867 protein-coding genes, 8 tRNA genes and 22 pseudogenes (2 of these 897 running past the window's edge) are annotated in these 899,838 nt (G+C 64.1%); 519 read left to right on the forward strand and 378 right to left on the reverse strand.

The annotated features are described in order from the left end of the window. The 5 genes from AC5V87_RS17290 to AC5V87_RS17310 form a co-directional block, all read left to right on the forward strand. Nucleotides 1-53 carry the 3' portion of a potassium transporter Kup gene (locus tag AC5V87_RS17290; protein ID WP_456839043.1) on the forward strand. It extends 1,846 nt beyond the left edge of the window, so the window shows 53 of its 1,899 coding nt (coding positions 1,847-1,899); its start codon lies off the left edge, out of view; its stop codon occupies nt 51-53. Between the two features lie 145 nt (nt 54-198). Beyond that, nucleotides 199-2,127, forward strand: coding sequence for a potassium transporter Kup (locus tag AC5V87_RS17295; protein WP_495371657.1), 1,929 nt, complete (start codon nt 199-201; stop codon nt 2,125-2,127). Between the two features lie 159 nt (nt 2,128-2,286). Next, entirely contained in the window at nt 2,287-2,613 is a 327-nt protein-coding gene (locus AC5V87_RS17300) for a rhodanese-like domain-containing protein (protein WP_027571677.1), read from the forward strand. A 21-nt stretch (nt 2,614-2,634) separates the two neighbouring features. Further along, nucleotides 2,635-3,813 (forward strand): aminotransferase, encoded by a 1,179-nt coding sequence (locus tag AC5V87_RS17305; RefSeq protein WP_495371908.1) that lies wholly within the window; start codon nt 2,635-2,637, stop codon nt 3,811-3,813. A gap of 6 nt (nt 3,814-3,819) precedes the next feature. Beyond that, nucleotides 3,820-4,932: a polyamine ABC transporter substrate-binding protein gene (locus tag AC5V87_RS17310; protein ID WP_456839041.1), complete on the forward strand. Its 1,113-nt coding sequence runs from the start codon at nt 3,820-3,822 to the stop codon at nt 4,930-4,932. A gap of 104 nt (nt 4,933-5,036) precedes the next feature. Here AC5V87_RS17310 and AC5V87_RS17315 read toward each other — a convergent pair whose 3' ends face one another. From AC5V87_RS17315 to AC5V87_RS17340, 6 genes are all read right to left on the reverse strand, one after another. Further along, nucleotides 5,037-5,969, reverse strand: a complete 933-nt coding sequence (locus AC5V87_RS17315; RefSeq protein WP_495371658.1) for a lipid A biosynthesis lauroyl acyltransferase — start codon at nt 5,967-5,969, stop codon at nt 5,037-5,039. A gap of 8 nt (nt 5,970-5,977) precedes the next feature. Further along, nucleotides 5,978-7,255, reverse strand: coding sequence for a beta-ketoacyl-ACP synthase (locus AC5V87_RS17320; RefSeq protein WP_495371659.1), 1,278 nt, complete (start codon nt 7,253-7,255; stop codon nt 5,978-5,980). A 51-nt stretch (nt 7,256-7,306) separates the two neighbouring features. Beyond that, nucleotides 7,307-8,512, reverse strand: a complete 1,206-nt coding sequence (locus AC5V87_RS17325) for a beta-ketoacyl-ACP synthase (RefSeq protein WP_495371660.1) — start codon at nt 8,510-8,512, stop codon at nt 7,307-7,309. Next, entirely contained in the window at nt 8,509-8,979 is a 471-nt protein-coding gene (locus tag AC5V87_RS17330; RefSeq protein WP_200468413.1) for a 3-hydroxyacyl-ACP dehydratase FabZ family protein, read from the reverse strand. Before AC5V87_RS17330 ends, AC5V87_RS17325 begins: the two co-directional genes overlap by 4 nt. Before the next feature lie 10 nt (nt 8,980-8,989). Next, nucleotides 8,990-9,277: an acyl carrier protein gene (locus AC5V87_RS17335; protein WP_007592476.1), complete on the reverse strand. Its 288-nt coding sequence runs from the start codon at nt 9,275-9,277 to the stop codon at nt 8,990-8,992. A gap of 224 nt (nt 9,278-9,501) precedes the next feature. After that, nucleotides 9,502-9,843: a hypothetical protein gene (locus tag AC5V87_RS17340; RefSeq protein ID WP_495371661.1), complete on the reverse strand. Its 342-nt coding sequence runs from the start codon at nt 9,841-9,843 to the stop codon at nt 9,502-9,504. A 308-nt stretch (nt 9,844-10,151) separates the two neighbouring features. On the opposite strand from AC5V87_RS17340, the gene AC5V87_RS17345 reads away from it, so the two are divergent. Continuing rightward, entirely contained in the window at nt 10,152-10,781 is a 630-nt protein-coding gene (locus AC5V87_RS17345; protein WP_456839036.1) for a ParB-like protein, read from the forward strand. Between the two features lie 15 nt (nt 10,782-10,796). Here the strand turns inward: AC5V87_RS17345 and AC5V87_RS17350 are convergent, their stop codons facing one another. Continuing rightward, a complete protein-coding gene (locus tag AC5V87_RS17350) occupies nt 10,797-10,952 on the reverse strand; it encodes a hypothetical protein (RefSeq protein WP_495371662.1) in 156 nt (51 codons plus the stop codon). A gap of 275 nt (nt 10,953-11,227) precedes the next feature. On the opposite strand from AC5V87_RS17350, the gene AC5V87_RS17355 reads away from it, so the two are divergent. Further along, on the forward strand, nt 11,228-11,371 hold the full coding sequence (locus AC5V87_RS17355) for a hypothetical protein (RefSeq protein ID WP_456839034.1): 144 nt from the start codon (nt 11,228-11,230) through the stop codon (nt 11,369-11,371). Between the two features lie 163 nt (nt 11,372-11,534). Further along, on the forward strand, nt 11,535-11,702 hold the full coding sequence (locus AC5V87_RS17360) for a hypothetical protein (protein ID WP_495371663.1): 168 nt from the start codon (nt 11,535-11,537) through the stop codon (nt 11,700-11,702). A gap of 79 nt (nt 11,703-11,781) precedes the next feature. Here the strand turns inward: AC5V87_RS17360 and AC5V87_RS17365 are convergent, their stop codons facing one another. The 4 genes from AC5V87_RS17365 to AC5V87_RS17380 form a co-directional block, all read right to left on the reverse strand. Beyond that, complete coding sequence (locus AC5V87_RS17365) at nt 11,782-13,995, reverse strand: alkaline phosphatase family protein (RefSeq protein ID WP_495371664.1); 2,214 nt, start codon at nt 13,993-13,995, stop codon at nt 11,782-11,784. A gap of 304 nt (nt 13,996-14,299) precedes the next feature. Next, nucleotides 14,300-14,761, reverse strand: a complete 462-nt coding sequence (locus AC5V87_RS17370; protein ID WP_456839031.1) for an MgtC/SapB family protein — start codon at nt 14,759-14,761, stop codon at nt 14,300-14,302. 10 nt (nt 14,762-14,771) lie between these two features. Then, complete coding sequence (locus tag AC5V87_RS17375; RefSeq protein WP_456839030.1) at nt 14,772-15,353, reverse strand: peroxidase-related enzyme; 582 nt, start codon at nt 15,351-15,353, stop codon at nt 14,772-14,774. Nucleotides 15,354-15,556: 203 nt separating this feature from the next. After that, on the reverse strand, nt 15,557-17,296 hold the full coding sequence (locus AC5V87_RS17380; protein ID WP_495371665.1) for an ATP-binding protein: 1,740 nt from the start codon (nt 17,294-17,296) through the stop codon (nt 15,557-15,559). A 411-nt stretch (nt 17,297-17,707) separates the two neighbouring features. Between AC5V87_RS17380 and AC5V87_RS17385 the strand changes: the two genes are divergently transcribed. Beyond that, complete coding sequence (locus AC5V87_RS17385; RefSeq protein WP_495371666.1) at nt 17,708-18,676, forward strand: catechol 2,3-dioxygenase; 969 nt, start codon at nt 17,708-17,710, stop codon at nt 18,674-18,676. Here the strand turns inward: AC5V87_RS17385 and AC5V87_RS17390 are convergent. Together AC5V87_RS17390 and AC5V87_RS17395 are read right to left on the reverse strand one after the other, a co-directional pair. Next, nucleotides 18,673-22,191 (reverse strand): molybdopterin cofactor-binding domain-containing protein, encoded by a 3,519-nt coding sequence (locus tag AC5V87_RS17390; RefSeq protein WP_495371667.1) that lies wholly within the window; start codon nt 22,189-22,191, stop codon nt 18,673-18,675. The two genes, AC5V87_RS17385 and AC5V87_RS17390, sit on opposite strands and share 4 nt — an antisense overlap. Beyond that, the gene (locus AC5V87_RS17395; protein WP_495371668.1) at nt 22,191-22,673 is read right to left on the reverse strand and encodes a (2Fe-2S)-binding protein; all 483 of its coding nucleotides are present in this window, start codon (nt 22,671-22,673) and stop codon (nt 22,191-22,193) included. Before AC5V87_RS17395 ends, AC5V87_RS17390 begins: the two co-directional genes overlap by 1 nt. 238 nt (nt 22,674-22,911) lie before the next feature. On the opposite strand from AC5V87_RS17395, the gene AC5V87_RS17400 reads away from it, so the two are divergent. The 8 genes from AC5V87_RS17400 to AC5V87_RS17435 all read left to right on the forward strand — a co-directional run bounded on the left by AC5V87_RS17400 (nt 22,912) and on the right by AC5V87_RS17435 (nt 31,029). Beyond that, on the forward strand, nt 22,912-24,369 hold the full coding sequence (locus AC5V87_RS17400; protein ID WP_495371669.1) for a 6-hydroxynicotinate reductase: 1,458 nt from the start codon (nt 22,912-22,914) through the stop codon (nt 24,367-24,369). Beyond that, nucleotides 24,366-25,262, forward strand: a complete 897-nt coding sequence (locus tag AC5V87_RS17405; RefSeq protein WP_456839025.1) for a UPF0280 family protein — start codon at nt 24,366-24,368, stop codon at nt 25,260-25,262. The genes AC5V87_RS17400 and AC5V87_RS17405 overlap by 4 nt, the downstream gene beginning before the upstream one ends. A 15-nt stretch (nt 25,263-25,277) precedes the next feature. Then, a complete protein-coding gene (locus tag AC5V87_RS17410) occupies nt 25,278-25,862 on the forward strand; it encodes an amino acid synthesis family protein (RefSeq protein WP_024338309.1) in 585 nt (194 codons plus the stop codon). A gap of 33 nt (nt 25,863-25,895) precedes the next feature. After that, nucleotides 25,896-27,098 carry an ABC transporter substrate-binding protein gene (locus AC5V87_RS17415; protein WP_495371670.1) on the forward strand — a complete coding sequence of 401 codons (1,203 nt, stop codon included), beginning with the start codon at nt 25,896-25,898 and terminating at the stop codon, nt 27,096-27,098. A 70-nt stretch (nt 27,099-27,168) separates the two neighbouring features. After that, nucleotides 27,169-29,058 (forward strand): ABC transporter permease, encoded by a 1,890-nt coding sequence (locus tag AC5V87_RS17420; RefSeq protein WP_495371671.1) that lies wholly within the window; start codon nt 27,169-27,171, stop codon nt 29,056-29,058. Further along, complete coding sequence (locus tag AC5V87_RS17425; protein ID WP_495371672.1) at nt 29,055-29,846, forward strand: ABC transporter ATP-binding protein; 792 nt, start codon at nt 29,055-29,057, stop codon at nt 29,844-29,846. The genes AC5V87_RS17420 and AC5V87_RS17425 overlap by 4 nt, the downstream gene beginning before the upstream one ends. Beyond that, nucleotides 29,843-30,547: an ABC transporter ATP-binding protein gene (locus tag AC5V87_RS17430; protein WP_456839021.1), complete on the forward strand. Its 705-nt coding sequence runs from the start codon at nt 29,843-29,845 to the stop codon at nt 30,545-30,547. The genes AC5V87_RS17425 and AC5V87_RS17430 overlap by 4 nt, the downstream gene beginning before the upstream one ends. Before the next feature lie 14 nt (nt 30,548-30,561). Beyond that, nucleotides 30,562-31,029 (forward strand): MarR family winged helix-turn-helix transcriptional regulator, encoded by a 468-nt coding sequence (locus AC5V87_RS17435; protein ID WP_495371673.1) that lies wholly within the window; start codon nt 30,562-30,564, stop codon nt 31,027-31,029. A gap of 111 nt (nt 31,030-31,140) precedes the next feature. Here AC5V87_RS17435 and AC5V87_RS17440 read toward each other — a convergent pair whose 3' ends face one another. Further along, nucleotides 31,141-32,337 (reverse strand): amidohydrolase family protein, encoded by a 1,197-nt coding sequence (locus AC5V87_RS17440; RefSeq protein WP_456839019.1) that lies wholly within the window; start codon nt 32,335-32,337, stop codon nt 31,141-31,143. A 157-nt stretch (nt 32,338-32,494) separates the two neighbouring features. Between AC5V87_RS17440 and AC5V87_RS17445 the strand changes: the two genes are divergently transcribed. The 8 genes from AC5V87_RS17445 to AC5V87_RS17480 all read left to right on the forward strand — a co-directional run bounded on the left by AC5V87_RS17445 (nt 32,495) and on the right by AC5V87_RS17480 (nt 36,378). After that, nucleotides 32,495-33,268: a ferredoxin--NADP reductase gene (locus tag AC5V87_RS17445; RefSeq protein ID WP_495371674.1), complete on the forward strand. Its 774-nt coding sequence runs from the start codon at nt 32,495-32,497 to the stop codon at nt 33,266-33,268. Between the two features lie 204 nt (nt 33,269-33,472). Next, complete coding sequence (locus AC5V87_RS17450; protein ID WP_456839017.1) at nt 33,473-33,799, forward strand: hypothetical protein; 327 nt, start codon at nt 33,473-33,475, stop codon at nt 33,797-33,799. 95 nt (nt 33,800-33,894) lie between these two features. After that, nucleotides 33,895-35,166 carry a cytochrome P450 gene (locus AC5V87_RS17455; protein ID WP_495371675.1) on the forward strand — a complete coding sequence of 424 codons (1,272 nt, stop codon included), beginning with the start codon at nt 33,895-33,897 and terminating at the stop codon, nt 35,164-35,166. A 151-nt stretch (nt 35,167-35,317) separates the two neighbouring features. Further along, a complete protein-coding gene (locus tag AC5V87_RS17460) occupies nt 35,318-35,503 on the forward strand; it encodes a hypothetical protein (protein ID WP_456839015.1) in 186 nt (61 codons plus the stop codon). 13 nt (nt 35,504-35,516) lie between these two features. After that, the gene (locus AC5V87_RS17465; protein WP_495371676.1) at nt 35,517-35,717 is read left to right on the forward strand and encodes a hypothetical protein; all 201 of its coding nucleotides are present in this window, start codon (nt 35,517-35,519) and stop codon (nt 35,715-35,717) included. Beyond that, on the forward strand, nt 35,714-35,947 hold the full coding sequence (locus AC5V87_RS17470; RefSeq protein ID WP_495371677.1) for a hypothetical protein: 234 nt from the start codon (nt 35,714-35,716) through the stop codon (nt 35,945-35,947). Before AC5V87_RS17465 ends, AC5V87_RS17470 begins: the two co-directional genes overlap by 4 nt. Continuing rightward, the gene (locus tag AC5V87_RS17475) at nt 35,948-36,103 is read left to right on the forward strand and encodes a hypothetical protein (protein ID WP_456839012.1); all 156 of its coding nucleotides are present in this window, start codon (nt 35,948-35,950) and stop codon (nt 36,101-36,103) included. Between the two features lie 41 nt (nt 36,104-36,144). Beyond that, a complete protein-coding gene (locus AC5V87_RS17480; protein ID WP_456839011.1) occupies nt 36,145-36,378 on the forward strand; it encodes a hypothetical protein in 234 nt (77 codons plus the stop codon). A 61-nt stretch (nt 36,379-36,439) separates the two neighbouring features. On the opposite strand, the gene AC5V87_RS17485 is transcribed toward AC5V87_RS17480, so the two are convergent. Beyond that, a complete protein-coding gene (locus AC5V87_RS17485; RefSeq protein WP_456839010.1) occupies nt 36,440-37,690 on the reverse strand; it encodes a DUF763 domain-containing protein in 1,251 nt (416 codons plus the stop codon). A gap of 123 nt (nt 37,691-37,813) precedes the next feature. Here AC5V87_RS17485 and AC5V87_RS17490 point away from each other — a divergent pair, with 123 nt between their 5' ends. After that, complete coding sequence (locus AC5V87_RS17490) at nt 37,814-38,962, forward strand: mechanosensitive ion channel family protein (protein WP_495371678.1); 1,149 nt, start codon at nt 37,814-37,816, stop codon at nt 38,960-38,962. A 62-nt stretch (nt 38,963-39,024) separates the two neighbouring features. Here AC5V87_RS17490 and AC5V87_RS17495 read toward each other — a convergent pair whose 3' ends face one another. Next, nucleotides 39,025-40,005 carry a tripartite tricarboxylate transporter substrate binding protein gene (locus tag AC5V87_RS17495; protein WP_456839008.1) on the reverse strand — a complete coding sequence of 327 codons (981 nt, stop codon included), beginning with the start codon at nt 40,003-40,005 and terminating at the stop codon, nt 39,025-39,027. A gap of 112 nt (nt 40,006-40,117) precedes the next feature. On the opposite strand from AC5V87_RS17495, the gene AC5V87_RS17500 reads away from it, so the two are divergent. The 7 genes from AC5V87_RS17500 to AC5V87_RS17530 all read left to right on the forward strand — a co-directional run bounded on the left by AC5V87_RS17500 (nt 40,118) and on the right by AC5V87_RS17530 (nt 45,829). Continuing rightward, complete coding sequence (locus tag AC5V87_RS17500) at nt 40,118-40,825, forward strand: TetR/AcrR family transcriptional regulator (protein ID WP_456839007.1); 708 nt, start codon at nt 40,118-40,120, stop codon at nt 40,823-40,825. A 30-nt stretch (nt 40,826-40,855) separates the two neighbouring features. Next, complete coding sequence (locus tag AC5V87_RS17505) at nt 40,856-41,740, forward strand: amidohydrolase family protein (RefSeq protein WP_495371679.1); 885 nt, start codon at nt 40,856-40,858, stop codon at nt 41,738-41,740. Further along, nucleotides 41,737-42,555 carry a cation:dicarboxylate symporter family transporter gene (locus AC5V87_RS17510; RefSeq protein ID WP_495371680.1) on the forward strand — a complete coding sequence of 273 codons (819 nt, stop codon included), beginning with the start codon at nt 41,737-41,739 and terminating at the stop codon, nt 42,553-42,555. Before AC5V87_RS17505 ends, AC5V87_RS17510 begins: the two co-directional genes overlap by 4 nt. 68 nt (nt 42,556-42,623) lie before the next feature. Further along, on the forward strand, nt 42,624-43,337 hold the full coding sequence (locus AC5V87_RS17515) for a PIG-L deacetylase family protein (protein WP_495371681.1): 714 nt from the start codon (nt 42,624-42,626) through the stop codon (nt 43,335-43,337). After that, nucleotides 43,334-44,017, forward strand: a complete 684-nt coding sequence (locus tag AC5V87_RS17520; RefSeq protein WP_495371682.1) for a 4-carboxy-4-hydroxy-2-oxoadipate aldolase/oxaloacetate decarboxylase — start codon at nt 43,334-43,336, stop codon at nt 44,015-44,017. Before AC5V87_RS17515 ends, AC5V87_RS17520 begins: the two co-directional genes overlap by 4 nt. A gap of 28 nt (nt 44,018-44,045) precedes the next feature. After that, nucleotides 44,046-44,915, forward strand: a complete 870-nt coding sequence (locus AC5V87_RS17525; RefSeq protein WP_495371683.1) for a substrate-binding domain-containing protein — start codon at nt 44,046-44,048, stop codon at nt 44,913-44,915. Beyond that, on the forward strand, nt 44,912-45,829 hold the full coding sequence (locus AC5V87_RS17530) for a DUF1932 domain-containing protein (RefSeq protein ID WP_495371909.1): 918 nt from the start codon (nt 44,912-44,914) through the stop codon (nt 45,827-45,829). The genes AC5V87_RS17525 and AC5V87_RS17530 overlap by 4 nt, the downstream gene beginning before the upstream one ends. Here AC5V87_RS17530 and AC5V87_RS17535 read toward each other — a convergent pair. Both AC5V87_RS17535 and AC5V87_RS17540 read right to left on the reverse strand, forming a co-directional pair. Beyond that, nucleotides 45,819-46,163: a hypothetical protein gene (locus AC5V87_RS17535; protein ID WP_495371684.1), complete on the reverse strand. Its 345-nt coding sequence runs from the start codon at nt 46,161-46,163 to the stop codon at nt 45,819-45,821. The two genes, AC5V87_RS17530 and AC5V87_RS17535, sit on opposite strands and share 11 nt — an antisense overlap. Nucleotides 46,164-46,356: 193 nt before the next feature. Continuing rightward, entirely contained in the window at nt 46,357-47,598 is a 1,242-nt protein-coding gene (locus tag AC5V87_RS17540; protein WP_495371685.1) for an amidohydrolase family protein, read from the reverse strand. A 205-nt stretch (nt 47,599-47,803) separates the two neighbouring features. On the opposite strand from AC5V87_RS17540, the gene AC5V87_RS17545 reads away from it, so the two are divergent. The 5 genes from AC5V87_RS17545 (at nt 47,804) to AC5V87_RS17565 (ending at nt 52,679) form a co-directional block, all read left to right on the forward strand. Further along, on the forward strand, nt 47,804-48,220 hold the full coding sequence (locus AC5V87_RS17545; protein ID WP_495371686.1) for a nuclear transport factor 2-like protein: 417 nt from the start codon (nt 47,804-47,806) through the stop codon (nt 48,218-48,220). A gap of 134 nt (nt 48,221-48,354) precedes the next feature. After that, a complete protein-coding gene (locus AC5V87_RS17550; protein ID WP_495371687.1) occupies nt 48,355-49,263 on the forward strand; it encodes an amino acid ABC transporter substrate-binding protein in 909 nt (302 codons plus the stop codon). 298 nt (nt 49,264-49,561) lie between these two features. Continuing rightward, nucleotides 49,562-51,613 carry an FUSC family protein gene (locus AC5V87_RS17555; protein WP_495371688.1) on the forward strand — a complete coding sequence of 684 codons (2,052 nt, stop codon included), beginning with the start codon at nt 49,562-49,564 and terminating at the stop codon, nt 51,611-51,613. Further along, nucleotides 51,610-51,816: a DUF1656 domain-containing protein gene (locus AC5V87_RS17560; protein ID WP_456838997.1), complete on the forward strand. Its 207-nt coding sequence runs from the start codon at nt 51,610-51,612 to the stop codon at nt 51,814-51,816. Before AC5V87_RS17555 ends, AC5V87_RS17560 begins: the two co-directional genes overlap by 4 nt. Further along, nucleotides 51,813-52,679 (forward strand): efflux RND transporter periplasmic adaptor subunit, encoded by an 867-nt coding sequence (locus AC5V87_RS17565; protein ID WP_495371689.1) that lies wholly within the window; start codon nt 51,813-51,815, stop codon nt 52,677-52,679. Before AC5V87_RS17560 ends, AC5V87_RS17565 begins: the two co-directional genes overlap by 4 nt. 699 nt (nt 52,680-53,378) lie before the next feature. Here the strand turns inward: AC5V87_RS17565 and AC5V87_RS17570 are convergent. The 3 genes and pseudogenes from AC5V87_RS17570 to AC5V87_RS17580 form a co-directional block, all read right to left on the reverse strand. Next, nucleotides 53,379-53,602, reverse strand: a pseudogene (locus AC5V87_RS17570) (acyl-CoA dehydrogenase); the annotation flags it as partial. A 39-nt stretch (nt 53,603-53,641) separates the two neighbouring features. After that, nucleotides 53,642-54,760, reverse strand: a complete 1,119-nt coding sequence (locus tag AC5V87_RS17575) for a glycoside hydrolase family 172 protein (RefSeq protein WP_495371690.1) — start codon at nt 54,758-54,760, stop codon at nt 53,642-53,644. A gap of 100 nt (nt 54,761-54,860) precedes the next feature. After that, on the reverse strand, nt 54,861-56,486 hold the full coding sequence (locus AC5V87_RS17580; protein WP_495371691.1) for a long-chain fatty acid--CoA ligase: 1,626 nt from the start codon (nt 56,484-56,486) through the stop codon (nt 54,861-54,863). Between the two features lie 179 nt (nt 56,487-56,665). Between AC5V87_RS17580 and AC5V87_RS17585 the strand changes: the two genes are divergently transcribed. From AC5V87_RS17585 to AC5V87_RS17625, 9 genes and pseudogenes are all read left to right on the forward strand, one after another. Next, on the forward strand, nt 56,666-58,498 hold the full coding sequence (locus tag AC5V87_RS17585) for a flavin-containing monooxygenase (RefSeq protein ID WP_456838993.1): 1,833 nt from the start codon (nt 56,666-56,668) through the stop codon (nt 58,496-58,498). Between the two features lie 5 nt (nt 58,499-58,503). Next, nucleotides 58,504-59,303, forward strand: a pseudogene (locus AC5V87_RS17590) (shikimate dehydrogenase family protein). 121 nt (nt 59,304-59,424) lie between these two features. Then, nucleotides 59,425-60,240 (forward strand): lytic murein transglycosylase, encoded by an 816-nt coding sequence (locus tag AC5V87_RS17595; protein ID WP_456838992.1) that lies wholly within the window; start codon nt 59,425-59,427, stop codon nt 60,238-60,240. A 199-nt stretch (nt 60,241-60,439) separates the two neighbouring features. Continuing rightward, complete coding sequence (locus AC5V87_RS17600; RefSeq protein ID WP_007592399.1) at nt 60,440-60,661, forward strand: hypothetical protein; 222 nt, start codon at nt 60,440-60,442, stop codon at nt 60,659-60,661. A gap of 12 nt (nt 60,662-60,673) precedes the next feature. Beyond that, nucleotides 60,674-61,096 (forward strand): hypothetical protein, encoded by a 423-nt coding sequence (locus AC5V87_RS17605; protein ID WP_456838991.1) that lies wholly within the window; start codon nt 60,674-60,676, stop codon nt 61,094-61,096. Between the two features lie 450 nt (nt 61,097-61,546). Next, nucleotides 61,547-61,993: a MaoC family dehydratase gene (locus AC5V87_RS17610; RefSeq protein ID WP_456838990.1), complete on the forward strand. Its 447-nt coding sequence runs from the start codon at nt 61,547-61,549 to the stop codon at nt 61,991-61,993. Nucleotides 61,994-62,188: 195 nt separating this feature from the next. Continuing rightward, nucleotides 62,189-62,305, forward strand: a pseudogene (locus AC5V87_RS17615) (LuxR family transcriptional regulator); the annotation flags it as partial. Between the two features lie 203 nt (nt 62,306-62,508). Next, nucleotides 62,509-62,766, forward strand: a complete 258-nt coding sequence (locus AC5V87_RS17620) for a hypothetical protein (protein ID WP_495371692.1) — start codon at nt 62,509-62,511, stop codon at nt 62,764-62,766. A gap of 186 nt (nt 62,767-62,952) precedes the next feature. Then, nucleotides 62,953-63,681 (forward strand): sulfite exporter TauE/SafE family protein, encoded by a 729-nt coding sequence (locus AC5V87_RS17625; protein ID WP_495371693.1) that lies wholly within the window; start codon nt 62,953-62,955, stop codon nt 63,679-63,681. Nucleotides 63,682-63,826: 145 nt separating this feature from the next. Here AC5V87_RS17625 and AC5V87_RS17630 read toward each other — a convergent pair whose 3' ends face one another. Next, nucleotides 63,827-67,027, reverse strand: coding sequence for an efflux RND transporter permease subunit (locus AC5V87_RS17630; RefSeq protein ID WP_495371694.1), 3,201 nt, complete (start codon nt 67,025-67,027; stop codon nt 63,827-63,829). 153 nt (nt 67,028-67,180) lie between these two features. Continuing rightward, on the reverse strand, nt 67,181-68,422 hold the full coding sequence (locus tag AC5V87_RS17635) for an efflux RND transporter periplasmic adaptor subunit (protein ID WP_495371695.1): 1,242 nt from the start codon (nt 68,420-68,422) through the stop codon (nt 67,181-67,183). Between the two features lie 200 nt (nt 68,423-68,622). Between AC5V87_RS17635 and AC5V87_RS17640 the strand changes: the two genes are divergently transcribed. Continuing rightward, the gene (locus AC5V87_RS17640) at nt 68,623-69,228 is read left to right on the forward strand and encodes a TetR/AcrR family transcriptional regulator (RefSeq protein WP_456838985.1); all 606 of its coding nucleotides are present in this window, start codon (nt 68,623-68,625) and stop codon (nt 69,226-69,228) included. A 1-nt stretch (nt 69,229) separates the two neighbouring features. Here AC5V87_RS17640 and AC5V87_RS17645 read toward each other — a convergent pair whose 3' ends face one another. Then, nucleotides 69,230-70,711: an amidase gene (locus tag AC5V87_RS17645; protein WP_495371696.1), complete on the reverse strand. Its 1,482-nt coding sequence runs from the start codon at nt 70,709-70,711 to the stop codon at nt 69,230-69,232. Nucleotides 70,712-71,225: 514 nt separating this feature from the next. On the opposite strand from AC5V87_RS17645, the gene AC5V87_RS17650 reads away from it, so the two are divergent. From AC5V87_RS17650 to AC5V87_RS17670, 5 genes are all read left to right on the forward strand, one after another. After that, nucleotides 71,226-72,443, forward strand: a complete 1,218-nt coding sequence (locus AC5V87_RS17650) for a multidrug effflux MFS transporter (protein WP_456838983.1) — start codon at nt 71,226-71,228, stop codon at nt 72,441-72,443. 15 nt (nt 72,444-72,458) lie between these two features. Continuing rightward, a complete protein-coding gene (gene guaD / locus AC5V87_RS17655) occupies nt 72,459-73,856 on the forward strand; it encodes a guanine deaminase (RefSeq protein WP_495371697.1) in 1,398 nt (465 codons plus the stop codon). Nucleotides 73,857-73,866: 10 nt separating this feature from the next. Further along, entirely contained in the window at nt 73,867-74,850 is a 984-nt protein-coding gene (locus tag AC5V87_RS17660; protein WP_495371698.1) for an antibiotic biosynthesis monooxygenase, read from the forward strand. Between the two features lie 51 nt (nt 74,851-74,901). Beyond that, nucleotides 74,902-75,804 (forward strand): ribonuclease Z, encoded by a 903-nt coding sequence (gene rnz, locus AC5V87_RS17665; RefSeq protein ID WP_456838981.1) that lies wholly within the window; start codon nt 74,902-74,904, stop codon nt 75,802-75,804. Between the two features lie 423 nt (nt 75,805-76,227). Next, complete coding sequence (locus AC5V87_RS17670; RefSeq protein WP_495371699.1) at nt 76,228-76,548, forward strand: hypothetical protein; 321 nt, start codon at nt 76,228-76,230, stop codon at nt 76,546-76,548. Between the two features lie 415 nt (nt 76,549-76,963). Here the strand turns inward: AC5V87_RS17670 and AC5V87_RS17675 are convergent. Then, nucleotides 76,964-77,037 (reverse strand) — tRNA-Gln (locus tag AC5V87_RS17675). Between the two features lie 258 nt (nt 77,038-77,295). On the opposite strand from AC5V87_RS17675, the gene AC5V87_RS17680 reads away from it, so the two are divergent. The 6 genes from AC5V87_RS17680 to AC5V87_RS17705 all read left to right on the forward strand — a co-directional run bounded on the left by AC5V87_RS17680 (nt 77,296) and on the right by AC5V87_RS17705 (nt 82,725). Next, the gene (locus AC5V87_RS17680; protein ID WP_456838978.1) at nt 77,296-77,652 is read left to right on the forward strand and encodes a DUF1428 domain-containing protein; all 357 of its coding nucleotides are present in this window, start codon (nt 77,296-77,298) and stop codon (nt 77,650-77,652) included. A gap of 446 nt (nt 77,653-78,098) precedes the next feature. After that, nucleotides 78,099-79,352, forward strand: a complete 1,254-nt coding sequence (locus tag AC5V87_RS17685; RefSeq protein ID WP_456838977.1) for an ABC transporter substrate-binding protein — start codon at nt 78,099-78,101, stop codon at nt 79,350-79,352. Nucleotides 79,353-79,417: 65 nt separating this feature from the next. Further along, nucleotides 79,418-80,281 carry a branched-chain amino acid ABC transporter permease gene (locus AC5V87_RS17690; RefSeq protein WP_456838976.1) on the forward strand — a complete coding sequence of 288 codons (864 nt, stop codon included), beginning with the start codon at nt 79,418-79,420 and terminating at the stop codon, nt 80,279-80,281. Next, a complete protein-coding gene (locus AC5V87_RS17695) occupies nt 80,281-81,252 on the forward strand; it encodes a branched-chain amino acid ABC transporter permease (protein ID WP_495371700.1) in 972 nt (323 codons plus the stop codon). The genes AC5V87_RS17690 and AC5V87_RS17695 overlap by 1 nt, the downstream gene beginning before the upstream one ends. Further along, entirely contained in the window at nt 81,242-82,009 is a 768-nt protein-coding gene (locus AC5V87_RS17700) for an ABC transporter ATP-binding protein (RefSeq protein ID WP_495371701.1), read from the forward strand. The genes AC5V87_RS17695 and AC5V87_RS17700 overlap by 11 nt, the downstream gene beginning before the upstream one ends. Next, entirely contained in the window at nt 82,006-82,725 is a 720-nt protein-coding gene (locus AC5V87_RS17705) for an ABC transporter ATP-binding protein (protein ID WP_456838973.1), read from the forward strand. Before AC5V87_RS17700 ends, AC5V87_RS17705 begins: the two co-directional genes overlap by 4 nt. A gap of 24 nt (nt 82,726-82,749) precedes the next feature. Here the strand turns inward: AC5V87_RS17705 and AC5V87_RS17710 are convergent, their stop codons facing one another. The 3 genes from AC5V87_RS17710 to AC5V87_RS17720 all read right to left on the reverse strand — a co-directional run bounded on the left by AC5V87_RS17710 (nt 82,750) and on the right by AC5V87_RS17720 (nt 87,705). Then, nucleotides 82,750-83,313 (reverse strand): invasion associated locus B family protein, encoded by a 564-nt coding sequence (locus AC5V87_RS17710; protein ID WP_456838972.1) that lies wholly within the window; start codon nt 83,311-83,313, stop codon nt 82,750-82,752. A gap of 76 nt (nt 83,314-83,389) precedes the next feature. After that, nucleotides 83,390-86,536: a multidrug efflux RND transporter permease subunit gene (locus AC5V87_RS17715; protein ID WP_495371702.1), complete on the reverse strand. Its 3,147-nt coding sequence runs from the start codon at nt 86,534-86,536 to the stop codon at nt 83,390-83,392. Beyond that, nucleotides 86,533-87,705, reverse strand: a complete 1,173-nt coding sequence (locus AC5V87_RS17720) for an efflux RND transporter periplasmic adaptor subunit (RefSeq protein WP_456838970.1) — start codon at nt 87,703-87,705, stop codon at nt 86,533-86,535. The genes AC5V87_RS17715 and AC5V87_RS17720 overlap by 4 nt, the downstream gene beginning before the upstream one ends. Before the next feature lie 389 nt (nt 87,706-88,094). Here AC5V87_RS17720 and AC5V87_RS17725 point away from each other — a divergent pair, with 389 nt between their 5' ends. The 6 genes from AC5V87_RS17725 (at nt 88,095) to AC5V87_RS17750 (ending at nt 94,018) form a co-directional block, all read left to right on the forward strand. Further along, complete coding sequence (locus AC5V87_RS17725) at nt 88,095-88,334, forward strand: hypothetical protein (protein ID WP_456838969.1); 240 nt, start codon at nt 88,095-88,097, stop codon at nt 88,332-88,334. Nucleotides 88,335-88,560: 226 nt separating this feature from the next. After that, nucleotides 88,561-91,104, forward strand: a complete 2,544-nt coding sequence (locus tag AC5V87_RS17730) for a TonB-dependent receptor (protein ID WP_495371910.1) — start codon at nt 88,561-88,563, stop codon at nt 91,102-91,104. Between the two features lie 19 nt (nt 91,105-91,123). Further along, the gene (locus AC5V87_RS17735) at nt 91,124-91,813 is read left to right on the forward strand and encodes a Fe2+-dependent dioxygenase (protein WP_495371703.1); all 690 of its coding nucleotides are present in this window, start codon (nt 91,124-91,126) and stop codon (nt 91,811-91,813) included. After that, nucleotides 91,810-92,754 (forward strand): tonB-system energizer ExbB, encoded by a 945-nt coding sequence (exbB, locus tag AC5V87_RS17740; RefSeq protein ID WP_456838967.1) that lies wholly within the window; start codon nt 91,810-91,812, stop codon nt 92,752-92,754. Before AC5V87_RS17735 ends, exbB begins: the two co-directional genes overlap by 4 nt. A gap of 3 nt (nt 92,755-92,757) precedes the next feature. Continuing rightward, a complete protein-coding gene (gene exbD / locus AC5V87_RS17745; RefSeq protein ID WP_456838966.1) occupies nt 92,758-93,219 on the forward strand; it encodes a TonB system transport protein ExbD in 462 nt (153 codons plus the stop codon). Nucleotides 93,220-93,229: 10 nt separating this feature from the next. Then, the gene (locus AC5V87_RS17750) at nt 93,230-94,018 is read left to right on the forward strand and encodes a TonB family protein (protein WP_495371704.1); all 789 of its coding nucleotides are present in this window, start codon (nt 93,230-93,232) and stop codon (nt 94,016-94,018) included. A gap of 33 nt (nt 94,019-94,051) precedes the next feature. Here AC5V87_RS17750 and AC5V87_RS17755 read toward each other — a convergent pair whose 3' ends face one another. The 3 genes from AC5V87_RS17755 to AC5V87_RS17765 form a co-directional block, all read right to left on the reverse strand. Continuing rightward, the gene (locus tag AC5V87_RS17755; RefSeq protein WP_456843360.1) at nt 94,052-94,474 is read right to left on the reverse strand and encodes a hypothetical protein; all 423 of its coding nucleotides are present in this window, start codon (nt 94,472-94,474) and stop codon (nt 94,052-94,054) included. Nucleotides 94,475-94,535: 61 nt separating this feature from the next. After that, nucleotides 94,536-95,216 carry a site-2 protease family protein gene (locus tag AC5V87_RS17760; RefSeq protein ID WP_495371705.1) on the reverse strand — a complete coding sequence of 227 codons (681 nt, stop codon included), beginning with the start codon at nt 95,214-95,216 and terminating at the stop codon, nt 94,536-94,538. Nucleotides 95,217-95,284: 68 nt separating this feature from the next. After that, complete coding sequence (locus tag AC5V87_RS17765) at nt 95,285-96,163, reverse strand: LysR family transcriptional regulator (RefSeq protein WP_495371911.1); 879 nt, start codon at nt 96,161-96,163, stop codon at nt 95,285-95,287. A gap of 76 nt (nt 96,164-96,239) precedes the next feature. Here AC5V87_RS17765 and AC5V87_RS17770 point away from each other — a divergent pair, with 76 nt between their 5' ends. Further along, complete coding sequence (locus tag AC5V87_RS17770) at nt 96,240-97,139, forward strand: DMT family transporter (RefSeq protein WP_495371706.1); 900 nt, start codon at nt 96,240-96,242, stop codon at nt 97,137-97,139. A gap of 8 nt (nt 97,140-97,147) precedes the next feature. On the opposite strand, the gene AC5V87_RS17775 is transcribed toward AC5V87_RS17770, so the two are convergent. The 6 genes from AC5V87_RS17775 to gntR all read right to left on the reverse strand — a co-directional run bounded on the left by AC5V87_RS17775 (nt 97,148) and on the right by gntR (nt 103,536). Further along, on the reverse strand, nt 97,148-97,540 hold the full coding sequence (locus tag AC5V87_RS17775) for a GFA family protein (RefSeq protein WP_456838961.1): 393 nt from the start codon (nt 97,538-97,540) through the stop codon (nt 97,148-97,150). A 3-nt stretch (nt 97,541-97,543) separates the two neighbouring features. Continuing rightward, the gene (locus AC5V87_RS17780) at nt 97,544-98,695 is read right to left on the reverse strand and encodes a serine hydrolase domain-containing protein (RefSeq protein ID WP_495371707.1); all 1,152 of its coding nucleotides are present in this window, start codon (nt 98,693-98,695) and stop codon (nt 97,544-97,546) included. A 28-nt stretch (nt 98,696-98,723) separates the two neighbouring features. Beyond that, nucleotides 98,724-99,470, reverse strand: coding sequence for an SDR family NAD(P)-dependent oxidoreductase (locus tag AC5V87_RS17785; protein WP_495371708.1), 747 nt, complete (start codon nt 99,468-99,470; stop codon nt 98,724-98,726). A gap of 118 nt (nt 99,471-99,588) precedes the next feature. Further along, nucleotides 99,589-100,320: an SDR family oxidoreductase gene (locus tag AC5V87_RS17790; protein WP_130362352.1), complete on the reverse strand. Its 732-nt coding sequence runs from the start codon at nt 100,318-100,320 to the stop codon at nt 99,589-99,591. A gap of 163 nt (nt 100,321-100,483) precedes the next feature. Further along, complete coding sequence (locus AC5V87_RS17795) at nt 100,484-102,313, reverse strand: IlvD/Edd family dehydratase (protein ID WP_495371709.1); 1,830 nt, start codon at nt 102,311-102,313, stop codon at nt 100,484-100,486. Nucleotides 102,314-102,435: 122 nt separating this feature from the next. After that, nucleotides 102,436-103,536, reverse strand: a complete 1,101-nt coding sequence (gntR, locus tag AC5V87_RS17800; protein WP_456838957.1) for an HTH-type transcriptional regulator GntR — start codon at nt 103,534-103,536, stop codon at nt 102,436-102,438. A gap of 201 nt (nt 103,537-103,737) precedes the next feature. Between gntR and AC5V87_RS17805 the strand changes: the two genes are divergently transcribed. The 12 genes and pseudogenes from AC5V87_RS17805 (at nt 103,738) to AC5V87_RS17860 (ending at nt 115,333) form a co-directional block, all read left to right on the forward strand. Then, the gene (locus AC5V87_RS17805; protein WP_027557397.1) at nt 103,738-104,805 is read left to right on the forward strand and encodes an ABC transporter ATP-binding protein; all 1,068 of its coding nucleotides are present in this window, start codon (nt 103,738-103,740) and stop codon (nt 104,803-104,805) included. Between the two features lie 39 nt (nt 104,806-104,844). Further along, complete coding sequence (locus AC5V87_RS17810; RefSeq protein WP_495371710.1) at nt 104,845-106,164, forward strand: ABC transporter substrate-binding protein; 1,320 nt, start codon at nt 104,845-104,847, stop codon at nt 106,162-106,164. A gap of 64 nt (nt 106,165-106,228) precedes the next feature. Further along, nucleotides 106,229-107,182, forward strand: a complete 954-nt coding sequence (locus tag AC5V87_RS17815; protein WP_456838955.1) for a carbohydrate ABC transporter permease — start codon at nt 106,229-106,231, stop codon at nt 107,180-107,182. Next, nucleotides 107,175-108,101, forward strand: coding sequence for a carbohydrate ABC transporter permease (locus AC5V87_RS17820; protein ID WP_456838954.1), 927 nt, complete (start codon nt 107,175-107,177; stop codon nt 108,099-108,101). Before AC5V87_RS17815 ends, AC5V87_RS17820 begins: the two co-directional genes overlap by 8 nt. Before the next feature lie 68 nt (nt 108,102-108,169). Beyond that, nucleotides 108,170-109,156 carry a D-erythronate dehydrogenase gene (gene denD, locus AC5V87_RS17825; RefSeq protein ID WP_456838953.1) on the forward strand — a complete coding sequence of 329 codons (987 nt, stop codon included), beginning with the start codon at nt 108,170-108,172 and terminating at the stop codon, nt 109,154-109,156. A 29-nt stretch (nt 109,157-109,185) separates the two neighbouring features. Next, nucleotides 109,186-110,154: a sugar kinase gene (locus tag AC5V87_RS17830; RefSeq protein ID WP_495371711.1), complete on the forward strand. Its 969-nt coding sequence runs from the start codon at nt 109,186-109,188 to the stop codon at nt 110,152-110,154. A gap of 13 nt (nt 110,155-110,167) precedes the next feature. Then, nucleotides 110,168-110,818 carry a bifunctional 4-hydroxy-2-oxoglutarate aldolase/2-dehydro-3-deoxy-phosphogluconate aldolase gene (gene eda, locus AC5V87_RS17835; protein WP_456838952.1) on the forward strand — a complete coding sequence of 217 codons (651 nt, stop codon included), beginning with the start codon at nt 110,168-110,170 and terminating at the stop codon, nt 110,816-110,818. A 61-nt stretch (nt 110,819-110,879) separates the two neighbouring features. Beyond that, nucleotides 110,880-112,049 (forward strand): acetyl-CoA acetyltransferase, encoded by a 1,170-nt coding sequence (locus AC5V87_RS17840; RefSeq protein WP_456838951.1) that lies wholly within the window; start codon nt 110,880-110,882, stop codon nt 112,047-112,049. A 119-nt stretch (nt 112,050-112,168) separates the two neighbouring features. Further along, nucleotides 112,169-112,375: a hypothetical protein gene (locus tag AC5V87_RS17845; protein ID WP_456838950.1), complete on the forward strand. Its 207-nt coding sequence runs from the start codon at nt 112,169-112,171 to the stop codon at nt 112,373-112,375. Between the two features lie 121 nt (nt 112,376-112,496). Further along, nucleotides 112,497-113,696, forward strand: coding sequence for a CaiB/BaiF CoA transferase family protein (locus tag AC5V87_RS17850; RefSeq protein ID WP_456838949.1), 1,200 nt, complete (start codon nt 112,497-112,499; stop codon nt 113,694-113,696). A 145-nt stretch (nt 113,697-113,841) separates the two neighbouring features. Continuing rightward, nucleotides 113,842-114,978 carry a thiolase family protein gene (locus tag AC5V87_RS17855; protein ID WP_495371712.1) on the forward strand — a complete coding sequence of 379 codons (1,137 nt, stop codon included), beginning with the start codon at nt 113,842-113,844 and terminating at the stop codon, nt 114,976-114,978. After that, nucleotides 114,975-115,333: pseudogene (locus AC5V87_RS17860) on the forward strand (Zn-ribbon domain-containing OB-fold protein). Before AC5V87_RS17855 ends, AC5V87_RS17860 begins: the two are co-directional and overlap by 4 nt. A gap of 353 nt (nt 115,334-115,686) precedes the next feature. Here the strand turns inward: AC5V87_RS17860 and AC5V87_RS17865 are convergent. Then, complete coding sequence (locus AC5V87_RS17865) at nt 115,687-115,884, reverse strand: hypothetical protein (protein WP_495371713.1); 198 nt, start codon at nt 115,882-115,884, stop codon at nt 115,687-115,689. Nucleotides 115,885-115,914: 30 nt separating this feature from the next. Here AC5V87_RS17865 and AC5V87_RS17870 point away from each other — a divergent pair, with 30 nt between their 5' ends. After that, a complete protein-coding gene (locus tag AC5V87_RS17870) occupies nt 115,915-116,442 on the forward strand; it encodes a carboxymuconolactone decarboxylase family protein (protein ID WP_456838945.1) in 528 nt (175 codons plus the stop codon). Nucleotides 116,443-116,467: 25 nt separating this feature from the next. Further along, a complete protein-coding gene (locus AC5V87_RS17875) occupies nt 116,468-116,770 on the forward strand; it encodes a nucleoside triphosphate pyrophosphohydrolase family protein (RefSeq protein WP_456838944.1) in 303 nt (100 codons plus the stop codon). 217 nt (nt 116,771-116,987) lie between these two features. On the opposite strand, the gene glsA is transcribed toward AC5V87_RS17875, so the two are convergent. The 4 genes and pseudogenes from glsA to AC5V87_RS17895 form a co-directional block, all read right to left on the reverse strand. Next, a complete protein-coding gene (gene glsA, locus AC5V87_RS17880) occupies nt 116,988-118,835 on the reverse strand; it encodes a glutaminase A (RefSeq protein WP_456838943.1) in 1,848 nt (615 codons plus the stop codon). A 21-nt stretch (nt 118,836-118,856) separates the two neighbouring features. Further along, the gene (locus AC5V87_RS17885) at nt 118,857-120,932 is read right to left on the reverse strand and encodes a TRAP transporter permease (RefSeq protein WP_495371912.1); all 2,076 of its coding nucleotides are present in this window, start codon (nt 120,930-120,932) and stop codon (nt 118,857-118,859) included. Between the two features lie 424 nt (nt 120,933-121,356). Next, nucleotides 121,357-122,523 (reverse strand): TAXI family TRAP transporter solute-binding subunit, encoded by a 1,167-nt coding sequence (locus tag AC5V87_RS17890; protein WP_495371714.1) that lies wholly within the window; start codon nt 122,521-122,523, stop codon nt 121,357-121,359. A 346-nt stretch (nt 122,524-122,869) separates the two neighbouring features. After that, a pseudogene (locus AC5V87_RS17895) lies at nt 122,870-123,090 on the reverse strand (acyl-CoA carboxylase biotin carboxyl carrier protein subunit). Between the two features lie 95 nt (nt 123,091-123,185). Here AC5V87_RS17895 and AC5V87_RS17900 point away from each other — a divergent pair. From AC5V87_RS17900 to AC5V87_RS17915, 4 genes are all read left to right on the forward strand, one after another. Further along, entirely contained in the window at nt 123,186-124,160 is a 975-nt protein-coding gene (locus AC5V87_RS17900; RefSeq protein ID WP_456838942.1) for an IclR family transcriptional regulator, read from the forward strand. Further along, nucleotides 124,090-125,649 carry an acyl-CoA carboxylase subunit beta gene (locus tag AC5V87_RS17905; RefSeq protein WP_456838941.1) on the forward strand — a complete coding sequence of 520 codons (1,560 nt, stop codon included), beginning with the start codon at nt 124,090-124,092 and terminating at the stop codon, nt 125,647-125,649. The genes AC5V87_RS17900 and AC5V87_RS17905 overlap by 71 nt, the downstream gene beginning before the upstream one ends. 89 nt (nt 125,650-125,738) lie before the next feature. Further along, entirely contained in the window at nt 125,739-127,436 is a 1,698-nt protein-coding gene (locus AC5V87_RS17910; protein WP_456838940.1) for a GMC family oxidoreductase, read from the forward strand. A gap of 344 nt (nt 127,437-127,780) precedes the next feature. After that, nucleotides 127,781-128,131 carry a hypothetical protein gene (locus AC5V87_RS17915; protein WP_456838939.1) on the forward strand — a complete coding sequence of 117 codons (351 nt, stop codon included), beginning with the start codon at nt 127,781-127,783 and terminating at the stop codon, nt 128,129-128,131. Nucleotides 128,132-128,155: 24 nt separating this feature from the next. Here the strand turns inward: AC5V87_RS17915 and AC5V87_RS17920 are convergent, their stop codons facing one another. Both AC5V87_RS17920 and AC5V87_RS17925 read right to left on the reverse strand, forming a co-directional pair. Beyond that, complete coding sequence (locus AC5V87_RS17920) at nt 128,156-129,631, reverse strand: FAD-binding oxidoreductase (protein WP_495371715.1); 1,476 nt, start codon at nt 129,629-129,631, stop codon at nt 128,156-128,158. Between the two features lie 136 nt (nt 129,632-129,767). After that, entirely contained in the window at nt 129,768-130,730 is a 963-nt protein-coding gene (locus AC5V87_RS17925) for a LysR family transcriptional regulator (protein ID WP_495371716.1), read from the reverse strand. 125 nt (nt 130,731-130,855) lie between these two features. On the opposite strand from AC5V87_RS17925, the gene AC5V87_RS17930 reads away from it, so the two are divergent. From AC5V87_RS17930 to AC5V87_RS17940, 3 genes are read left to right on the forward strand one after another with little or no spacing between them, the layout of a single operon-like run. Next, the gene (locus AC5V87_RS17930; protein ID WP_495371717.1) at nt 130,856-131,815 is read left to right on the forward strand and encodes a hydroxymethylglutaryl-CoA lyase; all 960 of its coding nucleotides are present in this window, start codon (nt 130,856-130,858) and stop codon (nt 131,813-131,815) included. Continuing rightward, the gene (locus tag AC5V87_RS17935; RefSeq protein WP_456838935.1) at nt 131,812-133,026 is read left to right on the forward strand and encodes a CaiB/BaiF CoA transferase family protein; all 1,215 of its coding nucleotides are present in this window, start codon (nt 131,812-131,814) and stop codon (nt 133,024-133,026) included. The genes AC5V87_RS17930 and AC5V87_RS17935 overlap by 4 nt, the downstream gene beginning before the upstream one ends. A gap of 45 nt (nt 133,027-133,071) precedes the next feature. Next, nucleotides 133,072-134,067, forward strand: a complete 996-nt coding sequence (locus AC5V87_RS17940) for a Bug family tripartite tricarboxylate transporter substrate binding protein (RefSeq protein ID WP_495371718.1) — start codon at nt 133,072-133,074, stop codon at nt 134,065-134,067. A gap of 416 nt (nt 134,068-134,483) precedes the next feature. Here AC5V87_RS17940 and AC5V87_RS17945 read toward each other — a convergent pair whose 3' ends face one another. From AC5V87_RS17945 to AC5V87_RS17955, 3 genes and pseudogenes are all read right to left on the reverse strand, one after another. Further along, a complete protein-coding gene (locus AC5V87_RS17945) occupies nt 134,484-134,759 on the reverse strand; it encodes a DUF3303 domain-containing protein (RefSeq protein WP_018319867.1) in 276 nt (91 codons plus the stop codon). 186 nt (nt 134,760-134,945) lie between these two features. Beyond that, nucleotides 134,946-135,377 carry a YybH family protein gene (locus tag AC5V87_RS17950; RefSeq protein WP_495371719.1) on the reverse strand — a complete coding sequence of 144 codons (432 nt, stop codon included), beginning with the start codon at nt 135,375-135,377 and terminating at the stop codon, nt 134,946-134,948. A 1,307-nt stretch (nt 135,378-136,684) separates the two neighbouring features. Next, nucleotides 136,685-137,858, reverse strand: a pseudogene (locus AC5V87_RS17955) (patatin-like phospholipase family protein). 224 nt (nt 137,859-138,082) lie between these two features. Between AC5V87_RS17955 and AC5V87_RS17960 the strand changes: the two are divergent. The 3 genes from AC5V87_RS17960 (at nt 138,083) to AC5V87_RS17970 (ending at nt 141,402) form a co-directional block, all read left to right on the forward strand. Further along, a complete protein-coding gene (locus AC5V87_RS17960; RefSeq protein WP_456838927.1) occupies nt 138,083-138,862 on the forward strand; it encodes an acetoacetate decarboxylase in 780 nt (259 codons plus the stop codon). Between the two features lie 116 nt (nt 138,863-138,978). Further along, nucleotides 138,979-139,998, forward strand: coding sequence for a transporter (locus AC5V87_RS17965; RefSeq protein ID WP_456838926.1), 1,020 nt, complete (start codon nt 138,979-138,981; stop codon nt 139,996-139,998). A gap of 6 nt (nt 139,999-140,004) precedes the next feature. After that, nucleotides 140,005-141,402 (forward strand): carbohydrate porin, encoded by a 1,398-nt coding sequence (locus tag AC5V87_RS17970; RefSeq protein ID WP_495371720.1) that lies wholly within the window; start codon nt 140,005-140,007, stop codon nt 141,400-141,402. 97 nt (nt 141,403-141,499) lie between these two features. Here the strand turns inward: AC5V87_RS17970 and AC5V87_RS17975 are convergent, their stop codons facing one another. The 3 genes from AC5V87_RS17975 to AC5V87_RS17985 form a co-directional block, all read right to left on the reverse strand. Next, nucleotides 141,500-142,795: an MFS transporter gene (locus AC5V87_RS17975; protein ID WP_495371721.1), complete on the reverse strand. Its 1,296-nt coding sequence runs from the start codon at nt 142,793-142,795 to the stop codon at nt 141,500-141,502. A 228-nt stretch (nt 142,796-143,023) separates the two neighbouring features. Further along, nucleotides 143,024-144,220: an acetyl-CoA C-acyltransferase gene (locus tag AC5V87_RS17980; protein ID WP_495371722.1), complete on the reverse strand. Its 1,197-nt coding sequence runs from the start codon at nt 144,218-144,220 to the stop codon at nt 143,024-143,026. 277 nt (nt 144,221-144,497) lie between these two features. Beyond that, nucleotides 144,498-145,268: an enoyl-CoA hydratase gene (locus tag AC5V87_RS17985; protein WP_495371723.1), complete on the reverse strand. Its 771-nt coding sequence runs from the start codon at nt 145,266-145,268 to the stop codon at nt 144,498-144,500. Between the two features lie 153 nt (nt 145,269-145,421). Between AC5V87_RS17985 and AC5V87_RS17990 the strand changes: the two genes are divergently transcribed. Together AC5V87_RS17990 and AC5V87_RS17995 are read left to right on the forward strand one after the other, a co-directional pair. After that, a complete protein-coding gene (locus tag AC5V87_RS17990; protein WP_456838921.1) occupies nt 145,422-145,949 on the forward strand; it encodes a PaaI family thioesterase in 528 nt (175 codons plus the stop codon). A gap of 70 nt (nt 145,950-146,019) precedes the next feature. After that, a complete protein-coding gene (locus AC5V87_RS17995; protein ID WP_495371724.1) occupies nt 146,020-146,637 on the forward strand; it encodes a TetR/AcrR family transcriptional regulator in 618 nt (205 codons plus the stop codon). A 116-nt stretch (nt 146,638-146,753) separates the two neighbouring features. On the opposite strand, the gene AC5V87_RS18000 is transcribed toward AC5V87_RS17995, so the two are convergent. After that, nucleotides 146,754-147,662 (reverse strand): LysR family transcriptional regulator, encoded by a 909-nt coding sequence (locus AC5V87_RS18000; RefSeq protein ID WP_495371725.1) that lies wholly within the window; start codon nt 147,660-147,662, stop codon nt 146,754-146,756. A 102-nt stretch (nt 147,663-147,764) separates the two neighbouring features. Here AC5V87_RS18000 and AC5V87_RS18005 point away from each other — a divergent pair, with 102 nt between their 5' ends. From AC5V87_RS18005 to AC5V87_RS18040, 8 genes are all read left to right on the forward strand, one after another. Next, nucleotides 147,765-149,261, forward strand: a complete 1,497-nt coding sequence (locus AC5V87_RS18005; RefSeq protein ID WP_407112707.1) for a CoA-acylating methylmalonate-semialdehyde dehydrogenase — start codon at nt 147,765-147,767, stop codon at nt 149,259-149,261. Between the two features lie 120 nt (nt 149,262-149,381). Then, on the forward strand, nt 149,382-150,527 hold the full coding sequence (locus AC5V87_RS18010; RefSeq protein WP_456838918.1) for an isobutyryl-CoA dehydrogenase: 1,146 nt from the start codon (nt 149,382-149,384) through the stop codon (nt 150,525-150,527). After that, nucleotides 150,524-151,591, forward strand: coding sequence for an enoyl-CoA hydratase/isomerase family protein (locus AC5V87_RS18015; protein ID WP_456838917.1), 1,068 nt, complete (start codon nt 150,524-150,526; stop codon nt 151,589-151,591). Before AC5V87_RS18010 ends, AC5V87_RS18015 begins: the two co-directional genes overlap by 4 nt. Nucleotides 151,592-151,616: 25 nt before the next feature. Continuing rightward, nucleotides 151,617-152,507 carry a 3-hydroxyisobutyrate dehydrogenase gene (gene mmsB, locus AC5V87_RS18020; protein WP_495371726.1) on the forward strand — a complete coding sequence of 297 codons (891 nt, stop codon included), beginning with the start codon at nt 151,617-151,619 and terminating at the stop codon, nt 152,505-152,507. Then, nucleotides 152,507-154,222 carry an AMP-binding protein gene (locus AC5V87_RS18025; protein ID WP_495371727.1) on the forward strand — a complete coding sequence of 572 codons (1,716 nt, stop codon included), beginning with the start codon at nt 152,507-152,509 and terminating at the stop codon, nt 154,220-154,222. The genes mmsB and AC5V87_RS18025 overlap by 1 nt, the downstream gene beginning before the upstream one ends. Beyond that, nucleotides 154,223-154,702, forward strand: coding sequence for a MaoC family dehydratase (locus tag AC5V87_RS18030; protein ID WP_495371728.1), 480 nt, complete (start codon nt 154,223-154,225; stop codon nt 154,700-154,702). A gap of 119 nt (nt 154,703-154,821) precedes the next feature. Next, nucleotides 154,822-155,739: an SDR family NAD(P)-dependent oxidoreductase gene (locus tag AC5V87_RS18035; RefSeq protein ID WP_495371729.1), complete on the forward strand. Its 918-nt coding sequence runs from the start codon at nt 154,822-154,824 to the stop codon at nt 155,737-155,739. A 248-nt stretch (nt 155,740-155,987) separates the two neighbouring features. Further along, a complete protein-coding gene (locus AC5V87_RS18040; RefSeq protein WP_495371913.1) occupies nt 155,988-157,175 on the forward strand; it encodes a TIGR03862 family flavoprotein in 1,188 nt (395 codons plus the stop codon). 791 nt (nt 157,176-157,966) lie between these two features. Here the strand turns inward: AC5V87_RS18040 and AC5V87_RS18045 are convergent. The 3 genes from AC5V87_RS18045 to AC5V87_RS18055 all read right to left on the reverse strand — a co-directional run bounded on the left by AC5V87_RS18045 (nt 157,967) and on the right by AC5V87_RS18055 (nt 161,428). Continuing rightward, a complete protein-coding gene (locus AC5V87_RS18045) occupies nt 157,967-159,046 on the reverse strand; it encodes a D-TA family PLP-dependent enzyme (RefSeq protein ID WP_495371730.1) in 1,080 nt (359 codons plus the stop codon). 64 nt (nt 159,047-159,110) lie between these two features. After that, entirely contained in the window at nt 159,111-160,922 is a 1,812-nt protein-coding gene (locus AC5V87_RS18050; RefSeq protein WP_495371731.1) for an ABC-F family ATP-binding cassette domain-containing protein, read from the reverse strand. Between the two features lie 2 nt (nt 160,923-160,924). After that, complete coding sequence (locus AC5V87_RS18055) at nt 160,925-161,428, reverse strand: YaiI/YqxD family protein (RefSeq protein ID WP_456838907.1); 504 nt, start codon at nt 161,426-161,428, stop codon at nt 160,925-160,927. 108 nt (nt 161,429-161,536) lie between these two features. On the opposite strand from AC5V87_RS18055, the gene AC5V87_RS18060 reads away from it, so the two are divergent. After that, on the forward strand, nt 161,537-162,337 hold the full coding sequence (locus tag AC5V87_RS18060) for a hypothetical protein (protein WP_495371732.1): 801 nt from the start codon (nt 161,537-161,539) through the stop codon (nt 162,335-162,337). Nucleotides 162,338-162,525: 188 nt separating this feature from the next. Here AC5V87_RS18060 and AC5V87_RS18065 read toward each other — a convergent pair whose 3' ends face one another. Further along, entirely contained in the window at nt 162,526-164,898 is a 2,373-nt protein-coding gene (locus AC5V87_RS18065; RefSeq protein WP_495371733.1) for a xanthine dehydrogenase family protein molybdopterin-binding subunit, read from the reverse strand. A gap of 216 nt (nt 164,899-165,114) precedes the next feature. Here AC5V87_RS18065 and AC5V87_RS18070 point away from each other — a divergent pair, with 216 nt between their 5' ends. Together AC5V87_RS18070 and AC5V87_RS18075 are read left to right on the forward strand one after the other, a co-directional pair. Continuing rightward, the gene (locus AC5V87_RS18070; RefSeq protein ID WP_495371734.1) at nt 165,115-166,188 is read left to right on the forward strand and encodes a Ppx/GppA phosphatase family protein; all 1,074 of its coding nucleotides are present in this window, start codon (nt 165,115-165,117) and stop codon (nt 166,186-166,188) included. Between the two features lies 1 nt (nt 166,189). Further along, nucleotides 166,190-166,882, forward strand: coding sequence for an RlmE family RNA methyltransferase (locus AC5V87_RS18075; protein WP_495371735.1), 693 nt, complete (start codon nt 166,190-166,192; stop codon nt 166,880-166,882). A gap of 19 nt (nt 166,883-166,901) precedes the next feature. On the opposite strand, the gene AC5V87_RS18080 is transcribed toward AC5V87_RS18075, so the two are convergent. The 6 genes and pseudogenes from AC5V87_RS18080 to AC5V87_RS18105 all read right to left on the reverse strand — a co-directional run. Further along, entirely contained in the window at nt 166,902-167,720 is an 819-nt protein-coding gene (locus tag AC5V87_RS18080; protein ID WP_495371914.1) for an autotransporter outer membrane beta-barrel domain-containing protein, read from the reverse strand. After that, complete coding sequence (locus tag AC5V87_RS18085; RefSeq protein ID WP_495371736.1) at nt 167,642-168,694, reverse strand: Ig-like domain-containing protein; 1,053 nt, start codon at nt 168,692-168,694, stop codon at nt 167,642-167,644. Before AC5V87_RS18085 ends, AC5V87_RS18080 begins: the two co-directional genes overlap by 79 nt. Further along, complete coding sequence (locus tag AC5V87_RS18090; RefSeq protein ID WP_495371737.1) at nt 168,691-169,380, reverse strand: Ig-like domain-containing protein; 690 nt, start codon at nt 169,378-169,380, stop codon at nt 168,691-168,693. The genes AC5V87_RS18085 and AC5V87_RS18090 overlap by 4 nt, the downstream gene beginning before the upstream one ends. A gap of 226 nt (nt 169,381-169,606) precedes the next feature. Continuing rightward, nucleotides 169,607-169,798, reverse strand: a complete 192-nt coding sequence (locus tag AC5V87_RS18095) for a hypothetical protein (protein WP_456838902.1) — start codon at nt 169,796-169,798, stop codon at nt 169,607-169,609. A gap of 75 nt (nt 169,799-169,873) precedes the next feature. Further along, a complete protein-coding gene (locus AC5V87_RS18100) occupies nt 169,874-170,899 on the reverse strand; it encodes an autotransporter outer membrane beta-barrel domain-containing protein (RefSeq protein ID WP_495371738.1) in 1,026 nt (341 codons plus the stop codon). A 182-nt stretch (nt 170,900-171,081) separates the two neighbouring features. After that, nucleotides 171,082-171,294, reverse strand: a pseudogene (locus AC5V87_RS18105) (IPT/TIG domain-containing protein); the annotation flags it as partial. A gap of 96 nt (nt 171,295-171,390) precedes the next feature. Between AC5V87_RS18105 and AC5V87_RS18110 the strand changes: the two are divergent. From AC5V87_RS18110 to AC5V87_RS18120, 3 genes are read left to right on the forward strand one after another with little or no spacing between them, the layout of a single operon-like run. Then, complete coding sequence (locus tag AC5V87_RS18110; protein WP_495372053.1) at nt 171,391-171,864, forward strand: hypothetical protein; 474 nt, start codon at nt 171,391-171,393, stop codon at nt 171,862-171,864. A gap of 18 nt (nt 171,865-171,882) precedes the next feature. Beyond that, complete coding sequence (locus tag AC5V87_RS18115) at nt 171,883-174,447, forward strand: sensor histidine kinase (protein ID WP_495371739.1); 2,565 nt, start codon at nt 171,883-171,885, stop codon at nt 174,445-174,447. Further along, complete coding sequence (locus AC5V87_RS18120) at nt 174,422-175,099, forward strand: response regulator transcription factor (RefSeq protein ID WP_495371740.1); 678 nt, start codon at nt 174,422-174,424, stop codon at nt 175,097-175,099. Before AC5V87_RS18115 ends, AC5V87_RS18120 begins: the two co-directional genes overlap by 26 nt. 4 nt (nt 175,100-175,103) lie before the next feature. Here AC5V87_RS18120 and AC5V87_RS18125 read toward each other — a convergent pair whose 3' ends face one another. After that, entirely contained in the window at nt 175,104-176,594 is a 1,491-nt protein-coding gene (locus AC5V87_RS18125; protein ID WP_456838897.1) for an MFS transporter, read from the reverse strand. A 441-nt stretch (nt 176,595-177,035) separates the two neighbouring features. Here AC5V87_RS18125 and guaB point away from each other — a divergent pair, with 441 nt between their 5' ends. From guaB to AC5V87_RS18140, 3 genes are all read left to right on the forward strand, one after another. After that, entirely contained in the window at nt 177,036-178,529 is a 1,494-nt protein-coding gene (guaB, locus tag AC5V87_RS18130; protein WP_456838896.1) for an IMP dehydrogenase, read from the forward strand. A gap of 149 nt (nt 178,530-178,678) precedes the next feature. Then, nucleotides 178,679-179,701, forward strand: coding sequence for an NADPH-dependent curcumin/dihydrocurcumin reductase (gene curA, locus AC5V87_RS18135; protein WP_495371741.1), 1,023 nt, complete (start codon nt 178,679-178,681; stop codon nt 179,699-179,701). A gap of 150 nt (nt 179,702-179,851) precedes the next feature. Next, nucleotides 179,852-180,148 (forward strand): hypothetical protein, encoded by a 297-nt coding sequence (locus AC5V87_RS18140; RefSeq protein ID WP_456838894.1) that lies wholly within the window; start codon nt 179,852-179,854, stop codon nt 180,146-180,148. Nucleotides 180,149-180,261: 113 nt separating this feature from the next. On the opposite strand, the gene AC5V87_RS18145 is transcribed toward AC5V87_RS18140, so the two are convergent. After that, nucleotides 180,262-181,104: a metallophosphoesterase family protein gene (locus AC5V87_RS18145; protein WP_456838893.1), complete on the reverse strand. Its 843-nt coding sequence runs from the start codon at nt 181,102-181,104 to the stop codon at nt 180,262-180,264. Nucleotides 181,105-181,107: 3 nt separating this feature from the next. Here AC5V87_RS18145 and AC5V87_RS18150 point away from each other — a divergent pair, with 3 nt between their 5' ends. The 3 genes from AC5V87_RS18150 (at nt 181,108) to AC5V87_RS18160 (ending at nt 183,426) form a co-directional block, all read left to right on the forward strand. After that, entirely contained in the window at nt 181,108-181,578 is a 471-nt protein-coding gene (locus AC5V87_RS18150) for a hypothetical protein (protein WP_495371742.1), read from the forward strand. 38 nt (nt 181,579-181,616) lie between these two features. Beyond that, the gene (locus tag AC5V87_RS18155; RefSeq protein ID WP_456838892.1) at nt 181,617-182,039 is read left to right on the forward strand and encodes an MAPEG family protein; all 423 of its coding nucleotides are present in this window, start codon (nt 181,617-181,619) and stop codon (nt 182,037-182,039) included. Between the two features lie 85 nt (nt 182,040-182,124). Further along, the gene (locus AC5V87_RS18160; RefSeq protein WP_456838891.1) at nt 182,125-183,426 is read left to right on the forward strand and encodes an RsmB/NOP family class I SAM-dependent RNA methyltransferase; all 1,302 of its coding nucleotides are present in this window, start codon (nt 182,125-182,127) and stop codon (nt 183,424-183,426) included. Between the two features lie 204 nt (nt 183,427-183,630). On the opposite strand, the gene AC5V87_RS18165 is transcribed toward AC5V87_RS18160, so the two are convergent. From AC5V87_RS18165 to AC5V87_RS18175, 3 genes are all read right to left on the reverse strand, one after another. Further along, nucleotides 183,631-183,840: a cold-shock protein gene (locus AC5V87_RS18165; RefSeq protein ID WP_084805523.1), complete on the reverse strand. Its 210-nt coding sequence runs from the start codon at nt 183,838-183,840 to the stop codon at nt 183,631-183,633. Between the two features lie 267 nt (nt 183,841-184,107). Beyond that, nucleotides 184,108-184,440, reverse strand: a complete 333-nt coding sequence (locus AC5V87_RS18170) for a DHCW motif cupin fold protein (protein ID WP_495371743.1) — start codon at nt 184,438-184,440, stop codon at nt 184,108-184,110. 219 nt (nt 184,441-184,659) lie between these two features. Further along, nucleotides 184,660-185,028, reverse strand: coding sequence for a nuclear transport factor 2 family protein (locus tag AC5V87_RS18175; protein WP_495371744.1), 369 nt, complete (start codon nt 185,026-185,028; stop codon nt 184,660-184,662). A 149-nt stretch (nt 185,029-185,177) separates the two neighbouring features. On the opposite strand from AC5V87_RS18175, the gene guaA reads away from it, so the two are divergent. Further along, nucleotides 185,178-186,776, forward strand: a complete 1,599-nt coding sequence (guaA, locus tag AC5V87_RS18180) for a glutamine-hydrolyzing GMP synthase (protein WP_495371745.1) — start codon at nt 185,178-185,180, stop codon at nt 186,774-186,776. A 241-nt stretch (nt 186,777-187,017) separates the two neighbouring features. Here the strand turns inward: guaA and AC5V87_RS18185 are convergent, their stop codons facing one another. Together AC5V87_RS18185 and AC5V87_RS18190 are read right to left on the reverse strand one after the other, a co-directional pair. Further along, nucleotides 187,018-188,184 (reverse strand): ABC transporter substrate-binding protein, encoded by a 1,167-nt coding sequence (locus AC5V87_RS18185; protein WP_495371915.1) that lies wholly within the window; start codon nt 188,182-188,184, stop codon nt 187,018-187,020. Nucleotides 188,185-188,267: 83 nt separating this feature from the next. Then, the gene (locus AC5V87_RS18190; RefSeq protein ID WP_495371746.1) at nt 188,268-189,407 is read right to left on the reverse strand and encodes an acyl-CoA dehydrogenase family protein; all 1,140 of its coding nucleotides are present in this window, start codon (nt 189,405-189,407) and stop codon (nt 188,268-188,270) included. Here AC5V87_RS18190 and AC5V87_RS18195 point away from each other — a divergent pair. From AC5V87_RS18195 to AC5V87_RS18220, 6 genes are read left to right on the forward strand one after another with little or no spacing between them, the layout of a single operon-like run. After that, the gene (locus AC5V87_RS18195) at nt 189,345-190,352 is read left to right on the forward strand and encodes a FadR/GntR family transcriptional regulator (protein WP_495371747.1); all 1,008 of its coding nucleotides are present in this window, start codon (nt 189,345-189,347) and stop codon (nt 190,350-190,352) included. The genes AC5V87_RS18190 and AC5V87_RS18195 overlap by 63 nt on opposite strands. Nucleotides 190,353-190,410: 58 nt before the next feature. Continuing rightward, nucleotides 190,411-191,220, forward strand: a complete 810-nt coding sequence (locus AC5V87_RS18200; protein WP_495371748.1) for an enoyl-CoA hydratase/isomerase family protein — start codon at nt 190,411-190,413, stop codon at nt 191,218-191,220. 6 nt (nt 191,221-191,226) lie between these two features. Continuing rightward, on the forward strand, nt 191,227-193,467 hold the full coding sequence (locus AC5V87_RS18205) for an acyl-CoA dehydrogenase family protein (RefSeq protein WP_495371749.1): 2,241 nt from the start codon (nt 191,227-191,229) through the stop codon (nt 193,465-193,467). 8 nt (nt 193,468-193,475) lie between these two features. Then, nucleotides 193,476-194,684, forward strand: coding sequence for a CaiB/BaiF CoA transferase family protein (locus AC5V87_RS18210; RefSeq protein ID WP_495371916.1), 1,209 nt, complete (start codon nt 193,476-193,478; stop codon nt 194,682-194,684). Between the two features lie 31 nt (nt 194,685-194,715). Further along, on the forward strand, nt 194,716-195,828 hold the full coding sequence (locus tag AC5V87_RS18215; protein WP_495371750.1) for an NAD(P)-dependent alcohol dehydrogenase: 1,113 nt from the start codon (nt 194,716-194,718) through the stop codon (nt 195,826-195,828). 30 nt (nt 195,829-195,858) lie between these two features. Further along, the gene (locus AC5V87_RS18220) at nt 195,859-197,094 is read left to right on the forward strand and encodes a cytochrome P450 (RefSeq protein ID WP_495371751.1); all 1,236 of its coding nucleotides are present in this window, start codon (nt 195,859-195,861) and stop codon (nt 197,092-197,094) included. A 44-nt stretch (nt 197,095-197,138) separates the two neighbouring features. Here AC5V87_RS18220 and AC5V87_RS18225 read toward each other — a convergent pair whose 3' ends face one another. Next, entirely contained in the window at nt 197,139-197,588 is a 450-nt protein-coding gene (locus AC5V87_RS18225) for a MarR family winged helix-turn-helix transcriptional regulator (protein ID WP_495371752.1), read from the reverse strand. 243 nt (nt 197,589-197,831) lie between these two features. Between AC5V87_RS18225 and AC5V87_RS18230 the strand changes: the two genes are divergently transcribed. The 13 genes from AC5V87_RS18230 (at nt 197,832) to AC5V87_RS18290 (ending at nt 212,018) form a co-directional block, all read left to right on the forward strand. Continuing rightward, complete coding sequence (locus AC5V87_RS18230) at nt 197,832-198,200, forward strand: hypothetical protein (RefSeq protein ID WP_495371753.1); 369 nt, start codon at nt 197,832-197,834, stop codon at nt 198,198-198,200. Beyond that, on the forward strand, nt 198,178-199,497 hold the full coding sequence (locus AC5V87_RS18235) for a Rieske 2Fe-2S domain-containing protein (RefSeq protein ID WP_495371754.1): 1,320 nt from the start codon (nt 198,178-198,180) through the stop codon (nt 199,495-199,497). The genes AC5V87_RS18230 and AC5V87_RS18235 overlap by 23 nt, the downstream gene beginning before the upstream one ends. A 34-nt stretch (nt 199,498-199,531) precedes the next feature. Then, nucleotides 199,532-200,494: a PDR/VanB family oxidoreductase gene (locus AC5V87_RS18240; RefSeq protein ID WP_495371755.1), complete on the forward strand. Its 963-nt coding sequence runs from the start codon at nt 199,532-199,534 to the stop codon at nt 200,492-200,494. A gap of 31 nt (nt 200,495-200,525) precedes the next feature. Beyond that, nucleotides 200,526-201,749, forward strand: coding sequence for an ABC transporter substrate-binding protein (locus AC5V87_RS18245; RefSeq protein WP_495371756.1), 1,224 nt, complete (start codon nt 200,526-200,528; stop codon nt 201,747-201,749). Nucleotides 201,750-201,803: 54 nt separating this feature from the next. Further along, nucleotides 201,804-203,093, forward strand: coding sequence for a CaiB/BaiF CoA transferase family protein (locus AC5V87_RS18250; RefSeq protein WP_495371757.1), 1,290 nt, complete (start codon nt 201,804-201,806; stop codon nt 203,091-203,093). Then, nucleotides 203,090-204,286: a thiolase C-terminal domain-containing protein gene (locus tag AC5V87_RS18255; protein WP_495371758.1), complete on the forward strand. Its 1,197-nt coding sequence runs from the start codon at nt 203,090-203,092 to the stop codon at nt 204,284-204,286. Before AC5V87_RS18250 ends, AC5V87_RS18255 begins: the two co-directional genes overlap by 4 nt. Continuing rightward, nucleotides 204,283-204,774, forward strand: coding sequence for a Zn-ribbon domain-containing OB-fold protein (locus AC5V87_RS18260; protein WP_495371759.1), 492 nt, complete (start codon nt 204,283-204,285; stop codon nt 204,772-204,774). The genes AC5V87_RS18255 and AC5V87_RS18260 overlap by 4 nt, the downstream gene beginning before the upstream one ends. Before the next feature lie 843 nt (nt 204,775-205,617). After that, nucleotides 205,618-206,466 (forward strand): LysR family transcriptional regulator, encoded by an 849-nt coding sequence (locus AC5V87_RS18265; RefSeq protein ID WP_495371760.1) that lies wholly within the window; start codon nt 205,618-205,620, stop codon nt 206,464-206,466. A 162-nt stretch (nt 206,467-206,628) separates the two neighbouring features. Then, nucleotides 206,629-208,041 carry an MFS transporter gene (locus AC5V87_RS18270; RefSeq protein ID WP_495371761.1) on the forward strand — a complete coding sequence of 471 codons (1,413 nt, stop codon included), beginning with the start codon at nt 206,629-206,631 and terminating at the stop codon, nt 208,039-208,041. A gap of 218 nt (nt 208,042-208,259) precedes the next feature. Continuing rightward, entirely contained in the window at nt 208,260-208,964 is a 705-nt protein-coding gene (locus AC5V87_RS18275; RefSeq protein ID WP_495371762.1) for a haloacid dehalogenase type II, read from the forward strand. Then, nucleotides 208,951-210,183: a CaiB/BaiF CoA transferase family protein gene (locus tag AC5V87_RS18280; protein WP_495371763.1), complete on the forward strand. Its 1,233-nt coding sequence runs from the start codon at nt 208,951-208,953 to the stop codon at nt 210,181-210,183. Before AC5V87_RS18275 ends, AC5V87_RS18280 begins: the two co-directional genes overlap by 14 nt. 12 nt (nt 210,184-210,195) lie before the next feature. After that, a complete protein-coding gene (locus AC5V87_RS18285; RefSeq protein ID WP_495371764.1) occupies nt 210,196-210,612 on the forward strand; it encodes a PaaI family thioesterase in 417 nt (138 codons plus the stop codon). After that, entirely contained in the window at nt 210,609-212,018 is a 1,410-nt protein-coding gene (locus tag AC5V87_RS18290; RefSeq protein WP_495371765.1) for an FAD-binding oxidoreductase, read from the forward strand. The genes AC5V87_RS18285 and AC5V87_RS18290 overlap by 4 nt, the downstream gene beginning before the upstream one ends. 463 nt (nt 212,019-212,481) lie before the next feature. Here AC5V87_RS18290 and AC5V87_RS18295 read toward each other — a convergent pair whose 3' ends face one another. The 4 genes from AC5V87_RS18295 to AC5V87_RS18310 all read right to left on the reverse strand — a co-directional run bounded on the left by AC5V87_RS18295 (nt 212,482) and on the right by AC5V87_RS18310 (nt 216,616). After that, complete coding sequence (locus AC5V87_RS18295) at nt 212,482-213,108, reverse strand: nuclear transport factor 2 family protein (RefSeq protein ID WP_495371766.1); 627 nt, start codon at nt 213,106-213,108, stop codon at nt 212,482-212,484. A 152-nt stretch (nt 213,109-213,260) separates the two neighbouring features. After that, nucleotides 213,261-214,781 (reverse strand): amidase family protein, encoded by a 1,521-nt coding sequence (locus tag AC5V87_RS18300; protein WP_495371767.1) that lies wholly within the window; start codon nt 214,779-214,781, stop codon nt 213,261-213,263. A gap of 28 nt (nt 214,782-214,809) precedes the next feature. After that, the gene (locus tag AC5V87_RS18305) at nt 214,810-215,652 is read right to left on the reverse strand and encodes a shikimate dehydrogenase family protein (RefSeq protein WP_495371768.1); all 843 of its coding nucleotides are present in this window, start codon (nt 215,650-215,652) and stop codon (nt 214,810-214,812) included. Continuing rightward, nucleotides 215,636-216,616, reverse strand: coding sequence for a sugar phosphate isomerase/epimerase family protein (locus AC5V87_RS18310; RefSeq protein ID WP_495371769.1), 981 nt, complete (start codon nt 216,614-216,616; stop codon nt 215,636-215,638). Before AC5V87_RS18310 ends, AC5V87_RS18305 begins: the two co-directional genes overlap by 17 nt. Here AC5V87_RS18310 and AC5V87_RS18315 point away from each other — a divergent pair. After that, complete coding sequence (locus AC5V87_RS18315) at nt 216,596-217,276, forward strand: NIPSNAP family protein (RefSeq protein ID WP_495371770.1); 681 nt, start codon at nt 216,596-216,598, stop codon at nt 217,274-217,276. The two genes, AC5V87_RS18310 and AC5V87_RS18315, sit on opposite strands and share 21 nt — an antisense overlap. A gap of 42 nt (nt 217,277-217,318) precedes the next feature. After that, nucleotides 217,319-218,641: an MFS transporter gene (locus tag AC5V87_RS18320; RefSeq protein WP_495371771.1), complete on the forward strand. Its 1,323-nt coding sequence runs from the start codon at nt 217,319-217,321 to the stop codon at nt 218,639-218,641. A gap of 8 nt (nt 218,642-218,649) precedes the next feature. Here AC5V87_RS18320 and AC5V87_RS18325 read toward each other — a convergent pair whose 3' ends face one another. Then, nucleotides 218,650-219,543, reverse strand: coding sequence for an alpha/beta fold hydrolase (locus AC5V87_RS18325; protein WP_495371772.1), 894 nt, complete (start codon nt 219,541-219,543; stop codon nt 218,650-218,652). Nucleotides 219,544-219,649: 106 nt separating this feature from the next. Between AC5V87_RS18325 and AC5V87_RS18330 the strand changes: the two genes are divergently transcribed. Beyond that, nucleotides 219,650-220,435, forward strand: coding sequence for an IclR family transcriptional regulator domain-containing protein (locus AC5V87_RS18330; RefSeq protein ID WP_495371773.1), 786 nt, complete (start codon nt 219,650-219,652; stop codon nt 220,433-220,435). Between the two features lie 2 nt (nt 220,436-220,437). Here AC5V87_RS18330 and AC5V87_RS18335 read toward each other — a convergent pair whose 3' ends face one another. The 5 genes from AC5V87_RS18335 to AC5V87_RS18355 form a co-directional block, all read right to left on the reverse strand. After that, nucleotides 220,438-221,232, reverse strand: a complete 795-nt coding sequence (locus tag AC5V87_RS18335) for an alpha/beta fold hydrolase (protein ID WP_495371774.1) — start codon at nt 221,230-221,232, stop codon at nt 220,438-220,440. 12 nt (nt 221,233-221,244) lie between these two features. Then, complete coding sequence (locus AC5V87_RS18340) at nt 221,245-222,876, reverse strand: FAD-dependent oxidoreductase (protein WP_495371775.1); 1,632 nt, start codon at nt 222,874-222,876, stop codon at nt 221,245-221,247. 72 nt (nt 222,877-222,948) lie between these two features. Then, nucleotides 222,949-223,437 (reverse strand): acyl-CoA dehydrogenase family protein, encoded by a 489-nt coding sequence (locus tag AC5V87_RS18345; protein ID WP_495371776.1) that lies wholly within the window; start codon nt 223,435-223,437, stop codon nt 222,949-222,951. 24 nt (nt 223,438-223,461) lie between these two features. Beyond that, complete coding sequence (locus AC5V87_RS18350) at nt 223,462-224,682, reverse strand: thiolase family protein (protein WP_495371777.1); 1,221 nt, start codon at nt 224,680-224,682, stop codon at nt 223,462-223,464. Between the two features lie 45 nt (nt 224,683-224,727). Further along, nucleotides 224,728-224,874 carry a hypothetical protein gene (locus tag AC5V87_RS18355; protein WP_495371778.1) on the reverse strand — a complete coding sequence of 49 codons (147 nt, stop codon included), beginning with the start codon at nt 224,872-224,874 and terminating at the stop codon, nt 224,728-224,730. A 210-nt stretch (nt 224,875-225,084) separates the two neighbouring features. Here AC5V87_RS18355 and AC5V87_RS18360 point away from each other — a divergent pair, with 210 nt between their 5' ends. After that, nucleotides 225,085-225,546, forward strand: a complete 462-nt coding sequence (locus AC5V87_RS18360) for a MarR family winged helix-turn-helix transcriptional regulator (protein WP_495371917.1) — start codon at nt 225,085-225,087, stop codon at nt 225,544-225,546. A gap of 220 nt (nt 225,547-225,766) precedes the next feature. Next, nucleotides 225,767-226,306, forward strand: a complete 540-nt coding sequence (locus AC5V87_RS18365; RefSeq protein ID WP_495371779.1) for a TetR family transcriptional regulator — start codon at nt 225,767-225,769, stop codon at nt 226,304-226,306. 411 nt (nt 226,307-226,717) lie between these two features. On the opposite strand, the gene AC5V87_RS18370 is transcribed toward AC5V87_RS18365, so the two are convergent. Continuing rightward, nucleotides 226,718-227,533 (reverse strand): helix-turn-helix transcriptional regulator, encoded by an 816-nt coding sequence (locus AC5V87_RS18370; protein WP_495371780.1) that lies wholly within the window; start codon nt 227,531-227,533, stop codon nt 226,718-226,720. A gap of 396 nt (nt 227,534-227,929) precedes the next feature. Between AC5V87_RS18370 and AC5V87_RS18375 the strand changes: the two genes are divergently transcribed. The 5 genes from AC5V87_RS18375 (at nt 227,930) to AC5V87_RS18395 (ending at nt 235,116) form a co-directional block, all read left to right on the forward strand. Then, entirely contained in the window at nt 227,930-229,636 is a 1,707-nt protein-coding gene (locus tag AC5V87_RS18375; RefSeq protein ID WP_495371781.1) for a class I adenylate-forming enzyme family protein, read from the forward strand. A gap of 47 nt (nt 229,637-229,683) precedes the next feature. Beyond that, nucleotides 229,684-230,469: a 2-(1,2-epoxy-1,2-dihydrophenyl)acetyl-CoA isomerase PaaG gene (gene paaG, locus AC5V87_RS18380; RefSeq protein WP_495371782.1), complete on the forward strand. Its 786-nt coding sequence runs from the start codon at nt 229,684-229,686 to the stop codon at nt 230,467-230,469. Nucleotides 230,470-230,514: 45 nt separating this feature from the next. Then, nucleotides 230,515-232,548, forward strand: coding sequence for a phenylacetic acid degradation bifunctional protein PaaZ (paaZ, locus tag AC5V87_RS18385; protein WP_495371783.1), 2,034 nt, complete (start codon nt 230,515-230,517; stop codon nt 232,546-232,548). A gap of 291 nt (nt 232,549-232,839) precedes the next feature. Continuing rightward, nucleotides 232,840-233,952, forward strand: a complete 1,113-nt coding sequence (locus AC5V87_RS18390; RefSeq protein ID WP_495371784.1) for an ABC transporter substrate-binding protein — start codon at nt 232,840-232,842, stop codon at nt 233,950-233,952. Nucleotides 233,953-234,021: 69 nt separating this feature from the next. Beyond that, a complete protein-coding gene (locus tag AC5V87_RS18395; RefSeq protein WP_495371785.1) occupies nt 234,022-235,116 on the forward strand; it encodes a TRAP transporter substrate-binding protein in 1,095 nt (364 codons plus the stop codon). Nucleotides 235,117-235,362: 246 nt separating this feature from the next. On the opposite strand, the gene AC5V87_RS18400 is transcribed toward AC5V87_RS18395, so the two are convergent. Further along, the gene (locus AC5V87_RS18400; protein ID WP_495371786.1) at nt 235,363-236,148 is read right to left on the reverse strand and encodes an IclR family transcriptional regulator domain-containing protein; all 786 of its coding nucleotides are present in this window, start codon (nt 236,146-236,148) and stop codon (nt 235,363-235,365) included. 115 nt (nt 236,149-236,263) lie between these two features. Here AC5V87_RS18400 and AC5V87_RS18405 point away from each other — a divergent pair, with 115 nt between their 5' ends. The 8 genes and pseudogenes from AC5V87_RS18405 to AC5V87_RS18440 form a co-directional block, all read left to right on the forward strand. Next, on the forward strand, nt 236,264-237,481 hold the full coding sequence (locus AC5V87_RS18405) for an ABC transporter substrate-binding protein (RefSeq protein WP_495371787.1): 1,218 nt from the start codon (nt 236,264-236,266) through the stop codon (nt 237,479-237,481). 53 nt (nt 237,482-237,534) lie between these two features. After that, the gene (locus tag AC5V87_RS18410) at nt 237,535-238,485 is read left to right on the forward strand and encodes a 3-carboxyethylcatechol 2,3-dioxygenase (RefSeq protein ID WP_495371788.1); all 951 of its coding nucleotides are present in this window, start codon (nt 237,535-237,537) and stop codon (nt 238,483-238,485) included. A 62-nt stretch (nt 238,486-238,547) separates the two neighbouring features. Then, a complete protein-coding gene (locus AC5V87_RS18415) occupies nt 238,548-240,341 on the forward strand; it encodes an FAD-dependent monooxygenase (RefSeq protein ID WP_495371789.1) in 1,794 nt (597 codons plus the stop codon). Between the two features lie 24 nt (nt 240,342-240,365). After that, a complete protein-coding gene (locus tag AC5V87_RS18420) occupies nt 240,366-241,247 on the forward strand; it encodes an alpha/beta fold hydrolase (protein ID WP_495371790.1) in 882 nt (293 codons plus the stop codon). A gap of 11 nt (nt 241,248-241,258) precedes the next feature. Continuing rightward, complete coding sequence (mhpD, locus tag AC5V87_RS18425; protein WP_495371791.1) at nt 241,259-242,041, forward strand: 2-keto-4-pentenoate hydratase; 783 nt, start codon at nt 241,259-241,261, stop codon at nt 242,039-242,041. A gap of 453 nt (nt 242,042-242,494) precedes the next feature. Next, nucleotides 242,495-242,929 (forward strand): hypothetical protein, encoded by a 435-nt coding sequence (locus AC5V87_RS18430; protein WP_495371792.1) that lies wholly within the window; start codon nt 242,495-242,497, stop codon nt 242,927-242,929. Between the two features lie 184 nt (nt 242,930-243,113). Continuing rightward, nucleotides 243,114-244,361 carry a serine hydrolase domain-containing protein gene (locus AC5V87_RS18435; RefSeq protein WP_456838886.1) on the forward strand — a complete coding sequence of 416 codons (1,248 nt, stop codon included), beginning with the start codon at nt 243,114-243,116 and terminating at the stop codon, nt 244,359-244,361. A gap of 190 nt (nt 244,362-244,551) precedes the next feature. Continuing rightward, a pseudogene (locus AC5V87_RS18440) lies at nt 244,552-244,644 on the forward strand (AraC family transcriptional regulator); the annotation flags it as partial. A gap of 60 nt (nt 244,645-244,704) precedes the next feature. On the opposite strand, the gene AC5V87_RS18445 reads toward AC5V87_RS18440, so the two are convergent. From AC5V87_RS18445 to AC5V87_RS18455, 3 genes and pseudogenes are all read right to left on the reverse strand, one after another. After that, nucleotides 244,705-244,911 (reverse strand): hypothetical protein, encoded by a 207-nt coding sequence (locus AC5V87_RS18445; RefSeq protein ID WP_495372054.1) that lies wholly within the window; start codon nt 244,909-244,911, stop codon nt 244,705-244,707. Then, nucleotides 244,853-245,224, reverse strand: coding sequence for a GFA family protein (locus AC5V87_RS18450; RefSeq protein ID WP_495371793.1), 372 nt, complete (start codon nt 245,222-245,224; stop codon nt 244,853-244,855). The genes AC5V87_RS18445 and AC5V87_RS18450 overlap by 59 nt, the downstream gene beginning before the upstream one ends. A gap of 105 nt (nt 245,225-245,329) precedes the next feature. After that, nucleotides 245,330-245,829 (reverse strand): annotated as a pseudogene (locus AC5V87_RS18455) (peptide deformylase). A gap of 76 nt (nt 245,830-245,905) precedes the next feature. On the opposite strand from AC5V87_RS18455, the gene AC5V87_RS18460 reads away from it, so the two are divergent. The 3 genes from AC5V87_RS18460 to AC5V87_RS18470 all read left to right on the forward strand — a co-directional run bounded on the left by AC5V87_RS18460 (nt 245,906) and on the right by AC5V87_RS18470 (nt 248,313). After that, nucleotides 245,906-246,490, forward strand: coding sequence for a TetR/AcrR family transcriptional regulator (locus AC5V87_RS18460; RefSeq protein ID WP_495371794.1), 585 nt, complete (start codon nt 245,906-245,908; stop codon nt 246,488-246,490). 94 nt (nt 246,491-246,584) lie between these two features. After that, the gene (locus AC5V87_RS18465) at nt 246,585-247,175 is read left to right on the forward strand and encodes a DUF308 domain-containing protein (protein WP_495371795.1); all 591 of its coding nucleotides are present in this window, start codon (nt 246,585-246,587) and stop codon (nt 247,173-247,175) included. A gap of 121 nt (nt 247,176-247,296) precedes the next feature. After that, nucleotides 247,297-248,313 carry an alpha/beta hydrolase gene (locus tag AC5V87_RS18470; RefSeq protein WP_495371796.1) on the forward strand — a complete coding sequence of 339 codons (1,017 nt, stop codon included), beginning with the start codon at nt 247,297-247,299 and terminating at the stop codon, nt 248,311-248,313. Between the two features lie 670 nt (nt 248,314-248,983). On the opposite strand, the gene AC5V87_RS18475 is transcribed toward AC5V87_RS18470, so the two are convergent. The 3 genes and pseudogenes from AC5V87_RS18475 to AC5V87_RS18485 form a co-directional block, all read right to left on the reverse strand. Then, on the reverse strand, nt 248,984-249,445 hold the full coding sequence (locus AC5V87_RS18475) for a YybH family protein (protein ID WP_456838879.1): 462 nt from the start codon (nt 249,443-249,445) through the stop codon (nt 248,984-248,986). Nucleotides 249,446-250,195: 750 nt separating this feature from the next. After that, nucleotides 250,196-251,185 (reverse strand): ABC transporter substrate-binding protein, encoded by a 990-nt coding sequence (locus AC5V87_RS18480; RefSeq protein ID WP_456838878.1) that lies wholly within the window; start codon nt 251,183-251,185, stop codon nt 250,196-250,198. Between the two features lie 306 nt (nt 251,186-251,491). Further along, nucleotides 251,492-251,950 (reverse strand): annotated as a pseudogene (locus AC5V87_RS18485) (cupin domain-containing protein). A gap of 376 nt (nt 251,951-252,326) precedes the next feature. Between AC5V87_RS18485 and AC5V87_RS18490 the strand changes: the two are divergent. Then, on the forward strand, nt 252,327-253,547 hold the full coding sequence (locus AC5V87_RS18490; protein ID WP_495371797.1) for an MFS transporter: 1,221 nt from the start codon (nt 252,327-252,329) through the stop codon (nt 253,545-253,547). Nucleotides 253,548-253,569: 22 nt separating this feature from the next. On the opposite strand, the gene AC5V87_RS18495 is transcribed toward AC5V87_RS18490, so the two are convergent. The 5 genes and pseudogenes from AC5V87_RS18495 to AC5V87_RS18515 all read right to left on the reverse strand — a co-directional run bounded on the left by AC5V87_RS18495 (nt 253,570) and on the right by AC5V87_RS18515 (nt 256,327). Then, on the reverse strand, nt 253,570-253,956 hold the full coding sequence (locus AC5V87_RS18495) for an ester cyclase (RefSeq protein ID WP_495371798.1): 387 nt from the start codon (nt 253,954-253,956) through the stop codon (nt 253,570-253,572). Between the two features lie 16 nt (nt 253,957-253,972). After that, a pseudogene (locus AC5V87_RS18500) lies at nt 253,973-254,124 on the reverse strand (LysR family transcriptional regulator); the annotation flags it as partial. Nucleotides 254,125-254,129: 5 nt separating this feature from the next. Continuing rightward, entirely contained in the window at nt 254,130-255,002 is an 873-nt protein-coding gene (locus AC5V87_RS18505) for a bifunctional helix-turn-helix transcriptional regulator/GNAT family N-acetyltransferase (RefSeq protein ID WP_495371799.1), read from the reverse strand. Nucleotides 255,003-255,140: 138 nt separating this feature from the next. Further along, nucleotides 255,141-255,603: pseudogene (locus tag AC5V87_RS18510) on the reverse strand (beta-eliminating lyase-related protein). After that, the gene (locus AC5V87_RS18515; RefSeq protein WP_456838874.1) at nt 255,587-256,327 is read right to left on the reverse strand and encodes an SDR family oxidoreductase; all 741 of its coding nucleotides are present in this window, start codon (nt 256,325-256,327) and stop codon (nt 255,587-255,589) included. Before AC5V87_RS18515 ends, AC5V87_RS18510 begins: the two are co-directional and overlap by 17 nt. 103 nt (nt 256,328-256,430) lie before the next feature. Between AC5V87_RS18515 and AC5V87_RS18520 the strand changes: the two are divergent. The 9 genes and pseudogenes from AC5V87_RS18520 to AC5V87_RS18560 all read left to right on the forward strand — a co-directional run bounded on the left by AC5V87_RS18520 (nt 256,431) and on the right by AC5V87_RS18560 (nt 265,605). After that, nucleotides 256,431-257,317 (forward strand): annotated as a pseudogene (locus AC5V87_RS18520) (LysR family transcriptional regulator). Between the two features lie 679 nt (nt 257,318-257,996). Next, entirely contained in the window at nt 257,997-259,097 is a 1,101-nt protein-coding gene (locus AC5V87_RS18525; RefSeq protein ID WP_495368536.1) for an IS4 family transposase, read from the forward strand. A gap of 558 nt (nt 259,098-259,655) precedes the next feature. Beyond that, nucleotides 259,656-261,320, forward strand: coding sequence for an acetolactate synthase large subunit (locus tag AC5V87_RS18530; protein WP_495371918.1), 1,665 nt, complete (start codon nt 259,656-259,658; stop codon nt 261,318-261,320). A gap of 261 nt (nt 261,321-261,581) precedes the next feature. Further along, nucleotides 261,582-261,929: a Lin0512 family protein gene (locus AC5V87_RS18535; RefSeq protein WP_456838872.1), complete on the forward strand. Its 348-nt coding sequence runs from the start codon at nt 261,582-261,584 to the stop codon at nt 261,927-261,929. Between the two features lie 4 nt (nt 261,930-261,933). Further along, entirely contained in the window at nt 261,934-262,626 is a 693-nt protein-coding gene (locus AC5V87_RS18540) for a GNAT family N-acetyltransferase (protein ID WP_495371800.1), read from the forward strand. Nucleotides 262,627-262,695: 69 nt separating this feature from the next. Further along, on the forward strand, nt 262,696-263,880 hold the full coding sequence (locus tag AC5V87_RS18545; protein WP_495371801.1) for a serine hydrolase domain-containing protein: 1,185 nt from the start codon (nt 262,696-262,698) through the stop codon (nt 263,878-263,880). A 13-nt stretch (nt 263,881-263,893) separates the two neighbouring features. Next, nucleotides 263,894-264,559, forward strand: a complete 666-nt coding sequence (locus tag AC5V87_RS18550) for a DUF429 domain-containing protein (RefSeq protein WP_495371802.1) — start codon at nt 263,894-263,896, stop codon at nt 264,557-264,559. Between the two features lie 118 nt (nt 264,560-264,677). Next, nucleotides 264,678-264,821, forward strand: a complete 144-nt coding sequence (locus tag AC5V87_RS18555) for a hypothetical protein (RefSeq protein WP_456838868.1) — start codon at nt 264,678-264,680, stop codon at nt 264,819-264,821. A gap of 79 nt (nt 264,822-264,900) precedes the next feature. Then, nucleotides 264,901-265,605: a glutathione S-transferase family protein gene (locus AC5V87_RS18560; RefSeq protein WP_456838867.1), complete on the forward strand. Its 705-nt coding sequence runs from the start codon at nt 264,901-264,903 to the stop codon at nt 265,603-265,605. A gap of 2 nt (nt 265,606-265,607) precedes the next feature. On the opposite strand, the gene AC5V87_RS18565 is transcribed toward AC5V87_RS18560, so the two are convergent. Then, on the reverse strand, nt 265,608-265,979 hold the full coding sequence (locus tag AC5V87_RS18565; protein WP_456838866.1) for a tRNA-binding protein: 372 nt from the start codon (nt 265,977-265,979) through the stop codon (nt 265,608-265,610). 103 nt (nt 265,980-266,082) lie between these two features. Between AC5V87_RS18565 and AC5V87_RS18570 the strand changes: the two genes are divergently transcribed. Beyond that, nucleotides 266,083-266,436: an ArsC family reductase gene (locus AC5V87_RS18570; protein ID WP_495371803.1), complete on the forward strand. Its 354-nt coding sequence runs from the start codon at nt 266,083-266,085 to the stop codon at nt 266,434-266,436. Nucleotides 266,437-266,460: 24 nt separating this feature from the next. Here AC5V87_RS18570 and AC5V87_RS18575 read toward each other — a convergent pair whose 3' ends face one another. Next, entirely contained in the window at nt 266,461-267,132 is a 672-nt protein-coding gene (locus AC5V87_RS18575) for a hypothetical protein (RefSeq protein WP_456838864.1), read from the reverse strand. A gap of 319 nt (nt 267,133-267,451) precedes the next feature. On the opposite strand from AC5V87_RS18575, the gene AC5V87_RS18580 reads away from it, so the two are divergent. From AC5V87_RS18580 to AC5V87_RS18610, 7 genes are all read left to right on the forward strand, one after another. Next, entirely contained in the window at nt 267,452-268,207 is a 756-nt protein-coding gene (locus AC5V87_RS18580; RefSeq protein WP_027557526.1) for an ABC transporter ATP-binding protein, read from the forward strand. After that, complete coding sequence (locus AC5V87_RS18585; protein WP_456838863.1) at nt 268,200-268,946, forward strand: ABC transporter ATP-binding protein; 747 nt, start codon at nt 268,200-268,202, stop codon at nt 268,944-268,946. The genes AC5V87_RS18580 and AC5V87_RS18585 overlap by 8 nt, the downstream gene beginning before the upstream one ends. Before the next feature lie 114 nt (nt 268,947-269,060). Beyond that, nucleotides 269,061-270,278 (forward strand): ABC transporter substrate-binding protein, encoded by a 1,218-nt coding sequence (locus AC5V87_RS18590; RefSeq protein ID WP_456838862.1) that lies wholly within the window; start codon nt 269,061-269,063, stop codon nt 270,276-270,278. Between the two features lie 74 nt (nt 270,279-270,352). Further along, complete coding sequence (locus AC5V87_RS18595) at nt 270,353-271,216, forward strand: branched-chain amino acid ABC transporter permease (RefSeq protein WP_456838861.1); 864 nt, start codon at nt 270,353-270,355, stop codon at nt 271,214-271,216. 1 nt (nt 271,217) lies between these two features. Then, the gene (locus tag AC5V87_RS18600) at nt 271,218-272,186 is read left to right on the forward strand and encodes a branched-chain amino acid ABC transporter permease (protein ID WP_456838860.1); all 969 of its coding nucleotides are present in this window, start codon (nt 271,218-271,220) and stop codon (nt 272,184-272,186) included. Nucleotides 272,187-272,342: 156 nt separating this feature from the next. After that, nucleotides 272,343-272,987 carry a DUF47 domain-containing protein gene (locus AC5V87_RS18605; RefSeq protein ID WP_456838859.1) on the forward strand — a complete coding sequence of 215 codons (645 nt, stop codon included), beginning with the start codon at nt 272,343-272,345 and terminating at the stop codon, nt 272,985-272,987. Between the two features lie 98 nt (nt 272,988-273,085). After that, a complete protein-coding gene (locus AC5V87_RS18610) occupies nt 273,086-274,090 on the forward strand; it encodes an inorganic phosphate transporter (RefSeq protein ID WP_456838858.1) in 1,005 nt (334 codons plus the stop codon). On the opposite strand, the gene sugE is transcribed toward AC5V87_RS18610, so the two are convergent. Further along, nucleotides 274,083-274,397, reverse strand: coding sequence for a quaternary ammonium compound efflux SMR transporter SugE (sugE, locus tag AC5V87_RS18615; protein ID WP_495371804.1), 315 nt, complete (start codon nt 274,395-274,397; stop codon nt 274,083-274,085). The genes AC5V87_RS18610 and sugE overlap by 8 nt on opposite strands. Before the next feature lie 157 nt (nt 274,398-274,554). Here sugE and AC5V87_RS18620 point away from each other — a divergent pair, with 157 nt between their 5' ends. The 8 genes from AC5V87_RS18620 (at nt 274,555) to AC5V87_RS18655 (ending at nt 283,300) form a co-directional block, all read left to right on the forward strand. Beyond that, nucleotides 274,555-276,177, forward strand: a complete 1,623-nt coding sequence (locus tag AC5V87_RS18620) for a peptide chain release factor 3 (RefSeq protein WP_456838857.1) — start codon at nt 274,555-274,557, stop codon at nt 276,175-276,177. Between the two features lie 138 nt (nt 276,178-276,315). Further along, a complete protein-coding gene (locus tag AC5V87_RS18625) occupies nt 276,316-276,894 on the forward strand; it encodes a UCP034077 family protein (RefSeq protein WP_456838856.1) in 579 nt (192 codons plus the stop codon). Nucleotides 276,895-276,965: 71 nt separating this feature from the next. Continuing rightward, nucleotides 276,966-277,550, forward strand: coding sequence for an NnrU family protein (locus tag AC5V87_RS18630; RefSeq protein ID WP_456838855.1), 585 nt, complete (start codon nt 276,966-276,968; stop codon nt 277,548-277,550). Between the two features lie 69 nt (nt 277,551-277,619). Beyond that, nucleotides 277,620-279,212 carry a class I adenylate-forming enzyme family protein gene (locus AC5V87_RS18635; RefSeq protein ID WP_456838854.1) on the forward strand — a complete coding sequence of 531 codons (1,593 nt, stop codon included), beginning with the start codon at nt 277,620-277,622 and terminating at the stop codon, nt 279,210-279,212. Between the two features lie 169 nt (nt 279,213-279,381). Beyond that, entirely contained in the window at nt 279,382-280,035 is a 654-nt protein-coding gene (locus AC5V87_RS18640; RefSeq protein WP_495371805.1) for a tetratricopeptide repeat protein, read from the forward strand. A gap of 31 nt (nt 280,036-280,066) precedes the next feature. Then, nucleotides 280,067-280,615 (forward strand): hypothetical protein, encoded by a 549-nt coding sequence (locus AC5V87_RS18645; RefSeq protein ID WP_495371806.1) that lies wholly within the window; start codon nt 280,067-280,069, stop codon nt 280,613-280,615. A 49-nt stretch (nt 280,616-280,664) separates the two neighbouring features. Then, nucleotides 280,665-282,047 (forward strand): ribosome biogenesis GTPase Der, encoded by a 1,383-nt coding sequence (gene der / locus AC5V87_RS18650; protein WP_456838851.1) that lies wholly within the window; start codon nt 280,665-280,667, stop codon nt 282,045-282,047. Then, nucleotides 282,044-283,300, forward strand: a complete 1,257-nt coding sequence (locus AC5V87_RS18655; protein WP_495371807.1) for a TCR/Tet family MFS transporter — start codon at nt 282,044-282,046, stop codon at nt 283,298-283,300. Before der ends, AC5V87_RS18655 begins: the two co-directional genes overlap by 4 nt. Before the next feature lie 72 nt (nt 283,301-283,372). On the opposite strand, the gene AC5V87_RS18660 is transcribed toward AC5V87_RS18655, so the two are convergent. The 6 genes from AC5V87_RS18660 to radA all read right to left on the reverse strand — a co-directional run bounded on the left by AC5V87_RS18660 (nt 283,373) and on the right by radA (nt 290,689). After that, a complete protein-coding gene (locus AC5V87_RS18660; protein WP_456838849.1) occupies nt 283,373-284,599 on the reverse strand; it encodes an ABC transporter substrate-binding protein in 1,227 nt (408 codons plus the stop codon). A 169-nt stretch (nt 284,600-284,768) separates the two neighbouring features. Beyond that, a complete protein-coding gene (locus tag AC5V87_RS18665) occupies nt 284,769-285,914 on the reverse strand; it encodes an NHL repeat-containing protein (protein WP_495371808.1) in 1,146 nt (381 codons plus the stop codon). A gap of 78 nt (nt 285,915-285,992) precedes the next feature. Then, nucleotides 285,993-286,733, reverse strand: a complete 741-nt coding sequence (locus AC5V87_RS18670; protein ID WP_495371809.1) for an SDR family NAD(P)-dependent oxidoreductase — start codon at nt 286,731-286,733, stop codon at nt 285,993-285,995. 155 nt (nt 286,734-286,888) lie between these two features. After that, a complete protein-coding gene (purF, locus tag AC5V87_RS18675; RefSeq protein WP_456838846.1) occupies nt 286,889-288,412 on the reverse strand; it encodes an amidophosphoribosyltransferase in 1,524 nt (507 codons plus the stop codon). Nucleotides 288,413-288,441: 29 nt separating this feature from the next. Then, nucleotides 288,442-289,071: a CvpA family protein gene (locus tag AC5V87_RS18680; protein WP_456838845.1), complete on the reverse strand. Its 630-nt coding sequence runs from the start codon at nt 289,069-289,071 to the stop codon at nt 288,442-288,444. Nucleotides 289,072-289,240: 169 nt separating this feature from the next. After that, entirely contained in the window at nt 289,241-290,689 is a 1,449-nt protein-coding gene (gene radA / locus AC5V87_RS18685; protein ID WP_456838844.1) for a DNA repair protein RadA, read from the reverse strand. A gap of 208 nt (nt 290,690-290,897) precedes the next feature. Between radA and AC5V87_RS18690 the strand changes: the two genes are divergently transcribed. After that, nucleotides 290,898-292,055 (forward strand): ABC transporter substrate-binding protein, encoded by a 1,158-nt coding sequence (locus AC5V87_RS18690; protein ID WP_495371810.1) that lies wholly within the window; start codon nt 290,898-290,900, stop codon nt 292,053-292,055. Further along, nucleotides 292,055-294,124, forward strand: coding sequence for a putative bifunctional diguanylate cyclase/phosphodiesterase (locus AC5V87_RS18695; protein ID WP_495371811.1), 2,070 nt, complete (start codon nt 292,055-292,057; stop codon nt 294,122-294,124). Before AC5V87_RS18690 ends, AC5V87_RS18695 begins: the two co-directional genes overlap by 1 nt. A 6-nt stretch (nt 294,125-294,130) precedes the next feature. On the opposite strand, the gene AC5V87_RS18700 is transcribed toward AC5V87_RS18695, so the two are convergent. After that, nucleotides 294,131-294,856 carry a sulfite exporter TauE/SafE family protein gene (locus AC5V87_RS18700; RefSeq protein ID WP_495371812.1) on the reverse strand — a complete coding sequence of 242 codons (726 nt, stop codon included), beginning with the start codon at nt 294,854-294,856 and terminating at the stop codon, nt 294,131-294,133. Nucleotides 294,857-295,044: 188 nt separating this feature from the next. Between AC5V87_RS18700 and AC5V87_RS18705 the strand changes: the two are divergent. The 3 genes and pseudogenes from AC5V87_RS18705 (at nt 295,045) to AC5V87_RS18715 (ending at nt 296,710) form a co-directional block, all read left to right on the forward strand. Next, nucleotides 295,045-295,361: pseudogene (locus tag AC5V87_RS18705) on the forward strand (hypothetical protein). Between the two features lie 76 nt (nt 295,362-295,437). Next, entirely contained in the window at nt 295,438-295,806 is a 369-nt protein-coding gene (locus AC5V87_RS18710) for a GFA family protein (RefSeq protein ID WP_495371813.1), read from the forward strand. Between the two features lie 88 nt (nt 295,807-295,894). Beyond that, nucleotides 295,895-296,710, forward strand: a complete 816-nt coding sequence (locus AC5V87_RS18715) for a hypothetical protein (protein ID WP_495371814.1) — start codon at nt 295,895-295,897, stop codon at nt 296,708-296,710. Between the two features lie 112 nt (nt 296,711-296,822). Here the strand turns inward: AC5V87_RS18715 and AC5V87_RS18720 are convergent, their stop codons facing one another. After that, on the reverse strand, nt 296,823-297,593 hold the full coding sequence (locus tag AC5V87_RS18720) for an exodeoxyribonuclease III (RefSeq protein WP_456838839.1): 771 nt from the start codon (nt 297,591-297,593) through the stop codon (nt 296,823-296,825). 40 nt (nt 297,594-297,633) lie between these two features. Here AC5V87_RS18720 and AC5V87_RS18725 point away from each other — a divergent pair, with 40 nt between their 5' ends. Further along, nucleotides 297,634-297,852, forward strand: coding sequence for a cysteine rich repeat-containing protein (locus tag AC5V87_RS18725; RefSeq protein ID WP_456838838.1), 219 nt, complete (start codon nt 297,634-297,636; stop codon nt 297,850-297,852). A 140-nt stretch (nt 297,853-297,992) separates the two neighbouring features. On the opposite strand, the gene alr is transcribed toward AC5V87_RS18725, so the two are convergent. Both alr and AC5V87_RS18735 read right to left on the reverse strand, forming a co-directional pair. Beyond that, nucleotides 297,993-299,270: an alanine racemase gene (gene alr / locus AC5V87_RS18730; RefSeq protein ID WP_495371919.1), complete on the reverse strand. Its 1,278-nt coding sequence runs from the start codon at nt 299,268-299,270 to the stop codon at nt 297,993-297,995. A gap of 46 nt (nt 299,271-299,316) precedes the next feature. After that, a complete protein-coding gene (locus AC5V87_RS18735; protein ID WP_456838836.1) occupies nt 299,317-300,822 on the reverse strand; it encodes a replicative DNA helicase in 1,506 nt (501 codons plus the stop codon). Nucleotides 300,823-301,353: 531 nt separating this feature from the next. Here AC5V87_RS18735 and AC5V87_RS18740 point away from each other — a divergent pair. Next, nucleotides 301,354-301,560: a transcriptional regulator gene (locus tag AC5V87_RS18740; protein ID WP_456838835.1), complete on the forward strand. Its 207-nt coding sequence runs from the start codon at nt 301,354-301,356 to the stop codon at nt 301,558-301,560. Between the two features lie 3 nt (nt 301,561-301,563). Here AC5V87_RS18740 and AC5V87_RS18745 read toward each other — a convergent pair whose 3' ends face one another. Next, nucleotides 301,564-302,814, reverse strand: a complete 1,251-nt coding sequence (locus AC5V87_RS18745) for a cyclopropane fatty acid synthase (protein WP_495371815.1) — start codon at nt 302,812-302,814, stop codon at nt 301,564-301,566. Nucleotides 302,815-303,093: 279 nt separating this feature from the next. Between AC5V87_RS18745 and AC5V87_RS18750 the strand changes: the two genes are divergently transcribed. The 3 genes from AC5V87_RS18750 (at nt 303,094) to AC5V87_RS18760 (ending at nt 305,204) form a co-directional block, all read left to right on the forward strand. Further along, a complete protein-coding gene (locus AC5V87_RS18750; protein ID WP_495371816.1) occupies nt 303,094-304,023 on the forward strand; it encodes a hypothetical protein in 930 nt (309 codons plus the stop codon). A 105-nt stretch (nt 304,024-304,128) separates the two neighbouring features. Next, nucleotides 304,129-304,725, forward strand: a complete 597-nt coding sequence (locus AC5V87_RS18755) for a TetR/AcrR family transcriptional regulator (RefSeq protein ID WP_495371817.1) — start codon at nt 304,129-304,131, stop codon at nt 304,723-304,725. A gap of 11 nt (nt 304,726-304,736) precedes the next feature. Further along, nucleotides 304,737-305,204 (forward strand): PaaI family thioesterase, encoded by a 468-nt coding sequence (locus AC5V87_RS18760; protein WP_495371818.1) that lies wholly within the window; start codon nt 304,737-304,739, stop codon nt 305,202-305,204. A gap of 114 nt (nt 305,205-305,318) precedes the next feature. Here AC5V87_RS18760 and rplI read toward each other — a convergent pair whose 3' ends face one another. The 4 genes from rplI to rpsF form a co-directional block, all read right to left on the reverse strand. After that, on the reverse strand, nt 305,319-305,918 hold the full coding sequence (rplI, locus tag AC5V87_RS18765) for a 50S ribosomal protein L9 (RefSeq protein ID WP_495371819.1): 600 nt from the start codon (nt 305,916-305,918) through the stop codon (nt 305,319-305,321). Nucleotides 305,919-305,969: 51 nt separating this feature from the next. Then, entirely contained in the window at nt 305,970-306,938 is a 969-nt protein-coding gene (locus tag AC5V87_RS18770; protein WP_495371820.1) for a YybS family protein, read from the reverse strand. A gap of 127 nt (nt 306,939-307,065) precedes the next feature. Further along, nucleotides 307,066-307,305 (reverse strand): 30S ribosomal protein S18, encoded by a 240-nt coding sequence (gene rpsR / locus AC5V87_RS18775; protein WP_007592020.1) that lies wholly within the window; start codon nt 307,303-307,305, stop codon nt 307,066-307,068. A 5-nt stretch (nt 307,306-307,310) separates the two neighbouring features. Further along, nucleotides 307,311-307,805, reverse strand: a complete 495-nt coding sequence (gene rpsF / locus AC5V87_RS18780; protein WP_456838828.1) for a 30S ribosomal protein S6 — start codon at nt 307,803-307,805, stop codon at nt 307,311-307,313. A gap of 343 nt (nt 307,806-308,148) precedes the next feature. Here rpsF and AC5V87_RS18785 point away from each other — a divergent pair, with 343 nt between their 5' ends. From AC5V87_RS18785 to gmk, 9 genes are all read left to right on the forward strand, one after another. Further along, nucleotides 308,149-308,838, forward strand: coding sequence for a TetR/AcrR family transcriptional regulator C-terminal domain-containing protein (locus AC5V87_RS18785; protein ID WP_495371821.1), 690 nt, complete (start codon nt 308,149-308,151; stop codon nt 308,836-308,838). A gap of 3 nt (nt 308,839-308,841) precedes the next feature. Next, nucleotides 308,842-309,867 carry a fatty acid desaturase family protein gene (locus tag AC5V87_RS18790; protein ID WP_495371822.1) on the forward strand — a complete coding sequence of 342 codons (1,026 nt, stop codon included), beginning with the start codon at nt 308,842-308,844 and terminating at the stop codon, nt 309,865-309,867. Nucleotides 309,868-310,037: 170 nt separating this feature from the next. After that, a complete protein-coding gene (fabD, locus tag AC5V87_RS18795; protein WP_495371823.1) occupies nt 310,038-310,997 on the forward strand; it encodes an ACP S-malonyltransferase in 960 nt (319 codons plus the stop codon). Between the two features lie 67 nt (nt 310,998-311,064). Next, entirely contained in the window at nt 311,065-311,802 is a 738-nt protein-coding gene (gene fabG / locus AC5V87_RS18800) for a 3-oxoacyl-[acyl-carrier-protein] reductase (RefSeq protein ID WP_495371824.1), read from the forward strand. 309 nt (nt 311,803-312,111) lie between these two features. Further along, entirely contained in the window at nt 312,112-312,351 is a 240-nt protein-coding gene (locus AC5V87_RS18805) for an acyl carrier protein (RefSeq protein ID WP_008551805.1), read from the forward strand. Between the two features lie 108 nt (nt 312,352-312,459). Continuing rightward, complete coding sequence (gene fabF, locus AC5V87_RS18810; RefSeq protein ID WP_456838823.1) at nt 312,460-313,725, forward strand: beta-ketoacyl-ACP synthase II; 1,266 nt, start codon at nt 312,460-312,462, stop codon at nt 313,723-313,725. 123 nt (nt 313,726-313,848) lie between these two features. After that, complete coding sequence (mltG, locus tag AC5V87_RS18815) at nt 313,849-315,120, forward strand: endolytic transglycosylase MltG (protein ID WP_456838822.1); 1,272 nt, start codon at nt 313,849-313,851, stop codon at nt 315,118-315,120. Between the two features lie 114 nt (nt 315,121-315,234). Further along, nucleotides 315,235-316,122 (forward strand): YicC/YloC family endoribonuclease, encoded by an 888-nt coding sequence (locus AC5V87_RS18820; protein WP_495371825.1) that lies wholly within the window; start codon nt 315,235-315,237, stop codon nt 316,120-316,122. A 3-nt stretch (nt 316,123-316,125) separates the two neighbouring features. Continuing rightward, nucleotides 316,126-316,785, forward strand: a complete 660-nt coding sequence (gene gmk, locus AC5V87_RS18825) for a guanylate kinase (RefSeq protein ID WP_456838820.1) — start codon at nt 316,126-316,128, stop codon at nt 316,783-316,785. Here gmk and AC5V87_RS18830 read toward each other — a convergent pair. Both AC5V87_RS18830 and AC5V87_RS18835 read right to left on the reverse strand, forming a co-directional pair. Then, nucleotides 316,718-318,361 carry a hypothetical protein gene (locus AC5V87_RS18830; protein WP_495371826.1) on the reverse strand — a complete coding sequence of 548 codons (1,644 nt, stop codon included), beginning with the start codon at nt 318,359-318,361 and terminating at the stop codon, nt 316,718-316,720. The genes gmk and AC5V87_RS18830 overlap by 68 nt on opposite strands. A gap of 1,093 nt (nt 318,362-319,454) precedes the next feature. Further along, complete coding sequence (locus AC5V87_RS18835; RefSeq protein ID WP_456838818.1) at nt 319,455-319,868, reverse strand: hypothetical protein; 414 nt, start codon at nt 319,866-319,868, stop codon at nt 319,455-319,457. A gap of 420 nt (nt 319,869-320,288) precedes the next feature. Here AC5V87_RS18835 and AC5V87_RS18840 point away from each other — a divergent pair, with 420 nt between their 5' ends. After that, nucleotides 320,289-320,513, forward strand: coding sequence for a hypothetical protein (locus AC5V87_RS18840; protein WP_456838817.1), 225 nt, complete (start codon nt 320,289-320,291; stop codon nt 320,511-320,513). Between the two features lie 107 nt (nt 320,514-320,620). On the opposite strand, the gene AC5V87_RS18845 is transcribed toward AC5V87_RS18840, so the two are convergent. Next, the gene (locus tag AC5V87_RS18845) at nt 320,621-321,322 is read right to left on the reverse strand and encodes a Crp/Fnr family transcriptional regulator (RefSeq protein WP_456838816.1); all 702 of its coding nucleotides are present in this window, start codon (nt 321,320-321,322) and stop codon (nt 320,621-320,623) included. A gap of 15 nt (nt 321,323-321,337) precedes the next feature. After that, nucleotides 321,338-321,577 (reverse strand): hypothetical protein, encoded by a 240-nt coding sequence (locus AC5V87_RS18850; protein ID WP_456838815.1) that lies wholly within the window; start codon nt 321,575-321,577, stop codon nt 321,338-321,340. Nucleotides 321,578-321,732: 155 nt separating this feature from the next. On the opposite strand from AC5V87_RS18850, the gene AC5V87_RS18855 reads away from it, so the two are divergent. Then, nucleotides 321,733-322,464, forward strand: coding sequence for a Crp/Fnr family transcriptional regulator (locus AC5V87_RS18855; RefSeq protein ID WP_456838814.1), 732 nt, complete (start codon nt 321,733-321,735; stop codon nt 322,462-322,464). 101 nt (nt 322,465-322,565) lie between these two features. On the opposite strand, the gene AC5V87_RS18860 is transcribed toward AC5V87_RS18855, so the two are convergent. From AC5V87_RS18860 to lptF, 9 genes are all read right to left on the reverse strand, one after another. After that, a complete protein-coding gene (locus tag AC5V87_RS18860; protein ID WP_456838813.1) occupies nt 322,566-322,802 on the reverse strand; it encodes a hypothetical protein in 237 nt (78 codons plus the stop codon). A 68-nt stretch (nt 322,803-322,870) separates the two neighbouring features. Further along, on the reverse strand, nt 322,871-323,026 hold the full coding sequence (locus AC5V87_RS18865; RefSeq protein ID WP_456843355.1) for a Flp family type IVb pilin: 156 nt from the start codon (nt 323,024-323,026) through the stop codon (nt 322,871-322,873). Between the two features lie 145 nt (nt 323,027-323,171). Further along, nucleotides 323,172-324,230 (reverse strand): alcohol dehydrogenase, encoded by a 1,059-nt coding sequence (locus tag AC5V87_RS18870; protein WP_495367436.1) that lies wholly within the window; start codon nt 324,228-324,230, stop codon nt 323,172-323,174. A 22-nt stretch (nt 324,231-324,252) separates the two neighbouring features. After that, a complete protein-coding gene (rsmA, locus tag AC5V87_RS18875) occupies nt 324,253-325,110 on the reverse strand; it encodes a 16S rRNA (adenine(1518)-N(6)/adenine(1519)-N(6))-dimethyltransferase RsmA (protein WP_456838811.1) in 858 nt (285 codons plus the stop codon). Next, complete coding sequence (gene pdxA / locus AC5V87_RS18880) at nt 325,110-326,123, reverse strand: 4-hydroxythreonine-4-phosphate dehydrogenase PdxA (protein ID WP_456838810.1); 1,014 nt, start codon at nt 326,121-326,123, stop codon at nt 325,110-325,112. The genes rsmA and pdxA overlap by 1 nt, the downstream gene beginning before the upstream one ends. Beyond that, nucleotides 326,123-327,058, reverse strand: coding sequence for a peptidylprolyl isomerase (locus AC5V87_RS18885; protein WP_456838809.1), 936 nt, complete (start codon nt 327,056-327,058; stop codon nt 326,123-326,125). The genes pdxA and AC5V87_RS18885 overlap by 1 nt, the downstream gene beginning before the upstream one ends. A 67-nt stretch (nt 327,059-327,125) precedes the next feature. After that, a complete protein-coding gene (locus tag AC5V87_RS18890; protein WP_456838808.1) occupies nt 327,126-329,615 on the reverse strand; it encodes an LPS-assembly protein LptD in 2,490 nt (829 codons plus the stop codon). Further along, on the reverse strand, nt 329,615-330,712 hold the full coding sequence (gene lptG / locus AC5V87_RS18895; protein WP_456838807.1) for an LPS export ABC transporter permease LptG: 1,098 nt from the start codon (nt 330,710-330,712) through the stop codon (nt 329,615-329,617). Before lptG ends, AC5V87_RS18890 begins: the two co-directional genes overlap by 1 nt. After that, complete coding sequence (gene lptF / locus AC5V87_RS18900; protein ID WP_456838806.1) at nt 330,709-331,878, reverse strand: LPS export ABC transporter permease LptF; 1,170 nt, start codon at nt 331,876-331,878, stop codon at nt 330,709-330,711. The genes lptG and lptF overlap by 4 nt, the downstream gene beginning before the upstream one ends. A gap of 341 nt (nt 331,879-332,219) precedes the next feature. On the opposite strand from lptF, the gene AC5V87_RS18905 reads away from it, so the two are divergent. The 3 genes from AC5V87_RS18905 to AC5V87_RS18915 all read left to right on the forward strand — a co-directional run bounded on the left by AC5V87_RS18905 (nt 332,220) and on the right by AC5V87_RS18915 (nt 334,836). Beyond that, nucleotides 332,220-333,719, forward strand: coding sequence for a leucyl aminopeptidase (locus tag AC5V87_RS18905; protein ID WP_495367437.1), 1,500 nt, complete (start codon nt 332,220-332,222; stop codon nt 333,717-333,719). 6 nt (nt 333,720-333,725) lie between these two features. Next, nucleotides 333,726-334,178: a DNA polymerase III subunit chi gene (locus AC5V87_RS18910; protein ID WP_456838804.1), complete on the forward strand. Its 453-nt coding sequence runs from the start codon at nt 333,726-333,728 to the stop codon at nt 334,176-334,178. Nucleotides 334,179-334,305: 127 nt separating this feature from the next. Then, a complete protein-coding gene (locus AC5V87_RS18915; protein WP_495367438.1) occupies nt 334,306-334,836 on the forward strand; it encodes a hypothetical protein in 531 nt (176 codons plus the stop codon). Between the two features lie 252 nt (nt 334,837-335,088). Here the strand turns inward: AC5V87_RS18915 and AC5V87_RS18920 are convergent, their stop codons facing one another. Beyond that, nucleotides 335,089-336,951 (reverse strand): ABC-F family ATP-binding cassette domain-containing protein, encoded by a 1,863-nt coding sequence (locus AC5V87_RS18920; protein ID WP_456838802.1) that lies wholly within the window; start codon nt 336,949-336,951, stop codon nt 335,089-335,091. Here AC5V87_RS18920 and AC5V87_RS18925 point away from each other — a divergent pair. Continuing rightward, the gene (locus tag AC5V87_RS18925; protein WP_456843578.1) at nt 336,938-337,231 is read left to right on the forward strand and encodes a hypothetical protein; all 294 of its coding nucleotides are present in this window, start codon (nt 336,938-336,940) and stop codon (nt 337,229-337,231) included. The genes AC5V87_RS18920 and AC5V87_RS18925 overlap by 14 nt on opposite strands. A 176-nt stretch (nt 337,232-337,407) precedes the next feature. Here the strand turns inward: AC5V87_RS18925 and AC5V87_RS18930 are convergent, their stop codons facing one another. Then, a complete protein-coding gene (locus AC5V87_RS18930) occupies nt 337,408-337,659 on the reverse strand; it encodes a sulfur globule protein precursor (protein WP_456838801.1) in 252 nt (83 codons plus the stop codon). Between the two features lie 325 nt (nt 337,660-337,984). Here AC5V87_RS18930 and ndk point away from each other — a divergent pair, with 325 nt between their 5' ends. Both ndk and AC5V87_RS18940 read left to right on the forward strand, forming a co-directional pair. After that, nucleotides 337,985-338,407 carry a nucleoside-diphosphate kinase gene (gene ndk / locus AC5V87_RS18935; protein ID WP_456838800.1) on the forward strand — a complete coding sequence of 141 codons (423 nt, stop codon included), beginning with the start codon at nt 337,985-337,987 and terminating at the stop codon, nt 338,405-338,407. Nucleotides 338,408-338,537: 130 nt separating this feature from the next. Further along, the gene (locus tag AC5V87_RS18940; RefSeq protein ID WP_495367439.1) at nt 338,538-339,398 is read left to right on the forward strand and encodes a TerC family protein; all 861 of its coding nucleotides are present in this window, start codon (nt 338,538-338,540) and stop codon (nt 339,396-339,398) included. A gap of 9 nt (nt 339,399-339,407) precedes the next feature. On the opposite strand, the gene ppx is transcribed toward AC5V87_RS18940, so the two are convergent. From ppx to AC5V87_RS18960, 4 genes are all read right to left on the reverse strand, one after another. Then, nucleotides 339,408-340,910 carry an exopolyphosphatase gene (ppx, locus tag AC5V87_RS18945; protein WP_495367440.1) on the reverse strand — a complete coding sequence of 501 codons (1,503 nt, stop codon included), beginning with the start codon at nt 340,908-340,910 and terminating at the stop codon, nt 339,408-339,410. 15 nt (nt 340,911-340,925) lie between these two features. Next, nucleotides 340,926-343,115, reverse strand: coding sequence for an RNA degradosome polyphosphate kinase (locus AC5V87_RS18950; protein WP_456843354.1), 2,190 nt, complete (start codon nt 343,113-343,115; stop codon nt 340,926-340,928). Nucleotides 343,116-343,274: 159 nt separating this feature from the next. Then, the gene (locus tag AC5V87_RS18955) at nt 343,275-343,952 is read right to left on the reverse strand and encodes a P-loop NTPase family protein (RefSeq protein WP_495367441.1); all 678 of its coding nucleotides are present in this window, start codon (nt 343,950-343,952) and stop codon (nt 343,275-343,277) included. Nucleotides 343,953-344,074: 122 nt separating this feature from the next. Continuing rightward, nucleotides 344,075-344,617 carry a CDP-alcohol phosphatidyltransferase family protein gene (locus AC5V87_RS18960; protein WP_456838796.1) on the reverse strand — a complete coding sequence of 181 codons (543 nt, stop codon included), beginning with the start codon at nt 344,615-344,617 and terminating at the stop codon, nt 344,075-344,077. Between the two features lie 156 nt (nt 344,618-344,773). Here AC5V87_RS18960 and purM point away from each other — a divergent pair, with 156 nt between their 5' ends. After that, complete coding sequence (gene purM / locus AC5V87_RS18965; RefSeq protein ID WP_495367442.1) at nt 344,774-345,847, forward strand: phosphoribosylformylglycinamidine cyclo-ligase; 1,074 nt, start codon at nt 344,774-344,776, stop codon at nt 345,845-345,847. After that, a complete protein-coding gene (gene purN, locus AC5V87_RS18970) occupies nt 345,847-346,500 on the forward strand; it encodes a phosphoribosylglycinamide formyltransferase (protein WP_456838794.1) in 654 nt (217 codons plus the stop codon). Before purM ends, purN begins: the two co-directional genes overlap by 1 nt. 89 nt (nt 346,501-346,589) lie before the next feature. Here purN and AC5V87_RS18975 read toward each other — a convergent pair whose 3' ends face one another. Beyond that, complete coding sequence (locus tag AC5V87_RS18975) at nt 346,590-346,796, reverse strand: cold-shock protein (protein ID WP_084803483.1); 207 nt, start codon at nt 346,794-346,796, stop codon at nt 346,590-346,592. Between the two features lie 377 nt (nt 346,797-347,173). On the opposite strand from AC5V87_RS18975, the gene AC5V87_RS18980 reads away from it, so the two are divergent. Then, entirely contained in the window at nt 347,174-348,355 is a 1,182-nt protein-coding gene (locus tag AC5V87_RS18980) for an autotransporter outer membrane beta-barrel domain-containing protein (protein WP_495367443.1), read from the forward strand. Nucleotides 348,356-348,371: 16 nt separating this feature from the next. Here the strand turns inward: AC5V87_RS18980 and AC5V87_RS18985 are convergent, their stop codons facing one another. Then, on the reverse strand, nt 348,372-349,412 hold the full coding sequence (locus AC5V87_RS18985) for a LysR family transcriptional regulator (protein WP_456838792.1): 1,041 nt from the start codon (nt 349,410-349,412) through the stop codon (nt 348,372-348,374). A gap of 72 nt (nt 349,413-349,484) precedes the next feature. Here AC5V87_RS18985 and AC5V87_RS18990 point away from each other — a divergent pair, with 72 nt between their 5' ends. The 5 genes from AC5V87_RS18990 to AC5V87_RS19010 all read left to right on the forward strand — a co-directional run bounded on the left by AC5V87_RS18990 (nt 349,485) and on the right by AC5V87_RS19010 (nt 353,060). Then, nucleotides 349,485-350,102 carry a hypothetical protein gene (locus AC5V87_RS18990; RefSeq protein ID WP_456838791.1) on the forward strand — a complete coding sequence of 206 codons (618 nt, stop codon included), beginning with the start codon at nt 349,485-349,487 and terminating at the stop codon, nt 350,100-350,102. Further along, on the forward strand, nt 350,089-350,709 hold the full coding sequence (locus AC5V87_RS18995) for a GNAT family N-acetyltransferase (protein ID WP_018645421.1): 621 nt from the start codon (nt 350,089-350,091) through the stop codon (nt 350,707-350,709). Before AC5V87_RS18990 ends, AC5V87_RS18995 begins: the two co-directional genes overlap by 14 nt. Nucleotides 350,710-350,734: 25 nt before the next feature. Further along, the gene (locus AC5V87_RS19000) at nt 350,735-351,298 is read left to right on the forward strand and encodes an isochorismatase family protein (RefSeq protein ID WP_456838790.1); all 564 of its coding nucleotides are present in this window, start codon (nt 350,735-350,737) and stop codon (nt 351,296-351,298) included. A gap of 30 nt (nt 351,299-351,328) precedes the next feature. Then, nucleotides 351,329-351,496 carry a hypothetical protein gene (locus AC5V87_RS19005; protein WP_495367444.1) on the forward strand — a complete coding sequence of 56 codons (168 nt, stop codon included), beginning with the start codon at nt 351,329-351,331 and terminating at the stop codon, nt 351,494-351,496. 181 nt (nt 351,497-351,677) lie between these two features. Continuing rightward, the gene (locus tag AC5V87_RS19010; RefSeq protein ID WP_495367445.1) at nt 351,678-353,060 is read left to right on the forward strand and encodes an aspartate aminotransferase family protein; all 1,383 of its coding nucleotides are present in this window, start codon (nt 351,678-351,680) and stop codon (nt 353,058-353,060) included. A gap of 145 nt (nt 353,061-353,205) precedes the next feature. Here the strand turns inward: AC5V87_RS19010 and rnd are convergent, their stop codons facing one another. Continuing rightward, nucleotides 353,206-354,354 (reverse strand): ribonuclease D, encoded by a 1,149-nt coding sequence (gene rnd / locus AC5V87_RS19015; protein WP_456838787.1) that lies wholly within the window; start codon nt 354,352-354,354, stop codon nt 353,206-353,208. Between the two features lie 356 nt (nt 354,355-354,710). Continuing rightward, complete coding sequence (locus AC5V87_RS19020; protein WP_495367446.1) at nt 354,711-355,610, reverse strand: LysR family transcriptional regulator; 900 nt, start codon at nt 355,608-355,610, stop codon at nt 354,711-354,713. Nucleotides 355,611-355,713: 103 nt separating this feature from the next. Between AC5V87_RS19020 and AC5V87_RS19025 the strand changes: the two genes are divergently transcribed. Then, nucleotides 355,714-356,703: a zinc-dependent alcohol dehydrogenase family protein gene (locus tag AC5V87_RS19025; RefSeq protein WP_495367447.1), complete on the forward strand. Its 990-nt coding sequence runs from the start codon at nt 355,714-355,716 to the stop codon at nt 356,701-356,703. A 76-nt stretch (nt 356,704-356,779) separates the two neighbouring features. Here the strand turns inward: AC5V87_RS19025 and AC5V87_RS19030 are convergent, their stop codons facing one another. From AC5V87_RS19030 to AC5V87_RS19050, 5 genes are all read right to left on the reverse strand, one after another. Then, the gene (locus AC5V87_RS19030; protein WP_495367448.1) at nt 356,780-358,111 is read right to left on the reverse strand and encodes an ABC transporter substrate-binding protein; all 1,332 of its coding nucleotides are present in this window, start codon (nt 358,109-358,111) and stop codon (nt 356,780-356,782) included. 11 nt (nt 358,112-358,122) lie between these two features. Then, complete coding sequence (locus tag AC5V87_RS19035; protein ID WP_495367449.1) at nt 358,123-358,992, reverse strand: carbohydrate ABC transporter permease; 870 nt, start codon at nt 358,990-358,992, stop codon at nt 358,123-358,125. Then, the gene (locus AC5V87_RS19040) at nt 358,989-359,939 is read right to left on the reverse strand and encodes a carbohydrate ABC transporter permease (RefSeq protein WP_495367450.1); all 951 of its coding nucleotides are present in this window, start codon (nt 359,937-359,939) and stop codon (nt 358,989-358,991) included. Before AC5V87_RS19040 ends, AC5V87_RS19035 begins: the two co-directional genes overlap by 4 nt. 1 nt (nt 359,940) lies before the next feature. After that, nucleotides 359,941-360,792 (reverse strand): phosphodiesterase, encoded by an 852-nt coding sequence (locus AC5V87_RS19045; protein ID WP_456838781.1) that lies wholly within the window; start codon nt 360,790-360,792, stop codon nt 359,941-359,943. Between the two features lie 399 nt (nt 360,793-361,191). Next, nucleotides 361,192-361,881 (reverse strand): IclR family transcriptional regulator, encoded by a 690-nt coding sequence (locus AC5V87_RS19050; RefSeq protein WP_456838780.1) that lies wholly within the window; start codon nt 361,879-361,881, stop codon nt 361,192-361,194. Between the two features lie 161 nt (nt 361,882-362,042). On the opposite strand from AC5V87_RS19050, the gene AC5V87_RS19055 reads away from it, so the two are divergent. The 6 genes from AC5V87_RS19055 to AC5V87_RS19080 all read left to right on the forward strand — a co-directional run bounded on the left by AC5V87_RS19055 (nt 362,043) and on the right by AC5V87_RS19080 (nt 367,699). Continuing rightward, the gene (locus tag AC5V87_RS19055) at nt 362,043-362,834 is read left to right on the forward strand and encodes an ABC transporter ATP-binding protein (protein WP_495367451.1); all 792 of its coding nucleotides are present in this window, start codon (nt 362,043-362,045) and stop codon (nt 362,832-362,834) included. After that, nucleotides 362,818-363,591 (forward strand): ABC transporter permease, encoded by a 774-nt coding sequence (locus AC5V87_RS19060; RefSeq protein WP_456838778.1) that lies wholly within the window; start codon nt 362,818-362,820, stop codon nt 363,589-363,591. Before AC5V87_RS19055 ends, AC5V87_RS19060 begins: the two co-directional genes overlap by 17 nt. A gap of 30 nt (nt 363,592-363,621) precedes the next feature. Continuing rightward, entirely contained in the window at nt 363,622-364,644 is a 1,023-nt protein-coding gene (locus tag AC5V87_RS19065) for an ABC transporter substrate-binding protein (protein WP_495367452.1), read from the forward strand. An 11-nt stretch (nt 364,645-364,655) separates the two neighbouring features. Continuing rightward, the gene (locus tag AC5V87_RS19070) at nt 364,656-365,900 is read left to right on the forward strand and encodes a CaiB/BaiF CoA transferase family protein (RefSeq protein ID WP_456838776.1); all 1,245 of its coding nucleotides are present in this window, start codon (nt 364,656-364,658) and stop codon (nt 365,898-365,900) included. Nucleotides 365,901-365,984: 84 nt separating this feature from the next. Then, complete coding sequence (locus AC5V87_RS19075; RefSeq protein ID WP_456838775.1) at nt 365,985-366,815, forward strand: citryl-CoA lyase; 831 nt, start codon at nt 365,985-365,987, stop codon at nt 366,813-366,815. Further along, nucleotides 366,812-367,699, forward strand: coding sequence for an SMP-30/gluconolactonase/LRE family protein (locus AC5V87_RS19080; RefSeq protein ID WP_456838774.1), 888 nt, complete (start codon nt 366,812-366,814; stop codon nt 367,697-367,699). The genes AC5V87_RS19075 and AC5V87_RS19080 overlap by 4 nt, the downstream gene beginning before the upstream one ends. Nucleotides 367,700-367,734: 35 nt before the next feature. Here the strand turns inward: AC5V87_RS19080 and AC5V87_RS19085 are convergent, their stop codons facing one another. Next, nucleotides 367,735-369,207: a protein adenylyltransferase SelO gene (locus AC5V87_RS19085; RefSeq protein ID WP_495367453.1), complete on the reverse strand. Its 1,473-nt coding sequence runs from the start codon at nt 369,205-369,207 to the stop codon at nt 367,735-367,737. 197 nt (nt 369,208-369,404) lie between these two features. On the opposite strand from AC5V87_RS19085, the gene aspS reads away from it, so the two are divergent. From aspS to AC5V87_RS19105, 4 genes are all read left to right on the forward strand, one after another. After that, on the forward strand, nt 369,405-371,177 hold the full coding sequence (gene aspS, locus AC5V87_RS19090; protein ID WP_456838773.1) for an aspartate--tRNA ligase: 1,773 nt from the start codon (nt 369,405-369,407) through the stop codon (nt 371,175-371,177). Nucleotides 371,178-371,560: 383 nt separating this feature from the next. Then, nucleotides 371,561-373,870, forward strand: coding sequence for an NADP-dependent malic enzyme (locus AC5V87_RS19095; RefSeq protein WP_456838772.1), 2,310 nt, complete (start codon nt 371,561-371,563; stop codon nt 373,868-373,870). 329 nt (nt 373,871-374,199) lie between these two features. Continuing rightward, the gene (locus tag AC5V87_RS19100; RefSeq protein ID WP_456838771.1) at nt 374,200-374,652 is read left to right on the forward strand and encodes a DoxX family membrane protein; all 453 of its coding nucleotides are present in this window, start codon (nt 374,200-374,202) and stop codon (nt 374,650-374,652) included. 164 nt (nt 374,653-374,816) lie between these two features. Further along, nucleotides 374,817-376,883, forward strand: a complete 2,067-nt coding sequence (locus tag AC5V87_RS19105) for a tetratricopeptide repeat protein (protein WP_495367454.1) — start codon at nt 374,817-374,819, stop codon at nt 376,881-376,883. Nucleotides 376,884-376,930: 47 nt separating this feature from the next. On the opposite strand, the gene AC5V87_RS19110 is transcribed toward AC5V87_RS19105, so the two are convergent. From AC5V87_RS19110 to AC5V87_RS19125, 4 genes are all read right to left on the reverse strand, one after another. Next, nucleotides 376,931-377,494 (reverse strand): dihydrofolate reductase family protein, encoded by a 564-nt coding sequence (locus tag AC5V87_RS19110; RefSeq protein WP_456838769.1) that lies wholly within the window; start codon nt 377,492-377,494, stop codon nt 376,931-376,933. A 7-nt stretch (nt 377,495-377,501) separates the two neighbouring features. Beyond that, the gene (locus AC5V87_RS19115) at nt 377,502-378,521 is read right to left on the reverse strand and encodes a polysaccharide deacetylase family protein (protein WP_495371920.1); all 1,020 of its coding nucleotides are present in this window, start codon (nt 378,519-378,521) and stop codon (nt 377,502-377,504) included. A 164-nt stretch (nt 378,522-378,685) separates the two neighbouring features. Then, a complete protein-coding gene (locus tag AC5V87_RS19120) occupies nt 378,686-379,255 on the reverse strand; it encodes a glutathione peroxidase (RefSeq protein ID WP_495367455.1) in 570 nt (189 codons plus the stop codon). A gap of 93 nt (nt 379,256-379,348) precedes the next feature. Further along, nucleotides 379,349-380,902 (reverse strand): L,D-transpeptidase, encoded by a 1,554-nt coding sequence (locus AC5V87_RS19125; RefSeq protein WP_495367456.1) that lies wholly within the window; start codon nt 380,900-380,902, stop codon nt 379,349-379,351. A gap of 208 nt (nt 380,903-381,110) precedes the next feature. Here AC5V87_RS19125 and AC5V87_RS19130 point away from each other — a divergent pair, with 208 nt between their 5' ends. Further along, nucleotides 381,111-381,659: a CreA family protein gene (locus tag AC5V87_RS19130; RefSeq protein ID WP_456838766.1), complete on the forward strand. Its 549-nt coding sequence runs from the start codon at nt 381,111-381,113 to the stop codon at nt 381,657-381,659. Between the two features lie 25 nt (nt 381,660-381,684). On the opposite strand, the gene AC5V87_RS19135 is transcribed toward AC5V87_RS19130, so the two are convergent. Further along, entirely contained in the window at nt 381,685-381,888 is a 204-nt protein-coding gene (locus AC5V87_RS19135) for a hypothetical protein (RefSeq protein ID WP_456838765.1), read from the reverse strand. A gap of 418 nt (nt 381,889-382,306) precedes the next feature. On the opposite strand from AC5V87_RS19135, the gene AC5V87_RS19140 reads away from it, so the two are divergent. Then, nucleotides 382,307-382,468 carry a hypothetical protein gene (locus tag AC5V87_RS19140; RefSeq protein WP_456838764.1) on the forward strand — a complete coding sequence of 54 codons (162 nt, stop codon included), beginning with the start codon at nt 382,307-382,309 and terminating at the stop codon, nt 382,466-382,468. Between the two features lie 34 nt (nt 382,469-382,502). Beyond that, nucleotides 382,503-382,868: a hypothetical protein gene (locus AC5V87_RS19145; RefSeq protein WP_456843352.1), complete on the forward strand. Its 366-nt coding sequence runs from the start codon at nt 382,503-382,505 to the stop codon at nt 382,866-382,868. Between the two features lie 4 nt (nt 382,869-382,872). Here the strand turns inward: AC5V87_RS19145 and AC5V87_RS19150 are convergent, their stop codons facing one another. Beyond that, the gene (locus AC5V87_RS19150) at nt 382,873-383,118 is read right to left on the reverse strand and encodes a DUF6719 family protein (RefSeq protein WP_495367457.1); all 246 of its coding nucleotides are present in this window, start codon (nt 383,116-383,118) and stop codon (nt 382,873-382,875) included. Between the two features lie 67 nt (nt 383,119-383,185). Next, entirely contained in the window at nt 383,186-384,655 is a 1,470-nt protein-coding gene (gene pdxR / locus AC5V87_RS19155; protein ID WP_495367458.1) for a MocR-like pyridoxine biosynthesis transcription factor PdxR, read from the reverse strand. A gap of 75 nt (nt 384,656-384,730) precedes the next feature. Here pdxR and AC5V87_RS19160 point away from each other — a divergent pair, with 75 nt between their 5' ends. From AC5V87_RS19160 to kynU, 5 genes are all read left to right on the forward strand, one after another. Continuing rightward, nucleotides 384,731-385,456 carry a pyridoxamine 5'-phosphate oxidase family protein gene (locus AC5V87_RS19160; protein ID WP_456838761.1) on the forward strand — a complete coding sequence of 242 codons (726 nt, stop codon included), beginning with the start codon at nt 384,731-384,733 and terminating at the stop codon, nt 385,454-385,456. Nucleotides 385,457-385,509: 53 nt separating this feature from the next. After that, the gene (locus AC5V87_RS19165; RefSeq protein WP_456838760.1) at nt 385,510-386,787 is read left to right on the forward strand and encodes an ArgE/DapE family deacylase; all 1,278 of its coding nucleotides are present in this window, start codon (nt 385,510-385,512) and stop codon (nt 386,785-386,787) included. Between the two features lie 254 nt (nt 386,788-387,041). Beyond that, nucleotides 387,042-387,851: a hormone-sensitive lipase gene (locus AC5V87_RS19170; RefSeq protein WP_495367459.1), complete on the forward strand. Its 810-nt coding sequence runs from the start codon at nt 387,042-387,044 to the stop codon at nt 387,849-387,851. A 35-nt stretch (nt 387,852-387,886) separates the two neighbouring features. Beyond that, nucleotides 387,887-388,726, forward strand: coding sequence for a tryptophan 2,3-dioxygenase (kynA, locus tag AC5V87_RS19175; RefSeq protein ID WP_456838758.1), 840 nt, complete (start codon nt 387,887-387,889; stop codon nt 388,724-388,726). Nucleotides 388,727-388,734: 8 nt separating this feature from the next. After that, the gene (gene kynU, locus AC5V87_RS19180; RefSeq protein ID WP_495367460.1) at nt 388,735-389,937 is read left to right on the forward strand and encodes a kynureninase; all 1,203 of its coding nucleotides are present in this window, start codon (nt 388,735-388,737) and stop codon (nt 389,935-389,937) included. A gap of 70 nt (nt 389,938-390,007) precedes the next feature. Here kynU and AC5V87_RS19185 read toward each other — a convergent pair. After that, nucleotides 390,008-390,108, reverse strand: a pseudogene (locus tag AC5V87_RS19185) (cobalamin-binding protein); the annotation flags it as partial. Between the two features lie 175 nt (nt 390,109-390,283). On the opposite strand from AC5V87_RS19185, the gene AC5V87_RS19190 reads away from it, so the two are divergent. Next, nucleotides 390,284-390,682 carry a PaaI family thioesterase gene (locus AC5V87_RS19190; RefSeq protein WP_495367461.1) on the forward strand — a complete coding sequence of 133 codons (399 nt, stop codon included), beginning with the start codon at nt 390,284-390,286 and terminating at the stop codon, nt 390,680-390,682. 152 nt (nt 390,683-390,834) lie between these two features. Further along, nucleotides 390,835-391,446 (forward strand): GNAT family N-acetyltransferase, encoded by a 612-nt coding sequence (locus AC5V87_RS19195; RefSeq protein WP_495367462.1) that lies wholly within the window; start codon nt 390,835-390,837, stop codon nt 391,444-391,446. A 76-nt stretch (nt 391,447-391,522) separates the two neighbouring features. On the opposite strand, the gene AC5V87_RS19200 is transcribed toward AC5V87_RS19195, so the two are convergent. Together AC5V87_RS19200 and AC5V87_RS19205 are read right to left on the reverse strand one after the other, a co-directional pair. Continuing rightward, nucleotides 391,523-391,828 carry a hypothetical protein gene (locus AC5V87_RS19200; protein WP_015686575.1) on the reverse strand — a complete coding sequence of 102 codons (306 nt, stop codon included), beginning with the start codon at nt 391,826-391,828 and terminating at the stop codon, nt 391,523-391,525. 95 nt (nt 391,829-391,923) lie between these two features. Further along, entirely contained in the window at nt 391,924-392,610 is a 687-nt protein-coding gene (locus tag AC5V87_RS19205; protein WP_456838754.1) for a DUF2161 domain-containing phosphodiesterase, read from the reverse strand. Nucleotides 392,611-392,737: 127 nt separating this feature from the next. Here AC5V87_RS19205 and AC5V87_RS19210 point away from each other — a divergent pair, with 127 nt between their 5' ends. Further along, nucleotides 392,738-393,085, forward strand: coding sequence for a hypothetical protein (locus AC5V87_RS19210; RefSeq protein WP_456838753.1), 348 nt, complete (start codon nt 392,738-392,740; stop codon nt 393,083-393,085). On the opposite strand, the gene AC5V87_RS19215 is transcribed toward AC5V87_RS19210, so the two are convergent. Then, nucleotides 393,086-393,766: an SDR family oxidoreductase gene (locus tag AC5V87_RS19215; protein WP_456838752.1), complete on the reverse strand. Its 681-nt coding sequence runs from the start codon at nt 393,764-393,766 to the stop codon at nt 393,086-393,088. It lies immediately after the preceding gene. 11 nt (nt 393,767-393,777) lie between these two features. Between AC5V87_RS19215 and AC5V87_RS19220 the strand changes: the two genes are divergently transcribed. Then, nucleotides 393,778-394,677, forward strand: a complete 900-nt coding sequence (locus AC5V87_RS19220; protein WP_495367463.1) for an SGNH/GDSL hydrolase family protein — start codon at nt 393,778-393,780, stop codon at nt 394,675-394,677. Here the strand turns inward: AC5V87_RS19220 and AC5V87_RS19225 are convergent. Continuing rightward, nucleotides 394,622-395,365, reverse strand: coding sequence for a tyrosine-protein phosphatase (locus AC5V87_RS19225; protein WP_495367464.1), 744 nt, complete (start codon nt 395,363-395,365; stop codon nt 394,622-394,624). The two genes, AC5V87_RS19220 and AC5V87_RS19225, sit on opposite strands and share 56 nt — an antisense overlap. A gap of 85 nt (nt 395,366-395,450) precedes the next feature. Between AC5V87_RS19225 and AC5V87_RS19230 the strand changes: the two genes are divergently transcribed. Then, nucleotides 395,451-395,777 (forward strand): MliC family protein, encoded by a 327-nt coding sequence (locus tag AC5V87_RS19230; protein WP_495367465.1) that lies wholly within the window; start codon nt 395,451-395,453, stop codon nt 395,775-395,777. A 110-nt stretch (nt 395,778-395,887) separates the two neighbouring features. Here the strand turns inward: AC5V87_RS19230 and AC5V87_RS19235 are convergent, their stop codons facing one another. Continuing rightward, nucleotides 395,888-396,091, reverse strand: a complete 204-nt coding sequence (locus AC5V87_RS19235) for a DUF2735 domain-containing protein (RefSeq protein WP_456838750.1) — start codon at nt 396,089-396,091, stop codon at nt 395,888-395,890. Nucleotides 396,092-396,626: 535 nt separating this feature from the next. Between AC5V87_RS19235 and AC5V87_RS19240 the strand changes: the two genes are divergently transcribed. The 6 genes from AC5V87_RS19240 to AC5V87_RS19265 all read left to right on the forward strand — a co-directional run bounded on the left by AC5V87_RS19240 (nt 396,627) and on the right by AC5V87_RS19265 (nt 401,085). Then, the gene (locus tag AC5V87_RS19240) at nt 396,627-397,661 is read left to right on the forward strand and encodes a glutamine synthetase beta-grasp domain-containing protein (RefSeq protein WP_456838749.1); all 1,035 of its coding nucleotides are present in this window, start codon (nt 396,627-396,629) and stop codon (nt 397,659-397,661) included. Nucleotides 397,662-397,847: 186 nt separating this feature from the next. Next, on the forward strand, nt 397,848-398,549 hold the full coding sequence (locus AC5V87_RS19245) for a GrlR family regulatory protein (RefSeq protein ID WP_495367466.1): 702 nt from the start codon (nt 397,848-397,850) through the stop codon (nt 398,547-398,549). Between the two features lie 21 nt (nt 398,550-398,570). Then, entirely contained in the window at nt 398,571-398,957 is a 387-nt protein-coding gene (locus tag AC5V87_RS19250; protein WP_495367467.1) for a substrate-binding domain-containing protein, read from the forward strand. Between the two features lie 32 nt (nt 398,958-398,989). Further along, nucleotides 398,990-399,811 carry a tetratricopeptide repeat protein gene (locus AC5V87_RS19255; RefSeq protein ID WP_495367468.1) on the forward strand — a complete coding sequence of 274 codons (822 nt, stop codon included), beginning with the start codon at nt 398,990-398,992 and terminating at the stop codon, nt 399,809-399,811. A gap of 176 nt (nt 399,812-399,987) precedes the next feature. Then, complete coding sequence (locus AC5V87_RS19260) at nt 399,988-400,137, forward strand: hypothetical protein (protein WP_495367469.1); 150 nt, start codon at nt 399,988-399,990, stop codon at nt 400,135-400,137. 243 nt (nt 400,138-400,380) lie between these two features. Beyond that, a complete protein-coding gene (locus AC5V87_RS19265) occupies nt 400,381-401,085 on the forward strand; it encodes a GrlR family regulatory protein (RefSeq protein ID WP_495371921.1) in 705 nt (234 codons plus the stop codon). 209 nt (nt 401,086-401,294) lie between these two features. Here the strand turns inward: AC5V87_RS19265 and AC5V87_RS19270 are convergent, their stop codons facing one another. Beyond that, nucleotides 401,295-401,891, reverse strand: coding sequence for a phasin family protein (locus AC5V87_RS19270; protein WP_456838745.1), 597 nt, complete (start codon nt 401,889-401,891; stop codon nt 401,295-401,297). Nucleotides 401,892-402,130: 239 nt separating this feature from the next. Here AC5V87_RS19270 and AC5V87_RS19275 point away from each other — a divergent pair, with 239 nt between their 5' ends. Continuing rightward, the gene (locus tag AC5V87_RS19275; RefSeq protein WP_495367470.1) at nt 402,131-403,072 is read left to right on the forward strand and encodes an alpha/beta fold hydrolase; all 942 of its coding nucleotides are present in this window, start codon (nt 402,131-402,133) and stop codon (nt 403,070-403,072) included. Between the two features lie 448 nt (nt 403,073-403,520). Here the strand turns inward: AC5V87_RS19275 and AC5V87_RS19280 are convergent, their stop codons facing one another. After that, nucleotides 403,521-404,273, reverse strand: a complete 753-nt coding sequence (locus tag AC5V87_RS19280) for a hypothetical protein (protein WP_495367471.1) — start codon at nt 404,271-404,273, stop codon at nt 403,521-403,523. Nucleotides 404,274-404,702: 429 nt separating this feature from the next. Here AC5V87_RS19280 and AC5V87_RS19285 point away from each other — a divergent pair. From AC5V87_RS19285 to AC5V87_RS19305, 5 genes and pseudogenes are all read left to right on the forward strand, one after another. Continuing rightward, nucleotides 404,703-404,888 (forward strand): annotated as a pseudogene (locus tag AC5V87_RS19285) (hypothetical protein); the annotation flags it as partial. Beyond that, a pseudogene (locus tag AC5V87_RS19290) lies at nt 404,889-405,083 on the forward strand (efflux RND transporter permease subunit); the annotation flags it as partial. Continuing rightward, the gene (locus AC5V87_RS19295; protein WP_495367472.1) at nt 405,080-405,388 is read left to right on the forward strand and encodes a hypothetical protein; all 309 of its coding nucleotides are present in this window, start codon (nt 405,080-405,082) and stop codon (nt 405,386-405,388) included. The pseudogene AC5V87_RS19290 and the gene AC5V87_RS19295, both read left to right, overlap by 4 nt. 288 nt (nt 405,389-405,676) lie before the next feature. Then, nucleotides 405,677-407,299 carry an ABC-F family ATP-binding cassette domain-containing protein gene (locus tag AC5V87_RS19300; RefSeq protein ID WP_456838741.1) on the forward strand — a complete coding sequence of 541 codons (1,623 nt, stop codon included), beginning with the start codon at nt 405,677-405,679 and terminating at the stop codon, nt 407,297-407,299. A 462-nt stretch (nt 407,300-407,761) separates the two neighbouring features. Continuing rightward, a pseudogene (locus tag AC5V87_RS19305) lies at nt 407,762-407,854 on the forward strand (MBL fold metallo-hydrolase); the annotation flags it as partial. A 15-nt stretch (nt 407,855-407,869) separates the two neighbouring features. Here the strand turns inward: AC5V87_RS19305 and AC5V87_RS19310 are convergent. From AC5V87_RS19310 to AC5V87_RS19320, 3 genes are all read right to left on the reverse strand, one after another. Then, nucleotides 407,870-408,916, reverse strand: coding sequence for a type II asparaginase (locus tag AC5V87_RS19310; protein ID WP_495367473.1), 1,047 nt, complete (start codon nt 408,914-408,916; stop codon nt 407,870-407,872). Between the two features lie 360 nt (nt 408,917-409,276). Then, entirely contained in the window at nt 409,277-409,525 is a 249-nt protein-coding gene (locus AC5V87_RS19315) for a hypothetical protein (RefSeq protein WP_235546726.1), read from the reverse strand. 113 nt (nt 409,526-409,638) lie between these two features. Next, complete coding sequence (locus tag AC5V87_RS19320; RefSeq protein WP_495367474.1) at nt 409,639-410,601, reverse strand: alpha/beta hydrolase; 963 nt, start codon at nt 410,599-410,601, stop codon at nt 409,639-409,641. A 124-nt stretch (nt 410,602-410,725) separates the two neighbouring features. On the opposite strand from AC5V87_RS19320, the gene AC5V87_RS19325 reads away from it, so the two are divergent. Beyond that, entirely contained in the window at nt 410,726-411,403 is a 678-nt protein-coding gene (locus tag AC5V87_RS19325) for a nitroreductase (RefSeq protein WP_495367475.1), read from the forward strand. Between the two features lie 460 nt (nt 411,404-411,863). Here the strand turns inward: AC5V87_RS19325 and AC5V87_RS19330 are convergent, their stop codons facing one another. Genes AC5V87_RS19330 through AC5V87_RS19340 form a run of 3 tightly spaced genes read right to left on the reverse strand, consistent with a single transcriptional unit; the run spans nt 411,864 to nt 414,455 of the window. Further along, nucleotides 411,864-412,985, reverse strand: coding sequence for an HD-GYP domain-containing protein (locus AC5V87_RS19330; RefSeq protein ID WP_495367476.1), 1,122 nt, complete (start codon nt 412,983-412,985; stop codon nt 411,864-411,866). 55 nt (nt 412,986-413,040) lie between these two features. Further along, a complete protein-coding gene (locus tag AC5V87_RS19335; protein ID WP_456838736.1) occupies nt 413,041-413,361 on the reverse strand; it encodes a PilZ domain-containing protein in 321 nt (106 codons plus the stop codon). Between the two features lie 29 nt (nt 413,362-413,390). Continuing rightward, nucleotides 413,391-414,455, reverse strand: coding sequence for a DUF2336 domain-containing protein (locus tag AC5V87_RS19340; protein ID WP_456838735.1), 1,065 nt, complete (start codon nt 414,453-414,455; stop codon nt 413,391-413,393). A 297-nt stretch (nt 414,456-414,752) separates the two neighbouring features. Between AC5V87_RS19340 and AC5V87_RS19345 the strand changes: the two genes are divergently transcribed. Together AC5V87_RS19345 and AC5V87_RS19350 are read left to right on the forward strand one after the other, a co-directional pair. Beyond that, nucleotides 414,753-415,703: a helix-turn-helix domain-containing protein gene (locus AC5V87_RS19345; protein WP_456838734.1), complete on the forward strand. Its 951-nt coding sequence runs from the start codon at nt 414,753-414,755 to the stop codon at nt 415,701-415,703. 51 nt (nt 415,704-415,754) lie between these two features. After that, the gene (locus tag AC5V87_RS19350; RefSeq protein WP_456838733.1) at nt 415,755-416,345 is read left to right on the forward strand and encodes an NADPH-dependent FMN reductase; all 591 of its coding nucleotides are present in this window, start codon (nt 415,755-415,757) and stop codon (nt 416,343-416,345) included. Here AC5V87_RS19350 and AC5V87_RS19355 read toward each other — a convergent pair. Both AC5V87_RS19355 and AC5V87_RS19360 read right to left on the reverse strand, forming a co-directional pair. Next, the gene (locus AC5V87_RS19355; protein ID WP_495367477.1) at nt 416,342-418,423 is read right to left on the reverse strand and encodes a methyl-accepting chemotaxis protein; all 2,082 of its coding nucleotides are present in this window, start codon (nt 418,421-418,423) and stop codon (nt 416,342-416,344) included. The two genes, AC5V87_RS19350 and AC5V87_RS19355, sit on opposite strands and share 4 nt — an antisense overlap. 100 nt (nt 418,424-418,523) lie before the next feature. After that, nucleotides 418,524-418,961 (reverse strand): DUF1810 domain-containing protein, encoded by a 438-nt coding sequence (locus AC5V87_RS19360; protein WP_495367478.1) that lies wholly within the window; start codon nt 418,959-418,961, stop codon nt 418,524-418,526. Nucleotides 418,962-419,165: 204 nt separating this feature from the next. Between AC5V87_RS19360 and AC5V87_RS19365 the strand changes: the two genes are divergently transcribed. The 3 genes from AC5V87_RS19365 to AC5V87_RS19375 all read left to right on the forward strand — a co-directional run bounded on the left by AC5V87_RS19365 (nt 419,166) and on the right by AC5V87_RS19375 (nt 421,900). Then, nucleotides 419,166-420,116, forward strand: a complete 951-nt coding sequence (locus AC5V87_RS19365; protein WP_495371922.1) for a DUF2778 domain-containing protein — start codon at nt 419,166-419,168, stop codon at nt 420,114-420,116. Between the two features lie 66 nt (nt 420,117-420,182). Next, nucleotides 420,183-420,440 (forward strand): hypothetical protein, encoded by a 258-nt coding sequence (locus AC5V87_RS19370; RefSeq protein WP_456838730.1) that lies wholly within the window; start codon nt 420,183-420,185, stop codon nt 420,438-420,440. Between the two features lie 368 nt (nt 420,441-420,808). Then, on the forward strand, nt 420,809-421,900 hold the full coding sequence (locus tag AC5V87_RS19375; RefSeq protein ID WP_495367479.1) for a TRAP transporter substrate-binding protein: 1,092 nt from the start codon (nt 420,809-420,811) through the stop codon (nt 421,898-421,900). Nucleotides 421,901-421,920: 20 nt separating this feature from the next. Here AC5V87_RS19375 and AC5V87_RS19380 read toward each other — a convergent pair whose 3' ends face one another. The 6 genes from AC5V87_RS19380 to AC5V87_RS19405 form a co-directional block, all read right to left on the reverse strand. After that, a complete protein-coding gene (locus AC5V87_RS19380; RefSeq protein WP_495367480.1) occupies nt 421,921-422,703 on the reverse strand; it encodes an ABC transporter ATP-binding protein in 783 nt (260 codons plus the stop codon). Next, nucleotides 422,691-423,746 carry a dihydrodipicolinate synthase family protein gene (locus tag AC5V87_RS19385; protein ID WP_456838727.1) on the reverse strand — a complete coding sequence of 352 codons (1,056 nt, stop codon included), beginning with the start codon at nt 423,744-423,746 and terminating at the stop codon, nt 422,691-422,693. The genes AC5V87_RS19380 and AC5V87_RS19385 overlap by 13 nt, the downstream gene beginning before the upstream one ends. Nucleotides 423,747-423,752: 6 nt before the next feature. Next, nucleotides 423,753-424,574 carry a GNAT family N-acetyltransferase gene (locus tag AC5V87_RS19390; RefSeq protein WP_495367481.1) on the reverse strand — a complete coding sequence of 274 codons (822 nt, stop codon included), beginning with the start codon at nt 424,572-424,574 and terminating at the stop codon, nt 423,753-423,755. Continuing rightward, a complete protein-coding gene (locus AC5V87_RS19395) occupies nt 424,561-425,598 on the reverse strand; it encodes an NAD-dependent epimerase/dehydratase family protein (protein WP_495367482.1) in 1,038 nt (345 codons plus the stop codon). The genes AC5V87_RS19390 and AC5V87_RS19395 overlap by 14 nt, the downstream gene beginning before the upstream one ends. 25 nt (nt 425,599-425,623) lie before the next feature. Beyond that, nucleotides 425,624-426,394 (reverse strand): ABC transporter permease, encoded by a 771-nt coding sequence (locus tag AC5V87_RS19400; protein ID WP_495367483.1) that lies wholly within the window; start codon nt 426,392-426,394, stop codon nt 425,624-425,626. 85 nt (nt 426,395-426,479) lie between these two features. Then, complete coding sequence (locus AC5V87_RS19405; protein WP_495367484.1) at nt 426,480-427,127, reverse strand: TetR family transcriptional regulator; 648 nt, start codon at nt 427,125-427,127, stop codon at nt 426,480-426,482. 101 nt (nt 427,128-427,228) lie between these two features. On the opposite strand from AC5V87_RS19405, the gene AC5V87_RS19410 reads away from it, so the two are divergent. The 5 genes from AC5V87_RS19410 to AC5V87_RS19430 all read left to right on the forward strand — a co-directional run bounded on the left by AC5V87_RS19410 (nt 427,229) and on the right by AC5V87_RS19430 (nt 430,617). Next, nucleotides 427,229-428,233, forward strand: a complete 1,005-nt coding sequence (locus tag AC5V87_RS19410; protein ID WP_495367485.1) for an ABC transporter substrate-binding protein — start codon at nt 427,229-427,231, stop codon at nt 428,231-428,233. A 144-nt stretch (nt 428,234-428,377) separates the two neighbouring features. Continuing rightward, entirely contained in the window at nt 428,378-429,076 is a 699-nt protein-coding gene (gene minC / locus AC5V87_RS19415; protein WP_456838722.1) for a septum site-determining protein MinC, read from the forward strand. A 19-nt stretch (nt 429,077-429,095) separates the two neighbouring features. Further along, nucleotides 429,096-429,911, forward strand: coding sequence for a septum site-determining protein MinD (gene minD, locus AC5V87_RS19420; protein WP_456838721.1), 816 nt, complete (start codon nt 429,096-429,098; stop codon nt 429,909-429,911). Continuing rightward, nucleotides 429,908-430,189 carry a cell division topological specificity factor MinE gene (minE, locus tag AC5V87_RS19425; protein ID WP_456838720.1) on the forward strand — a complete coding sequence of 94 codons (282 nt, stop codon included), beginning with the start codon at nt 429,908-429,910 and terminating at the stop codon, nt 430,187-430,189. Before minD ends, minE begins: the two co-directional genes overlap by 4 nt. 242 nt (nt 430,190-430,431) lie before the next feature. After that, nucleotides 430,432-430,617 (forward strand): hypothetical protein, encoded by a 186-nt coding sequence (locus tag AC5V87_RS19430; protein ID WP_456838719.1) that lies wholly within the window; start codon nt 430,432-430,434, stop codon nt 430,615-430,617. A gap of 69 nt (nt 430,618-430,686) precedes the next feature. On the opposite strand, the gene AC5V87_RS19435 is transcribed toward AC5V87_RS19430, so the two are convergent. The 3 genes from AC5V87_RS19435 to AC5V87_RS19445 all read right to left on the reverse strand — a co-directional run bounded on the left by AC5V87_RS19435 (nt 430,687) and on the right by AC5V87_RS19445 (nt 431,705). Further along, nucleotides 430,687-430,938 carry a hypothetical protein gene (locus AC5V87_RS19435; RefSeq protein WP_495367486.1) on the reverse strand — a complete coding sequence of 84 codons (252 nt, stop codon included), beginning with the start codon at nt 430,936-430,938 and terminating at the stop codon, nt 430,687-430,689. Between the two features lie 96 nt (nt 430,939-431,034). After that, nucleotides 431,035-431,211, reverse strand: coding sequence for a hypothetical protein (locus tag AC5V87_RS19440; protein WP_495367487.1), 177 nt, complete (start codon nt 431,209-431,211; stop codon nt 431,035-431,037). 101 nt (nt 431,212-431,312) lie between these two features. Then, nucleotides 431,313-431,705: a hypothetical protein gene (locus AC5V87_RS19445; protein WP_456838716.1), complete on the reverse strand. Its 393-nt coding sequence runs from the start codon at nt 431,703-431,705 to the stop codon at nt 431,313-431,315. A 132-nt stretch (nt 431,706-431,837) separates the two neighbouring features. On the opposite strand from AC5V87_RS19445, the gene AC5V87_RS19450 reads away from it, so the two are divergent. After that, complete coding sequence (locus tag AC5V87_RS19450; protein ID WP_495367488.1) at nt 431,838-432,623, forward strand: SDR family NAD(P)-dependent oxidoreductase; 786 nt, start codon at nt 431,838-431,840, stop codon at nt 432,621-432,623. Here AC5V87_RS19450 and AC5V87_RS19455 read toward each other — a convergent pair. The 3 genes from AC5V87_RS19455 to AC5V87_RS19465 all read right to left on the reverse strand — a co-directional run bounded on the left by AC5V87_RS19455 (nt 432,620) and on the right by AC5V87_RS19465 (nt 434,374). Beyond that, on the reverse strand, nt 432,620-432,850 hold the full coding sequence (locus AC5V87_RS19455; protein WP_235546697.1) for a DUF6894 family protein: 231 nt from the start codon (nt 432,848-432,850) through the stop codon (nt 432,620-432,622). The genes AC5V87_RS19450 and AC5V87_RS19455 overlap by 4 nt on opposite strands. Before the next feature lie 56 nt (nt 432,851-432,906). Then, a complete protein-coding gene (locus AC5V87_RS19460; RefSeq protein WP_495367489.1) occupies nt 432,907-433,179 on the reverse strand; it encodes a hypothetical protein in 273 nt (90 codons plus the stop codon). A gap of 190 nt (nt 433,180-433,369) precedes the next feature. Then, nucleotides 433,370-434,374 carry a hypothetical protein gene (locus tag AC5V87_RS19465; RefSeq protein ID WP_495367490.1) on the reverse strand — a complete coding sequence of 335 codons (1,005 nt, stop codon included), beginning with the start codon at nt 434,372-434,374 and terminating at the stop codon, nt 433,370-433,372. A 324-nt stretch (nt 434,375-434,698) separates the two neighbouring features. Here AC5V87_RS19465 and AC5V87_RS19470 point away from each other — a divergent pair, with 324 nt between their 5' ends. Then, nucleotides 434,699-435,295 (forward strand): L,D-transpeptidase, encoded by a 597-nt coding sequence (locus AC5V87_RS19470; protein ID WP_456843346.1) that lies wholly within the window; start codon nt 434,699-434,701, stop codon nt 435,293-435,295. A 151-nt stretch (nt 435,296-435,446) separates the two neighbouring features. After that, entirely contained in the window at nt 435,447-435,644 is a 198-nt protein-coding gene (locus tag AC5V87_RS19475) for a hypothetical protein (protein ID WP_495367491.1), read from the forward strand. Between the two features lie 18 nt (nt 435,645-435,662). On the opposite strand, the gene AC5V87_RS19480 is transcribed toward AC5V87_RS19475, so the two are convergent. Further along, the gene (locus AC5V87_RS19480) at nt 435,663-436,094 is read right to left on the reverse strand and encodes a COG4315 family predicted lipoprotein (RefSeq protein WP_495367492.1); all 432 of its coding nucleotides are present in this window, start codon (nt 436,092-436,094) and stop codon (nt 435,663-435,665) included. Nucleotides 436,095-436,279: 185 nt separating this feature from the next. Further along, on the reverse strand, nt 436,280-436,738 hold the full coding sequence (locus AC5V87_RS19485) for a MarR family winged helix-turn-helix transcriptional regulator (RefSeq protein ID WP_456838710.1): 459 nt from the start codon (nt 436,736-436,738) through the stop codon (nt 436,280-436,282). A 102-nt stretch (nt 436,739-436,840) separates the two neighbouring features. Here AC5V87_RS19485 and AC5V87_RS19490 point away from each other — a divergent pair, with 102 nt between their 5' ends. From AC5V87_RS19490 to AC5V87_RS19500, 3 genes are all read left to right on the forward strand, one after another. Then, nucleotides 436,841-438,763 carry an FAD-binding monooxygenase gene (locus AC5V87_RS19490; protein ID WP_495367493.1) on the forward strand — a complete coding sequence of 641 codons (1,923 nt, stop codon included), beginning with the start codon at nt 436,841-436,843 and terminating at the stop codon, nt 438,761-438,763. Nucleotides 438,764-438,916: 153 nt separating this feature from the next. Further along, entirely contained in the window at nt 438,917-439,906 is a 990-nt protein-coding gene (locus AC5V87_RS19495) for an SH3 domain-containing protein (protein ID WP_495367494.1), read from the forward strand. Between the two features lie 174 nt (nt 439,907-440,080). Then, nucleotides 440,081-440,359 carry a hypothetical protein gene (locus tag AC5V87_RS19500; RefSeq protein ID WP_456838707.1) on the forward strand — a complete coding sequence of 93 codons (279 nt, stop codon included), beginning with the start codon at nt 440,081-440,083 and terminating at the stop codon, nt 440,357-440,359. Here AC5V87_RS19500 and AC5V87_RS19505 read toward each other — a convergent pair. Then, the gene (locus AC5V87_RS19505; RefSeq protein ID WP_495367495.1) at nt 440,274-440,585 is read right to left on the reverse strand and encodes a DUF3551 domain-containing protein; all 312 of its coding nucleotides are present in this window, start codon (nt 440,583-440,585) and stop codon (nt 440,274-440,276) included. The genes AC5V87_RS19500 and AC5V87_RS19505 overlap by 86 nt on opposite strands. 218 nt (nt 440,586-440,803) lie before the next feature. Between AC5V87_RS19505 and AC5V87_RS19510 the strand changes: the two genes are divergently transcribed. Together AC5V87_RS19510 and AC5V87_RS19515 are read left to right on the forward strand one after the other, a co-directional pair. Continuing rightward, a complete protein-coding gene (locus tag AC5V87_RS19510; RefSeq protein WP_456843577.1) occupies nt 440,804-440,983 on the forward strand; it encodes a hypothetical protein in 180 nt (59 codons plus the stop codon). 74 nt (nt 440,984-441,057) lie between these two features. Beyond that, nucleotides 441,058-441,378, forward strand: coding sequence for a hypothetical protein (locus AC5V87_RS19515; protein ID WP_495367496.1), 321 nt, complete (start codon nt 441,058-441,060; stop codon nt 441,376-441,378). Here AC5V87_RS19515 and AC5V87_RS19520 read toward each other — a convergent pair. The 3 genes from AC5V87_RS19520 to AC5V87_RS19530 all read right to left on the reverse strand — a co-directional run bounded on the left by AC5V87_RS19520 (nt 441,375) and on the right by AC5V87_RS19530 (nt 443,141). Beyond that, nucleotides 441,375-441,944 carry a TetR/AcrR family transcriptional regulator gene (locus tag AC5V87_RS19520; RefSeq protein ID WP_456838704.1) on the reverse strand — a complete coding sequence of 190 codons (570 nt, stop codon included), beginning with the start codon at nt 441,942-441,944 and terminating at the stop codon, nt 441,375-441,377. The genes AC5V87_RS19515 and AC5V87_RS19520 overlap by 4 nt on opposite strands. After that, nucleotides 441,944-442,288, reverse strand: a complete 345-nt coding sequence (locus tag AC5V87_RS19525; RefSeq protein ID WP_456838703.1) for a DMT family transporter — start codon at nt 442,286-442,288, stop codon at nt 441,944-441,946. Before AC5V87_RS19525 ends, AC5V87_RS19520 begins: the two co-directional genes overlap by 1 nt. A gap of 187 nt (nt 442,289-442,475) precedes the next feature. Further along, nucleotides 442,476-443,141: an O-methyltransferase gene (locus AC5V87_RS19530; RefSeq protein ID WP_495367497.1), complete on the reverse strand. Its 666-nt coding sequence runs from the start codon at nt 443,139-443,141 to the stop codon at nt 442,476-442,478. Between the two features lie 98 nt (nt 443,142-443,239). Between AC5V87_RS19530 and AC5V87_RS19535 the strand changes: the two genes are divergently transcribed. From AC5V87_RS19535 to pdxY, 3 genes are all read left to right on the forward strand, one after another. Beyond that, nucleotides 443,240-443,884, forward strand: a complete 645-nt coding sequence (locus tag AC5V87_RS19535; protein WP_456838701.1) for a TetR/AcrR family transcriptional regulator — start codon at nt 443,240-443,242, stop codon at nt 443,882-443,884. Between the two features lie 87 nt (nt 443,885-443,971). Then, nucleotides 443,972-444,613 carry an FMN-binding negative transcriptional regulator gene (locus AC5V87_RS19540; protein ID WP_495367498.1) on the forward strand — a complete coding sequence of 214 codons (642 nt, stop codon included), beginning with the start codon at nt 443,972-443,974 and terminating at the stop codon, nt 444,611-444,613. Nucleotides 444,614-444,650: 37 nt separating this feature from the next. Further along, complete coding sequence (gene pdxY, locus AC5V87_RS19545) at nt 444,651-445,469, forward strand: pyridoxal kinase (protein ID WP_495367499.1); 819 nt, start codon at nt 444,651-444,653, stop codon at nt 445,467-445,469. A 4-nt stretch (nt 445,470-445,473) separates the two neighbouring features. On the opposite strand, the gene AC5V87_RS19550 is transcribed toward pdxY, so the two are convergent. After that, on the reverse strand, nt 445,474-446,775 hold the full coding sequence (locus AC5V87_RS19550) for a hypothetical protein (protein WP_495367500.1): 1,302 nt from the start codon (nt 446,773-446,775) through the stop codon (nt 445,474-445,476). A 339-nt stretch (nt 446,776-447,114) separates the two neighbouring features. Between AC5V87_RS19550 and AC5V87_RS19555 the strand changes: the two genes are divergently transcribed. The 8 genes from AC5V87_RS19555 (at nt 447,115) to AC5V87_RS19590 (ending at nt 452,533) form a co-directional block, all read left to right on the forward strand. Continuing rightward, nucleotides 447,115-447,285: a Flp family type IVb pilin gene (locus AC5V87_RS19555; RefSeq protein ID WP_456838697.1), complete on the forward strand. Its 171-nt coding sequence runs from the start codon at nt 447,115-447,117 to the stop codon at nt 447,283-447,285. Between the two features lie 114 nt (nt 447,286-447,399). Beyond that, entirely contained in the window at nt 447,400-447,603 is a 204-nt protein-coding gene (locus tag AC5V87_RS19560; protein ID WP_456838696.1) for a hypothetical protein, read from the forward strand. 141 nt (nt 447,604-447,744) lie between these two features. Further along, nucleotides 447,745-447,999, forward strand: a complete 255-nt coding sequence (locus AC5V87_RS19565; protein ID WP_456838695.1) for a hypothetical protein — start codon at nt 447,745-447,747, stop codon at nt 447,997-447,999. 375 nt (nt 448,000-448,374) lie between these two features. Beyond that, nucleotides 448,375-449,781 carry an adenylate/guanylate cyclase domain-containing protein gene (locus tag AC5V87_RS19570; RefSeq protein WP_495367501.1) on the forward strand — a complete coding sequence of 469 codons (1,407 nt, stop codon included), beginning with the start codon at nt 448,375-448,377 and terminating at the stop codon, nt 449,779-449,781. Nucleotides 449,782-449,847: 66 nt separating this feature from the next. After that, nucleotides 449,848-450,255 carry a VOC family protein gene (locus AC5V87_RS19575; protein WP_495367502.1) on the forward strand — a complete coding sequence of 136 codons (408 nt, stop codon included), beginning with the start codon at nt 449,848-449,850 and terminating at the stop codon, nt 450,253-450,255. 287 nt (nt 450,256-450,542) lie between these two features. Next, nucleotides 450,543-451,193 carry a cell envelope biogenesis protein TolA gene (locus AC5V87_RS19580; protein ID WP_495367503.1) on the forward strand — a complete coding sequence of 217 codons (651 nt, stop codon included), beginning with the start codon at nt 450,543-450,545 and terminating at the stop codon, nt 451,191-451,193. A 364-nt stretch (nt 451,194-451,557) separates the two neighbouring features. Beyond that, a complete protein-coding gene (locus AC5V87_RS19585; protein ID WP_495367504.1) occupies nt 451,558-452,094 on the forward strand; it encodes a helix-turn-helix domain-containing protein in 537 nt (178 codons plus the stop codon). Between the two features lie 157 nt (nt 452,095-452,251). Beyond that, entirely contained in the window at nt 452,252-452,533 is a 282-nt protein-coding gene (locus AC5V87_RS19590; RefSeq protein ID WP_456838690.1) for a hypothetical protein, read from the forward strand. A 366-nt stretch (nt 452,534-452,899) separates the two neighbouring features. Here AC5V87_RS19590 and AC5V87_RS19595 read toward each other — a convergent pair whose 3' ends face one another. Together AC5V87_RS19595 and AC5V87_RS19600 are read right to left on the reverse strand one after the other, a co-directional pair. Then, a complete protein-coding gene (locus tag AC5V87_RS19595; protein ID WP_495371923.1) occupies nt 452,900-453,991 on the reverse strand; it encodes a hypothetical protein in 1,092 nt (363 codons plus the stop codon). Between the two features lie 387 nt (nt 453,992-454,378). Continuing rightward, a complete protein-coding gene (locus AC5V87_RS19600; protein ID WP_456838689.1) occupies nt 454,379-454,975 on the reverse strand; it encodes a phasin family protein in 597 nt (198 codons plus the stop codon). 243 nt (nt 454,976-455,218) lie between these two features. Here AC5V87_RS19600 and AC5V87_RS19605 point away from each other — a divergent pair, with 243 nt between their 5' ends. After that, nucleotides 455,219-456,229, forward strand: coding sequence for an acyl-CoA desaturase (locus AC5V87_RS19605; protein WP_456838688.1), 1,011 nt, complete (start codon nt 455,219-455,221; stop codon nt 456,227-456,229). Between the two features lie 62 nt (nt 456,230-456,291). Next, a complete protein-coding gene (locus AC5V87_RS19610; protein WP_495367505.1) occupies nt 456,292-457,248 on the forward strand; it encodes a hypothetical protein in 957 nt (318 codons plus the stop codon). 25 nt (nt 457,249-457,273) lie between these two features. Here AC5V87_RS19610 and AC5V87_RS19615 read toward each other — a convergent pair whose 3' ends face one another. The 3 genes from AC5V87_RS19615 to AC5V87_RS19625 all read right to left on the reverse strand — a co-directional run bounded on the left by AC5V87_RS19615 (nt 457,274) and on the right by AC5V87_RS19625 (nt 460,172). Continuing rightward, a complete protein-coding gene (locus AC5V87_RS19615) occupies nt 457,274-457,789 on the reverse strand; it encodes a ParB N-terminal domain-containing protein (protein WP_495367506.1) in 516 nt (171 codons plus the stop codon). A 1,293-nt stretch (nt 457,790-459,082) separates the two neighbouring features. Continuing rightward, entirely contained in the window at nt 459,083-459,604 is a 522-nt protein-coding gene (locus AC5V87_RS19620; RefSeq protein WP_495367507.1) for a ribonuclease toxin HepT-like protein, read from the reverse strand. Next, nucleotides 459,573-460,172 (reverse strand): nucleotidyltransferase domain-containing protein, encoded by a 600-nt coding sequence (locus AC5V87_RS19625; protein WP_495367508.1) that lies wholly within the window; start codon nt 460,170-460,172, stop codon nt 459,573-459,575. The genes AC5V87_RS19620 and AC5V87_RS19625 overlap by 32 nt, the downstream gene beginning before the upstream one ends. 28 nt (nt 460,173-460,200) lie before the next feature. On the opposite strand from AC5V87_RS19625, the gene AC5V87_RS19630 reads away from it, so the two are divergent. Continuing rightward, nucleotides 460,201-461,022 carry a GNAT family N-acetyltransferase gene (locus tag AC5V87_RS19630; protein WP_495367509.1) on the forward strand — a complete coding sequence of 274 codons (822 nt, stop codon included), beginning with the start codon at nt 460,201-460,203 and terminating at the stop codon, nt 461,020-461,022. 89 nt (nt 461,023-461,111) lie between these two features. On the opposite strand, the gene AC5V87_RS19635 is transcribed toward AC5V87_RS19630, so the two are convergent. Both AC5V87_RS19635 and AC5V87_RS19640 read right to left on the reverse strand, forming a co-directional pair. Next, a complete protein-coding gene (locus AC5V87_RS19635) occupies nt 461,112-461,396 on the reverse strand; it encodes a hypothetical protein (protein WP_495367510.1) in 285 nt (94 codons plus the stop codon). 544 nt (nt 461,397-461,940) lie between these two features. Then, nucleotides 461,941-462,180, reverse strand: a complete 240-nt coding sequence (locus tag AC5V87_RS19640) for a hypothetical protein (RefSeq protein ID WP_495367511.1) — start codon at nt 462,178-462,180, stop codon at nt 461,941-461,943. Nucleotides 462,181-462,367: 187 nt separating this feature from the next. Between AC5V87_RS19640 and AC5V87_RS19645 the strand changes: the two genes are divergently transcribed. Next, the gene (locus AC5V87_RS19645) at nt 462,368-463,381 is read left to right on the forward strand and encodes a GSU2403 family nucleotidyltransferase fold protein (protein WP_495367512.1); all 1,014 of its coding nucleotides are present in this window, start codon (nt 462,368-462,370) and stop codon (nt 463,379-463,381) included. A gap of 323 nt (nt 463,382-463,704) precedes the next feature. Here the strand turns inward: AC5V87_RS19645 and AC5V87_RS19650 are convergent, their stop codons facing one another. The 7 genes from AC5V87_RS19650 to AC5V87_RS19680 form a co-directional block, all read right to left on the reverse strand. Beyond that, the gene (locus tag AC5V87_RS19650) at nt 463,705-464,793 is read right to left on the reverse strand and encodes a hypothetical protein (RefSeq protein ID WP_495367513.1); all 1,089 of its coding nucleotides are present in this window, start codon (nt 464,791-464,793) and stop codon (nt 463,705-463,707) included. Between the two features lie 18 nt (nt 464,794-464,811). Further along, complete coding sequence (locus AC5V87_RS19655; RefSeq protein ID WP_495367514.1) at nt 464,812-466,287, reverse strand: SH3 domain-containing protein; 1,476 nt, start codon at nt 466,285-466,287, stop codon at nt 464,812-464,814. 103 nt (nt 466,288-466,390) lie between these two features. Beyond that, the gene (locus AC5V87_RS19660) at nt 466,391-467,122 is read right to left on the reverse strand and encodes a hypothetical protein (protein WP_495367515.1); all 732 of its coding nucleotides are present in this window, start codon (nt 467,120-467,122) and stop codon (nt 466,391-466,393) included. A gap of 68 nt (nt 467,123-467,190) precedes the next feature. Then, complete coding sequence (locus tag AC5V87_RS19665; protein WP_495367516.1) at nt 467,191-469,035, reverse strand: TniQ family protein; 1,845 nt, start codon at nt 469,033-469,035, stop codon at nt 467,191-467,193. Next, a complete protein-coding gene (locus tag AC5V87_RS19670) occupies nt 469,032-470,096 on the reverse strand; it encodes an ATP-binding protein (RefSeq protein ID WP_495367517.1) in 1,065 nt (354 codons plus the stop codon). The genes AC5V87_RS19665 and AC5V87_RS19670 overlap by 4 nt, the downstream gene beginning before the upstream one ends. Continuing rightward, entirely contained in the window at nt 470,093-472,456 is a 2,364-nt protein-coding gene (locus tag AC5V87_RS19675; RefSeq protein WP_495367518.1) for a TnsB C-terminal domain-containing protein, read from the reverse strand. The genes AC5V87_RS19670 and AC5V87_RS19675 overlap by 4 nt, the downstream gene beginning before the upstream one ends. Beyond that, nucleotides 472,410-473,114, reverse strand: a complete 705-nt coding sequence (locus AC5V87_RS19680; RefSeq protein WP_495367519.1) for a hypothetical protein — start codon at nt 473,112-473,114, stop codon at nt 472,410-472,412. The genes AC5V87_RS19675 and AC5V87_RS19680 overlap by 47 nt, the downstream gene beginning before the upstream one ends. A gap of 798 nt (nt 473,115-473,912) precedes the next feature. Between AC5V87_RS19680 and AC5V87_RS19685 the strand changes: the two genes are divergently transcribed. After that, nucleotides 473,913-474,578 carry a glycerol-3-phosphate acyltransferase gene (locus AC5V87_RS19685; protein ID WP_495367520.1) on the forward strand — a complete coding sequence of 222 codons (666 nt, stop codon included), beginning with the start codon at nt 473,913-473,915 and terminating at the stop codon, nt 474,576-474,578. Nucleotides 474,579-474,916: 338 nt separating this feature from the next. Here the strand turns inward: AC5V87_RS19685 and AC5V87_RS19690 are convergent, their stop codons facing one another. Continuing rightward, nucleotides 474,917-478,687 carry a vitamin B12-dependent ribonucleotide reductase gene (locus tag AC5V87_RS19690; RefSeq protein ID WP_495367521.1) on the reverse strand — a complete coding sequence of 1,257 codons (3,771 nt, stop codon included), beginning with the start codon at nt 478,685-478,687 and terminating at the stop codon, nt 474,917-474,919. Between the two features lie 770 nt (nt 478,688-479,457). Between AC5V87_RS19690 and AC5V87_RS19695 the strand changes: the two genes are divergently transcribed. Then, nucleotides 479,458-480,354, forward strand: coding sequence for a DMT family transporter (locus tag AC5V87_RS19695; protein WP_456838684.1), 897 nt, complete (start codon nt 479,458-479,460; stop codon nt 480,352-480,354). A gap of 52 nt (nt 480,355-480,406) precedes the next feature. On the opposite strand, the gene AC5V87_RS19700 is transcribed toward AC5V87_RS19695, so the two are convergent. From AC5V87_RS19700 to AC5V87_RS19710, 3 genes are all read right to left on the reverse strand, one after another. Next, nucleotides 480,407-482,647: a CHASE3 domain-containing protein gene (locus tag AC5V87_RS19700; RefSeq protein ID WP_495367522.1), complete on the reverse strand. Its 2,241-nt coding sequence runs from the start codon at nt 482,645-482,647 to the stop codon at nt 480,407-480,409. Then, the gene (locus tag AC5V87_RS19705) at nt 482,644-483,057 is read right to left on the reverse strand and encodes a response regulator (RefSeq protein ID WP_456838682.1); all 414 of its coding nucleotides are present in this window, start codon (nt 483,055-483,057) and stop codon (nt 482,644-482,646) included. Before AC5V87_RS19705 ends, AC5V87_RS19700 begins: the two co-directional genes overlap by 4 nt. A 274-nt stretch (nt 483,058-483,331) precedes the next feature. After that, entirely contained in the window at nt 483,332-484,324 is a 993-nt protein-coding gene (locus AC5V87_RS19710) for a hypothetical protein (protein ID WP_495367523.1), read from the reverse strand. Nucleotides 484,325-484,788: 464 nt separating this feature from the next. On the opposite strand from AC5V87_RS19710, the gene AC5V87_RS19715 reads away from it, so the two are divergent. The 3 genes from AC5V87_RS19715 to AC5V87_RS19725 all read left to right on the forward strand — a co-directional run bounded on the left by AC5V87_RS19715 (nt 484,789) and on the right by AC5V87_RS19725 (nt 486,576). Then, the gene (locus tag AC5V87_RS19715) at nt 484,789-485,928 is read left to right on the forward strand and encodes a helix-turn-helix transcriptional regulator (protein WP_456838680.1); all 1,140 of its coding nucleotides are present in this window, start codon (nt 484,789-484,791) and stop codon (nt 485,926-485,928) included. A gap of 105 nt (nt 485,929-486,033) precedes the next feature. Next, entirely contained in the window at nt 486,034-486,345 is a 312-nt protein-coding gene (locus AC5V87_RS19720; protein WP_456838679.1) for a hypothetical protein, read from the forward strand. 18 nt (nt 486,346-486,363) lie between these two features. Further along, the gene (locus AC5V87_RS19725) at nt 486,364-486,576 is read left to right on the forward strand and encodes a hypothetical protein (RefSeq protein ID WP_456838678.1); all 213 of its coding nucleotides are present in this window, start codon (nt 486,364-486,366) and stop codon (nt 486,574-486,576) included. A 40-nt stretch (nt 486,577-486,616) separates the two neighbouring features. On the opposite strand, the gene AC5V87_RS19730 is transcribed toward AC5V87_RS19725, so the two are convergent. Then, nucleotides 486,617-487,267, reverse strand: a complete 651-nt coding sequence (locus tag AC5V87_RS19730) for a BA14K family protein (protein ID WP_456838677.1) — start codon at nt 487,265-487,267, stop codon at nt 486,617-486,619. A 250-nt stretch (nt 487,268-487,517) separates the two neighbouring features. Between AC5V87_RS19730 and AC5V87_RS19735 the strand changes: the two genes are divergently transcribed. Beyond that, nucleotides 487,518-487,925, forward strand: coding sequence for an NADH:ubiquinone oxidoreductase subunit NDUFA12 (locus AC5V87_RS19735; RefSeq protein WP_027557785.1), 408 nt, complete (start codon nt 487,518-487,520; stop codon nt 487,923-487,925). A gap of 424 nt (nt 487,926-488,349) precedes the next feature. Here the strand turns inward: AC5V87_RS19735 and AC5V87_RS19740 are convergent, their stop codons facing one another. After that, on the reverse strand, nt 488,350-489,036 hold the full coding sequence (locus tag AC5V87_RS19740) for a DJ-1/PfpI family protein (RefSeq protein ID WP_495367524.1): 687 nt from the start codon (nt 489,034-489,036) through the stop codon (nt 488,350-488,352). 94 nt (nt 489,037-489,130) lie between these two features. Between AC5V87_RS19740 and AC5V87_RS19745 the strand changes: the two genes are divergently transcribed. Next, nucleotides 489,131-490,069 carry a GlxA family transcriptional regulator gene (locus AC5V87_RS19745; RefSeq protein WP_456838675.1) on the forward strand — a complete coding sequence of 313 codons (939 nt, stop codon included), beginning with the start codon at nt 489,131-489,133 and terminating at the stop codon, nt 490,067-490,069. A 68-nt stretch (nt 490,070-490,137) separates the two neighbouring features. Here AC5V87_RS19745 and AC5V87_RS19750 read toward each other — a convergent pair whose 3' ends face one another. Beyond that, entirely contained in the window at nt 490,138-491,190 is a 1,053-nt protein-coding gene (locus tag AC5V87_RS19750; protein ID WP_495367525.1) for a Na+-dependent transporter, read from the reverse strand. A 293-nt stretch (nt 491,191-491,483) separates the two neighbouring features. Between AC5V87_RS19750 and AC5V87_RS19755 the strand changes: the two genes are divergently transcribed. Further along, entirely contained in the window at nt 491,484-492,539 is a 1,056-nt protein-coding gene (locus tag AC5V87_RS19755) for a DUF2155 domain-containing protein (RefSeq protein WP_495367526.1), read from the forward strand. A 188-nt stretch (nt 492,540-492,727) separates the two neighbouring features. Here the strand turns inward: AC5V87_RS19755 and aat are convergent, their stop codons facing one another. The 10 genes from aat to AC5V87_RS19805 form a co-directional block, all read right to left on the reverse strand. After that, nucleotides 492,728-493,408: a leucyl/phenylalanyl-tRNA--protein transferase gene (gene aat, locus AC5V87_RS19760; RefSeq protein WP_456838672.1), complete on the reverse strand. Its 681-nt coding sequence runs from the start codon at nt 493,406-493,408 to the stop codon at nt 492,728-492,730. Between the two features lie 51 nt (nt 493,409-493,459). Next, complete coding sequence (locus AC5V87_RS19765; RefSeq protein WP_495367527.1) at nt 493,460-494,563, reverse strand: sensor histidine kinase; 1,104 nt, start codon at nt 494,561-494,563, stop codon at nt 493,460-493,462. Continuing rightward, entirely contained in the window at nt 494,560-495,000 is a 441-nt protein-coding gene (locus tag AC5V87_RS19770) for a response regulator (protein WP_456838670.1), read from the reverse strand. The genes AC5V87_RS19765 and AC5V87_RS19770 overlap by 4 nt, the downstream gene beginning before the upstream one ends. Next, nucleotides 494,997-496,514, reverse strand: coding sequence for a sensor histidine kinase (locus tag AC5V87_RS19775; protein WP_495367528.1), 1,518 nt, complete (start codon nt 496,512-496,514; stop codon nt 494,997-494,999). The genes AC5V87_RS19770 and AC5V87_RS19775 overlap by 4 nt, the downstream gene beginning before the upstream one ends. Before the next feature lie 106 nt (nt 496,515-496,620). Continuing rightward, nucleotides 496,621-497,979, reverse strand: a complete 1,359-nt coding sequence (accC, locus tag AC5V87_RS19780; RefSeq protein WP_456838668.1) for an acetyl-CoA carboxylase biotin carboxylase subunit — start codon at nt 497,977-497,979, stop codon at nt 496,621-496,623. Between the two features lie 82 nt (nt 497,980-498,061). After that, a complete protein-coding gene (gene accB / locus AC5V87_RS19785; RefSeq protein WP_456838667.1) occupies nt 498,062-498,559 on the reverse strand; it encodes an acetyl-CoA carboxylase biotin carboxyl carrier protein in 498 nt (165 codons plus the stop codon). 37 nt (nt 498,560-498,596) lie between these two features. After that, a complete protein-coding gene (aroQ, locus tag AC5V87_RS19790) occupies nt 498,597-499,064 on the reverse strand; it encodes a type II 3-dehydroquinate dehydratase (RefSeq protein ID WP_495367529.1) in 468 nt (155 codons plus the stop codon). Nucleotides 499,065-499,295: 231 nt separating this feature from the next. Next, complete coding sequence (locus tag AC5V87_RS19795; protein WP_495367530.1) at nt 499,296-500,144, reverse strand: DUF1236 domain-containing protein; 849 nt, start codon at nt 500,142-500,144, stop codon at nt 499,296-499,298. Between the two features lie 213 nt (nt 500,145-500,357). After that, nucleotides 500,358-501,125 (reverse strand): DsbA family protein, encoded by a 768-nt coding sequence (locus tag AC5V87_RS19800; RefSeq protein ID WP_495367531.1) that lies wholly within the window; start codon nt 501,123-501,125, stop codon nt 500,358-500,360. 114 nt (nt 501,126-501,239) lie between these two features. Then, entirely contained in the window at nt 501,240-502,640 is a 1,401-nt protein-coding gene (locus tag AC5V87_RS19805) for a M48 family metalloprotease (protein WP_456838663.1), read from the reverse strand. A 194-nt stretch (nt 502,641-502,834) separates the two neighbouring features. Between AC5V87_RS19805 and AC5V87_RS19810 the strand changes: the two genes are divergently transcribed. The 3 genes from AC5V87_RS19810 to AC5V87_RS19820 all read left to right on the forward strand — a co-directional run bounded on the left by AC5V87_RS19810 (nt 502,835) and on the right by AC5V87_RS19820 (nt 506,083). Continuing rightward, entirely contained in the window at nt 502,835-504,022 is a 1,188-nt protein-coding gene (locus AC5V87_RS19810) for a pyridoxal phosphate-dependent aminotransferase (protein WP_495367532.1), read from the forward strand. Between the two features lie 84 nt (nt 504,023-504,106). Beyond that, a complete protein-coding gene (locus AC5V87_RS19815) occupies nt 504,107-504,664 on the forward strand; it encodes a biotin transporter BioY (RefSeq protein WP_456843344.1) in 558 nt (185 codons plus the stop codon). Between the two features lie 84 nt (nt 504,665-504,748). Next, nucleotides 504,749-506,083, forward strand: coding sequence for a dicarboxylate/amino acid:cation symporter (locus tag AC5V87_RS19820; protein ID WP_456838661.1), 1,335 nt, complete (start codon nt 504,749-504,751; stop codon nt 506,081-506,083). A 26-nt stretch (nt 506,084-506,109) separates the two neighbouring features. Here AC5V87_RS19820 and AC5V87_RS19825 read toward each other — a convergent pair whose 3' ends face one another. Beyond that, nucleotides 506,110-506,994 (reverse strand): SDR family oxidoreductase, encoded by an 885-nt coding sequence (locus AC5V87_RS19825; RefSeq protein WP_495367533.1) that lies wholly within the window; start codon nt 506,992-506,994, stop codon nt 506,110-506,112. Between the two features lie 103 nt (nt 506,995-507,097). Here AC5V87_RS19825 and AC5V87_RS19830 point away from each other — a divergent pair, with 103 nt between their 5' ends. Beyond that, nucleotides 507,098-507,931, forward strand: a complete 834-nt coding sequence (locus tag AC5V87_RS19830) for a helix-turn-helix transcriptional regulator (protein WP_495367534.1) — start codon at nt 507,098-507,100, stop codon at nt 507,929-507,931. Here the strand turns inward: AC5V87_RS19830 and AC5V87_RS19835 are convergent. Together AC5V87_RS19835 and AC5V87_RS19840 are read right to left on the reverse strand one after the other, a co-directional pair. Further along, the gene (locus AC5V87_RS19835) at nt 507,928-509,160 is read right to left on the reverse strand and encodes an NAD(P)/FAD-dependent oxidoreductase (RefSeq protein ID WP_495367535.1); all 1,233 of its coding nucleotides are present in this window, start codon (nt 509,158-509,160) and stop codon (nt 507,928-507,930) included. The genes AC5V87_RS19830 and AC5V87_RS19835 overlap by 4 nt on opposite strands. 66 nt (nt 509,161-509,226) lie before the next feature. After that, nucleotides 509,227-512,346 carry an Rne/Rng family ribonuclease gene (locus tag AC5V87_RS19840; RefSeq protein ID WP_495367536.1) on the reverse strand — a complete coding sequence of 1,040 codons (3,120 nt, stop codon included), beginning with the start codon at nt 512,344-512,346 and terminating at the stop codon, nt 509,227-509,229. A 703-nt stretch (nt 512,347-513,049) separates the two neighbouring features. Between AC5V87_RS19840 and AC5V87_RS19845 the strand changes: the two genes are divergently transcribed. From AC5V87_RS19845 to AC5V87_RS19875, 7 genes are all read left to right on the forward strand, one after another. Then, complete coding sequence (locus AC5V87_RS19845; RefSeq protein WP_495367537.1) at nt 513,050-514,345, forward strand: N-acetylmuramoyl-L-alanine amidase; 1,296 nt, start codon at nt 513,050-513,052, stop codon at nt 514,343-514,345. A 230-nt stretch (nt 514,346-514,575) separates the two neighbouring features. Next, nucleotides 514,576-517,086: a penicillin-binding protein 1A gene (locus tag AC5V87_RS19850; RefSeq protein WP_456838656.1), complete on the forward strand. Its 2,511-nt coding sequence runs from the start codon at nt 514,576-514,578 to the stop codon at nt 517,084-517,086. 185 nt (nt 517,087-517,271) lie between these two features. After that, a protein-coding gene (gene prfB, locus AC5V87_RS19855) for a peptide chain release factor 2 (RefSeq protein WP_495367538.1) occupies nt 517,272-518,403 on the forward strand; the annotation gives its coding sequence in 2 pieces (ribosomal slippage) (nt 517,272-517,340 and nt 517,342-518,403; 1,131 coding nt in all). Next, on the forward strand, nt 518,304-519,287 hold the full coding sequence (locus tag AC5V87_RS19860; RefSeq protein WP_495371924.1) for an NAD(P)-dependent oxidoreductase: 984 nt from the start codon (nt 518,304-518,306) through the stop codon (nt 519,285-519,287). The genes prfB and AC5V87_RS19860 overlap by 100 nt, the downstream gene beginning before the upstream one ends. Further along, on the forward strand, nt 519,288-519,443 hold the full coding sequence (locus tag AC5V87_RS19865) for a hypothetical protein (RefSeq protein ID WP_456838654.1): 156 nt from the start codon (nt 519,288-519,290) through the stop codon (nt 519,441-519,443). It abuts the gene before it with no gap. A 129-nt stretch (nt 519,444-519,572) separates the two neighbouring features. After that, on the forward strand, nt 519,573-520,484 hold the full coding sequence (locus AC5V87_RS19870; protein WP_456838653.1) for a DMT family transporter: 912 nt from the start codon (nt 519,573-519,575) through the stop codon (nt 520,482-520,484). Between the two features lie 108 nt (nt 520,485-520,592). Next, a complete protein-coding gene (locus AC5V87_RS19875; RefSeq protein WP_456838652.1) occupies nt 520,593-521,828 on the forward strand; it encodes an ABC transporter substrate-binding protein in 1,236 nt (411 codons plus the stop codon). Nucleotides 521,829-521,924: 96 nt separating this feature from the next. Here AC5V87_RS19875 and AC5V87_RS19880 read toward each other — a convergent pair whose 3' ends face one another. After that, a complete protein-coding gene (locus tag AC5V87_RS19880) occupies nt 521,925-523,292 on the reverse strand; it encodes a M23 family metallopeptidase (RefSeq protein ID WP_456838651.1) in 1,368 nt (455 codons plus the stop codon). 111 nt (nt 523,293-523,403) lie between these two features. Continuing rightward, complete coding sequence (locus AC5V87_RS19885; protein WP_456838650.1) at nt 523,404-524,084, reverse strand: peroxiredoxin; 681 nt, start codon at nt 524,082-524,084, stop codon at nt 523,404-523,406. 204 nt (nt 524,085-524,288) lie between these two features. Between AC5V87_RS19885 and AC5V87_RS19890 the strand changes: the two genes are divergently transcribed. Beyond that, nucleotides 524,289-528,086 carry a YhdP family protein gene (locus AC5V87_RS19890; protein ID WP_495371925.1) on the forward strand — a complete coding sequence of 1,266 codons (3,798 nt, stop codon included), beginning with the start codon at nt 524,289-524,291 and terminating at the stop codon, nt 528,084-528,086. 413 nt (nt 528,087-528,499) lie between these two features. On the opposite strand, the gene AC5V87_RS19895 is transcribed toward AC5V87_RS19890, so the two are convergent. The 3 genes from AC5V87_RS19895 to tyrS all read right to left on the reverse strand — a co-directional run bounded on the left by AC5V87_RS19895 (nt 528,500) and on the right by tyrS (nt 531,705). After that, on the reverse strand, nt 528,500-528,904 hold the full coding sequence (locus AC5V87_RS19895) for a DoxX family protein (RefSeq protein ID WP_456838649.1): 405 nt from the start codon (nt 528,902-528,904) through the stop codon (nt 528,500-528,502). Between the two features lie 219 nt (nt 528,905-529,123). Continuing rightward, on the reverse strand, nt 529,124-530,395 hold the full coding sequence (locus tag AC5V87_RS19900) for an MFS transporter (RefSeq protein ID WP_495367539.1): 1,272 nt from the start codon (nt 530,393-530,395) through the stop codon (nt 529,124-529,126). A gap of 56 nt (nt 530,396-530,451) precedes the next feature. Further along, nucleotides 530,452-531,705: a tyrosine--tRNA ligase gene (tyrS, locus tag AC5V87_RS19905; protein ID WP_495367540.1), complete on the reverse strand. Its 1,254-nt coding sequence runs from the start codon at nt 531,703-531,705 to the stop codon at nt 530,452-530,454. A gap of 160 nt (nt 531,706-531,865) precedes the next feature. Between tyrS and AC5V87_RS19910 the strand changes: the two genes are divergently transcribed. From AC5V87_RS19910 to AC5V87_RS19920, 3 genes are all read left to right on the forward strand, one after another. After that, the gene (locus AC5V87_RS19910; protein WP_495367541.1) at nt 531,866-532,969 is read left to right on the forward strand and encodes an anhydro-N-acetylmuramic acid kinase; all 1,104 of its coding nucleotides are present in this window, start codon (nt 531,866-531,868) and stop codon (nt 532,967-532,969) included. 107 nt (nt 532,970-533,076) lie between these two features. Then, on the forward strand, nt 533,077-533,754 hold the full coding sequence (locus tag AC5V87_RS19915; RefSeq protein ID WP_456838645.1) for a glutathione S-transferase family protein: 678 nt from the start codon (nt 533,077-533,079) through the stop codon (nt 533,752-533,754). Between the two features lie 4 nt (nt 533,755-533,758). Continuing rightward, nucleotides 533,759-534,082 (forward strand): DMT family transporter, encoded by a 324-nt coding sequence (locus tag AC5V87_RS19920; protein ID WP_456838644.1) that lies wholly within the window; start codon nt 533,759-533,761, stop codon nt 534,080-534,082. A 96-nt stretch (nt 534,083-534,178) separates the two neighbouring features. Here AC5V87_RS19920 and AC5V87_RS19925 read toward each other — a convergent pair whose 3' ends face one another. Next, a complete protein-coding gene (locus AC5V87_RS19925) occupies nt 534,179-534,826 on the reverse strand; it encodes an alpha/beta hydrolase (protein WP_018641706.1) in 648 nt (215 codons plus the stop codon). A 343-nt stretch (nt 534,827-535,169) separates the two neighbouring features. Between AC5V87_RS19925 and AC5V87_RS19930 the strand changes: the two genes are divergently transcribed. The 8 genes from AC5V87_RS19930 (at nt 535,170) to AC5V87_RS19965 (ending at nt 542,805) form a co-directional block, all read left to right on the forward strand. Then, a complete protein-coding gene (locus AC5V87_RS19930; protein WP_495367542.1) occupies nt 535,170-536,309 on the forward strand; it encodes a cysteine desulfurase family protein in 1,140 nt (379 codons plus the stop codon). Nucleotides 536,310-536,422: 113 nt separating this feature from the next. Next, nucleotides 536,423-537,919, forward strand: coding sequence for a Fe-S cluster assembly protein SufB (gene sufB / locus AC5V87_RS19935; RefSeq protein WP_495367543.1), 1,497 nt, complete (start codon nt 536,423-536,425; stop codon nt 537,917-537,919). Nucleotides 537,920-538,051: 132 nt separating this feature from the next. Next, on the forward strand, nt 538,052-538,804 hold the full coding sequence (sufC, locus tag AC5V87_RS19940; RefSeq protein WP_456838641.1) for a Fe-S cluster assembly ATPase SufC: 753 nt from the start codon (nt 538,052-538,054) through the stop codon (nt 538,802-538,804). A gap of 11 nt (nt 538,805-538,815) precedes the next feature. Next, on the forward strand, nt 538,816-540,138 hold the full coding sequence (sufD, locus tag AC5V87_RS19945) for a Fe-S cluster assembly protein SufD (protein WP_495367544.1): 1,323 nt from the start codon (nt 538,816-538,818) through the stop codon (nt 540,136-540,138). Beyond that, nucleotides 540,135-541,382, forward strand: coding sequence for a cysteine desulfurase (locus tag AC5V87_RS19950; RefSeq protein ID WP_456838639.1), 1,248 nt, complete (start codon nt 540,135-540,137; stop codon nt 541,380-541,382). The genes sufD and AC5V87_RS19950 overlap by 4 nt, the downstream gene beginning before the upstream one ends. Further along, nucleotides 541,379-541,750 (forward strand): SUF system Fe-S cluster assembly protein, encoded by a 372-nt coding sequence (locus AC5V87_RS19955; RefSeq protein WP_456838638.1) that lies wholly within the window; start codon nt 541,379-541,381, stop codon nt 541,748-541,750. The genes AC5V87_RS19950 and AC5V87_RS19955 overlap by 4 nt, the downstream gene beginning before the upstream one ends. A gap of 49 nt (nt 541,751-541,799) precedes the next feature. Further along, nucleotides 541,800-542,198: a HesB/IscA family protein gene (locus tag AC5V87_RS19960; RefSeq protein WP_456838637.1), complete on the forward strand. Its 399-nt coding sequence runs from the start codon at nt 541,800-541,802 to the stop codon at nt 542,196-542,198. 163 nt (nt 542,199-542,361) lie between these two features. Continuing rightward, a complete protein-coding gene (locus AC5V87_RS19965; RefSeq protein WP_456838636.1) occupies nt 542,362-542,805 on the forward strand; it encodes a TfoX/Sxy family protein in 444 nt (147 codons plus the stop codon). A gap of 29 nt (nt 542,806-542,834) precedes the next feature. Here the strand turns inward: AC5V87_RS19965 and AC5V87_RS19970 are convergent. The 4 genes and pseudogenes from AC5V87_RS19970 to AC5V87_RS19985 all read right to left on the reverse strand — a co-directional run. After that, a pseudogene (locus AC5V87_RS19970) lies at nt 542,835-542,999 on the reverse strand (beta-hydroxydecanoyl-ACP dehydratase); the annotation flags it as partial. A gap of 79 nt (nt 543,000-543,078) precedes the next feature. Then, complete coding sequence (locus AC5V87_RS19975; protein WP_456838635.1) at nt 543,079-544,146, reverse strand: GGDEF domain-containing protein; 1,068 nt, start codon at nt 544,144-544,146, stop codon at nt 543,079-543,081. 161 nt (nt 544,147-544,307) lie between these two features. Beyond that, a complete protein-coding gene (locus tag AC5V87_RS19980; protein WP_456838634.1) occupies nt 544,308-545,783 on the reverse strand; it encodes a DEAD/DEAH box helicase in 1,476 nt (491 codons plus the stop codon). A 286-nt stretch (nt 545,784-546,069) separates the two neighbouring features. Beyond that, a pseudogene (locus AC5V87_RS19985) lies at nt 546,070-547,028 on the reverse strand (helix-turn-helix domain-containing protein). Nucleotides 547,029-547,322: 294 nt separating this feature from the next. Here AC5V87_RS19985 and AC5V87_RS19990 point away from each other — a divergent pair. The 4 genes from AC5V87_RS19990 to AC5V87_RS20005 all read left to right on the forward strand — a co-directional run bounded on the left by AC5V87_RS19990 (nt 547,323) and on the right by AC5V87_RS20005 (nt 551,879). Further along, a complete protein-coding gene (locus AC5V87_RS19990; protein WP_495367545.1) occupies nt 547,323-548,834 on the forward strand; it encodes a caspase family protein in 1,512 nt (503 codons plus the stop codon). A gap of 298 nt (nt 548,835-549,132) precedes the next feature. Then, the gene (locus tag AC5V87_RS19995) at nt 549,133-549,327 is read left to right on the forward strand and encodes a hypothetical protein (RefSeq protein WP_495367546.1); all 195 of its coding nucleotides are present in this window, start codon (nt 549,133-549,135) and stop codon (nt 549,325-549,327) included. Between the two features lie 365 nt (nt 549,328-549,692). Beyond that, a complete protein-coding gene (locus AC5V87_RS20000) occupies nt 549,693-550,940 on the forward strand; it encodes an FAD-dependent oxidoreductase (protein ID WP_495367547.1) in 1,248 nt (415 codons plus the stop codon). Nucleotides 550,941-551,117: 177 nt separating this feature from the next. Continuing rightward, on the forward strand, nt 551,118-551,879 hold the full coding sequence (locus AC5V87_RS20005; protein WP_495367548.1) for an outer membrane protein: 762 nt from the start codon (nt 551,118-551,120) through the stop codon (nt 551,877-551,879). A gap of 108 nt (nt 551,880-551,987) precedes the next feature. Here AC5V87_RS20005 and AC5V87_RS20010 read toward each other — a convergent pair whose 3' ends face one another. Both AC5V87_RS20010 and AC5V87_RS20015 read right to left on the reverse strand, forming a co-directional pair. Then, a complete protein-coding gene (locus tag AC5V87_RS20010; protein WP_495367549.1) occupies nt 551,988-552,758 on the reverse strand; it encodes an SDR family NAD(P)-dependent oxidoreductase in 771 nt (256 codons plus the stop codon). Between the two features lie 21 nt (nt 552,759-552,779). Beyond that, nucleotides 552,780-552,965 (reverse strand): hypothetical protein, encoded by a 186-nt coding sequence (locus AC5V87_RS20015; protein WP_456838628.1) that lies wholly within the window; start codon nt 552,963-552,965, stop codon nt 552,780-552,782. Nucleotides 552,966-553,106: 141 nt separating this feature from the next. On the opposite strand from AC5V87_RS20015, the gene AC5V87_RS20020 reads away from it, so the two are divergent. After that, nucleotides 553,107-553,745: a hypothetical protein gene (locus AC5V87_RS20020; protein WP_495367550.1), complete on the forward strand. Its 639-nt coding sequence runs from the start codon at nt 553,107-553,109 to the stop codon at nt 553,743-553,745. Between the two features lie 77 nt (nt 553,746-553,822). Here AC5V87_RS20020 and AC5V87_RS20025 read toward each other — a convergent pair whose 3' ends face one another. Together AC5V87_RS20025 and parE are read right to left on the reverse strand one after the other, a co-directional pair. Further along, a complete protein-coding gene (locus AC5V87_RS20025) occupies nt 553,823-554,611 on the reverse strand; it encodes an outer membrane protein (protein ID WP_495367551.1) in 789 nt (262 codons plus the stop codon). A 396-nt stretch (nt 554,612-555,007) separates the two neighbouring features. Further along, nucleotides 555,008-557,056: a DNA topoisomerase IV subunit B gene (gene parE, locus AC5V87_RS20030; protein ID WP_495367552.1), complete on the reverse strand. Its 2,049-nt coding sequence runs from the start codon at nt 557,054-557,056 to the stop codon at nt 555,008-555,010. Between the two features lie 275 nt (nt 557,057-557,331). Here parE and AC5V87_RS20035 point away from each other — a divergent pair, with 275 nt between their 5' ends. The 3 genes from AC5V87_RS20035 (at nt 557,332) to argC (ending at nt 559,772) form a co-directional block, all read left to right on the forward strand. Continuing rightward, nucleotides 557,332-557,862 (forward strand): DedA family protein, encoded by a 531-nt coding sequence (locus AC5V87_RS20035; protein WP_456838624.1) that lies wholly within the window; start codon nt 557,332-557,334, stop codon nt 557,860-557,862. 261 nt (nt 557,863-558,123) lie between these two features. Next, the gene (locus AC5V87_RS20040) at nt 558,124-558,792 is read left to right on the forward strand and encodes an FMN-binding negative transcriptional regulator (protein ID WP_495367553.1); all 669 of its coding nucleotides are present in this window, start codon (nt 558,124-558,126) and stop codon (nt 558,790-558,792) included. Continuing rightward, nucleotides 558,789-559,772 carry an N-acetyl-gamma-glutamyl-phosphate reductase gene (gene argC, locus AC5V87_RS20045; RefSeq protein WP_456838622.1) on the forward strand — a complete coding sequence of 328 codons (984 nt, stop codon included), beginning with the start codon at nt 558,789-558,791 and terminating at the stop codon, nt 559,770-559,772. Before AC5V87_RS20040 ends, argC begins: the two co-directional genes overlap by 4 nt. 370 nt (nt 559,773-560,142) lie before the next feature. Here argC and AC5V87_RS20050 read toward each other — a convergent pair whose 3' ends face one another. Both AC5V87_RS20050 and AC5V87_RS20055 read right to left on the reverse strand, forming a co-directional pair. Beyond that, nucleotides 560,143-560,541, reverse strand: coding sequence for an MAPEG family protein (locus AC5V87_RS20050; RefSeq protein WP_456838621.1), 399 nt, complete (start codon nt 560,539-560,541; stop codon nt 560,143-560,145). Nucleotides 560,542-560,598: 57 nt separating this feature from the next. Next, a complete protein-coding gene (locus tag AC5V87_RS20055; protein ID WP_456838620.1) occupies nt 560,599-562,404 on the reverse strand; it encodes a PHA/PHB synthase family protein in 1,806 nt (601 codons plus the stop codon). A gap of 254 nt (nt 562,405-562,658) precedes the next feature. On the opposite strand from AC5V87_RS20055, the gene AC5V87_RS20060 reads away from it, so the two are divergent. From AC5V87_RS20060 to AC5V87_RS20080, 5 genes are all read left to right on the forward strand, one after another. Beyond that, nucleotides 562,659-562,931, forward strand: coding sequence for a hypothetical protein (locus AC5V87_RS20060; RefSeq protein WP_456838619.1), 273 nt, complete (start codon nt 562,659-562,661; stop codon nt 562,929-562,931). Between the two features lie 216 nt (nt 562,932-563,147). Beyond that, the gene (locus AC5V87_RS20065; RefSeq protein ID WP_495367554.1) at nt 563,148-564,368 is read left to right on the forward strand and encodes an LL-diaminopimelate aminotransferase; all 1,221 of its coding nucleotides are present in this window, start codon (nt 563,148-563,150) and stop codon (nt 564,366-564,368) included. A 30-nt stretch (nt 564,369-564,398) separates the two neighbouring features. Beyond that, nucleotides 564,399-565,715: a homoserine dehydrogenase gene (locus tag AC5V87_RS20070; RefSeq protein WP_456838618.1), complete on the forward strand. Its 1,317-nt coding sequence runs from the start codon at nt 564,399-564,401 to the stop codon at nt 565,713-565,715. 81 nt (nt 565,716-565,796) lie between these two features. Further along, nucleotides 565,797-566,798 (forward strand): class II fructose-bisphosphatase, encoded by a 1,002-nt coding sequence (glpX, locus tag AC5V87_RS20075; RefSeq protein ID WP_456838617.1) that lies wholly within the window; start codon nt 565,797-565,799, stop codon nt 566,796-566,798. A 120-nt stretch (nt 566,799-566,918) separates the two neighbouring features. Next, nucleotides 566,919-567,638 carry a haloacid dehalogenase type II gene (locus AC5V87_RS20080; RefSeq protein WP_495367555.1) on the forward strand — a complete coding sequence of 240 codons (720 nt, stop codon included), beginning with the start codon at nt 566,919-566,921 and terminating at the stop codon, nt 567,636-567,638. A 55-nt stretch (nt 567,639-567,693) separates the two neighbouring features. On the opposite strand, the gene AC5V87_RS20085 is transcribed toward AC5V87_RS20080, so the two are convergent. Then, the gene (locus tag AC5V87_RS20085) at nt 567,694-568,116 is read right to left on the reverse strand and encodes a cupin domain-containing protein (protein ID WP_495367556.1); all 423 of its coding nucleotides are present in this window, start codon (nt 568,114-568,116) and stop codon (nt 567,694-567,696) included. A gap of 42 nt (nt 568,117-568,158) precedes the next feature. Then, a complete protein-coding gene (locus tag AC5V87_RS20090) occupies nt 568,159-568,902 on the reverse strand; it encodes an SDR family oxidoreductase (protein WP_495367557.1) in 744 nt (247 codons plus the stop codon). Nucleotides 568,903-569,557: 655 nt separating this feature from the next. Between AC5V87_RS20090 and AC5V87_RS20095 the strand changes: the two genes are divergently transcribed. Then, nucleotides 569,558-570,316: a sulfite exporter TauE/SafE family protein gene (locus AC5V87_RS20095; RefSeq protein WP_495367558.1), complete on the forward strand. Its 759-nt coding sequence runs from the start codon at nt 569,558-569,560 to the stop codon at nt 570,314-570,316. A gap of 15 nt (nt 570,317-570,331) precedes the next feature. Here AC5V87_RS20095 and AC5V87_RS20100 read toward each other — a convergent pair whose 3' ends face one another. Next, nucleotides 570,332-570,997, reverse strand: coding sequence for a GntR family transcriptional regulator (locus tag AC5V87_RS20100; RefSeq protein WP_456838612.1), 666 nt, complete (start codon nt 570,995-570,997; stop codon nt 570,332-570,334). A gap of 116 nt (nt 570,998-571,113) precedes the next feature. Between AC5V87_RS20100 and AC5V87_RS20105 the strand changes: the two genes are divergently transcribed. The 9 genes from AC5V87_RS20105 to AC5V87_RS20145 all read left to right on the forward strand — a co-directional run bounded on the left by AC5V87_RS20105 (nt 571,114) and on the right by AC5V87_RS20145 (nt 580,019). Beyond that, the gene (locus tag AC5V87_RS20105) at nt 571,114-571,908 is read left to right on the forward strand and encodes an enoyl-CoA hydratase/isomerase family protein (RefSeq protein ID WP_495367559.1); all 795 of its coding nucleotides are present in this window, start codon (nt 571,114-571,116) and stop codon (nt 571,906-571,908) included. Between the two features lie 10 nt (nt 571,909-571,918). Beyond that, nucleotides 571,919-573,172: a CaiB/BaiF CoA transferase family protein gene (locus AC5V87_RS20110; protein WP_495367560.1), complete on the forward strand. Its 1,254-nt coding sequence runs from the start codon at nt 571,919-571,921 to the stop codon at nt 573,170-573,172. A 50-nt stretch (nt 573,173-573,222) separates the two neighbouring features. Continuing rightward, nucleotides 573,223-574,215 (forward strand): Bug family tripartite tricarboxylate transporter substrate binding protein, encoded by a 993-nt coding sequence (locus tag AC5V87_RS20115; protein ID WP_495367561.1) that lies wholly within the window; start codon nt 573,223-573,225, stop codon nt 574,213-574,215. 200 nt (nt 574,216-574,415) lie between these two features. Beyond that, complete coding sequence (locus AC5V87_RS20120; RefSeq protein WP_495367562.1) at nt 574,416-574,898, forward strand: tripartite tricarboxylate transporter TctB family protein; 483 nt, start codon at nt 574,416-574,418, stop codon at nt 574,896-574,898. A 10-nt stretch (nt 574,899-574,908) separates the two neighbouring features. Then, nucleotides 574,909-576,450 (forward strand): tripartite tricarboxylate transporter permease, encoded by a 1,542-nt coding sequence (locus AC5V87_RS20125; RefSeq protein WP_456838607.1) that lies wholly within the window; start codon nt 574,909-574,911, stop codon nt 576,448-576,450. Further along, nucleotides 576,447-577,451 (forward strand): 4-hydroxythreonine-4-phosphate dehydrogenase PdxA, encoded by a 1,005-nt coding sequence (locus tag AC5V87_RS20130; protein ID WP_495367563.1) that lies wholly within the window; start codon nt 576,447-576,449, stop codon nt 577,449-577,451. The genes AC5V87_RS20125 and AC5V87_RS20130 overlap by 4 nt, the downstream gene beginning before the upstream one ends. A gap of 136 nt (nt 577,452-577,587) precedes the next feature. Then, entirely contained in the window at nt 577,588-577,803 is a 216-nt protein-coding gene (locus tag AC5V87_RS20135; RefSeq protein ID WP_456838605.1) for a hypothetical protein, read from the forward strand. A 128-nt stretch (nt 577,804-577,931) separates the two neighbouring features. Next, nucleotides 577,932-578,993 (forward strand): glycosyltransferase family 4 protein, encoded by a 1,062-nt coding sequence (locus tag AC5V87_RS20140; RefSeq protein WP_495367564.1) that lies wholly within the window; start codon nt 577,932-577,934, stop codon nt 578,991-578,993. A gap of 12 nt (nt 578,994-579,005) precedes the next feature. Further along, entirely contained in the window at nt 579,006-580,019 is a 1,014-nt protein-coding gene (locus AC5V87_RS20145; RefSeq protein WP_495367565.1) for a L,D-transpeptidase family protein, read from the forward strand. 221 nt (nt 580,020-580,240) lie between these two features. Here AC5V87_RS20145 and AC5V87_RS20150 read toward each other — a convergent pair whose 3' ends face one another. From AC5V87_RS20150 to AC5V87_RS20170, 5 genes are read right to left on the reverse strand one after another with little or no spacing between them, the layout of a single operon-like run. Beyond that, entirely contained in the window at nt 580,241-581,182 is a 942-nt protein-coding gene (locus tag AC5V87_RS20150; protein WP_495367566.1) for an HlyD family secretion protein, read from the reverse strand. Beyond that, nucleotides 581,182-581,421 carry a DUF3302 domain-containing protein gene (locus AC5V87_RS20155; RefSeq protein ID WP_495367567.1) on the reverse strand — a complete coding sequence of 80 codons (240 nt, stop codon included), beginning with the start codon at nt 581,419-581,421 and terminating at the stop codon, nt 581,182-581,184. The genes AC5V87_RS20150 and AC5V87_RS20155 overlap by 1 nt, the downstream gene beginning before the upstream one ends. A gap of 13 nt (nt 581,422-581,434) precedes the next feature. Further along, entirely contained in the window at nt 581,435-582,466 is a 1,032-nt protein-coding gene (locus AC5V87_RS20160) for an HAD family hydrolase (protein WP_456838600.1), read from the reverse strand. 51 nt (nt 582,467-582,517) lie between these two features. Then, nucleotides 582,518-584,323 (reverse strand): arylsulfatase, encoded by a 1,806-nt coding sequence (locus AC5V87_RS20165; RefSeq protein WP_456838599.1) that lies wholly within the window; start codon nt 584,321-584,323, stop codon nt 582,518-582,520. A gap of 10 nt (nt 584,324-584,333) precedes the next feature. Then, nucleotides 584,334-585,335 (reverse strand): formylglycine-generating enzyme family protein, encoded by a 1,002-nt coding sequence (locus tag AC5V87_RS20170; RefSeq protein WP_495367568.1) that lies wholly within the window; start codon nt 585,333-585,335, stop codon nt 584,334-584,336. Between the two features lie 484 nt (nt 585,336-585,819). Here AC5V87_RS20170 and AC5V87_RS20175 point away from each other — a divergent pair, with 484 nt between their 5' ends. Beyond that, entirely contained in the window at nt 585,820-586,806 is a 987-nt protein-coding gene (locus AC5V87_RS20175) for a helix-turn-helix domain-containing protein (protein WP_456838597.1), read from the forward strand. A gap of 107 nt (nt 586,807-586,913) precedes the next feature. Here the strand turns inward: AC5V87_RS20175 and AC5V87_RS20180 are convergent, their stop codons facing one another. Continuing rightward, nucleotides 586,914-587,990 carry a methyl-accepting chemotaxis protein gene (locus tag AC5V87_RS20180; protein WP_456838596.1) on the reverse strand — a complete coding sequence of 359 codons (1,077 nt, stop codon included), beginning with the start codon at nt 587,988-587,990 and terminating at the stop codon, nt 586,914-586,916. 284 nt (nt 587,991-588,274) lie between these two features. Here AC5V87_RS20180 and recJ point away from each other — a divergent pair, with 284 nt between their 5' ends. From recJ to AC5V87_RS20195, 3 genes are all read left to right on the forward strand, one after another. After that, nucleotides 588,275-590,116, forward strand: coding sequence for a single-stranded-DNA-specific exonuclease RecJ (gene recJ, locus AC5V87_RS20185; RefSeq protein WP_456838595.1), 1,842 nt, complete (start codon nt 588,275-588,277; stop codon nt 590,114-590,116). A 64-nt stretch (nt 590,117-590,180) separates the two neighbouring features. Beyond that, nucleotides 590,181-590,990 (forward strand): SDR family NAD(P)-dependent oxidoreductase, encoded by an 810-nt coding sequence (locus AC5V87_RS20190; RefSeq protein WP_456838594.1) that lies wholly within the window; start codon nt 590,181-590,183, stop codon nt 590,988-590,990. 96 nt (nt 590,991-591,086) lie between these two features. Continuing rightward, complete coding sequence (locus tag AC5V87_RS20195) at nt 591,087-591,884, forward strand: aldolase (protein WP_456838593.1); 798 nt, start codon at nt 591,087-591,089, stop codon at nt 591,882-591,884. Nucleotides 591,885-591,944: 60 nt separating this feature from the next. Here AC5V87_RS20195 and AC5V87_RS20200 read toward each other — a convergent pair whose 3' ends face one another. Beyond that, entirely contained in the window at nt 591,945-593,174 is a 1,230-nt protein-coding gene (locus AC5V87_RS20200) for a lytic murein transglycosylase (RefSeq protein WP_495367569.1), read from the reverse strand. A gap of 272 nt (nt 593,175-593,446) precedes the next feature. Here AC5V87_RS20200 and AC5V87_RS20205 point away from each other — a divergent pair, with 272 nt between their 5' ends. After that, nucleotides 593,447-593,698, forward strand: a complete 252-nt coding sequence (locus AC5V87_RS20205) for a hypothetical protein (protein WP_456838591.1) — start codon at nt 593,447-593,449, stop codon at nt 593,696-593,698. Nucleotides 593,699-593,781: 83 nt separating this feature from the next. Next, the gene (locus tag AC5V87_RS20210) at nt 593,782-593,970 is read left to right on the forward strand and encodes a hypothetical protein (protein WP_456838590.1); all 189 of its coding nucleotides are present in this window, start codon (nt 593,782-593,784) and stop codon (nt 593,968-593,970) included. Nucleotides 593,971-594,004: 34 nt separating this feature from the next. Here the strand turns inward: AC5V87_RS20210 and AC5V87_RS20215 are convergent, their stop codons facing one another. Further along, nucleotides 594,005-594,535, reverse strand: coding sequence for a MarR family winged helix-turn-helix transcriptional regulator (locus tag AC5V87_RS20215; protein ID WP_456838589.1), 531 nt, complete (start codon nt 594,533-594,535; stop codon nt 594,005-594,007). A gap of 54 nt (nt 594,536-594,589) precedes the next feature. Between AC5V87_RS20215 and AC5V87_RS20220 the strand changes: the two genes are divergently transcribed. Next, on the forward strand, nt 594,590-595,069 hold the full coding sequence (locus AC5V87_RS20220) for a carboxymuconolactone decarboxylase family protein (RefSeq protein ID WP_495367570.1): 480 nt from the start codon (nt 594,590-594,592) through the stop codon (nt 595,067-595,069). A gap of 21 nt (nt 595,070-595,090) precedes the next feature. After that, complete coding sequence (locus AC5V87_RS20225; RefSeq protein ID WP_456838588.1) at nt 595,091-595,594, forward strand: cupin domain-containing protein; 504 nt, start codon at nt 595,091-595,093, stop codon at nt 595,592-595,594. 19 nt (nt 595,595-595,613) lie between these two features. Here AC5V87_RS20225 and AC5V87_RS20230 read toward each other — a convergent pair whose 3' ends face one another. Both AC5V87_RS20230 and efp read right to left on the reverse strand, forming a co-directional pair. Continuing rightward, nucleotides 595,614-597,215 (reverse strand): M23 family peptidase, encoded by a 1,602-nt coding sequence (locus AC5V87_RS20230; protein WP_495367571.1) that lies wholly within the window; start codon nt 597,213-597,215, stop codon nt 595,614-595,616. A gap of 45 nt (nt 597,216-597,260) precedes the next feature. Further along, nucleotides 597,261-597,827: an elongation factor P gene (gene efp / locus AC5V87_RS20235; RefSeq protein WP_456838587.1), complete on the reverse strand. Its 567-nt coding sequence runs from the start codon at nt 597,825-597,827 to the stop codon at nt 597,261-597,263. Nucleotides 597,828-597,989: 162 nt separating this feature from the next. Here efp and epmA point away from each other — a divergent pair, with 162 nt between their 5' ends. The 3 genes from epmA to AC5V87_RS20250 are packed head-to-tail and all read left to right on the forward strand — an operon-like array spanning nt 597,990 to nt 600,446. Further along, nucleotides 597,990-599,054 carry an EF-P lysine aminoacylase EpmA gene (epmA, locus tag AC5V87_RS20240; protein ID WP_495367572.1) on the forward strand — a complete coding sequence of 355 codons (1,065 nt, stop codon included), beginning with the start codon at nt 597,990-597,992 and terminating at the stop codon, nt 599,052-599,054. After that, a complete protein-coding gene (locus tag AC5V87_RS20245; protein ID WP_495367573.1) occupies nt 599,051-600,145 on the forward strand; it encodes a lysine-2,3-aminomutase-like protein in 1,095 nt (364 codons plus the stop codon). The genes epmA and AC5V87_RS20245 overlap by 4 nt, the downstream gene beginning before the upstream one ends. A 46-nt stretch (nt 600,146-600,191) precedes the next feature. Further along, entirely contained in the window at nt 600,192-600,446 is a 255-nt protein-coding gene (locus tag AC5V87_RS20250; protein WP_495367574.1) for a hypothetical protein, read from the forward strand. Between the two features lie 60 nt (nt 600,447-600,506). Here the strand turns inward: AC5V87_RS20250 and AC5V87_RS20255 are convergent, their stop codons facing one another. The 7 genes and pseudogenes from AC5V87_RS20255 to AC5V87_RS20285 all read right to left on the reverse strand — a co-directional run bounded on the left by AC5V87_RS20255 (nt 600,507) and on the right by AC5V87_RS20285 (nt 606,835). Beyond that, nucleotides 600,507-601,592, reverse strand: a complete 1,086-nt coding sequence (locus tag AC5V87_RS20255) for a 3-deoxy-7-phosphoheptulonate synthase (RefSeq protein WP_456838583.1) — start codon at nt 601,590-601,592, stop codon at nt 600,507-600,509. A 235-nt stretch (nt 601,593-601,827) separates the two neighbouring features. Beyond that, on the reverse strand, nt 601,828-602,406 hold the full coding sequence (locus AC5V87_RS20260; protein ID WP_495367575.1) for an HdeD family acid-resistance protein: 579 nt from the start codon (nt 602,404-602,406) through the stop codon (nt 601,828-601,830). Nucleotides 602,407-602,474: 68 nt separating this feature from the next. Further along, nucleotides 602,475-603,512: a PrsW family glutamic-type intramembrane protease gene (locus AC5V87_RS20265; RefSeq protein WP_456838581.1), complete on the reverse strand. Its 1,038-nt coding sequence runs from the start codon at nt 603,510-603,512 to the stop codon at nt 602,475-602,477. A gap of 229 nt (nt 603,513-603,741) precedes the next feature. Continuing rightward, nucleotides 603,742-603,891: a hypothetical protein gene (locus AC5V87_RS20270; RefSeq protein ID WP_456838580.1), complete on the reverse strand. Its 150-nt coding sequence runs from the start codon at nt 603,889-603,891 to the stop codon at nt 603,742-603,744. Nucleotides 603,892-603,981: 90 nt separating this feature from the next. Continuing rightward, nucleotides 603,982-604,221, reverse strand: a complete 240-nt coding sequence (locus AC5V87_RS20275; RefSeq protein WP_456838579.1) for a hypothetical protein — start codon at nt 604,219-604,221, stop codon at nt 603,982-603,984. Nucleotides 604,222-604,272: 51 nt separating this feature from the next. After that, nucleotides 604,273-604,478: pseudogene (locus AC5V87_RS20280) on the reverse strand (PilZ domain-containing protein); the annotation flags it as partial. Between the two features lie 2,282 nt (nt 604,479-606,760). Next, nucleotides 606,761-606,835 (reverse strand) — tRNA-Glu (locus AC5V87_RS20285). 228 nt (nt 606,836-607,063) lie between these two features. Between AC5V87_RS20285 and AC5V87_RS20290 the strand changes: the two genes are divergently transcribed. Genes AC5V87_RS20290 through AC5V87_RS20300 form a run of 3 tightly spaced genes read left to right on the forward strand, consistent with a single transcriptional unit; the run spans nt 607,064 to nt 607,802 of the window. Continuing rightward, nucleotides 607,064-607,318, forward strand: a complete 255-nt coding sequence (locus tag AC5V87_RS20290) for a PilZ domain-containing protein (protein WP_456838577.1) — start codon at nt 607,064-607,066, stop codon at nt 607,316-607,318. Nucleotides 607,319-607,371: 53 nt separating this feature from the next. Next, nucleotides 607,372-607,629 (forward strand): hypothetical protein, encoded by a 258-nt coding sequence (locus tag AC5V87_RS20295; RefSeq protein WP_456838576.1) that lies wholly within the window; start codon nt 607,372-607,374, stop codon nt 607,627-607,629. Nucleotides 607,630-607,634: 5 nt separating this feature from the next. Beyond that, nucleotides 607,635-607,802, forward strand: a complete 168-nt coding sequence (locus AC5V87_RS20300) for a hypothetical protein (protein WP_456838575.1) — start codon at nt 607,635-607,637, stop codon at nt 607,800-607,802. Between the two features lie 127 nt (nt 607,803-607,929). On the opposite strand, the gene AC5V87_RS20305 is transcribed toward AC5V87_RS20300, so the two are convergent. From AC5V87_RS20305 to AC5V87_RS20320, 4 genes are all read right to left on the reverse strand, one after another. Beyond that, a complete protein-coding gene (locus AC5V87_RS20305; RefSeq protein ID WP_456838574.1) occupies nt 607,930-608,568 on the reverse strand; it encodes a glutathione S-transferase family protein in 639 nt (212 codons plus the stop codon). Between the two features lie 294 nt (nt 608,569-608,862). Next, a complete protein-coding gene (locus AC5V87_RS20310) occupies nt 608,863-609,315 on the reverse strand; it encodes a VOC family protein (RefSeq protein WP_456838573.1) in 453 nt (150 codons plus the stop codon). Between the two features lie 625 nt (nt 609,316-609,940). After that, nucleotides 609,941-610,501, reverse strand: coding sequence for a hypothetical protein (locus AC5V87_RS20315; protein ID WP_456838571.1), 561 nt, complete (start codon nt 610,499-610,501; stop codon nt 609,941-609,943). A gap of 724 nt (nt 610,502-611,225) precedes the next feature. Continuing rightward, nucleotides 611,226-611,396 (reverse strand): hypothetical protein, encoded by a 171-nt coding sequence (locus AC5V87_RS20320; RefSeq protein ID WP_456838570.1) that lies wholly within the window; start codon nt 611,394-611,396, stop codon nt 611,226-611,228. Between the two features lie 165 nt (nt 611,397-611,561). Here AC5V87_RS20320 and AC5V87_RS20325 point away from each other — a divergent pair, with 165 nt between their 5' ends. Next, on the forward strand, nt 611,562-611,963 hold the full coding sequence (locus tag AC5V87_RS20325; protein ID WP_495367576.1) for a hypothetical protein: 402 nt from the start codon (nt 611,562-611,564) through the stop codon (nt 611,961-611,963). Between the two features lie 277 nt (nt 611,964-612,240). Next, nucleotides 612,241-612,576 carry a GYD domain-containing protein gene (locus AC5V87_RS20330; protein ID WP_456838568.1) on the forward strand — a complete coding sequence of 112 codons (336 nt, stop codon included), beginning with the start codon at nt 612,241-612,243 and terminating at the stop codon, nt 612,574-612,576. Nucleotides 612,577-612,633: 57 nt separating this feature from the next. On the opposite strand, the gene AC5V87_RS20335 is transcribed toward AC5V87_RS20330, so the two are convergent. Beyond that, nucleotides 612,634-612,936 carry a hypothetical protein gene (locus tag AC5V87_RS20335; RefSeq protein WP_495367577.1) on the reverse strand — a complete coding sequence of 101 codons (303 nt, stop codon included), beginning with the start codon at nt 612,934-612,936 and terminating at the stop codon, nt 612,634-612,636. A gap of 187 nt (nt 612,937-613,123) precedes the next feature. Between AC5V87_RS20335 and AC5V87_RS20340 the strand changes: the two genes are divergently transcribed. From AC5V87_RS20340 to AC5V87_RS20355, 4 genes are all read left to right on the forward strand, one after another. Next, nucleotides 613,124-613,411, forward strand: coding sequence for a hypothetical protein (locus AC5V87_RS20340; protein WP_456838566.1), 288 nt, complete (start codon nt 613,124-613,126; stop codon nt 613,409-613,411). 283 nt (nt 613,412-613,694) lie between these two features. Next, a complete protein-coding gene (locus AC5V87_RS20345) occupies nt 613,695-613,991 on the forward strand; it encodes an HU family DNA-binding protein (protein ID WP_495367578.1) in 297 nt (98 codons plus the stop codon). 133 nt (nt 613,992-614,124) lie between these two features. Beyond that, nucleotides 614,125-614,301: a hypothetical protein gene (locus AC5V87_RS20350; RefSeq protein ID WP_495367579.1), complete on the forward strand. Its 177-nt coding sequence runs from the start codon at nt 614,125-614,127 to the stop codon at nt 614,299-614,301. A 134-nt stretch (nt 614,302-614,435) separates the two neighbouring features. Next, nucleotides 614,436-614,573, forward strand: a complete 138-nt coding sequence (locus tag AC5V87_RS20355) for a hypothetical protein (RefSeq protein ID WP_456838564.1) — start codon at nt 614,436-614,438, stop codon at nt 614,571-614,573. Nucleotides 614,574-614,599: 26 nt separating this feature from the next. On the opposite strand, the gene AC5V87_RS20360 is transcribed toward AC5V87_RS20355, so the two are convergent. Then, nucleotides 614,600-614,869, reverse strand: a complete 270-nt coding sequence (locus AC5V87_RS20360) for a hypothetical protein (RefSeq protein ID WP_456838563.1) — start codon at nt 614,867-614,869, stop codon at nt 614,600-614,602. A 587-nt stretch (nt 614,870-615,456) separates the two neighbouring features. Between AC5V87_RS20360 and AC5V87_RS20365 the strand changes: the two genes are divergently transcribed. After that, nucleotides 615,457-615,789 (forward strand): GrlR family regulatory protein, encoded by a 333-nt coding sequence (locus tag AC5V87_RS20365; protein WP_495367580.1) that lies wholly within the window; start codon nt 615,457-615,459, stop codon nt 615,787-615,789. Nucleotides 615,790-615,940: 151 nt separating this feature from the next. After that, nucleotides 615,941-616,138, forward strand: a complete 198-nt coding sequence (locus AC5V87_RS20370) for a hypothetical protein (protein ID WP_456838561.1) — start codon at nt 615,941-615,943, stop codon at nt 616,136-616,138. Here AC5V87_RS20370 and AC5V87_RS20375 read toward each other — a convergent pair. Together AC5V87_RS20375 and AC5V87_RS20380 are read right to left on the reverse strand one after the other, a co-directional pair. After that, nucleotides 616,135-616,260, reverse strand: coding sequence for a hypothetical protein (locus AC5V87_RS20375; RefSeq protein WP_283079348.1), 126 nt, complete (start codon nt 616,258-616,260; stop codon nt 616,135-616,137). The genes AC5V87_RS20370 and AC5V87_RS20375 overlap by 4 nt on opposite strands. 68 nt (nt 616,261-616,328) lie before the next feature. Next, nucleotides 616,329-616,559: a hypothetical protein gene (locus AC5V87_RS20380; RefSeq protein WP_456838560.1), complete on the reverse strand. Its 231-nt coding sequence runs from the start codon at nt 616,557-616,559 to the stop codon at nt 616,329-616,331. Nucleotides 616,560-616,843: 284 nt separating this feature from the next. Here AC5V87_RS20380 and AC5V87_RS20385 point away from each other — a divergent pair, with 284 nt between their 5' ends. After that, nucleotides 616,844-617,134 (forward strand): hypothetical protein, encoded by a 291-nt coding sequence (locus AC5V87_RS20385; RefSeq protein ID WP_495367581.1) that lies wholly within the window; start codon nt 616,844-616,846, stop codon nt 617,132-617,134. 89 nt (nt 617,135-617,223) lie between these two features. Here the strand turns inward: AC5V87_RS20385 and ltrA (AC5V87_RS20390) are convergent, their stop codons facing one another. Both ltrA (AC5V87_RS20390) and AC5V87_RS20395 read right to left on the reverse strand, forming a co-directional pair. After that, nucleotides 617,224-618,603, reverse strand: a complete 1,380-nt coding sequence (gene ltrA, locus AC5V87_RS20390) for a group II intron reverse transcriptase/maturase (RefSeq protein ID WP_456837647.1) — start codon at nt 618,601-618,603, stop codon at nt 617,224-617,226. Between the two features lie 490 nt (nt 618,604-619,093). Continuing rightward, complete coding sequence (locus tag AC5V87_RS20395) at nt 619,094-619,258, reverse strand: hypothetical protein (RefSeq protein WP_456838558.1); 165 nt, start codon at nt 619,256-619,258, stop codon at nt 619,094-619,096. Between the two features lie 257 nt (nt 619,259-619,515). Here AC5V87_RS20395 and AC5V87_RS20400 point away from each other — a divergent pair, with 257 nt between their 5' ends. The 6 genes from AC5V87_RS20400 to AC5V87_RS20425 all read left to right on the forward strand — a co-directional run bounded on the left by AC5V87_RS20400 (nt 619,516) and on the right by AC5V87_RS20425 (nt 622,905). Continuing rightward, nucleotides 619,516-620,277 carry an SIR2 family NAD-dependent protein deacylase gene (locus tag AC5V87_RS20400; protein ID WP_495367582.1) on the forward strand — a complete coding sequence of 254 codons (762 nt, stop codon included), beginning with the start codon at nt 619,516-619,518 and terminating at the stop codon, nt 620,275-620,277. 200 nt (nt 620,278-620,477) lie between these two features. Beyond that, nucleotides 620,478-621,113: a cold-shock protein gene (locus AC5V87_RS20405; protein ID WP_027557961.1), complete on the forward strand. Its 636-nt coding sequence runs from the start codon at nt 620,478-620,480 to the stop codon at nt 621,111-621,113. A 190-nt stretch (nt 621,114-621,303) separates the two neighbouring features. Continuing rightward, nucleotides 621,304-621,789 carry a DUF192 domain-containing protein gene (locus tag AC5V87_RS20410; RefSeq protein ID WP_495367583.1) on the forward strand — a complete coding sequence of 162 codons (486 nt, stop codon included), beginning with the start codon at nt 621,304-621,306 and terminating at the stop codon, nt 621,787-621,789. Nucleotides 621,790-621,885: 96 nt separating this feature from the next. Further along, nucleotides 621,886-621,962, forward strand: a tRNA-Pro gene (locus AC5V87_RS20415). Between the two features lie 207 nt (nt 621,963-622,169). Continuing rightward, nucleotides 622,170-622,556, forward strand: coding sequence for a hypothetical protein (locus AC5V87_RS20420; protein WP_495367584.1), 387 nt, complete (start codon nt 622,170-622,172; stop codon nt 622,554-622,556). Nucleotides 622,557-622,710: 154 nt separating this feature from the next. Further along, nucleotides 622,711-622,905, forward strand: coding sequence for a hypothetical protein (locus AC5V87_RS20425; RefSeq protein ID WP_495367585.1), 195 nt, complete (start codon nt 622,711-622,713; stop codon nt 622,903-622,905). 42 nt (nt 622,906-622,947) lie between these two features. Here the strand turns inward: AC5V87_RS20425 and AC5V87_RS20430 are convergent, their stop codons facing one another. After that, nucleotides 622,948-624,129, reverse strand: coding sequence for an OpgC domain-containing protein (locus tag AC5V87_RS20430; RefSeq protein WP_456838554.1), 1,182 nt, complete (start codon nt 624,127-624,129; stop codon nt 622,948-622,950). Between the two features lie 257 nt (nt 624,130-624,386). Between AC5V87_RS20430 and AC5V87_RS20435 the strand changes: the two genes are divergently transcribed. The 3 genes from AC5V87_RS20435 (at nt 624,387) to AC5V87_RS20445 (ending at nt 625,983) form a co-directional block, all read left to right on the forward strand. Next, on the forward strand, nt 624,387-624,692 hold the full coding sequence (locus AC5V87_RS20435) for an ETC complex I subunit (protein WP_456838553.1): 306 nt from the start codon (nt 624,387-624,389) through the stop codon (nt 624,690-624,692). 261 nt (nt 624,693-624,953) lie between these two features. Continuing rightward, entirely contained in the window at nt 624,954-625,445 is a 492-nt protein-coding gene (locus AC5V87_RS20440; RefSeq protein ID WP_456838552.1) for an Lrp/AsnC family transcriptional regulator, read from the forward strand. 238 nt (nt 625,446-625,683) lie between these two features. Continuing rightward, complete coding sequence (locus AC5V87_RS20445) at nt 625,684-625,983, forward strand: DUF3551 domain-containing protein (protein ID WP_456838551.1); 300 nt, start codon at nt 625,684-625,686, stop codon at nt 625,981-625,983. 99 nt (nt 625,984-626,082) lie between these two features. Here the strand turns inward: AC5V87_RS20445 and AC5V87_RS20450 are convergent, their stop codons facing one another. Beyond that, a complete protein-coding gene (locus AC5V87_RS20450) occupies nt 626,083-627,111 on the reverse strand; it encodes an AraC family transcriptional regulator (protein ID WP_456838550.1) in 1,029 nt (342 codons plus the stop codon). A gap of 158 nt (nt 627,112-627,269) precedes the next feature. Between AC5V87_RS20450 and AC5V87_RS20455 the strand changes: the two genes are divergently transcribed. The 4 genes from AC5V87_RS20455 (at nt 627,270) to AC5V87_RS20470 (ending at nt 633,008) form a co-directional block, all read left to right on the forward strand. After that, nucleotides 627,270-628,397, forward strand: coding sequence for an isovaleryl-CoA dehydrogenase (locus AC5V87_RS20455; protein WP_456843341.1), 1,128 nt, complete (start codon nt 627,270-627,272; stop codon nt 628,395-628,397). Between the two features lie 73 nt (nt 628,398-628,470). Next, nucleotides 628,471-630,075 (forward strand): carboxyl transferase domain-containing protein, encoded by a 1,605-nt coding sequence (locus tag AC5V87_RS20460; protein WP_495367586.1) that lies wholly within the window; start codon nt 628,471-628,473, stop codon nt 630,073-630,075. Nucleotides 630,076-630,079: 4 nt separating this feature from the next. After that, a complete protein-coding gene (locus AC5V87_RS20465) occupies nt 630,080-632,095 on the forward strand; it encodes an acetyl/propionyl/methylcrotonyl-CoA carboxylase subunit alpha (protein WP_456838548.1) in 2,016 nt (671 codons plus the stop codon). Nucleotide 632,096: 1 nt separating this feature from the next. After that, entirely contained in the window at nt 632,097-633,008 is a 912-nt protein-coding gene (locus AC5V87_RS20470; RefSeq protein WP_495367587.1) for a hydroxymethylglutaryl-CoA lyase, read from the forward strand. A 122-nt stretch (nt 633,009-633,130) separates the two neighbouring features. Here the strand turns inward: AC5V87_RS20470 and AC5V87_RS20475 are convergent, their stop codons facing one another. The 4 genes from AC5V87_RS20475 to AC5V87_RS20490 form a co-directional block, all read right to left on the reverse strand. Then, complete coding sequence (locus tag AC5V87_RS20475) at nt 633,131-634,057, reverse strand: dihydrodipicolinate synthase family protein (protein WP_495367588.1); 927 nt, start codon at nt 634,055-634,057, stop codon at nt 633,131-633,133. An 85-nt stretch (nt 634,058-634,142) separates the two neighbouring features. After that, complete coding sequence (locus AC5V87_RS20480; protein WP_456838545.1) at nt 634,143-635,126, reverse strand: TRAP transporter substrate-binding protein; 984 nt, start codon at nt 635,124-635,126, stop codon at nt 634,143-634,145. Nucleotides 635,127-635,150: 24 nt separating this feature from the next. Then, nucleotides 635,151-636,416 (reverse strand): TRAP transporter large permease, encoded by a 1,266-nt coding sequence (locus tag AC5V87_RS20485; RefSeq protein ID WP_456838544.1) that lies wholly within the window; start codon nt 636,414-636,416, stop codon nt 635,151-635,153. Then, nucleotides 636,416-637,039: a TRAP transporter small permease gene (locus tag AC5V87_RS20490; RefSeq protein WP_495367589.1), complete on the reverse strand. Its 624-nt coding sequence runs from the start codon at nt 637,037-637,039 to the stop codon at nt 636,416-636,418. Before AC5V87_RS20490 ends, AC5V87_RS20485 begins: the two co-directional genes overlap by 1 nt. A gap of 192 nt (nt 637,040-637,231) precedes the next feature. Here AC5V87_RS20490 and AC5V87_RS20495 point away from each other — a divergent pair, with 192 nt between their 5' ends. Then, nucleotides 637,232-637,915 (forward strand): GntR family transcriptional regulator, encoded by a 684-nt coding sequence (locus AC5V87_RS20495; protein WP_456838542.1) that lies wholly within the window; start codon nt 637,232-637,234, stop codon nt 637,913-637,915. Nucleotides 637,916-638,018: 103 nt separating this feature from the next. Here the strand turns inward: AC5V87_RS20495 and AC5V87_RS20500 are convergent, their stop codons facing one another. From AC5V87_RS20500 to AC5V87_RS20510, 3 genes are read right to left on the reverse strand one after another with little or no spacing between them, the layout of a single operon-like run. Beyond that, entirely contained in the window at nt 638,019-639,377 is a 1,359-nt protein-coding gene (locus tag AC5V87_RS20500; protein WP_495367590.1) for a TRAP transporter large permease, read from the reverse strand. Continuing rightward, complete coding sequence (locus AC5V87_RS20505; RefSeq protein ID WP_495367591.1) at nt 639,374-639,928, reverse strand: TRAP transporter small permease; 555 nt, start codon at nt 639,926-639,928, stop codon at nt 639,374-639,376. Before AC5V87_RS20505 ends, AC5V87_RS20500 begins: the two co-directional genes overlap by 4 nt. Next, nucleotides 639,925-640,947, reverse strand: a complete 1,023-nt coding sequence (locus AC5V87_RS20510) for a TRAP transporter substrate-binding protein (RefSeq protein ID WP_495367592.1) — start codon at nt 640,945-640,947, stop codon at nt 639,925-639,927. Before AC5V87_RS20510 ends, AC5V87_RS20505 begins: the two co-directional genes overlap by 4 nt. 340 nt (nt 640,948-641,287) lie before the next feature. Here AC5V87_RS20510 and AC5V87_RS20515 point away from each other — a divergent pair, with 340 nt between their 5' ends. Further along, the gene (locus tag AC5V87_RS20515) at nt 641,288-641,530 is read left to right on the forward strand and encodes a pentapeptide MXKDX repeat protein (RefSeq protein ID WP_495367593.1); all 243 of its coding nucleotides are present in this window, start codon (nt 641,288-641,290) and stop codon (nt 641,528-641,530) included. A 125-nt stretch (nt 641,531-641,655) separates the two neighbouring features. Here AC5V87_RS20515 and AC5V87_RS20520 read toward each other — a convergent pair whose 3' ends face one another. Next, the gene (locus AC5V87_RS20520; RefSeq protein ID WP_495367594.1) at nt 641,656-642,003 is read right to left on the reverse strand and encodes a DUF6481 family protein; all 348 of its coding nucleotides are present in this window, start codon (nt 642,001-642,003) and stop codon (nt 641,656-641,658) included. Nucleotides 642,004-642,270: 267 nt separating this feature from the next. Between AC5V87_RS20520 and AC5V87_RS20525 the strand changes: the two genes are divergently transcribed. From AC5V87_RS20525 to AC5V87_RS20535, 3 genes are all read left to right on the forward strand, one after another. After that, nucleotides 642,271-642,498 carry a hypothetical protein gene (locus AC5V87_RS20525; protein WP_456838536.1) on the forward strand — a complete coding sequence of 76 codons (228 nt, stop codon included), beginning with the start codon at nt 642,271-642,273 and terminating at the stop codon, nt 642,496-642,498. Between the two features lie 78 nt (nt 642,499-642,576). Continuing rightward, nucleotides 642,577-642,789, forward strand: coding sequence for a hypothetical protein (locus AC5V87_RS20530; protein WP_456838535.1), 213 nt, complete (start codon nt 642,577-642,579; stop codon nt 642,787-642,789). 171 nt (nt 642,790-642,960) lie between these two features. Beyond that, a complete protein-coding gene (locus AC5V87_RS20535; RefSeq protein ID WP_495367595.1) occupies nt 642,961-643,725 on the forward strand; it encodes a hypothetical protein in 765 nt (254 codons plus the stop codon). A gap of 282 nt (nt 643,726-644,007) precedes the next feature. Here AC5V87_RS20535 and AC5V87_RS20540 read toward each other — a convergent pair whose 3' ends face one another. Beyond that, nucleotides 644,008-644,169, reverse strand: a complete 162-nt coding sequence (locus AC5V87_RS20540) for a hypothetical protein (protein ID WP_495367596.1) — start codon at nt 644,167-644,169, stop codon at nt 644,008-644,010. Nucleotides 644,170-644,419: 250 nt separating this feature from the next. Between AC5V87_RS20540 and AC5V87_RS20545 the strand changes: the two genes are divergently transcribed. Next, on the forward strand, nt 644,420-644,569 hold the full coding sequence (locus tag AC5V87_RS20545; protein WP_495367597.1) for a hypothetical protein: 150 nt from the start codon (nt 644,420-644,422) through the stop codon (nt 644,567-644,569). Between the two features lie 271 nt (nt 644,570-644,840). Then, a complete protein-coding gene (locus AC5V87_RS20550; RefSeq protein ID WP_456838531.1) occupies nt 644,841-645,059 on the forward strand; it encodes a hypothetical protein in 219 nt (72 codons plus the stop codon). A 122-nt stretch (nt 645,060-645,181) separates the two neighbouring features. Here the strand turns inward: AC5V87_RS20550 and AC5V87_RS20555 are convergent, their stop codons facing one another. Beyond that, nucleotides 645,182-645,409 (reverse strand): DUF2171 domain-containing protein, encoded by a 228-nt coding sequence (locus AC5V87_RS20555; protein ID WP_456838530.1) that lies wholly within the window; start codon nt 645,407-645,409, stop codon nt 645,182-645,184. A gap of 136 nt (nt 645,410-645,545) precedes the next feature. Here AC5V87_RS20555 and AC5V87_RS20560 point away from each other — a divergent pair, with 136 nt between their 5' ends. After that, a complete protein-coding gene (locus tag AC5V87_RS20560) occupies nt 645,546-646,826 on the forward strand; it encodes a hypothetical protein (protein WP_456838529.1) in 1,281 nt (426 codons plus the stop codon). Nucleotides 646,827-646,978: 152 nt separating this feature from the next. Here the strand turns inward: AC5V87_RS20560 and AC5V87_RS20565 are convergent, their stop codons facing one another. The 3 genes from AC5V87_RS20565 to AC5V87_RS20575 form a co-directional block, all read right to left on the reverse strand. After that, complete coding sequence (locus AC5V87_RS20565; RefSeq protein WP_495367598.1) at nt 646,979-647,182, reverse strand: ribbon-helix-helix protein, CopG family; 204 nt, start codon at nt 647,180-647,182, stop codon at nt 646,979-646,981. After that, complete coding sequence (locus AC5V87_RS20570) at nt 647,182-647,352, reverse strand: hypothetical protein (protein ID WP_495367599.1); 171 nt, start codon at nt 647,350-647,352, stop codon at nt 647,182-647,184. Before AC5V87_RS20570 ends, AC5V87_RS20565 begins: the two co-directional genes overlap by 1 nt. A 75-nt stretch (nt 647,353-647,427) precedes the next feature. Next, on the reverse strand, nt 647,428-648,597 hold the full coding sequence (locus AC5V87_RS20575) for a site-specific integrase (RefSeq protein ID WP_495367600.1): 1,170 nt from the start codon (nt 648,595-648,597) through the stop codon (nt 647,428-647,430). A gap of 100 nt (nt 648,598-648,697) precedes the next feature. Between AC5V87_RS20575 and AC5V87_RS20580 the strand changes: the two genes are divergently transcribed. The 16 genes from AC5V87_RS20580 to AC5V87_RS20655 all read left to right on the forward strand — a co-directional run bounded on the left by AC5V87_RS20580 (nt 648,698) and on the right by AC5V87_RS20655 (nt 659,009). Next, on the forward strand, nt 648,698-649,138 hold the full coding sequence (locus AC5V87_RS20580; RefSeq protein WP_495367601.1) for a hypothetical protein: 441 nt from the start codon (nt 648,698-648,700) through the stop codon (nt 649,136-649,138). Nucleotides 649,139-649,203: 65 nt separating this feature from the next. Then, nucleotides 649,204-649,404, forward strand: coding sequence for a hypothetical protein (locus AC5V87_RS20585; protein ID WP_495367602.1), 201 nt, complete (start codon nt 649,204-649,206; stop codon nt 649,402-649,404). Nucleotides 649,405-649,594: 190 nt separating this feature from the next. After that, entirely contained in the window at nt 649,595-649,918 is a 324-nt protein-coding gene (locus tag AC5V87_RS20590) for a putative PDDEXK endonuclease (RefSeq protein WP_495367603.1), read from the forward strand. Further along, nucleotides 649,915-650,157: a hypothetical protein gene (locus AC5V87_RS20595; RefSeq protein WP_495367604.1), complete on the forward strand. Its 243-nt coding sequence runs from the start codon at nt 649,915-649,917 to the stop codon at nt 650,155-650,157. The genes AC5V87_RS20590 and AC5V87_RS20595 overlap by 4 nt, the downstream gene beginning before the upstream one ends. After that, the gene (locus AC5V87_RS20600; protein WP_495367605.1) at nt 650,154-651,368 is read left to right on the forward strand and encodes an AAA family ATPase; all 1,215 of its coding nucleotides are present in this window, start codon (nt 650,154-650,156) and stop codon (nt 651,366-651,368) included. Before AC5V87_RS20595 ends, AC5V87_RS20600 begins: the two co-directional genes overlap by 4 nt. Nucleotides 651,369-651,415: 47 nt before the next feature. Further along, nucleotides 651,416-651,841, forward strand: a complete 426-nt coding sequence (locus AC5V87_RS20605; RefSeq protein WP_495367606.1) for a hypothetical protein — start codon at nt 651,416-651,418, stop codon at nt 651,839-651,841. A 74-nt stretch (nt 651,842-651,915) separates the two neighbouring features. Further along, on the forward strand, nt 651,916-652,365 hold the full coding sequence (locus AC5V87_RS20610; RefSeq protein WP_495367607.1) for a hypothetical protein: 450 nt from the start codon (nt 651,916-651,918) through the stop codon (nt 652,363-652,365). Nucleotides 652,366-652,538: 173 nt separating this feature from the next. Continuing rightward, entirely contained in the window at nt 652,539-652,820 is a 282-nt protein-coding gene (locus tag AC5V87_RS20615; protein WP_495367608.1) for a F0F1 ATP synthase subunit epsilon, read from the forward strand. Further along, entirely contained in the window at nt 652,820-653,176 is a 357-nt protein-coding gene (locus AC5V87_RS20620; protein WP_495367609.1) for a hypothetical protein, read from the forward strand. The genes AC5V87_RS20615 and AC5V87_RS20620 overlap by 1 nt, the downstream gene beginning before the upstream one ends. Beyond that, nucleotides 653,173-654,174: a tail fiber protein gene (locus AC5V87_RS20625; RefSeq protein ID WP_495367610.1), complete on the forward strand. Its 1,002-nt coding sequence runs from the start codon at nt 653,173-653,175 to the stop codon at nt 654,172-654,174. Before AC5V87_RS20620 ends, AC5V87_RS20625 begins: the two co-directional genes overlap by 4 nt. Next, nucleotides 654,174-655,436 carry a hypothetical protein gene (locus tag AC5V87_RS20630; RefSeq protein WP_495367611.1) on the forward strand — a complete coding sequence of 421 codons (1,263 nt, stop codon included), beginning with the start codon at nt 654,174-654,176 and terminating at the stop codon, nt 655,434-655,436. The genes AC5V87_RS20625 and AC5V87_RS20630 overlap by 1 nt, the downstream gene beginning before the upstream one ends. Nucleotides 655,437-655,441: 5 nt before the next feature. After that, on the forward strand, nt 655,442-655,702 hold the full coding sequence (locus AC5V87_RS20635; protein ID WP_495367612.1) for a hypothetical protein: 261 nt from the start codon (nt 655,442-655,444) through the stop codon (nt 655,700-655,702). After that, nucleotides 655,699-656,244 (forward strand): hypothetical protein, encoded by a 546-nt coding sequence (locus tag AC5V87_RS20640; protein WP_495367613.1) that lies wholly within the window; start codon nt 655,699-655,701, stop codon nt 656,242-656,244. Before AC5V87_RS20635 ends, AC5V87_RS20640 begins: the two co-directional genes overlap by 4 nt. Before the next feature lie 182 nt (nt 656,245-656,426). Next, complete coding sequence (locus AC5V87_RS20645; RefSeq protein ID WP_495367614.1) at nt 656,427-656,603, forward strand: hypothetical protein; 177 nt, start codon at nt 656,427-656,429, stop codon at nt 656,601-656,603. Further along, complete coding sequence (locus tag AC5V87_RS20650; RefSeq protein WP_495367615.1) at nt 656,600-658,171, forward strand: terminase large subunit; 1,572 nt, start codon at nt 656,600-656,602, stop codon at nt 658,169-658,171. The genes AC5V87_RS20645 and AC5V87_RS20650 overlap by 4 nt, the downstream gene beginning before the upstream one ends. Next, on the forward strand, nt 658,164-659,009 hold the full coding sequence (locus AC5V87_RS20655) for a hypothetical protein (protein ID WP_495367616.1): 846 nt from the start codon (nt 658,164-658,166) through the stop codon (nt 659,007-659,009). Before AC5V87_RS20650 ends, AC5V87_RS20655 begins: the two co-directional genes overlap by 8 nt. A gap of 122 nt (nt 659,010-659,131) precedes the next feature. Here the strand turns inward: AC5V87_RS20655 and AC5V87_RS20660 are convergent, their stop codons facing one another. Beyond that, the gene (locus AC5V87_RS20660; RefSeq protein WP_495367617.1) at nt 659,132-659,410 is read right to left on the reverse strand and encodes a hypothetical protein; all 279 of its coding nucleotides are present in this window, start codon (nt 659,408-659,410) and stop codon (nt 659,132-659,134) included. A 174-nt stretch (nt 659,411-659,584) separates the two neighbouring features. Between AC5V87_RS20660 and AC5V87_RS20665 the strand changes: the two genes are divergently transcribed. Both AC5V87_RS20665 and AC5V87_RS20670 read left to right on the forward strand, forming a co-directional pair. Next, complete coding sequence (locus AC5V87_RS20665; protein WP_495367618.1) at nt 659,585-659,749, forward strand: hypothetical protein; 165 nt, start codon at nt 659,585-659,587, stop codon at nt 659,747-659,749. Between the two features lie 472 nt (nt 659,750-660,221). After that, nucleotides 660,222-660,578, forward strand: a complete 357-nt coding sequence (locus AC5V87_RS20670) for a hypothetical protein (protein ID WP_495367619.1) — start codon at nt 660,222-660,224, stop codon at nt 660,576-660,578. 267 nt (nt 660,579-660,845) lie between these two features. Here AC5V87_RS20670 and AC5V87_RS20675 read toward each other — a convergent pair whose 3' ends face one another. The 6 genes from AC5V87_RS20675 to AC5V87_RS20700 form a co-directional block, all read right to left on the reverse strand. Further along, entirely contained in the window at nt 660,846-661,016 is a 171-nt protein-coding gene (locus AC5V87_RS20675; RefSeq protein WP_495367620.1) for a hypothetical protein, read from the reverse strand. A gap of 12 nt (nt 661,017-661,028) precedes the next feature. After that, nucleotides 661,029-661,613, reverse strand: a complete 585-nt coding sequence (locus AC5V87_RS20680) for an ATP-dependent DNA ligase (protein WP_495367621.1) — start codon at nt 661,611-661,613, stop codon at nt 661,029-661,031. A gap of 224 nt (nt 661,614-661,837) precedes the next feature. Then, nucleotides 661,838-662,125: a hypothetical protein gene (locus AC5V87_RS20685; protein ID WP_495367622.1), complete on the reverse strand. Its 288-nt coding sequence runs from the start codon at nt 662,123-662,125 to the stop codon at nt 661,838-661,840. 159 nt (nt 662,126-662,284) lie between these two features. Then, the gene (gene istB, locus AC5V87_RS20690; RefSeq protein ID WP_495367623.1) at nt 662,285-663,097 is read right to left on the reverse strand and encodes an IS21-like element helper ATPase IstB; all 813 of its coding nucleotides are present in this window, start codon (nt 663,095-663,097) and stop codon (nt 662,285-662,287) included. Beyond that, nucleotides 663,094-664,608 carry an IS21 family transposase gene (gene istA / locus AC5V87_RS20695; protein WP_495367624.1) on the reverse strand — a complete coding sequence of 505 codons (1,515 nt, stop codon included), beginning with the start codon at nt 664,606-664,608 and terminating at the stop codon, nt 663,094-663,096. Before istA ends, istB begins: the two co-directional genes overlap by 4 nt. A 566-nt stretch (nt 664,609-665,174) precedes the next feature. Beyond that, a tRNA-Arg gene (locus AC5V87_RS20700) sits at nt 665,175-665,251 on the reverse strand. A gap of 405 nt (nt 665,252-665,656) precedes the next feature. On the opposite strand from AC5V87_RS20700, the gene AC5V87_RS20705 reads away from it, so the two are divergent. From AC5V87_RS20705 to AC5V87_RS20730, 6 genes are all read left to right on the forward strand, one after another. Continuing rightward, entirely contained in the window at nt 665,657-670,861 is a 5,205-nt protein-coding gene (locus AC5V87_RS20705) for an alpha-2-macroglobulin family protein (protein WP_495367625.1), read from the forward strand. Nucleotides 670,862-670,869: 8 nt separating this feature from the next. Further along, on the forward strand, nt 670,870-673,059 hold the full coding sequence (gene pbpC, locus AC5V87_RS20710; protein ID WP_495367626.1) for a penicillin-binding protein 1C: 2,190 nt from the start codon (nt 670,870-670,872) through the stop codon (nt 673,057-673,059). 50 nt (nt 673,060-673,109) lie between these two features. Continuing rightward, nucleotides 673,110-674,852: an ArnT family glycosyltransferase gene (locus AC5V87_RS20715; RefSeq protein ID WP_456838526.1), complete on the forward strand. Its 1,743-nt coding sequence runs from the start codon at nt 673,110-673,112 to the stop codon at nt 674,850-674,852. Nucleotide 674,853: 1 nt separating this feature from the next. Then, on the forward strand, nt 674,854-675,699 hold the full coding sequence (locus AC5V87_RS20720) for a phosphatase PAP2 family protein (RefSeq protein WP_456838525.1): 846 nt from the start codon (nt 674,854-674,856) through the stop codon (nt 675,697-675,699). Between the two features lie 64 nt (nt 675,700-675,763). Next, nucleotides 675,764-676,498 (forward strand): glycosyltransferase family 2 protein, encoded by a 735-nt coding sequence (locus AC5V87_RS20725; protein WP_456838524.1) that lies wholly within the window; start codon nt 675,764-675,766, stop codon nt 676,496-676,498. After that, nucleotides 676,495-676,833, forward strand: coding sequence for a lipid-A-disaccharide synthase N-terminal domain-containing protein (locus tag AC5V87_RS20730; RefSeq protein ID WP_456838523.1), 339 nt, complete (start codon nt 676,495-676,497; stop codon nt 676,831-676,833). Before AC5V87_RS20725 ends, AC5V87_RS20730 begins: the two co-directional genes overlap by 4 nt. A gap of 92 nt (nt 676,834-676,925) precedes the next feature. On the opposite strand, the gene AC5V87_RS20735 is transcribed toward AC5V87_RS20730, so the two are convergent. Continuing rightward, nucleotides 676,926-678,617, reverse strand: a complete 1,692-nt coding sequence (locus AC5V87_RS20735) for a Na/Pi cotransporter family protein (protein WP_495367627.1) — start codon at nt 678,615-678,617, stop codon at nt 676,926-676,928. Nucleotides 678,618-678,750: 133 nt separating this feature from the next. Further along, nucleotides 678,751-679,935, reverse strand: a complete 1,185-nt coding sequence (metC, locus tag AC5V87_RS20740) for a cystathionine beta-lyase (RefSeq protein ID WP_456838521.1) — start codon at nt 679,933-679,935, stop codon at nt 678,751-678,753. Between the two features lie 389 nt (nt 679,936-680,324). Between metC and AC5V87_RS20745 the strand changes: the two genes are divergently transcribed. Genes AC5V87_RS20745 through AC5V87_RS20760 form a run of 4 tightly spaced genes read left to right on the forward strand, consistent with a single transcriptional unit; the run spans nt 680,325 to nt 684,832 of the window. Next, nucleotides 680,325-681,341 (forward strand): amino acid ABC transporter substrate-binding protein, encoded by a 1,017-nt coding sequence (locus AC5V87_RS20745; RefSeq protein ID WP_456838520.1) that lies wholly within the window; start codon nt 680,325-680,327, stop codon nt 681,339-681,341. 19 nt (nt 681,342-681,360) lie between these two features. Next, entirely contained in the window at nt 681,361-682,566 is a 1,206-nt protein-coding gene (locus AC5V87_RS20750; RefSeq protein ID WP_456838519.1) for an amino acid ABC transporter permease, read from the forward strand. Beyond that, nucleotides 682,563-684,083 (forward strand): amino acid ABC transporter permease, encoded by a 1,521-nt coding sequence (locus AC5V87_RS20755; protein ID WP_495367628.1) that lies wholly within the window; start codon nt 682,563-682,565, stop codon nt 684,081-684,083. The genes AC5V87_RS20750 and AC5V87_RS20755 overlap by 4 nt, the downstream gene beginning before the upstream one ends. Nucleotides 684,084-684,094: 11 nt before the next feature. Beyond that, the gene (locus AC5V87_RS20760) at nt 684,095-684,832 is read left to right on the forward strand and encodes an amino acid ABC transporter ATP-binding protein (protein WP_283079308.1); all 738 of its coding nucleotides are present in this window, start codon (nt 684,095-684,097) and stop codon (nt 684,830-684,832) included. A gap of 146 nt (nt 684,833-684,978) precedes the next feature. Here AC5V87_RS20760 and AC5V87_RS20765 read toward each other — a convergent pair whose 3' ends face one another. Beyond that, nucleotides 684,979-686,013, reverse strand: coding sequence for a cysteine synthase A (locus AC5V87_RS20765; protein ID WP_495367629.1), 1,035 nt, complete (start codon nt 686,011-686,013; stop codon nt 684,979-684,981). 634 nt (nt 686,014-686,647) lie between these two features. Between AC5V87_RS20765 and AC5V87_RS20770 the strand changes: the two genes are divergently transcribed. The 7 genes from AC5V87_RS20770 to AC5V87_RS20800 all read left to right on the forward strand — a co-directional run bounded on the left by AC5V87_RS20770 (nt 686,648) and on the right by AC5V87_RS20800 (nt 697,200). Then, nucleotides 686,648-688,132, forward strand: coding sequence for an efflux transporter outer membrane subunit (locus AC5V87_RS20770; RefSeq protein WP_495367630.1), 1,485 nt, complete (start codon nt 686,648-686,650; stop codon nt 688,130-688,132). Further along, entirely contained in the window at nt 688,122-689,534 is a 1,413-nt protein-coding gene (locus tag AC5V87_RS20775) for an efflux RND transporter periplasmic adaptor subunit (RefSeq protein ID WP_495367631.1), read from the forward strand. The genes AC5V87_RS20770 and AC5V87_RS20775 overlap by 11 nt, the downstream gene beginning before the upstream one ends. 37 nt (nt 689,535-689,571) lie before the next feature. Further along, nucleotides 689,572-692,721, forward strand: a complete 3,150-nt coding sequence (locus AC5V87_RS20780) for an efflux RND transporter permease subunit (RefSeq protein WP_495367632.1) — start codon at nt 689,572-689,574, stop codon at nt 692,719-692,721. Continuing rightward, on the forward strand, nt 692,721-695,828 hold the full coding sequence (locus AC5V87_RS20785) for an efflux RND transporter permease subunit (protein WP_495367633.1): 3,108 nt from the start codon (nt 692,721-692,723) through the stop codon (nt 695,826-695,828). The genes AC5V87_RS20780 and AC5V87_RS20785 overlap by 1 nt, the downstream gene beginning before the upstream one ends. A gap of 37 nt (nt 695,829-695,865) precedes the next feature. Continuing rightward, nucleotides 695,866-696,600 carry a tRNA-uridine aminocarboxypropyltransferase gene (locus tag AC5V87_RS20790; protein ID WP_495367634.1) on the forward strand — a complete coding sequence of 245 codons (735 nt, stop codon included), beginning with the start codon at nt 695,866-695,868 and terminating at the stop codon, nt 696,598-696,600. Nucleotides 696,601-696,791: 191 nt separating this feature from the next. Beyond that, nucleotides 696,792-696,865, forward strand: a tRNA-Cys gene (locus AC5V87_RS20795). Between the two features lie 188 nt (nt 696,866-697,053). Then, nucleotides 697,054-697,200 carry a hypothetical protein gene (locus tag AC5V87_RS20800; protein WP_495367635.1) on the forward strand — a complete coding sequence of 49 codons (147 nt, stop codon included), beginning with the start codon at nt 697,054-697,056 and terminating at the stop codon, nt 697,198-697,200. Between the two features lie 83 nt (nt 697,201-697,283). Here AC5V87_RS20800 and AC5V87_RS20805 read toward each other — a convergent pair whose 3' ends face one another. Further along, entirely contained in the window at nt 697,284-697,478 is a 195-nt protein-coding gene (locus tag AC5V87_RS20805; RefSeq protein WP_495367636.1) for a hypothetical protein, read from the reverse strand. A gap of 252 nt (nt 697,479-697,730) precedes the next feature. Between AC5V87_RS20805 and AC5V87_RS20810 the strand changes: the two genes are divergently transcribed. From AC5V87_RS20810 to AC5V87_RS20840, 7 genes are all read left to right on the forward strand, one after another. After that, on the forward strand, nt 697,731-697,991 hold the full coding sequence (locus AC5V87_RS20810; protein ID WP_456838486.1) for a hypothetical protein: 261 nt from the start codon (nt 697,731-697,733) through the stop codon (nt 697,989-697,991). A 391-nt stretch (nt 697,992-698,382) separates the two neighbouring features. Continuing rightward, nucleotides 698,383-698,457, forward strand: a tRNA-Asn gene (locus tag AC5V87_RS20815). A 210-nt stretch (nt 698,458-698,667) separates the two neighbouring features. After that, nucleotides 698,668-698,841 (forward strand): hypothetical protein, encoded by a 174-nt coding sequence (locus AC5V87_RS20820; protein WP_456838485.1) that lies wholly within the window; start codon nt 698,668-698,670, stop codon nt 698,839-698,841. Nucleotides 698,842-698,976: 135 nt separating this feature from the next. Then, complete coding sequence (locus tag AC5V87_RS20825; RefSeq protein WP_456838484.1) at nt 698,977-699,633, forward strand: protein-L-isoaspartate O-methyltransferase family protein; 657 nt, start codon at nt 698,977-698,979, stop codon at nt 699,631-699,633. Nucleotides 699,634-699,839: 206 nt separating this feature from the next. Further along, entirely contained in the window at nt 699,840-701,231 is a 1,392-nt protein-coding gene (locus tag AC5V87_RS20830) for a TolC family outer membrane protein (protein ID WP_456838483.1), read from the forward strand. 302 nt (nt 701,232-701,533) lie between these two features. Then, entirely contained in the window at nt 701,534-702,304 is a 771-nt protein-coding gene (locus tag AC5V87_RS20835) for a PopZ family protein (RefSeq protein ID WP_495367637.1), read from the forward strand. A gap of 142 nt (nt 702,305-702,446) precedes the next feature. After that, nucleotides 702,447-705,323 (forward strand): valine--tRNA ligase, encoded by a 2,877-nt coding sequence (locus AC5V87_RS20840; protein WP_495367638.1) that lies wholly within the window; start codon nt 702,447-702,449, stop codon nt 705,321-705,323. Nucleotides 705,324-705,412: 89 nt separating this feature from the next. Here AC5V87_RS20840 and AC5V87_RS20845 read toward each other — a convergent pair whose 3' ends face one another. Next, nucleotides 705,413-706,015, reverse strand: a complete 603-nt coding sequence (locus AC5V87_RS20845) for a DNA-3-methyladenine glycosylase (protein WP_495367639.1) — start codon at nt 706,013-706,015, stop codon at nt 705,413-705,415. A 130-nt stretch (nt 706,016-706,145) separates the two neighbouring features. Between AC5V87_RS20845 and lipA the strand changes: the two genes are divergently transcribed. Next, entirely contained in the window at nt 706,146-707,102 is a 957-nt protein-coding gene (gene lipA / locus AC5V87_RS20850) for a lipoyl synthase (protein WP_495367640.1), read from the forward strand. 7 nt (nt 707,103-707,109) lie between these two features. Further along, nucleotides 707,110-707,592 carry a type II toxin-antitoxin system RatA family toxin gene (locus AC5V87_RS20855; RefSeq protein WP_456838478.1) on the forward strand — a complete coding sequence of 161 codons (483 nt, stop codon included), beginning with the start codon at nt 707,110-707,112 and terminating at the stop codon, nt 707,590-707,592. Nucleotides 707,593-707,655: 63 nt separating this feature from the next. Here the strand turns inward: AC5V87_RS20855 and AC5V87_RS20860 are convergent, their stop codons facing one another. Genes AC5V87_RS20860 through AC5V87_RS20885 form a run of 6 tightly spaced genes read right to left on the reverse strand, consistent with a single transcriptional unit; the run spans nt 707,656 to nt 712,816 of the window. Next, a complete protein-coding gene (locus tag AC5V87_RS20860) occupies nt 707,656-708,471 on the reverse strand; it encodes a c-type cytochrome (protein ID WP_495367641.1) in 816 nt (271 codons plus the stop codon). Continuing rightward, nucleotides 708,471-710,093: a b(o/a)3-type cytochrome-c oxidase subunit 1 gene (locus AC5V87_RS20865; RefSeq protein WP_495367642.1), complete on the reverse strand. Its 1,623-nt coding sequence runs from the start codon at nt 710,091-710,093 to the stop codon at nt 708,471-708,473. Before AC5V87_RS20865 ends, AC5V87_RS20860 begins: the two co-directional genes overlap by 1 nt. Then, nucleotides 710,080-710,655 carry a cytochrome C oxidase subunit II gene (locus tag AC5V87_RS20870; RefSeq protein WP_495367643.1) on the reverse strand — a complete coding sequence of 192 codons (576 nt, stop codon included), beginning with the start codon at nt 710,653-710,655 and terminating at the stop codon, nt 710,080-710,082. The genes AC5V87_RS20865 and AC5V87_RS20870 overlap by 14 nt, the downstream gene beginning before the upstream one ends. After that, entirely contained in the window at nt 710,652-710,828 is a 177-nt protein-coding gene (locus tag AC5V87_RS20875; RefSeq protein ID WP_456838474.1) for a hypothetical protein, read from the reverse strand. Before AC5V87_RS20875 ends, AC5V87_RS20870 begins: the two co-directional genes overlap by 4 nt. A gap of 19 nt (nt 710,829-710,847) precedes the next feature. Beyond that, nucleotides 710,848-712,104, reverse strand: coding sequence for a cytochrome c (locus AC5V87_RS20880; RefSeq protein WP_456838473.1), 1,257 nt, complete (start codon nt 712,102-712,104; stop codon nt 710,848-710,850). A gap of 4 nt (nt 712,105-712,108) precedes the next feature. Further along, entirely contained in the window at nt 712,109-712,816 is a 708-nt protein-coding gene (locus AC5V87_RS20885; protein ID WP_456838472.1) for a c-type cytochrome, read from the reverse strand. Nucleotides 712,817-713,370: 554 nt separating this feature from the next. Here AC5V87_RS20885 and AC5V87_RS20890 point away from each other — a divergent pair. From AC5V87_RS20890 to AC5V87_RS20915, 6 genes are all read left to right on the forward strand, one after another. Then, nucleotides 713,371-714,573, forward strand: coding sequence for a site-specific integrase (locus tag AC5V87_RS20890; RefSeq protein WP_495367644.1), 1,203 nt, complete (start codon nt 713,371-713,373; stop codon nt 714,571-714,573). Nucleotides 714,574-715,172: 599 nt separating this feature from the next. Continuing rightward, nucleotides 715,173-715,409: a hypothetical protein gene (locus tag AC5V87_RS20895; protein WP_495367645.1), complete on the forward strand. Its 237-nt coding sequence runs from the start codon at nt 715,173-715,175 to the stop codon at nt 715,407-715,409. After that, a complete protein-coding gene (locus tag AC5V87_RS20900) occupies nt 715,364-716,146 on the forward strand; it encodes an MT-A70 family methyltransferase (RefSeq protein ID WP_495367646.1) in 783 nt (260 codons plus the stop codon). Before AC5V87_RS20895 ends, AC5V87_RS20900 begins: the two co-directional genes overlap by 46 nt. After that, nucleotides 716,143-719,307, forward strand: coding sequence for a hypothetical protein (locus AC5V87_RS20905; protein WP_495367647.1), 3,165 nt, complete (start codon nt 716,143-716,145; stop codon nt 719,305-719,307). The genes AC5V87_RS20900 and AC5V87_RS20905 overlap by 4 nt, the downstream gene beginning before the upstream one ends. Before the next feature lie 341 nt (nt 719,308-719,648). Next, nucleotides 719,649-720,146 carry a hypothetical protein gene (locus AC5V87_RS20910; RefSeq protein ID WP_495367648.1) on the forward strand — a complete coding sequence of 166 codons (498 nt, stop codon included), beginning with the start codon at nt 719,649-719,651 and terminating at the stop codon, nt 720,144-720,146. A gap of 2 nt (nt 720,147-720,148) precedes the next feature. Further along, nucleotides 720,149-720,448 carry a coiled-coil domain-containing protein gene (locus AC5V87_RS20915; protein ID WP_495367649.1) on the forward strand — a complete coding sequence of 100 codons (300 nt, stop codon included), beginning with the start codon at nt 720,149-720,151 and terminating at the stop codon, nt 720,446-720,448. 567 nt (nt 720,449-721,015) lie between these two features. Here AC5V87_RS20915 and AC5V87_RS20920 read toward each other — a convergent pair. After that, nucleotides 721,016-721,507, reverse strand: a complete 492-nt coding sequence (locus tag AC5V87_RS20920; RefSeq protein ID WP_495367650.1) for a hypothetical protein — start codon at nt 721,505-721,507, stop codon at nt 721,016-721,018. Between the two features lie 456 nt (nt 721,508-721,963). On the opposite strand from AC5V87_RS20920, the gene AC5V87_RS20925 reads away from it, so the two are divergent. Both AC5V87_RS20925 and AC5V87_RS20930 read left to right on the forward strand, forming a co-directional pair. Further along, on the forward strand, nt 721,964-722,626 hold the full coding sequence (locus AC5V87_RS20925; protein ID WP_495367651.1) for a hypothetical protein: 663 nt from the start codon (nt 721,964-721,966) through the stop codon (nt 722,624-722,626). 15 nt (nt 722,627-722,641) lie between these two features. Further along, on the forward strand, nt 722,642-722,887 hold the full coding sequence (locus tag AC5V87_RS20930; protein ID WP_495367652.1) for a hypothetical protein: 246 nt from the start codon (nt 722,642-722,644) through the stop codon (nt 722,885-722,887). Between the two features lie 185 nt (nt 722,888-723,072). Here the strand turns inward: AC5V87_RS20930 and AC5V87_RS20935 are convergent, their stop codons facing one another. Then, nucleotides 723,073-723,516, reverse strand: a complete 444-nt coding sequence (locus AC5V87_RS20935) for a DpnI domain-containing protein (protein ID WP_495367653.1) — start codon at nt 723,514-723,516, stop codon at nt 723,073-723,075. 95 nt (nt 723,517-723,611) lie between these two features. Here AC5V87_RS20935 and AC5V87_RS20940 point away from each other — a divergent pair, with 95 nt between their 5' ends. Further along, nucleotides 723,612-724,652: an HNH endonuclease gene (locus tag AC5V87_RS20940; protein WP_495367654.1), complete on the forward strand. Its 1,041-nt coding sequence runs from the start codon at nt 723,612-723,614 to the stop codon at nt 724,650-724,652. A 109-nt stretch (nt 724,653-724,761) separates the two neighbouring features. Here the strand turns inward: AC5V87_RS20940 and AC5V87_RS20945 are convergent, their stop codons facing one another. After that, entirely contained in the window at nt 724,762-725,118 is a 357-nt protein-coding gene (locus AC5V87_RS20945; RefSeq protein ID WP_495367655.1) for a hypothetical protein, read from the reverse strand. 35 nt (nt 725,119-725,153) lie between these two features. On the opposite strand from AC5V87_RS20945, the gene AC5V87_RS20950 reads away from it, so the two are divergent. Beyond that, a protein-coding gene (locus AC5V87_RS20950) for an IS3 family transposase (RefSeq protein ID WP_495367656.1) occupies nt 725,154-726,307 on the forward strand; the annotation gives its coding sequence in 2 pieces (ribosomal slippage) (nt 725,154-725,403 and nt 725,403-726,307; 1,155 coding nt in all). 11 nt (nt 726,308-726,318) lie between these two features. Here AC5V87_RS20950 and AC5V87_RS20955 read toward each other — a convergent pair. The 7 genes and pseudogenes from AC5V87_RS20955 to AC5V87_RS20985 form a co-directional block, all read right to left on the reverse strand. Next, nucleotides 726,319-726,513, reverse strand: a complete 195-nt coding sequence (locus tag AC5V87_RS20955; RefSeq protein ID WP_495367657.1) for a hypothetical protein — start codon at nt 726,511-726,513, stop codon at nt 726,319-726,321. A 148-nt stretch (nt 726,514-726,661) separates the two neighbouring features. Beyond that, a complete protein-coding gene (locus AC5V87_RS20960) occupies nt 726,662-727,066 on the reverse strand; it encodes a hypothetical protein (RefSeq protein ID WP_495372037.1) in 405 nt (134 codons plus the stop codon). Between the two features lie 62 nt (nt 727,067-727,128). Next, a pseudogene (locus AC5V87_RS20965) lies at nt 727,129-727,179 on the reverse strand (hypothetical protein); the annotation flags it as partial. 214 nt (nt 727,180-727,393) lie between these two features. Beyond that, the gene (locus tag AC5V87_RS20970) at nt 727,394-728,134 is read right to left on the reverse strand and encodes a hypothetical protein (protein WP_495367658.1); all 741 of its coding nucleotides are present in this window, start codon (nt 728,132-728,134) and stop codon (nt 727,394-727,396) included. Between the two features lie 577 nt (nt 728,135-728,711). Further along, nucleotides 728,712-731,195, reverse strand: coding sequence for a hypothetical protein (locus AC5V87_RS20975; protein ID WP_495367659.1), 2,484 nt, complete (start codon nt 731,193-731,195; stop codon nt 728,712-728,714). A gap of 807 nt (nt 731,196-732,002) precedes the next feature. Then, nucleotides 732,003-732,566: an adenylate kinase family protein gene (locus AC5V87_RS20980; RefSeq protein WP_495367660.1), complete on the reverse strand. Its 564-nt coding sequence runs from the start codon at nt 732,564-732,566 to the stop codon at nt 732,003-732,005. Between the two features lie 25 nt (nt 732,567-732,591). Further along, nucleotides 732,592-733,269: a hypothetical protein gene (locus AC5V87_RS20985; RefSeq protein ID WP_495367661.1), complete on the reverse strand. Its 678-nt coding sequence runs from the start codon at nt 733,267-733,269 to the stop codon at nt 732,592-732,594. A 751-nt stretch (nt 733,270-734,020) separates the two neighbouring features. Between AC5V87_RS20985 and AC5V87_RS20990 the strand changes: the two genes are divergently transcribed. After that, nucleotides 734,021-734,800 (forward strand): mechanosensitive ion channel family protein, encoded by a 780-nt coding sequence (locus AC5V87_RS20990; RefSeq protein WP_495367662.1) that lies wholly within the window; start codon nt 734,021-734,023, stop codon nt 734,798-734,800. 30 nt (nt 734,801-734,830) lie between these two features. Here the strand turns inward: AC5V87_RS20990 and AC5V87_RS20995 are convergent, their stop codons facing one another. Next, entirely contained in the window at nt 734,831-735,439 is a 609-nt protein-coding gene (locus AC5V87_RS20995) for a CinA family protein (protein ID WP_456838470.1), read from the reverse strand. Between the two features lie 3 nt (nt 735,440-735,442). Continuing rightward, entirely contained in the window at nt 735,443-736,624 is a 1,182-nt protein-coding gene (locus tag AC5V87_RS21000) for a bifunctional 2-C-methyl-D-erythritol 4-phosphate cytidylyltransferase/2-C-methyl-D-erythritol 2,4-cyclodiphosphate synthase (protein WP_456838469.1), read from the reverse strand. 279 nt (nt 736,625-736,903) lie between these two features. Here AC5V87_RS21000 and dusB point away from each other — a divergent pair, with 279 nt between their 5' ends. The 3 genes from dusB to ntrC are packed head-to-tail and all read left to right on the forward strand — an operon-like array spanning nt 736,904 to nt 740,532. Beyond that, nucleotides 736,904-737,905 (forward strand): tRNA dihydrouridine synthase DusB, encoded by a 1,002-nt coding sequence (dusB, locus tag AC5V87_RS21005; RefSeq protein ID WP_495371926.1) that lies wholly within the window; start codon nt 736,904-736,906, stop codon nt 737,903-737,905. Then, the gene (locus AC5V87_RS21010; protein WP_456838468.1) at nt 737,902-739,080 is read left to right on the forward strand and encodes a two-component system sensor histidine kinase NtrB; all 1,179 of its coding nucleotides are present in this window, start codon (nt 737,902-737,904) and stop codon (nt 739,078-739,080) included. Before dusB ends, AC5V87_RS21010 begins: the two co-directional genes overlap by 4 nt. A 9-nt stretch (nt 739,081-739,089) precedes the next feature. Then, nucleotides 739,090-740,532 (forward strand): nitrogen regulation protein NR(I), encoded by a 1,443-nt coding sequence (ntrC, locus tag AC5V87_RS21015; protein WP_456838467.1) that lies wholly within the window; start codon nt 739,090-739,092, stop codon nt 740,530-740,532. A 163-nt stretch (nt 740,533-740,695) separates the two neighbouring features. Here ntrC and AC5V87_RS21020 read toward each other — a convergent pair whose 3' ends face one another. Then, nucleotides 740,696-740,842 carry a hypothetical protein gene (locus AC5V87_RS21020; RefSeq protein WP_456838466.1) on the reverse strand — a complete coding sequence of 49 codons (147 nt, stop codon included), beginning with the start codon at nt 740,840-740,842 and terminating at the stop codon, nt 740,696-740,698. A 174-nt stretch (nt 740,843-741,016) separates the two neighbouring features. Between AC5V87_RS21020 and AC5V87_RS21025 the strand changes: the two genes are divergently transcribed. The 4 genes from AC5V87_RS21025 (at nt 741,017) to hflX (ending at nt 746,676) form a co-directional block, all read left to right on the forward strand. Beyond that, a complete protein-coding gene (locus tag AC5V87_RS21025; RefSeq protein WP_495367663.1) occupies nt 741,017-743,407 on the forward strand; it encodes a sensor histidine kinase in 2,391 nt (796 codons plus the stop codon). A gap of 18 nt (nt 743,408-743,425) precedes the next feature. Next, nucleotides 743,426-744,796, forward strand: a complete 1,371-nt coding sequence (ntrX, locus tag AC5V87_RS21030) for a nitrogen assimilation response regulator NtrX (RefSeq protein WP_456838464.1) — start codon at nt 743,426-743,428, stop codon at nt 744,794-744,796. Between the two features lie 237 nt (nt 744,797-745,033). Then, entirely contained in the window at nt 745,034-745,282 is a 249-nt protein-coding gene (hfq, locus tag AC5V87_RS21035) for an RNA chaperone Hfq (protein ID WP_007591126.1), read from the forward strand. Between the two features lie 11 nt (nt 745,283-745,293). Then, nucleotides 745,294-746,676 (forward strand): GTPase HflX, encoded by a 1,383-nt coding sequence (gene hflX / locus AC5V87_RS21040; RefSeq protein WP_495367664.1) that lies wholly within the window; start codon nt 745,294-745,296, stop codon nt 746,674-746,676. Between the two features lie 160 nt (nt 746,677-746,836). Here the strand turns inward: hflX and mazG are convergent, their stop codons facing one another. Beyond that, a complete protein-coding gene (mazG, locus tag AC5V87_RS21045) occupies nt 746,837-747,691 on the reverse strand; it encodes a nucleoside triphosphate pyrophosphohydrolase (protein ID WP_495367665.1) in 855 nt (284 codons plus the stop codon). 125 nt (nt 747,692-747,816) lie between these two features. Here mazG and queC point away from each other — a divergent pair, with 125 nt between their 5' ends. Further along, complete coding sequence (gene queC / locus AC5V87_RS21050; RefSeq protein WP_495367666.1) at nt 747,817-748,530, forward strand: 7-cyano-7-deazaguanine synthase QueC; 714 nt, start codon at nt 747,817-747,819, stop codon at nt 748,528-748,530. A gap of 138 nt (nt 748,531-748,668) precedes the next feature. On the opposite strand, the gene AC5V87_RS21055 is transcribed toward queC, so the two are convergent. The 3 genes from AC5V87_RS21055 to nthA are packed head-to-tail and all read right to left on the reverse strand — an operon-like array spanning nt 748,669 to nt 750,334. Further along, on the reverse strand, nt 748,669-749,046 hold the full coding sequence (locus AC5V87_RS21055) for a nitrile hydratase accessory protein (RefSeq protein ID WP_495367667.1): 378 nt from the start codon (nt 749,044-749,046) through the stop codon (nt 748,669-748,671). Next, complete coding sequence (gene nthB, locus AC5V87_RS21060) at nt 749,046-749,705, reverse strand: nitrile hydratase subunit beta (protein WP_495367668.1); 660 nt, start codon at nt 749,703-749,705, stop codon at nt 749,046-749,048. The genes AC5V87_RS21055 and nthB overlap by 1 nt, the downstream gene beginning before the upstream one ends. After that, entirely contained in the window at nt 749,702-750,334 is a 633-nt protein-coding gene (gene nthA, locus AC5V87_RS21065) for a nitrile hydratase subunit alpha (RefSeq protein ID WP_495367669.1), read from the reverse strand. The genes nthB and nthA overlap by 4 nt, the downstream gene beginning before the upstream one ends. On the opposite strand from nthA, the gene AC5V87_RS21070 reads away from it, so the two are divergent. The 4 genes from AC5V87_RS21070 (at nt 750,293) to AC5V87_RS21085 (ending at nt 754,056) form a co-directional block, all read left to right on the forward strand. Next, on the forward strand, nt 750,293-750,460 hold the full coding sequence (locus tag AC5V87_RS21070) for a hypothetical protein (protein WP_456843574.1): 168 nt from the start codon (nt 750,293-750,295) through the stop codon (nt 750,458-750,460). The genes nthA and AC5V87_RS21070 overlap by 42 nt on opposite strands. Nucleotides 750,461-750,554: 94 nt before the next feature. Then, entirely contained in the window at nt 750,555-752,024 is a 1,470-nt protein-coding gene (locus tag AC5V87_RS21075; RefSeq protein ID WP_456838457.1) for a DASS family sodium-coupled anion symporter, read from the forward strand. A gap of 258 nt (nt 752,025-752,282) precedes the next feature. After that, nucleotides 752,283-753,401, forward strand: a complete 1,119-nt coding sequence (locus AC5V87_RS21080) for a methionine ABC transporter ATP-binding protein (protein WP_495367670.1) — start codon at nt 752,283-752,285, stop codon at nt 753,399-753,401. Further along, the gene (locus tag AC5V87_RS21085; RefSeq protein WP_456838455.1) at nt 753,391-754,056 is read left to right on the forward strand and encodes a methionine ABC transporter permease; all 666 of its coding nucleotides are present in this window, start codon (nt 753,391-753,393) and stop codon (nt 754,054-754,056) included. The genes AC5V87_RS21080 and AC5V87_RS21085 overlap by 11 nt, the downstream gene beginning before the upstream one ends. Before the next feature lie 58 nt (nt 754,057-754,114). Here AC5V87_RS21085 and AC5V87_RS21090 read toward each other — a convergent pair whose 3' ends face one another. Together AC5V87_RS21090 and AC5V87_RS21095 are read right to left on the reverse strand one after the other, a co-directional pair. Beyond that, nucleotides 754,115-755,311: a M24 family metallopeptidase gene (locus tag AC5V87_RS21090; protein WP_495367671.1), complete on the reverse strand. Its 1,197-nt coding sequence runs from the start codon at nt 755,309-755,311 to the stop codon at nt 754,115-754,117. Nucleotides 755,312-755,541: 230 nt separating this feature from the next. Then, a complete protein-coding gene (locus AC5V87_RS21095) occupies nt 755,542-756,519 on the reverse strand; it encodes a LysR family transcriptional regulator (RefSeq protein ID WP_495367672.1) in 978 nt (325 codons plus the stop codon). A 229-nt stretch (nt 756,520-756,748) separates the two neighbouring features. Between AC5V87_RS21095 and AC5V87_RS21100 the strand changes: the two genes are divergently transcribed. The 6 genes from AC5V87_RS21100 to AC5V87_RS21125 all read left to right on the forward strand — a co-directional run bounded on the left by AC5V87_RS21100 (nt 756,749) and on the right by AC5V87_RS21125 (nt 764,333). Beyond that, entirely contained in the window at nt 756,749-757,957 is a 1,209-nt protein-coding gene (locus AC5V87_RS21100; protein ID WP_495367673.1) for an ABC transporter substrate-binding protein, read from the forward strand. Next, complete coding sequence (locus tag AC5V87_RS21105; protein ID WP_456838452.1) at nt 757,954-758,703, forward strand: nitroreductase; 750 nt, start codon at nt 757,954-757,956, stop codon at nt 758,701-758,703. Before AC5V87_RS21100 ends, AC5V87_RS21105 begins: the two co-directional genes overlap by 4 nt. After that, nucleotides 758,682-759,221: a 4-hydroxylaminobenzoate lyase gene (locus AC5V87_RS21110; protein WP_456838451.1), complete on the forward strand. Its 540-nt coding sequence runs from the start codon at nt 758,682-758,684 to the stop codon at nt 759,219-759,221. Before AC5V87_RS21105 ends, AC5V87_RS21110 begins: the two co-directional genes overlap by 22 nt. Before the next feature lie 504 nt (nt 759,222-759,725). Next, a complete protein-coding gene (locus AC5V87_RS21115; RefSeq protein ID WP_495367674.1) occupies nt 759,726-760,757 on the forward strand; it encodes a TRAP transporter substrate-binding protein in 1,032 nt (343 codons plus the stop codon). 16 nt (nt 760,758-760,773) lie between these two features. Further along, nucleotides 760,774-762,663, forward strand: a complete 1,890-nt coding sequence (locus AC5V87_RS21120; protein ID WP_495367675.1) for a TRAP transporter large permease — start codon at nt 760,774-760,776, stop codon at nt 762,661-762,663. A gap of 20 nt (nt 762,664-762,683) precedes the next feature. Continuing rightward, nucleotides 762,684-764,333 carry an acyl-CoA synthetase gene (locus AC5V87_RS21125; protein WP_495367676.1) on the forward strand — a complete coding sequence of 550 codons (1,650 nt, stop codon included), beginning with the start codon at nt 762,684-762,686 and terminating at the stop codon, nt 764,331-764,333. A gap of 74 nt (nt 764,334-764,407) precedes the next feature. On the opposite strand, the gene AC5V87_RS21130 is transcribed toward AC5V87_RS21125, so the two are convergent. The 3 genes from AC5V87_RS21130 to metG are packed head-to-tail and all read right to left on the reverse strand — an operon-like array spanning nt 764,408 to nt 767,552. Next, nucleotides 764,408-765,205 (reverse strand): MBL fold metallo-hydrolase, encoded by a 798-nt coding sequence (locus AC5V87_RS21130; protein WP_495367677.1) that lies wholly within the window; start codon nt 765,203-765,205, stop codon nt 764,408-764,410. Between the two features lie 13 nt (nt 765,206-765,218). Next, nucleotides 765,219-765,995 carry a TatD family hydrolase gene (locus AC5V87_RS21135; RefSeq protein ID WP_456838446.1) on the reverse strand — a complete coding sequence of 259 codons (777 nt, stop codon included), beginning with the start codon at nt 765,993-765,995 and terminating at the stop codon, nt 765,219-765,221. 12 nt (nt 765,996-766,007) lie between these two features. Beyond that, nucleotides 766,008-767,552, reverse strand: a complete 1,545-nt coding sequence (metG, locus tag AC5V87_RS21140) for a methionine--tRNA ligase (protein ID WP_495367678.1) — start codon at nt 767,550-767,552, stop codon at nt 766,008-766,010. A 37-nt stretch (nt 767,553-767,589) separates the two neighbouring features. On the opposite strand from metG, the gene AC5V87_RS21145 reads away from it, so the two are divergent. Then, a complete protein-coding gene (locus tag AC5V87_RS21145; RefSeq protein WP_495367679.1) occupies nt 767,590-768,084 on the forward strand; it encodes a hypothetical protein in 495 nt (164 codons plus the stop codon). 40 nt (nt 768,085-768,124) lie between these two features. Here AC5V87_RS21145 and AC5V87_RS21150 read toward each other — a convergent pair whose 3' ends face one another. Genes AC5V87_RS21150 through AC5V87_RS21160 form a run of 3 tightly spaced genes read right to left on the reverse strand, consistent with a single transcriptional unit; the run spans nt 768,125 to nt 771,119 of the window. Beyond that, complete coding sequence (locus AC5V87_RS21150) at nt 768,125-769,171, reverse strand: DNA polymerase III subunit delta' (protein ID WP_495367680.1); 1,047 nt, start codon at nt 769,169-769,171, stop codon at nt 768,125-768,127. Then, nucleotides 769,168-769,854: a dTMP kinase gene (gene tmk, locus AC5V87_RS21155; protein WP_495367681.1), complete on the reverse strand. Its 687-nt coding sequence runs from the start codon at nt 769,852-769,854 to the stop codon at nt 769,168-769,170. The genes AC5V87_RS21150 and tmk overlap by 4 nt, the downstream gene beginning before the upstream one ends. Before the next feature lie 2 nt (nt 769,855-769,856). Further along, nucleotides 769,857-771,119, reverse strand: coding sequence for a D-alanyl-D-alanine carboxypeptidase family protein (locus tag AC5V87_RS21160; RefSeq protein ID WP_495367682.1), 1,263 nt, complete (start codon nt 771,117-771,119; stop codon nt 769,857-769,859). Nucleotides 771,120-771,272: 153 nt separating this feature from the next. Here AC5V87_RS21160 and AC5V87_RS21165 point away from each other — a divergent pair, with 153 nt between their 5' ends. Then, nucleotides 771,273-772,229, forward strand: a complete 957-nt coding sequence (locus tag AC5V87_RS21165) for an alpha/beta fold hydrolase (RefSeq protein ID WP_495367683.1) — start codon at nt 771,273-771,275, stop codon at nt 772,227-772,229. Here the strand turns inward: AC5V87_RS21165 and AC5V87_RS21170 are convergent. After that, nucleotides 772,223-773,149, reverse strand: coding sequence for a septal ring lytic transglycosylase RlpA family protein (locus AC5V87_RS21170; protein ID WP_495367684.1), 927 nt, complete (start codon nt 773,147-773,149; stop codon nt 772,223-772,225). The two genes, AC5V87_RS21165 and AC5V87_RS21170, sit on opposite strands and share 7 nt — an antisense overlap. An 808-nt stretch (nt 773,150-773,957) precedes the next feature. Between AC5V87_RS21170 and AC5V87_RS21175 the strand changes: the two genes are divergently transcribed. Further along, nucleotides 773,958-774,086, forward strand: coding sequence for a hypothetical protein (locus AC5V87_RS21175; protein WP_456838440.1), 129 nt, complete (start codon nt 773,958-773,960; stop codon nt 774,084-774,086). 35 nt (nt 774,087-774,121) lie between these two features. Here the strand turns inward: AC5V87_RS21175 and AC5V87_RS21180 are convergent, their stop codons facing one another. Continuing rightward, nucleotides 774,122-774,412, reverse strand: a complete 291-nt coding sequence (locus AC5V87_RS21180) for a hypothetical protein (protein WP_456838439.1) — start codon at nt 774,410-774,412, stop codon at nt 774,122-774,124. A gap of 159 nt (nt 774,413-774,571) precedes the next feature. On the opposite strand from AC5V87_RS21180, the gene AC5V87_RS21185 reads away from it, so the two are divergent. Then, nucleotides 774,572-775,162 carry a TIGR00645 family protein gene (locus tag AC5V87_RS21185; RefSeq protein WP_456838438.1) on the forward strand — a complete coding sequence of 197 codons (591 nt, stop codon included), beginning with the start codon at nt 774,572-774,574 and terminating at the stop codon, nt 775,160-775,162. A 30-nt stretch (nt 775,163-775,192) separates the two neighbouring features. On the opposite strand, the gene AC5V87_RS21190 is transcribed toward AC5V87_RS21185, so the two are convergent. Then, nucleotides 775,193-775,513, reverse strand: coding sequence for a DUF1476 domain-containing protein (locus AC5V87_RS21190; RefSeq protein WP_456838437.1), 321 nt, complete (start codon nt 775,511-775,513; stop codon nt 775,193-775,195). 304 nt (nt 775,514-775,817) lie between these two features. After that, complete coding sequence (locus tag AC5V87_RS21195; protein WP_456838436.1) at nt 775,818-776,009, reverse strand: hypothetical protein; 192 nt, start codon at nt 776,007-776,009, stop codon at nt 775,818-775,820. A 500-nt stretch (nt 776,010-776,509) separates the two neighbouring features. Between AC5V87_RS21195 and AC5V87_RS21200 the strand changes: the two genes are divergently transcribed. Next, nucleotides 776,510-776,797 (forward strand): DUF3551 domain-containing protein, encoded by a 288-nt coding sequence (locus tag AC5V87_RS21200; protein ID WP_456843339.1) that lies wholly within the window; start codon nt 776,510-776,512, stop codon nt 776,795-776,797. Between the two features lie 119 nt (nt 776,798-776,916). Beyond that, the gene (locus tag AC5V87_RS21205) at nt 776,917-777,429 is read left to right on the forward strand and encodes an NUDIX domain-containing protein (protein ID WP_456838435.1); all 513 of its coding nucleotides are present in this window, start codon (nt 776,917-776,919) and stop codon (nt 777,427-777,429) included. 178 nt (nt 777,430-777,607) lie between these two features. Here the strand turns inward: AC5V87_RS21205 and AC5V87_RS21210 are convergent, their stop codons facing one another. Beyond that, a complete protein-coding gene (locus AC5V87_RS21210) occupies nt 777,608-777,958 on the reverse strand; it encodes a hypothetical protein (protein WP_456838434.1) in 351 nt (116 codons plus the stop codon). A gap of 1,225 nt (nt 777,959-779,183) precedes the next feature. Beyond that, nucleotides 779,184-779,270: transfer RNA gene (locus tag AC5V87_RS21215), tRNA-Ser, on the reverse strand. A 495-nt stretch (nt 779,271-779,765) separates the two neighbouring features. On the opposite strand from AC5V87_RS21215, the gene ligD reads away from it, so the two are divergent. Next, nucleotides 779,766-781,610, forward strand: a complete 1,845-nt coding sequence (gene ligD / locus AC5V87_RS21220; RefSeq protein ID WP_495371927.1) for a DNA ligase D — start codon at nt 779,766-779,768, stop codon at nt 781,608-781,610. After that, the gene (locus AC5V87_RS21225; protein WP_495367685.1) at nt 781,607-782,161 is read left to right on the forward strand and encodes a hypothetical protein; all 555 of its coding nucleotides are present in this window, start codon (nt 781,607-781,609) and stop codon (nt 782,159-782,161) included. Before ligD ends, AC5V87_RS21225 begins: the two co-directional genes overlap by 4 nt. A 118-nt stretch (nt 782,162-782,279) precedes the next feature. Here the strand turns inward: AC5V87_RS21225 and AC5V87_RS21230 are convergent, their stop codons facing one another. The 5 genes from AC5V87_RS21230 to pncA all read right to left on the reverse strand — a co-directional run bounded on the left by AC5V87_RS21230 (nt 782,280) and on the right by pncA (nt 789,272). Beyond that, nucleotides 782,280-782,603 (reverse strand): hypothetical protein, encoded by a 324-nt coding sequence (locus AC5V87_RS21230; RefSeq protein WP_456843338.1) that lies wholly within the window; start codon nt 782,601-782,603, stop codon nt 782,280-782,282. Nucleotides 782,604-782,826: 223 nt separating this feature from the next. Next, entirely contained in the window at nt 782,827-784,677 is a 1,851-nt protein-coding gene (gene ilvD, locus AC5V87_RS21235) for a dihydroxy-acid dehydratase (RefSeq protein ID WP_495367686.1), read from the reverse strand. A 665-nt stretch (nt 784,678-785,342) separates the two neighbouring features. Continuing rightward, on the reverse strand, nt 785,343-787,376 hold the full coding sequence (locus tag AC5V87_RS21240; protein ID WP_495367687.1) for an NAD(+) synthase: 2,034 nt from the start codon (nt 787,374-787,376) through the stop codon (nt 785,343-785,345). Between the two features lie 137 nt (nt 787,377-787,513). Further along, on the reverse strand, nt 787,514-788,629 hold the full coding sequence (locus AC5V87_RS21245; RefSeq protein WP_495367688.1) for an alpha/beta fold hydrolase: 1,116 nt from the start codon (nt 788,627-788,629) through the stop codon (nt 787,514-787,516). Between the two features lie 16 nt (nt 788,630-788,645). Beyond that, a complete protein-coding gene (pncA, locus tag AC5V87_RS21250; protein ID WP_495367689.1) occupies nt 788,646-789,272 on the reverse strand; it encodes a bifunctional nicotinamidase/pyrazinamidase in 627 nt (208 codons plus the stop codon). Between the two features lie 273 nt (nt 789,273-789,545). Here pncA and glk point away from each other — a divergent pair, with 273 nt between their 5' ends. From glk to AC5V87_RS21265, 3 genes are all read left to right on the forward strand, one after another. After that, nucleotides 789,546-790,526 carry a glucokinase gene (gene glk / locus AC5V87_RS21255; protein ID WP_456843337.1) on the forward strand — a complete coding sequence of 327 codons (981 nt, stop codon included), beginning with the start codon at nt 789,546-789,548 and terminating at the stop codon, nt 790,524-790,526. A gap of 136 nt (nt 790,527-790,662) precedes the next feature. Next, complete coding sequence (locus AC5V87_RS21260; protein ID WP_456838428.1) at nt 790,663-790,866, forward strand: hypothetical protein; 204 nt, start codon at nt 790,663-790,665, stop codon at nt 790,864-790,866. 146 nt (nt 790,867-791,012) lie between these two features. Beyond that, nucleotides 791,013-791,168, forward strand: coding sequence for a hypothetical protein (locus AC5V87_RS21265; protein WP_456838427.1), 156 nt, complete (start codon nt 791,013-791,015; stop codon nt 791,166-791,168). Nucleotides 791,169-791,276: 108 nt separating this feature from the next. On the opposite strand, the gene AC5V87_RS21270 is transcribed toward AC5V87_RS21265, so the two are convergent. Both AC5V87_RS21270 and AC5V87_RS21275 read right to left on the reverse strand, forming a co-directional pair. Next, complete coding sequence (locus tag AC5V87_RS21270; RefSeq protein ID WP_456838426.1) at nt 791,277-791,654, reverse strand: response regulator; 378 nt, start codon at nt 791,652-791,654, stop codon at nt 791,277-791,279. A gap of 112 nt (nt 791,655-791,766) precedes the next feature. Next, the gene (locus AC5V87_RS21275; RefSeq protein WP_495367690.1) at nt 791,767-792,579 is read right to left on the reverse strand and encodes a Spy/CpxP family protein refolding chaperone; all 813 of its coding nucleotides are present in this window, start codon (nt 792,577-792,579) and stop codon (nt 791,767-791,769) included. 470 nt (nt 792,580-793,049) lie between these two features. Between AC5V87_RS21275 and AC5V87_RS21280 the strand changes: the two genes are divergently transcribed. The 6 genes from AC5V87_RS21280 to AC5V87_RS21305 all read left to right on the forward strand — a co-directional run bounded on the left by AC5V87_RS21280 (nt 793,050) and on the right by AC5V87_RS21305 (nt 799,251). Continuing rightward, entirely contained in the window at nt 793,050-794,390 is a 1,341-nt protein-coding gene (locus AC5V87_RS21280; protein ID WP_456838424.1) for an ABC transporter substrate-binding protein, read from the forward strand. A gap of 142 nt (nt 794,391-794,532) precedes the next feature. Beyond that, nucleotides 794,533-795,471 carry a carbohydrate ABC transporter permease gene (locus AC5V87_RS21285; protein ID WP_456838423.1) on the forward strand — a complete coding sequence of 313 codons (939 nt, stop codon included), beginning with the start codon at nt 794,533-794,535 and terminating at the stop codon, nt 795,469-795,471. Next, complete coding sequence (locus AC5V87_RS21290; RefSeq protein ID WP_456838422.1) at nt 795,471-796,382, forward strand: carbohydrate ABC transporter permease; 912 nt, start codon at nt 795,471-795,473, stop codon at nt 796,380-796,382. The genes AC5V87_RS21285 and AC5V87_RS21290 overlap by 1 nt, the downstream gene beginning before the upstream one ends. A gap of 6 nt (nt 796,383-796,388) precedes the next feature. Next, entirely contained in the window at nt 796,389-797,489 is a 1,101-nt protein-coding gene (locus AC5V87_RS21295; RefSeq protein ID WP_456838421.1) for an ABC transporter ATP-binding protein, read from the forward strand. A gap of 36 nt (nt 797,490-797,525) precedes the next feature. Continuing rightward, nucleotides 797,526-798,515, forward strand: coding sequence for a hydroxyacid dehydrogenase (locus AC5V87_RS21300; RefSeq protein WP_495367691.1), 990 nt, complete (start codon nt 797,526-797,528; stop codon nt 798,513-798,515). Between the two features lie 235 nt (nt 798,516-798,750). Next, nucleotides 798,751-799,251 carry a hypothetical protein gene (locus tag AC5V87_RS21305; RefSeq protein WP_456838419.1) on the forward strand — a complete coding sequence of 167 codons (501 nt, stop codon included), beginning with the start codon at nt 798,751-798,753 and terminating at the stop codon, nt 799,249-799,251. 280 nt (nt 799,252-799,531) lie between these two features. On the opposite strand, the gene AC5V87_RS21310 is transcribed toward AC5V87_RS21305, so the two are convergent. Then, complete coding sequence (locus tag AC5V87_RS21310) at nt 799,532-800,026, reverse strand: DUF1993 domain-containing protein (RefSeq protein ID WP_495371928.1); 495 nt, start codon at nt 800,024-800,026, stop codon at nt 799,532-799,534. Between the two features lie 115 nt (nt 800,027-800,141). Between AC5V87_RS21310 and AC5V87_RS21315 the strand changes: the two genes are divergently transcribed. From AC5V87_RS21315 to AC5V87_RS21325, 3 genes are all read left to right on the forward strand, one after another. Next, nucleotides 800,142-800,924, forward strand: coding sequence for a transporter substrate-binding domain-containing protein (locus tag AC5V87_RS21315; protein ID WP_456838418.1), 783 nt, complete (start codon nt 800,142-800,144; stop codon nt 800,922-800,924). Between the two features lie 210 nt (nt 800,925-801,134). Further along, on the forward strand, nt 801,135-802,019 hold the full coding sequence (locus AC5V87_RS21320; RefSeq protein ID WP_456838417.1) for a DUF2147 domain-containing protein: 885 nt from the start codon (nt 801,135-801,137) through the stop codon (nt 802,017-802,019). A 151-nt stretch (nt 802,020-802,170) separates the two neighbouring features. After that, nucleotides 802,171-802,551, forward strand: coding sequence for a hypothetical protein (locus tag AC5V87_RS21325; RefSeq protein WP_456838416.1), 381 nt, complete (start codon nt 802,171-802,173; stop codon nt 802,549-802,551). Nucleotides 802,552-802,728: 177 nt separating this feature from the next. Here AC5V87_RS21325 and AC5V87_RS21330 read toward each other — a convergent pair whose 3' ends face one another. Both AC5V87_RS21330 and AC5V87_RS21335 read right to left on the reverse strand, forming a co-directional pair. Next, nucleotides 802,729-803,133, reverse strand: coding sequence for a (R)-mandelonitrile lyase (locus tag AC5V87_RS21330; protein ID WP_456838415.1), 405 nt, complete (start codon nt 803,131-803,133; stop codon nt 802,729-802,731). An 18-nt stretch (nt 803,134-803,151) separates the two neighbouring features. Beyond that, complete coding sequence (locus AC5V87_RS21335) at nt 803,152-803,850, reverse strand: ribonuclease activity regulator RraA (protein WP_027550912.1); 699 nt, start codon at nt 803,848-803,850, stop codon at nt 803,152-803,154. 257 nt (nt 803,851-804,107) lie between these two features. Here AC5V87_RS21335 and pxpB point away from each other — a divergent pair, with 257 nt between their 5' ends. The 3 genes from pxpB to AC5V87_RS21350 are packed head-to-tail and all read left to right on the forward strand — an operon-like array spanning nt 804,108 to nt 806,671. After that, nucleotides 804,108-804,839 carry a 5-oxoprolinase subunit PxpB gene (gene pxpB / locus AC5V87_RS21340; RefSeq protein ID WP_456838414.1) on the forward strand — a complete coding sequence of 244 codons (732 nt, stop codon included), beginning with the start codon at nt 804,108-804,110 and terminating at the stop codon, nt 804,837-804,839. Further along, a complete protein-coding gene (locus AC5V87_RS21345; RefSeq protein WP_456838413.1) occupies nt 804,836-805,873 on the forward strand; it encodes a 5-oxoprolinase subunit C family protein in 1,038 nt (345 codons plus the stop codon). Before pxpB ends, AC5V87_RS21345 begins: the two co-directional genes overlap by 4 nt. A 27-nt stretch (nt 805,874-805,900) precedes the next feature. Next, complete coding sequence (locus AC5V87_RS21350) at nt 805,901-806,671, forward strand: LamB/YcsF family protein (protein WP_456838412.1); 771 nt, start codon at nt 805,901-805,903, stop codon at nt 806,669-806,671. Between the two features lie 106 nt (nt 806,672-806,777). On the opposite strand, the gene AC5V87_RS21355 is transcribed toward AC5V87_RS21350, so the two are convergent. From AC5V87_RS21355 to AC5V87_RS21375, 5 genes are all read right to left on the reverse strand, one after another. Continuing rightward, the gene (locus AC5V87_RS21355) at nt 806,778-806,930 is read right to left on the reverse strand and encodes a hypothetical protein (protein ID WP_247295099.1); all 153 of its coding nucleotides are present in this window, start codon (nt 806,928-806,930) and stop codon (nt 806,778-806,780) included. 211 nt (nt 806,931-807,141) lie between these two features. Continuing rightward, nucleotides 807,142-808,749, reverse strand: a complete 1,608-nt coding sequence (locus tag AC5V87_RS21360) for a sulfite reductase subunit alpha (protein ID WP_495367692.1) — start codon at nt 808,747-808,749, stop codon at nt 807,142-807,144. Beyond that, nucleotides 808,746-810,527, reverse strand: a complete 1,782-nt coding sequence (locus AC5V87_RS21365; RefSeq protein WP_456838409.1) for a NirA family protein — start codon at nt 810,525-810,527, stop codon at nt 808,746-808,748. Before AC5V87_RS21365 ends, AC5V87_RS21360 begins: the two co-directional genes overlap by 4 nt. A gap of 335 nt (nt 810,528-810,862) precedes the next feature. Further along, entirely contained in the window at nt 810,863-812,026 is a 1,164-nt protein-coding gene (locus tag AC5V87_RS21370; RefSeq protein ID WP_495367693.1) for a CmpA/NrtA family ABC transporter substrate-binding protein, read from the reverse strand. Next, nucleotides 812,023-812,613: an ANTAR domain-containing response regulator gene (locus AC5V87_RS21375; RefSeq protein ID WP_008564898.1), complete on the reverse strand. Its 591-nt coding sequence runs from the start codon at nt 812,611-812,613 to the stop codon at nt 812,023-812,025. Before AC5V87_RS21375 ends, AC5V87_RS21370 begins: the two co-directional genes overlap by 4 nt. Nucleotides 812,614-812,724: 111 nt before the next feature. Here AC5V87_RS21375 and rimO point away from each other — a divergent pair, with 111 nt between their 5' ends. After that, nucleotides 812,725-814,050 carry a 30S ribosomal protein S12 methylthiotransferase RimO gene (gene rimO, locus AC5V87_RS21380; RefSeq protein ID WP_495367694.1) on the forward strand — a complete coding sequence of 442 codons (1,326 nt, stop codon included), beginning with the start codon at nt 812,725-812,727 and terminating at the stop codon, nt 814,048-814,050. A gap of 235 nt (nt 814,051-814,285) precedes the next feature. On the opposite strand, the gene AC5V87_RS21385 is transcribed toward rimO, so the two are convergent. Further along, a complete protein-coding gene (locus AC5V87_RS21385; RefSeq protein ID WP_456838406.1) occupies nt 814,286-815,227 on the reverse strand; it encodes a hypothetical protein in 942 nt (313 codons plus the stop codon). Nucleotides 815,228-815,677: 450 nt separating this feature from the next. On the opposite strand from AC5V87_RS21385, the gene AC5V87_RS21390 reads away from it, so the two are divergent. After that, nucleotides 815,678-816,868: an acetylornithine transaminase gene (locus AC5V87_RS21390; RefSeq protein ID WP_456838405.1), complete on the forward strand. Its 1,191-nt coding sequence runs from the start codon at nt 815,678-815,680 to the stop codon at nt 816,866-816,868. A gap of 117 nt (nt 816,869-816,985) precedes the next feature. Here AC5V87_RS21390 and AC5V87_RS21395 read toward each other — a convergent pair whose 3' ends face one another. The 3 genes from AC5V87_RS21395 to pcsA all read right to left on the reverse strand — a co-directional run bounded on the left by AC5V87_RS21395 (nt 816,986) and on the right by pcsA (nt 819,534). Then, nucleotides 816,986-817,960 (reverse strand): quinone oxidoreductase family protein, encoded by a 975-nt coding sequence (locus AC5V87_RS21395; protein WP_456838404.1) that lies wholly within the window; start codon nt 817,958-817,960, stop codon nt 816,986-816,988. A 75-nt stretch (nt 817,961-818,035) separates the two neighbouring features. Next, entirely contained in the window at nt 818,036-818,770 is a 735-nt protein-coding gene (locus AC5V87_RS21400; protein WP_456838403.1) for a TerC family protein, read from the reverse strand. Then, nucleotides 818,767-819,534 (reverse strand): phosphatidylcholine synthase, encoded by a 768-nt coding sequence (gene pcsA / locus AC5V87_RS21405; RefSeq protein ID WP_456838402.1) that lies wholly within the window; start codon nt 819,532-819,534, stop codon nt 818,767-818,769. The genes AC5V87_RS21400 and pcsA overlap by 4 nt, the downstream gene beginning before the upstream one ends. 88 nt (nt 819,535-819,622) lie before the next feature. Here pcsA and AC5V87_RS21410 point away from each other — a divergent pair, with 88 nt between their 5' ends. Next, nucleotides 819,623-820,807 carry a UbiH/UbiF family hydroxylase gene (locus tag AC5V87_RS21410; RefSeq protein ID WP_456838401.1) on the forward strand — a complete coding sequence of 395 codons (1,185 nt, stop codon included), beginning with the start codon at nt 819,623-819,625 and terminating at the stop codon, nt 820,805-820,807. Between the two features lie 21 nt (nt 820,808-820,828). Here the strand turns inward: AC5V87_RS21410 and AC5V87_RS21415 are convergent, their stop codons facing one another. Continuing rightward, nucleotides 820,829-821,782, reverse strand: coding sequence for an AEC family transporter (locus AC5V87_RS21415; protein WP_456838400.1), 954 nt, complete (start codon nt 821,780-821,782; stop codon nt 820,829-820,831). 106 nt (nt 821,783-821,888) lie between these two features. On the opposite strand from AC5V87_RS21415, the gene hspQ reads away from it, so the two are divergent. After that, nucleotides 821,889-822,221 (forward strand): heat shock protein HspQ, encoded by a 333-nt coding sequence (hspQ, locus tag AC5V87_RS21420; protein ID WP_092290415.1) that lies wholly within the window; start codon nt 821,889-821,891, stop codon nt 822,219-822,221. A gap of 74 nt (nt 822,222-822,295) precedes the next feature. Here the strand turns inward: hspQ and AC5V87_RS21425 are convergent, their stop codons facing one another. Further along, entirely contained in the window at nt 822,296-823,114 is an 819-nt protein-coding gene (locus tag AC5V87_RS21425; RefSeq protein ID WP_456838399.1) for an invasion associated locus B family protein, read from the reverse strand. Between the two features lie 283 nt (nt 823,115-823,397). Between AC5V87_RS21425 and AC5V87_RS21430 the strand changes: the two genes are divergently transcribed. The 3 genes from AC5V87_RS21430 to AC5V87_RS21440 all read left to right on the forward strand — a co-directional run bounded on the left by AC5V87_RS21430 (nt 823,398) and on the right by AC5V87_RS21440 (nt 828,059). Continuing rightward, nucleotides 823,398-825,224, forward strand: coding sequence for an extracellular solute-binding protein (locus tag AC5V87_RS21430; protein WP_456838398.1), 1,827 nt, complete (start codon nt 823,398-823,400; stop codon nt 825,222-825,224). Nucleotides 825,225-825,247: 23 nt separating this feature from the next. Then, entirely contained in the window at nt 825,248-826,750 is a 1,503-nt protein-coding gene (locus tag AC5V87_RS21435; protein WP_456838397.1) for an AMP-binding protein, read from the forward strand. An 85-nt stretch (nt 826,751-826,835) separates the two neighbouring features. Then, nucleotides 826,836-828,059, forward strand: coding sequence for a GGDEF domain-containing protein (locus AC5V87_RS21440; protein WP_456838396.1), 1,224 nt, complete (start codon nt 826,836-826,838; stop codon nt 828,057-828,059). 122 nt (nt 828,060-828,181) lie between these two features. Here AC5V87_RS21440 and mfd read toward each other — a convergent pair whose 3' ends face one another. Continuing rightward, complete coding sequence (gene mfd, locus AC5V87_RS21445; protein ID WP_456838395.1) at nt 828,182-831,700, reverse strand: transcription-repair coupling factor; 3,519 nt, start codon at nt 831,698-831,700, stop codon at nt 828,182-828,184. Next, nucleotides 831,697-831,987 carry an FAD assembly factor SdhE gene (locus AC5V87_RS21450; RefSeq protein WP_456838394.1) on the reverse strand — a complete coding sequence of 97 codons (291 nt, stop codon included), beginning with the start codon at nt 831,985-831,987 and terminating at the stop codon, nt 831,697-831,699. Before AC5V87_RS21450 ends, mfd begins: the two co-directional genes overlap by 4 nt. Before the next feature lie 193 nt (nt 831,988-832,180). On the opposite strand from AC5V87_RS21450, the gene recG reads away from it, so the two are divergent. Together recG and AC5V87_RS21460 are read left to right on the forward strand one after the other, a co-directional pair. Beyond that, complete coding sequence (gene recG / locus AC5V87_RS21455) at nt 832,181-834,289, forward strand: ATP-dependent DNA helicase RecG (protein WP_456838393.1); 2,109 nt, start codon at nt 832,181-832,183, stop codon at nt 834,287-834,289. A 165-nt stretch (nt 834,290-834,454) separates the two neighbouring features. Next, nucleotides 834,455-834,976, forward strand: a complete 522-nt coding sequence (locus AC5V87_RS21460; RefSeq protein ID WP_456838392.1) for a P-loop NTPase family protein — start codon at nt 834,455-834,457, stop codon at nt 834,974-834,976. 10 nt (nt 834,977-834,986) lie between these two features. On the opposite strand, the gene AC5V87_RS21465 is transcribed toward AC5V87_RS21460, so the two are convergent. The 3 genes from AC5V87_RS21465 to glmS form a co-directional block, all read right to left on the reverse strand. Next, nucleotides 834,987-835,844: an NAD(P)-dependent oxidoreductase gene (locus AC5V87_RS21465; protein ID WP_495367695.1), complete on the reverse strand. Its 858-nt coding sequence runs from the start codon at nt 835,842-835,844 to the stop codon at nt 834,987-834,989. A 104-nt stretch (nt 835,845-835,948) separates the two neighbouring features. Continuing rightward, entirely contained in the window at nt 835,949-836,716 is a 768-nt protein-coding gene (locus tag AC5V87_RS21470; protein ID WP_456838390.1) for a DUF502 domain-containing protein, read from the reverse strand. Nucleotides 836,717-836,795: 79 nt separating this feature from the next. Continuing rightward, complete coding sequence (glmS, locus tag AC5V87_RS21475) at nt 836,796-838,622, reverse strand: glutamine--fructose-6-phosphate transaminase (isomerizing) (protein WP_495367696.1); 1,827 nt, start codon at nt 838,620-838,622, stop codon at nt 836,796-836,798. A 221-nt stretch (nt 838,623-838,843) separates the two neighbouring features. On the opposite strand from glmS, the gene AC5V87_RS21480 reads away from it, so the two are divergent. After that, nucleotides 838,844-839,062: a hypothetical protein gene (locus tag AC5V87_RS21480; RefSeq protein ID WP_027559236.1), complete on the forward strand. Its 219-nt coding sequence runs from the start codon at nt 838,844-838,846 to the stop codon at nt 839,060-839,062. A gap of 4 nt (nt 839,063-839,066) precedes the next feature. Here AC5V87_RS21480 and glmU read toward each other — a convergent pair whose 3' ends face one another. After that, complete coding sequence (gene glmU, locus AC5V87_RS21485; RefSeq protein WP_495367697.1) at nt 839,067-840,422, reverse strand: bifunctional UDP-N-acetylglucosamine diphosphorylase/glucosamine-1-phosphate N-acetyltransferase GlmU; 1,356 nt, start codon at nt 840,420-840,422, stop codon at nt 839,067-839,069. Nucleotides 840,423-840,591: 169 nt separating this feature from the next. Here glmU and AC5V87_RS21490 point away from each other — a divergent pair, with 169 nt between their 5' ends. Both AC5V87_RS21490 and AC5V87_RS21495 read left to right on the forward strand, forming a co-directional pair. Further along, a complete protein-coding gene (locus tag AC5V87_RS21490; protein ID WP_495367698.1) occupies nt 840,592-841,989 on the forward strand; it encodes a hypothetical protein in 1,398 nt (465 codons plus the stop codon). 102 nt (nt 841,990-842,091) lie between these two features. After that, on the forward strand, nt 842,092-842,472 hold the full coding sequence (locus AC5V87_RS21495) for a hypothetical protein (protein WP_456838387.1): 381 nt from the start codon (nt 842,092-842,094) through the stop codon (nt 842,470-842,472). Here the strand turns inward: AC5V87_RS21495 and AC5V87_RS21500 are convergent. Continuing rightward, complete coding sequence (locus AC5V87_RS21500; protein WP_456838386.1) at nt 842,432-844,087, reverse strand: glycoside hydrolase family 17 protein; 1,656 nt, start codon at nt 844,085-844,087, stop codon at nt 842,432-842,434. The two genes, AC5V87_RS21495 and AC5V87_RS21500, sit on opposite strands and share 41 nt — an antisense overlap. A gap of 232 nt (nt 844,088-844,319) precedes the next feature. Between AC5V87_RS21500 and AC5V87_RS21505 the strand changes: the two genes are divergently transcribed. From AC5V87_RS21505 to AC5V87_RS21515, 3 genes are all read left to right on the forward strand, one after another. Continuing rightward, nucleotides 844,320-844,913 (forward strand): beta-1-3, beta-1-6-glucan biosynthesis protein, encoded by a 594-nt coding sequence (locus tag AC5V87_RS21505; protein ID WP_495367699.1) that lies wholly within the window; start codon nt 844,320-844,322, stop codon nt 844,911-844,913. Nucleotides 844,914-845,131: 218 nt separating this feature from the next. Beyond that, nucleotides 845,132-847,804: a glycosyltransferase gene (locus AC5V87_RS21510; protein ID WP_456838384.1), complete on the forward strand. Its 2,673-nt coding sequence runs from the start codon at nt 845,132-845,134 to the stop codon at nt 847,802-847,804. A 311-nt stretch (nt 847,805-848,115) separates the two neighbouring features. After that, nucleotides 848,116-848,191 (forward strand) — tRNA-Lys (locus tag AC5V87_RS21515). 224 nt (nt 848,192-848,415) lie between these two features. On the opposite strand, the gene AC5V87_RS21520 is transcribed toward AC5V87_RS21515, so the two are convergent. Then, a complete protein-coding gene (locus AC5V87_RS21520; protein ID WP_495367700.1) occupies nt 848,416-849,072 on the reverse strand; it encodes a methyltransferase domain-containing protein in 657 nt (218 codons plus the stop codon). 130 nt (nt 849,073-849,202) lie between these two features. Between AC5V87_RS21520 and AC5V87_RS21525 the strand changes: the two genes are divergently transcribed. The 3 genes from AC5V87_RS21525 to AC5V87_RS21535 all read left to right on the forward strand — a co-directional run bounded on the left by AC5V87_RS21525 (nt 849,203) and on the right by AC5V87_RS21535 (nt 850,225). Next, nucleotides 849,203-849,373 carry a hypothetical protein gene (locus AC5V87_RS21525; protein WP_235546311.1) on the forward strand — a complete coding sequence of 57 codons (171 nt, stop codon included), beginning with the start codon at nt 849,203-849,205 and terminating at the stop codon, nt 849,371-849,373. A 436-nt stretch (nt 849,374-849,809) separates the two neighbouring features. Further along, nucleotides 849,810-849,968 (forward strand): hypothetical protein, encoded by a 159-nt coding sequence (locus tag AC5V87_RS21530; RefSeq protein WP_456838383.1) that lies wholly within the window; start codon nt 849,810-849,812, stop codon nt 849,966-849,968. A 98-nt stretch (nt 849,969-850,066) separates the two neighbouring features. Next, the gene (locus AC5V87_RS21535) at nt 850,067-850,225 is read left to right on the forward strand and encodes a hypothetical protein (RefSeq protein ID WP_495367701.1); all 159 of its coding nucleotides are present in this window, start codon (nt 850,067-850,069) and stop codon (nt 850,223-850,225) included. A gap of 72 nt (nt 850,226-850,297) precedes the next feature. Here AC5V87_RS21535 and AC5V87_RS21540 read toward each other — a convergent pair whose 3' ends face one another. Then, the gene (locus AC5V87_RS21540) at nt 850,298-850,483 is read right to left on the reverse strand and encodes a hypothetical protein (RefSeq protein ID WP_456838382.1); all 186 of its coding nucleotides are present in this window, start codon (nt 850,481-850,483) and stop codon (nt 850,298-850,300) included. Between the two features lie 382 nt (nt 850,484-850,865). Between AC5V87_RS21540 and AC5V87_RS21545 the strand changes: the two genes are divergently transcribed. Continuing rightward, nucleotides 850,866-851,057 carry a hypothetical protein gene (locus tag AC5V87_RS21545; RefSeq protein ID WP_456838381.1) on the forward strand — a complete coding sequence of 64 codons (192 nt, stop codon included), beginning with the start codon at nt 850,866-850,868 and terminating at the stop codon, nt 851,055-851,057. Nucleotides 851,058-851,147: 90 nt separating this feature from the next. Here AC5V87_RS21545 and AC5V87_RS21550 read toward each other — a convergent pair whose 3' ends face one another. Together AC5V87_RS21550 and AC5V87_RS21555 are read right to left on the reverse strand one after the other, a co-directional pair. Further along, nucleotides 851,148-851,822, reverse strand: a complete 675-nt coding sequence (locus tag AC5V87_RS21550; protein WP_456838380.1) for a hypothetical protein — start codon at nt 851,820-851,822, stop codon at nt 851,148-851,150. Between the two features lie 350 nt (nt 851,823-852,172). Beyond that, nucleotides 852,173-855,280 carry a DEAD/DEAH box helicase gene (locus AC5V87_RS21555; RefSeq protein ID WP_495371929.1) on the reverse strand — a complete coding sequence of 1,036 codons (3,108 nt, stop codon included), beginning with the start codon at nt 855,278-855,280 and terminating at the stop codon, nt 852,173-852,175. Between the two features lie 701 nt (nt 855,281-855,981). Between AC5V87_RS21555 and AC5V87_RS21560 the strand changes: the two genes are divergently transcribed. Then, nucleotides 855,982-856,221 carry a hypothetical protein gene (locus AC5V87_RS21560; RefSeq protein WP_495367702.1) on the forward strand — a complete coding sequence of 80 codons (240 nt, stop codon included), beginning with the start codon at nt 855,982-855,984 and terminating at the stop codon, nt 856,219-856,221. Nucleotides 856,222-856,282: 61 nt separating this feature from the next. On the opposite strand, the gene AC5V87_RS21565 is transcribed toward AC5V87_RS21560, so the two are convergent. Both AC5V87_RS21565 and AC5V87_RS21570 read right to left on the reverse strand, forming a co-directional pair. Next, nucleotides 856,283-856,675 (reverse strand): NUDIX hydrolase, encoded by a 393-nt coding sequence (locus AC5V87_RS21565; protein WP_235546306.1) that lies wholly within the window; start codon nt 856,673-856,675, stop codon nt 856,283-856,285. 107 nt (nt 856,676-856,782) lie between these two features. Then, nucleotides 856,783-857,868 carry an AI-2E family transporter gene (locus AC5V87_RS21570; protein ID WP_456838379.1) on the reverse strand — a complete coding sequence of 362 codons (1,086 nt, stop codon included), beginning with the start codon at nt 857,866-857,868 and terminating at the stop codon, nt 856,783-856,785. Nucleotides 857,869-857,905: 37 nt separating this feature from the next. Between AC5V87_RS21570 and AC5V87_RS21575 the strand changes: the two genes are divergently transcribed. From AC5V87_RS21575 to AC5V87_RS21590, 4 genes are all read left to right on the forward strand, one after another. After that, a complete protein-coding gene (locus AC5V87_RS21575; protein ID WP_456838378.1) occupies nt 857,906-858,223 on the forward strand; it encodes a hypothetical protein in 318 nt (105 codons plus the stop codon). Between the two features lie 128 nt (nt 858,224-858,351). Beyond that, a complete protein-coding gene (locus AC5V87_RS21580) occupies nt 858,352-858,576 on the forward strand; it encodes a hypothetical protein (protein WP_027559254.1) in 225 nt (74 codons plus the stop codon). 79 nt (nt 858,577-858,655) lie between these two features. Continuing rightward, complete coding sequence (locus tag AC5V87_RS21585; RefSeq protein WP_456838377.1) at nt 858,656-860,701, forward strand: acetoacetate--CoA ligase; 2,046 nt, start codon at nt 858,656-858,658, stop codon at nt 860,699-860,701. 103 nt (nt 860,702-860,804) lie between these two features. Continuing rightward, the gene (locus AC5V87_RS21590; protein WP_011087444.1) at nt 860,805-861,107 is read left to right on the forward strand and encodes a hypothetical protein; all 303 of its coding nucleotides are present in this window, start codon (nt 860,805-860,807) and stop codon (nt 861,105-861,107) included. Nucleotides 861,108-861,111: 4 nt separating this feature from the next. On the opposite strand, the gene AC5V87_RS21595 is transcribed toward AC5V87_RS21590, so the two are convergent. Together AC5V87_RS21595 and AC5V87_RS21600 are read right to left on the reverse strand one after the other, a co-directional pair. Further along, complete coding sequence (locus tag AC5V87_RS21595) at nt 861,112-861,345, reverse strand: hypothetical protein (protein ID WP_456838376.1); 234 nt, start codon at nt 861,343-861,345, stop codon at nt 861,112-861,114. Nucleotides 861,346-861,682: 337 nt separating this feature from the next. Then, nucleotides 861,683-861,961 (reverse strand): hypothetical protein, encoded by a 279-nt coding sequence (locus tag AC5V87_RS21600; protein ID WP_456838375.1) that lies wholly within the window; start codon nt 861,959-861,961, stop codon nt 861,683-861,685. A gap of 204 nt (nt 861,962-862,165) precedes the next feature. On the opposite strand from AC5V87_RS21600, the gene AC5V87_RS21605 reads away from it, so the two are divergent. From AC5V87_RS21605 to AC5V87_RS21615, 3 genes are all read left to right on the forward strand, one after another. Continuing rightward, entirely contained in the window at nt 862,166-862,753 is a 588-nt protein-coding gene (locus AC5V87_RS21605; RefSeq protein WP_456838374.1) for a formyltransferase family protein, read from the forward strand. Nucleotides 862,754-862,982: 229 nt separating this feature from the next. Then, on the forward strand, nt 862,983-863,333 hold the full coding sequence (locus tag AC5V87_RS21610; RefSeq protein ID WP_456838373.1) for a hypothetical protein: 351 nt from the start codon (nt 862,983-862,985) through the stop codon (nt 863,331-863,333). Then, nucleotides 863,278-863,823, forward strand: a complete 546-nt coding sequence (locus AC5V87_RS21615) for a hypothetical protein (RefSeq protein ID WP_456838372.1) — start codon at nt 863,278-863,280, stop codon at nt 863,821-863,823. Before AC5V87_RS21610 ends, AC5V87_RS21615 begins: the two co-directional genes overlap by 56 nt. 52 nt (nt 863,824-863,875) lie before the next feature. Here the strand turns inward: AC5V87_RS21615 and AC5V87_RS21620 are convergent, their stop codons facing one another. Then, nucleotides 863,876-864,274 carry a RidA family protein gene (locus AC5V87_RS21620; RefSeq protein WP_495367704.1) on the reverse strand — a complete coding sequence of 133 codons (399 nt, stop codon included), beginning with the start codon at nt 864,272-864,274 and terminating at the stop codon, nt 863,876-863,878. A 147-nt stretch (nt 864,275-864,421) separates the two neighbouring features. On the opposite strand from AC5V87_RS21620, the gene AC5V87_RS21625 reads away from it, so the two are divergent. Then, a complete protein-coding gene (locus AC5V87_RS21625) occupies nt 864,422-865,297 on the forward strand; it encodes a DMT family transporter (protein ID WP_495367705.1) in 876 nt (291 codons plus the stop codon). Between the two features lie 202 nt (nt 865,298-865,499). After that, the gene (locus AC5V87_RS21630) at nt 865,500-866,927 is read left to right on the forward strand and encodes a caspase family protein (protein WP_456838370.1); all 1,428 of its coding nucleotides are present in this window, start codon (nt 865,500-865,502) and stop codon (nt 866,925-866,927) included. A 97-nt stretch (nt 866,928-867,024) separates the two neighbouring features. On the opposite strand, the gene ltrA (AC5V87_RS21635) is transcribed toward AC5V87_RS21630, so the two are convergent. The 3 genes from ltrA (AC5V87_RS21635) to cysK form a co-directional block, all read right to left on the reverse strand. After that, nucleotides 867,025-868,404 carry a group II intron reverse transcriptase/maturase gene (gene ltrA / locus AC5V87_RS21635; protein ID WP_456837647.1) on the reverse strand — a complete coding sequence of 460 codons (1,380 nt, stop codon included), beginning with the start codon at nt 868,402-868,404 and terminating at the stop codon, nt 867,025-867,027. Nucleotides 868,405-869,057: 653 nt separating this feature from the next. Further along, nucleotides 869,058-869,297: a BrnA antitoxin family protein gene (locus AC5V87_RS21640; RefSeq protein WP_172783722.1), complete on the reverse strand. Its 240-nt coding sequence runs from the start codon at nt 869,295-869,297 to the stop codon at nt 869,058-869,060. A 3-nt stretch (nt 869,298-869,300) separates the two neighbouring features. After that, the gene (gene cysK / locus AC5V87_RS21645; protein ID WP_456838369.1) at nt 869,301-870,290 is read right to left on the reverse strand and encodes a cysteine synthase A; all 990 of its coding nucleotides are present in this window, start codon (nt 870,288-870,290) and stop codon (nt 869,301-869,303) included. 221 nt (nt 870,291-870,511) lie between these two features. Between cysK and AC5V87_RS21650 the strand changes: the two genes are divergently transcribed. Then, nucleotides 870,512-870,730, forward strand: coding sequence for a hypothetical protein (locus AC5V87_RS21650; protein WP_456838368.1), 219 nt, complete (start codon nt 870,512-870,514; stop codon nt 870,728-870,730). Nucleotides 870,731-870,742: 12 nt separating this feature from the next. On the opposite strand, the gene tgt is transcribed toward AC5V87_RS21650, so the two are convergent. Continuing rightward, the gene (gene tgt, locus AC5V87_RS21655) at nt 870,743-871,891 is read right to left on the reverse strand and encodes a tRNA guanosine(34) transglycosylase Tgt (RefSeq protein WP_495367706.1); all 1,149 of its coding nucleotides are present in this window, start codon (nt 871,889-871,891) and stop codon (nt 870,743-870,745) included. 219 nt (nt 871,892-872,110) lie between these two features. Between tgt and AC5V87_RS21660 the strand changes: the two genes are divergently transcribed. From AC5V87_RS21660 to AC5V87_RS21675, 4 genes are all read left to right on the forward strand, one after another. Further along, nucleotides 872,111-873,268 carry a patatin-like phospholipase family protein gene (locus tag AC5V87_RS21660; protein ID WP_456838366.1) on the forward strand — a complete coding sequence of 386 codons (1,158 nt, stop codon included), beginning with the start codon at nt 872,111-872,113 and terminating at the stop codon, nt 873,266-873,268. Between the two features lie 130 nt (nt 873,269-873,398). Beyond that, nucleotides 873,399-874,148: a TetR/AcrR family transcriptional regulator gene (locus AC5V87_RS21665; protein ID WP_495367707.1), complete on the forward strand. Its 750-nt coding sequence runs from the start codon at nt 873,399-873,401 to the stop codon at nt 874,146-874,148. Between the two features lie 251 nt (nt 874,149-874,399). After that, nucleotides 874,400-875,002: a PepSY domain-containing protein gene (locus tag AC5V87_RS21670; protein ID WP_495367708.1), complete on the forward strand. Its 603-nt coding sequence runs from the start codon at nt 874,400-874,402 to the stop codon at nt 875,000-875,002. 216 nt (nt 875,003-875,218) lie between these two features. Then, nucleotides 875,219-876,256: an aspartate-semialdehyde dehydrogenase gene (locus tag AC5V87_RS21675; RefSeq protein WP_495367709.1), complete on the forward strand. Its 1,038-nt coding sequence runs from the start codon at nt 875,219-875,221 to the stop codon at nt 876,254-876,256. 95 nt (nt 876,257-876,351) lie between these two features. Here the strand turns inward: AC5V87_RS21675 and queA are convergent, their stop codons facing one another. From queA to coaD, 5 genes are all read right to left on the reverse strand, one after another. After that, entirely contained in the window at nt 876,352-877,425 is a 1,074-nt protein-coding gene (gene queA / locus AC5V87_RS21680; protein ID WP_495367710.1) for a tRNA preQ1(34) S-adenosylmethionine ribosyltransferase-isomerase QueA, read from the reverse strand. Between the two features lie 100 nt (nt 877,426-877,525). Then, entirely contained in the window at nt 877,526-877,990 is a 465-nt protein-coding gene (locus tag AC5V87_RS21685; RefSeq protein WP_194461990.1) for a peptidylprolyl isomerase, read from the reverse strand. Continuing rightward, nucleotides 877,987-878,412, reverse strand: a complete 426-nt coding sequence (locus AC5V87_RS21690; protein WP_495367711.1) for a UCP034077 family protein — start codon at nt 878,410-878,412, stop codon at nt 877,987-877,989. Before AC5V87_RS21690 ends, AC5V87_RS21685 begins: the two co-directional genes overlap by 4 nt. 8 nt (nt 878,413-878,420) lie before the next feature. Next, on the reverse strand, nt 878,421-879,008 hold the full coding sequence (locus AC5V87_RS21695) for a peptidylprolyl isomerase (RefSeq protein ID WP_456838360.1): 588 nt from the start codon (nt 879,006-879,008) through the stop codon (nt 878,421-878,423). Nucleotides 879,009-879,045: 37 nt separating this feature from the next. Further along, a complete protein-coding gene (gene coaD / locus AC5V87_RS21700; protein WP_495367712.1) occupies nt 879,046-879,543 on the reverse strand; it encodes a pantetheine-phosphate adenylyltransferase in 498 nt (165 codons plus the stop codon). Nucleotides 879,544-879,802: 259 nt separating this feature from the next. Between coaD and AC5V87_RS21705 the strand changes: the two genes are divergently transcribed. Both AC5V87_RS21705 and AC5V87_RS21710 read left to right on the forward strand, forming a co-directional pair. Further along, the gene (locus tag AC5V87_RS21705) at nt 879,803-880,060 is read left to right on the forward strand and encodes a hypothetical protein (RefSeq protein ID WP_456838358.1); all 258 of its coding nucleotides are present in this window, start codon (nt 879,803-879,805) and stop codon (nt 880,058-880,060) included. A 194-nt stretch (nt 880,061-880,254) separates the two neighbouring features. After that, nucleotides 880,255-882,108: a potassium transporter Kup gene (locus AC5V87_RS21710; RefSeq protein ID WP_456843332.1), complete on the forward strand. Its 1,854-nt coding sequence runs from the start codon at nt 880,255-880,257 to the stop codon at nt 882,106-882,108. A 56-nt stretch (nt 882,109-882,164) separates the two neighbouring features. Here the strand turns inward: AC5V87_RS21710 and gyrA are convergent, their stop codons facing one another. Beyond that, a complete protein-coding gene (gene gyrA / locus AC5V87_RS21715; RefSeq protein WP_456838357.1) occupies nt 882,165-884,900 on the reverse strand; it encodes a DNA gyrase subunit A in 2,736 nt (911 codons plus the stop codon). Between the two features lie 349 nt (nt 884,901-885,249). Continuing rightward, nucleotides 885,250-885,747, reverse strand: a complete 498-nt coding sequence (locus tag AC5V87_RS21720) for a single-stranded DNA-binding protein (RefSeq protein WP_018317913.1) — start codon at nt 885,745-885,747, stop codon at nt 885,250-885,252. Between the two features lie 450 nt (nt 885,748-886,197). Here AC5V87_RS21720 and AC5V87_RS21725 point away from each other — a divergent pair, with 450 nt between their 5' ends. The 4 genes from AC5V87_RS21725 (at nt 886,198) to AC5V87_RS21740 (ending at nt 892,140) form a co-directional block, all read left to right on the forward strand. Continuing rightward, nucleotides 886,198-886,959, forward strand: coding sequence for an outer membrane protein (locus AC5V87_RS21725; protein WP_456838355.1), 762 nt, complete (start codon nt 886,198-886,200; stop codon nt 886,957-886,959). A gap of 237 nt (nt 886,960-887,196) precedes the next feature. After that, a complete protein-coding gene (locus AC5V87_RS21730) occupies nt 887,197-887,886 on the forward strand; it encodes an outer membrane protein (RefSeq protein WP_456838354.1) in 690 nt (229 codons plus the stop codon). Nucleotides 887,887-888,215: 329 nt separating this feature from the next. Beyond that, nucleotides 888,216-891,194: an excinuclease ABC subunit UvrA gene (gene uvrA, locus AC5V87_RS21735; protein WP_495367713.1), complete on the forward strand. Its 2,979-nt coding sequence runs from the start codon at nt 888,216-888,218 to the stop codon at nt 891,192-891,194. A 271-nt stretch (nt 891,195-891,465) separates the two neighbouring features. Continuing rightward, nucleotides 891,466-892,140: an HAD-IA family hydrolase gene (locus AC5V87_RS21740; protein ID WP_456838352.1), complete on the forward strand. Its 675-nt coding sequence runs from the start codon at nt 891,466-891,468 to the stop codon at nt 892,138-892,140. Between the two features lie 51 nt (nt 892,141-892,191). Here the strand turns inward: AC5V87_RS21740 and AC5V87_RS21745 are convergent, their stop codons facing one another. From AC5V87_RS21745 to AC5V87_RS21760, 4 genes are all read right to left on the reverse strand, one after another. Further along, nucleotides 892,192-893,145 (reverse strand): YVTN family beta-propeller repeat protein, encoded by a 954-nt coding sequence (locus AC5V87_RS21745; protein ID WP_495367714.1) that lies wholly within the window; start codon nt 893,143-893,145, stop codon nt 892,192-892,194. A gap of 2 nt (nt 893,146-893,147) precedes the next feature. Further along, nucleotides 893,148-893,714, reverse strand: coding sequence for an SRPBCC family protein (locus tag AC5V87_RS21750; RefSeq protein WP_456838350.1), 567 nt, complete (start codon nt 893,712-893,714; stop codon nt 893,148-893,150). A gap of 827 nt (nt 893,715-894,541) precedes the next feature. Beyond that, nucleotides 894,542-895,642: an IS4 family transposase gene (locus AC5V87_RS21755; protein ID WP_456836948.1), complete on the reverse strand. Its 1,101-nt coding sequence runs from the start codon at nt 895,640-895,642 to the stop codon at nt 894,542-894,544. A gap of 337 nt (nt 895,643-895,979) precedes the next feature. Continuing rightward, the gene (locus AC5V87_RS21760) at nt 895,980-896,747 is read right to left on the reverse strand and encodes an AAA family ATPase (protein ID WP_495367715.1); all 768 of its coding nucleotides are present in this window, start codon (nt 896,745-896,747) and stop codon (nt 895,980-895,982) included. A gap of 260 nt (nt 896,748-897,007) precedes the next feature. Here AC5V87_RS21760 and AC5V87_RS21765 point away from each other — a divergent pair, with 260 nt between their 5' ends. Beyond that, nucleotides 897,008-899,071, forward strand: a complete 2,064-nt coding sequence (locus tag AC5V87_RS21765; protein WP_495367716.1) for a DUF1217 domain-containing protein — start codon at nt 897,008-897,010, stop codon at nt 899,069-899,071. A gap of 16 nt (nt 899,072-899,087) precedes the next feature. Here the strand turns inward: AC5V87_RS21765 and AC5V87_RS21770 are convergent, their stop codons facing one another. Then, a protein-coding gene (locus tag AC5V87_RS21770) for a PCC domain-containing protein (protein ID WP_495367717.1) crosses the window boundary here: on the reverse strand, nt 899,088-899,838 show its 3' portion. The gene runs 110 nt beyond the window's last position; only the last 751 of its 861 coding nucleotides appear in the window; the start codon falls outside the window, past its right edge; its stop codon occupies nt 899,088-899,090.

Here is an 899,838-nt window from a genome sequence, read left to right on the forward strand (position 1 = left end):
TCCAGATTCCCACAGGGCGGGTGGTTGAAGTCGGAACCCAAGTGACTATTTGAAAACGCAACTGCTGAACTCATGCGAATTTCGCATGGCAAGGGCCCAAAATCGGGCTAGGCTATGCCGGCAGCGCAGGACTATAAGCCGCGCGCTCTTCCGCCATTGTGCAGTGAAGCATTTTTTTAGAGGCCATCGGGCTCTCCCATGACAAGCGACGTAGCAGTTCCCGCCCCGGCAACGGCGGCGGCCAACGGGCATGGCGACGCCCACACCACCGCGGGTTTCGGCGCGCTGACGCTCGGCAGCATCGGCGTCGTCTATGGCGACATCGGCACCAGCCCGCTCTACGCGTTCCGCGAGGCGGTGACGGTGGCCGCGGGCGCGGAAGGAGCGCCGACGACCGCCGCCGTGCTCGGCGTGGTCTCCCTTATCCTGTGGGCGCTGATCGTCGTGGTGACGCTCAAATACGTCGTGATCCTGCTGCGCGCCGACAACAACGGCGAGGGCGGCACGCTGGCGCTGATGGCGCTGGCCCAGCGCGCGGTGGGCACCGGTGGGGCCACCATCGTCCTGCTCGGCATCATCTCGGGCGCGCTGTTCTACGGCGATGCCGTGATCACCCCGGCGGTGTCGGTGCTGTCGGCGATCGAAGGCATGAAGGACGTCACGCTGACCTTCGAGCCCTATATCGTTCCGCTCACGGTGGTGATCCTGGTCTGCCTGTTCGCCGTGCAATCGCGCGGGACTGCGCGCGTTGCGGCGTTCTTTGGTCCTGTGATGTGCGTCTGGTTTGCCGTGATTGCGATCGCGGCGATCGGCCCGATCATCCGGCAGCCGCAGATCCTGTTCGCGCTGAACCCGCTCTATGCGGTCTCCTTCATGCTCCACCATGGCATCATCGGTTTCGTCACGCTGGGCGCGGTGTTCCTGGCGGTGACCGGCGCCGAGGCGCTCTACGCCGACCTCGGCCATTTCGGCAAGCGGCCGATCCAAACCGCCTGGCTGTTCATCGTGCTGCCGTCGCTGGCGCTGAACTATCTGGGGCAGGGCGCGCTCGTCCTCGATGACCCCGGCGCGATCGTGAGCCCCTTCTTCCAGCTGTTTCCGCAAGGCTGGCTGCGCGGCAGCATGGTCGTACTGGCGACCATGGCGACCGTGATCGCGAGCCAGGCCGTCATCACTGGTGCCTATTCGCTGACGCGCCAGGCGATCCAGCTCGGGCTGCTGCCGCGCTTCGAAATTCGCCATACGTCCGAGGCCCATTCCGGCCAGATCTTCATCCCGCGCATCAACCAGCTGCTGCTGGTCGCGGTGATCCTGATGGTGCTCCTGTTCCGCTCCTCCAGCGCGCTGGCCTCCGCCTACGGCATCGCCGTGACCGGCACCATGGTCGTCACAGGAATGATGGGCTTTGTCGTGGTCTGGAAGGCCTGGCGCTGGTCGCCGGTCGCCGCCGCGGCGCTGATCCTCCCGTTCCTGTTCCTCGACTTCACCTTCCTTGCCGCCAATTTGCTGAAGGTATTCGAGGGCGGATGGGTGCCGCTGGCGCTCGGCTCGCTCATGATCCTGCTGATGTACACATGGCGGCGCGGCAGCCGCCTGCTGTTCGAGAAGTCGCGCAAGCTCGAGTTCCCGCTCGCCGACCTCGTCGCGATGCTGGAGAAGCGGCCGCCGCAGCGCGTGCCCGGCACCGCCGTGTTCCTGACCTCGGACCCGCTCAGTGCGCCGACCGCGCTGATGCATAGTCTGAAGCACTACAAGGTGCTGCACGAGAAGAACGTCATTCTCACCATCGAGACCGCGCAGACGCCGCGCATTGATCCGACCGAGCGGGTGAGGCTGGAGCAGATCTCACCGACCTTCTCCAAGGTGACGCTGAAGTTCGGCTTCATGGAATCGCCGAACGTGCCGAAGGCTCTCGCCATCGCCCGCAAGCTCGGCTGGCAGTTCGACATCATGTCGACCTCGTTCTTCCTGTCGCGCCGGGCACTGAAGCCCGCCGCTCATTCCGGCATGCCGCGCTGGCAGGACCGGCTGTTCATCTCACTCAGCCGTTCGGCGAACGATGCCACCGACTATTTCCAGATCCCCTCGGGGCGCGTCGTCGAGGTTGGCACGCAGGTGACCATCTAGGCAGGCGAACCAAAGCCGCACTTCAAGTCGCTGCGATTTAGCCTTAACTTGCGCAAGGCAGCTCAAGCCTTTGTAGCGCTTGATTTTCGTCTTCCGAGAGGCGAGGTTGCCGCGCGCCGGGATCGCCCCGGCAAGGACCCCGCGACGTTGGAGGATGATGTGGCAAATCAAGTACAGGACCTGACCCCTGACGAGGTCTCCAAGGGTGTCGCGGAAGGCCGCTATCTCCTCGTCGACGTGCGCGAGCCGAACGAGGTGCAGGCCGAGGCCTATCCCTACGGCGTCGTCGTGCCGCTCTCGACCTTCGATCCCAAGGCGATCCCCGATCCGCAAGGCAAAGAGGTCGTGTTCGCCTGCCGCTCGGGCAAGCGTTCGGTCACGGCCTCGCTGGCGGCGCAGGCGGCGGGCCTGCCTTACGACAAACATCTGGCCGGCGGCATGCTCGGTTGGAAGGCGGCGGGGCTTCCCAGCAAGGTCGGTGGCTGATCGGCCCCAATGTCTAGCAAGATGACCAAAAGCTCGTCCCTGAACAAGGTCTTCGCCGACCTTCCCGTCACCATCTTCGAGGCGATGTCGCAGGCCGCGCGCGACAATGCCGCCATCAATCTCGGCCAGGGCTTTCCTGACGATCCCGGCCCCGAGGACATCCGCCGCGCCGCGGCCGAGGCCTCGCTCAACGGCTACAACCAGTATCCGTCGATGATGGGCTTGCCGGAGCTGCGCCAGGCGATCGCGACCCATTACGGCCACTGGCACGGCCTCAAGCTCGACCCGATGAGCGAGGTGATGGTGACTTCCGGCGGCACGGAGGCTTTGACCTCGGCGATCCTCGCGGTGGTCCAGCCCGGCGACGAGGTGGTCTGCTTCCAGCCGGTCTACGATTCCTATTTGCCGATCATCCGCCAGGCCGGCGGCATTCCGCGCCTGGTTCGCCTGGAGCCGCCGCATTGGCGGCTGAATGAGGACATGCTGAAGAGCGTCTTCAATTCAAAGACCAAGGCGGTGCTGTTCAACAATCCCCTGAATCCGTCCGCGGTGGTCTATCCGCGCGAGGACCTCGAGCTGCTCGCGCGCTATTGCCAGAAGTTCGATGTCATCGCGATCTGCGACGAGGTCTGGGAGCACGTCACCTTCGACGAGCACAAGCACATCCCGCTGATCACCATTCCCGGCATGCGCGAGCGCACCATCAAGGTCGGCTCGGCCGGCAAGATCTTCTCGCTGACCGGCTGGAAGATCGGCTTCGTCTGCGCCGCGCCACCGCTCTTGCGCGTCGCCGCCAAGGTGCACCAGTTCCTGACCTTCACCACCGCGCCGAACCTGCAGGCCGCAGTCGCCTACGGCCTCGGCAAGCCCGACGACTACTTCCTGTCGATGCGCAAGGATTTGACGCGGAGCAGGGACCGTCTGACCAAGGGCCTCGAGAGTCTTGGCTTCCCCGTGCTGAAGTCGCAAGGCACCTACTTCCTCACGGTCGACCTGTCGCCGCTCGGGCTCAACGAGAGCGACACCGAGTTCTGCTGGCGGATCGTGAAGGACTACAAGGTCGCGGCGATCCCGGTCTCGGCGTTCTACGAGCAGGACCCGGTGACTTCGGTGGTGCGCTTCTGCTTTGCCAAGAAGGACCAGACGCTCGATATCGCGCTAGAACGGTTGTCGGACGCGGTGCGTGGACGCAAGAGGTAAACAGAGATGACGAATGTCGGCCGCTCGCGCTTTGGCCTGGGTCTTGCGATCGCCGCGGCGCTGACGTTGCTCTGCGCCGCCGCCGGGGCCGACGAGCGGGTCGTCAACTTCTACAACTGGTCCAACTACATGGCGCCGGATGTTTTGGAGGCCTTCACCAAGGAGACCGGCATCAAGGTGGTCTACGACACCTTCGACGCCAACGAGACGCTGGAGACGCGCCTGATGGCCGGCAAGTCCGGCTATGACGTCGTGGTGCCCACGGCCTATTTCCTGCAGCGCCAGATCAAGGCCAACATCTTTCAGAAGCTCGACAAGGCGAAGCTGCCGAACCTGTCCAACGCCTGGCCCGTGGTGACGCAGCGCCTCGCCACTTACGACCCCGGCAACCTCTATGCCGCGAATTACATGTGGGGCACGACGGGCATCGGCTACAACGTCGCCAAGGTGAAGCAGATCCTCGGACCCGACGCGAAGGTCGACAGCTGGGACATCGTCTTCAAGCCGGAGAACCTCGCCAAGTTCAAGGACTGCGGCGTGCACATGCTCGACTCCGCCGACGACATCTTTCCGGCGGCGCTGAACTATCTCGGGCTCGATCCGAACTCCACCAAGCAGGCGGACCTCGAGAAGGCCGCCGACGCCGTCGCCAAGGTTCGCCCGTCGGTACGAAAATTCCACTCGTCCGAATATCTGAGCGCGCTCGCGACCGGCGAGATCTGCTTCGTGGTCGGCTGGTCCGGCGACATCATGCAGGCCCGCGCCCGCGCCACTGAGGCCAAGAGCGGCGTCGAGATCGGCTACACCATTCCGAAGGAGGGCGCGCAGATGTTCTTCGACAATCTCGCGATCCCCGCCGACGCCAAGAACGTCAACGAAGCCTACGAGCTGATCAACTATCTCTACCGCCCGGACGTGGCCGCCAAGAACTCGGACTTCCTGTCCTACGCCAACGGCAACCTCGCCAGCCAGAAGCTGATCGATCCGAAGATCCTCAACGACAAGAACATCTATCCGGACGAGGCGACGCTCTCAAAACTGTTCGTCATCACGGCGCGCGAGCCGGCGACCCAGCGCATCATCAACCGGCTCTGGACCAAGGTGAAGACGGGACGGTAGAGGGGCCGTACCTGTCATTGCAAGCCAAGCGAAGCAATTCAGAACCTCTCGGCGGAGACGCTCTGGATCGCTTGATCGCTTCGCTCCTCGCAATGACGCCGCATCTACCGCCACCTTCGATGCAGCCACAGCCACTGCTCGGGATGCTCGCGCACCCAGCTCTCCACCACGCTGGTGACTGCCTGCATCGTGCCCTGGATGTCGATTTTGCCGTCGGCGTCGCGCACCGGCTGGACTTCTTCCGTCAGCTCGCCGCGAAAACGGCCTCCGGGCAGGCGGATGATGCGGACGCCGTGGATGGGGCATTCGACCTGGCGGAGCAGGCGGGCCAGCGTCGGGTTGGCGCGGGTCTTGCGGCCGAAGAAGGTGACCTCGACGCCGCCGGTCAGATACTGGTCGATCAGCATCGCGACGTGCTTGCCCTCTTTCAGCGCCTGACCCAGCCGCAAAGGGGCGTCGCGGCCCGCCGGGATCAGCGTGCCCATGTTGACCTGGCGCATCTCCTGGATGATGCGATCGGCAGAGGCGATGTTCGGGCGGCGGTAGAGGATCGCAGCGTCAAGGCCGTGCGCGACGGCGGCGAGCGCCGGCAATTCCCAATTGGCCAGATGCGCGGCGAAGATCAGCGCGGGCTTGCCGTCGTCACGGATCTGGTCGAACAGCTCGATGCTGCGTTGGGGAATCTCGATCCGGCTCTTTTCCGGATGCGCGCGGTCGTAGTCCCAGACGTGGTCCATATGGGCGAATTCGGCGCCGACGCGGCCGAGATTGTCCCAGACCCCCATCAGGATCCGTTCGATCTCCTCCGGCGATTTCTCGGGAAACGCCGCGGTGAGGTTGGCGCGGCCGATGCGATGCTCGCGCAGGCGCGGCCCGATCAGCTTGGTCACGCGCGCGAAGAAGTCCGAGGTCTTGACCGGATCGAAATAGCGCGTGGTGCGCAGCATGCCGACGGTGGCAGCCCCGATCAGGCTGCCGCTGACCGATTTGGCAGCCTCCCGCGCGCGGGCCCTCGTGCTCGCAGGAAGTAGCGCCATGCGTCCGGTCAGGCCGGTTCGCGCGTCAGGATCAGCGAGGCGTTCTGGCCACCGAAGCCGAACGAATTCGACATCACCGCGGTGACGCGGGCATCGCGCGCCTTGTTGCCGACGACGTCGAACAGGATCGTGGGATCGGGCGTCTCGTAGTTGATCGTCGGCGGGATGCGCTGATGCTCAAGCGTGAGCAGCGAGAAGATCGCTTCGACCGCGCCCGCGGCCGAGATGGTGTGGCCGACCATCGACTTGTTGGAGGTGACCGGGATCTTCTGCGCGAGATCGCCGAATACGGCCGATGTCGTGTTGAACTCCATCTTGTCGTTCTCGGGCGTCGCGGTGCCGTGCGCGTTGATGTGGTCGATCTGGTCCGGCGTCATGCCGGCATCGGCCAGGGTCTTGTTCATGCAGCCGATGATCGGCTTGCCATCGGGCGAGGAGCGGGTGCGGTGGAACGAGTCGGTGAGCTCGCCGCAGCCGGCGATCACGCCGAGGATGTTTGCGCCGCGCGCAGTGGCCGCTTCATAGCTTTCCAGCACGAGCGCCCCGGCGCCTTCGGCCATGACGAAGCCGTCGCGGTTCTTGGAGAAGGGGCGGGAGGCCGCCTGCGGCGGATCGTTCTGGGTCGACAGCGCCGAGAGCAGCGAGAAGCGCACCAGCGCTTCCGGATTCACGGTGCCGTCGGTCGCGACGCACAGCGCAGCGTCGGTCTCGCCGCGGCGGATCGCCTCGACGCCGAGCTGGATCGAGGTGGCGCCGGATGCGCACGCCGTCGACAGCGAGATCGGCGAGCCCTTGGTGCCGAAGGTCTCGGCGAGGTGGGCTGCGACCGAGCCGAACATGAAGCGGTGGTGATAGGCGCTGTACTTGCCGCCGCCGGAGATGCGCAGCAAATCGTCATAGGTTAAGTCCAGCGCGCCGACGGCGCGGCCGAGCTCGCGGCGCTGAGGCCATTCGACCTCGACCGGCGCAACGGCGAGGAAGAGTGGACCCGGAAAATCAGCCTTGGCGCCGATGCCGGCCTGCTCGAGCGCTTCCTCCGTCACGATCTCGGCCATCCGCTCGGACAGGGCGGTGGAGGAGAACGGATCGACGCTGACGAAATCGACGGTGCCGGCCATCGTGGTCTTCAGGCCCTCGATCGGAAAGCGCGTGATGGTGCGGATGCCGGATTCACCGGCGACGAGCTTGGCCCAATTGTCGGCCTTGCCGGCGCCGAGCGAGGTCATGATGCCCATGCCGGTGACGACGACGACGGGACGCCCGAGTTTGTCGCGTGGTGCAGTCATGTCGATCCCCCGATCTGCTAGAGCGTGATCCAGCCAAAGCGCGAACGCGCTTCAGCTCACCGCCTCGACCAGCGCCATGCCTTCGCCGCGCCAATGTCCGGCTCCCACCACCACAATCTGGGTGGGCGCCCCCTGCATTTCAATCTCGGTCCCCGTCGAATCGTTCGGCGGGAACAGCGCGCCGCGCGAGATCGACAGCGCGGCGAGCGCGATGCCGAGCGGGAATTGCGTTTCCATGGTGTGGCCGAACATCGTGCCGGTCGAGCGCACCGGGAAGTCGGCGTGGTTCTTCAGGAAGCCGCGCTCCTCGCTGGTGGCGGGCTCGGCGCCGGTCGCGCCCGAGATGATCGCGCCCTTGCCCTCGCGCTTCGGCAGCTTTTGCCAAAGCTTCTCCAAGGTTGCGGCTATGTCGCCGGGTTGCTTGCGCCGGGCGAGGTCGGCAACGACGCTCGACAATTTTGCGAAAGGCTTTGCGCCGCGCGCTTCCGCATGCGCCTTCGATTCCAGCACCAGAAAGGCACCGGCCGAGCCGAGCGCGAAGCCGGCGCGGTCCTTGCGCGCCCACACGGGGGCGAACTTGTCCTTCAGATTGAAGTCGCCGAATTCGTAGAGGACCAGCAGGTCCTTGCGCTCGCCATTGTGCGAGCCGCCGACCAGCGCAATGTCGCTCTCGCCCGAGGCGATGCGCGCAAGCGCAATGCGGGCCGCATCTGCGCCCGCGACCTCTTCGCCCATAAAAGTGCGCGAGGTGCCGCCCAAGCCGTGCACGATGGCGATGTTGCCGGCGAGCAGGTTCGAGAGCTGCGCGAGGAACAGCGTCGGGCGCAAATCGCTCATCAGGCGTTCGTTGAGGAAGCCAGGCGCGTTCGCCCCCTTGGCCTCCGCCGAGAGCACGCCGGTGTCGACGTTGAGATCGCGCTCGCCGCCGCCGGCTGCCACCACCATGTCGATCTTGGCCAGGATGTCCTTGTTGCCCTTGATGCCCGCGGAGTCGAGCGCAAGGCCGGCAGCGTAGGTGCCGATTCGCTGCCAGGCTTCCATCTGGCGTTGGTCGCCCTTCTTCGGGATCTGGCTGTCGAAGCTAACCGGCATCAGGGGATGCACGATGTAGGGCGCAAAGCCCTTCTCGTCGACATTGATGCGCCGCTCCTGAAGCGCGGCCCAGTTGGCGTCCAAGCCCTCGCCGAGCGAGGTGGCAAGCCCAATGCCGGTGATCCAGACTTCCGTCTGGCCGGGCTTCGAAGCAGTCTCAGTCATGGCGATACGGCCTGTTGCGGAAAGCCGATGCGCTTGGCGAACGAATCCATGTAGCCGCGCATATCCGCGTTGGGGAAGGGAATCTGCGTGAAAGTGAGCGTCGAGTTCGCGCGCAGCTTGCCGCCGACCCTGATCTTGGCCTCGGTCATGGCGTAGCCCGACCCCTCATGGGCCAGCGTCGCCTCGATGCTCATGAGGTCGCCGGGGAACACCGAGCCGCGGACCTTGGCCTCCTTGACGGCGGCCAGGATCGGCATGCGCTCGAACTTGAGCACGCCGAGCTGAAGCCAGCCCGAGGCCTGCGCCATCGATTCGATCAGCAGCACGCCAGGCATCAGCGGATAGCCCGGGAAATGCCCCTCGAAGATGGTGCTTTCCTTGGGGACCTGAGCCTCGACGACGATCTTCTTCTCGTCGACATTGAGGTCGACGATCCGATCGATCATGTGGAAGTATTCGAGTTGCATGACCGCGCGCTTAGGCGCTCGCGCCCTTGGCCGCAACCAGTTCGTCGATGCGGGCGCACAGATTCTTCAGCACGAAATACTGTTCGGTGGTCGCCTTGCCGTCGTTGACCTCCTGGGTCCACTTTTCCAGAGGCAACTTGATGCCGAACTGCTTGTCGATCGCAAACGCGATGTCCAGGAAATCGAGGCTGTCGATGCCGAGATCGTCGATGGCATGGCTATCCGGCGTGATCGTGTCGCGCGGGATGTCGCAGGTTTCAGCGATGATCGTGGCGACCTGATCGAATGTGGAAGACATCACTAAGCCTTTGATATATTGCTGATATTTGTCAGATTTCCAGAGTGGCGCGGTGGGCGGGCATCGCGCCCCAGATGACGCCCTCAAACCCCCCTCTGGCCGGGTCGAAAGCCCGTATATCGGAGCGCCGCCCTGAGTTCAATGGAGCCGGACAGGCCTCTCCGACAGGATTGGGGATGCTTCCCGAAGCGGTTTCGGCCGGGGGACCGGCAGCGGGATGGGCCCTAGATGTGCGGCGTCGTGATCTTGACGCAGTCGCGGCGGCCCATGAGCACGCAATCCTGGGTCCGCCTGATGTCGGCGATGCTTACGGCAAGCCAGATCCCGATCGCGGTCAGCGCGACCGTGAAGGCGAGGGCCGCGATGTTAGCGAGCATGCGGTGGCGGAAATCGTCCGGCTCGGTTCGGGGCTGCTCATAGCGGGACAGGTCGAGCGGCTCGGGCGGAACGCGGAGCGGCTGCACGGTACCGCTGCCCCGGTGGACCGTCGGGGAGGGCGAATTGCGCGGCCTGAACTGGAGCACCCGGTGCTCGCCATCAGAGCTTATGGGCCGCTGGGTCTTCATGTGTGAGGATCAACTCCGAAGCAGCGATTTTTAGATAGCATACGTGGTGAAGACGTTGCAGAAAATCTTCTCAACGCGCACGTGCATTGTGTGTTCGCACTATTCCCGCGCGACGCTGTCGCCGAGCGCTGTCATGCCTGAGTCAGGAAGGTGCGGGTTGCGCTGCAGCAATGGCCACGGCGTTATTGCCGTATACGTCGGCTTGTGATCCCGCTGGCGGAACCGAATGCATTTTGCCGCTGTCGGGCCCGTGTCATAATCCGGGAACCGGGACCACCGGTTACGAACAATGCGAGGGATCTTCGACCATGACCACCACCAACGCGCGCGAGCCGAGAGTTCATCCGGTGCCGATCCTGTCGCTGCGGCCGACCCAGATGACGGTCGGCATGCGCGAGGTCAAGGAGAAGCGCAAGCGCTGGCGCGAGCATGGCAAGAAGAAGCAGTCCGATCTGCTCGGCACGCACATGATCCCGGTCGTCTACGGGCCGGACCTGCGCTACTACGTGATCGATCATCATCATCTCGGCCGCGCGCTGCATGACGAGGGCATCAAGGAGGTGCTGGTGACTGTCGTCGGCGACCTTCGGATGGTCGAGCGCGAGGCGTTCTGGGGCGTGATGGACAACAAGCGCTGGGTCTATCCCTACGACGCCAAGGGCGAGCGGCGTCCGTTCCGCGATTTGCCGAAATCGGTCGCCGATCTCAAGGACGACCCGTTCCGCAGCCTTGCCGGCGAGCTCCGCCGCATGGGCGGCTTCGCCAAGGACACCACGCCGTTCTCGGAATTCCTGTGGGCCGACTTTCTGCGCCGGAAGCTGTCGCGCAAGGCGGTGGACGCCAATTTCGACAAGGCGCTCGAGAAGGCGATGTCATCCGCCAAGAGCAAGGACGCGATCTATCTGCCCGGCTGGTGCGGACCGGCGGAGGATGATTAGGCGCGCTCTCCCGCATCAATCGCGCTGGAAAATCTTAGCGCCGGGATAGGCGCGTCGGGCGTAAGTGACGACCAGCGCGCGCTCCTGGGTGTCCAGGAAGGGCGTTCGGATCTGGCTCGATCCGAAGACGAGGTGCCACAGGCCATTGAGCTTTCGGACGACGATTTTCATCTGCGCAATTCCTCGATAACCCCGCATCCAGCAAAAGGTGGCTGTCGCGGTCGCCCTGTCTTTCGCGATCGCGACCGCGGGTGCAAAATTCCCGGCACGGTCGGCGCTCGCCGCACGACAGCAGCAACACTTGTTAGTTGGTTACCGCACGCGGCCCGATAAGACGGGTCCGATCACAGCCGCTTGAGCGAAATCATTTTCCGCGACCATGAAACAGTCCTGAAACAGAGCGGTCTCATCTCTGTGGGCTGGTCGAGCTCACACAGGAGGCGAACATGCGCCGTCTGGTTCTAGTAGTTGCCTTGCTCGCGGTTGCTTCAGCAGGGATCTCGGCGTCGTTCGCTGCGGTCCACCACGCCAAGTCGTTGACGTTTGCCGAGCGCTTTGCGCCCGCGCTCGAGCTGATGGCGAAGCAGTAGCGGCATACGCTTCGGGGCAGGCTTGATCTGCCGCAAATCCGCGTCGTGGCGGCCAGCTAGAGTCCGCCTTGCATGATCGCCTATGGCGTGCTGTGCCCCGATGTCGAGGGCCCGGGCTCCAGGTCGTGCTGACCTCAGGTCGTGCTGACCTGGAGACGTGGCCATGAGCTTGATCTTTCGTATCCTCTTTGTCGCGGCCGGCGCCATCACCGCGCTGTTCGTCGCGCGCGATGCGCTCAACTTCACCATCATCCAGACGTTCGTCGCCATTCTGCTCGTGACCGCCGTCCTGGGCGCCGGAACGCTCTGGAGCCTGCGGCGGAAGACGTAAGCGGCACGGCGCCAAGAAGGATGCCGATGAGCGCCGGGTCGGCGCCCATCTGCTGAGCTCGAAGGTGATGCGGCCTGCTTCAGCGCAGGATCTCGCGCAGCACCTCGCCGTCGACCTGGTGCGGCCGGACGCCGAGGATCTGCATGATGGTCGGCGCCACGTCGAGATTGCGCATGCGCCGCATCGTCGTCTTGCGGATGTCCGGACCTGCGGCGATGAAGGTCGCGCTCATCACCGGCAGCTCGGGATCATGGCCGTGCGCGCCGTAGAAATTCGGCATCGACAGCGTGGTCGTTGCCGCGTTGAACGCCGCGTCGCCGAGGCGCGCGACGCCGGGGCTCTGGATGCCGTCGAAATTGTAGCCCGGCGCCATCAGCGCGAACACATCGCCGAAATCCTGGCCGATGGTCTTGCTGGTGCACAGCCCGGTTCCGGCGTTGCATTGCAGCGGGCGCGTCTCGACCACGTTGAAGATGCGTCCGCTGTCGAGCGAATAGTTGAACTTCGGATTGGGATCGACCGCGTTCTTCACTGCGTCCGCGATCTGCGCGACCAGCGCCTTGTAGGTCGCGAGATCGACGGTGCCGCCCTGTTCGCGGTTCTGGAGGTTGACGTAGATGTTGACCGCCGGACCCGAGGTCCGGATCGCCAGCTTGGTAGTGTCGATGCCGGCGTTCTTCAGGATGTTGGTCATGCTGACTGATGTGTGGAACGGGGCGAAGCCGTGGTCGGACACCACGATGACGTTGCTGTCGGAGCCCGCCGCATCGGCGATCTTCTTCACCGCCTTGTCGGCGACCTGATAGGCGAAGCGGATGTAGGAGGCGTAGCGCTTGACCTTGTCAGGATCCTGGCCGGCGCCGATCGAGTTCGGGTCCTTCGGGTTGGTGCCCTGGCGCGGATCGGTGAGCAGGAACTGATGCTCCGATCCGTCGGGCTGCTCGATATAGACCATGACGAGATCGGCGTCGGGATGATTCTGGATCGCGCGCTCACCGATCTCGGCCTGGTAGCGCACGAAGGTCTTGACCATGTCCTCGAACATCGCCTCGATCTCGACGTCGGAGAAATTGGTGAAGCCGGGGCTCAGCCGCTCCGGAATGCGGAAATCGGCCTGCGGACGCCAGAAGCCGATGTTGTTGTTGATGTCGTCGACATCGGCCAGCACCGGCGTGTTGCGCGGGATGTAGTTGGCGCCATAGCGGGCGAAGCGCACGACGGAGAGATCGGGCGACAGTTGCGAGACGTAATAGGCGGCACCGACCTTGGCGCCGCTGCCCTCGAAGAAGAACGGCGCGTTCTCATCGCCGAACTTGGCATAGGCAGGTCCCGTCGAGGGGGCGTGGAACGGCCCCGCTTTGATGCCCTGCGCGGTGTCGAAGAACACCAGCGTGTCGTAGTTCACCTTGTTGTCGTTGGTGGTGTCGATCGCCGCAACGCGGATCGAATATTTGATGTCGAACGTCGCCGCATTGCTGGAGCAGGTCGAGGTCTGCGCCGAGGCGCACGAGAACGACTCGATCGGGTTGGTCGTCACCAGCACCGGACTGAAGGAGAAATGGCCGGCTGCCTGGAGGCCTGCGACGACGCCCGCATCGGCCGCGAAGTCGGATTGGCTCAGCGAGAAGCCCTGGGCGGAGAGACCGCCGAACGCGCCGAACGGCACGGTGTAGTTGGTCACACGCGTCGGCTGCGCCGGTTGCACCACGGTGCCGTTGATGGAGATGGCGGCGCCGTCGCCGCCAGGCCAGGTCGCGGTGGCCACTTTCTTGCCCTGCTGGCGGAGCTGCACCCACAGCGGTTCGGCCGTCGGGTGCGGCGAAGGCCCGAGCGGACTCTCCTGATAGCCGCCGATCGGGGCTGCGAAGCCGCTGATGCTCGAGGTGATCGGCGCGACGGCGGCCTGGAACGTGTTCGAGGGGATGTCATTGTGCACCGCGTTCGAGCCGGTGGCGATCTCGATATGCGACACCGCCGTGAGCGACGGCGAGGCCGTCACGTTCTGCAGTGCCACCGCGCCGTGGCGGCTCAGCCGCGCCAGGCCACCGTCACGCGGCAACACGCCTTCCTCGATGAATTGCTGGATGAAATTGGGCTTGGCGCCGTCGAGCGAGATCAGCACGACCTGCTTCGACTTGTGGCCATGATGGCCGCGACCGTGATCGCGATCGCGGAAATTGCCGAAGTCGCGGTCCCGGTCGTCGTCGGCCGCACGCACAGGCGTTGCAACACCGGCCAGCGACGTGGCGAGCGACATCGCCGCAATCATGGAAAGGAGAATCTTCTTGTTCATGTGATCGCCCCAGGCTGGCTGCGCAATCTGCGCGGATGTTGCTTGCAACGGAGAGCGATTATCGAGTGCGGCCGACGACGCGCATGTGACACGTGTACGTCGAAGCGATTACGCCAACGGGATGTCGGTGCATGATGCGGAAGGTGAGACAATCGCTTGTCGAAAAGGCCACGCTCGAACAACGGTCTAAAGCGCCATGATAGCGATTTCGAACACAAGCGTGCTTGGACGTGAACGACGGAAGGAACCCGGCGATCTCGAGCAGCATCTGCACGTGCATCAGATTTATGGCGTCGCTTCCGTCCTACGTGTGACTGTCATTGCCACCAAGCAGGCGGTGCAGCCAGCGCTCGACCGGCCGGCCGACCGTGAGCAGCACGATCGCGATCACCAGCGCGACCAGGACGATCTTCCATTCGCCGGCGCCGCAGGCGATGCCGAGGCAGGCGGCTAGGAAGGCGCAGGCCGCACTGGTCAAACCATGGACGCGGAACCGGTGGCCCTCGCGCACGATGACGCCGGCGCCGAGAAAGCCGATGCCGGTGAGGATGCCCTGGATCACGCGGCTCGCCGCATCACTGATCTTGCCGGGCTCGGCGAACTGTACCGTGAGCAGCACGACGGTCGCCGTGGAAAGCCCGACGATGCCGAGCGTTTTCAGCCCGATCGGCTTGCCGTGCAGGTCCCGGTCCAGCCCGATTGCGGCGCCGGCGAGCGTCGCAACGCCAAGGCGCAGCAGAATCTCGGGCCAGTCCAGCTCGGTCATGTCTTGTCAGTCACGTCTTCGGCAGCCGTCCCATCAGGTAGAACTCCTCGTTGGGGCGCATGCCGGTGAAGTTGGCAAGGCGGTTCGAGAGCGCGAAGAAGGCGGAGATGGCGGCGATGTCCCAAATGTCGTCGTCACTGAAGCCGTGGGGCGCGAGGACGGCAAAATCCTCCTCCGAGACGCGCTGTGCGTCGGCGGACACCTTCATCGCGAAATCGAGCATCGCCTTCTGTCGCGGCGTGATGTCGGCCTTGCGGTAGTTCACGGCGATCTGGTCGGCAATCAAAGGATTCTTGGCGCGGATGCGCAGGATGGCGCCATGCGCGATCACGCAATACTGACACTCGTTGGCGGCCGAGGTCGCGACCACGATCATCTCGCGCTCGGCCTTGGTGAGCCCGCTGTCCTTCTCCATCAGCGCGTCATGATAAGCGAAGAAGGCGCGGAACTCGTCGGGACGGTAGGCCAGCGTCAGGAACACATTCGGCACGAAGCCGCTCTTCTCCTGCACGGCGAGGAGCCGCGTGCGGATGTCCTCGGGCAGCATGTCGAGGGCGGGTGCGGGGAAGCGTTGTGCTGCGGTCTTTGTCATTGGCGTGGATTCCGGCTTGGGGCGGGAAACATAGTCGATGCGGGCGGCCGCCTCAACGTGCTCAGTGCGCGCCACGCACGTCATCGCCCGCGCAGCGGGGCATCCAGTACTTCGTGACGGGAGCGGTTTTACCGATAGGCTGCGGCGTACTGGATGACCCGCCTCGCGGGGCATGACAATTTACCTGGAGATCGAGTGAGGCCTTACCGCAACGGCTTCTTCAGCAGCGAGAAGCGGTCGGGGTCGAGGCCCATCGACGGTTGCAGCATCGGGGCTTCGAGGCTGGACATCATCTTGGCGGGCGGGGCCGAGAACACCGGATCGTTCGGCACGTCGCGCTGCGAGGTGGCGCCGCGCCAGCGCTCGAGCACGGCGCTGACGAAATGCATGTCGTGACCGGAGGTCATGGAGGGCACGCTCGAGATGGTGGCTTCGCCGCGCGGCAATTGGTGCGGCGGCACCTCCTTGAAACGCAGGCGCGTCGGCAGCGCGACACCTTCGCCGAACGCCAGCACCTCGCGGGTGCCGAGCGAGGGTACGAAGGACAGCAAGTTCGCGGCCGCATCCGACACAGCAGCGCGCAGCAGCGCCTGGTCGCGGTCGTTCGCAAGACGCATCGTGAACAGCGTGTTGCACTGGGAGATGATGGTGGCGTCGAGCTCGGCCGGGCGCTGGGTGATGAGGCCGAGATAGACGCCGTATTTGCGGCCCTCCTTGGCGATGCGCGACACCGCCTTGCGGGTCGGGCCGAAGCCGATGTTGCGGTCGGCGGAGGCGTAGCGGTGCGCCTCTTCGCAGACGAACAGCAGCGGCGAAACGCCGTCGCTCCACAGGCCGAAGTCGAAGGCCATGCGGCAGAGCACAGACACGACGGAATCGATGACCTCGGCCGGGAAGCCGGCGAGCTGCATCACCGTCATCGGCTTGCCGTTGGCCGGCAGGCGGAACAGATGGCTGATCACCTCGGCCATGGTGTCACCGCCGACATTGGCGTTGTCGAACATGAAGGCGTAGCGCGGATCGTTGCGGACGGCCTCGATGCGCGAGATCAGCTTGTGATAGATGATGCGCGAGGAGCGGTTCTCGAGCTTGCCCATGCGCTCGTCGATCAGCGACAGCAGGTCGACGAGGCGATACGGCACCGGCGTGTCGACGGTGTAGCCGATCTGCTTGGGATCGATGCGCTTGAGGCCGATGCGATCGGCGTTCTGGTATTGGGTGTAGACGCCTTTGGCGAGTGGGATCACCTCGGCGAGGATGTCGAGCTCTTCGGGCACGCCGGCGCGGCCGCCGAACAGCACGTCGACGATCTCCTCGAAATTGAACAGCCAGAATGGCAGCTTCAGGTTCCGCGGATTCAGCACCAGCGCACGATCGCCGAAGCAGCGGCCATATTCGTTGTGGACGTCGAGCAGGAAGATGCGCAGGTTCGGCCGCGCCTTCAGGATCTCGTTGAGCAGCAGCGATACGCCCGTGGACTTACCGACGCCCGTCGAACCCAGCACCGCAAAATGCTTGGAGAGCATTTCCTCGACATCGACATAGGCGACGACGGAACGGTCCTGCTGGAGGAAGCCGACATTGATCTGGTCCGAGCCGGTCGGCGCGTAGATCGTGCGCAGCTCCTGGCTGGTGATCAGGTCGACCGCGTCGCCGATGGTCGGATAATTGGTGACGCCGCGCTGGAATTTGGCCTTGTCGGCGGCGTTGAGGATCTCGCCGAGCAGATCGACCGACGCGATGGCGATGTAATTGTCCGCGCTCGACAGATTCTCGCAGGAGACCTCGGTGATCATGGCGACGATGACCGAGCCGGCGCAACGAATGCTGACGAAGCGGCCGACGGTCGCCCGAACTTCCGAGATGGGCATGCGGCTTTCCGCCAAAAGCCCGACCCGGGCGAGCGATCCGCGAACCGAAATCACGCGTCCAAAGGATGTCACGATGAATGAACCTGGCAAGAGCAAGGGATTTGCTCCGGACTATGCTGGGCCGTCGCTGGACAAACGGTTAAATGGCCGGTGCGCCCGCTTCGTTAAATCCGCGACAATTCGGCTCCTCGCTTTGTTCCCAACGCATATTTGCGGACGGAATCGGCTGAAAAAATGCTGGTTTTGAGCGCCAGCGCGGCTGAAAGGCGCTTAAGGAAGATTTTACCATTCGGCCACTCTGTCCCGTGGGCTTTGTCATCGGGAGGGGCGGATTTCGACCGGCACCGCGCCGTTTGATTTGTTGACGGGACCTAATCATTTGTACATTAGTACAAATGACCCCTCGGGCGCGAGCGCGTTGCAGCTCTGTGCCCGATCGCGCGATCCGGCGCAGCGGGTCGCAAGCCACCTCTGGAGGACGTCATGCAGCCCGAACCGATCCTCGATCTCGCCCATCTCGGCCACATGGAACTGCTGACGCCGAAGCCCGACGAGAGCCTGAAGTTCTTCGTCGACGTCATGGGCATGACAGTGAGCGGGCAGAAGGGCGAGTCGGTGTACTTGCGTGGCTGGGACGATTACGAGCGCTATTCGCTCAAGCTCACGGCATCGAAGACCTCAGGCATGGAGCACATGGCGCTGCGCGCGCGCAGTCAGCAGGCGCTGGAGCGCCGCGTCGCTGCGCTGAAGGGCTCCGGGTTCGACATCGGCTGGATCGAGGGCGACATGGGGCAGGGGCCGGCCTTCCGCTGCCGCGATCCCGACGGCCATATCGTCGAGCTCTATTACGAGACCGAATGGTATCAGGCCCCGCCGGAGCTCAAGCCCGCGCTGAAGAACCAGGCGCAGCGCTTTCCGGCGCGCGGCATCAACGTCCGCCGCCTCGACCATCTCAACTGCCTCGCCGTCGACATCAAGGCGAACCGCGAATTCTTCGAAAATTATCTCGGCTGCCGCCTCACCGAGCAGATCGTGCTCAACGACGGGCGTGAGGCGGCGATGTGGCTGACCATGTCGAACAAGAGCTACGACTTCGCCTATTCGCTCGACCATTCCGGCACGCCCGGCCGCTTCCACCACGTCACCTATGCGCTCGACAGCCGCGAGGAGATCCTTCGTGCCGCCGACATCTTCCTCGAGAACGGCGTGCACATCGAGACCGGCCCGCACAAGCACGCGATCCAGCAGACCTTCTTCCTCTATGTCTACGAGCCCGGCGGCAACCGCGTCGAGGTCGCCAATGCCGGCGCGCGCCTCATCCTCGCGCCCGACTGGAAGCCGATCGTGTGGACCGAGGAAGAGCGCAAGAAGGGCCAGGCCTGGGGCTTGAAGACGATCGAGTCCTTCCACACCCACGGCACGCCGCCGGTGGAGATGAAGAAGCACGGCTAATGCGTTGAAGCGCGTACACGTGCGATCGTCTCCCGCACGCCCGTCCAGGCCGGCTTGTGCGGTGCAAACTGCCCGCGCAGGAAGCTGACGAGCTCTTCGACCTGTGCGTCGCTCATGCTGTTCCTGAATGCGGGCATGTAGCCGAGGTCGCTCGACACAGGCTCGGCGATGCCGTGCAGGATGACCTGGACGAGATTGTCCGGCTTCGCGCTGTGCAGGTTGCTGTTGAGCGCGAGCGAGGGCCTGGTGCCGAACAGCGGCAGGCCGCCGACCTCGTGGCAAACGGCGCAGGCGCCCTGATAAAGGCGCGCGCCGGGGGACGAGGCCACGGTGACTTGCGTTGCGCCCTCGAGCTTTACGGCGAGTGCCGGCGCATCAGCCGCGGTGTCGTTGAACGAGTTGAGATAGACTGCCATCGCGCGGATGTCGTGGTCGGGCAGGGCCTTGAGATCCCTGATAACAGGCGCCATCGGACCGGCAGCGACACCGTGATAGCGGGAATGGCCGGTGCGCAAGTACGCGAACAGCTCGTCCTCACTCCACGGGATCGGCGCGTGCGAGACCGAGGTCAGCGGCGGCGCCTCCCAGTCCTCGGCAAACCCGCCGGCGAGATAGGCATTGCGCTGCTCGGCGCCGAGCGCGTTGCGTGGCGAATGGCAGCCGCTGCAATGGCCGAGGCTCTCGACGAGATAGGCGCCGCGATTCCATGCCTCGGATGCGGCGGGATTGGGCTTGAACTCTTTTGCGTGATGGAACAGCGCGTTCCATCCGGCGAGCAGTGGGCGGAGGTTGAACGGGAAGGCCAGTTCGTTCGCCGGCGCTTTCGCGCGCACTGCCGGTTGCGCCATCAGATAGGCATAGAGCGCCTGCATATCGGCGTCGCTGGTCCTCGCAAAATGCGTGTAGGGGAAGGCGGGATAGAGCTGCCGTCCGTCGCGATGCAAGCCCTCGCGCATCGCGCGCTCGAAGGCGGGATAGGACCAGGCGCCGATACCGGTCTCGACGTCGGGTGTGATGTTGGTCGAGAAGATCGTGCCGAACGGCGTCTCCAGCGCGCGGCCGCCGGCGTTGAGTGCGCCGTTGAGGCTGGTGTGGCACTCCGCGCAATTGCCGAGCGCCGCAAGCTGCCGGCCGCGCGCGATGGTCGCGGCGGAGTAGACCGATGCGTCGGGCCGCGCGATTGGCGCGATGACGCGGCCGGGCAGCAGCGCCGCGCCGATGCCGAGCGCCGCAGTGCAGACGGCCGCGATCGTTGCGACAATACCGGCACTTTTGGCGAAGGGATTTTCCCGGATGCGACGCGGTTTTGGCGCAGCCGGTGCGGGCAGGGCCTGCGACACGGGCGATGCTTCCCCATGCAGGCCCTTCAGGATGCGCTCTGGCGTGAACGGCGGCTCGCGGAAGCGCACCCCGGTGGCATCGAAGATCGCATTGGCAATCGCTGCAGCGCTCGGGACCGACGCGGACTCGCCGACGCCGAGCGGGGGCTGGTCTTGCCGCGGCAGCATCAAGACGTCGATCTTGGGCACATCAGGCAAGGGAATGATCGGATAGGCACCCCATTCCCGCGCCGCCACCGCGCCGCGCTCGAACGAGACCTCCTCCATCAACGCGCGGCTGGTGGACTGGATGACGTTGCCGTGGATCTGGTGGCGCACGCCGTCCGGATTGATCATCAGGCCGGAATCCTGCCCGGCGACGACGCGCGTCACGCTGACATGGCCGGTGGTCTTGTTCACCGCGACGTCGGCGATCCAGGCCGACCACGCCGCACCGTAACCGGGAAACTTGCTGTGGACATACAGCGCATAGGCAAAGCCGCGCCCGTGCACGATCTCGCCGTTCTTGTCGTCGCGGACCGGACGCGGCCTCCAGCCCGCGCGCTCGGCAACTGCGTTGACGAGATCGACCGCGCGCGGATCCTTCAGATAGCGCAGACGGTATTCGATCGGGTCGACGCCGGCCTCGGTGGCGGCCTCGTCGATGTAGGACTCATGTGCAAAGGTGTTTGGCAAGGCCGACACGCCGCGAAACCAGGAGGCGCGCACGATCGGCGGCATGTCGTGGGCGACCACGCGCATATTTTCGTAGTCGTAAGGCGGGATCGCGGTGCGGTCGCCCATCTGCAGCACGGCAGGCTCGGATGGAATGCGACCGGTCAGCAGCAGTGCGAGCGTCGGCGCGGCATTCGACGGATAGCGCGTGGCGAGATCGTAGCCGGCGATGCCGCCGTTGGCGTCGAGGCCGCCATTGACGTCGATGAGCTGCGCGGTGCCCTTGGGCTCCCAGGCGTGCTCCTGCTCGCGCGTGAGCTGCACACGGACGGGCCGGCCGACTGCGCGCGATAGCAATAGCGCGTCGGCGCTCACGTCATCGGCGCAATTGCGGCCGTAGCAGCCGGCGGCCTCTAAGCGGATGACCTCGATCTCGCTCTCTGGACGTTCGATCAGTAACGCGAGATCGGCGCGAAGCACGTGCGGATTCTGCGTGCCCGACCAGACGCGGATGTTGCCGTCCTGGACATCGGCGACGGCGCAGGAGGGGCCGATCGAGGCGTGCATCTGATACGGCCAGACGTAAGTGCGTTGCATCGGCTTGGCCGCGCTAGCGATGGCGGCATCCACGTCGCCCTTGTCGATCAGCGTGCGGGGCGTCGACGGATTGGCGCGCAGCGCGGTCTCGACATCAGAGAGGTCGGTGAGAGCAGGCGTCGGCTTCCAGCTCACCTTGAGCTGCTCGGCCGCGCGCATCGCGTTCTCCTCGCGCTCGGCAACCACGCCGACGAAATCACCGATGCGAACGACAGCGACAAGGCCGGGTATGTCGCGCACCGAGGATTCGTCGATGCCGATCAGGCTGGTGCCGACGAACGGGCCGGCATCGACGCCGGCATAGGGCGGGCGCACCACGCGGCCGTGCAGCATGCCGGGCAGGCGAATATCGTGCACGAAGGTCAATTCGCCCGTGGCCTTGGCGGGCAGGTCGACGCGCGGGACCGACTGGCCGACGATGGCGTAATCGCCGACAGGCTTCACGGCGATATCGTCGGCAAGCTCGAGCCGGATCTCTTCGCCGCCGATCAACTCCCCATAGCTGACGCTGCGATTATGCCCGCGGACGAGACCGTCCTCGATCTTCAGCTCAGCCCCAGGCAGCTCCAGCCGCTCCGCCGCGCGCGCGATCAGGAACTGCCGCGCTTGCGCTGCGGCCTTGCGCAGGGGCACCGCGGTGATCTGGATGGTTTCGCTGGCAATCGTCGCGCCCTGGTTCGGCACCACTGCGGTGTCGCCGAGCACGACCACGACGCGCGCAAAGGATACATCTAACTCTTCGGCGACGATCTGGCCCAGCGCGGTGCGGATGCCGGTGCCGAGATCGACATGGCCGTTATATGCGGTGACCGAGCCGTCCGCGGTGATGCGGACGAAGGTCTCTGTTGTGACCTCGTCCACGGTGCGGACGACGACGAGCGAACCTGGTGGCCGCTCAGCTCCGGTCGAGACAGGGGAGGCCATCAATCCGCGGCCTCGGTGAGCTGGCCGGAGGCGCGCATCACGGCGCGCAAAATTTCGACATGCGTGCCGCAGCGGCAGAGATTGTAGCGCAGCGCGGCGAGCGCCTCCTGCTCGGTCGGCTGCGGATTGATCGCGAGCAGCGCCTTGGTGGTCATGATCATGCCGTTGAGGCAGTAGCCGCATTGCGCGGCCTGCTCATCGATGAAGGCCTGCTGCACCACGTCAGGCTCGTCGCGGGTGCCGAGCCCTTCGAGCGTCACGATGTCGCGGCCGGCGCAGCCGCCGATGGGAATCACGCAGGAGCGCGCGGCACTGCCGTCAATCAGGACAGTACAGGTGCCGCATTCACCGAGGCCGCAACCGTATTTCGGGCCGTTGAGCGCGAGATCGTTGCGCAGCACATAGAGCAGCGGCGTGTCGCGCGCCGCGCTGACCTCGTGGATCCCGCCGTTGACGGTGAGGCGGATCGGTGCCTGCATCATCCCTGTTCCCAAGCGCGCATATGAAATTCGACGTCGTGACGATACCGTTTGTACACAAACGTGCAAGCCGTGCATGCCGCACTGCAGCGCGGCTGCCTTGTTTCTGTACAGCGCGGCTAGGCAAATGAGGTTTTATGCGGCAGCAGCATCTTTTGCGCTGCACCGGTCCTTGACAGCCCCGGGGACCGCGCGCAACATCGTTCGTATACGAATGATAACGACGTCTCCGCTGGCCCCGATGGTGATGGAAACAACGAGCGCTGCCACCGACAAGATCCGCTGCGATGCCTGTCCGGTGATGTGCTACATCAAGCCGGGCGCGGCGGGCGCCTGCGACCGCTATGCCAACCATGACGGCAAGCTCGTCCGCGTCGATCCGCACGTGATCCTGGAGCGCACCGTCGAGCACGGCGGCAAGCTGGTGCCGTTCAGCCGCACCGAAGACTGGGACGGCAAGATCGTCCACGAGCCTTCAACCTTTGTCACCGCGATCGGCGCGGGTACGACCTATCCCGACTACAAGCCGGCGCCATTCATCGTCTCGGCGGAGGTCGACGGCGTCGACATGGTGACCGTAGTCACCGAGGGCATCTTCTCTTATTGCGGCATCAAGGTGAAGATCGACACCGACCGCTATCTGGGGCCGGAGACCGCGACCGTGCGCGCGCAGGGCGAGGCGGTCGGCCACGTCACGACCAGCGAATACGGCTCGCAGATGCTGTCGCTCGGCGGCGTGCATCATCTCACCGGCGGCTCCAAGAAGGAGGGCCGCGTCACCTGCGATACGCTGATGGATCTCGCCAATTGCAAGGCGGTAGAGCTGACCATCGATGGCGGCGCCACGGTCGTGGTGCAGGCCGGTCAGCCGCCGATCGTCAACGGCGTGAAGGAAGAGCGCATGCGCGTCGGCTGCGGCTCGGCGACGATCGGCATGTTCGCCAAGCAGTGGCACGGCAAGGTCGATGAAGTCGTCGTGGTCGACGACCACATCACCGGCGTTCTCAGTGAGCATCAGGCGGGAAAACTGCTCGACATCCCCGACACCGGCATCAAGATGAAGGGCCGGCGCTCGACGCCCGGCCGCTATTTTCAGGTCGCCGATCCCGGCACGGGCTGGGGCGGCACCAACATCTCCGATCCGCTGTCGATTCTGGGGCCATTCGATCCCAAGGAAGCAAGGCCCGGCCTGTCGATGCTGATGGTCTCCACGACCGGCGAGCATTCGTCCTATTACGTGCTCGATGAGGCCTTGAAGCCGGTCGAAACCGAGATGCCGGCCGACCTGAAATTCTCCGTCGAGCGCATCCAGGAGAACTGCGAGCCGGCGCTGTGCACGGTGCTGTTCATGGCGGGGGCCGGCGGCTCGCTGCGCGCCGGCGTCACCGACAATCCGGTGCGGCTGACGCGCTCGGTGAAGGATGCGCTGACACGCGTCACCAGCGGCGGCGCGCCTGTTTATGTCTGGCCCGGCGGCGGTATCACCTACATGGTCGACGTGACGCAGATGCCGGCGGGAGCGTTCGGCTATGTGCCGACGCCGGCGCTGGTCGCGCCGATCGAGTTCACGATGAAGCTGTCCGACTATGCCGCGCTCGGCGGGCACATGGACTACGTCAAGCCCCTCGCCGAAGTGCAGAACGGCGAAGATGTCCGCCAGCTGCCCTGGCAGAACCCGCTCCCGGGACGCCGGGCATGACACGGCTCCCGCAAATCGCATTGCTGTCTGATGGCCGGCGGCTGCATTTGCAGGATGGACCGATTGATCTGGTCGTTGAGGCGAGGGGAGAGCGGGACGAGGTGCGAGCGGCTTATGAGGCTGCGGCGCGAAGGTTTACCGGACTGCTCGACGAACTCTGCACGGAACTGCCGGACCTGCGGACGGCCGCTGGGGCGCGGACCTCGCTGAAGGGCGTGGTGACGCGTCGCATGCACGCCGCCGTCGCGCCCTATGCTGCCGATTGCTTCATCACGCCGATGGCCGCGGTTGCCGGCAGCGTGGCGGAGGAAATTCTGGGTGCGATGGTCTGCGCGGCGAGGCTCGATCAGGCCTATGTCAACAATGGCGGCGATATCGCGCTTCACCTCGGCGCAGGCGAGCACTTCTCGGTCGGCCTGATGGACCGGCCCGATCGCAATGGCGTGATGCGGGTGATGAAGGTCGATGCCGACGATCCCGTGCGCGGCATCGCGACCAGTGGACGGCACGGGCGCAGCTTTTCGCTTGGCATTGCGGATGCCGTAACGGTGTTGGCGGCGACGGCATCGCAGGCCGATGCGGCGGCGACGATCGTTGCCAATGCCGTCGATCTGCCCGGCCATCCCGCCATCACCCGGACGCCTGCGAACGAGCTTCAGCCGGACAGCGATCTCGGCGCGCGTCTCGTCACCCGCGGCGTCGGTGAATTGTCGCAGAAGGACATTGCGGCTGCGCTGGAATCTGGCGCGGAATGTGCACGGCAATTATTCGATCGCGGTCTGATCGAGGGTGCCATGCTCAGGCTTTGTGGTGATATGCTTGTCATAGGACCTAAGGATGTAAAAGAGCAGCGACCGCGCTCGCTTGTGCTGGAGAATGCGGTCGGTGCCTGAACAGGGAAGCGAAACATGAGTGCGATCATCCGCAAGATCGTCACGGTCGTCGAAGAGACGCAGATGGAGATGGGCCGCCAGGTCTCGCCGCCGACCCGGCGCGCCGCGGCAATTGCCGTGATCGAAAATCCCTTTGCCGGAAAATATGTCGAGGACCTTTCGCCGTTGATCGCGATCGGCGAGGAGCTCGGCGAGCTCCTGTCGAAGCGCGCAGTAGCCGCGCTCGGCATCGACGGCGCGAAGGCGCAGAGCTACGGCAAGGCCGCGGCCGTCGGCGAGAACGGCGAGCTGGAGCATGCCGCCGCGATCCTGCATCCCAAGATGGGCGCGCCGGTGCGCAAGGTGCTGGGCAAGGGCGCGGCACTGATCCCGTCGTCGAAGAAGCGCAGTGGTCCCGGCACGACGCTGGATATTCCGCTCGGGCACAAAGACGCTGCCTTTGTGCGCAGCCATTTTGACGGAATGGAAGTGCAGATCAATGACGCGCCGCGCGCCAATGAGATCATGGTCGCGGTCGCCGTCACCGACAGCGGCCGTCCGCTGCCGCGCGTCGGCGGGCTGACGGTCGCGGAGATCAAGGGCGAAGACGGTTTGCGCTAGAACACGCAAGAGAGTTCAAAACTGGAGGTTGGGATGCGAGCAAGAAATTACTTCGTCGGCGCGGCCTTCGCGCTTCTGGCCGGCGGCATCGCCCATTCGGCCATGGCGCAGGACATCAAGATCGGCGAGATCAACAGCTATTCGCTGCTGCCGGCGTTCACCGAGCCCTATCGCAAGGGCTGGCAGCTCGCGGTCGAGGAGATCAACGCGGCCGGCGGTATCAACGGCAAGAAGCTCGTCGTGATCTCCAAGGACGACGGCGGCAAGCCGGCCGACGCGCAGACCGCGGCCAATGAGCTCGTGTCGAGCGAGGGCGTGGCAATGCTGACGGGCACGTTCCTGTCAAACATCGGACTCGCGGTCAGCGACTTCGCCAACCAGAAGAAGGTCTTCTTCCTCGCGGCCGAGCCGCTGACGGACGCCGTGACCTGGGCGAAGGGCAACAAATACACGTTCCGCCTGCGCCCCTCCAACTACATGCAGGCCGCGATGCTGGTGGAAGCCGCCGCGAAGCTGCCGGCAAAGCGCTGGGCGACGATCGCGCCGAACTATGAATACGGGCAGTCGGCGGTGTCGGTGTTCAAGAAGCTGATGTCGGAGAAGCGCCCCGACATTCAGTGGGTCGACGAGCAGTGGCCGCCGCAGGGCAAGATCGACGCAGGTCCCGTGGTGCAGGCGGTTGCCGCCGCCAATCCGGAGGCGATCCTCAACGTCACCTTCGGCGCCGACCTCGTCAAGCTCGTGCGCGAGGGCAACACCCGCGGCCTGTTCAAGGGGCGCGAGGTCGTCTCGTTCCTGACCGGCGAGCCCGAATATCTCGACCCGCTCAAGGACGAGACGCCGGAGGGCTGGATCGTCACCGGCTATCCCTGGTACTCGATCAACACGCCTGAGCACGACGTGTTCCTGAAGGCCTACCAGGGCAAGTACAACGACTATCCGCGCCTCGGCTCGATCGTCGGCTACCAGACCATCAAGGCGGCGGCGGCGATCCTCGCGAAGGCCGGCTCGACCGATCCGGAGAAGCTGATCGCTGCGGCGGAGGGTCTCTCCATGCCGTCTCCGTTTGGCGAGATCACGTTCCGCAAGATCGACCACCAGTCGACGCTCGGCGCCTATGTCGGCAAGACCGCGCTGAAGGATGGCAAGGGCGTGATGGTGGATTCGTCCTACAAGAAGGGTTCGGACTATCTGCCCAGCGATGCCGAAGTCGAGAAGCTGCGGCCGAAGGATTGATCGCTCTTTGTCTCTCCCTCTCCCCGCTCTTCGCGGGGAGAGGTGACTTCAAACCTAACCCGGACCGCCGATGGCCTTTTACGTCGTACAGTTTCTGACAGGTCTTGCCAGCGCAGCGTCGCTGTTCCTGGTGGCCTCGGGCCTGTCGATCATCTTTGGCGTGACGCGGATCGTGAATTTCGCGCATGGCGCCTTCTACATGATCGGCGCCTATATCGCCTTCACGCTGACCGAGCGCCTCTCCGGCGCGTTCGGCTTCTGGGGCAGCATCGTGCTGGCCGCGTTGGCCGTGGCGGTGATCGGCGTCATCGTCGAGATGGTGCTGCTTCGCCGCATTTATCATGCGCCGGAACTGTTCCAGCTGCTCGCGACCTTCGGCCTGACCTTGATGGTCGAGGACCTCGTCGTGCTGATCTGGGGTCCGGACGATCTCGTCGGGCGCCGCGCGCCGGGCTTCAAGGGCGCGATCGATTTCTTCGGCCAAAACATCCCGAGCTACGACCTGTTCCTGATCGTGCTCGGCCCCGTCGTGCTCGGCATTCTCTGGCTGTTGTTCCAGCGCACCCGATGGGGCGTGCTGGTGCGCGCCGCGACGCAGGACCGCGACATGGTGGCAGCGCTCGGTGTCAATCAGAAATGGCTGTTCACGAGCGTCTTCGCGGTCGGGGTCTTTCTCGCGGCCCTCGGCGGAGCGCTCCAGATCCCGCGCGATGCCGTCCATCATGCGATGGACCTGCGCATCATCGTCGAGGTCTTTGTCGTCGTGGTGATCGGCGGCCTCGGCAGCATCGTCGGTGCGTTCGTTGCGGCGGTGCTGGTCTCCGAGCTCAATGCCTTCGGCATCCTCATCTTTCCGAAAATCTCCATCATCCTGGTCTTCCTGGTGATGGCCGTGGTACTGATCGTGCGGCCCTGGGGCCTATTCGGCAAGCCGGAGGCGGCCGCCCGCAAGACGCCGGGCCTCACCGTCAATCCCTGGCGGCCTCTGACCTCGAACGAGCGGCTGGCCGCGCTGGCAGTGCTCGTGATCGCGGCGATGCTGCCGCTGTTCGCCGGCAATTATCTTCTCACGGTCGGCTCGGAGGTCGCGATCTTCGTGATCTTCGCCGTCTCCTTGCATTTCCTGATGTCGGTCGGCGGGCTCGCATCGTTCGGCCACGCCGCCTATTTCGGCCTCGGCGCCTACGGCATCGCCTTCCTCGCCAAGATGGCGGGGCTGCCGATGATCGTGTGCCTTCTGCTCGGGCCGCTGCTCGGCTGCATGGGCGCCGCCGTGTTCGGCTTCTTCGCCGTGCAGCTCTCCGGCGTCTATTTTGCCATGCTGACGCTCGCCTTTGCGCAGATCGTCTGGTCGATCGCGTTCCAATGGGTGAGCGTCACGGGCGGCGACAACGGCATTCTCGGCGTCTGGCCTTCGAGCTGGGCGGCGAGCCCGTCGCATTTCTATTGGCTGGCGCTCGGCGTTACCGCGCTCGTCACGATCGCACTGCGGATCATGGTGTTCTCGCCGTTCGGCTACGCGCTCCGCGCGACACGCGACTCGCTGCTGCGCAGCGAGGCCATCGGCATCAACGCCAAGCGCATCCAGTGGACCGCCTTCGTGATCGCGGGCACGACTGCCGGCATCGGCGGCGCGCTGTTCGCTTATCTGAAGGGCAGCGTCTTCCCTGACAATCTCGGCATCTCGCTCTCCGTCGATGCGCTGGTCATGGTGCTGCTCGGCGGCGTCGAGACGGTGTCGGGCGCGGTGATCGGCGCCATCGTCTACAAGGCTTTGAACATCTGGCTGGTCAGCCAGACCGATCTGTCAAAACTCGTGCTCGGCGGCTTCATTGTGCTGATCGTCGTGGTCTTCCCGAAAGGCATCGTCGGCATGCTGGAGATGCTGGCGCAGCGCCGCCGGAAGTCGTCGCCGCCGGGATCACCCTTGCTTGCCAAGCCGATCGAGTCCGCCGAATGAGCGTCGCACCCCCACTTCTCGCGGTCGAAGGCCTGACCAAATCCTACGGCGGCATCCATGCCGTCCGCGGCGTGTCGTTCTCGTTGCGCGCGGGCGAAATCCTGGCGCTGATCGGCCCGAACGGCGCCGGCAAGAGCACCTGCTTCGACATGATCAACGGCCAGAACAAGCCTGATAGCGGCCATGTCCGGCTGCTCGGCGAAGAGACCACCGGCAAGAAGCCGCGCGACATCTGGCGCATGGGCGTCGGTCGCACTTTCCAGATCACCGCGACCTTTGCCACGATGACCGTGCGCGAGAATGTGCAGGTCGCGCTGATCTCCCATGGCAGGCAGCTGTTCAATCTGTTCGGCTCGGCGCCGAATTTCGATCGCGGCGAGGCCGGGCGGCTGCTGGAGCTGGTCGGCATGGGCGGCTATGCCGATCGGCCGTGCGGCGAGCTCGCCTATGGCGACCTCAAGCGGCTCGAGCTTGCGGTGGCGCTCGCCAACCAGCCGAAGCTCTTGCTGATGGACGAGCCGACGGCCGGCATGGCGCCGCGCGAGCGCGTCGATCTGATGCGGCTCACGGCTCAAATCGCGCGAGAAAAATCCATCGGCGTGCTCTTCACCGAGCACGACATGGACGTGGTGTTCGAGCATGCCGACCGCATCATCGTGCTCAATCGCGGCACGCTGATCGCCGAGGGCTCGCCGGCCGAGGTGCGCGGCAATCCGCAGGTGCAGGCGGTCTATCTCGGCGAGGGCCTCGTCTACGATGCCCGCCATCGCGAGGGAACCTCGGCATGAAGCTCTTGGTGCAGGACCTCAACAGCCATTACGGCCCGGCGCATATCCTCTTCGACATCGGTTTCGAGGTCGGCGAGGGCGAGGTAGTGGCGCTGCTCGGCCGCAACGGCGCCGGCAAGTCGACGACGTTCCGTTCGATCGTCGGGCTCGTCGCACAGCGCTCCGGCCGCATCATGTTCGAGGGCAAGGACGTCTCGGCGAAGCCGACCCACGAGATCGTGCGCGAGGGGCTCGGCTATGTGCCGGAGGAGCGGCGCATCTTCACGGATTTGACGGTGGAGGAGAATCTCGAAGTCGGCCGCCAGCCGAAGCGAGCGAATGCGCCGCACTGGACGCGCGAAAAGCTGTTCGCGCTGTTCCCCAATCTCGGCGAGATGAAGAACCGCCCGGGCGGCCGCATGAGCGGCGGCGAGCAGCAGATGCTGACGATTGCGCGCACGCTGATGGGCAATCCGTCGTTGGTGCTGCTGGACGAGCCCTCGGAGGGCCTGTCGCCGAAGATCGTGGAGCAGATGGTCGATGCCATCCTGACCATGAAGAGGGAAGGCGTCAGCATCGTCGTCTCCGAGCAGAATCTGCATTTCGCGCGGTTGATCTCCGATCGCGCCTATATCATCGAGCGCGGCCGCATCTGCTTCGGCGGCACCATGGCCGAGCTCGACGCGCGTCCGGATATCCGCGACGCGCATCTGTCGTTGTGAGGGGTGGGGAAGGGATGGCGAGAAGCGTCGCGGTGAAGAAGGGCGTCAAGCCGGCCAAATCGCCTTCCAAGCTGCCCTACGTGCTCGACGAGCAGGTCGGCTTCATCCTGCGCCAGGTCTGGCAGCGCCACAGCGCGATCTTCTCCCGCGACATCGGCACCAACCTGACGCCGACGCAATGGGCGGCGTTGTCGAAGCTCGCCGAGACCGGCGCGTGTTCGCAGAACCAGCTCGGACGGCTCACGGCGATGGACGTCGCGACCATCAAGGGCGTGATCGACCGCCTGACCGCGCGCGGCCTGACCGAGACCAGTCAGGACCCCGAGGACGGCCGGCGCTTGCTGGTGAGTCTCACGCGCGCCGGCCAGCAGCTCGCGGAGAAGCTCGCGCCGAACGCGCTCGCAATCACCCGGGAGACCCTGGCGCCGCTCGATGCGAAGGAGCGCGAGACGCTGATGGAGCTTCTCAACAAGCTGAGGTGATTCATCGTCATTCCGGGGCACGCGCATTGCGCGTGAACCCGGAATCCAGAGGTCGTGGCGCGAGATTCCGGGTTCGCGCTGACGCGCGCCCCGGAATGACGGCACGTGCCGTCACTTCCCCACCACCTCCGGCACTTTCCCCGCCGGCGGCGTATTGCGGCTGCGCTGGGTGCGCACGATGCCGTCGATGATGGTCATGCCGATGCCGGGGAGGTCGCCGAGCTGGACGCTCTCCAGGATGTTCTTGCCGGGCGAGTGCTGCGCCTTGTCCATGATGACGAAATCGGCGGAGCGGCCGACTTCAATGAGGCCGCAATCGAGCTGTCGCATCCGCGCGGTGTTGCCGGTGGCAAGGCAGAACGCGATCTCGGCCGGAAGCTCACCGAGCGAGGACAGCATCGAGACCATGCGCAGGATGCCGAGCGGCTGCACGCCGGAGCCGGCGGGCGCGTCGGTGCCGAGGATGACGCGGTGCAGATCGCCCATCTCGCGCGCGGTGCGCAGGGTGAACAGGGCCGAGCGCTCATTGCCGTTGTGCACCAGCTCGAGGCCGCGCTTGCAGCCCTCGCAGATGCAGCGGATCTGGTCGTCGGGCAGGGCGGTGTGGCCGCCATTGATGTGACCGACCACGTCGGTGTCGGCCTCCAGCACCACGTCCTTGTCGATCAGGCCAGAACCGGGGATCGAGGGACCACCGGTGTGGATCGTGCTCTGGATGCCATATTTGCGGGCCCAGCCGACCATCTTGCGCGCGGTCGGACCGTCCTTGACGCCGCCGAGGCCGACCTCGCCGAGCAGCTTGACGCCATTGGCGGCCATCTCCTTGAAGTCTTCCTCGACCATCTCGCATTCGATCACCGGCGCGCCGGCGTGAACCTTCACGCCGCCGGGCCGCAAGGTCCAGAACGCGCGTTGGGCGAACACCGCCATGGCCTTGAGCCCAACGACGTCGCGGGGCCGGCCGGGCATGTGCACTTCGCCCGCCGAGATCATGGTGGTGACGCCGCCGTGGAGATAGCTGTCGATCCAGTTGATCTGGTTCTGCCGCGGCGTCCAGTCGCCGGCGACAGGATGGACATGGCTGTCGATCAGGCCCGGCGCCACCGTGGTGCCGTGGGCGTCGACGATGGTGGTCGCGCCTTCCGTGTTGCAGTCCTTGAAGCGGCCGATCGCGGTGATCTTGCCGTTCTCGGCGACGATGGTGTCGCCGTCCAGGATCGGCTTTTCCAGGGCGCCGGACAGGATCAGGCCGATATTGCGGATCACGAGCTTCGAGGGTCCGGTGGCCTGGGGGGCGTCATGCGCCATGGAAGGGCTCCTTATTCCTAACTGCAACGCTCGCGATCTTGGGCAGGCTTGACCCCGGGATCAAGCAGGATTATTCATTAGTATACGAATGATAGTGTACAAACGGCGCATAGCTGCCCGCCTCGAGAACCGCAATTGACGCGACAGGGAAGGTGAGATGAGCAATTTCAATCAGGAAAGCGTTTTGAGCGTCCACCACTGGACCGACACGCTGTTCTCCTTCAAGACCACCCGCAGCCCGACCTTCCGCTTCCGTAACGGCGAATTCACCATGATCGGGCTCAAGGTCGGCGAGAAGCCCTTGCTGCGGGCCTACAGCGTCGCCAGCGCCAATTACGAGGACACGCTGGAGTTCTTCTCGATCAAGGTGCCGGACGGCCCGCTGACCTCGCGGCTCCAGCACCTGAAGCAAGGCGACGAGATCATCGTCAGCCGCAAGGCCACCGGGACGCTGGTGATCGATAACCTGGAAGAAGGGCGCAACCTCTATCTGATCGGCACCGGCACTGGCCTGGCGCCGTTCCTGAGCGTGATCAAGGACCCCGAGACCTATGAGCGGTTCGAGAAGGTCGTGCTGCTGCATGGCTGCCGCCATGTGAAGGAGCTCGCCTATGGCGAGATGATCACCGAGCATCTGCCGAAGGACGAGTTGCTCGGCGAGTACATCCGCGAGCAGCTGATCTATTATCCGACCGTGACCCGCGATCCCTTCCGCAACCGCGGCCGCATCACCGACCTCATCACGTCAGGCAAGCTGTTCACCGATATCGGCCTGCCGGTGCTGGAAGCCGCACACGACCGCATCATGATCTGCGGCAGCCCGGCGCTGGTGGCGGACACTCGCGTGCTGCTCGGCGAGCGCGGTTTCGTCGAAGGCAACCACGGCGAGCCGGCCCAGTTCGTGGTCGAAAAGGCCTTTGCCGAACGCTAGAGCCAATTCCGCTGAAGCGGAACAGGCTCTGGAGTCTTATTTTGACGCGTTTTTCTTCACGCGAACCGGTATCCACTTCGCCCGAAAACGCTATGGGCCCCAGACTTTCTGCGCAACAAAGCCGCATTTTGGCCGCGGGGCGCCCGTTGCCCCGTCGATTCGGCGCTTGATACACTTGTGGGAACGAATCAGCGGAGTTCCCATATGGTTGCGGACAGCGACAGCAACATCGCCTGGCACCGGGTTCAGTTGAAGAAGAACCGCGCCGAGTTGAAGGCGCTCGAGACCGCGCGCTTCACGATGGGCGAGATCGCCTCCTCGAAGCGGAATGGCCAGACCCAGAAGGCGATCGCGGAACTCAAGCGCAAGATCGCGCAGTCCGAGCGCGCCATCGCCGATCACGACAAGCGCACGCGCCGGCCGCTCGGCACCGACCTGCAAAGCCTCAGTAACGGCAGCTGGAGCCATTGGGACTCCTACACCAACCAGCAGCAGCGCAAGACCGGTCAGCGCTCGTCGGGACGCCGATAGGCGTCTCGCTCCCCGCGGTGAGGCGGTTCCGGCTCTTGCGCCGGCCGCTCCGCATCCCATCTGGTTGAGGCGCCACCAACCATCCCGGTGATCCCATGACACCGCGCCTCGATTTCACAAGCGAGGCCTTCTTTCGCGATCCGCCAAGGGTCGTTGCCGCGTTGCGCGCGCAGGGCCCCGTGGTTGCGACGCGCTTTCCCCTGGTCGGCGACGTCTGGATCACGACGACGCACGACGCGACCGCCCAGGTGCTGAAGGACAGTGCGACCTTCACGCTGCGCAAGGAGGGCGGCGGCGTCGCGGGCGTCCGCTGGTGGATGCCAAAGCTCGTCACCACCATCGCCAAGAACATGCTGACGATGGACGAGCCTGACCATACGCGGCTGCGCAGCATCGTCGACGAAGCGTTCCGCCGCCGCGCCATCGTCGCGATGGAGCCGCGCATCCGCGACATTGCCGACGATCTTGCGTCAAAACTCTTCGCGGCCGGAAGCCCGGCCGATCTCGTCGAGCGCTATGCGCGCATCCTGCCGCTGTCGGTGATCTCGGAGCTGCTTGGCCTGCCCATGGCCGATCGCCCGAAGTTCATCGCCTGGGCCAACGCGATGTCCTCGCTGACAAATATCGTCAGCTTCGTCCGCCTGTTGTTCGCGTTCCGCAAGATGCGCGCGTACTTGGCGGAGCAGTTGCAGGTCGCGCGAGAGCAGGGGGGCGAGGGGCTGATTGCCGAGCTGGTCCAGGTCGAGCGCGAGGGCGGTCAGATCACACCGGACGAAATGGTGGCGATGGTGTTCCTGCTGCTGGCGGCTGGCTCGGAGACGACGACGCATCTCATCAGCGGCTCCGTCTACGAGCTGCTGAGAAATCCCGGCTTGCGCGACTGGCTGGAACAGGACTGGAGCCGCGCGGCCCTTGCGGTCGAGGAGTTCTTGCGTTTCGTCTCGCCAGTGCAATTCTCAAAACCGCGCTATGTGCGGCGGGACATCGAGCTCGACGGCGTACGCCTGAAGAAGGGCGATCGCGTGATGGTCATGCTCGCGGCGGCGAACATGGACCCTGCGGTGCACGACCAGCCGGAGCGGCTCGATCTCGAACGCAAGCCGAACCGCCATATATCCTTCGGCACGGGAATCCATTTCTGCCTCGGACATCAGCTCGCGCGGATCGAGGCGAGTTGCGCGCTCGAGGCCTTGTTCACGCGCTGGCCGCGGCTTGGTCTTGCCGTCGATCCATCGCACATACATTGGCGCAAGCGGCCCGGCATCCGCATGATTGCGAAACTGCCGGTCACAGCCGAGTCCCGCGGAACACAAATGCCGGCTGCGGCATCCGCGATAGTTGATCGTTCCCTCGCACAAGCGAGCTGACGCTTCTTTCTTCGAAATCCTCGCGCAATGCGTTCCGTCAGGAACGGGCCGTGGTGGCGACCGTTGTCCTGAGAGCTCGCGGCGACGAGAGTCGGGCACAAGTTCCGTGCCATCCGCACCGCAAGGGTTTCCACCTCTCAGGAGGCAAACTATGACCGGCAAGATGCCACCCGTTCCACCCGCCAATCGAAGCACGAAGGGAACTGGCGACAGCAAGCAGACGGCTGCTGATCAGGCGGGGCATGGCCAGCAGCGCGCGCAAAACCCTGACCAGCAGGGCCAGCAAGCCAACATCAAGCAGAACACGACCAACCAGGGCTATCAGCAGGACCGCTGAGGAGGCGACACTGATGTCGACATCCACCAAGACACCGAACAGCATTCGTCAGGGCGGACCCGGCGCATCGCACGAGAATGCGAAGGCTCCGCTGGAGGTCAAGAAGCCGGCGCCTGACGATCCGCAGCGCAGCCACAGCCGCGTATCAGGCGGCGGAGGCGAGCGCGATTCCCATCACCGGCACGATCCCGCAGACAAGGGTGGACGAGCATGAGCAGCAAGCACGCGAAACTGCACGCACCGACAAGCAAGGATCTTCGCGACAATCCGCTGATCGGCGGATCCAAGGGCGCGAACATGGCGAGCGCGTCGCCTGACGATGTCGAGGAGGCGCTCGGCGAGAACACGATGGAGGGCGACCGCGAAAACGACGTGACGTTTGCAGGCGGCATCGACAAGGACGTCGCGCATAGTGGAGCACCGCGCAGAGGCCGGAGGCCGTGAATGCAAGGCAAGAAGACCCACGAGCAGCAGATACGCATTCTCGAGCGCAAGCCTGACACGCCCGATGCGCGCGAGCTGGATCAGGCATTGCGCTCCGGTGATGACAGCGGACGCAGCACTGGCCCCAACGAGGGTGGTCAGAAGCCGCGAAAATGATCCGCGAGGAACCAAACGGTTCACTGCAAGAGGAGAAATCAATGCCAAGTGGACATGGCAGCAAGACGCATTTCAGGTCCGGCATGCATGGCAAGAGCGACGGCACCGGCGCCTTCGCCGAGGTGCCCAAGGAGAAGATCGGCGACAATATGGTGCTGTCGAACCGCGACAAGAAGCAGCATTCCGACATCCGCGGCATGGACAGCAAGTCGATCCAGACCGAGCAGTATCAGGATCATTCCGCCAACCGGCTCGGAAGCGACGACCAAGACTGAGACCTGAGAAGATCGAACTTCGGTCGTGTCCTCCACGACCGACCCTCTGGCGGACCGGCGATCAGCCGGTCCGCTTCTTTGTTTCGACGAGATCGCGCTCCCAGCCGAACACGGAGCGGCCGTCGAGATCGGGCGAAGCGGCGCGCTCGCCGGCAATGTAGGCCTCGACCGACGGCCCGCGCGCGGTTCGCTCGAGTCGGCGTGCCTGGTCGTCGAGGCGCTTGATCGCCTGCATCTCTTCCTCGCGTCCGAGCTTTGCGTTCCGGATCGCGCCCTTCAGCACGCGGATGGTCTCGTCATAGACCTTGATCGGAACGGGGTAGGGATGCCGGTCCTTGCCGCCATGGGCGAGCGAGAAGCGCGCGGGATCGGTGAAACGATAGGGCGCGCCATGTACGACCTCGGCGACCATCGCCAGCGAGCGCACCGTGCGTGCGCCGACGCCGGGCGTCAGCAATAACTCCGGGAAATCGACTGGCCCGCGCTCGGCCGCCGCGGCCAGCGTGCCGTGCAGGCGCCGCGCGAATACATCCTTTGGCCGGACATCGTGATGTGCTGGCATGATGAGGTGCGGCAGCATGGCCTGCGCAGGCTCGGGTGCGGTGCCGCTGAGCCGCTCGAATTCGGCGAGGATACGATCCGGCCCGAGATCGGAGAGCAGCTCGAGCTGGGCGACGCGCGAGACATCGGCGCGATGGTCGGTGAGGTTCACGATCTCACCCTGCTGCGGGCCGTCGATCGCGCTGTGCGGCGCATCGACAAAGCTCTTCAGCGCTTCCGAATGCCAGTGATAGCGGCGGGCCTGCCGCTTGTCGCCGTTCATGCCCTGCTGCACCACCGTCCATTTGCCGTCAACGGTGACGAAGAAGCCGTGGAGATAAAGGTCAAAGCCGTCCTGCACCGCGGCGCTGTCGACCTTCGCCACCAGGCGGCTGGCGCGGGTGAGGCTCGCGCCGTCGAAGCCGACGCGCTCGCCGAGCTGCAGCAGCTCGTCCGGCGTCTTGCGCGAATGCTGGCCGCGGCCGCCGCAGACATAGATGCCGAGCTCGTCCTGGAGCGGGCCAAGCCCGCGTTTCAGCGCGCCGATGACGGAGGTGGTGATGCCGGAGGAATGCCAGTCCATCCCCATCACGGCGCCGAATGACTGGAACCAGAACGGATGCGACAGACGCTGGAGGAATGCATCGCGCCCATAATGAAGCACGATCGCCTGCGTGACGATCGCCCCGAGCGAGGCCATGCGGCTCGCAAGCCAGGGGGGAACCCGCCCGGTGTGGAGAGGAAGGTCGGCGCTGCCGGTACGTCTGGTCATGTAGGTTTCAAATTAGCGCAATTCGGTACGGTTGCACCAGAAGAATGCTGCGTTGCGTGAGGCAAGGGAGCGAAGCCGGGCGGAACGCGTTGGCGAGCAGCGAATGCAAATCCAGGAACGCGAATGAATTGGCAGGCCCTCATGGCCGACATCGACAAGATGTTCGGGTGGATTCCCTCATGGATCATCGGTCTCGGCCTGGTAGGCGGGGCGATTCTGCTGGCGCTCGTGTTCCATCGATTCGCGGCTTGGCTGCTCAACCGCGCCTTCAGAACGCGCCTGCCTCTCATCAGCGTATTCATCGAGCGCACGTCGGGGCCGGCCCAACTGGCCCTCTGCCTTGCCGCCGTCGCATTGGTCCTGCCGCTTGCGCCGCTCGACGACGCGTTCCGCACGCCGTTGACGCGGCTGTTCGTGGTCGCCTTCATCGCGCTGATCGGCTGGATCTCGATCCGGATCGTCGACATGAGCGCGGCGCGCTATCTCCAGAACTTTCGCGACGTCACCGAGAACTTTGTCGCGCGCAAGCACGTGACGCAGGTGCGCGTGTTCAAGCGCGTCACCGACATCATCATCGTCATTATCACGGTGTCGACCGCGCTGATGACGTTCGACTCGGTCAGGCAATATGGCGTCAGCCTGTTCGCCTCGGCCGGTGCTGCCGGTATCATCGTCGGTCTTGCCGCACGGCCGCTGCTCAGCAACCTGATCGCGGGCTTGCAGATCGCCATCACCCAGCCGATCCGCATCGAGGATGCCGTGATCATCGAGAACGAGTGGGGCTGGGTCGAGGATATTGCCGCGACCTATGTCGTGATCCGGCTGTGGGACTGGCGCCGCATGGTGGTGCCGCTGTCCTATTTCATCGAAAAGCCGTTCCAGAACTGGACCCGCGACACCGCCTCCCTGATCGGCGTCATCGCGCTCCATGTCGACTATCGCGCCGACGTGCCCCGGATCCGGCGCTGGCTGGAGGCGGCGGTGAAGGAGTCCAAGCTATGGGACGGCGCCGTCGTCAATCTTCAGGTGATCGACGCGGATTCCCGGACTATCGAGCTGCGGGCGCTGGTCAGTGCACGAAATGCGCCGCAATCCTGGGACCTGCGCTGCGAGATCAGGGAGAAGCTCGTCGCCTTCATCCGCGACGAGATGCCGGAGGCTCTGCCGCGCGAGCGCGCGATCCTGATTCCGTCGCAGGGCGGCGGCGGCGACATCGACCTGCTGCAGCGCCCCGCGGCGCCGGAGAAGATGCGGGCGAGCGCCCACAATTGAATCGAAGCGATCAGCCGGCGCCGACCACGGCAGCGTCAAACGAGATCCTTGTATGAAGAGCCTCACTGCGCGCGGATATCGGCGGCCTTCAGCACCGGCTCCCACTTGGTGGCTTCGGCATGGATATAGGCGTCAAAGTCCTTGGCGGAGGAGCCGACCGGGGTGGCACCGATCTTGCCGAGCGTCGACAGCACGTTCGGATCCTGCAGCGCCGCCTTCAGGTCGTTCTCCAGTCTTGCGACGATCTCCGGCGGCATTTTTGCGGGGCCGAGCACGCCCCACCAGACCGAGACGTCGTAGCCGGGCACGCCTGATTCCGCGACGGTCGGTACATCAGGCAGCGCCTTGGAGCGCTCGGCCGAGGTCACCGCGAGCGCGCGCACTGGGCCGCCTTCGAGCTGGCCGATCGCTTCCGCGAGCGGGTTGATGCTGAGCGGGATCTCGCCGGCGATCACGGCGGTCAGCGCCGGCGCGCCGCCCTTGTAGGGGATCGCGACGATCTTGGTGCCGGACATGTGTTTGAGCAGTTCGCCGGCGAGATGCGCCGAAGTGCCGTTGCCGGACATGCCATAGGAGAGCTTGTCCGGGTCCTTCCTGGCGGCGGCGAGGAGATCGCCGAGCGTCTTGTGGGGGCTGTCCTTGGCCACCACGATCGCGAGCGGCGAGGAGGCGACCTCGGTGATCGCGGTGAAATCCTTGAACGTGTCGTAGGGCACGCTCGGATAGATGAACTGGTTGAGCGGATGGCCGCTGGCGACCAGGATCAGCGTGTAGCCGTCGGCCGCGGACTGCGTCAGCGCCTGCGAGGCGACGATGCCGCCGGCGCCGGGACGGTTGTCGATGACAGGTTGCTGGCCCCAGGTCTTCGCCAGGGCCTGGGCCAGCGTGCGCGCGAGCACGTCGACCGCGCCGCCGGCGGCGTAGGGCACGAGGATGTGAACCGGCCTGCTCGGATAAGTGTCCGCCGCCTGCGCGGCGTCCGCAGCCAGCAGCAGGCTCGCGCCGAGCATCACGCCGGCGATCTTCTTGTTCAAACCCAGCATTCCCAGCACTCCTTGCGGGCACTTGCACCTGACGGCGGTCTCCGAGCCGTGCGGGCGCTGCCCATGGTTTTTGTTGACGAGACCTGATCTTTTGTACGATAGTACAAATCACATGGTACGCAAGCCCACCAGGGAAACGGCCCGCAAGCCGAACATGCGCGAGGCAATCCTCGCCGCGGCCGAGGAGCTGTTCGCGACCAACGGCTTCAACGCCGTTTCGGTGCGCGATATCGCGCAGGCTGCCGGGGCCAATCCGGGCAGCGTCACCTATCATTTCAAGACCAAGGACGGCCTGCTGCTGGAGATCTACCGGCGGCATTGTGGGCCGATGAATTTGCGCCGCTCCGAGCTGCTCGCCGCCGCAAAACGCGTGCGCGATCTGCAGGACCGGCTGGAGGCGATCGTTCGCGCCTATATTGTGCCGGCCTTCACCTCCGGCAGCGATCTCGCGGGCGGGGGCGCACGCTTCACGCGGCTGCGCGCGGTGATGTCGGCTGAGGGTAACGAGGTCGCGCGAAAGATCATCGCGCAGACCTTTGACGACACCAGCCACGCCTTCATCGACGCGATCCACGAGAGCCTGCCGCACATTCCGCGCACCGACATCGTCTGGCGCAGCCACTTCCTGCTCGGCGCGCTCTATTATTCGCTGGTGACGCCGGACCGCGTCTCGCGCCTCTCACGCGGCGAGGCCGACGGCAGCGATGCTGCGGGCGCGATCGAGCAATTGGTGCAGGCCACCGTCGCTGCCTTCCAGGCGCCGGCGCTCGATCAGGCCGCACCGGCACGGCGGCGGACTGCCGCAAGCAGCAAGATTTGAAAGCAGCGCTCGCGTTCGGCGGCTCACCTGATGTCGATGATGTATACGCCCACCATTCCGCCGCCAGATCCGAACACGCGCAGGCCGAAGTTCAAGCTGCCAAAGCTGTCCTGTGACGCGCATTGCCACATCTTCGGGCCTAGCTCCAAATATCCTTACGCCCCTGATCGCTCGTACACGCCGCCGGATGCGCCGCTAGAGGATTTTCGCGCGCTGCATACCACGCTTGGGGTGGAGCGCGCGGTCATCGTCAATGCCAGCGTGCACGGCACCGACAACACGGTGGCGCTCGATGCGATCGCGCAAAGCAATGGCGCCTATCGCGCCGTCGCCAATATCGGCGACACGATCACCGAGCGCGAGCTTCGTGTGCTGCACGAAGGCGGCTTCCGCGGCTGCCGTTTCAATTTCGTCCGGCATCTCGGCGGCGTCCCCGACAAGGATGTGTTCAACCGCATCATCGCGATGGTCGCACCGCTCGGCTGGCACATCGACCTGCATTTCGACGCGATCGATCTGCCGGAATATGCCGACGTGCTGACCAGGCTGCCGCTGAGCTACACCATCGACCATATGGGACGTGTGAAAGCGTCCGAGGGGCTCGACCAGCTTCCGTTCAAGATCTTGATCGAGCTGATGCAGCGCGACGACAAGTGCTGGGTCAAGATCTGCGGCTCGGAGCGGGTCTCCTCCGCAGGTCCGCCCTTCACCGACGCGGTGCCGTTCGCGCGCAAGATCGTCGAGACTGCGCCTGATCGCGTCATCTGGGGCACGGATTGGCCGCATCCCAATGTCAAGGTGATGCCGAACGATGGCGACCTCGTCGACCTGATCCCGCTGTTCGCGCCGGAGCCGGAGTTCCAGCAGAAGATTGTGGTCGACAATCCCGCGCGCCTGTTCGAGTTCGACCGATGACCGCGATGGCGATCGACAAGCCGCGCGGGCGGGCCTGGTGGAAGGAACTCTGGATCCAGGTGCTCATCGCCATGGCGGCGGGCATCGCGCTTGGGATCGCCAGCCCCGAGGCGGGCGCCAGAATGCAACCGCTGGGGGATGCCTTCATCAAGGCTATCCGCATGCTGATCGCGCCGATCATCTTCTGCACTGTGGTGCACGGTATTGCCCATATGGCCGACATGGCGCGGGTCGGGCGCCTGGCGGTCAAGGCGATCATCTATTTCGAGATCATGACCACGATCGCGCTGATCATCGGTCTCGTCGCGGTGAACCTGCTCCGGCCGGGCGTCGGCATGAACATCGATCCCGCCAGCATCAATGCCAGCGCGATCGAGCCTTATGTCAAGCAGACCGGCGCGATCGGATTCGTACCATTCCTGATGAATATCGTGCCTGCGACCTTCATCGACGGCACCTGTCTCTATCTCGCCGCCGCGTCGGTGTTCCTGGCGCAGGCGACCAATACGCCGTTCGGCCTCGCCGCGCAGATCGAGCTTTTGCTGATCCTGCTCGTGACCTCCAAGGGCGCGGCGGGGATCGCGGGTGCGGCCTTCGTCGTGCTGGCGGCGACGCTGTCGGCGACCGACACCATACCGGTGACGAGCGTGGCGCTGGTGCTCGGCATCCATCGCCTGATGTCGCAGGGGCTGACGCCGACCAATCTGATCGGGAACGCGGTTGCGACCATCGCGATTGCAAAATGGGAAGGCGCGCTCGATGGCGAGCGGTTGAGGCGCGTGCTCGACGGCGCCGCAGCGGCTGTCGCGGCTTGAATGAACTGGCTTCCTGCATGAGGCAGGCAGCCCAAAATGCTTACGAACGAAAAAGGGGAGTTTGTCCCATGAAAGCAGGTCTTGTCGTCACTGCCCATCCCGGTGATTTCGTCTGGCGCGCGGGCGGCGCCATCGCGCTGCATGCGAAGAAGGGCTATCGCATGAAGATCGTCTGCATGTCCTTCGGCGAGCGCGGCGAGAGCCAGTTCGCCTGGAAGGAAAAGGGCGCGACCCTGGAATCGGTCAAGGCCGGCCGCAAGGACGAGGCGGAGCGGGCGGCCAAGGTACTCGGTGCCGAGATCGAGTTCTTCGATTGCGGCGACTATCCGCTGAAGCTGAAGGAGGCGCATTTCGACCGCATGGTCGATATCTACCGCGAGCTCAATCCCAGCTTCGTGCTGACCCACGCGCTGGAAGACCCCTATAATTTCGACCATCCAAACGCGGCGCATTTCGCGCAGGAGACCCGCGTCGTCGCGCAAGCCGTGGGCCACAAGCCCGGCGCGCAGTACAAATATTCGGCGCCGCCGGTGTTCCTGTTCGAGCCGCACCAGCCCGAGCAGTGCAATTACAAGCCGGACCTGCTGCTCAAGATCGACGAGGTCTGGAAGGAGAAATATGAAGCCTTCCAGATCCTCGCCGCGCAGAAGCACCTGTGGGGCTATTACGAGCGCGTCGCGCTCAATCGCGGCATCCAGGGCAGCCGCAACACCGGCGTGCCCATGACCTACGGCGAGGCCTATCAGCGCCTGTTCCCGACCGTTGCGGAGGAACTGGCATGAAGTCCGTCGTCGTTCGCAACATCAAGCGTGCCGATTCCGCCGGAATGGCGGAATACGGCGTCTCGACCGTGCACGAGGCCTATGGCCGCATCGGCCTGATGAAGCCGTATCTGCGCCCCGTCTGGGCGGGGGCCTCGATTGCCGGACCTGCCGTCACCGTGCTGGCGCAGCCCGGCGACAACTGGATGATCCATGTCGCGGTCGAGCAGTGCAGGAAGGGCGACATCCTCGTCGTCGGCTGCACCACCGACAACACCGACGGCATGTTCGGCGAGCTGCTGGCGACCTCGCTCCAGGCGCGTGGTGTGCAGGGGCTGGTCATCGATGCCGGCTGCCGCGACGTCAAAGCGCTGCACGAGATGAAGTTTCCGGTGTGGTCGCGCGCGGTCTCGGCCAAGGGCACGGTGAAGGCGACGCTTGGCTCGGTCAACGTTCCCGTGGTTTGCGCCGGCGTCAACGTCGATCCCGGCGACATCATCGTCGCCGATGACGACGGCGTTGTGGTGGTGCCGAAGCGCTACGCCGCCGAAGTCGCCGAGAAAGCGAAGAAGCGCAACGCTGACGAAGGCGGCAAGCGCAAACGGCTCGCCTCGGGCGAGCTGGGGCTCGACATGTACAGCATGCGCGAGGCGCTGGCGAAGGCCGGGCTTGTCTACGTCGACAATCCCGAGGACGTCTGAAGCGGAATGAGAGAAGCGGAGCGGGCGGATGGATCGTCTCAAGCTGAAGGCCGTGCTCGGCAGTCATCCTCATGTCCAGGCGGTGAAGAGCGGCGCGCTCCGCTCCGAGCTTTTCGCCCTCGACTTCATCGAGCACACGCCAACCAACACGGCGTTCAAGCCGATGGTGCGCGAGCAGGCTTTTGATGTCTGCGAGATGGCGATCGTCACCTATTTGATGGCAAGGGCGCACGGCAAGCCGTTGGTGCTGTTGCCGGCCACCATGCTCGGCCGCTTCCAGCATTCCTATGCTCTCTATAATCCCGCGCATGGCACGCTCGGGCCGTCCGATCTCGAAGGCAAGCGCGTCGGCATCCGCTCGTTCACGACAACGACCGGCGCCTGGATCAGGGGCATCCTCGCCAACGACTATGGCGTCAATCTCGACAAGATCAAATGGGTGACCTTCGAGGATCCGCACGTCGCCGAATATGTCGACACCACCGAGCGCGCGCCAAAGGACAAGAAGATCTTGCAGATGCTCATCGACGGCGAGATCGATGCCGTCCTCGGCGAGACCTCTGACAATCCCAAGCTGAAGCCGCTCTTCGCCGATCCGGCCGCGGAAGCCGCCAAATGGTACGCCAGGCGTGGCGTCGTTCCGGTCAATCATCTCGTGGTCGTGACCGGGCGGCTTGCAAAATCGCGTCCCGACGTGGTCGCGGGCGTCTATGATCTGCTCAAGCGGAACAAGCAGCAGATGGGCGCTGCAGCGACACCCGACCTCCTACCGTTCGGGATCGAGGCCAACAGAAAACCCTTGGAGCTGATCATCGACTACGCATTCCAGCAGGCGCTGATCCCGCGCCGCTATGCGGTCGAGGAGCTGTTCGACGAGACGACACGAGGACTGAACTGATGGCGGATCCGAAACGGTGGCAGATCGGACTGGTCGGCTATGGCGAGGTCGGCCGCATCCTGGCCGAGGATTTGCGCCAGCAAGGCATCAAGGTCGCAGCCTATGACATCAAGCTCGGGACCGAGCAGGGCGCGCCGCTGAAGGAGCATGTGGCGAAGCACGGCGTGACGCTTGCGGCGTCTCACGCCGAGCTGACCGCAAAGTCCGATTTCATCATCTCCGCCGTCACCGCGAGCCAGGCCGTGCCTGTTGCAAAAGCCTGCGCAGCCGCGATCAACCAGGGCACCTGGTTCCTCGATTTCAACTCGGCCTCACCAGGCGCCAAGCAGCGCGCGGCGGCCTTGATCGACGGTGCCGCGGGGCGCTATGTCGAGGGCGCGGTGATGACCTCGGTGCCGCCGTACCGCATCAAGGTGCCGCTGCTGCTCGGCGGCCCCGGCGCGAAGGAGCTCGAGCCGCTGCTGAATGCGATCGGCTTCGCGGCGAAGGTCGCGAGCGACAAGCTCGGCGTGTCCTCGGCGGTGAAGATGTGCCGCAGCATCATGATCAAGGGCCTCGAGGCCATGGTCATCGAAAGCTTCACGACCGCGCGCGCCTATGGCGTCGAGGACGCCGTGCTGGCCTCGCTGGCGGAGACGTTTCCCGCCATGGATTGGGAGAAGCAAGGCGCCTATTTCTTCCAGCGCGTGATCGAGCACGGCCACCGCCGGGCCGAAGAAATGCGCGAGGTAGCCGAGACCGTGCGCGAGGCGGGACTGACGCCGTGGTCGGCGCAGGGCACGGCCGAGCGTCAGGCCTGGGTCGCCGATCTCGCCGATGAAGGGCCGTTTGGCACCAAGGGAACGAAAGAGTTCGCCCGCAGCGCCGACTGGCGCATCGAGGCGGATCGCATCCTCGCGAAGATCAAGCGCTGACCGCGCGCGTTCGGGTCAGGGTCTTGCCGCCGGCGCCATCGCCGGAAATTGCGCCGCGGGCTTGCTCGATCAAGCCGATCAGGCTCTTGGCCTTGCGCACGACGTCCGCGCTGCGCTCGGCGCGGAACTCCGCCAGGATCATGCCAATGCACTTGTCGGCCGTATCGAGCGCCCAGAGCGCGTGAGCCATGTCGCTCTCGGTCTGGGTCGCCCAGATATCGAGCGCCGACAGCACTTCGCCGATGCCGTTCAATCGCTTGATGGCCATTTCTGCGGGCGTGTTGGCCCGCACCGACTGATAGTCGATGCTGCCGAATGCGCTGAACAAATCCATGCTTCCCCACCGACGCTGATCAGGGCGCCCCGTAGTACGATCCGGCAGGCCCTTTGGGCAATGCGCACGGCTACGGTCCGGGATTCTACCGGGGCCGGATTGTCGAGCGATTGCAGCCGAAATCGGGTCGACGCAGCGCGAAGCGGAGGCCCGCTGCCCGACCATCTTACCGCCGGACCCGAGCAATGGCCGCTCAGTGGCCGGGGCGGAACAGCGTCGGCCGCTGCCGCTCGAACGTTTGCCGGCCGCGCTTGAACCCCATCACGACCTCCGGCAGCTCCGCGATGGCGAAGCGGCTGTCCTGCGTGTCGAGCACGACGAGATCGGCGGGATTGCCGACTTTGAGGCCGTAATCGTCGAGGTTCATCAGCCGGGCCGGCAGCTCGGTCACGAGGTCGAGGCAGGTGTCGAAATCGCTGACCGAGGCGTGCGCGACATTGGCGTAGAAGTTCGCCATGCGCAGCAGCGAGGCGTCGCCGAACGGCGTGAAGGGATTGAGCACGTTGTTGGTCGCAACCGAGCACAGCACGCCGTCGCGGGCGAGCTTGTGGGCCAGCGTCAATCCGCGCGGAGCGTTGTGGGTGGCTTCGCGGCCCATGAGATAGAGATCGGTCGCCGGCAGCACCGTCACGGCAACGCCCGCTTTCGCCAGCTGCGCGGTGGCGGTCTTCAGCCGCTGCGGCGGCAATGCCGAGAGCTTTGTCGCATGGCCGATCGCAACGCGCCCCTCATAGCTGCGCCGCTCGGTCTGCCGGCAGACCTCGTCGAGATGCCACCAGGACGGATCGAGATCGAAGTCGAGGTGGAGGTCGACATCGACGTCGAATTCCTGCGCGAGATCGAAGACGCGTTCGAGATGGACGCTCGGGTCGGTGTCCGTATAGGGACAGCCGCCGACGACCTCGCCACCCTCGCGCAGCGCCTGGATCAGCAGCTCCTCGGCTCCGGGATCGTTGGTCAGGCCTTCCTGCGGGAAGACGCAGAGCGAGAGGTCAATCGCCCAGGCATAGTCGCGCTTCAGCGCCTTGACCGCTTCGAAGCCGCGCAAGCCGATGCGCGGGTCAATCTCGACATGCGTCCGCATCCGCGTCGTGCCATGCACGATGGCGCGTTCGAGCACCTTTGCGCCGCGCGCATAGACGTCCTCGACGGTGAAATCCTTCTTCATTCCGGCGACGGCGCGGATGGCCTCGGAGACGCTGCCGTGGCTATGCCCGCAGCGGCCGAGCAGGCAGGCCTTGTCGAGATGGATGTGGGTATCGACAAAGCCGGGCAAGGCGAGGCGTCCGCCGACCTCGACCTCGACGGCTTCGCACGAAAGCTTTGGCTCGATCGCGGCGATGCGGCCGCCTTTCACGGCGATGTCGACGGGCGCGGCTGATGATCGCAACAGCACGTTGCGGAAAACGAGATCGAAGGCGGCCTGGGTGGTCATGAAGTCGGATTCGCGTGGGACAGGCTAGCGGACAGGGCGTAAGCCGGCAGCTCCAGATTCTGGGCAACTCTGCCACGAAAATGTTCAAAAATATGCATGCAGTTCAGTGCACGAATTGTAGAATATACGTCCGGTGAACCCGCCAATAGAACCCGCCAAGAGACCCGCCAAGAGACCCACCAAGAGACCCACCAAGAGACCCACGATGTCCGCCCCAGCAAGAGCCGACCGCCCGATGACCGACGCCGAAATAGTCGAAGCTTATCTTAAAGCATCAATGATCCCCGATCCCGACGCCGCGGCGGCCTATATGAAGCCAGGTACGGTGATCACCTTTACCGGCGGGCGCGAGTTCGATCACCCGCGCGGGCCGGCTGGCTTCAATGCCAGGCGTTATCGCTGGGTCAAGAAGAAGATGGACCGCTTCGATGTCTGCCCCGGCGTGGACGAGACCATCGTCTACAGCATCGGCACGCTCTATGGCGAGTGGACCGACGGCACGCCGTTCGAGGGCAATCGCTATGTCGACCGCTTCGTCGTCAAGGGCGGCCAGATCGTGAAGATGGACGTCTGGAACGACAGCGCCGAGCGCATCCTGGTCCAGCGCGGGATCGAGGCTTAATCCCTCGGCCGCGAAATATACAAAAGCGCAAGAGCTGATAGACGCAGCCACCTCTGGCGGCAGGCGCATACGTAGGCTATCACCTCCGCGATCGCGTCTCGCCATGAGACGATGACCCCTTGAGGAGCCCCGCGATGCGTTTTCCTACCGTTGTCCTCGCCCTGACATGCCTTGCAGGCGCAGCTTCAGCCGAGGACCTCACCGGCACGCTCCAGAAGATCAAGGAGACCAAGAAGATCACGCTGGGCTATCAGGAGGCTTCGGTCCCATTCAGCTATCTGGACGGCAACCAGAAGCCGGTTGGCTTTGCCCTGGACATCTGCCTCAAGATCGTCGACGCGGTGAAGAAGCAGCTTGTCATGCCCGACATTGCCGTCGACTATGTCGCCGTGACGTCGTCGAACCGCATTCCGCTGATGGTCAACGGCACGCTCGACCTGCATTGCTCGGCGACCACGAATAATGCCGACCGCCAGAAGCAGGTCGCCTTCACCAACACGCATTTCCTCAGCGCGACGCGCTTCGCGGCGAAGAAGGCGGCCAAGATCAACACTGTCGACGATCTCAAGGGCAAGGCGGTCACCGCGGTCGCGGGCTCTGTCAACTTGAACCAGCTCGCCAAGGTCAATACCGAGCGCAACCTCGGCATCAAGATCATGCCGGCCGTGGATCAGGCTGAGGCTTTCCTGCTGCTGGAGACCGACCGGGCCCAGGCCTACGCGCTCGACGACGTCCAGCTCGCGGTCGCCATTGCGCGCTCGAAGGAGCCGGGACTCTACATGATCAGCGAGGAGACGTTTGCGAAGGCCGAGCCGTTCGGGATCATGCTGCGGAGAGAGGACGCGCCGTTCAAGGCGCTGGCCGACCGCGCCACGGCCGAGCTCTACGCCAGCCCGGAAATCGAGGTGCTTTACAAGCGCTGGCTGGAATCGCCGACGCCGCCGAATGGCATCAACTACAACGTCCCGATGTCGCCGGCCCTGCGCAATGCCTTCAAGAACCCAAGCTCCAGCGCCGATCCGGACGTCTATGTGGTGAGGTGAGGCGACAGGGCTGTAGGGTACGATTGGTGCTGTCCGAGCAAGCGCCTCGTCCTTCGAGCAGACCGCTTTCAGCGGCCTCCTCATGAATCAGGCTGAGCGGCAGCTTGGCCTGCCGAAATTTGCTGCCAAGCACTCCGCCCTCATCCTGAGGGCCTGACGCGCCTGTCCTCGTTCGCTTCTGCGGTGCGGGCGAGCTATCGAGCCCGAGGAACTTGCGATAACCTTCGAGACTCTTCAGCGCATCGAACGGCGGGCTGCCGTCTGCAAGACGCCAAGACGGGCCTAGAGGCGAAGTAGCATGCGCACGGACGAGTCCTTCCTGGTCCGCCACGCGGACCTGATTTTTGCTTTAAAGACGTTCGCCGCGTCGATGCTGGCGCTCGTCATCGCGCTCGCCATGGATTTGCCGCGGCCCTATTGGGCGATGGCGACGGTCTACATCACCTCGCAGCCGCTCGCGGGCGCGACCAGCTCGAAGGCGTTCTTCCGCGTGATTGGCACGCTGGTCGGCGCGGCCATGACGGTGGCGCTGGTGCCGAATCTGATCGACGCGCCGGAACTGCTGTGCCTCGCGATCGCGCTCTGGGTCGGACTCTGCCTTTACCTCTCGCTGCTCGACGGCACGCCGCGCAGCTATGTCTTCATGCTGGCCGGATACACGGTCGCCTTGATCGGCTTTCCCTCGGTCTCCGAGCCCGGCGCCATCTTCGACATCGCAGTGGCGCGGGTGGAGGAGATCTCGCTCGGCATCATCTCCGCCAGCCTCGTCTCCACCATCGTCTTTCCGCGCAGCGTCGGGCCGGCCGTCGCCCATCGGGTCGACACCTGGCTCTCGGATGCGCAGCGCCTGAGCCAGGTGGTGCTGCTGCGGCAGGGCACGAGCGAAACGCGTCGCGGCCGGCGCCTCAAGCTTGCGACCGACATCGTCGAGATCGACACGCTCTCCACCCATCTGGCTTATGACCGGCTGACCGATCGCAATGCCGTGATCGGCCTTGGCGAGATCCGGCTGCGCATGCTGATGCTGCTGCCGGTGATCGCCTCGCTGGAGGATCGGCTGGCCGCACTGGGGGAGGAGGTGTTACGGCGTCAGCCCGAACTGAAGCGGCTGCTGGAGGATCTCGCGCAATGGATCACGAGGGATGTCGGCGCGCGGCAGCCGGCCGAGCGCATCCGCGCCATGATCGCGGAGCGGCAGGCGGTGCTCGATGACAGTGCCTCCTGGGAACGGATCATCACCACCAGCCTGTTGTCACGGCTGCGCGAGCTCGTCGATCTCTCGCGCGATTGCCGCACGCTGACTGCGGCGATCGGCGATGGGCGCAACGTTTCGACGCTCGATCTCGCCTTCCAATCCGAGGCGGGCGCCGCACCCGTGCGGCACAGGGACCGTGGCCTCGCGCTGTGGTCGGCAGCCGGTGCCGCCACGGCGATCCTGATCTGCTGCGCCTTCTGGATCGGCACCGGCTGGCCGGACGGCGCATCGGCGCCGATGATGGCGGCGGTCGCTTGCTCATTCTTTGCCGCGCAGGACGAGCCGGCGCGTTTCATCCGCAGTTTCGGTCTATGGTCGCTGGTCGCGATCCTCGTCGTCGCGGTCTATCTGTTCGCGATCGTGCCCGCGATCTCCCATCTCGAGGTCCTGATCGTCGCGCTGGCGCCGACGTTCCTGCTCTATGGCTTCTTGATCGGCCGTCCCGCCACCGCGGGAACCGGCATGGCGCTCGCGGCCAACACCGCGACCCTGCTTGCGATCCAATCGACCTACAGCGCGGATTTCGCCTCCTACGCCAACTCGGCGGTCGCCTTCTTCGTCGGCGTCGTCATCGCCGAAATCGTGACGCGGATCGCGCGCGGGGTCGGCGCGGAGTGGATCGCCAACCGCCTGGTGCTGTCGAGCTGGAAGACGATCGCGATTGCCGCCGAGCGCCGCGGCAAGCGCGACCGCGCCGAATTCGCCGGCCTGATGCTGCACCGTCTTGGATTGCTGGTGCAGCGCATAGCCTTCCTCTCCGAGAGCGATCGCCGCGACACCGACAGCCTGGTCCAGCTCCGCATCGGGCTGAACATCATCGACCTGCGCCGCGCCCGCTATGGTCTTGCGATATCGACCATCTCGGTCATCGACGACATGCTCGACCAGCTTGCCGCCGCCTGCCGCAGCTATGCCGGCGGAGGGATGCCTGCAGAATTGTTGCGGCATGTCGATCGGGCGCTGGCCCAGGCCGTCAAGGATCCCAATGACAGCGCGCGGGAAGACGCGCTGATCGGCCTCGTCGGCATCCGCCGCGGCCTGTTCCCGGACGCGCCGGCCTATCGGCCACGCGCAGGCGAGAGTGTTGCGGCATGAGGTATGTGATCGACATTTACGGCGTGCTGGTGCCGGCCTTGCTGCTGTGGATCATCGTCGCCTATGCGCTGAGCGCGGTGCAGCGCCGCCTGATGCAGCGCTTCGACCTCTACCGGCTGGTGTGGCACCGCGCGCTGTTCGATTTCTCGATTTTCGTCTGTCTTCTCGGCGGCGTCGTCTATCTCTCGGAGTATCTGCCATGAAAGGAAATCTCGCCGGGCTTGGCCGCCTCGCGCTGACCGTCATCGTCGTCGTCGCTGCGCTCGCGGTCGGCCGCGAGCTCTGGGTCTACTACATGGAGTCGCCCTGGACCCGCGACGGCCGCGTCCGCGCCGACGTGGTGCAGGTTGCCCCTGACGTCTCCGGCTTCGTGACCGAGGTGCTGGTCAAGGACAACCAGAAGGTCCGACGCGGCGACGTGCTGTTCCGGATCGACCGCGAGCGCTTCGCGCTGGCGCTGCGGCAGGCCGATGCCTCGGTCGCCGGTCATCAGGCGACGCTCGATCAGGCCAATGCCGATCTGAAGCGCTATAGCGCGCTGACGACCGACGCCGTCTCGCAGCAGAAGCAGGAGCAGGTGCTGGCGACCCAGCTCCAGGCCAAGGCGGCGTTCGATCAGGCCGTCGCCGACCGTGCGGTGGCGCAGCTCAACCTCGACCGCAGCGAGGTCCGTGCCTCCGTGAACGGCGTGATCACCAACATGGATCTGCGCCCCGGCGCTTACGTCACGGCCGGGAAGGGCGTGATGGCGCTGGTCGACACCGACACGCTGCATGTCGAAGGCTATTTCGAGGAGACCAAGCTTGCGCGCATCCGCGTCGGCGACAAGGTGCAGGTTCGCCTGATGGGCGAGAAGGCCACACTGACCGGCCACGTCGAGAGCATCGCGGCCGGCATCGAGGATCGCGATCGCGCCGAGGGCGCGAGCCTGCTCGCGAACGTCAATCCCACCTTCAGCTGGGTGCGGCTGGCCCAACGCGTCCCGGTGCGGATTGCGCTGGATCCGGTGCCTGAAGCCTTGTCACTGGTGGCGGGACGGTCGGCGACGGTCGAGGTATTAGACTAACGCCGCGAGCAGATGGTCGCGCTTGGCCCTGGGGAAAACCGGTAACAAGCGTTTCAATGCCATACCGTGAGGCTAATTCTGATCGCGTGTGTTGAGTCGGGAGACTGCATGAGCGTTTGGTTTTTAGTTCTAGCAGCCTGTATCGTCGGCACGTTGGTCCTTTTGGCGTTCTGCCGATAGCACCGATAGCAGATGCAATTGTTGCGGCGAAGCATCAGCGAGCTGCAGAATAGCGGTTCCAGACCGATGGTTTTTGACTGTGCACGGATGAACGCGTTCACTTCCGGGATCGGAGGCGGACGTGAGCTGGTTGTTTGTGTTTCTCATTGCCGCAAGCGCAGTCGTTCTGATCGCCCATGCGATTGACGCGATGCGCTCTTGATACGGCCTGCGAATCATTTGTCGTCGGTAGCTTGGTAAGCACCAACAATGTTCCGCGGCGGGCGAGCGTCAATTTGAGGAACCTGGCCTCACCGGCCCAAGTTGTCACAGCAGGAGGAATACAATGCTTGCGTTCTATCTGCCGATCATCATTTTCGGAGCGATGCTCGAAGCGATTTCGAATCTGAATGTATCTTCGCCCATCCAGGATCCGCCAAGAGTCGACTAGACGACGATCCCTCTAGCGCATTCTCTGGTACCTACGCACCAGCGTCGGCTTACGCGTTCGAATACTTCTTCAGCTCGAGCCTTGCGATCTTCGGGCGCAAGATGCGAGCGGCCCATGACTTCGCAGAGCGGGGCGTATTCGAGCTTGGTGAGGCCGGCGCGCCATGGCGCGATTCCGGCAGGAACAGATTCCAGAGGCCCTCCGCACGCGCCAGCGGCTTCAGCTCCTCGACGACGGGATAGACCTTCCACGGCCCGAGCTCCTCCGCCTCGCGATAGAACCGCTCCCCGTTCGGATAGATGTGCCGGTCCATGAAACTTTCGAGCGTGCGCTTGAGCTCGACGGTAGCGGCTTAGCCGATTTCGAGATAGTCCGGGCCAGGCAGCTTGAGAAATGGTGCCGTCGGCAATCCCTGATACCAGAACGCGACCGACGCGATGTCGTCCTGCAACGGAAGGTATTTTGCCTCCTTAACGCCGGGCAGCCAGCCCAGCGCCTGGATGGTCACGCGCAGGTCGGAGCGGCAACGTACGGGATCGGGGATGTGCCAGCGGTAGAGGCCGAAGCGCTGCTGTGACTTGTAGACGCCATCGGGACGGATCACCTGAGGCAGGCCGGCGTAGGGCGTGGTGAATTCCTGATAGCGCGATTGCTGCGGCGGACCCTGGCGGGAATGCGCGACATAGGGATCGAAATTGTAGGCCCCGCAGAAATAATCTTCGGTGCCGGTGCCGCAGATCGTCGGGAATTCGCCGTCGCCGTCGATGAAGAACTTGATCTCGCCTTCGCCCCACCAGCCGTTGTTGTTGACGCCCCAGGCCATGTAGGTGCCGACATAATGGCCCGCGCCGCTGACGCCATCGAGGATGGTATAGACCTCCTTGTAAGGCAGCGGATTGGTGCGCCGGAACTGCGCATGGAAATAAGCGCAATCCTCAGGGACATCGGTCAGCGCGTAGTTGATCTGATAGTAGACGGTGATCTGCTCCTCGCTGCGATTCTCCAGCGTGAAGCGCGCGCGCTTGCGGAATGGCATTTCCCAGTAACAGTTGAAGGCGCGGCCGGGGTTGACGCAGACCGCGAGCGAGGACACCTGCGCGAACTCCTCCCAGCCGCAGGCGAAGAAATCGCCGGCGGGGCATTCGACGCTGGGCTGCTCTTGATCGTCCCAGTACACGCGCAGGATCGAATGGCGCAGCCGCCCGCGCGCCAGCGTCATCCAGATCTGTTGGATCGCGCCCTGGCCCTCGATGTCGGCGAGCGTGAACGTCGCGCCCGGCTCGATGACGACGTAAGGCGAGACCTTCCAGCCCTGGCCGAGATCGCGGGCCTGGCGGGCGGCGGGGCCATCGACGGACATGCCGCCTCTGCCCTTTTCGCCCGAAAAGTTCTCCGGGCTGATCGAGCGCGTCAGCGCGTTCGACAGGCGCGACAGATTGCCGAGATGCAGGCCCAGGCCGGAAAACGCCATGATGTCCTCGATATGGGTTCGCGACGTCCCGGTATATCGTTCCCGAATTGACCAAAACATGAAGATCGCGCACGGAATTGTCCGCACGCGACCGATCTCGTCATGCGACGCGATAGTCCCTGAACTTCTCGCGCAGCGCCGATTTCAGCACCTTGCCGGTGCCGGTCATCGGGAATTCGTCGAGGAATTCGACGGCGTCGGGCAGCCACCAGCTCGCGATCTTCGGGCGCATGTGATCGAGCAGCGCCTTGCCGTCGACGGTCGCGCCCTTCTTGCGGACGACGAGGAGCAGAGGACGCTCCTGCCATTTCTCATGGCTGATCGCGACCACGGCGGCTTGCAGCACGTCGGGATGCGACAGCGCGATATCCTCGAGCTGGATCGAGGAGATCCATTCACCGCCGGACTTGATCACGTCCTTGGAGCGGTCGGTGAGGGTGACGTGGCCCTGGCTGTCGATCACGGCCATGTCGCCGGTGATCAGCCAGCCGTCGCGGTCGAGCCCTTCGTTGAGCTTCATGTAGCCGGAAGCGACCCAGGGACCGCGCGCCCGCAAATGGCCGACGGTCTTGCCATCGCGCGGCAGCTCATTGCCGGCATCGTCGACGATGCGCAAATGGGTGCCGAAGCAGGCCCGGCCCGAGACCTGGCGGCGGTCGAACTTCTCCTTATCGCTGAGATGCTCCGAGCCCGGCCGCAAGCTCGGCATCGAGCAGCCCAGCGCCTCGGTCATGCCCCAAGCCTGGATGTAGTCGACATTGTAGTCGCGCTTGAGCTTCTCGACCATCGCGCGCGGCGGGGCGGAGCCCGACGAGAGCGTCGCGCGCAGCGTGGTGAATTTGTTGCCGGTGCGGCCGAGCCAGTCGAGCAGGATCAGCCAGAAGCTCGGCACGCCCGCCGACAGCGTCACCTTCTCGCCTTCGAGCAATTCATAGAGCTTGTCGGGCTCATAATTGCGGCCGGGCAGCACCAGCTTCGAGCCGGTATAGGGCGCGGTGAACGGCATGTTCCAGCCATTGCCGTGGAACAGCGGCGCCATCGGCATCATCACCTCGCGCACGCCTTCGACATGTCCCGGAAGGAAGTCGAAATTGCAGGAGGTCATCGTCTGCAGGATCGCGGCGCGGTGCGAGTAGATCACGCCTTTGGGATTGCCTGTTGTGCCCGAGGTGTAGCAGATGGTGGAGGCGGATTTTTCGTCGAACTCCGGCCAGGCGAAGCCGGCCTCGTTCTCCTGTTGCAGCAGCTCCTCATAGCAATGCACGTTGGCGAGCTTCGTGTCCGGCATCCGCTCGCGCGAGGACATCACCACATAGGCCTCGATCGTCTTCAGCTGCGGCGCGATCGCCTCGACGATCGGCAGCGTGGCGCGGTCGATGAACAGAAGTCGGTCCTCGGCGTGGTTGATGATATAGACGAGCTGCTCGGGAAACAGTCGCGGGTTGACGGTGTGCAGCACATATCCCATGCCCGGCGCGGCATAGAACATCTCGAAATGCCGGTGGGTATTCCAGGCGAGCGTGCCGACGCGGTCGCCACGCTGCATGCCGAGCCGCTTGAGTGCCAGCGCCATACGCTTGATGCGCGGATGCGCGTCCGCATAGGTATAGCGATGGATGTCGCCCTCGATCTCGCGCGCGACGATCTCCGCTTCGCCGTGATGGTCGGCGGCGTACTGGATCAGGCCGCTGATCAGGAGCGGCATGTCCATCATCAATCCCTGCATCGTTTCCCTCCGGAGCGCCATGTCGTTGCACGGCATAGGCTTGTGATTTGCGCGCGAGGTTAGCGGAACGTCACGCGGCGTTCACGCAAAAAGCGAGGGAGGTGATTGCATGCGTCACTTTTTCGGGGCTAACGTGCGGTGAGCTGCCGGCGAAGCAGCTGCCGCCGTGGAGGAAATGGATGTCAGCGGAAAGACACAAGACCGGCACAGCCGGCGAGTCTACGGTCGACATTTCCGCACTGCGTGCGCGTTATCGCAACGAGCGCGACCGCCGTCTGCGCGCCGAGGGCAAGGCGCAATACGTCGAGGTCACCGGCGAGTTCGGCCGCTATCTCGACGATCCCTGGGCCGATCCCGGTTTTGCGCGCGCGCCCGTCTGCGAACAGACCGAGGTGCTCATTGTCGGCGGCGGCTTCGGCGGTCTGCTCTGCGGCGCGCGTCTGCGTGGAGCCGGCATCGATGATTTTCGTATCGTGGAAAAGGCCGCCGATTTCGGCGGCACGTGGTACTGGAATCGCTACCCCGGTGCGGCCTGCGATACCGAGAGCTACATCTATCTGCCGCTGCTGGAAGAGACCGGCTACATGCCGGTGCGCAAATATGCGCGGGCGCCGGAGATCTACGAGCACTCCCGCCGCATCGGCCGTCACTTCGCGCTCTATGAGCGCGCATTGTTTCAAACCGTGATCGCGCGGATGGAATGGCAGGAGCAGGAGGCGCGCTGGCTGGTCGAGACCGATCGCGGCGACCGCATCCGCGCGCGCTTCGTCATCCTGGCCGGCGGCCCGCTGAGTCGTCCCAAGCTGCCGGGCATTCCCGGCATCGAAAGCTTCAAGGGCCACAGCTTCCACACCAGCCGCTGGGACTATGGCTATACCGGCGGCACCGCCGAGGGAGATCTGACAGGTCTTGCCGACAAGCGCGTCGGCATCATCGGCACCGGCGCCACCGCCGTGCAATGCGTGCCGCATCTCGGCCGCTCCGCCAAGGAGCTCTATGTCTTCCAGCGTACGCCCTCGGCGATCGGCGTGCGCGACGACCGTCCGACGGACCAGGCCTGGGCGCAGAGCCTCAAGCCCGGCTGGCAGCGCGAGCGCATGGACAATTTCACCGCGGTGATATCCGGCGAGCCGTTCGAGCGAGACCTGGTGCAGGACGGCTGGACCGGTCTGCTCGGCGAGATCCTGCTGGCGCCGCGCCGCCAGCCCCGGCCGGTCACGTCGCTGGAAGAGGCTCTCAAGGTCATCGAGCAAGCCGACTATCGGAAGATGGAGGAAATCCGGGCCCGCGTCGATGCGATCGTGAGGGACGAGGCGGCCGCGGCGGCGCTAAAACCCTGGTACAAGGCGTTCTGCAAGCGGCCGTGCTTTCATGACGAATATCTCGACACTTTCAATCGTCCCAACGTTCATCTCGTCGACACCAAGGGGCAGGGCGTCGAGCGCATCACCGAAAGTGCCGTTGTGGTCGACGGCAAGGCCTATGAACTCGATTGCCTGATCTATGCCAGCGGTTTTGAGGTCGGCACCGATTACGCGCGTCGCATGGGCTTCGAGGTCTACGGCCGCGACGGCATCAGCCTGTCCGAGCGCTGGCGCGACGGCGTCAAGACGCTGCACGGTTTCTACAGCCGAGGCTTCCCGAACTGTTTCCTGATCGTCACGGTGCAGGCCGGCCAGAGCGCCAACTTCCCGCACATCATCGACGAGCAGTCGCAGCACATCGCCTATGTGATCGCAGAAGTCCGCAAGCGCAGGGCGCGCACGCTGGAGCCGACGCTGGCGGCCGAGAACGCCTGGGTCGAGGAGGTCGTCAAGGCCGCGCTCGGCCGCCAGACTTATCTCGCTGAATGCACGCCGGGCTATTACAACAACGAAGGCGTGTTCGATCCGATCGCGGCGCGAAACAGCCAATATTGGCGTGGGCCGGTGGCGTTCCTGCGGCTGCTCGAGAAGTGGCGCAAGGAGGGCAATCTGGATGGACTGGAATTGACCTCCGAGGTCCCGGCTTGAGCGGCATGATCCCGGCTCCGACAGGCGCCACGCGGCTCTACGTCATCGTCGGCGATCCCATCGCGCAGGTGCGCTCGCCCGCAGGCGTCAGCGCCGCCTTTGCCGCACGCGGCCATGACGGCACCTTGATGCCCGTTCAGGTCGCCCCGAGCGATTTAGCCGACTTCCTCTCGGTCGCAACGCGGCTGAAGAATCTCGACGGCATCGTCGTGACCATCCCGCACAAATTCGCCTGCTACCGGGCCTGCGCCAGCGCGACCGAGCGGGCGCATTTCCTGCGCACCGTGAACCTGATGCGCCGGCGCGCCGACGGCGCCTGGCATGGCGACATGGTGGACGGCCTTGGCTTCGTCGGTGCGGCCCGGGCGAAGGGGATCAACCCCGCCGGCATGCGGGCACTGCTCGTCGGCGCCGGCGGCGCGGGGTCGGCGATCGCGCTGGCGCTGGTCGAGGCCGGCGTGCGCGAGCTTGCCATTCACGACACCGCGGCCGAGCGCCGCGACGCGCTGATCGGCCGGCTCAACGCCCTCGGCAAGGCGCCGGTGCGGGTCGGCACCAGCGATCCCGCGAGCTTCGATTTTGTCGCCAATGCGACACCGGCGGGGATGCAAGAGGGCGATCCGCTGCCCGTCGATGTCGCGCGGCTCGCGCCGGCTTCCTATTGCGGCTGCGTCATCACCAAGCCTGAAGTGTCGCCCTTCATCGCGGCGGCCCGCCGGATCGGCTGCGTGACCGGGACCGCACGGACATGTACCAGCAGCATGAGGCCATCATGGTGGATTTCCTGCTTCACCGCGACGGCTAGGGCCAGGCGTTCACCCTGGTGTCAAGCCATCCGTTGCGCCCCATGGGGCTTGAGCGATCAGCGCCGGCGTAGGATCATGCCCCCCGCGCGAGCCGGTCGCGCATGAGAGAGAGGAACGAGAATGACCAAGGGCGGGACCGTTGCGATGGCCATCATTGGCGCTGTTGCGCTGCTTCTTTCTCTGCCGCCGACCGCCGAGGCCGCGCAATGTGGTAGCTCGCCCGCGGGTTTCGAGGCCTGGAAGCGCGAGTTCAGCGCGGAGGCGCAAGGCAAGGGCATCGGCCAGACCGCGATCTCGGCGCTGATGCAGGCCAATTACGCCAGCGCCACCATTGCTGCCGACCGCGGCCAGCGCAGCTTCTCGCTCTCGCTCGACCAGTTCCTCGCCAAGCGTGGCGCCGCCACCATCGTCGCCAAGGGGCGGCAGCTCAAGCAGTCGCACGCCGCCTTGTTCGCCTCGATTCAGCAGCAGTACGGCGTCCCGCCGGGGCCCTTGATCGCGATCTGGGGCATGGAGACCGGTTTCGGCAGCCAGCGCGGCAACCAGAACATGCTCTCGTCGATCGCGACCCTGGCCTATGACTGCCGCCGTCCCGAATTCTTCACCGACCAGCTCTATGCCGCGCTGAAGCTGATCGACCGTGGCACGCTGTCGGGGGCTACCCGCGGCTCCATGCATGGCGAAGTCGGGCAGACCCAGTTCATGCCCAAGAACATCCTGGCCTACGGCACCGGCAATCTCGACGTTGCCGCCAACGCGCTGAGCTCGACGGCGAATTTCCTCCGGGCCCATGGCTGGCGGGCGGGAGCCGGTTACCAGCCGGGCGAGCCGAACTTTGCCGCCATCGAGGCCTGGAATGCCGCCGGCGTGTATCAGAAGGCGATCGCTCTGATGGGCCGGCAGATCGACGAGGGCGGGGCGGCGGCCTCCCGCTGAGCAAATCCCCGTTCGTACAGAGCTTTAGATTCCTGTTTTGACGCGTTTTCTTGGCGCGCGAACCGGCGTCCCCCTCGCTCGAAATGCTTCTGCTCAGCAAGGCGTGATGCGCCGGCGCGAGAAAGTTGTTGCTATCAGGAACTGACGGCACGACGTTTGCTTTGATCAGGTTCGGGGCTGGGCATGAGGAGACTCAACGATGGCAACCCAGATCGTGATGGACCAGACTGGCGATACGCGCCATGAGTTTGATCCTGGCAATGCCGAAGCGCTGGCGCGAGCTGAACGGCGCTTTCGGGAGCTGACCGGAGCCGGCTTCACCGCCGCCCTCCGGACCGGGCCGGGCGAAGTCACCCGGATCCGATCATTCGATCCGACCGCGCAGGAAACGCTGTTCTATCCCCGCCTGGTCGGCGGCTGATCTGAGCTGCTCATGATCGCGGCAGTTTGGCTTCGCGCGCCGGCGCGTGCGCGTCTGCATGCGCTGCGCGAGCTCTATCGGCGCTTCTTCGGCGAGAACACGCCGGATGCGCGCGGTCGCCGGTTGCTCGCCGAATGGCTGTCGCCGGAACAGCGCGCGCAGTTCGAGGAGCACCGGTATTTCGATGTGATCGGCTGCGATACCGGCAAGACCTATCGCATCCATTACGGCACGGCCGCCAATGTCCACGAAATCGATGGCGACGGGCACGCGACGATGGGATGGTGCTTCGTCCCCTCAGGCTTCCTGGTGCCGGGCGACGTGATGCTGGCACAGAAGATCGCGCTCGAGACGGACGAGAGGGGCGCGATCGCACTCGCCAACCGGTTTCCGCCGGCGACACATTCGGAGCATTTTTACCGGCGGCCGTTCTAGCTAGAGCGCGATGGATCAGGATAGATCGTCATCGCGCTTTAGGTTGCTGTTTCAGCGAGCGCCGCGAGGGTGCGGCGGTCAGTAATGCGTGGTGCGGTAGGCATCCAGCGCATGCGCTGCAAAGACGCCGATGCTGCAAAGGGCGAGGAGGGCGGAGATCAGTTCGATCATAGCTCGTCCTCCCGTAGCGGCTGGGCGACGAGGTGCTGACAGCAGGCGTAATCATAGATCAGGTCGATGAGGAATTGCATGGTGGCCGTCCCTGTATTTATTTTGACAACCACTTAAGCGGCTATCTGTTTCAGGCGTGTTTCGTCGCATCGGGAAAGGGGTTTCGCGGGAACCCCAGGCTGGCTTTGTGCGCCGCGGAGCGGCTATGTCCTGTTTCCAGTCAATTCCTTTCAGCCGCGCGCCTGTCGCGGGCGGCACGTCATATTGCGAGGCAAAATCATGGCGCAGGTCGAGTGGTTCGACGATCTCACCATCGGAATGCGGTTCAAATCGCCGGAAGTTCAGGTCACCGAAGCCGACATCAAGCGCTTTGCGGCCGAGTTCGATCCGCAGCCGATGCACCTCGACCACGAGGCCGCCAAGGCGACCCTGTTCAAGGGCCTCGCTGCCTCGGGATGGCACACCGCGGCAATCGCCATGAACCTCGCCATCCAGACCCGCCCCTTCGGCCCGCATCCGCTGATCGGCGCAGGCGTCGATGGCCTGCGCTGGACCATGCCGGTGCGGCCGAACGACCGCCTGCATCTGCTCGGCGAAGTCATGAGCCTGACGCCGTCGAAGTCGAAGCCGCAAGGTATCGCGCTGGTGAAATGGACAATGTTCAACCAGAACGGCGAAGAGGTTTACACCTTCACCCCGATCGCCATCGTGCCGCGGCGGCCGTAAGGCCTCGCCGTCACTATCGACCTTGGTCGGCCTCGTCGCACCCTTGCGGGCCGCCGGGACAGATGGGTCATCCGTGCGGGGAACGCGATGGGAGGCTGACATGAAACGATTGTTCTTGCGGCCGGGATGCTCGCAAGGGTTCTGAGCGCAGCCGCCTTGAACACAAGCCCGGAGCTTGGCCAAATCCAAGGTCGGCTCGCCGAGACGACCATGAAGACCCATCTGCATCGCGTCTTCGCCAAGGCCTGCGTTTCGCGCCAGTCCGATCTCGTCAAGCTCGCGGCCGGATTCTCCAATCCGCTCGTGCGCTGACGCGCAAGGCATGATCCGCGCGCAACCCGAGTCGCTGCAGCTCGCATCAGGTTCAAAGCCAAGCCATCATTAGAAAGTTATCGCACCTCATTCGTTCGGGTGACGCGATTTTCCGCGCTCTCTTTTACGAGATGTCACGCGATCAACTCACGGCACGTGAGGGTGATCTGATTGATTTCCCGCGCTGGTTGAGGGCGATTGTCATGCGAACGGCGTCAACGGTTTGGGTCGGCAAGTTCCGCGACATCGCCGCACGGATAGGCGCAGCATTCCGTGAGCAGCGCGGGATCGAGGCGCGGCGCGCGTTGCGGCGCTATCGCCATCTGCTGGAGCCGGCGCACGAACCATTGCCTTTGAACCAATTCATACCGGTCAGCAATCAAGAGGATATTTTAGAAAATGCCCACGAACCCGATGCGCGCGAGCGCGCCGCCGGCGCTCCCGCGTTCGAGCGCGCGTAACGCCAATATCGTCGCGGTCGCCCTGACCGCGGCGCTCGTCACGCTCCAGTTGATCGGGCTCGCAATGCTGGAACGGTCTCACGCCCACGCGATGCACGTGTCGTTGCCTCGTGAACAGGCCGTTTGCTCCGGGAGCGCCGACGTTCCTGTCTCGCAGGTTTCCTACGATTGACTGGAGGACGGCTTGTGCCTGACGCCACGACCCTGATCCTGCTCAGCGTTGCTGTCTTCGCCGGCGCCTTCGTCTCGGGCCTTTCGGGCTTCGCGTTCTCGGCCGTGGCTGGCGCGATCCTGCTTCGCGTGTTTCAGCCGCTCGAAGCCGTGCCTCTGATGATGGCGTGCAGCATCGGCGTGCAGGCGACCAATCTGTGGGCGCTTCGGCGCAGCATCCGCTGGGAGGGCAGCCTGCTGCTGATCGTCGGCGGGCTGATTGGCGTTCCCATTGCGGTGTCGCTGTTGCAGACCGCGGACACGCATGTGCTTCGGCGCGGTTTCGGCATCGTCGTCGCGCTCTATGCCGCCTACATGCTGCTGCGGCCGACGCTGGTCACGGCCGGCGAGGCGGTCGGCCGTCACTGGGTGGCGCTGATCGGATTCGGGGGAGGGCTGGTCGGCGGGCTCACCGCGATGCCCGGCGCGATTCCGACGATCTGGTGCGACATGCGCGGCATGCCCAAGAGCGAGCAGCGCGGCCTGGTTCAGCCCTTCATCGCCGCGATGCAGCTGTTCGCGATCGCGCTGCTGATCGGACACCGGGACCTATCGTCAAAGGTCTTCGTCGATCTCGCGGTCAGCCTGCCGGCGCTGTTCGCCGGCTCGGCGCTCGGTGTGATCGCTTTCCATCGGGTCAACGAGACGGTCTTTCGCAAGACCGTGCTCGCTGTGTTGCTGGTATCAGGTCTGTCCCTGATCTAGCGCATGATCCGGACCCGGAGGGCCGCGTCAGCGCAAAGTGCGCAGCGGTTTTCCCTCGCGACAAACGCAGAACGCGTTTGCGCGGAGATCATGCTCAAACAACAACTTAAAGCGCGATGATGATTCATCCAAAGCTCCTCGCGCTTTAGTGACCGGCCTCGTGGCTCATGCCCTGCACAGGCGCCGCGCTGATGTCGCTGCCATGATGCATCAGCGGCTTGTTGCGGGTGATGGTTCTGAGCAGCACGTAGAACACGGGCGTCAGGAACAGGCCAAACACGGTGACGCCGATCATGCCGGAGAACACGGCGACGCCCATGGCCCGGCGCATCTCCGAGCCTGCGCCGGTCGAGAGCACCAGCGGCAAGACGCCCATGATGAACGCCATCGACGTCATCAGGATCGGGCGCAGCCGCAAGCGGCTCGCCTCGATCGCGGCCCTGATCGGCGTGCGTCCTGCAAATTCGAGCTCGCGCGCGAATTCGACGATCAGGATCGCGTTTTTGGCGGAGAGGCCGACCAGCACGATGAGGCCGATCTGGGTGAAGACGTTGTTGTCGCCCTTCGAGATCCAGACGCCGAACATCGCAGCCAATAGGCCCATCGGCACGATCATGATGATCGAGAGCGGCAGGGTCAGGCTCTCATAGAGCGCGGCCAGCACCAGGAACACCAGGAGGATCGCCAGCGGAAACACCCAGATGCCGGAATTGCCGGCGATGAACTCCTGATAGGTCAGGTCGGTCCATTCGAAGGCGAAGCCGGGCGGCAGCACTTCCGCCGCGATCCGGGTCGCCGCTTCCTGGGCTTGGCCCGAGGAGAAGCCGGGCGCAGCCGCCGCGTTGATGTCGGAGGACAGGAAACCGTTGTAGCGGATCGCACGCTCCGGCCCCGCGCTCTGGCGGATCTTGAGCAGCGCCGACAGCGGCACCATGTCGCCCGACGACGAGCGCACCTTCAACTGCCTGATGTCGTCGGCACGCGCGCGGAACGGCGCGTCGGCCTGGACCCGGACCGAATAGGTGCGGCCAAACTTGTTGAAGTCGTTGACGTAATAGGAGCCGAGGTAAATTTGCAGCGTGTTGAACACCTCCGTCACGGGCACCCCTAGCTGGAGCGCCTTGGTGCGGTCGATGTCGGCGAACAGCTGCGGCACGTTGACCTGGAAGCTCGAGAACACGCCGGCGATCTCCGGCGCCTTTTGCATCGCCGCCATGAACGCTTTCGTCGCTTCGTTCAGCGCGTCATAGCCCAGACCAGCGCGGTCCTCGATCTGCAGCTTGAAGCCGCCGATGGTGCCGAGGCCGTTGACCGGCGGCGGCGGGAACATGGCGATGAAGGCCTCCTGAATGCCGGCATACTTCTTGTTCAACTCGGCCGCGATCGCAGGCCCGCTGAGCGAAGGATCCTTGCGTTCGTCGAACGGTTTCAGCGTCGAGAACACGATGCCGGCATTGGAGGAGTTGGTGAAGCCGGAGATCGACAGGCCGGGGAAGGCCACCGAGCTCTCGACACCGGGCTGGGTCAGCGCGATGTCGCTCATCTTGCGGATCACCTCTTCGCTGCGGTCGAGCGTGGCGCCGTCGGGCAGGCGGGCGAAGCCGACCAGATATTGCTTGTCCTGTCCGGGCACGAAGCCGCTCGGCACTTGCTGGAACAGCAGGGCCGTGACGCCGACCAGCAGCACATAGAGGCCCATCACCGCGGCCTTGCCCGAGATCACCTTGGTGACGCTGCCGCTGTAGCTCTCCGACGAATAGGTGAACACCCGATTGAAGCCGCGGAAGAACCAGCCGAGGCTCTTTTCCATGATCAGCGTCAGCCGGTCCTTCGGCTCGTTGTGGCCCTTGAGCAGCAGCGCCGACAGCGCCGGCGACAAGGTCAGCGAGTTGACGGCGGAGATCACGGTCGAGATCGCGATCGTCAGCGCGAACTGCTTGTAGAACTGCCCGGTCAGGCCGGAGATGAAGGCGAGCGGCACGAACACCGCGATCAGCACTAACGCGATGGCGATGATCGGTCCCGACACCTCGCGCATGGCCTGGTAGGTGGCATCGCGCGGCGACAACCCCGCTTCGATGTTGCGCTCGACGTTCTCGACCACGACGATGGCGTCGTCGACGACGATGCCGATCGCGAGCACGAGGCCGAACAGGCTGAGCGCGTTGATGGAGAAGCCGAACACGTGCATCACTGCAAACGTGCCGACGATGGAGACCGGCACGGCGAGCAGGGGGATGATCGAAGCGCGCCAGGTCTGCAGGAACAGGATCACGACCAGAACCACCAGCGCGATCGCCTCCAACAGCGTGTGGATCACGGCCTCGATCGAGGAGCGCACGAACTGGGTGGGATCGTAGACGATCTGGTAGGATACGCCTTCCGGCATGTTCCTCTTGATCTCGGCCATGGTGGCGCGGACATGGTCGGAGATCTGCAGCGCGTTGGAGCCGGGCGCCTGGAAGATCGGGATCGCCACCGCCTGCTTGTTGTCGAGCAGCGAGCGCAGGCCGTATTCGGAGGCGCCAAGCTCGATGCGCGCGACGTCACGAAGGCGAACCACTTCGCCGCGCGAGCCGGTCTTGACCACGATGTCGCCGAACTGCTCCTCGTTAGCGAGACGTCCTTCGGCGTTGACCGAGAGCTGGAGATCGATGCCCTTGACGTTGGGCGAGGAGCCGACCACGCCCGCCGCAGCCTCGACGTTCTGCGCCTGGATCGCTCTCACGATATCGCTGGCGGTCAGCCCATGCTCGGCCGCCCTCTGCGGATCGACCCAGACCCGCATCGAATAGTCGCCGGCCCCATAAAGCTGGACATCGCCGACGCCGTCGATCCGGGCAAGGCGATCCTTGACGTTGAGCACTGCGTAGTTGCGCAAATACGTCATGTCGTAGCGGCCGTTCGGGGACAGCAGATGCACCACCATGGTCAGGTCGGGCGAGGATTTCTTGGTGATGATGCCGAGCTGGCGCACCACGGCCGGCAGGCGCGGCTCGGCCTGCTGCACGCGGTTCTGCACGAGCTGCGTCGCCTTGTCGGGGTCGGTGCCGAGGCGGAACGTCACCGTCAGCGTCATCGCGCCGTCGGTGGTGGCCTGGCTCGACATGTACAGCATGTTCTCGACGCCGTTGATCTGCTCCTCGATCGGCGTCGCGACAGTCTCCGCGATCACCTTGGGATTGGCGCCGGGATAGGTCGCGCGCACCACGACGGAGGGCGGCACGACATCAGGATATTCCGAGATCGGCATCGCGAACAGCGAGATCAGGCCAGCGAGAAAGATCATGACCGACAGCACGCCGGCGAAAATCGGACGATCGATGAAGAACTTTGAGAGATTCATGGCTTTGCCCCTGTATCAGAGACAACTCTCCCGTCATTCCGGGGCGCGGGCAGAGCCCGCGAACCCGGAATCCGGAAGTTATGTCTTGGCCGTTCTATGACGTCGAGGTTCCGGGTTCGCGACTTCGTCGCGCCCCGGAACGATGCGGTATAACTAGCGTTGCACCACGTCCTGGTTGCTGTGGTTGGAAGCCTGCTGCCCCCGCGCCCCCATCGCCGCGATCTCCGTCTTGAGGAGGGCGCCGGGACGCACGCGCTGCAAACCGTTGACGACGATGCGATCGCCTGGCTTCAGGCCCGACGTCACGATGCGGAGTCCATCGACGGCGCCGCCCAGCGTGACCGGCCGGTAGACCGCGCGGCTGTCGTCACCGACCGCCATCACGAACTTCTTGTCCTGGTCAGTGCCGATCGCGCGCTCATCGATCATCACCAGCGTCTGCTGCTTGGGCTGGCCCATGCGCACGCGGGCGAACTGCCCTGGGATCAGACGCCCGTCCTCGTTGGGGAAGACGGCGCGGACGCGGATGGTCCCGCTCTGACCGTTGACCTGGTTGTCGATCAGCTGGATGTGGCCCTTGGACGAGAGGCCGCCTGACGTCGTCATCTCGACCGGAATCTGGTCGAGCTTGCCACGCCGGCCCGTGCCATCCGCGATCGAGTTCAGCGCCCGCAGCACCACCTCTTCGTCCGCATCGAACGAGGCGTAGATCGGATTGACCGAGACCAGCGAGGTCAGCACTGGGGAAGCAGTGCCGGCGGCGACGAGATTGCCGACGGTGACCTCGATCTTGCCGACGCGGCCATCCACCGGTGCCCGAACCTCGGTGTAGTCGAGATTGAGCTTTGCAGTCTGCAGCGTCGCCTCGGCCGCCTTCACATTGGCGATCGCTTCGCGATTGGCGTTGTCGCGCTGGTCATAGTCGCGCCGCGTGACCACGGCGTTCCCAACCAGCTGCGCGCCGCGCTCGAGCTCGCTCTGGGTGAACACCACGCGGGCCTTGGCGGCCTCGAGCTGCGCGGCAGCCTTGTCGACCTCGGCGGCGTAGGGCGCCGGATCGATCTTGAACAGCACGTCGCCGGCCTTCACCAGCGCGCCCTCGGTGAAGTTGGTCGACAGGATCGCGCCGGCCACGCGCGGGCGAAGCTCGACGCGTTGGATGGCCTCGAGCCGGCCGGAAAAATCGTCCCACAGCACGGTCTGCTTGGGTTCGATCATCGCGACGGTGACGGAGATGGCTTGTTCAGCCGCGGCGCCGGTTGCGGTCGCTTGCGCAGCGTGGAAGTAGTGGCCGGTCGCGATCGAGCCGGCAACGGCGAGTGCGCCCACGATGGCGACGCCGCCGAGAAGACGGCGGAAACGGCCGGTAGGGGCGGTATTTTGGGAGGGATGCATTTGCGCGCTCCAGATATGTAGTGTTTGCTACAGATGTGGAGCTGGATGCCGCAGTGCAAGATACTTATGTACCATTCACTAAGAAAATTGTAGCTGCATACCGCGACAATTGGAAGGCGCTGAAAAAAGTAAGCTAGAACAAATAGATAGGATTTGACGTTAAGCCTCAGGCAGAACGTGAAGTCCAAGGAGACGGGCACATGGGCATGGGACGCCCCCGCGAATTCGACGCCGAGACGGCGTTGGACCGGGCGATGGAAGTGTTTTGGCGCCATGGCTATGAGGGCGCGACCATTGCCCAGCTCACCGAGGCCATGGGCATCAATCCCCCCAGCCTCTATGCCTGCTTCGGCAACAAGGAAGGCCTGCTGAAGGCCGCGCTCGACCGCTACACCAAGCTGCGCGGCGTCTGGATGGACGAGGTCGTCGCGGCCCCGACCGCCCGCGAGGTCGCCGAGCGAATGCTGATGGGCATCGCCGACAAGCAGACCGATCCCGCCAATCCGCCCGGCTGCCTGCTCGTGCAGGGCGGAATTGCCTGCGGCACCGGCTCCGAGAACGTCCCCTTTGAGCTCGCCGCCCGCCGCGCCCAGAACGAGGACCAGCTCCGCGAGCGTTTTGTCCGCGCCAAGGCGGAGGGCGATCTCAAGGACACGTCAGATCCGGCCGCGCTCGCTCGCTATGTCTCGGCGGTGTCCGTCGGTATGGGCGTGATGGCGTCATCGGGCGCGGACCGCGAAGCGCTGCGGCAAGTCGCAAGCGTCGCGGTGCAGGCGGTTGAGGCGCAGTCGGTGGACAGAACCTGATTCATCCCGGCAACGCCGGCGGCGGGACGAACCCGCCGAACTCGCGTTCGATCAATCCCGCCAGTGCAATCGTTGTGCGGTCCTCCAGATACGGTCCGATGATCTGCACGCCGACCGGCAGGCCCGACGGCGTGCGCTCGATCGGAACGGCGGTCGCAGGCAGTCCGCAGGTCGAGGCGGGATCGGCCCAAATGAAGCATGCATCGGAATAGTTGTAGAGCTTGCCATCGATGTCGAGCTTCCGCGCCTCGAACGGCTCGGAATGGTCATGCGGAAAGGCGGGCACGGCGGCGGCCGGATAGATCACCGCGTCGAACTCGCGGAAGAGCTGATACCACTTTTGCTGCAGCTGCAGGCGGGCCGCATCAGCCGCCAGCCAATCGCGATGGATCATGCCCCAGCCGCGGGCGCGCTCGGCCTGCAGGCTGCGGTCGTCGGGCGTGAGCGCTGCGGCAGCTTCCTGCGCCTCGGCGAGGGCGGCTGGTGTCAGTCGCGGGCTTCGCGCGCCATTGAGCAGCTTCATGTAGAGCCGCGCGGACTCCGCGAGATCGGGCAGCGATGCGCTTGTGCGAGCGACGCGGGCGCCCGATCGTTCGAGCCGTTCCGCCAATCGTCCGATGGCTGACCGCATGGCGTCGCTCGTCGGCATCAGCGGATGGGTGTCGATCACGAGAATCCTGAAATCCCTGAGCTGACCATGGCGCGGGGCGGGCAGAGCAAGCCGGTAGCCGATGCCGTCGCGCATCTCGTCGGGGCCGGCAATCACGTCGAGCGACAATGCGAGATCCGAGGCGGTGCGCGCCATCGGCCCGACGACGGCGAGATCGCCCTGGCCGGGGACGGGCGGTGCCGGTGGCAGGCTGTATCCGCGCAGCGGGACGAGACCGAGGCTCGGCTTGTGGCCGAACACGCCACAGAAATGCGAGGGCACCCGGATTGAGCCGCCGATGTCCGAGCCGATCGAGAGCGGACCGAACCCTGCGGCCAGCGCCGCGCCACATCCACCCGAGGAGCCGCCGGGTGAGCGGCCGAGATCCCACGGATTGTTGGTCGTTCCGTAGATCTCATTGTAGCTCTGGAAATCGCGCAAGCCGATCGGGATGTTGCTCTTGCCGATGATGACGGCGCCCGCCGCCTTCAACCGCGAGACGACAAGGGCATCTTCGGCCGGCTTAAAATTCTTAAAGTGCGGAAAGCCCCAGGTCGTCGACAAGCCGGCGACGTTGAATGGCTCTTTGAGGGTTACGGGGACGCCGAGCAGCGGCAGCCGCTCGCCGCGTCCGAGCGCGGCATCGGCGGCATGCGCGGCCGCCTTCGCGCGATCGAAATCGCGAACGACGATGGCGTTGATCGGGCTGTCCAGGGCCTCGATGCGCCCGATCGTGTGTTCGAGCAACTCCGATGCGGAGATCTTGCGCGCGTGCAACGCGCTCAGAAGCGTGCCGATCGAGCCGTAGTCCAGGTCAACGCCATCCGCGCTCATCATAAGCTCCATTCTATCTTATTGCCGCGTTGAAGCTATTCCCCCACAGATGGCCTGGGGCATCGAACGTACGATCTCGGAAGGGGGACGAGAGGGGCCGTGCAACAGGCACCAGACCTGTCCGCCGATTGGCGAATACCATTGTTCGAGACGACCGTGCTTTCCTAACTGTAAATGGCCCCGCTCTGGCGGGGAGCCGACGGTCGGCGATGATGCAATTCTGCACCTGTTTTGCCCGACGGAGCAAGTCAATATTTCGCTTTTCCCGGATTTTAAGAATCGGTGAATGATTTCGATCCGCTCCTACTGTGCATGGGGTTGTTTTCGCATTTAACTGGAGCGTCATCACGTCCCACCGTGTCGCGGCGTGAGCCGCCAGGGTGGGCCGGAACCTCCTAAGAGTTTCTACACACAGTTCTGGCACGCTCCGCGCGTCAATACCGCAACCTGCATCGTCGCCTCTCATTGCGCGCACGAAAAGACGGGGCCCGCGGGCACTGAGGGGGCGTAAGCCATGACTGCACTTGCTTCGGACGCCGGTCGCGCCAGAAGTGGGATCGTGCCGATCCTGCTGTGCGTCGTGCCGTTCAGCCAGATTCCGCTCGATGCCTACACGCCCGGCCTGCCGCAGATGGTGGTGGATCTCGCCGCCGATCCCGCCGCGATGCAGAATACCGTCACCGCCTACATGCTCGGCATGAGTCTGGCGCTGGTGCCTGTCGGTATCGCCTCCGACACGCTCGGCCGCCGCAACGTCCTGCTCGCGGGGCTGTCGGTGCTGATCGCGATGAGCATCGCCTGCGCGCTCGCCACTAGCGCCTCGCTGCTGCTGGGCTTGCGCTTCCTGCAAGGCATCGGCGGCTGCACCTGCCTCGTCGTCGCCTATGCGGTGGCGGCCGACTGCTTTCGCGGCCGTGAGCTCACCGCGATCTCCGGCCTGCTTGGCGCAGCCTGGGGACTTGCGCCGGTGCTGGCACCTGCGGCCGGCGGCTTCATCGTCGAGCTGGCGTCCTGGCGCGGGGTCTTCATCGTCATCGCGATCGCCGCGGCCATCGTCGCCACCATCGTGGTGTTTCTTCTGCCCGAAACGCTGCCCACAGATCGCCGCGCGCCGTTCGATCCGCGCCGCACCGCCGGCATCTTGCGCGATGCGCTTGTCCGTCCAGGCTTCCTCGCTTTCGTGCTGGTGTTTGCGGCCGCTGCAAGCGCGCAGCTCGCCTTCGGCGTCGTTGCGCCGTTCTTCTACCAGACCGGCCTCGGCCATTCGGCGGCCATCTACGGCCTCGTCGCGCTTGGCCTCGGCGGCGTCAATCTCGCCGGCGAGCTCGGCTGCGCGCATTTCGCGCAGCTTTTACCGGCCCGTGTCATGGGCTTCGGCGCCTTCGCGCTGTTCCTTGCTGGCGCTGCGGTCCTGACCGCAACCGGCACGACGGTCGGGCTTGATTTCACGTCGATTACGATCGGCGGCGCGCTGGTGCTCGGCGGCTGCGGCGTGCTGTGCCCGATGATGTACGGCATGGCGCTCGGCCTGTTCGAGCGCGACCACGGCCTGATCGGCGGCCTCATCAGCGCGCTCTGCTATCTCGCCGTCAGCGGCGCCATGGCGATCGCGGCGGTGCTGCCCGAAACGACGCAGGCGCCGATCGGCTGGCTCTATCTCGGCCTCTGCGCCATCGCGGGCGCGCTGCTTGCGATCTCGCTGCCCTCGGCGCGCAACGCCACACAGACTTAAGGAAGGAACCTCCTCATGACCACCGTCGGCATTCGCGGCACGTTCTTCGACTTTGTCGACGATCCCTGGAAGCACATCGGCAACGAGCAGGCCGCCGCACGCTTTCATCAGGACGGCCTGATGGTCGTCGCGGATGGCGTCATCAAGGCGTTCGGTCCCTACGACAAGATCGCCGCCGCGCATCGGAGCGTCGAGATCACCCATATCAAGGACCGCATCATTCTGCCGGGCTTCATCGATGGCCACATCCATCTGCCGCAGACCCGCGTGCTGGGGGCTTATGGCGAGCAGCTGCTGCCGTGGCTGCAGAAGTCGATCTACCCCGAGGAAATCAAGTACAAGGATCGCAACTACGCGCGCGAGGGCGCGAAGCGTTTTCTCGACGCACTGCTCGCCGCCGGCACCACCACCTGCCAGGCGTTCACCAGCTCCTCGCCGGTCTCGACCGAAGAGCTGTTCGAGGAAGCCAGCAGGCGCAACATGCGCGTGATCGCGGGCCTCACCGGGATCGACCGCAATGCGCCGGCCGACTTCATCGACACGCCCGAGAACTTCTATCGCGACAGCAAGCGGCTGATCGCGCAGTACCACAACAAGGGCCGCAACCTCTACGCCATCACACCGCGCTTCGCCTTCGGCGCCTCGCCGGAGCTGCTCAAGGCGTGCCAGCGCCTCAAGCACGAGCACCCAGACTGCTGGGTCAACACCCATATCTCCGAGAACCCGGCCGAATGCACCGGCGTGCTGGTCGAGCATCCGGATTGTCAGGACTATCTCGGCGTCTACGAGAAGTTCGACCTGGTCGGCCCGAAATTCTCCGGCGGCCACGGCGTCTATCTCTCCAACAACGAGTTCCGCCGCATGTCGAAGAAGGGCGCGGCGGTGGTGTTCTGCCCGTGCTCCAACCTGTTCCTCGGCAGCGGCCTGTTCCGTCTCGGCCGCGCAACGGATCCGGAGCATCGCGTCAAGATGTCGTTCGGTACCGACGTCGGCGGCGGCAACCGCTTCTCGATGATCGCCGTGCTGGACGACGCCTACAAGGTCGGCATGTGCAACAACACGATGCTCGACGGCAGCATCGATCCGGCGCGCAAGGATCTCGCCGAGGCCGAGCGCAACAAGCTCTCGCCCTATCGCGGCTTCTGGTCGATCACGCTCGGCGGTGCCGAAGGCCTTTATATCGATGACAAGCTCGGCAATTTCGAGCCCGGCAAGGAGGCCGATTTCGTCGCGCTCGATCCCAATGCGGGGCAGCTGGCGCAGCCCTGGCACCAGTCGCTGGTCGCCGACGGCGCCGGCCCGCGCACGGTCGACGAAGCCGCGAACATGCTGTTCGCCGTCATGATGGTCGGCGACGACCGATGCGTCGACGAGACCTGGGTGATGGGCAAGCGTCTCTACAAGAAGAGCTGAAGCCGACGCGATGAGCGCATCTCCTGATACGGCCGGCCAGCCGGTCGCTCTCGTCATCCAGCGCCGCATCGCGGATGACGGCTTCGCCGCGTTCGCGCGCTGGAACGGCGAGGTCGGCGAGGTGCTCAAGACCTGGCCTGGCTTTCTCGGCCAGGAGGTGGTGCCGCCGCAGCCGCCCGCCCATGTGGACTGGGTGACGATCGTGCGTTTCGCAAGCCCTGCCGCCGCCCGCGCCTGGCTCCAGAGCGAGGTGCGCGCGAAACTGATCGGAGAGGTGCAGCGCTACTTCGTCGGTTCGGAGGATGTCCATATCCTGCCGGACACCGGCGTCCAGCGCGATAGCGCAGTCTCCGCCGTCATCTCCTTCAAGGTGCCGGATGGGCTCGAGGATGCGTTCCTCAAATGGCAGCAACGCATCCAGGCCGCGGAAGCCGAGTTTAGGGGATTCCTGCGGCACAAGATCGAGCGGCCGATTCCGGGCCTGCACGATGAGTGGATCATCATCCTGTCGTTCGACAGCGATGCCAATCTCAATGCCTGGCTCGAATCGCCGTCGCGGCAGACGCTGCTGAAAGAGGGGGAGCGTTTCAACGCCGGCATGAACGTGAAGCGGGCGAGCTACGGCTTCAATTTCTGGTTCCCGGCCGGCAAGCTTGAGGCACCGGAGCAGGGGCCCGGCTTCATCTGGAAGAGCAACCTTATCGTGCTGCTGGTGCTCTATCCCGTCGTGTATCTCTGGGGCTATTTCATCAGCAGGCCGCTGATCGACAGTCATGGCGTGCCGGTCTGGCTCTCCCTCTTCATCGGCAATCTCGTCAGCACCCAGCTGCTCGGCTGGTGCCTGGTGCCCGCCGCCTTCAAGGCGCTGGACTGGTGGATCGCGCCGAAGGCCGCGATCGGTCGCCAGATCGCGGGCTATGCGCTGCTCACCGCGCTCTATGCCGCCTCGATGGGCCTATACGCGCTGCTGCTCGCGTGGCATTGGGGACGGTGAGGCCGTCCATCGATTGAAGGCGGCTTCAAAACCGCTGGACAATTGACGCACATGTTCGCCCTGACATTTCTCGGCACCTCGGCCAGCGTTCCCTCGGCGGAACGCAACCATCCGGCGCTGCTCGTGGAAGCTGCGGGCAAGCGCATCCTGGTCGATTGCGGCGAGGGCACGCAGCGGCAATTGCTGCGCAGTGGTGCCGGCTTTCGGCGGCTCGACCGCATCCTGCTGACGCACGGCCATCTTGATCACGTGCTCGGCATTCCCGGCCTGTTCTCGACGCTGGGCTTGCGGCAGACCTCCGGCGTGATGACCATTCACGGCGGGGAAGGCACGCTCGATATCGTGATCCGCATGCTGGCAGGCCTGTGGGGTGCGGGCAGGGCGCCGATCGCGGTGTCGTTCGCGCCGCTCACCGAAGGACAGGTTCTCGACGACGGCGATTTCACCATCGACTGTTTTCCGGTTCGCCACCGCGACACCGACAGTTTTGGTTTCTCCTTCCAGAGTCCCGCACGCCGCCATCTTCTGTCCGATCACCTCGCGACGCTCGGCGTTCCCGACGGCCCCATGCGCGGCGAGCTCGCCGCGGGACGGCCGGTCGTGATCGCCGACCGAACCATCGATCCGGAAGACGTGCTCGGACCTCCGAGCGGCGGAAAGAAGCTCGTTGTGGTCGGCGATACCGAGACCACCGAGGGGCTGTCGCAATACGTTGCAGATGCCGACTTGCTGGTGATCGAGGCGACGTTCCTCGATCGCGATGCGTCGACCGCACGCGACTACGGCCATCTCACCGCGGCAGAGGCGGCGTCCTTTGCGGCCGCGAACAACGTCGGCCAGCTCATGCTGACCCATATGTCGGGACGCTACGCGGATGACGAGATCCTGACCGAAGCGGCAAGAATCTTCCCGAACAGCCGGATCGCCGCCGATTTCGATCACATCGTGATCTAACGGCCGCTCAGCTCGACAGCCCTGACTTGATCGCGAGATCCTGCACGTTGGTCGTCGCTGCATCAGCCGCGGCAGGGCGGATGAATCGTCATCGCGCTTTAGCAGGCTGTTGTTTGAGCATGGTCTATTCGGAAAACCGCAGCGCACGTTTCCGGATCATGCTTGAGGGAACGAGCCTGGTTGGCTCGTCTGCCGACCTTGGAGCGGAACCCGCGCGGCTCGGCGCGGTCGCGCGGTTCCCGTCAGCGTCGGCCGGCAAATAGGTTCCTGCGACTGGAGAATAGGTCGCTTTCCGGAAATCCCACCCGTCAAGCGGCGTCGGGAGACCCCAATTCACGGGCCGTTCACGTTCCGCTTCGCCTCGCCCCCTATGTTGCGCCCGTGACTGAAGGATCGCGCAACTTGGCAAAGGAGGGACGCGTCATGACTGTCCTGCTGAGAAACACCTTCAAGGCCTGGATCGACCGTGAACCGGGCGCCCCGCCCAAGCTGATCATGGTCGGCGACGTCAGGGTGCCGAGTAACGGGTGGCAGGCCCGCCTGACCAAGCGCTCGCCGCAGGGCATCAATCCGAAGATCCTGATCCTCGACGTGAGCGCGCAGCAGCTGAGCGGCGAAGCGCTGGAGGAGATCACCACGATCCCGCTGCGCTATGAGGAGAGTCCGCCGCAGGACGAGTACGGGCAGGTCATGATCGCACACGGCAGGGGCGAGATCGTCGTCAACATCGGACGCCCGAACTAAAGCATGATCCGGAAAAATGCGCCGCGCTTTTCCGGGCGCGGCGGTTTCGCGCCCGGGCCGTTAGCCTTACGGTCAAGGTTGACGCGACATGGCGCTCACTTCGAAGGCGGCGATTGCTATATTTTCAGGGCTCAAACCGTAATCCCGCGTATCGAGAGTACGACGTCCCGTTCCCTTGAACTGATCGTCGGAGGCTATGTACGGCTGAACGACCGCGATGCGCTTCACGACATCCTGGCGCACAGGCAGGATCTGCCGCGGCAGTTGATCTCGGTCACGTCGATCCGAAGCAGGCCATCGCGCAGGTCAGTGAGGAGATCACGATCATCGAGGCCGGCCTCGCGACGCTCGCGCCGGACTAGCCGTGGTCCGAACAGTTCAAAAGCAGGGCTTACTTAGGGAAAACGCCCGGAATTGGCTGGGGAACCTGGATTCGAACCAAGACAAACAGAGTCAGAGTCTGTTGTGCTACCGTTACACCATTCCCCAACGGAATAGCCGGGCAAATTCAATAGCTTATTGACTTTGTCCGGCTGTGGCCGGAAGCGCGTTTGGCGCAAATCACGGCTCAGGCGTGGCAGCGTTCTACCCGCTCGGCCTTGGGCTGGCAAGCGCCGCGGTGCACGGAGCTTTGACCCGCGGGCACCCATGAGGACGCCGTGGCTCGCGACGGTTTGCCTCAGCCCAGCCCGGTCGGATCGGGCCCCGTTCCATCGTCCTTGGATACACAACCCAAGGAGATCCGAAATGCCCTATGTCGATGGTTTCGTGCTGGCCGTGCCCAAGGACAAGATCGAGGCCTACAAGGCGCTGGCGCGAACGGCCTGCGCGGTCTGGATGGAGCACGGCGCGCTTGATTACGTCGAGTGCATCGGCGACGACGTGCCCTATGGCGAGCTGACTTCGTTTCCGCGCGCGGTGATGGCGAAAGAGGACGAGGTGGTCGTGTTCTCCTGGATCATCTACCGCGACCGCGAGACCCGCGATGCCGTCAACAAGAAGGTGATGGCCGATGCGCGACTCAAGGGCGGCGACATGCCGTTCGACGGCAAGCGCATGATCTATGGCGGCTTCACGACGCTGCTTCAGGCACACTCGCCATAGGCAAGCCTGCCGTTGAGGCAACCGTCGGGCAAGCTTTGCCCGACGAACGTCGCGGTCCCGGCGCCTCGATTGGCACAATGCCTCGTCTGGCCGGCGCGGGCGATCAGCTGCGCCGCTTCCGGACGAGGTCGCTAATTCCTGAACGACGTGTTCGTGCCGCGATCGCGCCGCTCGCGCAACGTCTTTGCCATGCAGAACGTATAGGCGCCGTACGACGCGACTTGTCTCCGTGAGGGAAAGGCGTGGAGGTTGTTGGGTTCATATCGAACGACCCAGACAGAACGCGGCTTGCCCCGCGCGCAACATCGGAGGTACCCCGTTTCACCTTGCCGGTATCCGGCCGTCATGCCATCCTCCCAAGGCCAGGGATAAACAAACGGAAGCGGGCGCTTAGCCACGGCTTCCAAAAATCTTGGTCGGGGAAACCCTTTGGGAGGTCTGATTTCATGAATTTGAAGCATCTCACCGGGCTGCTTTGCGTAGCCGCGATATCGCTTGCGCTGGCGCCCGTCGCGCAGGCGCAGGACAAGGTCGTCAAGATCGGCGTGATCATGCCGATGTCCGGCGGCACCGCCTCGATCGGCGCACACGCCAAGGCAGCGCTTGATGTCGCAACCGACATCATCAACAACGCTCATCCCGAGCTTGGCAATTTCCCACTCGCGAAGAACGCAGGCCTTGCCGGCCTCGGCGGTGCCAAGGTCGAGGTGATCATCGCCGACAACCAGGGCAACCCGGCAACGGGCCAGAACCAGGCGCTGCGCCTGATCACGGAAGAGAAGGTGGCCGCGGTGTTCGGCTCCTACCAGTCCGGCGTGACGCTGACCTCGAGCGCGATCGCGGAGAAATACGGCGTGCCGTTCCTGAATTCGGAGTCGGTTGCCGCCAATCTCACCGAGCGCGGCTTCAAATGGTTCTTCCGGACCACGCCGATCGCCACCGACTTCGCCAAGATCTATGTCGAGTTCCTCGCCGACCTCAAGGCGCAGGGCGCCAAGACCGAGAGCGTCGCGATCGTTCACGACAACACCGAATACGGCACCTCGGTCGCGAACACGATCGCCGGCGCCTTCAAGGACAAGGGCCAGCCGATCGCGCTCGACGTCGCCTATCCCGTCAACGCGACCGACGTGCAGGGGCAGGTGCTCCAGCTCAAGGACAAGAAGCCCGACGTCGTCATCATGATCAGCTACACGTCGGACGCGATCCTGTTCGCCAAGACCATGCAGTCGCTCGACTACAAGCCGGCCGTGCTGCTCGCCGACGATGCCGGCTATTCCGATCCGTCCTTCACCAAGGCGGTCGGCAAGATTTCGCAAGGCGTCTTCAACCGCTCGTCCTGGGTGGTCGGTCCGTCGGGCTCGCCGTCCGCGATCATCGCCGACATGTACAAGAAGAAGAGCGGCGAGGAGATGGACGACACGGTCGCTCGGCAGATGCAGGGCTTCTTCGTGCTGGCCGACGCCATCGACCGCGCCGGCTCGACTGAGCCTGCCAAGATCCAGGCCGCGCTGAAGGCCACGGACCTGAAGCCCGAGCAGCTCATGATCGGCTACAAGGGCGTCAAGTTCGACGACAAGGGCCAGAACATCCTCGCCTCCGGCGCCATCATCCAGCTCCAGGACGGCGAGAACTATGTCGCGGTGTGGCCCAAGACCAATGCCGAGAAGCCGCCGGTGCTGCCCTACAAGGGCTGGTGATTTTTGAAGGCGGGGCCGCGCGCCCCGCCTTTTTCCAAATGATTTGAATCAGAGCAACGCGGCTCATGTCCTTCGTTCTCGTGCAGGTGATCGTCGGCGGGCTGCTGCTTGGCGCCGTCTACGCCCTGTTTTCCTCCGGCCTCACGCTGGTGTGGGGCATGATGAACATCGTCAATTTCGCGCATGGCGACTTCGTCATGCTCGGCATGTACGTCGCTTATGTCGTCTACACGCTGATGGGAGGAGGGCCCATCGTCGGCGCGCCGCTGGCGACGCTGGTGCTCGCGACCGTCGGCGTTGTGGTCTATTTCGGCCTGATCCGCGACATCATGAAGGGGCCGATGCTGGCCCAGATCCTCGGCACCTTCGGGCTCGCGCTGCTGCTGCGCTATTCCGTGTTCTGGTGGTTCGGCGCCAATTTCCTGTCGATGCCGCCGAACATCGTCGGGGGCACCTATGCATTCGCGGGCCTGCGCATCGAGGCCTCGCGGCTGCTGGCCGGCGTCGTCGCGCTGCTGGTGACGCTCGGCCTGCATCTCTTGCTGACGCGGACCTCGCTCGGCTCGAAGATGCTGGCGGTGGCGGAGGACCAGACTGCGGCCCAGCTCATGGGCATCAGGCCCGACAGCATGCAGGCGATCGCCTGGGCGATCGCGGCGGGCGCCACGGGGCTCGCAGGTGCGCTGATTGCGAACTTCTTCTACATCGTGCCGACCGTCGGTGAGACGCTCGGCATCGTCGCCTTCGTCACGGTGTCGCTCGGCGGCTTTGGCAGCGTGCCGGGCGCGCTCGTCGCAGGCCTCCTGATCGGCGTCATCGAGTCGCTCTCGGGCTATCTGATCGGCGCGGTCTACAAGGACATCGTCGTCTATGTCCTGTTCCTGTTCTTCCTCTGGTTTCGGCCTCAGGGCCTGATGGGGAAGACGTGATGCGGCGCTGGATCTGGCTCTCGGCCGTCGCGGCATTCGCGATCGCCTATCCGCTGCTGCTGTCATCGCCGTTCCAGCAACGCCTCGGCGCGCTGGTGCTGCTCTATGCCATCGCGGCCTCCGCATGGAACATCGTCGGCGGCTATGCCGGGCAGGTCTCGGTCGGTCATGTCGTGTTCTTCGGCTGCGGCGCCTATGCCGCGATGGGGTCTTACGCCAAATTCGGCCTGTCGCCGCTGTTCGGCATTCCCGGCGGCATCGTGCTGGCGGTCGGGCTCGCCGCGATCGTCGGCGTGCCGACGCTGCGGCTGTCAGGCCACTATTTCAGCATGGCGACGATTGCCGTCGCCGAGACCATGCGGCTGATCGTCACCAACACCGAATGGCTGGGCGCGGCCGTCGGCCTCTCCGGTCCAGCCGTGCCGCGCAATATGTTCGATCTCTCATTCCTGTCGTCGCTGCCGTATTACTATCTTTTCCTCGCCGTCCTCGTGATCACGCTGCTCATCACCTGGTGGATGACCAGCAGCCGGATGGGATTTTACCTGCGCGCGATCAAGGATTCCGAACGCGCCGCGCGCTCGCTCGGCGCGCCTGCCAGCCGCACCAAGCTTTACGCCTATATGCTGAGTGCAGCGCTGACGAGCGTTGCCGGCGCGCTCTATGCGATGATGTTCGGCTTCGTCGATCCCGAGTCCGGGCTCGGCATCCTGATCTCGGTGAAGATCCTGATCATGGCGGCGCTGGGAGGAGCAGGGCTGCTGTTCGGTCCGCTGGTGGGAGCCGCGATCCTGGTGCCGCTGGAGGAGATCTCCAATAGCTGGCTCGGTGGCAAGGGCGCCGGCCTCACTTTCGTGGTCTATGGCGCGATCATCGTGCTGATCGCGCGCTTCCAGCCCGGCGGCCTGCTCAGCCTGCTCACGGGACGGAGCAAGCGCAAGACTGAGAAGGGAGCAAGCCATGCTCCTTGAGGCGCGCGGAATTACAAAAGCGTTCGGCAGCTTCAAGGCGGTGGACGATGCGTCCGTCACGCTGGAGCAGGGCGACATTCTCGGCCTGATCGGCCCGAACGGCGCGGGAAAATCCACGTTCTTCAACTGCCTCACCGGCGACCTCGAGGCCACCTCCGGCCGCGTGCTGTTCGAAGGCCGCGACATTACCGACTTCACGCCGGAGCAGCGCGCCGGCCTCGGTCTTGCCCGTACCTTCCAGGTGCCGCAGACGTTCGAGGGCATGACGGTGCTGGAGAACGCCATGATCGGCGCCTTCCTCCGCACCTCGCATCGCAAGGAGGCCGAAGCGAAGGCGCGCGCCGTGCTCGAGCGTGTCGGCATGAGCCGTCTTGCGGATGCGCCGGCACGCTCGCTCGGCACGCCGGGCCGCAAGCGGCTGGAGATCGCCCGCGCACTTGCGACCGAGCCAAAACTGCTGCTGCTCGATGAGGCCATGGCCGGCCTCAACGCCAACGAGGTGAAGCTCGCGATCGATCTCGTCCGCGACATCCACCACTCCGGCATCACGCTCGTCATCGTCGAGCACATCATGGAAGTGATCATGTCGCTGGCGAGCCGCGTGATGGTGTTTAATCAAGGCAAGGAGATCGCCCGCGGGAGCCCACGCGAGGTCACCGCGAACCCGGCGGTGATCGCGGCCTATCTCGGCACGCGCGCGGCCAAGGCCGCCGCCGGCCACACTCCGGTTGAGCTGATGGGCGGGCCGGACCTATGAGCGGAGCGCTTCTGCGGATCGAGCACCTCGAAGTGCGATATGGCGACCTCATCGGCGTCTCCGATGTGTCGCTGGAGGTGCCCGAAGGCAGCGTCGTCGCGCTGCTCGGCTCCAATGGCGGCGGCAAGACCACGACGCTGAACGCGATCGCCGGCCTCATCCCCGTGCATTCCGGATCGATCAGCTTCCGCGGCGAGGAGATTGCGGGACAGAAGGCCTTTGCGATCGTGCGCAAGGGGCTCGCCCTGTCGCCGGAAGGCTGGCGGCTGTTCGTGCAACAGAGCGTCGAAAACAACCTCATGCTCGGCGCGACGCCGTTGCACGACAAATCGCGCCAGACGGCGCTGCTGGAGCGCGTCTACGAGATCTTTCCGCGTCTGAAGGAGCGCCGCAACCAGCGCGCCGGCACTATGTCCGGCGGCGAGCGGCAGATGCTTGCGGTCGGCCGCGCCTTGATGAGCGATCCGAAGCTCCTGATGCTGGACGAGCCGTCGCTCGGTCTCGCGCCGGCCGTGGTCGAATCCATGTACGAGACGTTTGGCCGCCTGCATCGCGAGGGCCTCACCATCCTGCTCGCCGAGCAGTCGATCGAACTCGCGCTGGAGGTGTCGGACTTTGCCACCGTGCTCCAGGTCGGCAAGAGCGTGCTGTCAGGCACGGCCGCGGCGCTCGCGGAAGACCCGCAGGTGCAGAAGGCCTATCTCGGGGTGGACTGAGCGATCTCAGCCCCGGCGAGGCCGTTACTTGATCTTGTCGTAGGCTGTCGCGAAATCGTTCAGCGGCATCGGGATCGCGATCGTCTCCTTGGCCATGTTCTGGAAGGAGACCTTGAGCTGCTTGCCCGAGCGCAGGGCGGCGAGCAGGTCGGCTGCAATCGGCGTCGAGGCGTAGCAGCCGCGGTTCTCACAAGTCTGGATCTGAAGGTCGAACGTCTTGCCCTCGTCGACCTGGAGCTTGGCGCCGACGGGCAGGTTGAGGCCGAGCGGCAATTGCAGCAGCGCGATCGGCGTGCGGGTGTCGGGCGCGACGCGGATGTTGATGAGCACGACGGTCTGGCCGGTCTTGGTCAACACCGCGTTCTGCTCCATCGCGCATTCCAGCGGCGCATCGCGGCTGGCGCTGGTGCAGCGGACGATCCAGCCCGGCTGTCCCGGAGTGCCTTCTGCCGGTTGCTGCGTCGGGGCGGGAGCGGGCTGCGCGGCGGCAGGAGCTGCGTTCTTCTTGGCGCCCTGCTGGGCGTACGCGGCGCCGGTCGACAGCAGGACGGCAGCAGCGAGGGCGACAAGTCTGGATTGCAGGAGCATGACGAAACCGCGTTGGCGTGAACCGAGGGCCTCGCTGTAGCGTCGCGGCAGCCGCGGCGCAAGGCTGCTCGCAATGCTACTCGGCGGCTTCTTTGACGGTACGGTGCTCGTGCGTCTCGCGGCCTTCGCCGTCACCCGAACGGCCCCAGCCGGAGAACCAGTTGTTGAGCTTGTCGAGATAGAGATAGACCACAGGCGTCGTGAACAGCGTCAGCGCTTGGCTGACGATCAGGCCACCGACCATGGCGTAGCCGAGCGGCTGTCGAATCTCGGCGCCTGTGCCGTGGCCGAGCATCAAGGGCACGCCGCCGAGCAATGCTGCCATCGTCGTCATCATGATCGGGCGGAAGCGGAGCAGCGCGGCCTGCCGGATCGATTCCTCGGGCGTCTTGTGCTCGTCGCGTTCGGCGGCGATGGCGAAGTCGACCATCATGATGCCGTTCTTCTTCACGATGCCGATCAGCAGGATGATGCCGATCAACGCGATGAGGCTGAAGTCGAAGCCGGCCGCCATCAGGATCGCGAGCGCGCCGACACCCGCCGAGGGCAGGGTCGACAGAATCGTGATCGGATGGATGTAGCTCTCGTAGAGGATGCCGAGGATCAGATAGACCACGACGAGCGCGGCGAGGATCAACAGCGGCACGGTGCCGAGCGACTGCTGGAACGCCTGCGCGGTGCCCTGGAAGCTCGAATTCAGCGTCGGCGGCGCGCCGAGATCGGCCATCGCTTTCTGCACGGCCTCGGTGGCCTGGCCGAGCGCGACGCCCTGGGCGAGGTTGAAGCTGATCGTGATCGCCGGGAACTGGCCCTGGTGGCTGATCGAGAGCGGGCGGACCGGATCCGTGGTCCAGGTCGCAAAGGTCGACAGCGGCACCTGGTCGCCGGTCAGCGGCGATTTTAGATAGAGCTTGTTCAGGCTGTCGAGGCTGCCCTGCATCTCCGGCAGGATCTCCAGGATCACCTTGTAGGTGTTGAGCTGGGTGAAATACTGCGTCACCTGACGCTGCCCGAACGCGTCATACAGCGTGTCGTCGATCAGCTGCGGCTGGATGCCGTAGCGCGAGGCGGTGTCGCGGTTGATCTTGAGCTGGACCGTGGTGCCCTGGGTCTGCTGATCGGTCGCGACGTCGCGCAACTCCGGCAGCGTTTGCATCTTGGCGAGGATTTTCGGCGCCCAGTCGTTGAGCTCGGCGAGATCGGCGTCCTGCAGGGTGAACTCGAACTGCGTGCGCGTCGGCCGGCCGCCGAGGCGGACGTCCTGCGCCGCCTGCATGTACAGGCGGGCGCCGGACACCTTCTCGAGCTTGGGACGCAGCCGCGCGATGATCTGCTGCGCCGAGGCCTCGCGCTCGTTGCGCGGCTTCAGGGTGATGAACATGTTGCCGTTGTTGCCGGCGCGGCCGCTGCCGCCAATGTTCATCGCGATGGTGGCGACGTCAGGGTCTTCCATCACGATCTTGCCGAGCTCGACCTGCCGCCGCTGCATCTCCTTGAACGAGATGTCCTGCGAGGCTTCCGAGGTCGCGGTGATCAGGCCGACGTCCTGCTGCGGGAAGAAACCCTTCGGGATCAGCACGAACAAATAGACCGAGAGGCCGAGCGTGGCGAAGAAGATCACGAGCGTGGTGCGCCGCCAAGCCAGGGCATGGTCGAGCACGTATTCGTAGCCGCGCAGCATTCCGTCGAAGGCGCGTTCGCTCCACTGGTAGAACTTGCCGTGGGTCACCTCGCCATGGGCGCGCAGGAAGCGCGAGGCCATCATCGGCGTCAGCGTCAGCGACACGAACATCGAGACGAAGATCGTCATTGCCAGGACGACGGCGAATTCGCGGAACAGACGGCCGATGATGCCGCCCATCAGCAGCAGCGGGATCAGCACCGCGACCAGCGAGATGCTGATCGAGACGATCGTGAAGCCGATCTCCTTGGAACCGCGGAAGGCCGCCGCCATCGGCGATTCGCCTTCCTCGATGTAGCGCGTGATGTTTTCCAGCATCACGATGGCGTCGTCGACGACGAATCCGACCGCGATGGTGAGCGCCATCAGCGACAGATTGTCGAGCGAATAGCCGAACACCCACATCAGGGCGCAGGCGCCCAGCAGCGCCAGCGGAACCGTGACGGTCGGAATGACGGTCGCCCAGAAGCTGCGCAGGAAGATGAAGATGACCATGACCACGAGGGCGATGGTCAAGAGCAGCGTGAACTGCACGTCCTCGACCGCGGCGCGGATGGTGGTGGTGCGGTCGCTGATGAGCTCGATCTTGATCGCAGGCGGGATTGCGGCCACGAGGCGGGGCAGGGTCGCCTTGATCCGGTCGACGGTCTCGATGACGTTGGCGCCCGGCTGCTTGAACACGACGAGGAACACGCCGCGCTTGCCGTTGGCCCAGGCCGCCTGCTTGGCGTCCTCAGGGCCGCTGACCGCCTGGCCGATGTCGCGTATGCGCAACGGACCGCCGTTGCGATAGGCGATGATGACGTCGTTCCAGTCCTTGGACTGGGTCAGCTGGTCGTTGGCGTAGATCGTGTAGGCGCGCTTCTCGCCGTCGATATTGCCCTTGGGGCTGTCGACCGTGGTGATCGCGATCTGGCTGCGCACGTCCTCCATCGACAGGCCCTTGGCCACCAGCTTTGCCGGATCGACCTGGATGCGGATCGAGGGTTTCTGCTGGCCGCCGATGAAGACCTGGGCCACACCCGAGAGCTGGCTGATCTGCTGGGCGAGCTGGGCGTCGACGGCGTCGCTGACGCTGGTCAAGGGCAGCGTCTCTGACGTTGCCGACAGCAGCAGAATCGGCGCGTCGGCCGGGTTGACCTTGCGGTAGGTCGGCGGCGAGGGCAGGTTCTTCGGCAATTGGCCGCTGGCGGCGTTGATCGCGCCCTGCACGTCGTTGGCGGCGCCGTCGATGCTGCGGTTGAGGTCGAACTGGATGGTGATCGAGGCCGTGCCGAGATAACTCGTCGAGGTCATCTGGGCGATGCCGGGGATCTGCGCGAACTGGCGCTCCAGCGGCTGGGCCACCGAGGAAGCCATGGTCTCGGGGCTGCCGCCCGGCAAATTGGCCGTGATCTGGATGGTCGGGAAGTCCACCTGCGGCAGCGGCGCGACCGGCAGCAGGGGGTAGGCGACGAGACCGACAAAGAGAATGCCGGCCATCAGCAGCGAGGTGCCGATGGGATAACGGATGAAAGGTGCCGAAATCCCGCCCTCGGTCATTCCTGTCGTACCTTGTTCTGGGCCGGATCCGAGCTCGCCACCGTCGTCGAGACGAGGCTTCCGGGCTGCACCTTGAATTGACCACCCGTGATGACCTGCTGGCCGGGGCTCAAGCCTTCGTCGACGACCGAACGTCCGTCGATGGCGTAGCTGACCTTGATCTTGTGCACTTCGGCCTTGTTGTCCTGGTTGACGGTATAAGCGTAGAGGCCGTTGGTGGAATGCTGAACCGCATCATCCGGGACCACGGTCGCGTCCTTGAGGGTGCGGACCAGAAGGCGCGTCGACACCGACTGCCCCGGCCACAGGACGTGGTCCTTGTTGTCGAACACCGCCTTGAGCCGAATAGTCCCGCTGGTCGTGTCAACCTGGTTGTTGATGACCGCGAGCTTGCCTTCGGCCAGCGTCTTCTTGCCGTCGGTGGTGAAGGCGATCACCTTGAGCGCGCCGGCCTTCTGGCCTTCACTGATATAGGGAAGCTGGTCCTCCGGCGCGGTGAAGATCACCGAGATCGGCTCGACCTGCGAGATCGTGACGATGCCAGTCTGCGAGGAGGCGTTGACGATGTTGCCGATGTCGACCTGGCGCAGGCCCGCGACGCCGGTGATCGGCGACTTGACCTGGGTGTAGTCGAGCTGGGTCTGGGCGTTGGCGATCGCAGCCTCGTCGGCGGCGATCTGCGCGGTGAGCTGGGCGACCGTGGAGCGCTGGGTATCGACCCGTTGCGCGGTCGCGAATTCGCCGAGCTTCATGGCGCGCTGGAGCTCGAGATTGGCATTGGCGAGATTGGCCTCGTCCTGCGCCTTCTTCGCCTTTGCCTGGTCGAGCGCGGCTTGATAGGGACGCGGATCGATCGAGACGAGAAGGTCGCCTTCGTTGACGATCTGGCCCTCTTTGAACTCGAGCTTGTCGATCTGGCCGTCAACCCGGGTGCGGACCTGGACCGTGTTGAAGCCCTGCACCGTGCCGAGACCGGTGAGGTAGACGGGGAAATCGGCCTTCTGGACCGGCGCGACGCTGACGGGAACGGCGGGCGCGCGCGGCGGTCCTTTCTGCGCTGTCTGGGCTTTTCCGGCGTCGGGCGAGCCGTATTTCTGCCAACCATAGTAACCCGCGGAGGCCACGGCCGCGATGATCAGAATCCAGAGGATCGGCCGGGACTTTTGCATATCGTCTCGTGTCGGCTCTTGTGCCCTACTTAAACGAATTATGGGGCAATCGTAGGGTTCCAGCGCGCTTGTATAATACACGCCAAGTTCCAGTGTAAACAGCACTATCAGTGCAGAATCCTAAACAATTGGAAAGCTTTGCACGGTCTGGGCAGCACCATGGCGCCACGGTGTGCAGTGCTGCATTTTCCGACTGTGAACGATCAGCGTGCAAACCTTGTGCGATGCCCGGAGATGGTGTGCGCGACAGCCAAATGCGACGCGGAAGTCCGGCGGAGGCGAGCCCAAGAACGGTTCTACAAGAACGGTTCTAAACCTCGCGCAGACCGTTTCGGTTGTCAGGAAATTCGGCATCGTCCATATCGGCGCCGCCACAAGGGGAGCGCAGGATGGACGAATTGAACGGCAAGCTGATCGCGTGTCAGATCTTGATCACGGGTTTGATCGCGCGGGTCGCCAACGAACAGCGCGATCCCTTGCGCTTCCTCACCGACTTCCGCGACGAGATCAAAGCCGTCGTCAACGGTGTCAACATCGCCGGGCTGGAGAACACCGATCGTGTGCGCGCGATCGCGCAGAAAAGCGTCGACGAATTGTTCTCGCTGATGAAGCCGCCGAGCAGCGACTGAAGCCGTGCGCGCGATGCAGAATTCGACGTGCTTTTTCGCGCTCGTTTTAGAATGACTCCAATCTCCTTTTAGAACCGTTTCAAACTACAGTTTAGAATCGTTTTGATCTTGACGTATTCAAGGGTTCTCGCGGCTTGCCCGCATTGACCCGCTATTTTGCCGCCGATACCAACAGCCCGTCGTTCATCGAAGTGAATGAGCGAACAAGAAGATGGGGCGTGTTGTAATGGGGCAGGTGGTCGCACCGAAATCGTTGCGTTCGGTCGTAGCGTTCGACGTGGCGGATGAGAAGTCCGCTGGCATTTCCGGCAAGAAGGTCTCGACGGTCGCGAGCCTGATCGCGGCGGCGACGGTGTCGACCGGCGCGGAAGCGCAGCAGTCGAATCTGCCGCCGGTCACGGTCGATGCTCCGGTTCAGCGCCCGCGTCCGGCGGCTTCGAAGCCCACGCCGGACCAGGTCCGCGCGCGCAATGCGCTTCGCCGCGCCGCGCAGCGCCAGCAGGCGCAGCAGGCTGCTCCCATCACACCGTCCGGCCCCGCCGATGCCGATCCCTATGCCGATCCGGCCGCGCCCTACAAGGTCGATCACGTGCAGGCCGGTGGCAAATTTCCGGAGAAGCTGGTTGATACGCCGAAGTCGATCACGGTGCTCAGCAAGGAAGTGCTCGCCGATAAGAACGCCACGTCGCTGAAGCAGGCGATCCTGAGCACGGCCGGTGTGACGCTCGGAACGGGCGAGGGTGGCAATGCCTTCGGCGATCGCTTCTTCATCCGCGGCTTCGACGCGCGCAACGACGTCTTCATCGACGGCGTGCGTGACGCCGGCGTCAGCGTCCGCGAAAACTTCTTCACCGAGCAGGTCGAGATCCTGCGCGGCCCCGGTTCGACCTTCGCGGGTCGTGGCACCGCTGGCGGTGCGATCAACATCGTCACCAAGCAGGCGACGACGGAGAAGAGCTTCTACAATATGGACACCACGTTTGGCACCGACAGGACGAAACGCGTGGTGCTCGACGTCAACCAAGTGATCGACCCGACCTGGTCGGTGCGTGCGGGCGGCCTGTTTCAGGACGCGGGCGTCGCCGGGCGTGACTACGTGAAGGACAATCGCGATGGCGCGTTCGTCGCCACGACCTGGAAGCCGGTCGATGCGGTCAAGATCCAGGCAAATTACATTCATACCGAACTGACCGGCCTTCCGGATTTCGGTGTGCCTTACTATCGGCCGAGCACCGCAAGCACCGCCGGCGGTCCGTTTCCGGATTTCGGATCGAACCGCAATAACTGGTACGGCTTCGTCAACCGCGATTTCTATCGCACCGGTCAGGACATCGGTTCGCTCAATGCGGAGGTGCAGATCACACCTGATTTGCTGATCACCAACAGGTTCCGGGATTCCTATTCCACACAGAATTACATCGGTACGCTTCCGGAGGCGCCAGTTATCGCCAATCCGCTTTCGGCCTCGACGCTCAGCGCCAATCCGCAAAGCCGTTTCCAGGCCACGAGTGTGATCGCTAATCAGACGGAGGCGACCTACAAGTTCAATGACGGCGTCGGCTTCAAGCACACCGCGCTGGCCGGCTTCGAATACGACCACGAGAAATCGTCGATCGATAAGTACCTCGGTCTCAGCTCCGAAGCTCTTCCTGGTGGTTTCTCAGGCTCGGGATCACTTTCCGGCGTGAGCGTGTTCAATCCGCAATTCACGAATCTCCCGTTTGGAATCCCGGGAGGGCTCTCGGGTCTGCCTACCAAGATCACGGTCGACACCAAGAGTGTCTACGCGATGGATAGCGCGAACTATCACGATCTGCTCATCCTGAACGGTGGCGTTCGCTATGACGACTATACCATCCAAACGAGCGGCTATGGCACCGTCAACGGCGTTGCCAATGTCTTCGGTCAGCAGCAGCAAAATTACGGGATGCCGAACTTCAACCTCGGCCTGACGCTGAAGCCACTCCCGAACGGCAGTGTCTATGCCGCCTACGCGACCTCGTCGAACCCGGTTGGCGCGGAATTCGACGGGACGAGCGTGCAATACGGTGGCCTCGCTCCGGTGCTAAATGGTAATCCCACGCAGATCTTCGGCCCCGAAAAGAACAAGGCAATCGAACTTGGCACGAAGTGGGAGCTTTTCGATCGTCACCTTCTGCTGACGGCCGCCCTGTTCCAGACGGAGAAAGAGAACGCGCGGGAGTCTCGCAACGTCACGGCTGCAACTGCGACTGCGGCCTGCCCCTACACCGCGACGACTGGCACCGTCTCTTGTATCTCGGCAGGAGCAGCCTACCGCATACGTGGCATCGACCTTGGAGTAGGCGGCAAGATCACCGACAAATGGAGTGTTTTCGGCGGTCTCGTGCTGATGCAGTCAGAGGTCACCAAGTCGTTGATCCCGCCGGCCAATACGACTCTTTACAGGACGAACGTCGGCCTTCCGTTGTCCAACATCGCCCACCAGTCCTTCAGCTTGCTCAGCAAGTATCAGTTGAATGACACCTGGGAGCTGGGTGGCCAGGCCGTCTATCGCTCGAAGATCTATGGTGGCACTTTCCTCGCCGCCAACCAGGGCACGTCGATCCCGAGCTATTGGCGCTTCGATGCGTTCGCGGAGGCGAAGATCAATCAGAACTGGCAGCTGAAGCTGTTCGTCAACAACATCTTCGACAAGCGTTACTACGACGCGCTGTACCAGAGCGCCGCGCCCTTCGTGCTGGAAGCACCGGGACGTGCCGCCTATCTGGTGATCTCGGCGCGCTACTGAGGGATGACGAAGAGCGGCCATGCTGACATGCATAGAAGGCGTCCTGACCAAGGATGATGTGGCGGAGTTCCGCCGCATCATGGACGCCAGCGAATGGGAAGACGGCCGTTCCACGGCCGGCGCGCAGTCGGCAATGGTCAAGCGCAACGAGCAGTTGCCGCCGGATAGCGAGATCGCGCGCAAGCTCGGCCATCGCATCATCTCGGCGCTGACGGCGAACCCGCGATTCCTGGCGGCCGCGATCCCGCTCCAGATCTTCCCGCCGCTGTTCAACCGCTATGCGGCGGACAGCGGCCATCATTTCGGGCTGCATGTCGACAATGCGATCCGCGGCGATCGTCTGACGGGCCTTCGCATCCGCACAGACCTGTCGGTGACACTGTTCCTCGCCGAGCCGGAGGAATACGATGGTGGCGAACTTGTGATCGAGGACACCTACGGTTCGCACGAAGTCAAGTTGCCAGCCGGCGACTGCGTGCTCTATCCCTCGACTAGCCTGCATCTCGTGACGCCCGTGACGAGGGGAACGCGGGTTGCGTCTTTCTTCTGGCTGCAGAGCATGATACGGGACGATCAAGCCCGTACCATGATCTTTGACCTCGACACCGCGATACAGGCGCTGGTGGAACGGCTCGGGCGTGACGATCCCGAAACGGTCAAATTGACGGGTATCTATCACAATCTCATTCGCTACTGGGCCGAAGTATGAAGATCATGTCCTTCCGAGCAAGCCTTGCTGCAGCTGTCGTCCTGACGGCCGCCTGGCTGGCATCTCCTGTTTCCGCCCAGACCCCGCCGGCGGCCCCTGCACAAGCGACGGCTCAGCCGGCTGCGACCAGCCCGGCCCCAGTGGCTGCTCCCGCCCCCGCGGCAGCTCCGGCTACGGCGGCGCCCGCGGCCCCCTCAGCCACCGCGCCGGCGGCCGCAAAGCCCGATACGGTGGCAGGCATCGCCCCGGCCATGAAGGAATTGTCGCCTTGGGTGATGTTTATGTCGGCGGACGTCATCGTGAAGGCGGTGATGATCGGGCTCGCCTTCGCCTCGCTAATGACCTGGACCGTCCTGATCGCCAAATCGATCGAGCTGTCGGTCGCATCAAGGAAGCTTCGTTCGGCGCTGAGGAAGATCGCGGAGGCCCGCTCGCTCGCCGAAGCCCAGATGGCACTTGGCGCCAAGGAGGGCATCCTGCCGTCCTTCCTGGCGGCGGCGCTGCGCGAGGCGCGGATGTCGGCCGGCCTGTCCAGCGATGCCGGCATCAAGGAACGCGCGGCCTCGAGCTTCCAGGAGATCGTGCGCGCGGAGGCGCGGCGCATCCGCGTCGGCATGGGCGTGCTCGCGACCATCGGCTCGACATCGCCCTTCGTCGGCCTGTTCGGCACGGTCTGGGGCATCATGAACAGCTTCATCGGCATCTCGAAGTCGCAGACCACGAACCTTGCCGTGGTCGCGCCGGGCATCGCCGAAGCGCTGCTCGCCACCGCGATCGGCCTCGTCGCCGCCATTCCCGCCGTCATCATCTACAATCACTTCTCGCGCATGACGAAGGGCTATCTCGAGCTCGTCAGCCGCGCCTCGGGCGCGGCGGCGCGGCTATTGTCACGCGATCTCGACCGCAGCCACGGCAGCGCGCATTCACGCGCGGCGGAGTGAACCATGGGCGTTTCGCTCGCAGATAACGATGACGACGACGATTTCGCGGAAACGCATGACATCAACGTCACGCCGTTCATCGATGTCATCCTGGTGCTGCTGATCATCTTCATGGTCGCAGCTCCGCTCTCGACCGTCGATCTGCCGATCGACCTGCCGACCTCGAGCGCGATGCCGCAGAAGAAGCCGGATAAGCCGACCTATGTCAGCATCAAGCCCGATCTGAGCCTGGCGATCGGGGAGAACCCGGTCAAGCGGACCGAGCTGATCGGCTCTCTCGACGCCATGTCCGAGATGAGCAAGGACAAATACGTGTTCCTGCGCGCCGACCGCGCCGTTCCCTACGGCGAGTTGATGGCTGTCATGGAAATCCTGCGTGCCGGCGGCTATTCTCGGGTCAAGCTGGTGGCACTCGAAGCGCCTGCTGCGGCGGCTGGGCCGTCGCAAGCGGCGCCCCAACCTTGAGTATGGCGCGATGTCCGATCCTGTGACCGAGGTGAAAACGCCGCGGTGGCTCTGGGTTCTGGCCGCGGTGGCGGCGCTCGTCCTACATCTTGGCGGTGCCGCGCTGGCGCTGGCGAACTTGCGGGCGAACGACGGCGACGACGGCCTCGGGGCCAATGGTGCTGAATTTGCCGTCGAAATGACCTCGCCGAAGCTGCCGGAGACGGACCTGCCGCCGGGCCCGGATAGCGAGGCCTCGCAGTTTCAGCCGCAGCAGATGGAGCAGAAGGCCGAGGTCAAGGAGACCGATCTCCCGAAGGAGATCCCGCAGGAGGCCGAGGACCCCGACCGGCTCGTGACCGAGAACGACTCCAAGAAGCCGGTCGAGGACACCACGAAGGTCGCCAAGGTCGAAACCCAGGCCGTCGAGGAGGCGCCGAACTCGGTCGAGTCGGCCAAGCAGGCGTTGAACGAGACTGCGCGCGAGGACGAAAAGGCTGCCGCTCCCCATCAGGGCATCGGCAAGGACATCCGGAAGCTGACCGCGGAGTGGGGCAAGCGGATCAGCGCCTATTTCGAGCTCCACAAGCGCTATCCCAAGGACAAGAGCAAGACGACGACGGTCAAGCTCAGTCTGGTGCTGAACCGGCGCGGCAACGTGGTCTCGGTCGATGTCACGGAGTCCTCGGGCGATCCGGCTTTCGATAACGAGGCTGTCTCGATGGTCCGCCGCTCCGACCCGGTGCCGGTTCCGCCGGCCGAGCTCACGGCGGATCAGTTCGCCTTCAGCCTGCCCGTGAACTTCAAGAAGCCGAAATAACTTGGCTCAGATCTTGGCTGGCGTCTTGGCGTGTCAGCGCCAGTAGAGCCGGATCCCGACATAGACCACGACCAGGCAGGCGAAGATCAGCGCCACCGGCAATGGCCGCTTCTGGCTTCCGCTGGATGTGGCCGGGCCGAAGAAGCTGGCCTTCTTCGGCTTCGGCGCCGGGCGGCGGAAAGCGGTAACATTGTCTGCGGCCGGCTCGGCCTGGCGGGGGCGGACGTCAGGCGCGGTTCCCGCGCCGCCCATCTCGGCATAGTAGGCCTTGTAGATCGCGCCGATAGTGGCCTCGGTAGCCTCGCCCTCGCTCATCTGCGCCAGCAGGTTTTGATAGCTCGCCAGGAACTCCTGGGCCTCCGGAGGCAGGGCAGACGCCCCATTGAGCTTGGCCATCATCTTCCAGGTGGCAAAATCGGCGCGGGCACGGGTGTCCGCGCGTCGCGCGATCAGCATATCGGCAGCTTTGACCAAGTCGGCCTCGAGCCTTTCGGCGTGTTCAGGTGTCACTTTTCAACTACGCATTGCCGGTCAGGAGGAGAACAGCTTCAATCACATAACCGGTCAACGTTCGCAGTATTGCTGAAATAACATCAAGATTTAGACCGAACTGCGAGCCCGCCAGCGGCAGCAGGATCAGGAGGCCGATCAGGATCAACATACCGAACGGCTCGAGCCGGGCCAACGGCAAGGCGAGCGGCGGCGGCAAGAGCCCGACCGCGACGCGGCCGCCGTCGAGCGGCGGGATCGGCACCATGTTGAACACGGCCAGCACCGCGTTGATCAGAAGCGCATTCTTGAGGTTGTCGAAGATCCATTGCGCTGCGCCGGCCGGCACGAAGGGCAGGGCGTGCAGCGCAAGCGCCGCCGCGAGCGCCAGCAGGATGTTGGTGGCAGGGCCCGCCAGCGCCACCCAGACCATGTCGAGCCTCGGATGGTTCAGCTTGCGGAAATTGACCGGCACCGGCTTGGCGTAGCCGAAGAGGAACGGCGAATGCGCAAACAGCAGCATCGCCGGCAGGATCAGGGTGCCGAACGTGTCGATGTGCCTGATCGGGTTGAAGCTGACGCGGCCGAGCTGCGCCGCCGTGTCGTCGCCGAGACGGTGCGCGACGAAGGCGTGCGCCGCCTCGTGAAAGGTGATGGCGAGCACCAGCGGCAGCACCCACACCGAAATGTCATAAAGGGAAATGTTCACGGCTCGTATCCCGGTTTGTGCCTCGTGGCCTTGCAGCCAACCCGGCCAATCCGGTGGTTGGGCACGCGTCAGGGCAGGATATGGGACGCCGGTTGCGAAATCCCAAGCTGTAAATGATCCGCCAGCAGGCCGCCCGCGCGCGACAGGTTGCGCGCGCGGTGGAGGCGGATGTCCGCTCCCGGCAGCGGCGGCAGGCCGTCCGACAGGATATGCAGGCAGGGCGGCAGGGTGCCGGCTTTCACCACCGTAATCGCAAGGCTTTGCGCCGCGATCGCTGCGACTGCCGCAAGCGTGCGGCTGACAAAGACAAGGCGCCAAGGCAGGCGGGCGGCATCGAGCGCGTCCGTAGCCCATTGCCGGAACAGGCAGCCGGGCGGGTAGAGTGCGACCGGCAGCGTAGCGCGTGCTCCGATTGGATAGGACCCGGCCGCAGCCCAGACCGCCTGCTCGCGCCGCAACAGCTCGCCATCGCCGTGTCCTTCGGGGTGCATGGCGATGACCAGATCATAGGCCTCGCCGAGCCGTGCCGGCATCGTTGCCGTCAGTCCCGTCTCGATCTCGACCCTGACGTCCGGATGGTTCTTGGCAAAGCGCGCCAGCAAGGGCGGAATGACGATCGTGCCGTAATCGTCCATCACGCCGAGGCGGACCACGGCTGCGTGCTTGCGCGCGCGGAGCGCATCGATGGCTTCCGCATTGAGCTCGAGAAGCCGCCGCGCATAGACGAGGAGTTCGGCGCCTGCCGTGGTCAGCACGATGCCCGCCCTGGTGCGTTGAAACAGCGTTGCACCAAGCCGCTCCTCCAGGCGCTTGATCTGGACGCTCACCGCCGATTGCGTGCGGTGGAGCGTCGCGGCAGCGCGTGTGAACGAGCGATGTTCGGCGACGGCGACGAACGCCTTCAGCAGGTCGGGATCGAGAGCAGGGCGGTCATGATGAAAACTTATCCCAGCATGACGGAAATTCCATTCCCTGTTTCGGCGCGCCTCGTATGCTGCTTTCAAAGCACCAACGGGAGGAAGCGTGAGCGAGACTTTCGGCGTTTTGGCCGCGGTGCTGTCGAGCGGCCTTGGCGGGACCTCGATCGGCGCCACGCGGTACCTCGTGGGCAGCATCGACCCGCTCGCGATCGGCTCGTTCCGGTTCGGCCTCGGCTTTCTGCTGCTGTTGCCGCTGACGATGCTGCGCGGCGACCGCTGGCCGGGGCGAAGCGACTGGCTTGCCGCAGTGGGGCTCGGCATTCTGTTTTTCGCCGTATTCCCGATCCTGTTCAACGCCTCGCTGATCTTCACGACCGCCGCGCGTGGCGCGCTGGCTTTGTCGACGCTTCCCCTGCTGTCGCTCGTGATCGGGGCGGTGCTCGGTGTCGAAGCTTTGACCTGGCGCAAATCGATTGGTGTCGTGATGGCCACGTTTGGCGTTGCGGTCGCGCTGCTCACCGACTTGACCTCGGCGCCGCCGGGTGCCTGGCGCGGCGATCTCCTGATGATGGCGGCGGCACTGTGCATGGCGCTCTATGGCATCTGGTCGAAGCCGCTGATCCGCCGCTCCAGCCCGATCGCTTTCACCACGATGAGCATGGCGGCGGGCGCGGCCTGCCTCATCCTGCTCTCGTATGGCCGCGGCAGCTTTGCGCCGGTCGCAAGCTTCGGCTCGCCGCAATGGCTGGCGGCCTTCTATCTCGGAGCGTTCGGCGCCGCGCTGACCTTCTATCTCTGGGCCTTCGCGCTGGAGCGGACGACGCCGACGCGCGTCGCCATCTCGGTGACAGTCAACCCGATCACGGCCTCGCTGGTCGGCGCCTGGTTGCTGCACGAACCGCTGCGGTGGAATCTCGCCGCCGGCATCGTCGCGGTGTTTGCCGGAATCTGGATTGCGACCACGACGAGCCGGCGCGTCGAAGCGGCCGGTGCCTCAGGCTGATCGCGACCTCACGTCGGGATCGTCGTCTGATACTGCACCAGACCGTCGTCGAGCTTCAGCCAGGCGAGCTTCTCACTCACCCAGATGTGCTCGGTCGGCGTAAAGGCGTTGCGGTCGTCGAACGTGGTGAGCGCGACACCCGCGAGCGTGCCGTTGCGGCGCCAGGAGAACAGGCGCGTGCCGCAGCGCTTGCAGAACACGCGGTCGATGTTCTCGGATGACGCATAGCGCTCGGTCTCGCCCTCGACGGTTAGCGCGCGTTGATCAAATTGCGCGCGGGCGAAGTAGGGCGATCCCATCGCCTTCTGGCACAAGCGGCAATGGCAGATACGGACGTTGAGCGGCTCGCCCTCCGCCTTGAACCGCACCGCGCCGCACAGGCATCCGCCTTCCCGGATCATGGCTCAGGCCACCCGCCATTCGCCGACCTGGCGCGCCATGCTCCAGTTGAGATTGTCGAGATCGCTATCCATGTTGGAATTCCCGCGTCTGGTGTTGGTGAAGGCGGCCCAGCAGAAGCCGCCATGGGTGCGCACGGCAATCGTGCTCGTGCCTGGCAGGCTGCCATTGTGCCACCAATTGCCGAATTTGTTGACACAGAAGCCCTTGGCATAGTCCGGGCTGTAGCTGGGCGCTGTCGTCATGACCTGGATGGTGCGCGGCCGCAGGATGTTCGCAGGCCTCGTATAGCCGTCGACATGCATCAGGAACTGGACGAGATCCGACGGCGTCGCGATCCAGCCGCCATGGGAATCCATCCGCCTCACTTTCATGTCGTAGGGGCTTTCGCCCTGGCCGTAATAGGCGACTTCGCCGGCCTGGCGCTGGTCGCGCGTGTTGCCCGCTAACGTCATGTCGGTGACGCCGCAGCGTGCCAGTACCTCGCTGTGGACATGCTCGGCATAGAGCTGGCCAGTGAGCTTCTCGATCACGCGCCCCAGCACGCAATAGCCGAAATTGGAGTAAGCGTAATGCTGGCCGGGCGGCCGGTCCAGCGGCCGATTGGCGAGCGTCCAGGCGATCAGCTCGGCATGATCCATCCGCGGATGAGTGAACATGGGATCGCGGTTGTCGTTGCTCCAGCCGCCGCCGGTATGGGTCAACAGATGCTCGAGCGTGATCTGGTCGATGCCGGCAGAGTAGGGCGGCTGCCCGTAATCGGTGCCGAGCAGGGCACCCGGGCCGAACACGCGATCCGTCAGCTTGAGACGGTTCTCCTCGATCAGGCGGAAGATCGTGACCGAGGTGATCATCTTGCTGACGCTGGCGATCCGGAACAGATGCCGCGGCGTCACGGTCTCGTTGCGCTCGCGATCGGCAAGCCCGAAAGCATCTTCGTGGACGACAGTGCCGGCATAGCCGATCGCAAAGGACAGCGCTGGCACGTCGTATTTGTCCATGAAGCTGCGCGCGAGCCGCGCCATGGCGCCGCGCTCGGCCGGCGAGGGCGGGCGGATGCTCGGCGGGTTGGGCGCGAGCTGCGCCAGCGCTGGGCGCGACAGCAACGGCAGCGCGCCCGCTGCGAGCTTCACGAAGTCACGTCGCCGGAATTGCATGGTCCGCCCCCCTCGGACGGCCCGTGCCTCAGTAGGTCGCCCGTCCACCCGAAATATCAAACACCGCGCCGGTGGAGAAGGCACAATCTTCGGATGCGAGCCAGCTCACCATCGCGGCGAGCTCTTCCACCTTCACGAAGCGCGCTTTCGGGATCTTCGACAGCATGAAGTCGATGTGCTGCTGCGTCATCTGGTCGAAGATCGCGGTCTTCGCTGCGGCCGGCGTCACCGCATTCACCAGGATGTCATGCGCGGCGAGCTCCTTGCCGAGCGATTTGGTCAGCGCGATCAGGCCAGCCTTGGACGCCGAATAATGCGAGGCGTTCGGATTGCCTTCCTTGCCGGCGATCGAGGCGATGTTCACGATCCGCCCGTATTTCTGCCTGAGCATTTCGGGCACAATGGCCTTGCAGCAGATGAAGGGGCCGTCGAGATTGATGCGCAGGACTTTCCGCCATTCGTCGAGATCGGTCTCCCAGACCGGCTTGTTGATGCCGGCGATGCCGGCATTGTTGACGAGGATGTCGATCTTGCCGAAGGCGGCCAGCGTCGCATCGCGGGCCTGCTCGACTTCAGCGGTGTCGGTGACGTCGACCTTGAAGACGCTGACGTTGTCGCCGATTTCCTTCGCAGTCTTCTCGGCCAAGCCTGCGTCAAAATCCCAGATCGCGACCTTGGCGCCGGAGGCGACGAAGCGCTCGGTGATGGCGCGGCCAAAGCCCTGCGCGCCGCCGGTGACAACAGCGACGCGGCTATCGAGATCGATCTTGTTCATTGACTAGCTCCCTTATCCCTCATGGTGAGGCGCGCGCATTTGCGCGCGTCTCGAACCATAGAGCCCGTGGCCCATCCCTCGAGACGGCGCTAGCGCGCCTCCTCGGGATGAGGAGTGATCAGAGCATGTAGCCGCCATCGACGACGAGGTCGACGCCGGTGGTGAAGGCGCTCTCGTCGCTGCCGAGATAGACCGCCATCGACGCGATCTCCTCGGCGGTGCCGAGCCGGCCCATCTTTTGGCGCGAGATGAACATCTCCTTGCCCTGCGGTCCTTGCGCGGCGGCGCGATCGAGCATCGAGGGCGTCTCGACGGTCCCGGGGCAGATCGAGTTGCAGCGGATGCCCTTGGTGATGAAGTCGAGCGCGACCGCGCGCGACAGCAGCGACACTGCCGCCTTCGACGAGCTGTAAACGTAGCGGTTCGCCGGCGGCCTCAAGGCCGCGCAGGACGAGATGTTGACGATGCTGCCGCCGCCGCCCGCGATCATGTCGGGCAGGAAAGCCTTGATGGTCCGGTGCATCGACTTGACGTTGAGGTCGAAGGAGAAATCGAAATCCTCTTCCGAGCACTCCAGGATGGTGCCGTGGTGCACGAAGCCGGCGGCGTTGAGCAGGATGTCGATCTTGCCGACACGCTTGGCAAAGGCGTTGACGTCTGCGGTGTTGCGGACGTCGAGCTTTGCCACTTCCGCGATGCCTTCCTTGGTCAGGCCAGCGATGCCGGCCTCGTTGATGTCGGTGGCGATGACGGTTGCGCCTTCACGTGCGAATGCGATCGCGCAAGCGCGCCCGATGCCTGCTGCCGCTGCCGTGACGACGGCGCGCTTTCCCTTGAGGCGGTCTGCCATTTTCTTCTCCCTCGTGTTCATTCGAATGCCAACGCCACGTCATTGCGAAAAGCCCGTGACAAAATTGCGTAGCAATTTTGCACTGGTGCGGCGAAGCATCCAGACTGTCTCCGTGGACAAATCTCTGGATTGCTTCGCTTTGCTCGCAATGACGGCCTGGCTGTCAGTGATTGTCCCTCGGCACGCCAAACGCTGCGGCGACGTTCTGGTAGCGCGTGGCGAGCTCTATGCACCCGCCGGTCGATTGCTGGCCGACGGTGTTGCGGTAGATCTCCTGCCACGGCGTCTGGTTCGCCGGATGCTTGAAGCCGCCACTGGCCTTCAGCTCGGCGTGGCGCTTCTTCAGCTCCTCGTCCGAGATCAGGATGTTGGCGCTACCCTTGTTGAGGTCGATGCGGACCTTGTCGCCGGTCTTGAGGATCGCAAGACCGCCATTGGCGGCGGCTTCCGGCGAGGCGTTCAGGATCGAAGGCGAGCCCGAGGTGCCGGACTGGCGACCATCGCCGATGCAGGGCAGGGACAGGATGCCGCGTTTGATCAGCGCCGCCGGCGGCTGCATGTTCACGACCTCGGCTCCTCCGGGGTAGCCGATCGGGCCGGTGCCGCGGATGAACAGCACGCAGTGCTCATCGATGTCGAGCGAGGGATCGTCGATCCGGTCGTGGTAGTCCTCCGGACCCTCGAACACGATCGCGCGGCCTTCGAAGGCGTTCAGATCCTTCGGGTTGCTGAGATAGCGGTCGCGGAATTCCTTGGAGATCACCGAGGTCTTCATGATCGCCGAATCGAACAGATTGCCCTTCAGCACCAGGAATCCGGCATCCTTCACCAGCGGCTTGTCATAGGCCCAGATCACGTCGTTGTCGGGCTTGGGCGCGTCCTTGCAGTTCTCGCCGATGCCGCGGCCGTTCACGGTGATCGCGTCCTCGTGGATGCGCTTGTGCTTCATCAATTCGCGCACCACGGCCGGCACGCCGCCGGCGCGGTGGAATTCCTCGCCGAGATAGAAGCCGGCCGGCTGCATGTTGACCAGTAGCGGCACGTCGTGACCTACCTTCTGCCAGTCGTCGATCGACAGTTCGACGCCGATATGGCGGGCGAGGGCGTTGATGTGGATCGGTGCATTGGTCGAGCCGCCGATCGCCGAGTTGATCACGATGCAGTTCTCGAAGGCCTTGCGGGTCAGGATGTCCGAAGGCTTGAGGTCTTCCCACACCATCTCGACGATGCGTTTTCCCGTCTCGTAGGCGATCTGGCCGCGCTCGCGGTAGGGGGCGGGGATCGCGGCGCAGCCCGGCAACGAGAAGCCGAGCGCTTCGGCAAGCCCGTTCATGGTCGAGGCGGTGCCCATGGTGTTGCAATGGCCGACCGAGGGCGCCGAGGAGGCCACGATCTCCATGAACTCTTCATAATCGATCTCGCCGGCGGCAAGCCGCTCGCGCGATTTCCAAACGATGGTGCCCGAGCCGGTGCGCTGGCCGTCATGCCAGCCGTTCAGCATCGGGCCGCCCGACAGCACGATCGCGGGCAGGTTCACGGTGGCGGCCGCCATCATGCAGGCCGGCGTGGTCTTGTCGCAGCCGGTGGTCAGCACCACGCCGTCGAGCGGATAGCCGTAGAGGATCTCGACCAGGCCGAGATAGGCGAGGTTGCGGTCGAGCGCGGCGGTCGGGCGCTTGCCGGTCTCCTGGATCGGGTGGGTCGGGAATTCCATCGCGATGCCGCCGGCCTCGCGGATGCCTTCGCGGACGCGGTGCGCCAGCTCGATATGATGGCGGTTGCAGGGGGAGAGATCGTTGCCGGTCTGGGCAATGCCGATGATCGGCTTGCCGGACTGCAGCTCGGCGCGGGTAAGGCCGTAGTTCAGGTAACGCTCCATATAGAGCGCGGTCATGCCCGGATTATGCGGGTTGTTGAACCATTCCTGCGAGCGGAGGTGGCGGCGCGTGCCGTTACCGGCGCCCGCGTGCCCATTGGTTGGCTTTTTTGTCATTGGTTTCTCCTGCAATGCAAACGCACTGGCGTCCGTCTTGTGCTGTCGGCTTGTGCGATGCCCAACGGTGTGAGCGGTGATGGGCCTGCCCGTTGGCGGGTCGTTTCCTCACAAGTCCGATACTAGTCATGGCTGCTTGGTAACGCTACCATTTTGTTCGCCGTGCCCGCGCCCGATGACACTGGCCGATTGTCCAAGCGACGTGCCGACGAGCTTTGTCGCTCGATCACCTTGAAACCGAGATCGAGCACCGGCTGCTCCGGCCGTCGTCCGTCGATCGCATCGATCAGCATGGTGGCGGCGGTCTTGCCCATCTCGTAGCGGTTGGTGCGCACGCTGGTGAGCGTGGGGACGGCGGAGGCCATGAATTCCAGGTCGTTGAAGCCGACGATCGCGATCTGCTCGGGTACCGCGATCTCCCGGCGCCGGCATTCGAACAGCACGCCGAGCGCGAGATCGTCATTGGCGCAGAACACCGCATCGAGACCGGGCTCCCGCGCCAAGAGATCGGTGAACAGGGCGCCGCCGAGCGTCACCGAGGTTGGTGTCGCCGTGGTGACGACGAGGCGTTGCTCGAACAGGCCGGCATCCTTCATGGCCGAGACATATCCGTCCAGCCGCCGCTGGACCCTGGGATCCATGCGCGCGCCGACGAAGCCGATCTTGCGGTGGCCTTGCGCGAACAGGTGCGCAACCGCCGCGCGGGCTGCATCATAGTGGGAAAAGCCGATCATCATGTCGACCGGATTGGGGCCGATCTCCATGATCTGCACGATCGGGCAGTCGGCGGCCTCCAGCATCGCGCGCGATTCCGCGGTCTGGTCGATGCCGGTCACGATCAGACCGGCCGGCTTCTGCGCCAGAAACAGGCGCAGCAGCTTCTCCTCCTGGAGGATGCTGTAGCGCGTGTTGGACAACTGGATCGAGTAGCGGCTGCCCTCGGAGGCATCGTAGATGCCGCGCAGCACGTCGGAGAACACGTTGTTGGTGAGCGAGGGGATCAAGACGCCGATCACTTCGGTGCGCTGCGAGGCGAGGGCGCGTGCCGCAAGGTTGGGCACATAGCCGAGCTCCTTGGCCGCGCTTTCGACCCGCGTCCGTTTGGCGACCGACAGCGCCTCCGGATTACGGAAGAAGCGGGACGCGGTGATGGGGCTGACGCCGGCAAGCTCGGCGACTTCGGCCAGCCGGATTTTGCCTGACTTGGTGCGTTTTCGACCCATTCGTTGCTCTTAGCATAGCCAATGTCGAAACCAAAGGATCGTTGACAGCGCTACCAGCAACGACTAACCAAAGACAAATTGCCAAAACCGCACAAACTGCCGACAATGTCGCCTGCTAAGTTCGGGCTTCGGGTTGGCGAAGTCTGAAAACAAGACGGTCGCGGCGCAAGAGGCGTCGTGGACTTTCGAGGAGGGAGCTAGATGTCGTCTGTGCAAATCCGCGACGTGCGGAAATCGTTCGGCAATTTTGAAGTCCTGCACGGCGTGACGATCCCGATCGAGGATGGCCAGTTCGTCGTCCTGGTTGGCCCCTCCGGCTGCGGCAAGTCGACGCTGCTGCGCATGCTGGCCGGTCTCGAGAACATCACCTCCGGCACGATCTCGATCGGCGACCGCGTCGTCAACAATGTCCAGCCCAAGGAGCGGGACATTGCGATGGTGTTCCAGAACTACGCGCTCTATCCGCACATGACGGTCGCTGACAACATGGGCTTCTCGCTGAAGCTGCGGAACGCGAGCTCCGACGAGATCAACAAGCGCGTCAAGCGCGCCGCCGAGATCCTCGCGCTGTCGCCGCTGCTCGATCGCTATCCGCGCCAGCTTTCCGGCGGCCAGCGCCAGCGCGTCGCCATGGGCCGCGCCATCGTGCGCGATCCGCAGGTCTTCCTGTTCGACGAACCTTTGTCGAACCTCGATGCCAAGCTGCGCGTCGCCATGCGCACCGAGATCAAGGAGCTGCACCAGCGGCTGAAGACCACCACTGTCTACGTCACCCACGACCAGATCGAGGCCATGACCATGGCCGACAAGATCGTCGTCATGCATGACGGCATCGTCGAGCAGATGGGCACGCCGCTCGAGCTCTACGACAAGCCCGACAACCAATTCGTCGCCGGCTTCATCGGCTCGCCCGCGATGAACTTCCTCAAGGGCCATGTGCGCGTCAACGGCGTTGCGACCTTCGAGGGACCGAACGGCGTCAAGCTGCCGCTCAAGAACGCACCCGCTGCGTCCGACGGCCGTCCCGCGGTCTACGGCGTGCGGCCGGAGCATTTCACCATCGCCGATGACGGCGCCGAGGCCGAGATCATCGTTGTCGAGCCGACCGGCTCGGAGACGCAGGTGTTCGCCAAGGTGGGCGGCGAGCAGGTCGTCGCGGTATTCCGCGAGCGCCACCAGTTCAACCCGGGCGACAAGGTCCGGCTGAAGCCAGATCCGTCGCTGGTTCATCTGTTCGACGACGCGACAGGCAAACGCCTCAACGCGTAGAAGACCAAGACAAGAAAAAAGAATCACAGGGAGGACGACATGCAAGACTTTACCCGCCGGACTCTGCTTCAAGGCGGAACGGCTCTGGCCGCGACCGGCATGCTCACCGGGCCAGCACTGTTCGGCTTCGCCAAGGCCTGGGCGCAGAGCGCGCCCTGGAAGGCGGAGCCGGGCGCGAAGCTGACTGTGATGCGGTGGAAGCGCTTCGTGCCGGCGGAAGATGATGCGTTCAATGCGATGGTGGCGGCGTTCAAGTCCGCGACCGGCACCGAGATGAACGTGTTCAGCGAGTCCTTCGAGGACGTGCAGCCGAAGGCCTCGGTTGCGGCCAATACCGGCTCGGGACTCGATCTCGCCTGGGGTCTGCACACGCTGCCGCAGCTGTTCCCGACCAAAGTGCTGAAGATGAACGACGTCGCCGATTATCTCGGCAAGAAATATGGCGGCTGGACCGATGCGGCCGCCAAGACCTGCAAGCTCGGCGACGATTGGCTCGGCATTCCCGTCGCGACCAACGGCGGTTACATGACCTACCGCAAGTCGGCGCTCGACAAGGCCGGCTTCAAGGAGTTCCCGAAGGACTTCCCCGGCTTCCTCGAGATGTGCAAGGCCCTCAAGGCCAACAACACGCCGGCCGGCTTCGCGCTCGGCCATGCCTCGGGCGACGGCAATTCGTGGCTGCACTGGGTGCTGTGGGGCCACGGCGCCTACACGGTCGACCAGAACGACAAGATCATCATCAATTCGCCGGAGACGGCGAAGGCGCTGGAGTACTGCAAGGCGCTCTACGAGAACTTCATTCCAGGCACCCCGTCCTGGAACGACTCCTCCAACAACAAGGCGTACCTCGCCGGCGAGCTCTATTGCACGGCGAACGGCATCTCGATCTACGTTGCCGCCAAGACCGACCCGAGCAAGAAGGAGCTTGCCGAGGATACCTATCACGCGCTGTGGCCGGTCGGGCCGGTCGGCAAGCCGACCGAGCTGCAGCTCGCGCTGCCGATCCTCGCGTTCAACTTCACCAAATATCCGAACGCAGCCAAGGCCTTCATCGCCTTTATGCTGGAGAAGGAGAACTACGAGAAGTGGCTGGACGGCGCGCAGGGCTATCTCACGCAGACCCTGAACGCCTACGAGTCGGCGCCGATCTGGACCGCCGATCCGAAGAACGCCGTGTTCTCCCAGGCCTCCAAGCGCACGCTGCCGGCGTCCGGCATCGGCACGGTCGGTGAGAAGGCGGCGACCGCGATCGCCGATTTCATCGTCGTCGACATGTTCGCTAACTACTGCACCGGCGCCAAGGATGCGAAGGGCGCGATGGCGGAAGCCGAGCGCCAGCTGAAGCGCATCTATCGCTGACGGTCACGGGGCGGGCGGCCCACCGGCCGCCCGCTCGTCAACATTTCGATCAGGGATATCGGGCATGGCTGATGTCGCAATTCCCCGGGCCAAGCCTCAGATGAGCGAGGCGAGCGCCTGGAACCAGCTCAAACACAATCGCAACTGGCTCGGCTTCTGGTTCATGCTGCCGGCCATGGCGATCCTGATCTTCTTCCTGGCCTATCCGCTGGGGCTCGGCATCTGGTTGTCCTTCACGGACACCCGCATCGGCAGGGTCGGGCACTTCATCGCAACCGAGAACTATGAGTGGCTTTGGGACGACTCCATCTTCTGGTTATCGGTGACCAACACGCTGCTCTACACCTTCGTCGCCAGCGCCTTCAAATTCGGCATCGGGCTCTACCTCGCGCTGCTGTTGAACGAGCACATGCCGTTCAAGGCGATGCTGCGCGCGCTGGTCCTGATCCCCTTCATCGTTCCGACGGTGCTCTCCGCGCTCGCCTTCTGGTGGATCTTCGACTCGCAATTCTCGATCATCTCCTGGTCGTTGAGGCACCTCGGGCTGATCAGCCAGAACATCAATTTCCTCGGCGATACCACGTGGGCACGCATCTGCGTGATCTTCGCCAATGTCTGGCGTGGCGTGCCGTTCGTGGCGATCACGCTGCTTGCGGGACTGCAGACCGTCTCGCCGTCGCTCTATGAGGCGGCGACCTTGGACGGTGCCTCGCGCTGGCAGATGTTCCGGCATATCACCTATCCGCTGCTGACACCGATCATCGCCGTCGTCATGACATTCTCGGTGCTGTTCACCTTTACCGACTTCCAGCTGATCTGGGCCATGACCCGCGGCGGCCCGGTCAATGCCACCCATCTGATGGCGACCCTGTCCTATCAGCGCGCGATCATCGCCGGGCAGCTCGGCGAGGGCGCCGCGATCTCCAGCGCCATGATTCCGTTCCTGCTCGCTGCGATCATGGTGTCCTGGTTCGGCCTGCAGCGCCGGAAATGGCAGCAGGGAGAGAGCAATGACTGACCTGCCCACCAGATCCATCGATCTCAAGAATGTGCTGTCGGGCTCGGCGCCTACGGCAGATCACAGCGAGGGCATGAGCTATCTGCAGTCGGTGCCGCGCAGGATCGTGACGCTGTATCTGCCGCTCGGGATCATCGTCTTCGTCCTGCTGTTCCCGTTCTACTGGATGGCGCTGACGTCGGTGAAGCCCGACGAGCAGCTGCTCGATCTCGACAGGTTCAATCCGTTCTGGACCTGGAATCCGACGTTCAAGCACTTCCACAAGCTGCTGTTCGAGAGCTACTATCCGCACTGGCTCTGGAATACGATGTACGTGGCTGTCTGCGCGACGGTGCTTTCGATCTTCGCAAGCGTGCTGGCCGCCTATGCCATCGTGCGGTTGCGCTACAAGGGCGCCCATCTCGTCGGCGGGCTGATCTTCCTCGCCTATCTGGTGCCGCCGTCGATCCTGTTCATTCCGCTCGCGACCGTCGTGTTCCAGTATGGCCTGTTCGACTCGCCGCTGGCGCTGATCCTGACCTATCCAACCATCCTGATCCCGTTCTCGACCTGGCTGTTGATGGGCTATTTCAAGACCATCCCGTTCGAGCTCGAGGAATGCGCTCTGATCGACGGGGCGAGCCGCTGGCAGATCCTGATCAAGATCGTGCTGCCGCTCGCGATCCCCGGTCTGATCTCGGCCTTCATCTTCTGCTTCACACTGTGCTGGAACGAGTTCATCTATGCGTTGACCTTCCTGCAATCGACCAGCAACAAGACGGTGCCGGTCGCGATCGTCAACGAGTTCGTGGACGGCGACATCTATCGCTGGGGGTCGCTGATGGCGGGAGCGCTGGCCGGCTCGCTGCCGCTCGTCATCCTTTACGCCTTCTTCGTGGAGCATTATGTCTCGGCGATGACCGGCGCCGTGAAGGAATGACCAGCGGCGCCCGCCTTGAGAGCGCGCCAGGAGCGGCGCGTTCCGGCCAATAAGAAGGAGTTAAGCTCTTGCACATTCTGGTTCTGGGCGCCGCCGGCATGGTCGGCCGTAAATTGTGTGAACGGCTGCAGCGCGACGGCCGGCTCGGCAAGAGCGACATCACCAAATTGACCATGCATGACGTAGTCGAGCCGAAGAAGCCGGAGAAGGCCGGCTTCCCCGTCGAGACCGTCTCGGGCGATTTCGCCGTCCCCGGCGCAGCCGAGAAGCTGATCGCCGGCCGCCCCGACGTGATCTTCCATCTCGCCGCGATCGTGTCGGGCGAGGCCGAGCTCGATTTCGACAAGGGCTACCGCATCAATCTCGACGGCACGCGGATGCTGCTCGACGCCATCCGCCTGGCCGGCGGCGGCTACAAGCCGCGCGTGGTGTTCACATCCTCGATCGCGGTGTTCGGCGCCCCGTTCCCGGATGCGATCGGCGATGAGTTCTTCCACACCCCGCTGCTCAGCTACGGCACCCAGAAGGCGATCGGCGAATTGCTGCTGGCCGACTATTCGCGCCGCGGCTTCCTCGACGGCATCGGCATCCGCCTGCCGACTATCTGCATCCGGCCCGGCCTGCCCAACAAGGCGGCATCGGGCTTCTTCTCCAACATTCTGCGCGAGCCGCTCGCCGGCAAGGAAGCGGTGCTCCCGGTCTCCGAGGACGTCCGCCACTGGCACGCGACGCCGCGCTCCGCCGTCGGTTTCCTGCTGCATGCCGGCACCATTGACCTCGCCAAGGTCGGGCCGCGCCGCAACCTGACCATGCCCGGCCTCTCGGCCACGGTGGGCGAGCAGATCGCCGCGCTCCGGCGCGTCGCCGGCGACAAGGTCGCCGCGCGCATCAAGCATGAGCTCGATCCGTTCATCGTCGGCATCGTCGGCGGCTGGCCGCGCAATTTCGAGGCGAAGCGCGCGCGCGAGCTCGGCTTCACCACCGAAGAAAAGTCCTTCGACGACATCATCCGCATTCACATCGAAGACGAGCTCGGCGGCAACTTCGTCGCCTGAGCTATCAGATGAACAGCGTGGATATGACGATGGCGAGCGTTGCTTGCATCGGTGAATGCATGGTCGAGCTCCGGCAGGCCCAAGGGGGACATTCCTCAGGGCAGGGCGGCGGCCTGTACTCGCGAGGCTTCGGCGGCGATACCCTCAACACGGCCGTGTATCTCGCGCGGCTCGAGGTCAAGGTCGACTATCTCACCGCGCTCGGCGATGATGCGCTCAGCGACGAGATGATCGCGGCCTGGAATGCGGAGAGCGTCGGCACGCGGCGGGTCGTGCGGCTGCCGGGCAAGCTGCCCGGCCTCTACATGATCCAGACGGACGCCAAGGGCGAGCGCCAGTTCTTTCACTGGCGCGACAGCGCGGCGGCGCGGCAACTGATGAGCCTGCCGGAGACGGACGAGCTGCTCAACTCGCTGATGAGCTACGACATCGTCTATCTCTCCGCGATCACGCTCTCGATCTATGATCAGGCGGGGCGCGAGCGCCTGTTCGCCGCGATCAAGCGCGCGCGGCTCCTCGGCACGCGCTTCGTGTTCGACACGAATTTTCGCGCGCGCGGCTGGCCCGATCGCGATGTCGCACGCGAGGTGTTCGCCACTGCCTTTGCGGCCGCCGACATCGTGCTGACCTCGACCGAAGATCTGCTCGCGCTCTATCCCGGCGAGAACCACGATCAGCTGATGGCGCGCATCCCGACGCCCGAGCTGGTCTTCCGCCTGGCCGAACCAGTGAGCCTGCTGCGTTTCCCCGGCGGGACCCACGAGGTGCGCGCCGAGCCGATGACCAAGCCGGTCGTCGACACCACCGCCGCCGGCGACAGCTTTGCCGCGGCCTATATCGCCGCCCGGCTGGCCGGCGCCGAGCCGGTCGAGGCGGCCCAGGCCGGTCACCGTCTCGCCAGCCTCGTGATCTGCTATCCCGGCGCCATCATTCCGGGCTATGCCATGCCGCCGAAGAAGCGGCACCGGCCGGCGACCTCGCGCCAGGCGACCAAGTGAAGAAGCGATCAATATGACCACGACTGCCCAACAGAACCACCTCGTCGCGCTGTTCAAGGCCGCGACCGTCATTCCCGTCCTCACCATCGAGCGCATCCAGGACGCGGTGCCGCTGGCGCGTGCGCTGGTGGCCGGCGGCATCCGCACCCTGGAGGTGACCCTGCGCACCCCCGTCGCGATCGAGGCGGCGCGGGCGATGATGGCCGAGGTCCCCGAGGCGGTCGTCGGCATCGGCACGATCCTCAATCCGGCCGACTTCACCCGCGTCGAGAAGCTCGGCGTCGCCTTCGGCATCAGTCCGGGCCTGACGCCCGATCTCCTCAAGGCCGCCGCCCACAGCTCCTTGCCGTTCGCGCCGGGCATCGCCACCGCCTCCGAGCTGATGCTGGCGTTGTCGCACGGCTTCGACGTCGCAAAATTCTTCCCGGCCGAGCAGGCCGGTGGCATCAAGGGCCTGCGCGCCCTCGGCGGGCCGTTCCCGAACGTGCGGTTCTGCCCGACCGGCGGGGTCGGCGAGGCCAATGCGGCGAGCTGGCTGGCCGAGCCAAATGTGGTCGCGGTCGGCGGTTCCTGGCTGTGTCCGACGGCCGAGATCCGGGCCGGCAACTGGGCCGGCATAACTGCCATCTGCCAGCGCACCCTCGCGGCCCTGAAAGCCGCGTGAAGTCTTGCCATCCCTGGGCTAAGACTTAGCTCAGGCTAAGAGACCCCAGGGAGAAGAGACCATGACCGCCAGCATCGTCGGATGGGCGCATACGCCGTTCGGCAAGTTCGACACCGAAACCGTCGAAAGCCTCGTCACCCGCGTGGCCAATGAGGCGCTGGCCGATGCCGGCATTTCGGCCTCCGACGTCGACGAGATCGTGCTCGGCCATTTCAACGCCGGCTTCTCGCCGCAGGATTTTACCGCCTCGCTGGTGCTCCAGGCCGATCCGAATCTGCGCTTCAAGCCGGCGACCCGTGTCGAGAACGCCTGCGCCACCGGGTCCGCCGCCGTCCACCAGGGCCTGCGCGCGATCGCCGCAGGCGCGGCCAAGATCGTGCTGGTCGTCGGCGTCGAGCAGATGACCCGCACCCCGGGTCCGGAGATCGGCAAGAATCTGCTCAAGGCATCCTACCTGCCTGAGGACGGCGACACCGTCGGCGGTTTTGCGGGCGTGTTCGGCAAGATCGCCAGCTCATATTTCCAGAAATACGGCGACCAGTCCGACGCGCTGGCGCTGATCGCGGCCAAGAACCACAAGAACGGCGTCGCCAATCCCTTCGCCCAGATGCGCAAGGACTTCGGCTTCGACTTCTGCCGCGCCGAGAGCGAGAAGAACCCCTACGTCGCCGGCCCCCTGAAGCGCACCGACTGCTCGCTGGTGTCCGACGGCGCCGCGGCGCTGGTTTTGGCCGATGCCGAGACCGCCAAGGGCATGGCTAAGTCGATCGGCTTCCGCGCCACCGCGCATGCCCAGGACTTCCTGCCGATGTCCAAGCGCGACATCCTCCAGTTCGAGGGCTGCACGATTGCCTGGCAGCGTGCATTGGAGAAGGCGGGCGTGACGCTGTCCGATCTCTCCTTCGTCGAGACCCATGACTGCTTCACCGTCGCCGAGCTGATCGAGTACGAAGCAATGGGCCTGACGCCGAAGGGGCAGGGCGCCCACGCCATCAAGGAGGGCTGGACGCTGAAGGACGGCAAGCTGCCGGTCAATCCGTCCGGCGGCCTCAAGGCCAAGGGCCATCCGATCGGTGCCACCGGCGTCTCCATGCATGTGATGACCGCGATGCAGCTCGCCGGCCAGGCGCCCGAGGGCATGCAGCTCAAGAACGCCAAGCTCGGCGGCATCTTCAACATGGGCGGGGCGGCGGTCGCCAACTACGTCTCCGTGCTGGAGCCGCTGAAGTAAGCTTTCGGGTGGGCAAAGGCGCCATAGCGCCGCGCCTGCCATTTTCCTTGCGCTAGATCATGGTGGGCACGCTTTGCTTTGCCCACCCTCCGGCTCTGATCGATTTGCGGAAAAACATCATGAGCAATGATTACGAAGCCTCACTCTCGCTGGAAGCCCTCAACGACCGCATCGCGATCATCGAGGATAATATTCGCCAGTTGATCGAGCAGGCCGCGGCCGCCTCCGGCGAGCAGAACGAGTCGCGGATCGCCGACCGCATCAACCAGCAGAACGAAGAGCTCGACCGTCTCATCAAGATCCGCGAATCCCGCCAGAAGAAATAGCGGGCGCGCCGCCGCGCATGCGGCCATACGCCAGCCGCCCTTGCGCGCGCGGCGCCGCTGCCTTTAGCTGGACCGAAATCGCGGGGCCGCTTTCGGAGCCCGCGCAATCGGGAGCGAACGCATGGGGCCGCTGAAGGGCATCAAGGTCGTCGACATGACCACCGTGCTGATGGGGCCCTATGCGACCCAGATGCTCGGCGACTACGGTGCCGACGTCATCAAGGTGGAATCGCTCGACGGCGACGTCACCCGCCTGATCGGCCCGACCCGCCATGCCGGCATGGGACCGGTGTTCCTCAACACCAACCGCAGCAAGCGCTCGATCTGTCTCGACCTGAAGAAGCCCGCCGGCCGCGAGGCGGTGCTGCGGCTGCTGAAGGACGCCGACGTCCTCGTCTACAACGTCCGCCCGCAGGCGATGGCCCGGCTTCAGCTCGGCTACGACGTGGTCTCGAAAATCAATCCGCGCCTCGTCTATGCCGGCGTGTTCGGTTTTGGTCAGGACGGGCCCTATGCGGCAAAGCCCGCCTATGACGATCTGATCCAGGGCGCCACCGCATTGCCGGCGCTGATGGCGCAGACTGGCGACGGCGTGCCGCGCTACGTGCCGAACGCGCTGGTCGACCGCATCGTCGGCCTCACCGCCGTCGGCGCGATCTGCGCCAGCCTCGTGCACCGCGACCGCACCGGGCGTGGCCAGCGCGTCGACATCCCGATGTTCGAGACCATGGCCGGCTTCGTCATGGGCGACCACATGGGCGGGCTCACCTATGAGCCGCCGCTCGACAAAGGCGGCTACGCCCGCCACCTCTCGCGCGACCGCAGGCCGTACAAGACCTCGGACGGCTATCTCAGCGTGATCGTCTACAACGACAAGCAGTGGCAGAATTTCTTCAACGCCACGGGACGCGACGACCTCCGCGCCGATCCCAAATTTGCAACCTTTGCAGGCCGCGCCGCCAATATCGACGTCGTCTACGCCGAGCTCGCCCGCATCTTCGAGACGCGCACGACCGCCGAGTGGATCGATCTTCTGACCAAGGCCGACGTGCCCGTGATGCCGATGCACGACCTCGCATCGATCCTGCACGATCCACACCTCGAGGCGACCGGCTTCTTCCCGGTCGTGACGCATCCGACCGAAGGCCCGATCCGCAGCATGAAGGTGACGGCGAGCTGGTCGGAGACCGAGGCCGAGCCGGTGCGGCTGGCGCCGCGCCTCAACGAGCACGGCGCGGAGATTCTTCGCGAGATCGGGTACTCCGAAGACGAGATCGCCACCATGGTCCGCGACGGCGTCACGCGCACGGCGCCGGAGTAGGGGAAGCAATGGCGCAAGCTCACTCATCCGTCATTCCGGCGCGGTCCGTAGGACCGAACCCGGAATCTCGAGATTCTCAGGTGCGCAATCGCGCACCGGAGTTCGATGCTTCGCATCGCCCCGGAATGACGACGGGGGTTGCACCATGACCTTCGTCACCGGCGTCGGCCTCACGCCCTACGGCAGGCACGAAGGCTCGTCCTCGCTCGACCTGATGAGCAAGGCGGCGCAACTCGCACTCGACGATGCCGGGCTCAAGCGCGCCGAGATCGACGGCATTCTCTGCGGCTACTCCACCGTCTCACCGCACATCATGCTTGCGACCGTCTTCGCCGAGCATTTCGGCATCCGTCCGTCCTACGCTCACGCCGTGCAGGTCGGCGGCGCAACCGGTCTCGCGATGACCATGCTCGCCCATCATCTCGTCGAGGCAGGCGTCGCGCGCAACGTGCTCGTGGTTGCCGGCGAGAACCGCTTGACCGGGCAGAGCCGCGATGCCTCGATCCAGGCGCTGGCGCAGGTCGGCCATCCCGACTACGAGGTGCCACTGGGGCCGACCATTCCCGCCTATTACGGTCTCGTCGCGTCGCGCTACATGCACGAATACGGCGTGACCGAAGAAGACCTCGCCGAATTCGCGGTGCTGATGCGTGCCCACGCCTGCACCCATCCCGGCGCGCAGTTCCACGATCCCATTACGGTCGCGGACGTCATGGCGTCAAAGCCGGTGGCGATGCCGCTCAAGCTGCTCGATTGCTGTCCGGTGTCCGACGGCGGCGCTGCCTTCATCATCAGCCGCGAACAGATCGGCGAGGCTGGCGTCCGCATCCGCGGCTGTGCCCAGGCGCATACCCATCAGCATGTCACCGCTGCACCCGCCCTCAGCGAGCTCGGCGCCGAGATCTCGATCGCGCGCGCCAAGGAAGCGACCGGCCTTGCGATTTCCGACGTGCGCTACGCCGCGATCTACGACAGTTTTACCATCACACTCGCGATGCTGCTGGAAGACCTTGGCCTCGCCGGCCGCGGCGAGGCGGCCGCCCGCGTGCGATCAGGTCATTTCGGCCGCGACGGCGCGATGCCCCTGAATACCCATGGCGGCCTGCTCAGCTACGGCCATTGCGGCGTCGGCGGCGCCATGGCGCATTTGGTCGAGGCGTACTTGCAGATGACGGGCCGGGTGGCGAATCGGCAGGTGCGTGACGCCTCGATCGCGCTCCTGCACGGCGACGGCGGCGTGCTGTCGTCCCATGTCAGCATGTTCCTGGAGCGGGTGCGATGAGCGGGCGTCTGGCCGACTGGACCAAGGGCGAAGAGGCCATCACCTACCAGACCTGCACCGCATGCGGGCACGTCCAATATTTCCATCGCGCCTTTTGCGCGGCCTGCGGAGCTGCCGACCCGCGCGAGCAATGCGCCAGCGGCAAGGGCAGGGTCTATGCGACCTCGCTGGTCTGCCGCGCCGCCACGCCCGAGGCGCGCGCGCACGTGCCCTATAACATCCTCTTGGTCGATTGCGCCGAAGGCTTCCGCATGATGGCGCATGGCGAGCAGGATCTCATCATCGTGATGAGGTGACTGCGAGCTTCAAATCCTTTGCCGGGAAACGCGTGCCGTTCTTCACGAAGAAAGCTTAGAGCTTTTCTTGAGCGAATTGGATACGGGCTTGCGTCAGGAAAGCACCTCGATACCGGAAGCTAAAGCCCCATCCCGCTCGGAACGAGGCCTTAGCCTGATTCGCCATTCGGGGGCGGTCCTAGCGGACCGAACCTGGAACGGGATTCTGGGCCTGGCGCTGTGCGAGACGCCACCCCGGAATGACGAAAACTGCCAACTCAACGCAACTAACGCGCGTAGAACAATATGCTGGCGATGACGAGCATCGCCGTCACCGCCAGCATATGCGCGAGCGCTCCCGAGGCCGCCCCCTTGGTGGCTTCCTTCATGCCTTTTCTCCCTAGACTTGGGCGTGACTCATCGCTGCGCGTGGCTAGCGCAATCGACGGCCAATTGTTTTTACTCGGAACACCCCTTGCGAGTATTCACCGCGATTTGTCCCCACGCGGCGAATATCGACTGTGCCAACGTCGATCAGCAATGCGGCGGCAATTTGACTCGATGATGTTGCTCCTGGGGTCGCGCAAGAATAGAGTTTTGGGGAAACTTCGCTGCTGACGACAAAAAGCATCAAAAGCTCAGGGAAATCTTCAGGAAATTCATGGCCCGCATCCGCTACAGCGACCCAGTCAACGCATCCGACCGCACCCGCGAGATCCTCGACAAGAACCGCCACGCCAACATCTTCCGGATGATGGCGCATTCACCGAGCTATTTCGAGCAGTACTGCCGCCTCGGCGGCGCGATCCGCCACAAGGGCGAGCTCGATCCGGTCGTGCGCGAGCTTGCGATCACGCGCACCGGCATTCTGTGCGAGGCGCCGTACGAGATCGTCGCGCACAAGCGCATCGGCAAGAATGTCGGCGTCACCGACGAGCAGAACGAGGCGCTCGAGAACTGGCAGGCCGCGACCTGCTTCAACGAGGTGCAGCGCGCCGCGCTCGCCTTCACCGACGAGATCGTCAAGCTGAGAAAGCCGACGGACGCCACCTTCAAGGCGATCGCGTCGAAACTGACGCCGGCTGCGCTGGTCGAATTGCAGCTCTCGGTCGGCTTCTACATCATGACGTCAAAATTCCTGGAGACGTTCGAGATCGATCTCCAGCCGGTCACCGAAGTGGTGGGCTGATCCAAATCCGCAGCGAGGGATGTCCATGACGATCGATGAATATGCGGTCTGGGCCGCGAGCATTGCGAAAGTCGATGAGCATCCGTCCAACGAGCGGCTGTCCTATCTCGGTCTTGGCCTTGCCGGCGAATCCGGCGAGGTCGCCGACCACATCAAGAAGCTGCTGCGCGACGACTGGCTCGACAAAGCCGGCCTCGTCGATGAGCTCGGCGACGTCATCTACTACTGGGCCTGCCTGTGCGCCGCGACCGGCCAGCAGCCGTCCGAAGTGCTGAAGGCAAGCGCGGCCAAGATCAAGCGGCGGCTTGGCGAGGCCGCGAGCCGCTAAAGCCCGATGAGATTGGGATAAATCGTCATCGCACTTTAGGTTGTTGTTTGCGCATGATCTTTTCGGAAAACCGCTTCGCACTTTTCCGGATCATGCTTAAGTGATTATCCCTGTGGCCATCCGTCGAGACGCCCGCCGTTGGCGGGCCCTCAGGATGAGGACCGAGTGCGCGGCGTGGAGGCCGCGAAGCGGTCGTCTCGAAGGACGAGGCGTGCGCTCACGTCGACGTCAAAATATCGACCTTCGCATTGGCCACGATCAGGCGATCGGCGAGCAGCTGCGCGAGGTTGCGCATGATGCGCTCGCCGGCGTGTGGATGCTGGTCGCGGAAGCGCTCAAAGGCCTTCAGCGGTACTTCGAACGCGGTCGCCGCCATGTCCGCGAACACGTCGGCGGAGCGGGTGGTCTCGATCAGCGCCATCTCGCCGAACGCCATGCCGGCCGTGAGCGTTGCCAGCCTGATGCCGTCGGGCAGGGTGACGTGCACCGCGCCGCTGCGCAGAAAGAATAGCGCATCGGCCGGGTCGCCTGCGCTGATGATCTTCACGCCGGACTGATAGGTCCTGATCGTGCAGATCGAGGCGAGGTCGGTCAGGTCTTCCGCGCTGAGCCCGGCCAGCAGCGGCTGCTCGTCCAGCTCGGTGGTCTCGTGGAAATCGATCGAGCCGCCGTAGCGGTAGACGATCTGGTCTTCCGCCCATTCGATCGCGGTGTCGAGCAGGTAGAAGTCGCGGACGTTCTTCAGCTCCGCCGTCCACTCCCGCAGCGTATTCCACTCCCTGGAGGCGCGCCTGACGCCTGACAGCACAACCGTGACGTTCAGCGCGGCGAGCTCCTCGAAGGCCTCGGCGATCAGCCGCGCACCGGCGCGCGTCGTCGCGGTGACGCGGTGCAGGTCGAACACCACGATCTGCGGCCGCGGCCGCCCGGCAAGCCGGCGCGAGACGTAGTCGACCGCGGACAGCGACAGCGTGCCGACCAGCTCGATGATCCGCACCTCCTGCTCATGCGCGGCCAAAATCTCGCGCTCCTGCGGACGACGGACGCGGCGGGACGGGCTCTTGCCGATATCGTAGTCGGCGATGACGGCGTTGCGCGCGTCGTCGCTGCGGTTGAGCATGTGCAGGTCGTAATGGGAGGACAGCGCTTCGCAGACCTTGATGCCGCGCACGCTGTTGCCGTGCTTGTCGAGCTTTGGCGAATAGCTGCCGAGCCCGAGCCGGGCGGGCAGGGCGGCGAGAATGCCGCCGCCGACGCCGCTCTTGGCGGGAATGCCGATCCGGTAGATCCATTCGCCGGCATAGTCATACATGCCCGACGACGTCATCACCGACAGCGTGCGCGAGATCGCATACGGCGTCAGCACCTGCTCGCCGGTGACGGGATTGACGCCGCGATTGGCGAGCGTTGCCGCCATCACCGCGATGTCGCGCGCGGTGACCAGCACCGCGCATTGCCGGAAATAGACGTCGAGCACGCCTGTGACATTGTCCGAGATCACCGAATTGGTCTTGAGCAGATAGCCGATGGCGCGGTTGCGGTCGCCGGTCTGGCTTTCGGACGTATAGACGGCTTCATCCACAGCAAGGTCCCGGCCGGCAAAGCGGCTGAGCGCGAGCCGGATCTGCTCGAAGGCGTCTGCGCCCTTGCTATCGTAGATCAGCCCGGTGCAGGCGATCGCGCCGGCATTGACCATCGGGTTGAACGGGTGGTTGTCGGAATTGAGCCGGATCGAGTTGAAGGGATCGCCCGACGGCTCGACCCCGATCGCGCTCTCGACCTTGCTCGCGCCCAACAGATCCAGCGCCAGCGCGAACACGAACGGCTTCGACATCGACTGGATGGTGAAGGGCACCCTGGAGTCGCCGGCCTCGTAGACGTGCCCGTCCAGCGTGGCGAGGCTGATGCCAAAATGGGCAGGGTCAGCCTTGCCCAGCTCCGGAATGTAGTTGGCGACATTGCCCGAAGTTTCGGCAGAGAATTCATTGAGGCAAGTGTCCAAAAACCGCAGCAACGGCGGTTTCGAACGGGTCCAGGCGGCGGCGAGAGGCGAGAGCGGTTTCATCGCGCCTGTTGTGCAACGCAATCAGGGCGCGCGCAACCCGTCAGGGACGGTGGCCTGTCGCCGGACCAGCAGCAGGGCGATCAAGACGGTGGGCGCGAGGATGGCAAGGCCAAGCAGCGTCACCTGCATCTGCGACAGCGGCATGATTCCGCCGCCGGGCGTCGCCACCACGAAGCCGCCGATGACCAGCAGCACGCGGATCGGCCATTCCAGCGCGCCGCTGCCGCGCAAGTCCCCGACGAAGGCCTGGTAGCCCTGGATGCCGCCGCAGATGAACATCGTCCCGAATGCGGCGAGCCCCATCAGGCCGAGGCCGGCGAGATAAGGGCTCGGGCCCTGCAGCACAAGCGCCGGGTTGAGCACGAAGAAGAACGGGATGAAATAGATGATGCTGCCCACCCACATCGATTCCCATCCGGTCTTCATCGCCGGCGAGCCGGCAATGCCTGCGGCCGCGAAGGAGGCGATCGCGACCGGCGGGGTGATCGACGACAGCATGCCCCAGTAGAAGATGAACATGTGCACGGCCATCCTGTTGAGGCCGAGCTTCTCCAGTGCGGGTGCGACCAGGATGGCGAGGAAGATGTAGCAGGCCGTGGTGGTTAGCCCGAGGCCGAGGATCAGGCTGGTGAGGGCGCACATGCCGAGCAGCAGGAATGGATTGTCGCCAGCGAGGTGCAGGAGGTCGTTGGCAAGGCTCGACACCACGCCGGTCATCGAGAACGCGCCGATCAGCAGGCCACAGCCGGCGAGGATGCCGACCAGCTCGACGAAGGTACGGCCGTTGACCTCGAGGAACTTGCCGATGGTCGCGAGCGTCCAGCGCGTGTCCTTGGAGAAGAACTGGTTGAGCACCAGCAGCAGCGCGGTTGCGTAGAATGGCGCGTGGCTCTCGCGCTTGAAATAGAGCAGCATTACGATCAGGAGCGCGATAACGAAAACGTAGTACCAGCCGTCCTTGATCGTATCCCTGATCCGCGGCAGCTCGGCGCGCGGAATGCCCTTCAGCCCGTGACGGGCGGCATAGGCGTCGACCTGCATGAACAGGCCGACATAATAGAGCGCCGCCGGAATGATCGCGGCGACCGCGACGTCGGCGTAGCTGACATTGAGGAACTGCGCGATCACGAAGGCGGTCGCGCCCATCACCGGCGGCGCCAGCACCGCGCCGGTGGAGGCGCAGGCTTCGATCGCGCCGGCATAGGAGGCGCGAAAGCCGCTCTTCTTCATGACTGGAATGGTCATGGTGCCGGCGGTGAGAACGTTGGAAATGATCGAGCCCGACATCATGCCGAGCAGGCCACTCGCAAAGATGCAAACCTTCGCCGCGCCGCCGCGGAAGGTGCCGCACAGCGCGAAGGCGAGATTGATGAAGAATTTTCCGGCGCCCGTCATCATCAGCGCGGTGCCGAACACCAGGAAGCCGATCACGGTGTCGGCAAAGGCCTGAATGGGAATGCCGAGCAGGCTCTCGCCCGAGAGCACGTGATAGGCGGTCGCCTGCTCGATCGTGGACTGCGTGCCGCGGAACGGCCCGAGCCAGCCGGATTCAGCGAACAGCGGATAGACGGTGAAGGGCAGCACGCTCAGCAGCAGGCTCCAGCCGCCGGTGCGGCGCAGCGCCTCCATCAGCATCGCCCACATCACGAGGCCTGCCGCGATCACGGTATTCGGTGCGCCGCCGAATTCCCAACCGGCCTCGGCGGCCTTGCGCACATTCGACATCAGCAGCAATGCCGCAGAGAAGGTCACGACGAAGAAGAGGAGGTCGTACCAAGGAATGCGGTCGAGCGGCGCGCGCTCGGTGCCTGGGAAGATCAAGAACGTGAACGGCAGCATCAAGGCGATCAGGAGATAGAAATACTCCGTGTTGAGCTGGGTGTAGCCGATGAAGAAGCGCAGCGAGAATTGCTGGTTGATGCAGAGCAGGATGGTCGCTGCGGTTGCGACGATCAGCATCCAGCGCCAGGCGCCGCGCAGCGTCCGGACGCGGGTGACTTCGGCTTCCTGCATGTTGCCGGCGGCCCCGTGCGGATCGTCGAGCACGACCCGCCTTGCCTCGTCCTTCGGGCCGGTGGAGTTGGAAGCAGAAGACATCATCGACCCCGCGTGGGCTGGTAACTACTAACTAAGCGAATGACTTTGGTTGACGCGATCGGGCTGCGAGCTCCCCAGCCTCTTCCGCTTGCGGGAGAGGTCGCTGCGCAGCGGCGGGTGAGGGCTCTCTCCTCGGGGGAATTCCCCCGCAAGCGGGTAGGGCAATCGCATATGAAAACGGTGTGATTTTTGGCGCTATTGTTTCCACATCGTCATGGCCGGGCTTGTCCCGGCCATCCACGTCTTCACTCCTGCAAAACAAGACGTGGATGCCCGGGACAAGCCCGGGCATGACGAGTTTGTGGAACGATCGGCTGCTCACAAGACACATCGAACCTGCAGCACTATCCGCATATGCGATAGCCCTGCGCAAGCGGGGGAGGGAGCGCACCTGTCGCGTAGCAACGAACCAGCCCATCTCGCGCTAATCCTCGAACCCGTTCGGCATGTCCGCTTTCGCCAGCGCCGCCGCGCGGGCCTTCATCCAGCCGTCGAGGAAGGCCTTGTCGTCCGATGGCGGATTGGACTTGCCGTACGCCGCCCAGGCGGCAGCGAGCACCTCCTGGCGCTTGAACAGCTTGTTGTTGTGGGCCTCCTGCGCATCAGACCATTGTCCGGCCTCTTTGAGAGCCTTCACCGCGCCGGGGTGCACCGGCACCACCCAGTTCTTGGTCTGGCGGTCGGCGGCGAGACCGCCGGCTCCGGGCGCGGAGTCCTTGTAGGCATCGTAATTCACGATCATCGCTTTCGTCATCGCATAGACCTGGTCAGCCGGTTGCGAGGCGTAGGCGACGAAGATCGGGTAGGGGTAGTTGCCGAGCTCGACCGGCTTCTCGGGCGAGATGCCGGCGCCGCAGGTCGCGACTTGCGGGAAGAAGAACGAGCCGACCTTCTGCATCCGTGCCCAGCCCTCCTTGTCCTTGGCGGGCAGCGGCGGCCAGATCAGCCCGCGCGGCGAGGTCTCGGCTTCCTTGGCAGGGCCGGTGATCGTGGTGCCGAAGGCGGCATCGACGTCGTTGTTGATCAGGCCTTTCCACATCGCACCGTAGCTGGCGAACTCGACCGCCTTGACGTCCTTCTGCGTCAGGCCGGCGAAGGCGAGCACCGCGAGCGAGTTCTGGTTGAGCGCGGGCGAGCCGACCACGAAGCCGACGCGCTTGCCTTTCAGGTCTTTCAGTTCTTTCACCCCGGTGTCGGCTGCGACTCCAAGCGAACCGCAATTGCAATCGACCGTCGAGAGCAGGATCTGGAGCGGCTGCGGGCCCCATTCCTTCGCGCCGAACTCGAACACGCCCTCCTGCGCGAAATAGGTGCCCGATCCCATCGCCGATGATGCGGCCCGCTTGGCGCGCAGCGGCGCGAGACGGGCGACGTCGTTGCCTGCGGGCAGCACGCGCACGTCGGTGCCGTATTTGTCCTTCATCATTTTGCCGACGCCGACCGCGATATTGAAGCCGGCGGTGCCGGTGTCATAGGCGGTGAACGTCAATGTCGCCGGCAACTTGATGTCTTCGGCCAAAGCATAGCGTGTAGACGCAAATGAAATGCCCGCAACCAACGCAGGCGCGAGCAGGATCAGCCCACGAAACATGTTTATTCCCTCCAATGATCCTCGCTTTGCCGCGAAGATTTTCGTTCTTTGTTTGAAACACAGTTTTGTTTGAAAGAGATCATGTCATCGCGATCAGGCGATGGCAACGCCGTCCCGCGAATGCACAATGCCCGCTTCTAGCGCGATGTCTCGCAATCGTCATGGCCGCTTGTCCGGGCTTGTCCCGGCCATCCACCTTCTTTTCACGTAAAATACAGGCACGTGGATGCGCGGGACAAGCCCGGGCAGGACAAGCTTGTGGAGCAGCTGATCGCATAACGAGCACTTTATCATCCGCGACGCGAGAGCCCTCTGACACATTGTCGCGCTCGGCGATGACCGGCACTCAGCTCGCGACAATCGCGATCGCCTGTCCTTCGGCAACGACGTCATCCACCTTGACGAGCAGTGATGTGATCGTCCCGCTCGCGGGCGAGGGCACGGGGATCTCCATCTTCATCGCCTCGACCACTACAACGTCCTCGCCATCCGCACGGTTCCTCCAACTTGCACGGGAGTTGCGCAGATGCGACCCGCGACTTCGGTGACGATCTTAATTTCTGGCATGCCATCGCCTTTTTGTTGTCGTCGCAAAATGACTGAGGTAGCGTCGTTCACAAAGTGGAATTTAATTCCGCAGAGCGGAACAAACGGTAGGAAACATGGGACGACGATCGGAGCGGTTGAGTAGGCAAGGTGCGCTCGCTGGCGACGCCGGCGAGGGTGATGTCATCCAGGTGGTGTCGCGCGCGTTCGACGTGTTGCGATGCTTCGAGGGCCACGAGGCGAGGCTCGGCAATCTCGAGATTTCGAATCGCTGCGGCCTGCCGCGATCGACGGTGTCGCGGCTCACGCACACGCTGACGCGGATGGGACAGCTGGTCTATCTGCCGCGCGATCAGAAGTATCGCATCGGCCCGAGCGCGGTGGCGATGAGCGCCTCGATGATGAAGGGCGCGCAGCTGCGCAGCATGATCCGCCAGCGGCTTCAGGAACTCGCCGAGCAGCTGCCGGGCACGGTCGGCTTCGTCGTCCCCGATCGCTTCCATCTCGTCTATCTCCAGTTCGCGCGCTCGGCCGCGGCGCTCGGCCTGCACGAGGGCACCGGCAGCCGCATCTCGATGGCGTCGACCGCCGCGGGCGCGGCCTACACCGCGGCGCTGGCGCCGGAAGTCGGCGACGCCTTCATCGCGGAGATGGAGCGGGAAGCGCCCGAGGCTGCGAAGATCCTGAGGCCCCGCATCGAGGCCAACCGTCAGTCGCTGCGCGAGCGCGGCTATGTCGTGGCCTGCGGCCTGTGGAGCCCGCACATCAACGGCCTCGCGGTGCCGATCTGGTCCCCGCAATATCAGACCTTCGTCGTCATCACGATCGGTCTACTCTCGGCGATGTATGACGAAGAGCGGCTGCATGCCGAGGTCGCGCCGCCGATGCTCGCGCTCGGCCGTTCGCTCGCCAGCCTGATGGAGGGCGCCGAAGGCGATGCCTTCAACAACCGTATCTCGCGCAAACCGGTCGCGATGGCCTTGCACAACAATAACAAGCCGATCCATTCGGAGGGAGTGAATGAACTGGAAGCCGGAACTCGACGAGCTCGCCCGGCGCGAAGCCTTCGCGCGGGAGATGGGCGGCGTTGACAAGGTCAAGCGACAGCATGACCAGGGCCGGCTGACTGTTCGGGAGCGTATCGACAGACTGATCGACAAAGGCAGCTTCCACGAGATCGGTGCCGTCTCCGGCATCGGTGAGTACGATTCCAGCGGCGATCTGAAGAAACTGACGCCGGCCAACTGTGTGTTCGGCCGCGCGCGCGTCGACGGCCGCACTGTGGTGGTCGTCGGCGACGATTTCACCGTGCGCGGTGGATCTGCGGATGCCTCCATTTCTGCAAAGCCGCTGATGGCGGAGGAGATGGCGCACGACTTCCGGCTACCCATCGTCCGGATCATCGAAGGGTCCGGCGGCGGCGGCTCGGTCAAGACCATCGAGACCAAGGGCGCGGCGAACTTGCCGGGCGGCATCGGCGGCACGCGCTGGTATCGCTTCACGACCGAGAACCTGTCGCGCGTGCCCGTGGTCGCGCTCGGTCTCGGCTCGGTCGCAGGCCTCGGCGCGGCGCGTCTTGCCGCCAGCCACTATTCCATCATGACGCGGAAGTCTGCGATGTTCGTCGCGGGGCCGCCGGTGGTGAAGGCGCTGGGCCAGGACCTCTCGAAGGAGGAGCTCGGCGGGGCCGACATCCAGACCCGCGCCGGCGCGGTCGATCATGCCGTCGACACCGAGGATGAGGCTTTTGCCTGCGCGCGGCGCTTCCTCTCTTACCTGCCGTCGTCGGTCTACGAGCTGCCGCCGACTGTGCCTTGCACCGACAATCCCGAACGCGGCGACGAAGCGCTGATGAATGCGGTGCCGCGCAACCGCAAGCAGGTCTACAAGATGCGGCCCATTGTCGAGTCGGTCGTCGACAAGGGATCGTTCTTCGAGGTCGCCAGGAATTTTGGCAAGCCGATCATCGTTGGTCTTGCCCGGCTCGAAGGCCGGGCGGTGATGGTGCTCGCCAGCGACAGCTTTCACTATGGCGGCTCCTGGACCGCGGATGCCTGCCAGAAGGTGGTGCGCTGGGTTGACTTCGCGGAAACCTTCCATCTGCCGATCGTTTATCTCATGGACTGCCCCGGCTTCATGATCGGCCTCGAGGCCGAGAAGGCGGCGACCATCCGCCACGGTGTCCGCGCCATGGCGGCGGTCAACCAGACCACGGTGCCGTGGTGCACCGTGATCCTGCGCAACGCTTTTGGTGTGGCTGGTGTGGTGCATCAGCCGGCCGACCGCTTCTCGATCCGCTATGCCTGGCCGTCGGCCTATTGGGGCTCGCTGCCGCTCGAAGGCGGCATCGAGGCGGCCTACCGCGCCGAGATCGATGCGGCCGAGGACAAGGCGGGGAAGCTGAAGGAGATTGAGGAGCGCCTCAACAAGCTGCGCTCGCCGTTCCGTTCGGCCGAAAAATTCTGGGTCGAGGAGATCATCGATCCCCGGAGGACACGGTCGCTGCTGTGCGAGTTCGCGCGGCTGGCAGAGCCCTTGCGCAAAGTCGGGCCACCGGAGAACATCACGATCAGGCCGTAGACCCAGGTCACTGCGAGCGCAGCGAAGCAAGCCAGAATCTCAAAAAACGCGCTAAGCTCCGCCAACAAGAACAAGAGGAAGCGCCAATCGTGTACGACTACATCATCGTGGGCGGCGGCTCGGCGGGGTCCGTGCTGGCCCACCGGCTCTCCGCCAGGAGCGCCAACAAGGTCCTGCTGTGCGAGGCCGGGCAGGACACGCCGCCGGGCAACGAGCCGGCCGAGATCAGGGACAGCTATCCGGGCACGGCGTATTTCGACCCGCGCTTCCACTGGACCGAGCTCAAGGTCACCACCCAGGTCGTCAGCCACAACAACCCCAACGAAGCGCGTCCACCCTTGCGCAAATACGAGCAGGCGCGCGTGCTCGGCGGCGGCTCGTCGATCAATGGCCAGATGGCCAATCGCGGCGCGCCGACCGATTACGACGAATGGGACGCGCGCGGCGCCGAGGGGTGGGCGTGGAACGACGTACTGCCGTTCTTCAAGAAAGTCGAACGTGACCTCGATTTCGACGGCCCGTATCACGGCAAGGACGGCCGCATCCCGGTGCGTCGAATCCCCAGGGAGCACTGGACGCGGCATTCGGAGGCGTTCGCGCAAGCCTTCCAGCAGGCCGGCTATCAGTACGTCGCCGATCAGAACGGCGAGTTCGTCGACGGCTATTTCCCGGTGACGCATTCCAACCAGGCCGAGCAGCGCGTCTCGGCGGCGATGGGCTATCTCGATCGTGCCACGCGCCAGCGCCCCAATCTCACCATCTCCACCAACACGCATGTGAGAGAGCTGCTGTTCGAAGGCACGCAATGCGTCGGCGTGAAGGCCCTGGTCGACGGCCGCGAGCAGGAATTCCGCGGCCGTGAGATCATCATCTCCAGCGGCGCCATCCATTCGCCGGCGCATCTGCTCCGCGCCGGCATCGGCCCGGTCGGTCATCTCAAGGATATGGGCATTCCGGTCCTGATGGGACTTGCCGGCGTCGGCCAGCGGCTGATGGATCATCCCTCGATCTCGCTGTCGTCCTTCGTCCGCCGCGGTGCGCGCATGAACGAGCACACAAGGCGCCACATGCAGCTCGGCTTGCGCTATTCGTCCGGGCTGCCGGGCGTGCCGAAGGGCGACATGTTCGTCGTGGTCATCAGCAAATCGGCCTGGCACGCCGTCGGCGCGCAGATCGGCTCGCTCTTGACCTTCGTCAACAAGACCTATTCGGAGACCGGTCAGGTCAAGCTCGCCTCGCGCGATCCGGCGGCCGAGCCGATCGTCGAATTCAATCTGTTGTCCGATCGGCGCGATCTCGACCGTCTGATGAGCGGCTTCCGCAAGATGGCCGCGGTGCAGATGAGCGAGGTCGTCAGGAAGGTGACGGACAAGCCGTTCCCCGCCGCCTATACCGACCGCGTCCGCAAGATCGGCGTGGTCAACACCAAGAACAGGATTTTGACCAAGATCGCCGCGACGCTGATGGATGGGCCGGCGGCGCTGCGCCACTACATGATCGACAATTTCGTCGTCGAAGGTTTTACCTTCGACGACGTGATCAACGACGACGAGGCGCTGGAAGCCTTCGTGCGCAAGGCGACGATCGGCGTGTGGCACGCCTCGTGCTCATGCCGCATGGGCCGCGCCGACGACCCGATGGCGGTGGTCGACAGCCAAGGCCGCGTCAAGGGCATCCAGGGCCTGCGCGTCGTCGATGCCTCGATCTTCCCGGTGGTGCCATGCGCCAACACAAATTTTCCGGTGCTGATGTCGGCGGAGAAGATCGCGGCTGCGATGATGCAGTAGGGGCGGACAAATCGCGCCGCGAACCGGACACTTTGAACATCATCTAAGTTAAGTACCTAAGTAAAAGCGGCTTTTCCGCCGCCCTTTAGGCTCATTTCGGCCAAACCTTTATTGATTTCTGCCGCCCGGGGCGGGACCCTCCAACTCAGAGTCCTGCAATGATCAAGCAAGTTGTTTCTGCGTGCATCATCTTTATCGTCACCTCCGCTGCCTCGGAAGCGCGGCCTTATCGCGCTCTCCAGGCGCCTGAATGCAACGTGACCATGCCCTGCGATTTCTCGTATTCGCAAACGCGCCGCGAGCGGTCTCCGAGACACTCGTTGCAAGCCTATCGCTCAACGCAAATGACATTGACCGATGCAGGCAGCACTCCAACCACGATCATCGCGTCCGGCGAGCGCATCGTTGGCGGCCGACCGGCGGGGTGCCCTTCATCGTTCTGCGGCTGCGGCGCGTCGCTGCGCGTGTTCGGTCGTGTCGTGCCGGAATTGAACCTCGCCTCGAACTGGCTGCGCTTCCCGCGCGCGGCGCCGGCGCCCGGAATGGTCGCGGCCAGGCGCGGTCATGTGTTCGTCTTGGAGCAGCACCTCGGAGGCGACATGTGGATGGCCTATGACGCCAATTCCGGCGGGCACGCCACGCGCATGCACGCGCGCTCCTTGCGGGGCTACACCATCGTCAACCCGCGCGGCTGAGACCATGGCGGGTGCCCGGCGTCATCACAGCCGGAGCACCTTGCCGGGGTTCATGATGTTCTGCGGATCGAGCGCACGCTTGATGGTCCGCATGATGTCGAGCTCGGTCTTCGAGCGGTAGTGGCTGAGCTCATCGAGCTTGTCGATGCCGATGCCGTGCTCCGCCGAGATCGAGCCGCCCATGGAGGTGATGAGGTCGTTCACGGCCCGCGTGATCGCGGCGGTGTACTGGTTCAGCGTCTGCTGATCCATGCCCTTCGGTCCCATGAACGAGAAATGCAGATTGCCGTCGCCGATGTGCCCGAGCGGGTAGGGGCGAATGCTCGGGAGGATGTCGAGCACGGCCTTGAGCCCCTTGTCGACGAAATCAGGAATTTTGGAGGTCGCCACCGAGACGTCGTAGCTGAGCCCCGGACCTTCGGCCCGCGAGGCCTCGGCGACGCTCTCGCGGATGCGCCACATGTTGCGGGATTGGCTGACCGTGCTTGCGATCGCCGCGTCCAGCACGCGCCCGGCCTCGAGCTGATCGGCGAGGAACTGCTCCAGCTTCTCGGACATGCCTTCAGCCCCGTCCTGGCGCGGGCGCGCCGACGACCATTCCATCAGCAGGTACCATGGCGTCTCCGCCTTCAGCGGATCCTGGGTGCCTGGAATATGGCGCAGCACCATGTCGATGGCGGCACGGCTCATCAGCTCGCAGGAGCTGACATTGTCCTCGGACGCCGCATATGCGTCCGACAGGATCTGAAGCGCCGCGCGCGGATCGCGGATCGCCAGCCACGCCGTGCAGACGTCCTTGGGCGCCGGCCACAGCTTGAGCACGGCCTTGGTGATGATGCCGAGCGTGCCTTCGGCGCCCATGAAGAGGTGTTTGAGGTCGTAGCCGGTGTTGTCCTTCTTGAGCGCGCGCAGTCCATCCCAGACGTCGCCGTTGGGCAGGACGACCTCAAGCCCCAACACGAGATTGCGGGCATTGCCATAGCGCAGCACCTGCACGCCGCCGGCATTGGTCGAAAGATTGCCGCCGATCATGCACGAGCCCTGCGCGCCGAGGCTGAGCGGCAGGAACCTGTCGTGCTGGCTTGCGGTCTCCTGAAGCGTCTGGAGCACGCAGCCGGCCTCCACCGTCATCGCGTAGCCGACGGGATCTACGTTCAACACGCGGTTCAAGCGGCCGAGTGACAGCACGATGCCTGTGTGCGCGGGCCAGGGTGTGGCTCCGCCCATCAACCCGGTGTTGCCGCCCTGCGGCACGATGGCGACGCCGTGCTGATGGCACAGCCGCACCACCTTCGAGACTTCCTCGGTGCTGCCGGGACGCACGACCGCTCCGGCGCCCCCGACCAGCAGGCCGCGCCAGTCCGTCACGAATGGCTGCTTGCCGTGGTCATCCTCGATCAGGCCCTTGTCGCCCACGATCGCGCGCAGCGCATCGCGAATGGAGGCGGTCAACGGGGTGGTCGGAATGGCGGGTAGGGAGGATGGAAAGGTCGCTGGCATTTTGTTTCCTCTGGCGCATCTTGGCGTGCACTGCGCGCGCGAAGCGCTTTCCGTCATTGTCCACGTTTGAGGCGGCGGAGTCTAACGGCAATATGGCCAAGACCTGTGAACCGGCCCGCAGAGAGAGCCACGACGATCAGCCGGCCGCGCCGGAGTGCTTCTTCCGTCGCTCGCTCGTCTTTGCTGGCCATCGCCGTTCGTCCACGGCCTCGCGGACAACCTCGGTCACGGTCTTGCGGACTTCGAGGAAGGCCTTGGTCTGTGGCCGGTCTGCGAGAGCCACCAGCGCAAGGGAACGCGACAGTGGCGGATCGACGATGCGGCGCGCGTGATATTTCTCCGCCGCGATGTCGGCAAGGACGGTTGCGCGGGAGAGGATGGCGCATCCGAGACCGGCTTCGAGCGCCATGCGCAGTGCCGACAGGGAATCGACCTCCAGCGTTTCGCTCGGGACGATCTGGTTGCGCAGCACCTGCGTCTGGATGATGGCGCGCGATGCCGGAAGCGGTGTCAGCCCGAGCACGCTCCTCTGCGGAATGGCGGAGAAGGCGATCGGTGTGGAGGACCGGCCGATCAGGCTCGGATGGCCGACGAGGTAGAGGTCTTCCTCATGCAGCCACGCCACGTCGAGGCGGGCATCTCGCGGCGGATTGTACGCCAGCGCGAGATCGACCGTGCCGGAGAGGACGCGCTCGATCAGCGCCGGTGACAGCGCTTCGACGACGCTCAGATGCACGCCGGGGGAGTGCTTGCGGACCGCCTTCATGAGCTCGAGGCCGACCATCGAGATCGCGGTGTGGCTGAGGCCGAGGCTGACCGGTCCGGTTGCCGCCTCGTTGAAGGTCCGCACATCCTCCTCGGCCTTGCCGAGGCTCGCAAGCACCGCGCTGCCGTGCTCGTAGAGACGGCGGCCGGCCGCAGTCAGGGCGACGCCACGTGGCCGCCGTTCCAGCAGCTTCACGCCGAGATCGGCTTCGAGCGCCGCGACGTGATGGCTGAGCGCGGACTGCGCGATGTTGAGGGTCTCGGCCGCCCGCGACAGCACGCCCGCGTCGGCGATCGCGATGAAATATCTGATCTGCCGCAATCCGAGCGCCATGGCATGGCTCGCCTATCGATCTAATAATCAGAACACAGTGATCTTGATATTATATTTGTCAGATGTCTCGCGTCCCGGCAAGCTTTTGCCTGGACCAATAAGACCAGCTCCGGGAGCGTCGCGGCATGGATCTGCCGACCAGGATCGTCATCACCGAGGAGGGGCCGCGCGAAGGCTTTCAGATCGAGCCGGGGCCGATCGCGACCGCGGACAAGATCGCCCTGATCGATGCGCTCTCGGCGACCGGGCTTTCGCGCATTCAGGTTGCCTCCTTCGTCAATTCCAAGCACGTGCCGGGCTGGGCCGACGCCGAGCCGGTTGTCGCGGGATTCAGCCCGCATGCGGGCGTCGCATACTCGGCGCTCTGGTTCAACGACAGCGGATTGCAACGCGCTTTGGCGTTCAAGGACAGGCTGACGCTCGCAGGCTTTATCTCGCTGAGCGCCTCCGAACCGTTCGCACGTCGCAACCTCAATCGTGATCGCGCCGGTCAGATCGAGGCGATGCGAAACTATGTGCGCGCGCACCGGCAGGCGGGCGTGCCGATTGCCAAGATCATCGTCATGGCTGCGTTCGGCTGTAATTTTGGCGGAGACGTGCCGGCTGCCAAGGTGCTCGAGACGGTGTCCGACGGGCTCGCCATCGCGCGCGACGCCGGCATCGAGGTCCGCGAGGTGTCGCTTGCGGATTCGATGGGCTGGGCCACACCGCGGCGGGTCGCCACGGCCGTCGGCGCCGTACGTGACCGCTGGAGCGATCTGAGGATTGCGCTGCATCTGCACGATACCCGCGGCCAGGGCATCGCGTGCGCCTATGAGGGGCTGCGGCTTGGTGTCACCGCGTTCGACGCCGCGGTGGCGGGGCTCGGCGGCTGTCCGTTTGCGGGCCAGCCGGGCGCGCCCGGCAACATCGCCACGGAGGAGCTGGCGCTGCTGTGTGAGGAAATGGGCATTGCGACCGGTCTCGATATCGAGGCGCTGATCGAGGCCGGACGGCTTGCCGAGCGGATCGTCGGGCATCGCCTGCCGAGCGCCGCGCTGCGATCGGGCACGCTCGCCGCATTGCGGAGGAGTGCGGGCGCATGACCCTCGCAAAGCCGCTCGCCGGACTGAAGGTGCTGGATTTCGGCCACACCATCATGGGTCCCTGCGCGGGCGTTCTGTTCGCCGACCTCGGCGCCGACGTGGTGAAGATCGAGCCCGCGGACGGCGACCCGACCCGCAGGTTGCCGGGCTTTGCAGCCGGTTTCTTCGCGACCTACAACCGCAACAAGCGCTCGATCGCGATCGATCTGAAGCGGCCGGAGGGGCAGGCGATCGTGCACCGGCTGGTCAGGGATGCCGACGTGGTGCTGGAGAATTTCGGACCCGGGACGATCGAGCGGCTGAAGTGCAGCTGGGACGATCTGCGCAAGCTCAATCCGCGGCTCGTGTACCTGTCGATGAAGGGCTTCCTGAAGGGCCCTTACGAAAATCGCGGCGCGCTCGACGAAGTCGTGCAGATGCAATCCGGCCTTGCCTACATGACAGGACCGCCCGGCCGGCCGCTGCGCGCAGGCGCGCCTGTGATCGATATCCTCGGCGGCGTCTTCGGCGTCGTGGCAGCCTTGTCGGCGCTGCGCGAGCGCGACGCCACCGGCATGGGCCAGAAGGTCTCGAGCTCGCTGTTCGAGAGTGCGACCTTCATGCTCGGCGCGCTGGTGGTCGGCAGCGCCGTGATCGGCGGTCCGATGCCGCCAATGCCGGCCCGCAAGAATGCCTGGGGCGTGTACGACGTCTTCACGGCATCGGATGGCGGCCAGGTCTTCATCGGATGCACCTCCGACGGACACTGGCAACGCTTCTGCGACGCGTTCGGTTTCGACGACTGGCGCGAGGATCCGAGGCTGCTCGGCAACGCCAATCGATGCGAGGCGCGCGAATGGATGCTGCCCGAGCTGGAGCGGCGGATCACGCGGCTGCCCCTCGAGGAGATTCTCGCCAAATGCGAAGCCGCCCGGGTGGCCTATTCGCGGGTGGGACGGCCGGATGAGTTGTCGGTCGATCCGCATCTGCTGGCCAATGGCGGACTGCTGGCAACCGCCATCGCCGGTTTCGGTGGCGGACCGCTGGTCGGGATTCCGGCGCTGCCCGTCGAGTTCGGCGACACGCGCGACCGGCCAAGCCTCGAACGCCAGCCGCCTCGCGTCGGCGAACACGCTGACGAGATCCTCGGCGCGGCCGGATATTCGGCGCGCGAGATCGCCGATCTCCGCGCGTCCGGCATATTGGGCGCGCCCGCGAACATGTCTGCATAAAAAAGAGTGGCCGAGCCACCATCTGCAACAGGGAGGAAAGGGATCATGATGTCCCGCATGCTGCTTCGTTGGAAGGTGAGTATTCCGGCAGCCGCGAGCGCGCTTCTTGGGCTGGTGACGATGGTTGAGCCCGCACGGGCGCAATCCTATCCGGCGCGAACGATCACGATGCTGGTCGGCTATTCCGCGGGAGGACAGGCCGATGCGCTCGCGCGGATCATCGGCAAGCAGCTCGGCGACACCTTCAAGATCTCCGTCGTCATCGAGAACAAGACCGGCGCCAACGGCATGATCGCCGCGCAGGCAGCGGCGCGGGCGGAGCCGGACGGATACACGGTGCTGATGGTGACGGATGCAATGCTCACGATCGATCCGCACCTTGCCACCAGCAACCATTTCGACCTGTCGAAGGCGATGGAGCCCGTCGTCAGCGTCGCCTGGTCGCCCCTGTTGCTGTGCGCGGCGAAGGATGTGCCGGCCAATTCCGTCGCCGAGCTCGTCGCTTTCGGCAAGCAGAAGCCGCAGGCGCTGAGCTTTGGCAGCTCCGGCGCGTCGACGCCGCATCGCCTCGCCGGCGAGATGCTGCAGAAATCCGGTGGATTCACCATGACCCACATTCCCTACAAGGGGACGGCGGCCTCGGTGAGCGACCTCCTTGCGGGGCAGATACCGCTGATCTTCGGCGCGCCGACGGCCGTGGAGCCGCTGGCGACCGCCGGCCAGATCAAGCTGCTCGCTGTCACGTCGGAGCAGCGCTATCCGCTGCTGCCGGACGTGCCGGCCATCAGCGAGACGTATCCCGGCTTCAAGATCATCAGCTATATCGGGCTGATGCTGCCGAAGCAGACGCCGGCGCCGGTGGTCGCGGCTCTGAACAAGGAGATCAACGCGATCCTTGCGACCGAGACGATGCGCACCTGGCTCGACAAGCAGGGCATGGTCGCCATGGGCGGCACCCAGGATGACTTCAAGCGTCAGATCGACCTCGACTACAAGGCGCGGGGCGAGCTTGTCCGCGCGCTCGGCATCACAGGCGAATGAGGTACCTCGAACGAGGTAGGCTGAATTCCCTCTTGAAGTACTTGACCGGGCGCCCCTTGCATTGCGGATGGGTGAAATCGATCCGATCCGCGATCGCCATACGCGTCACAAGCAACCAAAGCACGCTGACGAGGATGACGGCATACGCGTTTTTCGTGGCCTGCTGATCGGCGGGGCGGTGAGCCTGTTACTCTGGTTATGCATCGCAGTTGCATTCACAATAATCGTCAAGGGTCATCTACTTCCCCGAGGGGAGCGGACGAGCATCCCCAAGTGAGCGGCGAAGGGCGCGACGAACGCCCCGGACTCACAGCTGGTTGCGAAGGAGCGCTATCCATCAGCGCCGGGCGCGCATGTCACTGCCGCCGGTTTCGGCGGCGACAGCGACTTGTGTATCGATGATCGACGCTTGATCGTCACCGTTTGGGGAGCGACGCCATCACTTCGCCCGCGTCTCCGTCCTCGAGGCAAGGCGTAACGGTCAAGGGGAGCAGGTCAGACCATTGCGCGAGCCAACGATACATGGCTTTGGGATCGCTCGATTCAGAGATCGCAAATCCCTGTCCATTCATGCCATGCCAACGACCCAGCATCTTGACGCCCTCGGGTGGCGCGCCACCGGTCTCCAGAAAGCGGGCGACGGCTGCGTTGAAGGTGCCTTGGGGTACGCTCCAGGTGGTTATGAATTTCATGCGATTCTCCCATCACTAGAATTATCGGATGAATGTCGCGGCTGTGCCGCATACGCACGATAGCGCCGGCGTCTCGAATGACAACGGCGAATGAACGGGTGCGTCGGTTTGAGCGAACGCGCATCCTCGGGCACGGCCGCGATCCTTCCCTTCCGGCGCAGAGCGGACCTGCAAACCGTAAGACGGTTATTTGCCATCGTTCCAGATGTCGGTGGCGAGCTTCCAGTCGTCTCCGACTTTCTCCCACACGACGACATATTTGCCGGTGACGTCCTGCGGTGCCGATCCCTTGGTCTTCAGGACGAACGTGCCGATCTCGCGTGCCGCGGAAGGGCCAAGCGGTTTGACATCCACCGTCGTGAGCTTCGGATCGGTCACTTGTTCAGCCATGCCCTTCCACATTGCTTCGATGGCTGTTCGGCCCTGCACCATCGCGGAGCCGGGCGGGAATGCGACCGCGTCGGCGCTGTAGAGGGACGCAATCCCGGCAAAATCGCCCTTGTTGAACAGTTCGATCCATTTCGCATTGTTCGCTTCAATCTCGGCCTTCTGGGCCAAAGCCGGCGCGCTCAACGCGATCACGACTGCCATCACCGACGCTATGTTGCGCATGATCATCTCCAGACCCAATGTAGGACGCGGCTGCAGGGCAGCCGCCTGTCTCGAAGCGGATGCGTTGAATGACACATCCCAGACCGGGTCAGGCGCAACAGCAATTCCGGGGAATTTCCGTCAGCGCCATTGACGATGCTGCGCGAGAATGGAGTCACAACCGAAAAGGCAACGCTCAGGCTCAACCGTCTATTCGGGCTAAACCATACCCGTCCAGCCAGAGCGGCGTGCGGCAGCCTGAGGGTAGCGCATCGTGACCTCCAGCGCGGACGAGATGGTCTGGAGATGATCGTCCAAGGCGTGGCGGTTGTCCGCGCTCCCTGAGGGAGCGGACGGAGGAAGCCGCCCCCCAGAAGATCGGTATTTTCCCGGCTTGATTGTGCATCGCAACCGCTGGTAGGCCGTTCCTGACTGAGGGCTTACTTGATGCGATTGTTTACTTGGTGGCGCGACCGGAAGTATCCGGACGCCGAATTGACTTGGCACGAATGCGCGCCGCCGATCATTCCGCAACGGACTGTTGATGGCGGATGGACGTCGTCACAGTTGTACCCTGGCAAAACATGGCGGCGCCGAGGCATGGGCGGAAGGTGGGAGTACCGCCAGGATCCGCAGGCCCCCGAAGATATGGGGCGCGATCAATGGTAGGAGGCATGAGCCGGCGCGAGAAGATCGCGCTGTCGCTTATCTCGATAGTCGCACTGAGCCTAGTTGCCATTCTGATCGCGTCTGGCGGTTAGAGGCCCGGGCATCCTCCGACTACAAGGATGTTGAGGGACCAACGAGAAGGAGTGCACGCGGCACGCCGCCGCCAGCGGTGAGGGCGCCGATGCCGTCCTTCAACTCGGTCCTGTTCTGATGCCAAGCAGACAACGTTGTTCGTTCTGAAGTTCGTGCTGATCGGCCGTAGACCGAGCGAACCCGCAGCGGGGTTGAAGTAACACCACAGCTCATACTGCGAGCCAGCCAGCGCCGTGAAGGCAGCGCGGGCTGGTGTCGTCGTTCTGATTTCCAACACCCCCAAAGGAGAGTGGAATCGATAAGCTCGGCGCAGCATCGCTGGCCGCTGGCGTTCAACTCAGCTTACCGATTGTGCCGCAGGCGCGTGACTTGATTGACGGCGCAACGTGTGCATAGAAGCCTCGACACGAGCGTCCCGCGCAGTCCTGCGATGATGCCATTATGCCGGTGTGTTGCCCGACGTGTCAAACCCGCGTGCGCAACGTGCAAATCATTGATCCGCCATGCCCGGCTACTGTGCATGGGGTTGTTTTCGAATTTTTGTTTGGAGCGCCTCGTACGAAGCGCGCTCGTCACGCGCTCTCCGTCTCCCGATGCACGTCGTGCACGACGAGGCCCATGCCTTCCTCGGGCATCTTGATCCAGTCGCGGCGCTTCAGCGTGCGCTTGGTGTCCTCGTAGCCGCTTGTCCAGTGCTCGCGCATCGAGGTGCCCGAGAACTCGTGATCCTTGGCATCGCCCTCATAGGCCTTCTGCTGGTAGATCAGATGCAGGATCGCGATCTCCGGCATGTTGCGCAGGCTCGCCTTGAGCTTGCGCTCCTCCTCGGACAGCTGCTCCTCCGGCAGCTTCGCGAGCGCCTTGTAGAGCAGGACCTTGAGATTGTGGGTGCGACGGTAGACGTCGGTGTTGTGGCGCGTGCGCGAGGAATACATGATGTCCTTGTGGCGGGCCATCACGTCCTGGATCGAGCGCGGCAGCACGCCGCGGGCGCTGAACAGGTCGACCTGGAACACCAGCGAGTTGAGCGCGTCCTCCTGGTCGAGCAGATGCTGCAGCGGCGTGTTGGAGACGATGCCGCCATCCCAGAAATGATCGGTGCCGATCCGCACCATCGGCAGCGCCGGGGGCAGCGCGCCGGAGGCCATGATGTGCTCCGGCTCGATCTCGTCATGGGCGTTGTCGAAATAGATGAAGTTGCCGGAGAGCACGTTGACCGCGCCGACCGCGAAGCGGACCTTCTTCTCGTTGAGGAGGTCGAAGTCGACGAGCTCGAGCAGGCTCTCCTTCAGCGGCATCGTGTCGTAATAGCTGGTGGCGGTCCTGGCGCCGACCGGGCTGAACCAGGGATTGATCTGGTGCGGGGTGAAGAAGCCCGGCTGGCCCTCGCCGACGTCATCCAGGCGCTGGTGAGATTGCGCCACTGCCGGAAGAGTCGCCATCCGGCGTGTAGTGCCAGATCTTGCGGCTGGTGATGCGCTCCCAGAAGATGCGCAGCGCCTCCAGCCGCTTCTCCGGCTTGTTGCCGGCGATGATGGCGGAGTTGATCGCGCCGATCGAAACACCGCAGACCCAATCGGGCTCGATGCCCGCCTCGTGCAGCGCCTGGTAGACGCCGGCCTGGTAGGCGCCGAGCGCACCGCCGCCTTGCAACACCAGCGCGACGCGGTCGCAACGCTCGGGCCGCCAGCCGCACGAAGGGGGCTGATGGGTCGAATGTGTCGGATGCGACGTGCGGGCGTCCATGGCGATGCCTCCTGCCTCTCCCAAACGATTGCGTCCGGTGGTGACGGTGTGATGACAATTGCGGCGCCGATGCATCGCCCGCATGCACGGTGGCCGCAGCGGGAATGGCGGCGGGTCGCCCGGCTGACGGAAATCCTTCACATCGCAGTCAATGACGGCGGCTAGCAATTTGCATAAAGCCCGTGAGCCGGACGAGCGTCAGAGGCATCACACAGGAGATCAGGATGCGCAGGGAAGACGTGCTGAGACTTCCGTCCATGCCGGCTGCAGGACCGAGCTATCCGGCCGGACCCTATCGTTTCGTCAACCGCGAATTCCTGGTCATCACCTACGAGACCGATCCGGACCTGATCCGCGCCGGCCTGCCTGAGCCGCTCGAGCCGATCGACCAGCCGATCGTGCATTACGAATGGATCAAGATGCCGGATTCCTCCGGCTTCGGCAGCTACACTGAATCTGGTCTCGTCATCCCCGCGCGTCTCAACGGCGAGGAGGTCAACTTCGTCTCGCAGATGTATCTGGACGACGATCCGCCGATCGCGGCCGGACGCGAGATCTGGGGCTTTCCCAAGAAGTACGCCCATCCCAAGCTCGAGATCGTCAAGGACACGCTGACGGGCACGTTGGAATATGCCGGCCAGCTCGTCGCCATGGGCACCATGGGCTACAAGCACGAGAGCATGGCCGGCAACGGCGATCTCACCCGCGCCACGCTGTCGAAGACGCAAGTTAATCTGAAGATGATCCCCGGCGTCGACGGGCGGCTCGAAGTCTGTCAGCTCGTTGCCATCAACCTGATCGACATCGTGCCGAAGGGCTCGTGGATCGGGCCGGGCCGGCTGCATCTGGTGCCGCACGTCAACGCACCGGTTGCCGACTTCCCGGTTCGCCGTTGTCTCGGCGCGCACCATTACATCGCCGACCTGACGCTGCCGTTCGGCCGCGTCGTCCACGACTACGTCAGGGAAGCTGAAGCCGCCGCGACGGGGCTCGCCGCCGAGTAGGCCGGCCTGTTATCATCAAACTGTAACAAAGCCGTAATTGAGTACGCGCGTGGGTCTGGAAGATGCCGTCAGCCATGCTCCGGAGTGGGACTATCTGTTGACGGTTGGGGTTGGCCATGGCTGAGCCGGCGAAGCTTGTCAGCGCGATAGAGAACACCGAGCCCGCCATTCCCGGGCTGGTCTGGGCGTTTCGCCTGCATGCCGACGGCAGCGCCGAGGCGCTTCCGATCGACCAGCCGATCGAGTTCACTCATGATGGCCGGCTGTGGCTGCACTTCAATTTGACAGATGGTCGCGTGCGGCCGTGGATCGCGGCATCGCCGCTGCCGCCGCTCGCGCGCGAGCTGCTGCTGTCGAACGACACGTTCCAGCAGCTTCACGTCATCGACCATTGCGTCTACGGCGTGTTCTCCGATCTCGTGCGCGAGATCGACCGCGTGACGGAGGAAACCGCGTTCCTGCGCTTTGCCATGACCGAGCATTTGCTCGTCAGTGGCCGCCATCAGGCGCTGTGCTCGGCGGACGCCACGCGCCGCGTACTCGAAGGCGGCTACCGCGTCGACAATGTCGCCCATCTCCTGGAAAAGATCGTCGACGAGGTCGCCGACACGCTCGACCGGATGGCCGATAAGCTCGGCCAGGAGATCGACGACATCGAGGAGCGCATTCTCGCCGACGAGGCCAAGCCCGAGATGCGCCGCAATCTCGGCCGACTGCGCCGGACCTGCGTCAGGCTGCATCGCCAGCTCACGGGCCTGCGCGTGCTGTTCCATCGCCTCGATCAGAAGAACACCGACCACCTCGCGCCCGCCCTGCGTATCCATGCCGGCAAGCTCGCGCAGCGGCTCGACGGCCTCGACCACGACATCGTCGAGCTGCGCGAACGCAGCCGCCTGCTCGAGGAGGAGCTGCGCTTCAAGAACGAGGAAGAGAGCAATCGCCACCTCCACACGCTCTCGATCGTCACCTCGCTATTGCTGCCGCCGACGCTGATCACCGGCATCTTCGGCATGAACACCAAGGGCCTGCCGCTGACCGATGTCGACGAGGGCTTCATCTGGGCGGCTGCGATGATGATCTGCTCGGTCGGTGCGGCCTATCTGTTCATGCGGCGAACGGGCATCTTCAAAAGATAGCCTGCCGTGATCGGGACTGCCCACAGACTGCTGCTGCAAAGCGCCGCCGCCATCGCGCTCGCTCTGGCGAGCACGGATGCATTCGCCGGTGCCAAGGACGAGAGCGCGGCCGAATGGCTGTTTCCGAAATGGTTCAACGCGTGGCATGACGGCCTCGCCGACAAGGGACTGAACTTCGGCGCGACCTATATCGCGGATAACATCGCCAACGTCTCCGGCGGCGCGAAGCGCGGCGCCATCCAATTCGGCCGCCTCGACCTGTCGGTCGATGCCGATCTCGACAGGCTGGTCGGCTGGACCGGCGGCCGCTTCTACGCCAATGCCTTCGTGATCTACGGCCAGGGGCTCTCGCGCAACTACGTGATCAATCTCGCCACCATCAGCGAGATCGAGGCGCTGCCTGACCAGCGGCTCTACAACGCCTATTTCGAGCAGAGTTTTTTCAACGACCGCCTCAACATCAGGGCCGGTCAGCAGGCCGCCGACGTCGAGTTCTTCGACAGCGAGACCGACGATCTCTTCATCAACGGCACCTTCGGCTGGCCGGCGATCAAGGCGTCAAACCTTCCGGCCGGCGGCCCGGCGCCGCCGATTGCGGTGCCCGGCATTCGCGTCAAGGCCACGCTGTCGGACCAGATCACGCTGTTCGGTGCCGTGTTCAACGGCGATCCGTCGGGCCCGGGCGATCAGGATCCCCAGCTGCGCGACCATCATGGCCTCGCATTCCGCGTCAACGATCAGCCCTGGGTGATCGGCCAAGTGCGCTTCAACTACGATATCAATATCGGCGGCCGGCCGCTCGCCGGCAATTTCACGCCCGGCGCCTGGAAGCATTATGGCTCGTTCGACAGCCAGCGTTTTACCGCGGTGGGCCAATCGATCGCCGACCCCGATGGCAGCGGCATTGCGGCCAAGCTTCATGGCAATTACGGAATCTTCGCCGTCGTCGAGCAGGTGCTCTACCGCCCGCCGGAGGTCAAGGAAAACAGCACCTCGGCCTCGCTCCACGGTATCACCGCGTTTGGCCGCATCGCCTACAGCCCGCCGGACCGCAATTTGATCGATCTTTATCTGGACGGCGGTATCGGTTTCGTCGGCTTCACGCCAGGCCGTCCGCTCGACCGATTCGGCGTGGCGATGGCCTACATGCGGATCTCGAACACCGCGCGCAATCTCGATCTCGACACCAATTTCTATACCGGCGTGCAGGGGCCGGTGCGCAGCAACGAGACCTTGCTCGAGATGATCTACGAGGCGCATATCAGGCCGGGCTGGCTGATTGCCCCTTACTTCCAGTATGTGTGGCGTCCCTCCGGCGGCATCCCGAATCCGAACGACCCGACCGGCGTGTCGCGGATCGGTGACGCCGCAGTGTTCGGCGTCACCACCACGATCAGGTACTAAAGCATGATCCGGAAAAGTGCGCAGCGGTTTTCCGAAAAGATCATGCTCAAATAATAACCTAAAGCGCGATGACGATTCATCCTGATCTCATCGCGCTTTAAGCCATCGCAGGTTTCGGTTGCGGCTTCGGCTGCCGCGACAGCGCGAGCACGATCAGCGCGGCGAACACGCAGAGCGCGCCGGCGATGAAGAATGCGGGCAGATAGCTCTGATAGACCGTCCGCGAGAAACCGGCGCCGAATGCGGCGGTGCCGGCGCCGAGCTGGTGGCCGGCAAAGATCCAGCCGAACACGAGATTGGCGCGTTCGGGTCCGAACTTCTGCGCGGTGAGACGCACCGTCGGCGGCACCGTCGCGATCCAGTCCAGCCCGTAGAACATCGCGAAGATCGAGAGGCCGTAGAACGAGAAGTCGCTGAAGGGCAGGAAGATCAGCGAGAGGCCGCGCAGGCCGTAATACCAGAACAGCAGATAGCGGTTGTCGTAGCGGTCCGAGAGCCAGCCCGACATGATGGTGCCGAAGAAATCGAAGATGCCCATCGCGGCGAGCAGGCTTGCGGCCTGCACCTGCGGAATGCCGAAATCGAGGCACATCGGGATCAGGTGCACCTGAACGAGGCCATTGGTGGAGGCGCCGCAGACGAAGAAGGTCGCAAACAGGATCCAGAATGCAGTTGATTTCGAGGCGTCGCGCAGCGTGCCGAGCGCAACGCCCGTGATCGAGCCGTGGTTGACCGGCGGAGGGGGCAGGGGCTGGGTGCCTTCGTCGCCGAATGGGCGTAAGCCCACATCGCTCGGCCGGTCGCGCATGGCGAGCAGCACCGCGAGGGCGGACACGCCGAGGGCGATGCAGACGAAGCCGAGCGCAAGCCGCCACCCGTAGCGTTCGGTGAGGCTTGCGAGCAGCGGCAGGAACACGAGCTGTCCGGTGGCGACGCTCGCGGTCATGATGCCGACGACGAGGCCGCGACGCGCCGCGAACCAGCGCGTGGCAATGGTGGCGCCCAGCACCAGCGCGGTCATGCCGGTGCCGATGCCGATCACGACGCCCCACAGGGCGATCAGCTGCCAGACCTGAGTCATGCCGAGCGAGGCGACCAGCGCCGAGACCACGATGAGCTGCGCCGCCAGCGTGACGTTGCGCAGGCCGTAGCGGTTGAGCAGCGCAGCCGCGAACGGCGCCATCAACCCGAACAGGATGAAGCGAATCGACAGCGCGGAGGAGATCTCCGCCGTGCTCCAGCCAAACTCCTTCTGAAGCGGGACGATGAACACGCCGGGCGCACCGACCGTGCCGGCGCTGATCAGCGCGGTGAGGAAGGTGACGCCGACCATCACCCAGCCGTAGTGGATATTGCGGCGGCCGAGTGCCGCCGCGAGCCAGTTCGAGATCATTGGGCCTCAATCTTGGTTGGCAGGTCTTGGAGACCTGCGTCAGCGTTGCAGTCTGGCACGGAAGAGGGAAGTCTGAAATGACGGACTTCCCTTAATTCAGGACATCGGAGATTCAGGACATCCGGCGTTAGAGTATGATCCGGAAAACTGCGCAGCGGGTTTCCGAAAAGATCATGCTCAAAAAACAGCCTAAAGCGCGATGACGATTCATCCTGATCTCAGCGGGCTTTAGTGCGTCACCCGCTCCACCGCGATCGCGGTGGCTTCGCCGCCGCCGATGCAGAGCGCCGCGACACCGCGCTTGAGATTGTTGGCCTCGAGCGCATGCAGCAGCGTCACGATCAGCCGCGCACCGGTCGCACCGATGGGATGGCCGAGCGCGCACGCGCCGCCGTTGATATTGAGCTTCTCGCGGGGGATGCCGAGGTCGCGCTGCGCCGCCATCGCCACCACGGCGAAGGCTTCGTTGATCTCGAACAGGTCGACCTCACCGGCGCTCCAGCCGACCTTGTCGAGCAGCTTGCGGATTGCGGGGATCGGCGCCGTGGTGAACCATTGCGGCTCCTGGCTGTGAGTGGCATGGCCTTTGATCTCGGCGATGGCAGGCAAACCGTTACGATCCGCCAGCGAGCGCTTCGTCAGCACGAGGGCTGCGGCGCCGTCAGCATTCGCGGACGATGCAGCCGGCGTGATGGTGCCGTTGGCGCGGAACGCCGGCTTCAGCCCGGGGATCTTGGCGGGGTCGACCTTCAGCGGATGCTCGTCAATTGCGACGATGCGTGGGCCGGCCTTCTCGGTCAGCGTGATCGGCGCGATCTCGGGCTTGAACGCGCCGCCCTCGACCGCTTTGCGGGCGCGGCTGAGCGTCTCTATCGCATAGGCGTCCTGGTCCTTGCGAGTGAACTGGTAGGCTTCCGCGGTGGCCTCGCCGAAATCGCCCATGGAGCGGCCCGTCTCGTAGGCGTCCTCGAGGCCGTCCATCATCATGTGGTCGATGATGCGGTCGTGGCCGGCGCGATAGCCGCCGCGCGCCTTCGCGAGCAGATAGGGCGCGTTGCTCATGCTCTCCATGCCGCCGGAGACGACGATCTCGGCCGAGCCGGCACGGATGATGTCGTGCGCCAGCATGGTCGCCTTCATGCCGGAGCCGCAGACCTTGTTGACCGTGGTGGCGCCGGTGGCATCGGGCAGACCGGCGCAACGTGCAGCCTGCCGCGCCGGCGCCTGGCCTTGTCCTGCCGGCAGCACGCAGCCCATGAAAACCTCGTCGACCTTCTCCGGCGCAAGCTTGGCGCGCTCCAGTGCGGCGCCGATCACATGCGAGCCGAGCTTGTGCGCGGGAAGCGGCGACAGCTCGCCCATGAAGCGGCCGAGTGGGGTGCGCGCGGCGGAGACGATGACGACGGGATCGGCGGCTTCGGCCATGACAAAACTCCCTGGCGGTGATGACTAAGATTATGATCATCATATGATGCAGCGCAAAAAATGCAACCGCGCAAGGGATGAGAAAATGTCGTGGGTCGGATGAGATTTGTTGGGGCGGCGACTTGCTCGTGCGTGTCCCGGACGCGGCGCAATATGCAACGGTGCGACGCAGAGCTGGGACCAGATTCGCGCCGGCCTTGTTGGTGCATGGGCCCCGGCTCAGCAGCGCACCGCAAAGGTGCGCTGCGCTGCGTCCGGGGCACCGAAAAACTGGGTCCTACCGCTTCCGGTTGACAAACGCGCCCATCAACCGCGTCGGCTCGTCCGTGAGGAACGACTCGCCGAACACTTTGACGCTCAAGTTCACCGACTCCGTCAGCGGTAGCTCCTCCCATTGCTGCAGTAGCGCCTTTTGCGAGCGCAGCGCTTCGGGGCCGCATTCGAGCAGGGCCTGGACCAGATGCTCGACTTCAGCGTCCAGGCCGCCTTCCGGCGCGACCTTGTCGATCAGTCCCCAGGCCAGCGCCGTGGGGGCGTCGATGTTCTCAGCCGTCATCACCAGCCAGCGGGCGCGGGCCCAGCCGATCAGGCGCGGCAACAGCGCGGCATGGATCACCGAGGGGATGCCGACGCGCACCTCCGGCATGCCGAAATGCGCGTCCTGCGCGGCGATCCGGAAGTCGCAGGCGGCGGCGACCTCGAGTCCGCCGCCAAGGCACCAGCCGGGCATCCGCGCGATCACGGGGGTGGGGAACCGGCGCACGGCTTCGCAGAGATCGCGGAGGCGGCTGATGAAGGCTTCGGCCGATCTCTGGTCGAGCTTGGCCATCTCCTTGATGTCGGCGCCGCCGATCATGCTCTTCTCGCTCTGGCCGCGCAGCACCAGGACGCGGATGCTGCGATCGGAGGAGAGCTGCTGCAGACCCTCGCGTACCGCGTCGGTCACGGGCGAACTCAGAATATTGAGCGAGCCGGCCTTGCAGATCGCGACATGAACGACACCGCGCGCATCGCGCGTCACGCCGCAGTGATTGTTGAGCATTTCCATCCTGGCATCCCGAAGTTTCGTGGACAGGCGCACGGCGCGCGCGTCGGCATCACTTCCGGGCCGAAACGGCCAGCTTGTCAAGCAGGCAGGGGCAGAGTTGCCAGTGCGAAGTCCGTAGCGTAGTATGATGCATATCATTCAAAGAGGCGGTCCATGAACGAATCTGAGCAACTCGACCTGTTTTCGCCCACGCAGCGACGCGAGCGCGTGGTGGACTGGCAGATGCCGGCGCCGGTTGCGAAAGTGGCCATGGGGTTGTCGGGCATGGAGGCCATGCTCGGCATCCGCGACGGCCGGCTGCCGCCGCCGCCCTTCGCAAAACTGATCGGCTTCGTCATGGCCGTGGTCGAGCCGGGGCGGGTCGTCATGGAATTGGAGCCGCGCGAGGATCTCGAAAATACCATCGGCCTCCTGCATGGCGCGACGGCGGCGGCGCTGATCGACACCGCCATGGGCTGCGCCATTTCGACACGGCTGGAGGCCGGCCAATCGTCCGTGACCCTCGACCTGAAAATGACGTTCCTGCGCCCGCTGTCGGTGCGGTCCGGGCTGATCTCGGCCGAAGGCAAGATCATCAAGCTGGGCCGCCAGACCAGCTACACCGAGGGTTATGTGCGCGACGGCAAGGGCGCTCTCGCAGTCCATGCAACTGCAACCTTTTCGATGATCGGCAATGTCTAAATACGAATTAATGCACCGCCTGGTTGATTTCTGTGTTATGAGATGATCTCCGACATTCAATGAGACCCGCATGCGCTATTCCCGGGAACACAAGCAGGAAACCCACGACCGGATCGTGAAGAAGGCCTCGGTGCGGCTGCGCGAGAAGGGCGCGCATGGTATCGGCGTCGCCGACCTCATGAAGGAGGCGGGCCTGACCCATGGCGGCTTCTATGCGCATTTCGACTCGCGCGAGGCGCTGGTGATCGAGGCCTTCGCCTACGCCATGGACCGCTCGATGGAGCATTGGCGCAAGCAGTCCGATCAGGTCGCGCCGGAGAAGCAACTGGCCCAGATCGTCGAGACCTATCTCTCCGCGTTGCATCGCGACAATCCCGGCCATGGCTGCTCGATTCCCGCGCTCGGCGCCGAGATCGCCCGCGAGAGCCCGAAGACGCGAAAAGCCTTCGCCGGCAAGCTCGACGAGATGATCGAGATGATGACCGGCTATATCCCGAACCAGCCGCGCAAGGCCGCGCGCAAGCAGGCGATCGCGACGCTGGCGACGATGGCGGGCACCATGCTGCTGGCGCGCATCGCCGGCACCAGCGAGCTGTCGGATGAGGTGCTGAAAGCGGGCAAGGACAGCGCGCTTGAAGGCGCGAAGCGCGAGCCGAAGGTGACGGCGGCGAAGAAGGCGAAGCAGTAGCGAGATGCCGTAGGGTGGGCAAAGGCGCTCTTGCGCCGTGCCCACGCTCTTTCCATGGTTGCAAAGATGTGGTGGGCAGGCTTCGCTTTGCCCACCTACGGGATTACGGGACCGTGCTACCGCCCCGCGAACAGCCCCCGCTCGCGTTCCACGATCTCGCCGATGTAATCCGCCACCGCCCTGATCCGCGCGAGATCCTTGCTGTCCGCGTGCATCAGCATCCAGAACGTCCGGGTGATCGAGATCTCCTCCGGCAGCACGGCCATAAGCTGCGGATAATCGCTCGCCATGAAGTGCGGCAGCACCGCGATGCCGAAGCCGGCGAGGGTGGCGTTGAGCTGCGCGATCAGGTTGGCGCTGCGGAAGCGCGCGGAAATCCGCGGCGACACCTGCGGCAGATAATCGAGCTCCGGTGTGAACAGCAGTTCCTCGATGTAGCCGACGAAGCGGTGCTGCGGCAGGTCCTGCCGCGAGGCGATTTTCGGGAAGCGGTCGAGATAGGCGGGTGCGGCGTAAAGCCCGAGGCGGTAGTCCAGCAGCTTGCGGCCGACGATGCGGCCTTCCTTCGGCATGGTCAGGCTGATCGCGATATCGGCCTCGCGCTTGGAGAGGCTGAACAGCCGTGCGGTGGCTACAAGTTGCAGATCGAGGTCGGGATAGCGGTCGGCGAAGGGCGCCAGCCGCGGCGCCAGGAAGGCGGTGCCGAAGCCGTCGGGCGCGCCGATCCGCACCGTGCCGGTCAGCCGCGCCACGGACCCGCCGACCTGCTCCTGATTGGCGACAATAGTGGATTCCATTGCTTCCGCGCTGTCGGCGACGCGCTGGCCGGCCTCGGTCAGGAGATAGCCGGTCTTGCGCCGGTCAAACAGTTTTGCCGAAAGATGCTTCTCCAGCCGGTCGACGCGGCGGATCACCGTGGCATGGTCGACGCCGAGCTGTTTTGCCGCAGCCGCCACCGAGCCGCCCCGCACGATGGCTAGCACGAAGCGAAAGTCGTCCCAGTCGATGCTACCTTGATCCAGCATTTTCGCACATCTATGGTGCAATATCTCAGACTTGAATCCTATAAAATGCAGGTCAATAGGATTTGTCAAAGCGACCGCGCTCGGCCTGAAGGAGATCATTCCATGCGTTCAATCGGACATTTCATCGGTGGCAAGGAGGTCAAGGGTACCTCGGGCCGCACCGCCGACGTCTTCGAGCCGATGACCGGTGACGTCCAGGCCAAGGTCGCACTGGCGTCCAAGGCCGAGGTCCGCGCCGCCGTCGAGAACGCGCGTGCCGCGCAGCCCGAGTGGGCGGCGACCAACCCGCAGCGCCGCGCCCGCGTGATGATGAAATTCCTGGAGCTGATCCAGCGGGACTACGACAAGCTCGCCGAGCTGCTGGCGCGTGAGCACGGCAAAACCGTGCCGGACGCGAAGGGCGACATCCAGCGCGGCCTCGAGGTGGTCGAGTTCGCCTGCGGCATCCCGCATCTGATGAAGGGCGAGTACACGGAAGGAGCAGGCCCCGGCATTGACATCTACTCAATGCGCCAGCCGCTCGGCGTCGTGGCCGGCATCACGCCGTTCAACTTCCCGGCCATGATCCCGATGTGGAAGTTCGCGCCCGCGATCGCCTGCGGCAACGCCTTCATCCTCAAGCCGTCGGAGCGCGATCCCGGCGTGCCGATGAAGCTCGCCGAGTTGATGATCGAGGCGGGCCTGCCGGCCGGCATCCTCAACGTCGTCAACGGCGACAAGGAAGCGGTCGACGCCATCCTCGACGATCCCGATATCAAGGCCGTCGGCTTCGTCGGCTCGACACCGATCGCGCAGTACATCTATGAGCGCGCCGCGCAAACCGGCAAGCGCTGCCAGTGCTTCGGCGGCGCCAAGAACCACGCCATCGTGATGCCCGACGCCGATATGGACCAGGCCGTGGACGCGCTGATCGGCGCCGGCTACGGCTCGGCCGGCGAGCGCTGCATGGCGGTCTCCGTCGCGGTGCCCGTCGGCAAGTCCACCGCCGACCGCCTGATGGAAAAGCTGATCCCGCGCGTCGAATCCTTGAAGATCGGTACCTCGATCGATCCGTCGGCCGATTACGGTCCGCTGGTGACGCGCGAGGCGGTCGAGAAGGTCAAGAGCTACATCGACATCGGCATCAAGGAGGGCGCGACGCTTGCCGTCGACGGCCGCGGCTTCAAGATGCAGGGCTACGAGAACGGTTTCTATCTCGGCGGCTCGCTGTTCGACAACGTCACCAAAGACATGCGGATCTACAAGGAAGAGATCTTTGGCCCGGTGCTCTCGGTGGTGCGCGCGCATGACTACAAGGAAGCGCTGGCGCTGCCGTCCGACCATGACTACGGCAACGGCGTTGCCATCTTCACGCGCGACGGCGACGCAGCGCGCGACTTCGCGGCCAAGGTCAACGTCGGCATGGTCGGCATCAACGTGCCGATCCCGGTGCCGATTGCCTATTACACCTTCGGCGGCTGGAAGAAGTCCGGCTTCGGCGATCTCAACCAGCACGGTCCGGACTCGGTCCGCTTCTACACCAAAACCAAGACGGTGACCTCGCGCTGGCCGTCCGGCGTCAAGGAAGGCGCGGAGTTCTCGATCCCGCTGATGAAGTAATCCTCGGCCGTCATTGCGAGGAGCGTAGCGACGAAGCAATCCAGAGTCTTTCCGCGGAGACAGCCTGGATTTGCTTCGCTGCGCTCGCCATGACGATGGAGTGAAAGGGTAGGCCGCAGCATGCAGTTCGCTCTGAACGAGGATCAGGTCGCGGTTCGCGAGATGGCGTTGGCGTTTGCGGCGGAGAAGATCGCGCCGCACGCGCTGCGCTGGGACGAAGAGAAGCACTTCCCCGTCGACGTGATGCGCGAGGCAGCAAGCCTCGGTATGGGCGGCATCTACATCCGCGACGATGTCGGCGGCTCTGCCATGACGCGGTTCGACGCGGCGCTGATCTTCGAGGCGCTGGCGACGGGCTGCCCGACCACCTCGGCCTTCATCTCCATCCACAACATGGCGTCCTGGATGATCGATGCCTTCGGCAGCGACACCCAGCGCCATCAATGGCTGCCGAAGCTCTGCACCATGGAGCTGATCGCGAGCTACTGCCTGACCGAGCCGGGCGCCGGCTCCGATGCGGCAGCGCTCCGTACGCGCGCCGTGCGCGATGGCGATCACTACGTCCTCAATGGCCAGAAGCAGTTCATCTCAGGCGCTGGCGGTACCGACCTTTTGGTCGCCATGGTCCGCACCGGCGGCGATGGTCCCGGCGGCATCTCGACGCTTGTGATCGATGGCAAGACGCCGGGCGTCTCGTTCGGCGCCAATGAGCGCAAGATGGGCTGGAACGCGCAGCCGACCCGCGCCGTGATGTTCGAGAACGCCCGCGTGCCGGTCGCCAATCGGCTCAGCGAAGAGGGTGTCGGCTTCAAGATCGCGATGGCCGGGCTCGACGGCGGCCGCCTCAACATCACGGCCTGCTCGCTTGGCGGCGCCCAGACTGCGCTCGACAAGGCGCGCGCCTACATGAAAGAGCGCAAGGCGTTTGGCAAGCGCCTCGACGAATTCCAGGCCTTGCAATTCCGCCTTGCCGACATGGCGATCGAGCTCGAGGCTGCGCGCACCTTTTTATGGCGCGCCGCTGCGGCGCTCGACCGCAGGGACCCCGACGCCACCATGCTGTGCGCGATGGCCAAGCGCTTCGGCACCGATGTCGGTTTCGAGGTCGCCAATCACGCGTTGCAGCTTCACGGGGGCTACGGCTATCTCAGTGAATACGGTATCGAGAAGATCGTGCGCGATCTGCGCGTGCACCAGATCCTCGAGGGCACCAATGAAATCATGCGGCTCATCGTGGCGCGCAAACTGATCGAGGGCGCGCGATGAGTTCGGTGGAAGAGAGTGATCTCGTCGCCCGCGTCGAGGGCGCGGCCGGTATCGTCAGGCTCAACCGCCCGAAAGCCATTAACGCCGTGACGCTGGAGATGTTTCGCGACATCGACAAGGCGCTCGACCGTTTCGAGGCGGATCCCGCCATTGCCGTGATCTTGCTGGAGGGCTCTGGCGAGCGCGGCCTGTGCGCCGGCGGTGACATTCGCGCCCTCTGGGAGAGCTCGAAGGTCAATGGAGACCTCGGCAAGATCCTCTGGCGTGAGGAATATATCCTCAATGCCCGCATCAAGAAGTTTCCCAAGCCCTATGTCGCGTTCATGGACGGCATCGTGATGGGCGGTGGCGTCGGACTTTCCGCTCATGCCAGCCACCGCATCGTCACCGATCGCACCAAGCTCGCGATGCCCGAGGTCGGGCTCGGCTTTTTCCCCGATGTCGGCGGCACCTGGCTGCTGTCGCGCTCGCCCGGCGAGATCGGCACCTATTTTGGCTTGACCGGCCAGACCATGAACGGGCCCGATGCGATCCACGCGAAGTTCGCGGATGCCGTGGTGCCGGCCGCCAAATGGCCGGAGCTGCGCGAGGCGCTGACCAAGGTTCGCCCTGGCGTGACTGCGGCCGAGGTCACCAAGCTCATCAACGGTTTTGCGACAGGCGAGACCGCAGGGCCGGTCGCCGCCAAAGAGCCTGTCATCGACGCCTTGTTCGGCTTCGACCGCATGGAAGACATCTTCGCGGCGCTCAAGCGCGACGGCTCGGAGTTCGCGCTCGCAACGCTGAAGACGCTCAACGAGAAATCGCCGCGCGGCATGGTGGTGACGCTCAAACTGCTGCGGCTCGCGCGTACTGCCTCAAGCCTGGAGGAGTGCCTGGTGCGCGAATATCGCGCCGCATGCGAAGTCTTCCGCAGCGACGATTTCCGCGAGGGCGTGCGCGCCGCCGTGATCGACAAGGACCGCAACCCGACCTGGTCGCCGCCGCGGATCGAGGATGTCACGCCAGAGATGCTGGCGCCGTATCTTGCCGAGATCGGTGCCGACGAGCTGAAATTCAATTAACAACGTTCAAGCGGAGGAAACGACAATGGCCACGATCGCATTCATCGGTCTCGGCAACATGGGCGGCCCGATGGCGGCCAACCTCGTCAAGGGGGGCCACAAGGTCGTGGCGTTCGACCTGGTCGAGGCCTCCCGCAACCAGGCCAGGGTCGACGGTGCCAGTATTGCCGACAGCGCGGCTAACGCGGTGAGGGGCGCCGACGTCGTCGTCACCATGCTTCCCGCCGGCAAGCACGTGCTCGGCGTCTGGAACGAGGTCGTTCCTGTCATGGCCAAGGGCGCGCTGATCATCGACAGCTCCACCATCGACGTCGAAAGCGCGCGGCAGGCGCATGCGCTGGCGGCGAAGAACGGCGTGCTCTCGGTCGATGCACCGGTGTCCGGCGGCACCGGCGGCGCCAAGGGTGCGACGCTCACCTTCATGTGCGGCGGCGAGGAGGGCGCGTTCGCGGCGGCCAAGCCGGTGCTGGAGAAGATGGGCAAGAAGATCGTCCATTGCGGCGGGGCCGGCGCCGGGCAGGCGGCGAAAATCTGCAACAACATGATCCTCGGCATTTCCATGATCGCGGTGAGCGAGGCCTTTGCGCTCGGCGAAAAGCTCGGCCTCTCGCACCAGGCGCTGTTCGACGTCGCCTCGACCTCGTCGGGTCAGTGCTGGTCGCTGACGACCTATTGCCCGGTACCGGGCCCGGTGCCGACCTCGCCGGCGAACAACGACTACAAGCCGGGCTTTGCCTCGGCGCTGATGGTGAAGGATCTGACCCTGGCACAGGACGCGGCGAAGGCCGCGGGCGCGGCGACGCCGCTCGGCAAGCACGCGCAGGAGATCTATCAGTCTTTCGACGCAGCCGGCCATGGTGGGGTGGATTTTTCCGGAATTATCAAGCACGTTAGGGGGCTGGCCGGGAAAGCTTAATGACGACATTTCAGGAAGCGCGCGCGTTTCTGCTTCATCACCGCACGGACTACGAGACAGCGGTCAAAGATTTCCGCTGGCCTGATCCGGTTCCGTTCAACTGGGCGCTCGACTGGTTCGACGAGCTCGCGAAGGATGCGGACGCCAAGGACCGGCCCGCGCTCTGGATTGTCGATACCGCGCAGGACAAGCAGACAAAGCTATCCTTCGCGGCGCTTTCGCAGCGCTCCAACCAGGTCGCAAATTTCCTCCGCGCGCAAGGCTTGAGCCGCGGCGATCATCTCCTGCTGCTGCTCGGCAATGTGGTTCCGCTGTGGGAGACGATGCTGGCGGCGATCAAGCTCGGCGTCGTCGTGATTCCCGCGACCACGCTGCTGACCGCCGAGGAACTGCGCGACCGGCTCGATCGCGGCAAGGCCAAGGCGGTGGTGGCGGCCGAAGACCAGGTTGCGAAATTCGCGAGCCTTGGTGCCGAGAACATCGTCCGTATCGTGGTCGGCGCTGCCTCGGATGGCTGGCTTGCCTATGACGAGGCGGCGAGGGCGCCCGCGAGTTTTACGGCTGACGGTCCGACCAATGCCGACGACCCGATGCTGCTGTATTTCACCTCGGGCACCACGGCAAAACCAAAACTCGTCCGACACAGCCAGCGCAGCTATCCGGTTGGGCATTTGTCGACCATGTATTGGATCGGGCTCAAGCCTGGTGACATCCATCTCAACATCTCGTCGCCCGGTTGGGCCAAGCACGCCTGGAGCTGTTTCTTCGCGCCATGGAATGCGGGCGCGACCGTGTTCGTGGTCAACCAGCCGCGCTTTGATGCAAAAGGCCTGCTCGCCACGATCGGCCGCTGCGGCGTGACGACGCTGTGCGCGCCACCGACGGTGTGGCGATTGTTCATCCAGGAGAACCTGGCCTCGTTCAACGTTGCGCTGCGCGAAGTCTGTGGCGCCGGCGAGCCGCTCAATCCCGAAGTGATCGACCAGGTGCAGGCCGCCTGGGGCCTCACCATCCGTGACGGCTACGGCCAGACCGAGACCACCGCGCTCGCCGGCAACCCGCCGGGGCAGAAGATCAAGGTCGGCTCGATGGGCCGGCCGCTGCCGGGCTATCGCGTGCAGGTCAGCGATGCCGACGGCCATCCGGCGAAAGAGGGCGAGGTGGCGCTGCTGCTCGGCGCGGACCGCCCCGCCGGTCTGATGCAGGGCTATCAGGGCGACGACGGAAAACTGTCCGGCGCCGAAGGCGAACTCTATCGCAGCGGCGACGTCGTCTTCGCAGACGAGGACGGCTATCTCACCTTCGTCGGCCGCTCCGACGACGTGTTCAAATCCTCCGACTACCGCATCAGCCCGTTCGAGCTGGAGAGCGTGCTGCTTGAGCACGAGCTCGTTGCGGAAGCCGCGGTGGTGCCGAGCCCGGATCCGATCCGGCTCGCGATCCCCAAGGCCTTCGTGCTGCTGACGTCGGGCGCGGAGCGGACACCGGAGACGGCGCTCTCGATCTTCAAGCACCTGCACACGCGCCTTGCGCCGTTCAAGCGCATCCGCCGGCTCGAGATCGTTACCGAGCTGCCGAAGACGATCTCTGGCAAAATCCGCCGTGTGCAGCTACGACGGCTTGAGCGCGATGATGATCGGGGCGATCCGCTGCGCGGCCGGGAATTCCGCGAGGAGGATTTTCCCGAGCTGCCGAAAATACGGAGTGAGAGCTAAGTGAACGAAGTCTGGAAGAAGCCGCCGATTCCCCTTGAGGCCTATCAGGCCATGGTCGGCAAGGAGATCGGCGTATCGTCATGGCACCTGGTCGATCAAGCCCGCATCGACACCTATGCCGACGTGATCGAGGATCACCAGTTCATCCATGTCGATCCGGAGCGCGCCAAAAAGGAGACCGCGTTCGGCACCACCATCGCACACGGTTTCCTGACGATGTCGCTGCTCTCGATCATGTCCTACGAGGTGATGCCCGTGATGGCGGGCACCACGATGGGCGTGAATTACGGCTTCGACAGGCTGCGCTTCATCTCGCCGGTCCGTTCGGGCAAGCGCGTCCGCGGCCGTTTCGTGCTGGCGGAAGCCAAGCTGCGCAAGCCAGGCGAGTTGCAGTCCCGCACCAACGTGACGGTCGAGATCGAAGGCGAGGACAAGCCCGCGCTGGTCGCCGACTGGCTCGGCCTGATCTATTTCGCCTAAGGCAGCCCGTGATGGCCGGGCTTGACCTGGCCATCCATCGCTGCTCAAAAGCCCCTCAATTTTGATACATGGCCGGGTCAAGCCCGGCCATGATGTCCTAACATCCAGGAAACGCACTCATGGCAATCAGGTTCGACGGACGCGTCGCCATCGTCACCGGCGCGGGCAATGGTCTCGGCAAGGCGCATGCGCTGGGGCTCGCCAGCCGCGGCGCCAAGGTCGTCGTCAACGATTTCGGCGGCGCGCGCGACGGCACCGGCGGTTCGCTGTCGCCGGCGGAGGCCGTGGTCGAGGAGATCCGTAAAGCCGGCGGCACCGCCATGGCCGATGGCGCCGACGTCTCGAACTTCGAGCAGGTCACTGCCATGGTCGAGCGCGCCACCAAGGAGTGGGGCAGCGTCGATCTGATGTGCGCCAATGCCGGCATCCTGCGCGACAGGTCGTTCGGCAAGATGGAGGCGGCCGATTTCCAGAAGGTGCTCGACGTGCATCTCGTCGGGACCTTCTATTGCTGCAAGGCGGTCTGGGCCGGGATGCGCGACCGCAACTACGGCCGCATCGTCCTGACGACCTCGTCCTCCGGCCTCTACGGCAATTTCGGCCAGGCCAATTACGGCGCGGCCAAATCCGGCATGGTCGGCCTGATGAACGTGCTGGCCGAGGAAGGCCGCAAGAACAACATCCGCGTCAACATCATCTCGCCGACCGCCGCCACCCGCATGACCGAAGAGCTGCTGCCGCCGCAGGCGCTGCAGCTGATGAAGCCGAACGCGATCACGCCCGCGGTCGAATACATGCTGAGCGAGGACGCGCCGACCCGCACCATCATGGGCGCCGGTGCCGGCTCCTTTGCCGTGATCAAGATCATCGAGAGCGAAGGCATCAACCTGCCGGAATCCGATTGGACCCCGGACGCGATCGCCGCGCATTTCGGAGAGATCAGCGACATGTCGAAGGCGAGGGCGCTGCAGGGCGCGTTCGAGCAGACGCAGAAGTATGTGGCGCAGGCCGCGGCACGGGCGGGGATCAAGCTCTGAGTTGTCATTCCGGGGCGCGCGCCCCGGAAAGACATTTTCCGTCACGGCCGGGCTTGGCCCGCCATCCACGTCTTTGGCGCCGCGTGCTTGGCTCTCGTGGATGCCCAGGACATCTAGCGCGAAGACGCGCTTCGCGCTTTTGCCCGGGCATGACGATGTGTTGTTTGATGCTCGGCCTGCCCTAAACTCCCGCCATGACCTCACCTGACACCCACATCGCCGTCATCGGCGCCGGGCCCGCCGGCTTGATGGCGGCGGAGGTGCTGGCGCAGGGCGGCGCCCGCGTCACCGTGTATGACGCCATGCCGTCCGCGGGCCGCAAATTCCTGATGGCCGGCCGCGGCGGGCTCAATCTCACCCACAGCGAGCGGCTCCAGGATTTCCTCGCGCGCTACGGCGAGGCGATGCCGCACTTGCGCGCCGCAATCGAGGCGTTTCCGCCTGAGGCGTTGCGCGCCTGGAGCGAAGCGCTGGGCGAGCCGACCTTCGTTGGCAGTAGCGGGCGGGTGTTTCCGAAAGCATTCAAGGCCTCGCCGTTGCTGCGCGCCTGGCTGCGGCGGCTCGGTGTGGCCGGCGTACGGTTTGCGTTTCGGCATCGCTGGACCGGCTGGGACGCGGAAGGGCGATTGCTGTTTCAAACGCCCAGCGGCAACTCGGCGGTTGCAGCGAGTGCCACGGTGCTGGCCCTCGGTGGCGCAAGCTGGCCGCGGCTCGGATCGGACGGTGGCTGGGTCGGTCCTCTCGCCGCGAAGGGCATCGCCATCTCAAAGCTGCGGCCGGCCAATTCCGGCTTCACGGTCGCATGGTCCGAAGTGTTCCGCGACCGCTTCGAGGGCCAGCCGCTCAAGGGCGTGGGGCTGACGGTCGGTGCACATACGGTACGCGGCGAAGCCATGATCACGCGCAGCGGCATCGAAGGCGGGGCGATCTACGCGCTCTCGGCCGAGCTGCGTGAGGCGGTGCTGGGCCTCGGCCTGGCGACGCTGACAATCGCGTTGCGACCGGACCTCGACCTCGCCGGGCTGACCAAGCGTCTGTCGGGCACGCGCGGCAAGCAATCGCTGGCAAACTTCCTGCGCAAGGCAGCGCAATTGTCGCCGGTCGGCATGGGCCTGATGCAGGAGGCGGCCATTGCGTCGGGGCGGCCGCTTGCGTCGTTCTCGCCGGGGGAACTCGCACGGCTGATCAATGCCATTCCGGTTCAGCTGACCGGAATCGCTCCGATCGAGCGGGCGATCTCGACGGCGGGCGGAATAACGTTCGACGAGCTCGACGAGCACTTCATGCTGCGCAAATTGCGAGGCGTGTTCGCTGCCGGCGAGATGCTGGACTGGGAGGCGCCGACCGGGGGCTATCTGCTGCAGGCCTCGTTCGCGACGGGGGCAGCGGCGGCGATGGGTGTGCTGAGGTGGCTCGCTCAATTGCAGCAATCGTAACGCAGGCACGACGACTTACGGTCGCGCTTATCATTGCGAAAGTTTTGAGGTTCGAATTCCTCTCGCCTCCGCGACCGCACTGCAGATGAACAGATAGAGGTAGAGCAGGAGAAACACAGAAACGGTGTAAGCGAACATCGGTGGATGGAGGGAGCGAGAGACTTGATCGTTCCCGGCAGATCGAAGTCGAAGCTCCAAAGCTCCAGGTAGATGAATGCTACGAGGGCGACACATCCAATCGACCATTGCAAAAGCCACCTCAGCGAACTGTACCCCCTCATCCGATAAATTGCGCTTCGGTAGACTTGCGGGAAGTACCTGTAAAACTGGATCGACGGGAGCAGCACGGACGCGGTCCAGAAGGCGGCCAATAAACAGGCGCCTTGGCCAACGGTGGCATATTCTCGCGAGCAGAGATAACAGATTAGGTAAAAGACCGGAGCGAACAATCCGGCTTGGGTGAGTGCGAGGTTGACCAGCGTGCCCACATTCATTGTGTCTTCGTGCGAATGGCGTCCTCGATGAGAGGCCGTTCGATCTAGCCAGATTGTTGCGTCGAAATTTTACTGCTCGCTTTGGTTGATGTCAAAGTCCGCGCTTTCTGGTGTGAAGGCAAGCCATAGCTGAAGCGTTCTTAGAACGCCGCCCTTCGAGGCCTCCGCTGCGCTTCGGCACCTCAGGGTGACGGCAACGAGAGAGCGTCATCCTGGGGTGCGAGGATTCCGGAGCGACAGCGCCGGAAGCCGAGCCTCGAAGGATGCGCGGGCGCTCGATGCCGGCGCAGTTGTGCCCTAGCGCAGCTTCCCGCGCGCGGCCACCGGCAGCGTGCCTATGATCTCATCGCCGCGCACCATCACCACCTCGTCCATCATGTTGACGACGACGCAGACGTGGTTCGGCACGATGCGGACGACGTCGCCGACGTTGGGCCGGGTGTTGCTGCGGGAGAGGTCGAGGAAGCCGTGCTCTTCGGCGAACTTCGCGATTTTGGCTTCGGGGTGCTCCAGGATCAGGCCGTGGCCATCGAGACCGCCGGTGTCCGTGGTCAGCGTCTTCGAGCCGGCATCCAGAATGCCACGCTCAGGCGCGGCGCGGCTCACCACTGTCGAATAGATGTGCAGCGCGCAGTCGTCCCAGGTGGCGGAGCCGGCACCGACCTGCATGCGATCGTTGTAGATGTATGTGCCGAAGCGATGCTCGGTGCCGCCCTTGAGCTTGCCGATATTGACGAGGTTCGGCGTGCCACCGGTCGAGACGATTTTTGCGTCCAGCCCGTGCGCGCGCACGCCGGCCAGCGCTTCGTCGAAGAACTTCTGCGCATCGCCCCAGCCGGTCTCGGTCGGATAGAGCATGAAGCCTGCGAACTCGAGGCCCTTGGAGCCAGCGATCTCGCGTGCTAGCGCAATCGCTTCCGCCGGCGTCTCGACGCCCGCGCGCTTGCGGCCCGTGTCGCATTCGACCACGACCGAGAGCGGACGGCCCGAGGCCGCGGCCGCTTTGGGCAGGCCGGCGACCACAGTCGAATTGTCGGCGGCAACCGTCATCTTAGTCTTGGCATTCAGCGCGCCGAGCCGCGCCATCTTCTCTTCGCCAAGCAGATTGTAACTGATCAGGATGTCGTCGATGCCGGCATTGGCCATGATCTCGGCCTCGCCGATCTTCTGGCAGGTGATGCCCTTGGCGCCGGCCGCGACCTGCATCTTCGCGATGGTCGGGTTCTTGTGCGTCTTGATGTGCGGGCGGTTGGCGATGCCCGCGTCATCGCAGGCCCTCTGGATGCGCGCGATGTTACGCTCGACCTTGTCCATGTCGATGACGGCGCAGGGAGTGCCGTATTCGCGGGCGATCTTGGCGGCGAGGGGAGTGGTCATGGAAGTCCTCTAGTTGGCGCATATTCTGATCGCAAAACCGGTGCCCACTTTTGCGAAATACGCGCTAAGCCTGTTCAATTTCTTCGCGAAGCATTTCCAGTTCGAGCCAGCGCTCTTCGGCGGCAGATAGTTCCTCATGTGCCTTCGCGATCGCAGCCGACGTATCGTCGAATTTCTTGCGATCCCTGGCATAGAGGTTGGGGTCGTCGAGCACGCGCTGTAATTCTGCAATATCGGCCTGGAGCGTTTCCATCCTCTTCGGCAGCGTCTCCAGCGCGTGCTTCTCGTTGAAGCTCAGCTTTCGCTTGGGCGCCGACGCGGCCGGAGCAGGGCGGTCCTCTCGCTTCTCCGCTATTGGCTGCGCCTTCGCCGTCTCGCGCTTCAAGTCCGCGCCGCGCTGGCTCAGCATGTCGCTGTAGCCGCCGGCATATTCGATCCACTTGCCGTTACCCTCTGGCGCGATCACGGAGGTGACGACGCGGTCGAGGAAGTCGCGGTCGTGGCTGATCAGGATGACGGTGCCCTCATAGTCGCCGAGCATCTCCTCGAGCACGTCGAGCGTCTCCAGGTCGAGATCGTTGGTCGGCTCGTCCAGCACCAGGAGATTCGATGGCTTTGCCAGCGCTCGCGCCAGCATCAGGCGGCCCCGCTCACCGCCGGAAAGCACCTCCAGCGGCGTGCCGCGCTGCTCCTGCGCGAACAGAAAGTCCTTCATGTAGCCGACCACGTGCTTCGGCTTGCCGCCGACCATGACGTGGTCGCCGCGGCCGCCGGTCAGCGCTTCCGCCAACGTCGATTTCGGATCGAGGCTTTCGCGGTGCTGGTCGAGGGTTGCCATCTCGAGATTGGCGCCGAGTCGCACCGTGCCGGCGTCGGGCTGGATCCCGCCGGTGAGCAGGTTGACCAGCGTGGTCTTGCCGGCGCCGTTCGGGCCGATGATGCCGAGCCGGTCGCCGCGCTGGATGCGGGTCGAAAAGTTCTCGACGATCTTGCGCTGGCCATAGGCCTTGGTGATGCCCTTGGCCTCGATCACCAGCTTGCCGGATTGCTCGGCTTCCGCCGCGGCGAGCGTGGCGGCGCCGGCGGTGCCGCGATAGTTGCGGCGCTGGTCGCGCAGCGCATGCAGGTTGGCGAGCCGCTTGACGTTACGCTTGCGGCGCCCGGAGACGCCGTGACGCAGCCAGTGCTCCTCGTCGACGATCTTGCGGTCGAGCTTGTGCTGGTCGCGCTCTTGCTCGGCCAGCACCTCGTCGCGCCAGCTCTCGAACGAGGCAAAACCGCGGTCGATCTGCTTGATCTTGCCGCGGTCGAGCCAGGCGGTCGAGCGCGACAGGTTGGTGAGGAAGCGGCGGTCGTGGCTGATGATCACCAGCGCGCTGCGCCTGGAGTCGAGCTCCTGTTCCAGCCATTCGATGGTGGAGAGATCGAGATGGTTGGTCGGCTCGTCCAGGAGCAGGATGTCGGGCGAGGGTGCCAGCACATAGGCCAGCGCCGCGCGGCGGGCCTCGCCGCCGGAAAGATTGTGCGGGCTCTCGTCGCCGGTGAGGCCAAGCTGCTCCAGCAGATAGCGCGCCTGGTGCTGATCGTCGCCGGGGGCGAGCCCGGCCTCGACATAAGCGAGCGTAGTCTTGTGCGCGCCGAAATTCGGCTCCTGCGGCAGATAGCGCACTGTGGCGCCGGGCTGCACGAAGCGCGTGCCGCTATCGGGCTCGACCAGCCCGGCCGCGATCTTCAACAGCGTCGATTTGCCGGAGCCGTTGCGGCCGATCAGGCAGACGCGCTCGGAAGGCGCGACATTGAGCTCGACGCCCGATAGCAGCGGCGTGCCGCCGAAGGTCAGTCTGATGTCTTTCAGTTGGATCAGCGGCGGCGCCATGATTAGCCTTGACTCAAATTCTGGCTCGTTGCGGCTGCCTCAGTGCGGCGACGCTGGATCCGGCGCAGCGTCTGGTCGAGCGCCGAAAGGAAGGCGGAACGGTCGCGCGGCGAGAACGATCGCGGGCCGCCGGTGACTTCGCCGGCCGAGCGCAGATCCGTCATCAGATTGCGGACTGCTAGCGTCATCCCGATCGATTCCTCGGTGAACGGTTTCCCGTTCGGCGCGATCACGTCTGCGCCGGCCTTCACGCAGCGGCTCGCCAGCGGAATGTCGGAGGTGATGACCACGTCACCCGGCTTGGCCCGCTCCGCGATCCAGTCATCGGCCGCGTCCATGCCGTTACCTGCCGCGATGCGCTCGATCATCGGGTCCTGCGGCACGCGGATAAAATTGCCGGCGACCACGCTCACGGGCACGCCGTGCCGGAGCGCGACGCGGTAGATCTCGTCCTTCACCGGACAGGCATCGGCGTCGACATAGATGCGGGTGGGGGCGTCAGTCATTGGCCGCGTGGTACCCCATTCGGGCCGCAAAGGCGAGGGGATTGACCGCTGTTCCCGGGGGCCTACGATTGCGCCTCCAACAACAAAAACACAGGGAAAGACGACCTCATGCCGAACCGGCTCGAAACCTGGCGCGTCGAGGCCTACAACACCGCCAAACAGTCCGAAAACAAGATGCATGATGACACGGTGGCGCGCCGCTTCGGCTTTTCCGGCGGGCTGGTCCCGGGCGTCGACGTCTTCGCCTACATGATGCACGTGCCGATCGCGTGCTGGGGCCGCGATTTCCTCTCCCGCGGGCTGGTCGAGGCCCGCTTCATCAAGCCGGTCTATGACGGCGAGACGGCCGATGTGGATGCGACCGAGCACAACGGGCTGCTCACGATCGAGGTGTTCAGCCGCACCGAGCTTTGCGCGACAGGGATCGCCTCGCTGCCCGCGGCAGCTCCAGCGGTGGCACGAGGCGACTATGTCGAGGTCTCCGCAGTTGCCGAGCGCAAGCCGGTCAGCCCGGCGACGTTCGAGACGGGCAAATGGCTCGGCACGATGCCGCGCCGCTGGGCCGGCCAGGACGCGACCGACTATCTCGCCGACATCAGGGAGACCGACCCGATCTTCGCGCGCGAGGGGCTCGGCCATCCCGGCCTGATCCAGCGCGTGATGAACCGTGTGCTGGTCGACAACACCATTCTGGGCCCGTGGATCCATGTCGGTAGCCGCATGCAGCTGTTGTCCGCCGCGCGCACCGGCGATGAGATCACCGCGCGGGCGAAGGTCACGGCGAATTACGAGAAGAAGGGGCACCGCTTCGTCGAACTCGACGCGCTGGTCGTCGCCAACGGCACGACGCCGATTGCGCATTGCCAGCATACCGCGATCTACCAGCCACGCGAGCAGGCGGCGGCGTAGGCGGGAGCAACATGCATCCTCACAAGCGGGTGTCATGCCCCGCGAAGGGGGGGCATCCAGTACGCCGCGGCTTATCGCTTCTAGCCGCGCCGTCTCTGGAATACTGGATCGCCCGGTCGAGCCGGGCGATGACAGTTGTGAGCGTGGAGGCAGCGACTGCTCCTCTACAAGCAAAGGAGCCCCGGCCCTTACGCCGCCTTCCCCTTCGCCTCCTGGATCGCCCGCCACACCCTCTCCGGCGTTAGCGGCATGTCGATGCGCTTGACGCCGCAGTCCGACAATGCATCGAGCACCGCGTTCACCACCGTCGACAGGCTGCCGGCGCAGCCTGCTTCGCCGCAGCCTTTGCTGCCAAGCGGGTTGGTCGTCGCCGGCACCGGGTGATCGCCGACCGTCATGTTCGGCACGTCCCCGGCGCGCGGCAGGGCGTAGTCCATCAGCGAGCCCGTGATCGGCTGGCCGCTCTCGTCGTAACGGATGTGCTCCATCAGCGCCTGGCCGATGCCCTGGACGACGCCGCCATGGAGCTGACCGGCGACCAGCATCGGATTGATCACGGTGCCGAAGTCGTTGACGGCGCTGTAGCGCACGATCTCCACCACGCCGGTGTCAGGATCGATCTCGACCTCGGCGACGTGACAGCCGTTCGGGAAGGCCGACGGCACCGGCTCGCTGGTGTGGTCCACGTCGAGTGAGTCAGGCACGCCCTCCGGCACCTTGCCGTCATGCAGCTTCCTCGCCAGCTCCATGATATCGATGCTGCGGTCGGTGCCGGCGATGGTGAAGCTGCCGCCTTCGAACTCGATGTCGGCTTCGGAGGCCTCCAGCATGTGCGCGGCGGCACGCTTGCCTTTTTCGATGACGAGCTTGGCGGCGCCCACGATCGCCATGCCGCTCGCGGTGATCGAGCGCGAGCCGCCGGTGCCGTTGCCGGCGTGGACGATGTCGCTGTCGCCTTGCACCAGCTTGACGCTCTCGAAGGGCACCCCGAGCTGCTCGCACAGCACCTGCGCGAACGGCGTGGCGTGGCCCTGGCCGTAGTCCAGCGTGCCGGTGATGAGCTGCACGGTGCCGTCAGGATCGAACACGATCTTGCCTAGCTCGACGCTCGGCGGCGCGGTGACCTCGAGATAGGAGCCGACCGCGATGCCGCGCAGCTTGCCGGCCTTCTTGCTCTCTCTCTTGCGCTTGGCGAAATTCTCGTAATCGGAGATTTCGAGCGCCTTGTTGAACACCGCCTGGAAGTCGCCGCTGTCATAGGTGACGCCGGAGGACGCGGCGAACGGCATCTGGTTCTGTTTGATGAAGTTGCGCTTGCGCAAAGTGAGGCGGTTGATGCCCATCTCGTCGGCGGCTCGGTCGATCAGCCGCTCCATATAGTAGTTCGCTTCGGGCCGGCCGGCGCCGCGATAGGCGCCCATCAGCGTGGTATTGGTCAGCACGGTCTTAATGTCGACCGCCATCAGCGGCGTGCGGTAGACGCTGGAGAAATTCTTGGCGGTGTTGAGCGAAAGCGGGCTCGGCGCGACGCCGGTGATGTAGGCACCGAGATTGCCGTAACCCGAAAGCTTCGCCGCGAGGAAGTGTCCCTCGGCATCGAGCGCGAGCTCGGCATGGATCTTCTGTGCGCGCCCGTGGCTGTCGGAGAGGAAGCTGGTCGAGCGCTCGTCCAGCCACTTCACCGGGCGTCCTAGTTCCTTCGCCGCGTACAGGATGCACATGTATTCGGGATAGTTGACGTTCTTCATGCCGAAGGAGCCGCCGACATTGGCGGTGAGGATGCGCACCTTCTCGTTCGGTACCTTCAGGTTCTTGGCGAGGTTGGCGCGGTTGCCGGCAACGCCCTGCGTCGGCACCTGAAGCGTGTAACGCTCGGTCTTCTTGTCGTAGGAGGCCAGCCCCACGCGCGGCTCCATCGAGACCACGGCGACGCGGGTGTTCTCGATATCAAGCTTGGTCACGTGAGCGGCGCCGGCGAAGGCCGCGTTGACCTTGTCCGTGTCGCCATAATGGTAGTCGAGCGCGACATTATTCGGGATGTGGTCGTAAAGCTGCGGCGCGCCGGGTTTGGCGGCCTCCTCGGGATCGGTCACCGCGGGCAGCGGCTCGATATCGAGCTCGACCGCTTCGGCGGCATCGCGCGCCTGCGCCAGCGTCTCAGCGACCACGAAAGCGACGGGATCGCCGACGAAGCGGACCTTGTCGGTCGCGAGCGGCTGACGGTTGGTCTGGAGCAGGGGCGAGCCGTCACGGCTCTTCAGCGGCAGGCCGCAGGTGAAGGGGCCATAGCCGGCGGCGTCGAGGTCGGTTCCAGTCCACACCCCTAGCACGCCCGGCATCGCCTTGGCGGCGGCGATGCCGATGCCGCGGATGATGCCGTGGGCATGGGTCGAGCGGACGATCACCGCATAGGCCTGGCCGGGCAGGTTGAAATCGTCGGTGTAGCGGCCTTTGCCGCGCACCAGCGTGTCGTCCTCCTTGCGGCGGACCGGCTGCCCGACGCCGTATTTTTGCAGTGCAATAGCGTTTTCGAGCGTGGAGGATTTGGTGTGTTCTTGCATGGAAATGACCTGAAAAGCCGGCATTTGCGCGATTTCGCGGGGCGCGTGGAGGGGGCCGGACCCTCTTTCAGATAGCCCAGGGGCCCGTTCACGACAACGCACGAATGGGCATGGTCCTATGTGATGCGATGTTGCGCAGGCCTGCCGCGCTGCTAATGTTTCAGGCGAAAAAGCAATTCCGGATCGGCCCCCTGAGGTCGTGGAAAGACAGTTTGTATGAATGACCACACGCGGCTCCGCGACGGCCATGTGCTGCACGGTGAGCTGGAGGGGTCGATGGCGGCGGTGGCGTTGGCCACCGAGCCTGCCGTCCCCGTGCAGGCCGCCGGAACCGGCGTCTACGCGGCGCTGGACCTCGGCACCAACAATTGCAGGCTGCTGATCGCCTGTCCGACCCACGACGGATTTCGCGTGGTCGATTCCTTCTCGCGGATCATCCGGCTCGGCGAGGGGGTCTCGGCGACCGGGTGCATCAGCGAGGCCGCGATCGAGCGCGCCATCGCCGCGCTCAGCATCTGCCGCGACAAGATCAATCTGCGCAAGGCGCGGCGGCTGCGGCTGATCGCGACCGAAGCCTGCCGCGCCGCCTCCAACGCCGAAGGTTTCCGCAGCCGCGTCGCGGCCGAGACCGGCATCGAGCTCGAGGTGATCGACCGCGAGACCGAGGCCGCGCTCGCCGTGCTCGGCTGCTCGCCGCTGGTCGATCCCAGGGGCAGGGGCGCGATCCTGTTCGACATCGGCGGCGGCTCGACCGAGCTGGTGCGGATCGAGCGCGATCCGGAAAATCCGGAACCGCGCATCAAGGCCTGGATGTCGATCCCTTATGGCGTGGTTACGCTCGCCGAACAGTTCGGCGGCCGCGACGTGACGCCGGAGATCTATGCCGCGATGGAGCGCGAGGTGGCCAGCCACGTCGCCCCCTTCGCGGAGGAGCACGGCCGCGACCTCATGGATATGCACCTGCTCGGCACCTCGGGCACGGTGACGACGCTTGCCGGCATCCATCTCAACCTGCCGCGCTACGACCGCCGCCGCATCGACAGCATCTGGATGAACGATGCCGATATCACCGCGACCATCAACAAGCTGCTCGGCATGAGCTACGAGGAGCGCGCCGGCAACAGCTGCATCAGCGTCGAACGCGCCGATCTCGTGCTCGCCGGCTGCGCCATCCTCGATGCGATCCGCCGCGCCTTCCCGCTGCCGCGCCTGCGCGTCGCCGACCGCGGCCTGCGGGAAGGCATGCTGGTCGAGATGATGCGCGAGGACGGCGCGATTCGGAGCTGGTGAGATGGCGAAAGACACCACCGGCCGCTTGCACGTCCAGGTCAAGACCGGCGGCAAGCGCAAGCTGTCGTCGAAGCTGTGGCTGGAACGGCAGCTCAACGATCCCTATGTCGCGAAGGCCAAGGCGGCAGGCTATCGCTCGCGCGCCGCGTTCAAGCTACTCGAGATCGATGACAAGTTCCGGCTGCTGAAATCAGGCATGGCCGTGGTCGATCTTGGCGCTGCGCCCGGCGGCTGGAGCCAGATCGCCGCCAAGCGCGTTGGCTCCGCGGAGGGCAAGGGCAAGGTCGTCGCCATCGATCTCTTGGAAATGCCGGAGATCGTCGGCGTCGATTTCGCGCAGCTCGATTTCATGGACAATGATGCGCCTGACAAGCTTACAGAAATGCTGGGTGGCAAGGCCGACGTCGTGATGTCCGACATGGCCGCCAACACCACCGGGCATCGCAAGACCGACCAGCTCCGCATCGTCGGCCTGGTCGAGACGGCGGCGGCGTTTGCCTGCGACGTGCTCAAGCCCGGCGGGATTTTCCTGGCCAAGACGTTCCAGAGCGGTGCCGACGCCGATCTGCTCGCCCAGCTCAAGCGCGATTTTGCAACGGTGCGTCACGTCAAGCCGGCGGCAAGCCGTCAGGACTCGTCGGAACGGTATGTGCTGGCGACGGGATTTCGCGGTGGCGCGCGGGGCGAGGCTTAGGCGCGGACGTCCCTTCCTCTCAGAAGCCGTACTTCATCGCGCCGCGCACCCGCTGGCTTTCGATCCCGCTGGCCGAGCTCGTCAGCAGATATTCGAGATCGAGGCTGAGCGCGCCGCCGACCTCGGCTCGCAGGCCAAGCCCGCCGGTGAGCGTGTCGCGCGCCGTGGACGTGCCTGAGATCGTGTAGTTGGAGCTCAGGCCGACAAGATCGACGTAGTTCAGGCCCTGCACATAGCTGCCGTCGAAGGCATGCCGCCATTCCGCGCGGGTCGTCGGCGTCAGCACGCCCCAACTCTGCAGGATCGGGTAGGCGAGGCGTCCACCGAGCACGCTCGCGATGCTCGTCGTGTTCATCCTGTCGTAGCTCAGCGCCCATGCGCTCGAACCCGTTTCGGCGTAACCGTCGAGCGTTACCCTGATAACGTCGAGGCGGCCGTAGGACGACAGCCTGAAGCCGTCCCATCTGGATACATGGCTTACGCCAACCGAGCCGAACACGTCGCTGCCCGAGCGTGTTCCTGACAGCATGACGTTGCCGTCGCTCGACCAGCGCTTGCTGTCGAAGCGCAGGGCGCCATAGCCACCGGCGACGTCGAGATAGGTGTGCGGCAGGAAGCGCCAACTTGCGTAGAGCGTCGCATCGAAATTGCGCGCATCGATCCGCGAGCCGTCGCTGCCGATCTCGCTCCGATCAAGGCCCAAACCGAACGCCGCGCCCGCCTTCAGTCCGTCCGTGATGCGGCGGTCGAAGCCGAGCGTCAGGCCTGACGAGGTGAAGCGATTGTCGAAGCTGTCGTCGCTGCGCAGACGGCCGAAGCCGAAGTGCCGGAGGCCCAGACATGGAACGGCAGCGTATTGGTCTTGTTGAGCGCGTCCATGGCTTGCGGCAGCGCGGCCGAGAGCTGGCTGATGGCGCGGCCGGCGTCGCTCTGCGTGGCGGGGATGTGGATCGGCAGGTCACCCGCATAGGCAAGGGCTGGAGCAGCATCCGCCTGGCTGTTGAGCGGACCGGCCGTCCGGCTGCCACCGAGGCCGCCCGCGGAGGCGACCGTTTCGTTCGCGGCGCCGCTCCGAGGAGCCTGGCTGCTACTGCCGCCGCTGCTTGCCTCGCTATCGTCTTCGTCATGCAGCGCCTCGAAACGGCTGAAGACGTTGGCGATCTGGGTTTGGCCAAACCGCACGGCACTCGACACTTGGGAGCTGACCAGCCCACGCACGGTCGCGTCGCTGGTCGGATCGGAACGGCCCACGGTCAGGGTGATTGCGCTCGACGTCGCCGCCGCATTGTTGCCATCGCCCGCATACACGGCCGTGATCGAATGCGCGCCCATCGCCAGGGCCGGCGTCGTGAGGATTGCCGTCGTGCCCGACACCGTCGCGGTTCCGAGAACGGTCGTGCCATCCTTGAACGTGATGGCACCCGTCGGCGAAATCGCGCTCGACAGCGTCGCGGTAAGGGTGACCGATTGTGCCACGGCCGGTGATGTCGTCGAGCTCGCGACCGAGAGCGTCGTGGCGGCCTTGACGACTGACATCGTAGCCGCGGCCGACGTCACGGAGGCGTTGTTGGTGTCGCCATTGTAGATCGCGGTGAACGTGTGCGCGCCCAGCGGATAAGAGGAGAGCATCAGGATGGCACTCGAGCCCGAGAGGGTGGCGCTGCCGAGCTGTGTCGAGCCTTCGTAGAAAGTCACGGTGCCGGTCGGGGAGCCTGCGCCAGTGACCGCCGCGACCACTGCGACCGACATGCCATTGCTCGCGGGCGAGGTGGAGGAGGCGTTGACTGCGATGGAGGGCGTCGCCTGTGTCACCGCACGGCCGTCCCGCCCGTCGCGGTGTTGTTGTTGGAATCGCCATCATAGCTCGCTGTGATCGTATGCGAGCCGACCGAAAGGGTGCTCACCGTCAGGCTGGCGGTCGTGCCGGAGACGGTCGCAGTGCCGATCGAGGTCCCGCCATCATAGAAGGTGACTGTTCCGGTGGGCGAGTAGCTGTTGCTCAACGTCGCCGTCAGCGTGAGCGGGCTGGCATAGGCGACCGGCGAAGGCGAGGGCGAAACGGAGAGAGTCGGCGACGTCTTATCGATCGTGAGCTGATAATAGAGGATGAAACTCGCACCCGTCGTGGAATCCGGCGGGTGGTTCCCCGACCCGGTCAAGAAGGTAAAGAAGCCGGTGACTGTCCCTGCCGCGGTGGGCGTACCGGTCAACGAGAAGGAGCAGGTCTTCGAACCGAAAGGGTTGGTGGTGTTGGTGAAAGTGACGCCCGGAAAATTGTTGAACCCCCAAGCCTGGGGATTACACGAGGCAGTGTCGGTGTAGACCGTGGTGGATTGGGAATAAGCCGTACCGACCGTTGCGTTCGGCAGCGTCCGGTTGGCACAGGCCGTGCCCTGCATGATGAAGAACGCGAAGAGCGCCAACATCGCGGAGAAGCTTGGCTGCCGCAGGTGAAGCCGGCTGCGGCACGCAAGCATGTCGAAATAGACAGAGATCATTTTCCCGCCCCTCGTACGGACCCAGGCCGAAGACTCGTTTCGGCGGACCCGCCACGGGCGGGATGTGCGGCCTTCGAACGGCCTGCAAATTCGCGCGACACACGACCTTGCGTGTCTGGATCGTCCGATGCCCAGTTAGGCGAAGAGCGCGGAATCCACCATCAATGCGGGTTGATGTTGTGGATTGGGTCGGCTTGCCCGGCACTTAGAATCGGCGCCGTCAAGGTTAGTCGCACAGCTCCGATATCGCCGATTGCCAAGGAGGTGTCTGGCCTGCGAAGGCGCGCTGGAAGATCGTCAAGGCGGCGACATGGACGATCAGAAATGCGGCGGCTATGGCCAGGAGCCAGGCCGTTTCATTCTGGGCTGGGCGCCGGCTGGTCAACCTGGCGCGCGCGGTACTGCTTGCATCGATCATGTCTGGGCCTCCGGACCCGTGTTGAAATCGTATGGAATGCCTGAGATTGGGACCGAGCTCGCAATACCGTCGTTCTCAGAATGCGAGCTTGACTTGTGCCCGGCCGCTCTCGCTCCTCGCCTGGTTTGCGATCAGCTCGTCGAATCGCGCGCTGAGGCTGAGCGATTTGTTCACCTGCAGTTCGAGGCCGAGACCGATCAGGGCCTGGTCGCGCTTCTCTGCCAGACCGAACAGGCTGTAGGCCGTCGCCGCATCGAAGCTGTAATAGGCAATCTGCGTGTAGGCGCCGTTGAAGCTGTGGCGATAGGCGAGCTCGAGGCTCGATTTAAGGGCGCCGGCCGAAGTGTCCATCACATGGCTGAACCTCGTCCCGAGTACGCCGGCGGCATCGACGGCCGAGGTCCGGTTGAAGGTCAAATTGTAGATGCCCGCGCCGGTCTCGGCGTAGCCGTCGAGCCGGATCCATTGCAGGTCGAGCCGCGCATAAGGCGCGATCTTCCAGCGATCGAACTTGACCTCGTGGTTGATGGACAGCGAGCCGAACAGATCGCCGGCCGACCTGTCCCCCGAGCCGAACGCCAACGCCGTGCTGTCGTAACGATAGTTTGCGAGGCGGCCTGCCGCGTAACCGAGGATGGCGTCGATGAACCAGAACGGCGCCACGCGGTAGCTGGCATAGGCCTGCGCCGACCAGACATTCGCATTGATCCGCGAGCCGTTGCTTCCGATCGTCGCACGATCGATGCCGAAGCCGACGGCGACACCGGCTGTCAGATTTCGGGCAAGGCGCGCGTCGACGCCGGCGGTCATGCCGGTCGAAGACACGTTGTATTTGGCGTCGGCGTAGGTGGTATCCCGGCCGAATTGCAGCGCGCCGGCAGTCCAGTAGCGCAGCGATGAATCGGGAACCGCTGCGATCGGCGCCGCCTGTCCATCTTGCGGCTTCTGCCGAGGCGAGGCTGCATCGGATCCGGGACCTGCATTCGCAGCGTCCGCCGGGAGGCCGTATTGTCGCTGTGGGGCCGGCATCTGTGCGAAGGAGGCCCTGTTGCTGACCAGCGGTACGTCGTCGTTGTGCAGCTCGGCCAACCGGTCCTGCACGTTGTCGATCTGTTGCTGCCCATGGCCTGCACGGTGTGGACCTGAAAGTCGACCATCGCCTTCACGGTCGGATCCGTGGTGGGATCCGGCATGGCGGCATAGCGACAGATAGCGGTGCCCGTGCCTGAGCCGAGCGGCGTCGTCACGGTGACGTCGACTGGGCCAGCCGCATGTGGCGGCGTCACCACCGAGATCCGTGTCGCGCTCAACACGGTGAAACCGAGCACGTTGACGCCACCGAATTTGACCGAGGTCGCACCGGTGAGGTTCTGTCGGGTGACAACGGTCGTTTGCTGGCCGGCGACAGGGCCCGACGACGGACTGGCGCTGGTCACGACCGGGCCGGGAACGACAGCGGCGGTGCATACCACGGTGACGTCGATCTGCGAGGGCATGCCTTCGCTCAGCGAGCGCCAGCTGAAGGTCTGCGTGCCTGTTGTCGTTACGGTGACATGCAGCGTGCCCGAGACCACGCTGGAGCCGTCGGCGTAATGGCCGCCGACACCGAGTTCGATGCCGTAGAAGAGCGTCGTGTCGACGACGAAGGTGTAATTCAGTGTGATGACGTCGCCGGCGGTCAGCGACACCGTGGTGGACCGGTTGTCAGCTCCGCCCGCATTGAAGGCGCCGCTGTTGATGTCGGCGCAGGTGGTCGCCGCAAAAGCCGGACCGGTCCCGAGGACATGCGCCACAGCGAGCAGCGCAATCGCGCGGAGCATGGTCGCCGAAATGGCCCGACAAAAACAGACGAGACGCAGGTGCGCGTCGACACAAAAGCAAATCATACCCCAATCCCAATCGGTGCGACGTCCTGCCGAACACAGCCATCGACAGGGCTCGTAGGCGAAAGGGGCGGAAACAACCATCAACGCTGGTTGATCTTCGAGGAGCAGGCGCGCCGCCTCGGGATATTGGCTCTGGACGAGAGCGGATCACTTCTGCAATGGAAAGTCTTCAGGTGGTAAGCGCGAGGATTGGCCGGGATGCCGGCGGTAGAGTTTGACCTTCCCGGACTGATCGGCAAGACCGGCGAGTTTCGCGACGGCAAGACCGAAGAGGCGTTCTCCGAAAGCGTCTGGCAATCTGCACGTGCGATGGCCCTGTTGTGCATCTTCGCCGAGACGGCGGCGAGCCTGTCCTTCGTGCCGCTGGATTTCCTGATGCTCACCGGCCCCCGGCTGGCGTTCTTCACGGAAGTGCGGCTCCTGATCGCCCTGTCGGCGGTTTCCGCCGTGATCGCCGTACTGCGGACGAACAGATATCCCCGCATCGTCGTGATCACGTACGTGCACCAGTTCGCGTTCTTCACGCTCAACGCGCTGGTCTTCGACCATCCGAGCCTGACCCGTCATGGCGGATTGTTGCTGCCGCTGATCGCCATTGCACTGAACCTGTGTGTCCCCGGGCGATTTCGCTGGGTCGCGCTGATGAGCGCCTACGCGCCCGTTGTCAGCCTGTTGTTCTGGGCGGTGCTCAGGCCGGACCCGGAGAGCCCGCTCGATCTGATGATCATCCTGCTGGTCGTCGCGGTCGGCTACGTCGTCGGTGCGGTGGCGCGCACGCAGTTCAACCGGCTGCGGCGCGAGGAATATCTGCGCATCGCGCGCGAGCGGCAGGTCAACCTCGACCTGCGTGAGGCCAAAGATGCGGCGGAAGCGGCCGCGAACGTCAAGGCCGACTTCCTTGCCGTCATGAGCCACGAGATCCGCACGCCCATGAACGGCATCCTCGGCATGGCGCATTTGGCGCTCGACGAGCCGCTGCCGCCCTCGCAGCGCAAGCGCCTGTCGATCATCAAATCCTCGGCGGAGGGGCTGCTCAACATCCTAGACGACATCCTGGACATCTCGAAGCTGGAACGGCAGGCCGAGGTCTACGAGCGCGCGCCATTCGACCTCAGGCAAGGCCTGCGCGAGATCGTGCACCTGATGACGCCTCGCGCGCAGGAGAAGGGATTGAGCCTGCAGCTGGCGCTTTCGCCGCTCGTGCCGCAATGGGTGCTCGGCGATCAGTCGCGCGTGAGGCAGATCCTGTTCAACCTGATCGGCAACGCCGTGAAGTTCACGAGCCAGGGCAGTGTCACCGTCGAGGTCACGACAGCCGAACCTCAGGACCGAGCGCTGATCACGTTCTGCGTGTCCGACACCGGCATCGGGATCACGCCCGAGCAACGGGCGCATCTGTTCCAGGCGTTCGGGCAGGCGGACGCGTCGATCCGGCGACGCTTCGGCGGCACCGGGCTCGGACTTGCGATCTGCAAGCGACTTGTCGACGGCATGAACGGCGAGATCGACGTCGAGAGCACACCGGGGCAGGGTAGCCGCTTTCGCGTCAGCCTGCCGCTGCCGGCAACCCATGAGCCGGGGGAGCGCCATGCAATCGACGCGGCGGCTTCGCAGGCCAGGCGTCTCAATCTGCTGCTCGTCGAGGACCTTCCCATCAATGCGATGGTCGCCCGTGGGATCCTGGAAAAGGCGGGGCACAGCATCGCGCTGGTGAAGTCCGGCGAGCAGGCGATCGAACTCGTGCAGAGCGCGCGGTTCGATGCGGTCCTGATGGACATGCAGATGCCTGACGTGGACGGGCTCGAGGCGACGCGTCGAATCCGGGCCCTGCCGCCTCCGCACAGCCAGGTCCCGATCGTTGCGCTGACCGCCAATGTCATGTCGGAGGATGTCGCCGCATGCCTCGCCGCGGGCATGGATGGACATCTGGCGAAACCGATCAACGTCGCAGCGCTGCATGCCGCGATCGAGGCCGCGCTGCAATCCCGGCGCTGGCCCATATCCGGCCCGCGCGCATCCCTGAAAGCCGGCGGCGACGTTCTCGTGGTGGGCGACGAGCGCAAGGCAACGCACCTTCCGCTCCAGCAGCTGGGATTTCGCGTTTTTCCGGCCCAATCGTTCGAAGCCGCCGGCACGATGGTGTCTGCGCGGGAATTCGCGGCGATGGTGGCCGTCGTCCCGCCGTCGGGGTTTCTGCGATCGCTGCGTCAGCGCGCAGCAGGAGAGGGCGGCGGCATGTTCGTCGTGGGCGTGCCCGCCGAAGGCGAAGCCGCGCGGCTGCTTGATGAGGGCGCCGACCTCGTGCTGGCGGCGGGCCTTGCGCCGGATGACATCGCCTGGAAGATCGAGGCGTTCCTCGCGCCCCAGCAGCCGCACGGATCGTTCGCGCTCGAAGAGGTCTTCGAGCGTGATCGCATCGATGAATTGCAGGTGTTGTTCGCGAGCAGCCTCGTCGAGCTGGACCGCGCTTTGACGCGAGACGATCTGGCGCCGAAGGATCTTGCGGGCATCGCCCACCGCATCAAGGGGAGCGCGGCGAACTTGCGGATGCCCGAGCTTGCCACGCGCGCCGATGATGCGCTGATGGCGGCCAAGGCAGCCGGCGCGAGCCGAGGCGACCGGGACGAAGCCGTCAAGGCCCTGAGGCGGCAGATCAGGCTCGTCCTGCGGGACCTCGATGTCGCCGGGCAGAGCAGGCTGGCGCCGGCAGCCATCAACAACGCGTTCGAAGGGGCCGATGTCGACGATCGTACTCGTGGTTGAAGACGCGCCGGAGATCCGGCTGATGCTGACGGCGTTCCTGAAGGAGGAGGGCATGATCGTCCACGGCATGGCAACCGGCGGCGAGCTGCGGGCTGGACTCGCCACGATGCGGCCCGACATCGTTCTGCTCGATATCAATCTGCCCGATGCGGACGGCATCGCGCTGGCGCGTGAATTGCGGCTCGGCGAACAGTGCGGGCTGATCTTCGTCACCAGCCGCGACTCGGACGACGACGTGCTGTCGGGCCTCGAGGCGGGAGGCGACGACTATGTCTCCAAGCCGATCAACCTGCGCACGCTGCTCGCCCGCATCCGCAGCGTCTTGCGGCGGACCAAGGAAAAGGTCTTGACGTTCGACGGCTGGATTCTGGATCCGGTCCGGCGCGAGCTGTTCCGTCCCGACGGAAGCATGGTCAAGTTGACCTCGGGCGAATTCAACATCCTGGTCGCCCTTGCGTCCCACATGACGCAACCCCTGAGCCGCGATTTCCTGCTCGACGTGATCTCCAACCGCGATCCCCGCGAGATCAGCGAGCATACGGTCGACAATCTGATCGTGAGGCTGCGCCGCAAGATGCAGCACGACGGCACGGCGGCGCCGATCACCACCATCCGGGGTGTCGGCTATGCCCTGGTGCCGTTGCAGCAGTAGCCTTCTATCCCAGCCGCTGATCGCGCATGTCCTGCGTATCTTCCGTCGCTGCCTTGACGGCGGCGCTGGCGGCGCTCTTCGCTGCCCCCTTGCGGCTTGCGATCTCCACCGCCTTGCGGCCGGAGATCTCGTGGCCGGCGTCCGCCGGCATCTGCCAGAAGAACCAGCTCGAGGCCGCCGAGGTCAGCGCCACCACGACGAAGGCGGGCGCGAACATGGTGGCGTTGAGCTCGCTGACATGGCTGAGCCACATCGTCGTCTCGACCGAGGCGGCTCCGACGGCGACGCCGGCGGACACTGCGAGCTGCTGGTTGACGCTGACGAGCGTGGTGGCCCGGCTCATCTGCGCGGTCTCGACGTCGGCATAGGCGACGGTGTTGATCGCGGTGAACTCCAGCGAGCGGAAGAAGCCGCCGACCACCAGCATCACCATGATGATCAAGAGCGGCGTCGTCACCGTGAACAGCGCACAGACGCCGAGGAAGAACGCGCTGATGATCGCGTTCACCGTCATCAAATTGCGGAAGCCGAAGGTGCGGATGATGCGCGCCGCCAGCGTCTTCATGCCCATGGCGCCGAGCGAGGAGCCGAAAGTGACGAGGCCGGAATGGAACGGCGACAGGCCAAAACCGATCTGCATCAACAGCGGCAGCAGGAACGGCAGCGCGCCGATGCCGAGCCGGAACATGAAGCCGCCGAAAATGGCCGCGCGCAACGTCGGCAGCTTCAGCAGCGAGAAGTCGAGCACCGGCGATCCCGTCCGCCGGGCGTGGATGACGTAGAGCGTCATCGAGATCGAGCCGCCGACGACCAGCGCCGCGACCGTGCTCCAGGGCAGCAGGTTGAGCCCGGCGACGGAGAGGCCGAACGCGATGCCGGCAAGGCCGATGCCGGCAAGCACCATGCCGTAGAGATCGAAAGGCTCCTGCGTCTCGCTCTTGATGGGATCGATGAACTTCAGCGCCATGAAGATGCCGAGCAGCCCGATCGGGATGTTGATCAGGAAGATCCAGTGCCACGATGCATACGTGGTGATGAAGCCGCCGAGCGGTGGGCCGATCACGGGGCCGATGAGGGCAGGGACCGTCACCCAGGCCATGGCGTTGACCAGCGCGCTCTTGTCGACGGAGCGCAGCAGCACGAGGCGCCCGACCGGCGTCATCATCGCCCCGCCCATGCCCTGCAGGATACGTGCGAACACGAAGTCGGTGACCGAGCCTGAGAGCGCGCAGCCGACCGAGCCCACCATGAACACGCCGACCGCGATCGCGAACACCATGCGCGCGCCGAACCGGTCCGCGGTCCAGCCGCTCGCCGGGATGAACACCGCGAGCGACAAGAGGTACGAGGTGATGGCGAGCTTGAGCGTCAGGGGGCTTGTGCCGATATCGGCCGCGATCGCCGGCAGCGAGGTGGCGATGACCGTCGAGTCCATGTTCTCCATGAAGAGAGCAGTGGCCACGATCAGCGGAATGACGCGTTGCTTGTCGACCATGACAGATTGGTAATGAAAATCAGAAGAGAGGGTGGACTTGCGGCTTAACACCGCCGCCCGGCGGGGACCATTGTGGATCAACGCATAGCACCTAAATCCTGTGCTCGCCCCTGCGTGATTTCCGGCGCGCGCACCTGGCGCGAGCCCGAATCCACGGGGGCGGCAGGGACCGCCGCGGGATGGATTCCGGGCTCGCGACGTTGTCGCGCCCCGGAATGACAATGGGTGGGCCGCCCCGGGCTATCCCAGCCGAATTTGCGTAAAAAGCCTGTGCATGGCTGGCCGGCGGTCCGAATTGCTTTGATTCGTCACGCGGCCGTGCTATCGACCGGCGTCAACCCCACCGATGGGCTCCGATTCTTAGGGCGATGCCGCAAGGCACGCCGAGGGCGGCGCTCATCCATAAGCATTTGCGGCTCGGCCGCAGGAAGGAGTTGGCATATGGCCACGGTGCAACTTCAGGGCATCCGCGAAGCCTTTACGTTCGACGACGTGCTGTTGAAGCCGGGCCTGTCCGACGTGATGCCGGGCGAGGTCGACATCCGCTCTCGCGTCACCCGCGCCATTCCGCTCAACATCCCGATCATGGCCTCCGCCATGGACACGGTCACCGAAGCTCGCATGGCGATCGCCATGGCGCAGGCCGGCGGCCTCGGCGTCATCCACCGCAATTTCGATCCCGAAGGGCAGGCGGCCCAGGTGCGGCAGGTCAAGCGCTACGAGTCGGGCATGGTGGTGAACCCGCTCACCATCAGCCCCGAGGCGACGCTGGACGACGCGCTCAAGCTGATGAGCGACCACGGCATCTCCGGCATTCCCGTCGTCACCGGCGCCGGCAAGTCCACGCCGGGCAAGCTGGTCGGCATTCTCACCAACCGCGACGTACGCTTTGCCACCGATCGGCGGCAGAAAGTCTCCGAGTTGATGACGCACGAGAACCTCGTCACGGTGCGCGAGAATGTCAGCCAGGACGAAGCGCGACGGATGCTGCACAAGCACCGCATCGAGAAGCTGCTGGTGGTCGACGAGCAATATCGCTGCGTCGGCCTGATCACCGTCAAGGACATGGAGAAGGCGGTCGCCCATCCGCTCGCCTGCAAGGACGCTCAAGGCCGCCTGCGCGTCGCCGCCGCCACCACGGTCGGCGACACCGGCTTCGAGCGCACCGAGCGCCTGATCGATGCCGGCGTCGACCTCGTCGTCGTCGACACCGCGCACGGCCATTCCCGTCACGTGCTGCATGCGGTGAACCGCATCAAGCGCCTGTCCAATTCCGTGCAGGTCGTTGCCGGCAACGTCGCCACCACCGACGGCGCGCAGGCCCTGATCGATTCCGGCGCTGATTGCATCAAGGTCGGCATCGGCCCGGGCTCGATCTGCACTACGCGCATCGTCGCCGGCGTCGGCGTGCCGCAGCTCACCGCGATCATGGATGCGGTGGAAGCGGCCAAGAAGGCCGACATTCCCGTGATCGCCGACGGCGGCATCAAGTTCTCCGGCGACCTTGCGAAAGCGCTCGCCGCCGGCGCCGACATCGCCATGGTCGGCTCGCTGCTCGCCGGCACCGACGAGACGCCAGGCGAAGTGTTCTTGTGGCAGGGCCGTTCCTACAAGGCCTATCGCGGCATGGGCTCGGTCGGCGCGATGGCGCGGGGATCGGCCGACCGCTACTTCCAGCAGGACATCAAGGATTCGCTCAAGCTCGTGCCTGAAGGCATCGAGGGCCAGGTGCCCTATAAGGGCCCGGTCGGCAACGTCATGCACCAGCTCGCCGGCGGCCTCCGCGCCGCGATGGGCTATGTCGGCGCAAAGGACATGAAGGACCTGCACGAGAAGGCCCAGTTCGTCCGCATCACCGGCGCGGGCCTGCGCGAAAGCCACGTCCACGACGTGACGATCACGCGTGAGGCGCCGAACTATCCGGGCGGCGGCTAGTTCGTTAGTCATTCCGGGGCGCGAAGCGCAACCCGGAATCTCGAGATTCCAGGTTCGATGCTACGCATCGCCCCGGAATGACAGTGTCGAAGTTTGCGTCGGTGCATTGCTTCTCCTAAATGACTGCAACAAGCAGTCAGGAGGAAGCCATGTCCCAAGCCAAACGCATCGTTCTCGCCGCGCGTCCCGTCGGCGAACCAAAGCCGTCCGATTTTCGCCTGGAGGAATTCGCGGTGCCGACGCCCGGCGCCGGCGAAGTGCTGCTGCGCACGATCTGGCTTTCGCTCGATCCCTATATGCGCGGGCGCATGAGCGAGGGCCCGTCTTACGCAGCGCCGGTGCCGGTCGGCGGCGTGATGGAAGGCGAGGCGGTGAGCGAGGTCGCGGCCTCGAACCATCCGGATTTCGCGGTCGGCGACATCGTCCGCATCCGCTCCGGCTGGCAGACGCATGCGATCTCCAACGGCAAGGGCCTGATCAAGGTCGATCCGAAGCTCGGCCCGATTTCCACTTCCATCGGCGTGCTCGGCATGCCCGGCATGACCGCCTACACGGGCCTGCTCGACATCGGCAAGCCGCAAGAGGGCGAGACCGTCGTCGTTGCCGGCGCCTCCGGCGCGGTCGGCTCGGCCGTCGGGCAGATTGCGAAGATCAAGGGCGCCCGCGCGGTCGGCATCGCCGGCGGCAAGGACAAGTGCGATTACGTCGTGAAGGAGCTCGGCTTCGACGCCTGCATCGACCACCGCGATCCCGATTTCGCCGCAAAGCTGAAAGAGGCCTGTCCGAAAGGCATCGACGTCTATTTCGAGAATGTCGGCGGCGCCGTGTTCGAGGCGGTGTTCCCGCTGCTCAATCCGTTCGCGCGCGTGCCGGTCTGCGGCCTGATCGCACATTACAACGACACCGAGGCCAAGCCGCCGAAATGGGCGGCATCGATGATGCGTGCGACGCTGACCAAGCGGCTGACCTTCCGCGGCTTCATCGTCTCCGATTTCGCCTCCCGCCACGGCGACTTCCTGCGCGACATGTCGGCCTGGGTCCGTGACGGCAAGGTGAAATACAAGGAGTTCGTGACCGAGGGCCTGGAGAGCGCGCCGGGCGCCTTCATCGGCCTGCTGAAAGGCGCCAATTTCGGCAAGCAGCTGGTGCGGGTCGGTCCCGACAAGCTGTAGTTGTTGCGTCGGCGTCACGCGACGGGCGTCAATGGTTAACAAAGAGTCACCAATCGGCCACACCTGCCCGCAAAGTGCGCAGGTGTGACCGCCGGTTCATTGACGCCAAAGCGAAGTCATTGAATCATCGCGCATATTTTAGGTGTAGCGATGTTAGAGATCAGTGTTTTCTGCGTAATCCTGTTGGCTGCCGGCTATTGGGTGGCGATGTTCGTCATGGGCCGCCATGACGACGTGATCCACGGGAAGTTCGTGCATCGCGAGGAAGGCGATTTCAGCCAACCTGGCATGTCGGCCCCACCGCCGCCATTTCCGAAACGTCCGCTCAGGGCTCCCAAAGTCGCGGGCGAACTGCCGCCCGATGACGCGGTGGCCAATCCCGTCAACAGCGCGGCGCTGCAATCCCTGCTCGCCGCGATCCAGCAGGATCTGAAGAGCGTCGCTTAACAGACGCGCGCTCCTAAAGTGCGATGGATCGGGATGAATCGTCATCGCGCTTTAGTTTATTCTCTGAGCATGATCTTTTCGGAAAACCGCTGCGCACTTTTCCGGATCGTGCCTTAATGCTCGCCGCCCATCTGGGCGAACAGCTCCTCGATGTCGATATCGGCCTGGCCCGGCGCGCGGACGTGGCGGACCTCGACGCTGTCGGGCCGGAATCGGTATTCCACCAGTCCAACTTCCTTGATCGCGATGCGGTCCTGGCGCGCGTCGTTGATCACGAAGCCGGCCGAAGGCGCCCAGACGTGGCGCGTGTGACGATAGGTGAAGTCGCGGCGCTGGTGCACGTGACCGCTGGCGATCAGGCGCAGATCGACATGCGCAAACATCTCGATCAGCCGCGCCCGTGCCGGCTGCGGCACGTAGCGGATCGAGGTCTCCGGCGTCTCGGGGTCGTCGGGCAGGTGGAGAAACACCGGCTTGTGCAGGAACAGCGCAACCGGCTTGCCATTCACGCGCGCGATCTCTTCGGTGAGCCAGTCGAACTGCTCCGCCTCGAAGGCGAGCCCTGAATTCATCACCAGCGAGTTGAGGCCGATGAAGCGCCAGCCGGCCGCTTCGAACGACCAATGGTCTTCGCCGATGATGTCGCAGAATTGCCGGCGGTACGCTTCGGCGACCGGCGGCTTTGGCACTGGACCGATCGCGGTCGGATTGTCGCCGATATCGTGATTGCCCGGCAGATAGCGGCAGGCGACAGGCAGGGCGGCGTGCAGGCTCTTGGCGAATTCGACATCATCGCGGCTGCTCGGCCCATCAAAGGAGACGTCGCCGGTGTTGATGACGAGATCAGGCCGCTCGGTGTCGATATGCGCGCTGATCGCCTGGAAGTTGGCGATCAGGCCGGGAAAGCGCCGGCCAAGATGCGTGTCGGAAATTTGGGTCAGGCGAAATTCGGACATGCCTTGAGCATACAGATCGTCACGCGTCGAAACGATGACGGCGCACGCATGCATCGCAACGAACAAAGTTTAAAACGCGCTGCGGCCATCCCCTCCTTCGTTCGAAGCATGGTCAGAGCACGCGATAGCGGATCGTGTAGCCGTCCTGCGGAGGGACATTGCCGCGACCGCCGAGGCAACGCTGTCGACGAGGTGCCAGGGGCCGAACTCTGCGGAGCGATGCGGCTCGGCGGGCAGGCGGAGGCGGAATTCGAAGATGCCTTGGCCGGGCGGGTTCACGACAAGCACGCGGTCCGCCGTGCGGTGGTTGAGCGCGACGGCGCCGCGCAGCACCGCGCGTCCGTCGGTGAGGTCGCTGACGCCGCCGACCAGCGCCAGCGTTGGCTCAAACGGGCCGAAAATCGCGGTGGTTGGTCGCCTGATCGGGAACAGCGGTTCAACTGGTTGATTGTCAGCGCGAGGAGTCGCGGCTAATGACGGTCCGCGGCTCTCCGCTCTACGTGAAAGTTCCGATGTCCATTCAGATGGTCTTGCTGCCTGTCTTCGTGCAGGTCTGTCTCACCTTCGCGCTGCTGATCGGCATGGTGCTGGCGCGCCGGCGCTCGCTGGTCTCGGGCGAGACCGAGATCCGCGACATTGCGCTGGGCGAGCCGAACTGGCCCAAGGGTGCCACACAAATCGCCAATTGCTACCGCAACCAGTTCGAGCTGCCGGTGCTGTTCTACGCCCTGATCGCGCTGGCGCTGCCGCTGCGCCATGCCGATCTCTTCATCGTGCTGATGTCCTGGGTGTTCGTGGTGACGCGCTTTGCCCATGCCGGCGTTTTCGTCTCCTCGAACGATCTCGGACGGCGCTCCACGATCTGGCTCGCCGGCGTGCTGGTGCTGCTGGCGATGTGGATCTACTTCGCGCTGAAAATGCTCCTGTTGATCTAGGCGCCCGCATGGTCCGGAAAAGCGGAAGACCGGTTTTCCGACAAGATCATGCGCAAAGACTCCGATCCCGATCTGAAAGATTCAAATGACTCCCGCTGCCCGGCTGTCCGCAGCCATCGAACTGATCGACACCATCGAGAAGGACCGCGTGCCCGCCGCGAAAGCGCTGAAGGAGTGGGGCACCGCGCACCGCTTCGCCGGCTCCGGCGACCGCGCCGCGATCGCCGGCCTCGTCTGGGACGTGCTGCGCCGCTACGCCTCGAGCGCCTGGCTCATGGACGCCGACACTGCGCGTGCCAGGCTGATCGGCATGCTCCGCCTCGAGCGCGACATGGACTCGGCCACCATGGCCGCAATGTTCGACGGCAGCCGCTTTGCGCCGGCGCCGCTGACCGACGCCGAGCAGGCCGCGCTCGCCTCGCGTTCTCTCAAGGACGCGCCCGCTGCCGTGGCGGGCGACTATCCGGAATGGCTCGATCCGTACCTGGCAAAAGTGTTCGGCGAGGATCGCGCTGCGGAAGCCGCCGCGATGGCGAGCCGGGCCCCGCTCGATCTGCGCGTCAACACGCTAAAATCCAATCGCGACAAGGTGCTGCGCGCGCTTTCTCATCTTCACGCGAAGCCTGCGCCATGGTCGGCAACGGGTTTGCGCATCGAGCTTTCGGCCGACGCGCGCAACCCCGGCATCCAGGCCGAGGAAGATTTCATCAAGGGCGGCGTTGAAGTTCAGGATGAGGGATCGCAGCTTGCGGCCCAGTTCACCGCGGCAAAACCCGGCGAGCAGGTGATTGATCTCTGCGCCGGCGCCGGCGGCAAGACGCTGGCGCTCGCAGCCCTGATGCAGGGCAAGGGCCGGCTGATCGCGACCGATCGCGACAAGCGCCAGCTCGCGCCGATCCACGAGCGCCTGTCGCGCGCCGGCGTCCATAACGCCGATGTGCGCACGCCCAAGGGCGAGGCCGATCCGCTCGCAGACATCCGCGCCTCGGCCGACCTCGTCGTCATCGACGCGCCCTGCACGGGAACCGGAACCTGGCGCCGCAACCCCGACGCCAAATGGCGTATGCGCCCCGGCGCGCTCGAGATTCGTCTGCGCGACCAGGCCGAGGTGCTCGACCGCGCGGTTCCGCTGGTGAAGCCGGGTGGGCGTATCGCCTACATCACCTGCTCGGTACTGTCGGAGGAGAATGGCGAGCAGGTGAGGGCGTTCGCGGAGCGCCATCCCGAGTTCGCGGTCGTTCCGCCCGAGCAGACCGCCAGCGTGCTCTGGGACAAGGCCGAGGCGTTTGCGGACGCCGCGCTGCAGTCAGCCGAAGGCTGGCTGATGACGCCGCGGCGCACGGGCACGGACGGTTTTTTTGTGTCGGTGCTGAAAAAGGTTTCGTAGGTTTGGGCAAAGCGAAGCGTGCCCACCGTTTGCCCATTTGACGGGTGATGGCACGTCGCGCGAGCGGCGCCTTTGCCCACTCTACGGCACCAGCGCACGGCCGTTCCCGCAAAACAAAAGCCCCACGGGCCGGATACCGGCCGCGGGGCTTTCGAGTTCCTAACGCTCTGCCGGTACGTCCGTGGTCAGAGCGCGCGCTGGCGATTAGCCGACGCGGAGATTGTCAGCCGACGACTTGCCGCTGCGGCGGTCGGCGACGACGTCGAACGAGACCTTCTGGCCCTCGTTGAGGGTCGACAGGCCGGCGCGCTCGACGGCGCTGATGTGGACGAACACGTCCTTGTTGCCGTCGTCCGGCTGGATGAAACCATAACCCTTTTGGGTGTTGAACCACTTCACGGTGCCCATAGCCATGGGAATTTCCTTTAGTTAGTTAAAGACGGTACGCACGTGGACCGGTACGCATTGCAGCGCCCATAGTCCTGATGAGTCGATGTTTTGGAGAAATCATCTGAAGCGTGCGCGCCTGTCTTAGACGAGGCGAAGCGGCCCAGTCGTTCGGCCAAGTATCGATGATCACAATATAGCGAGATAATTAGACTTCTTCAAGGCACCACCCGTGGTCCGGCATGTTGCGCCGGTGTTCAATTTTGCGGTGTAAATTGATCGTTCTCGCGCGTCTCAATCGACGATGAAGAGCGTCGCCCCTGTCGCCGTCGAGGACCGGTGCGCGGCATCGCCGAAATCGGAGACCTGGTAGCTCATCCCCGCCGTGAGCTTGAATTTGCGCCCGTCACGCAGCTCCGAGTCGAGCTCGCCCTTCAGGACGTACAGCACGTGGCCGCGGTCACACCAATGATCCGCGAGATAGCCGGGCGAATACTCGACCATCCGCACACGCAAATCGCCGATGTTGAGCGTGCGCCATCTGGCCTCGCCGGTTTCGCCGGGATGTAGCGCGGCCTCGACCTTGCTCCAGTCGGTCACGGTAAAAGGGGAGGCGGGGAGCTTCATGGGGGGCCTGTCTTTGGGCCGGCGGGCGCAGTGTTAGCGCACGCTGTCGCCTCCGTCATTGCAGGTGTGGCTCACGAACCTTCGTCACCCGCGGTGTCATCGCCCGACTCGATCGGGCGATCCAGTATTCCAGAGCGGTCGGGATTGAATCGATGGGCCGCGGCGTACTGGATTCCCCGCTTTCGCGGGGAATGACAGTGGCGAGTGCGGTTGCACCCTTCAATGCAAATGGTTCGCCGATCCCTGCACGATCAGCCCGGCATCATTCACGCGCAGATATTCGCAGATCTTCTTGCCCCGCTCGTTCTCGTAAAACACCACCACGCTATCAGGGCCGAGGAACAGATCGATCAGCGAGAAATGCAGCTCCGGCAGCAGGGCGAGCGCCTTGCCCCAATAGGCCCGCAAGCTTTCCTTGCCCTGCACGGTGCCGCTGGCGTCGAATCCCATCGCCGGAATGCGGTCGGAGGTCATCACGGCCGTCTCGTCATAGAGCGTGAGCACCCGCTCGAGGTCGCGCGCGTTCCAGGCCTCAACCCAGGTTCGGCCGAGCGCGGCCAGCGTTGCTGGCTGATGATGCTGTGGCATGACGTTCTCCCTGATCAGCCCTGTTTGCAGGTGGGGCAAAAGTAGGTTAATAATACTTACCTATGTCGGTTTGTCCATGCCCAAAGAAGCATGTGGGCGCGCGTGCCAGCGCGGTTGCGGGCAGGGGCGTGGTCGCGTATTTGCTTGCCATGACAGCAGCACAGAACGACCGCTCCGCGTCGACGCCCTCAGTGGCCTCGGCGCACGACAAGATTCTCATCGTCGACTTCGGCAGCCAGGTGACGCAGCTGATCGCGCGTCGCGTGCGCGAGGACGGCGTCTATTGCGAGATCGTCCCGTTCAACAAGGCCGAAGCCGCCTTCAACGAGATGAAGCCGAAAGCGGTGATCCTCTCCGGCGGCCCTGAGTCGGTGCATGAGGCCGGCTCGCCCCGCGCTCCGCAAGCGATCTTCGATTCCGGCGTACCGGTGATGGGCATCTGCTACGGCCAGATGACCATGGCAGCCCAGCTCGGCGGGGAGGTCGAGGGCGGCCATCACCGCGAATTCGGCCGCGCCGATCTCGAGGTGAAGGCGCAGAGCCAGCTATTCGAGGACGTCTGGACTCTCGGGGGCAAGAACCAGGTCTGGATGAGCCATGGCGACCGCATTACTAAAATGCCGCCGGGCTTCTCCGTTGCCGGCACCTCGCCGAACGCGCCGTTCGCGATCATCCAGGACGAGACGCGCAAATATTACGGCCTGATGTTCCACCCCGAAGTGGTGCACACGCCCGACGGCGCAAAACTGATCCGCAATTTCGTCCGCAAGATCGCCGGCCTTACCGGCGACTGGACCATGCGCGCCTTCCGCGAGGAGGAGATCGCAAAGATCCGCCAGCAGGTCGGCAAGGGCAAGGTGATCTGCGGCCTCTCCGGGGGCGTCGATTCAGCCGTCGCCGCTGTGCTGATCCACGAAGCCATCGGCGACCAGCTGACTTGCGTGTTCGTCGATCATGGCCTCTTGCGCCTCGACGAAGCCAAGACCGTCGTCGACCTGTTCCGGCACCACTACAACATCCCGCTCGTGCACGTGGATGCCTCGAAGCAATTCCTGGGCGAGCTCGAAGGCGTCACCGATCCCGAAGTGAAGCGCAAGACCATCGGCCGCCTCTTCATCGAGGTGTTCGAGCGGGAGGCCAAGAAGATCGGCGGCGCCGATTTCCTCGCGCAAGGCACGCTCTACCCCGACGTGATCGAGAGCGTCTCCTTCACCGGTGGCCCCTCGGTGACGATCAAGTCCCACCACAATGTCGGCGGGCTGCCCGAGCGCATGAACATGAAGCTCGTCGAGCCCCTGCGCGAGCTGTTCAAGGACGAGGTGCGCAAGTTAGGGCGCGAGCTCGGACTGCCCGAAATCTTCGTGGGCCGCCACCCGTTCCCCGGCCCAGGCCTCGCCATCCGCTGCCCCGGCGAAATCACCAGGGACAAGCTCGACATCCTGCGCAAGGCGGACGCCGTCTACATCGACCAGATCAGGAAGCACGGCCTCTACGACGAGATCTGGCAGGCCTTTGCCGTGCTGCTCCCCGTCAAGACCGTCGGCGTCATGGGCGACGGCCGCACCTACGACTACGTCGTGGGCCTGCGCGCCGTCACCTCCACCGACGGCATGACCGCGGACTTCTACCAGTTCGACATGAAGTTCCTGGGCGAGACCGCCACGCGCATCATCAACGAGGTGAAGGGCGTGAATAGGGTGGTGTACGACGTGACGAGCAAGCCGCCGGGGACGATTGAGTGGGAGTAGCGCGGCCGGCTGCCATTGCGCGGTGTGTCGTAGTCTGGAGAACGTTGTCGATTCCTTCGTATCGGGGACGCTGGTCGAAGTAGTGCTTCGACCTATCGCGCTCGAGGTCTGCAATCCACAACGATTAGCCTAACGGAATACTACAGCGCCCTTCAGCGTACAGAAGGGCGGGGGCTCCAGTCTCGAGCACAGTCAAGTTTTGGCGCAAAGCGCACCCGTCCGCTTCGACCCGGCGAACCGCTCATTCCGCCGACATGGGATCGCCGGTGATGCTCCAGCTCTCGCCGTCGAATACCGCGATCCGGAGGGTCTTGAATGCTCCGTAGTCGTCGGGCTTGGTACTGATCGAGATACCCGGCAGCATCATCGGCAATCGTTCGCCGTGCAGTGACGTCGCCTGACGGATCAGGTTTTCCCGCGTGAGGTCGTCGCCGCACTTCTTCAGCACGAGTTCGACGGCATGGACGTTCATATAGGCGACGAGGACCGAATAATCGTCCGGATTGACTGATGCGGCGTATTTTTTCAGGAAAGCCTTGTAGGCCCTGACCTCGTCGTCATTGGCCCAGGCCGGGTCGCCGGGCTGCTTGAGGAACTGAGTGGTTACGAGGCCCTTCGAGGCATCGAGGCCTGCGGGCTTCAGGATGGTTTCTACGGAAGCCGTCGATCCCCCGATGATGTGTAACGGGCTCCAGTTCAGTTCATGGACCTTGCGAATCGACTGCGCCGCTGCCTTTGAGGACGACTGCTCGACCAGCGTGTCGATGCCGGCGGACTTGAGCTGGACGATCTGCGAATCGATCGTGGGGTCGGCGAGTTCGTAGGATGCCTCGAGCACGATTTGCGATGCCTTGTCGCCGAGACCGGCACGAAGGCCTTTCAGATAGTCTTTTCCGTAGTCGTCGTTCTGGTAGAGGACGCCGATCTTGGCTTGCGGCCTGGTCTTCAGCAGGTACTTGCCGATGACGCGCCCCTCGGTCTCGAAATCGGGATAGAGCGGCACGGTCCAGCGGAAGTTCTTTGGATCGTTGAACCGACGTCCGCCGGCGGTGATGAACAGCTGTGGGACCTGCTTGGAGTTCAGGTATTTCTGGATGGCGACATTCGGTGCCGTGCCGATGGTGCCGACTTCAGCGAGCACCCCGACGTCCTCGACGAGCTTGCGCGACTGCTCGACCGCTTTGGGGGCGCTGTAGGCATTGTCGAGCTGTGTGAAGTTGATCTTGCGTCCGTTGATTCCGCCTTGCTCATTGAGCATTTCGAAATAGCCGACGACGGCGCGTCCCGCGCCTGCGCCGAATGCCGACGCCGGGCCGCTCAACGGCGTTGATTGCCCGAGCTTGATCTCGGTATCGCTGACACCCGGCCCGTAGGCTTTTTCTGCGTGCAACTGGGTCGACACCAGCATCGCTGATGCGGCGATCACGCCCAGGGCGCGCCCGATATGGCTGTTCAAGGTTAGATCCTCCCGCTTTGTTTGTTTTTAGATTTTTATCGAAGAAGTTCCCGGGCGATGACCATTCTCTGGATCTGGTTGGTGCCCTCGAAGATCTGGGTCAATTTGGCGTCGCGCATCATGCGCTCGACCGGATAGTCCATGGTGTAGCCGTAGCCGCCGAAGATCTGAACGGCGTCGGTCGTCACCTTCATGGCCATGTCACTGCCTACGCATTTGGCCATGCTGGCCAGGACGTTCAGCCGCTTCCAATCACCGGCGTCGCCCGCGCGCGCGCATTCATAGACGAGGGCCCGCGCCGCCTCGATCTGCATGGCCATGTCGGCGAGCATGAACTGCACGCCCTGGAATTCCGAGATCGATTTCTTGAACTGCTTGCGTTCCTTCGCATAGGCGACGCAGACATCGAGCGCGCCCTGGGCGAGTCCAACGGACTGCGCGCCGATCGTGGGACGATTGAGGTCGAGGGCGCGCATCGAGGCGCGAAAACCCTTGCCTTCCTCACCGACGAGGTTTTCCACCGGAATCCGCACGTTGTCGAAGAAGATCGGCGTGTTGGGCGCGCCGCGAAAGCCCATCTTGCGCTCGTGGCCGCCAAACGTAATTCCCGGCATGGTCTTGGGCTCGACGATGAAGGCGCTGATGCCGTCCGCGCCCGGGCTGTCGCTCGTGCGCGCCATCACGACGATATAGTCCGCCGCCACGCCGTAGCTGCACCATTGCTTGCGGCCGTTGAGGATGTAGCAATCGCCTTCCTTCTTGGCGCGGGTGTTGATCGCAGTGACGTCAGAACCGGCCTGCGGCTCCGAGATCGCGATCGCCGTCACGATGCCGCCCTTCGCAATGATCGGCAGGTATTTCTTGCGTTGCTCCTCGGAGCCGAAGTGCAGCAGCGGCATGATGAACATCGTGTTCAGTGCGGCGATCGACGCGCAGGCGGGAGAAAATCGCGAGATCTCCTCGCGGGCGATGCACGCCATGGTCAGGTTGCCGTTCGGCCCGCCATATTGCTCGGGGACCCAGAGCTGCATCAACCCCATCTCGCCGAACAGCTTCACGAGTTCGAGGGGAAAGCGATCGGTCTCGTCGATTTCGGCTGCGATCGGCGCTACGTGCTTGGTCGCCATCTTCCGGATGCTGTCGCGGAATGCGATCTGCTCCTCGGTGAAGCTCATGAACGTCTCCGATATTTTTTCTTTGGGAGGCCCCAAAAAGGGGCTTCCATTGAATGGGTGATCCATTTAATAATTCACCGCATGGCAACCAAGTCAAGCCCCCATTCATCCGCCGGCACGCGCATGGCGTCGGCGAAACGTCGCGAGCGTGCCTCCGATCATCGTACGGCGGGATCGCCGGCCCCCGTGGCATTCCGGCCGATCCATACGCGGCGCGCCTTCGAGGAAATTTGCGACCGGATTCGCGAGCAGCTCGCACTCGGAGTTCTCAAGCCGGGCGACAAGCTTCCGCCCGAGCGCGATCTTGCCCAGCAGCTCGGGGTGAGCCGCAACGTCCTGAGAGAGGCGCTTCGTAGCCTGGAGATGGCCGGCGTGCTGCGGCTGCAGAAGGGTGTCAAGGGCGGCGCCTTCGTCCAGAAGGGTGATACCAGCCGCATGAACGTGGTCATGCGCGACATGCTGAGCCTGGGTACCATCTCGATCCGCGAACTCTCGGAAGCGCGAGTCCAGGTTCTCGATCTCGTGGTGCGGCTGGCTTGCGCGAACGCCCGGCAGTCAGATTTCGAAGCATTGCAGGCGAATGTTGAGCGAACGGAGCTCTTTACCCGCGAGGGCCGGTTGCTGGAGAGGGTCGAATGCGCGCGAGAGTTCTACAAATTGCTCGCTATCGCCTGCGGCAACAAGGTGATTGCCATGATCACCGATGCCGTCACCGAGATCCACATGCGGTTTGTCTATGCCAAGGTCGCATCGAGCGGGGTTGCGATGGCGCGCCTGGTTGAGCGTCGCAAGCAATTCCTGGCAGCGCTGCGCGAGCGGAATGCCGCGGCTGCGGCTCGGTTGATGCGGAGCCACCTGGGTGCGGTCGAAAAGATGCTGGAGCAGGATCCAGGCGCCATGTCGCTCCAAATCGCGTTGGCGGAGATGAAGCCCGGCATGAAATGACGCGCGTTCATCCGGCCAGCAGGCCGGATGCGAATAAGAAAAACGAACGGAGGAAGATGTGTCCCGATACGCCAAATATGAATGCTTGACCGTGGATGTCGCCGACAAGGTCGCGACGGTGACCTTGAATCGGCCGCAGGCCCGCAATGCCATCAATCAAAAGCTGATCCGGGAACTCCGCACGATCTGGGACGATCTTGCCGACGACCATGCCGTCAACGTCGTGGTGCTGACCGGGGCCGGAGAATTCTTCAGCGTCGGCGGCGACGTCAAGGCGATGTCGGAGCGGCCGGGCGGTGACGTGCTGGAGGAGGGTGAGGTCCACGATCCCATGATCAGCCGCCGCGGCGTGACGCGTCAGCTCGAGCTTGACAAGCCGATCATCGCCGCCATCAACGGCGATGCCATCGGCCTTGCCGCGACCCACGCGCTGCTCTGTGACATCGCGGTCATGGCGGAGGATGCGCGCATCGGCGACACCCACGTGTCGCGGGTCGGGCTCGTGGCCGGAGACGGTGGCACCGTGATCTGGCCGTTGCTCGTTGGCATCAACAAGGCCAAGGAATTCCTCATTCGCGGCACCCTGCTGAAGGGAAAGGAGGCCGAGCGGATCGGCCTCGTCAATCACGTCGCGCCGCGGGCCGAAGTGCTGGCCAAGGCCCGGGAGATCGCGATCGAGCTCGCGAATGGTCCGACCTGGGCCATCCGATGGACCAAGCTGTCGATCAACCAGATCGTCAAGGATCGCGTGAACATGCTGCTCGAAGCCTCGATGGCGCTCGAGCAAGTGACATTCGAGACCGCCGACCACAAGGAAGCGACGACATCGTTCAAGGAGAAGCGCAAGCCCCGGTTTGGCCAAGGCTAGTCGGCCATGGACGCCACCGAGCTTCCGACCGACGAGGTCAGGCAGATGCTGCGGAGATCCGTTCGCGGGTTTCTCGGCGAGCAGTGGGATGCCGATTGCCTCAGGCTTGGCGCCAAGCCGCAGGAAGTTGCGGCGATATGGACCAAGCTGGTTGGCCTGGGCATTGCCGGTCTCGGCTCCGCTCCCGAGGAAGGGGGCTTGCGCGAGATCGCTGTCGTGCTCGCCGAGCTCGGGCGCGCGGTGTGTCCTGCGCCGATGTGGTCGGCTGCGCTGGCCAATTTCGCGCTTTCGACGGCAAGGTCGGAGCTCGCCGCTGATTGTCTTGAGAAGCTGCATAACGGGACGGCTCGGCTCGCCTTCGCGTTTGGAGCGCTCGATCCCGATGCGGGCGCCGGCGCAATCCGGGTTCGGGAGGGCAGAGCGGACGGGGTGCTCCGGCTCGTGGAAGCCGCGGATAGCTGCACGCATCTCCTGGTTGCCATTGACCCCGCGCTCCTGGGCCTCGTGGCGCTGGATGCCGCCGGCGTCGCAATTGCCCCAACGCGGGCCATGGGTGCTTGGGGGGCTTGCGAGGTGCGTCTCAGTTCGGCGCCGATCAGCCTCATCGCGATCGAGGCGGGCATTGTCGACGATCTCTTGCTGAGGGGAAAGCTGGCGCTGATGGCGCGAGCGCACGGTGCCGCCGAGCGAGGGTTCGAGCTTGCCACGGACTATGCCAAGGAACGGCATCAATTCGGTCAGCCGATCGGCCGCTTCCAGGCTATCCAGCACAAGCTTGCCAATGGCTTCATCGCTCTGGAAGGGGTGCGGCTGATCATTGATCATGCGGCCGGGCTTCATGATCGGGACGATCGCGAATGGCGCTACTTCGCCCATGCGGCTGTCGCTTTCGCGAGCGATGCGTTGCGACGCGTCTCGCTCGAGACGCATCACGCATTCGGCGCGATCGGTTATGCCGACGAGCACGAGGCGCCGCTGCATTTCAAGCGGGTGCATCTTGACACCATCATGCTGGGCGGGGCGGCTCCGGCGAAAAAATGGCTGGCATCCGCGTTGCTGGAGCCGGGCAGTTCGGGCCTGCCTGAATATGATCTTGGCCCGGCCGGCAATTCGCTGCGCGAGCAGGTGAAAGATTGGCTGGAGCGGCATTGGTCGGGAGACCGGAAGGTCGAGTTCGATCGCAAGCCGTTCGCCAAGCGCGAGTTCGATGCCGACTTCGCGCGCGACATCGGCGAGACCGGCTGGATCGGTCTTGGCTGGGCCCGGGAATTCGGCGGCCAGGCCCGTTCGCCGCTCGAGCAGATCGCGTTCATGGAAACGATGGAGCGGGGCGAAGCGCCACGCATCGGCGCCGCGATCCAGGCCAATGCCCTGATGATGTTCGGAACGCCCGAGCAGCAGCAACGCTATTTGCCCGAGATCCTGCGCGGCGAGGCCATGCACGGGATGGGCTACAGCGAACCGCAGGCGGGCTCGGATCTTGCGGCGCTGCGCACCAGCGCGGTGCGCGATGGCGATCACTGGGTCATCAACGGCCAGAAGATCTGGACCACGACCTGGTGGGGCAAATACATGTTCCTGGCCGCGCGCACCGACAAGGACGCCAGGCCGCCGCACGCCGGCATCAGCATGTTCATCGTGCCCATGGACGCGGAGGGGATCACGGTCCGGCCGGCAACCACGATGTATGACGGCTCCTTCGCCAACATCTTCTACGACAACGTTCGCATTCCCGTGGAAAACCTCGTTGGCGAGGTCAATGGGGGCTGGAAGGTCCTGATCGGCGCGCTCGCTTTCGAGCGCGGGCTGGTCGGCGGCGGCATCGTCCTGAAGGTCGCTCACGCCTTCGAGCAACTGCGCGGGCATGTCATGGAGAGGGACGCTGCGGGAATGGCGCTCAGCGACGATCCCATCGTGCGCGACAGGATGGCGACGCTGGCTGCAGAGATCGAGATCGGGCGTCAATTGATGATGCATTGCGCTGAGCTTGCCGCGGACGGGGTAACCCCGCCGGAGTACGGCGCGATCAGCAAGGTGTTCTCGGGGGAGCTGATGGAGCGCTTCGGCGAGGCGGCGCTCGACATCCTCGGCGCGAGGGCGATGCTGTCGGAGCAGATGCCGGGGGCGATCGACAACGGCCGTTTCGAGCAGAACCTGCGTCATTCGCTGATGTGGGTGATCAGCATCGGCACCAACGAGATCCAGCGCAGCCTCATCGCACAACGGGCGCTTGGGCTACCGAGATAGGAGTGAGCATGCAGGTGCAGGAGATCACGAATCTGCCGCTGGAGGGCGTCCGCGTGCTCGACTTCTCGATCATGCTGGCCGGTCCCTATTGCGCGAGGCTGCTTGCCGATGCCGGCGCGGAGGTCATCAAGATCGAGCCGCCCGAGGGTGACGATATGCGTCTGCGGGCTCCGTTGCGGGGCGGCCAAAGTGCCTATTTCGGCCAGCTCAATGCTGGCAAGCGCAGCCTTGCGCTTGACCTGAAAAATCCCGAGGCGATCGAACTGGTCCGCCGGTTGGTCAAGGAGACCGATATCCTGGTCGAGAATTTCCGGCCGGGCGTGATGGACCGGCTTGGCCTTGGCTACGAGGCGCTGCGCGCGATCAACCCGCGCCTGATCTACTGCTCGATCTCGGGCTACGGGCAAACGGGACCGGCCGCCGAGCGCGCCGCCTACGCCATGATCGTTCACGCCGAGAGCGGCTTCGACCGTTCGTTGATGCGGTATGCGGGCGATCGCGACCGGCCGGCGGCGGGGGCGGTTTTCGTCGCGGACGTGCTCGGCGGGATCTTCGGCTATTCGGCGATCCAGACCGCCATGGTCCAGCGCGCGCGAACCGGCGCGGGCCAGCGGATCGATGTCGCCTTGATGGATTGCATGCTCAACCTGCTCGTCTACGAATTGCAGGAAGCGCAGTTCGCCCCGCAAGCGCCGCGGGCCGCCTACGGTCCGGTCCGGGCTTCCGACGGCGACATCCTGGTTGCGCCGATCACGCCGCGAAATTTCGCCGCGCTGTGCGAGGTGACAGGGCAGGGCGATCTCGCGAACGATCCGCGCTTCAAGACGGTACCGGGCCGCGCGGCCAACTGGAGCGCGATGATGCAGGTCGTCGAGAAATGGTCCGAGCAGCATACGGTGCGCGAGTGCATGGCCGCCCTCGACAAGGCCGGCGTTCCCAGTGCCGAATATCGCGATCCGGGAGCCGCCTTGACCGACCCGCATCTCCTTCAGCGCGGTGCATTCGCGACGATCGCCGATAGCGCGGGGGAATTCCTGGGCGTCAATGCGCCCTGGAAGATGTCGGGCGGATCGACCGCCATGCGGCGGGAGATTCCCGCGGTCGGTGCGCATCGGGACGAATTGCTGTCCCGGGTCCTCGGCCTGTCGGGCGAGGCCATCGCCGGCCTCGCTGACGCCGGAGTGTTTGGAAGCGCCAGCGCCCGGGCGAAAGGCTAGTTCACAACAGCGCGTCGGAGGGCATCCGTTCATGAAGATCATCGCTGCGATAGCAAATGGGCCGCGCGATCCATTCGAGATCGTCCCTTGCGAACTCTCGGCCCCACGCGGCAGCGAAGTCCTGGTCCGGGTGCACGCGTGCGGCATCTGTCACACAGATCTCGCGGTCAAGTATGGGCACATTCCGGTGCAGATGCCGAAGGTTCTGGGCCATGAAGGCGCGGGCGTGATCGAGCAGGTCGGCCCCGGCGTGACGTCGTTCCGGCCCGGCGACCATGTGCTCATGAGCTTTGGCTCCTGCGGCGAGTGCCCGAATTGTTGCGACGGCGCGCTCGGCTATTGCGACCATTTTCGTGCCATCAACCTGTTCGGAAACAGGTCTGGCGGCTCGGCGCTGTCGCGTGGCGGGAGCGAACTGGGCGGTCATTTCTTCGCGCAATCCGCCTTCGCGACTCACGCAATCGCCACCACCAGGAACATCGTCACGGTCGATGCCGATCTGCCGCTGGATCTTCTTGCGCCGCTCGGATGCGGCATCCAGACCGGCATGGGATCGATCATGAACGTGCTGCGGCCGCAGGCCGGGACCTCGATTGCCGTGTTCGGCGTCGGCGCCGTCGGTCTGTCCGCCATCATCGCTGCGCGGATCGTCGATTGCTCGACCATCATCGCCGTGGATGTCGTGCCGGAGCGGCTGCGCGTCGCGCGCGAGCTGGGCGCAACGCATGCGGTGTCCGGCCGCGCGGAGAATCCCGCGGCTGAGATCGCCGAGCTCACGCAGGGCGGCGTGCATTTTTCGCTCGACACGACGGGCGTACCGGCGGCGGTGGCAAGCTCGGTCAATTGCCTGCGCGCGCGAGGTGTCAGCGCGCAGGTCGCGGCCCCGCCCCGGGGAACGATGTATGCGGCCGAAGCAAGTGTGGTGGTCGGGCGGGGAATCTCCATCCGCGGCGTGGTTGAGGGCGATGCAAATCCCCAGATGTTCATTCCGCGCATGATCGGCTTCTTCCGCGAAGGCCGATTGCCGCTCGACAAATTCGTCAAGGCCTATCCACTCGCGGGCATCAACGAGGCCATCGACGCCCTCGACAGTGGCCGCGTGGTCAAGCCCGTTCTGACCATGGCGGGGATTGGGAGCGCCTAACAAGACATAAACAAGCAGGGAGGAGGAACGATGCTCGACATCGCAACGGATAATGCAATCGCCGATCACAGAACCTATGGCAATGTCGGTCTGCAGCACCGGCTCTTCGGCGAGCTGCGGCGGGACGATCCGGTCCATTGGACGCAACCTAAAGGGTATCGTCCGTTCTGGACCATCACCAAATACGCCGACATCATCGAGATCGAGCGCCAGGCCGATCGCTTCATCAACGCGCCGCGAACCAAGCTTCTCAGCATCGAGTTCGAAAGCAAGGTGAGAGAGGCGATGAGCGGCAAGCCCATGCTGGTCCGGGCTTTGCCGCAGATGGATAATCCCGATCACGGCAAGTATCAGAAGCTCACCCACGCCTGGTTTCAGCCCCGGCACATCCGGACATTGTCCGAGCGCATGGCGGCGCTGGCGAAGGAGAGCGTCGATAGTCTCGTGGCGATGGGCAACCAGTGCGATTTCTACAATGATATCGCGATCTATTATCCGTTGCGGGTCCTGATGACCATCCTCGGCCTGCCGCGCAGCGACGAGGAACGGCTGCTCAAGATCACCCAGGCCTATTTCGGCGGCGGCGATCCCGAGATGCAGAAGGGCTCCGACCTGATCGACGCCACGATCGCCTATGTCGACTATTTCAAGGACGTCGCGCGGGAGAGACGGAAAAACCCGCAGGACGACGTGGCGACGGTGATCGCAACGTCCGAGATCGACGGCCGGCCGATTGAGGATTTCGAGGCCTATTCGTATTATGTCGCACTCGCGAGCGCGGGACACGATACGACGAGCGCGACGATCGCCGGCGGTCTGCTTGCCCTGATCGAGAACCCCGAGGCTATGGCCCGCCTGCAGCGCGAGCCCGAGTTGCTATCTGACGCCGCGGAGGAGATGGTGCGTTGGGTATCTCCGGTCAAACACTTCTTCCGCACCGCCACGGCCGACTACGACATTCGCGGCAAGACGATCAGGGCCGGGGACAGCATCCTCCTCAGCTATCCCTCAGGCAATCGGGATGAGGAAGCCTTCGATCGGCCCTTCCAGTTCATTCCCGATCGGTCGCCCAACCGGCATCTCGGCTACGGCTTCGGCATTCACGCCTGCATCGGACGGCATCTCGCCAAAGCCGAGATCGTCGCCTTCTTCCGCGAATTCCTCGGCAGGATCGAGCGGGTCGAACTCGCGGGTGCCCCGGCGTGGACCGAAACGTCGTTTCTCGGCGGCGTGAAACGCTTGCCGATCCGTTATTCGGTGCGGTAGCGGAGCGTCGCGGCGCGTGCGCGCCCTCGAAGGCAGGGACAGGGTCAGGTCTCTGGAGACGAGGGCGCGGCGGCCTTGGCGATCGCGAGCATGCAGTTGAGGAAGTGGACGCGGTCCTCCTTGCTCAGAGGGGCGAGCAGGGTGTTCTGAAGCTCGGCCGCGGCGGGGATGACTCTGAGAAGGGCTTCCTCGCCTTTGGCGGTGATCTGGACCTGGATCGACCGCCGGTCCTCCGCGTTGCTTCGTTTCGAGATCAGCTTGCGCGCCGTCATGCGCTTGAGCATTTCGCTGAGCGTGTTGCGGTCGCTGCTGATGCGCACGGCGAGGGCGGACGGGGTGAGGGGACCATCCTGATAGAGTGCGATCAACACACCGAACTGCCGTGGCGTGATGTCGCTCTGGCCGGTCAGGTCCTGATAGAGCACATCATAGCGGGCCTCGAGCAGTCGAAGCAGAAACCCAACGCCCCCTTCGAGGCGCCAGTTGCGCGCCATCTCCACCGCGCTCGCATTCTTTTCCTTGGGCGCTGACATGCCGTCGCTGACCTGAACTCTCCTGGAATTGCTCAGGCGTTAGCAGCTTGTCCGATGGCTCTCAACCCATGGCGGAACGGGCGCCAGAGTGCTGGCGTCCGGGAAAGCCGGCGCGAGCGGATTTGCTATTGCAAGCAATTCGCCGATATAGTACGTATACGTATCAAATAGGGGCGCAACAGTCGCTCTGCCGGGGAGGACTGCTTGGATCTGCGGAAGCTGCTGTCGATTCCCTATCTTCTCGAAGCCGAGGCGGTCGAAACCGAACCCGGTCGGTGGCTCGTCCGCATGGCCTATCCCGAACTGCCCGGCTGCAGTGCGGAAGGGGCGGTGGTCGAGGAAACCCTGCGGGATCTCGAGCGGCGCCGCATCGAGACGATCATCGGCCTCGTCGAGGCCGGGACAACGCCACCCATTCCACGCCAGCCACTGGCCTCGGCCGATCCGCTCTGGACCGCACGCGATCTCGGACTGTCGGCGCGGGTCGCAGCGCTCCTGGGCACTGCCCCAGAGCAAGCCAGCGACGGAATCCCACTGAAGGAGGAAGCAGATGTTGTCGCGCGAGGACAATGAACGTCTCGTCAGGGTCGGCAAGGGCACGCCGCTTGGAGACCTGTTCCGTCTCTACTGGATTCCCTTCCTGCCGTCCGCGGACGTGGCCAGAGACGGCCAGCCGAAGCGGGTCAGGCTGCTCGGAGAGGACCTTGTTGCCTTCCGGGATTCGGAGGGACGCGTCGGGCTGGTCGACCAGGCCTGTCCGCATCGCGGCGCGCCGATGGTGTTCGCGAGGAACGAGGATTGCGGCCTGCGATGCGTCTACCACGGCTGGAAATTCGACGTCACCGGCGCCACGACGGATATGCCGGCCGAGCCGGTCCGCAGCCGCCTGAAGGAGCGCGTGAGGATCAAGGCATATCCGTGCCGGGAGCGGAACGGGATGATCTGGACCTATATGGGGCCCGACCAGGCTGATCTTCCGCCGCTGCCGAACGTGGAATGGAATCTGGTGCCGCAGGAGCAGGTGCATATCTCGCTGCGCGTGCAGGAGTGCAATTGGCTTCAGGCGGTCGAGGGTGAGATCGATTCGGCCCACGCGCCGCTGCTGCATGGGCGGCTGGACGCGCAGGGTACGACCAGCGCCTGGATCCAGAAGCGCGATCTGCGTCCGACATTCGAATGCATCAAGCAGGACTTCGGCATGAGCATCGCGGCGCGGCGCAATTACGATGCCAATACGCTGTACTGGCGCGTCAACCAGTTCATGCTGCCGTTCTACACGCTGGTCCCGCCGCTGATGCCGTTTCCGGATCTCAGCGGCCATGCCTGGGTGCCGATCGATGATGAGAACACGCTCTGCATCATGTTCTCGTATCACCCCTCGCAACCCCTGCTGCCGAAAACCCGCCAGGTCTTTGCCGACGGGCACAATGGCCGCGAGAGCGGGCATGCCAGCCGCCACGCGCTGGTCGACCATCCGGTGACGGTGCCCTATGCGGGCTATTGGACGAAGTACAATCCGCAGAACGGCTTCCAGTTCGACTACCAGGCGCAGCAGACGACCTGGTTCTCGGGCCTGCCGGGCTTGTGGGTGCAGGACGGGGCCTGCCAAAGCGGCGTGTCGCCGATCTTCGACCGGACCAGGGAAAACCTCTGCTCGAGCGACACCGGAATCGCGATGACCCGGCGCTTCATCCTGGAAGCGCTCGGGGCCTATCGCGATCACGGAACCAAGCCGAAAGGGGTGACGGACCCCGACGTGTTCATGGTACGTGCGGTGTCGATGCGGCTGTCGCCGGAGGAGTCGTGGGTCGATGTCGGTGCGCCCTTCATGCGTGCCAGGCTCGGCGCCGATTTCGGATACGAGATGTGAGCCCTTCGATGGCAGTCCCGCGGAGGCGCGCGTCATGAGCGATGGCTTGTTCGACGTTCGCGTCAAGCGCATCAGCTACGAGGCGGATGGGATCAATTCCTACGAGCTGATCTCGCCGACCGGGCACGATCTCGATCCCTTCACGGCCGGCGGTCATATCGATGTGCATCTGCCGAACGGCATGGTCCGGAGCTATTCGCTGGTCAACGATCAGCGTGAGCGCCATCGCTATGTGATCGCGATCAACAAGGACACGGCAGGGCGGGGTGGCTCACGCCTCCTGCACGACAATCTGAAGGCGGGTGACATCCTCAGGGTGTCGAGGCCCCGCAACAATTTTGCGCTTTGCGAGCAGGCCGAGCATTCGGTCCTGATCGCAGGTGGAATCGGGATTACGCCGTTGCTGTCCATGGCCCGTCGTCTCGACGCCCTCGGACGGTCCTGCGAACTTTTCTATGCGGCAAGGGCGCCGCGCGCGGCGGCATTCCTCGACGAGATCGCAGTGCTCGCGGGGAACGGGCGCGTGAAGGTGCGCCTCGACTTCGACGACCAGCGTTCCGGCCGTCTGTTCGATCTTGCGGCGGTCATCGACCGGGCGCCGGCGCAGGCTCATCTCTATTGCTGCGGTCCGCAGCCAATGCTCGAAGCCTTCGAAGCCGCGGCGGCCGGTCGCCCGGCCGATCATCGGCATGTCGAGTATTTCCAGGCGAGCGAAGCTCCCGCGACGGCGGGCGGTTTCGAGGTGAAACTCGCCCGCAGCAACCGGACGATTCCGGTCGAAGCCGGAAAGACGATCCTTGAGGCGCTGCTCGAGGCAGGGATCGCGGCGAACCATGCCTGCTCGGAGGGGGTCTGCGGCACCTGCGAGACGCGTGTGCTCGAAGGCATCCCGGACCATCGCGACCAGTTTCTCAGCAAGGACGAGCAGGCATCGAACAAGACAATGATGATCTGCTGCTCGGGCGCAAGGTCGGGCACGCTGGTGCTGGACCTCTAACAACAACAAAGTTCGTCAACAGGGTGGAAACATGAAAGCCGCTTTACGTGTCGCCGGAATAGCCTTGCTCCTCGCCGGCCTGTGGTCGCCCGCATGCGCGGCCGCAACGCGCACCATCAAGATCGGCGTCCTCAACGATGCGTCGGGGCCCTATTCCGACAATGCCGGTGAGGGCTCCGTGACGGCGGCGAGAATGGCGGCCGAGGACTTCATGGCGCACCACCCCGACCTCAAGGTCGAGGTCGTCTCGGCGGATCACCAGAACAAGGCGGATGTCGGGGCGGCGATCGCCCGTCGCTGGATCGAGCAGGAGAAGGTCGACGCCGTCGCCGACGTGCCCAACTCCGCGGTCGGCCTTGCCGTCAATGAGGTGGTTCGCGGCGGCAAGGCAGCGCTGATCGCTTCCAGCGCGGCATCATCCGATCTGACCGGGAAATACTGCTCGCCCAACACGATCCAGTGGACGTTCGATACCTGGGCGGCGTCGCACACGATCGGCAACTACCTGGTCCGTCACGGCGGCAATAAATGGTACTTCATTGCCACCGACAATGCGCTCGGCAAGTCCATGGTGCGGGACGGTACGTCGGTCATCAATGCGGGCGGCGGCGCCGTGCTCGGATCGGTCAATGTTCCCATCAACAATGCCGATTACGCCTCGTTCATCCTGCAGGCGGATGCCTCCGGCGCCGACGTGATCGCTTTCGCGACCGCCGGTGGCGATACCGTCAGCCTGATCAAGCAGTCTGCCGAGTTCGGCTTGAAGCAGAAGGGCCGGACCTTCGCTGCGATGCTGACAACCACGAACGACGTCGAGGCCAGCGGGCTTGCGGTCGGGCAGGGACTTATCATCACCCAGCCGTTCTATTGGGACCTCAATGAGGCCAGCCGGGCCTGGTCGGCGAAATTCAGCGCGCGCCAGCATGACCAGTCGCCGACGGCATTTCACGCCGGCGTCTATTCTTCGGTGCTGGCCTATCTGAATGCCGCATTGGCTGCGGGAACCAACGACGCGCAGGCGGTCATCCGCAAGATGAAGGAGCAGCCCATCGACGACGCGCTGTTCGGCCCGGTCGTGGTGCGGGCGGACGGCCGCGCCATCCACAACATGTACATCTTCAAGGTGAAGGAGCCGAACGCGTCGAAAGGCAAATGGGACCTTCTCGACAATGTCGGCGTCCTGAGCGGACCCGAGGCATTCCGCCCGATCGACCAGGGTGGATGTTCGATGGTCGAGCAGGCCAAGGGCAATTGACCCCGGTTGCGATCGGGCACGCCAGGGCTGCCGCGCGAACATGATGGATGCACCATGCTGGACAACATCGAAGCCGACTTTCCAGAGTACACGCCGCGGCCATCCGATGCGCCGAGGGCGCTTGCGGGAATCCGGGTCGTGGATTTCTCCCACTTCATCGCGGGACCATTCGCCACGATGATCCTGGCCGATATGGGCGCAGAGGTCATCAAGATCGAGGCGCCAGGCCGAGGCGACGATCTCAGGCGCTACCCGCCAGTGCATCCCGCACTCAAGGCCGGGGCGCCGTTCGTCTGGACCAACCGCAACAAGCGAAGCGTTGCCCTCGACCTCAAGTCGCCCGAGGGCGTCGCGGTGGTGCGGGAGTTGATCGCAACGGCGGACGTACTCGTCGAGAATTTCTCCACCGGCGTCATGGAGCGGTTCGGGCTCGACTATGCCGCATGCCGGACCATCAAGCCTGACATCATCTACTGCTCGGTGTCGGCCTATGGACGCGAGGGGACCTTCGCCGACCGGCTCGGCTTCGATCCGATCGCGCAGGTCGAGAGCGGATTTGTGTCCATGAACGGTTATCCTGACCGCGAGGGCGTGCGGGCGCTGTCGCCCGTGATGGACATCAGCACGGCGATGATGGCCTGCAACGCCATCCTCGGAGCGCTGGTTGCCCGTGAGCGCAGCGGGCTCGGACAGGCGGTCGAGGTGTCACTGTTCGACAATGCCGTGCTGATGACCGGCTATGCCACGATGCAACATCTGTTCACCGGCGCCAATCCGCAGCGGCACGGTAACACCAGCCCTGATACCTGTCCCTCGGGCGTGTTCCAGGCGCAGGACTGCGCCTTCTATATCAATTGCGGAAACGACAAGATCTTTCAGCGACTAATGTCGCAGGTGCTCGATCGCGCCGACCTGGCCGCGGCCGAGATCTATGCGACCGGCCCCGACCGCATCCGGCGGCGGGACGAATTGTTCGCGATTCTTGGCGAGGCCTTCGCGCAACGGCCGTGGAGCCATTGGCAAGCCCGGATGCGGGCGGCAGGGGTCCCGTGCGGGCAGGTCCGCACGGTCGGGGAGGCGATACGGTCGCCCGAAGCGCGAGAGCGCGGCCTCGTCACCCGCATTCCGCACGACACGCTGGGCTGGATCCCAAACGTCAGCCTGCCGATCCGTTATTCCGCGACGCCCGTCGTGGATCCCGTCTCCGCGCCTGCGGTCGGCCAGCATACCCGCGCCGTGCTTCAGGACCTGCTGGGCTACGATGATGCGCGTCTGGCGCGGCTCGCCGCGGCGGGCGCATTCGGCGAGGCCGGGGCTGGGCCGGCCAAGGCGGGACGGACGTGAGGGCGAGGGCCATCGCCGATCGCACGCTGAGAGGCCGCGTCGCCGTCGTCGGGATCGGCGAGACCGACTATTACCGGCACGGCGCGTCGCCCGATCCGGAGTTCAAGCTGGCGCTGAAGGCGATCCTGGCGGCGTGCACCGATGCCGGCATCGATCCCCGCGACATCGATGGCTTCGCCTCCTACAGCGAGGAACGCAGTGAAGCGTCCAGGCTTGCGGCCGCGCTCGGCACGCGGCGGCTTCGGGCTGCGACCATGCAATGGGGCGGGGGAGGCGGCGGCTGCTGCGCGGCCGTCGCCAATGCGGCGGCCTCGATCGTCGCGGGCCTTGCGGATTGCGTCGTCGTGTTTCGCTCGCTCGCGCAGGGGCAATGCGGCCGGTTCGGGCAGACAACGGGCATCGACACGATCTCCGGCGAGAAGGCGTATCTGATGCCGTACGGCGTTCTGGCGCCGCCGCAGCGCTTCGCCATGCGCGTGCGCCGCTACATGCATGAGCACGGCGTCGGCCAGGAAGCGCTGCGGGCGATCGCGCTGGCTTCCTATCATCACGCGCAGGCCAATCCGCGGGCCGTCATGTACGGCAAGCCGCTCGACGCGGCCAAGTATGAGGCCTCGCGCTGGATCGCGGAGCCGTTTCATCTCTACGATTGCTGCATGGAGAACGACGGCGCCGCCGCGCTCGTGCTGGTGCCAGCCGAGCGCGCCGGAGAATTTCGCAACAAGCCGGCCTATCTGCTGGGGGCCGCCGTCGGATCCGGATATCGCGCGGGCGCGATCCCGCACAATTCGCCGCATTACGCCAGCGCCGGCTTCGAAACCGTCGCGGCCGATCTCTATGCGATGGCTGGGCTCGGTCCGTCCGACGTCGGTGTCGTCCAGTGCTACGAGAACTTCACGGGCGGCGTGGTGATGGCGCTCGCGGAACACGGCTTCTTCGCGCCGGAGGAGGCCAACGACTATCTCGCCTTCGACAACCTCGTTGCGCCATCGGGGCGGCTTCCACTCAACACCAGCGGCGGCAATCTGGCCGAGTGCTACATGCACGGGTTCGAACTCCTGCTGGAGGCTGTGCGCCAGGTGCGCGGAACGTCCACGAGCCAGGCGAGGCGCAATGATGTGGCCATGGTGATCGGCGGACCCATGGTCACGCCGGTCAGCAATCTCCTTCTCGGCTCGGAGGCGACGCTGTGAGCGATGAGGCGGCCCGAACCTACCTTCCACAGGGGCTGCCGATCCCGGTCGCCGAGGCCGACGGCCTGTCGGCGCCCTATTGGCGGGGGCTGCGCCAGAACCGCCTCCTGGTGCAGCGTTGCCGCCATTGCGGCACATGGCAGTTCGGCCCCGAATGGATCTGCCATCAGTGCCATGCCCTCGATCCCGACTGGACGGAGATAGAGCCGCACGGGCGGATCTTCAGTTGGGAGCGGGTCTGGCATCCCTCGCACGCCGCGCTGAGGCAGCACGGACCGTATCTCGCCGTGCTCGTGGAAATCCCCCACGCCGGCGGCGTCAGGATGATCGGCAACCTGCTCGGCGATCCCGGGCAAGCGGTCTCCATCGGCGCGGCTGTGGACGGCGTTTTCGAGCACCATCCTCATCCGGAGCGGCCATATTCGCTGCTGCACTGGCGGCTTTCGTCAGTCCGGGGACGCGAGACGAGAGTCTCAAAACGGTCCTGAGATGGTGCGGGTGTGGGAGCAGCATTCGCGGCTTGTGGCCGCGAATACCATGAGGTGTTTGCCAAGAACGTATCAGCGCGTTCCTGATCTCTGACGGTATTTGCAGGGCCGCCGCGCGAGTGCGGCCATGGCAGTTCTGGGTATACAGGCAGCCCTGACTAGTCGATTGACGCCGATAGGTGGCGGAATGGGTAGCATCGAGCGCGGTACGAATTCTTCTGTGGATTCAAGGCTGAAAAATTGAGGCGGATGTACCGTCGGCATTTGTCCGTCAGGCCCGCAAAAATTTTGCTTGCAGATCAACGGCGAAGCGATGTTCGCAATAATAGAGTGGGAGTAGGGCAATCGGCTAATGATGCGCGGTTTGGCGTAGCTTCGGTGTGGTGGGTCTCACTCACATGCGAAGAGAGCTGTTGGTCTCCACTTAACTCGAACCAGCTCGGCGCTCCAGCGCGTTTTGGCTGGCGGAGTATCGCGTCGAACCACAGCGTGCAAAAGAGCTGGAGCCGTTAAAGCCGAAGGCGTTGACTTGAGGCCACCCGCGACCTGCGCCTACGGACTGAGTTTGCTCGACACAGCGCTGGCGGAGGGACGATCCAGTGTGCCTCATCCAAGTCGATTTCTATGAGTTCCGCTGCGCGCTGTTTGATGGCCGACGATTGCTCAGAGACCGACCACCTAGACTCTCTTCGAGACCGGACATTGACGCCGATTGACCTAGATTTGTGTTGTGGATTTTATAGGCTGCATTATTCGTGATATCAATGAGGACGCGTCATGAACCTCAGATCTGTCGATCTCAATCTTCTGGTCGCTCTGAACGCTCTTCTTACAGACCTTCACGTGACACGTGCTGCCGACAGGATTGGTCTTAGTCAACCCGCAATGAGCAATGCTCTCTCCAGGCTGCGTCACATCTTCAAGGACGAGCTTCTGGTCCGGACGGTCAACGGCATGCAGGCCACGCCGCGTGCGATCGAACTGGCGGAGCCGGTGAAGCGGCTTTTGCGGCAGGTGGAGCGCCTTCTGGATAGCGAATCCGCTTTCGATCCGACCACCACGACACGTAGCTTCTCCGTGAGGTTGTCCGATCTTCTCAGCCGTCTTCTGCTTCCCGCCGTCGGCAAAACGTTGGAGACGACGGCACCCTTCGCGCAGCTCGATGTCGTGCACTATTCGCCGACGCAAACGGTAGAGGCCCTGGAGAAGGACGAAATCGACCTTGCGATCTCGATGGGTCTCGCGCATTCGAATTCGATCAAGTCGGTCGTCCTGATGAAGGATCGGATGGTGTGCGTGATGCGCGAAGGTCACCATTTGGCGCAGCGCCCCCTTACAATGGAGACGTTTCTGCAGGCGGCGCATCTCAAGGTCTCAATGTCGCCGACCGATCTGCGTTTTGTCGATGACGTGCTCGCCGGGCAAGGGCTGACCCGCCGGGTTGCGGTCAACGTTCCCCATTGGCTGCTGGTCCCGCATGTGCTGCGGGATTCCGATCTATTGTCGGTCATGCCCCGGCGCCTGGCCTTCGCGATGGTCTCGGAAGATCTTGCGATCAGGGACCTCCCGTTCGCGTCCGATCCCTTCGAATGGTCCATGTATTGGCACCGAAGGCACGATGCCAGTCAGGACCTAAGTTGGCTGCGTTCGATTTTCGTCGATGCCACGCGAAGCCTTCGCGAAAGCGACTGAGACTGGGCCGCCCACCGACCATCTTTCGATAATTCGCGGTAAACGCAGGATTATTGGTCTGCCAAATACTTGAATAGTGAATTCCGATTAGACGCCGCCATCCCGATCGCCATCCTGCTCCCAATCAATTTCGGTCGATGTCTGTCGACTTTGGGAGGATGCATGCAAGCGATTTCGGACGTACAGGTGGCATCGGTCAACGCAGGCGCTCGCCTCGATCGGCTGCCGATTTGCGGCTTTCATTGGCGGATCCTTGCGCTGATTGGCGCAGGCATGTTCTTAGACGCCTTCGACATCTACCTCGCCGGCGGCGTTCTCGGAGCCGTGCTGAAGGAGGGTTGGTCGACACTCGAGCTCAACGCGGCGTTCGTCACCGCGACCTTCATCGGCATGACTGTGGGTGCCTGGTTCTCGGGCATTCTGGGCGATCGTTACGGTCGCCGTTTCTCCTATCAGGTCAATCTAGCCATTTTCGGTCTTGCCTCGATGGCGGCGGCGCTTGCTCCGTCCATGCAGGCACTGATCGCCGCGCGCTTCGTCATCGGGATCGGACTGGGCGCCGAGATTGTCGTCGGGTACGCAACACTGACCGAGTTCGTCCCTGCATCGTCCCGCGGCCGGTGGATCGGTATCCTGGCCGTCATCACCAACTTTTCCCTGTTCGTCTCGTCGATGGTCGGCCTGTCGATCATTCCGAGCCTCGGATGGCGCTATATGTTCGGCCTCGTCGGCGTGCTGGCGATGATCGTCTGGCTCCTCCGAAAGTCGATGCCCGAGTCGCCTCGGTGGTTGGCCGCTAACGGCCGCGCCGACGAAGCCGAGGCGATCCTCGCCCGTATCGAAGCGGAAGGTGCCAGGAAGGGGCCGTTGCCCCCGGTTTCGACCCTGCAGCGTGTGGAAGACGAGGGCGGATCCGTCTGGCGCCTGTTCGCACCGCCTTACCTCGGTCGGACGTTGCTCGGCAGTCTCCTGCACATCGTCGTCGGCTTCAGCCTCTACGGCTTCATCGGGTGGTTGCCGACATTCATGGTGAAGGGTGGCCACAGCGTCGTGTCGTCGCTCGGCTACACGACCTTCATGTCTCTGGGCGGCCCGATTGGATCGCTGATCGGCCTAGCGCTGGCCGATGCGATCGGTCGTAAACCGTCGATCATCGGATCGTCCATCGCGGCGGCGGTCTTCGGGCTGGCGTATCCGTTCATGCCGGACGGCGCTCCGCTCGTCGTGGTCGGCTTCCTTCTCGTCACCGCGATCTATGTGATGTTGGCTACCGGCTTCGCCATGCATGTTCCGGAGCTCTTCCCGACCCGCTACAGGCTTCGTGGCACGGCCATTTGCGCGACCGCAGGGCGCGTGACGACAGCGTTGGTCCAGTTCGTCGTCATCGCGATCTTCGCGTGGAAGGGGCTCGCCGGCGTCCTGGTGACGCTCGCGGGCATTCTTCTCTTCCAGGCCGTGGTCTTCATGATCTTCGGCTTCGAGACCAAGGGTCGCGCACTTGAGGAAGTCTCGGGCGCGCCGACCGGGACGGAAGCCTCGGGCTCGAGAGAGAAGGTCGTCGGCATCGGAGCCTAGCGGAGGCGGATCACAAGTAGCAATGGGCCCTGAGATTCCATTCCGGCTCACTGCCGTCGAGCCGTTTGCAGAAGCTGTAACTGAACCTGTAGAGCCGCGACAACCGTCGCGACATTCGTGCCGCGAATGTGCGAAGAAGAATAATCCATTTCGAAAATGACGATGGATGCGGTCAAATCCGGATCATCCATTCCGCCAAAGAGCAAAGGGAAGAAGCAATGACCGACACCCAGACACTGAAGGACACCATCAAGGTCTGCATGTTCGACCAGTACGGCACCGTCGTCGACATGCAGGGCGGCCTCGTCAAGATCGCGACGCCGTTCCTCAAGGAGAAGGGCTGGACGGGCAATCCGAACTCCTTCGTCACCTGGTGGCGGCGCACCCATTTCGAGAACTCGATGATCGACGCGCTGCTTCACCGCGAGCACACGCCGTATCGCGAGATCGGCCATCGTGCAGTCTCCGCAGTCATGGCCCGGGCCGGCATCAAGTACACCAAGGACGAGGTGAAGTATCTCGTCGGCGAGATCGAGAAGCTCGAATGCTTCCCGGAGGTGCCCGCGGCTCTCGCCAAACTGCAGACCAAGTACAAGCTGGTCGTGCTCTCGAACGGCGACCGCGACATGCTCGAGACGGCCAAGAAGTATCACAAGATCCCGTTCGACAACGTCATCTCCGTCGCGGAGGCAAATTCCTTCAAGCCACATAAGGCGACCTACACGAAGGCCGCCGAGATCCTCGGCCTGAAGATGGATCAGATCCTCTTCGTCGCCAACCACGCGTTCGACGTGATCGGTGCGAAGTCGGCCGGCATGCGGACCGCGATGATCAACCGGCGCAATCGGCCGTTCGAAGAGACGCCGCACAAGCCCGATATCACGGTCGAAACGATGGAGGATCTCGCGGATGCGATTGTCTAGTGCGGAAGCTCTTTCCGGCATCAAGGTCCTAGACCTGTGCCGCGTCGTCTCCGGGCCCTTCGCTACGATGCATCTCGGCGATCTCGGGGCGGACGTTGTGAAGATCGAAGATCCCCGTGTCGGCGACGAGAGTCGCCGATACGGTCCTCCGTTCGTCAACGGGGAGAGTTCGTACTTTTTGTCGGTCAATCGAAACAAGCGCAGCTGCGCGATCGATCTGAAGTCACCGGCGGGGCGGGACGCGGTGATCGCGCTCGCCAGGGCCGCCGACGTCGTGATCGACAACTTCAGGCCCGGGACCCTCGACAAGTGGGGTCTGTCCGACGCCGCGTTGAGTGCCGACAATCCCAGGCTCATCCAGTGCAGCATCTCCGGGTTCGGCCGGACCGGTCCGGATGCGAGCCGGCCCGGTTACGACCTCATCCTGCAGGGCGAAGCAGGACTCATGGATATCACAGGCGATCCGGACGGCCCGCCCATGAAGGTCGGCACCTCCATTGCCGACCTGGTCACCGGCCTCTACGCATCGCAGGCGGTCCTCGCCGCGCTCATGAAGCGCGAGAGGAGCGGCGTTGGCGGACGGGTGGACGTGTCGATGCTGGATGCCATGGCCTCGCTGCTGACGTTCAACGCCGGCATGTACTTCGCATCCGGAGAAAGTCCGAAGCGTCGCGGCAACGTTCACCCGACCATCAGTCCGTATGAAACCTTCAAGGCGAGCGACGGCTGGTTCAACCTCGGCGTCGCCAACGACAAGTTCTGGTCGCTGTTCTGCGACGTCATCGACCGCAAGGATCTCGAAGCCGATCACCGCTTCGACACGGCGCCGAAGCGGGCGGCGAACCGCGCTGTGCTCGCCGGTATTCTGCGTCCGATGTTCAAGTCTGCGCCGCGCGATCGTTGGCTCGAGATCTTCGGCGACGTAGGCATTCCGTGCGGTGCAATCAGGACGGTCGGTGAAGTCTGCGAGGCGCCACAACTCGTTCAGCGCGACATGGTCCAGACCGTGAGGCACAGGGTCGCCGGCGAAGTCAAGTTCGTCGCCCGGCCGCTGCGTTTCGACGACAGGCCTCCCGCGCCGTCGACGCCGCCGCCGACCCTCGGCGAGCACACCCTCGAGGTGTTCGAGAGCTGGCTCGGTTGGACGCGGAAGGAGGTGTTAGACTTCGCTTCCAAGGGAGCTTTCGGCGATGCTGCGCTGAAGCAGTCGGCCGAATAGGGAGCAGAGCGGATGGACGAGGCGCACGTTCGGGAGCTTATCGTGGCGGGTATCGGCGATCGCCGCCATGAATTCGGATCGTTCTTCCTGTCGCGCTTCTTCGGGATGGCGGTCTCCTACGAAGCTGACGCCTGCATCGTTTCCCTAAACGTGAAGCCCTACATGTTCAACCCGCAGGGATCGCTCCACGGCGGCGTGCTGGCGACGGCTCTCGACATCTCGATGGGGCACCTGCTTTGGCATCAGTTCGACGCCGGCGCGACGCTCGAGATGAATATCCAGTATTTCGCTCCGGTCCGTAGCGGCCTGGTCACCTGCCGTGCCAGCTTTCTGAAGAGGGGACGCAAGATCTTCTTTCTGCAATCGTCGGCCCAGGATGACGCCGGAGAAACGATCGCGCACGCGACATCCACCTGGAAGCAGTTATGAACGATGTCGTCGCCAAGCTCAGGGAGCTGCTTGGCTCCGATTGCATCACTGATCCGGCGCTGGCGGACGGATATCTCTCGGACTGGCGTGGTCTACTTCGCGGTTACGCAGCCTGCGTTCTGCGGCCCAGATCGGCAAGCTTGCTTTCGCAGAGCGTCCGCATCTGTCGGGAAGCCGGCGTTAGCGTCGTTCCTCAAGGCGGCAACACCGGGCTCGTCGGTGGCGCGACGCCGGACGAAACCGGCCTTCAGATCGTGATCAGCACCGGCGCCATGAAGAAGATCCGGACGGTCGACCCGGTGGACATGTCCATCGTTGCGGAAGCGGGCGCAACGATCGCAGAGCTTCAGAGCGCGGCAGCGGACGCGGGCGCGCTCTTTCCCTTGTCCTTCGCCTCGGAGGGAACCGCCACGCTCGGTGGAGCGCTGGCGACGAACGCAGGCGGCATCTCTGCTGTTCGGTACGGGAGTGCGAGAGATCTCCTGCTGGGAATGGAGGTCGTGCTGCCCGACGGCCGCATCTGGAACGGGCTGCGCATGCTACGGAAGGACAACACCGGCTACGCCCTCAAGCACCTTTTCGCCGGATCGGAGGGCACGCTGGGCATCGTCACGGCGGCGGCGATGAAGCTCGCGCCCCTGCCGGTCGGCCGCGAGGTCGCCTTCTGCGCGGTCGAGACTGAGGACCGGGTGCTGAATTTCTGGATGAAGCTGCGCGCTGCGGCTGAGGGGAATGTGCGCGCGATCGAATACCTCTCCGGTTCATGCGTGGAGCTGGCGAAGCGCGAAGGACTCCGCTCGCCCGTTGGGAAAGCGGACCACTATGTTCTCGTCGAACTAACCTCGAGCCGTGCGGATGCCGGCCTGAGGGACGTGCTAGAGGCATTTCTCGCCGACAGACTTGAGGACGGCACCATCGTCGACGCCGCGATTGCCCAGAGCGGCGAGCAGCAGAAGCAGATCTGGCGCCTGCGGGAAGACCAGACCGAGTTTCAGAAGAAGGCGGGACATGACTGCAAGCACGACGTCGCGGTGCCAGTCGTGCAGGTGCCCGAACTGCTGCGGCGCAGCCGGGCCGACATTGAAGCCGGATTCTCGGACGTCACCGTTGTTCCGTTTGGTCACATGGGTGACGGCAACATCCACCTCAACGTCGTCTTGCCGGCCGCGCTCGGTGCCGAGCAGGGCAAGCAGATCAGCCAGGCGATCTACGATATCGTGCTCTCGATGGGCGGGACGTTTTCGGCCGAACACGGTATCGGTCGGGCCAAGGTAGGCTTGCTTGAAAGCAAAAAAGATCCCGTCGAGCTCGATCTTATGCGCCGGATTAAGGCGGCGCTCGACGAGGACGGCTTGTTCAATCCTTGCACGATATTCCGGCCATCGCAAAGCGAACCCGGAGACTGACCGCTGACGATGTCGGCTGGAAGTCAGCGAAAGCCCAAGAGGAGGTCATTCCGATACTTGCTGAACCTGCCAACCTGAGAGCCTCGCAAATTTCCCTGTGAGAACGCGAAAACGTCTTCCGAAATCAGAATGGGAGTAGTGTTTCCGGTTGCGAATGCGCAACATAACGCAGGTTCTTGAGTCGTTCTCGCTTTCTTTCGCTCGAGGACCTGACGGAAACAATGTGCCGAGCTTATTGCGCTCAAGAGCCGGCGATCCATTCCTTTTCACTACCAGCGTATCGCCGCGTACAAAAAGGCGGAGCGGCTAGAGCACCAAGCTAGAATTCTGACTGACTAGGACGATAAAGGGACGCTCGGCCGGAAGCCTTCCTCTCAGTGTTGTTATTTCCCTGAACGCAAAGCGATGGTGCTGGGAATCAGTGATGGTGCTGGGAATTGTTGTAAAACGTTTTTGCGTCGGCTTATCCTGCGTCTGAAGCGGACCGGAGAGTTTTGTCTTCGTTAAGCCATTGGCGTCCTCTCTCATAGAGAGCCTCGACTTCCGGACCAACAAGACCCGGCATGTTCAATTTCACTTCATAGCCAATCTCTTGCTGAAGGTAAGCTAAATGCCGATAGCCCTCAGGCAGGGCAGCTAGTCGTTTCTGATCCATGGAAAGGTTCGTACCGGGTATAATCGGATCGATGCGATCCTTTTCGTAGATCGGTTGGCGCCGAAGCATCCCCCAGCGACCTTCTCTCTTCTCGAGAAAATCAAAGAAGCGGCCTGTACACACTACGTCGCACCATGAACCATGCACGCGTGCTCGCTGGGAAATTGTCATTTTGCTCTGGACGACAGCGCGGGTGCCAGCGACTTCGATGTGGCTCCCTCCGAGGAAGTGCAGAATACGAACGCCACGGCTCCAACCCTCTCGGCTCAGTCGGATAAAATCTGCCGCAGGTCCCTGGAACCAGGTCGCCGACATCCAGCCATCGTCATGCCAAACCGTTGCGAACCGCGGCCAATCGCCAGAATCGCGCCATATCACCCAGTTCTCAATCAGCTCCCTGATCTCCAATTTGTCGGCGAATGTCGCGTAGCTCATGGGAGACTCCGTTAGACTTCGATTGTTTCATCCGGCGGCTCGTTGAGGACTCTGGATCACACTGCAGACACACTGACGACGTCTCCTCGATGGTGCGGCTGAAGAAGATGCGGCGGCTGCAAGGAATGGTCCGATAGATCATAAGCCTGGTGTTATCGCGGTCGATCCGCAGCTCCCGGCGGAGCGGGCAGGGCGGGCAAGAGCGGCTGGACCGAAAGCCCAAGGGACAGCAACTCTTCGTCGTGACGCGGCAATACCGCAAGCGTAACGCCGAGAGGAAGTCCATGCGACGACAACCCCATGGGAAGGGTCATGGCCGCGAGCAATCCCTTGGTGAGATAGTTGGTATTGTTGATGTATGCCTTCCATGTCGGAATCGGCACACCGTCCATCATGATCAGTTCGTCAGATCCTTCGATGGGACGCGCGTCGGTCAAAGTCGTCGGGAATGCGAGGGCGAAGAGGCGGTGCTCGGCAAATGCCTTTTGGAATGTTCCTTCGACAGCGGGCTTGAACGTTCCCAGTGCCTCCCTGTAGGCCTCATCGCCTGGGCTAGCCGGGCCGACAATGCGCGTCTGGTAGTCCTTGATCAGATCTGGACTGCGGATACCCCCTACTAGCTCATCGAATGAAAGGCCGACGTGGTGGCGAGCCAGAAACTTTGGTACCTCGGTCTTCAGTTCGTAAGGCGTTATGGGCCCAAAGCCTTTCTCGGCTTGCACGAGATCGGGAAGGTCAACCTCAACAATTTCTGCGCCAGCCGTTTTAAGCTTCCGTAGCGTGTCTTCGAACTTCGCTTTGCTGTCGGCGTCGGCAACATCCACGAACAATTTCCGCGGAACGCCGATCCGCAATCCGCCCATGTTCGCTGGGTTCACGGCGAGGCTGGTCTGAGCCATGACGGAATCCACCAGAACAATGTCTTCGACCGATCTTGCGATCGGGCCGATTGTGTCCCGTGTCGGCGAGACCGGCAGCACTCCTCCCATTGGATAGCGTCCGACGGTCGGCCGAAATCCTATGACGCCGTTAAGAGCCGCCGGGATCAGAACAGATCCCCCGGTATCTGTGCCTAAGGCGACAGGGACCAGACGGGCGCCGACGGCAGCCCCGGCGCCGCCGCTTGAACCGCCAGCAAAGCACTTGGGATCGTAGGCATTTCGGACGGGGCCGAACACCGCATTGTTGCTCGTTACGCCGCCTGCAAGTTCGTGAAGGTTGAGCTTGCCCAAGATGACTGCGCCTTGGTCGATCAGGCGCTGAACCGTGTCGGCGGTCTCGGTGGGGACGTAATTTTTGGTCGCGGATGTTCCGAATGTCGCGCGTTGGCCTGCGACGAGCACGTTGTCCTTGACGGCGATCGGCAGGCCCGTGAGCGCGCCTGACCGCGAGACTCGCGGTGGGTGAGGATCCTTACAGACGTCGAGCTCGTCGGCCCGCCGTGTACTGATGAACGCATTGTGGCCATCGCTGCCGATGCTAGATAGCAGGCTCTCCGCCACGCGGCAGGGATCGAGCCGGCCGGCGGCAACGTTGGTCACAATGGCGCGTCCGGACAGATCTGCGATATTGTGCTCGAGATCCGTGGCGCTTGCCGCCGTGAGGGCGGACATGCTCCACAGCAAAAGTGATCCAACTTCCGTAGCCAACGCTTTGCGGCTCTGCCTGGACATCGCGCTCTCCCTGTTTATGTGGTGAGGATCAAAGTTGTGATGACATCGAGACACTTTGATATTCAGCGGAGCCCCCGATCGTGGGCGTAAAGAAGTCCGCCATCAGGCCCACGGAACGTTTGAACATTCCAACGCCCGTCTGAGTGCTGCAGCCGATACCGCTGGCTAGTTGGAGCAGCGGAGTGATCTCGGGGTGGGTGATGACGTCTCCCACGAACGTCGCTGGCGCGAGCCGCGAGGTATCAAGTGGCAGTGGGTCGCCAGGAGACATGCCGAGTGGTGTGGCGTTGACGACGAGCGAAAACCCTCGTGGATCGCTGGTGCCTTCGATGACCTTGTTGCCGTGCGCGATCGCGAGCTTGTTCATCAACGCCCTGCGACGTTCGACGTTGATGTCGAAGACAGCGAGTTGACCAAGGCCGCGGTCAAGCAGGGACAGGCCAATCGCGCTGCCGGCACCCCCGGCGCCAACCAGCAAACCGGACTTGCCGTCAATAAGACAACCCGCGGAGATAACCGCGTCGACAAACGCCTCGCCATCGAGCATGTCACCAAACCACGCGCCTCTGGCGTCCCGGCGCGCTACATTGGCCACGCCGAGGAACGTCGAGCGCTCGGAAAGGTTGGCGCAATGCTCGGCCAAGGAAAATTTATGCGGAATTGTCGCGATGAGGCCGTCGACATTGGCCATAGCATTGGCGGCAGCCAGTACGCCAGTGATGTCAGCGGGCCGGACGTGGAGCGGTACAACAACCGCGTCGATCTGGCGCTGTTGAAACTCTTGCGTCAGCCCGGCAGGTGCTTTCACCTGCACGATGGGATCACCCAGGATCAGAATGATGCGGGTCGCGCCGCTATATTGTCCGATCAACGGCCTTGCTCCTTTTCGCGCTGTTCTTTTGCTCGACCTCTGCGATGAGGCCCAGAGTTGCAGCGCGTGCGCGGCGCGCCTTTTCGACAAACGGATGATCGATGAGACCTGCATGGGGCGCTTCAATCGCAATCGGCACGTCGGCCGGTGTAGCTGCGATGAGTTCGCGAAGATCAAGCTCCCCTTCACCAGGATAGAGCCGATCGCCGCGCGCTTCGTCGCGCATTGCCTCGATGGTCCGCGGGGGGAGCCTCGGCGCGTCGCATAGGTGAAGAAATTGGAGACGATCAAGGTTCGCGGCGACATCCGTCACCGAGCCTCCGGAACGGCTCAGATGCAGCGCGTCAACAAGAATGCCGACATTTGGTCGATTAATGCTGGCAAGACAACCCGCAGCATCCCAGATCGTGCAGACCTGGCTATAGGGAATGAATTCCAACAGGATCTGGACACCGACACGGGCTCCGATCTGACAAACCAGATCAAGATGATCGAGGAGGCGGCTTCGGACTGGGTCGTTTCCGGAAACGATTGCGTAGCGCGCGCCCATTTCTGCCCCGAAACCGAATGCCGGCTCGATGCCGGCCGCATCGAACTCCGCCGATAGCCACCATGCTTCGATGTCCAAGACCTTGATTCCGGTATCGCGAAGGCGGCGCAAAATAGAAGTCCGAAGCGATCGGTCACCGAGCGGCAACGCCATGCGGCGATCGCCGGTCGGTGCCGCAATCCGCATGCCGATGTAATCGAACCCGGCTTGTGCGGCGTGATCGATCAATTGCAGGGGAGAGGCGCCTGCCAAGGTCATGTGGGCGAGAGAAACTATGCGCATCGAGCGGTGGTTCAGGTTGACTGGTTGCGGCGGAGATTGACAGAGGGCGCGGTAGCTGTAAACAATATACGCACAGATGTGCGATAATCGCACAAAAAACCGGAGTGAGGAATGCCCGGCCTGTTTTTTCATGAGACGCTTGATCCCGTGCGCGCGCCCGGTGCGCACACTCGCTATTTGTCAGAGCTCGGCGAGATCGTCTCGACGATCGGGAACGCGGAAGGATCTGCCGGCGCCGAATGCATCGCGGCGTGGGTGCCGATCTTTCTCAACGGCGATTGGCCGCGAATTGTGACCTTCTGGGAGATGCCGGGAGGCTGGGACGGGTTTGCGAATCACTTCGAAAAGCACAAAGAGCTTTTTCACGGTCCGCTTGAGCGCTGGTACGGTGAGCGATCCGGCGGGTTTGATCGGATCCTCGCCGGCACTTCCTTTACGCCAGGCCGGCAGCAATTGCTGACCGCCGGTCGCAGCGCGCCGGTGGTGCTCCAACAGATCGTCGACCTCAAGAGTGGTGGAGCGGAAGCCTATCTCGACTTGCTTTCGCGGGTGTGGGAGGAAATTGAGGCCACGTGTGGCTTCTCCTTGCTGGGTGGCTATGAGACCGCCTTTCGCAACGGCACCGAAGTTATGCTCCTGTGGGCCTTTCCCGACTTGCGCACCTTGGTCCGTCTGCAGGAACAGCCCAAAGCGTTTTCTGCCTTCCACGTTTGGAAGCAGCGGGCGCGCGGCCAGGAATTCGGCCATCGTGCGCTGATCTTGCGGCCGACAGACTGGTCGCCGTTGCGATGAGTGAAGCGCCTCGCCACTAAACATCAACGAGAGATACGTCCAATGTCTATCGATGCAATGCCGTCCGAAGTGGTCGCTGGATCGGCCAGCGAGCGACGCAAAGTGGTCATATCGAGTTTTGTCGGTACCGTACTCGAATGGTACGATTTTTATATCTACGGAACTGCCGCGACTGTCGTGTTCGGCACGCTGTTCTTTTCCAATCTGGATCCGACCAGCGCGACGCTCGCGGCTTTCGCGGCCTATGGAATCGGCTTCTTCCTCAAGCCTGTCGGCGGTGTGATCCTGAGTCGCTTCGGCGACACCATCGGACGCAAGAAGGTGCTCGTGCTCAGTCTGGTCATGATGGGGCTCGCCACGGGCTTGATCGGTCTCTTGCCGACCTATGCGGAGATTGGACTGTTGGCCCCGACTCTTCTCGTTCTGTTGCGACTGATCCAGAGCATTGGCGCGGGCGCCGAGTACGGTGGGGCCATTACAATGGTCGCCGAATTCTCGGGACCTCGCGAGAGAGGGCTCCTCGCAAGCCTACCGGCGCTGGGTGTCTCGCTCGGCATCCTTATCGGAACTGCAATGTTCGCCTCGCTTTCGGCCATGCCCCGTGAGCAATTCCTGCAATGGGGCTGGAGAGTTCCGTTCTTGATTGGCTTCGCGCTGGCCCTCGTGGGCATATTCATGCGTTCGCAAGTTCAGGAGAGCCCGGCCTTTGAGAGGCTGAAGCATCGCAACCAGATCCACAAGGCGCCGCTTTCGGACGTGGTTCGGCGACAGTGGCGAAGGCTTGTGATAGCGGCCGCAGCGCGATCGGCCGACGCCGTTGGGGGGCAGCTCTTCAATGTGTTCGCTATCTCGTACTGTACCGTTACGCTCAAATTGCCGCCGAGCGTCGGTCTCACGGGGGTAATGCTCGCCAATTTGACGGGGCTCGCCGTGATTCCGCTGAGCGGACTTCTGTGTGACCGGTTTGGGCGTAAGCCCGTTTACCTCTTCGGTCTTGCTTTTATGACCGCCTTCGCTCTGCCGTTCTTCTGGCTCGTCAACACCGAGCAGGCCTGGCTGATCTACCTCGCGCTCATCCTGCAATACGGTGTCGGTGTGAAAATCATCCTGGCCACCTCTGGAGCGTACCTGGCCGAGATATTCGATGTGAGGACGCGCAGCACGGGAGTTACGCTGGCGCGCACAATCTCAGACCCCTTGGCCGGGTTAACCCCTCTGATCGCAACGGCACTACTTGCCGCGACGGGTGCCTATTGGTCGGTCGCGTGCTTTCTCATGGTCTTCACTGTACTAGCCTTCATAGCAGTAGCCATTGGTCCCGAGACACATCAGGTCGATATTGCCGAGCCGGATTGGCTGGGTTGATGAGCGCCTCATGCGGACCGGTGGCTGCTGTAGCGCGCCAAAAACGGAACCACTGCTTCCAGAACCGCAGCGGGTTGCTCCTCGGCTTGCATGTGGCCACCCGGGATAGCGTGGCCCTCGACCCGATCGGACCATTGGCGCCAGATCTGAAGCGGAGTAGTTTTCCCGTCAAAGCGTCCTTCTTCCCAAAGGACGAGCACCGGGCAATCGAGACGGCGGCCGGCTGCGCGATCGGAGAGATCATGTTCGTGATCCACGGTCGCCCCCGCGCGGTAGTCCTGCATCATCGCGTGACGGACTTCAGCCAGGCGGAATGCGTCGCAATAGGATTGGACGGCGGCCTCGGAGAGTGCATCACGGTCCTTTGTCATTTTCCGCAGCGTCCATTCGAGGAAGTGATCAGGATCGGCGGACAGCAGTCGCTCGGGCAAGTCATAGGGTTGGGCGAACAGAAACCAATGATAGGCCCCGAGCGAGAATGTTTTGTCGACGCGAGACCAGACCTCGCTGGAAGGGATGACCGTCAGCGATACGAACGCATTAACGTGTCCAGGATGATCCAGCACCAGTCGATAGCCGACCCGGGCGCCCCGATCGTGCCCGATGACGCCGAAGCGCGTGAAGCCAAGCTGATCCATGACCGCAATCTGGTCGCGTGCCATCGCGCGCTTGGAATAGTCCGACGACGGCCCTCGTTGGGGACCCCGGCTTTCGCCATATCCACGCAGATCGGTCGCGACGACCGTATAATTCTTGGCAAGAACGGGGGCTATGCGATGCCAGGCCACGTGGGTTTGGGGATAGCCATGCAGCAACAGCAGCGGTGGCCCGTCGCCTCCGACGAAGCAGGCGATTCGCGCCTCGCCGGTTTCGATATCGTGCCTTTGAAACTGCTCGAACATGATCCTACCCCAAGGGTTTCCGCCGATGGTTGCAAACGGCTTTCGGTTGGTGAGATAAAGAGGTTACGTCGGCGTGCCCACTGAGTTTAGATCGTTGAAAACGAGCATGGCAAAGAACATCCCAGAGGTCGAACGCGACGGTCAGAAGTTCGTATCGGGACTTGCCCGAGGACTTGCGGTGATCGAGGCCTTCGGACCCGAGCGCCGCAGCATGAACATTGCGGAAGTTGCCGCCGCAACGAATCTGGATCGCGCCGTCGCTCGGCGCTTGTTGCACACCCTTGTCGAACTCGGTTTTGCCGTCGTCGAGAACAAGCGCTTCGAGTTGACCAGTAGCGTCTTGCGGCTCGGCTACACCTACCTTGCGTCGCTTGGACTGGATAGCGCCCTCCAACCGTATCTCGACCGGCTTTCGAAGACGGTCGGGGAAGCGGCATCGGTGTCTGTCCTGAGTGGAACGGAGGTGATCTTCATTGCTCGCGCCGAGCCGCCGAATGCCGGTATCGCATACGTCCTCAAGACAGGTCTGAAATTGCCAGCGTTCTCCTCGTCCTCCGGCCGCATATTGCTGTCGGCCAAAACTGATCAGGAGTTGAGCGCGCTCATTCAAAAGACCAAGATCGAGCCGCGAACGCCGAAAACCATTACTGACCGTAAGCAGATACTCAAGCTGATTGAGGAAGCGCGTCGTTCCGGTTATGCCATCAACAATGAGGAGCTTGAACTCAATCTTTTCGGGCTCTCGGTCCCCATCAGAAATCCTAACGGCAGGATGGTGGCGTCGCTGAATGTCAACTCGCAGGCTCACCGCGTTGCTGCCAAACGAATCAACCAGGAACTGCTGCCGGCGCTCAGATCCTGCGCGCAGTCGATGTCGGGTATCCTGCCGTGACATCAGCCAAGATAGGATAGTAACGTACGCGCCAGCAGGGCCGGCGCGCTCACCATGACATCGTGTCCGGCGCTGAGTTCAGTGAAACTGAAGCTCTTGTCCTGGGAGAGTCGTTCTCGCGTGGTGTCGAAGACTTGGAGCTTCGGCGACATACAGGCGATGTAGTGCTGCGATATGTGATTTCCGCCTTTAGCGCCGATTGCGAGCGGTTGGAGATACGTGCGTAGGGGGTGGGGAACGAGGTGGCGTTCGACCCATGCGCTTTGATCGGGCGCTGTGATGCCGAATGAAGCCGGTGTTAGCGGCGGAATCGTACTGACCGGATTGCTGGCGAGGGCATCCCTCCACGCGGCGAGGCGATCGGCGGGGACATAGCTGGCCACCATTTCGCCATCAAGCGGGACAAAGGCATCGAGGTAAACGACGTGAGAGATCTTGTCGGCTCGTCGCGCGGCCGCACCGCGAACGGGAAAGCCGCCGTAGCTGTGACCAACCAGAATGATATCGTTCAACTCCTCGGAATCGATGTGATTGACGATATCGCTGATGTGCGTCTCGAGGTCGACGGCAGGTGAGAGGAGGTGGGCTCGCTCGCCGAGACCCGTGAGGGTCGGCGTCGTCACCCGGTGCCCCTGATTGCGCAGTTCACTGGCGAGATCACGCCAGCACCATCCGCCGTGCCAGGCGCCGTGAACCAGGACGAATGTGCGTTGCCGGCGTCGCTGGCCTGCCACCGGTGGTATGACAGAACTGGCTGTTAGGGCTGCGGTCGCCGTCATGAAAGTCCTGCGCTCCATCGTCTGGTTCTCCTACTGCGCCGGTAGGCGGTATCCACGGCGGCTTCCCGGCCGAAGGGCATCGAAAGTCGGCCAGCGGCGCAACACGCCTAATCTGTCCAAGGTCGATTGGAAGTCATGCAATCGTTCGGGAGTGTTGCGAACGGCGCGGGGCACGACCTTCTGCTGGAGCGAGTAGGCCGCGAGCGCGCCACTTGCTTCGCCAATGCTCCACTCCACGGGATGGACGCGGTAGGCGCCATTGGTGATGCGCGTCGTGCCAAGGTTTTTGCAGGCCGGGAGGAGATTGTCGACGCGTACAGGCAGGAGCGCGCCGAGCGGAATTTCGAAGGGGTAGGTGTCGATGTCGACGGTGTCGCGCCGACCTGTCGTGCTGGGGTGCAGGTCGATCCGATAGGCGCCCACCCCCACACTGTCAGGGAAGTGCTCCGCTGCCCGTTGACCTGCGCGCGCCTCGACGCCGATGTGCTGCTCCAGGATCGTGAATTCGGCACGGATGCGCCGGCCTTCCCGGAAATAGGCCTGCTTTGCTAATCCATCCCTGGTTCCGAGGACGTCGCCGCGAAGCCGCAAACCGCGATAGCCGGCACCGCCATCGTGACGCGGTGCCTCGGTTTGCATCCAGTAGAGGAAGGACAGGGAGAACCGCCGCGCCTCGTCGAGCGCGGCGGTTGCCTCTTCGGGGCTGACGCCAACGGCGGGCTTCAGCCAGTAATCGATTTGCGGCCAGTTTGCGATCGTGATGTCACTCGCGAAGGCCCCAGGCAGGAAGTTGCGCCGGTAGAGAATGCGGCGGGCGTGCCAAAGATCAAACACATACTCATCGTCGGTATCGCCAGCGAAAAGTCTACGTTCCAAGGGTTTATGCGTAACGTGGTTGCTGACGGTCCAGCCGAATTGAGTGCCAGGCCAAAAATCTGGCTTCAACTGCCGGAATATCTCGTAGCCCTTGGGCTTGTCGATCGTGTGATCTTCGTCAGGAAGATAGTCGAGGGCAAAGCCCCAAGTAAGCGCTTGTTGATCAAGAGGATCAGCAGGACCAGTGATCGCGTGCAGCTCATTGGTCTCGGACTGCGACTCCGCGCCGAGCACGTGCTCGACATCGGCCATTGCGAGCACATCACCGGTTTCCGTGGCATCGATGACCAAGGCTGCGGAAATAACGAACTGCTTGCCATCCTCGAGATTCCTGACGTTCACCGCGGCGATCTTGTTGGCGTGGGTGGTGCATCCGGTCAATCGGTGCCGGCGTAGTACAATGAGTGCTCCCGTCGATACGAATTGGGCGAGCAAGCAATCGAGAACCTTTGCTGCGACGGCCGGCTCGCAACAAAGCGTGCCGACATTGCCCATGCCAGGGTTGAGCAGAAGATCGGCGCGGGCACGCGGCGTCAACGGATAATAGTCCTGATAGTGCTTTCGGATGCCGGCACGGAGCGCGGCAAAGCTTTGCGAGGTAATCAGGCTTTCCGCCCAGGGTGCTTCGTCGAGCGGCACCCCCTGTGAGGTAAGCTGGCCCCCGAGCCAGTCCAGTTCCTCGACCAGCATCACCTTCCTGCCTAGGCGAGCTGCAGCGAGTGCCGCGCTAAGGCCGCCAAGACCACCGCCGATAATCAGGATTTCCGTCGATAATTCGGTAGGCATAAGAGAACTGACCTTTAGCGGAAAGACTGCGGAGTAGGTCTTTCAGTAGGCGAACAAATTGCCTGTGTCAAATTAGTGCGCAAATGTGCGAATATCGCACAAAATCATCTTGGCGAGATAGCTCGTTTTGATCGCCTCACTGGCGTGAGCCTGGAGTGCATAGATCGCACCGTAGGTCAGAACCGGTCCGAGCATGAACGCCATGTTGGCGCCGTTCCACATCTCTAGGCACGCTGCGTGTAGCACCTGCGGCAAGCCCATGCCGCCGTAGCTGGTACTGCCGGTGAGCGCCTGCCAGCCGCCGGCGATGAACTGGCGGTAGGCGTTCGGCCAGCCCGGCGCGGTCGTGACCTCGCCGTCGTGCCACCTTGCGCCGACCTGGTCGCCGACGCGATGCAGTGGCCCGAGCACATTCTCGGCGAACTTCGCCGCCTCGCTCAGGGTTGCTTCTGCAAGCCCGTCGTCGAGATCGGCGTAGACACCTTCGGCAATGCCGCGCGAAAGGCCTCCGGCGGAGTTCATTGTAAAGAGGATGTCGGGGAGCGGGACACGGTAGCCCATTCAAAACTCCGAACAAGCGTGGGATCAAGAAACGGTGTTGGCGCGGTCGCCGACATGCAATACAATCGCCATCGCGCTGTCGCCAGCGGCGCAGCCGCTGAACAGGCCATAGCCGCCGCCGCGGATCGCCAGCTCCTCGATCACTTCCATGACTCCGCGCGACGCCATTGGCGCCTGCGGATGTCCCCAGATTAGCGAGCTGCCATAGTTGTTGATCGTCTTCACGTCGACGCCGAGCCCGGCAGCGAACGCGAAGTCATTCGCGGTGAATGGATTGTGCAGCTTGATGGCATCGAGCTGGTTGACCCCGATGCCGGCTTGCGCCAGTGCTTTCTTGGCGGCAGGGGCAGGGGCGGCGGGCATGTAGGCCGCTTCCACGCGCTCCATACCGAATCCGACCACGCGAACCTGGACCTTCGGATTGCGCGACAGCTCCCTCGCACGGTCGGAGCGAGCAACGACAATGCCCGCGTTGGCGTCGGCCGGATGGGTCTGACAGCCGAAGGTGATGGTGCCGTCGGGTAGCACGGGCTTCAGCTTCGCCAATCCTTCTGCCGTCGATATGGTGACCCCCTCGTCGCCCGCGAGCGTCTTCACGGTCTTCTTGAAGTTCGGCGCCGGGACGTCGAAGGGCAAGGTCATGAAGCGTTTGAGGAACGCGCAATCATCAGCCAACGCCGCCTGGTATTGCTCTTGGCGGTGCAGCAATAATTCGTGTTGCTGCGCGGTGGTGAGCTGATGCTGCCTTGCGACATTCTCGGCGGTGACCAGCATAGACTTGGTGGTGTATGGGTCGTAGCCGAAACTATCCATCACCCAGTCTTCGTGGGCGCCGGTGCCGCCGGGGCCCTGCGGATTAGGATAGTAGAGGTGCGGGCCGTTGGAGGTGCGGTCTGCGGTGGCCACTAGCGCCACTTGCGAGAGGCCCGACTGGATCTCCTGCGCGGCGGCCAGCACGGTGCGCACACCTGTGGCACAGGCCTGCGCGATGGTCGGACCGGTCACCCGGTCGGCGCCGACCATGCCCATGAACCATGGCAAACCGTAGAACGAATGCTTCTGCGGAACGGACAAGCCGAGCACCGCATAGTCAAAGGTCTGCGGTTCGACCTTGCGTTTGGCGAGCTCGTTCTTGGTGACATGCGCGGCGAATTCGACGGCATGCAGGCCCGCGAAGCTGCCCTGCCAGCGCGCGAACGGTGTCGACCAGTAGCAGCCATAGGGAATTTCGACAGCCTCGGCCATATTTTACTCCTTCGTGTTAGATGTGCTCGACCTAGACGGTGATCACTATTTGCCGACCGAGCGGCCGAAGGGCTTCAATATCTGGGCGGATCGGACACACGTCGATCCATCAGCCTTCTTCTCGATCACCAGTTGCTGCGGCGCGAACAGCCGATCGGGTTCGCGGATCGGCCTTGCGGGCTTCTCAGGCATCTTCCTCTCCGGGACTTATCATCCATTGGGCGCCAAGGTGAGCAGCGCAAGCGCACACCAAACATCAGAATTACGTTGCTATGGACAATTGTTGTAGTCAACAACAAAATCTGGTATCGATGGTGGGACGCCGTGGGAGCGGAACAGGTTGAGGAGGGCGAAGTGGCGAATCGCGTGGCGCAGGCCAGACGACAACGTTCAGCGCCGGCCGTGAAGACGGGGCGGAAGCCTCGGGCAGGGAAAGTCGTGACTGAATTCGAGTTGGATGGGCTGACCGGCCATCTCGGTTATGTGGTGCGGCGGTTCCAACTTTGGATTTTCCAGGACTTCATCAGGACGCTGTCTGCGGTGGAGCTCACGCCGACACAGTATTCGGTATTGACCGTCATCGGCGAAAATCCGAGCTTGACACAGATGGCCGTCGCCAACCGGCTTGGCATTGAGCGCGCCCGGCTCGTGCATCTGCTGGACAATCTGGAAGGCCGGAATTTGGTCAAGCGCATTCCGTCAGAAATCGATCGTCGTAGCCATTCGCTGCATCTCACGCCCACTGGGGAAGTATCGCTACGGCATTTCAAACTGCTTGCCGCGGAGCATGAGCGGCACGTAGTCGAAAAGATTGGCAAGGAAAACAGAGAGCAGTTGCTCAGGATCTTGTCCGACTTCCAATGAAATCGCCGAGTTGCCTCTCTCGTTCGGGACCACGTCCCCGAGGCAACCCAGGTTCGAACACACCTAAGCACGATATGTGCGATTCACGACATGCGAGAACAGCCGGCGTTTCAGGGCCATGAAACATAAGAACTTAGCGGCCGAACATTCTGCGACCTGCCGTCGCATTCTGGAGGCTGCGACCAGACTGTATCGGCTGATGGGTCATAGGAAGACATCGGTGGCCGATATTGCGCGCGAGTGTTCAATGTCGCCGGCAAACGTCTATCGGTTCTTCAGCTCGAAGCAAGCGATGAACGAAGCTGTTGCAGAACGGTTGTTTGCGGAGGTGATCGCTCTCGCGACTGAAGCTTCTGTAACCCCGCGAACTCCCGCCGGGCGACTAAGGGCGACGTTGGCAGCTATCGAGAAGCGCCATGCTGATCGCTTCCTCAACGAAAGACATCTCCACGAACTAGTGTTGGTTTCGGTACGAGAGGACTGGTTGGTTAGCCGTTCCTTCATTGAGCGGATCGAGTCCATCGTAGCCGACATCGTCTCGGAAGGGATAGCACGACACCAGTTTCAAGGCGCAGACGGTATAATCCTTGGGCGATGTCTTCTTGTAACTACGGCTGTGTTTTGCGATCCGCGCCTAATCGCTACGACGGGAAGTTTTCATCGACCAACTCTTGAGCAGATCATGGACTTCGCGATTGGAGCACTTCGTCGAGACTGCATTGCTCACGTCACGGGCGATCAACTCCATGCCTCCAGGTGATTGTCTGAAAAACGATCCTGCTTAAGACAGTACGACATTCAGCGATTGTCGCTGCGCCATCTTGTGCGGAAGCAAGGACCCTTGTGGCCTCAGAGCAGAGGTCTTCTCGTTCGGGCCAGTGAGGCCACACACGACATAATATGCCATGGCTGAGCCCGTTGTGAACAGGCACGTCGCCGATGCGCGTACGAATAGCAACCTCGGACTCTACGCCCTCTTCAACGCACCGGCCTATGCGCTGCCTGATCTGCGCGCTGGCCATTGCGGTGGAATTAGGGGCGCTGGGCTCTCCCCGGTCGAACCGCCACAAAGCGGACAGTTCGCTCCGGCTCCGTCCGGAAGCTTGCGCTAAACCAATTCTACAACAGCCCGTCGTCAGTTTGACGTGAGGACGAGGTCGTCAGGCGGGACTCACGCGCTCGATCTCGATGGCACGCACAACGAGAACAGTTCGACCGTCGTTGCGATGTGCAGCCGGAAGAAGGCTCGCCGTTTGTAGGTGACGACGCTGTGAACGCTAAGGCCGAGGTCAAGTGCGATGCCTTGCATGGTCATGCCGCGCAGCACGCGCGCACAAACAGCGATCTCTCGTTCGGAGAGGCCCCGGTCAAGCCGGCGAATGAGAAGCTCGGCATCCGCAAGACTGATGGGCTTTGCGACCCGCTGAGTATCCGTTGTTGAAATATCAGCGTGCCGAACAACGAAGGCCAACAAGGTGTTGGCGACCGCGGAAATGCGCTCCGCCTCGTGCTCGCGCAGACGTCCGCGGCGCTGTCCCCAAAACGCGCTTAAGGAGAAGAGGCCTGACGGTGACCGTAAGCGGACCGACATTTGCTCCGTCACATTCTGGAACTCGTAACATTCACGACGAAATTGCCTATCGCCGATGTCCCGCGTCGCAATGCTGAAGAGCTCCGGGCCCTGCGATCGCGTGGTCATCCTGTGAGACAGTAGGAACTTGTCACGTTTCCAAAATGCCGTTTGGTAGCGTTCCGCCGCTACGCGCGTATTCTCGACATTCCGGAGGCTTCCGACCACAACCGTTCTTACTCCGGCCGGGCCGTATTGAAACGCCGCACAGTCGTCCGCGTCGACAGTATCCGATAACGCCTCAATCAGCCGCGATCCGAAAGTATCCCCGCCGACGCCGAGGGCGAGCCCTTCGATCCACGCTGGCAGGTCGTAGCTCTTGCCGACGGCTGCCGTAACCAAATTAGCACTGGTCATACTCGAGTCCTCCCAAGCCTTGGCCATTTGGCTTCTTACGAGCTTCGGCCCAAGTACCTCCGTCGTGTCACCTTCGAGAGGGACAGACAGAGCTCCTCTAGCGTGTATTCACTCCGGCATTGCTCTCGGCGCTAATGGCGGCCGAGGCTGAAAATCATGTATCTCAGGAGCCCCGTCGTGAGCCGATTAGAATGTTAGCAGCTGCAGCAGGCCGCGCCGCGCTCTCCGCTGATGAGCAGTCCGACCCTAAGTTTGCGTCTAGCTTAGCACAAGAGGCTTTGTGGGGCGATTCTGAAGCGGTTCTCGGCCGAGCTGGCTGTTTCCGGGAGGCTCCTGACCAACACTTTCAATGCTGCCGCCAGTCGGCCGTGCGGCTCAACTCATAAGGCTAAGACGATGTCGACCAGCGAGCATCTGGACGAGCTGAACCCGTACGCAGCACGGCCATGGCAAGCGATCTATGAAGCCGGCCAGCTGAGCCAATCCGGAGTGCCGACCCCTCCTAGTCTCATTGCAGTATTTAAGAGGGTGGTTCAGTCGGCAGCGGCTCGGCCCGCGCTCATCTATTTCGATCAGAAAATCTCCTACGTCGAACTCGACGCATCGAGTGATGCATTTGCAACGGCACTCGCGGACGAAGGCTTCGGTCAAGGCGACCGGCTCGCGCTATACCTTCAAAATACGCCCGCGTTTGTTATCGCTGCGCTGGCGGCCTGGAAGCTGGGCGGGGTCGTTGTCACCGTCAATCCGATGAATACCGCCCGCGAACTGGCGCTTATCCTAGACGACAGCTTGCCCAAGGCACTTGTCTGCCAAGACGAGCTCTATCGCGATGTCGTCAGTGGCCTTCAGCGTACGTTGCCTGCAGTCTTCACGACATCTGCGTTCGATTTCCAATCGAGGAACGATCGTCGCATATTCGGCGGCCTGTCCAGGGGGAAGGTAGCGTCGAATTTGATTCAGCTTATCGAAGCGAGAAAGGGACGATCCCCTTCAATCATTGAACCCGCGGCATTCGACGTCGCCATGTTGGTTTACACCTCCGGAACGACAGGCGTTCCCAAGGGTTCGATGAACACGCACGGCGGGGCCGTAATAACGGCGGAAAGCATTGCACGCTGGATGCATGTCGAAGCTGGCACGCCGGTCCTTGGCGTCGCTCCACTTTTTCATATCACGGGATTGATCGCAGGTCTCGCGCTGGCGTTCGTTCGCGCAGCGCCACTCATCTTGACCTATCGCTTTCATCCCAATGTGACTGCCGACGCGATCGAGGAGCACGGCGCTGGCGTCGCGTTTTGCGCCATCACCGCTCTGATGGCCATGTTGAACGAAAGCACCGTGCGCGCCGACCAGTTGAGGAGCCTCACTACGATATGTTCGGGAGGCGCACCGGTTCCGGCGCAGGTGTTGAGGGACTTCAAGGCCAAGTTTGGGCACTACATCTATCACGGCTATGGCATGACCGAGACCAATGGGCCGGTCATTCTTGTGCCTAAAGATCGCGAGGCGCCGATCGACGAGCTGACCGGAACGCTGTCCATCGGCGTTCCGACGCCGCATACACAGGCCTGGATCGCCGACCACAACGGCGCTCCTGCTCCCGTCGGTGATCAAGGGGAGATCATCATCGGGGGGCCATCGTTGGCTGCTGGATATTGGAACAAGCCGGACGATACTGCAAAGACGATGCAGCCGGATGGACTGCGCAGCGGGGACATCGGCTTCATGGACGGTAACGGTTGGTTCTACCTCGTCGATCGCAAGAAGGACATGATCAACGCGGGCGGCTACAAGGTCTGGCCACGCGAGGTGGAAGACGTGCTCTACACCCATCCCGCCGTCCGCGAGGCCGCAGTCGTAGGCGCGCCCAACTCTTACCGCGGCGAGACCGTGAGGGCGGTCGTTAGCCTCAAGTACGGCCAGCACGCCACGATCGACGAACTGCAGGAGTTCTGCCGCCAGCGAATGGCCGCATACAAATATCCGCGGATAATCGAGATTGTGGAAGAGCTGCCGAAGAATTCGAGCGGAAAGATATTGCGCAGGTCGTTGCGGGATGCGTTTAGCGCCGGCGAAGCCGCGCCGGCCCCGAAGATTTGATCAACCGCAGATAGCAGACCAGAGAACAGGCTTCGGGGATGAATGGGATGAACGTCGTGCTGATCGAGAAACGCGAGCGCTATCACTTGATCAAGCTCAATCGGCCCGACCGGCTGAATGCGCTTACGGAGGAGACCTTCAAGGCGCTGACGGACGCGCTGACGAACGCCGAGGATGATTCGAACTGCCGAGCTGTCTTGTTGACGGGCGCGGGGCGCGGTTTTTGCGCGGGGCAGGATTTGGCGGCTTTGATAAAGCGCCCAGGCGAATTACCCGACCCGGGCCCGATGCTCGAGAAAGGCTACAATCCTTTGGTTCGCCGCATGCGTGCTTCTCCGCTTGCAGTCGTATGCGCTGTGAACGGCGTTGCGGCGGGAGCAGGGGCGAGCCTGGCACTCGCATGCGACATCGTCATCGCCGCGCGTTCGGCCCGTTTCATTCAGCCCTTTATTAAACTTGGGCTGATTCCGGACTGTGGCGGCACATGGTTCTGGCCACGAACAGTCGGCAGTGCACGAGCCCGCGCCATGACGCTCCTTGGCGAGACCATCGACGCGGAGCGGGCAGAGGCATGGGGGTTGATATGGCGCTGCGCCGATGATGCCTCCTTGATGGATGAGGCTCATGAGCTTTCGATCACGCTGGCGAAGCAGTCGTCCAGTGGGTTGGCTCTCTCGAAACGAGCGCTCAATACAGCCGAGACCAATACCCTCGATGCGCAACTAGATGTTGAACGGGACATCCAGAGCGAGGCAGGCAGGACCGCGGACTACAAGGAAGGCGTCGTTGCGTTCCTGGAAAAACGGCCGGCGAACTTCAGTGACCGTATGTGAGACAGACCAACCGAGCCACACGTTACTTCAAGAGCGAGAAACAGCATGAAATTGCGGAGCTTCGTACGTTCCAATTGGGTTGATCAGGCAGCGGATTGGATCGCCGCGCGAAGCGCCGTCACCGGCGAAACGGTTGCGCTCGTCCCTAGCGGCGGCATCGACATGAGAGATCCGATTGAGTATGGCCGCTCGGTCGGGGGCCCAAACCTGCGGATGCTCACCTTCCATCAGCGCGCCGATCTCCTGAAGAAGATCGGTCAGTTTCTAACGGAGCGGAAAGACGAGTTGTATCGGCTCTCGCTGTCCACGGGGGCGACGAAGTCCGACGGCATGATCGATATTGACGGCGGGATTGGCACACTGTTCGTCTATGCATCGAAAGGTAAGCGCGAACTGCCGAACGCCAAGTTCCTCATCGATGGCGCCTTTGAAGGGCTCGGTAAGGGCGGCACGTTTGGCGGTCAGCATATCGTGGTGCCACGGCAAGGCGTCGCCATCCACATCAACGCATTCAATTTTCCCTGCTGGGGCCTCCTGGAGAAGTTTGCATCGGCATTCCTGGCCGGCGTTCCCGTCATAACCAAGCCGGCGACTGTAACAGCGTATCTCGCGCACAAGGTCGTCGAACTAATGACGGCATCAGGTGCTCTTCCCGATGGCGCGCTGCAGTTGATCTTGGGATCCACCGGCGACCTTTTCGATCATTTGACCGGCCAGGACCTCGTCGCATTCACTGGGTCGGCAGAAACATCGCAAAAGTTGCAGAGCCATCCCGTGATCGTACGGGAGACCGTTCGCTTCATTGCCGAGCGGGATTCGCTGAATGCAGCAATCTTGGCGCCGGACGCGGCTCCAGGCACTCCTGAGTTCGACCTTTTCATCAAGGAAGTCGCCAAGGAAATGACCGTGAAGGCCGGTCAGAAATGTACGGCCATTCGCCGCGCCTTCGTGCCCAATGCTCACATAGAGGCAGCCACGGCAGCGCTGCGCGACCGGCTTTCTAAAATCGTGGTCGGTAATCCGGCGCTCGATAACGTACGCATGGGTCCCGTCGTCGGATTGGAGCAACGCGCCGACGTTCTGCAGCAATTGCGGCGGCTTCAGCGAGAGGCGAAGCTCGTGATCGGTGATCCGGACGATGTGCAAGTGGAAGGCGCCGACAAGAGGACCGGCGCCTTTCTCCCGCCGATGGCGTTGCTCTGCGAGGATCCGGCATCGGCATCAGAGGTCCATGCAATCGAGGCCTTTGGCCCCGTGAGCACCCTCATGGGCTACCGCGATGTAGGAGAGGCCATAGCTCTGGCCCATCGTGGAGAAGGTAGTCTTGTCGCCTCCGTTTACACCTACGATCCGGCAACGGCTTCTGACATTGCGTTTGGGATCGCGCCTCAGCACGGTCGCATCGCCTTTATCGATCGCGATTGCGCCAAAGAACAAACCGGTCACGGCTCTCCGATGCCGCATCTCGTACATGGCGGACCCGGACGAGCCGGAGGCGGGGAAGAGCTGGGCGGCGTTCGCAGCCTGAGCCATTACATGCAGCGCACCGCCCTGCAGGGATCGCCGGGAAGGATCACCAGCCTCGTCGGAAGCTGGGTGCGCGGTGCCTCGCAGATTGTGAAGGACAAGCATCCCTTCCGCTACCATTACGAAGAACTCGATCTCGGCCAGACGTTCGTCACCGGTGAGCGCACGATTACGCTGGACGACATCGAGAAATTCGCACATCTCACGGGCGATACCTTCTATGCCCACATGGATGAGGAGGCGGTCAAAGGCCATCCCTTCTTCAAAGGCCGCGTCGCGCACGGGTATCTGGTGCTGTCCTATGCCGCCGGCCTCTTTGTCGATCCCCCGCCGGGTCCGGTTCTCGCCAACTACGGGCTGGACTCCCTGCGTTTCGTGAAGCCGGTCGAGCCCGGAGACACGATCAAGGTCCGCCTCACGGTGAAGGAGAAGTTCCCTCGTAGCGATAAGTTCGGCGAGGTGACGTGGGACGTTGAAGTCACGACAGCGACGGGTGAGACGGCGGCATCCTACCAGTTGCTGACGGTGACGGCGCGCTTGCCGAAGAGCTAGACCGGTCGCATAGGTCGAGGCTCTACAAGGTAGTCCGATCTGCCGGTCCCCTAAGCTTACCACGGCCTGTCACACTCATAGGTGACAGACAGTTCCATCGCGAGCGGCAAGAATTTCCGTAGAAACAAAATGACGCCCTGGCCTTACCTGAAAGAGGCAAGGGCACGATCAAGGGAGGGGGACATGCGTCGCGGGAGTTTGCCGCACCTATGGCTCGTTGGCTCAATTGCGCTCGCGACTACGAGCGCATTCGCCCAGACACAGCCGGTTAGGATAGGGGTGCTAACCGATATGGCGTCCGTCTATTCTGACGCAAGCGGACAAGGCTCGGTCGAAGCTGCCAAGATGGCGGTCGAGGACGCTGGGCCGATTTTGGGACAGCCCGCGGAAATCATCTTCGCCGATCATCAGATGAAAGCCGATGTCGGTGCCAGCACGGGGCGGCGATGGTTCGAACGCGAAGGTGTCGACACTATCGTTGACGTTCCCAACTCCAGTGTGGCCTTCGCCCTGCGCACGCTCTCGCTTGAAAAGCAGAAGATTCTATTGCTCACCGGCGCGTTGAGCGCTGACCTCACTGGCGCGCAATGCTCTCCATATCTGACGCAGTGGGCAATTGACACCTACACGCAGGGTAAGGTTCTGGGATCTGCAGTTGTCAAGCAAGGCGGAGATTCCTGGTTCTTCATCGGCGCTAATTACACGTTTGGTCAGGCCTTGGTGCGCGATACAAGTGCTGTAGTCGAGGCGGCAGGCGGTAAGGTGCTCGGATCAGTTTATGCGCCACTCGGTGCTTCCGACTTTTCTTCTTTCCTTCTTCAGGCGCAAGCATCGAAAGCCAAAATCATTGGGCTTGCCAACTCCGCCGGGGACACGACAAACACCATCAAGCAGGCTCACGAATTCGGCATCATGTCTGGGGGGCAACGGCTGGCCGCTCTGACGCTCTTTGATCTGGACGTCAAGGCACTTGGCCTGAAGCTCGCCCAAGGGCTTCAACTACCATCTCCATTTTATTGGGATCTCGACGATGACACTCGCGCTTGGTCGAAGCGCTACATGCAAAAGATGAACCGCATTCCAACCTGGGATCAAGCTACGGTCTATACCGCTGTCTTGCACTATCTGAAGGCCGTTAAGGCGGCAGGCAGCCGAGACGCCGACAAGGTCATGGAAGCTATGCGTGCGGCGCCGATTTCAGATGCAGTCACGAAACACGCCAAGCTTCGTATTGACGGAAGGGTCGAGCGTGACCAGTATTTGCTGCAAGCGAAGGCGCCCGACGAATCCAAGTCGGAATGGGACATCCTAAAGATTGTAGCGAAAATTCCCGGGGCCGAGGCGACACGGAGCCTGGAAGCCGGCGGTTGTCCGCTCGTTAAGGGTGAAAAGGCCAAGGAGTAATCGCCACCACTTTTGTCTGTCCGGCATCTGATCGACGTAACAAGAAATCACCCTGCGAGGAGGAAGGCCATGAGGCGTCGAGATCTTCTGAAAGCCGGTCTAGCTGGCGGGGCACTATCAGCGGGCTCGATCGCATCGCCTGCAATCCCGCAGTCGCAACCCGAACTTAGGTGGCGATTGGCTTCGAGCTTCCCGAAGTCGCTCGATTCTCTTCATGGCGCTGCCGAACACTTCGTCAAGCGAGTCGCTGAGATCACCGATAATCGCTTCCAAATCCAGCTGTTCGCCGGCGGCGAAATTGTACCACCATTTCAGGTGCTCGATGCGGCGGCGAATCAGACGATCGAAATGGCCTGGACCACCGGTTATTACTATTGGGGGAAGGAGCCATCGTTCACTTTCGCAACTGCCATGCCGTTCGGCTTCAACGCGCGTATCGCGGAGGCCTGGTATCTGAACGGCGGCGGTCAGCAGATGATGAGCGAGCTCTTCAATGATTTTGGCTGTCATGTCATACAGGCTGGAAATACCGGGGCTCAAATGGGCGGTTGGTTCCGCAAGGAAGTCAACACGCCAGAGGACTTGAGCGGACTGAAGTTTCGTATCGGCGGCTTCGCCGGAAAGATGATGGCCAAGCTAGGCGTCGTGCCACAGCAAGTGCCCGCAGGCGACATTTACCCAGCCCTCGAACGCGGCACGCTGGACGCGGTCGAGTGGATAGGCCCGTACGACGATGAAAAGCTCGGCTTCGTTAAGGTCGCAAAGTATTACTATTATCCCGGTTTTTGGGAGGGAGGCGCATGCGGCCACTTTCTTATCAATCTTGCAAAATGGAACGACCTACCCAGCAGTTATAAGGCAACATTGACGGCTGCGGCACGTGAGGCCGGCATTTGGTTGACAGCGAAGTTCGACGATACGAATCCGCCGGCAATGAAGCGCTTACTCGCGGCCGGAGCGCAGTTGCGGCCTTTCTCGAACACGATCATGGACGCCGCATACAAGGCGAATGATGACGTGTGCAACGAAACGGCGGCGACTAATCCGCGCTTCAAGAAGATTCTCGAGAGTTTTAGGACTTACAGGTCCGATTCCTATCAATGGTGGCAGGTTTGTGAGTATAGCTTCGATAGCTACCAGATCCGGAAGGAACGTCGTGCGTGAACGGCGAGTAACATCCCGTCCCATGGGTAGACAATTTCGGCTTGTGGGTCGAGCGGACGTGGATGAGGCGAGTCCGCCTCTGACCCTGGCTGTGTAAAAACGCGAGGGATCGAAACTCGACTAGAATTAGGCTCTTCAACTCGCCGTCTATCGGGCCAAGTAGGCGGAAGGAAAGGTGAGGCACCCGTTTTTCAAGGGGCTGCGCGAGGATCTATGAGGAGGCGTCGGCGTTTGCTGGCGGCGTCGCTATGGCGGCTTCCCCCGAGCTTTGTTTGCCGCAGACCATCGCCTCTCGATTTCTTGGACTGCGATCTTCATGCTGGGCAGGTATTTCTTCGCGGCGACTTCGGGCGTCATCGACGATGAGAAGAAGATCAGATTGATGCTGCCGAGCACGGGACCAGCGCCGTGGATGGCGAGCGCGATGGCGCTGATGCCCGCCTCTGATCCACCCACGGACGAGGCGTATCCATCCGCCTTCGTCTGCCACAGGATTTCGTTGATGAAGCGACGATCCTTCGCCAGGCCTGCGTCTTCCTCGACAAGCGAGGCCGTCAGCTCGAGCATCTCCCGGCGCAGGGCAGGCGTTGAGGCGGCCAGGATGGCTTTGCCCAGGGCGCTCCGGACCAAGGATCTTCTGTGGCCGACCATCGAGCGGTGAACCGAGAAGGGGCTGAACGGATGCGTGCTCTCCCGGATAAGGACCGAGCCAAGTTCGAAGACCCCGAAGTCGCTTGGCCACGAGACCTGGTCGAGCAGGGCGAACATGGCCGGCAGCGCTGCCTGGCTTGATAGGTCGCGTGAAGAAACGCCTTCGCTGAGGGTGCGCACCTGGGGCGTCAAACTGAACAAAGCGTTCGTTTCGTCAAACGTTACATAGCCGTCTTCGCGAAGCGTATCGAGCAAACGGTAGCAGGTTGTTCGGTTGAGGCCGGTCCTCTTCGCGAGCTGCACGACGTTCGATGGCCCGCTCGCATTGAGCTCATTGATCAGGGCCAAGCCTCGGGAAAGGGCCCTGACGTTACGGTGCATGATCGCCTCCGGTCGTGTTCGCACTGCGAACATTTCACAGACTCAGATGGAATCATAGTTCAATCGGCGGCAATCCATCCTCCGCACGCCCAACAGGCGGCGACGGGAGGAAACGATGGTTCATTCAAGGTATTATTTGACTGCGGCCGTGTGCCTGGCGCTTGCGACGCCTGGGACGGCACAGACCGCCGGAGGCACTCCGAACCTCAGCGATGGCAAGGTCAAGATCGGCGTTCTGACCGACATCGCCGGTCCGACATCCATGGCGAACGGCAAGGGCTCGGTCGTCGCCGCCCAGATGGCCGCCGAAGACTTCGGCGCCGGCCTGAACGTCGAAGTGATCTCGGCCGACCATTCCGGCAAGCCCGACGTCGGATCCCAGATCGCTGGCCGCTGGTTCGACGTCGAGGGCGTCGATGCGGTCGCGGATATGCAGGGCTCACCGATCGGCTTCGCCGTGCAGAACCTGGCCGCGCAGAAGAGCAAGATCATGCTGCTCTCGGGATCGACCTCGTCGGACTTCAGCGGCAAGGCCTGTTCACCGCTCACGGTCCAGTGGACGGTCGATACCTACAATCTCGCCAAGGGAGCCGCCAAGTCCGTCATCGATGCCGGGGGAGCCAAGTGGTACTTCCTGACTGTCGATCAGGCCTACGGCAATGCCTTGACGCGCGATACGTCAGAGCAGGTCAAGCTCAATGGCGGCCAGGTGGTGGGCAACTCTGTGTTTCCACCGAACACCTCTGATTTCGCGTCGTTCCTCCTTACTGCCTCGAGCGCGGGCGCGAACGTGATCGCGATTGCCGCCTCGAGCGGCGACACGGTCACCGCGCTGAAGCAGGCTGACGAATTCGGCTTGAGTGCGAAGGCCAAGATCGTGCCCCTCCAGTCCGTTCTGACGGATGTGCAGGCGGTCGGTCTGAAGATCGCACACGACGCCTACGAGGTGTCTCCGTTCTATTGGGACCGAACACCCGAAACGCGTGCTTGGGCCGAGAAATTCTTCGCCAAAGCGAAGCAGATGCCGACGAGCTTCCATGCCGGCGTCTACTCGTCCGTCGCGCACTATTTGAAGGCGGTCAAGGCGGCGGGCACCGACGACGCTCCGACGGTGATGAAGCAGATGGAAAAGGAGCGGGTGCACGACTTCTTCGCGGCCGACGGCTACATCCGCGCAGATCGCAAGATGATCCACGACATGTACCTGCTCCAGGTGAAGAAGCCGGGAGAGAACAAGGGCGATTGGGACCTCTACAACGTCGTGCAGACGTTGCCTGGTGAATCCGTCAACCGCCCGCTTTCCGAAAGCCCGTGCCCGCTGGTGAAGAAGTAGCGGCCGCTGCCAATCGTTCGACAAATCAACTCGGCGTTCGAAGGAATCAGATCATGTCAGTTGCCATCGTCTGCGCATCCCATACTCCCCTGATGTACAAAGGGCCTACCAGCAATGAGACCGAGCAACGTGTCCGAACCGCGTTCGGACGTCTCGGAAGCTTCGTGAAGGAGTTTGCGCCTGATTACATCGTCCAGTTCGCGCCCGATCACTTCAACGGCTTCTTCTACGATCTGATGCCCTCGTTCTGCGTCGGAGCCGGAGCCGTCTCGCTGGGCGACTGGGGAGGCGGGACGGGCCCGCTGGACGTTCCGGAGAAGACGGCGCTGGAACTCATCGACCATTTGCGGGCCGAGGATTTCGACGTCGCGGTGTCCTACCGCATGCCGGTCGATCACGGCTTCGTCCAATTGTGGGAAGCGATGTTCGGGGACTTCAAGTCCATCCCGATCTTGCCAATCTTCGTGAACGCCGCCGCGCCGCCGGTGCCGACCTATCGCCGCGCTCGCCAACTCGGTGAATCCGTCGGCCGCTTCGCAATGCGGTCCGGCAAGCGGGTGCTGTTTGCCGCGTCCGGCGGGCTTTCGCACGATCCACCGCTTCCGTCGATCAAGGATGCACCGCCCGAAATCCGCGAGCGGCTGATCAACGGCCGAAATCCGACAGCGGAGGCCAGGGAAGCCCGTGAGAAGCGCGTGCTCGAGGCAGGTGCTCTCGCCGAGGCGGGCAAGGGGCCGTGCCAGCCGCTCAACCCCGATTGGGACGCGGAGTTCATGGAAATCCTTCGCACCGGCCAGATCTGGCGCGCCGACGCGCTCGATACCGGCAAGGTCCGCGAAGTCGCAGGACGCGGCGCCAACGAGGTCCTCGCATGGGTCGCCGCCTTCGGCGCCTTTTCCACGGGCGGCCGCTTCAAGATGGAGCAGGAATTCTACGAAGCGATTCCGGGCTGGATCGCCGGCATGGCGATGATGGCGGCCAAGCAGGCCAACGGCGCTCATTGATCGACTAACCCCGCGCGAATGCGGCAGCATCGCGGAGCAGGCAAATGGCATACGAAACGGACGTGCTCATCATCGGCGCCGGCCCCACGGGCTCGACGACCGCCCTGGCGCTCGCCAGTTGCGGCGTTCGCAGTCACATCGTATCGCGCGGCAACTGGATGGCCGACAGCCCGCGCGCCCACATCACGAACCAGCGCGCCAACGAAGTCTTCCGCGATCTCGGGATCGCGGAGGACGTGGCCCGGTACGCGAGCCCCTGGGAGCTCATGGGCGACACGACCTTCACGACCAGCCTGGCCGGCTCCGAGCTGATCCGGATGCGAACGTGGGGGACCGGCGACGATCGCCGCGGCGATTATCTGCGCGCGAGTCCCTGCGGCATGGTCGACATCATCCAACCGCTGCTCGAGCCAATTCTGTTCCAGAAGGCGGCCGAGAAGGGCGCGACTTTCGCGTTCAACACCGAGTACGTCCGGCACGAGCAGGATGCGGACGGCGTGACGGCCACGCTGCGCGATCGCCTCGACGGGCGAGAGTACACCGTCCGCGCGCGTTACATGGTCGGCGCGGACGGCGCGCGCTCAATGGTGGTGGACCATCTGGGCTTGCCGATCGAAGGACAGATGGCGCGCGCAGGCACCGTCTACACCGTGTTCAACTGTGACCTGACCAAATACAGCAAACATCGGCCGAGCATCCTGAACTGGATCGTGACGCCGGACGCGAGCTTCGGCGAGATCGGCATGGGCCTGCTGCGGGCCGTGCATCCGTGGACGCAGTGGATCGCCGGTTGGGGTTTCGACATCAGCAAGGGCGAGCCGGACCTGGCTCCGGAAGCGATCATTCCAAAGATCAAGGTTCTGATCGGCGACCCATCCGTCGACATCGACATCGTGCGCACATCGATCTGGTACGTGAACCAGGCCTACGTGACCCAGTATTCGAAAGGAAGGGTGCACTGCGGCGGCGATGCGGTCCACCGGCACCCGCCATCGAGCGGATTGGGCAATAACACTTGCGTCCAGGACGCCCATAATCTCGGTTGGAAGCTCGCCTATTCGGTGAAGGGCTGGGCCGGTCCGAAGCTCTTGGAAAGCTACTCGCAGGAGCGGGCGCCGGTCGGCAAGCAGGTCGTGCTGCGGGCGAACCAGTCCCGGCTCGACTACGCGCCGCTGAACGCATGCTTCAGGGTGCAGGGCGCCGAGAACCCGGTCGCTGCAGGCATCGCGCGCTTCCGCGATCCAGGTCCCGATGGCGTGGCCGCCCGGAAGGCGGCGCAGGCAGCGCTGGACCTGAAGCAGACGGAATTCAACGCCCAGGGCACCGAGATGAACCAGCGCTACGAATCCTCGGCCGTGATTGCCGACGTCGATGCCAAGCCGGAGGAGTGGCGGCGAGATCGCGGCCTCTACCATCAACCGACATCGCGCCCCGGTGCCAAGATCCCGCATGCATGGCTCGTCGGTCGCGACGGCTTGCGCGTGTCGACGCTGGACTTGACTGGCAAGGGCCTCTTCACCGTCGTGACCGGCCTCGCCGGCGGGGCGTGGAAGGAAGCGGCGCTGCGCCTCGATCTCCCGTTCCTCCGTGTCGTGGTGACGGGCTCGCCCGAGGCGCAGGACCTCTATTGCGAGTGGCAGCGCATCCGCGAGATCGAGGAAGCCGGAGTTCTGCTTGTTCGCCCCGATGGCGTGGTCGCCTGGCGCGACGCGGCGGGAACGTCCGACGCGAGCGTGGCCTTCGATCGGCTGAGCGCTGCCATCCGGACGGTTCTCGATCTCCCGGACCTCTCGGCTATCCCGCGGCAGAAGCCATCCTCTCCGTCGAAGCCCAGCGGCACGCCACTTTTCGCCTGACACGACAACGAACGAGATCCAGCTATGAGCGACGCGAGACCAGAGAATTTTTCCAGCGTCTGGGCCGATCTGCGGGGCGTTTCCTTCAAACAGCACTTCATCGATGCCGGCGGAATTCGAACCCGCTGCATCGAGTCGGGCGACCCGTCCAAGCCGCTCGTCCTGGCGCTGCACGGCGTCGGCGGCCATGCAGAGGCATATTCCAGAAACTTCGGTCCGCACGCCGATCACTTCTGGTTCGTCGCCATCGACATGCTGGGCCACGGTTGGACCGACAAGCCGGCCATCGACTACCAGGTCAAAGACTACGCCGACCATGTGCTCGCCGTCCTCAAGACGCTTGGCAGAGACAAGGCGATGATCAGCGGCGAATCGTTGGGCGGTTGGGTCGCGACCTATCTGGCCGTGCATCGTCCGGCCGCGGTCGAGAAGCTTGTCCTCAACACCGCCGGCGGCTGGACAGCGCATCCCCCGGTGATGGAGCGGTTGAAGAAGCTGTCCAACGAGGCTGCATCCGATCCCTCCTGGGAGCGGATCAAGGCTCGCCTCGAATTCCTGATGTGCGACAAGAGCATGGTTTCGGACGATCTGATCGAGACGCGACGCGCGATCTACGCCCAGCCGGGATTTGCCGACACGATGAAGCGGATCATGTGCCTGCAGGAGATGGAAATCCGCCGGCCCAACATGATCACCGCCGACCAATATCGGTCGATCAAGGCGCCAACGATGGTCGTGTGGACCTCGCACGATCCGACCGCGACGCCCGAGGAGGGGAAGCAGATCGCGGACATGATTCCGGGCTCGAAATTCGTGGTCATGAATCGCTGCGGACACTGGCCCCAGTTCGAGGACGCAGAGCAGTTCAATCGGCTCCACATCGAATTCCTGCGGACCGGCAAGTAAGGATCGTCCCGATGAACCAGCAAGCCAAGTACAGCGAACTCGCAGCTCAGATCCGCGCCGCTTACGCCGGCAGCCCGATCGCGCCCATTCGGCCGCATTTGGCGGACCTCGACGTCGATGCGGCCTACGCCATCCAGCAGGAGAACACCGCGCATTGGGAGAAGGAAGGTCGGCGCGTGGTCGGAAGCAAGATCGGGCTGACATCGCGTGCGGTACAGAAACAGCTTGGCGTCGACCGGCCGGATTTCGGAGTTCTCTTCGCTGACATGATCGTGGGCGAGGATGAGCCTGTCGCTGCGGGGCGCGTGCTTCAGCCGAAGATCGAAGCGGAAGTGGCTTTCCTTCTTGATCGGGACGTCGATGTCGAAGCGCCCACGGTGGCCGACGTGCTGCGGGCGGTGGCATACGCGATGCCCGCCCTCGAGATCGTCGGCAGCCGCATTACCAATTGGGATATCGGCATCGTCGATACCGTCGCCGACAACGCGTCGTCGGGCCTCTTCGTCCTCGGAGGGCCGGTCCGCCGGCTGGATGGCCTGGATCTCCGTGCTCTCCAGATGCAGATGACGAGGAAGGACGAGGTCGTCTCGAAGGGGACCGGCGCGGCCTGCCTCGGCAATCCACTCAACGCGCTGGCCTGGCTCGCCGGCGAACTTGCCCACCGCAAGCGGCCGCTGCGCGCCGGCGACGTCGTGCTCTCCGGAGCGCTCGGCCCGATGGTCGCTGTGAACGCGGGCGATGCTTTCGAGGCCAACATCGCGGGTATTGGCACCGTCTCGGCACGGTTCGCCTAGGGCGGGGTGGTCGCGTCGCGATTATCGTACAAGCGGAATCAGTGCTTGTCTGATTCTGACGGTATCGGAAGCTACGCGAGTTGGTCGTTCCCTCAAAGCACGGGGGCCGATCAGTCGATTGACTCCGATACTTGCCGAACTCACCTCTTTTCGGAGCAGCACGAAATTATCTGTGAATTCAAGAGTGAAAAATTGAGGCGGATGTACCGTCGGCATTTGTCCGTCAGACCCGAAAAATTGTGCTTTCAGACCAACGGCGAAGCGAGGTTCGAAATGATAGAGTGGGAGTAGCGCGCGCGACACCCTCAAGAGCGAACATCGTGTGATCAGTCAGCTCGTAGGATGGGTAGAGCGCAGCGAAACCCATCGCGATCGGCATTGATGGGTGTCGCATTGCTCCACCCATCCTACAAGTTCTGTCAAAGGCAATGTCGATAGTAGCGGAAGGGCAGCATGGGTGAGGACAACAAGAAGAAGGAATTCGTTGAACGGGTACGGCGGCACTTTCAGGAGATCGCGCCTCAACTGAATATGGAAATGGCGATGATCGCAGGAACGTCATGGGGCGACGCGACGAGCTTCCTGCCGATCGAATACGACTCGCAACTCTTTAGTGATGAATTTGCTGTCGCACTGTGGGCGATGGATGCAGATGGCGAGCCCGTTGACCGGGAGGGGCACCGGTTTCAAGGACCGACGGTCGTCGTTCCCTCCGAAATTTATGATGATGAAAGATACGAGGCGACTGAACCGTCCGAAACCGCTTCAGAGCTTCTGGAGCAGTGGTTCGCCCAAGCGTGGCGTGCCCATGGGCATGAGGCGCTTCGGGCATACATCGGTCACCATGACAGCTATTCAAGACCGATCTGGCCACCAGCGAACAGGTGAATTGGGACAGCATCGTTGCGCGAGCAAAGACTGAGCTCGCCTCATAGTCTCGCATTTCGGGCGCAGGATAGTAGAGCCCTGCCCACCGTCCTGACCGCCGCGCAGGTGCCCAGCGCTTGCGTTGGATGTGCACTGTGCCTGCTCATGCTACGACGTCTGCATCGCCTCTCTGGAGCCAGTGTTGATGTCCGTCCCGCCCACCCAACTCACCTCCACCGAATCCGACCCCGAAACCCTCGGCTGGATGCGCGGCTTCCCGCCATCCCCCGATCGCCTCATCACCTTCCAGGACGGCTCGTTCCGCAGCTTCCCCGAGCTGCGCTGGGCCTGGAGCAATATCCGCCAGCTGGTGCCGACGGTGAATGTCTGGCGCGGAGCGGGGCCTGCATCCGTGCTGCCGCGCGAAGATCATGACATCGGCGCGGTCGCCTCGACCACCATGGAGGGCCGGCCCATGACGTTCGCAAAGATGCTGGAGGAGACCTACACCGACGGCATCGCGGTGCTGCATCGGGGTAGGCTGATCTACGAGCGCTATTTCGGCGCGCTGAAGCCGCACAAGCCGCACATCGCGATGTCGGTGACGAAATCGTTCACCGGCGTGCTCGCAGGGCTCCTGGTCAGCGAGGGCAGGATCGATCCGCAGGCGCCGGTTACGGACTATGTGCCGGAGCTTAAGGAGAGTGCATTTGGCGATGCGCGCGTGCACGAGGTCATGGATATGACCACGGGGCTCGAATACACCGAAGTCTACACCGACAAGAACTCGCATGTCTGGGGCTTGCGGCGCGCCAACGGCATGGCGCCGATTCCGCCGGATTATGACGGCCCCACCACCATCTTCGATTTCCTGCTCGCGCAGAAGAAGCAGGGCGAGCACGGCAAGGCCTTTGCCTACAAGACCGTCAACACCGACGTGCTCGCCTGGATCATCAGGCGCGTCAGCGGCAGATCATTGTCGGATCTGCTCTCGGAGCAGATCTGGACCCAGATCGGCGCGGAGGAGGACGCGCATTATCACGTCGACCGCATCGGCACCGAAAGCGGCGGCGGCGGTCTGTCCACGACGCTGCGCGATCTCGCCCGCTTCGGCGAGACCATGCGCAATTTTGGCCGCTTCAACGGCCGTCAGATCGTGCCGTCGTCCGTGGTCGAGGACATCGCGCGCGGCGGCGACCCCGAAAAGTTCAAGCCGGCCGGTTACACCACGCTTCCCGGCGCGTCCTATCGCAATCAATGGTGGGTCACGCACAACGCCCACGGCGCCTATATGGCCCGCGGCGTTCACGGCCAGGGCATCTACATCGATCCCAAGGCCGAGATGGTGATCGCGCGCTACGCCTCGCATCCCATGGCGGGTAACGCCGCCAACGACCCCGTGACGCTGCCGGCCTATATGGCCCTGGCGAAGGCGCTGATGGCGGGCGGGTAGACTGCGCCATACACTCTTGTCATCGCCCGATTAATCGGGCGTTCCAATATTCCAGAGAAGCTGGTGATTGAACCGAGGGGCCGCGGCGTACTGGGTCGCCCGGTCGAGCCGGGCGACGACAGTGTACCAAACCGCAAGATCGGTCGAGCACGCCAAGGCCGTCACCGGCTAACTGCACCCGCCACGGAGGAGGGACGATGACGGCGCTTGCCAGCGGCTGAGCTTTTTCCCAGATGTGCCGGAGCACGAGACGGTCGCCGAACTGTTCCTGCCGCTGAAGTAGCGCCGAGAACGGAGGTTACTGATGGGTAGAGCTTCGCAGCGCTCTACCCATCCTACGCGCTCACATCCCCAGCGCCATCGCGATGCGCGAGGCCAGCAGCTTGACGATGAAGCTTGGCGGATAGCTGCGATAGCTCGGCACATCCTCGGACAACACGGCGCCCTCGGGCTTGAACTTCGTACAGATCCGCGCCTGCAGCGGCGGCAGGTCACCATGAAAGCGCGCCCGGTACGCGGAGACCCAGTGCGGGCCGCGATCGAAATTCATGAACATCGCCGAATGGCAGCAGGTCGCGACCACCCGGTTGGTCGGCGGACGTCTCCTTGAGCTTGTGCGGCTTCAGAAGTTCGGCCCCCCGGGAGCACTCGAACCGGTCTTTGCGAAAGAGCATGTACGCCGTCCCCCCGTCGCGATCGCGCACGGCCGCCGCATGCGGCAGCGCTTCGATCTGGGCCGCAGCCTTCTGGCAATCGTCGCAATAGCAGGCGGCGCTGACGATCGGCCTGCCGAAGGCTTTGACTTCGACGCTGCCGCAGGCGCAGGTTGTGGTGATGATAGGAGCATTGGTCATAAGTTGCATCTCATGGGGTTCTTGGCATGTCTCAAGCCGCCGCTTGAGCTCACAGGACGGATGAGCGAAGCCTGATCCGACATCATGAGTGCGGCGCGACGTAAATTGTCCGCCCTAAAGATCCCGCGACAGCTTCTCAAACTTCTTCATCAGCCGCTCACGTTTCAGCCGCGACAGCCGCTGGATCCAGAAGATGCCGTCGAGCTGGTCGATCTCGTGCTGGTGGCAGACGGCGCGCAGGGCCTCCGCTTCCTCGGTTTGCATGTGGCCGTCGACATCGAAATAGCTGATCCGCACCCGGGCGTGGCGCTGGACCTCGTCGTTGACGCCGGGCATCGAGACGCTGCCCTCGCGGTGCGTGATCATCTCGGGCAAGGCCCATTCGATCACCGGATTGACGTAAGTGCGTGCGCCGTCCTTGGCATCGAGCTCGAGCACGACGGCGCGCAAGGGCACGCCGACGTGCGGCGCCGTGATGCCGATGCCGGCGCGGCGCGCATCGTGTCGAGCAGATCCTGCGCGAGATCGCGCAAGCCGTCGTCAAACGCGGTGACGGGGCGGGCGGGCAGCGCAAGCCGGCGGTCGGGGTAGCGCACGATCGGGCGAATGGTCATGCCCGCTCCTAGCACTCACGGACGGTTGAAGCACCTCATCGTTGACTCCCTACCAACTGGAAGGTAGTCATCCGTCATGAGCAACGTGTCCTCGACCGCCGACGACATCCTCGCCTGCGCGCGCAGCCTGATCATCGCGGGCGGCTATAACGGCTTCAGCTATGCCGACATCGCCGAGGTCGTCGGCATCCGCAAGCCGAGCATTCACCACCATTTCGCCGGCAAGGTGGATCTGGTCCGCACCCTCGTGTCGCGCTATCGGGCGGAAGCCGAGGCGGGACTGGCTGCCCTGGAGCGCAACATCCCCGATCCGCGCGACCAGCTCAAAAGCTATCTCGCATACTGGGAGGCGTGCATTGCCGACGCGACGGCGCCCTTCTGCGTCTGCGCGCTGCTCGCCACCGAGCTTCCGATCCTGCCGGAGGAGGTGGCGCTCGAAGTCCGCGCCCACTTCCGCGCGCTCGCGTCCTGGCTGACATCGGTGATGGAGCGCGGCAAGAGGAAAGGGCGGCTTCACCTCTCGAGCTCGGCCAAGGTCGAAGCGGAAGGATTCATGGCGACCATTCACGGCGCGATGCTGTCGGCGCGCGCGTATGGCGATCCAAAAATGTTCGGCGTGATCACCGGCCCGCTGCTGGAGCGGCTGTCAACCAGGCACTGAAGACATCGGCAAGAGGATCACAGCACCCCCGCAGGCGATCCGGGGGGCGCCTTGCTGGGAAAACTACCAACTAGTAGGTAAAGGAGAAGCTGCGATGGTGCAACATCAATTGGATCTGGTTCGTGTCGATCGCGAGCGGTGGCTGAAGGAATACTACTTCTTGCGCGCGGCGTTCTCGATCGCCTGGGTCGTTGCCGCATTTGCAGTCGGGCCGTCGTCGGGCGCGATCGCCGGCATCCTGCTCGTGCTCTATCCGGCATGGGACGCTGCGGCCAATCTTGTGGATGGCTTGCGCAGTGGCGGGCTCGAGCAAAACCGCACGCAGGTGTTGAACGTCGTGGTCAGCCTTGCGACCGCGATCGCGGTCCTTCTCGCGCTGCAGACGAGCATGAACTGGGTCCTCGGCGTGTTCGGTGCATGGGCGATCCTATCCGGATTGCTCCAGCTGGGCACGGCCGTGCGGCGCTGGAAAAGTTTTGGTGCGCAGTGGGCCATGGTGCTCAGCGGTGGCCAGTCGGCACTCGCGGGCGCGTTCTTCATCTTCCAGGCCACGACGCCGATGTCGCCGTCGATCGCAACCGTGACGGGCTATGCCGCCGTCGGCGCGCTCTATTTCCTGGTCTCGGCGGTCTGGCTCACCGTCAGCGCATGGCGCCGGCGCGCCAAGCGAGTTCAGCTGGGATGATGCGATGGCGTTATCCCGCTGTCTGCCGGGCGAGTCAAATCGCACTCTGGCGATTGCCCCGCATCGTCGCGTGGCCTAACGTTGCCGCCAACAACAAGAGTCGAAAGCGGAGGACAACTTCATGCGCTCGATCGCGATCGCCCTGGCGGCAACCATCACAGCGGCAACGCCTGTTGCGGCCGACTATCTGGTCAAGGAGGTCGGCAGCTTCCACATCGGCGGGCACACCGAGACGCTGAACGGACTTCCCTCCAAGGAGATCGTGTTTTCGCCCGGAGCCCCGCCGATCAAGGTCGATCCGAACGGCGAGTTCGAGGTCGAGCAGATGTATGTCCAGTTCGTCAAGCTCGCGCAGCCGAAATCGAAGCTGCCGCTGCTGCTCTGGCATGGCGGCGGCCTGTCCGGAGTGACGTGGGAGACTAAGCCCGACGGCAAGCCGGGCTGGCAGCAGTTCTTCCTCAATGCCGGCTACGACGTCTACGTCTCCGATGCGGTCGAGCGCGGCCGCGCCTCCTGGGCGCGCTACCCCGAGATATTCAAGAGCGAGCCGTTCTTCCGGCCGAAGAAGGAGGCCTGGGAGCTGTTCCGGATCGGGCCGAGCTACGAGGTCGGCGGCAGGCGCGAGGCCTTCGAGGGCGAGCAATTCCCGATCGAGGCCTTCGACCAGTTCGCCAAGCAGGGCATCCCGCGCTGGGCGACGAATGACGCCGCCACGCAAAAAGCGTATGACGCGCTGGTGCAGAAGGTGTGCCCATGCATCGTTCTGGTCCACAGCCAGGGCGGCAATTTCGGCTTCACGGCCGCGCTCAACGCGCCCGACAAGGTCAAGGCGCTGATCACGATCGAGCCGTCGGGCGCGCCGGACCCCGCCAAGGCGGATGCGGCAAAGCTCAAGGGCGTGCCGCATCTGATCGTGTGGGGCGATTTCCTCGACAAGGTCCCGGTGTGGTCGAAACTCGCAGTCAACCCGACCAAATGGGGCCAGGCGATCGCCACCGCCGGCGGCAAGGTCGATACGTTCGAGCTGCCCAAGATGGGGATCAAGGGCAACACCCACATGCTGATGATGGACCGCAACTCTGATGATGTCGCACGGCTGATCAACGACTGGATCGGCAAGCAGGGGCTGGAGAATTAGAGCGGGGATTGAAGGCGCAGCTATAGCCTGATTGACACGAGTTGAACGATGGCATGATGCACCCCCAGGCACCGGCCCGCGACCAACGGAAATTCCTTGAGCAGGGCGGGCTCGAGGCAGTCGCAACTACTAGACGAGCAGATAACTCTTCCGCGGACGAGATCGAACGGTTGTGGGACCAAGTTGCTGGCTTGGAGGACGAACGGTCGATGCGCATTCGTGGAGTAGGTAGAGCGAAGCGACACGCACGAGAGCCGCTAGCTGCTACGTGCCGCCGTCACGGGCGATGGATTTCGAACGGGTGCAACCCATCTTGCGAGCTGGTCGGCCGCCGGCGCTGCGTGCATCATTCTCGGCTGCACCGAGGTCACGATGCTGGTGGGTGCTACGGATGCGTCGGTCGAGACGTTCGACACGACGGCGATTCACGTCCGAGAAGGCGGCCGATTTTGTCGTCTGGTGATGGCGAGCGCGGCGGAGGCTTAGGTGCTTGTCATGCGAAGCTGTGAGTTCGGCTTGTGTCCGCTTGGGTCGGAAGCCGACTCCATCTCATGGACGCTTACGCCTGTCATGGGGCCAATTTCGGAAGCCGCTTGCGTCAGAAACCAAGGGCTGTTGTCGAAAGCGGCGGTGCCGGTTGGTCACCGCCGCTGTGATCGCTCTCATTGAGCTACTTTGCTGCTTGCTGCGATTGCGGCGGCGGCTTAGGAAGCGACGTCAGCATGCGGATCTTCCATTGTCCATTCTCACGAACATCAACAGACGTCCAAATGACGTTCAACTCGAGAGGATCGCCCTTGTCGTTCTTGCCAGCTACGCGGGCCTCGCCGGTAAGCAGAGCCATGTTCTCTGACAGAGGTTGAATGTCGGTCGTCTTTATTTCGAGATGGTTCATTCCAGCCTTGAAGGCGCCTTCGTAATATTTCGTATTGTCGGGCTCAATTCCATTCTGAGTGACGCGGAGGTAGTCCTTCGTGAAGAGGGAGGTAATCCCTGCAGCGTCCTGCTTGTTGAAGTGGTGCTCGTATGCGGAAGCTACCCTCCCAAGCTCCTCCCTAAGATTTTGATCCGAAGCGGTCGCAGCCATTGTTGATAGCAGCAGCGAAAAACATACGACTCCAAAAGTGCGCATGATGTTACTCCCTACTGTTAGATGCCTCCCTCAACTTGAGGATGGAGACGAGGCTGATCCCCATCCTCCTTGGCGACACCGGGTGGTTGGCCGGTATGGGAGGAGCATGTTCTATCGGTGTCGGAGAAAAGCTCTCCAGATCCGAGACATGCTCGACTGTTTACGGCTGAGGCCCAGCCGATTCTTCCAAACCGCGAAGCTGCCTAACCATCAATTCTCCGATCTTCGTGCCCATATCCTTCCCCACAATTGTTGAGAACCGGTCGTGGAAAACGTCAATTCGCGCACTGGCCACTTGATCGCTGTGATCTCGCAGGTGGACCTGTTTGCGTACGATACCCGGCGCGGTCGGGCTCTTAAGCGAAGATTCCCCGAACTCGTCACTGACGAAAGTCATGAGTGCGGCGGATATCGCAGCTGCACGATCCGTGCGAGCCACCGCGATAAAATACAAACTAGCAAAGCGAGCAGACCTGCCTTGTGAGGTAGCTTACATCTCTGCACGCGTGTTCGGCGGGATTATTCAAGAAAGATTTTGCCAGGTTGGCCAAATGCGTCAGATGCAATGACCTGAACAGCACTCAAATCTCGATAGGGTCGAGAAGCCAAATTGGACGCTGAGAGCCGACATTCCGGGGAAAGAGAAAGCGTCGGCAAAGAGCGTCAAAGCCGACTTCAATCCTCTGGATTGCTACAACACAAGGCCGCAAAGTCGTGGGCCTTTCGACCGAACGCCGTAGTCCCAAAGGCCTACTCAATCACCTCATCGGCGCTCGCAAGCAATGTCGGTGGTATGCTCACGCCAAGCACCATTGCAGCCTTGAGGTTGATTACCAGCTTCAAGCGAGTGGGTTGTTCGACAGGAAGGTCCGCGGGCTTTGCGCCCCTCAAGATTCTATCGACATAACCGGCCAGCTTGCGAAAAGTCTCACCAACGTCTTGTCCATACGACATTAGCAGACCGAAGCGCACCTTTTCGGACCAGATAGATAGAGTCGGTACTCGATGCGTCAACGCTGATGCTCCAACTCGCACTCCTTCGTTTGCCAGCATTGCGCCGACTAAAATCGCAGCTTGGCAACCTTGTTCAGCTGCCACTGAGAATGCCCCGTCGATTGCGTCGGGTGTTGGGACTTCAACCCGATCCAGAATAAGCCCCATCGCCTTCGCGGCTTTCGAGTAGAGTTCGAGGTTCGTCGTTGACGCGACGGAACCCAACGAGCGGTCTTGGAGAAGTGCCACTCGACTCAAACTCGGGATTGCTTCCTTCAACAGGCTCAGACGCTTGCCGGTAAGATCGATAGCCATAAACGACAGGCCGGTTAAATTTCCGCCAGGGTGCGCCAGACTAGCGACAAGACCAGAACCGACTGGGTCCGCCACCACACCGAATACGATTGGGCTTGTGCTTGTGATCTGCTTGAGCGCAACGGCTCCCGGTTCAGTTATGGCAACGATCACGTCAAGATTGCTCTCGACCAGCTCTTTAGCGAGGCTCCGATACCGATCCGGCTGTTCGGCGGGAAATCGATGTGAGAACACAACGTTCTTGCCTTCAACATAACCAAGATCACCGAGGGCCTTGGTCAGGATACCCAAATAGACCTCTTCTTCTTCCGCGCTGCCCGCGTGCCAAAGCACGCCGATTTTCGCCGTTTTTGTTTTGTGCTGCGCGTGCGCGATCAGCGGCCAAACAGCTGAGAGCCCAGCAATCCAAATGATGAATTCTCGCCGTCGCATGTGTCCCCTCGAAGGACCACGCCCATGGGATGAACAGATTAGCACTTTGTGGCAGAGCCGCGAGAGGCAAATGAAGCGGCAGCGATGTGTGGATGTTCGGCTTCGGGTTACGATGAAGCATCCCGGACTTGCGGAGCTTGGTCTCCTCATGGCGCAGAAGCGGACGCTCGGATTTGTGAGTACAAGTCCTGGAGCAGATTAGATTTGCCCGCTCTGAATCTTCGCGTTGTAGCCTGCAAGCTGTACCCGCGTCGGGCAGGGTATCATTGGAACGCTTCGGCAGTCTGGCTCACTCCCGCCGTTTGCTTAGTCCGGATAGGGCGTGCCGTCCTTGTGCACGAACCGGCCGTCGGAGTTCGCGCTCATCATGCCGATGTCGGAGCAGGTCGTGAGGTCCTCGGGCGCGCGGGAGCCGACCTCGAGATAGACGGCGACCGCATCCGAGCGGTTGATCATGTGATGGCCGTTGCCGCTGCCTTTCGGGAAGGGGCGCAGTCGCCTGCGCGCAGCTCGGTTTCGCCCTCGTCCTCGATCAGCACCACTTCGCCTTCGAGCACATAGACGAACTCGTCCTCATGCGAATGCCAGTGCCGCTGGCTCGACCAGTTGCCCGGCGGCAGGCGCATCAGGTTGACGCCGAAGTCGGAAAGGCCGCCGGCATTGCCGAGCCGCTTGCGGATGCGCTCGGCGCAGGGGCCCGTCGAAGGGGGCTGGATAGCCCGAGCCCTTGCGGGCCGGGACGGTGGCGAGGTCGATCTTTGGCATGCGAAGGGTCCGTTCAAAGTCAGTGCATCGAAACGGGCACGGATCGGCGACCGAGCCGCCACGATCGGCGGGCGTCAAACCGTGATGCGACTATGCTGGCGGGATGATGACATCATGCCGGTGTTTTGCCCGACGTGTCAAATCGGTTGCTGGCATCGCGATTCATAGCAATTCTTGGGCTCCGAAAGCGATGAATCTCGCAAGCCATTGATCCCGCTGCTGCCGGCTACTGTGCATGGGGTTGTTTTCGATATTCTTTGATGTGCGGGCCCAAATTCACGCCGCCAGAGGCCCGCCGCAAAAAATCGCGATACTCTGTCGGCCCGCGCAGTTCCCATTCGTCTTCCACGCGAGACAGATCTGACGGGAGACCAAAATGAACGCTTCCTCCTATCGCTGGGTGATCGTCGCCGCCGGCGGCTTGCTCGGCTGCGTCGCGATCGGCGGCATGTTCTCGCTGCCGGTGTTCCTGCAGCCGATCACAAAGGACACCGGCTGGTCGGTGACCGGCATCTCCAGCGCCATGACGATCGGCTTCCTGGCGATGGCCTGCACCAGCATGGCCTGGGGCACGGCGACGGACCGGTTCGGGCCGCGTCCGGTGGTGCTGACGGGATCGACCGTGCTGGCACTGAGCCTGTTCGCCGCGAGCCAGGCGACCTCGCTCGTCGTGTTCCAGTTCGTGTTCGGTCTTTTGGTCGGCGCCTCCTGCGCCGCGATCTTCGCGCCGATGATGGCGACCGTCACCGGCTGGTTCGACACCCATCGCAGCCTCGCGGTGTCGCTGGTGTCGGCCGGCATGGGCATGGCGCCGATGACGATGTCGCCGTTCGCGGCCTGGCTCGTCTCCGGCCATGACTGGCGCACCTCCATGCAGATCGTGGCGCTCGTGGTCGGCGCCATCATGATCCCGGTCTCGCTGCTGGTGCGCCGCCCGCCCGCGCTCGCGCAAGCCGTGGCCGCGCCGATGGCTGAGGAGAGCGCGCAGGCGGAGATGTCGATGGCGGAGGCGCTGCGCTCGCCGCAATTTCTGATCCTGCTCGCGACCAACTTCTTCTGCTGCGCCACCCATTCCGGCCCGATCATCCACACCGTCTCCTATGCGGTGAGCTGCGGCATCCCGCTGATCGCGGCGGTGACGATCTACAGCGTCGAGGGGCTTGCCGGCATGGGCGGCCGCATTGCCTTCGGCTTGATGGGCGACCGCTTCGGCGCCAAGCGCGTGCTGGTCTCGGGGCTGCTGCTCCAGGCGTTCGGCGCGCTCGCTTATGTCTTCGCGCATCAGCTCGCGACGTTCTACGCGGTCGGCGCCGTGTTCGGCTTCATCTATGCCGGCACCATGCCGCTCTATGCCGTGCTCGCCCGCGAAAACTTCCCGCTGCGGATGATGGGTACCGTGATCGGCGGCACCGCGATGGCCGGCAGCCTCGGCATGGCGACCGGCCCGCTCGCCGGCGGTCTGATCTATGACGCGTTCTCCAGCTACGCCTGGCTCTACATCGCCTCCTGGGCGATGGGTCTGGGTGCATTCCTGATGTCGATGACGTTCCGCCCCTTTGCCAGGCCGCAAGGTGAGGCGGCGCCGGCGGCGGCGTGATGGCGACCGTCGAGGCGCAGCGTCAGAGCTGCGCCTCGATCGCGGTCTTGTCGATCACCGACCACACCTGCCAAATCTTTCCGTCGCGAAATTCGTAGAACACGTTCTCGCAAAAGGACACGCGCCTGCCATTGACGGCCAACCCCAGGAAGGTCCCGACCGGCGCGCAATCGAACTTCAGCCGGGCTGCGATGCGAGGCGGATCGCAGATCAGCATCTCGATCTCAAATCGCAGATCCGGAATGTCGCGAAAATCCTGCTCCAGCATCGCGCGATAGCCGGAGAGCCCGAGCGGCCGCGCGTTGCGGGCGACGTCGTCATGCACGAACTGCCCGAGCGCCGGCCAGTCCTGACGGTTCAGGCAGGCGATGTAGGCGCGATAGATGCCGGCGAGGTCGGCTCCGGTCATGGCAATTTCCTTCGGTTCACGCGCGCCGCCGCAGCTGCTCGATCAGCGCGCGCAGTTTCGGCGCACGTTGCGGCGGTTCGGATAATGGAGATAAGAGCCAGCGAAGAGCGGGCAATGGTACTCCAGGATCGGCACCAGCTCGCCGCGTGCGATCGCGGGGCGAAAGCTCGGCGCTAAAGCTGCTTCTCGAAGAACAAGTCCGGATAGGGATCGTCGTTGAAACGTGGGATCTCGCGCCAGCCGGTGCTACGATAGAGCTGGCCGGCCTCGGGCAGCGCGCTGTTGGTGTCGAGCCGCAGCAACGCGATGCCGAGCTCGCGCGCTGTGGCCTCGGCTGCGTCCATCAGGCGCCGGCCGAGCCGCAAACCGCGCGCAGCAGGGGCAACCCAAAGCCGCTTGATCTCGGCGTAGCCGTGATCGGTTCCCTTCAAGCCAACGCAGCCGATCGGCAGCGCGTCCGACATCGCGACGATGAACCTGCCGCGCGGGCGGCGCATGTCGTTGGCATCGGGATCGCGCGACAGCGAGACGTCAAAGCCTTGTTTGAAACGGCGGCCGAGCTCGGCATAGTACTCGCCGAGGCAGTAGCGCGCCTCCTGGCTCTGCGGATCCATCTCATCCAGCCTGACGCGCTCGTGCGTCAGGGCGGAAGCGATCAGGTCCATCGCCGCCAGCAGCGCCTCGCGTTGCGAATGGCGGGCGAGGAAGCCCTCGGCCTGGGTGTTGGACAGCGCTTCATACGCTGCGAACTCGCGCCGGCCCGCGCGCGTCAGCGTGGCGACGCGCCGGCGCGCATCGTCCGCATGGGCATTGGTCTCGACAAGCCCTTCGTCCTCGAGGCTGCGCAGCAGCCGGCTCATCAGCCCGGAATCGAGACCGAGATAATCGCGGATCTCGGCGACGTCCGAACGCCCGTGCCCGATCGCGTTGAGCACGCGTGCGGCCCCGAGCGCCCGGCCTCGGCCGAGGAACGAATTGTCGAGGGCACCGACGGCGGAGGTGACGGCACGGTTGAAGCGACGGACGCGGGAGATGGGATCGAGCATGATATCTGACTGTAGTCAGATATCGTTTTCGGGTCAATCGGGGGGTACCTCGTCAGCGTCAGCAGGGGCTTGCTCTTCTCGACGGTGCCTTCCCACAGCACCACTTTGTTGGTCGCGGGCAGACGCAGGCAGCGGATCTCAAAGCTCTTCGGAGTCATGGCACTGGCCGGGATCGGCCAGGGCTGGGTCGAGCCAGCTCAACGACGTCGCGAGCCGTTTCGCGGCCGCATGATCCTCGGAGAGACGCGCAATCATCGTCTCCAGCGCAACGAGGCCTGCGGCCGCAACGATGCCGGACTGCCGCATGGTGCCGCCGACGATTTTTCGCAAAGTGCGGGCCCGCGCGACGAAAGCTGCGCTTCCGCAGAGCAGGCTGCCGACCGGCGCACTCAGGCCCTTGGCAGACCATGACGCTGTCGGCATGCGCGGCGATCTGCGCCGCCGGCACGCCGAGCGCGATCGAGGCGTTGAAAAGGCGGGCGCCATCGAGATGAACGGGAATCCCGTGCGCCCGCCCGAGCGCATGAATTCGCATCATGCCTTGATATTGGCGAAAGGCATGATGGGTCTCTCCGTGTGATGCGTCAGACCACGCCGCCATTGGCGCGGATGATTTGGCCGTTGACCCAGCCGCCGTCGCGGCCGGCGAGGAAGGCGACAATGCCTGCGATGTCGTCGGGCTGGCCGAGGCGGCCGAACGGGTTCATGGCGGCGATGGCGCGCACCTGCTGCTCGCTCTTGCCCTGCAGAAACAGCCGGGTTTCGACCGGGCCGGGCGCGACCGCGTTGACGGTGATCTGCCGGTCGCCGAGCTCCTTGGCGAGGATGTGCGTCATGGCTTCGATCGCGGCCTTGGTTGCGGCGTAGACCCCGTAGCCGGGCTGATAAAGGCCGATGACGCTGGAGGAGAAGCTGACGATGCGGCCGCCCTCGCGCAGCCGCCGCGCTGCTTCGCGCAACGACCGGAACACGCTGTCGAGGTTGATCGACGTCTGCCGCGCGAAGGCTTCGTCGGTCACCTCGGCGAGCCGGCCGAGCTCCATGACGCCGGCGTTGTTGACGAGGATGTCGACGCCGCCGAACGCCTGCTCGGCCGCATCGAACAGCCGCGCCGGGGTCGCCGGATCGGCGAGGTCAGCCTGCACGGCGATGGCGCGCCCGCCGGCAGCCGCGATCTCGCCGACGAGTTCATCGGCAGCCGCTTTGCCGCTGGCATAGTTGATCGCAACCGCGATTCCGTCACGGGCCAGGCGGCGGGCGATCGCCGCGCCGATGCCGCGGGAGCCGCCGGTGACGATGGCGGCGCGCTGATGTTGATTGGTCATGGCGGCTCTCCTCAATGTTGATGGAGCGAGAATAGCTGGTCGCTATGCTCGGATAATCGCCTTGGTCTTGCCATCACTTGTCGGTTGTGGTGAACAATCGGCCATGGACCGCTTTGACGCCATGCGCCTGTTCGTCCGCCTCGTCGAGCGGCAGAGCTTTACGGCCGCGGCTGCCGACCTCGGCATTCCGCGCTCGACGGCGAGCGAGGTGCTGCGCGGGCTCGAGGCACGCCTCGGCGCGCGTCTGCTGGAGCGGACGACCCGTCACGTCACGCCGACGCTCGACGGCGAGGACTTTTATCGCCGCTGCGTCGTCATTCTCGCCGAGGTCGAGGAGGCGGAGGCCGCGATGCGCGACGCGCAACCTCGCGGCCTGCTCCGCATCGACGCGCATCCCTTGCTGACCCGCACCTTCATCCTGCCGCATCTGCCGGAGTTTCTTTCGCGCCATCCGCAGCTCGAATTGCAGATGGCGACCGTCTGGTCGATCTCGTGCGCGAGGGTGTCGACTGCGTGATCAGGTCGGGTGAGCCCGGCGACAGCGGCATGATCCAGCGCCGGCTCGGCACGATCGCGGAGATCACGGTGGCGAGCCCGGCCTATCTTGCGCGGCACGGCATGCCCGCGACACCGGATACGCTCGACGGGCATCAGATGGTGGCCTTCGTCTCGTCACGAACCGGCGACGTGCTGCCGCTGGAATTTTCTGTCGCCGGCGCGCTGCGACATGTCGTGCTGCCGAGCCGGGTGCGCGTGAACAATTCCGACACCATGGCCGATCTCGCAAGGCTCGGCTTCGGCCTTGCGCAGGCGCCGCGTTATCGCTTCGCCGACGCTCTCGCCAGCGGCGCGCTGGTCGAGGTGCTGGCCGACTATCCGCCGTCGCCGACGCCGCTGTCGGCGCTCTATCCGCAAAACCGACAGCTCGCGCTGCGCCTGCGCGTGTTTCTGGACTGGATTGCGGGCATCTTTGCCGCGGCGAAGCTGTGAGGGCCTTGCCCGCCTCGTAGGCCGGATGGAGCGCAGCGCAATCCGGGCCTTTTTGTCCGCGTGGATGCAATCCCGGGTTCCGCTGCGCTCCATTCGGGCTACTAGACCTTGCGTTGCCCGACGGGCAAGACACGCCACGGCTCGGTCAATCGCCCCTCGCGAAAAGATTCCACTTTACCGAATTTCTGATTTGGCGTATCCATGCGCCACCTCATCCCGGTCAGAGGGGCGTATCGCGATCGTCACGACACGTGGGGTGAGCTGCGGTGGACGCAAGTCACATCGGCGCGACAGGCATCGCAGGGCGGGAAGCCGTGAGCGAAGGCCATCGCGCACACGACCGGTGTGATCTCGCGTACGGCAAAACCGTGTCGTCCTGGCGCCCGGGGTCTGTGCGCCAAGTCTTGTGGTGATGTGGCGGCCCGACCGGGTTCGCGCATCAGCTATCTGCAGGGCGACGGGGGCAATAGTGCATCGCTCCCCGGGGAGAGCTCGGCATAAGCCGTCAAACCACTGCGCAGGGAAGGCCGGATGTCTGGCTCCACCTGTATGCCGCTGTGCAGCTCTTCTTAGCGCAATCTTCGCACAGTGGACCGTGGGTGCCCGGCCGGCACCCGGTCTTCCCCATAGGCGTTAAGTTTATTCTTGAGTGTTGGAATCACACGTGATTCCAAGGGGCATGGCAGACGAATCGCTTCTAAATGAGGACTGGACGAGAGTGGTTGCGCAGCTGGGTGGGGCTGAGCAGCTTGAGATAAGCGCGCGCCAGACGAAGGCTTTCGCGCGGCGGCGCCAAATTCCAGACGCGGTGGCGTTGCTTCGGCTGATGCTGGCCTATTGTTTAGGGGAAAGAGGATTGAGATCGACAGCTGCGTGGGCGGCTTCTGTTGGCCTTGCGGACCTCAGCAGCGTGGCGTTGTTCTATCGCCTGCGTCAATGTGGCGATTGGTTTGCAGTGCTGGTGGAGAGCTTGCTCGATGCGGCAGCGCCGAAGGCGAGCCGAGGCCGCCTGATCCGCATCGTCGATGCGACGACAGTACCTCAGGCCGGGCCGACTGCCCGCAGGAGCAGTGAGCTTTGGCGGCTTCATAGTGCATTTGATCTGCCAAGTGAGCGCTTTGGTCACTTCGAGCTAACGGATCAGCAAGAGGGCGAAACGTTTGACCGGATACCAGTAGTCAAGAACGAGATCCGCATTGCTGACCGCGCTTATCTGCAACCTGACCGCATCGCGGCTGTCCGCGCGGCTGGTGCCGACGTTCTGATCCGAGCAGGCTGGAAGAACGCGCGCTGGCTTGATGCCCAAGGCCTTCCATTCGATCTGATGGCCCAATTGCGTGCGGCAAAGGCACGCGGACTGATCGATCGGAGGATTTGGATCAAACGCAAGGACGGGACGCCTCTGGCTATGCGTCTGGTTGCGGTCAAGAAGCCCACCGGTGCGGCCGCGGCTTCGCGTCGTAAAGCTCGGCGAGACGCACGAGACGAAAACCGCATCATCTCCAAAGGGACTCTGGAAGCCGCGGATTGGGTCATTCTGGTCACGTCGCTCGCACGGGACGAGTTCTCCGCCAAGGATGTGCTTGCACTCTATCGACTGCGATGGCGGATCGAACTTGGCTTCAAGCGACTGAAAAGCCTGATTGGTCTCAAGACACCGCCTGGAACTGATCAGCGTTCGGCGAAGCCCTACCTGCTGGCTCACCTCTTGATTATCCTGCTGCTCGAGCCGCTTGTCCGCGACTTCGAGGACTCTCCCCACTGGAAGCAGGCCGCCTGACGACACCTGGCGGTTGGCGTATCTTGCAACAACTCGTTGCATCCTTGCTGCAAGCAATCATTCCACAACCAACCATCCGCCGCTTGCGCCGCAGTAAGCGAGCGCTCGGGCGGCACCTGCGCGAGCCTCCCCGAAAACGTCAATATCAATCAATGCTTGCGCTACCTTAACGCCTATGCGGTCTTCCCTGCGCCCTCTCTCAGTTGAGGGCGAGGCGTTGAAGCAGAGCTCGGGCGAGATAAGCCGCGAGGATAATTATGCATGTCAGTCATTGAGCGAGGGTTCGTGCCCGGACGCAGCGCAGCGCCCTTCAGCGGTGCGCTGCAGAGCCGGGGCCCATGCTACAGCGCACCGTGCGCCTTCCTGGGCCCCGGCTCCGCGCAGCAACGCAAGAGCGTTGAAGCGCGTCCGGGACACGAGGGCAACGGACCCATCGGAAAATTCGTGCACCCTGAAAAGCCCGCCGCATTGTGAGTTGTACCTGAGCGCCATGAGGTTACCATGCGCTCCAAGTTCCTGGTCCGTGCGGGAGCGAACAGCAAGACAGCGGGAGGCGACATGAGCGGGCAGAACCACAAGGTGAAGGGCTCGGACCTGTTTGTCGCGGCGCTGGAGAACGAAGGCGTCGACCGCATTTTTGGCGTGCCCGGCGAGGAAAACCTCGATCTCGTCGAATCGCTGCGCACCTCCAAAATCGAACTGGTCCTGACCCGCCACGAGCAGGCCGCGGCGTTCATGGCTGCGACGCACGGGCGACTGACCGGCAAGCCTGGCGTGTGCCTTTCCACTCTCGGCCCCGGCGCGCTCAATTTGTCCACGGGAGCGGCCTACGCGCATCTCGGCGCGATGCCGATGATCCTGATCACCGGCCAGAAGCCGATCATGAGCAGCCGGCAGGCGCGCTTCCAGATCGTGGACGTGGTGGCAACCATGAAGCCGCTGACAAAGCTGTCGCGACAGATCGTCAGCGCCTCCTCGATCCCGACCGTGGTGCGCGATGCCTTCCGTGTGGCGATGGAGGAGCGGCCCGGACCGGTGCATCTCGAACTACCCGAGGACATCGCAGGCGACGAAGTGCCTGCCGTCCCCGCAATCCCGGTCCATCCGATCGAGATTCCGGTCGCTCATCGCGCCGCGCTCGACCGCGCCGCGGAGATGATCTTGGCGGCAAAGCGTCCGCTGGTGATGATGGGGGCGGCGACCAGCCGGCCGCGCTCGACCCACGGCATCGCCAGTTTCGTGCGGCGGACCGGCATTCCGTTCTTCACCACGCAGATGGGGAAGGGCACCGTGCCTGGCGGCACCAATCTTTATATGGGCACCGCGGCGCTTTCCGAACGCGATTACGTCCACGATGCCATCGACGCCGCCGACCTGATCGTCGCGATTGGCCACGACCCTGTCGAGAAGCCGCCCTTCATCATGGGGCCGTCCGGGCCGAAGGTCATTCACGTCAGCTACACGCCGGCAAGCGTCGAGCTGGTCTATTTCCCCGATGCCGAGGTCGTCGGCGATGTCGGCCCGAGCCTGGAACTGCTCGCCGATCGGCTCGAAGGCAAGCTGCCGCAAGCCGCAGCGCTGTTGCCGCTCCGCGAAGAGATTCTCAATCACATCGCCGACCGCGCCACCGAGGCGCGCTGGCCGCCGACGCCGCAGCGCATCGTGCACGACATCCGCCAGGTGATCCCCGAGAACGGCATCGTCGCGCTCGACAACGGCATGTACAAGATCTGGTTCGCGCGCAACTACCGCACCCGCGTCGCCAACACGCTGCTGCTCGACAACGCGCTGGCGACGATGGGCGCTGGCCTGCCGTCGGCGATGATGGCGGCGATGCTCTATCCCGACCGCCGCGTGCTCGCGGTCGCCGGTGACGGCGGCTTCATGATGAACAGCCAGGAGATGGAGACGGCCGTCCGCCTCAAGCTCAATCTGGTCGTACTGGTGCTGGAGGACAACGCCTACGGCATGATCCGCTGGAAGCAGGCCGTCGACCATTTCGCCGATTACGGCATGACCTTCGGCAATCCCGACTTTACGCTGTACGCAAAATCGTACGGGGCCAAGGGCCACCGAATCGCAACCATCGACAGCTTTGGTCCAACGCTCGAGGCGGCGTTCAAAGAAGGCGGCGTGCACCTGGTCTCGATCCCGATCGACTATTCCGAGAACGTGCGCGTGCTCGTCGATGAGCTGCGGGGGCACGAAAAGGCGAAGGCTTGAAAATCACAATCTCGTGCCCCGGACGCAGCGCAGCGCTCCTTCAGCGGTGCGCTGCAGAGCCGGGGCCCATGCATCAGCGCATTTTGTGGCCTCCTGGGTCCCGGCTCTGCGCAGCAACGCCACAAGCGCGTCCACGCGCGTCTTCGACGCGCTATGGGCGTTGCAGCGCGTCCGGGACACCTGGGATGCGCTCGCAGTTGTATTGCGACCACCGATCGCCGACATTCGTAACAATCACTTCACCAACCACAGGACTATGAAATGACTCGCGTTCGCTGCGTTACCGAGATGGGCATGGGCGTCGACGTTCACGGCAGGGACGCCACCAAGGCGGCGAAGCGGGCGGTGTCCGATGCCATCAGGCATTCGAGCCTGGGCTTCTTCCGGATGATCGGCAAGACCGCCAACGACATGTTCGTGGACGTCACGATCGGGGTACCCAACCCCGAGGCGGTCGACAAGGAAGCCGTTGCGAAGGAGCTTCCTTACGGCAGGGTGACCGTCACCGCGGTCAAGGGCGGGCTGGAGATTCCCTCGGCGACGGAAGTGGCCAACGATCCCATCCTCATCGCCAACGCCGCCGTCATCGTCAGCTTCGACAAGGACTAGAGCGGTGCCCGACAGCGATGAGGCCCTGCTGGATCGGCCGATCTGGAGCGCACTGACGACGAGCCAGAAGCATCTGGCGGAGGGCGGTCCGCGCGCGCTGCGCTATCCCCAGGACATGACGCCATTTGCCGACATGATCGATATGTCAGCGGCAAGCTTTGTCGCCCTCGGTGATTTGATGTCGGGCTCGCAGGTCGCCGCGCTGTTCACGCCCGAGCCGGTCGACGTGCCCGCCGGCTTCAAGGTCGTGCTCGCCGAGACCGGCGAGCAGATGATCGGCTCGCCCGCCGACAGCTCGCTGCGCGATGCCGAGATCGTCACCCTAGGGGCAGCGGACGTTCCCGCCATGATGGCACTGACGGAGCTGACCAAGCCCGGGCCGTTCGCCGCGCGGACGCACCAGCTCGGCACGTTCCTCGGCATCCGTTCGGGCGGCGAGCTGGTCGCGATGACCGGTGAGCGGATGAAGCCTGGAAAGTTCGTGGAGATGACCGCCGTCTGCGTGCATCCCGACTATCGCGGCCGCGGCTACGCGCAGGCGCTGCTCGCGGCGGTCGCGCGCCGGATCGAGGCACGCGGCGAGATTCCGTTCCTGCACGTGTTTTCGAACAACACCTCGGCCATTGCGCTGTACCAGCGGCAGGGCATGCGGATCCGCCGCCGCCTGCATGTCACCGCGCTGATGAAACAGGGGTGAGCTGCGCGACGGGCTTCATATCCCACGAATTCGCGCTATATCCACCTCGACCACTTTTGGGGGAAACACATGGACGCCAGGACAGCCGATTTTTCCGCCGCGCGGACGGCGATGCCGCGCTACGTCGATCAGGAAATCATTCCCGGCGTGTCCTGGGCGGTGCTGCGAGGCCGGGAGGTCGTCGACCAGCAATGCGTCGGCTTCGCCGATCGCGAGGCGAACACTGTGTTGCGTCCCGACCACATCTTCCGCGCGTTTTCCAACACCAAGATCTTCGTCACCTGCGCGGTCATGCTGCTGGTCGAGGAAGGCCGTATCGGGCTCGATGACCCCATCGAAAAATTCCTGCCGCAGCTCGGCAATCGCAAGGTCCTGAAGCCCGGCGCCGCGAGCCTCGCCGATGTCGAGCCGGCGAACGGCCCGATCACGATCCGCCAGCTCCTGACGCACACCTCCGGTCTCAGCTACGGGATCTTCGATCCCGGCACGGTGCTGTTCAAGGGCTATAACGAGGCGCGCGTGCTCGATCCGCTGACGCCGCTCGCCGACATGATCGACAAGCTCGCCGATCTGCCGCTGTCCTATCATCCCGGCACTGGCTGGGAATATTCGGTCGCGACCGACGTGGTCGGCCGCGTCGTCGAGGTCGTCTCGGGCAAAACCCTCGATGCCTTCCTCAAGGCGCACATCTTCGATCCCGTCGGCATGACCGATACCGGCTTCTACGTCCCCGAGGCGCAGCAGGACAGGCTGGTCGCGCTCTACAATGGTGCGGACGTACTCGATCCCATGAAACCGGGCCTGACGCGCGCCGACAATCTGCCTTACCTGCAGGCCCATCGGCGGCCGTTCCCTCGCCTGTCGGGCGGCGGCGGTCTGGTCTCGACCTTGCCAGATATGCTCGCGCTGGTCCGCGCGCTGCTGCCGGGCCCGGATGCGCTGCTCAAGCCCGACACGCTGCGGCAGATGATGACGAACCAGCTGCCTGCGGGGCAGACCATCCGCTTTGCCAATCTCGGGCCAATGCCCGGCAAGGGCTTTGGCCTCGGCGGCGCCGTCACGTTCGCGCCGACGCGTTTTGATCCGCCGAATTCAGTTGGCGAATTCCAGTGGGGCGGCCTTGCCGGCACCCATTGGTGGATTTGCCCTGAGGCCAACACCGCCGGCGTGCTGATGGCCCAGCGCTATATGGGCTTCTGGAATCCGTTCTTCTTCGAGTTCAAGCGCCTGGCCTATCAGGCCGCCGGAGGCTGACCCGCGGATTGACGTGCCCAACTATCTCGGCCTTGACGGATTTCGCTTCGGCTGGGTCGCAGCCTGGATCGACGAGCGCGGCGATCAGGGCTTCGATTACTCGCCGGGGCTGACGCGGCTGCTCGCGATGCCGCATGTGCGCGCGATGATCGACATGCCGATCGGATTGAATCCGAGCGGCTATCGTACCTGCGATTTGCGCGCACGCGAGCTGGTTGGCCCCGCCGTGTTTCTCGGTGCGCGCCGCAACCTCTGGACCTTTCCCGATATGGCGGCAGCCAATCGGCACTATTGGGAGCATGAAGACAAGGGCAGGGGCGTCTCCGCGCAGCTCTGGAATATCAGGGACAAGATCAGGGACGTCGATGCGATCATGACGCCGGCGCGGCAGGCGACGATCGGCGAATCGCATCCGGACTTGATTTTCTGGAATCTGGCCGGCCGCGTGCGGCTTGCGACGAAGACGTCGGCGGAAGGCCGCGAGCAACGCATTGCGCTGCTCGCGCAACGCGGCTTCATCCGCCTGCCGAAATGGCTGACGCAGCGGCACGGCACCGGCATCAGCTGCGACGATCTGATCGATGCCTGCGCCTGTGCGGTGGCTGCACGCGACAGCACGCAACGTGTGGCCGGGGAGGAGGTCGATCCGCGCGGGCTGCGGATGGAGATCAACTATTGAGGCAGCTCGCGGCACCGCCATAAATCGGGAAAAAGCGGCAAGTTTTTTGATGCATAAAGGAACTGCCTGTGGGCGGACCGCGTTCTCCGTGCGAAACGATTACGGAGAATTCCTCGCGATGAATGATGCCAGTCAATTCGCGACCGCGATGCTCGCGCTCGTTTTCATAGGAGCGCTCCTCGTGACCGGGCAGCTCTTCATCGAGCAGCGCGCACAGCACGACGTGGTTTACGCAACCAGCCATTTATTGCGGCCATTGTGATCCGGCCAGCTACCCGCCTTGCGCCGTTCGCCGTCTCGCCTAGATTAGGCGGAATCTCACGAACGCAGCCGGGGTTCCGATGTCCGATCTGTCCGCCTTTCCCATCACCAAGCGCTGGCCGGCCGAGCATCCCGAGCTGCTCCAGCTCTATTCGCTGCCGACGCCGAACGGCGTCAAGGTCTCGATCATGCTGGAGGAGATCGGATTGCCATACGAGGTGCATCTCGTCGACTTCGGCAAGGACGACCAAAACACGGCGGAGTTTCTCTCGCTCAATCCGAACGGCAAGATCCCGGCGATCCTCGATCCCAACGGTCCTGGCGGCAGGCCGCTGCCGCTGTTCGAGTCCGGCGCCATCCTGCAATATCTCGCGGAGAAGACCGGCAAGCTGCTGCCGGAGGACGCAGCGCGCCGCTACCAGACCATCCAGTGGCTGCATTTCCAGATGGGCGGCATCGGCCCGATGTTCGGCCAGGTCGGCTTCTTCCACAAATTCGCCGGCAAGGATTTCGAGGACAAACGGCCCCGCGATCGTTACGTCAGCGAGGCCAAGCGTTTGCTCGGGGTGATGGAGACGCATCTCGCCGGCCGGCACTGGTTCATGGATGACGACTACACCATCGCGGACATCTCCATGCTCGGCTGGGTGCGCAATCTCATCGGCTTCTACGGTGCCGGCGATCTCGTCGAATTCAGCCGGTTCAAATCGGTCGGCGCCTGGCTCGAACGCGGGCTGGCGCGCCCCGCCGTGCAGCGCGGGCTGAACATTCCGAAGCGGCCCTGAGACTAGAACAGCCGTCCACCGTTCGGCACCGGCTTGCTCGGCTGCGCCAGCACCACCTTGCCCTCGGTATCGGGGAAACCGAGCGTCAGCACCTCTGAGACAACGGGGCCGATCTGGCGCGGCGGGAAATTCACGACGGCCGCGACCTGCTGTCCGATCAGCGTCTCGAGCGGGTGATTTTCGGTGATCTGGGCCGAGCTCTTGCGCACGCCGATCTTGGGCCCGAAGTCGATCCACAACCGCCAGGCCGGCTTGCGCGCCTCCGGAAACGGTTTTGCATCGACGATGGTGCCGACCCGGATATCGACCGCCAGGAAGCTGTTGAAGTCGATGGTCGGTGAGGCGCCAGCAGTGGGATCGTGGGTGACGTGCATGAGCTGTCCATTCGGAAAGTTGGCGTCGTTCGCAATATTGTGGCGCGACGCGGAGTTTCGTACAACGCCGTGGTCACGATATGACCCATGTGCGGGGGACGTCTTGCCCAACATCATCTACGGCATCAAGAACTGCGACACCATGAAGAAGGCGCGCGCCTGGCTCGACACCCATGGCGTTGCATATGAATTCCACGACTACAAGGCGGCGGGCGTCGAAAAGGACAAGCTCAAGCAGTGGAGCGACAAGGTCGGCTGGGAGACGTTGCTCAATCGCGCCGGCACGACTTTCAAGAAGCTGCCCGATGCCGACAAGGAAGGCCTTACCGAGAAGAAAGCGCTGGCGTTGATGCTGGCGGATCCATCGATGATCAAGCGGCCGGTGCTGGAGATCGGCGGCAAGCTGCTGGTCGGCTTCAAGCCGGACATCTATGCCAAGGACGTCAAGGTCAAATAGGCCGGTGGCCGACCTCGCTGGACGTCAGTTCAGCTCAATGATCTTCGTGGTGATGCCGGGCTGATCGACCAACTCGACGACGTCGGCCGCGATCCGGCCAGGGGCGCGATGAAACAGGTCGCAATCGATCACCGCGCGCAGCTTCGGGCGTGGCAGCGCGTCATTTCCGCGCATCAGATTCTTGATCTCGAAACCGCCGTCCTCGCAGAAGGTCTTGAGCGAGGCGATGACGTGGCAGATCTTGCCGTCGGTCTGGAACGGCAGCAGCAGGCGCTCATAGGCGACGACGCGGCCGTAGATGTCGTCGACATCAGCAACGCTGTAGACCGGAAGTCCGCGGGCGACGCATTCGTAATAGATCGGCATCACGAAGGGCACGAGTCGTGGCCCGATATAGTCGTCGAGCAGAATGCCCTTGCCGGTATGTCCATAGGCGCGCGAAATCCGCGAGCCTTCGCTCTGGATGGTCAGCCGCGGCGTCAGAGCCGAGGTGTCCACCGTGTAGTAGATGAGATCGGACAGCTCGTCCTCGAGTCTTGCCGGCTGATACTCCCGGATCGCCGGCACCATCTGCTCGCGCGCATAAAGTCGCAGCCAGGTGTTCAGGAGATCACGCTGCCGGATCGACTTGACGACGGAGGGAGCGGCGCTTGCGAAATCCAAAACAATATTCCCGGCATGCAAAAGCCCGCACATGATCCACGTTGCGGGAAAATTTTCTATGAAGGCTGGCGCGGGGAACGAAAGACCGTTAACGACGGCTTGATGACCGGAGCTTTCGCGGACCGGGAGGCCGGGCAGGCGACATGAAAACATCTCCGACTAAGGGAGCATTTGTATCCCAGCCGGAGGCCTGATCTGCTCAGCTTTCCGCCTTGCCTAACCCCGGTCACCTCCGGCATATTCCGCGCCCGGAGGCGGCGTTCCGGGACGGGCTCCAAGGCCTCCGGAAAGCCGAAGTCAACAAGGACAGCCACGCGCGACCAGCGCGTCGTGCGGGCAGGGGGAAATCTGTTTGGCCGATGAGTTCATTCTCGAAACGGAAGGCTTGACCAAGGAGTTCGCGGGTTTCTTCGCCGTCCGCGACGTTGCGCTCAAAGTCCGCCGTGGGAGCATTCACGCGTTGATCGGCCCGAACGGCGCCGGCAAGACGACGTGCTTCAATCTGTTGACCAAGTTCCTGAAACCCTCTGCCGGGAAAATCCTGTACAAGGGCCAGGACATCACCGCGATGGCTCCGGCCGACGTGGCCCGCATGGGTCTCGTCCGTTCGTTCCAGATCTCGGCGGTATTTCCGCATCTCACCGCGCTGGAGAACGTCCGTGTCGCGCTCCAGCGCCAGCACGGCTCCTCGTTCGATTTCTGGCGCTCGAAGTCCGTGCTCAACCGCTTCAACGACCGCGCACGCGAGCTGTTGAACGATGTCGGCCTCAGCGAGTTTGCCAATACGCCTGCGGTCGAGATGCCCTACGGGCGCAAGCGCGCACTTGAGATCGCAACCACGCTCGCGCTGGACCCCGAGATGATGCTGCTGGACGAGCCGATGGCCGGCATGGGCCACGAGGACATCGACAAGATCGCGGCGCTGATCAAGCGCATCTCCGCGAAATACACCATCCTGATGGTCGAGCATAATTTGAGCGTCGTCGCCAATCTCTCCGACATCATCACCGTGCTGACGCGCGGACAGGTGCTGGCGCAGGGCCACTACGCCGAGCTCACCAAGGACGAGCGCGTCAAGGAAGCCTATCTGGGAGCCGGTCATGCCTGAGACTGCGATGGCCGAGGCCCCAGCGAAAGCTGCAACCGGCGGCAATATTCTCCAGGTCCGCAACCTCGAAGCCTGGTACGGCGAGTCCCACATCCTGCACGGGATCAACTTCGACGTGAATGCCGGCGAAGTCGTCACCCTGCTCGGGCGCAACGGCGCCGGCAAGACGACCACGTTGAAGTCGATCATGGGTATCATCGGCAAGCGCGCCGGCTCGATCAAATTCAACAACCAGGAGATCATCCGCGCGACCTCCGACAAGATTGCGCGGATGGGCATCGCGTTTTGCCCGGAAGAGCGGGGGATATTCTCCAGCCTCGACGTGCGGGAGAACCTGCTGCTGCCGCCAGTGGTGCGTCCAGGCGGACTGCCGCTCGATCAGATCTTCGACCTGTTCCCGAACCTGAAGGAGCGGCTGAGCAGCCAGGGTACCAAGCTGTCCGGCGGCGAGCAGCAGATGCTGGCGATCGCGCGCATCCTGCGTACCGGCGCGAGCTTCCTGATGCTGGACGAGCCGACCGAAGGTCTTGCGCCCGTCATCATCCAGCAGATCGGTCACACCATTGCGCGGCTCAAGAAGGAGGGCTTCACGATCCTCCTCGTCGAGCAGAACTTCCGCTTCGCATCCACCGTCGCCGATCGCTACTACGTGGTCGAGCACGGCAAGATCATTGACGGGTTTTCCAATTCGGAGCTTGCCGCCAACATGGACAAGCTCCACACCTATCTCGGTGTCTAAAGCATGATCAGGACCCGGAGGGCCGCGTTAGCGCAAGGTGCGTAGCGGTTTTCCGAAGAGAGATCGCGCTCAAACTGAAGAACGGCCAACGAGAAAATTCAAAAGGAACGTTGCATGAAGTCGATTGCGTCATTGCTGCTGACCACCGCGCTCACCTTCGCCGCAACAGGCGTCGCGTTCGCGCAGGACAAGACTGTCAAGATCGGCGCGCTGTCCGATCAATCGGGCCTCTATGCCGATCTCGGCGGTCCCGGCTCGACGCTCGCAGCGCAGATGGCCGTTGAAGATTCTGGTCTGGCGGCGAAGGGCTGGAAGATCGACATCATCTCCGGCGATCACCAGAACAAGCCCGACATCGGTACTGCGATCGCGCGGCAGTGGTTCGATGTCGACAAGGTCGACGTCATCGTCGACGTGCCGAACTCCGGCGTGGCGCTCGCGGTCAACAACGTCATCAAGGAAAAGAACGGCGTCTACATCAACTCTGGCGCGGCGACCTCGGACCTCACGAACGCGCAGTGCTCGCCCAACACCGTGCACTGGACCTACGACACGTACATGCTGGCCCACACCACCGGCCAGGCGCTGGTGAAGGCGGGTGGCGATACCTGGTTCTTTCTGACCGCGGACTACGCCTTCGGCGCGGCGCTGGAGCGCGACACTACGGCGGTGGTCACCGCCAACGGCGGCAAGGTTGTCGGCGGCGTCAAGCATCCGCTGAACACGCCGGACTTCTCGTCCTTCCTGCTCCAGGCCCAGGCCTCCAAGGCCAAGATCATCGGTCTTGCCAATGCCGGCGGCGACACCACCAACTCGATCAAGCAGGCGGCCGAATTCGGCATCGTCAAGGGTGGCCAGAAGCTCGCGGCGCTGCTGTTGTTCCTCACCGACGTCAAGGCGATCGGCCTCGAGACGGCGCAGGGCCTCAACTTCACCGAGACCTTCTACTGGGACATGGACGACAAGACCCGTGCCTTCTCCAAGCGTTTCGCCGACAAGATGAAGAACAACGCTCCGCCGACCATGGTGCAGGCGGGCGTCTATGCGGGTGTGCGCCACTACCTCAAGGCGCTCGAAGCGCTCGGCGGCAATCCGCATGACGGCGTCAAGGTCGTCGAGAAGATGAAGTCGATGCCGACCGAGGACGATCTGTTCGGCAAGGGCGAGATCCAGCCCAACGGCCGCACCATCCACAACGCCTATCTGTTCGAGGTGAAGAAGCCCTCGGAGTCCAAGGGACCGTGGGACTTCTACAAGCTGGTCGGCACGGTGCCGGGCGACCAGGCCTTCACGCCTCTCTCCGAGAGCAAGTGCGCGCTGTTGAAGAAGTAAGATAACAGCCCGCAGGCCTCAAAGGCCTGCGGGCGAGTTTCAGGGGAACGCCGAAGGGACCGGGTACGGGATCGATGCAGGCTCTATACGCTCAGCTACTGGTGGGACTGATCAACGGCTCGTTCTACGCGCTGCTCAGTCTCGGGCTTGCCGTGATCTTCGGCATGCTCAACATCATCAATTTCGCCCATGGCGCGCTCTACATGATGGGCGCCTTCGTCGCCTATTTCCTGCTCAACCTCGGCGGCATCAATTACTGGTGGGCGTTGCTGCTGGCCCCCGTCATCGTCGGCATCTTCGGCATGATCCTGGAAAGGACCATGCTGCAATGGCTGACCGGGCTCGATCATCTCTACGGCCTGCTGCTGACCTTCGGCATCGCGTTGATCGTGCAGGGCGTGTTCCAGAACTATTTCGGCTCCTCGGGCCTGCCTTACGCCATTCCGGACCAGCTCAAGGGCGGCATGAATCTCGGCTTCATGTTCCTGCCGATCTACCGCGGCTGGGTCGTGATCTTCTCGCTGGTGGTGTGCCTGGCCACCTGGTTCCTGATCGAGAAGACGCGGCTCGGCGCTTACCTGCGCGCCGCCACCGAAAATCCGACGTTGGTGCGCGCCTTCGGCATCAATGTGCCACGCATGATCACGCTGACCTACGGTCTCGGCGTCGGCCTTGCCGCGCTCGCCGGCGTGCTCTCGGCCCCGATCAACCAGGTGCGGCCGCTGATGGGCGCCGACCTCATCATCGTCGTGTTCGCGGTGGTGGTGATCGGCGGCATGGGATCGATCATGGGCTCCATCATCACCGGCTTTGCGCTCGGTGTGATCGAGGGCCTGACCAAATATTTCTACCCCGAGGCCTCCAACACCGTGGTGTTCGTGCTGATGGTGCTGGTGCTCTTGGTGAAGCCAACGGGATTGACGGGAAGGGCGGCCTGAGATGACAGCCTTGACGGACGACACGCTGCCGGTAAGCCCGCGCGCGATGCGCGACGAGATGATCGTCTTCGTAGTGATGGCGCTGCTGCTGGCGTCGGTGCCCTTCACGGGGGTCTATCCGTTCTTCGTGATGCAGGCGCTGTGCTTCGCGCTGCTCGCCTGCGCCTTCAACCTGCTGATCGGCTACGGCGGACTGTTGTCGTTCGGACACGCGATGTTTCTGGGCACCGCCGGCTACTGCAGCGCGCATGCGCTGAAAGTCTGGGCGCTGCCGCCGGAGCTCGGCATTCTCGTCGGTGTCGCCGCGGCTTTCGCGCTCTCGATTGTGACCGGCTACATCTCGATCCGCCGCCAGGGCATTTATTTCTCGATGATCACGCTGGCGCTGTCGCAGCTCTTGTACTTCATCTATCTCCAGGCGCCGTTCACCCATGGTGAGGACGGCATCCAGGGCATTCCGCAAGGGCGCATGTTCGGCCTGCTCGATCTGTCGAAGCCGACCGTGCTCTATTACGTCGTGCTGGTCGGCTTCCTCGCCGGATTCCTGCTTATCTACCGCATCATCAACTCGCCGTTCGGCGAGGTCCTGAAATCGATCCGCGAGAACGAGCCGCGCGCGATCTCGCTCGGTTACCGCACCGACCAGTACAAGTTCCTGGCCTTCGTGCTGTCGGGAACGCTGGCGGGCTTTGCCGGTGCGCTGAAAGTGTTCGTGGCGCAGAACGCCTCGCTCACCGACGTGCACTGGTCGATGTCGGGCGAAGTCGTGCTGATGACGCTGGTCGGTGGTCTCGGCACCATCTTCGGCCCCGTGGTCGGCGCGTTCGTGATCATCGCCATGCAGCAATACCTGGCGGGCTTCGGCCAGTGGGTGACGGTGATTCAGGGCTCGATTTTCGTAATCTGCGTGCTTACCTTCCGCCGCGGCGTCATCGGCGAAATCGCCCATTACTTCCGGCGATCTCTATAACATACTGATATCACACTAATTTCATTGGTGTGTGAAAGCGGTGGATGATCCGGTTCCGCGCGCGGGAGATGACACGCGCGCGGATCGAAAATGGTCTATGACAGTTTTATGACGGCCTGCTCGGGCCGGACCATTTCCAACCGGTAGCCTTTCCCCATGATGCGATGGTTTCGCGCTTTCCTCCCCAAGGAAGAACGGTTCTTCGACCTGTTCGACCGCCATGCCCAGACCGTGATTCAGGGCGCGATCGCGCTCCAGGGAATGCTCAATGGGGGTGAGGAGACGCCGGTCTATTGCCAGCGGGTCAACCAGTTCGAGAACGATGCCGACAACATCACCCGCGAGGTGCTGACGGCGGTGCGCCGCACATTCATCACCCCGTTCGATCGCGGCGACATCAAGAACCTGATCACCTCGCTCGACGACGCCATCGACCAGATGCAGCAGACCGCCAAGGCCGTGATGCTGTTCGAGGTCCGCGCCTTCGAGCCGCCGATGCGCGAGATTGGCGGGCTCCTGATCGAATGTGCCAATCTGGTCGGCCGGGCGCTGCCCCTGATGCAGGAGATCGGCAAGAACGTCGCCATGCTGACCGCGATCACTGAAGAGCTGGGCAAGCTGGAAGGCCGCGTCGACGACCTCCACGACATCGGGCTGAAGGAATTGTTCCTCAAGCATCGCGACGGCAACGCGATGGATTTCATCGTCGGCGTCGAGATCTACGACCACCTCGAAAAGGTGGCCGATCGCTTCGACGACGTCGCCAACGAGATCAACAGCATCGTCATCGAGCAGGTCTAGCGCATGATCCGGAAAAGCGTGCAGCGGTTTTTCCCCGCGACAAACGCGGAACGCGTTTGCGCGGAGATCATGCGCCAACCTTAAGGCAGGGCCGCGCCGTGGATGCCGCGTTGGGTCTTCCCGTCCTCGTCGGACTGATCGCCGTCGCGCTGCTGTTCGACTTCCTGAACGGCCTGCACGATGCCGCCAATTCGATCGCGACCATCGTTTCGACCCGCGTTCTGCGGCCGCAATTCGCTGTGTTTTGGGCGGCCTTCTTCAATTTCATCGCCTTCATGGTGTTCGGCCTGCACGTCGCCCAGACCATCGGCACCGGCATCATCGATCCCTCGATCGTCGATGCCCAGGTGATCTTCGCGGCCCTCATCGGCGCCATCGTCTGGAACTTGGTGACTTGGGGGCTCGGCATCCCGTCCTCCTCGTCGCATGCGCTGATCGGCGGCCTCGTCGGCGGCGGCATGGCCAAAGCGGGGATCTCGGCGGCGGTGTGGAGCGGTCTTTCCAAGACGATACTGGCCATCGTGCTGTCGCCGCTGGTCGGCTTCCTGCTCGCCATGATGCTGGTCGCGATCGTGTCGTGGCTGTCGGTGCGCTCGACGCCGTTCGCGGTCGATCGCGCGTTCCGCATCCTGCAATTCGCCTCCGCCTCGCTCTATTCGCTCGGCCATGGCGGCAACGACGCGCAGAAGACCATGGGCATCATTGCCGTGCTGCTCTATTCACAGGGCCACCTCGGCAGCGAATTCTCGGTGCCGTTCTGGGTGGTGCTGTCGTGCCAGGCGGCGATGGCGCTGGGCACGCTGATGGGCGGCTGGCGCATCGTCCGCACCATGGGGCTGCGCATCACCAAGCTGACCCCGATGCAGGGCTTCTGCGCCGAGACCGGGGGCGCGGCGACCCTGTTCATGGCGACGTTCCTCGGCGTTCCCGTCTCGACCACCCACACCATCACCGGCGCAATCGTCGGCGTCGGCGCCGCCCGGAGGGTCTCGGCGGTGCGCTGGAACGTGGCAAGCTCGATCGTCTATGCCTGGGTGATCACGATTCCGGCCTCCGCGATCGTCGCTGCGCTGACCTGGTGGGCGGTCCAGCTCTTCAGGTAACGAGCTTCAGCCCGGCGATGCCGGCAACGATCAGCCCGATGCTGGCGAGGCGGAAGGCGGTGGCGGGCTCTCCGAATAGGATCATGCCCAGCGTGGCGGTGCCGACCGCGCCGATCCCGGTCCAGACCGCATAAGCGGTCCCGACGGGCAGCGATTTGAGGGCAAGTCCCAGCAGGATGACGCTGCCGGCCATCGCCGCGAGCGTGACGACGGAGGGGACAAGCCTGGAGAAACCCTCGGTGTATTTCAGCCCGATCGCCCACGTGATCTCGAGAAGACCGGCGACGAACAGGATGCTCCAGGCCATGGCGACCCTCCATTCAAGGCAGGGTCGTCCCCGCGGCTGATAGGCTGGTGGAGAGGAGGGCCGTCCCTCCATCGGCGGATATGGGGCTGGCCGAAGGCCTGCGCAATCACCAAATCAGGCTTGATCAGGCCCATTTTCCCTGCCAAACGCTCCCGCCATGTCCGACATCGCCACCACCACAGCCGAATCGCCGGCCCGTTCCCCGCTTGCCGCTGAAGTGGCGCGACGACGGACCTTTGCGATCATCTCCCATCCCGACGCCGGCAAGACCACGCTGACCGAAAAGCTCCTGCTGTTCGGCGGCGCCATCAACCTCGCCGGCCAGGTCAAGGCCAAGGGCGAGCGGCGCAACACGCGTTCGGACTGGATGAAGATCGAGCGCGAGCGCGGCATCTCAGTCGTGACCTCGGTCATGACCTTCGAGTTCGAGGGTCTCGTGTTCAACCTCCTGGACACGCCGGGCCACGAGGACTTCTCGGAAGACACCTATCGCACGCTCACCGCGGTCGATTCCGCCGTCATGGTGATCGACGCCGCGAAGGGCATCGAGGCGCGCACCCGCAAGCTGTTCGAGGTGTGCCGGTTGCGCGATATCCCGATCATCACCTTCATCAACAAGATGGACCGTGAGAGCCGCGACGTGTTCGAGCTGCTCGACGAGATCGAGAAGACGCTGGCGCTCGACACCACGCCGATGACCTGGCCGGTCGGCCGCGGCCGCGACTTTCTCGGCACCTATGACGTCATCAATGGAGGCGTCCGCCTGCTCGAAGGCGGCGGCGCCAAGACCGGCGCGGCGCAGCAGATCGAGATCGAGGAGCTTGCCAAGCTCAACGCCAATCTGGACGCCTCCGCGGTGAAGGACGAGCTTGAGCTCGTCACCGAAGCCTCAAAACCGTTCGAGCTCGAAGCGTTCCGCGAAGGCCATCTGACACCGGTCTATTTCGGCAGCGCGCTGCGCAATTTTGGCGTCGGCGATCTCCTGGAAGGGCTCGGCAAGTTCGCGCCCGAGCCGCGCGCGCAGGACAGCGACCAGCGCAAGGTCGAGGCCACCGATCCGCGCATGAGCGCCTTCGTGTTCAAGATCCAGGCCAACATGGATCCGAACCATCGCGACCGTATCGCGTTTGCGCGCCTCTGCTCCGGCAAGCTCAGCCGCGGCATGAAGGCGAAGCTCGTGCGCACCGGCAAGAGCATGCCGCTGTCGAGCCCGCAATTTTTCTTCGCGCAGGACCGTTCGGTCGCGGACGAGGCCTTTGCCGGCGATGTCGTCGGCATCCCCAATCACGGCACGCTGCGCATCGGCGATACCTTGACCGAAGGCGAGGATTTCAACTTCGTGGGCGTGCCGAGTTTTGCGCCGGAAATCGTCCGCCGCGTGCGGCTCACCGACGCCATGAAGGCGAAGAAGCTGAAGGAAGCGCTTCAGCAGATGTCGGAAGAGGGCGTGGTCCAAGTGTTCCGGCCGCGCGACGGCGCTCCGGCATTGGTCGGCGTGGTCGGCGCGCTCCAACTCGACGTGCTGAAGGCGCGCCTTGAAGCCGAATATTCGCTGCCGGTCGAGTTCGAGGTCAGCGAGTTCCAGCTTGCGCGCTGGGTCTCCTCCGATGACCGCAAGAAGCTCGACACCTTCATCGCCGCCAACACGTCCAGCATTGCCGACGACGTCGACGGCGATCCCGTGTACCTCGCCCGGAACGAATTCTATCTCGGCTACACCAGGGAACGCGCAGAGGGTATCGAGTTCACCAACGTCAAGGACGTCAAGAGGAAGGGTTAGGGCGTCTCGTAGTGCTGGGTCGCCCGGTCAAGTCCGGACGATGACAGCGGGGGGCGAACGCGAGCATGTGAACGCGCGCAGACTTGATGCGGTCATCGACAGCGCCACTTATTTGCGGTGGCATTGTGAGCTCACTCCATGTGGCGCGTCATCTTTCCTTTTCTCCTTCTGGCGATCTCGACAATGGCCGCCGACGCGCGGCCGCGCCAGATCAATCCGATTCCGTTTTCGCACGAGCCGTGCAGCGTGCTCGACGGCCCGCCCTGTACGCCGTCTTACTGCAGCCCGCTCGAGCCCGGTCCCTGCATTCCCGAAATCTACTATCCCTACGGACAGAATCTCCAGCTGACGATCGAGAGCGTTCCATCCGATGCCGATCGCGGCAAATATCGGAAGCCGGATCACGACCTCGACACGATCGGCGACCTCTTCGCCGAGTTGCGCAGCTGCTGGGCGCCGCCCTCCGACAATGCACAGGCGGGCATGCAGATGTCGGTACGTTTCAGCTTCAACAAGGCAGGCGGTCTGATCGGCCCGCCACGCCTGACCTATGCGACCGCGGGCGTCCCGGCTGAGATCCGAACGACCTATCTCAACGCGATCAATTCGTCGCTGAAAGCCTGTCTGCCGCTGAAATTCACCAGCGGCCTCGGCGGCGCGCTGGCGGGCCGGCCGATCGCGATCCGCTACGTCGACAATCGGGAGCTCGGCAAGTAGCGCGTCAGTTGCGACCGGCGGCCAATCGATGATACGCCATGGGCGGGGGCGTTGGACGAGGGGAGGATATCGTGGGTCTGCTGGTCATGATCCTGGGGCTGGTGCTGTTTCTCGCGGCCCATGTTTTCACCACGAAACGCGACGCGCGCGCGCAAGCCATCGCGAGGCTGGGCGAGGGAACCTACAAGCTCCTCTACTCCGTCGTTTCGCTTGCGGGGCTGGCGCTGATCATCTGGGGCTTTGCCCATTATCGCAGCTCCGGCTGGATCGACGTCTGGTACCCGCCGAAGGCGCTCAAGCATATCACGGTCGCCCTGATGCTTCCCGCGGTCATCCTGGTGGTCGCCTCCTACCTGCGCGGCCGCATCTATGCGACGGTGAAGCATCCAATGCTGGCCGGCATCAAGCTCTGGGCCGCGGCGCATCTGCTCGCCAATGGCGATCTCGGCTCCATCATCCTGTTCGGCTCGTTCCTGGGCTGGGCGGTGTATGACCGCATTTCGCTCAAGCATCGCAAGGATGCTGGCGCGCCGCCAATCCCGGTGGGCGGCATCACCAACGATTTGATCGCGGTCGCCGTCGGCCTCGTGGCCTATTTGGCGCTGGCCTTTGCGTTCCACCCGGTTGTCATCGGTGTTCCCGTCGTGGGGGTCTAGCCGATCAGCCAAGACAACTCAGCATGCCCGTGCGCGGAAGATAACAAGAGCAACAAGCCGAGGATTCTGATGGACTGGTGGCAATCTCAGATCCCGCCAATGCGGCTCGAGGCGCGCTTTGGTGATCGGGTGGTGCCGGCGTTCTGCGACCGTCCGGCGAGCTTGTGGGCCATGATTGCGGAGGCCTGCGCACGCAATGCCGATAGCGAAGCCCTGATTGCAGGCGACGTTCGCCTGAGCTGGCGGCAGGCGGTGGAGCAGGCCGCGCGGATCGCGGCCGGTTTTCGCAAGCTCGGCCTGCAACGCGGCGATCGTGTTGCGATCCTGCTCGGCAACCGCATCGAGTTTCCGTTGCTGCTGTTCGCCGCCGCGCATGAGGGCCTCGTCGCGGTGCTGCTCAGCACGCGCCAGCAGAAACCGGAGATCGCCTATGTCCTCGCCGATTGCGGCGCCAGGATCCTGATCCACGAAGCGGCGCTCGCCGAGCGCCTGCCCGATGCATCGGATGTCCCCGATCTGATCCACCGCATCGCCATCGACAGCGATCCGGCTCTGTCGCGTTTCGCCACGCTCGCTGACCACGCACCAGCTGCAGCGCCGGTCGAGGTCCGCGAAGAGGACACCGCGATGATCCTCTACACCTCGGGCACCACGGGCAAGCCGAAGGGCGCGATGCTCGCCCATTGCAACATCGTGCATTCCTCGATGGTATTCGTGTCTTGCCTGCAATTGACGGCGGCGGACCGTTCGATCGCGGCCGTGCCGCTCGGCCACGTCACCGGCGTGGTCGCCAACATCACGACCATGATCCGCTGCGGCGGCGCGCTGATCATCATGCCGGAGTTCAAGGCGGCGGATTATCTCAAGCTCGCCGCGCGTGAGCGCGTCACCTACACGGTGATGGTGCCGGCGATGTACAATCTCTGTCTGCTCCAGCCCGATTTCGACAGCTATGATCTGTCGAGCTGGCGCATCGGCGGCTTCGGCGGCGCGCCGATGCCGATCGCGACCATCGAGAAGCTCAAGGCGACGATCCCCGGCTTGAAGCTTGCGAACTGCTACGGCGCGACCGAAACGACATCGCCGTCGACGATCATGCCGGGCGAGCTGACGGCGAGCCACATCGATAGCGTTGGCCTGCCGTGCCCTGGGGCACGCATCATCGCGATGGGGGCGGACGGCCGCGAGCTGCCGCCCGGCGAGATCGGCGAGCTCTGGATCCAGAGCGCCTCGGTCATCAAGGGCTACTGGAACAATCCGAAGGCGACGGCCGAGAGCTTCACCGCCGGATTCTGGCACTCCGGGGATCTCGGCTCGGTCGATGCCGAAGGCTTCGTCCGCGTGTTCGACCGGCAGAAGGACATGATCAATCGTGGCGGGCTGAAGGTCTATTCCGCCGAGGTGGAGTCGGTGCTGGCCGGCCACCCCGCGGTGGTGGAGAGTGCGATCATCGCCAAGGCGTGCCCAGTGCTGGGCGAGCGCGTCCATGCCGTCGTGGTGACGCGCGCGCCGGTTGCCGCTGAAGCCTTGCGGGCGTGGTGCGCGGAACGGCTGTCCGACTACAAGGTCCCCGAGACCATGGCCATCAGCGCCGAGCCGCTGCCGCGCAACGCCAATGGTAAGGTGCTGAAGCGGCAGCTGCGGGAGTTCCTGAGAGCCTGAGCCGGGCAGGGCGGTCCTCCGGCCTCTCGCCGGGTGGTTAACGCCTTGATCGGGCTGGCTTTGCCTTGCCACCGCCATATCGTTAGGGTACCTCGCCGCCACACGGGGACGGGATTCCTGACGCGGACGCATTGGCGCGCGCACCCGGACGGGCATGGGATTAGCATAAGTGTCTGAATTATTTGACGAAGTCGACGAGGAAGTACGTCGCGAACAGCTCAAGAAGCTGTGGGATAAATATTCGATCTACTTCATCGCCCTGATGGTGCTGGTCGTGGCGGCCGTCGGCGGCTGGCGCGGCTATCAGTACCTCGAGGCCAAGAAGGCCGCCGAGGCCGGCGCCGCGTTCGAGAAGGCTGTCGAACTGTCCGAGCAGAGCAAGCACGCCGAGGCCGAAGCCGCCTTCACCGAGCTCGCCGCCAAGGCGCCGTCGGGCTATCGCACCCTGTCGCGGCTGCGCGCCGCGGCCGAGGCCGCCAGCCGCGATCCCAAGGCGGCCGCGAGGCTGTATGACGACATCGCCGGCGACCGCAGTGTGGGTGGCGAGTGGCAGGATCTGGCAAAGATCCGCGCCGCGGGCTTGCTGCTCGACAGTGCGTCCTATGCCGACATGCAGCAGCGGCTGGAGGCGTCGGCCGCGCCGAAATCGACATTCCGCCACAGCGCGCGCGAGATGCTGGCGTTGTCGGCCTGGCGCAACAACGACGCGACCGCCGCGCGCAAATGGCTCGATACAATTGCCGAAGACGGCGAAACGCCGCCCGGCCTGCGCTCGCGCGCCGAGGCGCTCCAGGCCCTGCTGCCGCCCGTCGCCAAAAGCTGACGACGGCCCTCTGACGTAACGAGACACCAAGATGCGCCGCACGCCACGCTTGATCGCAGCCGCCGTCCTGATCGCCTTCACGGGCGTCCTGGGCGGCTGCTCCAGCTTCGATCCAAGCGACATGCTCGACTTCCTCGACACCAAGAAGAAGCTGCCGGGTGACCGCAAGCCGGTGTTCCCGGAAGGTGTGCCGGGTCTCGAGCAGGGCGTCCCGAAGGAGCTGTACAAGGGCGCTCAGCAACAGCCTGATCCGAACGCGGGGGCCGTTGCGGCCTTGCCGACCGAGCCGCCGCCTGAACAGGCCAAGCCGGCCAAGGGCGCCAAGGCGAAGAAGACCAGGCAGCCGGCCGCAGCAGTCGCACCGGCCGAGGCGCCTGCCGGCGAAGTCGATGGCGAGGCCCAGCCGGAAGCTGCGCCGCCCACGGCCGCTCCGCCGCCCAAGCAGAAGATCGTCCGCAAGCGCACCACCGCGCCGCCGCCGGACCAGCCTGTCCAGCAGGCCCAACCGACCCAGACCACTCAGCAACAGACGCAGGGGGGCTTCCCGGCGCCGCTGCCGAGCGGCAGCTTCTCGCGCTAATAATTCCGTTGCATTGACAGGCGCAGCCCCCGCAGCGCACGAATGACCGATGTCCTTCACGATCGCCATCATCGGCCGGCCCAATGTCGGCAAATCGACGCTGTTCAACCGCCTGGTCGGACAGAAGCTCGCGCTCGTCGATGATCTGCCGGGCGTCACTCGCGACCGCCGCGAGGGTGAGGCCAGGCTTGGCGATCTCCAGTTCACCATCATCGATACCGCGGGCCTCGACGAGGGCGCCAAGGGCTCGCTGACCGCGCGGATGCAGGAGCAGACCGAGACCGCGATCGCGCAGGCGGACGCGCTGTTCTTCGTCATCGACGCCCGCATCGGCCTCACGCCCACCGATCGCGCCTTCGCCGATTTCGCCCGCAAGGCCGACAAGCCGGTGCTGCTCGTCGCGAACAAGAGCGAAGGCAAGCATGGCGATGCCGGCGCGATGGAAGCGTTCGCGCTCGGTCTGGGCGATCCCATCCAGATCTCTGCGGAGCATGGCGAGGGCATGGGCGAGCTCTATGATGCGCTCGCCAGGCTGATGCCGGAGCCGGTCGAAGAAGACGAGGACGAGGACGACGCGCCGCTCTCGGAAGAAGAGGCCGCGACGCGTCCGATCCGGGTCGCCATCGTCGGCCGGCCCAATGCCGGCAAGTCGACACTCATCAACCATCTGCTTGGCGAAGAACGTTTGTTGACCAGCCCGGAGGCCGGCACCACGCGCGATTCCATCGCGGTCGAGATCAACTGGAAGGGCCGCGATTTCCGCGTGTTCGACACCGCCGGCCTACGCCGGCGCTCGCGCATCGAGGAGAAGCTGGAGAAGCTCTCGGTCGCGGACGCGCTGCGCGCGGTGCGCTTTGCCGAAGTCGTCGTACTGATGATGGACTCGCAGAACCGCTTCGAGGAGCAGGACCTGCGCATCGCCGATCTGATCGAGCGCGAAGGCCGCGCGGTCGTGCTCGCCGTCAACAAATGGGACCTGATGGAGACCAAGGGCGGCGGCGCGATCTCGGGCCTGCGTCGCGATGCCGACCATTGGCTGCCGCAGGTCAAGGGCGTGCCGATCGTCGCCGTCTCCGGCCTGATGGGCGAGGGCATCGACCGCCTGATGCAGGCGATCCAGGACGCCTATGCGGTCTGGAACAGGCGCGTGCCGACCTCCGCGCTCAATCGCTGGTTCGAGCAGGCGATCCAGGCCAATCCGCCGCCGGCGGTGTCCGGCCGCCGGCTGAAGCTGAACTACATCACGCAGAACAAGGCGCGTCCGCCGAGCTTCGTGCTGTTCTGCTCGCGTGCCGATGCGGTGCCGCAGTCTTATTTGCGCTACTTGACCAATTCCCTGCGCGAGACGTTCGAGCTGCCGGGCACGCCGGTGCGCATCACGCTGCGCGAGAAGGCCAATCCCTTCGCGCACAAGCGCAAGCGGCCGTCATGAGCGACGGCGCCGGCGAGGCGATGGCTCAGGGCGCAGCGCCGGTCCGGCGCGGCGCGGTCGCCTTCATCTTCGTCACCATCCTGCTCGACATGCTCGCGATCGGCGTGATCATGCCGATCCTGCCCAAGCTGGTCGAGAGCTTCGTCGAGAACGACACCGCGCATGCGGCGCGAATCTTCGGCCTGTTCGGCACCGCCTGGGCGCTGATGCAGTTCGTGTTCTCGCCGGTGCTCGGTGCACTCTCCGACCGCTTCGGGCGGCGGCCGGTGGTGTTGCTGTCGAATTTCGGGCTCGGCGCCGACTATGTGCTGATGGCGCTGGCGCCGTCCCTGACCTGGCTGTTCATCGGCCGCGTCATCTCCGGCATCACCTCGGCCAGCATCTCGACCGCGTTTGCCTATATCGCCGACATCACGCCGCCAGAGCGCCGCGCGGCGATCTTCGGCAGGATTGGCGCCGCCTTCGGCGCCGGCTTCATCCTCGGCCCGGCGCTGGGTGGCCTACTCGGCGATATCGATCCGCGGCTGCCGTTCTGGGCGGCGGCGGGGCTGAGCTTCGCCAATGCGCTCTACGGGCTCCTCGTGCTACCGGAATCGCTGGCGCCCGAGAAGCGTGCGCCGTTCCGCTGGAGAAGCGCCAATCCGGTCGGAGCGCTGCATCTGCTGCGCTCCAATGCAGCGTTGGCCGGACTGTCGATCGTCAATTTCATCGCGCAGGTCGCCCATGTCGTGCTGCCCTCGACCTTCGTGCTCTATGCGACATATCGTTACGGTTGGGATTCCAAGACGGTCGGATTGACGCTCGCGGTGGTCGGCATCTGCGCCATGGTGGTGCAGGGGCTCGCCATCGGCCCAATCGTGCGCGTGCTTGGTGAGCGCAAAGCGCTGGTGCTCGGCCTGTGCTGTGGCGCGATCGGCTTCGTGATCTTCGGCGCGGCCCCGACCGGGCCGCTGTTCTGGATCGGCATTCCCGTGATGTCGCTGTGGGGCATCTCGGGCGCCGCCATGCAATCGTTGATGACCCGGCTGGTCGCGCCCGATCAGCAGGGCCAGTTGCAGGGCGCGACCGCGAGCGTGCAGAGCGTCTCGCAGCTCGTCGGCCCGTTCCTGTTCACGCTGACGTTTTCCTATTTCATCAGCACCAGCGCGCCGCTGCATCTGCCCGGCGCGCCATTCCTGCTTGCGGCGGCGCTGATGGTGGTCTGCGTGGCGATCGCGGTGCGGTCGCTGGGTGCGACCAAGACGGTCTCGTAGGGTGGGCAAGGCGAAGCGTGGCGCGCCTTTGCCTACCCTACGGCAGTGTTGCCCGGGATGACGGCTACGCGGTCACTTCTTCACCAGCGGGCACTCGCTGTCCTTGAGCGGCTTGGCCGCGTCTTCCGCCGAGATGTTCGCGACCAGTTTGTAATAGTCCCACGGACCCTTCGACTCCTCCGGCTTTTTCACCTCGAACAGATAGGCCGGGATGAGGCGGCGGCCGTCGGCGCGTAGCGGGCCCTTGCCGAACAGCGGATCGTCGGTCGGCAGCTCCTTCATCTTGGCGACCACCTTGGCGCCGTCATGCGGGTTGGCGCCGAGCGCGTCCATCGCCTTCAGGTAATGCAGGATGCCGGCATAGAGCCCCGCGACCGTCATCGACGGCATCGAGCCCTTGGGCGAGACCTTCTGGAAGCGCTTCGACCATTCGCGGGTCTGGTCGTTGAGGTCCCAGTAGAAGGACTCTGTGAAGGTCAGGCCCTGTGCGGTCTTCAGGCCCAGCGAGTGCACGTCATTGATGAACAGCAGCAGCGCGGCGAGCTTCTGACCACCGGAGACGATGCCGAATTCGGCGGCCTGCTTGATCGCATTGGTGGTGTCGCCGCCCGCATTGGCGAGGCCGATGATCTTCGCCTTCGAGGACTGCGCCTGGAGCAGGAACGACGAGAAGTCGGCCGTGTTGAGCGGGTGCTTGACGCCGCCGAGCAGCTTGCCGCCGTTGGCCGTGACGACCGCGCTGGTGTCGCGTTCGAGGGCATGACCGAAGGCGTAGTCGGCGGTCAGGAAGAACCAGCTGTCGCCGCCGGCCTTGGTCAGCGCCTTGCCGGTGCCGTTGGCGAGCATGTAGGTGTCGTAGGTGTAGGAGATCGTGTTCGGCGTGCAGGCCTTGCCGGTGAGGTCAGCGGTGGCCGCACCCGAATTGAGCAGCACCGAGTTCTTTTCCTTGACGAGGTTGTTCACCGCGAGCGCCACGCCAGAGCTCGGCGTGTCCGAGATGACGTCGACCTTGTCGTTGTCGATCCATTGCCGGGCAATGTTGACGCCGATGTCGGGCTTATTCTGGTGATCGCCGGAGAGGACGTCGATGGTCCAGCCCTTGGCCTTCAGGCCGGAATCCTCGACCGCCATTTTCACAGCGGCGACCGAGTTCGGGCCGCCGATGTCGGCATAGAGGCTCGACATGTCGTTGAGCACGCCGATCTTGATGGTCTTGTCTTGCGCGTAGGCCGATGTTGCAAAACCGAAAGTGGCGCATGCCAAAAGAGCCGCAGTGCGGCGCGCGAGCGTCGTCGTCATGAAAGGTCTCCTCCACTGTCAAATATTCGGACGGCTCTCTTGGACGGAGCCTTGTTCCGGTTGACGCTCTACCGTGTCCCACGGCCGGCTGCAATGCACCTAAATGCGGATGACGCTGCGTCGTAGCGTCATCCGTCGGTTAACTCTTGGGGCAAAATGCGTTGAGACGCTATTTGAGCGCGTCCGAGGTCAGCTTGAATTTCTGGATGCGTTTTCCGGTATCGACCTCGGCGGTATAGACGTTACCCCTCGCGTCGACCACCATCGCATGCACCCAGTGGAATTGCCCGGCATTGCGACCGTTGTGGCCGAAGCTGCCGACCACGCTGCCGTCGTCCCGTTTGATCACCCTGATCTCGTTGTTCTCGCCGTCGGCGCTGAGCAGATAAGTCTGTTTCGGATCGGGCCAGATCGCGATGTCCCAGACAGCGCCATTGCCGAGCGTGTTCTTCTCGAAGAAGAACTCCTTCACGAAGGTGCCGTCCTTCTTGAACACCTGGATGCGATTGTTGATTCGGTCGCAGACATAGACCTGCCCGTCATTGGCGAGCTTGACGCAGTGAACGGGATTGCCGAATTGCTGCGACACCGGCGCCTTCGGATCGTAGGCCGCCTGCTTGGCGTCATCAGGCTTGTTGCCGTAGGCGCCCCAGTGCCGCTTGTAGGCGAGCGTTGTCGCATCGAACACGATGACGCGGCGGTTGCCGTAGCCGTCGGCAACGTAGATCTCGTTCGCCTCCTTGTCGATAGCAGTCTCCGCGGGCTTGCCTAGCTGCGTCGTGTCGTTGCTGCCGAGGCTCGGCGCGATCTTGCCGATCTGCGCGACGAACTTGCCGTCCAGCGTGAACTTCAGGATCGCGTTGTCGTTGTCGGCATTGCCGCCGACCCAGACGAAGCCGCGCTCGTCGACCTCGATGCCGTGCTCGCGGCCGACCCATTCATAGCCTTCGCCCGGACCGCCCCACGAGCGCAGGAGGTTGCCCTCGCTGTCGAATTCGAGCACGGGCGGCGCCGAGACGCAGCACTTGGAGCGCGGCGGGTTGAGGCTCGCGCCTTTCTCGTCATCGGTGAGCGAACGCGGGCGATGGATGACCCAGATGTGGCCCTGCCAGTCGACGGTGATGCCGCCGACCTGGCCGAGGATCCAGTTGTTCGGCAGCTGCTTCGGCCAGGAGGGATCGACTGCGAAGGTCGGAACATCGCCGGCAATCGCAACGCCCGGGAGGAGGAGCGCAATGGCAGCGATCAGGATGGAAAAAGCATGAAGGACATTTGCGAGCGCACGAGAAAGCCCTGTGCGATGCCATGGCGCCATGGCGACCTCCCTTTCCTGGCCTGCGGCTTGCTGCCGCTTGAGCGCCGGCAGTCAATCGCGGGGAGGCATTTGAGTCAATCAGGCCGGCGGGCGGAAGCTCATCAGGCTGCGGGTCTTGTAGTCGTAGAACTTGCCGGTCTCGGTCCAGTCGGGCGTGCACAGCGGGACGATGAATTCGGCGACCTGCTCGGGCGTGTCGAGCGTCGCGGGGTCTTCGCCCGGCATCAGGGTGGCGCGCATGCGGGTGCGGATGGGCCCGGGATTGAACAGGTTGACGCGGACCTTGGTGTTCGCGGTCTCCTGCGCCCAGGCTCGTGCCAGCGTCTCCAGCGCGGCCTTGGAGGCGGCGTAGGGGCTGACATAGGCGGTCGCCTTGTTGGCGGCGCCCGAGGTGATGAACACGGCGCGGCCGGCGTCCGATTGCTTCAGCAGCGGCTCCATGCAGCGGATCAGCTGGAAGTTCGCGGAGACGTTGACGGCCATCACGTCGTTGAAGGTCTTCAGCTCGATATGGCCGATCGGCGAGGAGGGGCCGAGCACGCCGGCATTGCCGACGAGGATGTCGAGCTTGCCGTAGCGCTCGTGCAGCCCCGCGCCGAGCCGCGCGATGCCGTCAAAATCGGTGAGGTTGAGCGGCACCAGCGTGGCGCTGCCGCCGATCTGCCGGATCTCGTCGTCGAGCTCTTCCAGCCCGCCCTGCGTGCGCGCGGTGGCAACGATATGGGCGCCGGCCTTCGCCAGCGCGAGGGCGGTAGCAAAACCGATGCCGCGCGAGGCGCCGGTGACGAGAGCGATGCGGCTCGTGAGGGGTTTTGTCATAGCGGGGTTTTACAGGCGTGGACGGCCGGGACAAGCCCCCGCGTGGCCGTCATTCCGGGGCGATGCGAAGCATCGAACCCGGAATCCAGAGGTGACGAGGCAATCTCGAGATCCCGGGTTCGCGCTGTCGCGCGCCCCGGGATGACAACTCAAGATCAGCTCGCCTCCGCCAGCAGCGACAATTGCCGCGGCTGCGGCTCGGTCTGGGTCTGGTCGGTCAGGTGGGTCGGGTAGGCCCCGGTGAAGCAGTGATCCGAGAATTTCGGATTGGCGGGGTCGCGGCCGGGCTCACCCATGGCGCGGTACATGCCGTCGATCGACAGGAAGGCGAGCGAGTCGGCGCCGATGATCTCGCGCATCTCCTCCAGCGAATGCGTCGCGGCCAGGAGGCCGCCGCGGTCGGGCAGGTCGATGCCGTAATAATCCGGGTAGAGGATCGGCGGCGAAGCGAGGCGGAAGTGCACTTCCTTGGCGCCGGCATCGCGCATCATGCGCACGATCTTCTTCGAGGTGGTGCCGCGCACCAGGGAGTCGTCGATCAGGATGATGCGCTTGCCTTCGATCGCGGCGCGGTTGGCCGAGTGTTTCATGCGCACGCCGGACTCGCGGATCGCCTGCGTCGGCTGGATGAAGGTGCGGCCGACATAATGGTTGCGGATGATGCCGAGCTCGAACGGCACGCCGGAATACTGGCTGTAGCCGACCGCGGCGGGCACGCCGGAATCCGGCACCGGCACGACGACGTCGATCGGCACGTGGCTCTCGCGCGCGAGCTGCGCGCCGAAGGCCTTGCGCACCTCGTAGACCGAGCGGCCGTGGACGATGGAGTCCGGCCGGGAAAAATAAATGTATTCGAAGATGCAGGGGCGCGGGGCCATCGGCGGGAACGGCTTGTGGATGTCCTGGCCATTCTCGTCGAACACGATGACTTCGCCCGGCTCGATGTCGCGGATGAAGCGTGCACCGATGATGTCGAGCGCGCAGGTCTCCGAGGTCAGGATCGGGCAACCGTCGAGCTCGCCGAGCACGAGCGGACGGATGCCACGCGGATCGCGCGCGCCGACCAGCTTCTTGTTGGTGAGCGAGACCAGTGCATAGGCGCCCTCGATCTCGCGCAGCGCGTCGATATAGCGCTCGATGAAGCGGGCGCGCTTGGAGCGCGCGACCAGATGGAGGATCACCTCGGTGTCGGTGGTCGACTGCATCATCGCGCCGTGCTTCACGAGCTCGCGCCGCAGCGTCAGGCCGTTGGTGAGGTTGCCGTTGTGGGCGACTGCGAGGCCGCCGGCATTGAGCTCGGCGAACAGCGGCTGCACGTTGCGCAGGATGGTGGCGCCGGTGGTGGAATAGCGGACATGGCCGACCGCGACGTTGCCCGGCAGGCGGTCGATCACCTCGCGGCGGGAGAAGGTGTCGCCGACGAGGCCGAGGCGCCGTTCCGAGTGAAAGCGGCTGCCGTCGTACGAGACAATGCCGGCGGCTTCCTGGCCGCGGTGCTGGAGGGCGTGCAATCCGAGGGCGGTGATGGCTGCTGCATCGGGGTGGCCGTAGATGCCGAACACGCCGCACTCCTCGCGCAGCGTATCTCCCTCGAGGTCGTCCTGAAGCTCTAGCGCGGCAGGGCCCAAACCAGTCCCGAGATCTAGATCAAGCTGGGCGTCCTGGTCAGGGTGTCGCATCTCGTCCGCGCCTCTCTGTTGGGGCCTAATCAACGCGCCGCAGGTTTCTCGATCAGCTTCTTCAAACTGTCACGAGCCGGTTTGCTGTATCCGTCGCCACTGCCCGAAGGCTGCTGCTCGGAATCAGCTTGATCATCATCCGGTTTGTTTTTCTTGAATCTCTTCAAGATGGTGTTCTCGGGGTCGTCCGGCAAGAGGGACATCAGCCAATCCCCGGTTCCCTGGAGGACCACGCGGGACTTAGCCCCCGTGACCCAATCCGGGCGCTGCTTGTCCGGCACCAGCCAGGTGAAGAACAGGAATGCGACTACGACGATCAAAAGCCCGCGAGCGAGGCCAAACAGGAACCCCAGGGTCCGGTCCAGCGCACCGATACGCGAATCCAGGATCATGTCGGAGATTCGCACCGTGATCACGGAAACGATGACCAGGGTGCCGACGAACACACCTGCGATCACGACCACGCTCGCGACCGTGTCGTTGTTGAAATAGGTCTTGGCCGTCGGCAGCAGCTTCGAGAACGAGTAGAGCGTCACGATCGCGGCGGTGCCCCACGCCGCGATCGAGAGGATTTCGCGCATGAAGCCGCGGACCATGGCGAGCAGGCCCGAGATCAGCATCACACCGAGCAGGATCAGGTCGAGGAGTGTTACTGGCATCGGCTGGTCTGGTCCGCTCGTACTTCAAAAGGTGCTCTAGCCGAATCGGTGCTTGGCCGCTGCCTTAAAAGAGGGGCAGACGGCGTTCCCGGCAAGGCCGCAACCACGCAATCCCATGCTGCTTTTGTGACGGCTGTATAGCGGCGAGGGCGGGATACGTCACCTCCAGCTACCCCTCTCCACGGCGGAATCTTGCCGGTGTGGCATTTTTCTCCGCCGGAGCGCTCTGATCGCCGCGGCGGGAGCCCTTGGCGGCGATTTCGGCCACGAGGGTCGTGAGGCTGTTGACCGCGTTCAGCGACAATCCGGCGTCACTGCCGGCATCGCCGCCCCGGGCCGATTCGGGCAGCACGGCGCGTTTGAAGCCGAGCTTGACGGCTTCCTTGAGCCGGGCCGGGGTCTGTGCCACCGGACGGATCACGCCAGAGAGCGAAATCTCGCCGAAATAGACGGCATCGGTGGGTAACTGCGCATTAACCAGGGACGAGACCAACGCGGCTGCGGCGGCCATATCGGCTGCCGGCTCGTGGATGCGCAGGCCGCCCGCGACGTTCAGATAGACGTCGTGGCCGGACAGCTTGACCCCGCAATGGGCCTCCAGCACCGCCAGCACCATGGAGAGCCGGCTCTGGTCCCAGCCGACCACGGCCCGGCGCGGGGTGCCGAGCGAGGTCGGGGCCACCAGCGCCTGCAATTCGACCAGGACGGGCCTCGTACCCTCGATGCCCGCAAAAACTGCGGTGCCGGGCGTGCCGAGGTCACGCTCGGACAGGAACAGCTCGGACGGGTTGGTGACCTCGCGCAGGCCAAGGCCGGTCATCTCGAACACGCCGATCTCGTCGGTCGGACCGAAACGGTTCTTCACCGCGCGCAGGATGCGGAATTGTTGCGAGCCTTCGCCCTCGAACGACATCACGGCATCCACCATGTGCTCGACGACGCGAGGACCCGCGATCTGGCCGTCCTTGGTGACGTGGCCGACCAGGATGATGGCCGCGCCAGTCTTCTTGGCGAAACGAATGAGCGCCTGCGCGGAGGCGCGCACCTGCGTCACCGTGCCGGGCGCGGATTCGACCGTGTCCGTCCACATGGTCTGGATCGAGTCGATCACGATCAGCCGCGGCACCGCGCCTTCCGACAGCGTCGAGACGATGTCTTCCACCGATGTCTCTGCGGCGAGCTGCACCGGCGCATCCGACAGCCCGAGCCGTTCGGCGCGCAACCGCACCTGGGCGATGGCTTCTTCGCCGGAGATATAGACGATGCGGTGGCCGGCGCGCGCCATCATGCTGGTCGCCTGCGTCAGCAGCGTCGATTTGCCGATGCCGGGGTCGCCGCCGACCAAGAGCACCGAGCCGCGGACGAAACCGCCGCCGGTGACGCGGTCGAGCTCGGTCATCCCTGACGAGAGGCGCGGCGCATCCGGGCTCTTGCCGGCAAGGCTCTCCAGGGCGAACGTCCGGCCTTTGCGCTTGGAACGGATCGACACCGGCACGCTTCCGCTGGTGTCTTCTTCCGCGAGCGTATTCCACTCGCCGCAGGACTCGCACTTGCCCTGCCAGCGGTTGTAGGCCGCGCCGCAGTTCTGACAGACGAAGGAAAGCGTGTTCTTGGCCATGGGGACAGCGAGTCGGAGGGGTTTGTGGTCTGCTGATAGCACGGAACGGAGCGCAGAGAGCGAACCCTGCCGCTCCCGAATATCGCAATTCAATGCGCCCGATACACCCTTTGTTAGTTCTGAGCCGCGGCACCAGAGCGAACTTTGCCAAATGTTAGCGGACGCAGGCGCAGTTTCGGATCCAAAGACGGGGTGGCGAAACAAACAAATGACGGTGGTCTTGCGCATATTGCTCGCGATGGGCATGGCCTGCGGCGTTCTGATGCCGCCTGGCGGCGCTGTCGCGGCGGACGCCAGGCGTCTCAACATCGTTTTCGTCAACCCCGGCAAGACCGGCGAAGTCTACTGGGACATGGTCGCGCAGACCATGCAGGCCGCCGGCCGCAAGCTCGACGCACATATCGAGGTGCTGAGCAGCGAGCGCAATTACCGCACCATGCAGGAGCTAGGATTCGGCGTGGTCGCGCGCGCCGACAAGCCCGATTTCCTCATCCTCTCGAACGAGGAATCCGCCGCCGTTCCGATCCTGGAGGCGGCCGAGGCCGCCGGCGTCAGAACGCTTTTGCTCTCGAACACACTGATCGGCGATGACGCGGCCCGCCTTGGCCCGCCGCGGCAGAAGCTCAAGACCTGGCTCGGCGACATCACGACCGATCTTCAGACCGCGGGGGCGCGGATGGCGAACGCCCTGATCGCTACCGCGCGCGCTGAGAAATGGCAGAGCGCCGACGGCAAGATCCACATTCTCGGCATCGGCGGTGACGAGACCACCCCGTCCTCGATCGCCCGCAATGCCGGCCTCAAGCTCGCCGTGGAGGCCGCGCCCGACGTGGTGGTGGACCGGATGCTGTTCGCCAACTGGACGCAGTCCGAGGCCGAGCAGGTCACCGCGAACTATCTGGGCTGGGCCTCACGCAAGGAGATCAGGCCGGCCGGCATCTGGGCCGGAAACGATCCGATGGCGCTCGGCGCGCTGCGCGCGGCGATCGCCGCCGGTCTCTCGCCCGGCCGGAACATCCAGGTGGTCGGCCTCAACTGGTCCGACGACGCGCTGCGCGAGATCAAGGCAGGCCGTCTGCTCCTGAGCGACGGAGGGCATTTTCTGCTCGGCGGCTGGTCGATCGTTCTCCTGCGGGACTACGCTGACGGCTGCGATTTCGCGGCCGCATCGCCGCGCGTCGAGGTCAAGACATCCGCGATCACGCGCGACAATCTAGCCTCGGTCGGCGACCTCATCAGGGTGCGCGGCTTCGACCGCATCGACTTTGCGCGGTTCAGGGCGAAGCCGGGACGATGTGGGGAGTACGATTTCTCGATCGACGCGTTGATCTCGTCGCTGGCGCCGCTGGAAGGCACCGCCGATTGATGCAAAACGGGGACGACATGACCGATCCGGACCGCAGCGCGCAGGCCGTGCCGCCGCGGCTGCGCTCGGTTGTCCGCGCGATGATCTGGGCCACCGTGCCCGTTCTGCTGCTGGTGCAATTGCTCGCCTCTGCCGGCGTCGAAGCCTCGAGCTTCTGGTCGCAGATCCGGCAGCTCGATGCCCGCATCGCCCGCGTTGCCGAGAGCAGGGCCGAGCTGATCGCCGAGCCGCTTTGGAAGATGCGTTACGACCAGGTCACGGGCGTGCTCAACGAGATCATGCACGACGAGACCATCGCGGCGGCGGCCGTCTATGACGACACCGGCGTTGCGATTGCCCGCGTGGTGGCGCGTCCCTCGGGGCAGGGGGTTGCGGAGGTCTCGCGTCCGATCAAGTACAGCAACGGCAACATGTCGGTGCAGGCCGGCCGTATCGCGATCGCCTATTCCCATGCGGCGCTGTATGCGGACGCGGGCAGCCGGCTGGTGCTGCTGCTGGTCGTCGGCCTGCTCGCAACGCTCGCCACCCTGATCGCGATGCGGATCTCTGCCAATATCTTCATCGGCAAGCCCTTGGCGGCGATGATGGCGGCGATCCAGCGCAGCAAGCAGGACGGCCGCGCCTATCCGGCGGAGGTCAAATCCTCCAATGAATTCGGCCAGCTCGCCCACGCCTTCAACGCCATGCAGCACACGACGGCGGGTGCGCTGGACCGGCTCAGCCACATGGCCGCGCACGATCCGCTGACGGGCCTGCCCAATCGCCGCTCCCTGTCCGAGCACTTGGTGACGCTGAGCAACGATGCCGGCTCGCCGGACTCGCTGATCGCGTTCTGCTTCATCGATCTCGACGACTTCAAGGGCATCAACGACACCTTCGGTCACCATGCCGGCGACAAGTTCCTGGTCCACATCTCCGAGCGTCTTCGTGCTGCGGTCGAGCCGCAAGATTGGGTGGCCCGGCTCGGCGGCGACGAGTTCGTCGTGATCCGCCCCGAGGTCAGCAACCAGGCGAGCGCGCAGGCGTTTGCGCGCCAGCTGCTGGACGCGATCTCCGAACCGATCCGGCTGCACGACAAGCAGGTGGTGCCGCGCGCCAGCATAGGCCTCGCCGTGCGCCGCGCCGGCGATCCCGAATTGTCGCATTTGCCGGCGCTTGCCGACATCGCGCTCTACCACGCCAAGAGCAAGGCGCCCGGCACCGTCGCCGTGCTGGACGAGGCGCTTCAACGCGACTATCGCCGCCGCAGGGATCTCGAACTCGCCATTCCCGCAGGCTTCGCCGAGGGACAGTTCGAGGTCTGGTATCAAAGCCAGGTCGACCTCGAGAGCCAGGCCGTCGTAGGGCTCGAGGCGCTCATCCGCTGGCGCCACCCTGAACATGGCGTGATTGGCCCCGGCGAGTTCCTGCCGCTGATCGAGCGCAGCGGCAACAATGCGCGGCTGACGCGCTATGTGCTGACCGATGCCTGCCGGGCGTTGCAGCTTCTGGCCGCCGCTGGCAGGCCGCAGATCAGGATCGCGATCAACCTGCCGCCGTCCGAGCTCGCCGACCATTCGCTCGCCGCCGAACTGCGCGCGACCTGCGCGCGCTTCGATGTCGCGCCATCATCGCTGGAGCTCGAGATCACGGAGGGCTCGCTGATCAACAACATCGCCAGCGCCTCCGAGACGCTGCACCGGTTGCGGCGCCTCGGTGCCACGGTTGCGCTGGACGATTTCGGTACCGGCTACTCTTCGCTCGCGCATCTCAGGCGTTTCCCGCTGGACAAGGTCAAGATCGACAAGGCGTTCATCAGCGAGATTCCTGATAGCGCGGAAGACAAGGCGATCGTCGGCGTCATCGCATCGCTTGCCGGTACGCTGGGGCTGACGCTCGTCGCCGAAGGCATCGAGCGGGCCGAGCAGGCGCGCGCGATGCGCGAGATCGGCGTCACGCTGGTGCAGGGCTATCTCTATCACCGGCCCCAGCCGCTCGAGGGCGTGCTGCAATGGCTCGAGGGACAGGCCGTGGCCGAGAAGCGTGTCATTGCGGAGAGCCCGTCGATCGCGCCGGAATTTGCCGCCTGAGGCTGCTTACGACTGGGCCGCGTTCCAGAGCATCGAGAGTCCGGCCGCGATCATGATCGCGTCCATCAGAAGGCGGAACATCTCGGGCTTCAGGTGCAGCACGAACCGTTTGGCGATGAAGGCGCCTGACATCAACGAGGCGCCGGCAATCAGGCCCTTGATGAAGACGTCACCGGTGAGTGCGCCGAACCGTTCGAATGTCACGGACTTCGCGAAGTAAAGGCCGAGAGAGGAGGCCGCTTCGGTGGCGAGGAAGGCGCCCTTGGACAGGCCGTAGAACAGGAACAGCGGCACGCTGAGCGGGCCGGTCGAGACCACGATGCCGGTGAGATAGCCGATGATCGCCCCGCCGATGGCGAGATGCCAGAGATTGGCCTTGAGGTCATGCCGCGCCAGGGCGTGCCGCACCGGCACCATCGCAATTAGGAAACTGCCGATGGCGAGATCCACGGCGTGCGAGGGCAGCGCCAGCAGCGTGCGCGCGCCGAGCGCCGCTGCCGGAATGCCCGTCACCGAATAGGCCGCGCAGGCCCGCCAGTCGACCTCGCGCCACCAGGCCAGGATCCGCGAAAAATTCGCCATCACGGAGGCAACTGCCATGATGGGCACGGCCTCCTTCGGTCCGTAGGCATAGACCAGCACCGGCATCAGCATGATCGACGACCCCGTGCCGACGATGCCTGAGATGGTGCCGGCGATCAGGCCGACGGTGAGCACGAAAAGAAAGGCCAAGGGCGGTGGCTCCGGGAATCGGGAGAGTGTAGCCGGAGGAGGTGGGCAGGGCGAATGCCGTGTCTGGTCAGTCCAGTGGTTAATCGCTGGTGCCCGGCCAGCCGCCAATCCGACGGGTTCCCCGGCCTGATCCTTAGAATTTGATCTGTATTGATCGGAGCGTTCGCTCAAAGAATTTGAGGTCCGCGATGCCCGATCCCCGTTCCTTTTCTGCGCTCGACCGCCATGCGGTACTCGGCGGATCCGACAACGGCTTTCCTGGTATGCCGGCGCGATGCTCGCGTTTGAGGCGAGCGAGGTGGTGCGGCTGCGCTCCGAGAAGCTCAGCCATGGTGACGAGGCCGCTGGTCAAGAAGCCATGCTGATGGTGAGCGAGAAGATCGCTGCCGCCTTCGAGGCGACCGTGAACCTGCTTGCCGGCGCAACGCCGGCCGCCATCGTCCAGCGCTACCGTGAGCATGTGGCCGCGAACGCCAAGCGGCTGTCCGCGAACGACGCTCCCTGACGCATCGCGCTGCTGACAGCATGTTGGCAGCAGGGGCGGGTTACGACCATCTCCTGACAAAACGGGGGGGCGGATCATGCCGATCGAGGCGAGCTGTCATTGCGGTGAGACGGTGTTCGAGGTGACGGAGGCGCCCTCGAGCGTCACCCGCTGCACCTGTTCGCTCTGCTCCAAGCGCGGCGCGCTGTGGGCCTATTACACGCCGGCGCAGTTTCGCCTGTTGTCACCGCCGGACAATGTCGCGACCTATCTCTGGGGCAGCCGCACGGTCAAACATCATTTCTGCGCGGCTTGCGGCTGCGGCACCTATTCGGAGTCGCCGGACTGGTCGAACGGCAAGCCGGATTTCGACAATCCCAAGGTCGCAGTGAATGCGCGCCTGTTCGACGATTTCGACCTCGACGCCGTGCCGGTGAACATGATCGACGGCAAGAATTTGTGGTGAACGGGGAGGCATGTGTGCTGCACGCCATGCTCTTGAGGCCCTGTTGAAAAGCTGATTTGATTCCGGCCCGAGGCAGAGGGAGGAAGCCATGAAGCGTCTTTTTGCGCGAGTGATGCTCGCAATGTGTCTGGCCGGTGCCGTCGGCGTCGATGCGCAGGCGCAGATCAAGCCGAAGGTCACTTCGCTCGGACCGGACTTCCCCAAGGCCGCGCTGTTCGTCGGCAACAGCTTCTTCTACTACAACAACGGCATGCCCGGGCATCTCACCTTCATGGAGCGGGCAGCCGATGCCGAGAACAAGGCGGTCTATCGCAACACTATGGCGACGATCGGCGGCTCCGGCCTCGACTGGCACGATATGGACAATCTGCTGCGGCCGGGCGGTCTCGGTGGGTATTCCTTCGACGAGCAGAACAACGTCATCTTCAACAAGCCGGGCAAGCAGTACGACACCGTGGTGATGATGGATTGCAGCCAGTGCCCGATCCATCAGCAGCTCAAGGACGCGTTCACGACCTTCGCGAGGAAGGACAGCGAGATCGTCCGCGCCCATGGCATGCGGCCGGTGCTTTTCATGTCCTGGGCCTACGCCGACAAGCCTGAGATGACCGAGGCGCTGGCCGAGGCCTATACAATCGCGGGCAATGCCAACGATGCGCTGGTCATTCCCGCAGGTCTTGCCTTCGCGCGCGTCCGCAAGCTCCAGCCCGAGCTCAATCTCTATGCGCCGGACAAGCGGCACCCGAGTCCTGCTGGCACGTATCTGGCAACCTGCGTCACGCTGGCTGCGTTGACGGGGCGCTCGCCGGTCGGCAATTCCTACACGATGGGGCTCGATGCTGAGACGACCCAGCTGCTGCAAAAGGCGGCATGGGACACGGTGCAGGACTATTACGGGCGGTAACCCGCCGGACTCATTGGTAGGGTGGCAAAGCGAAGCGTGCCCACCAACAGTTTTACATACGAGATGGTGGGCACGGCGCAAGTGCGCCGTTGCCCACCCTACCACACCTCGCTCACTTCAGCACCACCCACGCCGGCGCATGATCGCTCGCGCCATCCTCGCCGCGCACCTTCTTGTCGACACCGGCCTTGGCCAGGCGTGAAGCCAGGGCAGGGCTGAGCAGCAGATGATCAAGCCGCAGGCCCGCATCGCGCGGCCAGCGGTTTCGCTTGTAATCCCAGAACGTGTAGATGCGTTTCTCCGGATGCAGCTCGCGGATCGCATCGCACCAGCCCTGCGCGACGAGCGAGGCGAACGCGGCGCGGCTCTTCGGCTGGATCAGGGCATCCTTGTCCCACGAACGCGTCGGATAGATGTCGATCTCGGTCGGCGCGACATTGTAGTCGCCGGCGAGCACCACGGGCAGATCCTGCTTGATGAAGCTTTTGGCGTGGCGCTTGAGCCGTGCGAACCAGTCGAGCTTGTAGTCGAATTTCGGTCCCGGCTGTGGATTGCCGTTGGGCAAGTAAATGCTGGTGACGATGAGGCCGCGCACGGCAGCCTCGATATAGCGGGCCTCCTGATCCTCCGCCTTTCCCGGCAGACGGTCGCGCGTCAGCACAGGCTCGGCGTCGCGGGCGAGGATGGCGACGCCGTTCCAGGTCTTCTGTCCACACCACACTGCGCCGTAGCCGGCCTTTTCGATCGCGGCCGCCGGAAATTCGCCATCACTTGCCTTCAATTCCTGAAGTGCGACGACATCGGGCTTCGCTGCGCGCATCCAGGCCAGCAGATTGGGCAGGCGGCGGTTGATGTTGTTGATGTTGAATGTCGCAATCTTCATGTAGAGCTATCGGCTCCTGCCTTCCGTCACCGGAGATACAATGTCCAAGTTGAGCTTTGCCGCCATCGTCGTCGCCGTCGCATTCTCCGGTGTCGCTTCGGCACAATCGTCCGATCCGCGCGGTGCGTGCAAGGCGGACTATGACAAATTCTGCGCCGGCATCGCGCCGGGCGGTGGCAAGGTGATCGCCTGCCTCGAGGCCAAGCGCGATCAGCTCAGCGCCACCTGCAAGACAGCGCTCGACAGCCGGAAGAAGTAACCTTCGTGTCCCGGCCGCGCGCAGCGCGAGCCGGGACCCGGAAACCGACACGGCACTCTGAGAGATGGGCCCCGGCTCTGCAGCGTACTACGTCGCAGCGCGGCGCACTGCGCTGCGTCCAGGGCACGAGAGCGCGTTGGTTAAGTCGGCAGCGGCGGCGGGCTTGTCGGCTGCTCGATCGGCGGCGGCGAGGGCGGCTGCTCGGCCGATTGCGTGGGCTCCGGCTTTGCCAGCGGCTCCACCACATTGCCGCCCTTGTAGACGCGGGCATAGCGGCGGCCGAGGCTGGTCAGCACCTCATAGCCGATCGTGCCGAAATGGTGCGCGAGCTCGTCGACGGTGATGCCGTCGCCGAGCAGCGTCACCATGTGGCCGCGCCGCGCCACGTTTGGCGGCAGATCGGTGATGTCGATCGCGATCAAATCCATGGAGATGCGGCCCGCGACCGGGCAGCGCTTGCCCGCCACGATGACCTCGGCGCCGCGGGTGCCGTCATTGGAGCTGGCGGCGCGGAAATAGCCGTCGGCATAGCCGACCGCGACGATCGCCAGCTTCGTCGGCCGTCGCGCGGTCCAGGTGCCGCCATAGCCGACGGTCTCGCCGCGCTCGACATTGCGGACCTGCACGATGCGCGCCTTGAGGTCCACGACCGGCTGCATCGGATTGTCGGCCTCCGGCGTCGGGTTGACGCCGTAGAGCGCCGCGCCCGGCCGCACCATGTCGAACTGGAAGGGCGCGCCGAGGAAGATGCCGGAGGAATTTGCGAGGGCCGCCGGCACGCCGGAGAATTCGCTGGCGATGCTGCGGAACGCCGCAAGCTGTCTTGCATTCACCGGGCTGTTGAGCTGCTCGGCCGAGACCAGATGGCTCATCACCAGGGTGATGCCGTGATCGCCGGCATTGATGCGGGGGATGATGGCCTGCGCTTCCGAGAGCGTCAGTCCCAGCCTGTTCATGCCGGTGTCGATGTGGATTGCGGCACCGCCGGTCCAGCCGGTGCGGCGGCAGAACACGTCCCATTCGGCGAGCTCGTTGAGATCGCCGATGACAGGCCGGCAGTTGATCTTGGCGTAATGCTCGCCAGTGTTCTGGAAGTAGCCGCCGAGCACGTAGAGCGCGGCCTCCGGCACGGCTTCCCGCACCTTGCGCGCTTCCTCGATGGTGGCGACGAAGAAGGTCTTGCAGCCGGCCTTGCTGAGGGCGCGCGCGACCTGCTCGGCGCCGCAGCCATAGGCGTCAGCCTTGATCACCGCTGAGCATTCGGCCGGCACCGCCGTCTTCTCGAGCTTGCGCCAATTGGCGATGATCGCGTCAAGATCGACGGTGAGCACGCCGCCATAGGCAGCGAGCGCGGCAGCCTGATTGGCCTCCGCGGAGAGAAGGCCGGATTGCGGGATCATTTTCGGGTCGGGCGCCACCATCATGGCGCCGTTTTACGCAAGAGACGGGTCCGGTTCAAGAAACTCAGTAGTCGCTGCGATCGGGCAGCTGGCCGTCATGCGCGAGGTCGCCGAACCGCGTGACCGATGAATCGAAGTGCAGCTCGACCGTGCCGGTCGGGCCGTGGCGCTGCTTGCCGATGATGACTTCGGCCCGGCCGACCGTGCGCTCCATGTCGGCCTGCCATTTGGCGTGTTCCTCGGTGCCCGGACGCGGCTCCTTCATGGCGAGGTAATATTCCTCGCGGAACACGAACAGCACGACGTCGGCGTCCTGCTCGATCGAGCCGGATTCACGCAGGTCCGAGAGCTGCGGCCGCTTGTCGTCGCGCGATTCCACCTGGCGCGAGAGCTGCGACAGCGCGATCACGGGAACGTTGAGCTCCTTGGCCAGCGCCTTCAGGCTGGTCGTGATCTCCGTGATTTCCTGCACGCGGCTATCGCTGGCGCGCTTGCCCGAGCCGGACAAGAGCTGGATGTAGTCGATCACGAGCAGATCAAGGCCCTTCTGGCGCTTGAGCCGGCGCGCCCGCGCCATCAGCTGCGCGATCGACAGACCGCCGGTCGCGTCGACATAGAATGGTAGCGATTGCAGCTCGATCGAGACCTGGCGGATCTTCTCGAAATCGGCCTCCGAAATGCCGCCGCGGCGGATGTGGGAGGAGGGAATGCCGGTGCGCTCGGCCACGATACGCGTGGCAAGCTGGTCGGCCGACATTTCGCAGGAGAAGAAGCCGATCACGCCGCCATTGACGGCCTTCATCGTGCCGTCCGCCTGGAGCTCGCCGACATAGGCCTGGGCGACATTGTAGGCGATATTGGTCGCCAGCGACGTCTTGCCCATGCCGGGACGCCCCGCGACGATGATGAGGTCGGAGTGCTGCAGGCCGCCCATCTTGGTGTCGAGGTCGCGCAGGCCCGTCGAGATGCCCGACAGCTTGCCGTCGCGCTGGAATGCCTTTGCCGCGAGATCGACCGCGACCGTCAGCGCCTGCGAGAATTTCTGGAAGCCGCCGTCATAGCGGCCGGACTCGGCGAGCTCGTAGAGGCGGCGCTCGGCATCCTCGATCTGCGCCCGCGGTGCGAAGTCGACCGGCGCATCATAGGCGACATTGACCATGTCCTCGCCGATGCCGATCAGGTCGCGCCTGAGCGACAGGTCGTAGATGGTGCGGCCATAGTCCTGGGCGTTGATGATGGTAGTGGCTTCCGCCGCGAGCCGCGCCAGATATTGCCCGATGGTCATGCCGCCGACGTCAGTATCGGCCGGCAGGAACGTCTTCAGCGTCACCGGGGTGGCAATCTTGCCCATGCGGATCAGACTGCCGGCGGTCTCGAAGATGGTCTGGTGTAGCGGCTCGAAGAAGTGCTTCGCCTCCAGGAAGTCGGAGACGCGGTAGAATGCATCGTTGTTGACCAGGATCGCGCCCAGAAGGCTCTGTTCCGCCTCGATATTGTGCGGGGCGCTCCGATAGGCCGGAGTTCCGGGCTCGGGCGCAAGTTTCAGGACGTTCGAATCAGTCAGGGCCATGGTCGAGCGATAGCAATTTTCTTAGGCAGATGCGGGGCCGGGATAAAGCGCCGCCGCGGCCCAAAGCGGAAGCGAAAGCTCGTCGCTATCAACCGCTCAGTTAAAATGGTGGATGATTAGCAGCCGCAGCATGCAGCGCGCTTGACGGATTTTTGCAGGACTGGCGCGGGGGCCCGGAAGCCGCGCCGTGGAAAAATCCCATGAACCTTGTGGATTGGCGCGCAGACCTATCGGTAGGCGCGCGAAACGACGCGCGCTGGCCGCGTTCGGCTCGGGTTCAGACCAGCAGGAGGTACACCAGCGCAGCCAGGGCCGCTGCAACGCCGGTGGCGATCAGGGCGTAATCGGTGCGGAGGTCGTCCTGCACGTCAAATGAGGTTCGGGTCTCTTTGCTCATGGTGACGGTCTAGGCCGGACCCGACCAGACTTATGTGAAGCAGTTCACATCTCCTCGGATTCTTTCGGGGCAGAGCCGGAACAGGCAGGTGCGCAGGGGGTTGTCCCCGACCTGCCATCAGAGAGAGGCAAGCGATGCGGCCAGAACGGCAGCACCATCAGTGGCGAAGCGAGGCCGGCAGCCGGCTCTGGCTGTCGGGCCTGATCGCCGCCATGCAGTACGCCGAACGCCCTGAGATCCGGCGCCAGCCGGTCGCACCCGAGATCATCGCGGAACTGCGGGCGCAACTGGCGTTAACGGCCTCATTCAGGTCCTCTGCGTTTTCGACCGTGCGTCACTAAAACTCATTCACCAGCGAGTTTCAGCCTTGGCTTGGCGCCGCCTTCAACCGCCCGCAGGCGGGCTTCCTCGCGCGCGATGTAGTCCCGGGTCATCGGCACCACGCCCTGACGCTTCGTGAGCTGGATCTGGAAGTTCATCATCGCCTGCTTGCGGAACGTCATCTCGCAGGCCGCGAGGTAAAACTCCCACATCAGCGCGAAGCGCTCGTCGTAGAGCTGCACCGCCTCCTCGCGCCGCGCCATGAAGCGCTCCCGCCAAGCCTTCAGCGTTTCGGCATAATGCAGGCGCAGGATCTCGATATCGCAGACAAGCAGACCAGCGCGCTCGATCGCCGGCAGCACCTCCGACAGGGCGGGGATGTAGCCGCCGGGGAAGATGTATTTGGCGATCCAGGGATTAGTCGAGTCCGGCCCCTGTGACCGCCCGATCGAGTGCAGCAGCATGATGCCGTCCTCGCTCAGAAGCTCGGCGCAGCGCTGGAAATAGGTGTCGTAGAACCTTGCCCCAACATGCTCGAACATGCCGACCGAGACGATGCGGTCGAATGGCCCCTCGACGTCGCGGTAGTCCTGAAGCAGGAAGCGCGCCGATCTGCTCAGGCCCTTCTCGGCTGCGCGCGTATTGGCAATCTGCAACTGCTCGGTCGACAGCGTGACGCCGGTGACGTCGGCGCCGGCGATCTCGGCGAGGTAGAGCCCGAGACCGCCCCAGCCGGAGCCGATGTCGAGGACGCGCTGGCCGCTGCCGACACGCAGCTTTGCGGCAATGTGCCGCTTCTTGGCGAGCTGCGCATCGTCGAGCGTGGCCTCCGGTGTCTCGAAATACGCGCAGCTATATTGCTTGTCGGCATCGAGAAAGAGCGAATAGAGCCGCGCGTCGAGATCATAATGATGTGCGACGTTGCTGCGGGCGCGCGAACGCGGATTGAACTGCTTCAGGTGTCGCGTCAGATAGCGCAGGTGCCACCAGGGTTTGGCCCACTGCGGCAATACGTCGGGTTGATCGAGCAGGATCGCGAGCGCATCAGCTATGGTGCCGCGCTCGACGACGAAGTCGCCGTCCATATAGGCCTCGCCAAGCCCGAGCTCGGGATTGATGAGGATCTTCCGTTCGGCGTCGGCCGTGACGAACCGCACCGCGACCGGCTCGCCCGAGCCGTCGCCGAAGGTGAACTTCGATCCGCTTGCGCTGGTCACCGTCAGCGACCCGCGGCGAATGAAATGAGACAGGAATGTCCGCAACAATCGGTCCATCGACACCTTCCTCTCGAGCGACCCGAAGAGATGCGACTAACCCGGCCTTTATATCTGACGCTCGGGTCCCGCTCTGGTTCCTATGCGTTTGCATGTAAAACGTGGGGAGGGTGTTCCGGATGCACTATTGCGCCGAGCTCAAAGCCGATATTCCAAAACCGCTTAGCCACATCCTTGCATGTACCCCTGCTTCCATTCGCGGCTCAATCCGCTAAAAGGTGACCCGCCGCCGCGCCCGACGCCGGCTGCACCTCTCGGATTTCAATGGAGATGATAGGAATGTCGAGCCGAGCGCTCAGCCTCGCGACGGTATTGCTTCTGATCGGCTTCGGCGCGACCGATACCGTTCTTGCGCAGGCGACGAACCTCGAGGCCGGCAAAAGTCCGTCGCAGATCTTCGCGCAGACCTGCAATGCATGCCACAAGAGCCCGCGCGGCCTATTGAAGTCCGTGGCGCCGGGCTCGCTGCCGGGCTTCCTGCGCCAGCACTACACCACGAGTTCGGATATGGCGGGCATCCTCGCCTCCTACCTCGTCTCCAACGGTGCGACCGACACCCGCTACCAAGCCAAGGACGACAAGAAGGAGAAGGACGCCAACACTGCGCCGGGGCAGTCCCCAGAGCATCAGGGCCGCCGCCAGCGCGCCCAGGAAGCGGCCAAGCCGGAGGGCGAGGGCGCCGCTCCGCCTGCCGAGGGTCGGCAGAAGCGCGCGGCCCGGCCGAGCGAGGAGGGCGCGAAGCCTGCGGGCCAGGCCATGCCCGAGGGCCGCAAAGGCAAGCGTCGCAGCAAGCCCGGGACCGAGGAAGCACCAAAGATCGACGCAACGGCGCCCACCACCGAAGAGAAGAAGAGCGAGCCGAAGGCCGAGTCCAAGCCGGAGAGCGCCAAGGTCGAGCCTGAAACCAGGCCCGAGGGCAGTAGGGCGTCGGAGAAGTCCGCCGAGCCAAAGCCTGATAGCGCCAAGGCCGAGCCGCGTGGCAACGACGCTCCGGCGCTGCGGCCCGATCTGGTGCCGCAGGTGACGCCGGCTGCGAAGCCCACTGAACCGGCCGCGCCCAAGCCGGCGGAAGAGGCGGCTCCGAGGCCGGCGGCGCCCGCCGCGAGCTCTGAACCTGCCTCCAAGCCGCAGGAGCCGGCGCCGCCCGCGACCGCCGCGGCGCCGCCGGCGGAATCTTCCGGCCCGCCAGCGCCGCCGATCTCGCGGTAGTTGCCCACATTTCTCGATCGACCTGCGAAGGCCGCCGATCGCGGCTTGGGTGTCGGCTTGACCGCGACTAGAGTAACGCTCTAGAGTAATACTCTAGGAGGCGTGATGAGCGCGAGCATGCGTGACGATTTGTTGGCCGCCGGACTTGCCGTGTTCGACCGCGTCGGCTTCGAGGCCGCGACGGTGGCCGCGATCCGAACCAAGGCGCACGCATCCAATGGCAGCTTCTTCCATGTCTTTGGCTCGAAGAAGGAGCTCGCCGGTGCGCTGTTTCTGGAGGTGCTCAGGCAGTATCACGCCGCGGTGCTGGCCGCGCTCGATCCGACCCCGGACGCAAGGCAGGGCATCGATCGGCTGATCCGCGCGCATCTCGACTGGGTCGTCACCAGCCGGCGCGAAGCGCGCTACCTGTTCGAAATATCGCGCAGCGAATGGGGCGAGGACGTGCGCGACGCCCAGCGCGCGCAGAATGCGCGCCTTGCCGAAGGCATCGAGCGCTGGCGCGCGCCGCTGGTCGCCAGCGGCGAGCTGCTGCCGATGACGCCGGTGATGTTCGTCAGCCAGCTCATCGGGCCGGCGCAGATATTTTGCCGCGCGTTCCTCTCAGGGCGCGACCGCATCGACCCCCGCGGCGAGGCCGATGCGCTGATCGCCTGCGCCATCCGCGCGCTGGTGCCGCCCGGGCGCATCAACCGGGACTAAGGAGAAGCCTCATGCGAGCCGAAGCAGATCCCGAATTCGAGCCGATCGCCGCGCGCATCCACGCCAACGTTGGCCGGCAAGGTTTTATGAATCTGGTCGGCGCCGAGCTGTCCGAATTGTCGCGCGGCACCTGCACGATCGCCGTCGCCCGCCGGCCGGAGCTGCTGCAGCAGCACGGCTTCTTTCATGGCGGCGTCACCGCCTTCCTGGTCGACAACGCCACGACCATCGCCGCGGCGACCTCGCGCGGCCAGCCTGCGCTGACGGCGGAATACAAGCTCAATTTGTTGTCGCCTGCGGTCGGTGACAAGTTGATCTGCCGAGCGAGAGTGATCAAGCCGGGCCGCCAAGTCTCGGTGGTCGCCGCCGACGTGTTCTGCGTCAGCGACGGTGTCGAGAAGCATACGGCAACGGCACTCGCCTCGATCGCAATGCTGAGCGAGGATGTCGCCGCCAAAACGAAAAGCCCGGCCGGCTGAGGCGACCGGGCTTTGATTGCGTTCGTCATTCCGGGGCTCGCGAAGCGAGAGCCCGGAATCTCGAGATTCCGGGTTCGGTCCTGTGGACCGCCCCGGAATGACGGTACTCTCGGCTTACTTCTCTTCCGCAGCCGGGGCCGGCTCGACGTCCTCGTGCTGGGCTTCCGGATCGAAGAACTCGCCGGCGGCGGCGATTGCCTCGGCCGCCGCGTCGCGGTCCTCGTTGCGGGTCGAAATGTCCTCGCCGCGGTTGATGCGCTCGGCCTCGTCCTGGCTGCGCGCAACCGTGACGGTGACTTCAACCTCGACCTCGGGGTGGACGGCGACGGTGATCGAGTGCTTGCCGATGGTCTTGATCGGCGCATCAAGCTGCACCTGCGGGCGGGACAGCGAAACGCCGTCGGCTTCGAACGCCATGACGACGTCACGCACCGTGACCGAGCCGAACAGCTGACCGGCTTCCGATGCCTGACGGATCACGATGATGTTCTTGCCATCGATCTTCTCGGCGACTTTGGACGCCTCGGCCTTCGAGGCGAGGTTGCGAGCCTCGAGCTCGGCCTTCATGCCGTCGTACTTGGCGCGGTTGTCGGCGGTGGCGCGCAGCGCCTTGCCACGCTTGAGCAGGAAATTGCGGGCATAGCCGTCGCGAACCTTCACGACCTCGCCCATCTGGCCGAGCTTGTTGACGCGTTCCAGCAGAATGACTTCCATATTCGTTCTCCTTTTGAAGTGCTGTTTGAGTTGTGGGTTGCAGGCTTGGACTTAAGGGGTCGGCAAAGGCGGCGGCTGGCGACTGCGCAGATAACGCTCGCGGAAGCCGAACACCGCGTCCGCAAGGCCGAGCGCCGTCAGCAGGACGAGGCTCGCACTGAACATGAAGATGATGGCGTATGCGACAGCGAGCCAGAACCCGCGATTGGCGAGGCCGCGTGTGATGGTGTGCAGAACGGCAAGGCCGATCAGCGCATAGGCCACCATCAAGACGGTGGTGACGATGATGGCCAGAATGCCGATCATTCCGCCGGAGAAGCTGAAGGCAAGCGCGACACAGAGCGCCACGAGCGTCATCGGTGGCAAGCTCGTGCTGCTGAGGTCCGGCGAGGGCCGATGCAGCCTGCCTGAAACCGCCGCGACTTTCGCGGCAAGCCAGAGATTGAGGGTGAGCGTCGTCATCTGCGAGGCCGCAACCAGAACCGGCGTCACCGCGACCATCAGGCTGACGCGGGGATCGTTCTCGGGGACGGTCGAGTCGCTCACCAGCGAGAAGATCCTGGCGAAGCCGCGCCGCATCGCATCGCCGATCGCCGACGCGTCAGTCCCCAGCGACAGCAGAGATCCCGCGGTGAGAAGCGTCGCCAGCGCCGCGATCCAGAGCAGGATACGCCCAAGCGGATACCATTCGACGTGGTGGGCGGTCGCATCCGTGACCGCCGTACCGTCAGTGACCGATCGTCCAAGCATGGCGAGATGCCCGAGCCACCAGGCCGGCAACGCGATCGCAAGACCGTAACCCAAGGCCAGGGGCAGGCTGAGCGCACCGCCGATGACGAGCATGGCGGCGAGACCGCCAATCGCGCCGGAGAGCGGGCCCCAGGCGATCGCAGCCAGCATGAGCGGCAGGGGAGCAAGGCAAACCAGGACGAGCGAGATCAGCGCGCCTGACATGATCGAGGCGAACATCAGGGCCGACGCAGCGCCGGCGATCAGGGCTATCAGTCCAAAGGTCATCATCAGCTGTCCCGCTCCCTTCGAGCGGTTAGAGGCGTCTCGCCCCAACCATCGGCGACCGGACGACCCGGAAGCCTTATGAGATCAAAGAGTGCGGCCGGCGGCGGTAGCGCCGCCGGTCGGATTCGTCTTAGCGAATGACGTAGGGCAGGAGGCCTAGGAACCGCGCGCGCTTGATGGCGCGGGCGAGCTCACGCTGTTTCTTCGCGGACACCGCGGTGATGCGGCTCGGCACGATCTTGCCGCGCTCGGAGACGTAACGCATCAACAGTTTGGAGTCCTTGTAGTCGATCTTCGGCGCATTGGCGCCCGTGAACGGGCAGCTCTTGCGGCGACGGAAAAACGGACGGCGTGCACCAGCTTCAGCCATGGATATTACTCCCCTTCCGTCGTTTCAGCTTCTTCGCGCGGACGGCGCGGGCCGCGATCACCGCGGAAGCCACCACCGTCACGATCGCCACGGAAACCGCCCTCGCGATCGCCGCGGAAGCCGCCACCTTCGCGGTCGCGGAAGCCGCCGCCACGGTCGTCACGCTCGCGATCGCGATCGGCCTTGCGCATCATCGCGGACGGGCCTTCCTCGAGCTCCTCGACGCGGACGCTGAGATAGCGGATCACGTCTTCGCTGATGCGCTCCTGGCGCTCGATCTCGGCGATCGCCGCGGACGGCGCGTCGATGTTGAGCATCACGAAGTGAGCCTTGCGGTTCTTGTTCATGCGATAGGTGAGGGAGCGAACGCCCCAATTCTCGGTCTTGGTGACCTTGCCGCCGAGACCCTCGACGATGCCGGTCATCTGCGCAGTCAGCTCTTCGACCTGCTGCGTGCTCGCGTCCTGACGCGCGAGAAACACATGCTCATAAAGCGGCATGGAAGTCCTTTCCTCATGTTGGCGCATCGCCCGGCGTCAAGCCCTTAAGAGACCTTCGGAAAGGACTCTGGGATGAAGCTCAGAAGGCGGAAACACGGGACGACGGGCCGACTGGCCCTGCCACACCAAAATCACGAATGATTTGCTGAGACCGTCCGTTCAGCTCCCGGCCGGGGTCTGCGGATGGCGCGCTTATACGGATTTTGGCCGGCTTTGCAAGGTTGCAGGCCGCCTTTTCGGCCCGGATGGCTCCGGTACGGCCGGCCGGGACTGGTCCCCCTACAGATCCCGCTTGATCTATTTGTTTGTATATCATACAAACAACTCGACGGAGAGGACCTCGATGGCGGAAAAGTTGGTCCATGCCCCTCTTGAGGCGGCCGGCGATCCCAAGCACGCGGCGCGGGCGACGCGCGCGGCCGGCCGCAAGATGCGATCGCTGCTCTTGGACGCGGCGAGCCCGCTGTTCCGGGAGCGGGGGCTGTCAGGGGCCTCGATCACCGACATCGCGGCGGCCGCGAACGCCTTTCCGAGCCAGATCACCTATTACTTCCGCACCAAGGAGGCGCTGTTCGTCGAATGCGCCTGCCGCGATCTTCTGTATCTGGCGCGCGCGACCGAGCAGGCGGCCCTGACCGCGCGCACGCCGCGGGACTACACCCATGCGCTGGCGGAGACCGTGACGGCGAGCGATTCGGTCGCCTTCTTCGCCGAGGCGCTGACGCTGACACGGCGGCGCCAGGATCTCGCCCCGCTGGTCGAGCGCACCATCGAGCGGCTGCACAGTGAAGGCGCGAGGGCCTATGCGGGGCAGGTTGCGCGCCACGGCTGGCGTTCGCTGCGCGCGCCCGACGAAAGCTCGCGGCGGTTCTGGGCCGTCGCCATCGGCGTCATCCTCGAAGGCTACGCCATGGGCCGTTCGCCCGAGGCGCTCTGCGCCGAGATGCTGCGCGTGCTCGGCGAGCAGGCAAAGTCTGATGGCGACACTGCGCGTCTGCGTCTCATCGACAACAATTCAAACGAGGAGGGCTAGGCCATGACCGCGCTTCGCATGCGTGCACGTGATTTCCTGACCGACGCTCAGCTCGCCGATGTGCGCCAGCGCGAGACGTGGAAGGGCGTCGCGCTGATCGCACACGCCTGGGCACTGATCGTCGGCGCGATCGCGCTCGTGGCGTGGTGGCCCAATCCGCTCACTTACATCTTCGCGGTCGCCATCATCGGCTCGCGCCAGCTGGGCCTCGCGATCCTGATGCATGACGGCGCGCATGGCTGCCTGTCCGCCGACGAGAAGACCAATCTGGCGCTGAGCCAGTGGTTCTGCGCCTATCCGCTCTTTGCCGAGACGCGCAGCTATCGGCGCTATCATCTCCAGCATCATGCGCGCACCCAGCAGGAGGACGATCCTGATCTCGTGCTGTCGGCGCCGTTTCCGATCACGAAGCTCAGCTATCGCCGCAAGTTCATTCGCGACATTACCGGGCAGACCGGCTACCAGCAGCGCAAGGCGCAACTGCTCAACGCGCTCGGGCCGAAGGATTGGCCGTGGCGCCAGCGCGCGGCGCATTTCTGGGAGAAGCTCGGCCCGCAATGCCTCGTCAATGCCGCGATGTTCGCTTTGCTCGTGGCGGCCGGCGTCTGGTGGGCCTATCCGCTGCTATGGCTGGTGCCGCTGCTGACCTGGATGATGGTCATCACCCGCATCCGCAACATCGCCGAGCACGCCGTGGTCCCCGACAGCAGCGATCCCCTGCGCAACACCCGCACCACGCATGCGAACTTTCTCGAGCGCCTGTTCATCGCGCCGTATTACGTGAATTATCACCTCGAGCATCATCTCCTGTTCTACGTGCCCTGCTACAATCTGCCGAAGGTTCATCGCCTTCTGAGCGCGAGCCGGCATGCCGGCCGCATGGAGGTGCAGCCCGGCTACGCCGCCGTGCTGCGGCTTGCGACCGCGAAGCCCGACCGGGAGGACCGTCCCGGCCAGCTGGCGAGCAGCGCACGCCGCGCGCTGGCGGGGGCGGCGGTCGATGCCAACCAGACCGATGGTGGATTCTAGGGCCGCATCCCCAGGTGAATGCCGGCCGAAGTTCCTATCTCGGCTTGACATTCCGGTCCTGGACGGGTCTACGGCCCCTTTCGGAGCATGGTCGGGAACCAAGGCTCGGGCCGGACGTAATCGGCTGCCGGGTTCTCGAAGCGTACGGCTTGAGCGATCAGGGAGCGCCGATGACGGCAGCATTCACATTTCCGGGGCAGGGGTCCCAGGCGGTTGGCATGGGCAAGGCCCTGGCCGATGCGTTTCCGGTGGCGCGCGCCGTGTTCGACGAAGTCGATGCCGCGCTCGGAGAGAAGCTGACGGCGACCATCTGGGATGGCCCGGCCGAGACCCTCCAGCTCACCGAGAACGCCCAGCCGGCGCTGATGGCGGTGTCGATCGCCACCCTGCGCGTGCTGGAGGCGGAAGCCGGGTTTTCCGTCGGGCGGGATGCGGCCTTCGTCGCCGGCCACTCGCTCGGTGAGTATTCGGCGCTCGCCGCGGCCGGCAGCCTGACGGTCTCCGACACCGCGCGGCTGCTTCGCACCCGCGGTCTCGCAATGCAAAAAGCCGTTCCTGTCGGCGTTGGCGCAATGGCCGCGCTGCTTGGCCTCGACTATGAGGCGGCCATGGAGGTTGCGGGCGAGGCTGCGCAGGGGCAGGTCTGCCAGGCCGCCAACGACAATGGCGGCGGCCAGGTGGTGGTGTCCGGCGACAAGGCTGCGGTCGACCGCGCCGTCGAAATCGCCAAGACCAAGGGCGCCAAGCGCGCCATGCTGCTGCCGGTGTCCGCACCGTTCCATTGCAAGCTGATGCAGCCTGCGGCTGACGCCATGGCCGAGGCGCTGGCCAAGGTCACGATCAAGGCCCCGGCTGCGCCGCTGGTGTCGAATGTGCTCGCGAGCGCCATCACCGATCCCGACGAGATCCGCCGTCGCCTGATCGAGCAGGTCACCGGAACGGTGCGCTGGCGCGAGTCGGTCGCCTATATGGCAGGGCAGGGTGTCACCCGCTTCTTCGAGATCGGGGCCGGCAAGGTGCTCACGGGACTCGTCAAGCGCATTGCCGACGGTGCCGTTGGCGTTGCGGTCGGCGGTCCCAACGACATTGCCGCCGCCAAGGATGCATTGGCCGCTGCGACGCAGGCTTAAGTTTGCGCACGATCGTTCCGGAAAGCCGCTGCACACTTTTCCGGATCGTGCTTTGAAGGAGTTTTCGATGTTCGATCTGACTGGCAGGAAGGCGCTCGTCACCGGCGCGACCGGCGGCATCGGCGGCGCGATCGCGCAGGCGCTGCATGCGCAGGGCGCCACCGTTGCGATTTCGGGGACGCGGAAGGAAGTGCTGGATGAGCTTGCCGGCAAGCTCGGCGAGCGCGCCCACGTGCTGCCCTGCAATCTCTCCAAGGCCGACGAGGTCGAGGCGCTGGTGCCCGCCGCGGAAGCTGCGATGGGGCAGGTCGACATCCTGATCGCCAATGCCGGCATCACCCGCGACAATCTCTTCGTCCAGCTCCGTGACGAGGACTGGGAGGAGGTCATCAACGTCAATCTGACTGCGACCTTCCGCCTGGCGCGCGCCGCCACCAAATTGATGATGCGCAAGCGCTTCGGCCGCATCATCGCCATCACCTCGGTGGTCGGCGTCACCGGCAATCCCGGGCAGGGCAACTACACCGCGTCCAAGGCGGGCCTGATCGGCATGATCAAGACGCTGGGCGCCGAATACGCCAAGCGCGGCGTGACCGCGAACTGCATCGCACCCGGCTTCATCAAGACGCCGATGACCGATGCGCTCAACGACAAGCAGCGCGAGACGATTTTGACCAAGGTTCCGGCCGCTCGCCTCGGGACGCCCGAGGACATTGCGGCCGCCGCCGTTTACCTGAGTTCGAACGAAGCAGCCTACGTCACCGGGCAGACCATTCACGTCAACGGCGGCATGGCCATGATCTGAGGCCTCCTCCCGCGCTGCCCATATCCGCAGTGCGGGATGCGGCAAACGGCCGTTTCCGGAGCGAAATGAGGCTTGTAGTCAAGGCAGTTGAAGTATGATAACCGGACCTTCAACGGATGGGCAAAGAACGCCATTGCAGGTTTTTGAAACCCTGTATATTGGCGATGCGGAGCCTTGGCCGTCGTTCGCCGGGCCGCATCGTTGGGATGGGGCCAAATCAAAGATCGTAAGCGAAGGCAGTCAAACGACCACGACGGCTCGTATCGTCCCGGGGGGTCGGGTCTACAGGGAACAACACGAGGTTAAGCAATGAGTGACATTGGCGAGCGGGTTAAGAAGATCGTGGTCGAACACCTTGGTGTTGAGCCCGAGAAGGTTGTCGACAACGCGAGCTTCATCGACGACCTCGGCGCCGACAGTCTGGACACCGTCGAGCTGGTGATGGCGTTCGAAGAAGAATTTGGTTGCGAGATTCCGGACGACGCCGCGGAGACGATTCTCACCGTCGGCGACGCCACGAAGTTTCTCGAGAAGAACGCGAAGAGCTAAGGCTCTTCATTTTCGCGGGGACAACATTGAAACCGGACGGGCCGCTTGCCAGCGGCCAGCCGGTTTCTTGTTATTGGCCGTGAATCTTTCGATGCGGAGTTTTCGGATATGAGGCGGGTTGTCGTCACGGGTCTCGGCATGGTGTCGCCACTCGGCTGCGGCGTCGAGCCGACCTGGAAACGTATCCTCAACGGCGAGAGCGGTGCGCGAGCGATCGAGAGCTTCGACGTCTCCGATCTGCAGACCAAATACGCCTGCACCGTCGTGCGCGGCGACGGCAGCAACGACACCTTCAATCCCGACAAGTGGATGGAGCCGAAGGACCAGCGCAAGGTCGACGACTTCATCATCTTCGGCATGGCCGCGGCCGGCCAGGCGCTCGACGATGCCAACTGGCACCCCGAGTCCGAAGAGGACAAGTGCGCGACCGGCACTATGATCGGATCGGGCATCGGCGGCCTCAACGGCATCGCCGACACCGCGATCCTCTTGAAGGAGCGCGGGCCGCGGCGGGTGTCGCCGTTCTTCATTCCGGGCCGCCTGATCAATCTGGCCTCCGGCTACGTCTCGATCGCCCACGGGCTGAAGGGGCCGAACCATTCGGTGGTCACGGCCTGCTCGACCGGCGCACATGCGGTCGGCGACGCCGCCCGCCTCATCGCGCTGGGCGATGCCGACGTCATGGTCGCAGGCGGTGCCGAATCGCCGATCAGCCGCATCGGCATTGCCGGCTTCAATGCCGCGCGTGCGCTCTCGACCGGCTTCAACGACACGCCCGAGAAGGCCTCGCGTCCCTACGACAAGGACCGCGACGGCTTCGTGATGGGCGAGGGCGCCGGCGTCCTGGTGCTCGAGGAGCTCGGGCACGCCCAGCGCCGCGGCGCGAGGATCTACGCCGAGGTGATCGGCTACGGTCTTTCCGGTGACGCCTACCACATTACGTCGCCGTCGCCCGATGGCGATGGCGGTTTCCGCAGCATGTCGGCGGCGCTCAAGCGCGCCGGCCTGTCGCCGTCCGATCTCGACTACATCAATGCGCACGGCACCTCGACACCGCTCGGCGACGAGATCGAGCTCGGTGCAGTCGAGCGCCTGCTCGGCAACGCCGCCTCCAAGGTCGCGATGTCCTCGACCAAATCGTCGACCGGCCATCTCCTCGGTGCCGCCGGCGCGATCGAGGCGATCTTCGCCGTTCTCGCGATTCGCGATAACGTCGTGCCGCCGACGATCAACCTCGACAATCCCTCGGTCGAGACCGCCATCGACCTCGTGCCGCACAAGGCGAAGAAACGTGAGGTCAATGTCGCGTTGTCGAATTCTTTTGGTTTTGGCGGTACCAACGCATCGGTGATCGTCCGGCGCCTGGTCCATTAGTTTGTGGTTGCGACGAATCCACCGTTTTGCCGTATTCGGCGATAGTCATGGAAGCGGGCGTGCATTTGGCAGGGCAAGCGATTGCCAGGCTGCGATTGAACCGGCAGGATTCAGGTTGCTTCGATGAGTGAAAGGCCGCCCATTTCGCCCCGGAGCCCGCGGGCAGCGCTCGAGCCCGAGCAGGTCCCGCCGCCGCCGAAGCGATCAGACCGCGCGCGCAACCCATTCGTGGTCGTCGGCAACGCCATCATCACCCTGCTGTTGATCGCCATGCTCGGCGCCGGCGGCGTCTACTATTACGGCCGGCAGGTCCTGGAAGCACCCGGGCCGCTGAAAGAGGACAAGATCGTCAACATCCCGCAGCGCGCGGGCAAGCGCGACATCGCCGAGACGCTGAACCGGGAAGGCGTGACCGATGTCAATCCATGGGTGTTCATTGCGAGCGTTGCCGCGCTGAAGGCGAGCTCCGACCTCAAGCCGGGTGAGTATTCGTTCCAGAAGAATGCGTCCTTGCGCGACGTCATCGCCACCATTGTCGAGGGCAAGGTGGTGCAGCACGCCGTGACGATACCGGAGGGCCTGACCTCCGAGCAGATCGTGGCGCGGCTCTCCGACAACGACATCTTCACCGGCAGCGTGCGCGAGCTGCCGCGCGAGGGCACGCTCTTGCCGGAGACCTACAAGTTCCCGCGCGGCACCACGCGCGAGCAGGTGATACAGCGCATGCAGCAGGCGCACAAGCGTGTGCTGGCCGAGATCTGGGAGCGCCGCAATCAGGACATTCCGGTCAAGACGCCGGAGCAGCTGGTGACATTGGCCTCGATCGTGGAGAAGGAGACGGGCAAGCCGGACGAGCGCAGCCGCGTCGCCGCGGTGTTCGTCAACCGGCTGAAGCAGCGGATCAAGCTCCAGTCCGATCCGACCATCATCTACGGTCTCGTCGGCGGCAAGGGCACGCTGGGACGTCCGATCAAGCGCAGCGAGATCACGCAACCTTCGCCCTACAACACCTATGTGATCGAGGGGCTGCCGCCGGGCCCGATCTCCAATCCCGGCCGCGCCTCGCTGGAGGCCGCCGCCAACCCGGCCCGCACCCGCGACCTCTATTTCGTCGCCGATGGCACCGGCGGGCACGCCTTCACCGAGACCTACGACGCGCATCAGAAGAACGTCGCCAAGCTGCGCGCGATGGAGAAGCAGATCCAGAACGACACGGTCGAGCCGGCCGAGGATGCGCCGCCGCCGGCCGCCGCCGCGCCCGCCGCGACCGATGCGCCGACCGCGACCACGCCGGCGCGGCCCAACCAACAGAAGAAGCCGCCGGCCCGCCCGGCCAATCCGGCGCCGGCCCGGCAAGGCGCGGTGCAGCCCTCGCCGCCGGTGGTCCAGCGTTAGGCTGGCTGCAGGTCCGCCACGGGACTTTGCGGATTCCACTTTCCTGCAAAATAGTCTTAAGATTCGCGTGGCTTGATGCCTCGCGAATCCTGCGTTTCCGGAGAAATTGACCTGATGGCGCTGTCGTCCATGACCGGCTTTGCCCGAAGCCAGGGCGCAAGCGGGCCGTATACGTTCGAATGGGAATTGAAGTCGGTCAACGCCAAGGGCTTTGACTTGCGGGTGCGGCTGCCGCAGGGGTTCGACGAGCTCGAGGCCTACGCCAAGAAGCGCGCTGGCGAGCTTTTGTCGCGCGGCACCGTCTACGCCAATCTCAACGTCAAGCGCGCCAACGCCGCCGCCACCGTCCGCGTCAATGAGGACGTGCTCAACGCCGTCCTCAAGGCTGCGGCGCTGATCTCCGGCAAGGTCGACGCGGTGGCGCCGAGCATCGACGGCCTGCTCGCCATCAAGGGCGTCGTCGAGGTCGCCGAGCCCGAGGGCGACGAGGAGGAGGACAAGGCGGCGCGCGCTGCCGCGGCCGAGGCCTTCGACAAGGCGCTTGCCGAGCTCGTCGCGATGCGCAAGCGCGAGGGCGCCTCGCTCGGGCAGATCCTGACCCAGCGCGTCGACGAGATCGAGCAGTTGTCGAAGCAGGCCGAGGCTGCGCCGGGCCGCAAGCCCGAGGCGATCAAGGCGAGGCTCGTCGAGCAGATCGCGACTCTGCTCGACACCTCCGACCGTTTCGATGCCGACCGCCTGATGCAGGAGGCGATCCTGATCGCCACCAAGGCCGACATCCGCGAGGAGCTCGATCGCATCGCCTCGCACATTGCGCAGGCGCGCGAATTGATCGGCAAGGGCGGCCCGATCGGACGCAAGCTCGACTTCCTGGCGCAGGAGTTTCACCGCGAGGTCAACACCTGCTGCTCGAAGTCGAACGACATCGAGCTGACCAATACGGGGCTCGCCATGAAGAACGTGGTCGAGCAGTTCCGCGAACAGGTCCAGAATCTGGAGTGATCGATGACGACAAGCGGTCACGGAACTGACGGGGTCGAGCGGCGCGGATTGATGTTCGTGCTGTCCTCGCCGTCGGGCGCGGGCAAGACGACGCTGTCGCGTCTGTTGATCGACCGGATGCCGGGCCTGCGCATGTCTGTCTCGGCGACGACGCGAGCGATGCGTCCCGGCGAGGTCGATGGGCGCGATTATCTGTTCGTCGACAAGCCCAGGTTCGAGGCGATGGTGAGGGGCAACGAACTCCTGGAATGGGCTACCGTGTTCGACAACAGCTACGGCACGCCGCGCGCGCCGGTCGAAGCCGCGCTGTCATCGGGGCAGGACGTGCTGTTCGACATCGACTGGCAGGGCACCCAGCAGCTGCGCGAGAAGGCGCGCGCCGACGTCGTCAGCGTCTTCATCCTGCCGCCCTCGGCCGGCGATCTCGAGAAGCGTCTGCATTCGCGCGCGCAGGATACCGACGAGGTGATCCGCAAGCGCATGAGCCGCGCCAGCCATGAGATGAGCCACTGGGCCGAGTACGACTACATCGTCATCAACCACGACGTCGACGAGGCGTTCGCCGAGGTGCAGTCGATCCTGAAGGCCGAACGCCTCAAGCGCGAGCGGCGGATTGGCCTCGTGGAATTTGTGCGAAGTCTGCAAGGTCAGCTTCAAGGCTAGGCTGCTTCAGCCGCGGCCCTTCCTGCGCCAGCCGTTCCAGCATCGCCGTGATCACGTCGATGTCGACGGACTCCTCTTTGTGCGCATCTTCTTTGCCTTCATCCACGTCGCGATCGGCCGGCGCTGCTTCGGAAGCGTCGGTGGCCGCGACCTGCGGCGCCGACGCCTCGATCGCGAATTTGCCGTTGAATATGTCGGCCTCGTCGAGATCTGCGATCACTTTGCGAGCAGGAGCAGAGTGCGCTGCGATCCTGCCGATCGCACTGCTGAATTCGGTGAGCCGCGCGGCTTTTGGTTGCGCAGCTTTCAGCTGCGCGGCTTTCAGCTGCGCGGCTTGGGGCTGTATGATCTGAGGACGTACCGCATCGAAATCCACCGGGCCGGCCGTCTGCGCGCGCGAGGCGTCATCGCGCCAGGGGGCGCGGCTCGGATTCTCGTCCTGCGGCTCCCAATCGTCCCAATGCGCGCGGCGGTCGGCTTGGCGGCCGCGCCTGCCGGCGAAGCGGTAGATGATGCTGGCGAGGACGCCGGCCAGCGCCAGCGCGCCGCCGATCACGAGCAGCAGCATCTGGACGGAGCCGGCCGGCTTGTCGGTGCTGCCGTCTGCGGCAGCCAGCGCCATGGGCCCCGGGGATTTCGACGGTTTCGTGCCCGGCGCCGCGACAGGCGCGGGCGCCGGCTGCGGCGCGGGCGATGTGGCCGTGGAGGGATCAGGCCAAGGGGATGCGGTGGCGGGCTGCTGCGCGCTGCTGTCAGCGGAGGGGTTCGCAGCCTGTTGCGTTGGCGTCGTCGGGGCGGCCTGCGCGGGCACGGCCGGCGCGGCGGCGGTCTGCGGCTTCAGATATTCCGCGCGCGCGTCCTGCACCGAGTGCTGCGGCGGTACCGCTGCATCCGCTGCGGGGCCGGCGGCCGCGGTCTGCACCGGCTTTCCGCTGTCCTTTGCATTGTCCTTGCCGCCTTCAGCACGGAGATACCAGCACTGCCGTTTGGTCGAGCGATCGAGGCGATAGTACCAATGCTGGCCCTGCGGCGCGGTGCCCTTCGGCGAGGCGAGGCAGTCGGCGTCGGCGCTGGCCGGGCTCGATGCAGCCGGCGCGTTCTGCGATACGGCAGCTATGGGCGCGCCGGCAATGATGCTGCCAATCAGCGCGGATATGAACTTTGCGGTGCGGTTGCCCATCCTGGTCTCCCGGTTACGCATGACGCAACTCTGAACCGGCCCTTTGTCATCAAAGACTTGGGTGGCAATGAGCCGCAAATCCGGAGAGGATGTGGCTTGAATCAGGCCTGTGCGGCGGTCGTTCCACCGCGAATTGAGCATTTTCTTCGACGTTATTGCTTCGTCGAAGTCCAGGTTCCGCCGCAGCCGTCGGAGCGGCCCCAGGTGCCGGAACCGCTGCGTCCCGCGAGGCGGCCAATAATGGCGGCAGTCTAACAGCCCGGCGCCCGAGAAAAAGCCGTGAGACATTCTGTGCATGCGAAGCGCTTGAGCATTCAGAGAGGTCGTCCTGCCCGCCCCTGTCCTGGACAAGTTCGGCCATGACGGCGTCGACATATCGAACAGGCGAGGGGCCATGCCTCTTCCTTCCCAAGGCAGGATCTGCCCGAGCTTTGCCCTCGTTCGCCGCCCGATGGAGCCAAAGGGCGCAGGGAAGGCCGGGCGCCGGCTGGCACCCGCAGATCCGTGCGCCAGGAAAATGCACACGGGGTGGATCACAGGTGATGCCGGTCGCCCGGCCTTCCCTGCGCGGATGGTTTTAACGGTGTCCTTCGTGCTCTCCTCGGGGAGCGATGCACTATTGCTCCCGTCGCCTTGCAGATCTCGATGCGCGCGCCCGGTCGGGCCGCCACATCACCGCAAGCCTTGACGCACAGACCCCGGGCGTCAGGACCACACGACTTCTCCGTCCGCGGACGGTTTCGCCGGATCGTCGGGGCTGGCGCGTGCTCACCCTCGACGACTGACGAACCCGCTATGACCACGCCGTGTCGTCCGCGTTGCGTGAGGACTCACGGTTGCCCGCCCTGTCATCACGCCAATCGCGCCGGCGCTGCCGCGTCCATCGCAAACCCGGCCCGCATGTCGTGACGGTCGCGAACGCCCCTTTGGCAGGGCCGAGGTACGGGGTGTATGCCACAAATCCGAAATTCGGAAAAGTGAAATATTTTCGCTGCTAGGGGTTGACTGGGTGTGTCGGCCGGAGCTGCCTGGACCTCCGCCGATCGTTCCAAGGCGCGCGAGCACATTCCATTAAAGCGCATAGCGGTGCATCTTCGCGATGCGAGCGGCAACAACGCGGATGATGCCGACGTGCCTAATCGGCTCGCGTTGCAGGGCAGGGGAATCGCATATGGATTTCACGAGGATTGTCTGCGGGCTTGCTCCGCCTCTCCCGCTTGCGGGAGAGGCCGACGCGCCCCGGGCGATGCGAAGCATCGTCCCGCGCGCGGCGGGTGAGGGCTCTTTCCTCTGGGGATTATCCCGTTGCGGAGACACCCTCTCCCGCAAGCGGGAGGGAGCCCGGTGCCGATGCCGCCGCATCCTGCAAGCCATATGCGATTGCCCTGCGTTGCAGGGCGTGACGTCTTTCAGTTTCGTTCAGCGGACGCAACTGAAGGCGGACGGCGGTGCTTCTCGCGCACGACCGTCCGCGCCGAAGCGATCTCGGTCAGTAGCGATAGCCGTAAGGATACTGACCCGGGCAAACCCAATTGCCGTAGGTATCGTAGGTGCAGCCGCTATTGTTGTTGTAGTAGCCGTAAGCTCCTGCTGCGGCGGCTCCCACCGCAGCCGCTCCCAGACCATAGGCTGCGCCTCTATAGGCGCCGCGATAGGCCGCATTGCGGTAAACACCCCTGGCGACCGGTCGTCCAGGTATCGGGCGGTATCCATAGCCGCGGCCCGCCACGCGATATCCGCCGACACGTCCGGCGTGAACAGCGCCGCCGCGGAAGTGAGCTCCGCGCATGCCTCCGCCTCCGTGATATCCGCCGCCGCCGCGGCGGGCATATGCCTCATCTGGAATCAGGCTCGCGGTGATTAGGACGAGAGCTGCCAGCGCAGCGAGAATATATCGAAGCATGGCGTTCCTCCGTGAGTTGGGGTGCCGTGCAACACCGACGCGATTTCCGCGCCATGTGGATCGGCGCCTGTCCGAGAACCTCAGCTTCTCACCAGTGCCTGATTTGACTTAAATCAAGCATCCTCGCGGTTGGGCGCGCGCAAGCATCCAGAAATGAGTGCGCGGAGCCATGGTTGCGCTCCTCCGACGTGCGTCTGGTTCCAGATGAGGAAGTTTATCATGTCGGCCATCGTCGGATTGCGGCTGACGCGACATCATCATGAGGCGATGCCTCGCCCTTACCGCCGATCCGCGAGGACCATCGTTGCAGAGGATCCACTCGCTATCACCACGCTTGCTTTGGCAGCTCGTGCGCGACGGACGAATGCTGGGGAACAACTCCCGCGCGGCCACGTCATCCATGAGACGAGGGAGATGCCCATGAAAATGCTCGTTGCCGCGATGGCATTTGCAGCCATGTCTGGGCCGGTCATCGCCCAGAATACGGGTCCGGCTCCGCAAACCGGGATGGACAGGCCGGAAAATACCAACGGTGCCACGGAGAAAGGGGCGATGGACACCACAGGCATGAACCCCAATCGGGTAAACCCACCCGAGACGAAAGATGCATCCAAAGAACTCAGGACGCGCGACAAGAAGAAGTAGGCGTTCGCAACGGCTCCCCCATCCTGCGGCTTTACCCCGGAGAACGTCGAGACGCAGCGGAAGGAAACTCGACAAGGCGGCTAGCCCCGCACGCGTCCGACCGCGCTTCAGCTCAGGTAGTCCGGTCTGAAATCGGCGAGCGCTTGCAGCTCGTCGCGCTCGAGCAGCCTGATCTCGCTGCCCTCCCACGCGATCAGGCCGCGATGCCGTAGCTCCTGGATGGTACGGTTGACGTGGACGATCGACAGGCCGCAGGCGTCAGCAACGTGTCGCTGTGTCATCGGCATCTGGAAGCAGCCGTCAGTGACGAGGCCGACGATCTCGAGCCTTGCGGCGAGCTCGCAAATGAGATGGGCGACCTTGGGCAGGGCCGCCTGGGCGCCGAGGCGCGCGATCCATCGCCGCGAGATCGCCGCATCGATCAGCGTCTCGCGCCAGAAGGCGCGGGTCAGATGCAAGGAGTCGTCGAGCAGCTGCTTGAGCTGGGCGTGCGCGACATAGCCGACGACCGATGGTCCAAGACCGACGAGATCGGCGTCCATGGGCGAGACCAGCAGCGTGTGCAGGCACGGCATGTCGCCGGGCACGTGGAAGGACAGGATCTGGGTGCGGTCACCAACGATGCGGGCCTGGTAGAGGAAGCCGCTGGCGACGAAGACACAACGCGAGGCGGCTTCGCCCTGGCGCAGCACGATCTCGCCATCCGCGACCTGGCGCAGCGTCGACGGCAGGCCGGCGATCTGCCGCCGTTCGTTTTCGGAGAGACCTTCGATCGCCTGGAGACGCGCGATGAACTTCAGATGCGGCATGAGGGAAGACGCGCCTCAGCCGTCCCGCGGCACGGGAGCCTCGCGCAGGCGCCGCGACAGCTTGGCGATGGTCCAGTCGGAGACGGGCAGGCTGCGGAACTCGCGGACGGCGCGGGCCAGCTCGTGGTCCGACATCGGCCGGAGCGGCTCGGCCACCGTGCCGTTTGCGAGGGCGTCGCTGATGCTGTCGAGGTGCTCGTCCGGATCCGCTGCGAACAGGCGGCAGACGCGCTCCAGGATAGTCGTAGGGCTCATGGGGCGGCTCGATCCGCAATCGGGGGTGACGGGAGGGGCGATGCGGCGTCGTCGCGACCCCTTTAGCAACCTGTGCTTCCGGTTCGCGTTCTAGTCCGCTGAACGCAGGCCTGACGTATCATTTGATAGAACCGGCGGGATTTTTGGCGGCTGCCATGGAAAGAGCCCACGACGTACTGATCCGGAACCTCGGCGAGCACACCAAGCTGACCGGGGAGGATGTCGCCGAGATCCGCGCGCTCACCTTCACCCAGCGCGATTTCGCGCCGAACGAGGATTTCATCCGGCAGGGCGACGCGCCCCAGCATTCGGCGCTGGTCGTCTCCGGCACGGTGGCGCGCTACCACCTGCTCGGCAGCGGGCGGCGGCAATATCTCGCGTTCCATCTGTCCGGAGACCTGCCGGACTCCCAGGGCTTGTTCATCGACCAGATGGACCATGCGCTCTGTGCGCTTGGGCCCGCCACGGTCGCCTTCATCCCGCATCGCGAACTGTTCATCGCCTTCCGGCGGCGGCCGACGTTTGGAATGGCGGTGTGGCGCGAGACGCTGCGCGACGCCGCCATCTTTCGCGAGGCCATCACCAACAACAGTGCCCGGCCGATGCAGGCGCGCATGGCGCATCTGTTCTGCGAGCTGTTCTACCGCGCCCGCGCCGCGCAGCTCGTGCGCGGCAACCGCTGCCGCGTGCCGATCAGTCTCATCCAGCTCGGCGAGGCGCTGGGCATGGCGATTGCGACCGTCAACCGGACGCTCGCCGAACTCCGGCGGACCGGCGCCATGGATCTGCGCGAGGGCCAGCTGATCGTGCTGAAATGGCGCGAATTGCAGCGGCTCGGGGATTTCAATCCGGCCTATCTGCATCTGAAGCAGCAGTCGTCGCGGTGAGCGCACGACGCCTGAGGCGCTCCTGCGCCGCGAGGATCCATTTGGCGGCGCGCTGCTCGAACGGATGGGCCGCGTTGCACGGGCCGAGGGCGCCGCGGTTGTCACCCGAACCGTGCTTCGCAATCCTGCAAGAATCTTCGCTGCGCCGCATGCGCGCGGTAGGCATCGATCGCCCGGTTGGCGAGCATCAGCTGCCGGCGTTCGCCGAGCCTGAGCTGCGCTTCGATCGCGTCGAGAATGACGTTGGCGGACTCGTCGGGAGCACCGAGCTCGCCGCTCTTCTCGAGGGCGCTCCAGGCGATGAAGAATGCGCTTTCGACGGTGCAGCGGATGGACATGCGCTGCCAACGCGGAGCAGTCCCAGCCGTTCCGCGCGGGATCGTGCCCTGAGCACAAAAGTCGAGTGTTACTTCAGCGAGCTGCTGCTCGAGCCGAACTTCGTTTTGAGCGACGTGCCGAGATTGTTGATGACCGCGATGATCGCCAGCGCGATACCTCCAGCGATCAAGCCGTATTCGATCGCGGTGGCGCCGGACTCGTCGGCCAGGAAGCGCCGGATGATCTATACGGTCTCACCAGAATTCCGCAAGCAAGCTGGAGGACAGTAATCCGCATGCGCGAGGTTCCCCAATTCGGAACCCCGCCTTGCCGCCAATTCCGAGTTGATTGCGCAAGAGAAACCCTGCGCCTCGCCGCGAATTGCACCCTCAGTTCTTCAGCACGATGCGGCCGACGACCTTGCCGGCGCGCAATTCGTCGATCCATTTCTGCACGTCGCCCATCGGCTCCTCGCGCATCGGAGGCGGCCTGATCTTGCCGGCGCGGGCGAGCGCCATCAGCTCGTGGGCTTCAGCGAGCGTGCCGACCATGAAGCCCTCGACGGTGAGGCGCTTGTAGACCCATTGCACCATCGGCAGCGTGAACTGGCCGCCCATCAGGCCGGAGACCACGACCTTGCCGCCGCGCGCGGCCACGGCCACGGCGAACGCCATCGATTTCTCGTTGCCGGCGAAGTCGACGACCTCGTCGAATCCGCCCTCGGTCTCTTTCAGGATGCGCCTGATCACGTCGGGCTCGGACGGATCGTAGGCGAGGGCTGCGCCATTCCTCAGCGCGGTCTCGCGCGCGGCCGGCGAGAGATCGGCGACGGTGATCGGCTGCTTGAACATGGCCTGCGCGAACGACAGGCCCATCATGCCGACGCCGCCGAGACCGATCAGCAGGAGGTTGCGCTGACGCGGACGGTCGACCAGGCGCTTGAGCGCACCATAGGCGGTGACGCCCGAGCACATCAATGTCGCGGCCTGGTTGACGGGCAGGGGATCATAGTCGAGCAGGTATTTTGCGTCGGGCACCAGCACGTGGGTGGCGAAACCGCCGTCGATGGAGACGCCGAGGAAGCGCTGCTTCGTGCAGAGGTTCTCGTCGCCATTGGCGCAATCGCGGCACTGGCCGCAGCCGATCCAGGGGAAGACCGCCTTCCTGGCGCCGACGAGCCCAACCGGCACGTCCGGACCGACCTCGTCGACGATTCCTGCGATCTCGTGACCGAGCGTGAACGGCAGCGTCATGCCGCGCGTGGTGTCGAGCTTCTTGCCGCCGCCGAGATCGGCATAGCCGTCCTGGATGTGCAGGTCGGAATGGCAGAGGCCGCAGCGCTCGATGCGCACCAGCACCTCGCGTCCTTGCGGCTTGGGCGTCTCGACGATGGTCTCGCACAGCGGCGCATCGAACTTGACCAGGGATTGCCGACGCATCAGCGCCATATTCCTTCCTCCGAAATTCTTGTTACTCAGCTTCGCTGCGTATATCGGCCAATTCACGTGCCATGGCAACAAAGCCGGAGATGGGAATGGTCTCGGCGCGTCGCGTCGCATCGACGCCGGCCGCTTGCGCAAGTTGCGCCGGATCGACGCCGAGTGACTTCAGGCTTTGCCGCAGCATCTTGCGGCGCTGGCCGAAAGCTGCGGCCGCGACCTGCTCGAGCAGCCTGCGATCGCACGGCAGCGGTTCTGGGCGCGGCACAAGACGCACGACGGACGAGGTGACCTTCGGCGGCGGCACGAAGGCCGACGGCGAAATGTCGAACAGGATCTTGGTCTCGCAGCGCCAGTTGGCGAGCACGCCGAGCCGGCCATAGGCTTCCTCGTCCTCGCGCGCGACGATGCGCTCGCCGACCTCGCGCTGGAACATCAGCACCATCATGTCGTACCAGGGCGGCCACGGCTCGATGGTGAGCCAGTTGATCAAGAGCTGGGTCGCGATGTTGTAGGGCAAATTGGCGACGATCTTCGCCCGTTCATCCGACAGCAGCGGGCGCGGATCGAAGGTCATGGCATCGCCATGCACGATCTCGAGCCTATCAGGATAGCGCGCGGAAATATCTTCCAGCGCCGGAATCGCACGCTCGTCATGCTCGATGGCGATGACGCGCCTCGCGCCGAGCGCGAGCAGCGCGCGGGTCAGCCCGCCGGGGCCGGGGCCGATCTCGACGATGGTGGAATCTTCGAGCGGCGCCGCCGCACGCGCGATGCGCGCGGTGAGGTTGAGGTCGAGCAGAAAATTCTGGCCGAGCGATTTGCGGGCCGACAGCGCGTGCTGGCGAATGACCTCGCGCAGTGGCGGGAGGTCGTCGATCGCGCTCATCAGGGCTTGGCAGCCGCCATGCGGCCTGCGAGCTGAAGCGCCGCGATCAGGCTGGCCGGATTGGCTTTGCCGGTGCCGGCGATGTCGAAGGCGGTGCCGTGATCGGGCGAGGTGCGAATGAAGGGTAGGCCAAGCGTGACGTTGACGGCGTCGTCGAACGCGACCGTCTTGATTGGGATCAGCGCCTGGTCGTGATACATGCAGACCGCGCAGTCATAGCTGGCGCGCGCAGCGTCGTGGAACATGGTGTCGGCGGGCAGCGGGCCCTTGGCCTCGATGCCGTCGTTGCGCAGAACCTTGAGCGCCGGCGCGATCACCGTCTGCTCCTCATGGCCAAGCGAGCCGTCTTCGCCGGCATGCGGATTGAGGCCCGAGATCGCGATCCGCGGCTGCACGATGCCGAAGCGGGATTTCAGCTCGGTCGCGACGATACGAACGGTGGAGACGATCAGCTCGCTCGTCAGCTGGGTCAGCGCATCGCGCAAGGCGACGTGGATGGTCACGGGTACGACCGCGAGCCGCGGCGACCACAGCATCATCACCGGCTGCGGCACGCGGCCGTTCTCCGCGGCAAGCTCCGCGAGGAATTCGGTGTGGCCGGGATGACGGAAGCCGGCGCGGTAGAGCACGCTCTTGGCGATCGGGTTGGTGACGACGGCGCCGGCGCGGCCCGCGCGGACATCCGCGACCGCTTGTCGGATCGAGGCGAGCGCGGCCGGCGCGCTCGATGTGTCGGGCGTGCCGGGCTCGGCGCTCGCACGCTCGCCGGTCGCAACCACGGGCAGAGCGTCGGTGAAGGCGGCCGCGGCCTCAGCGGGGCTCACCGCGGCGATCCTGAGATCGGCGCCGAGCGCCTTGGCGCGGCGGGCGAGCAAGGCCTCATCGCCGAGCAGGTAGAAGGCGGGCAGGTTCAGCTCGCGGCGGCGGAGCCAGGCGGCGATGGTGATGTCGGGGCCAATGCCGGCGGGCTCTCCCAGGGTGAGGGCGAGGGGCTTTGTCGGGGCGGTGGCCATCAGCGGTTGCGATATTCGATCATCGCGGCCTTGCGGAGCTCGTCGAGATAGGCCTTCTGGGTCTTCTCGTACTTCTCCTGATACATCTTCTCGCGGATCTCGCGCTTCTTCGGCGTGTCGATCGTGGTCGGCTTGCGCGAGCATAGCACCACCATCTCGATGCCGGCCCTGGTCACTTCGGGCGGGGTCAGGTGGCCGACCGGCGTGTCGTCGAGCACCTTGCGCAGCGCCTCGGGCAGGTCCGCGGTGGTCTTGGTCACGCTCTCGCGGATGGTGGCGTTCGGGGTCGAGCGGAACAGCGAATTGGCTTCCTCGCAGCTCCCGACGCGGGCGCGGTAGCCCTCGGCCTCCTTGTGCCGCGTCTCGATGAACCCCTGGGACGAGCCCCGCGGCACGATCAGCACGATCGGCTGCATCTTGTATTCGGTGCCCTCGATCTGGAGCTTCTCGTTGCCGGCTTCGCGCACCTTGTCGGCGACGTCCTTCTCGCCGACCATCAGCTTCTCCTTGAAGCGGCCGCGCACGAGGCTGGTCCAGACCATCTCGGCCTTCATCCGGCCCTTCAGCGTCTCGGGGCGGACGCCCTTGGCCTCGAGCGACTTGGTGAGCTGCTCCGCCGAGATGCGCATGCGCTGCGCCATGCCGTCGTAGGACTGGTTGATGTCGGAGACACCGGGGTCGACGCCGTACTTCTTGCCTTCCTTGATCTTCACCTTGTCGTCGATCAGCTCGTTGATGACCTCCTGCCGGCTCGGCGTCTTCTGCGTCGTCAGCTGGTCGAGCTTGGAGCGCTGCTCGATATCGAAATCGGTGATTGGATCGCCGTTGACCATGACGACGATGTTCTGCGCCCGCGACGGCGAGGAGAGGCCGGTCAGCAGCAGCCCGGCACCGATGGCGAGGAGGAAGCGGAAGACAGGCAATGGGGTCGTCATGAGTGTCGCTCGCATGTCCGCCGTCGTGAGCCTGCGAAGAGGCAACGCGGCCGGGACTTCAAACCGTTCACTGGAGGCCGGCGGAACTGCTGCTGCTGCCTGTCGACGTCGCCAGGGTACGCAGGCCGATCTGGAACATAAACGCGTGGCTCAGCACGGGCGGCGTGGTGCCCGCCGAATAGCTGTACGAAGTTACATAGTTCGCCGCCAGCACGAAGCAATCGTCGACATAGCCGGCGCCGAGCACATATTGGTTGATCTTGTTGGCCTCGAGGTCCCAGCGCGCCGAGCCCGTGACCACCCAGTTGGCCGCGACCTTGATCGAGCCCGAGGTCAGGATGCCCTCGCGGCGGGTCAGATAGCCGAGTTCCGGCTGTGCGGCATAATTGCCGTACATCACGCTCATCGACCAGCGATTGAAGTTGGCGCGGCCTTCGGCCTCGAAGCGCTGCACGTTCCAGGTCTGCTCGTCCATGCGGGAGCGGACGCTGAACGTATAGGTGCTGTTGGGCGAGTAGGCGGCGCTCGCGACATAGTCGGACCGCGGCTTGTCGAGGCCGGACTCAAGACCGGTATTGGTGGAGTCCTGGACCGCGTAGGAGTTCAGGCCGAACAGCTGGTAGGACTGGCCGAACAACACCTTGACGGCACCGCCCCTGTCGAACTGGGTGGTGGCCTGGACGCCGACATTGGCGCGGCCGCCGCCCTCGACGCGGTCGTAGCCGGAGAACTTGTCGACGCTGAACAGGTTCGAGGCGTCGAACACCATGCTCTGGGCGTCCTCATTGGGGAACCTGCCGGCATAGGTCTCGTTCGGTCGGATGATGATCTGCGCGATCGGCTCGACGGTGGTCGAGCCCCAGGGTTGAACGTTGATGAAGGGGTAGCGGTATTCGAGACCCACGGTCGGCATCAGGCGGAACGCCTGGGTGTCGCCGACCGGCAGGTAGTTCGACACGCCGGGCTGATTGGAGACCGAGGAGTTGACCGCGTCGGCGCGCAGAATCGCGAACGGGGTCCAGATCTCGCCGAACGGATCGGTGTAGGATTTGCGCCACTGCGCTTCGGCCGTGAGGCGCGTGTAGGTGCCGGGGAAGCCGCGCAGCAGGCACTGCGACGGCGTGCGGGCGAGCGGATCGGCCGACGTGGTCGTGCACAGGCCGGCGGTGTTGGCGATCGTCGTGATCGGATCGAACACCGCGCTGTCACGCGACAGGTTGACGAAATTGGTCCTGTAGCTGAACTCGCCGCCGAACACCGGATAGTTCAGTACGTTCGAATAATCGATCACGGGGTAGACGACCGGCACCTGGCTCTGGTTGCCCGAATAGCTCAGCCAATACATCGTGCGCGCGTCGAAGAAGCTGCGGTTGCCGACGCCGGTCAGATAGAGCTGCGACAGCGCGTCGGTCGGCAGATAGAGGAACGAACCCATGGGATCGCGGTACTGCGACAACCGGTAGTCCGAGAAGAAATAGTAGTCGGACATCAGGACGCCGTCCCAACCCCAGACCCACTTGTCGTTCAGCGCGAACTGGCCCTTGGTGTCGACGGCGCCGCGGAACTGGCGGTCGCCGGGCTGACCGGCGAGCGCACCCGGGTCGAGCTGGTCGATGCCGTAGAGGCGGATCTGATAGGCGCCGTCCATCAGCCGCTGGCGGTATTCGGCCTGGAACAGCACGCCCTGCTTCGTGGTGATGCGCGGGTTGAAGGTCAGGTCCATGTCGGGCGCGATCGCCCAGTAGAACGGGATTTCGACGCCGTAGCCGAACGGCGTGTTGGACGTGAAGCCCGGCATCAGGAAGCCGGTCTTGCGCTTCACGGTCGGGTCGGGCGTCGAGAAATAGGGCATGTAGGCGAGCGGCACGCCGAAGAATTCGAGCTGCGCCGTCTCGAAATACAGCATCTTCTCCTGCTGGTCGTGGATGATGCGGGCACCCTTGACCTGCCAGAGCGGCGGCTTCTTCGGATCGTCCTTACACGGTGCGCAGGCGGTGTAGACGCCGTTCTCGAACACCGTGTAATTGCCGCTGGAGCGGTCGGCGCGGCTCGCGGCCATGCGGGTCTGGTCGGCGGTGTCCACGCGCAGCGAATCGACGAAACCGTCGCGGTAGTCGTCGGAGAGATCCATGATCTCGGCATAGGTGATCTTGCCGTCGGCATCCGTCATGCGGATGTTGCCCTCGGCATGCAGCCGCTTGGTCTTCTGGTCGTAGATGACCCTGTCGGCCTCGACGCTGGTGCCGTTGTAGAACAGCTGGACGTTGCCGACCGCGGAGACGCGCGAATTGTTGTAGTCGTAATCGACCTCGGTCGCTTGCACCAGCATCTGGTTGTCGTTGGCGACCTTCGGCGGCTTCGGACGCGGCGGCAGCGGATTGTAGGTGAAGCCCTGGGCCGCGGCCGGTGTCACCGTGGCGACGTCGATCAGGCCGCCGAACGAGGCAGCCGTGACGACGGCGAGCAGGAGCCTGCGGATGGACAAACCGCACCCGTTCGCGCGCACCACAGTGCGCCGCGTCAAACGAGACACGGGTCCTCGACGGACGGCAGTCACTAACCGTCCTCCTGGTACAACAAGGCCAAAAAGCCGGTGAGGCCGCCCACCACCACGGGCAACCACGCCGCAGCGATCGGATGCATCAACTCAGCCTTGCTCAAGTCTTCAGTCACTTTCGATAGAACGTAGAGCAGAAAGCCTGCGCCCACGCCACTCAAAACCATCTTCTGCACGCCGCCCATCCGGAAGAAGCGCAACGACACGGAGGCCGCGAGCATCACCATGGCAGCCAGCAAAAACGGCTGCGCCAGGAGCTTTTGATACTGGAGTCGGTATCCGGCTGTCGCGAAGCCCGAGCTCTCCGACGAGCGGATGTAGCTCGGTAGTTGCCAAAAGGACACAGTCTCGGGTGTGGAAAAGCTGTTGCGGACCTGCGCCTCGGTCAGCGTCGTCGGAATCTCCAACGTCGCCTGGTCGACCGGCGGTGAGTCCAGCGTGAAGCGGCGGACGCCCCTGAACAGCCAGTGGCCGGACTCGAGGGTGGCTTCACGCGCCTCGATCCGCTCCTTGAAGTGCTGATCTGTGTCGAATCGGAACAGCGTGAGCCCGGTGAGGCGCACGCCCTGCTGCTCGCTCCGCGCGGCATTGATGATGGTCTGGCCGTCGCTGGTGACCTGGTTGAGCCAGAAACCGGTGGCGTCCTGGATGCCGCCGCCCGGCGCCGAGCCGAACAGCTCGGCTTCCATGCGCTTGGAGAGCTCGCGCAAGTTCGCCGACATCGGATTATAGGCGACGGTGGCGATCACCCCGATCAGCAGCGCGCTGCCGAGCGCGGGGGAGATGAACTGCCAGGCCGAGATGCCGGCGGCGCGCGCAACCACGAGCTCGAGCCGGCGGGAGAGGGCGAGATAGCAGGTCATGGCGCCGATCAGCATGCAGAACGGCGTCAGCTTCTCCAGCAGCTGCGGCACCCGGAACAGCGAGGTCTCGGCCACCATCAGCGCGGAAGCGGAGGCAAGGCCGGAGGTCTTGCGCACCATCTCGATGTAGTCGACCAGCACCAGCAGCAGGAAGATGCTCACGAACACGCCGAGCGCCGCGACGACGAAGCGTCCGGCGAAATAGCGCCCGAGCGTATTGGTGAGCATGCTCATGCGGTGGCCGGCCGTCCAAACAGCCGCGCGATGCGGGCGTTCGATTTGTTGATGGCTTCCATGAGACCGGGAGGCGGCTCGACGACGATACCGCCGATGATCATCCACAGCCCGACGCCGATGGCACCGAGAACCATGGCGTATTGGACCGCGACCGGGCCCGGCGATTTCACCGCCATCACCGAGCAGGCAAAGCCGGCCATGCGCAGGCCGAACACCGCGAGGATCGAGGAGCCGATCGAGAAATTGCGGCTCTGGCGGGTGGTGCGAGGCGCGCCGAGGAAGGCGAAGGTCAGCACGGCAAAGGCAAACGGGTAAATCGGCGCCAGGAGGTTGTCATGCAGGGCCGAGCGGAACTGCCCGGGAATCTGCTTGTAGACGGGGTCATCGTCGGACGGCGAGAACAGCTCCCAGAGATAGCGCTCGCGGATGCCGAGCGTGACGTCACGGCCCTGGTTGCCGAACTTCGACATGTCGAAGCCGTAGCGGCCGAATGCCACCAGCGCAGGATCGCGCTTGCCGGCCTCGAACCGCTGGAGATTGCCGTCCTTCAGCACCAGGAACGAGCCGTTCTCGTTCTTCACCACCTCGCCGTGCTCGGCGACGATCGAGATGCGCTCGTTCGGATCGCGGCGGTCGTCGATGAAGATGCCAGCGAGGATGCCGCCGGGCTGGCGCTCGCGGATCCGGATCGTCAGGTTCTTGTCGAGCTGGGCGAAGCGGCCCGGCTGCAGGATGTTGGTGAGCACGTCGGCGGTGATCTCGGCGTCCCACTGCTTGATCCGCCGCATGCCGTCGGGGGCGAGATAGGCCGCGATGAAGGCGACGAGCGCCGCCACCACGCAAGTGGCGTAGAAGAACGGATAGAACAGCCGGAACGGCGAGAAGCCGGCGGCATTCATCACGATGATCTCGGAATCGGTCGCGAGCTTGTTCAGCGTGTGCGAGATCGCGATCATCAGCGCGATCGGCGAGATGATCAGCACGAGCGCCGGCACGACGAGGCTGGTGATGCCGAGGAAGGTCAGGATGGTCTGACCCTGGCTCGTCATCAGGTCGATGCCGCGCAACGCCTGCGTAATCCAGATCACGCCGGTAAGGCTGACCAGGACCAGCGCAAACGACGCCAGCGTCGTGCGGAATATATACCTATCGATCGACCCCATGCGCTATCGCACGAATCCCACCAAGTCCCCAACTCAGGCCGGAATTTCATCTGACCAACCAATCCCGGAAGGGGATTCCCCAAGGTCGGACCAACAGTTCTTCCGCCGGCTTACTTTCTCACTACCATCCCTTTGATCCGTCAACAAAATGGCTGCCCCGTGGCACCCTCAACATATGGTTAATATTTCGCCCGTTGTGGCCGGGCGGCCACGGCGCGGCTTGGCATCTGCCGCGTCGGTGGCCCATAGTGCGCACAGTGCAGTGAATCGCCATTCAGCTCCGGCCCCCTTACCGGGGGTCGAGGAAGGGCGAAAAGCCTGATGTTTTGAAGGAGTTACCCATGTCCGATGCCATCAAGGTCGGCTTCGTCCCGTTGTCTGCCGCCCCCCGTGGCATCCTCGTGGTGTTCTGCGACGACCTCCTGAAGCTGGGACCAGCGACGGCCAAGGCGCTCGGCGGCGCGACCGATCTGGTGAAGCGGGCGGCATCCACCGCCGGCTTCAAGGGCAAAAGCGGCGCGGCGCTCGACATCCTGGCGCCGGAGGGGGTGAAGGCCAGCCGCCTGGTCGTGATCGGCGCCGGCAAGGCGGCAAGCCTGAAGGCGAACGATTTCCTCAAATTCGGTGGCGTCGCCGCCAGCAAGCTCTCTGCCGAGGCCACCGCCATGACCATCATGGCGGAATTGCCTGATGGCGCCATGACAAGCGAGCAGGCGGTAGCGATCGCCTCGGGCCTGCGGCTGCGAGCCTACAAGTTCGACCGCTACAAGACCAAGAAGAAGGACGGCGAGGAGCGCGGCTTGCGCGCCGACATCTCGCTCGCGGTGGGCGATGCAGGTGCGGCCAAGAAGGCGTTCGCCTCGGCCGGCCATGTCGTCGACGGCGTGATCATCGCGCGCGACCTCGTCAACGAGCCGCCGAACGTGCTCTACCCCGAGGAATTCGCGCGCCGCGCGAGCCAGCTCCGCAAGCTCGGCGTCAAGGTCGAGGTGCTCGACGTCAAGGCGATGCAGAAGCTCGGCATGGGCGCGCTGCTCGGCGTCGGCCAGGGCTCGGCGCGGCCGAGCCGGACCGTGATCATGCGCTGGGACGGGGGCAAGAAGGGCGATGCGCCGGTCGCCTTCGTCGGCAAGGGCGTCTGCTTCGACACCGGCGGCATCTCGATCAAGCCGGCCGGCAGCATGGAGGACATGAAGGGCGACATGGGTGGCGCGGCTTGCGTCGTCGGCCTGATCCATGCGCTGGCGGCGCGCAAAGCCAAGGCCAACGTGGTCGGCGCCATTGGCCTCGTCGAGAACATGCCGGACGGCAACGCGCAGCGGCCGGGCGACATCGTCACCTCGATGTCGGGCCAGACCATCGAGATCATCAACACCGACGCGGAGGGGCGCCTCGTGCTGGCTGACGTGCTCTGGTACGTCGCGAAGAGGGTCAAGCCGAAATTCATGGTGGATCTCGCCACGCTCACCGGCGCGATCATGGTCGCGCTCGGCACCGAGCATGCCGGCATGTTCTCCAACAATGACGAGCTGGCCGAGCGCCTGCTCGCGGCGGGTATCGAGAGCGGGGAGAAGGTCTGGCGCATGCCACTCGGTCCCGAATATGACAAGCTGATCGACTCCCAGTTCGCCGACATGAAGAACACCGGCGGCCGTCACGGCGGCTCGATCACCGCGGCGCAGTTCCTGCAGCGCTTCGTCGACGGCACCCCGTGGGCGCATCTCGATATCGCCGGCACTGCGATGGGCGCGCCGAAGACCGACATCAACCAGAGCTGGGGAAGCGGCTACGGCGTCCGCCTGCTGGATCGCCTGGTGGCCGATCACTACGAGCGCAAATGATCCACGATGACTGAAGTGCTGTTCTATCATCTGCAAAACATGACGGTGGAGAGCGTGTTGCCGCCGCTTCTCGAGAAATCGCTCGAGCGCGGCTGGCGCGTGGTCGTGCAGTCGACGTCGGAGGAGCGCGCCGATGCACTCGACGCGCATTTATGGACCTATCGCGACGATTCCTTCCTGCCGCACGCGACATGGCGCGTGAATGATGCCGCCGATCAGCCGATCCTACTGGCGATTGCGGAGGACAATCCGAACGGCGCCAATGTCCGCTTCCTGATCGACAACGCCGCGCTGCCGCAGGACGCGCAGGGCTATGAGCGGATGGTGTTGCTGTTCGACGGGGACGATCCGGATGCCCTGGCGCTTGCGCGCAGCGCCTGGACGGATTGCAAGGCGCGGGGATTTGATGTCACCTATTGGCAGGCCGACGAGCGGGGCCGGTGGCAGCGCCGGAATTAGCGGTGCATCGCAATTAAGGATAATTTGCACTTTTCGGGCGAGGCTGGCTTTGGTCAATTTCGTGCCGCAAAGTGATGTTGGGACAAACGCTTAGGGCTCGTCCTTCACGCGGGGAATTTAGTTTATCGTGCGACATCAAAAGCTTCCCAGCTCGCTCATAATTGCGCTCGCAGTCCTGGCGCCGCTGGTCGCGGGCTGTTCGGGCGGGACCGATCTGCTGTCGAAGGATGCCGAGTGGTTCCAGCGGCCGGGGCGCCTCTTCATCAAGAGCATCTCGATCGAGTCGCCGCCGCTGACGCCCGACAAGCCGGTGACGGCAGAGGATCTGGTCAGCGCCGACGGCGCTTGTCCCGGCATGGCGCCGGCTCCGGGACCTGCCGATGCCAACGCGTCGACGACCGCACCGGCGCCCGTCGGCGGCACGGTCGCGCTCGGCCACACCGAATGCGATGTCGTGCGCGGCATCGGTGCGCCCTCGAGCGTCAACCTCTCCAACGATGCCGCCGGCCGCCGCGTCGCCGTGGTGACCTGGACGACCGGTCCGCGCGCGGGCATCTACACCTTCACGTCCGGCCGCCTGTCCTCGATCGAGGGCAATCCCGAGCCGCAGGTCGTGCCGAAGGCGACCAAGCCGAAGGCAAAGAAGAAGTCGGCGTAAGTGAATGCTCGTGTCCCGGACGCGTCGCGTCATGAAATGACGCGCCGCTGAGCCAGGACCCATGCTTCAGCCTGCGCGCGGATTTCTGGGCCCCGGCTCTGCGGCGCATCGCTTTGCGCCGCGCCTTGTCCGGGGCACGAGAGCAAGCGCGCTAAAGCGCGATGAGATCAGGACGAATCATGATCGCGCTTTAGGTTATTGTTTGAGCATGATCTTTTCGGAAAACCGCTTCGCACTTTTCCGGATCATGCTCTAGCCCGCCGCTTCGTCGAACTGCGCGCTCGCCTCCAGCCATTGCTCTTCCGCGCGCGCGAGCGCGTCGGCGGCGTTGGCGCGGGCCTTTGACAATTGCGCGGCCTGCTTGGGATCGCGCGTAAAAATGTCGGGCAGGGCAAGCGCGGTGTCGATCTTGGCGATGATCTCGGTGACGCGCGCGATCTCGGCCTCGGCTTCGGCGATGCGCTTCTTCAGCGAGCCGCGATTGTCCGACCTGGGGCGCTGCGGCTTCTCGCTCGGCGCAATGCGCTCCCGCGCGGCCGGCTCGGCATTGCGCGCGGAGAGCACCAGACGGCGGTACTCGTCGAGATCGCCGTCGTAATTGGTGACGGTGCGGTCGGCGACGATCCAGAGCCGCTCGGCGCAGGCCTCGATCAGATAGCGGTCATGCGAGACCATAATCACCGCGCCGGGGAATTCGTTGATGGCTTCGGCCAGCGCCGCGCGGCTGTCGATGTCGAGATGGTTGGTCGGCTCGTCCAGGATGATCATGTTGGGGCCAAAGAAAGTCGCAAGACCCAAGAGGAGCCGCGCCTTCTCGCCGCCCGACAATTTGCCGGCCTTGGTGTCGGCGGCCTTGCCGGAGAATCCGATCGCGCCGGCGCGCGCCCGCACCTTTGCCTCGGGCGCATCGCCCATCAGCTTGCGGACGTGATCGTAGGCTGAGGCGTCCTCGTTCAACTCGTCGAGCTGATGCTGCGCGAAATAGGCGATCGACAGCTTGTCCGCGCGCGTCACCTTGCCGGAGAAGGGCGCAAGGCGCCCAGCGAGCAGTTTTACAAGCGTCGACTTGCCGTTGCCGTTGGCGCCGAGGAGGGCGATGCGGTCGTCATTGTCGATGCGGAGCGTCACCCGGTTCAGCACCGGGGAAGCCGGATCGTAGCCGACCGATGCGTTGTCCACCGCGATGATCGGCGGCGACAGGATCTTTTCCGGCGCGGGAAAGCTGATCTCGCGCACGTCCTCGGTGACCAGCGCCGTGATCGGCTTCAGCCGCTCCAGCATCTTCACGCGCGACTGCGCCTGCCGGGCCTTGGAGGCCTTGGCCTTGAAGCGGTCGACGAAGGACTGTAGGCGGGCGCGTTCGGCTTCCTGGCGCTTGACGGCTTTGGCATCGAGCAGTTCGCGCGCGGCGCGCTGCTCCTCGAAGGAGGAATAGGTGCCCTTGTAGAGCGTGAGCTTGCCGCGCTCCAGATGCAGGATCTGGTCGACCGAGCTTTCGAGCAGGTCGCGGTCATGGCTGATCACGATCACCGTGCGCGGATAATGCGCGAGGTGATCCTCCAGCCACAGCGTGCCTTCGAGGTCGAGATAGTTGGTGGGCTCGTCGAGCAGCAACAGATCAGGGGCGGCGAACAGCGTCGCGGCGAGCGCGACGCGCATGCGCCAGCCGCCGGAGAATTCGGCGCAGGGACGCAGCTGGTCGGCGGCGGAGAAGCCGAGACCGGAGAGGATCGCGGCCGCGCGCGCGGGCGCCGAATGCGCGTCGATGTCGACGAGCCGGGTCTGGATCTCGGCGATGCGGTGCGGGTCGGTCGCGCTTTCGGCTTCGTGAAGCAGCGCGTCGCGTTCGAGATCGGCCTTGAGCACAACCGAGATCAGGCTTTCGGGGCCATTCGGCGCTTCCTGCGCGAGGCTGCCGACGCGCCAGCGCGGCGGCAGCGTCACGGAGCCGTGCTCGGCCGCGAGCTCGCCGCGGATCACCTTGAACAGGGTCGACTTGCCGGTGCCGTTGCGTCCGACCAAGCCGACGCGCGAGCCGGGCGTGATCTGCACGGAACTCTGGTCAATCAGAAGGCGTCCGGCGAGGCGGATGGAGAGATCGGTGATGGAAAGCATGCGGCCTTGTCACCGCAAGGCGCCGCGAACGCAACCCGTTTTTCTGTGGCTCAGTGACTCCAAGGCGGCGCGAATCAAATCAATGCGGATCGCGGTCGCGCCGCCTCAGCTCGTCGAGGAGATGCTCGAGATGCGTCGGCAGCCGCGGTTCGGGGCGGATGCTCTGTTGGAGCCGTTCACCCACGGCATCGCAAATCGAGCGGCTGGTGCGCCGGTCAATCTGTTCGCAGTCATGGGCAGAAGGGCCAACCATCGCGCAGGTTCCGTGTTCTCAAGGTAAAGACACGGTATCAAGTCCTTGGCCCCCAAATTGTTTCGCTGGCCGCGGGGCATGCCCGGCATTCTAGTAAAAATTGTATTAATTGCAAATACAAAGCCCCGGCGCAGGGGGGAACGCCGGGGCTTCGCTTGAAGGTACCCTGGGGAAGGTACCTGGGGCTTAAGGTGCTGTCGGGCTCAGTAGCAGCGGTTGATCAGCCGCCAGCGCGGTCCCCAGGGGGTCGGGACCAGCCGGCGCACGTAGCAGCCGCCATAACCGTAAGAGACGGGGGCATAATAGAAGCGGGGGCCGCCCCAGCCGTAGCCGTGGTGCCAGCCACCGCCGTGCCAGCCCCAGCCGCCGTGCCAATGAGCGGAGGCGGAGGTCGGTGCCAGCGCGGCACCCAGCGCGACCGCGGCGACAGCGGCAAGCGAAAGTTTCCTCAACATGGTGATCTCCTCAAAGCTGCCGGCGCGGGGCTATCGCGTCGATGAATGGGCCGCCGAAACGGTCTGCCAAATGATCGGCTTTGTGATCAGGCTTCGGTTTCGATAGGCTCGACCTTACGCCGGTGAAGCTGAACCCAATCCTCACGGGGGTTTCAGATTGGGTTCATCTGGGTGAAATTGCTGTAATCCATGCTGAATTCGGAAGCCCGGGCCCTGCGGCGAAGCGCCTGTGCGGCCGTTTGGGCGGTCGCTTGCCGTAACGCGAAGGCGCCGATATAAGCCCCGCAACTCGAAAACCACCGCTTTCTTCTTCAAGGACAAGATTATGGCCCTAGAACGCACTTTCTCGATCATCAAGCCCGATGCGACCGCGCGTAACCTGACCGGTGCGGTCAATGCCGTGATCGAAAAGGCGGGCCTGCGCATCGTCGCGCAGAAGCGCATCCGCATGACCAAGGAACAAGCCGAGACCTTCTATGCCGTCCACAAGGCGCGCCCCTTCTTCGGCGAGCTGGTCGAGTTCATGACCTCGGGCCCGGTTGTGGTGCAGGTCCTGGAAGGCGAGGGCGCGATCGCCAAGTACCGCGAGGTGATGGGTGCGACCGATCCGGCCAAGGCCGCCGAGGGCACCGTCCGCAAGCTCTACGCGAAGTCGATCGGCGAGAACTCGGTGCACGGCTCGGATGCGCCGGAGACCGCGGCGATCGAAATCGCGCAGTTCTTCTCGGGCAACGAGATCGTGGGCTGATCTCTTCAGCCGGCCTAAAGCGCGATAAAAGTCGTCGCGCTTTGGATTATTGTTTGAGCATGATCTTTCGGAAAACCGCTTCACAGTTTTTCCGGATCATGCTTTAGGCGATGGGGCGAAAGGACGTATTGTGAACTGGCTCTGGCAGATCTTCGATCCCGCTACGATCGGGGCATTCTTCACCCAGTTCCGCAATGAGATGGCCGAACCGACCTTCTGGGTTGCGGTCGGCAAGATCATCTGGATCAACGTCCTGCTCTCCGGCGACAACGCGCTGGTGATCGCGCTCGCCTGCCGCGGGCTGAAGCCGCGGCACCGGCTCTGGGGCATGATCCTCGGCGCTGGCGCAGCCGTGCTGCTGCGGATCATCTTCACCGGCGTCGTCGCCAGCCTGATGGCGCTGCCCTATCTCAAGCTCGTCGGCGGCCTTGCGCTGATCGTGATCGCGGCCAAGCTGCTGGTGCCCGAAAACGAGGACGAGGAGGGCGTCGAGTCCGCCTCGCATCTGTGGCAGGCCGTGCAGATCGTCGTCGTCGCCGACATCGTCATGAGCCTCGACAACGTCATTGCGGTCGCCGCCGCGGCCAATGGCAGCGTGCCGCTGCTGATCCTCGGCCTTGCCATCAGCGTTCCCTTGATCGTCGCCGGTGCGGCGCTGATCATGGCGCTGCTCGCCAAGCTGCCGGTGCTGGTCTGGGCCGGTGCGGCGCTGCTCGGCTGGATCGCAGGCGAGGTGATCGCGACCGATCCCGGCATCGCGCCGAAGCTGCACACGCTGTTCGACGGGCCGCTCGGCGCCTCGCTGGACAAGATGCTCACCGGCATGCGCATCCCGTTGCAATTCGGCCATGGCGGGTCGGGCGGTGAATATCTGTGCGCGGCGCTCGGTGTTGTCATGGTGTTGGTGGTCGGCACCATCTGGCGCCGGCGCAGCCTGAGCGCGGTCGCGCTGGAATCCTCCGAGCGGCACGCCAAAGCGTCGGCTGAATAACTTTCTGACCTACCGCCGCACGATCGAGCCGTTGCGGCCGATCAGGCGGGCGAGCTGGCGGAAGCGGCTGCCGACGCGGTCGGCGACGAGGTCGACGAGCCGGTGCTCGAACACCAGCATCAGATTGCGGCCTTGGCTGCGGAAATGCGTGGCCGGCAGTACGCCCGGACGTGCCGCCGAGATCAGGTGGGCGACGCGGAACGCCGCACCGAGCAGGCGTGCGCGTTCGAGCTGCGCCGGCGTCAGCAGCTCCTGCATCGTCGCCGGCGGCTGGTTCTCTTCGCTGAGGCCCGCATAGCGATAGAATACGGACAGGCCGACGAAGGCGCGCTCGGTGTGGGTGATCGCGCCGAAATTGGCGTTGACGACGAGGCTCAGCGTCTGCTCGCCGCGATGGTCCGGATGCACGCGCCAGCCGATGTCCGAGAGCAGGCATGCGGTGTGGCGCAGGCGGCGGTCCTCCGGCGTCTCGCGCAGCTTCACCACGCGTACTAGGATATCGGTCCAGGCGATCAGCTCGCGGGCATGCTTCGCCGAGCGTGACAGCAGCTGGTTCAGCTCCTCGGCCGCGCAAATCAAGCCATCCTTGTTGCGCTCGGATTCCGTCAGCTTCTCGTGCAACAGGCCCTCGCGCACGCCGAAGGTCGAGAACACGATGGTCTTCGGCTTTGCCACGCGGATGATGTGCTCGAGCACCAGCGCCGCATAGGTGAGGAGCGGCCGGCGGGCATCGGCGACGACTTCGATGTCGGCGAGCGTGCCGGTGGCGGCCAGGCGGCGCAGACGGCGCGAGAAGTCGAGCGCTTCAGCCGCGGGAATCGAGTAGCCGTGCATCACCTGGAGCGGATAGCCGCTCTGGATGATGTGGATGCGCGCGAGCGCGCGCCAGGTGCCGCCGACGGCGTAGAAGGTGCGGCCGCGTCCACCGGTCAGCAGCTGCACCTCGTCGATCTCCTCGCGCACGATGCGGTCGGCGCGCTTGAGCGATTTGTGCGCGAGGTCCTGCAGCGCGAGGCCGCCGAGCGGCAGCGTCACGCCGCTGCGCACGCTGTTCCGGCGCACGTCGATCAGTTCGAGCGAGCCACCGCCGAGATCGCCGACGATGCCGTCGGGAAGATGGATGCCGGAGATCACGCCGAGCGCCGACAGCCGCGCCTCGCGCGGACCGGACAGGATCTCGATCTTCACCGCGCAGATCCGTTCGGCCTTGGCGATGAAGTCGGGCCCGTTGGAGGCGTCGCGGCAGGCCGCGGTCGCGATCGCGAACACGCGGCCGACCTGCATCACGCGGCACAGCGCGCGGAAGCGCTTGAGCGAGGTCAGCGCCTTGTCGACGGCATCGGGCGCGAGCAGGCCGGTGCTCTGCACCTCGCGCCCGAGCCCGCACAGCGTCTTCTCGTTGAAGATCGGGATGAGGCTCCGCGTCAGCCCCTCATAGACGACGAGACGGACCGAGTTGGAGCCGATGTCGATGACCGCGACGCTCGAGCCGCGCTTGCGCGGCCGCTTCACTTCGACGGTCCCGGATCAGGATTGATGACGTTCATTACGGCGCGTGAGGCGGCGCGGCGAGGATTCCTTGAGCGACTTTCCACGGCCAGACAGACTCGGATTTGTCATGAAGTAGTTGTGCACGTTGAAAGGCTCCTCGCCCTTCGCGGCCTTCATACGCGTTGAGGACCCGTCCGGCAACAATTGCCAGCTCTGCTCATTGTCCTTCAGGTTGGCGACCATGATCTGTTCGAGAACCTGCTGATGCACCGTGGGATTTTGCAGCGGACACAGCACCTCGACGCGGCGGTCGAGATTGCGCGGCATCATGTCGGCCGATGAGATATACACAGCAGCTTTCGCGCTCGGCAGCCCCTGGCCCATGCCGAAGCAGTAGATTCGGCCGTGCTCCAGGAATCGTCCGATGATCGACTTGACGCGGATGTTCTCGGACAGGCCGGGAATGCCGGGCCTGAGGCAGCAGATGCCGCGCACCACGAGCTCGACCTGCACGCCGGCCTGCGACGCCTCATAGAGCGCGTCGATGATGTCGGGGTCGACCAGTGCATTCATCTTCATCCAGACCGCGCCGGGACGGCCGTGCTTGGCATGCGCAGTCTCGCCCTGGATGTGCTCGATGATGCGCTTGCGCAAGGTCAGCGGCGACACCGCCATCTTCTCCAGATCGCTCGGCGCGGCATAGCCGGTGATGAAGTTGAACACGCGCGCGGCGTCACGACCGATGGTCGGATCGGAGGTGAAGTAGGAGAGGTCGGTATAGATACGTGCGGTGACCGGATGGTAGTTGCCGGTGCCGGTGTGGACGTAGGTGGTGAGGCTGCCGCCCTCGCGGCGCACGACCATCGAGAGCTTTGCGTGCGTCTTCAGCTCGAGGAAGCCGTAGACGACCTGCACGCCGGCGCGCTCGAGGTCGCGCGCCCAGCGGATGTTGGCTTCCTCGTCGAAGCGCGCCTTGAGCTCGATCAGCGCGGTGACGGACTTGCCGGCTTCGGCGGCCTCGGCAAGCGCGCGCACGATCGGCGAGTTGTTGGAGGTACGGTACAGCGTCTGCTTGATTGCGACGACGTCGGGATCGCGCGCGGCCTGCTGCAGAAACTGCACGACGACGTCGAAAGATTCGTACGGGTGGTGGACGATGAGGTCCTTCTGGCGGATCGCCGCGAAGATATCGCCGCCATGCTCGCGCACGCGCTCGGGATGGCGCGGCACGTAAGGGGTGAATTCGAGGTCGGGACGGTCGAGACGGGTGAGCTGCGAGAGCTCGTTCATGGCGAGCACGCCGTCGACCAGGAACACCTCGTCGTCGGCGGCCGACAGCGCGTGCTGCACGAAGTTGCGCAGCTCCTCCGGCATCTTGGCGTCGATCTCGAGCCGGATCACGGATCCGCGGCGGCGGCGCTTCAGCGCCGTCTCGAACAGGCGAACGAGGTCTTCGGCCTCTTCCTCGATTTCGAGCTCGGAGTCGCGGATGATGCGGAAGGCGCCCTGGCCGTGCAGATTGTAACCGGGGAACAGGCGGTTGATGAACAGGCTGGTGGCCTGCTCCAGTGAGATCAGCCGCACCTTGCCATCGGCCGGCAGGCGGATGAAACGGTCGATCTTGCCGGGCATGCGGATCAACGCGTTCATCTGCTTGCCGTCGGCCTCGCGCGTCAGCTGGAGCGCGATGGTGAAGCCGAGGCTCGGAATGAACGGGAAGGGGTGGGCCGGGTCGATCGCGAGCGGCGTCAGCAGCGGGAACACGTTGTTGAGGAAATAGTCCTCGATCCAGGTCCGCTCCGCCTTGGTGACGTCCTTGCCGTCGACCAGCACGATGCCGACATCGGCCAGCGTGCCGCGCAGGTCGCGCCAGATCGCCTGCTGGTCGGAGGCGAGCTGGGAGACGGTGCGGTTGATCAGCGCCAGCTGCTCGGATGGCGTCAGGCCGTCGGGCGCGCGCTCGGCAATGCCCTCGCGCACCTGGGCCTTGATGCCGGCGACGCGGACCATGAAGAACTCGTCGAGGTTATTCGCCGATATCGACAGAAATCGCACCCGCTCCAGCATGGGGTGGCTGGGATTGACCGATTCCTCCAGGACGCGGCGGTTGAAATGCAGCCAGGACAGCTCGCGATTGATGAACCGCTCGGGCCTCGTGGCGATTGCCGGCAGGCCATCGGCCTCAGGGGCTTTTTCTTTAATTTCAACGGCTTGCGCTGATTCCATGAGAAGTCGGTCCATCCAATTCGCCTCTTTGCGACTTATGCGCAAAACCGGCGGGAGCATGTGTTAGTGCGATGACGTTTCGATGACATTGATGTTCCGCCGCCGCGCCGCGTCAAGCGGCCAAGGGTGGCTGAGGCGGCCGAGGGCGGCCGGCGCTGCTCAGGCGTCCCGCAGCAGCTCGGCGGCCAGCGCCCTCGTGACGGGACGCCCGAGCCGCAGCGCCTCGCTGTCGAGCAGCTCCACAGCCTGCCGGGCAGCGGCCGAGGACCGCTCCAGGCGGGTGGCGAGATAGCTGACGACGCTCTCGTCCACCGTGAGCTGGCGATCGGCGCAGAATTTGATGATCAGACCGCGGAAAAGCTGGTCGTCGGGAGCGAACAGCGAGATGACGGGAACGGCGCGCAGGCGCGAGCGCAGGTCGCGCAGCTCGATCTCGAGGGATGCCGGAATCTCACGTCCGGTGAAGAGGATGTAGGCGCCGTCCTCGCGGGCGAGGTTCATCAGATGGAAGAGGGCGCGCTCGTCAAAATTCCCGGCCTTGAGATCCTCGACCACCAGCGCGCCGGTGGCGAGCGCGCCCGGGACACCTGCGGCGGTCAGCGCATTGGCCGTGGTCGAGCGCGCGCCGGCCTCTTCGGCCCAGATCGTGGCGAGATGGCTCTTGCCGCTGCCTTCGGGACCGGCCAGCCACATGATCCGGTTCGACCATTCCGGCCAACTGTCGATCAAGGCGAGACCGGCGGCATTCGCGGGGCCTTCGAGGAAATTGTCCCGGCTGAGGCTCTCCGCATGCGGAAGCGAAAACGCCAATTGTCGGGGATGAACGCGGCCTGCCACGCTTGCTTTGCTCCGTGCCGGCGCGCCGGCCGTGTTTGACGAGATTCGACTTCATCGAGCGGGAGTTGGCCTTTTGCGGGGCCAAGGCCCCACTGAAAAGTCCGCAACTCACCTGTCCCAACTCATTTGGCCTCGATCGTGCTCATGTGCCGCAGCCACTCGACGAGGTAGAGCGACACCGAAGAGAGCGTGAAGACCGTAACGAGGCCCATCAGGACGATGTCATAGGGCGCCGGCTTGAAGCCGAAGGCAAGCGCGGCCAGCACCAGGGCTGCGTAGGAGACCTGGGCCGCTGTGTTTAGCTTGGATACTTTCGACGGCTTCATCTCGACGGGCTTGTCGAACAGCCAGGATACGATCACGGCTGCGACGATCATGATGTCACGCGACACCACCAGGATCACGATCCAGCGCGGGATGTCGCCCCAGATGCCGAGCGCGAGGTAGATCGACACCAGCAGCGCCTTGTCGGCGAGCGGGTCGAGCAGGGCACCGAGCTCGCTCGTCATGTTGAAGCGCTTGGCCAGAAAGCCGTCGACGGCATCGCTGATGCCGGCAATCAGGAAGACGGCGAACGCCACCTCCATCTGGCTGGACACGATGGCCCAGACAATGACCGGGACGAGCATGATGCGGCCCAGGGTAATGATATTCGGAATACTCACGCGGCGCTTCCCGGCACCCGGTCTGACCTCGAATCCGGCCCCCAGGGAGGCTGAACCGGTTGATATCTCTACATAGTATAGGGCGGGGCGCTACGCTTGCCATTGCGCATCCCCGGAATTCGACGTAACCAGCCGCAAACCCACTGGAAATCGGGCATGACCGACCGCAAAAACGGCCTCACTTACGCCGATTCAGGCGTCGATATCGACGCGGGCAACCGTTTGGTCGACCTGATCAAGCCGATGGTGCGCGCCACCGCGCGGCCCGGCGCCGACGCCGAGATCGGCGGCTTCGGCGGCCTGTTCGATCTCAAGGCGGCCGGTTTCAAGGACCCGGTCCTGGTCGCCGCCACCGATGGCGTCGGAACCAAGGTCAAGATCGCGATCGAGACCGGGCTGCATGGCGGCATCGGCATCGACCTCGTCGCCATGAGCGTCAACGATCTCGTCGTGCAGGGCGCCGAGCCGCTGTTCTTCCTCGACTATTTCGCCTGCGGCAAGCTCGACCCCGAGGCCACGGCCTCGATCGTCGCGGGTGTCGCCGAGGGCTGCCGGGAATCCGGATGCGCCCTGATCGGCGGCGAGACCGCCGAGATGCCCGGCCTTTATCAGGACGGCGATTACGACCTCGGCGGCTTTGCCGTCGGCGCCGCCGAGCGCGGCACGCTGCTGCCGCGCAAGGACATTGCGGCGGGGGATGCCGTGATCGGCCTCGCCTCGTCGGGCGTGCACTCCAACGGCTTCTCGCTGGTGCGCAAGATCGTGGAACAATCCGGCCTCGGCTTCGAGGCGCCGGCGCCGTTTGCGCCCGTGATGACGCTCGGCGGCGCGCTGCTGACGCCGACGCGGCTCTACGTCAAATCCTGTCTTCGCGCGATCCGCGAGACCGGCGCGGTGAAGGGGCTCGCCCATATCACCGGCGGCGGTTTCACCGACAACATTCCGCGCGTGCTGCCGAAGGATCTCGGCGTCGGCATCGACCTCGCGCGTCTGCCCGTGCTGCCGGTGTTCAAATGGCTGGCTGCCCAAGCCGGCATCGCCGAGCTCGAAATGCTGCGCACCTTCAATTGCGGCATCGGCATGATCGCGATCGTCGAGCCCGACAAGGTCGACGAGGTTGTGCGGGTCTTCACCGACTCCGGCGAGACGGTCGCGCAGCTCGGCACCGTAATCCCGGCCGAGGGCGAGCATCGCGTCGTCTATAACGGCCATCTCGATCTGGCACTGTGATGAAGCGCCGCGTCGCCATCCTGATCTCCGGCCGCGGCTCCAACATGGCCGCGCTGATCAGGGCCGCTGCTGCGGCCGATTTCCCGGCGGAGATCGCGCTCGTGATCTCGAACAAGGCCGATGCGCTCGGGCTCGAACGGGCCAAGGCGGCCGGCGTGAACACGCTGGTGATCGAGAGCAAGCCGTTCGGCAAGGACCGCGCCGGCTTCGAGAAGGTGCTGCAGGCTGCGCTCGATCAGCACGGCATCGAGCTGATTTGCCTCGGCGGCTTCATGCGCCTGTTCACCGCCGAGTTCACCAAGGCCTGGTATGGGCGGATGCTCAACATCCATCCCTCGCTGCTGCCGTCGTTCCCCGGCCTCGATCCGCACGGCCAGGCTTTGCGCGCCGGCGTCAAGCTGTCCGGTGCGACTGTGCATTTCGTGATCCCCGAGACCGATGCGGGCCCAATCGTGATGCAGGGCGCGGTGCCCGTCAGCGACCACGACACCGCGGACACGCTGTCCGAGCGCATCCTCGAGGTCGAGCACCGCATCTATCCCGAAGCGTTGCGGCTGCTCGCGACCGGCAAGGTCAAGATCGAGGGCGATGTCTGCAAGACGGCGGGAAGCTCTGCGTCGGAGAATTTTCTGGTTGCGCCGGTGGTGGGCTGAAGCTTCACCCGCGTTTCGCCTCCTCAAACAAAATCCCCCGGCAGAGCCGGGGGAACGTCGTGATCTCTCGCGCTTGGCGTTGAGAGACATCAGGAGACCTTGAGGTTCTCCGCGGATGACTTGCCGCGGTTCTCCACGAGGTCATATTCAACCACCTGGTTCTCGTTGAGGGTCGAGAGTCCGGCGCGCTCGACGGCGGAGATGTGAACGAATACGTCCTTGTCGCCGCCGTTCGGCTTGATGAACCCATAGCCCTTGGTCGGGTTGAACCATTTGACGGTGCCCTTTTGCGACATCCTCAGTCTCCTCCACTAGATATAAAAAAGACGCGGCCGCTGTTTCGCGTGCCACGCCACAAACGGGCTTCCGGAAGTCTGTTCGAGTCTTGAATCTCAATGTCGCGAAACGCACAGCCGAGCGGCCAATTCCGATTGTGTCCAATATTGCAACATGAAAATCGCCGGTTAGCAAGCCGCGCGCGAATTTCAAGAGCGCGCCGGCTGTCGCCAGCCGCTATTTCCAATCTGTGGCAGCGGAACCACAATTGAGCGCAATGCCTCGCGATGACGTTGCCTTCCGGTTGACCCTCCGTGGCAGTTCGGCGCAAATCGCATCATGCGCTGCACATCGTGTTGCATTTTTGCGCCGCCATTTTGCTTTGGGATTGGTCGTCATGCGCTGCACCTCGCAGCCCTCAGGGACACGGCAGACGAGCAGCGCGAACCGCGTCCGCCGGGTCGCTGCGGCGGTCGCCAAAATCGTTGCGGTCATGGCGCTCGCGCTGATCGTGATGATGTCGGCGGCGCCCGTCTTCGCGCAAAGTCCGACACCCACTCCGACCCCGACCCCGACGCCGTCGCCCACGCCGTCGCCGACCCCTGTCCCCATGCCCACCTCGACCAACTACGATCAGTCGGCCGGCAACAGCATGCTCAATTTCGGTTCGGGATTTCTGGAGCGATTGGGCAACCAAGCCTCCAATGGCGTTGACCGGTCCTTCCGCACCAATTCCGGTGGCGGCGGCGCTTCGGCAAGCACGGAAGATCCGCGCTACCGCACCTGGTTCGAGGGCTATGGCATCTCGGTCCGCACCGATGCGCAAGGCGACTTCGTCGGCGACAAGCGCAAGACCTTCGGCGGCGTTGCCGGCCTCGGCGCGCGGATCGCGCCCGGCGTCAATCTCGGTTTCTCCATCGACCAGAGCCACACCGACATCGACGTGCCGCTCGCGCTCCAGTCCGCAACGCTCGACCTGACGCAGCTCGGCGTCAACGGCTCGGTCGACAAAGGGCCGTGGACCTGGGCTTTCGCGCTGGTGCACGGCTTCGGCAAGGTCCGCTCCAGCCGGGATACCGGCTTCGGCTTTGCGACTGCGGGCTATCGCGCCGCGGTCGACGGCGCCCTGACCGAGATCAGCTACTTCTGGACCAATGACCAGATGCGCATCGTGCCCAAGGGCGCGGTCGAATATGTGCGCGCCACCAGCGCGGCGTTCCAGGAGACCGGCGGCCTCGATCCGCTCAACGTCGGTTCCTCCACGCTCTCACGCGCGCGTGTGATGGTCGGCGCCGAGATCGGCCGCTACTTCATCCTCGACCAGAAGATCCTGGACCTGTCCGCCTACGGCAAATTCGTCGACAATTTCCACGAGGACCTCGGATCGATCCAGGTCAGCCTGGGCACCCAGAGCATCGTCGTGCCCGGCATCGGCGAAAGCCGCTACGGCATGGATGCCGGCGCCTCGGCCTCGCTCAGCGTGACCAACATGGCGCGGCTCTACGTCAATTACGACGGCAAGTTCCGCAACGAGCTGACCTCGCATCAAGGCACGGCCGGGTTCGAATATCGCTGGTAAGCCGATTCCGCCGGCGTTACGTCGGCGTCGCCGCGACGTAACCGCTCAGTCCAAATCCCTCGCGCACGGCCGTCATCATCGGCACCAGCGCGTTCGGGTGGATGAACTCGTCGCGGAAGCAGGGATAGGTCCTGGGATCGAAGATCCTCTTCAGCCAGTCGACCACGATCTTGTGTCGCTCGGAGCTGCGGAACTCCCGGTGATAGGTGAGCCAGAGATCGGCGTGGTGGCTGACGCCGAGATCGACGGCAACGAGCGGTGCGCCGAGCGCGATCGATACGGTCGGCAGGAAGCCGATGCCGGCGCCGCGTTCGACCGCATAGAGCGCGCCGACGGATGAATTGGTCTTGATGCCGACGATGCCTTCGAGCGAGGTCAGGCCGAGAATGCGGGCGTAGGCGCTGTCGTCGATTTGCGGCGCGGTTTGCTTGACGATGCGATGGTTCTTCAATTCGGCGAGCGTTGCCGGCACGCCGTAGAGCGTCTCGTATTCCCTGGAGACGAAGGGATAGATGTGGAGACGGCCGAGCTTGGCGACGATCAGGTCGGGATTGGTCGGCGGCTCGAGCTGGATCGCGATATCGGATTCGAGCCGCGCCACGTCGGACTGTTCCATCGCGCAGCGCAGGTCGACGGTGATCTTGTGATAGGTCTTCTGGAAGTCGATCAGCCGCGGCAGGATCCAGAAATTGCCGGGGCCTTCCGTCACCGCGACGCGCACGGTGCCCGCGGTGTCGTTCGACGAGCGCGAGGCGCGGCGGAAGACGTTGAAGGCGTGGCGCTCCATGTGCGCGACGTCGGCGATCATAGCGGTGCCTTCGTCGCTGAGCGTCAGTCCGCTCTGGTCACGCAGGAACAGCTTGCAGCCGATGCTTTCTTCGAGCCGGTCGATCCTGCGCATCAAAGTGGTGGAGGTGAGCCCGAGCTCCTCGGCCGCGTTGCGAAAACTTTTATATTTTGCGCACGCTAAAAACAGCTTCAAATCGTCCCAGGATGCATCCAGGGCTTCTTCACGGTGCTGCATCATCGCAGCACCCCGGTGCAATAACTGCTGCATACTCCTGATCCCCAACCGCTAAGCTCAATGTCGTAGCGGGGCGCTGAAGGCTTCGAACGATAGTGGGACGACATGAGTATGGAAAGGGGCTCGTTTGCCGCAAGGCATGATTTCGACGCGCTGCCGCAAAGCGCGGACGTCGATGTCCGTTGCGCCAAATTTTCCGAAATTGCGGCGCTTTCGGAGATGGCGCATCGGCTGGTGCCGGGCGTAGAGATCGGCGCGGCCGAGCTTGCGAGATATCTCGCCTTCGATCCGCAGAGCATCCTGACGTTCAGCCGCAAGGGCAAGCTGCTCGGCGGCATGGCCTTCCTGTTCCTCAATGAGCGCGGGCACGATGCGCTGCTGCTCGACGAGATCTGCCTGACCGCGCCCGAGACGCATTATCTGGCCGCGCCAGAGCAAGACGCTGCTGCCATCTACATCTGGGCGATCGCGGCGAGGGGCCGTGGCATCACCGGCCTCGGCAAGGCCGCGGCTCATCTGCGACAGCTAAGGTTTCGCAGCGCCGATTGCTATGCACAGCCGTCAACCGTGGCCGGACGCGACATCATGAGGGCGACAGGCTTCGAACCTGTCCCGAGCTTCCAACCCGATCTCTGGTGCTACCAGCGCCCCTGGCACAGGCAGCCGCTGCGCATGCCCGGCGCGATCAATCACGCAAGGAGTTTTGCAGATGCACGGTACTAGGATTCCTCTCGCCAAGCCCGACTCCCGCGCCATCACCATCCGTCTCGCGCGCGATCCCAGCGATCTCATGCTGGTCACCGCGATCCGCTCCGCGGTCTATCTCGCCGAGCAGGATTGTCCGTTCGAGGAGGAGTTCGACGGCAACGACATGGTTGCCGCGCATTTCATCGGCTATGTCGGCAACGAGCCGGCGGGCTGCCTACGGGTTCGCTTCTTCGGCGATTTCGCCAAGGTGGAGCGGCTTGCGGTGCGGCACCAATATCGGCGCTCGCGGGTCTCGTTCAAGCTGGTGCAGGCCAGCGTCGACTATGTGAAGCGCAAAGGGTTCCGCAAGATCTACGGCCAGGCGCAGGACCGGCTGGTCGATTTCTGGGCCCATTTCGGCGCCAAGCCGCTCGGCCACAATCGCAAGATCACCTTCTCCGATTTCTCCTACACGGAGATGTTGCTGGAGATCGAGCCGGGGCCGGATGCCATCACGCTCGATAGTGATCCCTATGTGATCATTCGCCCCGAGGGCGACTGGGACCGGCCGGGCGTGCTCGACGCATCCGCGGGGCGGGCGGTGACATCGCCGCTGCGGGACCTCGCACTCGCAGATCGCTGAAACTGGTGCAGCTGCGCGCAAGATTATGCCGATCTCTGCTGACGATGATCCGCCCATCCTGATCTGCGCGGATCTCCAGGTCGAATATCTGACCCCCGGGCGACGCCATCTCATCCACGACGGCGATGCCGCCACTGTACGCTGCCTGGAACTGCTCACCCTGTGGCGCAGCAATCTCCAGCCGGTGATGCATCTGAAGCGGATCGCGCAGGCGGCCTGGTTCAATCCGGCATCCAGACTGACCGATTGGATCGAGGAAGCGAGGCCGCGGCCGGGCGAGATGACGTTCGAGCATCCGCTGCCCTCGGCCTACAGCTCCGCGCGGTTCGTGGACTACATGTCCAATATCCGCAATGTGCGCTGCGTTCTGATCGGCTTTTCGCTTGACGAGACCATCCTGGCCACCGCCATCGACGGGTTTCACCGCAGCCATCGCTATCAGGTGATCGGCGATGCCGTGGCTTGCCGGCAGGCGGGCACGGGCGATGCCGTCGCCTACAAGCACGCGGTAGTGAATGTCATCGGGAATTTTGCTACAGTTCATCCCAGCGCCGAACTGATCAGAACCAGCGGCGCCGTTGCGGTGTAGGCGGCCGCGATCGGCGGATGGGGTGGGACATTGTCACGGGGAGAAGAACTCAAGGAGCTGGCGAGCGATCTATCGCGTGCGGCCGAGCGGGCGCGCCGGCTTGGTCTGCCGACGACGGTCTATCTGCTCTCGATGGCACTCGTCGAGGTGAGGGAAGCCGCTGCCGCCGACGACGGGGATGACGACAGCGCGGCGTGAGAGCTGCCCCGGATGCGGCGCGCATGTGCGGCATTGTGCAACGCTGCTGAGCGCTGGCTGCCGACGAATTGGCGTTGCAAGTCTTGCCTCGCCACAATAGCCAAGTAACGTGATGATCGAGTGATCGACGCCGGCCGGCGGCGACGTGACGATTGACGTGACGATTCAAGGATGCCTGCAAATGTCCATGCTGCCCAATTCGCAAGAGGCCCGGGATGTGGCCTACCAGCTCCATCCCTACACCAATGCGCGCACCCATCAGCAGGCCGGTCCCCTGGTGATCGAGCGCGGCGAGGGCCCTTACGTGTTCGATGCGGCGGGCAAGCGCTATTTCGAGGCGATGGCGGGCCTGTGGAGCGTCGGGCTCGGCTTCAACGAGAAGCGGCTGGTCGAGGCCGCGCACAAGCAGATGCAGGCGCTGCCGTTCTACCACACGTTTTCCGCCAAATCGCACGGCCCCTCGATCGATCTCGCCGAGAAGCTGGTCGCGCTCGCGCCCGTGCCGATGAGCAAGGTGTTCTTCACCAACTCCGGTTCGGAGGCCAACGACAGCGTCCTCAAGCTGATCGCCTATCGCTCCAATGCGCTCGGCCAGCCCCAGCGCAAGAAGGTGATCAGCCGGATGCGCGCCTATCACGGAGTCACCATTGCCTCGGCCAGCCTCACGGGCCTGCCGAACAACCACCGCTCGTTCGACCTGCCACTGCGGAACATCCTGCACACCGGCTCGCCGCATTTCTACAAGGACGGCGCGCCCGGCGAGAGCGAGGAGGCTTTCGCGACGCGCCGGGCCGAGGAGCTCGACGCGCTGATTCAGAAGGAAGGGCCGGACACGATCGCGGCCTTCTTCGGCGAACCGGTGATGGGCGCGGGCGGCGTCATCGTGCCTCCGGCAACCTACTGGGACAAGATCCAGGCCGTCCTGAAGAAGTACGATATTCTGCTGGTCGCGGATGAGGTGATCTGTGGCTTCGGCCGCACCGGCAAAATGTTCGGCTGCGAGACCTACGGCATCAAGCCGGATGCGATGGTGGTCTCCAAGCAGATCACCTCGAGCTACTTCCCGCTGTCGGCGATCATCCTCAACGACCGCATGTTCGAGCCGATCGCGGACGAGAGCAACAAGATCGGCGTGCTCGGCCACGGCTTCACCGCGGGCGGCCATCCGGTCGGCTCGGCGATTGCGCTTGAAAACCTCAAGATCATCGAGGAGCGCGGCCTGGTCGCCCATGCCGCCGAGCTCGGCGGCTACATGCAGGGCCGCTTACGCGAGCTCACGAGCCACCCGCTGGTCGGTGAGGTCCGCGGCGTCGGCATGATCGCAGCGCTCGAGCTTGTGCTGGACAAGGATCGCAAGACTGCGGCGGCGACGCCCGGCGCCGTGGGCGGTATCGCCAGCCGCATGCTCCAGGAGCGCGGCGTGATCTCGCGCAACATGCTGGATGCCATCGCCATCTGCCCGCCGCTGATCACGACCAAGGCCCAGCTCGACGGGCTGGTCACCGCAATATCAGGTGTCCTGAATGACATGAAGGGCGAAGTGGCGAAGCTGACGCCGGCGTAGAACGCGCTGTCGCGTCAGATTTCCGTCATTGCGAGCGAAGCGAAGCAATCCAGGCTGTTTCCGCGGAAAGATTCTGGATTGCTCGCTGCGCTCGCAATGACCTGTGGTTGGCATTGCGCCAGCTATAGCGAGCGTTTGTGCGGGCCTACGCCCGCTGCACCCCGACCACGCGGCCCTTTTCGATCGCCAGCGCCAGCTCGCCGCGCTTGAGCTTCAAGGCGGCCTCGCCGAACAGCTCGCGGCGCCAGCCGCGCAAGGCGGGGACGTCGGCCTCGTCACTGGCTGCGATCTCCTCGAGATCGTCGACGGTGGCGATCACTTTGCTCGCGACCGCATGGCGCTCCGCGGTCATGCGCAGCAGCACCTTCAACAGCTCGACGATCGCCGCGCCGTTATTGTTGTTGCGCGGCTTCTCCAGCTTCGGCAGCGTGGAGAAATCCCGCGCCAGCCCGCGCTCGACCGCGGCGATGATATCCGCGCCCCATTTGGATTTCTCAAAGCCCTTCGGCACCGAGCGAAGATGGGCGAGCTTCTCGAGCGTGTTCGGCGCATGGGTGGCGATATCGCTGATGGCCTCGTCGCGCAGCACGCGCCCGCGCGGCACGTCGCGGCTCTGCGCCTCCTGCTCGCGCCATGCCGCGACCTCCATCAGGACGGCGAGGTCCTTGGGCTTGCGCACGCGCGTCTTCAGCCGCTCCCAGGCGCGCTCGGGGTGGAAGTCGTAGGTGCGGGGCGAGGTCAAAACCTCCATCTCGATCGAGACCCATTCGCTGCGTCGGCGCTTCTTCAGGTCGGCGTCGAGCGCGGCGAAGACGTCGCGCAAATGCGTGACGTCGGACACCGCGTAATGCATCTGCTCTTTGCTAAGCGGCCGACGCGACCAGTCGGTGAAGCGGTGGGTCTTGTCCGGGCGATGGCCTGTGACCTTCTCGACCAGCTGGTCGTAGGCGATGCTGTCGCCATAGCCCAGCACCATGGCGGCGACCTGGGTGTCGAACACCGGGTGGGGGATGATGTTGGCCTGATGCCAGATGATCTCGATGTCCTGGCGGGCGGCGTGGAACACCTTCAGCACGCTCTCATTGGCCATCAGCTCGAAGAACGGCTTGAGGTCGATGCCCTCGGCAAGGGCGTCGATGACCACGGCCTCCTCGGCGCTGGCCATCTGCACCACGCACAGCAGCGGGTAATAGGTGGTCTCGCGCAGGAACTCGGTATCGACGGTAATGACGGGGTGCTTGGCGAGGCGGCTGCAGGCAGCCGCGAGGTCAGCGGTGGTGGTAATTAAATCCATGAACGGCCCATGACACGTGCCATCAGCCGTTCTGCCGAAAGTGCTGTGATGTCAAGGGGCTCTGAGCGAATTCGAGCCCTGCATCGGGCCGAAATCGGCCCTTTCCGCGGAAAATTCCTATTCGTACCGGATTCGGTGCGAGGATTTGCGGGCGCAGGGCAGCGCCACCACGACCACGCACATGGCGACCAGGGCCAGTCCCAGGAACTCGAAAACCAACAGATCCACGGCGAAATCTCCAGAAACATTGATAGATTTGTCGGGGGTGCGTTGACGGTCTGTTAATTCTCGTGGTTACCGGCGGCGGGCCAGGCCGAATGGTGGACGGGAAGTTAACGGGGGGCCTGAGCTTCGCTTCACGCCATCAGCTTCGGCAAGGCCGCGGCCAGCGTGTCCACGGCGACACGGACTTTTGGGGGCAGGTGGGGCGAACGCGGCCACAACGCGTGGCAGTCATAGAGGAATTCGCCCTGGCTCGCGAAGACATCGACCAGCGCGCCGGTGTTAAGGCGTTCGCGGACCAGCCAATAGGGCAGCCACGCAAGCCCCATGCCTTGTGCGGCGGCATCGGCGATCGCCTCCATATCGTCCAGCCTCAGCCGCCCTGACGGCATGATCTCGCGTGGAGGCTCGCCCTCCCGCGGAAACAGCCACGGCCGGACGCGTCCAGAGCGGCGGTAGATGATCGCCTGGTGAGCGCCGAGATCGTCGAGCGATTTCGGCCTGCCGTTGGCACGCAAATACGAGCGCGCGCCGCACACCACCATCCGCTGGCGTGCGATGCGCCGCGCGATCAGGCCGAACTGGTCGTCGAGATAGCCGGTGCGGATCGCAAGATCGTAGCCGGCCTCCATGATGTCGGCGATCGGATCGCCGAAGGAGAGGTCGAGTTCAAGGTGCGGATATTTCCGCGCGAGTTTCATCAAGAGCGGCGCGATGCAGTGCCGTCCCAGCAGGGCCGGCATGGTCACGCGCAGCCTGCCGCGCGGCTCGGACAACTCTTCGGCAATGGCGGCATCGGCCGCTTCGGCCTCGCTCAGCACCGCACGGCAGCGCTCGTAATAGGCCTGGCCAGTCTCGGTCAGGCTCTGGCGCCGCGTCGTGCGGTTGAGGAGGCGGACGCCGAGGCGCTCTTCGAGGAATCGCACATGCTTGCCGACCATCGGCCCAGACATCTCCAGGGCGTCGGCCGCCGCGGCGAACGAGCCGAGGTCGACGGCCCGAACGAACACGGCCATGCTGGTCAGGCGGTCCATGATTGAAAACTCCTGGTTTCGACTGTTGGCTCGTGGAGCCGATTTATCGGCTTCCCCAGGTTCGGCATAGCTCCATTCAGTTCAACTGTCTTGGAGTGTGCCCATGGCTCGCGTCGTCCGCTTTTATCAACATGGCGGCCCTGGGGTGCTGCGCATCGAAACTGTCGACGTTCCGCCGCCGGCAAGGGGTGAAGTTCAGATCCGGGTCTGGGCGCTTGGGCTCAACCGCGCGGAAGCCCTGTTGCGAAGGGGCACCTATATCGAGAGCGCGATATTTCCGTCCGGCCTTGGTCTGGAGGCGGCCGGCATCGTCGAGGCGGTCGGGGAAGGCGTGATCGGCTTCGTGCCGGGTGATGCCGTCAGCGTCGTGCCGCCCTTGTCGATGGTGCGATGGCCGGCCTATGCCGAGCTCGCGACATTCCCGGCCGAACTCGTCGTGAAGCATCCGCCCGAGCTCGGCTTCGAGACGGCTGCCGCGGTATGGATGCAGTATCTGACGGCCTACGGGGCGCTGGTCGACATCGCCGGACTCTTGCGAGGGGATGTCGTCGCCATCACGGCGGCATCGAGCAGCGTCGGGCTGGCGGCCATCCAGATCGCGAACCGGATCGGCGCAGTTCCTATCGCCTTGACGCGAACCTCGGCGAAGCGGAAAGCCTTGCTCGATGCCGGCGCGGGCCACGTCATCGCATCGGCCGAAGAGGATATCCGCGCGCGGCTGGCGGAGATCGCCGGTTCGAAGGGTGTCCGCGTGGTCTTTGACGCCGTCGGCGGGCCAGCCTTCGAGCCGCTGACCGCGGCCATGTCGCCGGGCGGCATCTTGATCGAGTATGGCGGGCTGAGCCCCGAGCCGACGCCGTTTCCGCTGTTCAACGTGTTGACCAAGAGCCTGGTGTTGCGCGGCTACCTCGTGCACGAGATCATCCGCGATTCCGTGCGCCTTGCGCGAGCCAAGGCCTTCATCCTCGAGGGGCTCGCGGATGGGACGTTGCGGCCGATCATCGCTCGAATCTTTCGGTTCGAGGATATCGTCGAGGCGCATCGTTTCCTGGAGTCGAATGCGCAGTTCGGGAAGATCGTTGTGACGTTCTGAGTCGGTGCGTCCAAAAACGCATTCGGCGCCCCGCACTGCGGGGCGCCGAAATTTATCGGTCAATCGAACGCCCGCCTTACGGCAGCTTCAGCGAGGTCTCGGCATTGTACGGCTTGAGCGTTTCGTCCGCAGCCTTCTGGGCGGCGGCGAGGGCTTCCTTCGGCTGCTTCTTGCCGTTGAGGACGAGCATGACCTCGTCCTCGAGGTTCTTGCGGACAGGGACGGTCTTGTAGGTCGCGAACCAGGGTTTTGCCACGTCGAGCTGCTCGACGGCGGTCTTGGCGTCCGGGTTCTTGTTGAGGAAGTCGACCATCTCGGGCGTCTTGTAGGCGGCCATGTTGGGCGCGAAATAACCGGTGGCACGGCTCCACCAGCCGCTCTTCTCGGGCGAGGTCATCCACTTGATCAGCGTCCAGGCGGCCTTCTGCTTGTCGGCCCCGAGGCCTGCCGGCATGATCAGCGAGGCGCCGCCGATCGGCACGGCGTTGCGGACGTTGCGCGGGATGAAGGCGACCTTGTAGGCGAACTTGGCATTGTCGCGCACGTAGGTGAGCGAGCCCGTCGAGAGCATCATCATCGCGGCATTGCCGGAGATGAAGGAGGTGCTGACGGCGGGGCCGGGCGTGGCGCCGGGGGCGTGGACCTTGTGCTTGTAGATGAGGTCGTTCCACCAGGTCAGCGCACCGAGCATCGAGGGCGTGTCGTAGTAGACTTCACCGCCGAACTCCTCGTTGTAGTAGCGCCCGCCGTTGGTCATGGTGAGCGTTTCCATCATCCAGCCGCAATAGTCGTAGGCGCAGGGGATCGCGATGCCCCATTGGGTCACCTTGTCGCCCTCGCGCTTGGTGAGCTTCTTGGCCCAGTCGGTGAGCTCGGCCCAGGTCTGCGGCGGCTTGTCCGGATCGAGGCCGGCTTCCTTGGCCTTGTCGGCGTTGATGTAGAGCAGCGGCGTCGAATTGTGGAACGGCACGCCATAGACCGAGCGGTTGATCACCGCATTGCCCTGCAGCGCAGGGAAGAACTGGCCGAGGAACTGGTCCTTGGTGCTGCCGTCGGCGGCGATCAGACCGTCGAGATTGGTGAGCTCGTTCTCGATCTGCATGTCGAGCAGGAAGTTCGCCGACATGATGACGGCAGCCGGGGGCTTGCCGGCCTTGATCGAAGCGCGGGTCTTGATCAGCGTGTCGTCATAGGAGCCGGTATAGACGGCGGTCGCCTTGATCGCCGGATGGGTCTCGTTGAACTCCTTGATCAACGTGCCCATGTCACGGGCGAGCTTGCCGTCGACCGGCACGGGGAAGAACAGGTCGATCTCGGTCGGACCTTCGGCCATCGCCGGGACGGCGAGGGCGCCTGCCATGGAGCCAGCCACGGCGAGGCCCAGCATGAGCCTGCGGGTAAACAGCATCGGAAAATCTCCTATTTGATGCCTGAGGTGACGAAAGAGCTGATGAAGCGCTTCTGGAAGATCAGGAAGGTGATGAGCAGCGGCGCGATCACCATCAGCGTGCCGGCGGCGATGGTGCCCCAGGCCTGGGTGCCTTCCGCCGTCGCGGTGAAGACCGAGAGCCCAACGGTGAGCGGTCGCTTGTCCGGTGAATTGATCACCATCAGCGGCCACAGAAAGTCGTTCCAGTGGCTGGTCACGGAGATGATGGCGAAGGCGGAAAAGCTCGGCAGCGACAGCGGCACGTAGATGTGGCGGATGCGCTGGAACAGGCTGGCGCCATCGATCAGGGCGGCGTCCTCCAGCTCGGTCGGGATCGCCTCGAACGCCTGCCGCATCAGGAAGGTGCCGAAGGCGGAGGCGAAGAACGGCATCATCACCCCAGTGAGCGTGTCGTAGAGGCCGAACTGCGCGACGATGCGCAAATTCGGCACGATCAGCAGCACCGGCACCAGCATCAGCTGCATCAGGAATAAATAGAAGATCAGGGTCTTGGCGGCGAAATCGAGCCGCGCGAAGGCGAAGCCCGCCAGCGTGATCGTGACGAATTGCACCAGGAGGATGCCGGTGCAGATGATCGTGGTGTTGAGGAAATAGCGCGGGAAATCACCGATCTCCCAGGCATCCCTGATGTTGTCGAGCGTGGGCTTCAGGCTCGGCATCAGCTCGGCCATCAAGTTGATGCCGTCGGAAGCCGGGCGCAACGTCGCCACGCCCATCCACAGGAACGGGATCAACCAGACCAGCGCGAGCAGCATGGTCAGCAGGAAGCCGAGCTTGGGCGTGATCTCGCGGCGGGTCGCGAGCGGGGCGTCCTTCCACAGTGCATCGATCAGCTTCATGGCCCGCCCTCGCGGTTTGCCATGGTGCGGAACGAGAGCGCGGTGAGGCCCATCAGGGCGGCGAGCGTCAGCAGCGTCGCCGCCGACGCCTTGCCGATGTCGTAATGCTCGACCGCCTGCTGGTAGACGTAGAACAGCACGAGATTGGTGGCGTTCGACGGCCCGCCCTTGGTCATGACGAAGACGTGGTCGACCTGCGTCACCGCGTTGAGCGTCGCGATCACGATCACGAACAGGAAGGTAGGCTTCAGCTCCGGCAGAGTAATGTGCCGGAAGCGCTGCCAAGGCCCCGCGCCGTCGAGATGGGCGGCCTCCATGACATCCTCGGGCACGGACTGCAGGCCCGCGAGGAAGAACAGCATGTAATAGCCGGCGTTCTTCCAGATCGTGATGACCATGATCGCGTACAGCGCGATATCGGGATCGCCGAGCCAGTTCGGCAGCACCGGCAGCAGCCGGCCGATGTAATAATCGAGCAGGCCGACATTGGGCAGGAAGATGAACAGGAACAGCGCGGAGGCGGCGACCATCGGGATCAGGACGGGGAGGAACAGCGCGGCGCGCAGCGCGCTGGTCACGGCATTGGTCCGCGCCAGCGCCAGCGCGAACAGAAGCGCAAGCGCGATGCTCGGGACTGCCGTGCCGATGGCGTAGACGAGATTGTTGATGACCGCGCCGGTGAAGGCGGGGTCGGCCAGCACCGCGTTGATATTGTCGAGGCCGACGAAGCGCACCGGCGCCTTCGGTGTCGCGCGCTGATAGAGCGCGTCGATGACGACGCGGCCCATCGCGCCATAGGTGAACAGCGCGAGGAAGACGAGCGAGGGCAGCAGCAGCAGATAGGCCGGCAGCGAGGCGTTGAAGCGATGGGAGAACCGCTTCAGGATTTTGAGGCGCGGCGGCGCCGATGCCGCGACCGGGAGAGCCGCGGGTTCAGCGAGGCTCATCTCACCGCGCCGGGAAGTTGAGCGCATAGTCGCGGCCGTCCACGCCCGCGGGTGGCTCGAACGGGAAGCGCAGACTCTGGTCGAGGAAGTCGTGGCTGTGCACGACGAGGTTCTCCCGGTCGATCAGCACCACGCCGTAAGCCGGCGGCTCGTGGCTCGCCAGATGCTCGGTGGCCGCAGCGTCGAGCTCGAACCAGACCTGGTGGTTGGTGCCGCGCAGGGTGGAGAACGGGATCTTGCCGTAGCTGCCGAAGATCGGGCGGTGCACATGGCCGAAGAACAGGTGGCGGATGCGCGAACGATACGGCGCGATCACCTCGGCGAATTCGGTGCTCTGCTTCAGTGCGATCTCGTCCATCGCGTGGACGCCGACCGGGAAGGGCGGGTGGTGCATGAACACGACGAACGGCATGTCGTCCGGCGCCGCCGCCAGCGTGCCGGCGAGCCAGTTGAGGCGCTTTTCGCACATCTCGCCGGCGTGGCTGGTCTCGTCCAGGGTGTCGAGGAAAACGAACAGGCCGTGCTCGGTCGTCCGGGTGCCCTGCACGAAGCCGTTGGCATCGCGCGGCGCGGACCGAAGGCCGTCGAGGCAGGCCACGCGCTTGTCGTGATTACCGACCATGGCGACGTAAGGCATTTTCAGCGCAGACATCGCCTCGGCGAAATTGCCGTAGGATTCCGGCTCGCCCCAATGGGTGAGGTCGCCGGTCACCACCGCAAACGCGGCGTCGGACTGGTGCTTGTTGATGTCGGCGACCGCCGCATCCAACCGGGCGCGCGGATCGAGCCCATAGAGCTTCAGCCCGGGGTTCGCGAGATGCGTGTCGGTGATGTGGATGAATTTGAAAGGCATGGCGCGCTTGTCGGGGACTGTTGGAGGATGGTCGCCTCCGGCAAGACGGCCTGCCAGCCCGTTAGAACGCGTGTGTTTCAGTTTGATGACAGTGGTTCCGGAGGCCTCGAATTCCACAGGAAGCGCCGGCGAGGACGCCGAGCCGGATGCCCCTGCAAAATATCGAAAACAACCCCATGCACAGTAGCCAGGTTGCCGGGGGGATGGCTCACCGTGTTTCGACATCCTTTGAAACGTCGGGCAAAACAGAATCAGAATTTACGGCCGGCGCGGCCCGGCGGAAGAACGTAGGGCGGAGTTTGTCGCTCCGTCCCGCGAAGCGTTTGCAACACCTTCGAGTCCGGCAATGGCTGCGTCTTCGAGGCGTGCGCCGGCGGCGCAGAAGTGACCGATCCGGCGTCAGCGCTCACTGGCGGGCAGCAGACCGCTCAAGGCTTTGGCCTCGTAAGTCAGAACGTCGATGGCGGCCTTGCGCGCCTCTGCGTCGAAGCGCGTCCGGATCGCTGACACTGACAAGGCGCCGCGCAACTTGCCCTGGACATCGATCACGGGGACTGCGGCAGCTGCGACCTCGGGATCACGCTCGCCGAGCGACACGTAGAAACCGCGCTCGCGGATTTTCCTGGCTTCGGCCGAAGCGGCATCGCGATAGGCAGTGAGCACGCGACCGGCGGCGCCACGATCGATCGGCAGTCGCTGGCCCTCGTCGAGATGATGCCGTACGGAGCGCGGGGAGTTGACCCGGTAGAGGCAGATGCGCTCGTCGCCGTCGGCAATATAGAACGAGGCCGTCTCGCCAGTCGCTTCGACCAGGCGATGCAGCGTCGGTCTCACGAGGTCGCCGAGATCAAGGCCGCGCTGATAGAGCGCACCGAGGCGCCAGAGTTCTGGCCCGGGGCGGAACAGCCGGTCTGCGCCGCGAACAAGAAAGCCATCGCTCTCCAGCGTCGCGGCGAGACGAAGCACCGTGCTCTTATAGAGATCAGTCGCCTCGGCAATCTCAGTCAGCGTCATGGCGCTGCGCTCCGGCCCAAAGGCCTTGAGGATCGCCAGCGCCCGCGCCACCGCATCAACGCCTGTCTTGGTCATTTCAGCTCCTGTTCTGCTGTATAGAACAAATATCACAAGTGCGTCCGAAAGTCGATAAAACTGCCGATATGTAGGTTCTATTTTGCGAAATCAATTTGACTCATATGGCGCGTCTGGGGTATGGGTTTTGGATAATAGAACTGGTTCTACGGAGCGAAACAATGGAAGGGCAGCCGGCCTCGGCCGTCGATTTGCGCGACGTCATGATCCGCTTCGGCGATTTCACCGCCGTCAAAAGCATGAACCTCCAGGTTGGCGAGGCCGAGTTCGTCGCGGTGGTCGGGCCGACCGGCTGTGGCAAGTCGACCATCCTCAACACCGTCACCGGATTGCTGAAGCCCGCCGCCGGCGATGTCCGCATCTTCGGCAAGCCGCTCGCGGGGCTGAATGACCAGTCCGGCTACATGCTTCAGCAGGAAGGACTGCTGCCCTGGAAGACGGCGCAGGACAATGTCGGCCTCGGCCTCGTGTTTCAGGGCAAGTCGGTCGAGGAGGCGCGGGCGCAGGCGCGGCCCTGGCTCGCTAAGGTCGGCCTGAAGGGTTTTGAGGAGCGCTATCCGCATCAGCTGTCGGGCGGCCAGCGCAAGCGCGTGGCGATGGCCCAGACCCTGATCATGGAGCCGAGGATCGTTTTGATGGACGAGCCGTTCTCGGCGCTCGACGTGCACACCCGCCGGCTGATGCACCGTATCCTGCTCGATCTCTGGCAGGCGGAGCGGCGCTCCCTGATCTTCATCACCCACGATCTCGACGAGGCGATCACGCTCGCTGACCGCGTTGTGGTGATGTCGGCGGGACCGGGCAGCCGCATGGTCGGCGACGTCCCGATCACGCTGCCACGCCCGCGCGACGTATCGGCGCTCCAGACCACCGATGAATTCGTCGCACTCTATCGTCAAATCTGGTCGCTGCTCGGCGCCGAAGTGGAGAAGAGCTATGCCGCGCAAAGGTAAAGTCGTTCTCGTTCAGGTCGCGATCGTGCTAAGCCTGCTCTTGGTCTGGGAGTCCGGCGTGCGAGCAGGGCTGATCGACCCGTTCTTCTTTCCGGCGCCATCGACGCTGGTGGCGAGGATCGGCGAATGGATGTCGACCGCGGATTTCTGGACCGACGTCGGCGTCACGCTGCTGGAGACGATCCTGTCCTTCGTGGCGGGGATCGCGATCGGCACCACGCTCGGTATATGGCTTGGCCTGAGCCCGTTTGCGGCCGAGGTCGTGCAGCCCTTCATCAAGATGTTCAACGCCATCCCGCGTATTCTGCTCGGACCGATCTTCGTGATCTGGTTCGGCCTCGGTCTGACCTCGAAGGTGGCGCTGGGCCTCACGCTGGTGCTGTTCGTCGCCTTCTTCAACACCTTCCAGGGCGTGCGCGAGGTCAACCCGGTGGTGCTCGCCAATGCCCGCCTGCTGCGCGCGTCCAAATGGTCTTTGCTGCGCCACGTCTACCTGCCGTCGGCCACGACCTGGATCTTGTCGAGCTTGCGGGTCTCCGTCGGTATGGCCGTGATGGGCGCGGTGGTCGCCGAGTATCTCGGCTCGTCCGCCGGACTCGGTCACCTGATCGCCCAGGCCGAGGGCGTGCTCGATGCCGCCGGTGTGTTCGCCGGCATCATCGTGCTGTCCGCCTTCGTCGTCGCCCTGGATGCGGTGGTCGATCGCGCCGAGAAACGGCTCCTGGTGTGGCGTCCCGCGCCGGCCCACGAAGTCTGACCGAACAATAACGCAAACATGGAGGTTCGCATGCGCGTCTTCACCCGGCTGATCCTCGTCGTATCGGCGATCGGTCTTTCCATCCTCTCGGCGCAGGCCGGCGAGCCCGAAAAGGCCAAGCTCAAGATCGCCGTCGGCTCCCAGATCCTCAACTACATGCCGCTCGAGCTCGGCGTGAAGCTCGGTATGTTCAAGGAGGAGGGGCTCGACGTCACCGTCGAGAACTTCCAGGCCGGCGGCTCGAAGGCGCTGCAGGCGCTGGTCGGTGGCTCGGTCGACGGTACCGTCGGCTTCTATGACCACACGATACAGATGCAGGCGCAGGGTAAGGAGATCTCCTGCGTATTCCTGCTCAACGACGTCCCGGGCGTGCTGCTCGGAGTCCGCAACGGCCTTGCCGACAAGGTCAAGACCGGAGCCGATCTGAAGGGCCTCAAGCTCGGCATCACTGCGCCCGGCTCGTCGACCGACACCATGGCGCGCTATTACATCAAGAAAGCCGGGCTCGGACCACGCGACGTCAACATCATCGCCGTCGGCAGCGGGGCACCGGGCATGGTCGCGCTCGAGGCCAAGAACATCGACGCGCTCGTCTATTTCGATCCGATTGCGACGCTGCTGGCACGCAAGAACTCGGCGACGCCACTGTTTGACGCGCGCACGATCGAGGGATCCAAGCAGGCCTTCGGCGGCATCTACCCGACGGCCTGCCTCTATCTTCAGCAGTCCTTCATCGACAAAAATCCGGAGACGGTGCAGCGCCTCGTCAACGCGCTCCTGAAGACGCACCGCTGGATCAACTCGGTCCCGACCGAGCAGCTCGTCGACGCGATCCCCGCTGGCTACAAGACTGACAATCGTGACGTCAACATCGAGATCATGACGGCGTCGAAGGCGTTGTTCTCGCAGACCGGCCAGATGGATGTCGAGGCCGCTAAGGTGCCCCTTGGTGTGCTCAGCGAGTACGATCCCAAGATCGCGGCCGCCAAGATCGATCTCACCAAGACCTTCACCAACCGCTTCGCCGTGCGCGCTGCCGAGCTACTGAAGTAGGGGCAATCGGAATGTCTTTGCCGCTGACCGGCATCCGCGTCCTCGACCTGTCCAACGTTCTGGCGGGTCCGTTCTGCGGCTACCATCTCGCGCGCCTCGGCGCCGAGGTGATCAAGATCGAGAATCCGAACGGCGGCGACCTAGCGCGACGCCTCGGCGCCGATCCGAAGCGGGCGGAGCGACTTCAGGGCTTGTCCTTCGTGGCCGTCAATGCCGGCAAGCAGTCGGTCGCGCTCGACCTGAAGTCGGAGGCGGGCAGGCAGGTGTTCCTGCGCTTCGTCACTGAAGCGGACGTCGTTCTGGAGAATTTTCGACCCAAGGTGATGGAGCGGCTCGGGCTCGGCTACGAGGTGCTGAGCCGGCACAATCCGCGTCTGGTCTATTGCGCGATCTCGGGCTTCGGCCAGAGCGGGCCGTGGGCGAAGCGGCCGGCCTATGACCAGATCGTGCAGGGCCTGTCGGGCGCCATGAGCGTGACGGGCGATGCGCAGTCCGCGCCGCTCCGCACTGGATTTCCGATCTCCGACACCATCGCCGGATTGACCGCGGCCTTCGCCATTTCTTCTGCGCTTGTCGATCAGCGCCAGACCGGCCGGGGCCGCTTCATCGACGTGTCGCTGCTGGAGGCCACCGTTGCAGCGATGGGCTGGGTGGTTTCAAACCACCTCAATGCGGGCGTCGAACCGGCGCCGATGGGCAACGAGAATTTCACCGCCGCGCCTTCCGGCACGTTCAGGACCGCGACCGGGCCGCTCAACATCGCAGCGAACGAGCAGAAGCAGTTTCAGACCTTGTGCGATCTGGTCGGCCGAGCTGAGCTTGCGACCGATCCGCGTTTCGCCAAACGCGAGGCGCGCAAGGCCAATCGCGCGGCACTGAACCAAGCGCTGAACGATGCGCTGGGCGCGAAGGCGGCGGAGGATTGGGAGCGCGAGCTTAACGCGGCCGGCGTGCCTGCAGGCTGCGTGCTGACGGTGCCGCAAATCCTCACCCAGCCGCAACTGCTCGAGCGTCGATTTGTCGAAGCGTTGCCGGCAGAGCAGGACGAAGGACAACCACTGCGGATCACGCGGCCGGGCTTCCGGCTCGACGAGGACTTTCCGGTGCCGGCGTTGCCGCCGGAGCTCGGCGCCGACACCGAACGCTGGCTCGCGCAACTCGGCTACTCCGAGGAGGCCATCGCCCACCTTGTCACGAGCGGCGCGGTCGCAGCCGTGGCCACGAAGAAGAACGGCACGAAGGGGAGCGCACAATGAGACTTGCCACGCTGCAGCAGGACAAGCCCGACGCGCGCACTGGCCGATTGGGCCGGCAAGGCGGTGAAGAGATCGGAGGTCACGATGAGCGATGAAACCGCATTACGGGACGCGGCCGCGCAATGGTGGCGGACGTCGATCTGTGATATCGCCCCCGGGCGCATCGCCTATCGGGGCTATCCGATCCAGGACCTGATCGGCCGGATCTCGTTTCCGGCGATGATCTGGCTGATGCTGCGCGGGGAGCTGCCAACGGCGGCGCAGGAGCGGCTGCTGCAGGCTGCGCTGGTCGCCTCCGTCGACCACGGCCCGCATGCCCCGTCGATCGCGATTGCGCAGATGGCGGTGAGCTGCGGCCTGCCGCTCAACGGCGCGATGGCTTCCGCCATCAACACGCTCGATGACGTTCATGGCGGCGCCGGCGAGCAGGCGGTCGAACTCTATGACGACGTCTTGCGGCGGAGCGAGACCGCAGAGATCGATGCAGCCGCAGGCGCGGCCATCGACCATTTCACCGCGACCAAAAGCAAGTACCTGCCGGGCTTCGGCCACCGTTTTCACCCGGTAGACCCGCGTGCCGCGCCGCTGCTCGCGCTGGTGGATGCGGCAGCGAATGAGGGCAGCGTTGGCGGTCGCTATGCTGCGGCCGCGCGCGCGATCGAGCGCGTGATGCAGGCCCGCAAGGGCAAGCTCATTCCGATGAACATCGACGGCGCGACCGCGGTGATCTATGGCGAGCTCGGCTTTGCGCCACCGCTGGCACGGGGCGTGTTTTGTCTTTCGCGCGCGGTCGGTATCCTCGCCCATGCTTGGGAGCAGACCGGGCGCAGGGACCGCAACAAGGGGCCGATGCCGAAGCAATTCGCCTATAAATATGAAGGGCAGCCGCGCCGCGCGCTGGACGATCGGCCATGATGTATCTGGACACGCCGCCGCGGCGCGTTGAGAGCCGCGTCTTCTCGGCGATGCCGGCCGAGTTTCGGCGCCCCGGCGTCCGCTCGGACTGGGCCGATGCCAACCGCGGCGGTCATCCCGTCGACAGTTTCATTGAGGGGCCCGCGTTCGATGCGCAGGGCAATCTCTACGTCGTCGACATCCCGTTCGGCCGCATCTTCCGGATCGCGCGTGACGGGAGATGGTCTCTGATCGCGGAGTATCGGGGATGGCCGAACGGCCTGAAGATCGCGCCCGACGGCCGCATTCTCGTGGCCGATTACATGAACGGCATCATGGAGCTCGATCCCGGACGCGGCACGATCAGGCCAATCCTGGCGCATCGCAACTCGGAGTCCTTCAGAGGCTGCAACGACCTGCATATCGCCTCGAATGGCGATGTCTATTTCACCGATCAGGGCCAGACCGGGCTGCATGATCCAAGCGGCCGGGTGTTTCGCTTGCGCGCGGACGGCCGTCTCGACTGTCTGATTGCGAACGGGCCAAGTCCGAACGGCCTTGTGCTGAGCCCGGATGAGGCGGTGCTGTTCGTCGCGATGACGCGCGACAACAGCGTCTGGCGCGTGCCGCTGATGCGCGACGGCGGTGTCGCTAAGGTCGGGCGCTTCACCTCGTTCTTCGGCACCAGCGGGCCGGATGGGCTGACAATGGATCACGCTGGACGCCTGTTCGTTGCGCATGCGTCGCTTGGCCATGTCTTCATGCTGGCGCCGAACGGGGAGTGCATCGCACGGATCAAATCATGCGCCGGCCAGACCTGCACCAATGTGGCACTGGATCAGACCGGCGAGACCCTGATGATCACGGAATCGTCGAGCGGATCAGTGTTGGCGGCTTGTGCTTGATTTTGAGTGGTGATGATGCCTCTGGCGGCTGACTGTCACGTCCCGCAGAACGTCTGCAGCACCCGCTGGTCCGGCAGCGGCGGATCGGCGTAGGCGGCGTAGTCGGGCTGTTCTTCGTATGGCTTCTCCAGCAGCTTGACCAGCTCCTCGAACGGGGCGTAGTCGTCGCCGTTCACCGCGGCCTGGATCACGGCCTCGACGCGGTGGTTGCGCGGGATGAACAGGGGATTGACGGCGTGCATCGCCGTACGCCGCTCGGCCGCGCTCTGCGGCTCCAGCGCAATGCGCTCGCGCCAGCGTTTGGCCCACTCGTCGAACGCCGAGGGGTCCATGAACTGCGCGCGGACGTCGGCGACGTCATCGCCTGCGGCGTCACCGAGCTTGCGGAAGGTGAGTGTGAAGTCGGCCTGGTTCCTGGCCATGGCATCGAGCAGGTCCTGGATCAGCGCGTCGTCGCCGTCGCGCTCCGTGAACAGGCCGACCTTCTTGCGTAGGCCAGCCTGATAGGCGGCGCTGAACTGATCGGCGAACGCGCCGAGGATCTCCTGCGCGTCGGCGATCGCCTTCTCCTGCTCGCCTCCGAACAGCGGCAGCAGGCATTCGGCGAGGCGGGTCAGATTCCACAAGCCGATGCGCGGCTGGTTGGCATAGGCGTAACGGCCCATCTCGTCGATCGAGGAAAACACCTGCGCAGGATTGTAGGCGTCCATGAAGGCGCACGGGCCGTAATCGATGGTCTCGCCGGAGATGGAGGTGTTGTCGGTGTTCATTACGCCATGGATGAAGCCGACCAGCAGCCAGCGCGCGACGAGCTCGGCCTGGCGCGCGACGACGGCGGCGAGCAGAGCGTGATAGGGCCGCTCCGCATGGAGCAGGTCCGGATAGTGGCGCGCGATGACGTGGTCGGCGAGCCGGCGGATGGCCTCGGTGTCGCGTCGCACGGCGAAGAACTGGAAGGTGCCGACCCGGATGTGGCTCGACGCGATGCGCGTCAGCACCGCGCCGGGCAGCGCGGTCTCGCGGATGACATGCTCCCCGGTGACGACCGCGGCAAGCGAGCGCGTGGTCGGAATGCCCAGCGCATACATCGCTTCGCTGACGATGTACTCGCGCAGCACCGGCCCGAGCGCGGCGCGGCCGTCGCCGCGGCGGGAGAACGGGGTCGGGCCGCTCCCCTTGAGCTGGATGTCGCGGCGGACGCCGTCTCGGTCGATGACCTCGCCGAGCAGGATCGCCCGACCGTCGCCGAGCTGGGGCACGAATTGCCCGAACTGGTGGCCGGCATAGGCCATGGCGATCGGATCGGCCCCGTCAGGAACCGTCTTTCCGGCCAGGATCTCGGCACCTTCCGCCGTCTCCAGCATGTCAGGATCGAGCCCGAGCTGAACCGCCAGCGGCCGGTTCAGCTTGATCAGCCGTGGCGCAGCGACCGGGGTCGGCGCCACGCGGGCAAAGAAGCTGTCCGGCAGCGCCGAATAGGAGTTCTGGAAGGGGAAATGCACGGTCATGGCCCCAAGATAAGGCTGGAACAGCTGATGGCAAAGGCTGCAAGCCCGATAGGCCAAAAATGGGCCCTTCCTGGCCCAAATCAGGCCGTTCCCTTGGTTGCCGCCCCCTTCCTCGTCGGGTAAACCCTGCCGCAACTTCGGACCGGCCGTGACTGGCCGTCCGATTCGCTTCCTCCGACATTGATTTTGGGACGACCATGCATCGCTACCGGTCACATACATGCGGCGCGCTCCGCGAGAGCAACATCGGCGAGACTATCCGCCTCTCGGGTTGGGTCCATCGCGTTCGCGACCATGGCGGCGTGCTGTTCATCGACCTGCGCGACCATTACGGCCTGACCCAGTGCGTGGTCGACCCTGACTCGCCAGCGTTCTCGCTGGCCGAAAAGCTGCGCTCGGAATTCGTGGTGAAGATGGACGGCAAGGTCCGCCGCCGCCCCGAAGGCACCGACAATGACGATTTGCCGACCGGCAAGGTCGAGGTCTATGTCAGCGAGATCGAGGTGCTTGGCCCGGCCGGCGACCTGCCGCTACCGGTGTTCGGCGACCAGGAATATCCCGAAGACATCCGCCTCAAGTACCGCTTCCTCGACCTGCGCCGCGAGAAGCTGCACCAGAACATCATGACGCGCGTCGAGATCATCAAGTCGATGCGCCGGCGCATGGAGGGGCAGGGCTTCTTCGAGTTCAACACGCCGATCCTGACCGCGTCCTCGCCAGAAGGCGCGCGCGACTTCCTGGTGCCCTCGCGCATCCATCCCGGCAAGTTCTACGCGCTGCCGCAGGCGCCGCAGCAGTACAAGCAGCTCTTGATGATGTCGGGCTTCGACCGCTACTTCCAGATCGCGCCCTGCTTCCGCGACGAGGACCCGCGCGCCGACCGTCTGCCGGGCGAGTTCTACCAGCTCGATGTCGAGATGAGTTTTGTCACTCAGGAAGACGTCTTTGCGGCGATGGAGCCGGTGATCACGGGCGTCTTTGAAGAGTTCGCCAAGGGCAAGCCCGTGACGAAGGGCTGGCGCCGGATTCCGTTTGCGGAAGCCTTGCGCAAATACGGCAGCGACAAGCCGGACCTGCGCAATCCCATCGAGATGCAGGACGTGTCCGAGCATTTCCGCGGAAGCGGCTTCAAGGTCTTTGCGCGCATGCTCGAGGACCCCAAGAACCAGGTGTGGGCGATTCCGGCCGCGGGCGGCGGCAGCCGCGCCTTCTGCGATCGCATGAACTCGTGGGCGCAAGGAGAGGGCCAGCCCGGCCTCGGCTACATCATGTGGCGCGAGGGCGGCGAGGGTGCAGGTCCGCTGGCCAACAACATCGGGCCGGAGCGCACCGCCGCGATCCGCGCCCAGCTCGGCACCAAGGAAGGTGATGCCGCCTTCTTCGTCGCCGGCGATCCAGACAAGTTCTGGAAGTTCTCAGGCCTTGCCCGCAACAAGGTCGGCGAGGAATTAAATCTCACGGACAAGGAGCGGTTCGAGCTTGCCTGGATCGTCGACTTCCCGATGTACGAGTACAACGAGGACGACAAGAAGGTCGACTTCTCGCACAACCCGTTCTCGATGCCCCAAGGTGGGCTCGAGGCGCTGAAGTCGCAAGACCCGCTGACCATCAAGGCGTTCCAGTACGACATCACCTGCAACGGCTACGAGATCGCCTCGGGCGGCATCCGCAACCACGTGCCGGAGGCCATGGTGAAGGCGTTCGAGATCGCAGGTTACGGCGAGCAGGAAGTGGTCGAGCGCTTCGGCGGCATGTACCGAGCCTTCCAGTACGGCGCGCCGCCGCATGGCGGCATGGCCGCGGGCGTCGACCGCATCGTGATGCTGCTCTGCGGCACCACGAATCTGCGCGAGATCTCGCTGTTCCCGATGAACCAGCAGGCCATGGACCTCCTGATGGGCGCGCCGTCGGAAGCCACGACCAAGCAGCTCCGCGAGCTGCACATCCGGGTGAACCTGCCGCAGAAGTGAGCTTCGTGCCCCGGACGCCGTCAGCGCGTTTACGCGCGTCTTCGACGCGCTATGGCGGCGCTATCCGGCGATGCGAAGCATCGTCCGGTCAGCGGTGCGCTGCAGAGCCGGGGGCCCATGCATCAGCGAAGTTCGTGGCCTTCTGGTCCCGGCTCTGCACAGCAACGCTTCCGCGTTGCAGCGCGTCGGGGGCACGAGATCGCTGCGCGACCGCTCAGCTTGCAGCGCCGCCGACGTGCGGTGTTGATGGGGGCGCAATCGGATGTTGCCACCGGGCCTTCGGCCGTGCTTCATCCGGATTCCATGACCCGGAAATACCGTTCGCTTGGACGGCCGCTCCGGAGCGTGCATTTTGAGGCCGGTAACGCGAGGCGAGACACCGCATGTCGTCCTATTCTGAAGATCTCCACCAGGCGGCGCTCGCCTATCATCGTCTGCCCCGCCCCGGAAAGCTCGAGATCCAGGCAAGCAAGCCGCTTGCCAACCAGCGCGACCTCGCGCTGGCCTATTCTCCGGGCGTCGCCGCCGCCTGCACCGAGATCGCCAAGAACCCGGCCGAAGCGGCCTCGCTCACCACGCGTGCCAATCTGGTCGCCGTGGTCTCGAACGGCACCGCGGTGCTCGGCCTCGGCAATATCGGCCCGCTGGCGTCCAAGCCGGTGATGGAGGGCAAGGCGGTCCTGTTCAAGAAATTCGCCGGCATCGACGTGTTCGACATCGAGATCGCGGCCGACACGATCGACCGTGTGGTCGAGACCGTGGCCGCGCTCGAGCCGACCTTCGGCGGCATCAATCTGGAAGATATCCGCGGACCGGAATGCTTCGAGATCGAGAGCCGGCTGAAGGAGCGCATGAAGATCCCGGTCTTCCATGACGACCAGCACGGCACCGCGATCATCGTCGCCGCCGCCATCACCAACGGTCTCCGCCTGAACGGCAAGAAGCTGTCCGACGTCAAGATCGTGGCGTCGGGGGCAGGGGCGGCCGCGATCGCGACGCTCAACCTGCTGGTCTCGATGGGCGCGCAGCGCAAGAACATCTGGGTCTGCGACATCGACGGCCTCGTGCATGAGGGCCGCAACACGTCGATGGACCGTTGGAAGGCAGTCTATGCGCAGAAGACCGACAAGCGCACGCTCGGCGACGTCATCGGCGGTGCCGACATCTTCATCGGCCTCTCGGCGCCCGGCGTGCTCAAGCCGGAGATGGCGCAGGCGATGGGCGACAAGCCGCTGATCATGGCGCTCGCCAACCCGACGCCCGAAATCATGCCGGAGGAGGCGCGCAAGGCGCGCCCGGACGCGATGATCTGCACCGGCCGCTCGGACTACCCGAACCAGGTCAACAACGTCCTGTGCTTTCCCTTCATCTTCCGCGGCGCACTCGATGTCGGCGCCACCGCGATCAACGAGGAGATGAAGCACGCCGCGGTCGAGGCCATCGCGCAGCTCGCGCGCGAGGCGCCGTCGGACGCGGTCGCGCAGGGCTTCGACACCGGCGAGACGCAAGGGTTCGGTCCGGGCTCGCTGATCCCGAGCCCCTTTGATCCCAGGTTGATCCTGCGCATCGCGCCGGCGGTGGCGAAGGCGGCGATGGAATCGGGCGTCGCGACGCGCCCCATCACCAATTTCGACGAATACACCGCGCTGCTCGAGCGCTTCGCCTTCCGTTCCGGCCTCGTCATGAAGCCGATGTTCGCCAAGGCCAAGACCCAGCCGGTGCGCGTGATCTACGCCGAAGGCGAGGACGAGCGCGTGCTGCGCGCCACGCAAGTGGTGCTGGAGGAGAAGCTGGCGCGGCCGATCCTGGTCGGACGCCCCTCGGTGGTGGAGGCGCGCATCAAGCGCTTCGGCCTGTCGATCAAGGCCGGCAAGGATTTCGACCTCGTCAATCCCGAGGACGATCCGCGCTACCGCTCCTACGTGCAGTCCTATGTCGAGCTCGCCGGCCGCCGCGGCGTGACGCCGGATGCGGCGCGCACGGTGGTGCGCACCAACAACACGGTGATCGCCGCGCTCGCAGTGACGCGCGGCGAGGCCGACGCCATGCTCTGCGGCGTCGAGGGCCGCTACATGCACCATCTGCGCCACGTCCGCGAGATCGTCGGCTTCTCGCCCGGGGTCAGCGACTATGCGGCGCTGGCGCTGCTGATCACCACCAAGGGCGCGTTCTTCATCGCCGACACGCAAGTTCGCCCCAATCCGGGCCCGGAGGAGCTTGCCGAGATCGCCTCGCTCGCAGCGGTCCACGTCCAGCGCTTCAACATCAAGCCGAAGATCGCCTTCGTCTCGCATTCGGATTTCGGAAGCTACGACACCGACTCCTCGCGCAAGATGCGCCGAGCCACTCAGCTCTTGAAGGAGAAGCATCCGGAGATCGAGGCCGACGGCGAGATGCAGGGCGACACGGCACTCTCGGCTTCCGCGCGGAAAATGGTGCTGCCGCACTCCAAGCTCGAGGGCGAGGCCAACATCATGATCATGCCGAGTCTCGACACCGCCAACGTCGCCTATCAGATGATCAAGTCGCTGGCGGACGCGCTGCCGGTCGGCCCGATCCTGATCGGCCCGGCGCGGCCCGCCCATATCCTCACCCCATCGGTGACGGCGCGCGGCATCCTGAACATGACCGCGGTCGCCGTGGTCGAAGCCCAGGAGCGCGCCTCGCGGCAGCAGCCGACGCTGTTTACGTGAGGCAGTCGCCGGCGTCGCCTTCGCCGCTTCCCGCGTGCGGGGAGAGGCCGGAATTTGCGGGAGCAAATTCCGGGTGAGGGGGATCTCCGCGATTCAGCTCTCACTGCGATTGCGAAGCAGCCCCTCACCCCAACCCTCTCAGCGCGAGCGAAGCTCGTCGCGCCCCCGTAAGAACGGGGAGAGGAAGCACGAGCAGCGCCGCTGCGCCTCAATTTTTTCAAAACAGTTCGCCATTTCCCCGTTTGTAAACCGGCGCACGACTCTTCATAATCACCAGGCGCTTTCGTCCAAATTCCGATTTTCAATAAGCCTGAGCCAAGAGGCCGATCATGCCAGCGTTCGTGACTTTCGGGCGAATCCTGTTCGCCGTGCTGTTCATCTACACGGGCGCGACCAAGCTCTTTGCGATCCAGGCAACGGCGGAGTTCATCGCCGGCAAGATCGTGGTGCCCGAAGCGATCGAGCCCTATGCCAAGCAGATCGAGAGGGCGACCGCGATGACCACGCCGCAGCTGCTGGCGATTGCGGTGGGCGGGCTCGAGGTCATCGCGGGCCTGATGATCGCGCTGAATTTCGGCGCGCGCTTTTTTGCGATGCTGATGATCATCTACATCGCGATCTCGACCTTGCTGTCCGCCGATTTCTGGAATCTCGCACCGCCTGACAACGCCAAGATGGTGGTCGACGCGCTGAAGAATCTCGCGATCATCGGCGCGCTCTGCATGATCATCGGCTACGGCCGCACCACGCGCCCGGCCGAGTCGGCCTACGGGGACGTGTAGGCTCGTACGTCGCAGGCGACGGGCCCAGCTTCACGCAAGCTCGCTCCCGCAGAATGGCGGGGAGCGAGGTGTGAGGCGGATTCGAGGAATCCTCAGCATTCGAATGCGCGAAGGGGCATCTGCCTCGCACCTCTCGTCATCGCATCGATGAGGGTCCCATCGCAATGTATGCCGAAGCGTCGTCGGGTTCCCCATCATTCGAGGCCGCTCTGGCACACCATCGCGCGGGCCGCTTGCCGCAAGCGGAGGCGATCTATCGGCAGATCCTGGCATCCCAGCCGGATCATGCGGACTGTCTGCACCTGCTGGGAATTGCCTTGCTCCAGGCAGGCCACCCCGACAGGGCGCTCGATGTCATCATCCGCGCCGTTAAGCTTCAGCCTTCCAACAGCGTCCATCACAGCAACATGGCGGGCGCTCTGCGCGCCCTCGGACGAAGGGACGAGGCCATCGCGAGCTATCGGCAAGCGCTGCTGCTCAAGCCAGACAATCTGGATGGGCATAATCAGCTTGGCATCCTGCTGGGTGAATGCGGCGACGTCGCGGGCGCGGAGGCCCATTATCGGCTGGTGCTGCGACATCCCGCCGGCCTCGACCTCAATGACGCTCGCGCTCAGGTCGATGCCCGTTTCAATCTCGCCAATCTGCTGGTGCGGCAGAAGCAGTTCGATGCGGCGATCGGCGAGTTCCGCCATGTGCTGCGGCAGCGGCCGGACTTTGCGGCCGCCCACTGCAACCTCGGAGCCGTGCTGTTCGAGCTGTCCGCTTTCGAGGAATGCGAGCGTTGCTATCGTGAGGCCCTGCGCCTCAATCCGGCATTTGCCGAGGTTCATAACAATCTCGGTGGTCTTCTCATCAAGCTCGGCCGGCTCGACGAGGCGGAGGTCAATCTTCGCGAAGCCTGCAGGCTCAAGCCAGCTTTCCCCGAGGCGCTGAACAATCTCGGCGACTTGCTGCGTATTCGCGGACAGGCGAAAGACGCGGAAGCCTGCTGCAGGGAGGCCTTGCGTCTGAAGCCGGACTATTTTCCGGCGCAGCTGACCCTGGGCAACGCCCTTCGCGAGGCCGGTCGTTTCCACGACGCCGAACCTTGCTATCGGGTCGCTCTTGCCCGCAATCCGGCCTGGCCGGAGGCGCTCAACAATCTCGGCACCCTGCTGTTCGATCTTGGGCGGCCCGACGAAGCCATTCAGAGCTTGCGAACGGCGCTGTCGCAGAGGCCGGACTATGCCGATGCGCATTTCAACCTTGGGGTCGCTCTGTTGCTGGCCGGCCAGCTCGACGAAGGCTGGCGGGAATATGAGTGGCGGTGGAAACAGGACAGCAAGAAGCCGCATCTGCGCGATTTCAGCCAGCCGGTCTGGGATGGCGGAGACATCGGCGATCGGGTCCTGCTGCTGCATGCGGAGCAGGGGGTGGGCGACACGCTCCAGTTCGTTCGCTTCGTGCCGGCCATTGCGGCGGGGCGGCGGGTCGTCCTCGAGGTTCAGCGGGCGCTGCTGCCGCTTCTTGCGCCGCTCTTGGCGGAGCTGCCGGGGCTCCAGAGCATCGTCGCGCGTGGCGATCCGCTGCCACCGTTCGATCTGCATTGCCCGCTGCTCAGTCTGCCGCGCGCCCTTGGCACCAGCGTCGAAACCATCCCGCGAGAGGTACCCTATCTGCGGGCCGACCCGCAACGCGCGGCGGCCTGGCGCCAGCGGGTTGAGCAGCTCGATAGCCTCAGGGTCGGCCTGGTCTGGGCCGGCAATCAGACGATGAGAGGCGACCGGCGCCGATCGATTTCGCTCAACCGGTTTTCGGAGCTGGCGAATCTGCCGGGGGTGAGTTTCGTCTCGTTGCAGAAGGGACCGGCAGCGAGCCAGTCGCCTCCGCCAGGTCTGTCCTTGCACGATTGGACGGATGATCTCCACGACTTCGGTGAAACCGCAGGGCTGATCGAGGCCCTCGACCTCGTCATCGGCGTCGACACCGCGGTGGTGCATCTTGCAGGCGCGCTTGGACGCCCTGTCTGGCTGCTCAATCGCTTTGACCGGTGCTGGCGCTGGCTGCTGAACCGCGACGACAGCCCCTGGTATCCGACGCTGCGGCAATTCCGGCAGCCTCAGCCAGGCGATTGGGACAGCGTCCTGCGGGACGTGCGCGCTGAACTCGAGAAAGGCAGCTTGATCCAATCAACCGTCCCAGGGGCGCCACGCGCGACGTCCGATCTGCGTGGCAGGGACATAAGATAGATGCCGGTACTTACGCACCGGTATTGTGCATGGGGTTGTTTGGAGGTTTAGTTGGCGCCTCTGGCCCGCCGCCACGGCGTGACGGTCACCTCGTGCGCCGCGTCGAGCAGATACGGCGCGCCCGGCTTCATCCCGTGCGAGGCGAGCACCTCGTGCGGTGTCCGCTCCGGTACGCCGACGAAACAGCCTTCGCCGCCGGGCAGCCGCACATGCGGAGCCTCCGACAGCCAGAACGTGTCGTAGCGGTCCATGAACATGTCGAACACGACGGGGCCGCCGATGATGGCGACGGTCCCTGAGGCGACATCGGCGAAGGCGCAGGCCTGCTCGAAGCTCGCATGCTTCGGATTCCACAGCGTCGCGTTCGGCGTCTCCGGATCGACGGTGAGCGCCTTGATCTTGCGGGTCAGGATCAGGCGCTTGCGCCTCCGCGAATTCGGCTGCTGCTCATGCGAGTGGCGGCCATGCACGATCAGCGCGGCGCGATCGAGCGCCTGCTCGAAGAACAGCTTGTCGCCTTCGAACTTCAGACTGTCCGGCATCACATGTGCAGCGTCGGCGAGCATGCCGTCCGCCGAGACGATGACGTAGCCTTCGAACCGAAAAGACAATTGCCTTCTATTCGGAAACTGTCGTCACCACGGAATTGACCGGACGCTGGCTCACCGTCGGCAGCTTGACGTCCTTGAGCAGCTCCTGGTCGTATTCCGGCAGCGTCGAGGCCGGGAATTTGGCGCGCATCGCCACTACCTTGTAGCCGCCGGCCTTCAGGCGCTTGAGCAGCTCGGGCAGGGCTTCCGCGGTGTGCTTCTGGAAGTCGTGCATCAGGATGATGCCCTTGCCTTTGTTGTCGAGCTTCTTCATCACGGTCTCGATCACCTTCTCGGGCTTGGATGCCTTGAAGTCGAAGGAGTCGATGTCGCAGGAGAAGATTCCGATGTTGCGGTTGCCGAGATAGGTGACCATCTCCGGCGGATGCTGCAGCGCCGGGAAGCGGAAGAACGGCGAGGGCGAGATGCCGCCGAGCGCCCACTTCACCGCGGACAGACCCTTCTCGATCTCTTCCTTGCGCTGCGCTTCCGTCAGCTTCTTGTTGTTGAGGTTGGCGTGCGACCAGGTGTGGCTGCCCACGGTGTGGCCGGCTGCATAGACCTGCTTGAGGATCTCCGGCTCGTAGGTCGCGTGCTTGCCGATCGAGAAGAAAATGCCGGTGGTGCATTCATCGGCGAGCGCCTTCAGCACGGCGGGCGTGTTCTTCGGCCACGGGCCGTCGTCGAAGGTCAGGACCACCTCGTGGTCGCGCAGGAAGTCGAGCTCCTTGAAGTGCTCGAAGCCGAAGCCGGGACCACCGGTGGTGTCGATCTCGACGGTGCGGGCGACCCCGAGCGCACCCGGCGTGTTGCAGGCCGCGCGCGCCGGCTGCGGCGCCTGTTTTGGCGGGGGCGGATTGACGAAGGCCGGTTGGGCTGGCGCAGCGGCTGCCGCGGGAGCAGCTGCCGGAGCTGCAGCAGCGGGCGCCGCCGCCGGCGCGGCTTGCGTCGCGGCTGCGGGCTTTGCGGCCGGGGTCTGCGACCATGCCGCGCCCGTCATTGCAAGAGACATCGCGCTTGCCAAAATCAGTCCTGCCGCCACACGCATGGTGTTGTCCTCGAGATTGATCCCGTTGTTCCGCCGCGGCTTTTCGCCTCGGGCGAAACCCATCCTGCCCCAAACGATCCTAGCCTAGATGTTGGGCCCTCGCCATTGCAACGGCTGTTTGGCGCGAGGCCACAATTGTGCCCAGCCGGATTGCGGCGCGGCGCTCAACTGTCGGCCAGCGCCTTGGCGATGGCCGTCTTGACCCGGGTGTCCGCCGGCTCGACCGCGGATGAAAATACCTCGGCAATATAGCCGTCGCGGCCGATCAGGTATTTGTGGAAGTTCCAGCGCGGAACTTCCCTGGGACGCGCCTCGGCCGCCCATTTGTAGAACGGGTCCGCTTTCGGCCCGACCACGACGGACTTGGCGGTGATCGGGAAGGTCACGCCATATTGGTGATGCGCGGTCTCGGTGATCTCGCTTCTGCCGCCGGGCTCCTGACCGCCGAAGTCGTTGGAGGGCACGCCGATCACGGTCAGTCCGCGCGCGCGAAATTCGCTCCAGAGCTCCTGCAGGCCCGCGTATTGCGGGGTATAGCCGCACAGCGAGGCGGTGTTGACCACCAGCAGCGGTTTGCCGGTGAAAGCCGCAAGACGGATGTCGTCGCCTGACAGAGCGGGGAAGGAAAAGGCGTAGGCCGAGATCCGGTTCATGCTGACCTCGGCGAGCGCGCGGCCTGTCGGCGCGAGCATACCTGCCATTGCCGCGAACAGCATGGTCCTGCGGTTCATCATGATGGCGTCCCCCGAAATGATCAGGACGACATGTTACTCCGCCGGCGTTGTTCGCCCGCTCAACACCGCGTTATCGGTCGTGGCGATGCCGGGCTAATAAAGGCGAACGATGAAGTCGGTGCCTTCGCCGGTCTCGCCCTGATTGATGCCCTGGTCGGAGACGATGATTGAGCCGCCCGATGTCAGCATCTCGTTGATCTTCGCCATGGTGTCGGCGGGGATCGTGATGCGGTCGAGCGCTTCTGCCGGGCTGTCGGGCATAACGACCGGCTTGGCGGCGACGGGAATCACGGCGGCGCCACCCTTGCGGCGCGACATGCGTCCATCATCCTCGCGCGCGGCGGCGCGGATTGAGACCGGCAGCGACACCACCGACCAATGCAGCGCATTGGCATCGGTCTTGTCGACCTCGGCAGTGAAGACGTGGGTGCCGAGCGGCCGCTCGCTCGCGGCGATCGTGATCGGCACCTCGAACAGCGGCGCAAAGTTCTGCCGCGCGTAGAGCTTGGAGTCCTTGCGGCTTATGAAAACCGCGATCTGGCCGGCACGCTTGGGTGCTTCCGGCTTTGCCGCGGGCGCAGGGTCAGCGACCCGGATCTCGTCCTTCTTGGCGTCCGGCGCGGGCGCCATTGCCGCCGCGTCAGGCTTTTTGGCTGTGTCGGCGGCTTCAGCCTTGGCCGGCTCGGACTTTGCGGCTTCCTCCGACTGCGGCTTGGCGGTGTCGGGCGCCTCCGCCATCTTCGTCTCGGATTGGGCAGCCGCTTCGATCTTCTTGGCCGGCGCGGTGGCCTCTTCGCGGGCCGATGCATTGCCGGTCGTCACGTCGGACATCACGGTGTGACCGACCGACGAGCGCAGCTCGAGTACGCCATCGGCGCTCGCGGTCTTTGTCTCGACAGGCTTCGCTTCAGCGGCCTTGACGTCGACCGCGCCCTTGTCGGCCTTGTCGCCGACATTGGTCTGCGGCTCGAGGCTGGCGGCGGGCTGCGGCGGTACGCGCACGGAGGCGAGCAGCGGATGCGAGAAGCTTTGCGGCGACATCTGGCCGGGGGCGACGATGACGCGCGCGCCCATCTTGGTCCAGTTCCACATCTTCACCGCAAATGCCATCGGCATGCGGATGCAGCCATGCGAGGCCGGATAGCCCGGCAGCACGCCGGCATGCATGGCAACGCCGGACCAGGTGATCCGCTGCATGTACGGCATCGGCGCGCCGCTATAGATGTTGGAGTGGTGGAATTTGTGCTTCTGGATGACGCTGAACACACCCATCGGCGTCGAATGGCCCTTCATGCCCGTCGACACCGGCGATTCCGCGAACACGCCGTTGCTGTCGTAGATCGTCACCTTCTGCCGATCGATCGAGACGACGATGACGAGCGGCCCCTGCGGCTTTGTGCCGGCTTCCTTCTCTGCGACGGCTTCTTTTTTCTTGCTGGAGACGCCCTGCTTTGGCGGCTTCCGGCGCGGGATTTCGGGGGGGCGCTCCTGCCGGGCGTAGTAGGATCCGTCGGAATAATCCGTCCAATAGTAAAAAGCTGCGTCCGCCGGGCTGGTCGTGCCGATCGCACCGGCCGCCGTGAAAATGGCGACCTGCCACAGCCGTGCCGGCTTGATGGAGAAACCGGACCCGCTCACGCTGTTCATCCTCGAATCCACAATCCTACTCAGACGTTAGTCTCGCAGAGGGGTCATGCGTTCACCAGCGCGGCGGTTCCCCGGTCCGCTAATTTTGTCCAAGACGTAGCAAAAAAGCCTCACGGAGCGGTAAACGGCAGCCGGGCTTGGCGGCCCGTCGTCTTCCTGTCCGGCTGGTAGCTCCCTACATTGCGGGGACTTGTTACCGGAGAACTTCATGTCATCTCGTTTCCCCGGTCTTTCCGGCATCCGCTTGAAGGGCCTCGCTTTATTCCTCCTGGCTCTGGCTGTTCCGGCGGCTTCGGCATCCGCCGCCGAAGAGCCCGATCTGATCTTCCGCCGCTCCACCGTGTTCAAATGGATGAGCCCGAACGACAAGCTCGCGACCTATGGCCTGGACGACCCCGAAGTCGAGGGCGTGGCCTGTCACTTTACCGTGCCCGAGAAGGGCGGCTTCAAGGGTTGGCTGGGCCTTGCCGAGGAGGTCTCGGACATCTCGCTGGCCTGCCGCCAGGTCGGCCCGATCAAGTTCAAGAACAAGATGGAGCAGGGCGACGACATGTTCCGCCAGCGCCGCTCGCTGTTCTTCAAGAAAATGCAGATCGTGCGCGGCTGCGACGCCAAGCGCAACGTCCTGGTCTACATGGTCTATTCGGACAAGCTGATCGAGGGCTCGCCGAAGAACTCGACCTCGACCGTGCCGATCATGCCGTGGGGACCGGCAGACGCCAGCGTCCAGAAATGCGGCGAGTTCTTCACTCACTAACGCGTTTGCGTTGGCGCAGTCGTGTTCACCCGGTGACGGTGGCGCGGCTGGGCTGCGGTCGCACGAGATGCGAGCCGGTCAGCCGCACGAATGCTTGTGGCGCGGCGTCATAGCCGCGACCTGACTGTAGCGACATCGCGCCGGCTGAGGCGACGCGGTTTCGCATGGATTGCTGCTCGGCGCGGTTCGTCTCCGCGTCGCGCGCCGTTGCGCGATCTTGCGCCATCATGATGGCCATCCCTCACGTGGTTGCGCCCGGTGTGCCGGGCGTCCTGGTTTCGATGGCTTGGGTCGGCTGCCGATGCGTCTCGCGTTCGATTTGGCCCAGCCTTCGTTCAGGCTCCTCTTCAGCAGAAAAACGTAAAATGCATGTGAAGTGCGGAAGGCGTGGCCGTGACGCCGTGCTGTGCGCGGCATCCGTGCCGGCGCGGATGGCGCCTGTGAAGCGGCTTTGAGCGGCCGGACGAGCCATCTGAAAAGATTGAGATTTTCCGCCGAATGTTTCGTCGCTCCGGCCGCGACGAAACAATTCTCACAAAGACGAAACCATTTTCCGCTTTTGGCGCATCACGCGCGAAACGACGCATGGTTATCAGCCTCACAAGGACGACGGCGGCACCGCCGGCCACGGAATGGGACACACGATCATGCGCGCGCTCAGCCTCATCCTTGCTTTCGGTTTCGTGCTCGCGGGTTCCTCGTTTGCGGGCGCGCCGGACGGCAATCTCCCCGGCATCGGAACTTTCCAGTACAGCGGCTCGCCCGCCACAGCGGCGCCGCAGCCGATTGTGGTTGCAGCGCGCCTCTGATCGCCTTCAAGAAAATCAGCCGATAAAGGCCATCATGGTTGCTCGTTTCAGCCTCGCCGCATTCCTAGCTGTTCTGACGATCACCGCCGCTCAGGCGCAAGTGCGCGCTCCCTCGAGGCTACCGGATCCCCGCAGCGAATTCGTGCGCCAGTGCGCGCCACGCATGCTCGGCCGATGGGAGCACCCGGAGGAGGTCTGCGGCTGCCTGCACGACCACGCCGCCGCCGCCGTCGAGGACCGCGACCTGCGTGAGGCGCTGCTGCGCGGCATCAGCGAAACCGGCGTGCCGACGATCGAGACCGATTGGGTGCCGCCCTCCAAGCAGAGCGAGATCGGCCCGACCTTCACCAAGATCGCCAAGCCGACCCTTCAATGCATGTTCGATCCGGCGAAATCCTGATCTGCTATTTCGATTTTGGACCGTAACGCGGCACGCAGGCGGCGGTCCGCGCCACGCCCTTGTCGGTCATCTTCGAGCCCCGCACTTCCTTCACCTGCCCGGCGGGGCAGGTTCCGTCGTCCACCTGCACGCGCTGACCCAGCTTGAGATCGGTGATGTCCTGCTCGCGTCCGACGGTGACGCCATGCGCCGTCGACACGAGCGCGGCGGAGATCAGGAGCGAGAGGCAGGCTGCACGGCGCAGAAGCATGATGAGAGGTCCCAGCATCGGTGCCGCAATGTAGGGAGAGGCCGGCGATTCTGATAGTGAGCCTTGGTCACGCCCGCCGGGCCGATTTGCTTCTGGCGCGCAAGGCCGCGCACGATTCCCGCGCCAACCGCCGGGCAGAGGCCACGAGTTCAGGAACCGCGTGCCCCGAAAATCCCAGCACGAAACCGGGCAGGGGACGCGCGCGCGAATAGGTGTCGGCAAGCAGCCAGCCTTCTGCGCCGGCGGCCCGCTTAGCCTCTGCCGGGACCGAAACATCGATCGCCGGATCGAACCGGGCGACCAGGTGCAGCCCTTGCGAGGGCACCGGCACCGACAGCGCACCCTCGGATGCGGCTTCCAGTGTCTCGGCCAGCGCGTCGCGCGCTTCGCGATAGAGTTTTCGGACCCGCTTCAGGTTTACGGCGAAGGCGCCGGAATTGAGCATGTCGGCCACAGCGCCTTCCATCAGCGTGCCCGGAAAACGGTCGAGCGCGGCGCGCGCGGCGGTGACGTCGGAGATCAGGCGCTCGGGCAGGGCGCAATAGCCGATGCGCAGGCCCGGAAAGAGCGTCTTGGCGAAGGTGCCCATGTAGATCACGCGCTGGAGGTGGTCGATGCCCGCCAGTGACATCAGCGGCGCGCCGTCATAGCGGAACTCGCTGTCGTAATCGTCCTCCAGCACGAAGGCGCCGGCTTGCCTCGCCCAGTCCAGCAGCTCCAGCCGCCGCGGCATCGACATCTGCACGCCCAGCGGAAACTGGTGCGACGGCGTGACATAGGCTGCGCGCGCGGACGGCGCCGCAGTCCGTCCCTTGGCGACACGCATCCCGTGCTCGTCGACGGCAATAGGTACGGCGCGATAGCCGCAATGCGCGATGGTTTTCCGCGCGGCCGGGTAGCCGGGATCCTCGCACCAGACCTGATCGCCAGACTTCAGGATTGCGCTCAGCACGATGCGCAGCGCGTGCAGCGTGCCTGACGTGAGCATGATCTGATCGGGATCGCAGCGCAGCCCTCGCGCCGAAAGCAGATGATCGGAGATCGCCGCGCGCAGCTCGCGGCTGCCGCGGGGATCACCATAGTGCAGATGTTCGGACCCGAAGGCACGCATGCGCCGGCCGACGAAGGCGCGAAAACGCTGCACCGCGCGCTCGTCGATATGCGTGCAGCCGAGCGAGAACGCGCCTTGCCGGGGCGCCTCGACCACGATCTTGGGCCTCTTCGGCTCGGTCGCGCGCGCGGGAATGCGCGCCGCAACGAACGTGCCGGAGCCGACAGTCGCCTCGGCAAAGCCGTCGGCGATCAGGCGCTCATAGGCGGTGACGACGGCGTTGCGGCGGAAGCCGGTTTGCTTCGCCAGCGTGCGCGATGGCGGCAGCGGCTCGCCCGGCTTCACAAGACCCGAGACGATCATCTCGCACAGCGCCTGATACAGCCGGTGTGCGGCGGAGGCACCTGCCGTGATGTGCGCCCCGGTGAGATCGAGCGGCAGCTCGGCCTTGGCGGGCGGCAGAGAATTGGTTGAAATTTTTCGCATGGAATTGGCACTATCGCAGACCAAATCCGCCGCTACAACTCTCCTGGAACAGTTGCAATCCTGACAGGAGCGGCCGTGAGCCAGACCGAAAGCCAAAATTCCTATCCGACGTCGGCGCGCAACCAGGTGAAGCGCCGTCACGACCGCGGCTTCTACGATCACGAGACGGTTCATCGCATTCTGGATTCCTCGATGCTCTGCCACGTCTCCTACGTCATCGACGGTCAGCCCTATTGCACGCCGACCTTCTTCTGGCGCGAGGGTACGAAGCTTTATTGGCACGGCTCGAGCGCCAGCCGTATGCTGCGCAACCAGACCAAAGGCGAGCGCGTCTGCCTGACGGTCGCCCATCTCGACAGCCTCGTGCTGGCGCGCTGTGGCTTCAACCATTCCGCCGACTATCGCGCGGTGATGGCGTTCGGCTCGGCCTATCTCGTCACCGACGCGGAAGAGAAGGAACGTGCGGTGGTCGCCATGGTCGACCGCTTCTTCCCGGATCGCACCGCCACCTTGCGGGCCAGCACCACGCAGGAGATCAAGGCGACCTCCTTCATCGCCATGGAGATCGAGGAAGCCTCGGCCAAAATCCGCGCCAAGGGCGTCGCCGATGACGACGAGGACTATGCGCTGCCGATCTACGCCGAGCGTATTCCGGTCCGCACCGTGCTCGGCGCGCCGGAACCGTGCCCGCGCCTCCTCGAGGGCGTCACGCGCCCTGCGACACTCAATGGCTATTCGGAAGGCCGCTTGCTCGAAGATGCATTGCGGGATGCGTATTTTGTGGAGTACCCGAACGGCTGAAATCGGTTAGCTTCGCGCTCCCAAAGGATCATTGAAATGCCTGGAGTTGCCTGATGAATGCCGAAACGCAGCAAAGGATTCTCGACGCCGTCGATGCCGGCTTCGAAGCCCAGCTTGCGACCACTCGCGATTTCGTCGCGATCCCTTCGACCCGCGGCGCGGAGGGGCCGTGCCAGGACATGATCGGCGACCTCCTGCGCGCGCGCGGCTACGAGGTCGATGACTGGCACATCAATGTCGACGATCTCAAGGATCTGCGCGGCTTCGGCCCGATCGAGCACGATTTTTCCAAGGCGCGCACCGTGGTCGGCACCTACCGCCCCACGACCGAGGCCGGCAAATCGCTGATCCTCCAGGGGCACTGCGACGTGGTGCCGGCGGGTCCCCTGGAATTGTGGGACACCCCGCCGTTCTCGCCCGTCATCAAGGACGGCAAGATGTTCGGCCGCGGCGCCTGCGACATGAAATCCGGCACCATCGGCGCGCTCTATGCGCTGGATGCCATCAAGGCCGCCGGCCTCAAGCCGACGGCGCGGATCCACTTCCAGTCGGTGATCGAGGAAGAGAGCACCGGCGTCGGCGCGCTCTCGACATTGCAGCGCGGCTACCGCGCCGATGCCTGCTTCATCCCGGAGCCGACCGGCGGCAAGATGGTGCGCTCGCAGGTCGGCGTGATCTGGTTTCGCCTGCGGGTGAAGGGGCATCCGACGCATGTCGCTTTTGCCGGGTCAGGCTCCAACGCGATCATGGCGGCCTATCACCTGATCCAGGCACTGCAGAAGCTCGAGATCGAGTGGAACGAGCGCGCCAAGGCCGATCGGCACTTCAAGACGCTCAACCATCCCATCAACTTCAACCCCGGCATCATCAAGGGCGGCGACTGGGCCTCGAGTGTGCCCGCTTGGTGCGACGTCGATTGCCGCATTGCGGTTCTGCCGGGTTGGTCGGTGGCCGATCACCAGAAGGAGATCATGGCCTGCGTCGCTGCCGCCGCGCGCACCCACCGCTTCCTCGCCAATAATCCGCCGGAGATCGAATGGTCCGGCTTTCTGTCGGAAGGCTATGAACTGACCGACGCCGCCGCGCCGGAGGCCGCGTTCGGCAAGGCCTTCAACAAGGTCTATGGCGGTGACGTGGAAGACCTCGTCTTCACCGCGCTCACCGACACCCGCTTCTACGGCCTCAACTACGGCATTCCCAGCCTCTGCTTCGGCGCCAGCGGAGGCGAGATGCACGGCTTCAACGAATTCGTCGATCTGGAGTCGCTGAAGAAGGCGACCAAGGCGATGGCGCTGTTCATCGCGGAATGGTGCGGGGTGGAGAAGGCATAGCGGCAAGCCGCCGGCACAGGTGTCCTACGGCGGGCAAAGGCGCAGTTGCGCCGTGCCCACCAGCTTTCGCCGACCTTCGCTCTGCGAGCTACGGCGGATAAGTCGCTTGCCTACCTACGGCACCTTCGTCGGAGCACCCGCTGCCCGAAACACGGGCTTCGCCAAATCCTTTAAGCTTAAAAGAAAAACTAGGAGACCGGCCGCAGCGGTGGCAGACTGCAGCCTGTTCGCTGAATGAGCCGTCGGGAGCAACGATGCGCGATTGGAATGATGCTTACGCCAATTCGGCCCATATCCCGGGCTCGGAAAAATTGCCGGCGCAATGGGCGGAGCGGGCGGCGGCCTACCGCTCGGGACTGAAGCATTTTCGCCCTGACATCGCTTACGGCTCCGGCGAGCGCCAGCGGCTCGACCTGATCCTGCCTGACGGCGACAGCAAGGGTCTCGTCGTGTTCGTCCATGGCGGCTACTGGATGCGCTTCGACAAATCGACCTGGACGGACCTGGCTGAAGGCGCACGGCACCACGGCTGGACGGTCTGCCTGCCGAGCTACACGCTGACGCCGTCCGCACGCATCTCCGACATTACCGCGGAGATCACCGCTGCGATTACGCAAGCGGCTGCGCTCGCCGCCGGGCCGATCCGGCTCGCCGGCCATTCCGCGGGCGGCCATCTCGTCACTCGCATGCTGTGCGACGACAGCCGGCTCGAGGACGCCATCTACAACCGTATCGCCGGCACGCTCTCGATCAGCGGCCTGCACGATCTGCGTCCGCTGCTGAAGACGAAGATGAACGACACGCTGCGCATGACCATGGAGGAGGCGAGCCTCGAAAGCGCCGCGCTGCATCTGCCGCGCGGACATTCGCCCGTGACTGCCTGGGTCGGCGGCAGCGAGCGGCCGGAATTCATCCGCCAATCCGATCTAATGGCCAATATCTGGACCGGATTCGACGTGTCGACCCGCCTCGTCGTCGATCCCGGGCTGAACCATTTCACCGTGATCGACGGGCTCAAGGATCCGTCGTCGCCGATCACCGCGCGCCTGATCGGCCTCGACTGAGCCAGGGCAGGGATGATCGATCGGGAGGGACTGTCATGACGTCCAGCGATTACGATCCCACCAACGAAGGCGCCGAGACCGATTTCGCCCGGCGCATGTCCTATGGCGACTATCTGGCGCTGGACAAGATCCTCGGTGCGCAGCATCCGCTGTCAGAGGCGCATGACGAGATGCTGTTCATCATCCAGCATCAGACCACCGAGCTGTGGATGCGGCTTGCCATCCACGAGCTCAGCGCCGCGCGTCGCGCCATAGCCAAAGACGAGGTGCAGCCCGCGATGAAGATGCTGGCGCGGATGTCGCGCATCTTCGAACAGCTCAACAACGCCTGGGACGTGCTGCGCACGATGACGCCGAGCGAATATACGCGCTTTCGCTCCCAGCTCGGCCAGTCCTCGGGCTTTCAGTCGCGGCAGTACCGATTGATCGAATATCTGCTCGGCAACCGCAACCACGCCATGCTCAAGCCGCACGCGCACGACGCCGAGACGACGAAACTCCTGGAGGCGGAGCTCGCAACGCCCAGTCTCTATGACGAGGTGCTGCGGCTCGCCGACCGTAACGGGCTGAAGATGCCGCCGGCCGTGCTGGCCCGCGACGTCCGCGAGACCCACAGCTTCAACGAGGGCGTGCTGCAGGCTTGGCGTATCGTTTACCAGGCGCCGGAGACGCACTGGATGCTTTACGAGCTCGCGGAGAAGCTGGTCGACTTCGAGGATTATTTCCGGCGTTGGCGCTTCAATCATGTCACGACGGTCGAGCGCGTCATCGGCTTCAAGCGCGGCACCGGCGGTACCGGCGGCGTCAGCTATCTCAAGCGCATGCTGGAGGTCGAGCTGTTCCCCGAGCTCTGGCGCGTGCGCACCATTCTCTAGAGATGTCCATGACCAAGCTTCGCGTCTACGACGACACCAGGGCCCTGTTTCACCTGCCCGACGGTGTGATCTATCTCGACGGCAACTCGCTCGGGGCGCTGCCGCTGGGCGTCGCCGAGCGCGTCAATCGTGTCATCACGGACGAGTGGGGCAATGAGCTGATCCGCGCCTGGAACACGGCGGGCTGGTATGCCCAGCCGCGCCATGTCGGCGATCGCATCGCGCGGCTGATCGGCGCGGAGGCAGGGTCGGTGATGGTCGGCGACACGCTGTCGCTGAAGGTCTATCAGGCGCTCGCCGCCGCGCTCGACATGAACGCATCGCGCAAGGTCGTGCTTTCAGACACCGGCAATTTCCCGACCGATCTCTACATGGCCGAGGGCCTGATCGCTACGCTCGGGCGCGGCCACCAGTTGCGCCTGGTCGCGCCGGAGGAGATCGAAGCCGCGCTGTCGGAGGACATCGCGGTGCTCTACATCACCGAGGTCGATTACCGCACCGGCCGCCGCCATGACATGGCGAAGCTGACGGCAAAGGCGCATGCTCTCGGTATCGTCACGGTGTGGGACCTCGCGCATTCGGCCGGCGCGCTGCCGGTCGATGTCGCCGGCTCGGGTGCCGATTTCGCCGCTGGGTGCACCTACAAATACATCAACGCCGGCCCGGGTGCACCGGCCTTCCTTTATGTCGCGCCGCGCCATGCCGATGACGCACGCGCTGCGCTATCGGGTTGGATGGGGCACGCAAAACCCTTCGCGTTCGAGCTTGGCTATGCGGCCGCCAGCGGCGTCGAGCGCATGCGCGTCGGCACGCCGCCAGTGCTGGCCATGGCGGCGCTGGAAGCTTCGCTCGACATTTGGGATCGCGTCGATATTGCCGAGGTCCGCGCGCGCTCGCTAGCGCTCGGCGATCTCCTGATTGCGGAGGTGGAGCGCCGCTGCCCGTCTCTGAAGCTGGTGACGCCGCGTTCGCACGCGCACCGCGGCTCACAAGTCTCGTTCGCTTTCGACAGCGGCTACGCCGCCATGCAGGCCCTCATCGCGCGCGGCGTGATCGGAGACTTCCGCGCGCCTGATATCATGCGGTTCGGGATTACGCCGCTGTATATCGGAGAGGATGAAATCGTCCGCGCAGCCGAGATCATCGAGGAGGTGATCACAGGCGAGGTGTGGCGGCGGCCGGAGTACCAGGTCGTCAACGCGGTGACGTAAGAACGGCCTCGTGACCCGGACGCAGCGCAGCGCCTCTCAGCGGTTGCTGCAGAGCCGGGGCCCATGCTGCCGCGGAGACAAAGGCCGATACCCGCGGCATCTCGTGCCGCACCTGGGGACGGCGTAGCCGGAGACACCGACGATGCGGTCCTGCTCGCCGAGCAGGTACATCGTTTCGACCGTCTCTTCGGTCAGGCAGACGATGCGGCGGGGCGGGAATGGCGCATGGGACGAGCGTATGCGCAAATGCGCGCTCCGATGTCACGGCAGCCATTACCTCTGACGTCATTGCTTTGCCGCGCGAAGCCATTCACCCTGAGACAACAAGACATTGGGAGGACTTTTGATGACGCCGCTCGAGAAACTCAAAGCGATGAAGATGCCGTTCGCCGAGCTCAAGGGCGTCGAATTCGTCGAGGCCGATAGGGATCGCGTGGTGGCGCGGATGATGGTCCGGCCCGATCTCTGCACGCTTCATCACACCATCCACGGCGGTGCGGTGATGGCGCTGGCCGATTCCGTCGGCGCGGCGGCGACCGTGATCAATTTGCCCGAGGACGCCAAGGGCACGACCACGCTGGAGAGCAAGACCAACTTCATCGGCGGCGCCAAGGAAGGCACCAGCGTTATCGCCACCGCGACCCCCGTGCACCGGGGTCGGCGAACCCAGGTCTGGACCACCCGGGTGGAAACGGAAGACGGCAAACTGGTCGCAATCGTGACCCAGACCCAACTGGTCCTGTAGGGATTACGGGACCTTGATTTTGTTAACGAATTAGTCGTTCCGGTGCCTCTAAGTTGGGCAGGTTTCCGTCTTGAAAAGCGTGTTGCGACGCACAATATTGGAGGCCTAGGGATTCGAACGCCTCCTCGAGGGACACCAAGAGGAGTTTTGACGTGGTACTTGAAGACACCGCCCGCACGACCTCCGTTCCGGGCTATGTGCGGACCCTGAGCCAGCAGGAAGAATTGCCGCTTCTGCGCGATCACCTGCTCAGGCTCGATGCCGCAAGCCGGCACGACCGCTTCAACGGTTTTCTCGACGACAGCTTCATCGAGCGCTATGCCGCCCGCTGCGCCGAGGACGGAACCGTGATCGTCGCCTACATCGTCGATGGCGTGGTGCGCGGCGCGGCCGAGCTGCATCCGCCGGAAGGTGATTCGCTGCCCGAAGTGGCCTTCAGCGTGGAGGCATCAGCACGCCGCCAGAACGTCGGCACCATCCTGTTCAGCCGCCTGATCGCTGAGGCGCGCTGGAAAGGATTCAAGCGCCTGCGCATCACCACCGGCGCCGAGAATCACGCGATGCGGGCGCTCGCCCGTAAGTTCGGCGCGCATCTGCAATTCCGCCATGGCGAATCGACCGGCACGATCGATCTCACCAAGACGACTGAAGACGAGCTCGCCGATCTTGCCGCCGCGCCGTTCAAGGCCGGGCGCGCACTTCTCAGCTTCAACTCGACCTGCTGGAAGATCATCTCCAGCATGTACGGCAATCGCGCCGCCTGAGTTCAAAAGCGGATTGGAATCAGAAAGCGGACCGGCAAAACCGGCCCGCTTTTTGTTTGGAGCTGTGAAGTGAGCGTCAGGTGCCGGTGCGCTTGTCGTTGCCGAAACGGCGGACGACGCGGCGTTCGACCACGACGGAGCGCTGCGCACCCTGTTCACCGGCGATCACGCGAGTGGCGGTGATGCGGCTGTTGGTGCGAGCCTGCTTCTTCACTTCGGCCTGAACGACGTCGAGCGGCATGCCCATCAGCGCGGCAGCGATCTCGGCCTGCTGCTCCTGGTCGTCGGTGATGCCGACGGCGGCGAAGATCGCCTCGTCCAGGGTGGGCGGATCGTGGCGCACGCGCCGCGTGCCATATTTGGTATTCCAGTCTGCGCTCATAACGGCCTCATTTTGATGCCGGGATACCTAGTGCCACCGATGTTGCATTGCAATATGGAATCGGTGTGACATCACAGCTATGCGCCCGTCGGGTGTCAGGGCGGTGACGCGGCACCGGCGTCGACCCCGACACGCTGCTGTGGCCAGCGTTTCAGCGCTGCGTGCCCGGCCTCGGTCAGCCCGTAGATTCCCCGGTCGGCACGTTCGAACCAGCCATACACATTGTTAAGCAAGATCTTGCCGGCATCAGGACAGCGCTCGCGCAATTCGCGCACGCGCCGCGGACCATCGGCGAGCGCTGACGCGCAGGCCAGCGCCTGCTGGCGATACGCCGTCATGATCGGCGCGCGCGTGCTGCCGCCGAGCACGGGATCGCCCTGGCGGCGCTGATGCTCGGCGACGAGGCGCGAGCGCACCTTCGGCTCGCGGCGCAGCGCCGCGGTCGGCGGCTTCACCAGCACCTCGACCTGACCGCGCTCGGTGACCCCGAGCATGCCGAAGCCGAGCCGGCGGCAGAGATTGCGATAACGCGAATCGCTCTCGCGTCCCTTGCCGCGGGCCGACATCTTTGCCGCGATCCAGACCTCGTCACCTGCAGGCGCGCGATCGACCGCCTGCAGGATCAGCTCGAGATTGAAGGCGAGCTTGAGCTCGCCGATCACGACGACCGGCGGGTCGCCGGCGCTGAGGCCGACGAGATCGCAGCCGCCGATCTCCCCCTTCACGGTGAAGCCGAGCTCTTCGAGGAAGCGTTTTACGGGAAGATAGAGCGCGGTTTCCACTGGACGTCCGATCGGAGAATCAGTTGTGGGCAGTCTAGCCCGGATCGGACTCGGACTCCGTGTGATTTGATCGGGAACACATGGTGCGATTATGCTGCGGACGGGGACAGGTGGGGCGGCTTGCGACATGACGATCAGGAACGGGCTCTATCACATCCGGATCAAGTTTCTCGATAGCGTCCAAGGCGGCAATCAGGGCGTCATGGTGCTGCGCGACGGCACCATGCGCGGCGGCGATTCATTCTTCTTCGCGTATGGCAGCTACACCTCGGCGAATGGCAAGTGGAAAGGCGAGCTGACCAACGAGGAGCATTCGCCCTCGTTCGACGAGCGTCCGGTCTGGGGACGCAAGGTCGTGACGATCGGTTTCAGCGGCACCTATACCGACGAGACCGCCTATGGCGAGGGCATCGCGCTCGCCGGCAAGCAGAGCATCCGCTTCAAGGGTGATCTGCGGCTCCTGGTGCCGGATTGATCAGACCCGACCGCCAACCGGGATCAGCGCACCCGTGACGCCGCTCGCGGCGTCGCTGGCGAGGAACAGGATCACCTCGGCGAGTTCCTGCGGCGTCACCCATTTCGAAAAGTCCGCTTTGGGCATGTCGGCGCGGTTCGCCTGGGTGTCGATGATCGAGGGCAGCACCGCGTTCACAGTGACCTTGCCTTTCCACTCGTTCGCCAGCGCCTCGGTCAGGCGATGCACGCCGGCCTTCGACGCGGCGTAGGGGCCCATGCCGGAGCCTGCCTGAAGCGCGCCCATCGCGCCGATGTTGACGATGCGGCCGGCTTTCGAGGCGGCAAGATGCGGCAGTGCGGCCTGTGAGGCGTTGAGCGCCGTCAGTACGTTGAGCGCGTGCATGCGCTGCCAGGTCTTGATGTCGCCATCGCCGACCGTCTCGAACGCGAAGCCGCCGGCGATGTTGATGAGCGCGTCGAGCCGGCCGAAATGCTTCGCAGCGGCCTCGATCGCCGCCTTCGCCTGTGCCGCATCCGACAGATCGACGCCGCCGATCTCGATGCGCTCAGGCGTTGCCGGAAATTGCGAGGGCGCATAGTCGATACCGGCAATGCGCGCACCGCGCGACTGCGCGATCTCGGCGACCACCTTGCCGAGCGCGCCGAGCGCACCGGTCACGACAATGACTTTTCCCTGCACGATACTCTCCGTTGTCTCACTTTGCGCCGACTATTGCTCCGCTCGAATTGGAGTTGCAATGGCGGCGGTTTCCAAACTGGGCTATAGATGCAACTTTAGATCGTAGAGGAGGTTGTTCCATGCCTGACAATTTTCCTAGCCTCGAATTTCCCGCTTCGATCGTTGATCTCAAACATCCGCTGGATAATTTCCGAACCGCGCTGGCCGGAACGGGGCCTGTACGCATCGTGGCGATGGGATCGTCCTCGACGGCCGGACTCGACAATGTCGTTGCCTATCCCGCACGGCTCGAACTGTATTTGAGAAGACATTTCAAGGACCACGATCAGCGTCCGAACATCCGGATAGACGTATTCAACCGGGGCAGGGGCGGCGAAGAAGCGAACCTGGAAGTAGTTCGGTTCAACGACGACATCTTTGCTGACAAGCCATCTCTGGTGCTTTGGCAAGTTGGAACCAACGCCGTTTTCCGCCAGAAGGAGTTCAACTTCGATGAGGTGATCGGCAAGATCGCGGAGGGATTGAAATTCCTGCACGAGCATCCGACCATCGATGTCGTGCTGATCGATCCGCAATACACGACGGCCATGCTGTACGACGACAACGCCGAGCTGGCCGAAAAGATGGTTGCGGCGATCCGAACCGCTGCGCAGGAGGCCAAGGTCAATCTCTTCCAGCGCTGGGCGCTGATGCGGCACTGGCACGTCTGCAACAAGGCGTCGTTCGAGCAGCTCGTTGCCCCGGACGATGATCTGCGGCTGCACCAGAGCGACTGGAGTACAATGCACGTCGCCCGTGCCCTTCGTTCGGCGATCCTCAAGGCCACCGGAGCCACGCAGAAATGCGGGTGCTTGATTACGACTGCAGATACCGCGCCCGCAGCGCCTCCCGCTCCGGTGGGCCAATCCTGAGCCCATCGCGCAAATAGGTTTCGAGATCGCCATACTCCTTGCCGACGGCTTCGAAAGCCGCGGCAAGGTATGACGCCTCGACGCTGCCGATGGCATTGCGCACGTCCTCGGGCAGGTCGGTGGCAGCCAGCGCATCGCGCTTGTAGTGCTGATTGGTCAGCAAATAATCCTCGACAATGATGTCGTCTGGCACGCCCAGAGCATGCAGGATCAGCGCGCTGGCAAAGCCGGTGCGATCCTTGCCGGCGGTGCAATGGATCACGAGCGGCGCGCAGTCTTCCAGCAGATGACCGAACAGCGTGCGGAAGCTGTGTGTGTTGTCGCGGACATAGTTGCGGTAGGAGTCGCGCATGATCTCGCTCGCCACCGGCGCGGTCAGTCTGCCCGCGACGAGCTCGGCGCGGAGCGCGGCGACCACCGTGGGCTCGATCGGCAGCGAATGCACAGCGATCTCCTCCACCACACAGATGCCGGCCGCGCGCTCCTCGACACCGCGAAAGTCGAACGCGCTGCGCACGCCGAGCGCGCGGACGATCTCGACGTCGGCGGCCGTGAGCTGGCCGAGATGGTTGGAGCGGAAAATGTGCCGCCAGCGCGTGGTGCGGCCGTCGGTGGTCGGATAGCCGCCGAGATCGCGGAAATTGCTCGCGCCCTGCAAGGCGAGGTGACGGGCAGGGGAGTCCTTCAAGGAAGAGTCTTGCATCAGATCAGCTTGGGTTATGGTTCCACCGGGCGCACGGCTGGCGTCCTTGAAGTCTATCACGGGGGCGATCATGGATTGGCACAAGGCCATTGTTTTGGCGATCACCATGCTGGCGGGCGGAATTTCCGGCGCGCGGCAGGCCGAGGCGCAGACGTTCCGGACCTACCGCTGCGCTGATGGTACGCAATTCATCGTGGGGTTTTACGACTACGACAAGCGCGCCTTCCTCCAGATCGACGGCGAGCCCATCACGCTGGCGAAGCGGCTGACTCTGTCTGGCGCGCGCTATTCGGGGGCGGGAGTCACGCTGAGGATTGCCAAGACCGGAGTGACCACGGTCAAGCATTTGAAGCGACCAACCACAGCCTGCGTGGTCGTCGAAAAGCCCGCGCTCTAGCCGGGAGTTCGGCAAGAATCAAAAAGGGCCGAAACACCGTTGTTTCGACCCTTTTCAAACTGCCGCCGGTCGCTCGAGAGTGCGCGGCGGTATTGACCGAGCCACAGGCATTAGCGGTCCCATTTCGGCTTGGCTTCGTCGACCGCGTCCTGGTGATACCAGCTGTCGCTGCAGATCGAGACGTTCGCGGGAAGCGAAGCCTGATCGGCGGGAAGGCGGGCTTCGCCATAGCGGCGTCCGGCGAGAGCTGCACGGCCCCCGACGGGAAATTGGTAGATCTTCGCAGATCCCTGACTCAGACCATTGTTCATCATTGCGATTTCTCCTTGGTCAAAGCGCCTTGGCCTCCATGGTGCGCCCGACTCGTTCGATTGTGGTTACTGCAATCCCCATATCGGCCGCGCCCCTCGAATTGAAAAGTGCTCAAGAGGAAATCAGTTGTCGCCTAATTTGTGGGCATGCAGCCCTCTGCACCCTCTAAGGCATCGTCTCGGTGACTAACGCCTGGGCCATTCCAAAGGTTGCTGAGCAGGGGTCGGTCGCTTTGCGAAAATTGCCGGACATTGATGCGCGTTTGATCGGCAAGCTCCGGCGACAGCCGGCATGCTTCAAAATCGGGCGTTTTCCGCGGGATTTTTGCAGTGCAGCTTCACGCGAAGGTGCGCGGCTATGACGCACGCCGCTGTGGACGATCCGCTACCAGCCGGCCGAGCCCGACGGTGGTGGATAACCTTCCGCGCTGCGGCTTTTTGGCACGCAACGTGCTTGTGGAGGGCCGGCCGATGATGGCCGGGTACAAACGTGCGGGGCTCTCAACCCCACCTTTCGCATCATCTACAGAGAGGCTCAATGACCAAGTATAAGCTCGAGTACATCTGGCTCGACGGATATACGCCGACTCCGAACTTGCGCGGCAAAACCCAGATCAAGGAATTTGCGTCGTTCCCGACGCTCGAGCAGCTTCCGCTCTGGGGCTTCGATGGCTCCTCCACCCAGCAGGCCGAAGGCCACAGCTCCGATTGCGTGCTGAAGCCGGTTGCCGTGTTCCCGGACGCCGCCCGCACCAACGGCGTGCTCGTGATGTGCGAAGTCATGATGCCGGACGGCAAGACCCCGCATCCGTCCAACAAGCGCGCCACCATCCTCGATGACGCCGGCGCCTGGTTCGGCTTCGAGCAGGAATACTTCTTCTACAAGAACGGCCGTCCGCTCGGCTTCCCCGAGTCCGGCTATCCGGCGCCGCAGGGCCCGTACTACACCGGCGTCGGCTATTCGAACGTCGGCGACGTCGCCCGCAAGATCGTCGAGGAGCATCTCGACCTCTGCTTGGCTGCCGGCATCAACCACGAAGGCATCAACGCGGAAGTCGCCAAAGGCCAGTGGGAATTCCAGATCTTCGGCAAGGGCTCCAAGACGGCTGCCGACCAGATGTGGATGGCCCGCTACTTGATGCTGCGCCTCACTGAGAAGTACGGCATCGACATCGAGTTCCACTGCAAGCCGCTCGGCGACACCGACTGGAACGGCTCGGGCATGCACGCCAACTTCTCGACCGCCTATATGCGCGAAGTCGGCGGCAAGGAGTATTTCGAGGCGCTGATGGCCGCGTTCGAGAAGAACCTGATGGACCACATCGCCGTCTACGGCCCGGACAACGACAAGCGTCTGACCGGTAAGCACGAGACCGCGCCCTGGAACAAGTTCAGCTACGGCGTGGCCGATCGCGGCGCTTCGATCCGCGTTCCGCATTCCTTCATCAACAACGGCTACAAGGGCTATCTGGAAGACCGCCGTCCGAACTCGCAAGGCGACCCCTACCAGATCGCTTCGCAGATCCTGAAGACGATCTCGTCCGTGCCGACCGACAAGAAGGCCGTGGCCTAAAATCCTCCCGGCCCGGGCTGGGGCTGGCCCGGGTTGGTCTTCAATCCGCCGGAGCAGACGAGCTCCGGCGGATTTTTCATTTTGATGACGTCCATCATTTGCGGGCTGCCGGCCGACTTGAAATCTGTCCACCGGCGCCGAAACCGGGATAGAGTGCCGGCGGGATGCGGGCCGGGGACACGGCTGGTGTTTGAAGGCTTCTACAAGGTGCGGTTTCAGCTCGGCGACGCGGTCGGCCGCAGCGTGATGTATGCCGGCAATGGCAAGATGCTCGGCGGCAATTCGGCTTTTGCCCATATCGGCACCTACGAGAAGACCGAAAGCGGCGTCGATGTCGTGATCAAGACCGTCCGCCACAACCCCGACCCGAACTACCGCGCCATGGCCGGCACCGATGACGCGACCTTGCTTGCGAGCGGCTGGGCCGATGGCGATCTCTATCGCTTCAAGGGCGAGCTCAAGGAGCTGCCGGGCGTACCGTTCCAGTCGGTGATGACGCCGATCACCGAAGACGAGGTGCGGATCGTCGGCAGTGTCGGAGAGGGCGGCATCGTCGACGGGCTCTATTCGGTGCATCTGCGCATGCTCGACGGCGTCGACGGCGGCCTCACCGGCGTGATGCTGCTCAAAGGAGGCCGCATCCTCGGCGGCGATGCAGCGTTCTACTATCTCGGCAGCTACACCGCCGCGAACGGTCGCTGGAAAGGCCAGATCCTCAATCAGGAGCACACGCCCGCGAAAGACGATCCGGTCTTTGGCGGCCACGAGGTCGGCATCGGCTTCTCAGGCCGCTATAGCGGCGAAGAAGCGGTGCTGGAGGCGACCGCCTTTGCCGGCAAGCGCAGCCTGCGCCTCACCGCCGCGCTCAAGCTGATGCACCGCGCCTGATCGCACCCCTAGGAATTGCCCATGGAAAAAGTTCGTGTGCTCTCGACGCTCGGCCTGATGGGCGCGATGCGCAGCCTGTCCTCCGCCTTCGAGGCAGCTCACGGCATGCGTGTCGATGCCGATTTTGCGCCGACGCTGGCGCTGCTCGAGCGCCTGCGCGGCGGTGAGGCCGCCGATCTCGTCATCCTCACCCGCGAAGGGCTCGACGAGATGATTGGCGAGGGCCGCGTGATAGTCGACGGCATCGAGGTGATCGGTCCCATCCCGCATGAGCTGCAAACGCCGGCCGTGTTTTGCGCCGGCCGCATGGCCAGCGCGAAGCATGCCGAGGCCGCCGATCGTCTGCTCCGCTATCTATCATCGCCTGAGGTCGTGCCAGTGCTGCGCCAATCCGGACTTGAGCCTTGAATTTGCCGGGACGGGGACGCAACGTGGCGTTCATGCGAACTTGTCTTTTTGCCATCCTCCTCGCGCTCGCCGCGCCGCTGGCGGCGCATGCGCAATCGGCTGACCTCGTCTTGTGCGACCGGGTGGCCGCCGATCCCAGCGATCCCGACAAGCCGGCCGACGTGAAGGGCGTGAGCGAGATCGCAGCTTCCGACATCGCGACCGCGATCAGGTTCTGCAAGCAGGCCGCGTCGTCCTCGCGGCGGGCGATGTTTGCGCTCGGCCGTGCCTATGCGGCCAACCGGCAGACGAACGAGGCGATCGCCGCCTGGCGCAAGGCGGCGGAGAAAGGATCGAGCGCGGCGATGGTCGAGCTCGGCGTCGCCTATGGCACCGGCGCCGGCGTCGCCAAGGACGAGGCGCAAGCGCGAAAGCTGTTCGAGAAGGCGGCGCAATCGGGCAATCCCCGCGGCGTCTCCAATCTCGCCGCGCTCGGCAGCTCCGGCGGCGGCACGCCGGCTGATCCCGTGCAGGCCCGCGCGCTGCTCGGCAAGGCGGCCGAGACCAACGCGGAGGCGCAGTACCAGCTCGGCCTGATGCTGGCGAGCGGCAACGGCGGTGAGAAGGACGATGTCGCGGCGCGCGCGCTGTTCGAGAAGGCGGCGGCGCAAAACCATCCCGGCGCGCTGGAGCGGATGGGCGCCTTTGCGGAAGGCGGCCGCGGCGGTCCGAAGGACAAGGACGCCGCGAAGGCCTATTACGAGCGCGCCGCCGCGCTCGGTGACGAGGACGCCAAGAAGGCGCTGGAGCGGCTGCGCTGTCCCTATGCGATCAAGAACAAGCAGGGCCAGCTCGTCACCACCCTGTGCTTCTGACTCACTTCATGTAGTGGGCGAGATTGTTGCGGGCGTCGCGATAGGTGGTCTCGAGCTAATCGGGATACTCCGCGGCGGCATGCGCCACCGCGCGCCAGCGGGTTCGATCAGCTTCGAGCACAAGGAACCGGCGGCGGTGCGGGCCGTTGACGTCACGACAAGCGGGAGGTGCAGCCATGATCCGCAAACTCGCATCCGGCGAATATCGCCTCCATTCACGCAAGGTGAATCCCAAGACCGGTAAGCGCCGCAACCTCGGCACGTTCAAGAGCCGCGCGGCGGCCGAGAAGCACGAGCGCGAGGTGCAATACTTCAAGCGTCACTGAGGCGCGATCAGCCGCGCCCACCAAAAATCGAAACAACCCCATGCACAGTAGCCAAGTGGTTGAAATCGCGTGATGCTGGTTTTCCGAAATAGAGCTTGACCCGTCGGGCAAAACAGGGGCATGATGGCACCATGCCCAAACGGGTTCCGCGAGCGGGTCTGCGCGGAAAAGCCGGATGGCCTTGGTCGTGCGCCGGTGCTAGGTAGCCCGCGATCCTTTTTGCGATTTTGCGGGGCGATGACGTTGCTGGACGGGCTCTACAAGGTTGAATACGGCATCGGCGGTGCCTTCGGCCGCAGCATCATGTGCATGCACAGGGGCAAGCTGCTCGGCGGCAATTCCGCTTTCGCCCATCTCGGTACCTACGAGGTCAGGGACGGCGTGATCGAAGCCGAGGTGATCACCGAGCGCCACAACGACGATCCCAATTACAAGCCGCTGATGGGCACCGATATTGCGGCCATCAAGGTGCGCGGCCGGACGGAAGGATCGACGATCCTGTTCGAGGGCACGGCCGAACCCATGCCGGGCAACGTGTTCTGGGCCAATCTCGCGCCGCTCGACGACGAGGCGCTGCCGCCGCGCGGCACCGTCGGTCCCGACGGCATCGTCAACGGGCTCTATGCCATCCACATTCGCGCGCTCGACGGCGTCGATGCGGGGCTCTCCGGCGTGATGCTGCTGATGGACGGCCGCATCCTCGGCGGCGATGCGTTCTTCTACTATCTCGGGTCCTATTCCTCGGCGGACGGCCGCTGGAAAGGCGAGATGCTGAACCAGGAGCACACGCCGGCGAAAGACGACAATCCGGTATTTGGCGGGCTCGAGGTCGGGATCGGCTTCTCAGGCACCTGCACCGCCGACAGCGGCGAGCTCGAAGGCATCGCGCTCGCCGGCAAGCGCAGCCTGCGCCTGGCCGCATCGCTCAAGCTGATGCGGCGGGCGTAGGCGCGGACTCACGAACGTCGGATGTCCGTTTCGTGAGCTGATGCAGGCCTACGGGCATATGCGCGGAGATTCCGCCGCGCATATCCGCCATGATTGTGTCAGCCGCACTTAAAGCGCGATGAGATTGGGATGAATCGTCATCGCGCTCTAGGTTGTTGTTTACGCATGACCTTTCCGGAAAACTGCTTCGCACTTTTCCGGATCGTGCTTTAGGCAGCCTGCCGCATGCGTTCGAGGCTCTCGGTTATATGGTTTCGAGCATCGTCAGCCATCTTCAGAGACAGGTCCGCCATCCGGCGGCTGGTATCCAGCGCGCTGCTGATCGTGTCGCGCACCAGATCGGTCTGCACAGCCGCCAAATCGTGAGGAGTTCGGCAGCGCCAGAGTTCATTTACGCGGTCCATGGTCCGCTCAGTTTGCTGTCGAACGAAATCGAGGTACTCGCGCGATGCCCCGTTCATTCCTTTGGCGACTGCGGTCGTCGAGTACATGATTGCTTCGGCATTGCGGACCGAGCGTTCCGCTGCCTGCTGTGCTTCATTGCCCGTCAAGCCGAACGTGCGACCAAGCTCATCAGCCGAGCGGCCCATCATTGCCGTGGCCATGTCGACGCCGAAACGCCAAGTGTTTTGCAACATCTCAGCATTTTGTCGCAGCAGATGGCCGCTGGCTTGCGCCACCTCTTCTCCGGCCTCGACGGTAGCTAAGCCAATCCGTCTGGTCTGCTCGGTGGTCCTCTCGGCGGCGCGGCGGATTGTGTCCTCAGGGTTTTGGGTAGACTTTTCCTCCTGGCGTGGATTGGCCATTTCGTTGCTCCATCGTTGTTGTTGGTGAGGTCGGACCCTATGCCCTCCGTCACAGGTGCGATCCTAAGCGAGCAAACGTGAGCTTTTCTGGACCGTTCCCGGGCACGGAAATTTTTTAATCAATCCTCCGCCATTGCGCGCAGGAACGAGCACTTCAACTTCCAATTATTCCTTGGTTGGCTCTTCCGCTGCACGCTGCGTGGTCAATGTTCTTAGCTCTCGATCATCAAGGCCCAGTCATGACCACCGCTGAAACCGTATTGCTCATCGGTGCCTTGTCATTGGCACTTCTCGCCATCGGCAACATCGGCTTCTCAAAACTGGCCGAGCGGAGAAATCCGCCGATTGGCACGTTTCTCGAGTGCGACGGCGTAGTACTCCACTATATCGATCGGGGCGATCCCGCGGCCCCTTGCGTTGTGCTGCTTCATGGCAACGGATCCATGATCCAGGACTTCACGATCAGTGGGCTGGTCGATCTTCTGGCTCGCACCAACCGCGTGGTGTGCTTCGACCGCCCGGGCTTTGGCTATAGTCAGCGGCCGCGGCTTCGAATATGGAGCGCAGCGGCTCAAGCAGCTCTGTTGGTGAAGGCGCTCGACCAACTCGGGATCCGCGCTCCCGTGGTGCTGGGCCATTCCTGGGGCGCCTTCGTCGCTATCGCTCTCGGCGTGCGGAAGGATTATCGGGTCCGGGGTCTCGTGCTTGCGTCCGGGTACTACTTCCCGACCGGCCGATTGGACGTGTGGCTGATGTCAGGTCCAGCCATACCGGTCCTGGGCGACTTGGTCAGTTACACTGTCGCGCCTATCATCTCGTTGGCCATCTTGCCGGGAGCTCTCCGTAAGATCTTCGCGCCCCGGTCCGTCCCGCAGACATTCAAGAATGAATTTCCAGCGTCTCTCGTTCTCAGGCCCACACAATTGAGGGCGGCTGCGGAGGAAAGCGCACTCCTCATTCCGACGGCAGCCCAATTCCAAGCCCATTATTCGAGCATGGGCCACCAGGTGAAAATATTCCACGGAGTAGAGGACCAGGTCATCGAACACAAACAGGCGCGAGATTTACATCAAGCGCTGCCTCGGTCCGATCTTCATCTGGTTCCGAATGCCGGACATATGGTCACCCACGCAGACCCCGCTGCCATCGTGGAGGCTGTCAATTCAATAACCAGTTCTTAAGGCCGGGTGTCCGCATCTAGTTCCACCTCGCCTTGAAGTCGGGGGCAATCAGATCGGCAAAGAAACAGCCAGTCGATCAGAGGGTTGGGAAAAGCGATACTCGATGACGAGATGCTGCGTCGAATGCGGCGCGTGGCGCCGGACGGTTATGGGTCGAGAACGTCGATCTCGCGCTCGGCACCAAGCTTCCGCTTTGGCTATTCAATTGCGCAGACCTGCATTTGCTCGACGGACCACAGTTTATCACGAAACATGGGACCACCTAACCGTGCAGCGAGCGCTGGAATTTGGAAATGAAATGAGAGACAAATTTGCGCTAACACCGCCAAGCGATCTGTACACAGAATGAATTCGCCATCGCCAGTACAGTGCGCAATCAAACATCGTGGAAAATGATCCGATAAAGGCGGCGGGCACGACCAATCGACGCAAACGCGCGTCAGTCCGTTCATGGCGGCAGATAGGCTCGCGCTATTGATCCGATGACTTCGCTGCTAGCTGCCGGTTGATAGGATCGGGCGAAAATGAAACGAGATGTCACGGGTATACCCGCTTCGGATCGACCATCCTGGCCGATGAGGATCAATCCGGCGCCGCCATTTGCGACATTCAGAATAATCGGCTCGCCGCTCCATGTCTTGATCGGGTCCATTCCCATGATGAGAAATTCGCCGATAGGCTGGTCGAAATATTGGATACGCAATTGCGGGCCGACTTCGGCCGCAGCAAGTTCAAGGCCGAGCTGCTTGGCGCGTGCGTAAACGTCAGCCAAAGTCACGGTAGCGGACGTGAACCCAAGCTGTGCAGGCGATAGATCGACAAGCTCCACATTTGTCTTCCGAGAGCTAACGATGAACGTCGGCCGAGCAAGGATTTCGGCGGCCTGACCACCGACATTGCAGCCCTTCCTATAGAGCTCGTTGCGCAACGCAAGTGAGTCAGGAAAGGTACCTATTGTGATCGTCTTCCAAGTCGCAAGGTCGCGCCCGGACTTGATGGGCTGTTGGGACGCTGGGGCTGAGGGCGTCTTGAGCTTCAGCTGGTTCTGCAACACATCGCGGGCTGCGCATTGAGCGGACGCGGCGCTCGCAGACGGAATGACGGAGGCGGCCGAGAGTATGGAAGCCAAGACGTAGCGGCAAACTCGCCTTGAATGGTCATTGCCTGCCGCACGCGGGGCGCGGCTTCTGAAAATAGACATGGCGAATGGCTTTTCTAAAGGGTTGGTCAGAAAAAGCCCGCCTCCGAGTCAATGGGAAGAACGGAGGGAAATGACGTCCAATGAACATTTCCCCGGCCGACTTTGAAATACGTCCGGAGGCGGGGCCTATGGCTAAAATATTCCAATTTCCAAATGGCGGGCGGCAGTCCGTAAGCCTGATAATCAGCCCGTCCCATCAGCCCTAGCGGGAACGATGTCACTGAAAGATAGCACCCGGAGCAAATCGGCTCAACGCCAAAGTCGGCGGTGGGGCAAGCCGACGGTTGATGCAAAGGGCGTAGGACGGGCACTCGCAAAGACCCGCGTCCAGCCCGCCGCGGAAATAATTTGCCGGCATCCCCTGCGAATCTGGCGCAATCGTAATGGCCGGACGATTTGCACGGTTGCTCCTCCCGGGGGCGCGGCTAGCTCAAAAGCATCGACGATCTCGGCAACGTCGTCCTGAAGACGGACAAGGGCACGCCCGTGCCGTTGCGGGACGTCTCCAGGGGCGAGCTCGGCCCCGACAAGCGGCGCGCCATCACCGAGTTGAACGGCGAGGGAGAAGTCGCCACCGGCATCGTGCTCCAACGCTTCGGCATGCATGCGCTCGACGGCACCGGCTCCGAGATCATGCAGCGCATCGCCGTTTCCATGATCGGCGGGATGGTCTCGTCGACCTTGCTCACCCTGATCGTGATCCCGACGGTCTTCGGGCTGGTGAAGGGATTCCGATTGCCGCGTGATCGTTCCCGGCGCGCTGCAACGATCGGGAAAAACTGGCATCAGCGGGAACGTTCGCGAAGATGATTGAGTTGAAAATCATGCGCGTCGAGGCACGGCTGACGCCTGACGGAAACTCTGCGGCGGATTCGCAGCACAGCCGCTCGAGGATCATCATGTACAAGACTGCGATATACGATGAACTGCAACAGATCGAGCGCGAAGTCGTCGAAGGGGAACGGCGGCTCGCCGAGCAAGAGGCGCTCGTTGTCGAGATGAAGCAGCAGAACGAGGAGACGGCCAAAGCAGAAGCCGAGCTTGAACGAATGCGGGCAGAGCAACGATGCCGCGATCAGGACCGGCAACGTCTGCTCTCGCTGCTGCAACCCTGAAACGACGCCCGCGACAAATCCCGTCGCCGTCCTGGCGGCAATGTCGCGCGATGATCGAGCAAGCTTCATTGCAGCGCTCGATGCCGATGTTTGCCGGTGACGAGGGCGGCACGCTTCAGGCCTGAAGCGGATGCCGGGCCGGCAGCCCGGACCGAGCCGCGCTTCGGCGCGTCGGGATCGATTGCAGGAGATTGACGTCCGGACGGAAATCCGGGTCTCGCCGGGCTTCCCCTGGGGGCCGGCATGGACTATCACGCTGCAACGCAAAAATCCCCCCAAAAAGACCCCATGATCCGCCTCGACAACGTCAGCAAACAAGCCGGCCACCAGATCCTGTTCATCGAAGCCTCGGCGGCCCTCAACAAGGGCGAGAAGATCGGCCTCGTCGGGCCCAATGGCGCCGGCAAGACCACGCTGTTCCGGATGATCGCCGGCGAGGAACTGCCCGATGAGGGGCAGGTCTCGACCGATCGCGGCATCACCATCGGCTATTTCAACCAGGACGTCGGCGAGATGAGTGGCCGCAGCGCCGTGGCCGAGGTGATGAATGGCGCAGGTCCCGTCAGCGAGGTCGCGGCCGAGCTGCGCGAGCTCGAGGCTGACATGGCCGATCCTGACAAGGCCGATCAGATGGAGGAGATCATCGCGCGCTATGGCGAGGTGCAGCACCGCTTCGAGGAGCTCGACGGCTACGCGCTGGACGGCCGGGCGCGCGAGGCGCTGTCCGGCCTCGGCTTCAGCCAGGAGATGATGGACGGCGACGTCGGAAAACTCTCCGGCGGCTGGAAGATGCGCGTGGCGCTGGCGCGTATTCTCCTGATGCGCCCCGACGTCATGCTGCTCGACGAGCCGAGCAACCATCTCGACCTCGAAAGCCTGATCTGGCTGGAGAAATTCCTGCACGATTACGAAGGCACGCTGCTGATGACCTCGCACGACCGCGAGTTCATCAACCGCGTGATCTCCAAGGTGATCGAGATCGATTCCGGCTCGCTCACCACCTATACCGGCGACTACGAGTTCTACGAGCAGCAGCGGGCGCAGAACGAGAAGCAGCAGCAGGCGCAGTTCGAGCGCCAGCAGGCCATGCTCGCCAAGGAGATCAAGTTCATCGAGCGCTTCAAGGCGCGCGCATCGCATGCGGCGCAGGTGCAGAGCCGGGTGAAGAAGCTCGACAAGATCGAGCGGGTCGAGCCGCCGCGGCGCCGGCAGAGCGTCGTGTTCGACTTCCCGCCGGCGCCGCGCTCGGGCGAGGACGTCGTCGCCTTGAAGAACGTCCACAAGGGCTACGGTTCCAAGCGCATCTATGATGGGCTCGATTTCATGATCCGCCGCAGGGAGCGCTGGTGCGTGATGGGCGTCAACGGCGCCGGCAAGTCGACGCTGCTCAAGCTCGTTGCCGGGGCCAGCGAGCCTGACCAGGGCACGGTGACGCTCGGTGGCAGCGTCAAGATGGGCTATTTCGCCCAGCACGCGATGGATCTGCTCGATGGCGAGCGCACCGTGTTCCAGTCGCTGGAAGACCAGTTTCCGACCGCGGGGCAGGGGTCCTTGCGCGCGCTCGCCGGCTGCTTCGGCTTCTCCGGCGACGACGTCGAGAAGCGCTGCCGCGTGCTGTCGGGCGGCGAGAAGGCGCGGCTCGTGATGGCCAAGATGCTGTTCGACCCGCCCAACTTCCTGGTGCTGGACGAGCCGACCAACCATCTCGACCTCGCCACGAAGGAGATGCTGATCAGGGCGCTGTCTGATTTCGACGGCACCATGCTGTTCGTCTCGCACGATCGGCATTTTCTGGCGACGCTGTCGAACCGCGTGCTGGAACTGACGCCGGAAGGAATCCATCAATATGGCGGCGGCTACACCGAATATGTCGCACGCACCGGGCAGGAAGCGCCGGGGCTGCGGTCGTAGCTACGTCAGGTTTCGCCGAAACCACTCCAGGCGTTCTTGTTCCTCCTCAGGAAATCGGCGCCTGACGAGCACGAAGCCCACGAGCCGATCGGCTTGGTCTGACAAAAAGGTGCCGTACCATTCAGCAGTGGCGAACGCGGTGCCGTGAGGAGTTCTGTCGGAGGCAATTTCTCTAGAGCAGACAGCAGTGACGTGAAGCCGTATGTGACGATGCCGGCCTCTGTCGTGCTCAGCTGCCTTATCCCGAGCACTCGCGAGCACTCCTCCGCCGGTCCGAAGTAAGCTTCTTCTCCTGACGGGAGGATCTTGATCAGATCCGATCGCTTCAGGAACTTCGAGGGCAGCTATGGTGTCTTCGCTCGGCGGCAGCGAGGCGATCTGTTGCGTCAATGATTCAATGATCGAAGCCAAAATCTCTCCGTGCGGGCAGGGATCGACGCTGCTCCGGCAAGACCTCCTCCAACAGCGACGCTGATCCTGCCGATCCATTTTCCGGCGCCGACGATCGGATTGATCAAGCCGTTCGGCGCCGCGTTTGATTTCCGCCACAAGTGAGAATGAGCGGAGTGTCTAATACGTGTAGAACATCCGTTGGATTTCCTTGGTGTCGGTCGTCTTGGTCAGCGCCAGCATCAGCAGGATCCGCGCCTTCTGCGGATTGAGCGTATCAGAGACGACGAAGTCGTGTTCGTCATCCTTGGCTTCCCCGTTGCGCGCGACGATGCCGTTGCCGACGCGGCTGCTCCTGACGATCACGACACCCTTCTTGCGGGCCTCGTCGAGAGCCGGCTCGACCGCGGGCCGGGCAAGACTGCCGTCACCCACGCCGGCGTGCACGATCCCCTTGGCCCCGGCGGCGACGAAGGCGTCGATCGCCACCCGGTTCATGTTGGCGTAGCCGTAGACGATATCGACTTGCGGCAGGGCATCGAGGTTGGAAACGTCAAATTCGGAGTCCGCGGTATGCCGGCGCGTCGATTGACGATAGAAGTAGGGCTTGTTGCCCTGCATGTAGCCCAGAAAGCCGAGTTCCGGGGTGCGGAAGGTGTCTGCCGTCGAGGTGTTGTTCTTGGTGACGTCGCGCGCCGCGTTGATCTGATCGTTGAGAGCCACGAGCACGCCCTTGCCGACGGCCTCGTCACTGCCTGCGAGGATCACCGCATTGAAGAGGTTGATCGGCCCATCGGCGCTGATCGCGGTCGACGGCCGCATCGCGCCGACGATGACGACGGGTTTCCTGCTCTTGACGACAAGGTTCAGGAAATAGCTGGTCTCCTCGATCGTATCGGTCCCGTGCGTGATCACGATCCCGTCCACGTCATCCTGCGCGAGGAGCGTGTTGACGCGCTTTGCAAGCTTGAGCCAGTAGTCATTGTTCATGTTCTCGCTGGCGATCTGAAAGACCTGCTCGCCCTTGACGTTGGCCACCGTTTTCAGTTCGGGGACGGCGTTCAGGAGGGTCTCGATCCCCACCGTGGCTGCGGTGTAGCCGACCACGGTGGTGCTGCTCGCGCCGCTGCCGGCGATCGTGCCGCCGGTGGCCAGAACCATGACGTTGGGCAGACCGGGGCCCCTCGCGTTCGCAGCTTCAAGACTGATGAGCAGCGCGAACAGCACGCTCACTGTCGCCATGATCTGATGACGCACTTGAAGTTGCCACATCTTGACGTCCTTTTGCTGGAAAGCCTCGTCGATGCGCCCCATTTCGCTCAGCACTGCATGATCCGTCAGCCGGAGCTTTCTGTCCAGGGTTGTGATATCGGCGGAGGAGTTGGTTCGGATGGGCGGTGCCCCGGGGGCGGCGACGGTTCTCCCTCTCGCCATCTCTATTCGGAAACAAGAACGCGAATGCCCGGGCCTTCGCCTTGCCGAAGAGGCTTCGGCCTCGGAGGCGGGACAAGCCCGGGCATCGATCGTGGCGCGAGCTATTGCTCGCTAAAGCAGCAGCAATTCAAGAAAGCCGCCGCTGCGCAGGCCCTACGCGCTGACTTCGCACTTCTTCATGAAGCTGCTCTTGGCGGCGCCGGCGAGCGGCTTGCCGTCGGCGCTGACGGCCTTGGGCGCGCAGGCCTCCGCCTTGCACTTCTTCAGGAACGAGGTTTTGGCGGCGCCGGCCAGCGGCTTGCCGTCCTTGCCGACCGCCTTGCTCTCGCAGGTGTCGTCCGCGAAGGCCGAGCCCGCCGCAAAGGTGGCAACGATCGCTGCGAGGAAAATCCGCTTCATCATGGGTGTCTCCCTAAACCAGAAATGGCATGCGGATTGGAGCCGCGAATCGTGGCGCAATCAAGCAGGATTGCGGGCCGCATGCTCGATCGCAGCTCCTTCCATTCATCTGCGGTTCAGATTCCGCGCGCGAGCAGTGCCTTGAAATCGGCTCGTGCGCGCTGCGCCTCGGCACGCGCGACGTCCGAGGCGTCACCCATGCCGAAATAGCCGTGGATCAGGCCCGGGCCTTCGTGATGCCTCACCGGCACGCCGGCAACTTCAAGCGCCCGCGCATAGGCGGCCCCTTCGTCGCGCAGCGGATCGAACCAGGCGGTAGTTACGATCGCGGGCGCGAGGCCTTTGAGCGAGGCGGCGCGCAGCGGGGAGACGCGCCAATCGGCGGCGTGAGCGGGATCGGCGAGGTAGTGGCCGCAGAACCATTGCATCGTGGCACGCGTGAGAAAGTAGCCTTCGGCGTTTTCCGCGCGTGATGGAAAGCGCGCGTTCTCCGTGGCGTCGGCATAGAGGCCGACGGCGTCGGTCACGGGATAGACCAGCAGTTGCGCGGCAAGCTTGATCCCGGCATCGCGGCAGGCGATCGCGGTGGTGGCCGCGAGATTGCCGCCGGCACTGTCGCCGGCAAGGCCGAAACGCTTGGCATCGCCGCCAAATTCCGCGACGCGGCCAAACACGTCGCCGACCGCTGCGAAGGCGTCCTCGAAGGCGCCGGGAAAGCGGGTTTCCGGCGGACGCCGATAATCGACGGAGACGACGACCGCGCCGGTCTCGATCGCGAGATTGCGGGCCTGGCGGTCATGCGTTTCCAGATCGCCGGCGACCCAGCCGCCGCCGTGGAAGAACACCACCGTCGGCGCGGGATTGTTGCCGACCCGGTAGACACGCGCATCGAGCGGTCCGGCGCCGCCCTTCACCTTGATATCCTGCACGCTGTCGACTGGCGGCGGCGGCACCGCGTCGCGGGAGGCAGCCAGTGCGCGCAAGGAATCGCGGGCGCCCTGTGGCGTCATCGTGGTGGGATCGCGCAGCGGCAGCTGCGGAATGATCTGGGCGACGACGGGATCGAGCGGTGCGGGCATGGTGATCCTCATAAGGGTTCTTGGTCTTGCTTGCGGGCCAGCATAGATTTGGCGCGCCGCATCGGCAACCGTCGACGCGTTACGATTGCAATGCGCGCAAATGTGGAGGCAGGGAGGTCCTAGGGTGGAATTCGAGACGCTGGTCCAGTCGCGCCGCAGCGTGCGCGGTTTCAAGCAGCAGCAGGTCGCCCGCTCTACGATCGAGGCGATCATCGAGAGCGCCAAGCGCGCCCCGTCGTCGATGAACACCCAGCCCTGGCATGTCCACGTGCTCACAGGCGCACCGCTGGAAGAGGTGCGTCGCCGAAACATGGAGGAGATGGTTGGCGGCGCCAAGATCAAGCGCGACATCGTCAGCCATGGCGAATATCAGGGCGTGCACCGCACCCGGCAGGTCGACATCGCCAAGAAGCTGTTCGGCGCGATGGGCCTTGCGCGCGACGACAAGCCGATGCGGCAGGACTGGGTGCTGCGCGGCTTCCGCCAGTTCGACGCGCCGGTCTCGCTGGTCCTCACGTATGACCGCGTGCTCGATCCCGGCGCGGTCTGCCATTTCGATCTCGGCGCGCTCTGCTACGGCATCGTGCTCGCGGCGTGGGACCGCGGTCTCGGCTCCGTCATCAACGGGCAGGGCATCATGCGTTCCGACATCGTGCGCGAAGTCGCCAGGATACCGGAGGACGAGGTCATCATGACCTGCATTGCGATGGGCTATCCCAACGACAACTTTGCCGCGAATGCCGTGCGCTCGGATCGCGCGCGTAATGCGGAGTTCGTGCGCTATGTCGGTTTTGCCGATTAGCACGGCGGGTTATGCGGAGGAGAATATTCTCTCGCAGAAATTTTTGGTGCGGAGTCGTTACGGCCCCTTGCAATCTCGATCGGGCGGGAGGAACAATATGCGGGCTAAAAGGTTTGTTGCTGGCGCGAGGGAATCGATATGCGGCGGCTGGCTAGCCTGGTTCGGTGGTTCTTCGGTCCGCGATTGCGGCGCCCGATCGACGAGGATCCAAGTCTTCCCTTCACACCTGAAGAGTTCAGCAGGCTCATACGCAGCGGCAGACGCGAGGACATGAGGCTGCTTGCCGAAGGCCTGGCTTGTCGGTCGATGCCGCGGCGGGCCAAATTTCGGGCCACGCACTAAAGCGCGATGAAGCGTCGTCGCGCTTGAGTTTATTGCCTGCGCATGATCTTTCCGGAAAACCGCTGTGCCCTTTTCCGGATCATGCATCAGGCCCGTGTCCGAGAGGCGATTACCGCGCTTACCGCGTGAGCGCGACCTGCCTGAATGAGCTCACCAGCACCTTCTCCAGCTTTCCCTTCATTCCGCAGAGAATGTCGTAGGCCTCCGCACGTGGCATGGTCGGCTTGTAGTGGCGATGCTCGATCAGCGCCGCGAAGATGTCAGAGATGGTGAGAATGCGGACGATGTCGCTGATGCTCTCGGCGCAGAGCGCGTCCGGATAGCCGCTGCCGTCGAGATATTCGTGATGATGCCTGACGGCATCGAGGATCTCCGGCGTGATCTTGTCTTGGCTCTTCAGAAAATCGTAGCCGGCAACCGGATGCGTCTCGATCATCGCGCGCTCTCCCGGATCGAGCCGGCCGGGCTTGTCGAGGATGGCGAGCGGAATCTGGGCCTTGCCGATGTCGTGGAACATCGCCGCCGTGTACAGGCGCTCGAGATCCGCGGGGCGCACGCCGAGGCTCAAGCCGAAGTCGATGGCGACGCCGGTGACCAGCAGGCAATGCTGGTAGGTTCCCTCGTGGTGGCGCCGTACCGTCGTGAGCCATTCGGACAGTCCGTGCTGGGTGATGCGATCGGCGATCTGGCGACCGGCTTGCTTGGTGCCGTCCACGTCGAGCGGCTGGCCAAGCGTGACGGCGGTGAACATCGAGGCGATGGCGGTCGCTGCGGTCTCGACCGCATTGTCGGGATCGGCCGGATCATTCGACGAGGCCGACGCCGGGTCGGCAGGATCGGACAGCGCCGCCAGCAGCCTGGTCCGGGTGACCATCGCCGGAAGCACGAGAGTGGCGCCGAGCGCGTAGGCCTGTGAAATGCCGACGTGAGAGGTATGCTCGAGCAGGAAGATGCGCTTCTTCGCCTTGGCGAGCTTGCCGGCGCGCTTCTTGATGGCGGCGATGTTGTCGACGTCGCGCAGCTCCGCGCGGATGACGACGGCGGACGGCACCTGCGACAGCTTGGCGTCGGCATCGAGCCGTTCGCCGGCAACGGTAAATCTCTCTTCCAGAATCGAGCGTATGCCCGACAGTTTGTCGGACGTGTCGGCCAGCACTTGCACGAGAGGGCGCGCGGCCTCCATCTCCCGGATACCGTCGGCTCCATTGACGAGGTTTTGTATGGTTCGCGCGTTCTGCACGGTCTGACCCGGACGTTACCGCACTTGCGTTCAATTCGTTGGATGAATGATCGGGTTACTTGCTCTGGGCCGCACTCTCGGCCTTGGCCTTCGGCTTCCCCTTGCCATCTGCGGTGATGAAGTGAACCCCTGCCGTGGTGCCGTCGATCCAGACCAGCTCGCAACGCCGGTAAGCCAATCCGGTCGACGACAGCAGCATGAAGAACTCCTTGGCCTGGAGCACGTCGAGCGTGCCTTCGACCTCGAGCTTCGCGCCGGTCTGCGACACGTCGAGCAGGACGCAGCTGCGGCGCCAGGTGCCGTCCGAGCCCATCAGGTTGACGGGCTGCCTGTGATCCATCCTTACGCGAGCCGCCTTTCGACCGTCGAACCTCATTGGCTATCCCCCATTGTCGCGCCGCGATGTCACCGACCGTTCGCCTTGGCGCTTGCCGCAATTTCTCCCCAGCGCACCGTCCATTGGCTGGTCGACAGAAGCAGCGTCTCGTAGATGTGCTGTGCGCGCTCGCGCTCGGCGAAGGAGAGCCGCGTGCCTCTGCGGTTGCTCAGGATCGCGAGCGTGGTCGCCCAGTTCAGCCGCGACGCCCGGCAGGCCATCACCAGGCCTTCGCAATCTCCGTCGGCCATGACCTGCTCGACGACCTCGATCGGAGCGCCCGACAGCACCGACAGCGCCGTGAACAGGCTGGCGGTCTCGCCGCGGATCGCGAAGCGATTCACCGTGGAATCGTTGAGCTTGCCGACGCGGTTGAGCGCGACGATCTCCGGCCGTGCGCCGGCATAGTCGGCCGGGCAGGGGCGCGCTGGCGCAGCTGTTTGGGCGGGCGGCACGGCGGACGCGTTGGGCTTTGCCGGCGTCTTCTGGCCGAGTGGGGCAGAGAGCAGCTTCCGCACGACAAGGTCGGGCGTACCGGGCCGCAGCACCAGCGCCTTCGCAATCTCGCCGTCCTCGTCAGCCTTGGCGATCAGTGCGGCGTAGGCGGCGTCGGAGAATTTGGTTCCGGGGTTCCCGATCAGCGCAAGGCAGATCGCGCCGCCACGCTGGATCAGCGCTTCCGTCACGACCGGCTCGATGCAATCCCGGGCGGCGATCGCGCGTTGCTGCCGCTCGCCGCAAGAGGCCGCGACCGCCGCAAGGTCGGCCGCGCCGAGTGCCTGTGATTTGAGCAGGACTGGACACGCCACGTCCGGATCATCGTGCGCCGCGAGGCGCCCCAACGTCTGCGGCGGCGCCACCTTCAGCTCGGCAAGCGTGGTGCTGAGCTCAGCCAATGCGCGTGCCTCGACCCGCTCCGCCAATCGGAGCAGAACGCCGTCGACCACGTTGGCGAGCACTTCCTGAGACCGGTCGCAGCGGCCAGTGAGCAATTGCACAATGCCGGCGAGAATGCGGGCGCAGCGGTCAAGCGGACACGTTGCGACCGCCTGTTCCAGTTCAACCAGAATGTCAGCAGGCGAATTTGCCATCATGGCAGCGGCCTGTGCTCAAAATATATTTTGACTATTCAACTCCCCTATTGCGCCGCACAGCGGTTAATTTGAAATTTAAGCATTGAACGGTGGGGTATTGAAGCACCGTCGATACAACCGGAATCGCTATCGAAATTCGGCGAGGCGAGTTGCGACGACTTGTCCTTCGACACGGGACACTCGCCAATTGATGTGTAACGGGTAGGATGATTCTTTCGATCTAACGGGGGCACCGAAGGGGAAACAGATCGGCGCTATTGCGGACGCGCGTCGTTCAGGACGCGATTTTTCATTGTCATGAGCAGCATTGATGATGCGCCATTGCTGGCGCCAAAGATATTTCGGTTCTACGACGTCGACGAGTTTCGCAGTTCGATACGCGGGCTGAACATCGAGTTCACGCCTTTGGTGCGAAGGATTGCGACCGAGCAGATTATCCTGCATCTGCCCGGCTGCGACGTGAACGTCACGCGCGCGTTTCCGCGCGTCGTGGATGCGCAGCTTGTTGACGATTGCACGGCGATCGGTTTCGCGATGGATGATCTCGACGTGCCCATTCGTTTCAACGGCGCGCAGCGGGATCGCGCGGTCATCGTCGTCGGCAGCAGCGGTGCGGCCTACAACACGGTCGAGGAGGTTCAGCGTCAGGTCGGCTCCGTCGTGTTCAGGCCGGAAGTGAGGGATCGTGGCTGGCCGGAAGCGAAGTCGAGCTTCAAGCTGTTCGAGACGAGCGAGCAGGCGCTGCATCGGTTGCGGCGAACCGTCACGGAGGTGGTCGCGGCCGCCTCCGAACCCGTCGATGCCGCCGCGGTGCCGATGAAGGCGGCTGCGATGCGGGAGTCCTTGCTCGCTGCCGTCGATGCGGCCATCGCCGACGTCGTTCCGGCACGATGGACGGTGTGGCCGAATGACGCGCGCAACTTCAGGATCTTCGAGGATATTCGCGCGCTGCTCTCCGGCGATCTCTCTCAACCCATCTACAGCGAGGACATCGCGCGCAAGCTCGGCGTGCCGGTCCGCACCATGCATGACGTCGTCCGCCGCTATCGCGGCATGAGCCTGCACCGCTACTTGCGCCTGCGCCGGCTGTGGCTGGTGCGCCAGCGGCTGCTGGGCGGCGGAGCCGACAGCGTCAAGGCCGTCGCGCTCGCCTTCGGCTTCTGGCATCTCAGCGACTTCTCCAGGAGCTATCGCAACCAGTTCGGCGAGACCCCCTCACAGACGCTGGAGCTCAGACGAAAACGATAGCGCCTCAAATCGGTTGGGAACGGCCCGCCGCTTCGTGCTAACGTGCCGGCCATGAGCAATCGCATCCTCGTCCTCTACGGTTCCTACCGTTCCGACCGCATGGGCATCCGCCTTGCGAATTTCGTGATCGATCGCCTCCGCAGCCGCGGAGAGGAGGTCGAGTTCATCGACGCCAAGGCCATCGGCCTGCCGATGCTCGACCGCATGTACAAGGAATACCCCAGGGGCTCTGCGCCCGAGGCGCTGGAGAAGCTGGCCGGGCAGATCCGCGGCGCCGATGGTTTCGTCTTCGTCACCGGCGAATACAATTGGGGCATCCAGCCCGGCCTGAAGAACCTCACCGACCATTTCCTGGAGGAGTGGTTCTGGCGGCCGGCCGCGATCGTGAGCTATTCCGCCGGCCGATTGTCCGGCGCGCGTGCCTCCACCGCCTGGCACGGCACGCTGTCGGAGATGGGCATGGTGGTGATCTCGAGCACCATCGGTGTCGGCCCGATCGCACAGACGCTGTCGGCCGAGAGCGAGCCGATCGGCGAGGGCGGCAAGGCGCTGGAGCGTTCATTCCCGCGCTTTGCCGATGATCTCGCCTGGTGGATCGAGGCCGCCAAGGCGCAGCGGGCGCGCAAGGCGCCGCCTTACTAAGCCGCCCGGACCTCGCTGAGGAAGCGGTCGAACTGGCCGGCGAGGTCGCGCGACTGGCTCGAGAGCTGCTCGGCCGCGCCCAGCACTTCCCTGGCAGCCGCGCCCGTGTCGTCGGCGGCGCGCTGCACGCCTGAAATGTTGGTGTTGACCTCCTGGGTGCCGCGCGCGGCCTCCTGGACGCTGCGGGCGATCTCCTTGGTCGCAGAGCCCTGTTCCTCGATCGCGGCGGCAATCGCGGTGCCGATCTGGTCGATCTCGGCGATGACGTCGGCGACGTTGCGGATCGCGGCGACGGTCTCGTCGCTCGCGGTCTGGATCGCGGTGATCTGCTCGGAGATCTCGGTCGTCGCCTTGGCGGTCTGGCCGGCCAGCGATTTCACCTCGGACGCCACCACGGCAAAGCCGCGGCCGGCATCGCCGGCGCGGGCGGCCTCGATCGTGGCATTGAGAGCAAGAAGATTGGTCTGCTCGGCGATGCTCTGGATCAGCGTGACGACGTCGCCGATCTTCTGCGCGCCCTCGGCGAGCGCCCGCGCAGTGTCGCCGGTGCGGCGGGCATTGTCGACGGCGCGGGCCGCGATCTCGGTGCTCTGCGCGACCTGACGGCCGATCTCGGTGATCGAGGAGGTCAGCTCTTCGGTGGCGCTGGCGACCGTCTGCACGTTGGTCGAGGTCTGTTGCGACGCGGCGGCAACGACGGCGGCCTGGCTGTTGGTCTGGGCCGCCGTCGCGGTCATCGATTGTGCGGTGGTTTCCATGGTGGAGGAGGCGTGGGACAGACCGCCGACCAGCTCGGTGACCTTGGCCTCGAAGGCGCGGGTGAGTTCGTCGAGCGCCTGGGCGCGGCGCATCTTGCCGTCGTTCTCGGCCTGCTTCTCGGCGGCGAGGCGGTCGGCGCGGATCATGTTGTCCTTGAAGACCTGGACGGCCGCAGCCATCGCACCGATCTCGTCGGAGCGCGCGGCACCGGGGATCTCTTCGGCAACCTCGCCGTCGGCCAGCCGCGACATCCGCGTCGTGAGACTGACGATCGGGGCGCAGACGCGGCGGCGGACTGTCACGATGAGGCCGATGCTCGCGATCAGCACGGCGAGGAGGCCCACGAGAGCGATGGTGAAGCTGGTGCGCGCGGCGGAGGAGGCACCCGCGAGGATTTGCTCGGCATTGTCGTAGAAGGCGTCGCGGACCTCGATGATGGTGCCAAGGCCGCGCTGCGTCGAGGCGTAATAGGTGTCCATGTCGTGCTCGTACTTGCCGGTGACGGCACCGTCCTTCACCAGCTTGAGCTCGCGGCCGAACTCCTCGACATAGATCGCGTTGAACTTCTCGAGCGCCGCGGCGACGTTCGCCGGAGTGGCCGGATTGCCGCGCAATTCCAGCAGCGACATCACGATCTGATCGTTGCGACCTTGCGAGCGGCTGATGTCCGCCTTCTCGGCATCGGTCGCCGGCTTCTTGCCGCCGACGAGATTCTTGTGCAGGCTGGAATTGAAGCCGCCGACGTCGCGCAGCGTCATCGCGATATTGGCGTAGCTGGCCTGGCGGTAGGCGTCGCCATTGAGGATCGCCATGCGCCGGACCTGCTCGTTGAGCAGCGCGGTCACGCCGCCGTTGAGCACGGCATTGTCGGCGACGATCTTCTTGGCCGCGTCCTTGCGCGCCTCGGCCGGCCCGGCCAGCGCCTTGTCGATGGCCTCACGCAAAGCCGTGAACTTCGCATTGATACCGTCGATATTGCTGCCGATGGTGGCGCCGTCGTCGAACGGGCCGGGCAGCTCCTTGCGCAGCGCGTTCATCTTGTCGCGCGCGCCATCGGTCGACTTGCGCAACTTGTCCTGCTCGGCAAGCAGTGCGGGATCGATGGTGGCGGGACCGTAGAGGATGTTGGTGGAATAGCCCCGTTCGGGGTTGAGATAGCGCGGGATGTCGCTGACGGCGCGGACGATCGCAAGCCGGCCTTGCGCCTCGGTGATACGCTCCATCGTCTGGTATTTCGTCACGGCGACGTAGACGGCGAGCCCGCCGCCGACGGTCGACAACGAGACGATGGCGGTGGTCAGGAGCGTTCCGATTTTCATGGGCAGTCCGGCAATTGGCACGGGAGAAAGATATTCTCCGAAAAATAGGCGGGCCGTGTTAATTGCCGGTTTACGCTGCCGGCCGAGCAGGCAGCGGTGCCTACGCTTTTCGATCGAGGGCCGCGAGGATCGCCAGCGTCGCGCCGTCGCGCTCGCCTGCGAAGTACCGGGCGAGCGCCTCGCCGAAAATGGGCTGATCGGACACCGCGCCGAACAGCGTCATCGAGGAGCGGAATTTGGCGTCATCCGGCGCGCCGAGGATGGCGTTGATGGTGCGCCCCTCGACGGCGAGCACGAGACGCGTGCAGTCGATCAGGCGCGGGCCGAGAGTGGGGTGGGCGAGATAGGCCTCGGCCTCCGCGCGCGAGCCGATGGCGTAGCGCTGCGACATGGCGCTGAAGCCGAGACCGGCGATTTGCGGGAAGACGAACCACATCCAGTGGCTCTGCTTTCGCCCGCGGGCCAGCTCCTCCCGGACGGCGCGAAAAACCGGATCCTGGGCCCGGACGAAGCGCTCTAGATCGAAAGGATCGGTCATGGGATACCTTGAGACGCCTCGACGGGCCCTTGCCGGCCGCGATTATGCCTAACTTTTGGCTCCCAATGTGGTAGCTGGTATAGAGAATCTCCGGGTGGGGGTGGGTCCCCCGGGGGTCGATTTGGGGATCTAATGGTTTCCGACCGCGTACGCGCCGAGAGGCTGTTGTCGTCGCGCCGCCGTATTGGGCGGACCGAGACGATACTGCTGTCCCTGGCCGCCGTCGCGGTGGCGCTCGGCGCCGCCGCCTGGGTTGCGGATATCGGCGGCTCGACCCCGCTGGTCACCGCCGCCTTGCCGCCCGCCAATACCCCTTCGTTTGACGATCGCTTCGCATCGCTCTCGGGCAATCCGCCCGCCCGTGATTTGGGCCTGCGGTCGATCGAGCGCTCCGCCCTCAATGCGGTGCAGCTCAAGCTGCAAGATGCCAAGGCGATGCTCGCCCAGAAGCTCCAGGGCGACGAGTGGCGCTCGACACTGACCGATGACGACCGGCATGCCGTCGAGGAGCCGAAGCCCGCGCAGCGCGCCGACGCCGTCCCGATGCCGCGCTCGCGTCCGGTCCAGGCCGATTTCGCCTCCCAGGTCGCCTCCAGCCAAGCCTATGCCGAGACCAATCCCAAGGTCGATAACCGCAACTTCTTCGAGAAATTCACCGACAAGATCAAGCTCGCCTCGCTGACCCCCGGCGACGGCCTGTTCGCCAAGGCGCCTGATCTCGCCGCCCTCGGCTACGATTCGCGCACCGCGGTCTACGACATCAAGGCCAAGGCGGTTTATCTGCCGAGCGGCGTCGCGCTGGAGGCGCATTCGGGCATGGGCGCGCTGATGGACGACCCCGACCATGTCGACCAGCGCATGGTCGGCGCGACCCCGCCGGCGACCTACGATCTGAAGCCGCGCGAAAAGCTGTTCCACGGCGTCCGGGCGCTGCGCATGACGCCGACTGACGGCACCAGCGCACTCGGCCGCGTCGGCCTGCTCACCCACAACTACATGCTCGGGCCGCGCGGCGATTCCAACGGCTGCGTCTCGATCAAGGACTATGACCGCTTCCTCAAGTCGTGGGACAATGGCGAGTTCAACCGCCTCGTCGTGGTGCCGAGCCTGGGCAGATCGGCAACGGCTTCGCAGCGCGCCAGCACCGATTCCTGATATTCGCCAGGTGCGGCGGGGCTGCCGTTCTCCCTTCGTTAAGCCGTCATCGTCCAGAAGCAGCCCATGAGTGATCCATCAAAATCCGAAACTCCGCTGCGCACGACGTTCAAGATTCGCCTGAACGGCGACACGCTGGCGATCGCGACCGTCGGCCAGGCCTATCAGTTCCTCACCAATTACAAGTCCGTCGAGTGGATGGAATTCCGAGCGCTGCACGAGGACGCCGTCGTGGCGCTCGAAGGTGCCGCCGACAATGCCATGCTCGCGGTGCAGGCGACCAACGCCGTGCGGGCGCTATTCGTGAGCGCGAAGCTGCTCTGAGCGGAGCGTCTCTTTCATCATTTGCGGGTGTGGAGGTGAGGGCATTCGTCGCTCTCGTATCCCGGACAAGCCGCAACGCCTGAAGCGTTGCGGCGCAGAGGCGGGACCCAGATGGCAATACGGTATGGTGCCGATAGAGGACCATGTTGCGACAGCAGCGTGCGCTGTTGGTCTTCCTCGACGACGCCTGAGGCGTTCTCGGCAAGTCCTTGGCTCGATGCGCTGATTTGGCGGCCGATGGCCGGGCGCTATGCGTTCTCGCAGCTTGAAGTCTGCCTCAGGAACAGGCAAACGGTCGGCCAAGACCAAGGCCCTGGGCTGACTAAAGGCCATACATTTCAAAGCTTGATTTAGGGAGAAAGCTCATCATGAAACGCCGTACATTCCTCAAGGGCGGCGCGGTTGCGGGCGCGACGACGCTGGTGGCCGCACCTGCGATCGCGCAGAACTCGCCCGAGATCAAATGGCGCCTGACCTCGAGCTTCCCGAAGTCGCTCGACACCATCTACGGCACGGCCCAGACCTTCGCGAAATACGTGGCTGACGCCACCGACAACAAATTCCAGATCCAGACTTTTGCGGCCGGCGAACTCGTCCCGGGCTTGCAGGCGCTCGACGCCGTCAGCGTCGCCTCGGTCGAGATGGCGCAGACGCCGCTCTATTTCTATATCGGCAAGGAGCCGGCGCTGGCCTACGCCACCGGCGCGCCGTTCGGCATGAATCATCGCCATCAGGAGTCCTGGTGGTTTTTCGGCGGCGGCGCCGACCTCACGAACGAGGCGCTGAAGCCATTCAAGGCGCACGCCATCCTCTGCGGCAATTCGGGCACCCAGATGGGCGGCTGGTTCCGCAAGGAGATCAAGACCGTCGACGATCTCAAGGGCCTCAAATTCCGCATCGCCGGCATGGGCGGCCATGTGCTGGCGCGGCTCGGCATCGTGCCGCAGCAGCTCGCCGGCGGCGATGTCTATGCGGCGCTGGAGAAGGGCTCGATCGATGCCGCCGAATTCGTCGGCCCCTATGACGACGAGAAGCTCGGCTTCCAGAAGGTCGCCAAGTACTATTACTTCCCCGGCTGGTGGGAAGGCGGCGCCATGCTGCACATGATCGTCAACGACGAGAAATGGGCGAGCCTGCCGAAGCACTATCAGGCGATCGTCAACCAGGCTGCGTCCGCCGCCGGCGCCTGGATGCTCGAGAAATACGACAGCGTGAATCCGGCGGCCTTGAAGCGGCTGATCGCCAATGGCGCGGAGTTGAAGGCATTCCCCCAGCCGGTGCTGGAGGCCTGCTACAATGCGACCCAGGAGCATTTGAACGAGCTCGCCGCCAAGAGCGACCTGTTCAAGCGCACCAAGGAGAGCCACGATGCGTATATGAGGGAGCTGTTGTTCTATACGCAGATCGCGGAGAACTTTTACGACAACCATCTGCTCAGCAAGATGCGCAACAAGGGCTGAGTGCGAGGAGGGCGCGGTGTTTACGCCGCGCCCAGCCCCAGCTTCGCGTAAACGCGCCTTGCATAGGCGCCGAACGCGTCCGTCGTTTTCAGCGGCAGGTCGCGCGGGAAGGGCAGGTCGATTGCGAAGTAATCCGCCATCTTCGCCGGGCCCGCGGTCAGCACCGCGCAATGCGACGACAAAAACACCGCTTCCTGGATCGAGTGCGTGACGAAGATGATGGTCTTGCCGCTCTCGCGCCAGATCCGCAGCATCTCCAGATTCATCTGCTCGCGCGTCAGCGCATCCAGCGCGCCGAACGGCTCGTCCATCAGGATCAGCTTAGGATCGTGCACGAAGGCGCGCGCAATCGCCGTGCGCTGTTGCATGCCGCCGGAGAGCTGCTGCGGATATTTCTGCTCATAGCCGGCGAGGCCGACGAGGTTGAGCAGGTCGCGCGCCCGCTCGCGCGCGGCCTTCATCGGCAGTCCGACGATCTCGGCCGGCAAGAGCACGTTATCGAGGATGGTGCGCCATTTCAGGAGCAGCGCCTGCTGGAACACCATGCCGATGTCGCGCGTGGGATCGAACGGGGTTTTGGCGTTGCCGATGTTCACGCGGCCGCCGTCGGCGTTGTGCAAGCCGGCCAGAATCTTCATCACCGTGGTCTTGCCGCAGCCGGAGGGGCCGACCAGCGAGACCAGCTCACCTTCCTGCACGTCCATGGTGACGTCGGACACCGCCAGGAATTCGGCGCCGCCGGTCCGGTAGACCTTTCGGACACCTTGCAGGCTGATGAAGGCCTCGGAGCTCATGCCAGCCATTTGCTCAAATTGGCCGCCACGAACGCGTCGTCGCTGAGGTCGGCGTGCTCGCGCGTGACGCGGTCGATCTCCTCCTTCTGGCCGGGGCTGAGGCCCTCGTCCGGATCGAGGCACCACAGGCCCTGCATCAGGCCCTGGCGGCGCAGGATCTCATGGCATCCGGCGATGCAGCCGTGGAAATTGTTGGCGACGTCGAAGAAGGCGCTGTTGCAGTCGGTGACGCGGGCATCGAGCGCGAGCAGGTCGGCCGGCACGCTGTCCTTGTACCGCGCCGCCTTGCAGCGCTCGAACTGCTTGATCGCGCTCGCGGTCCAGACCGACCAGTGGCCGAGCAGGCCGCCTTTGAAATAGGTGCGCGTGGTGATGCCCTTGTCACGCAGATCGAACGGCAGCATCAAATCGAGCAGGATGTGGTCGTCATTGCCGGTGTAGAGCGCGACGCGGTCGAGCGCGCCGGCGGAGGCAACGCCGCGCAGCACGTCGAGCGTGCGATAGCGGTTGAACGGCGCGATCTTGATGGCGATGACATTGTCGATCGAAGCAAAGCGCTGCCAGAACCGGCTCGACAGGATGACGCCGCCGACCGCCGGCTGGAGATAGAAGCCGACCAGCGGGATCTCAGCGGCGACCGCGGCGCAATGCGCGAGGATCTCGTCCTCGGAGGCGCTCTTCATCGCGGCGAGGCTGAGCAGGCCGGCGTGATAGCCGATGTCGCGCGCGGTACGGGCTTCACTGACGGCCTGCGTGGTCGGGCCCGCAAGGCCGGCGACCATCGCCAGCGGCCGCTTGGTCCAGTTCGCGGCTGTCTCGGCGGCAAGCTCCAGCACCGGCCGGTACAGGCCGACATCGCGGATCGCGAATTGCGTGGTGTGCACGCCGACGGCAAGGCCTCCGGAGCCGGCGTCGATGTAGTAACGCGTCAGCGCGCGCTGATGCTGTTTGTCGAGCTGACGCCCGGCGGTGAGCGCGAGCGGGTGCGCCGGCAGCACGGTGCCTTCGGCTATCAGCTTGCGAACGTCCGCGTTGATCTGGCTGTGGTGCATGATGTCCTATCCGAATTCGGGGCCGGCGACGGCGAATGGCATTTCGTCGCCCGCTGATGTGGCAGGGCCGAACCGCATGCGCTGGAACGGCCGTTCGATGGTCCAGCCCGATGCGGTCAATCCTTCCAGGAACGCGGCTTGCGGTGCGACGGCGTCGATCAGGAGGGGGCGAGGCTCCGAGTGCGCGATCGCATGGACAAGGGCCAGCGCGTCCTCGGCATCGTCAGCGAACAATGGGCCGATATGGCGCGCGGTCCGGCCGTCGCGCACCAGCGCGATGGCGCCGTTCGCTGCGACGATGCGCGAGCCGGAGCGTTGGGCGAAGGCGGTGAGGAGCGCGGTCCGGTCGAACCCGGTGGCGCGCCGATCGCGTGCGCAAAGCGCGTTGAGCGTTGCGGCTGACGGCGCCGGGGCGGCGGCCTGCGCCGGCTTCACCAGCTTGAGCCGGCGCAATTGCAGCGTTGGCGTGAAACCGAGCGGTCCATAGACGGCGGCGCCGTCGGGCGTGGCGTCGAGCCAGCTGGTCAGGGCGTTTTTGCGCGCCGTCTCCAGGCAGGCATCGACGAGGCGGGTGGCAAAGCCGCGGCGGCGGTGGGTGGCCGATACCAGCACCATGCTGATCCAGGCGTTGTTGCCTGAGTATGGGAGCAGGGCGGCGGTCGCGACCAGCCGCATGCCGTCGCGAATGCCGAACACCATGCCGTCGCGCAGGAAGATGCGCCAGTCCTCTTCGGTCTGGTTCCAATGCGCCTCCGCCGACAGCGCGAGCCCGGCGATCGCGTCGGCGACGCCGAGCTTGAGGATGGGCGGAGCGTCAGTAGCGTCCATCGCGCACCTCATATTTGGTCGGCTTGCCGAGGCTCGGCATGGCGCGCGACACCCAGTCAGCGGTCCATGCGATCAGCTGCTCCGTGTCGACGACGGGCAGCCCGAACAGCTCGACAGCCCTGGACGTATCAGTGAGCCACGCCGTCGGCTCTTCCTTGCCCGTCAGCACCGGCGCGCGGCCGAAGCGGGCGCCGAATTTTTGCGCGAGATCGCGCACGGCCAAGATCTCGTGGCCGCTGACATTGATCGGCGAGGTCGGAGCCGTGCAATGCGCAAGGCACCGCAGCGCCTGCGCGGACGCATCGCCCTGCCAGATGAAATTGACATGGCCGAGGCTGACGTCGATTGGAATGCCGTTCAGGACTTTCGTGGCGATGTCGTGCAGCACGCCGTAGCGCATGTCGATCGCATAGTTGAGGCGGAATAGCCGGCCGGGCGTTCCGAATTTGCGCGAAAAATACTCGAACATGCGCTCGCGGCCGACGCAGGACTGCGCGTATTCGCCTGGCGGGTTCGGCGCCATCTCCTCGCTCGAGCCTTTGCCGTCGACGGGGACGAAGGGATAGATGCAGCCGGTCGAGAACGCCACGATCCGCGACGACGGGAAGGCTTGCGCGACCAGCGCCGGCACATGCGCATTCATCGCCCAAGTCAGCGACAGATCGCCCTCGGCGCCGAATTTGCGGCCGGCCATGAAGATGATGTTCGGCGGCTTGGGAAGGGCCTGAATGGCTTTCTCGTCCATCAGATCGCAGTTGATGGTCTCGATGCCGCGCGCGTGCAGCCACTCCTTGACGCCGGCTTCGCTGAAGCGGGCGACGCCGATGACGCGGCGATCTGGCGCGGCGGCTTTCGCGAGCCCCGCCAGCGTCGGGCCCATCTTGCCGCCGACACCGAGGATCATGATGTCGCCCTCGACCTTATTGAGGTCGTCGATCAGCGCTTGCGTCGGCCGGCACAGGAGATCGTCGAGTGCCGCGATATCAGGGATGGTCTTCGGCAGATTCTCGCGGGTGAGCAGCATGGTTCTATCCTTCAAGTCTGCCGTTTCAGGTTTGTCTTGCATCGCCGATCACGAACATGCGTTCGAGGCTGAGGACCACGCCATAGAGAGCGACGCCGAGCAGAGTGAGCAGCACGACGGCCATTACCATCGCGGGCGTGTCGAGCGATGACTGCACCTGGATCATGAGATAGCCGAGCCCGCGCTCGGAGGCGATGAACTCCCCGACGATGGCGCCGGCGACGGCGAGGATGGCGCCGACCTTCATGCCGGAGAACACGTAAGGCAGCGATCCCGGCAGCTGGATCTTGCGGAACAGCGTCCAGCGCGAGCCGCGCAGCGAATTGACGAGGTCGAGCAGGTCAGGCTCGACCTCGCGCAGGCCGCGCGCGGTGGTGAGCAGGATCGGGAAGAAGCAGATGCTGAAGGCGATCAGGATGTTCGGCACGATGCCGTAGGAGAACCAGACGATGAAGAGCGGACCGAGCGCGACCTTCGGGATCATGTTCAAGGTCACGAACAGCGGCAGCAGCACGAGGCTGACGAGCGGCGCCCAGCTGAAGATCACCGCGAGCGCTACGCCGACGAAGGCGCCGAGCGCGAAGCCGCCTAGGATCTCGATGGCCGTCACCAGCGTGTTGGCGCCCCAGGCATAGCTTGCGGTTCCCAGCGTCTGAATCGTCGCCAGCGGGGAGGGCAGGATGAATTTCGGCACGTGGAAGGCGTCGACCGCGACCTGCCATAGGACGAGCACGGCGAGGTGCACGATCAGGACAACCGCAAAGCTGCGCGAGGTGCGGGCTGCGTCTCCTGCCACCATTTGCTCCCTGTTGCCAGCAGCGACGGATGCCGCTGGTCGTCAGCTTAACCATCCTAGGGGTAAGTTTCAACCAGTTGGTTGATTACGCCCGGAGCGAATGCAGCACGAGGTCGGCGACGTGGCGGCGGCGGGCGCGCCGCGCGGCCCGGCTCGACAGGTCCTTGCCGAAGATCGCGGACAGCGTCGGCGTGTTGGAGAGATAGAAATAGCTGAGGCCGGCGATGGAGATATAGAGCTGGACCGGGTCGATCCCTTTTCGGAACACGCCGGCGCGGACGCCCTCGTGCAGGATGTGGGATACGCTGCGGACCAGCGGCGAGTGCATCGCCTCCAGCCGCGTCGAGCCGCGGACGTGACGGGCGCCGCCGCGGTTCTCGTCGTTCAGCAGCACGATGAAATCAGGGTTGGTGGCGAGGTAATCGAACGAGGCCTCGATCAGCTTCCGGATCGCCTTTTCCGGCGGCAGGCCTTCGAGATTGAGCTGCCGCTCCTGCTCGCGGATGTCGGCGTAGACCCATTCGAGCACGGCGAGATAGAGCGCGTCCTTGTCGCCGAAATAATGGTAGACCAGCTGCTTGTTGACGCCGGCGCGCTCGGCGATCTCGTCGACGCGGGCGCCGGCAAAGCCGTGCTTGGCGAACTCCAGCCGTGCCGCCGTGAGCAGCTTGTTGCGGGTAGCGACGGGGTCGCGCCGCTGCGGCACGGTGTCGCCTGAACGTTTTGCGGGCATTTCCAACCAAACAGTTGACAACTTGAGGGCGGCCTTGTTGCATTGGTATCCTCACATGGGGAGAGCGACAAGCCGGGTCGCAGACAATGAGGAGAGATGCGATGAAGCGTTTGCAGGCGGCTGTTGTGGCGCTGGTGCTCAGCCTGGCGGCGGTCCCGGCCAGCGCGGGCGAGGCGGTCAATCTGATCCTGAACTGGACGCCAACCGCCGACCATTCGCCGTTCTATTACGCCAAGGCGCAGGGCTGGTACGAGAAGGCCGGCATCGACCTCACCATCGAGGTCGGCAAGGGCTCCGGCGTCTCCGCTGCCAAGGTCGGCTCCGGCGGCTCGCCCTTCGGCATCGCCGATCTCGCCACCATGCTGGTTGCCAAGAGCAAGGGCGCCGACGATGTCGCGCTGATGAGCATCTACGCCAATACCGGGCAGACCTTCTACTGGCTGAAGAGCTACGGCGTGAACGGCGTGAAGGACTTCCCGAACCACAAGATCGGCAATCCGCCCGGCGATGCCTCGCGGGTGATGTGGCCGGCGTTCGCCAAGGCCGCAGGGATCGCGCCTGACTCCGTCAGCTTCGTCAATATCGGCCCGACCGCCAAGATCGCGGGCCTCAAGAGCCACACCGTCGACATCATCAGCGACTTCTACAACGAGCACGATCTGAAGGTGATCGAGTTCGGTCAGGACCTCGGTTACATCAACTGGAAGGATATCGGGCTCAATCCGTACGGCAATTCGCTGATCGTCAACGGCGCCTATCTTCAGAAAAACCCCAAGCTCGTCGAAGACTTCGTGCGCATCTCGCAGAAGGCCTTCGCGGCCTGCGTCGCCGACGTCACGCCGTGCCTGAAGGCGTTGCTCGATCAGGTCTCCGGCCTCGACAAGGAGAACCAGGAGCGCCAATGGGAGCGCATCAAGTTCCTGATGACCGACGAGTTCACGACCACCAAGGGCCTCGGCTGGATCGATGGCGACCGCATGAAGAAGGACTATGAGCTGGTCCAGACCTACCTGGGCATGGAGAAGCCGTTCGACGTGAGCACGGCGTTTTCAACGAAGATGCTGGATCCTGATATCAAGATGGATGCGAGCAAGGTGAAGAAGTAGCCGGCGCCGCTAGCGGCGCCTGATGGTGTGATCCACAGGATGACGGCATAGCATCCCGCCCGGTGCCTCCCCCGGAGTTAACCGGCCGTTAACCAAATCGGCCGCATCGTTAACCATTCAATAACGGGGAACGAGTCGGCCGTCATGGAGGCTGCAGCAAAAGTCCAACGCCAGATGGTGCGCCTGCGCGGGCGCTCCTATGTGGCCTTCGTGTTCGTGCCGACGGTTCCGATCCAGGACTGGCTCCAGGAGATCGACGCCACCATTGCCCGCTCGCCTGGCTTCTTTGCGGGCCGGCCGGTGGTGGTCGACCTGTCCTCGGTCGACCTCAGCCAGTCCGGCATCAGCCATCTGCTCACCAGCCTCCAGGACCGCGGCATCCGCGTGCTCGGGATCGAGGGCGTGGACGAATCGCGGCTGACGGCGGCCATGCCGCCGCTGCTCTCGGGCGGGCGCAGCTGCGTGGTCGAGCCGAGCGCGCCGAAGAAGGCTGAAGCTAAGGCCGAGGCCAAGCCGACCTCGCTGCTGCTCGAGGCGCCGGTGCGCTCCGGCCAGACCGTGATCTTTCCCGAAGGCGACGTCACCATTCTCGGCTCGGTCGGCTCGGGCGCCGAGATCGTCGCCGGCGGCTCCATCCACGTCTACGGCGCGCTGCGCGGCCGCGCCATGGCCGGCGTCAACGGGCACACGAGCGCGCGGATTTATTGTCAGAAGATCGAGGCCGAACTGCTTGCAATTGACGGGTTTTACCAGACTGCGGACGACATCGACGCCGCCTTGCGCGGCAAGCCGGCGCAGGCCTGGCTGCAGGGGAATACCATGCGAATTACAGCACTGAACTGACCAGAAGGAGATTTTTGAGATGGCCAAGGTACTGGTCGTGACATCAGGCAAGGGCGGCGTCGGCAAGACCACGACGACCGCAGCACTAGGCGCTGCATTGGCGCAACGCGGCGACAAGGTCGTCGTCGTCGATTTCGACGTGGGCTTGCGAAACCTCGACCTCGTGATGGGCGCCGAACGCCGCGTGGTGTTCGACCTCATCAACGTGGTCCAGGGTGTCGCGAAACTCCCGCAGGCGCTGATCAAGGACAAGCGGCTTGAGAACCTCTGGCTGCTACCCGCCTCGCAAACGCGCGACAAGGACGCGCTGACGGAGGAGGGCGTCGGCAAGGTTATCGCCGACCTGCGCAGCCGCTTCGACTGGGTGATCTGCGACAGTCCGGCCGGTATCGAGCGGGGCGCTTCCATGGCGATGCGCTTTGCCGACGAGGCCGTGATCGTGACCAATCCGGAAGTCTCCTCGGTGCGCGATTCCGACCGCATCATCGGCATGCTCGATTCCAAGACCGTACGGGCCGAGAAGGGCGAGCGCGTCGAGAAGCACATTCTCATCACGCGCTACGATCCCTCGCGTGCCGCGCGCGGCGAGATGCTGACCATCGACGACATCCTGGAAATCCTCGCAACGCCCTTGCTCGGCATCATCCCTGAGAGCCAGGACGTGTTGAAGGCCTCCAACGTCGGCACACCGGTGACGCTCTCGAACGCGGATGGAGCGCCGGCGCGGGCGTATATGGACGCGGCCAAGCGCCTCTGCGGTGAGAGCGTGGCGATGCATGTTCCCGCCGAGCGCAGGGGTCTGATGGATCGTCTGCTGCGACGGAGGGCTGCATGAGCATGGGTCTGCTTCGACTTCTCCGCGGCAACAAAGCCTCCGCACCCGTCGCCCGCGAACGGTTGCAGATCCTGCTTGCACATGAACGCGGGTTGCGCGGCCAGCCCGATCTGCTCGGCGTGCTGCGTGAGGAAATCCTCGCCGTCGTCTCCAGACATGTCACGCTGGATCCGACCAAGGTCATCGTCCGGCTCGAGCGCGGCGACGAGGTGTCGACCCTGGAGGTCGATATCGAGGTGCCCAACGATATCGAGCGCAAGAGGGTCGCGGTCGGGTAGGGGACCTGACCGAAAGCTGCCAATCTTGGTGTAGGTTTCTTGGTATAGGTTTCTTGGCGTGGGTTTCTTGGGGTAGGTTTCTTGGGGTGGGTGAAAAGGCGGTCCGCCGGGCATTGGTGGGCCGCCTTTGTTCTTGCGCGGGTGTGGACCCGTGCGGAACGCGGGCCGGGCCTGATCGTTGTCATAAGCGTGCGGGACAGCCGAGTGATGTCCCGTGGCTTCTGCAAGCGGGAGAAGCGCCCATGATGTCCGAGGTCCAGGTCCACACCGTCGCGCGGCAGATGCTGGAACGACATGGTTTCGCTGCGATTGCGAAAGCCGCCGAACAGGCCCAGGCCTGCGAGAGCCGCGGCGAGGCCGAAGAGGCCAAGGAATGGCGTCACATCGAGGGCGCCATGAAGATCATGCGCGGGCCCACCCAAGGCTGATCAGCTCCGCACGTTCCGTCCTTGACCATATCGAGGACGCGGCTTGCCAGTTCCGGGCGTCCGGGTGGCTCAGCGCTCGCGCTGATCGGCGCGTTGCGCGCCGGACTTGTGTTGCGTCTGCGGCTGGGCGCGTTCGCCGGTCTCCTTGCAGGGCAGCTGCTCCCACGATCCATCCGGCGCCTGCTGATAGGCGCTGCACGATGACGACGAGGCCGATTTGTCCTCGCCTTTCTGGGCGTCGGAATTCTTCGCCAGCGCCGGGGCAGTCAGCACGGAGCCGGCCACGAGAGCTCCGGCGAAAACAAGATAGGCAATCCGCATGAGGGTTCTCCTGTTCAAAGCAGGCCGCATGCTCCTGACGATTGTGACGAATATTTGCCAGCGCGGCAGTTCCGCCGCGCGATGCTTAACGCCGCTTCATTGCTCGGCGGGTTCGATGGGAATCGCGTTGCGCCGGGCGCAGGCGCGCAGCCAGCCGATCACGCCCAGCTGCACCGAGAACTCGTAATTGTCCTCAATGGTCTTGGCTTTCAGGCAGGCAGCGCCAAATTGGCGGCGACGATCACCGCAACGGCCGCGATCCGGCGCGTCCAAGGCATATGGGTTGGCATGGCCCCTCCCGCCTTGTCCTCAGCTCGAAGCATTGGACTCGGAGGGCGCGCCGAGGTTCACCGGCAAAGCCGGGCGGAGCCGCGCTAGCCGCCCTTGCTGCGGATCAGGCCGGCGAGATTGGTCTTCTGCGCCTCGCACCAGCCGGGCATGCCGAGGCGGCGCTGATCCATGTCGGTGGCCTGCGTCGCCACCGCGACCTCGGCCATCAGATCGTCGTCCTGCTTCTCGCCCATCTTGCCGCCGGTGTGCATCCAGGCGATCGCCTTGCGCACCTTCTCGGTGGTGCCGTCGGGCAGGTGCATCTGCTGCGCCTTCTGCAGCAGGTCCTGATAGACGAGATCGGTGCCCGGGCATTCGACCTTGGCGGCGAAGGCCTGCAAGACCATCGTCACATAGGTCGAACGGACTGGCGCATCGCCCGCCTGGGCCGGCGCAGCGATCAACAACAGGCCTGCGATCAGAAAACCGGTGCGCATTCTTGGGCTACCTCCTCGATTTTTGGAAAGGCTAGCGTCCGGCGCGCCGCTCCGCAATGGTGCCGGGATGTAATTGTGGCGCCTCGATGCGGTGCGCTATCAGAGCCGGTACCCCCGGCCACGGAGAGCGACATGAGCCTGTTCAGCACGCCGTTCGATCCCGCCCACGACACCGCGCTCGTCACCGGCGCCGGCAACGGCATCGGCCGGGCGATCGCGCTGGGCCTGGTTGGCGAGGGCATCCGGACCATGTTCGCGGATGTGAGCGCGGAGCGGGTGAGCGCCGCGATCGGCGCTAGCAAAACGCCTGAGCTGGCGGTGCCCTGGGTCGGCGATCTCGCGCAGCTCGAGGCTTGCGACGAGCTGCTGGCCTCGGCCCATGCCGTGCTGGGCGACGTCACGCATTTCGTCCACAGCGCCTCGCCGCCGCGGCGCGAGGCCGATCACGCGCTCGCGGTCGACCGCAGGACGTGGCAGGAGATGCACGCCGTCAATCTCGATGCCGGCTTTCATCTGGCGCGCGGGATCGCAACACGGCTGATCGCGTTGAGGCGGCCCGGCTCCTTCCTGTTCCTCACCTCGCTGCATGCGGGCACGCCGCGCAACCTGCCGCATTATTCGACGGCGAAGGCGGGGATGGCGATGCTGGTGAAGGAGCTCGCGAAGACCTTTGGCCGTCACAACATCCGCGTCAACGCGCTGGTGCCCGGTGCGATCGCGGCCGGCGGGTTCGTCGCCGATGCCTCGCTGGCGAAGCACATTCCGCTCGGACGCCTCGGCGAAGCAAACGACCTCGCGCCGATGGCGCTCACGGTGCTCTCGAACAAGCTGTCAGCTTACGTCACCGGCGCAGCGTTCGTCGTCGACGGCGGACTATCGCTGACGAACTGGTTCGAAGCGCCGGAGCTGGAAGATTAGCGCTGCCAGGCCGGCACGGGATCGAGCGGGGTGCGATAGACCTCATTGTGATCGCGATCGGTAACGCGCACCGCGCAACCCTTCTGCTGCAGCTCCGGTTTCACCTGCGACAGCTCGCATGCGAGCTGAACGGCGCGATCCGAAGCGACCTCGATGTCTTCGAGGATGATTCCGCCCTGGTTCTTGAACTCTTCACCAACCACGAGATCGAAGGAGTAGTATGGCATCCGAACTCTCCGGTGTGACGACCCAAATTCCCAAACGAAGACTTCGAAGCAAGTCTTCAAAACATGCTGGATCGTACCACTGAGTCGTTATTTATCGGATGAACAAGCCGCATAATCTCTGTGCCTAAGGCGCAGAAATGATGAGCAATGAACGGCGGCGTTAAGATTTTATTAAGCATGTCCACGCGATCATGAGGCATGAAATTGCAGCAGAACCGGGCTCCGGGAACCGGCAGCTGCAAGAGAAGGCCGGCGGCATAGATCCCGACGGCCTTTTCTCTTGAGGCTTTCGTCGCGCAAATTTGCTTCACGAAAGCTTCCTTGGCCATGACGAGTCAGCATCACTTCCCGTAATCACCCGGACTCAACGCATCAGCTCGACTCGGACAGCGTGCAGCGATGCTGGCGCGCGTCTAAAGCGCGATGAGATTGGGTTGAATCCTCATCGCGCTTTAGGTTGTTGTTTGCCCATGATCTTTATCTTTTCGGGAAACCGCTTCGCGCTTTCCGGATCATGCTTTAGTGCACCGGCATCGGCGGACGCACGACAGGTCCGTCGTCATCCGCAACTGCCTGCGTCGTCGTTACAGGTGGGGCCGGCGGCGGGGCTGCGGCCGCCTGTGACGGCGGTGGCGGTGGCGGTGCGGGCGAGTAGGCCGGCATGTAGGTGTGCGACACGGCCGGCTTCGGTTTGCGAACCGGCGGCGGTGCAGGTCGTGGCGGAATGGCAGACAGGCGTGCGCGCGGGTCGACCGGCTTGACCTCGGCCACGGGCTTCGGCGCGGGCGGCTTGGTCATCTCGCGGGCCAGCTGCTCCTGGCCGGACTTCAGCTCGGCGACGGTCGTCTTGAGCTGCTCGATCTGCTGCGCCATCGCGGCGATGTCGCGCGTCATCGACTCCATCGATTGTGTGGCATCGGGCTGCGCTGCTGCGGTGGCGGCGGCAGGCTGAGGTGGAGGCGGCGAGGCCGGTTGATCGGCGATCTGATCGGTCGCCGCCGGCGGAGCCTCAGCTGTCGCTGGCGGGGCGGCCTGCGCAGCGGCGACCGGCGCCGTCTGCGAAGTCGCAGGCAGCAGCGAGGCCAATGCGGGTGTCCATCGCGCGAGTGCCGGTGTCCATTGCGCAAGTATCTGCCTCGCGGTGTCGCCGTGCTGCTCCCAGGCGATCGCAGCCGCCGCGCTGCCGCCGGCAAACAGACACGCGACGAATGCGCCGCGCAGCCATCTGCCGACCGCGGATCGCTTCTGCCGGCCATGACCATCGCCAGCCTCGACGCGTACCGCGGTGTCGACCGACGGAGCGGCAGCTGGCGCGCCGTAGACGATGCTGATTTTGGGCTCCGGTGCGAACTTCGGCTCCGGACGGAGCGTGATCTCGGGCGCCAGCGTCGGAGAAACGCTGATGGGCCGCGAAGCCCGCACCATATCCGGAGAGATCTGAACCGCGTCGTGCGGATCGTTGTCCTTGATCGTGTCCTTCACGATCTCATCGACGATTTGCTTGCTGTTCAGCGTCGCGAGCATCGCAGCTCCTTTGAAGCGCTCTTGGTCCGCATTGGCGCGAGCCGATTCGTTGAGGTGAGCCCATTCCCAAGTCCCATGACGCACGAGTCCAGTCGGGTTTGACCAAAGCAAGGCGGGGTGGTGGAGATGATGCGGCGCTCTTCCGCCGTTTGTGGTGATGGAACCCGCCCGATCGAACACGCGCAATTGTTCCGGCCTGCCTTGTTTTCAGCACGATTTGGGCAGCATCTAGTACGTACGGCTGGGGGCGCTATCGGGGGGCCGGTGGTGCCAAAATCTCTGATCACTCTGTTCGTCGTTGCCTTGCTGCCGCTTGGCGGCTGCATGCAGGCAACGCTCTCGCCGTCGACGGATGCGAGCATGACGCCGCGCGACCGGCAGTTGCTCGCACATACGCCCTACGCGCAGGCCAGCGTGCCTGAGCAATATCTCCGTCACATCGTCGATTATCCGCGCAAGGAGCAGCCGGGCACGATCCTGGTCGATACCGACGCGCGCTATCTCTATTACGTGCTGCCCGGGGGCAAGGCGATCCGCTACGGCGTCGCGGTCGGAGAGGAGGCGATGGCCTTCTCCGGCGTCGCGCGTGTCGGGCGTCTCGCGGAATGGCCGGACTGGGTCCCGACCGCAGAGATCCAGGCGCGGCTCGGGCCGTATCCGGCGCGCGTTCCCGGCGGTCCCGCCAATCCGCTGGGCGCCCGCGGCATCTATCTTTATGTCGGCAACAAGGACACGCTCTACCGCATCCACGGCACCAACCAGCCCGAATATATCGGGCAGGCGATCTCGTCCGGCTGCATCCGGATGCGCAACGAGGACGTCATCGACCTCTACGACCGCGTGAAGCTCAACTCGACCGTGGTGGTGCTGCCGCCCGGGCAGAATGCGCGAGTCGAGGCCGGGTCCGGCTGGCGCGGGTGAGGCGCGGGACTGGGTCCGAAGCGTAGCGGCCACAGCGCTCACTCAGGCGTGAAGGCGCGCGCGATCGGTGCGTCGTCAAGAGTGAAATACCTCACAGCCGTTTTGCTGCGGTTGCGCTATGCCTCCATGGCTCGTTGCCATTGGAGGCATCATGCAGAAATTCTTTCATTCATTGAATGAGACTGATCGCCGTGTCGTCCGCAGGTGGCGGATCGTGACACTCGGCTTTTACGGATCGCTCGTGGCCGGCATGGCGCTCTTTGTGGCGATGCATTGGAATGCGGAGGTGAATTACGCCTCGGTCGATTCCAGTGTGCACGCGAAAACCGTCAGAACGTCGGGGCGTTAAGCCATCTGCCGGCGCCCTTTATTCGTCGGGTCGTGCGATGCGCCATTGCAACGTCGTGGCGTTGCCGTTGGCATCGCCAGGCGCCTTGTCGGCGGGTGACGTATAGAGCGGGCGATAGCGGTAGGCCCACATCTTGCTGCCGTCGTTGCGGCTGATCACGGTGAAGTCGCCGACCGCTTTGGCATCGGCGGTTGCTGCCAGCGGCACCCAACTTTCGGTGCACTTGCCGTTGCAATTCGAGGTCTTTCCTGTGGTGTCCCGCTCGTAATAGTAGAGCGTCATGCCCTTGAGATCGACGAGCTTGGGACCCTGCTTGGTCAGGACCACCTTCGCTGGTGCGCTGGTCGCCTCGGGCTTCGGCAGAGGAGGGGCATCGCCGCCATGGCCGTTCGCGAGCGCAGGAGCGGTCGAGAGCGCGACCGCCGCGGCAAAAATCACCAATCTGCGCATTCCAAGCTCCCGAGCGGCAAAGTTAATCGCGCGTTAAGCGCCGAATGTTGCCGACGGTAGCAGCCGAAGGTTAGTTCCAGGTTTCGCAGGCCTGCGACGATTGCAGACAGCAATACCGGCTTGTGCCTTTTTTGTTTGACGCGTTTTCTTGACGCGACCCGGCACCCACTTCGCGCGAAAACACTTTAGACCTCGCGCAGCGGGGCGCGGCTGAGCTCATTGCCGGCGGCAATGGCCTTGCGCAGCAGTCGCACCAACTCGTCGCCTTCTTTGGCGGTAAGGCCGCGCAGCATGGTGCGCTGGGCCGACTCCACCGCCGGCGTGATCCTGCGCAGCGTGCGCCGGCCCTCGTCGGTGATCTCGAGCTCGCGGGCACGGCGGTCGCGAGGGCTCGCGCGGCGCTCGGCGAGGCCTTTCTGGACGAGGCGGTCGATCACGCCGGTGATGGTGGTGCGGTCATAGGCGATCAGGCCGGCAAGCGTCACCTGATCGAGCCCTGGATTGGCCTTGATGGTCGCGAGCGCGGCGTATTGCACCGGCGTGAGGTCGAAGCCGGCATCGCCGACTTCGGCCAGAAATACCGCCACCGCGATCTGCTGGAATCGGCGCGCCAGATGTCCGGGCATGTCGTTGTGGTCTTTCACCGAATTCTCCTTTCGCACGCAGAGCGATGGCGCGTTGACAAGTATACTGATAGTCAGCATACTGAGCAATACCCAAACAGAACATTGCCGGGAGAGGTGCTCATGCAATTCCATCTCAATGGATTTCAGCCGGGCGATCCCGAGATCGCCGATCCCGCCGAACGCGTGCAGGCTTCGGGCGCTGCCGGCGCGGTGCCCGCCGAGGTCGATGTCCTCATCGTCGGCTGCGGCCCTGCGGGCCTGACGCTCGCCGCCCAGCTCGCGCAATTCCCTGACGTCAAGACCTGCATCGTCGAGCAGAAGCCGGGCCGGCTGCTGGTCGGGCAGGCCGACGGCATTGCCTGCCGCACCATGGAGATGTTCCACGCATATGGCTTCAGCGAGCGCGTGCTGAAGGAGGCGTATTGGGTCAACGAGACCACGTTCTGGAAGCCCGATGAGCGGACGCCGGAAAAGATCGTGCGCAGCGGCCGGGTACAGGACGTCGAGGACGGCCTGTCGGAATTCCCCCACGTCATCCTGAACCAGGCGCGCATCCATGACGGCTTTCTCGACGTCATGCGCAAATCGCCGGCCAAGCTCGAGCCGCATTACAGCCGCCGCCTGCTCGATCTTGCGGTCGATCCGGCCGCGGGTCCCGCCGATCATGCCGTGACCGTGCGTCTCGAACGCGTCGATGCCGGAAGCGAGGGTAAGGTCGAGACCATCAAGGCGCGCTACGTCGTCGGCTGCGACGGCGCGCGCAGCACGGTGCGCAAGTCGATCGGCCGCGAGCTGCATGGCGATTCCGCCAACCACGCTTGGGGCGTGATGGACGTGCTGGCGGTGACCGATTTTCCGGACATCCGCTTCAAGGCGCTGATCCAGTCGGCGAAGGACGGTAGCCTGCTGATCATTCCGCGCGAGGGCGGCTACATGGCGCGCCTCTATGTCGAGCTCGCCAAGCTCGAAATCGGCGAGCGCGTCGCCAACCGCAACATCACCGCCGAGGACGTGATCGCGAAAGCGCAGCGGATCCTCAAACCCCATACGCTCGAAGTGAAGGAGATCGCCTGGTGGTCGGTCTATGAGATCGGCCAGCGCCTGACCGACAAGTTCGACGACGTGCCGGAGGCCGAGATCGCGACGCGCCTGCCGCGCATCTTCATCGCCGGGGATGCCTGCCATACCCACAGCCCGAAAGCGGGTCAGGGCATGAACGTCTCGATGCAGGACGCCTTCAATCTCGGCTGGAAGCTTGCCGCGGTGCTGCGCAAGCAGTGCGCACCACACCTGCTGCATTCCTATTCGGCCGAGCGCCAGGCGGTGGCGAAGGAGCTGATCGATTTCGACCGTGAGTGGGCAGGAATTTTGGCGTCCGCTGCCAAGGCCGGCGGCGCCGATGCCGCCAAGACGCAGGACTATTTTGTCAGGCACGGCCGCTACACCGCGGGCACGGCAACGCATTATGGACCATCGATCCTCACCGCAGCGACCTCACATCAGCACCTCGCTAGAGGCCTCGTCATCGGCAAGCGTTTTCACTCTGCGCCGGTGATCCGGCTCGGCGATGCCAAGCCGGTGCATCTCGGCCATGCCGCGCAGGCGGACGGCCGGTTCCGGATCTACGCGTTTTCTCCTGCGGAAGATCCCGCGGCCGCGGGTTCGGCCATTCGCGCGCTGTGCAATTTCCTCACCAGCGCGAAAAAATCGCCGGTGCGGCGCTATACGCCCGCTGGCGCCGACATCGACAGCGTGATCGATCTGCGTGCAGTCTTCCAGCAGGATCATCGCGATCTGGCGATTGAGGCGATGCCGCCACTGCTGCTCCCGCGCAAGGGCCGCTATGGTCTCATCGACTATGAGAAGATGTTCTGTGCCGACTCCAAGAGCGGCCACGATGTGTTCGCCATGCGCGGCATCGACCGGAAGGCCGGCTGCATGGTCGTGGTGCGGCCGGACCAGTATGTCGCGACCGTGCTGCCGATCGATGATTTTGCTGCGCTTGCGTCGTACTTCGACGGCTTCATGCTGCAAGCGAGCTGAGGGCATACAGCGCTCCCAGCGCGCTGCGCCGATGAACGACGAATGAATATTGAACCGCGTACGGCGTGCATCTCAATCTTTCGACGGATGCGACGGCTGCACGCGGAACGCTCGGTTCAATGGTGCGTTCGGCCCTGAGAGGAGGAACATGCCATGAGACTCAAAAGCTTTTTGGTTGCAGCATTGCTGCTCGCCCCGACGGCCGCGCTGGCCGCGCCGGGCATCGTCACCGTCTCGACCGGGCTGCGCGCCGGTCCGGGTTCGGGCTTTCCCCTGGTCGATCGCATCCCTGAGGGCGCCCGCGTCAACATCCATGGCTGCCTGCGCGGCAATGCCTGGTGCGACGTGAGCTTCTCGGATGATCGCGGCTGGGTGTCGTCGCAATATCTCGAATATCTCTACCGTAACCACTACGTCTATCTCCCTGACTACGCCGACGAGATCGACGTCCCCGTCGTCCCCTTCGTGCTGACCTCGTATTGGTCGAACTACTACGAGGGCCGGCCGTGGTATCGGCGCCACGCCTACTGGAATAATTACTGGACCTCGCACCAGCGTCTCGCGACACGGATGACGATCGATCCGCGTGCGGCCCGCATCGGCCGTGCGGCGACGCGCGACGCGGCGGTCGCATTGGGACGCGAGGGTGTGCACGGCAGGGCTAACGTCAGGAGTGACACCGTCGTCTCCGGACGCGACGCCGCGACCGCACGCCACGACGCTGCGATCGGCAGACGCGACATCGCGGTGACGGCGGACCGGACCCGCACGGTGCGAAGCGAGCGCTTCGCGCATGAGCAGATCAACACGCCGAGCCGCAATCCGCGCGATGCGCAGGCGCGTATGATGCATGAGCAAGCGGCGGGCCGCGCTGCCGTGCATGTGCAGCCGATGTCACGTGCGCATGAAGCGCCGCGCGTGTCAGCGGCGCCGTCGGCCCGGCCGGCGATGCCGCATGTGGCACAGCCGAACGTGAGCCATGGTGCGCCGATGAACGCTCACGCGCAGATGCCGGCGCCGCGCGCGACGGCGCCTACGATGTCGCATGCCGGCGGCGGCGGTGCCGCGCACATCAATGCTCCTGCTCCGCATGGCGGTGGTGCGCCGGCCGGCGGCCCCGGCGGCGGTCATCAGAAGCATTAATTTAGTGTTGCGACGAAAGCCCGGTCTCCGTGCCGGGCTTTCCGTTTGGACCACCGCGAGTTCCCTGCGCGTACAATTTAAGAAAGTTCTTCGCGGGCAGATTTCATCGATCGTAAGATGTCTGCCCAAAGATGTCGGCATCCACTCGGGGCAGCGGGGCACGGGAGGATGACGATGAGACAGAGCCAGGCGGAAACGCGCCGCCAAAATGTCGCGAAGCGTTCGATGACCAAGGAGGCCAAGCAGCTGGCCAGCTTGATCGCCGGACTGCGCAAATCTCTCGACGGGATCCACAAAGAGCGGGCGAACTCAAAGCTCACCGGCGCCGAGATGGGTATGCTCGACGAACGCCGCAACAATCTGCTGCTCACCATCGCAGCCTTGGACGATCGCCTCTCGGCGGTGCAAGGGCTGATCGATCTCGGCCGCCCTCACGTGATCCGCGTGCACTGAGCGGATGCAGGCGCTTAGCGGTTCCGTCGCGGCGGCGATGGGCCCGGGCCCGGTGGCGATTTTGCACAGCATAGGGATTGGCAAAGCACTGGGCGGACTGCCCGGATGCAGTCGCCGCGCATTCTGCCATCGCCATGAAACTGCAAGCGATGGAACTGCCGTCGAGGGTATAGACCTCGATGCAGACTGGCTGGCGCGGATCGTAGGTTTGCGCCTCCACCGGCACAGAGCCGGGCAGGGCGTGCCAAGCAGGCTTACGACAAGCAAGCGCACGACAAGCAGAATCGCGTTCTTGACGCGTGACATGATCCCTTCTTCGTTCAGGCAGGATCGAGGCACAATGCTGCCGTGGATGGCATCAAATTGCCATGCTCCCGGCGAATTGCCGCCAAAGCCCGCTGCCACGAGGGAGAGGGGTGGCAGGGCAACGCAAGGGGATGCGCATTGGCCTATAAAATGGTCGCAGAACGCGACAACGAGAAGTGCAGTTTTGCCCGCGAAAGCCGGTTGCTGATCGTGGCGAAGGCGAAGGTATGGGCGAGCGAGGGATGGCAGGTTGTCATCACCGACCAGGACGGCAAGTCGTACACTCCGCCCGAATTCGATCAGTTGTTGGTGGCGTGACTGCCGACGGGGCTAGGGGGCGACTGGATTTGACGACGCTATTTCGACCAGGGCGCGAGGTTATCGCGCCTTTGATGACTCTCGCAGCCGCTACCGCGCTGACGGCAACGATCGCGTCCGCACAAAATCTCGACGCCGGCAAACCACCTGCAAAACTGTTCGCGGACGGCTGCGCGACCTGTCACCGCAGCCCGCGGGGATTGGCCAAGGGGCGTTTCAGCGTGACTCTCGCCTGGTTCCTGAAGGACCATTACGCAACCGGCCCGGACTCCGCCAAGGCGCTCGCTGCCTATTTGCAGTCCGTCGATGAACCGCCGCCAAGCGCCGCGGGCAAGCCTCGCGCAAAAGCCTCCCGGGCCGCGTCGCATCCACCCAAGCCGGTGCAGAGCCCTTAGCCGCGCCGGTAGGTCTGCGCGATCAGGCGATCGTGGACGGCGCGCAGCTCGGCGTTCATCCGCGTTTGTCCCGTCGTGACATAGGACAGCCAGGCGCCGTCGGCGGCGAGGCGGACGACATGGAGCCCGGGCGTTGCGTCAGTCGCGCGATGACGTTTCAGGCGCGCCTTCATCCAGTCGTTCCAGAGCCGGCGCAATGACGGATCGGTGACGGCCACCATGCTCAGCGCCGCCCAGGGCGTTGCGAATCCGAACGCCTGGCCGGTGAATACCGCATTGACATAGGCGCGCGTAAAGCTGCCGCGCGGCTTGGGATCGGCGTCGATAGCGGCGTCGATCTCGGCATCGACACGGGCGAGAAGATCGGCGAACAGGCCCTCGATCAGCGCCTGCTTGCTACCGAAATGATGAAACAGTCCGCCCTTGGTGACGCCGGCCGCTGCCGCGACCGCCTGCACCGTGACCCCCGACACGCCATGATCCATGGCGATCGCCGCGGCGCAGTCGAGCAGGGCGCGCCGCACTTGCTCGGGCTGCTTGGCGCGGGTGTAGGCGCTGTCCGCCATCAATGCACCGTGGTCTCCGAGAACAGGTTGATGACCACGACCCCCGATACGATCAGCGCGATGCCGACGAAGGCCGCGGCGTCGAGCATCTGCCGGAACAGCACGAAGGAGAGGGTCGCGGTCAGGATGATGCCGACGCCGCCCCAGATCGCATACGCGATGCTCAGCGGAATGACCCGGATCGCCACCGACAGCGCGTAGAACGAGGCGACGTAGAACAGCACCATGGCCAGCGTCGGCCACGGCCGCGTGAACTGTGCGGATTGCTGGAGGAACGCGGACGCCGTGACCTCGAACACGATGGCGAGGGCAAGCGCTGCGTAGGCATTGACGGCTGAGGTCATGGTCAATCAGGTGTTTTTCGCTCGAAAGATACCGCGCGGTAGGTATGTTTAGGACGCGCAACGTGGCTTTTGGCTGGACGAGCTATCACGAGTGAGTGACGCGCCTGCGACAGGGGGAATACGGCGCAAAGCCGCCGCACGACGATCGTGCGGCTGCCTTGAATGATCGTAGCGGCTCCGGCTCGCGTTAGTTGATTCGCACGGAGAGCTCGACGTCGTCGGCAAAGCCCGTGGACATGTAGCCGCTGCCGGGCCTGCGCACGCGCGCGAGGTAGTCGGGGCTGAAGTCGGCATTGTCGGCGACAACGATCGCGCCCGGCCTGAGATGGCTTTCGACCAGATCCAGGATATCCGGGTAGAGCGCTTTGGCGCCGTCGAGCAGCACGAGATCAATCGTCTCGGGCAGATCCGTGCGAAGCGTCTTCAGCGCATCGCCCTCGCGGATTTCGACGAGATCGATCAGGCCGCCGGCCGACAGGTTCTCCCGCGCCCGCGCGGCCTTGGATGGCTCGAACTCGCTGGTGATGAGGCGGCCGCCGCCATTGTCGCGCAAGCCTGCGGCAAGGTGCAGGGTCGAGAGTCCGAACGAGGTGCCGAACTCGACGATCGCCCTGGCGCGGGAGCTGCGCGTCAGCATGTAGAGCAGCATGCCCGTCTCGCGCGACACCGCAAGCGGTGCGTCCTTCAGGCGGCCATAGAGCTCGGCGTAATCGGTCTTGCTCCGCATCATCCGCGCCCGGTCGGCATCGGACAGGTCGGCGACAGCGGCTTGCGTTGCATCGCTTGCGGCTTCGGCCTCGAGGAACAGGCGGTTCAGCAGCGGCGCAAGCGATGTGATGGTCGGGGTGGTCATTCGAGGATCTCCGGGATCGGCGGGAAAGCGCGTGCTTGCGCGGAGCCTGGAATACGACTAATTCGTCGCATTTCCTATTCGCATTGCCGGGGTGTGCCATGGCCGATCGTCGAAGCCGTTCAGTTTCCTCACGAAAACAGCCGCAGCAGGTCCGCTCCACCGAGCTGGTTGCGGCCATTCTGGATGCAGCTGTTCAGGTCCTGGCAAGGGAAGGGGCGCAGCGTTTCACAACGGCGCGGGTAGCGGAGCGGGCCGGGGTGAGTGTCGGGTCGCTCTACCAATATTTTCCGAACAAGGCCGCGATCCTGTTCCGCCTCCAGAGCGATGAGTGGCGGCGCACAAGCGAGATGCTGCGCGGCATTCTCGAAGACCGGGCGAGGCCGCCCCTGGCGCGGTTGCGCGCGCTGGTCCATGCCTTCATCCGCTCCGAGTGCGAGGAGGCTGCGATTCGCACGGCGCTCAGCGACGCGGCGCCGCTCTATCGCGACGCGCCCGAGGCGCAGGAGGCGCGGGCCGGGGGCGAGGGCGTCGTCGCGGCCTTCATGCGGGAGGCGCTGCCCAAGGTCTCGGATGCGACGCGCGAGCTCGCCGGCGAGCTGATCACGACGACATTGAGCGAGGTCGGCAAGCGGTTCTCGGAGACGTCGCGTAGCGAGGCTGAGATCGCACATCATGCCGACGGGCTGGCCGACATGTTCTGCGCCTATCTCGCGGAGCTCGCGCGAGGCCGGGATCATTCCTGACATCCGCATTTGCGCGCCGATATTGTTTCGGAATCCGGAGCATGATGGGTTAGCCTCGCACCGTCCTTCGTCCAGTGCGAGTCCGCCATGCATGTTCTCCGTCCCCAATTCCGCATCGAGGAGCAGCGCGCCCTGGGATTTGCCGCAGGGCGCGGCTTCGGCGTGATCGTGGCGGCGGATGAGCGCGGCCCGCGCGCCTCGCATGTGCCGTTCGTGCTGCATCAGCGCGACGGACGCGCGATCGTGCAGGTTCATTTCACGGCAAAGAATCCGCTTGTGTCGCTGGCGGACGGCAACAGGCGCTTCCTGCTGATCGTTGCCGGCGATGATGCCTACATTTCGAACGACTGGTATTTCTCACGCGACAACGTCTCGACCTGGCTCTACGAGGCCGTGCACCTATCGGTCGTGGCGCATCTGCGCGGGCTGGATGAGAACCGCGGACATGGCGATGCGTTGCTGGCGGTGGCGGAAGCGCGGCTTCCGAAACAGCCTTGGGACCTCGCAGAGATGGAGGGCGGCAAGCGCGAGAGCATGCTGGCTGCAATCCGGGTCGTCGATCTCGTGGTGGACCAGATCGAGGGACAGGCCAAGCTCAACCAGCACAAGCCCGATGCGGACCATGTCGCGGTGGCAAACCAGTTGGCGCGTTCGGAAGAGAGTGGGCATCGGCGGCTGGCGCGAAAGATGCGAGCGCTGCGGCCGGGGCTCGGGTATGAGATCCCTTAGCTTGCCACATCCAGCTTTTGATCCTACGGACCTCCGCATGCTCGTCATCTCCATTCAAAGCCAGGTGGTTCACGGCCACGTCGGCAACAGCGCGGCGGCCTATGCCATGCAGGCGGAGGGCGTAAACGTCGCGGCGGTGCCGACGACGCTGCTGTCGAACCATCCGCGCTATCCAACCCTGCGCGGTCGCGTGCTGGAAACCGAGCTCGTCGCCGATCTGCTGAGGGGTGTCGAGGAGCGCGGTCTCGTCGAGGAAGCGGCCGTGCTCGTGACCGGCTATCTCGGCTCGGTCGGCAACGCCGCTGTGATCGCCGATTTCGTCGAGCGGGCGCTCACGCGCAATTCGAAGCTGATCTATCTCTGCGATCCCGTGGTCGGCGACGATGGCCGCGTCTATGTCGCCGAAGGCATTCTGGACGTGGTGCGGCACCGTCTGCTGCCGGCCGCGAAGATCACGACGCCGAACCAGTTCGAGCTCGAGCTGCTGTCGGGCGTCGCGATTGCGGATGCGCAAGGCCTGCGTGCGGCGTGTTCGGCGCTCGCGGGGACCAGCCGCACCGATTTGGTCGCCACCGGCTGCACGCTCACTGATACGCCGGCCGGACAGGTGGAGACGATCCTCTGCGCGCATGGTCAATTGTCGCGCTTTGCAACGCCGCGTCTGCCGATCCGGCCCTATGGCACTGGCGATCTGCTCGCAGGCCTGATCGCGGCGCATCTGGCCAAGGGCCTGGCAATGGACGCAGCGGTGCGGCTCGCCGTCCACACCATCTTTGCGGTGCTGGTGCGCACGCAGCAAGCCGGCACCGCCGAGATGCGCCTCGTGCCGCTGCCGGTAACGGAGCCTAAATCGTAGCGAATCAGGTCGCGCGCTTGCCGGCAGATTGCGCTGACTTCTGCGGCTTGGCCGCGCTTCTCTGCTCACGCGCGGCGTGCGCCTTTGGCGGCTTGGCGCTGGCCACAGCCCGCGCCTTCCTGGACTTGGTGTTCGCGGCTTCCTTGCGGTCGCTCGCAACGCCGCGCTTCGAGATGTATTCCGCACCGTCGATCGGGCCGACATGCGGCGGATCGCGGTCGAGATAGGGTCGGCCGATGCCGAGCGCCTTGCCGTTGGCATCGACCCACTTCCACAGGATTTCGGTCGAGACCCACCGCTGTGCGCGGTTATTGCCCTGGGTGCTGACGATGTCGGCCGCCATGCCATGGCCGTAGCCGCCGCGGGTGCTGCCGCCGTGATAGGAGCGGTCGGAGGCGGCCTTCAGGCCGCTCGCGATCGACTGGCGATAATCGTCGCGGAACGCGCTGGTGATGCCGGGCGAGAGGCCGGCAGCTTCGGCGGCGAGCAGCGTGCGGAACAGTTTTCGCTTGAAACTCTTGTCCATGCCGCCGATGACATAGTCCATCATCGACATGCCGGCGTGCTCGGCCGCCTTCGGATCCTTCCAGCCGAAATCCTCGTCGACCAGCTTGGTGAAGCTGCGCATCACCGTGACCGTCTTGCCCCTGCGCTTGATGGTGACGGCGCGGCGCTCCTGCACCCTGATGGAGTCTTCCTTGGGCGTACGCTGGTAGAGCGTCCAGAGATAGCGGTCGATGCAGGCATCGATGACGAAGCATTCGTCGAGGACGGCGACGGTGTCTGCCGGCGGCGATGCCTTGCTTGGGGCCGGGGCGGGTCCGCCCGCGATGGAAGCGAGGGACGGTTCGTCGGTCGTCACGATCTCGGTGGGATCGGCGGATGCAATCTTGACGGGCTCGGGCGCCGGTGCAGGCGGAGCCTCGCTCATAACTGGCTCCGGTTCAGGCGAAAGCTGCGGGGCTGGGGGGGCTTCCGCCGGCAAGATCACTGTCGTATCGGCCGAAGCGAGCTTGATGGTGGAGACGGGATCCTCGGGCGCTGCTGCTTCAGCGATCGCTGGCGCCGCAGCAACGGCCGCTGCGATGTCGGCCGTCAACGCGATGCCATCCTCGATGGTTGCGGCGCGCGGAACATTGGCGAGTTCGAGACGGGGGAGATCTTTCGCGCGGGACACCGAGGCCGCATTGGCGCCGCTGTTCTCGATGAGCGCCGGAGCGTAGGCGGAGAGGGAGAGCGCCAGCCAGCCGGCCATAACGGCCGAGGGGCACGCGACAGCCACAAGAAGAGACCGCCGATCATTCATGATCCCTGCCTCCAAACGGTTCTGTTCAAAACCCGTCTTGTCCGAACAGTCTTGATGCAAACAGTCTTGCACGGAAAGGCATGTAGCGGCGTCGATTGTTCGGGGGACGATGTGGCGACGCAATGGCGCAAATGGCATAAATGGGGCTTTTCGCCTGGGTGTTGCGCAAGAGCAACGCGAGTTCCGTCGCAATTCCCGGGCTCAAGCAGCGGAAAACGCCCGCAAATTCAAGGTTCTTTTGTTGGTAAATTGAGCGAGCCGAATTTACTCGATCTTGGATTGATCAGGTGCATTTCTCCCGCGCCGGCAACGTCCGGTAGAGTTGGGAAGGACACGATAGTGAAACTGAACACCATGCTGGCCGCTTTCGCCGCCGATGAGTCCGGCGCCACCGCAATCGAATACGGCCTGATCGCGGCGGGCATCGCGCTCGCAATCATCGAAGTGATTTACGCACTCGGCACCAATCTTGTCGCAAAGCTGCAGACGCTGGCAACGGCCTTGAAATAGCGCGTTGCGCGGGCTCGCTGTTGCTTCGCTGCGCTCGCAATGAGGCGTGGAGCAGCGCGGCGTTTTGTCCGGTGCTTTGCGGCAACCTTGCTGACGTGGGTGCGTTGACAGGGCATGACGCATTCCTCGCTTCGTCCCATGGACGCCTTCGATCCCTCCGAGCCCGCCATCCTGCACGATCGTGTCTCCGGCACGATCATCACCTGGACCGCCGATCAGGCGGACGATTACCGGCGGGCCAGCCGGTTGCGCAGCGATGGAACCGTGGCCTGGAAAGCCTATGTCTTCGACGGCTGGGGGAACGTGATGGGTGGTTAGGTCTTCGGTTGGAAAACGCGTCCACCGGCGGGCGTTAGGCATATCGCCATGCACGGTACGCGATATTGCGTTGCGGCAATGCATATCGCAATGCAGCAAATCCGGCTTACATGTGCTCCGCACTTTTCCAGGAGCATCACTATGAACAAGAAGACTCTGTCGATCGCAGTTGCCGCCCTCGCCATCGTGGGCTCGACTGCCGCCTTCGCCGGCGAGCTGCCGGCCTACGAGGCCAATGGCATTCCGGCTTCGCCCCTGCAGGTCCGCGTGCTCGGCGCCAAGAATGTCGAGCAGCAGATCGCAGCGCCCGCCACCAGCGTGACGGCCCTCCAGGTCAGCGTCCTGACCCCGCGCAAGGTGAAGACCGCAACCGTGACAACGGGCTCGGTCCGCTGAATCGATCGCACCGAGCCGAGAGCTTGGTACCAAAGCTTTCCGCGACGTCATGGCCGGGCTTGTCCCGGCTATCTTTTTTGCGCGCCGGCTCGATCTCAGTCCCGGGTTTTTCTGAGGCGTGCTACGGCGATCGTGCCGGCCTTGACGCTGCTGCCGCTGGCTGCTGCTCGGCGAGGCCCCGACCAGTTGCAGCTGGCGGGTCTTGGCACGGTGCTGTGCGGATTTTACCTGGCGCAGCGGCAGCGCTGATCGAGGGATCAACCTCCCGTCATCGTGAGGCGGCAATTGCCTGCTACTGCTTGTGCCCCGCCATCGCCGGCATAGCTATGGGGAACGTGGATTTCCGCGCCGCCCCCTTTCAGGTAAAATCATTGCATGAGCGAGATCGAAACGCTGTTCGGTGTGCTGCGCCAGTCAGTCGACGAGAACGTCGCCGATCTCATCGAGCGCACGGTGCGGGAGGCGCCGGACCACGCGCTCTCCAAGATCAACCCGCTGCATCTGGCCCGCGAGGCCAGCCTGGACGAGGAGCTGGTGATCGGCGCTCTGCTGCGCGCGGTCGGGCTCGGCATCCTGGAGATGACCTGGAGCGTGATGTGCCCGAGCTGCGCCGGCGTGCTCTCCGCCAACAAGAGTCTGAAGACGGTCAACAGCGCGCAGTATCATTGCGCGTTCTGCGCGGCGGGCTATGAGACGACGCTCGACAATCTGGTCGAGGTGACCTTCACCGTCAGCCCGCGCGTGCGCAAGATCGCCGCCCACAATGCCGACCAGCTGTCGCTCGCCGAATATTATCGCCAGGTGTTCTGGAGCTCGGCGATCGTCCTGCCCAATGATGTCGACGCCCTCATGCGCGAGCTCACGCTCGAAGCCGTCGACCTGCCGCCAGGCGAGCGGGCCATCCTGTCGCTCCAGATTCCCGCGGGCATGCTGATCCTGTTCGATCCGGTGACGCACACCGCGCAGTTCATCGAGGTCAAGGGCGAGGAGACCAGCGAGCGCCAGAACCTCGTGCTGCTCTTCAACAAGGCCGACGTGCCGGTCGACGCCGTCACGCTTCGCCCCGGCGCGCTGCGGCTGACGCTGGAGAACCGCACCGATACGCGCGTGCTGCCGGCGGTGTGGGTTGCGAACGAGCGGCTCGATGCAGTCCTGACGCGGCGGAGGCCCAGCCTCACCGCAAAGCGGCTGCTCACCAACCAGACCTTCCGCGATCTCTACCGCACCGACACGCTCGCCATCGGCCAGCGCCTGAAGATCCTGAGCCTGACCTTCCTGTTCTCCGATCTCAAGGACTCCACCGGCCTCTACGAGCATGTCGGCGACCTCGTCGCCTTCGATCTCGTCAACGAGCATTTCCGCCTGCTCCAGGAGATCATCGCCGCCGAGCGCGGCGCCGTGGTCAAGACCATCGGCGATGCCGTGATGGCGACGTTCGAGACGCCCGACCGGGCGATCGCCGCCGCGATCCGCATGCGCGAGGCCATGAGCGAGCTCGGCGCCCAGCGTCAGCAGCAAGGCCTGTTGCTGAAGATGGGCATCCACGAGGGATCGTGCCTTGCGGTCACGCTCAACGGCCAGCAGGACTATTTCGGTCAGACCGTCAACATCGCCTCGCGCGTCCAGGGCCTCGCCGCCTCGCGCTCGATCGTGGTGACGGAGCAGGTGGTGGAGAATGCCGAGACACGCAGCCTGCTCGAGGCCGGCGGCCTTGTCCCGATCCGCCGCAGCGTCGCGCTGAGCGGGATTGCGGAGCGGGTGTCGGTGTACGAGATCCCGTAAGCTTCGAATAGCGGGTGCGGCACCATCCCGGATTGCGTGTTGCGCCATCCGGGCTACGCTGCCCCCATGAGCATTCTCCTCAACATCGACGTCCCCGACGTTGCCGCTGCCACGACCTTCTACACCGCCGCTTTCGGCCTGACGGTCGGCCGCCGCTTCGGCACCGACTTCGTCGAGCTCAACGGCTGGCCGGCGCCGGTGTATCTGCTCACCAAGCAGGCCGGCACGATTGGCGCGGGCGGCGACCGCCGCCGCTATGAGCGGCACTGGACACCCATGCATATCGACGTCGTCGTCGACGATGTCGATGCCGCTGTTGCGCGTGCGCTCGCCGCCGGCGCGGTGCTCGAGGTGCCGGCGCGCGATGCGCCGTATGGGCGGATCGCGATGCTGGCCGATCCGTTCGGGCACGGGTTTTGTCTCTTGGCGTTCAGCGCGAAGGGCTATGACGCGCTGCTCGATGCGGGATCGTAGCGTCGTGGCGAGGCCAATCCGGCAAAAGTTCGAAAACAACCCCATGCACAGTAGAAAGCAATTGGGATTTCACCGCCGGGTAAGGCGTGGATGGCCGGGGACCCCGGCCATGACGGCGTGGGGGCCAGGCTGCCCAAAGCTCCGACGTCATATGCGGTTGCACCGAGCCCGGAGCGACTTCGGCGATCCCGAAATAACGTTTGACGCGTCGGGCAAAACAGGGGCATGATGTCAGGGTGGCGCCGGTGCGACGAGAGCTGGTTGCTGCGCCGGGGCCGCGGAGCGACATGCCAGAGAAGAAGACAAAACCGCAAAGAAAACTGAAGACATACCAGACCTCGCTCGGCTTCTACGACCAGGCGGTCGCCGCACCCTCGATGAAGGCGGCGCTTCAGGCCTGGGGCGCGAGGTCCAATCTGTTCCATCAGGGCGTCGCAAAGGAGACCGACGACCCCGATGTCGTCGCCGCGACCATGGCAAGCCCCGGCGTCGTGCTCAGGCGCCCAGTCGGCTCGGACGATCCGTTCACCGAAGACGCCCAGCTGCCGAGCGCTCTCGCCGACGGCGAACCCAGGCCCAAGCGCAGGCCCAAGGCGGAATCGAAGAAGCGTCCCGTCAAGTCCGCACACAAGCCGTCCCGCAAGGCCGACGATCAGGCCGCGCGCAAGGCGGCTGCGGCGTTCGAGAAGGAGGAGCGGCGGCGCGAGGCCGAGCGCCGCAAGGAGGAGGCGGCGCGCGCGAAGGCGCGTGCGCGCCGGGACAAGGCCGTCGCCGCGGCCGAAGCCGCGCTGGAAGAGGCGAGGCGGAAGCACGTGGCGCGCACCGAGGCGATCGAGGCCGAGCGGGCCGCGCTCGATGAACGCAGCGAGGCCGAGCAGACCCGTTGGGACAAGCAAAGGCGGAAGCTCGAAGACGCCCTGCGCCGCGCGCGCGAGTAGGCGCGGGCGGATTTGGGACGGTCTGAGAGCGCGCTTTGTCCTTCGAGACGGCTGCTTTCAGCGGTCTCCTCAGCATGAGGCTAAGCGGCATTGGTGCCCGCTGAAACGATTGCCGCACCCTCCGTCCTCATCCTGAGGAGCCCGCCCAAGCGGGCGTCTCGAAGCATGGCCGCAGGGGCGGCGCTTCCAGATGCGACCGCCGTGCCGCAGCTTGGGAGTAAATCCTTTACCATGGCGGCCGGTCGTGGGCGGCCCGGTGGAACATTAGGGGTTTTGCGAAAAACTCTGCGCTAGGTTTCGATCCGGAATTTGCGGCTGCGTCGGATCCCTCGCCTGGCGCTGCCGCGAGCGTACGGGAGTCGTCATGGGCGATCATCGCGCCGCAGTCAGGCATCACACGCTGCGGACCGGCATTGTCGAGTTCGACAACGGCGCCGGCAGCAGCATCAGCGTGCCCTGCACGATCCGCGATGTCTCCGGCACCGGCGCGCGCCTCCAGCTCAACAGCTCGGCCTGGGTGCCGGAGCAGTTTTCGGTGATCTTCTCGAGCGGACTGCGCAAGGCCTGCCGGCTCGCCTGGCGCAAGGAGCGGCTGATCGGCACCGCGTTCGCGGACGGCTATGCGAGCCCGGAGGAGCAGGCCGCCATGATGACTGCGGACGAGCAGTCGCGGCACCGGCTCGGCATCGGCGCGCGTGTGAAAGCCGCGCGCGAGAGCCGCGGCTACACCGAAGCCCAGCTCGCCGAGCGCATCGGCGTTGCGCCCGCCTTCGTGGCGCGGGCCGAGATGGGCGAGGCGGACATTCCGCTCTACCAGCTGATGCACATCGCCGATTTGCTGATGGTCGGCCTCGACGGGCTCGTGGCAGGGCCTGCGCCCGAGGACGCCGACGCGGCGTAGGCGTTGACGACGTATCCGTCTCGGCTCACATCGAGCTGAGTGTGCGCGGCGGCCGACATCGGCGGAGTCGCAGCGGTCAATCAGGCAAATCGAACAGCGAAATAGCTTGCCTTGCTTTGCATCCTTGAGCACTCTTCGTCGTGAAGGAGACCAACGCATGAAGAAAATGACCCTCGCGTGTGCGCTCGGAACCGCCGTGGTGCTGTGCAGCCTGGCAACGTCAGGTGCGGAAGCCCGGACGCGAAAGGCTGTCGTGGTCCGGGCACCACAAGAGAGGCTCATCGTCACCGCGCCTGTGCTCCGGCCGACGCCGTGGGATTACTATGTCGTTCCGCGCTATCGTTATCGCCCTGAAGACGACCGTGTCGATCCCTATGGCCCACCGCTTGTGCCGTCATATGTTCGTTATGAGGGATGGCGCTGGCCGTATTGGTGGTAGCACCCGGCTCGCGTAGCTCTCGTAAGGGTGGTCAAAGCGACCTGTCCGCCGTAGCTCGAAGAGGTTCGCCTTTGCCCACCCTGCGGCAGTCAGGGCAATCGCATATGAAAACGATGTGATTTTTGGCGCTACCGTTTCCACATCGTCATGGCCGGGCTTGTCCCGGCCATCCACGTCTTCACTCCTGCAAAACACGACGTGGATGCCCGGGACATAGGCGAGCGAAGCGACGCCGTCCTTGCGGACGGCTATGCCCGGGCATGACGAGTTTGTGGTGCGATCGGCTCCTCACAAGGCACATCCAACCTGCAGCATTATCCGCATATGCGATAGCCCTGCTGCGGCAGGGTAGCCTGCCTTGTGAGCTCACCAATCTGGATCGCCGTAATAGGGGTCCATATAAGGCGGAGGCATCCAGGGACCTCGCGGCGGCCTGGGCCGCCGGGGCGCAGCGTCTGGTACATGGGGCCGGGCACGCGCAGCCGTATCGTTGTTCACACTGCGCACGACGGGCTTTGCGGCTGCGGAGGCCGATGACGCCGTCAGCTGCGTTTGCAGCGCCTGGACCTGCGCGGCGAGGCGCGCATTGTCCGCCGCATCCTTCTCCTGCGCCGCCTTGAGCTGTTGAATGGTGTCGGCCTGCTCGCGCAGGGTCTGCTCGTTGCGGCTTTTCAGTTGCTCGAGCTTGCCGTTGATGTTCGCAAGCTCGCTCGTGATGGCCCTGAGCGATTGCGCGAGATCGGACGATGACGCCTCAGGCGCCGCTGCGCCAGGCTTTGGTCTGGTTTCCGGGTCCTTGGCTTGCGTATCCTTGGCTTGCGTATCGTCGGCTTCGGTGTTCTTGGCGACCGGCGGCGCCGGGCTCGTCTCATCCGCCGCGGCCAGCAGCATGGCCGGCGGCTGCGCCGGACTTTCCACGGCGGAGGCTTGCGATTGTGTGCTCCTGGCGGGCGGACCCAATCGTGCCATGATCGACTTGCTGATCGACTTGCCGATCGACTTGGCCTCATCGCGATATTGCGAAGCGAAGGCCGCACCGAGAAGGCCGATCACCAGCACGAGGCCAACCAAGGCGCGCATCATGGTCCGGTCTCCCTTCAGGCCCTGATCGCGAAGCCTGTCATTTGGACCCTTGGCAGCCGGTGTCGGCGCCTTGCTTGCGGGACCAGCGGCTGCCGTCGCAGCGGCGCTGGCGTGCGAAACGGGCGGGCTTTCGCTGTTGCGTTCCATTCCGGAAACCAGCCGGTCCAGCCGAGCAAGGTCTTGCTCTGCGCTCTTGATCCGGTCATAGGCCCGCGCCAGCCCGCCATCGACGCGCGCCTCGTCCGGCTTGGCAGCATCAGGCTTGGCAGCATCAGGCTTGGCAGCATCAGGCTTGGCGGCGTCAAGCTTGGCGTTATCAGGCTTGTCGGTCTCGGGTTTGGGGTCGTTCGTCTCAGGCACCGATGCGCTCTCCATCCGGTCGGGCGTCAATGGGAGGCGGTCCGATCGCTGCAAGGATAGGTCTCGCCGCGGTCCGACACAACGCGTGTGCAAGGAAAAAATTATGGCGGACCCGGGGAGCGGGCAGAGTGAGCGCAGCGTGGGTTAGCTCCGCGACCGCGCAAGCGCAGTTCGTAGGTTGAGTCGAGCGGAGCGAAGCCCATCAATGTCGATGATCGCACGATGGGTTTCGCAAGGGTTCTACCCCTAAGGGCTTCCGGCCACGCGGCCCGGGATACGCGGCCGCCGTTAAAGCGCGACGAGATCAGGAATCGTCATCGCGCTTCAGGTTGTTGTTTGCGCATGATCTTTCCGGAAAGCCGCTTCGCGCTTTGCGCTAAGGCGGCCCTCCGGGTCCATGCTTTAGTGACGTGTGGCGCGGATTTCGAGCGTCGTCTGGGTGAGCCTGGCCACGAACCCCTCAAAATGCATGGCCCTTTGTCTGTTCATTTGTTCATGCAGCTCGGCGATCTCTTGGGACTTGGCGACGAAGGCCTCGCACGCCTGTTTCGCGTACGCCATCTGAAGCTCGATGGCCTCGATGGGTGAGCGCGCCGTCGCGAGCTGTCCCAGGAAGGTCCAGGCGTGCTCAAGCGACGTCCTGACGTAATCGCCATAGGCATCGGCAATCGCCTGCGTGCCGGCCTGAGAGGGGTCCCTTGGTGTGACGGGCGCGCTTGCCGCGATCTCTATCCCGGGCGGCAGGGTTGCAGTCGAGGGAACCTGCTCACCGATCAGCCGGCTCGTCTCGACCTCTTGCTTGGTCTCTGGCCCGTTCTCTTGCTTGTTCTCTTCCTTGTTCTCTTCTTTGTTCTCTTGGCTGATCTCCGCCGAGGCATCCGGCAATGGATGCGCCGGGGTTGCGTGGTGCTCCCCGGCCCCGGTCCGTTGCCCGGCCTTTTTCTTGCCGCCGCGCCGGCCGGATTTTCCCGTTGGCTTATTTTCTACCGTACTCAACATTGCAAATGGCTCCTGAATATCGCTGAAGCCGCAAGCCTCCGTCGCGTTTGCGCTGAAATCGCGATTGCGGGTTGTCACTTGCGTGGCGGCGATGTGATGAGATTTGGCCGGAGCCGGCAGTGCGTGGGGCCGGTTAGCCGCGCGACGGCGCGAAGCGCAGGTCGCGCGGCCGATCGGGTTCTTGCTAGAAATTATTCGCGTCTGTACCCTACGTTGCAGAAGTGTTCTGGAAGTGAGCCTGAAATGACCATAGTCGAGAGCGTGGAGCAGGGCGCGGAGGCGAAAATGCCGGCGGGCGTGCTGCTCGAAGGCCCCGTGGTCGATGCAAAATTTCGCGATTCCTACATCTCGTTCGCGCTCATGATCGGAGGCTCGATCGGGGCGCTGCTCTGGACCGTCATTTATGGCATCGGCTGGGTGGAGATCTCGGTCTTCGCCGGCATGTTCGTGCTGACCACGATGGGCATCGGCTTCATGCATCGCTACTTCGTGCATCGCAGCTACCGCTGCGGTCCGGTGATGCGCACGATCCTCGCTGCGATCGCCACGATGGCGGTGCAGGGCTCGATCCTGAAATGGGTGAGCAACCATCGCCGGCACCATCTCCACTCCGACCGGCCCGGCGACGTCCACAGCCCCTACTATGATGGCTCCGGCAACCGCATCGAGAGTTTTGCAAAGGGGATGGGCCACGCGCAGGGTGGCTGGGTGTGGGACAAGGAGACCACCGATGCCGAATACTACGCCAGGGACATCCTGGCCGACCCGATCGCGATGTTCTTCACGAGGACACGCTGGTACTGGTACGCGCTGTCGGCGCTGATCATCCCCGCCGCCCTCGGCTTCGCGCTCAGTGGCATGCGCACGATGATCGGCTGCGTCCTGTTCTCAGGCCTGTTCCGCAGCTACGTCATGACCATGGCCACCTCGCTGGTCAACTCGGTCTGCCACAGCGACGGCCGCTGGGGCTACCGCCGCTTCGATACCAATGACGGCACCACCAATGAGCTCGTCACCACGATCCTCACCTTCGGCGAAGGCCTGCACAACAACCACCACCGGTTTCCGCGCGATGCGTATCTCTCGCATGCGTGGTACGAGCTGGACATCAACGGCCTGATCATTCTGGGGCTGGGAAAGCTCGGGCTGGTGCAGGATATTTTCATGGCGGGCGCGCGTCAGAAGGCCCGGCCGGATGGACCTCGCGAGCCGGGACCGGCGCCCAAGGAGACCGACGCGGCGAGCAGCCGCTAGCGGCCTTGCCCCTACGGCTGGCGGCGGTTGAGACTTTCTCCGAATGCGCCCATATTGCGGGGATGACGAAAGATGCGTTCGAGAACCTGACCGCGGCTGTAACGACGATCAACACGCCGATGCCTGCCGCCATCGACGAAGGCACGCTGCTGGCCTGTCTGAAGGGGGAGATCTCCGAGCGAAAATGGCGCGTGTACGTGCAAGCGTTGTTCGACGAGGTCGATGTCTCAGTCATCCACAATCTCCTCGTTGATCATATCGTGACGTTCGACGAGTTATTGAAGGCAATCGAGGCCTGGCAGGTCACGGAGTCCGAGAATGAAAGATGGGTCAGGGAGATGGCTGCCCTCGCGGTGGGAAGATCTCCTGCAGAAGGCTGGTCGCCCTCGATGGTCTGGAGGGCGGCGCCGGACCTTGGACGTTCGGCGGCGGCACCGCGCTGGCGCAGATTCTGGCTCACCGGATCAGCTACGACGTCGATATCTTCCTTTTCAAGTACCGCCTTGAAGAACCTCGCACCGAACATGAACCCGGTCACGAAGTCGCTCTGCGATGGCTGGCAATGGCCGGGCAAGTACCCGAAGCTCACCCTGCGCGACGTAGGTGAGATCGATTTCCTCAACGCCCCGTCATACACCGCCAATCCGACCTATGACCTGAGATTTGGCGAGCGCACGATTGCGGCGGAGCGGTCTGCGGAAATCGCGACCAAGAAACTGGTCTATCGCGCGTCGACCTACACGGCGCGCGACGCCTTCGATCTGGCCGCGATCTATTTGCATGATCGTTCGGCGCTGGGCGAGATCGCGCGATCTCCGGCCATCACTCAGCACGTCGTCTCGTCTGCGTTGAACCGGGTGAACCTCGCGAAGAGCCAATATCAGGCGGAGATGAGAAGTCTAATCAACGCGACTTCGCGTGGGGAGGAATTCATCGACGAGGCTTGTGAAATTGCGTTGGAGGCATTGACGGAGGTTCGCGCTTTGATTCCTGACGGCAGAGCCAGGTCAGGGCGTTGAGTGCGCTGTCACCATAGTGCGACAATCAATAGCGGCCGCCGCTGCTCTTTTGCTGCGTGATCCAGTCCGACAATGTTTTCGGTTTCGATCTTGCAGTCCGGCCCGGTGATGCCTTCGGATTGTCGCGGATGCCTTTCGTCGGACGGGTGCGCGTCGCTTCCTTTGCGCCGACGCCCTTCAATTCAGCAATCGATGCCTCCGCGGCTTCCTTCTCGAGGCGCAGCTGTTTCAAGCGCGCCATCTTGATGCGCTCTGCCTCGATTTCGGGGCGTTCGGACAGCAGCGGCTTGTGGTGAGCAAGCTCGGCCGGAACCAGGACGCCGAGAATGGTTGTCTCACCAAGCGCCTTGCAGGCTTCGAGCCGATGCAGTCCCTCGACCAGAACGAGGCGGTCTCCGTCGAGCCGAACGGAAATGGGGGCCTGTTGTCCGATGTCCAGAATGCTTTCCGCAATCTCCCCGACGATCTTGGGCCTGATCGCCTTCATCTGCTTCGCGGGAACGAAGATCTTCTCGATCGGGAAGCTTTCCGGTTTGGGCATAACTTGACTCCGCTTCTACCGGGCCCGTCGGAACCCATGCCGGTGATGTCTGAAGTTTAGGGGGGAAGGGCTCGACCGCAAAGGCAATTTCGACGGTGGGTATTGATGAGCGTCGGAGCCGGAACCGATTTAGTGCACCGTAACTCCGCCGCGGCCGTGGGATTAGTGAGGTAGATGGGTTCGCTGATGCCGAGATCGTATTTTGCGTTCGGTAAGTCTTGCCGAGGGGGCAATCCACCGCCGCTTGTCCGCGCGGGGAATGAGAGATGGGTTACGCTACGCTAACCCATCTTGCGTGCTAATTGCTGTGCGCCCAAAAAAAGTCATACCGCAATTGTGAATTGGTCCACAGACGGCGGCCGTTCAGTCTGTTTATCTGCCGCCAACCGGCATCTCGTGCGCGCGTTTGGCATTGTGCATCTGGCGCCTTCGCATTTCGAAATTTCTGGGTGATCGCTATGGGCGTTTTTCATCGCACGGCCATGCTTTGCAGCTGGTTCATCGAGTCCACCATGAGCGGGTGTACCGAGAGATTTCGCGTGCGCTGAACAAGGCGCCCAGAGATTTTCCCGAGGCCCCGCCGGCGACGGACGGGGCTTTTTCATGTTCGCAAGCTACCCATTCCGCCCGGCGGAGCCTTCGCGAGAAGGAGGCAGGGTCGTGTGGGAGCATTTTGGACCCGATTTCGCTTTCGACGTGGTGAAAGGAATGGTCGCCGGAATAGCCTCAATGGCATTCCAGGTCGTGGCACCACGCACCTTTCGCGCCGCGAAGCAGTTTCGCGCGCGCTGGGTTGCGAGGAAAGCGGCGAAGCGAGCTGCGAGACGGGCACGCAGCAATGCGGTGGCCAATGATGAGCCGTGAGGAGCGGGTGGCCCGACGCATTAAGCGGATGAAGTTGCTGAAATGAGAAGGGCGGCCCTTTCGGCCGCCCTTTGCGTGTGTCCGGATCGGATCTATGGCGCGCCGGGCATAGTACGTCCTCAAAGGGCCCTGCAAGTCATTGGAATCCAACACTCCGAATTCCCCGCAAACCACCGGAATCTGGCGGATACCGAGCAAAGTATGTCCCCTAATTTCGAACACGACCTGGTCCGTGCAGGTGACGATCAGCTGGTGCAGATGGCGCCTGGGAATGGTCGGCGTCGAGTACCGCAGCCCCGACTACGCGCCGGCCTCACGGACGGAGAAGGTGGCAGCCGAGGCCTGCGCAGCCAGCGTGGAGCCTCGCCGGGCGTCAAACAGGCAATTCCCGTCTGAGAGGTCGGCCGCGCCCTCCGGCAGTCGGTGTCGCTATATTCCACAGGTAGGAGTTGATTCTTCGTCCGTCCGCGGCTTGTGCTCCCAGTCTTCGATGAACGAAACAATCTCCGACTCAAATAGCGGAAAAGCCTTTTTTAGAAGCTGCAAGTTTTTGTTCACGAGATCTTCCTTGAGAACCAGGCGGTAGCTGGTGCGCTCGCGATGGCGAAATGCGCGAAGCTCGTCCAGGAGAGCATAGAGGTCCTTGCCAATAATCTCTCGTCGCTTCTCAGTCTTCTCAGCAGCCTGCGCCAAGAGTTGAGCGTGGTAGCTCTCGGATTTCGCATACACCCCGCCATCCACGACGTTAAGCGCCTCTCGCAGAACATTCTCCATGCCGGTATAGACGCCTTCAACGCCACTGGCGCGAGACACGGTCCGAAGCCATTTTGCAGCGGCGTCGATCGCCTCTTCGAGCGGCACAAGCCGCTCGTCATTCGCGGCGAGAAATGCGTCGAATTCGGCCCGCGTCTCAGTAAGCCTAGTGCGCGTAAGAGCGAATGCGGGATGCATCCACCGCCTCCTTCATAATGGCTTTTCGCTTCGTGTCATCCAAGTCCGATGTGGGTATGAAGTTGAACGGAAAATCCCGCATCGAGTGCTCCAGAATACGAAATGCGGTCATCTCCGTCGCCGGATCGCAGTCGACCAAAAAATCTACATCCGAGTGGACGGCAAAGGTCCCTTTTGCCAGCGATCCGACCACCCATGCGGGGAAGCCAGCCCGCTCAAGCGCGTCCAGTGAGGCAACCGCACGCCTGGAAGCCAGGGACAATCTTTCATCCCTTCGTTCCGTCATCAGGATATCGATCCGTGACCTCGACACACTAAATTCTCCAGTTAGCATCCTCAATTTATGAGCTTGACGAGACGCTTTCAAATCCTCCGGGCAAAAATGTGCAATTACATTGGTTAACACCCCATTCGTTTGCCAGATAGGCGGCCAGATTGGAGCTGCCGGCGGCTGCTCGGCGATCGCGGCGACGTCGGGCCGCATCTTGGCGAGCAGCGCAAAGTTCAGCTCGAGCTCAGCTTCGTACCAGACCTTGCGGCCATCGAAGAAATCCCAGCTTATTGCCACTTTCCCTTGGGGATGGAATTATCCACTCATGCAGCCGACAGCCGTAGAGAATGCAACGATCACGTTAGGGCCGCTCGGGCGGAGGGATCGCGTAAAGGGCATTAAGCTCGTTGCGCGCACGTTCGCACACATGGGGTCTGAAAAGGAAATTATCCGAGCTCTGCATCTAGTGGATGAGAACCTTTCGCTGGCTTTGCGCCGGAATAGCGAAATTGTCGGCGTCTACCTGGTCCGTAAGAGCAACCTCAGCACTCTCTACGATGGCAAATTCGTCACGCCTCGTTACGACGGGTTCGAAGGGTTGAGGGTGGAATCGCTCGCGATCCTGCCGAGCCTGCGCGGGCAGGGGTACGGGCGGCTCCTACGGGCGGCGCTTCCTGCCATGGCAAAACGTAAAGGGTTCGATTTCGTTTGGGGTGCCGCGCTGACTGCCCTCGACAACAGGCCCGACTGGTTGAAGCGTCGCGTGCTGGAAAGCGAAGTTGAACAAGGTTTCGTCACGGTCGAACCCCTCAGTGAAGGCATGAAAAAGAGGGTCGCAGCCAAGGCAACGCCCGAGCTGCTGGCGCGCTGGGACTCTATGAAGCGGGCGTCCAACAGGACCGTGAAAGGGCGGCTGATCATCGAGACCACAGCCGACAAAGAGCGCATACCGTGGCTCATTGCCGATGACGGAGCATATTCTGGCGACCCGATCGACAACGCTGCTTTTCGCTCTGTCCAGCGACTTCAAGGTACCCAGATCAGTGTTTCGGGGACGATCCGCGGCGAAACGTTCGCCGGGCCCATTGTCCCTGCTGCGAACGCCACAATGACAGAAGAACCGAACTGTCCGTTCGTGCCGACATAGACGCCGTCACGCACGACGGAAACGGGGCGTCCGCCTCATCAAGGACCAAAGCCTCGGCGTTCGTCCGATACGTCTTTGTCACTGGAATCTCACCTGTACTGCTCGGGAATCTCGCTTTCGACGACCGAACCCTCGTACGGAATTGCCAATAGGGCATCGATCATCTTCATGTATTTGACTCCCGCCGATGTGACGTGAAGCTCGATCCTAGTATCGGTGTCCCGAACGGCGGCGTACTCCGCCTCGATCAGTTCGGCTGCGGCTACTATGTCGGCCGCACCCAACTGGATACCGATCCCGGCGTCCACGTTTTCGATCGCCTTTCGCAACATCAGGAATGCGTCGTTGGTCAGTTGAATGGGCTTAGAGGGCATGTCGGAAAACTCGGATCTCCTTGCGGTAAGCAACCCGCGAGACGCCGCAGCTAAGGATGCCGTTTAAGTGCCCAGATCTTTTTGAGCTCGCAGAGCCTCAAAAACAACCTAGCCAGCTGTGCCATCATAGGTCCAGGCATTGAACGAGGGTAGATGAACTGACCCGACTTGCCGGGAATGTGGTTCATCCCGGATGAAGACCATGTGTCGATGTTGACTTCCGACACAATCGCCCATGACTCCCGATCGGCAGGCAATCCGATGTAGCGCTTGGTTTGGATATCCAACTTTACGCCGAGTTGGTTCTTGTCCGGTGGATCCGTCTGAATGCAGATAATCGCGACGTCGTTTTTTGCGCAACGTAATCGTTGTCGAACGCTTGGAAGCCTCATCGACGACCGTGACGTTGGCAAACACCTCGCCTTCTTGCAGGGTGACTAGAATGCAAGCGAGCCTGTTTTTTCCATGCTCGACGCCCTCGGCGAATTCACGTGGCCGAAGATAGTCATAACGGAAAACCAGACCTGTAGTTGGAACTGGATGCTTATCGAGGTCTGAAGCCACCAGCGGTCCCCGACTGCTCAATCTCGTCAGCTAGGCCGCCTGAGATCTCGACTTCGATTTCCGGATGGCTGTCTGCGATCTCTCGGATGCGAGCGAGGAGGCTTTCCGGGAATGACTCCGGAGTGGCAACGATTTCGGCGCCCTTCAACTTCACGAACTCCTCGAGCGACATCATCACGTAACGTGGTTTGTCGTGATAGCTAAGAAAGACCGGTTCCATTAGAGGGGCCTTCTGGATTTCAGCGGGATTTCGCTGAAGATCGGAAGATGCAAAAACTGTGCGGTCCGGTTCCACCCCTTGTCCAAAGGTGGATGCGATCTCTGGGGTGCGGTTCAGCTAAAGCATTGTTTATGCTTGCATTATCCAGCGATTTGAATCTTTCGCGATTTTGCTGGATAATGTGGACATGCCAGCAGAATTCATCCCGTTTTCCGACGAGGAAACCCGCGTCCTCATCAACCTCGAGCAACAGTACGAGGTCTGGATGGAGGCGGAGAGGGCGGCCGCGGCTCTCCCCTATAATCTCAGGTGGAAGTCGGTTGGGGGCAAGGACTACCTGTACGAACTGCTGGACCGGGTGGGCAACGGCAAGAGCCTCGGCCCGCGGTCCCCAGAGACCGAAGCCAAATTCGGGGACTACCAGACACAAAAAGCAGCGATCGCGAACCGGCGCACCGAGAGCCAGGATAGGTTGGGGGAGACCTGCCGGCTGTACCGCGCGTTGCGCCTCCCGATGATCCCTGCCGAGGCTGCGGAGATCCTGCGCGAAGCGGACCGCCGTTCCTTGTTGGGTTCGCATTTGCTGGTGGTGGGGACCAACGCAGTGCCGGCCTACTTCATCGAAGCCGGCGGCAGGATCGCAAGCGCCCCCTCGGAGACGAACGATTTCGACATGGCTTGGGCCGGCCAAGAGAGCGACGAACAGGACAATCCCGTCTGGGCGCTGCTGAAATCGGTCGATCCAACGTACACGGTTAATACCGAAAGGCCGTTCCAAGCGCGCAACGCGAAAGCGTACGAAGTCGAGCTCCTGGTTGCGCCGTCCAAGATGGCGACCATGGGCAAAAGAGACCAGCCCAAGCCCTTTCCTCTTCATGAGCAAGAGTGGCTGTTGCGGGGGAAATTCGTTACGCGCGTCGTCGTGGCCCGCGACGGCAGTCCAGCCAGGATGGTTGTGCCTGATCCAAGATGGTTCGCGCTGCAGAAGCTCTGGATGTCTCGTCAGGAAAAGCGGAATCCTCTGAAGAGACCCAAAGACGAGAAGCAAGGTTTGGCGCTCTTGACCGTTGTCCGGGACTGGATGCCTCAGTTCAAGATGGATGAGGGTTTCGAACAGGAAATCCCGGAGGAGCTTCGTCCAGTCTACGACGAATGGAAGTCCCAATACGGAGCGACCGCCGTTACGCATCCACGTTGGTGAGGAATGACCGCTCATTGAGGTAAAGTGGACAAAGGTCCCGGTAGAAATGGAAAACCCCGCCGTCGCCGGCGGGGTTTTGTTTGCCTCAAGAATAGGGGACCTACTTTACCCCGATTAGGGGACCAACTTCTAGGGGACTGCAGCGCCGGGCAAAGTACGTCCTCTACTGCCGTTGCAACCTATTGAATTCGCACGTGCTGGATTCTGCGCTTCGACGCGGAGACTGATGACATCCGGGCAAAGAAGGTCCCCTGAATCACCTCGAAGCATCGGGCACGCTGACGCCGTAAGAAATTCAGGCGCGAGCGGCTATTACAGCTCGACTACTGAACCGTGTAGCCATGAGGCGGAGTGGTTGTCCGCGGAACAGGTTTGGGAGGTGTATACGCGGGTGTCGTTTGCGAGGGCTGTGAGTAGCCGCGCGGCGGTGCCGGCGGCGGCGAGTTGACTGAAGGAGCGTAACCTGGTTCTACCTGGGGGCTCATATTGCTGAAAATTTCTTGCATTTCTTGCGTCGCTCGTTGAGCGTCACGACGTTGCCGAAATTCGCCTACTGCAATTTTGCGAATCTCTTGTTTCGCCTTTAGAAGCTCCCGTACCGTACGATCATGCTGGTTAGCCGAGGCATCATCGCCCTTTGCTCTTGCCATGCAGCGATTGTACACAGCGAGATCCACGCCTTTGCAGGCTTGGTAATATTCGCGAACATACTCCGCGGACCACCCCCGCTCACGTTGGTCAGATCGCACACCTTCGCAGTCCGAAATACGCTCGTCGACCGGTCGCTCGCGCTCGCATTGGGCCTCTCGCAGAGATCTGCCGGCTGCAATCTGCTTGGCCGCATCTTGGGAAAACTGCGCCTCCTGCTGCGTTCGGACACCCTCCATGTTCACGTTAGCCTGCTGCTGGGCCTGAAGCCTTTTCGCCAGATCCGACGCAGTTGAACTGCCAGCGGGGTTTCCCGATTTTTGCGCAGGGACTCCTTTGCCGCCCGCGGGTTGCGGCTTCGGGTCGTCACGCTTTGCTGAGTCTGCCGAGCCTAAACAGAGCGCGGCATCACCGCCGCTAGGGAACTCAATGCTTCCCATAGAATACTCTCCAGGGAAGTATTGCTCATGTGATGTTTTGCAGCCCCCTATGAAGAAGGACCCCTGTTCAGTCCGCTTCCCGTCCGGGCTTCTTCTCGTCCAAAAGATTTTTGCTCCTCCTCCGCACTTATTGCTTATGTCGAACTCAGCATAGGGAGGGCCTTGCGTTGTCTGATTGATCGAGACGCAATCATAGTCAGCCTGGCTTTGCGTCGCATAAAGGATCAACGAACTGGCCAACAAAACGCCCAACGAAAATGATAATGGCGCAGTCGGCGAGCCGGGCGAGGCGGTCAATATCGCTAGATCAAGATGCTTCCACACTGCAAAAGTCTCCCTGGCCTAGTTGAAACCGCTTGAGGAAGCCCAGCCACTCCGACCCTTCCAAGTTACCGGGCAGAAGGGGAATGTGGTTGTACCGTCGCTTCCAGGCTTGCAGCCCCCTTCATCCACCGCGATAGTCTCGCCGGCGGGGATCTGAACGAGAACATTTCGATCCAGACCCGGACCCTCGCGCAAATTGATATAACCGCCCGATGCCGCACTCTTGACCGTCCGTGCCGTGAGCTGCGGTTGCGTAGGTTTGGTTGCTGCGATCAGCGCTTCGAAGGCAGCCTTGGCATTATCGCGCGTCGCGGCGTCGCAGAATGAGAAGTAAGCTTCGTCGCTCCTATAGTTTTGCTGCCTCACACGTTCGGGACCAGTATCCCGGAATTTCTGGGTGTAGAAGCATTTCTGGTTCGATCGGCAGTGGATCTGGAGAGCCGGACCACCATGCCAACCCTGGGGGCGGACGTCATCAATTTCGACAGATTCGAGGTCGGCATAATTGGCGTTTGTGACGATCGTCATATGGGTTTCGCTCGGCCCCGTGCTGGCTCCGCCGAACATGGCTCCGACGTCGGACAACATCCTTGACCTCTCGGTTAAGAGGAAGTCCGTTTGTCCCCCGGAAAAGCTCATTCGTCCGATGGATTGAACCGGCTGATCGGCCTCATTGAAGCTCACGATCGGAGTTGGGCACTCGAACGCGCTTTCGAGAAGTTGTAGGGCAAGCCGGACTTGACCGTCGGCGCTAGTGCGGCCGGCTGCCGGCGGTTGATTTGCTGCGGCGACAACAACGGTCGAGTTCGGCTGCGGTGTCGGCGCGCCCATGAAAGCGGCCGAGAGGGTGGCCGCATTTACGGCCAGGAAACGAAGTGTACCGCGACCTTGCTCGTCGTAGTTTGCGATCCAGATGTACCCGAATTCACCCTGCATGGTGTAGACGGGAAGCCCGGCCCGTGCCGATCGGCTGAAGTCGCCAAGTTGGTCAACCAAAAATCCCTTCTCCGGGCTTTTATCACCACGTAAAACGGCAAGATCCGCCTCGGCCAGCTTCACGAGCTTAACAGGGCCCCAAGTGGCTATGACGGCCTTAGGGAGCCCAACTTGTTCGGGCGCCTCCAGCAGGCGAACGTTCTCGCCGAATTTGGCTGATAGCCTTCTTATCTCCGCGTCGATGTCCACTCGGGTGAATGACGCTGGCTCGATGAACTGATTGACATAAGCAACGGTGCCGTCATCTGAATGCGCGATTGTCGTTGTTGTTGTGAGCCTGATGCCGTTTTTGTTGTCGATCTTTACGCGTTTGCAATAAGTCAGTCCTCGATATTGCGTGCTCGGAGAACAGTCGTATTGCCTATAGACGCTGCTGTCCGCGCGCACTTTCCCACCAAGTGGGAGGCCGTCTACGACAAATCGGCTTTGGTCCAGCGCGTTGGCGGGCTGGACTTGGGCCAGGGTGAAAACGAGTTCGAATATGGCTGCTGCGACCAAGAGCAGCGAGGCCCTTCTCAGTCTTACAAGTCCCCCGAACAAGAGAACACTCCGTCTAAAGAAATTCACGATAAAGCAATACCAGCAATCAGGGGTTGCCCCATCAGAACTTATCGCAACCGCGCGCGGCGTAAAGCTGGTTAAAATAAGAAATTGCCTTGGTATCCAACGAGTGCTCGACGATTGCCTCACAGGTTGCGTGCTTGTTCAATGTGTCCAGGCGCTCATTTGCTCGTCGCCATTCTGTTATAAGGCCCTGATTCCATTTCACCAGAAGCTTGGCAGGGCCCACTGCTGCTAGTTTGAGTACGTCGCCTATCGCGTCGGCGTCGGCACTTCCTTTCGCCAGATCACGAATGAATTGATCCTGGCTCGCGATCTTCTTTAGGAACGCGACGTCATCGGCGTCGAGCTCAACGACCTGCCCAGCTTTTTGGTCGCTTGTGCCCTTGGCCGTAGCCTCGGATTTCTGGTTATGGGCTAGAGCGGAGAGGCAAGTACCCATACCGTGGAAGTACCCGATCCACTCACACCCGACCCACATCGCTCCATCGTCACATGGGCTTTGATGGTCAACTTGACCTGTCGCGTTTGGGCAATAACTCCGAACGGACTTGTAGCTTCCCTTGAATGTGGCCTTGCACTTCTCATCGCGCTGGCGCGCTTGAGCTATAAAATCGTCCCAGTACGACTGATAAGATCTACCCCAAGACATGCATTCTGCTTGAGATTTGGGGTTTTGTGGTCGAGAGGGCTCGCCGGCTGCCGTCGCGGTCTGCGCTAATGGTAAGCAGAGGAGGATAGCCGCAATGACTGGGATTCCAGACTTGATCATCCAGTTCTCACTCGACCCAAAGTAGCGTAGCAGCCAGATTGTACACGATTTGCCTGATGGTCGCGAGGTTAGCGGCATTCAGACAAATCGCACCTCCGATAGAACGTAGCCCCGATTTTCGTGGGATTGAACACCGGCTCCACGGCGGCGTCCTGGAGCTCCTTCTTCACCACCAGGAAATGCCGGCCCCGCTGCTTGGCGATCGCGAAGAGGGAGACGTATTCCCGGGCGAACCGCTCCACCTCGTGGACGGGCACAACCACGGTCGGGCAGCGGTTGATCGGGTTGACGACCGTGATCGATTTTAGGTGGCCGTGCTTGATGAGAGCGCTCGCGACCTTGGCGGTCGTAGACAGCTTGTCCTTGATCTGGAGCCCGGTGAGCCCGCCATGGTCGGGGCCACGCACGAGCATCCGAACTTCTTCGAGATCCAGCAGCAGGGACATGTAGCCGTGCTCGCCGGCGAGCTTCCATTTCCGCTGCAGCTTGCCGTCGAGCACCAGCCGGACGACGTCCTCGCTCATGCAGAAGGCGCGGTGGGCGGCCTGTGCGATGGTGACCTGGCCGTCGGCCGCCATCCGGACCGGTTTGGCGCCGTCGAGCAGCCTGGCCAGGAAGGCATCGAGGTCCTCCGGGTCGAACTGGTCGGCGGCGCCATGTTCGCCGCCGCGTATCCGGGGCACGATGATGCCGGCCCGGTAGAGCCGGTCCCGCTGCACCCGGGGAGCATTGAGGTATTCGCCGGCGGCGCGAAGGGAGAGGGTGGCAGCCGAGGCCTGCGAAGCCAGCGTAGAGCCTCGCTGAGCGTCGAACAGGCAATTTGCGTCTACAACGTCGTCCGAGGTCTCCGTCAGCACTCCTGAGGCCTGCAGGAGCTTCCGGAGACGCTTCGGGTGGAGGCCCGTCTCGATCGAGAGCGTCCGGATCGAGTGCAGAACCCGCTGTTCGACCGGCTTGCCGAACACGACGTCGCCAGGACCGACCGGCAGGCGCGTTCGGATGAAGCCACCGACCAGGTCTCGCAAGGCGTCGAAGGCCTTGTCCTCCCGTCCGAACTCCAGCACCTGGTAGATGCGCCCGAACAGGGCCTGCGGCCCTTCGTTGCCCGATCGCGAATACGGATAGGTGTCGCGCAGGTTCGCGAGGAAGGTCTCGATGGCGCACGGCCCGCCGGCGAAGACGTCGAAGCCGGTGCCGCCGGCCTGGCGCCATTCCTCATCGGTGAGCTGCTTCAGGTTCACCCTGCGCCCGAACGCGGCGACCGCGCCGAACAGCTCGCAGGCGGCAATGGCGACGTGCAGCGGGAGGGTGTCCAGCAACTGCACGTCGGCGCGCCCATGCGCCACGCGCAAGTTGACGTAGGACTCGAGCCCGGTGAGCGGCCGCGGCTCCGCCTCGGTCAGCAGGCGAGCCAGGTCGGGGAGGGCCTTGGCGACGTGGTGGGACCAATCATGCAGCAGGCTCGCCGTCAGATCCTGATCCAGGATGGCGAGCGGCATGTCGTGAACCGGGCAGGTCTTGATCGCGGCGATCTGCCAGATTGACCGCTGGTACGGCGCAAGCTCGGGCCGCAGGAAGGACGTGGCTGCGATGTCGTCCGAAAGGCAGTGCGGGCAGATCGCCACGGCGGCCCGCCGCAGACTACCGCGGACGAGCTCCTGGCCTCGCAGCCGGTAGCGCCGCTCACCGATCTTGATGAACGCGCTGTCCGCGAGCGCGGCCGCATCGACACCGCCCTTTGCGGCGACGATGGCAAGCGCCTCCGGATCTCCATCGACGACCTTCTGGAAGGTGATGCCGAAGTCCAGGCAGAATTCGCGGGCGGACGGCGCGTGCCGGGCTGCGAGGCGGGAGACGAAGGAGGCCGGCGTTTCGCCGGCGCCGAGCGGAACGGTCTGGCGCAGCGGTCTCATGACTTTTTGCCCCTCTTCTTGCCGGCCGGCGTCATTGCGTCGTCGATCTCTTCGACGTCCTTGGTCTGGAGGCGAGTGGTGTCGATCGTGTGCCAGGCGCCGGAGATGAACGGGTTCTGGTCGTCCGGCATGAGATTGCGGCTGGCGTACGCGTTAGCGAAATCGGTCATCGTGATACTCTTGGCATCGTGGTCGAGCGCCTCCTCCATCGCTTCGGAAAGGATCTCGAGCGTGATGCCCATCTCGTATTGGCCGGCATGGAGCAGCCGGGCCACGAGGTCATCTTCGGGCTTGATCGCGAGCTTGAGCTTCACCTCGTCAGCGTAGTGGCTGAGAGCCTCCGTGAGGAACTCGGTGTGCTGCTTGGGCGAGAGCTTCTCGAGGTACAGGAAACGAAGCCGGCGCCGAAGCTGGCGGTCGTGCCGGAAGAACGGCAACAGTTCGGGTATCCCCGACAGGATGAGCTGCACCGGCCAAACCGGATTGGTCATGAGGTCCTTGAGGGTGTCGCGCACCTTCTGGATCTCGTCCTCGCTATAGCCGTGCAGGACGTGCTGAAGGTCGTCGAACGCCAGGAACAGGATGTTGTTCTCGCGCAGCTGCTGCCGGACGCGGAGCCAGGCGTTGTTTTCCCGGATTTCGCGGCGGAGGTCGTAGTCCATCAAATCGAGGAGACGGATACCGAGCTGGCCAAGGGTGCAGGGGCTCGGCGCTGTGACGGAGATGAGGGGACACCAGGTGCCTTGGACGCCGAAGTTGGGGAAGGCCGCGTGGTCCCGGAAGGTCTCGTCCAGCAGCCTCGATTTCCCGGCGCCGCTGGGACCCACGATCACAATGCCCTTGCCCGGCGCGCGATTATTGGCCGCGTGGGGTTGGTTGGGGTCGCGCCGGATGACGGCGTTCGTGGTGAGCCGCTTCAAGAGGCGCGCGAGATCATCGTCGCGCTCGGACGTCATGTAGGCCGTCTTGGCTTTCTCGACGCGGTCGACGAAATCCCGCTCGGACGGATCGAGCAGCGCGCGGAGGTAGGCAGCGGGATCGGCGTTGTCGTGCATGATCATTTGCGCTCCTTGGGCTTCCACGGGCGGGCTGGTTTGCGTGTGGCTGGTCGGCTCGATGCGGGTTTCGCGCGCGCCTTAGGAGCGGCGCGCTTCCTGACGGGCTCAGCCGGCGCAGCTGCCGGCGGCAGGTTGAGGGCCAGCTGTCGCGGTGCCTTCGTGCCGACGGGAATACGGCGGGCGAGAACGTCAAGCGGACCGGCCGGCGGCGCGAGCACCTCCTCGCGGTGCCGAACCGTCTGGTTCATGCGAACACGGATGGCTTCGAGCTGCTCGCGGCTCTTCGGCCGGTAGAGGATGCTGAGGCGCTTGCGGGTCTCGGCGTCGCCCATCTGCGCGAACTCGATGGCGCGATGAACGACCGGTTTGACGAGGTTCTGCAGGTCCTGGTCCTGCCGCCGGAGGTTTGCGAGCGTCGCTTCCCAGACGGCGATGCTAACGCCCTTCATGATCTCGGGACCGCGCACCGTTAGCCAGCCGCCGTCGACCCGGAGCGAGATGGCGCCAAGATCCTCGCCGTCGACCGTCACGGTGTATTCGCGCTCCGGCCGGCGCTGGAACAGCTCGTCTGTTTTGGGCGAGCGATACCAATTGCCGAAGATCTCGATGCCCTCGGCCTGCATCGTGACGGTGAACTTTTCTCCGAAGGCCAAGCGGACCCGGCTCGGGCCCGGCGGTGTCGTGGGGGCGCGCTTCTTGGTGAGGCGGAGCCAGCACGCGCGAGGCGTCTCGCCGCCGAGACCGGCGTGCGGCAGGTTGTGATATTGATCGACGACGAAGCGGACGATGAGGGCGGCCAGCTCCTCGAGCGTGACGCATGCGCGCGCCAGGGATTCGTACTTGCCCCGCACCTGCGGGTTAGAGAATGCCCGACCCGAGAAGCGCAGGAGGCTCCGGATATCCAGGGTTTGGAAGAACCGCTCGATTTTGGGGCGTTGTTGCGGCGTGTTGATCTGCGGGCTCTTCCAAGCGATGCCGAGGTCGGAGCAGACGAACTCGGTCTCGGCGTTGAGCAGGGCGGAGCCCTCGTCGACTACAAAGGTGTCCATCGTTGCGCGGTATTCCCAGGGCGTTTCGCAGCCGATGGAGCGCGCGAGCGCAGTCTTGTCGGACACGCACATCCGCAGCAACTGCTTGGTATTCGAGGCACCGGTGCTGAGCGCGAGCGTCATCGCGGGAATGACCCGCGTCGTGCAACAAATTGCGGCGCTGAAGACGCAACGTTTTTTTGGCGCCGCTTCCCGCAGCTCGGGGCTGATGGCATCCCAGAGCGGCCGCAGCTCCATGACCAGGGTGTGGAGGTGAGTTTTCCAATCGTCAGCCTCGACCCGCTGCATCGGCCGGATCAGTCCCTGCACGCCGCCCTTGGAGGGATGGCAGAAGCGCTGTGCGACTTCCTCGCCCTTGCGCGCGGCGATGACGTCGAACGGTGGTAGGCGCCGGATTTCAGCGCGGAGAAGATCAATGGCGGGGCAGGTCAGCAGCGTAACGCCACGCCCGTCCATGTGCTCCTTGAGGTCCTTGGAAACGCGCGCGAGATCGAGGCCTTCGTAGTCACGAAGATCGAGGTGAGCCGCCTCCATGCGCCCGCGGTTCAGCTGTGCGAATTCTTTCTCCATTTCGCCCCAAAGATGGGCAATGGTCGGAGCTTCCCGGCTGAGATAGCGGTAGACATAGTCGATCAGGACCAGCCGCTCTTCCCAGTTGTAGCGGTCTCCCCACCGGCCGCAGAGGTGATGCTGGTTCACCAGACCGAGCGGTCCCATCTCGAGATAATCATCGACCCACTCGAGGAAGCGCTTGGGTCCAACGAGCCTAAAAGTCGGTGCGCACATTCGCCCGCCCTTAGGCTCTGCCTTCGGCGCAAACAATTCGTCCTGCATCTTCAGCAGGAGCGGTCCGAGGTTCTGCCGATAGCGCGAGGCGGCGCCGCGGGCTTCCAAAACAAGGAATTTCTTGACTGCGATGAGCTTGTTTTTCACGAGCTCGCGCACCTCGTCCGGAAGGTTCGCGATCATGTCCTCGTCGCTTTTGAGGACCGCCGCGGCCTTTCCGGGTGTTGCCCCGAGCGCATCGAAGTCGAATTCGTAGCCGTCCTTGAGGAGGTCGAATTCCTCGAAGGTGAGGGGGATGGATCGCTTCGGCTCGGCGACGGTCTCGAACACGAACCCGTTCTTGTCGCAGCTCTTGCGGACGCATGGCTCTCCCAGCAGTCTGAGCACGGCGGTTTCGCCGACGTGCCAGCGCACGGCCTGCCGCGACCGCGGAAGCTTCGGAGGGATGAGTTCGTGGGCGCGCCCCAGCATCGTGGCTACCTCAAGCCTTGCGCTTGCGGCTTGACGCTGCAACGACGCGGTGGTCATCGAGCATTCCGTATTCGAGGAGGCGGAGCTTGCCGTCCGCGATGGCGTGGACCACGGTATCGAACCCGTAACCGGCCAGGCCGGATTTGGACGCCAACTCCCCGATGGTGGTCTCGCCCCTTAAGCCACGCAGCAACTTGGCCAAGGCAGCGTCGTCTTCCGGCCAGGGATCTCGCCGGGCGTGATGGATGACCTGCGCGTTGAACAGATCGATCGGCGAGAGGTCGCGATCGGTGAAGAGGAGCACCCAGTCGGCTCGCGACGGCGGAACCTGCTCCGCGATAAGCTCGACCGTGCGACCGATGCCGGTTTTCTCGACAAGGCCTGCCGGCTTCACCGCGACCAGGCCGGTGCTGCCCGCCGTCAGCTTGAGCTGGAAATCGAACGTGTGCCGACGTTCGCGACCATGGTCGTCGACGTAGATCACCGCCGGCGGCTGCTCTGCGATTGTGACGACGTCGGGCCGCATCTTGGCGAGAAGCGCGAAGTTCAGCTCGAGTTCGGCTTCGTACCAGACCTTGCGGCCGTCGAAGAAATCCCAGCCGTGGACCGAGATCGCGGAGTGCAGCGAGATCGGCCTACTTGTCACGCTGGGCAGCATATCCGGAAGTGTCTCCGGCTCCTGCCGCGCTGCCCGCAGTGACCGGTCCGGCGTCAAATATTCTTCGAGCGTCATCATCGTCATCGGCTCCTGTCTTTCGACAAAGCTCCGCCGTTCGCCGGGAAGGACCCGACGTCGGGCATTCGGTGATGGGGCCGAAGATGAGGATCTGCTCGCGAGCGCACTTGCATCGTGCGACTCGTAGGAGCAGACTCCGGACGCCTCACAAGGCGCCGTCCGGGTGTTTCTTCGGCCCCGGATTGCAGGCGGTCCCGCCGCAAACGGGGCCGCCTCATTTTTTGAGAGGCGTCTTGGCCTCTCGCGAGTAGGATCCTCGAAAAGCCTGCAATTCCAGAGTCAAAGTTTCAAAAAAGAATCTGATTTCAATGGCTTACGAGCAAGCCATTGAATCGCAACAACGAATCCTTGCGCGGCCCGCCGATTGCCGGCGAGCTCGGACAAAAATTCACAACGATGTTTGGGTGCCTTTCAGGCCCGGTGATGATTGGACAAGTCTAGAGAGCCCCTCGGTTCTGGAGAGGCGCGCTCAGCCCAGCGATGCCATGCCCTGAAGCGCGAACGATGCGCTGTGCGACTGGAAACTCCCTCGACCTCAGTGGGGAGAGCCGCGTTCATTTAGTATCGCACAAAATCGGGGCTTTTTGTAGCCGGCGACAGCGGATGGTTAATTCGCGGAGGTCCGCTCATCGCGCGGAAGAGCGGACCGGGTCTGCTCAACCTGAGCTCTTCGCATTTTGACCCTGAGCCGACATACTCGGCGCTAACCATCCGGCAATAAGTTCAGGACACGTTGGAATGGGCCGCTCACCGAATTAATTCATAAGGTCGACTGCCTTGTGGACATTGACATCGCAAACTGAAGCTTACGCGCAAATCCTGGGCGCAATTTTTGGCTATTTGGTCGGCTCGTTACAGTCCGAGGTGCTTCAGAAGAAGGCCGAAGCCGTTCAGGGTAATCGCAAGACTATTTTGGGCAACCTGCGGACGACCGAGCCGCTCATCCTAGATGTCGTAAAAGGCGCGATGGCTGTACTAGTCGCCTTTTGGCTGGCGCGTGCGTTCAATGACGGCTCAACGAGCGCGGACCTTAGTCAAGAATTCTCGGTATGGTTTGCGGCAGGCGTTGCCGCCTTTCTAGGTCACTTGTTTCCGATCTGGCGCGGTTTTCGAGGTGGCAATGGGTTTGGCATATACCTCGGCGTGCTAATCGGCTGGTGGTGGCCGGCGGCACTTGCGTTCTGTATCACATGGCTGATCGTTGCTCGTGCTACGCGGAATTCATCCCTGGCTTCGCTGCTCGCGGCAGTCGTCGCCCCGCTGGCGTTCTACTTGGGCGCCCAACCCATGGGTACAACAAGTATGGTCTTCTGGGAGCTATATCGTCAGCACGAAGCCATGACGTGGGCTACGGCCCTCATGGCGGTAGTCACTGCCTGGAAGCATCGTGACGACATTAAGAGGTTGCTGACCGGCACAGAGCCGAAAATCGGCAGGGATTGATCGTCGCAACGCGCGTGGCGAGGAACCTGGGACACTCGCCCCTTTCGGTAGTCCGTGCTCCATCTCAAAGCGACCGCTCCGAACGTGATGCGGGCCGTACCTGTGACGTCGGCAGCTGCTCCCGAGCGGAAGATCCTGTCGCCATCCTGGATGACGGCTCATTGAGGCAAAGCGGACAAAGGTCCCGGTAGAAATGGAAAACCCCGCCGTCGCCGGCGGGGTTTTGTTTGCCTCAAGAATAGGGGACCTACTTTACCCCGATTAGGGGACCAACTTATAGGGGACCAACTTTACCCGTCGCTGCAATCTAACGATGATCCTCGAGACGTTCTATGGCCTCACGAACACCCCGTCGTGCTTCCGCACGTATCGCACTTCATGCAGGTCCCATTCCGCACCAGCGTGAAGTTGCCGCACTCGCTGCACATCTCGCCTTCGTAACCCTTGGCCTTGGCTTCGGCGCGGCGCTCGGCCTTGGTTGGGGCGGCGGACGCGGTACTGCCGGCCTTGCTCCACTGCAGCGCCTCGAGCTTCTCGGTTGGCGAGAGGTCGTGGCTGGCCTCCTGCTTCAGGGCGACGGCGCCTTCGATGGCGTCGCCGGCGCGGGCGGAGGTGCCGTGCGCGGCGAGCGCCGTGACGCGGCTGCCGCCGGATGGCGCGCTGTCGTTGCCTTGCGTGACCGCGGCGCTGCCGCCGCGCATCACGACGAGGTTGTCGGTCCGCGAGCGGGTGAGGCCGCGCGACACCAGCTTGGTGGCGTGGTGGCCGCCGTCCTCGTCCGGCTCCTTGCCTTCCTCGACGCCCTTGCCGAGCGCGTCAAAGCCCGTCTCGTTGGGATCGACGTGGGCGAGGTCGAAGCGAGAGAGGTAGCTCACCGCCAGCTCGCGGAAGACGTAGTCGAGGATCGAGGTCGCGTATTTGATGCTGTCGTTGCCCTGCACGGGGCCCGCCGGCTCGAAACGGGTGAAGGTGAAGGCGTCGACATACTCGTCCAGCGGCACGCCGTATTGCAGACCGAGGGAGACCGCGATCGCAAAATTGTTGATGAAGGAGCGGAGCGCTGCGCCTTCCTTGTGCATGTCGATGAAGATCTCGCCGAGACGGCCGTCGTCATACTCGCCGGTACGGAGATAGACCTTGTGGCCGCCGACGACCGCCTTCTGGGTGTACCCCTTGCGTCGGTCAGGCATCTTCTCGCGCTCGCGCATCACGATGATGCGCTCGACCAGCTTCTCGACGATCTTCTCCGAGACCTGGGTCGCGCGTGCGGCCATCGGCTTCTCGTAGAGATGATCGACCGCATCGTCCTCGTCCTCATCATCGCTGATGAGCTGCGCGTTGAGCGGCTGGCTGAGCTTGGAGCCGTCGCGATAGAGCGCGTTGGCCTTCAGGGCCAGCTTCCACGACAGCATGTAGGCGGACTTGCAGTCCTCCACCGTGGCGTCGTTCGGCATGTTGATGGTCTTGGAGATCGCACCCGAGATGAAGGGCTGCGCCGCCGCCATCATGCGGATGTGGCTCTCGACCGACAGGTAGCGCTTGCCGATCTTGCCGCAGGGATTGGCGCAGTCGAACACCGGATAGTGCTCGGCCTTGAGGTGCGGGGCACCTTCCACCGTCATCGCGCCGCAGATGTGGACGTTGGCGGCCTCGATCTCGCGCTTGGTGAAGCCGACGGCCTGGAGCAGGTCGAAGCCGGGGGCCGCGATCGCCTCGGCACCGATGCCGAGCTGGTCGCGGATGAAGTCTTCGCCAAGGGTCCACTTGTTGAAGGCGAACTTGATGTCGAAGGCGGTCGGCAGGGCCTTCTCGACCTTGGCGATGGCTTCATCGGTGAAGCCTTTGGCCTTGAGCGTCGAGGCGTTGATGCCGGGCGAGTTGGAGAGCGAGCCGTGGCCGACGGCGTAGGCTTCGATCTCCGCGATCTCGCTCTCGCGATAGCCGAGCGCGCGCAGTGCAGACGGCACCGCACGGTTGATGATCTTGAAGTAGCCGCCGCCGGCGAGCTTCTTGAACTTCACCAGGGCGAAGTCGGGCTCGATGCCGGTGGTGTCGCAATCCATGACGAGGCCGATCGTGCCGGTCGGCGCGATCACCGTGGTCTGGGCGTTGCGATAGCCGTGCTTCTCGCCGAGCTCGAGTGCCGCATCCCAGGCCGCCTTGGCATGCGCGACCAGGTCTTGTTGCGGGCAGGAGGCGTGGTCGAGCGGCACCGGGTTGACGGAGAGCGCCTCGTAGCCGGAAGCCTCGCCATGGGCGGCGCGGCGGTGATTGCGGATGACGCGCAGCATGTGCTGGGCGTTCTTCTTGTAGCCCGGGAAGGTGCCGAGCTCCGCCGCCATCTCCGCCGAGGTCTTGTAGGTGATCCCGGTCATCACCGCAGTCAGCGCGCCGCAGAGCGCACGGCCTTCCTTGCTGTCATACGATAGACCCATGGTCATCAGCAGGCCGCCGATATTGGCGTAGCCGAGGCCCAGCGTGCGGAACTCGTAGGAGAGCTCGGCGATCGCGCGCGAGGGGAATTGCGCCATCATGACCGAGATCTCGAGCACGATGGTCCAGAGCCGGCAGAGATGCTCGTAGCCGGCGACGTCGAACTGCTTGGTCGTCGTGTTGTAGAACGTCAGCAGGTTCGCGGACGCCAGGTTGCACGCCGTGTCGTCCAGGAACATGTATTCCGAGCACGGATTGGATGCGCGGATGTCGCCGGAGGCCTTGCAGGTGTGCCAGTCGTTCATGGTGGTGTTGAAGTGCAGGCCCGGGTCGGCCGACGCCCAGGCGGCGTAGCCGATCTTTTCCCAGAGGTCGCGCGCCTTCAGCGTCTTCGTCACCTTCTTGGAGGTGCGGGCGTTGAGATTCCAGTCACCGTCCGTTTCCACGGCGCGGAGAAAATCGTCCTTCAGCGAGACCGAGTTGTTGGAGTTCTGGCCCGAGACGGTGAGATAGGCTTCGCTATCCCAGTCGGTGTCGTAGGTGTCGAACTGGATATCCTTGTAGCCTTGCTTGGCAAACTGGATGACGCGCTTGATGTAATTGTCAGGCACGAGGCTGCGGCGCGCGAGCTTGATCTCGCGGCGGAGGGCAGGGTTCTTCTCGGGATCGAAGCAATCGTCGCCCGAGCCTTCGCAGTTCACGCAGGCCTTGAGCACCGCCTTGAGGTGCTTCTGGTTGATCTTGGAGCCGGTGACGAGGGCAGCGACCTTCTGCTCCTCCTTCACCTTCCAGTCGATATAGGTCTCGATATCGGGGTGATCGACGTCGACGACGACCATCTTGGCCGCGCGGCGCGTGGTGCCGCCCGACTTGATCGCGCCGGCGGCGCGGTCGCCGATCTTGAGGAAGCTCATCAGGCCGCTCGAGCGGCCGCCGCCCGAGAGTTTCTCGCCTTCGCCGCGCAGGCGGGAGAAGTTCGAGCCGGTGCCGGAGCCGTATTTGAACAGGCGGGCCTCGCGGACCCAGAGGTCCATGATGCCGCCCTCGTTGACGAGATCGTCACCGACGCCCTGGATGAAGCAGGCGTGCGGCTGCGGATGCTCATAGGCCGACTTGGACTTGGTCAGCTTGCCGGTGAAGGGGTCGACGTAATAGTGGCCCTGGCCGGGGCCGTCGATGCCATAGGCCCAGTGCAGACCGGTGTTGAACCATTGCGGCGAATTCGGCGCGACCATCTGCATGGCGAGCATGTAGCGGAGTTCGTCATAGAACGCCTGGGCGTCCTCGTCGGAGCTGAAATAGCCGCCCTTCCAGCCCCAATAGGTCCAGCAGCCGGCGAGGCGATCGAACACCTGCTTGGCGCTGAGCTCGCTGACATAGCGCTCTTTCTCGGGGAGAGCTGCGAGAGCCTCGGTGTCGGGCACGGAGCGCCACAGGAAAGAGGGGACGGACTCCTCCTCGACCTTCTTCAGGCGCGCGGCAACGCCCGCCTTGCGGAAGTATTTCTGAGCCAGCACGTCGGAGGCGACCTGCGACCACTCGGTCGGCACCTCGACGTTATCCAGCTTGAACACGACCGAGCCGTCGGGATTGCGAATCTCCGACGTGGTCAGCCGGAAATCGATCCCGGCATAAGGTGACTGTCCCGAAGTGGTGTGGCGCCGCTCAATCCGCATTGTCTTGCCCCGTCCTTATCTTTGACCGGATCCGCTCCTCGTTGGAAGCGGGCCGGGTCGTCATTTCTCTCTCGCGCTTCCTCACAGGGCCACCGGCCCAAAAGGCTTCGCAGTTCAGCCGGTGGAGTCCGGCCCAGTTTCTCCCGGCGCGATGGCTCGATGCGTGCATCGATCATCCCGCCGGCATGTCCAGACACATCCGCCCCAACGGGATGAGCCCGACATGCGTTCAACGCCCCACAACGTCACTTCTTCAACCGATGCCATCCGAGCCTTTTGCCGGCCCGTTCTGGCGCCCGAAGAGTCCGCTTCTTGAGGGCAAGACAAGCCCTCACCCGCAGCCTTTGGCCGGCTGGCGGAGCTAAGATTTGCGAGACCCTTTGGGGGAGTGCCGGCGGGACGCAAACTCACTCGCGCCGAACGGACCGAAAGCTAGGACTCTCCGTTGCGCCCGTCAAGAACTAGTGCGAGTTCCTGAATCAAATACTAAATATGGTGGATTGCGGGGGATAACAGGGGGCAAGCCCGCACCTGTTGTGAGCCAAGTATCAGTGAGTCCTCAGGGATTCCCAACCGAAAAAATTTGTCTCCCGTGACGATGCGGACCCTTCATCCCGCTGTTCACAGGGCAGGTATATTTCTGGGCAACGGGATTGCGTCAGCAGGACTCACGTACCCTTACGGAAGATGAGGGCAGGCATGCCCGCCGAGGTGGTGGTGGAGGGGGCGAATCCGGGTCAAGCTGACCTCGATTTTGCCGGACTGCCCACATGCTTGATTCGACTCGCCGGGATACGCGGCCGCGTATCGCCCCGGCCGGCCTGATGTTCCTCGCGATCACCTCGATCGGCTGGGGCTTCAATTGGCCGGTGACGAAATTCCTCCTCGCCGAGCTGCCGCCGCTGACCCTGCGCGGGGTGACCGGCGTGCTGGGCGCGCTGCTGCTGGCCGCCCTGGCGGTGATCCGCCGGCAGAGCCTAAAGGTCGACCCTGCGATCTGGCCGCGCCTCTTGACCGCCGCCGTCCTCAACGTCACCGGCTGGATGGTGCTGATGGGCCTCGCGCTGCTCTGGCTGCCGGCGAGCGAAGCGGCGCTGATCGCCTACACCATGCCGGTCTGGGCCTCGATCATCGCCTGGCCGGTGCTGGGCGAGCGGCCGACATTGCTGCGCACGTTGGGGCTGGTGATGGCCTTTGCCGGGCTGGCCTCGATCATGGGCGGCAACGGCATTGCCGCGAGCGCGGAGAAGCTGCCCGGCATCATCATGGCGCTCGCGGGCGCGCTCGGCTTTGCCGTCGGCACGGTCTTCTCGAAGAGATACCCGATCCACCTGCCGCCGATCACCGCCGCGGCCTGGCAGATCGGGATCGGCTGCCTGCCGATCTCGGTCATCGGGCTGCTGGTCGAGACCTCGCATCTGGACAAGGTGACGCCGGTCGGCTGGTGGCTGCTGCTCTATTCGACCGTGGTGCAGTTCTGCATCGCCTATGTCAGCTGGTTCGCCGCGCTGTCGCGATTGCCGGCCTCCGTCGCTGCGATCGGCACCATGGCGGTGCCGGTCATCGGTGTCGTGGCGTCTGCGATCGCGCTCGGCGAGCCGCTCGGGGCAGGGCAGATCGCGGGACTGGTGTTCACGCTGGCCGCGGTGATGCTGGCGACGCGTTAGGCTTTTCGTTTGAGCATGATCCTGTCGGAAAACCGTTGCACACTTTTCCAGATCATGCCCCCAGCGCCTTCCTGATCATCGCCGCCAGCTGATTGCGCCGATAGGGCTTTGTCAGCAGCAGCACGCCGTCATCCAACTTGCCGTGATGCACGATGGCGTTGTCGGTGTAGCCGGAGGTGTAGAGCACCTTGAGGCCGGGGCGGAGCGCTGCCACCTTCTCGGCGAGCTCCCGCCCGCTCATGCCGCCGGGAATGACGACGTCGGTGAAAAGGAGGTCGAATTCCTGGCCGGCCTCGATCAATTCCAGCGCGGCCTTGCTGTCCGCAGCGGCGACCGTCTTATAGCCGAGGCTCTGCAATTGCGCGGTGACGAAGTTGCGCACCAGCGGATCGTCCTCGACGACCAGAATGGTCTCGGCGCCGCCGTCGGCTTGCGGAGCTGTGGCGGCGGACGTCTCGCTCGCGCCTTCGCCCGGCGGCAGATAGAGCTTGATCGTGGTGCCGTGGCCCGGCTCGCTGTAGATCTTGATGTGCCCGCCCGACTGCTTGACGAAGCCGTACACCATGGAGAGGCCGAGGCCCGAGCCCTTGCCGACCTCCTTGGTGGTGAAGAACGGCTCGAACGCCTTCTGCTGGATGTCGGTCGACATGCCGGTGCCGGTGTCGCTGACCGCGAGCATCACGTAGGGGCCGGGCACCACCTCGGCGTTGGCCTCCGCATAGGCCTCGTCCAGCACGACCCGGCGGGTCTCCAGCAGCAGCTTGCCGCCGTTCGGCATCGCGTCGCGGGCGTTGATCGCCATGTTGAGCACGGCATTGGTGAGCCGGGACGGATCGATATGCGCCGTCATCGGTCCCTGTTCCAGCACGGTCTCGATCTGGATCTGCTCGCCGAGCGTCGGGCGCAAGAGCTTTGCGATGTCGGTGATCGCCGCATTGATCTCGACGTTGCGCGGCTGCAGCGGCTGCTTGCGCGCGAAGGCGAGCAGGTGCTGGATCAGCTCGGCGCAGCGCTCGGCGGCATCGTCGATCAGGCGCGCCACGCGCTGCAGCTCCGGCTGCTGCTTCAGGCTCGCCACCAGCGTCTCGGTGTTGCCGGAGATCACGGTCAGCATGTTGTTGAAGTCGTGGGCGACGCCGCCGGTCAGCTTGCCGATCGCATCCAGCTTCTGCGATTGGTGCAGCTGCCGCTCGGTCTCGCGCGTGGTGGTCGCGTCGTGATAGACCAGCACCGCGCCGGAAATGTCGCCTTGCCCGTCCAGCATCGGCCGGCCGCTGATCATGAGGTGGCGCGCAGGATTGCCGCTGTGCGGGCGGACGATCATCTCCATGGCCTCGAACTGCTCGCCGCGCAGCACCCGCTTGGACGGCAGCTCGTCGACCTTCAGCGGTGTGACGCCGTCGCCATGAAACACATCTGACAGCGCCAGCAGATTGCTCAGGTTCATCCCGGTCCGGTGCAGCAGTATGCGTTCGGCCGCGGGATTGGACAAAAGGACGTTGCCCTCGGTGTCGATGACCAGCACCGCCTCCGCCATGCTGCGAAAGGTGCTCTGGAGCACGTTGACCGACAGGCGCAGCTCGTCATGCGCGGCGACCAGATGCTCGGTGCGCTCGGCGACCGCGGCCTCGAGCTGCTCGTTGGCGGCGGTGGCTTCCTCGAGCGTGCTCTTGAGCGCGCTCTGGGTGCGGTGGCTCTCGCGCATCACCATGAGCACCAGCAGCAGGATCACCAGCGCGCCGGCGACGTCGATGCCGAGCAGCACGATGCCGGTGCGGCGCGAATCCTGGGAGCGTGCGGTCAGCAGCCGTTCTTCCTCCGCGCTCAGCTGGTCGAGATTGCCCATCACGGTGTCCATGAGGCCGCGGCCCTCGGCCTTGCCCTGGAGCGCGGCAATGCCGGCCTCGTCGTTCGCGGCGCGCAAGCGCATCGCCGCGGCGGCAATCTCCATTCGGCGCAGCGCCAGCGGCTCTGTGCCCTCCAGCAGCGCGACCTGGTCCGGATTGTCGCGCACGTCGCGCTTGAGGCTCGCGAGCGCCGGCGCGATCTGGGCGTGGGCGGCCTCGAACTCATCGCTGAAGGCCTGGTTGCGGTAGATCTCGAAGCCGCGCGCGGCGCTCTCGGCGCGGCGCAGCAGCACGCGTAGGTCGGAGATCTTCTTCAGCACCTGGACGGTGTGATTGACCCAGGTGGTATCGGACCGCGACTTGACGTCGAGGGCGATCGAGGCGGCGGTGATGATCAGGAGAATGGCGAGTCCAGCACCGAGAATGACGCGTTGCGTTGGGATCAAGGTGCTTCTTTCTGGTCCTTCGGCAACGCCGCCTCGCCGAGGCATTCCCGGACCGCGGTCAGCAGCGCGTCGGGCGTGAACGGCTTGCGCAGGCAGCGCGTCGCGCCGAGCTCCAGCGCCATGCGGAGGAAATCGGGCGAGGGCGAGGCGGACGATGCGAAGGCGTAGCCGGACATCGCGATCAGCGGCACGGACGGCGCGCGCTCATGAAAGATGCGGATGGATTCGAAGCCGCGCATATGCGGCATGAAGATGTCGACCAGCATCACGTCATAGGCCTGCGCTTCAAGGGCGGCCAGTCCCGTCTCGCCGCCGTCAGCCAGTGTGACGTCGAAGCCCTGACGTTGGAGGAGGACCTCGATGGTCGCGCCGACCATCGGATCGTCATCTACCACGAGGATACGCGGCATGACACTTCCCAGCAAATCGAAGTCCCCATGGGATTTGTGATATCCGCGAATCGTGGGTCGGGTCAATTTTGGATTGGAGCGATGTCGATATGCACGGCGTGGTGCATGAGGTTCCCGCTGCTATGCCCGCAGCGGCGATTACGCCGTTCAATCCCGGCAGTTCGATGAAAAATCGAGGCAAAGCTCGCTAAAGCACAACGAGATTGGGATCATCGCGCTTGAGGTTGTTGTTTGAGCATGATCTTTCCGGAAAACCGCTCCGCAATTTTCGGGATCATGCTTCCGCCGCAGTGAGATCGTAGGCCGCCTGAATGGCCGCCAGAGTGGTGCGCGATTTCGCTGCGGGATCGACGATCACGACCATCACGCGGGCATGCGCCGCCAGCTCCAGGAAGGGAAGCGAGGGCCGCGGCAGCGGGACAGGCACCACCAGCAGCGGCGCCGCGCCGGAGGGGCGGCTGACGCGCACCGGCTCCGAGAGCGAGGTGCCGATGCCCGAGGCGACGACGAGCGCATCCATCAGCGCGCGCGACAGGGCCTGTCGTTCGCCGGGCAATGCGCAGGCGAGCTGGAGGCCGCCGTCGGCGTCGAACACGATGCCGTCCGATCTTCGCAGCAAATCGTCTGCGGCCCTGTTGGTCTGGACGATGCGGCCGCGGCGGTCCAGCAGCATGGCGGCGTTGGGCATCAAATCGAGGACCGCGGACAATTGCCGCTGTCCGTCCGCGCGGCCGGCGAGCAGGAGTGAGGCATCGAGGGCGCGGCAGAGATGCGGGCTCAGCTGGTCGAGCAGACGGACGCGCTGCTCCACCTGATCGGTGCCGCGCCGCGAGAGGCAGAATCCAAAGCCGCCGACGCTGCCGTCGACGGCGAAGCCCTTGTAGTTGATGTCCAGGATGTCCTCGTGCCCGTAAGGCGCCAGCACGTCGGCATAGAACGCGGTCCTCCGGATCGAGCCGGGCTCGACCAGGGAGTTGGCGCTGACCGCCTTGCCGAAGGGCACTTTGGTGACCGCGATGGTCCATGGATTCCAGGCGTAGTGCTCGCGGAAGATCGCAGACGGCTCCTCGGGCAGGCGGCCGAGGATCTGGGTCGGAGGCAGCCTGCTTGCTCGCGGCGGGCCATCACCCGCCTGGATGATGACGCGCGATCTCGGCTTGAGGTATTGCCCAAGCGCGATCCCGGTCGGGGCTTGCCGGAGGCCTCGATCGCAGGCGGATGCATGCCTGCATGCGGGTATGGGAGGTTCGACGATGACGAAACTCACGCTTCATGGATTGCGTTCGTCGAAGGATGTGCAAGGCTTGAATGAGGAGGATCGCTCGACATATCGGCGCTGAGCGCGCTGCTCGTGCGCGATCTACGCGATCGTTGTGATCGCCTTGCTCGCCGGATGATGGGTTCACGATCGGAATACGACGAGGGTTGCAGGCCGAGATCATCCGATCGGTATCGATGCGGCGCCCGATTTGCCATCGCAAATTTCCGGCGGGAGGCGCGGCGCAGTTATGTCTGACTGATCGATTTACCCAGATGAAGGGCACCGCAGCGCGTGCTGCGGGCCACGCGATCTGAAGGCGAAAGGAGGCTGGAACCGGAATTGTGAGGTCATTGAACGCGGCCATCACCCGATAGGGTGAGGCGGCAGGATGTTAGTCGCGGTATCATAATAATGCGTCCTTAGGTTGTTCATACAATCGATAGTTGTTGGTCGGCTCGGGCGGGAGCGCGATGAATCATTCCAGCGACAGGATCGAGAAGGTCCTCGACCTCATCTATGACGCGGCGGCCGAGAACGATCTTTGGCCGCATGTGCTCACGGCGATTGCCGATCTGACCCGCAGCCAGGGCGGCATATTGTTCGGCCAGTCCCTTACCGCGGAGCGGATCTATTTCGATTTCAACGGCCGCCTCAGCGAGGAGTGCAACCGCGCCTATCAGGAGCGGCATATGCAGAATCCGTGGTCGCGCTACATGGAGACCCAGCAGGTCGGCCGGCTGGTGCTGTCCGACGAAGCCATCTCGCTGCGGGAGCTCCAGGCATCCGGCTTCTACGACGAGGTGTTACGGCCGCAGCAGATCGCGCACAACGGAATGATGGCGCTCGCGGCGCGCGAGGATTTTCGTGCCGCCTTCAACATGTGCCGCAGCGCGCGGCATGGCCCGTTCGATCCGGACGAGCAGCGGCTTTTGGAATGGCTGTCGCCGCATCTGTGCCGGTCGGTGGCGCTTGGATTCCGGATGGATGGCTACCTCGCCATGCAGCAGGCAACCTTCAATATCCTCGACCGGCTTGCCGATGGCGTCACCGTGCTCGACCGCAAGGCGCGGGTACTGTTCGCCAATGGCGCGGCCCGCCGCATGGCCGAGGAGGGCGTGCTGCGGCTGCATCAATCGGTCACGACTCGTTCGCCGGCGCATTCGCAGCGGCTGGGCGAGCTGATCCGCCGCGCGCTCAAGGGTGCCGCCGGCGGAACGATGAGCCTGCCGCGCGATATCGACGGAGAGCTTCTGGCCATTCTGGTCACGCCCATCAGAAGCAAGGATCTCGGGCGGCTCTCGGATGCCGGCATCAAGGATGCCGCCGTGCTGCTGTTCATCGTCGATCCCGCCAACCGGCGATCGATCCCGCTCGGGCAGATCATGGATGCCTATGGCCTGACGCACGCCGAGGCGCGGGTGGCGCTCGCGGCTTCGTCCGGTCACACGATCCTGGAGACCGCGCAATCGCTCAAGCTGTCGCCCAACACCATCAAGACGCATCTGCGCCGCGTCTTCGCCAAGACCGCGACCGGCCGCCAGGGCGAGCTTGCCGGCCTGATCACGGCGGTGGGCACGGTCCGGATCGGCGAGGTGGATCAGGCACAATGATGTCTCACCCGGCGGGGTGATGACGGCCGATGCGGCCATCCGCTAGATTTTGTTTCCAACCAGGTCCGGGCCGCTCGCAGCCGACGCGGCCGGATGGAATCGCAAGTGAGGTCTGCCGTGCGGTGGGTGGAAGTGGCTGGCTACATCGCCTCGTCGCTGGTGTTCCTGACCTTCTACATGCGCCGCATGGTCCCGTTGAGGCTCGTCGCGCTCTGCAGCAATGTCGCATTCCTGACCTATGCTTGCGCGCTTCATCTCGCGCCGATCGCCATTCTCCATGGCGCGCTCATCCCGGTGAACATTGTCAGGCTGATCGGCGCGCTGCGAGAGGGCAAAGAGAATCCGCGCGGCGGCGATCCGCGTCCTGATGTCGCCCATTCGAGCCGCTATTTGCCGCGCCGGTCGGAGATCGCGTGATGCAGCGGACCTGGCGTGATGCCGGACGCGCCGGCTGCCGGACGGCTGACAGCGGATGAAATTGTGGAGTTCGAGTGCCTCGATGCCACGGCTCCGCTCGACGAAATCGGACGTCCGGCGTGGTCGTTCGAAGGCGAGCCGTTGACGGTGCGCGAGCGGCGCTGGCTAGAGCTCTACCGCAAGCTGGCGAAGTGCGAGGATGCGTCGGAAACGCGTCAGCGGCGCCGGTAGTTCACCGGCGCCGCCCACTCATCGCGTTGTTCAGGCCGCCTTACGGGCAGGGATGGCGCTCGCCGTCATAGCCGAGATACGTGCCCGAGGCCGGGTCGTAAGACCTGTAGCGCTGTGCGCAATACGCGGCGGCGTCGCCGCCGGTGTCGGGCACGACCGCAACTGACGGCTCATCGTAATAGGTGTCGCCGTAGTAATAGGGGTCATCGTAATAGCCGCCGCCGTAATACGCGTAGGAGCCGAGGCCGCCGATGGCGGCGCCGGCCGCAAAGCCGGGCCAGAAGCCGCCGCCCCGATGATGCCAGCGGTGACCGCTCCAATTGCCGCCGCCGCCCTGCCAGTTGCCGCCCGCCGCTGCGACCGGACGGCCGCCGCCGCTAAACGTCGCTCCTGTGGTTGGACGCATGGCAACGCCGGCGCTCGGGCGCATGGCTGCGCCGCCCGCGAAACTGGCGCCACCGCCGCCGATCCGGGGGCCAGCGGCGAAGCTGCCGCCGCCCATGTGGGGGCCAGCACCACCACCGAAGTGAGCGCCTCCGCCGCCGCCACCAAAATGGGCGCCGCCGCCACCGCCGAAATGGGCTCCTCCGCCACCGCCAGCGGCGGAACGGCCCTGAGCAAAGCTCGGGCTCGCCAACGGAAGCATCAACGCGACTGCCGCGGCGGCACTCAAAACCTTCAGACTGTTCATGATCAAACTCCTTTCCCGGAAAAGCCAACCCGATGAAACAGCGCTGGTTCCTGGGATCACGCTGGTTTGCGTGTGCTCGCCGAGCGTCTCACCTCGCCGCTGTACCTGGGATGAACGGATCGCGACCGATTTGCGACCGGCCCGCAGTCCGGAGCACCCCGCATTAGTGGAGGGCATGGCCGCGCCGGCCGAACTGGACATTTCGGCGTCCGGATGGCATCAGGGCCCCACGAAGCAGGGCCCTTGCCGCATGAAACAATTCCTTCTGAAGTTCTTCACCTGGTGGAATGGCCAGACCTTTGGCACCCAGCTCTGGACCAGCCGGTACGGCGAGCTGGTCGGTGAGGACGAGCAGGGCAACCGCTACTATCGCACCCGCGGCGGGGCGATCGATCCGACGCTGGGCTTCGAGCGGCGGTGGGTGATCTATAATGGCTACGCAGAGGCGAGCCGCATCCCGCCGTCCTGGCACGGCTGGATCCATCACGTCGTCGACACCCCGCCGACCGCGACCAACTACCAGCCGCGCGAGTGGGAAAAGCCGCACCAGCCGAATCTGACCGGCACGGCCAAGGCCTACCGGCCCTCGGGCTCGACGCTCGCCAGCGGCCGCCGGCCCAAAGCGACCGGCGACTACCAGCCCTGGACCCCCGGCTAACCGCCAGCCCCGACGCGAATCTTCATCATGGAGGCGGATGCATCGGCATCCGCTCGCGTCGCTGTGGACAATGGGAACAGCGGGGATGCCGCTTGCGCCGGCGTTGCGCCGGAGCGGGCGATGCGGCTCAATGATTCCCATCTTACGGAGATGGGAGACCATCGCGTTCGGTTCGGGCAACAGTTCGCGACTGTCCCGAGATGCAGCGGCCGCCGAGTAAGGACTCGATCGGGAGATAGGCCCCCGGTCTGGAAGTTCCGAAATCGCCCGATGTGAATGTGCGCCGCCGTAAGAAAGGAAAGGCCGCCTGGGAAACCGGGCGGCCTTTTTCTCCTGGAGCGATCTCGCTTTGTGGCTTTCTGGGTCCCGGCTTTGCGCAGCAACGCTTACGCGTTGCTGCGCGTCCGGGACACGAGAGCAGGGCTTACATCACGCGTGCAGCGGCGCGCTTCACCGCCTCTAGCCGCCGCGCCTGGTTTTGCGCGCCGCGCTCCTTCAACAACGCCAGCACCTCGGCCGGCGCGGTGTCGGGCGAGCCTGAGTTGAACGGCGGGGCCGGATTGTACTCGATCTGGAGCTGGATGGCTTCCGCCGTGGCGCGGTCGCGCAGGATCGACACCAGCGTCAGTGCGAAATCGACGCCCGCGGTCACGCCGCCGCCAGTGATGCGATTGCGATCGATGCAGACGCGTGTGCGGGTCGGGGTTGCGCCGAACTGGCTGAGCATCTCCATCGCGCTCCAGTGGGTCGCGGCGCGATAGCCCTTCAACAGGCCGGCCGCGCCGAGCGCCAGCGCTCCGGTGCAGACCGAGGTGACGTATTTGGCGCCCGCGGCCTGCCTGCGCAGGAAATCCAGCACCTCCTCGTCGTCGAGCAGATCGTTGGTGCCACCGCCGCCCGGCACGCAGAGCACGTCGAGCTGCGGGCAGTCGGCGAAAGTCGTGGTCGGCGTCAGCGTCAGCACGGAATCGCTCGGCACCGGCTCGATCCGCTTCCAGATCAGGTGCAGCTTTGCGCCCGGTACGTTGGCAAACACTTGCAGGGGACCGGTGAAGTCGAGCTGGGTGACGCGTGGAAACACCACCAGACCTATCTGGAGCGGTGACGACATGGGCGGGTCCTCCAAGGATGAGCTTGACGGACGCAGCGTCTCATGATGCCCTTCTGTCCAAAATGCCGTATTTCCCTCGCTTTCGGACATGGCCATGATCGGCATCCTGATCTTCCCCGACTTCCAGCTGCTCGATGCGGCCGGCCCGATCTCGGCGTTCGAGGTCGCATCGCGCTGCGCCGGCAAGCCGCTCGCGCTCCGCGTGCTCGCGCTCAATGCCGGACCCGTGCGCAGTTCATCCGGCGTCGAGATGATGGCGCGCGACTTCAAGTCGGTGAGTGCGATCACGACGCTGATCATCGCGGGCGGCGCCGGCGTCAGCGAGGCCGCGCGCTGCGAGGTCACGCGCGCCTTCGTGCAGCGGCTGGCCAGGCGCGGCGTTCGCGTCGCGAGCGTCTGCTCGGGCGCCTTCGTGCTGGCCGAGGCGGGGCTGCTCGACGGCCGCCGCGCCACCACGCATTGGGGCCGCACGCGCGAATTCGTTGCGCGCTACCCGAAGGTGAAGTTCGAGCCGGACCAGATCTTCACCCGCGACGGCAACGTCTGGACCTCGGCGGGGATCAGCGCCGGCATCGATCTCGCGCTCGCGATGGTCAGCGAGGACCATGGCGAGGAGATCGCGCAGCAGGCCGCGCGCCAGCTCGTGCTCTACCATCGCCGCAGCGGCGGCCAGTCGCAATTCTCCTCGCTGCTGGAACTGAAGGCGCCGAACGGCCGCTTCGGCCCGCTGTTGTCGTGGGCGCGCGAAAACCTCGACGCGCCGCTGACCGTGGAAGATCTCGCCGATCGCGCCGGAATGAGCGTGCGGCATTTCGCCCGCGCGTTTGCCGCCGAGACCGGCACGACGCCGTCAAAGGCGATCGAGCGCTTGCGGCTCGAGGTCGCGCGCGAGCGCGTGCAGTCCTCGCGCGAGGCGATCGAGCTCGTCGCGGAGGTCACCGGTTTCCGCGATCCCGAGCGCATGCGGCGCGCCTTCATCCGCGCCTTCGGCCAGCCGCCGCAGGCGCTGCGGCGCGCGGCGCGGGCGGGGTAGGAAGCCTCGCCCGGCACGCGAGCGTGGAGGCGACGATGAGCGGGATGGAGTACAGCAACGAGACATCGCTATTTCTTCAGGGCCTCGAAGCCGGCTGCGAGGCCATGACGTGTTCTATGTCGTGCTGCCAGCGCCGTCGCCCCGGATGCATCTCCGCGCGCCGTCAATCGCCGCGCGATCGGCATCAGCATGTACGGCGCTAGATGAATCGGAAACTGCGTCATTGCGAAATAGAGCCAGGTCGCGGGCGGCAGGGCGCCGGCGGTCGCCGCCAGGATCAGGCCAAGGTTGCGCTGTGACACCATCAGCCCGAGGGCCAGCGCGCGCTCACAGCCGATGCGGCGGAACAGCAGCGTGGTGACGGCGAGTAGCGCGAAATAGATCGCGAAGGACAGAGCTGCGAGGCTGATCGTGAACACGGGTTGCGCCAGGAGGTCGCTCACGACATCGCCCATCACGGCTGTTGCGAAGATCCAGAGGATGATGATGTTGAAGCCGTCGATCGGCTTCTTGTGACGCTGGATCGCCTCCGCGCCGAAGCCCCATCGGATGGCGGTGGCGGCCAGCAGCGATGCTGTGAGGATGCCGAGCAGCTTCAGGCCCAGCGTGAGCGGCGAGATGCTGAGCATGTCGCCGAGAAAGAGGCCGGCGAACAGTGAGGCCGTGAAGGGCACGAGTGCGGTGGAGGTCACCAGCGTGATCAGCACGAGGGTGGCATCGAGACCCATCAGCGCAGCGAGGGCCGGCGAAGCCATCATCGGCGAGGCCATGCTCTGGAGCATCAAGGCGAGCGAAAGGCCGGGGGCGCGCGCGGTCAGCCCGGTGGCATGGGCGATCAGCCCGACGATCAATGGCACGCCGATCGTGGTCCAGGCCGTGGCGGTCGCGACCAGCGCGGGCCGTCGCAGATGGCTGTACAGCGCGGCAAGGTCGACCCGCGTGAAGGAGATGCAGAGCAGAACGAAGATCGCCTCGGTGACGTAGGGCCGCAGCAGCGCTCCAATCGGCGGCACTGCCGCCGCGATGAAGACGACGGCGGCCACCGCACGCGTGCCCTGGCTGCCAAGCCAGGTGAGTGCGTGTAGGGGGACGGCGAGGAGAGTCTTGACGGAGGATGGCATCGGCGTCGTTGCTACGGAACTGTCATCCCAACGCCTTCAGCCACGCGCCGAGGCCCTGTAGACGACGACGGCATCGGGATCGAGTACGACGGGCATGAGAGCAGTCTCAGGGGTTCTGGTTGAACGTCGGTATCGGGGATTGCGCGCCTCGGCCCCGGGGAGAGGCGACCGAACTATCCCATCCGGTGGCGGGTCTGGCCAGCGGGCGGCGGACAGGGCAGGGATGCCGCCCTTTCCCCGCCGTATTCGGCGTGTTAACCCGGTGGCCTGCGAGCGGCGGTATCCCCTGTAGAATGTCCAACAAGCCCGATTCGCTGTTGAAGCCGCGCGAGATGTTCAAAACCTTTACCCTGACAGGCCTTGCGGCGCTGCTGGCCGCTACCGCGCTGACGGTTGCGACCCCCGCGCAGGCGCAGATCGGCACGATCTTCTCCGATCCGCCGCCGCGGCCGCCGGGCAGCATTCCGCGTGGCCAGCCGCAGCCCCAGATCCCCGACGACGACGAAGAGGTACCCGAGCTGCCGCCGCAGGGCCGCGTGCTGCCCTCGCGTCCGATGCCGCCACCGCCGGGTCGGCAAGGCAACATCCAGGGCAATGCCTTGCCGGGGCCGGTCGAGAGCCAGCCGCTGGCGCCGCCGCCGGGCTCCACCGTCGCCCCGCCGAACCAGCCGCCGTCCGTGGCGGTCGCGCCGCCCAATGCGCCGGGAGCCGCTCCGGCTGCGCCCGGTCAGCGCCAGCCGCAGCAGAAGGGCGGGCCCGGTGGTGCCGTGCCGCAGACGCCGGCGAGCCTGCAGCCGGGCGACGAGGTCGTGACCGAGCCGCCAGCCCAGAAGATCGTGAACAAGAAGGCGACCTTCTCTGGCCTCGACAAGATCACCGGCCGCATCATCAATTTCGACGAGGATATCGGCGAGACCGTCCAGTTCGGCGCGCTCAGGGTCAAGACCGACGCCTGCTACACGCGGCCGGCGACGGAAGCGGCCAACACCGACGCCTTCGTCGAGGTCGACGAGATCACCTTGCAGGGCGAGGTGAAGCGTATCTTCTCAGGCTGGATGTACGCGGCAAGCCCCGGCCTGCACGGCGTCGAGCATCCGATCTACGATATCTGGCTGACCGATTGCAAAGAGCCGCAGCAGACCATCGCGACCGCGGCGCCCGATCCCGCGAGCAAGCCGGCTCCGCCACCGCCGCCGCCTGCGCAAAAGAAGGCCGCGCCAAAACAGGCGGTGCAGCAGCGTCCGCCGCAGCCTCTGCCGCCACCGCCGCAGCAGCAACCGGCGCCGCCACCGCCTCCGCCGCCGGAGCAACGGCCGGGCCTGTTCGGTATCCCCGGGTTCGGCCGCTAGGCCCTTAGGCAATTGGGTTCGGCTGGCTGATCGTGGTGCACCTCTCTCTTCGGGAGAGGTAAAGCGTCCGGCGCTGGGCTCGATCGGCTAAAGCGCGATGAGATTTGGATGAATCGTCATCGCGCTTGAGGTTGTTGTTTACGCATGATCTTTCCGGAAAACCGCTTCGCACTTTTCCGGATCATGCTTTAGTGCCGCGAGGCGATGATCTCGAGCGCGCGCGCGCCGGGGATCGCCTCACCCGCGGAGAGCCTCAGAAAGTCGCCGGGCTCGCCGGCGAGCGCCTTGTCGAGCAGGCCGGTGTAGCGGCGCCGCGAGATCTCGACCGCGCCAAAGCTCTTCAGATGCTCGGTGACATATTGCGTGTCGAGCAGCTCGAAACCGCCATGGATCAGCCGGGCCACCAGATGCACCAGCGCGACTTTCGAGGCGTCGCGCGCGGTGTGGAACATGCTCTCGCCGAAGAAGGCGCGCCCCAAGCTGACGCCGTAGAGACCCCCGACGAGCTCGTCGCCTTGCCAGGCCTCGACGCTATGGCAATGGCCGAGCTCGTAGAGGCCGCCATAGAGGTCGCGGATGCGCTTGTTGATCCAGGTGTCCTCGCGGCCCGCCTGCGGCGCGGCGCAGCCGGCGATGGTCGCCTTGAACGCGGTATTGACGGTGACGCGGAACGCATCCGAGCGCACCGTGCGCGCAAGGCGCGAGGCGACGCGGAAGCCGTCGAGCGGGATGACGCCGCGCAATTCCGGCTCGACCCAGAACAGGGTCGGATCGTCGGCACTTTCCGCCATCGGAAAGATGCCGCAGGCATAGGCGCGCAGCAGCACGGCCGGCGTGATTTCAGACGAGGCGGAGTCGCGCGAAGTCATGAGGCAACAATAGCAGGATCGCAATTCGGTTGCGATGGGTGGCGCGCAGGGTCAGCTCGCCGCGGCGCTGCTGGCCTTGCCGGCGGCGTCGGGCGCGCGGCGGAACCGCAGCATGATGCGAGTTCCGGAATGCGCGAGATCGCGCTCGACGGAGGCATCCAGCTTGGCGGCCATCGCGGCGACGATGCGCTGGCCCATGCCGGTCGAGCGCGGATCGGCCTTGGCCTTGTCGCCGACGCCGTCATCGCTGATCGAGAGTAGCAGATCGTCTCCTTTCGAGCTCAGCTCGACATGGATCGGGCCGGCACCATCAGGATAGGCGTATTTCACCGCGTTCATCACCAGCTCGTTGACGATGATGCCGACGGCGACCGCGCGATCCGGGTCGAGCTCGATCGGCTCGGCCTTCAGCGTCAGGCGCGACATCCGGTTGCCTTCGGCCGAGCGGCGGAGATCCTCGAGCAGCGAGTCCAGGTACTGGTTCAGCACCACGCTCTTGAGGTCCTGCGAGGTGTAGAGGCGGCGGTGCACCTGCGCGACCGCGGCGACGCGGCCCATCGCATTGGTCAGCGCCGCCTTGACCTCTTCCTGCGAGGCGGAGCTCGCCTGGAGGTGCAGCAGCGAAGCGATGATCTGGAGCGAATTGCCGACGCGGTGGTTGACCTCGCGGAGCAGCAGCTCGCGCTCGGCGGCGAGCGCGGCATAGCGGTCGCGCGAGGCGTGGATTTCGGCCTCTGCTTCCTCGCGCGCCCGCTGCATCTCGGCTTGGCGCAGCGCGCCGTCGGCTGCGACGTGGAGCAGGGGGATGAAGTCGCCCTTGACGTCCTTGACGAGGTAATCGGCTGCGCCCGCCTTCAGCGCGGTCACAGCGATGGTAGAATCTTGCGACGCCGTGACGAACACCACCGGCGGCGCGCCACGTATCGCCATGATCTGCTCGAGCGTCTCGAGGCCGTCGAGGCCGGGCATGTACTGGTCGAGCGCCACGACGTCGATGCCGCCCTCGGTTTCCGCGCGGCGGATGCGCTCGAGGCCTTCCTCGCCGCTTGCGGCATGAACGACCTTGTAGCCGCGCCGCGTCAGGCCGCGATCGACCAGACGCGCCAGCGCGTCGTCGTCGTCGATGTAGAGCAATGTTGGCGTGCGCTGGTTCATGAGGCGGCGGGCGGGACCTGGATGACCGAGAAGAACAGGCCGAGCTGCCGGATGGCATTGGCGAAATTCTCGTAATTAACCGGCTTGGTGATGTAGACGTTGCAGCCGAGCTCGTAGCAGCGCTTGATCTCCTGGGAATCGTCGGTGGTGGTCAGCACCACCACGGGCGAGGCCTTCAGATATTTGTTCTCCTTGATCTGCTTCAGGATGTCGATTCCGGTCATGTCGGGCAGGTTGAGATCGAGCAGGATCAAGAGCGCGTTGCCCTTCTGCACGAGACCGGTTCCGTCGGCGCCGAACAGGTGCCTCATTGCGTCGGTGCCGTTCGGGAACGAGACGATCTCGTTGTTGACCCCGGAGCGGCGGATGTTGCGCTCGATCAGCCGGGCGTGTCCCTCGTCGTCCTCGATCATGATGATGGTGACAGGCTGGGTCATCGATCTGCGTTCCGGTTCCTGACATTCCAGGTGACGGGCAGCGTGATCGTGAAGGTGCTGCCCGCGTTCAGTTCCGACGATACCGACATCGTGCCCCCGAGGCGACGCACAAGTGCACGCACATGCGCAAGACCTATGCCCTGGCCGGGCTTGTCCTGGGTTCCCGCACGGCGGAACAGGTCGAAGATCCGTTGGTGATCCCTGGGGTCGATGCCGCGGCCGTTATCGCTGATTTCGAAGATAGCGTAGCCGAGCTTGGTGCGCCCGCGGATTCTGATCTCGCCGGGAACGCCGGCCTTCAAATACTTGATCGCGTTGTCGATCAGATTGGAGAATATCTGCTCCAGCGCAAGGCGATCGCTGACGAGATTGGGCAGGGGCTCGACATGAATTTCGGCCTGCGCCTCGGCGGCCTGGTGTGCCAGGGTCGACACGATCGCCTCGATCAGCGCGCGCGTGTCGATCTTCTCCGGCTGGAACTCGCGGCGGCCCTCGCGGGTGAGGTTGAGAATGGCCGAGATCAGCCGGTCCATCTTGGCGATCGACGATTTGATGAAACCGAGCGCCTCGGCAAAATCCGTCGACAATTGCTTGTCCGGGCCTTCGAGCGCGATCTCGCCGGTCGGCCGCGGTGGCCCCTCGGCGGGGACGTGGGCGAGGCTGCTGATGCGACGGAAAATGTCGCCGCCGAGCTCTTCGAGCTCGCTGGTGAAGCCCATGATGTTGACGAGCGGCGAGCGCAGATCGTGGCTGACGATATAGGCAAAGCGCTGGATCTCGTCATTGGCTTCGCGCAGGTCGGCTGTGCGCTCGTCGACCACGGCCTCCAGATTGACGTTGGTGTCGCGAAGGCGCGCTTCGGCCTCGTCACGGGCGCCGGCCGAGCGCCGCACCAGCCAGGTCGAGACCAGGGCCAGCAGCACGACGAGGCCGGAGCCGATGCCGGTCATCGACGCCGCCAGCGTCTGGCTCCGGTCGGAGTTGGCGCTGCGGATCCGGAACAGCCGTTCCTCCTCTCGGATCATCGCGTTGGCGAGATTGGTGATCGTGTTCGTGGTATTGCCGGCAGCGGCCTCGCGGACAAGTGCTACGGCATCGCCGGGCCGGCCCCGCTTCACGAAATCCATCTCGCGTGAGAACTGGTCGAGCCGGATCTGGATCGCCGCGCGCAGCTTCTCAATGTTCTCGCGTTGCGCCGGATTGTCGCCGATCTGGCGCGTCAGCTTGTCGAGCGCGGGAATGATCGCTGCGACGGCGTTCTGGTGGTCCGACTGGAAATCCGGTCCCTGCGTCAGGAGAAAGCCGCGAGCGCCGCTTTCGGCGCGCCGGATTTCAAGCAGCAGGGCGTTGATCTGGTTTTCGGCCTCGATGGTGTGAAGCACCCATTTGGCGTCGTCGCGCGCTTTGTTGACGAGGTAGACGGAGCCGGCACTGATTACGGTCAGCACCAGAAGGCCCGCCGCGAACAGCAGGATTTGCCAGAGTGCGCGCCGTCGCCGGCCCTCGGCCGTCACGACGTCCTCGCTTGATCAAATTGGGTGGGATTCAAAACGCCCCCTTGGAACTGCCCCAGCGTCCAGAACGCGATTGGGGCCAATGGGTTCCATGGGGAGAGAGGATTTATTTCGTGCCCGGTTCCGCCTTGCCGGCGAGATACTGTTCCAACCAGTGGATGTGGTAGTCGCCGTCGATGATGTCGTCCTGGCGCACCAGATCGCGGAACAGCGGCAACGTGGTCTCGATGCCGTCCACGACCATCTCGTCCAGCGCGCGGCGCAGGCGCATCAGGCATTCGGCCCGGGTCTTGCCATGGACGATCAGCTTGCCGACGAGCGAGTCGTAATAAGGCGGGATCTGGTAACCCTGGTAGACCGCGGAATCGATCCGCACGCCGAGCCCGCCGGGCGGGTGATATTGCGTGATGCGTCCCGGCGAGGGCCGGAAGGTCTGTGGGTTCTCGGCGTTGATGCGGCACTCGATGGCGTGGCCGATGATCTGCACCTCTTCCTGCTTCGCGGGCAGGTCGCCGCCGGCGGCGATGCGTATCTGCTCCAGCACGAGGTCGATATCGGTGATGCTTTCGGTGACGGGATGCTCCACCTGGATGCGGGTGTTCATCTCGATGAAGTAGAACTCGCCGTCCTCGTAGAGGAATTCGATGGTGCCGACGCCGAGATATTTCATCTCGCGCATCGCTTTGGCACAGGTCTCGCCGATCTTGGCGCGCGCGGCGGCGGCCAGCACCGGCGAGGGGCCTTCCTCCCAGACCTTCTGGTGGCGGCGTTGCAGCGAGCAGTCGCGCTCGCCGAGATGGATCGCGCCGCCGCGACCGTCGCCGAGGATCTGGATCTCGATGTGGCGCGGCTTCTGGAGGTATTTTTCGAGGTAGACCGAGGCATCGCCGAAGGCGGATTTGGCCTCGTTGGCCGCCGTGGACAGCGCGACCTGCAGGTCGGCCTCGCTGTGCGCGACCTTCATGCCGCGCCCGCCGCCGCCGGCGGCGGCCTTGACCAGCACCGGAAAGCCGATCTTCTTCGCGATCGCCATCGCATCGTCATCTGGGCCAACCGCACCGTCGGAGCCGGGTACCACGGGGATGCCGAGCCGCTTGGCGGTCTTCTTGGCCTCGATCTTGTCGCCCATCAGGCGGATGTGTTCGGCCTTGGGGCCGATGAACTGCAGATTGTGCTCGGCAAGGATTTCTGCGAAGCGCGCGTTTTCCGACAGGAAGCCGTAGCCGGGATGCACCGCATCGGCGCCCGTGATCTCGCAGGCCGCGAGCAGGGCGGGCACGTTGAGATAGCTGTCCTTGGACGGCGGCGGTCCGATGCAGACGCTCTCGTCCGACAGGCGCACATGCATCGCATCGGCGTCGGCGGTGGAGTGCACGGCGACGGTCGCGATCCCGAGCTCCTTGCAGGCCCTGAGGATGCGAAGGGCGATCTCGCCGCGATTGGCTATGAGGATCTTGTCGAACATGTTGTCCTGCAGCGAATGGCGAGTGGCGAATGGCGAGTAGGGAAGGCTGACGCCATTCGCTCTTCGCTATTCTCCGTTCGCGTCACTCAATAATGACCAGCGGCTCGCCGTACTCGACCGGCTGGCCGTCCTCGACCAGGATCTGCGTCACCGTGCCGGCGCGCGGCGAGGGGATCTGGTTCATGGTCTTCATGGCTTCGATGATCAGCAGGGTCTGGCCGACCGAGACCTTGTTGCCGACCTCGATGAACGGCTTGGCGCCCGGCTCCGGCGCCCAATAGGCGGTGCCGACCATCGGCGAGGTCACCGCACCCGGATGCTTCGAGAAGTCAGCTGCGGCAGCAGCAGGCGCCGCGGCGGCAACCGCGGCTGCCGGCATAGCGGCGGGAGCAGCTGCAACCGGCATCGGCATGGTCGCGGCGACGCTGATGTTGCGGGCGACGCGCAGGCGCAGGCCCGCGCGTTCGATCTCGATCTCGGTGAGGCTGGTCTCATCGAGCAGAAGCGCGAGCTCGCGGACGAGTGCGGAATCCTCGCTGGAAAACTTTGCGGCTGTTTTGTCGTCTGGCTGGCGCGCCATGTTGTTTGATCCGAATGTTCTGTGTGAGGAGGGTGCGTCAGGCTTTGGGCTTGATGCCGAGCTTGGCGGCAAGGCCCTGGATGGCGAGGCGATAGCCCTCGATGCCGAAACCGCACAGCGAAGCGAAGGCCGCGCGCGCGGTGTAGGAGTGGTGACGGAAGCTCTCGCGGGCGTGGATGTTGGTCACGTGCACTTCGACCGTCGGGATCTGCACCGCGAGCAGCGCGTCGTGCAGCGCGATCGAGGTGTGCGAATAGCCGCCGGCATTGATGATGATGCCCTTCATCTTGCGCGCATGCGCCTCGTGGATGAAGCCGATCAGCTCGCCTTCGCGGTTGGACTGGCGGCAGTCGGCCTCGAGGCCGAAATGTGCTGCCGTCTCCCGGCACAGCGCCTCCACGTCGGCCAGTGTCGCATGGCCATACTTTTCGGGCTCGCGCGTCCCCAGCATGTTGAGGTTCGGCCCGTTCAGGACGAGGATCGTGTCGGTTGCAGGTTCGGCCATTCCAATCCCGGAAAAGAGGTGCTTCGGCGTGGCCGGGGTTATAGGTAACAAAGCGCGTGAGGGGAAGCCTTGAAGGACCTCCGGGGCGGGTTCAGGCACCTCATCCGTTGCGCAAAAACCTGTGCGGAAACTACGGAAATTGCTTGTTAACCAGCCCGAACCATGGCTGCCGGCCGAATGCGAAGGGGGCGGGCATTGCTGCCCGCCCCCTGAGCTTGCCGTGATCCGGTCTCAGGCGTTCAGGACCGCCACAATCTCGTAGGTGTCCGGATTGACGATCACGATCTCATCCTTGACGAGGACGTACTTGTAGGTCCGCCACTCCGGATAGATCGTCACCACGCGCGACGGCAGGGCATGCAACTCGATGCCCTCGCGCGGAATGCGCGTGCCGACCGAGATCGAGAAGTTCACGTTGGTCACCGGACGCACGTGCTCCTCGCGGATCACCGAGGTGATCTGGGTGCGCTGCTCGGTCGAGAGCTTGGCTCCCGCACCGGCCTGGCCGACCGTCGTGTTGGTGCTGGTCTGGCCCTGCGCGTTCTGGTTCGTGCTGGTGCCGGCCTGACCCTGAGCGTTCTGGTTGGTGCTCGTGCCGGTACCCTTCTGGTTCTCAGCATTGTTGGTCGAGGCGCCGCTCTTGCTGCCCTCAGCCTTCTGGTCCTTCTGAGCGCCGGACTTGCTCGTGTCCTGGCTCATGCTCTTGGACTTGTCCTGTTGACCCTGGGCGTGCTCGTCGGAGCGCTGGCCCTTGGTGGCGCCGGCCTTGTCCTCGGCCGCGTTCTTGTGCATCTCGCGGCCCGAATGTTCGTCCTTGCTCGCGCCCGAGGACTTCTCCTCGGCCGAGGTGCCGGACTTCATGCTGCTGGAGCCGGCCTGGCCGACGGTGCCCTTCTCGGCGCCCGAGGACTCCTTGCCCATCGAGCCGCGCTCAGCGGCGCCGCCAGACGGCTGCGAATGCTGCATCTGCTGCTGCGAGCCCGCGCCGCCAGTGTCGCGGCCCTTATCCTGTGCGTTCGCCAGACCGGTGCCCGCGACCAGCGCGAGTGCGGCAACCGAGATCATAAAGCGGTTCAACATCGAATTCTCCTCACGTGTCCATTTGCGTCATTGCCCGCGCCGACAACGAAAGGAGATTTGAGTTGTTCCGGAACATCGCCGGTTCCGGGGTATTTGTTTCCTAAACGAGAGATGAATGCGCGCGCCGGATTCGCCGGCGTCGGGCAACGAAAAAGGCCGGCTTTTCAGCCGGCCTCGCTACATGCGTCGGTCGTGAGATGCGCGATCGGCTTGTCAGCAAGTCGCCTTGCCGCAGCGGGCGACGCCGATCTTCTCCTTGAGGCCCTCGAGGCCGACGGCGCCGATCACGATCTGCTTGCCGATCACGTAGCTCGGCGTGCCGTTCATGCCCATCGTCTCGGCGAGCTTGAAATTCTCCTCGATGGTGGCGCGCACCTCGGGGCTGGCCATGTCCTTCTCGATCCTCGCGGTGTCGAGCCCGGCTTCCTTGGCCGCCTGCATGGCGCGCGCCTTGTCGGCGGCGCCGCGGCCGCCGAGCAGCTTCTGGTGGAAGTCGAGATATTTCTTGCCGGTGGGATCCTGCATGCGCACGGCGACCGCGACCTGCGCCGCTTCGACCGAGCCCTGGCTCAGTACCGGAAACTCCTTCAGCACGACCTTCAGCTTCGGATCGCTCTTCATGAGGTCGAGCATGTCGCCCATGGCGCGCTTGCAGTAGCCGCAATTGTAGTCGAAGAACTCGACGAAGGTGACGTCGCCGTCCTTGTTGCCGAGGACGACCTGGCGCGGCGAGTTGAAGATCACATCCGAGTTCTGCGCGATGCTGGCCTCGTGCTTCTTGGTTTCGGCATCGGCCTGGCGCTTGCTGAGCTCGGTCATGGCCTCCTCGAGCACCTCGGGATGGGTGACGAGGTAGTTCTTGATGATTGCCTCGATGTCGGTGCGCTGGGCATCGGAGAAGCTGTCAGCCGACGCGGGCGCGGCTGCGCCGAACATGGCGAGCGCAAACAGCGCGGGAGCAAGCAGGCGCAGCGAAGGCATAGGCAAATCCTCATCCAAAGCAGGTTTCGGAAAACGTCCCGGCGGACTGATTCTGGTGTCGTGACGTCGTGGTAGCAGGCGTCGTCTTACTGAGTTTGACTAGTTGCATTTGACCTAGTTGCGCGGCGGCTTTGATGCCACGATGTCGTCGGCCTTGACCCATCCGGGCGTGCCGACGGCGAAACGGGTTTTCGCGCGCGTGGCAAGCTCGCGGGCGGTCTTGTTGTCGCCGCGCAGGTAAGCGGCCTGCGCCGAGGCGAGATCGGCCTCGGCATAGTCGCCCTTCCGGCCATAGGCCATCGCGAGCTGGGTGTAGCCGAGCGGCGCCTCGGGCTCCCGTGCCACTGCGGCACGGAGAATCCGAACGGCATCGTCCGTGTAGGCCTTATTATCGGTTCCAACCAGAGCCTGCCCAAGTAACATCTCGATGAGGGGCGCACTGTTGGAGAGTGCGACAGCCTTGCGCAGGGGCGCGATCGCCTCGGCCGGCTTGCCGCTCTCCAGCAGGGCCTGGCCGCGCACCTCGTAGAAGTACGGGTTGTTGGGCTGGACCTGGATCAGGGCGTCGATCTGGGCCAGCGCGCTGCGCAGATCGCCGTGCAGATAAGTGCTGATGGCGCGGGCATAGCGCGCCGGCAGGCTGTCATTGGTCTGCGGATAGCGGCGATACACCGTCTCCGGCCGCTCCATGAAGGCGGAGATCTTGGCGCGCACCATATCGTGGCGGAGCTGGAGCGCGGGATCGTCCTTCTTGTCCCAATACGGGCTGGAGCTGGCAAACTCCTGCAGCGCGGCGACGCGCTCGGCCGGCATCGGGTGCGACTGGAGGTAGGGATCGGCGCCGCGCGCGGCGAACAGGCTCTCGCTGGTGAAGCGCTTGAAGGTCTCGTACATGCCCTTCGGCGACTGTTGGGTCGCGGTCAGGAATTTCACGCCGGCGCGGTCGGCGTTCTCCTCCTGCTGGCGCTGGTACGACAAGAGCGAGCGGCGGATCATCTCCTGCGGCCCGGCGATCGCGGCCGCGCCGGCATTGGCAAGACCGTTATTGCCGGCGCTGCTGCTGCGGGTGCTGCCCGCGGCGATCGCGCCGGCGCCGAGCAGCATCGCGATGATCATCTGGGTCTGCGCGGCGGCGAGCTGCTCGCGCAGCTTGGACAGATGGCCCCCCGCCAGATGCCCGGTCTCGTGCGCGAGCACGCCGATGATCTGGTTCGGCGTCTCCGACTGGAGGATCGCGCCGTAATTGACGAAGATGCGGCGGCCGTCAGCGACGAAGGCATTGAACGAGCTGTCGTTGAGGATCACCATCTGGATGTTCTGCTTCTCCAGACCGGCGACGCGCAGGATCGGGCGGGTATATTCCCGCAAGAGCTGCTCGGTCTCGGTGTCGCGCAGCACCGGCGGCCCCTTGGCCTGTGCATGCGCGGCCGGGACCGGCAACAGCGCGATCGCCGCGGCCGTGATGAGAGCGGTGAGGGCGGAGGCCTTCCTGCGCAATGCGATCTGGAGCAACATCAGGCGGTCTGGGTCAAACGGTCTGGCAAAGCAGTTTGGTGATTGGTTTTTGGCGATTGGCGGCGGACCGGATACGCGATATGCCCTTGTGAGCCGTACCCCTTATGAGCCGTACAATGCGGCCAGTCTGGGGCGCAAGCGCCCCGTTTTGAAGGACCGGACGGACCGGTCCGCCAGCGAAATAGCAGAAATCGATGCACGATGCGACATTGAGGAACCGGTTGGGGCAGTGGCTCGAGCCCTCCCGCCGCAGCGATGTTCCCCCCTTCATGGTGATGGACGTGATGGCCGCCGCGGCCCGAATCGAGGCCGCAGGCGGGCATGTCATCCACATGGAGGTCGGCCAGCCGGCAGCCGGAGCGCCGAAGACGGCGATTGCGGCCGCCCATGCGGCGCTCGAGGCGGGGCGGATCGACTATACCTCGGCGCTCGGCATCCCCTCGTTGCGCGCGCGCATCGCGCAGCACTATCGGGACGTCCATGGCTGTGACGTCAGCCCTGACAGGATCGTGGTGACGACCGGCTCCTCCGGCGGATTCATCCTGGCGTTCCTGTCGATGTTCGCGCCCGGCGACCGTGTCGCCGTGACGGTGCCCGGCTATCCGCCGTATCGCCACATCCTCAGCGCGCTTGGCTGCGAGCCGGTGCTGATCGAGACCACGGACGAGACGCGCCATGCGCTGACCGGCGACGCGCTGCTTGCCGCCCACCGCAAGGCGCCGCTCAAGGGCGTGCTGGTCGGCAGTCCCGCCAATCCGACGGGCACGATGATGTCGCGCGAGGCGCTCGCCAGCCTGATCGCCGCGGCGGAGGATGCCGGCATTCGCTTCATCTCCGACGAGATCTATCATGGGCTCGACTACGCGTTTCCCGCGGTGACCGCGGCCGCGTTGTCCGAGCACGCACTCGTGATCAATTCGTTCTCGAAGTATTTTTGCATGACCGGATGGCGCGTCGGCTGGATGGTCGTGCCGGAGATTTTGGTGCGTCCGATCGAGCGGCTGCAGCAGAACCTGTCGATCTCGGTGCCGGCGCTGTCGCAGATCGCGGCCGAAGCCGCCTTCGATGGCGCAGCGGAGATGGAGGAGATCAAGCACGGCTACCAGGAAAACCGGCGCATCCTGATCGAGGGATTGCCCAGGGCGGGCCTGCGCAAGTTCCTGCCGGCCGACGGTGCATTTTATCTCTATGCCGACGTCTCGGACTTCACCTCCGACAGTTTCGAGTTCGCCAAGCAAATGCTGGAGCAGGCGAACGTCGCCGCGACGCCAGGGCTCGATTTCGATCCCGTTCACGGCCGCTCGTTCATTCGTCTGTCCTATGCGCGCTCGCCGGAGGAGATGCGCGAGGCAGTTGACCGGATCGCTCACTGGCTTAAATAGCCGCCAGTTTTCGTCAGCCTTCCGGAGTGCAACTTGTCTGACCGTTCCGCGCCCACCGCCACGCATTCTCCTCTCGCCGCATTGATGTGGCCGACCCGGCCGGGCGAAAGCGTCGGCGCACTGCGCGCCGTCGTGCTGATCGCGCTCGGCACCGCCTTGATGGCGCTGTCAGCCAAGGTCAACCTGCCGCTGCCTTACGTGCCCATGACGTTGCAGACGCTGGTGGTGCTGATGATCGGCGCCGCCTATGGCTGGCGCCTTGGCAGCGCAACCATGGTTGCCTACCTCGCCGAGGGCGCGATGGGGCTGCCGGTGTTCGCCGGTCCCGTGGGTGGGATCGCACCGCTGGTCGGCCCGACCGCCGGCTATCTGTTCGGCTTCGTGCTGGCGGCCTTCATGACCGGCTGGCTCGCCGAGCGCGGCTGGGATCGCAGCGTCGTGCTGCTGTTCGCGGCCATGGCCGTCGGTCATATCGTCATATTGGCGGCCGGGTTCGGTTGGCTCGCCTTTGGCCTCGGCCTCGGCGCCGCGAAGGCCTGGCAAGTCGGCATCGTGCCGTTCATCGCGGCCTCGCTGGTCAAGAACACGCTGGGCGCGGCGCTGATGCCGGCGGCCCGCCGGCTCGTCGATCGCCGCGGGTAAAGCGCACCATTCCGAGCAGTTCCAATTGACAGAGCCGGCCAAGTTGATCTTGGCTGGCTCTGATTTTTGAGGGGGAGTGAAACGATGACGACCACAACGATGGCGGCGGCGCCGCCAGCGCCAGCCGCAGCAAAGCCGTGGTACAGAGTTCTCTACGTCCAGGTGCTGATCGCCATCGTGCTCGGCGCCATCGTCGGCTGGCTGTGGCCGTCGCTCGCCACCAATGAGTGGATCAAAGCGATGGGCGACGGCTTCATCAAGCTGATCAAGATGGTGATCGCGCCGATCATCTTCTGCACCGTCGTGTCCGGCATTGCGCACATCCAGGACGCCAAGAAGGTCGGCCGCATCGGCGTCAAGGCGCTGGTCTATTTCGAGGTGGTCTCGACCTTCGCGCTGGTGATCGGCCTCATCGTCGGCAACGTCGTCAGGCCGGGCGCGGGCTTCGGCAATGCCGCCGCCAACGCGCAGGCCGTCGCCAACTACGCCAAGCAGGCCGAGGCGCAGAAGTCGGTCGACTTCGTCCTGCACATCATTCCCGACACCGTGGTCGGCGCCTTCGCGCAAGGCGAGATCCTGCAGGTGCTGCTGTTCTCGGTGCTGTTCGGCTTCGCCATCATGAGCCTAGGGGAGCGCGGCCACACCATCCGCAACTTCATCGACGACGCCGCGCACGCCGTGTTCGGCGTCATCTCCATCGTGATGCGTGCAGCTCCCATCGGCGCGTTCGGCGCGATGGCCTACACCATCGGCAAGTTCGGCACCGGCGCGATCCTCAATCTCGTCGGCCTGATTGCGACGTTCTACCTGACAGCGGCGCTGTTCGTGTTCGTGGTGCTGGGCATCATCGCGCGGCTTGCGGGCTTCTCGATTTTCAAGTTCCTGGCCTACATCAAGGACGAGCTCTTGATCGTGCTCGGCACCTCGTCGTCGGAAAGCGCGCTGCCGTCCTTGATGGAGAAGCTGGAGCGGCTCGGCTGCTCGAAGTCGGTGGTTGGTCTCGTGGTGCCCACGGGCTACTCGTTCAACCTCGACGGCACCAACATCTACATGACGCTGGCGACGCTCTTCATCGCCCAGGCGCTCGGCTACGATCTGTCCTTCAGCCAGCAGCTCACGATCCTGGTCGTGGCGATGCTGACCTCGAAGGGCGCTTCCGGCATCACCGGTGCGGGCTTCATCACCCTCGCGGCGACGCTCGCGGTGGTCGATCCGCGCCTCGTGCCGGGCATGGCCATCGTGCTCGGCATTGACAAGTTCATGAGCGAGTGCCGCGCGCTGACCAATCTGTGCGGCAACGGCGTCGCCTGCGTGATCGTCGCCTGGTGGGAAGGCGAGCTCGACCGTGACAAGCTCACCGCGCGGCTGAGCCAGCAGATCGATCCGACCGACATGGAAACGGCTGTCACGACGGACTGATGCGGATCTAATGGCGCGTTGCGCCGTTAGATCTTGAAATAATAGGGCTGGTCGAGATCCTCGATCAGCCCTTTTTCTTTGGGCTCCCAGCCGAGCGTCGCGCGGGTCTTCGCGCTGGAGGTCGGAACGTCGACGCCGGCGAACCGCGCGAACCAGCCGAAATGCGCTTCCGCTTCCTCCGGCGCCTTCGAGACCACGGGCACGCCGAGCCTCTTGCCGATCACGTCCGCGATCACCTTGAACGGCACGCCTTCCTCGGCGATCGCATGATAGCGGCCGCCAGATGCGCCGTGCTCCAGCGCGAGCCGGTAGACACGCGCAGCGTCGAAGCGGTGCGCGGCCGGCCAGCGGTTGCTGCCATCGCCGATATAGGCGGCAGTGCCTTTCTCGCGCGCGATCGCGATCAGGCGCGGCACGAAACCGTGGTCGCCCTCGCCATGGGTGGTGGGCGGCAGCCGCACGATGCCGGCACGCACGCCGCGTTCGGCGAGCTCTTCGGCGGTGGCCTCCGACACGCGCGGGAAGTGGCGCGCCGCTGCATCGTCCTCGGTCGCAAGGCGTCCGGGCGCGAGCAGCGCCACGCCCGAGGTGACGATGAGTGGGCGGTTGGAGCCTTTCAGCTCCTCGCCGAGCGCGAGGATGGCGCGGCGGTCGAGCTCGCAATTCTCAGTGAACTTCGAGAAGTCGTGGTTGAAGGCGAGGTGAAGCACGCCGTCGGAAGCAGCTGCGCCGCGGCGCAAGGACGCATGGTCCTCCAGCGAGCCGCGATGGACCTCGGCGCCCATCGCGGTGACGGCGGCTGCGCCTGCATCTGTCCGGGCGAGGCCGGTGACGCGGTGGCCGGCGGCGATCAGGTCGCGAACGACGGCGGAGCCGACAAAGCCGGTGGCGCCGGTGACGAAAACACGCATGAGGTATCTCCAGGGATCAATCGAGCCGTTGGTGGAGACGACCATCTGCGCTTGGCTTATCCGGGTAAAGTAGTGACATTATCAGGGTATAATGGCTAACAGGATGAGCGAGAGCGCCAGCGAGAACCTGCTCGGGACCTACTTGAAGGACCGCCGTATCAGGCTCGACGCAGCCGCCTTCGGCTTTTCCGGCAGCCGCAGGCGCACGCCGGGGCTCAGGCGCGAGGAGGTGGCGCAACGGGCCAATATCAGCCCGACCTGGTACACTTGGCTGGAGCAGGGCCGGGGCGGTGCGCCGTCAGCCGATGTTCTCGACCGGATCGCCCGCGCGCTGATGCTGACCGACGTCGAGCGCGAGCATCTGTTCCTGCTCGGCCTCGGCCGTCCGCCCGAGGTGCGCTATCAGGCGACAGATGGCGTTTCCCCGCGGCTGCAGCGCCTGCTCGACGCGCTGGAGGCGAGTCCGGCGATCATTTGCACGACGATCTGGGACGTCGTCGCCTGGAATCGCGCGGCCACGATCGTGCTGACCGACTATTCGAAGCTGCTGCCCGAGCAGCGCAACATCCTGCGCCTGATCTTCTGCGAGCCGCGGGTGCGCGCTGCGCAATATGACTGGGAGAACGTCGCCCGTTTCGTGGTCGCGGCGTTCCGCGCCGATGTGGTGCGCGCCGGAGCGGTCTCGCATGTCGCCGATTTCGTCGACGAGATGTGCCGTCTCAGCCCCGAATTCGCAAAACTGTGGGCCGACAATGACGTTCGCTCCTATGGCGAGGGCATCAAGCATCTGCGCCATCCCGTGCTCGGCCCGATTGCGTTCGAATATTCGGCCTTCGCGGTCGACGGAAGGCCTGATCTCGGCATGGTCGTCTACAACCCGGCGACGCCCGCGGATGCCCAGCGCATCAGGGATGTGCTGACCAAGCAGGAGGGCTAGAACCGCTCCGGCCGGTACGGTGTCGGGTCGATCGCCGGCATCTCGCCGCTCATGATCTCCGCGAGCAGGCGTCCGGTCGCGGGTCCGAGCGTAAAGCCCTGGTGGCCGTGGCCAAAATTCATCCAGAGGCCGGGATGGCGGGGAGCCTGCCCAAGCACCGGGAGCATGTCGGGCGTGCAGGGCCGCGTGCCGAACCACGGATCGGGCTCGACGCGCCGGCCGAGATCGATCAGCTCGCGCGCGGAGGCCTCGGCGCTGGCGAGCTGCACCGGCGTTGCCAGCGCATCCATGCCGGTCAATTCCGCGCCGGTGGTGATGCGGATGCCCTTGGCCATCGGCCCCATGGCATAGCCGCCGGACTTGTCGACGAGCGGCAAATCGAGCGACGCGCCGCCGGCATAGTGCATGTGGTAGCCGCGCTTGCGCACCAGCGGAATGCGATAGCCGAACTTGTAGAGCAGATCGGGCGACCATGGTCCGAGCGTCACGACGGCGTGGGGGGCGTCGATGCGTCCCTTGTCGGTGTTGACCGACCAGCCGGTCGCGGTCTGCTGCAGGCTCTGGGCATCGCCGAGCACGATGCTGCCGCCGAGGCGCTCGAGCAGCTCGGCATAGGCGGTGACCAGCGCGCCGGGATCGGACACGGTCCAGGTGTCGAGCCAATGGATCGCGCCGGGGAGGTCGTCGCGCAGGATCGGTTCGGCCTTGGCGAGCTCGGCGCCGGAGAGCGCGCGAAACCTCACGCCGAACTCGCGCTCGTCGTCTTCCGCGGCCTTGACGGCTTGGTCGAACGAGGCCGCGTCGCGATGCAGATGCCGGTATCCGGCGCGGCGGATCAGATTGTCGGCGTGCGCTTCGCGAATGAGAATGTCGTGCTCGCTTGTCGCGTAGGCGATCAGCCGCGCCCAGGCCTCGATCGCCTCGCGGTGCCGCTTCGGCGCCGAATGCCACCAGTAGCGGAGCAGGGGTTCGATATGGAGATGAAGCGAGGACAGGCTGTAGCGCACGTCGTTGGTGCGGCCGGTCGCGATCTTGAGCAGCGAGGAAAGGTCGCGCGGCATCGGATAGGGCCGCACCGCTTCGGCCTGGATCATCCCGGCATTGCCGTAGCTGGTCTCGCGGCCCGGCTCCCTACGGTCCACGAGCGTGACGGCCCAGCCGCGCTGGCGCAGGTGCAGCGCCGCGCTCACGCCGATCATGCCGCCGCCGAGAACGATCGCACTTTGCATCAGCACTGACCTCGCCAAATCAAAAACCGCCCGGTTTGGCCGGGCGGTTTCGTCTGGATGTTCCTGTTACTCGCCGCCGCCGAAGCGGCGAGACCACCAGCCGGCGCGACGCGGCGCGGCCGGAGTCTCGATCGTCGTTTCCGGCGCGGGTTCAGGGGCCGGCGCGGGTGGAGCAACCGGCTCGCTCGCCTGCGCAACCGGCGCTGCGGGCTCGCTCGGGCTGCTCGTCAGGAAGCTCACCTTTTCCCGGACCGTGGAGCGGCGTCGCGCGGCCTTGTCGTCGGCGGGCTCTTCGGCCGCTGCAGTGGGAGCGGGCTCCGGCTGGGCCGGCGCCTCGGTCGGCACCTCAGCGCGCGGCGCAGGCTGCGGCTCGGCGACATGCTCGGCCTGTGCAATCGAGGGCGCAGCTTCGTTGCCGAGACCGTCGAAATCGGCGACTGCGTTGCTCGCTTCCGGCGGCGCATTGCCCGCGAGCTCGTCGCCGATGGAGCCGGCGAGACCTTCCTCGCCACCGCCACGCCGACGGCGTCCGCCGCGGCGACCACGCCGGCGCCGGCGCTCGCCGCTACCTTGCTGCTCGCCACGAGCGGCCTGCTCCTCGCCTTCCTCGACATCCTGCTCGGATTCGGCGTCGTCCTCGCCTTCGCCGGCGGCCACGGCCGCCTCGGGAAGGGTAGGCGGGCTGTCCTCGCGCAGCTCGCCATCGCGCTGCCCACCGCGGCCGCGGCGGCGACGGCGGCGCCTGCGGCGCTGGCCTTCCTGCTCGGGGCCGGCTTCGCCGGCAGCCTGCTGCTCCTCGGAAAGACCCTCAGTCTCCTCGCTCTCGACCTCGGATTCCAGCTCCGGATCGAACTCCTCGTCGTCATAGGCGTCTTCAGCCAGCGGCGGCGGGCCCGCGGCAGCCTGCGCTGCGAGCAGCGCCTTGGCGGCTTCGAGCGTATGCACCTGCTCGCCGCGGTCGATGACGTATGCCTGCGGGCCGCTGACGCTCTGGTCGGCAATGACAGACAGCGTGACCTTGAAGCTGTTCTCGAGGTCGCGCAGATGGCCGCGCTTGTGGTTCAGCACATAGAGAGCGACGTCGGTGCGGGTGCGGACCACGAGATTGTGGGTCGCGCCCTTCATCAGGATCTCTTCGAGGCCGCGCAAGAGCTGCAGCGCCACCGAGGACACCGAGCGGACGTGGCCGGTGCCGCCGCAATGCGGACACGGATCGGTCGAGGATTCCAGCACGCTGGCTCGGATGCGCTGGCGCGACATTTCCAACAGGCCGAAATGCGAGATGCGGCCGACCTGGATGCGGGCGCGATCCTGCCTCAGGCAATCGGACAGCTTGCGCTCGACCGCACGGTTGTTGCGCTTCTCGTCCATGTCGATGAAGTCGATGACGATCAGGCCGGCGAGGTCGCGCAGGCGGAGCTGGCGGGCGACCTCTTCGGCCGCTTCCAGATTGGTCTTGAGCGCGGTGTCCTCGATGTGGTGCTCGCGCGTCGAACGTCCCGAGTTGACGTCGATCGAGACCAGCGCCTCGGTCTGGTTAATCACGACATAGCCGCCGGAGCGCAGCTGCACGGTCGGCGAGAACATCGCGTCCAATTGGCTTTCGACGCCCATGCGCGAGAACAGTGGCTGGCCGTCGCGATACTGCTTCACCGCGCTGACGTTGGCCGGCATCAGCATCTTCATGAAATCGCGCGCTTCGCGGTAGCCGGCTTCGCCGGCGACCTGGATCTCGTCGATCTCCTTGTTGTAGAGGTCGCGCAGCGAGCGCTTGATCAGCGAGCCTTCCTCGTAGACGAGGGTCGGGGCCTGCGACTTCAGCGTCAGGTCGCGCACCGTCTCCCACATCCGGATCAGATATTCGAAATCGCGCTTGATCTCCGGCTTGGTTCGGGAGGCGCCTGCGGTGCGCAGGATGATGCCCATGCCCTCGGGCACGTCGAGATCCTGCACCACCTCCTTCAGGCGCGAGCGGTCCTGTGCGCTCGTGATCTTGCGGCTGATGCCGCCGCCACGGGCGGTGTTCGGCATCAGCACGGCATAGCGGCCGGCGAGCGAGAGATAGGTCGTGAGCGCCGCGCCCTTGTTGCCGCGCTCTTCCTTGACTACCTGCACCAGCATCACCTGGCGGCGCTTGATGACTTCTTGGATCTTGTACTGGCGGCGGGGCCGGAAGGTGCGCTCCGGCACTTCCTCCAGAACGTCGTCACCGCCGACGGATTCGACGACTTCCTCTTCGGCTTCCTCGCTGTCCTCGTCCTCGTCGTCTTCACCAGCGGTGTCCGCGGCCTCGGCATGCGGCGCCTCGGTGACATCGCCAGATGCGTAGACGGCATCGGCCGGTTCAGTGGCGGCGGTTACGGCTTCGGCCAGAGCCTCGGCATGTGCTTCGGAGGTGTGAGCTTCGAAGGTCTGGGCTTCCTGCGGTCCGGGAGCAGTCTCGGCTGGGACCACGGGCTCGGCGCCGATCGCTCCGACAGGCGCGGGCGTCTCGGCATGATCATGGTCGTGATGATCGTGCTGGTCATCATGATGGTGATCGTCATGATCCTGCGCGTGATCGTCATCATGGGCATGATGGTGGTCGTCGTGCCCACGCGCTTCATAGTCATGATCGTGGTGATCATGTTCGCCATGCTCGTGGTCGTGATGTTCGTGGCTGTCATGCTCGCCGTCATGCTCCGCATCAGCAAGCAAGTGCTCGCCCTCGTGCGAGGCGGCCTCGGTGTGCAGGATCTCGCCCTCGACCGGCCGGGCCACGGGATCGGCGCCGGCCTCGAGGCCTTCGACGATGTCGCTGCGGACGCGCTCGCCGTGGGCGCGGCGGCGGGCATTACGGTGGCGCGAGCGGCGGCGGCCGTGGGAGCGGTTCTCGCTCTCTTCCTCGGCTTCGCGATGGGCCTGTTCCTCGGCCTCGATCAGCGCCTGCCGGTCGGCGACCGGGATCTGGTAGTAGTCGGGATGGATTTCGCTGAAGGCGAGGAAGCCGTGGCGGTTGCCGCCATATTCGACGAAGGCGGCCTGAAGCGAAGGTTCGACCCTTGTGACCTTGGCGAGATAGATATTCCCGCGCAGTTGCTTGCGTTGCGCGGTCTCGAAATCAAACTCTTCGACGCGATTGCCGCGGACCACGACGACCCGGGTCTCTTCCGGGTGGGTGGCATCGATCAACATCTTGTTGGGCATGTCTTAACTCTTGGCGGCGGCGGGCGCGCTCGACCGTGGGCGCGAATTGCGCTGCCGGGTGACGCGACGGTCCACCTGATTCGGGGGTGAGGGGAAGGCCGAAACGCCGTCTCTCGCGCCTTGCCGAACCGGAAGCTTCAGGACCGAGGCGGCGCGCGGGATTGTCACTCCGCAGCGTCGCGAATGGTCCTTCAGAATTCGTCGGCACAGTCTGGCGCATCAAGCGTCGGCCCGTATGAAGCATTGGGCGGCGAGGCCGCCCCTCAATCAGTTGCTGCAGGCCAGGCATGGCGCGAGCGCGCTCGCCTTGGGGATCACGAACCGCTCCCTTGGGATTAAGGGACCGGGTAAATGGTCACGCCGCTGTCAGAACCGTCCCGGACACGCTGAGGTAACCAGGGACCGTCCACCATCGGGGCTTGGTCCGCTCCACCTCGCTGCCGCGCACCGCGCTGGTCTTAGAGGGGAACGGAAAACGCTGGATTCCCAAATCTTGGGAGCTCCGGCGCTGCACCGGGAGGCTGAATGCGACACAACCGAAAATATCGGCCGTCAGCATTCCGTACATACGTGGAATGGGCCAACCGTGCAAGGGAGCGTCGCACGCCGGTCACAGTCGGCGAGTTTCGCATTTCTGTCATTAAGGACCGATTAACCCTGTGGTTCTATTGCGTTAAAAGGGCTGCTCGGAGGCACGGAATCGGTGGCGAGCCGCACAAATCAAAGGCTTTTGCTGGGGAGCGCGCTGCTGTGCACTGCACTATTGGCGTGCGCTGATTCCTGGCGGCTGAGCGCGGCGGAAAGCCAGCCGCAACCTGCTGCGGCGGTGGCGAATTTTCCTATCGCCTCGGCCGCGCGCCTCGCCGGCGATGCCAGGCAGACCCGCTTCGTCCTTGACCTCGATCAGACCGTCACCTTCCGCACGGTGACCCTGGCCGACCCGTACCGGGTCGTGGTCGACGTACCGCAGCTCAATTTTCAGCTGCCCGCCGGCACCGGGATTGCGGGGCGGGGGCTGGTCAAGGCCTTCCGTTACGGCCTCGTCATGCCCGGCGGCTCGCGAATCGTGTTCGACCTGACGGGACCCGCCAAGATCGCCAATTCCTACGTGCTGGAGGCGGCCAATGGCCAGCCGGCGCGGCTCGTTCTCGAGCTGGAGGAGGTCGATCGCACCGCTTTCGTGCCCACGATTCCTCCGCAGACCCGCCCGGACCTGCGGCCCGCAGTCGCCGACCCGCCGCCCGCCACGGTTCCGGCCGCCTCGGCGCCTGAAGCGACGCAGCAGAAGGCCGATAGCCGTCCGGTGGTCGTGATCGATCCCGGCCACGGCGGCATCGATAACGGCACCCAGTCGAGCGGCGAGAGCGAGAAGAACCTGGTGCTGGCCTTCGGCCTGGCGCTCCGCGACAGGCTCGAGAAGGCCGGCAAATACCGTGTGGTGATGACGCGGGACGACGACACCTTCATTCCGCTCAATGATCGGACCAAGATCGCCCGCAATCTGAAGGCGGCCCTGTTCGTCTCGATCCACGCCGACGCGCTGCCCAAGGCCGAGGGTGACGCGCAGGGCGCCACCATCTATACGCTGTCCGACAAGGCCTCCGACGCCGAGGCGCAGCGGCTGGCGGATGCGGAAAACCGGGCAGATGCCATCGCGGGGTTCAATCTGGCTGAGGAGCCGACTGACGTCGCCGACATCCTGATCGACCTCACCCAGCGAGAAACCCGTACGTTTTCAAACCGTTTCGCTCGCCTGTTGATGGCTGAAATGAAGTCGAGCGTGCGGATGCACAAGCATCCCCTGAAATCAGCCGGTTTCCGGGTCCTGAAGGCGCCTGACGTTCCGTCCGTCCTGGTCGAGATCGGCTACGTCTCCAACAAGGGCGACCTCGAGCACCTCGTATCGGAGGGCTGGCGGTCAAAGGCCGTGGCCTCGATGGCGCAGGCCATTGACGGGTTCCTGGCCAAGCGGATGGCCACCGCCGGCTCCTCGAATTAAAAGGGTTTTTCCGTCCCGCCGCAAAGGCCCTAGTTTGGCCACAGCGGACGCTTTATAAAAAATGCCGCAGGGGGTTCCGGAATCGGAGAGAATCCCGCTCGACAAGCGTCTTTAGGCCCAGCTTGATGTGATTGCGTAGGCCGTTGAATTCGCGACGTGAGGTTGGCGCCAGTTTTGGGTGCCGAGGGGCTGACTGGGCTGATCCAGACTTTTGAACGGATAAACACATAATGCGCTTGCTTGTGCGGTTCATGGGCTTCCTGTTCGCCGCGGGAACGGTGGTGTTCCTTGTCGGTGTCGGAGCCGTGGCAGGCCTGATCTGGCATTTCTCCAAGGACTTGCCCGACTACTCCCAGCTTCAGGACTACGAGCCGCCGGTGATGACGCGTGTGCACGCGGTCGACGGCTCGCTGCTCGGCGAATATGCCAAGGAGCGGCGTCTTTATTTGCCGATCCAGGCGGTGCCGAAGCTCGTGATCAACGCCTTCCTGGCGGCTGAGGACAAGAATTTCTACGAGCATGGCGGCATCGATTACACCGGCATGGCGCGCGCCGGATTGCTTTATCTGCAGAACTACGGCTCCAACCGCCGTCCGCAGGGTGCGTCCACGATCACTCAGCAGGTTGCCAAGAACTTCCTGCTGACCAACGAGGTCTCCTTCGCCCGCAAGATCAAGGAAGCCTTGCTGGCGATGCGTATCGAGAAGACCTATTCGAAGGACAAGATCCTCGAGCTGTACCTGAACGAGATCTATCTCGGCCTCGGCGCCTACGGCATCGCGGCCGCTTCGCTGGTCTATTTCGACAAGTCGGTGAACGAGCTGACGGTGGCGGAAGCCTCCTATCTTGCGGCGCTGCCGAAGATGCCGGCAACGCTGCATCCTGTGCGTAACCGCGACCGCGCCATCGAGCGCCGCAACTACGTGATCGATCGTCTCCTGGAGAACGGCTGGATCAAGCAGGCCGACGCCGACAAGGCGCGCAAGGAGCCGCTGGCCGTCACCAACCGCTCCAACGGCGCCCACACCTTCGCCGGCGAATATTTCGCCGAGGAAGTCCGCCGCGACATCTTCGAGCGTTACGGCGAGAAGAAACTGTATGAGGGCGGCCTCTCGGTCCGCACCACGCTCGATCCCAAGATTCAGGTCATGGCGCGCAAGACCATGGTCGCCGGCCTCGTGAACTACGACGAGCAGCAGGGCTATCGCGGCGCCATGAGCAAGCTCGACATCTCCGGCGATTGGGGCGTGAAGCTCGCCGAGATCAAGTCGCTGTCGGACATCTCGCCGTGGCGCATGGCGGTGGTGCTGGAGACAAGCGACCAGTCGGCGCGCATCGGCTTCCAGCCGAGCCGCGAACTCGGCGGCGCCGTCAGCAAGCAACGCGAGACCGGCCTCGTCACCCTCGACGGTGTGCGCTGGGCGAGAGCGGCCCAGGGCAATGCCAAGGGCAAGACACCGACGTCAGTGGCGCAGGTGCTGGCGCCCGGCGACGTGATCTATGCCGATCCGCTCTACACCAAGGAAGGCCAGCCGGTCGAAGGCCAGTACCGCCTGCGCCAGATCCCAGAGGTGTCCGGCGCGATGGTGGTGATGGATCCCTGGACCGGCCGCGTGCTCGCGATGGTTGGCGGCTTCTCGTTCGACCAGAGCCAGTTCAACCGCGCCACACAGGCTTACCGGCAGCCGGGTTCGTCGTTCAAGCCGATCGTCTATTCGGCCGCGCTCGACAACGGCTACACGCCGTCGACCGTCGTGCTCGACGCGCCCATCGAGATCGACCAGGGTCAGGGTGCCGGCGTGTGGCGCCCGGAAAACTTCTCCTCGGGCAAATTCCAGGGGCCCGTGACGCTGCGCAACGCGCTGCGGCAGTCGCTCAACACGGTGACGGTGCGCCTTGCGCAGGATATCGGCATGCCCCTGATCGGCGAATATGCCCGCCGCTTTGGTGTCTATGACGAGCTGCCGAACTATCTCTCCTACGCGCTCGGCGCCGGTGAGACGACGGCAATGCGCATGGTGACCGCCTATTCGATGCTTGCCAATGGCGGCCGCCGCGTGAAGCCGACCCTGATCGACCGTATCCAGGATCGCTATGGCCACACCATCTTCAAGCACGACCAGCGCGAATGCCGCGGCTGCGACGCACCTGGCGGCTGGAAGAACCAGCCCGAGCCGCAGCTGATCGATCGCCGCGAGCAGGTGCTGGACTCCATGACCGCCTATCAGATCACCGAGCTGATGGAAGGCGTGGTGCAGGCCGGTACCGCGACCGTGGTCAAGGAGGTCGGCAAGCCCATCGCCGGCAAGACCGGCACCACCAACGAGGCCAAGGACGCCTGGTTCGTCGGCTTCTCGCCCGACGTCGCGGTCGCGATCTATATGGGCTACGACAAGCCGCGCGCGCTCGGTAAGGGCAACGCTGCGACCGGCGGGCATTTGGCTGCGCCGATTGCACGCGATTTCCTCAAGCTCGCGCTCGCCGACAAGCCCGCCGTTCCGTTCAAGGTGCCGGCCGGCATCAAGCTGGTGCGCGTCGTCGCCAAGACCGGCATGCGTGCCGGTCCCGGCGAGACCGGCGGAACCATCCTCGAAGCCTTCAAGCCCGGCACGGCGCCGCCGGATAATTATTCCGTCATCGGTGTGGCCGACGCCGACGCGCGTGGCGGCATGCCGGCCTCGCAGCAGCAACAGCCGGATTCGGGCTTTCTCATGCGGCCGGGCACCGGCGGGCTGTGGTAGCGGATAACACCTGATGCGGGCGAGGGGGCGGTTGCGCTTTGGCCCCGCCGCCGTTACATCCCCGGCGGGCGCGATGTTCATCGCGCTTCGGATTTTGTTTTGCGCATGATCTTGCCGGGAAACCGCTCACACTTTCCCGGATCATGTGCGCCACGCGGACCAATTCCGCGAGACCAGAGAACGACATGCGCGCCGAAATCGAACGGTTGGTAGAAGAGATCAAGCAGTCAGTCGGGCTGCTGAGGAGGCATCTTTGACGTCGAGAAATCGACGGCCCGCCTCGCTGAGCTGAACAAGCTCGCAGAAGATCCCAACCTCTGGAACGATCCCCAGAAAGCCCAGAAGCTGATGCAGGAGCGCACCTCGCTTGAGGACGCGCTCTCCGGCATTGGCAAGGTCGAGCAGGAACTCGAAGACGATATCGGCATGATCGAGCTCGGCGAGGCCGAGGGCGATGACGGCGTGGTGGCCGAGGCCGAAGCTGCGCTCAAGAACCTCAAGAAGGAGGTCGCGCGGCGCGAGCTCGAGGCGCTGCTCTCGGGCGAGGCCGACCGCTTCGATTCCTATCTCGAGGTCCATGCCGGCGCCGGCGGCACCGAGAGCCAGGACTGGGCGCAGATGCTGCTGCGCATGTACACGCGCTGGGCCGAGACCCACGGCTTCAAGGTCGAGGTGCTCGAAGAATCCGAGGGCGAAGAGGCTGGCATCAAGTCCGCGACCATCCAGGTCTCCGGTCACAACGCCTATGGCTGGCTGAAGACGGAAGCTGGCGTGCATCGCCTCGTGCGCATCTCGCCGTTCGATTCCAACGCGCGGCGGCACACCTCGTTTTCGAGCGTGCAGGTGTTTCCCGTCATCGACGACAGCATCAAGATCGACATCAAGGAGTCCGACGTCCGCGTCGACACCATGCGCTCGGGCGGCGCCGGGGGCCAGCACGTCAACAAGACCGAATCCGCGGTGCGCCTGACGCATATTCCGACCGGCGTCGCCGTGGTCTGCCAGGCCGGCCGCTCCCAGCACAAGAACCGCGCGCAGGCGTGGGACATGCTGCGCGCGCGCCTTTATGAAATCGAGCTGAAGAAGCGCGAGGAGAAGGCAGCTGCCGACCAGGCCGCCAAGACCGATATCGGTTGGGGCCACCAGATTCGCTCCTATGTGCTGCAGCCCTACCAGATGGTGAAGGATCTGCGTACGGGCGTGCAGACCTCCGACACATCAGGGGTGCTCGGCGGCGATCTCGACGAGTTCATGGCCGCCACCTTGGCGCAGCGCGCCTTCGGCACCACCGCGGGCGACGTCGAGGACGTGGACTAGCGATGATGCGCGTCGCCTTCATCGGGCTTGGGCGGATGGGCCACGGCATGGCCGGCCGCTATCTCGATGCCGGCTTCACGGTGACGCTGTGGAATCGCAGCAAGGCAAAGGCCGAAGATTTGATCGCCCGCGGCGCGCTGTGGGCGACCTCGCCCGAGGATGCCGCGATCGATGCCGACGCGGTCGTGACTATGGTTGCCGACGACGAGGCCTCGCGCACGGTCTGGCTCGGGCCCGAGGGCGCGGCCAAGACGGCCAAGGCCGGCACCATCGCGATCGAATGCTCCACCGTCTCTTATGACCATGCCCGCGAGATGGGCCGTGAGCTCAACGCGCGCGGGCTGATCTATATCGATTGCCCCGTGACGGGCTTGCCGGATGCGGCAGCGGCCGGGAAGCTGACGCTGCTGGTCGGCGCCAATGCAGCCGATCTCGAACGCGCGCGACCGTTCCTCGAACCGATCGGCTCGACCATCCGCCATTTCGGCGCGGTCGGCTCCGGCACCGTCTACAAGCTCATCAACAATCTCATGGGCGCGATCCAGATCGCAGGGCTCGCCGAGGGTCTCGCGATCGCCGAGCAGGCCGGGCTCGACATGAACCTCGTGCTGGAGTCGATCCAGGCGGGCGTTGCCGCGAGCCCGCAGGTGCAGCGGCATTCGAAGCGCATGGTCGCACGCGATTTCAGCGGCGCGACGTTTACGGCAGCGCTGCGGCACAAGGATGCCGCCTATGCGGTGAGGCTCGCCGAGAGCCTCCTGGCCTGCGAGCCGCTTGTCGCGCGCGCCGCGGTCGAGGCCTACGCGCAGGCGAAAGCGGCGATGCCGGATGACGATGAAGGCAAGATGATCGAGCTGGTGTCGCGGCCGAAGAAGCCGTCTTAGGTGGACGCATCGACATGGGGCAGCCCTGATGAGGACGCGGTCTCGGCGGTAGCGGCGGCTGCGCTCTCGAATTTCATCGGCAGCCTCGTCAGCCTGCCGCTCGCCCACGACATCGCCCATGTCGGCAGCCACGGCCTCGCGATCCTCGCGATGTGATCGGGGCGGTGGTCGCCGACATCGCAGGCGATGCCCGAACACGACGGTCCTCATCACGTTCTCGGAAATCGGGTGGCAAAGTTGGCTGTGACGTCCTAGGCGGCAGGCTTGGCCGCAGAGGCGATACGCATGTCCCCAAACGACCACCGGATCGATGCGCGAGACTGGTCGCTGCTCGCGGTGCTCTCGGTCCTCTGGGGCGGCTCGTTCTTCTTCAATGGTGCGGCGCTGCGGGAATTGCCGCCGCTGACGCTCGTGTTCTTGCGCGTCGCGCTCGGCGCCGCCATTCTGCTCCCGTTGCTCCGGATGCAGGGCATCAGTCTTCCAAAGGGTATCGGAGGCTGGAGGCCGTTCGTCGAGATCGGACTGCTCAACAATGTCATTCCGTTCTCGCTGATCGTGATCGGCCAGACCTTTGTTCCAAGCGGGCTGGCATCTATCCTGAATGCGACCACGCCGCTGTTCACGGTGATGGTGATGGCCACGGCCGGCGAGGAGGCCCTGCAGGTGCGGCGGCTCGCCGGAGTGACCCTGGGCATCGTCGGCGTGGTCATCCTGCGTGGATGGGGCATCGAGACGCGGCCGGGGCAGGGGCTCGGCATCCTGCTTTGCCTCGGCGGCGCGTTCAGCTATGGCCTTGCGGCCCTGGCGGCGCGGCGGCTGCCGAAGGACACAGCTCCACTTGGCACGGCGACCTTTCAGCTGATGGCGTCCACGGTGATGATGGCGATCGTCGCCAGCGCGGCGGAGCAGCCGTGGCGGCTTCCGATGCCAGGTCTTGCGACCTGGCTCGCGGTGCTTGGTCTTGCCGGGCCGTCGACAGCGCTCGCCTACATCGTCTTCTTTCAGATCCTGCGGCGCTCGGGTGCGACCAACGTCATGCTGGTGACGCTGCTCATTCCCGTCACTGGCATCCTGCTGGGTTGGCTGGTGCTGGCCGAGCCGATCTCCGCGCAAGAGATCGCGGGTGCGATCGTCATCGGCAGCGCGCTCTTGGTGATTGACGGACGCATGCTCGGCTTGCTGCGTCGCATCGCTTAAGTTCCGACGCGGCGTTTCATCCCGCGGAAAATCGCGGCGCTTGCCAGTTGCGGGCGTGCTTGCGACAGTGCCTGCAAAACAAGACTACAAAACATAGGGGAGAGACCAATGCCGGGTCGTCGCAAGAATCTCGCTGCCCTCGTCCTGCTTGTCGCCGGAGCGCTCGCCGCGACACCGGCCTTGGCGCAGAAGAAATACGATCCCGGCGCCTCCGACACCGAAATCAAGATCGGCAACATCATGCCCTATAGCGGGCCGGCGTCGTCCTATGGCGTGATCGGCAAGACCGAGGCCGCGTTCTTCAAGATGATCAACGACCAGGGCGGCATCAACGGGCGCAAGATCAACTTCATCAGCTATGACGACGCCTATTCGCCGCCGAAGGCGATCGAGCAGGCGCGCAAGCTGGTCGAGAGCGACGAGGTCCTCCTGATCTTCCAGGCGCTCGGCACGCCCTCGAACTCCGCGATCATGAAATACATGAACGCGAAGAAGGTGCCGCAGCTCTTCGTTGCCTCCGGCGGCACCAAGTTCGGAGACCCCAAGAATTTCCCCTGGACCATGGGCTTTCAGCCCAACTACCAGAGTGAGGGCCGGATTTACGCAAAATACATTCGCGATCGTTTTCCGAACAGCAAGATCGCGGTGTTCTGGCAAAACGACGACGCCGGCAAGGACCAGTTCAAGGGCCTGAAGGACGGCCTCGGCGACAAGGCCAACATGATCATCGCCGACAAATCCTATGAGGTGAGCGATCCTTCGATCGACTCGCAGATCGTGGCCTTGCACGATTCCGGCGCCGACATCTTCTTCTCATGGGCCGCACCGAAAGGTTCGGCGCAGGCGATCCGCAAGGTCGGCGAGCTCGGCTGGAAGCCGAAATTCTTCCTCGCCAACACCGCGACATCCATCGCCTCGGTGCTCAAGCCTGCCGGGCTCGAATATTCCAAGGACATCATCTCGACCGCGTATCTGAAGGATCCGACCGACCCGACCTGGGACAAGGATCCGGCGGTGATCGCGTGGCGTGCGTTCATGGACAAGTACTATCCCGAAGGTGACAAGACCAATGCCAACAACCTCTATGGCTATGTGCAGGCCGAAGCGATGGCGCAGGTCCTGAAGCAGTGCGGCGACAATCTCACGCGCGAGAACGTCATGAAGCAGGCCGCGAACCTGAAGGATTTCCACACCGACCTGATGCTCCCGGGCATCATGGTCAACACCTCGCCGGACGATTATTTCCCGATCGAGCAGATGCAGCTGATGCGCTTCAACGGGCAGGCCTGGGAGCTGTTCGGCGAGGTCATCACCGGCGAGGTCGGCCACGAGCGCAGCCAGTAGTGACGGCCCGGTAGCGTTCAGTCTTTGCCTGCAGCACCATGCTGAGCAGGAAAACCGCTGCGCGCTTTGCGCTCGCGCGGCCCTTCCGGGCCGGATTTAGCCCGCGCTGAGGCGCACGCCGGCGCGCAGGAATTTCTGCGGATCGACCGCTTCGCCGTCGATGCGGGTTTCGTAGTGCAGATGTGGACCAGTGGATCGGCCGGTCGAGCCGACGAGACCGACGACCTGGCCGATCTTGACGATCTCGCCGACCTTGACGCTGATCTCCGAGAGATGGCCGTAGCGGGTCGAAAGCCCGTTGCCGTGGTCGACCTCGACCATGCGGCCGTAGCCGCCTGACCAGCCGGCCGAGACCACCTTGCCATAGGCGGTGGCGCGAACGGGATCGCCTGTCGCGGCGCGGAAGTCGAGCCCGGTATGCATCGCGGGCCGGCCGAGGAAAGGGTCGCTGCGCACGCCGAAGCCGGAGGTGAACTCGACCTCGCCGATGACGGGCTTGCGATAGGGCACCAGCGCCAGCGTGCGATTGAGCCGGTCCATCTCGGCGCGGGTGACGTTGATGCGGTTGAGCTGCTTCTCGAACGGCCCGGCATTCGCTGAGAGTTTGACCGGCACGAACGGGCCGCCCATGGCGCTGCGCGGCACGGCGGCTTCGAGATTGGCGAGGTTCAAGCCGAGATCGCTGACCACGCCGCGCATCCGGCGCATCCGCGAATCCATGCCTTCCTCGACGGCGCTGAGCGCCGCCATCTGCCGACGCTCGACCTGGTCGAGAGAGCTCGTGAGCCGGACCAGGACGTTGTCAAAACCCTGGTTCTTGGCAAACTGGCTGGTCGGCGGAGCTGCCGCAGTCGGTGCGCGCGACTCGAGCCGCGCCTCGCGATCAGGCGGCGCTACGAAGATCACGGTATCGCTGATCGGTGACGGCTTGGGCGTGCCCTGCATCGTGCTCTGACCGGCATCGCCGCGCTGCGGGGCCGAGCGCGGGATCGATCCGGTCACGTCGGGCATGGCGCCGAGCGCCGTCGCCCGAGACTCCAGCGCCGTCTGGCGCTTCATGATCTGGTCGAGCTTCTGTTCGAACTGTTCCTGGTCGAGCAATTGCCGGCTGGTGGTGCGGTCGACCTTGGCACGCAGCTCGGCGATGCGGTCCTCATAGGCGTATTGCATCTCGGCCTGGCGGGCGATCAGCCGCGTCAGGACGTCGTCGCGAAAGGCAAAATAGGTGGCCGTGGCCGCCGACCACAGCCCGAGCAGCACGACGGTCCCGACCACGATCCAGAACACGACGGGGCCAAGGCGAACTTGCTTGCCGTGATGGACAATGGTGTAGGCGTCATCGGCTTCGGGGAGGGGAATCGCAGCAGTCGCTGCGACAGCGACGGGACGCCGGTGAAAAGCCCGTCCGTGATCGTGAGGATGATGTTGGGGGTACTGCGAGTATTGGGCAGAACTTTTCGACATCGGCACTCCCGCGCCGGTCGGATGGGTTCCTTGCGGCTCAATTGCCGCAGCAATCTGGGCTGGTCATGGTTAATTTTCCGGAAACGGAACCATTAGAACTTAACGGGCTGGTTAAAGACTTCTTGCTGCTTCGAGCACCTGCTCGGCGTGGCCGTCGACCCGGACGTTGCGCCAGATCCTGGCGATCTTGCCGTCGCTCCCGATCAAAATCGTGGTCCGAAGAATCCCGGCGAAGCTCTTGCCGTACATGGATTTTTCGCCCCAGGCTCCGTACGCTTCCAGCATCTCGTGTTTCTCATCCGAGATGAGAGGAACGCCGAGCTTGTGCTTATCGCGGAACTTCTCCTGCGCCTTTAACGGATCGGCGGAGATGCCGAGCACGGCGGTGCCAGACTTGGCGAAGTCCTCGGCAAGCCGCGTGAAGTCGATCGCCTCCCTGGTGCAGCCGGGCGTGTCGGCGCGGGGATAGAAGAACAGGACGAGCTTACGGCCGGCATAGTCGGACAGCGTGACGACATCGCCGCCGTCGCGGGGCAGGCGGAACGCGGGGGCCTTCTCGCCCTCAGTCAGAGCGGCCTTCGCGGCTGCGCCCGATCTGGAGGAATTTAACTGTTTCGATGCGGCCCCATGTGATGCTGTCTTTGCTATGCTCGCGGGTGATTTGCTGGCCGGTGCCCGCCGGGTTTGGGCGCGCTTTGTTTGACTAGATGCCCGCGTTTTCAGGGTTCTCTTTTTAGCGGTCGGACTGCCGGAGGGCGTTTTGGACGATTTCTTTCGGGATTTCTTGGACATACGCCTTCCTTTCGACGCTTTCCGCGGGTCAACCAAAGCGGTATTGCAGCTCTCGTCCGGCACGCCGGATTCTCGCCCTTGGCTGGGCAAGTCTGACGGCGCCGGAATATGGTTACAAGGATTTCCACGCACCACCCCACTGCTCGTTGAACGCGCTCCCGGGGCGAAATGACGAACAGCAGGAATATTCGAGGTATGGCGGCAATGCCGGGGCGGGGTGCTTCGATCCCTGTCGACGGCTGCGGTCCGGGCGGCGCTCAATCCCATGATGGGCGCCTGTATCGAGAGACAATGGCAAGGAATACGTCGCCCCAGGATCACAATCGGGATTTCGATCGGCGCGGCGGCTATCAGGGGCCGCCGGAGTGGGACGAGGCCGACTGGGATCGGGATCAGGAGGAGGAGGCGGGCCATCGCGCGCGCCGCCTGCTCTCGCGCTCCAGTTCGCGCTTTCGCATCGGTGACAGCTTCTCGTCGTTTCGACGGGCGCTGCCGAGCGGACGCTGGTATCGCCGGATCGCCATCGTCGTAGGCACCCTGGTCGTCATTTTCGTCGGCTGTTTCGGCGCGCTGTGGTGGCGGCTTGGCGCCGGTCCGATCAATCTCGACATCGCAACGCCCTGGTTGGCCGCGGCGATCGAGGACAATATCGGTCACGGCAATACGGTTGAAGTCGGCGGCACCCAGATCGAGCGGGCCGGCCGGGTCCGTATCGCCGTGCGCATCCGCGACATCGTCGTCCGCGACCACGATCATGCCATCGTCGCCACCGCGCCGAAGGCGGAGGTGAAGCTGTCGGGCGCCGGCCTCCTGATGGGCCATTTGCGCGCCGAGAGCCTCAATCTCGTCGACGCCGAGCTCGCGATCCGCATCGCGCCGGACGGCACCGTCACCGTCTCCGCCGGCGACACCGCCAAACCGCTTGCAACCGGTGTTGCGTCCAAGAAGGACGCGGGCCTGCCGCCGACGTTCCCGCGCAATGGCGTCCCGCCGCCGCCGTTTGCGACCGCGCCTGCGACCCCGGATGCCTCGCAAGCCGCCCCTCAGGCAACCGCGCAGAGCGGCATCCTTCAAGGCCTCGACTGGCTCGACAGCCTGAGCATGACCGGTCTCGATGGCCAGAACCTCAACGAGATCGGCCTGAAGAACGGCAATCTGATCGTCGACGATCAGCAGCGCGGCAGCAAATGGACCTTTGAGAACATCACGCTCAGCCTGCGCCGGCCGAGCCGTGGCGGCGTCACGCTCAACCTTGGCGAGGAGGGCGCGCGTCCGTGGATGCTGCGGGCCACGATCGGCCCCGCCGAGAACGGCGTGCGCTCGGTCGACATCAAGGCCGACAAAGTCTCCACCTCCAACATCCTGCTGGCGTTGCGGGTCAAGGATCTCACTTACACTGCCGACCTGCCGCTGACCGGCGAGCTCAAGGGCGAGCTCGGCCGTGACGGTGTGCCGACCTTCTTCCGCGGTAAGATCGCGGTCGGCGCCGGCGACATCATCGACACCGATACGCCGGATTACCCGATGGCGATCGACCAGGCCGAGATCAACATCGAATGGGATGCCAATCGGCGGGTGCTGGTCGCGCCGTTCAAGATCCTCTCGGGCGCGAACCGCCTGACGCTGCTGGCCCATCTCGAGCCGCCGAACGGCACCGTCAATGACTGGCAGCTTGGCTTCAGCGGCGGGTCGATCCTGCTCGGCGGCATCGACAACGAGCCGCCATTGGTCTTCAACCGCATCGCGATCGGCTTTCGCTTCGACACCGACCACAAGCGCATCGTGCTGACGCAGGCCGACATCAGCAATGGCGAGATCGGGGTCGCCGGTACCGGCGCCATCGATTATTCCGGCGAGCCGCGCCTGACGCTGGGCTTTGCCGGCACGCCGATGTCGGCCTCCGCGCTCAAGCGGATGTGGCCGACGCTCGTCGTGCCCGAGCTGCGCGAATGGGTGATCGAGCGGATCGAGCGCGGCACGCTGCAGCGCATCGAGATCGGCATCAATTCGCCGACGAGGAACCTGCCGCGTAAGGGCCCGCCGATTCCCGACGACGGCCTTTCCGTCAACATCGTGGCGAGCGGCGTCGCGGTCCGGCCCGTGGATGGCATGCCCGTCGTGCACGATGCCGATCTGAAGGCGCGCGTCACCGGCCGCACCGCGACGGTGAACATCGGCCAGGGCATTGCCGACACGCCTGCAGGCCGCAAGGTGACGATCTCCGATTTCGTCTTCGAGGTGCCCGACATGGCGCCCAAGCCGTCGCCCTCGCGCACCAGGTTCCGCGTCGAGGGTCCGGTGCCGGCGGCAGCCGAAATGCTCGCCAATGATCGCCTCAGCGATCTGTCCGCGACGGTCGTCGATCCCAACACCAGCAAAGGGACGTTCACGGCGAACATTCAGCTCGGCTTGCCGGTCAAGGGCGAGCTGACCAAGGCCGATACCGTCTATGCCGTCACCGCCGATCTCAACGGCTTCTCAGCCGACAAGCTGGTGATGAACCAGAAGCTGGAGGCCAACAACCTCAAGATCACCGCCAACAATCAGGGCTATCAGGTCAAGGGCGACGTCAAGATCAACGGGCAGGCGGCCTCGCTCGACTACCGCAAGCCGGCCGAGGGCGATGCGGATGTACGGTTGCAGGCGACGCTGGACGATGCGAGCCGGGCGCGTTTCGGCTTCGATCTGAGCCCCGCCGTGAGCGGCTCGCTGCCGATCAAGCTGTCGGGCAAGATCGCCGGCGGTCCCGACCAGACCACCAAGCTCGGCGTCGAAGCAGACCTGACCGCGGTCAGGCTCGACAACATCCTGCCCGGTTGGGTCAAGCCGCCGGGCAAGTCGGGCAGGGCCAGCTTCAAGGTGGTGCCGACGGCGCAGTCGACCCGTTTCGAGGACATCGTCATCGAGGGCGCCGGCGCTTCGATCAAGGGCTCGCTCGAGGTCGATCCGAACGGCGACCTCATGAATGCGAACTTCCCGACCTATTCGCCGTCCGACGGCGACAAGGCGTCGTTGAAGGTCGAGCGCAGCCAGGACGGCGTGGTCAAGGGTACGATGCGGGGCGACGTCTTCGACGGCCGCGGCTTCCTGAAATCGGCGATCTCGGGCAATTCCAAGGATGATTCCAAGAACAAGCTGAAGAACGTCGATTTCGACATCGACCTGAAACTTGGTGCCGTCATGGGTTTCAACGGCGAGGCGATGCGCAGCGTCGATGCCAAGATGTCGAAGCGCAGCGGGGCGATCAAGGCATTCACGCTGAGCGGCAAGATCGGCAACGACTCGCCGGTCGCGGCCGATCTGCGCGGCGGCCGGGCCCAGGGCAATCGCGAGGTGATCTACCTCCAGACCAACAATGCCGGCGCGCTGCTGCGCTTCACCGACACCTATACCAAGGCCCTCGGCGGCCAGATGGTGGTGGCGATGGAGCCGCCGACGGCGGAGCCGAACACCTCGCGCGAGGGCCTCATCAACGTGCGCGACTTCACGGTGAAGGGCGAGGCGCAGCTCGAGCGCGTCGCCGCCGGCGCGCCCAACGGCACCGGCAACGGCGTCTCCTTCAGTGCGCTCCGCGCCGAATTCACCCGGCAGAACGGCTCGCTTACCATCCGCGACGGCGTGGTGAAGGGCCCGATGATCGGCGCCACCATCGAAGGCTCGATCGACTATCCCGGCAACCAGGTGTGCATGAGCGGTACCTTCGTGCCGATGTACGGATTGAACAACATGTTCGGGCAGATTCCAGTCCTCGGCTTGTTCCTGGGCGGCGGCAATAACGAGGGACTGATCGGCGTGACCTACGAGGTTGTCGGCACGCCGGCCGCGCCCGTCATGCGCGTCAATCCGATCTCCGCGATCTTTCCCGGCGTGACCCGGAAGATCATGGAGTTCAACACCGGCAAGCAGAACTCGCCGTTCGAGGAATTCCCGTCGCAATCGAACGACGGCTCGACCGGCTCGAGCCGCCAGCTCTCAAACGGTTGCAGCCTCGCGCGGCGGTAGCGGCGAAGCGACTGCGTTGGAGCGCAGAGTTTCCTCAGCGTCATGGCCGGGACAGGTCCCCGCCATCCACATAAAGTTCTTACCAATCATGAATGTAGGCATGCGACGGCGCCGCGCGACACGGCATCTGCAGCCCTCTGCGCAAGTGTGCAACCATGTGTCGCCGTGCACCCGTATCTTTTGCGTGCACGTCATTCCCCAACTTTGGTGCTGATTGGGTTTAGCCGGAGCGACAATGAATCAATTCGTTCATCGCCTCATCATGTCCGTGCTGCTGGTCGCGGCCCTCGTACTGATCTGGAACGTGCTGGGCTCGCGGTAGGCGGCACCGGCGAAGCTGCCGGTGCCGTCGTTTACTTGCGCCGCAACTGCGCGTGCATCAGCGCCGCGCGAATTTGTCGCCGATCGGGCCGTTATTTCTTGCCCATCGCCGCATCGGCGCTGACCGGACCGCCGCCGGCCGACGAGAGATAGAGGCAGGCGAAGCAGAACAGGATCGCCGCGGTGCCGCCATTGAGCAGTGGCAGGAACACCGGCGTCTCGCCCTTGAACATGTGACCAATGAAGTAAGCGAAGGCCATCTCACCCGAGAGGATGAAAGCGCTGAGGCGGGTGAACAGGCCGATCATCAGCAGCGCGCCGAGTACGAGTTCGAGCGTACCGGCTGCATAGATCAGCGGCGGGATGTTCGCGAAGTAGGGAAGCACCGGAAACTTGAACAGCTTGGCGACGCCGTACTGGAACAGCAGCAGCCCGGTGATGAAGCGAAACAGGCTCAAGAGAACCGGTTGAAAGCGAACGAGATAGGGAAAGTCCATTGGTTTGTGCCCTCCATCCAATGCGCGACTTGGACCGCATTCAGTTCCAGCCTGCAAGCCGCTCGAGCCCAATTTGCGCTGACATTTTTGTCATGTCGGACAAAACACCACAGGTCGTGCTTTCAGCCAGGCGCGGCCCGCATTTTTTGCGCTTATTCGTATCGCATCTGTCCGTAATTTTCCGGTGACGCGAATGCGCGCAGGTTACCCCTGTGAAACCTAGCGCCGCAAGGCGGGCACGATCAGGAACGGGATCATGCCGAGCACGACGCTCGCAAGTGCGAAAGCGAGCAGCGCATTGTAGCCGTGCGTCGCATCGTGGATCAGGCCGCCGCTCCAGGAGCCGAACGCCGAGCCGAGCCCGCTGCCGATCGAGATCGTACCGTAGATGGTGCCGACGCGCTTGCCCTGAAAGATCCGCATCGCGGTCGCGCTGATCAGCGGGCCGCGCGAGCCCATCATGCTGCCGAAGCAGATGACGAAGCCGCTCAGCAGCAGGATGTTCGGCGCATACTGCAACAGCCAGAGCAGCACGATGCCGAGGATCGAAATGGCGTAGCTCAGCAGCACCGACGGCCGGCGTCCGATCAGGCCATCGAGCGCGGACACGCCGAGCATTCCGAACACCAGCACGACGCCCGAAAATCCCCAGGCGGTCGCGGCCTGCAGCGGCGGGAAGCCGGCGTCGATCAGATAGGCCACGATTTGCGCGGCGATCGCATACATGCCGACGGCGGTGAAGAAGAAGGTCGAGAACAGCGCCCAGAAGGCGTGGTGACGCATGGCGCCGAGCAGCGTCCAGCCATTGTCGACAAAGTCCGGATCGGTCTTCTTCACCACATATGGCGAGCCCGCGGCGAACAGCCGCCACGGCAGCAGCAGGAGCGGCACCAGCAGGGCCAAGGCTGCGAATCCGAACAGCTGGTAGGTGTCGCGCCAGCCGATATGGTCGATCAGCAGTTGCGAGGCCGGCAGCAACGCCAGCACACCGCCGCCCATCGCCGAATACACTACCGACATCCCGGTCGGCAGGCGCGGCCCGAACCAGCGGCCGAGCAGGATCGAGTTCGGCACGATGCCGATGAAGGCGACGCCGATGCCGACGCAGAGGCCGATCGAGAGCTGGAACTGCCACAGATGCTGCGCGTGTGCCGCGATCAGGAACGCCGCGCCGAGCAGCAGCAGGCCGAGCGCATAGACGATGCGCGGTCCGGAATGGTCGAACAGGCGTCCGACGAAGGGAGCGGTAAGGCCGCTTGCGAGCCAGGTGAGGGAGTAGACCGACACGATCTGCGCGCGGTCCCAGCCGAAGCTTTCGGAGATCGGCTTCAGGAACACGGTAAAGCTGTCGCCGAGCCCGCGGCCGAGAACCGCGAGCGTGAAGCAGAGCGCAAGCACGGTGAGCGCGATGCGAACGGCGCCCTGCGGCGTCGCCGCGACGCTCTCCTTGCTCGTTTCCGCCGTCGTTTTCTTGGGCGTGTTCTGGTCCATTGCCTCTCAGGGAGCGCGCTTCGGCGCGCCCTGACAAGCATCAAAAGCTCATACGCCTATGCAGGTCTGATCAGGACGTGCTTCTTCTTGCCGAAGGACAGCTTGATCACGCCTTCCGGCGTCAGATTGCCGGCCGACAGCGCCATCTTCTCGTCGGCCACGGGCTCGTCGTTGACGCGCAGGCCGCCGCCCTTGATCTGGCGCCGCGCCTCGCCGTTGGAGGCGACTAGACCCGCCTTGACGAAGGCGTTGAGCACGCCGAGGCCAGCGTCCAATTCGCCGCGCGGAATTTCCACGGTCGGCAGGCTTTGCGCCAGCGCGCCTTCCTCGAAGGTGCGGCGCGCGGTTTCGGCGGCCTCGTTCGCGGCGTCGCGGCCGTGCAGCAGCGCCGTTGCTTCGGTCGCGAGCACCTTCTTGGCCTCGTTGATCTCGGAGCCGCCGAGCGCCTCGAGCTTCCTGATCTCAGCTATCGGCAACGTCGTGAACAGCTTCAGGAACTTGCCGACGTCCGCGTCCTCGGTGTTGCGCCAGTACTGCCAGAAATCATACGGCGAGAACTGGTCGGCGTTGAGCCACACCGCGCCTTGCGCGGTCTTGCCCATCTTGGCGCCCGAGGCGGTGGTCAAGAGCGGCGTCGTCAGCGCGAACAGCTGGTGGGTGCCCATACGGCGGCCGAGATCGACGCCCATGATGATGTTGCCCCACTGGTCCGAGCCGCCCATCTGGAGACGGCAGCCGGTGCGCTTGGCGAGCTCGACGAAATCGTAGGCCTGGCAGACCATGTAGTTGAATTCGATGAAGCTCATCTCCTGCTCGCGCTCGAGGCGCAGCCGCACGGAGTCCATGGTCAGCATGCGATTGACCGAGAAGTGCCGGCCGACATCGCGCAGCATCTCGATCCAGTTCAGCTTGGTCAGCCACTCCGCATTGTCGAGCATGATGGCGTCGCTGTTGCCGTCGCCATAGCGCAGCACCTTTGCGAACACGCCGCGGATCGATTCCTTGTTGGCCTCGATCTCGGCGACGGTGCGCATCGCGCGCGTCTCGTCCTTGCCGGAGGGATCGCCGACCATAGTGGTACCGCCGCCCATCAGCGTGATCGGCTTGTTGCCGGACTGCTGGAGCCAGTACAGCATCATCATGGTCAGGTAGTTGCCGATGTGCAGCGAGCGGGCGGTGCAATCGTAGCCGACATAGGTGGTCGCCTCGCCCTTGGCGGCGAGCGCATCCAGCCCCTCGAAATCGGAGCATTGGTGGATGAATCCACGCTCTTGCAGGGTGTTGAGGAAATCCGATTTAAATGCAGTCATCTGTCGGCGTGCCTGATCATTCTTATTTTACGATCATTGCGGCAAGTTGCGGAACCAGCGCCAGCCGGGCTGCCGCAAAAAATGCGCGCTGTGGCATTATAAGATGTACTTGTTTGATACAAGTCAGGCGTCGGGTAGGGGACGTCGAGGCCCGCTTGAGATGATGTTGACGGCACTCGGTTTGATGAGCGGCACCTCGCTGGACGGGGTGGATGTCGCGCTGATCGAGACCGATGGAAAACAGGTGAAGGCATTCGGACCGTCCGGCTACCGGCCCTATAACCCGGCGGAGCGCAATCTGCTGCGCCAGGCGCTCTCCGAGGCCGTGCACCTGCCGCGGCGCGATGCCCGCCCGGGCCTCCTGGCCGAGGCCGAGCGCGCGGTGACGCAGGCGCACGCCGAAGCGGTCGCCGCCTTCATCGCCCAGAACCGGATGCGGCCGGAGGACATCGACATCGTCGGCTTCCATGGCCAGACTGTGCTGCACCGTCCGGAGAAGCGGATGACGGTGCAGATCGGCGATGGCCCGGCGCTCGCCAGGGCGATCCATATCCCCGTGATGCATGATTTCCGCGCCGCCGACGTCGAGGCCGGCGGGCAGGGCGCGCCGTTCGTGCCGGTCTACCACCGCGCGCTCGCCAATTCGCTGGAGCGCGAAGGGCCGATCGTCGTGGTCAATATCGGCGGCGTCTCCAACATCACCTATATCGACGGCAACGACACGCTGATCGCCTGCGACACCGGGCCCGGCAATGCGCTGCTCGACGATTTCATGTACCGGACCATGAACCAGGCGTTCGATGCGGAGGGCAAGTTCGCCGCGCTCGGCAAGGTGGACGAAGCCTGGATCGCGCGGGCGCTGGAGCTGCCGTTCTTCGCAAGCCCCCCGCCGAAGTCGCTCGATCGCAACGATTTCGCCGCGCTCAAGCTCGGCGAGGTCGCGCCGGCCGACGGCGCGGCGACGCTGACCGCTTTCACCGCTGCGGCGATCGCCCGCGTCATTCCACTCTTGCCGCGGCGTCCGCGGAGCTGGATCGTCTGCGGCGGCGGCGCCCGCAACCTCACCATGCTCCGTATGCTGCGCGAGCGGGTGGGCTCGGCCACCGTCGAGGCCGCCGAGACGCTGGGCTGGGCCTCCGACGCCATCGAGGCGCAGGCCTTCGGCTTCCTCGCCGCCCGCGGCCTGAAGGGCCTGCCGCTGTCCTATCCGGCCACCACGGGCGTGCCGATGCCGATGACGGGCGGGGTGATCGCGCGGCCGTGAGGCTGCCCGAGGTCACAGCCGGTTAATGCATATGCATCGATCTTGACGGATATATGCAAATGCATCTATCTTGGATGCAGTTGCATCTAACCACCAGGATCGCTGCCATGACATCATCGCTCAAGCTCATCAGCCACAAGCTTTGCCCCTATGTGCAACGCGCCGTGATCGCGCTGAAGGAGAAAGGCGTTCCATTCGAGCGGATCGATATTGATCTCGCTGACAAGCCGGACTGGTTTCTGAAACTCTCGCCGCTGGGCAAGGTGCCGGTGCTGGTGGTGACGACGGATCAGGGCGAGGTGGCCTTGTTCGAGAGCAACGTGATCTGCGAGTACATCGAGGAGACGCAAGCCGGCGCCAAGCTGCATCCGGCCGATGCCTTGAAGCGTGCCGAGCATCGCGCCTGGATGGAATTCGGCTCGGCGATCTTAGGCGATCTCTGGGGCTTGGAGACCACGACGGATCCGGCGACCTTCGAAAGCAAGCGTCAGGCGCTTGTCGCGAAGTTCGCGCGGGTGGAGGCCGCGCTCGGCGTCGGGCCTTATTTCGCCGGCGAGGCGTTCAGCCTGGTCGATGCGGTGTTCGCGCCGGTCTTCCGCTATTTCGATCTGTTCGACGAGCTGGCTGAGCATGGCATCTTCAAGGATGTGCCGAAGGTCCGCGCCTGGCGCGTCGAGCTCGCGAAGCGGCCGAGCGTCCGCGCCGCGGTCGGAGCGGATTATCCGGAATTGCTCCGCGCCTTCCTCGTCCGGCACGATGCGCATCTGCTCAAGCTCGCGGCTTGAGCCGATGTCGTCATCCGTCGCTTGGCTCATGCTGGTGATCGCCGGCGCGCTCGATGTGGCCTGGGCGATCTCGATGAAGTACGCGGAAGGCTATACGCGCGTCGGCTGGAGCATCGCCTCGCTGGTGCTGCTCGCAGCCTTCGTGTTCCTGCTCGGGCGCGCCCTGAAGGTGCTCGAAGTCGGCGTCGCCTATTCGGTGTGGACCGGCATTGGAGCTGCCGGCACATTCCTGATGGGCCTCGTGCTGTTCGGCGAGACCTTGAGCGCGATGAAGCTCCTGGGCATCGTGCTCGTCTTGATGGGGATCGCGGCGCTGAAGCTCGCCTAAAGCGCGATGAGATCAGGATGAATCGTCATCGCGCTTTAGGTTATTGTTTGAGCATGATCTCTTCGAAAAACCGCTGCGCACTTTCCGGATCATGCTCTAGCGCACGTTGGCGAGACGCATGTCCAAGTACGCCGTGATCGTCTCCATCAGCGGCTCGAGCTTGGCGTCGAAGAAGTGGTTGGCGCCGGGGATGATCTGCTGGTCGATCACGATGCCCTTCTGCGTCTTCAGCTTCTCGACCAGCGTGTTGACGTCCTTCGGCGGCACCACCGCGTCCTTCTCGCCATGCACGATCAGGCCGGACGAGGGGCAGGGCGCGAGGAAGGAGAAGTCATAGAGATTGGCCGGCGGCGCGATCGAGATGAAGCCTTCGACCTCAGGGCGGCGCATCAACAGCTGCATGCCGATCCAGGCGCCGAACGAGAAGCCGGCGACCCAGCAGGCACGCGCTTCGGGATTGATGGTCTGCGCCCAGTCGAGCGCCGCTGCGGCATCGGACAGTTCACCGGTGCCGTGATCGAACGAGCCCTGGCTGCGACCGACGCCGCGGAAATTGAAGCGCAGCACCGAGAAGCCGCGATGCGCGAAGGCGTAGTAGCACTGGTACACGATCTGATGGTTCATCGTGCCGTGAAACTGCGGATGCGGATGCAGGATCATCGCGATCGGCGCGTTCTTCTGCTTGGCCGGATGATAGCGGCCTTCGAGACGGCCCGCGGGGCCGGCAAAAATGACTTCAGGCATCGATGATCTCTTGATTGATGTGCTGGAGCGAGGTTCCTCGGCAATCAACCGATTGTGGCCTCATCGACTTTGATGTCGACGAAAGCGCGAATGAAGGATGACAAGGCGTGCGCCTGGCGGTGATGGCGCGCGGTGACTTGACGGGCGCGTTCTAACATAGGCTGCGGGGCAAAAAGCAAGCATCTTGAACATCACTCAATGGCCTCAAGACGTTAGCGTGTCATGGCGGCGTTATCGCCGGGCGCGGTTTCGGAATCATGGTTGCCAACGGCGCGGCGGCGGCCCATGTCGGACGGCGAGGCCCGCCGACCGGGCTGCGCAATCCAAGGTAACATGATACTCAATGCCGCGCCGCGTTTATCTCGACTGGAATGCGACCACGCCGCTCCGCGCTGAAGCGCGGAACGCGATGCTCGCTGCCTGGGACCTGGTCGGCAATCCGTCGTCGGTGCATGCCGAGGGGCGCGAGGCGCGACGGCTGGTCGAGGAGGCACGTAACACGCTCGCGGCGGCCACCGGCGCGCTGCCACGGAACGTCGTCTTCACGTCCGCTGGAACCGAAGCCAATGTGCTCGCACTTTCGCCCGGCCTGCGGGGCCCGTCCGGCGGCCCTGTCGAACGGCTGCTGGTGTCTTCTATCGAACATGCCTCGGTGCTGGCAGGCGGCCGGTTTCCGGCCGACAGGATCGATCAGATCCGGGTGACGCGCTCGGGCGTGATCGACCTCGATCACCTGAAGGCACTGCTCGGCGAGGGCCCAGCGGCGCTGGTCTCGATCATGGCGGCCAATAACGAGACCGGCGCGCTCCAGCCGGTCAGCGAAGCCGCGCGGATCGTCCACGAAGCCGGCGGGCTCGTGCACGTCGACGCGATCCAGGCGCTCGGCAAAATTGCTTTCAATATTAACGCGGTAGGCGCGGACCTTGCGACCTTTTCTGCGCACAAGATCGGCGGCCCCAAGGGCGTCGGCGCATTGGTCGTCGCCGAGGGAATCGCCGGGCTGGAGCCAGTGCTGCGGGGCGGCGGGCAGGAGTTGAACCGCCGCGCGGGAACCGAGAATGTCGCAGGCATCACCGGCTTCGGTGCGGCGGTGAAGGCAGCGCTTCAGACTCTTCCGCAAGATGTGGAGCGGGTGACAACCCTCAGGAATCGCTTGGAAAGCGGACTTCGCGGTATCGCCGGAGGCACCATCTTTGCGGACGACGTGGAGCGGTTGCCGAACACGGTTCTTTTCACCGCGCCCCGCCTGAAGGCCGAGACCGCCGTGATCGGCTTCGACCTCGAAGGAATCGCTGTGTCCTCCGGCTCGGCCTGCTCCTCTGGCAAGGTCCAGCCATCCCACGTGCTGTCGGCGATGGGGTATGATGCCACCGTCGCCCAGGGAGCGGTGCGTCTCAGTCTGGGCTGGTCCACCGAACCAGATGACATCAATAGGGCGTTAGAGGCTTGGCGAAAGCTGGGTAATACCCTACTTAAGGGCTAAGCGACGAAACACGGCTTGAACGGTTCTAAGCACGTGCTTTCGGCCAGAAAACATCGTAGTACTCGTCCGAGTTTGATCCACCGCGGTCCTTGAAACCGCGAGCGGAGGATGGAATGCCAGCCGTACAAGAGACGGTCGAGCGCGTGAAGCGCATCGACGTCGACCAGTATCGTTATGGGTTTGAGACCCTGATCGACTCCGAGAAGGCCCCCAAGGGGCTATCGGAAGAGATCGTAAACTTCATCTCGCAGAAAAAGAATGAGCCCGCCTGGATGCTCCAGTGGCGGCTGGAAGCCTATCGGCGCTGGCTGACCATGACCGAGCCGACCTGGGCGCGCGTCGACTATCCCAAGATCGACTTCCAGGACATCTACTATTACGCGGCGCCGAAGCCGAAGAAGACGGTCTCATCGCTCGACGAGATCGATCCGGAGATCCTGAAGACCTACGAGAAGCTCGGTATTCCCTTGCGGGAAGTCGCCATGCTCGAAGGGGTCGAGCCCAAGGTGGGCGAGGAAGATCCCGCCCGTCGCAAGATCGCAGTCGATGCTGTGTTCGATTCGGTGTCGGTTGCGACCACCTTCAAGGCGGAGCTGAAGAAGGCCGGCGTGATCTTCATGCCGATCTCGGAGGCGATCCGCGAGCATCCCGAGCTGGTGCAGAAATATCTGGGGTCGGTGGTGCCGACCTCCGACAATTTCTACGCGACGCTGAACTCGGCAGTGTTCTCCGACGGCTCGTTCGTCTACGTGCCGCCGGGTGTGCGTTGCCCGATGGAGCTGTCGACCTATTTCCGCATCAACGAGCGCAACACCGGCCAGTTCGAGCGCACGCTGATCATCGCCGACAAGGGCTCCTACGTCTCCTATCTCGAAGGCTGTACCGCGCCGCAGCGCGACGAGAACCAGCTGCACGCGGCCGTGGTCGAGCTCGTTGCGCTCGACGACGCCGAAATCAAATATTCGACGGTGCAGAACTGGTATCCGGGCAATTCGGAAGGCAAGGGCGGCATCTACAACTTCGTCACCAAGCGTGGCGACTGCCGCGGCAACAACTCCAAGATCTCCTGGACTCAGGTCGAGACCGGTTCGGCGATCACCTGGAAATATCCGAGCTGCATCCTGCGTGGTGACGATTCCCGCGGCGAGTTCTACTCGATCGCGATCTCGAACGGCTTTCAGCAGGTCGATTCGGGCACCAAGATGATCCATCTCGGCAAGAACACGTCGAGCCGGATCATCTCCAAAGGCATCGCCGCCGGCAAATCGCAGAACACGTATCGCGGTCTCGTCACCGCGCACCGTAAAGCGACCGGCGCGCGCAACTTCACCGCCTGCGATTCGCTGTTGATCGGCGACAAATGCGGCGCGCACACCGTGCCGTATATCGAGGCCAAGAACTCCTCGGCGACGTTCGAGCACGAGGCGACGACCTCGAAGATCTCCGAGGACGTGCTGTTCTACTGCACCCAGCGCGGGCTTTCGCAGGAAGAAGCCGTCGGACTCGTCGTCAACGGCTTCGTCAAGGATGTGCTGCAGCAACTGCCGATGGAATTCGCGGTGGAAGCGCAGAAGCTGATCTCGATCTCGCTTGAAGGATCGGTCGGCTAGCTCGGACCTCATCCTGAGGAGGCCGCGAAAGCGGCCGTCTCGAAGGGTGGATACCGGAAAGATTGGTGGCCTCAATCCTTCGAGACGCGCCTTGGGCGCTCCTCAGGATGAGGGGATAGATGGAAAAACATTATGGCTTTGCTTGAAGTGAAAGACCTCAAGGTTCGTGTCGAGGAGCGTGAGATCCTTCACGGGCTGACGCTGACCGTGAACGAGGGCGAGGTGCACGCGATCATGGGGCCGAACGGCTCCGGCAAGTCGACGCTCTCGCACGTCATCGCCGGCAAGCCCGGTTACGAGGTCACCGATGGCCAGATCCTGTTCAAGGGCGAGGACCTCCTCGAGATGGACCCGGATGAGCGCGCCGCCAAGGGCGTGTTCCTGGCGTTCCAGTATCCGGTCGAGATTCCCGGCGTCACCACGATGAACTTCCTCCGGACCGCGCTGAATGCGCAGCGCAAGGCGCGCGGCGAGAGCGAGCTGATGGTGCCGGACTTCCTGAAGAAGGTGCGCGAGGTCTCGAAGTCGCTCAACATTCCGCAGGACATGCTCAAGCGCGGCGTCAATGTCGGCTTCTCCGGCGGCGAGAAGAAGCGCAACGAGGTGCTGCAGATGGCGCTGTTCGAGCCGAGCCTGTGCATCCTCGACGAGATGGATTCCGGCCTCGACATCGACGCGCTGCGCATCGCGGCCGACGGGGTCAACGCGCTGCGCTCGCCGGGGCGCGCGATGGTCGTCATCACCCACTATCAGCGGCTGCTGAACTACATCGTGCCCGATTTCGTGCACGTGATGTCGAAGGGTCGCGTCGTGAAGAGCGGCGGCAAGGATCTGGCGCTGGAGCTGGAAGCCTCCGGCTACGCCCAGTTCGAGGATGCCGCGTAAGGAATTTTGCGATGAACGTTGCTGTGGCAAAGACCGGGAGCGGCCGCGCGGTGAGCAATCTCTTCGCCAGCGCCGAAGGCCGGCTGCCGGGTTCACCGTCCGTGATCGCTGCACGCCGCGAGGCGTTCGAGACCTATGAGCGTCTCGGTCTGCCGCATCGCCGGATCGAGGAATGGAAATACACTGACCTGCGCGCGCTGGTTGGCGAGATGCTGCCGCTGGCGGCCAGCCCCGATGCGGCGACGCTCAAGCGCGCCGCGGACGCGGTGAAGGCGCATGCGTTTGAAGGCGCCCGCAAGCTGGTGCTGGTCGATGGCGTGTTCGCGGCCGACCTCTCCGACGTCAAGGCGCTCGCGTCCGAAGTGAGCCTCAAAACGCTGCGCGAGATGCTGGCGAACGAGACGAATCCTGCCGCCGGCGATCTCCTCCAGACCGCCGCGACCGATGCCGTGATCTCGCTCAATGCGGCCATGGCGACGGATGGCGTGGTCGTCTCGGTGGCCGACGGAACGCAATTGTCCGCGCCTATCCAGGTCATTCACGTCGCGAGCGCGGCTGGCGCATCCGCGTTCACCCGTTCGCATCTGCGGATCGGCAAGGGCGCGCGCGCCACGATCATCGAGAGCTTCGTCGCGGCCGGGAAGGCGAGCGGCTACCAGGTCAACGATGCGGTGATCCTCTGGATCGGCGACAATGCCGACGTTGCCCACATCCGCCTGATGGACGATGCGCCTGATGCGGTGAACATCACCTCGCAGTTCGTCACCGTCGGCACCAACACCAAGCTGAACTTCTTCAACATGACCAGCGGCGCGGCCGTCAGCCGGCTGCAAGGTTTGATCACGCTGGCCGGAGAGGGCAGCGAGCTCTCGGTCAACGGCGTGAATCTTCTCAAGAAGACCGAGCATGGCGACACCACGCTGGTGGTCGATCATGCCGTGCCGAACTGTGTCAGCCGCGAGACCTTCCGCGCCGTGATCGACGACCGCGCCCACTCGGTGTTCCAGGGCCGCATCATCGTCCGTCCCGACGCGCAGAAGACCGACGGCAAGATGATGACCCGGGCGCTCTTGCTCTCGGACGAGGCTGAGGCCGACAACAAGCCGGAGCTCGAGATCTTTGCCGACGACGTCTCCTGCGGCCACGGCGCCACCGCCGGCGCCCTCGACGAGAGCCTGCTGTTCTATCTGAAGGCGCGCGGCCTGCCGGAAAAGCAGGCGCAAGCGCTCCTGATCCAGGCTTTCGTCGGCGAAGCGATCGAGCAGATCGCCGATGACGGCTTGCGCGAGCACGTGATCGGCATCGCCGAGCGCTGGCTGGAGCGGCGGTCATGAGCACGCATCCGGCGGTCAAGAACGGCGCCTATGACGTCGCCCGCGTGCGCGAGGATTTTCCGGCGCTCGCCATGCAGGTCTATGGCAAGAAGCTGGTCTATCTCGACAACGCCGCCTCGGCGCAGAAGCCGAAGTCCGTGCTCGACCGCATGACGCAGGCCTATACCAGCGAATACGCCAACGTGCATCGCGGCCTGCATTACCTCGCCAACGCTGCGACCGAAGCTTATGAGGGCGGCCGCGCCAAGGTGGCACAGTTCATCAACGCGCCCCGTACGGAAGAAGTGATCTTCACCCGCAACGCGACGGAAGCGATCAATCTGGTCGCGTCGTCTTGGGGCGGGCCGAACATCAAGGACGGCGACGAGATCGTCCTCTCGATCATGGAGCACCACTCCAACATCGTGCCGTGGCACTTCCTCAGGGAACGCCAGGGGGCGGTGATCAAATGGGCGCCGGTCGACGACGAGGGGAATTTCCTCATCGAAGAGTTCGAGAAGCTCTTGAGCCCGAAGACCAAGCTGGTCGCGATCACGCAGATGTCGAATGCGCTCGGCACCATCGTGCCGGTCAAGGAGGTCGTCAGAATCGCCCACGCGCGCGGCATCCCCGTGCTGGTCGACGGCAGCCAGGGCGCGGTGCATCTGCCTGTTGACGTCCAGGATCTCGGCTGCGATTTCTACGTCTTCACCGGCCACAAGGTGTACGGGCCGACCGGCATCGGCGTGCTCTGGGCCAAGTATGACCATCTCGTCGCCATGCGCCCCTATAACGGCGGCGGCGAGATGATCCGCGAGGTCTCGCGCGATGTCGTCACCTATGGCGATCCGCCGCACAAGTTCGAGGCGGGCACGCCCGCGATCGTCGAGGCCGTCGGTCTTGGCGCGGCCATCGACTACGTCAATTCCATCGGCAAGGAGCGCATCGCCACGCATGAGCACGATCTCACCAATTATGCCCAGGAGCGGCTGCGCGAGATCAACTCGCTGCGGCTGATCGGCACGGCCCGCGGCAAGGGGCCAGTGATCTCGTTCGAGCTCAAAGGTGCGCATGCCCATGACGTCGCCACGGTGATCGACCGCCAGGGGATCGCAGTCCGCGCCGGCACCCATTGCGTGATGCCGCTTTTAGAGCGGTTCAACGTGACGGCCACCTGCCGGGCGTCGTTCGGCATGTATAATACGCGGGAAGAAGTCGACCATCTGGCACAGGCGCTGCTCAAGGCGCGGGATTTGTTCGCATGAGTGACACGGCAGAAATCAAGGCCAATCCGATGGAGACCCTCTCGGCGCTGCCGCCGGAGGAGACCGAGCGTCTGACCCGTGAGATCATCGCCGGCCTCAAGACGGTGTTCGATCCGGAAATCCCGGCCGACATCTACGAGCTTGGCCTGATCTACAAGGTCGAGATCAAGGACGACCGCTCGGTCGACGTGCTGATGACCTTGACGACGCCGAACTGTCCCGCCGCGGGCGAGCTGCCGACCATGGTCGAGAATGCGGTCGCCAGTGTCCCCGGCGTCGGCGTGGTCGACGTCAAGGTCGTCTGGGAACCCGCATGGTCACCGGAACGTATGAGCGACGAGGCCCGCCTCGTGCTCAACATGTGGTGACGGTCTCGGCCCGCATTGAATTCGTTCCGCAACGGACCACATAAATAACATGACCCAGGCGACAACAGCTTCGACACCAAAGCCCCGGCGGCCCCGCCCGCAGGTGATGCGGCTGACCGATGCCGCTGCCCAGCGCATCACCGAGCTGACCCAGCGCGCCGATTCCGAGATCGTGGGCTTGCGCGTCGGCGTGAAGAACGGCGGCTGCGCCGGCCAGTCCTACACGGTCGAATACGCGCACGAGATCCGTCCGACCGACGAGGTCGTGGAGGACAAGGGCGTCAAGATCCTGGTCGACCCCAAGGCCGTGCTATTCCTGCTCGGCACCGAGATGGACTACAAGGCCGACAAGATGCAGGCCCAGTTCGTCTTCAACAATCCCAATCAGGTCTCCGCCTGCGGCTGCGGCGAGTCGGTCGAGTTGCGTCCCGCGAAGATCGACGGGTAAGCTCCACACACGGCTCTCGTGTCCCGGACGCGGTGCAGCGCGCTTGCGCTGCTGCGCAGAGCCGGGACCCACGCTATACTTTTAGCTATAGAGCGACTGGGCCCCGGCTCGGCAGCGCATCGTTGTACGCTGCGCTGCGTCCGGGGCACGAGAGAGCGTGCGCATGGACCGCGAATTCCTGATGGACCTGTTCGCCGATTTCGGCCCCGTCACCATCCGAAAGATGTTTTCCGGCTACGGCATCTCCGCCGACGGCACCAATTTCGCGCTGTCCTTGCGCGCCGGCCTGTTCTTCCGCGCCGACGAGGTGACCATTCCGGAGTTTGAGGCCGAGGGGTCAAAGCCGTTCCAGTACTCGACCCGCGCCAAGACCGTGACGGTCAACTCCTACTGGGAGCTGCCGGCACGGCTGTTCGACGATTCCGCGGAGCTAGCGCAATGGGCGCGAGCGGCGCTTGCCGCGGCCCAGCGCGCCAAGGTGAAGAAGCGGCCGAAGGGGAAGAAGACGGCGGTGAAGAGGGCGGAGCCAAGAAAGGCTGTTGCGAAGAAACAGCCGGCCAAGAAAGCGGTTCGTAGGATGGGCAAAGCGAAGCGTGCCCACCTGTAGGGGTGGGAACGGGGCTATACGGCTTTGCCGCCGCCGTCCAGGCCGATCTCGGTGATGCGGTCCATCATCAGCATCGGCGGCGCCGGCAGTTGCGCGTTGCCCGGGCCGAAATAGCCGCCTTCGCTCGATCTCAGCAGCTCGCCCTTGGTGTAGGACGGCTGTGGCGTGTGAAAGTCATGCGGGTTGTTGGGCACAACGACGAATCCTCGATGCTCAGGCCGCGAGGAAGATGTCGTCCGCCAGAATGGAAGGTCAAGCGCGGCAACCAGCCGCTCAGGCCACGCGGCTGTGGCTCTCGACGGCGAATTCCGGATCGGCTTCGCAGATCACGCGATTGCGGCCGTTACGCTTGGCGGCGTAGAGGCAGGCATCCGCGCGCTCGATCAGCGCGTCGGTGTCGTCGCCTTCCTTGAGCATGGAGACGCCGACGGAGATGGTGACGCGGCCGAGGATCTCGCCGGTGGACTTCTTCTTCAATTCCTTCGCCATCACCGCGCGGCGGATATGATCTGCGACGGTGAGGGCCTGGCGCAGCGCCGTGTTGGGCAGCACGACCGCGAATTCCTCGCCACCATAGCGCGCCGTGATGTCCTGGCCCTTGATGGTCTGCTTCAGCGACAGGCCGACGAGCCGCAACACCTGGTCTCCGGTGAGATGGCCGTAGGAATCGTTGAACGACTTGAAATGGTCGATGTCGAACAGCAGCAGCGACAGCGGCTCGCCGCTCGCCAGCGCGCTCTGCACGGCCATGCCGATCATGCGGTCGAAATATTTGCGGTTGCCGAGGCCCGTGAGCGGGTCGGTCAGGCTCTCGGCGCGGATCGCCTCCAGACTCTGCTGGAGGTTGCTGATCTCGTTCTTCGACAGCGTCAGCCGATCTTCCAGCGCCTTGTTGGTCTCGCGCATCTCGCCGGTCGAGCGCAGCAGCGTTTCGACGATCGCCTTGATCTGGTCGCGGTTCTTGGCCGAAGCCAGCTTCCCGGTCGCGGCCGACAGGCTGGCGTCGTAGGAGCCGGTCATTCCGAGCGCCTCGCCAAGGACCTTCATCACGCCGTCGATCTCGCCGATGACGCGCGCGCCGACCTTGTCGATGCGGTCGGTGGTCTTGATGTGGGAGAGATAGGTCTCGTAGATCTGCTCGAGATCGGCTTCGGTCAGCTTGCCGTTGCGCGCCAGCGTCTCGTTGATGATCTTGTTGAGCGGCGCGTTGTAGCCGGTGGCGTACACGTACCAGATCTCGTAATTGCGGGGGATTGCCGTCTGCCGAAGCGATCGGATCTGACCGAGCGCTACCTCGGCGAACGCCATCGTGCGTTCGTGTTCGTCGAGCACCTTGACCACGGAACATTCCCCACGGCGATCGGTACGCGGCCGATCGCTGCAATCCTTAAATTATGTTCGTAGGCTAACGGACGATCGTGAACGACCCGTAAATATACGTTCTCGAATGCGTCTGAAAAAGTGTATGGACGTCTGTTTCAACCAAACTGAAGCATCGCGCTTCAAGCGCCCGCGGGCGAGCGAACCGGCCGCAACAGGAATGCGGGAAGATGCGAGTGATCGCCCGGCTCGGTGTCGACATCGCGCTGGCGGCGCGGCTCGGGCCGGCCAATCGACGGCACATGCGAGGTCGGGGCCTGTTGGCGCGAGCCGCGGCGCTGCTCGGGCGCATGTCTCGGCTCGGATGTGGTTTTGGGTTCGGGTGAAGGCCGTGCTTCGCCACGTGTCTCGCGCGGCTCCTGGCTGCGCTCGCGGTCGCGGCCCCGCTGCTTGCCGCGTCCGCCGCGTGAACGCTCACGACCGCGCTGCTCGCGCGGACGCTCGGTCGCATCCGTGGCTTCAGCGTGGACTTCGTAGTCGCCTTCGGCGCGCGGAATGCTCTGGCCGATCAGCTTCTCGATCGCCGCCATCGACTTCTGGTCGAGCGGCGTCACGATCGAGATCGCGGTGCCGGTGCGGCCGGCGCGCCCGGTGCGGCCGATGCGGTGGACATAGTCGTCGGCGTGATGGGGGACGTCGAAATTGAAGACGTGGCTGACCTCGGGGATGTCGAGGCCGCGCGCGGCGACGTCCGAGGCGACGAGCAGGGGCAGCTCGCCCTTGCGGAATTGGTCGAGCGCGGCCATGCGGGCCGGCTGGTCCATGTCGCCGTGCAGCGCGCCGACACTGAAGCCGTGCTTTTGAAGCGACTTGTGAACGATCGCGACCTCGCGCTTGCGGTTGCAGAAGATGATCGCGTTCTTGAGGTTCTTGGCCTCGCGCAGCAGGCGGCGAAGCAGCTCGCGCTTCTCATGCGCCTCGCGTCCGGCGGGCACCTGGGCCTGCGTCACGGTCACGGCGGTGGTGGCGGGTCGGGAGACTTCGACCTTCTGCGGATTGTGCAGGAAGGTTTCGGTGATGCGCCGGATCTCCGGCGGCATGGTCGCGGTGAAGAACAGGGTCTGCCGCGTGAAGGGGACGAGCTTGCAGATGCGCTCGATGTCGGGAATGAAGCCCATGTCCAGCATGCGGTCGGCTTCGTCAATGACCAACAACTCGACGCCGGTGAGCAAGAGGCCGCCTCGCTCCGTGTGGTCGAGCAGGCGGCCCGGGGTGGCGATCAGCACGTCGACGCCGCGCATCAGCTTGGCGTCCTGGTCGCCGAACGAGACGCCTCCGATCAGCAGCGCGACGTTGAGTTTCTGGCCGGCGCCGTAACGGTCGAAGTTTTCCTTCACCTGGGCCGCGAGCTCGCGGGTCGGCTCTAGGATCAGCGTGCGCGGCATGCGCGCCCGGGCACGACCCTTTTCGAGGATGGTGAGCATCGGCAGCACGAAAGCCGCGGTCTTGCCGGTGCCGGTCTGGGCGATGCCGAGCACGTCCTTGCGTGCGAGGACGTGGGGGATCGCCTGTTCCTGAATGGGGGTGGGGGTGGTGTAACCGGTGGCCGCCACTGCGGCGAGGACTTTTTCGGACAGTCCGAGATTTGAAAAGGACATTGAGCCTCTGGTCGAAACCGCCGTTCGGAATCGAGGGTAATAAGGCTGTCGCGTTCCACCCCGAAACGGCGCGCTCTCAAAGAAGCTGGGGGTGCTGACTCACGCGAACAAAGCGCCAGGCTCAGGAATCGGTCTCCGACCTGAGCCGCGTCGCTCCGGAACATAGGCAGGAATTGGCCAAAGTCAATGGAGCGGGCGCGGGAAGACCCTAAAAAACCTGAGGTTTTTAGCCAAATACCGGGTGCGTCTGGGGTTTTCCGCGAGGCCGGAACCGCCAAGACCATGCTTAACGCCCCTCCTGCCCCTGAGCCCGGAAGTCGCCTGGAGCCATGCCGTAGGCGGCGTTGAAGACCCGGTAGTAGGTCGCAAGGCTCTCGAAGCCGCAGGAGATCGCGATGTCGGCGATCAGCCGTTCCGGCGCCTCGCGCATCAGACGGCGGCTCTGTTTCAGGCGCTCGTTAGTCACCGTCTGCGAGAAGCTCTTCTCGGCGGCCTCGAACAGCATGTGCAGGTGGCGCACGGACACGCCGAGCTGGTCGGACACCATGGCCGGTACCAGCTGCGGGTTTTGCAGATGGCGCAGGATCAGGTGCCGCGCCTGGGAGAGGCGGGCGGTCCGCAGCGCGGCTTGTCCGCGACGGCTGCCGGCCCGCACGATGCCGCGCTCGATCAGCGCGAGATGGGCGAGCGCCTGGGCGAGCGACGTCGTGTCCGGTCGCGCCCTCGTCCGTGGCGGCCTCGACGAGATCGGTGAAGCAGGCCGCGAGCAAGGGCGCCAGAGCGTGGTCGTTGAAGGTCTTCGGCGCGAGCTCGCGCATCCGCTTGTCCCGGACCGGGATGCTGCTCATCGGGATCTTCACGATTCGCAGGTGGAAGCCTGCGGCGCCGAGCGGTGCGGTAGGGCAGGTCGGTATGGCTGGTGGCGAAGCTGCCGTTGGCAATCGCGAAATCGCTTGTACGCATGCCACCGAACCAGCCGCCGCTGCCGAGCTGCTGGTAGACGCAGATGGCATCGCTAGGGGCGTAAGCGATGTCGCATGTGCTACGCTCGACCGTGTAGGGCGAGGCCTTCAGCTCGACAAGGCCGGCGCCGCCGAGCTGGCGCAGCGAGAACTCGCCGAAGAAGTCGGCGCGCCGTTCGCGCTCGAGCTCGGCGGTGACGCCGAACAATCCCTTGGCCCGCACCTCGCGCCAATAGTCGAAGCGGTCATGCGGTTCGACTTCGTCAGTACACCAGCGATACACGGCAGCCCCCGCTTGCAGCGCGACGCCCCAAAAGCGCGATGAGATTGGGATGAATCGTCATCGCGCTTTAGGTTGTTGTTTGAGCATGATCTTTCGGAAAACCGCTTCGCGCTTTTCCGGATCATGCTTTAGAAAAAGCAGATTCCGCCGGAATCTGCCATAGGCCAGATAAGCCCGGCGACCTTGAACCGCCGATATGGCTCGGCCGACTATCACATCAGCGGCGGAGGCTTCCAATGAACGACGTTCGAGGGAGCCCGGGGGGCCGGCCGTTCTGCAACGGGATTTATTTCGATGACGCGTCGGCTTTTCAGAATTTTGGCAGCCCTTGGTCTGGCGGTGAGCCTTGGCGGCTTCGCGCTGCCCGCATATGCCGAGAAGCGCGTCGCGCTCGTCGTCGGCAACAACGACTACCGCAACGTCCCGAAGCTGCTCAAGGCTGTCAACGACGCCCGCACCATGGGCGACACGCTGAAGCAGCTCGGCTTCCAGGTGATGATCGCCGAGAACCAGAACCGTCAGCAATTCTCGGAGACGCTGCTCGCTTTCGATCGCGCGATCGAGCCCGGCGACACCGCGTTCTTCTTCTATGCCGGCCACGGCTTCGAGATCGCGGGCCAGAATTATCTGCTGCCGACCGATGTGCCGTCGGCGACCGAAGGTCAGGAAGAGCTGGTGCGCGACGCCTCCATTCTCGCGGACCGGATCGTCGAGCGGCTCCAGAACAAGAAGGCGCGCACCTCGATCTTGGTGTTCGACGCCTGCCGCAACAATCCGTTCGAACGCGCCGGCACGCGCGCGGTCGCTGGCGGTGGCGGCCTCGCGCCGATGACGCAGCTGCCCGAAGGCGTGTTCTCGGTGTTCTCGGCCGGTCCCCGGCAGACCGCGCTCGACCGTTTGTCCAACGACGACGCCAACCCCAATTCGGTGTTCACGCGCACCTTCGCCAAGGAGCTGCTCCAGCCCGGCGAGAACCTCGTGCAGGTGGCGCAGCGCACGCGCCGCCTGGTCAGCGAGATGGCCGACACCGTCCGGCACAAGCAGGTGCCAGTTTATTTCGATCAGATGGTCGACGATGTCTTCCTCAGCGGCATGGCCAAGGACGCCGCCGCGCGTCCCGCCGAGCCGCCGCAGAAGATCGCCGCGCTGCCGCCGGTCGCGGTGCCGCGCCCGCCGAAGGAGGAAATCACCAACGCGCCGATCGCGAGCTTCTCGCGCCATAGTGGCGGCTGGAGCGTGGTGTTCTCGTTCGCCGATCCGACGCTCGGGATTTCCTGGCGCATGGCCGGCAAGGGTGAGTTCCGCGAGACCGGCTTCATCGACACGCTCGATCCGCGCACTCGCAAGCGGATGCCGAACCCGTCGATCGAATTGCCGCCGGATGCGCAGGCCGGCACCATCGAGGTCCGCTATGTCGACCAGTCCGGCGACATGCAGGGGCCGTTCCCGATCAGATTCGATCCCGAGGCCGCGCTCATCCGCGACCAGCGCAAGATCCTCGACATGACCGCGACCAGCTGGCTGTCATTCCGCGAGTTCAACGGGCTGCTGGTCTATTACACGCATCTCGTGTCCTACCGCTGCGCCATCCGCGAGGTGCGCATCGGCATCGACACCGCTGTCCCAAATCAGGTGCTGAAGATGCCGAATTGCGACATGCGCGATCCCAGTGCAATCACCGCCGGCATGCCGCTCTACATGAAGCTCGCCCCCGGCACACAATTCGTTTCGGTGGAGCTGACTTATCGTGACGGCAGCGTGTCGGAGATCAAGAGTTTCCGCACGGCAAACCGCAGCAACAATTAACGCGGCTCTGTAACCAGCCGTCGTCACGCTCTGAATCGTCGAACACCCCGCGAGCGTGAACCATGATCTACACAACGGCCGCCGCCGTGAGCACAGGCTGCTCAGACGATACGCAACCTTAGAATGAGGGCTACGCTGGGGAAAACCGGCAAAGCTATGCTTTTTGCAAGTTCCGGTAGCGGAATGTGCGCCAGATATTTCAGGCCTTTTCGTCTTTGCCAGGCTGCCGCCCGGCGCTTTCCTGGCTGTCGGCTGGACGCAACATTCCTGCGCCATACTCCGTCACCAGAGGTGAGACATGTCGAACATGGCTAGTCAGCCCCGCTTGGGTGCGGACATCGATGCCGAGAAAATCGCTGGCAACAAGACGCCGTTCCGCGAGCGTGCCTTTGCTGGCGCCTATTTAACCGCTGTTGGCGTCGCGATGATCTGTTGGCTCTACGTCATCACCCGCGCTGCAATCGCCGCGATCAGCTGGATGGTGTTCGGCTAACCTGCCGCCAGAAACTGACTGATCTTGATCGCCGCGCAGACGATCATACCCCACAATGCGAAATTGATCTGCAACGCCTCGGCCATTGGCTTTCCCCACCTGGTTCCCTCGAGAGCCGCGTTCTTGAGTGACGCGATCTTTTATGGCGATACAACTTTTGACGCCGCCAATATTGAGTCGGATCTTAGGCAAGTCCGGATGGTGAGAAAATCCGTATGGCTACGGTTCGAGCAAGTTCCTTGTGGAGCGGGCCGAGCGCTATAGCTGTGAAACCGGAACTTTCTCCGGAAGCCGGTTTTCCGTTGCATTCAATGGTTGAGAAGGGACTCCCCAATCTCCAGGCGGTGGCGCATGTTGTGGCGACAATGACATCCGATCAAGCACCGAGCCGGACTACAAAAGTCCGATGCTGCATCGTCGGCGGCGGGCCGGCCGGCATGATGCTGGGCTATCTGCTCGGGCGCGCCGGCATCGACGTCGCGGTGCTGGAGAAGCACGCGGATTTCTTCCGCGACTTTCGCGGTGACACGGTGCATCCCTCGACGTTGCAGGTGATGGATGACCTCGGCCTGATCGACGAATTCCTGAAGCTGCCGCATCAGCGTTTGCAGAAAATGGACGGCCTGTTCGGCGGCATAAAGGTGCGCATCGCCGATCTCAGCCGGCTCGACACGAAATATCCCTTCATCGCCTTCATGCCGCAATGGGACTTCCTCAATTTCCTGCGCTCGGCCGGCAAGCGGTTCGCATCCCTCAAGGTGATGATGAACACGGAAGCCGTCGACCTGATCCGCCGTGGCGACATCATTGCGGGCGTGCGCGCGAATACGCCGGATGGGCCGATCGACATCGAGGCCGATCTCACCATCGCATGCGATGGCCGGCATTCGACCGTGCGCGAGCGCGCGGGTCTTGCGGTCGAGGAGATCGGCGCGCCGATGGACGTGCTGTGGTTCCGCGCCGGTCGCAAGGCGGACGAGACCGAGAACCTGTTCGCGCGCATCGAGCCCGGCAAGATGATGGTCACCTTCGACCGAGGCGACTATTGGCAATGCGCCTATGTCATCGCCAAAGGGCAATACGATGCGGTGAAGGCGAGGGGATTGCAGGCGCTGCTCGATGACGTCGTGCGCATGGCGCCGATCCTCAGCTCCGGCATCGCCGACGTGAAGAGTTTTGACGATGTCAAGCTGCTCACCGTCGCGATCAACCGCCTGAGCCGCTGGACACGGCCGGGCCTGCTGCTCATTGGCGATGCCGCGCATGCGATGTCGCCGGTCGGCGGCGTCGGCGTTAATCTCGCGGTGCAGGATGCGGTCGCGACCGCAAACCTGCTCGCCGACAAGCTTCAGCGCGGCTGCCCCGCCGAGGATGAACTCGATGCGGTGCGGCGCCGGCGCGCATTTCCGGTGCGGATGACGCAGGCGATGCAGGTGATCGTGCAGAACAACATCATCAGCGGCGCGTTGCAGAGCGGCGATCGGCCGCTGAAGGTGCCGCTGGTCCTGCGCCTCCTCACCGCCTTGCCGTGGCTGCAAGGCATCCCTGCGCGCTTCCTCGCCATCGGCGTGCGGCCCGAGCATGTGCAGTCGAAGGCCGCGCCGGCACGGTGATGCACGGGCGGTAGGGATAATGCCGCGTTAAATCGCGCGCGGCGCGTTGCGCACGTGCAACAGCGCAGACGGATTCACGGTGCGCGATGTGCCAATCCGGCGTCTTAACTTTCTTGATTCAAATTTGAGTAAGACCTGCGTGTGAGCGTGCGCCCATCAAAGGACACGGGGTGTACCATGCGTAACAAATTGATTGCTGCCTTCGCCTGCACGACCGCTCTGGTTTCGACCGGCGCTGCCTCCGCCGCCGATCTCGGTGCGCGCTACACGAAGGCGCCCGCCTATGTCGAGCCGCTGTTCAACTGGACGGGTTTCTATGTCGGCGGCCATATCGGTGGCGCCTGGACCAACGAGCAGTTCATCAACAACGGCAACGGCGGCGGCTTCGGCGATCTGACGCCGGGACAGGGCTATCGTCAGCGTAACTCGGGCGTCATGGGCGGCGCTCAGATCGGCTACAACTGGCAGGCCAACAACTACGTGTTTGGCATCGAAGGCACGATCTCCGGCCTCGACAACAAGGGTTCATTCAGGAACACCGCGTTCGGCCCGGCCAACGATGTGTTCTCCTGGCGCGCCAACGTTCTCGCGACTGTCGTCGGTCGCGCCGGCTTCGCGGTTCAGAACAACCTGTTCTACGTCAAGGGCGGCTACGCCGGCGTCAATAATCGGCTCTCCGTCGCCGATCCGGTCGTGACGGGTACGGGTGGTCAGACCCACTGGGCCAACGGCTGGACCGTCGGCGCCGGCTGGGAGTACGGTATCACCCGCAACTGGATCGTCGGCCTCGAATACAATTATGCGGCGTTCGGCGGCCAAACCTATCAGCTCGGCGGCACTGCGGCGAACTACACTTTCGATGCCAAGCCACGCGACATCCAGTGGGCCGTCGTGCGCGCGAGCTACAAGTTCGACGCGCCGGTCATCGCGCGCTACTGAGCAACGAACGACCGATCAGCAAAAGAAGACGATCACTGCCAAATTCAAAAGCCCCGGCCTGGTCCGGGGCTTCTTTTTTGCACGCAGGTCTTCGCGTGCGAGGCAGCCTCACGCCATCACCGAGAACCCGCCGTCGACAGGGATCGCCGTGCCCGTGACGAAGTTCGAGGCGGGGGAGGCGAGGAATACGGCGATGCCGGCGAAGTCGTCGATGTTGCCCCAGCGGCCCGCAGGCGTGCGCGCCAGCACCCGCTCGTGCAGACCTGCGACCTGCTGCCGCGCGCTGCGCGTGAGGTCGGTGTCGATCCAGCCCGGGAGGATGGCGTTGACCTGGATATTGTCGGGCGCCCAGGCATTGGCGCAGGCGCGCGTGTACTGCACGATGCCGCCCTTGCTCGCCGCATAGGCGGTCGCGAAGCTCGCGCCGAAGATCGACATCATCGAGCCGATGTTGATCACCTTGCCGTTGCCGGACGCCTTCAGCGCGGGATAGGCGAGCTTCGAGCACACGAAGGCGCTGGTGAGGTTGGTGTCGATCACCTTGTTCCACTCGTCGAGTTCGAGCTCGTGCGGCGGCTTGCGGATGCTCATCCCGGCGTTGTTGACGAGGATGTCGATACGGCCGAACTCCTTGACGACACCATCGATCATGGCAACGACCGCCGCCTTGTCGGTCACGTCGGCGGCGACGGCAATCGCCTTCACACCGCGCGCTTTGAGGTCGGCCACGGCGGCGGCGGATTTGGCTTCGTTGCGTCCGACTACGGCGATATCGGCGCCGGCGTCGGCCAATCCGTGGGCGAGGCCTAGGCCAATGCCGCCATTGCCTCCCGTCACGATCGCGACCTTGCCGCGGAGATCGAACCGGCTGGATGTCATGCTTGTATTCCCTGGTTTCTTCTATCGGTTGCTCTGCCAGATCAGCACCAGCCCGAAGCCGGCCATGGCGGCGCCATAGCCGGCCCACTGCAGCTGGTTGACCATGAAGCTCGATCGTGGCCAGGGGACGGTGCCCGTGCCCTGGCCGATCCAGAGCAGCCCGAGGGCGAGGGCGAACAGGCCTGCGACAAGCAGAAATCTGCGCATGCATTCCTCCCGTCGGTCCGCTTCTGTCGTGGCCTGCGGGATCAAGATCGCCGCCAGCCGCGAAAACTTACCGCCAGACTAGCCGTAGCTTCGGTTCGGATACAATGGCCGCAGACGCAAGACGGCTGCGAGGGAGCAAGCATGCCCCAACGGAAGATGGCGCTTGGTGCCGCGGCCGGGCTTGCGCTAGTCGCGGCCTATGCCGCCGTTCCGCGCCAGGCGGATCTGCGAGCTTTCGATCCGGCCGAGATGGCGCGGCTGGAGACCGCAATGTGGCGCGACTATTATGACAAGCGTTATGGCGCCCTGTTCTACCACCTCTATGAATCGACCCGGACGCAGTTTGGCTTCTCCCCGCTGAAGAGCCTGCACATCGCCCTCAGCGCGGCCGAGGCAGCCAGGACGTTCCAGCCGACGCGCTCGCGCCGCGAGGCCGATGCGGCGCTGCCGGCCCTCATGGCGTATTACGGCGATTTTGCGCAAGCCGCGCCCGCCGCATTCGACGTGGCCGAGGCCGCCCGTCTCGAGCTCGACTGGTGGCAGGCGCGCCGCGAGGCGGTGGCGCCGCGCGACTACGGTCTCACCATCGCTCGCGTCACCGCGCTGACTTACGGCAAAAGCGCGGACGATTCCGGCATCCAGCAGTTCGGCATCGCCCGGGCGGAGGCAATGGCGTTTCGCGATTCGCGCGGTGAGAGGATCTCGGAGGCCGATTGGGCCACGATCGAAGCCCGGCTTGGAGAGGCCTACCGATCGCTCAAGGCCAGCATCAGCCGCTAAAGCACGCACAACGAAAAAGCCCCGGGCGATGCCGGGGCTTTGACGCTGAACTTGCGTTCGGATCAGTATTTGGTCGCTCAGTACTTCGCGACGACCGGACCGGTCCAGTTGAAGCGGTAGACCAGCGAGGTCGAGATCGTCTGGTTCCAGCTGTTGGCGCGGATGCTCTGTCCGACCGGGAGATTGCCAGCGTCCGTCAGGATGTCCTGGGTCTTGGCGTTGTAGAAGGCCGAACGGTACTCGGTCTTCATGAACCAGCCGGGTGACGAGATGCCGAAGAAGTTCAGGCTGTTCTCGACGCCGCCGCCGACGAACCAGCCGTTGCGGTTGTAACCATTGAGATGAACACCCGCGGGGACACCGGCCAGGGTCAGGAAGTTCGTGCTGCCGAAGTGAGCGCCGGAGTAGCCGCCGTTGACGTAGGTGAGAACGTTCGGAGCAACCAGCCAGCCGAGGCGCACGCCAGCGGCCCAGGAGTCTTCCAGCTTCTGGTTGCCGGTGATGCCGCCGAAGAGGAGCGGATCCTGCACCGTTCCGCGGATGCTGCCGAACTGACCATCGGCGAACACGCCGGCGACCCAGGTGCTGTTGAACTGCCAGTCGTAGCCGAGGCCGACGGTGCCGAACCAGCCCGAGCCGCCCTGGCGCTGATCGATCGTCAGCGGAATGGCGCCAACCGTGGTCTGGACGCGCTGGTCCGAGTTCGAGAGGCCGCCGCCGCCGCCGCCGAAGATGTAGAAGCCGGTCCAGTTGGCGACGGGCGCCGCAACCGGGGCCTTGACGTAGGGGCGAGCAGCCAGATCGGCCGCCGAGGCCGAACCCGTCATTGCCGCAACAGCGGTCAGAGCCAGCAAAATCTTCTTCATGTCAAAATCCCCAACCTTTTTCTGTCGCAGCAGGCGCGAGCGCACCGAAGTCCGTGTCATCTGATGACCGGACTATAGACGGTTCTCCTGGAAATGCTGTTGCTGCGCAGGCACAGTCGCCGGAAAACGCCCTCCGGCCGAGTTTCGAAACGCGGTTGGTTGAAATCTAGAAACAGAAGTAATCACAATGCTTTACATCGGGCGTTAGCCTTCGCGCCCGGAGTAGTTTTCGTTAGCACCATCGCCTTTGTCCGGAATGGAGGCAGTCCTGCCTTAGCCTTTGGCGCCCTGAGTCGTTGGCCGAGTCGCCCTCTCGCGGGCCACGCGGGAGGCCTGGCCGCAACAAAAAAGCCCCGGCCGATGGCCGGGGCTTCATGCAAGGCATTGGAGCCTGCTTCAGACGTCCAGCAGCTCGTCGCTCGCGAACTCGGCCTTGTCGGAGATGAAGGCGAAGCGAGCTTCAGCCTTGGTTCCCATCAGGCGCTCCACCGAATCGGCGGTGGTGTCGCGATCGTCGGCGAGCAGCACCACTTTCAGCAGCGTCCGCTTGTTCGGATCCATCGTGGTCTCCTTGAGTTGCGCCGGCATCATCTCGCCGAGACCTTTGAAGCGGTTCACCTCGACCTTGGCGTTGGCGTTGAACTCGCTCTTGAGCAGCGCCTCCTTGTGCGCGTCGTCGCGGGCGTAGACCGACTTCGAGCCGTGCGTCAGCTTATAGAGCGGCGGCACCGCGAGGAAGAGGTGCCCCTCGTCGATCAGCCGCGGCATCTGCCGGTAGAAGAACGTGATCAGCAGCGAAGCGATGTGCGCGCCGTCGACGTCGGCGTCGGTCATGATGATGATGCGCTGATAGCGTAGATCCTCTTCGCGGTAATGCGCGAGCTGGCCGCAGCCGATCGCCTGCACGAGATCGGAGAGCTGGGCGTTCGCCGTCAGCTTGTCCTTACCGGCGGAGGCAACGTTGAGGATCTTGCCGCGCAGCGGCAGCACCGCTTGCGTCTTGCGATCACGTGCCTGCTTGGCGCTGCCGCCTGCCGAGTCACCCTCGACGATGAAGAGCTCGGAGCCTTCGGTGCCGGCATCGGTGCAGTCGGCGAGCTTGCCGGGCAGGCGCAGCTTCTTGCCGGCAGTTTTCCGCGCGGTCTCTTTCTCCTGTCGCCGGCGCAGCCGCTCCTCGGCGCGGTCGATCACGAAGTCGAGCAGCCGGTTGGCCATGTTCGGATTGCCCGACAGCCAATGGTCGAACGGATCCTTCATCGCCTGCTCGACGATGCGCTGCGCCTCGGCGGTGGCGAGGCGATCCTTGGTCTGGCCCTGGAATTCCGGCTCGCGCACGAACACCGAGAGCATCACGGCCGCGCCCACCATCACGTCCTCCGACGTGATCGACGAGGCGCGCTTGCCCTGGCCGACGCGCTCGGCGTGATCCTTCAGGCCGCGCAGCAGCGCGCTGCGCAGGCCGGATTCGTGAGTGCCGCCATCCGGCGTCGGCACCGTGTTGGTGTAGGACGACAGGAAGCCGTCGGCATCCGCGGTCCAGGCGACGGCCCATTCGCAGGCGCCATGCGAGCCGTTGCGGCCCGATTTGCCGGAGAAGATGTCGGGATGCACCAGCGTGTCGGCGTGGATCGCCGCGGCGAGATAGTCCTTGAGACCGCCGGGGAAGTGGAATGTGGCTTCCGCCGGAACATCCTCGATACCCTTGAGCAGCTCGGGCGCGCAGTTCCAGCGGATCTCGACGCCGCCGAACAGATACGCCTTGGAGCGCGTCATCTTGAACAGGCGCTGCGGCTTGAATGCTGCCTTGGCGCCGAAGATATCGGTGTCGGGCTTGAAGCGCGTGCGCGTGCCGCGGCGATTGTTGACCTTGCCGAGGTCCTCGAGCTTGCCCTTCGGGTGCCCGCGCTCGAACGTCATGCGGTAGAGCTTCTGGCCGCGCGCGACCTCGACCTCGAGATGCGACGAGAGGGCGTTCACCACGGAGATGCCGACGCCGTGCAGACCGCCCGAGGTCTCGTAGACCTTGGAGTCGAACTTGCCGCCCGAATGCAGCGTGCACATGATGACTTCGAGCGCCGACTTCTTCGGGAATTTCGGATGCGGATCGACCGGGATGCCGCGGCCGTTGTCGGTGACCGTCAGGAACCCGTCAGCGCTGAGCTCGACGCCGATGAAGGTCGCGTGTCCCGCCAGCGCCTCGTCCATCGAGTTGTCGATGACTTCGGCGAACAGGTGATGCAGCGCCTTCTCGTCGGTGCCGCCGATATACATGCCGGGCCGGCGCCGCACCGGCTCCAGGCCCTCGAGCACCTCGATGTCGGCGGCGGTGTAATCCGCCTCGCCACCGCCCGCGCGCGGAGCTGCCTTCGCGGCGCTCGCACGTGCTTTCGGCTCATTGCCGCCGAACAAATCGTCTTTGCTTTTTGTTTTCAACTGCTTGGACATATATCTTGATGCGTTTTGAGGGCCGCGCAGGCGGCGAATCGGTTCGCGCGACTATGCCACGGCTCACCTGTCGAGGTCACCGCATGCCGGCCTGGTGGGCGTGGGTGGGAGCCAATCCCGGCGATTTTACGCCGCAGGCCCCGCCAATTCCCGGCAATTTGACGCGCCGGTCCGGTTTGGCGTCGGTTTTGTGACTTGATGTCACACAAGTCCTTGGCTTACCAGTCGTTTTCATCGAGCAGCACCTTGAGGCAGGGCGGGAAGGCTATTTCTGAATGGAGCAGTTTGCGCACGCACTGGCCGACTTCGTGCGCGCTCACCAGGCCTGGGCTGCCCCGATCGTGTTCCTGCTGGCCTTTGGCGAGTCGCTCGCATTCATCTCCCTGCTGATCCCCGCCTGGGGCGCGCTGGTGGCGATCGGCGCGCTGATCGGGGCGAGCGGGATCAGCTTCTATCCGGTCTGGATCGCCGGCGGCCTCGGGGCCGCGCTCGGTGACTGGGTCTCGTACTGGTTCGGTTATCGCTACAAGGAGCAAGTCGCCCAGATGTGGCCGCTCTCGCGCTATCCGGAACTCTTGCCCAAGGGTGAGGCCTTCGTGCGCAGCTGGGGCGTACCCAGCATCTTCATCGGCCGCTTCTTCGGGCCCCTGCGTGCCTCGGTGCCGCTCGCAGCCGGCATCTTCGAGATGCCGTATTGGAGCTTTCAGGCCGCCAATTTCATCTCCGCGCTGATTTGGGCGGCGGCGTTGCTGCTGTTCGGCGATGTCATGGCGAAGCTGATGGAATGGATCTGGCGCCTGATCTGACCGGGCAGCTGGGCCGCCTGGTCCTCATGCGCCACGCATTTGGACTTGACCTTGGAACCTTGCGGCCTTATAGCCGCGCGCCATGATCAACGCCGCGACCATCCTGTTCGCCCGTCGCCGCCGCCGCGCTTTAGCGGTTTGGGCGGTTGATCGCGTTTGAGATCATCGTCTTTGCCGCTGGACCCGATCCGCGGCATCCTTTCTCCTGTCAGCGCGATCTGATCCGGCGGCTCCCCCAAGGAGACCCAGCAGGAGACCATGATGTACACGCCACCCTTTTTTAGGCAGGACCGCGCCGCCAGCCTGAAGTTCGCCGAGGAGCGCGGCTTCGGCACCATGTGCGCATTTGACGGACAGAAGCCGGTGGCCTCGCCGCTGCCGTTCTATCTGACCTATGCCGCCGACGGCACGCCGCAGGCCGCCTTTCATGTCGCCCGTCACAATCCGCTGCTAAAGCTTGCGGGCGGTGATGCGTCCTGGCTGCTCGCGGTCAACGGCCCCGATGCCTATGTGTCGCCCGACTGGTACGTCTCGCCGGACCAGGTGCCGACCTGGCTCTACCAGTCGGTGCATCTGAGCGGACCGGTGCGGCTGATGTCGGACCACGAGCTGGCGGTGCAGATCGATACGCTCAGCGCCAAGTTCGAGAACTGGCTGCTGCCGAAGAAGCCTTGGACATCGGCCAAGATGACGGCGGGCCGGCTTGAGGCGCTGAAGAAGGGGATCGTGGGTCTGGTCATGACGGTTGAAGAGGTTGAAGGCAGCTTCAAGCTCAACCAGCACAAGTCGGACGCCGACTATACTGCGATCGCCAATGCGCTCGGGGTACAGCCGGATGCCGACGCCAGAGAGATCGCACAATTGATGCAGGACGTGAGGCCGGAGGCCTTCGTGAACGAAACCAATATGCTCGAAAGGAGCGCGCCATGAGCCTCACGGAAACCACCAAAGTCCCGACCACCGGCGCACCGAAGAAGCCGGCCACCGTCTTCGTCGACGGCGGCTCCGGCACCACCGGCCTCGGCATCAACGAGCGGCTGAAGCTCCAGAGCGACGTCGTGGTGAGGACCATTGCCGACGACAAGCGCAAGGATCCCGCGGCCAAGAAGGCACTGATGGAAGAGGTGGACCTCGTCATCCTCTGCCTGCCGGACGATGCCGCGAAGGAAACGGTCGCGCTGGTCGACAGTATGGGCAATTCCGCGCCCAAGGTGCTGGACGCTTCGACCGCGTACCGGGTTGCGCCCGATTGGACCTATGGCTTTCCCGAATTGACGCCGGACCAGGCCGGCAAGATCAAGGCCGCGAGCAAGGTATCCAATCCCGGCTGCTATCCGACCGGCGGCATCGCGCTGCTGCGGCCGATCGTCGATGCCGGCCTTTTGCCGCGCGATTATCCCGTCACCGTCAACGCGGTGAGCGGTTATTCCGGCGGCGGCAAGTCGATGATCGCGAGCTTCGAGGATGGCAGCGCGCCGTCATTCGAGCTTTACGGCCTCGGCTTCGAGCACAAGCATCTGCCGGAGCTGCAGCTCTATTCGAACCTGACGCGGCGGCCGATCTTCATTCCCTCGGTCGGCAATTACCGGCAGGGCATGCTGGTCTCGATCCCACTCCAGCTCGATACGCTGCCGGGCAAGCCTGGTGGTGCCGACCTCCAGGCCGCGATGGCCAAGCGCTATGCCGGTTCGAAATACGTCAAGGTGATGCCGCTGCAGAACGAGGCGACCAAGGGCGGCCGGCTCGAGCCGGAGGCCCTCAACGAGACCAACATGCTCGAGCTCTACGTCTTCGCCAGCGACAAATATCACCAAGCGGTGCTGGTCGCCCGGCTCGACAATCTCGGCAAGGGTGCCTCGGGTGCCGCCGTGCAGAACATGCGGCTGATGCTGGGATTGCCGGAGGAGTAGCGGCGCACTTGCGCGCATGGCCGGCTTGGTCGTTTGACCCGGCCATCCACACGTTGGCTACGCGGCACGAAGAACGTGGATGCCCGGGCCTTCGCCGCGCCGAAGCGGCTTCGGCCGCACAGGCGGGACAGCCCGGGCATGACGACTGCGGGGTTGGTGCGCTCAGTACTTCGCGATGAGCGGGCCGCCGAACCGGTCGTTAATGCGGGCGGTGATCAGGTCGACGTTCTGGCCGATGCGCTCGGTGCGCGAGAGCGTGCCGACAGGGGCGAGCGCACCGTTGGTGGTGGACGTCGCGGCGGCCCATGAACAGGGGCTCGTGTTCGATCCCGGTTGGCGTCGTGATGCATTGCGACGCGTTGCCGCGCGATCAGAACACCCTGAAGATCGCCAGCGCCAGCACGGCCTGCGCCAGGAAGCCGACGGTAAAGGCAAGGGTGCGGAACACCGGGATGCCCAGCGTATAGACAATCAGATGCGCGACGCGCGACCAGAAATAGACCGCGCAGGCGAGCACAGTCCATTTCGAGGAATAGTCGATCGCGTTCAGGATCAACACCAGCGGTGCGAACAGCACGAGGTTCTCGACCGCGTTGTCATGGGCGAACATCAGGCGGTTCGCCCATTCGGCTTGCGGCTTGTCGCCGCGCGAGGGGTTGGCCAAGGCGCCGCTAAGCCCCCGAACCTGGCAGCGGTTGATGGTGTAAGGAATCCAGAGGATCCCGGTCAGGATCACCGTACAGGTCAGCCAGAACAATTCGCGCGTCATAACCCGGTCCCCTCCAAAGCGATGTCGTGAGTTTATACGAAAGTGCGCGCCATTGCGCTATGCGCGAACCCTGACATAGCTGCCGGGCGCGTCCTCGATCGGGGGCAGGGCATCGCTGCCCACGCTGCGCGCCGGCACTTCCTCCGGATCGAGGCTGCCCAGCCATTCGCGCCAGTCCGGCCACCACGAGCCCTTGTGCTCGACCGCGCCCTTCATCCAGTCCGCGACCGTGACGTCCTTGATGTTGTCGTTGGTCCAGTACTGGTACTTGTTCGAGGCGGGCGGGTTGACCACGCCGGCGATATGCCCGGAGCCTGACAGCACAAACTTCACCGGACCGCCGAAGAACTGCGAGCCGTACAGCACCGATTCCGCCGGTGCGATGTGGTCCTCGCGGGTGGCGAGGTTGTAGACCGGCACCTTGACCTTGGAGAGATCGAGCAAGGTGTTGTCGAGCACCATGGTGCCGGTCGACAGCCGGTTCTCCAGATAGCAATTGCGCAAGTAGTAGGAATGGTTCGCCTGCGTCATCCGCGTTGCGTCGGAATTCCAGTGCAACAGGTCGAACGCGCTCGGCTGCTGGCCCTTCAGATAGTTGCTGACGACATAGGACCAGATCAGGTCGTTGGAGCGCAGCATGTTGAAGGCCATCGCCATCTTCGAGCCTTCGAGCACGCCGGCCGCCTTCATGTCCTGCTCGAGCGCTGCGATCTGCTCCTCGTCGACGAAGACGAGGAGATCGCCGGCATGGGTGAAGTCGACCTGGGCGGCGAAGAACGTTGCCGACGCGACGCGCTGGCGGCGCTTCTCGGCGAGCCAGGCCAGCGTGGTCGCGAGCATGGTGCCGCCGACGCAATAGCCGGCGGTGTGCACCTTCATCTCGCCGGTGACCTTCTCGATCACGTCCATCGCCGTGAGCGGGCCTTCCTTCATGTAGTCTTCCCAGCCCTTGTTGCCGAGCCGCTTGTCGGGATTGACCCATGAGATCACGAACACGGTGATGCCCTGGTCGACGCACCACTTGATGTAGGATTTCTCCGGCTTGAGATCGAGGATGTAGAACTTGTTGATCCAGGGCGGCACGATCAGGAGTGGGGTGCGCAGCACCTTCTCCGTGGTCGGCGAATACTGGATCAGCTGCATCATCTCGTTCTGGTAGATCACCTTGCCCGGCGTCGTCGCCATGTTGACACCGACGACGAGGTTGTCCGGATTGGACTGGCGGATCTTCAACATGCCCTTGCCGGCGGCGATGTCCTCGGCCAGCATCTTCAGGCCGCGCGCGAGATTTTCGCCGCTGCTCGCCACCGTCTCGCGCAGCACCTCCGGATTCGTCAGCACGAAGTTCGACGGCGAGATCGCGTTGGTGACCTGCTGGACGTAGAACTCCGCCTTGCGGCGGGTCGCCGGGTCGAGTTCGGCGTCGCGCACCAGCTCCTGCGCCCATTTGCTGGTGAGCAGATAGAGCTGCATCATGAAGTCGAAGAACTGGTTCGACTTCCATTCCGGATCGGCAAAGCGCTTGTCGCGCGGCGAGGGCGCGATCGCGGGCGGGGCGTCCTGGCCGGCCATGCGGCGCGCCGCCGAGCCCCAGAGGTCGAGATAGTCCTTGGCGAGCTTGGTCTGGAGGTCGGAGGAGCGGGACGAATCCGACAGCCAGTATTCCGCGACTGAGGTGAAGGTCTTGACCACTTCCGTCAGCTCGGCTGGCGGACGGTCCTGCACCTCGCCGCTCTCGCGCGGCTTGAGGTAGGCCGCGAGCGCCTTGCCGCCGCTCTCCATCGCCCGCGCGACATTCATCGCGAAGGCTTCCGCATCGAACTTGGTCTCGGGTTTGGGCGTGTCGGTCGTGACGGTGCTCATGACCAGAACAGTAACGATTCATTCCGTATTCGTCACCGCGAAGCTCGCATCTTTCGCGTCAAACAATCTCGAAGATGTGTTGCGATGCGACAAATTTTCTTGGTTCCGTCACAATCGAGCCGCACCGCTCGTCTTGGTAGTTCCTGGCTGTTTTCTCGCTCGCACCATTTCGGGCAGCAATGGTTTGAGCTTGGGCGCGGTGTCGGGTAGGTTTGCCCGGGGCCGTGCTTTGGGACGAGTAGGGGATTTCCCAAGTGTTGGCGTTTAGGGACCTGCAAAAGTCGCTGCTGATCTGTGGCGCACTGAGCGTGGCGATTGTGCTTTGCGGCTGCTCCAGCCAGCTTGCCGATTTGACGCCTGCGGACGCGCAGGCGCATGCCAAGGAGCCCGGCAGCTATCTGCCGGTGCACGACCTGCCGCCGGATCGCGACCAGGCGGTCATCCCGCCGGAGCAGCGCGCCAAGATCGAGGCCGAGCTCGCCGCCGCTCGCGAACGGCAGGCGATTGCCGCCAAGGATGCGAAATAGCGCAGCGCAAGGTAATCGCTGGCGCCCCCGTCCTGCCGTGCTAAAAGACCTCAGTTCAGCCGAGAGTCAGGGCGAACGACTTCAGCCGCTGTCGCCGAAATTTGCTCTAAGTATTTGATTTTGAGCGGTTTGTGCGAGACGGCGCGGCGCCTTACGAAGGCGGCCGTCATGGTCTGTCGATTCTCTCCTGACCGGTTGCCCGGAGCCCAGAGAGCCATGGAAGAATTTTACCGCATCCGCCGCCTTCCGCCTTACGTGTTCGAGCAGGTCAACCGGGCCAAGGCGGCCGCGCGGAATGCCGGCGCCGACATCATCGACCTTGGCATGGGCAACCCGGATCTGCCGGCGCCGCCGCATGTGCTGGAGAAGCTCAAGGAGACGCTCGGCAAGCCGCGCACCGACCGTTACTCGGCCTCGCGCGGCATCCCCGGCCTGCGCCGGGCCCAGGCCGCCTATTACGCCCGCCGTTTCGGCGTGAAGCTCAACCCCGACACCCAGATCGTGGCAACGCTCGGCTCCAAGGAGGGGTTTGCCAATGTGGCGCAGGCCATCACCGCGCCGGGCGACGTCATCCTGTGTCCGAACCCAAGCTATCCGATTCACGCCTTCGGCTTTTTGATGGCGGGCGGTGTGATCCGCTCGGTGCCCTCGGAGCCGACGCCGCAATTCTTCGAAGCCGTGGAGCGGGCGATCGTGCATTCGATCCCGAAGCCGCTGGCGCTCGTGGTCTGCTATCCCTCGAACCCGACCGCCTATGTCGCGAGCCTCGACTTCTACAAGGACCTCGTCGCGTTCGCGAAGAAGCACGAGATCCTGATCCTGTCCGACCTCGCTTATGCCGAGGTCTATTTCGACGAGAACAACCCGCCACCGTCGGTGCTCCAGGTGCCCGGTGCGATCGACGTCGCCGTCGAATTCACTTCGATGTCGAAGACCTATTCGATGGCCGGCTGGCGTATGGGCTTTGCGGTCGGCAATGACCGTGTGATCGCGGCGCTCGCCCGCGTCAAATCCTACCTCGACTACGGCGCCTTTACGCCGGTGCAGGTCGCCGCGACTGCGGCGCTGAACGGTCCCGACGATTGCATCAAGGAGATGCGCGATACCTACCGCAAGCGCCGCGATGCGCTGGTGGAATCGTTCGGCCGGGCGGGGTGGGAAATCCCGCCTCCGGAAGCCTCGATGTTCGCCTGGGTGCCGCTGCCGGAGGCCTTCCGCGGTATCGGCAGCATGCAGTTCGCGACACTGATGGTGGAGAAAAGCGGCGTCGCCGTCTCGCCTGGCGTCGGCTTCGGCGAGCATGGCGAAGGATACGTCCGCATCGCCATGGTGGAAAACGAGCAACGGATCAGACAGGCCGCGCGCGGCGTGCGCCGCTTCCTTGAAAGCGGCATCGAAACGTTGCACAACGTGGTTCCACTCGCCAATCGGCGCTAAGCTTCTCTTCGGCAGGTTTTCTAAGACATCATGGTTGCACCCCTGAAAGTGGGCATAGCGGGGCTCGGCACCGTGGGCGCCGAAGTTGTCCGTTTGATTGAGACACAGGCACGCCTGCTCGCGGGCCGCAGCGGCCGCGGCATTCGCGTCGTCGCCGTCACCGCGCGCTCGAAGGCGAAGAAGCGCGGCATCGAGCTGCGTGATGTCGAATGGGCCAGGGATCCGATGGCGCTTGCGACGCATCCCGAGGTCGATTGCTTCGTCGAGCTGATGGGCGGCGCCGGCGATCCCGCGCTCTCCGCGGTCGAGGCTGCGCTCAATGCCGGCAAGTCGGTCGTCACCGCCAACAAGGCGCTGCTCGCCAAGCACGGCATCAAGCTGGCGAAAGCCGCTGAAGCGCGCGGCGGTGCGCTGAATTTCGAGGCAGCGGTCGGCGCTGCGATCCCTGTCATCAAGACGTTGCGCGAAGGTCTTGCCGGAACCGGCATCAACCGCGTCTACGGCATCCTCAACGGCACCTGCAATTACATCCTGACCCGGATGGAGCAGGAAGGCCTGTCTTTCGCCGAATGCCTCAAAGACGCGCAGCGGCTCGGCTATGCCGAGGCCGATCCGTCCTTCGATGTCGATGGCCACGACACCGCGCAGAAGCTCGCGATCCTCGCCAGCCTCGCTTTCGGCACGAAAGTTGCTCAAAGCGCGGTGTATGTCGAAGGCATCTCCTCCATCGCTCCGGAAGACTTACGCGCCGCCGCCGATCTCGGCTACCGCGTCAAGCTGCTCGGCGTTGCCGTTCGCACCGCCAAGGGTATCGAGCAGCGCGTGCATCCGACCATGGTTCCCAAATCGTCCTCGATCGCGCAGGTCATGGGTGTCACCAATGCGGTCACGATCGATGGCGAGGGCATTCCGCCGATCACGCTGGTCGGCCCCGGTGCGGGCGGTGCTGCCACCGCATCCGCCGTGGTCGCCGACATCGCCGACGTTGCGCGTGGCATCCGCGCCAACCCGTTCGGCCGTCCGATCGCGCAGCTCCACGACACCAAGAAGGCGCCGATGGAGCGGCACGAAGGCGGCTATTACATCCGCCTCCTGGCGCGCGATTTCCCTGGCACAGCGGCTGCGATCGCGACCCGACTCGCAGAGCAGAAGATTTCGATCGAGTCGATCGTGCAGCGTCATCCCAATGGCGGCGCCGCATCGAGCGACGGCAAGGCGGTCCCCGTGCCCGTCATCCTGATCACCTATGCCACGCATGAGGACGCCGTGCGTCGCGCGCTCGCCGCCGTGCAGAAGGACAAGGTGATCAGCGGACGGCCGCAGGTCATACGGATCGAGAAGAACTGAGGCGGTTCGAACGAACTGCGGGCATTGCGAGTTGATGCGGACAGAGATCTCTGTCCAAAACTGTTTCGAAGGAGTGAGCCGATGTCGACCCATATTTCAGTCCCGCCGCATGCGTTGCTTGAGCGCATCCTCACGCTGGAGATCGTGCGGGTGACGGAGCGGGCAGCGGTGTCTTCGGCGCGGCTGCGCGGGCACGGTAACGAGAAGGCGGCCGACCAGGCCGCCGTCGACGCGATGCGGCGCGAGCTCAACAAGCTGCCGATCCAGGGCACCATTGTGATCGGCGAGGGCGAGCGCGACGAGGCGCCGATGCTCTACATCGGCGAGCAGGTCGGCCTCAAGGCCGGGCCCGAGGTCGACATCGCGGTCGACCCGCTCGAAGGCACCACGCTGTGCGCCAAGAACATGCCGGGCTCGATCGCCACCATGGCGATGGCCGATGGCGGCACGTTGCTGCACGCCCCCGACGTCTACATGCAGAAGCTCGCGATCGGTCCCGGCTACGACAAGGGCGTCGTCGATCTCGATGCCTCGCCCGCCGACAACGTGCTCCGTCTCGCCAAGGCCAAGGGCGTCAAGCCGGAAGGCATCACCGTTCTCGTGCTCGATCGTCCGCGCCATGCCGACATCATCGCGAGCGTGCGCTCGACCGGCGCTGCGGTGCGCCTGATCACCGACGGCGACGTCGCCGGCGTGATCCACTGCGCCGATCCTGATAACACCGGCGTCGACATGTATCTCGGCACCGGCGGTGCGCCGGAAGGCGTGCTCGCGGCCGTGGCGCTGCGCTGCATCGGCGGCCAGATGCAGTGCCGCCTGATCCTCGATTCCGACGAGAAGCGCGAGCGCGCCGCCAAGATGGGCGTCAACGATCCCAAGATGATCTACGGTATCGAGGATATGGCGCGCGGCGACTGCCTGTTCGCCGCCACCGGCGTCACCACGGGCTCGCTGCTGTCAGGCGTGAAATTCCGCAAGGACGGCGTGATCGAGACCGAGACGGTGGTGATGCGCTCCGTCACCGGCACCGTGCGCTACATCAAGGCCGAGCACCGCGAGCTCGCGAAGTTCCATCTGGATTGACGCGGTCTGTCATTCCGGGGCTCGCGAAGCGAGAACCGGAATCTCGCGCCACAACTTCCGGATTCCGGGCTCGCGACTTCGTCGCGTCCCGGAATGACAACGATAAAAAAGGGAGCGCGCATGTCCGATCTCACCGCCGTCAAAGCCCTGGTCTTCGACGTGTTCGGCACGGTCGTGGACTGGCGCACCAGCCTCATCACCGACTTCATGTGGTGGGCGAAAGGCCGCGGCATCAGCGCCGATTGGACCGCGCTGGTCGACGGCTGGCGTGGCATGTACGTCGCCTCGATGGACGATGTGCGCAAGCATCCCGAGCGCGGTTATGTCATGCTCGATGACCTGCATCGCCGCTCGCTGGAGAAGCTGGTCGAGAAGTTCGGGATAAAGGGCCTCACCGACGCCGATCTCGATTACCTCACCAAGGGCTGGCATCGCCTCAATCCCTGGCCGGACAGCGTCGCCGGCCTGACGCGTCTGAAGACCAAGTTCGTGATCTCGCCGCTGTCGAACGGCAACGTCGCGCTGCTCACGAACATGGCGAAGTATGCCGGCCTGCCGTGGGACCTCATCATGTCGGCCGAGCTGTTCGAGCATTACAAGCCCGACCCCGAGACCTATCTCGGCGCCGCAAAGCTGCTCTGCCTCAAGCCGCAAGAGGTGATGATGGTTGCAGCTCACAACGGCGACCTCGCCGCCGCGCAGAAGAACGGGCTCAAAACGGCGTTCGTGGCCCGGCCGACCGAGTATGGCCCGCTTCAGAAGATCGATTTCGAGGCCACCGGCAATTGGGACATCGTCGCCAAGGATTTTGGCGGAGTCGCCGACAGGCTGGGGTGCTGACCTAGTTCAGCGCGAGCTCGCCGTTTCGCCGGCGCCCGCGGAATAGCCGCGCGCTTTACTTCGTGATCGGCGTTGTCAGCTCGGTCTCGGCGGTGTCGACCACGAAGACGGCCAGCAGCTTCGCAGGCTCGGTGTCGCTGGCATTGCTGCTGACGGCATGGCGGTCACCGGGCTTCTCGAAGAAGTTCTCGCCCTTCTGATAGACCTTGGCGGGCTCGTCATTGACCTGGCTTCGGATCGCGCCTTCCAGCACCGTGGCATAGATGAACGCGGAGCGCGCATGCGTATGCGCTGGCGAGGCGCCTCCGGGGCCATATTCGACCAGCACGCCCTTCATGCTCTTGCCCGGCGCATTCGGCAGTGCGTGGTCGAACACCACCGTCACCTTGGCCGACTTCGCTGCAGACTGCGCCTCCGCCGCGTGTGCCGTCAGCACCAACGCGGCGAAAGCCACCGCTGCGATCATGAGTCTGCGCATGGAATGTCCCTCATTGCCGTGGTTGCGTGCGATCACGGATCCTCAGGCCGTTGCCAGCCATGTGGCGAGCGGCGTCTTCCCGAGACGCGCCTCGCCGAGTGGGACCAGCGAAGTGTCCACGATAGGCGAGCCGTAATATCCCGCCTTCGCGTCACCCACCACGGGACGGCTGTCCCCGGCCGCTTTCAAGCGGCGCGCTACGAATTCGTTGAATGGCGCCTTCTCGGGCCCCGCGATATCGATCGTGCCGTTCAGCGGCCGGCCCGTCGCGACCTCGGCGAGGACAGTGGCCACGTCGTCCGATGCGATCGGCTGAAACGCCGCTGACGGGACGACGATCCGCCCCTCGGCCGCACCCGACTCCGCGATCGCGCCGAGGAATTCGAAGAACTGCGTGGCGCGCACGATCGAGTAGGGAACCGATGACGCCTTGACGATGGTCTCCTGCGCGAGCTTGGCACGGAAATACGCGATGTCCGGCGAGCGATCGGTGCCGACGATCGACAGCGCGACGTGATGTTTGACGCCCGCTCCCGCTTCTGTCGCCGCGAGGTTATTGCTCGACCGCTGGAAGAAATCGAGCACCGCGGCCGGCTCCCAGGACGGTGCATTGGCGACGTCGACGACGACGTCGGCGCCCGCCAGCGCCGCGGCGAGCCCTTCCCCGGTCACCGCGTTCACGCCCGATTTCGGCGAGGCTGCGACGGCCTCATGGCCCTTCTGTTTGAGCTTCGCCACGAGCTTGGATCCGATCAATCCGGTCCCACCGATCACGACGATCTTCATGGCATGTCTCCCTGGCATTCGTGCGCGCGAGAGAATCATCAGGTCAGCTGGCCTGACGCTCTCAAGAAATGATGCGAGGGTACCTTACGCCTGATGCGGCGGGAGCTCTTGCCTGGAACGGGCCAGACTTGCCGAAAAATGCTCCAGACCGATCATCAGCCGGACGGGCCGATCGTCTGATCATCTCCAATCCGAACGCGATCTCGGACTGAATTCCTGGAGCCGGCGATGTCCACGATCCGTCTTCATCGAACCACCTCGGGACCATCGGCAGAAGCGTTCTCGAACAAGCGTTCGAAAACTCCGTCCAGGAGATCGAAAGCCGGATCGTCATTTCCTTTCGCTTCGGAAGAGTCGCCGCTTAATCGAAAAGCCGCGACCGAATTGTACCGAGAGCAATGTTCTTATTGTACCGAGATGTGTATCGGCTCATAGTCAGATCAATCTGAACATTGCACCGGGTTCGCCCGGGACTTCGGAGCTCACGAAAATGACCGTCAGTTATCTCGACCTCTTTCTCGGATTTCTGGGCTTGATGTTTGGCGTGCCCTCGGCGCTGCCCGGCCTGTTTTTCCGGCGCGAGGAGAGCTCACGCCGACGGGCTTCGTAGAGAAAGCGAGCGGTGGGCAGCCCAAATCGTGTCGGAGATGCCGATATGGAATTGACGGTCACCACCGTCCTCATCGCCTTCGCCGGCGTCTTCCTGATCTGCTTCATGAAAGGCGCGTTCGGCGGCGGCTTCTCCATCGTCGGCATTCCGCTGCTGTCCTTCGTGATGGATCCGGTAACCGCCGGCGGCCTGCTCGCCCCCTTGTTCATTGCGATGGACCTGTTCGCGCTGCGCTACTGGAAGCCCTCGACCTGGTCGAAGCCGGATCTCGCGCTGCTGCTGCCGGGGCTGCTTGTCGGAATTGGGCTCGGCTATGGCCTGTTCCGCGTGCTCGACCATCGCGCCGTCGCGATCGTGATGGCGCTCGTCACCCTGATCTTCGTCGGGCTGTGGTTCTTCAGCGATCCGAAGCTGATCATCCGTCCGCGCTCGAAGCCCAAGGCGGTCGCCGCGGGTCTTGCCTCTGGCGTCACGACCATGGTCGCGCATTCGGGCGGACCGCCGCTCGCGATGTATCTGCTGCCGCTCGGCCTCGGCAAGGAAGTCTATGCGGGGACGACGAGCCTGTTCTTCACCATCGGCAACGCCACCAAGGCGGTGCCGTGGCTGCTGCTGGTTCGTCCCAGCGGCAACGTCTGGACCGTGATGGCGATCTGCCTGTTCGCCATTCCCGCCGGCGTCTGGCTCGGCTGGCGTCTGCACGGAAAGCTCGATCAGCAACAGATCTACCGCGCCTGCTACGGATTGCTCGTGGTCACTGCGCTCAAGCTGTTGTGGGATGGCGTCTCCGGCTATCTCGCGTGAGACGGAGAGGGCGTCTCACGCGATCTTCAGCGTGAGCTCGCTACCTTCGGTTTCGGCAAAGCCGGCCTGCAACACCTCCTCGCGCTTGTGGCGCAGATGCGCGCGCAGGATGTGGGAGAGGCCGGCGCCGTCCCGCCGCTGCAGCGCGTTCAGGATCGCTTCGTGCTCCTTCACCGCGAGCGCCCAGCGCTGCGGCGTCATCGGCGTGACATAGCGCGCACGGCGGATGCGCGCGGTCACGGAGGCATAGACCGCCGTAAGCGCGGGATTTCCCGCCGCGTTGACGATGGCCTCGTGAATGGCCCGGTTGCCGCGATAGTACTGGATCAAATCACCCTCGCGATAATGCCGTGCCATCTCCTCATGCGCGGCCGCGATCTCCTCGATCCCGGCTTCGCTGATGCGCTCGCAGGCGAGCTCGCCGGCGAGCGCCTCCAGGCCCTGACAGACCTCGAACAGGTCGCGCATGTCCTTGTCAGTCAGCTTTGCCGCGCGCGAGCCGCGATGCGGCAGCAGCTGCACCAGCCCCTCAGCGGCGAGCACCTTGAGCGCCTCGCGCAGCGGCGTGCGCGAGATCTGGAGCCGCTCGCACAGCTCTCGCTCGGGTATCCGCGCGCCCGGCGGGATCTCCCCGTCGAGCAGGATGGCGCGGATGCGGCCGACGACCTCCTCATGCAGCATGGGAACTACTCCAGTTTGAATGCAAAAATGCAAATATGCGTCGAGAACGGTAAATTCCGGCTTGATAATCACAGATTTTGCATTCAAAACGGTAAAAGACAAGAGGACGTGAGGAAATGGACCAGGCGGTCGAGGCGGATGACCTCGTTTTCGAATGCAAAGACGGCATCGGGCGGATCACCTTCAACCGCCCGCAGGCGCGCAATGCCTTCACCTTCGCCATGTACGAGCGACTTGCGGCGATCTGCGAGGAGGCCAACCGCGATCATGCGATCAAGGTGCTGGTGTTGCGCGGGGCCGGCGACAAGGCTTTTGCCTCGGGCACGGACATCAACCAGTTCCGCGAATTCAGGACGCCGCAGGACGCGATTGACTACGAGAACCGGATCGACCGGGTGCTCACCACGCTCGAGCAATGCCGCGTGCCGACCATCGCTGCGATCAACGGCTTCTGCACCGGCGGCGGGGCGGGTATTGCCGCGGCCTGCGACCTTCGCATCGGCACGATGAGCACCAGAATCGGATTTCCGATCGCCCGGACGCTCGGCAATTGCCTGTCCATGTCCAATGTCAGCCGTCTTACCGCATTGATCGGAGCCGCGCGTGTCAAGGATCTGATCTTCACCGCGCGCCTCGTCGATGCCGCCGAAGCCACCCGCGTCGGCTTGCTTGGCGAGGTCGTCGACGACATCGCAGCGCTCGACAAGCGCGCCGACGAGGTGGCCCGGCTGCTCGCAAGCCATGCGCCGCTGACGCTGACCGCAACCAAGCAGGCGGTCGCCCGGCTGCAAAGGCCGCTGACTGGGGACGAGGGCGAGGACCTCATCCTGATGTGCTACACGAGCCAGGACTTTCGCGAAGGGCTCGATGCTTTCCTCAACAAGCGCGCGCCGCAGTGGCGCGGGCAATAGGACGCCCCCGATGCAAAGCTCGCAATCCGCCTCTCGCCGTTCCGGCCCGCTCGCTGGCCTCAAGGTCATCGATCTCACCCACGTCATGGCGGGGCCGACCTGCACCCTGATGCTCGCCGACATGGGGGCCGACGTCATCAAGATCGAGAAGTCGCCGAACGGCGACGACACCCGCCATTCGGTGCCGCCCAAGATCGGCGACGAAGCAGCCTCCTTCCTGATGATGAACCGCAACAAGCGCGGCATCGTGCTGGACCTCAAGACCGGCGGCGGCAAGCAGGTGCTGCGGCGGCTGATCGCCACCGCCGACGTGCTGGTGGAGAATTTCGCGCCAGGCGCGATGGAGCGCCTCGGCTTCGGCTATGAGGAGCTGCACAAGCAGCATCCCTCGCTGATCTATTGCTCTCTGTCGGGTTTTGGTCGCACCGGTCCCTACAAGCATCGCCGCGGCTTTGACCTCGTCGCGCAGGCCATGAGCGGCATCATGAGCTTCACCGGCGAGCGGCCGGATGGACCGCCCGTCAAATGCGGGCCGCCGCTCTCCGACATCACCGCCGGCCTGCTCGCGAGCATGGGCATCTTGGCCGCCTACACGCATCGCCTGAAGACCGGCGAAGGGCAGTGGGTCGAGACCTCGCTGTACGAGGCAGCGCTGGTGCAGACCTATTGGCAATCGACGATCGCACTCGCCGCCGGCACCGCGCCGCGCGCGATGGGCTCGGCCCATCCGCTCAACGCGCCATATCAGGCCTTCGAGGCCTCGGACGGCTGGCTCGTGGTCGGCGGCGCCAACAAGAAGCACTGGCTGCTCATGCTGGAAGCACTCGGCGCGAGCGAGCTCGCCGCCGATCCGCGCTTCGTCAACGGTGCCGACCGCATGGCCAATCTGAAGGAGCTCGAGGCGGTCCTGAGCGAGCGCTTCCGCACCAAGCCGCGGGCGCATTGGCTCGCGGCTCTCGACGAGAAGGGCGTGCCTTGCGGGCCCGTGCACGACATGCTGGAGGCCTTGAGCGATCCGCAGACGCTGGCGCGCGAGATGGTGGTCGAGGTCGAGCATTCCACCCTCGGCCCCGTCAAGACGATCGGTCTTCCCGTCAAGTTTTCGGAGACCCCGGGCAAAGTGCGCTCAGGCGCGCCGGTCTATGGTGAGCATACGCGCGAGGTGCTGGCCGAGCACGGGTTCGACCAGACGCAGATCGAAGCGCTCGAAAAAGAAGGCGCAATCGTTTCGGCCTTGGAAAGGCGCGAGGAACGCGTCGCCTGACCGAACGTCGATACGACAAGAACAAAGACAAAGATCAGCTGGAGGAAATCATGGGTCGGACGTCAACATTTCTGCTCTCCGCAGCCGCGGCCGTGCTCGCCGGCACGATGCCGGCGCTCGCCGCCTGGCAGCCGCAAAAACCGATCGAGTTCGTGGCGACCGCCGGGCCGGGCGGCGGCACCGACAATCTCGCCCGCGCGGTGCAGAACATCATCACCAAGTACAGGCTGACGGAGCAGCCGATCGTCGTCGTCAACAAGGGCGGCGGCAGCGGCGCCGAAGGCTATGTCTACGGCAAGGCCTCCGCCGGCGATCCCCACAAGGTGATCTTCGGCACCTCGAACGCCTGGCAGCAGCCGCTCGTGTCCAAGGTCGCCTTCAACTACACCGATCTCACCCCGATCGCGGCGATAGCGCAGGACGAGTTCCTGCTCTGGGTCAAGCAGGACGCGCCCTACAAGACTGCGGGCGACTATCTGAAGGCGGCCGCGTCCGGCGAGTTCAAGATGGGCGGCGCGCAGTCCAAGGACACCGACGAGGTGCTGACCCGCATGATCGAGAAGGTCGGCAAGGTCAAGCTGACTTACATCCCCTTCAAGAGCGGCGCCGAGACCGCCGTGCAGCTCGCCGGCGGACACCTCGATTCCCACGTCAACAATCCCAGCGAAAGCGTTGGGCAATGGCGCGGCGGGACGCAGCGACCGCTGTGCGTGTTCAGCCCGAAGCGCCTGCCGCAAGGGCCAAAGGTCACCGCGACGGAAGGCTGGAGCGACGTTCCGACCTGCGTCGAGCAGGGCCTCGACATCAAGCAATATGAGCAGCCGCGCACCGTATGGCTCCCCGGCAAGATCACGCCGGACCAGGCCGCCTACTATGTCGACCTCATGAAGAGGGTGCAGGCGACGCCTGAATGGAAGGACTACATCGAGAAGACCTCGCAGGTCGATACGTTCCTGACTGGCGCCGAGTTCGACAAGTTCATCAAGGAGGACCTCGAGCACGTCAAGCAGGTCGCCGGCGAGCAGGGCTGGCTGGTGAAGTGAGGCGACCATCGTGCCACAATCTCCACTGTCGTCCCGGCGAACGCCGGCACCCGTACCGCGTGATCTCTCGATGACGGTTGATCGTCGTACCGATGTGGCTTCGGGGCGTCGTCAAATTCCTCCCTGGGATTTTGGGTGCCGGCGTTCGCCGGGACGACCTGTAGTGGTGGGTAAAACACGCCATTCGACTGGAGCACTCGATGATCTCGCGCCGCGCGCTTGAGCTTGCGACCGCCGCTCTCACCGGCAGCTTCGGTGGCGCCGTCGTCGTCTCCAGCCTCGACAACGGCGTCGGCTGGTCGAGCGCGGGCGTGGACGCCGGCACGTTCCCGTTCCTGACCGGCATCATCATCGTTACTGGGAGCCTCTACAATCTGGTGCGGGGCGTGCTGCCGGTTGCCTCGCTCGCAAACGTGCCGATCGCGATCACGGGAATCGAGCTGCGCCGGCTCGCCGGCCTGTTCGTGCCGGCCGCGATCTTCGTGGCCGCCATCCCGCTGCTCGGCATGTATCTCGCCTCGGCGGGTTATGTCTTCGCGGTGCTGGCGATCCCCAGACATCAATCCGTGCCGCGCGCGCTCGCCATGGCAGCGACCACGGCGCTTGCGCTCTATGTCGTGTTCGAGCGCATGTTCCAGGTCAGCCTGCCACACGGCGCGCTGGCCGCTGCGCTCGGCTTGTGAGGGGAGTCCGATGGACAATCTCCAGGAGCTCCTCCACGGCTTCACCATCGCGGTCACCATGCCGCATCTGCTGCTGATGGCGGTCGGCGTGCTTCTCGGCATCCTCGTCGGTGTGCTGCCGGGGCTGGGTGCGCCGAACGGCGTGTCGCTGCTCTTGCCGCTCACCTTCGGCATGCAGCCGGTCTCGGCGATCATCCTGCTCTCCAGCATGTATTGGGGCGCGCTGTTCGGCGGCTCGGTGACCTCGATTCTCTTCAACATCCCCGGCGAGCCGTCCTCGGTCGCGACCACCTTCGACGGTTATCCCATGGCGCGCGATGGCCGGCCGACCACGGCGCTCGCGACCGCCTTTGGCTCGGCCGCCTTCGGCGCGCTGATCGGCGTCATCCTGATCACGTTCCTCGCGTCCTGGGTGGCGCAGGTCGCGCTCGCCTTCGGGCCGCCGGAGTATTTCGCGGTCTATTTCCTGGCCTTCGCCAGCTTCGTCGGCATGGGCGGCGCGGCGCCAATCAAGACCGTGGTGGCGCTCGCCATCGGCTTTGCCATCGCCGCCATCGGCATCGACACCGTCTCCGGCAGCGTCCGTCTCACCATGGGCGTGGACGAGCTGGTCAAGGGCGTGAACTTCGTCGTCGCTGTTATGGGCCTGTTCGGCATCGGCGAGCTCTTGGTTGCCGTCGAGGAGGAGTTTCATGCCCGCGCCGTCTCCTCCAGGATCGATTGGCGCGAGGTGTTCCGCGCGGTCGGCCGGCTGCCGCGGCACGGCGTTGCGCTGCTGCGCAGCGCCGCGATCGGCTGCTGGATGGGGATCACGCCAGGCGGTCCGACCGCAGCCTCCTTCATGAGCTACGGCATTGCCCGTCGCTTCTCACGCCGCGGCCGCTACTTCGGCACCGGCGAGGTCGAAGGCATCATCTCGCCGGAGACAGCCGACCATGCCGCCGGCACCAGCGCGCTGCTGCCGATGCTCTCGCTCGGCATTCCCGGCTCCGCCACCGCGGCGGTGATGATGGGCGGCCTGATGATCTGGGGCCTCAATCCCGGGCCGATGCTGTTCGTGGACCAGAAAGACTTCGTCTGGGGCCTGATCGCCTCGATGTATGTCGGCAACATCGTCGCCGTCGCGCTGGTGCTGCTGACCGTGCCGGTCTTCGCCGCCTTGATGCGGATTCCGTTCGTCGTCATCGCCCCGCTGATCGTCATCATCTGCGTCGTCGGCGCCTATTCGGTGTCGAACTCCTATCTTGACGTGGTCATGATGCTCGGCTTCGGCATCGTCGGCTATCTCTTCAAGAAGCTGTTCTATCCGCTGGCGCCGCTGGTGCTCGCGATCGTCATCGGCGACAAGGCCGAGGATGCGTTCCGGCAGTCGATGCTGATGTCGAAGGGATCGCTTGGCATCTTCTTCGCCAACAAGCTGGTGACCTGCCTGATCGTGGGCGGCATCGCGCTGCTGCTGCTTCCGCTCGCCTTGCAGCTTGCGCGCCTCTTTCGCAAGCCCGCGCCATCCGCCAATGAGACGACGACAGCTCAGGAAAAGGTGATCATATGACCGCAAAGCCGCTCATTGCACTGGCGATGGGAGATCCCGCCGGCATCAGCCCGGAGCTGACCGCGAAGCTCCTGGCGCAGGATGACATCCGCGCGCGCTGCCGCCTGGTCGTGATCGGCGACCGCCGCATCTTCGACGAGGGCGCGCGCGTTGCGGGCGTCACGCCGGAGCTGACGATGGTAGAGCAGGGCGCTGATCTACGTACGGCCAAGGGCAATGCGTTGTTCATCGATCTCCGCCACCTCGCTCCCCAAGAGGTCGAGCCGAAGACCGCGACGCTTGCCGGCGGCAAATTCGCGCTGGCTAATTATCGCCACGCGCTCGAGCTTGGCCGCGATGGCCGGGTCGATGCCGTCTGCTTCACCCCCTTTAACAAGCAGGCGATGCGGCTTGCCCGCGCCGAGTATGACGACGAGATCGCGTTTTCCGCGGAAGTCGTCGGACTCAAGACGCCCGCAAGCGAATTCAACGTGCTCGGTGAACTCTGGAACGCACGCGTCACCTCCCACATTCCGCTGAAGGACGTCGCCGCAAACCTGTCCAGCGAGCGTATCCGCCGCGCGCTGAAGCTCACCGATGCATGCATGCGCAACGCCGGCTTTGCGCGGCCGCGGATCGCGATCGCCGGGCTCAATCCGCACGCCGGCGACGGTGGCAATTTTGGCCGCGAGGAGATCGATGTGATTGCGCCTGTGGTCGCGGCCGGGCAGGCGGAGGGCATTGCCGCGGAGGGGCCATTCCCGGCCGACACCGTGTTCCTGCGCGCGAAAGCCGGTGCGTTCGACGCGGTGCTGACGATGTATCACGACCAGGGCCAGATCGCGATGAAGCTGATGGGGTTCGATCGCGGCGTGACCCTGCTCGGCGGCTTCCCATTCCCGATCTGTACGCCTGCGCACGGCACCGCCTACGACATCGCAGGCCAGGGCATCGCATCGATCGGCGCCAGCCGCGCCGCGCTGCTGCTCGCGGCGGAGATGGCGGCGCGCCGCGCCGTCTGATCTGCGCGCATCAAGGGGGCGAGTGCTGACTGCGCTCGCCTTGCGGGCAGGATTAGACTTTCCGGGAAAAACCGGAAACTTCCGCGGTCGCGACGAGTTGACGTGCCATGGACATCTCCGCCTTGGAGCTGGGAACATGGTCGACGACGGCCCGCTACGGACAGCGGTGGAGACCGCATGGTGCGTGTACCGCGCCCGGCATCTCGATGTCGATGCTGCGGATGGCCGTCGCTGTCTCCTCGAGCGTCATCTGCAAGGGAGGCGGGAAGCGCGCGACAGTAACGGCGATGCCCAGGACCTCACGGGGTTCGGGCTGGCCTATCTCGAGCGCCTCTCCGACGACACATGCTAGGCCGCAGTGAGCGCCTTGCATGTCGCACGGCACGCGCAAGAAGACTGGCGTGGACGTTGCTTGCGATGTCCAACCTCCTGTCAGCAGCCATCGTGCTGATCTTTCGCTCAGCGGTATAGCGGGCATCCATGCGCATCGCTCAGCTCGCTCCCCTGGCCGAAAGCGTCCCTCCGAAGCTCTACGGCGGCACCGAGCGGGTGGTGGCCTGGCTGGTGGATGAGCTGGCCAGGCTCGGACATGACGTCACGCTGTTTGCCAGCGGCGACTCCCGTACGACCGCCAGACTTCACCCCGTATGGCCCCGTGCGCTGCGTCTTGGCCGCAAGGGGGCGGATCCGAGTGCAGCCTGCGCGATGTTGATGGAAGCGATTGCGACGCGAGCCAGGGATTTTGACGTGATCCACGCCCACATCGACTGGCTGCATTTGCCGTTGCTCAGCCGCCTCGGCGTGCCGTTCCTGACGACCCTGCACGGCCGTCTCGATTTGCCTGGGCTGCCCGACGTCGTTCGGCAGTTCCCGGAGGCAAGCTTCGTGTCCATTTCCGATCATCAGCGTCTGCCGCTTCCGGATGCGAAATGGAGCGGAACGATCCAGCATGGATTGCCATCCGAGGCGTTGTGCCCCTGCTATGAGGAAGGATCCTATCTGGCGTTTCTTGGCCGCCTTACGGCGGACAAGGGTCCGGAGGACGCCATTCGCATTGCGCACGCAGCCCGAATGCCTCTCCGCATCGCCGCAAAGATTCCACGGGCGGAGACCGCATACTTCAGGAAACGCCTCGAGCCCCACGTTGACGGCGAGACGATCCAGCTTGTCGGCGAAGTCGACGACGTGAAGAAGCAGCCCTTCCTCGGCGGAGCCGCGGCTCTCTTGTTTCCGATCGATTGGCCGGAGCCGTTTGGCCTGGTCATGATCGAGGCGATGGCCTGCGGGACCCCGGTGATCGCCTACCGCTCTGGATCGGTCCCTGAGGTCATCGAGCATGGCGTGACTGGCTTCATCGTCGAGAACGAGGAGCAGGCCGTCGAGGCGGTCGGTGAATTGGGCAAGCTGGATCGAAGGACGGTGCGCGCCCGTTTCGAGCAGCGCTTCACCGCGCGCCGGATGGCGCGACAGTACGAAGACCGCTACCGCGAGCTGGTTGCCGCTGCGGGCGGAGAAGTCGATACGCAACGGTTGGAAATTTGAAAGGAGGCAGCGATGTCGCTGACGAAAACGGGGCAGGTTTGCATCTTTGTTGTCTTCGCGCTGGCAACGTTGCCAGCGTTCGCCGCCGAAATGACCGCAGATACCATCAATGCTGCCGAGCCCTCGAAGAAGAGTCTCTCGAACGAGAAGCCGACGCCAGCGGGCGTGCGTCTGCAGGTCCTTCTCGACAGGGCTCATTTCTCGCCCGGCGAGATCGATGGCAGGTTCGGCGAGAACGCGAAGAAGGCGCTGCGGGCCTATGCCGAAGCCCGGCAACTGCCGAGTTCGGACATCCCGACCGAAGAGGTCTGGAAGGCACTGCGGGCGGACGACCGGCCGGTGACGCTGACCTACACCATCACCGAACAGGACGTGGCGGGACCGTTTCTGAACAAGCTGCCGTCGAAGATGGAGGACATGAAAGGCATCCCGAAGCTTGGCTACACCAGTCCGCGCGAAGCGCTGGCCGAGAAGTTCCACATGAGTGAGCGGCTCCTGGCCGCGCTCAACCCCGGGCGCCAATTCGATCGGGCCGGCGATACCATCGTCGTCGTCGACACCGCGAGCGCAGGCGATGAGGCTCCCGCCAAGGCCGACCGGGTCGAGATCGACAAGGTCAGGCAGACCGTCAAGCTGTTCGACAAGTCCAATGCGCTGATCGGGTTCTATCCGGCAACCGTCGGGAGCGAGGAGAAGCCATCGCCTTCAGGTACGCTCAAGGTGACGGAAATCAGCAAAAATCCCTTCTATCGCTACAATCCCGCTTATCGCTTCAAGGGCGTCCATTCCCGCAAGCCCTTCACCATCAAGCCCGGTCCAAACAACCCGGTCGGCACGGTCTGGATCAACCTTTCCGCCGAAGGCTACGGCATTCACGGCACGCCGTCGCCGGACAAGATCTCCAAGGCGGAGTCCCATGGCTGCGTGCGTCTGACCAATTGGGACGCCGAACGCGTTGCGGCGCGTGTCGCCAAAGGGACGCCGGTCGCGTTCGTGGACGATCATTATCCGACCGCTGCCAGGTAGAGCTGCGCATCGAAATAGTCGGATGCGCGGAGGGCATTGGTGATACCGGCGCCCGTCACGAAGACGTCGCTGACCTGCTGCAACCATTTTGCGACGGTTCCGTTCCCATAGAGGCGCCGCCATTCACGCGCGGAGTTGCGACTTGCGATTGCGCATGCGCGACAGGCGTGAGGAGAAGGAATGAAGCCGTCAGAAATGCTCTTCTCATGGATTCCTCTCGCTCAGAACGGATTGACGTAGTTCAGGATGGCGATCTGCCGCAGGATCACGCGGCGGACGACATGGGTCGGCTTGACGCGATCGGTATAGATCGCCGCCGTTCCGGCGCTGCCGGCCGGCAGGCGCCCTGCAAACTCGGCATCGTCGAGCTTCACGCGAACGACGAAAGGCGCGGCATCGATCGCTTTCGGCATGACGGCGGTTCCCGACGTCTGTGTCTGTCCTGGCGCAATCGCCTGAAGCACGCTCTCGACCTTCCCAGCAAAAATCTGCCCAGGCGCGAATTTGAAGGTCGCCTCGACCTCCTGGTCGGGCGCCACATAACGCGCATCGATCTGGTTGATCTCGACACCGATGATGGTGGACGAGGTATCGATGAAGGCCATCACCGGCGACAGCGGCAAATTGGCGACGCGCGCGCCCTTGCGCAGCGCAAGATTCGTGACGTAGCCGTCGCTAGGCGCCCGGACTACGGTCTTGTCGAGATTCCACTGCGCGGCCTCGAGCTGGCCGGAGAGCTGATCCGCCTCGGACTGCCGCTGCTCGACATCGAAGCCGCGGCCGGCGTCGCGCTCGTAAAGTTGCGTCATCTGGCCGAGCCGGGTCTTGGCGAGCTTGAACTGGGCCTCGATCGCCTTGACCTGGGCGGCGTAGGGCGTCGGATCGATCTTGAACAGCACGTCGCCGGATTTGAGCGGCACATTGGGGCTGACCGGGACATCCGTCACTTCGCCGGCAACATCGGGCACAATGGAGACCGCATTGCGCACGACGAGCGCATTGCCCTGCGGCGCGCCCCATCCCATCGGGATGAAGAGACAGATCAGCACGATCGCCATGACGATGAAGGGCGACGCCTTCCAGAACAGGTTGAAGCGCACGACGCGGAAGTGCACCAGAAGGAACAGCAGCACTAGGTAGGTGTTGAGGATCGCGACGGCCATCACGCATCTCCCGCCTTGCGCGCGGGCACGTCGAGATAGGCCCAGATGAATGCGATCGGCCACAGCGCGAAGCCGAAGAACAGCGTGACCCAGCCGGCGACGGTGACGGCCTGCGCATGCGGATGGTTGCGCGATTTGGCAATGTGCCCCGGCAGCCAGCCGGCGATGCAGACGACGCTGATCGCGCTGGCGAGCAGGATCACCAATACGATCCATGCGAAGATGTCGTAGCCGCTCATGACGGCCGCCTCGTCATTGCGAGGCCCCTGTGTTGCTATGCTCAAATGCGAACACTGTCTTCCAGTCCTTGGCCATGTCGACCACGGTCCAACCACGCTGCACCGCTTCATCCCAGGCCTTGTCCAGCTTTCCGATTTTGGACCGCCGGTCGTAGGCATATTCGCGGGCTGAATCGGTGTGATGGACGATGCCGAGGAAGCGCGCGCCGGACCCGGCCGCGGTCCACTGCAGCATTTGCTGGTCGCCGTCCGAATTGCCGAAGGCGAGGATCGGGCGGCGGCCGATGAAGCGGTTGATGCCTGACGGCTTTCCGGGGCCGTCGTCGATGAATTCGACCTTGGGCAGCTTCGTCAGGAGAGGACGTCCGTCGGGGCTAATCTTGAATTGCGTGACGCCGGAGGAGCCGACGACCTGCTCCGGCGGAATGCCATAGGCTTTCTCGGCCCACACCCGCATGAATTCGACGCCGCCGCCGGAGACGATGAAAGTCTTGAAACCGTTCGCGCGCAGATAGGCGAGCAGCTCGACCATCGGCTGATAGATCAGTTCGTTGTAGGCGCGGTCAAAGTGCGGGTGCCTGGCCCGCGCGAGCCAGCCGGCTACCGATACGGCATAGTCATCCGTGTTCATGCCGCTATGTGCGGCGGCGATCAGCCCCAGCAGGCCCTTCTCGCCCTGCGACGCGAGGCCCTCCTTGTCACCCGAGAGGAATGCCTTGAACGGTTGCTGATGCCTCCATTCGGGGTGCTTCGGCGCCATCGCCCTGACGCTGTCGAGGCCGAAGGCAAGCTGGAAATACATCGGCTGCTCGCACCACAGCGTGCCGTCATTGTCGAACACCGCGACGCGCTCGGCGGGCGGCACGAAATCGGTGCCGCCCTGTGTCGTTACGCGCGTGACGAAATCGGTGATGGCCTGCTTCGCCGCACCGTCGTTCCAGGATGGCAACGGATCCGCATGAGCGCGCGCGCCGTCTTCGGGGACTGCTAGCCCGATGATCAGGATAGTGATGAATGCAGTCAGGGTCCGAAGCATTCCGGCCATCTCGTGAAGCTGGGTTCGGTCGAGCCGACCGGCCGTCGCGAATGCTTGATCTTACCGGCTCTGAAGCTGCTGCTGGATGATCCGGTTCAAGTTTGCCCGAACCTTTTCCGTATCGATGCCTTCGGCGAGCGCCTTCTTCTGTTTGATGCCATCCATCATGCCTTCCAGGATGTTGGCCGGATTGAAGCTCGGCGGAAACGAGCGAGGCGGGAACTCCTTGAAAGTCGCCACGAAATCGAACACGTCCTGCATCATGCCGTAGGCGCCACCCACGTGGTTCAGATTCCAGTCCCAGAAGGTGTTGGACGTGATATCGGCTCGCTCGAACGGGTCCTGCATGAGATTGAATATCTTCTGCAGACGCAGTGTGGTGAAGGGCTCCGCCCACAGACCCATCGTTCCCTGCATGCGCTGCTCCGAAAACACGTATTTGTAGTCGCCCTGCCGCATGCACACGAGTAGGCCGTCGTCGTCGGAATAGAAGAACTTGCCGCGGGCGCTCTTGGTGCCGTTGTTGTTGGCGGCGGTGCCGCTCACGTTGCGCAGGAATGCCGACTGGTCGTAGCCGTCCAGATGGACTTTGTAATTGATGCCGTTTGCGGTGTAGCCGGCCTTGAGCTTGTTGACGATGTCGGGCTCGCCGGCGATCGCGCACAGCGTCGGGATCCAGTCATTGTGGCTCATCAACTCGTTGCTGACTGTGCCCGGCTTGATGTTGCCGGGCCAGCGCACCAGGCACGGCACGCGGAAGGCGCCTTCCCAGTTGGTGTTTTTCTCCGAGCGGAACCAGGTCATGGCGCCATCCGGCCAGGTGTTCATATGGGGGCCGTTGTCGGTGGAATAGACCACGATGGTGTTGTTCGCGATCCCCATCTCGTCGAGCGCCTTGAGCAGGTTGCCGACGATCTCGTCGTGCTCAATCATGCCATCGATATATTCGCTGTCGCCGTGGGTGTAGCGGCCGCGATGCTCGGAACGTACGTGTGTCCGCAGATGCATGCGCGTCGAGTTGAACCAGGTGAAAAACGGCTTGCCCGCCGCATTCTGCCGCTTCATGAAGTCGATTGCCGCAGCCGAGGTCTCGTCGTCGATGGTTTCCATTCGTTTTTTTGTCAGCGCACCAGTGTCCTCGATGGTCTGCTTGCCGACCTTGCCGAAGCGTGGGTCCTCGGTCGGGTCGTCGCGATCGGTGGCCTTGCAGCGAAGCACGCCGCGCGGCCCAAACTTGGCACGGTAGGCGGGATCCTTGGGATAATCGGGCAGCTCCGGCTCTTCCTCGGCATTGAGGTGGTAGAGGTTGCCGAAGAATTCGTCGAAGCCGTTCACCGTGGGCAGCGATGGGTTGCGGTCGCCGACGTGGTTCTTGCCGAACTGACCGGTAGCATAGCCGAGGTTTTTGAGCAGGCCACCAATCGATGGATCGAGCTGGCTCATACCCATCGGCGCGCCCGGGAAGCCCACTTTGCTGAGCCCGCTTCGGATGATGTGTTGGCCTGTCAGGAACGCCGAGCGGCCGGCGGTGCAGGACTGCTCGCCGTAATAATGCTGCAGCTTCAGGCCCTCGCGGGCGATGCGGTCGATGTTGGGGGTCTCGTAACCCATCAGCCCGTTGGAATAGGCGCTGATATTGGCGAGGCCGATATCGTCGCCCCAGATGACCAGGATGTTGGGCTTGCTTCCCGCTGGCGCGCTTGCCGCCGGCGCCGGAGAGGGCGTCGCCTTCTGCGCTTGCGCCAGCGCTTCGGATGTCAGCGTCGCCGCGGCAACGATCGACGAGGTTCCCAACAGGACGTTTCTTCGATTGATCGAATGGTCAGCCCCGGACTGGTTGTTCTTATTCTCCAACTCGCTGCTCATGCGATACTCCCTATGTTGCAGCAGATCCTTCTTGTTCGGGAGGCATCCGAACCACGCAGCGGAAGCCGACATGGCTGGTCGAGGTGTCGATCGGCTCGGCATGCCGCGCCGCGGGGCGATACCGGCGGCAATAGTTCGGCGCGCAGAGATGCGAGCCGCCCTTCAGGACTTTGCGCGGAATGCGGATGTTGGGTTGACATGGATCAAAGCTGGCATCCTCGCGGCCGCCGCGCGGATTCCTGGGAATGCAGCAGGGCTTTGCGGTCTCGGCGGCGTGCCGTGCCGACCACCAGTCGGAGGTCCACTCCCAGACATTGCCGATCATGTCGTAGAGGCCGTAGCCGTTTGGCGGGAAGGCCATGACCGGCGAGGTACGCTCGTACCCATCCTCGCCGAGATTCTGGACAGGGAAGCTTCCCTGCCAGATATTGGCCATGTGCTTGCCGCTTGGCATCAGCGCGTCGCCCCAGGCGAACTCTTCGGCCTCGAGCCCGCCGCGTGCGGCGAACTCCCATTCGGCTTCCGTCGGCAGATCCTTGCCGGCCCAGCGGGCATAAGCCGCCGCATCACTGTAGGAGACGTGCACGACGGGATGATCGTCGAGGCCCTTGATGTTGCTGCCGGGACCGTAGGGATGGCGCCAATTGGCGCCGCGCATGAAAGACCACCATTGGCTCCAGTCGGTGAGATCGGTGATGCGCGGCAGCGGCGAGAACACCAGTGATCCCGCGTAGAGCATTTCCTTCAGCGCACCGGGATAGTCCTTCGGATCCGGAACGATCTGCGCTTCAGTGACATGGCCTGTCGCGTTGACGAATTGCTTGAACTGCCGGTTCGTGACCGGCGTGCGATCGATCCAGAAGCCGTCGACCGAGACGCGATGGCTCGGCGCCTCCTCGGGATAGTGATGGTCGGATCCCATGCGAAAGGTTCCGCCGGGAATGAAGACCATCTCGCCGGTCTTCGCATCTTCCGGCAACCACTCGCAACGATCGAGGTCTGCCCGCAACATGGTGGAAACTCCGCTGCGCGTAGTCTACCTCACGCTACGGCACAGACTTCGGCAGAGTTCGACGCACGTTGGCCCCATTGTCTGGCCTGCTCTTTTGGCGGTCGGGGAAGAAGAAATCGCTGCACTGCGTCAACGTCTTTTTCCTTTCACGCGCAAATATTCCAGCACGCAGCAAAAACCTGCCGCGTGCGCTCTGCCACGCGCAGAGCGCTTCAATCTATATCGCTAAGGTTGCAAACGGTAACGGAAGATTGGCCTGCTGTGATGTGCAGTTTGTGCCACTACGCGGGAGCGTCTGGTGAGACTTAATGACCCATGTCGCAAAGTCCTCCATCTGCAGCACGATTTGGGAATGCCTCACATCAGATTCGGGGATGATTTGCCTCAAAACGCGAAGTCTGTTTGTCGCACCCGCCTCGCGTCGTGGTAGTATTTTGCCGCGGCGTGCCGCAGAATTGTCGCGCTTGAGTAACAGAGTACGGCCATGGGGCAATTCCTTCTGGTTGATTCGCGCAAGCTCGACGGTTTCGAGGGACTTCACCAGGCCGTCCACGGCTCGCATGTCGACGTGATGCAGCTCGGACGCGGACGGTTGCACGGAACGTTATCGCATGTCGGTATCGGTGACTTCTCGCTCAGCATCGGCGCCTTCAACGTCGGCATGCGCACGCAGCGCGTCTCCAGCGACGACAAGCTGATCATCGGGATGCTGCTTGCGGCCGAGGAGCGCGTTGTGCACTGGTCGTTCGACATGCAGCTCAACGACGTGCTCGTGATCCCGCCGCTGATCGAGCATGATGGCGTCTTCCACGGCGCCTCCGCTTACGCCGCGATGCGCCTCGACCTCGATGCGGTTGCCTCACTGTTCGGCGGCGAGGCGCGGCTGAACGATCCCGACACCTGGCGCAGCCGCGGCCATTTTCGGGCGGATCCCGAGACCGGTGCGATCGCTTCGCGTCGCCTGATCCGCATCATGTCGCATCTGCGGACGAACAAGGACGGCTTGACGCCCTCGACTGCCGAGTTCTGGAAACGAGCGATCGTCGAATGCATGGCGGCCAACGTCATGTCGTCGCTGCCGCCCGACCACAGCGGCTGGCTGCCTTCGGCGCGACGGCTGATCCGCAGGGTCGAGGACTATCTCGACGAAGCCGGCACGCGCCCGGTGCATGTGTCGGAAATCTGCGCGGCGCTGGGCGTGTCGCGGCGCACCTTGCACCGCGCCTTTCAGGAGGTATTCGGCCTCGGCCCGGTCAGTTTCCTTCGGCACAAGCGGCTCTGCGCCGTTCATTCCATCCTGCGCCAGAGCGCGCCCGGCTCAACCACCGTGGCGGCGGTCGCGATGGAGCAGGGCTTTTACGAGCTCGGCCGGTTCGCCCAATATTACTTTGCAGTGTTTGGGGAGCGCCCGTCGCAGACGCTTGGAATTGCCGCGTTGCGGGCACAGGGAGCCGGCACCGCCAGGGCCTGACGTGTCAACGCCGATCGAGGGCGCGTAAAACACCAATGAAAACAACGGACCCCGCTACTGTGCATGGGGTTGTTTTCGCGGTTTGCCTTGAACCGGTCGGCGTTCGCTCACGCCCCGCAAACGATCACGCCGTACCAACCGAGCCCGCGATAGGTCTCATAGCCCGGCGTTGCGTGGAAGGCGATCAGGGCGCCGCTACGGTCGTGATAGAAGCCGGAGCGTTGGCCGTTCAGCGCGAGCGAGATCCGCTCGCTGAGAATGCCCTGGCCATCGGAGGCGGCGATCACGCGAAGGTTCGAATCGACGAGCAGCACGCGGGCCTTGTCGCTGTCGCCGACGCGCACGCCCCGCACGATCGCACGAGCCTGCGGCTCCCAGTCGAAATGGATGGCGAGCACGCCGATGGGCGCGCCGTGGGCCTCGCCGCCGGCACGCACGCTGGCGCAATAGGTCGCGACCTGGGCATTGCCGAGCAGCGGCTGGTTCTCGACATCGCCGGCGACGTAATCGTCACCGGAGCGAAGGGTGCGCGCCTCGCGAAACCATTTGGTGTGGGCGACGTTCTGGCCGGCGACACGAAAACGGTCGGCACGGCCGTTGGCGATGACGTTGCCGTCGAGGTCGCAGAGCCAGAGGTCGAGATAGACGGTGTAGGCGCCGAGGATGACGCCGAGCCGCTGCGAGGCGTTGGTGACGGCCGCCGGAGCCGGCGAGGCCGCGCAATCGACGACGGCGGAATCGGTCGCCCACCAGCGCACGTCGCAGGTGCGCTCATAGAGGTTGCGGTCGATCAGCTCGACTGCATTGAGCGACAGGTCGACCATGCGCTCGCCGCGTGAGCGCTGGCTCATGCGGTCGATCGAGGAGACGAGATCGCCGGTGCGCTTCGTCAGCTGGGTCTCGAGCTCGCGTGCGATGGTCTCGACCTGCTGGCCGACGCCGCGCACCTCCTGCGCCACCACCGCGAAGCCCGCGCCTTGCGCGCCGGCGCGCGAGCTCTCGATCAGCGCGTTCAGCGCCAGCATCTTCATCTGGTTGGTGATCTGCTGGATCGCCTTGGTCTTGTCGACCGCGATCTGGTTGACCTCCGCGGTCAGGCGGTTGATCAGCGCGGAGATGTCGGAATCGTCGTCAGCGGGTTCGTTGGAAGCGGGCTTGGCTTTGCGACCCAGCGCAGCAGACATCGGGGATCTTCCCTTGGCAATGAGGCCTGATCTGCAATGAACCCGGAACAACAATTCACAGATCGAATACAACTCTTTTTCGGGGATTCCGCCTAACGCCTGCTTAATTTGCTATTCCGCGGATTGCCCAAATGATAGTCACTTCGGCCTGCCCCGCCGGCCATCCACCACTTTGTGCAGCCCGGCCGTTGCAAATCGCCGGGGTTTCCCGGCCAATCCCCAAAAGCCAGTACCGGGCCAGCGTGATCACCCGGAATCAGAGTTCCCCAACCGACAGCCTCGTCATGACGCCGCCTGCCATAGCCTTGCCCGTCGAAGCGCCCCAGGCGTTCCTGGGGGTCGCGCGCTCGCTCACCGACAAGCTCTGGCGCGACCGGCTCGACGCGCGCGGGGCGGCCAAAGCGCTTGCCATCGTGCAGCGGCACCAGTTGCCGGAGCTGCTCGCGCGGGTGCTGGCGGGCCGCGGCGTCGACATCGACGCGGTCCCCGACTTCCTCGACCCGACCATCCGGAAACTCATGCCGGATCCCTTCACAGTGACGGAGATGGAGGCGGCCGCAAAGCGGATCGCGGATGCGGCGGCGAGGGGGGAGAAGGTCGCGATCTTCGGCGACTACGACGTCGATGGCGCGACCTCGGCGGCGCTGCTGGCCTGGCACCTGCGCCATTGCGGGCTCGATCCGCTGATCCACATCCCCGACCGCATTTTTGAGGGCTACGGCCCCAATGTCGAAGCAGTGCGCGCCCTGGCGGCCAAGGGTGCCACGCTGCTCGTCACGGTCGATTGCGGCACCACCAGCATCGAGCCGCTCGCCGAAGCAAAACGCCTCGGCATGTCCGTCGTCGTGATCGACCATCACCAGGCCGGCAACGAACTGCCGGAGGTCGATGCGCTGGTCAATCCGAACCGGCTCGACGATCTCTCAGGGCTTGGTCATCTCGCCGCCGTCGGCCTCGTGCTGGTGACGCTGGTCGCAGTCAATCGCGAGCTGCGCCAGCGCGGCTTCTGGAATGCGGAGATGCCCGAGCCCGATCTATTGGGCATGCTGCATCACGTCGCGCTCGGCACGGTCGCCGACGTCGCGCCGCTGATCGGCCTCAACCGCGCCTTCGTCGCCAAGGGATTGATCGCGATGCGGCGGCGCGACCATGTCGGCCACACCGCGCTGATGGACGTGGCCCGTCTCAACGGCCCGCCGGAAGCCTGGCATCTCGGCTTCATGCTGGGCCCGCGCATCAATGCCGGCGGCCGTATCGGCCGCGCCGATCTCGGCGTGCGGCTTTTGCTGGAAGTTGACAGCATCGAGGCGGCACGGATCGCGGCCGAGCTCGATCGCCTCAACAGCGAGCGCCGCATCATCGAGCAGGCTGCGGAAGCGCAGGCCGAAGCCGAGGCGCTTGCCTCGATCGGGCTGGAGGACAAGCTCGGCGTCATCGTCACGGCCTCCGAGGGATGGCATCCCGGCGTGGTCGGTCTCGTTGCCTCGCGCCTGAAGGAGAAGTTCTCGCGGCCTGCCTTCGCCATCGCGCTCGAGCCTGGGGGCATCGGCACCGGCTCGGGCCGCTCGATCGCGGGCGTCGATCTCGGCAAGGCGGTGCGGCAGGCCGTGAGCGACCGCATCTTGCTGAAGGGCGGCGGCCACGCGATGGCCGCGGGCGTCACGCTACGGAAAGAGAAGCTCGCCGAATTCCGCGCCTATCTCGAGAGCGCGCTGGCGCAGGAGGTCGCCGAAGCGCGTCACGTCAACGAGCTCGATATCGACGGCGCGGTCTCCGCGCGCGCGGTGACGGCGGAGCTGGCGACGACGCTCAACCGCGCCGGGCCATTCGGCAGCGGCAACCCAGAGCCGGTGCTGGCGCTGCCGGGGCATCAGCTTGTTTTTGCCGACGAGGTCGGCCAGGCGCATTTGAGGCTGCGCTTCAAGTCGGGCGACGGTTCGATCGTCAACGGCATCGCATTCCGCGCGGTCGGCCAGAAGCTCGGTAATGCGCTACTCGCCAATCGCGGCCAGCAATTGCATGTCGCGGGCTCGCTGTCGGTCGACCGCTATCAGGGCGCCGAGCGGGTGCAATTCCGCGTTCTCGACGTTGCGCTACCGGACCAGGGGCCGTCCGTGATCAGATAACGCAAGATCCGGACGAGATCATGCTTCAAAAATAGACGCTCAAACAACAAGAATGGGAGTGAACATGGCGGGGCAGGTTGAGGGCAAGATCGCGCTTGTGACGGGCGGCGCGTCAGGTATCGGCGAGGCGATCGTCGAGCTGTTCGCGCGCGAGGGCGCCACGGTCGTCATCACCGACATCGACGAGCTGCGCGGGCCAGAACTCGCCAGGCGCGTGACAAAAGCCGGCGGCAAGGCGATCTTCCTGGAGCAAGACGTCACCAGCGAGGAGCGCTGGATCGAGATCGTCGCCGAGATCGCAAGGCGCTACGGCCGGCTCGACATCATGGTCTCCAATGCCGGCATCGGCATTGCCGTGCCCTCGATCGTCGACATGACGCTCTCCGACTGGCGTAAGCAAAATGCGATCAACCTCGACGGGGTGTTTCTCTCGGTCAAGCACTGCCTGCCCCTGATGCGCAAGACCGGCGGCGGCTCGATCGTCATGATGTCATCGCTCGCCGGCCTGCGCGGTGCGCCCGGCCTGTCGGCCTATTCGCTGACCAAGGGCGGCGTGCGGCTGTTCGCGAAGTCGATCGCGATGGAGTGCGCCGCCGCTGGCGACGGCATCCGCGTCAACTCGGTGCATCCCGGCATCATCGACACGCCGATCTGGGGCAAGATTCCGACCGGTGCCACTGGCGCCGGCCAGAATGCGCCGATCGATCCGGAGGAACGCGCCAAGATCGCAACTCCGCTTGGCCGCGCCGGCCAGGCGGCGGAGATCGCCTCGGGCGTGCTGTATCTGGCCTCCGACGCCTCACGCTATGTCACCGGCAGCGAGCTCGTGATCGATGGCGGCATGAACGCCGGCGGCGTGCCGCGTCGAGCGTGAGACGCGCAGGGCAGGGTGGCGGTCGCAGGGGCTGACGCGCAGGCGCAGCCCCTGTAGAACGCTGGGAGCTTCCGACCGACAAAGGTGTCTTTCTACATGGCGCACAGCCTTCATTCGTCTTCGTCCGCGCCCGAGCGCGCCCGCTCGAACCGGCCGGATCTCGCCACCGATGCCATCCGCACCGCGCGCGAGGACCTCGCCGCCTGCTTCCGCATGGCCGCACGCAACGGCTTTGAGGAGGGCATCTGCAACCACTTCTCGGCCGTGGTGCCGGGCCATGACGATCTGTTCCTCGTCAACCCCTATGGCTACGCCTTCCGCGAGCTGACCGCGTCAAAACTCTTGATCTGCGACTTCCACGGCAATGTGCTCGACGGCGAGGGCGTGCCGGAGGCGACCGCCTTCTACATCCACGCCGAGATGCACAAGCGCCTGCCGCGCGCCAAGGTCGCCTTCCACACCCACATGCCCTATGCCACGGCGCTGTCGATGACCGAGGGCGATCCCCTGATCTGGGCCGGCCAGACCGCGCTGAAATTCTACGGCCGCACCGCGGTCGACCGCGACTATAACGGCCTCGCGCTCGACAGCCGCGAGGGCGCGCGCATCGCCTCCGCAGTCGGGGAAGCCGACATCGTCTTCATGAAGCATCATGGCGTAATGGTGCTGGCGCCGACCATCGCGGAAGCCTGGGACGATCTCTATTATCTCGAACGCGCCGCCGAGGTGCAGGTGCTGGCGATGTCGACGGGACGCAAGGTGCTGCCAGTCGATCCAGCGATCGCGGCCGAGACCTACCGGCAGATGCGCGAGGGCGATTCCGAATCCGCGCGGCTGCATCTCGCCGCGATCCGGCGGCAGCTGGATGCAGAAGAGCCGCAGTACCGGCACTGAAAGTAGGCTGTCATTCCGGGCTGGCGCCAAGTGGCGCGGCCGGGAACGACGGAGTCAGCTCTACGGCCCCTGCCGCAGCCTTGCGAGCACCTTCAGCCCGCCATATCCATCTGCCGGCGTGATCCCGGCGCGCTGCTGGAAATCCTTGATCGCCTTCATGGTGTCGTTGCCGACGCGGCCGTCGGTGCCACCGGTGTCGAACCCGGCCTTGGTCAGGCGCGTCTGCATCTCCTGCACCTCGGCAAGCGTCAGCGCGCGCTCGGAGCCGGGGAAAGGCTGGATGAAGGGCGGCGCGCCGAGGCAGCGGTCGCCGAGATGGCAGATCGCCAGCGCATAGTTCATCGAGGGATTGTAGCTCTTCACCGAATAGAAGTTCGGTCCGAGCAGGAACGTTGGCCCGCCCGCGACCGGCGTCCACATCTGTGCGGAGGCGTTCGGCTGCGGGAACGGCTGGCCATCAGCGCGGGTGACCCCGGCCGCCTGCCACGCCGCATAGGTGCGGCTGCCACTCATCTCGCCGGACGCGCGCACCTCGTAGCCCCAATGCTCGCCGCGGTGCCATTTGCCGCGGTTGACGAGGTATTTTGCGGTCGAGCCCAGCGCGTCATCGGGCTTGCCGAACGGCGAGACCTTGCCGTCGCCGTCATAGTCGATGCCGACATTGAGCCAGACCTCCGGCATCCATTGCGAATGTCCCATCGCGCCGGCCCATGAGCCGCGCATCTCTTCCGGCGTGCTCCAGCCCTTGTCGACGATGCGCAGCGCGTTGATCAGCTCGGTCTCCCAATAGGCTTTGCGGCGCGGCTCATTCCAGGCGAGCGCGGCGAGGGAGGGAAACACCGGCGTCATGTGGTTCTGCTGCACCAGAGGATCGCCGTAGGCGGATTCGACGCCCCACAGCGCCAGCAGCGTGCCGCGCTCGACGCCGAAGTCGCGCTCGATCCGCGCGAGCAGCGCCTCGTTGTTCTTCAGCGCGATCTTGCCGTTGATGATGCGCCAGTCCGAGACGCGGCGATTGATGTATTGCCAGACCTGCTGGTGGAATTCGGGCTGGTTCCGCATCTGCCTGAACACGCTCATGTCGGGCTCGACTCGTGCCATCGCGCGCTGCCATGTCGCGGCCGAAATGCCCTTGGCCATGGCGCGCGCGCGAAAATTCTCGCGCCACTCGTCGAAGCCCAGAGGCGCCGCAAGCACATGCGCACGCGATGCAAGCAGGGCGGCTGCACCGAGCGCGGATTTCAGCAGGGTGCGGCGGCTGTGAGGGGACAAGGAATCAGCTTGTTTCATGGGGTCATTCTAGCCGGAAAATGGCGCATGTGAGTCGGTTCCGGGAACGCCGGGAACAGCCCACTCGCCCGGAACAAACTGTCGCGCTGTCGCATTCCCTCCGCACGATCATGATGAGAGAAGGGGAAGTTTGATTGCCGCCGCCATGGTTACTGCGATAGCGGCACGCGTGTTCGCCGATGAACTCGGCGTTCCTGTCGATCGGTTGGTGCCAGCGTAACGGTGGGCCGGTCCCATGAATAACAATCTGTTCACCAAGCATTTGAGGTGGAATGAAGATACGCGCGCATGCGGAAAGCCATGTCGTCGAACTGGACGACGGATCGCGGTGGCAGATTTTCCCCGGCGATCTCGCGACGACGCTGAGCTGGAAGCCCGAGACGGATTTGCACCTGGAGCGATGCCGCGACCGAGTGAGCTCGCATGTGCTGGTGAATGAAGCCGACCAAAGCCGCGTGCGGGTGATCTCGGCGGACGAGACCTGGCCCGACGGTGAGGTTAAGAAAGTGTTGAAGGGCGACTAGACCGTCCTTGCGCGGCCGGGGATACCCCAACTTTGGACTGCCGCTTCACTGTCGGTTCGTTTCCGTCTGCGCAAACTGTGCGTGTGCGGGACTTGTTCAGCATCATCTGCGCCAATCCCTGGCCATTCGCCGGCGGACTGGCGTTCGTGGCCATGATGATCCCCGTCGAGAATTTTGGCCGCGGCATTCAGGGTGATGGCGGCATCGGCGGTGATTTTTCCGATGCCGGCGGATGTGACGACGGCGGCGGGGACGGCGGAGGCGGCGACTAGATCGTGCCCCCGTGATGCTGCGAGCGTTGTGCGGCTAGTCCTCCTGCAGATCCGTTGCAATCCCTGCGAGCCACCGGCGAATGCTTGCCTCGGTCTTGGCATCGAGGCCGCTGGCAAGACGCTTCTCCAGCGCAATCACGCGTTCCCGGCACGCCTTCAGCAGTGTCGCGCCGCGCTGCGTCAGCGTCCATTGCTGGATGCGGCCATGGATGGGATGCGGCGTCATCACAATCGCGCCGTCGCGTTCGAGATTGCGAATGATCACGCCGACCGTCTGCGGCGTCAGGAAGGTGAGGCGGGCGACGTCGGCGCCCGACAGGCCCGGATAGGCGTTGAGCATGGTCAGCACCGCGAATTGGGGCGACGTCACGCCGAGATCCGCCAGCGTCCGCTCCATCGTCAGGCGAACCGCGGCGTGAGCCTGGCGCAGGAGATAGCCGAGATAACCCTGCTCGCCGCGTTTGCCCTCGCCGGGGCCCGGCACCCCTACGGCATCGTCGTCGGCAGACGTGGCGGTCTTGCGCGCCGTTTTCGATCTTGTGATGGCGGTAGCCTTGCGTGACATATAAGAGCTCTTATAAGATACAAGTACTCTTATAATAGCATGGGATGAACGGCGATGTCACACGCCCGCAGTGAATACGAGGATTTCAAGCGGATCGCGCCCGATGCGTATGATCTGGTGCTCGCTTTGGGCCAGGTGGCGGCCAAGGCCGGCCTCGACAAGGAGCTGCTCGAGCTCGTCAAGCTGCGCGCCTCGCAGGTCAATGGCTGTGCCTTTTGCGTACAGCATCACGTCTTGTTGTCGGAGCGGATCGGCGTGCCCGCCGACAAGCTCCATCTGGTCGCGGTCTGGCGCGAGGCGCCGATCTTTTCCGCGCGTGAGCGCGCGGCGCTCGCCTGGGCAGAGGCGTTGACCTTGCTGCCGGACGGTGTCAGCGAAGACGTCTATGCGGAGGCGAGCCGCGAATTCTCCGAGACGGAGTTGACGTACCTGACCTCGGCGGTCGCCTCGATCAACGTCTGGAACCGTTTTGGCGCAGCATTTCGCTGGACGCCGGCGAAGCGGCCGGTCGTGGCGCATGCTGCAGCATCCTGATCGCAACGAGGGGAGATTGCCATGACAGCAATGAGTTTGATCGCGACGCCGCGCCCGGTGCCATCGCGCGCGACGGCTCTGGCAGTCGTTGGCGGACTTGCCTGCGCGCTCGCGATCGGCAAGGCCCTGCCGCTGACGATGGACACTGTTTCCGGCGCATTGGCGCCGCTCTGCGCCACCGCCGCGGGGAGTTCGCCGCTCGACAAGGTCGAGCCGATCGGCTCTTACGCGCTGCCCAATGTGCCGGGCAAGCGGGTGACCATCGTGCGCGTGATCTACGGCCCCGGCGGTTTCTCGCGGCCGCATCGCCATGCGGGATCCGTCACCGCCTACATCACCAAGGGAGAGATCCGCTCCCAGCTCGGTGGCGGCCCGGTCGAGACGTTCGGCGTCGGTCAGTCCTTCTTCGAGCCGCCGGGCTCCACCCACTTGGTCTCGGCCAATGCCAGCGCCACCGAGCCGGCGGAATTGATCGCGGTGTTCGTTGCGGACGAGGGCGCGCAGCTGACGACATATCTGGAGTGATCGGTAAAGACGCGGCCGCTCAATTCTCCTCGCCGGTCGCGCCTTCGCGTAGGTCCGGCTTGACCACGTCGTCCGGCAAGGCATGCGCGACCGGCTGCGGCGTGCCCGCGATCTCCGGGCCGACCTCGCGGCCGCGGCCGCGGATTAGGCGTTCATAGGCGGACACAAGCGTGACGTAAGGGCTGACCCAGATCCAGCCGTCGCGGGTGAACACCTGCACGTCGAAATGCAGATGCATCGAGGTGCCGGCGGGATGGTCGAGATAGTTCGAGACCACGCCGATCTTCTCGCCTTCGGTGACGTTGCGCCCATTGAGCATGCCGTCCGCTGTCAGCACCTGCGGGTTCATGTGCATGTAGCGGAAGCGGATATGCTCGGTCCGGCTGTTGACCTCGAGCGTTACGGCCTGGTCCTTGGCGCCGCGGATCACGATGGCGTCGCGAACCGCGACGACGCCGCGCTGCTTGGGATCGCAGGGCGCGCCGCCTTCGCCGGGCGCCGGGCAGGCGGCCGCGCGGATGTCCTCGCCCTGATGGCCGTAACCGCCGGCGCATTGCCAGACCTCGAAACTTCGGGACTCGCAGAAATTGTCACGCCAGGGATAAGCGGTTGCACCGTCGTTCTTGTCGCGCTTGGCGTAGGACTGCGAGCGCACGAAGGCGGGCGCCTTCTCCAGCGGAAAACGGATCTGCGCATAGGCCATCGCGTCGGGATGACCACCTCTGTTGCGATAGCTGGTGTTCGGGATGATTTCGCCGCTCGGCCGATAGCTGAAGTCCGCCGAGCGCGCCGCGGGGCGATCGATGACGCCAGAGGCCATGTCCGCCAGCGGCCGCATGCGCTGGCCGCCGGCGACGCGCAGCGCCTTCAGGAAGCGCTCGGCGACGGGATAGGCTTCCTTGCAGGCGAGCCGCCGCGGCTTGGGGACGCTGTCGAGGCACTGGATCGACACCACATAGGCGACCCCGAAGCGCGTGAAGGCGTAACGCACGTAACCTTCCCGGATGAACCTGCGCAGGTCGGGATAGGTTGCCGCGAGCGGCTTGACCGGCTCGCCCTTGCCGCCTGATGGATCGGCGATGTCGTAGATCAGGGCCGAGCCCGTGATCTGCACCTCGACGGGCCTCGCGAACACGCGGCTCGGCATGCCGTCGCCAGCGCCGGGCTCGAGCGAGAACGTGGCGCTGTAACCGGCCGGGCCGGCATCGAACAGATCGACGGGATTGAAATCAGCCTGGAAGCGCGACGGCGACAGGCTCGCAGGTGCGCCGCTTCGCTGCGCCTCGAGGTAAGCCGCTGTATCGAACGGCAGCAGCACGGGCACGGAGCTGCGAGCGATGCCGGTGAAGAACTGCGAAGAGACTGCGTTAAGCTGCACCAGTGCCGGCATCGCGCGGCGATCGTAGCGCGGCACCGAGCGACGCGGCGCAAAAATGAAGTCGCCCGCGATCTGCGGGCGACTGCCGATCTCGGTGCGGAACTGGTCGAGCGCTGCGCGCCAGTCGACGCGCAGGGCCGTGAGCGAGGGGCTGCGGAATTCGTCCGCCGCGAGCGGCGGGGTGATGAGGAGCGAAAGCGGCGCCAGAAGAAGCGAGACGACGCCGAAGCTCTTCCTACCCACTGCCTCGCCCCCCGGCGGTACCCGTTCCGATCCCCGGCCTGTCGCTTAGTCCTTGGCGCGCTCTGCGTAAGAGCCGTCCTCGGTCATGACCACGACGCGGGTGCCGACCGTGATGTGCGGCGGCACGGTGGTCCGCACGCCGTTGGAGAGCACCGCCGGCTTGTACGACGACGAGGCGGTCTGGCCCTTGGTCACGGGCTCGGTCTCGACCACTTCCAGCGTCACGCGCTGCGGCAGCGCGATCGACACCGGGTTGGTGTCGTGCATCGACAGCTTGACGGTCATGCTCTCCTGAAGATACGCGGCGGCATCGCCGACGACGTCCTTCGGCACCTGGACCTGGTCGTAGGTTTCCGGGTTCATGAAATGGAAGCCGTCGCCGTCTTCATAGAGGTAGGTGTAGTTCCGCTCCTCGATGGTGGCCTTTTCGACCTGGTCGGTGGTCTTGTACCGTTCGGAGATCTTTACCCCATCCGAGATTCGGCGCATTTCGATCTGGCTGACCGGGGTGCCCTTGCCAGGATGGATGTTCTCGGCGCTCACGACGACATAAAGCTTGCCGTCTTGCTCGATCACGTTGCCCTTGCGAATAGAACTGGCGATGACTCTCAAAGCTGTATTTCCTGCTTGCTTGGCCCGGCATCGGCCAGGACGTGGTCAAATCGATGGGGGAGTTGGGGCCTCAAATCGGACCTCGGCGCCCGTTTCGGGCCGCAACATACTGATTTTGCCGTTCGATGCCAGCCTTTTGCTCACGGCCAAGGCGGACGGCTGATGGCTGGGGACAAGCCGATTTCGCCGTTTTGGTCGCCCGAGCGGCATCTCGACCGTCGGCCGTTCCTCCAGGCGCGGGGAGCCATTACCGGCGCAATACGGGGCTTTTTCGCCGAGCAAGGCTTCGTCGAGGTCGAAACCTCCGTCCTCCAGGTTTCTCCGGGCAACGAGACCCATCTGCATGCGCCCCGGACCGAGATCATGCGTCCCGACGGTAGCCGGGCGCCTCGATACTTGCGAACCTCACCGGAATTTGCCTGCAAGAAGCTCCTGGCGGCCGGGGAGCCCCGAATCTTCGAGCTCGCCCGGGTATTCCGCGACCGCGAGCGCGGCGATCTGCATTTACCCGAATTCACCATGCTGGAATGGTACCGGGCCAGTGCCCCCTATGACGCCATTATGGCCGACACCGTGGTCGTTATCGCCCGCGCGGCGCAGGCGACCGGGATCGAGGCCTTCTCGTTCCGTGGCCGGACCGCCGACCCCTTCGCCGAGCCGGAGCTTCTGACGGTTGCGGGCGCTTTCGAGCGCTTCGCCGGCATCGACCTGCTGTCGACAATCTCAGGCGCCGAAGGTAACCGTGCCGCGCTCGCTCAGGCGGCGGCCGGCAAGGTCCGTGTCGCCGAGGACGACACCTGGTCGGACATCTTCAGCAAGGTCCTGGTCGAGCACGTCGAGCCGCATCTGGGGCAGGGACGTTTAACCATCCTGTTCGAATACCCATCTCCAGAGGCGGCGCTGGCGCGGGTGAAAGCTAGCGATCCCAGGGTCGCGGAACGCTTCGAGGTCTATGGCTGCGGCGTCGAGCTCGCCAACGGCTTTGGCGAACTGACCGACGCCGAGGAGCAGCGCAAGCGCTTCACGGACTCGATGGCGGAGAAGCAGCGCCGCTATGGAGAGGCCTATCCGCTGGATGAGGAGTTTCTGGCCGCGGTTGCCGCAATGCCGGAGGCGAGTGGGGTCGCTCTCGGCTTCGACCGGCTGGTGATGCTGGCGAGCGGCGCAACACGGATTGATCAGGTGGTGTGGACGCCGCCTGCAGAAGAAGCGTTAAGCGAGAGATGACGAAGACCAATCTTGCACGTACCTTGCGCGAGCCGGCCGAGCTCGTGGCCGAAGGCCTCGCACCCGCCGCGGCGCTGCCAGCGCTCGAGCGCGTTGCCGCGCGCTATGCGATCGCGATCACGCCGGCGCTGGTCGAGCTGATCGATCCAGCCGATCCCGACGATCCCATTGCGCGGCAGTTCGTTCCGACCGCCGCAGAGCTCGAGATGCAGCCGGGCGAGAACGCCGATCCGATCGGCGATCACCCGCACTCGCCAATTCCGGGCATCGTGCATCGCTATCCCGACCGCGTGCTGTTCAAGCTCGTCCACGTCTGCGCGGTCTATTGCCGCTTCTGCTTCCGCCGCGAGATGGTCGGCCCCGGCAAGGAGAACGCGCTGTCGGACAGCGCCTACCGCGCGGCAATCGACTACATCCGTTCGCACAGCGAGATCTGGGAGGTGATCCTGACCGGCGGCGACCCCTTGATGCTGTCGCCGCGCCGGATGAGCGAGATCATGGCCGATCTTGCCGCGATCGATCACGTCAAGATCATCCGCCTCCACACCCGCGTGCCCGTGGCCGATCCCGCACGCATCAGCGAGGGGATGGTCGCAGCGCTGAAGGTTCCGGGCGCGACCACCTGGGTTGCGCTGCATGCCAACCATGCGCGCGAGCTTACGGAAGACGCCCGCGCCGCTTGCGCACGGCTCATCGACGCCGGCATTCCCATGGTCAGCCAGTCCGTGCTTTTGCGCGGCGTCAACGACAACGTCGCCGCTTTGTCCGATTTGATGCGAGCTTTCGTCGAATGCCGGATCAAGCCCTATTACCTGCATCACGGCGATCTCGCGCCGGGCACCGTGCATTTGCGAACGACACTGGCCGAGGGGCAGGCTTTGATGCGGCAGTTGCGCGGGCGGGTGTCAGGGCTGTGTCAGCCCGACTATGTCATCGATATTCCCGGCGGCGCGGGCAAGTCTCCGGTCGGACCGAATTACGTGTTGCCGGCACAAAATACCGCACCCGATGCGGGTGATGCGCGAGCCGAAACGCGCTATCGTATCGTGGATTATTGTGGCGACGTTCATCTCTATCCGCCCGAAACCTGAGCAGGTGAGATGCGAGCCGCGCGGGACTTTAGGATTGGAGGCGGAAATGAGAAAAATCGTCGTGACAATGTCGCTCCTGGTGGCGTTCGGCAGCGCAGGCTTTGCGCAGACCGGGAGCAAGGGCACCGGAACGTCGGGACAATCGGCAGGCTCTGGCGTGCTGCCCGCGCCGGTCGGTCACAGGCAGCCGCGCGCGAGCGACGTGCCGAACGAGAAGAATCTGAGCGATCCGAACAATCCCGTGAACAAGGAAGACGCGGCGCTCGACAAGAAGATCAAGAGCATCTGCCGCGGCTGCTGATTGCTTTCACCTCTCCCCATCGGGGAGAGGTGAAAGGGCGAACCAATCTAGCCTCGATTCTCAGGCCGTCCTTTCGTGCAGGCCCGCGCGCTGGGTGTTGCGGCGGATTTCGACCGCGTCGGCGAGCTGCTCGAGCACGGTTGCCGTGGTTGCCCAGTCGATGCAGCCGTCGGTGATGCTCTGGCCGTAGGTGAGCGGCTTCCCCGGCACCACGTCCTGACGCCCGGCGACGAGATTGCTCTCGATCATCACGCCCATGATGCGGTTTTCGCCGCCGGAAATCTGAGCGGCAATGTCGGCCATCACCAGCGGCTGGTTCTCCGGCTTCTTGCTCGAATTGGCGTGGCTCGCATCCACCATCACCAGCGGCGCGACGCCGGATTTCGCCAGTTCGTTGCAGGCCGCCGCGACGCTTGCGGCGTCGTAGTTCGGCTTAGCTCCGCCGCGCAGGATGACGTGGCAGTCCTCGTTACCCGCGGTCGAGGCGATCGCCGAGCGGCCGAGCTTCGTCACCGCCATGAAATGATGCGGATGCGAGGCCGACTTCACCGCGTCCGCCGCGATCCGCACATTGCCGTCGGTGCCGTTCTTGAAGCCGACCGGGCAGGACAGCCCCGACGCCAACTCGCGATGGATCTGGCTCTCGGTCGTACGCGCGCCGATCGCGGCCCAGGACACGAGATCGGCGATGTATTGCGGCGTGGTCATGTCGAGGAATTCGGCGCCGGCCGGCAGGCCGAGATTGTTCACGGCCGACAGCACGTTGCGCGCCAGGCGCAGGCCCTTGTTGATGTCGAAGCTGCCGTCGAGATCGGGATCGTTGATCAGGCCCTTCCAGCCGACGGTTGTGCGCGGCTTCTCGAAATAGACCCGCATCACGATCTCGAGCTGGTCGGCAAGGTCCTCACGCAGCTTGGCCAGGCGCTCGGCGTAGTCGAGCGCGGCCTTGGGGTCATGGACGGAGCAGGGGCCGACCACGACCAGCAGGCGGTCGTCTTGGCCGGTGAGGATGGCATGGATGGCGTTGCGCGCCGCCATCACCACACGCGTTGCGGTGAGCGTGCGCGGAACTTCCCGCATCACCTCTTCCGGCGTGCTCAGCTCTTTCAGTTCACGGATACGAAGATCGTCGGTCGTGCTCAGCACGGCGGGCTCCTGTCTGTTTTAGAACCTGCCGGCCAACAAAAAAGCCGCCAGGTCTGGCGGCTTGTTCGGACGTTTGCTGCAATTTTTCAGATTGAGCGCGATCCTCCCGCCGCCAGCGAGCTGTCGTAGCTAAAGTACCAAAAATAGCTGGTGGCGACGGTGATCATGGCAGGCCATATAGCGCGCCATCGGCGGGTTGTCACCCCCAAAACGGCGCGCCGCGTGACGAGATACCTCAGGTGTTGCTGTTGCGCGCCGCCAGCGCCATGCCGATGAGGGTGGCGCCGCCGAACAGCAAATTGATACCCACGAGAATGCCGATGGCCCATTCCGCCGAGCTCGGCAGGCCCGTGATCACCATGAACGAGATCGCGATGTCGACGAGGCCGGAGATCATCAGCCACGACCAGCGGCCCCCGGGCTCGCGGCGGTGCTCCAACGCGTACATGATGGTGGCGACACCTTCGGCAAGGAAATAGGCGCCAATCACGATGGTCAGCGTCAGCACCGCCTGCATCGGGCGGGCCAGCAGCAGCATGCCGGCGAGGCAGGCGAGGGCGGCGGAGATCAGTGACCACCAGAAGCCCGGCGTGGCGCGCGCCCAATAGGTCACGATCAGCCCGCCGATGCCGCTGACCAGGAACATCCAGCCGAGGACGATCGCGATCGCGAGGCTGGCGAGTGGCGGGACAACCAGCGCGGCGATACCCAGGACGGCGAGCAGGATGCCTTCGAACAGGAAAGCCTTCCAATGCGCCTTCACCGTCCGGCTCATGGCGGATTGCAGCCGTGAAAGATCTTCGGGCGATGTCATCGGCAGGCTCCAGACTGAAAGCTGTGCGCTCAATTTAGGACGCGTACATCACGCTTGCGATCCCGCGACTAACCGCCGGGCGCCGACGAAAAGCCTTCGCCGCTGGTGCGGATGCGGTTGCGGCCGAGAATGTAGATCGCCGTTGTGACAACCAGAAGCGCAAGGCCGAGCAGGATCGAGACGAAGCCGATCGGGATCAGCGCCAGCGTCAGATTGCGCTCGGGATTGATCAGCCAGTGGTGGATCGAGGTCAGCACGAAGGCGAGGCCAAGGAAGCCAACGCCGCCACCCGCGAGCAGCAGCGCCCACATCCGCCGCAACTGGCTGAGTCGCTCCCGCGCAATGTCAGTTCGGGGCGCATGATGGCGTGCAACCCGACGGACCAGCCGGACGGCAAAGGCGATCGAGCTGAAGCCGATCAGAAGGCTCGCGCCGCCGAGCCACATCCGCAAGCTGGGATCGAGCTCCGGCATGCGCTGGAGCGTGAGCAGCGGGAAGTCGAAAGCCGAATGCAGCGCCAGGGGCCCAGCGAAGATCAGGAGGCGGCTGGAGAGACGCGCCCAGTCGCGATGGTGACGGTTCGCGCCCAGCGCCGTGCCGGCCCGGGCGATCGTGAGATAAGCGCCGGCGATGATGCCGAGCGCGCCGTGGAACGGCACGGTCAGCACACTGCGCAAGGCGGCGAGCGAGCGCCACATCTCGGCATGCTGCACGAGATAAGCGAGGTTCTCGTAGGCGGCGAAGCCGAGACCGACCGCGGCACCATAGACCACCGTGTCCATCGGATTGGCAAAGGTGCGCCGCTTGGTCGAAGAGACCAGCACGATGGCGATGACCTTGACCGCCTCCTCGGGCAGCGCCACGCCGAACACCGAATGCATCGCCAGCGCTGCCCAGGGATTGTCTGGAGCCGCAACCATCTTGGCGAAGGGCGCGCGGGCAAGGCCGAGCAGCGAAATGCTGGCGGCACCAAGCAGGAACGCGGTCCAGACCTGGGCCGGCGGTCCCGGCCGCTCCTCGGCGGCAATAACGAGCCATAGCATCAGCAGCGCCGGGGCGATGGCGGCCGTTCCGATCACGGTGGGTAACGCTTCAATCAGGTACATCGGCGTCGAAAATAAGTTCCCTTGATCCGCTTAGCTACGTCCACCGATGCGACCATGTGTCATGCGCTCGCTGTCGGTTCGCTTAACGACCGCTGCAGCCTCCATTCATACGTGCCGCCGCGAATGTTTGGAATCCAAGCGCAATCAATTGCATGACGGAGCCTGTTCGTCATCCATAGCGAGAGGTTCGTCGCCTTTGAGAGGACAGGTGGCCGGCAGGCCGGTCCAGTCACGCTTCGTCGCGCCCGCGCGAGGGCGACGCAATCCGGCGGGTCCGCACCTGCTCCAGCTCCCAGAAGGCGCGTACGAGGCACGTGCCGAGGCAGGAGACGATGAGGAGCAGCAGGAAGGCCTGGTCGACGGCAGGGATCTGGATCATGGCAATGATAAAGTAACCCCCGTGCCACGCGCTTCCGCTTCGTCCGCATGCGCTTGCGGACGTGTGAGGCGCGTCAGGCATTCGCCACGCTCAATGCGTGGTGAACGGCGGCGCGTCGGGCGCGATGTCGAAGGCGCCGAGATGGAATTCCTCGCCGACGGCCTCGGCCGGCTCGGACGGTTGCGCGAGCAGCGTGAACGCGGCCTGCGGATATTGTTGCCAGATCGCGAGATCGCCAGCGGTGATGGTGAGCCAGCCGAAAGTGTACATGTAGCGGCCCGGCTCGGTGACCCGGCCGACCCTGTCCCAGGTGATCTTGTTGACTGCCATCCGGTCCCCCGATCGCAAGTCCGCAAATGTCGTCCGGCCAAAGGCGCAGACCTACAAAAGTTGATCCCGCATTGGGGCCGCTCTAGGGCAGCCGTAGCCGTAACCCCGCTCAGGCGGAGTGCGGCAAGGGCGAAGGATCAGCCGGACGAGGTCGTCCCGCTGCTGCTTTCGGCGAACTTGACCGCAAAGCCGTGGTCGAATTTGCGGATCACGCGCCCGACGCAGGCGCCGACCGCCAACGCGGTTCCGGCCGGCGGGCAGGTTCGTGCCGAGGCCCGCGGCTGGCCAAAAAGGCAGGATCGAACGTGAGCGTCAGATCGCACGACGAAGTTGCATGGCTGCACATCTGACGATACTGGCGACGTCTTGCCGGAAGGGCATGAACCTGCGGACCGCACGGTTCGTCTCCCACCCGGCGACCGCTCGCTCGCCGGGACGATGCAGGAAGGTCGCGACATGATGTTTGCCGAGCTTGCTGGCTTGGACATGACCGACGCGGATTTTTACTGGGCACAATTTCACGACGCGGTGCTTGAAGAAGCCGTCTTGGCATGGTGACGCTAGGTGCGCTGATCCTGGGACATGCTCGACAGGGCTTGAGGATAGCCGACTGGCGAGGATGGAGCTCGAGCCCGGCGCGCGCGCAAACTGATTGGGCGAGGCCCGCCGGTTCACGCTGGCGGGCTTGTACTCGGGCTGATGACGTGGACCAAATCGCTGGAGTTAATCCGTACATTCTATTCGCGCTGGCAGTCACAACTGGGGCGTGCATGCGGCATAATCGCACTGAGGTTGCTTTTCTTTGCGAAACATCTCAACAGGGTGTCTAATGATGGTTAAACTCTGAAGGTTTAGCATTTTGGGGTTCATGGTCATGCGCCACTTTTCGAGGCGACGACACCCCGAGAAACGCAAGCCACCCTCCAAGTGGGTCGTCGTGTACGGAGGCATGTCCGTGGAGTGTAGCGACGAGGCAAGCGCGAAGAATTTGGCGGCCAAGCTCCGTCGGAAAGGGTACCGGCTGGCGGCTCGAACGGCGGAGGGCGTGTCGCCTTCCTGGCGAATTGATCCCGAGGAGCTGGACGAGTGGCTGAGCCGGGAAACCAAACTGAGTTGATGGACAGGCCGCTTCTGCAGGGCAAGGCGGTGAAATACAAGACCCCGCCAATTCACGCTGGCGGGCCTTTCTCAGCGTCGGGTTGGTGTGGGGAGCCAGTGAGGATTTCGTACGCTCGCTCTGCCTGCTCCTTCGTCAGATTGGCTGCGAACTCGGTCCCGACCACCGCCGGGCCTTTGCGCTCACGATCGTAGACCATCCAACCGAGGCCTCCCATGCGAACGAGAAATCTGTTCCGAGGCGCGGCGCTGTCAGTCAAGAGCAGTCCTCCTGATGCCCCTAACAAGTACGCCACGCCTATTCCTACGGTTATGTGAATCACCCAGGGAAAAATGGACGCATCTCTGGCCGTGTTCCTGGCGGGAACCTCGGCCAGTGTGCTCAAACAAACAGAGCAGCGCTCGGGCCGCCTCAGCCCGCGTCTTGGCGGACCGCGATCGCAAGCCGCTGATTGCCTCGTTCGAAGTCGGGCTGGACATCGGCCCGCGTGATCCGCAGTCTTGGCAGACAAACGCGGCTCGAGATCGGACAGCCGAACATCGTCAGGCCAACGATCGGCACTCAGCGCGACGTGATGGCCGCAATGGCACTAGATCAGGATCCCGCGTAGGCCCTCTCGCGCATCTCGCCGAAACTTAAGCGGCCGACCATCGGCGTGCGTTGGCGTGTGGCGTCGGACAGGGCGAGGCATGCCGCCATCAAAGCGGCATCGCAAGCACCTCGCAAATTTTCGATTTACTGGTGGCTCTGAACGCGCGCGAGCTACTGCGCCTCGTGGGTGTGGAGAAGATCCGACGGCAGCGGTTCTATATGGAGGGGCTAGCAGATCCGCAGGGCTCACGGGTTATGAGCGCGTGCCCGTGCCGCCAATTTTTTAGCACGTGTCCGTTCCAACATTCATGGCGCTTTTGAGCGAAGCCAATCGAGGCCATGATTATCAAGGCTACGACCACACACGCAGCTACGAGGTTACGCGTCACGGTGCCACTCCAAGGTAAACCTGTGACTGGCTACTCGGGCATCATACTGCGCCCGTGGGTCTGGAAAAGCAGCGTGTGGTGGTCACGCAGAGAGCACTCAAGGGCGCCGCTTATATCCAAAGGGATACAGACCCGATTGCCGAATCACCCTACACCTCGGCATGCCTCGGCGGCGCCCCATTACTGTCGAGGCCTCCAACAGCGGCTCCGGCGGGTTGTGCCGGGGCCGTTTTTTGCGACCTGGAACAATGAGTGCGCTCGGCGTGGGTGCATCAGTCTGGAAACCTGAATATGCGGGCCGCAAGGACAACTGCGCGACAAGAGCGACAGCGATGGTCGTCATCATGACGACCTCCCGGCGGCAGCCGACTCAGTCCATGCGCGTTTATTGGCCCTGTGTTGGACACGGCAGCGGGACTGAGAGCTAAATGATTGATTTAGTTGGCGCTCCCTAGCGGAATCGAACCGCTCTCTCCACCGTGAAAGGGTGGCGTCCTAACCGATAGACGAAGGGAGCAAACGCAGCGCCCCGCCGCTTTTCGCGGCACGGCCGCTGGCCGACCGAGTCAGGCCCGGCGGCGTGCAGCGGGCGAACGTATAGTGGCCTTTGCGCCGCCGGGCAAGCCGTTCGGGAACGGGATGTCCGAAGCGGTGGATAGCGCCGGCTCCAGGATCATTTGGGGCCGATCTCAACGGTTTCTTAGGGTTCCCTGAGATAGCGCTGGAATGGGAGATCTTAAAGCCGATGCCTCAGCCGAAGAAGCGCGCAGCCCGCAAGCTGCTGTCGCAGCATGCCTGGATCACGCTCGACGGCGGATTCGCCGCGCGGCGCTGCCTGGTCCAGGACATCTCGGAGTCGGGTGCGAAGATCACGCTGGACGAGGATGCGAGCCAGCTGCCGGGCGTGATCCGGATGGCGTTCGCCCGCGATGCGCGCACCGGGCGGAGTTGCCAGGTGGTCTGGCGCCGCGGCAAGTCGGCCGGCGTCAGGTTCCTCTGATCCCGCTAGGCGCGCCGGATGGCGCGCCGCGCCGGTCCGGGCTAGAACAGGGCATGCGCACGCCGCCGCTCGTCCTGATCCCATTGCTGGTCTCGCTGCTGGCCACGTCCGCCACCGCTGCGGAGGGCTTGCGCCTGCCGCCCACCGAGCCGCCCCAGGCGACCAAGACGCTCCCGCTGAAGGGCACCGGCGGGAGCGCGAAGGCGGGCTCATGCGCCTCCTATGGACGCGGCTTCCATATGGTCGAGGCGACCGGGACCTGCGTGAAGATCGGCGGTGCGGTCAGCGTCGAGACCACGGTGCGGCGGTAGTCGGCATGGTGCCGGATCTGCTGCGGCCCGAGATCGTCTTCCCGTTCGTGATGTATTGTGCGCTCTTGTGGTGGGTCGGGCGCGGCCTGAGCTGGCCGGCGAAGCTTGCCACGGCCGTGGTGACGCTGGTGCTGATCATCTGCGTGGTGCTGGTCGAGCGCGGCTGGCGCTAGACGCCAAACAAAACTGCGAAAGCAACCCCATGCACAGTAGCCGTCAGGCCTCCGGCGTGACGCCGCCCGCTTGCGCGGGGAGGCCGATTCAGCGTGGCCCCGGCAGGCTTTGAGCCGCGCCGCCGGCTCACGACATCGGCGGTGCGACGAATTGCGCAAATCCGCTGCGCTTGCCGAGCTCGGCGAGCCAGCGCGTCAGGTGCGGTTGGGCCGGGCGGGTGATGCCCTCGACGCCGAGCCAGCGCCGCGCATAGCAGCCGATCGCGATATCGGCGATCGTGAACTGATCGCCCTCCATGAAGCGGCGCGTGGCGAGATGGCGGTCGGCGATGGCCCAGACCTCGGCGGCGGCATCGGCATCCCGCTGCACCTGGATCATGTCGCGCTCGGCGGGCGCCGTGCGCACGATGCCCCAGAACACCGGGCGATCGACCGGCTGCACAGTCGACAACGTCCAGTCGAGCCAGCGGTCGACGCTGGCGCGGCTCTTCGGCGCCTCGGGGTAGATCGCCGTGCCGCGCCCATGCGCGAGACAGAGATAGCGCAGGATGGAGTTGGACTCCCACAACACGAAGTCGCCTTCGACCAGCGTCGGGATCCGCGCATTGGGATTCATCGCGAGATACTCGGCCTCGCGGGTCTTGCCGAACGCCATGCCGGCGTCGATCCGCTCGAAGGGCAGGCCGAGCTCGGTGAGGCACCACAGCACCTTCTGCACGTTGACCGAATTGGCACGGCCCCAGATCGTCAGCTGTTGGTCCGGCATCGAGCTTGCTCCCGCGGCGTGGTCGATTTGTGCGGGTGATAACGGAATTTCGCGTCGTGGAGGACGGCGCTTGCGGCGCGCCCCTCATGCAAAAAGCTCCGCCCGAGGCGGAGCTTTCGTGGCAAATGTTATGGTCGCGCCTCTAATGGCCGAAGAACAGCCATAACAGAATGATCACCGGGATCGGCACGCCCAGCAGCCACAGCAAGATACCTCGTCCCATTGCGTTCTCCTCCGATTGCTCTGTCGGAGGGACAATCCCAGGTGCGAGGGCTTGTTCCTGGGCGAGGTGCCTTACCAATGGCCGGTGTTGGGCATCGAGGCCCAGGGTTCCTGCGGCGGCTTCGGCTCGCCCTTTTGCAAGAGCTCGATCGAGTGCAGGTCCGGCGAGCGGACGAAGGCCATGTTGCCGTCGCGCGGCGGACGGTTGATGGTGACGCCGGCCTTTTGCAGCTTCTCGCAGGTCGCGTAGATGTCGTCGACCTCATAGGCGAGATGGCCGAAGAAGCGATCCTCGCCGTATGTCTCCTCGTCCCAATTGTAGGTGAGCTCGACCAGCGGGGCGCCGCGCGTCTTGGGCTGGTTTTTCAGCGCGTCGAGATCGTCCGCCGCGCACAGGAACACCAGCGTGAAGCGCCCCTTGTCGTTCTCGATCCGCCGCACCTCCGTCAATCCAAGCGCATCCCGGTAGAACTTCAGCGCGGCATCGAGATTGCGCACGCGCAGCATGGTGTGGAGGTATCGCATGGTTGTTGCTCCCTGACATTCAGAGGGTTTTGCAGAGGGTTTTGCTTTGGGCCGGACCGGCGGGAGCATCAATTAGCAGCAAAATGCGACAAAGGGCAGGGGCCGCTCTCAGAGGCGCTACGTTGAGGCGCTAGCGCCGCCGCTGCGCGGGCGCGCCCGTTCCGTTCCAATAGGGTTGAGCCGAAGCGGCCGGCGGCACGCCTTGCCCGATCGGATTGCTGAACGGATTGCTGCTGGGCTGCGTCGCCACGGCGCAGCAGTACGCGCCGTTCGCAGGGCGGGGGCGTCGTTGCTGCTGCTGGGCGAGGGCCGAGGTCGCGTACAAGAGGAGAGAGATCGCGAAGACTGATCGAAGCATGGGTGTGCCTTTCCGATCAGGGGAAAACGGGGAACGGGCGCGGGTGTTCCCGAGCGCGTGGTCGATATGATATGGGGGTGCTTCTGTTTGCGATCGCGAGTGCACCCATTTGGCTTGGCGAGAAGCCCAGATTGTTGGCGAGCCGGTTCAGTGCACTGTCACGCAATTCGAAAATAAGAAAGCGCCGCACAAATCTTGTTCAAGGAAAGTGTGCAAGCGCCCCGAGCGAAGAGTCTCCTTATCATCAGCCTCCTTGGCAACCGTACATCATCTGCATTCAGATTGCGGTTTGGGGCCTTCGGCTGTCCGCGGCCTGGCCGCGGGCTCAATCTGCCAATTTCTGGCGATAGATTCCTTCAGGGTTACGGCTAAGCAATAGACTGCGGATTGCAAAATGGGCCTGGTTTCTTTGTCGGCCTCAAGAGTCTGGAGAGCTCTATTTATCCCGACCATCCGAGCTTTCACCTCGTCGTCCTCAACGAGGGACAGTTGACTCCAATACAGCGCATAAAAGTTGTCTCGCGCATCTTTCCATTGAGGGGTTTCGGGGTCTAGTGACGCTAACTTGCCTGCAATGGCTGATGCATTCGTGTAGGTGGATAGCTGCAACTCCAGGAATGGCCTGCGCGCTTCCGTCTGGCGCGTTCGCTGCGCTGCTTCCGCTTGCGCGCGTGCATTCTTCTGTTCGTCCAGATAGCCATTCACCGCCCAAACCGCCGCCGCTATCGCGGTAAGCATCGGAAACATGACCTGCACGAGCGTCAGCACTCGTTCCGTCTTTGGAGAGAACGGTGCTTTCGATGTCTCTCTGACCGGCAACTTGCTCATATGCCCTCGAATAAGCTCTCATGCCAATTGAGCGGGCGGAGGAAACGTCTGGATCTATCTCAATTGGAGGTAGAATGAGCAAAATCGTTGCAGACTTCAAGGCTCTCAAGATCTCAGAGCAGCACGAAGTGTTCCCCCAAACTTCGTCCCTCTACTTCTCCACCGGCACGAGGTCCGCTATGTGAGTGCGGGGACGGAATTGGCTCTCAAGATCCTGCTCGGCTCGAACTTCACGCTGGCCCTGGTGGTGCTCGCATGCCACTTCGCGACCAGGGACGGGCGCGATGGGATGTAGCGGCGCTCAGGGCGGCGGACCACCTCGAGCGGAGCTTTGCACGCTGTGCCAGTTCGGGCATTAGAACGCGAACCACGCCAGCACTGCGAACACCGGGATTATCGCTCCGCCGAAAAGCAGGAGGGGTGAAGGTTCGTTGCCTATGCGGTCATCGCTCATGCGAGCTCCCAGGAAAACTCCGTGACGGAGACGAAGCGCGACCTCCTGTCATGACCAGAAGCGCGTCGGCCCAATGTTGGAATGACGGGGCGGGAGCGACGTTCCAAAAGAAAGCTCCGCAACCTTGGGGGGCGGGGGCGCGGAGCCTTCCTCACGTCGAGCAGGGGCGGCCTGCTCCCGAAGCCAACGATCGCGGCACCGCGCGGTTCCTATCTGACCGACCAGGCAGCGCCGCGTCGGCCCGTTTCGTCAGAAGGACTGATCCAGCGATCAGGTGAGCCGATCCAAGTTTCCCAGCGGCTTGTTTCCCGGCGGCTTGGCGGGTTCGTTGTCGGGCTTTTTGGCCTGCTCCTTGCCCTCTTCGGCGAGCTTGCCGTCGCCCGTCACCTCGGCGATCACCTGTTTGGTCTTGCCGGCTATCTTATCGCGAATCCTCGTCATGCACGGCAACGCCTCACGTGCCGCGGCGTTGCTAACGAAAAGTCCGCGAAACCTTCTTGGCCGCGGATGAATTCAGGGGCCGTCGCGAACCCCGGCGGCGCTGGCCGCGACCAATCGCATGATTCAAAGCCCGATCAGCGCGATCCTGGAAATGCTCCTGTTCCCATGCGGCGGCTTCTTGTTTTCGTCCTGATGTTCCCGGCGATCGCCATGCTGTTGCTGGACGCATTCTCATTCGACGACACGGTGACCGCCGGCATGTTGCCCGGCATGATCGTAAGAGGATATCTCGTCGGCATCACGCCGGCGCTTGCGATCGCACTCGTGGACTGGCTACTCAGGCGGACTAGTTTGTCCCGCGTGCTTCTGACGGCTGTTTCGGGCTACGTCCTTGCAAGCGGCGCGGGCCTCTTGATGCGCGACGTGAGCGTCGTCGAGGCCTTGCAGCTCGGGCTTGCTGGCGCAATTCCAGCCGCTGTGTGCTCGGGGCTGTCGCAGTCACCGTACCGTGCGCCCAACGCTCGCCAAGCGGGAGAGGCCGAGCACACCCGCAGACAATCCTCGTGATGTCCATATTCGCCTGACCCACGGCAAAGACGGAGACGACTGGCGAAGGTGCGATGGTGCCGCGTTGCAACCGGCCGACGAGCGAAACCGGCTTTTACACGCCCGCCCGCTGATGTAGCGTGCAAGCGAGCCGCCAACGCGGTGTGCCGAAACCGCGTCAGTACCTGGCGGCGCATGTGCCCACGGCGGGCAATGACTCCATCATTTTTCAGACCCACCGTCGTGACGATCAGCTCGTCACGATGCGCGTTCTCATGATTTCAGAAGGACGACAGCCATGCATTTCTGTCTCACGGGGCAATACACGCAACGCGCTCTCAACGCGATTCTGGAAAACCCGACGACCAATCGTCAGGAGGCGGCAGCGAAACTGATCGAGGCGGCCGGCGGCAAGCTGGTCTCGATGTACAGCGTCGCGACCGACGGTCCCGGCGTTCTCGTGATTTTCGACGTGCCTGATCCGAATGCGGCACCGGCCATCTCCGGCCTGACCGTCACGGCGGGCACATTGCAGAACGTGAAGCTGATGCGGCTGTTCACGCAGGACGAGATCAAGCAGGTGCGGCAGAACGCGGCCAAGCTGCGCTCGTCCTACAAGCCGCCGGGCGGCTGATCTGCCGACAACAGGCGAGGCCGCCGTTCGTCGCATCGAGCGGCGGCCTTGCAAAGGTTAGGCCGCAATCCGCTGCTCGACCGGAGCGGTCAGGTGCTTGAGCACTTCGGCGTGCTCGAGGTCGGGGACCGCAATGGCGGTGTGGCTGTACATCGCGTGGGTCCGCGATGTCGCGATCCGGTCCAGGATCTCTTTGCCCTTGATCACGTGCAGGCCCATGCCCTCCCGGGTGGGGAAGATCGCCAGCACCACGTCATAGGCGGCGATGACGGCTCTGAGCGCTTCGGCCTTGTCTTCGGCGACGTCGACGAAAATGCGAACATCAGCCGCGAGTTCACGCAACTCGTGAAAATCCAGCACTGTGGGATACTCCAACGCAACGATACTGACGCGGAGCTTGGAGCCGTTGGGTTACCGAAGTCTGAACAATTTGAATCGAATAACAAGTTTCACGATGAGGTGACACGTCGCTGGGACGGCGTGCGAATTGAATATCTCGCCCACCGAACTTGAGCTATGCTCCTGCCGGAGATAACGGAGGGCGGCCGTGCGAAAAGCTGTCGTGGTTGCGTTCCTGGCGCTCGGTCTGACGCCGGCATTGGCGCAGGACGCTGCGAAAGCGCCTGACCAGAAAAAGGCTGATCCAAAATCGGACAATTGCTTCTACACGGTCGGGACCCAGGCCATCCAGGTCCCGATCGGCGCGAGTGTATGTCGGCGTCAGCCGGCACCTTACAACGACAGATATTCGCTGCTTCGATGCACCCCTCCGCTCGACGAGCTCGCCACCGACGTCAAGCGGGGCGATGCCCGCTGCGACCGCTACGATGAATGACGATTAGTCGGCTCTGACGGCGCGGTCATCGCAGGTGCGGCCTGGAGGCGGGAGCGCGCGCGGCCGTCATGGCGCGATGCGGTCGCTTTTGACGTGCTCGCGAAAGCCTAGATTTTGCCGCAAAGCGAGGCCTCTTCCTAAGGCCCAGCTTGCGTTTTGGGCCTCGATGGGGTCTAAGCCCCGTCACCTCATGACCACCGGCATGAATCGGAAGCGCGCGCGACCCGCGGGTTCGACCGCGTAATCATCAGGGTTTGCTCGCGCGCAGAGAAGGAATTCAGACATGGCGAAGATGACGAAGACCAAATTGATCGATGCAATTGCAGAAGGCACGCAGATCTCGAAGAACGACGTGAAGTCTGTGATCGAGTACATGGCGACGGTCGGCTACAAGGAGCTCAACGAGTCCGGCGAGTTCGTCATTCCCGGCTTCGTGAAGATGTCGGTCGTGAACAAGCCCGCGACCGAAGCGCGGATGGGCATCAATCCCTTCACCAAGGAGCCGATGCAGTTCGCGGCCAAGCCGGCCAGCAAGTCAGTGAAGGCCTCGCCGCTGAAGGTCGCCAAGGACGCGGTCTGATCCCGCCATGCTGCGCTAAGGCGCGACGAGATTGGGACGAATCGTCATCGCGCTTCAGGTTGTCGTTTGAGCATGATCTTTTCGGAAAACCGCTGCGCACTTTGCGCTAACGCGGTCCTCCGGGGTCCGGATCATGCTCAAGGCGCTGCACAAGAAAAACCCCGCGCTTTCGCAGCGGGGCCTTCTCGCCGACCGCGATGGGATTTCAGCGCCTGGCCGTCAGCTGTATCTCAAACTTAAGGTTGAAAATCCAAAAAGCAACCGCGCCGCCATGACGGAGTATGTTCGTCAGGCGGCGCTGCCGTATTGACTGGGCGCTGAAATCCCAGCTTTCATGGGTCCGCGCGATGCGCGTCCAATGCGACGTCCACCGAAATCGTGCGCGGAGACTGGACTTTTTGTTCTCATTTTGTTCTAGTGAGGCATCTTCTTTGGAGGTGACTCATGACTGTCGAAAAACAGCGCGAAGTGATCAGGCTCTGGAACGAACTGCGGAAGGTCGAAGGTCCGGCCGCAGAGGAGATCCGCATCCAGATCCTGGAATGCTTTTCCGAGAAGGGCAAAGGCAAGCGGGCGGCTTGATCCGCCTCGGTGCGCACCGACATTCGTCAGGCGCGCTCTCGTATCGGTTGCGCGCCTGACGCCCCCGTCGACGAGCCGCGATCGCGATGACCGCGGCCGTTTTGGAATTTCTTTCGACAGTGATTGCTGCCGATTGCGGCGCGGCGGCGTGCGCTTTCACCGATCGTTAGCAATCGCCGCGTGCTGATTTTCTCGATTCCGATTCGTTCTTTGCGAACGAAATGGAGTCGGATGCAGAACATCTCGTGCCTGCCGGTTTCGCGTGTCTCGGAACGAAGCAGCGTGATGCTTCGCATGTTCGCATCCTCATGCCAGCGTAGAGCATGCGCGAGCAGGCTATCGCCTATGAAAACGGCGTAATTTTTGGCGCTACCGTTTCCACATCGTCATGGCCGGGCTTGTCCCGGCCATCCACGTCTTCACTTCTGCAGAACAAGACGTGGATGCCCGGGACATAGGCGAGCGAAGCGACGCCGTCCTTGCGGACGGCTATGCCCGGGCATGACGAGTTTGTGGAGCGATCGACTGCTCACAAGACACATCGAACCTGCAGCATTATCCGCATATGCGATTGCCCTGCATGCGCGAGGGAGCGCGACACGGACGCGTGCTGGTTCATCGAGATGTTCGTCGAGATCGCGAAATCGCGCGGGGTGGGATCGTGCTCGTTTGCATGCAAACGAATTGTTAAGATCTGCTCCGCGCTGATTTCTTCGATTCCGATTCGTTCTTCGAGAACGAAATGTAAGCGAAGCTGGAACAAAACCGGCCGCTGCACCGCGTCAGCCGCCGTCGCTTTCCGTCTCGACGCTTGCGATGTCCAGGGCTATCGTTCGGAGACGGGTGCCGGCGATGAAGAACGGTCTATTCCATCCACATCCACATGCTCGACGGCGTGAAGGGCCGCGACAGCGGCGTCCTGATCCTGCGCGACGGCGTGCTGCTCGGCGGCGGGCCTTACTTCTGGTCGCGCGGCTCGTACAAGGTCGGCGGGCGCAGTTCGAACAGCGGGACCTGGAAGGGCGAGCTTGCCACCAACCAGCATACGCCGTTCGCCGACGCCTTCGTACGGCCGCTGTTCGGCGGGCAGGAGGTCACGAGCGGCTTTTCCGGGACGTATCGCGACGACGACGCCGAGGTGTTCGGCACGGTGCTGGTCGCCGGCCGCCGCAGCCTGAGCTTTCGCGCGACGCTGAAGCGGCTCGCCGAGATCTGAAGCGGGCGCGCAAGCTCCTAACGAAAGCTTGCCCCAAAGGGGATAACCCTATTTGGTTAGGTTAAAAGCCCAATCGCGTTGCGCGCGCCGCTGCCTAGAGTAGGTGTTCTGGCAAGGACAAGAACGACTTTGCCAAGAAGCGGATTTTGACATGACGCCTTTTTCAGGACCGTCCTTTTATCAGGGCGACCGGCACACCTACCGCCGCGTCGCAATCGCCGGCTCGCTGTTCTGCCTCGCCTTCGTGGTGATCAGCTTCTCGGTGCGGCCACAAGCCGAGGACACGCGCGTGGCGGTCAAGGCCGACCGCCTGGTGCGCACCGCCGGCCAGGCGCCGCACGCCAATTAACGCTCGCCGCCAATGATGTGATCCTCGGCGGATTCGTCGGAGCATCCGACGCCCGCCGTCGCGAGCGCTACAAAGCCGGCATAGCCGGTCAGGTTGAGCAGAATTTCGAGCCATGCGGGCATGACTGGCCTCTTCTTCTCTTGAGGCTAGGCAACGTGCGCCGCTGGCGCATGTTCCCGGGATAGTTGCGTCAGAGCCGAGAGGAGGGGTCGAGCCGGCGGCCGAGGGTCGCAATCGATTCGCTTGAGGGCTGGTCCTTCAGGAACTCGGCGATGGCACGCGCCAGCTCACCGTCGCTCATCGGCGCCGGCGGCGGGCGCAGCGTACCGACCCCGAAGCTGCGGACGATCTCGTCGTAATGCTGATCATCGGACCTGGGAACAAGCCTTCGGATGCGCGCCAGCAAAGCGGATATCGGCAATCTCTCCTCCTCAATTCTCCGCCCCGCTGGCAGAAGCTTGCGTCTGCTGCCATGCGCTCCCGTGAAACTGAAAACCCCGCCTGCACCGCGGAGGATGCAGACGGGGTCTTCGTGCTGTCGCCTCAACCCGGATGGCGGAGGCTCCCGCACTTGAGCATTCAATCCGCCCGCCGCGCTTTCGTTCCTGCGGGCCAGAGATTTTTTGCAGCCCGCGGTTCCCGGCCCTGCGCGCAACCATCGTAGGCGCAGGCCGTTATCGTCGCAGTACGCGAAGGAGGAGAAGCATGAAGAAGACACTGGCAGTTCTGGCCACCGTCGCGGCCGTCGGCGTGACGGCGATCGCGGCGCCTGCGCCGGCCGAGGCGCGTGGCCGCGGCATCGGACCCGGCCTCGCATTCGGCCTCGCCGCCGGCGCAATCACCGCGGGCGCCATCGCCGCGTCCCATCCGTACGGCTATTATGGACCGGGCTACGGCTATTACGGCGGACCCGCCTATTACGATTACGGCCCTGGCCCTTACGCCTATTATGGTGGACCGTACTACCGGCACCACTACTACTACCGTCACTGGTAGGGTCTGACCAATCGGGATAGGGGGAGTCTCGCGACTCCTCCCCTCCCACACCACCGTACATACGGGTCCGTATACGGCGGTTCGGCGGATTATGCAGGCCACTGTCCCGTGACGGAAGCCAAGCCGAGCGAAGCGAAGAAGCTGTTTGGCAGAGCAATGGCGAGCGCGGGGCTGTTCGCGAGCCGCCAAGGGCCATGCGGGGCGCCGGCAGTTTGCGCTGCCAGATCCCGGCCGACGCCACGGCGTCGCAGCTCGGCGAAGCGAGCGGGTCCATACTTCCATTGCTTCCAGACGACGGCGCGCAGCCGCCGCCTGATCCACCGGTCAAGCACGCGCAACACCGACGGGGTTTGGCAGAAGCCGAAGTAGCCGCGCCACCCGATCAGGTAGGCTGACAGCTCCTTGGTAATCTGCACGAGGCTTCGACCGCACGTGCGTCGCGTCAGCTCCAGAACTTTTACCTTGAAGCGGGCGAGCGCCTGCGGCGCGATGCGCCGTCGCGGTGGTTCACTTCCGCCGGTAAAGCTGAAGCCCAGGAACTTGCGAACGCTCGGTTTGGCGACCGCACTCTTGGCCTTGTTGATCTTGAGCTTGAGGTGCTTTTCGAGGAACCGTTCGAGGCCGGCCAACACCCGCTCGCCCGCCTTCTGACTGCGTACATAGATATTGCAGTCGTCGGCGTAGCGCACGAAGCGATGGCCGCGTTTCTCCAGTTCCTTGTCCAGCACATCCAGCATCAGGTTCGACAACAGCGGCGAGAGCGGTCCGCCTTGCGGCGTACCCTCCTCCGTCGGGCTGACCAGCCCTGCCTCCATCACACCCGCAGTCAAGAAGCCACGGATGAGCTTGAGGAGGCGCTTGTCAGCGACCCGTTTGGCAATGAGCCCCATCAGGATGTCGTGGTTGACCCGGTCGAAGAACTTTTCCAGATCGATGTCGACGACGACGGCGTAACCGGATGCGATGTAGGTCTGCGCCCGTTCCACCGCCTGATGCGCCGAGCGGGTCGGCCGGAAGCCGAAGCTCGCCTCGGAGAACGTTCCGTCCCAATCTGCCTGCAACACCTGCATCACCGCCTGCTGGATGAAGCGGTCGAGCACCGTCGGGATGCCGAGCGGCCGCAGGCCGCCCGACGCCTTCGGTATCTCCACCCGCCGCACCGGCTGTGGCTTATAGGTGCCGTCAAGCAACTGGGCGCGGATCGTGAGCCAGTGCTCCTTCAGATAGGCCGATAGCTCGCCGACGGTCATCCCATCGACGCCTGCCGCACCCTTGTTGCGCTTCACTTGCGCCAATGCTGCTTGCAGATTCTCACGCTCGACGACTACTTCCATCGACGGTCCTGCGACCGCCGGGCGTTCGAGGCTGGCTCTCACCGCGCTTGCTTCGGTCTCTCCGGCGGCGGAGCTTGCGGCTTCACCGCCTGCTCCGGTGCCCAAGTTCAGTTCGACCTGATTCTTCTGCCGCATGGCTCGCGCGAGATCGTTGCTCTACTAACCACTTCCACCGTTCGGGCCTTCGGCGGCACACGCCACCTACTATGCCCTCAGCTGACTTCTGCGCTGCGGTCGGGCCGCCTTACGACGACCTCAGTCCCGTTGCCGGGACACAACGCAGACCTCCCGAGGTAAGACCGACCGCCTTCACCGCGCGCCCGCCGAATTTACCACCCCGACCCTTGATGACCCTGGACTTCGCGATCAGTTGCTCGCTCGTCCGGCCGGGTAGGCCTCGTTATCCGGTGTTTGTCCATCGGGCCGCGGCTTTGCTCCACGCTTTCTTCAGACCCCACCTCGCGGTGACGCCCTTGCGCTTCGCTAATCCTTCGCCGCCATCAGGCTGGATAGAGGACTTCCACCTCCAAGCTGTCGTTCATACTCGGCACACAACCAAAAGCCCGGCGCGATGCTCCGGGCTTTTTTCATGCGCGATCTTCTTTTTCGCGATGATCAGGCGTGCTTACGGCCAGAGCGAGGGCCGTTCCGCCTTGCGGGCATTGTCGAGCGTCGAGACGAAATACTCTTCACGCTCGCGTTTGAATTTTTCCTGCGTGGCACGGAAGGCGGCGACACGGGCGGCAATCTCTTCACGTTCGTGGATTTTGCGTTGTTCGTCCTCGGTCATTGTCAAATCCCCTCGACACCTGAGTATGTGTGCACTGCTGGACTCAAGCACTGCCGCCGCATCATCTTGAGTCGCGTAAACACATGCATTGGCACTTCTGATTGGGGCGTCAATGGGGAGGAGGCATTGCAGGATTGTGATATGCGAAGGGCGGAAGAAATTGCCGCGTGCATCGCGTTCGCGCTTGATAAGAGCGTCAGCAGTCTTGTCGCTTGCGCCTGTTGCAGCCAAGCCAAAACGGATTCGGGAGGCCGCTCATGATTGCATCGGATCTTCGCAGCGGCGTCGAGCGGCTCGGCGACATGATCGCCGAAGCCAAGACCATCGTGCCGTTCACAGGCGCGGGCATCTCGACGGAATGCGGCATCCCCGACTTCCGCTCGCCGGGCGGGCTCTGGACCCGCTACCGTCCGATCGAATTCGGCGAGTTCGTCGCGAGCCAGGAGGCACGCGACGAATCCTGGCGCCGGCGCTTTGCGATGGAGCAGGTCTTCGCGGCGGCCAGGCCCGGCCGTGGCCACCGCGCGCTCGCCTCGCTCTACCGCGCCGGCAAGATTCCCGCTGTGATCACCCAGAACATCGACAATCTGCACCAGGCCTCGGGCTTCGCGCCAGATCATGTGATTGAACTTCACGGAAATACTACTTATGCGCGCTGCATCGGATGCTCCCAGGCCTACCCGCTCGACTGGGTGAAGCGCCGCTTTGACGACGACGGCGCTGCGCCCAATTGCACCGCATGTGGCGAGCCGGTGAAGACCGCGACGATCTCGTTCGGCCAGATGATGCCAGAGGACGAAATGCAGCGGGCAACCGAGCTGTCGCGGTCCTGCGACCTCTTCATTGCGATCGGTTCCTCGCTTGTGGTGTGGCCGGCGGCGGGCTTTCCGATGATGGCGAAGAACTCCGGCGCGCGTCTCGTGATCATCAATCGCGAGCCGACCGAGCAGGACGACATCGCCGACCTCGTGATCCACCACGATATCGGGGAAACCCTCGGGCCCTTTGTCGGAAATTGAGGCATCAATTTGATTCGCGCCTGTGCAAGCTGTTCATAGGTCCCGGCGAATCTCTTTTTTATCTATGCCTCGCAACCGGGAGTGTTATCTTTTGAGTCGGAAGATTCGCGTCGCGTCGAATTGAGAACATTCTCTTAAGACGCGTGATTCGAACGCCGCCAATGTGGCGGGTTGCATGGGCATGTGTGGGGTCCGGGGTTATGGGGTCGTCGGACGGATTTGAGTCCAAGAAGGTCGGAGTTCCCGCGGTGGGCGAGCACGGTGGCGCCGGTCGCGACAGCGCGCTCAGTCCCTTCACTGGACTAGGGGAGGGCAGCGCCAACCTCGTCGAGGTTCACGGCGTCATCAAATGGTTCGACGCCTCAAAGGGCTACGGCTTCATCGTTCCCGACAATGGCTGGCCCGACGTGCTCCTGCACGTGACGGTGCTCAGGCGCGACGGCTTCCAGACCGCCTATGAGGGCGCCCGCATCGTCGTCGAGTGCGTGCAGCGCGCCAAGGGCTACCAGGCCTTCCGCGTGGTCTCGATGGACGAATCGACCGCGATCCATCCGGCGCAGATGCTGCCGCCGCGCACCCATGTCACGGTTACCCCGACCAGCGGGCTGGAGCGGGCCCAGGTCAAATGGTTCAACCGGCTGCGCGGCTTCGGCTTCCTGACCTGCGGCGAGGGCACGCCCGACATCTTCGTGCACATGGAGACGCTGCGCCGCTTTGGCATGACCGAGCTGCGGCCCGGCCAATATGTCCTGGTCCGCTTCGGGCCCGGCTCCAAGGGCATGATGGCGGCCGAGATCCATCCTGAGACCGGATCGCCCGGCTTGCAGTCGCACTAAGGCTAGAGCGCGATGAGTTTGGATGAAGCGTCATCGCGCTTTCCGGATCATGCTTTAGCCCTTATCATTCCCGGAATCGTGACAAGAGGCGCGCCGGCTGACTGGCGCGCCTCTGGCTTTTGTCATGATCGCCGCGTAAGGACTGTTCCGGTCCCATTCCGATCCGAGTGCCATTCCAATGACTTTTGCCATGACTTTTCCCATGCGGCTCGCCATGGGTTTTGCCAAAAGCCGTTTTGCCAAAAGCCTTGCCGCCATCCTCGTCATCGCCGGCCTTGCCGCCGCCAACGCCGCCAGCTTCCAGCCGCTCGAGATCGTCACCAAGAACGGCGTGCAGGTGTTCTCGGTCGAGATGGCGACGACCGAGGAGGAGAAGCAGACCGGCCTGATGTACCGCAAGGAACTGGCCGACGGCAAAGGCATGCTGTTCGACTTCAATCCCGAACAGGAGGTGTCAATGTGGATGAAGAACACCTACGTCCCGCTCGACATGATCTTCATCCGCGCCGACGGCCGCATCCTGCGTATCGCCGAGAATACCGAGCCGCTGTCGACCAAGATCATCTCGTCGGGAGGACCCGCCCGGGCCGTGCTGGAGGTGGTGGCGGGAACGGCACAGAAATATGGCATCCGGCCCGGCGACCGCGTCGGTCACCCGCTGTTCGGTAGCAAATAACACCGCCCATTGCGGGCTTTGCCAGCCTTGCTGGCGCCCGTTTGGAAGCTTGCTGGCGCCCTTGGAAGCGTGTATCGACGGGGCTCACCGGACATTCGGGGTATAGCGCAGCCTGGTAGCGCGGCAGTTTTGGGTACTGCAGGTCGTTGGTTCGAATCCAGCTGCCCCGACCAGTCCCGACGTTGAATCTCCTCGTCGACATCGTCGGCGGTTCGGCCAAGAGCGTCGTCCACGAAGTCTCCCGCGTCCTGAACGCCTGCGCGAGAGCGCGCGGTATCTCAGGTGGGTTGCGACGACCTGCGCGGCGGCGAATGACCAAAGCTTCTTCGAACCTTTGGTCGCCGCCATAGACATATCGGTGTTGGGTATTTCAGCGCCCAATGTCTAAACGGACGCCGCCAAGCGATGATACTCCGCTTGCGCGGCGTTGCGCTTTTCAAAGCACGGTCCGCGATCAGTTCGAGGCGTACCAGCCGAGCGGAAACGGCAGCAATGGCCAGACCAGATGGTTGTCGTTGGCGGCCTTCGGCGGCGCCTCGACGAATATCCGGATCAGCGGAGCGGGCGGCCTCCAGCGCACTGCCAAGCGCATGCATGCACATTGCAAATTCATTGTGGTCGTCCCGTCAATACTTTTCAAAATTCCGGCGCGCTGGAAATTCAACGTCGATCAAAATCAGGCGCCCGACACGGCACGCACATTCTCAAATGGTGCACCCATTCTAGGAAAATCGGCATCGGCTTTCAACCAGTCCGGACGGCTGTAGTAAGGTTGACCAGTTAGGTTAAGACAGAGCGGTTGTTGCGGTAGACCTTGCGATCACTATCAAATCGGTCCCGGCTCGCGACGGGGTACCTCCAATTGGTGCTCACACAAGATCACGGTTCGTCGCATCGCTCGTATCGCGTGAGTTCTACGTCATGTCTTTCGATCGCAATGTCCGAACCGTCGGTTCGCAGTCGAACTGGACGGAGATCTGGCACCTCTGGACCGTCATCGTGCCGCGCCGCTCGATCAACGGGCAGCTCGTGTACGGCAAGGTGTGGCGCCGCCACGACGGCCGCGACTGGATCTACAAGAAGTTCACCGAGTTCGGCGGCGAAGAGGCGGCCTGAGGAAGCATCGCCGCCATCAGGCGCAGTATCGCTGCTGCGGGCTCAGGCGGCCTTCGCCGGCGAAGCGGCCGCAGGCTTGGCCGGCGGCGGCGGCTTCAGTGGCTTGTCCTGCTTCTTCGACCAGGAAATGTAGTAGGCCACCGTCGTCATGATCGCGATGCCGGCGATGCTGACGAAGAGCTGTGCGAACAGCGAGCCCGAGCTCATCGACAGCTCGAAATGACCGACGAAAGACAGGAACACGCCGACGCAGAACACGGCGAGCGACTGCTGGCCGCAGACGATGACCGGATCGAAGATCTTCCATTCGAGGCCCGGCCAGTCCTTCGGCACGAACCGGATCACCAGGATCACGATCACGACGAAGTGGATGAAGCGATAGGGCGCGAGGTTGGTCTTGTCGTTCGGGTTGAAGGCCGAGAACAGCCATTCCGGAAACATGCCGCCGAAGCTCGGGAAGCGGCCGGCCATGGTCATGACCAGCGCGAAGGCGAGATAGGCGAGGCAGAGCCACAGCGTGATCTGCGAATTGATCAGCGCGCCCGAGCGCCGTGCGCCGCCCATGGCGCACCAGGCGCCGAACACGAACAGCACCTGCCAGCAATAGGGGTTGAAGTACCACTGGCCGGCCGGATAGGCGGTCAGATTCCAGCCGAAGTGACGCGCGGCCAGCCACAGGACGATGGAGAGCGACATCGTCAGGTCGGGCTTGCGCAGCATGAACCACAGCACCGGCGGAAACAGCCCCATCAGCACGATGTAGAGCGGCAGCACGTCGAGATTGAGCGGCTTGAAGCGCAGGAACAGGCCCTGCCGCAGCGTCTCGGTGGCGTTGTCGACGAGGCCGGCGACGTTGAACTCGTTGATCATCTCGGAATCGCCGAAGCGCAGCGCGAGATAGCTGATCGAGGCGATGTAGATCACGAACAGGATGATGTGGGCGACGTAGAGCTGCCAGACCCGCTTGGTCAGGCGCGTGGCGCCGACGATGAAGCCGCGCTCCAGCATCATCCGCGCATAGACGAAGGAGGCGGTGTAGCCGGAGATGAAGACGAACAGGTCGGCGGCGTCGGAAAAGCCGTAATTGCGGGTCGTGATCCAGTTCACGACATTGTCGGGGATGTGGTCGAGGAAGATCGCCCAGTTCGCGACGCCGCGAAACAGGTCGAGCCTGAGGTCGCGGCCTTTATCGGGGAGCGTTGCGCTGACGTTCAGGAAGGCCATGCGACGGGAGCTTTCGTGGGGGGCGGACACGCTGAGGTCGGCGAGGCGGGGGCACCGGGCGGGATCCCGGGGCGGAGGGCGGGTACGCAATTGTCACGGTGCAGCATAATGACTATACCCCTCGATGAAGGGCACCCAAGGGACTGGAATCACCGAACAGTTCCCAAAAGGTGTCTCTATACTATGCCCGCGGTTTCCACCAACTGCTACCGTGACGCATCGAAATCGAACGAAAAGACCGAGAGGCCCGACCGACCATGACCGCACGCATTTTCAAGCCTGCCAAGAACGCGATGCAATCCGGCCGGTCCAAGACCAAGGAGTGGCAGCTGGACTACGAGCCGGAGCAGCCGCGCTCGGTCGAGCCGCTGATGGGCTGGACCTCGTCCAGCGACATGAAGCAGCAGATCACGCTGCGCTTCCACACCAAGGAAGAGGCGGTGGCCTATTGCGAGCGCAAGGGCATCGCCTACCAGGTGATCGAGCCCCAGGACTCCATCCGCCGCCCGGTCGCCTATGCCGACAATTTCTCGTTCCGCCGCGGCGAGCCCTGGACGCATTAGAGAGCCATGGTCGTCTGAGATGCCGTCATGCCCGGGCTCGTCCCGGGCATCCACGTTTTGGAAGCTCGGCGAGAGAACGTGGATGGCCGGGACATAGGCGAGCGGACGCGACGCCTTCCTTCGGACGGCTTTGCCCGGCCATGACGGCCTGAGAGGCATTCCGCTCGTACGCAATCGCGCCGTGCATGGGGTGCCCCCTTGGCACCAATTCCGCCGCGTGCTTCGCTGCCTCGCATGACACGACCATGACGAGGGTAGGGTATGGCCGGGCGTGACCAGCTCGACGGCGTCGATCTGAAAATACTCTCCGAGCTACAGCAGGACGGACGGGTGCGCAACAACGAGCTGGCGCTGCGCGTCGGCGTCTCCGCGCCGAATTGCCTGCGGCGGCTGAAATCGCTGTTCAGCCGGGGTGTGATCCGGGCGGTGCGCGCCGTCATCGACGAGCGGCTCCTCGGCTATGAGGTGGTCTCGTTCGTCTCGATCCAGCTCGGCAGCCAGGCCCAGCCGGTGCTGGAGGCGTTCGAGAGCTCGATCGCCGCGATCCCCCGGATCCAGCAGTGCTGGCGGATTTCGGGCGACACCGACTATCTGCTCAAATGCGTCGCGCCGAGCGTCGAGAGCATGCGCCAGCAGCTCCTTCACTTTGCCGCGATGCCCGACGTGAAGAACGTCCGCAGCTTTCCGGTGCTGGGCGTCGCCAAGGACGTGCCGCTGCCGGTGCAGGAGGTCGTGGCTGCGACGGCAGGGTAGGGCCGCTCCGCCCATCGCAAATCCCGAATTGGGCAGGCCGCCCAGCCGTTATCTGATTCGGAAAATGTCACAAAACATTAGTAACTCACCTAACTGTGACATGTGATTTGGGAAGTCCTGCAATGCGCGGGGCCGCGATTGCGGGACGCCGCAAGGGGCTTAGATGCGCGGGGCGAACCTCGGCGCGCATGGGCGCACCGGGGACTCTTTTGTGGGACCCTGAGCTAGGAAAAGACATATGACCTCTATCTCGAAGACGTTCGTCGCTTCCGCTGCGACGCTGTTTGCGTCCGCATTTCTGGTGATGGCGGCACCCGCCGCGCAGGCCGAAGAGTACTGCATCATCAACGGCGCCCAGGCTGCTCATGGCTGCGGCTATCCGACGATGGAAGCCTGCCGTCAGGCGGCCGGCGGCATTGGCGGCATGTGCTCGCAAAGCGGCGGCTCCAAGACCTCGAACGATGCGCTGGCCTTCCAGCCGAAGCAGACGCAGTCGCGCGGCAAGCTTCGTCCCGGCGCGCAGACCAATTCGAACTAACGCGAAGCGTCAGGATCGGTTCGACTTTGCGGCCTCCGAGATGATCTTGGGGGCCGTAAATTTATGACGGCGATGCGACATCGCGCGCTGGTGCGCGCTTCAGCGATAGCGGCTGCGAAACTCGCGCGGCGAGGTGCCGGTCCAGGTGCGGAAGGCGCGGGAAAAACTCTTTTCGTTGCGGAAGCCCGCGATCTCCGCGATCCGCTTGATCGGGGTGCGGCCGCGCATCAGTTCCTGTTTTGCCAGTTCGAATTTGGCTTCCTCCTTGAGATCGCGCAGCGAGGTTGCTTCCTCACGCAGGCGCCGATGCATGGTGCGCGTTGAAAGCGCGAGCTCGCTGGCAACATCCTCGGCGCCGAGGCTACGGCCACGCGCATGGCGCAGCACGCGGCGGACGCGCTCGACCAGCAGCCGGTCGCGCCGGTAGGGCAGCACGGTCAGCCGCAGCGCGCCCTTGAGCATGCTGTCGAGATCCGCGGCGCTGCGCGTCAGCGGCAGCGACAGATAGTGCTTGTCGAAGACGATGCGGGCCCCATCCGCATCGAAGCTCAAGGTCCGGCAGAATATGGTCGGATAGACCGAGACGTGACCGGGCTCGGCGTAAGGAAACTCGGCAGCGCGTAGCGCGATCGCGGAATCGATCGCCCAGCAGGAGAAGCCGAGCACATAGCGGAGCAGGGTGACGACGCAAAATTCGCGCAAAGGCCCGAGGTCGCGCTGCTCGTGGATGGCGATGGTCGCGGTCTCGTCACTGACCGAGAGCTCGAACAGCACGTCCTCGGTGAGCAGGCGGTGATGCCGGCACCAGCGCTTGAGCGCGACCTCGAGATTGGGCGCCGTGATCGAGGCGCGGCACAGCATGCCGTAGGTGCCCCACGGCAGCCGGCGCGAGAACCAGCCGAGCGCCTCGTCGTCGAGCTCGCGCATGGCGTGCCCCGCCAGAGCCTCGAACTGGGCAGCCGTCACCCGCCCCTCGCTGGATCGAACCAGGTCCTCGGTGACCTGTCCCTTGGCCAGCGCGTCCGCGGGATCCCGCCCGTAGCGGCCATAGGCCGCGACCACGCCGCGGACGAAGGCGGCGGGGGTCATGGCGCGGCGGGGCGCGGCGGTCGCGGCTTGAAAAGGCATGAAAAATCCTCGCCAAACTTGGCGGAAAATGCAACCTTTTCGACCGAAGCGGCGCCCGGCCGGGGGTAGGTTCGAGCCGGCAAAGAACTTTGCAAGAAGACGGAGGAATCGCCTTGAACATCCCGAGCATCGACTTCGATCTGGGTGAGGACATCGGCATGCTGCGCGACACCGTGCGCGCCTTCGTGGAAGCGGAGGTCGCCCCGCGCGCTGCCGAGGTCGAGAAGGCCAATCTGTTCCCGGCCGACCTGTGGAAGCGCTTTGGCGACCTCGGCCTGCTCGGCATGACCGCGCCGGAGCAATATGGCGGCTCGAACATGGGCTATCTCGCCCACATCGTCGCTATGGAGGAGATTTCGCGCGGCTCGGCCGCCGTGGGCCTGTCGTATGGCGCGCATTCCAATCTCTGCGTCAACCAGATCCGCCGCAACGGCACCGATGCACAGCGGCAGCGTTATCTGCCGAAGCTCATCTCCGGCGAATATGTCGGCGCGCTCGCAATGTCCGAGCCGGGCGCCGGCTCCGACGTGGTCTCGATGAAGCTGCGCGCCGACAAGCGCGGCGACCGCTACGTGCTCAACGGCTCCAAGATGTGGATCACCAATGGCGGCGATGCCGACGTTCTGGTGGTCTATGCCAAGACCGATCCGGAGGCCGGCCCGCGCGGCATGACCGCCTTCCTGATCGAGAAAGGTTTCAAGGGCTTCACCCACGGCCAACATCTCGACAAGCTCGGCATGCGCGGCTCCAACACCTATCCCTTGTTCTTCGACGAGTGCGAGGTGCCCGAGGAGAACGTGCTCGGCGCGGTCGGCGAGGGCGTCAAGGTGCTGATGTCGGGTCTCGACTACGAGCGTGCGGTGCTCTCGGGCGGCCCGCTCGGCATCATGGCGGCGTGCATGGACGCGGTGGTGCCCTACATGCACGAGCGCAAGCAGTTCGGCCAGCCGATCGGCGATTTCCAGCTGATGCAGGGCAAGCTCGCCGACATGTATTCGACCTGGCAGGCCACGCGCGCCTATGTCTATGCGGTGGGAAAGGCCTGCGACCGCGCCAATCACGCTCGGACGCTGCGCAAGGACGCGGCCGCGGCGATCCTCTATTCCGCGGAGAAGGCGACGTGGATGGCCGGCGAGGCGATCCAGGCGCTCGGCGGCGTCGGCTATACATCCGAGTTTCCGGTCGGCCGGCTCTGGCGCGACGCCAAGCTGTACGAGATCGGCGCAGGGACGTCGGAAGTGCGCCGCATGCTGATCGGCCGCGAATTGATGTCCGAGACCGCCTGAACCTTCCCCATGCAATGGTCGCGACGCGTTGCCCGCGGCCTCTCTCACCACGTCACCAGAACCGCGGGACCCCATGCCGCTCCATTCCAGCATCGATACGTCTTCGTCCGATTTTGCGCGCAACTCCGACGCCATGCGCGCGCTCGTTGCGGATTTGCGCGAAAAACTGAGCCAGGTTGCCGGCGGCGGCGGCGAGGCTTCGCGCAACCGCCACACCGCGCGCGGCAAGATGCTGGCGCGCGAGCGCGTCGACCTGCTGGTCGATCCCGGCACCTCGTTCCTGGAGCTGTCGCCGCTCGCGGCCTACGGCCTCTATGGCGGCGACGTGCACTCGGCGAGCGTCGTCACGGGGGTAGGACGCATCTCGGGGCGGGAATGCGTGATCGTTGCCAATGATGCCACCATCAAGGGCGGCACCTACTACCCGATGACCGTGAAGAAGCATCTGCGCGCGCAGGACATCGCGCGGCAGAACAATCTTCCTTGCGTCTACATGGTCGATTCCGGGGGCGCCTTCCTGCCGCTGCAGGACGAGATCTTCCCGGACGAGCGGCACTTCGGCCGCATCTTCTACAACCAGGCGCAGATGTCGTCGCAAGGAATCCCGCAGATCGCGATCGTGATGGGCTCCTGCACCGCCGGTGGCGCCTATGTGCCGGCGATGTCGGACGAGAGCATCATCGTCCGCAATCAGGGCACCATCTTCCTCGGCGGCCCGCCGCTGGTGAAGGCCGCGACCGGCGAGGTCGTGAGTGCCGAAGAGCTCGGCGGCGCCGACGTGCATTCGCGCCAGTCGGGCGTGACCGATCACTACGCCCAGAACGATGCGCACGCGATCGGCATTGCACGGCGCATCGTCGCCACGCTGAAGCCGTCGGTGCGGCCGAACCTCAACATGCAGAAGCCGCGCGATCCGCTGTTCGCGGCGGAGGAGATCTACGGCGTGGTGCCGGTCGATGGCCGCAAGCCGTTCGACGTCCGCGACATCATCGCCCGCATCGTCGACGGCTCCGAGTTCGACGAGTTCAAGAAGCTCTATGGCACGACGCTGGTGTGCGGCTTCGCCCATATCTGGGGTTTTCCGGTCGGCATCATCGCCAACAACGGCATTCTCTTCAGCGAGAGCTCGCTGAAGGGCGCGCATTTCATCGAGCTGTGCTGCCAGCGCGGCATTCCCCTGGTGTTCCTGCAGAACATCACCGGCTTCATGGTCGGCAAGAAATACGAGGCCGGCGGCATCGCGCGCGACGGCGCCAAGCTGGTGACGGCGGTTGCGACCGCCTCGGTGCCGAAATTCACCGTGGTGATCGGCGGCTCCTACGGCGCCGGCAATTACGGCATGTGCGGCCGTGCCTACTCGCCGCGCTTCCTCTGGATGTGGCCGAATGCGCGCATCTCGGTGATGGGCGGCGAGCAGGCCTCGATGGTGCTGAGCCAGGTCCGCCGCGACAATATCGAGGCGAAGGGCGATAGCTGGTCTAGGGAAGAGGAAGACAAATTCCGCGAGCCCATCCGCGCGCAATACGAGCACCAGGGGCATCCCTATTACGCGACCGCGCGTCTCTGGGACGACGGCGTGATCGACCCGGCCGACACCCGCCTCGTGCTCGGCCTTGGCCTCTCGGCGGCGTCGAATGCGCCGATCGAGCCGACGAAATTCGGCCTGTTCAGGATGTGATGTGATGGACCGTACGAGACTCTACCGGCGTTTTCGCAACGTCCTGATCGCCAACCGCGGCGAGATCGCCTGCCGCGTCATCCGCACCGCGCGCGCGATGGGTCTGCGCACCGTCGCGGTCTATTCCGAGGCCGACCGCGACGCCATGCATGTCGCGCTCGCGGATGAGGCCGTGCTGCTCGGGCCGGCGCGTGCCCGCGACAGCTATCTCAACGTCGAGCGGCTGATCGAGGCCGCCAAGAAGACCGGCGCCGAGGCCGTGCATCCCGGCTACGGCTTCCTGTCGGAAAATGCCGAATTCGCGCAGGCTTGCTACGACGCAGGCCTCGTCTTCGTCGGCCCGACCGCCGAGATGATGACGGCGATGGGCTCGAAATCAGGCTCGAAAGCGCTGATGGAGAGGGCGGGCGTGCCGCTGGTGCCCGGCTATCATGGCGAGGCCCAGGACGATGCGACGCTGGCGAAGGCCGCAGACAAGATCGGCTTCCCGATCCTGGTGAAGGCGTCAGCCGGCGGCGGGGGCCGCGGCATGCGCATCGTGCGCTCGGCGGCCGAGCTTGCGCCGGCGATCGTCAGCGCCAAGCGCGAGGCCCTGGCTGCGTTCGGCGACGACCGCATGCTGATCGAGAAATATGTCGACAATCCCCGGCATATCGAGGTGCAGATCATCGGCGACAGCCACGGCAATCTCTTGTCGCTGTTCGAGCGCGAATGCACCTTGCAGCGCCGGCACCAGAAGGTGATCGAGGAAGCGCCGTCGCCGACGCTCAACGCCGCGCAGCGCGAAACAGTCTGCGCCGCGGCGCGAAAAGCGGCAGGCGCGGTGAACTATGTCGGCGCCGGCACGATCGAGTTCGTTTCCGACGGCAAGGACGTGTTCTTCATCGAGATGAACACGCGCCTGCAGGTCGAGCATCCCGTGACCGAGCTGATCACGGGCGTCGATCTCGTCGAATGGCAGCTGCGTGTCGCCTTCGGCGAGGCGCTGCCGCTCAAGCAGGACGAGATCAAGCTCAACGGCCATGCGGTCGAGGCGCGCGTCTACGCCGAGAACCCGACCAAGAATTTCATGCCCTCGGTCGGAAAGATCTCGACCTGGCGCCTGCCGGCCGAGACCGGCGGCCTGCGCATTGATGCCGGCTATCGTGAAGGTGACAGCGTCTCGCCGTACTATGACGCCATGCTCGCCAAGATGATCGCATGGGCGCCGACGCGGGATGTCGCGATCGAGCGGCTGAACCGTGGGCTGGAAGAGTCCGACGTCCGCGGCATCGTCACCAACATCCCATTCCTGTCGGCGCTGATGACGCACCCGAAGGTGCGGACCAATGCGATCGACACGGGCTTCATCGAGCGCGAGCTGGCGGTGCTGACGACTGCAGCGTCCTCGCACGGCGAGCTCGAGCTCTGCGCTGCGGTCGCCGCGATCGTCAATGACGAGCGGCAGACCGCGCAGGCCGAGGCGAATTCCCCTTGGCAGACCTTTGGCTGGCAGCCGGTCGGCCGCCGCCAGCGCAGCTTTGCGTTCCGCGTCGGGCATGGTGTTGGTCATGGACCCGAACAGAAGATCGTTCTGAACTATGGGAGCGGACCGTCCACCCTGGTGATCGGCGAGCGCGAGCTTTCATTTGCGATCACGCCAAAAGATGGCGGCTTCGATCTGACGCTGGACGGCGTCAAATCCTCCGTCGCCGCCGTGATCGACGGCCATGAGCTTTACTTGCGCACGCGCAATGGCCGCTTCGACCTGCACTGGGTCGACCCGTTCGGCGGCGAGAGCGAAGAGCAGACCGGCGAAGACAAGATCGCAGCGCCCTTGCCGGGCACGGTCGTCGCCGTGCTGGCCGAGGAGGGCGCCAAGCTCGATAAGGGAGCGCCGATCCTGACCCTTGAAGTGATGAAGATGGAGCAGACGCTGCGTTCGCCCTATGCCGGCGTGCTGAAGTCGATCAAGTGCAAGGTCGGCGACATCGTGCAGGAAGGCATCGAGCTCGCCGTGGTCGAACCTTCAGGGGAATGACATGAGCGATCCCGTCCGCATCATCGAAATGGGGCCGCGCGACGGCCTCCAGAACGAGAAGACGCCGGTCAGCGTCGAGGCGCGCATCGCCTTCATCGAGGCGCTGGTTGCGGCCGGCCTCGATACGGTCGAGGTCGGTGCCTTCGTCTCGCCCAAGGCGGTCCCGCAGATGGCAAGCTCCGATGCCGTGCTGCGGGGTGTTGCCCACATCAAAGGCGCCGAGTTCCACGTGTTGGTGCCGAACGAAAAGGGCTATGACGCCGCCCGCGCCGCCGGCGCCAAGGTCGTCTCCGTGTTCGCTGCGGCCTCCGAAGGCTTCTCCCGCGCCAACATCAATTGCACCGTCGCCGAATCCATCGAGCGCTTCAGGCCGGTGCTGGCGCGCGCCAAGGCCGATGCTGTGCCCGTGCGCGGCTATATCTCCTGCGTGCTCGGCTGTCCATTCGACGGCGAGATCAAGCCGAAGGCGGTGGCCGATCTCGCCAAGACGCTGTGGGATCTCGGCTGCTACGAGATCTCGCTCGGCGACACCATCGGTGTCGGCACGCCAGCCAAGGCCAAGGAGATGCTGCGCGCGGTCGCCGCCAACATCCCGCGCGCAAAACTCGCGATGCATTTCCACGACACCTATGGCCAGGCGCTGGCCAATCTCTATGCCGGCCTGGAGGAGGGCGTCCGCGTCATCGACGCCGCCGCCGGCGGCCTCGGCGGCTGTCCCTACGCCCCCGGCGCGACCGGCAATGTCGCAACGGAGGATGTGGTCTACATGCTCGAGGGCATGGGCGTCAGGACCGGTGTCGACATGGAGAAGCTGCTTGCGGCGACGAATGCGATGAGCGGCGTGCTCGGCAAGCCGCCCGCGAGCCGCGTGGCGTCCGCGCTGAACGCGAAGAAGAAGCGGGCCAGTTCATAGGTGCCGTAGGGTGGGCAAAGGCGCGAAGCCCTGCCCACCATGTTTCCGCAATCATTCGGCAGATGGTGGGCACGCTTGCGCTTTGCCCACCCTACGAAACTCGCAATGACGACGGAGACGCGTCAGGCCGCCTTCAGTCCGACATCCGGAAGGCGCGGCCGGTTCTTCAGCGCCTTGACCATCATGGCCTCGATCTCGGCCCTCTCCTGCGGCAGCAGGGCGAGGCGCGGCGGGCGGGTCAGTGCGGTGCCGCGGCCCATGATGTGCTCGCACAGCTTGATGCACTGGACGAGGTCCGGGCGGGCATCGAGGTGCAGCAGCGGCATGAACCATTCATAGAGCGGCATGGCCTCGGCCAAGCGGCCGGCCCTAGCGAGGCGGAACAGCGTCTCGCCCTCGCGCGGGAAGGCGTTCGACATGCCGGAGACCCAGCCCACGGCGCCCATGGCGACGCTCTCAACGATGACGTCGTCAAGGCCTGCGAACAGCACGAAGCGGTCGCCGACCATGTTCCTGGTGTCGATGAAACGGCGCGTGTCACCCGAGGAATCCTTGAAGCAGACCACGGTCTCGACGTCGGCAAGCGAGGCGAGGATGTCGGGAGTGACGTCGTTCTTGTAGATCGGCGGATTGTTGTAGAGCATCACCGGCAGGTCGGTCGCGCTGGCGACGGCGCGAAAATGCGCGGCGGTCTCATGCGGCTTGGACGAGTAGACCAGCGCCGGCATCACCATCACGCCGTCGATGCCGACGCGCGCGGCTTCCTTTGCGGTCTCGACCGCGAACGCCGTGGTGAATTCGGCGATGCCGCACAGCACGGGCACGCGGCCGGCCGCCACAGACTTCGCCGCTTCCATGATCGCGACCTTCTCCTTGCGCTCGAGCGAGGTGTTCTCGCCGACCGAGCCGCAGACGATGAGGCCGGAGACGCCGTCGCGGATCAGTCCGTCCATCACCTTGGCGGTCGCATCGATATCGAGCGAGAGATCGTCGTGGAATTGCGTGGTGACGGCCGGGAAGACGCCTTCCCAGGATACGCGGCGGCTCATGAGTTCACTCCAAGTGAGTTCTGACAAGTGTAATGCCGGCGGGGGCTGGGACCGCCGGCTGTGGCGAAAAGGATGGCGGATGGGATCAGAGCGTGGCGCCGACCTTGCGCAGCTCGGCGAGCACGGGTGCCTTGGGCAGCCAGATCTTGTCGAACTCGGCGATGACGGCCTCGGTGTCGCCGGTGGGGACCTGGCGGATCGGGATCGGCGCGTTCTTGAAATTCTCGATCAGCGCCGGCTCGTTGCCGGCGAGCTCGTCGATCTGAGCGTCCAGCGTCGTCTTGATCGTCTTGGTGATCAGCTCGCGGTCGGCGGCGGAGAGCGACTGCCACACCCGGCCGGAGACGACCGCCGCCATCGGCATGAAGACGGCGTTCATCTGCAGGATCACTTTCGACACCTTGTCGAAGCGCTGGTTCCAGGAGAATTCGAGGTCGGCCTCGAGGCCGTCGACCTGGCCGTTGGCCATGGCGTCGAACACCTGCGGGGTGGGGATCGGCGTCGGCGCTGCGCCGAGCGAGGAATAGAAGTCGCGATAGACCGGCGTCGGGTTGATGCGCAGCTTCATGCCCTTGATGTCGGCGAGCGAATTCAGGTCCTTGGAGGAGAAAACCGCGCGCATGCCGGTGATGCCCCAGCCGAGGCCGATCGTGCCGGTCTCCTGCGGCAGCACCTCGAACAGCTTGACGGCCGCGGGGTGCCGCACGAATTTCGCCACCGCCGGCGTCGAGCGGACGATGTAGGGCGCGTTGATCGCGGCGATGTGCGGCACGCGCGAGCCGAGCTCGGCGGCCTGGATGAAGCCCATGTCGAGCGCGCCGGACTGCAATTGCTGCATCATCGCGGGCTCATTGCCGAGCTGGCCGGAGTGGAACACGGTTACGGTCAGGCGGCCGCTGGTCGCGGCCTTCAGCTCATCGCCGAACTTGAGCGCGGCCTTGTTCCAGGAATGGCCGTTGGGCGTGATCAGGCCGAGGCGGAATTCCTTGGCCTGGGCGAGCGCCAGCGAGGGCGCGAACACCGATGCGGCGGCGCTGGCGGCGAGAAAGCGGCGGCGTGAAAGCGGCATGGTCGGGCTTCCTTTTGAACGGGCCTATTTGACGAGGATCAGCGAGAGCGAGGGATAGAGCGAGAGCAGCACGAGGAGGACGCAGGAGATGACGAAGAACGGCAGCGTCACCATGAACATCTTGCCGGGCTTGGCGCCCGTGACGGCGGCCGCGACGAAGAAGCAGAGCCCGACGGGCGGCGACAAAAGGCCGAGAACGAGGTTGATCACCACGACGACGCCGAACTGCCGGGGATCGATGTGATAGACGTCGGTTGCGACCGGCAGCAGGATCGGCACCGTCATGATCAGGCCGGGAATGCCGTCGATCACGGTGCCGATGATCAGCAGGATGACGTTGCAGATCAGCATGAAGCTGATCGGATCCTTGGCGGCCGACTGGATCCAGCCGGCGGTTTCCTGCGGCACCTTGCCGAAGATCAGGACCCAGGAGAACACGGCAGCGGCAGCGACCAGAAACAGCACGATCGCCGAATAGATGCCACTGCGCAGCATCATCTGCGGCAGCTGCGAGAACTCGAACTCCTTCGTCCAGTATTTGCCGACGAGCGCCGCGGCGACGGCGCCGACGGCTGCGGATTCCGTGGCATTGGCGAGACCGCTCAGGATCGTGCCGACGATGACGATCGGGATCAGCAGCGTCGGCGAGGTCCGCAGGATCGTCATCAGGCGCTGGCGCGGCGTCTGATAGTCGGCGCGGGGATAGTTGTACATGTATCCCATCAGCGCGATGACGATGCAGAACATCACGGTGAGGATGACGCCCGGCACGATGCCGGCGATCAGCATGTCGCTGACGGAGACCTGCGCCAGCACGCTGTAGACAACGAACATCACCGAGGGCGGAATGATCGGGCCGAGCATGCCGCCATAGGCGGTGAGACCCGCCGCAAAGGTCTTGTCGTAGCCCTTCTTCTCCATCTCCGGCACCATGATCTGGGCCATGATCGCCACCTGCGCGGTCGCCGATCCCAGGATGGAGGAGATGAACATGTTGGCGAGGATGTTGACGTAGGCGAGCCCGCCCTTGAGCGAGCCGACGAACGCCATCGCCATGTCGACGATGCGCCGCGTGATGCCGCCGCCGTTCATGATCTCGCCGATCAGGATGAAGAGCGGGATCGCGATCAGGCCGTAGCTGTCGACGCCGCCGAACAGCTGGAGCGGATAGGACTGAAACAGCACGGGATTGCCTGACGCCGCGATATAGACGAGGCCGGCCAGGCACAGGCAGAGCCCGATCGGCACGCCGACAAGCATGAAGGCGACGAAGGCGGCGGACGTGACCATCAGTTGACCCCGTCGAGCTCGGAGAGCTGGAAGCCTTTCGGCGGCGTGCGCGGCACCAGTTCCAGGTCTTCCAGAAGGTTGGCGAGGCCGTGCACGGTCATCGAGACCGCGAAGACCGGCAGCGTCAGATAGAGCACCCAGGTCGGCCAGTTCAGCGTCTGGGTGTGCTCGGTGTAGAGGAAGTTGAAGGTTTCGGCAGCGAGCTTGCGCCCGTCGAATCCGGCGCGCGCGAGCCCGACCGGGTCCATCCAGAGCACGCAGGTGATGGTCAAGGCGATGCCGAACACGACGACGAGGCCGGTCGAGATCACCTTGGCGATCTTCTGGTGCTGCGGCAAAAACCGCTCCGTCAGCATCGTCACGGCGAAGTCTAGCCGCAGCCGCGTCATCGCGGAGGCGCCGATGAAGGTCAGCCAGACCACGCAATAGACCGCGGATTCGTCGATCCAGTAGATCGGGAAACGCGCGTAGCGGGTGACGACGTTGACCAGGATCAGACCGGTTAGCAGGTACATCAGGCCCATCAGCGCGAGACGCTCGAAGGCGAGCAGGGCGCTCGACATCCGGACGATCGTACGTCGGACGCTGAGCGCGCGCGTGGCCGGCATCGTCTGCTCGATCATGGAGGCCCAACCCCTAAAGATTTGTCGTGCGATTGCCAATCGTATAATTTATACAATTCGGGTGTCAAACGGAGATTGCGGTCAATTCGGCGGCAGGGCGCGCTTTTGCTGGGCACCGGCTTTTGCTGAGTGCCTCAACATGCAAGAGAGGGACCGCGTCGCGCCGATGAGTCGGGAAAGACGGAAGGTCAGATGAAACAGCCTCTGAAGCATCGCACCCTGTCGGCTGCGATCGTCGACCAGCTCAGGCAGGCAATCCTCGACGGCACCTATCCGGCCGGATCGCAGCTGCGGCAGGATGCGCTTGGCGAGGCCTATGGCGTCAGCCGCATACCCGTGCGGGAGGCACTGTTTCAGCTCGAGGCGGAAGGGCTGGTGCGCATCGTGCCGCAGAAGGGCGCGATCGTCTCGGAGCTGTCACTGGACGAGATCAACGACGTGTTCGATCTGCGCTGCATCCTGGAGCCGCGGTTGCTGGCGCAGTCGGCGCCGCGCTTCAGCGCGGAGGATTTCGAGGGCCTCGACGACATCCACAAGCAATTCGAGAAGGCGATCAAGGCGCGCAATGTCAGCGAATGGGGGCAGCTCAACGCCGACTTCCACATGGCGCTCTACGTTCGAGCTCCGCAGCCGCGCACCCGCGCAATCGTGCTGTCGCTGCTCCAGACCAGCGACCGCTACACGCGGCTGCAGCTCTCCAACACCAAGGCGATGGGCACAGCAGAAAAGGAGCACGCCCATCTGATCGCGCTGTGCCGCGCCGAAAAGGTCGAGGAGGCGTGCCGCTTCCTCGAGCGGCACATCGAGGCCGTGCGCAAGGATTTGTTGCAGGTCGTGGCGAACGCGCCGAAGGGGCGGCGGAAGGAAAGATCGTAGGGTGGGCAAGGGCGTGTTGGCGCCGTGCCCACCATCTCTCCGAGACCGCCGACAGGTGGTGGGCACGCTCCGCTTTGCCCACCCCACGGCAGCTTCTATGCTGCTACCTGCTCCCGTCCGGGCCCATCACCGAGTCCGGCAGCCAGGTTGAGATCTCCGGCACGAAGCACAGCAGCAGCACCGCGAGCATCATCAACAGCACGAACGGCAGGGTGCCCCAGATCACCTCGCTCAAGGGGATATCGGGCGCGACGTTGCGGATGACGAAGATGTTGAGCCCGACCGGCGGATGGATCAGTCCCATCTCCATCACGATGGTCATGACGACGCCGAACCAGATGATGTCGAAGTTCGCAGCGCGGAGCGGCGGCAGGATGATCGGCGCGGTCATCAGGATGATCGAGACTGGCGGCAGGAAGAAGCCGAGCACGACGACCATGACGAGGATCGCGAACAACAGCTCCCAGCGCGGCAGGTGCATCGCGACGATCGATTCGGCGGCCGACTGCGAGATGTGAAGATAGCTCATCACGTAGGAATAGAGCAGCGACATGCCGATGATCATCATCAGCATGGTCGATTCCCGGATCGTCGATCTCATGATCGGGGCAAGGTCGCCCGGCCGCCACACGCTGTAGATCGCGGCGATCAGCGCCAGCGCCAGCAGGCCGCCGAGGCCTGCCGTTTCCGAAGGCGTCGCGAAGCCGCCATAGAGCGCGATCATGACGCCGGTCAGCAGCAGCACGAACGGGATCACGCGCGGCAGCACGCTGAAGCGTTCGGCGAGCGTGTACTCGTCGCGCTGCAGGATCGGAGCTTCCGGTCCGCCTTTCTCGTAGATCGCCGCGGCCGCGGCATATTCCTGGCGGAAGCGGATCACGGCATAGGCGCCGAACAGCGAGACCAGCAGCAGACCTGGGCCGATGCCGGCGAGGAACAGCCGCCCGAGCGACTTCTCGGCTGCGACCGCGAACAGGATCATGGTGATCGAGGGCGGCAGCAGGATGCCGAGCGTGCCGCCGGCTGCGATGATGCCGGCGGCAAAGCCGCCGGAATAGCCGCGCTTGCGCATCTCGGGGATGCCGGCCGAGCCGATCGCCGAACAGGTGGCCGGCGAGGAGCCCGCCATCGCCGCGAACAGCGCGCAAGCGAACACGTTGGCGACACCCAAGCCGCCGGGCACGCGATGCAGCCAGGCGTGCAGGGCCGAATAGAGATCCTGGCCGGCGCGCGACTTGCCGATCGCCGCGCCCTTCAGGATGAACAGCGGGATCGACAAGAGCGTGATCGAGGCCATTTCCTCGTAGACGTTCTGCGTCACCGTATCGAGAGAGGCGGCGGGCATGTAGATGCCCATGAACACGACCGCGACGGCGCCGAGAGCGAACGCGATGGGCATGCCTGAAAACATCACGAGCAGCGTTGCTATCCCGTACGCAACGCCGATGCCGAATACGCTCATGAACGCCTCGCTCCCGCGAAAGGCAGCGCAAGCTGCACGAGGATCTGGACGCAGAGCAGGCTCATGCCGAGCGCCATCAGCGAATAGGGAATGGCGAGCGGCGGCGACCACATCGAGTTCGAGACTTGGCCGTCGACATAGGCTTCATGGGCCAGCGTCCAGGATTTCCAGGTGAAGAAACTGCAGAACAGGAACGTCGCGACATCGACGAGCCAGAGTCGAATTCTGTTCGCCAGCGGCGACAGCAGGCCGACGAAGGCCTCGATGCCGATATGGCCGCGATGCTGCTGCACATAGGCGGCCGTCATGAAGGTCGCGCCGACCAGGAGGAACACCGCGGCTTCGTCCTGCCAGTAATTGGCGGCCTTGAACAAGGCGCGGCTGAGCACGCTGTAGCTCAGGATGGCACAGGCCGCGACCAGCGCGATCGCTGCGAACACGACGATGATGCGGTTGAGGACGGCGAGACCGCGATCGACCGCCCCCGCAAGGCCATTCCCTGCGGCAGCGCTCGCCTGGTCGTCACGATCCGGAAGCGGACCGTGGCTCATGCCGAGACATCGGTGGCGAGCTTGAGCAGCTTCGCCGAGGTTGCGGTCTTGGCGCCATAGTCCTTCCAGGCGGTGTCGCGGGCGATGTCGCGCCACTTGCCGACGGTCGCGGCATCGAGCGCGCTGACCTTGGCGCCAGCTTTCTCGTAGACCTTGGCGACCTCGACGTCGTCGTCCTGCGCGCCCTTGCGGCCGAAGGCCTCGAGCTCGGCGCCGACCGCGAGCAGGACGTCCTGCTGATTCTTCGGCAGCTTGTCGAAGATCGTCTTCGACATCATCAGCGGCTCGAGCATGAACCAATAGGAGGCACCGGCGCCCGAGGTCAGCGACTTCGCGACCTCTTCGAGTCGGAACGAGATCAGGCTGGTGGAGGAGGTGAGAGCGGCGTCGCACGCGCCGGTCTGCATCGCCGCGTAGATTTCGTTCGAAGGCACCGACAGCACCGAGGCGCCGGCGGTCTGGAGCACCATGTCCATCTCGCGGGAGCCGCCGCGCACCTTCATGCCCTTGGCGTCTTCAGGCGCGACGATCGGCTTGGAGCGGCTGGCGAGGCCGCCCGCCTGCCAGACCCAGGTGAGCAGGATGATGCCCTTGTCGGCGAGGAAGTCGGTCAGCGCCTTGCCGACCGGCTCCTTCTTCCAGCGCATGCCCTGGTCATAGGTGGTCACGAGGCCGGGCATCAGGCCGATATTGGTCTCCGGCAGCTCGCCGCCGGCATAGGGCATCGGATAGAGGCTGATGTCGAGCGCGCCCTTGCGCATCGCGGAGAACTGCGCGTTGGTCTTGATCAGCGAGGAGTTCGGATAGATCTCGGCAGCGATGTCGCCGTTGCTGCGTTTGCTGACCTCGGCGGCGAACATGCGGCAGAGCCGGTCGCGGAAATCGCCCTTATCGACGGTGCCGCCCGGGAATTGGTGCGAGATCTTCAGCGTGGTCGCGGCATGCGCGGTACCAGTGCCGAAGCGGAGAATGGCGGGTGCTGCGACGGCAGTCGCAAGCAGGTGACGACGCGTGTACATGGATCTATCCCTTGGACGGTTCTTGCTTGACGTGATCGGGTCTTAAGAGGCCGGCTTAAGGCCCATCCTAGCCGGTCTTCCACCCGATATTCTCTAGTCTGATAGTTCGAGACCGAATGCGGCGGCAGGTCGCGGGCATTGCTGCGCCGCACACTCATCCTTCGGTCGCCGGCGCGCACTAGCGGGGGTCACGGGCAAAATTGTGTCGAACCGGTGGTCCCGCCGTCAGGTTTGGTAGTGGCGAAAAAAATGCCGCCGCACGTAACAGGTGCGGCCCCTGATCCGTCGAGCATGAGGTAGCGGCATCCGTCGCCAACATCAACTCGAAGGAAGATGACCCATGACCATTCGCACCCGCATCGCGCTCGGCATCTCGGCAGCCGCTCTCTCGCTCGGCCTTGCGCTGTCGCCGGCCGCCTTTGCCCAAGACAAGATGGGCAAGGAAGACGGCACGATGAAGAAGGACACGATGTCCAAGGACGGCATGAAGAAGGACACCATGTCCAAGGACGAAGGCATGAAGAAGGACCACATGTCCAAGGACGGGATGAAGAAAGACGACGGGATGATGAAGAAGAACTGATCGCCCGCCGCCGCCGCGGGCGCATGCAAGAGGCGGTCGCGCGCTTCGGAAATCCGGGGGCGGTCATTTGGACCGCCCCGAAATCACGTCTCAGCCCGACTTCAATTGGACGTGACTTGTGAACGTCACTTGCGCTTGGCCTTGCGGGCGGCGTAGCGCGCGTCGCGCTTGGCCTTCTGCTCGGCCTCGAGCGCAGCTTGCCGCGCGATCGCCTCTTCGGCTTCGCGGGCGAGCCGTGCGGCTTCAGCGGCCTCGGCTTCTTCCTCGAGGCGCTTCTGCTCGGCCTTTTCCGCCTCGCGCGCAGCCTTGGCCTCGGCGCGCTTGGCCGCGAGCGCTTCGCGCTCGGCGCGACGCGCGGCTACCGCCGGATCGTCGGGGCCCGGCTGCGACTTGAATTTGTTCAAAAGATTTTTGCGGGCTTCCTGTGCCGCCTTTTGCCGGTCCGCGAAGCCGGGTTCCCTGAATCCACTCATCGACGAGCCTTGTCTTCCTCGCTTTCAATCCTACATCACTGCGGTTGGTACGTCGGCTGGGCATAGCAGGCGCCACGCGACGCAGAAGCGTGTACATCGGCGCGCGTCGCGAAGCCACCCATAATCGCAGCCGATCAGGTCAACGAAAAATCGCCAGCCCAGACGATCTCTCGTAGCCCGGAAAAACTGCCGAATTGTGATGTCCCTCATAGGGGCACGCGCGGAGCGGCGCCTAGCGTCCGCCCCAATACGAGACGGAGCACGGGCATGACGATCTTCCGGTTGAGCCTGAGGGCGCTCGTAACTGTCCTCGCATTGGCCGCCGCGACCGGCGCCGTGGTCCTGCTCGCCCGCCCGCAACCGATCAACAACGCCGTTCTGGGCGGCGGCTGGGAGTGCAGCCAGACTGCCTTCGTGCTGACGACCTGCGCACCACGGACACCCCCGGCGGTCGAAACCTCACGCAAGGATGCGATCCGGCCGACCCGAGGCTGAATAGGTTTGAAACGCTCCGGATGTGACGCCACGCCGCAGAGGTGATAAAGCCGGCCCGCCCGGTCCGATCAGTCAGCCATGTCCAAGCCCGAACCGGGTGACAAGCCCGAATCCCAGCCAAAACCTCAATCCGGCGATAACCGCCGCGGCGCGATCGCCGGGCTGATCATCGCGCTCTTGATCCTCGGTGTCGGCTGGTGGCTGGCACGCGATCTCACCGCCGCCAGCAAGATGCAGGACTGCCTGATGTCGGGGCGGACCAATTGCAATGTGATCGAGCCGGCCCGCTAGATGCGGTCCGCTACGATCCTCAAGGCCAAAAATTGCCGTGATCTTAAACGTTTGTAACGGGACTTAGCCGATCAAAGCAGATCAGTTATGTCAGCCGGCATCACCCGGGCGGGAGGCGAATCGTCTATCGCCAGGGACCACGGCGATCGAGAGAGTAGGGGGCCAGCAGGCATGAGTGCGTCCAGCGGCATGAAGATCATCATTCCCGTGGTTTCGGCCATCTCCCTTGTCGCGCTTTCAGCGCAGGCCCAGGACGCATCACCGCCGAGACCGCAGGCCCAGCCGTCGCCCGGCGCGGGTGCGCCGCCCCAGAACATGCGCAAGGGGCCGCCGCCGCAGCAGGCCGCCCGGCCCCCCGGACAGCCTGGCGGCCCGCCTCACGCGGGCAGCCCAGGCGCGGGCCCGCACAATGCCGGCGGCCCGCCGCCTAGCCGCAATTACGCCCGCGGGCCTGCACCGGCGCGCGACTGGGGCGGACACGCCTATCGCGGCAATCTCGCCTGGGAGGGCGGGCGCTGGCGCCACGAGGTCCACAACGGCCGCTCCGGCTGGTGGTGGGATGTCGGCGGCGTCTGGTATTATTATCCGCAGCGGATGGCTGGCCCGCCCGCCTACATCTCCGAGGAATATTACGACGACGTGCCGGTGGCCTATGCCCCGCCGCCGGTCGCCTATGAACCGCCACCTCCGCCTCCGGCGCCGGCTGATCCCGGCGCAAGCGCGCTCGGCGGCGCCATCGTCGGCGGCCTACTCGGCGGCCTGATCTCGGGCAATGCCTCCGGTGCGGCGGCGGGAGCTGTGATCGGCGGCGCCACCGGCGCAATCGCCGGTGCCACGGCGGCCTCGCGCCCGGGCTACTATCTGGCCCAGGGCAATTGCTACTACCGCTATCCGAACGGCCAGTACGTGCAGGCTGATCCTCGCGCCTGCTACTGACGGTCCGGGCGGGCTTTGAACCGAAGAGGCGGGCCTAAGACCCGCCTCTTTTGTTTGGGGAATGATCGCGCTGCGCCTGCCGCCGCCTGCGCGGCGGTGCACAACAACTACCTCTAATTATCACTGGCGCGCGTCGCCGCTTCGCTCATTCCCAAAAGAAAAAATGTCGGGACATGATTCGCTGGGGAATTTGGACATGCTGGATGCAATCCAGATCAGCCTGGCGCTGTGGGCCATGATCGTGTGCGGCTTCATGCTCTGGAGCGCGTCATCCGCGCTCGATCAAGACACCAGCCAGCTGAAGAACGCCATAGCGGCCCAGACCAGGCCGCAGATCCAGGCCAGCATGACGATGCCGATGGCCGCGAGATAGGCGACGCCGAGCAGGTCGGAGCGTTGTCCCGGCGCGGGGACGTTAGGTTCGGATGCGGTTTCTTGTGTCATGACGGGAAACACACCCGTGCCCTCATTAAGCTTTTGAAAGCGTCGATGCGGTGTTTAGCGGAGATGCCGGATGCGGGCTGTGACGCAATTCACAGATGGGTGCCAATGATGCCGGGACTCACGGTTTCGTCATCGCCCTAAGGGTCGGAGCGACCGTGGAGCAAGTCCGAGCGACGCCAGCGTCAACCCGCAATGATACGGACGAAATTGCCATCCGCTTGTCCAGATCGGTCCGCTAGGGTGGGGACGCATGTGCACCAAGTACGATCCACAGCACGAAGCCGAGGCCGCGATGAAGCGGGCCGCCGCCTCCGAAGGCGACGACCGGCAACGCCTGATCCAGCTCGCCTTGGCCTGGCACCAGCTCGCCCGCGAGCGGCGCGAAGAAGAGGCGAAATGATCGCATTTGGCCGCACGACTGCGGTCGACGCGGCAGACCACAGCGGCCGTTCATGAGAAAAACCTCGTGCTCGGGGGGCAAGCACGAGGTCCTTCAAAGCCGACCGGGGTTGGCGGGTCGGCACCACTCGATTTTGTTGCATTCAACGCTGTGGTCGCGATCTCGTTCCGTGATCCCCTGACCAATAGGCGCGTCGCTGGTGCGTCGGCTGCAAGCGGCCCCCGCTTGGCTGGCCTAGGAACCATTCGTTCCGCGCCGACGTTGAGCGGCCATGACCGATCTTCAATTGCGTGCACAGTGCTTCGAGATCGCCTGGAGATATCTCGACCAGTCGGGCCAGCTCACCGGCGAGCACAAGGACTCTGCCCGCTTCATCCTGAACAAGATCGACCGCATGATGCTGCGGGGCGAGCGGCGCAGACTGCGGCTGTCCAACGCCGCGATCGATGCTTACCGGTTGCGGCCCGTGCTGGTGAGCGGGTCCGCATGAGGATCGCGGCAAGGCGGTGTTAAGACCTGCGACGAGCTGATTTTCGCAATCGCGATTCGTGCTTTGCGAACGAAGCGGAGTCGGACCGTGAACAGACTGGGCGCCCCCGAAGGGGCTTGCCGTCATGCGGCTTCCGTCTTCGGGACCGCGTCGGCATTGACCGACAGCTTGACGACGTCACCCTCGACGGCGCCGACATATTTCATGTCGATGTAGTGATGGTGGTCCTTGTGACCCGCAGGGCTGTCTTTCTTCGTCAGTTTGATCCGGTTGTTCTCGACACGGTCGACAGTGCCGACATGCGCGCCGTCCTTGCCGATAATCTTCATGTGTTCTCTGATCTGGCTCATGATGTCCTCCTTGCACATCTCAACGACGCAGATGCGGCTTCGTTGCAAGGGCGACGCGTTGGACCTCAGGTCCGCGCCGGACGTTGGATATGATCCAAGTTCGAAGTCTCGTATCAGGGATCGTATCAAGCGTCGCATGGAGTCCATCGAGGCCTATCTGGAGCGGAAGCACGAGGAGATCAGGCTCCTGAACGGCTGCCTGAGAAGCCCGCGGAACGTGCGCTGTCCGCGCTCGGTGGACGAGGTCATCGCGGCGAAATTCCAGCTGACCGCCGCACTACGCGCCGAGCACGAGCTGGCGGACTGGAAGGCGACCGAGACATCCTGGTCGGCGACCGCGCGTCCGACCAGCGGCCCGTTCGCATTCAGCTACGACTACCAGCGCGCGGATCTGAAGGTGAGCGGACCCTCGTTCTATGAAGACGCTCACGGCTGCACCAGCGAGGCCGTCTACACCGCGTCCGGCATGGCTGCGATCTCGGCGCTGCTGCTCGCATCGGCAAGGCTCGTCAGCAGAGGCGACATCGTGGTGCTGCCGGGCTCTTACGGTGAGACGCTGGAGCTGATCGAGCGCTTTGTCCCGCATTTGCGGCTCGTCACCATGAAGACGCCGGTGGCGGCCGTGCCTGTACCGGCCGGCTCGCCGGGAATTCTCCTGCTCGATTCCTGCATCGCCGCCGGCGCGTTCGAAGCGGTGCTGGGCTGCGACGGTTCGGCGCTCGATCTCCTGATCTTTGACACGACGTGTTTTGCCGGCCGGTCCGGCCGGATCCGGCGTGTCCTGCGTTGGGCGCGGCGATATCAAATCCCGGTCGTGATGGTGCGAAGCCATACCAAGCTGGATTCGCTCGGCGTGGAATACGGACGGCTCGGCTCCGCGGTGTTCGTTCGCTGGTGCGAGGAGGGCGCTGAACGTTCGTTGGCCGAACGCCTTGCGGCGGAGATGCGCGATGCCGTGCGGCTTCTCGGCGGGGCGGCGCTGCCGGCGCATTTTCCCCCGTTTGTGGGCAGCTCGGCCTATTGGGGCCTGACGAACCGACGCATTGCAGCCATCCTGCGCAACGGTCGTCATGCGGCCCGGCATTTCGCGCGCGAGCTCGCCTCGCTCTCGGCCGAGCTCCACTTCAGCCACGGGCTCTATGTCACCCTCCGCCCCAGGCGTACCCTCGACGAGGCCGGCGCGCGGCAAGCCGCCGAGGCTATGAGCCGTGATCTCAGCCGGGCCGGTTTTCCCATCCGTCACGCCGGCAGCTTCGGTTTTGATTTCGCCGCGACCGAGTGGTTTCACGACGCGACCACAGATGAGTACAGCGTGCGGGTGGCGGTACCTGATTTGCCGACCGAGCCGTGGAATGAGCTGCCGGCGGCGATTGCGGCGTGGTGGAGGGCACATCAGGCGGAGCTTGGCGAGGTGTGACCGATCCTCGCTTCCCTTTCACAATGATTTCAGGGAGCGATTCGCTGGAGTGGCGATCCCGGCAGGACTCGAACCTGCAACCCGCGGAGTAGAAATCTTTTGGATGCTGAATCCGGTCAATAGCTTAGCCCACTAGTGTTGCGCTTACGTTGCTAATCAGGAAGAACGATGTTTTTGGTCCGACTTGTCGACACGTCTGTTCTTAGGCGAAATCGATCCGGATTGTCCCTTAGATACTCATGGACGATCGTCCGGATCAGTTCTGCTTTGCTCTTTTGGGTATGAGCGGAAAGCCGCTCCAAGATGGCAAATTCTGCATCGTTGAACGATACTGAAATACGATTGGCTACGGACATCAGTGAAAGACCACCAGCAGTTCACAGGCCACGAAAGCAGAGCCTAGCACGATTGCAAGCTGGGTTGCGTCGGAGCCTCCCAGCGGCAAAAAGGGGCATTCGCGACGCCAGGCTTTTAATACCGTCAGAAGCACGAGCACCGCACCTGCAAGCTTCCAAATCGTTTCCATATTTCTCTCCAGAAATTTTCATTTGAGGAGAGACTGAAGCATCCAGGTAAACGGGAAGTTAAAAGTGCACCACTTTTACGCTCCCAACAAGCGAGCCTGGACCGCCTCTGCCGCGCGCTGGTCGGACTCCTGATCCTTGAACAGATGACCATAGACATCGAACGTTACCTTAATGGAGCTGTGTCCCATAAGGCTTTGTATTCGCTTCGGATTGTGCCCGTTTTCGATCCATAGAGAAGCACAGGCGTGTCGCAACGAGTGCATGCCGTACTTTCCTGCCACAACCGTCTTCGCCGCGCCAGTATCGTCCAATACAGGCTTGCCAGCTTCATCAAGCAGGGCGCGGAGCTCGGTGATGCCGGCGGCAAGCAGGATCGGCTCCAGGCCGCGCTCCAGCAAGTTGGAATGCGACTCCACTTTTCCGGCGCCGTTCGGAAAGACGAGATCCAAATCGCCCTTCGGGCAGGCCAGCTTCCATTCGCGGAGGGCGTTGACGACGATCGGCGGGCAGGGGATGGAGCGATAAGCGGCCTTCGATTTCAGCTTGCCAATGTTGTGCGAAGCGTCTGCTCGCTGGCTCAACTTTAGTTGCTTGCCCTCGAGGTCCACGTCCGCCCAGCGAAGGCCACGCAATTCACTAGCTCGGAGTCCACAGAAGATCGCGACCAGCATCAGCGGGCGCCATCGGCCGGTTGCGCCGTTGATGATCGCCTGGAGCTCAGCCTTGCTTGGGATGACCGGCCGGGGGTCTTCACGATCGGGAAGGTCCAGGTCGATGCCGGCAGTTGGGGAAGTGTTGGCAAGGCCGCGCCGGCGAGCCTCTTTGAAGATGCTGCCGAGCGAGCGCACGACGCGCTTGATCATCTCGGCCGAGCGGCCGGCGTCTCGAAGCTGATCCGCGAAGGCATTCACGGCCGGAACGGTTATTTCGGAGAGCTTCTTTGCGCCGATGAACGGGACGATATGGAGGTTAACGTGCTCCTCGTATCCCTTGACCGTCATGGGCTCGAGGCGCTTCTCGCCGCAACGCTTGATCCAGAGGGCGGCAGCATCCTTGACGGTCGGAGATAGGCTGCCGGGGGTGTGAGTGCCGCGGGCGACATCGTGCCGAACCTCAACAAGCCATGCCTCGGCCTCCGACTTCTTCTCAAACATCTTGAACCGGCGCTGGCCACCGCCGTCGATGTATCCCGCCTGCCAGCGAACGAGGCCGGAGGGAAGGGTGCGCTTGCGGACCTTGGCCATGGATATCCCCCGAAATGACCGGAAGTGGTCGAAAGCATTTGACACCAATAGGCGGCCTTTGTAAAGTGCAAAGAACATTCAGTGATCTTAAGGACACGAAGTGGAAGTCTTCTCCGTAGCCGACATGGAAAGGGTGAGTGGCGCCAAGCGGCGCACCATCCAGTTTTGGGCGGACCGCGGCGTGATCAACGCGATTGCGTCGACGGCAAATGCTGGCACCGGCACGCACCGACAATTCCCGCGCGGTGAGGCTATCATAGCTTGTATTCTGCACCCGTTATCGGAGCGACAGATCGGCGTTGGAGAGCTCAAGCTCATTGCGTCCGAAGTCCGAATGTTGCTGACGGCAGACCCCGAGCCTTTCGATGCCGCCATCGCCGGAGCGGATATTTTATTCAACTATGAAATCCTAAAGCGCGACGGTGCGGTCATCATGCAGCGCTCGATCATGCCGAGGGAGATATTTGCGGAGCGTTCCGAGACCTGGCCGGATGTCATGGTGTCGATCCGCCTCAGCAGGTGCTTGGAAAAGTTGCGGTAGTTGCGTTCTGCGTTCCTATAAGACCACAACATGTGCTTTGCACATGAACCAGGAAGATCAATCTAATGGACAGCATCGCAGACGATCTCATCGAAGGAATTAAGCAAATCAGCCGCTTCACCGGCATTCCGGAGCGGCGCGCCTTCTACCTTGCGGAGAAGGGCGAGTTGCCGGGCGTTTTCAAGCAGGGCGGTCGCTGGGTCGCGCTGAAAAGCAAGATCCGCGAGGGATACCAGAAGCTCGCCAGCGGCGAGGTCGCAGCCTAATGCCGTCTCAAAAGGAAAACCCGGCGCTGGCGGGCACCGGGCTTCCGAAATCTGATCTGGCTGGCGCTTCGATCTGTTCGGAATCTAACCCCACGCTTCGTAAACTTCAAGCATCTCGGTTGACGCGACGCTGCGCAATCAGCTTCGCGCTCGCGGCCGCTCTGGTCCCGTATGTCTACGGAGATGCAGCATGAGCGGCAGGAAATCCCGAGACAAGGGCAATCGCGCCGAGCGCGCCATCGTCCGCTTCCTTCAAGATCGCGGCTTCGCTGCCGAGCGCGTCCCGCTCAGTGGCGCCGCCGGCGGCTCATACCTTGGTGACGTAACGGTGCCCGTTCTGGGCGTCGATCGCGTCGCGGAGGTGAAGTGCCGCGCTGATGGCTTCCGCGAGCTCTACAAGTGGCTTGAGGCTCGAGACCTGTTGATTGTCCGAGCCGATCGCAAAGAGCCCTTAGTGGTCATCCCCCTGAAGCTTGCCGCCGACATCGCGGCGAAGGCGGAGGGCTCGCAATGAAGCACGAGCGGACATTCACCCGCGACCACCTCATGGTCAGCGATCCCGAAATCCGTAGGCAGCTCCAGCTCGCCGGCCTGCGCTTCATGTACAGCCGCGCTCAGTGGCTTGCCCATGAGGCAAAGGTAATGGGCCTGGCCATCAAGAACGGCACCATGACCACGGCCGACCTTGACGCCAAGCTCGAGGAAATGGGCGCGCTGGATCTGGTTTATCCCGAATTGATGAGGTGCGAATGACCGAGCACCAAGACTTAGGCGCTTATGACAGCGACGGAAACCATCTCTTTGATATCGAGATGCCGAAGCCGCGCGTCGAATTTCCCGATGCTTGGCCGACTGCAACACCCAAACAGTTTGACCGGAACGATCGGCTCAATCTGCTCCGCGGCAGCAAAGGGCCGCTCAGTATCACGCCGCTCGAGGACGTCATCAGCGAGGAGGTTGAGAAGGCGCATTTCATCAAGGGCATCATCGCCTGGAATGAAACGTCCGCCTGGATTGCGCCTCCGGGAGGGATGAAGTCTGCGCTGCTAGCATCGGCCTCGATCAATCTCGCGCTCGGTCGGGATTGGTTCGGGAAGAAAAACAAATGTGCCGTAGGGGTGGTGTATTTCGCCCTGGAGCGGGCCGACCTGGTTAAGCGGCGGCTGTCGGCTCATTTGAAATTACTAGGCATCCCGCGCAGCCAGCCTGTTCCAGTTGTCGTCGTGAGCGGCATGATCGACGGCATGAACCCGGAAACGGTTCCTTTGATCGTCGGGGTCGTGCGCCGCATTGAGAAGTATTTCGACAGCTTCGAAAGCGGCGTGCACATGGCCGGCCTCCTGGTGTTCGATACCTTCGCCAAGCTCATTGCTGCCGGTGGTGGTGACGAGAACAGCGCGAAGGACCAAGGGCGAGTGTTCGCCAACATTCAGCGCATCAAGGATCAGCTGGAAGGCCCACATGTTGCCCTCATCGGGCACACGGGCAAGGACGAGAGCCGCGGCGCCAGAGGATCTAACGCCATCTACGGCGACGTTGATATGATGGTGGAGATCGGCGGCGACACGATCAAGACGGCCACCGTAACCAAGGCCAACGATGCGCCGGAAGGACCGCTGTTTTCGTTTACGTCCGAAATCTTCAACTTTGGCGAGGACGAGGACGGCGACCCGATCACTGTCAACATCGTGAGCGAGGAGGTTTCGCGTCAAGCTGACGCAAAACCCGCCGAGCCCAAGCTATCCACCAATCAGCGCGTCATGTTCCGGCTGTTATGTGAGGCTGGGGCGGCCGGCCTGACAGTTGAAGCGTGGAGTGACATGGCTCGCGAGCAGGGCATTGTCAGCAAGCAGCGCTTGTACGAGCTCCGGATGGCGCTGAAGGATAAGGGCCTAGTTCGGGAGTACGGCGGCCTTTGGAAGGCGAACCGATCTTGTGGAAGTGGTGGAGAGGTTCGGGAGTGACGGATGAGCGGGTGTTGCAACTTGTCGGGGACGGTTATCCGTAACGCATGACCGATTTCTATTTCCTCAAGGCCGGGCACTGCACCAGATGCCATGAGCCGTTGGCGAGCACCGCCTTCATGGTGGTGGAGAAGATCGCCTGGCGCGTGATCGGCTCTGGCGCCGATGGCCTCGCGCTCACGCAGAAGCAGTTCGCCCCGATCTGCGAAGCCTGCCCCACGCCAAAGGAAGCCGCAACCAGCACCTACACCCGGCCATGCCAGGGCTGCGGCCTTACCGTCAAGCATAGTGGGCTCTGGGGTCGGCGCTGCTGCTCGGAGAGGTGCGCTAAGCGCCACAGACGACGCCGCAAGCAGGACTGCCGACCAGAGAAGCAATGCTCGGTCTGCAAGCTGATGTTCAAGCCAGCACGATCAGATGCCGAGTACTGCTCAGGAGCCTGCCGCCAATGGGCATTTCGCCGCCGTCAGTAACGGGTAACGGTAACGGTCCGGTCTCCACCTATAGGGTGGAGAACCGTGACGTTACTTCGTTACCAGAGTAACGCGTGACCAGCTTCGTGACCGTGACGTTACCGTTCGTTACCAAAGGACAATCATTGATGAAACAGCGAACCAACACAGCCAACCTGAAGCCGTGGAAGCCTGGACAGAGCGGAAATCCCCTCGGCAGACCTCTTGGCGCGAGAGCAAAGTTTTCCGAACAGGCGTGCGCCGATGCGCTGGCGGATTGGACGACTAACGGCGCGGATGTCCTGGAGCGTGTGCGAGCGACGGACCCGAGCACCTATCTGCGCGTGCTGTTCAGCATCATCCCGAAGGACATTGCAGTATCGATCGAAAACCGCACTGGTCCGATGGACAGCGCTGAGATGCAGATGATGCGCAGGCTAGTGGCGATGATCCGTGCAGCCGCTGATGCCGTCGATACAGAGACGGTGTTCGCCTGGCTCGAGGAGGATCTGAGAGCTCGTGTTGCGAAGCAAATCAACGCCTGACAGATGCGAAATCCGCTCGGCATCGAACGATTTCAATGGTTTGAGTCGTTGGTGTTGCGCTGGTGTTGCAAAACACCCGGATTTTCGGAGCGATTGGGAATTGTTGCAAGACGCTGTCAGGGCGCTTGTCGGACGCTTGGCTTACATTCTCGTCAACTGATTTGGAGAGAATGATGGCAACGAACTACCAGCTTTATCGACCGGCGACTGTCGCCAGCAACGCCGCTAGCGGCTTCGGAGTGGCCACACTGGTTGGCAGCTATTCCAGCCAGGCCCTCGCAATGTCCGCGCCTAGCGTTGCGGGCGACATCATCGTGCCGCCTGGTTACGATTGGTCGCTGACAGCTTTCCGGCCCCAGCTTGCGAATGCGGCGCAGGTGACCGGCGTTCCGCAATACGTCGTGACCGGCGGCGGTGCTGGCACGGTGACGAACTATCTCGGGCCGGTGCTGTAATGGCCGACGTAGCTTTCCGTTACCCGCGGGCGGACCTTCTGAGGGGCGCTGCCGAGCGCAAGGGTTTGACCGTCTCGGCGTATCTCCGCTCATTGGTGGACTCCGCATTGGCTTCTGAGGGCTTCCCCGTAGCCGCGCAGCAATACTGCTTGGTTCGGGGCGGTGAGCTGATCGCGACCAGCTTCAGGCCAGCCAAGGACGAGGACGGCGGCGAGTGGCTGCCGATCGAGAACGAGGACAACCAGCCCTTTGATCCGGCGCTGCACTGGCGTCTGAAGCCTCTCCCGCTTCGCCTCGATGGTGATCGGGTGGTGCGGACCTATCCCGTCATTGCCAAGTGTCAGGAGCATGCATGACCGGCCTTGCATGGTGGTCGCAGACGGCAGGGAGCAACGCGAACCAGGACCCGACCATAAATTGGGCAGAAGGAATGGCGCCCAGCGCGGTCAATGATAGCGCGCGAGCCTTGATGGCATCCGCCGCCAAGTGGCGGGACGACATCACCGGCGCGATCACCACGGCCGGCACCTCGACGGCTTACACCGTCACCAGCAACCAGAGCTTTGACAGCCTCTCCCGGCTCGCCAACCAGATGATCGCGTTTACGCCGCATGCGACGAACGGTGCGACCGTGACGCTGAACGTGGACGGGCTCGGCGCGAAGCCGTTGCGATCGTCTCCAGGTGTAGAATTGCCCGCGGGTACCTTGGCTCGGGGTACGCCATATACTGCGATCTACAACAGCACCGATGGCGCATTCTATCTGCACGCCTTCTTTGGCAGCCCGTACCAAGTACCGCTTGGCGCTATTGTTGAGTACACCGGAGCGTCAGTCCCGAATAGCTCGTTCGTTTTCCCGGCGGGCCAAGCTCTCAGCCGCACGACTTATGCATCGTTGTTCAGTCTGATCGCGATCACATATGGGGCCGGCGACGGGTCGACGACCTTCAACGTGCCCGATCTGACGGGCCGTGTGACTGCGATGAAGGAAGCTACGCCGACCCGGCTCACCTCGACCTATTTCGGGGGCAATTCATCTGCGATGGGTGCAGCGGGCGGCGCCGAAAGTCAGACGTTGGGTGTGTCTCAAGTCCCGGCTGGCATTCCTGTCAGTGTCACGGGCACATTCTCGGGTAATTCAACGCAATCAGGCGGTGGTTTCGTTCTTGGCAATAACGTTGCGTCCGCTGTTGCGGGCGGCGCTGCTGGTGCATTGCAAATTCCCATCAACTTCGCCTCGACAATTCCTGTGTCCGGCACCATCTCCGGCTCCGGTACTGCCTCTGGCGGCGGCGGTGCGCATGCAAATGTGCAGCCCACAATTATCCTAAACAAGATTATGCGGGTGCTTTGATGTCCGAAACCGAACAGCCTCGCGATGCGGCGACGGGCCAATTTGTCTCTCAGGAGGCGTTTGGCATCGAGAGCGTGGAGATCGCTCAGGGCTACATCCCGCGCCCGAATGCGGCGAGCGCCGATCCTGAGCCGGTCGATGAGCCTGAAGAATACGACATCAATGACGAGGAGCAGATCCGAAAGCTCGCGGCCAAGAGGTTTGGTAGCGAGGCTGAGCCGAGGAAGATCGAGCTCTTTGCGGCTGATGGGTCTCCGGCGCCGGACAATCTTGCGCAGACCGTAGAGCAGGCTGCGGATGATCTAGCCCATGTGCATCGCACGGGTGCAGAGGAAATCGAGCAAGCTCACCTGGACCGGCTCGCCAAGGAGGTTGACGAGGCTCGCGCTGAGCGGATCAAGGGTGATCCGAAGACGGCCGAGCACTATGGTCTCGACGCTGACGAGGTCGAGGCAAACGCAAAAGCCGCGAAAGACGTCACCACAGCCGAGGAGCCGGGCCCATCCGCTGAAACGACGGTCGATGGCTTGGACCCGGAGGTTGCGAAGGCGCTCAAGCTGCCGCAGGTGCGTCAGGCGATCGAGCAGGAGCTGGCGCAGGTCGACGAAGCCAAGCAGACCTATTCGAAGGCGTTGAATACCGCTCACCTGGTTTCGCAGGAGATGATTGTCGAGCTCCTTCCCGAGCTTCGGAGCTTCTCACAGGAGCAATGGGCCGATGCAATCATAGCACTGCACCAGTCCGATCCAGCGCGGGTTTCTCGTGCGATGGGCATCCTGCAGCGAGGCGCCCAGATCGAGGCCGCGCAAGCTGACTGGCAGCGGTATCAGGCGCACGAGGAGCGTCAGCAGTTTGAGAATTATGCGAAGGCGGAGGATCAGCGCTTCGAGCAAATGCCGGAATGGGCCCAGCTCGGGAAGGCGGAGCAGACCAAGATCAGTGGCGCGCTTGTCGAGTATGCCGGCGAGCTGGGGATCGATCAGCAAACGCTTGTCCACTTGATCCAGACAAACCCGATCATGCGCAATGCTGCGTTCCAGAAGATGATGGTGGATGCGGCGCAGTACCGAATGATCAAGAAAGCGCCGGCCAAGGCCATTCCCAAGGCCGTCCCGGCGGTTCAGAAGCCGGGTGTTGCCGCTCCAAGGGGGCAGGCTAGCGCAGAGAGTATCCAGGCGCTGACCAGCAAGCTAGCCAGCTCCGGATCGGTGGAGGACGCTTATGCGCTCTACCAGGCTAAGCAGCGTCGTTCGAAAGGATAGGTCCAATGTCAGACGAAGAGAACAGCATCGATATCGCGCGCAGGATGTCGCGAAACTGGATTGGGGAGGAGCGTTCGCTGGACGGCATGCGAGACGAGTTCAAGCTGTTCGGCCATGACAGGCGCGCCGGCATGCTGGACGAGCTCGACGCCGAGTTCAATAAGATGAGCGTTGACGGGGACAATCTGAGGCGCTTCGCGGAGTTCTCGACCTTCCGTCGCGACCTGCACAAGCTGCATCATGACCTGCGAAAGGCCCGCCGTTGAACAGTCCGGTTATCCAGGCGCTGGTGGATGCCCGCGTTAGTGAAGCCGGGCAGCGCGATGCAGTGATCTTTCAGGAGGTTTTCGACAGGCTCGGGGAGCCGCCGCCGGTCAAGGCCAACGTGCCCCAGGTGTTTATCGAATGGTGCCTTCAGCGTGGTGTAAAGTTTTTGCCGGCGCGTCCAGGCTCGGTTGCACTCTATCTGCTCGAGAATGCCGACGACGGGCTTGATCTGGTGCGCAAGCTGGCGAAGGCGATTTCGGACGCTCATGTTTGTCGCGGTCTCGCAGATCCGACGACGACCTGGCCGGTGCCTGTTGCAATGTCCAGGATCGCGGAAATCCAGCCTCCGCGATCATGGCCAAAGGAAGAGAAGCGGCGCTTCCTCGAGCTCCCCTATGAGCTTCAGGTTTATTGGGCGAAGCACGAAGACCGCCGCGACAAGGAAATTCGCAAAGCTTTCAATGAGGCCGCCAAGGCTCGCCTGGCCGCTAAGCAATATGAGGAATTGGACAGTGGCAAGAAATCTGACGCCGCCGCTTGAGGAGCGTATCACGGCACTCCGCGTTGACGTGGAGCGCTTCATTGCGGAGCGCGTGGCTGAGCTAAAAAACCAATGCCCAAGCGTCCCTGAGGGCGTGCTTCGCATGGAGCTGATGGGCAAGTCGGGATGTGAGTGCAGAACCGTCCTCGCGATCAAGGCGAAAGACGCTGAGGAGGCGGCCAATGTCTAACGGGATCCTTGGTGCCTTGTTCGACCCTGAGGTTATGGCACGAGCGGAACGGCGGGCTCAGATCATCAGCAGGATTGCCGAGCAGATGGGCGTCTCCAAGGACGAGGCGAGCAGTGCGCTCTGGCATTTTGAGAATGTGACGTCCTCGGAAGGGCAGACGCTCCATTGACGCACTGGACCGACGCAATCAGCGGTGTTCTCGATCATGCCGAGCGGCTTGATGCTGATCTCGAGTATTTCGCTGAGCATCATCTGAAAATCCGCCCCAAGGCCGGCGGCCTGGTGCCATTCAAGTTCAACCCGGTCCAGCGGAAGCTCCATGCGATCATCGAGGAGCAGAAGGCCAAGACAGGGATGGTGCGCATTGTCGTGCTCAAGGCGCGGCAGGAAGGCGTCAGCACTTACGTCGCGGGCCGCTACTATCACAAGACCATCCGTAAGCCTGGCTTCCTGACTGCGATCGTGGCGCATGAGAAGCCTGCTGTTCGCAATCTTTTTGGCCTCGTCAAGCGCATGCATGATTGCATGCCTGATGATGTGCGGCCGGTGACGGGCGCGAGCAATGCGGAGGAACTGAAGTTCAGCAGCATTGATAGCGGCTATCTGGTCTCGGTCGCGACAGAGGACGGGGCAGGGCGCTCGTCAACTGCGCAGGCGCTGCACGCCTCCGAGGCGGCCTTCTGGGTGAACCTTAAGGAGCAGCTAGCGGCGCTGATGGAAACCGTGCCGGATCTGCCGGATACCGAGATCATCGTGGAGACCACGGGCAACCAGTTCGGTGATGAGTTTCACCAGTTCTGGTGCAAGGCGCTTGCAGGCGAGAACAGCTTTAAGGCCGTCTTTCTGCCATGGTCGGACGATCCGACCTACCGGAAACCTGTTCCCGACGATTTCGAAATGACCGCGGATGAGAAGCAATTGGCAGAGCTCCACGGCCTCGACGCCGAGCAGATTTACTGGCGCCGCTGCAAGATTGCGGATAAGGGCGACATCAATTACTTCAAGCGTGAATATCCGCTGACACCGGATGAAGCCTTCCTTGCCTCCGACTTTGACAGCTTCATCCCTCACGAGCTCGTTCTGGCTGCCCGCAAGCGCCAGGGCTCCTCGATCGGGCCGCTCATCGTCGGAGTAGATCCCGCCCGGTTCGGCGCCGACAGTACGGCGATTGCTTGGCGCCGCGGCAGTGGCATTGAGAAGATCGAGAAGCGGAAGCACCTCGACACCATGCAGGTTGCCGGCTGGATTGCTCAGATCATCCGCGAGGATAAGCCGGCCAAGGTGAATATCGACGTGGGCGGGCTGGGAGCAGGGATCTATGACAGGCTCGTGGAGCAGGGCTATGGCGGCTTCGGAACGGGGCAGCTCAACGCAGTCAACTTCGGCTCCAAGCCGATCGAACCTCCCACCCTGGACGAGAATGGCAGGCCTTCAGGCGGTCCTGAGAACCGCCGCGCCGAGATGTGGCTGAACGTCAAGAAGGCTCTGGAGGGGGCCTATTTCGCGCTGCCGGACAGCGATAGCCTGCAGACTGACCTTTGCGGCCCTGGTTACAGCTACACCAGCGACGGCCGGCTTAGGTTGGAGAGCAAGGACGCCATGAAGAAGCGAGGCATGCCGAGCCCCGACGAGGGCGATGCGGTCGCGTTGTGCTTCAGCGAGCCGGGCGGGTCTGCGATCGTGGTCAACAGCAACTTCAATCGGGTGATCGAATACCCGAACGTGGGGTATGTCTGACCGGACGATGATCGGCCGCCTTATCGAGGCTTGTCTGACCGGCGAGAGGTGTTTGGTGGCTCGAAACGTCCCGGCCATCTCGCATCAAGGGTTTCGGCTTCTCGCGCAGCGCCAGCTTTGGACGGCGGCGACCGAAGCGATTCTGCAACTTAGTAGCATCCACCCCCGCGCTCAGCGGCGCTTCTTGGAAGCATGGTCCATAATTTCATTCACTAGGTATGTGACTGACCAAGATCTACTCTTCGCTTTGTTGCGGAAGGTGATGCCGCCCTATAGCGGTGGTGACGAGCTCCTCTTTCGCGGCCAGCGGCGCGGCGATCGCGTTGGAGTATCGTGGACGCTCGCTCCACATATCGCGCTTAAGTTCGCATGTTATGGTGAGCAGAACGTCGATCCGATCAAGCTGGCGCTGGATGGGCCCGACAAGCCCATCGGAGATGATGCAGTCATCATGAGCGCGGTGGTGCCGGCGCCTGCAATCATTTCCGCACCATGCCTGGTGAACGCTCTGGATGGCGAGTACATCATCGATCCGCGCGGCCTTGAGTTCGCCTCTCAGCCGGCAGCAGAGGCTGCGCCCTGGGTTAAGGAGCAGGTTCTCGAGAGCCTGGGCCTGTGTGCAATGCTCTCGCATCAGATTGCGGCGATTGGAGACCGTCATGGTATCCCGATGGATGAGCCTCTCAACGAACTTATCATGAGGGCGGCTGACAGCGGCGACGTGGAGGCGCAGACGTTGCTTTCCAGCGGCGTGCTGGATGCCCTGATCTCGATTAAGGCGTTGGCTCCCTTGGTGCCGGGCCACGAAGCCTATCTCGGAGAGGCGGCGGCCTTTTAGGGGCTTCGCGCTTCTTGTTCGCCCTCAGATCCAAGGCCGGCGCCGATCGCGCTCGCCAAGTGCCCGTTCGGCGTCCAATGGTAGTGGATATTGGACGAGACGACGGCGAACACGATCAGACCCTATTTGTCGGACCAGCGCTCGATAACCCCAGTCAATCCGCCAGAGTTTCCGAACCGCTCCGACGCCTTAACGTTCGCCCGGTTGGTATCGAGGTTCATTCGGCATTGGATGTAGGCCGGATCTCCGGGCTTGGTGCCGTAGGATTGGCATTGCCGATCGTCAGCAGCCAAGCGTTCTTCCGTGGTCTGGCAACCAGCCAGCGACAGAACAGAGACAATGAAGACGCTTAGCGCCATAGCCGCGATGGTGCGCTGCCCGACCGCATTGATACGATGCATAGGAAGCCCCTCCCCTGGGGCGATTCAACCGGAACGGGCGCACAAAGGCAATGCCCAAATTAGAACCGCATGACTATCCATAATCATCCCGAATGGATGTGGAGATGAGCATGGACATGATCGATCCTCACAACGGCAGAGTTGTTTTTTGACGGCATCCACGAGGTGAAAATCGTGGGCGGCGTCGTTCGCATCACGCTGTACAGCCGGCAGGATGGAATAGGCGTCGTCGTTGCGCGTCTCGCGCTGCCGCTCTCCGAGCTTCCTGACGTGATCCAGGCGCTCGCGATCGCGCTTGCTAAAGCGGAGAAACGAACTGGCGCGCCGAAGCGCCCTTAGAGGGGGTGAAATCGTTAGCAAATCAGTGTAGGCTGTCCGTGGGTGTGAGAACCCGGACCTAGATAGACCGCATTCCCTGGCAGGAATTTGCCTGACGCCTGGCAGCGTTGGGCGGCGGTTGAATGAACGGACGCGCTTGGCGGCGCGGCTCCGACCCGAGAGTTATTGCCTATTCGGTTCCGAATGGCAAGGCCGGGGGCGGACAGTGCTGTCCAGGGCGAAAGCCTAAAAACGTCCGACCAGTCTCTAGGCTGGTTCTCACCCCCCGGCTGCCTCGTCTGTCACGGGGCGCGGCTGTGAGAAGCCAAAAACCTAGAGAACCACCATGAAAGCCCAACACGTCCTAGACGCCCCTGGAGAGCCCCAGGAATCATTCGCCGCGCTCGCGGCTGCCGTACACCCCGCCTGGCATCAGGCCATCATACGACTCGCTAATGCCTCTGAGCGGGTTGCCTTCCGGTTGGAGGCGTACATGGGCACGCCCATCGACCGCGGGATGGCGCACCATGCCCGAGAGCTGGTCAAGGACCTGATCGATTTCCTGGACCAGTTGGAGGCTGATCCCGACCTGGAGCCGACCTGTGGCGTTGCCCACGGCCAGCCGCCGATGGCGGACGAGTGTGAGCCGGCCGAGGACGACGAGTACAGTGGCGACGAACACGAGCCCTCATTAGGCGCCTGCGAAAACCATCCGACAAGCCCATGGTCGGGCCAGCCGAACTTGCCGCTCCGTTACGATAACAGCGGCGGGCAGCAGCTGTGGGCACGGTCAGGGACCGACGACCTTGAGGACGAGCACGACGGCCAGGAGCCTGAGCTGTGCGCCTGATCCGGCTCCTCGTCATGCGAGCGCGGGTTAGGCTCGCCTGCTGGGCGATTAAGGGCAGTCTCCTGTTCGCCAAGCTCTATGGCGTCTTGATGCCGGAGGAGCATCGTTGAAACCAAGGGCGCTGCCGGGCTCGAAATCCCTGTCCCCCCGGCAGCGTCCTGTTTCAAGACTGGGCACTGAAATCCCACTCCGTTTCTAATGTGCAATGGTCGTGCCACAGGTTTGTGACAGTGCGCATCGGCCCGCCGGTTCGCGCTGTTCCATCCGTTAGGGCTCCTCCGGCGGTAGCTTCGCGAGCAGGTGGGGCCAATTGCGCTTAACGATGGCGCGGATCTCTGGGTCGACGACCTCAATGGTGTCGAAGCTTTCGATCTGCAATCGAAGTTCTTCGAGTTGATCCGGATCGAGGGGCTCGCCGCGATAGAACTCGATGGGCATGGTTGCCTCCGATCAGAGCTCACGCCCCATCGCGGGATGGCTCCGGTTCTTGACCTTGATCCAGTGCTTCTGCCGACCGCCACGATAGGGCCGATCGCGATGCTTAGAAACCAGGCCCTCAAGTCCCATACGGCAGGCGGCCAGAAACAGGTCGGGCCCGATCTCCCCCCGCTCAAAGGGGGCCATGCTGATGCCGTCCGGCCGCCGCGCCAATAGCCGCTGCAGGTTTGCTTTGCGCATGTGAAGGGGCAGGGGCCGCAGATCATCGCCGCCCATCGCAAGGATATCGAAGGCGTAGAGCTGCACCTCATGGTCGTATTGTCGGCTGTGCAGCGCGTTGAAGTCGCTGATGCCGTCGACGCCAAGGATGACAGCCTCCCCGTCGATCACAAACCGCTTTTGCCGGTTCTTCAGGGCCGCCTCCGCGATCCACGGATAGCGTTTCGTCCAGTCGGTGCCGTTGCGAGACAACAGGCGCACGCTGTCATTCTCCCGGATGACCAGCATCCGATAGCCATCGTGCTTTACTTCGTGAATCCAGTCCGGTCCTGATGGGACCTGCTTGCCGGCGGTCGCCAGGCAGAGCTCGTACGCCATACGCATGCTTGCCGCAGATAGGAGCCCGGGCAGGTTTTTGCGAGACCTATGTGAATCGACCGGGAAAATATGCAGTGGGAACCGTGCGAAAGCGAACAGAGCAGCCTTTTGGCCTGTGAGTAGGCTTGGCTGTGCTCGGTGCAACCGACGCCGGGCATCCCCAGAGGCCCCGGCCTACACCCCAGACAGCCCCCCCCGGGCCGGGGCCGACTCGAGATCTAGCGTTATTGGCTATTGCGTAGCCCCATGATCGCAAGCCGCGGGTTGCCTCGCTCAAAGTCCGGCCGAACGTCGGCGCCGCGTGATCCGCATCCCTGACAGACGAACCGCGGCTCGAGATCGGATAACCGAACATCATCAGGCCAGCGGCCGGCATCGAGAGCAACGTGATGGCCGCAATGGCAGTAGATGAGCACGCCAGTCAGGCCCATCTCGCGCATCTCTCCGAACGTGATCTTGCGCGGCCGGCCATCGGCGTGAGTGGGCGTGTGTCGTCGTACAGGGCGAGGCATGCCATCATCAAAGCGGCATCGTAAGTAGCTTGTAGCGCGGCAATCTGGGTAGGAAGTGCGCGGCAATCAGGATAGCGAGGTAGTGTCGCGGCCTGATGATGATTGCCGCGATGATTGTCGCGCGCAAGAGTTTTGTTGAACTCTGATTGTCGCGCAGCGTCAATCAGCGACGGTTTTGGGTGTCGCGTGCGATGGCGGCCGTCCGGGACCGCGTTTTCGTTCGAGGGCGGTCCGTCTGCGATAGCTCTCGACGTTCATCTCGACGATGGTGGCGTGGTGAACGAGGCGATCGATAGCGGCCAGGGTCATGGCGGGGTCCGGGAAGACCCTGTTCCATTCGCCGAATGGCTGATTGGCGGTGATCAGCATCGCGCGGCGCTCATAGCGTGCGCTGATGAGCTCGAACAGCACGCTGGTCTCGGCCTGATCCTTGGTAACGTAAGCGAGATCATCAAGAATCAGGAGATCGAAGCGATCGAGACGATTGATGGCCGCCTCGAGGTTAAGCTCGCGTCGCGCCAGCTGGAGCTTCTGCACGAGATCAGTGGTCCTGGTGAAGAGGACGCGCCATCCGTTCTCGATGAGGGCCAGGCCGATCGCTGCCGCCAAGTGGCTCTTTCCGCCGCCGGGCGGCCCGAACAACAGCAAATTGGCGCCCTTGCCCAGCCAGCTGTCACCGGCGGCGAGCGCCATCACCTGCGCCTTCGAGATCATCGGCACGGCTTCGAAGTCGAAGCTGTCGAAGGTCTTTCCGGCGGGCAAACGTGCTTCGACAAGGTGTCGTTCGATCCGACGGCGGCCGCGTTCGGCGATCTCGTGCTCGGCGATGGTCGCGAGGAAGCGGCCGGCCGGCCAGCCTTCCTTGTCGGACTGTTCGGCAAATTGCGCCCACAGCACCTTGATGGCAGGCAGCCGGAGCTCATTGAGCAACAGATTGAGGCGCGCGGCATCAACCGTGTTCGTTACGGTCATGCGGCACCTCCGGTCTCGGCGGTACCGATGAGGCATTCGTAGGTCGCAAGCGGCACGAGCTGCACCACGACGTTCGGCAGGTTGGCGGGATCGGGGGCGAAGTGAGCACGTAGCCGGTTGAGGTCGGGCAGTCGGCCGGCGTCGAGGTCGGCGGTGAGCTGATCGGCGAGTTCGGCCTCGCAGCCGCGCTCATGAGAGAGCGCGAGAAGATCGACCATGATCCGGCAGGCTTTTTTGTCCGGCAAGCGTTCGCGCAAGCGATCGAAGGTCTTCCGATAGGCATCGCGCGGGAACAGCCGATCTCGGTAGACCAGATTGAGAAGCGCCATCGGCTTGCGCCGCAGGGAATGGATCACGTGCCGATAATCGACGACCTGGTCGTACTTGCCATTGGGATGCGGCCGCCCACGCGGCAGGGTGACGAGATGGGTGCCGCCGACGAACACGTCGAGACGATCGTCGTAAAGGCGCACCCGCAGCCGGTGACCGATCAGGCGCGATGGCACCGTGTAGAACACCTTGCGCAGGGTGAAGCCGCCGGACGATGTCACGCGGACGATCACCTCTTCGTAGTCCGAGGTGCGGCGATCGGGCAGCTCCTGCAACTCCATGCGCTCGCTATCGATCCGCTTGGCCTTGCGGGCATTGCGGCGGCTGACGATCTCGTCGATGAAGCCGCGATAGGTGGCAAGATCGTCGAAGTCGACAGTTCCGCGCAGCAGCAAGGCGTCCGCGATTGCTCGCTTGAGATGACCGTGGGGGCCTTCGATCGAACCATTCTCGTGAGCAACGCCTCGATTGTTGCGGGAAGGCCGCATGCCGTAGTGGGCACAAAGGGCCTCGTATCGCTGCGTCAGATCGTCCCGTGCATCACGATCGAGATTGCAGAATGCGGCCGACAGACTGTCGGTCCGATGCTCCCGCGGCGCCCCACCCAGCGACCAGAGGGCATTCTGCAGGCCTTCGGCCAGGGCAACGAAGCTCTCGCCGCCAAGCACGACGTGGGCGTGCTCGAACCCGCAATAGGCCAAACGGAAGTGATAGAGACGATGATCCAACGGAGCACCCGCGATCGTCACACCCAACTCGCCCATGTCGGTGAAGTCGGAGAGGCCGAGCTGGCCAGGCTCGTGGGTTTGGCGGAAGATCACCTCCTGCTCCTCGCCGTGGACCGCCCGCCATGCACGGATCCGACGTTCCAGGGTACGACGGATACCGCTGCCGAGATCCGGATGACGCCGTAGCATCTCCTCGAACACCGCCACCGGGCGTAAGCCAGGGGCCGCCTTCAGGATCGGGACGATCTCGGTCTCGAACACGTCGCTCAACGGGTCCGGTCGTCGCCGGCCGCGGGGCGCCTTCCTTTGCGATGGAAATCGGGGATCTCTCTCGATCCGATAGGCGGTCGACGCACTGAATGACGCCTTGGCCGCCGCCACTGGCGGGCTATCGGTCTGACGGTACTTCATGTAGAGCCTCATCTGGTGATCTGTGATGTGTCGGCCGGGCAAGCGAGTGATTCCTCTTGGCGGAAGAACCACTTGCATAACCCCGCCGGCCGCGATCACCAGTCGGCGCGGTCCTCCTCGGGATCGCGCCGACGCTGGGCTCGTAACTCCGGTCGGGCTACGCCCTCCCTACGTCACGAGCCCAGCGAAACTCTCTCACCTTGAATGACGCTGCCTTCCATCCTGATCGCCGCGCGACAGTAGCTCGCAAATTATCGATTCCTAGCGGTCCGCAGCGCGCGCGAACCACTGCCTATCGTGGGTGTGGAGAACGCGGCTATTCGATCCCCGGATCGTGTTGCTGAGCTTTCACGACGATCGCCAGGAGGCCAAGCACAGCGGCCGCAATCAGCAGCAGAACGGCGCCGATGAACCAGACACCAATCATGACGCGCCTCCGGTGAACATATCGCGAAAGCTCGTGTTGCCGCCGTGTTGCGTGGAGCAGTTTGTAATGTCGCGTAACGCGTTGAATTTGCTGCTAGCGAGTTGAAGCGCTGCGCAACACGGATTGCCACGCAGAACGAAGCTGCAACGGCCCCAAGCTCTTGTTTTGCTAGTGAAAAATTTGGCGATCCCGGCAGGACTCGAACCTGCAACCCGCGGAGTAGAAATCCGCTACTCTATCCAGTTGAGCTACGGGACCGTCTTGAGCCGCCCCGGTTCAGGGGGCGGCCATCCACCTAACATGCCAATATGAAAAATCTGGTGTTTCGCCAAGTCTGAACCGAACCGATTTCCTCGATGCCGCGACAAAGCGGAACGGCGGGGTGTCAGGGTGCCGGGTTGAGCGGCAGCGCAACGGACGATGGTTCACATCGCCGGGAAGCGCTGAAGAGCTTCCGGGACACGGCTGCCGGTCGACTGGCTAGGTGTTGCTGCGCCATCAGGACGGCGTGCGTAGCGACATTGCGGCCGCTCTCCTCTAGGCTTGCCTTGTCATGGCGAATGCGACGATTTGCACCTTCGGTTCCATCGCCTTGAGTCCGTCACCTTTCCGCGCATTTCGTTTGCCGCCGCGGCGTTCGTCCGCGTTTTCCGGGAGTCCATCATGATCGGTCTTGTTCGCGCCGTCACAATCTGCGCCACGCTGGCGCTCGGCCTTTCGGCTGCGCAAGCCGCCGACAAAGCGTTCAAACGCGACGATCTCGCCGATTCCGCCATCAAGCTGGAGGCCCAGATAAAGAGCGAGGCGGGGCCGGTCGCCAAGACGAATGCGACGCTCAAGACGGACGCCGACGCCGCCTTCCGCCGTAATGACTACCGCACCGGACTGTCCGTGCTCGGCCAGATCGCGGCGACCACGCCCGACGATGCCGGCAACTGGCTGCGGCTCGCCAAGGTGATCTTCCAGATTTGGCCCAAGAACTCGAGCGAGCAGACCTTCCTTTTGGAGCGCGCCTCGACCGCCGCCTACATCGCCTACCAGCGCGCCGGCAATCCGGGTGAGGAGGCCGATGCGCTCGCCGTGCTCGGCAAGTCGCTGGCCGAACGCAAGCTGTGGCGGCCGGCGCTGGATGCGCTGCGGCTGTCGCTCGAGGCGCGCGAGGTCGCCGACGTCCGCGGCCAGTACGAGAAAATGCGCGACGAGCACGGCTTCCGGCTGCTCGACTATACAGTGGACTCGGATTCGGCGAGCCCGCGCGCCTGCTTCCAGTTCTCCGAGGAACTCGCCAAGCGCACCGACTTCGCGCCGTTCCTGGCTCTCGCGGGCCAGGACAAGCCGGCGCTGTCGGCCGAGGGCAAGCAGCTCTGCGTCGACGGCCTCAAGCACGGCGAGCGCTACAACATCAATCTGCGCGCTGGCCTGCCGTCCACCGTCAAGGAAGGCCTGCCGAAATCGGCCGAGTTCAACATCTATGTGCGCGACCGCAAGCCCTTCGTGCGCTTCACCAGCCGCGCGTATGTGCTGCCCAGGACCGGGCAGCGCGGCATTCCCGTGGTCAGCGTCAACACGCCCGCGGTCAACATCAACGTCTTCCGGATCGGCGACCGCAACCTGATCAACACGGTGGTGGACAGCGATTTCCAGAAGATGCTGACCAAATATCTGCTCGGCGATCTCGGCGACGAGCGCGGCGTCAAGGTCTGGTCCGGCGAGCTTGCGACCGCGATGAATCTGAACCAGGACGTCACCACGGCATTCCCGGTCGATCAAGCGCTCGGCGAGCTCCAGCCGGGCGTCTATGTGATGACCGCCGCCGCCAAGGGCCCGGGCTCGGATGATGATTACCAGCTCGCCACGCAATGGTTCATCGTCTCCGATCTCGGGGTGACAGCCTATTCCGGCAATGACGGCATCCATGTCTTCGTCAACTCGCTGGCCTCGACCGATCCGGTCGGCAAGGCCGAGGTGCGGCTGGTTGCCCGTAACAACGAGATCCTGGCGAGCCGCAAGACCGACGACAGCGGCCACGTGCTGTTCGAGGCGGGCCTTGCGCGCGGCGAGGGTGGTCTGTCACCGGCGCTGCTGACCGTCACCGGCGAGAAGGCCGACTACGCTTTCCTCAGCCTGAAGACATCGGCCTTCGACCTTTCGGATCGCGGCGTTTCGGGGCGCGCGGTGCCCGCGGGCGCCGACGCTTTCGTCTATGCCGAGCGCGGCGTCTACCGCTCCAGCGAGACGGTATTCCTGACGGCGCTGCTTCGCGACGGGCAAGGCAATGCGGTGACAGGCGGGCCGCTGACCCTGGTGATCGAGCGCCCCGACGGCGTCGAATTCCGCCGCGCCGTGCTGGCCGACCAGGGCGCCGGCGGCCGCACGCTCGCCGTGCCGCTCAACTCGGCCGTCCCGACCGGGACCTGGCGGGTGCGTGCCTTCACTGATCCGAAGGGCAACTCGGTCGGCGAGACCACCTTCATGGTCGAGGATTACGTCCCCGATCGGATCGAATTCGACTTGTCCGCCAAGGACAAGCTGATCAAAGCTAACGCTCCTGTGGAGCTTAAGGCGAACGGCCATTTCCTCTATGGCGCGCCGGCCGCCGGCCTCGCGCTCGAGGGCGATATGCTGATCGCGCCCGCAAGCGAGCGTCCGGGCTTTGCCGGCTACCAGTTCGGCGTTGCCGACGAGGAGACCACCTCAAACGAGCGCACGCCGCTTGAGAATTTGCCGGAGGCCGACGCCAACGGCGTCGCGACATTCCCGGTGACGTTGGACAAGCAGCCGGCATCGACGCGTCCACAGGAGGCGCAGATCTTCGTCCGCATGGTCGAGACCGGCGGCCGCGCCGTCGAGCGCAAGATCGTGCTGCCGGTCGCGCCCGCCGCAGCGCAGATCGGGATCAAGCCGCTGTTCGGCGACAAGAACGTCGCCGAGGGCGACAAGGCCGAGTTCGACGTCGTGTTCGTCTCGCCCGAGGGCGAGCGGCTGCGCCGCGACGGATTGCGCTACGAGCTCCTGAAGATGGAGTCGCGCTACCAATGGTATCGCCAGAACAATTACTGGGAGTACGAGCCGGTCAAGTCGACCTCGCGCGTCGCCGACGGTGACGTCACTGTTACGGCCGACAAGCCGGCGCGGATCTCGCTCAGCCCGCAGCCCGGCCGCTACCGGCTGGATGTGAAGTCGAACGATGCCGACGGCCCGGTAACCTCGGTGCAGTTCGACGTGGGCTGGTATTCCGACGGCAGCGCCGACACGCCGGACCTCCTGGAGACCTCGATCGACAAGCCGCAATACGCCTCCGGCGACACCATGACCGTGTCGGTCAATGTCCGCTCCGCCGGCAAGCTCACCGTCAACGTGCTCGGCGACCGCCTGCTCACGACGCAGACCATTGACGTCAAGGAGGGTACCGCCCAGGTCAAGCTGCCGGTCGGCAAGGATTGGGGCACCGGCGCCTATGTGGTGGCGACCTTGCGCCGTCCGCTCGACGCGGCCGCGCAGCGCATGCCGGGCCGCGCGATCGGCCTGAAATGGTTCGGCATCGACAAGCAGACCCGTACGCTTGCCGTGAAGCTGACGCCGCCGGCGCTGATCCGTCCTAATGCGACGCTGAAGATCCCGGTCAAGCTCGACGGGCTCAATCCCGGCGAGGACGCCAAGGTCGTGATCGCCGCGGTCGATGTCGGCATCCTCAACCTCACCAATTACAAGCCCCCGGCGCCGGACGATTACTATCTCGGCCAGCGCCGCCTGACCGCGGAGATCCGCGATCTCTATGGGCAGCTGATCGACGGGATGTCGGGCACGCGCGGCCAGATCAAGTCCGGCGGTGACGCCGGAGCCGCCGAGCTCCAGGGCTCGCCGCCTGCGCAGAAGCCACTGGCGCTCTATTCGGGCATTGTGACCGTTGGTGCCGACGGCACCGCCGAGGTGAGCTTCGACATTCCGGAGTTCGCCGGCACGGCGCGCGTCATGGCGGTGGCGTGGACCGCGACAAAACTCGGCCGCGCCAACACCGACGTGGTGATCCGCGATCCCGTGGTCCTGACCACGACCCTGCCGCGCTTCCTGCTCAATGGCGACCACGGCACGGTCAATCTCGAGATCGACAATGTCGAGGGCCAGGCCGGCGACTACGTCGTCAACGTCAAGACCGGCGGCCCGGTGAAGATGACCGGCAATCCCGCAACCACGGTCAAGCTGGCCGCCAAGCAGCGCAACGCGTTCTCGCTCGCGCTCGATGCGACCGCGGCGGGGCAGGCGACGCTCGATGTCGACATCAGGGGACCGAATGGCCTTGCGCTGGCGCGCCACTATGCGTTCGACGTCAAGGCGGCAACACAGGTGCTGGCACGGCGCTCGATCCGCACCCTCGCCAAGGGCGAGAGCCTGACGCTGACCTCGGACATGTTCTCCGATCTCGTGCCGGGCACCGGCAGCGTCTCGGTTTCGGCGAGCCTGTCGACCGCACTCGACGCCGCGACGATCCTCAAAGCGCTCGACCGCTACCCCTATGGCTGCTCGGAGCAGATCACGAGCCGCGCCATGCCGCTGCTCTATGTCAACGAGCTCGCGGCCGGCGCGCATCTCGCCATGGACACCGAGGTCGACCAACGCATCCGCGACGCGATCGAACGGCTTTTGGCGCGTCAGGGCGCCAACGGCTCGTTCGGCCTGTGGTCGGCGGGCGGCGACGATGCCTGGCTCGATGCCTACGTCACGGACTTCCTGACCCGCGCCCGCGAAAAGGGTTTTGTGGTGCCGGATGTCCTGTTCAAGAACGCGCTGGACCGCATCCGCAACTCCGTCGTCAACGGCAACGAGCCGGAGAAGGACGGTGGCCGCGATCTCGCCTACGGTCTCTACGTGCTCGCCCGCAACGGCGCGGCGCCGATCGGCGACCTCCGCTATCTCGCCGACACCAAGCTGAACAATCTGGCGACGCCGATCGCCAAATCTCAGCTTGCGGCGGCGCTCGCTTTGGTCGGCGACCGCAACCGCGCGGAGCGGGTCTACGGCGCCGCCCTCGACAGCCTTGCGCCGAAGCCCGTGCTTGAGTTCGGTCGCACCGACTACGGCTCGCAGCTCCGCGATGCCGCAGCGCTGGTCTCGCTTGCCAGCGAAGGCAACGCGCCGAAGGCGACGCTGACGCAGGCGGTCTCGCGGGTGGAAGTCGCGCGGGGGCTGACGCCCTACACCTCCACGCAGGAGAATGCGTGGCTGGTGCTGGCGGCGCGGGCGCTGGCCAAGGAGAACCTCTCGATCGAGGTCGACGGCCAGCCGGTCAAGACTGCGCTTTATCGCAGCTACAAGGCGGACACGCTGAGCGGCAAGCCGCTGAAGATCACCAACACTGGCGACGCACCGGTACAGGCGGTGGTCTCGGTGTCGGGCTCGCCGGTGACGCCGGAGCCGGCCGCCTCTGCCGGGTTCAAGATCGAGCGCAACTACTTCACGCTCGAGGGCAAGCCCGCCGATATCAGCAAGGTCAAGCAGAACGATCGCTTCGCCGTCGTGTTGAAGATCACGGAAGCGAAACCGGAGTACGGCCACATCATGGTGTCCGACTATCTGCCGGCGGGTCTGGAGATCGACAATCCGAAGCTGGTCTCGTCGGGCGACAGCGGCACGCTGGACTGGATCGAGGACGGCGAGGAGCTCGAGGATACCGAGTTCCGCGACGACCGCTTCACCGCGGCCGTGGACCGGACCTCGGATTCCAAGGCGGTGTTCACCGTCGCCTATGTCGTGCGGGCGGTCTCGCCCGGCAAATACGTGCTGCCGCAGGCCCATGTCGAGGACATGTACAACCCCTCACGCTACGGCCGGACGGGCACGGGCAGTGTCGAAGTGCGGGCGGCGAAGTGAGTGGTGGGATGAGCGAGGCTGACAACGTATCTCGTCATTCCGGGGCGGCGCAAAGCACCGAACCCGGAATCTCGAGATTCCGGGTCTGGTCCTTCGGACCATCCCGGAATGACAGCAGCGGAGCGAAAGGCAGGGGCCCTCGCGCGCTCTCCGCCCTCGCGCTCACCTTCATCCTCGGCGTCATCGGCTTCGTCGCATGGGTCTATTCCCTTGGTTCTCTCCCGCTCGACGAGGCGCGGCAGGTCTCGACCACGGTCGTCGATCGCAACGGAAAGCTTCTCCGCGCCTACGCGATGGCGGATGGGCGGTGGCGGTTGCCGGTCGATGCCAAAACGAACGTCGATCCGACCTACCTGAAACTGCTGTTCGCCTATGAGGACCAGCGCTTTTACGCCCATAACGGCCTCGATCCGCTCGCGCTCGGACGCGCCGCGTTGCAGCTGGGAACGCGCGGCCAGATCGTGTCCGGCGGCTCGACCATCTCGATGCAGCTCGCCCGGCTGATGGAGCCGCGGCGGCAGCGCTCACTTTATACCAAGCTGCACCAGATCGTCCGCGCGATCGAGCTGGAGCGCAGCATGAGCAAAGCTGAGATCCTCAACCTCTACCTCGCGCTCGCGCCTTACGGCGGCAATCTCGAAGGCATCCGCGCCGCCTCGATCGCCTATCTTGGCAAGGAGCCGAAACGCCTCTCGCTCTCCGAAGCTGCCTTGCTGGTCGCCCTGCCGCAATCGCCGGAGACGCGCCGGCTCGACCGCTATCCCGAGACGGCGCGCAAGGCGCGCGATCGGGTGCTCGATCGCATGGTCGCGGAGCATGTCGTCAGCCCTGAGGATGCGGCGCAGGCCAAGGCCGCGCCCGTGCCAAAACTGCGCAAACCGATGCCGATCCTGGCGCCGCATGCCTCGGATTCCGCGCTTGCGACCGTCAAAGAGACGCCGGTCATCAAGTTGACGCTGGATGCGACCTTGCAGAAGGTGCTGGAGCCGCTGGCCCACGACCGCGCGATTGCGCTGGGGCCGAACATCTCGGTCGGCATCATCGTGGTCGACAATGAGAGCGGCGACGTGCTCGCGCGCGTCGGATCGGCCGATTATTTCGACGAGAGCCGGGCAGGGCAGGTCGACATGACCCGTGCCGTCCGCTCGCCGGGCTCGACGCTGAAACCGTTCATCTATGGCCTCGCCTTCGAGGACGGGTTCGTCCATCCCGACAGCCTGATCGACGACCGTCCGGTCCGCTTCGGCTCCTACGCGCCGGAAAATTTCGACATGACGTTCCAGGGCACGGTGCCGGTGAAAAAGGCGCTGCAATTGTCGCTGAACGTGCCGGCGATCGTGCTGCTCGACCGCGTCGGCGCGAGCCGGCTGGTCTCGCGGCTGCGCCAGGCCGGCGGCAGTCTCGTGCTGCCCAAGGACGAGGCGCCGGGCCTTGCCATGGGTCTTGGCGGCGTTGGCGTGACGCTCCAGGACCTTGCCCAGCTCTACACGGGTTTCGCCCGGCTCGGCACCACCAAGCCGCTGCGCGAGGTCATCGCGGCCAAGGACGACCGCGAGCCGATGCGGCTGTTGGACCAGGCCGCGGCCTGGCAGGTCGGCAACGTGCTGCTCGGCACGCCGCCGCCGGAGAATGCCGCTCACAACCGCATCGCGTTCAAGACCGGCACGTCTTACGGCTATCGCGATGCCTGGTCGGTCGGCTTCGATGGCCGCATGACCATCGGTGTCTGGGTCGGCCGGCCCGACGGCGCCCCGGTTCCCGGGCTGATCGGGCGCGTCGCCGCAGCTCCGATCCTGTTCGACGCTTTCGCCCGCACCGGCAAGACGCTGGCCCCGCTGCCGAAGCCGCCGAAGGGAACCCTGATGGCTAGCAACGCCAAGCTGCCGCTGCCGCTGAAACGGTTCCGGCCGATCGGGGAACTGGTGCGGACCGGGGGCGAGCAGGCGCTGCACATCCAGTTTCCGCTGAACGGCTCGCGGATCGATGTCGATCGCTCCGGCGGCCCGGAAGCCGCCGCCATGCCCGTCAAGGTCGCCGGCGGCGTCCTGCCCATGACAGTGATGGTCAATGGAACCTCGCGCGGCGAGATCGACGGCCGGCGCCAGCGCCTGATCGATCCGCCCGGCCCCGGCTTTGCGCGGCTCACCGTGATCGATGCCACGGGCGCCGCGGACACAGTTGTCATTCGAATTCAATAACCCTGGCTTAAGCGGTTGTGGCGATGGCGGTTTCAGCGTAAGCGGAACCAATGGCCGAGACCTACCCACCTCCCCGTTTTGGAGCGCCCCGCGAGCCCAAAGCGCCCGTAGATCCGGGCAGCCGGCTGGTGTCGCTGCTCGACGCCGTCACGTCCAGCCATGCCCGCGCGGCCGGCTTCCTGGTGCTGTGCGCGTTGCTGCTGTTCCTGCCGGGCTTCTTCACCATCCCGCCGGTCGACCGCGACGAGGCGCGCTTTGCGCAGGCGACCAAGCAGATGGTCGAGAGCGGCGACTATGTCGACATCCGCTTCCAGGAGGACGTCCGCTACAAGAAGCCGGTTGGCATCTACTGGTTGCAGTCGGCCGCGGTTGAAGCTGCCACGGCGCTCAAACTGCCGAAGGCCGAATTGCGGATCTGGGTCTACCGCATTCCTTCGCTGTTAGGGGCGATCGGCGCGGTGCTCATGACCTATTGGGCCGCGCTCGGCTTCGTCACGCGGCGCGCCGCGGTGCTCGCTGCGCTGTTGATGTGCGCCTCCGTGCTGCTCGGTGTCGAGGCTCGGCTGGCAAAGACCGACGCGATGCTGCTGTTCTGCGTGACCGCCGCGATGGGCGCGATGTCGCGCGCCTATCTGTCCTGGCAACGCGCCGAGGACGAGACGCATCCACCGTGGAGCTGGCCCGCGATCTTCTGGACCGCGCTCGCGGTCGGCATTCTGATCAAGGGTCCGCTGATCCTGATGTTCGCCGGCCTGACCATCATCGCGCTGGCAATCCTGGATCGCGATGCCTCCTGGCTGTGGAAGCTGCGCCCGCTCTGGGGCCTGATGTGGACGCTGGTGCTGGTGCTGCCCTGGTTCGTCGCGATCTTCTGGCGCGCGGGCGACGCCTTCTTTGCGGACTCCGTCGGCGGCGACATGCTGAGCAAGATCGGCGCCCAGGAATCCCATGGCGCGCCGCCCGGGCTTTACCTTGCGCTGTTCTGGATCACGTTCTGGCCGGGCGCGCCGCTCGCGGCGATGGCGGCGCCTGCGGTGTGGCGGGCGCGTCGCGAGCCCGGCGCGCAGTTCCTGCTGGCCTGGCTGATCCCGTCCTGGATCGTGTTCGAGGCGGTGTTGACCAAGCTGCCGCATTACGTGCTGCCGCTCTATCCGGCGATTGCGATCCTCACAGTTGGCGCGCTGGAGCGGAACGTGCTGTCGCGCTCCTGGCTCGCGCGCGGCTCGGCCTGGTGGTTCGCGATCCCCGCGGCGGCTTCGATCATCGCGGTGGTCGGCGCGGTCATGCTGACGCGGCAGCCGGCCTTCGTCGCCTGGCCGTTCATCGCGGCCTCGCTGATCTTCGGCCTGTTCGCCTGGTGGCTGTTCGACACCAACCGCGCCGAGCGGTCGGTGCTGAATGCACTGGTCGCCGCCCTGATGCTGGCGGTCGTGGTCTGGGGCATCGTGCTGCCCTCGCTGACCCCGCTGTTTCCGAGTATCGAGGTGGCGCGCGCGCTGCGCAACGTCAGCTGCGTCGGACCGAAGGCGGCGGCTGCCGGCTATCACGAGCCGAGCCTGGTGTTCCTCACGGGCACGCAGACATTGCTCACCGATGGCTCCGGTGCGGCAGACTTCCTGCGGCAGGGAAGCTGCCGCTTCGCGCTGATCGAGCAGCGCTCGGAGCGCAGCTTCGTGCAGCGCGCCGAGGCGATCGGGCTGCGCTACAAGGTCGGCGCGCGCATCGACGGCTACAATTTCTCGCAAGGGCGGCCGATCTCGATCTCGATCTTCCGTTCGGAAGGCACCGAGTAGGATGTCGGCAGCGAGCGACATCGCGGCGCGTGCGAGCTATCCTGCACAATTGTTCGCCGTGTCCGGACGCGCGCTGGCGCAGCTCGTGCGTGCACCGTCGCATTCGCGCCGCGCGGCTGCCGCGCGCAAGCTGGCACGGCATTCGCTCTGGCTGAGCGCGGCGGGCGCGGCCTTGATCATCGTGCTGATGGTCGCTTTCGACCTGACCGAGATCCAGCTGATGCCGGCGCGCGGCACGCCAAGCCTGTGGCCGGTCCGCATCCTCACCGATTTCGGCAAGGACGAGTATGTGCTCTCGGTGCTCGGCGCCGCGCTGGTGGTCGTGGCGCTCGTTGCGGCCGGCCTTCACGGCACGCGCCGCGCGCTGCTGCTCGGCTTTGGCACGCGGCTCCAGTACCTGTTCCTGTCCGTTGCTCTGTCGGTATTCGTTGCCGAGATCCTGAAATATCTCATCGGGCGCGGACGTCCGTTCGTCGGCGGCGTGGCCAATCCGTTCAACTTCATCCCGTTCGAGGGGACCGGGGCTTACGCCAGCCTGCCGTCTGGCCATGCGGTGACGGCGTTCGCCTTGGCGTTCGCGGTGTCGGCGCTGTGGCCGCGGCTGCGCGTGTTCATGTTCACTTACGCAATCGTGATCCTGCTGACGCGCCTAGTGCTGCTCGCGCACCACCCGAGCGACGTCACCGCCGGCGCCCTCTTGGGCATGGTCGGGGCGATGGCGGTCCGTTACTGGTTCGCGGCCCGCAGGCTGGCCTTTGCGATCCGGGCCGACGGCACCATTGTGCCTCTTCCGGGGGCGGATTCGGGCCGCCTCAAAAGGGTTGCCCGCGGGGCATCTGCCCCATAAAAGCGGCTGCTCTTGGGACCGCCGGTTCCTTGAGGGCAGGCCCATTCCAAACCACGAGCCTCCTTTGTCGACGTCCCAGCCTTCGGTTTCCATCGTCGTTCCCGTGCGCAACGAAGCCGACAACATCGCGCCGCTGATCGCCGAGATCTGCGCGGCGCTCGATGGCCGCTGGGCCTACGAGATCATCTACGTCAACGACGGCTCGACGGACGCGACCGGCGAGCGCCTGGTGGCGATGATGAAGCAGCGGGACAATCTGCGGCAGCTCCGCCACGCTAAGTCGGGCGGCCAGTCGGCGGCGGTGCGCAGCGGCGTGCGCGCGGCCCGCGGGCAGATCGTGGCGACGCTCGACGGCGACGGCCAGAACAACCCGGCGTTCCTGCCGGAACTGATCGCCGCGGTCGAGAAGGGCAGCAATGTCGGGCTCGCCGCGGGACAACGCGTCGGCCGCAAGGACACCGGTTTCAAGAAGCTTCAGTCGCGCGTCGCCAATGGCGTCCGCAACGCGATCCTCAAGGACGGCACGCGCGATACCGGATGCGGGCTGAAGGCGTTCCGGCGCGATATCTTCCTGATGATGCCCTATTTCGACGGTCTGCACCGCTTCCTGCCGGCGTTGGTCCGCCGCGAAGGCTTCGATATTGCCTATATCGACGTGATCGACCGGCCACGCCATTCCGGCGTGTCGAACTATGGTTTCTTCGACCGGCTGTGGATCGGCATCATGGACCTCGCTGGCGTGTGGTGGCTGATCCGTCGCAAGAAGCCGACACCAGAGGTGACCGAGGTGAACGCATGATCATTCAATACGGTCAGGCGCTGAGCAATTATCTTTACGACGTTTTCGTCGCCAAGTTCGATTTCTGGCTGGCGTTCGGGCTCGTCGCGCAGCTGTTCTTCACCGCGCGCTTCCTGGTGCAGTGGATCGCGAGCGAACGCGCCGGCAACAGCGTGGTGCCGATGGCGTTCTGGTTCTGCTCCATGGGGGGCGGGCTGATGACGCTGGTCTACGGCGTCGTGAAGCGCGAACCGGTCATCATTCTCGGACAGGCGCTGGCCACGATTATCTATGTCCGCAACATCATGCTGATCTGGAAGAACCGCGGCCGCGCCTCGAAGACGCTGGAGCGGTGACCAAAGGCGGCGCGTTTCGCCGGTGCCGTCGCGCGCAGCGGCGGCAATCATGCCTAAAGCGCGATGACGATTCAGCCCAATCTCATCGCGCTTTAGCGCGGCAGCGCCGAAGCCGCGCCTGAGGCGGGCAGAGTGGCCGTCTCGGTCTCGGTCCGGCGATAGGGCTCGCCGGCTGCCTCCAGCACAGGATAGGCGACCGAGCAGCTATGCGAATGGATGCGGCGCAGATCGCGCAGCACGTCCAGATGCAGCGAGGTGGTCTCGATGGTCTCCGGGCGGCCTTCGCGCAAGCGGTCGAGATGGCGCTCGACGGCGGCGAGCTCGGTGTTCCTGAGCGTGGTCTTCTCCACCAGCAGCTTGCGCGCCTCGTTGGCGTCGCCCGACATGAACACGCCGAAGGCGATGCGCAGCGAGTCCATCGTGCGTTTGTGGAAGGCGGCGAGCTCCTCGGCACCCTCGGCCGAGAATTGCAGGCGCCGCTTGATCTTCTTGGTGGCAAGCTCGCTCAAATTCTTGTCGATGATGTCGCCGATATGCTCGAGGTTGATGGCGAAGGAGATGATCTCCATCGCGCGCCGGCCCTCGCTCTCGTCGAGGCTGCCCCGCGTCAGTTTCGTCACGTAGAGCTTGATCGCCTCGTCGAGGCCGTCGACGGCATTGTCGGTCTTCGTGACCTGGTCGACCAGCGCCCGGTCGCCCGTCATCATCGCGGCCATCACCTTGCGCAGCATGACCTCGACGAGGTCGCCCATGCGCAGGGTTTCGCGGGCGGCGTCGGCGAGCGCCAGTGACGGCGTCTCCAGCGCACTCTCGTCCAGATAGCGCGGCCGGGCCGGGTCCGCCTCCTGGACGCGATCGGGCAATAGCCGGGTCAGGAGGCCCGACATGGTGTCGAGCAGCCCGATGAAGATGACGGCCGTACCGGCATTGAAGGCGACGTGGAACGCCGCCGTCATTTTGGCGAGATCGGGCTGCCAGGCATGCATGTGCCCGGCGATCACGTTCAGGAACGGGAGGACGATCGCGATTCCGGCGATGCGGTTGATGAGATTGCCGACCGGCAGGCGATAGCTCGCGGGATCGTCGCGCCTCGCACCTTCGAACACGGGATTGATGGCACTGCCGAGATTGGCCCCGAGCACCAGTGCGAGCGCCGCGTCGGGTGTGATGAACTGCGAATAGGCCAGCGACATGATCAGCAGCACGCTGGCGACGCTCGAATGCACCGCCCAAGTGACGAGTGCGGCGATGACGATGCACAGGACGGGATCGCCCGTGATGGCCGAGATCATGACGCGCATGCCGGGCGCGTTCTCCGCCGGCGCCAGCGTGTCGAGCAGGATGTGCAGCGACAGCAGCATCAAGCCGAGGCCGATACAGACGCGGCCAATGTCCTTGATCCGCGAACGCGGTCCCGAGCGGAAGGCGACGAGGCCCAGCACGAACAACACCGGCGCGACTGCCGCGATATTGAACGAGAGCACCTGCACGATCAGCGTCGTGCCAACATTGGCCCCTAACATGATCGCGAGCGCGGCGGCGAGGCTGACGAGGCCTTCGGCGGCGAAGGAGCTGGTGATCAGCGCGGTCGCCGTGCTGCTCTGGAGCAGCGCGGTGAGGCCGAGGCCCGCCGCAAACGCCTTGAAACGATTGCCAAGCGCCTTGCCGAGCAGCCGCCGCAGGTCCGGGCCGAAGGCGCGCAAAATGCCGCTGTGGACCATGTGCAGGCCCCACAACAACAGCGCAACGCCGCCCATTAGATCGAGCAGAACCAACGTTCCCATTCTCCGTGTCCGGATTGAGAGTCGATTGGTGAGGCTAGCGCCAAACGCTTGACGTTCAAACCATTTGTTGGCGCATCGGCGTTAACGCCTGCGTGGGTTGCTCGTTCCTGCAGCGCGATGCCTTGTAACAGACTCACATTGCCGCTTTGAGGGCGGCGAAGCCGCGATCGAGATCAGTCTTGAGGTCGTCGGTGCTCTCAAGCCCGATGTGGAGACGAAGAGTCGGTCCGCCCGGCGCCCACTTGGTCGCGGTGCGATAGGCATCGCAGTCAAAGGGGATCGCAAGGCTCTCGAAGCCGCCCCAGGAAAAACCCATGCCGAACAGCTTGAGCGTGTTGAGCATGGTGTCGACCGCCTTCTGCGGCGCCGGCTTCAAGACGATGCTGAACAGGCCCGACGCGCCGGTGAAGTCGCGTTTCCAGATCGCGTGGCCCGGATCGGTCTCCAGCCCAGGATGCAGCACGCGTGCGATCTCGGGTCTTGCTGCCAGCCAGCGCGCCATCTCGAGGCCTGAACGATGATGCTGCGCCAATCGTACCGACAGCGTGCGCAGACCACGCAGCGCGAGGAAGACGTCATCGGGACCAGCGCAGACGCCGAGCAGGCGGATGCCTTCCGCAACTATCGGCCAGGTCCTGGCATTGGCCGAGATGGTGCCGAACATGATGTCGGAATGGCCGCCGATATATTTGGTGGCCGCCTGCATGCTGATGTCGACGCCTTGCTCGAGCGAGCGGTGATAGAGCGGTGTCGCCCAGGTGTTGTCGTCGATCACGAGCGCGCCCTTCGCATGCGCGACCTCGGCGATGGCGCGAATGTCCGGCATCTCGAAGGATTGCGAACCCGGGGCCTCGACCAGCACCGCGCGCGTGTTCGGCTTGAACAGCTTTTCGATGCCGGCGCCGATCAGCGGATCGAAATAGGTGGTCTCAACGCCGTAGCGGGTCAGCATGCCGTTGCAGAAATTGCGCGAGGGCCGATAGACGTTGTCGCAGACGAGGATGTGGTCGCCGGCCTTCAGCACCGAGAGCAGGGTGGTGGAGATCGCCGACAGCCCCGACGGAACGATGCCGACGCCGGCACATTGCGGCCCCTCCAGCGCCATCAGCGTCTCCTGGAACGCCTTGGTGGTGGGCGTGCCGTGGCGGCCATAGGTGAACTCGCCGCGATGGGCGTGCAGGTCCTCGGCGGTCGGATAGAGCACGGTCGAGCCGTGGAACACCGGCGGATTGACGAAGCCCTTCTGCGCCTTGGTGTCGCGGCCGGAGGTGACCAGCCGGGTCTCGGCCTGCTGCTGAAGGGGATGCGGGGAATCCATGCGCCTGCTTTCAAAAAAGCGTTTCCGCTGGCGCGCATCGCGTCCGCGGGCTGGCCGAACGGCCGCTGCCGTTAATAACAGAACACAGAAGAGTCCCGTCAACCCCTTGACCCGGCTCGCCAGTCGTTCTGTGATGCGCAGGTGCTATTCAGTCGCCGCATGTTGAGGGGCCTGCCGCGACCTTCGATCCATCGTCTGACCGGACCTTGCGCCACAGCCACAAAGGCGGGCGCCTGCGGCGGGGATTAGGTTATGGCCTCTCGGGATGGGCGGGTGTTCGGCAAAGTTTCCAGCATGACTCTTGCAGGGCTCGTCCTGCGACGCCTAGTCCTGGCAGAGACGATCCTGAGACAACGTTCCTTGAGACGACCTTGAAAGGCCTTCAGCCCATGAAACGCGTAACCCTGGCTCTCACTCTCGCTCTCGCCGCCGGCCTGACTGCCCAGACCGCCGGAGCGCAAACGCTCAAGACCGTCAAGGATCGGGGCACACTGTCCTGCGGCGTCAGCCAGGGCCTGCCGGGCTTCTCCTCGCCGGACGACAAGGGCAACTGGACCGGCCTCGACGTCGACGTCTGCCGCGCGATTGCGGCCGCCATCTTCAATGACCCGACCAAGGTCAAGTACGTGCCGACCTCGGCCAAGGACCGCTTTACCGCGCTGCAATCCGGCGAGATCGACGTGCTCTCGCGCAACACCACCTGGACCATCTCGCGCGACACCTCGCTCGGCGCCAACTTCACCGGCGTGACCTATTACGACGGGCAGGGCTTCATGGTGAAGAAGTCGCTCAAGGTGAATTCCGCGCTGGAGCTGAACAGCGCCTCGGTCTGCGTGCAGACCGGCACCACCACCGAGCAAAATCTCGCCGACTACTTCAAGGCCAACAACATGAAGTACGAGGTGATCGCGTTCGGCACCAACGACGAAACGGTCAAGGCCTATGAGGCCGGCCGCTGCGACGTCTTCACCACCGACCAGTCGGGCCTCTACTCCAACCGCCTCAAGCTCGCCAATCCCAACGACCACATGGTGCTCCCCGAGATCATCTCGAAGGAGCCGCTGGGACCGATGGTGCGCCACGGCGACGACCAGTGGTTCGACATCGTGAAATGGACGCTTTTCGCGATGGTCACTGCCGAAGAGCTCGGCATCACCTCGAAGAACGTCGACGAGAAGCTCAAGATGGAAAATCCGGAGCTGAAGCGCGTGCTCGGCACCGACGGCAATTTCGGCGAACAGCTCGGTCTCACCAAGGACTGGGTGATCCGGATCGTGAAGGCCGTCGGCAATTACGGCGAGGTGTTCGACCGCAACGTCGGCTCGGGCTCGCCGCTCGCGATCAATCGCGGTCTCAACAACCTCTGGAACAAGGGTGGTCTCCAATACGCGCCGCCGATCCGCTGATTCCGCCTGATCCGCGGCGATGAGCACCGAGGCTCGAAAACCGCCGGCCCAGATCGCGCTGAAGGTCAGGCGCATTCTGGGCGGCAAGGCAGGCTGGAACGGCGTTGCCGTCCAATTTGCCTTCGCGGCGATCCTTGGTTGGATCGGCTATGAGATCATCTCCAACGCCCGCGCCAATCTCGAGAACCAGCACATCGCTGCCGGCTTCGGCTTCCTCCGGAATAATGCCGGCTTCGACGTCAATCAGACCCTGATCTCCTACAACGGCTCGGACACGTTCCTGCGGGTGTTCGTCGTGGGGCTCCTCAATACACTCGTGGTCTCGGTCGTCGGCATTTTCTTCGCCACCGTGATCGGCTTTATCGTCGCGCTGTGCCGGCTGTCGCCCAACTGGCTGTTGTCGCGCGTCGGCGAAATCTATGTCGAGATCATCCGCAACCTGCCGCTGCTGTTCCAGATCCTGTTCTGGTACCTCGCGGTTCTTGCGGCCTTGCCTAATCCCAGGCAAAGCATTTCGCTGCTCGGCATCGCCTTCATCAGCAATCGCGGCCTCGTCATTCCCCGTCCGATCGGCGAGAGCGGGCTCGAGCCGTTCCTGGCGGCGCTGGCGTTCGGCATCATCGCTGCGGTGGGCTTGCGTCTCCATGCGAGGCGGGCGCTGTTCCAGCGCGGGCAGATGATCCGCATCTGGCCCTATGTGCTGGGCCTGCTGTTTGGGCTGCCGCTCGCCACTATCATGGTGTTCGGCTTGCCATTCACCGTCGAGCTGCCGCAGCTGAAGGGGTTTAACTTCGCCGGCGGCTCGCGCATCATTCCGGAGTTCGTGGCGCTGACGCTGGCGCTGTCGACCTATACCGCCGCCTTCATCGCCGAGATCGTGCGCGCCGGCATCCTGTCCGTGCACAAGGGGCAGATGGAGGCGGGGTCTTCGCTCGGCCTCAGCCGCGGCGCCACGCTGCGGTTGATCGTCGTGCCGCAGGCGATGCGCGTCATCGTGCCGCCGCTGACCAACCAATATCTCAATCTCACGAAAAATTCTTCGCTCGCGGTCGCGATCGGCTATCCTGACCTCGTCTCGGTCTGGGCCGGCACGTCGCTGAGCCAGACCGGGCAGGCGATCGAGATCATCGCCATGACGATGGGCGTCTATCTTCTGATCTCGCTGCTCACCAGCGCGATCATGAGCGTGTACGGTTGGCGCGTCAGCCGGAGCCTCGGCGCATGACCGATATCACCTCATCCGCCTATGTCCGGCAGGATCTGCTCACCGAGCGTCCTGCGCCGGTGCGGACGACGGGCTTCATTGGCCTCGTGCGCACGCGCCTTTTGAACTCGCCGACCAACGTCCTGATCACCATCGTCAGTGCCTTGCTGCTCTGGTTCACGATCGTTCCGTCAGTCAGGTTCCTGTTCGTCGACGCGGTCTGGACCGGCAATGACCGTGCGGCGTGCCTGACCGAAAACGCAGGTTTTGCGGTCGGCGCCTGCTGGCCCTACATCCAGGCCAAGCTGCCGCAATTGATCTATGGCTTCTATCCCGAGGCCGAGCGCTGGCGCGTCAATCTCACATTCGCCCTGACGGCGGTCCTGCTCGCGCCAATGCTCGTTCCGCGCCTGCCCGCGAAGGCTGTGAACGCCGGCCTGTTCTTCCTCGCCTTTCCCGTCGTCGCGTTCTTCCTGCTGCATGGCGGCGGGATCTCGGGCTTCGGCGTGAGCTGGACGGCGGGGCTGCTGCAATTGTTCGACGACAGCGTCATCGGCGCCGGGCAGGTCCTGCTCGGTCTCAGCAAGACCTCGGCCATCGCTCCGCTGTTGTGGGCCGTCGGCAACCTGATCGTGCTGGTCGGCAAGGCCATCTTCTGGCTGATCTTTCCCCTGACCTGGCTGCGTGACCAGCTCGAGGGCTCAGGCCAATCGGTCTGGACCGATTTTGCGATCACCACGACCGTCGTCTCGCTGATCGCCTTTGTGCTCGGCGGCGGCGTGCGCACGGGATGGCGCCTGCTGGCATGGAGCATCGTGACTTTCATCGCCATCGCCATCGTGATCAAGCTGATGGGGCTCGATCACGGCGGACTGGCGGTCGTGCAGACGCGGCTCTGGGGTGGTCTTCTGGTGACGCTGGTGGTTTCCGTCGCCGGCATCGTCACGTCATTGCCGATCGGCATTGCGCTGGCGCTCGGCCGCCGTTCCACCATTCCGCTGATCCGGATCTTCTCGATCGCCTTCATCGAATTCTGGCGCGGCGTGCCGCTGATCACGGTGCTGTTCTTCGCAACCTACATGCTGCCGCTTTTCCTGCCGGGCAATTTCACGGTCGACGGCCTCGTCCGCGCGCTGATCGGGATCGCGCTGTTCACGGGCGCCTATCAGGCCGAGAATGTCCGCGGCGGCCTGGCTGCGATCCCGCGAGGTCAGGGCGAAGCGGCGGCGGCGCTCGGGTTGTCCTGGTGGAAGACGACCTCGCTGATCGTGCTGCCGCAGGCGCTGCGCCACGTCATCCCGAACCTCGTCAACAGCTTCATCTCGCTGTTCAAGGATACCTCGCTGGTGTCGATCGTCGCGCTGTTCGATCTGCTGGGCTCGCTGCGCGCCTCGTTCGCGGATCCGAAATGGTCAGCGCCGTCGACATTGTTCACCGGCTTTGCCTTTGCCGGTATCATCTATTTCCTGTTCTGCTTTGGAATGTCACGCTACTCGCTCTTCGTCGAGCACCGCCTCAACGCCCACCGCCGCAACTGATCGAGGTCACCATGTCCGAGCCCATCGTCAAGATTTCCGGCCTGAACAAATGGTACGGCGACTTCCACGTTCTGCGTGACATCGATCTCGAGGTCCAGAAGGGTGAGCGCATCGTGATCTGCGGACCTTCGGGCTCGGGCAAATCGACGCTGATCCGCTGCATCAACGCACTTGAGGAGTTCCAGGAGGGCGAAATCGTCGTCGACGGCATCGAACTCGGGCCGAACCTCAAGCACATCGACGCGGTGCGCCGCGAGGTCGGCATGGTGTTCCAGAGTTTTAACCTATTCCCGCATCTCACGGTGCTCGACAATTGCACGCTGGCGCCGATCTGGGTGCGCAACATTCCGAAGAGGGACGCCGAGGCGACCGCGATGAAATTTCTGGAGCGGGTCAAGATCCCGCATCAGGCCAACAAGTTTCCGGGCCAGATGTCCGGCGGCCAGCAGCAGCGCGTCGCGATCGCGCGTGCGCTGACCATGAATCCGAAGGTGATGCTGTTCGACGAGCCGACCTCGGCGCTCGACCCCGAGATGGTCAAGGAGGTGCTCGACACCATGGTCGACCTCGCCGAGGAGGGCATGACGATGCTGGTCGTCACCCACGAGATGGGCTTTGCCCGCGAGGTCGCCAACCGCGTCGTGTTCATGGACGCTGGCCAGATCATCGAGGCCAACACGCCCAATGAGTTTTTTGCGGCTCCGCAGCATGCGCGGACGAAGCTGTTTTTGAGCCAGATCTTGCGGTGATCCAAGCCGTGCTGCCGTAGGGCGGGCAAAGGCTTTTGCGCCGTGCCCACCATCGTCCGTGGCCGCAACAACCGATGGGCACGCTTCGCTTTGCCCACCCTACGGCAGCTGGGCCGCGACCGCTAAAACAAGCGCCAGCACCTCGCCTAGACGAACGGCGGCTTGATGTTGCTGCGCTTCTCGAGCCACTCCGGCACGGGCAGGTTCTTGGCGCGCATGAAATCCGCGTTGAACAGTTTTGATTGATAGCGGCTGCCGGAATCGCACAGCGCGGTCACGATGGTCTTGCCGGGTCCGAGCTGCTTGGCGAGCCGCATTGCGCCTGCGATGTTGATGCCGGTCGAGCCCCCAAGGCAGAGGCCCTCGTGCTGGAGCAGCTCATAGATGACGGTGACAGCCTCGGTGTCGGGAATGAGATAGGCCTCGTCGACCTTGGCGGTCTCGACAATCGCGGTCGCGCGGTTGAGGCCGATGCCCTCGGTGATCGAGCCACCGGGCGTCGCCTTGGCATCGCCAGTCCTGAAGTATTCGTACATGCCGGCGCCGTGCGGATCGGCGCAGGCGATGCGGATGTCCTTGTTCTTCTCTTTCAGATAGCGGCTGACGCCGGCGAGCGTGCCGCCGCTGCCGACCGAGCAGACGAAGCCGTCGACCTTGCCGCCGGTCTGCTCCCAGATCTCCGGGCCAGTGGACTCGTGATGCGCCTTGGCATTGTCGAGATTGTTCCACTGGTCGGCGAACAGCACGCCATTGGGCTCGGTCTTGCGCAGCTCGTCGGCCAGCCTGCGGCCGACATGCTGGTAGTTGTTGGGATTGGCGTAGGGCAGGGCGGGCACCTCGATCAGCTCGGCGCCGCAGAGCTTCAGGAAATCCTTCTTCTCCTGGCTCTGCGTCTCCGGGATCACGATCAGCGTGCGGTAGCCGCGCGCGCTCGCCACGACCGCAAGGCCGATGCCGGTGTTGCCGGCGGTCGCTTCCACCACGAGACCGCCCGGCTTGAGCTCGCCGCGCTTCTCGGCCTCCAGGATCATCCATTTGCCGGCGCGGTCCTTTACCGACTGCCCGGGATTCATGAACTCGGCCTTGCCGAGGATGGTGCATCCGGTCAATTCCGACGCGCGCTTGAGCTTGATCAGCGGGGTGTTGCCGATGGCTTCGACAACGTCGTTTCGAATGGTCATATCGGGGGAAATCACTGGCAAGGGTTGATCCGGTTGGCCAGAACCTAGTGCTTGGGAGGCCAAAGGGGAAGGCTTTTGCGCTGCGGCGAAAGTGGCGGAAAGCAACACTGGAAATTGGTGAAATGATATTTTCGATCACCGTCCGGCCATGGAAGATATGGCCGTCGCGAGCAGCCTAACAAAGTGAATGGCGCGGAGGACGGAGGACATAGATGTGCGTCAGCCGCGATCATCGATGGCCTTGCGAGACCCGCCCACGCGCGCTTCAGACGGAGCCAAAGCAGCATGTTGCAGGTTGCTGCTAGTGCGGCCGGATCAAACGGCTTCTGCGCCGGTGTGGCGCCAATATCACATGAAATCTTAGTAAGCTTGAGCGTCCTTTGCTGCGGCTCCAAAATGCAAAAAATCTCTGCTACACAGGCATTTCTTGCATTTTTGCAGCTCCGGTACAGAGCGGCTCGGCCCACCATCTCGCACCTGCGGGACTGTCCCGCTGTTCCGCACCCGGCTAGTATGAATCTCAGAGTTCCGAGAAAGCATCGCCTGTGAGCGGGTTATCCAACGCCTCCCGACTGTTCCGCCGCGAATCGGTTAATCCGGCTCGGCGGTGGCGGCTCGATCTGCCCGGCGGGGGGTGGATGTGACACAGGATGTTTCTGTGATCGCCGTGCGGCGGTCCCCGGAGTCTGCATCCCGGATGCGGCGCGCCGCGCGCTGGCTTGCGGTGCTGTGCCTCGCCGCGAGTTCGGGCGCGTGCGTGCTGACGCAGGATCTCCCGAATCCCGCGCTCGACGTTCCCACGCAGTACAAATATGCGGGCAAGGGTAATGCGCCGCCGTCACTGGATTGGTGGCGCGGCTTTCGCTCGGCCGAGCTCACGCAACTGATGGAGGAGGCGCAGACTGTCAACCTCGACATCGCTGCCGCCGTCGCGCGTATCGTCGAGGCGGATGCGCAGGCGCGACAGGCGGGTGCGGCGCTGCTGCCGAGCCTGTCCGGCACCGGGCAGGAGACCTATTCGCGCACCTCGGGCTCGAGCGCCTCGGGCCTCTCCATCGGCGGCCGCGAGGTCGTCAACTACCAGGCCTCGCTCAGCGCCAGCTATCAGCTCGATTTCTGGGGGCAAAACCGCGACGCACTGCAGACGGCGGAGGAGACGGCGATCGCCAACCGGTTCGATCGTGACGTCGTCGCGCTGACGACGCTGGCCAGCGTCGCCAATGCCTATTTCCAGGTGCTGGCGTCGCAGGACCGCTTGCGGACCGCGCAGAACAACATAGCAAGCGCACAGCGCATCCTCGATGCCATCAAGGAGCGCCGCAAGGCCGGCACCAGCACCGATCTGGACGTCGCGCAGCAGGAGAGCGTACTCGGCAACCAGAAGGCGTCGGTGCCGCCGCTGCGCCAGACGCTCGACCAGAATGTCAACGCGCTCGCCGTGCTGGTGTCGCGCCCGCCGGAGAGCGTGCGGGTGCACGGCGGCTCGCTGAACAACATCGCCATCCCCAAGGTCACGCCTGGCCTGCCGTCGGAGATTTTGACGCAGCGGCCGGACATCCGCCGGCAGGAGGCGCAGCTTGCCTCGGCCACCGCGAACATCGGCAATGCCCGCGCGCAGTTCTTTCCGACCATTCAGCTGACCGGCAATGGCGGCTATCAGAGCTCGGCGCTGGCCTCACTGTTCCAGCCGCATGCGGCGTTCTTCCAACTCGTCGGCAGCGCGACGCAGCCGATCTTCGACGGTGGCAAGATCCTCGGCAATTTCGAATTCGCCAAGGCGCGGCAGGATGAATTGCTCCAGACCTACCGCAAGACCATCGTCCAGTCCTTTGCCGACGTGGACAATGCGCTGTACTCGATCAAGCAGACCACGATCAAGCTGCAATTGCAGCGCGATGTCGTCACCTCGTCCCGGCGCGCCTTTGATCTCGCCGAGCAGCAATTGCGCGCCGGCACCGCCGACATCGTGACGGTGCTGAACGTCCAGCAGACACTATTTCAGGCGGAAGACGCGCTGTGGCAGGCCCAACTCGCACGGCTTCTTGCCATCGTCAGCCTGTATCAGGCGCTTGGCGGCGGCTGGGAGCCGCGCATGGAGAAACCGGTCAATGCTCTTTAAGCCGGACACGAAGCAAGGCGCGAAAGAGGGAGCGGCGAAAAAGTCGCGCGGCCGCGGCTTCGTCATGACCCTGATCACGCTCGCGATCCTCGGCGGCCTCGGTTACGTCGGTTGGATCGTTACGCATCAGCAGCAGGCCAACAACCGCAACCAGCGCCCCGATTTGCCGGTGCCGGTGCTGGCGGCGACCCCTCGCATCCAGGACGTGCCCGTCTATCTCGACGGCGTCGGCGCGATCCGCGCCCTCAACACCGTGACCGTGCGCTCGCAGGTCGACGGCAAGCTGATCGCGGTCAACTTCACCGAAGGCCAGGACGTCAAGAAGGGCGACGTGCTCGCCGAGATCGACCCGGCCATCTACCAGGCGCAATACGACCAGGCCGTCGCCAAGAAAGCGCAGGACCAGGCCCAGCTCGCCAACCAGCGCATCGACCTGGCGCGCTACGAGCAGCTTGCCGCCACCAATGCCGGCTCCAAGCAGCAGGCCGACACACAGCGGGCGCTGGTCGCGCAGACGGAGGCGCTGGTCAAGGCCGACCAGGCCGCGATCGACAACGCGGCGGCGACGCTGAGCTACACCAAGATCGTGGCGCCGCTCTCGGGCCGCGCCGGCCTGCGCCAGGTCGACCAGGGCAACATCATCCACGCATCAGACACCACGGGCCTCGTGGTGATCACGCAGTTGCAGCCGATCGCGGTATGGTTCAGCCTGCCGCAGCAGCAGATCATGCGCGTCAATGCGGCCGCCGCAAAGGGCACGCTCGCGGTCGACGTGTTCGGCAATGACGGCGTCACCGTGATCGACACCGGCAAGCTGACCGGCATCGACAACCAGGTCGACCAGACCACCGGCACGCTGAGGCTCAAGGCCGAATTCCCGAACGCCAATTACCAGCTCTGGCCGGGCCAGTTCGTCAATGTCCGCCTCCAGGTCGAGACCTTGATGCAGGCGCTTGTCGTGCCGACCTCTGCGGTGCAGCGCGGCCCGATCGGCACCTTCAGCTACGTCATCGGCGAGGACAATGTGGTCTCGGCCAAGCCGGTGACGGTGACGCAGCAGAACGAGCATGATGCTGTGATTGCCAGCGGCCTGTCGCCGACCGACAAGGTCGTCACCACGGGCTTTGCCAATCTGTCCGACGGCTCCAAGGTCGTCGTCGGCCGCGACGACCAGACCCCGTCGGCCGATCTCGCCCCGCGCAAGCGGTCGCGCGGGCCGCAGGGCGAGGCGCAGAAGAAGGATGGCGCCAAGGACGGTCAGAAAGACTCGCAAAAGGACGGACAGGCGAAGGACGGCGAGTTCCGCGCCAAACGCAAGAGCAGCGAAGGCGACCAGAAGGGCCAGACCGGACCTGCGCCGGGGCCGGGGGCCTCATCGGGAGCTGGAGCCAAGCAGCCATGATCCCGACAACAGCCGTGTGACGCGGCAGGGCTAACCCATGGGTGTTTCCGAACCCTTCATTCGCCGCCCGATCGCGACCTCGCTGCTCGGCATCGCGCTCCTGATCGGCGGCGCCCTCGGCTATTTCGCGCTGCCGGTCTCGGCGCTGCCGCAGGTCGACTTCCCGACCGTGCAGGTGACGACGCAGCTGCCGGGCGCGAGCCCCGACGTGATCGCCTCGTTGATCACGGCGCCCCTGGAGCGGCAACTCGGCCAGATCCCGTCGCTGTCGGCGATGAACTCGACGAGCTCGTTCGGCATCAGCCAGATCTCGCTCCAGTTCGATCTCAACCGCGACATCGACGGCGCCACCCAGGACGTGCAGGCCGCGATCAACGCGGCCGCCGGCGTGCTGCCGAAAACGCTGCCTTATCCGCCGACCTATGCCAAGGTGAACCCGGCGGATGCGCCGGTGATGACCCTGGCGCTGCGCTCGGACACCATCTCGCTGCGGGCGATGAGCGACATCGCCGACACGCTCCTGGCGCAGCGGCTGAGCCAGATCTCCGGCGTCGGGCGCGTCTCCGTGCTCGGCGGGCTGAAGCCGGCCGTGCGCATCCAGGCGGACCTCGCGCGCCTCGCCGCCTATGGCATTGCCATGGAGGACCTGCGCACTGCGATCGCCAACGCCAACGTCTCCGGGCCGAAGGGCTCGCTCGACGGTGCGCAGCAATCCTACATCATCGCCGCCAACGACCAGATCGCCGCGGCCGACGCCTACAAGCCTGTCATCATCGCCTATCGCAACGGCTCGCCGGTCACGATAGCCGACGTCGCGCAGATCGTCGACGGGCTCGAGAACGACCGCACCGGCGGCTGGTATCAGGGGTCGCCGGCCGTCATCATCGACATCCAGCGCCAGCCCGGCGCCAATGTCATCGACGTCGTCAGCCAGATCCGCGCCGAAATCCCCAAGGTCCAGCGCGCCATTCCTGCCGGCGTGAACCTCACCATCGTCTCCGACCGCACCGTCACCATCCGCGCCTCGGTGCGCGACGTGCAATTCACGCTGATCCTCAGCGTCGTGCTGGTGACGCTGGTGGTGCTGCTGTTCCTGCGTTCGCTGCGGGCCACGCTGATCGCCGGTGTCGCGCTGCCGCTGTCGCTGATCACCAGCTTCGGCATCATGTATTTCGCCGGCTTCAGCCTGGACAATCTGTCGCTGATGGCGCTGACGATCGGTACCGGCTTCGTCGTCGACGACGCCATCGTCATGATCGAGAACATCGTTCGCCACATGGAGAACGGCGAGAGCGCGATGGAGGCCTCGCTGAAAGGCGCCAGCGAGATCGGCTTCACCGTGATCTCGCTGACCGTGTCGCTGATTGCGGTGTTCATCCCGCTGCTGTTCATGTCCGGCCTCGTGGGGCGTATGTTCCGCGAGTTCGCGCTGACGCTGACCATCGCGGTCGTGACCTCGGCCGTGGTGTCGCTGACGCTGACGCCGATGATGTGCTCGCGGCTGCTGCGGCATGCGCATGAGGAGCTCGCGGTGCCGGGGCTCGCCGCAATCAGCCGCTTCATCGATCGCACCGTTGAGTTCTATCACCGCACGCTGCTCTGGGTGCTGGAGCGCCAGCGCGCCACGCTGGTCGTGACCTTTGCGACCCTCATTGCGACCCTCGTGCTCTACGTCGTCGCGCCAAAGGGATTCCTGCCGCTGCAGGACACCGCCTCGATCACGGCCGTGACGGAGGCGGGGCCGGACGTGTCGTTCGCGGAGATGCAGAAGCGGCAGGCTGAAGCCGCCGACGCCATCAAGGCCGACCCCGATGTGGTCGGCGTCGTCTCCGTGATCGGCGCAGGCTCGGTCAACCCGACCACCAATGTCGGGCGGCTCGTCATGACCTTGAAGCCGCGCGGCGAGCGGCACCACGATGTCAGCGTGGTCGTGAACCGGCTGAAGGAGAAGGTCGCCGGCATCCCCGGCATGACGGTCTATTTCCAGCCGGTGCAGGACGTGCAGATTTCGACCCAGTCGAGCCGCTCGCAATACCAGTACACGCTGACAGGCACCGACGCGGCACTGGTGTCAGAATGGGCGCGCAAGCTGATTGCGGAGATGCGGCGCGATCCCTTGTTCCGCGACGTCTCCTCCGAGGCGCAGGAGGGCGGCCTGCGGGCGCAGCTCGACGTCGACCGCACCCGCGCCGGCCAACTGGGCGTGAGCCTGCAAGCCATCACCGACACGCTCAACGACGCCTTTGCTCAGAGACAGATTTCGACCATCTACGGCCAAGCCAACCAGTACCGCGTGGTGCTGGAGGCGCTGCCAATGTACCAGCGCGATCCCTCGATCCTGTCGAAGCTGTATCTGCCAGGCGCGGCGAGCGCCGCCGCCGGCGCGCCCAACGCCCAGGTGCCGCTGTCGGCCGTGGCGACACTGAAGCGCACCACGGCGCCGCTGGCGATCTCGCATCAGGCGCAGTTCCCGGCGGTGTCGCTCAGCTTCAACCTCGCTCCGGGCGCTGCGCTCGGCGACGCGATCGAGGCGGTAAAGACGATCGAGACCCGGATCGGCATGCCCAACAGCATCGTCGGCGTTTATGCCGGCGATGCCGCCGAATTTGCCAAGGCACTCGCCGGCCAGCCCTGGCTGCTGCTCGCCGCCGTGATCACGATCTACATCGTGTTAGGGGTGCTCTATGAGAGCTACATCCACCCGATCACGATCCTCTCGACGCTGCCCTCGGCCGGCGTCGGCGCCATCCTGGCGCTGGTCTTGTGCGGGCAGGACCTCTCGGTGATCGGCCTGATCGGCATCATCCTCCTGATGGGCATCGTCAAGAAGAATGCGATCATGATGATCGACTTCGCGCTCGAGGCCGAGCGCGGACAGGGGATGTCTGCCCACGAGGCCATCGTGCAGGCGTGCCTGTTGCGCTTTCGTCCGATCATGATGACGACGCTGGCGGCCCTGTTCGGCGCGCTGCCGCTGGCGATCGAGAGCGGCACCGGCGCCGAGCTGCGCTTTCCGCTCGGCATCTCCATCATCGGCGGCCTTCTGCTTAGCCAGCTGCTGACGCTCTACACCACGCCCGTGATCTACCTCGCGCTCGACCGCATCAATCGCCGCCTCGAACAGGCGCTGCCGCCGGCCGAATCCGGCGGCCCGCCGGTCGCGGGCGCGACCGAGGGGATGCAGTGATGGCGTCGATCTCGGAGCCCTTCATCCGCCGGCCGGTCGCGACCACGCTGCTGTCGATCGGGCTGTTCCTGCTGGGTGTGGTCGCCTACGAGTTCCTGCCGGTCGCCTCGGTCCCGAACGTCGATTTCCCGGCCATCTTCGTCTCGGCGAGCCGGCCGGGCGCCGATCCGTCGGTGATGGCAGCGACCGTGGCCTCGCCGCTGGAGCGGCGGCTGGGCGAGATCGCCGGGATCAACCAGATCACCTCGACGTCGTCGCTTGGCGTCACCAATATCCAGCTCCAGTTCGACATCGGCCGCAACATCGACAAGGCCGCGCGCGACGTGCAGGCCGCGATCAACGCCGCGCTGGTTGACCTGCCGAGCGACCTGCCGACGCTGCCGCGCTTCCGCAAAGCCAACACGGCCGGCGCGCCCGTGTTCGTGCTGGCGCTGACCTCGAAGACGCTGTCAGCCAGCGCCATCTACGATGTCGCCGATACCGTGCTGGCGCAGCGCATCTCGCAGGTGCCCGGCGTCGGCGATGTCACCGTGTCGGGCGCCGACCAGCCGGCGGTGCGGGTGCAGCTCAACCCCGTCGCGCTGTCGAATGCCGGCATCGCCACTGACGACGTCCGGACCGCGATCATCAACGCCAACCCGCTTGGCCCTGTCGGCATCTTCAATGGCGAGCGCCAGAGCGAGACGCTGGCGCTGAACAGGCAGATGCGCACAGCGAAGGAGTTCCGCGACATCGTCATCAAGAGCTCGAAGGGCAATTTTGTCCGGCTCTCCGATGTCGCCGACATCGAGGATTCCGTCCGCAACGCCCGCTCCATCGCCTGGTTCAACAAGCAGCCGGCGGTGCTGATCCAGATCACCAAGCAGGGCGATGCCAACGTCATCGATACCGTCGACCGGCTGAAGGCGCTGATCCCCGAATTGAAGCAATGGATCCCCGCCGGCGTCGACATCTCCACCCTGGTCGACCGGACCAGCACGATCCGGGCCAGCGTACTCGACATGCAATGGACGCTGCTCGCGACCGCCATGCTCGTGATGGTCGTGGTGTTCGTGTTCCTGCGCCGGCTGACGCCGACGATCGCGGCCGGCATCTCGGTGCCGCTGGCGCTCGCCGGCACCTGCGCCGGCATGTGGGTCGCGGGCTTCTCGATCGACAATCTGTCGCTGATGGCACTCGCGATCTCGGTCGGCTTCGTCGTCGACGACGCCATCGTCATGATCGAGAACATGTTCCGCAACCTCGAGCATGGCATGCGGCCGATGCAGGCGGCGCTGGACGGCGCGAAGCAGATCGGATTCACGGTCGTTTCGATCAGCCTGTCGCTGATCGCCGCGTTCACCCCGCTGATCTTCATGGACGGCATCGTCGGCCGCCTGCTGCGCGAATTCTCGCTGACGCTGACCTTCGCGATCCTGGTCTCGACGCTGGTGTCGCTGACGGTGACGCCGATGATCTGCGCCCACTACATCCGGCAGACCACCTCCGGCACGGCGACGTTGTTCGACCGCCTGATCGAGGGCTCGCTGTCGCGCATCGTCGCCTTCTACGCCCGTACCTTGCGCACGGTGCTGGAATTCCCGCTGCTGACGCTGCTGGTGTTCTTCGCCACCATCGCGCTGACGGTGACGCTCTACGTCAAGGTCCCCAAGGGTTATTTCCCGACCGATGATAGCGGCTTCGTCATCGGCGCGACGCGGGCCTCGGCCGACATCTCGTTCCAGTCCATGCTCGGCCTGCAGCAGCGGCTGGCCGATATCGTGATGCAGGATCCGGCCGTCGCCGGCATCGGCTCGACCGTCGGCAGCGGAGGCGGGGGCCCGGGCGCTGCAACCTCGAACCGCGGCACCATGTTCATCAGCCTGAAGCCGCCGGAGGAGCGCGATCACGTCTCGACCGAGGTCGTGATCGACCGCCTCAGGCGCGCGCTGTTCGCGGTGCCCGGCATCCGCCTCTTCATGTTCGCCGCCCAGGACGTGCGCGCTGGCGGACGGCAGAGCGATTCCGACTATCAGTATACGCTGAGCAGCACCGATCTCAGCCTGTTGCAGAAATGGGCGCCGATCGTGGCCAAGCGCATGGAGAGCGTCGAAGGCATCACCGACATCTCCAGCGACCGCGATCCCGGCGGGCTTCAGCTGACCTTGTCGATCGACCGCCAAAAAGCCTCGGCGCTCGGCGTCCGCGTCCAGGACATCGACAATGCCCTGAACAACGCGTTCTCGCAGCGGCAGATCTCGATCATCTACACCCAGCGCAACCAGTACATGGTGGTGCTGGAGATTGATCCGAAATTCCAGGTCGACCCGTCCAACCTCGACCACATCTACGTCGCCGGCGCCAATGATGCGCAGGTGCCGCTCTCGGCCGTGGTGCATGCGACGCGCGGGCTCGCCGCGCTCGCGGTCTACCACTCGCAGTCGTTCCCCTCGACCACGGTGTCGTTCAATCTGTTGCCAAATGTGCCGCTCCAGGCCGCGACGCAGAACATCCAGCGCGCCGTCGAGGAGCTGCACATGCCGGAAGGAATCCGCGGCAGCTTTGACGGCAATGCCGGCGAGTTCGCCAGGACCAGCGGTCGCCAGCCGCTTCTCATCCTCGGCGCGCTGGTCGCGATGTACATCGTGTTGGGCGTGCTCTACGAGAGCCTCGCCCACCCGCTGACGATCATCTCGACGCTGCCTTCGGCCGGCCTTGGCGCGCTACTGGCGCTTCAGCTCACCAACACGCCGCTGACGGTGATCGCCTTCGTCGGCATCATCCTCTTGATCGGCATCGTCAAGAAGAACGGCATCATGATGGTGGACTTCGCGCTCGATGCCGAGCGCCAGCGCGGCCTGTCTTCGGCGGAGGCGATCTTCGAAGCCTGCCAGGCGCGCTTCCGCCCGATCCTGATGACGACGATGGCGGCGCTGTTCGCCGGCATTCCGCTTGTTGTCGCGACCGGCCCGGGCACCGAGTTGCGCCGCCCGCTCGGCATCACCATCATCGGCGGCCTGTTCGTCTCGCAGATCCTGACGCTCTACACCACGCCCGTGATCTACCTCCTGATCGACCGCCTGCGGCGCCGCTCCGAGCCGCGACCGCTGCCTGCGCCGGCGGAATAGGTTGTTGAAGCGCCGCGCGAAGCGTATAGCGGCCACCATGTCGAACCCCACAGCCGCGGTCCCGGCCGATCCGATCCCCGAATGCCCGCATTGCCAGAAGCCGATGCCGCTGTGCATCTGCGACAGCATCACGCCGATCGAGAATCGCCTTTCGCTGCTGATCCTCCAGCACCCCCAGGAGCAGGACAGGGCGCTCGGCACCGCGCGCCTGCTGGCGAAGCATTTCGAGGATGCCACCGTACGTGTCGGCCTATCCTGGCCGAGCCTATCCAAGGCATTGGGCCGGCCGATCGAGAACGCCGCGCGCTGGGCCGTGCTCTATCTCGGCTCGGCCCGCGCCGCCGATCTCGATGCCGAGGGTGAGATCGTCGCGCTCAACCGCAAGGGCGAGGTCGCGGAGAACCAGCGTGCCATCCTCGGCAAGCTCGAAGGCGTGGTGCTGCTCGACGGCACCTGGAGCCAGGCCAAGGCGCTGTGGTGGCGCAATCCCTGGATGCTCAAGTGCCAGCGCGTGATCCTCAATCCGGCCCACCCTTCGCGCTACGGGCGCCTGCGCCGCGAGCCGCGCAGCGATGGGCTCTCGACCATCGAAGCAGCCGCCACGATCCTCGCCGGCCTCGAGCGGCGCCCCGATATCGCCGAGACCCTGCACGCGAGTTTTGAACGGCTGTTAGCGCGCTACCGCGAGGTCCAAGCCGAGATGCCGGAACTGGCGCCCAAGCCTGCACCAAAGGGCCGCCGGCGCGACTTCAGGCGTCGCAAACGAGCCTGATTGCAGCCCACGTCCTCCGTAGGCTTGATTGCACCCGCGACAGGCGGGCGCGATGCTGCTGGAGGAGGGGCGGATCGTGGCTTCCCGACGACCGAGGATATCCTCGGGCGCAGTCCCGTCGGAGCCGGGACATAGGCACCCGGTCGGGGTTGCCTAAGCTATTGATCCCCTATATTGGTCCGCTCTTACGGGGCCACGTGGCGGAGTGGTTACGCAACGGTCTGCAAAACCGTGTACACCAGTTCAATTCTGGTCGTGGCCTCCATCACAAGCTTCTGATCTTCCAGGCATAAGTTGCATTTCGGCGCGAGTTCCGCCGTAGCCTGTCGGGGGAGGCGAGACGGCGCCACCGGGTTCGCCCGGGGCTTGGCGAATACCCGCGATTCAGGCCCGATGGCATAGATTTCGCATCTGCGAAGTGATGCATCCCCATCACCAAGAGCTGGAGCAGCCGTGGGCGACATCGTCCGATTTGTCCCGAAATCCGAACTGGAGCGGGCCCGTCTCATCCGCGAGGCCCGCGCGATCTATGACAGCATCTTTCCGCCGGCTGTGCCCCACCCGGGGCCGCAGGACGGCGAGGAGCGCGTCAAGAGCTGATCGCGGCCGCGCCGGGTTCGGCGCATGGCCAAAAGCAAAACGCCCGCAGCTCGCGGGCGTATGGGCTCATCAGGAAAGTGGCCTCAGCCGGCCGCGTACCAGCCGTCCGGAAACGGGAGCAGGGGCCAGGCGCCCTCGTTGTCATTCGCAGCCTTGGGCGCCGCGTTCAAACTCCACAAGCGGGGCACGAATTCCTCCTCCGGCTCGGGCGCAAAATCCTGATGGACCATGGCGTCCCGGACGGCATCCAGCAGCAAGTTGAATTCGGCTTCGCTCATCGCACCCTCCGGCAATTCGGAGTGCGAATGTCGCAAAGCCGGTTTGTTTCCTAATTGAGCCGATCGTTCCAATTTTAACGATCCGACGATCGCGGTCCGATTGGTTAGCGATTCCTGAAAAATCCCCGGGCAAATCTAGGCAGGCTGGGCGCGCCGCCAGCGTGAAAGAGATCACATTCTCGGCCGCTTATTTCTCCTACGCCTTCACACACCGGCCAATGCAGGCCGGTCGGGCAGAGCGGGAGACTGGTCATGAAGGCGAGGTTCTTGCGGTTTGCGGGTGTGAAGAGCCGGGCGCGTCGCGCCTCGACCATCGGACTGTTTCTCACACTGTTTGCCTCCGCCGCCCAGGCTCAGGGCACGCCCGAGCAGCGCCGGGCCTGCACCCCCGACGTCTACCGGCTCTGCGCCGGCGAAATCCCCAACGTCCGCGCGATCACAGCCTGCCTGCGCCGTAACCGGTCAAGCTTGAGCGAAGCTTGTCGCACCGTGTTCGATCAGGCCGGCGGCTGAGCAGCCGCGTTGTGGATGTGTGCGCAGCAAGTGCGTCGACCGAGCTCGCGAATCCGCCACGGTCACCCTGTGGATATGCTGCGGACAGACTGTGGACGAGCGGTGATTTGCTGCGGATCCTAATCTGGATGCTTCGCTCCATCGTCGCATCTGGGTCGGGGCGTCATATCTCTGTCAAATGACTTCACCGAATGATTCGCCGTCCAACAGAATTGCAGCGCCGTCCGATAGCATTTGGTTTCTCAGAATCCATCGATGGTATGGCCGCGGAGGAGGATGGGCCGCCCGGCGGCCCGTCCTTGGGCGGGTTGCGGATGATGACGAATTCGTCCTTTGCAAGCGCAAGCGGCTTTGTTATACGCACCCCGCGCGAACGACTGGTTCGCCCTTTTCCTCGGTAGCTCAGCGGTAGAGCATCCGACTGTTAATCGGATGGTCGCTGGTTCGAATCCAGCCCGGGGAGCCAAATTTCATCGCATTTGTAATGTGTTACATCCGCATCGTGATGCGGCGGGCGACGTTGCTTCAGCGCGGTCTCAAGACCGATTGTCTCGATCCGGCGTAGAATCGCTCAAGCTCTCGTGTGGACGCTCGCAGTCGCGCCACGGAGGCGGCGCCAAATCGACTTAATTCAAATCGAGGTTCCCAGGGCCGGACTCTTACGGAGCTGCTTCCCATGCCCGACATCGACCGAGCCCACATGGCCCCCTCGATTCTCCCGGCCGACCTTCCCGAGCTCAGCGACGATGAATGTCTTGCCCGCTTGGCCCGTGCAGTCGAGACCCCCGATTCGGCCCGGCTCGACGAGGTTGCCGCGCTGATCGGCCGGCTCGCGGTGACGATCGAATAGTCCAGCGTGCTCATGCCGTGACTTGCGCAGCCCTGGCTCGCCGGGGCACACGGACGTGTTGCGTTTTCGCGGAGCCTGTTCCAAAGATGCCGCCAACTTCCGTCCGCGGCATCGTCCGCATTGCAGGGTCCGCAAATGTCCGGTTTTTCGACCGCGCGCCTCAAAATGGTCGATGGCCAGGTGCGCACCAATGACGTCACCGATCGCCGTGTCCTCGACGCCATGCTCACGGTTCCGCGCGAGGCGTTCGTGCCGCCGGCGCGGCAGGCGTTGGCCTATCTCGACCTCGATCTCGACGTGAGCGAGGGTGGCGCCAAGCGCTTCCTGATCAAGCCGGCGCTGACCGGCAAGCTGCTCCAGGCCGCCGAGATCGGCGAGGGCGACAACGTGCTCGTCGTCGGCTGCGCCACCGGATACCTCGCCGCGCTGGCCGCAAAGCTCGCCCGCCACGTCACGGCGACGGAATGCGATTCGGTCCTGGCCGCCAAGGCCAAGGAAGCCCTTTCCGGCATTACCAACATCACCTGCAAGGCTGCGGCTTGCACCGAGGGTGATGCGTCTGCCGCTCCTTACGACGTGATCATCCTCAATGGCGCCACCGAGGTGACGCCGGAAGGGCTGCTCGGGCAGCTCAGGGCGGGCGGGCGACTGCTCGGCGTTTTCGCCAAGTCCAGGCCGCCGCGGGCTATGATCGTGACCCATACCCACGGTGAATTCGGCCATCGGGCGCTGTTCGATGCCGCAGCCCCGGTGCTTCCCGGGCTTGAGCGGGCCGCCAGCTTCGTCTTCTGACGGCCCAAGGCCCGTTAAAATACCGTTCCAAATCAGAAGTGTGGCCGGGATGCTGCACGTGAAGAGTTTCCGTCGGGAACCCCCTCTAGGTAGTTCCGTCGCGCCAATCCGCGTCCTATGTTGCGGCGGGGCAACGACTCCACTCGGTAGACGGTAACCCAGCTCGCGGGCACGAGTCGGGCGTTAAGATGAACGGAATTTTTGGGATGCATGGGGTGAAGCTCTTCACCGGAGCTGCGGTTTCGGTCCTGCTGCTGGCGCTCGCCGGGCCGGCGCCTGCGTTGGCGGACACGATCGAGGCGGCCTTGGTGCGCGCCTATCAGAACAACCCGCAGCTCAACGCACAACGCGCCCAGGTGCGCTCGACCGACGAGAACGTGCCGCAGGCCTTGTCGGGTTATCGCCCGAGGGTCGGGCTCAACCTCAGCACCGGTTATCAATATCAGGATATCCAGCAAGTGCAGAGGGGCCCGGGGATCCACAGCGATCCGCCCCTTCAACCGAACAGCGCGAGCCTGACCGTCAGCCAGACCCTCTACAACGGCAACCAGACCGCCAACAGGACGCGCGCGGCGGAGAGCCAGGTCTCGGGGTCCCGCGAGGCGTTGCGTGTGCTCGAGCAGACGGTCCTGTTGCAGGCCGCCACGACTTACATGGACTACCTGCGTGATGCGGCAACGCTCGAAGTTCAGCGCAGCAACGTGCGCGTGCTCGAACAGACCCTCAAGCAAACGCGCGATCGTTTCAACGTCGGCGAGGTCACGCGCACCGACGTGGCGCAATCGGAAGCGCAACTGGCTGCCGGCAGGACGCAGGCCCTCACCGCCGAATCGAATCTGACGACGACGCGGGCGAACTTCCGCCGCATCATCGGAAACGAACCGACGAACCTGGCCCCTGGCTCCCCGGTCGATCGTTTCCTGCCGCCGACGATCGCCTCGGCGGTCAATCTCAGCCTGGTGGAGAACCCCAACGTCACGGCTTCGATGTACGGCATCGACGTCAACTATCTCCAGGTCAAGATCAACGAAGGCGCGCTGCTGCCCACGGTCACGCTCCAGGCCGCCGTCAGCACGGCGTATCAGCAGACCCTGACGGTCTTCCGGACCAATACGGCTTCCGCCATCGCGACGGCCTCTGTGCCGATCTATCAGGGCGGCGCAGAATATTCGCTGATCCGCCAGTCGAAAGAGAACCTGGCGCAGCAGCGCCTCAATCTTGAAACCACCCGCGATCAGACTCGCGCCAACGTCGTGCAGGCCTGGGGCCAGCTGGAAGCCGGCAAGGCGCAGGTGAAGTCCGCGCAGGCGCAGGTGACGGCGTCCGAGATTGCGCTGAACGGCGTGCGCGAAGAAGCAAAGGCCGGACAGCGCACCACGCTCGACGTGCTGAACGCGCAGCAAGCGCTGGTGAACGCGCGCGTTGCGCTCGTCACGGCCCAGCACGACCGGGTCGTGGCATCCTATTCGGTGCTCAACGCCGTTGGCCGTCTGTCGCCGCAGGTCCTCGGTCTTGCGACCACGGTCTATGATCCGAGCGTTCACTACCAGCAGGTCCGCGACAGCTGGGCCGGCGTGCGCACGCCTGACGGACGCTGAGTCCCGTAAGCATCCGGTCGGCCTCGCAAACAGTTGAGGCCGACCGGCGCTTTGCTTGCAATCATCAAAATCCCTGACATAGCCTTGCCAAGAAGATGCGGGTCGATTCGCCCGCACCGATGTCGTGTGCGTAAAGCTTGAGTGCCGAGGGCAGGGGCGCACCGTCGCACGTTGAGCCTTGAACTGGGGACAAGTCGGGCTCTCGCGACGAAAATGTCGGGCTGCCCGTCCGGAACCGGCCAATCCTGCCGTGCTTGGTGTAAAACAACGCATGCGAGGGCGTTGATGATGTGGAGTCGGAGATGACGCAGCCTGCAAAGGTCACAGAACCCTCGATGGAGGAGATTCTGGCCTCGATCCGGCGCATCATTGCCGACGATGAGGCGAAGCCGCCGCCCGCAGAAGCTGCAAAGCCCGAGAAGGCCGCAGCGCCCGCCGCGCCGCCGAAGCCGCAGGCGATGAACGACACTCCGCCCTCCAAGGTCGCGCCGGCAAAACCTGCTGCCGAGAAACCCGCGCCGGCGCCGGCCGCGAAGCCGGCTCCGGCACCGCCGCCACCCGCGCCTGCAGCCGATGCCGGACCGAACAGCCAGGACGATATCGACGCGCTGCTGGCGGGGCTCGATGCCGCGACGCCAGCGCCCGAAGTCCGCGCTCCGGAGCCAGAGCCTGAGCCCGACGTGCTCGAATTGACCGACGAGATGGCGGTCGAGCCTCCGCCGCCACCGCCGCCGACCTTCCGCAAGGTCGAGGCGCGCGGCGACGATCTCGAATTCGCCGAATCGCCACCGCCGCGCCCGGCGCCGGCGCCGTCCTACGCGTCGGTGGATTTCGACGCGCCGCCGTTGCCGCCGCAGCAGCCGATCCTGGCGCAATCGACGGTCTCGGCGGTCGAGTCCGCCTTCAACTCCCTGGCCCACACGGTGCTGAGCAGCAATGCGCGGACGCTGGAGGATCTGGTCAAGGAGATGCTGCGTCCGATGCTGAAATCCTGGCTCGACGACAATCTGCCGGGCCTCGTTGAACGCATCGTGAAGGCCGAAATCGAGCGGGTGTCGCGCGGCGGCCGGTAGCAACCGGCCCATAGCCCTCATAAAGCCCCGCTTGCGCGCCATGTTCGGCCTGCCGACGGGCCGGGAGCCGCGTTGCCGCCCGCGCCCTCCCTGGACTTGTTTTCGTTGACTTGGCCCCCGCGCGCGGCTTTCTAGCAGCCCCATGATCGAGAAAAATTACCAGCCCGCCGATATCGAAGCCCGCATGTCCGTGGTGTGGGAGGACAGCCGTGCCTTCAAGGCCGGCCGTCCCGACCGCCGCGACGCCGCGCCCTTTACCATCGTGATCCCGCCGCCGAACGTGACGGGCTCGCTGCACATGGGCCATGCCCTCAACAACACGCTGCAGGACATCCTGTGCCGGTTCGAGCGCATGCGCGGCCGCGACGTGCTGTGGCAGCCGGGCACCGATCATGCCGGCATCGCCACCCAGATGGTGGTCGAGCGGCAGCTGATGGAGCGCCAGCAGCCCGGCCGGCGCGAGATGGGCCGCGAGAAGTTCCTGGAGCGGGTCTGGGAGTGGAAGGCCGAGAGCGGCGACACCATCATCAACCAGCTCAAGCGGCTCGGCGCCTCCTGCGACTGGTCGCGCGAGCGCTTCACCATGGACGAGGGCCTATCGAAGGCCGTGGTCAAGGTGTTCGTCGAGCTGCACCGCGAGGGGCTGATCTACAAGGACAAGCGGCTGGTGAACTGGGACACCAAGCTGCTCACCGCGATCTCCGATCTCGAAGTGCAGCAGACCGAGGTGAAGGGTCACCTCTGGTATCTACGCTATCCGATCGAGGGCAAGACATTCAGCCCCGAGGATCCCTCGACCTTCATCGTCGTCGCCACTACGCGGCCCGAGACCATGCTCGGCGACACCGGGGTTGCTGTGCATCCCGAGGACGTGCGCTATCAGAAGCTGATCGGCAAGAACGCCGTGCTCCCGCTGGTCGGCCGCAGGATCAAGATCGTGGCCGACGAGTACTCCGACCCCGAGAAGGGCTCGGGCGCGGTCAAGGTGACGCCGGCGCACGACTTCAACGATTTCGAGGTCGGCAATCGCCACGGCCTGCGCCGCATCAGCGTGCTCGACAAGGAAGGCTGCCTCGATCTCCTCGACAACGAGGATTATTTGAAGGACCTGCCGGAAGGCGCTTCGCAATTCGCCGAGGAGTTCAACAAGGTCGACCGCTTCGCCGCGCGCAAGCGCATCGTCGAGCGGCTGGAATCGCTCGGCTTCGTCGAGCGGATCGAGCCCCACACCCACATGGTGCCGCATGGCGACCGCTCGAACAGCGTGATCGAGCCGTATCTGACCGACCAGTGGTACGTCGACGCCAAGACGCTGGCGAAGCCCGCGATCGCGGCTGTGCGTTCGGGCGAGACGAGCTTTGTGCCGAAAAACTGGGAAAAGACCTATTTCGAGTGGATGGAGAACATCCAGCCCTGGTGCATCTCGCGCCAGCTCTGGTGGGGCCATCAGATCCCGGCCTGGTACGGCCCCGACGGCAAGGTGTTCGTCGCCGAGACCGAGGAGGAGGCCGTCAGCCACGCGCTCGGCTACTACGTCGAGCAGGAGGTCATCACGGCCGAGCAGGGCCGCGAAATGGCGCTCGACCGCAACAAGCGCGAAGGATTCATCACGCGCGACGAGGACGTGCTCGACACCTGGTTCTCCTCGGCGCTGTGGCCGTTCTCGACGCTCGGCTGGCCCGACGACGCGCCGGAGGTGAAGCGCTATTACCCGACCAATGCGCTGGTCACCGGCTTCGACATCATCTTCTTCTGGGTCGCCCGGATGATGATGATGGGCCTGCACTTCATGAAGGAGGTGCCGTTCTCGACGGTCTATATCCACGCCCTTGTCCGCGACGAGAAGGGCGCCAAGATGTCGAAGTCGAAGGGCAACGTCATCGACCCGCTCCACCTCATCGACGAATATGGCGCCGACGCGCTGCGCTTCACGCTGGCCGCGATGGCCGCCCAGGGACGCGACATCAAGCTCGCCACCAGCCGGGTCGAGGGCTACCGCAATTTCGCGACCAAACTCTGGAACGCCTCGCGCTTTGCGGAGATGAACCATTGCGCCGTGCCAGATGGTTTCGAGCCGGCCAAGGCCAAGGAGACGCTGAATCGCTGGATCGCGCATGAGAGCGCGCACACCACGCGCGAGGTGACCGAGGCGATCGAAGCCTACCGCTTCAACGATGCCGCAGGCAGCATCTACCGCTTCGTCTGGAACGTCTATTGCGACTGGTATGTCGAGCTCGCAAAGCCCGTGTTGCTCGGTCCGGACAGCCCGGCCAAGGACGAGACTCGCGCCATGGTCGCCTGGGCGCGCGACGAGATCCTCAAGCTGCTGCATCCTTTCATGCCCTTCATCACCGAAGAGCTGTGGGAGGTGACGGCCAAGCGCGACGGCCTGCTGGCTCTCGCCCCATGGCCGCTGAAGCCGGCCGGCCCGACGCCCGGACAACTCGCGATGCTTGCCGCGGCGGCCGGACCGACCGATGCGCTGGCCTCGCCGGCGTTCGTGATGCCGATTTTCGATCATGCCGACTTCACCGATCCCAAGGCTGAAGCCGAGATCGGCTGGGTGATCGACCTTGTCACGCAGATCCGATCGGTGCGCGCCGAGATGAACATCCCGCCGGCAACGCTGACCGCGCTGGTGCTCGCGGGCGCCTCGGCCGAGACGAAGGAACGCGCGCCGCGTTGGACCGACGTCATCAAGCGCATGGCGCGGCTGTCCGACATCTCCTTCGCCGACCGCGCGCCTGACGGCGCCGTCCAGCTGCTCGTGCGCGGCGAAGTCGCCGCGCTGCCGCTCAAGGGGGTCATCGACGTCGCCGCCGAGCGCGCGCGCCTCGACAAGGAGATCGGCAAGGCCGACGCCGACATCAAGCGCGCCGAATCGAAGCTCGCGAACGAAAAGTTCGTCGCCAACGCGGCCGAGGAGGTCGTCGAGGAAGAGCGCGAGAAGCGCGAGGCGGCGCTGGCCCGCAAGGCCAAGCTGCTGGAGGCGCTGGAGCGACTGAAGCAGGCGACGTGATCTCGTTGTCATTCCGGAGCGATGCGCAGCATCGAATCCGGAATCTCGAGATTCCGGGTCTGGTCCTTCGAACCATCTCGGGATGACGATCACTTCGGGAACGGCTTGCTCAAAAACTTCGAGCCCCTGATGCCGTAGCGCCAGGGCAGCTCGATGGCCTTGGTGATGCCGATCCGGATGCCGGTTGCGACCTCCACATCCTCCGTCCGTGCATGCAGCGCGATCGGCGGCCGGTCTAGCGGCAGGGTGTTGTGTGCAATGGTGATGCCGAGCGCCTCGGTCAGCTTGCCCGGGCCCGAGCACAGCGCGTGAACGTCATGGAGATGGCGGCGACGGCGCATCGCGGCAAGGCCATGAGTCGGCTCCAGCGCGCGGATCAGCACGGCGCTGGCCGAGCCTTCCTCCTCGCACACGAAGTTGACGCACCAGTGGATGCCGTAGGAGCGGTAGACATAGGCAAAGCCGGGCGGGCCGAACATCACCTGGTTCCGGGGTGTCGGACCGTTGTAGGAGTGCGCCGCCGGTTCGGTATGATGATAGGCCTCGACCTCGACGATGATGCCGCCGACGCCGTCGACCAGCATGGTCGCGCCGATCAGGTCGGGCGCGACCTCGCGGACGTCGCGGTCGAAAAAGGCCCGCTTCAGGACTTTGCCGAGCCGGGGTGGAGAGGTCTTCGAGACTGGAGCCATTCGAGGTGAGAATCGCCTGAGAACAGAGCAGGATGTTGCCCATATCTGCCATGTTCCCTGAAGCAGGGCGAGCCGGGTTGCGGCAGGCGGCCAGACCGACTAGGTAGGACCTGAACAGACCGGACAGCCCATGGTCGTTATTGTCGACACTATCTCGAACCCGTTGCGCCCGCGTCACCCCGAAAAGGTGAATCGTCCTGACTCCGCTTCGCCGCCGAAGCCGGACTGGATTCGCGTGCGCGCGCCCAACACCCGCGGCTATGCCGAGACCCGCAACATCGTGCGCGCCAACGGCCTGCACACGGTGTGCGAGGAGGCGGGCTGCCCGAATATCGGCGAGTGCTGGGACAAGAAGCACGCGACCTTCATGATCATGGGTGACACATGCACCCGGGCCTGCGCCTTCTGCAACGTCAAGACCGGCCTGCCCAATGCGCTGGATGCGGCCGAGCCGCAGAACGTCGCCGAGGCCGTGGCGAAGCTGGGCTTGGCTCACGTCGTCATCACCTCGGTCGACCGCGACGATCTCACTGACGGCGGCGCCGAGCATTTCGCCCAGACCATCCGCGCGATTCGCGCCGCGTGTCCCTCGACCACGATCGAGATTTTGACGCCGGACTTTCTGCGCAAGGAGGGGGCGCTCGAGATCGTGGTCGCGGCAAAGCCCGACGTGTTCAACCACAATCTGGAGACCGTGCCGTCGCGCTATCTCACGGTGCGGCCGGGCGCGCGCTATTTCCACTCGATCCGGCTGCTCCAGCGCGTCAAGGAGCTCGATCCAGCCATCTTTACCAAGTCCGGCATCATGGTCGGGCTTGGCGAAGAGCGCCACGAGGTACAGCAGGTGATGGATGATCTGCGTTCGGCTGATGTCGATTTCCTGACCATCGGGCAATATCTCCAGCCGACCCGCAAGCACCATGCCGTGATGCGCTACGTGCCGCCGGACGAATTCGCGTCGTACGAAAAGGTCGCCTACACCAAAGGCTTCCTGATGGTGTCGGCGAGCCCGCTCACCCGCTCGTCCCATCACGCCGGCGAGGACTTTGCGAAACTGAAGGCCGCGCGGGCAGCTAGCGCCCGCTGAAACCGCCATGCCCAAATTTTCGAGCAAGCGCCGTGTCAATCACAGCGCGTCCGAGATGTTTGATCTGGTCGCCGACGTCGAGCGCTACCCGGACTTCGTGCCGCTGTGCAGCGCTCTGAAGGTGCGCCAGCGCATCGCCAAGCCTGATGGCACCGAGGTCCTGGTCGCGGACATGACGGTGTCGTTCAAGCTGGTCAAGGAATCCTTCACCAGCCGCGTGACACTCGACCGCGCCAATCTGAAGATCCTGGTCGAATATCTGCAAGGTCCTTTCAGCAAGCTCGAAAACCGCTGGACGTTCGAGCCCAAAGCCCAGCAGGACGGCAAAGACGTCTGCGACGTCGGTTTCTTCCTCGCCTACGAGTTCAAGAGCCGCATGCTGGCGATGCTGATGGGCTCGATGTTCGACGCCGCCTTCGCTCGGTTTTCGACGGCGTTCGAAAAGCGCGCCGACGCGATTTACGGCCGGCCGAAGCTGGCGCCGACATAACTGTCGCAATCTCGTGTCCCAGACGCGCCGCAACGCGTAGCGTTGCTGCGCAGAGAGCCATCCTCAATCCACCGCCTTCACGACATCCGGCGGCTGCGAGGCGTAGTACGCAGCGGCCTGCTCGATCTCCTGCGGCGTCATCGCGCGCGCGATGTTGCGCATCTGCTGGCTGATGTCGTTGCGGCGCTCCCCGGAGGCGAAGGCCTGGAGCTGCGCCTTCATGTAGGCCTCGGACTGGCCCTCCAGCCACGGGCTCCCGGTCTTGTTGTCGAGGCTGCCGTGGCACGAGCCGCAGGGCGCAATGCCGCGCATCGGCGCTCCATAGATGACGATGTTCGGCTTCGGCAGTTGCGGCGTCGGATGATAGGCCGGCAGCCGCGGCAAGTACGCGTAGTAGTTCGAGAGATCGGCGATCTCCTGGTCGGTCAGGTTGACCGCGAACGGCGACATCACCGCATTGGCGCGCGCGCCCGAGCGGAAATCGTGCAGCTCCTTGTAGATCACCGCTGCGTACTGGCCGGCGAGGTTGGGCGAATCCGCACGGCTGATGCCGGTCGGGCCGTGGCAGATGGCGCAGCGCTGCGCCAGCGTGGCACCGCGGCCGATCGCCTCCTGGCTCGGACGCGCCAGGGTGTGCGACGTCAGCACGACCTCTGACAGGCGCTTTGCCTTTTCAGGCGCGGTGACGTTTGCCTTGCGCTGCGGGACACCGGCGGCACTGCAGATCGCGTCCCAGACATTGGCGAACTGCACCCACGGCTGCGCGAAAGGAAGCACGATGAAGCCGGCGATCGCCGTCACGACGAAAATAGCGGCGGTGGTGCCGACGCTTCTCGTGAAATGGCGGTTGCCGAAGGTGAAGAGGTCGCGCGCGCTCATCACTGCGCTCCCACATAGACAGCCGGCACCGAGGTGCCCTCGGTCAGCGCCAGGTTGAGGATCGGGTAGCCGTAATTGGTGAGGGTGAGGCCGATCATCAGCGCCACCCAGAGCGCATGCGTGTTGAGCGCGATCGGCACGGTCACCGGCTGGTGCACAGCCAGCGCGAAGCGATAGGCGCCGGCGTCGGCCTGCGGCGCCCGCATGCCCCGCGCGAGGATGACCAGGAACAGGATGCCTGACGTGAGCAGGACGAGGCCGCCGATGGCGGAGAAGGTGACGGACAGCGCCTGCGGCGCGATCGCGGGATCGCCGAAATCGAAATAGGCCATGCGGCGCGGCATGCCCAAAATGCCGACCCAGTGCCACGGAAAGGTGGTGACGATCATGCCGATGAACCACAGCCAGAGCTGGGTGCGGATCAGGCGGACATCGATCAGCTCGCGGCCCGTCAGATGCGGCCACAGGTCATAGGCGATCGCAAAATACATGATCACGATGGCGCCGCCGAAGATCAGGTGGAAATGCCCGGTGATCCACTGAGTGTTGTGAATGGAGGCATCGAGCTGATAGCTCATGTTGATGAGCCCGCCGGCGCCGCCGAAGCCGAGCATGACGAAGGAGAATGCCAGCGCCAGCAGCATTGGATTGTCCCAGGGAAGGGCCCTGATCCAGCCGAACAGGCCGCGGCCGCCGCGCAGGCGTGCCGCGATCTCGACCGAGGCGCAGATCGTAAACACCGTCAGCAGCGTCGGCACTGCGACCAGCGCGGTGAAGGCCGAATGGATGAATTTGAAGCCGGCGCCGACTTGCGGGTCGGCGAAGGTGTGGTGCATGCCGATCGGCATCGCCACCACCAGGAACAGGATGAAGGAGATCCGCGCCATGGTGTCCGAATAGACGCGGCCGCCGATCGCGCGCGGCACGATGGTGTAGTAAGCGATGTAAGTCGGCACCAGCCAGAAATAGACGATGGCGTGCAGCGTCCAGGAGAAGAAGACGCGGGCGAGGCCCGCATCGATCGTGTTCTTCAACCCCGCCGCGACGGGGATGATCTGGAGCAGCAGCTCGAGCGCGGCGCCGACCGCGGTCCAGGCCCAGAGATATGAGCCTGCGACGTTGGCGAACATCGCCAGCGGCACCGGCGCGCCGGGATGGGTCTTGCGCCAGACGCGCAGGTTGATCGACATCAGCGCGACCCAGATCCACGAGCCGACCACGACCAGCACGACCCCGAGATAGTAGAAGACGTTGCCGATCAGCGGCGGATAGAACGTGTAGAGCACCGAGGCGCGGCCGAGCGCGATCGGGATCACCGCCATGATGCTTCCTGCGACGATTAGCCATAAGCCGGTCCAGGCCCAGCGCACACCAACCAGGCGCTGCTCCAGCGCGGATTCGCTGATGGCATAGCCAAACCCCATCGCGACCAGGGTCGGGAAGACATAGCCCATCACCGTGCCGTGTGCGGTCAGCGAGCGGTAATAGAGCTCAGGGTTGGAGAGCCATGTCCCGATCGGGCTGCGGATGAACATCTGCCAGGCGCCGAGCGTGAGCGCGACGCCGAACACGCCGAAGGCCAGCCAGAAATGGGCGAGGATGAGCCTCCTATTGGCCAACACAGCTCAGCCTCCCGCCGCCCTTCCCACGATCAGCGAATTCGGTCTTGTCGATCACCCTGACCTTGCCCCACATGCCCTCGTGGCCGAAGGAGCAAAACTCCTGGCAGGGCATCAGATAGTCGCCAGTCCTCGTGAACCGCATCAGCTGCTCGGAGACATAACCCGGCACCAGCATGGTGTTGATATTGGTGCCCTGGACGAGGATACCGTGCACCACGTCGGCGCTGGTGGCGCGCAGCGTGATCGGCGTGTCCACGGGCACCACGATGCAGGCTGGCGTGAAGGAGTATTGCTGGCCGATCGCGCGCACGGTGACATTGCCATTGGCTTCCAGCACGCTGCCGAGATTGCTCTCGACGAATTCGCCGGACAGATGGATCCGCGAAGGATCGGTGGTCTCGACGCGCGGCTGCGGCATGGTCGCGCGATGGATGCCGGCGAACGCCGCGAGCAGCGCCATCGCCACGATGATGATCACCGCAACGGTGGCCCAGCGCCGCTCGACGCGGGCCGCGATCTCGGCGCTGGCGCTGCCGCTTCCATGGGTTTCCTCAATGCTCATTGCAGCGGCCCACGCGGCAGGAACACGAACAGGTAGAAGGCGAGCCACATCGCGACCACGCACGCGGTGGCGATTCCGGAAAGCAGAAGCGCGCCGGAGGGGCCTTGCGCCACGACCTCCTCGACGGCCTGGTCGGCGGCGGCTGGGCTGGTCGGCGGATCGGAGTTGATCATGACGGATCTCTGGCGCCTCTCAATTCAGCGGTGCGGAGCGCAGCTCGTTGGCCTCGCGTGCCGAGACCGGCGTGCCGCGGTTACCCCAGGCGGTGCGGATGTAGGAGACGACCGCGGCGACCTCGTTGTCAGAGAGCAGGCCCGCGAAGGGCGGCATGCCATACGGCATCGGATTGCCCTTGGTCCCGGGCGGATAGCCGCCGTTGAGCACCATGCGGATCGGATTGACCGCCGACTGCATCTCGATCGACTGATTGTTGGCGAGCGGCGGCCAATGCGGCGGCTTGCCTTCGCCCTGCGCACCGTGACAGCTCGCGCAGTTCTTGTCGTAGACGGTCTTGCCGAGGCTGATCAGCAGGCTGCTTTCCGTGGTCGGCAGCGCGGAGCTCGCCGGCGGCGGAGACGATCCCTCGGCAATGCCCTTCAGGTACACCGCCATGGCGCGCGTGTCCTCGTCATTGAGATATTGCAGGCTGTTGTGCACCACCTCGGCCATCGGTCCGTAGACCACGCCCCGCATCGAGACGCCGGTCTGGAGCAGGTCGGTAATGTCCTTGATGCTCCAGTCGCCGAGCCCCGCCTCGCGGTTGGAGGTGAGTGACGGCGCATACCAGTTCTGCATCGGGATCAGGCCGCCCTTGAAGGCGTCCGACTGCGAGGTGCCGCCGAGCGCGTTAATCGGCGAATGGCACATGCCGCAATGGCCGAGCCCTTCGACCAGGTAAGCGCCGCGATTCCATTCCGCCGATTTGCTCGGATCCGGCTTGAACTCGCCCTCGCTGAAGAACAGCGTGCGCCAGCCGAGGATGAGCTGGCGGTTGTCATAGGGGAAGCGCAGATCGTGCTCGCGGTTTCGTTGATTTACGGCCGGAATCGTCTTCAGATAGGCGAAAATCGCGTCGGTGTCGGCGCGTGTGACCTTGGTGTAGGACGCGAACGGCATTGCCGGATACATCAAACCGCCATCCGGAAAGCGGCCGTAATGCATCGACTTGTAAAAGTCCTGCGCGGTCCATTTGCCGATCCCGGTCTCCCGGTCCGGCGTGATGTTCGACGAATACAGAGTCCCGAACGGTGTCGGCATGGCGCGCCCGCCGGCGAACGTTCGGCCCTCCGGCGCAGTGTGGCAGGCGATACAATCGCCGGCGCGCGCCAGATATTCGCCGCGCGCGACGATGTTGCTGCCGGCAGGGCCGTCCTGCTGCGCCTCCACGATCGAACCGGTCAGGAGCAGCAGCCACACGCCAAGAATTGATGAGCACCGACGCATCCCCATCTGCTCAATCTCCCTCACTGCCGCAGGCGAACGGCAGCACGTAGGTGCCCTTTGGCACCGGAGCGAAGTTCACCGGAGCCTGACGGCTCGCGAGCCAAGCCGCGACTGCCGTGACGTCCTCCTCGGTCAGCCGGGCGGCGACCTGCTGCATGCAGTCCGGAGCCTTTGCTGTGCGGGTGCCATAGCGCCACGCCCCCAATTGCGCGCTGATATAGTTCGGTCGCAATCCGAGCAGGCCAGGAATCCCAGGCTCCATTCCGGTCAAGGCCGGCCCGTGGCAGCTGCCGCACGCCGGTATCTGACGCTGAGGATCGCCGCGCGACACCAGCAGCTGACCGCGCTGCAGCACCTCCTGGCTCGCATCGTTCGCTGCGACCGGCGGCAGAGGCGGATGCTGATCGGCAAAATACTCCGCCATTTGCTGCAAGTACGGATCGGTCAGGAACTCCAGCAGATAATTCATCGGCGGGTACTTGCGCCGGCCACTCTTGAAGGCAAGCAGTTGATTGTAGAGATAGCCAGCGGGCTTGCCCGCAAGGCGCGGGAAATAGACGTCGTTGGTGCCTTCACCCTTGTTGCCGTGACATGGCGTGCAAGCCTCCACGCGCGCCGCCATCGTGTCCGGCGGCTGGTTGGCCGTTTGCGCGGCCGCACCGTCAATCGTGGCCAAGGTGATCATCACGATGGCCGTAGCCGCGCCGCGAGCGAACACTTCCGTCGCCCTCCACAATGCTGGCCCGGTTGACCCGGATCACAAAGTACAGCGGCATTATTGCGCCGATATTCTTCAACGCAAGCTCAGACACGCGCGATGACGCTTCGTCGCGGCCTCTGCTTCGCAACCGTGATCGAAAAGAACATTTTCGTGCGTTTTGAAAACTAGACATAACGCGGCGACCTCGCGACAGTTCCTGTGCGAGTTTTGCTCCGCCTTCTCGCCCTCCTGTGTCAGAGGGCGCAGGGAAGACCAGGTGCCGGCTGGCACCTGCGGTCCACTGTGCGAAGGTTGCGCTACGAGAGGCTGCACAGCGGCATACAGGTGAAGTCGGAAACAACCCGGCCTTCCCTGCGCAGCGCAAAAACAATGATGGGCGTGGCATCGTAGAGAAGCGTGTGGAGTCCGTAAGTTATTGACCGCGCGAGATTTATCCCCAATTTATGCCATATACTTTCATTGGCATTCCCTCACACCATTGGGACAAAACCGGGGACACAAACGTGGCACGCAGGATCCGTCATTCCAGCCTTGAGACGCGAACCGCTCGATTGAAGCTCGCGGTCCAGCGCAAGCCCTACAGCGGTCCTTCGCTCGCGCGCGGCGTCGCCCTGCTGTACCGGCGCAACAAGACGAACGGCACATGGGTACTGAAGGCCAGCGACGGGCATGGTGCCTATTGGACCAAGGCCATCGCCGAGGCAGACGACCACGACGAGAGCAACGGAAAGACGATTCTGAATTTCTTCGAGGCACAGGATGTCGCGAAGAAACTGGCGCGCGGCGACAACGGCAGCGCTGACAGCGCACCGATCACCGTGGACATCGCCCTGAAGGACTACAGGCGCGATCTGATCGCCCGGAACGCGAATCCTTACAACGCCGAGCATCCGCGCCTGCACCTCACCAGCCTGCTGTTGTCAAAGCCGGTGGCATTACTGACGGCGACCGAGCTGAAGAAATGGCGTGACAGCCTGTTGGGCAAGATGGCACCCGCCACGATCAACCGGCTGTGCCGTTGCATATGCGCCGCCTTGGCGCTCGCGGCGCAGCACGATGAGCGCATCAAAAACCACGAGGCATGGGAGATCGGTCTCGCCGGTCTGCCGGATGCGCAGGAAGCGCGCAACGTCATCCTCGACGATGAGAAGGTGCGCGAGTTCGTCAGTGTTGCCTATGGACTCGATCGCCAGCTCGGGCTGTTGATTGACGCGATCGCCGTCACTGGTGCGAGGCCGTCACAGGCAGTGCGGTTGCGCGTCGAGGACTTGCATCATCATCCGGCGCGGCCTCGATTGATGATGCCGAAGTCGGCAAAGGGCGGCGGCCGCAACCGTGCACAGAAAAAGGCCGAGCGCTATTCAGTGCCGATTACTGCGCAGCTGGCAGCCAAACTGAAAGAAGCGACGACGGGGCGACGCGACGATGCACCGCTGTTCTTGCGGGCCGACGGCAGTACTTGGGGCGACAATCCGGGCCAGAACTATCATCGTCAGGTGGATAAGATCGTCACAATGATCGGACTCGATTCTGCCGAGGTGACGATCTACGCGCTGAGGCATAGTAGCATCGTGAGAATGCTGCTCGCCAACGTTCCGATCCGGCTGCTAGCGTCGTTGCACAATACCAGCGTGCAAATGATCGAACGAACTTATTCGAAATACATCACCGAGCACAGCGACGACATCTCCCGCAGGGCGCTGTTGCAGGATGAGCCCCCGGTTGGCAATAATGTGGTGGCGCTGGCGGGCTGACCGCCGAGGGCGTATGCCCCATTCAACGTTCCTGCAGCTGGGGGTGGCGACGGAACAAATGCCTTCGCGATAATTAGAGTATGCAGGGACTGGACTGCTTGGAAACGCGCCTTCGACACCGCATAGGATGACCATTGACCAAAGAAAAAAGTACCCGGCACCGGGACAGGACTGAGACCAAAATACGAGAGCACTACAAGACTGCTACAAGCGACGACCGCGTGACTAGCATTCGCGGGGGCACGCCCAAGCGGCGCCCAACACCGACCAGACGCGCTTGGCAGCTGCGGAAAGTAGAGGAAGCAGCCCGCATTGTATTTGCGCCGGACGGGCTTGTGCCTCCTCAATTGACGGATAAGGAAGCTCTGCGCCTCATTGAGCCAGTGTTCAAACAAAACAGGTGGAAGCTGCCGTCTACTGAGAGCGTACGTCGCTTGCGCAAGCAGCAAACGCCCCAACGCTGAGGCCATTTCACAAATACACAAATACACAAAAGCTCTCAAACACACATGGGTTCACATGTGCGTCGGCGCGCCTAGCGTGAAAGCCCACGGCTGTTCATTGTTCTCCACAGCACTCAGCATTCACGGAGGACAAAAGTGCGCCCTGAAATTACCGGCCGCAAGCCGACTGATCATTCTGCCGCTCACAACGCGGATGCATTCAGCGTGCAGGAATTTTGCACGCGCCACCGCATCTCTATTCAGTTGTTCTACAAGAACCGCAAGCAGATGCCTGCCACGTTCAACGTCGGCAAGCGCGTGCTGATCTCCAAGGAAGCGGCCGCTGCGTGGCGCCGCGAGCGCGAGAACGCGGCGAAGCAGACTGCGGCCTAGTCCAACAGAAAAAAGGCGGCTCGCAACAGCCGCCCACTTCATCAACAATTTACGGATTTCGAATGCGTGCTTTTAATAGCAGCGCGCGCATCTGCGCGCACGCTGGCGGCGAGTTTCCCGAGCCGGAAACCGCTGTCTCCTTCTTCGATCCGCTCGTGGCGCACAGCTACGATCTGATCGTCATCGATCCCCCGTGGCCTTTCAAGACTTGGAGCCGCGCCGGCGAAGGTAAGTCGGCCTCGCAGCATTATCGCCTCATGACGCTCGCCGAGATCATGGCGTTGCCCGTCCGCGACTTGTTGCAGGCCAATGCCGTCGTCCTGCTCTGGACCACGGGCGCCATGCTTGCTCAGGCGGTCTCGGTGTTGGAAGCGTGGGGCATCACCTACAAGACCGAACTTGCCTGGCGCAAGGTCACGCGCAACGGCAAAGTCCGCATGGGCTGCGGGTTCTGGGCGCGCACCATGCACGAGCCCATTCTGCTGGGTACGGTTGGTAAGCCGCCCAAGATCACCCTGCCGTCTTGCTTCGACGGACTCGCGCGCGAGCATAGCCGCAAGCCCGACGAGTTCTACCGCATGATCACGAGCCGCACGCCGGGCTTGCGTCGAGCCGACGTGTTCGCGCGCGAAAAGCGCGACGGCTGGGATTGGGGCGATGAGGTCGGGAAGTTCAAGTCGATCCCCACCGGCACGATCCTGATTCCTGGCGACGAGCAGATCGGGGTGCGGCCGTGAACGTACACGCCCCCCATCAGCCCGCGGGCGAGCCCGTCGGCTCGGATGAAAGCACCGATGGCAAGGTGAGCGCCCCGCAGATCACGCTTATCACCAAGCGGGATATGCCCTCACTGATGTCGAAGCGGATTAGTCTCGACGCCGATGGCAAGCTCAAGAGTGATGGCTCGGAATGCCGGATGACCAGCGGCACGGCCGCCCGCGAATTTGTGGGAACGGCCAGCGCGCTTGCGTTGATCATCGCGGGCTGCCGTTCCGATCAGGCGATCGCCTTGGGGGCGCTGAAGCCGGAGCAGCCCAACCGTGTTGCGGTGACGATCCCCAGCAAGCTCGCCAATCACGCCGGCGCCATCACTCGGTCCCGGAGCTGCATCGATTATGCGCCGGGTCTTCCTGCCTGGTGCCTGATCGATTTCGACACCAAGGGCATGCCGAACGAAATTCGCGACCGGATCGAGATCGCTGGCGGCATGTGGAACGCGCTGCTGACGGTCGCCCCGGAACTCGCGAAGGCGGCGCGTGTCAGCCGCGCGAGCACCACCGCCGGCCTTTTTCGGAGCGACACCAAGGAGCCCATCGCCGGTTCGAACGGCATGCATCACTATGTGCTCGTTCAAGATGGTGGCGACGTTGAGCGGTTCCTGAAGGACCTGCACGAGCGCTGCTGGTTGCACGGCTTTGGGTGGCACCTGATTGGCGGTGCGGGTCAACTGCTCGATCGCTCGATCGTCGATCGCATGGTGGGCTACGGCGAGCGCCTTTGCTTCGAGGGCGCTCCCGTCCTTGTCGCGCCTCTGGCTCAGGATCAGGCCAAGCGCGCGCCCGAGGCCAACGAAGGCGAAGCCATCGATGCCGTCGCCGCCGTACCCCGGCTGACCCAATATGAGCGTCAGCGCGTCCATGACGCAAAGGCTGCCAGTGCGAAGGCACTGGGCAAAACTGCGATCGAGATTTGTAACAAGCATGATGAGGAGCTTGCTAAGAAAATATCGGCCAAGTCCGGTACGCCCATCGCGACAGCCCGTCGCCTTGTCAAGGCACGGCATCGTGGCGTGCTCTACTCCGATGTCGAATTGCAATTCGATCATCTCAATGAACTCGTGGCGGTCGGGGCTGTCATGGCCGACCCGGACCGCTATGTCGGCGAGACCCTGGCCGATCCCTTGGAGGGTGAGGATTACGGCCGCTGCAAGGCCATGGTGATGCGCGGGAGTGAAGGCGATCTGTTTATCCATTCGTTCGCCCATGGCCGCAGCATCTATCGGCTGCGCCACGATCTGAAATCCGCGAAGGCCGCGCTTGAGCAAGTCGTGGGTGGCGGCGTCGATGATGCGATGGGGATCTTGGCGCAATCTGAACTTGAGGAGGATGAGGAGGATCAGTTCGCCAAGTCCATTGCCGCAAAGACTGAGGCGAGCATTCGAGCCGTGCGGGCTCGGATCAAGAAAATGCATGCGGAACGCCAAGCGAAGGCGCGCCAAGCGGAAATGGAGGCGAAAGCCGATGGCCGCATGATCCGCCCGCGGCCGGAACCCTATGGCGAACTCACGCCGGTAGTGACGTTCCTGGACGAATTGCTGGCGAATGACGAAAGCCAGGTGCCTATGCGGAATGCATCCGGGGCTCTTGTGCGCGTGGAGGAGAAGGAACCTTGGGCGCTGCATGTGCTCAGCGCCAATAGTGCTAACGCAGCCGAGGATCAAGCCGACGCCATGAAAGCGCCGGCCGAGCCCGTGCTCGTCGCGCTGACGGCGACTGGCGTCGAGCTGCTGATCGAACGCTATGTGGGCTGGATCGCGGAGAAGAAGGACGGATCAACTTATCTTTCATCGCTGCCGTCGGCCTTCATCGCTGGGCTGATGGAGTACCCCAACAGTGCGGTGCCGGTCGTCCGTGCGGTCAATACGTCGCCCCTCATTACTGCGTCGGGCGACGTGATCGACGGTGCTGGTCTCGACCGCGCTACCGGACTCTTTCATCGGATCGACCCTGTGCTGCGCAAGTGCGTGCCTCGAAGCGAGCCGACCGGTGAGGAAATCAAGTGTGCCATTCGATTCCTTTTGGATGACTGGCTCGTCGATGTCGCACTCGACGCTGTTGGGAAGTGTGTGGCGATTCTGCTGGCGCTGACCTTGCTCCAGCGCGCCCTCGTGCCTGAGCGCCCGGCATTCTTTGTTACCGCCGGCCAGCGGGGCGGAGGCAAGACGACCCTGGTCAGCATGATCATCGCTGCGGTCCTCGGACGACGGCCTGCGGCGGCGGCCTGGTCCGATAACGCCGAGGAGCGCAAGAAAGCTCTGTTCTCTTATCTTCGCCAAGGTCTTGCGGCTCTGATCTGGGACAATATCCCACGCGGAGCAAACATCAGCTGCGCGCATATCGAAGCGGCGCTGACGGCGCCGGAAATCTCCGATCGCGTGCTCGGGGTTTCCACGACCGAGACGGTGCCTGCAACAACGGTTCAGATTTTCACGGGCAACTCGATCGCACCACGCGGCGACATGGCGAGCCGTTCGTTTGTCCTATCGCTGAATGTTGACCGGCCCGACCCTGAGAACCGGAGCTTCACGCATGCCGACCCGCTGGAATGGACGCAGACGAACCGAGCGAAAATTCTGAGCGCACTGTACACGATCCTGTTCGGCGGGATTCTGCAACGTCCGCCGGGTCAGGTCGCGAAGACCCGCTTTAAGGGTTGGTGGGGGCTGATCGGCTGGCCGGTGGAATATGCCGCCGGGCTGCTCGACATCGAGCTCGACTGCACGGAGCTGCTGCATGTTGGCGAGGCCGAGGAGGAAGAAGCGAGCGCAACGGCGCGGGCGCTGATCGCTCTCCGTCGGCAATGGCCTGGCAAATGGTTCACGACGCGAGAAGTCGTACGCTTGCTTCCGGATCGGGAGTCGCTGTTGGATGACGATCGGGCGACCCGTGCTGAGGCGCTGTTCGATGCGCTATCTGACCTGATCGGAAAGCCGCTCGAAAATCCAACGGCCCGCAGCATCGGCAAGCTGTTCCAGAAATATCTCACCAACCGCCCCGCCTTCATGGAGGGCGAGAACTGCTCGGCAGTTCTGCGGAAGGTCGCGCACGACAAGAACAAGGACGGGAACAAGTATGAGGTCATCGTCTTGGGGCCGGAAGGTTCGCCGGAGACGCCGTGACCGGGAAAGACGGGAAAGACGGGAAAGTTTACAGCCTCATTTTCGAGATCACAGTAAATCTCACAAGATGAACTTGCCAATCCGGACACATTACATCCGCACATCCGCCCGGCGAGCGGAAAAACTTTCCCGGTTTTCCCGTCTTTCCCGGTCATCGCCTATACGTGTCACGAGGCGAAGCAAGAACACATCTGCCTATCGAGGATCGGCGTCGAAACGAATCCCGACCTCCTCAATCGGGTCCTTCCCGCACCGAGGCCGGAGGCGGGTTGCGCCCCAGCGCATTGCAACCCCAGAGATAGCCCGCACCTAGAGCCAACAACGACAACAGGAGAAACAGGATGAAACTGATCTCGGCATTCGGCGCCGCCGACATGCTGGAGTTGGACCGGCAGACCGTCCGCCGTGCCTTGCGTCATGTGCCGCCCGACGGTTACGAGAAAAAGCAGCCGCGCTGGCGGATGAAGACGATCATCGACGCCGTCGATCGGCATCTCGGCCGCAATCGCGTTTCTCGGGCTGCCGATCAAAGCAGCTTGGAGCTTGCCTTCAGCGAGTTCGACGAAGGCTGCGTAGCTCTCCACTCGATCGCTGATCTGAATGTCCGCCGGCAGGAAGCTCGTCGTCTTATCGGCCTCTTGATCGAGCTGGACGGCGCCATGCGTTCCGACGCCCGCGCGAGCCGCGAAGACGATCTTCGTGCCTCGCTCCGTTGCGACCAGCACTTCCGGGTTGCTATGCGTTGCTTCGAGAGCCCGTGTGAATGGACGCACGATGAATGCTGGGCGGTCGTCCGCACTGCTACCGGCGACCCTGCGCGTTCGATTGGAGATGACTGACTATGGATACATATACGCGGGGCGCTGGCGACCCCAACGATCAGGATGATGTCGTTGCTGCGTTGCGGCAGACGATCGCAGAACTTCAGGCACGTGTTGCGGAGCTTGAGCAGCCGCCAGCATTATGGACGCCCCTCAAGCGAGCTTCATCTGTCTGTGGCCTGAACTACGAGACAGTGCGTGGCTGGGCGGAGCGCGGCTTGATCGAGGCCCATCGCGAGGGCAAACGCTGGATGGTCAACTTGACTAGCCTGAAGGCGCGGCGGGCGCGGCTTTTCTCTCCGACTCCAGCGATAGACTAAGCTAGCCGGTTAGCTGCATCGAGATCTTTGTATGCCGCGGCCAAACAGGAAGGTCTGATGACTCAGTGGTGCCTGCTCTTACAAGTTTCCCTGCATTGTTCCTGGAAAACGACTTTCCGGGAGTCGGTACCCCGCGGGCTTGCATTTGGAATCCATCCCGATCACGCGAACATTGACTCTGGTCGAGGCCCCGGGCCGACGACGGGTAGGCTAGTAGAAGGTAGCCAAAGAATGATCCTTTGATGAACCCGAAAAGTCTCTAAAGCACTGCCTTTGGACGCCATTGCGCGCTGGAGCAATGAACGAGATTCTTGATGCGCTCAAGATCGTTCAGCTGACGCAACTTCCGTTGTGACTGTTGTCGATCCTTATCGAAGGCAGTAATGATCGGGCTCTCCTTGAGCTTCTTTCCACTCGGCAATTACCCTTAGGAAAGTAGACGAAGAACCGGCTTGCGATCGAGCGCGATCGTAGAAGGGAGCGGCGCGTCTCGCCTACGGCAAACGCGCCGATCTTCGCATCAGCTTGGCAGAGGTCTTTTCTCGCCGGATTGATTCCGTCTGACCGCTAGTCGGTCAAGAGCGTCTTCACTGCTTCCAGCTTACCTTCCACCCTGTTTTTGGTGTTGACGAGCTCGCCGAAATTGAGAGGATTTTGACCGTGTGCACCCCCCGGACAGTTCTCGTGCATCATGTCAACCATCTTTCCCAACAAGCCGACAACAGAATCGATCTCTGGCCCAGCATTCGTCGATTGGCCTTTTGCCAGCGCCAATCTTAGGCTGATGAGCTTTTGTCCCACCTGATTGCTGTTGGCGACGAACGCATCGTATGCAAGCGGGTTTGTTCCGCTCTGTCCGCCCGGACAATTCTGAGTCATGAGCGAAACCATCTTTTGGGATTGGATGATTGCGTCGTTCATTAGCTTGTCGAGCTTGGAATTGGTGTCGGCGAAGGCAGCGTTGGTAGCTAAGAAGAAAATTCCACAACCGATCAACGTCGCTTTTGACTGACGCGAGAGTGCCATCTGCCTTTTTAAGCTTGTACGAAAAATGATCATTTAAGAATCCTCCTTCGAATTGATTTCCTCATTCAAGGACCAGCCGCAGCCGGAACATTTTCAGGAGCAGATTTCTTATTGGGAACAGGCTAACGGCCATAATCCGTGACACGAACGATATCACTCGCACCACCTTGAGTAAACGCCCGTCCATTAGCAGTACGCTCCTGTTCGCAACGCAATAAGGCGGTTAGCCGACCGGAAGCGAGGCTCTTGCTTCTCGCTTTTCGGCATGATTCAAAATGGAACGGGCTTCGCGCGGACCTGATCGAGACGCCCGGCACGCCCTGTTCGACTTGTGGCTCAACTCGACGGGAAAAGCTCCGCAACGCTGGTTCAACGACCGCTTCACGCTGAAGAGCGGACGACGAGCCTCATTGTATTTTGTTGGATCATGTCTGATGCGAAGCAGTCGTGTCATCGCGTAATGTGATCGCGAAAGGACAGGCACAGCTAATGGCTATTTTCAAATCAACTCCCGAGAAGACGATCCAGCGCGATATCGACGCTGCAACGGCCAACCTTGACCGGCTCTCTACGAAGCTGGCCGAATGCGATCAAGCGATCGCCCGCCATGCTACGGCGGCCAAGGAAAGCGCCCTGAGCGGCGACGATGCCGGCCTTGATGCTGCCGAGGCTTCTCTCCGCGCCGCTCAGGATCGCGCCGCAACCCTCAAAACCGCTTTGACGGAGATGAACCAGCGGCTGGCCAATCTTCAGCGGGCCAAGGAGGACGCCGCCGACAAGAAGTTGCGGGCGGAAACCGCAGCGGAAATCGATCGCCTGATCGGCAAGCTGACGGAGGTCGGCGCCGAGTTTAATGATACGGCTGTGCGCCTCTCGGAGCATACTATTCGCGCTGTGCCGGTCGTGTATGAAGCTCTTGGTCTCGATCGGTTTATGGCGACTTGCCGCGCGGAAGTGCCAGCCGCATTGGAGTTGGTTGCCAAGCTGCTCCGCGCGCACGCGGACGCCGTGATCGCCGGCACGGCGCCTGCGACACTGCCCCGCGGCGATGATCAGCACGTGCCGGCGCCGGCTCAGGCTCCTGCGGAGCCCCATTTCCAGTACCGCCCTATGAAGCCTAAACCCAGCCTCAACGGTTTCGTTCGGACTTAGAGAGAGGAGAACTCATTGAAATTCTGTCCGCCCGGCGCCGAGCCTTTTCGGACGCTGCACAGAATCGATGGTTGGTTCGGTAGCCCCGCGGAGGTACCTGAGAGCGTCGCTCGACTGATCGTCGGCGAAATGCCTTCTGGCCGTCCGCGTACCGTCGCCGAGGCTATTCGAGCGCGGATGATCGCGCGTCAGTTGAATTATGAGTTGTCGAAGAGGGTTGTTCTGGTGCGCCGTAAGCGCTTTGGGCTCGAAACGCGGTAGTTGAGCGCAATGTGATCACATCGGCGCCGCTCGAATGACACGCTTTGCGCAAGATCGGGTGCAGTAATCAGTAACCTCCAAGGATCGGAGGGTGCAGCGGATGTACCTGCTCCCAAGGATCTTGAATGGCCCCGACGTGTGATGCGTCGGGGCCATTGTTTTTGGAGCGTGCCGATGTCGGCTCGCTACTTCATTCGAACGAAGCTTTCCCTGACCGGCTGCAGGTCGTAGATAAACCCTTGCCAGCCCGCACGTCTCGCCTTCTCCGAGAGCGGCTTTCGCGCCTTAAACATCTCTCGCTTCTGCAAGTCTGCCGACAAGTAGAAGATCGAGTAGTGTTTGCCTGATACCAAGACGAGAAACAGTGGGAAGTAGATCGCTGCTTCCATCCGTTCGGCTTGAGGTCCCCAAGCCGCCCCTAGCACGGCAGGCGGCAAGGTATCGCGATCTTGGACTGTGGCCGCTTTCACCTGGGCTAGATATCCGCAGAAGTCACATATCAAGTCGGCGCATTTGAAATTGCTCGGGAGACGCTTCAGCGTCTTCGCCCTTTTGCACTTTGGGCAGCTACACGTCTTCGCAACGATAGTCTCTCCGAAATCTCCAAGCACCTGACGCGCGGTTGCCATACGTCACCCCCGTCACACGTAAATCGTATTGTTATTCGATTCTTAGGTAGTATTTGTAGATACTACCGTGGGTAGCCTCACATTTTGGAATCAAAATGGATCATTATGTCGCATACCACAAAACCGACGAGCGAGGACCGTACTTTCAGGATGCAAGGAGCCGTCAGGATCGACAACTCAGATTTTCCACTAAGAAGGCGCTCCGGGATGACGCGTTGATCGGTAGTCGCCTTTGGGTGTTCACCGGCGCAGGCTCACCCCGAGTTTATGACTTAACCTGCTCTGGGATCATCAAAAAGATCGACCGCGGCGCCGAGAGCGAAGTGTTGTTTGACATCGACTATTTCCCTGAACCGATCGATGTCACCAAGGCCGGCTGGTTTCAACAACTCATGACTTCGCAAGCTAACTTCGCACGTGGTCTAAGTAAGATTGACGATGGCCGTGCCGTCGCCGCCCTTGAGGCGATCCGAGCCGCAGATGAAGCAAGGAAGGTTGATAAGAGAAGCGTTGAAAGACTTTCTGCTGAAGCATTCGAGGCAGTGTCGGCCGAACACGTATGGAATGCGCTCCAGAAGCTACGTCAACCCGACTTCGAACACAATTATGGCTCCTCAACGGACTACGACTTAGTAACTGATACGGGTGATCGTTTCCCCCCGAAGGCAGTGTTCGGAATTGCAGCTACTGAGGCGCTGGGATTGGAAATTTTGCCCAAGCATTTTTCAGGCGGGCTAGGTACGACCTGCTTCCGTATCCTTGAGCGAGCTGGATACAGCATCGTCTTGAAAAACAAATCAAACGAGCCAATCAACGTTCCACCATCCAGCGAAGATCGCATTTGGACCGAAGGAAAACCACGCCTTGTCGCTCATCTAAGAAGAGAACGAGCTTCGGGCCTGGCACAAGCGAAGAAGGATTGGTTTTTGCGCAAGCACGGCCGTCTATTCTGCGAGCGCTGCGGCATGGACCCGATTTTGATCTATGACGGTGACCACGGGACCGCTTGTATTGAGGTCCATCACCAAGCGGTTCACGTGGAAGACATGCCAGAGGACCACAAGACTCGGCTCGAAGATGTGGAATGTCTGTGTGCTAACTGCCACCGCGTGGCGCACAGGCTTCTGAGAGTGTAGGCCGACCCCAATGTCGGCCCAATAAACCGCGAACTCTCTTCCTCGTTGAAGTGAGCGAGTTCGCGAGTACGTTCCTAAAGCACCCGACGCTAGCAACAAGATCGCCAGTTCACGATGGTCGAGCAATTTCCGAGGTGATTCCATCCGAAAGCAAAGCAAACCCGGAGATCGGTATCTCGATGTATCGCTCTTCCGGCGCACCATCAGCTTTGAATCCCCGCTCTGCCATTTGACGTTCCTCGTCCGTCGTAATCAGGATAGGCGGATACTCGCCAATTATGATGGCCGCCCTTTCGAGCGTTAGGCTTTCGCGCTCGTCAAGAAGCATTTGGTAAATCTTGCCAAGAGGGCGTACGTGTTCAAACGTAACGCGCTTCTTCCAGTTTATTTCGCCCGACGCTCGCACCTTCTTAGCTTCGTCACTTGCGCGATGGTAAGTGTGAGCTGCTGCCGGTTTGATGGACACCGAGATTGGGTGTTTTATCAAGCCGGAGGTTGGTCATGCAGAGACGGAAGTTCAGCCGAGAGTTCAAGATCGAAGCGGTCAAGCTTGTCAGGGAGCGCGGGGTGTCGGTGGCGCAAGCCGGCCGCGACCTGGGGGTTCATGAGAACGTAATGCGCAAATGGGTGAAGGAGTTCGGCTCTGACCCGGTTCAGGCCTTTCCCGGCCATGGTCAGATGAAGCCCGAGCAGCAAGAGATCGAGCGGCTGCGCCGCGAGGTCGCCAAGCTGAAGGCCGAGCGGGATATCCTAAAAAAGGCCGCAGCCTACTTCGCGAAGGAAGCGACATGAAGTTCGCCTTCGTCGCGAAGCACCGGACGATCTGGCCGGTGGCATGGCTATGCGATGCGCTGGGAGTGTCGCGGTCGGGCTTCCATGCCTGGCTGAACCGCTCTCCCAGCGCCAGATCCCGCAGCGACGAGGAGCTCGGCGACAAGGTCAAGGCCAGCTTTGTCGCCAGCGACCGCACCTATGGCGCACGCCGGGTGTGGCGTGATCTGCTCGCTGACGGGGCGGATTGCGGCCTGCACCGGATTGAGCGGCTGATGCGCCTGCAAGGCTTGCGGGCGCGGCCGCGACGTCGGCGCTTGCCGAAGGATGCCGGCGATCGACAGCTTGAGGCCGTACCGGCGAACCTCCTTGACCGGCAGTTCGCCGCCGAGCGTCCCAACCAGAAATGGATCGCCGACTTCACCTATTTCAGGACGGCCGAAGGCTGGCTCTATGTCGCAGCGGTGATCGACCTGTTCTCACGTCGGGTGGTCGGCTGGTCGATGAGTGCCGCCATGACAGCACAGCTCGTCACGGACGCATTGTTGATGGCCGTCTGGCGACGCGGCAAGCCGGATGCGCTGTTGCATCACTCCGATCAAGGCAGCCAGTACACCAGCGAACAGTTCCAGCGCCTGATGGCCGATCACGGCATCGTTTGCAGCATGAGCCGCTCCGGCAACGTCTGGGACAACGCGGCGATGGAGAGCTTCTTCTCCTCGCTGAAAACCGAGCGTACGGCCAACAAGATTTATCGAACCAGAGACGAGGCACGCGCCGATGTGTTCGACTACATCGAACGATTTTACAACACGACCCGGAGGCACTCGACCATCGGCTATCTCAGCCCTGTTGAGTTCGAGCGCAAGGTGGGATTAGCTTAACCGGGTGTCCATCAAACCGGCAGCAGCTCAGTGCGCCAGTTCTCCCTTTTCAAACTTCCGCACTCTAGGTAGAGCGAGACTCCCCAAAGCACTTTCTTGAGGAAGAAGCTCGGATTAACGCCAGCCTTTGCGCACTGAACTACGGCATCCAGCAGAATCCGCGCCTGGGTCGCTTCGAGCGATCCGTCAAAAATAGAATAACGCATCAAGCATCTCGATCTGAAAACTTAGGCGGCCGTTTGCCGCGTCTTCCTTGTCCGCCCCAATGAGCAGGCCATCATCCGCTAGGGCCGCAGCAACGCCTTCGCTTCGCGGCACGGCGCTCGCATCCAAACATCGCGCTCTTCCCCTGTGCTAATCCCTAACGCTAATTTCAGCCTGATCAGCTTTTAGATCATAAGTGCAGGTTGCGACGACATTGATAGTGGCGTTGAAGCCGTTTTTATACTTCGCCTGCTTCTCAATAAGGATGGCTTTCCCCGTATCGATATAGGACCGCCCGGCGTAGTAAGTTCCAAAGGAGAAGAATGGGAATTCTGGTGTTCCGTATTTTGCCGCGGCAGTAGCTCTGGACTTACACTCGATGGCCAGTGAGACGTGGTCCTTGGATTGGTGCTTTTCGACAACCTCTTTGTTGTCGCTGCATTTCATATAATCGGAAACACATGTTGGGTTGAGTTTTCTGCTTCTTGGAGTTTCGACCCTTCGGAGATTACGTACGCCAATCCTCCACCGACCAGGAGAAAGACCACCGCACATCCTACTCCACCTTTCGGTCGGCTCTTAGGAAGTAAAGGGTGGCCGCACGAAGGGCAGGCTTTTGCGCTGGGACTGACCATGTGTCCGCATTGAGGGCATGAAATTAAGGCCATCTCAAAAGCCCACAACACACAGAAGATAACTTCGGCCGATCTTGGGCCAACATTTCGATTGCCAAATCAAGACACCTGGAGTTTTTGTAAGGTCTAGCATTATGACGGCAGACCGCGACAGGCGCGTCGTTACTTGCCAGCGAATACGCCACCACAGCCACCAACAACTCTCCCAGCATGAATCGCCTGTTGCTTTGATGCTGCGTCGAAGCAATTAAGCTCCTGCCGGTGTTTGAGCGATGTCGATAACGTGCCGATCCGCGCCAACCGTAATAATAATCGTATATGTCTTGGGACCTCCGCCTTCGCTGGCGACCGGGGGCGCGAGATGCAATTGCCCGCCGTACCACTCACCGGGCATGAGCGTGTTGTCCTTGATGACTGACTGTTCAAGGACCGCCATGTTGCGCTGACCTGTCTCGACGGTGGCAGCGATCATTGCCTCATTTTGCGCAGTCGCATTGCTCTGCGCGATGGCGGCCGCGGTTGGGCTGTAAAACGTACCTGTCCGGCCGCTCGGGGTCGTGTAGTGCCCGTAACCAGCCTGAGACGCGCTGTAGGCATTTCCTGCGGCAGCTAGGCCCGTGAAGACAGCCGCTGCGACCTGTCGGTTCTTCTCTTCCTGAACAAGCATCTCATAGGTGACAACCTGCATGCCATAGTCCGAGCCGGCGACATGCTGTGTTGCCTCGACTTGTGCAACGCGGAATTCAACAGGGCCTTTGCTCAGGTTGTTGATGGCCACAACGAAGACAGGCCGTCCGTTGCCGCGTACTTGTCGCGAAGCCGGACGAACCAAGACAAGCGAACTTTTTTGGCGCGAGACCAAGGCCGCTTGGCCATCTCGCATAAGCGCTTGCTGTTGTGGATTGGAGGGCCGAAACTGAACAGTCTCAGCATTGGTTACACAGCCGCCCAACGTAGCGCACAGCGCCACGACGCCCCATTTACGCATCACTTCCTCCCAGCCGCCGGGATAAAAGCGCAACCAGCGCGCGAGAGCAATAGCCTCGTCTCCCGGCGAAACCCTAGACCTTAGTTGTGTGTACGCGAATGAGGTTCGTATTGCGCGTATAACCTGGCTCTACCTACACTTGACGCCAAGTTTGTGCGGCGATTTAGGGAGGGCTGATTTGAAAAAGATAGCGATACTTGTGGTGGCGCTTCTGTGCTCAACCACCTTTGCTGAAGCTAGGGGGGGCGGTAGCCGGGTGTCTTATTGGGGAGGTTCTCACACCACCAGTCACGGCGGCTCTTATGTCGGAGGATCAGGATCGTCTCACAGAGGCGGTACCTATTCGAATCCGAACAGTGGCAACCAGTACGGGACGCACAAATAGTTCTGCTCAAACCCGGCACTGGGTTTCGCGGTGCCGGGGCCGCCATCATAGAGTTGCCCCAAAGATCTCCCCGGAGCGAGCTGATTGAGGTCCGGGGGGCTTGTTGCCACCGGCAGATCCGGATGGTCACTAGCACGGCGGCCCTCGGAAGTTAGGGCCGTAGGTTTAAAGAACAGTTCCGAGATCGCGTCGTCAGCTTGGCTTGGCCTTGGCAGCTCGCCGAGCCAGACGCTTTCGCCAATACTCTTCCCGTGCTTGGTGGAATGACTTCATATGAAGGTAGATTTGTTGGGTCGCATTCGCGAAGTTTAATAGATTGCGCGTGTGTTCATATTCGCTGAATTTTCCGTGCACGCCACCTAGAGCTTTCCAAACCGCTGATACGCTGTGATCCATCATGAGTTCGTTCGAAGTCAGCAACACAACCGGATTGGTTGGTTCACCATGAACGTTGACGCGACGGCCCCAATTAACGAAGGGAGCGAGCAATTTCTTCTCAGCCGGCGTGAAATGATCTCGCATCACGGAAATAACAACGACCGAGTCGGGCAGCCGCGACGCAATCGCCTTTAGTTTCGTAAGGTCCTTCTGCTTTATGAGTTCACCTTTTCCGAGCGATTTGGACTCGCCCAAGATGAGCGTTGGCGGGCGACGTCTATCTGATAGCCGGTCCTCACCCCGCCATGCGACGAAATCTACCTCGCACTTTAGTTCGCCCATGGACAAATTCATCGCCGTTGAAAACGCCATATCATTCATAGACGAATGTAAGCGGTCGAGCACGCGAAGCGTTAACAATGCGCTGTAGGAGCCGCGTCCATAATCCGGCACGGAGAATGGGCCAATGACCCTATATGTGAAGTTGCGGTTGTGGGGCCGTACGTTGGCCTGCGGGAATTCATATGACTTCAAACATCTTTCGCAGGCGATTCGATAGTCAACCTCGCTTAGAGTGCTCCAGTTCTTGGCTCGGCAATGCGGACAATCAGTTTCGAGTCCTAGTCGAATGATGTTGCGCTTCGTATAATCCTCGAGGGTGTTGTTGAAGTAGGGATGCCTCGCTTTCCGAGCTGCGATAAGCGCTGTCCAATCTTGGAGCGGTGCGGTCCTAAGTCCAAAATTCTCTTCTATTGTTTCGTCTTCATTGTTCTGGCGACGCAATCCCCCAGCCATTTTATTGAGCAATTCAATCGTCGGAATGTCAGCGATATAGTGAGCACCCCATAGGCCGCCTAGGTTTTCAAGCATCTGTCGCGCAATATGCCCTGGTTCTGATAGCTCAGCCTTAATCCCGAGTTGCTCCATCGCGCCAACAATCGCATCATTCGCGCTCATCAACGAAACGTACTGGTCTAGGCTCTTATACTGCTGAGGGAAAACCCACCCTTCCATCCCGACCGAAATTTGCTCTCCGCCACCCCCAAAGCGAGGCCATTCGCGGTTGAACGTGTTAAACGGCAGCACCGTTGCAATGTCGCGCGAGCCAAACGCCGAGACTTTCATCACATTTATCCAACGACAATGGCCTCGCCCATAACGGGACGCAAACTCGGGCACTATCGGCTCAAACGTGGTGCGAAGGTCGTCACTATTCTCAATCGCCAACGCCGTGCGCTTTTCGGCAGCAGTCACTTTCAAACGTCGATCGCGATGGACGCGTTCGTCGCGATGCTCCACCCAAATCGCGTTGCGCCAATATTTGACGATGAGTGCTCCAGATGGAAGACCCGGCTTCAGTGAGCCGATAAGACCTTCAGCCTTGTCCTTTGAAATCGATCGGCCAAATTCAATCGTTGCATTGTGCATGACACCGTGAGGATTGCCCACGACTGGCCGGTGCTCAGATTTTAAAATTCTATGGAGATCATCGCCCAGATGCTCGAACCAATCGACTGGTACGGGTAGGACAGGATGCGGCTCAAGCCTGAGGTTCCATAGATCAATTAGATCAGTGGAACGCTCAGGATCGAAAACGTATACAAGCAGGTCGTGATGCCAGTATCGCTGCGCCTCCAGCAAGTACCGTGTTGCGCGCAAAGGTGTTTGCGCCCCGCCGAGATATACACGTCGCCAAATCTCTGGTGAGGCATTGACCTTGTCGGGTTGATAGACGTCGAGATAGGCTTGACCGATATACTTCGTCGCAGATGCAGTTGGATGAACGCCAAACATGGCTTCGACCAACGCATTCTTTCGATCTGCGGCTACCAAGACTTTATCGCGTTTGTCGCGTTGGACGAATTGCTGCTCGGTTTTGTAGATGTGCTTCAACACGTCGAACATGTTGAGGCCGAATGCTGGTTCTCCTGAGTCGCGCGCCTCTTCAGGCTTCAAGAATGCATCCAATGGCAAGACTTGCGGATGGAGCGAGTGCTCTTGACGAAGAGCGCCTAAGCCAGCTTCTTCGAGCAACCCGTGTTCTGCTTCCACATAAACGTCAGGTTCAAAAAATCGCACGTAACCCTTTGCTACTTCAGCTCCCTTGAAACGCCCATAGATTTCCGGCCTCCACTCGTTGGGTGGACGCTTGAAGACTGGGATGATGGGATTGTATTCGCCCCCCCAAACAGACGTGCAGGCGCGCATTATCTTGCGCACCGATGCGAGGTCGGTTGGCCGGGTCAGAAAGCCGATACGGGTTGGCCTTAAGAGTATTTCCGCCGAAATTTCAGACATGAGCCAGTCTGCCGATTTTCATCGAACCACAAAAAGAAACTCAAGCAAGGCTCCTGCCGCCGTGCGGGGGGCTGCTAGCCGTCACGCGGAAATTCGTCCTTCATACGCCTCGATCACCCTGCTCCATCGTCGGATGAGTCCTGTTCTTCAGCTTACTTGGCTGGAGGGAGGTCGAAATGCTCTACGCGAATCGCGAGCCTTTATGATCGCACAATGCAGGGTAGCGATACGATGGTTGGGACGTTTGTCTGGGTTATTCACAGGCCAGAAGGACGCCGGGCCTCGGCAGACTATGAGGCCAAGCAAGCGGCGCTGAGATTGCGGAGTTCAAAGCGCTGAAGACGGTCTTCAATGAGGATGGGGCCGGCGAGCCGCCCGAGCCCATGACCAGGCCCGCTACAGACACCGGGTGGAGCAAACGCGCATCACGCCAAAGAAGCTGTCGTTGTCCACGCTCCGCCGGAATGGTAACAATCACCCATGGCCGAAGGCGCCCCCCATTCCTCACCGTGGCGTGGACGATGTCTGCGGAGGTCTGAAGGTATGGTTCGCGGACGGACGGAAATCGGTCAGGTTTCTATTGGGACAACCTTGTCTCACGCCGGCTGGATCCCAACACTCACACCCGAGATCAAGCCAGCGAGCAAGCCACGGCGCTGGCGCGGGCCGAGATCGACAAGCTGAACCCTGAGTGAAGTTCGCAGCGCGGCTCGTACGTGCGTTTCTTCGGGCGGCCGTTGCCGGAAACCGGGGCACCCGCCCACGAATCAGCGTCCCGAGCTGGCGAGACTCAACAACAACCGGAGTTTAATCGCACACTACGTCAAACACCAAGTCGGCGCGCTCCACTGGCTTCCACTGCGCATGGTAATCGATCAGTTCGCCGGTCAATCCCAAATCATCGTCGGCAATGCCGTCAGGCTCCGTCGAGAACACTCTACGAAACTCTCGCTCTTGCTGCTTCAGTTCGTCGGCGGGTCTCTCTGCGATGCATACTTCTTCGTTGTGCCAAATCCCGCTGTTACGGCTAAGACGACGCACGTAGACAAGCACATCCACATCAAAGCCGCAGCGGTGGGCGACGGCCAGCAGGCAGACCCCCTCAATCAGGATCGGTGAACGGGAGGCCGAGATTGCTGCTTTTAGCTCGTCGCAGCGAATGTGCGGAACATAGCCGTTCTGTTTTTTAACGAGATGGTCATCCAACGAAATCAAGCTGCCTCCGAAGCGTTTTGCCATTTCGCGGGCCAGGGTGCTTTTACCAACACCATCCATTCCATCGAAGCCGATGCAGAGGCGCCCGCCGTTTGGTAGGAGGCCATCAAGTCGAGCGCGCAGTTCATCCTGTGTCCTCAGTGGCTCGTTTTCCATCGCCTTGATTTTCCCTTTTCACGCATCAGCGGCTTCGCGCTAGCAATCGACTAGTGCCAAGGAGATCAAGGCAAACGAAGTGCTTGCCGAGGACGTGGATTGCGCACCTGTTAGCTATGCCGACGAACTTTGTTCGTCGCGACTCTATTGCCTCCGTCAAAATCGAAAAGACTTCGCGCTCATGTTCTTCGCTAGCGACTAAGAACGAGGCGTTGGAATTTGGATAGATGACCAGGTGCCTGCTTTCGGCGTCCATTGAGTAGATTGACTTCCCCGCCTTGCGTTCGATTGCATCGATGATGTCGGACGCCCAAGCGTGCCCCGGCTCGCTTGCGCCACCCGAAAATCGCCCACCAAGTTCGCCAATCAACATCGCCGACTTGTCCGACAGTTCGAATTTCGTCATCTCTCGCTGGTCATCGGGATGCGTCGCCTCTGTTATCTCAATGTAAGCCGGTCCTTGCGTGTCGGCGAACTCGACAGCGAAATCTGGCATCGGAGGCTGCTCCTTCCAAATTGTCAGTGGTGCCGCGAAGACGTTCGCCAACAACGCTGCCTTCAGAAACCGGCGAACCACCCACCACTCCTTATCGTCCTGCGTTCGCTTGTCAGAGCCAATTCGTGGACCGACGCGCAGGCCAAGGGCGGCGAACGCCTCATCGAAGGTCGAGATGTCTGCTACATGAATCCGGGAGGTTGTCATGCCGAAGACCCTAGCAGGCCGCAGCGCGGGCCGCCCATGCGTTCGTTCGAGCCGGGAGCTAGTTGAGGCGGGGAGGCGGCCGACGCATCGGCAGACATCTCCGAGCCAGACCGCGAAAATTTTTCACAGAAATCATTGGCTTCCCGGTTCGGGACACAACGGTGGACACAAGAACTTTACTTCATTGATAAATCGACGATTTTTGTCATCATACCTTCCCTGCGCAGTGGGCTTACGGTTTATGCCGAGCTCTCCCCGGGGAGCGATGCACTATTGCCCCCGTCGCCTTGCAGATGGCTGACGCGGGCCCGGTTGGGCCGCATGCATCACCGCAAGACTTGACGCACAGCCTCCGGGCGTCAGGACGACACGGTTTTGCCGTACGCCAGCCGCATCGGTCGTTTGCGCGCCGCTCTCGCTCACGGTTGCCCGCCCTGCGATATTCCTCGCGCCGATGCAGTCGGCGTCCACCACGGCTCACCCCACGTTCGTGACGATCGCGATACGCCCCTCTGACTGGGATGAGGTGGCAGCCTTCTACTGTGAACCGGAAATTCGGTAAACAAGAATATTTTCACGCGCAGGAATTGACCGGCCGGTTGGGTGTTTTGCCTGCCGGGCAGCACAAGGGATTGTGGTGCGGCAAGCGGGTCGCGCTTCGCTCATCCGGCCTCCGAGAGCGTGTCCGTTCCCTTTAGGATCATTTCGCGCGGTCCTGCGTTCTCTTCCGTCCTGCCGGGTTGGAGCCGCCATGACCATCAATTTCGACACGCTGAAAGCGTCGCTTGTGCTCTATGGACTGAACGCGATCTACGCGATCCTGCTGCTGGCGCTCGGCTGGTATCTGTCAGGCGCGATGCAGCGTTTCGTCACGCGCTTGCTGGGCGTCACGCACCGCGTCGATCCGCTGGTGACCTTGTTCGTCGGCAGCCTTGCGCGCTATGGCGTGCTCGCGGTGGTCGGCATCGCCGTGCTGCAGTTGTTCGGCATCCAGACCGCGAGCCTCGTCGCCGTGCTGGGCGCGACGTCACTCGCTATTGGCTTGGCATTGCAGGGCACGCTGTCCAATCTCGCCGCCGGCGTGATGCTGCTGCTGTTTCGCCCGTTTCACATCGGTGACGACGTCGAGGTTGCCGGCAAGGCCGGGAAGGTGAGGTCGCTATCGCTGTTCATGACCGAGCTGGTCGCAGCCGACAACACGCAGATCCTGTTGCCGAACGGGCAGGTGTGGGGCGCAGCGATCGTCAACCACAGCGCCTATCCCGGCACCGGCGAGGTCAAGGTGGCGTTTCCGGTCCCGGCAGGCGCTGCCAATACGCTGGCGGATCGGATTCTGGAGGAATTGCGCAACGATACGCGCATCGACGATCAGGCCGCGCCTGCCGTCTCCGTCACCAAGGTCCTCGATGTCGCCAATCCCGCGGCGCCGATCCTGGAACTGACGGTCAGCGCGAAGGCGAAACCGTCGGAGGCCGACGCCGTCAAGCAATGCGTGCTCGATCATGCGAGCGCGCTGCTTGCGGCAGCGTGAGGCGATCCATCAGCTTGGGGGACCGGTGCCTCAGCCTCTCGGCGACCGCGGCGGCCTGCGCTTCACCACATGACGTCGCGGTGAGCGGGTCACGCGGGGCCGCAGGCGGCTGGCGGCGGCACGTTGCGGCTTGGCTGCGACTTGCGGTCCGCGCGCGAGATCCATCAGCATGCGCAGGGCCTCGACCACCGAGCGCGCGCGCACCGCGCTGCGGCCGATCGCGCCGAAACGATGCTCACGGTGGATGATGCGGCCGTCGCGGGCGGCGGCGGCAAAGTGCACGAGGCCGACCGGCTTGCCCGGCGTGGCGCCGCCCGGGCCGGCGATGCCGGTGATGGCGACCGCGAGGTCGACATCGGCGCGCTCCAGCGCGCCGACCGCCATCGCGGTTGCGGTCTCCTTGCTGACGGCGCCGAAATTCGTCAGCGTGCTGGCTTCCACACCCAGCATCGCGCGCTTGGCATCGTTGGAATAGGTGACGAAGCCGCGGTCGATGACGTCAGACGAGCCGGGAATGTCGGTCAGCGCGCCGGCCACGAGGCCGCCGGTGCAGGACTCCGCCGTCGCGATCGTGAGCTTGCGCATCCGGCAGAGATCGAGCAGCGAGCGGGAGAGGGCGCGTGCGTCGCTGCCGGCCATGGCCTAGATGCTCCAGGGCAGGCGGATGGTGGCGCTCGCGGTGGCCGCGATGCCTTCCTCGCGGCCGGTGAAGCCGAGCCGCTCGCTGGTCGTCGCCTTCACCGCAACGCGCGAGATGTCGACGCCGGAGATCTCTGCGATGCGCGCGCGCATGGTGTCGCGAAGCGGGCCGATCTTCGGCCGCTCGCAGATCATGGTGACCTCGAGATTGGCGACGCGCCCGCCGCGCGCCGTGACGCGCTCGATGGCGTATTTCAGGAACTGGTCGGAGGAGGCGCCCTTCCATTTGGCATCGCTTGGCGGAAAGTGCGAGCCGATGTCGCCATCGGCAAGCGCGCCGAGGATGGCATCCACCAGTGCATGCAGCCCGACATCACCGTCGGAATGCGCCAGGAAACCCTTGCTGTGCGGCACGCGCACGCCGCAGAGCATGACGTGGTCGCCTTCGCCGAAGGCGTGCACGTCGTAGCCCGTGCCGCTCCTGATGTCGCCGAGCAGACTGGCGAGGCGCGCTTCCTCGCGCACGAAATCCTCGGGGGTGGTGAGCTTCATATTGGCAACATCGCCTTCAAAGGTTGCAACCGTCAATCCCGCCCATTCGGCAATCGCGGCATCGTCGGTGAAATCGCTACGTCCATCCTTTGCCGCGCGACGATGCGCTTCGAGGATGACATCGAAACGAAAGGATTGCGGCGTCTGCGCGATTCGCAACGAAGCCCGGTCCGGCGTGTCCTCGACATCGCCGCTCGCGCCGGTGACCTTGATGGTGTCGGTGACGGGAACGACGGGGATCGCCGCGCCGGTGCGGCTCGCCGCCTCGATCGCGCGCGAGATCACGCCGGCCGAAACGAAGGGCCGCGCGGCGTCGTGGATCAGCACGATGTCAGGCTCGTGCTTTGCCAGCGCTTCGAGCCCTGCGAGCACCGAGGCCTGCCGCGTTGCGCCGCCGTTGGTCGGCGGCTCATGCTTCAGTCCCGCGACCGCTGCCGTGAACATGGCGCTGTCATCGGGATTCACGACCGGCTGCACCACGACCACATCGGGATGGCGGCTGAAGGCTTCCATGGCGCGATGAATCACGGGCACGCCGCCGATGGTCCGATACTGCTTCGGCCCGCCGGCGCCTGCGCGCAGCCCACGTCCGGCGGCGACGAGGACGACTGCGGTGCGCTGTGGTTTCGCCATAGGACTCAAATACTCAGCTGCTAATGAATGGAGTCGGGGAAGGGTGATTGTTGGAATGCCTCTAGCACGGCAGGCCCGCAAAAAAAGGGGTTTCCCGGGATTGTGGGAAACAGCATTTTGCTGCACCGCACTTGCAAGATTTGCAGAACTGTCTAAACTGTAGGCATGACGCTTGACTGCACAAGAATTGTGCGCAAGATAGGTCGCGGCAGGTGCGATGAGGCCCTGCCCAGCAACGAGACCCCAGTGACCGGCTCGGCAGTATCAGGCTCTAAGCCGTTGAAAATAGGCGATATCGACGTCGCCACCCCGGTCTTCCTGGCGCCGATGTCGGGAGTGACCGACTCGCCCGTCCGCAAGCTGGCCGCCGAGCTGGGGGCCGGGCTCGTCGTCTCCGAAATGACCGCCAGCGATGAGCTCGCCAACGGCCACCGGATGTCCCGTTTGCGCTGCGAAGCGACGGGAATCGGCCCGCATGTGGTCCAGCTCGCCGGCTGCGAGGCGCATTGGATGGCGGAAGGCGCCCGCATTGCCGAAGCCGAAGGCGCCGACATCATCGACATCAATATGGGCTGCCCGGCCCGTCACGTCACCGGCGGCCAGTCCGGCTCGGCCCTGATGCGCGACATCGACCATGCCGTCAGCCTGATCGACGCGACCATCGCCGCGGTGAAGGTGCCGGTGACGCTGAAGATGCGGCTCGGCTGGGACGACCGCACCCGCAACGCGCCGGAGCTGGCGCGCCGCGCGGAGGCCGCCGGCGTCAAGCTCGTCACGGTGCATGGCCGCACCCGCTGCCAGTTCTACAAGGGCGAGGCGGATTGGGATGCGATCCGCGCCGTGCGCGATGTCATCTCCATTCCGCTCGTCGTCAACGGCGACATCACGACCTACGAGCAAGCGCGCGCCGCGCTCGAAGCCTCCGGCGCCGATGCCGTGATGATCGGCCGCGGCGCGAACGGCAAGCCCTGGCTGCCGGGCCAGATCGGCCGCCGCCTCAAGGGAGGGGCGGTCGAAGCCGCGCCGTCGCTCGCAAGGCAGCTGCATTACGTCCGCATGCTCTACGAAGGCGTTTGCGCGCTCTACGGTCTGCGCGTCGGCCTCAGGCACGCGCGCAAGCATCTCGGCTGGGCGCTCGATGTCGCCGCGGAAGCGAGCCGCGCCCCGGCGGAGAAGCTGAAGGCCTGGCGCCGGACAATCCTCACCTCGGAGGATCCGCGCCTGGTCCACCAGTCGCTGCAAGATGCCTTCGACGACTTCGCATGGAGCGCTGCTGCATGAGCTCAGCCGCCGACCATCGCCGGCCGCTTCCGTCCGACAGCGACGCGATCCTGGATGCCTTGCCCAACCCCGTGCTGTTGATTGGGCCGGACGGCAAGATCGTCGGCGCCAATATCGCGACTGAGGCCTTCTTCGAGATCTCGACGCAGTTCCTGAGGCGGCAGTCGCTGAAGGAGCTGGTGCCGTTTGGAAGCCCCTTGCTGGCGCTGATCGACCAGGTGCGCTCCTCCAATTCGCCGGTCAACGAATACAAGGTTGATCTCGGCACGCCGCGCATGGGCGGCGGCGACCGCCAGGTCGACCTGCATGTCGCGCCGCTGACGGAGCGGCCCGGCCATATCGTGGTGATGATCCAGGAGCGCACCATCGCCGACAAGATGGACCGGCAGCTCACCCATCGCAGCGCCGCGCGCTCGGTCATCGCGCTGGCGGCGATGCTGGCGCACGAGATCAAGAACCCGCTCTCCGGCATCCGCGGCGCGGCGCAGCTCCTGGAGCAGCAGGCCTCGTCCGAGGACCGCATGCTGACGCGCCTGATCTGCGACGAGGCCGACCGCATCGTGACGCTGGTCGACCGCATGGAGGTGTTCGGCGACGAGCGCCCCGTGGTGCGCGGCCCTGTCAACATCCATTCCGTGCTCGACCACGTGAAGCGGCTGGCGCAGTCCGGCTTTGCCCGCAACATCCGCTTCATCGAGGATTACGATCCCTCGCTGCCGCCGGTGCTGGCGAACCAGGACCAGCTGATCCAGGTGTTCCTCAACCTCGTGAAGAACGCCGCCGAAGCGCTGATCGACGTGCCCGACGCCGAGATCCAGCTCACCACCGCATTCCGTCCCGGCGTGCGCCTGTCAGTCCCCGGTCAAAAATCCCGGGTATCCCTGCCGCTTGAATTCTGCGTGAGGGACAATGGACCAGGCGTGCCGGACGATCTTCTGCCCAACCTGTTCGACCCCTTCGTGACCACCAAGCAGACCGGCTCGGGCCTGGGTCTTGCATTGGTTGCCAAGATCGTTGGCGATCACGGGGGCATCATCGAATGCGAATCTCAGCCGCGCAAGACCACCTTCCGCGTGCTGATGCCGATGTATTCCACATCGGTGAAACATGCCGATCACAGCAGTCGCGACGGCTCTGCCGGGAAGTCGTCGCCTGCGTCACAGGGGGCAAAATGAGGATCAACGATGCCCGTAGGTAGCATTCTCGTTGCTGATGACGACACCGCCATCCGCACGGTTCTCAACCAGGCACTATCCCGCGCCGGCTATGAAGTCAGGCTCACCGGCAACGCCGCAACCCTGTGGCGCTGGGTCAGCCAGGGGGAGGGCGATCTCGTCATTACCGACGTGGTGATGCCGGATGAAAACGCCTTCGACCTGTTGCCGCGGATCAAGAAGATGCGGCCCAATCTGCCCGTCATCGTCATGAGCGCGCAGAACACGTTCATGACGGCGATCCGCGCCTCCGAGCGCGGCGCCTATGAATATCTGCCAAAACCCTTCGACCTGAAGGAGCTGATCGCCATCGTCGGCCGCGCGCTGGCCGAGCCAAAGGAACGGGTCTCGACGCCGGACGAGGACGCCGAGATGGAAGCGATCCCGCTGGTCGGCCGCTCGCCGGCGATGCAGGAAATCTACCGCGTGCTGGCGCGGCTGATGCAGACCGATCTCACCGTGATGATCACGGGCGAGTCCGGCACCGGCAAGGAGCTGGTGGCGCGCGCGCTGCACGATTACGGCAAGCGCCGCAACGGCCCGTTCGTCGCCGTCAACATGGCCGCGATCCCGCGCGACCTCATCGAGTCCGAGCTGTTCGGCCATGAGCGCGGCGCCTTCACCGGCGCCAACACCCGCGCCTCCGGCCGGTTCGAGCAGGCCGAGGGCGGCACGCTGTTCCTGGACGAGATCGGCGACATGCCGATGGAGGCGCAGACCCGATTGCTGCGCGTGCTGCAGCAGGGCGAGTACACCACGGTCGGCGGCCGCACGCCGATCAAGACCGACGTGCGCATCGTCGCGGCCTCCAACAAGGATCTGCGCGTCCTGATCCAGCAGGGCCTGTTCCGCGAAGATTTGTTCTTCCGCCTCAACGTCGTGCCGCTGCGGCTACCGCCCTTGCGCGAGCGCATCGAGGACCTGCCGGATCTCGTGCGGCACTTCTTCACGCTGGCCGAGAAAGACGGCCTTCCGCCGAAGAAGCTGGACGCGCTGGCGCTGGAGCGCCTCAAGCAGCACCGCTGGCCCGGCAACGTGCGCGAACTGGAAAACCTCGCCCGGCGCCTCGCCGCGCTGTATCCGCAGGACGTCATCACCGCCTCCGTCATCGACGGCGAGCTGGCGCCGCCCGCGGTCAGTCCCGGAGCGGCGGTCCAGCAGGGCGTCGACAATCTCGGCGGCGCGGTGGAGGCATATCTGTCCTCGCACTTCCAGGGCTTTCCCAACGGCATGCCGCCGCCGGGCCTGTATCACCGCATTCTCAAGGAGATCGAGGTCCCGCTGCTCACGGCCGCGCTCGCCGCCACCCGCGGCAACCAGATCCGCGCCGCGGACCTGCTCGGCCTCAACCGCAACACGCTGCGCAAGAAGATCCGGGATCTCGATATCCAGGTCTACCGAAGCGGGGGCTAGTTCCGAACCAGTGGCTCAGCTCCCTCGACCAGAGCGGAGCTGAGCCTGTCCGGATCGCGCTGGCCGTTGTGGCTGACGCGGTGGCAGAAGTCCGGATCGGGCCGAAACGTTCCGCCGGAACGCAGAAATCGGTACATTGCCGGATCGGCGCGACGCCAAAAGCCTATCTGACGAGACGGCTCGAGACCGGCATCGCGGCGGCGATATTGCTTGTCGGCTCCTGGAGCCCGGGTCCGTTGACCAGCAAGTCAGCGGCCACGATCAGCACCAGAACGGCCGAGACCATCATGGCGAGAAAGAACCTATCCATGCCGGTCAAGCCGGAAGGGTGACCATACGTTCCGACCTTCTGGCGATAGGCCTGTGGATGCGCCGGTCCGCCGCGGGACAGGCGCCGCGGAATTGTCGCAATTCGGCAACAATGTGGTACGAATACATCAGTATCCGCCCCGCCGCGGACCCCGTTTTCAGCACCATTGCCGGAATGACCAGCCAAGAGACCTCGGCCGCACACTTTGACACGGCCTCACCGGAAGAGCCGCGCCGTTGGTCGGTACGCCGCTGGCTGGCCCCGCTGGCCGTGGCCATGGCACTGCTGTCGGCGCTTCTGACGTTCCTGGTCCTGACCGGCCTGACGCAGATCGAGCCGACGCCGGAGGTGGTCCGCTCGTTCTACCTGATCAACGCCGCCACGATCCTGCTCCTGGTCGGCATCATCGTCCGGGAACTCTGGCAGCTGATCCTGGCCCGCCGGCGCGGACGTGCGGCGGCGCGCCTTCATGTCCAGATCGTCAGCCTGTTCTCGATCGTGGCGGTGCTGCCGGCGGTGCTGGTCGCCGTCGTTGCCAATGTCACCATCGAGCGCGGTCTCGACCGGCTGTTCTCGGGTCCCACTAAGGAAGTGATCCAGAATTCGCTGACGATCGCGCGGGCCTACATGCAGGACCATGCGCAACTGATCCGCGGCGACATTCTCGGCATGGCCAACGACATCGCCCATGCAAGGCCGCTCTATGACCAGGACCGCCGCTCGTTCCGCGAGCTGCTGACCGCGAGCGCCGGCTCCCGCAATTTGCCGGGCGCGATGATCATCGACAAGAACACCAACATCCTGGAATCCGCCGATACCGGCATGCGGCTGGCCTATTCGCCGCCGGCGCCGGACTTCCTCAGCAACGTCAACGAATCCGAGCCCGAGATCGCGGTGCTGCCGGATGCGAGCTTCGTTGCGGCGGTGATCCGCCTCCGCGCCTTCAACGATACCTTCCTCTACGTCGCGCGGCCGCTCGATCCCAACGTGGTCGCTCAGCTCAAGCAGACCGAGGTCAGCGTCGCCGAATACGCCCAGATCGAATCACGGCGACTCGGCATCCAGGTCGCCTTTGCGCTGATGTTCGCGGTGATCGCGCTGACGATCCTGATGGCCTCGGTACTGATCGGCCTCAACTTCGCCAACTCGCTGGTCTCGCCGATCCGGCGGCTGATGAACGCGGCCCACACCGTCTCGACCGGCGACCTGCACGTCCAGGTGCCCGTGCACCAGTCGGAGGGCGACCTCGCGCAGTTGGGCGAGACCTTCAACAAGATGACGCAGGAGCTGCGGAGCCAGCGCGACGAGCTCGTCAGCGCCAGCGACCTCATCGACAGCCGGCGCCGCTTCATCGAGGCCGTGCTGTCCTCGGCGAGCGCCGGCATCATCGGTGTCGACACCTCGGGCAGCGTTGGCATCCTCAACCGCTCTGCCGAGAAGCTGATCGGGCACTCCGAGGCGGAGACGCTCGGCCATCCGCTCTCCGACGTGCTGCCCGAGCTCGAGGAGATGATGAAGACCGCGCGGGAAGGGACCCAGCGCCTGGTGCAGGGCCAGATCACGATCACGCGCGACGGCACCGAGCGCAATCTGTCCGTGCGCGTCAGTGCCGAGAAGAACCAGCCGCACGACAGCTACATCATTACGCTCGACGACATCACCGAGCTGGTCTCGGCGCAGCGCACCTCGGCCTGGGGCGACGTGGCGCGCCGCATCGCCCACGAGATCAAGAACCCGCTGACGCCGATCCAGCTGTCGGCCGAGCGCATCCGCCGCAAGTTCGGCAAGACCATCACCGAGGACAAGGACAAGCAGATCTTCGACCAGTGCACCGACACCATCGTGCGCCAGGTCGACGACATCAGGCGCATGGTCGACGAGTTCTCGCGCTTCGCGCGGATGCCGAAGCCGGTGATGGAAGGTGAGGATGTCGCCGACACCGTCCGGCAGGCGGTGTTCCTGATGAAGGTCGCCCATCCCGAGCTCGATATCGAAGCCGAGTTCAAGGAGGATCCGCTACGCGCCCAGTTCGACCGGCGGCTGATCTCGCAGGCGGTCACCAACATCATCAAGAACGCCACCGAGGCGATCGAGCAGGTTCCGCCGGAGGAGCTCGGCAAGGACGGCGGAAAGGGCCGCATCGACGTCGTGGTCTCGCGCGAGGGCGCGGACGTGCTGATCGACGTCATCGACAACGGCATCGGCCTGCCCAAGGTCGCGCGCTCGCGGCTGCTTGAACCCTACGTGACCACGCGCGCCAAGGGCACCGGCCTTGGCCTTGCCATCGTCGGGCGCGTGCTGGAGGACCATGGCGGGCGCATCGAATTGAAGGACGCCTCCGACTTCCGCGAGGGCCAGCGTGGCGCCTGGATGCGCCTGCGCTTTGCGATCTCCGGCCAACCGGCGAAGTCCGAAACGGCCGAAGCGGCACCGGCGGCCAAGGAGGTGGCCGGCGCCGCCGTCAAGGATCAGGCGCAAGAAACAAAACGACTGTCGGCCGAAACCAAAGAGCCGGCAGAAGTGACCAATGATTCAACGAAAATCGAAGCCTCAACAGGCAGCTGAGAAGACAGGCGGCGACCCATGGCTAGTGAAATTCTGATTGTCGATGATGAGGCCGATATTCGGGATCTCGTTGCGGGTATTCTCGAAGACGAGGGTTTTGTCACGAGGACCGCGCGCGACAGCGATACGGCGCTCGCCGAGATCGCCAACCGGAGGCCGCATCTGGTCTTCCTCGACATCTGGCTCCAGGGCTCCAAGCTCGACGGCTTGCAGCTGCTCGAGCAGGTCAAGAAGGACAATGCCGATCTGCCCGTCGTGATGATCTCCGGCCACGGCAACATCGAGACCGCGGTCGCCGCGATCAAGCGCGGCGCCTACGACTTCATCGAGAAGCCGTTCAAGGCGGACCGGCTCATCCTGGTCGCAACCCGTGCGCTGGAGAACTCGCGGCTCAAGCGCGAGGTCAAGGAGCTGAAGCAGCTCGCGCCGAGCGCAAGCCAGCTGGTCGGCCGCTCGCCGAGCATGAACCAGCTGCGCCAGACCATCGAGCGCGCAGCAAAGGCCAACAGCCGCATCCTGATCGTCGGCCCCGCCGGCGCCGGCAAGGAATTGACCGCGCGCACGCTGCACACGGCCTCGGGCCGCGCCGACGGTCCCTTCGTCGTCATCAACGCCGCCGCGATCACGCCCGAGCGCATGGAGCACGAGCTGTTCGGCGTCGAGCAGACGAACGGCGAGCAGCCGCGCAAGCCCGGCGCACTCGAAGAGGCCCATGGCGGCACGCTGTTCATCGACGAGATTGCGGACATGCCGCGTGAGACCCAGAACAAGATCCTGCGCGTTCTGGTCGAGCAGTCGTTCCAGCGCGTCGGCGGCACCGCCAAGGTGCAGGTCGACGTGCGCATCATCTCCTCCACCGCGCGCAATCTCGAGGAGGAGATCGCGGCCGGCCGTTTCCGCGAGGACCTCTATCACCGCCTCTCGGTGGTGCCGATCCGCGTGCCCGCGCTCTCGGAGCGGCGCGAGGACATTCCGGAATTGATCGATTATTTCATGGAGCAGATCTCGGCCGGCAGCGGCCTGCCCAAGCGGCAGATCGGTCAGGATGCGATGGCGGTGCTGCAATCGCACGTCTGGCCCGGCAATGTGCGCCAGCTCCGCAACAACGTTGAGAGGGTCATGATTCTGGCCGCGGGCGGCCCGGAAGTGATCATCACGGCCGACATGCTGCCGCAGGACGTCGGCTCGATGGTGCCGGCGATGCCGACCAGCAACAATGGCGAACACATCATGGGCCTGCCGCTGCGCGAGGCGCGCGAAGTGTTCGAGCGCGACTATTTGATTGCACAGATCAGCCGTTTTTCAGGAAATATTTCTCGTACGGCCGAGTTCGTTGGCATGGAACGGTCGGCCTTGCACCGCAAGTTGAAGGCACTCGGGGTCGGCTGATGCGGTGACGCATCAGGGATAAGCGAGGAAAATCATCGATTTCCGTAGTTTTTCGGAGCAAACGGGCAGGCGCTGCCGCGTGAAGCGGCTTGCCTAATAACCCATCCTGCCCTCTAATCGAACCGCTGTTCCTCCGAGGGGGATCTCATGAGGAGCGGCAACCGGATGAGACCCCATATTTTGAAAAGCGGGGCGCAACCGGCGCAATAAAAAGAAACTCAAAGCGAGAAAAAAACAATGGCGGCAGACCGCGCACAAAACCTACAGGACACCTTCCTTAATCACGTTCGCAAAACCAAGACGCCACTAACGATCTTTCTGGTCAACGGAGTGAAGCTCCAGGGCATCGTGACCTGGTTCGACAATTTCTGTTTGCTGCTTCGGCGCGACGGTCACTCGCAGCTCGTCTACAAGCATGCGATCTCGACCATCATGCCGGGCGCTCCGATCCAGTTGTTCGAAGGCGGCGAGGATCAGCCGGCTTGAGAGTGATCTGATTGGAACCCCGGAATTTCGACGGGGGTGGCGACCGTCCGCGGTCGGCAGGGGCTAGGCAGACGGGGCGGGTGCTTGTCATCGGCCCCTATTTGCGAGCGCGCGCGGGAAGTGCTGACGCGCAATCGGAAAGCCATGTCCAACGCAATTCCGAGGCCCGGCTCGACGAAGCCGCGGGCCTCGCGCGTGCGATCGACCTCGTCATTGCCGATGCCATCATCGCGCCGATCAGCCAGATCCGGCCCGCAACCTATATCGGCAAGGGCAAGGTCGAGGAGATCGCCGCGCTGGCCAAGAGCCTCGACGTCGAGCTCGTGGTGATGGATTGCGCATTGGCACCGATCCAGCAGCGCAATCTCGAGAAGGAGCTGCACGCCAAGGTGCTCGACCGCACCGGGCTCATCCTCGAAATCTTCGGCCGCCGCGCCAAGACCAAGGAGGGCGCGCTCCAGGTCGAGCTGGCGCATCTCAACTACCAGCGCTCGCGCCTGGTTCGTTCATGGACGCATCTGGAGCGCCAGCGCGGCGGCTTCGGATTCATGGGCGGTCCGGGCGAGACCCAGATCGAGGCGGACCGCCGCCTGATCCAGGAGCGCATCACCAAGCTCGAAACCGAGCTGAAGAAGGTGCAGGCGACGCGGCGACTGCATCGCGCCGGGCGCCAGCGCGTGCCGTATCGCGTCGTCGCGCTGGTCGGCTACACCAATGCCGGCAAGTCGACGCTGTTCAACCGTTTGACGCGCGCCGACGTGCAAGCCGCCGACATGCTGTTCGCAACGCTCGACCCGACCTTGCGCGCGCTCAACCTGCCGCATGGCGGCAAGGCGATGCTGTCGGATACCGTCGGCTTCATCTCCAACCTGCCGACCCAGCTCGTCGCCGCCTTTCGCGCCACGCTCGAGGAGGTGCTGGAGGCTGACGTCATCCTGCATGTGCGCGACATCTCGCACGAGGATGCCGAGGCGCAGCAGAGCGACGTCGACGCCGTGCTGCGCCAGCTTGGCATCAATCCCGACGACAGTGGCCGCATCATCGAGGTCTGGAACAAGATCGACCGTTACGATCCCGAACAGCGCGAGGAGCTTCTGAACATCGCCGCGCGCCGGCCGGAGGATCATCCGGCGATGCTGGTGTCCGCCGTATCGGGCGAGGGCATCGACGCCCTGCTCGCCGCGATCGAGGAGCGCCTTGCCGCAAAGCGCACCACGCTCGATCTCTCCATCGACGCCGCCGACGGCGCCGGCATCAGCTGGCTGCACCGCAATGCCGAGGTGCTGGCGAAAGAGCTGCACGACGGCCGTTTCGACATGACCGTGCGGGTCGACGAGACCAAGCGGGACATCGTGGTGAACCGGTTCGACGCCGTGCCGCGTCTGTCGGCATAAACCGATGTTGTCTCGGACAAGCCAAGCGCAGAGCCGGGACCCATCACCACAGGACGTGGTTTGGTGCGCGGTGCTAGCCGCGCGGCGCTGCAGCGAAATCACGCGGTTTGGGTCGCTGCGCCCGTGCGCAATTGCGCACCAGGCAGGGACGACAGCGGAATTAGCGGCGCGCTTCCTTCCGTTCTTCTAACGCCGGCTTCTCGTCGCCCTTAGCCTTGTTCCACAACTCGTCCATCTCTTCCAGCGACGCCTGCTCCAGCGTGCGTCCCTGCGCCTCCAGCGCACGTTCGATGAACGCAAATCGCCGCTCGAATTTCGCATTCGTGGCGCGCAACGCGGCTTCCGGATCGGCGTCGACATGGCGGGCGAGGTTGACGAGGGCGAACATCAGGTCGCCGGTCTCCTCCGCGAGCTCCTGCTTGTCGTTGCGATCGAGCGCGGCTTCGATCTCGTCGGCTTCCTCGCGGATCTTTTGCAGCACCGCGCGCGGGTCGTTCCAGTCGAAGCCGACGGTGGAAGCCTTGCGTTGCAGCTCCATCGCGCGCGTCAGGGCCGGCTGCCCGGCCTTGACGCCTGACAGCAACGACTTGCGCGCAGGCATTTCTTCCGGCGGCCGGCGCGCGGCGCGCTCGGCTTTCTCCTCGGCCTTGATGCGGTCCCAGACTTCCTTGACGTGGTGTGGGGCGAGATTGCCGTCGTTGTCGGCAAAGACATGGGGATGGCGGCGGATCATCTTCCGCGTGATGGCTTCGACGACGTCACCAAACGCAAACGCGTTCTGCTCCGACGCCATCTGGGCGTGGAACACGACCTGGAGCAGCAGGTCGCCAAGCTCCTCCCTGAGATGATCGAGATCACCGCGGGTGATGGCGTCGACCACCTCATAGGCTTCCTCGATCGTGTAGGGCGCGATCGTCGAAAAATCCTGTTCGAGGTCCCAGGGGCAGCCGGTCACCGGCGTGCGCAGCGCCGCCATGATCTCGATCAGGCGGGAAATGTCGCGGGAAGGGGTCATTGCGGGCACTCTCCTGGCTCGAAAACCTTATGCCAAAAGCGGGCCGCCGTTCCCAGCGCCGGCATGCGGAACGGGCTGATTTCCACTGATTGGCGCGCAAGGCGCATGGTGCTAAAGCGCGGGCCATGAGTGACGCATTTTCATCACAAACCGCCTTGGTGCTGTTCTCGGGCGGCCAGGATTCCACCACCTGCCTTGCCTGGGCGCTGAGCCGCTTTGCGCGCGTGGAGACGCTGGGATTCGAGTACGGCCAGCGCCACGCCATTGAGCTCGCCTGCCGCGACCGGCTGCTCGAGGGCATCAAGGGCCTGCGCCCCGATTGGGCCGCAAAGCTCGGCGAGAGCCATACGCTGTCGATCCCGACACTCGCCGCCGTGTCCGAGACCGCGCTGACGCGAGACGTCGCGATCGCGATGGGCGCCGACGGCCTGCCGAATACGTTTGTGCCCGGCCGCAACCTGGTGTTCCTGACCTTTGCGGCAGCGCTGGCCTATCGGCGCGGCATCACGCACATCGTCGGCGGCATGTGCGAGACCGACTATTCCGGCTATCCCGATTGCCGCGACGACACCATCCGCGCCATGCAGGCCGCGCTCTCACTCGGCATGGCCCGGCCATTCGAGCTGCACACGCCGCTGATGTGGATCGACAAGGCCGCGACGTGGAAGCTCGCGTATGATCTCGGCGGCGACGGTCTGGTCGACCTCATCCGCGAGCAATCGCACACCTGCTATCTCGGCGAACGCGGCGCGCAGCATGATTGGGGCTACGGCTGCGGCGAGTGCCCGGCGTGCAACCTGCGGGCGAAGGGGTGGCGGGAGTTCGTGGCGGGGAGGTAGCCAAGGAAATGGTGTCATCGCCCGCGAAACCAGTATTCCAGGGACCGTCCTTGAGCCGAGAGGCCGCGGCGCACTGGATTCCCCGCCTTCGCGGCGAGTGACAGCGGAGCGCTTGGCGCGAGCGTGCCAATCAACGGCCTACCCAAAATCCTCGTCCCGCAGCTCAATCGGCTTGCCGTGCGGGGTGCGATCCGCCGCGTGGTCCCAGGCCTCGCGATAGCGGTGCAGCGTCTCCATTGAGGCGACGCCCTTGCGCGCGACGAGGCCTTCCAGCGTGGCGAGCCAGTGCAAATAATACGTCTCGCCCGTATCGGGATCGCCGGCAGCCTGCGCGCGCTTGATCTCGTCGGCCAGCGCTGCGGCCCATTCGGGCCAGGTGAACACGCCGCGCTCGTGCAGCGTCAATGCCATCGCGAAGGCATGCGCCTCCCAGGGCGCGCGGAACACCAGGCCGTCGTCATCGCGCGGCATGCTCGGGATGGCCGCCGTCGCGGCGGCCGCGGCCGTGCTGCTCATCACGCCGGATCCAGATAAGGCTCGAACGCGTCGATCGACACCTTCAGCGTCGGATCGCCGTCCTCGCCCCAGAGATCGCTGCCTTCGAACACTACGGTGTAGAGCCATTGCGGATTCTCGCCGAGCTCCATCGCTGCCGAGTCCGGAAAGACATGGCAGCCGTGGTTGAGCTCGACGACACCGACATGACCGCGCACATAGCGCGGCAGGCGTGTGTGCGTGGTCGGATGAATGTTCTTGGCGCGAACGCGATCGCCAATGTTGAACTTCGCCGGCGTCTGGGCAGGGCGGGCAAACTTGCCGCGCACCATCACGCGCTCGACATTGGCGAGATCGAACTTGCCGTGCTTGAGCGCCTTACCGGGCTGCAGCGCGTGGCCGACCGCGACTTCGTCGCGGGTGAGATAGCCCTTCTCGATCAGCATCTCCTCGAGCCCGAGGAACCACTTTTCGTAGTAGGAGCTCGACAGATATACGTGCGGCGGCAAGGTCTCGCGGTAGAAGCGCGAGGTGTCGATGTTGAAGGCTCCGGCCGCACCCATCGCGCGCACCATCGCCAGCACGCGGGATTCCCACTCCGCGTGGAACATCGGCTCGTTCGGCTCAGGCTCGACCTTGCCGAAACCGTCCATGCCGCCCATGTCGTGCACGCCGTTCACGACGGCGCTCCGGGCTTGGTCGGAAAGCCGGTGCCGATCATGGAATCGCGGGTCACGAGCTCTGCGAGCTGTTCCTCGCGCCAGCCCTCGGTGCCTTCGGGGCGCATCGGCAGCACCAGGAAGCGCGTTTCCGCCGTGGAGTCCCAGACACGGATTTCCACGTTCTTCGGCAGGCTGACGCCGAAATCGGCGAGCACGCCGCGCGGGTCCTTCACCGCGCGCGAGCGGTAGGGCGCGGCCTTGTACCAGACCGGCGGCAGCCCCAGCATTTCCCAGGGATAGCAGGAGCACAGCGTGCATACGACCATGTTGTGGCGCTCGGGCGTGTTCTCGACGACGACGAGATGATCGCCGACGCGGCTGACATGACCGAGCGTGCCGATCGCTTTGCTGCCGTCCTCCAGCAGCGCCTGCTTGAAGGTCGGATCGGTCCAGGCCTTGGCGACGACGCGCGCGCCGTTATGCGGACCGATCTTGGTCTCATAGGCCTGGATGATGGCATCGAGCGCCGCCGGCTCGACGTAGCCTTTTTCGGTCAGGATCGTTTCGAGGGCGCGCACGCGCAGCTCGGTCTCGGACAGCTCCGAATGATCGTGACCGTGATGATGATGGTCGTGATTTTGGCTCATGAGCCGAAGATAGGCGCAATGGTCCCCGCCTGTCGAGCCGTCCTTGCAGCGCAATCCGGCCACGTGTTCGTGACGCCGATTTGCGCGACGAGGCGCGACAGCGAGCACGCCGGAAACGGCCATTGATCGCCCCACGGCGTCTGCCGTATACGGCCTTGAAGGGACAATAACGGTCCGGCCAACGGGCTGCACCATGCAACGACAATCGAGGGGAGGGCTCATGGCCGCTGGTTCGCAGGCGCCTCAGGCAAAAGGATTTCACTGGAGGCTGGTCGCGCCGCTGGCGGTGTGGCTGGCGATCTATCTGTGGCCGGTCCCGCCGGGGCTCAACGCCAATCAGTGGCACTATTTCGCCGTGTTCGCGGCTGTGATCACCGGGCTCATCCTGGAATCGATGCCGGTCGGCGCTGTCGGCTTCATCGGCCTCACGGTCGCGGGCGTTGCCGGCTACATCGATCCCGATCCCGGCAAGTCGCTGCGCTGGATGCTGGCGGGCTTCGCCGAGAGCACGGTGTGGCTGATCGTCGGTGCCTTCGTGTTCTCGATCGGCTATCGCAAGAGCCAGCTCGGCCGGCGCATCGCGCTGGTGCTGGTGCAGCGGCTCGGCCGCAACACGCTCGGGCTCGGCTATGCCGTGGCGATGTCGGACTTCCTGCTGGCGCCGGCGACGCCGTCGAATACCGCGCGCAGCGGCGGCATCGTCTATCCCATCATCAGCAACATCCCGCGCATCTACGGCTCCGAGCCTGGGCCGACCGCCGGCAAGATCGGCACCTATGTGATGTGGACCGCGTTCGCGGCAACCGCGATCACCAGCTCGCTGTTCTTCACCGCGCTCGCGCCCAATGCGGCGGCATTGGCGATCGCCAAGAAGACCGCCGGCGTCGAGGTGAGCTGGGCGCAGTGGTTCATCGGCTTTGCGCCGCTCGGCATCCTGCTGATGGTGCTCGTGCCGCTGCTCAGCTATGCGGTGTGCCGCCCGGAGGTGAAGCGCAGCCCGGAGATCTCCGAATGGGCGGCGAAAGAGCTCGCCGAGATGGGCCCGATGTCGCGCAACGAGTGGATCATGCTGGTGCTGATCGTGCTCGCGATGTTCCTGTGGATCGCGGGCTCGAGCCCCGACATCCACATTCCCGGAATCGGCTCGAACTTCGTCAACGCCACCACCGTCGTGTTTATCGTGATCTCCCTGATGCTGGTGACGGGCGTGATCGAGTTTGCCGACATCGTCAGCGAGAAGAGCGCCTGGGAGGTGTTCTTCTATTTCACCTCGCTCTTGACGCTGGCCTCGGGCCTAAACGAGATCGGCTTCATCAAATGGTTCGCGACCGAATACGCCAAACCGCTCGCGGGGCTGTCGCCGTCCACCGCAATGCTCCTCCTGGTCGCGCTGTTCTTCTGGATCCACTATTTCTTCTCGAGCATCACTTCGCATGCGGCGGCCGTGTTGCCGGTGGTGCTCGCGGTCGGCTCCGGCATCCCGGGCCTGCCAGTCGTGACGCTCGCCATGCTCTGCATGTATTCGCTCGGCCTGATGGGCGTGATCTCGCCTTATGCGACGGGCCCAGCGCCGATGTATTTCGGCAGCGGCTATATCGGGAAGGGCCAGTTCTGGGGCTTTGGCCTGATCTTCGGGTTGCTCTATTTCGCGGGCCTCCTGCTGATCGTGCTGCCCTGGCTGCAGGTCTGATGAGCCGGGCTGGCGGCCGCGGCTCCGGCAGATGAATTTTCTCTTTGGGGAAGCGTTTTGGAGAACTTCGCCTATCTCCCTGCAAATATCTGACATTGCAAGCAGGAGCGGAACGGGCGATGGTGCGTGCTGCGGTGCAGCGCGTTCCATCCCAGCGCTCGCTCGCGGTTCCATTCCTCGTCGCTCGCTGCGACCCGGCTTCCCGCACGTCTGAACGAGCTGCGGGCCAGCGAATTATTGTGCATGAAGGCCGCTTCCATGAACGCCCACCAATCGCTTGCGATCGGACAACCTATCGCGCCGCCCGAAGCGATTTCATCCGCCGCGCCGGATGCGATGGTCCGCTTCGAAAACATCTCGAAGACCTATCCGGCCTATCGCGGCAAGCCCGGCGTCAACGCCCTGCGCGACATCGACTTCGCGATCCCGCGCGGCTCCATCACCGGCGTGATCGGCCGCTCTGGTGCGGGCAAATCGAGCCTGGTGCGGCTGATCAACGGGCTGGAGAAACCAACCACGGGCCGCGTGATCGTAGACGGCCGCGATATCTCCGCGCTGGCGGGCCGCGCGCTGCGGCTCGCGCAGCGCTCGATCGGCATGATCTTCCAGCACTTCAACCTGCTGTCGTCGCGCACGGCGGCCGACAACATCGCGCTGCCGCTCGAGATCGCCGGCTGGGCCAAGGCCGACATCAGGGCCCGCGTCGCCGAGCTGCTCGCCCTCGTCGGCATCGCCGACAAGCACGACCGTTATCCGTCAGAGCTTTCCGGCGGCCAGAAGCAGCGCGTCGGCATCGCCCGGGCGCTGGCGACGCGCCCGAGCGTACTCTTGTCGGATGAGGCGACCTCGGCGCTGGATCCTCAGACCACGCGCGCGATCCTCGACCTGCTTGCCAACATCAACCGCGAGCTGGGCGTGACCATCGTGCTGATCACCCACGAGATGTCCGTGGTGCGCCAGCTCGCCAAGGAAGTCGTGGTGCTCGATGCCGGCCATGTCGTCGAAAGCGGCCACGTCGCCGACATCTTCACCCATCCGAAGCATCCGATCACGCAATCCTTCCTCGCCGAGGTGATCGGCGACAGCCTTCCGGTCTCGCTGGCGTGCCGGATCGTGGCTGAGCCGTCTGCCGGTGGGCAGGCCGTGATCCGCGTCCAGGTGCGCGGGGCAGGGGCCGGCGACACCCTGGTGGCGCGGCTTGCGCGCGAGCTCGGCCTCGACGTGGCGTTGCTCTCCGCCCGCATCGACGAGATCGGCGGCCAGCATGTGGGCGCGCTGACACTTGGAATTCCCGGCGGCGAGCACGCGGTCGCGCGGACGCTCGCCTGGCTGTCTCAACATCAATTCGCAGCGGAGCGTCTCGGCTATGTCGCCTGAACTCCTCAATCTGATCCTGCAGGCCACCTTTGAGAGCCTGTACATGGTCGGCATCGCAGCGCTGCTCGGCACCTTCTTCGGCCTGCCGCTCGGCGTCTTCCTCGCGACCAGCCGGAAAGGGGAGCTGTTCGCGGCGCCCCTTGTCAACCGCGTGCTCGGCATCATCGTCAACGCGACGCGCTCGACGCCCTTCATCATCCTGGTCGTCGCCATCATCCCATTCACGCGCCTCGTTGCCGGCACCTCGATCGGCTCGACCGCGGCCATCGTGCCCTTGACCATCGCATCCGCGCCTTTCATCGCGCGCCTCGTGGAAGGCGCAATCCGCGAGGTCGATGGCGGCCTGATCGAGACCGCATCCTCGTTCGGCGCATCGCCGATCCAGATCGTGTTCAAGGTGCTGATCCCCGAAGCGCTGCCGGGCCTGCTGCTGGCGCTCACGCTCGCAGTGGTCAGCCTGCTCGGCTACTCCGCCATGGTCGGCGCGGTCGGCGGCGGCGGCTTAGGTGATCTCGGCATCCGCTACGGCTATCAGCGCTTCATGCCCGAGATGATGCTCGCCGTCGTCGTTGTACTGATCGCGCTGGTGCAGCTCGTGCAGAGCGCAGGCGATTATCTCGCGCGCCGGGTGAACCGCCGGCTGCGGCATCGCTGACGCGTTCCAAGCGGGAGAGGGTGCGCCACCTTCTCCGCTCGCACCGGATACCCTCGGCCTAAAGCCCGCTCCCACCCAAATTCCACCCGCGGCCGCCTTCGCCAAAAATCTCGTAGCCCGTCGGCGTGACCGCGACCGTGTCCTCGAGCTTGATGAAGCCGCGCTTCGGATGCTTCATCGTGGTCTCGATCGAGACGACCATGCCGGGCTCGAGCGGCAGGCGGGCATCCGTGTCGGCGTAGGGGACCGGACCCTTGGCAGTCAGGTGAGGGGCCTCATGGCTGACGAGGCCCATGCCGTGGGCCAGGAAGTCCGTGCAGTCGCGCTGGGTAATCTTTCCGAGCTCCCGCTCGGCCGCGACGTAGATATCGCCGCCCATGGCGCCCGGCCGGACTGCCGCAAAGGCGGCGCGCTGCACCGCTTCGATCTCGGCGAGGCAATCCTTCAGCTCGCCGTCTGGCTCGCCGAGCACGGCCATGCGCGCGAGGTCGCCGATATAGCCGTGATAGTTGCCGCCGGAATCGAGCGACAGCACGTCGCCTTGCTCCCAGCGTTGCGAGGACGGTGCGCGGTTGTGGCTGCTGCCGCAAGCGAGCAGGCAGTATTCGAAAGTCAGCCCGCGATTGGCTTCGGCGATGCGTAAGGCATCCGACAATTGCTGTTTGGTTGTGCCCGGGCCATGCTTGCTGATCACCTCCAGCATGGAGGCGATGACGCGCTCGGACGCCGTCTTGAGCTTTGCCAGCTCGTCCGCCGACTTCACCGCGCGCAGCCGCTCCAGCACCAAGAGCGCGTCCTTGAGCGCCGCGCCGGGCAGGGCGTCGGCCAGCGCCTTCCCGGCATCCATCGGCAGGAACGCCATCTCGACCCCGACGCGCTTCAACGGTACGCCTGCGTCCTTGATCAGGTCCACGGCCCGCGTCACGGCATCGACCGAGCCGTTGGACTCGGTCCGGACTTGTGGCACCCATGGCGGCGCCACGGCGCGTTGATGGGTCTCCAGACGGTGGCCGACATAGACGGACTTCTCCGGCGCGCCCTTGGGATAGACCAGTACCGGCAGATAGCGGCTGACGCCAATAGCATCCATGTAGTCGAAGAAGATCGCGCGCTCGGCGCCCAGGAGGTACTGCACATTGTGCTTGGAGGTCGCGACCAGCACGTCGAGGCCGGCGGCTTCCATCAGGCGGTCGAGCTTGGCGGCGTCGAACGGAAGCGCGCGCGAGCGGCCTGTCTGGAAAACGTTCTCCTGCATGACGAACTCCCTGAGTGGCGGTTCAGGCCGCCTTGTTGATCTCTGTTGGGAACGCGGCACCAGTCTAGCACAACCTCCACACCTGCGCGCCCGTCTGGGTCGTATCCATGAAGAATGGAACCAAATCCGGAACGTGTTCAGCTACAGCATGATCCGGACGCGGAGGGCCGCGTGGGCGCTCAAACAATAACCTAAAGCGCGACGATGATTCATCCCAATCTCATCGCGGTTTAGCGTCCACGCCTGAGGTCTTCGGTTGCGCACCTCAGGGTCTCGTGAAGCCAGTCATGCGATGGCTCGCCAGCGATCCGTTCGTGCCACAGCAGCCGGACCTCGACAGGAGTTGTGGCGTAGGGCAGCTCGTAGGACGTGATGGCATGCGCGCGCTGGAAGGCCCTCGCCAATGGACGCGGAACGATGGCTGCGAGTTCAGAATCCGCGAGCAGGGCGGGCAAAGCGAGGAAATGCGGCAGCGAAACAGCTATACGCGGCGGCCGGTCGCTTTCGGACAATGCCCGTTCCAGCGCCGCGCGATCGTACATTTCCGATCGCCTGGCAAGGCCACGCTCGGAGATGAAGCCTCCGATTGCTCCCTCCTGCTCGCCGCCGAAGGAGACAACGACCAGCGGCATGCGTGCCAAGGCCGCGTTGTCGATCCGGCCGAGCTTGCGCTTTCCGCCGACGATCAGCACGTCGTCATATTCGAACAACAGCGAGGTGCGGAAGCGGCTTGGCGGATCCGAGAAGACGCCGATCGCAACGTCGATGCGGCCAAGGTCGATCTGCTCGGCGAGGTCGATCCGCGTCACCGGCTTGATGATGAGGTCTATCGCCGGCGCTTCAGCCTTCAGTATCTTCAGGAGCGGTGAGGCCAGCACCATCGTGGTGAAATCATTGGCGGCGAGGGTGAACTGCTTCGTGGAGGTCGCCGGAACGAAGCTCGGCAGCTCGACCGCGGCCTCGAGAGATCGTAGGGCTTCGCGAATCTGTGGGGCCATCGTCAATGCGCGCGCCGTCGGCTGCATGCCGGTTGCCGTGCGCACGAACAGATCGTCTTCCAGCATCTCGCGCAGCCGGGCGAGCGAATGGCTCACGGCGGATTGACTGAGGGCAACCCTTTGGCTCGCCCGCAGCACGCTTCGCTCCTCCATGACCGCGTCGAAGACCTTGAGCAGGTTCAGGTCCAGGGTCTTGAAGGAAACAGCCACGAGCAGCCCACCGTCTCAAGGCGGATCGCGCGCCCGTTGCGTATCTGCGATCTGATGCAGTTAAGGCCAACCACGCAGCCGACGCAACCGAGCAGGGTGCCCGGACCGCGACGCCAGGCCGTTCGCCTCACCAATCTGAAGATCGTTCAGGATCACTCTGCAAGAGTTTCACTTCCGCAATTGCGCGATCCCGTCATGATCCCGGCGCCGGATTTGGAGGAGACGGGCAATGCACTCCTGCGGAATGTCGATTGGAGCTTTCGGAATAGCACTGGCACTGCTCACGGCGTCGCCGGTTGCGCAGGATGGTCCGGTGAAGCTCGGCGTCCTCACCGACATGTCCTCGCTCTACGCCGACAATGGCGGCCAGGGCTCGGTTGTCGCCGCGCAAATGGCTGTCGACGATTTCGGTGGTCAGGTGCTGGGCCGCAGCATCCAGATCGTCGCGGGCGATCATCAGAACAAGGCCGATGTTGGTGCGACCGTCGCCCGGCGGTGGCTTGAAAACGAAAATGTCGAGGTCATTCTCGACGTTCCGAACTCTGCTGTCGCGCTGGCGGTGCAGGGCATCACGCGCGACAAGAAGAAGCTCTTCCTCGCCACCGGCGCTGCCACGTCCCGCCTCACCGGTGACGAATGCTCGCCGACCGGCATTCACTGGACCTACGACACCTATGCGCTGTCACAGGGAACGACGCGGGCGATGTCGCGTCTCGGCGCGAAGTCCTGGTACTTTATTTCGGTCGACTATTCCCTCGGCGCACAGCTCGAGGCCGACAGCCGCAAGGTCATCGACGTCATGGGCGGTAAGGTGCTCGGCGCCGCAAAACATCCGATCAACACGCCCGATTTCTCCTCCTTTCTGCTCCAGGCACAGTCCTCGAAGGCCGACGTGATCGCGCTGGCCGATTCCGGCGGCGACTTCATCAACGCCGTCAAGCAGGCCGGCGAATTCGGCATCACGCAGCATCAGAAGCTGGTCGGGCTGCTGGTGTTCATCGCCGACATTCACAGTCTCGGACTGCCGAGCGCCCAGGGCCTGATGCTGAGCTCGGCGTTCTATTGGGACCTGAACGAGGACACGCGGGCGTGGTCGAAGCGCTTCATCGCAAAGACCCAGAAGGTCCCGACCATGATCCACGCCGGCACCTATGGCGCGGTGATGCACTATCTCAAAGCGGTCCAGGCGGCAGGCACGCTGGACGGGCCGACCGTCGCCGCCAGGATGCGCGAGCTGCCCGTGAACGATTTCATGACGCGAAATGGGCGGATCCGCGATGACGGCCGGCTGGTCCGCGACATGTATCTGTTTCGCGTCAAGTCGCCCGAGCAATCCAGGTACAGGTTCGACTACTACGAGCTGCTGGCGACCATTCCGGGAGAGGAGGCTTTCCAGCCGATGGAGCAAGGCGGATGTCCGCTCTTGAGCAAGCCATGAGCGGCGCGGGCTCAACGGCGCAGAACCGTATCGACGAGATCATCGAAGGCCGCTTTGCATGCCGCGAATTCTCCAGCGAGCCGGTCGGGCGAGGGACCATCGAGCAGATTCTCCGTGTGGCGCGGTTTGCGCCAAGCGGCGCCAATATCCAGCCATGGCACGTCTACGTGCTGGCGGGCGCCGCCAAGGACAGGGTGTCGGCGGCCCTGCGCGAGGCGCACGAAACCGCCCGCGATGCGCACGTGTCGGAATACAGCTACTACGCCCGCGACCTGCCCGAACCCTATCTGCAGCGACGACAGGAGTTCGGACGGTTGTTCTATGGCGCGCTCCGCATCGCCCAAACCGATATCGAGGCGAGGGCTGCCCAAACTGCCAAGAACTATGCATTTTTCGGTGCGCCCGTCGGGTTGATCGTCACCATCGACCGGCGCCTTGAGGTCGGCAGCTGGCTCGACCTCGGCATGTTCGTCCAGAACGTGCTGCTGGCCGCGGCAGGCCATGGGCTTCAGTCCTGTCCGCAGGAGACGTTCTCGAAATATCACCGGATCCTGCGTCCGCTGCTGTCGATCCCGGCGGAGCAGATGGTGGTGTGCGGCATCTCGATCGGACGCGCCAGGAATCAAACCGCGGGCCGGTTGATGCCGCGCGCGGACCTTGCGGAGTTCGCTTCTTTTGCGGGCTTCGAAGAACAAAGTGCAACCCAAATGGAAAGGACAAGCCCATGGGAAGCCGAGACGACCTGATTGCGCGCAGCATTCCGTTTCTGCGCGAGGTCAAGGACATGACGCCCGGCGCCGAGATGGAGCGGTGGCTCAATGCGACATACGGCGAGGGCAGCCCGCTCTATCAGGACCTGGCCCGGCTGATAAAGCTCGGGGTCGCCGAAGGCTGGGCGGCCAACCAGGAGGTCGATGGTCCGAACTACCGGCGCAGCCGCATCCTGGAGCCGGTGCCGGAGACGTTCCAGTTCAGCATCACGGCGGTCTACATGAACAGCACCGATCCCCGCCGCTTCAAGGACGAGGACGACCACGACGTCCTGCGCGGGCAGTATCACGGTCATCCCTATGGCGAGCTGAACCTGGTCGTGCCCCTGGACAAGGGCGCCCAGCTGAAGGGGCTGCAGGGTTGGCAGGGGCCCGGCTGGACGGCGCCCGATCCCGGCAGCCGGCACTATCCCGAGGTCCGCGGCGGCGCCGTCATTGCGCTGTTCTATCTGCCCGCCGGACGCATCTCGTATGATTTCGCAGCGCCGTCCTGATGGGTGGTCGGACGATCGCGGGTGACGCCGTCCGCGAGCGTCACCCGATTTGAAGAAGGCCCAGCCGGGTCAGCGCGGCGGCGATCCGTCGCGACGGCCACGCTGCAAGGCCGCAGGCCATGACGATCGAGCAGGGATTTCGGCGACCAGCGGCCGAGCGGCACCAGCCCCGACACCCATATCCACGATTCGCATAAGGTATATTATGGAATATTTTTATATCCAATTAGATCAAATATTTAGGCGGAATTCCTGCCACTACGCCTTCGCTCCAGCGGATTTTCCGGCGTTCGGCTCGACCAACGCCTCCAGCGCTTGACGGCTACTGTGCATGGGGTTGTTTTTCGGATTTGAATCAGATCCCTGTGTCGAAAGCCGATATTGCCGTGATGATGTCCGGCTGCAATAAGCGAGACCTCGCGAGATCGCAGATGACCTTCTGACCTGACGTCCGTATAGGTTTGCGTCTCAGAACAACAACAAACCTTCCGAGGAAGCAGACCCATGGTCTTCTCAAAGCGCTTTTCCCGACGCACGCTTCTCAAGGCCTCCGCCGCGACCGCGGTCCTGGGCGGCCTCAGTGCGCCGCATGTGGCCCGCGCCCAGAGCGCCGAGTTCACCTACAAATATGCCAACAACCTGCCGGACACCCATCCGCTGAACGTCCGCGCCCGCGAGATGGCGGCGGCGATCAAGAGCGAGACCAACGGCAAGTTCGACCTCCAGATCTTCCCAAACAACCAACTCGGCTCCGACACCGACATGCTGAGCCAGATCCGCTCCGGCGGCGTCGAGTTCTTCACGCTGTCGGGGCTGATCCTGTCGACCCTGGTGCCGGCCGCCTCGATCAACGGCATCGGCTTCGCGTTCCCGGACTACGCCACAGTCTGGAAGGCCATGGACGGCGATCTCGGCGCCCATGTCCGCGGCGAGATCAAGAAGGCCGGCCTCGAGGCCATGGACAAGATCTGGGACAACGGCTTCCGCCAGACCACGTCCTCGAGCAAGCCGATCAACGGGCCTGACGACCTCAAGGGCTTCAAGATCCGCGTGCCGGTGTCGCCGCTGTGGACCTCGATGTTCAAGGCGTTCGACGCCGCGCCCGCCTCGATCAATTTCAGCGAGGTCTATTCCGCGCTCCAGACCAAGATCGTCGAGGGCCAGGAGAACCCGCTGGCGATCATCTCGACCGCCAAGCTCTACGAGGTGCAGAAGTACTGCTCGCTCACCAATCACATGTGGGACGGCTTCTGGTTCCTGGCGAACCGGCGGGCCTGGAGCGCTCTGCCGGAGGACGTGCGCACCGTCGTCGCCAAGCACATCAATGCCGCTGCGATGAAGGAACGCGAGGATACCGCCAAGCTCAATGCCAATCTGCAGCAGGAGCTCGCGGGCAAGGGCCTGACCTTCAACCAGCCCGCCGTCGCGCCGTTCCGCGACAAGCTGCGCACCGCCGGCTTCTATGCCGAGTGGAAGGGCAAGTATGGCGACCAGGCCTGGGACCTCCTTGAAAAGGCCGTCGGCAAACTGTCGTAACGCATTGGGAGCCGTCATGGCTCATGTCGAGGTCGAAGCGAACGGAGTGGCGGGCGAGGCGGCTGTTCAGTCCCCTCGCCAACCTTCGCTGCTGGCATCGCTCGAGCGCGGGCTCGGCCTCCTCGTCGAAATCCCGGCAGCGATCCTGGTGGTCGCCGAGATCGCGATCCTGTTTGCCGGCGTGGTGGCGCGCTATGGCCTGCACCGGCCGCTGATCTGGTCGGACGAGCTCGCCTCGATCCTGTTCCTGTGGCTTGCCATGCTGGGGGCGGCAGTGGCGTTCCGCCGCTCCGAGCACATGCGCATGACCGCGGTCGTCGCCGGCGCCGGCCCTGCGATGCGCGCCTGGCTCGACCTGGTGGCGGTCTGCGCGGCGCTGGCGTTCCTGGTGCTGATCCTTTGGCCGTCCTGGGAATACGCCTACGAGGAAAGCTTCATCACCACGCCGGCGCTCCAGATCTCGAACATCTGGCGCGCCGCGGCGTTGCCGGCCGGCATCGGCCTGATGGCGGCCTTTGCCTTGGTGCGTCTCGTGCGCGCAGCCGATTACCGGATAGTGTTAGCGGCCGCGCTGTCCGTCGCCGTGGTTGTCGGCCTGTTCTGGCTGGCGCAGCCATACTTGCGGCCGCTCGGCAATCTCAACCTCGTCATCTTCTTCGTCGGCGTCGCCGGCTTTTGCGTCTTCGCCGGCGTTCCCATTGCGTTCGGCTTTGGTCTCGCAATCTTCGGCTATCTGGCGCTGACCACGCGCACGCCGGTGATGGTGCTGGTCGGACGGATGGACGAGGGCATGAGCCACCTCATCCTGCTCTCGGTGCCGCTGTTCGTGTTCTTGGGCCTGCTGATCGAGATGACCGGCATGGCGCGGGCCATGGTGGCGTTCCTGGCGAGCCTGCTCGGCCATGTCCGCGGCGGCCTGCATTACGTGCTGGTGGGCGCCATGTACCTCGTCTCCGGCATCTCCGGCGCCAAAGCCGCGGACATGGCCGCGGTCGCGCCCGTGCTGTTCCCGGAGATGAAGCAGCGTGGCGCCAAGCCTGGCGATCTCGCCGCGCTGCTGGCGGCGACCGGCGCCCAGACCGAAACCATCCCGCCGAGCCTCGTGCTGATCACGATCGGCTCGGTCACCGGTGTCTCGATCGCTGCCCTGTTCACCGGAGGCCTCCTGCCCGGCGTCGTGCTCGCGATAACGCTCTGCATGCTGGTGTGGTGGCGCTATCGGCACGAGGACATGAGTCATGTCCGCCGCGCCACAGGTAGCGAGATCGGCAGGAGCTTCATCGTCGCCCTGCCCGCGCTCGCGCTGCCCTTCGTGATCCGCTATGCCGTTGTCGAGGGCATTGCCACCGCGACCGAAGTCTCGACCATCGGCATCGTCTATGGCGCCCTGGTCGGCCTCATCGTCTACCGCCGCTTCGACTGGCGTCGGCTGTTTCCCATGCTGGTCGAGACCGCGGCGCTATCGGGTGCGATCCTGCTCATCATCGGCACGGCGACCGGCATGGCCTGGGGCCTCACCCAGTCCGGCTTCTCGCGCTCGCTGGCGGCGGCGATGACCGGCTTGCCGGGCGGCGCTGCGACCTTCATCGCCGTGTCGATCCTGGCCTTCACCATCCTCGGCAGCGTGCTCGAGGGCATTCCGGCGATCGTGCTGTTCGGGCCGCTATTGTTTCCGATCGCCCGCGCCGTCGGCGTGCATGAGGTGCATTATGCCATGGTGATCATCCTGGCCATGGGCATCGGCCTGTTCGCCCCGCCCTTCGGCGTCGGCTATTATGCGGCCTGCGCCATCGGACGCGTCGATCCGGCCGAGGGCATCGGGCCGATCTGGGGCTATCTGCTGGCGCTGCTGGTGGGATTGATCATCGTCGCGATCTTGCCCTGGATCTCGATCGGATTCCTTTGACGCGGTTTAAGGAGAAGTCGATGAGTGAGCGGCAGAACCAGTACGATATCGGCCTCGACAAGACCCCTGCCAACTACGTGCCGCTGAGCCCGCTCAGCTTCCTTGCGCGCAGCGCCGCCGTCTATCCCGATCACGTCAGCACGGTCTATGAGGGCCGCAGCTTCACCTGGGCGCAGACCTTCGAGCGCTGCAAGCGCTTTGCCTCCTATCTCGCCGGCAAGGGCATCGGCGTCGGCGATACCGTCGCGGCGATGCTGCCGAACATCCCGGCGATGAACGAGGCGCACTTTGCCGTGCCGATGACCGGCGCCGTGCTCAACGCGCTCAACATCCGTCTCGATGCGCCCTCGATCGCGTTCCAGCTCGATCACGGCGGCGCCAGGATCATCCTGGTCGATCCCGAATTTTCCGGCGTGATCAGCGATGCGCTGGCGCAAATGAGCGGACCGAAGCCGCTCGTGATCGACGTCGACGATGCCGCATTCAAGGGCGGCAAGCGCATCGGTGCGATCGAATATGAGGCCGCCGTCGCGCAAGGCGATCCGAGCTTCACGGTGGTCGCGCCGAGCGACGAATGGAATGCCATCGCGCTGAGCTACACCTCGGGCACGACGGGCAATCCCAAAGGCGTCGTCACCCACCATCGCGGCGCCTATCTCAACGCCGTGAGTAACATCCTCGCCGGCAATCTCGGCCAACATCCGGTCTATCTCTGGACGCTGCCGATGTTCCACTGCAACGGCTGGTGCTTTCCCTGGACCATCGCCGCGGCTGCCGGCATCAATGTCTGCCTGCGCAAGGTCGAGCCGACAAAAATCTTCGAGCTGATCAGGCAGCACGGCGTCACCCACATGTGCGGCGCACCGATCGTCTACAACACGCTGATCAACGCGCCCGATGCGCCCAAGGGCAATGCCGCGCGCCGCGTCGTCGGCCTGATCGCCGGCGCTGCGCCGCCTGTCGCCGTGCTCGAAGGCGCGGAAAACATCGGCATCAAGCTCACGCACGTCTACGGTCTGACCGAGGTCTACGGCCCCGCCTCCGTCTGCGCCGAGCAGCCCGGCTGGGACGTGCTTCCCGCCGCCGAGCGCGCCCGCATGAAGCGGCGCCAGGGCGTTCCCTACCCGCTCGAGGAAGCCGTCACTGTCATCGATCCGCAGACGATGCAGGAGGTGCCGCGCGACGGCGAGACCATCGGCGAGGTCATGTTCCGCGGCAACATCGTGATGAAGGGTTACCTGAAAAACGAGAAGGCGACAAAGGAAGCTTTCGAAGGCGGCTGGTTTCACACCGGCGATCTCGGCGTGCTCGATGAGCACGGTTACGTCACCATCAAAGACCGCTCGAAGGACATCATCATCTCCGGCGGCGAGAACGTTTCGTCCGTCGAGGTCGAGGACGTCCTCTACAAGCACCCAGCCGTGTTGTTTGCCGCCGTGGTCGCCAAGCCCGACCCGAAATGGGGCGAAGTGCCTTGCGCCTTCATCGAGCTGAAGGACGGCGCGAGCGCGACCGAAGCCGACATCATCGCGTTCTGCCGAGCGCATTTGAGCGGATTCAAGACGCCGAAGGCCGTCGTTTTCGGCCCGATCCCGAAGACCTCCACGGGCAAGATCCAGAAATTCCTGCTGCGCAACGAGGTGGGATCGGCAAAGGCGATCTCGGCCTGAGTTCACCACGTTTCAGCAAGAAACACACACTGCGTTTGCGCAGCGATTGCCTCTGCCCGAGCGATCCGCCGACTTCAGTGCGTCTCCAGCCGCATGCCGTCATAGGCCGGCACCACGCCCGCAGGCATCGACTGCCTGATGACCTCGTAGTCGACATCGGCGGTCATGTTGGTGATGACGGCGCGCTTCGGCTTGAAGCGTTCGATCCAGGACAATGCATCGTTGATGCTGAAATGGCTGGGATGGCCCGTATAGCGCAGGCCGTCGACGATCCAGAGATCGAGATTTTCCAGGGTCCCCCAGCTCTCGCGCGGGATGTCATTGAGATCTGGCGTGTAGGCCGCGTTGCCGATGCGGTAGCCGAGCGCGGGGATCTGGCCGTGCTGCACCAGGAAGGCCGTTATCTTCACCGCGCCGCCCTTCCCCAAGATGGTCTGGCTCTCGCCGGCCTCGATGGAATGCCGCGTCAGGATCGGCGGATAGTCGCTGCCCTCCGGCGAGATGAAGCAATAGGAGAACCGCGCCATGATGTCTTTCGCGGTCGACTGATTGAAATAGGTCGGAATTCGCTTGCGCATATGCAGCACGACCGAGCGCAGATCGTCCATGCCGTGGGTCTGATCGGCGTGCTCGTGGGTCAGGAAGACCGCATCGATGTGATCGACATTGGCGTCGATGAGCTGTTCGCGCAGGTCAGGCGAGGTGTCGATGACGATCCGCGTGGTGCCATGCTCGCCGACCTGCTCGACCAGCAGCGAGCAACGGCGGCGGCGGTTCTTGGGATTGCTGGGATCGCAGGCGCCCCAGCCGAGCGCCGGGCGCGGCACGCCGGCGGAGGAGCCGCAACCCAGGATCGTCAGCGTCAGCGTCATGCGGCTCCCAATCCTACGCTTTCACCTTGGAGAACAGGCGGAAGAAATTGTCGGTGGTCTGGCGCGAGATCTCATCGAGCGAAACGCCGCGCGTCTCGGCGAGTACCTTGGCGACCTCGACCACGTAGGCCGGCTCATTGCGTTTGCCCCGGAACTTGCCGGGCGCAAGATAGGGCGAGTCTGTTTCAACCAGAATACGGTCCGACGGTAGTTCAGCCGCGAGCGCGCGCAGGGCTTCCGACTTCTTGAAGGTCAGGATGCCGGTGAAGCCGATATAGAGCCCGAGCGACACCGCCTTCAGCGCCAGCTCGCGTCCGCCGGTGTAACAATGCAGCACCGCAGGAAACGATCCCTTGGCGGCCTCCTCCTCCAGGATGCGGGCGCAATCCTCATCCGCCTCGCGGGTATGGATCACCAGCGGCAGGCCGGTGGCACGGGCCGCGGCAATGTGAGCGCGAAAGCCCCTCGCCTGCGCCTCCGGCGAGCCGTTGTCGTAGAAATAGTCCAGCCCGGCCTCGCCGAGCGCGATGACCTTGGGATGCTGCGTCAGCGCGATCAACTCGTCCGGCGTGATGCCGTCCTCCTCATCCGCATTGTGCGGATGAGTGCCGACCGAGCAGTAGACGTCGTCGAACCGCTCGGCGATGGCAAGCAGCTGGTCGAGCTTCTTCACCCGCGTCGAGATCGTGACCATGCGGCCGATTCCGGCCGCATGCGCACGCGATACGATCCCGTCGAGATCTTCCGCAAAGTCGGGAAAATCCAGATGACAATGGCTGTCGACCAACATCAAACCAGCGCCTCAGGCCGCAGGCTCGATATAGCGCGGGAATGCCGGTGTCGGTGCGGGGAGCGTCGAGCCGGGCGAGATCCGCTTGTCGCCGCCGAGCATGGCAAAGTTGCGCTCGTCTGCGGGGATGCCGAGGCTGTCGAGCAGCAAGCTCGACGCTGTCGGCATCGCCGGCTGCGCCAAGATCGCAATCTGGCGCACGACTTCGGCGGTGACATAGAGCACCGTCTTCTGCCGCGCGGGATCGGTCTTGGCGAGTGCCCACGGCGCCTCGCCTGCGAAATAGCGGTTGGCCTCGGCGACGACCGCCCACACCGTATTGAGCCATTGATGGATCTGCTGCGTCGCCATCGCTTCACGGCTGGCCGCGACCATGCCATCCGCCATCGCCAGGATCGCCTTGTCGTTGTCGCTGAACTCGCCGGGCTCCGGCAGCACGCCGCCGAGCTGCTTGGCGATCATCGACAGCGAGCGCTGGGCAAGGTTGCCGAGATCGTTGGCGAGATCGGCATTGATGCGCGCGACGATGGCTTCATGGTTGTAGTTGCCGTCCTGTCCGAACGGAACCTCGCGCAGGAAGAAATAGCGCATCTGATCGACGCCATATTGGTCGGCGAGATTGAAGGGATCGACGACGTTGCCGACCGACTTCGACATCTTCTCGCCCCTGTTGAACAGGAAGCCGTGGGCATAGACCCGCTTCGGCAGCGAGATGCCGGCCGACATCAGGAAAGCCGGCCAGTACACCGCATGGAAGCGGATGATGTCCTTGCCGATGATGTGCACGTCGGCCGGCCAGTAGCGCCAGTTCTTGTCGCTCTCGTCCGGGAAGCCGACGCCGGTGATGTAGTTGGTGAGCGCATCGACCCAGACATACATCACGTGCTCTTCGTCGCTGGGCACCTTGACACCCCAGTCGAAGGTCGTGCGCGAGATCGAGAGATCGCGCAGGCCGCTCCTGACGAAGCTCACCACCTCGTTGCGGCGTGCATCCGGGCCGATGAAATCAGGATTCTCCGTGTAGAGCTTCAGCAGCTTATCCTGATAGGCGGACAGCCGGAAGAAGTAGCTCTTCTCCTCGACCCACTCGACCGGCGTGCCTTGGGGCCCGAGCCGCACGCCGTCGTCGTTCAGGCGCGTCTCCTCCTCGGCGTAATAGGCCTCATCACGCACCGAGTACCAGCCGGAATAGGTGTCGGCATAGATGTCGCCGTTCGCCTCCATGCGGCGCCAGATCTCCTGGCTCGAGCGATGGTGCTGCTCCTCGGTGGTGCGGATGAAGCGGTCGAACGACACGTTCAGCCGTTCGTCCATCTGCTTGAAGCGGTCAGCGTTGCGGGTCGCGAGCGCGGCCGGTGTCATACCTTCGCTCTGCGCGGTCTGGACCATCTTCAGGCCGTGCTCGTCGGTGCCGGTCAGGAAGAACACGTCCTTGCCGTCCAGCCGGGCAAAGCGGGCCAGCACGTCGGTGGCGATCGCCTCATAGGCGTGCCCGATATGCGGTTGGCCATTGGGATAAGCGATCGCGGTCGTAATATAGAAGACGTTGTCGCGCACAGCAGCTATCGCGGGCGCGGCAGCCCGCGGAGCGGCAATGGGTTTCGGCGCAGGCGGGGCCTTAGGCGTCGATGTCTTGGGTTTCGACACCTTGGGCTTCACTGCCTTCGGCGGCGTGGCGACGGGAGCCGGTGCGGCCGTCGCGACAGGAGCGGTCATCCCGGCCGTCTTGCTCACCTTCTTCGCCGGCGCCTTGCTTGTTGTCGCGGACTTGGCCGGTTCGTTGGCCGGCTTTTTGGTCGTCTTCTTCACCGTCTTCTTGGCGACGGCGTGCTTCTTGGCAGCTTTCTTTCCGGCCTTCTTCGCCGTTTTCTTCACACCCTTTTTGGCGGCAGCCTTCTTGGTCTTCTTGAACTTCTTGGCAGCCTTGCGCGCAAGCGCCTTCGCAGCATTGTTCGTGGCTTTCTTTGCAGCCGTCTTGCTGCTCTTGTTCTTGGCGGTTTTTTTAGCTCGCGTTGCCACGACGAATTCCTTTACCAGCTTCTCAAAATCTGGAAACAAACCTGCGATCGATCATTGTCTTGGAGCATGATCCTTCCGGAGAACCGCTCCGCACTTTTCCGGATCATGCTCTAGCGCGTTGCGTCCGCCAGCCAGCCGAACACCGAGAAAACAAGGGGCTTGCGCTCCAGATTGTAGGTTTCGGTGTCGCGCGCGGCGCGGACGATCTTTTCCCATACCTCAGCTAGGCGCGCAAGGCGCGGCAGGTTCTGGTTGGCATTGGCCTCGTCCGCATGCAGGCGTTCCGCGATCCAGCGATCGATGCCATCGACGAAGGCCGCGAGCGCAACACGGTCGCTGGTGCCGAGGGAGTCGCCGAGCGTGTGCAATTCGCGCGGATCGACCTGCGGCAGGCGCGCAAGCAGTGCCGCAGTGCGCTGCTGGAGCTTGAGCGCGTCGCCGCCGAGCAGCGTCAGCGCGCGCGCAACGCTGCCCTCCGACGCCTCCGCCGCCTCGCGCAGCGCCGGATCGCTTGGATCGAGGTCAGCCGCAAGCGCCGCCGCGCCGATCACGTCATCGGTGGCGAGCGGCCGCAGACGCAGCTTGCGGCACCGCGACTGGATCGTGGCAAGCACGCGCGCCGGCGCGTGGCTCACCAGCAGGAACAGCGATTGCTGCGGCGGCTCCTCCAGGATTTTCAGAAGCGCGTTGGCGGCATTCGGATTGAGTTCGTCGACGGTGTCGACGATGCAGACGCGCCAGCCTTCGGCCGCCGCGGTCGAGCCAAAGAAGCCGATGGTCTCCCGCGTCTCGTCGACGGTGATCACGGTCCGCATCACGCCGCGATCGTTGGCGGTGCGCTCCAGCGTCAGCAGGCCACCATGCGAGCTCGCGGCGACCTGGCGCGCCACGGGGGCATCAGGATCGATCGCGAGATCCTCGGCGCGCTGCACGGAAGGCGCCAGCGGCTGGCCGTGCGCGAGCACGAAGCGCGCCATGCGATAGGCCAGCGTCGCCTTGCCGATGCCCAGCGGTCCCCCGATCAGCCAGGCGTGCGGGATGCGCCCGCTGCGATAGGCCGTCAGCAGCGCCACTTCGGCCTCGCGATGGCCGAACAGCCTCGATGTCTCGCGCGGATGCGGAATGGCCGTCTCGCGCTCGGCCTGGCGCGGGCTCATGCCGAGATCACCGAGGCCGGCGTGGGAAGGAGGCGTTCGCGGACCGCGCTCCAGACTCTTCCAGCGACCGTATCGGGGTCGGAATTGGCGTCGATCAGCACGCAGCGTCCGGGCTCATCCGCGGCGATCTTGCGATAGGCCTCGCGCAGGCCTTGATGGAAAGCGAGCTTCTCGCCCTCGAACCGGTCGGGCGTGCCGCTGCCGCGGCGCGCGGCGGCGCGTTCGAGGCCGATCTCGACCGGCAAATCGAGGATGATGGTGAGGTCCGGCTTGAGATCGCCGATCGTGACCCGCTCCATCGCGTTGATCAGCTCGGGCTGAACGCGGCCGAGGCTACCCTGATATGCGCGCGTCGAGTCGGCGAAGCGATCGCACAGCACCCAGGCGCCCTGGTTCAGCGCGGGCTCGATCACGGTGCGGACATGGTCGTCGCGCGCGGCGGCAAACAGCAGCGTTTCGGCCTCGGGTCCGAGCAGCTTGCCCATCCCCGACAGCACCAGATGGCGCATGATCTCGGCGCCCGGCGAGCCGCCCGGCTCGCGCGTGACCAGAATCCGCATTCTCGCCGCCTTGAGGCGGTCGGCGAGCTTCTTGATCTGGGTCGACTTGCCCGTCCCCTCGCCGCCTTCAAAGGTGATGAAGCGTCCGCGTCCGGACGGCCGCTTGACCGCGCTCTCACTCATGATCAGAGCTTCTCGGCGCCTGCGCGGAACATGCCGATCACCAGCTCGCTGGCACCATCGATGGCGCGGCGCATGGTCGAGCCGGTGCCGATCGCTTCCGCCGCATAGAGCGGCGTTTCCACCGCGATGTTGCCGCTGCGCCAGACCCTGACCACGCCGACCCGCTGGCCTTCCTGCACGGGCGCGCGTACCGGGCCGCTATAGACGATGCGCGCGATCAGCTTGTCGCTGCCGTTCTTGTGCACCATCACCTTGACCGGTGTCTTGGCCACCAGCTTGACCGAGCGGCTCTCGCCGCCGAACACCTTTGCGTAGCCGACCGGCTGATCGGCCGCGATCAGCGTCCGAGTCTCGAAATTGCGAAAGCCCCATTCCAGCATCTTCTTGGCTTCGGTGGCGCGATCCTCGGGGTCTTCCAGCCCGTTGACGACGACGATCAGTCGCGTGCCGTTCTGCACGGCAGAGCCGACCATGCCGTAACCGCCTTCCTTTGTGTAGCCGGTCTTGAGGCCGTCGGCGCCTTCCATCGAATTGAGCAGCGGATTGCGGTTGGGCTGGCGGATCTTGTTCCAGGTGAACTCCTTCTCGCCGAACAATTTGTAGAATTCGGGGAAGTCCAGGATGATGTGACGAGCGAGGATCCCGAGCTCGCGCACGGTCATCTTGTTGCTGGGGTCAGGCAGACCGTTGGAGTTGCCGAAGGTCGATCTGGTCATGCCGAGCTCGCGGGCGCGCTTGGTCATGAAGTCGGCGGCAAAGATCTTCTCGTTGCCGGCGATGCCTTCGGCGAGCGCGATGCAGGCGTCGTTGCCGCTCTGGATGATCGCGCCGTGCAGAAGATCGTCGACCGAGACCTTGCTGTTGATCGCGGCGAACATGGTCGAGCCGCCGGAGGGCGCCCCGCCCTTGCGCCAGGCATTCTCGCTGATCCGGTATTCGTCGGTCAGCTTCACGTCACCCTTCTTGATCGCGTTGAAGACGACTTCCGCCGTCATCAGCTTCATCATGCTGGAGGGCGCGCGCAGCTCGTCGGCATTCTTCTCGAACAGCACGCTGCCGCTGGAGGCTTCGATCAGGATCGCGGTTGGGGCATCGCCGTCGAAGCCGGCCTCTTCCGTCTTCTTGGCGCCCTGGACGCTCTGGTTGGCAGCGTGGAGCATGCCGCCCCAGCCCACGCTCGCCGCCAAAACTATCGCGATCAGCCCACGCGCCAGCGCTCCGGCGGTGCGCCGGCTGCGACGGAGCGAAATGAGACGAAATGCCATGGCCAAGCCCTGAGAGCGGCGTTCTAACAGTTGGAACCGGCGCGAACAACACGCGGCTTCGCGCCAGCCCCCGAGTTTGCACGATTCGCCCCACGCCCCTATCGTGCCACCTCATGTTTGGCGACCAAACCCCTGAAACAAGGCGGAAAAGCGATGTCCTCCACCCGCGTGATCAAGGCCAACGGGATCGACCTTTTCATCCGCGAGGCCGGCCAGGGTCCGCTGGTGGTGCTGTGCCATGGCTGGCCGGAACTCTCTTATTCCTGGCGCCATCAGATCCCGGCGCTGGCAGCCGCCGGCTTTCACGTCGTCGCCCCCGACATGCGCGGCTACGGAGAAAGCACAGCCCCGGCCGAGACCGGCGCCTATTCCATTTTCGACCTCGTCGGCGACGTCGTCGGCCTCGTGCAGGCACTGGGCGAGACCAGGGCGATGGTGGTCGGCCACGACTGGGGAGCGCCGGTCGCCTGGCATGCGGCGCTGTTCCGGGCCGACATCTTCACGGCGGTGGCAGGCCTGAGCGTGCCGCCGCCGTTCCGCGGCCGCGGCAGGCCACTCGATCTATTGCGCCAGGGTGGCATTACCAATTTCTACTGGCAATATTTCCAGACGCCTGGCGTCGCCGAGGCCGAGTTCGAGCGCGACGTCGCTCGCACCATGCGCACCGTGCTCGGCGGCCGCGGCCTTACCGATCCCAGCGCGGCGATGTTCGTGCAGGAGAGCAAGGGCTTCCTCGGCCACGCGAGCGGCGAGGAGCCGCTGCCGGGCTGGCTCAGCGAGGCCGATCTCGCCACCTTTACCGAGAGCTTCCGCAAATCGGGCTTCCGCGGCGGGCTGAACTGGTATCGCAACCTCGACCGCAATTGGGATCTGACGGCGCCCTGGCAGGATGCTCAAATCCGCCAACCCTCGCTCTTCATTGCCGGCGCGAAGGACGCCGTCATCACCGGCCTGATCGGCGCCAAGCGCGTCAACGAGCTCGAGCGCGTGCTGCCCAATCTTCAGCGCAAGCTGATCATCGACGGCGCGGGCCATTGGGTGCAGCAGGAGCGCCCCGACGAGGTCAACGAAGCGCTGGTGAAGTTCTTGAAGGAGAGCGCGGCTCAGTAGAGGCCGCGGCCGCTCAGGATGCTGCGGGCCTCGGCAGCGCCCTCCGACGTATCGGCAGCGCTCTCGCTCGCGTAGCGGCCGTTCTCGTCATAGGAGACCGCGCGCGCGTTCTGCAGCGCCCGGCCGCGGCTGCGGCTCGAGGCCGACATCTCCGAGGTCGCATTGAGCGAGGCCATGTCGGCGGAGGTGCTGCCGAGATTGTAGGGCCGTCCCTCCGGCATCGGGACATCTCCGCGAATAGCACCGCGGGTCGACGACGGCAATTCCGGCACGAACGGCCTTGCGGACGCAACCCGCACCATCGAGGGCGACGGCGCCGGAATGCCGGTGCGCAGGGTCGCCATCAGCTGGCGGTCGTCGGAGCCTTCGAGCGGCGCCCGGCCGACATATTCGACGCGGACCTTGGCGACGCCATTGCCTTTGAATTCAAGCAGTTCGGCGGCCTTGTTCGAGACGTCGATGAGCCGGTTGCCGTGGTAGGGCCCGCGGTCGTTGACGCGGACGATCAGCGACTTGCCGTTCGACAGATTGGTCACCCGCGCATAGGACGGCATCGGCAGGGTCGGATGCGCCGCGGTCAGCGAGCCCATGTCGAACACTTCGCCGTTGGCGGTCAGGCGGCCATGGAAATCATCGCCGTACCAGGATGCCATGCCCTCGGCGCGGTAGTTGGCATCCTCCTCCGGCACGTAGGTCCTGCCTGCGACGACATAGGGCTTGCCGACGCGGTAGGTGCCGCCGCCCTTCGGGACCGGGTCGCCCCAGGCCACGACGCGCGGGCTCGAGGACACGCCATATTTGGGATCGACACGGCTGGCGAACTTGTTGGACGAGGCGCAATTGGCGAGCGCGAGGCAGGTTGCGACTGCCGCAACACCGCGCGCGGCCCGCAAAACCGAATCTGACCGTCGGATCCCCATGTGCCCCAAATACCACTTCGCCGGAGGCGTACCCAACCCGCTTTGGCTACGGGGGAGCGCTGTCCGGTCCTTCAAATCCGAAGCGGCCCACCACCGCGTCGGAAGCAGTAAGGATAACGCAACCCGAACACGGCGGAAATGGGGAGCCCACGGCGATCACAGCGGAATGGTAAACGGGGCGTTCGCTTCTCCCCGTTGATCTACGGACCGCGGGACGCCCGGCGCTGTGCCACGGCTGGACATGCTGTTGCGCCAAAACCTCACTCCACCCCCATTGTCGCGCGCCGCCCTGGAATTCTTTTGACTGTGCAAGGCCGCACGCGTCTTCTCAGGCCGCAGGGGCGAATTGGAATTTAACGATGATCGAGACGGTTTCGGCACTGATGGGTCTGGTAAGCGCGGGGATCTTCCTGGCCCATGCGTTTGAAGGTTACCGCACGAGGGCCTGAGGCACTCGCGCGGTCGGAAAGCATCACCTCTTTCACAGCGGCACGTTCGGACATTTTTAATCAATCCGACCGAGCATCGAAAACGAGAGTGGCAGGTGTCCCATGCGCAATCATGACCTCGTATCGGATGGCTTCCTGGCGCTGACTGCCGGTGGCCTGATCCTTCTCTGCTCAAGCCTCGTGGCCCTTGCCTTCGGCTGAGCGCGACCGGCCGTTTCGGTTTTTCCAGGCCACGACCACACCGCGACGCAGCATGCGCTGCTGCCCGCCTTTGCCCTGCTCCCGTTTAGTTGATTGAATTCCTAGGCGCGCTGCCTCGACTTAACTTCAAGAGGCCATCACCAACGAGGGTGACGCAAATGCTTGCAGAGAAATTCTTTCTTGTTCTGGAAGCCCTGATCCGCGGCGACCGCATTTACCCTGACGGCAGCCCCCGGACCATCAGCTCCTCCCCGCACGTGCCGGTGAAGCTGCCGAACCAGAAGTAGCCGGCGACAGCCGAACCTTCCGAATCACGGGCCGCTCAGCGCAGGCCGAGCAGCGAGCGGCGATAGAAGCTGTCGCGGGCCTCGCTCCGGCAGACGAAGCTGCCATCGAAACCCTGGCCGTAGCGCTTCTGGCCCTTGCCGTAGTAGACGCCCTTGCGGAAATCGAGCCACACCACCTGGTCGTGCGGGCAATGGCGCTGCGCCTGCGCCTCGTAGCGAAACGGCGTCAGCGGCGTTGCCGCGACATCCGCGCCGCCGGCGCCAACGAGGATCACAGCCGCAAGCGCGATCCCGCCCAACGCTTTGCCGAACCCGTTCCAGGACACGCCCGCCTCCCCCATCCACGCCGCCGTGCTGCGGCGGCCGGCAGGCTAACACGAGACGTCACGGTCCGCGAACGGCAGAGCGCGCCTCGTGTCTTCCGCCGGCCATCTTGCCGGGGTACATGAATGCAAGATCGTTTCGCTCGCGAGGATGCTGCCTGAATGTCGGTTGAGCCTCAGCCCAACACTGGCCCACATTCGCAGTCCCGCCTGCCGGCGCCCCGTCTCGGCATCCTGCCGATGATCATCTTCGGTTCACGCTGGCTGCAACTGCCGCTCTATCTCGGGCTGATCGTGGCGCAGTGCGTCTACATCGCGCTGTTCCTGAAGGAGCTCTGGCATCTGTCCTGGCACGCGCTCGACCTCACCGAGCAGGAGATCATGATGAGCGTGCTCGCGCTCATCGACGTCGTGATGATCTCCAACCTGCTGGTGATGGTGATCGTAGGCGGCTACGAGACCTTCGTCTCGCGGCTCGACCTCCAGGGCCATCCCGACGAGCCGGAATGGCTCGGCCACGTCAATGCGAGCGTCCTCAAGATCAAGCTCGCCATGGCCATCATCGGCATCTCCTCGATCGCGCTGCTGCGCACCTTCATCGAGGCCGGCAATCTCGGCTCCAGCCGCGCCGGCTTCACCGAGACCGGCGTGATGTGGCAGGTGCTGATCCACATCACCTTCATCGTCTCGGCGCTCGGCATCGCCTATGTCGACAGGCTCAGCGATTCCGGCATGCGCGGGCACGCCGAGTGAGACACCACGCCCGAGAGACCAAGGCCGGCCCTATTGCCGGTCCGCTTCGAGCTGCGCCAGCGCCTGGTGCAGGCATTCCTGCAGCTTGGCCGCGACCTGCTCGCGCGCCACGCCTTTGGCGGCGAGATCGGCCGAGACCTTGCCCACGACCTGGTCGATCGTCTGACTCTCCAGACTATCCGTCACCAGCGCGGTCGCATAGTTCGAAGCCGCATCGCCGCTGAGCCCGAGCTGGCCTGCGGCCCAGAGCCCGAGCAGCTTGTTGGACCGCGCCGCGGCCTTGAACATGAGCTCCTCGTCGTGGGCGAATTTGGCTTCAAAGCCCTGCTCGCGCTTGTCGAACGTGGTCATGGTCAGCTCCATCTCGTTTTCGCTGAAAGAGGATCGAAACTGGCTGGGAGCAATCGTCTCCGTGGGTTCACGTCAGTTCAGGATCGTGTGAAGCTTCAGGCGGAAGCCAAACGCCGTCAAGCCCGCCGATGTGCGCCCAATGCGAGTCGTCCGGCTGCGTCAGCGCGTGCACCGGGAGTTTGGACGGCTTGAACGGATGTGCCTGGAGCAGGCAGCGCTACCCTCGCGCGAGCATCCAGCCGGCACCGAGGTCAGCGGCGGTCGCAAGATCTCTGCGAGAGCTGTTTCGGCGCCTTGAGGCCCCTCAAGCCTTCCCGGCTTCGGCCTCGCGCGCGAGACGTTCGGCCTTGAGCCGTTCCTTGTTGGCGTAAAACGCCTTCTGCGCCGCTTCATGATCGCGCATGGCCTTTTCGGCCTCGATCCGGCGCGCCGCATCGCGCGCCTGGCGCTGTTCGGGGGTCAGGGGTTTGCGTCGATAGGAAAGGTCTTCAGTCATGGCGAGACAACGCAGACGCGGCGAAAGGGTTCCACGAGGCAGCCAAGCGGCGTCGCCTTAGTCAGACCGAAACGTCCGTTTGTTCAGCGCCTTACCGGTAGAAAACTGAGCTGGACTCGATGCCCATCCGCCGCGGCCGACCAAGGACACTCGAAAAAATTCGAAAACAACCCCATGCACAGTAGCAGAGTCGTGCTGGCGCAATGCGTTTCTTCGCATGCCACGGAAAGCCGTTTGACACGTCGGGCAAAACAGTGGCATTCTGCCAACTTCGGAAAATCCGTTGCGATGTTGCGCGCATCGCCGGTCTTGCGGCGCTTGCCTTCCCGCGTCTCGCCTGACGGTTGCCTGCCGACCGCCGACAAGCAGGTCGCCTGCTTTCTCGCAACGGAGAACCGAGACATTCTGCAACAAGGAGTGAGCTACGACACCGTGGACATGATCAAAAGGCGCCGCTCAAACTCGTTTGGCGAGAGGCAAATCAGGAGGTGAACATGAAGATGACTCGTCTGCTTCTCACGATTGTATCAGCTGGCTCTATTCTGGTGTCGGCGGGTTCGATCTCGCCGACGACCGCACGGCAATATCGCCAAGGCTACATTGCCCAGAGCGGCCCAGGTGATCTCTACTGCTTGCAGGGGCGGATATGGGGCTATCCGGGCAATTGCCAATTCGCAACCTACGAGCAGTGCACGGCAACTGCATCAGGTACGAACGCCTATTGCGGTATAAACCCGCGCCACGCCTTCGCGGGCGGCGGGTATCGCGGTCAATGGTATCCCTACTAGGCCAACGGCTCAAAGAGAGCCTCCGATAGCCTATGAGCCTAGCAGCCACGATAGAGCCCGCGAACCTGAACACAACATTCAAGGAGTGCGCTGGTCAGTATGATAAGGGACCGTTACCTTTGAAGCAGGAAGTTCGAGATTTCGCGGCCGCAATTCTCATCGACGCGGCAGGCCGTTTGTTGCTTCAGCTCAGGGACGACGTTCCTGGAATCGTCCATCCCGGCAAGATCGCCCTGTTCGGCGGACGTCGGGAGCCGGCCGAAAGTCCTCTCGAATGCATTGTGAGGGAAGTAGCCGAGGAGATCGGCTACAAGGGATCTGCTGCCGACTTTGAGTTCTTCGTCAGTTTGCACGGCGCCGATCCCGAGAAAATCGCAAAGCGTCTCTGTGGTGAAGTCTTTGTGGCCCGCAATATTCCGAGCTCAGATCTGGTCGTGAGCGAAGGCAAGCTGGTCCTCGTCCATCCAACAGAACTGGACAAATTTCGTTCGGAGATGACGCCACTGACCTTGGTTGCCTTGAAGGCATTTCTGGGAGGCTCTGGGTACGCCGGCTTTTTTGATGAAGGGGGCGCAAACGTCGACTGCGAACTCTCTTGCGTCGCCGCACATCTCAACGAACCCCTTCCTTGAAACCCTTGTAGTTCGCAACAAAGCCGTAGGTACCCAACAAGATTGAGCTCGCCACGGTGATGCGCGACCGTGCGACACCTGAAATCGCTCGCTTTAGTCCCTGCCCTTCTCCCGCGGTGCTTTCAGTTGCAGGATAACATCCGAAAACGACCGGCAACCTCCTGCTAAGCCGCCTCGATCATTCCTTCAGATCAACGGTTCTTTTTTCACCGGATAGCGTGACGAAAGTACCGGTTTTGAGGCAAGCCAGGCGCGCGGGCTCACATCGTGAAGCCATGTTTGGATTGAGGCTGTTCTTCCTGCGGCAAGAATCGGCACGAGAAGAGCAGCTAATAGCAGGCCGCCGAGCATTGAGCCGCTCTTTCCGTTTGCTGCAATCACCCATGAAGCAGCCTTTGCCGCCGTTGATCTTGTTGTCGTACCCGGCACTACGGTCGCCAACGTACTTATACTTGAATGCGGCTGCGCAATTGCCGGTGAAGATCAGCGCCAAAACGATGAGCGCTGAAGTGGATAAATGACATTTCATAGTCACCTACTCCAAGTCCCTTGCAACTCAAGCAGGTGGAGCGCTGCGCCGCAAGCGGCTCAATTTTGTCATGTTCATCCACTCCCACGTGGCCCTTATGCCCGCATTCGCAGACATGGGTCATCTCGGTGGTTCGCATCGTCATTAGACGCCCTTTCCCGAATTGGCGCCGCGATCAATCGCCAAACCCATTTCTTCAGGACTGACAAGCCAGCAGAAATTCGTGCCCAAACGGGCGCTGGCAACGTTCCGAAGAAGGCCGTTGGCCTTGAGGGAGCTCAAAGTATCGGGCCCACCGGTTCACGCTGGCGGGCCCCCTGGGGGCACGGCAATCGCATATGGCTTGCACGATGCGGCGGCATCGGCACTGGGCTCCCTCTCCCGCTTGCTTGCGGGAGAGGGTTGGGGAGAGGGTGTCTCCGCAACGGGATAATCCCCCAGAGGAAAGAGCCCTCACCCGCCGCGCTCTGCGAGCGCGTCGGCCTATCCCGCAAGGCAAGCGGGAGAGGCGGAGCAAGCCCGCACACAATCCTCGTGAACTTCATATGCGATTGCCCTGCCCTGGGAGGGGCAAGGTTTCGTTAACCATAAATCTTTAGGGTCAGTGCACGTTGGGGGAAGACCCACCATGAATCAAATTTTTACCACTGCCTTGATCGTTGCTGCCTTCGCGAGTTTCGAAGGGCTGTTTGCCTTTGCGATGGTGAAGCTAAAGATCGACCTCTAACACTAAGGGTCGTCTCACAATTGAGGCCTCCAGGCCCCATCGAGATTGGTGGCCAATGATGGCCAGCCGGCTGTTACCCCGCTCGAAGTCGGGTCGGACGTCGGCGCCCGAGAGCTGCGGCCCTGGCAGACGAACCGCGGCTCGAGATCGGACAATCGAACATTGTCACGCCAAAGATCGGCGCTGACGAGGCCACTGATGCGCCCTGCTCTGTCCCAGCACTGCAAATCCAACTCGCGTTCGTTCTTGTCGACGTCGGGTCTCAACCCATCGGTTTCTCTCCACGCTTTGCGTTTTTGACCTTCAATGCTGTGAGGTTCCCATGTGCCATACTCCAAAAGTGACCGCCTAAACCCACGTCCTCGCCCACGTCGCTGACTTGGATGCTGCTGGACACGCTTAAGCATTGCGACACGAAACTGAAGTTTCGCTTCACATCACAATGCTTTAGCTGGTCATAGATGGACGTGCTTTAGACACTGATGGACTAGCAGGGAGCGGAAGGGGTGGGATTCGAACCCACGGTACCCTTGCGGGCACGCCGGTTTTCAAGACCGGTGCCTTAAACCACTCGGCCACCCTTCCAAGCCCGGAACGGCTGTCGCTTAACGCAGTCGGTGGCGCAAGGCAACGCGAAGTTGGCGCCCTCGCCTCGAGTCCCTCCTCACCCAGTCAGCTGTCAGGCGAGCGTCAGGCTGTTCCTCTAGCCTTGCGCAACGCGCCGGCCGCCGACACAGGCCGGCCGCTCAGCAATCCCGGACACTGGCGACATCTCCCAGGGCGTCGCTGGTTGCGAGGCCCGGTTTGGAGTCGTCTCCGTTTCCGGGCCTCGTTTGCTGCGCCCAAAAGCAACGCGGCGCCCCGAGGGAGCGCCGCTTGGAATTCCCGATTGTTGCCTCGGCTCAAATAGCCGCAGGATACGCAGCCCATCTGCACCGGGGCGTAATCGGAATAGCCAGGCGAGACCATCTCGGCGAGCTGGCGCGTGGGTTCGCGGGACCTGCGGCTTCCACCGGACCCGATCAGCAGCAACGCGGCAGCACGCCGGGAACGAATCGCCCCGGCAGCGTTGAGTCCCGCATGTGTGCTGTGGCGTTGCGTCAGTCTCGTTCGGGAATATCCCGCGTCGGCGGCGCCATTCGAGCTGCTATTTCAGGTTACATTGAGCCCTGCGACCCCACGCTGCGCGAGAGTCCGCCGCGCGATGACGGTTGGGCGTATGAAATCAAGGCCGACGGGTACCGCGCGCAGCTGCACGTCTATGCTGGAGAGGCCAAAGCCTTTTCGCGCACGGGACTCGACTGGAGCGAACAGTTCTCATCGATCGTGGCTGCGGCCGCCAAGCTGAAAACGAAGAGCGCGATCATCGACGGCGAGGCCGTCGTTTACGGCGGCGGCCGGCTGCCCGATTTCCAACAACTCAGGCGCGAGTTGGGCGCGAAGAAGAGCGACCGCGTCCGCTACCATGCGTTCGATCTGCTGTACCTCGACGGCTACGACTTGCGGGGGGTGGCCTATGTCGAGCGCAAGCGTCTGCTGGAGCGATTGCTCAGGACTGCTCCGGAGACGTTCATCTATGTCGAGCACGTCACCGCCGACGGCGAGGAGATCTTTCGGCATGCGTGCAGGCTCGGCCTGGAAGGACTGGTCGCCAAACGGATGGAAGCGCCCTACCGCTCCGGGCGACAGGAGACCTGGCTCAAACTGAAATGCAAGAAGAGCGAGACTTTCCCGATCGTCGCATTTGTCGAAAAACTCGGCGCGCATCCGCGCAAGATCGCCTCGCTCTATGTCGGCCGACGCGAGAACGGCAAGCTGCTCTACGCCGGCAAGGTGCGCACCGGTTACACAGAGATCAGCGCGCGCGAATTGCGCGAACGGCTCGATCCGCTGATCCGGCCAGGATCCCCGCTCGACGTCCCGATAAAGAAGCCGAAGGCAACCTGGGTCGAGCCAGGCGTCGAAGCCGAGGTCGAGTTTGGCGCGCTGACCGACGATGGCCTGCTGCGCGAAGCGGTCTTCAAGGGACTGCGCGATGATCTTGCGCCGGCCAAGGTCAGGGCGCCACGACTGGTGCGGCCGGTAGCGCGTCGCAAGCTGGGCGTCCCCAAGGAAAACATCCTGCAACTGCTGCCCGATGCCGTTGTGCCGTCCAAGGAAGATCTGGCGGAGTACTGGAAGCGGGTCTGGCAGAAGGCACTGCCCCATCTCGGCCATCGCCCGCTCAAGCTGGTGCGTCATGTGCACGGCACGACGTTCTACCACAAGGGTCCACTTCCGAGGGACATCCCGGCGGCGGTGCACCAGCTGCGCATCAGAAAGCGCGAGGGCGGCGAAGGCACGCGCCTGTGGGTCGATAGCCTCGATGGCTTCCTTGGCCTTGTCGAGATCGGCGCAGTGGAATTGCACCCGTGGAATTCGACCGTTGCCGATATCGAGCATGCCGACCGCATCGTGATCGACCTCGATCCCGGAAAGGGCGTGGAGTGGGAGGCCGTGACTGAGACCGCGCTTGAGCTGCGCACGATGATGAAGCGCGAGGGCTTCACCACCTGGCCCAAGCTCACCGGTGGCAAAGGCATCCATTTAATGGCGCCTCTCGACGAGCCGATGCTGCACGACCGCGCACATCATATTGCCCGGGCACTCGTCTCGGATTTCGCCGCGCGCGATCCCGCTCGCTATATCCTGTCGGCGCAAGCGAACCGCAGTGACCGCATCTTCCTCGACTATCTGCGCAACGGCCGCGGAACCACTGCCGTGGGCACCTATTCGACCCGCGTCCGGGAAGGATCTCCCATTGCCGCACCCGTCAGCTGGGCCCGCATCGAACAAGGGATCAGGCCGGACGCCTTCACGATGGAGCATCCGTTCCGCGCCAGCGCGAATAGCAAGAGCTCGATGAAGCGACGAAGGCGAACATGACGAGCAACGAAGACTTCTTGCAAGCGAGCCGTCGCCGGTTAGGCGACACACCGAGGCACACGCTGCGGCTGCCCGTGCCCATTGCGAAGCTTGGAGCCGTCCGGACCGTCATTCTCACGCGTCGCCACGTCTTCAAGCTCCCTGGTCGATGGACCTGGGCAAGTTGGCGCTGGTGGTGGGATTTCCTTCTGCGCGGCCTCTTGAGCAATATGCAGGAAGCGCGTTTTGCTGCCGAAGGCTGGCCCGAGCTCTGCCCCGTCCGATTCCACTTTGCCGGAGGACTCCTCGTGGTGATGCCGCGGGCGCGGATGCTTACCGATGCCGAATGGCAAAGCTTTGACTATCGGGCGTTCGTGACTCGCGGCGAAGGCTATGTCGAAGCGAATTTCGATGCTCTGGCGGGCAACTGGCACCAGGGAGAGCCTGGTCAACCGCTCCATTCGCTCGTGCTGGGGAACGCAGAACCGGACGCCGGCATCATACCGGCCGAGTACAAACGCGATAGCTACGGGGTGCTGGATGGACGCGTCGTCGCAGTGGATTACGGCTAGGTCGAACAGCGGAGTTATCCCGCGCAGGGATGGCGCGAGCCACCGATCATGCCTTTCAAACAAGAAAACACGGCGCCCTCGAGAGAGCGCCGCTTTGAAGTCTCGTTGCTGCCTTGGCTCAGTAGCCGCAGGACGCGCAACCCATCTGCACCGGGGCGTAATAGGAGTAGCCGGGCGAGACCATCTCGACGCGCTGGCGCGTCGCATATTGCGGCGGGATGCGCTCGTACTGGACGCCCGGGGGCGCGACCATCACGGTCTGCGGCACCATCACGGTGCGGTACTGCGCCGGCGTGCGATGCGCGACGACGGCGCCCGGCGACACCATCACGGTCTCGTCGACGGTGCGGTATTGCGGCGCGACGTATTGCTGCTGATAGCAGGTCTGACACGGCGGCGGCGCGTAGCAATTGTAGCAGCCGGCGGAAGCTGCGCCCGTCATCGACGTCGCGGCGACGGCCGTGGAGAAAACAACAGCGAGAGTGCGAGACATTGTGGTGGTGCCCCAGTTGCCCAAAATGGATTTGCGAAAGGTCGCGCGCAGTATACGCCGCAAAATCCCGGGCTGCCGAAGTTCGTCGGAGCATCCTTAATGCGAACGGCCGGCATTCGCCGGCCGTTCAGAACTTGTTGACTATGCGCGCGCCGCACGAGCCGCGCGATGCTCACTTCGCGCGACGCTTCACCTCGCGCACCGCGCCGCGCGCGGCGCTGGTGGTGAGTGCGGCATAGGCCTGGAGCGCAGTGGAGACGTTACGCTTGCGATTCGTCGGCTGCCAGGCGGCATCACCCTTCGCTTCTTCCGCCGCGCGGCGCTTCGCCAGCTCCTCGTCGGAAACCTCGAGGCTGATGCTGCGGTTCGGAATGTCGATCGCGATGCGGTCGCCGTCACGCACGAGGCCGATATTGCCGCCTTCGGCGGCTTCCGGCGAGACGTGCCCGATCGACAGGCCCGACGAGCCGCCGGAGAAGCGGCCATCGGTGACGAGTGCGCAGGCTTTGCCGAGGCCCATCGATTTCAGATAGCTGGTGGGATACAGCATCTCCTGCATGCCGGGGCCGCCGCGCGGGCCTTCATAGCGCACCACGACGACCTCACCGGCAACGACCTTGCCGCCCAGGATGCCCTCCACCGCCGCGTCCTGACTTTCGAATACGCGCGCGGGGCCGGAGAATTTCAGGATCGAGGCGTCGACGCCCGCGGTCTTCACGATGCAGCCGTCCTGCGCCAGGTTGCCGTAGAGCACGGCGAGACCGCCGTCCTTGCTGAAGGCGTGCTCGAGATCGCGCACGACGCCCTTCTCGCGATCGGTATCGAGCTCGTCGTAGCGGCGCTCCTGGCTGAAGGCGACCTGGGTCGGGATGCCGCCGGGCGAGGCGCGGTAGAAGGTGCGCACCGCTTCGCTCTTGGAGCGCTTGATGTCCCAGCGCTCCAGCGCATCGTTCATGGTCGGCGCGTGCACGGTCGAGACCGAGGTGTCGATCAGGCCGGCGCGGTCGAGCTCGCCGAGAATGCCCATGATGCCGCCGGCGCGATGCACGTCCTCGACATGCACGTCGGCGACCGACGGCGCGACCTTGCAGAGCACAGGCACGCGGCGCGACAGCCGGTCAATGTCGCGCATGGTGAACTCCACCTGCCCTTCATGAGCGGCGGCAAGCAGATGCAGCACGGTGTTGGTCGAGCCGCCCATCGCGATGTCGAGCGTCATCGCGTTCTCGAACGCTTTGAAGTTCGCGATGTTGCGCGGCAACACCGACGCATCGTCCTGCTCGTAATAGCGGCGGACGAGGTCGACGATGGTGTGGCCGGCCTCGACGAACAGACGCTTGCGGTCGGCATGGGTTGCGACCACCGAGCCGTTGCCGGGCAGCGCCAGGCCCAGGGCCTCGGTCAGGCAGTTCATGGAATTGGCGGTGAACATGCCCGAGCAGGAACCGCAGGTCGGGCACGCCGAACGCTCGATCACCTTGACGTCGTCGTCGCTGACCTTGGAATCGGCGGCGGCGACCATGGCGTCGATGAGGTCGACGGCCTTGGTCTTGCCCTGCAGCTTGACCTTGCCGGCCTCCATCGGGCCGCCCGAGACGAACACGGCGGGGATGTTGAGCCGTAGCGCCGCCATCAGCATGCCGGGCGTGATCTTGTCGCAGTTGGAGATGCAGACGAGGCCGTCGGCGCAGTGCGCGTTGGCCATGTACTCGACGCTGTCGGCGATCAGCTCGCGCGAGGGCAGGCTATAGAGCATGCCGTCATGGCCCATGGCGATGCCGTCGTCGACGGCGATGGTGTTGAACTCTTTTGCAACGCCGCCCGCCTGCTCGATCTCGCGGGCGACCAGCTGGCCGAGGTCCTTGAGATGGACGTGGCCGGGCACGAACTGGGTGAATGAGTTGACGACCGCGATGATCGGCTTGCCGAAATCTGAGTCCTTCATGCCCGTCGCGCGCCAGAGGCCGCGGGCGCCCGCCATGTTGCGGCCGTGGGTGGTGGTGCGGGAGCGATAGGCTGGCATGGCGGTTTCCGTCCTCGGGTTTGGCTGCCTGAGCGCGAAAATATGGAGCTGCCGCAGGCCTTTCCGGCCGGATAGCGCACGGGGTGGTCAGGTGCAACGGGAACTTGGGCCCGGCAGGGCTCCCCTGCTCTCCACGCGGGCTCTGGCGAGCCCTCGACTGTCGTCCCGGACGCGCGCCCTTAAAGCGCGCCGGTGGGGGCCCCAAGGCACATCGAGTAATCGTGGCGCAAAGCTCCGAGTCGCCGTAATCACGTCCGCCGGTGATGATGGGTCCTATATACGCTTACGCCTGTCCGGGACGACGCCGTCAGATTCGGGCAACCGCAATCGTAACGAATGCAGACGAGCGCATCGCTTTGCGGAAACGCATATGCATGTGTCCGTAGTGATCCGGAATGGAATCCTAACCTTAACTCGCGTACATCGCGCGCATCGATCGGCGGCCACTTCCAAGGGCATCACCCTCTGATCGCGCAACATGGGGTTGGGGGACCACATGGGGCGGGGATTGAAGGCTGGGGCAAGGTGAACGAGGTCCGGACTCCTAGGCACTCCGGACCTCGGCACTTTCAGCAACGAATGCAATTTCGCGCCGCGGGCTTGATCGGCCGTACGGCGCGAAATCGTCTCAGGCCGCCCTATCCGACAACATTTGCCCGATCAGATCATTTCGGCACGTTCCGCTCGAGATCTTCGAGCCAGGCCGCGGCACTCGAATCCGACGGTGCACGCCAGTCGCCGCGCGGCGACAATGAACCGCCCGCCGAAACCTTCGGGCCATTCGGCATCGCCGAGCGCTTGAACTGGCTGAAGGCGAAGAAGCGGCGCAGAAACACCTCCAGCCAGCGCCTGATCTCGGGAAGATCATAGGCTCTGCGCTTGTCGGTCGGGAAAGCCGGCGGCCATTCGCCCTTGGCGACATCCTTCCAGGCGTGCTGTGCCATGAAGGCGATCTTGGACGGCCGCATGCCGAACCGCAGCGTGTAGAACAGGTTGAAGTCCTGCAGCTCATAGGGACCGACGGAGGCTTCCGTGCTCTGCGGTGTCTCGCCGGGCTTGACCGGAACCAGCTCCGGCGAGATCTCCGCCGAGAGGATCGAGGCCAGCGTCCGGTTGACGTCAACGGAGAACTGCTTCGAGGCGATCACCCAGCGGATCAGATGCTGGATCAGCGTCTTCGGCACCCCCGCATTGACGTTGTAATGCGCCATCTGGTCGCCGACGCCGTAGGTGCACCAGCCGAGCGCGAGCTCGGAGAGATCGCCGGTGCCGATGACGATGCCGCCGTGATGGTTGGCAAGGCGGAACAGATAGTCCGTGCGCAAGCCCGCCTGCACGTTCTCGAAGGTGATGTCGTAGACCTTCTCGCCCTTGCCGAAGGGATGGCCGATGTCCTTCAGCATCTGCGTCGCGGTGGTGCGGATGTCGAGCTCCTGCCAGCTCGTCTGCAACGCCTTCATCAGCGCCAGCGCGTTGGTCTTGCTCTCGCTGCCGGTGGCAAAGCCCGGCATGGTGTAGGCCAGGATGTTCTCGCGCGGCAGGCCGAGCAGATCGACCGCCTTGGCGGCGACGATCAAGGCGTGGGTGGAATCGAGGCCGCCGGACACGCCGATCACGACGCGCTTGGTGCCGGTGGCGCGTATGCGCTGCACGAGGCCGGCGACCTGGATGTTGTAGGCCTCATAGCAATCCTGCTCGAGCAGGCTCTCGTCGCTCGGCACGAACGGAAAGCGCTCGATCCTGCGCAAGAAGCCGATGTCTGTCGCGGGCGGCTTCAGCGCAAAAGTGATCCTGCGATAAAAACCTTCGCGCTGGCGGCGATTGTCGTCGAACGTGCCCATCAGCGCGCGTTCCTGCCTGAGCAGGTCGAGATCGACGTCGGCCGTGGTGATCTGGCCGCCCTGGCGGAACCGCTCGCCCTCGGCCAGCAGCACGCCATTCTCGTAGATCGAGGTCTGGCCGTCCCAGGCCAGATCCGTGGTGGATTCCCCTGCCCCGGCCGCCGAATAGACGTAAGCCGCAAGGCAGCGTGCCGAGGTCGACTGACACAGCAGCGCACGCGAGCGCGCCCGGCCGATCGTGATCGGGCTGCCCGACAGATTGATCAGCACGCTCGCGCCGGCGAGCGCGAGCTCAGAGGCCGGCGTCACCGGGATCCACATGTCCTCGCAGATCTCGACGCCAATGGTGAGGCCCGGCACGTCCTCGGCCGCAAACAACAGGTCGGTGCCGAACGGTGCATGCAGCCCGCCGAACGTGATCGTCTCGCCGGCGATGCCAGTGCCGGAGGCGAAATGGCGCCCCTCGTAGAATTCGCGGTAGGTCGGCAGATAGCTCTTCGGCACGACGCCGAGGACGTTGCCGCGGTGAATGACGACGGCGCAATTGTAGATGCGGTTGCCGAAGCGCAGCGGTGCGCCGACGATCAGGACGGTCATCAGCTCCGACGAGGCCTCGACGATCGCTACGAGCCCGCGCTCGACCGCATCGAGCAGCGGATCCTGCTTGACCAGATCCTCGATCGCGTAGCCGGACAGGCACAGCTCCGGAAACACGGCAACCGCCACCGACTTCTCGTGGCAGGCATTCGCCGCCTCCAGCACCGCCTTCGCGTTGGCCGAGGGATCGGCGACATGGGAGGTCGTGACGCAGGCCGCCACACGCGCAAATCCGTGGGCGTAGATCGAATGGAATGTCATCGCGTACCCTTAAATCCCGTCGCGGCCGGTGCCGACGGCTCCTTAACTCTATGTAGCCCATCGACCCGGCCCCGTGCAGGCCATCAGCCATCATGCATAACGGATTTGCGCACCGGCCTGCCCGGGTCCTGGCGTGGTCAGGCGCTGCGGGCCAGCACGCCCGAGAGGTCGTCGAGCAGCCACTCGGCGATCCGCGGCCAGGCGTGGGCGTGGATGCGCGCGCCCATGAACAGGCCGAGATGGTTGCCGGGCTCGGAGGCTGCCGCAATGAAGGCTGGCGGCGTGCCGACGAGGTTGGCCGTGGCGAGCGCCTGTGAGGCCGGCACCACATCGTCGTCGAGCCCGGCCAGCAGGAAGAGCGGCGCCTTGACGTTCTTCAGGTCGACCGCGCGGCCAAGCGCGATGAATTGGCCGGCGGCAATCCGGTTTTCGCGGAATATCCAGTTGACGATCTCGAGATAATACCTGCCGGGCAGGTTGAGCGTCTCACTGTTCCAAACGTCGAAGCGCGCGAGCAGCGCTGCACCTTCCTCGCCCGTGAGATCCGTCTGGAGGGCCGCCGCGATATCCTCGCGGCTCGGCGCCTTCGACCAGAAGCGCAGCATCTCTTCGCCGCTGACATTGCCACCACCACGGGCGACGAGCTGATCGTAGACCGCCGCAGGCGTGTTGCGGACGAGCTGGGAGAGCTCGGACTCGATCGCAAGATCGACCGGCGCACCTGCCAGCACCAGCCGCCGCACCTTGGCCGGAAAGCGCGCCGCATACAGCAGCGACAGCCAGCCGCCTTGGCACAGGCCGATCAGATCGACCGGCGCGCCGATCTCGTCGACGGCGACGTTGAGATCGGAGAGATAGCTGTCGATCGAGAGATAGCGCATCTCGGGCGCCGCCGAGCGCCAGTCGGTGAGATAGACGCGGTCGATGCCGCCGCTTTGCAGAGACTGCACCACGCTGTGGCCGGGCGCGAAGTCGGCGATCAGGGCACGATGCAGGGCATAGGGCGCGCAGACCAGCGCCGGCTGGCCGGAGCGCGCTCGCGAGCAATCGCGCAGGCGCATGCTCGCAAGCTCCAGCGCGACGGAATTGGCTGTCGTCCATGTCAGGCTGCTGTCGTTCTGCTCCGGCGGAGCGCGCTCCAGCCACCAGAGACAGGCGTTGACGGCGAACTGCGCCGCAGCGAACGGCCACAGCAGCGCCTTGTCCGGGACCGGTCCAAGTCCGCCCTTCTGTTTGCGTGTCGTCTCCACCATGGCTATCTCGCGGTCCTCACAGGAACGCCTCGATGCTGACCACCGAAATACCGAGGTCGCGAAAGCTCCGATGCGTCGCGGCCACGGAGCCGTCGAGGTCGATACCGCGGCAGGCGTCCTCGATCACGGCGACCTCGAAGCCGGCCTTGCGGGCGTCCTCCGCCGAGAAGCGGACACAGAAGTCGAGCGCGAGACCCGCGACGAACACGGTCTTCAGCTCGCGTTCGCGCAAATAGCCGAGCAGGCCGGTCGGCGTGCGATGGTCGTTCTCGAACAGCGCCGAATAGGAATCGATGCCGCGACGAAAGCCCTTGCGTACCACGAGGCTCGCGCGGGTGACGTCGAGATCGCGGTGAAATTCGGCGCCCGCCGTACCCTGCACGCAATGCGTCGGCCACAGCACCTGCGTGCCGTAGTCGAGCTCGATGGCCTGGAACGGCTGCTTGCCCGCATGGTTCGGCGCGAAGGAGACATGGTCAGCCGGATGCCAGTCCTGGGTCAGCACCACATTGGCGAACTTTTGGGCAATTCGGTTGACGGCCGGGACAACCTTCTCGCCGCCGGGAACGGCGAGCGCCCCGCCGGTGCAGAAATCGTTCTGCACATCGATCACCAGCAGCACGTCGCGGTCTGTAATCTTCATTGCAGGGTCTCATTCCATCTGCCCGGCACAAGGAGTGCCGAACGCCGTTAGCCAATGTCGATCTTCCTGCGCTGCTTCGCAACCAACGAAACGTAGCGCGATCCGTTCAAATTGGCAGCCGGTCGTTCCGGAAATGAAACGGTTTGCCCGCCTCCGTGTTGACTAGCCGCACCCAAGGGCGGACTCTCTGATATCCGCAGCAGGCGGACTTGCGTCGATGGAGTGGAGGAAAAGGTTTCCCGCGGCCACCAAGGCTGCGGAAGCCGTATGGTCATGACGATCGGCAGGACAGGACAGATTCTTCTCGCCGATATCGGCGGTACCAACGCGCGCTTCGCGCTGAGCCGGGACGGCGGACGCCAGGGCGCCGGACCGATCGAGTATGTGAAGGTCGCCGATTTCCCGACGGTCCGGGAAGCCATTGTCGATGTTCTCGGACGCAGGACCGGCGGCGCGCCGCCACAACGCGCCGTGCTGGCCGTGGCGGGACCCGTGACCAACAACCGCTGCGTCATGACCAACAGCCCCTGGGTCATCGACGGCGACGAGCTCCAGTCTGGCCTCGGCTTCGACACCGTGCACGTGCTCAATGATTTCGAGGTGGTGGCCTGGTCCCTGCCCGCCCTGGAGCCTGCCGATCTGATCCCGCTCGGCGGACAGGAGGGCTTGCCCGGAGAGCCGTTGCTGGTGGTCGGACCTGGAACCGGCTTCGGCGTCTCGTGCCTGGTCGAGCGCCATGGCGCGCGGCTGGCCGTCGTGACCGAGGCCGGACACGCCACCCTGCCGGCCGAGAACGAGCGCGAGGAGCGCGTGATCGCGTGCCTGCGCCGGCGTCTCGGCCATGTCTCCATCGAGCGCGGCGCGCTGTCCGGCTCCGGCCTGCAAAGCCTCTACGAGGCGCTGGCCGAGGTCGACGGCGCCCAGGTGCCGCATCGCGATGCCGCGGCCATCACCAAGGCGGCGCTCGAGGGCAGCTGTCCGGTCAGCCGCACGACGCTGGAGATGTTCTGCGCCATCCTCGGCTCGGTCGCGGGCAATCTCGCGGTGACCTTCGGCGCCCGCGGCGGCGTCTACATCGCCGGCGGAATCGTGCCGCGCTTTCCGGAGTTCCTCGCCGCCTCAGCCTTCCGGGCGCGCTTCGAAGCCAAGGGCCGCTTCCAGGACTACCTGCGCAACATCCCGACGCGTCTGGTCACCCGGCCCGATGCTAGCTTCCTGGGCCTCAAGATGTTCGCCGACCACAATCCGGATTGAGATACGCGCGTTCGGATCCGATAATTCACAGCTGATTGCAGTCGACACGCGGTTCCACGCAGGATCGTGCTTGCCCCCTCGTTTCCGATGAGAAACAATTCGCGCGAGTTGTGTAGCGTAGTTGCGGGGGCGTGACATGCGCAAGCAGGACCTAGGCTTCGACTATCACCGCTATCACCGCCTGCTGACAGAGGCGGACGACGAGGACAAGCGGCTCGCCCTGATCGAGCTCCTGATCGAGGAAAAAGCCCGCGACCGGTTGGCGGCGCAGCGTGCCTCGGACCGGGCCGCCATGACCGCCCACACCATCGCCACCGTACTGAGGAACGGCCGCGGCTGAGGATCGGCGATCCCATTGCGGCGCTGCGAATGCGCGATCGGATTGTGATTCCGTTAACGATCCCTCGAAATCTCGCGTCAAACCTTTTGCGCTAAGAGTTCCCTCACCTGATGCAATTCAGGGTCAACACAAAGGGGGGAATGAACATGAGCATGATTTCGCTCGCCGCGATGCCGGCTGCTGTCGAAACGCGTATTGCCGATTCTGCCTTCAAGACCATCGCGCTGTTCTGCTGCATGGGCCTCGCCGCCTCGTTCGGCCTGATCGCGCAGGGTATCGACCTCAGCGCCGGCCTGATGTGACATTGCGTTTGATGATTGGAATTGGATGATTGCGCCGCGAATGGCCGCCCTTCGAGGGCGGCCATTTTCGTTGGCGGGCACGGTTGCCAGCGGCGCCTTGGTCGTCGCTCAATGCGGCGCCTTCACCGTGATTTCCGGAAACATCGAATCGATCATTGCCTTGAGCTGATCGATCGAAATCGGCTTGCGCAGGATCGGCCTGCGCCGCAGCAAGGACGGCAGCAGCTCCGGCCCGTAGCCGGTGGCGAACAGGAACGGCTTTCCGCGGCGCTCGATCAGGTCGGCGACGGGATCGACGTAGACGCCCATGAGATTGATGTCGAGGATGGCCAGATCGTACTGGGCGGTCATGGCAAAGGCGCTGGCGTCGCGGACATTGTCCGCTTCCGCGACGACATGGTGGCCGAGCTCCTCCACCATGTCGGCGATCATCATCCGGATCAACGCCTCGTCTTCGACCAGGAAAACGGAGAGTCCGTCCGCCATATCAACCCCGCAGTCAGCCTAGCGAAGCTAATTATACCCGAATTGCGGAGAGGATTCACGAATTCGTGGCGCGCGCCGTTAATTCAGGCGCGCCCGATCCGATTCAACTTGATCAATCCAATCCGCGCTCATGGCTGAGGCGCACCATCTCCTGGATGAAGACCTGCTTCTGCTTGTCATCGAGGCTCGAATAGAGCGGCTCGGCGGCGTCGGCGACATTGCGCTGGTCGGCGGCGCGGTCGATCAGGAATTGCGCCTCGTTGCGCATCTGCTCGATGATGTCATCAGGCGGATCCCGCTTCGCCCGCGCAACCCGCAGGTTGAGCCGCTCCGCACCATTATGCCCGAGGTAGTGCATGGCGCTGGAGAAGCCGTACCAGTGCTTTTCCTGATCGGGCGTGAGGTTCAGCTCGCTCTTGATCCGCTCGATATAGGAATCGCTGTTGGCGACGATCTGATCGGCGGTGAGCTGCGGCGCCCCATTCTGGGTGAGAACCGCGACATCCTTGTTGTCTTTGGCGTCCTGCGGCGCGTTCCTCGCTTCCTTGGTCGCCTTGGCGCCCTTGCCCGCCTTGGCGCTCTTGGCATCGCCCTTGGCATCCCTGTCCTTGCCCGCGCCCTGCTGCTTGGCGTCCTTGCTGGCATCCTTATTGCCGTCCTTGGCGGCCGGCGCCTGACTGGCATTGTTGTTGTTGCCGACGCCGAGCACGCCTGTGAAGACGCCGACCACGCCGCCGATCGCGCCGCCGAGCACGCCACCGACCGGACCCGCGGCCTTGTTCCCGGCTGCCGCGCCGTCCTGAACGCCCTTGACCAAACCTTGGGCATTCGCCACCGCGGCTGCGCCAAGCAGCAGCGCGAGCACGGACCCCAGCGCGAACCATCGCCGCAAATGAAGCCGCGCAGGTGTCGCCGGGTTGATCATTCTCGTCTCCATCGTCGATCTGATTGGCCGTTCGGGGTGGGAGCCACCCGCTGGTTGCAACTCTATCGTTTCCACCGCTTCGAGGTCCAGACGCTGCCGATCGCTGTCCACGCCCGAAAAGTCTTTCGCGCGAAGCGGTTACGCAGGCTTATTCGAAACTGCGGCGTAATTGCGCACGACGTCTTCCTGGCCGGCTTGCGCGAAGTGTGCGTCGCAAAAGGAGCGCGCGCGGTTCACGGCCGGCGCGCGATGCCGTCGCGGTTTCAGGCACAACGTTAGTTCTAGACGATCGCCATTCGGTTTTCTCGACAGACGCGAACAATCATGATCTGATCGCGCTACCAATTTGCCGCCGGAGCTGACGGCACCAAAAAGAAACGTCGAACGACAAACTCCAAGAAAAATCAAAAGAGCTCGGAAGAGTTCAGAGGAAACACCAGAACAATAAAACACCCAAGCGAGGAAACGAGATGTCACGCAAGACACTGACGCGACGTCAATTTGTGGCTGCCACTGCAATGTCCTCCGCGGCGCTGATCACGGCGCCCTATGTCCGCGGCGCCTACGCCGCCGGCAAGCTCTCGATAGGCTTCTGGGACCACTGGGTGCCAGGCGCCAACAAGGCCTCGACCGATCTCGTCAATGAATGGGCCGCGAAGGAGAAGGTCGAAGTCTCCATCGACTACATCACCAGCAACAACAAGAAGATCGAGCTGACGGCCGCCGCCGAGGCGCAGGCCAAGTCCGGTCATGACATCCTTCAGATGCCGAGCTGGTGGCCGCAGGCGTATGCCGAGAATCTCGAGCCGCTCAACGACGTCATGGAGCCGCTCATCAAGCAGAACGGCGATGTGAACGGCACTGTCAAGTATCTCGGACAATCGGGCGGCAAATGGCTCGCGACACCCGCGACACCCGGCAGCCAGATCAAGGGCCCCTGCTCCCGCATCGACTTGATGAAGAAGCATGCCGGCATCGACGTGCAGGAGATGTATCCGGCCGGCGGCCCGCCCAAGGTCGAGAACTGGACAATGGAGACCTTCCTGAAGGCGGCCGAGGCTTGCCACAAGGCCGGCTTCGCATTCGGCATCGGTCTTGGCGAGACCACCGACAGCGTGGACACCGCCGGCGCGATCTTCCAGTCCTTCGGCGCCGAGCTCGTCAACGCCAAGGGCGACATCACGGTGAAGACCGATCAGGTTCGCCAGGCCATGGAGTTCTACAAGAAGCTCATCGCGTTCCTGCCGCCGGACGCACCGTCCTGGGACGACGCCTCGAACAACAAATGGCTGATCTCCGGTCGCGGCGCGATGATCCTCAATCCGCCGAGCGCCTGGGCCGTTGCCAAGCGCGACGCGCCGCAGGTCGCCGAACAGTGCTGGACGCACGGCTTCCCGTCCGGTCCCAAGGGGCGGTTTGCACCGTACCTGCCCTACTTCTGGGGCGTCTGGAGCTTCGGCAAGAACAAGGAGGCGGCCAAGAGCCTGCTCGTTCACCTGTCCTCGCCAACGTCGATCGAGAAGTTTGTTGCGGTGAGCGGTGGCTACGACCTGCCGGCCTACGCCAACATGACCAAGTTCAAGACGTGGGAGGAGGAAGGCCCGCCGAAGGGAACGCTCTTCCACTATCCGGACCCCTACAAGCATCAGACGCTGTCGATCGCAGCTTCGCCCGCGCCGCCTAAGGTCGCGCAGCAGATCTACTTCCAGGCGACGCTGACCAAGATGGCGCTACGTTTCGCGCGGGGCGAAACGATGGAGCAGGCGCTCGCCTGGGCCGAAGGCGAGTGCGAAGGCTTCATGCGGAGCTAGGCTGGGATGAGACAGGCGGCGCACGCGCGTGCGCCGCCTGCATCCGTTGTCCGATCCGTATGACCGCAAAGCCGACCCAAGCGGCCGGCCTTGCAGTTGAACTGTCTGCAAAGAAGCTGAGAGCTGATTTAAGGAAGCTGACATGGCCGAAGTCGTCGTTGAGCGAGGTCGCGTCGCCCGTGCGACGGGCGCGCGAAAGGGATCAAGCCTGCGCAATGCGCTCGGGCGGAAATCGACGGTTGCGTTCTTCCTGACGTTGCCGCTGATTCTCCTGATCGCGCTGCTGGTGCTCTACCCCGCCTTCTATTCGCTCTATCTGGCGACGCTGAACAAGGCGATGACGAAATTCGTCGGCCTTAGCAACTTCACCTTCCTGTTCAAGCGCGAGACGTTCTGGATGGTGGTGAAGCAGTCCTGCATCTTCGCGATCACGGCCGTGATCTTCAAGGCGCTGATCGGCTTCATCGTCGCGCATTTCGTCCATAACATTCCCGGCAAGAAGCAGCGCAAGTGGCGCGGCATGTTGCTGGTGCCCTGGGTAATCCCTCCGGCGATGAGCACGCTCGCCTGGCTGTGGCTGTTCGACCCCTCCTACAGCGCCTTCAACTACACGCTCTCCTTCTTCGGTGTCGGGCCGATCCCATGGCTCGGCGACACCTTCTGGGCGCGCTTCTCGGTCATCCTCGTCAACGTCTGGTACGGCGCGCCGTTCTTCCTGATCATGTATCTGGCGGCCCTGAAATCCGTGCCCGACCAGCTCTACGAAGCGGCGGCGATCGACGGCGCCAATTGGTGGCAGCGGATCTGGTACGTCACGCTGCCGATGATGCGCAATATCATCGCGATCACCACCCTGTTCTCGCTGATCGTGACCTTTGCCAATTTCGACATCGTGCGCATCCTGACCTCCGGCGGCCCGCTCGATACGACGCATCTGTTCGCCACCTGGGCGTTCCAGGTCGGCATCCAGAGCAGCGACATTCCGCTCGGCGCCTGCGTCTCCCTGTTCATGGTGCCGATCCTGGCCGTCGCAGCGGTCTTCATCCTGCGTGATGTCAACAAGCGAGGGAACGAAGCCTGATGAGCACACTCGCAATCGACAAGGCTGGCCCCTCCAGGAAGGTCAAGTATGGCAGCATAAGCCGCGACCGCGCCTGGGCGCTGCGCTGGTCCTATTTTTTCCTGGTGCTGTTCGCGATCTTCTTCCTGACGCCGCCGCTCTACATGCTGATCACCTCGCTCAAGAGCAGCGCGGAAATATCGGCGGCCACCAACCCGTGGTGGGTGTTCCATCCGACCCTGTCGAACTATGTCGAGCTCCTGACCTCGAACCAGTTTTTGCGTTTCTTCTGGAACTCGTCGATCATCTCGATCACGGTCGTGATCATCACGATGCTGATCAGCATCCCCGCGGCTTTCGCGCTGGCACGGATGAAGTTCTGGGGCTCGGCGACGCTGGCCACCGGCGTCTTCCTCACCTACCTGATCCCGGACAGCCTTCTGTTCATCCCGCTGTTCAAGATGCTCGGGGTGGTCCAGGACCTGACAGGCATCACGCTGCTGAACCGGTGGTACGTCCTGCTGTTCATCTATCCGACGCTGACGGTGCCGTTCTGCACCTGGATCATGATCGGCTATTTCGCCTCGATCCCGAAGGAGCTCGATGAGGCCGCGCTCATCGACGGCGCCTCTTGGCTGCAAACCCTGACGCGGATCTTCATCCCGGTCGCGCTGCCCGGGCTGATTGCCGCGACCATCTTCGCCTTCACGGTGTCCTGGGCGCAGTTCCTCTATCCGCTGGTGTTCACGACGTCGATAGATCAACTCGTGCTGCCGGTCGGCATCACCACGACGCTGATCAAGGGCGACGTGTTCAACTGGGGACAGATCATGACCGGTGCGCTGCTGGGTGCGGCGCCGCCGCTGATTATCTACGCGTTCCTGATGGACTACTACATTGCCGGCCTGACCGCCGGTGCGACAAAGGGTTGATGTCTCATGGCCGACGTTGCTTTGCGGAAAGTAGTTAAGCGTTATGACGATGTCGAAGCCGTGCGCGGCATCGACCTTGATATCGCCGATCACGAGTTCATCGTGCTGGTCGGCCCCTCCGGCTGCGGCAAGTCGACTACACTGCGCATGATCGCAGGCCTCGAGGACATCAGCGACGGCGACATCATGATCGGCGGCGACGTCGTCAACGACGTGCCCCCAAAGGATCGCGACATCGCCATGGTGTTCCAGAACTACGCACTCTACCCGCATATGACGGTGGCCGAGAACATGTCCTTCGGGCTGCGCCTGAAGCACTATCCCAGGGCCGAGATCAAGGCGCGGGTGACCGAGGCCGCGCGCCTGCTCGACATCACCGACCTGATCGACCGCAAGCCGAAGCAGCTCTCGGGCGGCCAGCGCCAGCGCGTCGCGATGGGCCGCGCCATCGTGCGCAACCCCAAGGTATTCTTGTTCGACGAGCCGCTATCCAATCTAGATGCGAAGCTGCGCGTGCAGATGCGGATCGAAATCAAGAAAGTGCATCAGAAGGTGCGCACCACGACGGTCTACGTCACCCACGACCAGGTCGAGGCGATGACCTTGGCCGACCGCGTCGTGGTCATGAACAAGGGCCGCATCGAGCAGATCGGCACGCCGAACGAGCTCTACCACAAGCCGGCCACGCGCTTTGTCGCCGGCTTCATTGGCTCGCCCGCGATGAACTTCATCCCGTGCCGGCTCGAGGATTCCGGCGGCACGCTCCAGATCCGCCTGACCGACCGCGTGGCTTTCCCGCTGCCGCCGGCCCGCGCCGCGCGCTACAACGCGCTGCCGCGCACCGACAAGCTGCTGCTCGGCATCCGGCCCGAGCATCTCACCGAGTCGCACCCGCATCTGGCGCCGGGCGTCGAGACCTTCGAGACCGTGCTCGACGTCACCGAGCCGATGGGGATGGAGACCCTGGTCTATTTCGGCCTCGACGGCACGCCCGTCTGCGGCCGCGTCGATCCCAATGCCGGCGCTACGGACGGGGCTCCCATGCGTTTGGCGATGGACCTCAACAATATGCACCTGCTAAACGAGGAGACCGGCGTCGTGCTGTGACGCCGGCTCAAGAGACGCGAGGCAGGCAGGGGAGCGATGGCGACCAACAAGAAGAAGATTTTCGTTACACAAACTTTGTCGCAAGGGGCACGCGCTCTCCTCACCCAGCGGGACGATATCGAGCTCGTCGAGTTTTCGAACCTGATCTCGGCTAGGGATTTCGAGGCCCTGCTGAAGAGCCATGCGCCGGTCCATGGCGTGGCGCTGGGTGCCACCGCCTTCGGCGAGACCGAGCTCGAGGCGTCCAGGGACATGAAGGTGGTGACCCGCATCGGCGTCGGCTACGACGCCGTCGATGTGCCCGCCCTCTCCCGCCGCAAGGTGCCGCTGATGGTCGCGGGCAGCGCGAATTCGCCCTCGGTCGCCGAACAGGCGCTGTTCATGATGCTGACGCTGGCCAAGCGCGCCAACGAGATGCACGCCTGCGTCAAGGACGGCAAATGGGCCGACCGGCTCGGCATGCTGCCGTTCGATCTCTACGGCAAGACCGTGCTGATCATCGGCTTCGGCCGCATCGGCAGCCGCACCGCCGTGCGCTGCCTGGCGATGGAAATGAAGGTGCAAGTCTACGATCCCTACAAACCCGCCGCCGAGATCAAGGCGGCCGGATGCGAGCTGGTCAGCGATCTCGACGCCGCGCTGCCGAATGCCGATTTCGTCACCATCCACTGCCCGAAGACGCCGGAGACCGTCGGTCTGTTCGACGCGGCACGGATCGGCCGGATGAAGCCACGATCCTATCTCATCAACACCGCCCGCGGCGGCATCGTGAGGGAAGCGGCGCTGTACGATGCGCTGGTCTCCGGCAAGATCGCCGGTGCCGGCATCGACGTGTTCGAGGTGGAGCCGCCGCCGGTCGGCAATGCGCTGTTCGCGCTGCCCAACGTCATCATGGCCCCGCATGTCGCCGGCGTCACGGTCGAGGCGGTCCAGCGCATGAGCGAGCAGACCGCGCGCAACATTTTGAGTGTGCTGGACGGCGATCCCATCCGGCAGAACGTCATCAATCAGGACGTGCTGGGCTGAAAAACCGAAACGCGCGCAGCTAAAGCGTGATGGATCATCATCGCGCTTTAGCTTGTTGTTTGAGCATGATCTTTTCCGGATCATGCGCGGTCCGCCCGCCTTCGGAAGGCCAGAATGCGTCCCATTTTGGTGCAGATCGGGCCCCAACTCAGCCTTAATCGAACCCGCGTAATATATCTGGCCGCGGCGGCAGGGGGACAGACTTGCCGGCCGCGTCGAGCTGGAGGATGGACCCTTGTCAGAGATCGACCCGACCGACCACGCGCTCGCGACCATCGCCAGCATCCTGGAGCACCCCGAGCCGGGCCCCGTCGTCCGCGAAACCGAGATCATCCGCGAGACCGAGATGGTCGCCGCCGGTGAGCAGCCGTCCGCCGAAGAACATGAAGAACGTGCTGAAGAAGATCATGCGGTCGACGAGCATCCGGTGGTCGACCAGCAGCCATTGGTGCCTGATCACACCGATGCCGACGGCTACAGCAAGGTCGGTCCGGGCCCGATGGTGGCGATCCGCCTGAAATGGACGGTGCATCGCGGCGACGACGGCCAGTACTACGTCCACGAGACCATCGGCGAGCAGTCCGCGCCCGTGGTCAGCGGCCCGATGACGAGCGAGGCCGCCGTGCGCTTCGTCGACGAGCACGAGGACGAGGCCCACCGCCGCTTCGAGCTGCTCCGCAGCGAAATCGCCGGCCGGAGCTCGCTCGCCGAGTTCGAGCGCAAGGGCGAAGCTTAAGGCAGTTCGCAGACCAGATGTTTCTGCACCTCTCTCCGTCGGAGAGGACTATTTTGCACGACGTGAGTGCGCGCCTCGTCCTTCGAGACGACCGCTTCGCGGTCTCCTCAGGATGAGGCTAAGCGGGATCGGTGCACGTCAAGACTACGGCTGCACACTCGATCCTCATCCTGAGGGCCCGCCGACGGCGGGCGTCTAGAAGGATGGCCGCAAGCGAGCTTCCCGCCACGTTCTTCTTCATATGCGATGGCCCTGCTCCACTGGGGAGAGCTAGCCCAGCCTACTTCCTTAAAAAATCCTTCTTCACGAGCTCGACGCCGGCGTGCCGCAGCAGGTCGTAGGCCGTCGTGACGTGAAAGAAGAATTGCGGGATGCTGTTGGTGAGCAGCAGCGTCCGCCCGGTAAAGGGCAGCTCGGTCCCGTTCTTCAGCCGGAAGAAGACCTTCAGCTCCGCTGCCGCGTCGATCTCGGCGCGCGGCAGGCTTTCGATGAATTCGATCGAGGTCGCGATCCGGGCCTGAAGGCCGGCCATGTCATGCTCGAGCGGCGGCAGCGCCACCGGCTCGCACTGTGCCAGAAGCGCCGGAGCAACCACTGCATGGCGGCAGGCCTCGCCGACCTGCTGGGCGAGATCATACATGTTTGGCGCCATGCGCATGCCACGCAAAACCGCCGGATTGAACTTGCGCGTCTCGGCATAGGCAACGCCCTTGTCGAGCAGGACCGACAGATTGCGCAAATACGGCACGAAGAGGCCGACCGAGGCCTCGTACATCGAGATCGTCACGACAACATTCCCTTCAAATTCCGTCTCGCCAGCAACTGGCATCTGGTCTAAATCCACACGTCGAGAGCTGCACAATGACAGCTCGGGCATGGGTGGAAAAGAGATGATCGTTCGTATAGTGGCGGCTCTGGCCGTGGTCCTGCTGGCAAATCTTTCGGCGCACGCACAGCAGGCGGCGCCCTCGCGCCTCGACGAGATCGTCAAGCGCGGCACGTTGCGCGTCGGCATGACCGGCGACTACAAGCCGTTCACCTACCTCGACAAGGCCACGCAGCAGTTCTCCGGCTTCGACGTCGACATGGCCGAGGCGCTCGGCAAGGCGCTCGGCGTCAAGGTCGAGTTCGTACCGACCGCCTGGCCGAAGCTGATGAAGGATTTCGAGGCCGACCAGTTCGACATCGCCATGGGCGGCGTCTCCGTCACCCTCGACCGCCAGAAGAAGGGCTACTTCTCGACGCCGATCATGCGCGAGGGCAAGACGCCGATCACCCGCTGCGCCGACGTCGGCAAGTACCAGACGCTAGCCGACATCGACAAGAAGGGCACCCGCGTTATCGTCAATCCCGGCGGCACAAATGAGCGCTTTGCGCGCGCCAACGTCAGAGACGCCGAGATCACCGTTTTCCCGGACAACACCGTGATCTTCGACGAGATCGCCAAGGGCAATGCCGATCTGATGATGACGGACGCCTCCGAGACCCGCTACCAGCAGAAGCAGCATCAAGGCGTGCTCTGCGCCGTGCATCCGGACAAGCCGTTCGACTTCTCCGAGAAGGCCTACTGGCTCCAGCGCGACATGGCGCTGAAGGCCTTCGTGGACCAGTGGCTGCATATCTCCATGGAAGACGGCAGCTACAGGAAGATCTACAGCGCCTGGTTCGACTAGGGCGCTTCCCCGTTCCGAGTCCGTCGGGAACGGCGCTCCAGGCCGCGGCCTCCTGTCGCCTGCCTCTGTCAAACTTTGGACCGGCTTGAGGCCTATTGAACCCGGAACAGCGGGACGACGACTCATACCGAGACAGTGATCTAGATCACGTTTCGGAATGAAGCCGGCGCGTAAGCGTTGGTGCGGGACCACCTGTTCAGGAGATGCGAAATGAGGAAGCTGTTGGCCACGGCCGCATTCCTTTTGGCGAGCACCGCTGCCCAGGCGCAGTACACTTTCGAATATGGCGGGCACACCATCCGCATCGATCCCGACCGCGGCACGGTGCAAATCCCCGGCGTGTACGACAACACCGGCCAGGGCAAGGTCAAGAAGGCCAAGAAAAACGAGAGCCCTGCGGACAAGCAGCCGCCGCAACAGGCCAAGGCCGATCCGCAAGCGCCGCCCGCGCCAGCACCGGCACCCGCTCCAGTCGCAGCGCCTCCAGCCGAGAAAGCTCCGGCTCCCGCACCGGACGCCGCAGCACCGCCGCCGGCGCCGCCTCCACCTGCTCCGCCTCCTGCAGCAACCGCCAGCAACGCTCCGGCCGAGACGGCCGTGCTGCCGTCGCCCGCACCGCCTCCGGCCCTCGCGCCGGTCGAGCAGCACGCCGCTCCGGCCGCGGCTCCGCCGGCGGCCCCGCCCGTGGCCGCTGCCCCTCCGGCGCCGCCTCCGCCTCCCGCTCCGGCGCCCGCCCCCGCTCAGTCCGCCGCCGTGGCCCCGCCGGCTCCCGCAGCGGCGCCCGCGCGCGATCTCAATTCGCCGCTCGGCGTCTGGCTCACTGAGGAGAAGGAAGGCAAGGTCCGCATCGAGCAATGCGGCAACAATCTCTGCGGCTATTCGGTCGATGCAAAATCGAACCAGAACGGCGAGCAGGTTCTGATCAACATGAAGCCCGGCAAGGACCAGAAATGGTCCGGCCGCATCCTCGACCCCAACTCCGGCTCGACCTACGATTCAACGATCGCGATGAAGGGCACCGACCGGCTGCGTGTGCAGGGCTGCGCCTTTGGCGGCATGTTCTGCGGCGGCCAGACCTGGACGCGGGTGAACTGAGTTCGGGCGACACGCTCTGACGAGACAAGGGGCCCGCACGGGCCCCTTTGCTTTTGCCCACCGCATCATTGCGACGTGCTGCAGCTCACGCAGCGCCTCGCGCGTGACAGCCCTCACATCACAGGTTCAGCACCGGTGACAGGATCCCCGCATGCTCAACCCCAAGGTGCGTGTCATGAACGGATTTCGCAGAGCTCTCCTCGCCACCATTGTCGCCCTCGCCTTCCCGCTCGCGCAGGCCGATGCTGCGGGCTCCACCTTCGACGGCACATGGAATGTCCGCATCTCGTCCTCGAGCGAGACCTGCGGCAATGGCGTGACCGTCGCGATCGGCATCAGCAACGGCCAGATCGCCTCGAGCAGCGCGGCGGTGACGGCCTCGGGCCGCGTGGCGAATGCCGGCAGCATCAACGTCACCCTGAGCACCGGCATCAAGCGCGCCGTCGGCTTCGGCCGGCTCAGCGGCACCTCGGGCGCCGGCACCTGGCGCGGCGCGATGTGCACGGGCACGTGGACCGCGGAGCGGATGTAGGTGGCCGTGTCCCGGACAAGCGGCGACGCCATCGCGCGTTGAAGACGCGCGTGAACGCGCTTACGGCGTTGCTGCGCAGAGCCGGGACGCAGCACTCATTGTCATTAAATGGCTCTGGGTCGTGGATCGGCGACGCATCGTCTTGGGGCGATGCGTCTTGTCCGCGACATGAGTGCCTTAGCCAACCGCTGCGCCGTACTCCGCATCCGTCACCGGCTCCAGCCACGTCGAATAGACGCCGTCGAGCGCTTCCTGCATGGCAATGTGGCACATGCTGTTGTTGGGCGAGGCGCCGTGCCAGTGCACTTCACCTGGCGGAATCCAGACGGTGTCGCCGGGCCGGATTTCCTTGACCGGCCCCCCCTTGCTCTGGACGCGGCCGACACCCGAGATCACGTAGAGCGTCTGCCCGAGCGGATGGTGGTGCCAGTTGGTGCGGGCGCCCGGCTCGAACGAGACGCGCGAGACGTTCAGCCGCGCCGGCGCGGGCGCCATGTTGATGGGGTCCTGCAACACGGTGCCGGTGAAGTTTTCCTTCGGCGCGCGGCGGGTCGGCCGCGTGCCGGCGAGCGTGATGTCCATGGGATACCTCGTTTCCTGTTACTTCTTGCTGGCGGCGTAGCGCGCCTTGGTCTCGGCGTTCATGGGGTAGAGGCCCGGCAGCACCGCGCCGTTGTTCACCTCGTTGACGATCCAGGCTTCCATCCGCTCCTGCTCGACGCCCTCGGCGAGGACGTGGTCGAGCATCGCCTGCGGGATCAGCACGCAGCCGTCCTGGTCGGCGACGACGATGTCGTTCGGGAACACAGCGACGCCGCCGCAGCCGATCGGCTCGCCCCAGCCGACGAAGGTGAGGCCAGCAACCGACGGCGGCGCGGCATAGCCGTCGCACCACACCGGAAGATTGGTGCCGAGCACCCCCTCGACGTCACGCACGACGCCATCCGTGACAAGCGCGGTGACACCGCGCTTCACCATGCGGGCGCAGAGGATGTCGCCGAAGATGCCGGCATCGGTGATGCCCATGGCGTCGACCACGGCAATGCAGCCCTCCGGCATCGCCTCGATCGCGGTGCGGGTCGAGATCGGCGAGGACCAGGATTCCGGCGTCGCCAGATCCTCGCGCGCCGGCACGAAGCGCAGCGTGAACGCCGGTCCCACCAGGCGCGGCAGGCCCGGACGCAGCGGCCGCGCGCCGCGCATCCACACATTGCGCAGGCCCTTCTTCAGCAGGACCGTGGTGATGGTGGCAGTGGTAATGCCGGCGAGGGTCTTGCGGGCTTCGGGGGACAGCGACATGGACGAGAACGAGCTCCGAGGTGCGGGAAAGAACGCGCGCATCTTGCGAGGTGCGGGCTTTGCGTCAAGGCCCAAAAGAGGCACAGGAATGCAGGGCGGCAGGGCCGTTATGCGATGCGATAACAAGGCTTTATCGCCTCCCCTTGCATTAATTTATTGGACTTGCGAGCGCATTTACGCGAAGCAGGGAGACGCGGAACTCAAGGGCGAGCCCGCGTTTTCCGAGAAGCCCGATTTCGACAGCTCTGCGACAGCTCATGGCCGCGACGCTTCCCCCGCCCCGCCTTCTGCCCAGTGGCGACAGCGCCGTCACGGTCGAGTTCAGCCGCACCATCGACGACGACGCCAACCAGCGCGTGCTGGCGCTCGATAAGGCGCTCGCGGCAAGCCCCATCGACGGCATCACCGAGACCGTGCCGACCTATCGTTCGCTGCTGGTTCATTACGATCCCTGCAGGATCGGCTTCGAGGCGCTCGCCGAAAAGCTCCTGCCGATCGCCACCCAGCCGCTGCCGCCCGCCACCAAGGCGCGGCGCTGGCGCATTCCGGTCGCCTATGGCGGCGAGCATGGCATCGACCTCGAGGATGTCGCAAAAGCGCTGAACACCACGCCCGACGACGTCGTCGCCCGGCACGTCGGCGGCGACTACAAGGTTGCGATGATCGGCTTCACGCCGGGCTGGTCCTATCTCAGCGGGCTCGACAAATCCCTGCACATGTCGCGGCGGCAGTCGCCGAGGGTGCTGACGCCGGCCGGCACGATTTCGATCGGCGGCATCCAGGCTGGCATCCAGTGCCTCGCCGCGCCCAGCGGATGGCACCTGCTCGGCCGCACGCCGGTGCGAACCTATCAGCTCCATCGTAATCCGACCTTCCTCACCGAACCCGGTGATCGCGTGACTTTTTTCGCCATCGACCACAACACGTTCGAGGAGCTGGACCGCGCCGCCGAGGCCGGCGAGATCATCGCCGAGCAGGTCGACGCATGAGCCGGCTCATCGTCGCCAGCATTGGTCCCGCAAGCTCCGTCCAGGACGGCGGCCGCCACGGCGCACAGCGTTATGGCCTGACGGTCAGCGGTGCGATGGACCGGCTATCGCTGGCCGCGGCGAACACGCTGGTCGGTAACGATCCGTTTGCAGCCGCGGTCGAGATCGGCCCGTTCGGCGCAACGTTTACCGCGAAGGATGGCGCCGTGCGCGTCGCGATCGCGGGTGCGCCGCGCAATGCAGATATTGCCGGCAAGCCGGTCGCGATGGACACATCGGTGACGCTGAAGGACGGCGAGACGCTCACGCTCGGCTTTGCCCGCGGCGGCGCGTTCACCTATCTCGCGATCGAAGGCGCGATCAAGGGCGAGCAGGTGTTCGGCAGCCTCGCGGTGAATGCCCGCGCCGGGCTCGGCAGCCCCTATCCGCGCCCCCTGCAGGCCGGCGACGAGTTCATGGTCGATGCTGCGAGCGGCGCGCCGGAGCTGCGCATTGAGCTGCCGAAGCGTGCGCCAGGTCCGATCCGCGTCGTGATGGGTCCGCAGGACGACGAGTTCGACGACGCCAACAAGGCGCTGTTTCTGCAGAGCGAGTGGAAGATCTCGGCGACCTCCGACCGCATGGGCTATCGGCTCGAAGGTCCCGCCATCAAGCATCTGCACGGCCACAACATCGTCTCCGACGGCACGGTGAACGGCAGCATCCAGGTGCCGGGCAACGGCGCGCCGATTGCGCTGATGATGGACCGCGGCACCTCCGGCGGCTACCCCAAGATCGCGACCGTGATCACGGCCGATCTCGGCCGGCTCGCGCAGACCTCGGCGGGAACAGCGTTCCGCTTCCTTGAGGTCACCATGGCCGAGGCGCAGGACGAGGCGCGCAAGTTTGCGCAGCTGATCAAGAACCTTCCGGATCGGCTGCGCTCCTCCGACACGGTCGAGCTCAACATCGCGGCGCTCGGCGATGCTAACGTTGCGGGGTACGCAGTGAACGCGATGGATGCCGGGACGTGGCAGGTCGCGGCGGAGCCGTAAACGACAAGAAGACCAGAGGAGCACCCCATGAAGACGATCGATCTCAATTGCGACCTCGGTGAAGGTTTTGGCGCCTGGGAGATGGGCAACGACGCCGCCATGATCGAGCTCGCAAGTTCGGTCAACGTCGCTTGCGGCTTCCATGCCGGCGACCCCGACATCATGCGCCGGACGGTTGAACTGGCGAAGGCCCGCGGCGTCTCGGTCGGCGCCCATCCCGGCTACCGCGACCTGCATGGCTTCGGCCGGCATCCAATCGCGGGCCTGAAGGCCTCCGAGATCGAGAACCTCGTCGCCTACCAGATCGGCGCGTTGCAGGCCATCGCGACCGCGGCCGGCCACAAGGTGACGCATGTGAAGGCGCATGGCGCGCTTTCCAACGTCGCCTGCGAGGACGACATGACGGCGAAAGCGATCGCCGCCGGCATTAGGGCAGTCGATCCCAACCTGATCTTCGTCGTGCTCGCCAATTCGAAGCTGGTGAAGGCCGGCGAGGACGCCAACCTGCCGCTGGTGCACGAGGTGTTCGCCGACCGCGCCTATGAGGACGACGGCAATCTCGTCTCGCGCAAGAAGCCCGGCGCGGTGCTGCACGACGCCAAAGTGATCGCCGACCGCGTGGTGCGCATGGTGCAGGACGGCGCGGTGGTGTCGGTGACGGGCAAGGTCATCAAGATGCGCACGGACACGGTGTGCATCCATGGCGATACGCCCGGCGCGGTCGACATCGCGCGGGGGTTGCGCCAGGCGTTGAAGGATGCGGGGATCGAGGTGGCGCCGTTCAAGCGCGGGACGTGAGGTTTGTCGAATTCGGGATGATGCGAAGCATCAGACTATGGTGCGCAACTGCGCACCTGAGAATCTCGAGGTTCCGGGTCGGCTTCGCCGCCCCGGAACGACGCCTTTAGAACGGATGCACTGACAGGGTGCCGAACACGATCGCCGCGATAACGGCAAATGCGCTGTAGAGCGCGACGTGATGCATGCTCGTCCGGGTCCGACGCGAGAGCGAGCGCGCGTAGAAATGCAGCCTAGCTTCCGCCGATAGTTCGCGCATGGTCGATCTCCAACGCCCCATTTGCGGGAGTATGAAGGATCAACCCTGGCGGGAGGCAAGACGGCGGCGGAAATAGCGATGAGAGTTCTCCAGACCCGCCCCGTTGCAGATGCAAATTCTCTTCACCTGCGGGTTCCGAGAATCCTATTCGTTAAATTAGGAGCCAGTTGGAACCGGCTCCGATGACACTGGAGTGACAGCTCCTCGCGGCTCAGTAGACGTCAGCCTGGAAGCGGCCGGTCTTTTTGAGCTCGGCGACGAAACTGACGGCCTCGTCGGTCGAGCGTGCGCCGAATTGGGCGACGATGTCGACGAGCGCGCGCTCGACGTCCTTGGCCATGCGCTTAGCATCACCGCAGATGTAGAAATGCGCGCCCTCGGCGAGCCAAGTCCACAATTCGCGGCCGACCTCGCGCATGCGGTCCTGCACGTAGAACTTCTTCTCGCCGTCGCGCGACCAGGCCAGCGACAGGCGCGTCAGAAGCCCCGAGGTCTTCATCGCATTGAGCTCTTCCTGGTAAAAGAAATCGCAATCGCTGCGCTGGTGGCCGAAGAACAGCCAGTTCTTGCCGGGCGCGCCGGTCGCCTTGCGATCGAGCAGGAAGGCGCGGAACGGCGCGATGCCGGTGCCGGGCCCGACCATGATGATGGGAATCTTCGGATCCTGCGGCAGGCCGAAATTGTGCGCCTTCTGCACATAGACCTTGAGCTTCTCGCCCTCAGTGATGCGCTCGCCGAGGAAGGTCGAGGCGACGCCGACACGCTTGCGCTTGCCGATGACGTACCGCACGGAATCGACCGTCAGCGACAGTTTTCCCGGCGTCGCATTGTGTGAGGACGAGATCGAATAGAGCCGCGGCTGCAGCGGCTCCAGCGCCTCGACGAACGCTTCGGGATGCGGCCGCGTCCCGGAAAACTTCTGCAGCGCCGCCATGACGTCGAGCGTCGCGGCATCGCCATCGGGGTCCTCGCCCTGCGCGAGCGCCCGCGCCTTCTCGCGCTGCGCGCCGCCGGTGATGAAGGAGATCAGTTCGAACAGCGAGTCTGGTGCCGGCGACAGCGAGACGTCGTCGATCAAGACCTCGCGCAGCGTCTTGCCGTTCACCTTGGTGGTGTGGGAAGCGCCGAGCAGCGCGATGATCTGGTCGACTAGGCCGACATCGTTGCGCGCGAACACGCCAAAACTGTCACCGACGACATAGTCGAGCTTGCTTTCGGAGAGGTCGAACTCGACGTGATAGGTCTCCTTCTCCGACTTGCCCTTGTTGAGAAGACGCCGCGACACGAAGGTCGCTTGGGCCGGATTGTCGCGCGAGCGGCCGGGCTCGGCGATGGTCACGGTCACGGCGGGCGCGGCGACTGCATCCGACTTCTCAGGCGATTTCGCCGCGGGCGCCTTGTCCAGCTCCTCGTATAGCGATTTCAGCATCCGCGCGGTTTCCTTGCCGCCGGGGACGCAGAGATTGAGCCGCGCCTCGCTGCGGCTCGCGATCGCCTCGGAATAGTCGTGGCAATTGTAGCCGCACTGGCCGCAATCCTGCTGCGCCATCGCCGCCATCATCTTGCGGCGCAAGGGGCGGCCCTCGGCGAGTTTCATCCGATCGGCGATCGGCATGGTCTGGTCGTGCCACGGCGCTTCGCCATCGTCGCCGTCACCGCTTTGCATGACGGCGGCGCCCTGCTCCGCCGACAACGGCGTTGCGGCATCAGGCGACAGCAGCCCGGCAAAGAAGCCGTTGAGCCAGGAGCGCTGCGCGTCGGAGAACGGCGCGCTGGCGGGGATGATATCGAGCTTTGGCGGAGGCGTGATCTGGTTCATGCGGACACCTGTGCATCGGCAAGCTTGCGCAGCGTCTCGCCGTCATGGCGGCGCGCGAAGGAGAGGAAGGTTTCATCAGGGGAAGAGCGATGAGCGAGATAGGCCTTGAGCAGCGCCTCGACCGTCTTCGGCGCGTCCTCGGCCTTCAGGTCGTGATAGACCTCTTGCCCGACATCGGCGTCGGGGCCGAACCCGCCGCCGGTGAAGAGGTGATAGCCCTCCACGGTGTCCTCCTCATTGATCGGCACCCGCGCGCCGATCAGGCCGATGTCGCTGATGTAGTGCTGCGCACAGGAATGGTGGCAGCCGGTCAGATGGATGTTGACAGGCTTGTCCATCGCAACGCGCGGCTCGCACCAGTCGCCGATCTCGGCGGCATTGCGTTTGGTGTTGGACGCCGCGAAACGGCAGCCGGCATTGCCGGTGCAGGCAATCAGGCCGGCACGGATATGCGAGGCCTCGACCGCGAGCCCGATCTGCTTGATCGCGGCGATGGCGAGCTCGACATTCTCATCGCGTACCCCTGAGATCAGCAGGTTCTGCCAGACGGTCAGGCGGATCTCGCCGTCGCCGAGATCCCGCGAAACTTTTGCGAGACCCCGCATCTGGTCGCTGCTGAGCTTGCCGAGCGTCAGCGACACGCCGATCCAGTTGAGGCCGTCCTGCTTCTGCTTGTGCACGCCGATATGCGCCATGCGGTCGGCGGCGGGCCGGGGCAGAAACGCCTCCTCCGGCACGCGCGTGAACGGCGTCTTCAGCCGCTCCTCGACCAGCTTGAGGAAGCCGTCATGGCCCATGGCGTCGAGCACGTATTTCAGCCGCGCCTTGTTGCGGTTGGTGCGGTCGCCATGGTCGATGAAGACGCGCACGATGGCATCCGCGACGGCAGTCGCCTGCTCCGGCTTGACGATGATGCCGGAGTATTTTGCAAAGTCCTTGTGACCGGTGATGCCGCCGAGGCCCAGACGAAACCATACGCCCGGCTCGACGCCGAAACCGTCCTTCACCTCATACGCCGTGAAGGCAATGTCGTTGGTCTCCTCCAGCACCGCGATCCTGCCGGCACCGTCGAAGGCGACGTTGAACTTGCGCGGCAGGCCGTAGAGCGAGCGGTCGTTGAGGATGTGGTAGTGCCACTCGCGCGCATAGGGCCGCGTGTCGATGATTTCCTGCGGATCGATGCCGGCGGTCGGCGTTCCCGTCACGTTCCGGATGTTGTCGGCGCCGGAGCCGCGCGAGCACAGGCCGAGGTCCTGGATGCCCTCGATCAGCTTGATCGCGTGCTTCGGCGGGATTTCGCGCAGCTGAAGATTGGCGCGCGTCGTGACGTGGCTGTAGGGCCCGCAGAGCTCGTCGGCGAGATCGGCCAGGCCCGACAGTTGCCAATGCTTCATGATGCCGTTCGGGATGCGCAGGCGGCACATGTAGGAGTCCTGCGTCGGCGCGACATAGAAGATGCCGTAATAGCGCCAGCGGAAATTGTCCGCCGGACTCGGCGGCGCGTTGTCGAGCGCCTGCTGACGTAGCCGCGAATAGGCATCGAAGGGATGCTCGTCGCGCTTGAATTTTTCCTGGTCGGCGAGCTTCTTGCCCGCGGCGATCACCTTGTCCTGCGCCTTGATGTGCACGGCATCGGGGCCAACAGGCTCGGCGGTCGCCTTGCCGGCGCCCCCGCCGAGACCGCGACCGACGCGGCTGATCTGAAGGCCGGTCGTAAAACCTTCGAGATAGCGCTTCTGCTCGTCGGTAAAGTCGACTGAGACGGTATCGAGTTTCATGGTCGGTAACGAAGCTCCTGCGGCCACCTCGGTGGCATCGACGGACATTGGCGCGACCCGCGAGGCACGCAGCTGGCTCTGGAGCCGGCTTTGCTGCCCAACGGTCCGATCAGCTTCGTTGCTGCGGGACTCGGCTCAGCAGGCATCTGTGACAAGCTGGCCGCACTGCAACATACAAGTTGCGTGCCAGCTTCCACGAAATGAAAACGCGAGTATTTTCAGTCAATTACGGAAGCGTCCGAAAGGAACCGACCTCGAACCTCTCATGAAATTCGAGCAGTCAGCCTAAAATCTAGTCGATGAATTGAACTGCCCAAAACGCAGGCAATTGCGAATCAGGCTTTCCAGAGCCCCACGTCGAACGCCTTCAGGTGCCCCAAAATGTTTCCGGGATCGAACACCGGGCCCGCGAAGGCACCGAGCCCTGCGGGCGCTTCATCGGGCGGCCGGCGGCCAACGGCTGCATCGTAGAGATCGGGCCTGAACACGGCCATCGCCGTTTTGACGCCATCCGGAGTCAGCGCCGTCTGCCCCCAGCGCACCATCTGCGCATAGAGCCAGGCCGCCTGGACCGGATCCGGGCGCCCTGCCCCTTCACGTCCGACCAGCAGGTAGCGGCCGCTCTCGCGGAAGGTGCCGTCAGGGGAAATCTTCAGGCGCCCGACCAGCGTCCGCTGGATCACCTCGACGTCGACGCCGATCCGTTCGGGCTGTGCCAGGATCTGCGCCGCCTCCGTCAGGTTCGCCGGCTCCTCGATGAACTCGGCCGCCTTCACCGCCGCGCGCACCAGGGCTGCAACCACGTCCGGGCGCTTGTCGGCCCAGACCTGGCGAAGCGCCAGCACCTTCTCCGCGGCACGGGCCAGGATGTCGGAGGAGAAATGCAGGATGTGGCCGATGCCGAGATCGACCGCGATCGAGTTCCAGGGCGCACCAACGCAGAACGCATCGACATGGCCGTTCCTGAGGCTGTCGACCATGAAGGGCGGCGGCAGCACGACGAGGCGCACGTCCTCGTCCGGATCGACGCCGGCCGCGGCCATCCAGAACCGCAGCTGGTAATTGTGGGTCGAGAACGGGAAGGTCATGCCGAAGGTCAACGGATCGGCCCCGGCCTTGCGCCTGATGGCAACGACCTTTGCCAGCGCCTTAGCGGTGGCGAGCGGATCGAAGCGGTCGCCGTCGATCTGCTCCATCAGCGCGGCATGCAGCGCCGGCGAGACCGTGATCGCATTGCCGTTGATGCCGAGATTGAACGGCGCTGCGATCGGCACCTTGACGTGGCCGAGTCCGAGCGAGGATGCGATCGCCACCGGCGCGAGCAGATGCGCGGCATCGAACAGGCCGATATTGAGCTTGTCGCGGACGTTGGACCAGGACACCTCGCGCACCAGCTCGACCTCGAGGCCCTCGGCGGCGGCAAAGCCCTTGTCGACGGCGACGATCAGGGCTGCAGCATCGACCAGCGGGATGAACCCGATGCGGAGGGGAGCGGTCATTTCAGCATCTCCGACGCGGTGATGATCGACTGGGCGATCTCGCCGATTTTCTTCTTCTCGCGCATCGCGGTGGAGCGCAGCAGCACATAGGCCTCGTCCTCGGTGAGGCCCTTCACCTTCATCAGGATGCCCTTGGCCCTCTCGATGATCTTGCGGTCCTCGAGCTGTGACTTGGTGCGCTCCAGCTCCTCCTGAAGTTTCGCGAAGGCGTTGAAGCGGGACACGCAGAGGTCGAGGATCGGCTTGATGCGCTCCTTCTTGAGCCCGTCGACGATGTAGGCGGAGACGCCCGCCTCGACCGAGGCCTGGATCGAGGCGGAATCGCTCTGGTCCACGAACATCGCAATCGGCCGCTTCACGGCGCGGCTGACCTGGAACATCGCCTCCAGCACGTCGCGGCTGGGGTTTTCCAGATCGATCAGGATGATATCGGGGTCGACCGCATAAATACGGGCCAGGAGGCTCTGCATTTCGCGGATATGGACGACTTGCGTGAATCCCGCCTCCCGCAACCCCTCCTCGAGGATCGCAGCCCGGATCGGGCTTTCGTCGACAATCACGATTTTGGGCGACTGTTCGGCGCTCATGGCTCACTCACGGCGGGTGATTCATCCATAGCATGCCCGGGGGCGATGCAAAGGGTTGTAATTATGGGCAATTGGGACTAGCTCAAGCCCGTCAATCAGGCAGATTTGGATATGGATCAGACGGCTGCGCCCAAGGTCAGCTTCGTTTCGCTCGGGTGTCCCAAGGCATTGGTGGATTCCGAGCGCATCATCACGCGCCTGCGCGCGGAGGGCTACGAGCTCGCCCGCAAGCATGACGGGGCCGACATCGTCATCGTCAACACCTGCGGCTTCCTCGACAGCGCCAAGCAGGAATCGCTCTCGGCGATCGGCGAGGCCATGGCCGAGAACGGCAGGGTGATCGTGACCGGCTGCATGGGCGCGGAGCCGGAAGCGATCGAAGAGGCCTATCCCGGCGTGCTCTCCATCACCGGCCCGCAGCAATATGAGAGCGTGCTCGATGCCGTGCACCGCGCGCTGCCGCCCGCACACAATCCCCATCTCGACCTGGTGCCGCCGCAGGGCATCAAGCTGACGCCGCGGCACTACGCATATTTGAAGATCTCCGAAGGCTGCAACAACCGCTGCACCTTCTGCATCATCCCGAAGCTGCGCGGCGATCTCGTCTCGCGCCCGGCCAATGACGTGCTGCGCGAGGCCGAGCGGCTGGTCGGCGCCGGCGTCAAGGAGCTGCTGGTGATCTCGCAGGACACCTCGGCCTATGGCGTTGATCTCAAATATGCCGAGAGCCCGTGGAAGGACCGCCAGGTCCGCGCCAAATTCCTCGACCTCGCGCGCGAGCTCGGCGAGCTCGGCGCCTGGGTCCGGCTGCAATATGTCTACCCCTACCCGCATGTCGACGAGGTCATCGCGCTGATGAACGAGGGCAAGGTGCTGCCCTATCTCGACATCCCGTTCCAGCACGCAAGCCCCGAGGTGCTGAAGGCGATGAAGCGTCCGGCGGCGCAGGACAAAACGCTGGCGCGCATCAAGCGCTGGCGCGAGGAATGCCCCGATCTGGCGCTGCGCTCGACCTTCATCGTCGGCTTCCCCGGCGAGACCGATGCCGATTTCGCCTATCTGCTCGACTGGCTCGATGAAGCCGAGATCGACCGCGTCGGCTGCTTCAAATACGAGCCGGTTGCGGGCGCGACCTCGAACGCGATCGAGAACCCGGTGCCGGAAGAGGTCAAGCAGGAGCGGTACAACGCGCTGATGGCCCGCCAGCAGAAGATCTCCGCGCGAAGGCTGAAGCGCAAGGTCGGCACGCGCCAGCAGATCATCATCGACGAGGTCGGCCCGACGGTTGCGAAGGGTCGCTCCAAGGCCGATGCGCCCGAGATCGACGGTGCGGTGTACCTATCGAGCCGCCGGCCCCTGCGCGTCGGCGAGATCGTCACTGCGAAGATCGAGCGTGCCGACGAATACGATCTGCACGGCAGCGTCGCGGGGTTCTGACGTTCTCGGTCATCGCGAGCGAAGCGACCACCGCTCCATCACTGTCATCCCGAGGCGCTCGCGCTGCGGCGCGACCGCGCCGTAGAGCGCCTTGAAGGACGACGGCCCGGCCGCATCCCGGCCGCTCATCCTTCGAGGCTCCGCTTGCGATGCTTTCGCATCACAAGCCTCGCACCTCAGGATGACGGAGATGCTTTCCCGCTTCACGGCGTCCGCGATGACGATGTGGATACCGTCACGCCAGCCATTTCGGCACCCAGCGCTCCGGGCGCGGGGCGCGGGCGAGATCGGCTTTCGCCTCGGAGAGCTGCGCGGGCTCGCCGTCTATCATCGGGCGGACGTCGTATTCGAAATTGGGCATGACGCGGCCATCGGCATAGAGGCCGAATTTCATGGCATACCACAACCCAAGCTCGGGCTGCGCGCTGCGCATCTCCTCGCGCAGATCGCGCAGCAGGGATTCGATCGAGGCGGCTTCCTCGAACGGCTGCGGCCCGCGCGACAGCACGCGCGCCTCGTATTGCTTGCCGACGATCGCGACCTCGAAATGGGTCTTGTCCCAGGGGTTCTTGCCTTTCGGCAGATGCGCGGCGAGCCGCCAGCCGAGTTCGGCCATCAGGCGGTGATTGGCCCAATAGTCCTCGCGGTCGCGGCTCCATTTTTCGACGAAGCCGCGGAAGTCGGGCAATTCGGAAGGCGCATCATCGCTCGCCACGGGCTCGCCAGCCGGCCGCTCCGCGAGCCAGCGCGCAAGCTCGACTGTCTGGGGCTCGACCTCGTCACGCGGCTTGAGATCGCTCCAGGCCTTGTCGAACTGCTGAGACGTCAACTTTGCCAGCAGCGCGTCGAGGCTTGGCGCCAGCAGCTCGTAATCGCCCTCCGATCCCAGCCCCACGATCGGCGGGTTGTCGCGATCGAGGCCGGCGCCATACCAGCCGCCGACGGCCGAGCCGTCCGGCAGCCGCATGAACAGCGAGAACCTGTCGCGCAAGGGACTGCCGTCGATGATCGGCGCATGGTCGGAGAACTGGCCTTGCAGGGAGAAGCAGCCGACGCTGCCCCAGGGGCGCCCCTTCAGCCAGCCGGCGAACTCGACCAGCAGCGGCAACGCGTCGATGCCCGGCGGAAACGCGCCGCGAATGCTGTCGAGGTCGATCGGGTAAGGCGTGTCGGACAAGGCTGAAAACTGTCTGGTTGGCCCGCCCCTCTTGGTCGGTTCCGTCGCACGTCCGGTTCGAACCAATTCGCGTCCCTCGATCACAAACGCGCTAGAGGCTCGTTTGTTTCTGCGCGGCAATCAAAATGACACGCGCGTCCTAGGACCGCTGGCCGTGACGACGCTGCGCATGGAGCTTCGCCGCCACACGCTCGGCGAGCATCGCGCAAATGAGCCGCTTGACAAGCGCGGCCAATCGGCTGTAGGGACGCGCCCCATGATCAACGCTCGGACCCATCAGCGCACCGAAATGCTCCGTCGTCGCTTCCGCGACGATGAGAGGGTGCGCCTTGTCCGACGACGCCGCTGAACCGCTAAAATTTCAGCCGAGTTTTCGAGAAGGCCGCACCCGCAAGGTGCGGCCTTTCTGCTTTTTGCGCCCCTTTTCACCCGCCTCCAGAGGAGTTCGACATGACGACGCATCCCTACGACGCGCTGATGGACATCACCGCACGGCCGAAGGCCGTGTTCGTCCGCGGCGCGGGCTCCTACCTCTGGGACGACGGCCGCAAGCGTTATCTCGATTTCGTGCAGGGCTGGGCCGTGAACTGCCTCGGCCACTCCCCGCCGGCGATCGCCGACGCGCTCGCGTCGCAGGCGAAGCGGCTGCTGACGCCAAGTCCGGCGTTCTACAACGAGCCGAGCCTGAAGCTCGCCGCCGCGCTGGTCGAAAACAGCGCGTTCGACCAGGTGTTCTTTGCCAATTCGGGTGCGGAAGCCAATGAGGGCGCGATCAAGCTCGCGCGCAAATATGGCAGCCTGCACAGGAACGGCGCGTTCGAGATCATCAGTTTCGAAGGCGGCTTCCATGGAAGGACGCTGGCAACGATGTCGGCCTCGGGCAAGAAGGCCTTTGAGCCGCTGTTCGAGCCGAAGGTATCGGGCTTCAAGAAGGCGAAGCTGAACGACATCGGCTCGGTCGAGAAGCTGATCAACGCCAACACCGTCGCCGTGATGCTCGAGCCGATCCAGGGTGAATCCGGCGTATGGCCGGCGAGCGATCAGTTCCTGCAAGAGCTGCGCGCGCTCACTGAAGAGCACGGCCTGCTGCTCATTCTTGACGAGATCCAGACCGGCATGGGCCGGACCGGAAAGCTCTTCCACCATGAGCACACAGGCATTGCGCCCGACATCATGACGCTCGGCAAGGGCATCGGCGGCGGCGTGCCACTCGCCGCGCTGCTCGCGACCGAACGCGCCTCCTGCTTCGAGCATGGCGACCAGGGCGGCACGTTCAATGGCAACCCGATCATGTGCGCAGCCGGGCTTGCCGTGCTCGAGGAGGTCAGCAAGCCGGACTTCCTGAAGACGGTCACCGAGACCGGCCTGTTGCTTGAAAGCGAGCTGCAGAAGGTCTCGGCCCGGCACGGGCTCGGCGGCGTCCGCGGACGCGGCCTGTTGCTCGCGCTCGATCTCAAGCTGCCGATCGCACCGGGGATCGTCGCGCAGGCGTTCGAGCAAGGCGTGCTCCTCAACGCACCGCAGGTCGACACCTTGCGCTTCATGCCGGCGCTGAACGTCACGCGAACCGAGATCGCCGAGATGATCGACTGTCTCGACGGCATCTTGACGAAAGCTGGGGCGGCACGGCGTGTCGCGTGAGGTGGCACGTCATTCCGGGGCGGCTCGAAGAGCCGAACTATGGTGCGCAATTGCGCGCCTGAGATTCTCGAGATTCCGGGTTCGATGCTTTGCATCGGCCCGGAACGACGTCGAGACCTACGGCTTCAAGATCGAGGCGCCCGTGGTCTTGCGGCTTTCGAGATCGATATGCGCCTTCGCGGCGTCCTTGAGCGCGTAGGCATGGTTGATCGGCACGTGCAGCTTGCCGTTGATGACCGCGGCGAACAGCGTGTCGGCACCTTCGAGCAGCTCCTTGCGCGTGCCGACATAATCGTTGAGCTTCGGCCGGGTCGCGAACAGCGAGCCGTGATTGTTGAGCTCAGCGATCGCGAACGGCGGCACGGGGCCCGAGGCATTGCCGAAGGAGACGAACATGCCGCGCGGTTTCAGGCAGGACAACGAGCCCGGGAACGTCGCCTTGCCGACGCCGTCATAGACGACATCGCAACCCTCGTTGCGGCTGATCTGCTTCACGCGCGCGACAAAATCCTCCTCGTTATAGAGGATGACGTGGTCGCAGCCATTGGCCTCGGCAAGCTCGGCCTTCTCGCGCGAGCCGACGGTGCCGATGACGTGGGCCCCTAACGCCCTCGCCCATTGGCAGGCCAACAGGCCGATGCCGCCGGCCGCGGCATGGATCAGCACGCGATGATGCGGCTCGACTCGAAAAGTCTTGTGGAGCAGGTACCAGACCGTGAGCCCCTTCAGCATCAGCACGGCGCCCTGCTCGTGGGTGATGTGATCGGGCAGCTTGACCAGCTTCTCCCAGGGGATGTTGCGCTCGCCGGTGTAGGCGCCGAGATTGTGATAATAGGCGACGCGGTCGCCGGGATGGAAATGCGTCACGCCGGGCCCGACAGCTATGACCTCGCCCGAAGCCTCGTTGCCGGCGATGAAGGGCAGCCCCGGCGCCTTGTAGAGGCCGGTGCGGTAATAGACGTCGATGAAGTTGAGTCCGACCGCATGCTGACGGATGCGCACCTCGCCGGGCTCGGGCGCCGGCACGTCGATGCTCTCATAGACCAGAGCTTCGGGGCCTCCGACCTTGTGCACACGGACGGCTTTGGTCATCACCTGACCTCCTCTTCTCCAAGACCAGCGAAAGACATCGCGCCCGCCTTGTCAACTCGACGCTGGCCCAAGCGGCTAGGCGGACGGCTTGCCGGATTTCCTGCGATTGCGCTTCGCCAGCACGTTGAAGAATTCGACCGCCGCCGAGAACGCAATTGCGAAATAGATGTAGCCGCGCGGAATGTGGAAATGGAATCCGTCCGCGACCAGCGCGACGCCGATCAGCACCAGGAAGGCGAGCGCCAGCATCTTGGTGGTCGGATGCTCCGCGACGAACCGCGATACCGGCCCCGACGAAATGTACATGATCAGGCAGGCGATCACGACGGCGGCGATCATGATCTCGATGTCCCGCGCCATGCCGATCGCGGTGATGATCGAGTCCAGCGAGAACACGATGTCGATGACGATGATCTGCACAATGACCCAGAAGAACGCGCTGCCGGCGGACTTCTGATCGCCCTCGCTGTCATCGGCTTCGACCTCGGCATGGATCTCGTGCGTCGCCTTGGCGATCAGGAACACGCCGCCACAGATCAGGATGAGGTCGCGCCAGGAGAAGTCGTAACCTGCGAGCGAGAACACCGGCGCGGTCAAGCCGATCAGCCAGACCAGCACGCTGAGCAGGATGATGCGGAAGACCAGCGCCAGTGCGAGGCCGATCTGGCGGGCGCGGAGCGCCTGCTGTTCGGGAATGCGCGAGACGATCACCGACAGGAAGATGACGTTGTCGATGCCGAGCACGATCTCGAGCGCAGTCAATGTCAGCAGCGCGGCCCAGGCTTCGGGGCTGGTGATGAGGTGCATCATGCGAAGGATCTGACCAGACGGATCATGGCGTCGCTGAAGCTGATCCAGAGCGCGATGGCACACATCGCGACCGTCACGCCGGTGCCGACGCGAAAGTCCATGTCCAGCACGTAGAGGCCGAGCACGGCCCAGATCGCGATCAGCGACATCGTCAGCCAGCGCAGCCGCACGACGCGGACCGGATGCAGCACGTGGAACGGCACGAAGGTCAGCACCACCAAGGCGGCGACCAGCAGCGTCGACCACAGCGGCGACCAGTGCAGCAGGAACAGATAGAATGCCGCCGCATTCCACAGCGCGGGGAAGCCGCGGAAATGGTTGTCGTCGGCCTTCATGCGCAGATCGGCGAAATATAGCGCGCTGGTGACGATGATGGCGACGCCGAGCAGGGGCGCTGCGACGGGCAGCAGCAGCCCGCTGGCCACGATCGCATAGGCCGGCACGAACACATAGGTGACGAAGTCGACCACGAGATCGAGCACGTCGCCCGACCAGTTCGGCTGCACGTTCTTCACGTCGAGCCGGCGCGCAATCGGACCGTCGATCGCGTCGATGATGAGCGCGACGCCCAGCCACTGAAACATCGCCGCCCAGTGCTCGCGCACGGCCTCGAGCATCGCCAACAGCGCGATGGCGGCGCCGAAGGCGGTGAAGATATGCACCGAGAAGGCTGCGGCGCGCATCGCCGGTCTCGGCTTCAGGGAATCCTCTTGGGTATCCATGGCTTCTGCTATCAGAATGGGACCGATTTGCACATAAGCCATTGCGGCGTTCGGCCGCGCAATTCGTCATAAAACCAGGGAAAAAATAGGTGGGCTTGAATTTGCCGCGGGGCGTGTCAATTGTCACTCCATGACAGACGCATCGACACTGTTTGACGCAGCCGTGATCGGCGGCGGGCCGGCCGGGCTCGCGGCGGCCATCGCATTGGCGCAGGCGGGCGCGCGGACTGCGCTGGTGGCGCGGCGCGTGCCCTATGCCGACAACCGCACGACGGCGCTGCTCGGTGCCTCCATCGAACTTCTGGAGACGCTCGAGGTCTGGCCCCGCTGCAAGGACAAGGCGGCCGGACTCGAGGTGATGCGTCTCGTCGACGACACCGGCCGGCTGTTCCGCGCGCCGGAGGTGCGTTTCTCCTGCCACGAGATCGGACTGGATGCGTTCGGCTACAACATCGACAACCGCTCACTGATGCTGGCGCTGGAAGCGCGCGCGGCCGAATTGCCCAATCTCATCCGGTTCGACGACGAGGCCGAGAGCGTCGTCATCGAAGCTGATGACGTCGCGATCCGCACCGCCTCCGCGCAATTCCTCTCGGCCCGGCTCGTGGTCGGCGCGGACGGCCGGCATTCGCTGTGCCGCGAAGCCGCCGGCATCGAGGTCACCCGGCGCGAGCTGAACCAGACCGCGCTGACCTTCAACGTCGGCCATGCCCGCCCGCACCGCAACGTCTCGACCGAGTTCCACACGCCCCACGGGCCTTGCGTATTCGTGCCCCTGCCCGGCAATCGCTCGAGCATCGTTTGGGTATCGGCGCCGGCGGACGCCGAACGGCTGCGCGGCCTCAGCGATGACGAGCTGTCGACCGCGATCGAGAAGCAGTCGCATTCCATTCTGGGACGCATGACGGTCGAGCCCGGCCGCAACCTGTTCCCGCTGGCGATCGAGCGCCCCAAATCCTTTGGCCGCGACCGCATCGCGCTGGTCGGCGAAGCCGCCCATGTGGTTCCACCGATCGGCGCCCAGGGTCTCAACCTTGGCCTGCGCGATGCCGCCGACATTGCCCGGCTCGCGGGCGAGGCCATCGCGTCGGGCGAGGACCCCGGCACGGACGAGGTGCTCAAGCGCTACGACTGGGCCCGGCGCCCGGATATTTTGAGCCGGACCTTTGCGATCGACATCGCCAACCGCTCTCTGCTGAACGACTTCCTGCCGCTGCAACCGGTCCGCGCCGTCGGCATGCATCTGTTAGGTGCCATCGGCCCGCTCCGGCGATTTGCGATGCGAGAGGGCCTGACGCCGACGTGGCGCAGGTAGATTGGCGCAGGTAGCCACGTCTCAAGGAAACGCCAGCCGGCCGGTCTGGATCGCCCACATTACGCTGGTCAGCGTGACCACGGACGCAAATGTGCCGAGCAGCACCGCGACGGAGGCCGATTCGATCCAGGCATCGTTCTGGCGGGCAATGACGAACACGTTCAGCGCCGGCGGCAGCGAGGCCATGAGCACGGCGGTCGCAGCCCAAGGCTGTGCGAACGGGCCGAATGCCAGCATCAGGCCGAACGCTGCGAGCGGATGGATCAGGAGTTTGACCGCGATCACGCCGGGCACCTCCCAGGGTACGCGATCGAATGGGCGCAGCGCCACCGTCACGCCGAGCACGAACAGCGCGGTCGGCGCGGCTGCGTTCTGGAGAAAGGTGATGGTGCGGTCGAGCGCGACCGGCAGCTCGATATGCAGCGCCGCCACGGCTGCACCGAAGCACGCCGACATGATCAGCGGGTTGAGCACGATCTGCTTCAGCACCACGCCGAAGGCATGCCCGATCGAGGGATGGTCGCGGTCGGAGAGCTCGATCAGGAGCGGCACGATAGTGAACAGGAAGATGCTGTCGCAGCAGAAGATCAGCGCGGTTGGCGCTGCCGCCTTGGTCCCGAGCACCGCCAGCGCAAGTCCAGGACCCATGTAGCCGATATTGCCGTAACCGCCCGAGAGCCCCGCGAGCGTCGCCTCGCGCAGCGTGAGACGCCCCAAGACCTTGCCGACGACCAGCGCCAGCGTGAAGGCCGCAACTGTCGATAGTGTCGTCGCCAACAGGAACGGCGGGTTGTTCAGCTCGGCAAACGGCGTCTTCGACATGATCGCAAACAGCAGCGCCGGCAGCGACACGTAGAGCAGAAAGAAGTTCATCCAGGCGAGGCCTGATTCCGGCAGGGATTTGATCTTGCCGCAGGCAAATCCGACGAAGATCAAGCCGAAATAAGGTAACGCGAGATTGAGGATATCGACCATTAATGAAGTGTTTTCTGAAGACTTGGGGTCTATCCACCCAGCAAGCGGAGGTTAATTCCGGATCAGGGCACTAGCATCGGCCACAATCCTGGTCTATCGACGGGGGATGATTAAAGCGAGGACCGCCAAATTCCAGATCGGACAGGTCGTGCGCCACCGGATCTTCTCATTCCGTGGCGTGATCTTCGACATCGATCCTGAATTCAACAACACCGAGGAGTGGTGGCTGTCGATCCCCGAGGAGGTGCGGCCCCACAAGGACCAGCCCTTCTACCACCTGCTCGCGGAGAACGCGGAGTCGGAATACGTCGCCTATGTCTCCGAGCAGAATCTGTTGCCGGATGATTCCGGCGAGCCGATCCGGCATTCGCAGGTCGCCGAGATCTTCATCAAGAACAAGGACGGCGGCTATCGCCCGCGTAATCCGTCGCTGAACTGAGTTTCGCCGCCTGCAACCGGCCCAAAAAAGGCGCTCATGTGAGCGCCTTTTTCATATCCGGGATTTGCTCCCGATTACTTCTGGCCGGCCGGCGCGGCGCCGGGGACGCCACCGTTCTGCTCGAGCTTCTTGCGCTGCTCGTCGGCCTTCTTCTGAAGCTCTTCCTGGAGCTTCTTCTGGTTTTCCTCGAACACCTTCGGATCAGTCGGCGGACCGTCATAGGCCTTCTGGAATTCGCCGGCGAGCGGCAGCGGCAGGGTCAGGGGCGCGCCGTTGGCATTGATCGCCTGGACAACGAGATTCTGGCCCTTCTTCATGCTGTTGATGAGCTCGGGCGTCGCCTCGTAATCGGACATGCAGCCGTTCTGGAAGCAGATCACGTACGGCTGCTGCAACGGCGCATTGCTGTCGACGATGATGCGGGTGCCGTGGACGAGCTGCATGCCGAGCGGCAGCGTCACGCGCAGGATCTTCTTGGGCTCGCCTTCCGGCTCGATGATCACGGCCGCGATCACCGGCTGGCCCGATTCGATGCGGCCGTCCTTGCCGGTGAAGCAGACCTGCTTGGCATTGGCGTCCTGGCCCTTGAGGCAGAACTTGGTCCAGGGGGCGTAGATCAGCTGGATCTGCTGGTCCGCGGGCTGCGCCGCGCCCTGCTGCGCCGGAGCGCCCTGGGCGGGAGCCTGCTGCGCGGGGGCCTGGGCCGCCGGCGCCGGAGCCTTGGGGGCAGCCTTCGGAGCAGCTTTCGGCGTCGCCTTGGGCGCGGGCGCGCCCGGGGCCGGCGCAGGAGCCTGGGCCTCGGCGGCAAACGGAACGACCAACGCCGTCGCCGTCAACAGGGCGAGAAGCTGCCCGCGCGGCCGGATGGACGCGGCCAAGTAACGGAAATTCATTGCGGAAAACCCTTTCTGAACGGGAAGTGCCCGAACCGCTCCGAAGCGCCGAACCTAGCCGCCTTGGGCGCGGCTCTCTCCCCGTCAAATGAGGCGGATAAGTGACGGGCTCGACGCTCTTGCGCGATTGCGTGCCTTCTTAACGTGGCCGACGAAAAGATCAATGCCGACAAGCGTCTTTGACCGCACTGAGGACCGGGCTTTGAGCCGTCCTTGGCCTGCGCCCGGGGAAAAACCCTGTGATAGGATTCAAGGCTACTGGTCCTCGAATCAACGTGTCCGCATGTTCATGTTCCAGCGCCTGCTCGAGGGCCCCGGTGTCCGCCTTTGCAGCCTCGCCTTCGCGCTCATCGTCAGCCTGTCGGCAAGCGGTGGGCGCGCCGAGGAAGCCCATGCCATCGCCATGCACGGCAAGCCCGCGATGCCGGCTGATTTCACCCACATGCCCTACACCAATCCCGATGCCCCCAAAGGCGGCCGGCTGACCTGGGGCATGCTCGGCACCTTCGACAGCCTCAATCCATTTATCGTGAAGGGATTGGCCGTGCAGCCGATCCGCGCCTACGTGGTCGAGAGCCTGATGGCGCGCGGCCAGGACGAGCCGTTCACGCTCTACGGCCTGCTCGCCAAAACCGTCGAGACCGACGACGAGCGCAGCTATGTCACGTTCCGTCTCGACCCACGCGCCCGCTTCTCCGACGGCAAGCCTGTGCAAGCCGAGGACGTGCTCTTCTCCTGGCAGCTGCTGCGCGACCATGGCCGTCCCAACCTGCGGCAATATTACGCCAAGGTCGCCAAGGCCGAGGCATCCGATCCCCGCACCGTCCGCTTCGACCTCACAGGTGCCAATGATCGCGAGCTGCCGCTGATCCTCGGCCTGATGCCGATCCTGCCGAAGCATGCCGTCGATGTCGCAAGCTTCGAGGAGACGACGCTGACCGGCCCGATCGCCTCGGGCCCATACCGCGTCGCGGCGGTGAAGCCGGGCGCCAGCGTCACGCTGACGCGCAATCCCGACTATTGGGGCCGCGACCTCCCCATCAATCGTGGGCTCTACAATTTCGACGAGATCAGGCTCGACTATTTTCGCGAGGCCAATGGCCAGTTCGAAGCCTTCAAACGCGGCCTTTACGATTTCCGCATCGAGCACGAGCCCCTGCGCTGGCACGACGGCTACGATTTTCCCGCCGCCAGAAGCGGCGAGGTGATCCGCGACACCGTCAAGCCGGGCCTGCCGCAGCCGTCCGAATTCCTCGTGTTCAACACGAGGCGGCCGATCTTCGCCGACATCCGCGTGCGCCGGGCGCTGACGCTTTTGTTCGATTTCGAGCTGGTCAACCGCAACTATTTCTTCAACCTCTATTCGCGCGCCGCCGGCTATTTCGCCGGCTCCGACCTCTCCGCCTATGGCCGACCTGCGGATGCGCGCGAGCGCGAGCTGCTCAGGCCGTTCGCCGCGCAGATCCCGCCCGACATCATGGACGGCAGCTACCGCCTGCCCGTCACCGACGGTTCGGGCCGCGACCGGAACACGCTGCGCGCTGCGCTGAAACTGTTGTCGGAGGCCGGCTGGGATCTCGACGGCACCGTGCTGCGCAACCGCGCGACGAAAGCCCCCTTCACCTTCGAGATGCTGGTGACGACCCGCGACCAGGAGCGCATCGCGCTCGCGTTCCAGCGCGACCTCAAGCGCGCCGGCATTGCGGGAAACGTGCGCACGGTCGATCCTGTGCAGTTCGACCAGCGCCGGCTCGCTTTCGAGTTCGACATGATCCAGAACCGCTGGGACCAGTCGCTCTCGCCCGGCAACGAGCAGTATTTCTATTGGGGCAGCACTGCAGCCGACAATCCGGGGACCCGCAACTACATGGGCGCCAGGGATCTCACCGTGGACGCCATGATCGCCGCGTTGCTGGAGGCCCGTGATCATACGGAATTCGTCGCGGCGGTGCGGGCGCTCGATCGCGCCCTGATCGCGGGCTTCTACACAATCCCCCTGTTCAGCGTATCCGAGCAATGGATCGCGCGCTGGAATCGGATAGAACGGCCCGAGGCCACCGCGCTGTCCGGCTATCTGCCGGAGACCTGGTGGTCGAAGGGGCCACCTTAGAGCCAGTCAAGCAAAGTGACGCCGTGAACCAGCCAGCCGTATCGCCGACGCTCGACACGCTGTTTCAGCGCACGCTGATGCGGCAGCCGCACACGCTCGCTCTGCTCGACCCCCTCAACAAGGCCCGCGTGACCGGTCACCAGCCGCGGCGCATGACCTATGCCGAGGCCGACACCGCGATCGAGGCGCTCTCGGCGCATTTCGTCGAATCGGGCCTGCCCGCCAATTCGGTCATCGCGATCCAGCTGCCCAATACGGTCGAGTTCGTCCTCACCGTCCTCGCCGCCCATCGCGCCGGGCTGGTCGTCGCCGTGCTGCCGCTGCTGTGGCGGCATGCGGAACTCACCGCGGCGCTGAACCGCACCGCGGCGCGCGCCATCGTCACCATGAGCAAGGTCGATGGCGCCAGCTATGCCGACTTCGCGATGCATGCTGCGGCCGAGGCTTTCTCGATCCGCCACGTCTGCGGCTTCGGTACCGACCTGCCCGAAGGCATGGCCTCGCTCGACGACGTGCTGGCCCGCCCGCCCGGCATGACGCGCGCGGTGATCCAGGACGGCCGCAAGGCGGCGATGATCTCGTTCGACGTCACCGCGGAAGGTTTCCGCCCGGTGCCGCGCCCGCATTTCAGCCTGATCGCCGGCGGCCTTGCGATGTCGCTGGAGGCCGACGTCAAGCAGCGCGCGACCGTGATGGCGACGTTCGCGCCGATGTCGTTCGCGGGCCTTGCCTCCTCGCTCGCGGTGTGGCTGCTCTCCGGCGGCACGCTGGCGCTGCATCATCCGTTCGAGAACGACGTGCTGGAGCAGCAGATCAACGAGCACAAATGCGAGGTGCTGATCGCGCCGGCGCAGCTCGCGCTGCGGTTAGGGGATTCCGATCTGGCGGCGCGGATGCCATCTTTGCGCAACGTCATCGGCCTCTGGCGCGCGCCCGAGCAGGTGGCGGCGAGCGATGCCTGGATCGCGCCGCATGCGCCGCTCACGGACGTCTATCTCTTCGGCGAGGCCGGGTTGTTCGGCGCCCGCCGCGGCGAGGACGGCATGCCGGTGCCGGTCATGCCGGGACCGCACGGCGCGCCGCGCGAGCAGTCCGGCTCCTCCATCGCCGGCGAGATCCTGCTGACGCCGAAGGGCACGCTCGGCCTGCGCGGGCCGATGGTGCCGACCGCGGCCTATGCCCCGCCGCAGCCGGTCGGCGAGACGCTGACGGCGCAGCCGCCGCGCGACTATGTCGATACCGGCTATGCGGCCCGGCTCGACCGTCAGAGCGGCGCGGTCTGCATCACCGCCCCGCCCTCGGGCATCATGGCGGTCGGCGGCTATCGCTTCCTCTCGAACGACCTCCAGGAATGGGCGCGCCGGCTCGGCCAGGGCGCCCTGCTCACCGCGCTGCCCGACCGCCTCTCCGGCCACCGGCTGGCAGGGAGAGCCCAGGACAATGCGAGGGCCCGCGAGGCGCTCAGCCAGCTCGGGCTTAACCCACTGATGGTCGAGGCTTTTCGCGATCGTTCCGGCCCGACTTGAGCACAGTTTCGACTGACACATTGACGCTGCATTAAGGCGGCCGGACTAGATTGCGCAGCATCTGTTGCGTGATCAGAGTCTTTTGATGTCCCAGGCGGGTCCGATCCTGTTTGTGTCCAATGTCGAGCGGCCACCCTTCATTGCGGCGCTGGACGAGTCCCGGCTGTTTCCCCTGGTCGACACCGACTGGGCCAGCGCGGCGCGCGCGGTCGAGCAGGTGCAGCCGGCCGCCGTGCTCGCGGCAATGCATGCCGGGCACGAGCCGCATCTGGCACCGCTTGCCAGGAAGATCGCGGGCCAATCGCCTTACCTGCCCTTCGTGGCGCTCGATGCGGCCGGCACATTGCCGCACAATGCCCTGCCCTTTTCCTCGCGCGGCGGCAATTCCGATCGCCTGATCGCGCGGCTGCGCGCCGCGCTGCGCGTGCGCACGCTTCATGCCACCGTGCTGCGCCGGCTGCCGGAAGCCAAGGTGTCGCTGCCAGAGGGCGATCCCGCGCGCGATGCCACCGTGCTGCTGATCGGCCGCGGCGCGGCTTACCCCGCGCTCTCCGTCGCGCTCGGCGAGCGCGTCGGCGTCGTCGGCGCGCTCTCGATCGAGGCTGCGGCCAAGCATCTCAACACCCGCGATCTCGACGGCGTCGTGCTGGCCGAAGGCTTTACGGCGCGCGTCACCGACGCCTTCCTCACGGTGCTCGCCGAGGACACCCGCTTCCGCAGCCTGCCCGTCGTCGTCACCGCGCATCAGCTGACGCAGAGCTACGATCTGCCCAATCTCGAGCTGATCCCGGGCGAGCCGGCCAAGATCGCCGCCAACGCGTTGCCCTTGATCCGCCAGCATGCGATGGAAGCGCAGCTGAGCCGCACGCTGCGCTCGATCGATGCCGGGGGTTGGCTCGACCCGCGCAGCGGCCTGCTCACCGTCGAAGCCTTTGCCCGCGATTTTGCCAAGGCGGCGGAGCAGGCGCTCGCCCGCGGCGGCGGCCTGTCGGTGGCGCGCTTCGCCTTCGACCCCGCAAATTCTCGCGCACAGTTGGATGCCGCGCGTATTCTAAGCCGGCTGATGCGGCAGATGGATTTTGGGGTGGCACAGAAGGACGGCTCGGTGATCGTGGTGTTCGCGGAGACGGACTTCCGTACCGCGCACATGATCGCCCGCCGCCTGTCGGCGGTGATGCGGCACACGTCCAACGGCAAGCACGAGATGCGCAGCGATCCCGTGGTAAGCGTGGACTCGCTGTCATCATCGGATACGGCACGGTCGCTGCTAGCCCGCCTGTCGGCCGACGCGTCGCGGGCGGCGTCGTAAAGTCTCGTGCCCCGGGCGCAGCGTAGGGTGGGCAAAGCGAAGCGTACCCACCAAATCCCTCGACTTCGAAAGAACGTGGGCACGGCGCAAGTGCGCCTTTGCCCACCCTACGGCACCTGTTGCTACGCCGCCTTCTTGCTCTCCGCGAGCTGCGCCAGCTGCCGCATGATCTCCGTGGTGCCGGCGAGGCGCTCTTCAGGCGTCTCCCAGTCCTGCAGGAACACGACCTTCATGTCGGGCCGCACCTTGGCGGCCTGGCCGTAGCTGCGGATGAAGGTCACGAGACGGTCGGGATAGGCGAAGGAATTGTCGCGGAAGACGATGACGGCGCCCTTCGGGCCGGCATCGATCTTCTCGACATTGGCCCTGCGGCAGAACGCCTTGATCGCGGCGACCTTGAACAGGTAGCGCACCTCATCCGGCAGCACGCCGAAGCGGTCGCGCATCTCGGCGCCAAAATTCTCGATCTCCTCCTCTGTGTCGAGATCGGCAAGACGCCGGTACAGCGACAGCCGGACCGAGAGATCGCCGACGTAGTCCTCCGGAATGAGCACGGGCATGCCGATGGTGATCTGCGGCGACCAGCGGTCGGCGGCGGGCTCGGCGACGCCGGCCTTGAGATTGACGATCGCCTCCTCCAACATCGATTGATAGAGCTCGAAGCCGACCTCCTTGATGTGGCCGGACTGCTCCTCGCCGAGCAGATTTCCGGCGCCGCGGATGTCGAGGTCGTGCGAGGCGAGCTGGAAGCCTGCACCCAGTGTCTCCAGCGACTGCAGCACGGTGAGCCGGCGCTCGGCCTGCGCCGTGATCTTCTGCTGCGCCGGCAGCGTAAACAGCGCATAGGCCCGCAGCTTGGAGCGGCCGACGCGGCCGCGGAGCTGGTAGAGCTGGGCGAGGCCGAACATGTCGGCACGGTGCACGATCAGGGTGTTGGCGTTGGGAATATCAAGGCCGGACTCGACGATCGTGGTCGACAAGAGGATGTCGAACTTGCCGTCGTAGAACGCGGTCATGATGTCCTCGATCACGGCGGGCGGCATCTGGCCGTGCGCGACCGCGACCTTCATCTCCGGCACGTTCTTGTCGAGGAAGTCCTTGACTTCAGCGAGGTCGTCGATGCGCGGCACGACATAGAACGCCTGGCCGCCGCGATAGCGCTCGCGCAGGAGCGCCTCCCGGATCATCAGGGGATCGTGCGGGGCGACGAAAGTGCGCACCGCGAGGCGGTCGACCGGAGGCGACGCGATGATCGAGAGCTCGCGCACGCCGGTGAGCGCCAGCTGCAAGGTACGCGGGATCGGCGTTGCCGACAGCGTCAGCACGTGGACTTCAGCGCGCAGGGCCTTCAGCCGCTCCTTGTGGCTGACGCCAAAGTGCTGCTCCTCGTCGACGATGAGCAGGCCGAGGTCGCGGAACTTGATCGCCTTGCCGAGCAGCGCGTGGGTGCCCACCACGATGTCGACCGAACCATCGGTGATGCCCTTCTTGACCTCGTTGAGCTGTTTTGCGGGAATCAGGCGCGAGGCTTGCGCGACATTGACCGGGAAGCCCTTGAAGCGCTCGCTGAACGTCCGGTAGTGCTGGCGCGCCAGGAGCGTTGTCGGCACCACGACCGCGACCTGCTTGCCGTCGAGCGCGACCGCGAAGGCGGCACGCAGCGCAACCTCGGTCTTGCCGAAGCCGACGTCGCCGCAGATCAGCCGGTCCATCGGACGGCCCTTTTCGAGATCCTTCAGCGTGGACTCGATGGCGCCGAGCTGGTCCTCGGTCTCGTCATAGGGGAAGCGCGCACAGAACTCGTCGTAGAGGCCCTGCTGCACCGGCAGCTTCGGCGCCTCGTGCAGCATGCGCTCGGCCGCGATCTTGATCAGCTCGCCCGCGATCTCGCGGATGCGGTTCTTCAGCTTCGCCTTCCGGGTCTGCCAGCCGGAGCCGCCGAGACGATCGAGCTCGACCGTGGTCTGATCTGAGCCGTAGCGCGACAACAGCTCGATGTTCTCGACCGGCAGGAACAGCTTGGTTTCGGCGGCATAGTGCAGCTCGAGACAGTCATGCGGCGCGCCGGCGACGTCGAGAGTCTGCAGGCCGATGAAGCGGCCGATGCCATGATCGACATGGACGACGATGTCGCCGGCGGTGAGGCTCGTCACCTCCGAGATGAAATTGTCGAGCTTGCGGCTCGCCTTGCGCGGCCGGACGAGACGGTCACCAAGGATGTCCTGCTCGCTGATGACAGCGATCTCGTCGGTCTCGAAACCGCTCTCCAGGCCGAGCACGGCCAGCATGGTCTCGTTGCGCGGGGTCGCCTGCACCGTGCGCCAGGAGTTGACGCTGGTGGTGTGGGCGAGCTTGTGGTCGCGCAGCATCGAGGTCATGCGGTCGCGCGAGCCTTCGGTCCACAACGCGATCACGACCTTCTTGCGCTGCGCCTGCAACGCCATCACGTGGCTGACAACGGATTCGAACACGTTGACCGTGGTGTCGTTGCGCTCCGGCGCGAAATCGCGGCCCTTGCGCGCGCCGGCGTCGACGACCGAAGTGCCATCGGTCGGGACGGAGAACGGCGTCAGCCGCGCCAGCGGGATGTCGGCGAGGCGTTTGCCCCACTCCTCCTCGGTCAGATAGAGCCGGTCGGGCGGCAGCGGCTTGTAGATCGCGCCGCCGCCGGGATGCTCCATCGCCTCGCGGCGCGCCTCGTAATAGTCGAGGATCTGCTTGAAGCGTTCGCGCACGGCGTCCTCGGCCTGCGGCTCGATCGCGATGGCTGCCCCTTGCAGATAGTCGAACAGCGTGTCCATCCGGTCCTGGAACAGCGGCAGCCAGTGCTCCATGCCGGGATGGCGGCGGCCTTCGCTGACCGCCTCGTACAGCGCATCGTCGCGCTCGGGCGCGCCGAACTCGGCGACATAGCCCATGCGGAAACGGCGGATCGTGTCGGTGACGAGCTGGAATTCCGAGACCGGCACGAGATCGAGCGAGCGCATGTCGAGCAGCGTGCGCTGGGTCTCGGCGTCGAAGGAGCGGATCGATTCCAGGCTGTCGCCGAAGAAATCGAACCGCACCGGCTGCTCGAGGCCGGCCGGAAACAGATCGAGGATACCGCCGCGCACCGCATATTCGCCGGGCTCGCGCACCGTCGAGGAACGGTTGTAGCCGTTGTGCTCGAGCCAGGCGACGATGCTGTCCATCGGTACGACATTGCCGGGCGCGACCGACAGCGCCTGCGCCGCGACCAGCTCGCGCGCGGGCACGCGCTGTACCACCGCATTCACCGTGGTCAGCACGATCAGCGGCTTGTCGCTGCCGGTGAGCGAGGCGAGCCGCGCCAGCGTGGTCAGGCGCTGTGCGAGAATGCCGCCATGCGGCGAGACGCGGTCATAGGGCTGGCAGTCCCACGCGGGGAAGGTCAGCACCGGCAGATCGGGCGCGAAGAATCTCAGCGCGCGCTCGAGCTGCTGCATTCGCGGCCCGTCGCGGCAGACCACCGCAAGGCTGACCGCGGGCTTTTTCGGCCGCGCCGCGATGGCCCGCGCCAGGTCGGAGACGACGAGGCCTTCCGCGCCTTCCGCGACATTGGCAAGCGTCACCGCGCGGCCGGGCGTGAGCAGCTCGGCCGGAGATTTCATGCCCTGTTTCATGCGCTGCCGTCCGCGATCGGGAACGCCTTGATGCGCGCGAAGATCGCGCCGGTGACGTCAGCTGGCAGCACCTTGTCACCGGTGATGGCGGCATAGAGATCGGGATCGCTGATCTCGAGCAGGGTCTCCAGGTCGGTGAGCTCGGCCTCGGACAGGTTGCCGATCTCGGCGTCCGCGAAGCGGCCGAGGATCAGGTCCATCTCGCGCGTGCCGCGGTGCCAGCAGCGGAACAGGAGCCGCTTGCGGCGGTCGTCCAGCCCGTTGCTCGATCGTGTCGTTCCCGTCATGTCTCAAATCCAGTGAAACGCAGAAAGCCCGGACGTGCCGGGCCGGGGTGATATAGCCACTCGAACCGGGCGTGTCAGCCCTTTGTTATTGCAATTGTTTGAGGACGGTCATTGCCGGGCTTGACCCGGCAATCCATCGTCCTTGAAAAGATGGATGCGCGGGTCAGGCCCGCGCATGACGAATGTTGCGAGAATGCGCCCCAGCCTGCTCAATCCGCTGTTTGCTCCCGTGACCAGCCTGCCCGGCGTCGGTCCGAAGCAGGACAAGCTGCTGCAGTATCTGCTCAGCCGGAACGAGACGCCGCGGCTGGTCGATCTGCTGCTGCATCTGCCGAGTCAGGTAATCGATCGCCGGGCCCGGCCGAAAATCCGCGACGCCGCCGTCGGAACCATGGTGACATTGGAGGTCACCGTCGACCGCCACCGCCCGCCTCCGCCGCGCAATTCACGCGCGCCGTATCTGGTCTATGCCAGCGACGACACCGGCGACGTCGTGCTGACGTTCTTCCGCGCCAAGCCCGGCTATGTCGAGAAGCTGCTGCCGATGGGCGAGAAGCGCTTCGTCTCCGGCACGCTGCAGATGTACGACGGAATCCCGCAGATCGTGCATCCCGATCGCGTGCTCGACGAGGAGGCGATCTCCAAACTTTCCGGCATCGATCCGGTCTATCCGCTGACCGAGGGCCTCGCGCTCGGCTCGCTCCGCCGCGCGATCGCGCAGGCGCTGCAGAAGCTCCCTGCCTTGCCGGAGTGGATCAGCCCGGAGGTGATGCGTCGCTGCAATTTCCCGCCTGTTAACGAAGCGCTCAATCGCGTGCATCAGCCGGTCGAGCTGACGGACATCTTGCCGGATCAGCGCTTCTGGTCCCGCCTCGCCTTCGACGAGCTGCTTGCCGGCCAGCTCGCCCTTGCGCTGATCCGCGCGCAATTGCGCCGGCCCGCCGGCGCGCGCAATGCCGGCGACGGCCACCTGCGCAACAAGATCATCGACGCCCTTCCTTACTCGCTTACGCCCTCCCAGCGCAGCGCCGCGGCCGCCATTGCCGAGGACCTGAAGCAGCCGGTGCGCATGCTGCGCCTGCTCCAGGGCGATGTCGGCTCCGGCAAGACCGTGGTGGCGCTGCTGGCGGCCGCGGCTGTCGTCGAGGTCGGCAAGCAGGCCGCGCTGATGGCCCCGACCGAAATCCTGGCGCGCCAGCACATCAAGACGATCGCGCCGCTCGCCGAACGCGCGGGCATGCGCGTCGCGATTCTCACCGGCCGGGAGAAGGGTAAGGAGCGGCGCGAGATCATCACCCAGCTTGCCGAAGGCGAGATCGACCTGCTCGTCGGCACCCATGCGCTGATCCAGGACGATATTGTCTTCAGGGATCTCGCGCTCGCCATCGTCGACGAGCAGCACCGCTTTGGCGTGCGCGAGCGGCTCGCGTTGACGTCCAAGGGCGAAGCCGTCGACGTGCTGGTGCTGAGCGCCACTCCGATCCCGCGCACGCTGGTGCTGACCTATTTCGGCGACATGGACATCAGCGAGCTGCGCGAAAAGCCGGCCGGCCGGCAGCCGATCGACACCCGCGCGGTGCCGATGAGCCGGATCAGCGAGGTGATGGAGGGTGTCGGCCGCGCGCTCGAATCCGGCAAGCTGGTCTACTGGATCTGCCCCTTGGTCGAGGAATCCGAGGCCGAGGGCACCGCGCACCTGACGAACGCGACCAAGCGCTTCGAGAGCCTGCAAAAGCGCTTCGGCGACCGTGTCGGGCTCGTCCACGGCCAGATGAAAGGCACCGAGAAAGACCGCGTCATGGGCCAGTTCGCTGCCCACGAGATCGGCCTTCTGGTCGCGACCACCGTCGTCGAGGTGGGCGTCGACGTGCCCGCGGCGACCATCATGGTGATCGAGAACGCCGAACGCTTCGGCCTCGCCCAGTTGCACCAGCTGCGCGGCCGCATCGGCCGCGGCTCGGAGGCCTCGACCTGTATCCTGCTCTACGGCGAGCCGCTCGGCGAGATGTCCAAGGCGCGTCTCAAGGTGATCCGCGAAACCACCGACGGCTTCCGCATCGCCGAGGAGGATCTGAAGCTGCGCGGCGAAGGCGACGTGCTGGGCGTGCGCCAGAGCGGCCTGCCCGGCTATCGCATCGCGCGCTCGGAGGTGCACGGCCAGCTCATCACCCAGGCGAGAGACGAAGCGCTTCGCATTCTCAAGGACGATCCCAAGCTGAAGGGCGAGCGCGGCGAGGCGCTGCGCTGCCTCCTGTATCTCTACGAGCGGGACGAGGCGATCCCGCTGATCGGAGCGGGCTAGCTGGAGCGCCGCCGCAAAGATCGTGACAGACGGGCTCGCGCCGTCTCCGTCCTTGCGAGCGCAGCGAAGTCAGGCCGCGAATTCGCTCGATGACTTGCGAGGCAATAAAGCAGACCTGGAAGGCCCGACCTTTCCGAGATGCAGATTTCGTGAAATCTTCCCGCGATGCGCCGGATCATCGTCGTTGGTTCCCAGGGAAGCGGAAAGACGAGCTTCGCCCTGAAGCTCGGGCGAAAGCTTGGGCTGCCGGTGGTGCATCTCGACGTGCTGTACTGGCGGCCGGGCTGGAAGCCGTCGGACAAGGCCAGCTTTCGCACGCGCGTCGCGGATGCAATCGCGACTGACGCGTGGGTCGTCGACGGTAGTTTCTCGGGCCTGGCGTTCGATCTCACGATCGCGCGCGCCGATGTTCTGGTCGTGATCGACCGCCCGCGCTGGCTCTGCCAGTGGCGCATTCTCTGGCGGTCCGCGTTCGATCGCGACAAGACCCGGCCTGATTTACCGGAAGGGTGTCCGGAACAGTTCGACTGGAAACTGATGAAGGAAGCGTGGCGCTACGATGTCGAGCGCGTGCCGGTCATCGAGGCCGAGCGCATGCAATACGGTCCTGATGTCCCGGTCGTGCGCCTGAGGCGCGACCGGGACATCCAGGGCTTTCTGGAGTCCGTCTCGGTGCACGGCGAGTAAAGCCGGCGAATCAGGATTTCTTCTGGGCAACACGCGCGGCAAACGCCTTCAGCAATTCCGCATCAACCGCCTCGCCATTCGCGTCTGCGGCGAGATGCTCGAACCAGCGCGCAAAGCCCTCGTAGATCTGGCTCGCCGGATGGTCGGCTCCGAGGAAGCCGGAAATCTCCCGCATCTCCGCGACCCAGCGATAGGCTTTCGGAATCATGTCCGGCAATGCGATTTCGAGCCGGGCCAGGATCGCGGGCTGGCTCAGCGCGATTTCGTCGCGCAGCGCCTCGGCCGCGCCCGCTTTCGTCGCCGCAATCACCATGGCCGAGCCGATGCCGGCGAGGCCCTTGACGATTCCGGCATAGGACATTTTCAGCGCCGACGCCGCGCCGACCGGGCCCTCGACGATCCGCACATCGAGACCGAGATCCTTGAGCACAGCCAATTCGCCGGCGCACTCGCCGGACATGTAGAAGGCCGGGCTCTTGCCGCCGGGCTGCGGCGGGAAGCCGATGATGCCGCCATCGACGAAGCGCGCCTGCGCCGAGCCGATGATCTCCTCGATCCTTTGCACGGTATCGACATTCACGGCGTTGCAGTCGACCACGACCGGCTTCTTCTCACGCCGCACGATCAGCGCGGCCAGCCGCTCTGCCAGAGCGACCGCCTCGCCCGGGGGCACGATCGACAGGATGATGTCGGCGTCCGCAATGGCATCGTCCTCGGCGCCGATCATGCCGGCGTCAGCCGCGCGTTTCAGCGTTGCTTCGCTGCGTCCCTTCAACGACGTCAGCACGCGCGCGCCGTGCTCGCTGAGGCGGCGGGCTACGGCGCTGCCCATGGCACCGGGGGCGAGGATCGCAATGGTTTTGGACATCGTGCACTCCAGGTCGAATTCCGAGCGAGGCGCTCAGATCGATTGGAGCATAACAGAGGATGCGAATGCCCGCGTGAACGCGGCCATCCCGCGCGGGAATGGCCCTACTCCGCCTTCGCAGGCTCCGGCTGGAGCGAGGCGTTGGCAATGCGCGCCGCATTCGCCATGCCCGCGAGCGCGGCGGCCTTCTTCGGATCGGGCGCCGAGCCCGGCTGCACCACACCGGCCGACATGATCAGCGTCGCGGCGTCTTCGGCGCTGAGATCCACCTCGATGATCTTGCTCTTCGGCACATAGAAGAAGAACCCGGTGGTCGGGTTCGGCGAGCACGGCAGAAATACCGAGACATGCTCCTCTTGCCCCGGCAGGTTGCGCGAAATGTCCTCGTTCGGTGATTGCGAGATCAGCACGATCGACCACATGCCCGGTGAGGGAAACTCGACAAGGCCCACTTTCCGGAAGCTCGAGCCCTTGCCCGAGAACAGCGTCTCGAACACCTGCTTCAGGCCGCGATAGATCGCGCGCACCGCCGGGATCCGGCCGAGAAAGGTCTCGCCGACATCGACCAGCGTCCGCCCGATCAGATTGGCTGCAAGGAAGCCGACCAGCGTCAGCGTGAAGAATGCGACAATCAGTCCCCAGCCTGGCACGCCGTAAGGCAGATACGTTTCGGGACGATAGGCCAGCGGGACGAACGGCCGCACCACGCCGTCGACCCAGGTCACGAACCACCAGACCAGATAGAGCGTAATCGCGATCGGCCCCGTCACCACGAGGCCGGTCAGGAAATAGTTGCGGAAGCGGCCCATCAGGCCGGTATGCGGTTCCGGCAGGGCATCAAGAGGCGCAGGCGCGTCGTCGCGGGTGGTCATTCGGGTTCCAGGTCGGTCGCAGCACACAAGCTAGGGGCTTCTAGCAGGTTTTGGAAGAGCGCGGCCTGGTCCGTTCTGCCTATTCCACCGTCACCGATTTCGCGAGGTTGCGCGGCTGGTCAACATCGGTCCCCATCACCACCGCGGTATGGTAGGCGAGCAGCTGCACGGGAACGGAATAGACCATCGGCGTGAACGCCGCGGCCATATCCGGCATCACGATGGTGACGAGCGAATCCACCGTCGCCTCCGCGGCGCCCTTGGCGTCGGTCATCAGGATGATGTTGCCGCCGCGAGCGGCGACCTCCTGCATGTTGGAGACGGTCTTCTCGAACACGCGGTCATAGGGCGCGATGACGACGACGGGCATGGTCTCGTCGATCAGCGCGATCGGCCCGTGCTTGAGCTCGCCGGCGGCATATCCCTCGGCGTGGATGTAGGAGATCTCCTTCAGCTTCAGCGCACCTTCGAGCGCAAGCGGGAAGCTGGTGCCGCGCCCGAGATAGAGCACGTCGCGGGATTTTGCGATCCGGTGCGCGAGCTTCTCGATCTGAGGCTCGGTGGTGAGCGCATCCGCCATCAGGCGCGGGATCTCGACGAGGCCATGGACGAGCTTGATCTCGTCCTCCTCGGACAGCTCGCCGCGAGCCTTGCCTGCGGCAATTGCAAGGTTTGCCAGCACCATGAGCTGGCAGGTGAAGGCCTTGGTCGAGGCGACGCCAATCTCGGGTCCCGCGAGCGTTTGCAGCACGGTCTCGCTCTCGCGCGCGATCGTGGAGGTCGGCACGTTGACGACAGCAACCGTATGCACGCCCTCGGCCTTCGCATAGCGCAGCGCCGCCAGCGTGTCGGCGGTCTCGCCCGATTGCGAGATGAAGATGGCGAGATCGCCCTTGCGCAGCGGCGCCTCGCGGTAGCGGAATTCGGAGGCGACATCGACCTCCACCGGCACGCGCGCAAACCGCTCGAACCAGTATTTGGCGACGAAGCCGGCATAGCTCGCGGTGCCGCACGCGGTGATGTTGATGCGCTGGATGGTCTTGAAGTCGAACGGCAGCGTGACCGGCAGAGCGACGCGCTCGGTCGCCATGTCGACGTAGCGCGCGAGCGTATGGCCGACCACTTCCGGCTGCTCGTGGATCTCCTTCGCCATGAAGTGGCGGTAATTGGCCTTGTCGACCAGCGAGGTCGAGGCGGCGTGCTTGATCTTCTCGCGCTGGACGGCGTTTCCGTCCTTGTCGAAGATCGTCGCGCTCTTGCGGGTCAGCACGACCCAGTCGCCGTCCTCGAGATAGCTGATCGTGTCGGTGAACGGGCCGAGCGCAATGGCATCGGAGCCGAGATACATCTCGCCGTCGCCAAAGCCGATCGCAAGCGGCGGGCCGTTGCGGGCGCCGATCATGAGGTCGTCGTCGCCGGCGAAGATGAAGCCGAGCGCGAAGGCGCCGCGCAGACGCGCCAGCGTCAGCTTCACCGCTTCCACCGGCTTGTTGCCGCGGGTCAAGAGGTCGTCGACGAGATGCAGCACGATCTCGGTGTCGGTTTCGGTGTGGAATACCGTGCCCTTGGCCTCGAGTTCCTCGCGCAGCTCGCGGAAATTCTCGATGATGCCGTTGTGGACGACCGCGACGCGCTCGGTCGCGTGCGGGTGGGCATTGTTGACCGTCGGCTTGCCGTGGGTGGCCCAGCGCGTGTGCCCGATGCCGGTCGTGCCCTTCAGCGGCTCGGCTTCCAGCCGCTTCTCCAGATTCTTCAGCTTGCCCTCGGCGCGGCGGCGCTCCAGATGCTTGCCTTCGAGCGTCGCGACGCCCGCGGAGTCATAACCGCGATATTCGAGACGTTTGAGCGAATCCACCAATTGCTCTGCAACCGGCTCGCGCCCGAGAATGCCGACAATCCCGCACATGCGGATCACTATCCCCCAAAACGTCGAAAAATAGCCTAAACGACGCGCCCGTTTTCTAGCGAAGTTCCTAAGGAACCAGATACTCAATAATTATGACGGATTGCGACAGCAGCCGATGACGGCGCGCCCTCCGCCTGCGTCGATGTGGCCGGCCTTTAACCGCGCGCGTTAACTCCTTGTCAACAAGTTTGACCAACGATTCCGGTCAGGAGAACAAGGTCATGAAAGGCTCGTCCGACCGCAAGGGTCTGTCGTCGATGTATCTGCGTGCCAGCGAAACCTCGGGCACGCACCTTGCGCATTGGCCGCCGCCCATGCGCGGCAAGGAAAGCAAGCCCGTCTTCGTCAAGCATGTGCAAGGCGAGCCGGCCAAGCGCGCCAAGCCGCGCGGCTGGCGCCTGACCCGCGCGATCTTCTCCGAATTCGCCGACGACGAATAGCGGTCTACTTCTCCGGTTTCTTGCCGCCGGTCTTCAGCTCGCGGTAGCGCGTGGCGCCGCCTTCCCGGATGGTCTGCTGGTTGCGCTCCAGCGCCATGGCATCATCAGGCACGTCGCGGGTGATCACCGAGCCCGAGCCGATATAGGCGCCGTTGCCGATTTTCACGGGTGCAACCAGCGAGGAGTTGGTGCCGACGAAGGCCCCCTGCCCGATGGCAGTCTTGTGCTTCTTGAAGCCATCGTAGTTGCAGGTGATGGTGCCGGCGCCGATGTTGGAATTGGCGCCGATGGTGGCATCGCCGATGTAGGAGAGATGGTTGACCTTGACGCCGGCCTCCAGCGTCGCCGCCTTGGTCTCCACGAAATTGCCGATCCGCGCGCCGTCGCCGAGCGAGGTGCCGGGCCGAAGCCGCGCGTAGGGGCCGATCGAGACCTTCTTGCCGAGCGTGGTCTCGACGATATGCGAGAACGAGTGGATCACCGTGCCGTCAGCGATCGACACGCCCGGCCCGATCACCACGAACGGCTCGATGGTCACGTCCTTGCCGAACACGGTGTCGGCCGAGAGATAAACGGTCTCCGGCGCGATCAGCGTGACGCCCGCCTCCATCGCCGCCTTGCGCAGCCGCGCCTGCATCACGGCTTCCGCCTCGGCGAGCTGCGCCTTGGTGTTGATGCCCCGCACTTCGTCTTCGCTGGTCTCGATCACCATGGACTCCCATCCCTGCTTGCGGACGATGTCGACCGCGTCGGTGAGGTAATATTCGCCCTTGGAATTGGCATTGCCGATCTGCCCGACGATGTCGAGCGCGCGGCGTCCGTCGATCGCCATCACGCCGGCATTGCACAGATCGATCTTGCGCTCGTCCTCGCTGGCATCGGCCTGCTCGCGGATCGCGATGAGATGGTCGCCCTCGACGATGAAGCGGCCATACCCAGTGGGATCGGCGGCGCGGAAGCCGAGGGCGGCGATCGCGGCGCCCTTGGCCAGTGGCGCGCGCAGCCGCGCAAAGGTCTCGGCCGAGATCAGCGGCGTGTCGCCGAACGCGATCAGGAGATCGTCGACGCCGCGCGCGATCGCCTCGCGCGCCGCCAGCACCGCATGCGCGGTGCCGAGGCGCTCGGCCTGCACGAAGGTGAGCGCATCGGGCCTGATCCGCCTCGCCTCGTCCGCGACCGCCTGATGATCGGGGCCGATCACGACGGCGAGCGAGGCGCCGGTTCCCTTGGGCGCGGCGGCGAGCACATGGGCGAGCAGAGTCTGATGCGCGACCGGATGCAGCACTTTCGGCAGGCTCGATCGCATGCGCGTGCCCTCGCCGGCGGCGAGCACGATCGTGAGGCTTGAACGGGCGGTCATCGAAATCCTGTCAGATATGGCCGAATCAATTGCGCGACGGGTGGCGAGCCGCCCTCACGGGCGCCTTGCTACCCCCGCAAACGCCCGGAATTCAAGTGCGAGTGGGTTTTCCTGTTAATGTTCCCCATTGATTCGGGGACGCCCGATCGGGCTGGGCACTTATACGTTCATGGCAAAGGATTCCGACCCACTGGCGGATGCCTTCGGCACCAAGGAGACCGGCGGGCTGTTCTCCGGACTTTTGGCCGAGGAAAGCGCACTCGATCGCAGCATGATGTGGCGGCTGGGGACCTGGGGCGCGGCGGCCGTCGGTGCCGTCGTGGTCGCCGTGATGGCCAATCAAGCCCAGCTCGGCTGGCGGCGCGACCAGGTTGCCTCCGCCGATCTCGCGCGCCAGGCCGACCGGCTCCAGATGCTGACCAAGGAAAGCCAGAACGAGGCGCGCCGGCTCGCTGCTGCCATCGAGACGTTGAACAATGATCGCGACCGGCTCTATTCGCGCGTCACCGTGCTGGAGCAAGGGCTCGATTCCGTCACTGGCGCCATTGCCAGGCAGACCGCCGCACCGCCGCAAGGCACAAAGCCCCAGGATGCAGCGCCCGCGGCTCCCAGCGTCGCGCCGGTCGCCTCGACGCCGGCCTCCGGCAGTGACAAGCCGCGCACCGAGGCGTCCAGGGACGCCGCGAAGGACGCCCAGAAGGACACTGCAAAGGAGCCGGCGAGCCCGCCGCCGCAGACCGCGGCTGCCGCCTCGCTGGTGCAGCAGGCGCCGGCAGCGACCGCAGCGCTACCGGCCATCCCGCTGGTGCCTTCCAAGTCGATGATGGCGCCCCCCGATCCGGCTGCATCGAAACTGATTCAATCCGAGGCGACCGAGAAGGCCGCCGAGAAGAAAACCGAGCCGCCGCCTGGCCCGACCGAGGTGGCGGCCGCATCAGCCAAGCCGCAGGAAGCCACCGAAAACGAAGCGCCGGCGATCGCGGTCCAGCAGACGCGTTTTGCGATCGAGCTCGGCGGCGCCAATTCCATCGATGGCCTGCGCGCGCTCTGGCGCGGCGTGACCAAGACCCACCCGGAAGTCGCGGGCCTGCGGCCGATCATCATGATCAAGGAAGGCAGCAGCGGCCTCGGCATGCAGCTTCGCCTCGGCGCAGGCCCGCTGATCAATGCCGCCGCTGCCGCAAAGCTCTGCGCGGGCCTCGCCGAAAACGATCGCCATTGCGAGACCACCGTGTTCGACGGCCAGCGGCTGTCGATGCGGGGCGGTTCGGACAAGGGGCAGGACAAGGGACAAGACAAGAGCCAGGAGAAAGGTCAAGAAAAGGCGCAGGACCGGGTCCAGGAGAAGAACTCCGAGAAGAACCAGGACGCGGTCCCCCAAGCCGAGACCGCCCCTGCTCCCGCACCGGCTGCCAAGCCGGAGAAGCATCGCCGCAGCTACTCCTCCAAGCGATCATCGAAGCGCGAGGAGCCCGCGCCGGCACCTGCAGCGCCCCAGCAGCCGGCGCCGGCCAAGCCGGAAACGGCATCGGCCGGATCGACGCTCTCGTCGTTCTTCAGGCGCTAGTCATCTCGACACTTGATTTGGCCGGACATCCTTAGCGTCAATCCGCAGGAAACCCAGCTCTCCCCTGTTGCCCCTTCCCTTCATCCCGACCATATTGCGGCCATGACCAAAAAACCCTTTCGCCTCACGCCCTACCAGGTCCAGTTCCTGATCGTCGTCGGCTTCACGTCAGTCGGCTATGCGCTCTACTTGCGCTATCTCGGGATCGAGCTCTCTTCCGTCGGGCTTGCCTGCGACGCCGGACTGCAGACGCTGATCTGCAAGGCGCGCGCGGTCGCGACCGTGCTGTTCAAGAATTCGGTGTTCGGGATCGTCGCGCTGGTGGTGGCGACGCTGAACCTGATGCGGCCGTCGATCGTGCTGCTCACCGTCGGCATCATTGCCGCCGGGCTCGGCATCGTGCTCTACAATGTCGTGCTGTCGGGCTTGGCGATCGGCCTGCTCATTCTTGGATTTGCTCGGCCCGCGCCCGCCACAGCGTGAGCGCGAACAAGAGATAGATCGCGCAGGTCCACAGCGACTGCCAGTTCTCGCGGCCCTCGTTGAACATCACATAGACCGCCGACAGCGCGAGCACGCCAGCGAACACCGCTTCCGCGATCGGACGCTGGCCGATCTGCGGGCGGTTCAGCATCAGGAGCGCGAACGGCACCACCGCCATCGTCAGCGAGGCGTAGGGGAAGTCGTGGTAGCGCGGGTCGAATACGAAGGCGAGCGCGGTCTGCGCCGCGATCACGGCAGTCAGCGCCAGCGTGAGACCCAGCACGGCCGTCAGCTTCGACCATTTCCGTCCCTCGCGCGGACCGAGCAGGTCGAGGAAGGTCGGCAAGCTCCGGCCGATCACCATCGCCTGCGCGCAGAAGATCGGCGACAGGATGCCGGCGAGCAGCAGCGCACCCCAGTGCAGCCAGCCGCCGATGCCGTAGCTCTCGTAATACATCTTGTCGGCGCCGATCCCGAGCAGGATGCCCGCCGATGTCGCCGAGATGGCAACACCGAGCCAGGCCGAGAAGCGCGGCGTCCACGGCCGCCGCCGCAGCGTGAGGCCTGCGACCGCGAACACCAGCACGCACAGGCCCATGCCGGCGCCCATGTACCATTTCCAGTACGGGAAATTGCTGATCGGCTGGCCCGGCGGATATTTCAGATTCCTCCGCACCGAGTCATAGAGACCCCAATAGCCGCCGACGGTGCCTTCCAGCCTGCGCTTCCAGGGCTGGTCGTAGGACTCGATCAGATTGACGCGGAATTTCTGCGCCTTCGCAAGGCTGAGGATTTCCGAGACGACGCGCGCCTGGTTGGTGCGCGAGGGCAGCGCGCCGTCGCGCATGCGGCCTTCGCTGGGCCAGCCGGTTTCGCCGATCAGGATTTCCTTGCCCGGAAACGCCACCGCCATGCGCTCGCGGATGCTCTCGACATGGGACGCTGCGAACTTCGCCTTGACCGGGAAGTCCTCCCAATAGGGCAGGATGTGGATCGTGACGAAATCGACCGCGTCATAGATCTCGCGGTTCTTCAGCCAGAACTCCCAGACGTCGGCATAGGTCACGGGCACGCTGACCTGCGCCTTCACCGAGCGGATGATGGAGACGAGGTCCGCCGTCGTCATCTCGCCGCGCAGCAGCACCTCGTTGCCGACGATGACCGCGGTGATGACCTCGGGGAATTGCTTGGTGAGGCGAACGGCGAGCGATGCTTGCTCGAAATTCTTGGTGCGGTTGCTGGACAGCCAGATGCCCTGCAGAACCTTCATGCCGCCGACCTTGGCGGCGATCGCCGGCACCTGATCGAGCCCGTTCTCCATCGAATAGGTGCGGACGCAGTCGGTGATCTCCTTGAGCTGGCGCAGGTCCTGCTCGATCTGATCGGCCTCGATATGGGTCCAGGCGTTCAGCGGCGACTGCTCGCCGCGGAACGGCGCGTAGGAGACGCATTGAACCTTCTCGGCGGGATCGATTGGGGCGCGCGCGAGCGTGATCGGCGTGGCAAGCCACCACCACACGGCAGCGATCACCCCCAATGAGACGAGCAGAAGCGCCAGTGGCGTACGAAGAGAAATAGGTTCCGTCCTCCGCGAAGGGCCGTCGATTACCCGCATCTACGCCGTCTGCCAAGGGGGCACTCCGCGTGGATCCATCGCTCCGCTCGAGGAATTTACCTGCGGCCGTTCGACAGGGGCCTAGGATCGTGACTTTGCTGGACAAAATTCCAAATACAGGTCATGGGACTCGGCGGGACTTTTCCGCCGCATTGGAGACCCATTTGGACGCCATCACCGGCGCGTCCGCGGGATCCTGACGCGGGCGGTCAGCGGAGAAATTGGGGAATTCATGCGGCAACGGGTGCGTCAGTTACGAAATGCGGTCCTGCGGCAGTTCGCCGCCACCTTGGCCGTTTCCTCCCTGGTCGTCATGATCGGTTTCGGTGGCGCGTTCGCCCAGAGCGGCACGCCGGCTCCGGATCAGGGCAAGGCCGCCGCCCAGCCCGCCGACGCCGCCGCCAAAGACGCCGCCCAGAACCAGCGCCGCACCGACGAGTTTGCAGAAGCCGCCCAGGTCATCAACGGCCCGGCCGGCAACCCCGAATGCGTCTGGCTCGGCCGGCGCGTTGTCAGATTGATGTGGCGCGATGACCTCGATACCGCGTTCCGTCATCTCGACCTCTATGACCGCTTCGGCTGTCCCGGCGGCCACATCCAGGCCGCGTTCCGCTGCCTGACCCGGTTCGGCGGCCAGATCGATCCCAAGGTCGCCGAGACCCTGGACAGCCGCGTGCACGCCTGCTGGATCAACCCGGCCTCCCAGCCGCAGCAGGCGGCGGCCGCGGCCTCTCAGCCGGCGGCGACGCCAGGCAGTTCGCAGGCTCCGCAGCCGGCCGCCAGCCCCTCGCCTGCGGCAAGTCCGACACCGGCGCCGCAGAAATGATCGGAAGGCACCTTCAGCCGCCGTTCAGGAACGATCGCCCAAAGAGACGGTTGGCACTGCCGCGCATTTCCTGAAAAGGCCATGCCCTTATAAGGACATGAGGCCATGACAGTTGTGAAACCGCGCGGCGGAGGTATGCTCCATTTGCCGCGGACTCGGTCGGATCTCGGGGTCAGATCCGCTTCCCTGCCACCTCAGCCCCTTTTGGTTTAGCCGCGATGCGCGTTGTCGCCGCCGTTCTGTTGCTTGTGTCCGTGCTTCATGCAGGGCTGTGGGGAGTCTTGCGCGATAAGCAACCCGCGCCCGACTTCAAGGGCCTCCTGCCGAGCGTCTCCTACGCGCCGTTCGAGGGCTCGGCCCACCCTGATATCGACAACATCCCGACCATCGAGAAAATCCGCGCCGACCTGAAGACGCTGTCGACCATGACGCGCGCGATCCGTCTGTATTCGTCCACCGGCGGCGTGGAACTGGTGCCGCCGATCGCGGCCGAGTTCGGCCTCAAGGTCACGGTCGGCGCCTGGATCGACAAGGACAAGGATCGCAACGAGCGCGAGATCAAGGCCGCGATCGAGCTCGCCCGCAGGAACAGCAACGTCGTGGGCGTCGTCGTCGGCAACGAGGTGATCTACCGCGGCGAGCAGAAGGTCGAAGATCTCATCGACATGATCAAGAAGGTGAAGGGCGCGGTCCGCGTGCCCGTCACCACAGGCGAGATCTGGAACATCTGGCGCGACAATCCGGAGCTTGCTTCCAACGTCGACTTCATCGCCGCGCACGTGCTGCCCTATTGGGAAAACTTCCGCTCGGACCAGGCAGTCGACCAGGCCGTCGACCGCTACAATCTCTTGCGCAACCTGTTCCCCGGCAAGCGCATCGTGATCGCCGAGTTCGGCTGGCCGAGCCAGGGCTACAATTTGCGCAACGCCGATCCGGGTCCGTTCCAGCAGGCGCTGACCTTGCGCAACTTCGTCAGCCGCGCCGAAGCCATCGGCATGGAATACAACATCGTCGAAGCGATCGATCAGCCCTGGAAATTCTTCGAAGGTGGCGTCGGTCCATACTGGGGCATCCTTAACGCCAGCCGCGAGCCGAAATTCGCCTGGACCGGCCCGGTCGAGAACCCCGATTACTGGAAGCTGATGGGAATCGCCCTGCTGGTCGGCATTCTGCTCTCGTTGCCGATCCTGCGGCTGGAAAAACCGACCGCGAAACAGGCCTTCCTGCTGTCGGCGACCGCCAACGGCGTCGGTGCCTGGACTGCGACCGTGTTCGCGTTCTGGAACAGCCACTATTTCATCTTCGGCTCGGCCTTCGCGCTGACGCTCGGCATGATCCTGCTGGTTCCGCTGGTCCTCATCGCCATGGCGCGCATTGACGAGATCGCGGCCGTCGCATTCGGCCGGCCGCCGCAGCGGCTGCTCACCAAGGACAAGCCGATCGAGAATGTGCCTGAGAATTACTACCCGAAGGTCTCGATCCACATCCCAGCCTATTTCGAGCCGGTCGAGATGATGAAGCAGACGCTCGATGCGCTGTCGCGGCTGAACTATCCGAACTACGAATGCGTCGTCATCATCAACAACACGCCGGATCCCGCCTTCTGGCAGCCGATCCAGGACCATTGCCGCGCGCTCGGTGAGCGCTTCAAGTTCATCAATGCCGAGAAGGTGCAGGGCTTCAAGGCCGGTGCGCTGCGCATCGCGATGGACCGCACCGCCGTCGATGCCGAGATCATCGGCATCATCGATGCCGACTATGTCGTCGATCCCGACTGGCTGAAGGACCTCGTGCCGGCATTCGCCGATCCGCGCGTCGGCCTCGTGCAGGCGCCGCAGGAGCATCGCGACGGCGACCTGTCGATCATGCACTACATCATGAACGGCGAATATGCCGGGTTCTTCGACATCGGCATGGTCCAGCGCAACGAGGTCAACGCGGTCATCGTGCACGGCACGATGTGCCTGATCCGCCGCGCCGCGATGGACATGGCGGGCGGCTGGTCGTCCGACACGATCTGCGAGGACAGCGATCTCGGCCTTGCGATCCAGGAGCTCGGCTGGGTCTCGCATTACACCAACCACCGCTATGGCCGCGGCCTGCTCCCCGACACCTACGAGGCCTTCAAGAAGCAGCGTCACCGCTGGGCCTATGGCGGCCTCCAGATCGTGAAGAAGCACTGGCGGCACTTCCTGCCGGGCAAGAGCCGGCTGACGCCCGACCAGAAGCGCGAATACGGCCTCGGCTGGCTGAACTGGCTGGGCGCCGAAAGCCTCGGCGTGGTCGTGGCACTGCTGAATCTCGTCTGGGTGCCGATCGTCGCCTTTGCCGACATCGCCATTCCCGACAAGATCCTGACGCTGCCGATCATCGGCGCCTTCATCGTCTCGCTGGTGCACTTCCTGTCGATGTACCGCGCCCGCGTCGCGATCAAACCCGGCCAGATGCTGGGCGCCATGATCGCCGCGATGAGCGTGCAATGGACGGTGTCGCGCGCCGTGGCGCAGGGCCTCATCACCGAGCACATCGCCTTCGCACGGACCTCCAAGGGCGGCCTGTCGCGGATGTCGATCGAGTTCCAGGCGTTCTGGGAAGCCGTGATCGGCATCCTGCTGCTGGTCGGGGCCGGCGTGCTGGTCGCCTCCAACAGCTTCCGCCAGATCACCGAGATCTACATCTTCGCCGGCGTGCTGGTGTTGCAGAGCCTGCCGTTCCTCGCGGCGGTGGCGATCGCCATCCTCGAGCTCAGCCGCATCAACTCGTTCCAGTTCTGGCGCGACAGCGCGATCCGCACCGCCGAGCTGATTGGCCTGCGGCCCGTTGCCCTGCCGACCCCCGCCGGCACGCCGCAGCCGGTGCCGAGCGAGGTCAGGCGGGAGGCGAACCAGTAAGGAGACGGTCCGGTCACCCGAGAGCCCGTGATTAAAAGTCACGTGCTCTTCGGCGTGGATGGCCGCCCGCCAATCGGGTTGGAAATTCCGCCTTAAGCCACGGACACCGCGAGCAAATCCCCGCCCCTGCCGCCAGTTTCGGCAGCCACCCGCACTATTGACCTCCGCAGCCACTGCCCCTACACAGCGCGGGCCGAAAGCATGATCCGGAAACAGCCGGTTTTCCCCGCAACGCCAACGTCGCGGCAAGACATGCTTCTCAAATGTCCGAAGGCGATGGCGATTTCTTGGAATGCCATCCGCGGCCATGGGAGCGCGTAGCTCAGCCGGTAGAGCACGTGACTTTTAATCACGGGGTCCTGGGTTCGAGCCCCAGCGCGCTCACCAAGCGGAATCAAAGACTTAAGCCGAAACTCCAGTCAATTCAAAAGGCTCTCTGTCTGCAGATCGACTACGGCGATCGAGGATGGCCTCGCGATAGTTGCCGGTCATGATCGCAAGGCCCGCCCGCTCTTCTGGCGAAGTGGCCTCGCCCGCCAGATCCAGGCAGATGCGCTCCGCCCCATGCGGCCGATCAGACTCCCGTCGGCGGGATGTCGTCGAACCCGCAATTAACAGCGCTCGAACTTGAATTGCTGTGTCCCCCGCTCGGCAGGATCTGGGCCGCGCTCAGCAACGCGATAGCTCTTGTGCGCGTCAATGAACGCTTGTTCGGAAATCCAAGTCCGATCGTAACGTACGAGCTTCTCCGACGAAGCGCGTAATGTGCCTGGACCGTTGTCACTCAGGTATGAAGTCTGCATCTCACGCCTGCTCTCATCGCTGAGCGGCACGCGGTGCCAAGCAAGCGCCGCCGCCCGCACCAGACAGAGGCTTCTGATGGTTTCGATCGGGTCGCGAACATACTGTATGGCTCCGTTCGAATGGACGAGATCGACGATCCCGAGCCAATTCGCGGCCTGCTCAATGCGCTCGAAGAACATCAACCGGTCAGTGGCGAGCTCCCGAGCGCGATGCACCATGGCCGGCGTCTCGACCACGGCCCAGCGGATGTCCGGGCGCTGCTGGCGGGCAAGCTTGTAATGCAAGCCAGCGCCGCCGCCGAAATCGAGAACGGTGTTCACGCCCATGACGAGCGGCCAGTTCCCGCTCGGCTCGTAGTTGATTGTCTTAAGGAAGATCGTCTCCACCAACTCTGGGTTTTCGTACCCCTCAATGACCTCCCGCGGCGGAAACAGCTTACGCTTTGCTCTCTGAACGAAGTCCATAACGGTTGGCTCCGGGGTACGGTGATAGTGCACACTCAAATCTCGTCCGTTCCAACTGCCTGCCCCCCAAAAAGCCGGGAGACACCGCGCTGGAAAGGTGTAGCATTCGAGAAGATCAGGAGGGAGCGGCATGTTTGAAATCAGCGGTTTCGACACGGCAGGCGTCGTCAGCCTCAAGCGGCTGTCACTCGCGGCGGCCCTCAAGAAGGCCAGAGAGCTGGTCGAGGACGGGTGCTGGGACGTTCAGATCGTTGATCCAACTGGCCGGATCTACACCTCGTTTGAAGAGCAAGCCGCCTAAAGCGTGATCCGGACCGGAGGGCCGCGCCAGGGCAAAATGCCAAGCGGTTTTCCGGAAAGATCATGCGCAACAACAACCTGAAGCGCGATGACGATTCATCTAAGTCTCATCGCGCGTTAGCCGCTCCACTTTCGCCATCCAGAAATCGACCACCCCATCGGATCGCCGACGCCGGCTGACAACGCAATCGATCGCTATCCCCCTCGGCCGAGATGGGACGAGGCACTGTTTCTGCCACCGCTGCGTTGCCTCATCGCTCAGCCGGGAACTGCGAAGCGCGCGCGAGGATTCAGGTCCGCCCCGGAACGATCGACCGCGGGATCGCGCGGTGATGTGCACGGGAGCGATGCGCCGCCGCAGCGGATGATAGGAACGTTTCCATTCGTGAGGACTCTTACAGGCGCAAATCGATCCTATGTTGCGCGTAGATCGAACGATGGGAAAAGCCCTTGCCTACGCCATCTCGGCGTTCCTTGTAGGCTTCGGTGCCTGGATACTGATCGTTGGCCTTTCCTCCAGCTCGCCCGCCCTTTGGACCATCGTGGCGCTGGTCCCCATCACGATCGGAATCGTGAGCGCCTTTGGTCCGACGTGACTTGATGGGGAGAACGCGGGATGCGTCAGCGCGCCTGCATTTTCCGAATCGACGTTCTGTGGTCGCTCCATTGATGCGTCGCGTTCAGGGGTGTAGGCGTGAGCCAGTTTTTATCGATGCTGCTGCTAGTTGCCGCCGTGGTTCTGACCGTCTGTTTCGGTGTGGCGGCCTGGCGCCTCTCTGACGAGAGGGATCTCGACGTCACTGGCCAGATCGCGCGTCAGTCCTATGGATGGAAGGCGCCTCCGACCCGATAATCCTCGCGCTCGCTCTCCGCCCGGCGACCGTCGTCGTGGACGGCTTGTGAACCGTCAGCACCTGCGGCGGCCTTACGGTTCAGCGCCTTTGCGCCGCTCCAGCATCGCCATCTCGACTTGCTGCGCGAGCACGGTCAGATGATTGGCCAGCCGGTCAAATAGCTCGCGCTTGGCTTTGTCGGTCGCAAGATCGCGGATCAGAGCGCACTCGGCCGCGTCCGTGCGCAATTTCTCCAGCTGAGCCTGGTAGTCCTTCATGGCGCGCGCCCCATTTGCCATCTTTTCCCGACCAATAGTTTGACGGGGAAACGGCAGAGTCAATCGGACTCGGGGAGGACGACTTGGGCGTCGGCCATCTCGACGGAGCCGCAAGACGGCCCCGGCCGTGGGGCTTTTGGGGGGTGTAAGGCCGGGGCCGCTGGAGGTGCTCGGCCATAGGGGAAGGCCAAGCAGCTGCGAGCTTACTCCGAGATCGAAGCGCTGCTCTGTTCGCTTCAGCACATTCGCAGACCTGTTCCGGGCAGGAACACCGGTGCTGCGCATTGCCAGTTTTTCCCGAGTTGATTCACATGGACGAATGCATCCGAGAGAATGGTGCGGCTTACTCGGCCGGTTGCAGCAAGTAAGTGGGAGGCTAACCGTGAGTGACAGAACGCCGGCGCAGGGCCGATTTTTGGTTCGGACGGGAGGCATCGGCTGGATGGTCTACGATCGAGAGCGCAAGGGGCCGGCGCTGATCGGAACGGACTGGGCAGCCAATTTGACGAGGGAGCAAGCAGAGGAAGCGTACCGGATACTCTCTGAATTCAGCGGAGGAGAATTGAAAGGCTGATCTCAGAAGCACCGCGCCAGCACGAACCGGCTGCCCCTGGACGTCAAGGGCGAAGACCGGCTTGAAGCGGACCAGTGCCGCGATCTGCCCTCAGCTCTCCGGAGCCGAAGTCGCAGCCGGCGTGCTCAGCGGAGCTCCTCCGACGGAAACAGGCCCGACAGGTCCGACAGGCTTCGACTGCCGCACCAGCCGCTTGTGCATCGCGGCGGATAGTCCATAGCGGGCGTTCGCTCGTCGAATGGAGGACGTGACGTCCGACATCATCGTGTTTTGCAGCGAGTCGACCTTCGCGATCAGGGTGGACAGCTGCGACGATATCTTCCTCACATCGACCCGCTCGTCCGTGATGCTCTGGCGCAGGGACAGCAGCACCATCGAGTCCTGCTGGAGCAGAGCCGCATTTTGCTGCACCAAGTCATTGTTCGCCTGCAGCGAAGCCGCGTGTTGCTGCTGGGCCGACTGAATGTCCTTCAGGGCAACGACGACCGGATCCGATTTCGGCGCGGTGGCTTGCGGACGCGGAAGCAGTTCGGCCAGCCTGCTGACAGTCAGCGACGGCAGATCAGACGGCAGCGAATAGATCGCCGCCGCACCGTTGATGGCCAAGGCACATACGGCCAGGACCAGCACCGTTTTCCGGCCGGAAGGCTTGGCCGGCAGTTCGGCTTCCGGGGCTGCGGGGTCGGGCGCTGCGGCGAGCGCGAGCGCTTCGGGATCAAGTTGTTCGACAAGGCCTTGCGCTTCGGATGTCGTGGTCACTGGCATTGACCTCAAATGAGCGAGCAAAAGGAAGCCGACGCTGGAACGTCCTCGCGACGAGTCCTTTACGCAGCACCCACTTACACAACTGCCTAAAATTGTGAGCTTTTTGGATTAATTCCAGGTTAGCGACGGGACCGGCTGATGGGCCCGATCACTCCGGCCGAATACGGGGTCCATGCGAGGGGATGAAGCTGCGGTCCCACGGCAGCCACAGCGGATTTTCCGAATATTGCCAGAATGCCACTGTTTTGCCCGACGTGTCAAACCGATCTTTCCGCCGGCTTGCACAGGTCATCGTGCCGGCAGCACGTTGCTACTGTGCATGGGGTTGTTTTCGCAGTTTTCGGGGCGGCCTACCCCTCGTCCAGCACCTCGAACAACTCCTCGACCCGCTCGAACGGCGCGTCCCGCATCTTGGCGTGATACACGACGCGATCGCCGTCGCGTTGCAGTGACTTCCCGCGCGACTTGCGCAGCCGCCCCGGCAGGAATGTTGCGGCCACGGCCTCGGGGCCGACGTCGAGCCGGATGATGCCTCTGCGCTTGCACTCGATCCTGAGGTTGGCCGCGGCGAAGAAGTCGCGCGCGGCCTTCGGCAGCGCCCCGAAGCGGCGGGAGGTTTCCTCCTCGAGTTCGTCGAGCTCGTCCTCGCTGCCGCATCGGGCGGCGCGCGCATAGAGCTCGAGCCGCACCGGCTCGGACTGCACATAAGTCTCGGGCAGCATGTCTCCGACCGGAAGGTTCAGGTCGGGCACCCAGACCGCGGCGCGCTCCTCGTCGACCTTCTCCGAGGCCATTTTCAGGAGGTGGCTGTACAGCACGGGCCCGAACACCTGGACATGACCGGACTGCTGCTCCGAGAACAGATCGCCGGCGCCGCGCAGGTCGAGATCGCGCTCGCTGATGGCAAAGCCCGCGCCGGGCCGGCTGAACTCCTCGAGCACCGCGAGCCGCTTCTCGGACTGTCCGGACGCCGTCTCGGTCAGGAGATGGGCGAAGGCGCGGATGCCGCTGCGGCCGACCCGGCCGCGGAGCTGGTGCAACTGGGCGAGACCGAACTTTTCGGGCCAGCACACCACAATGGTGTTGGCGCGGGGAATGTCGAGGCCGCTCTCGACGATGTTGGTGGCGAGCAGGACGTCGGCTTCGCCCTCGACGAAGCTCATCATGCGGTCGTCGATTTCCTCCGCCGGCAATTTGCCGTGCAGGCAGACGATGCGAAGGTCTGGCGCCACCGCCTGCACCCGCGCCACCATCGGCTCGAGATCCTGGATGCGCGGGCAGATCAGGAAGCTCTGCCCGTGGCGGCGCTGCTCGCGCAGCAGCGCCGAGGCAATGGCCGCATCGGACAGCGGTGCAATCCTGGTTGCGACCGGAAGCCGGTGCACCGGGGGCGAAGCGATCACGCTGAGGTCGCGGAAGCCGGCAAGGCCGGCGGCGAGCGTGCGCGGGATCGGCGTGGCGCTCATCATCAGCACATGGACGTTCTTGGCGAGGCTAGCGAGCTTTGCCTTCTCGGCCGCGCCGAAATGCTGCTCCTCGTCGATGATGACGAGTCCGAGATCGTCGAACCTCACGTCCTTGCCAGTCAGCGCCTGCGTGCCGATCACGACCTTGATGCGGCCGCTGCGCAGCCCCTCCCTGGTCTCGCGCAGCTCCGCGCCGGAGGTCGCCCGCGACAGGTTGCCAACCTCGATCCCGAACGGAGCGAAGCGCTTCTGAAAAGTTGCGGTGTGCTGCCGGGCCAGCACCGTCGTCGGCACCGCGACCGCCACCTGCTTGCCCGAGAGCACCACCGCGGCGGCCGCGCGCAGCGCCACCTCGGTCTTGCCGAACCCGACGTCGCCGCAGACCACGCGGTCCATCGGGTGACCGGAGGCGAGATCATCCAGCACGTCGCGGATCGCGTTGGCCTGATCGACGGTCGTAAAATAAGGGAAGCGCGCGACGAACTTCTCGTAGGCCGATCCCGGCGGAACCAGCTTCTCGCCGCGCCGCCGGCGGCGCTGGCTGATGTGCTTGGCAAGCACCTTGCCGGCGATCTGGATCTCGCGCTCGGCTTCGGTGCGGCGAGCCCACCAGGTGCTGCCGTCCGCCTTGTCGAGCGCCAGCTTGCCGAGCTCGGCCGAATAAGGCCACATCAGCGCCAGATCCGGCGGCGGCACCAGAACCGCATTGTCGCCGGCAAAGGACAGCCTGACCATCTCCCGCAGCGCGCCGCCGCCGGTGTTCACTGTCTGCAAGCCGTCGAGCACGGCAAGGCCGCGCTGGAGATGCACGACAACGGTGCCCTGCTCCGGCACGTCGGCATGGTCGAACGCGGTGCTCCAGGCGCGCGCCATCGGCTGGGCATGATGCGCCCGGCTGCCGAGCACGTCGGAAGCGGTCACGACGACGAGAGGCTTTTTCCCTGGCACGATGAAGCCCGCATCGAGATCGGCCAGAAGCGAGGCTTCGCCGCCCCGCCCGCTTGCGGCCTCGTCCCAGTCTTCGCAGCGCTCCGTCTTGACGCCGCTCATCCGCTCCATCACGCGCAGATCGTCCTCCTGCGCCGCGACGAAGATCAGCCGCGAGCCGGCCCGCTGCACGTCTTCGACGAAGGCGCGCAGCACCTTCCGCGCGGATGTGACTTTCGAAAAGTCCGGCACGGTCTGAAGGGCGGCCGTCCGCGGCAGCACCTTCATGCCCTTTGCAAGCTGCTTCCAGTCGCGCCGTCCGAGATATTCTCGCTCCCGCTCCGCCCGCGGCGCCGCCTCCTCGATCGTGCTCAACCACCCGTCGACATGCGAGGGGACACCTGCATCGGCGATCCATTTGGCGCGACCGCAATAGTCGAACAGGCTGGCGCGCTTGCCGCGTTTGCCGGCGAAGGCGAGCCGCTCCGACATGGGATCGACCAGCAGCTCTTTGGTCTCGAAGATGATCTCGTGCTCCTTCGGATCGAAAGCCACGATGCGGTCGATGGTGTGACCCGAATGCTCGATCCTGAACGGACCGAGCGCGCCCGCAGGGAAGATCTCGAAGGTCTGGCCGTGAAACAGCGCCCCGCCCGGATAATCCGGCTCGTCCTCGAGATCATATCCGAGCGACTGAAGCCGTGCCTCGAGCTCGGGCTCGGAAAACGCGCCGCCCACCTTCAGGCTCACGCTCAGGCGCGAGAGGCTCGGAGGCGGCGGCAGGCGCTCCATCACAGCTTCCGCCGTCGCGATGAGAAATACCGGCCTCCTGGACTTGGTGAGACGTCTCAGCACGGAGGCTCTGCGCCCTGCGAGCTCGTGGGACGGCTCCAGCTGATCGAACGGCAAGGTGTTCAGGCGCGGAAACACCAGGACCTCGCAGGACGGGTCGAGCGCGTGAATGATGCTGCCGAGCCGCTCCGCCCTCGTCTCGCTCTCGGCGAGAAAGACGATGCCGCTCTGCCCGGACTGCTTCCATTGTGCAAGCAGATGCAGCGCCAGCAAACCGAGAGGCGACGAGGACGAGATCGTGGCGCGCTGCGATCCTTTGCTCTTCTTGGGCGATGTCTTGGTCACCGGCGCTTTTTTGGCAAGCCTCACTTGAACCCGTCTCTGGTCGTCAACTGAACGCGCGCGGGCCGCATGTCGATTCGGCGGCGCGCCGCCATGCATATGGGATTTGCCCTGCGAACGCACGCCTCCCGGCAACATCCGGGCGGCCGTCGCGCTGCTAAATATTTGGCTGTTGACCACGCCCGCAGCCGGGAACTCGCCGCTCGCTCAGGGCACGATCGAAGCGCGCATGGCCAGCACGAAAAACCCCAGCGCTTGGAGCCACGCTGGGGCGTTACGTTCGAAATGAATTGGTCAAGTATTGAGGCACTCATAGCAGCGATCTCGCGTGGCGCTTGTGAGCTGGTTCACATCTGGCGCGGCAAAGCAAACGACCCCAGTGCGGGGGGCTACTGAGGTCGCCAACCTTGTGGGAAGGTTTTCTCGCGGCCCGGGGGCTTGGGGGGCTTGGGGATGGGCCGGGAGCTAGGAGTCTACGCTTTCAGTGCGAAGTCGTTCCAATGCCAGCGTGCCGGAAGTCCGCTGGCGCGATCGGGCCGGGGCCCGCCCATGATGGCGGAACGCGGTACCGCACCTCCCGATTTGAAGTTCGCGAGCCGTGCGCTAGGATCGGGCTTTTCAAGGAGGCTCATTTGAAACAGCTCATTGTCGTTGCGGCCATTGCACTGTCTTTTGCGGCGCCTGCGCGGACACAGCCGCTGGTGGATCCCAACAAGGTTGCCCCCGAATACCGCGAAGCCGCCGAGAAGCGTCGCGCCGAGCAGTTGCGACAGCGCGAATGCGCCATGAAGGCGGATCTCGAGAGGGTACTGCCGCGAGATCGCACCGCCTATCTCAATCATTGCCTCGACATGATGGCGGCCAAGCAATAGCAGCCGATGATCGCATTGGCGCCCGCGCCCTTGGCGCAGGCGATTTGTCGCAGCCGCGCCGCTACCGGCGCGACCGCTTCCTGGGAAACAGGCGATCGCGGATGTAGCGCGAGGTCGCGGTCAGGCGGATGCCGCGCGGCTTCTGCCAGGCGGCGCGGTCGATCTCGTTCTTGTCACCGATCGCGAGCCTGCCCTTGGCGTTCTTGGCGATGAAGATCGCGTCGCTCATCTTGCGGCCGGAGCGCTTGTTCCTGGCGGTCACTTCCTTCCAGAGGCTGATCCTGCCGAGCTTGAGCTTGGGCAGCTCCTCCTTGATCTCCCGCCGCAGGCAGTCCTTGTCGGATTCGCGCGCACGTTTGCGGCCGCCCGGGAACATCCACAGACCGTCCGATCGCCGTCTGACCAGCAAAACCTTGCCGCGCTTGGCGGCGACCAGCTTGGAAGACTTGGCCATTACTTTCGTAGATTATCGCGGCTCACAACCAGAATCTCGCCTATCGTAACTTGTCTAGGTCAATAGACAAGTTCGGCGGGGACATTGATCACAGCCTTGCGGGGCACTCAGCCCTCGCCCGCCTCCACCCGGTCCTCGGTCCTGATCCAGGCCATCATCATCTCCCAGGCGACCGACAGGATGATCGGACCGATGAACAGGCCGACGATCCCGTGGGCAAGCGTGCCGCCGATCACGCCGACGAAGATCACGATGGTCGGCGTGGTCAGGCCGCGCCCCATGACGAGCGGCTTCAGCATGGTGTCGATGAAGCCGACCAGGACCAGAAACACGGTGAGCAGCAGCGCCGTGGTGACGTCCTTGGCGGTCCAGATCCAGATGATGACCGGCAGCAGCACGAGGAAGGCGCCGATCTGAACGATCGAGAGCAGAAGCACGATGAAGGCGAGCAGGCCCGCGCTCGGCACCGCCGCGAGCTTGAAGCCGATGCCGGCGAGCAGCGCCTGCACGATCGCGACGCCGATCACGCCCTGCGCCACGGCGCGGATGGTCGCGCCCGCGAGCTCGAGGAAATGCTCGCTCTGCTCGGGCACGATGCGAAACAGGAAGCCGCGGCCTGCCGCGACCAGCCGCGGCCCGTGCGGAAACAGGAAGCCGGCCACGAACACCGAGACCAGGAATTGGAGCGTGCCGACGCCGGCATCGCCGGCGAGCGACAACAGCGGCCCCGCCAGCGGCTGGAGATACGGCGCCACCTCGCGCAGCACCGCGCGGATGTTGTTGTAGGCCTGCTCCCAGAGATCATAGAGCCACGGGCCGACCAGCGGCCACGATTTAAGCTGCTCCGGCGCCGACTGGAGCGCGAGATCGCCGGTGCCGAGCTGGCGCGCCAGCTCGCGCACGCCATCCACCGCGCTGATGCCGAGCCAGGTCGCCGGTCCAATGACGATGCCGAGCGTGATCACAGTGAGGATCGCAGCCGCGGTCTTGGGCCGGCCGCCCAGGACTTTGGCGACCCAGCTGAACGCCGGATAGAACGCGACCGCGAGCACGCCGCTCCAGGCCAGGATCGGCACGAACGGGCGAATGATCAGGAAGGTCCAGATGATCAGCAGGCCGAGCAGGACGACCCGGATCAGGAGCTGGATGATGTCCTCTCCCGTCAGGAGCTGACGGAGGGTTTTCACGGGCACGACCTTCCTTGCGGCATGAACGCGGGGTTCCCCAGACTTGCGCAACCCTGGCGTTATTGCCAGCCGCGCCACCGGCGTCAAGACGACCGGCCTGCCCCGGCGACTAGGAACGCATCGGGCCCATCCGCATTCCGGGTTGATGGCGCCCCTTCCCAGGCAACCCGATACACACGCGGGAATCCACCGCGGCGTCCACTATTCGCTGAGACGGAACGGCGCGCCCGGCTATTGGCGCTATGCCTACACCATTGGCGAAAAGGTCCGGTCCGGTCGGGTGCAAGGCAGCCTGGCGCTGCTCGCCATCAGGCGCGTAGAGATGCGGATCGACCGGGACATGCGCGGCCGGGCCGAGTGAACTTGCCGCGAGCCGCCGCGCGTCCGCGCTTGGCTAACGCCCGTTAACCGGATTTCCGGTCGCCGGTTTACGCCGCTGCAAATGCCAGTGGCTATCGTGGGTCGAGGTCCCAAGAAACATTCCGTGCAATGGCCAACAGCATCTGGACGATCGAAGAGTTCACCTGTGCGGGTTGCAGCATGAACTACACTGCGACACGCGAGGAGCACGCCGAAGCGCACTCCGGCAGCTTCAAATGCAGCATCTGCAGCGGTGTGGTGCACAGCTGGTCCGGCAAGCATCACTTCTTCGGCTGGCAGGCTGTGAAGACCAAGCCGCCCGTGTTCGGACGGCGCTGGGCCGGCGTCGCCTGACAGCGTGCGCGAATTGCGGCTTCTGCTACTCTGCGGCACCGGCTAGATTGAGCCTCCCCGCAGCTGAAGCCGAGACGCAATGACCGCTCCCTTCGTTCCCCAGATCGCCCTCTACCGCAACTGGCTCGCCACGCAGCGCGGCCTCAGCTTCGCAGGCTACGAGGAGATGCGGCAGTGGTCGGTGCGCGATCTCGATGCCTTCTGGCGCAGCATCTGGGACTATTACGATCTGCAATCGCCGACGCCATTTAAAACCGTGATCGCCGAGCGCAAGATGCCTGGTGCGGTCTGGTTTCCCGGCGCGCAAGTGAACTATGCCCGGCAGGTTTTCCGGCACGTCGAAGCGGCGCAAGCCGCCGGCCTGCCCGCGATCGTCAGCAGCGGCGAGGACGGCAAGCTCACGGAGACGAGCTGGCCGGAGCTGCGGCGCAAAGCGGCTGCACTCGCGCTGCATCTTAAGGACAAGGGCGTCAAGCCGGGCGACCGCGTCGCGGCGTACCTCCCCAACATCCCCGACACCATCATCGCATTTCTCGCCAGCGCGAGCATCGGCGCGGTCTGGAGTGTCTGCGCGCCCGACATGGCCGCACCCGCCGTGATCGATCGTTTCAAGCAGATCGAGCCCAAGGTGCTGATCGCCTGCGATGCTGTCACCTATGCCGGGCGCAAGCACGATCGGCGCGATGTGCTGGCCGAGCTGCGGCGATCGTTAACGACCGTCGAGCACGTGATCCTGCACAGCGAGGCCGGCGCTGGTGCCGCTGACGCCTTGCTGTCCGATATTCTCGCAGCGACCGGAGCCGCCGTCGACGCGTTCGAGCCGATGTGGCTGCCGTTCGACCATCCGCTCTGGATCGTCTATTCCAGTGGCACCACCGGCCTGCCGAAGCCGATCGTGCACGGCCATGGCGGGATCGTCATCGTGGTGCTGGCGCTGCTCGGCCTGCACAACGATATCGGCTGCTCCTATCACGAGAATTCTTTCGGCGAACGCTATCACTGGTACTCGTCGACCGGCTGGATCATGTGGAATAGCCAGGTCGGCGGCCTGCTCAGCGGCACCACCTGCTGCATCTTCGACGGCAGCCCCGGCGGCGCCAAGGACAAGCCGGATTGGGCCACGCTGTGGCGCTTCGTGGCGCAGTCGAAAGCGACCTTCTTCGGCGCCGGCGCGGCGTTCTTCGCCAATTGCGCCAAGGCCGAGATCGACCTTGCCGCCGCCGGCGATCTGTCACGGCTGCGCTGCCTCGGCTCGACCGGCTCGCCGCTGAGTGCCGACACGCAAGCCTGGTTCAACGACCGCTTCGCGGCGCTGTCGAAGACCAACGGCAGCAAGGCGCAGGCCGATATCTGGTGGGCGAACATCTCCGGGGGCACCGATTTCGCCGGCGCCTTCATCGGCGGCAATCGCGAATTGCCGCAGACGCCGGGCGCGATGCAATGCCGCCTGCTCGGCGCGGCAGTCGAAGCCTTCAGCGAACAGGGTCGTGCCGTCATCGATGAGGTCGGCGAGCTCGTCTGCACCGAGCCGATGCCGTCGATGCCGCTCTATTTCTGGAACGACAAGGACGGTGCGCGCTATCGCTCCAGCTATTTCGAGACCTATCCGGACAATTTCGACGGCAGCGGCCGCGGGCCGGTGTGGCGGCACGGCGACTGGCTCAAGATCAATCCGGACGGCTCCTGCATCATCTACGGCCGCAGCGATGCCACCATCAACCGGCACGGCCTGCGCATGGGCACCAGCGAGCTCTACTCCGCGATCGAGGCGCTGCCGGAGGTGCTCGATAGCCTCGTCGTTGACCTCGAATATCTCGGCCGCGACAGCTACATGCCGCTGTTCGTGGTGCTGCGCGAAGGTGTGACGTTTGACGGCGCGATGCAGGCCAAGATCAACAAGGCAATCGAAGCCAGCCTTTCCCGGCGCTTCCTTCCGAACGAGATCTTTGCCGTCGCCGAGATTCCGCGCACGCTGTCCGGCAAGAAGCAGGAGCTGCCGATCAAGAAGCTGCTGCTCGGCCAGCCCGTCGCGAAGGTCATCAACAAGGAGGCGATGGCCAATCCCGCCTGCCTCGACTGGTATCTGGAATTCGCGCGCAAATATCTCGCGCGGACCGCGGCGTAGGCCGTCGGTCCGAAAGATCGGCCCAATTGCGCCGACTACATTTGGAATCCGTTCACCGATCGCGGCTAGATCAGGATGGATCTCAGCAACGAACACACTCGCCATGGCCGACCTCAACGCAGTCCTCACCAGGCTCAACGATCGCCTGCTCCGCCTCGAGGGCGAGCTGTTCGTGCTTCGCTCGCTGGCGCGCGCGACGCTGACGGCGGGCGACGATCATGCGGCGCGGATGCGCAAGCTGGTCGAGGCCGCCAAGGTCGCGCTCGACGACGAAGCGAAACGCGAGCTCGACAAGCCGACGCGCAAATATGTCGATGCGGCCACCGCCCTGGTGGAGGAATTGCTGGTCGAGCCGACCCCCGCACGGCCGCTGTTCACCGTCATCGACGGCGGCCGGCGCGACTAATCGGTCAGGCTAGCTGGCTGCCTGATGCGGCGGAATCGCCGGCTTTCAGCCGGCTAATACCCGCCTCGATGATCGCGATCTCCTCGTCAATCTTTTCGATCGGCCGGCTGAAATCGTAGCCCGACCTGCTCTTCAGATCGACCGCGAGCCGCTGCCTGTGCAGCATCAGCTCGTCGAGCCCACGGCGATTCTTCAGCCGCACATAGGCGTCCACGATCTGCTCGATTGCGCTCGGCATGACATCGGTCCCGGCAAAAATGCCCGCGCGGCGCACCCGCGCCGGCCGGACATTTTGGTGTCGCGGTACGCAATACAAATCCGCGACGGATTCGTCGATACGACAGCCAGGTTGAAAACGTGTTACCGTCCGATGATTTCGTGGTGCGCGGCATGAAAAAGCCGCTGGCGATCACGCCAGCGGCCAAAGCCGGGTTCGAAAAGGGATCCGGATTGAAATGTCGCCAGCCCCGGCGGACGCGAGCCTAGCGGCAAGCCGGAAAGGTCTTCTGTCTGAAAAGCAACACAGGAACCGGCGCATCCGCATTTGCCGTCCGATCGTGGCCGCGCGGCAACGCTTAATCGACCACGCAAAAATACTTGCGCGGCCATTTGCGATAGGCGCTGTAGCGGTAATACGGCCGATAGGCGTAGCCGCGATGGATTGCCGGCGGCTCCTCGCCGTAATAGGAGCCGTGGTAGAAATTATACGGCATCCCTTCGGTGCAACGATAGGCATCCCAGGTCGGACCAATGAACGGCGCGACCCCGATCTCGGGGGGCACCACGGGGTACGGCCCCGCCTGTGCCGGAGCCGCACTCAATGCACCGAGAACAACTAACCACGCGCTTCGCATTCGCTCGCTCCTGGCCGTTTTGGGGTGCGCCCACAGAAGCACACCGCTGGAAACACTGGTGCGGACGGCCGCGCAATCGCCGAGTTCGGCGCAGCCCTCGCCGACGCATTGTTGATAACCGGCCCTAATGCCTCGTAGGTGGTGACAGGATGCTCCAGCGTGTTATCGGGAGTATGACGCAGTTGCGAGAGAGATCTGACACCCATGCGCATTACCCTTGTCGGCTCCCGCCATTTCGGCGTGACCACCCTGAACATGCTCCGGGAGCACGGCGTTGGGGTCGTGCGGGTCGTGGTAGCCGACGCGGAGGACCGCCTCGCTGCGGCCGCCAAGGCGGCCGGGATTGAGGTGGCGGTGCAGGCCAATCCGAAGCTGGTGGTCGCCTCCGAGATCGCCCCCGACACCGATCTGATCATCACCGCGCACAGTCATGCCCGGGTCGGCAAGGACGCCCTCGCTGCGGCGAAGCTGGGCGGGATCGGCTATCACCCCTCGCTGCTGCCGCGGCATCGTGGCAAGGCCGCGGTGGAATGGACCATCAAGGAGGGCGATCCGATCGCCGGCGGCACGATCTATCATCTTGCCGACCGCATGGACGCCGGCGCCATCGCGGCCCAGGACTGGTGCTTCGTGAAAAAGGGCGAGACCGCCCGCGAGCTCTGGGAGCGCGCCCTCGCCCCGCTTGGACTCAAGCTGCTGGCCGACGTGATCGATTATGCCAAGGTCCACAAGGCGCTGCCGGCCAAGGTCCAGGACGAGCAGTTCGCGACCTCGGCGCCAAGCCTTTCGTAGACAGGCTTTACCTTAAACAGGCCGGCCCCGAAGTCCCCGCGTTGAGTCTCTCCCTCACGTTTATAATTAACGTGAGGCCGCATTGATTTTGCTTCAAAAACTGGAGCCGAAAACCCAAATAAATCGTTGCTTCCACAGGAACAATTTTCGGTTTGGCGTTGCAACAAATTTCCGTCACATTTCGTCCGAATAAAGGTCAGCATCTCAGATATATTCAAGGACGGAATTCATGCGTTTTGGTCGCATCGCGGCGTTCTGTGCCGCTTCAGTTGTCGCCGGCACCCTCGCCGCTCCCGCTTTCGCCCAGAGCCCCTACGACGGCAACTGGCACGTCACCATTGTGACCAAGACCGGCTCCTGCGAGCCCACCGCAAGCTCCATGCTCACTGTCGCCGACGGCAAGATCAGCGCGCCCGGCGCTAACGTTTCCGGCACCATCGGCAGCGGGGGACTTGTGAAGGTTTCGATCAATGGTGCATATGCCAACGGTCAACTCAACGGCAACGCCGGATCGGGGAAGTGGAATGGAGCATCTGCAGGCATACCGTGCAGCGGGCGGTGGGAAGCATCGCGCCAATAAACCTATCGAGGCTCGCGCCAGAAACCGGCGGCTGCTGATCGCGGCCGCCGTTTTGTTTGCGGCGGGGCTGGCCAACTCTGAAGGCAAAGCTCAGTCCGGCCCGTTTGCTCCGCTGGCTGGCACGTGGAGCGGTGCCGGCACTGTCACGCTGGACGACGGCTCGACCGAGCGGATCCGCTGCCGGGCCAAATACGCCCCCATCGGCCCCACCATGGAGATGTCGCTGACCTGCGCCAGCGACGCCTACAAGTTCAACCTCGGCGCCAACGTGAGGGCTGAAGGCGGTGCCATCGCCGGCAGCTGGTCCGAGGCCAGCCGCAACATCTCGGGATCGCTGCAGGGTCGTGGCGCCGGCGGCAATTACGAGCTGGTCGCCTCCACCGCCGGCTTCAATGCCAACATTTCTCTGAAGACGAGTGGCAACAAGCAGAGCGTCGCGATGCGCGCCGACAGCCAGTTCCGCGGTGCCACCATCACTCTGTCGAAGTAAGCCAGTCAGTGACACGACAATCGACCCGGGCGTCGGCGCCGGGTCGATTTTTTTATGCGACGGGCACGAACGCTGTGACCTCGATCTCGACCTTGGCGCGCTCGTCGACGAGACCGCCGATATAGAGCAGCGTCGAAGGCGGAAAATTGCGCCCGAGCGTCTCCTTCCAGGCCGCGCCGATGCCGGCGCCCGCAGCTTCATATTCGCTGCGGCTGGTCAGGTACCAGGTCAGTCGGACGATGTGCTCGGGGCCGGCGCCCGCCTCGCCCAGGAGCTTGATGATCCGCTTCAGCGCGGTCGCAACCTGCGCCGCCATGTCGGGCGCGTAATTGCCGGCCTCGTCGCCCCCGGTTTGGCCGGCCAGCACCACCCAGCGGCCCGGCCCATCCACCTCGACGCCGTGAGAAAAGCCGCGCGGTTTTTTCCATTCGGCCGGCTGCAAGATACGCATGAGCGACATTCTCCCGTTTCTTGTCGTTGTTCACCTAAGCCTTAGCACGACATCCTGCATCGCTGCATCCGCAGATTTGGCCGTTGCAAACGGTGCCGATGTCGCCGATACCGGGGGTCCCCTCACGTTCGATCTCCTGCGCCGCCGATGCCCCCGACACCGTCCAAAACGATGGCCGCATTCTGGATGGCCGGCTGGCTAGCGCTGATGCTGGTCATGGCGGTGGCCGGGCGCGAGGCCACGCGCGAGCTCAATGTCTTCCAAATTATCGAAGTGCGATCGGTGATCGGGTTCGCGCTGCTGCTGCCGATCATCTACCGCAGCGGTGGCTTCAAGGCCGTCGCGACCGAACGCCTGCCCCAGCACCTCGCCCGCAACGGCGCCCATTATTTCGCACAGCTCGGCTGGTTCTATGCCCTGATGCTGATCGGGATCGGCCAGGTGGTGGCGATCGAATTCACCATGCCGATCTGGACCGCGCTGATGGCCGCAACCTTCCTGTCCGAGCGCATGACCGTCTGGAAGATCGCCGCGGTCGTGCTGGGTGTCGTCGGCGTCGTCATGATTGTGCGTCCCGCCGCCAGCGAGATCAATCCGGGCCAGATGATCGCGCTCGGAGCCGCAATCGGCTTCAGCATCTCCATGATCCTGGCGAAATCGCTGACCCGGACCGAGAGCGCATTGTCGATCCTGTTCTGGATGACCGTGGTGCAGTTTGTCGTAGGCCTGCTGCCGACGCTCTATGTCTGGACCTGGCCGTCAGCCACCCTTTGGGGCTGGCTCTTGGTCATCGGGGTCTGCGGCACATTCTCGCACTACTGCCTCCCCAGCGCGCTCCGCTACGCCGACGCGACGATCGTGGTTCCCATGGACTTCCTGCGGGTTCCGCTGACCGCGACCGCCGGCTGGCTGCTCTATTCCGAACGGCTCGATGCCTGGACCGTGCTCGGCGCCGCGTTGATCCTCTGCGGCAATCTCTTGAATTTAAAGCCGGCTTCGCCCGTTCCCGCCCGCGCGCAGTGAACCCCGCGCGGCCTCGCGCGACCAAACAAAGTGGTCGAGCGTGATTTGGATCACGTTGGAGGAGCCCTCCATCGTGCACATTCGGCCACACAGCAACGGGTTGAATGGATCGTACCGCCGTTCTGGTGGCGCGAAGTCGGGCACTTCGTGTAGGTTCGCTGTCGATTTGTTGCTGCCTGCAATTCGATTCTGGGGATTTCAGATGCGCTATCTCACCCTCCTCGTCTCGCTGATGTGCATGGCCCTGTCGGTCACTGCTGCGAAGGCTGATCGCCGTGTCGCCTTCGTGGTCGGCAATGGCTCCTACAAGAACGTCGCGCAATTGCCGAACCCGCCGATCGACGCCAAGGCTATGGCGGCGACACTGCGCAACGTCGGCTTCGAGGTGATCGAAGGATCCAATCTCAGCCGCGACCAGATGACGGAGAAGCTGCTCGATTTCGGCCGCAAGGCGCAGGGCTCCGACATCGCGCTGTTCTATTATGCCGGCCATGGCATTGCTGTCGGTGGCACCAACTATCTCCTGCCCGTCGATGCCGACATCAAGTCGGAGATGGACGTCAAGCTCGGCGCCGCCATCAACATCGACCTGACGCTCGAGCAGACCATGGGCGATGCCAAGGTCAAGCTCGTGTTCCTCGATGCCTGCCGCGACAATCCGTTCGCCGCCAAGATCAAGTCGAACTCGGCGACCCGCAGCGTCAACGTGCAGAGCGGTCTTGCCGAGATGAAGTCCGGCGAAGGCACGCTGATCGCGTTCGCCACCGGCCCCGGCCAGACCGCGCTCGACGGCCAGGAGGGCAATAACAGCCCGTTCACCCGCGCGCTGATCGACAACATCACCAAGCCCGGCGTCGAGATCCAGCAGGCGATGACGTCGGTGCGCGCTCAGGTCAACGAAGAGACCCACAAGGGCCAGCTGCCCTGGGGCCATACCAACCTGATCGGCGCGGTCTATCTCAACCAGGCTCCGACGACCCAGGTTGTCAACGCGGCTCCCACAGCTTCCAGCGTCGTACCGGCGGCGAGCGGCAGCAATGACGGCGTCGAGCTCGAATACTGGCGCTCGGTCAAGGAAAGCAACAAGCCGGAAGAGCTCAACGCCTATCTGGCGGCCTATCCGAACGGCCAGTTCAAGGCGCTCGCACTGGCGCGGCTTGCCGCGATCAAGAGCGGTCCGTCGACCACGAGCCGCACGCTCAATGCTGGTGTCGATCCCGCAGCCTTCACCGATGAGGCCTCTCAGCTCACCGAGGACCAGATCGGCCTCGACAAGAATCAGCGCCGCGATGTGCAGCGCCGCCTGACCGGGCTTGGCTTCGACACCAAGCAGACCGGCGTGTTCAGCGAGGAAACCCGGTCCGTCATCAAGCGCTGGCAGGCCGCGCGCGGCTATCCTTCGTCGGGCTATCTGAACAAGCCCCAGCATAAGGCCCTGCTCGCCGAAGTCGTGGCCGCGCCGCCGACCGCAAGCGATAACAGCCAGAAGGCGGCCCGCCGTGCCAGCGCCCCGGCAGGCAGCAGCGCGCCGGCACCGGCTCCCCAGCGCAGCAGTCCCGGTGATGCGGCCGGCGCAGCCTTCGTCGGCGGCGTCGTCGGCGGCATGATGGGCGGCATGTTCCGGCGCTAAGGCGAGGCCTTTGCGCGAATCGGGATAGGGGGAGTCTCGCGACTCCTCCCCTCCCACACCACCGTACATACGGGTCCGTATACGGCGGTTCGGCGGATTATGCAGGCCACTGTCCCGTGACGGAAGCCAAGCCGAGCGAAGCGAAGAAGCTGTTTGGCAGAGCAATGGCAAGCGCGGGGCTGTTCGCGAGCCGCCAAGGGCCATGCGGGGCGCCGGCAGTTTGCGCTGCCAGATCCCGGCCGACGCCACGGCGTCGCAGCTCGGCGAAGCGAGCGGGTCCATACTTCCATTGCTTCCAGACGACGGCGCGCAGCCGCCGCCTGATCCACCGGTCAAGCACGCGCAACACCGACGGGGTTTGGCAGAAGCCGAAGTAGCCGCGCCACCCGATCAGGTAGGCTGACAGCTCCTTGGTAATCTGCACGAGGCTTCGACCGCACGTGCGTCGCGTCAGCTCCAGAACTTTTACCTTGAAGCGGGCGAGCGCCTGCGGCGCGATGCGCCGTCGCGGTGGTTCACTTCCGCCGGTAAAGCTGAAGCCCAGGAACTTGCGAACGCTCGGTTTGGCGACCGCACTCTTGGCCTTGTTGATCTTGAGCTTGAGGTGCTTTTCGAGGAACCGTTCGAGGCCGGCCAACACCCGCTCGCCCGCCTTCTGACTGCGTACATAGATATTGCAGTCGTCGGCGTAGCGCACGAAGCGATGGCCGCGTTTCTCCAGTTCCTTGTCCAGCACATCCAGCATCAGGTTCGACAACAGCGGCGAGAGCGGTCCGCCTTGCGGCGTACCCTCCTCCGTCGGGCTGACCAGCCCTGCCTCCATCACACCCGCAGTCAAGAAGCCACGGATGAGCTTGAGGAGGCGCTTGTCAGCGACCCGTTTGGCAATGAGCCCCATCAGGATGTCGTGGTTGACCCGGTCGAAGAACTTTTCCAGATCGATGTCGACGACGACGGCGTAACCGGATGCGATGTAGGTCTGCGCCCGTTCCACCGCCTGATGCGCCGAGCGGGTCGGCCGGAAGCCGAAGCTCGCCTCGGAGAACGTTCCGTCCCAATCTGCCTGCAACACCTGCATCACCGCCTGCTGGATGAAGCGGTCGAGCACCGTCGGGATGCCGAGCGGCCGCAGGCCGCCCGACGCCTTCGGTATCTCCACCCGCCGCACCGGCTGTGGCTTATAGGTGCCGTCAAGCAACTGGGCGCGGATCGTGAGCCAGTGCTCCTTCAGATAGGCCGATAGCTCGCCGACGGTCATCCCATCGACGCCTGCCGCACCCTTGTTGCGCTTCACTTGCGCCAATGCTGCTTGCAGATTCTCACGCTCGACGACTACTTCCATCGACGGTCCTGCGACCGCCGGGCGTTCGAGGCTGGCTCTCACCGCGCTTGCTTCGGTCTCTCCGGCGGCGGAGCTTGCGGCTTCACCGCCTGCTCCGGTGCCCAAGTTCAGTTCGACCTGATTCTTCTGCCGCATGGCTCGCGCGAGATCGTTGCTCTACTAACCACTTCCACCGTTCGGGCCTTCGGCGGCACACGCCACCTACTATGCCCTCAGCTGACTTCTGCGCTGCGGTCGGGCCGCCTTACGACGACCTCAGTCCCGTTGCCGGGACACAACGCAGACCTCCCGAGGTAAGACCGACCGCCTTCACCGCGCGCCCGCCGAATTTACCACCCCGACCCTTGATGACCCTGGACTTCGCGATCAGTTGCTCGCTCGTCCGGCCGGGTAGGCCTCGTTATCCGGTGTTTGTCCATCGGGCCGCGGCTTTGCTCCACGCTTTCTTCAGACCCCACCTCGCGGTGACGCCCTTGCGCTTCGCTAATCCTTCGCCGCCATCAGGCTGGATAGAGGACTTCCACCTCCAAGCTGTCGTTCATACTCGGCACACAACACAAACCCCGGCTCGCGCCGGGGCCGGCTCGCGCCGGGCTTTTTCTTTGGTCCGCGCTTAAAGCATGATCCGGAAAAGTGCGAAGCGGTTTTCCGGAAAGATCATGCGCAAACAACAACCTAAAGCGCGATGACGATTCATCCAAATCTCATCGCGCTTTAGCATCTCCATCATCGCGAGCGCCGCACGCGAACGCCTCTTCCTGCGGACAGACGGACGCCCGAGCGGGCCGCTACTTCCCCGCCGCCTTGCGCAGGGCCTCGTTGATGCGGTCCTGCCAACCCGGCCCGCCTTCCTGGAAGAACTCCAGCACGTCCTGGTCGATGCGCAGTGTGACCTGCTCCTTGATGCCGGGGACGGCGTTCTGCTTCGGCGGTGGCGCGGCGACCTTGGCCGTCACCTTCTTGAACGCTGCCTCCGCCTCGGTCCGCGCGTCACCCAGCGTGCGCGGCCGCCTCGGTTGATCCGCCATGTCCTAGATTCCCTCAAACAGAGCCGTCGAAAGATAACGTTCGGAGAACGACGGCACCACCGCGAGGATGGTTTTTCCCGCAGCTTCCGGCCGCTTGCCGATCTCGAGCGCCGCAGCGATCGCCGCGCCCGACGAGATGCCGCCCGGAATGCCCTCATGCCGCGCCAGCGCGCGCGAGATCTCGATGGCGGTCGTCGAATTGATCTTCACGATCTCATCGATCACCGAGCGGTCGAGGATGTCGGGCACGAAGCCCGCGCCGATGCCCTGGATCTTGTGCGGCGTGTGCTGGCCGCCCGACAGCACCGGGCTCTCCTCCGGCTCGACCGCGACGACGCGCAGCGACGGCTTGCGCGGCTTCAACACCTGGCCGACGCCAGTGATGGTGCCGCCGGTGCCGACGCCGGCGACGAAGAAGTCGATGTTGCCGCCGGTGTCGTTCCAGATCTCCTCCGCAGTGGTGCGGCGATGCACCTCGGGATTGGCGAGGTTCTTGAACTGCTGCGGCATCACCGAGTTCGGCGTCGTCTTCAAGAGCTCCTCGGCGGTCGCGATCGCGCCCTTCATGCCCTGCGCGGCCGGCGTCAGCACCAATTCGGCGCCAAGAAAGGCCAGCATCTTGCGCCGCTCGATCGACATCGATTCCGGCATCACCAGCTTCAGCCGGTAGCCGCGCGAAGCGGCGACGAAAGCGAGCGCGATGCCGGTGTTGCCGGAGGTCGGTTCGATCAGCACGGTGTCGGGCTTGACGATCCCCGCCTTCTCCATCGCGATGATCATGGCCGCGCCGATGCGGTCCTTCACGCTCGCGGCAGGGTTGAAATATTCAAGTTTTGCCAAAATGGTCGCGTTCACGCCGTGCATGCCCGGCAGGCGGCGCAAGCGCACGATCGGCGTGTCGCCAAAAGCCTCGACGATCGAAGAATAGATCCGGCCGCGGCCGGGTTGGTGCGCTGCACCCGTCATTGCAGCCTTTTCGGACGATGCGTCCATGATGAACTCCCTGTGGCGACAATACACTTCTTTCGCAGCTCTTGCGCAGTTGCGGACACCTTGCGACGGCACGCAAGCGACAATGCGGCACATGTTAAATACGCTGCATCGCAAAATCGCGTGAGCTGTAATTAGCAGAAAACCAACGCATTTGTGTTGCGACCTCGTCAACTGATTCTGCTTATGTTAGACTTAGGTCTCAAAGCAGGGAGGTCACCGCGATGTCAGCAGTTGCTGAAGTGTTGTCGACCGTCGCGCATCACCGCCAACCGCGTTGTAGCGAGTTGCCCACCTGTCCGGTCTGCGCCGACTCCATGGTCGCCGCCGAAGCATCCGCCTACGTCTCGGACCACATGATCTCGTACCTCTGGACCTGCGACAATTGCGGCTATGGTTTCGTGACCAAGCATGCCGTCAAGCAGCGGATCGTCTGCAATTGACCGTTGATCGTCTCAGCGCGGGGCAATATCGCCCCTCGCCCAGTCCTCTCGCGTACGCTGATAGAACTCCTCGAACGTTCCGTGTGCGATCGCGTTCCTGATGCCCTGCATCAGGAACTGATAGTAGGCGATATTGATCTCGGACAGCAGCATCGCCCCCAGCGTCTCGCCGGCCTTGACGAGATGATGCAGATAGGCGCGCGCACAGTTGCGCGCCGACGGCCAGGGGCTCTCCTCATCGAGCGGGCGCGGATCGTCGGCGTGGCGTGCGTTGCGCAAATTGACTTGGCCGAAGCGCGTGAAGGCGACGCCGTGGCGGCCATTGCGCGTCGGCATCACGCAATCGAACATGTCGACGCCGCGCTTCACCGCCTCCAGTATGTCGTCGGGCGTGCCGACGCCCATCAGGTAGCGCGGCCGGTCGATCGGCAGCGCCGGCGCGGTCTCGTCGATCATCGCCAGCATCACCGCCTGAGGCTCGCCGACGGCGAGGCCGCCGATCGCATAGCCGTGAAAACCCATCTCGACGAGGCCTTGTGCGCTCGCGTGACGAAGCTGCGGGATGTCGCCGCCCTGGACGATGCCGAACAGCATGTAGCCGTCGGGCGCACTTTCGAAAGCGCGCTTGCTTCGCTCGGCCCAGCGCAGCGACAGCCGCATCGCGCGCTCGATGTCGTCGCGCTCGGCCGGCAGCCGCACGCATTCGTCCATCTGCATGGCGATGTCGGAGCCGAGGAAGCGCTGCACCTCGATCGAGCGCTCCGGCGACAGCTCGACCTTGGCGCCGTCGATATGCGAGCGGAAAGTCACGGCGTGCTCGCTGACCCTGCGTAAGTCGGCCAGCGACATCACCTGGAAGCCGCCGGAATCCGTCAGCATCGGCCCATTCCAGCCGGTGAATTTCTGCAAGCCGCCGAGCGCTGCGATCCGCTCGGCGCCGGGACGCAGCATCAGGTGATAGGTGTTGCCGAGCACGATGTCGGCGCCGGCCTCGCGCACCTCGCGCCAATGCATGCCTTTCATGGCGCCGGCGGTTCCGACCGGCATGAAGGCGGGCGTGCGCACCACGCCGTGCGGCGTGGTCAGGCGCCCGGTGCGTGCGGCCCCATCGGTGGCGAGCAGTTCGAAATAATTGGCTAGACCTGTGTCCGGAAGATTCATGGCCGTGCTTATTGCGTGTCGGGGGATGCCGATCAACCCGCCCATGCTCCAGACTGGGACAGAATGGGCGCGGATATTTCACGCGCCGCGCTTGTTAAATAAAACGATACAGTGTAGTTTTACCTGGGGCTGGACGAGATGCCGCGGCAGGGTTGCCGGCGGCTGTAGATGCGTGATCGCCAGCCACCGACGATGCTCCCCGCTTCATGTTCGACCGAGATGTCCGGCCCCGCGCGCGGCTGGATCAGGCAGACAAGCGCCCGCCTGACCGGCGCCATGGCCCTGACATGCAGCCTGGCGCTCGCGGCCTGCACCTCCCTGCCCCGCACGCCCTATACGGCAGCTGAAGCCAGCTCATCGCGCGTGCTCGATATCGACGGCCTCAGGCGCTACGCCGACGAGCCGGTCACGAAATTCAGCTTCGAGAAGGACACCAGCACCGCCACGAAAACCTATCTGGCGCTCTCGGGCGGCGGCGCCGACGGCGCCTATGGCGTCGGCGTGCTCAACGGCTGGACCGCGGCCCGAACCCGTCCGACCTTCTCGGTCGTCTCGGGTGTCAGCACCGGCGGACTGATCGCGCCTTTCGCGTTCCTCGGGTCGCAATATGACGACACGCTGAAAGAGGTCTACACCAGCGGTATCGCAGAGAGCCTCCTGAACGACCCCAGCATCATGCGCGTGCTGTTCGGATCGGGCCTGTTCGGCAACACGCGGCTGCGCGAGCTGGTCGCCCGCTATGTCGGGCCGGAGATCCTGGCGCAGGTCGCGCGCGAAAATGCCAAGGGCCGAAGGCTGCTGGTGGTCACGACCGATCTCGACACCCAGCGGACCGCGATCTGGGACATGGGCAAGATCGCCGCGGTCGGGACGCCCGAGGCGCTCAAGCTGTTTCGCGACGTGATGGCGGCCTCCGCCAGCATTCCGCTCGTGTTTCCGCCGATCATGATCGACGCCGAAGGCCAGGGCCGCAAATTTCAGGAGATGCATGTCGACGGCGGGGTGACGGCCCCGGTGCTGACGCTGCCGGAGGCCCTGCTGTTCCAGAGCAGTCGCCTGCCGGGCACCGCGAAGATGGACATCTATATCCTTGTCAACAAGAAGATCGAACGCAACTTCGAGCTGGTGTCGAACAGCACGATCGATGTCGCCTCGCGCAGCCTATCGGCAATCACGCAGTCGCAGACGCGTTCGATCATCTTCTCAACCTACGATTTCGCCAAACGCAACCGCCTCGGCTTCCACCTCTCCTACATAGCGCGCGATTATCCCGCGCCGCCGTCGGAAGGGTTCGACACTGGCTATATGCGGGCGCTGTACCAGTACGGATATGACAAGGCCGCGTCCGGCCAGGCCTGGACCTCGACGCTCCCATGAGCACGTCTTGACGGAACGAGGTCGTATCGAGACCGTTGACGATACGGCCAATTCGGCCAGATTCGCAATGACGCCTTCGCTCCTGCGCGATATAGAGCGAATGACAGGCAACGCGCAGGAATCAACGGGCATGGGATTGACTGCGACCAGGACACGATCGGCAACGGCGCGGCGCGAGGTGCCGAAATCGCGCGGCGGTCGGCCGACCAAGACCGCTGCGATCGAGCGCGACCAGCGGCTGATCGAGGTCGCCACCCGCCTGTTCCTGGACCGCGGCTTTGATGCGACCTCGCTCGATGCCGTGGCCGAAGCCGCGCGGGTCAGCAAGCCCACCGTCTACTCCCGTTACGGCGACAAGCGCGGCCTGTTTGCCGCCGTGCTGAGGCGCGAGATCGAGCGCTGGCTTGCACCGCTGTCGGCGGCGGCTGAGACGCAGCTCTCCAGCGCCTCGGATATTTCTGTCGAGCAGCGCCTGGTCGAGATCGGGCGCGAAATGCTGACCTTCACTTGCGGACCCGACGCTGTCGCTTTCAGCCGCATGATGACGTCGCAGGCCATCAACTTCCCCGACGTTGCCAAGCTCGGCAAGGAGGAAGGCTGGCTCAAGGCGGTCGCCACCACGGCGCGCTTCTTCGACCATCTTGTGGCGCAAGGCGCGCTCGACCTCGAGGACACGACGATCGCAGCGGAAGTATTCCTCGACGTCGTTGCCGGTCACACCCACCGCATGGCGACGTTCGGAACGGCGCTGGAACTGAAGGCCGCCGAGAAGCGCATGCGCGCCGCCATCAAGCTGTTCCTGGCCGGTGCGCTCGGCCCTGCCGACCGCGTCCAGGATGCCCCAAAGGGGACGCCGCGGCGGCGCCCGTCGTCCCGCTGACAATTACGTGAGCTTGCGATCTATCCCCTGGAGAACGCACCCTCGCCATTGACTGAAATGAAACGATACGGTATGGTTTAGTTATAGGTGAGACGGACCGCTTTTTTCACCAGCCCCCAAAGAGGTCGGTATCGCCCAGATCGCCGCGACGGGTACAGCCCGCCACGACGCTCCGCGGCCGGCCGATGCCCAAGGTCGGCCGCGAATTCTTTACGATCATCCGGCACACTCGCTGGCCGAGGGTTTCGCGCATGACGACAGCCAAACGATGGACCTCGCAACTGCTTGCCATCGCCTTGCCCACGCTGCTCCTCGCAGCGCCGGTACAGGCGACCGTGACCACGGGCACGCCAACGGCCCTTCGCGGCGAAACAGATGGTGATGCCGAGGCCGATCGCCAAGCGGTCAGCCGCGAGATCGAGCGCTTTCGCAGCTCGTCGATCTCGATCAGCCAGGCTATGGCAATTGCCGAGGCCCGTCACGCCGGCGCAACCACCGCGGATGTGAGTTTTGACGGCGGCTCCGGCGTGCCGGTGTATCGGGTCAAGACCGTGCACAACGACCGGATCTGGCGCCACACCATCAATGCGAGGACCGGCGAGCTCGTCGGCGGCGAGGCCGCCCTCCCCCTTGCCGAGCTCGACCTCGAGGACCGCGATACTCTCGCAGCGCTCGGCGCGATCAGGCACCGCCTTGCGGATGCGGTACGCGTTGCCGAGCGTGCAGCCTCGGGCAAGGCGATCAGCGGCGGATTGATCCGCGAACGCGGTCGGCTGAATTTTTCGATCGTCGTCGTCAGCGGCGACGACCTCAAGGAGGTCACCCTCGAGCCACCCGGCACCCGGGCCAAATAACTCCGCCACAATCCCGCCGAAAAGCCATTGACGGGCGCAAGACTCTCCCGCATAAGTCGCCGCCATGTTCACGACCACCAAACGCACGACCAAAACCACCACGGCCTTCGGGGCCCGGGGAGGCGTGCGCGCGTAGTCGTCGACTAAAACGCATCAGCTCGACCGAAGCCCCGCCCTCGATGGTCCGGGGCTTTTTTGTTGTCTCAATCGATCTCAATGGAGGACACAGTGAGTAACGATCCCGTCGTCGCGATTGTCGGCGTCACCGGTGCGGTGGGCGCCGAATTCATCGCCACCATGGACAAGCGCGGCTTCCGCGTCGGCAAGCTCAAGGCGCTGGCGAGCGCCCGCTCGGCCGGCAAGACGGTGTCGTTCCGAGGGCAGAATATCGTCATCGAGGAGCTGACCGAGCGCGCCTTCGAGGGCGTCGACATCGCGCTGTTCTCGGCCGGCAGTGGCATCTCCAAGACGTTCGCGCCGATCGCGGTCAAGTCAGGCGCCGTCGTCGTCGACAACTCCTCCGCCTTCCGCATGGATCCGAACGTGCCGCTCGTCATCCCCGAGGTCAACGCTGGCCGCATTCGCGACCAGAAGGGCATCATCGCCAACCCGAACTGCGCCGCGATCACCGCGCTGGTGCCGCTCTGGCCGATCCACCAGAAGAACCGCATCAAGCGCGTCATCATCTCGACCTACCAGGCGGCTTCCGGCGCCGGCGCCGCCGCGATGGAGGAGCTCGTCGAATCCACCCGCGCCAACCTCAACGGGCAGGTCTATACGCCCAAGGTGATGCCGCATCCCTACGCCTTCAATCTCTTCAACCACAATACGGCCATCGACCCTGAAACCGGCTACAACGACGAAGAGACCAAGGTCATCAAGGAGACCCGCAAGATCTTCGAGGACGACAAGATCGCCATCGGCGTCACCTGCGTCCGCGTGCCGGTGCTGCGCGCGCATTGCGAGGCCATCACCTTCGAATGCGAGAAGCCGATCACCGAGGACCAGGTCCGCGCCATCATGGCGCAGGCGCCCGGCGTGAAGATCGTCGACGATCGCGCCAACAACTACTTCCCGATGCCGATCGACGCGTCGGGACAGGACGACGTCCTGGTCGGCCGCATCCGCAAGGACCTCAGCGATCCCAGTGGGCATTCGATCTCGATGTTCGTGGCCGCCGATCAGCTGCTCAAGGGCGCGGCGCTGAACGCCGTGCAGATCGCCGAGCTCTTGCCGCAGCGAGTGATGGCGTAACAGAAAGTGCGTAGGGTGGATTAGCCGAAGGCGTAATCCACCTCTTTAGTGTCCACGGGATGGAGAAGTGGTGGGTTACGCCTTGCTAACCCACCCTACGGCTCTGCCCGAAACAGCAAACACGCATCGCCATACGAGTAGAATCGGTAGCCGCTCGCGATCGCGTGTGCATAGGCCCGTTTCATCGTCTCCAGCCCCGAAAACGCCGACACCAACATGAAAAGCGTCGACTTCGGCAGGTGGAAATTCGTCATCAGCACGTCGACGGCGCGGAAGCGGTAGCCGGGCGTGATGAAGATCGAGGTCTCCGCTGCGAACGGCCGGATGATGCCGTCCTCGCTGGCCGCACTCTCCAGCAGCCGCAATGACGTGGTGCCGACAGCCACGATGCGGCCGCCGTTTCTCCGCGCGCTGTTGAGCCGCTCGGCCGTCTCGGCCGAGATCGTGCCCCACTCGGCATGCATCTTGTGGCCTTCGGTGTCGTCCGCCTTCACGGGAAGGAACGTCCCTGCCCCGACATGCAGCGTGACGCGGTTGACGCCGACGCCGCGCGCGTGCAGCGCCTGCTCCAGCGCCGGGGTGAAATGCAGCCCCGCGGTGGGAGCAGCGACTGCGCCTTCGTTGGCCGCGAACATGGTCTGGTAGTCGGTAAAATCCTGGTCGTCCGGCGTGCGCTTGGAGGCGATGTAGGGCGGCAGCGGCGGGCTGCCGAGATCGGCGATGGCCTGGTCGAGGGCGGGCCCGTGGAACGAGAACGACAGCGTCACCTCGCCCTCGGCGCCCTTGGCTTCGACCTCGGCATCGAGATGGCCGAGCAGGCAGACCTTGCCTTCGTTGCCGAAGCGGATGCGGTCGCCGGCCGTGAGCTTCTTCGCCGGCTTCACCAGCGCCTGCCAGCGCGAGCCGTCGAGCCGCTTGATCAGCGTCGCCTCGATCTTCGGCTCGGTCTCGCGGCCGATGCGGCGGCCCTTCAATTGCGCCGCGATCACCTTGGTGTCGTTGACGACGAGCTGGTCGCCCGACCTCAACCATTGCGGCAGATCGGCGATGGTCTGATCGCGCAGTGCGCCGTTCTCCACCACCAGCATCTTCGCGGAGTCGCGCGGGCTCGCCGGGCGCAACGCGATGCGCTCGGCGGGCAGGTCGAAATCGAAGAGGTCGGTGCGCATGGTCCGCTATGGCATCATTCCGGGGCGCGCAAGGCGCGAGCCCGGAATCTCGAGGTTCCGGGTTCGGCTCTACGAGCCGCCCCGGAACGACGACACATGCTTACTCCTTGTCGATGGCCATCCGCGCCTTGACGATCTTGTCGGGGTTCTGCACCGGCTCGCCGCGCTTGATCTTGTCGACGTTCTCCATGCCCTCGGTGACCTTGCCCCACACCGTGTACTGGTTGTCGAGAAAACGAGCATCGTCGAAGCAGATGAAGAATTGGCTGTCCCCGGAATCGGGGTTGGCGGCGCGCGCCATCGAGGCGGTGCCGCGCACATGCGGCTCCTTGTTGAATTCGGCCTTCAGCTTCTTGCCGGAGCCGCCGGTGCCGGTGCCGTGCGGGCAGCCGGTCTGCGCCATGAAGCCCTCGATGACACGGTGGAACACGATGCCGTCGTAGAATCCTTCGCGGACCAGCTCCTTGATGCGCGCAACATGGCCGGGCGCGAGGTCAGGCCGCATCTCGATGGTAACGGGGCCCTGCGTGGTCTCGAGGATAAGGGTGTTTTCGGTGACGCTCATGCTCGTCTCTCTTGTGTTGGAGGTGAAGTCTTGTCAGGTGACGTTTTGCGGTTGCGGAACTGGATCGCGAATGGACGTCCCGCGGCGGCGCCGGCCATTGCATCGGTAAATGGCATCGGCGTGCAGCGTTGCAACGCCTCCATCACCGCGATCCGGTATTGCAGCCGGTCATTGTCGGAGGCCTCCGCGGATTCATAGGTAATCCTCGGATGGCCCAGAATGTTTCCGGACCGGTTAAAGCTCACGACGACGGTGATGTCGAGTGGGCGAGCCTTGGTCGGCGGCGGCGGCTTCCAGCAGGTCCGCAAGTGCTCGAAGACCTCCTTGATGGTGTTGACCTGCGCGTCCTCCGCGGCCGCGCCACAAGTGCCAAGCAGCAGCGCCGCGGCAGCGAACACGAGCCTGTCGCCGCGGCGCGCCATCACCTCGGCTACTTGATGTCGGAGGCGACTTGCACCTTCACCATCTTGTCGGGATCAGTGACGGTGCCGCCGGGCGAGCCGGGCGGAGCCTTCTTCAGCTTGTCGACGACGTCCATGCCCTGCACCACCTCGCCGATTACGGTGTACTGGCCGTCGAGGCTGCCGCCATCGGCGAACATGATGAAGAACTGCGAGTTGGCGCTGTCGACGCTGTCGCCGCGCCGGGCCATGCCGACGATACCACGCGCGAAATGCACCTTGGAGAATTCCTGCTTCAGATTCGGATATTTCGAGCCGCCGGTGCCGTTGCCGTTCTGGCCGTCGCCAGTCTGGGCCATGAAGCCGTCCATGACGCGGTGGAACGGCACGTTGTTGTAGAAGCCTTCGCGCGCCAGCTGCTTGAGGCGTTCGGCGTGCTGGGGCGCGATGTCGGTGCGCAGCTTGATCACGATGCGGCCCTTGGTGGTGTCGATGACCAGCGCATTGGCCTTGTCGAGATTGGCCGGCAGCTGCTGCGCCATCGCCGGCGCCGTGCCCCAGGGGACGGCCACGAGCGCGACGAACATCGTGGCAAGAATTGCGAGACGACGGATCATGGAAACTCCGGATCAGGTGAGATGAAAAAGCGCGCCGTTATCCGGCGAATTTTGCCTTGAGCTGGGATGCAACGAGCGGCGGGACGAAGGCCGAGACATCTCCGCCCATGCCGGCGATCTGACGCACCAATGTGCCGGTAATCGGGCGCACCAGCGGAGAGGCCGGCAGGAAGACAGTTTGCACCTCGGGCGCCATGGTGCCGTTCATGCCGGCGAGTTGCATCTCGTAGTCGAGGTCAGTGCCGTCGCGCAGGCCCCGGATCATGATGGTCGCACCGTATTTGCGCGCCGCGGTGACCGCGAGATCGTCATAGGTCACGGCCTCGAGCGTGCAGCCGACTTGGGCTGCCACCGGCCCGCAGACGTCATGGAGCATCTTGAGCCGCTCCTCGCTCGAAAACAGCGGCTTCTTGCCGGGATGGATCCCCACCGCGACCACCAGCCGGTCGCACAAGAGGACGCTGCTCCGGACCACGTCCAGATGGCCGTTGGTGATGGGGTCGAAGGAACCGGGGTAGAACGCAATGCGCGGCATAGCCACGTCCTACCGCGCCCGGCCCGGCCCGGCAAGCCGGGCAGGTCCCCTGCCCGTTCGCTGCGGATTCTGCGGCCTATCCTGTCGGCAGCGGCTCGTTTGTTTCGTCCTTGGGGCGGCCACGAAACAAAACGGAGCGGGAACGAAACCATTTCCGGCTTCCGCGAAGACGTCCGGAAACTGGCCATGGTTACTAATCCGCCCAACAAACGGCGGGCCGCACAACCGGGCGTCGCGGCCGCATCACAGGGGACCGTCAATGATCAAGACCATCTCGGCCATCGGTGTTGCTGCGTGTGTTGCTGCCGCCCTCACCCTCCTGCCCGGCTTTGCCCCGACCGTCGAGGCCAGCGTCCCGCAGCCGCTTGCCAAGAGCGACCGTCTCGATATCCGCACCATCGGCAAGGACTGCTCGCAGCAGGCTTGGCCGAACTTCGAAGCCTCGTGCCTGCGCCGCGCCGGCACCAAGGCCAATGTCCGCGAGGCGCGCCTCGTGACCGCCGACCGCACGCCCTAATTGCGGTTGTCAGCTCCGCGTCAGGGAGGCTTCCTGATATAAATTTCATGGATATTTGCGACGTCTCGTCGCAGACTGTCTGATGTTCGCGTCCGTCGGACTGGCCCGCCGGGCGCGATCCCATCAGGGGGTCGCCATTGTCCAGTACGCCCGCAATCGCCTCCGGCCACCATCCTGATCCGCTGCCGCTTGCCATGACCATGGGCGCCCTTGGGGTGGTCTATGGCGATATCGGCACCAGCCCTCTTTACGCGCTTAAGGAAGCCGCCAAGGCGGCGGCTCATGGCGGAACGCTAAGTCACGAGGCGGTCCTCGGCGTTGCATCGCTGATCCTCTGGGCCCTGCTGCTGATCATCTCACTGAAATACGCGTTGCTGATCCTGCGCGCGGACAACCGCGGCGAAGGCGGCATCGTTGCGCTGCTGGCCCTGCTGCATGCCCGGCACGCCCAGCCGGGCACTTGGCGCGCGCATCTGCTTGTGGTCGGGCTCATCGGCGCCGCTCTGCTCTATGGCGACGGCGCCATCACGCCGGCGATCTCGGTGCTATCAGCCATCGAAGGCCTCAAGGTCGACGCGCCTTCGCTCTCGCCTGTTGTCGTGCCCATCACGATCGCCATCCTGGTCGGCCTGTTCATCATGCAGAAGCAGGGCACCGGCTTCATCGGCCGCATTTTCGGCCCGGTGATGCTGGCCTGGTTCGCGGTGTTGGCCGCGCTCGGCATCCACGGCATCATCAAGGCCCCGGCCGTGCTGGCCGCGCTCAGCCCGCTCTACGCGTTCGACTTCCTGATTCATCAGGATTTCCACGTCTCGTTCGCGATCCTCGGTGCCGCCTTCCTCGCGGTGACCGGTGGCGAAGCGATGTATGCCGACATGGGCCATTTCGGCCGCCTGCCGATCCGGCTCGCCTGGTTTGCGATCTGCCTGCCTGCGCTGGTGCTGAACTATTTCGGCCAGGCCGCGCTGCTGATCACCGATCCCGCGATGATCGAGAACCCGTTCTTTCAGCTCTGCCCCGACGCCCTGCATTATCCGCTGGTCGCGTTCTCGGCCGTGGCGACCGTGATCGCTTCGCAGGCGATCATCTCCGGCGTGTTCTCGCTGACCCAGCAATCGATCCAGCTCGGCTTCCTGCCGCGCATGCAGATCCGCCACACCCAGAGTGACGCGATCGGCCAGATCTACGTGCCGCTGGTGAACTGGCTGCTCGCGGCCGCAACCTTGGGCGCGGTCCTGAGCTTCGGCTCCTCGGACGCTCTCGCCGGGGCCTATGGCATCGCGGTGTCGCTGCTGATGGCGATCACCACGCTGCTCGCCGCACTGGTCGCGATCCAGTGGGGCTTTTCGCCCTGGCTCGTCGTGGCTGTGAACGGCTTCTTCTTCGTCATCGATCTGATCTTCTTCGCCGCGAACTCGATCAAGCTATTCGAGGGCGGCTGGTTTCCGCTTCTGCTCGCCGGCCTCGTGGCCTTCCTGATGCTGACCTGGCGTGCTGGCGTGAAGCTGGTCGAAGCTGCGCGCGCCCGGCTGCGCCAGCCCGAGGAGGACCTGATCGAGACCGCCGTGAACAAGTGCCGCGCCAGGTTGCCCGGGACCGCCGCGTTCCTGGCGTCCGCGCCACGGGGCGTGCCGCTCGCGCTGACCCAGTTCGTCAAGCACAACCACGTGCTGCACGAGCGCGTGCTGCTGGTGACGGTGCTGATCGAGGAGTCTCCGCACATCCCGGACGAGGAGCGCGCCGAGGTGATCGAGATCATCCCCGGCATCACACGCGTCATCCTGCACTACGGCTTCATGCAGAACCCCACGATCTACGAGGGATTGGGGCTCGTCTGCCGCCAAGGCAAGCTGCCCGGCATCGATCTCGCCGATGTCACCTATTATGTCGGTCGCGAGACCATCATCCCGCGCGAGGACGTGCCTGGCATGTGGGTGTGGCGCGAAGGCCTGTTCGCCTTCCTCCAGCGCAACGCCGAACGCTCCGCCGCATTCTTCGGCGTGCCGACCAGGCAGGTGGTGGAGTTCGGTACGGAGCTGGAGATCTAGCGAATGGCGAATGGCCGATAGCGAACGGACAATGCTCCATTCGCTATCCGCCCTCACTATTCGCCATTGCCATTGCCGTTGCCGTTCTCGGCCTCTTCGGTGATGTGCTCGACCGAGACGACGTGCTCGTCCTCGGCGGTGTCGAACACGATCACGCCCTGCGTCGAGCGGCCAGCAATGCGGATGCCTTCGACCGGGCAGCGGATCAGCTGGCCCTTGTCGGTGACGAGCATGATCTGGTCCGCATCCTCCACGGGGAAGGACGCGACGAGGTTGCCGTTGCGGCTGTTGACGCTCATGGCGACGATGCCTTTGCCGCCGCGCCCCGTGGTGCGGTACTCGTAGGACGAGGTCCGCTTGCCGTAGCCGTTGACGGAGACGGTCAGCACCACCTGCTCCTGCGCCGACATCTCGACATAACGCTCCTGGGCGAGCTGGAAGCTGCCGGAGGTCTCCTCGGCCTCGGTATCCGCCGCCGCCTCGTCAGCCGCCGCTTCGCCGGCGACCGCGCGGCGCATCTTCAGGTAAGCTGAACGCTCGTCGGAGGTGGTCTCGACATGGCGCAGGATCGCCAGCGAGATCACCTTGTCGCCCTCGCCGAGCGCAATGCCACGCACGCCCATCGAGGTGCGCCCGGTGAATACGCGCACGTCGGGGACCGGGAAGCGGATGCATTGGCCGCCGGCAGCGGTCAGCAGCACGTCATCGCGCTCGGTGCAGATCTGGACGTCGACGATCGCTTCGCCGTCGTCGAGCTTCATGGCGATGATGCCGGAGCGGCGGACGTCGACGAAGTCGGACAGCTTGTTGCGCCGGACATTGCCGCCCGTCGTCGCGAACATCACGTCGAGCTGGCCCCAGGTGGACTCGTCTTCGGGCAGCGGCATGATGGTGGTGATGCGCTCGCCCTGTTCCAGCGGCAGGATATTGATCATCGCCTTGCCGCGCGCGTTGGGAGCTGCCATCGGCAGCCGCCAGACCTTCTCCTTGTAGACCTGGCCGCGCGAGGAGAAGAACAGCACCGGAGTATGAGTCGAGGCCACAAAGAGCCGGCTGACGAAATCCTCGTCGCGGGTCTGCATGCCGGCGCGGCCCTTGCCGCCGCGGCGCTGGGCCCGATAGGCCGACAGCGGCACGCGCTTGACGTAGCCGGCGTGCGAGACGGTGACGACCATGTCCTCGCGCTGGATCAGGTCCTCGTCCTCGACCTCGCCCTCCTGCTCCATGATCACGGTCTTGCGCGGCGTGGCGAACTCCGCCTTCACCTCCGCAAGCTCAGTCTTGATGATGTCGAGGATGCGCCCACGCGAGCGCAGGATCTCGAGATAATCGCCGATCTCGCCGGCAAGCTTTGCCAGTTCCTCGCCGATTTCGTCGCGGCCGAGCGCGGTGAGGCGTGCGAGGCGCAGCTCGAGGATCGCCCTCGCCTGCTCCAGCGACAGGCGGATGGTGCCGTCCTCGTTGATGCGATGGCGGGGATCGTCGATCAGCGTGATGATGTCCTCGACGTCGCGCGCCGGCCAGTCGCGCGTCATCAGGGTTTCGCGGGCAGCCGCCGGTGTCGGCGAGTGCCTGATGACCTTGATGATCTCGTCGATATTGGCGACTGCGATGGCAAGCCCGACCTGCTCATGCGCGCGCTCGCGCGCCTTGCGCAGCTTGTACTTGGTCCGGCGGGTGACGACCTGTTCGCGGAAACCGACGAAGATCGTCAGCATGTCCTTCAGGTTCATCGTCTGCGGACGACCACTGTCGAGCGCGACGGCGTTGACGCCGAAGCTGGTTTGCAGCGGCGTGAACTTGTAGAGCTGATTGAGCACCACGTCGGGCACGGCATCGCGCTTGAGCTCGACCACGACGCGGTAGCCGTCGCGATCGGATTCGTCGCGCAGGTCGGCGATGCCCTCGATCTTCTTTTCCTTGTAGAGCTCGGCGATGCGCTCGACCATCGTCGCCTTGTTCACCTGATAGGGGATCTCGGTGATGACGATCGCCTCGCGCTCCTTGCGGATCGTCTCGAAGGTGACCTTGCCGCGCATCACGATGGAGCCACGGCCGAGGTGATAGGCGCTGCGGATGCCCTGGCGTCCCAGGATGATGCCGCCGGTGGGGAAATCCGGGCCGGGGATGATGTTGTTGAGCTCGTCGATCGTCAGCGCCGGATTGTCGATCAACGCGAGGCAGGCATCGATCACCTCGCCGAGATTGTGCGGCGGAATGTTAGTGGCCATGCCGACGGCAATGCCGCCGGCGCCATTGACGAGCAGGTTCGGGAACCGCGCCGGCAAAACCACCGGCTCCTTGGTCGAACCGTCGTAGTTATCCTGAAAGTCGACGGTTTCGTTATCGATGTCGTCGAGCAGCTTCAGCGCGATCTTGGCCAGGCGCGACTCGGTGTAGCGCATCGCCGCCGGCGGATCGCCGTCGACGGAGCCGAAATTGCCCTGCCCGTCGACCAGCAGCTCGCGCATCGAGAAAGGCTGCGCCATGCGCACCAACGCATCATAGATCGCCTGGTCGCCATGCGGATGGTATTGGCCCATGACGTCGCCGACGATACCGGCCGACTTCTTGTGCTTCTTGTCGGGCGTGTAGCCTTTCTCGTTCATCGCGAACAGGATGCGGCGATGCACCGGCTTCAGGCCGTCGCGTGCATCGGGCAGCGCGCGCGACACGATCACGCTCATGGCGTAATCGAGGTAGGACTTCTTCATCTCGTCGAGGATGGAGACGGGGCGAATGTCCGAGGGTTGCGCCGGCTGGTCGCCGGGCTTGTTGTCGTCGTCAGCCAAGGGGAAATCCGGTGAGGTTTATCTGGGAATCATATAGCGCATCGACGCCCCGATAACCACCCTTACGGCCCGTCCCAAGGTGCTTTTTCCGCTCATTCTTCCAATAACTTAAGCCCCTGCGACCGCCACTTGGGCGGCTTCCGGAGCAGCTTGCAGGAATTGCGCTTTGGCCCCTGTCAAACCGGGCGGCAGGAGCCCCGGCGAGCCCGCTGGCCGGGCGCGATCCGAGTTCATCCCAAACGTGAAGCGGGCCCGGAAGTCCCGAGCCCGTCCCGCCAATTAGTACGATCTGCTGACCTCGCGTGGAACGCGCCGCCCGATCCGGCCCGTTGTCGCGGGGTGGCCCGCCTCAGAACGGGATATCGTCGTCCATGTCGCTGTTGCGGCCACCGCCGCCGGCAGCCACGGGACGGCGCGGCGCGCTGCTGACGGGACCCGAGGAGCCGAAATCGCCGCCCGGCTCGTCGCCGAAGCTGCCGCCTCCTCCGCCCCCGCCGCGACCATCGAGCATCGTCAGCGTCGAGTTGAAGCCCTGCAGCACGACCTCGGTGGAGTACTTCTCAACGCCGCTCTGGTCGGTCCATTTGCGGGTCTGCAGCGCGCCCTCGATGTAAACCTTGGCGCCCTTCTTCAGGTACTGCTCGGCGACCTTGCAGAGACCTTCGTTGAAGATCACCACGCGGTGCCACTCGGTCTTTTCCTTGCGTTCGCCGCTGTTCTTGTCGCGCCAGGTCTCCGAGGTGGCGATGCTCAAATTCGCGATCGGCCGCCCGTCCTGGGTGCGGCGGATTTCGGGGTCCTTGCCGAGGTTTCCAACCAGAATGACCTTGTTGACGCTTCCCGCCATCGCCGCTCTCCACTCCAAATGCCATTGAATGTCAAAAGGCCGAACCCGCCCGCCGCGAAGCTCCGCCGCCCCGTTGAGCCGACCTATACGCTCGCGCGGGGTGATCAGCCCGTCGCCCCTCAGGTTATCCCCACATATAGCATCAGCCCTTGGCTTGTTCCAGATTTGTTCTTGTGCAGATCGCACTCAACGCGCGGCAGGACCGGGCGGAGGTGGCGTCAAAAATAGCAAGCGTCGGATGGAACTTTTTCCGGTTCCCGGCAACGGGCAAAAGCGCTTAACATTCATCAAGTTAGAAACGCCTCAGATGGTCCCTGACTGTTGCATTTCGGAGACGGACTCTGCCTCACCATTGAGCTACGGTTGCCTTGGAATTGAGTCCATATGGGCGTCGCGCCTGATCAACCGTTTCGGGGACTTCGAGAAGCGGACGAAACTGGGGAGACTGCAATGAATAAGATTTTGTTTGGTGCAATCAGTGCAATAGCGTTGGGCCTGTCGGCTCCCGCAAGCGCGGCGGATCTCGCGGCGCGTCCCTACACCAAGGCTCCGGCACCGGTGGTGGCGACCGTTTACGACTGGAGCGGCTTCTACATCGGCATCAACGGTGGCTGGGGTACGAGCCGCAATTGCTGGGATTTCGTGACACCGGTCGTCGGCACGCTGATCACAGACGGCTGCCATGACGCGTCGGGCGGCACGGTCGGCGGTCAAATCGGATATCGTTGGCAATCCGCCAACTGGGTGTTTGGCCTGGAAGGCCAGGGCAACTGGGCTGACTTCAGCGGAAACAACATCAGCCCGACTGCCCCGGGTCAGCAGAACCGTACTCGGATCGATGCCTTCGGCCTGATTACCGGCCAGGTCGGCTATGCCTGGAATAACGTTCTGTTCTACGTAAAGGGTGGTGGCGCGGTCGTGGGCGACAAATACGACCTCATCGTCGCGCCAGGTTTCGTGGGTGCAGGCACTACCTTCGGATCGGCCCGGGAAACCCGCTGGGGCGGAACGGTCGGCGCCGGTCTCGAATTTGGCTTCGCTCCAAACTGGTCGGTAGGCGTCGAGTACGATCACATCTTCCTCGGCAGTCGTAACGTCGACTTCACCCTCGGCGGCGTTCTCGTCCAGACCGAACGCGTCCGCCAGGACGTCGATATGGGTCTCGTTCGTATCAATTATCGCTGGGGTGGCCCGGTCATCGCGAAATACTGATATCCATCTGACATCATTCACAGATCAAAGGCCGGCCTTGCGCCGGCTTTTTTTTTGCGTGATCCCGAGCTGCGACAATCTGCCAACAATTATGACGTTTTGCAGCTGTTGTGGCTTTTGAGAGACACAACTTGCGGATTTGGTGGTGTAAGCACGGCGCCAGTTGGACCACGGCGTCCGATACCCTTCTGCACGCGGAAGGCAACAACAGAAACTGGGACTGGGATTTTGGTTGAAATGAAGAAAGTTTTGTTGGCTTCGGCCTGTTTGTTCGCTCTGGCTGCCCCCGCGTCGGCGGCTGATCTCGCGGCCCGCCCGTACACCAAGGCTCCGGTCGCAGTGGCCTCGGTCTACAACTGGACCGGCTTCTATCTCGGTATCGTCGGCGGCGGCGCTTGGGAAAACGCTTCGGGCGACCCGAAGATGAAGGGTGGCTTCGTCGGCGGCACCGCCGGCTACAACTGGCAGACCGGCAACGTCGTGTTCGGCATCGAGGCCGACGGCGCCTGGGCTGACGTCAGCGCCACGGCGACCGGCGCGACCGCTGTCCCCGGCTTCGGCGTTGTGACCGCAACCGCCAGCTCGAAGACCGACGCGATGGGCACTGTGCGTGGCCGCATCGGCTGGGCCGTCAACAACGTCCTGCTCTACGGCACGGGCGGCTACGCCTGGATCGACAACAAGATCACCCTCTCGGCGCTCGGCGTGAGCGCGTCGGACAGCAAGTGGCACTCCGGCTGGACCGTCGGCGCGGGCGTCGAAGCGTTCATCGCGCCGCAGTGGTCGATCAAGGGCGAATACCTGTATCGCAGCCTCGGCGGCGAGACCTACTTCGCCGGCGCCCTGCCCACCGGCACGCTCAACTTCCACACCGTGCAGGTCGGCGTGAACTATCACTTCGGCGGCCCGATCGTCGCGAAGTACTGAGCTTCGTCTCACGACCGACGTCATATCGTCACGAAAGGCCGGCCTCGCGCCGGCCTTTTTGTTTTTCGCGCGCCGCTGATTGGCGCCGGTCACGTGCGGATTCCCCAAACCCGCACTCGACGCTTCGCCTGTTCCAGATCCCTCACTCCTGCCAGATGCCGCCAGCGCGCCAACAATCCGTTGACGATTCGCAAAGTCCACTGGAAATCCGCGCTCGTTCTTCCTACGTTCGCTGCCATACCCATCGGCGCCGTTCCCGGTTCCGGGCGAAGCGCGCCTCCAGCGTCGGCGCGCTCGCGCACCCATGGGATTCCTTGAGGGCAACTCGGATGGATGAAGTGATCAAGGCGAAGCGCCAACAGCAGAACGCGGGCTCCAGCCTGCGCGCAATTACGATCCGTGGCGCGCGCGAGCACAACCTCAAGAACATCGACGTCGAGATTCCCCGCGACAAGCTCGTGGTGTTCACCGGGCTCTCCGGCTCCGGCAAATCCTCGCTCGCCTTCGACACCATCTACGCCGAAGGCCAGCGCCGCTACGTCGAGTCGCTCTCGGCCTATGCCCGCCAGTTCCTGGAGATGATGCAGAAGCCTGACGTCGATCAGATCGACGGGCTGTCGCCGGCGATCTCGATCGAGCAGAAGACGACGTCGAAGAATCCGCGTTCGACCGTCGGCACCGTGACCGAGATCTACGACTACATGCGCCTGCTCTGGGCCCGCGTCGGCGTGCCCTATTCGCCCGCGACCGGCTTGCCGATCGAGAGCCAGACCGTCTCGCAGATGGTCGACCGGGTGCTGGCGCTGCCCGAAGGCACCCGCCTCTATCTGCTCGCCCCGGTCGTGCGCGGCCGCAAGGGCGAGTACCGCAAGGAGCTCGCCGAATGGCTCAAGAAGGGCTTTCAGCGCGTCAAGATCGACGGCACCTTCTACGAGCTGGCCGAAGCCCCTGGCCTCGACAAGAAATTCCCGCACGACATCGACGTCGTGGTCGACCGCATCGTGGTCCGCGGCGACATCGGCCAGCGCCTCGCCGAAAGCTTTGAGACTGCGCTGAAGCTCGCCGAAGGCCTCGCCGTCGTCGAGTTCGCCGACGCGCCGGCCGCCACCGCGCCCGCCGAGGAGAAAAAGAAGACCGCGAAGATCCACGACAAGAGCGGCCCCGAGCGCATCCTGTTCTCGGAAAAGTTCGCCTGCCCGGTTTCCGGCTTCACCATCCCCGAGATCGAGCCGCGCCTGTTCTCCTTCAACAATCCCTATGGCGCCTGCCCGGCCTGCGGCGGTCTCGGCGTCGAGCAGCATGTCGACGAGGACCTCGTCATCCCCGAGAAGGACCTCACCTTGCGCAAGGGCGCGATCGCGCCCTGGGCCAAGTCGTCATCGCCCTACTACACGCAGACGCTCACAGCGCTCGGCAAGCACTACAAGTTCACGCTCGACACCAAATGGAAGGACCTGCCGAAGAAGACGAGAGACGCGATCCTCTACGGCTCCGGCGAGGACGAGATCAAGTTCTCCTACGAGGACGGGGTGCGCTCCTACGACACCAAGAAGCCGTTCGAGGGCGTGATCACCAACATCAACCGCCGCTACCGCGAAACGGAAAGTGAATGGGCGCGCGAGGAGCTGGCGAAATATTTCCACGACGTGCCCTGCGAGGGGTGCAAAGGCTTTCGGCTCAAGCCCGAGGCGCTCTGCGTCAAGGTCGGCGGCAAGCATATCGGAGAGATCTCTGAGCTGTCGGTGAGGAAGGCCGGCGAGTGGTTCGAGGGCGTGCCGGCGGCGCTGAACGCGCAGCAGAACGAGATCGCGGGCCGCATCCTGAAAGAGATCCGCGAGCGCCTCACCTTCCTGCTCGACGTCGGCCTCAATTACCTCACCCTGTCGCGCTCCTCCGGCACGCTGTCCGGCGGCGAGAGCCAGCGCATTCGCCTGGCCTCGCAGATCGGCTCGGGGCTGACGGGCGTGCTCTACGTGCTGGACGAGCCTTCGATCGGCCTGCACCAGCGCGACAATGCCCGCCTGCTCGACACGCTGAAGCGGCTTCGCGATCTCGGCAACACCGTGGTGGTGGTCGAACATGACGAGGATGCCATTCGCCTCGCCGACTACGTCCTCGACATCGGCCCCGGCGCCGGCATGCACGGCGGCAACATCGTCGCCGAGGGCACGCCCGATCAGATCATGCGCAACCCGAAATCGCTCACCGGCAAATACCTCACCGGCGAGCTCGAGGTCGAAGTGCCGGAGCGGCGTCCGCCGAACCATCGCCGCACCATCAAGGTGGTGAACGCGCGCGGCAATAACCTCAAGAACGTCACCGCCGAGATTCCGCTCGGCCTGTTCACCTGCGTCACCGGAGTCTCCGGCGGCGGCAAGTCGACGCTCCTGATCGACACGGTCTACCGCGCCATCGCCCGCAAGCTGAACGCCGCCAGCGAAGGCGCAGCGCCGCACGACCGCATCGAGGGGCTCGAGCATATCGACAAGATCATCGATATCGACCAGTCGCCGATCGGCCGCACCCCGCGCTCGAACCCTGCGACCTATACCGGCGCCTTCACGCCGATCCGCGAGTGGTTCGCAGGCCTTCCCGAAGCCAAGGCGCGCGGCTACGAGCCCGGCCGCTTCTCCTTCAACGTCAAGGGCGGCCGCTGCGAGGCCTGCCAGGGTGACGGCGTCATCAAGATCGAGATGCACTTCCTGCCCGACGTCTACGTCACCTGCGACGTCTGCAAGGGCAAGCGCTACAACCGCGAAACGCTGGAGGTCCTGTTCAAGGGCAAGAGCATCGCCGACGTGCTCGACATGACCGTCGAGGAAGCCGCCGAGTTCTTCAAGGCAGTGCCGCGCGTGCGCGAGACTTTTCAGACGCTTCACCGCGTCGGCCTCGACTACATCCATGTCGGCCAGCAGGCCACGACGCTCTCCGGCGGCGAAGCCCAGCGCGTCAAGCTCGCAAAGGAGCTGTCAAAACGTGCCACCGGCCGCACGCTCTACATCCTGGACGAGCCGACCACCGGCCTGCACTTCCACGACGTCAAGAAGCTGCTGGAGGTGCTGCACGAGCTGGTCGCGCAGGGCAACACCGTCGTCGTCATCGAGCACAATCTCGAGGTCATCAAGACCGCCGATTGGGTCATCGACCTCGGCCCCGAAGGCGGCGACGGCGGCGGCGAGATCGTCGCCTGGGGACCGCCGGAGGATATCGTCAAGGCGCCGCGGAGCTATACCGGCAAGTTCCTGGAGCCGGTGCTGAAGAAGGCGCGGAAGCCGAAGCGAAGAAGCACGAGCGAGGCGGCGGAGTAGAACTTATTTCTTGGTCAAACGCTCATCTCTGCCTCGAATCTATGCGCCCTTTCATCAAGGTCGCGGAACTGTCCAAGCCGAACGAACGAATAAACATGCAGTGCGTTGCGGCTAGGGGACGCGCCCGACGACTAGGCGCGCCCCAAGTTTCTCATTGCAATTAGAATATACGAAGCGACAATAGCTCCATTGTAGATTTTCGTCACGCATCGCAACGGTTTGCAACCTTAAATCCGATTCATTGGCATCGCGGCCAACTTCCCATTTCTCCATGCCCTACACCTTCGCCATCTTCGATCTCGACGGCACGCTCGTCGACAGCTTCCCCTGGTTTCTGCGTACCATCAACGACGTCGCCGATCGCTTCGGCTTTCGCCGCGTCGCGAATGAGGAGATCGAAGAGCTCCGTCATGCGTCGAGCCGCGAAATTCTCGGCCGGCTCGAGGTGCCCTTGTGGAAGCTGCCGGCAATTGCACGGCATGCGCGGCGGCTGAAGGCTGAGGCAGCGGGCGAGATCTCGCTGTTTGCGGGCGTCGAGACGATGCTGCAAGCACTTGCCGACAATGGCGTGCAGCTTGCGCTGGTGACCTCCGACAGCGAAGCCAATGCGCGCGAGAAGCTCGGGGATGCCGCCGCATTGTTCTCGCATTACGACTGCTCGGCATCGCTGTTCGGCAAAGCGGCGAAATTCCGCCGCGTCATCCGCCGCGCCGGTGTCGAGCCGAGCAAGGTGATCGCGATCGGCGACGAAGTGCGCGACATCGAGGCGGCGCGGACCGCAGGCATCGCCTGTGGCGCGGTGTGCTGGGGCTATGCGGCACCGCCCGCGCTGCGGGCACTTGGGCCGGACCACGTGTTTGAGCGGATCGATGAGATTAGCTCGACGCTCTGCGCCGCAGCCGTAGCCCGGATGAGCGAAGCGACATCCGGGAACGTCGATGGATGAGGATGGCGCTGTGCCGGATTTCGCTTTGCTCATCCGGGCTACGAGATGCCCCTACTCCGTCCGCCTGAGAAACGCCCCGAAGGCCCGCGGCCCATCGCCCACCCTGACTTCGCCGATCACCTTCAGCTCGGCCGCGTCGATGATATCGAGCGTGTTGCTCTCCCAGCAGGCGACGATGACACGCTTGCCGTCGGCGGTCGCGTTGATGCCTTCAGGGTAGTCTCCGACATTGATGCGCTTGACCGGATTCAAGCTCGCGAGGTCGAACACGCTGACGGTGCCGCCATATTGGTCGGTGACGAAGCCGCGGCCCTGCGCCAGCGCCACCGCATAGGGGCGCATCCCGACCGGCACGCGGCCGATCTCGGCACCCGCGGCGATGTCGATCACCGAGACGTCGTCAGAGCCGACATTGGCGGTGTAGGCGCGCTTGCCCTCGGCATCGATGGTGACGCCGAACGGGCGGGTGCCGACCTTGATGCTCGCCTTGCGCTCGGCGGTCGCGGTGTCCACCACCGAGACGCTGTCGTCGTCACGGTCCGCCGAGAGCAGCAGCTTGCCGTCGGGCGTCACCGCAAGCCCCGACGGTGAAGCGCCGACCGCGATGCTGGCGGTGACGCGCCGGGCGGCCGCATCGATCACCCGTACCGCCGCCGCATACCAGTCGGCGACGTAGATGGTGCGGCCGTCGGGCGCGACCGCGATGCCGAGCGGCCCGCCGCCGACCTCGATGCGGCTTGCGACCTGCCACGTGGCGGCGTCGACCACCGTCACCACCTTGGCGTCGGGGCTGGTGACATAGGCGAAGCGCCCGTCCGGGCTGACGGCCACGCCGGCCGGCTTGCCGCCGATCGGGATGGTCGCAACGCTGCGTGATGTCGGGAGGTCCACGACCATCAGATCGTCGCTGAGCTGGTTGGTGACGAACGCCTCTTCGGCGGACGCGCAGCCGAGGCCGGCGATGCAGATGCTGGCGGCGAGCGCCGCCAGAACCAGGGCGCGCACGGTCAGCTTCCGCTCTCGATCTTCTTCTTCAGCGCCTCGAGGCCGTTCTTGTAGAGGCCGCTCACCGCGGTCTTGGCCGCTTCGTCGCTCAGCTCCGGCGGCGGATCGTTGTTGGGATAGCCGCGATAGAACGCACCGGCCCATTCCAGCGTCGCGCCCTTGCCGTCGGCACTCGGCGTCACCGTCAGCGTCGAGGAATAGTTGGTGACCGGCAGCACCTTCACGTCGACGGTGGTGATCCGGTAGGAATAGGTCATCGCGGCCGCGTCGAACTTGTAGAGCTCCTCGTCGATCGTGGCGCCGCCGGTCAGCGTCAGTTTCCGCGTCGCGCCGATCTCGTTGCCCTTCTCGCCCTCGGTCTTAGTGACGGGCGGAAGCCAGCTCATGTCCTGGAAATTGCCGATCGCCGCCCACACCTTGGCCGGGGCCGCGTTGATCTCGATGGATTCCCGCACCTTCTGCCGGGTCGGCCCGTGCGCCCACACCGGCTCAAACATAGCGGACAGAGCCATCCCCGCCACCGCCAGCGCCGCCACCCCGACGATCGCCGTTCCGCTTCTCGTCCTCATACCGTTTCCTCACTCTTCATCCGCGCGACTTGAGGCGCGCTGAGGCCATGGTAGCGCATTTTTGGACCATGGCGAGACCGGTTCGCGGCGCGGCTGTGGCCGAGGCGCTCGCCCGTCCACACCATCCATCGCGTTGCCCGACGGGCAACACACGCAAGAGCAGGGTCAATGCACGGCCGCGAAAACAATTCGCTTTACTCGAATTCGTAATTATCGCATGTTGCGGCCATCCCAGCCCGTGCCGAGGGGCGTATCGCGATCGTCACGACATGCGGGGTGGGACGTGGTGGGCGCAGGCGGCGTCGGCGCGAAGGCGGTTTGCAGGGGCGGGTCACACCGTGAGCGACGGCTAGCGCGCACACGACCGGTGCAGTCTGCGTACGGCAAAATCGTGTGGTCCTGGCGCCCGGGGTCTGTGCGCCAAGTCTTGCGGTGATGCGCGGTGCCCGACCGGGTCCGCGCGTCAGCTATCCGCAAGGCGACGGGGGCAATAGTGCATCGCTCCCCGGGGAGAGCGCGACATAAGCCGTCAAACCACTGCGCAGGGAAGGCCTGATGTTAGGCTTCACCTGTATGCCGCTGTGCATCATTTACCAGCGCATTTCGCGCACAGCGGACCGTGGGTGCTCAGCCGGCACCCGGCCTTCCCCATAGGCGTTAAGGTAGCGCAAGCATTGATTGATATTGACGTTTTCGGGGAGGCTCGCGCAGGTGCCGCCCGAGCGCTCGCTTACTGCGGCGCAAGCGGCGGATGGTTGGTTGTGGAATGATTGCTTGCAGCAAGGATGCAACGAGTTGTTGCAAGATACGCCAACCGCCAGGTGTCGTCAGGCGGCCTGCTTCCAGTGGGGAGAGTCCTCGAAGTCGCGGACAAGCGGCTCGAGCAGCAGGATAATCAAGAGGTGAGCCAGCAGGTAGGGCTTCGCCGAACGCTGATCAGTTCCAGGCGGTGTCTTGAGACCAATCAGGCTTTTCAGTCGCTTGAAGCCAAGTTCGATCCGCCATCGCAGTCGATAGAGTGCAAGCACATCCTTGGCGGAGAACTCGTCCCGTGCGAGCGACGTGACCAGAATGACCCAATCCGCGGCTTCCAGAGTCCCTTTGGAGATGATGCGGTTTTCGTCTCGTGCGTCTCGCCGAGCTTTACGACGCGAAGCCGCGGCCGCACCGGTGGGCTTCTTGACCGCAACCAGACGCATAGCCAGAGGCGCCCCGTCCTTGCGTTTGATCCAAATCCTCCGATCGATCAGTCCGCGTGCCTTTGCCGCACGCAATTGGGCCATCAGATCGAATGGAAGGCCTTGGGCATCAAGCCAGCGCGCGTTCTTCCAGCCTGCTCGGATCAGAACGTCGGCACCAGCCGCGCGGACAGCCGCGATGCGGTCAGGTTGCAGATAAGCGCGGTCAGCAATGCGGATCTCGTTCTTGACTACTGGTATCCGGTCAAACGTTTCGCCCTCTTGCTGATCCGTTAGCTCGAAGTGACCAAAGCGCTCACTTGGCAGATCAAATGCACTATGAAGCCGCCAAAGCTCACTGCTCCTGCGGGCAGTCGGCCCGGCCTGAGGTACTGTCGTCGCATCGACGATGCGGATCAGGCGGCCTCGGCTCGCCTTCGGCGCTGCCGCATCGAGCAAGCTCTCCACCAGCACTGCAAACCAATCGCCACATTGACGCAGGCGATAGAACAACGCCACGCTGCTGAGGTCCGCAAGGCCAACAGAAGCCGCCCACGCAGCTGTCGATCTCAATCCTCTTTCCCCTAAACAATAGGCCAGCATCAGCCGAAGCAACGCCACCGCGTCTGGAATTTGGCGCCGCCGCGCGAAAGCCTTCGTCTGGCGCGCGCTTATCTCAAGCTGCTCAGCCCCACCCAGCTGCGCAACCACTCTCGTCCAGTCCTCATTTAGAAGCGATTCGTCTGCCATGCCCCTTGGAATCACGTGTGATTCCAACACTCAAGAATAAACTTAACGCCTATGCGGCCTTCCCTGCGCCCTCGGCATTTTCGAGGGCGGCGACTGAAGCAAAGCTCGGACCGGATAGGCCGCGAGAGCGGGAAGCTATGTCAGCAACCGGACTCGAACGTCGATTGAGGCTCAGCCGATGCCACACACTCCGTCATTGCGAGGAGCTCTTGCGACGACGCAAACCAGGCTGCCTCCGCAGAGAGATTCTGGATTGCTTCGCGGAGCCTGTCATCGGGCAGCGCTTGGCGTGGCTCGCAATGACGACGGCGAGAGCGAGTATCGGGAGTGCCCTCGCCTATTCCCCCAGCGTCACATCTACGAACCCACGCGGGTCCGCGCAAAACTCCCGCATCAGCCGGTAACGATCCGTCTCCTCCACTGTCGTCGGCCCCAGCCCATATTTCCCGAGCCGGAGCAATTTGGCATTTGGATAGGCCATCAGCATTGGCGAATGGATCGCCATGATGACCTGGCAGATGCGGGACTGGTCCATGCGGCGCAGCAGTTTCAGGAACTCGATCTGGCGCGCCGGCGAAAGCGCCGACTCCGGCTCGTCGAAGATAAAGATGCCCTGGCGCTGGCAGCGCTCCTCGAAGAAGCGCAGGAAGCCTTCGCCATGGGAATGCGACAGGAAATCGGGACCGGCCTGTCCGGCATCACGTGCGGCCTTGTCGAGGTATCGCGCGACCGAGAAAAAACTCTCGGCGCGGAAAAACCAGCCATTGGTGATCTTCGGCAGCCAGCTTGCGCGCAGCGCCTTGGAGAGCTGGCCGCCCATATTCTCGCGGGCTTCGGAGTGGTCAACCGGCATGTAGCCCTTGCCGCCCCCGGCATCGTCGTAGCCGGCGAGCGCTACTATCCCCTCGAGGATCGTCGACTTCCCGGTGCCGTTCTCTCCAACGATGATCGTGATGGCGGCCTCGAAGTTGAGCTCGAAATCGTCCGGAAAGATCGGCAAGCAAAACGGATAGACCTCGCGATCGCGAACCTGGGACGGGTCGAGCCAGACCCGCTTCAAATACGGGGCCGGCAGATCGATCGTTCGACTGCTCCTGCGGCTCATGTCCGGCTTTCCCACCCGTTCCGCTTGAACCTTGATTGGAACGTATCAGGAACAAAAGCTTCGCGAAAGCTGCATCTGGGAAACATATGGAAACGACTGGAAACATACCCGATATGCGTCACTTGGACACAAATTGCTACCTGAAATTGCCGATAAAAATCGGGCTACCAGACAGTTTGCTGGCATGACGCCAGCTCCCACCTCGCGACCCCGGCAATGATTGACGGACGTCCGGGACACTAAGCCGCGAGGAATGCGCGATGGTCACGACCTATTTCAGCTACAGCTACATCACGCGCAATCTCAAGCAGTCGCTGACGCGGGTCGAACAGCAGCCGGATGTCGCGCGGGAGGCCGCCTATTACAAGGCCAACATCGGCAAGGTGAAGACCGTCGACGATTTCATGAAGGACCATCGCCTCTATCACTATGCGATGAAGGCATATGGCCTGGAGGACATGGCGTACGCCAAGGCTTTCATGAAAAAGGTGCTGGAGAGCGATCTCAACGACTCCAAGAGCTTCGTCAACAAGCTGGTCGACAAGCGCTACCGTGAGTTTGCCGCGGCGTTTTCGTTCAACGGCACTGCGACGCCGGTCGCACAATCGGACGACCAGACCGACGAGATGATCGGTCTGTACACGGCGACCAAGAAGAGCCAGGTCGACGCGCTTGCCGACGACACCAGCTACTACAACGCCAAAATCGGCAACACCACCGGTGCAGACCAGCTCCTGAACGACGACCGCCTTCGCAACTACGTCTATTCAGCGTTCGGGATCGATGAAAGCAAGTGGCCCCGTGACACGATAAGCCAGGTCCTGCGCAGCGATCCATCCGATCCCAACAGCTATGTCAACACCACCTTCGCATCCCAGTTGACTGGCCTCAAAGCCCAGCTCGCCCAAGCCAAATCGGACGTGAGCGCCACCAATACGAAGATCGCCGACTACACCGCCCAACTCTCGCAGCCGGGTGCCGACGTGTCCCAGTTGAAGGTCCAGATCCTGGTCGAAAAACATCACCTGGAATCATACACGACAAGCGTATCCGACCTGAGCGATCAAATCGCCACGATCGGTAACTTCGTAGACCTGGCCGGCGCATTCGAGTTTTCGCCTGACGGGTCGCTTCCGTCGGGCGTGTCTGCGCAAACCCCCGCAAACGTCACGCTCACGACAAAGCGGTTCGACGACAGCAAGTCGGAGGTCTATGCGGCTGCCAGCCGGCTGAACGAAGCTCTGGCCATCAGGCAATTCAGAACGGCCGTCCTCACCATCAACTCAGTCCAGACGTTCGTATCGACTCCAGCCGTATATGATTTCGCGCTGGGCGCCGTCGGCCTCGATCCGGCAAAGATTTCGCAGGACACCGTCAAGGCTGTCCTCGAAAGCGATCTCAGCGATCCCAAGAGCTACGTCTATACGCTGAAGGACGATCGCTACGTTGAGCTCGCGCGCGCCTTCAACTTCGACGCAAAAGGCAATCTGACGACGCCTCTGGTGGCTCAGGACCCGGCTGAAGTCCTCGATATTGCAAAGGACTACGTCATACAGGCAGTGAAGCAGGCAAGCCCCGATCAGCAGAAGGCCGTTCGAGCCCAGGCGCAGAAAGACGCGACGGCTTATCAGGAAGCCATCGGAGGCATCGACAGCGTTTCCGATCTGCTTGCAAACCGGAAGATGGTCGATTTCATTCTCGTCGCCAAAGGCCTGGATCCCAAGAAGGTCAGCACCGACTATCTCAAGAAGATCTTCGCTTCCGACCTGAACAATCCAAAGAGCTTCGCCAACACCGAGAGCGATCCGCGCTTTGCCGAGATCGCAGCGTCGTTCAATTTCGACAGCAAGGGCGACGTCGCCCGTCTTGCGCTGATGGGCCCGCAGAAGCGGGATCAATTCCGGGAAACACAGGCGAACTATCTCCAACAAAGCCTGGAGCAGCAGCAGGGTGAGACGAATCCCGGCGTGCGCCTGGCACTCTATTTCCAGCGCAAGGCCGGCGAGATCACCTCCGCCTACGACATCCTTGCCGACAAGGCTCTTTCGGAGGTGTTCAGGACCACGTTCGATTTACCGGACTCGATGGCTGCGATGCCGATCGATCAGCAGGCCAAGTTCGTGGACAAGTTCATGAAGATCACGGATCTGTCCGATCCAACGAAGGTTGCAAAGCTGTTGAACCGTTTCTCCGCCATGTATGACATCAGAAACAGCCAGAGCACCGGTCAGACCCAATCTCCCTTGCTCAACCTCTTTCAGGGATCGAACTCGGGATTAAGTGACGCGACGTACCTCGCCATTGCCAAGCTGCGTGCTCACTGATGATCGTTCGGGGCTATTACGCCAACACCTCGAGCACCAGCTCCATGGTCATCAGCACGGGATTGTCGCCTCGGATCAAGCGGCCCTCCGCAATGCCGCCGGTGTAATCGATCAGGGCAATGTCGAGCGCCGCTTCGAGTGCGCCCGAAGCGCCCGGCGCAATCGTCCCCGCCGTCACCGCAAGCTCCGTCGCGAACGGCTCGGTCACGCCGCCATGGGTGAAGCGCGCGCCGATGGTCGAACCGACGCCGCCGCGAACCTTCGCGCGGGCGATGCCGTGCGCGCGGCAGAACGCTTCGAGGCTGCCGGCAAAATCCTGGTTGGGCCGCAGCCGCAGGGCGAAGGCGCGGCTGGCCGTGCGTGCGCCGGTGCTCGCGGCGGCCACCGGTCCAAACAGCCTGAAGTTGGTCTCCGGATCGACCGCGGTCGTGAACGCCGCGCCATCGAGGCCGAACGCCTCGACCTCGAACGGCTCGGCGACGATCGTCTCATCCGGCATCATGTGGCCGCCGCTCGCCGTGCCATCCGCCTCGGTCCAGAGCCCGTGGCAATGAAAGAACGGTGCGTCGTCGCGCGTACCGAGGGTCATGCTGCCGAGCCTGGTGCGCGTCACGCCGCCGGGACGATAGGTGTCGCTGTAGAACGCCGCGTTCTCGCCGGTCTTCGACAGCGCCGGCATCACATAGGCGAACGGCCCGAGCGCGCCGCGGCCGAAATTCACGACGCCAGCCGCAAATCCCTCCGCGGCAAAGCCACGGCGCGCGGCT

Source organism: Bradyrhizobium sp. SOJA106, from assembly GCF_059448745.1.

Bases quoted from the DNA above. Each gene is read 5' to 3' on its own strand.
- minE (WP_456838720.1), top strand. From the start codon at position 429,908: ATGAGCATGGGTCTGCTTCGACTTCTCCGCGGCAACAAAGCCTCCGCA.
- AC5V87_RS20130 (WP_495367563.1), top strand. From the start codon at position 576,447: ATGACCGCAAAGCCGCTCATTGCACTGGCGATGGGAGATCCCGCCGGC.
- AC5V87_RS21260 (WP_456838428.1), top strand. From the start codon at position 790,663: ATGCGCAAGCAGGACCTAGGCTTCGACTATCACCGCTATCACCGCCTG.
- AC5V87_RS19885 (WP_456838650.1), bottom strand. From the start codon at position 524,084: ATGTCCAAGAAATCCCGAAAGAAATCGTCCAAAACGCCCTCCGGCAGT.
- AC5V87_RS19060 (WP_456838778.1), top strand. From the start codon at position 362,818: ATGCCGCGCAAAGGTAAAGTCGTTCTCGTTCAGGTCGCGATCGTGCTA.
- AC5V87_RS20705 (WP_495367625.1), top strand. From the start codon at position 665,657: ATGATCGGTCTTGTTCGCGCCGTCACAATCTGCGCCACGCTGGCGCTC.
- AC5V87_RS18840 (WP_456838817.1), top strand. From the start codon at position 320,289: ATGAAAATGCTCGTTGCCGCGATGGCATTTGCAGCCATGTCTGGGCCG.
- AC5V87_RS20495 (WP_456838542.1), top strand. From the start codon at position 637,232: ATGAAACAGCCTCTGAAGCATCGCACCCTGTCGGCTGCGATCGTCGAC.
- AC5V87_RS18410 (WP_495371788.1), top strand. From the start codon at position 237,535: ATGTCAGTTGCCATCGTCTGCGCATCCCATACTCCCCTGATGTACAAA.
- AC5V87_RS18065 (WP_495371733.1), bottom strand. From the start codon at position 164,898: ATGCAAGAACACACCAAATCCTCCACGCTCGAAAACGCTATTGCACTG.
- AC5V87_RS21675 (WP_495367709.1), top strand. From the start codon at position 875,219: ATGGAGGACACAGTGAGTAACGATCCCGTCGTCGCGATTGTCGGCGTC.
- AC5V87_RS17340 (WP_495371661.1), bottom strand. From the start codon at position 9,843: ATGAAGACCCAGCGGCCCATAAGCTCTGATGGCGAGCACCGGGTGCTC.
- ndk (WP_456838800.1), top strand. From the start codon at position 337,985: ATGGCCCTAGAACGCACTTTCTCGATCATCAAGCCCGATGCGACCGCG.
- AC5V87_RS19080 (WP_456838774.1), top strand. From the start codon at position 366,812: ATGATGTATCTGGACACGCCGCCGCGGCGCGTTGAGAGCCGCGTCTTC.
- AC5V87_RS19350 (WP_456838733.1), top strand. From the start codon at position 415,755: ATGAGCAATCGCATCCTCGTCCTCTACGGTTCCTACCGTTCCGACCGC.
- AC5V87_RS21295 (WP_456838421.1), top strand. From the start codon at position 796,389: ATGGCCGACGTTGCTTTGCGGAAAGTAGTTAAGCGTTATGACGATGTC.
- AC5V87_RS18000 (WP_495371725.1), bottom strand. From the start codon at position 147,662: ATGCTGGATCAAGGTAGCATCGACTGGGACGACTTTCGCTTCGTGCTA.
- AC5V87_RS19765 (WP_495367527.1), bottom strand. From the start codon at position 494,563: ATGAACCAGCGCACGCCAACATTGCTCTACATCGACGACGACGACGCG.
- AC5V87_RS20135 (WP_456838605.1), top strand. From the start codon at position 577,588: ATGGTCGACGACGGCCCGCTACGGACAGCGGTGGAGACCGCATGGTGC.
- AC5V87_RS19920 (WP_456838644.1), top strand. From the start codon at position 533,759: ATGTCGTCATCCGTCGCTTGGCTCATGCTGGTGATCGCCGGCGCGCTC.
- AC5V87_RS17855 (WP_495371712.1), top strand. From the start codon at position 113,842: ATGACCTTCGTCACCGGCGTCGGCCTCACGCCCTACGGCAGGCACGAA.
- AC5V87_RS18635 (WP_456838854.1), top strand. From the start codon at position 277,620: ATGGACTGGTGGCAATCTCAGATCCCGCCAATGCGGCTCGAGGCGCGC.
- AC5V87_RS20730 (WP_456838523.1), top strand. From the start codon at position 676,495: ATGATCATTCAATACGGTCAGGCGCTGAGCAATTATCTTTACGACGTT.
- AC5V87_RS21320 (WP_456838417.1), top strand. From the start codon at position 801,135: ATGAGGAAGCTGTTGGCCACGGCCGCATTCCTTTTGGCGAGCACCGCT.
- AC5V87_RS19030 (WP_495367448.1), bottom strand. From the start codon at position 358,111: ATGCTGTTTACCCGCAGGCTCATGCTGGGCCTCGCCGTGGCTGGCTCC.
- AC5V87_RS19035 (WP_495367449.1), bottom strand. From the start codon at position 358,992: ATGAAGCTGATCGATGCACTGTGGAAGGACGCCCCGCTCGCGACCCGC.
- AC5V87_RS18250 (WP_495371757.1), top strand. From the start codon at position 201,804: ATGCTGGACAACATCGAAGCCGACTTTCCAGAGTACACGCCGCGGCCA.
- AC5V87_RS21690 (WP_495367711.1), bottom strand. From the start codon at position 878,412: ATGGCGCGCCGCGGCGACAGGCTCGTGTTCGCTGCCGCGGCGCTGCTG.
- AC5V87_RS20420 (WP_495367584.1), top strand. From the start codon at position 622,170: ATGTCTAAACGGACGCCGCCAAGCGATGATACTCCGCTTGCGCGGCGT.
- AC5V87_RS17735 (WP_495371703.1), top strand. From the start codon at position 91,124: ATGCTGACATGCATAGAAGGCGTCCTGACCAAGGATGATGTGGCGGAG.
- der (WP_456838851.1), top strand. From the start codon at position 280,665: ATGTCCTTCACGATCGCCATCATCGGCCGGCCCAATGTCGGCAAATCG.
- AC5V87_RS21210 (WP_456838434.1), bottom strand. From the start codon at position 777,958: ATGAAATGTCATTTATCCACTTCAGCGCTCATCGTTTTGGCGCTGATC.
- AC5V87_RS19075 (WP_456838775.1), top strand. From the start codon at position 365,985: ATGAGCGATGAAACCGCATTACGGGACGCGGCCGCGCAATGGTGGCGG.
- AC5V87_RS20630 (WP_495367611.1), top strand. From the start codon at position 654,174: ATGTCCGAAACCGAACAGCCTCGCGATGCGGCGACGGGCCAATTTGTC.
- AC5V87_RS17560 (WP_456838997.1), top strand. From the start codon at position 51,610: ATGAGGTATGTGATCGACATTTACGGCGTGCTGGTGCCGGCCTTGCTG.
- AC5V87_RS18170 (WP_495371743.1), bottom strand. From the start codon at position 184,440: ATGAAGCTCCCCGCCTCCCCTTTTACCGTGACCGACTGGAGCAAGGTC.
- AC5V87_RS17455 (WP_495371675.1), top strand. From the start codon at position 33,895: ATGACACCGCGCCTCGATTTCACAAGCGAGGCCTTCTTTCGCGATCCG.
- AC5V87_RS18295 (WP_495371766.1), bottom strand. From the start codon at position 213,108: ATGAGCTACGCGACATTCGCCGACAAATTGGAGATCAGGGAGCTGATT.
- AC5V87_RS20405 (WP_027557961.1), top strand. From the start codon at position 620,478: ATGGGGTCGTCGGACGGATTTGAGTCCAAGAAGGTCGGAGTTCCCGCG.
- AC5V87_RS21345 (WP_456838413.1), top strand. From the start codon at position 804,836: ATGAGCCGGCTCATCGTCGCCAGCATTGGTCCCGCAAGCTCCGTCCAG.
- AC5V87_RS20990 (WP_495367662.1), top strand. From the start codon at position 734,021: ATGACCATCAATTTCGACACGCTGAAAGCGTCGCTTGTGCTCTATGGA.
- AC5V87_RS18050 (WP_495371731.1), bottom strand. From the start codon at position 160,922: ATGGCGCCGCCGCTGATCCAACTGAAAGACATCAGACTGACCTTCGGC.
- AC5V87_RS20345 (WP_495367578.1), top strand. From the start codon at position 613,695: ATGGCGAAGATGACGAAGACCAAATTGATCGATGCAATTGCAGAAGGC.
- AC5V87_RS20250 (WP_495367574.1), top strand. From the start codon at position 600,192: ATGAGAAAAATCGTCGTGACAATGTCGCTCCTGGTGGCGTTCGGCAGC.
- tyrS (WP_495367540.1), bottom strand. From the start codon at position 531,705: ATGACTGCATTTAAATCGGATTTCCTCAACACCCTGCAAGAGCGTGGA.
- AC5V87_RS20635 (WP_495367612.1), top strand. From the start codon at position 655,442: ATGTCAGACGAAGAGAACAGCATCGATATCGCGCGCAGGATGTCGCGA.
- AC5V87_RS18175 (WP_495371744.1), bottom strand. From the start codon at position 185,028: ATGCCACAGCATCATCAGCCAGCAACGCTGGCCGCGCTCGGCCGAACC.
- AC5V87_RS20825 (WP_456838484.1), top strand. From the start codon at position 698,977: ATGTCCGGTTTTTCGACCGCGCGCCTCAAAATGGTCGATGGCCAGGTG.
- AC5V87_RS20480 (WP_456838545.1), bottom strand. From the start codon at position 635,126: ATGCCGCTTTCACGCCGCCGCTTTCTCGCCGCCAGCGCCGCCGCATCG.
- AC5V87_RS21010 (WP_456838468.1), top strand. From the start codon at position 737,902: ATGAGCTCAGCCGCCGACCATCGCCGGCCGCTTCCGTCCGACAGCGAC.
- AC5V87_RS18460 (WP_495371794.1), top strand. From the start codon at position 245,906: ATGAGCAACGTGTCCTCGACCGCCGACGACATCCTCGCCTGCGCGCGC.
- AC5V87_RS18480 (WP_456838878.1), bottom strand. From the start codon at position 251,185: ATGCGACGGCGAGAATTCATCATTTGGATTGCTGGGCTCTCAGCTGTT.
- AC5V87_RS17635 (WP_495371695.1), bottom strand. From the start codon at position 68,422: ATGCATCCCTCCCAAAATACCGCCCCTACCGGCCGTTTCCGCCGTCTT.
- AC5V87_RS17520 (WP_495371682.1), top strand. From the start codon at position 43,334: ATGAAGTCCGTCGTCGTTCGCAACATCAAGCGTGCCGATTCCGCCGGA.
- AC5V87_RS19870 (WP_456838653.1), top strand. From the start codon at position 519,573: ATGTCCCCAAACGACCACCGGATCGATGCGCGAGACTGGTCGCTGCTC.
- AC5V87_RS20935 (WP_495367653.1), bottom strand. From the start codon at position 723,516: ATGGCAACCGCGCGTCAGGTGCTTGGAGATTTCGGAGAGACTATCGTT.
- AC5V87_RS18420 (WP_495371790.1), top strand. From the start codon at position 240,366: ATGAGCGACGCGAGACCAGAGAATTTTTCCAGCGTCTGGGCCGATCTG.
- AC5V87_RS18190 (WP_495371746.1), bottom strand. From the start codon at position 189,407: ATGAGCTTCACCGAGGAGCAGATCGCATTCCGCGACAGCATCCGGAAG.
- AC5V87_RS19280 (WP_495367471.1), bottom strand. From the start codon at position 404,273: ATGTCTATTTTCAGAAGCCGCGCCCCGCGTGCGGCAGGCAATGACCAT.
- AC5V87_RS17305 (WP_495371908.1), top strand. From the start codon at position 2,635: ATGACCAAAAGCTCGTCCCTGAACAAGGTCTTCGCCGACCTTCCCGTC.
- AC5V87_RS18545 (WP_495371801.1), top strand. From the start codon at position 262,696: ATGGACGCCAGGACAGCCGATTTTTCCGCCGCGCGGACGGCGATGCCG.
- AC5V87_RS17920 (WP_495371715.1), bottom strand. From the start codon at position 129,631: ATGCCAGCGACCTTTCCATCCTCCCTACCCGCCATTCCGACCACCCCG.
- AC5V87_RS17515 (WP_495371681.1), top strand. From the start codon at position 42,624: ATGAAAGCAGGTCTTGTCGTCACTGCCCATCCCGGTGATTTCGTCTGG.
- AC5V87_RS21135 (WP_456838446.1), bottom strand. From the start codon at position 765,995: ATGTTGGTCGACAGCCATTGTCATCTGGATTTTCCCGACTTTGCGGAA.
- AC5V87_RS21520 (WP_495367700.1), bottom strand. From the start codon at position 849,072: ATGGACTTCGTTCAGAGAGCAAAGCGTAAGCTGTTTCCGCCGCGGGAG.
- AC5V87_RS18595 (WP_456838861.1), top strand. From the start codon at position 270,353: ATGCAGGCTCTATACGCTCAGCTACTGGTGGGACTGATCAACGGCTCG.
- AC5V87_RS19580 (WP_495367503.1), top strand. From the start codon at position 450,543: ATGCCAGAGAAGAAGACAAAACCGCAAAGAAAACTGAAGACATACCAG.
- AC5V87_RS18015 (WP_456838917.1), top strand. From the start codon at position 150,524: ATGAGTTCGGTGGAAGAGAGTGATCTCGTCGCCCGCGTCGAGGGCGCG.
- AC5V87_RS17790 (WP_130362352.1), bottom strand. From the start codon at position 100,320: ATGGCAGACCGCCTCAAGGGAAAGCGCGCCGTCGTCACGGCAGCGGCA.
- AC5V87_RS21440 (WP_456838396.1), top strand. From the start codon at position 826,836: ATGTCCCAGGCGGGTCCGATCCTGTTTGTGTCCAATGTCGAGCGGCCA.
- AC5V87_RS17415 (WP_495371670.1), top strand. From the start codon at position 25,896: ATGCGAGCAAGAAATTACTTCGTCGGCGCGGCCTTCGCGCTTCTGGCC.
- AC5V87_RS19480 (WP_495367492.1), bottom strand. From the start codon at position 436,094: ATGCGCAGATTGGTGATTTTTGCCGCGGCGGTCGCGCTCTCGACCGCT.
- AC5V87_RS19930 (WP_495367542.1), top strand. From the start codon at position 535,170: ATGCCGCGCCGCGTTTATCTCGACTGGAATGCGACCACGCCGCTCCGC.
- AC5V87_RS19850 (WP_456838656.1), top strand. From the start codon at position 514,576: ATGCGCTTGCTTGTGCGGTTCATGGGCTTCCTGTTCGCCGCGGGAACG.
- AC5V87_RS21280 (WP_456838424.1), top strand. From the start codon at position 793,050: ATGTCACGCAAGACACTGACGCGACGTCAATTTGTGGCTGCCACTGCA.
- AC5V87_RS20515 (WP_495367593.1), top strand. From the start codon at position 641,288: ATGACCATTCGCACCCGCATCGCGCTCGGCATCTCGGCAGCCGCTCTC.
- AC5V87_RS19750 (WP_495367525.1), bottom strand. From the start codon at position 491,190: ATGCCATCCTCCGTCAAGACTCTCCTCGCCGTCCCCCTACACGCACTC.
- AC5V87_RS17935 (WP_456838935.1), top strand. From the start codon at position 131,812: ATGACCCTCGCAAAGCCGCTCGCCGGACTGAAGGTGCTGGATTTCGGC.
- AC5V87_RS20565 (WP_495367598.1), bottom strand. From the start codon at position 647,182: ATGTCCGTAGCCAATCGTATTTCAGTATCGTTCAACGATGCAGAATTT.
- paaZ (WP_495371783.1), top strand. From the start codon at position 230,515: ATGAAATTGCGGAGCTTCGTACGTTCCAATTGGGTTGATCAGGCAGCG.
- AC5V87_RS17755 (WP_456843360.1), bottom strand. From the start codon at position 94,474: ATGCTGATCGCGCGACGCGCGGACACCCGTGCCCGCGCCGATTTTGCC.
- AC5V87_RS19875 (WP_456838652.1), top strand. From the start codon at position 520,593: ATGCCGGGTCGTCGCAAGAATCTCGCTGCCCTCGTCCTGCTTGTCGCC.
- AC5V87_RS20445 (WP_456838551.1), top strand. From the start codon at position 625,684: ATGACCTCTATCTCGAAGACGTTCGTCGCTTCCGCTGCGACGCTGTTT.
- AC5V87_RS20330 (WP_456838568.1), top strand. From the start codon at position 612,241: ATGCATTTCTGTCTCACGGGGCAATACACGCAACGCGCTCTCAACGCG.
- AC5V87_RS19390 (WP_495367481.1), bottom strand. From the start codon at position 424,574: ATGGACGCTACTGACGCTCCGCCCATCCTCAAGCTCGGCGTCGCCGAC.
- AC5V87_RS17775 (WP_456838961.1), bottom strand. From the start codon at position 97,540: ATGATCCGGGAAGGCGGATGCCTGTGCGGCGCGGTGCGGTTCAAGGCG.
- AC5V87_RS19475 (WP_495367491.1), top strand. From the start codon at position 435,447: ATGCAGAAATTCTTTCATTCATTGAATGAGACTGATCGCCGTGTCGTC.
- epmA (WP_495367572.1), top strand. From the start codon at position 597,990: ATGGCTGGGGACAAGCCGATTTCGCCGTTTTGGTCGCCCGAGCGGCAT.
- AC5V87_RS21495 (WP_456838387.1), top strand. From the start codon at position 842,092: ATGACCAAAAAACCCTTTCGCCTCACGCCCTACCAGGTCCAGTTCCTG.
- AC5V87_RS21730 (WP_456838354.1), top strand. From the start codon at position 887,197: ATGAAGAAAGTTTTGTTGGCTTCGGCCTGTTTGTTCGCTCTGGCTGCC.
- AC5V87_RS18110 (WP_495372053.1), top strand. From the start codon at position 171,391: ATGGCCGCCGACACCGAGTTCGATGCCGTAGAAGAGCGTCGTGTCGAC.
- AC5V87_RS21355 (WP_247295099.1), bottom strand. From the start codon at position 806,930: ATGCGCGAACTATCGGCGGAAGCTAGGCTGCATTTCTACGCGCGCTCG.
- AC5V87_RS20370 (WP_456838561.1), top strand. From the start codon at position 615,941: ATGACGCCTTTTTCAGGACCGTCCTTTTATCAGGGCGACCGGCACACC.
- minC (WP_456838722.1), top strand. From the start codon at position 428,378: ATGGAGGCTGCAGCAAAAGTCCAACGCCAGATGGTGCGCCTGCGCGGG.
- AC5V87_RS21170 (WP_495367684.1), bottom strand. From the start codon at position 773,149: ATGGGGATCCGACGGTCAGATTCGGTTTTGCGGGCCGCGCGCGGTGTT.
- AC5V87_RS20985 (WP_495367661.1), bottom strand. From the start codon at position 733,269: ATGACAACCTCCCGGATTCATGTAGCAGACATCTCGACCTTCGATGAG.
- AC5V87_RS20590 (WP_495367603.1), top strand. From the start codon at position 649,595: ATGAGCGGCAGGAAATCCCGAGACAAGGGCAATCGCGCCGAGCGCGCC.
- AC5V87_RS18210 (WP_495371916.1), top strand. From the start codon at position 193,476: ATGCAGGTGCAGGAGATCACGAATCTGCCGCTGGAGGGCGTCCGCGTG.
- sufC (WP_456838641.1), top strand. From the start codon at position 538,052: ATGGCTTTGCTTGAAGTGAAAGACCTCAAGGTTCGTGTCGAGGAGCGT.
- AC5V87_RS21625 (WP_495367705.1), top strand. From the start codon at position 864,422: ATGCCCCCGACACCGTCCAAAACGATGGCCGCATTCTGGATGGCCGGC.
- AC5V87_RS19385 (WP_456838727.1), bottom strand. From the start codon at position 423,746: ATGCACCACAGCCAGATCAACGCGGACGTTCGCAAGCTGATAGCCGAA.
- AC5V87_RS20460 (WP_495367586.1), top strand. From the start codon at position 628,471: ATGCCGCTCCATTCCAGCATCGATACGTCTTCGTCCGATTTTGCGCGC.
- AC5V87_RS19230 (WP_495367465.1), top strand. From the start codon at position 395,451: ATGGATTGGCACAAGGCCATTGTTTTGGCGATCACCATGCTGGCGGGC.
- AC5V87_RS18620 (WP_456838857.1), top strand. From the start codon at position 274,555: ATGTCCGACATCGCCACCACCACAGCCGAATCGCCGGCCCGTTCCCCG.
- AC5V87_RS20760 (WP_283079308.1), top strand. From the start codon at position 684,095: ATGTCCGAGCCCATCGTCAAGATTTCCGGCCTGAACAAATGGTACGGC.
- AC5V87_RS21300 (WP_495367691.1), top strand. From the start codon at position 797,526: ATGGCGACCAACAAGAAGAAGATTTTCGTTACACAAACTTTGTCGCAA.
- AC5V87_RS19275 (WP_495367470.1), top strand. From the start codon at position 402,131: ATGACCACCGCTGAAACCGTATTGCTCATCGGTGCCTTGTCATTGGCA.
- AC5V87_RS18405 (WP_495371787.1), top strand. From the start codon at position 236,264: ATGGTTCATTCAAGGTATTATTTGACTGCGGCCGTGTGCCTGGCGCTT.
- AC5V87_RS17995 (WP_495371724.1), top strand. From the start codon at position 146,020: ATGCGCTATTCCCGGGAACACAAGCAGGAAACCCACGACCGGATCGTG.
- AC5V87_RS18090 (WP_495371737.1), bottom strand. From the start codon at position 169,380: ATGATCTCTGTCTATTTCGACATGCTTGCGTGCCGCAGCCGGCTTCAC.
- AC5V87_RS18310 (WP_495371769.1), bottom strand. From the start codon at position 216,616: ATGAAAAAACAGGCCGGGCATTCCTCACTCCGGTTTTTTGTGCGATTA.
- AC5V87_RS19530 (WP_495367497.1), bottom strand. From the start codon at position 443,141: ATGACCACCCCGACCATCACATCGCTTGCGCCGCTGCTGAACCGCCTG.
- AC5V87_RS19095 (WP_456838772.1), top strand. From the start codon at position 371,561: ATGTCGTCCTATTCTGAAGATCTCCACCAGGCGGCGCTCGCCTATCAT.
- AC5V87_RS20500 (WP_495367590.1), bottom strand. From the start codon at position 639,377: ATGAGCGTATTCGGCATCGGCGTTGCGTACGGGATAGCAACGCTGCTC.
- AC5V87_RS20175 (WP_456838597.1), top strand. From the start codon at position 585,820: ATGGGGCAATTCCTTCTGGTTGATTCGCGCAAGCTCGACGGTTTCGAG.
- AC5V87_RS17475 (WP_456839012.1), top strand. From the start codon at position 35,948: ATGCAAGGCAAGAAGACCCACGAGCAGCAGATACGCATTCTCGAGCGC.
- AC5V87_RS19990 (WP_495367545.1), top strand. From the start codon at position 547,323: ATGACGCGTCGGCTTTTCAGAATTTTGGCAGCCCTTGGTCTGGCGGTG.
- tgt (WP_495367706.1), bottom strand. From the start codon at position 871,891: ATGAATCTTCCGGACACAGGTCTAGCCAATTATTTCGAACTGCTCGCC.
- AC5V87_RS21395 (WP_456838404.1), bottom strand. From the start codon at position 817,960: ATGACCAAAGCCGTCCGTGTGCACAAGGTCGGAGGCCCCGAAGCTCTG.
- AC5V87_RS19715 (WP_456838680.1), top strand. From the start codon at position 484,789: ATGAATCATTCCAGCGACAGGATCGAGAAGGTCCTCGACCTCATCTAT.
- AC5V87_RS18710 (WP_495371813.1), top strand. From the start codon at position 295,438: ATGCCGATCGAGGCGAGCTGTCATTGCGGTGAGACGGTGTTCGAGGTG.
- AC5V87_RS20300 (WP_456838575.1), top strand. From the start codon at position 607,635: ATGGTGCCGGATCTGCTGCGGCCCGAGATCGTCTTCCCGTTCGTGATG.
- paaG (WP_495371782.1), top strand. From the start codon at position 229,684: ATGAACGTCGTGCTGATCGAGAAACGCGAGCGCTATCACTTGATCAAG.
- AC5V87_RS17505 (WP_495371679.1), top strand. From the start codon at position 40,856: ATGTCGATGATGTATACGCCCACCATTCCGCCGCCAGATCCGAACACG.
- AC5V87_RS18285 (WP_495371764.1), top strand. From the start codon at position 210,196: ATGGACGAGGCGCACGTTCGGGAGCTTATCGTGGCGGGTATCGGCGAT.
- AC5V87_RS19745 (WP_456838675.1), top strand. From the start codon at position 489,131: ATGATCGGCATCCTGATCTTCCCCGACTTCCAGCTGCTCGATGCGGCC.
- AC5V87_RS20855 (WP_456838478.1), top strand. From the start codon at position 707,110: ATGCCCAAATTTTCGAGCAAGCGCCGTGTCAATCACAGCGCGTCCGAG.
- AC5V87_RS20165 (WP_456838599.1), bottom strand. From the start codon at position 584,323: ATGAGCAGCGAGTTGGAGAATAAGAACAACCAGTCCGGGGCTGACCAT.
- AC5V87_RS20395 (WP_456838558.1), bottom strand. From the start codon at position 619,258: ATGACCGAGGACGAACAACGCAAAATCCACGAACGTGAAGAGATTGCC.
- AC5V87_RS19645 (WP_495367512.1), top strand. From the start codon at position 462,368: ATGCCAGCAGAATTCATCCCGTTTTCCGACGAGGAAACCCGCGTCCTC.
- AC5V87_RS19910 (WP_495367541.1), top strand. From the start codon at position 531,866: ATGATGTTGACGGCACTCGGTTTGATGAGCGGCACCTCGCTGGACGGG.
- hfq (WP_007591126.1), top strand. From the start codon at position 745,034: ATGGCGGCAGACCGCGCACAAAACCTACAGGACACCTTCCTTAATCAC.
- AC5V87_RS17330 (WP_200468413.1), bottom strand. From the start codon at position 8,979: ATGCAACTCGAATACTTCCACATGATCGATCGGATCGTCGACCTCAAT.
- AC5V87_RS18350 (WP_495371777.1), bottom strand. From the start codon at position 224,682: ATGGCCGAGGCTGTCGAAATTCCCTATGGCTGCTACTGGTCGACACCG.
- AC5V87_RS20485 (WP_456838544.1), bottom strand. From the start codon at position 636,416: ATGGTCACGTCCGCCGCCTTCGTCGCCTTCATGCTTGTCGGCGTGCCG.
- AC5V87_RS17925 (WP_495371716.1), bottom strand. From the start codon at position 130,730: ATGGCGCTCGGATTGCGGCAGATCAGATATTTCATCGCGATCGCCGAC.
- AC5V87_RS21530 (WP_456838383.1), top strand. From the start codon at position 849,810: ATGGGAAAAGCCCTTGCCTACGCCATCTCGGCGTTCCTTGTAGGCTTC.
- AC5V87_RS17845 (WP_456838950.1), top strand. From the start codon at position 112,169: ATGAGCAATGATTACGAAGCCTCACTCTCGCTGGAAGCCCTCAACGAC.
- rnz (WP_456838981.1), top strand. From the start codon at position 74,902: ATGTTCGCCCTGACATTTCTCGGCACCTCGGCCAGCGTTCCCTCGGCG.
- AC5V87_RS19560 (WP_456838696.1), top strand. From the start codon at position 447,400: ATGACGCATTCCTCGCTTCGTCCCATGGACGCCTTCGATCCCTCCGAG.
- AC5V87_RS21505 (WP_495367699.1), top strand. From the start codon at position 844,320: ATGCGGCAACGGGTGCGTCAGTTACGAAATGCGGTCCTGCGGCAGTTC.
- AC5V87_RS17805 (WP_027557397.1), top strand. From the start codon at position 103,738: ATGTCGTCTGTGCAAATCCGCGACGTGCGGAAATCGTTCGGCAATTTT.
- AC5V87_RS17945 (WP_018319867.1), bottom strand. From the start codon at position 134,759: ATGAAATTCATAACCACCTGGAGCGTACCCCAAGGCACCTTCAACGCA.
- AC5V87_RS18205 (WP_495371749.1), top strand. From the start codon at position 191,227: ATGGACGCCACCGAGCTTCCGACCGACGAGGTCAGGCAGATGCTGCGG.
- AC5V87_RS17900 (WP_456838942.1), top strand. From the start codon at position 123,186: ATGGGACGACGATCGGAGCGGTTGAGTAGGCAAGGTGCGCTCGCTGGC.
- glpX (WP_456838617.1), top strand. From the start codon at position 565,797: ATGTCGACCCATATTTCAGTCCCGCCGCATGCGTTGCTTGAGCGCATC.
- AC5V87_RS19045 (WP_456838781.1), bottom strand. From the start codon at position 360,792: ATGCCTTTCAAATTCATCCACATCACCGACACGCATCTCGCGAACCCC.
- AC5V87_RS18395 (WP_495371785.1), top strand. From the start codon at position 234,022: ATGAGGCGTCGAGATCTTCTGAAAGCCGGTCTAGCTGGCGGGGCACTA.
- AC5V87_RS18785 (WP_495371821.1), top strand. From the start codon at position 308,149: ATGGCGGAAAAGTTGGTCCATGCCCCTCTTGAGGCGGCCGGCGATCCC.
- mltG (WP_456838822.1), top strand. From the start codon at position 313,849: ATGAGTGAAAGGCCGCCCATTTCGCCCCGGAGCCCGCGGGCAGCGCTC.
- AC5V87_RS20110 (WP_495367560.1), top strand. From the start codon at position 571,919: ATGCAAAGCTCGCAATCCGCCTCTCGCCGTTCCGGCCCGCTCGCTGGC.
- AC5V87_RS19335 (WP_456838736.1), bottom strand. From the start codon at position 413,361: ATGAGGTTCGACGGTCGAAAGGCGGCTCGCGTAAGGATGGATCACAGG.
- AC5V87_RS17495 (WP_456839008.1), bottom strand. From the start codon at position 40,005: ATGCTGGGTTTGAACAAGAAGATCGCCGGCGTGATGCTCGGCGCGAGC.
- AC5V87_RS18660 (WP_456838849.1), bottom strand. From the start codon at position 284,599: ATGACGACGACGCTCGCGCGCCGCACTGCGGCTCTTTTGGCATGCGCC.
- AC5V87_RS17465 (WP_495371676.1), top strand. From the start codon at position 35,517: ATGTCGACATCCACCAAGACACCGAACAGCATTCGTCAGGGCGGACCC.
- rpsR (WP_007592020.1), bottom strand. From the start codon at position 307,305: ATGGCTGAAGCTGGTGCACGCCGTCCGTTTTTCCGTCGCCGCAAGAGC.
- AC5V87_RS20050 (WP_456838621.1), bottom strand. From the start codon at position 560,541: ATGACGCGCGAATTGTTCTGGCTGACCTGTACGGTGATCCTGACCGGG.
- AC5V87_RS18245 (WP_495371756.1), top strand. From the start codon at position 200,526: ATGAAAGCCGCTTTACGTGTCGCCGGAATAGCCTTGCTCCTCGCCGGC.
- AC5V87_RS19295 (WP_495367472.1), top strand. From the start codon at position 405,080: ATGATTGAGTTGAAAATCATGCGCGTCGAGGCACGGCTGACGCCTGAC.
- AC5V87_RS19805 (WP_456838663.1), bottom strand. From the start codon at position 502,640: ATGTTGCTCCAGATCGCATTGCGCAGGAAGGCCTCCGCCCTCACCGCT.
- AC5V87_RS19145 (WP_456843352.1), top strand. From the start codon at position 382,503: ATGGTTGCTCGTTTCAGCCTCGCCGCATTCCTAGCTGTTCTGACGATC.
- AC5V87_RS20150 (WP_495367566.1), bottom strand. From the start codon at position 581,182: ATGGCCGTCGCGATCCTCAACACCTACCTAGTGCTGCTGTTCCTTCTG.
- AC5V87_RS18140 (WP_456838894.1), top strand. From the start codon at position 179,852: ATGTTAGAGATCAGTGTTTTCTGCGTAATCCTGTTGGCTGCCGGCTAT.
- AC5V87_RS20065 (WP_495367554.1), top strand. From the start codon at position 563,148: ATGGAAGAATTTTACCGCATCCGCCGCCTTCCGCCTTACGTGTTCGAG.
- metC (WP_456838521.1), bottom strand. From the start codon at position 679,935: ATGGATTCCCCGCATCCCCTTCAGCAGCAGGCCGAGACCCGGCTGGTC.
- AC5V87_RS19995 (WP_495367546.1), top strand. From the start codon at position 549,133: ATGTCGAACATGGCTAGTCAGCCCCGCTTGGGTGCGGACATCGATGCC.
- rplI (WP_495371819.1), bottom strand. From the start codon at position 305,918: ATGGAAGTCATTCTGCTGGAACGCGTCAACAAGCTCGGCCAGATGGGC.
- rnd (WP_456838787.1), bottom strand. From the start codon at position 354,354: ATGGATTTAATTACCACCACCGCTGACCTCGCGGCTGCCTGCAGCCGC.
- AC5V87_RS20375 (WP_283079348.1), bottom strand. From the start codon at position 616,260: ATGCCCGCATGGCTCGAAATTCTGCTCAACCTGACCGGCTATGCCGGC.
- AC5V87_RS20245 (WP_495367573.1), top strand. From the start codon at position 599,051: ATGACGAAGACCAATCTTGCACGTACCTTGCGCGAGCCGGCCGAGCTC.
- AC5V87_RS17710 (WP_456838972.1), bottom strand. From the start codon at position 83,313: ATGCTCCTGCAATCCAGACTTGTCGCCCTCGCTGCTGCCGTCCTGCTG.
- pdxR (WP_495367458.1), bottom strand. From the start codon at position 384,655: ATGCGAAAAATTTCAACCAATTCTCTGCCGCCCGCCAAGGCCGAGCTG.
- mmsB (WP_495371726.1), top strand. From the start codon at position 151,617: ATGGCCACGATCGCATTCATCGGTCTCGGCAACATGGGCGGCCCGATG.
- AC5V87_RS17485 (WP_456839010.1), bottom strand. From the start codon at position 37,690: ATGACCAGACGTACCGGCAGCGCCGACCTTCCTCTCCACACCGGGCGG.
- AC5V87_RS17430 (WP_456839021.1), top strand. From the start codon at position 29,843: ATGAAGCTCTTGGTGCAGGACCTCAACAGCCATTACGGCCCGGCGCAT.
- AC5V87_RS19900 (WP_495367539.1), bottom strand. From the start codon at position 530,395: ATGGACCAGAACACGCCCAAGAAAACGACGGCGGAAACGAGCAAGGAG.
- AC5V87_RS20685 (WP_495367622.1), bottom strand. From the start codon at position 662,125: ATGCCTCGCCCTGTACGACGACACACGCCCACTCACGCCGATGGCCGG.
- AC5V87_RS17310 (WP_456839041.1), top strand. From the start codon at position 3,820: ATGACGAATGTCGGCCGCTCGCGCTTTGGCCTGGGTCTTGCGATCGCC.
- AC5V87_RS18290 (WP_495371765.1), top strand. From the start codon at position 210,609: ATGAACGATGTCGTCGCCAAGCTCAGGGAGCTGCTTGGCTCCGATTGC.
- AC5V87_RS21055 (WP_495367667.1), bottom strand. From the start codon at position 749,046: ATGAGCAGCACGGCCGCGGCCGCCGCGACGGCGGCCATCCCGAGCATG.
- AC5V87_RS20835 (WP_495367637.1), top strand. From the start codon at position 701,534: ATGACGCAGCCTGCAAAGGTCACAGAACCCTCGATGGAGGAGATTCTG.
- AC5V87_RS17420 (WP_495371671.1), top strand. From the start codon at position 27,169: ATGGCCTTTTACGTCGTACAGTTTCTGACAGGTCTTGCCAGCGCAGCG.
- AC5V87_RS18400 (WP_495371786.1), bottom strand. From the start codon at position 236,148: ATGCACCGTAACGTCAGGGCCCTTTCCCGAGGCTTGGCCCTGATCAAT.
- ilvD (WP_495367686.1), bottom strand. From the start codon at position 784,677: ATGCCAGCCTATCGCTCCCGCACCACCACCCACGGCCGCAACATGGCG.
- ltrA (WP_456837647.1), bottom strand. From the start codon at position 618,603: ATGCGGCAGAAGAATCAGGTCGAACTGAACTTGGGCACCGGAGCAGGC.
- AC5V87_RS18025 (WP_495371727.1), top strand. From the start codon at position 152,507: ATGACGACATTTCAGGAAGCGCGCGCGTTTCTGCTTCATCACCGCACG.
- AC5V87_RS18490 (WP_495371797.1), top strand. From the start codon at position 252,327: ATGAACGCTTCCTCCTATCGCTGGGTGATCGTCGCCGCCGGCGGCTTG.
- purN (WP_456838794.1), top strand. From the start codon at position 345,847: ATGAAGCGCCGCGTCGCCATCCTGATCTCCGGCCGCGGCTCCAACATG.
- AC5V87_RS17470 (WP_495371677.1), top strand. From the start codon at position 35,714: ATGAGCAGCAAGCACGCGAAACTGCACGCACCGACAAGCAAGGATCTT.
- AC5V87_RS20655 (WP_495367616.1), top strand. From the start codon at position 658,164: ATGTCTGACCGGACGATGATCGGCCGCCTTATCGAGGCTTGTCTGACC.
- AC5V87_RS21550 (WP_456838380.1), bottom strand. From the start codon at position 851,822: ATGCCAGTGACCACGACATCCGAAGCGCAAGGCCTTGTCGAACAACTT.
- AC5V87_RS17725 (WP_456838969.1), top strand. From the start codon at position 88,095: ATGGACGAATTGAACGGCAAGCTGATCGCGTGTCAGATCTTGATCACG.
- AC5V87_RS21325 (WP_456838416.1), top strand. From the start codon at position 802,171: ATGCTCAACCCCAAGGTGCGTGTCATGAACGGATTTCGCAGAGCTCTC.
- AC5V87_RS19140 (WP_456838764.1), top strand. From the start codon at position 382,307: ATGCGCGCGCTCAGCCTCATCCTTGCTTTCGGTTTCGTGCTCGCGGGT.
- gntR (WP_456838957.1), bottom strand. From the start codon at position 103,536: ATGGGTCGAAAACGCACCAAGTCAGGCAAAATCCGGCTGGCCGAAGTC.
- AC5V87_RS20310 (WP_456838573.1), bottom strand. From the start codon at position 609,315: ATGCGATACCTCCACACCATGCTGCGCGTGCGCAATCTCGATGCCGCG.
- AC5V87_RS21285 (WP_456838423.1), top strand. From the start codon at position 794,533: ATGGCCGAAGTCGTCGTTGAGCGAGGTCGCGTCGCCCGTGCGACGGGC.
- AC5V87_RS19450 (WP_495367488.1), top strand. From the start codon at position 431,838: ATGAGCCTGTTCAGCACGCCGTTCGATCCCGCCCACGACACCGCGCTC.
- AC5V87_RS20430 (WP_456838554.1), bottom strand. From the start codon at position 624,129: ATGGCCTTCCTGAACGTCAGCGCAACGCTCCCCGATAAAGGCCGCGAC.
- AC5V87_RS21115 (WP_495367674.1), top strand. From the start codon at position 759,726: ATGGTCTTCTCAAAGCGCTTTTCCCGACGCACGCTTCTCAAGGCCTCC.
- AC5V87_RS21085 (WP_456838455.1), top strand. From the start codon at position 753,391: ATGTCGCCTGAACTCCTCAATCTGATCCTGCAGGCCACCTTTGAGAGC.
- AC5V87_RS18270 (WP_495371761.1), top strand. From the start codon at position 206,629: ATGCAAGCGATTTCGGACGTACAGGTGGCATCGGTCAACGCAGGCGCT.
- AC5V87_RS18115 (WP_495371739.1), top strand. From the start codon at position 171,883: ATGCCGGCGGTAGAGTTTGACCTTCCCGGACTGATCGGCAAGACCGGC.
- uvrA (WP_495367713.1), top strand. From the start codon at position 888,216: ATGGATGAAGTGATCAAGGCGAAGCGCCAACAGCAGAACGCGGGCTCC.
- AC5V87_RS17545 (WP_495371686.1), top strand. From the start codon at position 47,804: ATGTCCGCCCCAGCAAGAGCCGACCGCCCGATGACCGACGCCGAAATA.
- cysK (WP_456838369.1), bottom strand. From the start codon at position 870,290: ATGGACGCATCGTCCGAAAAGGCTGCAATGACGGGTGCAGCGCACCAA.
- AC5V87_RS21580 (WP_027559254.1), top strand. From the start codon at position 858,352: ATGGCCAACAGCATCTGGACGATCGAAGAGTTCACCTGTGCGGGTTGC.
- AC5V87_RS20490 (WP_495367589.1), bottom strand. From the start codon at position 637,039: ATGATCGAGCAGACGATGCCGGCCACGCGCGCGCTCAGCGTCCGACGT.
- AC5V87_RS18300 (WP_495371767.1), bottom strand. From the start codon at position 214,781: ATGTCCAGGCAGAGCCGCAAAGCGTTGGCTACGGAAGTTGGATCACTT.
- AC5V87_RS18280 (WP_495371763.1), top strand. From the start codon at position 208,951: ATGCGATTGTCTAGTGCGGAAGCTCTTTCCGGCATCAAGGTCCTAGAC.
- ligD (WP_495371927.1), top strand. From the start codon at position 779,766: ATGTGTGCTGTGGCGTTGCGTCAGTCTCGTTCGGGAATATCCCGCGTC.
- AC5V87_RS18690 (WP_495371810.1), top strand. From the start codon at position 290,898: ATGACGGTGGTCTTGCGCATATTGCTCGCGATGGGCATGGCCTGCGGC.
- AC5V87_RS20830 (WP_456838483.1), top strand. From the start codon at position 699,840: ATGCATGGGGTGAAGCTCTTCACCGGAGCTGCGGTTTCGGTCCTGCTG.
- AC5V87_RS20200 (WP_495367569.1), bottom strand. From the start codon at position 593,174: ATGAAACAAGCTGATTCCTTGTCCCCTCACAGCCGCCGCACCCTGCTG.
- AC5V87_RS20450 (WP_456838550.1), bottom strand. From the start codon at position 627,111: ATGCCTTTTCAAGCCGCGACCGCCGCGCCCCGCCGCGCCATGACCCCC.
- AC5V87_RS18320 (WP_495371771.1), top strand. From the start codon at position 217,319: ATGTCTATCGATGCAATGCCGTCCGAAGTGGTCGCTGGATCGGCCAGC.
- AC5V87_RS17780 (WP_495371707.1), bottom strand. From the start codon at position 98,695: ATGCAATTCCGGCGACGTGACTTCGTGAAGCTCGCAGCGGGCGCGCTG.
- AC5V87_RS19340 (WP_456838735.1), bottom strand. From the start codon at position 414,455: ATGATGGCAAATTCGCCTGCTGACATTCTGGTTGAACTGGAACAGGCG.
- AC5V87_RS18155 (WP_456838892.1), top strand. From the start codon at position 181,617: ATGTCCATTCAGATGGTCTTGCTGCCTGTCTTCGTGCAGGTCTGTCTC.
- AC5V87_RS17540 (WP_495371685.1), bottom strand. From the start codon at position 47,598: ATGACCACCCAGGCCGCCTTCGATCTCGTTTTCCGCAACGTGCTGTTG.
- AC5V87_RS18010 (WP_456838918.1), top strand. From the start codon at position 149,382: ATGCAGTTCGCTCTGAACGAGGATCAGGTCGCGGTTCGCGAGATGGCG.
- accC (WP_456838668.1), bottom strand. From the start codon at position 497,979: ATGTTCGACAAGATCCTCATAGCCAATCGCGGCGAGATCGCCCTTCGC.
- AC5V87_RS17595 (WP_456838992.1), top strand. From the start codon at position 59,425: ATGACCAAGGGCGGGACCGTTGCGATGGCCATCATTGGCGCTGTTGCG.
- AC5V87_RS18905 (WP_495367437.1), top strand. From the start codon at position 332,220: ATGTCCGATGCCATCAAGGTCGGCTTCGTCCCGTTGTCTGCCGCCCCC.
- AC5V87_RS19540 (WP_495367498.1), top strand. From the start codon at position 443,972: ATGCATGTTCTCCGTCCCCAATTCCGCATCGAGGAGCAGCGCGCCCTG.
- AC5V87_RS17355 (WP_456839034.1), top strand. From the start codon at position 11,228: ATGCGCCGTCTGGTTCTAGTAGTTGCCTTGCTCGCGGTTGCTTCAGCA.
- AC5V87_RS21470 (WP_456838390.1), bottom strand. From the start codon at position 836,716: ATGACCACCCGCGACGACGCGCCTGCGCCTCTTGATGCCCTGCCGGAA.
- AC5V87_RS18445 (WP_495372054.1), bottom strand. From the start codon at position 244,911: ATGAATTTCGATCGCGGCCCGCACTGGGTCTCCGCGTACCGGGCGCGC.
- AC5V87_RS17630 (WP_495371694.1), bottom strand. From the start codon at position 67,027: ATGAATCTCTCAAAGTTCTTCATCGATCGTCCGATTTTCGCCGGCGTG.
- AC5V87_RS20425 (WP_495367585.1), top strand. From the start codon at position 622,711: ATGTCTTTCGATCGCAATGTCCGAACCGTCGGTTCGCAGTCGAACTGG.
- AC5V87_RS17940 (WP_495371718.1), top strand. From the start codon at position 133,072: ATGATGTCCCGCATGCTGCTTCGTTGGAAGGTGAGTATTCCGGCAGCC.
- mfd (WP_456838395.1), bottom strand. From the start codon at position 831,700: ATGAAACAGGGCATGAAATCTCCGGCCGAGCTGCTCACGCCCGGCCGC.
- AC5V87_RS18040 (WP_495371913.1), top strand. From the start codon at position 155,988: ATGGCGGCGGAGGTGCTGGCGCAGGGCGGCGCCCGCGTCACCGTGTAT.
- AC5V87_RS21725 (WP_456838355.1), top strand. From the start codon at position 886,198: ATGAATAAGATTTTGTTTGGTGCAATCAGTGCAATAGCGTTGGGCCTG.
- AC5V87_RS21610 (WP_456838373.1), top strand. From the start codon at position 862,983: ATGCGTTTTGGTCGCATCGCGGCGTTCTGTGCCGCTTCAGTTGTCGCC.
- glsA (WP_456838943.1), bottom strand. From the start codon at position 118,835: ATGAAACCGCTCTCGCCTCTCGCCGCCGCCTGGACCCGTTCGAAACCG.
- AC5V87_RS21125 (WP_495367676.1), top strand. From the start codon at position 762,684: ATGAGTGAGCGGCAGAACCAGTACGATATCGGCCTCGACAAGACCCCT.
- AC5V87_RS17585 (WP_456838993.1), top strand. From the start codon at position 56,666: ATGTCAGCGGAAAGACACAAGACCGGCACAGCCGGCGAGTCTACGGTC.
- AC5V87_RS19360 (WP_495367478.1), bottom strand. From the start codon at position 418,961: ATGACCGATCCTTTCGATCTAGAGCGCTTCGTCCGGGCCCAGGATCCG.
- AC5V87_RS20005 (WP_495367548.1), top strand. From the start codon at position 551,118: ATGCGTAACAAATTGATTGCTGCCTTCGCCTGCACGACCGCTCTGGTT.
- rimO (WP_495367694.1), top strand. From the start codon at position 812,725: ATGGATCAGACGGCTGCGCCCAAGGTCAGCTTCGTTTCGCTCGGGTGT.
- AC5V87_RS18555 (WP_456838868.1), top strand. From the start codon at position 264,678: ATGAATGATGCCAGTCAATTCGCGACCGCGATGCTCGCGCTCGTTTTC.
- AC5V87_RS20970 (WP_495367658.1), bottom strand. From the start codon at position 728,134: ATGCGTAAATGGGGCGTCGTGGCGCTGTGCGCTACGTTGGGCGGCTGT.
- AC5V87_RS17335 (WP_007592476.1), bottom strand. From the start codon at position 9,277: ATGTCTTCCACATTCGATCAGGTCGCCACGATCATCGCTGAAACCTGC.
- AC5V87_RS18830 (WP_495371826.1), bottom strand. From the start codon at position 318,361: ATGGCCCCTCGCCTGTTCGATATGTCGACGCCGTCATGGCCGAACTTG.
- AC5V87_RS18985 (WP_456838792.1), bottom strand. From the start codon at position 349,412: ATGCAGCAGTTATTGCACCGGGGTGCTGCGATGATGCAGCACCGTGAA.
- AC5V87_RS20745 (WP_456838520.1), top strand. From the start codon at position 680,325: ATGAAACGCGTAACCCTGGCTCTCACTCTCGCTCTCGCCGCCGGCCTG.
- AC5V87_RS20120 (WP_495367562.1), top strand. From the start codon at position 574,416: ATGATCTCGCGCCGCGCGCTTGAGCTTGCGACCGCCGCTCTCACCGGC.
- AC5V87_RS17785 (WP_495371708.1), bottom strand. From the start codon at position 99,470: ATGAACAAGATCGATCTCGATAGCCGCGTCGCTGTTGTCACCGGCGGC.
- AC5V87_RS19980 (WP_456838634.1), bottom strand. From the start codon at position 545,783: ATGTCCTTTTCAAATCTCGGACTGTCCGAAAAAGTCCTCGCCGCAGTG.
- AC5V87_RS21450 (WP_456838394.1), bottom strand. From the start codon at position 831,987: ATGACGGGAACGACACGATCGAGCAACGGGCTGGACGACCGCCGCAAG.
- AC5V87_RS20265 (WP_456838581.1), bottom strand. From the start codon at position 603,512: ATGTACCTGATTGAAGCGTTACCCACCGTGATCGGAACGGCCGCCATC.
- glk (WP_456843337.1), top strand. From the start codon at position 789,546: ATGACGATCGGCAGGACAGGACAGATTCTTCTCGCCGATATCGGCGGT.
- AC5V87_RS18760 (WP_495371818.1), top strand. From the start codon at position 304,737: ATGCGAGCCGAAGCAGATCCCGAATTCGAGCCGATCGCCGCGCGCATC.
- AC5V87_RS17325 (WP_495371660.1), bottom strand. From the start codon at position 8,512: ATGACTGAGACTGCTTCGAAGCCCGGCCAGACGGAAGTCTGGATCACC.
- AC5V87_RS17705 (WP_456838973.1), top strand. From the start codon at position 82,006: ATGAGCGGAGCGCTTCTGCGGATCGAGCACCTCGAAGTGCGATATGGC.
- AC5V87_RS20435 (WP_456838553.1), top strand. From the start codon at position 624,387: ATGACCGCACGCATTTTCAAGCCTGCCAAGAACGCGATGCAATCCGGC.
- AC5V87_RS20960 (WP_495372037.1), bottom strand. From the start codon at position 727,066: ATGTGCGGTGGTCTTTCTCCTGGTCGGTGGAGGATTGGCGTACGTAAT.
- AC5V87_RS20805 (WP_495367636.1), bottom strand. From the start codon at position 697,478: ATGAGCGAAGCCGAATTCAACTTGCTGCTGGATGCCGTCCGGGACGCC.
- AC5V87_RS19705 (WP_456838682.1), bottom strand. From the start codon at position 483,057: ATGCCGCGTATCCTCGTGGTAGATGACGATCCGATGGTCGGCGCGACC.
- fabG (WP_495371824.1), top strand. From the start codon at position 311,065: ATGTTCGATCTGACTGGCAGGAAGGCGCTCGTCACCGGCGCGACCGGC.
- AC5V87_RS18885 (WP_456838809.1), bottom strand. From the start codon at position 327,058: ATGACGACCCCATTGCCTGTCTTCCGCTTCCTCCTCGCCATCGGTGCC.
- AC5V87_RS20190 (WP_456838594.1), top strand. From the start codon at position 590,181: ATGGCGGGGCAGGTTGAGGGCAAGATCGCGCTTGTGACGGGCGGCGCG.
- AC5V87_RS18805 (WP_008551805.1), top strand. From the start codon at position 312,112: ATGAGTGACATTGGCGAGCGGGTTAAGAAGATCGTGGTCGAACACCTT.
- AC5V87_RS19600 (WP_456838689.1), bottom strand. From the start codon at position 454,975: ATGTTGAGTACGGTAGAAAATAAGCCAACGGGAAAATCCGGCCGGCGC.
- AC5V87_RS21460 (WP_456838392.1), top strand. From the start codon at position 834,455: ATGCGCCGGATCATCGTCGTTGGTTCCCAGGGAAGCGGAAAGACGAGC.
- AC5V87_RS21615 (WP_456838372.1), top strand. From the start codon at position 863,278: ATGGAGCATCTGCAGGCATACCGTGCAGCGGGCGGTGGGAAGCATCGC.
- AC5V87_RS20325 (WP_495367576.1), top strand. From the start codon at position 611,562: ATGCGGCGGCTTCTTGTTTTCGTCCTGATGTTCCCGGCGATCGCCATG.
- AC5V87_RS21195 (WP_456838436.1), bottom strand. From the start codon at position 776,009: ATGACTGAAGACCTTTCCTATCGACGCAAACCCCTGACCCCCGAACAG.
- AC5V87_RS20715 (WP_456838526.1), top strand. From the start codon at position 673,110: ATGGCCGAGACCTACCCACCTCCCCGTTTTGGAGCGCCCCGCGAGCCC.
- AC5V87_RS18325 (WP_495371772.1), bottom strand. From the start codon at position 219,543: ATGTTCGAGCAGTTTCAAAGGCACGATATCGAAACCGGCGAGGCGCGA.
- AC5V87_RS17500 (WP_456839007.1), top strand. From the start codon at position 40,118: ATGGTACGCAAGCCCACCAGGGAAACGGCCCGCAAGCCGAACATGCGC.
- hspQ (WP_092290415.1), top strand. From the start codon at position 821,889: ATGATTAAAGCGAGGACCGCCAAATTCCAGATCGGACAGGTCGTGCGC.
- AC5V87_RS18745 (WP_495371815.1), bottom strand. From the start codon at position 302,814: ATGGACCGATTGTTGCGGACATTCCTGTCTCATTTCATTCGCCGCGGG.
- AC5V87_RS20410 (WP_495367583.1), top strand. From the start codon at position 621,304: ATGACTTTTCCCATGCGGCTCGCCATGGGTTTTGCCAAAAGCCGTTTT.
- AC5V87_RS21090 (WP_495367671.1), bottom strand. From the start codon at position 755,311: ATGCAGGAGAACGTTTTCCAGACAGGCCGCTCGCGCGCGCTTCCGTTC.
- AC5V87_RS21145 (WP_495367679.1), top strand. From the start codon at position 767,590: ATGGGTTTCGGCGCAGGCGGGGCCTTAGGCGTCGATGTCTTGGGTTTC.
- AC5V87_RS17510 (WP_495371680.1), top strand. From the start codon at position 41,737: ATGACCGCGATGGCGATCGACAAGCCGCGCGGGCGGGCCTGGTGGAAG.
- AC5V87_RS17795 (WP_495371709.1), bottom strand. From the start codon at position 102,313: ATGACAAAAAAGCCAACCAATGGGCACGCGGGCGCCGGTAACGGCACG.
- AC5V87_RS17720 (WP_456838970.1), bottom strand. From the start codon at position 87,705: ATGCAAAAGTCCCGGCCGATCCTCTGGATTCTGATCATCGCGGCCGTG.
- AC5V87_RS18240 (WP_495371755.1), top strand. From the start codon at position 199,532: ATGAGCGATGGCTTGTTCGACGTTCGCGTCAAGCGCATCAGCTACGAG.
- AC5V87_RS17890 (WP_495371714.1), bottom strand. From the start codon at position 122,523: ATGTTTCGTGGGCTGATCCTGCTCGCGCCTGCGTTGGTTGCGGGCATT.
- AC5V87_RS20070 (WP_456838618.1), top strand. From the start codon at position 564,399: ATGGTTGCACCCCTGAAAGTGGGCATAGCGGGGCTCGGCACCGTGGGC.
- AC5V87_RS19500 (WP_456838707.1), top strand. From the start codon at position 440,081: ATGAGACAGAGCCAGGCGGAAACGCGCCGCCAAAATGTCGCGAAGCGT.
- AC5V87_RS19770 (WP_456838670.1), bottom strand. From the start codon at position 495,000: ATGACCCAGCCTGTCACCATCATCATGATCGAGGACGACGAGGGACAC.
- AC5V87_RS20750 (WP_456838519.1), top strand. From the start codon at position 681,361: ATGAGCACCGAGGCTCGAAAACCGCCGGCCCAGATCGCGCTGAAGGTC.
- AC5V87_RS20140 (WP_495367564.1), top strand. From the start codon at position 577,932: ATGCGCATCGCTCAGCTCGCTCCCCTGGCCGAAAGCGTCCCTCCGAAG.
- guaD (WP_495371697.1), top strand. From the start codon at position 72,459: ATGACCACCGTCGGCATTCGCGGCACGTTCTTCGACTTTGTCGACGAT.
- AC5V87_RS20100 (WP_456838612.1), bottom strand. From the start codon at position 570,997: ATGCTGCATGAGGAGGTCGTCGGCCGCATCCGCGCCATCCTGCTCGAC.
- AC5V87_RS21430 (WP_456838398.1), top strand. From the start codon at position 823,398: ATGTTCATGTTCCAGCGCCTGCTCGAGGGCCCCGGTGTCCGCCTTTGC.
- AC5V87_RS20000 (WP_495367547.1), top strand. From the start codon at position 549,693: ATGACATCCGATCAAGCACCGAGCCGGACTACAAAAGTCCGATGCTGC.
- AC5V87_RS21540 (WP_456838382.1), bottom strand. From the start codon at position 850,483: ATGAAGGACTACCAGGCTCAGCTGGAGAAATTGCGCACGGACGCGGCC.
- pdxA (WP_456838810.1), bottom strand. From the start codon at position 326,123: ATGGCCACCGCCCCGACAAAGCCCCTCGCCCTCACCCTGGGAGAGCCC.
- guaB (WP_456838896.1), top strand. From the start codon at position 177,036: ATGGCCACGGTGCAACTTCAGGGCATCCGCGAAGCCTTTACGTTCGAC.
- AC5V87_RS18060 (WP_495371732.1), top strand. From the start codon at position 161,537: ATGCCGAACCGGCTCGAAACCTGGCGCGTCGAGGCCTACAACACCGCC.
- AC5V87_RS20180 (WP_456838596.1), bottom strand. From the start codon at position 587,990: ATGTCTGCTGCGCTGGGTCGCAAAGCCAAGCCCGCTTCCAACGAACCC.
- AC5V87_RS20455 (WP_456843341.1), top strand. From the start codon at position 627,270: ATGCTGCGCGACACCGTGCGCGCCTTCGTGGAAGCGGAGGTCGCCCCG.
- AC5V87_RS18625 (WP_456838856.1), top strand. From the start codon at position 276,316: ATGTGGCGCGTCATCTTTCCTTTTCTCCTTCTGGCGATCTCGACAATG.
- AC5V87_RS20465 (WP_456838548.1), top strand. From the start codon at position 630,080: ATGGACCGTACGAGACTCTACCGGCGTTTTCGCAACGTCCTGATCGCC.
- AC5V87_RS20350 (WP_495367579.1), top strand. From the start codon at position 614,125: ATGCTCAAGGCGCTGCACAAGAAAAACCCCGCGCTTTCGCAGCGGGGC.
- AC5V87_RS19130 (WP_456838766.1), top strand. From the start codon at position 381,111: ATGTCATCTCGTTTCCCCGGTCTTTCCGGCATCCGCTTGAAGGGCCTC.
- AC5V87_RS17460 (WP_456839015.1), top strand. From the start codon at position 35,318: ATGACCGGCAAGATGCCACCCGTTCCACCCGCCAATCGAAGCACGAAG.
- AC5V87_RS17480 (WP_456839011.1), top strand. From the start codon at position 36,145: ATGCCAAGTGGACATGGCAGCAAGACGCATTTCAGGTCCGGCATGCAT.
- AC5V87_RS21225 (WP_495367685.1), top strand. From the start codon at position 781,607: ATGACGAGCAACGAAGACTTCTTGCAAGCGAGCCGTCGCCGGTTAGGC.
- AC5V87_RS18855 (WP_456838814.1), top strand. From the start codon at position 321,733: ATGGAAAGAGCCCACGACGTACTGATCCGGAACCTCGGCGAGCACACC.
- pcsA (WP_456838402.1), bottom strand. From the start codon at position 819,534: ATGGCTTATGTGCAAATCGGTCCCATTCTGATAGCAGAAGCCATGGAT.
- AC5V87_RS19270 (WP_456838745.1), bottom strand. From the start codon at position 401,891: ATGGCCAATCCACGCCAGGAGGAAAAGTCTACCCAAAACCCTGAGGAC.
- AC5V87_RS18995 (WP_018645421.1), top strand. From the start codon at position 350,089: ATGCACGGTACTAGGATTCCTCTCGCCAAGCCCGACTCCCGCGCCATC.
- AC5V87_RS17390 (WP_495371667.1), bottom strand. From the start codon at position 22,191: ATGGCCTCCCCTGTCTCGACCGGAGCTGAGCGGCCACCAGGTTCGCTC.
- AC5V87_RS18720 (WP_456838839.1), bottom strand. From the start codon at position 297,593: ATGAAGATTGCGACATTCAACATCAACAACATCAACCGCCGCCTGCCC.
- AC5V87_RS20810 (WP_456838486.1), top strand. From the start codon at position 697,731: ATGAAGGCGAGGTTCTTGCGGTTTGCGGGTGTGAAGAGCCGGGCGCGT.
- AC5V87_RS21270 (WP_456838426.1), bottom strand. From the start codon at position 791,654: ATGGCGGACGGACTCTCCGTTTTCCTGGTCGAAGACGAGGCGTTGATC.
- AC5V87_RS21480 (WP_027559236.1), top strand. From the start codon at position 838,844: ATGAAAGGCTCGTCCGACCGCAAGGGTCTGTCGTCGATGTATCTGCGT.
- AC5V87_RS18070 (WP_495371734.1), top strand. From the start codon at position 165,115: ATGAATGACCACACGCGGCTCCGCGACGGCCATGTGCTGCACGGTGAG.
- AC5V87_RS21130 (WP_495367677.1), bottom strand. From the start codon at position 765,205: ATGACGCTGACGCTGACGATCCTGGGTTGCGGCTCCTCCGCCGGCGTG.
- AC5V87_RS21020 (WP_456838466.1), bottom strand. From the start codon at position 740,842: ATGGATAGGTTCTTTCTCGCCATGATGGTCTCGGCCGTTCTGGTGCTG.
- AC5V87_RS19165 (WP_456838760.1), top strand. From the start codon at position 385,510: ATGAATGCCGAAACGCAGCAAAGGATTCTCGACGCCGTCGATGCCGGC.
- AC5V87_RS18990 (WP_456838791.1), top strand. From the start codon at position 349,485: ATGAGTATGGAAAGGGGCTCGTTTGCCGCAAGGCATGATTTCGACGCG.
- AC5V87_RS19315 (WP_235546726.1), bottom strand. From the start codon at position 409,525: ATGATGAAGCGGATTTTCCTCGCAGCGATCGTTGCCACCTTTGCGGCG.
- AC5V87_RS17320 (WP_495371659.1), bottom strand. From the start codon at position 7,255: ATGACTGCACCACGCGACAAACTCGGGCGTCCCGTCGTCGTCGTCACC.
- AC5V87_RS20505 (WP_495367591.1), bottom strand. From the start codon at position 639,928: ATGAGCCACGGTCCGCTTCCGGATCGTGACGACCAGGCGAGCGCTGCC.
- AC5V87_RS18605 (WP_456838859.1), top strand. From the start codon at position 272,343: ATGATGCGATGGTTTCGCGCTTTCCTCCCCAAGGAAGAACGGTTCTTC.
- AC5V87_RS20155 (WP_495367567.1), bottom strand. From the start codon at position 581,421: ATGAGCGGCTACGACATCTTCGCATGGATCGTATTGGTGATCCTGCTC.
- AC5V87_RS18330 (WP_495371773.1), top strand. From the start codon at position 219,650: ATGGCAAAGAACATCCCAGAGGTCGAACGCGACGGTCAGAAGTTCGTA.
- AC5V87_RS17425 (WP_495371672.1), top strand. From the start codon at position 29,055: ATGAGCGTCGCACCCCCACTTCTCGCGGTCGAAGGCCTGACCAAATCC.
- AC5V87_RS20920 (WP_495367650.1), bottom strand. From the start codon at position 721,507: ATGATCATTTTTCGTACAAGCTTAAAAAGGCAGATGGCACTCTCGCGT.
- AC5V87_RS19800 (WP_495367531.1), bottom strand. From the start codon at position 501,125: ATGCCTTCGCTGCGCCTGCTTGCTCCCGCGCTGTTTGCGCTCGCCATG.
- AC5V87_RS20600 (WP_495367605.1), top strand. From the start codon at position 650,154: ATGACCGAGCACCAAGACTTAGGCGCTTATGACAGCGACGGAAACCAT.
- AC5V87_RS19300 (WP_456838741.1), top strand. From the start codon at position 405,677: ATGATCCGCCTCGACAACGTCAGCAAACAAGCCGGCCACCAGATCCTG.
- AC5V87_RS20315 (WP_456838571.1), bottom strand. From the start codon at position 610,501: ATGAGCAAGTTGCCGGTCAGAGAGACATCGAAAGCACCGTTCTCTCCA.
- AC5V87_RS20365 (WP_495367580.1), top strand. From the start codon at position 615,457: ATGCTCGACGGCGTGAAGGGCCGCGACAGCGGCGTCCTGATCCTGCGC.
- AC5V87_RS17915 (WP_456838939.1), top strand. From the start codon at position 127,781: ATGACATTGACCGATGCAGGCAGCACTCCAACCACGATCATCGCGTCC.
- AC5V87_RS21760 (WP_495367715.1), bottom strand. From the start codon at position 896,747: ATGAGCCGCAGGAGCAGTCGAACGATCGATCTGCCGGCCCCGTATTTG.
- AC5V87_RS19430 (WP_456838719.1), top strand. From the start codon at position 430,432: ATGATGTCCGAGGTCCAGGTCCACACCGTCGCGCGGCAGATGCTGGAA.
- AC5V87_RS17450 (WP_456839017.1), top strand. From the start codon at position 33,473: ATGGTTGCGGACAGCGACAGCAACATCGCCTGGCACCGGGTTCAGTTG.
- mhpD (WP_495371791.1), top strand. From the start codon at position 241,259: ATGAACCAGCAAGCCAAGTACAGCGAACTCGCAGCTCAGATCCGCGCC.
- AC5V87_RS21425 (WP_456838399.1), bottom strand. From the start codon at position 823,114: ATGAATTTCCGTTACTTGGCCGCGTCCATCCGGCCGCGCGGGCAGCTT.
- AC5V87_RS21350 (WP_456838412.1), top strand. From the start codon at position 805,901: ATGAAGACGATCGATCTCAATTGCGACCTCGGTGAAGGTTTTGGCGCC.
- AC5V87_RS18005 (WP_407112707.1), top strand. From the start codon at position 147,765: ATGCGTTCAATCGGACATTTCATCGGTGGCAAGGAGGTCAAGGGTACC.
- aat (WP_456838672.1), bottom strand. From the start codon at position 493,408: ATGACTTCGCGCGACTCCGCCTCGTCTGAAATCACGCCGGCCGTGCTG.
- AC5V87_RS19000 (WP_456838790.1), top strand. From the start codon at position 350,735: ATGCCGATCTCTGCTGACGATGATCCGCCCATCCTGATCTGCGCGGAT.
- AC5V87_RS18220 (WP_495371751.1), top strand. From the start codon at position 195,859: ATGCTCGACATCGCAACGGATAATGCAATCGCCGATCACAGAACCTAT.
- AC5V87_RS20205 (WP_456838591.1), top strand. From the start codon at position 593,447: ATGAAGATACGCGCGCATGCGGAAAGCCATGTCGTCGAACTGGACGAC.
- AC5V87_RS21335 (WP_027550912.1), bottom strand. From the start codon at position 803,850: ATGTCGCTGTCCCCCGAAGCCCGCAAGACCCTCGCCGGCATTACCACT.
- AC5V87_RS20095 (WP_495367558.1), top strand. From the start codon at position 569,558: ATGGAATTGACGGTCACCACCGTCCTCATCGCCTTCGCCGGCGTCTTC.
- AC5V87_RS19200 (WP_015686575.1), bottom strand. From the start codon at position 391,828: ATGAGCGCAGACTGGAATACCAAATATGGCACGCGGCGCGTGCGCCAC.
- AC5V87_RS18950 (WP_456843354.1), bottom strand. From the start codon at position 343,115: ATGGAATCAGCGCAAGCCGTTGAAATTAAAGAAAAAGCCCCTGAGGCC.
- AC5V87_RS18125 (WP_456838897.1), bottom strand. From the start codon at position 176,594: ATGGTCGACAAGCAACGCGTCATTCCGCTGATCGTGGCCACTGCTCTC.
- AC5V87_RS18475 (WP_456838879.1), bottom strand. From the start codon at position 249,445: ATGCGCACTTTTGGAGTCGTATGTTTTTCGCTGCTGCTATCAACAATG.
- AC5V87_RS19665 (WP_495367516.1), bottom strand. From the start codon at position 469,035: ATGAGACCGCTGCGCCAGACCGTTCCGCTCGGCGCCGGCGAAACGCCG.
- lptG (WP_456838807.1), bottom strand. From the start codon at position 330,712: ATGAGCATGCTCACCAATACGCTCGGGCGCTATTTCGCCGGACGCTTC.
- gmk (WP_456838820.1), top strand. From the start codon at position 316,126: ATGACGACAAGCGGTCACGGAACTGACGGGGTCGAGCGGCGCGGATTG.
- AC5V87_RS21600 (WP_456838375.1), bottom strand. From the start codon at position 861,961: ATGCGAAGCGCGTGGTTAGTTGTTCTCGGTGCATTGAGTGCGGCTCCG.
- AC5V87_RS19260 (WP_495367469.1), top strand. From the start codon at position 399,988: ATGATCCGCAAACTCGCATCCGGCGAATATCGCCTCCATTCACGCAAG.
- AC5V87_RS18165 (WP_084805523.1), bottom strand. From the start codon at position 183,840: ATGGCTATGGGCACCGTGAAGTGGTTCAACACCCAAAAGGGTTATGGT.
- AC5V87_RS20735 (WP_495367627.1), bottom strand. From the start codon at position 678,617: ATGGGAACGTTGGTTCTGCTCGATCTAATGGGCGGCGTTGCGCTGTTG.
- AC5V87_RS20560 (WP_456838529.1), top strand. From the start codon at position 645,546: ATGGAGTCCATCGAGGCCTATCTGGAGCGGAAGCACGAGGAGATCAGG.
- AC5V87_RS17315 (WP_495371658.1), bottom strand. From the start codon at position 5,969: ATGGCGCTACTTCCTGCGAGCACGAGGGCCCGCGCGCGGGAGGCTGCC.
- AC5V87_RS19635 (WP_495367510.1), bottom strand. From the start codon at position 461,396: ATGCCCTCTAAGCCCATTCAACTGACCAACGACGCATTCCTGATGTTG.
- AC5V87_RS21360 (WP_495367692.1), bottom strand. From the start codon at position 808,749: ATGAACCAGATCACGCCTCCGCCAAAGCTCGATATCATCCCCGCCAGC.
- AC5V87_RS19020 (WP_495367446.1), bottom strand. From the start codon at position 355,610: ATGGACCGCCTGACCAGCATGGCCGTGTTCGTTCGGGCCGTCGACCTC.
- AC5V87_RS18160 (WP_456838891.1), top strand. From the start codon at position 182,125: ATGACTCCCGCTGCCCGGCTGTCCGCAGCCATCGAACTGATCGACACC.
- AC5V87_RS19830 (WP_495367534.1), top strand. From the start codon at position 507,098: ATGAGCGAGAGCGCCAGCGAGAACCTGCTCGGGACCTACTTGAAGGAC.
- AC5V87_RS17360 (WP_495371663.1), top strand. From the start codon at position 11,535: ATGAGCTTGATCTTTCGTATCCTCTTTGTCGCGGCCGGCGCCATCACC.
- AC5V87_RS21190 (WP_456838437.1), bottom strand. From the start codon at position 775,513: ATGACCACGTTCGACAAGCGCGAGCAGGGCTTTGAAGCCAAATTCGCC.
- AC5V87_RS21695 (WP_456838360.1), bottom strand. From the start codon at position 879,008: ATGATCCGTCGTCTCGCAATTCTTGCCACGATGTTCGTCGCGCTCGTG.
- AC5V87_RS19025 (WP_495367447.1), top strand. From the start codon at position 355,714: ATGGCTCGCGTCGTCCGCTTTTATCAACATGGCGGCCCTGGGGTGCTG.
- lipA (WP_495367640.1), top strand. From the start codon at position 706,146: ATGGTCGTTATTGTCGACACTATCTCGAACCCGTTGCGCCCGCGTCAC.
- AC5V87_RS18215 (WP_495371750.1), top strand. From the start codon at position 194,716: ATGAAGATCATCGCTGCGATAGCAAATGGGCCGCGCGATCCATTCGAG.
- AC5V87_RS20780 (WP_495367632.1), top strand. From the start codon at position 689,572: ATGGGTGTTTCCGAACCCTTCATTCGCCGCCCGATCGCGACCTCGCTG.
- AC5V87_RS19735 (WP_027557785.1), top strand. From the start codon at position 487,518: ATGAAACAATTCCTTCTGAAGTTCTTCACCTGGTGGAATGGCCAGACC.
- argC (WP_456838622.1), top strand. From the start codon at position 558,789: ATGAGCCTCACGGAAACCACCAAAGTCCCGACCACCGGCGCACCGAAG.
- AC5V87_RS20360 (WP_456838563.1), bottom strand. From the start codon at position 614,869: ATGCGAAGCATCACGCTGCTTCGTTCCGAGACACGCGAAACCGGCAGG.
- pncA (WP_495367689.1), bottom strand. From the start codon at position 789,272: ATGAAGATTACAGACCGCGACGTGCTGCTGGTGATCGATGTGCAGAAC.
- AC5V87_RS21240 (WP_495367687.1), bottom strand. From the start codon at position 787,376: ATGACATTCCATTCGATCTACGCCCACGGATTTGCGCGTGTGGCGGCC.
- exbB (WP_456838967.1), top strand. From the start codon at position 91,810: ATGAAGATCATGTCCTTCCGAGCAAGCCTTGCTGCAGCTGTCGTCCTG.
- AC5V87_RS20040 (WP_495367553.1), top strand. From the start codon at position 558,124: ATGTACACGCCACCCTTTTTTAGGCAGGACCGCGCCGCCAGCCTGAAG.
- AC5V87_RS20260 (WP_495367575.1), bottom strand. From the start codon at position 602,406: ATGACATCGCCCGAAGATCTTTCACGGCTGCAATCCGCCATGAGCCGG.
- AC5V87_RS20680 (WP_495367621.1), bottom strand. From the start codon at position 661,613: ATGGCGTACGAGCTCTGCCTGGCGACCGCCGGCAAGCAGGTCCCATCA.
- AC5V87_RS19695 (WP_456838684.1), top strand. From the start codon at position 479,458: ATGCTTGATTCGACTCGCCGGGATACGCGGCCGCGTATCGCCCCGGCC.
- AC5V87_RS20125 (WP_456838607.1), top strand. From the start codon at position 574,909: ATGGACAATCTCCAGGAGCTCCTCCACGGCTTCACCATCGCGGTCACC.
- AC5V87_RS19435 (WP_495367486.1), bottom strand. From the start codon at position 430,938: ATGCGGATTGCCTATCTTGTTTTCGCCGGAGCTCTCGTGGCCGGCTCC.
- sufB (WP_495367543.1), top strand. From the start codon at position 536,423: ATGCCAGCCGTACAAGAGACGGTCGAGCGCGTGAAGCGCATCGACGTC.
- AC5V87_RS21585 (WP_456838377.1), top strand. From the start codon at position 858,656: ATGACCGCTCCCTTCGTTCCCCAGATCGCCCTCTACCGCAACTGGCTC.
- AC5V87_RS19355 (WP_495367477.1), bottom strand. From the start codon at position 418,423: ATGAAAATCGGAACGCTCCTGACCACCGCCATCGTCTCGTTGTCGACC.
- AC5V87_RS17400 (WP_495371669.1), top strand. From the start codon at position 22,912: ATGGTGATGGAAACAACGAGCGCTGCCACCGACAAGATCCGCTGCGAT.
- ntrC (WP_456838467.1), top strand. From the start codon at position 739,090: ATGCCCGTAGGTAGCATTCTCGTTGCTGATGACGACACCGCCATCCGC.
- AC5V87_RS20215 (WP_456838589.1), bottom strand. From the start codon at position 594,535: ATGTCACGCAAGGCTACCGCCATCACAAGATCGAAAACGGCGCGCAAG.
- AC5V87_RS17385 (WP_495371666.1), top strand. From the start codon at position 17,708: ATGCAGCCCGAACCGATCCTCGATCTCGCCCATCTCGGCCACATGGAA.
- AC5V87_RS18470 (WP_495371796.1), top strand. From the start codon at position 247,297: ATGCGCTCGATCGCGATCGCCCTGGCGGCAACCATCACAGCGGCAACG.
- AC5V87_RS20845 (WP_495367639.1), bottom strand. From the start codon at position 706,015: ATGGCTCCAGTCTCGAAGACCTCTCCACCCCGGCTCGGCAAAGTCCTG.
- AC5V87_RS18335 (WP_495371774.1), bottom strand. From the start codon at position 221,232: ATGGAGCGCAGGACTTTCATGACGGCGACCGCAGCCCTAACAGCCAGT.
- AC5V87_RS17645 (WP_495371696.1), bottom strand. From the start codon at position 70,711: ATGAGCGCGGATGGCGTTGACCTGGACTACGGCTCGATCGGCACGCTT.
- AC5V87_RS17690 (WP_456838976.1), top strand. From the start codon at position 79,418: ATGTCCTTCGTTCTCGTGCAGGTGATCGTCGGCGGGCTGCTGCTTGGC.
- AC5V87_RS19570 (WP_495367501.1), top strand. From the start codon at position 448,375: ATGAGCGAGATCGAAACGCTGTTCGGTGTGCTGCGCCAGTCAGTCGAC.
- AC5V87_RS18715 (WP_495371814.1), top strand. From the start codon at position 295,895: ATGAAGCGTCTTTTTGCGCGAGTGATGCTCGCAATGTGTCTGGCCGGT.
- AC5V87_RS19250 (WP_495367467.1), top strand. From the start codon at position 398,571: ATGGAAAAAGTTCGTGTGCTCTCGACGCTCGGCCTGATGGGCGCGATG.
- AC5V87_RS19815 (WP_456843344.1), top strand. From the start codon at position 504,107: ATGTGGCCGACCCGGCCGGGCGAAAGCGTCGGCGCACTGCGCGCCGTC.
- AC5V87_RS18055 (WP_456838907.1), bottom strand. From the start codon at position 161,428: ATGACTGACGCCCCCACCCGCATCTATGTCGACGCCGATGCCTGTCCG.
- AC5V87_RS19620 (WP_495367507.1), bottom strand. From the start codon at position 459,604: ATGCATCCCGCATTCGCTCTTACGCGCACTAGGCTTACTGAGACGCGG.
- AC5V87_RS17850 (WP_456838949.1), top strand. From the start codon at position 112,497: ATGGGGCCGCTGAAGGGCATCAAGGTCGTCGACATGACCACCGTGCTG.
- AC5V87_RS20550 (WP_456838531.1), top strand. From the start codon at position 644,841: ATGACCGATCTTCAATTGCGTGCACAGTGCTTCGAGATCGCCTGGAGA.
- AC5V87_RS20645 (WP_495367614.1), top strand. From the start codon at position 656,427: ATGTCTAACGGGATCCTTGGTGCCTTGTTCGACCCTGAGGTTATGGCA.
- AC5V87_RS17410 (WP_024338309.1), top strand. From the start codon at position 25,278: ATGAGTGCGATCATCCGCAAGATCGTCACGGTCGTCGAAGAGACGCAG.
- AC5V87_RS18575 (WP_456838864.1), bottom strand. From the start codon at position 267,132: ATGTGCGGGCTTTTGCATGCCGGGAATATTGTTTTGGATTTCGCAAGC.
- AC5V87_RS21415 (WP_456838400.1), bottom strand. From the start codon at position 821,782: ATGGTCGATATCCTCAATCTCGCGTTACCTTATTTCGGCTTGATCTTC.
- AC5V87_RS19515 (WP_495367496.1), top strand. From the start codon at position 441,058: ATGACTCTCGCAGCCGCTACCGCGCTGACGGCAACGATCGCGTCCGCA.
- aspS (WP_456838773.1), top strand. From the start codon at position 369,405: ATGCATCGCTACCGGTCACATACATGCGGCGCGCTCCGCGAGAGCAAC.
- AC5V87_RS20595 (WP_495367604.1), top strand. From the start codon at position 649,915: ATGAAGCACGAGCGGACATTCACCCGCGACCACCTCATGGTCAGCGAT.
- AC5V87_RS19675 (WP_495367518.1), bottom strand. From the start codon at position 472,456: ATGACCACCGCGTCGTTGCAGCGTCAAGCCGCAAGCGCAAGGCTTGAG.
- pxpB (WP_456838414.1), top strand. From the start codon at position 804,108: ATGGCCGCGACGCTTCCCCCGCCCCGCCTTCTGCCCAGTGGCGACAGC.
- AC5V87_RS18145 (WP_456838893.1), bottom strand. From the start codon at position 181,104: ATGTCCGAATTTCGCCTGACCCAAATTTCCGACACGCATCTTGGCCGG.
- AC5V87_RS17640 (WP_456838985.1), top strand. From the start codon at position 68,623: ATGGGCATGGGACGCCCCCGCGAATTCGACGCCGAGACGGCGTTGGAC.
- AC5V87_RS20995 (WP_456838470.1), bottom strand. From the start codon at position 735,439: ATGGCCGGCAGCGACGCACGCGCCCTCTCCCGCTCGCTGCTCGATCTC.
- AC5V87_RS20925 (WP_495367651.1), top strand. From the start codon at position 721,964: ATGGCTATTTTCAAATCAACTCCCGAGAAGACGATCCAGCGCGATATC.
- AC5V87_RS18975 (WP_084803483.1), bottom strand. From the start codon at position 346,796: ATGTCGCAAAAGGGCACCGTCAAATGGTTCAACCCGACCAAGGGCTAT.
- AC5V87_RS21510 (WP_456838384.1), top strand. From the start codon at position 845,132: ATGCGCGTTGTCGCCGCCGTTCTGTTGCTTGTGTCCGTGCTTCATGCA.
- AC5V87_RS19550 (WP_495367500.1), bottom strand. From the start codon at position 446,775: ATGAATGATCGGCGGTCTCTTCTTGTGGCTGTCGCGTGCCCCTCGGCC.
- AC5V87_RS21265 (WP_456838427.1), top strand. From the start codon at position 791,013: ATGAGCATGATTTCGCTCGCCGCGATGCCGGCTGCTGTCGAAACGCGT.
- AC5V87_RS20475 (WP_495367588.1), bottom strand. From the start codon at position 634,057: ATGAGCCGCCGCGTATCCTGGGAAGGCGTCTTCCCGGCCGTCACCACG.
- AC5V87_RS18670 (WP_495371809.1), bottom strand. From the start codon at position 286,733: ATGACAAAACCCCTCACGAGCCGCATCGCTCTCGTCACCGGCGCCTCG.
- AC5V87_RS17960 (WP_456838927.1), top strand. From the start codon at position 138,083: ATGCGCAGGGAAGACGTGCTGAGACTTCCGTCCATGCCGGCTGCAGGA.
- AC5V87_RS21525 (WP_235546311.1), top strand. From the start codon at position 849,203: ATGTTTGAAATCAGCGGTTTCGACACGGCAGGCGTCGTCAGCCTCAAG.
- AC5V87_RS17445 (WP_495371674.1), top strand. From the start codon at position 32,495: ATGAGCAATTTCAATCAGGAAAGCGTTTTGAGCGTCCACCACTGGACC.
- AC5V87_RS21290 (WP_456838422.1), top strand. From the start codon at position 795,471: ATGAGCACACTCGCAATCGACAAGGCTGGCCCCTCCAGGAAGGTCAAG.
- AC5V87_RS18235 (WP_495371754.1), top strand. From the start codon at position 198,178: ATGTTGTCGCGCGAGGACAATGAACGTCTCGTCAGGGTCGGCAAGGGC.
- AC5V87_RS19150 (WP_495367457.1), bottom strand. From the start codon at position 383,118: ATGCTTCTGCGCCGTGCAGCCTGCCTCTCGCTCCTGATCTCCGCCGCG.
- AC5V87_RS19010 (WP_495367445.1), top strand. From the start codon at position 351,678: ATGTCCATGCTGCCCAATTCGCAAGAGGCCCGGGATGTGGCCTACCAG.
- AC5V87_RS19795 (WP_495367530.1), bottom strand. From the start codon at position 500,144: ATGTTGAACCGCTTTATGATCTCGGTTGCCGCACTCGCGCTGGTCGCG.
- AC5V87_RS18835 (WP_456838818.1), bottom strand. From the start codon at position 319,868: ATGCTTCGATATATTCTCGCTGCGCTGGCAGCTCTCGTCCTAATCACC.
- AC5V87_RS21315 (WP_456838418.1), top strand. From the start codon at position 800,142: ATGATCGTTCGTATAGTGGCGGCTCTGGCCGTGGTCCTGCTGGCAAAT.
- AC5V87_RS19050 (WP_456838780.1), bottom strand. From the start codon at position 361,881: ATGACCAAGACAGGCGTTGATGCGGTGGCGCGGGCGCTGGCGATCCTC.
- AC5V87_RS20220 (WP_495367570.1), top strand. From the start codon at position 594,590: ATGTCACACGCCCGCAGTGAATACGAGGATTTCAAGCGGATCGCGCCC.
- AC5V87_RS19915 (WP_456838645.1), top strand. From the start codon at position 533,077: ATGACATCATCGCTCAAGCTCATCAGCCACAAGCTTTGCCCCTATGTG.
- curA (WP_495371741.1), top strand. From the start codon at position 178,679: ATGTCCCAAGCCAAACGCATCGTTCTCGCCGCGCGTCCCGTCGGCGAA.
- AC5V87_RS20320 (WP_456838570.1), bottom strand. From the start codon at position 611,396: ATGACGAGGATTCGCGATAAGATAGCCGGCAAGACCAAACAGGTGATC.
- AC5V87_RS19890 (WP_495371925.1), top strand. From the start codon at position 524,289: ATGCCGGGGCGGGGTGCTTCGATCCCTGTCGACGGCTGCGGTCCGGGC.
- AC5V87_RS19825 (WP_495367533.1), bottom strand. From the start codon at position 506,994: ATGCGTGTTTTCGTCACCGGCGCCACCGGCTTTGTCGGCTCCGCCGTC.
- AC5V87_RS18750 (WP_495371816.1), top strand. From the start codon at position 303,094: ATGTCGAGCCGAGCGCTCAGCCTCGCGACGGTATTGCTTCTGATCGGC.
- AC5V87_RS17715 (WP_495371702.1), bottom strand. From the start codon at position 86,536: ATGACCGAGGGCGGGATTTCGGCACCTTTCATCCGTTATCCCATCGGC.
- AC5V87_RS18600 (WP_456838860.1), top strand. From the start codon at position 271,218: ATGACAGCCTTGACGGACGACACGCTGCCGGTAAGCCCGCGCGCGATG.
- AC5V87_RS18525 (WP_495368536.1), top strand. From the start codon at position 257,997: ATGGCAGACGAATCGCTTCTAAATGAGGACTGGACGAGAGTGGTTGCG.
- AC5V87_RS20470 (WP_495367587.1), top strand. From the start codon at position 632,097: ATGAGCGATCCCGTCCGCATCATCGAAATGGGGCCGCGCGACGGCCTC.
- AC5V87_RS20440 (WP_456838552.1), top strand. From the start codon at position 624,954: ATGGCCGGGCGTGACCAGCTCGACGGCGTCGATCTGAAAATACTCTCC.
- AC5V87_RS19810 (WP_495367532.1), top strand. From the start codon at position 502,835: ATGCACGATGCGACATTGAGGAACCGGTTGGGGCAGTGGCTCGAGCCC.
- AC5V87_RS21375 (WP_008564898.1), bottom strand. From the start codon at position 812,613: ATGAGCGCCGAACAGTCGCCCAAAATCGTGATTGTCGACGAAAGCCCG.
- AC5V87_RS18075 (WP_495371735.1), top strand. From the start codon at position 166,190: ATGGCGAAAGACACCACCGGCCGCTTGCACGTCCAGGTCAAGACCGGC.
- AC5V87_RS20025 (WP_495367551.1), bottom strand. From the start codon at position 554,611: ATGAAGAAGATTTTGCTGGCTCTGACCGCTGTTGCGGCAATGACGGGT.
- AC5V87_RS18665 (WP_495371808.1), bottom strand. From the start codon at position 285,914: ATGGCGCCATGGCATCGCACAGGGCTTTCTCGTGCGCTCGCAAATGTC.
- AC5V87_RS18695 (WP_495371811.1), top strand. From the start codon at position 292,055: ATGCAAAACGGGGACGACATGACCGATCCGGACCGCAGCGCGCAGGCC.
- AC5V87_RS18845 (WP_456838816.1), bottom strand. From the start codon at position 321,322: ATGCCGCATCTGAAGTTCATCGCGCGTCTCCAGGCGATCGAAGGTCTC.
- pdxY (WP_495367499.1), top strand. From the start codon at position 444,651: ATGCTCGTCATCTCCATTCAAAGCCAGGTGGTTCACGGCCACGTCGGC.
- AC5V87_RS19630 (WP_495367509.1), top strand. From the start codon at position 460,201: ATGCAGCCGACAGCCGTAGAGAATGCAACGATCACGTTAGGGCCGCTC.
- AC5V87_RS19040 (WP_495367450.1), bottom strand. From the start codon at position 359,939: ATGAGCCTCGCTGAACCCGCGGCTCTCCCGGTCGCGGCATCGGCGCCG.
- AC5V87_RS19210 (WP_456838753.1), top strand. From the start codon at position 392,738: ATGACGATCAGGAACGGGCTCTATCACATCCGGATCAAGTTTCTCGAT.
- AC5V87_RS18680 (WP_456838845.1), bottom strand. From the start codon at position 289,071: ATGCCAGTAACACTCCTCGACCTGATCCTGCTCGGTGTGATGCTGATC.
- AC5V87_RS18435 (WP_456838886.1), top strand. From the start codon at position 243,114: ATGTCCGTCCCGCCCACCCAACTCACCTCCACCGAATCCGACCCCGAA.
- AC5V87_RS18735 (WP_456838836.1), bottom strand. From the start codon at position 300,822: ATGGCCCTGACTGATTCGAACGTCCTGAAACTTGCGCCCGAGCCCGGA.
- AC5V87_RS20160 (WP_456838600.1), bottom strand. From the start codon at position 582,466: ATGGCCGGAATGCTTCGGACCCTGACTGCATTCATCACTATCCTGATC.
- AC5V87_RS18790 (WP_495371822.1), top strand. From the start codon at position 308,842: ATGACCGCGCTTCGCATGCGTGCACGTGATTTCCTGACCGACGCTCAG.
- AC5V87_RS17975 (WP_495371721.1), bottom strand. From the start codon at position 142,795: ATGATCTCGAACTGGCTCGCGGCGGCACTCGGCCGCCGCAATATCCAC.
- AC5V87_RS19370 (WP_456838730.1), top strand. From the start codon at position 420,183: ATGAGTGATCCATCAAAATCCGAAACTCCGCTGCGCACGACGTTCAAG.
- AC5V87_RS18045 (WP_495371730.1), bottom strand. From the start codon at position 159,046: ATGACCACTCCCCTCGCCGCCAAGATCGCCCGCGAATACGGCACTCCC.
- AC5V87_RS19950 (WP_456838639.1), top strand. From the start codon at position 540,135: ATGAGCACGCATCCGGCGGTCAAGAACGGCGCCTATGACGTCGCCCGC.
- AC5V87_RS19835 (WP_495367535.1), bottom strand. From the start codon at position 509,160: ATGCAAAGTGCGATCGTTCTCGGCGGCGGCATGATCGGCGTGAGCGCG.
- AC5V87_RS21595 (WP_456838376.1), bottom strand. From the start codon at position 861,345: ATGCCGAGCGCAATCGAGCAGATCGTGGACGCCTATGTGCGGCTGAAG.
- AC5V87_RS21705 (WP_456838358.1), top strand. From the start codon at position 879,803: ATGATCAAGACCATCTCGGCCATCGGTGTTGCTGCGTGTGTTGCTGCC.
- AC5V87_RS17980 (WP_495371722.1), bottom strand. From the start codon at position 144,220: ATGGCCGAAGCCGCCGATCCCGTCGTCATCGTCTCCGCCGCGCGCACC.
- ntrX (WP_456838464.1), top strand. From the start codon at position 743,426: ATGGCTAGTGAAATTCTGATTGTCGATGATGAGGCCGATATTCGGGAT.
- aroQ (WP_495367529.1), bottom strand. From the start codon at position 499,064: ATGGCCGAACCTGCAACCGACACGATCCTCGTCCTGAACGGGCCGAAC.
- fabF (WP_456838823.1), top strand. From the start codon at position 312,460: ATGAGGCGGGTTGTCGTCACGGGTCTCGGCATGGTGTCGCCACTCGGC.
- AC5V87_RS19410 (WP_495367485.1), top strand. From the start codon at position 427,229: ATGAAGCGTTTGCAGGCGGCTGTTGTGGCGCTGGTGCTCAGCCTGGCG.
- AC5V87_RS17435 (WP_495371673.1), top strand. From the start codon at position 30,562: ATGGCGAGAAGCGTCGCGGTGAAGAAGGGCGTCAAGCCGGCCAAATCG.
- AC5V87_RS21685 (WP_194461990.1), bottom strand. From the start codon at position 877,990: ATGAGCGTCACCGAAAACACCCTTATCCTCGAGACCACGCAGGGCCCC.
- AC5V87_RS21100 (WP_495367673.1), top strand. From the start codon at position 756,749: ATGCACTCCTGCGGAATGTCGATTGGAGCTTTCGGAATAGCACTGGCA.
- AC5V87_RS17395 (WP_495371668.1), bottom strand. From the start codon at position 22,673: ATGATGCAGGCACCGATCCGCCTCACCGTCAACGGCGGGATCCACGAG.
- AC5V87_RS19525 (WP_456838703.1), bottom strand. From the start codon at position 442,288: ATGACCTCAGCCGTCAATGCCTACGCAGCGCTTGCCCTCGCCATCGTG.
- AC5V87_RS21490 (WP_495367698.1), top strand. From the start codon at position 840,592: ATGGCAAAGGATTCCGACCCACTGGCGGATGCCTTCGGCACCAAGGAG.
- AC5V87_RS20875 (WP_456838474.1), bottom strand. From the start codon at position 710,828: ATGATCAACTCCGATCCGCCGACCAGCCCAGCCGCCGCCGACCAGGCC.
- AC5V87_RS20195 (WP_456838593.1), top strand. From the start codon at position 591,087: ATGGCGCACAGCCTTCATTCGTCTTCGTCCGCGCCCGAGCGCGCCCGC.
- AC5V87_RS18920 (WP_456838802.1), bottom strand. From the start codon at position 336,951: ATGCTTTCCATCACCGATCTCTCCATCCGCCTCGCCGGACGCCTTCTG.
- AC5V87_RS19255 (WP_495367468.1), top strand. From the start codon at position 398,990: ATGCGAACTTGTCTTTTTGCCATCCTCCTCGCGCTCGCCGCGCCGCTG.
- accB (WP_456838667.1), bottom strand. From the start codon at position 498,559: ATGGCGCGCCAGCCAGACGACAAAACAGCCGCAAAGTTTTCCAGCGAG.
- lptF (WP_456838806.1), bottom strand. From the start codon at position 331,878: ATGGGGTCGATCGATAGGTATATATTCCGCACGACGCTGGCGTCGTTT.
- AC5V87_RS17695 (WP_495371700.1), top strand. From the start codon at position 80,281: ATGCGGCGCTGGATCTGGCTCTCGGCCGTCGCGGCATTCGCGATCGCC.
- AC5V87_RS21710 (WP_456843332.1), top strand. From the start codon at position 880,255: ATGACCATGGGCGCCCTTGGGGTGGTCTATGGCGATATCGGCACCAGC.
- AC5V87_RS18465 (WP_495371795.1), top strand. From the start codon at position 246,585: ATGGTGCAACATCAATTGGATCTGGTTCGTGTCGATCGCGAGCGGTGG.
- AC5V87_RS21160 (WP_495367682.1), bottom strand. From the start codon at position 771,119: ATGGCATTTCGTCTCATTTCGCTCCGTCGCAGCCGGCGCACCGCCGGA.
- AC5V87_RS19465 (WP_495367490.1), bottom strand. From the start codon at position 434,374: ATGCTCGCGACGCTGAACAGCAAGCAAATCGTCGATGAGATCGTGAAG.
- AC5V87_RS17930 (WP_495371717.1), top strand. From the start codon at position 130,856: ATGGATCTGCCGACCAGGATCGTCATCACCGAGGAGGGGCCGCGCGAA.
- radA (WP_456838844.1), bottom strand. From the start codon at position 290,689: ATGGCCAAGAACACGCTTTCCTTCGTCTGTCAGAACTGCGGCGCGGCC.
- AC5V87_RS19100 (WP_456838771.1), top strand. From the start codon at position 374,200: ATGCCAGCGTTCGTGACTTTCGGGCGAATCCTGTTCGCCGTGCTGTTC.
- AC5V87_RS18910 (WP_456838804.1), top strand. From the start codon at position 333,726: ATGACTGAAGTGCTGTTCTATCATCTGCAAAACATGACGGTGGAGAGC.
- AC5V87_RS20020 (WP_495367550.1), top strand. From the start codon at position 553,107: ATGCCCCAACGGAAGATGGCGCTTGGTGCCGCGGCCGGGCTTGCGCTA.
- AC5V87_RS21400 (WP_456838403.1), bottom strand. From the start codon at position 818,770: ATGATGCACCTCATCACCAGCCCCGAAGCCTGGGCCGCGCTGCTGACA.
- AC5V87_RS20530 (WP_456838535.1), top strand. From the start codon at position 642,577: ATGTCCAAGCCCGAACCGGGTGACAAGCCCGAATCCCAGCCAAAACCT.
- AC5V87_RS17810 (WP_495371710.1), top strand. From the start codon at position 104,845: ATGCAAGACTTTACCCGCCGGACTCTGCTTCAAGGCGGAACGGCTCTG.
- AC5V87_RS20880 (WP_456838473.1), bottom strand. From the start codon at position 712,104: ATGGGGATGCGTCGGTGCTCATCAATTCTTGGCGTGTGGCTGCTGCTC.
- AC5V87_RS19115 (WP_495371920.1), bottom strand. From the start codon at position 378,521: ATGCGTGTGGCGGCAGGACTGATTTTGGCAAGCGCGATGTCTCTTGCA.
- AC5V87_RS20355 (WP_456838564.1), top strand. From the start codon at position 614,436: ATGACTGTCGAAAAACAGCGCGAAGTGATCAGGCTCTGGAACGAACTG.
- AC5V87_RS20290 (WP_456838577.1), top strand. From the start codon at position 607,064: ATGCCTCAGCCGAAGAAGCGCGCAGCCCGCAAGCTGCTGTCGCAGCAT.
- recJ (WP_456838595.1), top strand. From the start codon at position 588,275: ATGACGCCGCCTGCCATAGCCTTGCCCGTCGAAGCGCCCCAGGCGTTC.
- AC5V87_RS20170 (WP_495367568.1), bottom strand. From the start codon at position 585,335: ATGTTGCGGGCAGACCTCGATCGTTGCGAGTGGTTGCCGGAAGATGCG.
- AC5V87_RS18820 (WP_495371825.1), top strand. From the start codon at position 315,235: ATGGCGCTGTCGTCCATGACCGGCTTTGCCCGAAGCCAGGGCGCAAGC.
- AC5V87_RS17600 (WP_007592399.1), top strand. From the start codon at position 60,440: ATGGCAACCCAGATCGTGATGGACCAGACTGGCGATACGCGCCATGAG.
- AC5V87_RS19105 (WP_495367454.1), top strand. From the start codon at position 374,817: ATGTATGCCGAAGCGTCGTCGGGTTCCCCATCATTCGAGGCCGCTCTG.
- sugE (WP_495371804.1), bottom strand. From the start codon at position 274,397: ATGGCCTGGAGCATCCTGTTCGTCGCCGGTCTTCTCGAGATCACGTGG.
- AC5V87_RS19575 (WP_495367502.1), top strand. From the start codon at position 449,848: ATGAGCATTCTCCTCAACATCGACGTCCCCGACGTTGCCGCTGCCACG.
- AC5V87_RS20775 (WP_495367631.1), top strand. From the start codon at position 688,122: ATGCTCTTTAAGCCGGACACGAAGCAAGGCGCGAAAGAGGGAGCGGCG.
- AC5V87_RS21650 (WP_456838368.1), top strand. From the start codon at position 870,512: ATGTCAGCAGTTGCTGAAGTGTTGTCGACCGTCGCGCATCACCGCCAA.
- AC5V87_RS18275 (WP_495371762.1), top strand. From the start codon at position 208,260: ATGACCGACACCCAGACACTGAAGGACACCATCAAGGTCTGCATGTTC.
- AC5V87_RS19840 (WP_495367536.1), bottom strand. From the start codon at position 512,346: ATGCCCAACAAGATGTTGATCGATGCCACCCACCCGGAAGAGACCCGG.
- AC5V87_RS18860 (WP_456838813.1), bottom strand. From the start codon at position 322,802: ATGTCCATCCGCTGCACCGTCGAAAGCGCATTCTTCATCGCCTGGAGC.
- AC5V87_RS19345 (WP_456838734.1), top strand. From the start codon at position 414,753: ATGAGCAGCATTGATGATGCGCCATTGCTGGCGCCAAAGATATTTCGG.
- AC5V87_RS21740 (WP_456838352.1), top strand. From the start codon at position 891,466: ATGCCCTACACCTTCGCCATCTTCGATCTCGACGGCACGCTCGTCGAC.
- AC5V87_RS19740 (WP_495367524.1), bottom strand. From the start codon at position 489,036: ATGTCGTCACCGCTCCAGATAGGTCTGGTGGTGTTTCCACGCGTCACC.
- AC5V87_RS20615 (WP_495367608.1), top strand. From the start codon at position 652,539: ATGGCAACGAACTACCAGCTTTATCGACCGGCGACTGTCGCCAGCAAC.
- eda (WP_456838952.1), top strand. From the start codon at position 110,168: ATGACCACGACTGCCCAACAGAACCACCTCGTCGCGCTGTTCAAGGCC.
- AC5V87_RS19135 (WP_456838765.1), bottom strand. From the start codon at position 381,888: ATGATGGCGCAAGATCGCGCAACGGCGCGCGACGCGGAGACGAACCGC.
- AC5V87_RS17405 (WP_456839025.1), top strand. From the start codon at position 24,366: ATGACACGGCTCCCGCAAATCGCATTGCTGTCTGATGGCCGGCGGCTG.
- AC5V87_RS21665 (WP_495367707.1), top strand. From the start codon at position 873,399: ATGGGATTGACTGCGACCAGGACACGATCGGCAACGGCGCGGCGCGAG.
- AC5V87_RS18355 (WP_495371778.1), bottom strand. From the start codon at position 224,874: ATGCCTGAGAAGCCCGCAAGGCCGATCCGCGAACCCGATCGGCTGTTC.
- AC5V87_RS20055 (WP_456838620.1), bottom strand. From the start codon at position 562,404: ATGAGCACCGTCACGACCGACACGCCCAAACCCGAGACCAAGTTCGAT.
- AC5V87_RS20840 (WP_495367638.1), top strand. From the start codon at position 702,447: ATGATCGAGAAAAATTACCAGCCCGCCGATATCGAAGCCCGCATGTCC.
- ltrA (WP_456837647.1), bottom strand. From the start codon at position 868,404: ATGCGGCAGAAGAATCAGGTCGAACTGAACTTGGGCACCGGAGCAGGC.
- AC5V87_RS20820 (WP_456838485.1), top strand. From the start codon at position 698,668: ATGCCCGACATCGACCGAGCCCACATGGCCCCCTCGATTCTCCCGGCC.
- AC5V87_RS20115 (WP_495367561.1), top strand. From the start codon at position 573,223: ATGGGTCGGACGTCAACATTTCTGCTCTCCGCAGCCGCGGCCGTGCTC.
- AC5V87_RS18515 (WP_456838874.1), bottom strand. From the start codon at position 256,327: ATGACCAATCAACATCAGCGCGCCGCCATCGTCACCGGCGGCTCCCGC.
- tmk (WP_495367681.1), bottom strand. From the start codon at position 769,854: ATGAGTGAGAGCGCGGTCAAGCGGCCGTCCGGACGCGGACGCTTCATC.
- istB (WP_495367623.1), bottom strand. From the start codon at position 663,097: ATGACCGTAACGAACACGGTTGATGCCGCGCGCCTCAATCTGTTGCTC.
- purM (WP_495367442.1), top strand. From the start codon at position 344,774: ATGACCGACCGCAAAAACGGCCTCACTTACGCCGATTCAGGCGTCGAT.
- recG (WP_456838393.1), top strand. From the start codon at position 832,181: ATGCGCCCCAGCCTGCTCAATCCGCTGTTTGCTCCCGTGACCAGCCTG.
- AC5V87_RS21080 (WP_495367670.1), top strand. From the start codon at position 752,283: ATGAACGCCCACCAATCGCTTGCGATCGGACAACCTATCGCGCCGCCC.
- AC5V87_RS17905 (WP_456838941.1), top strand. From the start codon at position 124,090: ATGAACTGGAAGCCGGAACTCGACGAGCTCGCCCGGCGCGAAGCCTTC.
- AC5V87_RS20080 (WP_495367555.1), top strand. From the start codon at position 566,919: ATGTCCGATCTCACCGCCGTCAAAGCCCTGGTCTTCGACGTGTTCGGC.
- AC5V87_RS20295 (WP_456838576.1), top strand. From the start codon at position 607,372: ATGCGCACGCCGCCGCTCGTCCTGATCCCATTGCTGGTCTCGCTGCTG.
- AC5V87_RS19590 (WP_456838690.1), top strand. From the start codon at position 452,252: ATGAAGAAAATGACCCTCGCGTGTGCGCTCGGAACCGCCGTGGTGCTG.
- AC5V87_RS18725 (WP_456838838.1), top strand. From the start codon at position 297,634: ATGTCCAAGTTGAGCTTTGCCGCCATCGTCGTCGCCGTCGCATTCTCC.
- AC5V87_RS19565 (WP_456838695.1), top strand. From the start codon at position 447,745: ATGAACAAGAAGACTCTGTCGATCGCAGTTGCCGCCCTCGCCATCGTG.
- AC5V87_RS20915 (WP_495367649.1), top strand. From the start codon at position 720,149: ATGGATACATATACGCGGGGCGCTGGCGACCCCAACGATCAGGATGAT.
- AC5V87_RS21070 (WP_456843574.1), top strand. From the start codon at position 750,293: ATGATCGTGACCGTGATGATGATGGTCGTGATTTTGGCTCATGAGCCG.
- AC5V87_RS19690 (WP_495367521.1), bottom strand. From the start codon at position 478,687: ATGCGGATTGAGCGGCGCCACACCACTTCGGGACAGTCACCTTATGCC.
- purF (WP_456838846.1), bottom strand. From the start codon at position 288,412: ATGCGACACCCTGACCAGGACGCCCAGCTTGATCTAGATCTCGGGACT.
- AC5V87_RS19725 (WP_456838678.1), top strand. From the start codon at position 486,364: ATGCCGGACGCGCCGGCTGCCGGACGGCTGACAGCGGATGAAATTGTG.
- AC5V87_RS17730 (WP_495371910.1), top strand. From the start codon at position 88,561: ATGGGGCAGGTGGTCGCACCGAAATCGTTGCGTTCGGTCGTAGCGTTC.
- AC5V87_RS20570 (WP_495367599.1), bottom strand. From the start codon at position 647,352: ATGGAAACGATTTGGAAGCTTGCAGGTGCGGTGCTCGTGCTTCTGACG.
- AC5V87_RS18495 (WP_495371798.1), bottom strand. From the start codon at position 253,956: ATGACCGGAGCCGACCTCGCCGGCATCTATCGCGCCTACATCGCCTGC.
- AC5V87_RS21590 (WP_011087444.1), top strand. From the start codon at position 860,805: ATGGCCGACCTCAACGCAGTCCTCACCAGGCTCAACGATCGCCTGCTC.
- AC5V87_RS21370 (WP_495367693.1), bottom strand. From the start codon at position 812,026: ATGACCGCTCCCCTCCGCATCGGGTTCATCCCGCTGGTCGATGCTGCA.
- AC5V87_RS17620 (WP_495371692.1), top strand. From the start codon at position 62,509: ATGCGAACGGCGTCAACGGTTTGGGTCGGCAAGTTCCGCGACATCGCC.
- rsmA (WP_456838811.1), bottom strand. From the start codon at position 325,110: ATGAGCGCGATCGACGACCTCCCGCCACTGCGCGAGGTCATTCGCCAG.
- AC5V87_RS21000 (WP_456838469.1), bottom strand. From the start codon at position 736,624: ATGGCGAAACCACAGCGCACCGCAGTCGTCCTCGTCGCCGCCGGACGT.
- AC5V87_RS18370 (WP_495371780.1), bottom strand. From the start codon at position 227,533: ATGACCAGTGCTAATTTGGTTACGGCAGCCGTCGGCAAGAGCTACGAC.
- AC5V87_RS21755 (WP_456836948.1), bottom strand. From the start codon at position 895,642: ATGGCAGACGAATCGCTTCTAAATGAGGACTGGACGAGAGTGGTTGCG.
- AC5V87_RS18035 (WP_495371729.1), top strand. From the start codon at position 154,822: ATGGCAATCAGGTTCGACGGACGCGTCGCCATCGTCACCGGCGCGGGC.
- AC5V87_RS21175 (WP_456838440.1), top strand. From the start codon at position 773,958: ATGCTTGCAGAGAAATTCTTTCTTGTTCTGGAAGCCCTGATCCGCGGC.
- AC5V87_RS17490 (WP_495371678.1), top strand. From the start codon at position 37,814: ATGAATTGGCAGGCCCTCATGGCCGACATCGACAAGATGTTCGGGTGG.
- AC5V87_RS20520 (WP_495367594.1), bottom strand. From the start codon at position 642,003: ATGAGTGGATTCAGGGAACCCGGCTTCGCGGACCGGCAAAAGGCGGCA.
- AC5V87_RS18225 (WP_495371752.1), bottom strand. From the start codon at position 197,588: ATGGCGCGCAACTGGCGCCTCGAAGGGGGCGTTGGGTTTCTGCTTCGA.
- AC5V87_RS19965 (WP_456838636.1), top strand. From the start codon at position 542,362: ATGGACCGCGAATTCCTGATGGACCTGTTCGCCGATTTCGGCCCCGTC.
- AC5V87_RS19490 (WP_495367493.1), top strand. From the start codon at position 436,841: ATGCAATTCCATCTCAATGGATTTCAGCCGGGCGATCCCGAGATCGCC.
- AC5V87_RS21660 (WP_456838366.1), top strand. From the start codon at position 872,111: ATGTCCGGCCCCGCGCGCGGCTGGATCAGGCAGACAAGCGCCCGCCTG.
- AC5V87_RS21630 (WP_456838370.1), top strand. From the start codon at position 865,500: ATGCGCTATCTCACCCTCCTCGTCTCGCTGATGTGCATGGCCCTGTCG.
- AC5V87_RS19585 (WP_495367504.1), top strand. From the start codon at position 451,558: ATGGGCGATCATCGCGCCGCAGTCAGGCATCACACGCTGCGGACCGGC.
- AC5V87_RS17295 (WP_495371657.1), top strand. From the start codon at position 199: ATGACAAGCGACGTAGCAGTTCCCGCCCCGGCAACGGCGGCGGCCAAC.
- AC5V87_RS21750 (WP_456838350.1), bottom strand. From the start codon at position 893,714: ATGAGGACGAGAAGCGGAACGGCGATCGTCGGGGTGGCGGCGCTGGCG.
- AC5V87_RS19380 (WP_495367480.1), bottom strand. From the start codon at position 422,703: ATGGCTGGCATGAGCTCCGAGGCCTTCATCAGCCTGCAAGGTGTCCGA.
- AC5V87_RS19405 (WP_495367484.1), bottom strand. From the start codon at position 427,127: ATGCCCGCAAAACGTTCAGGCGACACCGTGCCGCAGCGGCGCGACCCC.
- AC5V87_RS17885 (WP_495371912.1), bottom strand. From the start codon at position 120,932: ATGTCTTCTGCTTCCAACTCCACCGGCCCGAAGGACGAGGCAAGGCGG.
- pbpC (WP_495367626.1), top strand. From the start codon at position 670,870: ATGAGCGAGGCTGACAACGTATCTCGTCATTCCGGGGCGGCGCAAAGC.
- AC5V87_RS19085 (WP_495367453.1), bottom strand. From the start codon at position 369,207: ATGACCGTGCATTTCCCCTTCCAGAACTCCTATTCGGCGCTGCCGGAC.
- AC5V87_RS21120 (WP_495367675.1), top strand. From the start codon at position 760,774: ATGGCTCATGTCGAGGTCGAAGCGAACGGAGTGGCGGGCGAGGCGGCT.
- AC5V87_RS20400 (WP_495367582.1), top strand. From the start codon at position 619,516: ATGATTGCATCGGATCTTCGCAGCGGCGTCGAGCGGCTCGGCGACATG.
- AC5V87_RS17575 (WP_495371690.1), bottom strand. From the start codon at position 54,760: ATGGCGTTTTCCGGCCTGGGCCTGCATCTCGGCAATCTGTCGCGCCTG.
- AC5V87_RS17875 (WP_456838944.1), top strand. From the start codon at position 116,468: ATGACGATCGATGAATATGCGGTCTGGGCCGCGAGCATTGCGAAAGTC.
- AC5V87_RS20275 (WP_456838579.1), bottom strand. From the start codon at position 604,221: ATGGCAGTCAACAAGATCACCTGGGACAGGGTCGGCCGGGTCACCGAG.
- sufD (WP_495367544.1), top strand. From the start codon at position 538,816: ATGAACGTTGCTGTGGCAAAGACCGGGAGCGGCCGCGCGGTGAGCAAT.
- AC5V87_RS21185 (WP_456838438.1), top strand. From the start codon at position 774,572: ATGTCGGTTGAGCCTCAGCCCAACACTGGCCCACATTCGCAGTCCCGC.
- AC5V87_RS21765 (WP_495367716.1), top strand. From the start codon at position 897,008: ATGGTCACGACCTATTTCAGCTACAGCTACATCACGCGCAATCTCAAG.
- fabD (WP_495371823.1), top strand. From the start codon at position 310,038: ATGACGGCAGCATTCACATTTCCGGGGCAGGGGTCCCAGGCGGTTGGC.
- AC5V87_RS20785 (WP_495367633.1), top strand. From the start codon at position 692,721: ATGGCGTCGATCTCGGAGCCCTTCATCCGCCGGCCGGTCGCGACCACG.
- AC5V87_RS18505 (WP_495371799.1), bottom strand. From the start codon at position 255,002: ATGCTCGATCCCATCTCCCGCGTCCGTCGCTTCAACCGTGCCGTCACC.
- AC5V87_RS19445 (WP_456838716.1), bottom strand. From the start codon at position 431,705: ATGCGCACCGGTTTTCTGATCGCAGGCCTGTTGTTGATCGCTGCGCCG.
- AC5V87_RS17555 (WP_495371688.1), top strand. From the start codon at position 49,562: ATGCGCACGGACGAGTCCTTCCTGGTCCGCCACGCGGACCTGATTTTT.
- AC5V87_RS21245 (WP_495367688.1), bottom strand. From the start codon at position 788,629: ATGGTGGAGACGACACGCAAACAGAAGGGCGGACTTGGACCGGTCCCG.
- AC5V87_RS21720 (WP_018317913.1), bottom strand. From the start codon at position 885,747: ATGGCGGGAAGCGTCAACAAGGTCATTCTGGTTGGAAACCTCGGCAAG.
- AC5V87_RS19605 (WP_456838688.1), top strand. From the start codon at position 455,219: ATGACCATAGTCGAGAGCGTGGAGCAGGGCGCGGAGGCGAAAATGCCG.
- AC5V87_RS19755 (WP_495367526.1), top strand. From the start codon at position 491,484: ATGTCCAACAAGCCCGATTCGCTGTTGAAGCCGCGCGAGATGTTCAAA.
- AC5V87_RS19610 (WP_495367505.1), top strand. From the start codon at position 456,292: ATGACGAAAGATGCGTTCGAGAACCTGACCGCGGCTGTAACGACGATC.
- queA (WP_495367710.1), bottom strand. From the start codon at position 877,425: ATGCGCACCGACCTCTTCGATTTCGACCTGCCCGCCGAGCGCATCGCG.
- AC5V87_RS18375 (WP_495371781.1), top strand. From the start codon at position 227,930: ATGTCGACCAGCGAGCATCTGGACGAGCTGAACCCGTACGCAGCACGG.
- AC5V87_RS18185 (WP_495371915.1), bottom strand. From the start codon at position 188,184: ATGCTGGTGTCGACCCAGTTGCACGCAGAAAAAGCCTACGGGCCGGGT.
- AC5V87_RS18450 (WP_495371793.1), bottom strand. From the start codon at position 245,224: ATGCAACTTATGACCAATGCTCCTATCATCACCACAACCTGCGCCTGC.
- AC5V87_RS20980 (WP_495367660.1), bottom strand. From the start codon at position 732,566: ATGGAAAACGAGCCACTGAGGACACAGGATGAACTGCGCGCTCGACTT.
- AC5V87_RS17660 (WP_495371698.1), top strand. From the start codon at position 73,867: ATGAGCGCATCTCCTGATACGGCCGGCCAGCCGGTCGCTCTCGTCATC.
- AC5V87_RS20720 (WP_456838525.1), top strand. From the start codon at position 674,854: ATGTCGGCAGCGAGCGACATCGCGGCGCGTGCGAGCTATCCTGCACAA.
- AC5V87_RS20860 (WP_495367641.1), bottom strand. From the start codon at position 708,471: ATGAGCGCGCGCGACCTCTTCACCTTCGGCAACCGCCATTTCACGAGA.
- AC5V87_RS21330 (WP_456838415.1), bottom strand. From the start codon at position 803,133: ATGGACATCACGCTCGCCGGCACGCGGCCGACCCGCCGCGCGCCGAAG.
- AC5V87_RS19055 (WP_495367451.1), top strand. From the start codon at position 362,043: ATGGAAGGGCAGCCGGCCTCGGCCGTCGATTTGCGCGACGTCATGATC.
- AC5V87_RS20305 (WP_456838574.1), bottom strand. From the start codon at position 608,568: ATGCCGGACCAACAGCTGACGATCTGGGGCCGTGCCAATTCGGTCAAC.
- AC5V87_RS17990 (WP_456838921.1), top strand. From the start codon at position 145,422: ATGAACGAATCTGAGCAACTCGACCTGTTTTCGCCCACGCAGCGACGC.
- AC5V87_RS20765 (WP_495367629.1), bottom strand. From the start codon at position 686,013: ATGACCATTCGAAACGACGTTGTCGAAGCCATCGGCAACACCCCGCTG.
- AC5V87_RS19395 (WP_495367482.1), bottom strand. From the start codon at position 425,598: ATGCTGCTCACCCGCGAGAATCTGCCGAAGACCATCCCTGATATCGCG.
- AC5V87_RS17815 (WP_456838955.1), top strand. From the start codon at position 106,229: ATGGCTGATGTCGCAATTCCCCGGGCCAAGCCTCAGATGAGCGAGGCG.
- AC5V87_RS21025 (WP_495367663.1), top strand. From the start codon at position 741,017: ATGACCAGCCAAGAGACCTCGGCCGCACACTTTGACACGGCCTCACCG.
- AC5V87_RS20270 (WP_456838580.1), bottom strand. From the start codon at position 603,891: ATGATCCAGATCCCTGCCGTCGACCAGGCCTTCCTGCTGCTCCTCATC.
- AC5V87_RS19730 (WP_456838677.1), bottom strand. From the start codon at position 487,267: ATGAACAGTCTGAAGGTTTTGAGTGCCGCCGCGGCAGTCGCGTTGATG.
- AC5V87_RS18530 (WP_495371918.1), top strand. From the start codon at position 259,656: ATGAGCGGGCAGAACCACAAGGTGAAGGGCTCGGACCTGTTTGTCGCG.
- AC5V87_RS20555 (WP_456838530.1), bottom strand. From the start codon at position 645,409: ATGAGCCAGATCAGAGAACACATGAAGATTATCGGCAAGGACGGCGCG.
- AC5V87_RS17685 (WP_456838977.1), top strand. From the start codon at position 78,099: ATGAATTTGAAGCATCTCACCGGGCTGCTTTGCGTAGCCGCGATATCG.
- AC5V87_RS19960 (WP_456838637.1), top strand. From the start codon at position 541,800: ATGACCCAGGCGACAACAGCTTCGACACCAAAGCCCCGGCGGCCCCGC.
- AC5V87_RS21465 (WP_495367695.1), bottom strand. From the start codon at position 835,844: ATGTCCAAAACCATTGCGATCCTCGCCCCCGGTGCCATGGGCAGCGCC.
- AC5V87_RS18585 (WP_456838863.1), top strand. From the start codon at position 268,200: ATGCCTGAGACTGCGATGGCCGAGGCCCCAGCGAAAGCTGCAACCGGC.
- parE (WP_495367552.1), bottom strand. From the start codon at position 557,056: ATGTCCAAGCAGTTGAAAACAAAAAGCAAAGACGATTTGTTCGGCGGC.
- nthA (WP_495367669.1), bottom strand. From the start codon at position 750,334: ATGAGCCAAAATCACGACCATCATCATCACGGTCACGATCATTCGGAG.
- AC5V87_RS19535 (WP_456838701.1), top strand. From the start codon at position 443,240: ATGGCCGATCGTCGAAGCCGTTCAGTTTCCTCACGAAAACAGCCGCAG.
- AC5V87_RS19065 (WP_495367452.1), top strand. From the start codon at position 363,622: ATGCGCGTCTTCACCCGGCTGATCCTCGTCGTATCGGCGATCGGTCTT.
- AC5V87_RS19455 (WP_235546697.1), bottom strand. From the start codon at position 432,850: ATGCCATACTACTCCTTCGATCTCGTGGTTGGTGAAGAGTTCAAGAAC.
- guaA (WP_495371745.1), top strand. From the start codon at position 185,178: ATGACAGCAGCACAGAACGACCGCTCCGCGTCGACGCCCTCAGTGGCC.
- AC5V87_RS21365 (WP_456838409.1), bottom strand. From the start codon at position 810,527: ATGAAACTCGATACCGTCTCAGTCGACTTTACCGACGAGCAGAAGCGC.
- AC5V87_RS18560 (WP_456838867.1), top strand. From the start codon at position 264,901: ATGTCCGATCTGTCCGCCTTTCCCATCACCAAGCGCTGGCCGGCCGAG.
- AC5V87_RS19070 (WP_456838776.1), top strand. From the start codon at position 364,656: ATGTCTTTGCCGCTGACCGGCATCCGCGTCCTCGACCTGTCCAACGTT.
- AC5V87_RS17605 (WP_456838991.1), top strand. From the start codon at position 60,674: ATGATCGCGGCAGTTTGGCTTCGCGCGCCGGCGCGTGCGCGTCTGCAT.
- AC5V87_RS20975 (WP_495367659.1), bottom strand. From the start codon at position 731,195: ATGTCTGAAATTTCGGCGGAAATACTCTTAAGGCCAACCCGTATCGGC.
- AC5V87_RS17820 (WP_456838954.1), top strand. From the start codon at position 107,175: ATGACTGACCTGCCCACCAGATCCATCGATCTCAAGAATGTGCTGTCG.
- AC5V87_RS20940 (WP_495367654.1), top strand. From the start codon at position 723,612: ATGGATCATTATGTCGCATACCACAAAACCGACGAGCGAGGACCGTAC.
- AC5V87_RS19615 (WP_495367506.1), bottom strand. From the start codon at position 457,789: ATGCCCAAACCGGAAAGCTTCCCGATCGAGAAGATCTTCGTTCCCGCG.
- AC5V87_RS17535 (WP_495371684.1), bottom strand. From the start codon at position 46,163: ATGGATTTGTTCAGCGCATTCGGCAGCATCGACTATCAGTCGGTGCGG.
- AC5V87_RS20625 (WP_495367610.1), top strand. From the start codon at position 653,173: ATGACCGGCCTTGCATGGTGGTCGCAGACGGCAGGGAGCAACGCGAAC.
- AC5V87_RS17440 (WP_456839019.1), bottom strand. From the start codon at position 32,337: ATGGCGCATGACGCCCCCCAGGCCACCGGACCCTCGAAGCTCGTGATC.
- AC5V87_RS18590 (WP_456838862.1), top strand. From the start codon at position 269,061: ATGAAGTCGATTGCGTCATTGCTGCTGACCACCGCGCTCACCTTCGCC.
- AC5V87_RS19235 (WP_456838750.1), bottom strand. From the start codon at position 396,091: ATGATGAACAATGGTCTGAGTCAGGGATCTGCGAAGATCTACCAATTT.
- AC5V87_RS20385 (WP_495367581.1), top strand. From the start codon at position 616,844: ATGAAGAAGACACTGGCAGTTCTGGCCACCGTCGCGGCCGTCGGCGTG.
- AC5V87_RS20145 (WP_495367565.1), top strand. From the start codon at position 579,006: ATGTCGCTGACGAAAACGGGGCAGGTTTGCATCTTTGTTGTCTTCGCG.
- AC5V87_RS17670 (WP_495371699.1), top strand. From the start codon at position 76,228: ATGACTGTCCTGCTGAGAAACACCTTCAAGGCCTGGATCGACCGTGAA.
- AC5V87_RS18645 (WP_495371806.1), top strand. From the start codon at position 280,067: ATGCGCCGCACGCCACGCTTGATCGCAGCCGCCGTCCTGATCGCCTTC.
- AC5V87_RS20010 (WP_495367549.1), bottom strand. From the start codon at position 552,758: ATGACATCCAGCCGGTTCGATCTCCGCGGCAAGGTCGCGATCGTGACG.
- AC5V87_RS17870 (WP_456838945.1), top strand. From the start codon at position 115,915: ATGGCCCGCATCCGCTACAGCGACCCAGTCAACGCATCCGACCGCACC.
- AC5V87_RS21500 (WP_456838386.1), bottom strand. From the start codon at position 844,087: ATGCGGGTAATCGACGGCCCTTCGCGGAGGACGGAACCTATTTCTCTT.
- AC5V87_RS21075 (WP_456838457.1), top strand. From the start codon at position 750,555: ATGGCCGCTGGTTCGCAGGCGCCTCAGGCAAAAGGATTTCACTGGAGG.
- AC5V87_RS21620 (WP_495367704.1), bottom strand. From the start codon at position 864,274: ATGCGTATCTTGCAGCCGGCCGAATGGAAAAAACCGCGCGGCTTTTCT.
- AC5V87_RS18095 (WP_456838902.1), bottom strand. From the start codon at position 169,798: ATGATCGATGCAAGCAGTACCGCGCGCGCCAGGTTGACCAGCCGGCGC.
- queC (WP_495367666.1), top strand. From the start codon at position 747,817: ATGAGTGACGCATTTTCATCACAAACCGCCTTGGTGCTGTTCTCGGGC.
- AC5V87_RS17565 (WP_495371689.1), top strand. From the start codon at position 51,813: ATGAAAGGAAATCTCGCCGGGCTTGGCCGCCTCGCGCTGACCGTCATC.
- AC5V87_RS19660 (WP_495367515.1), bottom strand. From the start codon at position 467,122: ATGATCAAGTCTGGAATCCCAGTCATTGCGGCTATCCTCCTCTGCTTA.
- AC5V87_RS18315 (WP_495371770.1), top strand. From the start codon at position 216,596: ATGCCCGGCCTGTTTTTTCATGAGACGCTTGATCCCGTGCGCGCGCCC.
- AC5V87_RS17525 (WP_495371683.1), top strand. From the start codon at position 44,046: ATGGATCGTCTCAAGCTGAAGGCCGTGCTCGGCAGTCATCCTCATGTC.
- AC5V87_RS17375 (WP_456839030.1), bottom strand. From the start codon at position 15,353: ATGACAAAGACCGCAGCACAACGCTTCCCCGCACCCGCCCTCGACATG.
- AC5V87_RS18340 (WP_495371775.1), bottom strand. From the start codon at position 222,876: ATGCCTACCGAATTATCGACGGAAATCCTGATTATCGGCGGTGGTCTT.
- AC5V87_RS20085 (WP_495367556.1), bottom strand. From the start codon at position 568,116: ATGCGCAGACTCATGATCGCAGCGGTGGCTTTCGCCGCGTTGGTGCTG.
- AC5V87_RS21165 (WP_495367683.1), top strand. From the start codon at position 771,273: ATGTCCTCCACCCGCGTGATCAAGGCCAACGGGATCGACCTTTTCATC.
- AC5V87_RS18930 (WP_456838801.1), bottom strand. From the start codon at position 337,659: ATGTTGAGGAAACTTTCGCTTGCCGCTGTCGCCGCGGTCGCGCTGGGT.
- AC5V87_RS20670 (WP_495367619.1), top strand. From the start codon at position 660,222: ATGGGCACGCCCATCGACCGCGGGATGGCGCACCATGCCCGAGAGCTG.
- AC5V87_RS21670 (WP_495367708.1), top strand. From the start codon at position 874,400: ATGACGACAGCCAAACGATGGACCTCGCAACTGCTTGCCATCGCCTTG.
- AC5V87_RS17680 (WP_456838978.1), top strand. From the start codon at position 77,296: ATGCCCTATGTCGATGGTTTCGTGCTGGCCGTGCCCAAGGACAAGATC.
- AC5V87_RS19320 (WP_495367474.1), bottom strand. From the start codon at position 410,601: ATGCCCGCACCGCTCGATCCCGTCGTCGCCCAGATCATTCCGCAGCTG.
- AC5V87_RS17985 (WP_495371723.1), bottom strand. From the start codon at position 145,268: ATGGAAATGCTCAACAATCACTGCGGCGTGACGCGCGATGCGCGCGGT.
- AC5V87_RS17610 (WP_456838990.1), top strand. From the start codon at position 61,547: ATGGCGCAGGTCGAGTGGTTCGACGATCTCACCATCGGAATGCGGTTC.
- AC5V87_RS19640 (WP_495367511.1), bottom strand. From the start codon at position 462,180: ATGGAACCGGTCTTTCTTAGCTATCACGACAAACCACGTTACGTGATG.
- AC5V87_RS20510 (WP_495367592.1), bottom strand. From the start codon at position 640,947: ATGTACACGCGTCGTCACCTGCTTGCGACTGCCGTCGCAGCACCCGCC.
- AC5V87_RS19925 (WP_018641706.1), bottom strand. From the start codon at position 534,826: ATGCCTGAAGTCATTTTTGCCGGCCCCGCGGGCCGTCTCGAAGGCCGC.
- AC5V87_RS20790 (WP_495367634.1), top strand. From the start codon at position 695,866: ATGTCGAACCCCACAGCCGCGGTCCCGGCCGATCCGATCCCCGAATGC.
- AC5V87_RS17350 (WP_495371662.1), bottom strand. From the start codon at position 10,952: ATGAAAATCGTCGTCCGAAAGCTCAATGGCCTGTGGCACCTCGTCTTC.
- AC5V87_RS18870 (WP_495367436.1), bottom strand. From the start codon at position 324,230: ATGGCGCTGATGCGTCGGCAATCCCTGGTCAAGTTCGATGCGCCGCTG.
- AC5V87_RS19670 (WP_495367517.1), bottom strand. From the start codon at position 470,096: ATGATCATGCACGACAACGCCGATCCCGCTGCCTACCTCCGCGCGCTG.
- AC5V87_RS20015 (WP_456838628.1), bottom strand. From the start codon at position 552,965: ATGCGCAGATTTCTGCTTGTCGCAGGCCTGTTCGCCCTCGCCCTCGGG.
- glmS (WP_495367696.1), bottom strand. From the start codon at position 838,622: ATGTGCGGGATTGTCGGCATTCTCGGGCGCGAGCCGGTTGCAGAGCAA.
- mazG (WP_495367665.1), bottom strand. From the start codon at position 747,691: ATGACCCCTTCCCGCGACATTTCCCGCCTGATCGAGATCATGGCGGCG.
- AC5V87_RS17550 (WP_495371687.1), top strand. From the start codon at position 48,355: ATGCGTTTTCCTACCGTTGTCCTCGCCCTGACATGCCTTGCAGGCGCA.
- AC5V87_RS20525 (WP_456838536.1), top strand. From the start codon at position 642,271: ATGACGATCTTCCGGTTGAGCCTGAGGGCGCTCGTAACTGTCCTCGCA.
- AC5V87_RS19520 (WP_456838704.1), bottom strand. From the start codon at position 441,944: ATGGCGGACAGCGCCTACACCCGCGCCAAGCAGCCCGAGCAAGTGCGG.
- rpsF (WP_456838828.1), bottom strand. From the start codon at position 307,805: ATGCCGCTTTATGAGCATGTGTTTCTCGCGCGTCAGGACGCGAGCACG.
- AC5V87_RS18655 (WP_495371807.1), top strand. From the start codon at position 282,044: ATGAGCGACGGCGCCGGCGAGGCGATGGCTCAGGGCGCAGCGCCGGTC.
- AC5V87_RS17370 (WP_456839031.1), bottom strand. From the start codon at position 14,761: ATGACCGAGCTGGACTGGCCCGAGATTCTGCTGCGCCTTGGCGTTGCG.
- AC5V87_RS19595 (WP_495371923.1), bottom strand. From the start codon at position 453,991: ATGGAGAGCGCATCGGTGCCTGAGACGAACGACCCCAAACCCGAGACC.
- AC5V87_RS20545 (WP_495367597.1), top strand. From the start codon at position 644,420: ATGTGCACCAAGTACGATCCACAGCACGAAGCCGAGGCCGCGATGAAG.
- AC5V87_RS18740 (WP_456838835.1), top strand. From the start codon at position 301,354: ATGCGGCCAGAACGGCAGCACCATCAGTGGCGAAGCGAGGCCGGCAGC.
- AC5V87_RS17700 (WP_495371701.1), top strand. From the start codon at position 81,242: ATGCTCCTTGAGGCGCGCGGAATTACAAAAGCGTTCGGCAGCTTCAAG.
- AC5V87_RS17580 (WP_495371691.1), bottom strand. From the start codon at position 56,486: ATGCAGGGATTGATGATGGACATGCCGCTCCTGATCAGCGGCCTGATC.
- AC5V87_RS18535 (WP_456838872.1), top strand. From the start codon at position 261,582: ATGACTCGCGTTCGCTGCGTTACCGAGATGGGCATGGGCGTCGACGTT.
- AC5V87_RS18390 (WP_495371784.1), top strand. From the start codon at position 232,840: ATGGCGTCCGTCTATTCTGACGCAAGCGGACAAGGCTCGGTCGAAGCT.
- AC5V87_RS20675 (WP_495367620.1), bottom strand. From the start codon at position 661,016: ATGCCCATCGAGTTCTATCGCGGCGAGCCCCTCGATCCGGATCAACTC.
- AC5V87_RS20535 (WP_495367595.1), top strand. From the start codon at position 642,961: ATGAGTGCGTCCAGCGGCATGAAGATCATCATTCCCGTGGTTTCGGCC.
- AC5V87_RS17965 (WP_456838926.1), top strand. From the start codon at position 138,979: ATGGCTGAGCCGGCGAAGCTTGTCAGCGCGATAGAGAACACCGAGCCC.
- AC5V87_RS18345 (WP_495371776.1), bottom strand. From the start codon at position 223,437: ATGGGCTACCGTGTCCCGCTCCCCGACATCCTCTTTACAATGAACTCC.
- AC5V87_RS18565 (WP_456838866.1), bottom strand. From the start codon at position 265,979: ATGCACGTCACCCACGATCCCACTGCTGGCGCCTCACCGACCATCGAC.
- AC5V87_RS18430 (WP_495371792.1), top strand. From the start codon at position 242,495: ATGGGTGAGGACAACAAGAAGAAGGAATTCGTTGAACGGGTACGGCGG.
- AC5V87_RS20575 (WP_495367600.1), bottom strand. From the start codon at position 648,597: ATGGCCAAGGTCCGCAAGCGCACCCTTCCCTCCGGCCTCGTTCGCTGG.
- AC5V87_RS20660 (WP_495367617.1), bottom strand. From the start codon at position 659,410: ATGCATCGTATCAATGCGGTCGGGCAGCGCACCATCGCGGCTATGGCG.
- AC5V87_RS21150 (WP_495367680.1), bottom strand. From the start codon at position 769,171: ATGAGCCCGCGCCAGGCCGAGCGCGAGACGGCCATTCCGCATCCGCGC.
- AC5V87_RS19460 (WP_495367489.1), bottom strand. From the start codon at position 433,179: ATGGCCAAGGAAGCTTTCGTGAAGCAAATTTGCGCGACGAAAGCCTCA.
- AC5V87_RS17750 (WP_495371704.1), top strand. From the start codon at position 93,230: ATGTCCGATCCTGTGACCGAGGTGAAAACGCCGCGGTGGCTCTGGGTT.
- AC5V87_RS19375 (WP_495367479.1), top strand. From the start codon at position 420,809: ATGAAACGCCGTACATTCCTCAAGGGCGGCGCGGTTGCGGGCGCGACG.
- AC5V87_RS20225 (WP_456838588.1), top strand. From the start codon at position 595,091: ATGACAGCAATGAGTTTGATCGCGACGCCGCGCCCGGTGCCATCGCGC.
- AC5V87_RS19495 (WP_495367494.1), top strand. From the start codon at position 438,917: ATGAGACTCAAAAGCTTTTTGGTTGCAGCATTGCTGCTCGCCCCGACG.
- glmU (WP_495367697.1), bottom strand. From the start codon at position 840,422: ATGACCGCCCGTTCAAGCCTCACGATCGTGCTCGCCGCCGGCGAGGGC.
- AC5V87_RS21565 (WP_235546306.1), bottom strand. From the start codon at position 856,675: ATGGCCAAGTCTTCCAAGCTGGTCGCCGCCAAGCGCGGCAAGGTTTTG.
- AC5V87_RS18850 (WP_456838815.1), bottom strand. From the start codon at position 321,577: ATGAGCCCTACGACTATCCTGGAGCGCGTCTGCCGCCTGTTCGCAGCG.
- AC5V87_RS20540 (WP_495367596.1), bottom strand. From the start codon at position 644,169: ATGACACAAGAAACCGCATCCGAACCTAACGTCCCCGCGCCGGGACAA.
- AC5V87_RS20870 (WP_495367643.1), bottom strand. From the start codon at position 710,655: ATGAGCATTGAGGAAACCCATGGAAGCGGCAGCGCCAGCGCCGAGATC.
- AC5V87_RS20035 (WP_456838624.1), top strand. From the start codon at position 557,332: ATGGAGCAGTTTGCGCACGCACTGGCCGACTTCGTGCGCGCTCACCAG.
- AC5V87_RS21230 (WP_456843338.1), bottom strand. From the start codon at position 782,603: ATGACGGGCGCAGCTTCCGCCGGCTGCTACAATTGCTACGCGCCGCCG.
- kynA (WP_456838758.1), top strand. From the start codon at position 387,887: ATGACGTCCAGCGATTACGATCCCACCAACGAAGGCGCCGAGACCGAT.
- AC5V87_RS20585 (WP_495367602.1), top strand. From the start codon at position 649,204: ATGGACAGCATCGCAGACGATCTCATCGAAGGAATTAAGCAAATCAGC.
- AC5V87_RS17345 (WP_456839036.1), top strand. From the start codon at position 10,152: ATGACCACCACCAACGCGCGCGAGCCGAGAGTTCATCCGGTGCCGATC.
- AC5V87_RS21275 (WP_495367690.1), bottom strand. From the start codon at position 792,579: ATGATCAACCCGGCGACACCTGCGCGGCTTCATTTGCGGCGATGGTTC.
- AC5V87_RS21310 (WP_495371928.1), bottom strand. From the start codon at position 800,026: ATGTACGAGGCCTCGGTCGGCCTCTTCGTGCCGTATTTGCGCAATCTG.
- AC5V87_RS17840 (WP_456838951.1), top strand. From the start codon at position 110,880: ATGACCGCCAGCATCGTCGGATGGGCGCATACGCCGTTCGGCAAGTTC.
- AC5V87_RS18770 (WP_495371820.1), bottom strand. From the start codon at position 306,938: ATGATGACCTTTGGACTGATAGCCCTGATCGCCGGCGCTGCGTCGGCC.
- AC5V87_RS20755 (WP_495367628.1), top strand. From the start codon at position 682,563: ATGACCGATATCACCTCATCCGCCTATGTCCGGCAGGATCTGCTCACC.
- AC5V87_RS21105 (WP_456838452.1), top strand. From the start codon at position 757,954: ATGAGCGGCGCGGGCTCAACGGCGCAGAACCGTATCGACGAGATCATC.
- AC5V87_RS20910 (WP_495367648.1), top strand. From the start codon at position 719,649: ATGAAACTGATCTCGGCATTCGGCGCCGCCGACATGCTGGAGTTGGAC.
- minD (WP_456838721.1), top strand. From the start codon at position 429,096: ATGGCCAAGGTACTGGTCGTGACATCAGGCAAGGGCGGCGTCGGCAAG.
- exbD (WP_456838966.1), top strand. From the start codon at position 92,758: ATGGGCGTTTCGCTCGCAGATAACGATGACGACGACGATTTCGCGGAA.
- AC5V87_RS21410 (WP_456838401.1), top strand. From the start codon at position 819,623: ATGACAGACGCATCGACACTGTTTGACGCAGCCGTGATCGGCGGCGGG.
- AC5V87_RS19880 (WP_456838651.1), bottom strand. From the start codon at position 523,292: ATGTCGAAAAGTTCTGCCCAATACTCGCAGTACCCCCAACATCATCCT.
- AC5V87_RS19190 (WP_495367461.1), top strand. From the start codon at position 390,284: ATGACGCCGCTCGAGAAACTCAAAGCGATGAAGATGCCGTTCGCCGAG.
- AC5V87_RS21110 (WP_456838451.1), top strand. From the start codon at position 758,682: ATGGGAAGCCGAGACGACCTGATTGCGCGCAGCATTCCGTTTCTGCGC.
- AC5V87_RS21640 (WP_172783722.1), bottom strand. From the start codon at position 869,297: ATGGCGGATCAACCGAGGCGGCCGCGCACGCTGGGTGACGCGCGGACC.
- AC5V87_RS20620 (WP_495367609.1), top strand. From the start codon at position 652,820: ATGGCCGACGTAGCTTTCCGTTACCCGCGGGCGGACCTTCTGAGGGGC.
- AC5V87_RS19240 (WP_456838749.1), top strand. From the start codon at position 396,627: ATGACCAAGTATAAGCTCGAGTACATCTGGCTCGACGGATATACGCCG.
- AC5V87_RS20090 (WP_495367557.1), bottom strand. From the start codon at position 568,902: ATGAAGATCGTCGTGATCGGTGGGACCGGATTGATCGGATCCAAGCTC.
- AC5V87_RS18980 (WP_495367443.1), top strand. From the start codon at position 347,174: ATGCGCTGCACCTCGCAGCCCTCAGGGACACGGCAGACGAGCAGCGCG.
- AC5V87_RS20105 (WP_495367559.1), top strand. From the start codon at position 571,114: ATGGACCAGGCGGTCGAGGCGGATGACCTCGTTTTCGAATGCAAAGAC.
- AC5V87_RS17865 (WP_495371713.1), bottom strand. From the start codon at position 115,884: ATGCTTTTTGTCGTCAGCAGCGAAGTTTCCCCAAAACTCTATTCTTGC.
- AC5V87_RS18755 (WP_495371817.1), top strand. From the start codon at position 304,129: ATGAGCGCGAGCATGCGTGACGATTTGTTGGCCGCCGGACTTGCCGTG.
- coaD (WP_495367712.1), bottom strand. From the start codon at position 879,543: ATGCCGCGCATTGCGTTCTACCCCGGTTCCTTCGACCCCATCACCAAC.
- AC5V87_RS19895 (WP_456838649.1), bottom strand. From the start codon at position 528,904: ATGGACTTTCCCTATCTCGTTCGCTTTCAACCGGTTCTCTTGAGCCTG.
- AC5V87_RS20955 (WP_495367657.1), bottom strand. From the start codon at position 726,513: ATGCGTTATTCTATTTTTGACGGATCGCTCGAAGCGACCCAGGCGCGG.
- AC5V87_RS19470 (WP_456843346.1), top strand. From the start codon at position 434,699: ATGCAGGCAACGCTCTCGCCGTCGACGGATGCGAGCATGACGCCGCGC.
- AC5V87_RS18120 (WP_495371740.1), top strand. From the start codon at position 174,422: ATGTCGACGATCGTACTCGTGGTTGAAGACGCGCCGGAGATCCGGCTG.
- AC5V87_RS21200 (WP_456843339.1), top strand. From the start codon at position 776,510: ATGACTCGTCTGCTTCTCACGATTGTATCAGCTGGCTCTATTCTGGTG.
- AC5V87_RS20605 (WP_495367606.1), top strand. From the start codon at position 651,416: ATGACCGATTTCTATTTCCTCAAGGCCGGGCACTGCACCAGATGCCAT.
- AC5V87_RS17650 (WP_456838983.1), top strand. From the start codon at position 71,226: ATGACTGCACTTGCTTCGGACGCCGGTCGCGCCAGAAGTGGGATCGTG.
- AC5V87_RS17365 (WP_495371664.1), bottom strand. From the start codon at position 13,995: ATGAACAAGAAGATTCTCCTTTCCATGATTGCGGCGATGTCGCTCGCC.
- AC5V87_RS19820 (WP_456838661.1), top strand. From the start codon at position 504,749: ATGACGACCACAACGATGGCGGCGGCGCCGCCAGCGCCAGCCGCAGCA.
- AC5V87_RS21605 (WP_456838374.1), top strand. From the start codon at position 862,166: ATGCGCATTACCCTTGTCGGCTCCCGCCATTTCGGCGTGACCACCCTG.
- AC5V87_RS17830 (WP_495371711.1), top strand. From the start codon at position 109,186: ATGGCGAGCGTTGCTTGCATCGGTGAATGCATGGTCGAGCTCCGGCAG.
- AC5V87_RS19120 (WP_495367455.1), bottom strand. From the start codon at position 379,255: ATGATGAACCGCAGGACCATGCTGTTCGCGGCAATGGCAGGTATGCTC.
- AC5V87_RS17950 (WP_495371719.1), bottom strand. From the start codon at position 135,377: ATGATCATGCGCAACATAGCGTCGGTGATGGCAGTCGTGATCGCGTTG.
- AC5V87_RS19125 (WP_495367456.1), bottom strand. From the start codon at position 380,902: ATGAACAGCGTGAGCGGGTCCGGTTTCTCCATCAAGCCGGCACGGCTG.
- kynU (WP_495367460.1), top strand. From the start codon at position 388,735: ATGACCAAGCTTCGCGTCTACGACGACACCAGGGCCCTGTTTCACCTG.
- AC5V87_RS19955 (WP_456838638.1), top strand. From the start codon at position 541,379: ATGAGTGACACGGCAGAAATCAAGGCCAATCCGATGGAGACCCTCTCG.
- AC5V87_RS19170 (WP_495367459.1), top strand. From the start codon at position 387,042: ATGCGCGATTGGAATGATGCTTACGCCAATTCGGCCCATATCCCGGGC.
- AC5V87_RS21390 (WP_456838405.1), top strand. From the start codon at position 815,678: ATGACGACGCATCCCTACGACGCGCTGATGGACATCACCGCACGGCCG.